The 922,746-nt window shown below is 63.5% G+C and carries 839 protein-coding genes, 1 tRNA gene, 10 pseudogenes and 1 riboswitch (1 of these 851 running past the window's edge); of the genes and pseudogenes, 368 read left to right on the forward strand and 482 right to left on the reverse strand.

Going from position 1 to position 922,746, the window contains the following annotated elements; genetic code table 11:
* The 3 genes in view from XH89_RS21615 to XH89_RS21625 are tightly spaced (each overlapping or abutting the next) and all read left to right on the forward strand, a layout consistent with a single transcriptional unit that may run on beyond the window.
* Window positions 1-1,126 carry the final stretch of a xanthine dehydrogenase family protein molybdopterin-binding subunit gene (locus XH89_RS21615; protein WP_194462449.1) on the forward strand. Its footprint begins 1,646 nt before the window's first position, so only the last 1,126 of its 2,772 coding nucleotides appear in the window; its start codon lies beyond the left edge, outside the window; its stop codon occupies window positions 1,124-1,126.
* Window positions 1,123-1,647, forward strand: a complete 525-nt coding sequence (locus XH89_RS21620) for a (2Fe-2S)-binding protein (protein ID WP_194462450.1) — start codon at window positions 1,123-1,125, stop codon at window positions 1,645-1,647. Before XH89_RS21615 ends, XH89_RS21620 begins: the two co-directional genes overlap by 4 nt.
* On the forward strand, window positions 1,644-2,273 hold the full coding sequence (locus tag XH89_RS21625) for an Isoquinoline 1-oxidoreductase subunit (protein ID WP_194462451.1): 630 nt from the start codon (window positions 1,644-1,646) through the stop codon (window positions 2,271-2,273). The genes XH89_RS21620 and XH89_RS21625 overlap by 4 nt, the downstream gene beginning before the upstream one ends.
* Before the next feature lie 20 nt (window positions 2,274-2,293).
* Here XH89_RS21625 and XH89_RS21630 read toward each other — a convergent pair whose 3' ends face one another.
* Entirely contained in the window at window positions 2,294-2,755 is a 462-nt protein-coding gene (locus tag XH89_RS21630) for a heme-binding protein (protein WP_194462452.1), read from the reverse strand.
* Window positions 2,756-2,914: 159 nt separating this feature from the next.
* On the opposite strand from XH89_RS21630, the gene XH89_RS21635 reads away from it, so the two are divergent.
* Complete coding sequence (locus XH89_RS21635; protein ID WP_246767900.1) at window positions 2,915-3,748, forward strand: LysR family transcriptional regulator; 834 nt, start codon at window positions 2,915-2,917, stop codon at window positions 3,746-3,748.
* A gap of 108 nt (window positions 3,749-3,856) precedes the next feature.
* Window positions 3,857-5,122, forward strand: coding sequence for a lipoprotein-releasing ABC transporter permease subunit (locus tag XH89_RS21640; RefSeq protein WP_371825166.1), 1,266 nt, complete (start codon window positions 3,857-3,859; stop codon window positions 5,120-5,122).
* Window positions 5,123-5,305: 183 nt separating this feature from the next.
* Here the strand turns inward: XH89_RS21640 and XH89_RS21645 are convergent, their stop codons facing one another.
* The gene (locus tag XH89_RS21645) at window positions 5,306-5,809 is read right to left on the reverse strand and encodes a hypothetical protein (protein ID WP_194462454.1); all 504 of its coding nucleotides are present in this window, start codon (window positions 5,807-5,809) and stop codon (window positions 5,306-5,308) included.
* Window positions 5,810-6,034: 225 nt separating this feature from the next.
* Between XH89_RS21645 and XH89_RS21650 the strand changes: the two genes are divergently transcribed.
* Window positions 6,035-6,433: a hypothetical protein gene (locus XH89_RS21650; protein WP_194462455.1), complete on the forward strand. Its 399-nt coding sequence runs from the start codon at window positions 6,035-6,037 to the stop codon at window positions 6,431-6,433.
* A 295-nt stretch (window positions 6,434-6,728) separates the two neighbouring features.
* Window positions 6,729-7,697, forward strand: coding sequence for a phosphate acetyltransferase (locus XH89_RS21655; protein ID WP_194462456.1), 969 nt, complete (start codon window positions 6,729-6,731; stop codon window positions 7,695-7,697).
* 160 nt (window positions 7,698-7,857) lie between these two features.
* Here the strand turns inward: XH89_RS21655 and XH89_RS21660 are convergent, their stop codons facing one another.
* The 7 genes from XH89_RS21660 to XH89_RS21690 form a co-directional block, all read right to left on the reverse strand.
* Complete coding sequence (locus XH89_RS21660) at window positions 7,858-8,202, reverse strand: hypothetical protein (RefSeq protein WP_246767582.1); 345 nt, start codon at window positions 8,200-8,202, stop codon at window positions 7,858-7,860.
* Window positions 8,203-8,470: 268 nt separating this feature from the next.
* Window positions 8,471-8,620 carry a hypothetical protein gene (locus tag XH89_RS21665; RefSeq protein WP_084292415.1) on the reverse strand — a complete coding sequence of 50 codons (150 nt, stop codon included), beginning with the start codon at window positions 8,618-8,620 and terminating at the stop codon, window positions 8,471-8,473.
* Between the two features lie 59 nt (window positions 8,621-8,679).
* Entirely contained in the window at window positions 8,680-9,147 is a 468-nt protein-coding gene (locus XH89_RS21670; protein ID WP_194462457.1) for a hypothetical protein, read from the reverse strand.
* A gap of 132 nt (window positions 9,148-9,279) precedes the next feature.
* Window positions 9,280-10,101 carry a tetratricopeptide repeat protein gene (locus XH89_RS21675; RefSeq protein WP_194462458.1) on the reverse strand — a complete coding sequence of 274 codons (822 nt, stop codon included), beginning with the start codon at window positions 10,099-10,101 and terminating at the stop codon, window positions 9,280-9,282.
* Between the two features lie 32 nt (window positions 10,102-10,133).
* On the reverse strand, window positions 10,134-10,817 hold the full coding sequence (locus tag XH89_RS21680) for a substrate-binding domain-containing protein (RefSeq protein WP_194462459.1): 684 nt from the start codon (window positions 10,815-10,817) through the stop codon (window positions 10,134-10,136).
* Between the two features lie 21 nt (window positions 10,818-10,838).
* On the reverse strand, window positions 10,839-11,540 hold the full coding sequence (locus XH89_RS21685) for a GrlR family regulatory protein (RefSeq protein ID WP_194468572.1): 702 nt from the start codon (window positions 11,538-11,540) through the stop codon (window positions 10,839-10,841).
* Between the two features lie 189 nt (window positions 11,541-11,729).
* Window positions 11,730-12,764: a glutamine synthetase beta-grasp domain-containing protein gene (locus XH89_RS21690; RefSeq protein ID WP_128925366.1), complete on the reverse strand. Its 1,035-nt coding sequence runs from the start codon at window positions 12,762-12,764 to the stop codon at window positions 11,730-11,732.
* A 535-nt stretch (window positions 12,765-13,299) separates the two neighbouring features.
* Between XH89_RS21690 and XH89_RS21695 the strand changes: the two genes are divergently transcribed.
* Window positions 13,300-13,503, forward strand: a complete 204-nt coding sequence (locus XH89_RS21695; protein ID WP_194462460.1) for a DUF2735 domain-containing protein — start codon at window positions 13,300-13,302, stop codon at window positions 13,501-13,503.
* 111 nt (window positions 13,504-13,614) lie between these two features.
* On the opposite strand, the gene XH89_RS21700 is transcribed toward XH89_RS21695, so the two are convergent.
* Entirely contained in the window at window positions 13,615-13,926 is a 312-nt protein-coding gene (locus XH89_RS21700) for an MliC family protein (RefSeq protein ID WP_194468573.1), read from the reverse strand.
* A 66-nt stretch (window positions 13,927-13,992) separates the two neighbouring features.
* Here XH89_RS21700 and XH89_RS21705 point away from each other — a divergent pair, with 66 nt between their 5' ends.
* Both XH89_RS21705 and XH89_RS21710 read left to right on the forward strand, forming a co-directional pair.
* Window positions 13,993-14,736, forward strand: coding sequence for a tyrosine-protein phosphatase (locus XH89_RS21705; RefSeq protein WP_194462461.1), 744 nt, complete (start codon window positions 13,993-13,995; stop codon window positions 14,734-14,736).
* Between the two features lie 26 nt (window positions 14,737-14,762).
* The gene (locus XH89_RS21710; protein ID WP_194462462.1) at window positions 14,763-15,443 is read left to right on the forward strand and encodes an SDR family oxidoreductase; all 681 of its coding nucleotides are present in this window, start codon (window positions 14,763-14,765) and stop codon (window positions 15,441-15,443) included.
* On the opposite strand, the gene XH89_RS21715 is transcribed toward XH89_RS21710, so the two are convergent.
* Window positions 15,444-15,791, reverse strand: coding sequence for a GrlR family regulatory protein (locus XH89_RS21715; protein WP_057757757.1), 348 nt, complete (start codon window positions 15,789-15,791; stop codon window positions 15,444-15,446).
* Window positions 15,792-15,919: 128 nt separating this feature from the next.
* Between XH89_RS21715 and XH89_RS21720 the strand changes: the two genes are divergently transcribed.
* Together XH89_RS21720 and XH89_RS21725 are read left to right on the forward strand one after the other, a co-directional pair.
* On the forward strand, window positions 15,920-16,606 hold the full coding sequence (locus XH89_RS21720) for a DUF2161 domain-containing phosphodiesterase (protein WP_194462463.1): 687 nt from the start codon (window positions 15,920-15,922) through the stop codon (window positions 16,604-16,606).
* Between the two features lie 95 nt (window positions 16,607-16,701).
* Window positions 16,702-17,007, forward strand: coding sequence for a hypothetical protein (locus XH89_RS21725; RefSeq protein WP_015686575.1), 306 nt, complete (start codon window positions 16,702-16,704; stop codon window positions 17,005-17,007).
* A 73-nt stretch (window positions 17,008-17,080) separates the two neighbouring features.
* Here XH89_RS21725 and XH89_RS21730 read toward each other — a convergent pair whose 3' ends face one another.
* From XH89_RS21730 to XH89_RS21760, 7 genes are all read right to left on the reverse strand, one after another.
* Window positions 17,081-17,686, reverse strand: a complete 606-nt coding sequence (locus XH89_RS21730) for a GNAT family N-acetyltransferase (RefSeq protein WP_194462464.1) — start codon at window positions 17,684-17,686, stop codon at window positions 17,081-17,083.
* Window positions 17,687-17,838: 152 nt separating this feature from the next.
* Window positions 17,839-18,237, reverse strand: coding sequence for a PaaI family thioesterase (locus tag XH89_RS21735; protein ID WP_194462465.1), 399 nt, complete (start codon window positions 18,235-18,237; stop codon window positions 17,839-17,841).
* Window positions 18,238-18,357: 120 nt separating this feature from the next.
* Window positions 18,358-19,560 (reverse strand): kynureninase, encoded by a 1,203-nt coding sequence (gene kynU, locus XH89_RS21740; RefSeq protein WP_194462466.1) that lies wholly within the window; start codon window positions 19,558-19,560, stop codon window positions 18,358-18,360.
* Between the two features lie 8 nt (window positions 19,561-19,568).
* Window positions 19,569-20,408: a tryptophan 2,3-dioxygenase gene (gene kynA / locus XH89_RS21745; protein ID WP_194462467.1), complete on the reverse strand. Its 840-nt coding sequence runs from the start codon at window positions 20,406-20,408 to the stop codon at window positions 19,569-19,571.
* Window positions 20,409-20,443: 35 nt separating this feature from the next.
* The gene (locus tag XH89_RS21750) at window positions 20,444-21,253 is read right to left on the reverse strand and encodes an alpha/beta hydrolase (protein WP_194462468.1); all 810 of its coding nucleotides are present in this window, start codon (window positions 21,251-21,253) and stop codon (window positions 20,444-20,446) included.
* Window positions 21,254-21,497: 244 nt separating this feature from the next.
* Window positions 21,498-22,775: an ArgE/DapE family deacylase gene (locus XH89_RS21755; RefSeq protein ID WP_194462469.1), complete on the reverse strand. Its 1,278-nt coding sequence runs from the start codon at window positions 22,773-22,775 to the stop codon at window positions 21,498-21,500.
* A 54-nt stretch (window positions 22,776-22,829) separates the two neighbouring features.
* On the reverse strand, window positions 22,830-23,555 hold the full coding sequence (locus XH89_RS21760) for a pyridoxamine 5'-phosphate oxidase family protein (RefSeq protein WP_194462470.1): 726 nt from the start codon (window positions 23,553-23,555) through the stop codon (window positions 22,830-22,832).
* Window positions 23,556-23,631: 76 nt separating this feature from the next.
* Between XH89_RS21760 and XH89_RS21765 the strand changes: the two genes are divergently transcribed.
* Both XH89_RS21765 and XH89_RS21770 read left to right on the forward strand, forming a co-directional pair.
* Window positions 23,632-25,101 carry a PLP-dependent aminotransferase family protein gene (locus XH89_RS21765; protein WP_194462471.1) on the forward strand — a complete coding sequence of 490 codons (1,470 nt, stop codon included), beginning with the start codon at window positions 23,632-23,634 and terminating at the stop codon, window positions 25,099-25,101.
* 80 nt (window positions 25,102-25,181) lie between these two features.
* Complete coding sequence (locus tag XH89_RS21770) at window positions 25,182-25,427, forward strand: DUF6719 family protein (RefSeq protein WP_194468574.1); 246 nt, start codon at window positions 25,182-25,184, stop codon at window positions 25,425-25,427.
* Window positions 25,428-25,445: 18 nt separating this feature from the next.
* Here the strand turns inward: XH89_RS21770 and XH89_RS21775 are convergent, their stop codons facing one another.
* Window positions 25,446-25,817: a hypothetical protein gene (locus XH89_RS21775; protein WP_194462472.1), complete on the reverse strand. Its 372-nt coding sequence runs from the start codon at window positions 25,815-25,817 to the stop codon at window positions 25,446-25,448.
* Between the two features lie 33 nt (window positions 25,818-25,850).
* Complete coding sequence (locus XH89_RS21780) at window positions 25,851-26,015, reverse strand: hypothetical protein (protein ID WP_194462473.1); 165 nt, start codon at window positions 26,013-26,015, stop codon at window positions 25,851-25,853.
* Between XH89_RS21780 and XH89_RS21785 the strand changes: the two genes are divergently transcribed.
* Together XH89_RS21785 and XH89_RS21790 are read left to right on the forward strand one after the other, a co-directional pair.
* A complete protein-coding gene (locus XH89_RS21785; protein WP_194462474.1) occupies window positions 26,014-26,406 on the forward strand; it encodes a hypothetical protein in 393 nt (130 codons plus the stop codon). The two genes, XH89_RS21780 and XH89_RS21785, sit on opposite strands and share 2 nt — an antisense overlap.
* Before the next feature lie 9 nt (window positions 26,407-26,415).
* A complete protein-coding gene (locus XH89_RS21790; RefSeq protein ID WP_371825167.1) occupies window positions 26,416-26,631 on the forward strand; it encodes a hypothetical protein in 216 nt (71 codons plus the stop codon).
* Here the strand turns inward: XH89_RS21790 and XH89_RS21795 are convergent.
* Entirely contained in the window at window positions 26,621-27,169 is a 549-nt protein-coding gene (locus tag XH89_RS21795; protein ID WP_194462475.1) for a CreA family protein, read from the reverse strand. The two genes, XH89_RS21790 and XH89_RS21795, sit on opposite strands and share 11 nt — an antisense overlap.
* A 208-nt stretch (window positions 27,170-27,377) precedes the next feature.
* Here XH89_RS21795 and XH89_RS21800 point away from each other — a divergent pair, with 208 nt between their 5' ends.
* The 4 genes from XH89_RS21800 (at window position 27,378) to XH89_RS21815 (ending at window position 31,523) form a co-directional block, all read left to right on the forward strand.
* Complete coding sequence (locus XH89_RS21800; RefSeq protein WP_194462476.1) at window positions 27,378-29,105, forward strand: L,D-transpeptidase; 1,728 nt, start codon at window positions 27,378-27,380, stop codon at window positions 29,103-29,105.
* Between the two features lie 92 nt (window positions 29,106-29,197).
* The gene (locus XH89_RS21805; protein ID WP_194462477.1) at window positions 29,198-29,767 is read left to right on the forward strand and encodes a glutathione peroxidase; all 570 of its coding nucleotides are present in this window, start codon (window positions 29,198-29,200) and stop codon (window positions 29,765-29,767) included.
* A gap of 177 nt (window positions 29,768-29,944) precedes the next feature.
* A complete protein-coding gene (locus XH89_RS21810) occupies window positions 29,945-30,964 on the forward strand; it encodes a polysaccharide deacetylase family protein (RefSeq protein ID WP_194462478.1) in 1,020 nt (339 codons plus the stop codon).
* Window positions 30,965-30,971: 7 nt separating this feature from the next.
* On the forward strand, window positions 30,972-31,523 hold the full coding sequence (locus XH89_RS21815) for a dihydrofolate reductase (RefSeq protein ID WP_194462479.1): 552 nt from the start codon (window positions 30,972-30,974) through the stop codon (window positions 31,521-31,523).
* A 3-nt stretch (window positions 31,524-31,526) separates the two neighbouring features.
* Here the strand turns inward: XH89_RS21815 and XH89_RS21820 are convergent, their stop codons facing one another.
* Together XH89_RS21820 and XH89_RS21825 are read right to left on the reverse strand one after the other, a co-directional pair.
* A complete protein-coding gene (locus XH89_RS21820; RefSeq protein WP_194462480.1) occupies window positions 31,527-31,979 on the reverse strand; it encodes a DoxX family membrane protein in 453 nt (150 codons plus the stop codon).
* A gap of 270 nt (window positions 31,980-32,249) precedes the next feature.
* Window positions 32,250-34,562 (reverse strand): NADP-dependent malic enzyme, encoded by a 2,313-nt coding sequence (locus XH89_RS21825; RefSeq protein WP_194462481.1) that lies wholly within the window; start codon window positions 34,560-34,562, stop codon window positions 32,250-32,252.
* A 246-nt stretch (window positions 34,563-34,808) separates the two neighbouring features.
* Between XH89_RS21825 and XH89_RS21830 the strand changes: the two genes are divergently transcribed.
* The gene (locus tag XH89_RS21830; protein WP_194462482.1) at window positions 34,809-36,782 is read left to right on the forward strand and encodes a hypothetical protein; all 1,974 of its coding nucleotides are present in this window, start codon (window positions 34,809-34,811) and stop codon (window positions 36,780-36,782) included.
* Window positions 36,783-36,950: 168 nt separating this feature from the next.
* Here XH89_RS21830 and aspS read toward each other — a convergent pair whose 3' ends face one another.
* Entirely contained in the window at window positions 36,951-38,723 is a 1,773-nt protein-coding gene (gene aspS, locus XH89_RS21835) for an aspartate--tRNA ligase (RefSeq protein WP_194462483.1), read from the reverse strand.
* 196 nt (window positions 38,724-38,919) lie between these two features.
* Between aspS and XH89_RS21840 the strand changes: the two genes are divergently transcribed.
* Window positions 38,920-40,392, forward strand: coding sequence for a YdiU family protein (locus XH89_RS21840; protein WP_194462484.1), 1,473 nt, complete (start codon window positions 38,920-38,922; stop codon window positions 40,390-40,392).
* Window positions 40,393-40,430: 38 nt separating this feature from the next.
* Here the strand turns inward: XH89_RS21840 and XH89_RS21845 are convergent, their stop codons facing one another.
* The 8 genes from XH89_RS21845 to XH89_RS21880 all read right to left on the reverse strand — a co-directional run bounded on the left by XH89_RS21845 (window position 40,431) and on the right by XH89_RS21880 (window position 47,437).
* The gene (locus XH89_RS21845) at window positions 40,431-40,748 is read right to left on the reverse strand and encodes a DUF805 domain-containing protein (RefSeq protein ID WP_194462485.1); all 318 of its coding nucleotides are present in this window, start codon (window positions 40,746-40,748) and stop codon (window positions 40,431-40,433) included.
* 16 nt (window positions 40,749-40,764) lie between these two features.
* On the reverse strand, window positions 40,765-41,775 hold the full coding sequence (locus XH89_RS21850) for a M23 family metallopeptidase (protein ID WP_194462486.1): 1,011 nt from the start codon (window positions 41,773-41,775) through the stop codon (window positions 40,765-40,767).
* Between the two features lie 93 nt (window positions 41,776-41,868).
* Window positions 41,869-42,762 carry an SMP-30/gluconolactonase/LRE family protein gene (locus XH89_RS21855; RefSeq protein ID WP_194462487.1) on the reverse strand — a complete coding sequence of 298 codons (894 nt, stop codon included), beginning with the start codon at window positions 42,760-42,762 and terminating at the stop codon, window positions 41,869-41,871.
* A complete protein-coding gene (locus XH89_RS21860; RefSeq protein ID WP_194462488.1) occupies window positions 42,759-43,589 on the reverse strand; it encodes a citryl-CoA lyase in 831 nt (276 codons plus the stop codon). Before XH89_RS21860 ends, XH89_RS21855 begins: the two co-directional genes overlap by 4 nt.
* Complete coding sequence (locus XH89_RS21865; RefSeq protein WP_194462489.1) at window positions 43,586-44,824, reverse strand: CaiB/BaiF CoA-transferase family protein; 1,239 nt, start codon at window positions 44,822-44,824, stop codon at window positions 43,586-43,588. The genes XH89_RS21860 and XH89_RS21865 overlap by 4 nt, the downstream gene beginning before the upstream one ends.
* 11 nt (window positions 44,825-44,835) lie before the next feature.
* A complete protein-coding gene (locus tag XH89_RS21870; protein ID WP_194462490.1) occupies window positions 44,836-45,858 on the reverse strand; it encodes an ABC transporter substrate-binding protein in 1,023 nt (340 codons plus the stop codon).
* 30 nt (window positions 45,859-45,888) lie between these two features.
* On the reverse strand, window positions 45,889-46,662 hold the full coding sequence (locus XH89_RS21875; RefSeq protein ID WP_194462491.1) for an ABC transporter permease: 774 nt from the start codon (window positions 46,660-46,662) through the stop codon (window positions 45,889-45,891).
* A complete protein-coding gene (locus XH89_RS21880) occupies window positions 46,646-47,437 on the reverse strand; it encodes an ABC transporter ATP-binding protein (RefSeq protein ID WP_194462492.1) in 792 nt (263 codons plus the stop codon). The genes XH89_RS21875 and XH89_RS21880 overlap by 17 nt, the downstream gene beginning before the upstream one ends.
* A 160-nt stretch (window positions 47,438-47,597) precedes the next feature.
* On the opposite strand from XH89_RS21880, the gene XH89_RS21885 reads away from it, so the two are divergent.
* From XH89_RS21885 to rnd, 7 genes are all read left to right on the forward strand, one after another.
* Entirely contained in the window at window positions 47,598-48,287 is a 690-nt protein-coding gene (locus XH89_RS21885; protein ID WP_194462493.1) for an IclR family transcriptional regulator, read from the forward strand.
* A gap of 368 nt (window positions 48,288-48,655) precedes the next feature.
* Window positions 48,656-49,507, forward strand: a complete 852-nt coding sequence (locus tag XH89_RS21890; RefSeq protein WP_194462494.1) for a phosphodiesterase — start codon at window positions 48,656-48,658, stop codon at window positions 49,505-49,507.
* Between the two features lies 1 nt (window position 49,508).
* On the forward strand, window positions 49,509-50,459 hold the full coding sequence (locus tag XH89_RS21895; protein WP_194462495.1) for a carbohydrate ABC transporter permease: 951 nt from the start codon (window positions 49,509-49,511) through the stop codon (window positions 50,457-50,459).
* Complete coding sequence (locus XH89_RS21900) at window positions 50,456-51,325, forward strand: carbohydrate ABC transporter permease (protein ID WP_194462496.1); 870 nt, start codon at window positions 50,456-50,458, stop codon at window positions 51,323-51,325. The genes XH89_RS21895 and XH89_RS21900 overlap by 4 nt, the downstream gene beginning before the upstream one ends.
* An 11-nt stretch (window positions 51,326-51,336) precedes the next feature.
* Complete coding sequence (locus XH89_RS21905) at window positions 51,337-52,671, forward strand: ABC transporter substrate-binding protein (protein WP_194462497.1); 1,335 nt, start codon at window positions 51,337-51,339, stop codon at window positions 52,669-52,671.
* A gap of 164 nt (window positions 52,672-52,835) precedes the next feature.
* A complete protein-coding gene (locus XH89_RS41895; RefSeq protein ID WP_256439977.1) occupies window positions 52,836-52,967 on the forward strand; it encodes a hypothetical protein in 132 nt (43 codons plus the stop codon).
* Window positions 52,968-53,084: 117 nt separating this feature from the next.
* Window positions 53,085-54,233 carry a ribonuclease D gene (gene rnd, locus XH89_RS21910; RefSeq protein WP_194462498.1) on the forward strand — a complete coding sequence of 383 codons (1,149 nt, stop codon included), beginning with the start codon at window positions 53,085-53,087 and terminating at the stop codon, window positions 54,231-54,233.
* A gap of 185 nt (window positions 54,234-54,418) precedes the next feature.
* Here rnd and XH89_RS21915 read toward each other — a convergent pair whose 3' ends face one another.
* Both XH89_RS21915 and XH89_RS21920 read right to left on the reverse strand, forming a co-directional pair.
* Complete coding sequence (locus tag XH89_RS21915) at window positions 54,419-55,801, reverse strand: aspartate aminotransferase family protein (RefSeq protein ID WP_194462499.1); 1,383 nt, start codon at window positions 55,799-55,801, stop codon at window positions 54,419-54,421.
* A gap of 195 nt (window positions 55,802-55,996) precedes the next feature.
* On the reverse strand, window positions 55,997-57,328 hold the full coding sequence (locus tag XH89_RS21920; protein ID WP_194462500.1) for an MFS transporter: 1,332 nt from the start codon (window positions 57,326-57,328) through the stop codon (window positions 55,997-55,999).
* Window positions 57,329-57,516: 188 nt separating this feature from the next.
* On the opposite strand from XH89_RS21920, the gene XH89_RS21925 reads away from it, so the two are divergent.
* Window positions 57,517-58,236, forward strand: a complete 720-nt coding sequence (locus XH89_RS21925) for an IclR family transcriptional regulator (RefSeq protein ID WP_246767583.1) — start codon at window positions 57,517-57,519, stop codon at window positions 58,234-58,236.
* A 100-nt stretch (window positions 58,237-58,336) separates the two neighbouring features.
* Window positions 58,337-59,929, forward strand: a complete 1,593-nt coding sequence (locus XH89_RS21930; protein WP_301267411.1) for an FAD-dependent monooxygenase — start codon at window positions 58,337-58,339, stop codon at window positions 59,927-59,929.
* Between the two features lie 39 nt (window positions 59,930-59,968).
* On the opposite strand, the gene XH89_RS21935 is transcribed toward XH89_RS21930, so the two are convergent.
* The 4 genes from XH89_RS21935 to XH89_RS21950 are packed head-to-tail and all read right to left on the reverse strand — an operon-like array spanning window position 59,969 to window position 61,981.
* Window positions 59,969-60,136, reverse strand: coding sequence for a hypothetical protein (locus XH89_RS21935; protein ID WP_194462503.1), 168 nt, complete (start codon window positions 60,134-60,136; stop codon window positions 59,969-59,971).
* Between the two features lie 34 nt (window positions 60,137-60,170).
* Complete coding sequence (locus tag XH89_RS21940; RefSeq protein WP_194462504.1) at window positions 60,171-60,731, reverse strand: isochorismatase family protein; 561 nt, start codon at window positions 60,729-60,731, stop codon at window positions 60,171-60,173.
* A 25-nt stretch (window positions 60,732-60,756) separates the two neighbouring features.
* Entirely contained in the window at window positions 60,757-61,377 is a 621-nt protein-coding gene (locus XH89_RS21945) for a GNAT family N-acetyltransferase (RefSeq protein WP_194462505.1), read from the reverse strand.
* Entirely contained in the window at window positions 61,364-61,981 is a 618-nt protein-coding gene (locus XH89_RS21950; protein ID WP_194462506.1) for a hypothetical protein, read from the reverse strand. The genes XH89_RS21945 and XH89_RS21950 overlap by 14 nt, the downstream gene beginning before the upstream one ends.
* Window positions 61,982-62,052: 71 nt before the next feature.
* On the opposite strand from XH89_RS21950, the gene XH89_RS21955 reads away from it, so the two are divergent.
* A complete protein-coding gene (locus XH89_RS21955) occupies window positions 62,053-63,093 on the forward strand; it encodes a LysR family transcriptional regulator (protein ID WP_194462507.1) in 1,041 nt (346 codons plus the stop codon).
* A 95-nt stretch (window positions 63,094-63,188) separates the two neighbouring features.
* On the opposite strand, the gene XH89_RS21960 is transcribed toward XH89_RS21955, so the two are convergent.
* Together XH89_RS21960 and XH89_RS21965 are read right to left on the reverse strand one after the other, a co-directional pair.
* A complete protein-coding gene (locus XH89_RS21960) occupies window positions 63,189-64,025 on the reverse strand; it encodes a PilZ domain-containing protein (RefSeq protein ID WP_194462508.1) in 837 nt (278 codons plus the stop codon).
* Window positions 64,026-64,227: 202 nt separating this feature from the next.
* The gene (locus XH89_RS21965; protein WP_194462509.1) at window positions 64,228-65,376 is read right to left on the reverse strand and encodes an autotransporter outer membrane beta-barrel domain-containing protein; all 1,149 of its coding nucleotides are present in this window, start codon (window positions 65,374-65,376) and stop codon (window positions 64,228-64,230) included.
* Window positions 65,377-65,752: 376 nt separating this feature from the next.
* On the opposite strand from XH89_RS21965, the gene XH89_RS21970 reads away from it, so the two are divergent.
* A complete protein-coding gene (locus XH89_RS21970; protein WP_057757870.1) occupies window positions 65,753-65,959 on the forward strand; it encodes a cold-shock protein in 207 nt (68 codons plus the stop codon).
* Between the two features lie 84 nt (window positions 65,960-66,043).
* Here XH89_RS21970 and purN read toward each other — a convergent pair whose 3' ends face one another.
* Together purN and purM are read right to left on the reverse strand one after the other, a co-directional pair.
* The gene (gene purN, locus XH89_RS21975; protein WP_194462510.1) at window positions 66,044-66,697 is read right to left on the reverse strand and encodes a phosphoribosylglycinamide formyltransferase; all 654 of its coding nucleotides are present in this window, start codon (window positions 66,695-66,697) and stop codon (window positions 66,044-66,046) included.
* Window positions 66,697-67,770, reverse strand: coding sequence for a phosphoribosylformylglycinamidine cyclo-ligase (gene purM / locus XH89_RS21980; protein ID WP_194462511.1), 1,074 nt, complete (start codon window positions 67,768-67,770; stop codon window positions 66,697-66,699). Before purM ends, purN begins: the two co-directional genes overlap by 1 nt.
* A gap of 154 nt (window positions 67,771-67,924) precedes the next feature.
* Between purM and XH89_RS21985 the strand changes: the two genes are divergently transcribed.
* The 7 genes from XH89_RS21985 (at window position 67,925) to XH89_RS22015 (ending at window position 77,692) form a co-directional block, all read left to right on the forward strand.
* On the forward strand, window positions 67,925-68,467 hold the full coding sequence (locus XH89_RS21985) for a CDP-alcohol phosphatidyltransferase family protein (protein WP_194462512.1): 543 nt from the start codon (window positions 67,925-67,927) through the stop codon (window positions 68,465-68,467).
* Window positions 68,468-68,558: 91 nt separating this feature from the next.
* Window positions 68,559-69,236: a DnaA ATPase domain-containing protein gene (locus XH89_RS21990; protein WP_194462513.1), complete on the forward strand. Its 678-nt coding sequence runs from the start codon at window positions 68,559-68,561 to the stop codon at window positions 69,234-69,236.
* Window positions 69,237-69,378: 142 nt separating this feature from the next.
* Window positions 69,379-71,568, forward strand: coding sequence for an RNA degradosome polyphosphate kinase (locus XH89_RS21995; RefSeq protein ID WP_194468576.1), 2,190 nt, complete (start codon window positions 69,379-69,381; stop codon window positions 71,566-71,568).
* A 15-nt stretch (window positions 71,569-71,583) separates the two neighbouring features.
* A complete protein-coding gene (gene ppx, locus XH89_RS22000) occupies window positions 71,584-73,086 on the forward strand; it encodes an exopolyphosphatase (RefSeq protein ID WP_194462514.1) in 1,503 nt (500 codons plus the stop codon).
* Window positions 73,087-73,175: 89 nt separating this feature from the next.
* Window positions 73,176-74,309: an efflux RND transporter periplasmic adaptor subunit gene (locus XH89_RS22005; protein ID WP_194462515.1), complete on the forward strand. Its 1,134-nt coding sequence runs from the start codon at window positions 73,176-73,178 to the stop codon at window positions 74,307-74,309.
* Window positions 74,310-77,384: an efflux RND transporter permease subunit gene (locus tag XH89_RS22010; RefSeq protein ID WP_194462516.1), complete on the forward strand. Its 3,075-nt coding sequence runs from the start codon at window positions 74,310-74,312 to the stop codon at window positions 77,382-77,384. It begins immediately after the preceding gene.
* Window positions 77,381-77,692, forward strand: coding sequence for a DUF3240 family protein (locus XH89_RS22015; RefSeq protein ID WP_194462517.1), 312 nt, complete (start codon window positions 77,381-77,383; stop codon window positions 77,690-77,692). Before XH89_RS22010 ends, XH89_RS22015 begins: the two co-directional genes overlap by 4 nt.
* 5 nt (window positions 77,693-77,697) lie before the next feature.
* On the opposite strand, the gene XH89_RS22020 is transcribed toward XH89_RS22015, so the two are convergent.
* Window positions 77,698-78,558, reverse strand: coding sequence for a TerC family protein (locus tag XH89_RS22020; protein WP_194462518.1), 861 nt, complete (start codon window positions 78,556-78,558; stop codon window positions 77,698-77,700).
* 40 nt (window positions 78,559-78,598) lie between these two features.
* Window positions 78,599-79,021 carry a nucleoside-diphosphate kinase gene (ndk, locus tag XH89_RS22025; protein ID WP_011086893.1) on the reverse strand — a complete coding sequence of 141 codons (423 nt, stop codon included), beginning with the start codon at window positions 79,019-79,021 and terminating at the stop codon, window positions 78,599-78,601.
* Between the two features lie 311 nt (window positions 79,022-79,332).
* Here ndk and XH89_RS22030 point away from each other — a divergent pair, with 311 nt between their 5' ends.
* The 3 genes from XH89_RS22030 (at window position 79,333) to XH89_RS22040 (ending at window position 81,880) form a co-directional block, all read left to right on the forward strand.
* Window positions 79,333-79,584 carry a sulfur globule protein precursor gene (locus XH89_RS22030; RefSeq protein ID WP_194462519.1) on the forward strand — a complete coding sequence of 84 codons (252 nt, stop codon included), beginning with the start codon at window positions 79,333-79,335 and terminating at the stop codon, window positions 79,582-79,584.
* A 213-nt stretch (window positions 79,585-79,797) separates the two neighbouring features.
* Window positions 79,798-79,971: a hypothetical protein gene (locus XH89_RS22035; protein ID WP_194462520.1), complete on the forward strand. Its 174-nt coding sequence runs from the start codon at window positions 79,798-79,800 to the stop codon at window positions 79,969-79,971.
* 46 nt (window positions 79,972-80,017) lie between these two features.
* Window positions 80,018-81,880: an ABC-F family ATP-binding cassette domain-containing protein gene (locus tag XH89_RS22040; protein WP_194462521.1), complete on the forward strand. Its 1,863-nt coding sequence runs from the start codon at window positions 80,018-80,020 to the stop codon at window positions 81,878-81,880.
* Between the two features lie 101 nt (window positions 81,881-81,981).
* Here XH89_RS22040 and XH89_RS22045 read toward each other — a convergent pair whose 3' ends face one another.
* From XH89_RS22045 to XH89_RS22060, 4 genes are all read right to left on the reverse strand, one after another.
* Entirely contained in the window at window positions 81,982-82,653 is a 672-nt protein-coding gene (locus XH89_RS22045) for a 3'-5' exonuclease (RefSeq protein WP_194462522.1), read from the reverse strand.
* Between the two features lies 1 nt (window position 82,654).
* Complete coding sequence (locus XH89_RS22050; protein WP_194462523.1) at window positions 82,655-84,457, reverse strand: putative nucleotidyltransferase substrate binding domain-containing protein; 1,803 nt, start codon at window positions 84,455-84,457, stop codon at window positions 82,655-82,657.
* Between the two features lie 117 nt (window positions 84,458-84,574).
* Window positions 84,575-86,266: a cation acetate symporter gene (locus XH89_RS22055; RefSeq protein ID WP_194462524.1), complete on the reverse strand. Its 1,692-nt coding sequence runs from the start codon at window positions 86,264-86,266 to the stop codon at window positions 84,575-84,577.
* Entirely contained in the window at window positions 86,263-86,565 is a 303-nt protein-coding gene (locus XH89_RS22060; protein WP_194462525.1) for a DUF485 domain-containing protein, read from the reverse strand. The genes XH89_RS22055 and XH89_RS22060 overlap by 4 nt, the downstream gene beginning before the upstream one ends.
* Window positions 86,566-86,916: 351 nt before the next feature.
* Here XH89_RS22060 and XH89_RS22065 point away from each other — a divergent pair, with 351 nt between their 5' ends.
* Window positions 86,917-87,708, forward strand: coding sequence for a class I SAM-dependent methyltransferase (locus XH89_RS22065; RefSeq protein WP_194462526.1), 792 nt, complete (start codon window positions 86,917-86,919; stop codon window positions 87,706-87,708).
* Window positions 87,709-87,736: 28 nt separating this feature from the next.
* Here the strand turns inward: XH89_RS22065 and XH89_RS22070 are convergent, their stop codons facing one another.
* The 3 genes from XH89_RS22070 to XH89_RS22080 form a co-directional block, all read right to left on the reverse strand.
* Window positions 87,737-88,240, reverse strand: a complete 504-nt coding sequence (locus XH89_RS22070) for a hypothetical protein (protein ID WP_194462527.1) — start codon at window positions 88,238-88,240, stop codon at window positions 87,737-87,739.
* Window positions 88,241-88,418: 178 nt separating this feature from the next.
* On the reverse strand, window positions 88,419-88,871 hold the full coding sequence (locus tag XH89_RS22075; protein ID WP_194462528.1) for a DNA polymerase III subunit chi: 453 nt from the start codon (window positions 88,869-88,871) through the stop codon (window positions 88,419-88,421).
* A complete protein-coding gene (locus XH89_RS22080) occupies window positions 88,868-90,367 on the reverse strand; it encodes a leucyl aminopeptidase (protein ID WP_194462529.1) in 1,500 nt (499 codons plus the stop codon). Before XH89_RS22080 ends, XH89_RS22075 begins: the two co-directional genes overlap by 4 nt.
* Window positions 90,368-90,706: 339 nt before the next feature.
* On the opposite strand from XH89_RS22080, the gene lptF reads away from it, so the two are divergent.
* From lptF to XH89_RS22145, 13 genes are all read left to right on the forward strand, one after another.
* On the forward strand, window positions 90,707-91,876 hold the full coding sequence (gene lptF / locus XH89_RS22085; protein ID WP_194462530.1) for an LPS export ABC transporter permease LptF: 1,170 nt from the start codon (window positions 90,707-90,709) through the stop codon (window positions 91,874-91,876).
* The gene (gene lptG, locus XH89_RS22090) at window positions 91,873-92,970 is read left to right on the forward strand and encodes an LPS export ABC transporter permease LptG (protein WP_194462531.1); all 1,098 of its coding nucleotides are present in this window, start codon (window positions 91,873-91,875) and stop codon (window positions 92,968-92,970) included. The genes lptF and lptG overlap by 4 nt, the downstream gene beginning before the upstream one ends.
* Window positions 92,970-95,459 carry an LPS-assembly protein LptD gene (locus tag XH89_RS22095; protein WP_246767584.1) on the forward strand — a complete coding sequence of 830 codons (2,490 nt, stop codon included), beginning with the start codon at window positions 92,970-92,972 and terminating at the stop codon, window positions 95,457-95,459. Before lptG ends, XH89_RS22095 begins: the two co-directional genes overlap by 1 nt.
* A 69-nt stretch (window positions 95,460-95,528) precedes the next feature.
* Window positions 95,529-96,461 carry a SurA N-terminal domain-containing protein gene (locus tag XH89_RS22100; protein ID WP_194462533.1) on the forward strand — a complete coding sequence of 311 codons (933 nt, stop codon included), beginning with the start codon at window positions 95,529-95,531 and terminating at the stop codon, window positions 96,459-96,461.
* Window positions 96,461-97,486 carry a 4-hydroxythreonine-4-phosphate dehydrogenase PdxA gene (gene pdxA, locus XH89_RS22105; RefSeq protein ID WP_194462534.1) on the forward strand — a complete coding sequence of 342 codons (1,026 nt, stop codon included), beginning with the start codon at window positions 96,461-96,463 and terminating at the stop codon, window positions 97,484-97,486. Before XH89_RS22100 ends, pdxA (XH89_RS22105) begins: the two co-directional genes overlap by 1 nt.
* Entirely contained in the window at window positions 97,486-98,340 is an 855-nt protein-coding gene (gene rsmA, locus XH89_RS22110; RefSeq protein ID WP_194462535.1) for a 16S rRNA (adenine(1518)-N(6)/adenine(1519)-N(6))-dimethyltransferase RsmA, read from the forward strand. Before pdxA (XH89_RS22105) ends, rsmA begins: the two co-directional genes overlap by 1 nt.
* 128 nt (window positions 98,341-98,468) lie before the next feature.
* A complete protein-coding gene (locus tag XH89_RS22115; RefSeq protein ID WP_194462536.1) occupies window positions 98,469-99,527 on the forward strand; it encodes an alcohol dehydrogenase in 1,059 nt (352 codons plus the stop codon).
* 147 nt (window positions 99,528-99,674) lie between these two features.
* Window positions 99,675-99,899 carry a hypothetical protein gene (locus XH89_RS22120; RefSeq protein WP_194462537.1) on the forward strand — a complete coding sequence of 75 codons (225 nt, stop codon included), beginning with the start codon at window positions 99,675-99,677 and terminating at the stop codon, window positions 99,897-99,899.
* A 289-nt stretch (window positions 99,900-100,188) separates the two neighbouring features.
* Window positions 100,189-100,599 carry a phosphonate metabolism protein PhnM gene (locus XH89_RS22125; RefSeq protein ID WP_246767585.1) on the forward strand — a complete coding sequence of 137 codons (411 nt, stop codon included), beginning with the start codon at window positions 100,189-100,191 and terminating at the stop codon, window positions 100,597-100,599.
* A 122-nt stretch (window positions 100,600-100,721) separates the two neighbouring features.
* A complete protein-coding gene (locus XH89_RS22130) occupies window positions 100,722-100,913 on the forward strand; it encodes a hypothetical protein (protein ID WP_194462539.1) in 192 nt (63 codons plus the stop codon).
* A 38-nt stretch (window positions 100,914-100,951) separates the two neighbouring features.
* Complete coding sequence (locus XH89_RS22135; protein WP_194462540.1) at window positions 100,952-101,128, forward strand: hypothetical protein; 177 nt, start codon at window positions 100,952-100,954, stop codon at window positions 101,126-101,128.
* A 61-nt stretch (window positions 101,129-101,189) separates the two neighbouring features.
* Window positions 101,190-101,411: a hypothetical protein gene (locus XH89_RS22140; RefSeq protein ID WP_194462541.1), complete on the forward strand. Its 222-nt coding sequence runs from the start codon at window positions 101,190-101,192 to the stop codon at window positions 101,409-101,411.
* Between the two features lie 204 nt (window positions 101,412-101,615).
* Window positions 101,616-102,893, forward strand: a complete 1,278-nt coding sequence (locus XH89_RS22145; protein WP_194462542.1) for a hypothetical protein — start codon at window positions 101,616-101,618, stop codon at window positions 102,891-102,893.
* On the opposite strand, the gene gmk is transcribed toward XH89_RS22145, so the two are convergent.
* The 9 genes from gmk to XH89_RS22190 form a co-directional block, all read right to left on the reverse strand.
* Entirely contained in the window at window positions 102,826-103,485 is a 660-nt protein-coding gene (gmk, locus tag XH89_RS22150; RefSeq protein WP_194462543.1) for a guanylate kinase, read from the reverse strand. The genes XH89_RS22145 and gmk overlap by 68 nt on opposite strands.
* Before the next feature lie 3 nt (window positions 103,486-103,488).
* Window positions 103,489-104,376, reverse strand: coding sequence for a YicC/YloC family endoribonuclease (locus XH89_RS22155; RefSeq protein WP_194462544.1), 888 nt, complete (start codon window positions 104,374-104,376; stop codon window positions 103,489-103,491).
* 131 nt (window positions 104,377-104,507) lie between these two features.
* A complete protein-coding gene (gene mltG / locus XH89_RS22160) occupies window positions 104,508-105,761 on the reverse strand; it encodes an endolytic transglycosylase MltG (RefSeq protein WP_194462545.1) in 1,254 nt (417 codons plus the stop codon).
* A 125-nt stretch (window positions 105,762-105,886) separates the two neighbouring features.
* The gene (gene fabF / locus XH89_RS22165) at window positions 105,887-107,152 is read right to left on the reverse strand and encodes a beta-ketoacyl-ACP synthase II (protein ID WP_194462546.1); all 1,266 of its coding nucleotides are present in this window, start codon (window positions 107,150-107,152) and stop codon (window positions 105,887-105,889) included.
* Window positions 107,153-107,260: 108 nt separating this feature from the next.
* Window positions 107,261-107,500, reverse strand: a complete 240-nt coding sequence (locus XH89_RS22170; RefSeq protein WP_008130699.1) for an acyl carrier protein — start codon at window positions 107,498-107,500, stop codon at window positions 107,261-107,263.
* A gap of 313 nt (window positions 107,501-107,813) precedes the next feature.
* A complete protein-coding gene (gene fabG, locus XH89_RS22175) occupies window positions 107,814-108,551 on the reverse strand; it encodes a 3-oxoacyl-[acyl-carrier-protein] reductase (protein WP_194462547.1) in 738 nt (245 codons plus the stop codon).
* Window positions 108,552-108,617: 66 nt separating this feature from the next.
* Entirely contained in the window at window positions 108,618-109,577 is a 960-nt protein-coding gene (gene fabD / locus XH89_RS22180; RefSeq protein ID WP_194462548.1) for an ACP S-malonyltransferase, read from the reverse strand.
* Window positions 109,578-109,750: 173 nt separating this feature from the next.
* On the reverse strand, window positions 109,751-110,776 hold the full coding sequence (locus XH89_RS22185) for a fatty acid desaturase family protein (protein ID WP_194462549.1): 1,026 nt from the start codon (window positions 110,774-110,776) through the stop codon (window positions 109,751-109,753).
* Between the two features lie 3 nt (window positions 110,777-110,779).
* Window positions 110,780-111,484, reverse strand: coding sequence for a TetR/AcrR family transcriptional regulator C-terminal domain-containing protein (locus tag XH89_RS22190; protein ID WP_194462550.1), 705 nt, complete (start codon window positions 111,482-111,484; stop codon window positions 110,780-110,782).
* A gap of 344 nt (window positions 111,485-111,828) precedes the next feature.
* On the opposite strand from XH89_RS22190, the gene rpsF reads away from it, so the two are divergent.
* From rpsF to rplI, 4 genes are all read left to right on the forward strand, one after another.
* Window positions 111,829-112,323: a 30S ribosomal protein S6 gene (gene rpsF, locus XH89_RS22195; protein WP_194462551.1), complete on the forward strand. Its 495-nt coding sequence runs from the start codon at window positions 111,829-111,831 to the stop codon at window positions 112,321-112,323.
* A gap of 5 nt (window positions 112,324-112,328) precedes the next feature.
* On the forward strand, window positions 112,329-112,568 hold the full coding sequence (rpsR, locus tag XH89_RS22200; protein ID WP_007592020.1) for a 30S ribosomal protein S18: 240 nt from the start codon (window positions 112,329-112,331) through the stop codon (window positions 112,566-112,568).
* Window positions 112,569-112,696: 128 nt separating this feature from the next.
* Entirely contained in the window at window positions 112,697-113,665 is a 969-nt protein-coding gene (locus tag XH89_RS22205; protein WP_194462552.1) for a DUF2232 domain-containing protein, read from the forward strand.
* Between the two features lie 47 nt (window positions 113,666-113,712).
* Window positions 113,713-114,312 (forward strand): 50S ribosomal protein L9, encoded by a 600-nt coding sequence (gene rplI / locus XH89_RS22210; protein ID WP_194462553.1) that lies wholly within the window; start codon window positions 113,713-113,715, stop codon window positions 114,310-114,312.
* Between the two features lie 37 nt (window positions 114,313-114,349).
* On the opposite strand, the gene XH89_RS22215 is transcribed toward rplI, so the two are convergent.
* The 3 genes from XH89_RS22215 to XH89_RS22225 form a co-directional block, all read right to left on the reverse strand.
* On the reverse strand, window positions 114,350-114,817 hold the full coding sequence (locus XH89_RS22215) for a PaaI family thioesterase (protein WP_194462554.1): 468 nt from the start codon (window positions 114,815-114,817) through the stop codon (window positions 114,350-114,352).
* Entirely contained in the window at window positions 114,814-115,425 is a 612-nt protein-coding gene (locus tag XH89_RS22220; protein WP_194462555.1) for a TetR/AcrR family transcriptional regulator, read from the reverse strand. The genes XH89_RS22215 and XH89_RS22220 overlap by 4 nt, the downstream gene beginning before the upstream one ends.
* 105 nt (window positions 115,426-115,530) lie before the next feature.
* A complete protein-coding gene (locus XH89_RS22225) occupies window positions 115,531-116,562 on the reverse strand; it encodes a hypothetical protein (protein ID WP_194462556.1) in 1,032 nt (343 codons plus the stop codon).
* Between the two features lie 275 nt (window positions 116,563-116,837).
* On the opposite strand from XH89_RS22225, the gene XH89_RS22230 reads away from it, so the two are divergent.
* The 3 genes from XH89_RS22230 to alr all read left to right on the forward strand — a co-directional run bounded on the left by XH89_RS22230 (window position 116,838) and on the right by alr (window position 121,681).
* Window positions 116,838-118,088: a cyclopropane-fatty-acyl-phospholipid synthase family protein gene (locus XH89_RS22230; RefSeq protein WP_194462557.1), complete on the forward strand. Its 1,251-nt coding sequence runs from the start codon at window positions 116,838-116,840 to the stop codon at window positions 118,086-118,088.
* 756 nt (window positions 118,089-118,844) lie between these two features.
* Entirely contained in the window at window positions 118,845-120,356 is a 1,512-nt protein-coding gene (locus XH89_RS22235) for a replicative DNA helicase (RefSeq protein ID WP_194462558.1), read from the forward strand.
* A gap of 47 nt (window positions 120,357-120,403) precedes the next feature.
* Window positions 120,404-121,681 (forward strand): alanine racemase, encoded by a 1,278-nt coding sequence (gene alr / locus XH89_RS22240; protein ID WP_194468577.1) that lies wholly within the window; start codon window positions 120,404-120,406, stop codon window positions 121,679-121,681.
* 134 nt (window positions 121,682-121,815) lie between these two features.
* Here alr and XH89_RS22245 read toward each other — a convergent pair whose 3' ends face one another.
* A complete protein-coding gene (locus XH89_RS22245) occupies window positions 121,816-122,034 on the reverse strand; it encodes a cysteine rich repeat-containing protein (RefSeq protein ID WP_194462559.1) in 219 nt (72 codons plus the stop codon).
* Between the two features lie 39 nt (window positions 122,035-122,073).
* On the opposite strand from XH89_RS22245, the gene XH89_RS22250 reads away from it, so the two are divergent.
* A complete protein-coding gene (locus tag XH89_RS22250) occupies window positions 122,074-122,844 on the forward strand; it encodes an exodeoxyribonuclease III (protein ID WP_194462560.1) in 771 nt (256 codons plus the stop codon).
* A 15-nt stretch (window positions 122,845-122,859) separates the two neighbouring features.
* On the opposite strand, the gene XH89_RS22255 is transcribed toward XH89_RS22250, so the two are convergent.
* On the reverse strand, window positions 122,860-123,228 hold the full coding sequence (locus tag XH89_RS22255) for a GFA family protein (protein WP_194462561.1): 369 nt from the start codon (window positions 123,226-123,228) through the stop codon (window positions 122,860-122,862).
* 257 nt (window positions 123,229-123,485) lie between these two features.
* Here XH89_RS22255 and XH89_RS22260 point away from each other — a divergent pair, with 257 nt between their 5' ends.
* Window positions 123,486-124,211: a sulfite exporter TauE/SafE family protein gene (locus XH89_RS22260; RefSeq protein ID WP_194462562.1), complete on the forward strand. Its 726-nt coding sequence runs from the start codon at window positions 123,486-123,488 to the stop codon at window positions 124,209-124,211.
* A 62-nt stretch (window positions 124,212-124,273) separates the two neighbouring features.
* Here XH89_RS22260 and XH89_RS22265 read toward each other — a convergent pair whose 3' ends face one another.
* Window positions 124,274-126,331, reverse strand: coding sequence for a putative bifunctional diguanylate cyclase/phosphodiesterase (locus XH89_RS22265; RefSeq protein WP_371825168.1), 2,058 nt, complete (start codon window positions 126,329-126,331; stop codon window positions 124,274-124,276).
* On the reverse strand, window positions 126,328-127,485 hold the full coding sequence (locus XH89_RS22270) for an ABC transporter substrate-binding protein (RefSeq protein ID WP_194462563.1): 1,158 nt from the start codon (window positions 127,483-127,485) through the stop codon (window positions 126,328-126,330). Before XH89_RS22270 ends, XH89_RS22265 begins: the two co-directional genes overlap by 4 nt.
* A gap of 202 nt (window positions 127,486-127,687) precedes the next feature.
* Here XH89_RS22270 and radA point away from each other — a divergent pair, with 202 nt between their 5' ends.
* The 6 genes from radA to XH89_RS22300 all read left to right on the forward strand — a co-directional run bounded on the left by radA (window position 127,688) and on the right by XH89_RS22300 (window position 133,904).
* On the forward strand, window positions 127,688-129,136 hold the full coding sequence (gene radA, locus XH89_RS22275; protein WP_194462564.1) for a DNA repair protein RadA: 1,449 nt from the start codon (window positions 127,688-127,690) through the stop codon (window positions 129,134-129,136).
* A gap of 168 nt (window positions 129,137-129,304) precedes the next feature.
* Complete coding sequence (locus XH89_RS22280) at window positions 129,305-129,934, forward strand: CvpA family protein (RefSeq protein ID WP_194462565.1); 630 nt, start codon at window positions 129,305-129,307, stop codon at window positions 129,932-129,934.
* Window positions 129,935-129,961: 27 nt separating this feature from the next.
* A complete protein-coding gene (gene purF, locus XH89_RS22285; RefSeq protein ID WP_194462566.1) occupies window positions 129,962-131,473 on the forward strand; it encodes an amidophosphoribosyltransferase in 1,512 nt (503 codons plus the stop codon).
* Window positions 131,474-131,489: 16 nt separating this feature from the next.
* Window positions 131,490-131,633, forward strand: a complete 144-nt coding sequence (locus XH89_RS22290; RefSeq protein WP_194462567.1) for a hypothetical protein — start codon at window positions 131,490-131,492, stop codon at window positions 131,631-131,633.
* An 87-nt stretch (window positions 131,634-131,720) separates the two neighbouring features.
* Window positions 131,721-132,461 (forward strand): SDR family NAD(P)-dependent oxidoreductase, encoded by a 741-nt coding sequence (locus tag XH89_RS22295; protein ID WP_194462568.1) that lies wholly within the window; start codon window positions 131,721-131,723, stop codon window positions 132,459-132,461.
* Between the two features lie 216 nt (window positions 132,462-132,677).
* Window positions 132,678-133,904: an ABC transporter substrate-binding protein gene (locus XH89_RS22300; RefSeq protein ID WP_194462569.1), complete on the forward strand. Its 1,227-nt coding sequence runs from the start codon at window positions 132,678-132,680 to the stop codon at window positions 133,902-133,904.
* Between the two features lie 148 nt (window positions 133,905-134,052).
* Here the strand turns inward: XH89_RS22300 and der are convergent, their stop codons facing one another.
* The 7 genes from der to XH89_RS22335 form a co-directional block, all read right to left on the reverse strand.
* Complete coding sequence (gene der / locus XH89_RS22305; RefSeq protein ID WP_194462570.1) at window positions 134,053-135,435, reverse strand: ribosome biogenesis GTPase Der; 1,383 nt, start codon at window positions 135,433-135,435, stop codon at window positions 134,053-134,055.
* Between the two features lie 51 nt (window positions 135,436-135,486).
* Window positions 135,487-136,050 carry a hypothetical protein gene (locus XH89_RS22310; RefSeq protein WP_194462571.1) on the reverse strand — a complete coding sequence of 188 codons (564 nt, stop codon included), beginning with the start codon at window positions 136,048-136,050 and terminating at the stop codon, window positions 135,487-135,489.
* Between the two features lie 43 nt (window positions 136,051-136,093).
* Window positions 136,094-136,747: a tetratricopeptide repeat protein gene (locus tag XH89_RS22315; protein WP_194462572.1), complete on the reverse strand. Its 654-nt coding sequence runs from the start codon at window positions 136,745-136,747 to the stop codon at window positions 136,094-136,096.
* A gap of 169 nt (window positions 136,748-136,916) precedes the next feature.
* Window positions 136,917-138,503 carry a class I adenylate-forming enzyme family protein gene (locus tag XH89_RS22320; protein ID WP_194462573.1) on the reverse strand — a complete coding sequence of 529 codons (1,587 nt, stop codon included), beginning with the start codon at window positions 138,501-138,503 and terminating at the stop codon, window positions 136,917-136,919.
* Between the two features lie 73 nt (window positions 138,504-138,576).
* Window positions 138,577-139,161 (reverse strand): NnrU family protein, encoded by a 585-nt coding sequence (locus XH89_RS22325; protein ID WP_194462574.1) that lies wholly within the window; start codon window positions 139,159-139,161, stop codon window positions 138,577-138,579.
* Window positions 139,162-139,256: 95 nt separating this feature from the next.
* Window positions 139,257-139,832 carry a hypothetical protein gene (locus XH89_RS22330; RefSeq protein ID WP_194462575.1) on the reverse strand — a complete coding sequence of 192 codons (576 nt, stop codon included), beginning with the start codon at window positions 139,830-139,832 and terminating at the stop codon, window positions 139,257-139,259.
* 126 nt (window positions 139,833-139,958) lie between these two features.
* Complete coding sequence (locus XH89_RS22335; protein ID WP_194462576.1) at window positions 139,959-141,581, reverse strand: peptide chain release factor 3; 1,623 nt, start codon at window positions 141,579-141,581, stop codon at window positions 139,959-139,961.
* Window positions 141,582-141,754: 173 nt separating this feature from the next.
* Between XH89_RS22335 and sugE the strand changes: the two genes are divergently transcribed.
* The gene (sugE, locus tag XH89_RS22340) at window positions 141,755-142,069 is read left to right on the forward strand and encodes a quaternary ammonium compound efflux SMR transporter SugE (RefSeq protein WP_194462577.1); all 315 of its coding nucleotides are present in this window, start codon (window positions 141,755-141,757) and stop codon (window positions 142,067-142,069) included.
* On the opposite strand, the gene XH89_RS22345 is transcribed toward sugE, so the two are convergent.
* The 7 genes from XH89_RS22345 to XH89_RS22375 form a co-directional block, all read right to left on the reverse strand.
* Window positions 142,062-143,066, reverse strand: a complete 1,005-nt coding sequence (locus XH89_RS22345) for an inorganic phosphate transporter (RefSeq protein ID WP_194462578.1) — start codon at window positions 143,064-143,066, stop codon at window positions 142,062-142,064. The genes sugE and XH89_RS22345 overlap by 8 nt on opposite strands.
* Window positions 143,067-143,165: 99 nt before the next feature.
* A complete protein-coding gene (locus XH89_RS22350) occupies window positions 143,166-143,810 on the reverse strand; it encodes a DUF47 domain-containing protein (protein WP_194462579.1) in 645 nt (214 codons plus the stop codon).
* A 156-nt stretch (window positions 143,811-143,966) separates the two neighbouring features.
* Window positions 143,967-144,935, reverse strand: coding sequence for a branched-chain amino acid ABC transporter permease (locus tag XH89_RS22355; RefSeq protein WP_194462580.1), 969 nt, complete (start codon window positions 144,933-144,935; stop codon window positions 143,967-143,969).
* A gap of 1 nt (window position 144,936) precedes the next feature.
* Window positions 144,937-145,800 (reverse strand): branched-chain amino acid ABC transporter permease, encoded by an 864-nt coding sequence (locus XH89_RS22360; protein WP_027557529.1) that lies wholly within the window; start codon window positions 145,798-145,800, stop codon window positions 144,937-144,939.
* Between the two features lie 72 nt (window positions 145,801-145,872).
* Window positions 145,873-147,093 carry an ABC transporter substrate-binding protein gene (locus tag XH89_RS22365; protein WP_194462581.1) on the reverse strand — a complete coding sequence of 407 codons (1,221 nt, stop codon included), beginning with the start codon at window positions 147,091-147,093 and terminating at the stop codon, window positions 145,873-145,875.
* A 60-nt stretch (window positions 147,094-147,153) separates the two neighbouring features.
* Window positions 147,154-147,900, reverse strand: coding sequence for an ABC transporter ATP-binding protein (locus XH89_RS22370; RefSeq protein ID WP_194462582.1), 747 nt, complete (start codon window positions 147,898-147,900; stop codon window positions 147,154-147,156).
* Window positions 147,893-148,648, reverse strand: a complete 756-nt coding sequence (locus XH89_RS22375; protein ID WP_063983735.1) for an ABC transporter ATP-binding protein — start codon at window positions 148,646-148,648, stop codon at window positions 147,893-147,895. Before XH89_RS22375 ends, XH89_RS22370 begins: the two co-directional genes overlap by 8 nt.
* Window positions 148,649-148,989: 341 nt before the next feature.
* Between XH89_RS22375 and XH89_RS22380 the strand changes: the two genes are divergently transcribed.
* The gene (locus XH89_RS22380) at window positions 148,990-149,640 is read left to right on the forward strand and encodes a hypothetical protein (RefSeq protein WP_194462583.1); all 651 of its coding nucleotides are present in this window, start codon (window positions 148,990-148,992) and stop codon (window positions 149,638-149,640) included.
* On the opposite strand, the gene XH89_RS22385 is transcribed toward XH89_RS22380, so the two are convergent.
* Window positions 149,637-150,002 carry an ArsC family reductase gene (locus XH89_RS22385; RefSeq protein ID WP_194462584.1) on the reverse strand — a complete coding sequence of 122 codons (366 nt, stop codon included), beginning with the start codon at window positions 150,000-150,002 and terminating at the stop codon, window positions 149,637-149,639. The genes XH89_RS22380 and XH89_RS22385 overlap by 4 nt on opposite strands.
* 128 nt (window positions 150,003-150,130) lie before the next feature.
* Here XH89_RS22385 and XH89_RS22390 point away from each other — a divergent pair, with 128 nt between their 5' ends.
* The 3 genes from XH89_RS22390 (at window position 150,131) to XH89_RS22400 (ending at window position 152,112) form a co-directional block, all read left to right on the forward strand.
* Window positions 150,131-150,502: a tRNA-binding protein gene (locus tag XH89_RS22390; RefSeq protein WP_194462585.1), complete on the forward strand. Its 372-nt coding sequence runs from the start codon at window positions 150,131-150,133 to the stop codon at window positions 150,500-150,502.
* Between the two features lie 191 nt (window positions 150,503-150,693).
* Window positions 150,694-151,326: a TetR/AcrR family transcriptional regulator gene (locus tag XH89_RS22395; RefSeq protein WP_194462586.1), complete on the forward strand. Its 633-nt coding sequence runs from the start codon at window positions 150,694-150,696 to the stop codon at window positions 151,324-151,326.
* A gap of 3 nt (window positions 151,327-151,329) precedes the next feature.
* Entirely contained in the window at window positions 151,330-152,112 is a 783-nt protein-coding gene (locus tag XH89_RS22400; protein ID WP_194462587.1) for a sulfite exporter TauE/SafE family protein, read from the forward strand.
* Window positions 152,113-152,119: 7 nt separating this feature from the next.
* On the opposite strand, the gene XH89_RS22405 is transcribed toward XH89_RS22400, so the two are convergent.
* The 11 genes from XH89_RS22405 to XH89_RS22455 form a co-directional block, all read right to left on the reverse strand.
* Window positions 152,120-152,824: a glutathione S-transferase family protein gene (locus XH89_RS22405; protein ID WP_194462588.1), complete on the reverse strand. Its 705-nt coding sequence runs from the start codon at window positions 152,822-152,824 to the stop codon at window positions 152,120-152,122.
* A 100-nt stretch (window positions 152,825-152,924) separates the two neighbouring features.
* Complete coding sequence (locus XH89_RS22410; RefSeq protein WP_194462589.1) at window positions 152,925-153,068, reverse strand: hypothetical protein; 144 nt, start codon at window positions 153,066-153,068, stop codon at window positions 152,925-152,927.
* Window positions 153,069-153,183: 115 nt separating this feature from the next.
* On the reverse strand, window positions 153,184-153,849 hold the full coding sequence (locus XH89_RS22415) for a DUF429 domain-containing protein (protein WP_194462590.1): 666 nt from the start codon (window positions 153,847-153,849) through the stop codon (window positions 153,184-153,186).
* Window positions 153,850-153,880: 31 nt separating this feature from the next.
* Window positions 153,881-154,222, reverse strand: coding sequence for a carboxymuconolactone decarboxylase family protein (locus XH89_RS22420; RefSeq protein ID WP_194462591.1), 342 nt, complete (start codon window positions 154,220-154,222; stop codon window positions 153,881-153,883).
* 3 nt (window positions 154,223-154,225) lie between these two features.
* The gene (locus XH89_RS22425) at window positions 154,226-154,747 is read right to left on the reverse strand and encodes an RNA polymerase sigma factor (protein WP_194462592.1); all 522 of its coding nucleotides are present in this window, start codon (window positions 154,745-154,747) and stop codon (window positions 154,226-154,228) included.
* Entirely contained in the window at window positions 154,744-154,953 is a 210-nt protein-coding gene (locus XH89_RS22430) for a DUF2892 domain-containing protein (protein ID WP_194462593.1), read from the reverse strand. The genes XH89_RS22425 and XH89_RS22430 overlap by 4 nt, the downstream gene beginning before the upstream one ends.
* Window positions 154,954-155,048: 95 nt before the next feature.
* Complete coding sequence (locus XH89_RS22435; RefSeq protein ID WP_194462594.1) at window positions 155,049-156,233, reverse strand: serine hydrolase; 1,185 nt, start codon at window positions 156,231-156,233, stop codon at window positions 155,049-155,051.
* Window positions 156,234-156,306: 73 nt separating this feature from the next.
* Window positions 156,307-156,999, reverse strand: coding sequence for a GNAT family N-acetyltransferase (locus XH89_RS22440; RefSeq protein WP_194462595.1), 693 nt, complete (start codon window positions 156,997-156,999; stop codon window positions 156,307-156,309).
* Window positions 157,000-157,003: 4 nt separating this feature from the next.
* On the reverse strand, window positions 157,004-157,351 hold the full coding sequence (locus XH89_RS22445) for a Lin0512 family protein (protein ID WP_194462596.1): 348 nt from the start codon (window positions 157,349-157,351) through the stop codon (window positions 157,004-157,006).
* Window positions 157,352-157,375: 24 nt separating this feature from the next.
* Window positions 157,376-159,202: a chloride channel protein gene (locus tag XH89_RS22450; protein ID WP_194462597.1), complete on the reverse strand. Its 1,827-nt coding sequence runs from the start codon at window positions 159,200-159,202 to the stop codon at window positions 157,376-157,378.
* Between the two features lie 107 nt (window positions 159,203-159,309).
* Complete coding sequence (locus tag XH89_RS22455; protein WP_194462598.1) at window positions 159,310-160,965, reverse strand: acetolactate synthase large subunit; 1,656 nt, start codon at window positions 160,963-160,965, stop codon at window positions 159,310-159,312.
* A gap of 616 nt (window positions 160,966-161,581) precedes the next feature.
* On the opposite strand from XH89_RS22455, the gene XH89_RS22460 reads away from it, so the two are divergent.
* From XH89_RS22460 to XH89_RS22475, 4 genes are all read left to right on the forward strand, one after another.
* Window positions 161,582-161,884: a hypothetical protein gene (locus XH89_RS22460; RefSeq protein ID WP_194462599.1), complete on the forward strand. Its 303-nt coding sequence runs from the start codon at window positions 161,582-161,584 to the stop codon at window positions 161,882-161,884.
* A 116-nt stretch (window positions 161,885-162,000) separates the two neighbouring features.
* Window positions 162,001-163,743 carry a type I secretion system permease/ATPase gene (locus XH89_RS22465; protein ID WP_194462600.1) on the forward strand — a complete coding sequence of 581 codons (1,743 nt, stop codon included), beginning with the start codon at window positions 162,001-162,003 and terminating at the stop codon, window positions 163,741-163,743.
* Window positions 163,740-165,059, forward strand: coding sequence for an HlyD family type I secretion periplasmic adaptor subunit (locus tag XH89_RS22470; RefSeq protein ID WP_194462601.1), 1,320 nt, complete (start codon window positions 163,740-163,742; stop codon window positions 165,057-165,059). The genes XH89_RS22465 and XH89_RS22470 overlap by 4 nt, the downstream gene beginning before the upstream one ends.
* Window positions 165,060-165,074: 15 nt before the next feature.
* On the forward strand, window positions 165,075-166,010 hold the full coding sequence (locus XH89_RS22475) for a hypothetical protein (RefSeq protein ID WP_194462602.1): 936 nt from the start codon (window positions 165,075-165,077) through the stop codon (window positions 166,008-166,010).
* Between the two features lie 7 nt (window positions 166,011-166,017).
* Here XH89_RS22475 and XH89_RS22480 read toward each other — a convergent pair whose 3' ends face one another.
* The 3 genes from XH89_RS22480 to XH89_RS22490 all read right to left on the reverse strand — a co-directional run bounded on the left by XH89_RS22480 (window position 166,018) and on the right by XH89_RS22490 (window position 167,964).
* The gene (locus XH89_RS22480) at window positions 166,018-166,662 is read right to left on the reverse strand and encodes an O-methyltransferase (RefSeq protein ID WP_194462603.1); all 645 of its coding nucleotides are present in this window, start codon (window positions 166,660-166,662) and stop codon (window positions 166,018-166,020) included.
* 18 nt (window positions 166,663-166,680) lie between these two features.
* Window positions 166,681-167,316, reverse strand: a complete 636-nt coding sequence (locus tag XH89_RS22485; RefSeq protein ID WP_194462604.1) for a PadR family transcriptional regulator — start codon at window positions 167,314-167,316, stop codon at window positions 166,681-166,683.
* A 96-nt stretch (window positions 167,317-167,412) separates the two neighbouring features.
* A complete protein-coding gene (locus XH89_RS22490) occupies window positions 167,413-167,964 on the reverse strand; it encodes a carboxymuconolactone decarboxylase family protein (protein ID WP_194462605.1) in 552 nt (183 codons plus the stop codon).
* A gap of 69 nt (window positions 167,965-168,033) precedes the next feature.
* Between XH89_RS22490 and XH89_RS22495 the strand changes: the two genes are divergently transcribed.
* The 6 genes from XH89_RS22495 to XH89_RS22520 all read left to right on the forward strand — a co-directional run bounded on the left by XH89_RS22495 (window position 168,034) and on the right by XH89_RS22520 (window position 175,787).
* Window positions 168,034-168,408 (forward strand): MmcQ/YjbR family DNA-binding protein, encoded by a 375-nt coding sequence (locus XH89_RS22495; protein ID WP_194462606.1) that lies wholly within the window; start codon window positions 168,034-168,036, stop codon window positions 168,406-168,408.
* Between the two features lie 98 nt (window positions 168,409-168,506).
* Window positions 168,507-169,889, forward strand: a complete 1,383-nt coding sequence (locus tag XH89_RS22500; RefSeq protein WP_194462607.1) for an SWIM zinc finger family protein — start codon at window positions 168,507-168,509, stop codon at window positions 169,887-169,889.
* A complete protein-coding gene (locus XH89_RS22505) occupies window positions 169,882-171,306 on the forward strand; it encodes a DUF5691 domain-containing protein (RefSeq protein ID WP_194462608.1) in 1,425 nt (474 codons plus the stop codon). Before XH89_RS22500 ends, XH89_RS22505 begins: the two co-directional genes overlap by 8 nt.
* Window positions 171,303-172,379, forward strand: coding sequence for an AAA family ATPase (locus tag XH89_RS22510; RefSeq protein WP_194462609.1), 1,077 nt, complete (start codon window positions 171,303-171,305; stop codon window positions 172,377-172,379). The genes XH89_RS22505 and XH89_RS22510 overlap by 4 nt, the downstream gene beginning before the upstream one ends.
* A gap of 4 nt (window positions 172,380-172,383) precedes the next feature.
* Entirely contained in the window at window positions 172,384-174,609 is a 2,226-nt protein-coding gene (locus tag XH89_RS22515; RefSeq protein WP_194462610.1) for a DUF5682 family protein, read from the forward strand.
* A complete protein-coding gene (locus XH89_RS22520) occupies window positions 174,606-175,787 on the forward strand; it encodes a VWA domain-containing protein (RefSeq protein ID WP_194462611.1) in 1,182 nt (393 codons plus the stop codon). Before XH89_RS22515 ends, XH89_RS22520 begins: the two co-directional genes overlap by 4 nt.
* A 6-nt stretch (window positions 175,788-175,793) precedes the next feature.
* Here the strand turns inward: XH89_RS22520 and XH89_RS22525 are convergent.
* Window positions 175,794-176,003 (reverse strand): annotated as a pseudogene (locus XH89_RS22525) (LysR substrate-binding domain-containing protein); the annotation flags it as partial.
* 78 nt (window positions 176,004-176,081) lie between these two features.
* Here XH89_RS22525 and XH89_RS22530 point away from each other — a divergent pair.
* Window positions 176,082-176,954, forward strand: a complete 873-nt coding sequence (locus tag XH89_RS22530) for a bifunctional helix-turn-helix transcriptional regulator/GNAT family N-acetyltransferase (protein ID WP_194462612.1) — start codon at window positions 176,082-176,084, stop codon at window positions 176,952-176,954.
* A gap of 55 nt (window positions 176,955-177,009) precedes the next feature.
* The gene (locus XH89_RS22535) at window positions 177,010-177,396 is read left to right on the forward strand and encodes an ester cyclase (protein ID WP_194462613.1); all 387 of its coding nucleotides are present in this window, start codon (window positions 177,010-177,012) and stop codon (window positions 177,394-177,396) included.
* Between the two features lie 19 nt (window positions 177,397-177,415).
* Here the strand turns inward: XH89_RS22535 and XH89_RS22540 are convergent, their stop codons facing one another.
* Both XH89_RS22540 and XH89_RS22545 read right to left on the reverse strand, forming a co-directional pair.
* Window positions 177,416-178,642 carry an MFS transporter gene (locus XH89_RS22540; RefSeq protein WP_194462614.1) on the reverse strand — a complete coding sequence of 409 codons (1,227 nt, stop codon included), beginning with the start codon at window positions 178,640-178,642 and terminating at the stop codon, window positions 177,416-177,418.
* A 291-nt stretch (window positions 178,643-178,933) separates the two neighbouring features.
* Complete coding sequence (locus XH89_RS22545; RefSeq protein WP_194462615.1) at window positions 178,934-179,656, reverse strand: TetR/AcrR family transcriptional regulator; 723 nt, start codon at window positions 179,654-179,656, stop codon at window positions 178,934-178,936.
* A 108-nt stretch (window positions 179,657-179,764) separates the two neighbouring features.
* Between XH89_RS22545 and XH89_RS22550 the strand changes: the two genes are divergently transcribed.
* The 3 genes from XH89_RS22550 (at window position 179,765) to XH89_RS22560 (ending at window position 181,417) form a co-directional block, all read left to right on the forward strand.
* Complete coding sequence (locus tag XH89_RS22550; protein ID WP_194462616.1) at window positions 179,765-180,205, forward strand: DUF2141 domain-containing protein; 441 nt, start codon at window positions 179,765-179,767, stop codon at window positions 180,203-180,205.
* 324 nt (window positions 180,206-180,529) lie between these two features.
* Window positions 180,530-180,823: a hypothetical protein gene (locus XH89_RS22555; protein ID WP_194462617.1), complete on the forward strand. Its 294-nt coding sequence runs from the start codon at window positions 180,530-180,532 to the stop codon at window positions 180,821-180,823.
* 96 nt (window positions 180,824-180,919) lie between these two features.
* Window positions 180,920-181,417, forward strand: coding sequence for a peptide deformylase (locus tag XH89_RS22560; protein ID WP_194462618.1), 498 nt, complete (start codon window positions 180,920-180,922; stop codon window positions 181,415-181,417).
* A gap of 109 nt (window positions 181,418-181,526) precedes the next feature.
* On the opposite strand, the gene XH89_RS22565 is transcribed toward XH89_RS22560, so the two are convergent.
* Together XH89_RS22565 and XH89_RS22570 are read right to left on the reverse strand one after the other, a co-directional pair.
* On the reverse strand, window positions 181,527-182,408 hold the full coding sequence (locus XH89_RS22565) for a GyrI-like domain-containing protein (RefSeq protein ID WP_194462619.1): 882 nt from the start codon (window positions 182,406-182,408) through the stop codon (window positions 181,527-181,529).
* Window positions 182,409-182,607: 199 nt separating this feature from the next.
* On the reverse strand, window positions 182,608-183,855 hold the full coding sequence (locus tag XH89_RS22570; protein ID WP_194462620.1) for a serine hydrolase: 1,248 nt from the start codon (window positions 183,853-183,855) through the stop codon (window positions 182,608-182,610).
* Between the two features lie 234 nt (window positions 183,856-184,089).
* Here XH89_RS22570 and XH89_RS22575 point away from each other — a divergent pair, with 234 nt between their 5' ends.
* Window positions 184,090-184,482, forward strand: a complete 393-nt coding sequence (locus XH89_RS22575) for a VOC family protein (protein ID WP_194462621.1) — start codon at window positions 184,090-184,092, stop codon at window positions 184,480-184,482.
* Window positions 184,483-184,556: 74 nt separating this feature from the next.
* Here the strand turns inward: XH89_RS22575 and XH89_RS22580 are convergent, their stop codons facing one another.
* From XH89_RS22580 to guaA, 3 genes are read right to left on the reverse strand one after another with little or no spacing between them, the layout of a single operon-like run.
* Window positions 184,557-185,198: a hypothetical protein gene (locus XH89_RS22580; RefSeq protein WP_246767586.1), complete on the reverse strand. Its 642-nt coding sequence runs from the start codon at window positions 185,196-185,198 to the stop codon at window positions 184,557-184,559.
* Between the two features lie 4 nt (window positions 185,199-185,202).
* Window positions 185,203-186,873, reverse strand: coding sequence for an SWIM zinc finger domain-containing protein (locus XH89_RS22585; protein WP_194462622.1), 1,671 nt, complete (start codon window positions 186,871-186,873; stop codon window positions 185,203-185,205).
* 48 nt (window positions 186,874-186,921) lie between these two features.
* Window positions 186,922-188,520, reverse strand: a complete 1,599-nt coding sequence (gene guaA, locus XH89_RS22590; protein ID WP_194462623.1) for a glutamine-hydrolyzing GMP synthase — start codon at window positions 188,518-188,520, stop codon at window positions 186,922-186,924.
* Window positions 188,521-188,670: 150 nt separating this feature from the next.
* Here guaA and XH89_RS22595 point away from each other — a divergent pair, with 150 nt between their 5' ends.
* The 3 genes from XH89_RS22595 to XH89_RS22605 all read left to right on the forward strand — a co-directional run bounded on the left by XH89_RS22595 (window position 188,671) and on the right by XH89_RS22605 (window position 190,073).
* Window positions 188,671-189,042 carry a nuclear transport factor 2 family protein gene (locus tag XH89_RS22595; RefSeq protein ID WP_194462624.1) on the forward strand — a complete coding sequence of 124 codons (372 nt, stop codon included), beginning with the start codon at window positions 188,671-188,673 and terminating at the stop codon, window positions 189,040-189,042.
* 218 nt (window positions 189,043-189,260) lie between these two features.
* Complete coding sequence (locus XH89_RS22600; protein WP_194462625.1) at window positions 189,261-189,593, forward strand: DHCW motif cupin fold protein; 333 nt, start codon at window positions 189,261-189,263, stop codon at window positions 189,591-189,593.
* A 270-nt stretch (window positions 189,594-189,863) separates the two neighbouring features.
* On the forward strand, window positions 189,864-190,073 hold the full coding sequence (locus XH89_RS22605) for a cold-shock protein (RefSeq protein WP_194468579.1): 210 nt from the start codon (window positions 189,864-189,866) through the stop codon (window positions 190,071-190,073).
* Between the two features lie 216 nt (window positions 190,074-190,289).
* Here XH89_RS22605 and XH89_RS22610 read toward each other — a convergent pair whose 3' ends face one another.
* From XH89_RS22610 to XH89_RS22620, 3 genes are read right to left on the reverse strand one after another with little or no spacing between them, the layout of a single operon-like run.
* Window positions 190,290-191,591 carry an RsmB/NOP family class I SAM-dependent RNA methyltransferase gene (locus tag XH89_RS22610; RefSeq protein ID WP_194462626.1) on the reverse strand — a complete coding sequence of 434 codons (1,302 nt, stop codon included), beginning with the start codon at window positions 191,589-191,591 and terminating at the stop codon, window positions 190,290-190,292.
* 34 nt (window positions 191,592-191,625) lie between these two features.
* Complete coding sequence (locus XH89_RS22615) at window positions 191,626-192,048, reverse strand: MAPEG family protein (protein WP_194462627.1); 423 nt, start codon at window positions 192,046-192,048, stop codon at window positions 191,626-191,628.
* 47 nt (window positions 192,049-192,095) lie between these two features.
* Window positions 192,096-192,761: an NUDIX hydrolase gene (locus XH89_RS22620; RefSeq protein ID WP_194462628.1), complete on the reverse strand. Its 666-nt coding sequence runs from the start codon at window positions 192,759-192,761 to the stop codon at window positions 192,096-192,098.
* Window positions 192,762-192,891: 130 nt separating this feature from the next.
* Between XH89_RS22620 and XH89_RS22625 the strand changes: the two genes are divergently transcribed.
* The 6 genes from XH89_RS22625 (at window position 192,892) to XH89_RS22650 (ending at window position 198,327) form a co-directional block, all read left to right on the forward strand.
* Window positions 192,892-193,887 (forward strand): radical SAM protein, encoded by a 996-nt coding sequence (locus tag XH89_RS22625; protein WP_194462629.1) that lies wholly within the window; start codon window positions 192,892-192,894, stop codon window positions 193,885-193,887.
* A gap of 203 nt (window positions 193,888-194,090) precedes the next feature.
* Window positions 194,091-194,705, forward strand: coding sequence for an acriflavin resistance protein (locus tag XH89_RS22630; RefSeq protein ID WP_194462630.1), 615 nt, complete (start codon window positions 194,091-194,093; stop codon window positions 194,703-194,705).
* Window positions 194,706-194,773: 68 nt separating this feature from the next.
* On the forward strand, window positions 194,774-195,616 hold the full coding sequence (locus XH89_RS22635) for a metallophosphoesterase (RefSeq protein ID WP_194462631.1): 843 nt from the start codon (window positions 194,774-194,776) through the stop codon (window positions 195,614-195,616).
* Between the two features lie 169 nt (window positions 195,617-195,785).
* Complete coding sequence (locus XH89_RS22640) at window positions 195,786-196,130, forward strand: RidA family protein (RefSeq protein ID WP_194462632.1); 345 nt, start codon at window positions 195,786-195,788, stop codon at window positions 196,128-196,130.
* A 62-nt stretch (window positions 196,131-196,192) separates the two neighbouring features.
* The gene (locus XH89_RS22645) at window positions 196,193-197,221 is read left to right on the forward strand and encodes a succinylglutamate desuccinylase/aspartoacylase family protein (protein ID WP_194462633.1); all 1,029 of its coding nucleotides are present in this window, start codon (window positions 196,193-196,195) and stop codon (window positions 197,219-197,221) included.
* A 41-nt stretch (window positions 197,222-197,262) separates the two neighbouring features.
* On the forward strand, window positions 197,263-198,327 hold the full coding sequence (locus tag XH89_RS22650) for a LacI family DNA-binding transcriptional regulator (RefSeq protein ID WP_194462634.1): 1,065 nt from the start codon (window positions 197,263-197,265) through the stop codon (window positions 198,325-198,327).
* Between the two features lie 9 nt (window positions 198,328-198,336).
* Here XH89_RS22650 and XH89_RS22655 read toward each other — a convergent pair whose 3' ends face one another.
* From XH89_RS22655 to guaB, 3 genes are all read right to left on the reverse strand, one after another.
* Window positions 198,337-198,633 carry a hypothetical protein gene (locus XH89_RS22655; protein ID WP_194462635.1) on the reverse strand — a complete coding sequence of 99 codons (297 nt, stop codon included), beginning with the start codon at window positions 198,631-198,633 and terminating at the stop codon, window positions 198,337-198,339.
* A gap of 194 nt (window positions 198,634-198,827) precedes the next feature.
* Window positions 198,828-199,850 (reverse strand): NADP-dependent oxidoreductase, encoded by a 1,023-nt coding sequence (locus tag XH89_RS22660; RefSeq protein ID WP_194462636.1) that lies wholly within the window; start codon window positions 199,848-199,850, stop codon window positions 198,828-198,830.
* A gap of 231 nt (window positions 199,851-200,081) precedes the next feature.
* Window positions 200,082-201,575 (reverse strand): IMP dehydrogenase, encoded by a 1,494-nt coding sequence (gene guaB / locus XH89_RS22665; protein ID WP_194462637.1) that lies wholly within the window; start codon window positions 201,573-201,575, stop codon window positions 200,082-200,084.
* A 377-nt stretch (window positions 201,576-201,952) separates the two neighbouring features.
* Here guaB and XH89_RS22670 point away from each other — a divergent pair, with 377 nt between their 5' ends.
* Window positions 201,953-203,443: an MFS transporter gene (locus XH89_RS22670; RefSeq protein ID WP_194462638.1), complete on the forward strand. Its 1,491-nt coding sequence runs from the start codon at window positions 201,953-201,955 to the stop codon at window positions 203,441-203,443.
* A gap of 5 nt (window positions 203,444-203,448) precedes the next feature.
* On the opposite strand, the gene XH89_RS22675 is transcribed toward XH89_RS22670, so the two are convergent.
* The gene (locus tag XH89_RS22675) at window positions 203,449-204,135 is read right to left on the reverse strand and encodes an RlmE family RNA methyltransferase (protein ID WP_194462639.1); all 687 of its coding nucleotides are present in this window, start codon (window positions 204,133-204,135) and stop codon (window positions 203,449-203,451) included.
* A gap of 1 nt (window position 204,136) precedes the next feature.
* Complete coding sequence (locus XH89_RS22680; protein ID WP_194462640.1) at window positions 204,137-205,222, reverse strand: Ppx/GppA phosphatase family protein; 1,086 nt, start codon at window positions 205,220-205,222, stop codon at window positions 204,137-204,139.
* Between the two features lie 211 nt (window positions 205,223-205,433).
* Between XH89_RS22680 and XH89_RS22685 the strand changes: the two genes are divergently transcribed.
* Window positions 205,434-207,803 carry a xanthine dehydrogenase family protein molybdopterin-binding subunit gene (locus XH89_RS22685; RefSeq protein ID WP_194462641.1) on the forward strand — a complete coding sequence of 790 codons (2,370 nt, stop codon included), beginning with the start codon at window positions 205,434-205,436 and terminating at the stop codon, window positions 207,801-207,803.
* 177 nt (window positions 207,804-207,980) lie between these two features.
* On the opposite strand, the gene XH89_RS22690 is transcribed toward XH89_RS22685, so the two are convergent.
* Entirely contained in the window at window positions 207,981-208,781 is an 801-nt protein-coding gene (locus tag XH89_RS22690; RefSeq protein WP_194462642.1) for a hypothetical protein, read from the reverse strand.
* Between the two features lie 106 nt (window positions 208,782-208,887).
* On the opposite strand from XH89_RS22690, the gene XH89_RS22695 reads away from it, so the two are divergent.
* Genes XH89_RS22695 through XH89_RS22705 form a run of 3 tightly spaced genes read left to right on the forward strand, consistent with a single transcriptional unit; the run spans window position 208,888 to window position 212,276 of the window.
* On the forward strand, window positions 208,888-209,379 hold the full coding sequence (locus XH89_RS22695; RefSeq protein WP_194462643.1) for a YaiI/YqxD family protein: 492 nt from the start codon (window positions 208,888-208,890) through the stop codon (window positions 209,377-209,379).
* Window positions 209,380-209,381: 2 nt separating this feature from the next.
* The gene (locus XH89_RS22700; RefSeq protein ID WP_194462644.1) at window positions 209,382-211,193 is read left to right on the forward strand and encodes an ABC-F family ATP-binding cassette domain-containing protein; all 1,812 of its coding nucleotides are present in this window, start codon (window positions 209,382-209,384) and stop codon (window positions 211,191-211,193) included.
* Between the two features lie 3 nt (window positions 211,194-211,196).
* A complete protein-coding gene (locus tag XH89_RS22705) occupies window positions 211,197-212,276 on the forward strand; it encodes a D-TA family PLP-dependent enzyme (protein ID WP_194462645.1) in 1,080 nt (359 codons plus the stop codon).
* Between the two features lie 138 nt (window positions 212,277-212,414).
* Here XH89_RS22705 and XH89_RS22710 read toward each other — a convergent pair.
* The 9 genes from XH89_RS22710 to XH89_RS22750 all read right to left on the reverse strand — a co-directional run bounded on the left by XH89_RS22710 (window position 212,415) and on the right by XH89_RS22750 (window position 222,963).
* Window positions 212,415-213,589, reverse strand: a protein-coding gene (locus XH89_RS22710) for an IS3 family transposase (protein WP_194462646.1) whose coding sequence is annotated in 2 segments (ribosomal slippage) — window positions 212,415-213,280 and window positions 213,280-213,589 — 1,176 coding nt in all. Because the reading frame shifts where the segments join, the coding sequence is not laid out codon by codon here.
* A 58-nt stretch (window positions 213,590-213,647) separates the two neighbouring features.
* Entirely contained in the window at window positions 213,648-214,823 is a 1,176-nt protein-coding gene (locus XH89_RS22715) for a TIGR03862 family flavoprotein (RefSeq protein WP_246767587.1), read from the reverse strand.
* Between the two features lie 38 nt (window positions 214,824-214,861).
* The gene (locus XH89_RS22720; RefSeq protein WP_194462647.1) at window positions 214,862-215,779 is read right to left on the reverse strand and encodes an SDR family NAD(P)-dependent oxidoreductase; all 918 of its coding nucleotides are present in this window, start codon (window positions 215,777-215,779) and stop codon (window positions 214,862-214,864) included.
* Between the two features lie 234 nt (window positions 215,780-216,013).
* Window positions 216,014-216,493, reverse strand: a complete 480-nt coding sequence (locus XH89_RS22725; RefSeq protein ID WP_194462648.1) for a MaoC family dehydratase — start codon at window positions 216,491-216,493, stop codon at window positions 216,014-216,016.
* 6 nt (window positions 216,494-216,499) lie between these two features.
* On the reverse strand, window positions 216,500-218,218 hold the full coding sequence (locus XH89_RS22730; RefSeq protein WP_194462649.1) for an AMP-binding protein: 1,719 nt from the start codon (window positions 218,216-218,218) through the stop codon (window positions 216,500-216,502).
* Window positions 218,218-219,108, reverse strand: a complete 891-nt coding sequence (gene mmsB, locus XH89_RS22735; protein WP_194462650.1) for a 3-hydroxyisobutyrate dehydrogenase — start codon at window positions 219,106-219,108, stop codon at window positions 218,218-218,220. Before mmsB (XH89_RS22735) ends, XH89_RS22730 begins: the two co-directional genes overlap by 1 nt.
* A 27-nt stretch (window positions 219,109-219,135) precedes the next feature.
* Window positions 219,136-220,203, reverse strand: a complete 1,068-nt coding sequence (locus tag XH89_RS22740; RefSeq protein ID WP_194462651.1) for an enoyl-CoA hydratase/isomerase family protein — start codon at window positions 220,201-220,203, stop codon at window positions 219,136-219,138.
* Entirely contained in the window at window positions 220,200-221,345 is a 1,146-nt protein-coding gene (locus XH89_RS22745) for an isobutyryl-CoA dehydrogenase (protein WP_194462652.1), read from the reverse strand. The genes XH89_RS22740 and XH89_RS22745 overlap by 4 nt, the downstream gene beginning before the upstream one ends.
* Window positions 221,346-221,466: 121 nt before the next feature.
* Window positions 221,467-222,963: a CoA-acylating methylmalonate-semialdehyde dehydrogenase gene (locus XH89_RS22750; RefSeq protein WP_194462653.1), complete on the reverse strand. Its 1,497-nt coding sequence runs from the start codon at window positions 222,961-222,963 to the stop codon at window positions 221,467-221,469.
* 102 nt (window positions 222,964-223,065) lie between these two features.
* Here XH89_RS22750 and XH89_RS22755 point away from each other — a divergent pair, with 102 nt between their 5' ends.
* Complete coding sequence (locus tag XH89_RS22755) at window positions 223,066-223,974, forward strand: LysR family transcriptional regulator (RefSeq protein WP_194462654.1); 909 nt, start codon at window positions 223,066-223,068, stop codon at window positions 223,972-223,974.
* A 107-nt stretch (window positions 223,975-224,081) separates the two neighbouring features.
* Here the strand turns inward: XH89_RS22755 and XH89_RS22760 are convergent, their stop codons facing one another.
* Complete coding sequence (locus XH89_RS22760; RefSeq protein WP_194462655.1) at window positions 224,082-224,702, reverse strand: TetR/AcrR family transcriptional regulator; 621 nt, start codon at window positions 224,700-224,702, stop codon at window positions 224,082-224,084.
* 59 nt (window positions 224,703-224,761) lie between these two features.
* Window positions 224,762-225,301 carry a PaaI family thioesterase gene (locus XH89_RS22765; RefSeq protein ID WP_194462656.1) on the reverse strand — a complete coding sequence of 180 codons (540 nt, stop codon included), beginning with the start codon at window positions 225,299-225,301 and terminating at the stop codon, window positions 224,762-224,764.
* A gap of 152 nt (window positions 225,302-225,453) precedes the next feature.
* Here XH89_RS22765 and XH89_RS22770 point away from each other — a divergent pair, with 152 nt between their 5' ends.
* The 4 genes from XH89_RS22770 to XH89_RS22785 all read left to right on the forward strand — a co-directional run bounded on the left by XH89_RS22770 (window position 225,454) and on the right by XH89_RS22785 (window position 230,658).
* A complete protein-coding gene (locus XH89_RS22770; protein WP_194462657.1) occupies window positions 225,454-226,224 on the forward strand; it encodes an enoyl-CoA hydratase in 771 nt (256 codons plus the stop codon).
* A gap of 126 nt (window positions 226,225-226,350) precedes the next feature.
* A complete protein-coding gene (locus tag XH89_RS22775) occupies window positions 226,351-227,547 on the forward strand; it encodes an acetyl-CoA C-acyltransferase (RefSeq protein ID WP_194462658.1) in 1,197 nt (398 codons plus the stop codon).
* A gap of 114 nt (window positions 227,548-227,661) precedes the next feature.
* Window positions 227,662-228,957 carry an MFS transporter gene (locus tag XH89_RS22780; protein WP_194462659.1) on the forward strand — a complete coding sequence of 432 codons (1,296 nt, stop codon included), beginning with the start codon at window positions 227,662-227,664 and terminating at the stop codon, window positions 228,955-228,957.
* A gap of 225 nt (window positions 228,958-229,182) precedes the next feature.
* Window positions 229,183-230,658 carry an FAD-binding oxidoreductase gene (locus XH89_RS22785; protein ID WP_194462660.1) on the forward strand — a complete coding sequence of 492 codons (1,476 nt, stop codon included), beginning with the start codon at window positions 229,183-229,185 and terminating at the stop codon, window positions 230,656-230,658.
* A 26-nt stretch (window positions 230,659-230,684) separates the two neighbouring features.
* On the opposite strand, the gene XH89_RS22790 is transcribed toward XH89_RS22785, so the two are convergent.
* From XH89_RS22790 to XH89_RS22800, 3 genes are all read right to left on the reverse strand, one after another.
* Window positions 230,685-231,221 (reverse strand): hypothetical protein, encoded by a 537-nt coding sequence (locus XH89_RS22790; protein WP_194468581.1) that lies wholly within the window; start codon window positions 231,219-231,221, stop codon window positions 230,685-230,687.
* A gap of 126 nt (window positions 231,222-231,347) precedes the next feature.
* A complete protein-coding gene (locus XH89_RS22795; RefSeq protein ID WP_194462661.1) occupies window positions 231,348-232,907 on the reverse strand; it encodes an acyl-CoA carboxylase subunit beta in 1,560 nt (519 codons plus the stop codon).
* The gene (locus tag XH89_RS22800; RefSeq protein ID WP_194462662.1) at window positions 232,837-233,811 is read right to left on the reverse strand and encodes an IclR family transcriptional regulator; all 975 of its coding nucleotides are present in this window, start codon (window positions 233,809-233,811) and stop codon (window positions 232,837-232,839) included. Before XH89_RS22800 ends, XH89_RS22795 begins: the two co-directional genes overlap by 71 nt.
* Window positions 233,812-233,906: 95 nt before the next feature.
* On the opposite strand from XH89_RS22800, the gene XH89_RS22805 reads away from it, so the two are divergent.
* On the forward strand, window positions 233,907-234,128 hold the full coding sequence (locus XH89_RS22805) for a biotin/lipoyl-containing protein (protein WP_194462663.1): 222 nt from the start codon (window positions 233,907-233,909) through the stop codon (window positions 234,126-234,128).
* Window positions 234,129-234,279: 151 nt separating this feature from the next.
* Entirely contained in the window at window positions 234,280-236,127 is a 1,848-nt protein-coding gene (gene glsA / locus XH89_RS22810; RefSeq protein ID WP_194462664.1) for a glutaminase A, read from the forward strand.
* Window positions 236,128-236,134: 7 nt separating this feature from the next.
* Here the strand turns inward: glsA and XH89_RS22815 are convergent, their stop codons facing one another.
* The 14 genes from XH89_RS22815 to XH89_RS22880 form a co-directional block, all read right to left on the reverse strand.
* Window positions 236,135-236,437, reverse strand: coding sequence for a nucleoside triphosphate pyrophosphohydrolase family protein (locus XH89_RS22815; protein WP_194462665.1), 303 nt, complete (start codon window positions 236,435-236,437; stop codon window positions 236,135-236,137).
* A gap of 26 nt (window positions 236,438-236,463) precedes the next feature.
* Window positions 236,464-236,991 carry a carboxymuconolactone decarboxylase family protein gene (locus XH89_RS22820; RefSeq protein WP_194462666.1) on the reverse strand — a complete coding sequence of 176 codons (528 nt, stop codon included), beginning with the start codon at window positions 236,989-236,991 and terminating at the stop codon, window positions 236,464-236,466.
* 592 nt (window positions 236,992-237,583) lie between these two features.
* On the reverse strand, window positions 237,584-237,943 hold the full coding sequence (locus XH89_RS22825) for a Zn-ribbon domain-containing OB-fold protein (protein WP_194462667.1): 360 nt from the start codon (window positions 237,941-237,943) through the stop codon (window positions 237,584-237,586).
* Window positions 237,940-239,076 carry a thiolase family protein gene (locus tag XH89_RS22830; RefSeq protein ID WP_194462668.1) on the reverse strand — a complete coding sequence of 379 codons (1,137 nt, stop codon included), beginning with the start codon at window positions 239,074-239,076 and terminating at the stop codon, window positions 237,940-237,942. The genes XH89_RS22825 and XH89_RS22830 overlap by 4 nt, the downstream gene beginning before the upstream one ends.
* Window positions 239,077-239,084: 8 nt before the next feature.
* Window positions 239,085-240,284, reverse strand: coding sequence for a CaiB/BaiF CoA-transferase family protein (locus XH89_RS22835; RefSeq protein ID WP_194462669.1), 1,200 nt, complete (start codon window positions 240,282-240,284; stop codon window positions 239,085-239,087).
* Between the two features lie 120 nt (window positions 240,285-240,404).
* Window positions 240,405-240,611, reverse strand: coding sequence for a hypothetical protein (locus tag XH89_RS22840; protein WP_188101440.1), 207 nt, complete (start codon window positions 240,609-240,611; stop codon window positions 240,405-240,407).
* 116 nt (window positions 240,612-240,727) lie between these two features.
* Window positions 240,728-241,897: an acetyl-CoA acetyltransferase gene (locus XH89_RS22845; protein WP_194462670.1), complete on the reverse strand. Its 1,170-nt coding sequence runs from the start codon at window positions 241,895-241,897 to the stop codon at window positions 240,728-240,730.
* 59 nt (window positions 241,898-241,956) lie between these two features.
* Complete coding sequence (gene eda, locus XH89_RS22850; RefSeq protein ID WP_194462671.1) at window positions 241,957-242,607, reverse strand: bifunctional 4-hydroxy-2-oxoglutarate aldolase/2-dehydro-3-deoxy-phosphogluconate aldolase; 651 nt, start codon at window positions 242,605-242,607, stop codon at window positions 241,957-241,959.
* A gap of 26 nt (window positions 242,608-242,633) precedes the next feature.
* On the reverse strand, window positions 242,634-243,602 hold the full coding sequence (locus XH89_RS22855) for a sugar kinase (RefSeq protein ID WP_194468582.1): 969 nt from the start codon (window positions 243,600-243,602) through the stop codon (window positions 242,634-242,636).
* 29 nt (window positions 243,603-243,631) lie between these two features.
* Entirely contained in the window at window positions 243,632-244,618 is a 987-nt protein-coding gene (denD, locus tag XH89_RS22860) for a D-erythronate dehydrogenase (RefSeq protein ID WP_194462672.1), read from the reverse strand.
* Window positions 244,619-244,692: 74 nt separating this feature from the next.
* Window positions 244,693-245,568 (reverse strand): carbohydrate ABC transporter permease, encoded by an 876-nt coding sequence (locus XH89_RS22865; protein ID WP_194462673.1) that lies wholly within the window; start codon window positions 245,566-245,568, stop codon window positions 244,693-244,695.
* 2 nt (window positions 245,569-245,570) lie between these two features.
* Window positions 245,571-246,518, reverse strand: coding sequence for a carbohydrate ABC transporter permease (locus tag XH89_RS22870; protein WP_194462674.1), 948 nt, complete (start codon window positions 246,516-246,518; stop codon window positions 245,571-245,573).
* A 66-nt stretch (window positions 246,519-246,584) separates the two neighbouring features.
* On the reverse strand, window positions 246,585-247,898 hold the full coding sequence (locus XH89_RS22875; protein ID WP_194462675.1) for an ABC transporter substrate-binding protein: 1,314 nt from the start codon (window positions 247,896-247,898) through the stop codon (window positions 246,585-246,587).
* Between the two features lie 46 nt (window positions 247,899-247,944).
* The gene (locus tag XH89_RS22880; RefSeq protein ID WP_194462676.1) at window positions 247,945-249,006 is read right to left on the reverse strand and encodes an ABC transporter ATP-binding protein; all 1,062 of its coding nucleotides are present in this window, start codon (window positions 249,004-249,006) and stop codon (window positions 247,945-247,947) included.
* A 204-nt stretch (window positions 249,007-249,210) separates the two neighbouring features.
* On the opposite strand from XH89_RS22880, the gene XH89_RS22885 reads away from it, so the two are divergent.
* The 5 genes from XH89_RS22885 to XH89_RS22905 all read left to right on the forward strand — a co-directional run bounded on the left by XH89_RS22885 (window position 249,211) and on the right by XH89_RS22905 (window position 254,328).
* Window positions 249,211-250,308 (forward strand): LacI family DNA-binding transcriptional regulator, encoded by a 1,098-nt coding sequence (locus tag XH89_RS22885; RefSeq protein WP_194462677.1) that lies wholly within the window; start codon window positions 249,211-249,213, stop codon window positions 250,306-250,308.
* Between the two features lie 127 nt (window positions 250,309-250,435).
* Complete coding sequence (locus XH89_RS22890; RefSeq protein ID WP_194462678.1) at window positions 250,436-252,265, forward strand: IlvD/Edd family dehydratase; 1,830 nt, start codon at window positions 250,436-250,438, stop codon at window positions 252,263-252,265.
* A gap of 167 nt (window positions 252,266-252,432) precedes the next feature.
* Window positions 252,433-253,164: an SDR family oxidoreductase gene (locus XH89_RS22895; protein ID WP_194462679.1), complete on the forward strand. Its 732-nt coding sequence runs from the start codon at window positions 252,433-252,435 to the stop codon at window positions 253,162-253,164.
* Between the two features lie 17 nt (window positions 253,165-253,181).
* A complete protein-coding gene (locus tag XH89_RS22900) occupies window positions 253,182-253,928 on the forward strand; it encodes an SDR family NAD(P)-dependent oxidoreductase (RefSeq protein WP_194462680.1) in 747 nt (248 codons plus the stop codon).
* A gap of 7 nt (window positions 253,929-253,935) precedes the next feature.
* Window positions 253,936-254,328 carry a GFA family protein gene (locus XH89_RS22905; protein WP_194462681.1) on the forward strand — a complete coding sequence of 131 codons (393 nt, stop codon included), beginning with the start codon at window positions 253,936-253,938 and terminating at the stop codon, window positions 254,326-254,328.
* A 2-nt stretch (window positions 254,329-254,330) separates the two neighbouring features.
* On the opposite strand, the gene XH89_RS22910 is transcribed toward XH89_RS22905, so the two are convergent.
* A complete protein-coding gene (locus XH89_RS22910) occupies window positions 254,331-255,242 on the reverse strand; it encodes a DMT family transporter (RefSeq protein ID WP_194462682.1) in 912 nt (303 codons plus the stop codon).
* 90 nt (window positions 255,243-255,332) lie between these two features.
* Between XH89_RS22910 and XH89_RS22915 the strand changes: the two genes are divergently transcribed.
* The 3 genes from XH89_RS22915 (at window position 255,333) to XH89_RS22925 (ending at window position 257,446) form a co-directional block, all read left to right on the forward strand.
* A complete protein-coding gene (locus tag XH89_RS22915; protein ID WP_194462683.1) occupies window positions 255,333-256,199 on the forward strand; it encodes a LysR family transcriptional regulator in 867 nt (288 codons plus the stop codon).
* Window positions 256,200-256,271: 72 nt separating this feature from the next.
* Window positions 256,272-256,952: a site-2 protease family protein gene (locus XH89_RS22920; protein ID WP_194462684.1), complete on the forward strand. Its 681-nt coding sequence runs from the start codon at window positions 256,272-256,274 to the stop codon at window positions 256,950-256,952.
* A 71-nt stretch (window positions 256,953-257,023) separates the two neighbouring features.
* Entirely contained in the window at window positions 257,024-257,446 is a 423-nt protein-coding gene (locus tag XH89_RS22925; protein ID WP_194468583.1) for a hypothetical protein, read from the forward strand.
* Here the strand turns inward: XH89_RS22925 and XH89_RS22930 are convergent.
* The 6 genes from XH89_RS22930 to XH89_RS22955 form a co-directional block, all read right to left on the reverse strand.
* The gene (locus XH89_RS22930; protein ID WP_194462685.1) at window positions 257,434-258,255 is read right to left on the reverse strand and encodes an energy transducer TonB; all 822 of its coding nucleotides are present in this window, start codon (window positions 258,253-258,255) and stop codon (window positions 257,434-257,436) included. The genes XH89_RS22925 and XH89_RS22930 overlap by 13 nt on opposite strands.
* An 8-nt stretch (window positions 258,256-258,263) precedes the next feature.
* On the reverse strand, window positions 258,264-258,728 hold the full coding sequence (exbD, locus tag XH89_RS22935; protein ID WP_194462686.1) for a TonB system transport protein ExbD: 465 nt from the start codon (window positions 258,726-258,728) through the stop codon (window positions 258,264-258,266).
* Window positions 258,729-258,731: 3 nt separating this feature from the next.
* Complete coding sequence (gene exbB / locus XH89_RS22940) at window positions 258,732-259,709, reverse strand: tonB-system energizer ExbB (RefSeq protein ID WP_194462687.1); 978 nt, start codon at window positions 259,707-259,709, stop codon at window positions 258,732-258,734.
* The gene (locus XH89_RS22945; RefSeq protein ID WP_194462688.1) at window positions 259,706-260,395 is read right to left on the reverse strand and encodes a Fe2+-dependent dioxygenase; all 690 of its coding nucleotides are present in this window, start codon (window positions 260,393-260,395) and stop codon (window positions 259,706-259,708) included. Before XH89_RS22945 ends, exbB begins: the two co-directional genes overlap by 4 nt.
* A 20-nt stretch (window positions 260,396-260,415) precedes the next feature.
* Window positions 260,416-262,962, reverse strand: a complete 2,547-nt coding sequence (locus tag XH89_RS22950; protein ID WP_194468584.1) for a TonB-dependent siderophore receptor — start codon at window positions 262,960-262,962, stop codon at window positions 260,416-260,418.
* 226 nt (window positions 262,963-263,188) lie between these two features.
* A complete protein-coding gene (locus XH89_RS22955) occupies window positions 263,189-263,428 on the reverse strand; it encodes a hypothetical protein (protein ID WP_188101395.1) in 240 nt (79 codons plus the stop codon).
* 391 nt (window positions 263,429-263,819) lie between these two features.
* Here XH89_RS22955 and XH89_RS22960 point away from each other — a divergent pair, with 391 nt between their 5' ends.
* The 4 genes from XH89_RS22960 to XH89_RS22975 all read left to right on the forward strand — a co-directional run bounded on the left by XH89_RS22960 (window position 263,820) and on the right by XH89_RS22975 (window position 269,179).
* Window positions 263,820-264,995, forward strand: a complete 1,176-nt coding sequence (locus XH89_RS22960; protein ID WP_194462689.1) for an efflux RND transporter periplasmic adaptor subunit — start codon at window positions 263,820-263,822, stop codon at window positions 264,993-264,995.
* On the forward strand, window positions 264,992-268,132 hold the full coding sequence (locus XH89_RS22965) for a multidrug efflux RND transporter permease subunit (protein ID WP_194462690.1): 3,141 nt from the start codon (window positions 264,992-264,994) through the stop codon (window positions 268,130-268,132). Before XH89_RS22960 ends, XH89_RS22965 begins: the two co-directional genes overlap by 4 nt.
* A gap of 64 nt (window positions 268,133-268,196) precedes the next feature.
* Window positions 268,197-268,766, forward strand: a complete 570-nt coding sequence (locus tag XH89_RS22970) for an invasion associated locus B family protein (protein WP_194462691.1) — start codon at window positions 268,197-268,199, stop codon at window positions 268,764-268,766.
* A gap of 95 nt (window positions 268,767-268,861) precedes the next feature.
* Entirely contained in the window at window positions 268,862-269,179 is a 318-nt protein-coding gene (locus XH89_RS22975; RefSeq protein WP_194462692.1) for a hypothetical protein, read from the forward strand.
* Window positions 269,180-269,220: 41 nt separating this feature from the next.
* On the opposite strand, the gene XH89_RS22980 is transcribed toward XH89_RS22975, so the two are convergent.
* From XH89_RS22980 to XH89_RS23010, 7 genes are all read right to left on the reverse strand, one after another.
* On the reverse strand, window positions 269,221-269,580 hold the full coding sequence (locus XH89_RS22980; protein ID WP_194462693.1) for a DUF1428 domain-containing protein: 360 nt from the start codon (window positions 269,578-269,580) through the stop codon (window positions 269,221-269,223).
* A gap of 155 nt (window positions 269,581-269,735) precedes the next feature.
* A tRNA-Gln gene (locus tag XH89_RS22985) sits at window positions 269,736-269,809 on the reverse strand.
* Window positions 269,810-269,952: 143 nt separating this feature from the next.
* Window positions 269,953-270,924, reverse strand: coding sequence for a tripartite tricarboxylate transporter substrate binding protein (locus tag XH89_RS22990; protein ID WP_194462694.1), 972 nt, complete (start codon window positions 270,922-270,924; stop codon window positions 269,953-269,955).
* A gap of 61 nt (window positions 270,925-270,985) precedes the next feature.
* Window positions 270,986-272,116: an iron-containing alcohol dehydrogenase gene (locus tag XH89_RS22995; protein ID WP_194462695.1), complete on the reverse strand. Its 1,131-nt coding sequence runs from the start codon at window positions 272,114-272,116 to the stop codon at window positions 270,986-270,988.
* A 16-nt stretch (window positions 272,117-272,132) separates the two neighbouring features.
* Window positions 272,133-273,161 carry a 4-hydroxythreonine-4-phosphate dehydrogenase PdxA gene (pdxA, locus tag XH89_RS23000; RefSeq protein WP_194462696.1) on the reverse strand — a complete coding sequence of 343 codons (1,029 nt, stop codon included), beginning with the start codon at window positions 273,159-273,161 and terminating at the stop codon, window positions 272,133-272,135.
* Complete coding sequence (locus XH89_RS23005; RefSeq protein ID WP_194462697.1) at window positions 273,158-274,264, reverse strand: four-carbon acid sugar kinase family protein; 1,107 nt, start codon at window positions 274,262-274,264, stop codon at window positions 273,158-273,160. Before XH89_RS23005 ends, pdxA (XH89_RS23000) begins: the two co-directional genes overlap by 4 nt.
* A gap of 25 nt (window positions 274,265-274,289) precedes the next feature.
* The gene (locus XH89_RS23010) at window positions 274,290-275,210 is read right to left on the reverse strand and encodes a dihydrodipicolinate synthase family protein (RefSeq protein ID WP_194462698.1); all 921 of its coding nucleotides are present in this window, start codon (window positions 275,208-275,210) and stop codon (window positions 274,290-274,292) included.
* 125 nt (window positions 275,211-275,335) lie between these two features.
* Between XH89_RS23010 and XH89_RS23015 the strand changes: the two genes are divergently transcribed.
* Entirely contained in the window at window positions 275,336-276,184 is an 849-nt protein-coding gene (locus XH89_RS23015; RefSeq protein WP_194468585.1) for an IclR family transcriptional regulator, read from the forward strand.
* A gap of 42 nt (window positions 276,185-276,226) precedes the next feature.
* On the opposite strand, the gene XH89_RS23020 is transcribed toward XH89_RS23015, so the two are convergent.
* The 3 genes from XH89_RS23020 to XH89_RS23030 all read right to left on the reverse strand — a co-directional run bounded on the left by XH89_RS23020 (window position 276,227) and on the right by XH89_RS23030 (window position 278,284).
* Window positions 276,227-276,430: a hypothetical protein gene (locus tag XH89_RS23020; RefSeq protein ID WP_194462699.1), complete on the reverse strand. Its 204-nt coding sequence runs from the start codon at window positions 276,428-276,430 to the stop codon at window positions 276,227-276,229.
* A gap of 119 nt (window positions 276,431-276,549) precedes the next feature.
* Window positions 276,550-277,455: a ribonuclease Z gene (rnz, locus tag XH89_RS23025; protein WP_194462700.1), complete on the reverse strand. Its 906-nt coding sequence runs from the start codon at window positions 277,453-277,455 to the stop codon at window positions 276,550-276,552.
* Between the two features lie 55 nt (window positions 277,456-277,510).
* A complete protein-coding gene (locus tag XH89_RS23030) occupies window positions 277,511-278,284 on the reverse strand; it encodes an alpha/beta fold hydrolase (RefSeq protein WP_194462701.1) in 774 nt (257 codons plus the stop codon).
* A gap of 156 nt (window positions 278,285-278,440) precedes the next feature.
* Here XH89_RS23030 and XH89_RS23035 point away from each other — a divergent pair, with 156 nt between their 5' ends.
* From XH89_RS23035 to XH89_RS23050, 4 genes are all read left to right on the forward strand, one after another.
* Window positions 278,441-279,091 (forward strand): GntR family transcriptional regulator, encoded by a 651-nt coding sequence (locus tag XH89_RS23035; RefSeq protein WP_194462702.1) that lies wholly within the window; start codon window positions 278,441-278,443, stop codon window positions 279,089-279,091.
* Window positions 279,088-280,617, forward strand: a complete 1,530-nt coding sequence (locus XH89_RS23040; protein WP_194462703.1) for an aldehyde dehydrogenase — start codon at window positions 279,088-279,090, stop codon at window positions 280,615-280,617. Before XH89_RS23035 ends, XH89_RS23040 begins: the two co-directional genes overlap by 4 nt.
* Window positions 280,618-280,692: 75 nt before the next feature.
* Complete coding sequence (locus XH89_RS23045; protein ID WP_194462704.1) at window positions 280,693-282,060, forward strand: MFS transporter; 1,368 nt, start codon at window positions 280,693-280,695, stop codon at window positions 282,058-282,060.
* A 163-nt stretch (window positions 282,061-282,223) separates the two neighbouring features.
* The gene (locus tag XH89_RS23050) at window positions 282,224-283,705 is read left to right on the forward strand and encodes an amidase (protein WP_371825169.1); all 1,482 of its coding nucleotides are present in this window, start codon (window positions 282,224-282,226) and stop codon (window positions 283,703-283,705) included.
* A 1-nt stretch (window position 283,706) separates the two neighbouring features.
* On the opposite strand, the gene XH89_RS23055 is transcribed toward XH89_RS23050, so the two are convergent.
* Window positions 283,707-284,312: a TetR/AcrR family transcriptional regulator gene (locus XH89_RS23055; protein WP_194462706.1), complete on the reverse strand. Its 606-nt coding sequence runs from the start codon at window positions 284,310-284,312 to the stop codon at window positions 283,707-283,709.
* A 198-nt stretch (window positions 284,313-284,510) separates the two neighbouring features.
* Here XH89_RS23055 and XH89_RS23060 point away from each other — a divergent pair, with 198 nt between their 5' ends.
* Window positions 284,511-285,752: an efflux RND transporter periplasmic adaptor subunit gene (locus tag XH89_RS23060; protein WP_194462707.1), complete on the forward strand. Its 1,242-nt coding sequence runs from the start codon at window positions 284,511-284,513 to the stop codon at window positions 285,750-285,752.
* A 142-nt stretch (window positions 285,753-285,894) separates the two neighbouring features.
* Window positions 285,895-289,083 carry an efflux RND transporter permease subunit gene (locus XH89_RS23065; protein WP_194462708.1) on the forward strand — a complete coding sequence of 1,063 codons (3,189 nt, stop codon included), beginning with the start codon at window positions 285,895-285,897 and terminating at the stop codon, window positions 289,081-289,083.
* Here the strand turns inward: XH89_RS23065 and XH89_RS23070 are convergent.
* The 17 genes from XH89_RS23070 to XH89_RS23150 form a co-directional block, all read right to left on the reverse strand.
* The gene (locus tag XH89_RS23070) at window positions 289,080-289,808 is read right to left on the reverse strand and encodes a sulfite exporter TauE/SafE family protein (protein WP_194462709.1); all 729 of its coding nucleotides are present in this window, start codon (window positions 289,806-289,808) and stop codon (window positions 289,080-289,082) included. The genes XH89_RS23065 and XH89_RS23070 overlap by 4 nt on opposite strands.
* A gap of 14 nt (window positions 289,809-289,822) precedes the next feature.
* Window positions 289,823-290,056 carry a hypothetical protein gene (locus XH89_RS23075; RefSeq protein ID WP_194462710.1) on the reverse strand — a complete coding sequence of 78 codons (234 nt, stop codon included), beginning with the start codon at window positions 290,054-290,056 and terminating at the stop codon, window positions 289,823-289,825.
* Complete coding sequence (locus tag XH89_RS23080; RefSeq protein ID WP_194462711.1) at window positions 289,995-290,252, reverse strand: hypothetical protein; 258 nt, start codon at window positions 290,250-290,252, stop codon at window positions 289,995-289,997. The genes XH89_RS23075 and XH89_RS23080 overlap by 62 nt, the downstream gene beginning before the upstream one ends.
* Before the next feature lie 219 nt (window positions 290,253-290,471).
* Window positions 290,472-291,593, reverse strand: a complete 1,122-nt coding sequence (locus XH89_RS23085) for a helix-turn-helix transcriptional regulator (protein ID WP_194462712.1) — start codon at window positions 291,591-291,593, stop codon at window positions 290,472-290,474.
* 112 nt (window positions 291,594-291,705) lie between these two features.
* Window positions 291,706-292,824, reverse strand: coding sequence for a helix-turn-helix transcriptional regulator (locus XH89_RS23090; RefSeq protein WP_194462713.1), 1,119 nt, complete (start codon window positions 292,822-292,824; stop codon window positions 291,706-291,708).
* Window positions 292,825-293,015: 191 nt separating this feature from the next.
* On the reverse strand, window positions 293,016-293,264 hold the full coding sequence (locus XH89_RS23095; protein ID WP_194462714.1) for a hypothetical protein: 249 nt from the start codon (window positions 293,262-293,264) through the stop codon (window positions 293,016-293,018).
* Window positions 293,265-293,309: 45 nt separating this feature from the next.
* A complete protein-coding gene (locus XH89_RS23100) occupies window positions 293,310-293,843 on the reverse strand; it encodes a DUF3455 domain-containing protein (RefSeq protein ID WP_246767588.1) in 534 nt (177 codons plus the stop codon).
* Between the two features lie 67 nt (window positions 293,844-293,910).
* Entirely contained in the window at window positions 293,911-294,885 is a 975-nt protein-coding gene (locus tag XH89_RS23105; protein WP_194462716.1) for an AraC family transcriptional regulator, read from the reverse strand.
* Between the two features lie 230 nt (window positions 294,886-295,115).
* On the reverse strand, window positions 295,116-296,270 hold the full coding sequence (locus XH89_RS23110) for a helix-turn-helix transcriptional regulator (protein ID WP_194462717.1): 1,155 nt from the start codon (window positions 296,268-296,270) through the stop codon (window positions 295,116-295,118).
* A 267-nt stretch (window positions 296,271-296,537) separates the two neighbouring features.
* Entirely contained in the window at window positions 296,538-297,038 is a 501-nt protein-coding gene (locus tag XH89_RS23115) for a hypothetical protein (protein ID WP_194462718.1), read from the reverse strand.
* Between the two features lie 93 nt (window positions 297,039-297,131).
* The gene (locus XH89_RS23120; protein ID WP_194462719.1) at window positions 297,132-297,578 is read right to left on the reverse strand and encodes a MaoC family dehydratase; all 447 of its coding nucleotides are present in this window, start codon (window positions 297,576-297,578) and stop codon (window positions 297,132-297,134) included.
* A gap of 392 nt (window positions 297,579-297,970) precedes the next feature.
* Window positions 297,971-298,393, reverse strand: a complete 423-nt coding sequence (locus tag XH89_RS23125) for a hypothetical protein (RefSeq protein ID WP_194462720.1) — start codon at window positions 298,391-298,393, stop codon at window positions 297,971-297,973.
* Window positions 298,394-298,405: 12 nt separating this feature from the next.
* Window positions 298,406-298,627 (reverse strand): hypothetical protein, encoded by a 222-nt coding sequence (locus XH89_RS23130; RefSeq protein ID WP_128967022.1) that lies wholly within the window; start codon window positions 298,625-298,627, stop codon window positions 298,406-298,408.
* Window positions 298,628-298,738: 111 nt separating this feature from the next.
* Complete coding sequence (locus XH89_RS23135; RefSeq protein ID WP_194462721.1) at window positions 298,739-299,557, reverse strand: lytic transglycosylase domain-containing protein; 819 nt, start codon at window positions 299,555-299,557, stop codon at window positions 298,739-298,741.
* Between the two features lie 128 nt (window positions 299,558-299,685).
* Complete coding sequence (locus XH89_RS23140; protein WP_194468586.1) at window positions 299,686-300,492, reverse strand: shikimate dehydrogenase; 807 nt, start codon at window positions 300,490-300,492, stop codon at window positions 299,686-299,688.
* Window positions 300,493-300,497: 5 nt separating this feature from the next.
* A complete protein-coding gene (locus tag XH89_RS23145; protein WP_194462722.1) occupies window positions 300,498-302,357 on the reverse strand; it encodes an NAD(P)/FAD-dependent oxidoreductase in 1,860 nt (619 codons plus the stop codon).
* 28 nt (window positions 302,358-302,385) lie between these two features.
* Window positions 302,386-302,571, reverse strand: a complete 186-nt coding sequence (locus tag XH89_RS23150) for a hypothetical protein (RefSeq protein ID WP_194462723.1) — start codon at window positions 302,569-302,571, stop codon at window positions 302,386-302,388.
* Between XH89_RS23150 and XH89_RS23155 the strand changes: the two genes are divergently transcribed.
* On the forward strand, window positions 302,549-304,174 hold the full coding sequence (locus XH89_RS23155; protein WP_194462724.1) for a long-chain fatty acid--CoA ligase: 1,626 nt from the start codon (window positions 302,549-302,551) through the stop codon (window positions 304,172-304,174). The genes XH89_RS23150 and XH89_RS23155 overlap by 23 nt on opposite strands.
* Before the next feature lie 63 nt (window positions 304,175-304,237).
* Complete coding sequence (locus XH89_RS23160; RefSeq protein WP_194462725.1) at window positions 304,238-305,449, forward strand: acyl-CoA dehydrogenase family protein; 1,212 nt, start codon at window positions 304,238-304,240, stop codon at window positions 305,447-305,449.
* 6 nt (window positions 305,450-305,455) lie between these two features.
* Here XH89_RS23160 and XH89_RS23165 read toward each other — a convergent pair whose 3' ends face one another.
* From XH89_RS23165 to XH89_RS23185, 5 genes are all read right to left on the reverse strand, one after another.
* Window positions 305,456-306,322, reverse strand: a complete 867-nt coding sequence (locus XH89_RS23165) for an HlyD family secretion protein (protein ID WP_194462726.1) — start codon at window positions 306,320-306,322, stop codon at window positions 305,456-305,458.
* Window positions 306,319-306,525, reverse strand: coding sequence for a DUF1656 domain-containing protein (locus tag XH89_RS23170; protein ID WP_194462727.1), 207 nt, complete (start codon window positions 306,523-306,525; stop codon window positions 306,319-306,321). Before XH89_RS23170 ends, XH89_RS23165 begins: the two co-directional genes overlap by 4 nt.
* On the reverse strand, window positions 306,522-308,573 hold the full coding sequence (locus XH89_RS23175; protein WP_194462728.1) for an FUSC family protein: 2,052 nt from the start codon (window positions 308,571-308,573) through the stop codon (window positions 306,522-306,524). The genes XH89_RS23170 and XH89_RS23175 overlap by 4 nt, the downstream gene beginning before the upstream one ends.
* 3 nt (window positions 308,574-308,576) lie before the next feature.
* Window positions 308,577-309,050, reverse strand: a complete 474-nt coding sequence (locus XH89_RS23180; RefSeq protein ID WP_194462729.1) for a MarR family winged helix-turn-helix transcriptional regulator — start codon at window positions 309,048-309,050, stop codon at window positions 308,577-308,579.
* Between the two features lie 147 nt (window positions 309,051-309,197).
* On the reverse strand, window positions 309,198-310,106 hold the full coding sequence (locus XH89_RS23185) for an amino acid ABC transporter substrate-binding protein (RefSeq protein ID WP_194462730.1): 909 nt from the start codon (window positions 310,104-310,106) through the stop codon (window positions 309,198-309,200).
* Between the two features lie 227 nt (window positions 310,107-310,333).
* Here XH89_RS23185 and XH89_RS23190 point away from each other — a divergent pair, with 227 nt between their 5' ends.
* The 3 genes from XH89_RS23190 (at window position 310,334) to XH89_RS23200 (ending at window position 313,291) form a co-directional block, all read left to right on the forward strand.
* Window positions 310,334-311,575, forward strand: coding sequence for an amidohydrolase family protein (locus XH89_RS23190; protein ID WP_194462731.1), 1,242 nt, complete (start codon window positions 310,334-310,336; stop codon window positions 311,573-311,575).
* A gap of 39 nt (window positions 311,576-311,614) precedes the next feature.
* A complete protein-coding gene (locus tag XH89_RS23195) occupies window positions 311,615-312,820 on the forward strand; it encodes an amidohydrolase family protein (protein WP_194462732.1) in 1,206 nt (401 codons plus the stop codon).
* Window positions 312,821-312,967: 147 nt separating this feature from the next.
* Entirely contained in the window at window positions 312,968-313,291 is a 324-nt protein-coding gene (locus tag XH89_RS23200) for a hypothetical protein (protein ID WP_194462733.1), read from the forward strand.
* 15 nt (window positions 313,292-313,306) lie between these two features.
* Here XH89_RS23200 and XH89_RS23205 read toward each other — a convergent pair whose 3' ends face one another.
* The 8 genes from XH89_RS23205 to XH89_RS23240 form a co-directional block, all read right to left on the reverse strand.
* The gene (locus XH89_RS23205; protein ID WP_371825170.1) at window positions 313,307-314,221 is read right to left on the reverse strand and encodes a DUF1932 domain-containing protein; all 915 of its coding nucleotides are present in this window, start codon (window positions 314,219-314,221) and stop codon (window positions 313,307-313,309) included.
* The gene (locus tag XH89_RS23210; protein ID WP_194462734.1) at window positions 314,221-315,090 is read right to left on the reverse strand and encodes a hypothetical protein; all 870 of its coding nucleotides are present in this window, start codon (window positions 315,088-315,090) and stop codon (window positions 314,221-314,223) included. Before XH89_RS23210 ends, XH89_RS23205 begins: the two co-directional genes overlap by 1 nt.
* Window positions 315,091-315,113: 23 nt before the next feature.
* Window positions 315,114-315,797: a 4-carboxy-4-hydroxy-2-oxoadipate aldolase/oxaloacetate decarboxylase gene (locus tag XH89_RS23215; RefSeq protein ID WP_194462735.1), complete on the reverse strand. Its 684-nt coding sequence runs from the start codon at window positions 315,795-315,797 to the stop codon at window positions 315,114-315,116.
* Entirely contained in the window at window positions 315,794-316,507 is a 714-nt protein-coding gene (locus XH89_RS23220; protein ID WP_194462736.1) for a PIG-L deacetylase family protein, read from the reverse strand. The genes XH89_RS23215 and XH89_RS23220 overlap by 4 nt, the downstream gene beginning before the upstream one ends.
* A 65-nt stretch (window positions 316,508-316,572) precedes the next feature.
* A complete protein-coding gene (gene dctA / locus XH89_RS23225; RefSeq protein ID WP_194462737.1) occupies window positions 316,573-317,868 on the reverse strand; it encodes a C4-dicarboxylate transporter DctA in 1,296 nt (431 codons plus the stop codon).
* Window positions 317,865-318,749: an amidohydrolase gene (locus tag XH89_RS23230; RefSeq protein WP_194462738.1), complete on the reverse strand. Its 885-nt coding sequence runs from the start codon at window positions 318,747-318,749 to the stop codon at window positions 317,865-317,867. Before XH89_RS23230 ends, dctA begins: the two co-directional genes overlap by 4 nt.
* Window positions 318,749-319,699, reverse strand: coding sequence for an amidohydrolase (locus XH89_RS23235; RefSeq protein ID WP_194462739.1), 951 nt, complete (start codon window positions 319,697-319,699; stop codon window positions 318,749-318,751). The genes XH89_RS23230 and XH89_RS23235 overlap by 1 nt, the downstream gene beginning before the upstream one ends.
* A gap of 73 nt (window positions 319,700-319,772) precedes the next feature.
* A complete protein-coding gene (locus XH89_RS23240; RefSeq protein ID WP_194462740.1) occupies window positions 319,773-320,483 on the reverse strand; it encodes a TetR/AcrR family transcriptional regulator in 711 nt (236 codons plus the stop codon).
* A 116-nt stretch (window positions 320,484-320,599) separates the two neighbouring features.
* Between XH89_RS23240 and XH89_RS23245 the strand changes: the two are divergent.
* From XH89_RS23245 to XH89_RS23255, 3 genes and pseudogenes are all read left to right on the forward strand, one after another.
* Window positions 320,600-321,528 (forward strand): annotated as a pseudogene (locus tag XH89_RS23245) (Bug family tripartite tricarboxylate transporter substrate binding protein).
* A gap of 10 nt (window positions 321,529-321,538) precedes the next feature.
* The gene (locus XH89_RS23250; protein ID WP_194462741.1) at window positions 321,539-322,330 is read left to right on the forward strand and encodes an ABC transporter substrate-binding protein; all 792 of its coding nucleotides are present in this window, start codon (window positions 321,539-321,541) and stop codon (window positions 322,328-322,330) included.
* A gap of 310 nt (window positions 322,331-322,640) precedes the next feature.
* Complete coding sequence (locus XH89_RS23255; RefSeq protein ID WP_194462742.1) at window positions 322,641-323,564, forward strand: PepSY-associated TM helix domain-containing protein; 924 nt, start codon at window positions 322,641-322,643, stop codon at window positions 323,562-323,564.
* A gap of 12 nt (window positions 323,565-323,576) precedes the next feature.
* Here XH89_RS23255 and XH89_RS23260 read toward each other — a convergent pair whose 3' ends face one another.
* A complete protein-coding gene (locus tag XH89_RS23260) occupies window positions 323,577-324,722 on the reverse strand; it encodes a mechanosensitive ion channel family protein (protein WP_194462743.1) in 1,146 nt (381 codons plus the stop codon).
* 123 nt (window positions 324,723-324,845) lie between these two features.
* Between XH89_RS23260 and XH89_RS23265 the strand changes: the two genes are divergently transcribed.
* Complete coding sequence (locus XH89_RS23265) at window positions 324,846-326,099, forward strand: DUF763 domain-containing protein (protein WP_194462744.1); 1,254 nt, start codon at window positions 324,846-324,848, stop codon at window positions 326,097-326,099.
* Between the two features lie 6 nt (window positions 326,100-326,105).
* Here the strand turns inward: XH89_RS23265 and XH89_RS23270 are convergent, their stop codons facing one another.
* From XH89_RS23270 to XH89_RS23285, 4 genes are all read right to left on the reverse strand, one after another.
* Window positions 326,106-326,339 carry a hypothetical protein gene (locus XH89_RS23270; RefSeq protein ID WP_194462745.1) on the reverse strand — a complete coding sequence of 78 codons (234 nt, stop codon included), beginning with the start codon at window positions 326,337-326,339 and terminating at the stop codon, window positions 326,106-326,108.
* 88 nt (window positions 326,340-326,427) lie between these two features.
* Window positions 326,428-327,687, reverse strand: a complete 1,260-nt coding sequence (locus XH89_RS23275; RefSeq protein ID WP_194462746.1) for a cytochrome P450 — start codon at window positions 327,685-327,687, stop codon at window positions 326,428-326,430.
* A 105-nt stretch (window positions 327,688-327,792) separates the two neighbouring features.
* Complete coding sequence (locus XH89_RS23280; protein WP_194462747.1) at window positions 327,793-328,119, reverse strand: hypothetical protein; 327 nt, start codon at window positions 328,117-328,119, stop codon at window positions 327,793-327,795.
* 106 nt (window positions 328,120-328,225) lie between these two features.
* A complete protein-coding gene (locus XH89_RS23285; protein WP_194462748.1) occupies window positions 328,226-328,999 on the reverse strand; it encodes a ferredoxin--NADP reductase in 774 nt (257 codons plus the stop codon).
* A 157-nt stretch (window positions 329,000-329,156) separates the two neighbouring features.
* Here XH89_RS23285 and XH89_RS23290 point away from each other — a divergent pair, with 157 nt between their 5' ends.
* A complete protein-coding gene (locus tag XH89_RS23290; RefSeq protein WP_194462749.1) occupies window positions 329,157-330,353 on the forward strand; it encodes an amidohydrolase family protein in 1,197 nt (398 codons plus the stop codon).
* A 153-nt stretch (window positions 330,354-330,506) separates the two neighbouring features.
* Here XH89_RS23290 and XH89_RS23295 read toward each other — a convergent pair whose 3' ends face one another.
* From XH89_RS23295 to XH89_RS23330, 8 genes are all read right to left on the reverse strand, one after another.
* Entirely contained in the window at window positions 330,507-330,962 is a 456-nt protein-coding gene (locus XH89_RS23295; RefSeq protein WP_194462750.1) for a MarR family winged helix-turn-helix transcriptional regulator, read from the reverse strand.
* Between the two features lie 13 nt (window positions 330,963-330,975).
* Window positions 330,976-331,680, reverse strand: a complete 705-nt coding sequence (locus XH89_RS23300; RefSeq protein WP_194462751.1) for an ABC transporter ATP-binding protein — start codon at window positions 331,678-331,680, stop codon at window positions 330,976-330,978.
* Window positions 331,677-332,468 carry an ABC transporter ATP-binding protein gene (locus XH89_RS23305; protein ID WP_194462752.1) on the reverse strand — a complete coding sequence of 264 codons (792 nt, stop codon included), beginning with the start codon at window positions 332,466-332,468 and terminating at the stop codon, window positions 331,677-331,679. Before XH89_RS23305 ends, XH89_RS23300 begins: the two co-directional genes overlap by 4 nt.
* A complete protein-coding gene (locus XH89_RS23310) occupies window positions 332,465-334,354 on the reverse strand; it encodes an ABC transporter permease (RefSeq protein ID WP_194462753.1) in 1,890 nt (629 codons plus the stop codon). The genes XH89_RS23305 and XH89_RS23310 overlap by 4 nt, the downstream gene beginning before the upstream one ends.
* A gap of 151 nt (window positions 334,355-334,505) precedes the next feature.
* Entirely contained in the window at window positions 334,506-335,708 is a 1,203-nt protein-coding gene (locus XH89_RS23315; protein WP_194462754.1) for an ABC transporter substrate-binding protein, read from the reverse strand.
* 77 nt (window positions 335,709-335,785) lie between these two features.
* The gene (locus XH89_RS23320; RefSeq protein WP_194462755.1) at window positions 335,786-336,370 is read right to left on the reverse strand and encodes an amino acid synthesis family protein; all 585 of its coding nucleotides are present in this window, start codon (window positions 336,368-336,370) and stop codon (window positions 335,786-335,788) included.
* Window positions 336,371-336,385: 15 nt separating this feature from the next.
* Window positions 336,386-337,282, reverse strand: coding sequence for a UPF0280 family protein (locus XH89_RS23325; protein ID WP_194462756.1), 897 nt, complete (start codon window positions 337,280-337,282; stop codon window positions 336,386-336,388).
* A complete protein-coding gene (locus tag XH89_RS23330) occupies window positions 337,279-338,736 on the reverse strand; it encodes a 6-hydroxynicotinate reductase (protein ID WP_194468588.1) in 1,458 nt (485 codons plus the stop codon). The genes XH89_RS23325 and XH89_RS23330 overlap by 4 nt, the downstream gene beginning before the upstream one ends.
* 266 nt (window positions 338,737-339,002) lie before the next feature.
* Between XH89_RS23330 and XH89_RS23335 the strand changes: the two genes are divergently transcribed.
* Together XH89_RS23335 and XH89_RS23340 are read left to right on the forward strand one after the other, a co-directional pair.
* Window positions 339,003-339,485 carry a (2Fe-2S)-binding protein gene (locus XH89_RS23335; protein WP_194462757.1) on the forward strand — a complete coding sequence of 161 codons (483 nt, stop codon included), beginning with the start codon at window positions 339,003-339,005 and terminating at the stop codon, window positions 339,483-339,485.
* On the forward strand, window positions 339,485-342,997 hold the full coding sequence (locus XH89_RS23340; RefSeq protein ID WP_194468589.1) for a molybdopterin cofactor-binding domain-containing protein: 3,513 nt from the start codon (window positions 339,485-339,487) through the stop codon (window positions 342,995-342,997). The genes XH89_RS23335 and XH89_RS23340 overlap by 1 nt, the downstream gene beginning before the upstream one ends.
* On the opposite strand, the gene XH89_RS23345 is transcribed toward XH89_RS23340, so the two are convergent.
* Window positions 342,994-343,959: a catechol 2,3-dioxygenase gene (locus tag XH89_RS23345; protein WP_194462758.1), complete on the reverse strand. Its 966-nt coding sequence runs from the start codon at window positions 343,957-343,959 to the stop codon at window positions 342,994-342,996. The genes XH89_RS23340 and XH89_RS23345 overlap by 4 nt on opposite strands.
* 416 nt (window positions 343,960-344,375) lie before the next feature.
* Here XH89_RS23345 and XH89_RS23350 point away from each other — a divergent pair, with 416 nt between their 5' ends.
* From XH89_RS23350 to XH89_RS23365, 4 genes are all read left to right on the forward strand, one after another.
* A complete protein-coding gene (locus tag XH89_RS23350) occupies window positions 344,376-346,118 on the forward strand; it encodes an ATP-binding protein (RefSeq protein WP_194462759.1) in 1,743 nt (580 codons plus the stop codon).
* Window positions 346,119-346,354: 236 nt separating this feature from the next.
* Window positions 346,355-346,957: a peroxidase-related enzyme gene (locus tag XH89_RS23355; protein ID WP_194462760.1), complete on the forward strand. Its 603-nt coding sequence runs from the start codon at window positions 346,355-346,357 to the stop codon at window positions 346,955-346,957.
* The gene (locus XH89_RS23360; protein WP_194462761.1) at window positions 346,954-347,451 is read left to right on the forward strand and encodes an MgtC/SapB family protein; all 498 of its coding nucleotides are present in this window, start codon (window positions 346,954-346,956) and stop codon (window positions 347,449-347,451) included. The genes XH89_RS23355 and XH89_RS23360 overlap by 4 nt, the downstream gene beginning before the upstream one ends.
* A gap of 91 nt (window positions 347,452-347,542) precedes the next feature.
* Window positions 347,543-348,205 (forward strand): flavin reductase family protein, encoded by a 663-nt coding sequence (locus XH89_RS23365; protein ID WP_194462762.1) that lies wholly within the window; start codon window positions 347,543-347,545, stop codon window positions 348,203-348,205.
* 30 nt (window positions 348,206-348,235) lie between these two features.
* Here the strand turns inward: XH89_RS23365 and XH89_RS23370 are convergent, their stop codons facing one another.
* The 3 genes from XH89_RS23370 to XH89_RS23380 all read right to left on the reverse strand — a co-directional run bounded on the left by XH89_RS23370 (window position 348,236) and on the right by XH89_RS23380 (window position 349,201).
* Window positions 348,236-348,433 carry a hypothetical protein gene (locus XH89_RS23370; RefSeq protein ID WP_194462763.1) on the reverse strand — a complete coding sequence of 66 codons (198 nt, stop codon included), beginning with the start codon at window positions 348,431-348,433 and terminating at the stop codon, window positions 348,236-348,238.
* Window positions 348,434-348,704: 271 nt separating this feature from the next.
* Window positions 348,705-348,905 (reverse strand): hypothetical protein, encoded by a 201-nt coding sequence (locus XH89_RS23375; RefSeq protein ID WP_194462764.1) that lies wholly within the window; start codon window positions 348,903-348,905, stop codon window positions 348,705-348,707.
* Window positions 348,906-349,006: 101 nt separating this feature from the next.
* Window positions 349,007-349,201 (reverse strand): hypothetical protein, encoded by a 195-nt coding sequence (locus XH89_RS23380; RefSeq protein WP_246767589.1) that lies wholly within the window; start codon window positions 349,199-349,201, stop codon window positions 349,007-349,009.
* Between the two features lie 149 nt (window positions 349,202-349,350).
* Here XH89_RS23380 and XH89_RS23385 point away from each other — a divergent pair, with 149 nt between their 5' ends.
* Complete coding sequence (locus tag XH89_RS23385) at window positions 349,351-350,646, forward strand: sensor histidine kinase (protein ID WP_194462766.1); 1,296 nt, start codon at window positions 349,351-349,353, stop codon at window positions 350,644-350,646.
* Window positions 350,643-351,026, forward strand: a complete 384-nt coding sequence (locus XH89_RS23390) for a response regulator (protein ID WP_194462767.1) — start codon at window positions 350,643-350,645, stop codon at window positions 351,024-351,026. The genes XH89_RS23385 and XH89_RS23390 overlap by 4 nt, the downstream gene beginning before the upstream one ends.
* A gap of 5 nt (window positions 351,027-351,031) precedes the next feature.
* Here the strand turns inward: XH89_RS23390 and XH89_RS23395 are convergent, their stop codons facing one another.
* The 6 genes from XH89_RS23395 to XH89_RS23420 form a co-directional block, all read right to left on the reverse strand.
* Complete coding sequence (locus tag XH89_RS23395; RefSeq protein WP_246767590.1) at window positions 351,032-351,769, reverse strand: Crp/Fnr family transcriptional regulator; 738 nt, start codon at window positions 351,767-351,769, stop codon at window positions 351,032-351,034.
* Between the two features lie 118 nt (window positions 351,770-351,887).
* Complete coding sequence (locus tag XH89_RS23400; protein ID WP_194462768.1) at window positions 351,888-352,118, reverse strand: hypothetical protein; 231 nt, start codon at window positions 352,116-352,118, stop codon at window positions 351,888-351,890.
* A 292-nt stretch (window positions 352,119-352,410) separates the two neighbouring features.
* Window positions 352,411-352,644 (reverse strand): hypothetical protein, encoded by a 234-nt coding sequence (locus XH89_RS23405; RefSeq protein WP_194462769.1) that lies wholly within the window; start codon window positions 352,642-352,644, stop codon window positions 352,411-352,413.
* A complete protein-coding gene (locus XH89_RS23410; RefSeq protein WP_194462770.1) occupies window positions 352,608-352,811 on the reverse strand; it encodes a hypothetical protein in 204 nt (67 codons plus the stop codon). The genes XH89_RS23405 and XH89_RS23410 overlap by 37 nt, the downstream gene beginning before the upstream one ends.
* Before the next feature lie 140 nt (window positions 352,812-352,951).
* Window positions 352,952-353,194 (reverse strand): hypothetical protein, encoded by a 243-nt coding sequence (locus tag XH89_RS23415; protein WP_194462771.1) that lies wholly within the window; start codon window positions 353,192-353,194, stop codon window positions 352,952-352,954.
* Window positions 353,195-353,200: 6 nt separating this feature from the next.
* Entirely contained in the window at window positions 353,201-353,932 is a 732-nt protein-coding gene (locus XH89_RS23420) for a Crp/Fnr family transcriptional regulator (RefSeq protein WP_194462772.1), read from the reverse strand.
* A 164-nt stretch (window positions 353,933-354,096) separates the two neighbouring features.
* On the opposite strand from XH89_RS23420, the gene XH89_RS23425 reads away from it, so the two are divergent.
* Window positions 354,097-354,297 carry a hypothetical protein gene (locus tag XH89_RS23425; protein WP_194462773.1) on the forward strand — a complete coding sequence of 67 codons (201 nt, stop codon included), beginning with the start codon at window positions 354,097-354,099 and terminating at the stop codon, window positions 354,295-354,297.
* Between the two features lie 34 nt (window positions 354,298-354,331).
* Here the strand turns inward: XH89_RS23425 and XH89_RS23430 are convergent, their stop codons facing one another.
* Window positions 354,332-354,475 (reverse strand): hypothetical protein, encoded by a 144-nt coding sequence (locus XH89_RS23430; protein ID WP_194462774.1) that lies wholly within the window; start codon window positions 354,473-354,475, stop codon window positions 354,332-354,334.
* A gap of 299 nt (window positions 354,476-354,774) precedes the next feature.
* Here XH89_RS23430 and XH89_RS23435 point away from each other — a divergent pair, with 299 nt between their 5' ends.
* Window positions 354,775-354,930, forward strand: coding sequence for a hypothetical protein (locus tag XH89_RS23435; protein WP_194462775.1), 156 nt, complete (start codon window positions 354,775-354,777; stop codon window positions 354,928-354,930).
* A 30-nt stretch (window positions 354,931-354,960) separates the two neighbouring features.
* Here the strand turns inward: XH89_RS23435 and XH89_RS41900 are convergent, their stop codons facing one another.
* Window positions 354,961-355,089, reverse strand: a complete 129-nt coding sequence (locus XH89_RS41900) for a hypothetical protein (protein WP_256439978.1) — start codon at window positions 355,087-355,089, stop codon at window positions 354,961-354,963.
* Window positions 355,090-355,269: 180 nt separating this feature from the next.
* Window positions 355,270-355,896 (reverse strand): ParB-like protein, encoded by a 627-nt coding sequence (locus XH89_RS23440; protein WP_194462776.1) that lies wholly within the window; start codon window positions 355,894-355,896, stop codon window positions 355,270-355,272.
* Between the two features lie 269 nt (window positions 355,897-356,165).
* On the opposite strand from XH89_RS23440, the gene XH89_RS23445 reads away from it, so the two are divergent.
* The 6 genes from XH89_RS23445 (at window position 356,166) to XH89_RS23470 (ending at window position 361,057) form a co-directional block, all read left to right on the forward strand.
* Window positions 356,166-356,510 (forward strand): hypothetical protein, encoded by a 345-nt coding sequence (locus tag XH89_RS23445; RefSeq protein ID WP_194462777.1) that lies wholly within the window; start codon window positions 356,166-356,168, stop codon window positions 356,508-356,510.
* Window positions 356,511-356,763: 253 nt separating this feature from the next.
* Window positions 356,764-357,051, forward strand: coding sequence for an acyl carrier protein (locus XH89_RS23450; protein WP_092025034.1), 288 nt, complete (start codon window positions 356,764-356,766; stop codon window positions 357,049-357,051).
* 10 nt (window positions 357,052-357,061) lie between these two features.
* Window positions 357,062-357,532: a 3-hydroxyacyl-ACP dehydratase FabZ family protein gene (locus XH89_RS23455; protein ID WP_194462778.1), complete on the forward strand. Its 471-nt coding sequence runs from the start codon at window positions 357,062-357,064 to the stop codon at window positions 357,530-357,532.
* The gene (locus XH89_RS23460; RefSeq protein WP_194462779.1) at window positions 357,529-358,734 is read left to right on the forward strand and encodes a beta-ketoacyl-ACP synthase; all 1,206 of its coding nucleotides are present in this window, start codon (window positions 357,529-357,531) and stop codon (window positions 358,732-358,734) included. Before XH89_RS23455 ends, XH89_RS23460 begins: the two co-directional genes overlap by 4 nt.
* Window positions 358,735-358,835: 101 nt before the next feature.
* On the forward strand, window positions 358,836-360,113 hold the full coding sequence (locus XH89_RS23465) for a beta-ketoacyl-ACP synthase (RefSeq protein WP_194462780.1): 1,278 nt from the start codon (window positions 358,836-358,838) through the stop codon (window positions 360,111-360,113).
* An 11-nt stretch (window positions 360,114-360,124) separates the two neighbouring features.
* A complete protein-coding gene (locus tag XH89_RS23470; protein ID WP_194462781.1) occupies window positions 360,125-361,057 on the forward strand; it encodes a lipid A biosynthesis lauroyl acyltransferase in 933 nt (310 codons plus the stop codon).
* Window positions 361,058-361,185: 128 nt separating this feature from the next.
* Here the strand turns inward: XH89_RS23470 and XH89_RS23475 are convergent, their stop codons facing one another.
* Window positions 361,186-362,916, reverse strand: coding sequence for a winged helix-turn-helix domain-containing protein (locus XH89_RS23475; RefSeq protein WP_194462782.1), 1,731 nt, complete (start codon window positions 362,914-362,916; stop codon window positions 361,186-361,188).
* A gap of 187 nt (window positions 362,917-363,103) precedes the next feature.
* Between XH89_RS23475 and XH89_RS41990 the strand changes: the two genes are divergently transcribed.
* Window positions 363,104-367,825, forward strand: a complete 4,722-nt coding sequence (locus tag XH89_RS41990) for an autotransporter domain-containing protein (RefSeq protein ID WP_194462783.1) — start codon at window positions 363,104-363,106, stop codon at window positions 367,823-367,825.
* A 211-nt stretch (window positions 367,826-368,036) separates the two neighbouring features.
* Window positions 368,037-370,211 carry an autotransporter domain-containing protein gene (locus XH89_RS23485; RefSeq protein WP_194462784.1) on the forward strand — a complete coding sequence of 725 codons (2,175 nt, stop codon included), beginning with the start codon at window positions 368,037-368,039 and terminating at the stop codon, window positions 370,209-370,211.
* A 247-nt stretch (window positions 370,212-370,458) separates the two neighbouring features.
* Here XH89_RS23485 and XH89_RS23490 read toward each other — a convergent pair whose 3' ends face one another.
* The 3 genes from XH89_RS23490 to XH89_RS23500 are packed head-to-tail and all read right to left on the reverse strand — an operon-like array spanning window position 370,459 to window position 373,093.
* A complete protein-coding gene (locus tag XH89_RS23490; RefSeq protein WP_194462785.1) occupies window positions 370,459-371,571 on the reverse strand; it encodes a polyamine ABC transporter substrate-binding protein in 1,113 nt (370 codons plus the stop codon).
* 6 nt (window positions 371,572-371,577) lie between these two features.
* Entirely contained in the window at window positions 371,578-372,759 is a 1,182-nt protein-coding gene (locus tag XH89_RS23495; RefSeq protein WP_194462786.1) for an aminotransferase, read from the reverse strand.
* Between the two features lie 7 nt (window positions 372,760-372,766).
* Window positions 372,767-373,093, reverse strand: a complete 327-nt coding sequence (locus XH89_RS23500; protein ID WP_194462787.1) for a rhodanese-like domain-containing protein — start codon at window positions 373,091-373,093, stop codon at window positions 372,767-372,769.
* A gap of 323 nt (window positions 373,094-373,416) precedes the next feature.
* Between XH89_RS23500 and XH89_RS23505 the strand changes: the two genes are divergently transcribed.
* Together XH89_RS23505 and XH89_RS23510 are read left to right on the forward strand one after the other, a co-directional pair.
* Window positions 373,417-374,433, forward strand: coding sequence for an AraC family transcriptional regulator (locus XH89_RS23505; protein WP_194462788.1), 1,017 nt, complete (start codon window positions 373,417-373,419; stop codon window positions 374,431-374,433).
* A gap of 79 nt (window positions 374,434-374,512) precedes the next feature.
* Window positions 374,513-375,175 carry a peroxiredoxin gene (locus XH89_RS23510; protein WP_194462789.1) on the forward strand — a complete coding sequence of 221 codons (663 nt, stop codon included), beginning with the start codon at window positions 374,513-374,515 and terminating at the stop codon, window positions 375,173-375,175.
* A 176-nt stretch (window positions 375,176-375,351) separates the two neighbouring features.
* On the opposite strand, the gene XH89_RS23515 is transcribed toward XH89_RS23510, so the two are convergent.
* The 9 genes from XH89_RS23515 to XH89_RS23555 all read right to left on the reverse strand — a co-directional run bounded on the left by XH89_RS23515 (window position 375,352) and on the right by XH89_RS23555 (window position 386,712).
* The gene (locus tag XH89_RS23515; protein WP_194462790.1) at window positions 375,352-377,280 is read right to left on the reverse strand and encodes a potassium transporter Kup; all 1,929 of its coding nucleotides are present in this window, start codon (window positions 377,278-377,280) and stop codon (window positions 375,352-375,354) included.
* A 142-nt stretch (window positions 377,281-377,422) separates the two neighbouring features.
* A complete protein-coding gene (locus tag XH89_RS23520) occupies window positions 377,423-379,321 on the reverse strand; it encodes a potassium transporter Kup (RefSeq protein WP_194462791.1) in 1,899 nt (632 codons plus the stop codon).
* A gap of 172 nt (window positions 379,322-379,493) precedes the next feature.
* Window positions 379,494-380,324: a flagellar motor protein MotB gene (locus XH89_RS23525; protein WP_194462792.1), complete on the reverse strand. Its 831-nt coding sequence runs from the start codon at window positions 380,322-380,324 to the stop codon at window positions 379,494-379,496.
* Between the two features lie 22 nt (window positions 380,325-380,346).
* Complete coding sequence (locus XH89_RS23530) at window positions 380,347-381,120, reverse strand: motility protein A (protein ID WP_194462793.1); 774 nt, start codon at window positions 381,118-381,120, stop codon at window positions 380,347-380,349.
* A 213-nt stretch (window positions 381,121-381,333) separates the two neighbouring features.
* Window positions 381,334-382,158 (reverse strand): SDR family NAD(P)-dependent oxidoreductase, encoded by an 825-nt coding sequence (locus XH89_RS23535; RefSeq protein ID WP_194462794.1) that lies wholly within the window; start codon window positions 382,156-382,158, stop codon window positions 381,334-381,336.
* Between the two features lie 15 nt (window positions 382,159-382,173).
* Entirely contained in the window at window positions 382,174-382,893 is a 720-nt protein-coding gene (locus XH89_RS23540; protein ID WP_128934471.1) for an RraA family protein, read from the reverse strand.
* Window positions 382,894-383,015: 122 nt separating this feature from the next.
* Window positions 383,016-383,888: a phosphatidylcholine/phosphatidylserine synthase gene (locus XH89_RS23545; RefSeq protein ID WP_194462795.1), complete on the reverse strand. Its 873-nt coding sequence runs from the start codon at window positions 383,886-383,888 to the stop codon at window positions 383,016-383,018.
* Between the two features lie 87 nt (window positions 383,889-383,975).
* Window positions 383,976-384,674, reverse strand: coding sequence for a phosphatidylserine decarboxylase (locus XH89_RS23550; RefSeq protein ID WP_194462796.1), 699 nt, complete (start codon window positions 384,672-384,674; stop codon window positions 383,976-383,978).
* Between the two features lie 85 nt (window positions 384,675-384,759).
* Window positions 384,760-386,712 (reverse strand): ABC transporter ATP-binding protein/permease, encoded by a 1,953-nt coding sequence (locus XH89_RS23555; protein WP_194462797.1) that lies wholly within the window; start codon window positions 386,710-386,712, stop codon window positions 384,760-384,762.
* Window positions 386,713-386,913: 201 nt separating this feature from the next.
* Here XH89_RS23555 and XH89_RS23560 point away from each other — a divergent pair, with 201 nt between their 5' ends.
* The gene (locus XH89_RS23560) at window positions 386,914-387,519 is read left to right on the forward strand and encodes a TIGR00730 family Rossman fold protein (protein ID WP_194462798.1); all 606 of its coding nucleotides are present in this window, start codon (window positions 386,914-386,916) and stop codon (window positions 387,517-387,519) included.
* Window positions 387,520-387,578: 59 nt separating this feature from the next.
* On the opposite strand, the gene XH89_RS23565 is transcribed toward XH89_RS23560, so the two are convergent.
* The 4 genes from XH89_RS23565 to cysS form a co-directional block, all read right to left on the reverse strand.
* Entirely contained in the window at window positions 387,579-387,956 is a 378-nt protein-coding gene (locus tag XH89_RS23565; RefSeq protein WP_194462799.1) for a VOC family protein, read from the reverse strand.
* 124 nt (window positions 387,957-388,080) lie between these two features.
* Complete coding sequence (cimA, locus tag XH89_RS23570) at window positions 388,081-389,679, reverse strand: citramalate synthase (RefSeq protein ID WP_194462800.1); 1,599 nt, start codon at window positions 389,677-389,679, stop codon at window positions 388,081-388,083.
* Window positions 389,676-390,167, reverse strand: coding sequence for a GNAT family N-acetyltransferase (locus XH89_RS23575; RefSeq protein ID WP_194468591.1), 492 nt, complete (start codon window positions 390,165-390,167; stop codon window positions 389,676-389,678). The genes cimA and XH89_RS23575 overlap by 4 nt, the downstream gene beginning before the upstream one ends.
* Window positions 390,168-390,282: 115 nt before the next feature.
* The gene (cysS, locus tag XH89_RS23580) at window positions 390,283-391,665 is read right to left on the reverse strand and encodes a cysteine--tRNA ligase (protein WP_194462801.1); all 1,383 of its coding nucleotides are present in this window, start codon (window positions 391,663-391,665) and stop codon (window positions 390,283-390,285) included.
* Between the two features lie 285 nt (window positions 391,666-391,950).
* Here cysS and XH89_RS23585 point away from each other — a divergent pair, with 285 nt between their 5' ends.
* Both XH89_RS23585 and XH89_RS23590 read left to right on the forward strand, forming a co-directional pair.
* Window positions 391,951-392,256 carry a hypothetical protein gene (locus XH89_RS23585; RefSeq protein WP_194462802.1) on the forward strand — a complete coding sequence of 102 codons (306 nt, stop codon included), beginning with the start codon at window positions 391,951-391,953 and terminating at the stop codon, window positions 392,254-392,256.
* A gap of 151 nt (window positions 392,257-392,407) precedes the next feature.
* Window positions 392,408-393,598, forward strand: a complete 1,191-nt coding sequence (locus XH89_RS23590; protein ID WP_194462803.1) for a DUF2865 domain-containing protein — start codon at window positions 392,408-392,410, stop codon at window positions 393,596-393,598.
* Between the two features lie 57 nt (window positions 393,599-393,655).
* Here the strand turns inward: XH89_RS23590 and XH89_RS23595 are convergent, their stop codons facing one another.
* A complete protein-coding gene (locus XH89_RS23595; RefSeq protein ID WP_194462804.1) occupies window positions 393,656-394,564 on the reverse strand; it encodes a DUF2189 domain-containing protein in 909 nt (302 codons plus the stop codon).
* Window positions 394,565-395,109: 545 nt separating this feature from the next.
* On the opposite strand from XH89_RS23595, the gene XH89_RS23600 reads away from it, so the two are divergent.
* The 5 genes from XH89_RS23600 (at window position 395,110) to XH89_RS23620 (ending at window position 399,634) form a co-directional block, all read left to right on the forward strand.
* Window positions 395,110-395,943: a cytochrome c oxidase subunit II gene (locus XH89_RS23600; RefSeq protein WP_194462805.1), complete on the forward strand. Its 834-nt coding sequence runs from the start codon at window positions 395,110-395,112 to the stop codon at window positions 395,941-395,943.
* A 78-nt stretch (window positions 395,944-396,021) separates the two neighbouring features.
* A complete protein-coding gene (locus XH89_RS23605; protein ID WP_194462806.1) occupies window positions 396,022-397,800 on the forward strand; it encodes a cbb3-type cytochrome c oxidase subunit I in 1,779 nt (592 codons plus the stop codon).
* Entirely contained in the window at window positions 397,797-398,501 is a 705-nt protein-coding gene (locus XH89_RS23610; RefSeq protein ID WP_194462807.1) for a cytochrome c oxidase subunit 3, read from the forward strand. The genes XH89_RS23605 and XH89_RS23610 overlap by 4 nt, the downstream gene beginning before the upstream one ends.
* A gap of 14 nt (window positions 398,502-398,515) precedes the next feature.
* Window positions 398,516-399,238: a heme-copper oxidase subunit III family protein gene (locus XH89_RS23615; RefSeq protein ID WP_194462808.1), complete on the forward strand. Its 723-nt coding sequence runs from the start codon at window positions 398,516-398,518 to the stop codon at window positions 399,236-399,238.
* A gap of 9 nt (window positions 399,239-399,247) precedes the next feature.
* Window positions 399,248-399,634: a cytochrome C oxidase subunit IV family protein gene (locus tag XH89_RS23620; RefSeq protein WP_194462809.1), complete on the forward strand. Its 387-nt coding sequence runs from the start codon at window positions 399,248-399,250 to the stop codon at window positions 399,632-399,634.
* Window positions 399,635-399,658: 24 nt separating this feature from the next.
* Here the strand turns inward: XH89_RS23620 and XH89_RS23625 are convergent, their stop codons facing one another.
* From XH89_RS23625 to XH89_RS23635, 3 genes are read right to left on the reverse strand one after another with little or no spacing between them, the layout of a single operon-like run.
* On the reverse strand, window positions 399,659-401,416 hold the full coding sequence (locus XH89_RS23625) for an NAD+ synthase (protein WP_194462810.1): 1,758 nt from the start codon (window positions 401,414-401,416) through the stop codon (window positions 399,659-399,661).
* Window positions 401,417-401,432: 16 nt separating this feature from the next.
* Window positions 401,433-401,786 (reverse strand): diacylglycerol kinase, encoded by a 354-nt coding sequence (locus tag XH89_RS23630; RefSeq protein ID WP_194462811.1) that lies wholly within the window; start codon window positions 401,784-401,786, stop codon window positions 401,433-401,435.
* A gap of 4 nt (window positions 401,787-401,790) precedes the next feature.
* Window positions 401,791-403,179, reverse strand: a complete 1,389-nt coding sequence (locus XH89_RS23635; protein ID WP_194462812.1) for a class II 3-deoxy-7-phosphoheptulonate synthase — start codon at window positions 403,177-403,179, stop codon at window positions 401,791-401,793.
* A gap of 181 nt (window positions 403,180-403,360) precedes the next feature.
* Here XH89_RS23635 and XH89_RS23640 point away from each other — a divergent pair, with 181 nt between their 5' ends.
* Window positions 403,361-404,257 carry an alpha/beta fold hydrolase gene (locus tag XH89_RS23640; RefSeq protein WP_194462813.1) on the forward strand — a complete coding sequence of 299 codons (897 nt, stop codon included), beginning with the start codon at window positions 403,361-403,363 and terminating at the stop codon, window positions 404,255-404,257.
* Between the two features lie 145 nt (window positions 404,258-404,402).
* Window positions 404,403-405,191 (forward strand): hypothetical protein, encoded by a 789-nt coding sequence (locus tag XH89_RS23645; protein WP_194462814.1) that lies wholly within the window; start codon window positions 404,403-404,405, stop codon window positions 405,189-405,191.
* On the opposite strand, the gene XH89_RS23650 is transcribed toward XH89_RS23645, so the two are convergent.
* Window positions 405,188-405,451 carry a hypothetical protein gene (locus XH89_RS23650; protein WP_194462815.1) on the reverse strand — a complete coding sequence of 88 codons (264 nt, stop codon included), beginning with the start codon at window positions 405,449-405,451 and terminating at the stop codon, window positions 405,188-405,190. The two genes, XH89_RS23645 and XH89_RS23650, sit on opposite strands and share 4 nt — an antisense overlap.
* Before the next feature lie 301 nt (window positions 405,452-405,752).
* On the opposite strand from XH89_RS23650, the gene XH89_RS23655 reads away from it, so the two are divergent.
* Together XH89_RS23655 and XH89_RS23660 are read left to right on the forward strand one after the other, a co-directional pair.
* Window positions 405,753-406,127 carry a winged helix-turn-helix domain-containing protein gene (locus tag XH89_RS23655; protein WP_194468592.1) on the forward strand — a complete coding sequence of 125 codons (375 nt, stop codon included), beginning with the start codon at window positions 405,753-405,755 and terminating at the stop codon, window positions 406,125-406,127.
* 21 nt (window positions 406,128-406,148) lie between these two features.
* On the forward strand, window positions 406,149-406,601 hold the full coding sequence (locus XH89_RS23660; protein ID WP_194462816.1) for a glutathione S-transferase family protein: 453 nt from the start codon (window positions 406,149-406,151) through the stop codon (window positions 406,599-406,601).
* Here the strand turns inward: XH89_RS23660 and XH89_RS23665 are convergent, their stop codons facing one another.
* A complete protein-coding gene (locus XH89_RS23665; protein WP_194462817.1) occupies window positions 406,602-407,174 on the reverse strand; it encodes a hypothetical protein in 573 nt (190 codons plus the stop codon). It lies immediately after the preceding gene.
* Between the two features lie 157 nt (window positions 407,175-407,331).
* On the opposite strand from XH89_RS23665, the gene XH89_RS23670 reads away from it, so the two are divergent.
* Complete coding sequence (locus XH89_RS23670; protein ID WP_194462818.1) at window positions 407,332-408,270, forward strand: LysR family transcriptional regulator; 939 nt, start codon at window positions 407,332-407,334, stop codon at window positions 408,268-408,270.
* A gap of 101 nt (window positions 408,271-408,371) precedes the next feature.
* Window positions 408,372-409,352, forward strand: a complete 981-nt coding sequence (locus XH89_RS23675; protein WP_194462819.1) for a helix-turn-helix domain-containing protein — start codon at window positions 408,372-408,374, stop codon at window positions 409,350-409,352.
* Here XH89_RS23675 and XH89_RS23680 read toward each other — a convergent pair.
* From XH89_RS23680 to XH89_RS23695, 4 genes are read right to left on the reverse strand one after another with little or no spacing between them, the layout of a single operon-like run.
* A complete protein-coding gene (locus tag XH89_RS23680) occupies window positions 409,343-409,915 on the reverse strand; it encodes a TIGR00645 family protein (RefSeq protein ID WP_194462820.1) in 573 nt (190 codons plus the stop codon). The genes XH89_RS23675 and XH89_RS23680 overlap by 10 nt on opposite strands.
* Before the next feature lie 29 nt (window positions 409,916-409,944).
* Window positions 409,945-410,583 (reverse strand): TerC family protein, encoded by a 639-nt coding sequence (locus XH89_RS23685; RefSeq protein ID WP_194462821.1) that lies wholly within the window; start codon window positions 410,581-410,583, stop codon window positions 409,945-409,947.
* Window positions 410,580-410,942 (reverse strand): hypothetical protein, encoded by a 363-nt coding sequence (locus XH89_RS23690; protein ID WP_194462822.1) that lies wholly within the window; start codon window positions 410,940-410,942, stop codon window positions 410,580-410,582. Before XH89_RS23690 ends, XH89_RS23685 begins: the two co-directional genes overlap by 4 nt.
* A 2-nt stretch (window positions 410,943-410,944) precedes the next feature.
* Window positions 410,945-411,406 (reverse strand): TerB family tellurite resistance protein, encoded by a 462-nt coding sequence (locus tag XH89_RS23695; protein WP_194462823.1) that lies wholly within the window; start codon window positions 411,404-411,406, stop codon window positions 410,945-410,947.
* Window positions 411,407-411,786: 380 nt separating this feature from the next.
* Between XH89_RS23695 and XH89_RS23700 the strand changes: the two genes are divergently transcribed.
* Together XH89_RS23700 and XH89_RS23705 are read left to right on the forward strand one after the other, a co-directional pair.
* Window positions 411,787-413,229, forward strand: coding sequence for a PLP-dependent aminotransferase family protein (locus XH89_RS23700; protein ID WP_246767591.1), 1,443 nt, complete (start codon window positions 411,787-411,789; stop codon window positions 413,227-413,229).
* Between the two features lie 74 nt (window positions 413,230-413,303).
* Complete coding sequence (locus tag XH89_RS23705; RefSeq protein ID WP_194462825.1) at window positions 413,304-413,933, forward strand: FMN-binding negative transcriptional regulator; 630 nt, start codon at window positions 413,304-413,306, stop codon at window positions 413,931-413,933.
* Between the two features lie 19 nt (window positions 413,934-413,952).
* Here the strand turns inward: XH89_RS23705 and nhaA are convergent, their stop codons facing one another.
* A complete protein-coding gene (nhaA, locus tag XH89_RS23710; protein ID WP_194462826.1) occupies window positions 413,953-415,185 on the reverse strand; it encodes a Na+/H+ antiporter NhaA in 1,233 nt (410 codons plus the stop codon).
* 200 nt (window positions 415,186-415,385) lie between these two features.
* On the opposite strand from nhaA, the gene XH89_RS23715 reads away from it, so the two are divergent.
* From XH89_RS23715 to XH89_RS23725, 3 genes are all read left to right on the forward strand, one after another.
* Window positions 415,386-416,213, forward strand: a complete 828-nt coding sequence (locus XH89_RS23715; protein WP_194462827.1) for a class II glutamine amidotransferase — start codon at window positions 415,386-415,388, stop codon at window positions 416,211-416,213.
* Window positions 416,214-416,231: 18 nt separating this feature from the next.
* Window positions 416,232-417,461 (forward strand): carboxylate-amine ligase, encoded by a 1,230-nt coding sequence (locus XH89_RS23720; protein ID WP_194462828.1) that lies wholly within the window; start codon window positions 416,232-416,234, stop codon window positions 417,459-417,461.
* 63 nt (window positions 417,462-417,524) lie between these two features.
* On the forward strand, window positions 417,525-417,710 hold the full coding sequence (locus XH89_RS23725; protein ID WP_194462829.1) for a hypothetical protein: 186 nt from the start codon (window positions 417,525-417,527) through the stop codon (window positions 417,708-417,710).
* A gap of 9 nt (window positions 417,711-417,719) precedes the next feature.
* On the opposite strand, the gene XH89_RS23730 is transcribed toward XH89_RS23725, so the two are convergent.
* Entirely contained in the window at window positions 417,720-418,028 is a 309-nt protein-coding gene (locus XH89_RS23730; RefSeq protein WP_246767592.1) for a hypothetical protein, read from the reverse strand.
* Between the two features lie 37 nt (window positions 418,029-418,065).
* Between XH89_RS23730 and XH89_RS23735 the strand changes: the two genes are divergently transcribed.
* From XH89_RS23735 to XH89_RS23750, 4 genes are all read left to right on the forward strand, one after another.
* Window positions 418,066-418,212 (forward strand): hypothetical protein, encoded by a 147-nt coding sequence (locus tag XH89_RS23735; RefSeq protein ID WP_194462830.1) that lies wholly within the window; start codon window positions 418,066-418,068, stop codon window positions 418,210-418,212.
* A 163-nt stretch (window positions 418,213-418,375) separates the two neighbouring features.
* A complete protein-coding gene (locus XH89_RS23740; protein ID WP_194462831.1) occupies window positions 418,376-419,515 on the forward strand; it encodes a hypothetical protein in 1,140 nt (379 codons plus the stop codon).
* Window positions 419,516-419,630: 115 nt separating this feature from the next.
* Window positions 419,631-420,098, forward strand: coding sequence for a hypothetical protein (locus XH89_RS23745; RefSeq protein ID WP_194462832.1), 468 nt, complete (start codon window positions 419,631-419,633; stop codon window positions 420,096-420,098).
* A gap of 293 nt (window positions 420,099-420,391) precedes the next feature.
* Window positions 420,392-421,975, forward strand: a complete 1,584-nt coding sequence (locus XH89_RS23750; protein WP_194462833.1) for a porin — start codon at window positions 420,392-420,394, stop codon at window positions 421,973-421,975.
* A 50-nt stretch (window positions 421,976-422,025) separates the two neighbouring features.
* On the opposite strand, the gene gor is transcribed toward XH89_RS23750, so the two are convergent.
* From gor to rpiA, 3 genes are read right to left on the reverse strand one after another with little or no spacing between them, the layout of a single operon-like run.
* Window positions 422,026-423,414 carry a glutathione-disulfide reductase gene (gene gor, locus XH89_RS23755; RefSeq protein ID WP_194462834.1) on the reverse strand — a complete coding sequence of 463 codons (1,389 nt, stop codon included), beginning with the start codon at window positions 423,412-423,414 and terminating at the stop codon, window positions 422,026-422,028.
* Window positions 423,415-423,461: 47 nt separating this feature from the next.
* Window positions 423,462-423,989, reverse strand: coding sequence for a DUF2059 domain-containing protein (locus XH89_RS23760; RefSeq protein WP_194462835.1), 528 nt, complete (start codon window positions 423,987-423,989; stop codon window positions 423,462-423,464).
* Between the two features lie 2 nt (window positions 423,990-423,991).
* On the reverse strand, window positions 423,992-424,705 hold the full coding sequence (rpiA, locus tag XH89_RS23765) for a ribose-5-phosphate isomerase RpiA (protein WP_194462836.1): 714 nt from the start codon (window positions 424,703-424,705) through the stop codon (window positions 423,992-423,994).
* Between the two features lie 163 nt (window positions 424,706-424,868).
* Between rpiA and XH89_RS23770 the strand changes: the two genes are divergently transcribed.
* Window positions 424,869-425,543 carry an HAD-IA family hydrolase gene (locus XH89_RS23770; protein ID WP_194462837.1) on the forward strand — a complete coding sequence of 225 codons (675 nt, stop codon included), beginning with the start codon at window positions 424,869-424,871 and terminating at the stop codon, window positions 425,541-425,543.
* 7 nt (window positions 425,544-425,550) lie between these two features.
* Here the strand turns inward: XH89_RS23770 and XH89_RS23775 are convergent, their stop codons facing one another.
* Complete coding sequence (locus XH89_RS23775) at window positions 425,551-425,859, reverse strand: hypothetical protein (protein ID WP_194462838.1); 309 nt, start codon at window positions 425,857-425,859, stop codon at window positions 425,551-425,553.
* 86 nt (window positions 425,860-425,945) lie between these two features.
* On the opposite strand from XH89_RS23775, the gene XH89_RS23780 reads away from it, so the two are divergent.
* From XH89_RS23780 to XH89_RS23805, 6 genes are all read left to right on the forward strand, one after another.
* The gene (locus XH89_RS23780; protein ID WP_246767593.1) at window positions 425,946-426,833 is read left to right on the forward strand and encodes a LysR family transcriptional regulator; all 888 of its coding nucleotides are present in this window, start codon (window positions 425,946-425,948) and stop codon (window positions 426,831-426,833) included.
* Window positions 426,834-426,985: 152 nt separating this feature from the next.
* Window positions 426,986-427,468, forward strand: coding sequence for a hypothetical protein (locus tag XH89_RS23785; RefSeq protein WP_194468594.1), 483 nt, complete (start codon window positions 426,986-426,988; stop codon window positions 427,466-427,468).
* Window positions 427,469-427,600: 132 nt separating this feature from the next.
* A complete protein-coding gene (moaA, locus tag XH89_RS23790) occupies window positions 427,601-428,647 on the forward strand; it encodes a GTP 3',8-cyclase MoaA (RefSeq protein ID WP_194462839.1) in 1,047 nt (348 codons plus the stop codon).
* 171 nt (window positions 428,648-428,818) lie between these two features.
* Window positions 428,819-429,400 (forward strand): TRAP transporter small permease subunit, encoded by a 582-nt coding sequence (locus tag XH89_RS23795; protein ID WP_194462840.1) that lies wholly within the window; start codon window positions 428,819-428,821, stop codon window positions 429,398-429,400.
* A gap of 26 nt (window positions 429,401-429,426) precedes the next feature.
* Complete coding sequence (locus tag XH89_RS23800; RefSeq protein ID WP_194462841.1) at window positions 429,427-431,082, forward strand: TRAP transporter large permease subunit; 1,656 nt, start codon at window positions 429,427-429,429, stop codon at window positions 431,080-431,082.
* Between the two features lie 111 nt (window positions 431,083-431,193).
* Entirely contained in the window at window positions 431,194-432,501 is a 1,308-nt protein-coding gene (locus XH89_RS23805) for a M20/M25/M40 family metallo-hydrolase (protein WP_194462842.1), read from the forward strand.
* 27 nt (window positions 432,502-432,528) lie between these two features.
* On the opposite strand, the gene XH89_RS23810 is transcribed toward XH89_RS23805, so the two are convergent.
* From XH89_RS23810 to XH89_RS23825, 4 genes are all read right to left on the reverse strand, one after another.
* On the reverse strand, window positions 432,529-433,563 hold the full coding sequence (locus XH89_RS23810; protein ID WP_194462843.1) for an ABC transporter permease: 1,035 nt from the start codon (window positions 433,561-433,563) through the stop codon (window positions 432,529-432,531).
* Complete coding sequence (locus tag XH89_RS23815; RefSeq protein WP_246767594.1) at window positions 433,547-435,088, reverse strand: sugar ABC transporter ATP-binding protein; 1,542 nt, start codon at window positions 435,086-435,088, stop codon at window positions 433,547-433,549. Before XH89_RS23815 ends, XH89_RS23810 begins: the two co-directional genes overlap by 17 nt.
* Window positions 435,089-435,252: 164 nt before the next feature.
* The gene (locus XH89_RS23820; protein ID WP_194462845.1) at window positions 435,253-436,221 is read right to left on the reverse strand and encodes a sugar ABC transporter substrate-binding protein; all 969 of its coding nucleotides are present in this window, start codon (window positions 436,219-436,221) and stop codon (window positions 435,253-435,255) included.
* A 75-nt stretch (window positions 436,222-436,296) separates the two neighbouring features.
* Window positions 436,297-436,548 carry a hypothetical protein gene (locus XH89_RS23825; protein WP_194462846.1) on the reverse strand — a complete coding sequence of 84 codons (252 nt, stop codon included), beginning with the start codon at window positions 436,546-436,548 and terminating at the stop codon, window positions 436,297-436,299.
* A gap of 29 nt (window positions 436,549-436,577) precedes the next feature.
* Here XH89_RS23825 and XH89_RS23830 point away from each other — a divergent pair, with 29 nt between their 5' ends.
* Window positions 436,578-437,612: a LacI family DNA-binding transcriptional regulator gene (locus XH89_RS23830; protein ID WP_194462847.1), complete on the forward strand. Its 1,035-nt coding sequence runs from the start codon at window positions 436,578-436,580 to the stop codon at window positions 437,610-437,612.
* Window positions 437,613-437,650: 38 nt separating this feature from the next.
* Here XH89_RS23830 and XH89_RS23835 read toward each other — a convergent pair whose 3' ends face one another.
* The 7 genes from XH89_RS23835 to XH89_RS23865 all read right to left on the reverse strand — a co-directional run bounded on the left by XH89_RS23835 (window position 437,651) and on the right by XH89_RS23865 (window position 444,791).
* Complete coding sequence (locus tag XH89_RS23835; protein ID WP_194462848.1) at window positions 437,651-439,015, reverse strand: HAMP domain-containing sensor histidine kinase; 1,365 nt, start codon at window positions 439,013-439,015, stop codon at window positions 437,651-437,653.
* Between the two features lies 1 nt (window position 439,016).
* On the reverse strand, window positions 439,017-439,691 hold the full coding sequence (locus XH89_RS23840) for a response regulator transcription factor (RefSeq protein ID WP_194468595.1): 675 nt from the start codon (window positions 439,689-439,691) through the stop codon (window positions 439,017-439,019).
* 244 nt (window positions 439,692-439,935) lie between these two features.
* Window positions 439,936-440,283, reverse strand: coding sequence for a hypothetical protein (locus XH89_RS23845; protein WP_194462849.1), 348 nt, complete (start codon window positions 440,281-440,283; stop codon window positions 439,936-439,938).
* An 80-nt stretch (window positions 440,284-440,363) separates the two neighbouring features.
* The gene (locus XH89_RS23850; protein ID WP_194462850.1) at window positions 440,364-441,452 is read right to left on the reverse strand and encodes a TRAP transporter substrate-binding protein; all 1,089 of its coding nucleotides are present in this window, start codon (window positions 441,450-441,452) and stop codon (window positions 440,364-440,366) included.
* Between the two features lie 362 nt (window positions 441,453-441,814).
* Window positions 441,815-442,906 carry a TRAP transporter substrate-binding protein gene (locus XH89_RS23855; RefSeq protein WP_194462851.1) on the reverse strand — a complete coding sequence of 364 codons (1,092 nt, stop codon included), beginning with the start codon at window positions 442,904-442,906 and terminating at the stop codon, window positions 441,815-441,817.
* A gap of 196 nt (window positions 442,907-443,102) precedes the next feature.
* Window positions 443,103-444,245 (reverse strand): Mrp/NBP35 family ATP-binding protein, encoded by a 1,143-nt coding sequence (locus XH89_RS23860; RefSeq protein ID WP_194462852.1) that lies wholly within the window; start codon window positions 444,243-444,245, stop codon window positions 443,103-443,105.
* 108 nt (window positions 444,246-444,353) lie between these two features.
* On the reverse strand, window positions 444,354-444,791 hold the full coding sequence (locus tag XH89_RS23865; RefSeq protein WP_194462853.1) for a VOC family protein: 438 nt from the start codon (window positions 444,789-444,791) through the stop codon (window positions 444,354-444,356).
* 197 nt (window positions 444,792-444,988) lie between these two features.
* Here XH89_RS23865 and XH89_RS23870 point away from each other — a divergent pair, with 197 nt between their 5' ends.
* A complete protein-coding gene (locus XH89_RS23870) occupies window positions 444,989-445,861 on the forward strand; it encodes an NAD(P)-dependent oxidoreductase (protein ID WP_194462854.1) in 873 nt (290 codons plus the stop codon).
* Window positions 445,862-445,967: 106 nt separating this feature from the next.
* On the opposite strand, the gene XH89_RS23875 is transcribed toward XH89_RS23870, so the two are convergent.
* A complete protein-coding gene (locus tag XH89_RS23875) occupies window positions 445,968-447,197 on the reverse strand; it encodes a sodium:proton antiporter (protein WP_210345223.1) in 1,230 nt (409 codons plus the stop codon).
* 423 nt (window positions 447,198-447,620) lie between these two features.
* Between XH89_RS23875 and XH89_RS23880 the strand changes: the two genes are divergently transcribed.
* From XH89_RS23880 to XH89_RS23890, 3 genes are read left to right on the forward strand one after another with little or no spacing between them, the layout of a single operon-like run.
* On the forward strand, window positions 447,621-449,216 hold the full coding sequence (locus XH89_RS23880) for a HAMP domain-containing sensor histidine kinase (protein WP_194462856.1): 1,596 nt from the start codon (window positions 447,621-447,623) through the stop codon (window positions 449,214-449,216).
* A 44-nt stretch (window positions 449,217-449,260) separates the two neighbouring features.
* Window positions 449,261-449,464, forward strand: coding sequence for a DUF1289 domain-containing protein (locus XH89_RS23885; RefSeq protein WP_194462857.1), 204 nt, complete (start codon window positions 449,261-449,263; stop codon window positions 449,462-449,464).
* Between the two features lie 28 nt (window positions 449,465-449,492).
* On the forward strand, window positions 449,493-450,053 hold the full coding sequence (locus tag XH89_RS23890) for a TIGR02281 family clan AA aspartic protease (RefSeq protein WP_194462858.1): 561 nt from the start codon (window positions 449,493-449,495) through the stop codon (window positions 450,051-450,053).
* 117 nt (window positions 450,054-450,170) lie between these two features.
* Here the strand turns inward: XH89_RS23890 and dusA are convergent, their stop codons facing one another.
* The 9 genes and pseudogenes from dusA to XH89_RS23930 all read right to left on the reverse strand — a co-directional run bounded on the left by dusA (window position 450,171) and on the right by XH89_RS23930 (window position 459,087).
* The gene (gene dusA / locus XH89_RS23895) at window positions 450,171-451,130 is read right to left on the reverse strand and encodes a tRNA dihydrouridine(20/20a) synthase DusA (RefSeq protein ID WP_246767595.1); all 960 of its coding nucleotides are present in this window, start codon (window positions 451,128-451,130) and stop codon (window positions 450,171-450,173) included.
* Between the two features lie 391 nt (window positions 451,131-451,521).
* Complete coding sequence (locus tag XH89_RS23900; RefSeq protein ID WP_371825235.1) at window positions 451,522-452,202, reverse strand: dihydrodipicolinate synthase family protein; 681 nt, start codon at window positions 452,200-452,202, stop codon at window positions 451,522-451,524.
* On the reverse strand, window positions 452,097-452,468 hold the full coding sequence (locus XH89_RS41905) for a dihydrodipicolinate synthase family protein (protein ID WP_256439980.1): 372 nt from the start codon (window positions 452,466-452,468) through the stop codon (window positions 452,097-452,099). Before XH89_RS41905 ends, XH89_RS23900 begins: the two co-directional genes overlap by 106 nt.
* A 27-nt stretch (window positions 452,469-452,495) precedes the next feature.
* Window positions 452,496-452,786: pseudogene (locus tag XH89_RS23905) on the reverse strand (AAA family ATPase); the annotation flags it as partial.
* A 685-nt stretch (window positions 452,787-453,471) separates the two neighbouring features.
* Entirely contained in the window at window positions 453,472-454,350 is an 879-nt protein-coding gene (locus XH89_RS23910; RefSeq protein ID WP_194462860.1) for an acyl-CoA acyltransferase, read from the reverse strand.
* Window positions 454,351-454,370: 20 nt separating this feature from the next.
* Window positions 454,371-455,495, reverse strand: a complete 1,125-nt coding sequence (locus XH89_RS23915; protein WP_194462861.1) for a homoserine O-succinyltransferase — start codon at window positions 455,493-455,495, stop codon at window positions 454,371-454,373.
* Window positions 455,496-455,522: 27 nt separating this feature from the next.
* Complete coding sequence (locus XH89_RS23920) at window positions 455,523-456,797, reverse strand: O-acetylhomoserine aminocarboxypropyltransferase/cysteine synthase family protein (protein ID WP_194462862.1); 1,275 nt, start codon at window positions 456,795-456,797, stop codon at window positions 455,523-455,525.
* A gap of 32 nt (window positions 456,798-456,829) precedes the next feature.
* The gene (locus XH89_RS23925) at window positions 456,830-457,834 is read right to left on the reverse strand and encodes an amino acid--[acyl-carrier-protein] ligase (protein ID WP_194462863.1); all 1,005 of its coding nucleotides are present in this window, start codon (window positions 457,832-457,834) and stop codon (window positions 456,830-456,832) included.
* A 26-nt stretch (window positions 457,835-457,860) separates the two neighbouring features.
* The gene (locus XH89_RS23930; RefSeq protein ID WP_194462864.1) at window positions 457,861-459,087 is read right to left on the reverse strand and encodes an acyl-CoA dehydrogenase family protein; all 1,227 of its coding nucleotides are present in this window, start codon (window positions 459,085-459,087) and stop codon (window positions 457,861-457,863) included.
* Window positions 459,088-459,319: 232 nt separating this feature from the next.
* Here XH89_RS23930 and XH89_RS23935 point away from each other — a divergent pair, with 232 nt between their 5' ends.
* Genes XH89_RS23935 through XH89_RS23955 form a run of 5 tightly spaced genes read left to right on the forward strand, consistent with a single transcriptional unit; the run spans window position 459,320 to window position 463,829 of the window.
* Window positions 459,320-459,598, forward strand: coding sequence for a phosphopantetheine-binding protein (locus tag XH89_RS23935; RefSeq protein WP_194462865.1), 279 nt, complete (start codon window positions 459,320-459,322; stop codon window positions 459,596-459,598).
* Window positions 459,599-459,641: 43 nt separating this feature from the next.
* Window positions 459,642-461,456 carry a long-chain-acyl-CoA synthetase gene (locus XH89_RS23940; protein ID WP_246767904.1) on the forward strand — a complete coding sequence of 605 codons (1,815 nt, stop codon included), beginning with the start codon at window positions 459,642-459,644 and terminating at the stop codon, window positions 461,454-461,456.
* A gap of 34 nt (window positions 461,457-461,490) precedes the next feature.
* On the forward strand, window positions 461,491-461,736 hold the full coding sequence (locus XH89_RS23945; RefSeq protein ID WP_194462867.1) for an acyl carrier protein: 246 nt from the start codon (window positions 461,491-461,493) through the stop codon (window positions 461,734-461,736).
* Window positions 461,723-463,111, forward strand: a complete 1,389-nt coding sequence (locus tag XH89_RS23950) for a fatty acid--CoA ligase family protein (protein WP_194462868.1) — start codon at window positions 461,723-461,725, stop codon at window positions 463,109-463,111. Before XH89_RS23945 ends, XH89_RS23950 begins: the two co-directional genes overlap by 14 nt.
* Window positions 463,104-463,829 carry an SDR family NAD(P)-dependent oxidoreductase gene (locus XH89_RS23955; protein WP_194462869.1) on the forward strand — a complete coding sequence of 242 codons (726 nt, stop codon included), beginning with the start codon at window positions 463,104-463,106 and terminating at the stop codon, window positions 463,827-463,829. The genes XH89_RS23950 and XH89_RS23955 overlap by 8 nt, the downstream gene beginning before the upstream one ends.
* 372 nt (window positions 463,830-464,201) lie before the next feature.
* On the opposite strand, the gene XH89_RS23960 is transcribed toward XH89_RS23955, so the two are convergent.
* Entirely contained in the window at window positions 464,202-464,891 is a 690-nt protein-coding gene (locus XH89_RS23960; protein WP_194462870.1) for a response regulator transcription factor, read from the reverse strand.
* Window positions 464,892-465,425: 534 nt separating this feature from the next.
* Between XH89_RS23960 and XH89_RS23965 the strand changes: the two genes are divergently transcribed.
* From XH89_RS23965 to asnB (XH89_RS23975), 3 genes are all read left to right on the forward strand, one after another.
* Entirely contained in the window at window positions 465,426-466,307 is an 882-nt protein-coding gene (locus XH89_RS23965) for a response regulator transcription factor (RefSeq protein WP_194462871.1), read from the forward strand.
* A 792-nt stretch (window positions 466,308-467,099) separates the two neighbouring features.
* Window positions 467,100-468,128, forward strand: a complete 1,029-nt coding sequence (locus tag XH89_RS23970) for a Wzz/FepE/Etk N-terminal domain-containing protein (RefSeq protein ID WP_194462872.1) — start codon at window positions 467,100-467,102, stop codon at window positions 468,126-468,128.
* 361 nt (window positions 468,129-468,489) lie between these two features.
* Window positions 468,490-470,469, forward strand: coding sequence for an asparagine synthase (glutamine-hydrolyzing) (gene asnB, locus XH89_RS23975; RefSeq protein WP_194462873.1), 1,980 nt, complete (start codon window positions 468,490-468,492; stop codon window positions 470,467-470,469).
* 734 nt (window positions 470,470-471,203) lie between these two features.
* On the opposite strand, the gene XH89_RS23980 is transcribed toward asnB (XH89_RS23975), so the two are convergent.
* From XH89_RS23980 to XH89_RS24005, 6 genes are all read right to left on the reverse strand, one after another.
* Window positions 471,204-472,628, reverse strand: coding sequence for an HlyD family type I secretion periplasmic adaptor subunit (locus XH89_RS23980; RefSeq protein ID WP_194462874.1), 1,425 nt, complete (start codon window positions 472,626-472,628; stop codon window positions 471,204-471,206).
* Complete coding sequence (locus XH89_RS23985) at window positions 472,615-475,263, reverse strand: type I secretion system permease/ATPase (RefSeq protein ID WP_194462875.1); 2,649 nt, start codon at window positions 475,261-475,263, stop codon at window positions 472,615-472,617. The genes XH89_RS23980 and XH89_RS23985 overlap by 14 nt, the downstream gene beginning before the upstream one ends.
* Before the next feature lie 110 nt (window positions 475,264-475,373).
* On the reverse strand, window positions 475,374-477,434 hold the full coding sequence (locus XH89_RS23990; RefSeq protein ID WP_194462876.1) for a hypothetical protein: 2,061 nt from the start codon (window positions 477,432-477,434) through the stop codon (window positions 475,374-475,376).
* 1,035 nt (window positions 477,435-478,469) lie between these two features.
* A complete protein-coding gene (locus tag XH89_RS23995; protein WP_194462877.1) occupies window positions 478,470-479,738 on the reverse strand; it encodes a glycosyltransferase family 4 protein in 1,269 nt (422 codons plus the stop codon).
* Between the two features lie 309 nt (window positions 479,739-480,047).
* A complete protein-coding gene (locus XH89_RS24000) occupies window positions 480,048-480,230 on the reverse strand; it encodes a hypothetical protein (RefSeq protein ID WP_194462878.1) in 183 nt (60 codons plus the stop codon).
* 205 nt (window positions 480,231-480,435) lie between these two features.
* A complete protein-coding gene (locus tag XH89_RS24005) occupies window positions 480,436-481,041 on the reverse strand; it encodes a hypothetical protein (protein ID WP_194462879.1) in 606 nt (201 codons plus the stop codon).
* Window positions 481,042-481,551: 510 nt separating this feature from the next.
* Between XH89_RS24005 and XH89_RS24010 the strand changes: the two genes are divergently transcribed.
* A complete protein-coding gene (locus XH89_RS24010) occupies window positions 481,552-483,222 on the forward strand; it encodes a hypothetical protein (RefSeq protein ID WP_194462880.1) in 1,671 nt (556 codons plus the stop codon).
* 321 nt (window positions 483,223-483,543) lie between these two features.
* On the opposite strand, the gene XH89_RS24015 is transcribed toward XH89_RS24010, so the two are convergent.
* Complete coding sequence (locus XH89_RS24015; RefSeq protein ID WP_194462881.1) at window positions 483,544-486,480, reverse strand: acetoacetate--CoA ligase; 2,937 nt, start codon at window positions 486,478-486,480, stop codon at window positions 483,544-483,546.
* 178 nt (window positions 486,481-486,658) lie between these two features.
* On the opposite strand from XH89_RS24015, the gene XH89_RS41135 reads away from it, so the two are divergent.
* Window positions 486,659-486,943, forward strand: a complete 285-nt coding sequence (locus tag XH89_RS41135) for a hypothetical protein (RefSeq protein WP_210345224.1) — start codon at window positions 486,659-486,661, stop codon at window positions 486,941-486,943.
* 187 nt (window positions 486,944-487,130) lie between these two features.
* Here XH89_RS41135 and XH89_RS24025 read toward each other — a convergent pair whose 3' ends face one another.
* Window positions 487,131-487,910 (reverse strand): bifunctional 2-polyprenyl-6-hydroxyphenol methylase/3-demethylubiquinol 3-O-methyltransferase UbiG, encoded by a 780-nt coding sequence (locus XH89_RS24025; protein WP_194462882.1) that lies wholly within the window; start codon window positions 487,908-487,910, stop codon window positions 487,131-487,133.
* A gap of 360 nt (window positions 487,911-488,270) precedes the next feature.
* Here XH89_RS24025 and XH89_RS24030 point away from each other — a divergent pair, with 360 nt between their 5' ends.
* The 7 genes and pseudogenes from XH89_RS24030 to XH89_RS24060 all read left to right on the forward strand — a co-directional run bounded on the left by XH89_RS24030 (window position 488,271) and on the right by XH89_RS24060 (window position 494,886).
* Window positions 488,271-488,444, forward strand: coding sequence for a hypothetical protein (locus XH89_RS24030; protein ID WP_194462883.1), 174 nt, complete (start codon window positions 488,271-488,273; stop codon window positions 488,442-488,444).
* Window positions 488,419-490,386 carry an asparagine synthase (glutamine-hydrolyzing) gene (gene asnB, locus XH89_RS24035; RefSeq protein ID WP_246767596.1) on the forward strand — a complete coding sequence of 656 codons (1,968 nt, stop codon included), beginning with the start codon at window positions 488,419-488,421 and terminating at the stop codon, window positions 490,384-490,386. The genes XH89_RS24030 and asnB (XH89_RS24035) overlap by 26 nt, the downstream gene beginning before the upstream one ends.
* 91 nt (window positions 490,387-490,477) lie before the next feature.
* Window positions 490,478-492,037 carry a chondroitinase-B domain-containing protein gene (locus tag XH89_RS24040; RefSeq protein WP_194462884.1) on the forward strand — a complete coding sequence of 520 codons (1,560 nt, stop codon included), beginning with the start codon at window positions 490,478-490,480 and terminating at the stop codon, window positions 492,035-492,037.
* Between the two features lie 98 nt (window positions 492,038-492,135).
* Entirely contained in the window at window positions 492,136-492,357 is a 222-nt protein-coding gene (locus XH89_RS24045; protein WP_194462885.1) for a transposase, read from the forward strand.
* A gap of 88 nt (window positions 492,358-492,445) precedes the next feature.
* Complete coding sequence (locus XH89_RS24050; RefSeq protein ID WP_194462886.1) at window positions 492,446-492,844, forward strand: transposase; 399 nt, start codon at window positions 492,446-492,448, stop codon at window positions 492,842-492,844.
* A 50-nt stretch (window positions 492,845-492,894) separates the two neighbouring features.
* Window positions 492,895-493,104: pseudogene (gene tnpB, locus XH89_RS42125) on the forward strand (IS66 family insertion sequence element accessory protein TnpB).
* A gap of 153 nt (window positions 493,105-493,257) precedes the next feature.
* Window positions 493,258-494,886, forward strand: coding sequence for an IS66 family transposase (locus tag XH89_RS24060; RefSeq protein WP_194462887.1), 1,629 nt, complete (start codon window positions 493,258-493,260; stop codon window positions 494,884-494,886).
* A gap of 29 nt (window positions 494,887-494,915) precedes the next feature.
* Here XH89_RS24060 and XH89_RS24065 read toward each other — a convergent pair whose 3' ends face one another.
* The 7 genes from XH89_RS24065 to XH89_RS24095 all read right to left on the reverse strand — a co-directional run bounded on the left by XH89_RS24065 (window position 494,916) and on the right by XH89_RS24095 (window position 501,524).
* Window positions 494,916-495,914: a glycosyltransferase gene (locus XH89_RS24065; RefSeq protein WP_194462888.1), complete on the reverse strand. Its 999-nt coding sequence runs from the start codon at window positions 495,912-495,914 to the stop codon at window positions 494,916-494,918.
* Between the two features lie 144 nt (window positions 495,915-496,058).
* A complete protein-coding gene (locus tag XH89_RS42130) occupies window positions 496,059-496,346 on the reverse strand; it encodes a hypothetical protein (RefSeq protein WP_194468596.1) in 288 nt (95 codons plus the stop codon).
* Window positions 496,347-496,495: 149 nt separating this feature from the next.
* On the reverse strand, window positions 496,496-497,527 hold the full coding sequence (locus tag XH89_RS24075) for a glycosyltransferase (protein WP_194462889.1): 1,032 nt from the start codon (window positions 497,525-497,527) through the stop codon (window positions 496,496-496,498).
* 191 nt (window positions 497,528-497,718) lie between these two features.
* Window positions 497,719-498,510, reverse strand: a complete 792-nt coding sequence (locus tag XH89_RS41995) for a transferase (protein ID WP_194462890.1) — start codon at window positions 498,508-498,510, stop codon at window positions 497,719-497,721.
* Window positions 498,507-499,688, reverse strand: coding sequence for a DegT/DnrJ/EryC1/StrS aminotransferase family protein (locus XH89_RS24085; protein WP_194462891.1), 1,182 nt, complete (start codon window positions 499,686-499,688; stop codon window positions 498,507-498,509). The genes XH89_RS41995 and XH89_RS24085 overlap by 4 nt, the downstream gene beginning before the upstream one ends.
* 41 nt (window positions 499,689-499,729) lie before the next feature.
* Complete coding sequence (locus XH89_RS24090; protein WP_194462892.1) at window positions 499,730-500,389, reverse strand: sugar transferase; 660 nt, start codon at window positions 500,387-500,389, stop codon at window positions 499,730-499,732.
* Entirely contained in the window at window positions 500,376-501,524 is a 1,149-nt protein-coding gene (locus XH89_RS24095; protein ID WP_194462893.1) for a Gfo/Idh/MocA family protein, read from the reverse strand. Before XH89_RS24095 ends, XH89_RS24090 begins: the two co-directional genes overlap by 14 nt.
* Window positions 501,525-502,139: 615 nt before the next feature.
* Here XH89_RS24095 and XH89_RS24100 point away from each other — a divergent pair.
* The 9 genes and pseudogenes from XH89_RS24100 to XH89_RS24135 all read left to right on the forward strand — a co-directional run.
* Entirely contained in the window at window positions 502,140-502,307 is a 168-nt protein-coding gene (locus tag XH89_RS24100) for a hypothetical protein (RefSeq protein WP_194462894.1), read from the forward strand.
* Window positions 502,308-502,654: 347 nt separating this feature from the next.
* Window positions 502,655-504,085, forward strand: a complete 1,431-nt coding sequence (locus XH89_RS24105) for an O-antigen ligase (protein ID WP_194462895.1) — start codon at window positions 502,655-502,657, stop codon at window positions 504,083-504,085.
* Window positions 504,082-505,212: a glycosyltransferase family 4 protein gene (locus XH89_RS24110; protein WP_194462896.1), complete on the forward strand. Its 1,131-nt coding sequence runs from the start codon at window positions 504,082-504,084 to the stop codon at window positions 505,210-505,212. The genes XH89_RS24105 and XH89_RS24110 overlap by 4 nt, the downstream gene beginning before the upstream one ends.
* Window positions 505,209-506,753 (forward strand): lipopolysaccharide biosynthesis protein, encoded by a 1,545-nt coding sequence (locus tag XH89_RS24115; RefSeq protein WP_194462897.1) that lies wholly within the window; start codon window positions 505,209-505,211, stop codon window positions 506,751-506,753. The genes XH89_RS24110 and XH89_RS24115 overlap by 4 nt, the downstream gene beginning before the upstream one ends.
* A gap of 408 nt (window positions 506,754-507,161) precedes the next feature.
* Window positions 507,162-507,257 (forward strand): annotated as a pseudogene (locus XH89_RS42135) (hypothetical protein); the annotation flags it as partial.
* Window positions 507,258-507,404: 147 nt separating this feature from the next.
* Window positions 507,405-508,166, forward strand: a complete 762-nt coding sequence (locus XH89_RS24120; RefSeq protein WP_194462898.1) for a class I SAM-dependent methyltransferase — start codon at window positions 507,405-507,407, stop codon at window positions 508,164-508,166.
* A 248-nt stretch (window positions 508,167-508,414) separates the two neighbouring features.
* Window positions 508,415-510,202, forward strand: coding sequence for an asparagine synthase (glutamine-hydrolyzing) (gene asnB / locus XH89_RS24125; RefSeq protein WP_246767906.1), 1,788 nt, complete (start codon window positions 508,415-508,417; stop codon window positions 510,200-510,202).
* Between the two features lie 566 nt (window positions 510,203-510,768).
* A complete protein-coding gene (locus tag XH89_RS24130; RefSeq protein WP_194462900.1) occupies window positions 510,769-512,151 on the forward strand; it encodes a polysaccharide biosynthesis/export family protein in 1,383 nt (460 codons plus the stop codon).
* A 23-nt stretch (window positions 512,152-512,174) separates the two neighbouring features.
* Window positions 512,175-512,505: pseudogene (locus XH89_RS24135) on the forward strand (NAD-dependent epimerase/dehydratase family protein); the annotation flags it as partial.
* A gap of 2 nt (window positions 512,506-512,507) precedes the next feature.
* On the opposite strand, the gene istB reads toward XH89_RS24135, so the two are convergent.
* From istB to XH89_RS24150, 3 genes and pseudogenes are all read right to left on the reverse strand, one after another.
* Window positions 512,508-513,371, reverse strand: coding sequence for an IS21-like element helper ATPase IstB (gene istB, locus XH89_RS24140; protein ID WP_194462901.1), 864 nt, complete (start codon window positions 513,369-513,371; stop codon window positions 512,508-512,510).
* Between the two features lie 8 nt (window positions 513,372-513,379).
* Window positions 513,380-514,870, reverse strand: a pseudogene (istA, locus tag XH89_RS24145) (IS21 family transposase); the annotation flags it as partial.
* A gap of 971 nt (window positions 514,871-515,841) precedes the next feature.
* On the reverse strand, window positions 515,842-516,204 hold the full coding sequence (locus XH89_RS24150) for a VanZ family protein (protein ID WP_371825171.1): 363 nt from the start codon (window positions 516,202-516,204) through the stop codon (window positions 515,842-515,844).
* Window positions 516,205-516,930: 726 nt separating this feature from the next.
* Between XH89_RS24150 and XH89_RS41910 the strand changes: the two genes are divergently transcribed.
* The 5 genes from XH89_RS41910 to XH89_RS24175 all read left to right on the forward strand — a co-directional run bounded on the left by XH89_RS41910 (window position 516,931) and on the right by XH89_RS24175 (window position 522,398).
* Window positions 516,931-517,053 carry a hypothetical protein gene (locus XH89_RS41910; RefSeq protein ID WP_256439981.1) on the forward strand — a complete coding sequence of 41 codons (123 nt, stop codon included), beginning with the start codon at window positions 516,931-516,933 and terminating at the stop codon, window positions 517,051-517,053.
* A 195-nt stretch (window positions 517,054-517,248) separates the two neighbouring features.
* Window positions 517,249-519,663: a hypothetical protein gene (locus XH89_RS24160; protein ID WP_246767597.1), complete on the forward strand. Its 2,415-nt coding sequence runs from the start codon at window positions 517,249-517,251 to the stop codon at window positions 519,661-519,663.
* A gap of 87 nt (window positions 519,664-519,750) precedes the next feature.
* Entirely contained in the window at window positions 519,751-520,794 is a 1,044-nt protein-coding gene (locus tag XH89_RS24165; protein ID WP_194462903.1) for a TAXI family TRAP transporter solute-binding subunit, read from the forward strand.
* Between the two features lie 650 nt (window positions 520,795-521,444).
* Window positions 521,445-522,044 carry a DsrE family protein gene (locus XH89_RS24170; protein ID WP_194462904.1) on the forward strand — a complete coding sequence of 200 codons (600 nt, stop codon included), beginning with the start codon at window positions 521,445-521,447 and terminating at the stop codon, window positions 522,042-522,044.
* Window positions 522,045-522,086: 42 nt separating this feature from the next.
* Window positions 522,087-522,398: a hypothetical protein gene (locus tag XH89_RS24175; RefSeq protein WP_246767598.1), complete on the forward strand. Its 312-nt coding sequence runs from the start codon at window positions 522,087-522,089 to the stop codon at window positions 522,396-522,398.
* Window positions 522,399-522,606: 208 nt separating this feature from the next.
* Here the strand turns inward: XH89_RS24175 and XH89_RS24180 are convergent.
* From XH89_RS24180 to XH89_RS24245, 14 genes and pseudogenes are all read right to left on the reverse strand, one after another.
* Window positions 522,607-523,006: pseudogene (locus XH89_RS24180) on the reverse strand (aldo/keto reductase); the annotation flags it as partial.
* A 158-nt stretch (window positions 523,007-523,164) separates the two neighbouring features.
* Entirely contained in the window at window positions 523,165-524,148 is a 984-nt protein-coding gene (gene dhaK, locus XH89_RS24185) for a dihydroxyacetone kinase subunit DhaK (protein WP_194462905.1), read from the reverse strand.
* Window positions 524,149-524,221: 73 nt separating this feature from the next.
* A complete protein-coding gene (locus XH89_RS24190; protein ID WP_194468599.1) occupies window positions 524,222-524,647 on the reverse strand; it encodes a hypothetical protein in 426 nt (141 codons plus the stop codon).
* 1 nt (window position 524,648) lies between these two features.
* Window positions 524,649-526,268, reverse strand: a complete 1,620-nt coding sequence (gene ptsP / locus XH89_RS24195; protein WP_194462906.1) for a phosphoenolpyruvate--protein phosphotransferase — start codon at window positions 526,266-526,268, stop codon at window positions 524,649-524,651.
* A 1-nt stretch (window position 526,269) separates the two neighbouring features.
* A complete protein-coding gene (locus tag XH89_RS24200; protein WP_194462907.1) occupies window positions 526,270-526,572 on the reverse strand; it encodes an HPr family phosphocarrier protein in 303 nt (100 codons plus the stop codon).
* A 31-nt stretch (window positions 526,573-526,603) separates the two neighbouring features.
* Complete coding sequence (gene dhaM, locus XH89_RS24205) at window positions 526,604-526,996, reverse strand: dihydroxyacetone kinase phosphoryl donor subunit DhaM (RefSeq protein WP_011086355.1); 393 nt, start codon at window positions 526,994-526,996, stop codon at window positions 526,604-526,606.
* Window positions 526,993-527,616: a dihydroxyacetone kinase subunit DhaL gene (gene dhaL / locus XH89_RS24210; RefSeq protein ID WP_194462908.1), complete on the reverse strand. Its 624-nt coding sequence runs from the start codon at window positions 527,614-527,616 to the stop codon at window positions 526,993-526,995. Before dhaL ends, dhaM begins: the two co-directional genes overlap by 4 nt.
* A gap of 13 nt (window positions 527,617-527,629) precedes the next feature.
* On the reverse strand, window positions 527,630-528,655 hold the full coding sequence (locus XH89_RS24215; RefSeq protein WP_194462909.1) for an ABC transporter ATP-binding protein: 1,026 nt from the start codon (window positions 528,653-528,655) through the stop codon (window positions 527,630-527,632).
* Window positions 528,648-529,745: an ABC transporter ATP-binding protein gene (locus tag XH89_RS24220; RefSeq protein ID WP_194462910.1), complete on the reverse strand. Its 1,098-nt coding sequence runs from the start codon at window positions 529,743-529,745 to the stop codon at window positions 528,648-528,650. The genes XH89_RS24215 and XH89_RS24220 overlap by 8 nt, the downstream gene beginning before the upstream one ends.
* A gap of 10 nt (window positions 529,746-529,755) precedes the next feature.
* Entirely contained in the window at window positions 529,756-529,956 is a 201-nt protein-coding gene (locus XH89_RS24225) for a hypothetical protein (protein ID WP_194462911.1), read from the reverse strand.
* On the reverse strand, window positions 529,953-530,915 hold the full coding sequence (locus tag XH89_RS24230) for a carbohydrate ABC transporter permease (RefSeq protein WP_194462912.1): 963 nt from the start codon (window positions 530,913-530,915) through the stop codon (window positions 529,953-529,955). The genes XH89_RS24225 and XH89_RS24230 overlap by 4 nt, the downstream gene beginning before the upstream one ends.
* Window positions 530,912-531,886, reverse strand: coding sequence for a carbohydrate ABC transporter permease (locus XH89_RS24235; protein ID WP_210345225.1), 975 nt, complete (start codon window positions 531,884-531,886; stop codon window positions 530,912-530,914). The genes XH89_RS24230 and XH89_RS24235 overlap by 4 nt, the downstream gene beginning before the upstream one ends.
* A gap of 70 nt (window positions 531,887-531,956) precedes the next feature.
* The gene (locus tag XH89_RS24240; protein WP_194462913.1) at window positions 531,957-533,315 is read right to left on the reverse strand and encodes an ABC transporter substrate-binding protein; all 1,359 of its coding nucleotides are present in this window, start codon (window positions 533,313-533,315) and stop codon (window positions 531,957-531,959) included.
* A gap of 846 nt (window positions 533,316-534,161) precedes the next feature.
* A pseudogene (locus XH89_RS24245) lies at window positions 534,162-534,688 on the reverse strand (HpcH/HpaI aldolase/citrate lyase family protein); the annotation flags it as partial.
* Window positions 534,689-534,737: 49 nt separating this feature from the next.
* Between XH89_RS24245 and XH89_RS24250 the strand changes: the two are divergent.
* Window positions 534,738-535,886 carry an FAD-binding oxidoreductase gene (locus tag XH89_RS24250; RefSeq protein WP_246767599.1) on the forward strand — a complete coding sequence of 383 codons (1,149 nt, stop codon included), beginning with the start codon at window positions 534,738-534,740 and terminating at the stop codon, window positions 535,884-535,886.
* 163 nt (window positions 535,887-536,049) lie between these two features.
* Here XH89_RS24250 and dinB read toward each other — a convergent pair whose 3' ends face one another.
* Window positions 536,050-537,297, reverse strand: a complete 1,248-nt coding sequence (gene dinB / locus XH89_RS24255) for a DNA polymerase IV (protein ID WP_194468601.1) — start codon at window positions 537,295-537,297, stop codon at window positions 536,050-536,052.
* 433 nt (window positions 537,298-537,730) lie between these two features.
* Here dinB and XH89_RS24260 point away from each other — a divergent pair, with 433 nt between their 5' ends.
* Entirely contained in the window at window positions 537,731-538,489 is a 759-nt protein-coding gene (locus XH89_RS24260; RefSeq protein ID WP_194462915.1) for a type VI secretion system-associated protein TagO, read from the forward strand.
* Window positions 538,483-539,217: a type VI secretion system-associated protein TagO gene (locus tag XH89_RS24265; protein ID WP_194462916.1), complete on the forward strand. Its 735-nt coding sequence runs from the start codon at window positions 538,483-538,485 to the stop codon at window positions 539,215-539,217. The genes XH89_RS24260 and XH89_RS24265 overlap by 7 nt, the downstream gene beginning before the upstream one ends.
* A gap of 147 nt (window positions 539,218-539,364) precedes the next feature.
* Here XH89_RS24265 and XH89_RS24270 read toward each other — a convergent pair whose 3' ends face one another.
* Entirely contained in the window at window positions 539,365-540,267 is a 903-nt protein-coding gene (locus XH89_RS24270) for a LysR family transcriptional regulator (RefSeq protein ID WP_194462917.1), read from the reverse strand.
* A 181-nt stretch (window positions 540,268-540,448) separates the two neighbouring features.
* Between XH89_RS24270 and XH89_RS24275 the strand changes: the two genes are divergently transcribed.
* Genes XH89_RS24275 through XH89_RS24295 form a run of 5 tightly spaced genes read left to right on the forward strand, consistent with a single transcriptional unit; the run spans window position 540,449 to window position 544,576 of the window.
* A complete protein-coding gene (locus XH89_RS24275) occupies window positions 540,449-540,886 on the forward strand; it encodes a cupin domain-containing protein (protein ID WP_194462918.1) in 438 nt (145 codons plus the stop codon).
* A gap of 32 nt (window positions 540,887-540,918) precedes the next feature.
* Window positions 540,919-541,686: a cysteine hydrolase family protein gene (locus XH89_RS24280; protein WP_194462919.1), complete on the forward strand. Its 768-nt coding sequence runs from the start codon at window positions 540,919-540,921 to the stop codon at window positions 541,684-541,686.
* Window positions 541,687-541,706: 20 nt separating this feature from the next.
* Entirely contained in the window at window positions 541,707-543,092 is a 1,386-nt protein-coding gene (locus tag XH89_RS24285) for an FAD-binding oxidoreductase (RefSeq protein WP_194462920.1), read from the forward strand.
* Window positions 543,093-543,099: 7 nt separating this feature from the next.
* Window positions 543,100-543,678 carry an NAD(P)H-dependent oxidoreductase gene (locus tag XH89_RS24290; protein ID WP_246767600.1) on the forward strand — a complete coding sequence of 193 codons (579 nt, stop codon included), beginning with the start codon at window positions 543,100-543,102 and terminating at the stop codon, window positions 543,676-543,678.
* A gap of 52 nt (window positions 543,679-543,730) precedes the next feature.
* Window positions 543,731-544,576 carry an alpha/beta hydrolase gene (locus tag XH89_RS24295; protein WP_194462921.1) on the forward strand — a complete coding sequence of 282 codons (846 nt, stop codon included), beginning with the start codon at window positions 543,731-543,733 and terminating at the stop codon, window positions 544,574-544,576.
* Here the strand turns inward: XH89_RS24295 and XH89_RS24300 are convergent, their stop codons facing one another.
* Window positions 544,577-545,371, reverse strand: a complete 795-nt coding sequence (locus XH89_RS24300) for a creatininase family protein (protein ID WP_194462922.1) — start codon at window positions 545,369-545,371, stop codon at window positions 544,577-544,579.
* Window positions 545,372-545,632: 261 nt separating this feature from the next.
* Between XH89_RS24300 and XH89_RS24305 the strand changes: the two genes are divergently transcribed.
* The 6 genes from XH89_RS24305 (at window position 545,633) to XH89_RS24330 (ending at window position 551,477) form a co-directional block, all read left to right on the forward strand.
* Window positions 545,633-546,619: an ABC transporter substrate-binding protein gene (locus XH89_RS24305; RefSeq protein ID WP_194462923.1), complete on the forward strand. Its 987-nt coding sequence runs from the start codon at window positions 545,633-545,635 to the stop codon at window positions 546,617-546,619.
* Window positions 546,620-546,669: 50 nt separating this feature from the next.
* Complete coding sequence (locus tag XH89_RS24310) at window positions 546,670-547,518, forward strand: ABC transporter ATP-binding protein (RefSeq protein ID WP_194462924.1); 849 nt, start codon at window positions 546,670-546,672, stop codon at window positions 547,516-547,518.
* On the forward strand, window positions 547,515-548,315 hold the full coding sequence (locus tag XH89_RS24315) for an ABC transporter permease (protein WP_194462925.1): 801 nt from the start codon (window positions 547,515-547,517) through the stop codon (window positions 548,313-548,315). The genes XH89_RS24310 and XH89_RS24315 overlap by 4 nt, the downstream gene beginning before the upstream one ends.
* Window positions 548,312-549,670: an amidohydrolase family protein gene (locus tag XH89_RS24320; RefSeq protein ID WP_194462926.1), complete on the forward strand. Its 1,359-nt coding sequence runs from the start codon at window positions 548,312-548,314 to the stop codon at window positions 549,668-549,670. Before XH89_RS24315 ends, XH89_RS24320 begins: the two co-directional genes overlap by 4 nt.
* Before the next feature lie 16 nt (window positions 549,671-549,686).
* Entirely contained in the window at window positions 549,687-550,763 is a 1,077-nt protein-coding gene (locus tag XH89_RS24325; RefSeq protein ID WP_194462927.1) for an aromatic ring-hydroxylating dioxygenase subunit alpha, read from the forward strand.
* A gap of 279 nt (window positions 550,764-551,042) precedes the next feature.
* Window positions 551,043-551,477 (forward strand): ArsR/SmtB family transcription factor, encoded by a 435-nt coding sequence (locus tag XH89_RS24330; protein ID WP_371825172.1) that lies wholly within the window; start codon window positions 551,043-551,045, stop codon window positions 551,475-551,477.
* Between the two features lie 24 nt (window positions 551,478-551,501).
* Here the strand turns inward: XH89_RS24330 and XH89_RS24335 are convergent, their stop codons facing one another.
* The 14 genes from XH89_RS24335 to XH89_RS24400 all read right to left on the reverse strand — a co-directional run bounded on the left by XH89_RS24335 (window position 551,502) and on the right by XH89_RS24400 (window position 562,255).
* The gene (locus XH89_RS24335; protein WP_194462928.1) at window positions 551,502-552,053 is read right to left on the reverse strand and encodes a YeeE/YedE thiosulfate transporter family protein; all 552 of its coding nucleotides are present in this window, start codon (window positions 552,051-552,053) and stop codon (window positions 551,502-551,504) included.
* Between the two features lie 13 nt (window positions 552,054-552,066).
* Window positions 552,067-552,618, reverse strand: a complete 552-nt coding sequence (locus XH89_RS24340; RefSeq protein WP_194462929.1) for a YeeE/YedE thiosulfate transporter family protein — start codon at window positions 552,616-552,618, stop codon at window positions 552,067-552,069.
* An 83-nt stretch (window positions 552,619-552,701) separates the two neighbouring features.
* Complete coding sequence (locus tag XH89_RS24345) at window positions 552,702-553,787, reverse strand: YeeE/YedE family protein (protein ID WP_194462930.1); 1,086 nt, start codon at window positions 553,785-553,787, stop codon at window positions 552,702-552,704.
* 87 nt (window positions 553,788-553,874) lie between these two features.
* Window positions 553,875-554,318 (reverse strand): DsrE family protein, encoded by a 444-nt coding sequence (locus tag XH89_RS24350; protein WP_194462931.1) that lies wholly within the window; start codon window positions 554,316-554,318, stop codon window positions 553,875-553,877.
* An 8-nt stretch (window positions 554,319-554,326) separates the two neighbouring features.
* Window positions 554,327-555,232 carry an alpha/beta hydrolase gene (locus XH89_RS24355; RefSeq protein WP_194462932.1) on the reverse strand — a complete coding sequence of 302 codons (906 nt, stop codon included), beginning with the start codon at window positions 555,230-555,232 and terminating at the stop codon, window positions 554,327-554,329.
* Between the two features lie 12 nt (window positions 555,233-555,244).
* A complete protein-coding gene (locus XH89_RS24360) occupies window positions 555,245-555,709 on the reverse strand; it encodes a hypothetical protein (protein WP_194462933.1) in 465 nt (154 codons plus the stop codon).
* Entirely contained in the window at window positions 555,706-556,413 is a 708-nt protein-coding gene (locus tag XH89_RS24365; RefSeq protein ID WP_194462934.1) for a c-type cytochrome, read from the reverse strand. Before XH89_RS24365 ends, XH89_RS24360 begins: the two co-directional genes overlap by 4 nt.
* Complete coding sequence (gene soxC, locus XH89_RS24370; protein ID WP_194462935.1) at window positions 556,382-557,653, reverse strand: sulfite dehydrogenase; 1,272 nt, start codon at window positions 557,651-557,653, stop codon at window positions 556,382-556,384. The genes XH89_RS24365 and soxC overlap by 32 nt, the downstream gene beginning before the upstream one ends.
* 6 nt (window positions 557,654-557,659) lie before the next feature.
* On the reverse strand, window positions 557,660-559,351 hold the full coding sequence (gene soxB, locus XH89_RS24375; RefSeq protein WP_194462936.1) for a thiosulfohydrolase SoxB: 1,692 nt from the start codon (window positions 559,349-559,351) through the stop codon (window positions 557,660-557,662).
* Window positions 559,352-559,378: 27 nt separating this feature from the next.
* Entirely contained in the window at window positions 559,379-560,200 is an 822-nt protein-coding gene (gene soxA / locus XH89_RS24380; protein ID WP_194462937.1) for a sulfur oxidation c-type cytochrome SoxA, read from the reverse strand.
* A gap of 28 nt (window positions 560,201-560,228) precedes the next feature.
* On the reverse strand, window positions 560,229-560,555 hold the full coding sequence (gene soxZ, locus XH89_RS24385; RefSeq protein ID WP_194462938.1) for a thiosulfate oxidation carrier complex protein SoxZ: 327 nt from the start codon (window positions 560,553-560,555) through the stop codon (window positions 560,229-560,231).
* 18 nt (window positions 560,556-560,573) lie between these two features.
* Complete coding sequence (gene soxY / locus XH89_RS24390) at window positions 560,574-561,026, reverse strand: thiosulfate oxidation carrier protein SoxY (protein ID WP_194462939.1); 453 nt, start codon at window positions 561,024-561,026, stop codon at window positions 560,574-560,576.
* 18 nt (window positions 561,027-561,044) lie between these two features.
* A complete protein-coding gene (gene soxX / locus XH89_RS24395) occupies window positions 561,045-561,500 on the reverse strand; it encodes a sulfur oxidation c-type cytochrome SoxX (protein WP_194462940.1) in 456 nt (151 codons plus the stop codon).
* 128 nt (window positions 561,501-561,628) lie between these two features.
* The gene (locus XH89_RS24400; protein ID WP_194462941.1) at window positions 561,629-562,255 is read right to left on the reverse strand and encodes a thioredoxin family protein; all 627 of its coding nucleotides are present in this window, start codon (window positions 562,253-562,255) and stop codon (window positions 561,629-561,631) included.
* 41 nt (window positions 562,256-562,296) lie between these two features.
* Between XH89_RS24400 and XH89_RS24405 the strand changes: the two genes are divergently transcribed.
* Window positions 562,297-563,016, forward strand: coding sequence for a hypothetical protein (locus tag XH89_RS24405; protein WP_194462942.1), 720 nt, complete (start codon window positions 562,297-562,299; stop codon window positions 563,014-563,016).
* Here the strand turns inward: XH89_RS24405 and XH89_RS24410 are convergent.
* Window positions 563,013-563,744, reverse strand: a complete 732-nt coding sequence (locus XH89_RS24410) for a cytochrome c biogenesis CcdA family protein (RefSeq protein WP_194462943.1) — start codon at window positions 563,742-563,744, stop codon at window positions 563,013-563,015. The two genes, XH89_RS24405 and XH89_RS24410, sit on opposite strands and share 4 nt — an antisense overlap.
* Before the next feature lie 75 nt (window positions 563,745-563,819).
* Here XH89_RS24410 and XH89_RS24415 point away from each other — a divergent pair, with 75 nt between their 5' ends.
* The 10 genes from XH89_RS24415 (at window position 563,820) to XH89_RS24460 (ending at window position 570,117) form a co-directional block, all read left to right on the forward strand.
* Entirely contained in the window at window positions 563,820-564,191 is a 372-nt protein-coding gene (locus tag XH89_RS24415) for a thioredoxin (RefSeq protein WP_194462944.1), read from the forward strand.
* 37 nt (window positions 564,192-564,228) lie between these two features.
* A complete protein-coding gene (locus tag XH89_RS24420) occupies window positions 564,229-564,579 on the forward strand; it encodes a metalloregulator ArsR/SmtB family transcription factor (RefSeq protein WP_092183595.1) in 351 nt (116 codons plus the stop codon).
* A 74-nt stretch (window positions 564,580-564,653) separates the two neighbouring features.
* The gene (locus XH89_RS24425; RefSeq protein ID WP_194462945.1) at window positions 564,654-565,733 is read left to right on the forward strand and encodes a YeeE/YedE family protein; all 1,080 of its coding nucleotides are present in this window, start codon (window positions 564,654-564,656) and stop codon (window positions 565,731-565,733) included.
* Between the two features lie 127 nt (window positions 565,734-565,860).
* The gene (gene groL, locus XH89_RS24430) at window positions 565,861-567,483 is read left to right on the forward strand and encodes a chaperonin GroEL (protein WP_194462946.1); all 1,623 of its coding nucleotides are present in this window, start codon (window positions 565,861-565,863) and stop codon (window positions 567,481-567,483) included.
* 148 nt (window positions 567,484-567,631) lie between these two features.
* Complete coding sequence (locus XH89_RS24435) at window positions 567,632-567,787, forward strand: ChaB family protein (RefSeq protein WP_371825236.1); 156 nt, start codon at window positions 567,632-567,634, stop codon at window positions 567,785-567,787.
* A 181-nt stretch (window positions 567,788-567,968) separates the two neighbouring features.
* Window positions 567,969-568,490 carry an Hsp20/alpha crystallin family protein gene (locus XH89_RS24440; protein ID WP_194468604.1) on the forward strand — a complete coding sequence of 174 codons (522 nt, stop codon included), beginning with the start codon at window positions 567,969-567,971 and terminating at the stop codon, window positions 568,488-568,490.
* Between the two features lie 80 nt (window positions 568,491-568,570).
* Window positions 568,571-569,293, forward strand: a complete 723-nt coding sequence (locus tag XH89_RS24445; RefSeq protein ID WP_194462948.1) for a CBS domain-containing protein — start codon at window positions 568,571-568,573, stop codon at window positions 569,291-569,293.
* A gap of 23 nt (window positions 569,294-569,316) precedes the next feature.
* Window positions 569,317-569,493, forward strand: a complete 177-nt coding sequence (locus XH89_RS24450; RefSeq protein ID WP_194462949.1) for a hypothetical protein — start codon at window positions 569,317-569,319, stop codon at window positions 569,491-569,493.
* 230 nt (window positions 569,494-569,723) lie between these two features.
* Window positions 569,724-569,924, forward strand: coding sequence for a hypothetical protein (locus XH89_RS24455; protein ID WP_194462950.1), 201 nt, complete (start codon window positions 569,724-569,726; stop codon window positions 569,922-569,924).
* Between the two features lie 28 nt (window positions 569,925-569,952).
* Window positions 569,953-570,117 carry a hypothetical protein gene (locus XH89_RS24460; RefSeq protein ID WP_194462951.1) on the forward strand — a complete coding sequence of 55 codons (165 nt, stop codon included), beginning with the start codon at window positions 569,953-569,955 and terminating at the stop codon, window positions 570,115-570,117.
* A 37-nt stretch (window positions 570,118-570,154) separates the two neighbouring features.
* Here XH89_RS24460 and XH89_RS24465 read toward each other — a convergent pair whose 3' ends face one another.
* Entirely contained in the window at window positions 570,155-570,913 is a 759-nt protein-coding gene (locus tag XH89_RS24465; protein WP_194462952.1) for a CBS domain-containing protein, read from the reverse strand.
* A 115-nt stretch (window positions 570,914-571,028) separates the two neighbouring features.
* Between XH89_RS24465 and XH89_RS24470 the strand changes: the two genes are divergently transcribed.
* Window positions 571,029-571,751 carry a c-type cytochrome gene (locus XH89_RS24470; RefSeq protein ID WP_194462953.1) on the forward strand — a complete coding sequence of 241 codons (723 nt, stop codon included), beginning with the start codon at window positions 571,029-571,031 and terminating at the stop codon, window positions 571,749-571,751.
* A 71-nt stretch (window positions 571,752-571,822) separates the two neighbouring features.
* On the opposite strand, the gene XH89_RS24475 is transcribed toward XH89_RS24470, so the two are convergent.
* Window positions 571,823-572,011, reverse strand: coding sequence for a hypothetical protein (locus XH89_RS24475; RefSeq protein WP_194462954.1), 189 nt, complete (start codon window positions 572,009-572,011; stop codon window positions 571,823-571,825).
* Window positions 572,012-572,036: 25 nt separating this feature from the next.
* Window positions 572,037-573,083, reverse strand: a complete 1,047-nt coding sequence (locus XH89_RS24480; RefSeq protein ID WP_246767602.1) for a universal stress protein — start codon at window positions 573,081-573,083, stop codon at window positions 572,037-572,039.
* Between the two features lie 148 nt (window positions 573,084-573,231).
* Between XH89_RS24480 and XH89_RS24485 the strand changes: the two genes are divergently transcribed.
* Together XH89_RS24485 and ppsA are read left to right on the forward strand one after the other, a co-directional pair.
* Complete coding sequence (locus tag XH89_RS24485) at window positions 573,232-573,918, forward strand: CBS domain-containing protein (protein WP_194468606.1); 687 nt, start codon at window positions 573,232-573,234, stop codon at window positions 573,916-573,918.
* Between the two features lie 87 nt (window positions 573,919-574,005).
* Complete coding sequence (gene ppsA / locus XH89_RS24490; RefSeq protein ID WP_194462955.1) at window positions 574,006-576,417, forward strand: phosphoenolpyruvate synthase; 2,412 nt, start codon at window positions 574,006-574,008, stop codon at window positions 576,415-576,417.
* Window positions 576,418-576,432: 15 nt separating this feature from the next.
* Here ppsA and XH89_RS24495 read toward each other — a convergent pair whose 3' ends face one another.
* On the reverse strand, window positions 576,433-577,788 hold the full coding sequence (locus XH89_RS24495; RefSeq protein WP_246767603.1) for an agarase: 1,356 nt from the start codon (window positions 577,786-577,788) through the stop codon (window positions 576,433-576,435).
* Between the two features lie 169 nt (window positions 577,789-577,957).
* Between XH89_RS24495 and XH89_RS24500 the strand changes: the two genes are divergently transcribed.
* Window positions 577,958-579,292, forward strand: coding sequence for a GH1 family beta-glucosidase (locus tag XH89_RS24500; RefSeq protein ID WP_194462956.1), 1,335 nt, complete (start codon window positions 577,958-577,960; stop codon window positions 579,290-579,292).
* A 140-nt stretch (window positions 579,293-579,432) separates the two neighbouring features.
* Complete coding sequence (locus XH89_RS24505; RefSeq protein ID WP_194462957.1) at window positions 579,433-580,398, forward strand: 1-phosphofructokinase family hexose kinase; 966 nt, start codon at window positions 579,433-579,435, stop codon at window positions 580,396-580,398.
* A gap of 178 nt (window positions 580,399-580,576) precedes the next feature.
* Here XH89_RS24505 and XH89_RS24510 read toward each other — a convergent pair whose 3' ends face one another.
* Genes XH89_RS24510 through XH89_RS24535 form a run of 6 tightly spaced genes read right to left on the reverse strand, consistent with a single transcriptional unit; the run spans window position 580,577 to window position 586,442 of the window.
* Complete coding sequence (locus XH89_RS24510) at window positions 580,577-581,626, reverse strand: LacI family DNA-binding transcriptional regulator (protein ID WP_194462958.1); 1,050 nt, start codon at window positions 581,624-581,626, stop codon at window positions 580,577-580,579.
* The gene (locus XH89_RS24515) at window positions 581,623-582,267 is read right to left on the reverse strand and encodes a ThuA domain-containing protein (protein ID WP_194462959.1); all 645 of its coding nucleotides are present in this window, start codon (window positions 582,265-582,267) and stop codon (window positions 581,623-581,625) included. The genes XH89_RS24510 and XH89_RS24515 overlap by 4 nt, the downstream gene beginning before the upstream one ends.
* A gap of 10 nt (window positions 582,268-582,277) precedes the next feature.
* Complete coding sequence (locus tag XH89_RS24520; RefSeq protein WP_194462960.1) at window positions 582,278-583,375, reverse strand: Gfo/Idh/MocA family protein; 1,098 nt, start codon at window positions 583,373-583,375, stop codon at window positions 582,278-582,280.
* Window positions 583,376-583,397: 22 nt separating this feature from the next.
* The gene (locus XH89_RS24525; protein ID WP_194462961.1) at window positions 583,398-584,246 is read right to left on the reverse strand and encodes a carbohydrate ABC transporter permease; all 849 of its coding nucleotides are present in this window, start codon (window positions 584,244-584,246) and stop codon (window positions 583,398-583,400) included.
* Window positions 584,239-585,168: a carbohydrate ABC transporter permease gene (locus XH89_RS24530; RefSeq protein WP_371825173.1), complete on the reverse strand. Its 930-nt coding sequence runs from the start codon at window positions 585,166-585,168 to the stop codon at window positions 584,239-584,241. The genes XH89_RS24525 and XH89_RS24530 overlap by 8 nt, the downstream gene beginning before the upstream one ends.
* 14 nt (window positions 585,169-585,182) lie before the next feature.
* The gene (locus XH89_RS24535; protein ID WP_194462963.1) at window positions 585,183-586,442 is read right to left on the reverse strand and encodes an extracellular solute-binding protein; all 1,260 of its coding nucleotides are present in this window, start codon (window positions 586,440-586,442) and stop codon (window positions 585,183-585,185) included.
* Between the two features lie 169 nt (window positions 586,443-586,611).
* On the opposite strand from XH89_RS24535, the gene XH89_RS24540 reads away from it, so the two are divergent.
* From XH89_RS24540 to XH89_RS24655, 24 genes are all read left to right on the forward strand, one after another.
* On the forward strand, window positions 586,612-587,370 hold the full coding sequence (locus XH89_RS24540; RefSeq protein WP_194462964.1) for an SDR family NAD(P)-dependent oxidoreductase: 759 nt from the start codon (window positions 586,612-586,614) through the stop codon (window positions 587,368-587,370).
* Between the two features lie 263 nt (window positions 587,371-587,633).
* A complete protein-coding gene (locus tag XH89_RS24545; RefSeq protein ID WP_194462965.1) occupies window positions 587,634-588,884 on the forward strand; it encodes an ABC transporter substrate-binding protein in 1,251 nt (416 codons plus the stop codon).
* Between the two features lie 124 nt (window positions 588,885-589,008).
* Window positions 589,009-589,836: an AraC family transcriptional regulator gene (locus XH89_RS24550; protein WP_194462966.1), complete on the forward strand. Its 828-nt coding sequence runs from the start codon at window positions 589,009-589,011 to the stop codon at window positions 589,834-589,836.
* A gap of 191 nt (window positions 589,837-590,027) precedes the next feature.
* Window positions 590,028-591,038 (forward strand): branched-chain amino acid ABC transporter permease, encoded by a 1,011-nt coding sequence (locus XH89_RS24555; protein ID WP_194462967.1) that lies wholly within the window; start codon window positions 590,028-590,030, stop codon window positions 591,036-591,038.
* Window position 591,039: 1 nt separating this feature from the next.
* Window positions 591,040-592,122 (forward strand): branched-chain amino acid ABC transporter permease, encoded by a 1,083-nt coding sequence (locus XH89_RS24560; RefSeq protein ID WP_194462968.1) that lies wholly within the window; start codon window positions 591,040-591,042, stop codon window positions 592,120-592,122.
* A complete protein-coding gene (locus tag XH89_RS24565; RefSeq protein ID WP_194462969.1) occupies window positions 592,115-592,897 on the forward strand; it encodes an ABC transporter ATP-binding protein in 783 nt (260 codons plus the stop codon). The genes XH89_RS24560 and XH89_RS24565 overlap by 8 nt, the downstream gene beginning before the upstream one ends.
* Window positions 592,890-595,100, forward strand: coding sequence for an ABC transporter permease (locus tag XH89_RS24570; protein ID WP_194462970.1), 2,211 nt, complete (start codon window positions 592,890-592,892; stop codon window positions 595,098-595,100). The genes XH89_RS24565 and XH89_RS24570 overlap by 8 nt, the downstream gene beginning before the upstream one ends.
* Window positions 595,101-595,103: 3 nt before the next feature.
* Window positions 595,104-595,937, forward strand: coding sequence for a phosphoenolpyruvate hydrolase family protein (locus tag XH89_RS24575; protein ID WP_194462971.1), 834 nt, complete (start codon window positions 595,104-595,106; stop codon window positions 595,935-595,937).
* A 25-nt stretch (window positions 595,938-595,962) separates the two neighbouring features.
* Window positions 595,963-598,860, forward strand: a complete 2,898-nt coding sequence (locus XH89_RS24580) for a flotillin family protein (RefSeq protein ID WP_194462972.1) — start codon at window positions 595,963-595,965, stop codon at window positions 598,858-598,860.
* Window positions 598,861-598,869: 9 nt separating this feature from the next.
* Entirely contained in the window at window positions 598,870-599,307 is a 438-nt protein-coding gene (locus XH89_RS24585; protein WP_194462973.1) for an SRPBCC family protein, read from the forward strand.
* 4 nt (window positions 599,308-599,311) lie between these two features.
* Window positions 599,312-599,755 carry an SRPBCC family protein gene (locus XH89_RS24590; RefSeq protein ID WP_194462974.1) on the forward strand — a complete coding sequence of 148 codons (444 nt, stop codon included), beginning with the start codon at window positions 599,312-599,314 and terminating at the stop codon, window positions 599,753-599,755.
* A gap of 3 nt (window positions 599,756-599,758) precedes the next feature.
* Complete coding sequence (locus XH89_RS24595; protein ID WP_194462975.1) at window positions 599,759-600,577, forward strand: xanthine dehydrogenase family protein subunit M; 819 nt, start codon at window positions 599,759-599,761, stop codon at window positions 600,575-600,577.
* Window positions 600,578-600,582: 5 nt separating this feature from the next.
* A complete protein-coding gene (locus XH89_RS24600; RefSeq protein WP_194462976.1) occupies window positions 600,583-601,059 on the forward strand; it encodes a (2Fe-2S)-binding protein in 477 nt (158 codons plus the stop codon).
* A gap of 12 nt (window positions 601,060-601,071) precedes the next feature.
* Window positions 601,072-602,652 (forward strand): xanthine dehydrogenase family protein molybdopterin-binding subunit, encoded by a 1,581-nt coding sequence (locus XH89_RS24605; RefSeq protein WP_194462977.1) that lies wholly within the window; start codon window positions 601,072-601,074, stop codon window positions 602,650-602,652.
* 1 nt (window position 602,653) lies between these two features.
* Window positions 602,654-603,676 (forward strand): xanthine dehydrogenase family protein molybdopterin-binding subunit, encoded by a 1,023-nt coding sequence (locus XH89_RS24610; RefSeq protein WP_194462978.1) that lies wholly within the window; start codon window positions 602,654-602,656, stop codon window positions 603,674-603,676.
* Between the two features lie 10 nt (window positions 603,677-603,686).
* Entirely contained in the window at window positions 603,687-604,568 is an 882-nt protein-coding gene (locus XH89_RS24615; protein WP_194462979.1) for a MoxR family ATPase, read from the forward strand.
* Window positions 604,565-605,686, forward strand: a complete 1,122-nt coding sequence (locus XH89_RS24620; protein WP_194462980.1) for a VWA domain-containing protein — start codon at window positions 604,565-604,567, stop codon at window positions 605,684-605,686. The genes XH89_RS24615 and XH89_RS24620 overlap by 4 nt, the downstream gene beginning before the upstream one ends.
* On the forward strand, window positions 605,683-606,567 hold the full coding sequence (locus XH89_RS24625; protein ID WP_194462981.1) for an amidohydrolase: 885 nt from the start codon (window positions 605,683-605,685) through the stop codon (window positions 606,565-606,567). The genes XH89_RS24620 and XH89_RS24625 overlap by 4 nt, the downstream gene beginning before the upstream one ends.
* A 30-nt stretch (window positions 606,568-606,597) precedes the next feature.
* Window positions 606,598-607,446, forward strand: a complete 849-nt coding sequence (locus XH89_RS24630) for an N-acyl homoserine lactonase family protein (RefSeq protein WP_194462982.1) — start codon at window positions 606,598-606,600, stop codon at window positions 607,444-607,446.
* A gap of 23 nt (window positions 607,447-607,469) precedes the next feature.
* Entirely contained in the window at window positions 607,470-609,047 is a 1,578-nt protein-coding gene (locus tag XH89_RS24635; RefSeq protein ID WP_194462983.1) for an isochorismatase family protein, read from the forward strand.
* Window positions 609,048-609,050: 3 nt separating this feature from the next.
* Window positions 609,051-609,677 carry an FMN-dependent NADH-azoreductase gene (locus XH89_RS24640; RefSeq protein WP_194462984.1) on the forward strand — a complete coding sequence of 209 codons (627 nt, stop codon included), beginning with the start codon at window positions 609,051-609,053 and terminating at the stop codon, window positions 609,675-609,677.
* A gap of 1,089 nt (window positions 609,678-610,766) precedes the next feature.
* The gene (locus XH89_RS24645; protein ID WP_194462985.1) at window positions 610,767-611,063 is read left to right on the forward strand and encodes a hypothetical protein; all 297 of its coding nucleotides are present in this window, start codon (window positions 610,767-610,769) and stop codon (window positions 611,061-611,063) included.
* 92 nt (window positions 611,064-611,155) lie between these two features.
* Window positions 611,156-611,590 (forward strand): VOC family protein, encoded by a 435-nt coding sequence (locus XH89_RS24650; RefSeq protein ID WP_194462986.1) that lies wholly within the window; start codon window positions 611,156-611,158, stop codon window positions 611,588-611,590.
* Window positions 611,591-611,650: 60 nt separating this feature from the next.
* Window positions 611,651-611,962: a PilZ domain-containing protein gene (locus XH89_RS24655; protein WP_194462987.1), complete on the forward strand. Its 312-nt coding sequence runs from the start codon at window positions 611,651-611,653 to the stop codon at window positions 611,960-611,962.
* Window positions 611,963-611,977: 15 nt separating this feature from the next.
* On the opposite strand, the gene XH89_RS24660 is transcribed toward XH89_RS24655, so the two are convergent.
* Window positions 611,978-612,145: a DUF2934 domain-containing protein gene (locus XH89_RS24660; protein WP_194462988.1), complete on the reverse strand. Its 168-nt coding sequence runs from the start codon at window positions 612,143-612,145 to the stop codon at window positions 611,978-611,980.
* A gap of 148 nt (window positions 612,146-612,293) precedes the next feature.
* On the opposite strand from XH89_RS24660, the gene XH89_RS24665 reads away from it, so the two are divergent.
* A complete protein-coding gene (locus XH89_RS24665) occupies window positions 612,294-613,016 on the forward strand; it encodes a DUF72 domain-containing protein (RefSeq protein WP_194468608.1) in 723 nt (240 codons plus the stop codon).
* Between the two features lie 131 nt (window positions 613,017-613,147).
* Here the strand turns inward: XH89_RS24665 and XH89_RS24670 are convergent, their stop codons facing one another.
* The 6 genes from XH89_RS24670 to XH89_RS24695 all read right to left on the reverse strand — a co-directional run bounded on the left by XH89_RS24670 (window position 613,148) and on the right by XH89_RS24695 (window position 618,200).
* Window positions 613,148-613,321 (reverse strand): hypothetical protein, encoded by a 174-nt coding sequence (locus XH89_RS24670; protein ID WP_194462989.1) that lies wholly within the window; start codon window positions 613,319-613,321, stop codon window positions 613,148-613,150.
* A 42-nt stretch (window positions 613,322-613,363) separates the two neighbouring features.
* Complete coding sequence (locus tag XH89_RS24675; protein ID WP_194462990.1) at window positions 613,364-613,693, reverse strand: four-helix bundle copper-binding protein; 330 nt, start codon at window positions 613,691-613,693, stop codon at window positions 613,364-613,366.
* Window positions 613,694-613,779: 86 nt separating this feature from the next.
* Complete coding sequence (locus tag XH89_RS24680) at window positions 613,780-614,856, reverse strand: flavodoxin family protein (RefSeq protein WP_194462991.1); 1,077 nt, start codon at window positions 614,854-614,856, stop codon at window positions 613,780-613,782.
* A gap of 160 nt (window positions 614,857-615,016) precedes the next feature.
* Window positions 615,017-615,625: a cysteine hydrolase family protein gene (locus XH89_RS24685; protein WP_194462992.1), complete on the reverse strand. Its 609-nt coding sequence runs from the start codon at window positions 615,623-615,625 to the stop codon at window positions 615,017-615,019.
* Window positions 615,622-615,858 (reverse strand): hypothetical protein, encoded by a 237-nt coding sequence (locus tag XH89_RS24690; protein ID WP_194462993.1) that lies wholly within the window; start codon window positions 615,856-615,858, stop codon window positions 615,622-615,624. The genes XH89_RS24685 and XH89_RS24690 overlap by 4 nt, the downstream gene beginning before the upstream one ends.
* Before the next feature lie 20 nt (window positions 615,859-615,878).
* The gene (locus XH89_RS24695) at window positions 615,879-618,200 is read right to left on the reverse strand and encodes an FdhF/YdeP family oxidoreductase (protein ID WP_194468609.1); all 2,322 of its coding nucleotides are present in this window, start codon (window positions 618,198-618,200) and stop codon (window positions 615,879-615,881) included.
* Between the two features lie 264 nt (window positions 618,201-618,464).
* On the opposite strand from XH89_RS24695, the gene fdhD (XH89_RS24700) reads away from it, so the two are divergent.
* Window positions 618,465-619,148, forward strand: coding sequence for a formate dehydrogenase accessory sulfurtransferase FdhD (gene fdhD, locus XH89_RS24700; protein WP_246767604.1), 684 nt, complete (start codon window positions 618,465-618,467; stop codon window positions 619,146-619,148).
* A gap of 484 nt (window positions 619,149-619,632) precedes the next feature.
* On the opposite strand, the gene XH89_RS24705 is transcribed toward fdhD (XH89_RS24700), so the two are convergent.
* The 12 genes from XH89_RS24705 to deoC form a co-directional block, all read right to left on the reverse strand.
* Window positions 619,633-622,806 carry an efflux RND transporter permease subunit gene (locus XH89_RS24705; protein ID WP_194462994.1) on the reverse strand — a complete coding sequence of 1,058 codons (3,174 nt, stop codon included), beginning with the start codon at window positions 622,804-622,806 and terminating at the stop codon, window positions 619,633-619,635.
* Window positions 622,803-624,230 carry an efflux RND transporter periplasmic adaptor subunit gene (locus XH89_RS24710; RefSeq protein WP_194462995.1) on the reverse strand — a complete coding sequence of 476 codons (1,428 nt, stop codon included), beginning with the start codon at window positions 624,228-624,230 and terminating at the stop codon, window positions 622,803-622,805. Before XH89_RS24710 ends, XH89_RS24705 begins: the two co-directional genes overlap by 4 nt.
* A gap of 85 nt (window positions 624,231-624,315) precedes the next feature.
* Window positions 624,316-624,708: a FixH family protein gene (locus tag XH89_RS24715; protein WP_194462996.1), complete on the reverse strand. Its 393-nt coding sequence runs from the start codon at window positions 624,706-624,708 to the stop codon at window positions 624,316-624,318.
* A 99-nt stretch (window positions 624,709-624,807) separates the two neighbouring features.
* Window positions 624,808-625,176 (reverse strand): hypothetical protein, encoded by a 369-nt coding sequence (locus tag XH89_RS24720; RefSeq protein ID WP_194462997.1) that lies wholly within the window; start codon window positions 625,174-625,176, stop codon window positions 624,808-624,810.
* A 176-nt stretch (window positions 625,177-625,352) separates the two neighbouring features.
* Complete coding sequence (locus XH89_RS24725) at window positions 625,353-626,444, reverse strand: ABC transporter ATP-binding protein (RefSeq protein WP_194462998.1); 1,092 nt, start codon at window positions 626,442-626,444, stop codon at window positions 625,353-625,355.
* A 94-nt stretch (window positions 626,445-626,538) separates the two neighbouring features.
* Window positions 626,539-627,978 carry an extracellular solute-binding protein gene (locus XH89_RS24730; RefSeq protein ID WP_246767605.1) on the reverse strand — a complete coding sequence of 480 codons (1,440 nt, stop codon included), beginning with the start codon at window positions 627,976-627,978 and terminating at the stop codon, window positions 626,539-626,541.
* A 48-nt stretch (window positions 627,979-628,026) separates the two neighbouring features.
* A complete protein-coding gene (locus tag XH89_RS24735) occupies window positions 628,027-629,064 on the reverse strand; it encodes a carbohydrate ABC transporter permease (RefSeq protein WP_194463000.1) in 1,038 nt (345 codons plus the stop codon).
* Window positions 629,061-629,936, reverse strand: a complete 876-nt coding sequence (locus tag XH89_RS24740) for a carbohydrate ABC transporter permease (RefSeq protein ID WP_194463001.1) — start codon at window positions 629,934-629,936, stop codon at window positions 629,061-629,063. The genes XH89_RS24735 and XH89_RS24740 overlap by 4 nt, the downstream gene beginning before the upstream one ends.
* 7 nt (window positions 629,937-629,943) lie before the next feature.
* On the reverse strand, window positions 629,944-630,867 hold the full coding sequence (gene rbsK / locus XH89_RS24745; protein WP_194463002.1) for a ribokinase: 924 nt from the start codon (window positions 630,865-630,867) through the stop codon (window positions 629,944-629,946).
* Window positions 630,868-630,872: 5 nt separating this feature from the next.
* Window positions 630,873-631,328, reverse strand: a complete 456-nt coding sequence (locus XH89_RS24750; RefSeq protein WP_194463003.1) for an RbsD/FucU family protein — start codon at window positions 631,326-631,328, stop codon at window positions 630,873-630,875.
* Window positions 631,329-631,407: 79 nt separating this feature from the next.
* Window positions 631,408-633,795 (reverse strand): aldehyde dehydrogenase family protein, encoded by a 2,388-nt coding sequence (locus XH89_RS24755; protein WP_194463004.1) that lies wholly within the window; start codon window positions 633,793-633,795, stop codon window positions 631,408-631,410.
* A gap of 2 nt (window positions 633,796-633,797) precedes the next feature.
* Window positions 633,798-634,826: a deoxyribose-phosphate aldolase gene (deoC, locus tag XH89_RS24760; RefSeq protein ID WP_371825174.1), complete on the reverse strand. Its 1,029-nt coding sequence runs from the start codon at window positions 634,824-634,826 to the stop codon at window positions 633,798-633,800.
* A gap of 228 nt (window positions 634,827-635,054) precedes the next feature.
* Here deoC and XH89_RS24765 point away from each other — a divergent pair, with 228 nt between their 5' ends.
* Window positions 635,055-635,849, forward strand: coding sequence for a DeoR/GlpR family DNA-binding transcription regulator (locus tag XH89_RS24765; protein WP_194463005.1), 795 nt, complete (start codon window positions 635,055-635,057; stop codon window positions 635,847-635,849).
* A gap of 80 nt (window positions 635,850-635,929) precedes the next feature.
* Here XH89_RS24765 and XH89_RS24770 read toward each other — a convergent pair whose 3' ends face one another.
* The 10 genes from XH89_RS24770 to XH89_RS24815 all read right to left on the reverse strand — a co-directional run bounded on the left by XH89_RS24770 (window position 635,930) and on the right by XH89_RS24815 (window position 648,207).
* Window positions 635,930-637,081, reverse strand: a complete 1,152-nt coding sequence (locus tag XH89_RS24770) for a substrate-binding domain-containing protein (RefSeq protein WP_194463006.1) — start codon at window positions 637,079-637,081, stop codon at window positions 635,930-635,932.
* A gap of 103 nt (window positions 637,082-637,184) precedes the next feature.
* Window positions 637,185-638,177 (reverse strand): ABC transporter permease, encoded by a 993-nt coding sequence (locus tag XH89_RS24775; RefSeq protein WP_194463007.1) that lies wholly within the window; start codon window positions 638,175-638,177, stop codon window positions 637,185-637,187.
* The gene (locus XH89_RS24780) at window positions 638,174-639,754 is read right to left on the reverse strand and encodes a sugar ABC transporter ATP-binding protein (protein WP_210345227.1); all 1,581 of its coding nucleotides are present in this window, start codon (window positions 639,752-639,754) and stop codon (window positions 638,174-638,176) included. Before XH89_RS24780 ends, XH89_RS24775 begins: the two co-directional genes overlap by 4 nt.
* Before the next feature lie 299 nt (window positions 639,755-640,053).
* A complete protein-coding gene (locus XH89_RS24785) occupies window positions 640,054-641,037 on the reverse strand; it encodes an ABC transporter ATP-binding protein (protein ID WP_194463008.1) in 984 nt (327 codons plus the stop codon).
* A complete protein-coding gene (locus XH89_RS24790) occupies window positions 641,034-642,023 on the reverse strand; it encodes an ABC transporter ATP-binding protein (protein ID WP_194463009.1) in 990 nt (329 codons plus the stop codon). The genes XH89_RS24785 and XH89_RS24790 overlap by 4 nt, the downstream gene beginning before the upstream one ends.
* Before the next feature lie 19 nt (window positions 642,024-642,042).
* The gene (locus XH89_RS24795; RefSeq protein WP_194463010.1) at window positions 642,043-642,966 is read right to left on the reverse strand and encodes an ABC transporter permease; all 924 of its coding nucleotides are present in this window, start codon (window positions 642,964-642,966) and stop codon (window positions 642,043-642,045) included.
* Window positions 642,963-643,904, reverse strand: a complete 942-nt coding sequence (locus XH89_RS24800; protein WP_194463011.1) for an ABC transporter permease — start codon at window positions 643,902-643,904, stop codon at window positions 642,963-642,965. The genes XH89_RS24795 and XH89_RS24800 overlap by 4 nt, the downstream gene beginning before the upstream one ends.
* Before the next feature lie 17 nt (window positions 643,905-643,921).
* Window positions 643,922-645,526 (reverse strand): ABC transporter substrate-binding protein, encoded by a 1,605-nt coding sequence (locus XH89_RS24805; RefSeq protein ID WP_194463012.1) that lies wholly within the window; start codon window positions 645,524-645,526, stop codon window positions 643,922-643,924.
* 233 nt (window positions 645,527-645,759) lie between these two features.
* A complete protein-coding gene (hydA, locus tag XH89_RS24810) occupies window positions 645,760-647,229 on the reverse strand; it encodes a dihydropyrimidinase (RefSeq protein WP_194463013.1) in 1,470 nt (489 codons plus the stop codon).
* Window positions 647,230-647,274: 45 nt separating this feature from the next.
* On the reverse strand, window positions 647,275-648,207 hold the full coding sequence (locus XH89_RS24815; RefSeq protein WP_194463014.1) for an N-carbamoyl-D-amino-acid hydrolase: 933 nt from the start codon (window positions 648,205-648,207) through the stop codon (window positions 647,275-647,277).
* A gap of 1,310 nt (window positions 648,208-649,517) precedes the next feature.
* Here XH89_RS24815 and XH89_RS24820 point away from each other — a divergent pair.
* On the forward strand, window positions 649,518-650,651 hold the full coding sequence (locus XH89_RS24820; RefSeq protein WP_194463015.1) for an MFS transporter: 1,134 nt from the start codon (window positions 649,518-649,520) through the stop codon (window positions 650,649-650,651).
* Window positions 650,652-650,702: 51 nt separating this feature from the next.
* On the opposite strand, the gene XH89_RS24825 is transcribed toward XH89_RS24820, so the two are convergent.
* The gene (locus tag XH89_RS24825) at window positions 650,703-652,136 is read right to left on the reverse strand and encodes an NAD-dependent succinate-semialdehyde dehydrogenase (protein WP_194463016.1); all 1,434 of its coding nucleotides are present in this window, start codon (window positions 652,134-652,136) and stop codon (window positions 650,703-650,705) included.
* 263 nt (window positions 652,137-652,399) lie between these two features.
* On the opposite strand from XH89_RS24825, the gene XH89_RS24830 reads away from it, so the two are divergent.
* A complete protein-coding gene (locus tag XH89_RS24830; RefSeq protein WP_194463017.1) occupies window positions 652,400-652,972 on the forward strand; it encodes a histidine phosphatase family protein in 573 nt (190 codons plus the stop codon).
* Here XH89_RS24830 and cobT read toward each other — a convergent pair.
* Genes cobT through cbiT form a run of 7 tightly spaced genes read right to left on the reverse strand, consistent with a single transcriptional unit; the run spans window position 652,965 to window position 659,137 of the window.
* Window positions 652,965-654,017 (reverse strand): nicotinate-nucleotide--dimethylbenzimidazole phosphoribosyltransferase, encoded by a 1,053-nt coding sequence (gene cobT / locus XH89_RS24835; RefSeq protein ID WP_194463018.1) that lies wholly within the window; start codon window positions 654,015-654,017, stop codon window positions 652,965-652,967. The two genes, XH89_RS24830 and cobT, sit on opposite strands and share 8 nt — an antisense overlap.
* A 10-nt stretch (window positions 654,018-654,027) precedes the next feature.
* Window positions 654,028-654,777 carry a precorrin-6A synthase (deacetylating) gene (cobF, locus tag XH89_RS24840; protein ID WP_194463019.1) on the reverse strand — a complete coding sequence of 250 codons (750 nt, stop codon included), beginning with the start codon at window positions 654,775-654,777 and terminating at the stop codon, window positions 654,028-654,030.
* Entirely contained in the window at window positions 654,774-655,505 is a 732-nt protein-coding gene (gene cobA, locus XH89_RS24845; protein ID WP_194463020.1) for a uroporphyrinogen-III C-methyltransferase, read from the reverse strand. The genes cobF and cobA overlap by 4 nt, the downstream gene beginning before the upstream one ends.
* The gene (locus XH89_RS24850; protein ID WP_194463021.1) at window positions 655,502-656,812 is read right to left on the reverse strand and encodes a cobyrinate a,c-diamide synthase; all 1,311 of its coding nucleotides are present in this window, start codon (window positions 656,810-656,812) and stop codon (window positions 655,502-655,504) included. Before XH89_RS24850 ends, cobA begins: the two co-directional genes overlap by 4 nt.
* A complete protein-coding gene (cobM, locus tag XH89_RS24855; protein ID WP_194463022.1) occupies window positions 656,812-657,594 on the reverse strand; it encodes a precorrin-4 C(11)-methyltransferase in 783 nt (260 codons plus the stop codon). The genes XH89_RS24850 and cobM overlap by 1 nt, the downstream gene beginning before the upstream one ends.
* Window positions 657,591-657,959: a cobalamin biosynthesis protein gene (locus tag XH89_RS24860; protein ID WP_194463023.1), complete on the reverse strand. Its 369-nt coding sequence runs from the start codon at window positions 657,957-657,959 to the stop codon at window positions 657,591-657,593. The genes cobM and XH89_RS24860 overlap by 4 nt, the downstream gene beginning before the upstream one ends.
* The gene (cbiT, locus tag XH89_RS24865; protein ID WP_194468613.1) at window positions 657,956-659,137 is read right to left on the reverse strand and encodes a precorrin-6Y C5,15-methyltransferase (decarboxylating) subunit CbiT; all 1,182 of its coding nucleotides are present in this window, start codon (window positions 659,135-659,137) and stop codon (window positions 657,956-657,958) included. Before cbiT ends, XH89_RS24860 begins: the two co-directional genes overlap by 4 nt.
* A 10-nt stretch (window positions 659,138-659,147) precedes the next feature.
* On the opposite strand from cbiT, the gene XH89_RS24870 reads away from it, so the two are divergent.
* Window positions 659,148-659,894 (forward strand): cobalt-precorrin-6A reductase, encoded by a 747-nt coding sequence (locus XH89_RS24870; protein WP_194463024.1) that lies wholly within the window; start codon window positions 659,148-659,150, stop codon window positions 659,892-659,894.
* Here XH89_RS24870 and cobJ read toward each other — a convergent pair.
* From cobJ to XH89_RS24905, 7 genes are read right to left on the reverse strand one after another with little or no spacing between them, the layout of a single operon-like run.
* A complete protein-coding gene (cobJ, locus tag XH89_RS24875) occupies window positions 659,870-660,604 on the reverse strand; it encodes a precorrin-3B C(17)-methyltransferase (protein WP_194463025.1) in 735 nt (244 codons plus the stop codon). The genes XH89_RS24870 and cobJ overlap by 25 nt on opposite strands.
* Window positions 660,601-661,332 (reverse strand): precorrin-2 C(20)-methyltransferase, encoded by a 732-nt coding sequence (locus XH89_RS24880; RefSeq protein WP_194463026.1) that lies wholly within the window; start codon window positions 661,330-661,332, stop codon window positions 660,601-660,603. Before XH89_RS24880 ends, cobJ begins: the two co-directional genes overlap by 4 nt.
* 2 nt (window positions 661,333-661,334) lie before the next feature.
* Window positions 661,335-661,964: a precorrin-8X methylmutase gene (locus XH89_RS24885; RefSeq protein WP_194463027.1), complete on the reverse strand. Its 630-nt coding sequence runs from the start codon at window positions 661,962-661,964 to the stop codon at window positions 661,335-661,337.
* Window positions 661,964-663,124, reverse strand: a complete 1,161-nt coding sequence (gene cobG, locus XH89_RS24890) for a precorrin-3B synthase (protein WP_194463028.1) — start codon at window positions 663,122-663,124, stop codon at window positions 661,964-661,966. The genes XH89_RS24885 and cobG overlap by 1 nt, the downstream gene beginning before the upstream one ends.
* Window positions 663,121-666,369 carry a cobaltochelatase subunit CobN gene (gene cobN / locus XH89_RS24895; RefSeq protein ID WP_194463029.1) on the reverse strand — a complete coding sequence of 1,083 codons (3,249 nt, stop codon included), beginning with the start codon at window positions 666,367-666,369 and terminating at the stop codon, window positions 663,121-663,123. Before cobN ends, cobG begins: the two co-directional genes overlap by 4 nt.
* Window positions 666,369-667,403 carry a cobalamin biosynthesis protein CobW gene (gene cobW, locus XH89_RS24900; RefSeq protein ID WP_194463030.1) on the reverse strand — a complete coding sequence of 345 codons (1,035 nt, stop codon included), beginning with the start codon at window positions 667,401-667,403 and terminating at the stop codon, window positions 666,369-666,371. Before cobW ends, cobN begins: the two co-directional genes overlap by 1 nt.
* Entirely contained in the window at window positions 667,400-667,774 is a 375-nt protein-coding gene (locus XH89_RS24905) for a DUF1636 domain-containing protein (RefSeq protein WP_194463031.1), read from the reverse strand. Before XH89_RS24905 ends, cobW begins: the two co-directional genes overlap by 4 nt.
* A 95-nt stretch (window positions 667,775-667,869) precedes the next feature.
* Window positions 667,870-668,092, reverse strand: a riboswitch (cobalamin riboswitch).
* A 40-nt stretch (window positions 668,093-668,132) separates the two neighbouring features.
* On the opposite strand from XH89_RS24905, the gene cobO reads away from it, so the two are divergent.
* Together cobO and XH89_RS24915 are read left to right on the forward strand one after the other, a co-directional pair.
* Entirely contained in the window at window positions 668,133-668,792 is a 660-nt protein-coding gene (gene cobO / locus XH89_RS24910; RefSeq protein ID WP_194463032.1) for a cob(I)yrinic acid a,c-diamide adenosyltransferase, read from the forward strand.
* 5 nt (window positions 668,793-668,797) lie between these two features.
* A complete protein-coding gene (locus tag XH89_RS24915; protein WP_194463033.1) occupies window positions 668,798-670,246 on the forward strand; it encodes a cobyric acid synthase in 1,449 nt (482 codons plus the stop codon).
* Here the strand turns inward: XH89_RS24915 and cobD are convergent.
* On the reverse strand, window positions 670,235-671,200 hold the full coding sequence (gene cobD / locus XH89_RS24920) for a threonine-phosphate decarboxylase CobD (protein ID WP_194463034.1): 966 nt from the start codon (window positions 671,198-671,200) through the stop codon (window positions 670,235-670,237). The genes XH89_RS24915 and cobD overlap by 12 nt on opposite strands.
* An 11-nt stretch (window positions 671,201-671,211) precedes the next feature.
* The gene (cbiB, locus tag XH89_RS24925) at window positions 671,212-672,153 is read right to left on the reverse strand and encodes an adenosylcobinamide-phosphate synthase CbiB (RefSeq protein ID WP_246767606.1); all 942 of its coding nucleotides are present in this window, start codon (window positions 672,151-672,153) and stop codon (window positions 671,212-671,214) included.
* 121 nt (window positions 672,154-672,274) lie between these two features.
* Between cbiB and cobU the strand changes: the two genes are divergently transcribed.
* The 6 genes from cobU (at window position 672,275) to XH89_RS24955 (ending at window position 676,964) form a co-directional block, all read left to right on the forward strand.
* Window positions 672,275-672,778 (forward strand): bifunctional adenosylcobinamide kinase/adenosylcobinamide-phosphate guanylyltransferase, encoded by a 504-nt coding sequence (gene cobU, locus XH89_RS24930; RefSeq protein WP_194463035.1) that lies wholly within the window; start codon window positions 672,275-672,277, stop codon window positions 672,776-672,778.
* Window positions 672,775-673,560 carry an adenosylcobinamide-GDP ribazoletransferase gene (gene cobS, locus XH89_RS24935; protein WP_194463036.1) on the forward strand — a complete coding sequence of 262 codons (786 nt, stop codon included), beginning with the start codon at window positions 672,775-672,777 and terminating at the stop codon, window positions 673,558-673,560. Before cobU ends, cobS begins: the two co-directional genes overlap by 4 nt.
* Before the next feature lie 4 nt (window positions 673,561-673,564).
* Window positions 673,565-674,197 (forward strand): 5,6-dimethylbenzimidazole synthase, encoded by a 633-nt coding sequence (bluB, locus tag XH89_RS24940; protein WP_194463037.1) that lies wholly within the window; start codon window positions 673,565-673,567, stop codon window positions 674,195-674,197.
* A gap of 196 nt (window positions 674,198-674,393) precedes the next feature.
* Window positions 674,394-675,272 carry an alpha/beta fold hydrolase gene (locus XH89_RS24945; protein ID WP_194468615.1) on the forward strand — a complete coding sequence of 293 codons (879 nt, stop codon included), beginning with the start codon at window positions 674,394-674,396 and terminating at the stop codon, window positions 675,270-675,272.
* Between the two features lie 94 nt (window positions 675,273-675,366).
* Window positions 675,367-676,338: a 2,3,4,5-tetrahydropyridine-2,6-dicarboxylate N-succinyltransferase gene (gene dapD, locus XH89_RS24950; RefSeq protein WP_194463038.1), complete on the forward strand. Its 972-nt coding sequence runs from the start codon at window positions 675,367-675,369 to the stop codon at window positions 676,336-676,338.
* 332 nt (window positions 676,339-676,670) lie between these two features.
* On the forward strand, window positions 676,671-676,964 hold the full coding sequence (locus tag XH89_RS24955; protein ID WP_194463039.1) for a hypothetical protein: 294 nt from the start codon (window positions 676,671-676,673) through the stop codon (window positions 676,962-676,964).
* Window positions 676,965-677,021: 57 nt separating this feature from the next.
* Here XH89_RS24955 and XH89_RS24960 read toward each other — a convergent pair whose 3' ends face one another.
* Window positions 677,022-677,906, reverse strand: coding sequence for a LysR family transcriptional regulator (locus XH89_RS24960; RefSeq protein WP_194463040.1), 885 nt, complete (start codon window positions 677,904-677,906; stop codon window positions 677,022-677,024).
* A gap of 129 nt (window positions 677,907-678,035) precedes the next feature.
* On the opposite strand from XH89_RS24960, the gene XH89_RS24965 reads away from it, so the two are divergent.
* The 10 genes from XH89_RS24965 (at window position 678,036) to XH89_RS25010 (ending at window position 687,798) form a co-directional block, all read left to right on the forward strand.
* Window positions 678,036-678,974, forward strand: a complete 939-nt coding sequence (locus tag XH89_RS24965) for a ring-cleaving dioxygenase (protein ID WP_194463041.1) — start codon at window positions 678,036-678,038, stop codon at window positions 678,972-678,974.
* On the forward strand, window positions 678,971-679,591 hold the full coding sequence (locus XH89_RS24970; RefSeq protein ID WP_194463042.1) for an alpha/beta hydrolase: 621 nt from the start codon (window positions 678,971-678,973) through the stop codon (window positions 679,589-679,591). Before XH89_RS24965 ends, XH89_RS24970 begins: the two co-directional genes overlap by 4 nt.
* Before the next feature lie 179 nt (window positions 679,592-679,770).
* Window positions 679,771-680,553 (forward strand): IclR family transcriptional regulator, encoded by a 783-nt coding sequence (locus XH89_RS24975; protein WP_194463043.1) that lies wholly within the window; start codon window positions 679,771-679,773, stop codon window positions 680,551-680,553.
* Entirely contained in the window at window positions 680,550-681,425 is an 876-nt protein-coding gene (locus XH89_RS24980) for an ABC transporter permease (RefSeq protein WP_194463044.1), read from the forward strand. Before XH89_RS24975 ends, XH89_RS24980 begins: the two co-directional genes overlap by 4 nt.
* A gap of 8 nt (window positions 681,426-681,433) precedes the next feature.
* Window positions 681,434-682,297 (forward strand): ABC transporter permease, encoded by an 864-nt coding sequence (locus tag XH89_RS24985; protein WP_194463045.1) that lies wholly within the window; start codon window positions 681,434-681,436, stop codon window positions 682,295-682,297.
* A gap of 30 nt (window positions 682,298-682,327) precedes the next feature.
* A complete protein-coding gene (locus tag XH89_RS24990) occupies window positions 682,328-683,386 on the forward strand; it encodes an extracellular solute-binding protein (protein WP_194463046.1) in 1,059 nt (352 codons plus the stop codon).
* On the forward strand, window positions 683,383-684,444 hold the full coding sequence (locus XH89_RS24995; RefSeq protein ID WP_194463047.1) for an ABC transporter ATP-binding protein: 1,062 nt from the start codon (window positions 683,383-683,385) through the stop codon (window positions 684,442-684,444). Before XH89_RS24990 ends, XH89_RS24995 begins: the two co-directional genes overlap by 4 nt.
* Before the next feature lie 5 nt (window positions 684,445-684,449).
* A complete protein-coding gene (locus XH89_RS25000; protein ID WP_194463048.1) occupies window positions 684,450-685,136 on the forward strand; it encodes an AroM family protein in 687 nt (228 codons plus the stop codon).
* On the forward strand, window positions 685,133-686,248 hold the full coding sequence (locus XH89_RS25005) for a DUF917 domain-containing protein (protein WP_194463049.1): 1,116 nt from the start codon (window positions 685,133-685,135) through the stop codon (window positions 686,246-686,248). The genes XH89_RS25000 and XH89_RS25005 overlap by 4 nt, the downstream gene beginning before the upstream one ends.
* On the forward strand, window positions 686,245-687,798 hold the full coding sequence (locus tag XH89_RS25010; RefSeq protein WP_194463050.1) for a hydantoinase/oxoprolinase N-terminal domain-containing protein: 1,554 nt from the start codon (window positions 686,245-686,247) through the stop codon (window positions 687,796-687,798). The genes XH89_RS25005 and XH89_RS25010 overlap by 4 nt, the downstream gene beginning before the upstream one ends.
* A 177-nt stretch (window positions 687,799-687,975) precedes the next feature.
* Here the strand turns inward: XH89_RS25010 and XH89_RS25015 are convergent, their stop codons facing one another.
* The 7 genes from XH89_RS25015 to XH89_RS25045 all read right to left on the reverse strand — a co-directional run bounded on the left by XH89_RS25015 (window position 687,976) and on the right by XH89_RS25045 (window position 695,906).
* Entirely contained in the window at window positions 687,976-688,422 is a 447-nt protein-coding gene (locus tag XH89_RS25015) for a c-type cytochrome (protein WP_194463051.1), read from the reverse strand.
* 373 nt (window positions 688,423-688,795) lie between these two features.
* The gene (locus tag XH89_RS25020; protein ID WP_194463052.1) at window positions 688,796-690,289 is read right to left on the reverse strand and encodes an ABC transporter substrate-binding protein; all 1,494 of its coding nucleotides are present in this window, start codon (window positions 690,287-690,289) and stop codon (window positions 688,796-688,798) included.
* 57 nt (window positions 690,290-690,346) lie between these two features.
* Complete coding sequence (locus tag XH89_RS25025; RefSeq protein ID WP_194463053.1) at window positions 690,347-691,351, reverse strand: ABC transporter ATP-binding protein; 1,005 nt, start codon at window positions 691,349-691,351, stop codon at window positions 690,347-690,349.
* A complete protein-coding gene (locus XH89_RS25030) occupies window positions 691,348-692,361 on the reverse strand; it encodes an ABC transporter ATP-binding protein (RefSeq protein ID WP_194463054.1) in 1,014 nt (337 codons plus the stop codon). Before XH89_RS25030 ends, XH89_RS25025 begins: the two co-directional genes overlap by 4 nt.
* Window positions 692,362-692,363: 2 nt before the next feature.
* Entirely contained in the window at window positions 692,364-693,257 is an 894-nt protein-coding gene (locus XH89_RS25035; RefSeq protein ID WP_194463055.1) for an ABC transporter permease, read from the reverse strand.
* Window positions 693,254-694,204 carry an ABC transporter permease gene (locus tag XH89_RS25040; RefSeq protein WP_194463056.1) on the reverse strand — a complete coding sequence of 317 codons (951 nt, stop codon included), beginning with the start codon at window positions 694,202-694,204 and terminating at the stop codon, window positions 693,254-693,256. Before XH89_RS25040 ends, XH89_RS25035 begins: the two co-directional genes overlap by 4 nt.
* Window positions 694,205-694,484: 280 nt before the next feature.
* Window positions 694,485-695,906 carry an amidase gene (locus XH89_RS25045; RefSeq protein WP_194463057.1) on the reverse strand — a complete coding sequence of 474 codons (1,422 nt, stop codon included), beginning with the start codon at window positions 695,904-695,906 and terminating at the stop codon, window positions 694,485-694,487.
* 124 nt (window positions 695,907-696,030) lie between these two features.
* Between XH89_RS25045 and XH89_RS25050 the strand changes: the two genes are divergently transcribed.
* Window positions 696,031-696,918, forward strand: coding sequence for a LysR substrate-binding domain-containing protein (locus tag XH89_RS25050; protein WP_194468616.1), 888 nt, complete (start codon window positions 696,031-696,033; stop codon window positions 696,916-696,918).
* A 6-nt stretch (window positions 696,919-696,924) separates the two neighbouring features.
* Here XH89_RS25050 and XH89_RS25055 read toward each other — a convergent pair whose 3' ends face one another.
* The 15 genes from XH89_RS25055 to XH89_RS25125 form a co-directional block, all read right to left on the reverse strand.
* Window positions 696,925-697,869: a carbohydrate kinase gene (locus XH89_RS25055; protein WP_194463058.1), complete on the reverse strand. Its 945-nt coding sequence runs from the start codon at window positions 697,867-697,869 to the stop codon at window positions 696,925-696,927.
* Between the two features lie 17 nt (window positions 697,870-697,886).
* A complete protein-coding gene (locus XH89_RS25060) occupies window positions 697,887-699,533 on the reverse strand; it encodes an FGGY-family carbohydrate kinase (protein ID WP_194463059.1) in 1,647 nt (548 codons plus the stop codon).
* 39 nt (window positions 699,534-699,572) lie between these two features.
* On the reverse strand, window positions 699,573-700,346 hold the full coding sequence (locus XH89_RS25065; RefSeq protein ID WP_194463060.1) for an SDR family NAD(P)-dependent oxidoreductase: 774 nt from the start codon (window positions 700,344-700,346) through the stop codon (window positions 699,573-699,575).
* 30 nt (window positions 700,347-700,376) lie between these two features.
* Complete coding sequence (locus tag XH89_RS25070) at window positions 700,377-701,384, reverse strand: ABC transporter ATP-binding protein (protein ID WP_194463061.1); 1,008 nt, start codon at window positions 701,382-701,384, stop codon at window positions 700,377-700,379.
* Window positions 701,385-701,399: 15 nt separating this feature from the next.
* Window positions 701,400-702,230 carry a carbohydrate ABC transporter permease gene (locus tag XH89_RS25075; protein ID WP_194463062.1) on the reverse strand — a complete coding sequence of 277 codons (831 nt, stop codon included), beginning with the start codon at window positions 702,228-702,230 and terminating at the stop codon, window positions 701,400-701,402.
* Window positions 702,231-702,234: 4 nt separating this feature from the next.
* On the reverse strand, window positions 702,235-703,107 hold the full coding sequence (locus XH89_RS25080; protein ID WP_194463063.1) for a carbohydrate ABC transporter permease: 873 nt from the start codon (window positions 703,105-703,107) through the stop codon (window positions 702,235-702,237).
* 87 nt (window positions 703,108-703,194) lie between these two features.
* Window positions 703,195-704,448 (reverse strand): sugar ABC transporter substrate-binding protein, encoded by a 1,254-nt coding sequence (locus XH89_RS25085; RefSeq protein WP_246767909.1) that lies wholly within the window; start codon window positions 704,446-704,448, stop codon window positions 703,195-703,197.
* Window positions 704,449-704,757: 309 nt separating this feature from the next.
* Window positions 704,758-705,708, reverse strand: a complete 951-nt coding sequence (locus XH89_RS25090) for a sugar-binding transcriptional regulator (RefSeq protein WP_194463065.1) — start codon at window positions 705,706-705,708, stop codon at window positions 704,758-704,760.
* Between the two features lie 6 nt (window positions 705,709-705,714).
* The gene (locus tag XH89_RS25095) at window positions 705,715-706,377 is read right to left on the reverse strand and encodes an HAD family hydrolase (RefSeq protein WP_194463066.1); all 663 of its coding nucleotides are present in this window, start codon (window positions 706,375-706,377) and stop codon (window positions 705,715-705,717) included.
* 80 nt (window positions 706,378-706,457) lie between these two features.
* Entirely contained in the window at window positions 706,458-708,377 is a 1,920-nt protein-coding gene (locus tag XH89_RS25100; RefSeq protein ID WP_194463067.1) for a nitric oxide reductase activation protein NorD, read from the reverse strand.
* 3 nt (window positions 708,378-708,380) lie between these two features.
* A complete protein-coding gene (locus tag XH89_RS25105) occupies window positions 708,381-709,190 on the reverse strand; it encodes a CbbQ/NirQ/NorQ/GpvN family protein (RefSeq protein ID WP_194463068.1) in 810 nt (269 codons plus the stop codon).
* A gap of 63 nt (window positions 709,191-709,253) precedes the next feature.
* Window positions 709,254-710,600 carry a cbb3-type cytochrome c oxidase subunit I gene (locus XH89_RS25110; protein ID WP_194463069.1) on the reverse strand — a complete coding sequence of 449 codons (1,347 nt, stop codon included), beginning with the start codon at window positions 710,598-710,600 and terminating at the stop codon, window positions 709,254-709,256.
* 39 nt (window positions 710,601-710,639) lie between these two features.
* Window positions 710,640-711,092: a cytochrome c gene (locus XH89_RS25115; protein WP_194463070.1), complete on the reverse strand. Its 453-nt coding sequence runs from the start codon at window positions 711,090-711,092 to the stop codon at window positions 710,640-710,642.
* Window positions 711,093-711,207: 115 nt separating this feature from the next.
* Entirely contained in the window at window positions 711,208-711,468 is a 261-nt protein-coding gene (locus XH89_RS25120; protein WP_194463071.1) for a cytochrome C oxidase subunit IV family protein, read from the reverse strand.
* Window positions 711,468-712,046, reverse strand: a complete 579-nt coding sequence (locus XH89_RS25125) for a cytochrome c oxidase subunit 3 family protein (RefSeq protein ID WP_194463072.1) — start codon at window positions 712,044-712,046, stop codon at window positions 711,468-711,470. The genes XH89_RS25120 and XH89_RS25125 overlap by 1 nt, the downstream gene beginning before the upstream one ends.
* Before the next feature lie 173 nt (window positions 712,047-712,219).
* Between XH89_RS25125 and XH89_RS25130 the strand changes: the two genes are divergently transcribed.
* Window positions 712,220-712,375 (forward strand): hypothetical protein, encoded by a 156-nt coding sequence (locus tag XH89_RS25130; RefSeq protein ID WP_164938775.1) that lies wholly within the window; start codon window positions 712,220-712,222, stop codon window positions 712,373-712,375.
* Between the two features lie 56 nt (window positions 712,376-712,431).
* On the opposite strand, the gene mmsB (XH89_RS25135) is transcribed toward XH89_RS25130, so the two are convergent.
* From mmsB (XH89_RS25135) to XH89_RS25210, 16 genes are all read right to left on the reverse strand, one after another.
* Window positions 712,432-713,622, reverse strand: coding sequence for a multiple monosaccharide ABC transporter permease (mmsB, locus tag XH89_RS25135; protein ID WP_194463073.1), 1,191 nt, complete (start codon window positions 713,620-713,622; stop codon window positions 712,432-712,434).
* Window positions 713,619-715,196, reverse strand: coding sequence for a multiple monosaccharide ABC transporter ATP-binding protein (mmsA, locus tag XH89_RS25140; protein WP_194463074.1), 1,578 nt, complete (start codon window positions 715,194-715,196; stop codon window positions 713,619-713,621). The genes mmsB (XH89_RS25135) and mmsA overlap by 4 nt, the downstream gene beginning before the upstream one ends.
* Window positions 715,197-715,309: 113 nt before the next feature.
* Entirely contained in the window at window positions 715,310-716,383 is a 1,074-nt protein-coding gene (gene chvE, locus XH89_RS25145) for a multiple monosaccharide ABC transporter substrate-binding protein (protein ID WP_194463075.1), read from the reverse strand.
* Between the two features lie 74 nt (window positions 716,384-716,457).
* Entirely contained in the window at window positions 716,458-717,336 is an 879-nt protein-coding gene (locus tag XH89_RS25150) for an SMP-30/gluconolactonase/LRE family protein (RefSeq protein WP_194468617.1), read from the reverse strand.
* Complete coding sequence (locus tag XH89_RS25155; RefSeq protein ID WP_194463076.1) at window positions 717,336-718,412, reverse strand: aldose epimerase family protein; 1,077 nt, start codon at window positions 718,410-718,412, stop codon at window positions 717,336-717,338. The genes XH89_RS25150 and XH89_RS25155 overlap by 1 nt, the downstream gene beginning before the upstream one ends.
* A 2-nt stretch (window positions 718,413-718,414) precedes the next feature.
* Window positions 718,415-719,341 (reverse strand): Gfo/Idh/MocA family protein, encoded by a 927-nt coding sequence (locus XH89_RS25160; protein WP_194463077.1) that lies wholly within the window; start codon window positions 719,339-719,341, stop codon window positions 718,415-718,417.
* A gap of 3 nt (window positions 719,342-719,344) precedes the next feature.
* Window positions 719,345-720,115 carry a FadR/GntR family transcriptional regulator gene (locus XH89_RS25165; protein ID WP_194463078.1) on the reverse strand — a complete coding sequence of 257 codons (771 nt, stop codon included), beginning with the start codon at window positions 720,113-720,115 and terminating at the stop codon, window positions 719,345-719,347.
* Window positions 720,112-721,092 carry a galactofuranose ABC transporter, permease protein YjfF gene (gene yjfF, locus XH89_RS25170; RefSeq protein WP_194463079.1) on the reverse strand — a complete coding sequence of 327 codons (981 nt, stop codon included), beginning with the start codon at window positions 721,090-721,092 and terminating at the stop codon, window positions 720,112-720,114. Before yjfF ends, XH89_RS25165 begins: the two co-directional genes overlap by 4 nt.
* Window positions 721,089-722,081: an ABC transporter permease gene (locus XH89_RS25175; protein WP_194463080.1), complete on the reverse strand. Its 993-nt coding sequence runs from the start codon at window positions 722,079-722,081 to the stop codon at window positions 721,089-721,091. Before XH89_RS25175 ends, yjfF begins: the two co-directional genes overlap by 4 nt.
* Entirely contained in the window at window positions 722,078-723,622 is a 1,545-nt protein-coding gene (locus tag XH89_RS25180) for a sugar ABC transporter ATP-binding protein (protein ID WP_194463081.1), read from the reverse strand. Before XH89_RS25180 ends, XH89_RS25175 begins: the two co-directional genes overlap by 4 nt.
* Window positions 723,623-723,738: 116 nt before the next feature.
* Window positions 723,739-724,704, reverse strand: coding sequence for a galactofuranose ABC transporter, galactofuranose-binding protein YtfQ (gene ytfQ, locus XH89_RS25185; protein ID WP_194463082.1), 966 nt, complete (start codon window positions 724,702-724,704; stop codon window positions 723,739-723,741).
* 369 nt (window positions 724,705-725,073) lie between these two features.
* Window positions 725,074-726,246 (reverse strand): fumarylacetoacetate hydrolase family protein, encoded by a 1,173-nt coding sequence (locus XH89_RS25190; protein ID WP_194463083.1) that lies wholly within the window; start codon window positions 726,244-726,246, stop codon window positions 725,074-725,076.
* Between the two features lie 123 nt (window positions 726,247-726,369).
* A complete protein-coding gene (locus XH89_RS25195) occupies window positions 726,370-727,347 on the reverse strand; it encodes a HEAT repeat domain-containing protein (RefSeq protein ID WP_194463084.1) in 978 nt (325 codons plus the stop codon).
* A 2-nt stretch (window positions 727,348-727,349) separates the two neighbouring features.
* A complete protein-coding gene (locus XH89_RS25200) occupies window positions 727,350-727,583 on the reverse strand; it encodes a ferredoxin family protein (protein WP_008141081.1) in 234 nt (77 codons plus the stop codon).
* A gap of 31 nt (window positions 727,584-727,614) precedes the next feature.
* Window positions 727,615-729,357 (reverse strand): fumarate reductase/succinate dehydrogenase flavoprotein subunit, encoded by a 1,743-nt coding sequence (locus tag XH89_RS25205; protein WP_194463085.1) that lies wholly within the window; start codon window positions 729,355-729,357, stop codon window positions 727,615-727,617.
* Between the two features lie 102 nt (window positions 729,358-729,459).
* Window positions 729,460-730,233: a ferredoxin--NADP reductase gene (locus tag XH89_RS25210; RefSeq protein ID WP_194463086.1), complete on the reverse strand. Its 774-nt coding sequence runs from the start codon at window positions 730,231-730,233 to the stop codon at window positions 729,460-729,462.
* Between the two features lie 206 nt (window positions 730,234-730,439).
* On the opposite strand from XH89_RS25210, the gene XH89_RS25215 reads away from it, so the two are divergent.
* From XH89_RS25215 to XH89_RS25235, 5 genes are all read left to right on the forward strand, one after another.
* Complete coding sequence (locus XH89_RS25215) at window positions 730,440-730,751, forward strand: gamma-butyrobetaine hydroxylase-like domain-containing protein (RefSeq protein ID WP_194468618.1); 312 nt, start codon at window positions 730,440-730,442, stop codon at window positions 730,749-730,751.
* Between the two features lie 179 nt (window positions 730,752-730,930).
* The gene (locus XH89_RS25220; protein WP_194463087.1) at window positions 730,931-731,704 is read left to right on the forward strand and encodes a Crp/Fnr family transcriptional regulator; all 774 of its coding nucleotides are present in this window, start codon (window positions 730,931-730,933) and stop codon (window positions 731,702-731,704) included.
* 181 nt (window positions 731,705-731,885) lie between these two features.
* Window positions 731,886-733,307, forward strand: coding sequence for an ABC transporter substrate-binding protein (locus XH89_RS25225; protein ID WP_194463088.1), 1,422 nt, complete (start codon window positions 731,886-731,888; stop codon window positions 733,305-733,307).
* Window positions 733,304-734,218 (forward strand): ABC transporter permease, encoded by a 915-nt coding sequence (locus XH89_RS25230; protein ID WP_194463089.1) that lies wholly within the window; start codon window positions 733,304-733,306, stop codon window positions 734,216-734,218. The genes XH89_RS25225 and XH89_RS25230 overlap by 4 nt, the downstream gene beginning before the upstream one ends.
* Entirely contained in the window at window positions 734,215-735,087 is an 873-nt protein-coding gene (locus XH89_RS25235) for an ABC transporter ATP-binding protein (RefSeq protein ID WP_194463090.1), read from the forward strand. Before XH89_RS25230 ends, XH89_RS25235 begins: the two co-directional genes overlap by 4 nt.
* 121 nt (window positions 735,088-735,208) lie before the next feature.
* On the opposite strand, the gene XH89_RS25240 is transcribed toward XH89_RS25235, so the two are convergent.
* A complete protein-coding gene (locus XH89_RS25240; RefSeq protein WP_194463091.1) occupies window positions 735,209-736,267 on the reverse strand; it encodes a YeiH family protein in 1,059 nt (352 codons plus the stop codon).
* A 131-nt stretch (window positions 736,268-736,398) separates the two neighbouring features.
* The gene (locus XH89_RS25245; RefSeq protein WP_194463092.1) at window positions 736,399-736,617 is read right to left on the reverse strand and encodes a hypothetical protein; all 219 of its coding nucleotides are present in this window, start codon (window positions 736,615-736,617) and stop codon (window positions 736,399-736,401) included.
* Between the two features lie 283 nt (window positions 736,618-736,900).
* Between XH89_RS25245 and XH89_RS25250 the strand changes: the two genes are divergently transcribed.
* Window positions 736,901-738,811: an NAD(P)/FAD-dependent oxidoreductase gene (locus XH89_RS25250; RefSeq protein ID WP_194463093.1), complete on the forward strand. Its 1,911-nt coding sequence runs from the start codon at window positions 736,901-736,903 to the stop codon at window positions 738,809-738,811.
* A 97-nt stretch (window positions 738,812-738,908) separates the two neighbouring features.
* Here the strand turns inward: XH89_RS25250 and ald are convergent, their stop codons facing one another.
* The gene (gene ald, locus XH89_RS25255) at window positions 738,909-740,024 is read right to left on the reverse strand and encodes an alanine dehydrogenase (RefSeq protein ID WP_194463094.1); all 1,116 of its coding nucleotides are present in this window, start codon (window positions 740,022-740,024) and stop codon (window positions 738,909-738,911) included.
* 135 nt (window positions 740,025-740,159) lie between these two features.
* On the opposite strand from ald, the gene XH89_RS25260 reads away from it, so the two are divergent.
* The 4 genes from XH89_RS25260 to XH89_RS25275 all read left to right on the forward strand — a co-directional run bounded on the left by XH89_RS25260 (window position 740,160) and on the right by XH89_RS25275 (window position 745,041).
* Window positions 740,160-740,639, forward strand: a complete 480-nt coding sequence (locus tag XH89_RS25260) for an Lrp/AsnC family transcriptional regulator (RefSeq protein WP_057759127.1) — start codon at window positions 740,160-740,162, stop codon at window positions 740,637-740,639.
* 196 nt (window positions 740,640-740,835) lie between these two features.
* Complete coding sequence (locus XH89_RS25265; RefSeq protein WP_194463095.1) at window positions 740,836-742,023, forward strand: cupin domain-containing protein; 1,188 nt, start codon at window positions 740,836-740,838, stop codon at window positions 742,021-742,023.
* A 75-nt stretch (window positions 742,024-742,098) separates the two neighbouring features.
* Window positions 742,099-744,456 carry an Orn/Lys/Arg decarboxylase N-terminal domain-containing protein gene (locus XH89_RS25270; RefSeq protein WP_194463096.1) on the forward strand — a complete coding sequence of 786 codons (2,358 nt, stop codon included), beginning with the start codon at window positions 742,099-742,101 and terminating at the stop codon, window positions 744,454-744,456.
* Between the two features lie 6 nt (window positions 744,457-744,462).
* Window positions 744,463-745,041, forward strand: a complete 579-nt coding sequence (locus tag XH89_RS25275; protein WP_194463097.1) for a GNAT family N-acetyltransferase — start codon at window positions 744,463-744,465, stop codon at window positions 745,039-745,041.
* A 3-nt stretch (window positions 745,042-745,044) separates the two neighbouring features.
* Here the strand turns inward: XH89_RS25275 and XH89_RS25280 are convergent, their stop codons facing one another.
* The 3 genes from XH89_RS25280 to XH89_RS25290 all read right to left on the reverse strand — a co-directional run bounded on the left by XH89_RS25280 (window position 745,045) and on the right by XH89_RS25290 (window position 746,998).
* Complete coding sequence (locus tag XH89_RS25280) at window positions 745,045-745,257, reverse strand: hypothetical protein (protein WP_092296687.1); 213 nt, start codon at window positions 745,255-745,257, stop codon at window positions 745,045-745,047.
* Window positions 745,258-745,387: 130 nt separating this feature from the next.
* A complete protein-coding gene (locus XH89_RS25285) occupies window positions 745,388-745,831 on the reverse strand; it encodes a flagellar basal body rod protein FlgC (protein WP_194463098.1) in 444 nt (147 codons plus the stop codon).
* A 117-nt stretch (window positions 745,832-745,948) separates the two neighbouring features.
* Entirely contained in the window at window positions 745,949-746,998 is a 1,050-nt protein-coding gene (locus tag XH89_RS25290; RefSeq protein ID WP_194463099.1) for a hydroxyacid dehydrogenase, read from the reverse strand.
* A 240-nt stretch (window positions 746,999-747,238) separates the two neighbouring features.
* On the opposite strand from XH89_RS25290, the gene XH89_RS25295 reads away from it, so the two are divergent.
* Both XH89_RS25295 and XH89_RS25300 read left to right on the forward strand, forming a co-directional pair.
* Complete coding sequence (locus tag XH89_RS25295; protein ID WP_194463100.1) at window positions 747,239-747,796, forward strand: thiamine pyrophosphate-binding protein; 558 nt, start codon at window positions 747,239-747,241, stop codon at window positions 747,794-747,796.
* Between the two features lie 8 nt (window positions 747,797-747,804).
* On the forward strand, window positions 747,805-748,401 hold the full coding sequence (locus XH89_RS25300) for a thiamine pyrophosphate-dependent enzyme (protein WP_194463101.1): 597 nt from the start codon (window positions 747,805-747,807) through the stop codon (window positions 748,399-748,401).
* An 81-nt stretch (window positions 748,402-748,482) separates the two neighbouring features.
* On the opposite strand, the gene XH89_RS25305 is transcribed toward XH89_RS25300, so the two are convergent.
* From XH89_RS25305 to XH89_RS25325, 5 genes are all read right to left on the reverse strand, one after another.
* Window positions 748,483-748,869, reverse strand: a complete 387-nt coding sequence (locus tag XH89_RS25305; protein ID WP_194463102.1) for a DUF1236 domain-containing protein — start codon at window positions 748,867-748,869, stop codon at window positions 748,483-748,485.
* Between the two features lie 115 nt (window positions 748,870-748,984).
* A complete protein-coding gene (locus tag XH89_RS25310; RefSeq protein ID WP_194463103.1) occupies window positions 748,985-749,872 on the reverse strand; it encodes a 2-hydroxy-3-oxopropionate reductase in 888 nt (295 codons plus the stop codon).
* A 12-nt stretch (window positions 749,873-749,884) separates the two neighbouring features.
* Window positions 749,885-750,670 carry a hydroxypyruvate isomerase gene (gene hyi / locus XH89_RS25315; protein ID WP_194463104.1) on the reverse strand — a complete coding sequence of 262 codons (786 nt, stop codon included), beginning with the start codon at window positions 750,668-750,670 and terminating at the stop codon, window positions 749,885-749,887.
* 11 nt (window positions 750,671-750,681) lie between these two features.
* Window positions 750,682-752,472, reverse strand: coding sequence for a glyoxylate carboligase (gcl, locus tag XH89_RS25320; RefSeq protein WP_194463105.1), 1,791 nt, complete (start codon window positions 752,470-752,472; stop codon window positions 750,682-750,684).
* 151 nt (window positions 752,473-752,623) lie between these two features.
* A complete protein-coding gene (locus XH89_RS25325) occupies window positions 752,624-754,426 on the reverse strand; it encodes an adenine deaminase C-terminal domain-containing protein (RefSeq protein ID WP_194463106.1) in 1,803 nt (600 codons plus the stop codon).
* A gap of 149 nt (window positions 754,427-754,575) precedes the next feature.
* On the opposite strand from XH89_RS25325, the gene XH89_RS25330 reads away from it, so the two are divergent.
* Entirely contained in the window at window positions 754,576-754,857 is a 282-nt protein-coding gene (locus tag XH89_RS25330) for a hypothetical protein (protein ID WP_194463107.1), read from the forward strand.
* A 222-nt stretch (window positions 754,858-755,079) separates the two neighbouring features.
* On the opposite strand, the gene XH89_RS25335 is transcribed toward XH89_RS25330, so the two are convergent.
* Window positions 755,080-755,928 (reverse strand): IclR family transcriptional regulator, encoded by an 849-nt coding sequence (locus tag XH89_RS25335; RefSeq protein ID WP_194463108.1) that lies wholly within the window; start codon window positions 755,926-755,928, stop codon window positions 755,080-755,082.
* A 113-nt stretch (window positions 755,929-756,041) separates the two neighbouring features.
* Window positions 756,042-758,171 (reverse strand): acetate--CoA ligase family protein, encoded by a 2,130-nt coding sequence (locus tag XH89_RS25340; RefSeq protein ID WP_194463109.1) that lies wholly within the window; start codon window positions 758,169-758,171, stop codon window positions 756,042-756,044.
* Between the two features lie 346 nt (window positions 758,172-758,517).
* On the opposite strand from XH89_RS25340, the gene XH89_RS25345 reads away from it, so the two are divergent.
* The 8 genes from XH89_RS25345 (at window position 758,518) to XH89_RS25380 (ending at window position 768,856) form a co-directional block, all read left to right on the forward strand.
* Complete coding sequence (locus XH89_RS25345; RefSeq protein ID WP_194468619.1) at window positions 758,518-759,213, forward strand: GntR family transcriptional regulator; 696 nt, start codon at window positions 758,518-758,520, stop codon at window positions 759,211-759,213.
* A gap of 63 nt (window positions 759,214-759,276) precedes the next feature.
* Window positions 759,277-761,010, forward strand: coding sequence for an oxalyl-CoA decarboxylase (gene oxc / locus XH89_RS25350; RefSeq protein ID WP_194463110.1), 1,734 nt, complete (start codon window positions 759,277-759,279; stop codon window positions 761,008-761,010).
* A gap of 63 nt (window positions 761,011-761,073) precedes the next feature.
* Window positions 761,074-762,351 carry a formyl-CoA transferase gene (gene frc, locus XH89_RS25355; RefSeq protein ID WP_194463111.1) on the forward strand — a complete coding sequence of 426 codons (1,278 nt, stop codon included), beginning with the start codon at window positions 761,074-761,076 and terminating at the stop codon, window positions 762,349-762,351.
* A gap of 210 nt (window positions 762,352-762,561) precedes the next feature.
* Window positions 762,562-763,008 (forward strand): hypothetical protein, encoded by a 447-nt coding sequence (locus XH89_RS25360; protein ID WP_194463112.1) that lies wholly within the window; start codon window positions 762,562-762,564, stop codon window positions 763,006-763,008.
* Window positions 763,009-763,067: 59 nt separating this feature from the next.
* Window positions 763,068-764,339, forward strand: a complete 1,272-nt coding sequence (ihpA, locus tag XH89_RS25365; RefSeq protein WP_194463113.1) for a divalent metal ion exporter subunit IhpA — start codon at window positions 763,068-763,070, stop codon at window positions 764,337-764,339.
* A complete protein-coding gene (gene ihpB / locus XH89_RS25370; protein ID WP_194463114.1) occupies window positions 764,336-765,286 on the forward strand; it encodes a divalent metal ion exporter adaptor subunit IhpB in 951 nt (316 codons plus the stop codon). The genes ihpA and ihpB overlap by 4 nt, the downstream gene beginning before the upstream one ends.
* A complete protein-coding gene (locus XH89_RS25375) occupies window positions 765,279-768,488 on the forward strand; it encodes an efflux RND transporter permease subunit (protein WP_194463115.1) in 3,210 nt (1,069 codons plus the stop codon). The genes ihpB and XH89_RS25375 overlap by 8 nt, the downstream gene beginning before the upstream one ends.
* A complete protein-coding gene (locus tag XH89_RS25380) occupies window positions 768,485-768,856 on the forward strand; it encodes a hypothetical protein (protein ID WP_194463116.1) in 372 nt (123 codons plus the stop codon). The genes XH89_RS25375 and XH89_RS25380 overlap by 4 nt, the downstream gene beginning before the upstream one ends.
* Window positions 768,857-769,397: 541 nt before the next feature.
* On the opposite strand, the gene XH89_RS25385 is transcribed toward XH89_RS25380, so the two are convergent.
* Window positions 769,398-770,366 (reverse strand): alpha/beta fold hydrolase, encoded by a 969-nt coding sequence (locus XH89_RS25385; protein WP_194463117.1) that lies wholly within the window; start codon window positions 770,364-770,366, stop codon window positions 769,398-769,400.
* A gap of 269 nt (window positions 770,367-770,635) precedes the next feature.
* Here XH89_RS25385 and XH89_RS25390 point away from each other — a divergent pair, with 269 nt between their 5' ends.
* Window positions 770,636-771,079, forward strand: coding sequence for an SRPBCC family protein (locus XH89_RS25390; protein WP_194463118.1), 444 nt, complete (start codon window positions 770,636-770,638; stop codon window positions 771,077-771,079).
* A 172-nt stretch (window positions 771,080-771,251) separates the two neighbouring features.
* Here the strand turns inward: XH89_RS25390 and XH89_RS25395 are convergent, their stop codons facing one another.
* A complete protein-coding gene (locus XH89_RS25395) occupies window positions 771,252-772,580 on the reverse strand; it encodes an Hsp70 family protein (protein WP_194463119.1) in 1,329 nt (442 codons plus the stop codon).
* Between the two features lie 298 nt (window positions 772,581-772,878).
* Between XH89_RS25395 and XH89_RS25400 the strand changes: the two genes are divergently transcribed.
* The 14 genes from XH89_RS25400 to XH89_RS25465 all read left to right on the forward strand — a co-directional run bounded on the left by XH89_RS25400 (window position 772,879) and on the right by XH89_RS25465 (window position 788,772).
* Entirely contained in the window at window positions 772,879-773,016 is a 138-nt protein-coding gene (locus XH89_RS25400; RefSeq protein WP_194463120.1) for a hypothetical protein, read from the forward strand.
* Between the two features lie 245 nt (window positions 773,017-773,261).
* Window positions 773,262-774,551 (forward strand): oxalate/formate MFS antiporter, encoded by a 1,290-nt coding sequence (oxlT, locus tag XH89_RS25405; RefSeq protein WP_194463121.1) that lies wholly within the window; start codon window positions 773,262-773,264, stop codon window positions 774,549-774,551.
* A 259-nt stretch (window positions 774,552-774,810) separates the two neighbouring features.
* Window positions 774,811-776,145, forward strand: a complete 1,335-nt coding sequence (gene oxlT / locus XH89_RS25410) for an oxalate/formate MFS antiporter (protein ID WP_194463122.1) — start codon at window positions 774,811-774,813, stop codon at window positions 776,143-776,145.
* A gap of 208 nt (window positions 776,146-776,353) precedes the next feature.
* Window positions 776,354-776,782, forward strand: coding sequence for a CBS domain-containing protein (locus XH89_RS25415; RefSeq protein ID WP_194463123.1), 429 nt, complete (start codon window positions 776,354-776,356; stop codon window positions 776,780-776,782).
* A gap of 106 nt (window positions 776,783-776,888) precedes the next feature.
* Window positions 776,889-777,908: a 2-dehydropantoate 2-reductase gene (locus XH89_RS25420; protein WP_194463124.1), complete on the forward strand. Its 1,020-nt coding sequence runs from the start codon at window positions 776,889-776,891 to the stop codon at window positions 777,906-777,908.
* Complete coding sequence (locus tag XH89_RS25425) at window positions 777,905-778,693, forward strand: fumarylacetoacetate hydrolase family protein (protein WP_194463125.1); 789 nt, start codon at window positions 777,905-777,907, stop codon at window positions 778,691-778,693. Before XH89_RS25420 ends, XH89_RS25425 begins: the two co-directional genes overlap by 4 nt.
* A 239-nt stretch (window positions 778,694-778,932) precedes the next feature.
* A complete protein-coding gene (locus tag XH89_RS25430; RefSeq protein WP_194463126.1) occupies window positions 778,933-780,339 on the forward strand; it encodes a hypothetical protein in 1,407 nt (468 codons plus the stop codon).
* 38 nt (window positions 780,340-780,377) lie between these two features.
* The gene (locus tag XH89_RS25435) at window positions 780,378-781,094 is read left to right on the forward strand and encodes a hypothetical protein (RefSeq protein WP_194463127.1); all 717 of its coding nucleotides are present in this window, start codon (window positions 780,378-780,380) and stop codon (window positions 781,092-781,094) included.
* 171 nt (window positions 781,095-781,265) lie between these two features.
* Window positions 781,266-781,469, forward strand: a complete 204-nt coding sequence (locus tag XH89_RS25440; RefSeq protein WP_018647766.1) for a hypothetical protein — start codon at window positions 781,266-781,268, stop codon at window positions 781,467-781,469.
* A 59-nt stretch (window positions 781,470-781,528) separates the two neighbouring features.
* Entirely contained in the window at window positions 781,529-782,179 is a 651-nt protein-coding gene (locus tag XH89_RS25445; RefSeq protein WP_194463128.1) for a hypothetical protein, read from the forward strand.
* A gap of 422 nt (window positions 782,180-782,601) precedes the next feature.
* A complete protein-coding gene (locus XH89_RS25450; RefSeq protein ID WP_194463129.1) occupies window positions 782,602-783,597 on the forward strand; it encodes a nitronate monooxygenase family protein in 996 nt (331 codons plus the stop codon).
* Window positions 783,598-783,622: 25 nt separating this feature from the next.
* Window positions 783,623-784,591 (forward strand): zinc-binding dehydrogenase, encoded by a 969-nt coding sequence (locus XH89_RS25455; RefSeq protein WP_194463130.1) that lies wholly within the window; start codon window positions 783,623-783,625, stop codon window positions 784,589-784,591.
* A gap of 250 nt (window positions 784,592-784,841) precedes the next feature.
* The gene (locus XH89_RS25460; RefSeq protein WP_194463131.1) at window positions 784,842-786,215 is read left to right on the forward strand and encodes a cation-efflux pump; all 1,374 of its coding nucleotides are present in this window, start codon (window positions 784,842-784,844) and stop codon (window positions 786,213-786,215) included.
* Window positions 786,216-786,441: 226 nt separating this feature from the next.
* Entirely contained in the window at window positions 786,442-788,772 is a 2,331-nt protein-coding gene (locus XH89_RS25465) for a PAS domain-containing sensor histidine kinase (protein WP_194463132.1), read from the forward strand.
* A 228-nt stretch (window positions 788,773-789,000) separates the two neighbouring features.
* Here XH89_RS25465 and XH89_RS25470 read toward each other — a convergent pair whose 3' ends face one another.
* Window positions 789,001-789,897, reverse strand: coding sequence for a LysR family transcriptional regulator (locus tag XH89_RS25470; RefSeq protein WP_194463133.1), 897 nt, complete (start codon window positions 789,895-789,897; stop codon window positions 789,001-789,003).
* A 224-nt stretch (window positions 789,898-790,121) separates the two neighbouring features.
* On the opposite strand from XH89_RS25470, the gene XH89_RS25475 reads away from it, so the two are divergent.
* The 5 genes from XH89_RS25475 to XH89_RS25495 are packed head-to-tail and all read left to right on the forward strand — an operon-like array spanning window position 790,122 to window position 796,093.
* Entirely contained in the window at window positions 790,122-790,598 is a 477-nt protein-coding gene (locus XH89_RS25475; protein WP_194463134.1) for a formate dehydrogenase subunit gamma, read from the forward strand.
* Window positions 790,595-792,151 carry an NADH-quinone oxidoreductase subunit NuoF gene (locus XH89_RS25480; RefSeq protein WP_194463135.1) on the forward strand — a complete coding sequence of 519 codons (1,557 nt, stop codon included), beginning with the start codon at window positions 790,595-790,597 and terminating at the stop codon, window positions 792,149-792,151. Before XH89_RS25475 ends, XH89_RS25480 begins: the two co-directional genes overlap by 4 nt.
* A 10-nt stretch (window positions 792,152-792,161) precedes the next feature.
* A complete protein-coding gene (gene fdhF / locus XH89_RS25485) occupies window positions 792,162-795,035 on the forward strand; it encodes a formate dehydrogenase subunit alpha (RefSeq protein WP_194463136.1) in 2,874 nt (957 codons plus the stop codon).
* 4 nt (window positions 795,036-795,039) lie between these two features.
* Window positions 795,040-795,870: a formate dehydrogenase accessory sulfurtransferase FdhD gene (fdhD, locus tag XH89_RS25490; RefSeq protein ID WP_194463137.1), complete on the forward strand. Its 831-nt coding sequence runs from the start codon at window positions 795,040-795,042 to the stop codon at window positions 795,868-795,870.
* Window positions 795,857-796,093, forward strand: a complete 237-nt coding sequence (locus XH89_RS25495) for a formate dehydrogenase subunit delta (protein ID WP_194463138.1) — start codon at window positions 795,857-795,859, stop codon at window positions 796,091-796,093. Before fdhD (XH89_RS25490) ends, XH89_RS25495 begins: the two co-directional genes overlap by 14 nt.
* Here the strand turns inward: XH89_RS25495 and XH89_RS25500 are convergent.
* The 3 genes from XH89_RS25500 to XH89_RS25510 all read right to left on the reverse strand — a co-directional run bounded on the left by XH89_RS25500 (window position 796,059) and on the right by XH89_RS25510 (window position 801,439).
* On the reverse strand, window positions 796,059-799,037 hold the full coding sequence (locus tag XH89_RS25500) for a bifunctional [glutamine synthetase] adenylyltransferase/[glutamine synthetase]-adenylyl-L-tyrosine phosphorylase (RefSeq protein ID WP_194463139.1): 2,979 nt from the start codon (window positions 799,035-799,037) through the stop codon (window positions 796,059-796,061). The genes XH89_RS25495 and XH89_RS25500 overlap by 35 nt on opposite strands.
* Window positions 799,034-800,494 (reverse strand): HAMP domain-containing sensor histidine kinase, encoded by a 1,461-nt coding sequence (locus XH89_RS25505; protein WP_194463140.1) that lies wholly within the window; start codon window positions 800,492-800,494, stop codon window positions 799,034-799,036. The genes XH89_RS25500 and XH89_RS25505 overlap by 4 nt, the downstream gene beginning before the upstream one ends.
* Window positions 800,495-801,043: 549 nt before the next feature.
* Window positions 801,044-801,439, reverse strand: a complete 396-nt coding sequence (locus XH89_RS25510) for a hypothetical protein (RefSeq protein ID WP_194463141.1) — start codon at window positions 801,437-801,439, stop codon at window positions 801,044-801,046.
* Between the two features lie 122 nt (window positions 801,440-801,561).
* Here XH89_RS25510 and XH89_RS41370 point away from each other — a divergent pair, with 122 nt between their 5' ends.
* From XH89_RS41370 to XH89_RS25535, 5 genes are all read left to right on the forward strand, one after another.
* Window positions 801,562-802,152 carry a hypothetical protein gene (locus XH89_RS41370; RefSeq protein ID WP_246767607.1) on the forward strand — a complete coding sequence of 197 codons (591 nt, stop codon included), beginning with the start codon at window positions 801,562-801,564 and terminating at the stop codon, window positions 802,150-802,152.
* A 638-nt stretch (window positions 802,153-802,790) separates the two neighbouring features.
* Window positions 802,791-804,488, forward strand: a complete 1,698-nt coding sequence (locus XH89_RS25520) for a TolC family outer membrane protein (protein WP_194463142.1) — start codon at window positions 802,791-802,793, stop codon at window positions 804,486-804,488.
* Window positions 804,489-804,707: 219 nt separating this feature from the next.
* On the forward strand, window positions 804,708-806,987 hold the full coding sequence (locus tag XH89_RS25525; protein ID WP_194468621.1) for a type I secretion system permease/ATPase: 2,280 nt from the start codon (window positions 804,708-804,710) through the stop codon (window positions 806,985-806,987).
* A complete protein-coding gene (locus tag XH89_RS25530) occupies window positions 806,977-808,224 on the forward strand; it encodes an HlyD family type I secretion periplasmic adaptor subunit (protein WP_194463143.1) in 1,248 nt (415 codons plus the stop codon). Before XH89_RS25525 ends, XH89_RS25530 begins: the two co-directional genes overlap by 11 nt.
* Window positions 808,225-808,451: 227 nt before the next feature.
* Window positions 808,452-809,474 (forward strand): transglutaminase-like cysteine peptidase, encoded by a 1,023-nt coding sequence (locus XH89_RS25535; RefSeq protein ID WP_246767608.1) that lies wholly within the window; start codon window positions 808,452-808,454, stop codon window positions 809,472-809,474.
* Between the two features lie 207 nt (window positions 809,475-809,681).
* Here the strand turns inward: XH89_RS25535 and XH89_RS25540 are convergent.
* Window positions 809,682-810,630 (reverse strand): IS630 family transposase gene (locus tag XH89_RS25540; RefSeq protein WP_194468623.1). Its coding sequence is split into 2 segments (ribosomal slippage): window positions 809,682-810,293 and window positions 810,295-810,630, totalling 948 coding nucleotides; the frame shifts between segments, so codons are not numbered across the junction.
* Window positions 810,631-810,839: 209 nt separating this feature from the next.
* A complete protein-coding gene (locus XH89_RS25545) occupies window positions 810,840-822,206 on the reverse strand; it encodes a DUF5801 repeats-in-toxin domain-containing protein (RefSeq protein ID WP_194463144.1) in 11,367 nt (3,788 codons plus the stop codon).
* On the opposite strand from XH89_RS25545, the gene XH89_RS41375 reads away from it, so the two are divergent.
* Window positions 822,162-822,872, forward strand: a complete 711-nt coding sequence (locus XH89_RS41375; protein WP_246767609.1) for a hypothetical protein — start codon at window positions 822,162-822,164, stop codon at window positions 822,870-822,872. The two genes, XH89_RS25545 and XH89_RS41375, sit on opposite strands and share 45 nt — an antisense overlap.
* 56 nt (window positions 822,873-822,928) lie before the next feature.
* Here XH89_RS41375 and XH89_RS25555 read toward each other — a convergent pair whose 3' ends face one another.
* From XH89_RS25555 to XH89_RS25565, 3 genes are all read right to left on the reverse strand, one after another.
* Window positions 822,929-823,303 carry a hypothetical protein gene (locus XH89_RS25555; RefSeq protein ID WP_194463145.1) on the reverse strand — a complete coding sequence of 125 codons (375 nt, stop codon included), beginning with the start codon at window positions 823,301-823,303 and terminating at the stop codon, window positions 822,929-822,931.
* Window positions 823,304-823,412: 109 nt separating this feature from the next.
* A complete protein-coding gene (locus tag XH89_RS25560) occupies window positions 823,413-823,829 on the reverse strand; it encodes a hypothetical protein (RefSeq protein ID WP_246767610.1) in 417 nt (138 codons plus the stop codon).
* A gap of 472 nt (window positions 823,830-824,301) precedes the next feature.
* Window positions 824,302-834,867, reverse strand: a complete 10,566-nt coding sequence (locus XH89_RS25565) for a FecR domain-containing protein (RefSeq protein ID WP_194463146.1) — start codon at window positions 834,865-834,867, stop codon at window positions 824,302-824,304.
* 498 nt (window positions 834,868-835,365) lie between these two features.
* Here XH89_RS25565 and XH89_RS25570 point away from each other — a divergent pair, with 498 nt between their 5' ends.
* Window positions 835,366-835,794, forward strand: a complete 429-nt coding sequence (locus tag XH89_RS25570; RefSeq protein ID WP_246767611.1) for a hypothetical protein — start codon at window positions 835,366-835,368, stop codon at window positions 835,792-835,794.
* A 26-nt stretch (window positions 835,795-835,820) separates the two neighbouring features.
* On the opposite strand, the gene XH89_RS25575 is transcribed toward XH89_RS25570, so the two are convergent.
* Window positions 835,821-836,075, reverse strand: coding sequence for a hypothetical protein (locus XH89_RS25575; protein ID WP_246767612.1), 255 nt, complete (start codon window positions 836,073-836,075; stop codon window positions 835,821-835,823).
* 116 nt (window positions 836,076-836,191) lie between these two features.
* On the opposite strand from XH89_RS25575, the gene XH89_RS41380 reads away from it, so the two are divergent.
* Window positions 836,192-837,367, forward strand: a complete 1,176-nt coding sequence (locus tag XH89_RS41380; RefSeq protein WP_246767613.1) for a hypothetical protein — start codon at window positions 836,192-836,194, stop codon at window positions 837,365-837,367.
* Window positions 837,368-837,939: 572 nt separating this feature from the next.
* Here XH89_RS41380 and XH89_RS25585 read toward each other — a convergent pair.
* The 4 genes from XH89_RS25585 to XH89_RS25600 form a co-directional block, all read right to left on the reverse strand.
* The gene (locus tag XH89_RS25585) at window positions 837,940-838,263 is read right to left on the reverse strand and encodes a hypothetical protein (protein WP_194463148.1); all 324 of its coding nucleotides are present in this window, start codon (window positions 838,261-838,263) and stop codon (window positions 837,940-837,942) included.
* A gap of 203 nt (window positions 838,264-838,466) precedes the next feature.
* On the reverse strand, window positions 838,467-838,709 hold the full coding sequence (locus XH89_RS25590; RefSeq protein ID WP_194463149.1) for a PilZ domain-containing protein: 243 nt from the start codon (window positions 838,707-838,709) through the stop codon (window positions 838,467-838,469).
* A 671-nt stretch (window positions 838,710-839,380) separates the two neighbouring features.
* Window positions 839,381-840,364 carry a hypothetical protein gene (locus tag XH89_RS25595; protein ID WP_194463150.1) on the reverse strand — a complete coding sequence of 328 codons (984 nt, stop codon included), beginning with the start codon at window positions 840,362-840,364 and terminating at the stop codon, window positions 839,381-839,383.
* A 280-nt stretch (window positions 840,365-840,644) separates the two neighbouring features.
* Window positions 840,645-840,920 (reverse strand): hypothetical protein, encoded by a 276-nt coding sequence (locus XH89_RS25600; protein ID WP_194463151.1) that lies wholly within the window; start codon window positions 840,918-840,920, stop codon window positions 840,645-840,647.
* A 715-nt stretch (window positions 840,921-841,635) separates the two neighbouring features.
* Between XH89_RS25600 and XH89_RS25605 the strand changes: the two genes are divergently transcribed.
* Window positions 841,636-842,718, forward strand: a complete 1,083-nt coding sequence (locus XH89_RS25605) for an acyltransferase (protein ID WP_194463152.1) — start codon at window positions 841,636-841,638, stop codon at window positions 842,716-842,718.
* 274 nt (window positions 842,719-842,992) lie between these two features.
* On the opposite strand, the gene XH89_RS25610 is transcribed toward XH89_RS25605, so the two are convergent.
* The 16 genes from XH89_RS25610 to XH89_RS25685 all read right to left on the reverse strand — a co-directional run bounded on the left by XH89_RS25610 (window position 842,993) and on the right by XH89_RS25685 (window position 858,626).
* On the reverse strand, window positions 842,993-843,529 hold the full coding sequence (locus tag XH89_RS25610) for a hypothetical protein (protein WP_194463153.1): 537 nt from the start codon (window positions 843,527-843,529) through the stop codon (window positions 842,993-842,995).
* Between the two features lie 130 nt (window positions 843,530-843,659).
* Complete coding sequence (locus XH89_RS25615; RefSeq protein ID WP_194468628.1) at window positions 843,660-844,196, reverse strand: tetratricopeptide repeat protein; 537 nt, start codon at window positions 844,194-844,196, stop codon at window positions 843,660-843,662.
* Window positions 844,197-844,378: 182 nt separating this feature from the next.
* A complete protein-coding gene (locus XH89_RS25620; protein ID WP_194463154.1) occupies window positions 844,379-844,771 on the reverse strand; it encodes a hypothetical protein in 393 nt (130 codons plus the stop codon).
* 12 nt (window positions 844,772-844,783) lie between these two features.
* A complete protein-coding gene (locus tag XH89_RS25625; protein WP_194463155.1) occupies window positions 844,784-846,439 on the reverse strand; it encodes a type II and III secretion system protein family protein in 1,656 nt (551 codons plus the stop codon).
* Between the two features lie 440 nt (window positions 846,440-846,879).
* On the reverse strand, window positions 846,880-847,302 hold the full coding sequence (locus XH89_RS25630; protein WP_246767615.1) for a TadE/TadG family type IV pilus assembly protein: 423 nt from the start codon (window positions 847,300-847,302) through the stop codon (window positions 846,880-846,882).
* Window positions 847,302-848,645 carry a pilus assembly protein TadG-related protein gene (locus XH89_RS25635; RefSeq protein WP_194463157.1) on the reverse strand — a complete coding sequence of 448 codons (1,344 nt, stop codon included), beginning with the start codon at window positions 848,643-848,645 and terminating at the stop codon, window positions 847,302-847,304. The genes XH89_RS25630 and XH89_RS25635 overlap by 1 nt, the downstream gene beginning before the upstream one ends.
* 7 nt (window positions 848,646-848,652) lie before the next feature.
* Window positions 848,653-849,105 carry a hypothetical protein gene (locus XH89_RS25640; protein WP_194463158.1) on the reverse strand — a complete coding sequence of 151 codons (453 nt, stop codon included), beginning with the start codon at window positions 849,103-849,105 and terminating at the stop codon, window positions 848,653-848,655.
* 74 nt (window positions 849,106-849,179) lie between these two features.
* Window positions 849,180-850,067, reverse strand: a complete 888-nt coding sequence (locus XH89_RS25645; RefSeq protein ID WP_194463159.1) for a type II secretion system F family protein — start codon at window positions 850,065-850,067, stop codon at window positions 849,180-849,182.
* Window positions 850,064-850,996, reverse strand: a complete 933-nt coding sequence (locus XH89_RS25650; RefSeq protein ID WP_194463160.1) for a type II secretion system F family protein — start codon at window positions 850,994-850,996, stop codon at window positions 850,064-850,066. The genes XH89_RS25645 and XH89_RS25650 overlap by 4 nt, the downstream gene beginning before the upstream one ends.
* Window positions 850,993-852,387 carry a CpaF family protein gene (locus tag XH89_RS25655; protein ID WP_194463161.1) on the reverse strand — a complete coding sequence of 465 codons (1,395 nt, stop codon included), beginning with the start codon at window positions 852,385-852,387 and terminating at the stop codon, window positions 850,993-850,995. Before XH89_RS25655 ends, XH89_RS25650 begins: the two co-directional genes overlap by 4 nt.
* Entirely contained in the window at window positions 852,384-853,580 is a 1,197-nt protein-coding gene (locus XH89_RS25660) for an AAA family ATPase (protein WP_246767617.1), read from the reverse strand. Before XH89_RS25660 ends, XH89_RS25655 begins: the two co-directional genes overlap by 4 nt.
* A complete protein-coding gene (cpaB, locus tag XH89_RS25665; protein WP_194463162.1) occupies window positions 853,577-854,554 on the reverse strand; it encodes a Flp pilus assembly protein CpaB in 978 nt (325 codons plus the stop codon). The genes XH89_RS25660 and cpaB overlap by 4 nt, the downstream gene beginning before the upstream one ends.
* A 1-nt stretch (window position 854,555) precedes the next feature.
* Window positions 854,556-855,062 (reverse strand): prepilin peptidase, encoded by a 507-nt coding sequence (locus XH89_RS25670; RefSeq protein WP_246767618.1) that lies wholly within the window; start codon window positions 855,060-855,062, stop codon window positions 854,556-854,558.
* A 396-nt stretch (window positions 855,063-855,458) separates the two neighbouring features.
* Entirely contained in the window at window positions 855,459-855,659 is a 201-nt protein-coding gene (locus tag XH89_RS25675; RefSeq protein WP_194463164.1) for a hypothetical protein, read from the reverse strand.
* Between the two features lie 1,004 nt (window positions 855,660-856,663).
* Window positions 856,664-856,864, reverse strand: a complete 201-nt coding sequence (locus XH89_RS25680) for a hypothetical protein (protein WP_194463165.1) — start codon at window positions 856,862-856,864, stop codon at window positions 856,664-856,666.
* 259 nt (window positions 856,865-857,123) lie between these two features.
* Window positions 857,124-858,626, reverse strand: coding sequence for a hypothetical protein (locus XH89_RS25685; RefSeq protein WP_246767619.1), 1,503 nt, complete (start codon window positions 858,624-858,626; stop codon window positions 857,124-857,126).
* 687 nt (window positions 858,627-859,313) lie between these two features.
* On the opposite strand from XH89_RS25685, the gene XH89_RS25690 reads away from it, so the two are divergent.
* From XH89_RS25690 to XH89_RS25700, 3 genes and pseudogenes are all read left to right on the forward strand, one after another.
* Window positions 859,314-860,444 (forward strand): acyltransferase, encoded by a 1,131-nt coding sequence (locus tag XH89_RS25690; RefSeq protein WP_246767620.1) that lies wholly within the window; start codon window positions 859,314-859,316, stop codon window positions 860,442-860,444.
* A 370-nt stretch (window positions 860,445-860,814) separates the two neighbouring features.
* Window positions 860,815-861,108 carry a transposase DNA-binding-containing protein gene (locus tag XH89_RS25695; RefSeq protein WP_194463166.1) on the forward strand — a complete coding sequence of 98 codons (294 nt, stop codon included), beginning with the start codon at window positions 860,815-860,817 and terminating at the stop codon, window positions 861,106-861,108.
* Window positions 861,072-861,224, forward strand: a pseudogene (locus tag XH89_RS25700) (IS5/IS1182 family transposase); the annotation flags it as partial. The gene XH89_RS25695 and the pseudogene XH89_RS25700, both read left to right, overlap by 37 nt.
* Before the next feature lie 363 nt (window positions 861,225-861,587).
* On the opposite strand, the gene XH89_RS25705 reads toward XH89_RS25700, so the two are convergent.
* The 10 genes from XH89_RS25705 to XH89_RS25750 form a co-directional block, all read right to left on the reverse strand.
* A complete protein-coding gene (locus tag XH89_RS25705; protein ID WP_194463167.1) occupies window positions 861,588-861,869 on the reverse strand; it encodes a hypothetical protein in 282 nt (93 codons plus the stop codon).
* A 107-nt stretch (window positions 861,870-861,976) separates the two neighbouring features.
* Window positions 861,977-862,321: a hypothetical protein gene (locus tag XH89_RS25710; protein ID WP_194463168.1), complete on the reverse strand. Its 345-nt coding sequence runs from the start codon at window positions 862,319-862,321 to the stop codon at window positions 861,977-861,979.
* Window positions 862,322-862,909: 588 nt separating this feature from the next.
* Entirely contained in the window at window positions 862,910-863,173 is a 264-nt protein-coding gene (locus XH89_RS25715; protein WP_194463169.1) for a cold-shock protein, read from the reverse strand.
* A gap of 88 nt (window positions 863,174-863,261) precedes the next feature.
* The gene (locus XH89_RS25720) at window positions 863,262-864,143 is read right to left on the reverse strand and encodes an efflux RND transporter periplasmic adaptor subunit (protein WP_194463170.1); all 882 of its coding nucleotides are present in this window, start codon (window positions 864,141-864,143) and stop codon (window positions 863,262-863,264) included.
* Between the two features lie 74 nt (window positions 864,144-864,217).
* Window positions 864,218-866,218, reverse strand: a complete 2,001-nt coding sequence (locus tag XH89_RS25725; protein ID WP_194463171.1) for a preprotein translocase subunit SecA — start codon at window positions 866,216-866,218, stop codon at window positions 864,218-864,220.
* Between the two features lie 7 nt (window positions 866,219-866,225).
* Window positions 866,226-868,373, reverse strand: a complete 2,148-nt coding sequence (locus XH89_RS25730; protein WP_194463172.1) for a PqqD family peptide modification chaperone — start codon at window positions 868,371-868,373, stop codon at window positions 866,226-866,228.
* A 10-nt stretch (window positions 868,374-868,383) separates the two neighbouring features.
* Entirely contained in the window at window positions 868,384-870,246 is a 1,863-nt protein-coding gene (locus XH89_RS25735) for an efflux RND transporter periplasmic adaptor subunit (protein ID WP_194463173.1), read from the reverse strand.
* A gap of 140 nt (window positions 870,247-870,386) precedes the next feature.
* Complete coding sequence (locus tag XH89_RS25740; RefSeq protein ID WP_194463174.1) at window positions 870,387-871,262, reverse strand: SapC family protein; 876 nt, start codon at window positions 871,260-871,262, stop codon at window positions 870,387-870,389.
* A gap of 27 nt (window positions 871,263-871,289) precedes the next feature.
* Entirely contained in the window at window positions 871,290-900,368 is a 29,079-nt protein-coding gene (locus XH89_RS25745) for an LEPR-XLL domain-containing protein (RefSeq protein WP_194463175.1), read from the reverse strand.
* Between the two features lie 846 nt (window positions 900,369-901,214).
* Window positions 901,215-901,589, reverse strand: a complete 375-nt coding sequence (locus XH89_RS25750) for a helix-turn-helix domain-containing protein (RefSeq protein WP_194463176.1) — start codon at window positions 901,587-901,589, stop codon at window positions 901,215-901,217.
* A 620-nt stretch (window positions 901,590-902,209) separates the two neighbouring features.
* Here XH89_RS25750 and XH89_RS25755 point away from each other — a divergent pair.
* Complete coding sequence (locus XH89_RS25755) at window positions 902,210-902,674, forward strand: hypothetical protein (RefSeq protein WP_246767911.1); 465 nt, start codon at window positions 902,210-902,212, stop codon at window positions 902,672-902,674.
* Window positions 902,675-902,750: 76 nt separating this feature from the next.
* Here XH89_RS25755 and XH89_RS25760 read toward each other — a convergent pair whose 3' ends face one another.
* The 3 genes from XH89_RS25760 to XH89_RS25770 form a co-directional block, all read right to left on the reverse strand.
* Window positions 902,751-903,224 (reverse strand): hypothetical protein, encoded by a 474-nt coding sequence (locus tag XH89_RS25760; RefSeq protein ID WP_194463178.1) that lies wholly within the window; start codon window positions 903,222-903,224, stop codon window positions 902,751-902,753.
* A 76-nt stretch (window positions 903,225-903,300) separates the two neighbouring features.
* Window positions 903,301-904,659: an HlyD family type I secretion periplasmic adaptor subunit gene (locus XH89_RS25765; RefSeq protein WP_194463179.1), complete on the reverse strand. Its 1,359-nt coding sequence runs from the start codon at window positions 904,657-904,659 to the stop codon at window positions 903,301-903,303.
* 9 nt (window positions 904,660-904,668) lie between these two features.
* Complete coding sequence (locus tag XH89_RS25770; protein ID WP_246767621.1) at window positions 904,669-906,348, reverse strand: type I secretion system permease/ATPase; 1,680 nt, start codon at window positions 906,346-906,348, stop codon at window positions 904,669-904,671.
* Between the two features lie 672 nt (window positions 906,349-907,020).
* Between XH89_RS25770 and XH89_RS25775 the strand changes: the two genes are divergently transcribed.
* Window positions 907,021-909,432, forward strand: coding sequence for a S8 family serine peptidase (locus tag XH89_RS25775; RefSeq protein WP_194463181.1), 2,412 nt, complete (start codon window positions 907,021-907,023; stop codon window positions 909,430-909,432).
* Window positions 909,433-909,498: 66 nt separating this feature from the next.
* Here the strand turns inward: XH89_RS25775 and XH89_RS25780 are convergent, their stop codons facing one another.
* From XH89_RS25780 to XH89_RS25790, 3 genes are all read right to left on the reverse strand, one after another.
* Window positions 909,499-914,028, reverse strand: a complete 4,530-nt coding sequence (locus tag XH89_RS25780; protein ID WP_194463182.1) for a hypothetical protein — start codon at window positions 914,026-914,028, stop codon at window positions 909,499-909,501.
* A 336-nt stretch (window positions 914,029-914,364) separates the two neighbouring features.
* Window positions 914,365-914,715 (reverse strand): hypothetical protein, encoded by a 351-nt coding sequence (locus XH89_RS25785; RefSeq protein WP_194463183.1) that lies wholly within the window; start codon window positions 914,713-914,715, stop codon window positions 914,365-914,367.
* Between the two features lie 54 nt (window positions 914,716-914,769).
* On the reverse strand, window positions 914,770-915,225 hold the full coding sequence (locus XH89_RS25790) for a hypothetical protein (RefSeq protein WP_194463184.1): 456 nt from the start codon (window positions 915,223-915,225) through the stop codon (window positions 914,770-914,772).
* A gap of 240 nt (window positions 915,226-915,465) precedes the next feature.
* On the opposite strand from XH89_RS25790, the gene XH89_RS25795 reads away from it, so the two are divergent.
* Window positions 915,466-915,912 carry a hypothetical protein gene (locus tag XH89_RS25795; protein ID WP_194463185.1) on the forward strand — a complete coding sequence of 149 codons (447 nt, stop codon included), beginning with the start codon at window positions 915,466-915,468 and terminating at the stop codon, window positions 915,910-915,912.
* Window positions 915,913-915,945: 33 nt separating this feature from the next.
* On the opposite strand, the gene XH89_RS25800 is transcribed toward XH89_RS25795, so the two are convergent.
* The 3 genes from XH89_RS25800 to XH89_RS25810 all read right to left on the reverse strand — a co-directional run bounded on the left by XH89_RS25800 (window position 915,946) and on the right by XH89_RS25810 (window position 917,029).
* Window positions 915,946-916,164: a hypothetical protein gene (locus XH89_RS25800; RefSeq protein WP_194463186.1), complete on the reverse strand. Its 219-nt coding sequence runs from the start codon at window positions 916,162-916,164 to the stop codon at window positions 915,946-915,948.
* Window positions 916,165-916,177: 13 nt separating this feature from the next.
* Complete coding sequence (locus XH89_RS25805; protein WP_194463187.1) at window positions 916,178-916,414, reverse strand: hypothetical protein; 237 nt, start codon at window positions 916,412-916,414, stop codon at window positions 916,178-916,180.
* A 438-nt stretch (window positions 916,415-916,852) separates the two neighbouring features.
* Window positions 916,853-917,029 (reverse strand): hypothetical protein, encoded by a 177-nt coding sequence (locus tag XH89_RS25810; protein ID WP_194463188.1) that lies wholly within the window; start codon window positions 917,027-917,029, stop codon window positions 916,853-916,855.
* A gap of 103 nt (window positions 917,030-917,132) precedes the next feature.
* On the opposite strand from XH89_RS25810, the gene XH89_RS41385 reads away from it, so the two are divergent.
* The 3 genes from XH89_RS41385 to XH89_RS41390 all read left to right on the forward strand — a co-directional run bounded on the left by XH89_RS41385 (window position 917,133) and on the right by XH89_RS41390 (window position 918,251).
* The gene (locus XH89_RS41385; RefSeq protein WP_371825175.1) at window positions 917,133-917,354 is read left to right on the forward strand and encodes a DnaJ domain-containing protein; all 222 of its coding nucleotides are present in this window, start codon (window positions 917,133-917,135) and stop codon (window positions 917,352-917,354) included.
* Window positions 917,263-917,529: a hypothetical protein gene (locus XH89_RS42140; protein ID WP_371825246.1), complete on the forward strand. Its 267-nt coding sequence runs from the start codon at window positions 917,263-917,265 to the stop codon at window positions 917,527-917,529. The genes XH89_RS41385 and XH89_RS42140 overlap by 92 nt, the downstream gene beginning before the upstream one ends.
* A gap of 101 nt (window positions 917,530-917,630) precedes the next feature.
* Window positions 917,631-918,251 carry a hypothetical protein gene (locus tag XH89_RS41390; protein WP_246767622.1) on the forward strand — a complete coding sequence of 207 codons (621 nt, stop codon included), beginning with the start codon at window positions 917,631-917,633 and terminating at the stop codon, window positions 918,249-918,251.
* A 262-nt stretch (window positions 918,252-918,513) separates the two neighbouring features.
* Here XH89_RS41390 and XH89_RS25825 read toward each other — a convergent pair whose 3' ends face one another.
* The 3 genes from XH89_RS25825 to XH89_RS25835 all read right to left on the reverse strand — a co-directional run bounded on the left by XH89_RS25825 (window position 918,514) and on the right by XH89_RS25835 (window position 922,610).
* Complete coding sequence (locus tag XH89_RS25825; protein WP_194463189.1) at window positions 918,514-919,194, reverse strand: response regulator transcription factor; 681 nt, start codon at window positions 919,192-919,194, stop codon at window positions 918,514-918,516.
* Window positions 919,195-919,466: 272 nt separating this feature from the next.
* Window positions 919,467-921,044: a Do family serine endopeptidase gene (locus XH89_RS25830; RefSeq protein ID WP_194463190.1), complete on the reverse strand. Its 1,578-nt coding sequence runs from the start codon at window positions 921,042-921,044 to the stop codon at window positions 919,467-919,469.
* A gap of 222 nt (window positions 921,045-921,266) precedes the next feature.
* Window positions 921,267-922,610, reverse strand: coding sequence for a methyl-accepting chemotaxis protein (locus XH89_RS25835; protein ID WP_194463191.1), 1,344 nt, complete (start codon window positions 922,608-922,610; stop codon window positions 921,267-921,269).
* Window positions 922,611-922,746 lie beyond the last annotated feature (136 nt).

The following is a 922,746-nucleotide window of genomic DNA, read 5'->3' on the forward strand; positions in this document are numbered from 1 at the left end:
GCTCGGCCGCGTCGAGCTCGGGCCAGACGGCAAGATCTCGATCTTCTGCGACCATGTCGAGATGGGCAACGGCATCGGCACGGCGCTGGCGAACCGCGTCGCCGGGCACCTTGGTGCCATTGCCGATGAGGTCTCGGTCGCGCGCGTCGACAGCTACGACATGCTTGGTCTCGTCACCTCGGGCGATCCCTACACGATGGACCAGAAGACCCAGGATGCAGCCTCGCGCAATCCGCACTGGGTGCCGTCGATCTCCTCGGCGACATCGGCCTCGATCGGGGCCCATGTCGGCACGCACTCCGCGGCCGAAGCTGCCGGCGTGATCTACCGCTTCGGCCTGTGGCCTGCCGCACTGGAGCTGTGGCGCATCCCGAAGACCGATCCGCGCGCCAGGCAATCGGCGAATGCGAGCTGGCAGAATGGTCAGCTCACCCTGCCCGGCCTCGAGCCGTTGCCATTGGCGAGGCTTGCCGCAACCGCCCATGCGCGCGGTTTCGTCACCGGCGCGGTCGCGCATAGTTTCTCGCGCTGGGCCTGGTCGCGGGCGCGCTTTGCCCTGTTCGGCGAGCAGTACCTCGCCGAGATCGACGCGCTCGCGATCCGCCGCGGCAACGGCAAGTTCGAGCGGATCAACCGCTCGAGCGTCACCTTTCCGCCGACCGACAACAACCGCATCGGCACCGCCTACACCTCGATGTGCGGCACCGCCGTCCGCGTCGAGATCGAGCGCGCCACCGGGAGCTTGCGCATCGCCAAGGCCTACAGCGTGTTCGAATGCGGCACCGCGCTGGTCCCTGAAGTGGTGATGGGCCAGTGCCATGGCGGCTTCGCCATGGGCGTCGGCTATGCGCTCTTGGAAACGCTGCCGCCGTTCGAGGGCGGCCCGGGCAACGGCGAATGGAATCTCGGTCGTTACCTCGTCGCGCGCGGCTCGGATCTTCCCTTGCGCGATCTCGAGATCGAGATGCTGAAGCCGCAGGTATCGGACGAAGCGCCCAAGGGCATGGCGGAGGTCGTGATGATCCCGATCGTGCCGGCGCTGATCAACGCCATCCACGACGCCACCGGTCATCGCTTCCGCGCGCTGCCGGTGACCGCGAGCCTCTTGAAGGGAGTTTTGGCGTGACGACCCTCAGCCTCACCATCAACGGCCAAAAGCATGGCCCGATGGACGTCCGCGACGATCTCTCGATGAACGATTTTCTGCGCGAGATGCTCGGCATGACCGGGACCAAGTTCGGCTGCGGTGCCGCGCAATGCCTGAGCTGCGCCATCATCGTCGACGAGCCTGATGGCTCGAGCTACACCAGCCCGACCTGCATCGCGCCGGCCGTGAATTTCGACGGCAAGTCGATCCGCACCGTCGAGGGCCACGCCAAGGAAGGCCAGCTCTCGGCCCTGCAGCAGGCCTTCATCAATCACTTCGCCTTCCAGTGCGGCTATTGCACATCAGGTTTTCTCAACGAGGGCCAGGTGCTGCTCGAGCGTCTGGCGCACACGCCGGTCGCCCGCGAGGCGCTGGAGCAAACCATTGCAGACGCGCTCGACGGGCATCTGTGCCGCTGCACCGGCTACATCAAATATCACGAGGCGGTGCGCGACGTGATCCTGGCCGATGCCAGCCGCTATCTCGTCGCTAGCAAATGAGCGCGCCAGCGATGATCCCCGCGCGCATCAAGATCATGGTTGCGATGGCAGCGCTGACGAGCAGCCTGTGCGCGGGCTATGCCGCGTCGGACACGACGAGCCACGGCCTCGCCTCGCCCGAAAGTTTTGCCGGCATCGCCGACACCGAAAAACGCTCGGCCGCGATCTTCACCGAGCTCGGCAAGGTGCTGACACATCCGCGCTGCACCAACTGCCACCCGGCCGGCGACCGCCCGCGCCAGGGCGACAATCCGCGCCTGCATCAGCCGCCGGTGACACGCGGCGCCGACGGCCATGGCCTTGAGGCGATGCGCTGCAACACCTGCCACCAGAAAGCCAATTTCGAGCCCGGCCGCATCCCCGGTCATCCCGAATGGCATCTCGCCCCGCGCGAGATGGCCTGGGAAGGCAAGACGATCGGCGAGATCTGCGAACAGATCCGCGACCCCGCCCGCAACGGCGGCCGCAAGGTCGAGGAGCTGATCGATCATATCGGCAAGGACACCCTGGTCGGCTGGGCCTGGAGGCCCGGCTTCGGCCGCTCGCCGGTGCCTGGCACGCAGGCGCAAGCCGGCGCGCTGGTCGAGGCCTGGGTGAAGACGGGAGCTGCCTGCCCCGCGCCGTGATCCGACGCCGTTCGGGCCGCTCAAGCCCCGAATGCCGCAAGCCCCGCCGCGGCCACTTGCGCGTCCTGGGTTGATTGCATGCCCGATACGCCGATCGCTCCGATCACCCTGCCCTCGCGCAGGATCGGAAGACCACCTTCCAGAGGCGTCAGGTTGGTCATGCCGAGCAGCCGCAGATGCAGACCGCCATCGGCCAGCGCGGATTCGAACGCGACTGTCGCCCGTCTGAAATCGACGCTGGTCGTCGCCTTCTGCTGCGCGACCAGCACGCTGCCGTGCTGCGCCTGATCGAGACGGTACAGCAGAACGAGATGGCCGGTGCTGTCGGCGATGGCGATCACCATCGGCCAGCCGTGACGCAGCGCTTCTGCGCGCGCTGCATCGGCCACGAGCCTCGCCTCATCGAGCGTGATCGGGGCACCATAGAGCGGTGTCAGCGGCGCAAGAGCAGCCTTCGCGGTGGCAGCGTCTGGTTTCGGCATCGGGAAGCTCTCCAATTCATCGGGAGCCCTACTCTCACCACGTCTCGATAGCTGTGATAATATCCAACAAAACGGATATATTATCTCACTTTACGGGAGAATGCCCTGACCGCTCTTGCAGATTACGCCACGTTTCTGACCATCATCGACGAGGGCAGCCTGACCTCAGCAGCAACGCGCCTCGGCAAATCGCTCCAGTCCGTGAGCCGTTCGCTCGCGCGGCTCGAGGGCGACCTCGGCGTGGAGTTGGTCTTGCGGACGACGCGGCGCCTGCGTCCGACGGCGGTTGGCCTCGAATTTGCCGGCCGCATCCGCCTGGCACTCACCACCATTGACGCAGCCCGTGACGATCTGCTCGCCAGCGACCAGCGGCTTGCCGGCACCATCCGCGTGGGCACATCGAGCCTGTTCGGCCCCGAATATGTGGCGCCCGTCGTGAGCCAATTCCTGACGCGAAATCCTGAGGTCGAGATCGAACTCGTCCTGTCGGACGAGCGTGTCGACCTCGTCGCAGAGAAGCTGGATTTCGCCATTCGCATCGGCAAGCTGCCGGATTCGACCTTGCGGGTTCGCCGCCTCGGTGGCTTGAGCTGGGCTGTATTCGCCTCGCCCGCCTACCTCGCCGCTCACGGCCGTCCTGCGCATCCGCGCGATCTGATTCATCATGAATGCGTATTGCGGACCAGCGAAGACGACAGATGGGCCTTTGGCGGCAACAAGAGACGCATCGAGGTTCAGGGCCGCTTTCGGTCGGAAAGCGCCGCGGCACGCAACGCGGCCGTTGCCTCCGGGCTCGGCATCGGCCTCGCGCCACTCTGGCAGGTGCGCAAGCTCATCGAGCAGGGCATCGTCGAGCAGATCCTGATCGGCCACGAGCCACCGCCGATTCCGCTCCAGATCGTTTGGATCAAGCCCGGCGCCGGCGCCTTGCCGCGCCGTATCCGCGCCGCGATGGACTTCCTCGCAGCGCATCTCTCTGCCCTGCGAATATGAGTCGCGCCGCTTGATCCAGCGCCGGCCATGGATGACCCGTACCGCCACTATGGCCAATCCTGAAATATCGGGAGAGAATGACCATCGGATGCGATGAACGGGACAGTGATGGATTCGCTACACACAGGACCCTTTGCGCCCTTCGAATGGATGCTCTCGGCGCGCTATCTGCGGGCTCGCCGCAAGGAAGGATTCGTCTCGGTCATCGCGGGGTTTTCCTTTCTCGGCATCATGCTCGGGGTCGCCACGCTGATCATCGTCATGGCGGTGATGAACGGCTTTCGCGCGGAGCTTCTCGGCAAGATTCTCGGATTCAACGGGCATCTCGTGGTGCAGCCGCTGGAAACGCCGTTGACCGACTGGAAGGACGTCACCGCGCGCATCGCTCAGGCGCAGGGTATCCGGTTGGCGGTACCGGTGGTTGACGGTCCGGCACTGGCCTCGTCGTCGAACGCCTCCGGCGTCCTGGTGCGCGGCATCAGGGCCGAAGATCTCAGTCAGCTTCCCTCGATCACTGGCGGCATCAGAGATGGCTCGATCGAACACTTTGACGAAGGTCAGGGCGTCGCCATTGGCAAGGCCCTGGCCGATCAACTCTCGGTCAAGGTCGGGGACAACGTCACGCTCGTTGCGCGACAAGGCGCAGTCACTCCGATGGGCGTGACGCCACGCGTCAAGAAATATCAGGTCGCGGCCGTGTTCGAGAGCGGGATGTCCGAATATGATTCGGGCGTCATCTTCATGCCGATCGCCGAGGCGCAGGCTTTCTTCAACCGCAATCAGGACGTCACCGCGATCGAGGTGTTCACGGCCAATCCCGATCGCATCGATCTGTTTCGCAAGACGGTCGCGGAAGCGGCCGGTCGGCCGGTCTTCCTGGTCGACTGGCGTCAGCGCAACGCGACTTTCTTCGGCGCGCTCGCGGTCGAGCGCAACGTGATGTTCCTGATCCTGAGCCTGATCGTCCTCGTGGCCGCGCTGAACATCGTATCCGGCCTGATCATGCTGGTGAAGGACAAGGGCAGCGACATCGCGATCCTCAGAACCATGGGCGCCTCGCAGGGAGCGATCATGCGGACCTTCATGATAACAGGCGCCTCGATCGGTGTGGCGGGGACATTGGTCGGCTTCATCGTCGGACTTCTCGTCTGCGTCAACATTGACTCGATCCGACAATTCATGTCGTTGATCACGCGCACCGACCTGTTTCCGGAAAAGCTCTATTTTCTGTCCAAGCTCCCGGCGGAGCCCGATCTCGTGGAGACCGCAGCAGTGGTGATCATGGCGCTCGCGCTGTCGTTCCTCGCCACGCTCTACCCGTCCTGGCGCGCGGCGCGGCTCGATCCTGTCGAGGCGCTGCGACAGGGAGGCTAGAGCATGATCCGGAAAAGTGCGAAGCAGTTTTCCGAAAGGATCATGCTCAAACAATAACCTAAAGCGCGATGACGATTCATCCTAATCGCATCGCGCTTTAGTTGCGGCCGCGACGCCGTCCGCAACGAACAATTCCGCGCGTTTCGACATGAGGCCGCTTGCGTGGAAATGAACGCAGCACCGCTACAGGAATATGTTCCACACCGCGATGCCAGCGTCGCTCAGATGTTCTTCGGCATCGAACTCCAGATCGACGATCCAGTGCTGATATCCCATGAGGTTTGGGCTCGTCCTCTGACAATCCACCCATTGCTTTCTGGTGCTGTTGTCATGCGGGATATCGGTCAAGCTGCGGGCTTCGACGAAGCGTCGACGCAACCGAGTGTCGGTGATTGGCTCGGCGATGGTGTGACAGCCCAATCCTTCGTTGCGGAGCAGGCTCTCGGCCGTCTCTCTGTTTGTTCCCAGCGGCACTATCCGCAGGAGCGCGTCGCGGGCCGGCCCGGAATTGTTCGTGCTCCCATGCTGCGCGGTACGCATTTCACGCAGCAGGCGATGCTCTTGATAGAAGCTCTCGACCTGGGCGGTCTTATACCAGACCCAAAGCCAAAGGCATCCGAACAGGACGGCAGGAACAGCCGCAATCGACAGGCAAACGATGAGCGCAACCTTGACGAATTTCCGCACTCGGCCTCTCAGCCTCTCAAATCGAACGATCGCTCAACAACGCCCCAAGCAGTCGCCACGCAACCACATTAGACGGCCGTTCCCTAACCGAAACTAAACCAACACGCACGGCATCGTTTGTCGCCATGCGCGCCTTCAAATACAATCAACTTCCGCGTGTCTGGTCCAATCTCGGGTAAGGGCCCCCGTTGGCACGACCGGGACGCCCCGAAGGGATGACCGACCGTGGCCTTTTGGAAGACGCTGATACCCGACGAGCCGCTGATTTCGGATGGCGGATTGGAGAGCCGATATCTGAATGGAATGCCACCAGCGGTAAGAAGCTGGTGTCTCGTGTCGCTGGCAGCCAATGGCTTTGTCGTCGCAATTGCCACAGTGTTTTTCAGAAACGCCGGACCGCTCTTGCTCGGCGCCATATTCGCGCTGTTTCCATGCTACATGCTGCTGTTCTGGAAAGACCTGGCTTCAACCGTGAACGATGTAGAGCGGAAGGCTGTCGAGCAGGCGCCGCTTCCTCTTCAGATCAATCTCAATCCGCAGTGGGCAGCGATATCGATATGCGTTGCGGCTCCCATGATGGTCTGTTGCGGCTGCCTCCTGCTCTGGTTTACCTACATGATATAGCGGGCAAGTCTCTCCCCAATGCGCTTTTGGCAGAGAGTCTGCTGCCACCGTTTGAAAGCGACTGACAGGAGCGCTGCTTGGCGCGGCGGTTAAGCCAGCCGCCATCAGCTTCAGAGAGGCCCCCAGCCGCAGGCTGCGCTTGCCCGCAAGCACGATTGGGCGCGTTACGTTAGATCGGATTCCCGATCGATATTTTTGCGCGACATCAAAGCGAACCCTTTGTTCGATAGTATCAATATGAATTCTGCACTGATCGCGGTCACGCCATCGCGTCACGAGAGAGAGAGGATGAACAATGAGCGCGGTCCAAGTCGAAGCCAACACTGCGCCTCATGTGAAATATGAGCGCCTGATAGCGGTCGCCCGACACGTTCCTCCCGCAACGACCGTCGTCGTCCATCCTTGCGACGAAACATCATTAACGAGCGTCTGCGAAGCCGCCGAAATGGGCATCATCAAACCGATCCTCGTAGGACCGAGTAACAAGATCAAGTCCACAGCGGCCAGATACGATCTGGACGTCGAAAAGTTCGAGATTGTGGACGCGCCGCACAGCGATGCGGCTGCTGCCAGAGGCGTTGAACTCGTGCATGAAGGCAAAGGCGAAGTGCTGATGAAGGGGAGCCTGCACACCGACGAGTTGATGCGGTCCGTGACGGCGACCACCAGCGGTCTGCGCACGAACCGGCGGATCAGTCACGTCTTTGTAATGGATGTGCCGAATTATGCCGAAACGCTCTTCATCACGGACGCGGCGATCAATATTTTTCCCGACCTCGATGCGAAGCGTGACATTGTGCAAAATGCTATTGATTTGTTTGTCCAGATCGGGCTGGGATCTCACCCGCGCGTCGCACTGCTGTCGGCCGTGGAGACGGTAACAAGCAAGATTCCCTCGACGATCGATGCAGCCGCGCTCTGCAAAATGGCGGATCGCGGCCAGATCAGCGGCGGCATCCTGGACGGCCCGCTCGCCTTCGATAATGCGGTCGATCCGAAAGCGGCAGAGATCAAGGGCATCAAATCTCCGGTCGCAGGCAAGGCTCAGATTCTTGTCGTGCCTGATCTCGAGGCCGGCAATATGCTGGCAAAGAACCTTACCTTCCTTGCCAAGGCCGATGCCGCAGGCATCGCGCTGGGCGCTCGCGTGCCGATTGTGTTGACCTCGCGCGCCGACAGCGTGCGAGCACGTCTGGCCTCTTGTGCTATGGCCGTACTCTCTGCCGACGCGCGACGACGGCTCCACCCCGTTCCCGCCGCCTGATGAGCGATGACGCGATTCGCCTGTTGCCAACGCGGTCGCAGGTCAGGCCGTCGAGGGAGGGCGCGAGTTCACAGACTCGTTCGGATCAGCGTTCGTCTACGAAATCAGCCAGACCGAGGGCGATGAATCCGGTTGGCGTGCTCATACCTCCGGAATTGGCTCAGGCCGACATCCAAACGCAGGGCCTGCATGTCGCCTTCCAGCAGCAAAGCAGACGGGAGAGCCCGCTACGCCCGCCGCCCTCCAGCAGGATCGTCGAGCCCTCGGTCCGGCCGCGCACCTTGATCGCGGTGACGTCAGCGCCCATCAGCGGCTTGAAATGGGGATCATCATTGTGACGTTCGGTGATGACCTCGGCTGCGATCACGCCGTCCTTGACATCGTAGCTGCCGAGATGCGCGAAGGCCGAATTGCCTCCCAACATCTTGCCGTCGTGCAGGCACATGATGCTGCGCCCGAAGGCGCCGTTGATGCCGTATTCAACCTTGTATAGTCCGTCGAGCAATGTCCTGAATCCGCAAAATCAAAAAGAATCGCGGGCGACATAGCATCGTCGTCCCATCAAGACCATCCGGCTTATCCGCGCAGGGGAGCGCCCGCGGAGCCGATCCTGCCACGATGCCAGTATGCACCTGTTTTGCCCGACGGATCAAGCAAATTTCGAAAAATCCGCAAAACGCCATTTCGAGGCCTCGCGGCTTTGGATTTCAACCACTTGCCTACGGTGCATGGGGTTGTTTTCGATTTCCTGGCGGCCCGGCAGGTCCGGGGCGTCAGTGACGCTTGAAATATTGCACGTCGCGCTCGTGCTTCTCGGCCGCCGCGCGGCTCTTGAACGTGCCGAGGTTGCGGCGCTTGCCGGTCTTCGGATTCACCTTGCGCGAATAGAGTCGGTATTCGCCGGATGCGAGCTTGCGGATCATGGCCGGGCCTCCGAGTGAACGCGTTTCACGTCAACCCGCATCGCACGCGGTCCGTTCCGTCACGGCTTTGCCCGTGGCGGAAACAGTTGATTGGCAAACGGCTGTGGATCGGAGGGAACCTTCATGACGACGAAGCTGCGTCCCATCGAACGGTGGCAGGCGTTGCAGCCCTCGGTCAGATCGCCCACGGCCTTTGCGAATTTGCGGCCGTCCTTTGCCGCGATCGCGTCGGACGTCGATTGCAGCGGCGGCTCCAGGGTCGTGACGTTGCTGACGGGGATGCCGGAATAGAGCAGCGCGGCCTCGATCAGGCTGGCCTTGAGCTGACGCAGCTCATAGCCGGCGAGCTCCCAGTTCTGCGCCTTGCCGGCCAGCCAGAGCTTCTGATGGCGCGCCTGCGCGGCGCTCATGATGTCGCCGAGCCGCGGCACATACTGGTCCGCCGATGGTGATTTGAGATCCTGCGCCACCACTGATGTGGTCGCTCCCATCAAGGCCAGCGCCAGCATCCACGCCCGAAGCTTCATCGCAATTCTCCATTCCCATCAAGGGGAGATGTTAGCCGGCGCGGCGCGCGGCAGTCTTGCGCTCGATCAAGGTCGGGCGCCCATCGGCGCAAGCAACAATCCGACACGGCACGGAATGCGCCGGGGCGCCTGCTAGAAGCACAGCGTGGTGACGAGCTTGCCCTGCTTGTCCTTGATCGCGTAGGGGCAGCGCAGCCGCTCCAGCGCTTTCTTGGCGTCCTCGTCGCCGAGCGCGGCGGCCCGCTCGTAATAGGCTTTCGCGGCATCCTTGTCCTTCGGACCGCCGCGACCTTCCTGGGCGAAGGCGCCCATCCGCTCCAGCGCACCGGGATGGTTTTGCGCCGCCGCCTTCTCGAACAGCGCGCGCGCGGCGACGTCGTCCTTCTCGCCGCCACTGCCATTGGAAAGCATCAAGCCGAGCTGATACTGCGCCTCGGCATTGGTCTCGGCCGCCTTGCCGAGCAGCGTGCGCGCCTGTGCCGGATCGGCCGGCGCTCCGCCGCCCGCGCTGCCGAGCGCGGCGAGGTTGGAGACGCCGCGGGGATTGCCTGATTGCGCCGCCTTCTCGAACAGCTTTCGCGCCTGCGCTTCGTCCTTGGCGACGCCGGAGCCGGTGCCATAGGCAACGCCGAGCTCGACCATGGCAGCGCTGGAGCCCTTGTCGGCGGCCTTGCGCCAGGCAGCGAGCGCCTCCACCGTCTGGTGGTTGGCGGCATAGGCGCGGCCAAGCGCGAACATCGCGCGGCGCGACGATGTGGCCGCCTGCCTGCAGAACTTGATGGCGGTCGCGATGTCGGCGGCTGCGATGTCAGGCACGCCCTTCACGTCGGCCGGCTTGTCGGGATCGCTGGGGTCGGCGGCGACACGGTCGCACAGCACCAGATCAGCCGATTGCGCATGCGCGGCAACGGGCGCGGCAAGCGCGAGGAGGATGGCACAGAGACAGGTTCGCATGGCCCTCACGTTGCGTCCGCGTCCCGGCGATTTCAAGGCTCGAGTCCCGACTGGCGCAGGACCGGCACGACCTCGGGAGAAGCCAGATAGCGCAGCAGCCGCTCGGCGGCTTCGACCTGCCTTGCGTCCGCCATGCGACCCGCGGAGAACACGGCCGGAATCTGCAGATCGTGCGGGACCGGACCGATCACCTCGATGCCGCCCACCTGCTTCAGCTCGCTGATCTGCTGCACGGCGAGATCAGCCTCGCCGCTGACCAGGCGCTCGGCGGTGAAGCCCTGCTCGACGATGGTGGCCTTGGCGTTGATCGCGTCCGCGATACCCATGCGCGAGATCAGCTGGGCGAAGTACACCCCGCTCGCCCCCAGCCGCGAATAGGCAACCGAGCGCGCCGCGAGCAGCGTCCTGCGCAGTGCGGCCTCGGCGCCGATGTCGGGATGCGGTTGCCCGGCGCGCACGGCAAGACCGACATAGGAACGCGCAAGATCGGCCGCGCTGCCTGCGATTACCCGGCCCTCGCCGATCATCTCGTCGAGCCCCTCGCGCGTGAGGATGACGAGATCTGCGGCCTCGCCGGCGCGCAAGCGCTTGAGCAGCGCCAGGGTCGGCGCAAAGTCGGCATCGACGTGGATGCCTGTTGCGGTCTCGAACCCGGATGACAGGCTGCGCATCGCCCCCATCAGACCGAGCGTCGAGAGCATGCGGATTTTTTCCATGAGCGGTTTCCCGGAGCGCGATCAGGCACGATGCATCAGCTTGAGCGTGGCGCTCAGGCGCAGGCTGCGCTTGCCGGCGAGCGCTGTCGCTTCCAGCACCGCCTGCTCGCTGTCATAGCTGCCGGAGAATCCGATGCCGACCTCGTGGCCGCCAAAGATCGGATCGTCCTTGGCCGGCGTATGCTCCTGATTGAGGATCTGCCCTTTCCAGCGGCCGTTCGCGGCGGTGTAGCTGCCGAGATAATAGAACGAGGCGTCGCCACCGAGGATGCGGCCTCCCTTGAGCAGCATCACGCCGGTGAGCCCGCCATCGACGCCGTCGAGCATGCGCAGGTGAATCGAATAGAGGCCGTCGGTGATGCCGGCCTCGCCGACCCCGCCGGCGATTGGCACCTCGTCCTCCGTAATCGGTGTCATCAGCGACTGAAAGGGAACGCCGGGCAGCTCCTTCAGCTCGCCCTTGAAGCGATAGAGATCGCCATCCGCGACGCCTTTCGCGATCAGCGTCGCATCATCGGTGCCGGCCATGGCGCGGTAGTTCGGATCGGGGTTGTGGCGGACGGTCTTGATGACGATGTCGACGCCATCTGCGGTCTTCTCGTAGGTGCCGATATGGGCGAACGCCGAATTGCCGCCGAGCATCTTGCCATTGCCGGCATGCATCACGCTCCGGCCGACGCTGTCGCCGAGCTGAAATCGCACCTTGTAGAAGCCTTCAAACACCAGCCGTGTCCCCGGCCCCGCGCGCATCCGACCATCACTCTATCCCGCTTTCGGCTGCGACGGACAAGTTTCGCAGCGTCACAGCCCACAGGAACGGCCGCCCCGAGAACGCAAAAATCCGCCGGAGCGTTCGCTCCGGCGGATTGAAAACCAACCCGGGCCAGCCCCCTAACCCGGGCCGGGAGGATCTTAGGCCGCGGCCTTCTTGTCGGTCGGCACGGACGAGATCGTCTTCAGGATCTGCGAAGCGATCTGGTAGGGGTCGCCTTGCGAGTTCGGACGGCGGTCTTCCAGATAGCCCTTATAGCCGTTGTTGACGAAGGAGTGCGGAACGCGGATCGACGCACCACGGTCAGCAACGCCGTAGCTGAACTTGTTCCACGGCGCGGTCTCGTGCTTGCCGGTCAGACGCTTGTCGTTGTCCGGGCCGTAGACGGCGATGTGGTCCATCAGGTTCTTGTCGAAGGCGGCCATCAGCGCCTCGAAGTACTCCTTGCCGCCGACCGTGCGCATGTACTCGGTGGAGAAGTTGGCGTGCATGCCCGAGCCGTTCCAGTCGGTGTCGCCGAGCGGCTTGCAGTGGAATTCGATGTCGATGCCGTACTTCTCGGTCAGGCGCAGCATCAGGTAGCGGGCCATCCACATTTCGTCGGCGGCCTTCTTGGAGCCCTTGCCGAAGATCTGGAATTCCCACTGGCCCTTCGCGACTTCCGCGTTGATGCCTTCATGGTTGATGCCGGCAGCCAGGCACAGGTCGAGATGCTCTTCGACGATCTTGCGGGCGACGTCGCCGACGAACTTGTAGCCGACGCCCGTGTAGTACGGGCCCTGCGGCGCCGGATAGCCGTATTCCGGGAAGCCGAGCGGACGGCCGTCCTTGTAGAAGAAGTACTCCTGCTCGAAGCCGAACCAGGCGCCGGCGTCGTCGAGGATGGTGGCGCGCTTGTTGGATGGATGCGGGGTCTTACCATCGGGCATCATGACTTCGCACATCACGAGCACGCCGTTGGTGCGGGCGCCGTCCGGGAACACCGCGACCGGCTTCAGCACGCAATCCGAGCTATGGCCTTCGGCCTGCTGGGTGGAGGAGCCGTCGAAGCCCCAGAGCGGAAGCTGCTCGAGCGTCGGGAATGACGCGAATTCCTTGATCTGAGTTTTGCCGCGCAAGTTCGGAGTCGGCGTATATCCGTCGAGCCAAATGTACTCGAGCTTATACTTGGTCATTGAGCCTCTCTGTAGATGATGCGAAAGGTGGGGTTGAGAGCCCCGCACGTTTGTACCCGGCCATCATCGGCCGGCCCCTTACAAGCATTTTGCGTGCCAAAAGGCCGCAGCGCGGGAGGTTTTCCACCACGGCGGCGGGCGGGTCCCGGGATCAAAAACCTCCACGCCAGCGTGCGTCATAGGCGCGCACCTTACCGTGAAGCTGCACCGCAATAATTCCGCGGAAAACGCCTCATTCTGGAGCAGCCAGACCCCTGCCGGAGGTTGCCGATGAAACGCGCATCAACGTCCGGCAATTTTCGCAAATCGCTACCGACCTGCCTAGCAACCTTTGGAATGGCCCAGCCGTTAATCAGCTAGGCATTGCCTTAGAGGGTGCAAACAGCTGCCTGCCTAAGAATTAGGCTGAAACTGATCTCCTTTTCAGCACTTTGCAGTTGGGGCCGCCGGGCCGATATGGGGATTCCAGTAACCACAATCGAACGAGTCGGGCGCACGATGGAGGCCAAGGCGCTTCGACCAAGGAGCAATCGCAATGATGAACAATGGTCTGAGTCACGGATCTGCGAAGATCTACCAATTCCCAGTCGGGGGCCGCGCGGCTCTTGCGGGACGCCGCTACGACGAGGCCCGCCTTCCTGCCGATCACGCTTCGCTTCCCGCGAACACCTCGATCTGCAGCGAGAGCTGGTATCATCAGGACGCGGTCGACGAAGCAAAGCCCAAATGGGAACGCTGATGCCGGTGTCTGGTGTGGTACCGGCGCGCGCTCGGGCGCTCGGCGGGGATTTGAAAGAGGGTCGAAACGCAGACGTTTCGACCCTCTTTGATTCCGGATCCGACGGCGTCGTCAGATCACCGCGCAGGCTGTGACCGGCCGCTTCAGGTGCTTGACCGTGGTCGCCCCGGTCTTGTCGATCCTGAGCGTGATGCCCGCTCCCGCGTAGCGCGTGCCTGAGACCGTCAGCCTTTTGGCGAGCGTCACCGGCTCGCCATCGATCTGGAGAAACGCGCGCTTGTCATAGTCATAAAACCCCACGATGAACTGCGTCCCATCGGCACAGCGATAATTCCGGAACGTCTGCGCATCGGCCTGCCGCGCGCCGGAAATTCCAGCCGCCAGCATGGTGATCCCCAAAAGAATGGCCTTGTCTCGCCCCATAATCGCCCCCTGTAATGGCCCGGCAGGTAACATAACAAAAACTCCCAAAAAGCTTAGGCTGATCTCATGTCAGACTCCCCTGCCCGTCACCTTGCTTTGCAAGGCGCCAGCAATTTTCGCGACCTCGGCGGCTACGCCACGAAGGACGGCCGCACCACACGGTGGCGCCAGATCTTCCGCTCCAACCATCTCGGCCAGCTCACCGCTGCCGACGTCGCGATCGTGCGCGCGCTCGGCGTCAAAAGCGCGTTCGACTTCCGTGGCGTCGAAGAGCGTGCCGCCGGCGCTTGTGTTGTGAACGAGATCACCGTGCACTCGCTGCCGATCGAGCCAACGGTGGTCGCCGCGCTGCGCGCTGAACTGGCGAGAGGCGCGCTGACGGGTCCGGTCGCGCTTGAACTCATGCGCGAGTCCTACCGCAACTATGTCCGCCACAACACCCACAGCTTTCGTGCTCTGTTCGGCCATCTGCTGGAAGACCGTGCGCCGCTCGTGATTCACTGCACGGCCGGCAAGGACCGGACCGGCTTTGCCAGCGCCCTGATCCTGCATGCGCTGGGCGTACCCGATGACGTCATTGCCGAGGATTATCTGCTGACCAACCGCCACTACAAGCGCGACGCCTCGAGCGTATCTGACCTGCCCGCCGACGTCCTCGACGCGATCGGATCGGTCGAGGCTTCCTATCTTGATGCGGCTTTCGATGCCGTCAGCCGCGACTATGGCGATGTCGAAACCTACTTGCGCGATGGCCTCAAGCTTGGCACGGCCGAGCGAACCGCACTGAAGGAACGTTATCTGCAGTCGTAAGCGCGACAGCGCCGGGGAGATCGATAATGCAAGGCAAAGCTCTGATCGTAACAGGCGCGCTCGGCGCGCTTGGCAAGGTAGTCACCGACATCGCGCTGTCGCGCGGCGTGCGGGTCGCCGGCATCGATCACGCACCCGCTCACATGCCTGCGACGACTGAGCGCATCGAGATCGGTGGCGTAGACCTGTCCGATGCGGCGCAGGCGACCACAGCAGTCGAGGCCGCCGTCAAGCATTTCGGCAAGCTGGACGCACTGGTCAACGTCGCCGGCGGCTTCGCCTTCGAAACCGTCGGCGACGGCGATGTCAAAACATGGCACCGCATGCATGCACTGAACGTGCTGACGGCCCTCAACACCTCGCGTGCGGCGTTGCCGCATCTTGCCTCCTCGAAGGCAGGCCGCATCGTCAATATCGGCGCCATGAGCGCGCTCCAGGCCGGCGCCGGCATGGGGCCCTATGCGGCATCGAAGGCAGGCGTACATCGCCTGACCGAAGCGCTGGCCAGCGAATGGAAGGGCAAGATCACCGTGAACGCGGTGCTGCCATCGATCATCGACACCAAGGCCAACCGCGCCGACATGCCGAAAGCGGACTTTTCCAAATGGGTCACGCCGCAGGAGCTTGCCGAGGTGATCCTGTTCCTCGTCAGCGACGCCGCGAGCGGCGTCACCGGTGCGCTGATCCCGGTCGGCGGGCGGGTGTAATCAATCCGGCACTAGGAGCCGCAGATTGCCCTTGAAACGGATGCTCTGTTTGCCGGCGAGTGCGATGCCTTCGCCATAAGCCGTTTCGTCCGTATAGGTGCCGCTGAAGCCGATGGTCACGACCTTGCGGCCCCACACCGGGCGCTCGTCGAACGAGGGCGAATGCTCCTCGTTGGTCAGCTCGCCCTTCCACTTGCCGTCGGCCGACGTATAGCTGCCATAGGCGAAGAAAAACGAGTCGCCGCCGCGCATGGTGCCGTCGCGCAGCACCATGACGCCCTGATTGCCGCCCTGGACGCTATCCAGGAACTCGATCCGGATGTGATACAGCCCATTCCTGATCGTCATATCGCAAGCGCCCTGTTCCCCGCACGGGGATATAGCTGGCTTGACCGCATCCGGGCAAATGCCGGCCGGCCCCCAGTCCGATCCGGGCTAGACTGCGGGCAACTGATTCTCCGACTGGAAACTCGCCTTTGGAAACCGCGCTCTATCTCCCCGTCAAACGATTCCTCGAAAGCCTCGGCTTCGACGTCAAGGGCGAGATCCGGGGCTGCGATCTCGTGGGCCTGAGCGCAGGCAATCCTCCTGTGGTCGTGATCGGCGAGCTCAAGCTCGCCTTCAATCTCGAGCTGATCCTGCAGGCCGTCGACCGCGCACCGGCGGGCGACGAAATCTGGATCGCGGCCAAAATATCGGCGCGCGGCAAGGGTCGCGAGAGCGACGCACGCTATCGCAATCTGTGTCGCCGCCTCGGCTTCGGCATGCTCGGGGTCACCGATAATGGTCAGGTCGAGGTCCTGGTGAAGCCGCCGACCGCAGCCCCTCGCCGCGAGCCGAAGACACGCTCGCGGCTCGTGGCCGAACATCAGCGCCGCCGGGGTGACCCTGTGCTCGGCGGCAGCACCCGCGCGCCGATCATGACGGCTTATCGGCAGCAAGCGCTGGCCTGCGCATCGGAGCTCGCTGCAGGCCCGCGGCGGGTGCGTGAACTGCGCGAACGCTGTCCCGATGCCGGCAAGATCTTGCTTAACAACGTGTATGGCTGGTTCGAGCGTACCGACCGGGGGATCTACGGGTTGACCGCGGCAGGACATGCCGCGCTGAAACGCTGGCCGCAACAGCGGATCGAGGTCGATGCCGGCGTTGCGTCACCGCTGTGACACCCGAGCGGTGCATAGCTGAGATGCCACATAGATTTCATATTGCATTGCAACATTTATGGCACTAGGTATCCCGGCATCAAAACGAGGCCGTTATGAGCGCAGACTGGAATACCAAATATGGCACGCGGCGGGTCCGCCACGATCCGCCCACCCTGGACGAGGCGATCTTTGCCGCCGTCGGCATCACCGACGACCAGGAGCAGCAGGCCGAGATCGCTGCCGCGCTGATGGGGATGCCGCTCGATGTCGTCCAGGCCGAGGTCAAAAAGCAGGCTCGCACCAACAGTCGCATCACTGCCACGCGCGTGATCGCCGGCGAACAGGGCGCGCAGCGCTCCGTCGTGGTCGAACGCCGCGTTGTCCGCCGCTTCGGCAACGACAAGCGCACCGGCACCTGACGTTTATCGTCTCAGCTCAAATAAAAAGCGGATCGGCAGGGCCGGTCCGCTTTTTTGATTCAGGCCTTTGATTTCAGGCTGCGCGATTGCCGTACATGCTGGAGATCAGCTTCCAGCAGGTCGAGTTGAAGCTGAGCAGCGCGCGGCCGGCCTTGAACGGCGCCGCGGCGAGATCGGCAAGCTCGTCCTCGGGAGTCTTGGCAAGATCGATCGTGCCGGTGGATTCCCCATGGCGAAAAGCAAGGTGCGCGCCGAATTTCCTGGCGAGCGCGCGCATTGCGTGATTCTCCGCACCCGTTGTGATGCGTAGGCTCTTGTAGCCCTTCCAGCGCGCTTCCGCGATCAGGCGGCTGAACAGCACGGTGCCGACATTTTGGCGTCGCGCGAAGGTTTCCACGCTGAAGGCAACTTCGGGCAGCGAATCGCCCTCCGGCGGATGCAGTTCGGCTGCACCGCGGACCACGCCATCGACGATGTAGGCGACGATCACGGTGCCGTCGTCAGCGCAGCGGGCTGCGTAGCGCTCGATGAAGCTATCGTCGAGAAAACCGTTGAAACGGTCATGCCGGCTTTCGGCATCGAGTCTCAGCAGATGATCGCGCAACAGCGGCAATTCTTCCTGCTGGATCAGGGTCCGCACGTAGCCCGGGGCGGTGCGGACGGTCTCTTCAAGTACCACGTCAAAACTCCTCTTGGTGTCCCTCGAGGAGGCGTTCGAATCCCTAGGCCCCCAATATTGTGCGTCGCAGCAAATTTTTCAAGACGGGAACCCGCTCAAGTTTGAGGCAGCGCAAACGACCAATTCGTTAACAAAATCAAGCCTCCGTAGTCCTACAGGACCAGCTGCGTCTGGGTCACCACAGCGACCAGTTTGCCGTCTTCGGTCTCAAGCCGGGTGGTCCAGATCTGGGTCCGCCGGCCCCGATGGACCGGGGTAGCGGTGGCAATGACGGTGGTCCCTTCCTTGGCCCCGCCAATAAAGTTGGTCTTGCTCTCCAGCGTGGTCGTGCCCTTGGCATCCTCTGGCAGATTGATCGCGGTCGCCGCCGCCCCGACGGAATCGGCCAGTGCCATCACAGCCCCGCCGTGGATGGTGTGGTGCAGCGTGCAGAGATCCGGCCGAACCATCATCCGCGCCACCACGCGATCCTTGTCCGCCTCGACAAATTCGACGCCCTTGAGCTCGGCGAACGGCATCTTCATCGCTTTAAGTCTTTCGAGCGGCGTCATCGGATTTCCTCCCAATTCCTTGTTCTCTCAACGTGAATGGCTTCCAGCGGCAAAGCAATGACGTCGAAGGTAATGGCCGTCGTGACGCCGGCGCTCCGCCGTGGGGAACGCGCGCCGTTCTCACGTCACTGCGTTGACGACCTGATATTCTGGTCGCCGCCACATCTCACCCGCAATCACCTCCTCGATGATCTCGGCTGCCCGCATGATCTCGCTGTCGCCGATGTAGAGCGGCGTGATCCCGAACCGCATGATGTCAGGCGCGCGGAAATCGCCAATGACGCCACGAGCGATCAGGGCCTGCATGGCGGCATAGCCGCCCTCGAAGGCGAACGAGACCTGCGAGCCACGGCGCTCATGCGCGCGCGGGGTCACGAGCCGCAGAGACGGACAGCGGCGTTCGACTTCCGCAATCAGGAGATCGCCGAGTGCCAGCGAACGCGCGCGGACCTCGCGGATGTCGACGCGATCCCATATGTCGAGCGAGGCCTCCAGCGCTGCCATCGCCAAGACCGGTGGCGTCCCGACGCGCATGCGTTCAACGCCGCCCGCGGCCGCATAGGCGAGCTCGAACGCGAACGGCTTGGCGTGACCCATCCAGCCGGACAACGCGGCGCGCGCCGTGTCGGCGTGGCGCGGCGCGACATAGAGGAAAGCCGGCGCGCCGGGGCCGGCATTGATGTATTTATAGGTGCATCCGGCGGCGAAATCGGCACGGCAGCCGGCGAGCTCGACCGGCAGTGCACCGGCGGAATGCGCGAGATCCCAGACCGTGATGATGCCGAGCGCATGCGCTTTCGCAGTCAGTCTCGCCATGTCGTGGCGGCGGCCGGTGCGGTAATCGACCTCGGTGATGTAGAGCACCGCGATCTCCTCCGACAACGAGGCCTCGATCTCCTCCGGTGCAACCAGGCGCAGTTGATGTCCGCGCCCGAGCGTGGCGATCAGGCCCTCGGCCATGTAGAGGTCGGTCGGGAAATTGCCGGTGTCGGACAAGACGACCTTGCGCTCGTTGTTCAGGTCGAGCGCAGCCGCCAGCGCCTGATAGACTTTCAGCGACAACGTGTCGCCAACCATCACCGACCCCGCTTCCGCCCCGATCAACCGCGCGATGCGATCGCCGACATGGCGCGGCTGGGCATACCAACCCGCCGTGTTCCAGGCGCGGATCAGCTCATTGCCCCACTCCGCCGTGATGACGCGGTTGACTCGCTCGGCAACGCCCAGCGGCAATGCACCGAGCGAATTGCCGTCGAGATAGATCAAACCGTCGGGCAGATGGAACAGCGCCTTGGTGTCGTCGTAGACGCGAAGCCTGGTCATGGTCATCTCTACAGAATCGTGCGCACGCGCCAGAGTTCGGGGAACAGCTCAACCTCCAGCATGCGCTTGAGATAGCTGACGCCGCCGGTGCCACCGGTACCGCGCTTGAAACCGATGACGCGCTCGACCGTCGTGACATGGTTGAAGCGCCAGCGGCGGAAATAGTCCTCGAAATCGACCAGCTTCTCCGCGAGCTCATACAGCATCCAGTGCGTCTCCGGTGCCTGGTAGACCTCGCGCCAGGCGTGAAGCACACCTTCGCTGAAACTGTGGGTCTCGCGCACGTCACGCGCGAGCACCGCAGGTGGCATCTTGAGACCCTTGCGATCGGCGAGCCGCAGCACCTCGTCATAAAGGCTCGGCGTCGCGAGCTCCGCCTCGAGCATTCTTGTCGTTTCCAAATCGTGCGCGTGCGGCTTCAGCATGGCGTGATTGCGATTGCCGAGCAGATATTCAATCAGCCGGTACTGGCGCGACTGGAAACCCGAGGACTGGCCGAGCTGGGACCGGAAGCGCGTATACTCGCTCGGTGTCATGGTGCGCAGCACGTCCCAGGCGCCGTTGAGCTGCTCGAAGATGCGCGACATCCGCGCCAGCATCTTCATTGCGGACTGTACTTCGTCCCTGGCGATGGCGCGGCGCGCGGCGCTGAGCTCGTGAATGGCGAGGCGCATCCACAGCTCCGTGGTCTGATGCTGGATGATGAACAGCATCTCGTCATGCGCTTCGGAGAGCGGATGCTGCGCGCCGAGGATCGCATCCAGCGCCAGGTAGTCGCCATAGGACATGCGCCGGCCGAAATCGGTCTCGGCGCCTTCGTTTGTGGGATCGTAATCGCTGGACGTCATGGCAGGCCTTTCGATCGATCATCCCGCGGGCGACATCAGTCGAGGCCAATCAGCCGTGCGGTGATCTGCGACGACGGGTCCTTCAGCCCGTCGATCACGGTGAAATGGTTGAGCGCGGGCTCCACGACGAGGTGCGTCGGCACGTCGAATCCGGTCCAGACATTGGCCATCATATCGGACTGGCGGATAAATTCGGGCCGCTCGCCGCCGCCGACCCAGGCGGTCACAGGCGAATGCCCGCGCGGCAGGTGCAGCGCCGCGCTCTCGAGCGTCGCCTCCTCCATCGTCATCCGCAACGTGTCGTTCATCCTGGTCTTGAGCAGCGGACGCAGATCGTGCAGGCCACTGATCGAGAGCGTGCCGGCGATGCGGTTATAGACGGCAGGCTCCAGCCGGCTGTCGTCGCATAGCATGCGCGTGACGAGATGGCCGCCGGCGGAATGGCCGGCGAGCCGGATCGGTCCTGCGACCAGCGAAGCTGCTTCCGCAATCGCATCTGATATCTCCGTGGTGATGTCGGAGATGCGCGCGGCCGGTGCCAGCGTGTAGCTCGGCAGGCAAACCGTCCAGCCGTGGTGCCGCGCGCCTTCGGCAAGATCCGTCCAGGTCGATTTGTCGAAGCGCATCCAGTAGCCGCCGTGCACGAACACCACGAGACCCTTGCTGTCACCATCGGGCGGAATCAGGTCAAGACGCTGGCGCTCGCCAGGGCCGTAGGCGATATCAGGGCGAAAATCCTTCAGAGCGGCGCGGTAGGCCGCCGCCCGCTCCGCCCATTGCGCCGGCATCTTGTCCGAGCCCGGGATATGGGCCGAATTGGCGTAAGCATCATCCCAATCGCGCATTGTGACTCCCGGGGACTCGTCCAACGAACGGGCGCCAGTCTGCCACCGGTCAGGTCGGCATCCTAGTCTTTATTTTAAGCTTAAAGGATTTGGGGACGCCATTGTTTCGGGCAACTCCCAACAGGACGAGGGGCCGGCGGCATACTCCGTCATTGCGAGCGCAGCGAAGCAATCCAGTCTGCCTCCGTGGCAGCAGTCTGGATTGCTTCGTCGCAAGGGCTCCTCGCAATGACGACGGAGAGGTCTACGCCCTCTCCACCCCGCACCACTCCGCGATGAACAGCGCCATCGCCTTGGTGGTCTTCTTCAGCGACTCCAGATCCACGAACTCGTTGAAGCCGTGCATCTCGCCGCCGCTGGCGCCGAAGCACAGGCTGGGGATGCCATGGTTGAGGCCGTAGAAGCGGGTGTCGGTCAGCGCGGTGAAGACAAGGTCCTCGACCTCCCCGCCATAGACCTTGTTGAAGGCCTTGCCGAAGGCCGCTTCCGGCGCCGCGGAATCGGTCAGCTCATAGCCTTCCGACAGAAAGCCGGACCATTCGACCTCCGGCGGATTGTTGGCGAGGAAGCGGTGGTTGCGCGAGGCCGCAGCGATGCACGCCAGAATCTCCTTCTGGTGGTCCGCGATCGACCAGCCTGGCAGGACAGCGATGCGGCAATCGACGTCGCACCAGGCCGGGACGCTGGAAGCCCAGTCGCCGCCCTTGATGATGCCGGGGTTGAAGTTGATCGGATGATTCAGCGTCTTGAAGTGACGGTCGGCCTTGGCACGCTCGTTCCATTCGATCTCGAGCTTCTGCACCGCCTGGATCAGGTGATACGCCGCCATGATCGCGTTGGCACCCGAGCCGGCATGCGCCACGTGGACGGGATGACCTTTCACGCGCAGGCGAAACCAGATCACGCCGACCTGCGAGCGCACCATCCTGCCGCCGGTCGGCTCGGGGATGAAGCAGGCGTCGGCCCGATAGCCGCGCTGAAGCGTCGAAAGCGCGCCGACGCCGGTGCTTTCCTCCTCGATGACAGACTGGAAATGGATCCGAGCCGTCGGCTTGAGGCCGGCTGCCTTGATCGCATCCAGCGCATAGAGCGCGCCGATGGTGCCCGACTTCATGTCGCAGGCGCCGCGGCCGAACAACTTGCCGTCCTTGACGACGGGCGAGAACGGCGGCGTGTCCCATAATTCCAGCGGTCCCGCAGGCACGACATCGCAGTGGCCCTGGAGGATCAGCGATTTGCCGGCCTCGGTGGAGGGACGATAGGTGCCGACCACTGTACGGGCCTTCGAGAAGTCATGCTCGATCGGGCCGAAGCCGCGGAGGTCTTTCAAGTCGTCGACATTGATGTGCCAATCGTCGACCTCGTAGCCGCGTGCGCGCAGGAGGTCGCCGATCATGTCCTGGCACGGCCCCTCCGCCCCACGAGTCGAAGGGATCGCGACGAAATCGCACGTGGTCGCAAGCTGGGCTTCGAAGCCGGTGTCGACGGCGTCAAGAATCCTCTGCTGCGTTTCGGCATTCATCGGGCAAGCTCCGGGCATCCAGTTTGGTCAAAGGTGCGCGCAAGCTAGCCGATTTCAGTCGTTCGGGTACTCCACAAAATATGCATCCCGCAATGCATCTTCGAGCAGGCGGCCCTCGGAATAGCCATTCAGTGACGCGGGCCGGCTCACACCGTCAAGCAGTCGCGGGCATGGCTCGGGCGCACCAAGAACGGTTCGTACCGGGATGCGCTCGGCATAAATGGGCAATTCGTAGTCCTCATCGTCGTCGGCGACACCCTTGGCGCGGACCTTTGCGGAGGCCTCTTCGATCTCCATCGCGATAAACGAGGTCGCCTTGATCTCCTGGGTATTGCTCGCCCGCAGGCTTGCGGTGCGATCCGGGAAGAAGCGGTCGACCATCGCGACCACCGCGCGCTCCTTCTCCGCGGGGTCGGTGACGAGATAGGCGGTGCCGAACGCCATCACGGCGCGGTAGTCGGCGGAGTGATTGAAGCCACAACGCGCCAGCACCAGGCTGTCGAGATGCGCGACCGTCAGACACACCCGCTCCCCCCTGGTCTGGTTGCGCAGCATGCGGCTCGCGCTCGAGCCGTGCCAATAGAGCTTCGTCCCCTCGCGCCAGAAGAAGGTCGGCGTGCAATAGGGCTGGCCGTCGATGACGTAGGAGACGTGGCAGAGCATCGAGGAATCCAGGATGCGGTGAACGGTGGCGTGATCGTAGAAGCCGCGGTCGTGACGGCGCTTGACCTGGTTGCGTGCTGAGGTCGGATAGGAATTTTGGCTTTCGGTCTGGCTCACGGCCGCTCCTGTCGGGATTTGGAACAATTCCAGGCCAGTTGTAGCGGCGCATTTGGTCTGCGATAGTGCCAATTCCATGCAAAAAATTCCGACCAATTCTGTCGCGGCGGGCAAAGCCGAATTGCCGCTCGATCTCGCCGGCCCCCACATCACCGCCGGCGCCTCCTCTGCGCACCGGCTGTACCAGGCGCTGTGCGAGATGATTGTCTCCGGCCTGGTAAAACCTGGCGAGGCGCTGCCGTCGTCGCGCACGCTGGCCAAGCAAACCGGCTTCCGGCGCAACGCCGTCGTCACCGCCTATGAGCGCCTGATCGCCGACGGCTTTGCACAGGCCACCGTGGGGTCTGGCACGTTCGTCGCCGCGCGCATCCCGGGCCGCACCGCCGCGTCGAAGAAGCCGAAGGCGATCGTTGAGGCGCCGCAGCAAGGCATACTCGCGCTCGGCTGCACCCATATCGACGAGCGCGCGCTGCAACGCTTCCGCGCCTTCGTCGGCCGGCGCATGCGCGCCTTCGGCAGCGAGCATCTGCACTATGGCGATCCGCGCGGTAGCCGCGAGCTGCGGGTTGCGATCGCCGATCATCTGCTGTCGGCGCGAGGCCTGCGCTGCGACCCCGACCAGATTATGCTGACATCGGGCACACTGCACACGCTGCGCATTGCTCTCAGCGCGATCCTGAAGGCCGATGATCAGGTCTGGTGCGAGGATCCCGGCTATCCCATTGCCCGCAGAACCATCACGCAGTGCGGCTATCGCACCGTGCCGATTCCCGTCGACGCGCACGGCCTGCAAGTCGCCAGGGGCCGCTCGCTCGCACCGGCCGCGCGCGCGGCCTATGTCACGCCGTCGCACCAGTTTCCGTTGGGCGTGCAGATGTCGATGCCGCGCCGGCTCGAGCTGCTCGACTGGGCCAGGCAGGCGGGCGCCTTCGTGTTCGAGGACGATTACGACAGCGAGTTCCGCTATGACGGCGCGCCGCTGATGTCGCTGGCCGGCATCGATCATCTCCAGCGCGTGATCTACATGGGCACCTTTGCCAAGACGCTGTTTCCGGGCCTGCGCATTGGGTATTGCGCCCTGCCCGAACGTCTGGTCGGCGATGTCACGGCCGCGCGCACCACGCTTGACCGCTTTCCCGGCACGTTGATGGAAGGTGCGGTCGCCGACATGCTGAATTCCGGCGCGTTTGCGGCCAACCTGAAGCGTGTCAGAAAGCTGTATCGTGAGGCACGCGATGCACTGGCTGAGACGCTTGAAGCAGCCTCGGATGGTGCGCTGACAGTCCCGGTGCCGTCGCAGGGCCTGCACCTCGTGGCACGATTCGATCCATCGGTTGCCCCCGCGGTGGCAGCCGAGGCGAAGCAGGCGACAGGTGCCGAGGGCTGGCTGCTCGCCGACACCTATGCGCGGGCGCGCCCCCTACCCGGCTTCGTGCTTGGATTTTCGGGGCACGCGGTTCCGCGTCTGGTCGCCGCCGCAGAGCGGCTGGCGGGAGAAGCGCGCGCCGCCTTGCGCCGCAATGGCAAATCCGCCCGGCGGGCGTGACGAAGGTTCACTGTCAGAATCGCCGCCCGCTTCGTACCATCGCGGCATCGATTCCAGGATCCCTCATCATGTCACTTGCCATGTCGCTTGGCCGCCCAACCTGTCTCTCGCTGCTGATCTCCGTCGCGCTTGCCTCAACGGCACACGCGACGACAGTCGGGCGCGAGCAGGATATCGTCGACCTCAAGCTCGGTCAGCGCGTGCAGGTGGATGACGGAACCTGCCCGGCCGGCCAGATCAAGGAAGTGCGTGGTTCGAAGATGACTGATCGGGGCGTCGTGCGAACCGCCTCCTGCGTGCCCCGGTTCGGTCCCAAGACCAAGTAACCAGTCGCAATAGCGACGCTAGGAACGATCCTTCGCCGGATCGAACATGCACTGCAAGGTCGGCTTGGCAATCTTGGTGAAGGTCGCGCCGATCTCACTTTGCTTTGCTGCAGGCACCCAATCGGTTTCGATCGTCGGCACACCGGTCTCGCTGATGCCACGCAGCAGCGCCTCGCGCAGGTCGCGATCCTCGACGACGGCCGCGGCATGATCGTGCAGACAGCCGCACACCTCTTCCGGATGCTCCCAGCGCCCGAGCATGCGGGGGGCGCATTGCCGCACGAATTCGGTACGCGGGTCCGGCAACCGGCTCGGCGCGCGTACTTGCGCCTCAACGGAACTCATCGTCAGAAGGGAGAGGAACGCCGCGGCGCAGGGACGAAGGGACATGATGGCTTTTGTCGGCTGATTTTCTTGTTGTGATCAGAAACGTGCCGCCAGGACAATCGACTGCGGCGCCGTAGTGGTGACCGGCGAGCCGGAATACCGGAAGGTTCCGATACCGGGCAGATTGCCGTCCGGCGCACCGGCGAGCGAGGAACCGGCGAGCACGAAGCTGAAGGCAAGGAGGAAGCTGAGCGCGCGCATGGATTTCTCTCCGAAATGCGTCGCCGGCGGAGCCGCCGTCGTCGTTGTGACGCTGATAACCATCAGCGGTTTCTCCCGTGATGCGCCCAAAGCCCAAAATGGTTTCGTTCCCGATGAGAATTGTTTCGTCGCCGGCCCCGCGACGAAACAATTCCCGGAAAACATCAATCATTTCATGCCGGACGCGTGGCGGTTTGAACCCGCTTGGAAACAAGCGTCCGATCTGGTTGAAGCAGCGCGGTCACATCCGCGACGTCAGCGCTTCACATGCATTTTACGGTTTTCTGCTGAAGGTCAGCCAACGAAGACCGGTCCCGCACGTGAACCCCGAATCGCCCGGGCACGACCGAAGCCTTCGAAAACCGAAGGGCCCGTCATCAACCGGGCATAGAGTTGAGGGATGGCCATCATGATGGCGCAAGATCGCGCAACGATGCGCGACGCGGCGCAGCCCACGGACCGCGCCGATCGACCGATCGGCCACCGCACCGGCGCGCCCGGCGCGATGGCACAACAATCAGGCCGCGGCCACGAGGCCGCGCCGCAGGCGTTCGTGCGGCTGAGCGGTTCGCATCTTGCGCGACCGCGCAGCGGCCGTGATTCCATCACTGAGTGAAGAAGTCCCCGCACTTCTGGACGTTCGCATCGGCCGGCCCCCACGGCATGATTGGCACCGTCGAAGTCGAGTTCTTCGGCGATCCCTCGATCAGCTTGTCCGAATAGACCATATAGACCAGCACATTGCGCTTGGCGTCACAGCCTCGCACGATCTGCATCTTCTTGAAGAAGAGCGAGCGGCGCCTGCGGAACATGTCGTCGCCCTGCTCCATCTTGTCCTTGAACTTGATCGGACCGATCTGCCGGCAGGCCAGCGAGATATCCGAGACCTCTTCGGCAAGACCGAGCCAACCTTTGAAGCCTCCCTTCTCCGGCACCGTGAAATGACAGGCCACGCCCTCGACCTCGGGATCGTCGAGGCCGTAGGTCGCGAGCTTGTCATTGGGACTCATCCACTTGAAGACAGTGGAACGGCGGAAGATCAGATCCGGCTCGTCGGCGGCGGAGGCGGACGCGACGGGCGCAACCAACAGCAACAGAAATAAAGCGAAGTCTTTCAAGCGGATGCGCGAAAGACCGGGGAAACGAGATGACATGAAGCTCTCCGGTAACAAGTCCTGACAATGTAGGCATGGGCCGGCCAATCAGGAAGGCGACGGGAGCCGGCCGCGGCCGCCGTTTACCGCTCCGTGAGGCTTTTTTGCTACGTCTTGGACAAAAGTAGCTGATGGCAGAACCACCATGCTGGTGAACGCGTATCCCCTCTGCGACACTAACTTCTGATTTGGATTGTGGATTCGAGGAATGAATAGCGTGAACGGGTCCCCTTTTTCGGCCGCGCCTGTAAGGCTGTGGCAGGTCGCGATTTTGGCGGCAGCGGGGGCGATCGGAACGGCAAGCCAGGCGGAGGCAGCGTTCTACTATTATTCGGATTACTCGGACGGATCCTACGGACGGCAGCAGCCGTACGTCGAGGAGCCGCGACTGAAGCCGCAGAAACGCGGCTCGGCAGCCGCAAAGAACAAGAAAGAGACCGTCGTCGAGAAAGAGACCGGCGCGAAACCGCAAGGTCCGCTCGTCATCGTCGTCTCGATCGACCGTCAGAAGGTCACTATTTACGACTCCAACGGCGTGTTCGCGGAGTCGCCGGTGTCGACCGGCATGAAGGGTCACTCGACGCCGATGGGCGTGTTCAGCGTCATCCAGAAGCACAAATTCCACCACTCCAACATCTATAGCGGCGCGCCGATGCCGTACATGCAGCGGATCACCTGGTCCGGCGTCGCCATGCATGCCGGCGTATTGCCGGGCTATCCGGCCTCGCACGGCTGCATCCGCATGCCGATGGCGTTCGCGGTGAAGATGTGGAACTGGACCAAGATGGGCGCGCGCGTGATCGTCACGCCCGGCCAGATGACCCCGCAAAGCTTCTCGCATCCGATGCTCGCTTCGCTGCGTGTCCCGCCGCAGCCCGCAGCAAGCCTCGAGCCGACGACGAGCGTCGGCGATAAGGCGGACAAGGGCGCGTCCGAAGCCAAGGTTACGGACACCAAGCCTGCCGAGACCAAGTCTCCAGAGACGAAGACCGCCAGCGCCGACGGCGTGCTCGAGTTGCGTTCCACGGTCGGCCACACCGTGATGTCGGATGTGACGACGGGCAATGCGGCGACTCGTGAGGAAGCCGCAACGACCGAGGATAAGACCGGCACCAAATCCGCCAACGCGTCCGAGCCGATCAAGCAGCCCGCGGCGGCTGCGAAGACGGACGAAGCGGCCAAGCCCACCGACACAGTAAGCACTGAAGCGAAGCCCGCCGAGGCTGCGGAAACGCCCAAGGCGACGCCGGACGACAAGGCCGAGGCCGCAAAGTCCAAGCCTTCAGATGCTCCGAAGGCCGACGCGCCGAAGGCAGAAGCAGCTGCGGAGCCTGCCAAATCCGAGCCGGTCAAATCCGAGCCTGCCAAGGATTCGGCGGCGACGGCAATTGCACCCGCACAAGCCGCTTCGCCGGACGCAAAGAATGATCAGACCCGCATCGCCGATCCTGCGCCGTCCGTGAAGCCGGACCTGCCGAAGCGAGCTGGCCAGATTGCCGTGTTCATCAGCCGCAAGGATTCCAAGCTCTATGTGCGGCAGAACTTTGCACCGCTGTTCGATGTGCCCGTGACGATTGCGGCAAGCGACCGACCACTCGGCACCCACGTTTTCACCGCCGAGATCGATAAGACCGATACCAACGCGCTGCATTGGTCGGTGGTGTCGCTGCCCGTCTCAGTCCGTGCCGCCGCGCGTGACGACGACGGCCGCCTGGTGCACCGTCAGCGTGGCGTCGCGGTGATCCCTGTCGCCGCAAAGCCGGTGATCACGCCTGATAGCCCGGCCGAAGCGCTGGATCGCATCACGATCCCCGCGGATGCCATGGCGAAGATCAACGAGATGCTCACCTCCGGCGGCTCGGTCATCGTCTCCGACCAGGGCATCAACCAGGGTGAAACCGGCGAAGGCACCGACTTCATCGTCCGGCTCTACTGAGACCAACGCCGGGTCCAATAACGTGGTGTTGAGCGGGCTTATCGAATCGGTGGGGTAAACTTCACCCCGGATCACATCCGGGGGACACCGCCATGCTGAACCGCAGGACCATGCTCGTCACGGCGCTTCTCGCGGCAACCAATTCGGCAACGCGCGCACGGGCCGATGCCGGGATGAGCCGGATTTCCGCCTACGCATTTTCGTTCCCCGCTCTGTCCGGCGACGACATCAGGCTCGCCGCCTTTACCGGCAAGCCATTGCTGGTCGTGAACACCGCCTCGCTGTGCGGATACACGCCGCAATATGCCGGCCTGCAGGAGCTCTGGAGCGAGTTTAGTGCGCGCGGCCTCACCGTGATTGGCGTGCCCTCCAACGACTTCGGCGGCCAGGAACCCGGCGGCACCAGCGAGATCTCGGAGACAGCACACCACCAATACGGCGTTACCTTCCCGATAGCCGCCAAGGCCGTTGTGGTCGGGGCGAAGGCACATCCGTTTTACAGATGGGCCGCCGAGGACCGGCCCAAGGAGGTTCCGCGCTGGAACTTCCACAAATATCTGATCGGCCGTGATGGCTATATCGCCGACGTGTTTCCCTCCGCCGTGGAGCCTGTCGACACCCGGATCAAGACTGCAATTGCCAGAGCCTTGGCCGATAGTTGAGGTGGCTTGCTCGAACGGGCCTGGGCACAATTGCGGCGAAGCGCCAAACAGCCGTTGCAATGGCGATAGAGCACCATCTAGGCTAGGATGAAAGTTAAGATAATCTTGGGCAGGAAGGTTTTGGCCGGAGGCGAAAAGCCGCGGCGGAACAACGGGATCAATCTCGAGGACAACACCATGCGTGTGGCGGCAGGACTGATTTTGGCAAGCGCGATGTCTGTTGCGCTGACAGGCGCGGCATGGTCGCAGACCCCGGCTGCAAAACCCGCAGCCGCCACCCAGGCCGCGCCCGCAGCAGCACCGGCTGCAGCCGCAGCTCCAGCAGCCGCAGCCCCGGCAGCAGCTGCAGTCCAACCGAGCGCCGCCTTCCCGCCTCCGCCGCAACAGGCGCCGCAGCCGGCGCGCGCCGCCTGCAACAATCCGAACGCACTCGGCGTCGCCCGCACCGTGGAGATCGACACCACCGGCGGTCCCGGCTTCGGCTTCGAGCATTTCAAGGAGCTCGACTTCCTGCGTGACAAGGAGGTCGTCCTGACCTTCGACGACGGTCCCTGGCCGCGCAACACGCCTGCCGTGCTGAAGGCGCTCGCCGACCAGTGCACCACCGGCATCTTCTTCTCGATCGGCAAGCACGCCACCTACGAGCCGGAGATCCTGAAGCAGGTCTACGCGGCCGGTCACACCATCGGCACCCACACCTGGTCGCACGCCAACCTCAACGACAAGAAGCTGAACGAGGCGCAGCGCAAGGACGAGATCGAGAAGGGCATCAGCGCGGTGAAATGGGCGCTCGGCGGTATCTCGCCCGCGGCATTCTTCCGCTTCCCGGCGCTGCAACATCCGCCGGAGATGGTCACCTATCTCGGCAACCGCAACGTCGCGATCTTTTCCTGCGATATCGACTCCTTCGACTTCAAGGCGTCGAAGCCCGAGAAGGTGATCGAGAACGTGATGAAGAAGCTCGATAACAAGGGCAAAGGCATCATCCTGATGCACGACTTCCAGAAGCACACAGCGGAGGCGCTGCCCGAGCTTCTGAATCGCCTCAAGGCCGGCGGCTACAAGATCGTGGCGATGCGCGCCAAGGCGCCGGTCGCCTCGCTCCCCGAATACGACCAGGAGCTGATGAAGGACGTCAAGCTGCCGACCGTGAGCACGCGCCCGGTCAATTCCGTGGTGACGACCGTTTCCGAATAGTCGTCACTTGTCGTTTCATTTCGAAGGCTACGTCATCGTCTCGGCGGACGGCATGCTGGCCGACGCCGGCCACGTCATGCCCGACAGTCTGAAGTTCGAAGGCGACAAGCTGTTCTTCGAGCAGGCGCTCGATGGCACCGCGCTGATCGTGCACGGCCGCAACTCGCATGAGCAGCAGCCGAACTCGCCCAAGCGCAAGCGGCTGATCCTGACCCGCAGGATCAAGGCCCTCACCGTCGATCCGGATATGCCGAACGCGACGCTGTGGAATCCGGAGCATGCGAGCTTCGAGGAGGCCAGCGCCTTTGCCGACGTCGCCTCGGGGCGGGTCGCCATCATCGGCGGCCCCGCCGTGTTCGAGATGTTCATGGACCGCTACGACACGTTCTGGCTCTCGGAAGCCCCGCATGTGCGGTTGCCCGGCGGCGAAGGCTGCTTCGTCGATGTGCCCAAGCGGACGCCACACGACGTGCTGAGATCACATGGGATGAATCCGGGCACGCCGTACATGCTCGACGCCGCGAATGATGTGACTGTTACGCCGTGGCGGCGGGACTAGCGCTTACATGTCGCCGTAGGCGGCCTCAGCCGGACGGGTCACGCGGCCATAGCCCATGATCATGAACAGCGCGCCGATAATCGAGAGGTTCTTCAGCGCGTCGACCACCATCGCCGCATTTTCAGGCGCCGCCTGATTCCAGAAGTCGGAGAACAGGACGGTCGAGACCGCGATGTAGATGATCATCAGCATCGCGAAGAAGCGCGCGCCGAAATTCAGCGCGATCATCAATCCAGCCAGAATCTGCAGCCCAGCGAGCGCAATCGCGAGCAGCTGCGGCGTGGTCATCGCAGTCGCGGTCTCCAACTGCTTGGCATAGGGCGCGACCACATCGGGCACCACGAGCTTGCCGGCGATGGAGTCGGCCGTCGCCTGGAGGGGGAAGAACTTGGTCGCGCCCGTGTAGATGAACAGCACGGCGAACAGGATTCGCCCGAAAGTCACGAACGCTGGCATGATCGGCCTCTTTGCAAAGCGCTAAGCACGGGACGCCTGCCGATTATGGAGAGTCCGATTGCGGTTTTCAAACGGGGAAATGGAAAACTGAAAGTTATTCAAAAGCGGTGGCGTGTTTCCTAGCAAGAGCCACGACCACAACTGTCTCAGCGTCATGGCCGGGGTTGACCCGGCCATCCACGACTTGCTCAGCGGCACGAAGGTCGTGGATGCCCGGGTCAAGCCCGGGCATGACGAATTCGCGGAACGAGCGGCCCCTTAAACGGAGAGCTACGTAAACAACGTCGGCTGCTGTCGGGCCGCACGCTCCTGCGCTTCGACCACGGCGACCGCCGTCATGTTGAGGATGCCGCGTGCGGTCACCGAGGGGGTGAGGATATGCGCGGTCCGCGCCGGGCCGATCAGGATCGGGCCGACCGGCAACGCATCCGCCAGCGACTTGATCATCTGATAGGCGACGTTGGCGGTGTCCAGCGTCGGCATGATCATGATGTTGGCCTCGCCCTCCAGCTTGGAGTGCGGCAGCACCATGCGGCGCGCCGCGGCGGAGAGCGCGGTGTCGCCCTGCATCTCGCCGTCGGCCTCGATCTCCGGATGCTTCTCCTTCAAGAGCTGGGTCGCCCGCCGCATCTTGCGCGACGACTCCGTGTCGTAGCTGCCGAAATCGGAATGCGAGACGAAGGCGATCTTCGGCTTGATGTTGAAGCGCTGGACGTGGACCGCAGCGAGCGAGGCGATCTCGGCAAGCTCTTCCGCGCTCGGATTGGGCCTCACTTGCGTGTCGGCGATGAAGAACGCGCCCTTGCTGGTGATCAGCAGAGCCAGCGCCGCGTAGTCGCTGACGCCGGGCGAGAAGCCGACGATCTCGCGCACATGACGCAGATGGCTCATATAGCGGCCCTCGACGCCGCAGAGCATCGCATCGGCCTCCCCGCGTGTCACCGCGAGCGCAGCGATGACAGTGTTATTGGTGCGCACCACCGTGCGCGCCGCATCCGGCGTCACGCCGTGGCGGCCGGCGACCTCGACATAGGACTGCACGTAGGAGCGGTAGCGCGGATCATCCTCGGGATTGACGAGGTCGAAATCCTTGCCCGCCTTGATCGACAGGCCGAAACGCTTGATGCGCGCCTCGACCACCGAGGGACGGCCGACCAGGATCGGCGTCGCCAGCTTCTCCTCCAGCACCACTTGCGTGGCGCGGAGCACGCGCTCGTCCTCGCCTTCGGCGTAGATCACGCGTACCGGCTGGGTCTTGGCCTTGGCGAACATCGGCTTCATGACGAGGCCGGAACGGAAGGCAAAGCGCTCCAGCAGCGCGCGATATTCGTCGAAATTGGTGATGGGGCGCGTCGCGACGCCTGATTCCATCGCCGCCTTCGCGACCGCCGGTGCAATACGCAGGATTAGCCGTGGGTCAAAGGGGCTGGGGATCAGCGAGCCCGGCCCGAAGCCGCCGGCCTCGCCGGTATCGAGGCTACCCTGGGAGACGGCGTCCGACGGCGCCTCACGCGCGAGCTGCGCGATGGCCTCGACAGCGGCGTGCTTCATCTCCTCGTTGATGGCGCTGGCGCCGACATCGAGCGCGCCGCGGAAGATGAAGGGGAAGCAGAGGACGTTGTTGACCTGGTTCGGATAGTCCGAGCGCCCGGTGCAGATCATGGCGTCGGGACGCACGGTGCGCGCTTCCTCCGGCATGATCTCAGGCGTCGGGTTGGCAAGCGCCATGATGAGGGGCTTCTCGCCCATGGCCTTGGCCATCTCCGGCTTGAGCACGCCCGGTGCGGAAAGGCCGATGAAGATGTCGGCGCCGCCGATGACGTCGCCAAGCGTGCGCTTGTCGGTCTTCTGCGCATAGACCGCCTTCCAGCGGTCCATCGAGGTGTTGCGGCCCTCGTGCACGAGGCCGTCGATGTCGCAGACCCAGATGTTCTTGCGCTGCGCGCCCATCGACACCAGGAGGTTCAGCGTCGCAATCGCGGCGGCCCCTGCCCCCGACGCCACGATCTTGACCTCCGACAGCTTCTTGCCGTTCAGGCGGAGACCGTTGGTGATGGCGGCGGCGACGATGATGGCGGTGCCGTGCTGGTCGTCATGGAAGACCGGGATCTTCATGCGCTCCTTCAGCCGCGCCTCGATCTCGAAGCACTCCGGTCCGCGGATGTCTTCCAGATTGATGCCGCCGAAGGTCGGCTCGAGCGCCGCCACCGTCTCGACCACGCGGTCGATGGTGTCGGCGGCGATCTCGATGTCGAACACGTCGATGCCGGCGAATTTCTTGAACAGGACGGCCTTGCCCTCCATCACCGGCTTGGAGGCCAGCGGGCCGATATTGCCGAGGCCGAGCACCGCGGTACCGTTGGAGACGACGGCGACCAGATTGGCGCGGGTGGTCAGGGTCGCGGCTTCCGCCGGGTTCTTGGCGATCTCGGTGCAGGCGGCGGCAACGCCCGGAGAATAGGCCAGCGCGAGGTCGCGCTGGTTGGCGAGCGGCTTGCTCGCCTGGATCTCGAGCTTTCCGGGGCGCGGCAGACGGTGATAGGCCAGCGCCGCCTGGTGGAGATCATCAGAATAGGACGACATGCGGTCTCTTGCCTCGCTTTACCGGCCTCAAAATGCCTCATCCGGAGCGACCATCCAAGCGGATGGTATTTCCGGGTCATGGAAACCGGATGAAGCACGGCCGAAGGCCCGGTGGCAACATCCGATTGCGCCCCCATCAACAGGGCCAGCCGCCAAATATCTGATAGCGCTAGCTTTCCCTGGACCTTGCGACCTTTCCCGAATATGGCAGGTTGCGCGGCGCACAACGAGCAACTGGAGCTGGGAATGAAGCGGATCCTGATCGGCCTGATCGTTGCAGCCGTGCTCGCCGTGGGCGGATGGTTCGGCTTCAACCTCTATGTTCAGCACCGGGCCACCAGCGAGGTCGAGGCGACGTTCGAGCAGATCCGCGCAGGTGGAGGCAAGGCGAGCCACGGGAAAATCGGGTTCGACCTGATGAGCCGGACGCTGACCATCGACGACATCGCGATCACGCCCGGCAGCCAGCCGCAAGCGCAGATCAAGATCGCCGGCATCAAGGGCACCGGTGTTCGCCAGATAGACGACACCAGGTTTTCGGCCGACAGCATCGATCTGTCGGATACGGAAATCAAATACAGCAGCGTCATGGGCGAGACGAAGCTGAATGCCGTCTACAAGGTTCCACAGCTTACGGTGCGCGACTATTCCGGCGCGGTTCGCATTCAGGGTTCGCTGGCATCAGACTCGTTGATCGATCTGTACCGATTTGTTCTCGAGCAATTCGTCAGCGTCACCGCGTCATCGGTTGTGGCACCGACCATCAGCGCCTCCGTCACCCCCGAAACGGGCAAATCGGGCAGCGGTGGTACCGAGATCACCTATTCCGGCGTGACGATACTGAACATCAACCGCGGCAAAGTCGATGCCGCCAAGGTTGACCGCACCGTTCACATCGTAAGCCTGCAACAGCCGGGCAAATCCGAAAAGCTTACGCTCGAGCTCTCGAACACGACCACCGACGATTTCGATGCAACGGCATTGGCCACCGCCCTGGACCCCAAGAGGGTCAATGATGACAGCTATCACCGGATCTACAGGCAAATCTCGGCAGGGCCCTATGTGATGACCTCAGCGCAAGGGATACGCGCACAGATCGACAGGTTCAGCATCAACGACATCGCCCTGCAGCCGTCCAAGCTCCAGTTGACCGACATCCGGGCCTTGATGAAGGACGGTTCCAGGCCGCCGACGCCGACGGAGACACGGCAGGCGCTGGAGCAGTTCGCCGCGCTCTTCGAGGGCGTGCGTGTCGGCGAGGTCGGCGTCGGCAAAGTTTCGGTCAGCACGCCGCAAGGGACCGCCAACCTCAACGCCATCAGATACGCAAACGGCGAGTTCGCGCTGGAAGGCCTCGATGCACCCGCGCCGCAAGGTCAGTTCAAAATGGAGCGCTTCGCGCTGAAGTCCTTCAGCCTGCCGAACCTGATGCGCTGGGCAGCCAGCTTCACCAATCCTGGACAGCCGCCTTCGCCGGACCAGATGCTTGCCCTCTTCCGCGTGCTCGAAGGTGTCGAGATAAAGGGTGTGGTTACGCCCTACAAGAACTCCAGGCTGGGCACGATCGACACGCTCAGCCTGAACTGGGGCCAGTTGGTCGGCTCAATCCCCAGCAAAGCCAGCCTCATCGCAAAGATGGTCGCCCCGATTGATCCGACCAATCCTACTCACATGCCGCTCGCCACCGCCGGCATCGACAAATTGGCTGTTGACCTCGATCTCGGTGCGGCCTGGACGGAGTCCTCGGGCGTTTTCGCGCTCGCGCCGGCCACGATCGATCTCGGCAATCTCGCCAGGGTGCAGGCCCGCTTCGCGCTAGCGAACGTGCCGCGCGGCCTGTTCACCACCGACCCGGTGCAGGCCATGAGCCAGGCCGAGCAGGTCGAAACCGGTGCGATCGAGCTGTCCTTGCGCGACAGCGGCGTCGTCGATCTGATCGTGGCGCAGTTCTCGCGGATGCAGAACCTCAGTCGTGATGCCGCGCGCAGCGCCATCGTCGAGATGATCCGCGCGCAGGGCGAGAAGATCGCGGCCTCCAATCTCGACGCCAAGGTCGCAGTCGATGCGCTCGCCGGCTTCGTCGAAACGTCGGGACAGACGCTCACCATCAAGCTGACCCCGCTCGGCAACGTGCCGGTGGTTCAGCTGATGGACGCCCTGAACCACGAACCGATCGTTGCGCTCGCGCAGTTCAGGATCGAGGCCTCGACGGGGTTGTAGGTCTCGTGTCCTGGACGCGCTGCAGCGTGCAACGCTGCTGCGCAGAGCCGGGACCCAGAACGATTGCTGTTTGCCGAGACATGGGCCCCGGCTCTGCAGCGCACCGCTGCTCCGGACGATGCTTCGCATCGCCGGGATAGCGCTGCGCTGCGTCCGGGGCCGAGCCCCTCACTTCTGCGGCAGGTTGACCCGCACATGCAGCTCGCGGAGCTGTTTTGTGGTGGCTTCCGACGGGGCGCCCATCAGGAGGTCCATGGCCTGCTGGTTCATCGGGAACAGCGAGATCTCGCGCAGGTTCGTGGTGCCACAGAGCAGCATCACGATGCGGTCGACACCCGCGGCCATGCCGCCATGCGGCGGCGCGCCGTACTGGAAGGCGCGGTACATGCCGCCGAAGCGGTCGACCACTTCCTGCTCACCGTAACCGGCGATCTCGAACGCCTTCACCATGGCTTCCGGCACGTGGTTGCGGATGCCGCCCGAGGCGATCTCGTAGCCGTTGCAGGTGATGTCGTACTGGAACGCCTTGATGGTCAGCGGATCCTGACCCTTCAGCGCTTCCAGGCCACCCTGCGGCATCGAGAACGGGTTGTGCGAGAAGTCGACCTTCTTGTCCTCCTCGTTGTATTCGTACATCGGGAAGTCGACGATCCAGGCGAGCTCGTACCGCTCCTTGTCGGTGAGGTTCAACTCCTCGCCGACCTTGTTGCGGGCAAGACCTGAGAACTTCCAGAACTTGTCGGGGTCACCGGCGACGAAGAAGGCGGCATCGCCTTCCTTGGTGCCGATCTGCGCGCGGATCGCAGCGGTGCGCTCCGGCCCGATATTGTTCGCGAGCGGACCTGCGCCCTCGCCGCCCTCGCGCCACATGATGTAGCCGAGGCCCGGCTGGCCCTCGCCCTGCGCCCACGAATTCATGCGGTCGCAGAAGGCGCGGCTGCCGCCGCCCGTCGCGGGAATTGCCCAGACCTGGTTCTTGGGATCCTCGAGCATGCGCGCGAACACCTTGAAGCCGGAGCCGCGGAAGTGCTCGGAGACGTCCTGCATCTCGATCGGGTTGCGCAGGTCAGGCTTGTCGCTACCGTATTTGCGCAGCGCTTCGGCGAACGGAATGCGGCGCCAGTTCTTCGTCACCGGCTTGCCCTTGGCGAACTCCTCGAACACGCCGGTGATCACAGGCTCCATCGCCGCGAAGACGTCTTCCTGCGTCACAAAACTCATCTCGACGTCGAGCTGATAGAACTCGCCCGGAAGACGGTCGGCGCGCGGGTCCTCGTCGCGGAAGCACGGCGCGATCTGGAAGTAGCGGTCGAAGCCGGACATCATCAGCAGCTGCTTGTACTGCTGCGGCGCCTGCGGCAGCGCGTAGAACTTGCCGGGATGGATGCGCGACGGCACCAGGAAGTCGCGCGCACCTTCCGGCGAGGACGCGGTCAGGATCGGCGTGTTGAACTCGAAGAAGCCCTGCCCCTCCATGCGCCGGCGCATCGACTTGATGATCTCGACGCGCGTCATGATGTTCCGGTGCAGCTTCTCGCGACGCAGGTCGAGGAAGCGGTACTTCAGGCGGATGTCTTCGGGGTATTCCTGGTCGCCGAACACAGGCAGCGGCAGATCGCCGGCCGGGCCCAGCACCTCGATCTCGCTGACATAGACTTCGACCTTGCCGGTCGGCAGATCGTCATTGTCGGTGCCCTCGGGGCGGCGGCGGACCTTGCCGTCCATCTTGACCACGAATTCCGAGCGCAGCTTTTCGGCCAGCGAGAACGCCGGCGAGTCCGGGTCGACCACACACTGGGTCAGGCCGTAATGGTCGCGCAAATCGATGAACAGCACGCCGCCATGGTCGCGAACGCGATGGACCCAGCCCGAGAGGCGGATGGTCTCGCCGATGTTGCTCTCGCGGAGCGCGCCGCATGTATGTGACCGGTAGCGATGCATGGTCGTCCCAAAATCAATGTCGGAGGAAGCGAATCGGACGGCCCATAACGACCGGTCCGAAGTTGCGGCAGGGTTTACCCGACGAGGCCGGGGGCGGCAACCAAGGGAACGCCCTGTTTTGGGTCCGGAAGGCCCATTTTTGGGCCATTTGGGCCCGAGCCTTTGCCATCAGCCGTTCCAGCCCTATCTTGAGGCCATGACCGTCCATTTCCCCTTCCAGAACTCGTATTCGGCGCTGCCGGACAGTTTCTTTGCCCGCGTCGCGCCGACCCCCGTGGCCGCGCCCCGGCTGATCAAGCTGAACCGGCCACTGGCGATCCTGCTCGGGCTCGATCCGGACCTCTTGGAGACGCCGGAAGGGGCCGAGATCCTGGCCGGCAAGACGGTTCCCGCCGGCGCCGATCCCATCGCCATGGCCTATGCCGGTCACCAGTTCGGGCATTTCGTGCCCCAGCTCGGCGACGGCCGCGCCATCCTGCTTGGCGAGGTCATCGATCGCGACGGCGTCCGCCGCGACATCCAGCTCAAGGGCTCCGGCCCCACCCCGTTCTCCCGCCGCGGCGATGGCCGTGCCGCGCTCGGGCCGGTGCTGCGCGAATACATCGTCAGCGAAGCCATGTACGCACTCGGCATCCCCACCACGCGTTCGCTGGCCGCCGTCGTCACCGGCGAGCATGTAATCCGCGAGACCGCGCTGCCGGGCGCGGTGCTCACGCGCGTCGCCTCCAGCCATATCCGGGTCGGCACCTTCCAGTTCTTCGCCGTCCGCCGCGACACCGACGCGATCCGACGGCTCGCCGATCACGTCATCACCAGGCACTATCCCGACCTGCTTCACGCCGAGCGGCCCTATCACGCCCTGCTCGCCGCTGTTGTCGCGCGCCAGGCCGAACTGATCGCGCGCTGGCTGCTGGTCGGTTTCATCCATGGCGTGATGAACACCGACAACTCGTCCATCTCAGGCGAGACCATCGATTACGGCCCCTGCGCCTTCATGGATGCCTACAATCCTTCGCAGGTGTTTTCGTCGATCGACGAGATGGGCCGCTACGCCTATGCCAACCAACCGCGCATCGGCTTGTGGAATCTGACGCGCCTCGCCGAATGCCTGCTGCCGCTGCTCGGAGACGAGCAGGAAAAGGCGGTCGCGGAAGCGCAGGACATCCTCGGCGCATTCTCCGAGATCTTCAGCAACGCCTATCAGGCCGGCCTGCGCAAGAAGGTCGGCCTGTTCACCGAGCGCGACGGCGACGAGGCGCTGATCCAGGACCTGCTGGATGCCATGGCCAACAACCAGGCCGACTTCACCCTCACCTTCCGCAAGCTCGGCGACGCCGCAGCCGATGACGGCGCCGATGTGCGCGCGCAGTTCATGGAGCCCGCAGCCTTCGACGAGTGGTCCGGACGCTGGCGCGCGCGCACCGCGCTGGAGCCGCAGACCGCGGCGGAACGGCAGGCCGCGATGCACGCCGTCAATCCGATGTTCATCCCGCGCAACCACCGCGTCGAAGCCGTGATCCAGGCTGCGGTCAACGACGACAATTACGCGCCGTTCGAGGGATTGGTGAAGGTGCTGGCCAAGCCTTACGAGGACCAGCCGGCCTACGCGGCTTACGCCGATCCGCCGCTACCCGATCAGCGGGTGCTACAGACGTTCTGCGGGACGTGAGACATCCGTGAGACGGGTAGAGCGAAGCGCAACCCATCCTACACGGCCGTTTGTCCCTTCACGCCCGGCAGGAAAACCAGCTCAATCATCAGCCGCAGCGGTCCCACGATTGGAATGAGCACGATCAGCTGAAACCAGCCTGATCGTCCCCTGTCGTGACAACGTTTGGCGCCGACAGCCCAGCTCGGCCAGAGTGAGAGCAGCACGAGGGCGCCAAATACGACGCCAAACTGAAGCGGCGGGACAAGAGCAATTGCCGCGGTATGAACGACAGCCAGCGGGATCAGGAAGCGAAGCACATAGTCGAACCGGCCGACACGTCCCCGGAATGAGAACAAGAAACGCAAGATATCCACGAAGGCCGCCCTCGCCCTACTTCGTCGCCTTCCTCACCCCTCCGAACGAGGCTGCATCGAACTTCTGCGGGTCGACCGGATTGTAGCGCGACCATTCCATGTCCGGCATGTCGACGTAGCGCTCGGTCCACGCCTTGTCCTTTCTGACGTTGCCGGGGCCGACGGGGCGGAGCTCGAAATGCAGCACCTTGCTGGGGCCGACCTCGCCGATCGCGTCCCCGGCCTTGACGGTCGTCCCCACCGCGAGCGCCTGGCCCTTCGGCCCGACGATGCGACCGAGCTGGACATAGCGCGTATAGATGATGCCGCCATTGGGATAGGTGTGCTTGAGCACGACATAGCGGCCACAGCCGCCGATGATCGGCAGATCGCTTGGTGCCTGCTCGCTGGTCTCGATCTTGACGACGACGCCGTCCGCCATCGCGGCCACCGGACCGCCCGGCTTGTCCGAGGTGAAATCGACGCCAGGATGCTCGTCCTGGGTCCAGCATCCGCAGGACGTCATTGCCTTGTTCGGCGGCGGCTTATCAGCACGCGGTTGGCTTTTCGGGGTCAGGAATTCGTTGACCAGAAGGCCCGGCCCCTCGGGTGACGTGTAGATGTGGATCGCATAGAGCGACAGCTTATCTCCGACGGCCACCTCGTCGGGAAGAAAGCCATAGACAACATCCTGGATGAACACCTTGAGCTCGCGTCCCTGGGCCGAGCGCACCGTGATGCAGTTGGTGACCTGCAATCCGTCCGAGTCCTGCTTGGGCATGCCGCTCGTGATCATGGCCCGCTTGAAATCCGCGCTGGCGCACGGCCCGCCATGAGAGGCCAGCGTGACGTCGAGCTTCAGCGGCGTCATAGGATAGACGTCCCGCCCGGTGGCCGGCCGCCGGCGCGCCAGGAATTCGTCGAGATCTGTTTCCTTGTAGCGGGCAAAGTTGAAGTCAGCGCGCACCGCGTGCGGAATTGTTGCGAAAACGGCAAGCAGCAGAGCGGCGACAAGCCATCCCGGCTTGCGAATATGCAGTGGCAACATGCGAAGATCTCGTGATCCGATGTCGGTGAGCGGTTCGAGCAAACCATGACCGCGCCTTCACGGCAAGATCGGCCACGCCCCCCATCTCGATCATCAAAGATCTAGCGCGGCTGCCAGGACCGAGCCACTCGATGATTCCGTGATCATCAGGGTCTCGCCCGTCCGATCCAACGCGACGTTGGTGCAGGTCGGACCGGCGCACGATTTGATCCGCGCGATGCACCCCCCGTTCGGCGCCAGCACAAAGACGTGGCCGAGCGACGCATGGGCGACGAACAGGCGCCCCGAACGATCCATCGTGAGCCCATCCGGCCCGCTGGTGCCGAAGAACGAGGCGAAGCGGCCGACCTTCGCAACGCCCCCGTCACGCATCAGCGGCACCCGCCAGACGCTGTTGTCGCGCGTCATCGCGACAAACAGCACCGCTTCATCCGGGCTCAGCACGAGGCCGTTCGGGCTCGGTCCGTTGGCGATCAGGCAATCGAGACGACTGTCCGTGCGCAGCCGAAAGACACGACCGCTCGGATCGTGCAGCCCGGTCTGGCCCTGATCGGTGAAATAGACGTCGCCATTCGAGGCGATGTGCAGGTCGTTGCAGCCTTTGAAGGACTCCGAGTTGCGATGCGCCAGCAGCGGCCTGATGGTGCCGCGTTCGGGATCGAGCTCCATGATGCCGTTCACGTAGTCGGCGACGAGAATGCGGCCATCCGGCGCGATCTTCAGGCCGTTCGGCCAGCCCTGATATTCGGCGATCAGCGACCATGTCCCGTCGGGCGCGATCCGAAAGATGCGGCCGAACGGAATGTCGACGACGTAGAGATTGCCGGCGGCGTCGAACGCCGGCCCTTCGATGAAACTGTCGACGGGATGACCGCCGCGGTTGGCATCGGCCCAGTCCGAGCGAACGCCGGGGCGGCGAAATTCCGCCGGCATTGCCGAGAAAAGGCGGGTCTCGAGCCGCCGCGGTGGCGTGTCGAGATACATCATGGCCGTTCGTCCAGCGTGCGGCGCGGCCGCCCCTCGTATTTATAGGCGAACTGCTTCGGCATCGGGCCCTTGTTGCGGTCCTTGCGTCCGGTCTGCTCCCAGGCATGGGCGAGGATGCCGACCGCGCGCGACAGGCAGAACACGCCCCGCGCCAGCGGCGGCGCGAAGCCAAGCTCACCATAGATGACCGCGGTCGCACCGTCGATGTTCATCGGGATCAGCTTGCCCTTGCGCGCCTGCATCACGCGCTCGATGGCGCGGGCTGCTGCGGCATATCGGCCGCCGACGCTGCCCTCGGCCGCGGCCGCATCCACCAGCGCCAGCAGCGGCGCGGCGCGCGGGTCGACCGGATGAAACCGGTGGCCGAAGCCTGGCAGATACTTGCTGCGGGTCGCGGTGAAATGATCGATCGCCGCGCCCGCCGCCGCGTCGATGTCCTGGGTTTCGCTTCGCCGCAAGACGTCGTCATAGAGCTCGACCGCCTGCTCGCCGGCGCCGCCATGGACGTCGTCGAGCGTGTTGATGGCGGAGGCCATCGCGCCGTTGAGCGGCAGGCCGCAGCTCACCGCCATCTGGGCAATCGCGATCGACGGCGCATGCGGGCCGTGATCGACGGAAGCAACCAGCGCGGCCTGCAGCAACCGCTCCTGCGCCGCCGACGGCAGCTCCCCGCGCAGCATCAGCCAGATCATCGCCGGAAACGAAATCCGGCCGATCAGGTCCTGGATCGGATAGCCCCGATAGGCGATCCGTCCCGGCGCGATATCGCAGATCGAGGTCCGCCACCATTGCGCGGCCGCGTCCCGTAAAGCGGTTTCATCGCTCATCGTGTCTCCTCAGTGCTTCGCCCGACCGTCTTGCCTGCGACCGCTCCGTTCGCCACGAGTTGCGCGATGGCTTCCGCGGAATAGCCGAGTTGCGTCAGCCAGCGTTCGGTGTCGGCACCAAGCTCCGGCGGCAATGGCGGAGCTGGAAAATCCTCATCGAGCAGGAAACCCGGCCTTGTGATCCGCAGCGGCTGACCGTCGCCGGACGACGGCGGCAATGCTTCCACGAAGCGACGCTCGAGCAGTTGTGGCTGGCTCAGGATCTGCGGCACCGTCAGCACGCAGCCCGCGGGCACGCCGGCGGCGTTCAGCTCGCGCTCCCAATCCTCCGCTGCCTTCGCACCGAGTGCCTCGTTCAGTGCCTCGTTCAGCGCCGCCCGATTGGCCTTGCGCGTGTCGCGTCTGGCGAAGCGTGGATCGGTCGCGAGCCCGGGCCGGCCGACCAGATCGCACAGCGTCTGGAACTGCTTCTGCTCGTTGGCCGCGATGTTGAGCGGCCCGGTCGCGGTCCTGAATGTGCCGGAAGGTGCTGCCGTGAAATTCTCGTTGCCCATCGGCGCCGGCTCGACGCCCGCGTTGAGGTGGTTTGAAACCACCCAGCCCATCGCGGCGACGGTCGCCTCCAGCAGCGAGACGTCGATGAAGCGGCCGCGGCCGGTCTGGCGCTGATCGACCAGCGCGGAACTGATGGCAAATGCCGCAGTCAATCCGGCGATGGTGTCTGAGATCGGAAATCCCGTGCGCAAGGGCGCGGACTGCGCATCGCCCGTCACGCTCATGGCGCCCGACAGGCCCTGCACGATCTGGTCGTAAGCCGGCCGCTTCGCCCATGGCCCGCTCTGGCCGAAGCCCGAGATCGCGCAATAGACCAGACGCGGATTCTGCCGGCTCAGCACCTCGTAACCGAGGCCGAGCCGCTCCATCACCTTCGGCCGGAAATTCTCCAGAAGGACATCCGCTTCGGCGACGAAGCGCAGAAACACCTCCCTGCCCGCCTCCGACTTCAGATCGAGCGCGACCGACTGCTTGCCGGCGTTGACGGCGACGAAGGACAGGCCCTGAAGCCGCTCCGCTCGCTTCGGATCGGCGCCCAAGCGTCGCGCCAGATCGCCGCCAGCAGGATTCTCGATCTTGATCACCTCGGCGCCGAGGCGCGAGAGGTGGTAGCCGCAGAACGGACCCGCCAGCACATTCGACAGGTCGAGGACGCGGATGCCGGTGAGCGGCAAGGACATTCCGGTGCCCCTTACTTCAGTAGCTCGGCAGCGCGCGTAGCGAAGCGGTTGGTGAAGGTCTTGGTGAGGTCGATCTTGGCGGCTGCGATCTTGGGATCGTAGTCGCTCAGGACCGCGAGCGGCACCTTGGCGGCCTCGACGTCCATCTGGCCGGTCTGCGAGAACAGCGCCTTCGACGCCTTCAGGATCTCGATGTTCACGTCGCGATTGTCGGTCTTGTAACCGGCGGGGATTGCATCGACGAGTTGCTCGGTCGGCACAGAGTTGATCCAGCGATGAGTCCTAAGGAGCGCAGTGACGAGGCGCTGCACCGTCTCCGGATTCTTGTCGATGAAGGATTGCTGCAGATAAAGGCACGCCGTCGGATAGATGCCGCCGAAGGCTTGCTTTGAGCCCTCGATCTTGCGCGCGTCGAACAGCGGTATCGCGGAGTTCTTGCGCGCCAGCAGCGTCGCGACCGGATCGAAATAGACCAGCGCGTCGATGTTCTTGGCCTCGAGCGCGACCATGCCCGGCGCGCCGCTGCCGACCGCGATGATGTTGACGTCGCGCGGCCCGAGCCCGGCCTTCTTGATGTAGTAGCGCGCCATGGTGTCGGTCGACGAACCGGGCGCCGTGATACCGAGCTTGAGTCCCTTGAGGTCGGCTCCGGTCTTGACCTTGTCGGCAAGGTCGCTGCGCACGCCGAGCAGCACGCCCGGAATGTCGTTGAGCAGGAACACGCAGGAGATCTCCTTGCCCTGCGCCTGCATCTGGATCGTGTGGTCGTAGAAGCCGACGGTGCCGTCGACCGAACCGCCGATCAGCGCCTGGAGCGCCTTCGAGCCGCCGGCCTGGAAGTTTTCGACGGTGACATCGAGCCCCTCCTCCTTGAACATGCCGAGTTTTACGCCGAGCTCGAGCGGCATGTAGTTGAGGATCTGGGAGCCGACGGCGATCTTGAGCTTTGCCTTTTCGGGCTCGCCGGCTTGTGCCGACAGGACGGAAAGACAGATCGCCGATATGGCAGGGATCAGCCGGGTGAAGACGCGCATGCGAACCTCCATGATTGCGTTATCGTTCGATCAGATTTCGTGGGCGGGCGCGGGACGCCACACCAGGAGCCGTTTTTCGGCGCGATCGACCAGCGCATCGAGGGCAACGACGAAGGCGGAGAGCACGATGATGCCCGCGAACACGCCGGCGGCATCGAGCACGCCCTCGGCCTGGGCGATCAAATGGCCGAGCCCGGCGGATGAGCCGAGATATTCGGCAACCACCGCGCCCATCACGGCCATGCCGACGGAGACCCGCAGGCTCGACAGGATCCATGTGGTGGCCGAGGGCAGATAGACGTGGCGCAGCAACGACCATTTGGACGCGCGCAGCAGGCGGGCATTCGCCAGAACCACCGGGTTGACCTCGCGCACGCCCTGGAAGGTGTTGAAGAAGGCGACGAACAGCACCAGCGTGACGCCGAGCGCGACCTTCGAAGTCAATCCGAGGCCGAACCAGATCACGAAGATCGGCCCGAGCAGGATGCGCGGGATCGCGTTGAACATCTTGATGAAGGGCTGCACGACCTCGGCCGCGAAAGGGCTGAGACCGAGCCAGATTCCGAGTACGGTTCCGATCGCGATCCCCGCGGCGAAAGACAGGATCGTTTCCAGCAGCGTGATGCCGACATCGGTCCAGAAATCCGCCGTCGACATCCACTCCCCGATTCGCGCCACCAGCGTCGACGGCGCCGGAAAGAAGAACGGATCAACCAGCCCCGACCGTACCCCGGCCTCCCAGACCAGCAGCAGACCAAGCACGATCGCGGCCTGAACGAGAACGACCTTACCCTTGCGCGGCATAGCTCTTCTCCACTTCGGCGCCGAGGAGCGACCAGATTTGACGATAGAGCGCGACGAATTCGTCGGTGGTCTGTAGTGCCGAAACATCGCGCGGGCGCGGCAAGGTGATCCTGACGTCGCCGACCATGCGGCTGCCGGGCCCCGCCGACATCACGACGACGCGGTCGGCAAGCGTGATCGCCTCGTCGAGATCGTGCGTAATGAAGATCAGCGAGCGCCGTTCCGCCTGCCAGAGATCGAGCAGGATGCGATGCATCAGCCGGCGCGTATGGACGTCGAGCGCCGAGAACGGCTCGTCCATCAACACGATCTTCGGCTCCATGATCAGGGTCTGGGCCATCGCCACGCGCTTGCGCTGGCCGCCCGACAGCTGATGCGGATAGCGCTCCTCGAAACCCTTCAGCCCGACCTTGGCGAGCCAGGGCCGCGCCTGCGCCCGCGCCTCTTCGATCGACTTACCCTGAAACACGAGGCCAAGACCGACATTGTCCTGCGCCGTCTTCCACGGCAGCAGGCCCTCCTGCTGGAGCATGTAGCCGGACTGGTCGTTCAGGCCTGCGAGTGGCTTGCCGAAGATGCGGACATCGCCGGCGGCAGGCTTCAGCAACCCGGTGACGGTGTTGAGAATGGTCGACTTGCCGCAACCGGTCGGCCCAACCACCGCAACGAACTCGGCGTCACCGACCTGGAGGTTCATGCTTTTGACGGCGGTGAATTCGCCGAAGCGAATCATGACGTCGCGCAAGTCGACGGCCAGCGGCGCCTGCCCTTCCATTGTTTCGCTCCGTAGAACTGGTTCTGTTATTCAAAACCCGTAGCCGGACGCTTCATTCGAGTCAACTTAATTCCAACAGCCAGAACCGTCGAAGCGCATATTTCATCGACTTGTGAACATATCGATGATATTTGTTCTACTGAATAGAACAGGAGCGAAAATGGCCAAGACGGGCGTTGATGCGGTGGCGCGAGCGCTGGCGATCCTCAAGACCTTTCGGCCGGAGCGCAGTGCCTTGACGCTGACCGAGATTGCCGACGCGACCGACCTCTACAAAAGCACGGTGCTGCGCCTCGCAGCGACGCTGGAGGCCGACGGCTTTCTCGTGCGCGGCCCCGACCGGCTGTTCCGTCCGGGGCCGGAGCTCTGGCGGCTCGGCGCGCTCTATCAGCGCGGCCTCGATCTCGGCGACCTGATCCGGCCAACGCTGCATCGTCTGGTCGAGGCCACGGGCGAGACGGCGTCGTTCTACATCGCCGATGGCGACGAGCGCATCTGCCTCTATCGGGTCAACTCGCCGCGTTCCGTCCGGCATCATCTCGACGAAGGCCAGCGGCTCCCGATCGATCGCGGCGCCGCCGGTCGCGTGCTCACGGCCTATCGCAATCCCGCGTCAGCCGAGAGCAAGAAGATCCGGGAGCACGGCTTCTACGTGTCGCTGGGCGAACGAGATCCCGAGGTCGCCGCCGCCGCTGTCCCCGTCATCGATGTCCAGGGCAAGTTGCGGGGCGCCTTGTCAGTCTCCGCCATTCGAACCCGCTTCGACGCCAACGCACGCAAGGCTGCCATTGATGTCCTGAAGTCCGAGGCCAAAGCCTTGACCGGCCTGTTGCCCGCCGGCGAGAGCTGACACCGGAACAGTCGGTCTGCGCCCCCGGCGCCCGCCTCGAAGACGCCGCCGCTGCCGGACCCGATCTGCGGATTTTCCGATATTGGCAATATGCCCCTGTTTTGCCCGACGTGTCAATTTGGGTTGAACGACCCGCAAGCCATCGTCGCGACAACGATCGGCTACTGTGCATGGGGTTGTTTTCGAGATTTTTGTAGGGTCGGACGATTACCGCACCGCGAGATGAGCGGATTGACCGGCGCTGCCGTTCTGCCCAACAATTTGGGCATAGGCACCACTGTCATCAAACTGAAACACTCTCACTCTAACCGGCTGGCGGGCCGTCTTGCCGGAGGCGCCCGTCCTCCAAGAGACCTGACAAGCGCGCCATGCCCTTCAAATTCATCCACATCACCGACACGCATCTCGCGGGCCCGGGACAGAAGCTCTATGGCCTCGATCCTCGCGCCCGGCTGGATGCCGCAATCGCGGACATCAACAAACACCAGCCAGATGCCGCCTTCGCGGTCGTGACCGGCGACCTCACCCATTGGGGCGAGCCTGAATCCTACGCCAACTTCGCCGAGGCGATGGCGGCGCTGAAAATGCCGTACATCGCCATGGTCGGCAATCACGACAAGCGCGTGGCCTGCCTCGACGGCCTGAAGGCCGCGCCACGCGATCCCAACGGCTTCGTGCAGGGCACCCGCACTACCGAGCACGGCCTGTTTGTGTTCTTGGACACGCTGGACGAGACCAGCCACGCTGGCGAGATGTGCGCCAAACGCTTCGACTGGCTGGCGAAGACGCTTCAAAGCGCGCCCGCCGACCAGCAATTCGTCGTGTTCATGCATCACCCGCCCTTTCCGGTCGGCGTGCACGCGATGGACGAGATCGCGCTCAAGCAGAGCGCCGAATTCGCCGAGGTGATCGCGCCCTACCGTTCGCGCATCCGCCACCTCTTCTTCGGCCATGTACACCGGCCGATCTTCGGCAGCTACGGCAAGATCCCGTTCTCGACGCTGCGCGGCACCAACCACCAGGTCTGGTTCGAGCTCAACCCTGCCGCCCCCGATCATCTGGCGAGCCATGAGCCGCCGGCCTATGGCGTGGCGCTGATCGACGATCAGAACCTCGTCGTACACAGCCACGACTTCCTCGACACCAGTCTGCGCTTCCCCTTCGACCCGCCCGAAGGAATGGACGGCCGCGACTATGCGCTCAACTTCGCGGCGCAATGAGATGAGCCTCGCAGAACCCGCGGCTCTTCCTGTCGCGGCATCGGCGCCGCCGCGCCTGCACATCGCGAAGCGATTCACGACCCGCTTCAAAGCCTCGCTGCCGGCCTACCTCCTGCTATTGCCCTCGCTGATCTTCCTCGCGCTGTTCACCTATGGCGCGATGGGGCGCGTCATCATCGATGCGCTGTATCAGCGCGCCACGCCGAAGGCGCCGCTTCGCTTCGTCGGTCTCGACAACATAGCTGCGGTTCTTGCTGATCCCGCTTTCACCGGCGCTGTGATCAACAACGTGATCTACGCCGTCGGCACCGCGGTCCCGAGCATCGGCCTCGCACTGCTGTTCGCGCTGGCGTTGGCACGCACCAATGCCGTCACCAGCGCGCTGAGGGCTGCGCTGTTCCTGCCGGTGCTGATCCCGATGGTGGCAGCGTCCGCGCTGTTCCTGTTCATCTTCCTGCCCAATGTCGGCCTGCTCGACTATTACATCGGCCGGCTGCTGCCGGTGCTGCCGAACTGGCTTGGCGACCCCGATATCGCGCTCTACGCGATCATGATCATCACGATCTGGAAGAACGCCGGCTACTACATGCTGTTCTTCCTCGCCGGCCTCCAGTCCGTGCCCGAAGATGTCATGGAGGCCGCGCATCTCGACGGCGCCGGTCCCTTCATGCGGCTGCGCTACATCATCCTGCCGGAACTCAAGCCCACCTTCCTGTTCGTCATCGTCATCGCCACGCTCAATGCGGTGACGCAGGTCGACCACGTCTTCGTCTTGACCCAGGGTGGTCCGTCCAACGCCACCAATCTCGTGCTGTTCTACATCTATCAACAGGCGGTCGAGCATTTCGACGTCGGCAAGGCCTCGGCCGCGACGATGCTGACGCTCGCCGCCTTGATGGCTCTCACCGCGCTGTCCTTCCGCACCATGGCGAACCGCGAGGGCGGGCCATGAAGCTGATCGAACGTCTCTACAAGGACGCCCCGCTCGCCACCCGCAACGAGATCACGCCGAAGCTCGGCTTCCTGCTGACCGTCCTGCTCGCGCTCGTCTGGCTGATCCCGTTCCTGTGGATGGGGGTCGCGACCCTGCGCCCGTCCTCCGACGGCATCAATCTGATGGCCGAGCTGATCCCGAGCCTGAAGCCGACGCTCGACAATATCCGGGATGCCTGGGAGATCGGTGATTTCCCGCGCTACTTCCTCAACACCACGATCATCTGCACCGGCATCCTGCTGGTGCAGTTCGTCACGATCACGCTCGCGGGCTTTGCCTTTGCGCGGCTCGACTTCGCCGGCAAGACGCCGATCTTCTATCTGTTCCTGATGCAGCTGATGCTGGTGCCGGTGCTGCTGATCGTGCCGAACCTGAGCCTGGTGGTCCAGCTCGGCCTCTATGACACGCTCGCCGGCGTCATGATGCCGTTCTTCGCCTCGGCCTTCGGCACCTTCCTGATGCGCCAGGCGTTCGAGGCGATTCCGACCGAGCTCGAGGACGCCGCGCTGATCGACGGCGCCAGCCTGATCCAGCGCATCCGACATATCTACGTGCCGCTGTCGCTGCCGAGCTTCTCCGCGTTCGCGATCATCTCGGTGACCAGCCACTGGAACGACTTCCTGTGGCCGCTGATGGTGATCAACTCGCCGGACAAGCGGCCGCTCACGGTCGGGCTCTCCGTCTTCACCAAGACCGCCGAAGGTACCCAGGACTGGGGCACCATCGCCGCCGGCACGCTGATGGTGATCGCACCGCTGCTCATCACCTTCCTGATTTTCCAGAAGCGCTTCATCAGTTCTTTCGTCACCTCAGGCATCAAATAGGAGATTTTTCGATGCTGTTCTCCCGCAGGCTCATGCTCGGCCTTGCCATGGCAGGCTCTATGGCAGGCGCCCTCGCCGTCCCGGCCCTCGCCGGTGAAGGTCCAACCGAGATCGACCTGTTCTTCCCCGTTCCGGTCGACGGCAAGCTCGCCCGCGACATGGGCACCTTGATCAAGGAGTTCAACGATGGTCACCCTGATATCAAGGCGACCGCGGTCTACACCGGCTCCTATGACGACACCCTGATCAAGACGCGCGCCTCGATCAAGGCCGGCAAGCCGCCGGCGGCCGTGATCATGTCGGCCAACTTCCTGCTCGACATGCAGATCGAGAACGAGCTGACCAATCTCGACAGCCTGATCGCCGCCGACGGCAGCACCAAGGACCAGTTCCTCGGCCAGTTCTTCCCGGCGCTCAGCGGCAATGCGGTGATCAATCGCTCGGTCTATGGCGTCCCCTTCCAAAATTCGACGCCGCTGCTCTACATCAACGCCGACAAGGCCAAGGAAGCCGGCCTCGACGCGAGCAAGCCGCCGCAAACCTGGGCCGAGCTCACCGACTGGGCCAAGAAGCTCACCAAGCGCGAGGGCGACAAGGTCACGCAATGGGGTATCGCAATCCCCTGCGCCTATGACTATTGCGGCTGGATGATGGAAACGCTCACCATGAGCAATGGCGGGCGCTACTACAACGAGGAGTTCGGCGGCGAGGTCTATTACGACACGCCCTCGATGCTCGGTGCGCTCTCCTGGTGGAACGATCTCATCGCCAAGCACAAGGTGCATCCGCCCGGCGCCACGCCTGGCCCTGCCGTCAGCACCTCCTTCATCTCCGGCAACGCCGCGATGATGATGCTGTCGACGGGCTCGCTGACTTACGTGCGCGAGAACGCCAAGTTCGCCTACAAGGTCGCCTTCATCCCGCGCAATGTCCGCAACGCCGTGCCGATCGGCGGCGCCTCGCTGATCATTCCGGCCGGCGTCGAAGCCGACAAGCAGAAGGCCGCCTGGACGCTGATCAAGTGGATGACCTCGCCCGAGAAGAGCGCCTGGTGGAGCCGCGCCACCGGCTATTTCGCGCCCAACATGGCCGCCTACAAGACGCCCGACATGGTCGACTTCCTGAGCAAGAACCCCGACGCCAAGACCGCCGTCGAGCAGCTCGACGTCGCAAAGCCGTGGTTCGCGACCTACAAGACCGTGCCGGTGCGCAAGAACCTGGAAGACGAGGTGATGCTGGTCCTCAACGGCAAGAAGCAGCCGAAGGACGCCCTCGTCGCCGCCCAGAAGGCCGCCGACGAGACGCTGAAGCCTTACAATGCGGAGACCTCGCTTAAGCTGCCGTAAGGACCAGAGCAGCGGCCAACGAACGTCGGCGCTCCGCCATGCGGGGCGCCGAAGTCGTTTTGGACGGTTACCGGCGTTAACTCCCCGTCCACCATCCGGCTCGCCCCGCCGCCGGTAACCACGAGAATTAACAGACCCTCAACGCAGCCCCGACAAATCTACCAATGTTTCTGGAGATTTCCGCCGTGGATTTGCTGGTTTTCGAGTTCCTGGGTCTGGCGCTGGTTGGAATGTGTCTGGTCGTGGTGGCGCTGCCCTGCGCCCGCAAATCCTCGCACCGGATCCGTTACGAATAGGAATTTTCGCCGCTTCCGGCGATTCCACCCCCAATGCAAGGCTCGAATTCGTCAAGAGCCCCTTGACATCACAGCACTTTCGGCAGAACGGCTGATACCAAGTGTCATGGGCCGTTCATGGATTTGATTACCACCACCGCTGACCTCGCGGCTGCCTGCAGCCGGCTGGCCAAGCACCCCGTCATTACTGTCGATACCGAGTTCCTGCGCGAGACCACCTACTACCCGCTGCTGTGCGTGGTGCAGATGGCCAGCCCCGAGGAAGCGGTCGTCATCGACACCTTGGCCGCGGGCATCGACCTCAGGCCGTTCTTCGAGCTGATGGCCAACGAGAGCGTGCTGAAGGTGTTTCACGCCGCGCGCCAGGACATCGAGATCATCTGGCACCAGGCCAACATCATCCCGCACCCGGTGTTCGACACCCAGGTCGCAGCGATGGTGCTCGGCTACGGCGACAGCATCGCCTATGACGCCCTGGTCGAGAAGGTCACCGGCCATCGCCCGGACAAAACCCACCGCTTCACCGACTGGTCGCGGCGGCCGCTGACCAAGGAGCAGATGCACTACGCGGTCTCCGACGTCACGCATTTGCGCGATGTGTTCGCCGCGCTCGATGCCGACCTGAAGAAGCGCCGCCGCAGCGAATGGGTCTCGATCGAGATGGAGATCCTGACCTCGCCCAAGACCTACGACTTCCACCCCGAGCGCGCCTGGGAACGGCTGAAGACGCGGGTGCGCAAGCCGAAGGACCTTGCGGTGCTGATGGAGGTCGCCGCCTGGCGCGAGCAGGAGGCCCAAAGCCGCGACGTGCCGCGCGGCCGTGTGCTGCGGGACGAGGCCATCACCGATATCGCCACCCACGCGCCGAACTCGCTGGAGAAGCTCGCCCATCTGCGCTCGGTGCCGAAGGGGTTTGAGAAATCCAAATGGGGCGCCGATATCGTCGCCGCCGTCGAGCGCGGTCTGGCGCGGGATTTCTCGACGCTGCCGAAGCTGGAGAAACCGCGCAACAATTCCAACGGTGCGGCGACTGTCGAGCTGTTGAAGGTACTGCTGCGCATGACCGCCGAGCGCCATGCAGTGGCGAGCAAGGTGATCGCCACCGTCGATGACCTCGAGGAGATCGCCGCTGACGATCAGGCCGACGTTCCGGCCTTGCGCGGCTGGCGCCGCGAGCTGTTCGGCGAAGCGGCATTGAAGCTGAAGCGCGGCGAGCTGGCGCTGGCCATCGAGAAAGGCCGCGTGGTCGGGGTTCAGCGGGCGTAGCCAGCCAAAGCTAGATCGTCATCCTGAGGCGCGAGTGGCACGATGCAAAGCATCGCGCCGCGAGCCTCGAAGGATGAACACCCCGCTGCAGCCAGTCGGGCCGTCGCCCTTCGAGGCTCGCCGAAGAGGCGAGCACCTCAGGGTGACGGTACGAGACCGAACCTTCTGACGAAGCGACAGAGACCCTACGCCTGCGGCAGCTTTGCGACTTCGGGCTTCATATCGTCCAACACCCCCGTAATCGCCGCGACCAGCTCATCAATTTGGGCCTTGGTGGTGATCAGCGGCGGGCAAATGGCGAGGGCATCCAGCATGTTGCGCAAGATCACGCCGCGCTCCTGCAGCATGCGGCTGGCCATGCCGCCCACCGCACCCGGAGTCGCGGCTGCAGTCTTGCGGCCCTTGTCGAGCACAAGTTCGAGCGCTGCGATCATGCCGACGCCGCGGACCTCGCCGACCAGCGGATGGCTGGTGAGCTCGCGCAATTTGCCCTGCATGTAACCGCCAAGCTCGGCGGCATGCGCGACCAGGCCGCGCTCCTCGATGATCTTGAGGTTTTCCAGCGCAACCGCCGAGCCGACCGGATGGCCGCCGGCGGTGAAGCCGTGGCCGAGCACGCCGATCTTGTTGCTCTCGTCCGCGATCGGCTCGAACATGCGGTCGTTCATGATGATCGCCGACAGCGGGAAATAGCTCGAGGTGATCTGCTTGGAGACCACCATCGCGTCGGGCTTGATGCCATAGGTTTCGCAGCCGAACATCTTGCCGGTGCGGCCAAAGCCGCAGATCACCTCGTCGGCGATCAGCAGGATGTCGTACTTCTTCAACACTGCCTGGATCTTGTCCCAATAGGTCGCCGGCGGCACGACGACGCCGCCCGCCCCCATCACCGGCTCGCCGAAGAAAGCAGCGATCGTGTCGGGCCCTTCCTTCTGGATCAGCGCGTCGAGCTCTTCGGCGCGGCGCGTCGCAAACGCCTCCTCGCTCTCGCCGGGCGCGCCGTCCTTGTAGAAATGCGGCGAGCCCGTGTGCAGGATGTTCGGCAGCGGCAGGTCGAACGAGCGATGGTTGTTGGGCAGGCCCGTAAGGCTTGCGGATGCGATGGTGACGCCGTGATAGGCGCGCATGCGGCTGATGATCTTCTTTTTCTGCGGCTGGCCGAGCGAATTCGAACGATAGGCGATCAGCTTCAGGACGGTGTCGTTCGCCTCCGAGCCGGAATTGGTGAAGAACACCTTGCTCATCGGCACCGGCGCGAGCGCCACCAGCTTCTCGGCGAGGTCGATCGATGGCCCATGCGATTTGGCGGAGAAGGTGTGGTAGAACGGCAGCGCCTGCATCTGCTTATACGCCGCCTCGACCAGCCGCTTCTCGTTGAAGCCGAGCCCGACGCTCCACAGGCCCGCCATCGCCTCGAAATAGCGCTTGCCCGACGCATCGAACACGTAAGGCCCCTCGCCGCGCTCGATCACCAGGGGACCTGCCTGCTGATGCGTGCGCGCGTTGGTGTAGGCGTGGAGCTGGTAAGCCACATCCCGGGCTTCTTGCGAATTAGGCAGCATCGTCATCACGGGATTCCCTAGCTGGTGCGTCATCGGACGTTGTGGCGCAGCCTCTATCCAGGGACGAGGCTTGTCCAAACAAAACGTCGATACCTTGGCTATTGCGGCGCGCCGCAACTTGCAACGCCATTTCGTTGGCGACGCCTGCACATGAGCGTTGCAGGAAAGCAGCGCTGCCGTTTGGGCGTTTCACCGCCTGAGCTAGTCCCGCCGAGCCAGCATGAAGGCGGCCATTGCGGCTACCAGCGCCGGAACCGCCGCCGCGGCAAACAGCGGCTGCGCCCCCATGTCGCGGGCCAGCATCGCCCCGCCGACCAGCGGCCCCACGATCGAGCCGATGCGGCCGATGCCGAGCGCCCATCCGACTCCGGTCGACCTGATCGCCGTGGGATAGAAGGTGGCCGTCAACGCGTTCGAGGCGATCTGTCCGCCGACGATGCAGAAGCCCGAGGCGAAGATCGCGATCGTCACCAGCACGATCGAATGGCTCACCAAGCCGATGGCCGCAACGGCAGCCGCGGCGACGAGATAGGTCAGCGACAGCGCGCGAAACGAGAAGCGGTCGATGAACTGGCCGAGCGCAAAGGTGCCGACAACGCCTCCGACCTGCAGCATGGCGCCGATCGCAGCCGCAGCCGACACCGAGACGCCGAGATCGTTCAGCACGGTCGGGAGCCAGTTCGACAGCAGATAGAGGTCGAGCAGGCTCATGAAGAACACGATCCAGAGCAGCAGCGTCACCGATCCGCGTCCCTCCGCAAACAGATGTGCGACCGGCAGGCCCGGCAATTTCGGCTCCAGAACGACGAATTTGGCGTTGCCGGCGAAAGACGCGCCCGGCGAGATCTTTTTCAGAAGCTCCGCCACCTCATGGTCGCGGCGGCCAACCATGGCCAGGAACCGGATCGATTCCGGCAGGGCCTTGAGCAGGAACGACAGCAGCAGCAATGGCACGAGGCCGCCGACCAGAAACACCGAACGCCAGCCGAAGGCGGGGATGAGCGCGGCCGCAAGCAGCCCGCCGAGGGCGGCTCCGACCGAAAAGCCGGCAAACATCATCATGACAAGGGTGGCGCGACGGCGATGCGGACTGAATTCGGACGTGAGCGCGACGGCATTGGGCATGGCGCCGCCGAGACCGAGGCCGGTCAGCATGCGCAACGCGATCAGCCAGGTCGTATCAGGCGCGAACATCGTGAGCAGCGTTCCGATGCCGAACACCAGCGTGCTCGCGAGGATGATGCGGCGACGGCCAATCCTGTCCGCCATCGGACCGAAGATCAGCGCGCCGATCATGAGGCCAAAAAGCCCGGCGCTGAACACCGGCCCGAGGCTGCCGCGCGCGAGTTTCCACTCCTGCGCCACGGCGGGCGCGACATAGCCGATAGCCTGGGTGTCGAAGCCGTCGATGAACAGCACGGCGGCGCAGACCAGCAGCACACGGATCTGGAAGGCACCGACCGGCTGACGGTCGACATAGGCGGGGACGTCGATCGTGTCAGATACGACCTCGCCCGTTGCTGTGACGGCCATGCGCGCCTCCTCCCCCGGTAGCCCTGCACTATTTTTCTTTCTTTAATCTCTTATAGTGAGATTATTGTCGGTGCAAGCCGCCCGTATCCGTCGTCTTGCGGCCTCCGCAAATCCGGGTCACACGACCGAACACGAAGCTGGATCGAGCCGATATGGTCAAGGCAAACAGTCGGGATCGAGTCCTTGCCGTGCTCGATCTCTTCACCGAGGCGCATCCGCAATGGTCGCCCGAGGAGCTCATGAACGAGCTCGGCTATACCAGGCCGACGCTGTATCGCTACCTGAAGAGCCTGAAGGACAGCGGCTTCCTGATGCCGACGCGCGGCGGCCGGTTCGCACTCGGCCCACGCGTGGTCGAGATGGATTATCTCAGCCGCCGCTCCGATCCGTTGATCGCAACCGCTACGCCGCACCTGGAACGCCTCACGGCCGCGCACCCCTGCACGGCGCTGATCGTGCGCTGGTATGGCGATAAAATATTGTGCGTCGCCTCGATCGCATCCGCCGTGAATCCGGTCAGTAGCTATCCGCGCGGCAGACCGATGCCGATGGGGCGCGGCGCGATCGCGCGCTCGATCATGGCCTTTCTGCCCAAGCAGCGCGTCATGCCGCTGGTGACGCGATACGCTGTCGATCTGCGCAGCATCGGCGTCGGCGACGCGCCCGACGACATCCTTGCTGCGTTGAAGCGCGTGCGGCGCGCCGGCGTTGCCGTCGCCTTCGGCGAAGTGACGCCGGGCGCGGTCGGGATCGCCGCCCCGATCCTCGATGCAGGCTATCCGACCGCAAGCCTTTGCATCACGATCGCCGGCCAACATGCCAATGGCGAGCTGATCGATCGCATCAGCTCGGAGGTTCGCGAAGCGGCCCGGCAGATCTCCGATGCCGTCGAAAGTGAGACAACATAGTCTCACATATTGAGATTTTACTTGACGAGATACCGGCAACACCCCATGACGGCGGATGATCGCGCCTGGAATTGGCGCGGAACACGCACGGGGAAACGATGTGAGGCAGGCTGAGGCGAACATCCACGCGCCGGTCGTCGTCGTTGGCGGCGGACCGGTCGGAATGGGCCTGGCGATCGGCCTTGGCCTGCGCGGCATCAAGACCATCGTGGTCGAACGCTACGAGCAGCCGCAGCCGATCCCGAAGGGACAGAATCTCACCCAGCGGACGATGGAGCATTTCCATTTCTGGGGCGCGGAGGCGGCGCTGCGGGCGGCCCGCACCATTCCACCCGACTACGGCATCGGTGGAATGACCAGCCACGGCACGCTGCTCAGCGGCGACAATTACAACTGGCTGCAGCGCGAACTGGTTCGGCCATTTTACTTCACCGACAATGAGCGCCTGCCGCAATACGCGACCGAAGCGGTGTTGCGGCAACGGGCAGCGCAACTCCCCGCCATCGATCTGCGCTACGGATGGACATGCCAGGACGTGCGGCCTGAAGCCGACGGCGTCATCCTCGATATCGTCAATCGTGAGGGACTGCAGCAAAGCCTGCGTGCCGATTACGTCGTCGGCTGCGACGGCAGCCGGTCGGTCGTGCGCGAGCGCGCCGGCATAACGCAGACCCGTTCCGACCATGATCGACTGATGGTCTTGCTGGTGTTTCGCTCCGCCGAATTGCACCGCTTGCTCGGCAGGTTTCCGGGCAAGTCCTTCTACAGCGTGCTGCATCCGGATCTCGACGGCTACTGGAAGTTCTTCGGCCGGGTCGATCTGGGCACCACCTGGTTCTTCCACGCCCCGGTCCCCGCCGACACCACGGCCGACAATTTCGATTTCAGGCGCCTGCTGCACGAGGCGGCGGGTGCGGAGTTCGATGTCGACATCGAGCACATCGGTTTCTGGGATCTGCGTTTCACGCTGGCCGACAGCTATCGCGCAGGCCACGTCTTCATCGCCGGTGACGCCGCACACAGCCATCCGCCCTATGGCGGCTATGGCATCAACAGCGGTTTCGAGGACGCCGTCAATCTAACGTGGAAGCTCGCCGGGGCCCTGCAGGGCTGGGCGCCTGCGAGCCTGCTCGACAGCTACGACGCAGAACGTCGCCCCGTCTTCGCATCGACCGCACGCGACTTCATCGAAACATCGATCTTCCGCGACCGGGATTTTCTCCGGCAGCATGATCCGGCGCGAGATCGGGCGGATTTCGAGGCTGCCTGGCTCGCCAGGCAGTCTGGCGCACGCGCGGAAGTCAACGCCTTCGAGCCAAATTACGAGGGATCGCCAATCGTTTTCGGGCCCACAGGCGGCGTCAGCAGCGCAATCGGTTCGCACGCCTATGCAGCGCGCGCCGGCCATCATTTGGCGCCGCAACCTCTGTCATCAGGCAAGAACGTCTTCGAGGAGCTCGGCGACGGCTTCACGCTGATTGATCTGGCGGATGGCGCCGCGGCAGCCGCTTTCAGGCAAGCCGCCGCGTGGCTTGGCACTCCGCTGAAGGTGATTGAGGACACGGCGTCAGGCGGCCGCGAGAAATACGAGGCGGGGCAGATCCTGGTGCGGCCCGATCAGTTTGTTGCCTATGCAGGCAATAATGCTGACGACGCATCCAAGATCCTGATGCGTGCCGTCGGCCGCTTCTGACCGGATCGCAGACCGCTTCGCACTTTTCCGGATCATGCTTTAGGCCGCGCCGTCGTCACTCCCGTCGCCGTCCGCCGCGGCTTCCCTCACCTCGGCCAGCGCCATCGACAGCAGATAGACGGTCGTAGGCAGACCGATCCGGCGCGCCGCCTCGACGGCCAGCGACAGATCGCTCGCCAGCTGCTTGAGTTCGTCCTCCCGAGACAATGTCCCACCCCATCAATCCGCCGATCGCGGCAGCCTAGACCGCGACGGCGCCGCTGGCTCTGATCAGTTCGGCGCTGGACTGGATTGTAGCAAAGTTGGCAATGACATTCACCACCGACCGTCTATAGGCGGCCGCCTCGTCGGTGCCCGGCTGGCGGCAGGCAACGGCATCGGTGATCACCTGATAGCGGTGGCTGCGATGAAACCCCTCGACGATTGTCGCCAGGATGGTCTCGTCGAGGGAAAAACCGGTCATCACGCAACGCAGATTGCGGACGCTGGACATGTAATCGGCGAAACGCGACGAGCTGTAGGCCGAGGGCAGCGGATGTTCAAACGTCATCTCGCCCGGACGCGGCCTGGCCTCCGCCATCCAATCCGTCAGCCTGGATGACGGATTGAACCACGCCGCCTGCGCGATCCGCTTCAAATGCATCACCGGCCAGAGATTGCTCCGCCACAGCGCCAGCAGCCCCAGACAGCGCATGGTGGCAGCGTCATCGTCGAGCACGACGTGGCGACGCCCTGGGATCAGATATTCCACCTGAAGGTCCGCGCAGATCAGGACCAGCGGATCGTCGTGGGAGACCGGCATCGTCTTGCGCAGAGCTGCACCCTTTTCAACGATCGGCGAGTGCAAGGTCCCGCAGGGGCGAGGTTACGGCCCGCCCTGCCGAGGCATCGAGCACGCCCGGGCGGTCCCAGTCGCCCTCGGGACGGATGATCACGTAGGGATCGCTGTCAAGCGTGATCGCATCCGGCCCCGGCTCGATCTCAAGCAGCATCTCCGTGTAGGAGAAATCCGAGAAGGTGATCTTCCTGTTGTGGCCGAGCGGCTTGGCGCCGAAATGAGCCCAGAAATCGACCAATCGATCCTGCGCCTGGCCGTAGATCTTGCGAAAACCCTTGCGCTTCACGAAGTCGATGCTTGCCTGCACCAGCTTGAACGAAAGACGCGAGCGCCGATATTGGTGCCGTACCGCAAGCCGTTCGACCTTGGCGAAATCGCCGAAGAAGCGCACGCGCAAACAGCCCGCAGGTTCATTGCCGATGTAGCCGATGAAATGCGCAGCGACCATGTCGTTGCCGTCGAACTCCTCTTCGAACGGGCAATCCTGCTCGGCGAGATAGACCGCGGAGCGAATGGCTGTCACCAGCATGAGGTCGCTCGGATCGCGCGCCAAGCGAACGGTGATGGCGCGGGAGTCGGGCCTGGCGAGGGGAATCCTAGTGCCGTGCATCTGTGAAACTCCTTGCTTGGATGATCGCGCCCGGCATGCGTATCGGCTGCCGATGCCAGGGACGCTCGTAACACCAGAGATCGGGCTGGAAGCTTGAAACGGGCTCGAATCCGGTCGCCTTCATGATCTCGCGTCCGGCCACGGTTGACGGCTGCGCATAGCAGTCCGCGCCGCGAAATCTTATCTGCCGCAGATGAGCCGCAGCCTTGCCAAGACCAGCGATGCCTCGGCCGGTCGTCGCGATCGCCCAGATGTAGATGGCTGCGACGTCCTCATTTGCCGAAGCGAGATAACGCGTTTCGGGCGCGGTCAGACAGATATCGTCGAGCAGCAATGCATCATGCCCGCGGTCGTTGAGAAACAGGAAGGCCATGCCGCCGAGCAGATTGCCCTTCCGGGAGAAGGTCAGGATGCTCTGCGGATCGAACGCGAAATATTTCGCCAGCTCCATCGCCCCAATCTGAACGCCCGGCACCAGGCGGTGCGCCATCTCCGCGAGCACAGAGATTTCGGAAAATTGCGCGCAGCGCACATCCACCTCGGGGCTCAGCGGCAGGGCGTCGAAATCATGCCTTGGGGCAAACAGGCCCCTTTCCATACTCATGTCGTCCCTCTATCGTTCAGGAGTTTTGCACGTCCCTATCGGCGGAAGCTTAGCGGCCGGAGATCAGGAGTATGCAGCAAGTATTGCACCGGGGTGCTGCAATGATGCAGCACCATGAAGAAGCGCTAAATGCGTCCTGGGACGATTTGAAATTGTTTTTAGCCTGCGCAAAATTTAAAAGTTTCCGCAATGCCGCCGAAGAGCTCGGCGTCACCTCCACGACATTGATGCGCAGGATCGACCGGCTCGAAGAGAGCATCGATTGCAAGCTTTTCCTGCGTGACCAGAGCGGGCTCACGCTGAGCGACGAAGGCGCTGCGATGATCGCCGACGTCGCGCATATGGAGCAGCACGCCTTCAACGTCTTCCGCCGGGCTTCACGATCCTCCAACGACACGTCGGGCACCGTGCGCGTCGCGGTGACGGAAGGCCCCGGCAATTTCTGGATCCTGCCGCGGCTGATCGACTTCCAGAAGACCTATCGCAAGATCACCGTCGACCTGCGCTGTGCCATGGAGCAGGCCGACGTCGCCCGACTGGAGTCGGACATCGCCATCCAGCTCGAGCCGCCAACCAATCCCGATCTCATCGTCGCCAAACTCGGCCGGCTGCATATCTATCCCTTCGTCTCGAGGGACTATGCAGATCTCTACGGTGTACCGGCGACGCTCGCCGAATTGCCGAACCACCGCATCATCAAGCAGAGCGCACCGCAGGTCGACGACAGCGCCTATGCCCGCGTGCTCGGGTTGAAATCCCTCGACGGCATCGTCGGAATCAAGACCAACTCCTCGGTCGGGGTGCTCTATGCGGTCGAGCGCGGCGCCGGCGTCGGTTTCCTGCCGACGGTGTCGATCGCGCTCGGCGCGCCGCTCGTCGCCATCGACCTCGGCGTCAGCCACCACGCCGATCTCTGGCTGACCTATCACAAGGAGTTCCGCGCCTCCGAGCGGCACAAGATCGTGGTCGATTGGCTGAAGCAGATCTTCGATCCCAGGACCTATCCCTGTTTCCGCGACGAATTCGTCCATCCGAATGCGCTGGTGCCGATGATGACGGCCGCACGCGAGGCCTTCGGATTGACGGACTATGTCGCGACGACGCCGGCTTAAGTCGCCAAGCGGATTCGTCAAACTTCTGTCGGCGCAAACTCAACCATCCGGCGGCTGTGAGGTTCTCGGCCGATGAGTTGACTGCGGGCAATTCATCAACCGAAGCGCACGCCAATCCGCTTCGGCTTGCGCCAGACCACCGTGCAGCGCCGTTCCGCCGATTCCATTTCCATCACCAGGCGGAAATTGTCCGGAACCAGCGCAAGATTTGCGTCCTCGATTAAAGCACCGCTGGCGGAAATATCGCGCACCATGCAGGTCAGCCTTTTGCCGGCAAAGCTGATCCTGGCAGCGCGTTTCACGGCACGCCGCGGTAACTTGCGATTATCGCGCCCGGCCGCCGCTGTCTTGTCCGGCTCGCTGTTCGATACAGCGAGGTCCGGCTGCTTCACGGTCGCGCTCGGCCTGATCAGACCCGAGAATACGATATCGGCTTGCATCTTGAAATCGCCGAGGACCCGACGCCGTGTGTTGGCGATAGTCAGCTGCAGCGACGCGAGGATTTGTTCGACGGCCCCGTCACGGCCAAACGGCAATAGCAGACGGTGACATTCCACACGCCGGCCGTTGGGGCCAATGGTCGAAATGATCATGTAGACGGCAGCACCTGTGTCCGCACACTGCTTTGCGGCATCCAGCGTCACTCGCCGCAACGACATCGGCACGACCTCTTCCATGGTCTTGCCGGCCCAGTCCGAGTTGAAAGCCTGCGATACGTTCTCACCCTGGTACAACGCGCGGAACTTCTGGCGGGGCCCTTTGCCCTCGATACTCCAGACCACGAGCTGCTTTGGATCGTGCGATAAGGCCGTTGCGTCAAGTTCCGTGAAGGCGGGGAAGCGCCGGCCGGCCGACAATTGATCCCAATAATCGGTGAGCGCGCGCTGCGAAGGCGATTTGATCGCCACAGACGATATGAGTTTGAGCCTCATCCGATTTATCCGACCGCGTGAGGCATAAAGCTTGGCGGAAGTGATTTAAGGATGGCTGAATATTCCCCCCGCGCTGCTCCTCGTGCCCTTGACGGTGCCGATTTCGGACTTGGCAGCCACCCCGCCTACCAAGGTACCGCGTCCGGTCGTCGCCCTCGCCCTGTCTGTTTGGAGAAGGACGGCGTCTCAGGATGTGCTCCGATTACCAGCGGTATTCGAAGCCGACCGTGCCCTGGTGCGAGGTCAGCTCGTTGCGGAACTTGCCGTCGTAATTGACGTAGAGCCGCGCGGTATTGGTCAGGCTGAGCGAGGCCGCGGCACCGGCGTCCATGCCGTAGCGGCTCTCGCCGATGCCGGGGACGATAATGTTCTGGGTCCCCAGGCTGACCTGCACCGAGCCGAGGTCCTGATAGAAATTGTCGACGAACTTGCCGTAGGCTGACAGGTCCAGAATTTTCCGGTCGAAGATGAAGTACCGCCCGATCTCGGCGCCGATCATGACGCGCGCGCGTGCGATCGCGCTCGAACCGACGTTGAGGGGATCGAGGCCGCCAGCCTCCTGGAATGCCGCGCCGGTGGCGCGCACATATTCGAGCGCACCCTTGGGCACGACGCGCATCTGGTCCTTGGTCCAGTAATAGCCGATCTCGGTCAGCGCGCCGTCGACCGCGGCACGATAGCCCGCGGTTGCGAGGCCAAAGCCGGTATCCCTGATAGAATGGACCTTGCCGAAGCCGTGCACCACCGCAAAGGCCCAGGTCCACGGCCCCTTGTCGATGGAGCCGTTGAAGCCGACCTGGGTCAGGTCGAGCGTGGCCGACTGGAGCGCGAGCGGCACGTCGATGTCGGTATGGCTCTGGTCGACGGAGAAGCCGAGATTGACGCCCGGCGCGATCCGCGCGCCGAAGCCGGCGACACCGCCGAATGTCTTGCGCTTGTCGCCGACGAAGTCACCCTGCGCATCGGTCCGGATCGAGATCCCGTAGCCCTCGTACCAGGTGCGATAGCGCGGACCCTCGGTGCTCTCGGACGCGCCGCCCCCACCCGGATTGGTGCGTGAGGCCCGGTTGATGCCGCTGGAAGCCTGGTTGCCGAGGCGCTCCAGGAAGTTCGAGCCGAGATCGAGCGTGCTGCTGCCGGCGGACTGGTTGACATTGGTCGCTGTCGGGCTCGGTGTCGGCGACGGGACCGGCGTCGGAGACGCCGCCGGCGTCGGGGTCTGCGCGAAGCCTGATGCAACCGGCATCATCACGGTAACTAACAGGGCCACGGCAATTGCCGTCATGATCCGGCGGACACGGTCCAGCCCGATCGTCTGCCGTATCCCTTGGGGCTGCTCAGTGCAGCACATGACGACTAATCCCGAAGCAAAAGGCGGCCCGCGAAAATACAACACGGATGGCGAGCAGATGCGGCGATTTGTGCTGAACTGCCACGAGGGGTCAACCGTTTGGCACACTACCGCCAAGGCGATTGCCCCTGATTGTGGTTCCGCTGCCACAGGTCGCAAATTGCAGCGGGGCATCTTCGATGCAGTCTTGAAATTCGCGCGCGCCTTGCTAGCGCGTGGTTTTCGTGGTGGAATATCGTACACAATCGGAATTGGCCGCTCGACTGTGCGTTTCGCGACAGACTCAAGACTCGAACAGACTTCCGGAAGCCCGTTTGTGACGTGGCGCGCGAAAAAGCGGCCGCGTCTTTTTAGTATCTAGCGGAGGAGACTAACGATGCCACAAAAGGGCACCGTCAAATGGTTCAACCCGACCAAGGGCTACGGGTTCATCAAGCCGAACGGCGGCGACAAGGACGTGTTCGTCCATATCTCTGCCGTTGAGCGTGCTGGCCTCTCGACCCTGAACGAGAACCAGGTGGTTGAATACGACCTCGTGGAGAACCGCGGCAAGACATCCGCGGAGAACCTCAAGGTCTCCTGATTTCTCACGACACGCGAGAGATCATGACGATGCCCCCGGCTCTGCCGGGGGATTTCATTTGGGAAGGCGAAACGCGACCGCGCTTCAGGTCACCACCGGCGCAACCAGAAAATTCTCCGACGCCGCGCTTCCCGCAGTCTTGCACACGTCACCCTCAATGCGGACCTTCCCGCTCGCAAGCAGGCTCAGTGCCGCAGGATAGATGCGGTGCTCGACTTCGAGTATGCGCTCGGACAGCGTGTCGGCCGTGTCGTGATCGCTGACGGGTACAGCCCCCTGCATCACGATCGGGCCTGCATCGGTCTCGGGGATCACGAAGTGCACCGTCGACCCGGACAGTTTCACGCCGGCGCGCAAGGCCTGGCCGTGCGGGTCGAGCCCGGGGAATGAAGGCAACAGCGACGGATGGATGTTGAGCATCCGCCCGTACCAGGCCTTGGTGAATTCAGCGGTGAACAGGCGCATGAAGCCGCCGAGGCAAATCAGCTCGATGCCGTGCTCGTCGAGCGCGGCCTGCAGCACCTTTTCGAAGCCTGCGCGGTCCTTGCCGAACGGCTTGCTCTCGATCACCAGCGTCTTCACGCCGGCTGCCCTGGCCCGTTCGAGACCGAGCGCATCGGCCTTGTTCGAAATGACCAGCGAAATCTCCGCCGGAAAGTCGGCCGCGCTTGCTGCCTTGATCAGCGCGGCCATGTTGGAACCGCGCCCCGAGATCAGAATGGCGACGCGCCGCTTCATCACAGCGCCAGATCGAGCTGGCCGTTGTAGACGACGCGGTGCTCGCCTTCGGCCGGGATCACCGTGCCGAGCTGCGCCACGGTCTCGCCTGCATCGGTGAAGACCCGCACGACTTCGTCAACCTTGTCAGGCTCGACGATCGCGATCATGCCGATACCGCAATTGAAGGTGCGCAGCATTTCGAGCTCGGCGATGCCGGCTTGCGCCGCCAGCCATTTGAACACCGGCAGCACCGGCAGGCGGGCGAGGTCGATGCCGACGCCGAGATGGTTCGGCAACACCCGCGGAATGTTATCGGTGAAACCGCCGCCGGTGATATGGGCGAGGCCCTTCACCGCACCGGTTTCGCGGATCGCACGCAAGCAGGATTTGACGTAGAGCCGCGTCGGCGTCAGCAGCGCACCGCCAAGCGTCATGACCGGCGCGAACGGCGCCTGCGCCCCGAAGCCGAGGCCGGACTGTTCCACGATCTTGCGCACCAGGGAGAAGCCGTTGGAATGCACGCCCGACGAGGCAAGGCCGATCACGGCGTCGCCCGCGGCGATATCCTTGCGCGGCAACAACGTGCCGCGCTCGGCGGCGCCGACGGCAAAGCCGCCCAGATCGTAGTCGCCGTCCTTGTAGAGGCCAGGCATCTCGGCGGTCTCGCCGCCGATCAGGGCGCAGCCGGATTCGCGGCAGCCCTCGGCGACGCCGGCGACGATGGCTGCAGTGGCCTCAGGGTCGAGTTTGCCGCAGGCGAAATAGTCGAGGAAGAACAGCGGCTCGGCGCCCTGCACCACGAGGTCGTTGACGCTCATGGCGACGAGGTCGATGCCGATCCCGCCATGCAGGCCGGTCTCGATCGCGATCTTGACCTTGGTGCCGACGCCATCGGTGGCCGCGACCAGGACGGGGTCCTTGAAGCCGGCCGCCTTGAGGTCAAACAGGCCGCCGAAACCGCCAATCTCGGCATCGGCTCCCGGCCGCACGGTGGCGCGCACCATTGGCTTGATCAGGTCGACCAGGCGGTTGCCCGCGTCGATATCGACGCCTGAATCGGCGTAAGTGAGGCCGTTTTTGCGGTCGGTCATGCCCGATTTCCAGTGGGTTTGCGGCTGGTTACGTCGAATTCCGGGGACGCGCAATGGCTCGCATGGCGCCCCGCCCTATACTATGTAGATATCAACCGGTTCAGCCTTCAAACGGGCCGGATTCGAGGTCAGGCCGGGTGCCGGGAAGCGCCGTGTGAGTATTCCGAACATCATTACCCTGGGCCGCATCATGCTGGTCCCGATCATCGTCTGGGCCATCGTGTCGAGCCAAATGGAGGTGGCGTTCGCCGTCTTCCTGATCGCGGGCGTCAGCGACGCCGTGGACGGTTTCCTGGCCAAGCGCTTCAACATGACCAGCGAACTCGGCGCCCTGCTCGATCCGCTGGCCGACAAGGCCTTGCTGGTCTCGATCTACCTGTCGCTGGGGATCTGGGGCGACATTCCGCGCTGGATCGTGATCCTGGTGGTGTCGCGCGACATCATGATTGTCGCCGCGGTGATCGTGTCCTGGCTGTTCGACAAGCCGGTCGAGATGAAGCCCTCGAAGGTGTCGAAGCTCAACACCGTCGCCCAGGTAGCCTATGCGGCGCTGGTGCTGGCTGCCCTCGCATTCGGCTTCAACCCGGCCCCCTATGATATAATGCTGATGGGCTTGGTCACGGTGTTCACACTGTCCTCCGTGTCGCTCTATCTCCTCGAGTGGCTGCGGCACATGAGCACGATCGAGGCCAAATGAGGCGGGACAAGGCCCCGTAAAGGGCCAACTCTCGATCAAATAAGTCGAATCTTCAGACAGCGCCGGCGCGCCGGCACGGAGCAAAGCAAGCGTGGCAGGCCGCGTTCATCCTCGACAACTGGCATTCTCGCTTCCGCACGCGGAGAGCCTCAGCCGGGACAATTTCCTCGAGGGCCCAGCCAATGCGGCCGGACTTGCTCTGATCGACAGCTGGCCGGAATGGCCAAACCGGATCATGTGGCTGGCCGGCCCCGAAGGCTCGGGCAAGAGCCATCTCGCCGCGATCTGGGCCGAGTTATCAGGCGCCCGCTCGACCACGGCCAATGCGCTGACCGCAGCCAGCGTCCCCGGCGCACTGGCGACCGGCGCGCTGGTGGTGGAGGATCTCAAGGCCGGGGATTTCGACGAACGCGCCCTCTTCCATTTGATGAACCTTGCCCGCGAGGACGGTGCGTATGTGCTGTTCACCGGACGGGAGGCGCCGGCGGCGATCGAGGTCGAACTTCGGGACCTGCGCTCCCGGCTTCGGACGATTCCCGTGATTTCGCTCCTGCCGCCGGACGACCGGCTGTTCCGCGGCCTGATCATCAAGTTCTGCGCCGATCGCCAGCTCGCCGTGGACGAGAGCGTGGTGAGCTACCTTGCGACCCGGCTGGAGCGGTCGTCGGCCGCCGCCCGGCGCGCCGTGGAATTGCTCGACGGCGAGGCGCTGCGGCTCGGCCGCCCCGTCACAAGGGCGCTTGCCGCCGAGCTGCTTCGGGACGTCTGACCGGGATGGCCCCTTCACGCCCGCTTGACGCGGTGCCGAGGCGGAACATCAATGTCATCGAAACGTCATCGCACTAACACATGCTCCGGCCGGTTTTGCGCGTAAGTCGCAAATTGGGGCAATTTTGATGGACCGACTTCTCATGGACTCCGCGCAAACTGTTGAAACAAAAGAGAAAGATACGGAATCCGAGGGTCTGCCGGCGATCGCTTCGAGCCCCGAGCGGTTCATCAATCGCGAGCTGTCCTGGCTGCACTTCAATCGGCGCGTCCTGGAGGAATCGGTCAACCCGAGCCATCCCGCGTTGGAGCGGGTGCGATTCCTGTCGATTTCGGCAAATAACCTCGACGAGTTCTTCATGGTCCGCGTTGCCGGCATCAAGGCGCAAGTCCGCGAGGGCATTGCCGAACGCGCGCCCGACGGTCTGACCCCGTCCGAGCAGCTCGCACTGATCAACCGCACCGTCTCCCGGCTTGCCTCGGACCAGCAGGCGATCTGGCGCGACCTGCGCGGCACGCTCGCCGAGGTCGGCATCGTGCTGGTCGACGGCAAGGACGTCACCAAGGCGGAGCGGAGCTGGCTCGAGGACTATTTCCTCAACAACGTGTTCCCGCTGCTGACGCCGCTGGCCATCGACCCGGCCCACCCCTTCCCGTTCATCCCGAGCCTCGGCTTCACCATCGCGCTCCAGCTCACGCGCGAGGCCGACGGCAAGCCGATGAACGCGCTGATCCGCATGCCCGGTAAGATCGACCGCTTCATCCGCCTGCCGGCCGAGGGCAAGGTCCGCCTGATCTCGCTGGAGCAGGCCACCAGCCTGTTCATCAACCGCCTGTTCCCCGGCTACAGCCTTCACGGCCAGGGCGCCTTCCGCATCATCCGCGACTCCGAGCTCGAAATCGAGGAAGAGGCCGAAGACCTCGTCCGCCTGTTCGAGACCGCGCTGAAGCGCCGCCGCCGCGGATCGGTGATTCGGCTCGAGATCGACGCCAAGATGCCGGAGGAGCTGCGCAGCTTCGTGCAACACGCGCTGTCGGCATCCGACGACGAGGTGTTCCTGGTCGACGGCGTGCTCGCCATGAACGAGCTGTCGCAGCTCACCCGCCTCGACCGGCCCGACCTCGAATTCACCCCTTACGTGCCGCGCCATCCCGAGCGCGTGCGCGAGCATGGCGGCGACATCTTTGCTGCGATCAGGCAGAAAGACCTGATCGTCCATCACCCTTACGAATCCTTCGACGTGGTGGTGCAGTTCCTGCAACAGGCCGCGCGCGACCCCGACGTCGTCGCGATCAAGCAGACGCTCTATCGCACCTCCAACAACTCGCCGATCGTGCGCGCTCTCGCCGAAGCTGCAGAAGCCGGCAAATCCGTCACCGCACTGATCGAGCTGAAGGCGCGCTTCGACGAAGAGGCCAACATCCGCTGGGCGCGCGACCTCGAACGCGCCGGCGTGCAGGTCGTCTACGGCTTCCTCGAGCTGAAGACCCACGCAAAGCTCTCGATGGTGGTGCGCCGCGAGGGCGGCAGCCTCACCACTTACGTCCATACCGGCACCGGCAACTATCACCCCGTGACCGCGCGCATCTATACGGACCTCTCCTACTTCACCTCGGAACCGACGATTGGCCGCGACGCCGCACGCGTGTTCAACTTCATCACGGGCTACGCCGCGCCGAGCGATCTGGAAAAGATGGCGGTGTCGCCGCTGACCTTGCGCAAGCGCATCATCGAGCACATCCAGGGCGAGACCGAGCACGCCCGTCACGGCAAGCCCGGCGCGGTCTGGATGAAGATGAATGCGCTTGTCGACCCCGACATCATCGACGCGCTGTACGAGGCCTCGCAAGCCGGCGTCCAGGTCGAGCTCGTGGTGCGCGGTATCTGCTGTCTCCGCCCCGGCATTCCCGGCCTGTCGGAGAACATCCGCGTCAAGTCGATCATCGGACGCTTCCTGGAACACGGCCGAATCTATTGCTTCGGCATGGGCCAGGGCCTGCCGAGCGCCAAAGCGGCTGTGTATATCTCGTCCGCCGATATGATGCCGCGCAACCTCGACCGCCGCGTCGAGGTACTGTGCCCGCTGCAAAATCCGACGGTGCATCAGCAGGTTCTCGAACAGATCATGGTCGCGAATCTGAAGGACAATGAGCAGAGCTGGCAATTGTTGCCGGACGGGTCTTCAACGCGTATGAAGGCCGCGAAGGGCGAGGAGCCCTTCAACGTCCACAACTACTTCATGACAAATCCGAGTCTGTCTGGCCGTGGAAAGTCGCTCAAGGAATCCTCGCCGCGGCGTCTCACGCGCCGAAACGAACGCCATCAGTCCTGACCGGAGATCTTTGCCGTGAAACGGCCGCGCAGGCGTGGCGCTAGCGTCGCGGTCATCGACATCGGCTCCAACTCGGTTCGTCTCGTGGTCTACGAGGCGCTGGCACGGAGCCTGATTCCGATCTTCAACGAGAAGACGCTGTGCGGCCTCGGGCGGGAGGTGCAGAGCACGGGTCTGCTCGCGCCTGACGCCGTCGACAAGGCGCTGACGTCGCTGAAGCGTTTTCGCGCGCTGTGCCGCGTGATGCAGGTCGGCCGCGTGTTCGCGATCGCGACCGCAGCCTGCCGCGATGCTTCCAACGGCCCCGACTTCATCGCGAAGGCCGAGCGCATCTGCGCCGTGAAGATCGAGATCCTGTCCGGACCGCGCGAAGCAAAACTCTCGGCGCTCGGCGTGATCTCCGGCATTCACCGTCCCGACGGCATCGTCGGTGATCTCGGCGGCGGCTCGCTCGAACTGATCGACGTACGCGGCAACAGCGTGCGCAGCGGCGTGACGCTGCCGCTCGGCGGCCTTGCGCTGCAGGACCTCGCCCACAAATCGCTCAAGCGCGCCGACCGCATCGTGCGCGATGCGATCGACGAGGTCGACCTGCTCGCCGCCGGTCGCGGCCGCACCTTCTACGCCGTCGGCGGAACCTGGCGCGCGCTCGCGCGCATCCACATCATCCAGAGCGGCTACCCGCTCCAGGTGATGCACGGCTATTCCATACAAGCGGCCGAGGCGCTCGATTTTGCCCGCCGCCTGCGGCGGCTCGCCGCCGCCGACATGCTCGCCGACATCGAGGTCGTGGCCGATGCACGGCGCCCTCTCCTCACCTATGCTGCGCTCGTCCTGGAGCACATCATCCGGGTCGCAAAGCCGAAGACCATCGTGTTCTCGACCTTCGGCGTGCGCGAGGGCCTGCTGCACGAGAAGCTGCCGGAGTCCGAGCGCAACAAGGATGGACTGATCTGCGCCGCGGAAGAGCTGAACGAGCTGCTGTCGCGCTCGGCCAAGCACGCCCGCGAGCTGATCGCCTGGACCGACCGGCTGGCGCGCGTCGTGAAGCTGCGCGAGACCGAGGAGGATCGCCGCCTGCGCCACACCGCCTGCCTGCTGTCCGACATCGGCTGGCGCGTCCATCCTGACCATCGCGGCGAGCAGACGCTGAGCCTCGTGGTCAACGCCAATTTCGGCGCGATCGACCATCGCGAGCGCGCCTTCGTCGGACTGTCGGTGTTCTATCGCTATGCGGGCCTGAGCGAAGAGAACCAGCCACCGCTGACCATGCAGGAGCTGCTGACACCGACGCAGCTCGAGCGCGCCCGCCTCCTCGGCGCGGCATTTCGCGTCGCGCATTTGATCTCGGCGGCGCGTCCTGGCGTGCTGCCCGCCACGCATTTCCGTAGCCGGGGCCGCAACCTGATGCTGGTGTTCGAGCACAGGCTCGGCGATCTCGTCGCCGACCGCGTCGGCAGCCGCTTCAAGCAGCTCGCCCGCCTGATCGGGCGGTCCGGTTCAATCGTGAGGCGCTGAGCCGCGCAGCTGTCGCCGGTTGATGCAAATCAACCCGATCGTGTCATGCGGGATTAACGTATCACTACGTTATCTCGGACCAGCCTGCGATGCAGCTTCAACATGGGTTTCGCCTTCCGATCGGCGTTCGGAAACTGGCTGCCGGCGTCCTGTTCGCGTTCGTCTTTGGCTCTTCGCCCCCGGTGCTCGGAGCACAGGACGAAGTCAAGCTGAGCGAGCCGCAGGCGCGGAACCTCGGCGTGCGCGTCGTTCATCCGATCGCAAGCAAGACCGATCTGACGCTGCCCTACCCCGTCCAGATCGTGATTCCCACGCCGCAATTGTGGGTCGTCAGCGCCCCCGTAGCCGGTATGGTCGCCAGCCTCTCGGTCGGCCGGGGCGATCGCATTTCGGTCGGCCAGCCGCTGGTCACCCTGGAAAGTCCAAGCTTCGTCTCCCAGCAGCGCGACTACCTGCACGCGATGGCCCAGGAGCTGCTCGCAACCCAGCAGCTCAAGCGCAACATGGATCTGTTCGAGGGCAAGGCCGTGCCACAACGCGTGCTGGAGGCGAGCCAGGCCGAGGCGCGCCAGGCGACGCTCGTCGCCGCCGAACGCCGGCAGATGCTGCGTCTGAGCGGAATGTCCGACGAGGCAATTTCGCGCCTCGGCCAGGAAGCGGCAATCAGCGCCACACTCACTGTGAACGCGCCGCAGAGCGCATCCGTGGTCGACGTCGTGATATCGCCGGGGCAGCGGCTCGAACAATCCGCGCCGCTCGTCAAGCTGGCGCGGCTGTCGCCGCTATGGGCCGAAATCGCAGTTCCCGCCGCAAACATTCGCGCGATCCGCGTCGGTGCGAAGGTCGAAATCGAGGGCTATTCCACGCCCGGCAAGGTCGTACTGGTTTCCGAGACAACAGATCCCGCGACCCAGACCATCCTGGTCCGCGCGGAAGTTGCCAACGACGGCGAACTGCATCCCGGCCAGACGGCCGCGGCGCGCATCGGCTTCCTCTCCGCCGGCGAAAGCGCCTGGGAGATTCCCTATGCGGGGCTGACCAGGCGGGGCGAGCAGACGTCGGTATTCGTCGCCTTCGACGGCGGTTTTCGGCTCGTTCCGGTCACGCTCCTGGCCGAAGACCAGGACCATGTGGTCATAACCGGGCCGATTACCGATCGTGACGAGATCGCGGTCGGCGGCATCTCGGCGCTTCGCGGCATTCTCTCGGGACTTGGCCAATAAATGCTCCGGCACCTGGTCGCATTCGCGCTTTCACAGCGGCTGTTCGTCGTACTGAGCGTCTTGCTGTTGATCGGCGCCGGTGCTGTCCTCCTGCCTAGCCTGCCGATCGACGCGTTTCCCGACGTCTCGCCGGTTCAGGTGAAGATCATCATGAAGGCACCGGGCCTCACTCCCGAAGAGGTCGAGCAGCGGATCACGGTGCCGGTCGAGCTTGAGCTGCTCGGGCTGCCGAACAAGAAGATCCTGCGTTCAACCACGAAATATGCGCTCGCCGACATCACCGTCGATTTCGAAGACGGTACCGACATCTACTGGGCGCGAAATCAGGTTTCCGAACGACTGTCGAACATCTCACGTGATTTTCCCGACGGGGTAAGCGGCGGTCTTGCGCCGATCACGAGCCCCTTGGGCGAAATGTTCATGTTCACGATCGACAGTGCCGAGCTTTCGCTCGCCGAGCGTCGAACCCTGCTCGATTGGGTAATCCGTCCGGCCCTGCGTACGGTGCCGGGCGTTGCAGACGTCAACGCGCTCGGCGGCTACGTGCGTGCCTTCGAGATTGTTCCGCGCAACGACGCGCTCACCGCTCGCGGCATTTCCTACGAGCTGTTTCGCCGTGCGATCGAAGCAAACAGCCGCAACGATGGCGCCGGACGGGTGAATCAGGGCGAGGACAGCGCCCTGGTACGGATCGAAGGCAGCATCCGTTCGATCGAGGACATCAAAGCCATCGTGGTGGACGTGCGCGAGGGGGTACCGATCTTCGTCAACGACGTCGCGAGCGTCAAAGTCGGGACGCTGACACGCTATGGTGCGGTCACGTCGAACGGGCGCGGCGAAACCGTCGAGGGGCTCGTGCTCGGCCTGCGCGGCGCCAACGCGGGACAACTCGTCCGCGATGTGCGTGCCCGCCTCGCGGAACTGCAGCCCTCGCTGCCGAAAAGCGTTTCGATCAACGTATTCTATGACCGCAGCCGCCTGGTCGATCGCGCCGTGGGGACCGTCGTGCGAGCACTCGGCGAGGCCACCGCCCTCGTCATCGTTCTTCTGTTGCTCTTCCTCGGCAACTGGCGAGCCTCGCTGGTGATCGCCCTCAGCCTGCCGCTGGCCATCGTCATTGCGTTGATCATCATGCGGGTGGTGGGAATGTCGGCCAACCTGATGAGCCTCGGCGGACTTGCGATCGCGATCGGCATGCTGATCGATGCGCTGGTCGTCGTGGTCGAGAACATCGTCGGCAACCTCGGTCACCACGATCCCGGCAAAGCTATTCCCCTGATCCATCTGGTGTACCGCTCGGTCTGCGAGGTCCTGGAGCCAGTGGCCTCGGGCGTCCTCATCATCATCATCGTGTTTGTGCCGCTGCTGACGCTGCAGGGCCTTGAGGGGAAGCTGTTCATCCCTGTCGCGCTCGCGATCATCTTCGCCCTCGCAGGCTCACTGCTGCTTGCGCTCACCGTGATCCCGGTCGCGACGTCCTTCCTGCTCAAATCTGCCTCACATCGGGATCCTCTGGTGGTTCGCGCGGCCCAGCGCGTTTACGCACCGGCATTGAACTGGGCCTTGAGCAACGAACGCAAGGTGATGGCCGCGGCGCTGATCGGCCTCGTCGCCGCGGGCTTTGCCTATACGAAGCTCGGCAAGACGTTCATGCCGACAATGGACGAAGGCGACGTTATCGTCAGCGTGGAGACGCTTCCCTCCGTCAACCTCGACGAATCGCTAGCCATGAACGGGAGGCTGCAGACTGCGCTCCTTGCCGTGCCCGACATTGCCGGCATCGTCGCGCGGACCGGCTCCGACGAGCTCGGCCTCGACCCCATGGGCCCCAACCAGACCGACACGTTCCTCGTGCTGAAATCGGCGGCCCAGCGGCAGACCGAGGATCGCGAAGCCCTGCTGCAGAAGCTGCGTGAGGTTCTCTCCGGCTTTCCCGGTATCTCGCTCAGCTTCACCCAACCCATCGACATGCGTGTGCAGGAGATGATCAGCGGTGTGCGCGGCGACGTGGCGGTGAAGATCTTCGGCCCCGATATCTCCAAGCTGAACGAAATCGCGGCAAAGCTGTCGGCCATTCTATCCGGCATTGACGGTGCCGAGGACGTCTACACCACGCTGAACGAAGGCGCTCAATATTACACGGTTTCCGTCAATCGAATGGAGGCCGGGCGTCTCGGCCTGACCGTGGACGCCATCGCCAATTCGCTCCGCACCCAGATCGAAGGCCGAACGATCGGGACCGCGCTGGAGGAAGGACGCCGCACTCCCATTCTGGTCCGCGGCAGCAACACGACCCGGGAGGCGCCGACGCTGCTGGCAAGCCTTCCGCTGACGCTCGCGTCAGGGCAGCACGTGGCGCTGTCGCAAGTCGCGCGCATTCAACGCGTCGACGGCCCGGTCAAGATCGACCGCGAAGACGGCGCCCGCATGAGTGTCGTTCGAGCCAACGTCCGGGGCCGCGACATGGTCGGCTTCGTCGAAGCGGCCCGCCAGAAAGTCGGCACGGAACTCCAGCTCCCCGAAGGCTATCGGCTCACATGGGGCGGGCAGTTCGAGAACCAGCAACGTGCCTCCGCACGCCTGTCGGTCGTCGTCCCCGTGGCGATCGGTCTGATTTTCGTGCTGCTCTTCACGGCGTTTGGTGCCATCCGGCAGGCCCTGCTCGTGCTCGTGAACATTCCTTTCGCCCTGATCGGCGGCGTCTTCGCACTGGTCTTGACGGGTGAGTACCTGTCGGTGCCGGCTTCGGTCGGATTCATCGCGCTGCTCGGTATTGCCGTTCTCAACGGCGTCGTTCTGGTTTCCTACTTCAATCAGCTGCGCGCGCACGGCCTGAGCGAGCATCGCATCGTCGTCGAAGGCGCCATGCGCAGGCTTCGGCCCGTGCTGATGACCGCGAGCATTACGGCACTAGGTCTGATTCCGCTGCTGTTCGCCTCGGGTCCCGGATCCGAAGTCCAGCGACCGCTTGCCGTCGTCGTGATCGGGGGGCTGCTGTCCTCTACCCTGCTGACCCTGATCCTCCTGCCGATCCTGTATCGCCGCTACGGCGGATCACCGAAGGTGGCCAAATGACCGAGCAACCGGTCTGCCTCACGCTTATTGTGCCGCGCCAGCTCCGCGACGAGGTGTTCGACCATCTCACCGAACAGGCCGATCTGATTTCGGGATTCTCGGCATCTGACGGCACCGGTCACGGCGCCGAAGTCCGGCTGCAAACGCCCGCCGAACGCGTGAAGGGTCACGCCGACCAGGCCATCGTCCAGATTGTCCTGGCAAAAAGCGACGCCAGCCGCCTGCTCGATGGCCTGCGGGCTTCATTCGCCGGAACCAGACTCGTGTTTTGGGTGATGCCCGTAACGGAATTCGGCAGGATCGATTGACCAGCCTATTCAGCCGACGCCTTTGCGTGCTGCTCGGAGGCATCTAGCGCTGCGGCCTGCAGGCTGCGCCGGCGCCAGATCGCGCCGACCAGCAACACGACGACGACACCGAGCGCGGCGCAGAGATATTCGCCGCCCGCACCTCCGTGGCCGAATTGAACCGGGATGCGCAAGCCCGCAAGCATCTTGTCGAGCGAGGTGCCCAGCGTGCCCTCGGACAACGAATGCAGCGTCGGCGCCACGCCAGGATCGGTCGCGATTACCTCACCCGCAATCCAGCCGAGCAACGCTGCACCAGCCCAGACCAGGATCGGCAGCTTCGAGAGCAGCGCCATGATCAGCGCCGCGCCGGCGACGATCAAGGGCACGCTGATCGCAAGGCCAAGGACCAGCAGCGGTACGCTGCCATTGGCGGCAGCGGCAACCGCGATGACGTTGTCCAGACTCATGATGATGTCGGCGACGACGACGATCTGCACCGCCTGCCAGAGATGCGAGGCCGACGCGACGTCGCCCTCGTCCTCGTTTTCCGGCACGAGCAACTTGGCCGCGATCACGATCAGTGCGAGACCGCCGACCAGCTTCAGATATGGCAGCGCCATCAGACTTGCGACGACGCCGGTGAAGATGATGCGCAGCAGCACGGCTGCGCCGGCGCCGAGCACCATGCCCCATAGCCTGTGCCGCGGCGAGAGGCCGCGGCAGGCGAGCGCAATCACCAGCGCGTTGTCGCCGGACAAAAGGATGTTGATCCAGATGATCTTGCCGACCGCAATCCAGAAGGTCGGTTCGGCCATCTCATTGCGGAACTGGGTGAAGAATGCCCCGATCGTGGAGGGATCGAAGATCTGCCAGAGCCAGTTCACAATAAGTCCTTTCGCCCCGTCGACTGAGCGTGTCGGCTTTTTAGCCGACGATCTCGTTGCCCGAGAAGAACTGCGCGATCTCGATCGCGGCGGTCTCCGGAGCGTCCGAGCCGTGGGCCGAGTTCTCGCCGATCGACTTGGCGTAGAGCTTGCGGATGGTGCCCTCGGCCGCCTTCGACGGATCGGTGGCGCCCATCGCGTCGCGATACTTGGCGACGGCGTTCTCGCCTTCCAGCACCTGGACGACGACCGGGCCGGAGGTCATGAACTCGACGAGCTCGCCGAAGAACGGGCGGGCCTTGTGGACGGCGTAGAAGGTCTCGGCCTGTTCCTTGGTCATGCGGATACGCTTCTGCGCGACGATGCGCAGGCCCGCCTTCTCGATCACGGCGTTCACGGCGCCGGTCAGGTTACGCGCGGTCGCGTCGGGCTTGATGATCGAGAAAGTGCGTTCGATGGCCATGATCTTGTCCTTGAAGAGAAAATGGTGGTTCGGAGTTGCGGGGGCTTATATCGGCGCCTTTACGATCCGGCAAGCGACCGCCGGAGCGGCCCACGGATGCGTCGCCGCGGGGGCCACCTGGTGATTTAAAACATGGATTACAACGATTTCACCCAGATGAACCCAATCTGAAGGCTCCGTCAGGGTTTGGTTCAGCCTGGCTGGCGTAACGTCAGGGCCATCGAAACCAAAGCCTCCTCCCGAGGCGGACCGTTTCGGCGGCCTTTCCATCGACGCGATAGCCCCGCGCCGGCAGTTTTGAGGAGATCATCATGTTGAGGAAGCTTTCGCTCGCTGCAGTCGCCGCGGTCGCCTTGGGTGCCGCGCTGGCTCCCACCTCCGCCTCCGCTCACTGGCATGGCGGCTGGGGCTGGGGTGGCGGCTGGCACCATGGCTGGGGCTGGGGCGGACCGCGCTTCTACGCTCCCGTCGCCTACGGCTATGGCTACGGCGGCTGCTACGTGCGCCGGCTGGTCCCGACCCCCTGGGGACCTCGCTGGCGGCTGGTCAACCGCTGCTACTGAGCCTGAAACACCTTCCCTGAGGTGCCGTTCCCCCTGCGGTACCTTCCAAGAGAGGCCCCGGCGTTCCCCCCGCCGGGGCCTTGTATTTGGGCAGATACGGCGAATTCATACAATTTTTACTAGAATGCCGGGCATTCCCAACGCTCGGCGAAACCATTTTGGGGGCCTGTGACTTGGTACCGTGTCGTTAATTTGCACACACGGAACCCTGAGATGGCTGGCCTTTCCGCCAATGACAGCGAACAGATCGACCGGCGCACCAGCCGCTCGATCTGCGACGCCGTGGGCGAGCGGCTTCAGCAGAGCCTTCGTCCGGAGCCCCGGCTTCCCACGCATCTTGAGCAGTTGCTCAACGAGCTGGAGCGGCGCGATCGCGAGTCGCATTGACAAAGAATCGGGTTGCGTTTGATCCCGCCTGCGGTGACAAGGCCGCATGCTCACCATCACCGACCTCTCCGTCCGTCTCGCTGGACGCCTTTTGATCGACAGCAGCTCCGTGCAGATCACGCCCGGTTCGCGCGTGGGCATGGTCGGACGCAACGGCACCGGCAAATCGACGCTGTTCAAGGTGATCCGCGGTGAGCTCGCGGCCGAACACGGCTCGGTAACCCTGCCGCCACGCTGGCGCGTCGGGAGCCTCGCCCAGGAAGCCCCGAACGGACCCGAAAGCCTGATCTCGGTCGTGCTCAAGGCCGACCTCGAACGTGACGCGCTGCTTCACGAGGCCGAGAGCGCCACCGATCCGCACCGGATCGCGGAGATCCAGACCCGCCTCGTCGACATCGACGCGCATTCGGCGCCGGCACGCGCGGCGGCGATCCTCTCCGGCCTCGGCTTCTCGGCTGCCGATCAGCTGCGCCCTTGCGCCGAGTTTTCCGGCGGATGGCGCATGCGCGTCGCGCTGGCCGCGACGCTGTTCGCAGCGCCCGACCTCTTGCTGCTCGACGAGCCCACCAACTATCTCGACCTCGAAGGCACGCTGTGGCTCGAGGATCACCTCGCCCATTATCCGCGCACCGTGATCGTGATCAGCCACGACCGCGACCTCTTGGAAAGCTCGGTCGACCAGATCCTGCATCTGGAGCGCGGCAAGCTCACGCTCTACAAGGGCACTTACTCCTCCTTCGAGGAGCAGCGCGCCGCGCGCGAATTGCTCGATGCCAAGGCGATCAAGCGCCAGGAGGCCGAGCGCGCCCGCCTGCAGGCCTTCGTCGACCGCTTCAAGGCCAAGGCTTCGAAAGCCCGGCAAGCACAGTCTCGCGTGAAAATGCTGGAGCGGCTGAAGCCGATCACGGCGCTGGTGACGGAGGACGTGCGCGAGATCACCTTCCCCGCACCGGAGAAGCTGTTGTCGCCGCCGATCATCGCCGTCGACAACGCCTCGGTTGGCTATGATCCGGCCGCGCCGGTGCTCACCCGTGTCACCTTGCGTATCGACAATGACGATCGCATCGCGCTGCTGGGCGCCAATGGCAACGGCAAGTCGACCCTGGTCAAGCTGCTCGCCGCGCGTCTCGCCCCCTTCTCCGGCAAGGTGACGCGCGCCGACAAGCTGTCGATCGCCTATTTCGCGCAGCACCAGCTCGACGAGCTGAACGAGGACGCCTCCGCCTATGACCACGTCCGCAAGCTGATGGGCGATGCGCCCGAGGCAAAAGTGCGGGCGCGCGCCGGTGCGATCGGCTTTTCCGGCAAGGCCGCCGACACCAAGGCGGGCAAGCTCTCCGGCGGCGAGAAGGCTCGGCTGCTGCTGGGGCTCGCCACCTTCTTCGGCCCCAACATGATCATCCTGGACGAGCCGACCAACCATCTCGACATCGACAGCCGCGCGGCGCTCGCCGAAGCGATCAACGAGTTTCCCGGCGCGATCATCATGGTCTCGCACGACCGCTACCTGATCGAGGCCTGCGCCGACCGGCTCTGGATCGTCGCCGATCGCACCGTCACCAATTTCGACGGCGACCTCGACGACTATCGTCGCATGGTGCTGTCCACGCGCAATGCCGAACCGGCGGCACGCGAGCGCAGCGCTCAAATCGAAAAGCCGCAGCGCGCGAAATCGGACAATCGCGGCTCGCTGAAGAAGCGTATCGCGGAAGCCGAGGCCGAGATCGCACGCGTCACCGAGATCATCACCAAGATCGACACCGCGCTCGCCCTGCCCGACATCTTCACCCGGGATCCCAAGCAGGCCGCGCAACTGTCGAAGGCGCGCGCCAATGCCGCCGACGCGCTGGCGCGCGCGGAGGAACAGTGGCTCGAGGCGAGCGCGCAGTTCGACGAGGCGGCGGGCTAGACCAAAACTGAAAACAACCCCATGCACAGTACGGGTGTCATGACACCTCAATGATCCCGTCTGTAATTGTTGGCCAATCTGTCCCCCGCACCGAGCCTCGATCATGCCCCGGTCGGATTGAAGACCGGGCTGGTACGTTGGCGGGGGATGCGTACGCCGCGCTCGGTCAGGTCGCGCAACTGCACGAACATCATCGCCGTCATCAGTGCATCGTTGAAGGCATCATGCTGTCCGAGCGGCGGAATGCTGAGGTCGCGCAGCATCGCGGCGAATGACAGATCGACCGAGGTGTTGGGCGGCGCGTCGCCGTACTTGCGGTCGTAATAGAGCCGCGACACTTCGATGCGTTCGTTGGGCAGCTCAATGCCCACCAGCGGCAGGATGTACTTGTTCAGCATGGCGATGTCGAAATCGACATAGTAGCCGATCAACGGACGCGGTCCGATGAAGTGCAGAAAGCTCGGTAGCACCTTCCAGACGATCGGCGCAGCCTCGACGTCGGACTTGCGCAAGTGGTGAATCCTGATCGCCTCCGCCCCGAGCTCCCTATCAGGATGGACGATGGCCTCGAAACGCGCGCTGGTCAAAATCCGATTGCCGCGGATCTTGATCGCGGCAATCGCGACAACGTCGTCCGTTCGTACGTTGAGACCCGTGGTCTCGCAATCGATGACGACGAACTCGTCGTCAGGCGCTCGGCCGAACATGAAGCGGTAGGATTGGTCGCTCAGCGTGGCCTGGTGCAACAGTCGCTTGATCGCGCGAGGCAGCATTCTAGAACATGCCGAGCTTGAAGTGATGACCGACGATCTCACGAAATTTCTTCACCACCTGGAGTGCGTCACGCAGGAGGTGGCGTTCCATGCTGGACAGATGCGCCGGCCGCACCAGTGTCCCCGACGCCCCGGCGGAAGCGGCCAGCTGGCCGTCGAGCCGGAGCATCAGCAGGAACCGGAAGGCCTGTTTCAGGTCGCGTCCGAAGTCCGCTTGCAGCACGCCGAGATCACAGAGCCGGGAGATGCGCTTGTCGGTGGAAGTCTCGCGCAGCCCCTGTCCGAGCGCCAGGCTGCGAACGCCGTGCACGATCGGAAAGATGCCACCTTTCTTGAGGTCGAGCGCGTCTCCCGTGCCTTCGGACGTGATCAAATTGTTGAACAGGCCGATCGGGGTCTCGAACGCGTCGACCGCACGCGCAAAGTGGGCCATGAACGCCTGCTCGCCCCGGGTCATATCGATCAGCGCCGTCTTGGCGTCGTCCAGGAGTTGCTCATCGCCCGCGACCGCCTGCGCATCGTAGATGATGGCCACATTCATGTGCCCGGCCTGGTCGGGAAGCACGATCCAGCGGCGCAGATCTGCGAGATAGTCGGAGAGCGGCCTGGACCAGGCCGGATTGCGCACCATGATGTCGCCAGGACACGGTGGAAAGCCGAAACTCTGAAGAGCATCGAAGACGTCGCGACGGAACGCGTCCAGGATTTCACCCTGCACCGGGCCGGCCAGGATGAGGCCGTTGTCCTGATCGGTCCGTACGGTCTGCTCCCCCCGCCCCTCGCTTCCCATCACGATCAGGCAACTGCCGGTGCGCAGCTTCGCCGGCGCGATCATGTCAAACAACCGCGACAGTAGGCGGCGGTTGAGATCGGAGACGATCTCCGCAATGACCTCCACCTTGACCCCTTGCCGCCGCAGTACGCGCGTTTGCGTCTCGATCTCGCGCGCTGCGGTGGCAAGATCCTGCCGGCTTGAGGCACGATCGATGCGGCCGGCCGTGACCTGGGCGCTTCCTGCCAGAAATCCCAACAGGTCGATGTCCTCCAGAATCCCGACGAACTCCTCATCCTCGCGCACGGCAAGCCGCCGCTTGTTGTGCTTGGTCATCAGCAAGAGAGCCGAGGATACGAAATCGTCGCGTCGCAGAGACACGATGTCGTAATTCGCGAGCGTGCCCACCGCGGTCTGAATGGACTGGCGCCCCAGCACCACCGCCTTGGACAGATTCATGCCGGTGACGATGCCGACCCGCTCGCCGTCCCGGACGAACAGCGCATTGCTGTTGATCTCGCGCATCAGGTGTCCGGCCGTCTCGATCGTGTCGCTGGCCGCCAGAAACACCGGCGGATGCAGGAACAATTCGCCGACCTTGGCGTGCATCAGCGAGCCGTAGCGCCGCGCCTCCTCGTCGTTGGCGAGCTCGTCCAGCTTCTGGGAGATCTCGCGGTAGAAGAACGCGGCAAAGCGCGGATTGGCCTTGATCAGTTCGAGGGCGACCTTCCTGGGGATGACATAGCAGAGCGTCTCGTCGCGGGCGACAAACTGGTTGCTGCTATGATCGTGAACGAGCGCGCGACTGTCGAACGTGTCCTTGGGGCCGAGCAATGCGAGCAGGTCGACCTCGCTCCGCTCCTCGACGATGCCCTTGATCACGACATAGAGCGCCTCGACCGCAGCGTCCCGCCTGATGATCGCTTCTCCCGGGCTGAAATAGGCGATGTCGAGCGCGGACCGCAGCCTCTCGGCCTCGCTCGGCGTCAGACGATCGAACGGCGGGTTGCTGATATCGAACGCCTTGGGCATTTCGGCCTTTCGAGGACGCGGACGACCTATAGGACCCGGCGGGGGACCATCAAACTGGTCGCACCGGCGGGGCCAACTGACCCGGCCGGTGCCGAAGCGATATCACCGGACCCTCGTTCAGTGAGCCGTCGCCGAAGCCGCTCCGATGCCGGTCTGGGACCGGACATATTGCGCTTCAAAGCCATCGCGATCGACCGCGGCACGCTTGCTGCGATCCAGGATCGAGAACAGCCAGATCCCCGCAAAGGCGATGGCCATCGAGAACAGCGCCGGATTGTCCAGCTTGATCGGAGCCGAGCCCTTGGCGAAGCCAAGCGTCGCCTCCCAGACGGCTGGCGAGAGCACCACACCGACGACCGCGCTGACCAGACCCAGGAAGCCGCCGATCACGGCTCCCCGCGTCGTCAGGCCCTTCCAGAAGATCGACATCACCAGCACCGGGAAATTGCAGGAGGCCGCGATGGCGAAGGCAAGGCCGACCATGAAGGCGACGTTCTGGTTCTCGAACACGATGCCGAGGAAGATCGCGAGCACGCCGAGCACCAGTGTCGCAATCTTCGACACGCGGATCTCGTCCTGCTCATTTGCGTTCCCGCCCTTGATCACCATGCCATAGAGATCGTGGCTGATGGATGATGCCCCCGCCAGAGCCAGCCCCGAGACGACGGCCAGGATCGTGGCGAAGGCGACAGCCGAAATGAAGCCAAGGAACAGATTGCCGCCCACCGCATTGGCGAGGTGAATCGCCGCCATGTTGGAGCCGCCCTTGATCGCCGCGATTCCGCTCTTGGTCTTCTCGAGGATGCTGCCGTCCAGGAACATCGCGTCGGTCGAGACCAGCGTGATCGCGCCAAAGCCGATGATGAAGGTCAGGATATAGAAGTAGCCGATGAAACCGGTGGCGTAGAACACCGACTTGCGGGCAGCCTGGGCGTCCTTCACGGTGAAGAAGCGCATCAGGATGTGCGGCAGGCCCGCCGTTCCGAACATCAGCGCCAGGCCGAGCGAGATAGCCGAGAGCGGGTTGGAGATCAGAGTGCCGGGCTCCATGATCGCGAGCTTCTTGGGATGCACTTCGGTTGCCTTGGTGAACAGGGCTTCCGGGCTGAATCCGAACTTGTAGAGCACGGCTCCGGCCATGAACGTCGCACCCGAGAGCAACAGCACCGCCTTGATGATCTGCACCCACGTCGTCGCTTTCATTCCACCGAACGTCACGTAGATCATCATCAGGCCGCCGACCAGGACGACTGCGATCCAGTAATCGAGACCGAACAGCAGCTGGATCAGCTTGCCGGCCCCGACCATCTGCGCGATGAGGTAGAATGCAACAGTCACCAGCGAGCCGCATGCCGCCAGGATCCGGATCTCGGTCTGCCCGAGTCGAAACGACGTCACGTCGGCAAAGGTGAACTTTCCGAGATTGCGCAACTGCTCGGCGATCAGAAAGGTGACGATCGGCCATCCCACGAGCCAGCCGACCGAGTAGATCAGGCCGTCGTAGCCCGAGGTGTAGACGAGACCCGATATGCCGAGGAACGATGCCGCCGACATGTAGTCGCCCGCGATCGCAAGTCCGTTCTGGAATCCGGTGATGCCGCCGCCGGCCGAGTAAAAATCTGCAGCCGACGCGGTCCGCTTGGCGGCCCAATAGGTGATGACGAGTGTAAGACCGACAAACCCGACGAACATGCCGATCGCCGACCAGTTGATCGCCTGCTTCGAGCCGCCCTCGACGGCGCCGGCCGCGAGCGCGATGGTGGGTACGCTTGCGAGCAGAATTACCGATAGCCAGGCGAGTCTCTTCACGAGCGGTTCTCCTCGACAATTTTGCGGATGAGTACGTCGTAGCTGGAATTGGCCTGACGGACGTAGATGCCCGTCAGCACGAAGGCGAGCACGATGACAGACAGTCCGATCGGAATCCCGATCGTCGTCACGCCGCCACTCAGCGGTATTCCCAGAAACTTGGGAGCGTAGGCCACCAGCAGGATGAAGCCGAAATAGATGGCAAGCATGATCGCCGACAGCAGCCAGCCCAGCGACGAACGTCGGCGCACCAGCTCCTGGTAATTCGGATCGCGTTCAATCTTTGCGAGGTTGCTCACGTCGATGATCCCCCTGGATGGTCCTCTGAAATTTCTTGCCATGATGGCAACCCCTTCTCTCGGGGAGCCGTCCCACCCTGCTCTGGCGGCAGCACGAGCTCCATGATCCAGATCAAGCGCGGTCGATCCCGTGCGAATGTGTCTGCAGGCGGAGCTCAATCGGGAACATCTGCGTCTGCCCAAGAAATGGCCCGTGTCGCTTGTGCGCATTTGGGGTTAGGCTGGACGCAATTTACGTCAGTGCATTGCGGATGATCCGGCTCTACGGTCGGGAAAGATCGGCCATTTCAGCCCAAGCGATTTCCAACCCAGGCGATATGCAAACAAGGGAATGATGAAGGGATGGCGCAGATGTCTTCGCCCGAACCGATCAAGTTCACCGACGGCGCGGCTTACGAGCGCTTCATGGCGCCCTGGAGCCGATCGGCCGGCAATTTGTTTCTCGACTGGCTGGCGCCACGCCCGGGACTGACCTGGGCGGATGTCGGCGCCGGCAACGGCGCGTTCACCGAGCTCCTGCTTGCGAAATCCGCTCCTTCGTCGGTTTGCGCGATCGATCCTTCCGACGCGCAGATTGCGACGGCACGCCAGAAGTTCGCGGCAAAGCAGGTCGAGCTGTCGATTGGCGATGCGATGGCCCTCCCTTACGACGCTGACCGCTTCGACATTGCCGTGATGGCCCTGGTGTTGTTCTTCGTCCCCGATCCGCGCAAAGGCGCCTCGGAGATGGTGCGCGTCACCAAGCCCGGCGGCATGGTCGCATCCTACACCTGGGACATTTTGCGCGGCGGTACGCCCACGCAACCGCTGTGGGAAGAGCTCGACGCCCTCGGCTTCCCCACTGCGCGCCCGCCGAGCGCGGACATCTCGCGCTTCGAGGCGCTGAAGGCGCTCTGGGCGGAGCTCGGTCTGCGCGAGATCGAGACTCGCGAACTGGTGGTCGAGCGGACATTTGCCGATTTCGACGACTACTGGCTCTCGATGGTCGTCAGCAGCCCGAGCGGCGTGCTCGGAAAGTTGTCAGAAGCCCAGGGCGCGGAGCTCAAAGGCCGGCTCCAGGCGCGATTGCCGGCGAGCGCGTCCGGCGAGATCACGGTTCACGCTTCGGCCACTGCGATCAAGGGACGCAAGGCCCCGTCATGATCGCGATGGGCGGAAGGCCGACGACGCCTTACGTCGCCGCCTTCTTCTTCTTCGCCTTCGGCTTCACCGGTTTTGGCGCGGCCGGCGGTTCGGGATTGCCCTCAATCGCGGACAGGCGCCCCGACGTGAAGGTGTAGATGCCGGCGCGGGGACCTGTGGTCCAGGTCACCACCGCAACGCGGCGGCCGGCGGCATCGCTGGAGAGATTGACGTTCGAGGGCGCGCCGATGCCACGCACGACGTCACATTCGGTGTGTCCGAGCGCGACCGTACCGCCGACAGGCGCCGGCTCCGTCGTCGATGCGTTGGCGTCGGCAGGTCCCGGCGGCGGCGCCATTCCGGGACAGGCACCGTCGGCGCTGACGAGATCCTCGGCGCCAACCGGCTTGTCCGGGGTCAGCGGCGGCGACTCGATCGAGATGTTCTTGATGAACAGGCGGCTCGGCTTGTTGAACCACTCGGCGTCTTTGGCGGACGCCAGCATATCGGTTGCGCCCGAGCAGCCCGCAAGCAGCGGCGCGACAGCGGCCAACGCAACTATGAGCGACCTTGGAAGCTTTTGATGTCGCACGATAAACTAAATTCCCCACGTCAAGGATCAGCGCTAAGCGATTGTCCCAACATCACTTTGCGGCACGAAGGTGGCCAAAACCAGTGTAGCTGCGAAAGTCCAAATTATCATTAATTGCGCAAGGGGGCCAATGAGGGCGCTAATTCCGCCGCTGCCACCGGCCCCGTTCGTCGGCCTGCCAATAGGTGACCTCAAATCCGCGCGTCTTGCAATCCGTCCAGGTGCTGCGGGCCGTCGCAAGCGCGTCCGGGTCATCGCCGTTGAACAGCAGCACCATCCGTTCATAGCCTTCCGCGTCCTCGGGCAGCGCGGCGTTGTCGACCAGGAAGCGGACATTGGCGCCGTTGGGATTGTCCGCCTCGATCGCCAGCACGATCGGCTGCTCGGCCACGTCGTTCACCCGCCATGTCGCATGCGGCAGGAAGGAATCGTCGCGATAGGTCCACAAGTGCGCGTCGAGCGCATCGGCGCGCTCCGGCGAGGTCGACTGCACCACGACCCGCCAGCCGCGCTCGAGCGATTTCTCGAGAAGCGGCGGCAAGACGTTCTCAACCGTCATGTTTTGCAGATGGTAGAAGAGAACTTCCGTCATTTGCGCTCGTAATGATCGGCAACCAGGCGGTCGAGCAACCGGACGCCATAGCCGCTTCCCCAGCTCTGGTTGATGTCGGTCTTGGGCGCGCCCATCGCGGTGCCGGCGATGTCGAGATGCGCCCAGGGCGTGCCGTCGACGAAGCGCTGCAGGAACTGCGCCGCGGTGATCGAGCCGCCGTGGCGGCCACCGGTGTTCTTCATGTCGGCGAACTGGGAATCGATCAGCTTGTCGTATTCGGGGCCGAGCGGCAGGCGCCAGACCTTCTCGCCGCTCTCGATGCCGGCCGCGAGCAGGCGCTCGGCGAGCTCATCGTTGTTGGAGAACATGCCGGCATGATCGGTGCCGAGCGCGACCACGATCGCGCCGGTCAGGGTCGCGAGGTCCACCATGAATTTCGGCTTGGTCTTCTTGGCCACGTACCAGAGCACGTCGGCCAGCACGAGGCGGCCTTCGGCGTCGGTGTTGATGATCTCGATGGTCTGGCCCGACATCGAGGTGACGATGTCGCCCGGCCGCTGCGCGTTGCCGTCGGGCATGTTCTCGACGAGGCCGATGGCGCCGACCACATTGGCCTTGGCCTTGCGCGCGGCGAGCGCATGCATCAAGCCGACGACGCAGGCTGCTCCCCCCATGTCACCCTTCATGTCCTCCATGCTGCCGGCCGGCTTGATCGAGATGCCGCCGGTGTCGAAGCAGACGCCCTTGCCGACGAAGGCGACCGGCGCCTCGCCTTTTTTGCCGCCGTCCCAGCGCATGATCACGGTGCGGCTCGGCCGCACCGAGCCCTGGCCGACGCCGAGCAGCGCGCCCATGCCGAGCTTCTGCATCGCCTTGACGTCGAGCACCTCGATCTTGACGCCGAGCTTGCGCAGTTGGCCGGCGCGGCGCGCGAACTCCTCGGGATACAGCACGTTCGGCGGCTCGTTGACGAGATCGCGCGCGATGATGACGCCATCGACCACCGCACCGGCCGCGGCAAAGGCCTTCTTTGCAGCGCTGACATCGCCGACCGCGAGCGAGACATCGGCGCGCAGCGCGCCCTCCTCGCCGTCCTTCTTCTTGGTCTTGTAGCGGTCGAACTTGTAGGCGCGTAAGCGCAGGCCCGAGGCGATCGCGACCGCCTGCTCGGTGTTCATGGCGCCATCAGGCAATTCCGCCATGATGGTCATGGCCGCGGTACCCGCCTTGAGTTTGCCGGCCGCCAGGCCGCCGAATTTGAGGAAGTCGTTGCCCTTCAGGCTCGAGGCCTTGCCGGTCCCGATCACGATCAGCCGCTCGGCCTTCACGCCTTCCGGAGCAAGGATGTCCAGGGCCGCGCCGCTTTTGCCTTTGAATGAGGCGGCGGCCGCCGCCCGCTTCACGAGCTCGACTGCCCCGCCGAGCGCCTTGGCCGTCGCGGCACCGACCTTCAGAGCATCGTCACAGAACACGACCAGAATGCCACGGGCGGCAGGCGCCATTGGGACAAAGCCGACCTTGATGGCATCGGACATGGGTAACTCCTCGAAAACATGGATCTTTTTGCCGGCCAACCGACACGGCCGCAGGCCGGAGCTGAACGGCGATTCACTCGTCGCTCCCCACTATGGGCGAGATCAGCTGTCGCTGCCAAGCACCGCCCGTGGCCGGGAGGTCACATTGAGGGAAATATTAACCATAGGGTGAGGGTGCCTTGGGTCAGCCATTTTGTTGACGGATCAAAGGGATGGTAGTGAGAAAGTAAGCCTCCGGAAGAGGTGATTGGCCGGCCTTGGGGATCCCTGTCAGGGATTGGTCGGAGAGCCCGGCTTCCGGTGCGCGTTGGGGACTTGGTGGGATTCGTGCGGTAGCGCATGGGGTCGATCGACAGGTATATTTTCCGCACGACGCTGGCGTCGTTTGCGCTGGTCCTGGTCAGCCTCACCGGCGTGATCTGGATTACGCAGGCGTTGCGCGGTATCGACCTGATGACGAGCCAGGGTCAGACCATCATGACCTTCCTCGGCATCACCAGCCTCGTGATCCCCGCGCTGGTGCTGATCATCTCGCCGATCGCGCTGATGATCGCGATCTCGCACACGCTGAACAAGCTCGCGACCGATTCCGAGATCATCGTGATGAATGCCGCCGGCTTCTCGCCGTTCCGGCTGTTCTACCCGTTCTTCTACGCCACCTGCGTGGTGGGGCTGCTGGTCGCCTTCATCGCGGCGTATCTGGCGCCCGACGGCATGCGGCGGATCAAGCAGTGGGACGCCGAAATCACCGCCGATGTGCTCACCAACATCCTGCAGCCGGGCCGCTTCGCCCAGCTCGACAAGAATCTCACGATCCGGATTCGCGAGCGGCTGCCCGGCGGCATCCTCGCCGGCATCTTCATCGACGACCGCCGCGATCCGAACGAGCGCGTCTCGATCGTCGCCGAGCATGGCGAGGTGGTGAAGAACGAGAACGGCTCGTTCCTGGTGCTCAAGGACGGCAATCTGCAGCGCTTCGAGGCCGGCAAGCGTGACCCTGCGCTGGTGGCGTTCGGCCGCTACGGCTTCGACATGTCGAAGTTCGGCAACCAGGGCCACGACGTCACGCTCGGCATTCGCGAACGCTATCTGTGGGAGCTGTTCTCGCCGTCCGAGGACGACCCTGTCTACAAGCAGATTCCCGGGCAATTCCGCTCGGCCCTGCATGACAGCCTGCTCGCGCCGATCTATCCCTTCGCCTTCGCGGTGCTGACCTTCGCTTTCCTCGGCGCGCCGCGCACCACCCGCCAGAGCCGCAACTTCTCGATCGGCGGCTCGGTGCTCGCCGTGTTCGGCCTGCGCATGGCGGGATTTGCCTGCTCGGTGATGGCCGTGAAATCGCCCGGTCCGGTGCTGTTTCAATACGTGATGGTTCTGGGCGCGATCGGCGTCGGGCTGTGGATGATCATCGGCGGCATCGTGGTCGAGCCGCCTGCCGGCCTGATGGAAGCGATCAACAGATCGAACGCGCGGATCGCGCGGCTGCTCGGACGGCCGGCCGCCGCATGAGCATGCTCACCAACACGCTCGGGCGCTATTTCGCCGGCCGCTTCGTGGTCGCCGCACTCGGCGTGTTCGCGGGCATCTTCCTGCTGCTCGTGCTGGTCGATTACATCGAGATGGTGCGCAAGACCTCAGGGCTTGCGTCCGCCTCCGCGATCATGGTGGCCGAGACCTCGCTGTTCCGGGTGCCGCAGCTCTTGGAGAAGCTGACGCCGTTCTGCATGCTGATCGGCGCCATGACCTGCTATCTCGCCCTCTCCCGCCGGCTCGAGCTCGTGGTGGCGCGCGCCGCCGGCATCTCGGCCTGGCAGTTCATCTCCCCGGCGCTCGGCAGCGCGCTCCTGATCGGCGTGATCGCCACCGCCGTCTACAATCCGATGTCGGCTAACTTGCGCGAGCTCTCCAAGCGCATGGAGGCCGAGCTGTTCGGCTCGGCGCCCGGCGGCGGCATCCAGGACGCATCCGGCTTCTGGCTCAACCAGGTGACCAGCGACGGCCAGACCATCATCAACGCGGCGCGCAGCGAGCAGCAAGGTGTCCGGCTGACCGGGCTCACGCTGTTCCGGTTTGATACAGAGCAGCATTTCAGGGAGCGGATCGAGGCGCGCGAGGCGACGCTCGAAGCCGGTCGTTGGCTGTTCAAGGGTGTACGCCGCTTCTCGCTGGACTCCCCGCCGGTCGACCAGGCGAGCCTGGAGATTCCGACGACGCTGACCGAAGCGCAGGTTCGCAACAGCTTTTCCACACCCGAGACTGTGTCCTTTTGGCAACTACCGAGCTACATCCGCTCCTCCGAGAGCTCGGGGTTCGCGACAGCGGGATATCGACTCCAGTATCACAAGCTGCTGGCACAGCCGTTTTTGCTCGCCGCCATGGTGATGCTCGCGGCTTCCGTGTCGCTGCGCTTCTTCCGGATGGGTGGCGTACAGAAGATGGTTTTGAGTGGCGTGGGCGCAGGCTTTCTGCTCTACGTTCTGTCGAAAGTGACTGAAGACTTGAGCAAGGCTGAGTTGATGCATCCGATCGCTGCGGCGTGGTTGCCCGTGGTGGTGGGCGGCCTCACCGGCTTTTTGGCCTTGCTGTATCAGGAGGACGGATAGTGACGGCCGTCCGCCGAGGACATCTGGCTGGCTGGGCGCCGCGCACCCTGGTGCGCGCGAACGCAGGTGGCTTGTCCATTCGCAAGCTCGTGCTGGCCGTCGTCGCTGTCGCCTCGTTCGCCGGCATGATCGATCTTGCCGCGGTGGCGCCTGCCGCCGCCCAGAGCTTCACCTACAATCCGCGGCCGCCACGTCCGACGCCGCCGAAGGCCGCCAATGACGGGCAGATGCTCGTGCAGGCGACCGAGGTCGATTACGACTACAACAATTCGCGCGTCTCCGCGGTCGGCAACGTCCAGCTGTTCTACAACGGGACCAGCGTCGAGGCCGACCGGGTCATTTACGACCAGAAGACCAAGCGGCTCCATGCCGAAGGCAACATCCGCATGACGGATGCCGACGGCAAGATCACCTATGCCGAGATCCTCGATCTCTCCGACGACTACCGCGACGGTTTCGTCGATTCGCTGCGCGTCGACACCGCCGACCAGACCCGCATGGCTGCGACCCGCGCCGACCGCTCCAGCGGCAATTACACGGTGTTCGAGAATGGCGTCTACACCGCCTGCGCGCCGTGTAAGGACGATCCGAAGAAGCCGCCGCTCTGGCAGGTCAAGGGTGCCCGCATCATCCACGACCAGCAGGAGAAGATGCTGTATTTCGAGACGGCGCAGCTCGAATTCTTCGGCGTGCCGCTCGCCTACATGCCCTATTTCTCGACGCCGGACCCGACCGTGAAGCGCAAGACCGGCTTCCTGATGCCGGGCTTCACCTCCTACACGGCGTTCGGCTACGGCGTCGAAGTTCCGTTCTACTGGGCGATCGCGCCCGACATGGACGCGACCTTCAGCCCGCGCATCACCTCCAAGCAGGGCGTGCTGTTCCAGGCCGAATTCCGCCAGCGCCTGATGGACGGCGCCTACCAGGTCCGCGTCTATGGCATCGACCAGCTCAATCCCGGCAACTTCGCCGGCCTGCCGGGCGATCGCCAGTTCCGCGGCGGCGTCGAGACCAAGGGCCAGTTTGCGCTCAACGACAAATGGGTTTGGGGCTGGGACGGCGTCCTGCTCTCCGACTATTACTTCATGTCGGACTATCGCCTGTCGGCCTATCGCGACCCGCTCGGCTCGTTCCTGAACCTGCCGACGGATGCGCTGTCGCAGCTCTATCTGACCGGCGTCGGCAACCGCAGCTTCTTCGACGCGCGGACGATGTACTGGCTGAGCTTCTCGGGTAACCAGCAGCAGGTCCCGGTCGTCTATCCCGTGATCGACTACTCGAACGTGCTCAACTATCCGATCTTCGGCGGCGAGGTCTCCTACAAGACCAACTTCATCAACCTAACGCGTAATGATGCGGCGTTCGATCCGATCACAACGACCTCCAACACCTCCGGCCTCTGCACAATCCTGTCGGCCGACCCCGGTGCACGCAGCATGCCGAATGGATGTCTGTTGCGCGGCGTCCCCGGCACCTACACCCGCCTGACGGCGGAGGCGCAGTGGCGCAAGTCTTACACCGACCCGTTCGGCGAGATCTGGACGCCGTTCGCGATCCTGCGTGCCGACGCGATCAACGCCGACATCTCCAACCAGCCGGGCGTGTCGAACTACCTGCCCGTCGGCGACACCCAGGCGTTCCGCCTGATGCCGACCGTCGGCCTCGAATACCGCTATCCCTTCATCAACGTTCAGCCCTGGGGCTCGACCACGATCGAGCCGATCGCGCAGCTCATCATCCGCCCGAACGAGACCTATGCCGGCAAGCTTCCGAACGAAGACGCCCAGAGCATGGTATTCGACACCACGAACCTGTTCAGCGTCGACAAGTTCTCCGGCTACGACCGCGTCGAAGGCGGCGGGCGCGCCAATGTCGGCGTGCAGGCGACCACGCAGTTCGACAAGGGCGGCGCCGTCAAGGTGCTGTTCGGCCAGTCCTACCAGCTGTTCGGCCTGAACTCCTACGCGGTGCAGGATACCATCAACACCGGCCTGGATTCCGGCCTCGACAAGCCGCGCTCCGACTACGTCGCCAGCGCCGCCTATTCGCCGAACAGCACCTATACGTTCAGCGTCCGCTCCCGCATGGACGAGCAGACCTGGAACATCCAGCGCTTCGAGGCGGAAGGCCGCGCCAACTTCAATCGCTGGTCGGTCAGCATGATGTACGGCAATTACGCGGCGCAGCCGGAGCTCGGCTATCTGACCCGCCGCGAGGGCATCCTGACCTCGGGCTCGATCAAGGTCGCCACCAATTGGGTGGTGACGGGCTCGGCGCGCTGGGACCTCGAAGCCAACAAGATCAACCAATATGTGCTCGGCGCCGGCTATGTCGACGATTGCTTCGTGCTGGCGGCGAACTATGTAACTTCGTATAGCTATTCTGCGGGCACCACGCCGCCCGTGCTGAGCCACGCGTTCATGTTCCAGATCGGCCTGCGCACGCTGGCGACCTCGACTGGGTCCAGCAGTTCCGCCGGCATCCAGTGAACCCGTCCAAAATGCCGGCCGCGCGCTCCCGATCGCAGGATCACCTCGGCTGAGATGCGAGCGACAACCATGACGACCCCATTGCCTGTCTTCCGCCTGCCCCTTCTCGTCCTCGGTGCCGTCCTGGTTCTGGCCGGCGCACCGGCCCGTGCGCAGAACATCGTCGTCATGGTCAACGGCGATCCGATCACCGATTTCGACATCGAGCAGCGCTCCAAGCTCGACCAGCTGACGACGCAGAAGACGCCGGGCCGTCAGGAGGTCATCAACGAGCTGATCGACGACAAGATCAAGATGAAGGAAGGCAAGAAATACGGCGTCGACCCCGGCGTCTCCGACATCAACCAGTCCTACGAGGGCATGGCGCAGCGCATGCGCATCTCGCCCGAGCAGCTCACCAAGTCGCTCGAGACCAAAGGCGTGCGTCCCGAAACGCTGAAGGGACGCATGAAGTCCGAGATGGTCTGGACCAGCCTCGTGCGCGGCCGTTACAAGGAGAAGCTGATCGTCGGCGAGAAGGACGTCGCCGACAAGGTGCGGGCCGAAGGCAACGAGAAGCTCCAGATCGAGGGCACCGAATACAAAATGCAGCCGATCGTGTTGATCGTGCCGCGCGGCTCGTCCTCGGCCTTCCAGGAGACGCGCATGAAGGAAGCCGAGAGCTATCGTCAGCGCGTCACGAGCTGCGACGAAGCCAATTCGCTGTTCCGCTCGACGCCGAACGCCACCATCCGCGAGAGTGTCACCAAGACCACCGCTGACCTGCCGGAAGCTTTGCGCAAGGTGCTCGACGACACTCCGATCGGCCATTTGACCGCCCCGGAAGTGACCAAGGCCGGCATCGAGATGGTGGTGCTGTGCGGGCGCAAGCCGACCCTGATCGATACGCCGAAGAAGCGCGAGATCCGCGAGAAGATGTATCAGGAGAAGTACGAGAAGACCCAGAAGGCCTATCTCGACGAGCTTCGCAAAGCGGCGATGATCGAATATCGCAACCGCTGATGGCGACCTTTCCCGCAAAGCCCCTCGCGCTCACGCTCGGAGAGCCCGCCGGCATCGGCCCCGACATCACCATCGCAGCCTGGCTGAGGCGCCGCGAACTTGACCTGCCCGCCTTCTACCTGCTCGGCGACGAAGCCCTGATCGCGCAGCGCGCCAAGGTGCTCGGACAGGCGCTCGGCGCTGACGTCAGGACCGCCTCGGTCAACCCTGGCGAGGCTGAGGCGGCCTTCGCAGACGCCCTGCCCGTGGTCGCGACCGGCGAGCGGGCGACCGCCAGCCCCGGCAAGCCTGATGCATCGAGCGCACCCGCGGCGCTCGCCTCGATCCGCCAGGCCGTCAGCGACGTGCGCGCAGGGCTCGCCAGCGCCGTCGTCACCAACCCGATCGCCAAGAGCGTGCTCTACCGCGCTGGCTTCCGCCATCCCGGCCACACCGAATTTCTCGCCGAGCTCGCCGCCATTGACGGCCGCGTGCCGCAGCCGGTCATGATGCTGTGGTCGCCGCGGCTCGCCGTCGTGCCGGTGACCATCCACGTGTCCCTGCGGGATGCCCTCACCCAGCTCACCAGCGACCTCATCGTCTCCACCGTGCGCATCGTCGCGACCGAGCTCTCGTCGCACTTCGGCATTGCGCGGCCGCGCATCGCGATATCAGGGCTCAATCCACATGCCGGCGAGGACGGCTCGCTCGGCCATGAGGAGCAGACCGTGATCGCGCCGGCGCTCAAAGTCCTGCGCAACGACGGCATCGACGCCAGGGGACCGCTGCCCGCCGACACCATGTTCCACGAAGCTGCGCGCAGCACCTATGACTGCGCGGTCTGCATGTATCACGACCAGGCGCTGATCCCGATCAAGACGGTGGCATTCGACGATGCCGTCAACGTCACGCTCGGCCTGCCCTTCATCCGCACCTCGCCCGATCACGGCACCGCCTTCGACATTGCCGGCACCGGCAAGGCCAATCCGGCGAGCCTGATCGCTGCCCTGAAGCTCGCCAGCCGCATGGCGGCTGCAAACAGCTGATGAGCGCGATCGACGACCTCCCGCCGCTTCGCGAGGTCATTCGCCAGCATGCGCTGTCGGCGCGCAAATCGCTGGGCCAGAACTTTCTGCTCGATCTCAATCTCACCGCGCGTATCGCCCGCGCGGCCGCGCCACTCGACCAGAGCACCATCGTCGAGATCGGCCCCGGTCCCGGCGGACTGACCCGCGCGCTGCTCGCGCTCGGCGCCAGACGCGTGATAGCGATCGAGCACGACGAGCGCGCGATCCCGGCGCTGAATGATATTTCCGCGCGCTATCCTGACAGGCTCGAGATTGTGCATGGCGACGCCATGACCTTCGATCCGCGACCGCTGCTCGCAGGCGAACGCGCCAAGATCGTCGCCAACCTGCCCTACAACATTGCGACCCAGCTCCTGATCAACTGGCTGACCGTCGAGCCCTGGCCGCCCTGGTTCGACATGATGGTCCTGATGTTTCAGCGCGAGGTCGGCGAACGCATCGTCGCACGCGAGGACGAGGAGGCCTATGGTCGTCTCGGCGTGCTCGCCAACTGGCGCTGCGAGACCAAGATCCTGTTCGACATCTCGCCCTCCGCCTTCGTGCCGCCGCCGAAGGTCACCTCCTCCGTCGTGCGCCTGGTGCCGCGCGCCGAGCCGCTGCCCTGCGATCGCAGGCTGCTCGAACAGGTCGCGGCCGCCGCCTTCGGCCAGCGCCGAAAGATGCTGCGCCAGAGCCTGAAATCGCTCGGTGTCGATCCGGCGCGACTGGCACAAGCCGCCGGCGTCGATGCGACGCGGCGCGCCGAGACCATTCCGATCTCAGGCTTTGTTGCCATGGCCCGTGAATTGGCAGATATACGCAGCGAAGCGTGACAAAGCATGATCCGCACCCGAAGGGCCGCGTTAGCGCGAAGTGCGAAGCGGTTTTCCGACGAGATCATGCTTAATTGACAAAACCAAAGCGCGATCACCGCGCTTTGGTGAATTCCGGAGGAAAGAAAATGGCGTTGATGCGTCGGCAGTCCCTGGTCAAGTTTGATGCGCCACTGTGCGAGACCATCGTCGACACGCCAAAACCCCAAGGCGCCGAAGTGCTGGTGCGCATCGAGCGCTGCGGACTCTGCCATTCCGACCTGCACATCCAGGACGGCTATGCCGATCTCGGCGGCGGCAAGAAGCTCGACACCACGCGCGGCATGACGCTGCCCTTCACGCTCGGCCACGAGATCGCAGGCGTCGTCGACGAAGTCGGCCCCGAAGTGCCCGCTGGTCTGATTGGCGCGAAGAAGGCGGTGTTTCCCTGGATCGGCTGCGGCCAGTGCCGCGACTGCAAGGCCGGCGACGAAAATCTTTGCGCGAAACAGCGTTTCCTCGGCGTCTCCATCGACGGCGGCTTCGCCACCCACGTGCTGGTGCCCGACGTGAAATATCTGCTCGACTACGATCCCCTGCCCGTCAACCAGGCCGCGACCTTGATGTGCTCCGGCGTCACCGCCTACGGCGCGCTCAAGCGCCTGGTCGATCGTCCGCGTCAGCGCAATCTGTTGCTGATCGGTCTCGGCGGCGTCGGCATGATGGGCCTGTCGTTCGCGCAAGCCATGTTCAAGCAGCCGATCACGGTCGCCGATCTGTCGCCGGCCGCACGCGAGACGGCGCTGAAGAACGGAGCAGCTGGCGCCTACGATCCGTCCGAGCCCGACGTGATCAAGCGCATCCTGAAGGAGACCGACGGCGGCTTCGACGAGGTCGTCGATTTCGCCGGCAACGAGAAGTCGATGGCATTTGCGGTCGCTGTCGCCGCACGCGGCGGCAAGGTCGTTGTGTCCGGCCTGATGGGCGGTCAGTTCACGCTGCCGATGGTGCAATGGGTCTACAAGCGCCTCACCGTCGAGGGGTTCATGGTCGGCACGCTCGCGGAAGCCCACGAGCTGATGGCGCTCGCCCGCGCTGGCAAGATCAAGCCGACGCCGATGCGCGAAGAGCCGATGGGCGATGTCCAGAAGTGGATCGACGAGCTGCGCGCCGGCAAGGTGGTCGGCCGCATCGTGCTAAAGAACTGACACAGATGATGTCGGCTCGCTAGGGTTCCTCTCTCCCCGGCGAGGGCGAGAGAGGTGCGGCACCTCTCAGCGTGTGCTGACGCGCGACAAGATGGCCGGCTCGCCGCCGCGCGCGGAACGGCCGTCCGGGCACGGCGTTGGCAGCGCATGTCCATTCGCTGCACGGTCGAGAGCGCATTCTTCATCGCCTGGAGCTTCCTCGAGAAGAGCGGCGAGCTCGGCCCGCCTGACACCTCGGCGAACTTCATTCTCGATGCGATCGAGGCGCAGCTCAGAACCGGCGAGCGCCGGCCGCTGATGCTCGCCAACAAAGCGATCGACGCATATCGGAACCTGAGCCGCTTGTCGGCCGCGCGCGAAGCCCGCGGGTAGAGCGGCCGGCGGCGCCCACGCGGCGGACATGGACAGTTCAATGCGCGCATGCCTCTGTTCACTCCTGAACAGAGCGCCCCGCTCCGTTTCGAAATTCCGTAGTTCTCCGGAGAAGAACAAAGTTCGAGGCGTGGCAAGTGTGCAACGTGAAGAGGCGCGGCATGCCGGTGCCCGCCAATGTCCCGGTCCCGGAAGCTGAATTCCAGTCCCGCGTCGCGAGGTTTCACACCAAACCTGCCGAATTCCGATAGCCGCCACCCCGGAAAGTTACGTTAATCCAAAGCACAACTTGCATTGGCGCGCGAACGGCGTTCAATGGCTGCTTAAATCGCCAGCACATTTCCTGACCTTTGGTTTTTCAATGCAGACCGTACTTATCATCCTGAGCATCTGGCTCCTCATCAACGTCCTCTTCGTCGTGATCATGATTCCGCCGCGCAAGCCGCGGAAGCCAGACCAGACGCGCGCTTCGAGCGGGCTTGCGCCTGTCCCGATCGGCCGGCACGCCTATGCTGTGGACGAGGACGAGAAGGTCTCGTTGCGCCACACCATCATCGCCATTGCGATGGGAACGCTGCTGTCCCTGACTCCGCCTCTGCTGCAAGCCTTCGATGACATCAAGCGGATGATCGGCAAACACCGCGATCCGCAACGACAAGCCAACGCAGCGGGCGACGAGAAAGACGTCTCGAAACACTAGCGCTCCGCCCTACCCCCGATCACGTCAGGCTGGCCCCGATCACATCAGACCCGAGGGCTTGGAACACTGCGCGCGTGCGCCGCGTTGCCCTCTCGTCAAGGCAACGACGGAGTCTGAATTGCATGACGAAGCCGCTGACAAAAACGGTGCAGCCAGTTCCCGACGAGAATCAGAGCCACAAAGGCGCCGGCAGTACGCCGACAGTTCCCGTCGACACCACCAAAGGCCATCGCGACGACGAGAAGCAGAACATTCGTGAGCAGGCTGCGCATGGCAATCTCACCCAGAACACCAGCAACCGGCGCATGGGATAGCCGAACACCAGGGGGATTCGAACGCAGGAGACACGAACTTGGTCAGTCCAGGAAAATGGTACGATCCGATCTCCGAACGCTGGATCGCGCCGCGCGAACTTCACGCCGCAGTCCAATCCCCCCATGTGACCGAGAACCACGTCCTCGAGCTTCAGAGGAATGTCGAGATCGCGCGCATCTGGCGCGCGCTGGTCGATTGCTGCGCGGGCAAGTGACGCTCTTGCCGCTTACGCGATGGCAGAGAAGCGCGTCGTCCGCCGCATGGCTGCCCCCCGCATGACCGAACCTGCATCCTCAGCAAGGCCCATCGCAACGGCAATCCGCTATCTCGCGATCGTCGTCGGCTGTGCAGGCCTCCTCCTCACCGCGATCTGCTTTGTCATCGCCTGTCAGGTCTTCATCCAGACCGGCGTGTTCGCGCAATCCTACGTGATGGTGGGATTGATCAGCGGCGTGCTGGGCCTGCTGGCGCTGAAGCTGGCGAACGTGTGGAGATAGAAGGGGTGCGCCCGCCATTTCATCGGCAGCACGGAACCGCGCGCTGTTCTGATGCCCTCGAAATGACCCAATTCGCGACGGAACGAACGCCGCGCAGGCCCGATTCAGGCCACATCCTCTCCGGATTTGCGGCTCATTGCCACCTAACTCTTTGTTGAGAAAGGGAAGGTAACGAGTTGCGTCATGCGTAACCGGGAGACCAGGATGGGCAACCGCACCGCAAAATTTATGTCCGCGCTGATTGGCACCGTCATTGCCGGCGCACCCTTGGCTGCCGTTTCGCAGAACGCGCCGACTCCGCCCAGCGCTGCAAGCACGACCAATGCCGCCAGCGATTGCCTCGCTTCGCCCAAGGGCGCCACGCCGCAGGGCCAGCACTGGTTCTACCGGCTGGACCGCGCGACCAAGCGGCAATGCTGGTATCTGCGCGCCGAAGGCAGCAAGGCCACCCAGAGCGCGCAGACGACATCAGATACGCCCGATGCAGTTCCCGCTGCGCCACCATCGGTGCAGAACGCACGTGCAGAATATGTCGCGCCGCAGACCAGCCCCGCAGCGAGCGCCCCGGCACCGGCCACAGCCTCACCGCAGCCGGCGCCTGGTATCGCCGCGGATGGCAATGCCCCGCAGCCCGCAGCCGTCACACGTGATCCCGATGCCGCCGCGGCCACCACTTCACCCGCGCCGCAATCTGCGCCCGCCTCCGCGCCTGAAACGGCCGCCGAGCAGCCGAGCGCGCAACCGACCACGCCCCCTGCTCCGGCGACACCCGCCGCGACAGATAGCGCAGCCGAAAAACCGACCGGCTCGCTCCAGATGTTGCTGCTCGTCATCGGTGGCGCGCTCGCGCTGGCCGGCCTCCTCGCCAGCGTGATCTACCGCTTCGCCGGCGGACGCGTGCGCGTGCAGACGGCCGATCGCCGCGTAAACTGGGACAACAGGCAGGATCGCGACGACAGCCGCGCGCCTTGGCTCAATGCAGTACCGGCACCTGCGCCACGTGTGGAACGGCCGCTTCCGATCGACTTCGACGCCATTCGTCCGCAAGCCCGCCAGATCGCCGCATTCAGCGATGCGATCGGTCGGATCGCTGCGCAGGGTCGTCCCACAGAGATTGCGACCGCAGAGGTCGACGAGACCGAGGACGAGGCCGAGATCGACTATTTCGAGGGCGAATTCGAGATCGAGGCGCCAGCGCTTCAGCTCGCGGCCGACAGCCATGATGAGGAAACGGTCGATCGCGATGCGGATGCCCATCAAGAGCACGCAGGCGACGCGGAGGTGCACGAAGAACACGCGCACCACGAAGAAGATCACGCGCGCGACGAAAAGTCCGTCGACATCGACATCATCACGGCGCTGCTCGAACGGCTGGCAGCGGAAGGGCCGCGGCTGTCGCAGCCCAGCTTCGAACCTAGCCTTGAAGCTGACCTTGCAGCCCTCGCACGAAGCTCACGAGGCCAGTCCGCCGCTCGCGCTTGAGGCGTTCAGCCTTCAGGATCGACTGCACCTCTGCGAAGGCATCATCAACATTGTGGTTGATGACGATGTAATCATACTCGGCCCAGTGGCTCATCTCGTGGCTGGCGCGGCTCATGCGCTTGCGGATGACCTCGTCCGAATCCTGCGCGCGCGAATGCAGCCGCTTCTCGAGATCGGCCGCTGAAGGCGGCAGGATGAACACGCGAACCACGTCGACGCTCGCCTTCTGATGCAGTTGCTGCGTGCCCTGCCAATCGATGTCAAACAGCACGTCTTGCCCGGCCGACAGTGCCGCCTCCACAGGAGCACGCGGCGTCCCGTATAGATTGTCAAAGACGGTGGCCCATTCGAGCAGTTCGCCCTGTTCCACCATAGTTTCGAACTTGGGCTTACTTACAAAGAAATAATCGCGCCCTTCGACCTCTCCCGGCCGCATCTGACGCGTGGTCGCCGACACCGACATCTTCAGGCCAGGCTCTCGCTCCAGCAGCATCCGAGACAGCGTCGTCTTGCCTGCGCCCGATGGCGAGGACAGCACGAACATCAATCCGCGCCGTTCGACACCGTCAGTTCCGTGACCGCCAGTCGTCATCGATCACTCCAGATTCTGGACCTGCTCGCGGAATTGCTCGACCACGTTCTTCATGGCGAGCCCGATATTGGTCAGCTCGATGTCGTTCGACTTCGAGCAGCAGGTGTTGACCTCGCGGTGAAACTCCTGCGCCAGGAAGTCGAGCTTGCGGCCGATCGGGCCGCCCTTGCCGATCAGCTCGCGAGCCTGCGCGACATGCGAGGCGATGCGGTCGAGCTCCTCGCGGATGTCGGCCTTGGTCGCGATCAGGATCGCTTCCTGCATCAGGCGGTCGGAATCGAAACGATCGGAGGTATCGAGCAGAGCTGTGATCTGCTCGGCGAGCTTCGCCTTGATCGCCTCGGGCTTGCGCCCCGGCGCGGCCTCGGCCTTTTTCGAAAGTTGCTCGATCTCGTCGACCCGCAGGGTCAGGATCTGGCCGAGCGAGGTGCCCTCGCGCTTGCGCATCGCCACGAGTTCGTCGAGCGCCTTGTCGAAGGCCTCGGCGGCAGCGGCGCGCGCGGCCTTGTCCTCCTCCTCGTCGCCCTCGGGCTCGGCGACCTCGACGACACCCTTGATGGCGAGCAGACCGTCGATGCTCGGCGCGACCGCGTCGACCTTTCCGGAGATCACGGCGGCGGCCTTCAGCACGGCGTTGAGCACGTCCTCGTTGACGCGGACGGTGGCGGCCGCATTGGTCCGCTTGACGTTGAGATTGGCGTAGACGGTGCCGCGCGACAGCAGTTCACCCGCGCGCTTCTTGGCGTGGGCCTCGAGCTCGTCGAACCCCTGCGGCAGCCGCACCCGGAGGTCAAAGCCCTTGGCATTGACCGACTTCAACTCCCATTCGAACGTATACGGCCCGCTTGCGCCGTGGCATCTCGCAAAGCCGGTCATGGACGACAGCGCCATCAGGTCAAATTCTCCGGAAACATGGGATTCGCGAGGCCATCAGGCCACGCGAATCTTAAGACTATTTTGCAGGAAAGTGGAATCCGCAAAGTCCGCAGCCAGGTCTGCAGGGACCCCCGATGGGAGCAGGCCTAGCGCTGGATCACCGGCGACGACGGCTGCACCGCGCCCTGCCGGGCGGGCCGCGCTGGCGGTTTCTTCTGCTGGGTCGGCTTGGGCGGCGTGGTCGCGGTCGGGGCCGTGTCTGCGGCCGCAGGCGCGGCCGGCGCCGGCGCGTCATCGGCTGGCTCAACCGTGTCGTTCTGGATCTGCTTCTCCATCGCGCGGAGCTTGGCGACGTTCTTCTGGTGCGCGTCGTAGGTCTCGGTGAAGGCATGCCCGCCGGAGCCGTCGGCGACGAAATAGAGGTCGCGGGTGCGGGCCGGGTTGGCGGCGGCCTCCAGCGAGGCACGGCCGGGATTGGAGATCGGGCCCGGCGGCAAGCCTTCGATCACATAGGTGTTGTAGGGCGAGGGCTGCGTGATCTCGCTGCGCTTGATCGGACGTCCGAGCGTGCCCTTGCCGCCGACGAGACCGTAGATGATGGTCGGGTCGGACTGCAGCTTGATCCTCTGCTTCAGGCGATTGACGAACACGGCCGCGACGCGGCTGCGCTCGTCGGGCTTGCCGGTCTCCTTCTCGACGATCGAGGCGAGCGTCACCAGCTGCTCGGGGGTCTTGATCGGCAGGTCCTGGCTGCGGCGTTCCCAGATCTCCGCGAGCACGCGCTTGTGCGCCTGCTGCATGCGCTGGATCACCTGTTCGCGCGGGGTCCCGCGCGGGAACTTGTAGGTCTCGGGCAAGAGCGTGCCCTCACGCGGCACTTCGCGCACGCTGCCGGTGAAGATGTCGCTGTCGGAGAGGCGCGCCACGATCTGCTCGGAGGTCAGGCCTTCCGGGATCGTCACGGCGTGCTGCACCACCTTGCCCTCGACGATGGTGGCGATGACGTCACGCAAGCTCGCGTTCTTCTGGAACGCATATTCGCCCGGCTTCAGGTCTGAGCTCGCCTTCAGCGCAGCCACGGCACCGATGAAGATCCACGGATTGACGTCGGTCACGCCTTCCCTGTTCAGCGTGTCGGCGATGTCGCGCTTACCGGCGCGCTGGGGAATGTTGACGACCTTGTCTTCCTTCAGCGGTCCCGGCGACTCCAGCACCTGCCGACCGTAATAATACGCCGCGCCCGCGCCGATCATGCCGATCAGGAGCAAGGTGATGATGGCGTTGCCGACCACGACAAAGGGATTGCGCGCCCGCTCCGAGCGCTTCGGCGGCGGCGGCACCTGCTCGGGCTCGAGCGCTGCCCGCGGACTCCGGGGCGAAATGGGCGGCCTTTCACTCATCGAAGCAACCTGAATCCTGCCGGTTCAATCGCAGCCTGACAATCACTTGCCGAGCCAAATGCACACGCCCACAGACATGACTATCGCCGAATACGGCAAAACGGTGGATTCGTCGCAAACACAAACTATTGGGCCAGACGCCGGACGATCACCGACGCGTTGGTACCGCCGAAACCGAAAGAATTCGACAACGCGACGTTCACCTCGCGCTGCTTCGCCTTGCGCGGCACGAGATCGATTGCGGTCTCCACCGACGGGTTGTCCAAATTGATGGTCGGCGGAACGACATTATCGCGAATCGCAAGGATCGCGAAGATCGCCTCGATCGCGCCGGCCGCACCGAGCAGATGGCCGGTCGAGGACTTGGTCGAGGACATCGCGACCTTGGAGGCGGCATTGCCCAATAGCCGCTCCACCGCGCCGAGCTCGATCTCGTCGCCGAGCGGCGTCGAGGTACCGTGCGCATTGATGTAGTCGAGATCGGACGCGGTCAGGCCTGCGCGCTTGAGCGCCGCCGACATGCTGCGGAAACCGCCATCGCCATCGGGCGACGGCGACGTAATGTGATAGGCGTCACCCGACAGACCGTAGCCGATCACCTCGGCATAGATTTTCGCGCCGCGGCGCCGGGCGTGGTCGAGCTCCTCAAGGACCAGGACGCCGGCGCCCTCGCCCATCACGAAACCGTCGCGGTCCTTGTCGTAGGGACGCGACGCCTTCTCGGGCGTCTCGTTGAAGCCGGTCGACAGCGCGCGCGCGGCATTGAAGCCGGCAATGCCGATGCGGCTGATCGGCGACTCGGCGCCACCGGCGACCATGACGTCGGCATCGCCGAGCGCGATCAGGCGGGCGGCATCGCCGACCGCATGGGCGCCGGTCGAGCAGGCCGTCACCACCGAATGGTTCGGGCCCTTCAGGCCGTGGGCGATCGAGACGTAGCCGGAGGCGAGATTGATCAGGCGGCCGGGAATGAAAAACGGCGACACCCGGCGCGGACCTCGCTCCTTCAAGAGAATAGCAGTGTCGGCGATGCCGTTGAGTCCGCCGATGCCCGAGCCGATCATGGTGCCGGTCGCGCATTTGTCCTCTTCGGTCTCGGGATGCCAGTTGGCATCGTCGAGCGCCTGGCCGGCCGCGGCCATGCCGAAGATGATGAAGTCGTCGACCTTGCGCTGGTCCTTCGGCTCCATCCACTTGTCGGGATTGAAGCTGTCGTTGCTGCCGTCGCCGCGCACGACCGTGCAGGCGATCTTGGTCTGCAGATCGGAGACATCGAAGCTCTCGATCCTGCGCGCACCGCTCTCGCCGTTGAGGATGCGTTTCCAGGTCGGCTCGACGCCGCAGCCGAGCGGCGACACCATGCCGAGACCAGTGACGACAACCCGCCTCATATCCGAAAACTCCGCATCGAAAGATTCACGGCCAATAACAAGAAACCGGCTGACCGCTGCGAAGCGGCCCGTCCGGTTTCAATGTTGTCCCCGCGAAAATGAAGAGCCTTAGCTCTTCGCGTTCTTCTCGAGAAACTTCGTGGCGTCGCCGACGGTGAGAATCGTCTCAGCGGCGTCGTCCGGAATCTCGCACCCGAATTCTTCTTCGAACGCCATCACCAGCTCGACGGTGTCCAGACTGTCGGCGCCGAGGTCATCGATGAAGCTCGCTGCGTCGACAACCTTCTCGGGTTCAACACCAAGGTGTTCGACCACGATCTTCTTAACCCGCTCGCCAATGTCACTCATTGCATAACCTCGTGTTGTTCCCTGTAGACCCGACCCCCCGGGACGATACGAGCCGTCGTGGTCGTGTTACTTGCCTTTGCTTACGAACTTGATTTGGCCCCATCCAAACCGATACCAGGGCCCGGCGAACGACGGCCAAGGCTCCGCATCGCCAATATACAGGGTTTCAAAAACCTGCAATGGCGTTCTTTGCCCATCCGTTGAAGGTCCGGTTATCATACTTCAACTGCCTTGACTACAAGCCTCATTTCGCTCCGAAAACGGCTGTTTGCCGCATCCACCCCCGCCCATGTGGGCAGTGCCGAAGGAAGCGTCAGATCATGGCCATGCCGCCGTTGACGTGGATGGTCTGGCCGGTGACATAGGCTGCTTCGTTCGAACTCAGGTAGACCGCGGCAGCCGCGATGTCCTCGGGCGTGCCCAGACGGGCGGCCGGAACCTTGGCCAGAATGGTCTCGCGCTGCTTGTCGTTGAGCGCATCGGTCATCGGCGTCTTGATGAAGCCTGGCGCGATGCAGTTCGCGGTGACGCCGCGCTTGGCGTATTCGGCGCCGAGCGTCTTGATCATGCCGATCAGGCCGGCTTTCGAGGCGGTGTAGTTGCCCTGCCCCGGATTGCCGGTGACGCCGACGATCGACGTGATCGCAATGATGCGGCCGAAGCGCTTGCGCATCATCAATTTGGTGGCGGCGCGCGCCAGGCGAAAGGTCGCGGTCAGATTGACGTTGATGACCTCGTCCCAATCCTCGTCACGCAGCTGAACGAACAGATTGTCACGCGTGATGCCGGCATTGGCGATGAGAATGTCGACCTGGCCCATCGCGGCTTCCGCTGATGGCACCAGCGCCTCGACCTCGTCGGCCTTGGAGAGATTGCAGGGCAGCACATGGGTGCGCTCGCCGAGCTTGCCGGCAAGCTCATCCAGCACTTCCTTGCGCGTCCCTGAAATCGCGACGGTGGCGCCTTGTGCGTGCAGCGCCTGCGCGATCGCACCGCCGATACCGCCGGTCGCGCCGGTGACGAGCGCCTTTTTGCCAGTGAGGTCGAACATTGAGAAACTCCTCCAAAGCACGATCCGGAAGTGTGCAGCGGTTTTCCGGTCAGATCGTGCGCAAACTCAAGCCTGCTTCGCAGCGGCCAATGCATCCTTGGCGGCGGCAATGTCATTGGGACCGCCGACCGACACACCAACGGCCCCGTCGGCAATGCGCTTGACCAGACCCGTCAGCACCTTGCCTGCGCCGATCTCGAAGAAGCGTGTGACGCCCTGCCCTGCCATATAGGCGACCGACTCGCGCCAGCGCACCGTGCCAGTGACCTGCTCGACCAGGCGGCGGCGGATCTCGTCGGGATCGGTGATGGCTGACGCCAGCACGTTCGACACCAGCGGCGCAGCCGGCGCCTTGATCGTGACCTTCGACAGCGCCTCGGCCATGGCATCGGCCGCAGGCTGCATCAGCTGGCAATGGAACGGTGCGGACACCGGCAGCAGCATCGCGCGCTTGGCGCCCTTGGTCTTGGCGATCTCGACAGCGCGATCGACCGCGGCCTTGTCGCCGGAGACGACCACCTGGCCGCCGCCATTGTCGTTGGCGGCCTGGCAGACCTGGCCCTGCGCCGCCTCCTTGGCGACCTCCATGGCCGCGTCGTAGTCGAGGCCGAGCAGCGCGGCCATGGCGCCGGCGCCGACCGGCACGGCCTTCTGCATTGCGAGACCGCGGGTGCGAAGCAGGCGCGCGGCGTCGGAGATCGTCAGGCTGCCAGCCGCAGCCAGCGCCGAATATTCGCCGAGCGAGTGACCGGCCACGAAGGCCGCATCCCGCCCCACGGAAAATCCAGCCTCAGCCTCGAGCACTCGCAGAGTGGCCACAGACACTGCCATCAGGGCCGGCTGGGCGTTCTCGGTGAGCTGTAGGGTCTCGGCCGGACCATCCCAGATCGTGGCCGTCAGCTTCTCCCCAAGCGCCGCGTCGACCTCGTCGAACACGGCACGCGCCACCGGAAAGGCGTCGGCCAAGGCCTTGCCCATACCGACCGCCTGGGATCCCTGCCCAGGAAATGTGAATGCTGCCGTCATCGGCGCTCCCTGCTTGTCGGGCGTGATCCCAATCGAGAACCGGCAGCCGATTACGCACGGCCTCAGGCCATGGTTCCGGATCATGCTCCAAAGGGGGCCGTAGACACTGTCCGGGGCCGGAATGTCAAGCCAAGATGGGAACTTCGACCGGCAAACACCTGGGGATGCGGCCGCTAGAATCCCCCATTGGTCTGGTTGGCATCGACCGTAGCGCCCGCCCGCGCGCGGCGTGCGCTGTTGACCAGCTGACCCGGACGGTCGTCCCGGTCGGGCTTCGCCGTCGCAAGCCGCAGCACCGCCGCATAGCCCGGCTGCACCTCCATCCGGCCGGCGTGCCGGCTTTCACTGAGCAGGCGATGCACCTTCGGCAGATTGTAACAGGGCACGTAGAACAGAAGATGATGCTCGAGGTGGTAGTTCACGTAATACGGCGCGATGAACAGGCGCTCGAGGAAGTTGGCGTGCGTGGTGCGGGTATTGCGCAGGGGATCGCTGCTATCAGGGACGACCGCGTGCTCGGCGATGTTGCGGATGCGGGTGATGACCATCATCCAGGTCAGCAGCGGCACCAGCCATAGCAGCGGGTAGGCCCACCACACGCCGGCCGCCGCGAGCACAGCGAACATCATTGCGTTGACGAGACATTGCGGACCGAGCTTGTCCCAGAAATGCGCGGCGCGCTGGCGCCACGGCCAGTCCTTCGGCCCGAGCGCATTGAGCAATTGCGCCTTGCGCTGCTGGTAGCCGGTCTGTCCGGTGATGTCGCGAATGAACTTGCGGCGATAGCTCAGTTTGGTGATCGGAAACGGCGCCGACAGCACCAGGTCGGGATCATCCTCCTGCTGCGTGCGCGCATGGTGCTGGAGGTGATAACGCCGATAGCTGCGCGTCTCGGCAAAGAGCGGATAGGCGCAGAGCCACTGGCTCAACGCCAGATTGGTTTTCTCGTCCGCGGACAGGCAACCATGCGCACCATCATGCATGAGGATCGCAAGGCCCAGCTGTCGCGAGCCGATGATGGCAACGGCGAGAACATAGGTGATCGGATTGGGCCACCACGCGACCAGTGCAATCGCGCCTGATATCAGCGCCCAGGCGTGAGCAATCATCGCGACGCCTTTCCACGTCACGCGCTGACGTACGTCAGCGAGCTGATCATCGGTCAGGAAATCGCGGGCACGCATGCGAAGCGCCGTCATCGCCTACCTCTCCTCGTTCGAATTGCTCGGTGCGTCGTGCTCGTCGACGAGACGCAAGCGCGCGGTGTCGCCGGTGGATTTCGCCTGCTCGCCAAGCACGCGCAGCATTTCGGCGCACAGCGCCTCCGGCGAGCGGCCCATGGCATAGCCTTCGAGGATGACGCCGATGGCGACGGCCCAGAAGCGCCGCGAGCTTTCGTCGGGCGCGCGCAGCGAGCGCCAGCCATGACGCGCCACCTGGCCCGCATAAGCGCGCGCGCCTTCCGCGTGCAGGCGCTCGATGGTGCGCTCGACCAGCGGCGCCAGATCCTGGCGCCGGCGCGTCAGCGTCAGCGCCTCGGCGAAAAAGGCGATCGAATCGCTCGCTGTCACGGTCTCGGCGAGCGCGTGGGTGTACTCCCGCGGCGTGCGCGCCTTCAGCGCGGCCTGCTCGGTCGCCCGCGCCAGGTACAGCAGATCGCGGCAGGCGCATTCGACGAACAGCGCCTCCTTGGTGCGGAAGTAATAGGTGATCTGGCTTGGAAACGCGTCGGCGGCGGCCGCGATATCGGTGATCGCGGTGCCCGACAGCCCCCGTTCGCGAAACAGCGGGCTCGCCGCATCCAGCAGCAGGGAGCGCATCTTGCGCCCGGCCGAGCGCGTCGCCCGCGCCGCATGCTTGGGGTCACCAGCCGCCTCGAACGGCTCCTGGGCCGGCTTTTCCGCCATTGGATACTTCTCCCTTGATTTATTTGTATGTCATACAAACAAATAGATCAAGCCGAATGTCCACTGGAACTGGACCCCACCAGCTCCCACTGAGGGCAATCCGGCTGAAATCACGGCCGCCAACCTTGCAAAGCCGACGAAAATCCGTATAAGGCGCCCATCCGCAGACCCCGGCCGGGAGCTGAACGGACGGTCTCAGCAAATCCTCAGTGATTTTGGTGTGGCAGGGCCAGTCGGCCCGTCGTCCCGTGTTTCCGCCTTCTGAGCTTCATCCCAGAGTCCTTTCCGAAGGTCTCTTAAGGGCTTGACGCCGGGCAATGCGCCAACATGAGGAAAGGACTTCCATGCCTCTTTATGAGCATGTCTTTCTCGCGCGTCAGGACGCGAGCACGCAGCAGGTCGAAGAGCTGACCACGCAGATGACCGGCATCGTCGAGGGTCTCGGCGGCAAGGTCACCAAGACCGAGAATTGGGGCGTTCGCTCCCTCACCTACCGCATGAACAAGAACCGCAAGGCGCACTTCGTGCTGCTCAACATCGACGCGCCGTCTGCGGCGATCGCCGAGATCGAGCGCCAGGAGCGCATCAGCGAAGACGTGATCCGCTATCTCAGCGTGCGCGTCGAAGAGCTCGAGGAAGGCCCGTCCGCGATGATGCGCAAGGCCGACCGCGATCGCGAACGTGACGACCGTGGCGGTGGCTTCCGCGGCGAGCGTGAAGGTGGTTTCCGTGGCGACCGCGAAGGCGGCTTCCGCGGTGGTGATCGTGACGGCGGCTTCCGCGGCGATCGCGGTCCGCGCCGTTCGCGCGACGAAGCTGACACGACGGATGGGGAGTAAGAACAATGGCTGAAGCTGGTGCACGCCGCCCGTTTTTCCGTCGCCGCAAGAGCTGCCCGTTCACGGGCGCCAATGCGCCGAAGATCGACTACAAGGACTCCAAGCTTTTGATGCGTTATGTCTCCGAGCGCGGCAAGATCGTGCCGAGCCGCATCACCGCAGTGTCCGCGAAGAAGCAGCGTGAGCTCGCCCGCGCCATCAAGCGCGCGCGGTTCCTGGGCCTGTTGCCCTACGTCATTCGCTAAGACGAATTCGGCCGGCGGCGCTCGAGCCGCCGGCCGCACTCTCTAGATTTCATAAGGCTTCCGGGTCGTCCGGTCGCCGATGGTTGGGGCAAGGCGCCTCTAACCGCTCGAAGGGAGCGGGACAGCTGATGATGGCATTTGGACTGATAGCCCTGATCGCCGGCGCTGCGTCGGCCCTGATGTTCGCCTCGATCGTGTCGGGCGCGCTGATCTCGCTCGTCCTGATTTGCCTCTCCCCCCTGCCCTTGATGCTTGTCGCGATCGCCTGGGGACCGCTCTGCGGCGCGCTTGGTGGTCTCGTCGCGACGCTCCTGATCGGCGGCGCGCTCAGCCTGCCGCTCGGCCTCGGTTATGGTCTCGCGATCGCACTGCCGGCCTGGTGGCTTGGCCATCTTGCGATGCTGGGAAGGCCGCTGGCCGATGGCGCCGCGGACAACGATGCGGCCGGGCTGCAGGTCGAATGGTACCCGCTCGGGCGCATCCTGCTCTGGATTGCGGCGCTGGCGACGCTTCTGACCGCGGGATCGCTGTTTTCGCTGGGAAGCGACGCCTCGACCATTAGTGACGCGATGCGGCGCGGCTTTGCCAGGGTTCTGTCGCTGATGGGCGAGACGAACGTCACGGAGAATGATCCTCGCGTCGGCCTGATGGTCGCGATCATGCCGGTGCTGCTCGCAGCATCGCATATGATGACGCTGACCTTGAATCTCTGGCTCGCCGCCAAGGTCGCCGCTGTTTCAGGACGGCTGCATCGGCCCTGGCCGGACCTCAGCAGCACGAGCCTGCCGCCGATGACCCTCGTGGCGCTCTGCATCGCGCTTGCCTTCAGCTTCTTCGGCGGAATGACCGGCATTCTCGCCGTCGTCGTCACGACCGTTTTGATGGTGGCCTATGCTTTGGTCGGCCTTGCCGTTCTGCACATCGTCACGCGCGACCTCGCCAATCGCGCGTTCTGGCTCGCCGCCGCCTACGTCATCATCTTCATGTTCAGCGTGAGCCTTGTCCTGCTGACCGTGCTTGGGCTCGCGGATGCCGTGTTCGGCTTCCGCGAGCGCTTCCTGCGCAACCGGCAACCGCCGCCATTGCCGACATCTTAAGTCCAACCCGAAACCTGAAAACCAGAGCACTTCAAAGGAGAACGAATATGGAAGTCATTTTGCTGGAACGCGTGAGCAAGCTCGGCCAGATGGGCGAAGTCGTGAAGGTTCGCGACGGCTACGCCCGCAATTTCCTGCTCAAGCGCGGCAAGGCGCTGCGCGCCACCGCCGACAACCGCGCCAAGTACGACGGCATGAAGGCCGAGCTCGAGGCTCGCAATCTTGCCTCGAAGGGCGAGGCGGCCAAGGTCGCCGAGAAGATCGAGGGCAAGAACATCATCGTGATCCGTCAGGCCTCGGAAGCCGGCCAGCTATTCGGCTCGGTTACCGTGCGTGACGTCGTCATGGCGTTCGAAGCCGACGGCGTTTCGCTCGCCCGTCCGCAGGTGCAGCTCGACGCGCCGATCAAGACCATCGGCAAGCACTCGATCACCGTCGCTGTGCACCCCGAGGTCGAGGTCGAGGTCACCGTCACGGTTGCCCGCAGCCAGGACGAGGCCGAGCGCATCAACCGCGGCGAGGACATCTCGACCCGCAACGAGGACCGCGACGCGGCCGCCGAGGCGATCGCCGCCGCCGGCGAGTTCTTCGATCCGGAAGCCCAGCACGACGACGTCGAGCCGGCTCCGGCTGCGGAAGAGAAGTAAGCCTCGCATTGACGCAAGGCTGCGAAGCCCGGCTGCCTCAGGCAGCCGGGCTTTTCGTTTTTGCGCCGACTTCCTCGCTCAGCATCGCGATCGAGGCGAGTGCCGTTGCCGTATGCTTCTCGACACCGTCGCTGACGCAGAACACGTCGGCCGCGACCACGGAGACCTGACGGCCCGGCTTGATCACCCTCGCCCGACAGATCAATTTTTCGCCGACCGCGGGCGAGAGCAGATTGAGCTTGTATTCCGCCGTCAGCGCCGGCTGGCCGCGCGAGGTCGCCGCTGCGATCGTCGTGGCGTTGTCGACCAGAAAGGCGGTGACGCCGCCGTGAAAGAAGCCGTGCTGTTGCAACAGCTCCGGCCGCCGCGCGACGGCAATCGTACAGGTGCCGCGTGATATCTCGGCGAGCTCGGCGCCGACCAGGTTCATGAAGCCCTGGCGGCCGACATTGGTGTGGATGCGCTCGGCTACGGACGCAAAGTCGGGATCGGCCTCGTTACTCATGACGCTGCTCCTTGATTGTTGCTGACGCGCCCGGACGGCACCAGCGCGCGGATGGCGCAGGCGATCAGCGTATCCGCCTCGCCGCGCGGATCGGCGCGGTCGCGCCCGGAGAGAAAGGCGCGGCAGAAGATCTGCGCCGGCCCGACGAGCTGGCTCACGAACGTCACGGCCGGCATCGGCCAGAGCTCGCCGCGCGCAATGAGCGGCGCACGCCAGCGCTCGATGCCTTCGGCGAGCCGCGCATTCTGCGCGCGCTGGGCGTCGCGAACCTCCTCGCTCCAATCGTTGCGGGAGATCTCGAAGAGAAAGCGCGCCTCGCGGCGGCTCGACACGACCCAGTCGAGATGAGCGCGGATCAGGCGATCGATGCCCTGCTGCGCGCCAGGGACGGGATCGAGCGCGGCGAGCATCGCGGCGTGATAGTGCCGCAGCACCTCCAGGAGCAGTGCGCCGGCAAGCTGCTTCTTGGAGCCGAAGGCATGAAAAAAGCTGCCGTTGGAGGCACGGGCCTTGGCGCGGATCGCCGCCACGGTCGCGCCCTCAAAGCCGGAGCGGTCAAACACCGCGAGTCCTGCCGCCAACAAATCGTCGCGCATACCGGATGACATCGCCATCTCCTAGAGCATTACTCTAGAGTACGACTCTAGTGGAGGTCAATACGACGCGAAGGCCGCGCTCGGCGCGGCCTTCGCAGATTCGACCTGATGTCTTGCTTATCGCGAGATTGGCGGAGCCGGCGGACCGGACGACTCGGCCGGCGCTGGCGACGGAGCCGCGGCGGGCGCAGATGGCGCCGGCTCTGCCGGCTTGGCTGCTGGCTCGGCGCTGGGCGCGGGCTCAGCCGGCTTGGAAACGGCCGCTTCCGCGGGCTTGGAAACCGCCGCTTCCGCGGGCTTGGGCGCGGCGGGTTCGGCCGGCTTGGCTGCAGCCGCCGGCGGTGCCGGCGTCACCTGCGGGACCGGATCGGGGCGCAATGCCGGCGCTTCGCTGCCACTCGGCTCGACCTTGGCAGTCTCCGGCTTGGTCTCGGCCGGCTTCTCGGCTGGCTTGGCGTTGTCGGGCTTGGCGCTCTCGGGCTTGGCTTCGTCGCGACCGGGCTCGACCTTGGCGCTCTCGTTCTTCGGCTCGGTCCTGGAATCGCCCTTCGGTTCAACCTTCGGCGCGGCCGCGTCTTCCGTTGCCGGCTTGCCGCGCTTGCTCAGCCGCTTGCCCTTGCGGCCCTCAGGCGGTTGCTCGGTGGTGGCCTCAGGCTTTGCGCCGTCCTTGACGCCTTCCTCGCTTGGCCGGGCCGCGCGCTTGTGACGGCCTTCAGGTGCAGGGGGAGCGCCCTCGCCCTCCGGCCTGGCAGCCTCCTGCGGGCGCTGACGGCGCCCCTGATGCTCAGGTGACTGCCCCGGGGTCGTGTTGGCGTCCTTCTCCTTGGCGCCGTCCTTCTTGTCCTTGCCACCGTCCTTGGACTGATAGCGGGCGTCGGTGGCACCGTTGGAGACGAGGTAAGAGGCCAGCACGCCGGCCATGTCGGAGCTGGTGGTGTAGTGCTGACGCAGGAAACCCGGCAGCGAACCCGGCGAGACCGTCTTCAACAGACCCCGCGGGCTCTTGTGGCAGGCATTGCAAGTCTGCGCGAAGATCTGGGATGGGGCCTTGCCGGCCTCGAGGTTCGTCGCCTGCGCCAGAACGGCATCGGAGGCGCCGAAGCCGATCAGAAACAGCACCGTGGCGAGGCTGAGCGCTCGGCTCGACATTCCCATCATCTCCATTGAAATCCGACAGATACGGCCGGCATGCCGGCGCGGCGGCGGTCACCTTTTAGCCGATTGCGCTGCGAATGGAAGCGCACTCATCAAGCATGTGAACACGCGATTTGCGAATATCGGCTTTGAACACAACGCAATAGCGGGGCGGGAATAGGCTGCCTAGATTTACATGCGAACGCATGGGAACCATTACACACCCCCAAGCGTCGGTGTGATGGCCGGGTAGTCGCATCTTTTCGGGTTCGCTCGAGAGGTTGGTGTCTATGGACCGCTTGTTGCGTAGGTTCTTGTCTCAATTCATCCGCCGCGGGTCGATGACCGTGACCACGGCAGGAGGAACGAAGTTCACCGTCGGTGACGGCTCTGGTGAGCCGATCGAAGTCCGCTTTGTCACGGCCGACGCACAAAGGAAGGTCCTTATCAACCCCGAGCTCGGGCTTGGCGAGGCCTATATGAACGGGGAGTTCGTCGTCGAGCGCGGCAGCATAGCCGATGCCCTCGCGATCCTGCTCGATCAAGCCGATCTGTTGCCGCACTGGGCAAAGCCCTGGTGGCACCTGCGCTATCTCGTCCGGCACCTGAGGCAGTTCAATCCGCGGGCACGCTCGCGCAGCAACGTCGCGCATCACTACGATCTCGATGCACGGCTCTACTCGCTCTTCCTCGACGCCGACAAGCAATATAGCTGCGCTTATTTCGAGACGCCGGAAACCACGCTCGACGACGCGCAGCTCGCCAAGAAGCGGCATATCAGCGCAAAGCTGCTGGTCGGCCGCGGCCAGCGTGTGCTCGACATCGGCTCGGGCTGGGGCGGCCTTGGCCTCTATCTGGCGGAGGTCGCAGGCGCCGACCTCACCGGCGTGACGTTGTCGACGGAGCAATTGCAGATCGCCAATGCACGTGCCGCCGAAAAGGGCCTGACGCAACGCGCCCGTTTCCTGCTCCAGGATTATCGCGACATCGAAGGCCCGTTCGACCGGATCGTCTCGGTCGGCATGTTCGAGCATGTCGGCGCAAGGTTCTACGACGCCTATTTCCAGCGCTGCGCCGAGCTGCTGAGCGAAGACGGCGTCATGCTGCTGCATTCGATCGGCCGCTCGCAGGTCCCTGACTCCACCAATCCGTGGATCGCGAAGTACATCTTCCCCGGCGGCTACATCCCCTCGCTATCGGAGGTGCTGCCCGCGATCGAGCGGGCCGGGCTGCTGGTCTGCGACATCGAGATCCTGCGCCTTCATTATGCGGAGACGCTGAAAGCCTGGCGGGAACGCTTCATGGCAAGGCGCGAGGAAGCGGTGCAGCTCTACGACGAACGTTTCGCACTGATGTGGGAGTTCTATCTCGCCGCCTGCGAGATGACGTTCCGCAAGCAGGCCATGATGAACTTCCAGATCCAGCTCACCAAGCGCCAGGGCGTGGTCCCCATGACCCGCGACTATATCGCGCGCGAAGAAGCCCGGCTGCGCGCCCTCGAGGGTGGCGCTCGGCCGAAACTGAAGCTTGCCGGTGAATAGGTCCTAGTGACGCAGGGTCGACGGCGGAGAGGAGCGATAGGACGCCGTCAACGCCAGCTGCGCCCTCAACTCCACGATGACCTCGGGTGCGACCGGCTGGCGCCGGATTTCGGGCCGTTCGGCGTGTTGCATGGCGGCGATCAGCCCGGACAGCCAAAGCCGGCTGCCCGCCTCGCTTCGCCAAACCTGGTGCCGCCGTTCTGGCCGCATCGCGTGCCTCGTTCCCTGTTGGGGGTCGCGGGAGACAATTCCCGGCCCGCCCGCCTGTTCCCAGTCCTACCCCGAAAGAATCCGGGGAGATGTGATCTGGTTCACATTCCTCTCGACGGCCCTGCCTTAGACCGTCGCCATGAGCAAAGAGACCCAAACCTCGTTCGACGTGCAGGACGACCTTCGCACCGATTACGCCCTGATCGCCACCGGCGTCGGCGCGGCTCTGCTTGCGCTGGTCTACCTCCTGCTGGTCTGAACCCGTCCCGGCGGCGCCAGCGCATGGTTTCGCGCGCCTTCAAATACGTCTGCTCTCAATCCATTAGGTTCACCAGTTCAGGATTTTTCCGTGGCGCGATCGCGGCCACTTCCGGTCCGGAAGGTAAGTTCCGCAAAATCCGTCAAGCGCGGCGCATGCTGCGGCTGCTAATCATCCACCGCTTTTAAGATCGGTTGATAGCGACGAGCTTTTGCTTCCGCTTTGGCTTGCGGCGGCGCTTTATCCCGGCCCCGCATCCGCCGCAGAAAATTGCTATCGCTCGAGCCATGGCCCTGACTGATTCGAACGTCCTCAAACTCGCGCCCGAGCCGGGAACTCCCGCCTACCGGAGTGCGCCACATAACATCGAGGCGGAACAGAGCCTTCTGGGCGCGATCCTGGTCAACAATGATGCGTTCTACCGTGTCTCCGACTTCCTGGAGGCGAAGCATTTCTTCGAACCGCTGCACCAGACCATTTTCGAGACCGCCGGCAGCCTGATCCGGATGGGCAAGATCGCCACCCCCGTGACGCTGAAGACGTTCCTGCCCGCAGATACCGACGTCGGCGGCATGACCATTGGCCAATACCTGGCACGCCTCGCGGCCGAAGCGACCACCATCATCAACGCCCAGGACTATGGCCGCACGGTCTACGACCTATCCTTGCGCCGTGACCTGATCGGCATCGGCGAGGACATGGTCAATGTCGCCTATGACGCGCCGGTCGACTTCCAGCCGCGGGCGCAGATCGAGGACGCCGAGCGAAAGCTCTACGAGCTTGCTGAGTCCGGCCGATACGACGGCGGCTTCCAGAAATTCTCGCAGGCGTTGGCGGTCGCGGTCGACCTCGCGGCAAAAGCGTTCCAGCGCGATGGAAAGCTCTCCGGCATTTCGACGGGGATGCGCGACCTCGACACCAAGATGGGCGGTCTGCAGCACTCCGACCTGATCATCGTCGCGGGCCGTCCCGGCATGGGCAAGACCTCGCTTGCGACCAACATCGCCTACAATGTCGCACGCGCCTATGTTCCGGAACTCCAGGCCGACGGCACCACCAAGGCCGCTAATGGCGGCGTGATCGGATTCTTCTCCTGCGAAATGTCGGCCGACCAGCTCGCCACGCGTATCGTGGCCGAGCGTACCGGCGTTCCCTCCTCCCACATCCGCCGTGGCGGCATCTCGGAAGCCGATTTCGAGAAGATCCGGGAGGTCTCGATCGAGCTGCAATCGCTGCCTTTCTATGTCGACGCGACTGGTGGCCTGTCGATCGCGCAATTGATGGCGCGCGCGCGCCGGCTGAAGCGCCAGAAGGGCCTCGACCTGCTCGTGATCGACTACATCCAGCTGCTCTCCGGCTCAAGCAAGCGTGCCAGCGACAGCCGCGTGCAGGAAATCACGGAGATTACGACCAGCCTGAAGGCCCTCGCCAAGGAACTCAATGTCCCTGTCATCGCGCTGTCCCAGCTCTCACGCCAGGTCGAATCCCGCGACGACAAACGGCCGCAGCTCTCCGACTTGCGTGAATCCGGATCAATCGAACAGGACGCCGACGTCGTCCTGTTCGTGTACCGCGAGGAATATTACCTCGCGATGAAGGAGCCCCGTCCAGGCACGCCCGAACACGAGAAGTGGCAGCTCGACATGAGCCTTGCGCACGGAAAAGCCGAGGTCATCATCGGCAAGCAGCGTCACGGCCCGACCGGCACCGTCGATTTGGCGTTCGAAGCCTCGGTCACAAGGTTCGGCGACCTCGCGCCAGACGCGCAGCTGCCGGCGCGCGGCGGCGACGACTACTGAGTTCCTTGAACCGGCCCTGCCTCTTCGCGTAAAACGACGCCATGACAATGGCGCCCGACCCGAACATGATCCCGCAATCCGGCCTTCTCTCGGTGGAGGCCAATCAGGCTGCCGCACTCGCTCCCTTCGGCGGCGTGCTCACCGTCGATCTCGACGCGATCATCGCCAATTGGCGCAAGCTCGAGAAGACCGCCGTGCCGGCCGAGTGCTCCGCGGTGATCAAGGCCGACGCCTATGGCTGCGGCACCGCGCAGGTCGCGCAGGCGCTGAACAAGGCCGGCTGCAAGACCTTCTTCGTCGCCACCATTGAGGAAGCGCGCACCGCGCGCGCAGCGGTGCCCGACGCCACCATCTACGTGCTCGGCGGCTACTTCCAGAACACCGGCGAGCACTACGCCAAGATCAACTGCCGCCCCGTCATCGGCGACCTCAACGAGCTGGCCGAATGGGACGTGTTCTGCCGCCGATTCGGCTGGTCCGGCGGCGCCGCTATCCATATCGACACCGGCATGAACCGGCTCGGGCTGACGCTGTCGGAGGCGCAGGCCATCATCCCCCGCATCAACGCCGGCGATCACGGCATCACGCTGGTGATGAGCCATCTGGTCTCGGCCGAGCAGCTCAACAGCCAGACCAACGCAAAACAGCTCGCCGCCTTCCGTGGCATCGCGAGCGAATTCTCCGGCGTGCCTGCATCGCTCGCGAATTCCTCGGGCATCTTCCTCGGCGCCCCCTTCCAGTTCGACATGGTGCGGCCGGGCGCGGCGCTCTACGGCGTCAATCCGACGCCCGAGGCTGACAATCCGATGCAACAGGTGGTCGACCTCAAGGCGCGCATCGTGCAGACCCGCAATGTCGAGCGCGGCGAGACCGTCGGCTATGGCGGCACCTGGACCGCGCGGCGGCCGACCAAGCTCGCGATCATCGCGGTCGGCTATGCCGATGGCTATTTCCGTGCCGCCAGCTCCAATGACGGCACCCGCGGCGCCGAGGTCATCGTCGCCGGCAAGCGTTGCCCGGTCGCGGGCCGCGTCTCCATGGATTTGATCGCGATCGACATCACCGATCTGCCGCCGAACGCGGCGCGGCGCGGCCACATGGCGACGCTGCTCGGCGAAGGCATCACCGTCGACGAGCTCGCGCATCATTTCGGCACCATCGGCTACGAGGTGCTGACCAGCCTCGGGCATCGCTACGCCCGCGTCTACAAGGGCGGCAACGTCGTCGAGCCGTTGGTGAAGCCGGAGCCCGCGCAGGCATCCGAACAGCCGCTCTCCCCGCCGCCGCTCGAGCAGCCGGCGGCGGCGCCGCCGCTGCCGAGCTAGTCGACGCTCACGTGCCCGGACACAGCGCAGCGCTCCTTCAGCGTTGCGCTGCAGAGCCGGGGCCCATCCATCCGCGTTGTGCCGTGTCGCCGACTGGATCCCGGCTCGCGCCGCGCGCGTCCGGGACACGAGACCTACTTCTTCCGGCTGTCCAGCGCCGCCTTGCAGGTCGCGCTGAGCTGGTCGCGCTTGGCGTTCAGGCAGGCGATGATCTTGCCGCCACCGGGCATGATGCCGGCGCAGAATTTGTCGTAATCCGCCTTGCATGCGCCGCGCGTATCGGCCGATTGTGCCGAAGCCACCCCGGAGAACGCGACGACGAATGCGATAGCGGCAAAGCTCAATTTGGACATTGGATCTCCGGGTACGGAAGGCAGAAGCGTCAGCTCTACATGAAGATTGCGACATTCAACATCAACAACATCAATCGTCGCCTGCCCAATCTGCTCGCATGGATGCGCGCGGCCAGACCCGATGTCGTTGCGCTTCAGGAATTGAAGGCAAGTGATGGCGAATTTCCGGCAGCGGCGATCGAAAAAGCCGGCTACGGCGCGGTCTGGCGTGGACAGAAGACCTGGAACGGCGTCGCCATCCTTGCCCGCAACGCCGAGCCGGTGCTGACCCGCGACCGGCTGCCGGGACGTCCCGACGACCACGAGGCGCGCTACATCGAGGCCGCCGTGCGCGGCATCATCGTCACCAGCATCTACCTGCCGAACGGCAATCCGCAGCCGGGACCGAAATTCGACTACAAGCTCGACTGGTTCGCGCGGCTGAAGCGCCACGCCAAGACCTTCCTCAAGCAGGATCTGCCTGTGGTGCTCGCCGGCGACTACAACGTCGCGCCAACGGAGATCGACATCTATCCGACCCGGTCATGGGACAAGGATGCCCTGATCCAGCCGAAGAGCCGCGCGGCGTTTGGCTCACTCATCGAGCAAGGCTGGTGCGACGCGATCCGCGAGCTGCACGCGGACAAGCGCATCTACACGTTCTGGGACTACAAGCGAAACCGCTGGCCGCGCGATGCGGGCCTCAGGCTCGACCATTTGCTGCTGAGCCCTGCCCTCGTCTCACGACTGGCGAAAGCCGGCGTGGACAAGAAGGTCCGGGGCGAGGACGGCGCGAGTGATCACGCGCCGGCCTGGGTGGTGCTGAAATGAGCGCGGCGATCGCGCTCACCACAAATTCTTGCCGTCGATCACGTTCACCGGCACCGCATCGAGATCGAAATCGTCGAACAGGCGCGCGTTGACGCCGACCTTGGGATTCTCGAAGTCGGGCTTTCCAGTCGACCAGTCCGGTGATTCCGAGAACGTGCCGCAGCCGCAGTTCGCGCAGAAATGATGTTTGACGGTGCGGCTGCCCCACAGATACGTCGCGACATTTTCGGCGGGCGACAGCAGGCGAAATTGCGCCGGCGTGTAATAGGCCCATAGCGCGCCGCGTTTGGCACAGAGCGAGCAGGTGCAGCGCGTCACGCTCGACGGCGCCTCCGTCACCTCGAACACCGTCTCACCGCAATGACAGCTTGCCTCGATTGGCATGACCCCGCTCTCCGTTTTGTCAGGAGATGGTCGTAGCCCTCCCCTGCTGCCAACATGCTGTCAGCAGCGGGCTCACTTGCGCAGCAAATGAGAGTGCGCGCCCTGCTCGTGCGGCCTGCAAAATATCGAAAACAACCCCATGCACAGTAGAGACCTCTGTCAGATCAATACGTTACACGGGTCCCATCAGGGGCAATTTGACTCGTCGGGCAAGACAGCGGCACCATGCCCCTTCCGAGCATTTGCGCGCCGTTCCCGTGGCCTTCCTTTTCGTCCTCAGCGTCGGCCTCCTCGCAGGCACCATTTCCGGCATCGTCGGCACCGGCTCGTCGATCATGCTGATGCCCGTGCTGGTCTATGCCTATGGTCCGAAGGAGGCCGTGCCGATCATGGCGGTCGCCTCGGTGATGGCGAATTTTTCGCGGATCCTGGCGTGGTGGCGCGAGGTCGACTGGCGCGCCTGCGCGGCCTATTCGATCACGGGCATTCCGGCCGCGGCGCTCGGCGCGCGGACGCTGCTCGCCCTGCCCCCGCACGCGGTCGATCTTGCCATCGGCGTGTTCCTGATCGCGATGGTGCCGGCGCGGCACTGGCTGGCGCGGCACGACCTCAAGGCCAATCTCTGGCATCTTGCGATCGGCGGCGCCATCATCGGCTATCTCACCGGCATCGTGGTCTCGACCGGCCCGCTCAGCGTGCCGCTGTTCCTGTTCTACGGCCTGTCCAAGGGCGCCTTCCTCGCCACTGAGGCAGCTTCCTCGCTCGGGCTCTATTTCGCCAAATCAGTCACGTTCGAGCGCTTCGGCGCGCTGACGCAGGAGGTCTTCATCAAAGGCCTGATCGCGGGCGCCTCATTGATGTCAGGCGCTTTCGTCGCAAAGCGCTTCGTGCTGCACCTGAAGCCGGATGCGTTCCGTCTCCTGATGGACGCGATCATGATCGCAGCCGGGCTCTCGATGCTCTGGAACGCAACGCAGCCGTAGAGCATGATCCGGAAAAGTGTGCAGCGGTTTTCCGAAAGATCATGCTCAAACAATAAAGTCACTCACGCGGCGAATTCGGGCGCGATCGACGGGCTATCGGCGAGCACATGCTCTTCACCAGCGCCGGCTTCGGCAAGCCCGCCCAGCACCGCATCGAGCGGCTGCGGCTTGTGATACAGAAAGCCCTGGCCGAGCCTCACGCCCATCTCGCGCATCGCCTGCGCCTGCTCGGCGCGCTCGATGCCTTCGGCGACCAAGGTGAGCCCCAGCGTTCCGGCGAGCGAGGCGATGACGCCGACGATCGCCTTGTCCTCGGCGCTTTCAGGGATTTCGCGGATGAAGGCCTTGTCGATCTTGACCTTGTCGAGCGGAAATCGCCGGAGATGCGCGAGCGAGCTGTAGCCCGTGCCGAAATCGTCGAGCGCAATGGTCGCCCCCAGGCGCCGCAGCCGCCGCAGCGTGTCGGATGCGCTGGCGATGTTGTTGATCAGCGATCCCTCGGTGATCTCGAGCTCGAGCGATGAAGCCGCAACACCGAACCGCTCGCAGGTCTGGCGCAGCTCGGATGCGAGCGAATGGTCGGCGAGCTCTGAGGGCGGCAAATTGATCGCGATCCTGATATGCGGCCTGCCGGCGGCGGCCAGCTGCCGCAACGCGCGGCAGGCGTCGATCAGCACGTAGCGCGTCAGCCGCGCATTGTTGCCGCTGCGCTCGATCAGCGGCAGGAATTCACCGGGTCCGATCACGCCATGCTCCGGATGGCGCCAGCGAATGAGCGCCTCCAGGCCGACGACGTCCTGGGTCTCGAGGTCGACCTGGCTCTGATACCAGACCTCGAACTGCCCCTCGGAGAAGCCCGTGGGAATGGTCAGCTCCAGGTCCCGTCGGCGGCGATAGTGGCGCTGGAGCGCTTCGTCCAGCACCGCAACGGTGCCCGGCGCCTTGCTCTTGGCGTGGTAGAGCGCGATGTCGGCAAGCGCCGGCAGGTGGGACAGCTCGGGATCGTCGGCGCGGCGCACGGCAAGGCCGATGCTGGCACGCGGCACGACCTGCTTGTCATGCAGGACGATCGGCGCGGAGATCGCCTCGAGCAATTGCCGCGCAAACGCCTGTGCGGCCGCTTCATTGCCGACCTCGGGCCTGATGACCACGAACTCGTCGCCGCCGAGCCGCGCCACCCAATCCTCCGGCCCGACCGTATGACGAAGCCGCTCGGAGATGTGAACCAGGAACTTGTCGCCGGCATCGTGACCGAAGGTGTCGTTGATGCCCTTGAAATCGTCGAGGTCGATGAAGTTGAACGCGATCAGCGCGTCGGGCGAGCCGGCATCCCTGCTCAAGGTCACCAGCCGCTCGGACAGCGAGCGGCGGTTGGGCAGTCCCGTCAGCGGATCGTGCGAGGCCATGTGACCGAGGCGATCGAGCGCGCCTGAGGTCGTGTGCTGCATCGCGTTGAAGGCCTGCGCGAGCTGGCCGAATTCGTTCGACGATTTGACGTCGGCCGGATAGGCACGGCCGTCCTGCTTGCTGCGCTGGATCGCCGACATCATCGCGGCCAGCGGCTTGCCGATGAAGATGTTGGCGGAGATCCGCATCGCGATCACGGTCGCAAGCGTCCCGAGCAGGCCGACGACGAGAAGCAACCCCAGCCTGCTGCCGGCGTTGACGTAGAGCGTCGCATAGGAATAGGCGATCACGAGGCGGCCGGCCTGCACGGCGATGTTGCCGTTGCTGTAGGCAATCGGGCGCGAGATCTCGGTGACAGCCTGCACCGTGGGCTGCGCCACCACCCGGGCGATCACGACGCCCGTATCGTCATAGACGGCGGCGGCCGCGATGGTCTCGTCGTGCATGATCTCGTTGAGCACGCCGGTGACCTGATCGTAGCGCATCTTCCAGAGCGGCTCGGCGATCAGCTCGGTGCGGCTCTCGGCGAGGCGGGCAATGCGGGCATCGAGCTGCCTGATCTGCGACCAGAAGCTCGAGACCTCGACGCCGGCCGAGGCCAGCAACTGCACCAGCAACAGCACCGGCACGGTGGCCCAGATCATCGCGCGGACGACCGAGCGCGATGTCGCGGGCTTGGTCGGACCGACCATCTCGTCAGCGTCGCGCATCATTCACCAGCGCTGCTTGGTGACGACAGCGACGAGATCAGTGCGCTCACGGAGAAATCGTATTGGCCGCAACGGTCCGGCTTTGCCCTGAACCGCGCAAAGTCGATGCGGTCGAAGGCCCGGGCCTTGATCAGCCCGGCCACCGAGTCGAGATTGTCGCGCGTGATCGCCGACGTCTTGACCTCGACATGGGGCGAAGCGGACGCGAAGTCGCAACCATCGGCATAGTCGCGCAGCAGCACGACCGACCAGCCGCCCAGCAGGAAATGACCGCCATCGGTCAGCAGCAGGCGCCCGGCCTTGATTTCGCGCAGCGCGTCCTCCGACCAGTTGAGGCCGACCACCTGGATGTTCTCGCCCGGTGTGATGCCGGCAGCCTCAACGGCCCGCAGCGCGCCGAGCGCCATCGGGTCGTTCCCGGCCCAGATTCCGGCCGGACGGATGCCCTTGCGCTGGGCCCAGCCGAGATAGTTGGCGGCAACCTGCTCCGCTTCCGACTGCGTCCAGTTGGCAAACAGCATCCGGTCCACCACCACGTCGGGCGCGGCAGCGACGGCGAGCTGGAGCCCGGCGTTGCGGGCAATCGAGGCCGGCGTGATCTCGTCGCCGCCGATCCCGAGCAGATGGATCTTGCCGTCGGGGCTTTGCCATTTTTCGTTGCGTGCTGCGCCGATCAGCGCATTCGCCATCCGCGCGCCCGCGGTCGTCAAATCGGTCGTGATGTCGCCGAGCCAGTTCTTCAGCGTTTGGCGCGGCGGCCCAAAGCGCACCGCATCCGCGCCGATCAGCGTGTTCGATAGCAGCAGCGTCTTGATGCCGGCAGCCTCGGCGGCCTCCAGGATCGGGACGGCGGCGGATTCCTCGTTCGATAGAATGAGAAAGTCGGGCTTGTCAGGACGCGCGACCACGCCAAGACCGAGCTCCTGCATGGTGCGATAGTTGCGCTCGCTGGTCAGCACCTCGACATTGGCATTGAGCTTGCGGCCCGCGGCCTGCATGGTCTGCGCGACCATGTCCCAGTAGACCTCACCGGTCTTGCCGGGGCTCACGAAGACAATGTTGAGCGGTTTTGCATCGGCCGCAACAGCCCGGCCACCTGGCGCGAAAACGCCGAAGGCCATGCTCGCCGCGAGCAATATCCGCAGAAATACCGTCATTCTTTTCACCGCCCCGTCCTGGTTCCGAAACTGGGCCTGCGTCCGCTAACATTTGGCAAAGTCCGCCGCGGTGGAACGACGTAGCGCTAACAAAGGGTGTATCGGCCGCACGAAATTCGGCTAATGGAAGCGCCCATGGACGCCCGCGCCGCCGACCGTTCCGTGCTATCAGCGCAATTGAAACCTCCGACTCACCATACCCATGGCCAAGAACACGCTTTCCTTCGTCTGCCAGAACTGCGGCGCGGCCTATAACCGCTGGCAGGGCAAGTGCGAGTCCTGCGGCGAGTGGAATACACTGGCCGAGGAAGACACCAGCGGCAGCGTGCCGGTCTCGATCCGCTCCAAGCGCAAGGGGCGAACGTTCGCGCTGGAGAGCCTCGCCGGGAAGAGCCCGGATGCGCCGCGCATGTCCTCGGGAATGACCGAGCTCGACCGTGTCACCGGCGGCGGCTTCGTCCGCGGCTCGGTGCTGCTGGTCGGCGGCGATCCCGGCATCGGCAAATCGACGTTGCTGACGCAGGCAACCAGCATGATGGCGCGCGCCGGCCACCGCATCGTCTACATCTCCGGCGAAGAGGCCATCGCCCAGGTGCGGCTGCGCGCCGAGCGGCTTGGATTGTCGGATGCGCCGGTACAGCTCGCCGCCGAGACCTCGGTCGAGGACATCGTCTCGACGCTGTCCGAAGGCACGGTGCCGCGGCTGATCGTCATCGACTCGATCCAGACGATGTGGACCGACACGGTGGAATCGGCGCCCGGCACGGTCACGCAGGTGCGCGCCTCGGCGCAGGCGCTCATCCGTTTCGCCAAGAAGACAGGTGCTGCCATCATCCTGGTCGGCCACGTCACCAAGGACGGCCAGATCGCAGGCCCTCGCGTCGTCGAGCACATGGTCGATGCCGTGATGTCGTTCGAGGGCGAAGGCTCGCAGCAATTCCGGATTCTGCGCGCGGTCAAGAACCGCTTCGGCCCGACCGACGAGATCGGCGTGTTCGAGATGACAGGCCTTGGCCTGCGCGAAGTCACCAACCCCTCCGAGCTGTTCCTGTCCGAGCGCGACCTCGGCACGCCCGGCACCGCAGTCTTTGCGGGCATCGAGGGCACGCGGCCCGTCCTGGTCGAGTTGCAGGCGCTGGTGGCGCCGACCTCGCTCGGCACCCCGCGACGGGCCGTGGTCGGCTGGGACCAGAGCCGGCTCTCGATGGTGCTGGCGGTGCTGGAGGCGCATTGCGGGGTCAAGCTGTCCGGCCACGATGTCTATCTGAACGTCGCCGGCGGCCTGCGCATCCACGAGCCGGCCGCCGATATGGCCGCGGCCGCCGCGCTGGTGTCGTCGCTGGTTAATGCGCAGTTACCCACCGATGCGGTCTATTTCGGCGAAATTTCGCTCTCCGGCGTCATCCGCCCGGTGGCGCAGACCCCAGCCCGGCTCAAGGAAGCAGCAAAACTCGGCTTCAAGCGCGCGGTGCTGCCCGAATCGGCCCGGGGCGGCGATGCTGGCGGTGATGCCGGATTGACCCTGAATGCGGTCAACAGCCTCACGACGCTGGTCGCTGAAATCGCCGCCAAAGGCTCCCGCCGCGGCGATCAGAGCCCGCCAGCAGAGAAAAATGCCACACCGGCAAGATTCCGCCGCGGAGAGGGGTAGCTGGAGGTGACGCCACGCGCCCCCGCCGCTATACAGCCGTCACAAAAGCTGCATGGGATTGCGTGGTTACGGCCTTGCCGGAAGCGTCGTCTGCCCCTCTTTTAGGGCAGCGGCCAAACACCGATTCGCTGAGCACCCTTTGAGAGTACGAGCGGACCAGACCAGCCGATGCCAGTAACACTCCTCGACCTGATCCTGCTCGGTGTGATGCTGATCTCGGGCCTGCTGGCCATGGTGCGCGGCTTCATGCGCGAAATCCTCTCGATCGCGGCCTGGGGCACCGCGGCGATCGTGACGCTGTATTCCTTCTCCAAGCTGCTGCCGACCGCCAAGACCTATTTCAACAACGACACGGTCGCCAGCGTAGTCGTGGTCGCAGGTGTGTTCGTCGGCACCCTGATCGTGGTCTCCGTGATCACGGTCCGGATCTCCGACATGATCCTGGATTCGCGCATTGGCGCGCTGGACCGCACCCTCGGGTTCCTGTTTGGGCTGGCTCGCGGGCTCTTGATCGTCGTCGTCGCCTTCCTGTTCTTCACCTGGCTGGTGCCGGACAAGCAGCGCCCGGACTGGGTCACGGGGGCCAAATCCCGCGTGGTGCTCCAGGGAACCGGGGATTGGCTGATGTCCCTCTTGCCTGACGACCCCGAGAACACCATCTTGAAGAGATTCAAGAAAAACAAACCAGATGATGATCAAGCTGACACCGACCAGCAGCCTTCGGGCAGTGGTGACGGCTACAGCAAACCTGCTCGTGACAGCCTGAAGAAGCTGATCGAGAAACCTGCGGCGCGTTGATTGAGCCAACAGAGAGGCGTGGACGAGATGCGACACCCTGACCAGGACGCCCAACTTGATCTCGATACCGGCCCGGCCGCGCTAGAGCTTCAGGACGACCTGGAGGGGGATACGCTCCGCGAGGAGTGCGGCGTCTTCGGCATCTACGGCCACCCTGACGCCGCCGCCATCACCGCGCTCGGCCTCCACGCCCTCCAGCACCGCGGCCAGGAAGCCGCCGGCATCGTCTCGTACGACGGCAGCCGCTTTCACTCCGAACGCCGGCTCGGCCTTGTCGGCGACACTTTCTCCCGCCGCGAGGTGATCGATCGCCTGCCCGGCAGCATGGCAGTCGGCCATGTCCGCTATGCCACGACCGGCGCCACCATCCTGCGCAACGTGCAGCCGCTGTTCGCCGAGCTCAATGCCGGCGGACTCGCGGTCGCGCACAACGGCAACCTCTCCAACGGCCTGACGCTGCGCCGCGAGCTCGTCAAGAACGGCGCGATGATGCAGTCGACCTCCGACACCGAGGTGATCCTGCACCTGGTGGCGCGCTCCAGGCGCAGCCGCTTCATCGAGCGCTATATCGACGCGCTGCGTGAGATCGAAGGCGCCTATGCGCTGGTCTCGCTCACCAACAAGAAGCTGGTCGGCGCGCGCGATCCGCGCGGCATTCGCCCGCTGGTACTGGGTGAGCTCGACGGCTGCCCGATCCTGACCTCGGAGACTTGCGCGCTCGACATCATCGGCGCGCGCTTCGTGCGCGACATCGAGCCCGGCGAAGTCATCGTGTTCGACGAGAACGGCCAGGACATCCACAAGCCCTTCCCGCCGATGGCGCCGCGCCCCTGCATCTTCGAATACATCTACTTCTCGCGTCCTGACTCCATCGTCCACGGCCGCTCGGTCTACGAGGTGCGCAAGGCCTTCGGTGCGCAGCTCGCGCGCGAGAGCCATGTGCCCGTCGACGTCGTGGTGCCGGTGCCGGATTCCGGCGTTCCCGCCGCGGTCGGCTACAGCCAGCATTCGGGCGTGCCGTTCGAGCTCGGCATCATCCGCAACCACTATGTCGGCCGCACCTTCATCCAACCGACGCAGGCGATCCGCGAATCCGGCGTGCGCATGAAGCACTCGGCCAACCGCGCCGCGATCGAGGGCAAGCGCATCATCCTGATCGACGACTCTCTGGTGCGCGGCACCACCTCGAAGAAGATCGTGCGCATGATGCGCGATGCCGGTGCCAAGGAGGTGCACTTCCGCCTCGCCTCGCCGCCGATCCTCTATCCTGATTATTACGGCATCGACCTGCCGGATCGCGGCGGCCTTTTGGCCGCGACGCATTCGCTGGAGGAGATGCGCGAGCTCATCGGCGCGGACTCGCTCGCCTTCCTGTCGATCGACGGCATGTACCGCGCGATGGGCGAGCCCGGCCGCGACCCCGCCAATCCGAAGTTTGCGGATCACTGCTTCACCGGCGTCTATCCGACCCACCTCACCGACCAGACCCAGACCGAGCCGCAACCGCGGCAGTTGTCGCTGCTGGCCGAGGCGAGCTGACGGCGTAGCGGCGCCGATGCAGACGATCATCGCCATTCTTTGCGGGGGGCTTTTGGTCGGCTTCATCGTCTTCGCGTTCGTCCAGGGCATGAAGGTCACGCCCAAGAGCTCGGAAAACGGCTCGAACGACGATAATAAGCAATTGACCCGCGACCGCTAAAGCGCGCAGGCAATAATTACGTCATACCAGGCTTGTCCCGGTGACCCATGTCTGTAAAACCCGTCGCAAAGACGTGGATATACGGACATGACAAAACCTCTCGCTGACCGCATCGCTCTCGTCACCGGCGCCTCGCGCGGCATCGGCTTTGCCACGGCCCTCGCGCTGGCGAAGGCCGGCGCGCATATCGTTGCCACCGCGCGCACGCAAGGCGGGCTCGAGGAGCTCGACGACGAGATCCGCAAACTCGGCGGCAGCGCGACGCTGGTACCACTCAACCTCACCGATTCCGACGGTATCGCGCGTCTCGGCGCCGGCCTGCACGAGCGCTACGGCAAGCTCGACATCCTCGTCGGCAATGCCGGCGTGCTCGGCCCCTCCTCGCCGATCGGCCATATCGAGCTGAAGACGTTCAACGACGTCATGGCCGTCAACGTCTCCGCGAACTTCCAGCTGATCCGCTGCATGGAGCCGCTGCTGAGGCAGTCCGACGCGGGGCGCGCCGTGTTCGTCACCTCGGGTGCCGCCAACAAGGCAACCGCCTATGTCAGCCCCTACGCCGCCTCCAAGGCCGCGCTGGAGACGCTGGCACGCGCCTGGGCGCAGGAGACCGCGAACACGGCCATCCGCGTCAATTTGTTCAACCCCGGCCCGGTCCGCACCCGCATGCGCGCAACGCTAATGCCGGGCGAGGATCCTGCGACGCTCGACACGCCCGAGCAGGTCGCCGAATTCATCATTCCGATGTGCGCCCCTGATTGGACCGAGACCGGCAAGTTCTATGACTACAAGACGCGCAGCCTGATGAGCTTTCGCGCGCCGGCCTGATAATTCACGCGCCTCGCCGCGATCCAGACTGCCTCCTCGCGCTGAAATAGCGCCTCAACGCATCTTGCCCAAAAGTTAACCGACGGATGACGCTACGACGCAGCATCATCCGGCTTTAGGCGGATTGCCGCCGTCCCTGGGACAGGCTACGGAATTCGCCGGACCAAGGTTCCGCAAGAGAGCCGTCCGCATATTTGACAATGGAGGAAACCTTTTATGACGATGTTCGCGCGCCGCTCAGCGGCTCTTCTGGCCTGCGCCGCCGCCTTCGGTTTTGCATCAGCCGCTTCCGCCCAGGACAAGACCGTCACGATCGGCGTGCTCAACGACATGTCGAGCCTTTACGCCGATATCGGAGGCCCCGGCTCGGTGCTCGCCGTCAACATGGCGGTCGAGGACTCCGGTCTCCGCGCCAAGGGCTGGAAGATCGAGGTCGTCAGCGGCGACCACCAGAACAAGCCCGATATCGGCGTCAACATCGCGCGGCAGTGGATCGACACCCAGAAGGTCGACATGATCACCGATACGCCGAACTCCGGCGTGGCGCTGGCGGTCAGCAACGTCGCCAAGGAAAAGAACATCGTCCTGCTCAACAATGGCGGCGCCAGCGCCGACATCACCGGCAAGGCCTGCAACGCCAACACCATCTCCTATACTTACGACACCTACATGCTCGCCACCGGCACCGGCAAGGCGCTGACCAAGGCCGGCGGCGACAGCTGGTTCTTCCTGACCGCCGACTACGCCTTCGGTGCGGCGCTCGAGCGCGACACCAGTGCGGTCGTGACCGCGAATGGCGGCAAGGTGCTCGGCGGCGTCAAGCATCCGCTCAACACGTCCGACTTCTCGTCCTTCCTGCTCCAGGCCCAGAACTCCAAGGCGAAGATCGTCGGGCTTGCCAATGCCGGCGGCGACACCACCAACGCGATCAAGCAGGCGGCCGAGTTCGGCATCGTCGAGGGCGGCCAGAAGCTCGCCGCGCTCCTGCTCTTCATCAACGACGTCCACTCGCTCGGTCTCAAGACCGCGCACGGCCTGACTTTCACCGAATCCTTCTACTGGGACCTGAACGACAACACCCGTGCCTGGTCGAAGCGTTTCCAGGAAAAGGCGGCCAACAAGGCGATGCCCTCGATGACGCAGGCTGGCAACTATGCCGGCGTGATCCATTACCTCAAGGCACTCGAGGCGCTCGGCGGCAATCCGCATGACGGCGCAAAGGTCGTCGCCAAGATGAAGGAAATCCCGACTGACGATCCGCTGTTCGGCAAGGGCCCGCTGCGCGAGGACGGCCGCCGCATCATCCCGGCCTATCTGTTCGAGGTGAAGAAGCCGGAGGAGTCGAAGGGGCCCTGGGACTATTACAAGCTGGTTGCGAACATCCCGGCGGAAGAAGCCGCCAGGCCGCTCAAGGACAGCGAGTGCCCGCTGGTGAAGAAGTAACCCAGTCAGCGCTGCCGTAGGGTGGGCAATGGCGCGAAAGCGCCGTGCCCACCGCTCTCTGCAACAAACAGACGGTGGGCACGCTTCCGCCTTCGCTCTTCGAGCTTCGGCGGACAAGTCGCTTTGCCCACCCTACGAAGCTATCTACTCACGACGGCCGCTTGCGCTTGTGGGCGAAGGGGTTGGCCTTCTCTCGCAGGGTAATGCGCACCGGTGTGCCCGGCAGCTCGAAGGTCTCGCGCATCGAATTGGTCAGGTAACGCAGGTACGACTGCGGCACCGCATCGGCGCGCGAGCAGAACAGCACGAAGCTCGGCGGCCGCGCCTTGGTCTGGGTGATGTAGTTCAGCTTCAGCCTGCGGCCGGACACCGCGGGTGGCGGATTGGCTTGGATCGCCTGCTCAAACCAGCGATTGAGCGCGGAGGTCGGCACGCGCCTGTTCCAGATTGCGTAGGCGTCCTGGATCGCCTGCATCAGGCGATCGATGCCCTCGCCCATCAGGCCGGAGACGGCGACGATGGGCACGCCCTTGAGCTGCGGCAGCCAATGGTCGGCGTCGCGGCGCAGACCCGAGATCGCGCCGCCGCCCTTGGTCTCCATCAGGTCCCATTTGTTGACGGCAAGTACGACCGCCCGGCCCTCGCGCTCGATCAGGTCGGCGATGCGCAGATCCTGCTCCTCGAAGCGGTTCTGCGTATCCATCATCAGCACGACGACTTCGGCAAAGCGCACCGCGCGCAGCGCATCCGCCACCGAGAGCTTCTCCAGCTTCTCCTCGATGCGCGAGCGCCGGCGCAGGCCTGCGGTGTCGAACACGCGGAAATCGCGGCCCTTCCAGTTGATTTCGACCGCGATGGAATCGCGCGTGGTGCCGGCCTCGGGGCTCGTCAGCAGGCGTTCCTCGCCGAGCAGATGGTTGATCAAGGTCGACTTGCCGGCATTGGGACGGCCGACGATCGCAACCCGGATCGGTCGCGTTGCGGCCTCCTCCTCGGACAGCGGCGCGTCGTCCTCGGCCTCATCCTCCTCGACCGGCTCCGGCATCAGCCTGGCGAGCGCATCGTAAAGCTCGCCCATGCCCTCGCCATGCTCGGCGGAGATCTGGATGGGATCGCCGAGGCCGAGCGCAAAGGATTCCATCGCGCCGGCGTCGCCATGCTTGCCCTCGCTCTTGTTGGCAACCAGCAGCACCGGCTTGTTGGCGCGGCGGGCGAAATCGGCAAAGGCGCGATCGGTCGGCGTGAGACCGACACGGGCATCGATCACGAAGAACAGCGCATCGGCCTGCGCGATCGCGGCCTCGGTCTGCTCCTGCATGCGCGCGGTCAGCGAGCCCTTGGCGCCTTCGTCGAGGCCGGCGGTATCGATGATGGTGAATTGGAGATCGCCGAGCCTGGCCTCGCCCTCGCGGCGGTCGCGGGTGACGCCCGGCAGATCATCGACGAGCGCAAGCTTCTGTCCGACCAGGCGGTTGAACAGCGTCGACTTGCCGACATTGGGCCGGCCGATGATGGCGATCGTAAAGGACATCGGTCATTCGTGCGCCGCGGAGGCTGCGCCTGTCAATTCAGTGAAAAAATGTCAGCGTGAGAAACCGCCGCTCGGCAGCGGCGCCGGGAAAGCGCCCTGCGTCTGCTGTTGCGGGGTGGCTTGCGCCGGTGGTGCCGGCTGCTGGGCGGGTTGCTGGTCTGGCGGCGGTGCTGTGGTGCGCTTGCGGACGATCTTGTGCTTGGGCGGCGGAGCAGCCGGCGCTGGCGCCGCCTCAGGCTGGACCTCGCCATCGACCTCGCCGGCCGGCGCTTCGGCCGGAGCGGCCGCGGTGGGCGCCGGTTGCCTGGACTTCTTGCCCTTGGCGGACTTCGATGGCTTTGCCGGTTCGGCGGGCGGCGGCTCAGCCGGGAGTGCCGCAACGGCAGGCGCGTTCGGATCCGGTTGCTGCTGCGCGCCCTTATACATCTCCTTGGGCACGCCCTGCTCCAGACCCGGTACGCCCTCGGGGAACACCGGCTTGCGCTCGCCCGGCAGCTTCTTCTTGGTGTCGAGCCAGTCGAGCATATCGCTCGGATCGAAGCTGGAGCAACCGCCCAGGACGCCCGTGAAGGCGATCAGGACGGCAGCTGCGATCAAACGTGGCGTGCGGCGCATATCAGTATCTCGTCTAAGCTTTCGGGACCGTCAGCTCGCAAGCTCAGCTTTTGGCGACGGGCGGCAGCAGGGCCTGGAGCGCCTCGGCGCGCGAGCGCAGGCCGGGCGGCGTTTCGCCGTCCTCGGCGATTGCGTCGAGCCATTTGCGCGCCGAAGTCATGTCGTTGTTGCGCCAGGCCGACAGCGCCAGCAACTCGCGAGCGCTGTGGCGGAAGGTCGATTTGGGTTCGGCGGACGTCTCCAGACGCTGCTGGATGTCGGCGTAGCTCGCGCTGTCCACCAGCAGGCTGGCCGCGCGAATCTTCGCCAGATCCTGCCACTCGCTGCCGATGCTGCGGTCGGCGGCGATGTCGTCGTACATCTTGGCCGCAGCCTTGGGATCGCGGGCCGACGCCTCCGCCGCGGCGCGGAGCCGCGACAGGGTACGATAGCCAGAGGGAGCCTTGGCAGCGAGATCGGCGAAGGCCGTCTCGGCCTCGGCATGCTTGCCCTGCTCCGACAGCTCGGCGGCCTTCTCGAAGGTCGCGCCGGCCTCGGCGGCCTTCTTGGCCTCCAGGTACTGATAGCCGCGCCAGCCGCCCACGGCGGCCACGATCAGCACCATCAGGGCGATAAAGTAGAGCGAATATTTGTCCCACAGCTTCTTGAGCTGCTCGCGACGTACTTCCTCGTCGACTTCGTCAAATAATTCAGACACTTAAGCTAATCCCATGCCCGGCCGGGAGCGCGCGCCAGATCGCGCGCGTCTAAGGCCCGTCCCCACGTCGCGGCGGCGATACCCTATCGATATGGCGGTGGCAAGGCAAAGCAAGCCCGATCAAGGCGTTAACGCGCGATCCGGGATAGTCCGGGGCTGCGGGAGGTCCCTACCAGAGCTCCCGCAACTGTCGCTTCAGCACCTTACCATTGGCGTTGCGCGGCAGGGGATCGGCGGTGATCACCATTGTCTCCGGCACCTTGTAGTCGGACAGCCGTTCGGCACACCAGGCCCGTAAGTCGTCGCTGCCGACCTGTGTCCGCGTGACCACGACCGCGTGGACGCGCTCGCCCAGCACCGGGCACGGCTTTGCGATGATCGCGCTCTCGACCACGGCGGGATGGCCGGCCAGCACCGATTCGACCTCGGCCGAATAGATCTTGAGGCCGCCGCGATTGATCATGTCCTTCTGCCGGTCGAACACGCGGACGAACCCGTCGGCATCGACCGAGCCCAGATCGCCCGAATGCCAGAAGCCGGCGGTAAAGCTCTCGGCCGTGGCCTTCGGGTTGTTCCAGTAGCCCTTGATGACGGAGGCGCTTCTAATCCAGAGCTCGCCGATCCCGCCGGGCGGCAGTTCGCGGCCATCCGCCCCCATCGCGATGATCCGCGCACCCGGACACGGCAGGCCGACACTATCGATATGGCTCGCCGTCAGTTCGCCCGGCATGATGGTGGACGGCGACGTCGTTTCGGTCGCGCCGTAGCAGTTCGCAAGCTTCAGGCCCGGAATCGTCGCCTTCAGCTTCTCGATGGTTGCGACCGGCATCGGCGCGCCACCGAAGCCGCCGATGCGCCAGCTCGAGAGATCGTAGCTGTCGAAATCGGGCTGCAGCAGACAGAGATTGTACATCGCCGGCACCATCACCGTGTAGGTGACGCGCTCGCGCGCGGCGAGCTTGAGGTAATCGGCAGCCCTGAACTCCGGCATGATGATCAGCGCGCCGCCGCAGCGGATCATCGTCGTGATGTTGGCCACGACGCCGGTGACGTGGCCGAGCGGGACGGCTGCGATCGAGCGGTCGGCTTGCGTCAATTGCAGGCAGGCCACGAACACCATCGAGGAATGCACGATGTTGCAATGGGCCAGCATCGCGCCCTTCGGCTTGCCCGTGGTGCCCGACGTATAGAGGATCATCGCGGTGTCCTCCTCACCGACGTCGATCGGCGTTGGGGCCGGCGCGTTGTCCGCCAGCACGGAGAAGCGCGAAAGCTTCATGTCATCATCGACGGCAATACGGTGCATCACGTCGGGAACATCGCGCGCATCCGGCAGCCGTCCAGCGAGCGCCGCCTCGTGGATCAGGATCTTGGCGCCGCAATCGGCGAGCACATAGGCGATCTCCGGCTTCTGCTGACGCGTGCTGAGCAACACCGTAACCAGCCCCTCATGCGCGGCGGCGAACAGCAGCAGTGGAAATTCGATGCGGTTGCCGAGCAGGATCGCGACACGGTCGCCGCGTTGCAGGCCGAGCTTGCGAAAACCCGATGCAATCCGCGCCGCCAGCTCCACCGTTTGCCACCAGCTCAGCCGGACATTGCCGCAGACGAGCGCTTCGCCGTCGACATTGCGCGCGGCGGCCTCCGCGATCATTGCCCACAAGCTCGAAGGCCGATCGACGAAGGCCGGCACCACCCGGTCACCAAAGCGCGCCTCGAACCGCATCGGCGGGATCTGAGATTGCGACCAATCCATCGGAGGATCCTCGTCTTGTTGCTTTTGTCACCTTCCCCGCATGGGCAGGGAAGTGAAGTCTTGCGCCGATCGGCTAGCCACCCATGACGGGAACGCCGATCACGACAGGATGGAACGCAAACGCCAGCGCCAGATAGGCGACGATACCGACCGCGACCGCGATCAGATCGTTGGTGATGCCGCCCACCGGAATCGGCGGGCCACCGGCATCGGTGCGATGCTTCAGCGAAATGCGGTCGTAGACGCCCCAGCCCAGGAACGAGCCGAACAGGATGATGGAGCCGAGATCGCCGTTGGCGAGCAGATGTGCAGCCGCCCACAGTTTGACGCCGGCGAGCATCGGATGCTTCAGCGTCGCATAGATGCGCCCGCGCACATAGGACGCGACCACCAGGATCACCGCAGGCAACATCAGCGCAACCGTGATGTGCTTCATCGCCTTCGGCGGATACCAGACATCGATCCAGCCGGAGCTGCGATAATGGCCAAAGCCCCAGACGATCAGCGCCAGTCCCGCAAGCGAGACGACAGAATAGAGGATCTTGTAGGTCCCCTCGCCCAGCCGCGCGATCGCCTGCGCGCGTGCGTCACGTTTCGTGGTGAAAACATGGGCGGCGAAAAACAGCACCAGCCCCAGGATCATAACCAATAGACCCACGACATTCTCCCCTTAACCCAGCGCCCCACCTCTGAGGTATCATCGATTGGCCGCAGCTCGCAACTCTCGTTCCTCATGGTGAGGAGTCTGCGGAGCTAGTTCTTGAGTTCGCGATTGTCGACGTAGCGGATCGCGATTGGGCGTCCGGCCAAAGCGCCGCCGAGCCCGTTGGTGAACTTCAGCGGCAAGCAAGCGTTCAGCGATGAATTGATGGCGTTGAGATAGGTCGTCCTTGTGTCGGCCGGGACACCCGCGGTCGCAAAGGTCAGCCGCGGCGGACCGATCAGGCCGCCGGTTCTATTGAAGCTGAAGCGGACGGCCATCTGCATGCCTGCGCGCGCGTTGTCCGAGGGCGGTGACCAGCAGGTACGCAGCTCAGCGAAGAGATCGCCGATCGTATCGAGATCGTGATCCGGCTTTTGATACTTGGCCCGATCAGCCTCCGCCGGCACGCTCTCGATCGTGAGCTGGAGATTCTGGCCATAGGGATAGTCCATCTCGGGAATGCAGGGGCCGGGCTCGAGCGGACTGCAATAGGACGGCGTGCAGGGCGGGCCGTCGAGAACGCTGCACGGCTCATGCGCAAACGGGATCGGATTGATCTGGCGACGTTGCGCGTCGGCGACGGTCGATATCGCCAACAGCGTGAAAACGAGGATGCCGCGCCACATGCTTTGAGCTCGCGATGTTACGTCGGTGAAACGTGGCATCCTCGATGAACGCGTCAACCCCGCGGCCGTTCACATGCTCGCGTTCAGGCACGGTGGGGCTGCAGAGCCGAGGACGCGGCCGCCGCCTTAACCCTTCTTCTTGACGTCCTTGACGTTGGTGAACTCGATGCCCTCAGCGCGCTCTTTGGTGTAGCCGAGATAGAACTCGTTCCGGGCGAGATAGACGGGGTCGCCGTCGACGTCATCGGCAATGCTCGAGGTATTTGCGGCGATGAAGGTGTCGAGCTTCTTGCGGTCCTCCGAGGAGACCCAGCGCGCGAGCTGAAACTCACTCACCTCGAACTCCACGGGCAGCGAATATTCCGCCTCCAGCCGCGCCTTGAGCACGTCGAGCTGCAGTGCACCGACCACGCCGACCAGCGCGGGCGCACCGTCGCGCGGACGAAACACCTGCACCACGCCCTCTTCCGACATCTGCTGAAGCGCTTCCTTCAGCTTCTTCGCTTTCATCGCATCGGTAAGACGGACGCGGCGGACGATTTCCGGGGCGAAGCTCGGCACGCCGACGAAATTGAAGTCCTCGCCTTCGGTCAGCGTGTCGCCGATGCGCAGCGTGCCGTGATTGGGGATGCCGACGACGTCGCCGGCGAAGGCCTCATCCGCCACCGAACGGTCCTGGGCAAAGAAGAATTGCGGGCTCGACAGCGGCATGCTCTTGCCGGTGCGCACGAGCTTGGCCTTCATGCCACGGCTGAGCTTGCCAGAGCAGAGGCGCGCAAAGGCAATGCGGTCGCGATGGTTCGGATCCATGTTCGCCTGGATCTTGAACACGAAGGCGCTCATGCGCGGATCGGTCGCTTCGACCTTACGCTGGTCGCTGTCCTGCGCCCGCGGCTCGGGGGCGAATTTGCCAAGACCTTCGAGCAGGTCGCCGACGCCGAAATTGCGCAGCGCGCTGCCGAAATAAACCGGCGTCAAATGGCCCTCGCGGAACGCCTCGAGCTCGAACGGCTTTGAGGCCTCGGTCACGAGCTCGAGCTCGTCCTTCACCGCGGCGGCGTCGAGATTGGCGTTGAGCTTGGCGAGTTCGGCGATCTCAATCTGCTGCGCCGCGCCGGTCTTGGCGCCGCCGCCTTCGAGCAGGCGCACACCGCCATTGATGACGTCATAGGTGCCGAGGAAGTCGCGGCCGCGGCCGACCGGCCAGGTCATCGGCGTGGTGTCGAGCGCCAGCGTCTTCTCGATCTCGTCGAGCAGCTCGAACACGTCGCGGCTCTCGCGGTCCATCTTGTTGATGAAGGTGATGATCGGGATATCCCGAAGACGACACACCTCGAACAATTTTCGAGTCCGTGCCTCGATGCCCTTGGCGGCGTCGATCACCATGACAGCGGAATCGACCGCCGTCAGCGTGCGATAGGTATCTTCCGAAAAGTCTTCGTGGCCCGGCGTGTCCAGGAGGTTGAAGACGAGGCCCTCGAACTCGAAGGTCATCACCGAGGTCACGACCGAGATGCCGCGCTCGCGCTCGATCTTCATCCAGTCCGAACGGGTGTTGCGCCGCTCGCCCTTGGCCTTGACCTGGCCGGCGAGGTTGATGGCGCCGCCGAACAGCAGCAGCTTCTCGGTCAGCGTGGTCTTGCCGGCGTCAGGATGGGAGATGATCGCAAAGGTGCGCCGCCGCGCCACTTCTGCAGCAAGCGGGGAACGGGCCGGCGATTCGGCTGTGGTGGCGGCAATGTCGGACATGGCGGGAGCGTTTGGCAGGGAAAATGAGAGGGATCAAGCCTCATTTGGTGATTGCGCAGCCCTTCGGCCAGCCCCATATCGGCCCTGGCCAACCGGCCTTGGGGGGAGGACGACCTCCCTGCTCATCAGCATCTGCCTCGCGGGGACGGCCCTGCCTTGAATGGAGGGTCGTCATGGCCTGGAGCATCCTGTTCGTCGCCGGTCTGCTCGAGATCACCTGGGCGATCGGCCTGAAATACACCGAGGGCTTTACCCGGCTGGTTCCGTCCGTGATCACGCTCGCGGCCATGGCCGGCAGCGTGATCCTGCTCGGCATCGCCCTCAAGTCCCTGCCCGTCGGAACCGCCTATGCGGTCTGGACCGGCATCGGCGCGGTCGGCACGGCGACGCTCGGCATCGCCCTGTTCGGCGAGCCAGCCACCGCGCTTCGCCTCGCCAGCATCGGGCTGATCGTGGCCGGCATCGCCGGGCTGAAGCTCGTTACTTGAAGAACTGGACCGCCCACCAGGAGAGCGCCGCGACGATGGCCGAGGCCGGGATCGTGATCACCCAGGCATAGACGATCGAGCTCGCCACGTTCCAGCGCACCGCCGAAACGCGCCGAGCCGCACCGACGCCGACGATGGCGCCGGTGATGGTGTGGGTGGTCGAGACGGGAACGCCGAGGAAGGTGGCGATGAACAGGGTCGCCGCGCCGCCTGTCTCGGCACAGAAGCCCTGCATCGGCGTCAGCTTGGTGATGCGCAGGCCCATGGTGCGGACGATGCGCCAGCCACCCATCAGCGTGCCCAGCGCCATCGCCGCCTGGCAAGAGAGCACCACCCAGAATGGCACCGAGAATTCGTTGCCGAGATGGCCCTGCGAATACAGCAGCACGGCGATGATGCCCATCGTCTTCTGCGCGTCATTGCCGCCATGGCCGAGCGAATAGAGCGAGGCGGAGGCGAATTGCAGGATGCGGAAAGCACGGTCGACCGCGAACGGCGTCGAGCGCACCGACAGCCAGGACACGATCGCAACCAGCATCATCGCAAGCAGGAAGCCGACCAGCGGCGACAGCACGATCGCCAGCACCGCCTTGGTGAGGCCGCTCCAGACCGCCGCCGATATTCCGGCCTTGGCCATGCCGCCACCGACGAGGCCGCCGATCAGCGCATGCGAGGACGAGGACGGAATGCCGAGCCCCCAGGTCACGAGATTCCAGACGATGGCGCCGACAAGGGCTGCGAAGATCACCTGGGCATCGACGATCGCGGGATCGATGATGCCGGTGCCGATGGTCTGGGCCACGTGCAGGCCGAACACCATGAAGGCGACGAAATTGAAAAACGCGGCCCAGAACACTGCGAATTGCGGCCGCAGCACCCGGGTCGAGACGATGGTCGCGATCGAATTGGCGGCATCGTGCAGGCCGTTCAGGAAGTCGAACAGCAGCGCGACGGCGATCAGTCCGACCAGGACGGGAAGACCCAACGCAGCATCCACAGCGGCGCCCCCACTCTAAGCTTTGCGGATGATCTCCGCGCAAACGCGTTCCGCGTTTGTCGCGGGGGAAAACCGCTGCACACTTTTCCGGATCATGCGCTACACTTGCTCGATGACGATGCTGTTGATCTCGTTCGCGACGTCGTCGAAGCGATCGGCCACCTTCTCGAGGTGGTCGTAGATCTCGACGCCGACGATGAAATCCATCGCGTTGCCGTTGCGGTGCTTGAGGAACAGCTCCTTCAGGCCGATGTCATGGAGATCGTCGACGCGGCCCTCGAGCTTGGTCAGTTCCTCCGTGATCGCGGTCAGCATGGCGACGTTCTTGCCGATCTCCTGCATCAGCGGCAGCGCGCGTCCCACCAGATTGGCGCATTCGATCAGGAGCGCGCCGATTTCGCGCATCGGCGGCTCGAAGGTGCGGACCTCGAACAGCATCACGGCCTTGGCCGTCTGCTGCATCTGGTCGATGGCGTCGTCCAGCGAGGTGATGAGGTTCTTGATGTCGCCCCGGTCGAACGGCGTGATGAAGGTTCGCCGCACCGCCGTCAGCACCTCGCGCGTGACGTTGTCGGCGTCATTCTCGAACTGGCTGACGCGCTGGCAGTAGACCGGCGTCTCCTCGCCTCCGTTCAGCACACCCTGAAGCGCAATCGCGCCCTGGATCACGGTCTTGGCATGGCGGTCGAACAGGTCGAAGAACCGTTCTTCCTTGGGCAGGAAAGCGCGAAACCAACGCATCATGGGGATAGTCTACCTGATGGAAATGACCCGGCCCGAAGGGGCCGTCACAAAACCGTCATAGACCATTTTCGCTCCGCGCGCGTGCAATCTCGCACCCACGGGATCGGATCATCCACCGGATTCGCGCATCGACGAAATTTACGCGATATCAATGACTTAGAGCGAGCGCCGGAGGTAATGCGCGATTTCCCCGATGACGCCACGGCGGAAGGTGAGCACGCAGACCACGAAGATCGAGCCCTGGATCACCGTCACCCATTGGCCGAAGCCGGCGAGATATTGCTGCATGGCGATGATGACGAAGGCGCCGACCACGGGCCCGAAGATGGTGCCGAGACCGCCGACCAGCGTCATCAGCACGACTTCGCCGGACATCGACCAGTGCACGTCGGTGAGCGAGGCGTTCTGCGCCACGAACACTTTCAGCGCGCCGGCAAAGCCTGCCAGCGTCCCCGACAGGACAAACGCCAGGAACTTGTACTGGTCGGTCCGGTAGCCCAGCGAGATCGCGCGCGGCTCGTTCTCGCGGATCGATTTGAGAACCTCGCCAAACGGCGAGTTGATGATGCGGTAGATCAGCAGGAAGCCGGCGAGGAAGCCGGCCAGCACGACATAATAGAGCACGGTCGGCTTCGACAGATCGAGCACGCCAAACATGTGCCCCTGCGGAATGCCCTGGATACCGTCCTCGCCATGGGTGAACGGCGCCTGCAGGTAGATGAAGTACAGCAGCTGCGACAGCGCCAGTGTGATCATCGAGAAATAGATGCCCTGGCGGCGGATCGAGATGTAGCCGGTGATGAGTGACAGCCCGAACGCAGCCGCGATTCCGACGAGGACGCCAAGCTCGGGCGGCAGCGCCCAGACCTTCAGCGCATGCGCGCTGCAATAGCCGGCGGTGCCCATGAACATCGCATGACCGAACGACAACAGGCCGCCATAGCCGATCAGGAGATTGAAGGCGCAGGCCAGCAGGGCAAAGCACAGCGCCTGCATCACGAAGAACGGATAGACTCCCGTAAAGGGTACCACGGCCAGCAACAGCGCCATCACTGCGAAGACGATCATCTCATCACGCATCGCGCGCGGAGTTACCGGCAGCGTATCGTCCGTCAAGGCTGTCATATCAGGCTGCCCTTCCCGTCAATCCCGTTGGCTTCACCAAGAGCACCAGTACCATCAGCACGAACACGACGGTGTTGGAGGCCTCGGGGTAGAAATATTTGGTCAGGCCCTCGATCACACCGAGCGCGAAGCCGGTGATGATGGAGCCCATGATCGATCCCATGCCGCCGATCACGACAACCGCGAACACGACGATGATGAGGTCGGCGCCCATCAGCGGCCGCACCTGGTTGATCGGCGCCGAGAGCACGCCGGCAAGCGCGGCGAGGCCGACGCCGAGGCCGTAGGTCAACGTGATCATGCGCGGCACGTTGATGCCGAAGGCACGCACCAGCGTCGGATTTTCAGTGGCGGCGCGGAGGTAAGCGCCGAGCCGCGTCTTCTCGATCAGGAACCAGGTGGCCAGACACACCACCAGCGAGAAGATGACGACCCAGCCACGGTAGACGGGCAAGAACATGAAGCCGAGATTCATGCCGCCCTTGAGCTGGTCCGGAATGGCGTAAGGCAGGCCGGAGGAGCCGAAGTAGTTCTGGAACACGCCCTGCACGATCAGCGCGATGCCGAAGGTCAAGAGCAGGCCGTAGAGATGGTCGAGGCCGGTCAGCCATTGCAGCATGGTCCGTTCCAGGATCATGCCGAAGATGCCGACAATGATCGGCGCCAGCAGCAGCGCCCACCAGTAATTGATGCCGCCGAGGTTCAGCAGGAAATAGGCGACGAAGGCGCCCATCATGTAGAGCGCGCCATGGGCGAAATTGATGATGTTGAGCATGCCGAAGATGACGGCGAGCCCGAGACTGAGCAGCGCGTAGAACGAGCCGTTGATCAGTCCTACCAGTAGCTGTGCGTAGAGAGCCTGCATCGATCCAGCACCCAGTCCCTTCGGCGTTCCCAGAGTAGCGCCCGCCGGCTCAACACCGGCGGGCTGTCGGTCTTATTTCTTGAGCAGCGCGCACTTGCTCTCGGAGAGCGGCGTGAAGGCCTGGTCGCCCGGCACCGTGCCGACGAGCTTGTAGAAGTCCCACGGTCCCTTGGACTCGGAGGGCTTCTTCACCTCGAATAGATAGGCGTTGTGGATGGTGCGGCCGTTCGGCTGGATCTCGCCCTTGCCGAACAGATCGTCTTCGGTCGGCATCGACTTCATCTTCTCGACCACCTTGACGCCGTCATGCGGATTGCCGCCGAGCGCTTCGAGAGCCTTGAGATAGTGGCGCACGCCCGCATAGACACCCGCCTGCACCATGGTCGGCATCGCGCCGTTCTTCATCTTCTCCGAGAACCGCTTGGAGAACGCCCGGGTCTGGTCGTTCATGTCCCAGTAAAACGTCTCGGTGAAGTTGAGGCCCTGCGCCGTCTCGAGGCCGATCGCCTTGACGTCGGTGAGGAACAGCAGCAGCGCCGCGAGCTTCTGGCCGCCCTTGCCGATGCCGAACTCGGCCGCCTGCTTGATCGTGTTGGTGGTATCACCGCCGGCATTGGCAAGGCCGATGATCTTGGCCTTCGAGGCCTGCGCCTGGAGCAGGAAGGAGGAGAAGTCCGGCGTGTTGAGCGGATGTTTGACGCCGCCGACCACCTTGCCGCCATTGGCAGTGACGACCGCGGTGGTATCGCGCTCCAGTGCCGCTCCGAAGGCGTAGTCCGCCGTCAGGAAGAACCAGGTGTCGCCACCGGCCTTCACCAGCGCCTGGCCCGTGGTGTGGGCCAGCATGTAGGTGTCGTAGGTCCAGTGCACGGTGTTGGGCGAGCACTGCGCATTGGTGAGGTCCGAGGTCGCCGCGCCCGAATTGATGTAGACGCCGTTCTTTTCCTTGACGACGTTGTTGACGGCGAGCGCCACGCCGGAGTTCGGCACGTCGACGATGATGTCGACCTTGTCGACGTCGAACCACTGCCGCGCGATCGCGGTGCCGATGTCAGGCTTGTTCTGATGATCGCCGGAGATGATGTCGATCTTCCAGCCCTTGCCCGTCAGGCCGGAATCTTCAACCGCCATCTGGGCGGCGAGCGTGGAGCCGGGCCCGCCGAGATCGGCATAGAGGCCGGACTGATCGGACAACGCACCGATCTTGACGGTCTTGTCCTGTGCGAAGGCGGCGCCAGTGGCAGTCACGGCCAACGCCGTGCCGAGCAACAACGATGCAATCGACTTTTTCATGTGACTTCCCTCGTGAATTCTCTCTTCGCCGCTTCCGTTGGCCGTCTGCTTTGGGCCGGACTAGACGCCGAGATAGGTGTGGAGCTTGTCCATGTTGGCGGCAAGCTCCGCATTGGAAAATCCGTCAATGATCTTGCCGTGCTCCACCACGTAATAACGATCGGCGACGGTGGATGCGAAGCGGAAGTTCTGCTCGACAAGGAGGATCGTGAAGCCCTCCTTCTTGAGCCGCGCAATGGTGTGGCCGATCTGCTGGATGATGACGGGCGCCAGACCTTCGGTCGGCTCGTCCAGCATCAGGAAGCTCGCGCCGGTGCGCAGGATGCGCGCGATCGCCAGCATCTGCTGCTCACCGCCGGAGAGCTTGGTGCCCTGGCTGTTGAGACGTTCTTTCAGGTTCGGGAACAGATCGAAGATCTGCTCGAGCGGCAGCCCGCCTGCGCGCACCACCGGCGGCAGCAAGAGGTTCTCCCGCACGTCGAGGCTGGAAAAGATTCCCCGCTCCTCCGGGCAGAACGCGATGCCCATGCGCGCAATCTTGTCGGAGGTCGCGCGGATGATCTCCTGATCGTTGAATTTGATCGAACCGGCACGCTTGCCGATGATGCCCATGATCGATTTCAGCGTGGTGGTCTTGCCGGCGCCGTTACGCCCGAGCAGCGTGACGACCTCGCCCGCCTTCACGTCGAAATTGATCCCGTGCAGGATGTGGGACTCGCCGTACCAGGCTTCCAGGTTGCGAACCTGGAGGATGTTGCCGCCGGTTGCGGCCCGCGCCGGTGCCTCGGCCATTGCAGTCTCAGGCATGACCGGCTCCCAGATAGGCTTCCTTGACGCGCTCGTCCTTGGTGAGCTCGGAATAATGGCCCTGCGCGAGCACCTGCCCGCGCGTCAGCACGGTGATGATGTCGGAGAGATTGGCGACGACGCTCAAGTTATGCTCGACCATCAGGATGGTGTATTTCGCCGAGATGCGCTTGATCAGCGCGGCGATCTTGTCGATGTCCTCGTGACCCATGCCGGCCATCGGCTCATCCAGCAGCATCATTTCCGGATCAAGCGCGAGCGTGGTTGCGATCTCGAGCGCGCGCTTGCGCCCATAGGCCATCTCGACTGCCGGCGTATTGGCAAACTCGCTGAGGCCGACATCGTTCAACAGCTCGCGCGCCCGGTCGTTGAAGCGGTTGAGCACGGACTTGGAGCGCCAGAAATCAAAGGAGCTGCCGTGCTGGCGCTGGAGCGCGACACGAACATTCTCCAGCGCGGTCAGATGCGGAAACACCGCCGAGATCTGGAATGAGCGCACCAGTCCCAAGCGCGCCACATCGGCCGGCGCCATCGCGGTGATGTCCTGCCCCTTGTACAGGATTTTTCCGGCAGACGGTTTGAGGAACTTGGTCAGAAGGTTGAAGCAAGTCGTCTTGCCGGCGCCGTTCGGCCCGATCAGCGCGTGGATACTCCCACGGCGAACCTTGAGCGCAACGTCGCGGACGGCGAAGAAGCCCGCGAACTCCTTGGTCAAGCCTTCCGTTTCGAGAATGAACTCATCGGCCAAACAGATTTCCCCCTGCCCGCGCCAATAGCGCGTTGCTCTCATTGTTACTTCGGCTTTCCGGAGGTCTTGGAGCTCGCCCCGGAACGCCGCCTCCGGGCGCGGAATATGCCGGAGGTGACGGGGGTTAGGCAAGGCGGAAAGCTGAGCAGGTCAGGCCTTTGACCGGGAGTCTTATGCTCCCTTAGTTGGAGGCTTTGTGATGCCGCCTGCCGGCCTCCCGGTTCGCAAGACACCGGTCATCAAGTCGTCGTTAACGGTCTTTGGTCCCGCGCGCCAGCCTTCATGAAAAATTTTCCCGCAAGCAAGATCATGCGCCCGTTTCATTCGCCGGGAATATTGTCTTGGATTTCGCCAGCGCCGCGCCCTCCGCCGTCAAGTCGATCAGGCAGCGTGACCTGCTCAACACGTGGCTGCGACTCTATGCGCGCCAGCAGACCGCGCCGGCGATCTGGGAGTATCAGCCCGCGCGACTCGAGGAAGAGCTGTCCGATCTCATCTACTACACGGTGGACCATTCGACGCCGACGCCGCGCCTGACGATCCAGAGCGAGGGCACGCGGATCTCGCGCGCTTATGGCCATACCGGCAAGGGCGTTCTGCTGGACGATTATGTCGGGCCGCGAATGGCGCCTTTCGTGATGCCGATCTACCACGAATGCGTGGCGCGCGGGCTTCCGATCTATACCGTCGCCGATGTCGATGACATCTACGGCCGCGTCGTCGCCTATGAACGGCTGCTGTTGCCGTTCCTGACCGACGACAAGGTCAGTCACGTCATCGCATCGGTCAAGACTTTCTGCGAGGACGGCGGCTTCGAGATCAAGAACCTGCTGCGCGGAAATGACGCGCCGCCGCGGCCGAAACTGCGCACGGTGATCGACCGCGACCTGTTTCACCGCGCCCCCGGCCGCATCGCGGCCGCCGAAATCGTCGAATTCGCCGATCAGTCCGGAGACCCTGATGTCACCGCCGAGACAATCGAGCTGAACTAGCCCTTGCGCGCCTTTGCGCCGATTTCCTTGTCGTAGATGTCAGGCTTGAAGCCGACCAGCAACTTGCCGCCGATTTCGAGCACCGGCCGCTTGATCATCGATGGTTGCGCTAGCATCAGCGCCATTGCCTTCTTTTCGGTCAGGCCTTCCTTGTCGGCATCGGGCAGCTTCTTGAAAGTCGTGCCGGCGCGATTGAGCAGCGTCTCCCAGCCGAGCTTGTCGCTCCATTGCTTGAGCTTGTCCTTCTCCACACCGGCGGCCTTGTAATCGTGGAACTCGTAGGCGATGCCATGGGTGTCGAGCCAGGTGCGCGCCTTCTTCATGGTGTCGCAGTTCTTGATGCCATAGATGATGTTGGGCAAGACGGTCCTCGCGCATGCGTCGTGACTGATCTCTAGGGCGTTTCACGTCCCGTGGCGTTGTACGCAACTCCCGATCACGCGACAATATTGCGAACGACGCTTTCGACCTCTTCCGAACGGACACCCCAATGCACGTCACCCACGATCCCGCCGCATCCGCCTCGCCGACCATCGACTTCAACACCTTTCTCGCGGTCGACATCCGGGTCGGCACCATCGTCGATGCCAAACCTTTTCCGGAGGCGCGCAAGCCGGCCTGGCGACTGTGGATCGACTTCGGTCCGGTCATCGGCGTGCGCAAGAGCTCGGCGCAGATCACCGAGAACCATCCGCTCGAGACGCTGGTGGGACAGCAGGTCGCCGCCGTCGTCAATTTCCCACCGCGTCAGATCGGACCTGTTGTCTCCGAGGTCCTCACGCTCGGCTTCCCCGATGCCGATGGCAAGGTCGTGCTGATGCAGCCGAGCAAGCCGGTGCCGAACGGCGGGCGATTGTTCTAGACGGCAACGCCTCCGTAGGCCGCCCATCGCTTCATCCTCCCTTCCAAGGCCAGCCCGCCAGGCTTGACCAAGACCCCTTCCACAAATATTAATGACTGATCGATCGGTTTTTATATGGATCAGCTGTTATCTAGCGGGTTCGGGTATTTCTCTAAAACGATCGATCTGTCAGTTATTTATGGACCGGACGGATGCCCAAGATCAGCGAGAAGAAGCGTGAGGACCGGCGTCAGCAGATCCTCGAAGCCGCGCTGGCCTGCTTCTCCGAAGACGGATTTCACCAGACCGGCATGGCCGACATCGTCAAGCGGTCCGGCCTGAGCCACGGCGCGGTCTATCTCTACTTCCAGAGCAAGGACGATCTGATCGAGGCGCTCGCCGACGACCGGCACCGCCGCGAGGCCGTTCTCAACTCGGTCGCGCAAGGCTCCGGGGATCCCATCGAGGGGCTGCGGGCGCTGGTCCGCGCCTATGCACAATGGCTGACCGATCCCACGGGCGAAGCGCGGCGCCGTGTCGGCATCCATGGCTGGGCCGAGGCGCTGCGCAACCGCCGCGTCCGCACCAGCGTCGTCGAGGGCATCGACATCCCGCGCGCGCTGGTCGTGGCGCTGGTCGAGCGCGGGCAGCACGACGGCCTGATCAAGCGTGACATCGGCGCCGATGCGATCGCGCGCGTGCTGATCGCGATCTTCCAGGGCTTTGTGCTGCAAAAATGCTGGGGCGAAGAATTTGACGTCGCGGCCTGCATGGCGACGGTCACCACCGTGATCGATGGCTTTCGCACGACCGCGCCCGATATGAAGCGGCGAACCAGGACGTAAGCGATGTCCTGGATTCACGAGCTTCTCGCCGGCGGCGGTGTCGGCCTCGTCGCGGGGCTGGCTTCGGGCTTCAGCGGCACGAGTCCGGGCGGCGGGCTCGTCGTCTTCAGTGTGCTGCTGCTCGGCGCCGAACAGCACGTCGCCCAAGGCACCTCGCTGATCACGCAGATACCGCCAACGGGCCTCGCCGGCGTGCGCCGTTACTGGCACAGCGGCCATCGCAGCCCGCTGCCATGGATCACCTGGATCGGCATCGGCTTTCTGATCGGCGGTATGGGCGGCGGCTATGCCGCGGCCGCGGTCTCCGACGCGGTGCTGCAATGGACCTATGTCGCCTATCTCGTCGCGCTGATCGCGCTGCTGATCCTGCGTCGCGACCGCAAGGACGATGGTGGCGACACTGGTGATCGGAACCGGCTGCCCTGGCCTCCCCTGCTCCTCATCGGCATGCTTGCCGGCTTCTCGTCCGGCTTCATGGGTATCGGCGGCGGACTCGCGATCACGGTCGGCCTCGCCGCGGGCCTGCGCGTTCCGCAACATCAAGCACAGCTTGTCAGCCTGATCTTCTCGGTCATTCCGACCAACATTCCGGCGGCCTGGATCTACTGGAGCAAGGGACTGATGGTCGGCTGGCCGGCCATTATCGGCATTGTTGCAGGCCTCTGGATCGGCACCGATCTCGGTGCCCGCGCGGCCAACGGCGTCAGCAAGGCGGTGCTGCGCCGAAGCATGATCGCCCTCGTCGCGCTGATGGCGCTGTACATGAGCTACAAGGCGCTGAGCTAGGCTATGCTCAAGGCCGCTTCGGAATATTCAACCCGCGCTGCACCGCCGGCCGCGCCAGCCCGCGTTCGAGCCAGGCACCGACCGACTTGAACCGGGTGAATTCGACGAGGTCGCCGGCGCCATAGAAGCCGATCAGGTTGCGCACCCAGCCGAGCATGGAGATGTCGGCGATGGTGTAGTCGTCATCCATGAACCATTGCCGGCTCGCAAGATGCGTTTCCATGACACCGAGCAGGCGTTTGGCTTCCTCGACGTAGCGGTCGCGCGGCCGCTTGTCCTCGAAATCCTTGCCGGCGAATTTGTGGAAGAAGCCGACCTGCCCGAACATCGGCCCGATGCCGCCCATCTGGAAATGCAGCCACTGGATGGTCTGGTAGCGCCGAGCGGCATCCTGCGGCAGCAGCTTGCCGGTCTTCTCGGCGAGGTATTGCAGGATCGCCCCGGACTCGAACAGCGGCAGCGGCTTGCCGCCGGGGCCGTTGGGATCGAGGATCGCCGGGATCTTGCCGTTCGGGTTGAGTGAGAGGAATTCAGCCGTCTTCTGATCGTCCTTGCCGAAGTCGACGAGATGAACTTCGTAAGGCAGCCCGATCTCCTCGAGCATGATGGAGACCTTGACGCCGTTCGGCGTCGGCAGCGAATAGAGCTGAAGCAGCTCGGGATGCTTGGCAGGCCAACGCTTGGTAATCGGAAAGGCGGAGAGATCGGACATCGGGACCCCGGCTGCTTGCGTGAGAGTCTGCCTAATCTAGGCGAGCCGGGACATGGCGCAAGGCCGGGCCCTCGTCACACATGTCCGCCGCAAATGCCGCTCACAACGGCCGTAGCAGATGACTGGTGGCGTAGGCCACATCGCGCTGGGCGCGCTGCTCGATGAAGAGCTGCCCGGTGACGAGCAACGCTCCGATAAAAACGAGCGCGAGCATGGCGGTGGCGAATTGACTGGCATCATTCATCGTAGGAGCTTCTTCAATTCGGGTTCGCACGGGGAACGCGGGCCGGCCGTCGTCAGTTCCTGCACAGTTCAAATAAACTGCCTGTTTTTCCCGATGGTCGACTGCCAGCTGATCCTCAGTAGTTGATCTCCATCCGCAACTCCCGCGGATCGACCTCCTCTCCGCCAACGCGCTGCGTGCTGTCGCGCGCGGCGACCGCGCAGGCGCAAGCGTCGATGAGATCGTCGCGGCCGATTCCGGTGCCGTGGCGCTGTGTCAGCCATGTCGGCAGCTTCGTGAAACCGCGTTGCGTCAGCAGCGCGATGCGCTGCTGACGGCCTTCCGCCGTCGTCTTCTTCGCCAGCCGGACGCGCCCTGCGAGATTCCAGAAGATCAATTCCGGATGCGCTTCGCCGATCGTTGCCTGCCGGTCCGGCGTCATGATCTCGTCGACCTCCCTGATCTTGTCCCTGATATTCCAGAGTTGGGCCGAGATCCCCCTGCCTTTGCCTTCGTGCTCCCAATAATGACGGTTGGCCGCCGCCATGTCGGGAAATGTCCAGAGGTCACGGCGGGCCCCGAGAAATACGGCAGGGCCCACCATTTCACGCGCACGCAAGTCGCAGCTCCGATAGCCGTTCGGCTTCAGACCGATCGGCATGTCGATCATCGCACGCGCGTGCGGCATCGCCAGCAGACGCGTCAGGCCCGGCGAATAGTCGAATCCATGCTGGCCGCCCTCATCGATCCAGGCGGCGACCCAGCCGAAGCGAAATCCGTCGAGACCGAGATAGGTTTTCACACGTCCTGTCCCGCCTCGAGCCAACGCTCGTTCATCCCCCACCCTGATGTCGTTCGAACAGCCGCTGTGCCAGTAGCGCGTGCCCGAGCGTGCCGCCGGCGCGCACCGCCGCCGCGATCAGCGCGGCTTCCGCCACCTCCTCGCGCGTGGCACCTGCTTTCGCCGCCTGTGCCGTATGCACGTCGAGGCAATAGGCGCACTGCGTGGTGAGCGCGACCGCGAGCGAGATCAGCTCGCGATATTTCGGCGGAATCAGCCCGTCCTTGCGCTCGACCGCGTGGTTGAATGCCAGAAATGCATTGGCCTCGACCGGCGCCAGCGCGACGAAGGTTGGGATCGATTTGAGATCGTCAGGAGTTTGATAACAGGTCATGGCTCATCTCGTCAGATATTCGCGCATCAAGGCACGGGCGCGATGCAGGCGCGCCTTCACGGTCTGTCGCGTCACGCCGAGCGCATCGGCGATTTCGTCGATGGTCATTTCCTTGACATCACGCATCAACGCGACATCGCGGTAATGCGACGGCAGCGCCTCGAATGCTGCGGCGACATCGAGCCGCAGATCGGCCTCGGGCCGCGCGAGCAATGCAGCCTCGGTTTGGCTTTCGTCCGGCAACGGCGCGAAGCCGGCCTTGCGCGCGAGCCGCAGACATTCGCGGCGAACCACGCTGAACAGCCAGGCCGAAAATGCCAACAACGAGCGGATCGTGCCGACGTGCCGGAACAGGATCCACAGCGTCTCCTGTGCCGCGTCTTCGGCATCTGCGGAGCTGCGGCAGGTGGCGCGGGCGTAGCGGCGAATGTCCGGCTGCGCCGTCTCGAGCAGGCGGCCGATCGCCTCGGGGTCGCCCAGCCGCGCTGCCTCGAACAGGCTTGGCGGAATTGCGACCGCGCTCACGACACACCTCCCCGCCCGATCCCGGCCATCGCGCACATCGGGCAATAGCCGACGAGGCCGGTGAGCGCGAAGCCGGCGCCGCCGAGCGCGATCAGCCATGCTGGCGCACCCGTGAGATAGACCAATGCCGCGACCGCTATCGCGATCCCCGCGGCAACCCGCACCGCCTGATGCAGGCCGCCGATATTCTTCCTGTAAAATGCCATCACATCCTCCGAGATCATCCGAGGCTGACTGCCTCGATCACAAGGAGGGCGCGTTGGCCGGAAAGGATTCGCGGGGATGTGCGATTTTTTTGCGGTCAGCCTCCGACGGCCTGATAGGCCAGGCGCTTGAACTCGAAGAAGAATGGATTCCAGAAACCGAAATGGCGCTGCGCCATCAGCACGCCCGCGGTATTCGCCTCAGGGCAGATCCACCAATGGGTGCCGGCGAGCCCGCCCCACTGGAATTCACCGGTGGAGTTTGGGGGATCGAACGGCGTCGGCGCGAACGTCACGGCGCCACCGAGGCCAAAGCCCTTGCCCGGCATCGGCCCGAGATTGGCGAAGCGAATGGTATGGCCATCAGGCAGCTGGTTGGTCATCATCTGCCGCAGCGTGCCCGGCTTCAGCAGCGCATCCGGCCCGGGCAGCAGCGCCTTCACCAGGGCCAGCATATCAGGCAGGGTCGAGACCAGCCCGCCACCACCGTCCAGCCGCGGGAACGGCCGCCGATAGGCCTGCGGATAAGGCAGATCGTCGGCGCGGGTGAGGCCCGGCTTCATCGGATCGAGCAGGTCGGCACCGGTGTAATGCGCGACCAGCCTGCCCTGCTGCGCTTCCGGCACAAAGAAGCCGGTATCGGTCATGCCTAGCGGATCGAAGATGCGTTCCTTCAAGGTAGCATCGAGCGGCTTGCCCGAGACGACCTCGACCACGCGACCGAGCACGTCGGTCGCCACCGAATATTCCCAGGACGTGCCGGGATGATAGGACAGCGGCAGATCTGCGAGCTTGTCGATCATGTCGGTCAGCGGCGTCAGCGGATTGAGCACGCGCGCGTCGTTGTAACCTTTGAACAACACCGCACCGGGATCGAAGAAGCCGTAGCTGAGACCGGATGTGTGGGTCAGAAGCTGGCGGATCGTGATCGGGTTTCTCGCCGGTTCGACATCGGCAAGGCTCGACGCGCCCTGCTTCAGCACCTTGCGATTGCCGAGCTGCGGCAGGTATTTCTCGACCGGGTCATCGAGCCCGATACGGCCCTCCTCGACCAGCAACATGATCGCAGAGGTGACGAAGATCTTGGTGTTGGAGAACGCACGGAAAATATGGTCAGGCCGCAGCGCGGTCTTCGCCTCGCGATCAGCGAAGCCGACGCATTGCTGGTCGACCACCTCGCGCCCGCGCAGCACCGCCCAGGACACGCCCGGGATGATCTCCTGATCGACGTAGCGCTGCATCGCCGTCCGTACGGCGGAAAAATCTGGCGTCCTGGCGTCCATGCGTCCCCCCATTATGGTGGGGATGGATATAGCGCGCTTTCGCCGGAAATGAAGGGCTATCGTCGAAGGACGCCTACTCCTGCTTCATGAACGCCGTCACATGCAGGCGGCGGCGAATGCGCATGCCCTGGCGCTGATAGAGCGCGATGGCGGATGTGTTGTTCGAGAACACGTGCAGGAACGGAATTTCGCCGCGCGCCTCGATTCGGCGCGCCACCGCCGCGAGCAGTGCCTGCGCATAGCCGCGCCCGCGATAATCAGGATGGACGCAGACCGCCGTCATCTCGACGAACTTGCCCGGCTTCATGCGCTCGCCGGTCATTGCGACCAGCTCGCCGCCTGCGCGGATGCCGAGGAATGTACCGAGCTCGTGCGTCCGCGCGGCGAACGGCCCCGGCTTGGTCAGCGTCGTCAGTGCCATCATCGCAGGAACGTCGGCCGTGCCGAGCGTAACGATCTCGGCGTCGCGCAATGGGCTGTCGGCGGGCGAGCCGATCATCTGCTCACCGCTCTCGGCCAGCACCACCTTGAAGCCGCCGGGGACATCGACCGGCTCCGGCGTGAACAGCGCGACAACTTGCGAAGGCGCCATGAGATCACCGAGCGCGGCGAAGCTCTGCTCCGACATGTCGACCATGTCGGCAAACGGCGTCATGTCCACGGGATAGCGCCGCGCAAGCGGGCCGCCCTCGGCCAGATGCTTGTGGCTCGTTGTCAGCGCGCTCCAGATCGGACGGTCCAAAAGCGCTTCATCGCTGCCAGGCATTGGCTCAGTCCTTGTCGAAGCTGACGATGACGGCCGCGTTGGCGATGAGGATGGGGTCGTTGGCCACCTCCGTCGCCGAGGGAATCTCCAGCCCGCCCTTGACCGCAGTGACGGTCACGGTGCCGTAGGGAAGCTCCTTGGCAACGGCCTCCTTGTCGACGGCCTCCGGATACGGCACGCCGATCGTGACATCGACGAACATGTCGTTCGCGGTCTTGCCGATCATCCGGAAGAAGCCGAGGCTCGAATGCCTGATAGCATCCGACACCGCGCGCTTCGCCGCCTTGGTGGCGTCCCGGCCGTGAACGTCGACGCCCATGCCCATTTCGGTGACACAACGAACGCGGGTCATGCTCATTCCTGTCGATGCTGGAGTTCAGAGGGGCTGACCTTCCGCGATCCGCGTCTCCGGCACAAGCGTCTTTTCACGCAGGAAATATGCGTTGCGGTCTTCCTCCTGCGCGTTCACGACCGCGCGAATTCGCAGCAAATCCTTGCGAGCGACGAGGCCAACCACGCGATGGCTGGCGCGATCGACCACCGGCAGCCGCCCGAGATCGGAGCCGACCATGAGATCGGCGACCCGGCCAAGCACATCGTCAGGATGCGCCACCACGCTGGAGGTGTCCGACACGACATCATCGAGCGTCGCCGCCTGATGATCGCCCTCAGTGCGCCAGCGCAGCACATCGGCGCGGGTCACCATGCCGCTCAGCCGCCCGTCGGCCGCGACCACGGGATAGGATTTGTGACGGCGCTGATCCGACGTGAAGAAAGCGACCGCGGCATCCACGGGCATGTCGACCGGAAGCGTGTCGACATCAGTGACCATGACGTCGGTGACGCGCATCAGCTCGAACGGATCGATCGCGTATTCGCGGGTGACGTGCTGGCCGCGGCGCGCAATCTTCTCGGTGAGGATCGAGCGCTTGAGCAGCAGCACGGTGACGGCGTGCGCCGCACCGGTTGCCGCCAGCAGCGGCAGCAGCATGTCGATATTGCCGGTTAGCTCGATGGCAAACATCACGCCTGTCAGCGGCGAGCGCATCGTGCCGCCCATCATCGCGGCCATGCCGACCAGCGCCCAGAACGACGCACCACCGGGCAGCACCAGTCCCTCCATCCAGCCGGCAGTGCCGCCGAGAATGAGCAGCGGCGCCAGCACGCCGCCCGACGTGCCCGAGCTCAGCGCGACCACCCAGATCACCGACTTCACCAGCAGCAGCCGGATCGCTTCGTCGCGCACCATGTGGCCGGACAACAGATCGGCGATGACGTCGTAGCCGACGCCGAGCGCTCGCGGATCGATCAGCCCGCCAAGGCCGACGACAAGACCGCCGAGCATCGGCCACCACATCCAGTGCACAGGCAGATGATCAAACAGATCCTCGATCGCGTAGAGCAGCCGCGTCATTAGCCCGGATTGCAGGCCGGCGACGACGCCGACGCCGATCGCAGCCGCGAGGCCCCACCAGGGCAGGTCCGGCCGCTCCGCGAACGGAAACAACGGGCCCGTCCCGAACAGCAGCGGGCGCCAGGCCGCCGATATCACCGCTCCCGTCACCACGGGCAGGAAGCTGCGCGGCTTCCATTCGAACAGCAGCAGCTCGACCGCGAGCAGCACCGCCGCGATCGGCGTACCGAAGATCGCGGTCATGCCGGCGGCCGCGCCCGCGACCAGCAGTGTCTTGCGCTCGGCGGCGGTGAGGTGGAAGCACTGGGCGAAGATCGATCCGATCGCGCCGCCCGTCATGATGATCGGTCCTTCCGCGCCGAACGGGCCACCGCTTCCGATCGACACCGCCGAGGATACCGGCTTCAGGACCGCGACCTTCGGCTGCATCCGGCTGCCGCCGATCAGAATCGCCTCGATCGCCTCGGGAATGCCGTGGCCCCGGATCTTCTCCGAGCCGAACCGCGCCATCAGCCCGATCACGAGCCCGCCCAGCGCCGGCGCCAGCACCATCCAGACCCCGGGATGGGCATTGGCCAGCGAGACATTCGCGGTGCTGACATGGCCGAACCAGACCAGATTGGTCACCAGCGCGATCAGCTTCAACAGCACCCAGGCCGCCCCGGCACTGATGCTGCCGACCAGCAGTGCCATTCCGATCAGGACCAGCACGCGGCGATCGGCGGTAAAATCTCCGGGCTTGCCGCGAGGACGCGGGAGGCCGCCGGTGATGTCGGGGGTCTGGCGCATGGATGTCTCTTGTCGGGAGGATTCTTCGCGCCCGCCAATATATCGTACTGCGATATATATCAAGGAATGCCAGGTATGACCCGCCTGACAAGATGGTAAACCGGGGGCTACTTTTGCCGCGTCCGCAGCTCGTCCACCAGCACCCGCACGTTCTCCGAATAATCGACCGGGATCGAGACCAGATGCACGCCACCCTCCCTAAAGGCCGCCTCCAGCGTCGGGCCGAAACTGTCGATGCTTTCGATGCGGTGGCCCTTGGCGCCATAGGCCTTGGCATAGAGCGCAAAGTCGGGATTGCCGAACGTCATGCCGTAATCGGCGAAATGATCGACGGCCTGCTTCCAGCGGATCATGCCGTAGGCCTTGTCCTCCAGCACAAGCACGACGAGATTGAGCTTGAGGCGGACGGCGGTCTCCATCTCCTGGCTGTTCATCATGAAACCGCCGTCGCCGGCGACCGCGAGCACGCGGCGATCGGGATAGAGCATCGCAGCCATCATCGCCGACGGCAGGCCGGCGCCCATCGTCGCCAGCGCATTGTCGAGCAGCAGCGTGTTGGCGACGCGGGTGCGGTAGTTGCGCGCGAACCAGATCTTGTACATGCCGTTGTCGAGCGCGACGATGCCGTTCTCGGGGATGACCTGGCGGATATCATGCACGATGCGCTGCGGCGTCGGCGGCCAGCGCGTCTCGGTGGCGCGGTCGGCGATGTGGTTGAGGATCTCTTCGCGGAGCGGCAACAGCGCCGCGGCCTGCGGCAGCTTGCCTTCGAGCCGGTCGGCCAGAAGCTCCAGGCTCGGACCGACATCACCGACGACCTCGGCATCGGGGAAATAGACCAGCTCGACGCTCGCCGAGGTGTAGCTGACGTGGATGACCTTCGGCCCCGACGGCCCCATGATGAAGGGTGGCTTCTCGATCGGATCGTGGCCGATTGCCACGATCAGGTCGGCGGCGTCGATGGCGTCATGGACGTAGTCGCGCTCGGACAGCGCCGCAGTGCCCATATAGAGATTGGTACCTCCGGGCACGGTGCCCTTGCCCATTTGCGTCGTGAAGAACGGAATGCCGGTCCGCCGCACGAAGCTCGCAATGCCATGGGTCGAGCGCGGCCGGCTGGTCGCCGCGCCCATCATCACCAACGGATGCTTTGCCGCCAGGATCATCTCGGCGGCGCGGTCGAGCGCGGCGCGATGCGCGACGGGGATCTCGATCGGATGGACCGGGATCACGGGCACAGCCTCGACCTCGTCGCCTGCGATGTCCTCGGGCAATTCGAGATGCACCGGTCCCGGCCGCTCCTCCATCGCCACGCGGAAGGCGTCGCGCACCACCGTCGGGATCGACGAGGCGCTGACGATCTGCCGCGACAGTTTCGTCAGCGGCTTCATGGTCGCGACCACGTCCACGATCTGGAAGCGCGCCTGCCGGCTGCTCATGATCGGTTTCTGGCCGGTGATGAGGATCATCGGCATCGCGCCGAGATACGCGTAGGCGGCGCCCGTCGAGAGATTTAGCGCGCCCGGGCCGAGGGTGGAGAGACAGACGCCGGGCTTCCCCGTCAATCGTCCATGGGTCGCTGCCATGAAGGCGGCGGCCTGCTCGTGCCGGGTCAGGACCAGCTCGATCTTGGAGGTGCGCAGGGATTCGACGAGGTCCAGGTTCTCTTCGCCAGGCACGCCAAAGATGCGATCGACGCCTTCATTCTCCAGCGCCGCGACGAATAGATCCGATCCCTTGACTTTCCGCTCCTGCCCGCCCATGCCGCCTCCCGCTGCTGCTGGCTCCCTATGCTTCGGGAGCGGGTGCATGGTAGCCAACTGAGCCGCATGCACAACTCACAAAGAGTGGCGTAGCTGCATCAGCAGCGTCATTGCGAGCGCAGCGAAGCAATCCAGAGTCCTACCGCAGAGGCAGTCTGGATTGCTTCGCTGCGCTCGCAATGACGGAGGATTGGGAAGCGGCATCCTCAACTCTCGTGTCCCGGACGCGCTGCGATGCGCGAGCGTTGCTGCGCAGAGCCGGGACCCAGGAAGCTACACCGCGCGCTGATGCATGGGCCCCGGCTCTGCAGCGCATCGCTTCGTGCTACGCAGCGTCCGGGCACGAGACCTACGCTCAACGACGGACATACGTAATTGTCCTCGCGGCTCATCTCGCCCGAGCTTTGCTTTGTCGCTCACCCTCATCTGACAGGGCGCAGGGAAGACCGGGTGCCCGGCTGGCACCCGCGGTTTACCGTGCGAAGATTGCAAGTTCCCCGCCCAACAAATCAGCACCAAATGGTCGCATATGAGTCCGCAACCTTTCACGTTGCGGCGACTTCTTGGGCAGCGACTCTTCTGTCGCGATCTCAACTGCCAACTCAAAGGAGTTCACATGGCTCTTCTCGGAAACCTGCTCGGCACGGTCGATGGTCTGCTTGGAACAGCAACCGGCGCACTGTCCGGCAGCGCTGCTGCAGGTGGAAGTGCAACGGCCGGTGCCAGCGGCACGGTCGATCTGTCGCATACGCTCGACGTGGGCGCACTGATCGAAACCAATCCCAGCATTGACGTCTCCGCGTCAGGCCTTGCGGGAACCGGAGGCATCGATGCCTCGATCTCCGCACCGACGGCAGTCGGCCTCAGCGCGGATGTCGGTCATCTCGACGTCGGTGGTCTCCTCCACGGGCTGGTCTGAGCCGAAGTTCCTCGACGACAGATATGTGGCGTGGGGCTTTGGCCCCGCGTCACACCATTGCGTAAGCCCGCCAAGATCCACGGCGCAGATTCTTTTGACACCTTGAGGACTTTTAGATGGCGGCAGCCCTTTCGACGGTCGCGGACGAGGCGGCGGAGCCGTCATATCACCGCGGCGACGACGTTCGCGATGCGCTGCTGAAACTCTGGCCGCACTTTCTCTGGGCCGGGCTGTTTTCCAGCGCGATCAATCTGCTTTATCTCTCCTCGCCGCTCTATCTGATGCAGGTGTACAACCGCGTGCTGCTCAACGAAAACATCTCCACGCTCGTCCTGCTCACGCTCATCCTCGCCATCGCGCTGCTGACCATGGCGGGGCTCGACGCCGTACGCGCCTGGATCCTGATCCGCTGCGGTATCCGGCTCGACATGGAGCTGTCGACGCGTGTGTTCGAGGCGCTGGTGGTGCGATCGGCCGAACGCGGCGCCTCGCGCGGCGCGCAGCACTTGCGCGATCTCGATCAGTTCCGCACCTTCGTGACCGGATCCGGAATCTATTTCGCGTTCGATCTGCCCTGGATTCCGGTCTATCTACTGCTGCTGTTCTTCATCCATCCCCTGCTCGGCCTTGTCGCCACCATCGGCGCGCTGCTGCTGCTCGCTCTTGCCGGCGTCAACGAGCTTTTGACTCGCTCGCCGATGAAGCAGGCCGAGGCCTCCGGCAACCAGTCCTACGTCTTCACGGAGAACGTGCTGCGCCATGCCGACGTGATCCGCGCCATGGGCATGCAGCCCGCGGTCGAGCGCAACTGGCAGAGCCAGCGCTCGGCCATGCTGGTGCAACAGGCGATCGCCAGCGACAAGAACGCGGTGATGACGTCCTCGATCCGTTTCTTTCGCCTGCTGCTGCAATCCCTCATGCTCGGCACCGGCGCCTGGCTTGCGATCGACCACGCCATTACGCCCGCGACGATCTTCGCCGCCAGCATCGTGATGGGCCGGGCGCTGGTGCCGGTCGAACAGGCGGTCGGCACCTGGAAGCAGTTCATCGGCGCGCGCGATTCCTACACCGAGGTGCGCGACCTGCTTGCGACCATCGACCTGACCGCGCCGCAGACCATCGTGCCGAAGCAGCGCAACACCGTCGAGGTGCGCGAACTCGTTTGCGAACTGCCGTCGCGGCCCGAGCCTGTGCTGAAGGGACTGTCCTTCGAACTCGCCGGCGGCCAGGCGCTCGGCATCGTCGGTCCGAGCGGCTCGGGCAAGAGCACGCTGGCGCGGCTGCTGGTCGGGGCGATGGCGCCTGCCGCCGGGCGGTTGCGCTTCGGCGGGCTCGACTACAATCACTGGGACCCGGTCGAATTCGGCCGTCATGTCGGCTATCTGCCGCAGGATGTCGGCCTGTTTGCCGGCACCGTCCGCGAGAACATCGCGCGCTTCGGCGATGCCTCCACCGACGAGATCATCGACGCCGCGATCCGCGCCGGCATCCACGACATGGTGCTCGACCTTCCCAAGCAATACGACACGCGGCTTGGCGTCGGCGGCGTCGGCCTTTCAGGCGGCCAGCGCCAGCGGCTCGGGCTTGCGCGCGCCCTGCTCGGCCGCCCGCCGCTGCTGGTGCTCGACGAACCCAACGCCAATCTCGATGCTCCCGGCGAAGAAGCGCTCAAGGCCGCGCTGCTGAAGGCCAAGGCGGACGGCGCCGCCGTCATCGTCATCACCCACCGCACCACCATCCTCGACATCGTCGACGTCATGATGGTGATCCGTGGCGGCATGCTCGACATGCTCGGCCCGCCCGGCGAGGTCTATCAGGCGCTGCAGCAGCAGGCCGCCGCGCGGGCGGCCGCATCATGAGCACCGCAGCCTACATCGCCGACCGCGAGCGCGCCTATTATGCGCGGCCGGGGCGGCCCGCTCTGGTCGGCGCCATCGTCGTCGGCGCGTTTGCATCCGCCATGACGTTGTGGGGAACGCTGGCCCCGATCTCGGGCGCGGCGATCGCCAGCGGCAATCTGCAGGTCGAAGGCCGGCGCCAGAGCGTGCAGCATCCCTACGGCGGCGTCATCCGCCAGCTTCTCGTGCGCGACGGCGTTCATGTCGAGAAGGGACAGCTCTTGCTCGTGCTCGACGACAGCGATCCGCGCGCCAAGCTCGACGTGCTGGTCGCCGACCGCGATGCTGCCCTTGCCGCGGAAGCGCGGCTGATGGCCGAGCGCGATGGCCAGGCCGCACCGGAGTTCGGCGCCGCCCCGAAGGACGCAAAGCCCGCACTGCGCCAGGCGATGGCGAACGAGGTCGCGATGATGGCGGCGCGAAAGCATCAGTTCGAGGCGGAGACTTCAGTGCTCAAGGGCAAGATCGCCGAACTGAATGCGCAGATCGGCGGCACGCAGGCCCAGCTCACCGGCACCGAAAAGCAGCGCGAGCTGCTCGGCGACGAGATGAACGGCGCGCAGCATCTGTACGAACAGGGCTACACGCCGAAGACACGGATCCTGGCTCTCCAGCGCGAGGATGCCAAGCTCCAGGCCGATACCGGCGCCCAGCGCGCCAATATCGCCGGCATGCAGCAGCAGATCGCCCAGAACGAGGCCGAGATCGCCAAGGCCGAACGCGCAAGGATGAGCGAGATCACCGATCAGCTCCGCTCGACCGAGAACAAGCTCGCCGAGCTCGCCCCGAAAGTCGATGCGGCGACGGACGTGGTCACGCGCACGCAGATCAGGGCGCCTGCGACCGGATCGGTAGTCGGTCTCGACGTCTTCACTGAAGGCGGCGTGATCCAGCCGGGCGCAAAGCTCATGGACATCGTGCCGTCGGACAATCCGCTGATCGTGGACGCGCAGCTCAAGCTGTCCGATATCAACGACGTGACGGTCGGCCGCCGCGCCGAGATCCGGCTGACCGGCGTCAATTATGCCGAACGTCCCCGCCTCTACGGCACCGTGCGAACGGTCTCGGCCGACCGCGTCACCAACGACAAGGCCGGCGGCCCCGGCTATTACGCGGTCGAGGTGTCGCTGGAGCCGGAGGACGTCAGGAAGTCGCGCATCGAATTGCAGTCGGGCATGCCGGCCGAGGTGATCGTGCCGACGCGTCCCCGCACGCTGTTCGAATATCTGCTCGGACCGCTGCGCGACGAGCTCACCCGCGCCTTCCGCGAACACTGACGAGGAGCAACGCCCATGGCTGCATCCGAGCAGAACAACCGCCGCGCCGAAAAGGCGGAGATTGCCCGCCACATCACGACGGAAGAGACGGTCGCGTTCATGACCGCCCTGGTCGCTTTCCTCAAGGAGGCCGAGGCCGCCGGACATCACGGTGCCGGTGATCCACAACCGCGGCCGTCCGACCTGCCGCCGACGCCCGCCCACGCTGCCGATCCGGCGCCCGTCGAAACAACGCCGGGCAATCGTCAAGACGCGCCCGGCGATCAGCATGCCGATGCGAGCGCGCCGCCGGCGGGCGAGACCGCGACGGCGCTTCACATGGATACGGCGACCGACAATATCTCCCATGCCGACGGCAATCCCGTCGTCGCCGCGACGGACAGCCCGGTCAGCACGCAGCAGCCCCCAGTTGACAGTCATGCCGCCGCTGCGGTCGCGTCCGACCATGCCGCGGAAACCAGCAGCGGCTCCGCGCACACCGATGTCGCAACGTCTGCATCCATCGATCCGCTGTCATCGCTGCACGATCTCGGCAGCACGATCACGAACCTGGTCGACACCTCGTTGTCTGCCGTCTCGCACACGCTCGACAGCCTGAGCACGACGGTATCGCAGCTGACGTCCACCGTCACAGGAACGATCGGACAGCTCACGGACAGCGTCACCGGCCTTGTCGGCGGCTTGCTCCATTCCGGCGGAGGCGACGCGCATGACGCCTCCTCCCCCGATTTATTCAGCGCACTGGTCACCGACATCGTCAGCACGCCGCTGGCCTCGTCCCATGACAGCGCGACGCCTCACGTCGATATCGGCGGGCTCGATACCGCCGGCGCGGTGCCAATGGCGGTGCTGCCGCCAATGGCCCTGCATCTCGGCTTTCTCGGTCAGCCGACCGATGGCCACGATCTGCACGACGGCGCGTTCTCAGCACTCGGCGTGCATCACTTCTGAGCGGCCTCTAGGCGACCTTCAGCGACAGCTCCGTGCCGCCCTTGAGCGGCAGCGTCATCGACACGAAGCCATTGCTGGGATCGCGGATGAAATCGAGGTAGTCAGGCTCGGCATTGTCATTCATGACATAACCGCCGACGAGCAGCTGCGGCGCCACGATCTCGATCACCTCGCGGGCGAGCGAGGGACCTGACGCACCCGGCCAGCCATCGATCAAGACGAAGTCGACGGGACCGCCGAGATCGCGCAGCGTCTGGCGCGCGTCACCTTCGCGGATCTCCGCATATTCGGCCAATCCCGCCTCCGCAAGATTGCGTTTGGCGGCTTCGACCTTGGCCGGCACGATCTCCGAGCCGATCACGGTGCCGCCGCCATTGTCGCGGAGCGCCGCCGCGAAATAGAGCGTGGACATCCCGACCGAGGTCGCGAACTCGGCGACGCGGGTGGCGCGCAGGCCGCGGCACAACAGATAGATCAACTCGCCCTGCTCGGGATGAATCGAAAAACCCTGCTCGGCATAGGCGTGAGGATCGCGGCTGTCGAACGAGCTGCGCCGGCCGCCGCCTGAGGGCCGCTGCCGCGCGCCTTGCAGGCGCGCGATCACCGCGTTAACGCGCGGATCTTGTATCGGGCTGTGCGGCCGATCAGTCATGTCCTGCATCCCTTATCGTCACTTGCCGAGGATTTCCGCGACTGCACGATCCAAAATCGCGGCGATGCGACGCGCCTCGGCGGAGTCGCTGCCGTGTCGGGAGCGCAGCGCGCGCTTGAGGTTGTGGCGGGCGCGATGCAATTCGTCGGAGGCATCCGCATCGAGATCGCTGACGCCGGCAAAGGCCTCGCGCACCTCGTCCATCCGGCGCCCGATCCGCGACAGCGCTTGCAGGATTGCATCAGCGGTGCCGCGCTGCTCGGCGAGGTAAGCTTCGCCCTGCGACGTTATGCTGTAGAGCTTGCGGCCGCCATCCTGCGCGACGCTGGCGTGGCCGACCTCTTCGAGATAGGTCAGCGCCGGATAGATCACGCCGGGGCTCGGCGTATAAAATCCTTCCGAGCGCTCCTCGATGATCTTGATCAGCTCGTAGCCGTGCGCCGGCTTGTCGGCGAGCAGAGCCAGGATCACGAGCTGGAGGTCCTGCGAGGACAGTCGCCGTGCGCCCGGAAACTCGTCGCCGCCGCGCCCGAAGAAGCCGTGGCCGCCGCGGCCGAAGCGATGCCGCCCACCATGCCGGCCCATGGCGAAATGGGCGAAATGAGCAAAGTGCCCGGAGTGGAAGTCTCTGTGGTCTCGGTGTTTGCCGAACATATCGTACGTCTCCTTCTCAAAATATATCTTACGATATAGTTTGCGATAATCAGGGCGCAAATCACGGGTCCGTGATTGACCCGTCGAGCCGTATCGCTACTCAGCCGCCTCGCCGCGGGACCCGCCGTGCTCGACCTCGAGCTGGAGGATGTCGTTGAAGCGATTGAAGGCGCCGCATAGCGCGATGCGCCAGGTCAGCTCGACGATCTGGGCTTCGGAGAAATGGGTGCGCAGGCGGGCAAAGATCTCGTCACGCGTCCGGTTCCAGTTGTTGGTGACGGCGATCGAATACTCAACGACGAGCTTGTCGAGCTCATCGAGCTCCGGATGATCCTTGTAGTCGAGAAGCTGCGCGGCGCCCTCCTCCGACACGCCCTGCACCGCGAGCTTTGGCGCGTGGTGCGAGACGCAGTAATCGCATTTGTTCAGCAGCGACACCGTCACCAATGCAAGCTCGAGATGGCGTTTCGAGATCATGCCTTCGCTGGCGAGATCGACCAGCAGCGACCACATGTGCTTGAAGATCGGCGCGCGATGCGCCATCACACCGGCCTGGTTCTCGAACGCACCATAGGTCGTCATCTTGTCCCATAGGGGTCGCAGTGCTTCCGGCAGATCATCCTTTGTCTTGATCGACACGCGCGACATGGCATTCCATCCTCGGTTGGAACATGCATGCTGCCACAACGGTGCGCCGTTGTCCGCTAGTGCACGCGCATGACTCCCAAGACCTTCGAAGCCCACTGCCTGCGTCTGCCTGCCGCCACCAAGGTGGTGCAATGGGAAGGCACCTCCGTGTTCAAGGTCGGCGGCAAGATGTTCGCGCTCAGCGGCGGGTATACAGCTGAGTCCGGCGGCTACATGTTCAAGGTCTCGAACATGGCCTATGCCATGCTGATCGAGCACGGCTTGGCGCGGCCTGCGCCCTATCTCGCGCGGGCCAAATGGGTGCAGCTTGTCAGCAACAACGCGCTGCCGGATGCGGAGCTGACGGCCTATCTGGCGCAGGCCCATGCGCTGATCGTGGCGAAGCTGACAATCAAAAAGCGCAAGGAGCTTGGGCTTCCGTCGCCACACACCGGACTCTCGTGACGATCTCCGCGTGCAGCGGGTCACCTGCGCGCGGCGACATTGAGCTTTCATCCTGCCCCGATATACTACCGGTCCTGGATTCGAATTGGGAAGCCGGCGTGGCGATTGATCTGAAAGCGGTCGAGCAACTCGCTACCGATCAATCCTCGCTCAAGGCGGCTGCCGGTCTCGCCAAGCCGGCAAAATGGTCCGGCGTCGGCGGCAGCCCGGATGGCGCGCTGATCTGGGGCGAATGCGCGGGCTCCGGCGCCAATCCCTACCGGGTGATGGCTGATCTCCGCGATCTCGGCAACAAATGCACCTGCCCCTCGCGCAAATTCCCCTGCAAGCACGTGCTCGGCCTGTTGTGGCTCAACGCAGAATCCATCGTGCAATTCGCGCCCGCCGATACGCCGGCCTGGGTCAGCGACTGGCTCGGGCGCCGGCGCGGCACGTCAGCCGCAAAGCCGGCGACGGCCCCGGCCGGCGACAAGGATCTGCGCGCCGCACGCGCCGTCGAGCCCGAGGTCACCGAGGATCCAAAGGACGTCGCTCGCCGCGTGGCGCAGGCGGCCAAACGAAATGAAGAGACTGAGCGCGCGATCCTCGATGCGCTGGATGCGCTCGAGCAATGGATCGGCGACCAGCTCCGCCTGGGATTGTCGAGCTTCATCGACGATGCCACGGCGCGATGCCGGCGCATCGCCGCGCGCCTCGTCGATGGCAAAGCCGCGGCGCTTGCCGGTCGTATCGATGAACTACCATCCCGTTTGCTCGCCCTTGCCGCGGGCGACCGGCCACGCGGTGCGATCGTCGAGCTCGGCAAGCTGGTGCTGCTCGCGCGCGCCTTCCGCGCCACGCCGCGCGATGCCGAGATCCGGCGCGCCGTCGCGACATCGGAGACCCGCGAGACGGTGCTGGCCGATCCGCAAGCGCCACGCGCGAACGGGCATTGGGAGGTTCTCGCCGAGCAGGTGCAGACGCGCCGCGACGGCCTGGTCTCGCAGACCACATGGCTGCTCAATCTCGCTGGCAGTGGCCCGCGCTTTGCCATGCTGCTCGACTTCTTCCCGGCAAGCGCCGGCCGGCGCGGCTCGGTGTTCACCTCAGGCGAGCGTTTTCGGGGCGAGCTGGTGTTCTATCCGTCGCAGCAACCGCTCCGCGCCCTGCTCGTGCGGCGCGACGCCGCCGATGAGACGCTCGCGCACGAATGGCCCGCGCCGGACGAGGCGCTCTCCGAGGCGTTGACACGGCCGCTGTTGGCCGAGCCGTGGATGCTCGACGTGCCGTTGCTGCTGCCGCAGGGGCGTATCGCACGCGATGATGCCGGGCATGCTTGGTGGCGATCCGGCGACGGCACCGCGACATTGCCGGTCGCGAGCAACGCCGAGGGCTTATTGTGCGGCACCGATCTCACCTGCTCCGCCGCGATCTGGTCAGGCAGCCGCCTCACGATCCTGGCGGCGCAGACCGCATGGGGACGGATCGGCAGCCATGACTGACAAGGCCGACGAAATCTACGACGCAATGGGCGCAGTGCTCACGCGCTGGACCATGGGATCGGCGGCGGCCTCAGCTGCTCCCTTTTGGCGCGCCGAACTTGGCGAGGAGCCCGCCGAAGCAGAGCTGCGGCTGCTCGCTTTGTCGGGCCAGTTCCTTGGCATCACCGTGACGGCAGAGCCGGCATCGACGCTTCGCGTTCTGCCGGACATTCCCACCCTCGCCTTGCCGACCTTGCCCGAGACGTTGCGTCCGCTGGCGCGCCGAATCCTGGCGGCGAAGAAGCAGGCGCAAGGCAAGACCGAGCTCGTCGACTTTCTGGCGGCGCGCGGCTGGACCATGCATCCCGCCGACTGGATGCCCACGGCCGGCGATGACGACGCACCAGACGTCTATGCGCCTTGGCGCGATTGGATGGAATTTGCAGCGTCGAACAACGCCGCACGGCGGCAGACGAACGACCACATCACTGCCGGCAATTGGGACGATTTCTGGCCTGCCGCGCGCAAAGCGGCGCTGGCCGAGCTTCGGCGGCACGATCCGTCCGCGGCACGCGCGGTGCTGGAGGCGAAGCTCGGCAACGAAAGTGCCGACACGCGATTGCGCCTGCTGTCGCTGCTCTCGGAGCGGCTGTCCAACGAGGATATAGCCTTCCTCGAAGCCATCGTGGCGGATGACCGCGCACCCAAGGTCAAGGCACTTGCGACCTCCTTCCTCGCGCGTCTCGGCCACGGTCCCGCCGCGGGCGAGGAGATCGCGGAGCTTGCCGGCTTCTTCGCGGTGAAGACCAAGGGGCTGCTGCGGCGCTCCCGCGTGATCGACTTTCAAACTCCCAAGACGCCGGCACAGTGGCAACGACGGAAAGCCCTCCTCGACGGCACCGACCTGACATCGTTTGCAGGCGCGCTCGGCCTCGCGCCGCTGGATTTGATCGCCGCCTGGGAGTGGAAGGTGGACACGGCGGCCGACGCCGGGCTGATCAAGCTGATCGCCGAGACCGGCACCGATGCGCAGCTCGCGCAGGCAGCGCAGATCGTCAGCGAGCATAACGCGGCTGGCTTCATCGTGGCGCTCGCACCGCGTCTCGCGCCGACCGATCGCACTCGGTTCGCGGCGGTAGGCTTGCATACGCACGGCATCGGCTTTGAGATGGCGCAGGTGATCGCCGGCGCTGCGGCACGCCTGGACGATCCGCTCTCGGCGCCTTCAGGTGTAAAACTGCTGGCCGAGATCAGGCGCGATGACGCGAAGCCATCCGACCATGCTGCGGAATTTCACGCGCTGGGCCTGCTCACCTCGCAGACGGCGGCGCAGCAGACCTTGCAGCGCCTGACGGCCGCGGGCCTGCTGCAAGGCGATCCGCGCCTCGACATGCTGCGGCTCAACGCCGCGTTGGACGATCAGGGAGAGAAGCCATGAGCGAGAAACTGCGGTTGCCCGCCGAGGAGAGCTTTGCGGCCGAGCTGAAGGCCCTTGCCGCCGGCGAAGGACATCGCCCGCCGGGTTGGGCGCTCTCGCCGCGCCAGATCGTGACCTATCTGATGGGCGGCAAGGCGGCTGACGGCACGGCGATCACGCCCAAATATGTCGGCGACAAGCGATTGATCGAGACCGCCGTTGCAACGCTTGCGACCGATCGCGCGCTACTTTTGCTTGGCGTGCCCGGCACCGCCAAGTCGTGGGTCTCCGAGCATCTTGCCGCCGGCATCACCGGCGATTCCACGCTCGTGATCCAGTGCACCGCAGGGACCGACGAGAACCAGATCCGCTACGGCTGGAACTATGCCCAGCTGCTCGCCCATGGGCCGAGCCGCGAAGCACTGGTGCCGACCCCGCTGATGCGCGCGATGGAAGGCGGCAAGCTCTGCCGCTTCGAAGAGCTGACGCGCATGGGCAGCGACGTGCAGGACACGCTGATCACCGTGCTGTCCGAGAAGATGATGCCGATCCCGGAGCTCAACACCGCCGTCTATGCGCAGCGCGGCTTCAACATCATCGCAACCGCCAACAATCGCGACAAGGGCGTCAACGAGCTGTCCTCCGCGCTCAAGCGCCGCTTCAACGTCGTCGTGTTGCCGCTCCCTGACAGCGCCGAGGAAGAAGTGTCGATCGTCGTCAAGCGCGTCGGCGAGATGGCGCAGAACCTCGATCTGCCGGCGCCGAAGAACGTCGCCGACGAAGTGGCGCGGGTGGTCGCGATCTTCCGCGAATTGCGCTCGGGCTCGACCGAGGACGGCAAGGTCGCGCTGAAGTCGCCGTCGGGCGGGCTCTCGACCGCAGAGGCCATCGCCGTGATGGTCGGCGGCATCAGCCAGGCAACCTTCTTCAACGACGGCAAGCTGACGCCTGAGACGCTCGCCAGCAACATGCTCGGCGCGGTGATCAAGGATCCCGTGCAGGACACCGCCGTGCTCGGCGAATATCTGGAGACCGTGCTGAAGAAGAAGCGCGGCTTCGAAGGCTACTATGCCTCGCTGACCGATCTGATCTGACACAATGGCCGGCGACATCCATCTGTTCGGCATCCGGCATCATGGGCCGGGCTCGGCGCGGCGGCTGGTCGAGGCGCTCGACGCGCTGAGACCCGTCGCAATGCTGATCGAGGGCCCTGCGGATGCCTCCGACCTGCTGCCGATGCTCGCCGACCCCGACATGGTGACGCCGGTGGCGCTGCTCACTTACGCCGAGGACAATCCGGCCAACGCCAGCTTCTTTCCCTTTGCCGACTACTCGCCGGAATATCAAGCGGCCTGCTGGGCCGCGCGGCATGGTGCGTCCCTGCGTTTCATCGACCTGCCCGCTTCGGACCGGCTAGGCGCCTCCGCCAGCGATGTCGCAGAGGAAATTGCCGCGAGATCGGAGGAGGATCCGGTCAGCCGCGATCCGATCGGCGCGCTTGCGGCCGCCGCCGGCTATGACGACGGCGAGTCTTGGTGGTCCGATGTCATCGAGGAAAATCCTGCGACCGGTCCCGTGTTCGCAGCCGTCGCAGATGCGATGACCGCGCTGCGCGCGGACGAAAAACCGCTCTCGGCCCGCGAGGCCGCGCGCGAGGCGCATATGCGGATCGAGATCGCCAAGGCGGCGAAGGAATACGACGGCGCCGTCGCGGTCGTCTGCGGCGCCTGGCACGTGCCGGCACTGACCGAGCGCCGGAGCCTGGCGGCCGACCGCGAATTGCTCAAGGGTCGGCCGAAGACGAAGATCAAGGCGACCTGGGCACCGTGGACCGCGCCGCGTCTGGCACGCGCCAGCGGCTATGGCGCAGGCGTGGTCGCGCCCGGCTGGTGCGCGCATCTCTGGGAGACGCGTGACGGCGATCGCACTGCCATCTGGCTTGCGAAGGTGAGCCGCGTGCTGCGCGATCGCGGTCATTTCGTCTCGACCGCCTCCGTGATCGAGGCGCAGCGTCTCGGCGTGGCGCTGGCGGCATTGCGCGAACGCCCCTCGCCCGGCTTCGAGGAGCTCCGCCAGGCGGCGATCGCCTGCCTGTGCAACGGCGAGCGCGCCATGTGGAACGACATTGCCGCCGAGCTCCTGGTCGGCGCAGGTGTCGGATCGATTCCGTCATCGACGCCGCTGGCGCCGCTGCTGGAGGATCTCCAGCGCCAGCAGAAAGCGACGCGGCTGAAACCGGAAGCGCTGGAGCGGCCGCTGACGCTCGACCTGCGCAGTGAAAGCGGGCTGATGCGTTCGACGCTGCTGCACCGGCTCAATGCACTCGACGTGCCCTGGGGGCAGTTGACGGACGCCGGCCGCAGCCGCGGAACGTTCCGGGAGAACTGGCAGCTGCGCTGGGAGCCGGAATTCGCGGTGCGGCTGGTAGAGAACCTGCTCTATGGCTCAACCATCATGGACGCCGCCGCCGGCCGCCTGATCGAAGCGATGGGCAAGGAGACGGAGCTCGGCGCGCTGGCGGGCCTCGTACGCAACGCCATGATCGCGGATCTGCCGCGCGCCACAGAATCCGGGATCGCAGCGCTCGAAACCAAGGCAGCCCTCACCAGCGACGGCCAGTCACTGCTCGACGCACTGCCGCCGATGGCCGACATCCTGCGCTATGGCGAGGCGCGTGCCGGCACCGCCGAGCATCTCGCGGCCCTGATGCCGCGGATCGTGGTGCAGGCGGCGCTTGCCCTGCCCTACGCCGCCCGCAATCTGGATGTGCCCGCCGCAGCCAAGCTGCGCGGCGCGATCCTCGCAGGCGATGCCGCGATCCAGCTGGCCCAGCTCGATCCAGACGTCGTCAGCAGATGGCGCGAGGCGCTGACGGCCCTGCTACACGATGACCAGACGACCCGGCTGATCGCCGGCACGGCGGCACGGTTGCTCTATGAGGCGAAGCTGCTGGCTGCCGAACACACCGCGGACCTGCTTGCGCGGATGCTGTCACCGGGCACACCAATTGCCGAGGCGGCAGGTTTCTTCGAAGGCTTCTTCGAGGGTGCGGGCCAGCGGCTGATCCACGATGCGGCCTTGCGCGGCGCGGTCGACGGCTGGCTGCTGTCGCTCGATGACGAGGCCTTCACGGCCAGCCTGCCGCTATTCCGCCGCGTCTTCTCGGCGCTGGACCGTAACGAGCGCAGGCGGCTGATGGATGCGCTGTTTGCGCGGAACACGGGCGGCGCGAAAGGATATCGGCTGATCGCAGATGCCGCCGCGATCTGGCCGCAGCACGAGGCGCGTGTGCTTGCACTGCTCAACGCCGGAGCCCCCCGATGAGCGAGATCGACGAGCGCAATCGCCGCTGGACGCTGGCCCTCGGTGTTGACGCTGAGGATCCCGGCAACGCTGGCGCGCTGTCCGACAGCGACCGCCGCATGTCGGAGGCCCTAACGGCGCTTTACGGCAACGGCGACGAGGCGCCGAAGAAGGGCCGCGGCGGACTTGGCGGCTCGGCTCCGCGCGTCGCGAAATGGCTCGGTGATATCAGGGAGTTCTTCCCCGCTCCGGTCGTGCAGGTGATCCAGAAGGATGCGTTCGAGCGCAAGGGGCTGCGCCAGATGCTACTCGAGCCCGAATTCCTCGCAACCGTCGAAGCCGACGTGAACCTTATCGCCGATCTGGTCGCGCTCCGCGGCGTGATGCCGGAGAAGACCAGGGACACCGCGCGGATCGTGATCGCAAAGGTGGTGGCCGAGCTGATGGAGCGGCTCGAGCGACGCACGGCAGACGCAGTCCGCGGCGCGCTGAACCGTTCGCTGCGAACCAATCGCCCGCGCTTTGCCGACATCGACTGGCCGCGCACCATCAAGGCCAATCTGCGCCACTACCAGCCAGAGCATCGCACCGTGGTGCCGGAGCGGCTGATCGGTTTCCTGCGCCAGCAGCGCCGCATCGTCGATCTCGATGAGGTCATTCTATGCGTCGACCAATCAGGGTCGATGGCGACCTCCGTCGTCTACGCCTCGATCTTCGCGGCCGTGATGGCCTCGCTGCCGGTCGTGGCCACCAAGCTTGTCTGTTTCGATACCGCGATCGTCGACCTGACCGGGGAGCTCGCCGATCCCGTCGAGGTTCTGTTCGGCGTTCAGCTCGGCGGCGGCACCGATATCAACAGCGCGGTCGCCTATTGCGAGGAGCGCATCGAGCGGCCCTCCAAGGCGCATCTGATCCTGATCACCGACCTTTATGAGGGCGGCAATGCGGATACGCTGGTCGACCGGCTGGCCCGGCTCGCAACGCGCGGGATCAACGTGATCGTGCTGCTGGCGCTGACCGACACTGGCCGCCCGTCCTACGACCCGGTGCTGTCGGCGCGCGTTGCCAGTCTCGGCATCCCGGTCTTTGCCTGCACGCCGGACCAGTTTCCCGATCTGATGGCGACCGCATTGAAGCGCGAGGACGTCGCCGACTGGGCCGCCGATCAGGATATCAAAATGATCCGGCCCGAAGGATGAATTCAGCTAAAGCTCCGCCTCGCCGAAGATCCTGCTGATCCAGTCCAGAAAGACGCGCAGCCGCAGCGTGAGCTGGCGGTTTTGTGGATAGAGCGCCGACAGCGGCGTCGGCGACGGCGGATGGTCCGCCAGCACCTCGACCAGCGCGCCGCTGGCCAGATCCTCTGCGAAACGATAGCGCGGCGCCTGCACGAGGCCAAAGCCAAGCCGATGAAGTGTTCGTGATCCCTCCGGCATACCGGGCAAAGAGTTGAGGCAATTGACGGTGGATTAATATCTGACTAGAGTCAGATAATGCTCGATCCGGTCTCCCGCGTCCGCCGCTTCAACCGTGCCGTGACCACCGCTGTTGGTGCGCTCGACACGTCCTTCCTCGGGCGCGGGCGCCCGCTGGGAGCGGCGCGCGTGCTCAATGCGATCGGACACGGGCGGTCGGATGTCGGCGAGATCCGCGACTATCTCGGCCTCGATTCCGGACTGATGAGCCGGCTGTTACGCAGCCTGGAGGATGAAGGCCTGATCGAGACGCATGCGCATGAGAACGATGCGCGGCGTCGCGTCGCCAGCCTGACGCGCGCGGGCAAGCGCGAGTTCGCTGCCTACGAAGCGCTGTCGAACACGCAGGCCGAAGGTTTCCTCGCCCGCAACTCGCAACGCGAGGCGATGCTCGCGGCGATGGATCTGATTGCGTCGGCGCTGACACGTGATCGAACTGCACTCGTCGAGGTGGATCCGCGCAGCGACGAGGCGCGCTATTGCTTGGCTGAGTACTACGCCGAGCTCGGCCGTCGCTTCAGGCAGGGTTTCGACGTGTCACTGTCGCGCGATCCCGATGCCAAGGACATGCGCCGGCCGCGCGGCTGCTTCATCGTCGCGATGTCGGACACGCTGCCGATCGGTTGCGTCGGGCTGAAGGGGACCGATTACGGCTATGCCGAGATCAAGCGGTTGTGGGTCGCGCCGGCCGCGCGCGGCCTGGGTCTTGGCCGGCTCTTGATGGACGCAACCGAGGCTGCCGCGCGTGAGCTCGGCATCCCCCTGTTGCGGCTCGACACCAACAGCTCACTGCCGGAGGCTGGCCAGCTCTACCGCACCACCGGCTGGCGCGAGATCCCGCGCTTCAACGACGACCCCTACCCGGATCTGTTCTTCGAAAAATCGCTGTGAGCGATGCGCCGATTGCTCTGCTCCCGCGTTAGCCCGGAGCCGCCGGAGCATCGCCGTGACGCCAGCCGAACTCGCCAATCTCTATCGCAACTACATCGCCTGCCTGAACCGGCAGGATTGGGCAGCGCTGGGGCAGTTCGTCGACGAAGAGGTCGTCCACAATTCGCGGCCGCTCGGGCTCTCCGGCTATCGCGCGATGCTGGAGCAGGATTTTCGCGAGATTCCGGATTTGCAATTCAACATCGAGCTGCTGATCTCCGAGCCGCCGCAAATTGCCGCGCGGCTCAAATTTGATTGCACGCCGATCGGGACGTTTCTCGGGCTTGCCGTCGACGGCAAACGCGTGTCCTTCTGCGAAAACGTGTTCTACGCATTCCGCGACGGCAAGATCCGGGAAGTCCGGTCCGTCATCGACAAGGCGGCGATCGAGGCGCAGCTCTGAGGGCTGCGCCTCGATCCATTCACGCTGCCACCGGCGCCGGTGCGGGCTCGCCTTGCGGCTTCGGGAACGGACGGAACGTCATCGCCATCAGGAACGCGCCAAGGCCCATCGCCCAGGAGCCGATATAGAGCCAGGCGTAGCTGGAGAACGCGTCGTAGATCATGCCGCCGGCGAGCGGGCCGGTCGCCATGCCGAGACTGCCGGCCATCGCGGTGCCGCCGATCACGGTGCCCATCATGCGCAGCGGAAAGTTTTCGCGGATGATCACGGCGTAGAGCGGCATGGTGCCGGCATAGATGAAGCCGAACACCATCGCGACCGCATAGAACGTCGTGAGCTGGTGGGCAAAGACATAAGCGAGCGCGCCGAAGGCTTGCGCGAACAGGCCCGAGACCAGCACGCGCTTGGCCCCTAAACGATCGCCCATCAGGCCGAAGGCGATGCGGCCGCCGAGGCCGGCGAGGCCCTCGACGCTGTAGATCGTCACCGCCGAGATCAGCGGGATGCCGCAGCTCACGGCATAGCTGACGGTGTGGATGATCGGGCCCGAATGGGTGGCGCAGCAGAAGAAATTGGTGGCGAGCAGGATCAGGAATTGCGGCGAGCGCAGGGCCTCGCTGCGCGACATCTCGGCTTGCGCGCCGCCCTCGCCTGCAGCCGCCGTTGGCGGATGCGCAAGCGCCGGCGGACGGCGCACCAGCAGCGAGACCGGGATCATGATGGCGCCGACCACCAGCGCCACGATCTGCATCGATGTGCGCCAGTCATGATGAGACACGAGCCAGGCCGCGAACGGCGACATCGTCATCGGCGCGACGCCCATGCCGGCCGAGACCAGCGACACCGCGAGGCCGCGATGGGTGTCGAACCAGCCGGTGACGGTCGCCATCATCGGCGCGAAGATCGCAGCACAGGAGGCGCCGACCAGAAGGCCGAACACGAACTGGAACACGATCAGCGAGGTGGCATGGCTCGCGGCGAACAGGCTGAGCGCCAGCACGGTCGATCCCGTCAGCACCACCGGCAGCGGACCGAACTTGTCCGTCAGCGTGCCCCAGATCATGCTGCTGAAGGCCATCGCCAGGAAGCCGATCGTCATGGCGCTGGAGATGCCGGTTACCGACCAACCGGTGTCCTTGGTGATCGGCTGCAGGAACACCGGCAGCGAAAACATGCCGCCGATGGCGACGCAGCCGAGCAGGCCGCCGGCGGCGACGATCACCCAGCGATATCTGGAAGCAGTCATTTGTGTCTCCCGTCAGGTCTGTCTGGGTAAAAGACGAATGGGAACACGGCCAGCCGACAAATCTCAGATCATTTTGCCACAAGCTTTCCGCCTGCCAACAGGACAATCCGAAAACAACCCCATGCACAGTAGCCGAGCGCTGCCCGATCAATGACTTACGAGGCGAATGCCGTGCGACGTCAGAAAGCGGTTTGACTCGTCGGGCAAAACACCGGCACAATGCCATCATCCCCGCCCATCCAGTTCCCGTCTCCGGCCCTGACAGGCAAGCGTCCATCGCTCGCGCTGAGGTCACGCGTTGTCTTGCCGTCGACGCCGCGCGGCCGGTCGCGTTTGGGACAGGCCGCCCGCGGCCGAGGAGACAAGGGGATTTCGCGCGGGGGTCCCCGAGAGGGCGTTCATCGTGACCTCGATCAGGAACGCTTCAATCTCGTCCGCTGGAATTGACGATCTTGCATCGACCCACCAGGCGAGAACCTGGACCAGGGCCCCGGTCACATAGTGACTGGCGGCATCGCCTCGCCAATCGGTGTAACGGAACCGCGCCAGGTCCTCCGCGACGAGTTCGTGGACCATCGTCCGGAAGCGCGCTTGCACGACGACACCGCTCCGCCGGCCGACGATGGCCCGGAACAGCCGTCGCTGCTCGCCAATGTGATCGATCAGACCGCGCGCGAACGGAAGCATCTTGACGTCGTGCATCCTGGCTGCGGCCTGTCGGCGCAGCTCGTCGCTGAGATCGCCGAGGCCGCCATCCAGCAGATCCTCCTTGCTCTGGAAATACGTGTAGAACGTCGAGCGTCCGACATTGGCGCGCTCGCAGACTTCCAGCACGCTCAATTCGTCGAACCCCCTCTCCACCAGCAGGCTGAGGAATGCCTCGTTCAGCGCCCGCCGGGTGCGAAGGGTACGGCGATCATGCTGATTCCTGGTCCCATGCTTCTTCATCGTCTTCCGAACCCGGACAGTAACCTCACAAGTGTCCAATAGCGGACAGGACGCGCTCTCGTGCACTTCCTCCAGAACTGGACACGTGTCTAATACTGAACGCGCGGCCAATAGGCCAGCGGGGTGCTGCGCTGCATGCGCGGTTTCGGGCGTTCAAATCCGGGGATTTTTTTGATGGCAAGAGCCGCTTCAGCCCTGTTGGCAGCTATGTTGCTGGCTCCAACCGCGCTCCAGCCTTCGCTTGCTGGCGATACCGAGAGCCTGTCGGTTCGAGCCACAGGCTTTTCCAATTCGCGCGGCCATGCCGTCGCGAAGCTGTTTGGTCCCGGCGACACCGTGACAGGGCGGGGACGATGGCAGGTCAGCGCAACCATCGCGCGCGGCGTCGCGACGTTCGAGTTCGGCCGAATGCCCTCTGGCGACTATGCCGCCGTCGTATTCCATGACGAGAACGACAACGCCGTCATCGACCACAATGTACTGGGCGTGCCGAGCGAGGCACTTGGATTCTCGAACGGCTTCAGGCTCGGACTGACCTCGGGAATGCCGACCTTCGAGAAGCTGCGCTTCAGGCATGGGGCTCGGCCTGAGGTCATCGACATTACCGTGCAATAATCGGAAAGTTGTGTTCCATGCTCTCGATGCTGAAGCCGCACGCAGGCAGCGCAAATGCTGGGATTGCGGCCACCGCGCTGGCGGTCTCTGCCCTGGCGACGATCATCCTCACGCACACGGCAGAGGCGCTGTCGCCGTTGCGCATCCTCACCTTGGCGCTCACGACATTTGCCTTGTGGGCATTCGGTGACGAAATGGGACTGCGCAAACCGCTCAATCGGGCCGGCTTTGTGTGCTTCTCGTTCTCGGTTGGCGCCAAGTTCAGTGGCTCCAGGGATGGATGGTCGATACCTCCTGGCCTACTCCGCATTGCTGATGGCTTCGATGCTGTTCTGGTCGGTCGCGTTCCTGCACCGTCCCGCGATCCCGAAGACGCTTGGAGCGATCGGCGTCGGCGCCAGCCTGGCGACGATCCTGGTTGTGGTGGTCGGACATGTCGTGATCGGCGTCGCCGCGCTTTTCGGACTGCAATCCTTGCTGGGCGCGTCGGCCGGCGCGGGGCTGGCCGACCTGACCTTCGTGAACTTCGTCGAACGGCTGTTTGCAGCCTGGTCAGGCGCCGCCTCCTGGTTACTCTGGCGTGGATACATCAGGGACGTCGCGACCCCAGTCATCTGAGGATGAGCATTGAGCAAGCGCGCGTGCAGTTCTGAGTGAAGCTGCCGCTGCGAAGAATAGGATGCGTCACGCCCCGGCGAATGGTAGGAGCCTCAAATGACCATCCGCCCCATCGTCCGCTATCCCGACCGCCGGCTTGCGATGCCGGCCCGGCCCGTCACCGCCTTCGACGACGGCCTGCGCGAGCTGGCGGCCGATTTGCTGGAGACCATGCGCGCCGCACCCGGGATCGGCATCACGGCGCCGCATATCGGCGTGCCGTTGCGGCTGGTCGTGCTCGAGCTCGATCCCAAGGTGGGGCCCCAGACCTACGTCAACCCCGAGATCGAATGGGCTTCACCCGAGATGATCCTGCACAAGGAAGGCAGCGTCTCGATGCCCGGCGTCACCGACGAGGTGCAACGCCACGCCCGCGTGCGGATCAGCTATCAGGATCTCGACGGCACCACGCAAAGCGAGGAGTCCGAGGCCTTGCGCGCCGTCTGCCATCAGCACGAGATCGACCAGCTCGACGGGATGTTCTGGATCCAGCGGCTGTCACGGCTCAAGCGCGAGCGGCTGGTGAAGAAGTTCGAGAAGCTTTCGCGGGCGTGACCGATTTTCCGGGTTGAACGATCTATCCGCGGGCTCGCTCACCTCTCCCGCTTGCGGGAGAGGGAGCGCACCGCCGACGACGCGGTACACCAACCTGATCGGCTCAACGCTACTTCAGCGGCAGGAACAGCTCCGCGACCGTCTCATGCTCCGGCACCTCGGGGAAGAAGCTCAGCCGCTGGCAATAGATCGGGAAGTCGCGCGCTTCCTCGCCGCTGGCCGGAAGCCAGTCACGGTAAAGAAACAGCGCGGCGGGCTCGAGATTGTCGGTATAGCCTGTCACGCGCAGCACGGCGCAGCGTCCGCCGGGGATCTCGCCGGCCTTGACCTCTTCGCCGCTCGCCGCGATCGGCTGGTCAGTGCCGACACAGAGATCCACGCTGTAATCGGCTGGCGACGCAGGCCGTCGCTCCGAGCGCCAGACCGTGAAGGTCGGATGGTTGCTGGGGTGCAGGCCGGCCGCCTTGCGCCAGGCGACGAAGCGCTGGATGGTTGCAGGAAGCGTCGTCGGGCTGCCGCGATGCTCCATGATCGCGACCTTGGTGGTCGGCACATTGCGGATCGTCACGTCGTCATTGGTCAAACTTGTCTGCATGAGCTTGCTCCTCGCATCTTCGAGAGGCCCGAAGGCCGCAAGCCACGGCTCCCAATCGGGAGATTTCCGGAACGACGACGGCGATTGCCCGAACCGTTGCCGAAAGGCACGGGCGAAGGCATCGGGCGCCTCGTAGCCGGCATCCATCGCGATCTCCGTGACAGGTTCATCGTCTCTGTACGCCAGCCTGTACGAAGCGCGCTTCATGCGGGCGAGCTGGACATAACGATGCACCGACAAGCCGAAAGTCGCGGTGAACTGCCGGTGGAAATGGAATTTCGAGAAGGCCGCAACAGAGCTCAAGCTGTCCAGGTCCAGATCCGCGTCGAGATGCCGGTCGATATGATCCAGCACCCGCCGCATCCGGGCCTGATAGTTTTGCAGTGCCGCCGTCATCGTCGCTCCTCCGTGGCGGCTTGAGTTAGGCCGGGATGGCCGCGAAGCGCTCGACCGATCTTGCGGTTTGGGGCACTGTCGTCGCCCGGCTTGACCGGGCGACCCAGTACGCCGCGGCCCCTCGATTCAATCACAACCGCCTCTGGAATACTGGATCGCCCGATTAAATCGGGCGATGACAGCGCGTGTATGGCGCAGCCTACCCGCCCGCCATCAGTTCCTTTGCCAGCGCCATATAGGCCGGCAGCGTCACGGGATCGTTGGCGGCATTGCCGGCGACAGGATGCGAGGCGTAGCGCGCGATCACCAGCTCGGCTCTGGGATCGATATAGATGCCCTGGCCGTGCACGCCGCGCGCCATGTAGGCGCCGTGTTCGTTGTGCGTGACCCACCATTGGTTGCGGTAGGACGCGCCAGGGAGCGTGGCGTAGCCGGCCGGCTTGAATTTTTGGGGATCGCCGCCGCGGGCGATGTCTTCGACCACCTGTGACGGCACGATCTGGCGGCCGTTGAAGCGGCCGTGATTGCGGATGGTCTCGCCGAAGCGGGCGAGATCGCGCAAAGTTGTCGAGAGCCCGCCACCGCCGCTCTCGGTGCCGATACGGTCGACGTGATAATGCGCGTCTTCCTCCGCTCCCATCGGCTGCCAGATCCGCTCGGACATCAGATCGGACAGCGTCATGCCGCTGGCGCGCCTGACGATCCAGGCCAGCACGTCGGAATTGACGGTCTTGTAGGAAAACGCCTTGCCGTGCTCGCCCTGCTTCTTCTGCGCGATCAGGAAATCGAAGATGGTGGTGGCGCCCTCATAGCCGGGCGGGATCGGCGCCATGCCGTTGGCGCGACGCAAGTCCCATACGGCGGAGTTCCTGTCGGTATAAACTTCGGTGTATTCGAGACCCGTGGTCATATCCATGGCCTCGTGCACGCGCGCATCGCCGAACGCGCTCGTCTTCAGTTCGGGCACATAGTCCGTCACCGGCGCCTGCGGATCAATCTTGCCCTCCGCAATCAAGATGCCGGCGAGCGTGCCGGTGAACGACTTCGTCACCGACATCGCGATATGCGGCTTGTGCGGCTTCAACGCACCGAAATAACGCTCATAGATCAGCCTGCCCCGATGCAGCACCGCGATGCCGTCGGCATACGCCTCCTCCAGCATCTGAGCGAACGTCATGCGCCGCCCGTCCATCGTGGTCGAAGTGACCGCACCGATGTCCTGTTCCGCGCGCGGCAGCGGCGACGCCGGCCCCGCCCCGCGCCAGACGTTCACCGTCGGCACCAGCCGGCGGATGTTGCTCCAGGCCCAGCGCAGCTCGGGGAAATTGCGGAACGAGCCGTCCTGGAAGGTGATGGTGCGGTCGGGGGATGGTGGAAAGCCGCGCATCCAGCCGAGGGTTTCGGGGTCGGTTTCGGTCGCTATGGCAGGTGCTTGGCTTGCGGACATGCGGACGGGCTCCGGAGGCGGCGATGCGGAAGTCGTATCATGACCGGGCGTGACACACATCCGACGCAAGCGCGGGCCAGCCGCGCAACAATCGGGTCCGGGGCAATTCATTGAAGGGATCGAGCACGCGCGCGCCGAGTGGCGCACCAGTCAAAACGGCAATCCGCTTCCATATCTTCAAATACGTTATTATCTTTTGTCAAAACACCGCCTGGTCAACCGAGGCCCCTCGAAATGAACAGCTTGAACAATCTGGAGTGCGTGACCCTCTTCGTTGATGACCTCGCACGCACGAGATCATTCTACGAGACGGTGTTCGAGGCGAGGCCGATCTATTCCGATGCCGTATGCAGCGTGATCGGGCTCGGTGGCGTCATGGTCAATTTGCTGCAGGCGACGGAGGCGCCGCAACTTGTGCAACCGGTGGTGCCGGCCGCTTCAAACGCCGGCCCACGCATGCTCATGACCATCCGCGTCGCCGATGTCGATGAAGCCTGCGCGAGGATCCGGCAAAACGGTGTGGCGCTGGTGAACGGCCCCATCGATCGTCCCTGGGGCCGTCGCACCGCCGCCTTTGCCGACCCATCCGGTCATATGTGGGAGATCGCGCAGGAGATACGCTCCTAGAATCCGTCATCCTGCCGGGCCGGTTGGGCCAAGCGATTCTAGCGGCAAACGTCGCTGGCGACCTGCCAGCGGCGTCAGTCGCGCGATCGACGCGGCACCGAGCGCGCTTTCTCGCTGCCGATCATAGCTCCGATCCCTTCGACCGTGGGCAGATCCAGCGCCGACAGCACACGTCCCTTTCCGCGTTTGTACAGTGTTGCATAGCGGGCCGGCTCTAGAAGGTCCGGCCGCGGCTGGAATCCCAATACCACCTTGTTGAAGCGAATTGCGCCGCAACCCGGAGCTTCGCAATCCTGCTTATCCTTCGGGCACGCGTTGAATGAGCAGAGCCGGCCGAGATAGCGGTCGCTGCCCGGTTCGATCAGAAAAATGTCGAGCTGTTGAGGGACCACGCTCGTGCCGGCTCCACGTTCAAATGCCGCGCGAAGCGCCAGAGCGGCGGCACGACGAAGGGCGTCGAGCCGGTCCAGTGAATCAATCCAGACCGCGATATCCAGATCACCGCACTCATGCCAGACCTCGATGCCTGCGCGTCGAAACTCCGAAAACCGGGGAACTTCTTTCCAGAGTGGCTTGGCAACCGAGCCGATCACCGCCACCGCTTCCACCTCCCGATGCGATGCCCATGCATCGGCAACGACGTCGGCAGCAATCCTGAACTCGCGCTGTCGCTGCAACAGGAAGCGGTTCTGCTCGTCGATCTTTGCGCGCCTCACTGTCTTACCCCAACAACTTCATGAAATTGCGTTTGCGACCGTGCCGCACCCTGAGATCAGCGACGTACGCTAGCTGCTCGGCCTCGCTACGTAGCCTCGCCATGCGACGAATTATTTTGACCGCTTCTTCGTAGCCGGCGCCAGTCAGCAGTCGCTCGATTTGCGCCTCGTAGAATTGAAGCGCCTCGCGCGGAAACTTCATGTCGCTAGCCTCGACCAGCGCCTGCCTCGCGTAAGGCGAAGCACCAAACCTGCTCACGGACGACCATGCATCATCGAACCGCTTTTCGGATATGTAAATCTCGACCAGGAGATCGGGGCGATCGTGCCACAAGGTGCCCGACTTCTTGCCAAGACGGGCCTCCAACACGGCGACCGCTCGCTCAACCGCGGCAGTGCCGGCGAGCTTGCGAAGCTGCTTGAATATTTCCAGGCTGGGCTGCTTCTCGAATGCCCGCCACAGATGGGCCTCCGCATCCGGCTTGCGGCGGGCCTTCGTCAACAGGTTTACGGCAAAAAACAACAACCGCTCGTCCGACTGCCGATCCTCGAATAGCCAAAGACCTTCCTCGGCACGCCGCAAGGCTTCGTTCTCACGCCCTTCCGACGCGCAAATCTGCGCGAGTTCGAGATAGTCCCAAGGCGATTCGAGATTCTTCGCATACACGGCGATCCTCGCATCGACGTCGCCTTCGCGTTTAGCAAAGAAGTCGAGAATTCCCCGCAGAATGTAGATGGAACCGCTTGCACTCTCCGTCCCTCGGGTCATACCCGAGCGCGCGGGCAATTTGTCCCATGCCGCGACCGCAAGACGCCTGTACTCGGCAAGACCCGACTCACCGAGCACGTCGGCGTACCGCTCAGCCGCGCCCCGGAAGGTTTCGAAGTCGCTCTTCGTCTCTCGCGCGAACAGGCTTCGTGCAAGCTCGATGGGCTCTGGCCGCGCGGCTTCCGCCGCTGCGTGATGGATATCTAACGCTTGAGAAAGCAGCTCGCCGAGCAGGCCGTCGGAATCATCGATCGCTTCGAACTTTGCTTCAATGGCCTCGATTGCATGGTCGATCAAACCGAGCGCGAGGCCGGCGCGCGATCCCGACGCGAGTTGGGCTACCATCTCCAGCACCTCCTCAACCCCGGCCTGCCAGCGCGGAGCTTCGCGATAGTCGACATATCCCCGCGTGCGGGTCGCTGCGTCAATCGCCTTGCGCAAGCGCTTCTCGAGCGTCCCGTCGTCCGCCTGTAGGGCGGCCGATTGAATCTCAAGCCTGCCAAGCAACTCGGGATATTGCTCTGCCACGCCGAAGATCAGGTCGACCAGCTCATCCGCGGTCTTGCTTTTCAAGTATTGGCGTATCCGCGACCGTGCTTCGGTCGTTGCGACTTCGATATCGCGTCCTCCAGCATTTGCCGCGAGCGCCGTCGCGACCATGTGCTTGCAGAACACTTGTTCTGCAAAGGCGGGACAGGAGCAGTTTCCGCCAATCTCGCTTCCCCACCCCGTTAGAATCGTGCGGTAGTCCTCGGACCCGGCGACCTCGGCTACAACGCGCTGCGGCGTGAGAGACTGGATCTCGACGCTTCCTTCCTCGAAATATTCCTCGCCTCGCTCAAAGGTCTTTCCGCCCGCAAGCTTTTTGACCTTCGCAATGTCAAAGCGGGCGGAGTTTTGCGACATCGAACGACCGTCATTTTATCAGAGACAGGCGGCCAAACACGCCGTCCCCTACTCCCACTCAATCGTCCCCGGCGGCTTGCTGGTCACGTCGTACACCACCCGGTTCACGCCCTTCACCTCGTTGATGATGCGCGTGGCGGTCTCGCCCAAAAACTTCATGTCGAACTGGTAGAAGTCCGCGGTCATGCCGTCGGTCGAGGTGACGGCGCGGAGGCCCACCACATAATCGTAAGTGCGGCCGTCGCCCATGACGCCGACCGTCTTCACCGGGAGCAGCACGGCAAACGCCTGCCAGATCTCGTCGTAGAGGCCATGCCTCCTGATCTGGTCGATGTAGACGGCATCGGCCTTGCGCAGGATGTCGAGCTTGTCTTTGGTGATATCGCCGGGGCAGCGGATGGCGAGGCCCGGGCCTGGGAACGGGTGGCGGCCGACGAAGATTTCGGGCAGACCCAGCTCGCGCCCGAGCTTGCGCACCTCGTCCTTGAACAATTCGCGCAAGGGCTCGACGAGCTTCATGTTCATGCGCTCGGGCAGACCGCCGACATTGTGGTGCGACTTGATGGTGACTGAAGGGCCGCCGGTGAAGGAGACGCTCTCGATCACGTCGGGGTAGAGTGTGCCTTGGGCGAGGAAGTCGGCGCCGCCGATCTTCTTGGCCTCAGCTTCGAACACCTCGATGAAGAGGCGGCCGATGGTCTTGCGCTTGGTCTCGGGGTCGGTGACGCCCTCGAGCTCGCCGAGGAATTGCTTGGAGGCATCCACGTGCACGAGCGGGATGTTGTAGTGATGGCGGAACAGGTCGACCACCTGCTCGGCCTCGTTCAGGCGCATCAGGCCGTGATCGACGAAGACGCAGGTGAGCTGGTCACCGATGGCCTCGTGGATCAGCACGGCCGCGACGGCGGAATCGACGCCGCCGGACAGGCCGCAGATCACCCTGCCCTTGCCGACCTGAGCACGGATCTTGGCGATCTCCTCCTCGCGGAAGGCGCGCATGGTCCAGTCGCCGGTGAGGCCGGCGATCTTGCGGACGAAGTTGCGGATCAGCTTGGCGCCGTCGGGCGTGTGCACCACCTCGGGGTGGAACATCAGGCCGTAATATTTTCGCGTCTCGTCCTGGATGATCGCGAAGGGCGCGTTCGGCGAGGTGCCGGCGACCGAGAAGCCCGGCGGCATCCTGGTGATGCGATCGCCATGGCTCATCCAGACCTGGTTCTTGCTGCCTGACGACCAGACGTCCGCGAACAGCTTGCTGTCGGCCTTGACCTCGACATCGGCGCGGCCGAACTCACGGTGATGGCCGCCTTCGACCTCGCCGCCGAGCTGGGCCGCCATGGTCATCTGGCCGTAGCAGATGCCCATCACGGGCACGCCGGAATCGAAGATCAGTTGCGGTGCACGGGGCGAGCCGGCCTCATGCACCGATTCAGGGCCGCCGGAGAGAATCACCGCTTTCGGCTTCATCTCCTTGAAGGCCTGTTCGGCCTTGTTGAACGGGACGATTTCGCAATAGACGCCGTCCTCGCGCACGCGACGCGCGATCAGCTGCGTCACCTGGCTGCCGAAATCGACGATGAGAATCTTGTCGTGCGCCGAGGCCACCGAGGGCGTCGACGCGGAGCGGTCGTTCTGTGCTGCTGTCATGGCAAGCCAATACGCGATGAGCCCCCGGCCCGCAACCGCGCGTCTGCGCGCGCCCACATGCTTCTTTGGGCATGGACAAATGGATATAGGTAAGTATTATTTACCTAATTTGCCCCATCCAGAAACCGGGGGCCGATCAGGGAGAACGCCATGTCTGGATTTCATCAGCCTTCACAGCTTGCCGCGCTCGGCCGGACCTGGCTCGAGGCCTGGAATGCCCGCGATCTCGAGCGCGTGCTGGCGCTCTATGACGAGGCCACCGTGATGACCTCGGATCGCATCCCCGCGATGGGGTTCGATGCCAGCGGCACCGTGCGCGGCAAGGACGCGCTCCGCGCCTATTGGAGCAAGGCGCTCGCCCTATTGCCGGAGCTGCACTTTTCGCTGATCGACCTGTTCGTCAGCCCGGACAGCGTCGTGGTGTTCTACCAGAACGAGCGGGGCAAGAAGATCTGCGAATATCTGCGGGTGAATGATGCGGGGCTGATCGTGCAGGGCTCGGCGAACCATCTGCCGCATTGAGTGCGCTTGAACGCGACGACCTCGCTCCTTCCCCGTCATCCTGAGGTGCGAGTTCTGCGGCGCGCAGCGACGCAGGGCGAGCCTCGAAGGATGTACGGCCCCGATGCAGCCAGGCCGTCGCCCTTCGAGGGCCGCTGAAGAAGCGGCCATCTCAGGGTGACGGTGATAGAGGCGTGCGCTAACAACAGCACCGCCGGCACTGAAACAGGACCCTCCCCATGAAACTCCCCACCTCGCCCTTCACCGTCACCGACTGGAGCAAGGTCGAAGCCACAAGGCATCCCGGTGAGACCGGACAGGCGCTTTGGCGGACGCTCAACATCGGCGACCTTCGCGTGCGGATGGTCGAGTATTCGCCGGGCTATCTCGCCGATCACTGGTGCGATCGCGGCCACGTCATCTTCGTGGTCAAGGGCGAGCTCGACAGCGAATTGCGCGACGGGCGCAAGTTCAAGCTGACGCCGGGCATGAGCTACCAGGTCTCGGATTTCGGCGATGCCGCGCATCGCTCCTCGACGGCAGTGGGCGCGACGCTCTTCATCGTGGACTGACGGAACTATCCTTCCGGAAAACGGTGTGCAGCGCAAAATAGCAAACCATGGACAGTTCGCTGCCAACGCGTGTTGCCTTGAACTGGCCCCAATATTTAGCTAGATTAACAGGCATCGATCCTTGGCCGAACGACTGGGCCGCGGCGCCTCATTTCCCAATGGGCGAGCACGTTTCAGGTATTTCTCCAAAATCGACCAACCGGGACGAAGGGCGCGAGCTGTCGCGCTTTGGTCCCCCTGAGTGCATCGTCACTTGAGAAGGAAATGACTATGACTATGGGCACCGTGAAGTGGTTCAACAACCAAAAGGGTTTTGGTTTCATCCAGCCCGACAACGGCGACAAGGACGTCTTCGTCCACATCAGCGCCGTCGAGCGCGCGGGTCTGTCGACCCTCAATGAGGGCCAGAAGGTGTCGTTCGACATCGTCGCGGACCGCCGCAGCGGCAAGTCCGCCGCCGACAACCTCCGCGCCGGCTAGAGGCCTGCGCCATTGGCGATCTGACCGCGGACGTACCGGCAGACCGTTGAGCTAAAGAAACCCCGCGACCGGGATTCCGGTTCGCGGGGTTTTTGTTGTAGGTGTCATTCCGGGGCTCGCGAAGCGAGAGCCCGGAATCCATTGACCCGCAGAGTCTGTCGCACGATGGATTCCGGGCTCGCCCTTCGGGCGCCCCGGAATGACGGCGGAGCGAGATCAAGCCATTTTCTTCAGCACCGAGACGAAGAACCCGTCCGTCCCGGTCCGCCGTGGCGTCATCAGCCAGCCTTCGGGTGATTGCAGCGCGGCGTCTGCGAACGCCTCGGCCTTGTCCCAGAGCACGCTCGCGGTCTGTTCCGGCGGTACGACCGAGAACTCCGGATGGCTGGCGACGAACGCCCGCACCTGCTCGTTGTTCTCCTCCGACAGCACCGAGCAGGTGATGTAGGCGATGCGGCCGCCCGCCTTCACCAGCGGAACGGCGCGCGCCAGCACCTCGGCCTGGTCCTTGAGACGAATCTCCAGCGCGCCCGGCCGCATGCGCCATTTGGCGTCGGGGTTGCGGCGCCAGGTGCCGGTTCCCGTGCAGGGCGCATCGATCACGACGAGGTCGGCGGTGCCGCGGATATCGGCCAGCGGATCGGCATCGCCCTTGGGCGTGCGGACCTCGGCATTGTGGACGCCGGCGCGCGACAGGCGCTCGTGGATCGGCGCAAGCTGGCGCTTGTCGCTGTCGGTCGCGATCAGTCGGCCCTTGCCCTGCACCTGTGCTGCGAGCGCGAGCGTCTTGCCGCCGGCGCCGGCGCAGAGATCGATCACCTGCTCGCCCGGTTTTGCCGCCGTGAACAGCGCCGCAAGCTGCGATCCTTCATCCTGCACTTCAATGCCGCCCTTGATGAAATCCTCTTCCGCCTGGATTCCCGGATTGCGCGCATCGGCCGAAAGCTCGATGCGTAAGCCCGTTGGCGACCATGGCGTCGGTTTCGCATGAAGATGAGCAAGCGCCTTCAGCACCTTGTCGCGATTGGATTTTAGCGTGTTGACCCGCAGGTCGAGCGGGGCCCGGCTCGCCATCGCAGCCGCCTCGGCGATGCGGTCCTCGCCGAACACTTTTGTCAGGTGCGGGTCGAGCCACTCAGGGTAGTCGCCGGCGACAGCGGCGGGCGCATCCTTCAGGGAGCGATGGCCGAGCGCCGCCTGCTCGGCGTCCGTCAACGGCGCGGGTGCAAACCGGCTGCCGTCGAACAGGGCGCCCATGGTCGCGGTGTCCATGTTGCGCTCGAGGCGGAGCATGCCGATCAGGCGCGCGCGGGCGGTGTCGGAGTCCATCAGATGCGCGCTGGAGGAAAAGCGGCGCAGCACGTCCCAGACGAGGCCGGCAATGGCGGCGCGGTCGCCGGAGCCGGCAAAGCGGTGCGCGGTGCCCCACTCCTTCAGCGCTTTCGCCGCGGGCACGCGGTCGCGTTCGATAGTGTCGATCAGTTCGATGGCTGCTGACAGCCGGGCAGCGGGAGTCATTTGAATCTTTCAGGTGAAATCAGACCAGCAAGAGCTAGATCAGCAACAGGATTCTCAGTGCGAAGTAGATCCACATCGCCAACAGCACCAGCACGCCGGCGAGCCAGACCGACGAGCGGTAGCCCAGATCGTTCGAGCTGACGAACACGCCGGCATGGGCAAAGCGCGTCACCACGAACACCCAGGACATCAGCACGATGAAGAGATCGGCATGGCGGAGCGGCAGCGCCAGCGCGATCAGGGCGTAGAACAGCACCGGCAGCTCGAACTGGTTGCGGTAGCAATTGGCGATTTGCGTGGGGCCCTTCGGCCAGTTCGGCTCGCCCAGCGCAATGTCGCGGATCTTGGTCTCGCCCGAGACCAGCGCCTTCCGGCGCCCGAAAACCATGCCGATCAGGAGCGCGAAGGTGAGCCCGATCTGCACGAAGACAGGCAGCAAGACCATTTGAACCGACATCGGAACTTTCCCGAAAATGGCGCGAACCGCGCGCGAGGCAATCACCGCTACACGGTGCGGTCGAATTCGACAACGCCGGACTTGGCCAAACGAAACAATTGCGCCGGCCGGGCCGTTGCCTTGCTGACGGAACCGGTCACGGGCTCGATCATCCGGAGCTCGTCGACCTTGCGGCGGAAGGCGCTGTCGTTGAGCGAGCGGCCGAGCGCTGCTTCATAAGCGCGCCGCAGCTCCGGCAGCGTGAATTCGGGCCGCAGCAGGAAGGCCGGCAGCGAGGAATAGGCCGCGCGGCGCCGGCAGCGCTCGAGCGCGCCGGCGAGGATCGCGTCATGGTCGAACGGAAGCCCCTTCGCCTCGGCGAGCGGCAGCATCTTCAGCGACGCATCGCCCTTGGCTGCGAGATCTTCGTACGGCAGCAGCGCGTAATAGGCGATCGACGCCGACCAGCCGCGCGGATCGCGCGCTGCGCCCGAGAACGTCATCAACTGCTCGAGCACGCGCACCGAAAGTCCGGCCTTGTCGCGCAACACCCGCACCGCTGCAGCGTGGGTCGATGCGTCCTCTTCGGGATGGACATAGCCGCCGACCAGCGCGAGCCGCCCGGCATGCGGGGCCTTTTCGCGCGCCTGGAACACGGCATGAATGCGGTCGTCGTGCAGGGTCAGCAGCACGACGTCGATGGTGAGAATGGGGCGGATCAGCTCGGCAGCCATGCCGTTGATCCTACTTCATTCAAATAGCAAATTGCAAATAACAAGTTGCAATAGAAACACATCAGGCCCAGGCTTCGTCAAGGCGATGGCAATCATCGTCTGAGACATTGAGGCAAAGGGAGAGGCCGACATGATCGTGGTCTGGCGTGTCGTGGACAGCTGCAACCTCGCCTGCGGATTCTGCGCGTATGACAAGCGGCTCGGCTTTCCGCGCAGCCAGGCGGCGCCCGCTGATATCCTCCGTTTCGCCGCGGTGCTGGCCGAGCACCAGTCGCAGACCGGCGACCGGGTTCTCCTGAGCTGGCTCGGCGGCGAGCCGCTGCGCTGGCAGCCGTTGCAGGCCCTGACCCATGCCGTGCGCAGTCTCGGCCTCGAAGTCAGCGCGACCACCAACGGCACGACGCTCGGCAGCCCGGCCCTGCGCCAGCATCTGTGCGAGAGCTACAAGGAGCTGACCATCAGCGTCGACGGTTTTGCCGCCTTCCATGATCCCTCGCGCGGCTGGGCTGGCGGGTTCGAGAAGCTGCGCCGCTGGGTGCCCCAGCTGGCGCGCGAGGCGCGCGCACTCGGCTCAAGATTGAAGCTGCGCGCCAATGTCGTGCTGATGCACCAGAACCTCGGTGAGTTCGCCGCGCTGTGCGAGGAGCTCGCCGATTGGGGCATCGCCGAGATCACCTACAACCAGCTCGGTGGCCGCGACCGGCCGGAGTTCTACCCGCAGCACCGTCTCACGGGCGCTGACGTCGATGCGCTGGAACGGGCCCTTCCGGCGATCCGCCAACGCCTCGCGGCGCGCGACGTCGTGCTGGTCGGCGGCGAGCAATATCTCGCGCGGATCCGGGCAAGCACGCTGGGGCAGCGGATGCCGGTCTGGGATTGCGATCCCGGGCAGAGCTTTCTGTTCATCGACGAGAAGGGCCAGGTCTCGCCTTGCAGCTTCACGACGCAGGATTACGGCATCGACATCGGCTCCCTGCAAAGCGTCGCGGATCTTGCCGCCCTGCCCGCCCGCTTCCGCCTGTTGCAGCAGGCCGCTCGGTCTCGGCAGTGCGACGACTGCCTCAGCACGCAGGTCTGCGGCAAGTTCTCACGCCGCGCGGCGCCGATCCTGATGGCCGCAGAATAGTGCTTCAGGGGTCGACGCAGGATCTCGGCCAATCCATTTGAACAGTCATCGCAATTGCCGTCGGCGCCACAGCGCCGGCGGCATTGTTTGCGGCGACGGCCGCGATCAGCCGCGAACGACTTGAACCAGCGTTCCCGATTCCGCGACCAACTGGCGATAGTTAAAGCCATTTCAGCCCCCGGGGCCCAAGGCGAGCCAGCGCCATGACCACCCTGTCCAGCCTTTGGACCGAATTCGCCGACGGCCAGCTCGGCATCTGGATGTCGGCACTGTCGGGCCTCGCAGCGGCGCTCGCGGTCGCCCTCGCAATGACCGTGTACTTCCGGCTGAGCTACCGGACCTGGCGCGACGTCGTCAGGCATGGTCTGGCGGCACTCGCCGCGGTCGCCCTGCTGACCTTCGTCGCCTACGACATGCACCACGCCGCGCTCGCCTATCTCGGCCTCAACCCGTCCAGGCCCGCGGTCGAGTTCGAGATCCGGATGCCGCGCGAGACGCTGACGGCGGTGCCGGACACCCAGATCGAGCTGCACACCGACCGCAACCAGACGCTCGCTTTGGTCGACGGCGTGACCGACCTCGCCGACGGGCGCGCGCTGCTGCGCGGCGCGGTCGCCCTCAACCATCGCACCGCCGACCGGGTGCTGGTCGTGAACCTGCCGGGCAAGGGCACGTTCGAGTTCCGCCTGCGCCTGCCCGCCGAGCCGCATCGCAGCGAGCAGTTCGGGCCCTGGCACCTTGCCGATCGCATCACCTCGCCGCTTGCCGGCACCGTGGCTCCGCAGGACGCCTACACGATCCGCTATCGCGTGCTTTAAACTTTGTTTCATCGCGGATCCTGCGCGTACGTCATCGTTCCGACGTTTGACGACGCGATACTTCGCCCATGTCCGAATTTCGCCTCACGCAGATTTCCGACACGCATCTGGGCCGGCGCTTTCCCGGCCTGATCGCGAACTTCGATCGTGTCAGCGAGCACATCGATGCAAGCAGGCCCGATCTCGTCGTCAACACCGGCGACGTCTCCTTCGACGGCCCGAGCAGCCGCGAAGATATGGAGTTCGCGAAGAGCCTGCACGATGCGCTGCCCGTCGCCTGCCGCTACATCCCCGGCAATCACGACATCGGCGACAATCCGACCGCGCTCGGGCCGGCGCCGAAGCCACCGGTCACCGAAGCGCACCGCCGACAATTCCGCGCCATCATCGGCGAAGACCATTGGTCGTTCGAGGCTGCCGGCTGGCGCATCATCGGCCTCAACTCGCTTGTCATGAATTCAGGGCTCGCGTTCGAGGCCGAGCAATTCGACTGGCTCGCCTCGGAGATCGCGCACGTCAACGGCAAGCCGGTCGCGCTCTTCATCCACAAGCCGCTGTTTCTCAACCTGCCCGACGATGCTGAAACGCCTGAGACCTCGATCCGCTACGTGCCGCAGCCGGCACGCGCGCGGCTGATCGAGATGTTCGCGCGCGTCGATCTCCGCCTCATCGCCAGCGGTCATGTACACCAGCGCCGCGACTTCACGTTCCGCCATATCAGGCACGTCTGGGCGCCATCCGCCGGCTTCAAGATCAACGATTCACGCCAGGACCTGATCGCGATCAAGGAGACCGGCCTCGTCGAGTACCGCTTCGCGCCCGACAGCCTTGAAGTCCGACACATCCGTGCTGCCGGTCAGGTCGATGTCGATATCGAAGAGATCCTCGTTCAGATGGGCGGCGAGCCCTAGCTCAGCGGGCAGGCAGTTTCCTCTACTATATTACCTCATCGCATCAAATTTCACCTTGGAATGCCGATTTTGGCTAATGACAACGTTGTCATTCGCTCATATCGTTCCCTTCAGCGGTTAGGAACCGCAGGCTCTGCGGGAGCCGCCTTTCACGAGGAGAGATTCGAAAATGATCAAACGTTACGTCGTCGGCTCGCGCATGAGCCAGGCTGTCGCCGCCGGCGGCATGGTGCACATCGCCGGCCAGGTCGCTGATGACCGCAAGGCGGGCATCGTGTCACAGACGCAGCAGGTGCTCGCCAAGATCGACGCGCTGCTTAAGGAGGCCGGCTCCGACCGCTCCAGGCTGATCGCGGTCAACGTCTTCCTGCCTCATATCACCGACTTCGACACCATGAACTCGGTCTATGATGCCTGGATCGATCCGACCAATCCGCCGGCGCGCGCCTGCGTCGAAGCCCGTCTCGCCGATCCCGATCTGCGCGTCGAGATGACCGCGGTCGCGTTGCTGTAACGGCCGTCCTTTCGTTCAACCTTCGGCCGGCGTCGGTGACGACGCAGCCATGAGGCCAGCCCATGCATACCGGACTCTTCCACGACATCGACTTCGAGAAGGACCAGAAATGGTCGGGCCATCTCGGCATTCCCTTCTCGATCGATCGCTCACCCTACTTCCAGCTCAAGATCCCGATCTTCCGGATCAAGAACGGCGCCGGCCCGAAGCTGCTGCTGATGGCCGGCAATCACGGCGATGAATATGAAGGCGAGATCACGCTGACGCGGCTCTATCGCCGGCTCGACGCCAAGGCGATCAAGGGCGAGATCACCATCCTGCCCTTCGCCAACCTGCCCGCGGTGATGGCGGCGCGCCGCCGCTCGCCGCTCGACGAGGGCAATCTCAACCGCGCCTTCCCCGGCGATGCCGGGGGCACGCCGACGTTCCGGCTGGCGCATTTCCTCGAGCACGAGCTGTTTCCGCGTCATGACGTCGTGTTCGACATCCATTCCGGTGGCACGTCGATGGCGCATGTGCCTTGCGCGCTGATCGAGCGGCAGGGATCGCCCGAGATGTTCGGCCAAGCCTTGCGCCTGATGGAAGGGCTTGGCATGCCCTTCGCCTTCGTCGCCGAGAACGGCGCGGCCGCGCCGACATCGATGGCCGCCGCTGCCCGCGCCGGCGCGATCGGGCTATCAGGCGAATTCGGCGGCGGCGGCACCGTCACGCCGCAGACGATGGCACTGACCGCACGCGCGGTCGATCGGCTGATGCTCGCACTCGGTCTGGTTCAGGCGCCGGTGCTCGGACCTCACGCACCGGTCGAGCGCGACACCGAATTGCTGGCGCTGCAAAGTCACGCCCAGGCGGTGTTCGCGACACGCCGAGGCTGGTTCGAGCCTGCGGTCATGGTCGGCGCGCGCGTTGCGGCCGGCGACATTGCCGGTTGGTACCATGATTTCGAGCGACCGGAGCTGGCGGAAGAGGTGCTGCGCTTCCCTGCCGACGGCATCGTCATCTCCCAGCGTCTCCACACCGACAGCCAGAGTGGCGACTGCCTGGTCCAGGTCGGCCGCGCGCTGTCGCGTGATGAGGTGTTCACAAGCTGAGCTTTGGACAGACCACCGACTCCGGCTAACTTCAGGACTCGATGACCGATCCGGCCAAGCCGAGCTATGACGACGTGGTGCGCATTCCGGCGCCGCCCGGCCGCACCGGCGCGACCGGACGGCCGCCGCGCATCGAAGAGGTCGCGGAGCGTGCCGGTGTGTCGCCAATCACGGTATCGCGGGTGTTGCGCCATCCCGAAAAGGTCAACCGCGAGACCCGCGAGCGCATTCTCGAGGTGATAGAGGCGACAGGCTATGCCTCCAATCCGCATGCGCGCGCGCTGCGCTCGGGGCGGTCGAATGTCGTCGTGGCCTTTGTCTCGAACATTCTCAGCCAGCAATTCGGACTCGCCGTACGCAGCCTCGCCGCAACGCTCGAGCCTGAGGGTTTCGAGGTGCTGGTCGGCCAGACCTCCTACTCCTATGCCAAGGAGGTCGCGATGATCCAGTCGCTGCGCGGCATCCGGCCCGCCGCGGTAATGTTCACCGGCGTGATCGAGCTCGAGGAGAACCGTACAGCGCTCGCCGAGCTCGGCATTCCCGTGATCGAGACCTGGGCATTTCCGCGCGACCCCGTCGATATGCTGGTCGGCCTGCCCAATGCGGATGCCGGCGCAATGGCGGCGCGCAGGCTGGCTTCGGCGGGACATCGCCGCGTCGCCTTCATCGGCCGCAGCAGCGGCCGTGGCGCGCTCCGCCGCGATGGCTTTCGTGCGGCAGCCGCGCAGCTTGGCCTCGAGATCGTCCACGAGATCGGCGTCGGCGAGATCAAGGGGCTGGTCGATGGCCGCGCCGCATTCACCACCCTGCTCGACCGCGGCGATAAGATCGATGCCGTGTTCTGCGCCAACGACCTGCTTGCGACCGGCGCACTGATCGAAGCCCGCGCGCGTGGACTATCGGTGCCGCGCGATCTTGCCGTGCTCGGCTTCGGCGACAACGACGTCGCCGATCAAATCACGCCCGGCCTCACCACCATCTCGTTCGATGCCGCGGCCGTCGGCCGGATTGCGGGCGAACTGCTGCTGGCGCGCTTGTCAGGTACGCCGCGCGCCGAGCAGCGATTGGTCGTCGATCTCTTCCTGGTCGAGCGCGGCAGCGTCTGAGCGCGCCGCTCAGGCGACGCTCTTGAGATCCTGCTGGATCGCAGCGAGCAACGACTGCAGCGCCTCGCTGGTCACTGGCGTAGCCGCTTCATCGGCAGGCGCAATCCTGGCGGGCTCGGCCGCCTTGACCGGACGCTTGGGAAAGCGCGGTGGAGGCGTCGGCATCGGAGGCTGCACGAATGCGCCTTCGTCCTCGTTGTGGACGAACTTGCCGTGGATGACGTCGTCGTGGCGGCCCATGACATACATGGCCACCCAGTAGCCGGCAGCCAGAAGAATTACGCAGAAAATACCGATCTCTAACATCGCAGCACCTAAAATATGCGCGATGATTCAATGCCTTCAGCCCGGCGTCAATGAACCGTCTGTCACACGCTGCACCTTTTACGGGCAGCTGTGGCCAATCGGTAACGATTCGTTAACCAGTAGCCTTCCGGCGTGCGGCGCCGATGCAACTCCAGGACGCTCGAAGCCTCCTGGAGGCGCTCCAGTCCCTGGCTTTACGCGTTGTCCGGCCCGACCCGGACCAGCTGCTTGCCGAAATTGGCCCCCTTCAGCAGCCCGATGAAGGCGCCCGGGGCGCTCTCCAGGCCCTCGGTGACGAACTCCTTGTACTTCACCTTGCCGCCCTGGACCCATCCCGACATGTCGCGCAGGAAGTCGCCATGGCGCGAGGCGAAGTCGGAGACGATGAAGCCGCGGAAGGTCAGCCGCTTGGTGAGGATGTTGCGCATCATCGCGCCGGCCCATTTCGGCGGCTTGGCCTCGGTGTCGTTGTAATGGGCGATCAGGCCGCAGACCGGCACGCGCGCGAAGGGATTGAGCAGCGGAAACACCGCCTCGAACACGGCGCCGCCGACATTCTCGAAATAGACGTCGATGCCATCAGGGCAGGCATCCTTCAGCTTCGCAGCCAAATCAGGATCGCGGTGATCGATGCAGGCATCGAAGCCGAGCTCCTTCACCACGTAGTCGCACTTGTCCTTGCCGCCAGCGATGCCGACCGCACGCGCGCCCTTGATCTTCGCGATCTGGCCGACCGCCGAGCCGACCGCACCGGAGGCGCCGGCAACGACGACAGTCTCGCCTTCTTGCGGCTTGCCGATGTCGAGCAGGCCCGTATACGCGGTCATACCGGGCATGCCGAGCACGCCGATCGAAGTCGAGATCGGACCGAGCTTGGGATCGACCTTGATCAGCCCCTTGCCGTTCGAGGTCGCATGCGTCTGCCAGCCGGTTCGTGCGCGGACGATGTCGCCCTTGGCAAAGTCCGGATTGTTGGAGGCTACGACCTCGCTCACCGCCTCGCCTTCCATCACGCCGCCGACCGGCACCGGCGCGGCATAGGACGGCCCCTCACTCATGCGCCCGCGCATATAGGGATCGAGCGACAGCCAGACAGTGCGCAGCAGGACTTCGCCTGCGCCGGGCGTCGGCACAGCGAATTCCTCCAGACGAAAATCGGTCGGCTTGGGTTCGCCGACGGGACGCGCGGCGAGAACGATGCGTTTTGCTTGGGTCATGGCTTCCTCCTGACTGCTTGTTGCAGTCATTTAGGAGGTGCGCGGGAATGAAGCAAATCCACACGCTCGGTGTCATCGCCCGCGAAGGCGGGCGATCCAGTATTCCAGAGACAGCAGTGATTGAACCGAAGGGCTGCGGCGTACTGGATGCCCCGCCTTCGCGGGGCATGACACCGTCATTTTGGCGGGCGCGTCGCAATCCGACGCGCAGCCGAAAACAGAGCGGAGTGACTAGCCCCCGCCCGGATAGTTCGGGCTTTCGCGCGTGATGGTCACGTCGTGGACGTGGCTTTCGCGCAAGCCCGCGCCGGTGATGCGGACGAACTGCGCCTTCTCGTGCAGCTCCTTCATGTCCTTGGCGCCGACATAGCCCATCGCGGCGCGGAGGCCACCGGCGAGCTGGTGCATGACGTTGCCGACCGGGCCCTTGTACGGCACCTGGCCCTCGATGCCCTCAGGGACGAGCTTGAGGGAATCCTTGATGTCCTGCTGGAAGTAGCGGTCGGCAGAGCCGCGCGCCATTGCGCCGACCGAGCCCATGCCGCGATAGGCCTTGTAGGAGCGGCCCTGCCACAGGAACACTTCGCCGGGCGTCTCGTCGGTGCCGGCGAGCAGCGAACCGACCATCGCGATGTCGGCACCGGCGGCAAGCGCCTTGGCAAGATCGCCGGAGAACTTGATGCCGCCGTCGGCGATGACGGGAATGTCTGACTTCTTGGCTGCCTCGACCGCATCCATGATCGCGGTGAGCTGGGGCACGCCGACGCCAGCGACGATGCGCGTGGTGCAAATCGAGCCGGGACCAATGCCGACCTTGATGCAGTCGGCACCCGCATCGATCAGCGCCTGTGCGCCGTCCGAGGTCGCGACGTTGCCAGCGACGACCTGCACGGAGTTGGACAGGCGCTTGATGCGATTGACGGCGTGCAGCACGTGGCGGGAATGACCGTGCGCAGTGTCGACGACGACGAGGTCGACGCCGGCATCGATCAGCCGTTCGGTGCGCTCGAAGCCGGTGTCGCCGACCGTGGTGGCGGCGGCAACGCGCAGGCGTCCCTGCGCATCCTTGCAGGCCAGCGGATGGGCGACTGCCTTCTCCATGTCCTTCACGGTGATCAGGCCGACGCAGCGATATTGGTCGTCGACGACCAGCAGCTTCTCGATGCGGTGCTTGTGTAGCATCCGCCGCGCTTCGTCCTGGCTGACATTCTCGCGCACGGTGACGAGGTTCTCGTGCGTCATCAGCTCGGAGACTCTTTGCCGGCGGTCGGTGGCAAACCGCACGTCGCGGTTGGTGAGGATGCCGACCAGCTTGCCGGGCGTGTTCTTGCCGGCGCCGGTGACGACGGGAATGCCGGAGATGCCGTGATCGCTCATCAGCTTGAGCGCGTCGTCGAGCGTGGCCTCGGGGCTGATGGTGAGCGGGTTCACCACCATGCCCGACTCGTAGCGTTTGACCTGACGGACCTGGGCGGCCTGCCCTTCGGGGTCGAAATTGCGGTGGATGACGCCGAGGCCGCCGGCCTGCGCCATGGCGATCGCCATGCGGGCCTCGGTGACGGTGTCCATGGCGGAGGCCATGATCGGGATGTTGAGCGGGATGGCGCGGGTGACGCGGGAACGGATGTCGACCTCGCCCGGCATGACGTCGGACAGGCCCGGCTTCAGCAGCACGTCGTCGAACGTAAAGGCTTCGCGGATGCCTTGAAGTTGCACCGTGGCCATATGCCAACTCCTTCCTGCGGCCGTGCCGCAAATGATTATGGATGAGCGCCGCCCTCAGCGTACCTTGCGGCATCGCCTTGAGAATCGGAGCCCATCGGTGGGGTTGACGCGGGTCGATAGCACGGCCGCGCGACGAATCAAAGCAAATCGGACCGCCGGCCAGCCATGCACAGGCTTTTTACGTAAATTTCGGCGGGGAAAGCCCGGCGGAAGCCCACCCAGCCGTCATTCCGGGGCTCGCGCCGGGCGGCGGCCGGGGAATGACGAAGGAGCGAGCGCAGGATTTAGGTGCTATGCGTCGATCCGCAATGGTCCGGCGCCGACGGCGATGATAAGCCGCAGCTCTCGCTCCTCCCCGTGTCCATTACCAATCCGTCATGGTCGACAAGCAACGCATCATTCCGCTGATCGTGGCCACCGCTCTCTTCATGGAGAACATGGACTCCACGGTCATCGCCACCTCGCTGCCGGCGATCGCGGCCGACATCGGCACCAGCCCGCTGACGCTGAAGCTCGCCATCACCTCCTACCTGCTGTCGCTTGCGGTGTTCATCCCGGCGAGCGGCTGGACCGCCGACAGGTTCGGCGCGCGCATGGTGTTCGCAATCGCCGTCGGCGTGTTCATGATCGGCTCGGTCGGCTGCGCGCTGTCGGGCTCGGTCACCGACTTCGTGTTCGCACGCATCCTCCAGGGCATGGGCGGGGCGATGATGACGCCGGTCGGACGTCTCGTGCTGCTGCGCTCGGTCGACAAGAGCGCGCTGGTCAATGCGATGGCCTGGGTGACCGTCCCTGCCCTGATAGGCCCCGTGATCGGGCCGCCGCTCGGCGGCTTCATCACCACTTACGCCTCGTGGCACTGGATCTTCCTGATCAACATTCCGATCGGGCTGCTCGGCATCTTCATGGCCTTGAAGTTCATCGATCCCATCAAGAGCGAGACGCAGGAAAAGTTCGATCTCTACGGCATGGTGCTCGCAGGCCTGGGCCTTGCCGGCATCGCATTTGGCCTTTCGGTCGCCGGCCTCAATCTGCTGCCCTGGAGCACGGTGGCAGCATTGGTTGCGGGCGGAGCAATCTCGATGACGCTCTATGTCATTCATGCCCGGCGGACCGGATCGCCGGTGCTGGATTTCTCGCTGCTCAGGCTGCCGACGTTGCGCGCGGCCATTCTCGGCGGCTTCCTGTTCCGGCTCGGCATCGGCGCGCTGCCCTTCCTGCTGCCGCTCTTGATGCAGATCGGATTCGGCCTGTCGCCGTTCCATTCCGGCCTCGTCACCTTTGCCTCCTCGCTCGGCGCGATGGGCATGAAGACGCTGGCCGCGCGCCTGATCCGCGCCTTCGGCTTCCGCAATCTGATGACGGTGAACGCGGTCGTCAGCGCATTCTTCCTCGGCGTCTGCGCGCTGTTCACGGTGACGACGCCGCTGCTGATCATCATGGTGATCCTAGTGGTCGGCGGTTTCTTCCGTTCGCTCGAGTTCACCGCGATCAACACGGTGGCCTATGCCGACGTCGAGAGCCCGCAGATGAGCCGCGCCACCACACTCGTCAGCGTCAACCAGCAGCTCGCCGTCTCCGCCGGCGTCGCGGTCGGCGCGGCATCGGTGGAGACCACGATGTGGCTCAGCCATGTCAGCGAGCTCAACGCCACCGTGTTCGCGCCGGCCTTCGTCGTGGTGGCGCTGACCTCGGCGGCGTCGAGCTGGTTCTTCTGGCAGATGCCGAGCGATGCCGGCCACGAGATCTCGGGCCGCAAGGCGATCGAGGTCGCAAGCCGCAAGGGTGCTGCCAAGAGCGCCGCGACAGCCGCCGTCAAGACGGCGACGGAAGACACGCAGGACATGCGGGATCAGCGGCTGGGGTAGCGAGGCTACGCCTTCGCCTCGCCGCGAAATCCCGTCGCCAGCACATAGCGCTCGGACGAATCCTGCCGGCTCGCGGCCGGCTTGACGTGGCGCACGGTGGCAAAATCGCGCTTGAGCTGGGCCAGCAGATCGGCATCGGCGCCGCTCTGGAAGGTCTTGGCCAGGAACGTACCGCCGGGCTTGAGCACGTCGCAGGCAAAGGCCGCCGCCGTTTCGACCAGGCCGACGATGCGGAGCTGGTCGGTCTTGCGATGGCCGGTGGTGTTGGCGGCCATGTCGGACATCACGACATCGGCCTTGCCGCCCAGCATCGCCGTGAGCTTGTCCGGCGCGTCATTGTCCATGAAGTCGAGCTGCGCGAAATCGACGCCGGGAATCTCCGGCATCTCCAGCAGGTCGATCGCGACGACCTTGCCCTTGCCTTCCGTCGAGCCGACGCGCTTGGCCGCGATCTGGCTCCAGCCGCCGGGTGCCGCGCCGAGATCGACCACGGCCATGCCGGGCTTCAGCAGCCGAAACTTGTCGTCGATCTCGAGCAGCTTGAACGCGGCGCGCGAGCGATAGCCCGCGGCCTTTGCCTTGGCGACATAGGGATCGTTGAGCTGCCGCTCCAGCCACAGCTTCGACGACAATTTGCGCTTGCCGCCGGTCTTGACCTGGACGTGCAAGCGGCCGGTGGTGTCTCTCGCCATCTCACCAGCTCCTGAGCGCGCCGTCCTCGCGCATCATCTCGACCAGCATGCCTTCGCGCAAGCCCCGGTCGGCGACGCGCAGGCGCGGCAGCGGAAAGGCGCGGCGGATCGCATCGAGGATGGCGCAGCCGGCCAGCACGAGATCGGCGCGCTCGACGCTGATGCAGCTGTTGCCCGCGCGCTCCTCGTAGCTCATGCCAAGCAGCTTGTTGATGGTCGCGGTGATGTCGGAATCGTTCATCCAGATGCTGTCGATGCGGCGGCGATCATAGCGCACGAGATTGAGATGGATGCCGGCAAGCGTCGTGACGGTGCCCGACGTGCCGAGCAGATGCATGTCGGTGAGATCGCGGCCGTGCTCCGCGGCGAACGGAGCAACGTAATTGGCGACCTCCTGCTCCATCGCGGCATAGACCTCCGGCGTGACGTCGCGGCCGCCGAATTGCTCGGCCAGCGTCACGACACCAAGCGGGATCGACATCCACGCCTTGATCCGCGGTTCCGGATTGGCGGGATCGCGTTCGATCCGCACCAGCTCGGTCGAGCCGCCACCGATGTCGAACAGGATGGCGCCGCGTCCTTTGGGGTCGACCAGCGGCGAGCAGCCGAGCATGGCAAGCGAAGCCTCGGTCTCGCGGTCGATCACCTCGAGCTCGATGCCGGTCTCGGCGGCGACGCGGCTACGGAATCCTTCCGCGTTCGAGGCTGCCCGGCAGGCCTCGGTCGCAATCAGCCGCAGCCGCTTGGCCTTGCGCAGGTTGATCTTGTCCCGGCAAATGCTGAGCGCGGCGATGGCGCGATCGATCGCGGCCTCGCTGATGCAGCCGGTGGCCGAGACACCTTCGCCGAGCCGGATGATGCGCGAGAAGGAATCGACCACGCGGAAGCCGTCGTGGGTGGGACAGGCGATCAGGAGCCTGCAATTGTTGGTGCCGAGGTCGAGCGCCGCATAGACGCCGGTTCCCGGCGCCTGCACGGGGACGGCAGGCTCCGTGGCCAACGCCACCGCCGCCATCGACCCCTCCAGCTCACCGTGCGGCCCATGTTGGCTTACATGGCCGTCGCGGAGCCGCGTGTGGTCATTCATACAAACTGTCTTTCCGCGGCCGGTCGGGCCGGTCAGGAATTGCTTTTTCGCCTGAAACATTAGCAGCGCGGCGGGCCTGCGCAACATCGCATCACATAGGACCATGCCCATTCGTGCGTTGTCGTGAACGGGACCGTGGGCTATTTTTGAAGCGTCCGGTCCTCCAGGCGCCCCCCAAAACGCGCGATTGCCGGCTTTTCAGGTCAATTCCATGCAAGAACACACCAAATCGTCCACGCTCGAAAACGCTATTGCACTGCAAAAATATGGTGTCGGGCAGCCGGTCCGCCGCAAGGAGGACGACACGCTGGTGCGCGGCAAGGGCCGCTACACCGACGATTTCAACCTGCCCGGCCAGGCCTACGCCGTGATCGTCCGCTCCACCCACGCCCATGGCGTGATCCGCGGCATCGGCATCGAGGCCGCCAAGGCGATGCCGGGCGTGCTGGGGGTGTGGACGGGCAAGGATCTCGATGCCGCCGGCTATGGTCCCTTCACCTGCGGGCTGCCACTGAAGAGCCGCGACGGCTCACCCCTGCTGCAGACCAACCGCCAGCCGCTGGCAACCGACAAAGTCCGCTTCGTCGGCGACCCCGTCGCCTTCGTCGTCGCGGAGACGCTGGCGCAGGCCCGCGATGCGGCCGAGGCGGTCGAGCTCGATATCGAGCCGCTGCCGGCGGTGACCGATCCCGAGGAAGCCACCAAGCCCGGCGCAGCGCAGCTCTATGATCACATCCCGAACAACGTCGCGCTCGACTATCACTATGGCGACACGGAGAAGGTGAACGCGGCTTTCGCCAGCGCCGCCCATGTCACCAAGGTCGACATCGAGAACACCCGTGTCGCCGTGGTGTCGATGGAACCGCGCGTCGGACTTGCCTCCTACGACAAGAAGACCGAGCGCTACACCATCCAGATGCCGACGCAGGGCGTCGCGGGCAACCGCGCCAACCTCGCCAAGAACCTGAAGGTGCCGAACGAGAAGGTACGCATCCTCACCGCCAATGTCGGCGGCTCGTTCGGCATGAAGAACGTCAACTATCCCGAGTACATGTGCATTCTGTACGCGGCGAAGGCGCTGGGACGCCCGGTGAAGTGGCTCGACGAGCGCTCCACCAGCTTCCTGTCCGACAGCCATGGCCGCGCGCAGAAGATTCATGCCGAGCTCGCGCTCGACGCCGAGGGGCATTTCCTCGCAGCAAGACTGTCCGGCTACGGCAATCTCGGCGCCTATATCACCGGCGTTGCGCCGAGCCCGCTCTCGCTCAACACCGGCAAGAACTTTTCCAGCGTCTATCGCACGCCGCTGATGGCGATCGACATCAAGACGGTGCTGACCAACACCACGCTGATGGGCGCCTATCGCGGCGCCGGCCGGCCCGAGGCGAACTACTACATGGAGCGGCTGATTGACCGCGCCGCCGACGAGATGGGCATCAACCGGCTGACCTTGCGCAAGCGCAACTTCATCAAGCCGAACCAGATGCCCTTCCCGGCCTCGTCAGGCGTCACCTATGACAGCGGCGACTTCCAGGCGGTGTTCAGCAAGGCGCTCGAAATCTCCGACCATGAGAACTTTGCCAAGCGCAAGAAGGAGAGCAAGAAGGCGGGCAAGCTGCGCGGCATCGCCGTCGGCTCCTATCTCGAGGTCACTGCACCGCCAGGCCCAGAGCTCGGCAAGATCGTGTTCGATCCTGACGGCACCGTGCAGCTGATCACCGGCACGCTCGACTACGGCCAAGGCCACGCCACGCCGTTCGCGCAGGTCCTGTGCGCGCAGCTTGGCGTTCCCTTCGAGAGCGTGAAACTGGTGCAGGGCGACAGCGACATCGTCCACGCCGGCAACGGCACCGGCGGCTCGCGCTCGATCACGGCCAGCGGCATGGCGATCGTCGAGGCCTCGAAGCTGATCATCGAAAAGGGCAAGCGCGCCGCTGCGCACATGCTGGAAGCCTCCGAGGCCGACATCGAGTTCGAAGGCGGCAGCTTCACCATCGCCGGCACCGACCGCAGCATCGACATCATGGAGCTCGCCAGGAAGCTGCATGACGGCAAGGTGCCTGATGGCGTGCCTGACTCGCTCGATGTTGATCACACCACCGAGCCGGTGCCCTCGGCCTTTCCCAACGGCTGCCATGTCGCCGAAGTCGAGATCGATCCTGACACGGGCGTCGTGGAAATCGTGCGCTACAGCGCGGTGAACGATTTCGGCACGGTGATCAACCCGATGCTGGTCGCAGGCCAGCTCCATGGCGGCGTCGTCCAGGGCATCGGGCAGGCGCTGATGGAGCACATCCGCTACGACGAGAGTGGCCAGCCGATCACGGGCTCGCTGATGGACTACGCCCTGCCGCGCGCCGGCGACGTGCCCAACATGACGGTCGGCGACCACCCGGTGCCGGCCACGACCAATCCGCTCGGCAGCAAGGGCTGCGGCGAAGCCGGCTGCGCCGGCAGCCTTTCGACGGTGGTGAATGCGGTGCTGGATGCGTTGTCAGACTACGGCATCAAGCACATCGACATGCCCTTGACGCCCGAGCGGGTGTGGCGCGCGATCCAGGACGCGAAGAGCGCGGCGTAAGGCTGCCCTTCCGCATCCACAACAACGCTGTCATCGCCCGGCTTGACCGGGCGATCCAGTATTCCAGAGACGGCGCGCAAAAGCCGATGGGCTGCGGCGTACGGATGCCCCGGTCAAGCCGGGGCATGACACCGCATTTGTGGCGAAAACCTCGAGTCCAGCAAACGCTAAAGCTCCCTACGCCGCCGCCTGCTCCCGCGGCTGGTAGATCGCGGTGTGCTGGCACTGCGCGATCGGGGTTGTGCCGTTGGCGATGACCAGCGCGTCGAGCTCGACGAAGCGGTGGCCTTTCTTCTCGTAGGTTGCGGTGACCTTCGCCCGCGCGACGATCTCGTCGCCGGCGCGCGTGGCGGAGAGCAGTTGCATGCGGCTGCCGACATGGATCCACGGGCCCAGGATGGTGTTGTCCACCAGCACGCGGTTCATCACACGCTGGATCAGGCCAGGATGGCCGAGCCCCTCGCGCGCAAAAATCGGATCGGTCTCCCTGACATCGGCGAGATAGTCGCTCGCCGCCTGGCCGGCCCAGCGGCGCGGCGTCGTGCCAAGCCATTTGCCCGTCGCGAAGATGTCAGGACTGACCGGCTTGCGCTCGGCGACTGCGGGCACTTCGACATAGTCGCCCAATGACACCACAGGCGCGGCCACCGGCAGTGAGGCCGTGCCCGTCGCGCACAGCTCGGTGCGGCTGAACACCTCGATCGTGAGCAGGCCATTGTGTTCAGTGGCGTCGACATCGGCGGTCTCGCCGTCATAAACCGGCTTGATGAAGCGTGCTTCGACCAGCCCGCGCGACAGGAAATCGCGCCCCCAGCGCGCAATCGGGACGTGCAACATATAGGCGAATACATCGACGCCGGGGACCAGGCCGCCCGAAAAGCCGAAGCGACGCGCCACCGTATCGTCATGCATCTTGTTTTCGGACTGTTTGGCGGTGTTGTACGCCTCGACGCGCCAGGTTTCGAGCCGGTTCGGCATGGTTTGGCTTCCCCATATTCTTGTTATTTCCTGGCTGATCGTAGGGCCCCGGGAACAGCGGTCAATCCCCTCGCCTTTGCGGCCCGAATGGGGTACCACGCGGCGAATGACTGACACCCCCACCCGCATCTATGTCGACGCCGACGCCTGCCCGGTGAAGGACGAGATCTATCGTGTCGCGCTCCGGCATAACGTGCCGGTCAGCGTGGTTGCCGGTAACTTCATTCGCGTGCCCCAGGACCCACTGATCGAGCGCATCGCCGCCGGCTCCGGCATGGACGCGGCCGACGACTGGATCGCCGAGCGGGCGAGGCCCGGCGACGTCGTCATCACGTCAGACATTCCGCTCGCCAGCCGCTGCGTGAAGGCAGGCGCTGACGTGATCGCACCGAACGGCAAGCCGTTTACCGAAGAGTCGATCGGGATGACGCTGGCGGTACGCAACCTGATGACGGATCTGCGTTCGGCCGGCGAGGTCACCGGCGGTCCGCGCTCGTTCGCGCCGCGCGACCGCTCCGCCTTCCTGTCGGCGCTCGACCAGACACTGCGCAGGATCCAGCGTCGCCGCGCCGATCAGGCCGCAACGAACCAAGGCTGACGATGGCGCCCCCGCTGATCCAACTCAAAGACATCAAGCTGAACTTCGGCGGCACGCCTTTGCTGTCAGGTGTCGAGCTCAACGTCGCGCCATCCGAGCGCGTCTGCCTGATCGGCCGCAACGGCTCCGGCAAATCGACGCTGCTGAAGATCGCGGCCGGCCTTGTCGAGGCCGACAGTGGCACGCGCTTCGTGCAGCCGGGCGCCACCGTTCGCTATCTTCCGCAGGAGCCGGATTTTGGCGAGCACAAGACCACGCTTGCCTATGTCGAGTCCGGGCTCGCGCCCGGCGACGACCAGCATCAGGCACGTTATCTGCTGGAGCAGCTCGGTCTCACCGGTGAGGAGAACCCGCACAACCTCTCCGGCGGCGAAGCCCGTCGCGCGGCACTGGCCTATGTGCTGGCGCCCTCGCCCGACATCCTGCTGCTGGACGAGCCGACCAACCATCTCGATCTCGCCACCATCGAATGGCTGGAGCAGGAGCTCGACTCCAGGCGCAGTGCGCTCGTCATCATCAGTCATGACCGCCGCTTCCTCACCAATCTGTCACGTTCGACGGCCTGGCTGGACCGTGGCAAGATCAAGCAGATCGATCGCGGCTTCGCCTCGTTCGAGAGCTGGCGCGACGAAGTGCTGGCCGAGGAAGAGCGCGACCAGCACAAGCTCGACCGCAAGATCGTCGACGAGGAGCACTGGCTGCGCCACGGCGTGTCCGGCCGGCGCAAGCGCAACGTTAAGCGACTCGCCAACCTGCACGCGCTACGCGACCAGCGCCGCAACTATCGTGGCACCGCCGGCAGCGCCACGCTTGCCGCCGCGGAAGCCGAGCAATCCGGCAGGCTGGTGATCGAGGCGAAGGGCATCACCAAGGCCTATGGCGAGCGCAAGATCGTCGAGAACTTCTCGACCCGCATCCAGCGCGGCGACCGGCTTGGCATCATCGGCCCGAACGGCGCCGGCAAGACCACGCTGGTCAATCTGCTCACGGGCGGCATCCAACCGGATTCCGGCACGCTTCGGCTCGGCGCCAATCTGGAAATGGCGACGCTCGACCAGCATCGCGAAAGTCTCGATCCGAAATCGACGCTGGCGGAGGCCCTCACCGGCGGCCGCGGCGACCACGTCATGGTCGGTGGCAAGCCGAAGCATGTCGTCGGCTACATGAAGGACTTCCTGTTCGCGCAGGAGCAGCGCGGCACGCCGCTGGAGGTGCTCTCCGGCGGCGAGCGCGGCCGCCTGATGCTGGCACGCGCGCTGGCAAAACCGTCGAACCTTCTGGTGCTGGACGAGCCGACCAACGACCTCGATCTCGAAACCCTCGACGTGCTCGAGGAGATGCTCGGCGATTACGAGGGTACGGTCATCCTGATCAGCCACGACCGCGACTTCCTCGACCGTGTCGTCACCTCGGTGATCGCGCCCGAGGGCAACGGCAAGTGGATCGAATATGCCGGTGGCTACAGCGACATGCTGGCGCAGCGCGGTGCGGATTTGAAGCGAGAGACGGCGAAGACGCAGGCGCCAGCGGAGAAGAAAGAGGAACGCGCAGCGGCTCCCACGTCGGCACCGAAACGGAAGCTGAGCTTCAACGAGAAGCATGCGCTGGAAACACTGCCGAAGAAGATGGAAACGTTGCACGCCGATATCGCCAAGCTCCAACGGGTGCTCGATGATCCCAATCTCTACACCAAGGATCGCAAGACATTCGACGACACGTCAGCCGCCATCGCCAAGGCGCATGAAGAACTCTCCGCCGCCGAAGAGCGCTGGCTCGAACTTGAAATGCTTCGCGAAGAGATAGAACAGGCATAACCAATGACCACTCCCCTCGCCGCCAAGATCGCCCGCGAATACGGCACGCCCTGTGCCGTCATCGACATGGACAGGGTCGAGCGCAACATCGCGCGAATCCAGAAAGCCTGCGATGATGCCGGCGTTGCCAATCGCCCGCACATCAAGACGCACAAGAACCCGACCATTGCCAGGATGCAGGTCGCGGCCGGCGCCAAGGGCATCACCTGCCAGAAGATCGGCGAGGCCGAGATCATGGCCAATGCCGGCATCGACGATATCCTGATCAGCTACAATCTCTTGGGCGAAGAGAAGATGGCGCGGCTCGGCGCGCTCAATGCCAAGACCAGGATGACAGTTGCCGCCGATAATTCGACCGTCGTTGCGGGCTTGCCGAAGGCCGCCGAGGCCTCGGGCCGTCCGCTCTCGGTCGTCGTCGAATGCGACACGGGACGCAAGCGCGCCGGCGTCGAGACGCCGGCGGAAGCGATCGCGCTGGCACGCGAGATCGCCGCATCCAAGGGGCTCGAGTTCGCCGGATTCATGCTGTATCCGACCGAAACCGGCTGGGCGGATGCGCAAAAATTCTACGACGAAGCGCTGGCCGGCGTGCGCGCGCACGGGCTCGACGCCAAGATCGTCTCGACCGGCGGCACGCCGAACCTCGTCAACATCGGCAAGCTCAAGGGCGGTACCGAGCACCGCTTCGGCACCTATATCTACAACGACCGCATGCAGGTCGCGGCCGGCGTCGCCGGCTGGGACGACTGCGCGCTCCACATCTACTCGACGGTGGTGAGCCGCGCCGCTCCCGAGCGCGGCATTCTCGATGCCGGCTCCAAGACGCTGACGACGGATACCGGCGGACTCGACGGCCATGGCCTGATCCTCGAGCATCCCGAAGCCAAGATCGCAAAGTTCGCCGAGGAACACGGCTTCCTCGACCTATCCCGCAGCAACACGCGGCCGAACGTCGGCGACGTCGTCCGCATCGTGCCGAACCATGTCTGCGTCGTCGTCAACATGATGGACGAGGTCGTGATGGTCCGCGGCGAGGAGATCATCGGCACGCTGCCAGTGGCGGCGCGGGGGAAGCTGCGGTAGGGCACGCAGCCCTCTCAACCGTCATTGCGAGGAGCGAAGCGACGAAGCAATCCAGACTACCTCCGCAGAGGCATGCTGGATTGCGTCGCTGCGCTCGCGATGACGGTGGTGATCTTCCCCCAAAAAAGTGGACAGGGATCAAGCCGATTTTAGCTCCATCTCGGCTGGGCTGATATAGCCGATGGCCGAGTGTCTGCGGTGATTGTTGTAGAAGCCCTCGATGTAAGTGAAGATGTCGCGCTCTGCGTCATTGCGGGTTGCATATTGGCAGTGATGGATCAGCTCGGTCTTCAGCGTGTGGAAGAAGCTTTCCATCGGGGCATTGTCGTAGCAATCGGCTCTGCGACTCATCGACGGCCGGAAGCCGGCGGCTTGCAGCGCCTGGCGGTACTCGGTTGAAGCATATTGAGTGCCGCGATCGGAGTGATGGATCAAACCGGCGCTGGGCTTTTGTCCCTTGATCGCCATCCGCAATGCGGCAAGCGGTAGTTCGGCGCGCAGATGTTCGTCCATCGCCCACCCCACGATACGGCGGCTGTGCAAATCCATGATGGCGGCCAGGTACAACCATCCCTGGCCGGTCCAGACATAAGTGATGTCGGCGAGCCAAATCTGATTGCGCATGGCGGCCGAGAAGTTCCGGCCGAGCAGGTTCGGCGCGATCGGGAAGCCATGCCCACTGTCGGTGGTGCGGCATCGTCGCGGCCCGGCCGAGACGGCCCGAACAGCGTGGTGGCGCATCTGCCGCTCGATCCGGCCACGGCTTGCACGATGGCCCTGGGCTTTGAGTTCGGCATGGATGCGCGGGCTGCCATAGCGGCCATGGCTGTCGCGATGAACCCGCTTGATGTCCTCCAACAACTCTCGATTGGCAGCGGCCCGGGGGCTTTCCGGCCGCGACCGCCAGGCATAGTAGCCCGCGGGCGAGACGCCGAGCACACGGCACATGATCTGGACCGGATAGTCCGCACGGCGATCTTCGATGAAGCGGAACCTCATGTCCGGGGTCCAGCAAAGATCGCGATCGACTTTTTTAAAATGTCGCGCTCCATGCGCAACTGTTCGTTTTCCCGCTGCAACCGTGCGATCACGTCAGCCTGGTCCGCCGACGGCACCGCCGCTTGCGACGTGGGCGCCGCAGCGCTGCCGCCGGCTACCACCGTGCTCCGCTCCTTCACCCATCGGCTGAGCACGGAGCCGTCAAGCCCGAGCTCCTTCGATACCGACTTCGCCGAGCGGCCGCTCGACAAAACCAGATCAACTGCCTGCCGCTTGTACTCGTCCGAATAGGACCGACGCCGCCGTTTCGCCATCTGACACCTCTCGCTGCCTAAGCTATAGGTGTCCACCGATTTAGGGGAGGCTCAGTGGTTAGCGTTTGAGCCAAGCGAGCGCACCCCTGCCCGCAGCCGCCCCCGTCGCGAACGAGGCCTGAAGCAGATAGCCGCCGGTGGGCGCCTCCCAATCCAGCATCTCCCCGGCGGCGAACACGCCAGGCAGTTTGCGCAACATGAAGTGATCGTCGAGTTCGTCGAAGGAAATCCCGCCTGCGGTCGAGATGGCGCGATCGAGCGGGGCAACGCCGGTGAGTTGCACCGGAATCGCATTCACGAGATCCGCGAGCTCGGCCGGCGAGAACGCAGCCAGCGGCCGCCCGGATGCGATGGCTGCCTCCTGCATCAGGCCGATGCCGACCGGTGACAATTGCGCGGCCTTGCGCAGGAAGTTGGCCAGCGATTGCTTGCCACGGTTACCTGACAGGCGCTTGGTCAGCGCATCAGCACCGAGGTCGGGCCGCAATGCGATCATCAGCGTCGCCTTCCCGATCCCCAGCACAGCCTCGCGCAACTCCGCCGAGAGCGCGTAGATCGCGCCGCCTTCGATGCCGCTGCGGGTAATCATCGCTTCGCCGCGCACCGTGTGCGCGCCGATGGTCAGCGCCACGCCCTTGAGCGGCTGACCTTCAAAACGATCGCGAAACACGTCGGACCACGCGACCGTAAAGCCGGAATTGGCTGATCGAAGCTTCGAGATGGCAACGCCTTTGGCCGCCAGGATATCGACCCACGCACCATCGGATCCCAATCGCGGCCAGCTCGCACCACCGAGCGCGAGTACCGCTGCCCTGGCGGCGACAGCTCGCAGGCCATCGGGCGTTTGCAATTCCAGCTGCCTCTTCTCGTCCCAGCCGGTCCAGCGATGCCGAAACGCGAACTGCACACCAGCGGCATCAAGGCGGCGCAGCCAGGCACGCAGCAAGGGCGAGGCCTTGAACGTTTTCGGAAACACCCGCCCGCTGCTGCCGATGAAAGTCAGCTGCCCGAGGCCTGCGCTCCAGTCGCGTAACGCATCAGGCGGAAACGCCTCGACCGCAGCGCGCAAATGCGGCATCGCCTCCCGGTAGCGAGGGAGGAATTCCGTCAACGGCTCACTGTGGGTGAGGTTGAGCCCGCCCCGGCCGGCCATCAAAAATTTGCGGCCCGCCGACGGCATGGCGTCGTAGACGGTGACGCTGGCGCCGCCTTGCGCCAGCACTTCCGCCGCCATCAGCCCGGCGGGACCGGCACCGATGACGGCGACGTCAGTCAGAGCTTGATCCCCGCCCGTGCCGCAGCCTGGGCCACGTATTTCTGCGTCTGCTCGAAGGCGCCGGTCAGCGCCTTCGCCTTCGACATGTCGCTGATCTCGGCGAAATGCGCGGCGATCGCGTCCGGCGTCCAGTCGGATTCCGGCAGGTTGATGCCTTCGCTCTCGATGATCTTGATCACCGCGAAGGAGCCGGCGCCGGCACCCATGATGGTGCGGGTCGGCGCGTCTTCGCTGAGCATATACTCCACCGCAGGCGTGATCGCATTCGGCTTCATCAGCTGCAGCGCCTGCGGCGGCAGCAGCTCCTCGGTCATGCGGGTCGCGGCGGTCGGCGAGATGATGTTGACGCGGATGTTGTTCTTGCGGCCCTCTTCCGCAAGCACGTTCATCAGGCCGACCATGCCTGATTTCGCCGCGCCGTAATTGGCCTGGCCGAAATTGCCGTAGAGGCCGGAAGACGAGGTCGTCAGCACGATGCGGCCGTAGTTGCGGTCGCGCATCCCGGCCCAGACTGCCTTGCAGCAGTAGAACGTGCCGACGAGATGCACGTCGAGCACCTTCTGGAAATCGGCAGCTTCCATCTTGCCGAACGATTTGTCGCGCAGGATGCCGGCGTTGGCGCACATGATGTCGACGCTGCCCCACTCCTTGGTGGCGCGCTCGACCATGGCGGTGACCTGCTCGAAGTTCGAGACGTCGGCGCCGTCGGCCATCGCCGTGCCGCCCGCCTTGCGAATCTCCTCGACCACGGCTTCCGCCGGCGACAGCGAGCCGCCGCTGCCATCACGCGCACCGCCGAAATCGTTGACCACGACTTTCGCGCCGCGGCTCGCAAGGCCCAGCGCATGCGCCTTGCCGAGACCATTGCCCGCGCCGGTGACGATGGCGACGCGTCCGTCGAACCTGATTGCCATGAGTGCGTTTCCTTTCTTCCTTCTCCCTTGTGGGAGAAGGTGGCGCGCGTAAGCGCGTCGGATGAGGGGTATCTCTCGGCAGCGGAGCTCGTGGAGAGATACCCTCACCCGGCTTCGCTTTCGCGAAGCCACCCTCTCCCACAGGGGGAGAGGGTCAGAGCGCTCCGCGAGAGATTTGGTCAGCTTTTGAGCAGCGATGGGTTGCCGGGTCAAGCCCGGCCATGGCGGGCTGGTTTACGCGAGATAGATCAGACCCAGCCAATCCGCGACCAGCGCGGGCTTGTCCTCGCCTTCGATCTCCACCGTCACATTGGTACGGGACTGCAATTCGCCTGGTTTGCGCAGCTTGGCTTCCGCAAGCACGAAACGGCCGCGGATGCGCCTGCCCGAACGGACCGGCGAGATGAAGCGCAGCTTGTCGAAGCCGTAGTTCACGCCCATCGTGGTGCCCGCAATCGCCGGCATCACTTCGTAGGACATCACCGACAACATCGACATCGTCAGGAAACCGTGCGCGATGGTGGCGCCGAACGCGGTCTCCTGCTTCGCCCTCTCGGGGTCGACATGAATGAATTGATGATCCTCGGTGACGCCCGCGAAGGTGTCGATGCGGGGCTGGTCGATCAGGTGCCAGGACGACACGCCGATCTCCTTGCCGACCATGGCCTGATAGGCCTCGAGCGTGATCGGCGGCTTCTTCCAGATTTGGTTCATTTCGCTTCAGGTCTCACTTCTTGTTTTCGGCAGCTCCGGAAAATCCTCCTCACGGAATTCCCGGCCGCGTAGCGGATCGTTGCGATCATCGTCGCGTTCGAGCCGTCGTAGCTGCACGCGGCGGATTTTGCCAGAGATCGTCTTCGGCAGCTCGGTGACGATTTCGAGACGACGGATGCGCTTGAACGGCGCGAGCCGCGTGTGCAGGTGCCTGAAGATGGACAGCGCCGTCTCCGGCGTCCGCTCCGCCCCTGCGGTCAGCAGCACGAAGGCCTTGGGAATCGCGAGCCTGATAGGATCGGGGCTCGGCACTACGGCCGCTTCCGCCACCAGCTCATGCTCCAAAAGCACGCTTTCCAGCTCGAACGGGCTGATGCGGTAGTCGGATGATTTGAACACGTCGTCGGAGCGGCCGACGAAGGTGAGATAGCCGTCCTCATCTTCGAAGACGACGTCGCCACTGCGATAGAGCTCGCCTTCGGCGCCCGACAGCTTGCCGTCGTCGCCCTGGTAGCCCTGCATCAGGCCGGCGGGCCGGTCAGCGCCGAGCAGCAGCGCCACCTCGCCTTCCCTTGCCGGATGGCCGTCAGCATCGCTGACCTGCACGCGATAGCCTGGCAGCGGTCGGCCCATCGAGCCGACCTTGATCTTTTGCCCCGGCGAATTGCCGGCGAGCGCGGTCGTCTCGGTCTGACCATAGCCGTCGCGGATGGTGAGGCCCCAGGCGGACTGCACCTGGTCGATCACTTCGGGATTGAGCGGCTCGCCGGCACCGCAGACTTCGCGAAGGGCCACCTTGAACGAGGCCAGGTCCTCCTGGATGAACAGCCGCCACACGGTCGGCGGCGCGCACAGCGTGGTGACGCCGCAGCGGCCGATGGTGGCGAGCAGGCCTTTCGCATCGAAACGCGGCTGGTTGACCACGAACACCGTCGCGCCGGCATTCCACGGCGCGAAGAAGCAGCTCCAGGCGTGCTTGGCCCAGCCGGGCGAGGAGATGTTGAGATGGACGTCGCCGGGCTTCAGCCCGATCCAGTACATGGTCGAGAGATGGCCGACCGGGTAGCTGCGCTGGCTGTGCCGCACCAGCTTTGGTTTTGCCGTAGTGCCCGAGGTGAAATAGAGCAGCATCGGGTCGTCGGCGTTGGTCGGGCCGTCGGGCGCAAAACTCTCAGGAGCGTTCGCCGCCTCGTCATAGGCGAGCCAGCCATCGGAGGCGGCGCCGACGACGATGCGCACAATGTTCTCGGCGCCAAGGCTCGCGAACTTCGCAACCTGGTCCTGCGCGGCAACGACCGCCCTTGCCTTGCCGCGGTCGAGCCGATCGCGCAGCTCGTCGGCAGTGAGCAGCGTGGTCGCGGGAATGACGACGACGCCGAGCTTCATTGCCGCGAGCATCGTCTCCCACAGCGGCACGACATTGCTGAGCAGCAGCAGGAGGTGATCGCCGCGCCTCAGGCCCTGCGCGCGAAGAAAGTTGGCAACCTGGTTGGAGCGCTTCGAGAGCGCCGCGAAGGACAGCTTCGTCTGCTTGTCCTGTGCGGCATCGACAATCCAGAGCGCGGGCCGATCCCTGCTGTCCGCATTCGTCGCCAGCTCGGCGTCGAACCAGTCCAGCGCCCAGTTGAAGGGTTCGGGATCGGGCCAGCGGAAATCCTTGACCGCTGTCTCATAATTCGTGCGGTGAGCAAGAAGAAACGCACGCGCGTCCTGAAATGTCGTCATTAAGCTTTCCCGGCTAGCCCCCTAACGTGCTTGATAATTCCGGAAAAATCCACCCCGCCCTGGCCGGCTGCGTCGAAAGACTGATAGATCTCCTGCGCATGCTTGCCGAGCGGCGTCGCCGCGCCCGCGGCCTTGGCGGCGTCCTGCGCCAGGGTCAGATCCTTCACCATCAGCGCCGAGGCGAAACCCGGCTTGTAATCGTTATTCGCGGGCGAGGTCGGCACCGGGCCCGGAACCGGGCAATAGGTCGTCAGCGACCAGCACTGCCCCGACGAGGTCGAGGCGACGTCGAACAGCGCCTGGTGCGAGAGGCCGAGCTTCTCGCCGAGCGCGAAGGCTTCGCTGACCGCGATCATGGAAATGCCGAGGATCATGTTGTTGCAGATCTTGGCGGCCTGGCCCGCGCCGGCACCACCGCAATGCACGATCTTCTTGCCCATCTTCTCCAGCACGGGCTTTGCCGCCGCAAATGCGCCCTCCTCGCCGCCGCACATGAAGGTCAGCGTCGCCCCCTTCGCGCCGCCGGTGCCGCCCGAGACCGGCGCGTCCACCGAGAGCACGCCGTGCTTGGCCGCGAGCGCGTGGGCTGCCCTCGCGCTCTCGACATCGATGGTGGAGCTGTCGATGATCAGCGCGCCTTTGGTCATGGCGGGAAGCACTTCATTCCAAACGCCAAGCACGTGTTTGCCGGCCGGCAACATGGTGACGACGACATCGGCGCCCTTCGCCGCGCCCGCGGCGCTGTCCGCGATCCCGGCGCCGTCGGCCTTGGCCTGGTTGCGCGAGGCCTCGACGAGATCGAAGGCGATGACCTTGTGGCCGGCCTTGACCAGATTGGCGGCCATCGGGCCGCCCATGTTGCCGAGACCGATGAATGCGATCGTGGCCATTGTCGTTTCCTCCGCTCGTTTCGTTGATTAGTTGAACTTGAGCTCGTCGGCGCCGATCCCGGCGAAATATGGTGCAAGCGTCTGCGGCGTCACATCCTCGATGCGCGGCGGCGACCAGGTCGGGTTGCGGTCCTTGTCGATGACGGCGGCGCGGACGCCTTCGCGAAAATCATCGCTGCGAAACACTTCCAGCGCAGCGCGATATTCGCGCACAAGACACTCTTCCAGGCTCGAGGCGGTGCGCGCGAGCCGCAGCAGCTTCAGCGTCACAACCATGCCGCGCGGCGATTTTTCATTGAGCGTCTTCAGGGTTGCCAGCGCGAACTCGGAGCCGTTGCGCTTGAGTGCGGCGACGACATCCTCCATCCGGTCGAAGCCGAACAACGCATCGATCACCGGTTCTTTCGCGGCGACCGGCCCCGCCCTCTCGCCGGTCGAAAAGCCGTCGATGAGCTTGCCGACCTCGGCCGCGGTCACGCCCGAGCGAACCCCGGTCAGCGCCTGGCGCAACTCCGGCCATTTCGCCACCGGCACAACCCAATCGGCGAATTTCGCGTGGATCGCATCCGGCCCATTCATGGTCTGGCCGGTCAGACCGAAATAGGTGCCGATCTCGCCGGGCGAGTGCGACAACAAATAGGTGCCGCCGACATCGGGGAAGAAGCCGAGCCCGACCTCCGGCATCGCGAGCTTGGTCCGGTCGGTCACGATGCGGTGGCTGGCATGGGCGGAGAGACCGACGCCGCCGCCCATCACGATGCCGTCCATGAAGGCGACATAGGGCTTAGGGAATTTCTTGATCCGGGCGTTGAGGATGTATTCCTCGCGCCACAGGATCTTGCCGAGATCACCGTTGACTTTCGAGCTCTCCCAGAGCGCGCGGATGTCGCCGCCGGCGCACAGGCCACGCTCGCCGGCGCCTTCCAGCAGGATCACGGCAACAACGGGATCGGCTTCGAAGCGGTCGAGCGCCTTCTCGATGTCGCGAAACATCTCCAGCGTCACGGCATTGATGGCCTTGGGGCGGTTGAGCCGGATGATACCAGCCGCGCCCTCGACACGGGCGACCAGATCGCCCTCTTCCGTCGCGTTCATCGCGCGCCCTCGATCAACTTGCGCGCCACGATGAGCCGCATGATTTCATTGGTGCCTTCGAGGATCTGGTGCACGCGCAGATCGCGCACGATCTTCTCGATGCCGTATTCGCTGAGATAACCGTAGCCACCGTGCAGCTGCAGCGCATGGTTGGCGACCTCGAAGCCGACATCGGTACCGAAACGCTTGGCCATCGCGCAGAGCATGGTGGCATCAGGGTCCTTGCGGTCCAGTGCCGCCGCGGCACGCCACAGGAAGGTGCGTGCGGCCTCGAGCTCGATCGCCATATCGGCGAGCTTGAACTGCAACGCCTGGAATTCGTCGAGGCGCTTTCCGAAGGCCTTGCGCTCCTTCATGTAGGCGCGCGCCTTGTCGAGCGCGGTCTGCGCGCCACCGAGCGAACACGCGGTGATGTTGAGACGGCCACCATCGAGGCCAGCCATCGCGATCTTGAAGCCGACGCCCTCCTCGCTCAACCGGTTGGCGACCGGCACGCGGGCGTTCTCGAACATCACGGCGCGGGTCGGCTGTGCATTCCAGCCCATCTTGCGCTCATTGGCGCCAAAGGAAACGCCAAGCGTCTTGCCGTCGATGACGAGCGTCGAGATGCCGCCGGGGCCATCGCCGCCGGTGCGCACCATCGCGACGAGAAGATCAGTGCCGCCAGCGCCAGAGATGAACTGCTTCTGGCCGTTGAGCACGTAATGATCGCCGTCGCGCACGGCGCGGGTGCGCAGCGCTGCCGCATCCGAGCCGGCGCCCGGCTCGGTCAGGCAGTAGCTCGCGATCAGCTCCATCGAGCAGAGTTTTGGCAACCATTGATGGCGCTGGGTGTCGCTGCCGAAGGCATCGATCATCCAGCTTGCCATGTTGTGGATGGAGATGAAGGCCGAGGTGGTCGGACAGCCCGTCGCCAGCGCCTCGAAAATCAGCGCCGCGTCGAACCGCGACATCGCCGAACCCCCGACATCGTCGCGGATGTAGATGCCACCCATACCGAGGGCGGCGGCCTCGCGCATGACATCGACGGGGAAATGCTTCTCCTCGTCCCAGCGTAGCGCGTGCGGCGCGATCTTTTCTGCCGCAAACGCCAACGCCATGTCGCGAACCGCGACCTGATCCTCGTTCAGAGCGAACTGCATGCTGGGCTCCTCACCTTCCTCGTCATTGCGAGGAGCGAAGCGACGAAGCAATCCAGGCTGTCTATGCGGAAAGATTCTGGATTGCTTCGCTACGCTCGCAATGACGGGCTGGGCAACAGCCCTACTTCATCAGCGGGATCGAGAACTCCGCGCCTTCCTTGACGCCGGATGGCCAACGCGAGGTCACCGTCTTGGTCTTGGTGTAGAAGCGGACCGAATCGGGACCGTGCTGATTGAGATCGCCGAAGCCAGACTTCTTCCAGCCGCCGAAGGTGTAATAGGCGATCGGCACCGGGATCGGCACGTTGATGCCGACCATGCCCACATTGACCTTGGCTGCGAAGTCGCGCGCGGCGTCGCCGTCGCGGGTGAAGATGGCAACACCGTTGCCGTAGTCATGCTCGGACGGCAGCGCCAATGCTTCCTTGTAGTCGTGTGCGCGCACGACCGAGAGCACCGGCCCGAAGATCTCTTCCTTGTAGATCCGCATGTCCTTGGTGACGTTGTCGAACAGCGAACCGCCGAGATAGAAGCCGTTCTCGTAGCCCTGCATCTTGAAGCCGCGGCCGTCGACGGCGAGCGTCGCGCCTTCCTTGATACCGATGTCGATGTAGCTCTTGACCTTCTCGACCGCCTCGCGCGTCACCAGCGGACCGTAATCGGCCGACGGATCGATCGAGGTGCCGATCTTGAGGCTCTCGACGCGCGGGATCAGCTTGTCCATCAGACGATCGGCGGTGGTTTTGCCGACCGGGACCGCGACGGAGACGGCCATGCAGCGCTCGCCGGCCGAGCCGTAGCCCGCGCCGATCAGCGCGTCGACGGCCTGGTCCATATCGGCGTCCGGCATGATGATAGCGTGGTTCTTGGCGCCGCCGAAACACTGGCAGCGCTTGCCGGTCTGCGCGGCGCGCTCATAGATGTACTGCGCGATCGGCGTGGAGCCGACGAAACCGATGGCCTTGATGTCAGGATCGTCGAGGATGGCGTCGACGGCTTCCTTGTCGCCGTTGACGACGTTGAGGATGCCGGCCGGCAGGCCCGCTTCCATCATCAATTGGGCGAGCAGCATCGGCACGCCGGGATCGCGCTCCGACGGCTTGAGGATGAAGGCGTTGCCGCAGGCGATCGCGGGGGCGAACTTCCACATCGGGATCATCGCCGGGAAGTTGAACGGCGTGATGCCGGCGACGACGCCGAGAGGCTGGCGCATCGAATAGATGTCGATGCCGGGGCCGGCGCCCTCGGTGTATTCGCCCTTCATCAGGTGCGGGATGCCGCAGGCAAACTCGGCGACTTCGAGGCCGCGCTGGATGTCACCCTTCGCGTCGGGAACGGTCTTGCCGTGCTCGCGCGCGAGCAGCTCGGCGAGCTTGTCGTAGTCGCGCTGCACCAGCTCGAGGAATTTCATCATGACACGGGCGCGGCGCTGCGGATTGGTCGCGGCCCATTCCGGCTGCGCGGCGCGGGCGTTCTCCACGGCGGCGCGCACTTCGGCCTTGGACGCCAGCGCGACCTTGGCCTGGACGTCTCCGGTCATCGGCTCGAAGACGTCGGCGGTGCGGCCCGAGGTGCCCTTGACCTCCTTGCCGCCGATGAAATGTCCGATTGAACGCATGGAATGATCTCCTTCAGGCCGAGCTTGAACGCTTTGACAAATCCTATTGACCTGCATTTTATAGGATTCAAGTCTGAGATAATGCACCATAGATGTGCGAAAATGCTGGATCAAGGCGCTATCGATTGGGACGACTTTCGCTTCGTGCTGGCCATCGTCAGGGGCGGCTCGGTGTCGGCTGCAGCAAAACAGCTCGGCGTCGACCATGCCACGGTGATCCGTCGCGTCGACCGGCTGGAGAAGCACCTCTCTGCAAAGCTGTTTGACCGGCGCAAGACCGGCTACCTCCTCACCGAGGCCGGCCAGCGCGTCGCCGACAGCGCGGAGGCGATGGAATCGACGATCGTCGCCAACCAGGAGCAGGTCGGTGGCTCCGTGGCGCGGCTCACCGGCACGGTGCGGATCGGCGCCCCCGATGGCTTCGGCACCGCCTTCCTGGCGCCGCGACTGGCGCCGTTCGCCGACCGCTATCCCGATCTCGATTTGCAACTTGTGGCAACCGCGCGGCTGTTCAGCCTCTCAAAACGCGAGGCCGATATTGCGATCAGCCTGACCATGCCGAAGGAAGGTCGCATCGTTGGCCGGAAGCTGCTCGACTACCGTCTTGGGCTTTATGCGTCGCCGGCCTATCTCGACCGTTTCCCGAAAATCGCCTCGCGGCAGGACCTGCCCCAGCACCGGTTCGTCGGTTACATCGAGGAACTCCTGTTCACGCCGGAGCTCGACTATCTGCCGCAGGTGTCGCCGCGCATCTCCGCCCGCTTCCGCAGCGCCAATCTGATCGCCCAGCTCAACGCCACGCTCTCGGGCTTCGGCATCGCGGTGCTGCCGCATTTCATGGCGAGCGACTGTCCACAGCTCAAGGCGGTGCTGCCGGATGAGGTCTCGATTACAAGGACGTTCTGGATGCTGATGCACGCCGACAGCAAGGACCTCGCCCGGATCCGGGCCGTGGCGGACTATATCGGCGAGATCGTGGAGCGAGAGCGGGCGCTGTTTGCGGGGCGGTGAGAAATCGTAGGGTGGGCAAAAGCGAAGCGTGCCCACGCACTTTTTGTGAACGAGAGAGATCGTGGGCACGGCGCTTGCGCGCCTTTGTCCACCCTACGACGTCTTGCCTAATTCTGCTTCGCCTTCTTCGCAGGGGCGACCTTCGGCTCACGCTTCGCGCCCTCGAGCGCGCTGTCCTTGCCCGCCTTCAGCACTTCATCCGACAGCTCGCTGGAGCCCGCGATGCGCGCCAGCAGCATGGTGCCGGCCATCGTCGCCAGCGTCGCGATCGCCTGCTTGCGCGCAGCCTTGCGCGGCAGATTCGGAATAAAACCCGTCATCATCTCGACCATCTCGTCGAGCTTGCCGGCAAAGGCCTTGCGCGTCTTCGGGCTCTCCCGGGCGATTTCTGCACCGAGCGCAGGAATCGAGCAGCCATGGCCGGGATTGTCCCGGTGCAGCGTGGAAAGATAGGTCTCGACGATCTGGGTCAGCTGCTTCTCAGGGGGAAGCTGATCCGATTGCTTGCGCCAATGCTCCATCGAGCGATCCATGGCGTAGGCAAAGGCCTCGATCACCAGCGCCTCGCGGGAATCGAAATGCGCGTAAAAGCCGCCATGGGTCAGACCCGCCTCCTTCATGAGATCGGCAACACCGATGCCATGGGCGCCCTTTTCGCGCAGGCGCACGGAGGCCTTCTTCACGATGCGGTCGTGGGTTTCCTGCTTGTGTTCCCGGGAATAGCGCATGCAGCTCTCATTGGATGTCAGAGGTCATCTCATAACACGTATATCGGTCGGCCGACGCATTAATTCGCGGTAAAATTGTTGCCGATCATGGAAAAGGTTGCAGTTGCATGGACTGCAAGTGCCCCCTTACCGTCGCGGACGAACCCTTCGGTGTAGCTGGTCTGACGCCCCAGCTTGATGATCTTGCCCTCGGCCGAAATCAGCCCTGACCGGACCGAAAGCGGACGCAGGAAAGTCATCTTCAGGTCGAGTGTCACCGACGACTGCCCGGCCTCCAGCCGGGTCGAAATGGCGCACCCCATGGCGGTGTCGAGGAGCGCGGCGGCGGTCGCCCCGTGCAGGAGGCCGATGGTATTTTCGAGGTCTTCGCGCGGCTCCAGTTCCATCACGATCCGGCCCGGCTCGACCACGGCCATGACGAAGCCGATCAGTTTTGCGAAGGGCGGCGGCGGCAGCTGACCATCGCGGATGCCCAGCATGGCGTCCATGCCTGATAGCACCATGGCCACCTTCGCGACCGGCGCAGGGACCTGCCAATCGACCACGCGCTCGCGCCGCTGTGCGGACGACAACAAATCGAGTTGAGCGGATTCGGCCATGAGGTCTCCTTTCATATGATATACGTCATACTATTCTGCGGACTTCGTGCTGGCAATACCGCCTCATCCGCTTGACAAGGGAGCCATTTCGGCCCGGAAGTGGTGTCGACTGGCGCGCCCTGCGCCTGTCCACGAAACCTTCGAGACATCCGATGGAAATGCTCAACAACCACTGCGGCGTGACGCGCGATGCGCGCGGCGTCGTTCATGTCGCCATCTGCAATGCCGGCTCGCTGAACATTCTGGGCTCGGCCGTGACCGACGCGGTGCGCGAAGGCCTGCAGAAGCTCGCCAAAGACCGCAGCATCCGTGTCCTGGTGCTACGCGGCCAAAGCGAGAAGAGCATGATTGGTGGCGCCGACATCAAGGAGATGGCGAGGCTCGACCAGGCATCGGCCGAGGCCTTCATCAGCCGCCTGCGCGATCTCTGCGAAGCCGTGCGCCAATTCCCCGCCCCCGTAATCGCGCGCATGCCGGGCTGGTGCCTCGGCGGCGGGTTAGAGGTGGCGGCTGCCTGTGATTTCCGCATCGCCGCGCAGGACGCGCATTTCGGCATGCCCGAGGTGCGCGTCGGCATTCCCTCGGTGATCCACGCCGCCCTTCTGCCGCGCCTGATCGGCTGGGCCCGCGCGCGCTGGCTGGTGATGACCGCAGAGAATATCGACGCACCGACGGCGCTGGCCTGGGGCCTCATCGACAAGGTCGCGCCGGCAGGCGGGCTGGATGACGAAATCGAGCATCTCGTGAAGGCGCTGCTCGAATGCGGCCCCGAAGCGCTGCGCGCGCAGAAGGCGCTGCTGCGGCAATGGGAGGAGTTACCGCTGACGGAGTCGGTGAACCTCAGCGTCAAGGTGTTTGGCGAGTCGTTCCTGACGGACGAGCCGACGCGGCTGATGCAGGCGTTCGTGAACAGGAAGCGGTAGACCGCCTCCAATCGAACGACCCATTCTCACCCGACCACGACATTTTCTCATGCCGGGCGCGGTTGCATTTTTTGCGGCGCATCATATGATGAACATAATATTATTCATCATCACAGGGAGTTTGTCATGGCCGAAACCGCCGATCCCGTCGTCATCGTCTCCGCCGCCCGCACCCCGCTCGGCCGCTTCATGGGCGAGTTGTCGCCGCTTGCCGCGCACAAGCTCGGATCGCATGTGATCGGTGCCGCGCTGGAACGCGCCAAGCTCGCCCCCGAGAAAGTGGACGAGGTCTTCATGGGCTGCGTTCTGCCGGCCGGCCAGGGCCAAGCGCCGGCACGCCAGGCCGCGCGCGCGGCCGGCCTGCCCGATGCGACCGGTGCAACTACAGTCAACAAGGTCTGCGGTTCCGGCATGAAAGCAACGATGCTGGCCCACGACATCATTCGCGCCGGCTCGGCCGAGATCGTCGTGTCCGGCGGCATGGAGAGCATGAGCAACGCGCCCTATCTGCTGGCGAAGGCGCGCGGCGGCTACCGCGCCGGCCATGACCGCATCATCGATCACATGATGATGGACGGATTGGAGGACGCCTACGAGACCGGCCGTTCCATGGGCGATTTCGGCGAAGCGACGGCCGAAGCTTACCAGTTCACCCGCAAGGACCAGGACGCCTATGCAATGGAGACGCTGAGCCGCGCCCGCAAGGCGGTCGAGGGCGGTGCATTCAAGGCCGAGATCGCGCCGATCACGTTGACCGAAAAAGCAGGCCCGCGCGTCATCGCCAATGACGAGCATCCGCTGAAGGTTGATCCCGCCAAGATCCCCGGACTGAAACCGGCGTTCCGCGCCAATGGCACCATTACGCCGGCCGCCTCCTCCGCCAACGCCGACGGCGCCGCTGCACTGGTGCTGACCAAGCGCTCGCTCGCCGATCGCAACGGCCTTCCTGCTCTCGCCGAGATCAAGGGGCACGCCACCCACAGCCAGGAGCCGCAATGGTTCACCACGGCGCCGATCCCAGCGATCCGCAAGCTGCTGGACAAGGTCGGCTGGAGCGCAGGCGATGTCGATCTGTTCGAGATCAACGAGGCCTTTGCCGTGGTGGCGATGGCCGCACAGCGCGATCTCGGGATCCCGCGCGACAAGCTCAACATCAATGGCGGCGCCTGCGCGCTCGGTCATCCCATCGGCGCCACCGGTGCACGGCTGATCGTGACGCTGCTGCATGCGCTCGAGGCCAATAACCTCAAGCGCGGCGTGGCGGCGCTCTGCATCGGCGGCGGCGAGGCCACGGCGATCGCGGTCGAGCGCCTCGCACACTAACCACAGCAACGTCCGAAATTGAGGGAAGTCTGTCATTTCAGACTTCCCGCTTCCGTGCCAGACTGCAACAATGACGCGGGTGTTTCGGAGCCCGCCAACCCGGATTGATGAGCAATGATTTCGAACTGGCTTTCGGCCGCGCTCGGCCGTCGCAACATCCATTACGGTTGGGTGATGGTGGGCGTGACCTTCTTCGCCGCCCTGATCAGCGCCGGCACGGTGGGCGCGCCCGGCGTGTTCATCGTTCCGCTTCAGAAGGAGTTCGGCTGGAGCACGGCCGAAATCTCCTCCGCGCTCTCGATCCGCTTCATCCTGTTCGGGTTGATGGCACCGTTCGCGGCCGCCCTGCTCAACCGCTATGGCCTGCGCAATGTCACGTTGACGGCGCAGCTGATCGTCGTCTCCGCGCTGGTGCTGTCGCTCGGCATGACGCAGGTCTGGCAATTGGTAGCGCTCTGGGGCGTGGTGATCGGCATCGGCACCGGCATGACGGCGCTGGTGCTGGGCGCCACCATCGCGACGCGCTGGTTCGCCGCGCGCCGCGGCCTCGTCATCGGCATCATGACCGCGAGCGTTGCGACCGGCCAACTCGTGTTCCTGCCTTTGCTGGCAAGCCTGACCGAACGATTTGGCTGGCGGCTGGCGCTCGGCTTCGTCTGCATCATGCTCGGCGTTTCCGCGACGGCGGTCCTGCTCGTCATGCGCGACCGGCCAAGCGATGTGGGCCTGCGCCCGTTCGGCGACGAAGGCACCGAGCCCCTGCCCGCGCCGCCCGCGAGCCACGGTTCGATCACATCAGTCGCCCTCGGCACGCTGCGCGACGCCTCGAAGTCGAGCGCGTTCTGGATCCTGTTTGCGACCTTCTTCGTCTGCGGCGCTTCGACCAACGGCCTCGTGCAGGTGCACCTGATCCCGATGTGCCTCGATTTCGGCATTCCGCAGGTGCAGGCAGCGAGCCTTTTGGCGGCGATGGGCATCTTCGACTTCTTCGGCACCATCATGTCGGGCTGGCTGTCGGACCGCTATGACAACCGCTACCTCCTGTTCTGGTACTACGCCCTGCGCGGGCTCTCGCTGATCTTCCTGCCCTTCAGCGATTTCTCGTTCTATGGCCTGTCGATCTTCGCGATGTTCTACGGCCTCGACTGGATCGCGACCGTGCCGCCCACAGTGCGGCTGACCGCGCAGAAATTCGGCCCCGAACGCGCCAATCTGGTGTTCGGCTGGATCTTTGCCGGCCATCAGCTCGGTGCCGGCACCGCCGCTTTTGGCGCGGGCCTGTCGCGCACGTTGCTGCAGAGCTATCTGCCCGCCTTCTTCGTCGCCGGCGCGCTCTGCGTGTTCGCCTCGTTGATCGTGCTGGCGCTGTCGCGGCAGCCGAAGCCGCAGACAAAGCCCGCGATGGCCTAGTACCTGGTCGTGGTGGTGACGCCGAACGCTGCGGCGTCACCGATCCGCGCGCGCCTCCTGGGTCCGGGCAGCCGCAAGACGTTGGCGAAAATGTTGAGAGACGTTGGCGGAATTTGTGCTGGCGTTACCGATATTGCCGTTAGACTTCGCGGTCCAAACGTGGACAATGCGACCTCAAGCGCTTCGCGCGCGCAGTGCACACCAAGATGCGCCAGGGGAAACAAAATGCCGACTGCCTTCCCGTCGCCCATACCCGCCATTCCGACCGTCCCCTTGACCGTCCAGCTACGCGATGCGTTGCGCGCGATCGTGGGCGAAAAGGGCATGATCGAGGACGATCACGGCATGCAGCCGTTCGTGACCGACTGGCGAGGATTGCTGTTTGGCGGCGCCGGTGCTGTCGTTCGCCCTGGCAGCACCGCGGAAGTCTCGCAAGTGGTCCGGCTCTGCCATGAGCATGGTGTCGCGATCGTGCCGCAGGGCGGCAACACTGGCCTGATGGGCGGCGCCACGCCCTGGCCTGCACACACCGGCATTGTGCTGTCGCTCGGCCGGATGAACCGCGTGCTCGACGTCGATCCCGTCGGCTATGCGATGACGGTCGAGGCCGGCTGCGTTTTGCAGACGCTTCAGGAGACCGCGGCCGCACACGACAGGTTTCTGCCGCTCAGCCTTGGCGCCCAGGGCTCCTGCATGATCGGCGGAAATCTGTCGACCAATGCCGGCGGCGTGCAGGTGCTGCGCTACGGCAATGCGCGCAATCTCGTGCTCGGGCTCGAAGTCGTGCTGCCCAACGGCGATGTCTGGAATGGACTGCGTGCGCTCAAGAAGGACAACACCGGCTACGACCTCAAGCACCTCTTCATGGGCGCCGAGGGGACGCTGGGCATCATCACCAAGGCGGTTCTCAAGCTGTGGCCGGCGCCGAAGGACGTCTGCACGGCCTGGCTCGCCGTCCGCGATCCCCGCGCGGCGCTGGAGATCCTCTCCGAGGCGCATGCCGCGTCCGAGGACAATGTCGGCTCCTGCGAGCTCTTGAGCCGCGCAGCCGTCGATCTCGTGATGCGCCACATTCCCGGTGTCCAGGATCCGCTCAGAGCGGATACGCCGTGGTACCTGCTGCTTGAATGGTCGTCCTCGCGCCCCCGGCAGGACGGGGCCTATGGCATGTCGGAGAAGCTGGAGCAATTTCTCGCCGATCAACTCGAGGCTGGGCGCGTGCTGGATGCGGCGATCGCGCAGACCGTCAGCCAGTCGCGCAACATGTGGCGCATCCGGGAAGCCATGGCCGAGGCCTCGCGCGCCGAGGGACCGGGGATCAGCTATGACGTGTCGGTGGCGATCTCCAAAATTCCTGACTTCATCGACAAGGGGCTCAAGGCCGCACTCGAGATCCTCCCGAGCATTCGCCCCTATCCGCTCGGACATATCGGCGACGGCAATCTGCATTTCTCGTTCATGGGGCCCATCGGCATGGATCAGCAGGCGCTGAACCAGTACACCGCCGCGATTACGCGGGCCGTGAACGATCTCATCACCGCCATGGGCGGCTCGATCTCGGCGGAACACGGCATCGGCATCGAAAAGCTCGACGAGCTCAGCCACTACCGCTCCAAGACCGAGCTCGACATCATGCGCACTATCAAGCGCGCGCTCGATCCGCAGAACATCATGAACCCGGGCAAGGTGCTGCGGGTGTGACGATGCCGGACACCCGCAGCGCCTTTTCAGCCGCGCGGGTTGACGACGGTGTAGCCCCGCAGCGAACGCGCATGCATGCGCGTGGCGTGACCGCCCGAATTGGCGTCATACGCCATCCACATGTCGCCACCGAGGGGCTGCTCCAGCACGAAGACATGTCCATGCCGCGCCGCGACCATTCCTGGTGCCGGTGCCGCGCGCGGAAAACGCAGCCAGTTGGATGCGAGATTCAATTCCGGCACGACATGGCCGAACACGCGGATCGCCGCGCCGCAGCCGCAGAAGGACGATGGGCAACCGGCCGGCCGGCCGCCGACGACGCGATCTCCGGTGACGCTGATCATGGTGGCGGCGTAACCCGCGTCGGTCGCCGTCATCTGTGTCGTCCGATAGGCCTGTAATGACGGCCTCGGAGCCCGCTCGCGGCGCGTCTGCGCGTACGAGAAATCGCACGGCATGGTGACATTACACTCAGGCGCCTGAAGACTCCGATAGGGCCGCGCTTCCGCGGCAATAGAGCTGGCGGCAATAGCGAGACACGCAGAAACAACTTGCTTGATCATTGCAGGACTCTGGGTTGGAGGGTCCTGCCCCGACCAGCAACAACCAATATTGATTTGGCTGAAATGCGCCTGAAGAACGGCAGAAAAAGGTGCGCGATTAACCTGAGTTAACTTCACAGCTCCGCCTCACGGCCGGATCGTCATGTTCTCCGGCGGCCCCGCTTTCCGCAGCGGCTCGGCGAGACGCGCGAACTCGCAGAGCAGCGAGCGCGTCTTGCGGGGATCGATGATCTCCTCGACCCAGAATTTTTCGGCCGAGCGGAACGGCGAACGCAGCTTGTTGAGACGCTCCTCGATCTCTTTCAGCTTCGCCGCCTTGTCTTCGGCCGCATCGATGTCAGCGCGGTAGGCGGCCTCGATGCCGCCCTCGAGCGGCAGCGAGCCCCAATAGGCCGACGGCCAGGCGTAGCGGATCGAGAAGCGGTCGGCGGGCTGGTGCACGACGCCGGCCACACCAAAAGCGTTGCGCAGGATCACGGTGCACCAGGGCACGGTGGTCTGGTTGACCGCGGCCATGGCGCGGACGCCGTGGCGGATGGTGGCCGCCTTCTCGGCATCGAGGCCGATCATGAAGCCCGGGCAATCCATGAGATAGACGATCGGCAGATGGAAGGTCTCGGCGAAGTCGACCCAGCGCACCACCTTCTGGCAGGCATCCGCCGTCCAGGAGCCGCCATAGTGGAAGCTGTCGCTGGCGAGCAGCATCACCGCCCTGCCCTCGAGCCGCGCGAGGCCGACGATGATGGGCTTGCCAAAATTGCTGGCGACCTCGAAGAACGAGCCCTTGTCGACGACAGACTCGATGATCGGCCTGACCTTGTAGACCTGCTTGCGGTTGCGCGGCACCGCTTTCATCAGCGCTTCTTCCGTGCGCTCCGGATTGTCGATGCAAGGCAGGGTCGGCGGCAGCTCGTAGACCGACGGCGGCAGGTACGAAAGAAAGCGCCGCGCATAGGCGAACGCCTCTTCCTCCGTGTCGACGGCATGGTCCACCGCGCCGGCGCGGGTCTGAATATCAGCGCCGCCGAGTTCTTCCTTCGAGAGATTCTGGCCCAGCGCCTTCACCACAGGTGGCCCCGCAACGAACATCGCGGATTTCCGCGTCATGATCGAATAGTGGCTGGCGGCAAGACGCGCGGCCCCTAAGCCCGCAACCGAGCCGAGGCCAAGCGCGATCACCGGCACGCGCGAGAGGTTCTCCGTCGTGAAGCGATACCAGCGCGTGCCGCCGATGCCGCCAGGCAGGTTCGCCGCTCCCTTGGTCTCGATGGTCTTGACCGAGCCGCCCCCGCCGGAGCCTTCGATGATGCGGATGATGGGCAGACGGAAGTCGTGCGCCATCTCCTCCGCCATCAAAGGCTTTGCCGAGATCGACGCATCCGCCGAGCCGCCGCGCACGGTGAAATCGTCGCCGACGACGACCACGGTGCGGCCGTCGACCCGTGCGCGGCCGAACACGCAGTTCGCCGGCGTCACAGTCTTCAGCTCGCCTTTGGGATCGTACTCACCGATGCCGGAGACGGCACCGATCTCGTGGAAGCTACCCTTGTCGATCAGTCTGTCGATGCGTTCCCGAACAGTCAGCCGGCCCTGGTCATGCTGTCGCTTGACCTTGTCAACGCCGCCCATCTCCCGCGCGAAGGCTTCGCGCCGGGCGAGCTCGTCGAGTTCCGGCTTCCAGTTCATTCACTCCCTCCGAATGGATCGGCTTGTTATTGTTGTGCACGGCCATTGCGACCGGTTTGCGCGAGATGCGATTGTTGAACGCGTCGCCTTCCGCGCCCTCCATCAGGCTGCCGAGCGAACGGCCGAGATCGAGCATCAGCGGGGCGACCTCCGCATGCAGACGCTGCTCGTCATACATCGCCGAGAGCAAACCGATCGTGACGACCACGAAGGTCTGATACTGCGGCGACCAGATCGGCACCGCCAGGCCATTGATGTGCGGGCTCCACAGGCCGCAAGCCGTGACATAGCCGCGCTCGCGCAGCGACTGCCTGTTGGCCTCGATGCGCGGCCGCAGGATCTTTGCAGCCTCTGGCGCTTCACGCTCCATGTCGTTGATGAAGGCATCGCCGACCGCGGGCGCCAGCGCCGCGGTGTAGGCCGCGCCCGCCGCGGTCGAGGCCATCGAGATGCGACTTCCGGTGCCCTCGTGCAGACCGAGCGCCGAAGGCGAGCGCGCGAACTGAAGATAGACCAGATGGAAACGGTCGGGCACAACGAAGCCGACAGTGCCCGGGAGCTGCTCGGCGACTTCCTGAAGCCGCTGGCGGATCATGCTGCGCAGCTGCGCGCCCTTCATCATCGATGCGCTCATCGCCACCGCGCTCGGGCCGATGCGATATTTCTGATCGCGCGGCAGATAGACCAGCTGGCCCATGCGCGTCAGCGTGTGCGTGAGCCGCGACACTGTCGAACGCGGCAGGCCGCAGCGATTTGAAATCTCGAGATTGCCGAGCCTCGCCTCGTGGCCCTCGAAGCATCGCAACACGTCGAACGCGCGCGACACCACCTGGATGACATCTCCCTCACCGGCATCGCCAGCGAGCGCACCTTGCCTGCTTAACCGCTCCGAACGTCGTCCCATGATCCCTACCGTTTGTTCCGCTCTGCGGAATTAAATTCCACTTTGTGAACGACGCTACCTCAGGCATTTTGCGACGACAACAAAAAGGCGATGGCATGCCAGAAATTAAGATCGTGACGGAGGTCGCGGGCCGCATCTGCGCAACACCCGTGCAAGTTGGAGGAACCGTCACCGATGGCGACGACGTTGTGGTCGTCGAAGCCATGAAGATGGAGATACCGGTAGCCTCGCCTGCATCAGGCACGCTGAAATCACTGCTCGTGAAGATCGATGACCTCGTCACCGAAGGCCAGGCGATCGCCGTTGTCGCGAGCTGAGCACGCGGCATCAGAGGTTTCTCATCCGCGACATCGTGAACCATCAACATGCGTTGGCGCGTCGCGTCTTGCGTTCGGACGCCGCGCCAGGCGCGTCCTCGCGCGCACCTGACGGGTTGCGCATATGCTGATTGCGTTGCACAAGAGAGCGATGATAGCGCAACCGTCGCATGCCTCCGCCTGGACCCGCTCGAAGCCGCCGCTGCTGCGGTTTCTCGACACATGCCTCAATGAATTCTCCGCGGAGACCTCCGGCCATGTTGCGGACTATATTCCCGAACTGAGCAAAGCCGACCCTGCCTATTTTGGCATCAGCCTCGCGACGCTCGACGGCCACGTCTATGAGGTCGGCGACTCAAGGGTGCCTTTCACCATCCAGTCGATGTCAAAGCCGTTCGTGTTCGCGCTGGCGCTGGATCTGCTCGGCGCTGGCAAGGTCGAGGGTGCGATCGGTGTCGAACCCTCTGGCGATCCCTTCAACTCGATCCGGCTCAATGCGGAGAACCATCCGTTCAATCCGATGGTGAATGCAGGCGCGATCGCCTGCACAGGGTTGATCTTCGACAGCAAGGGACCTGAGGCTTTCGAGCAGATCCGGCTTGCGCTCAGCCGTTTTGCCGGACGCGACCTCGCCGTCGACGAAGCCGTCTACACCTCCGAAAGCCAGACCGGCGACCGCAACCGCGCCATCGGCTATCTGCTCAAGACCAATGCGGTGATCTCGGACAATGTCGCAGGCGTCCTCGACGTTTATTTCCGGCAATGCGCGGTGCTGGTCACCGCGCGCGACATCGCGGTGATGGCGGCCACGCTTGCAAACCGCGGCGTCAATCCGGTGACCGGCGAACAGGTGCTGACGCCGTACGCAATCTCGCGCACGCTATCGGTGATGACGTCGTCGGGCATGTACGATTATGCCGGCGAATGGATCTATCGTATCGGTATCCCCGCCAAAAGCGGGGTCGGCGGCGGCATTTTGGCCGCCCTTCCCGCCCGTCTCGGGCTTGGCAGCTATTCGCCGAAACTCGATAAGCACGGCAACAGCGTGCGCGGGATCAGGGTCTGCGAGGCGCTGTCCTCGCACTACGATTTGCACATGCTCAACCGCAGCGACGACGCGCGTAACGCGGTCATCGCCGACTACGACATCGGCAAGAGCCCGTCACGCCGCGTCCGCCGCCAGCAGGAGCGCGACATCCTCGCCGCGCACGACGAGGCGGTAAGGATCATCGAGCTGGTGGGCGTGCTGTCGCTGTCGGCCGTCGACTATGTGACGCGCAGGCTCGCGGGGCAAACGCGGCCGCAAATCGTCGTGTTCGACCTGCACCGCGTCACCTCCACCACGCGCGCCGGCGCACGGCTGATCGCCGAAGCCTTCGAGGAGCTCGCTGCGCTCAACGTCACCGTGGTTCTGTCAGGCGTCAGGCGCGCCTCGAAGGAATGGGACAGCTTGCGCGAATGGACGGCCGAACTGAAGAACGTCCGCGACTTCTATCTGCTCGACACCGCGATCGAATGGGCGGAAGACCAGATCGTCTACCGCTATGGCGGCTCGATCGACTTTCACGAGACCACCGAGCTGTCCGAGCAGCCGCTGCTCGACGGACTCAGCGCCGACGAGCTGACGGATCTGGCCTCGCTCTGCATTGTCAGGACGTATCAGTCCGGCGCAAAGATCGTCACCACAGGCGATCCGGCGGACGCTTTGTTCTTCCTGCGCAGCGGCGCGGTGCATGTGACCCTGCCCGATGGCGTCAGGCTGGCCACGCTGACCGCCGGCATGGCCTTTGGCGAGATGGCGCTGATCGAGACCACCCGCACCGCCGACGTGTTCGCGGACATGGCGGCGACGGCGTTCGAGGTGCCGCTGAAGGATTTCGAACGCTTCCGCCGGCAACACCCGCGGGCGAGCGAGCGCATCATGCGCAATCTGGCTCAGCTGTTGGCCGATCGCCTGATCGTCGCCAACACCAAGGTCGATATCCTGACGTCGACCTGAGCTGCGCTTACCGGCTTGCCGCCTCGCTGATCCGACGCTTGATCTTGGCGGCGCTGGCCTTGAGCAATTCGGATGGCTGTTGACCGGTGGCCGCGCACAGGCAGGCCCAATAGTAGATGACGTCGCCGAGCTCTTCGACCAGACCCGCCTTGTCGAGCCAGTCGTCGCGGAGCAGCTTCTTGATGTGCTCGGCAACCTCGCCCGCTTCGCCGGCAAGGCCGAGCCCGAGATAGGACAGCCGCTCGTTGGAGGGATGTTCGTCGACTTTCGCAACGCTGGCGGCCCAGGCCGCATATTCATCGATCGTCATGACCATCCCTCGCTGACCGAGCCTGATCAGCCCACCACTTCGGTGACGGGCTGGAGGTCGATCTCGAATGTCTCCAAGAACTTTGACGTCATGATGTAGAAGCCGACCGAGAGCTGCAGCTCGACGAGTGCGGCAGGCGCCAGCTTCGCGGCGATGGCCTTGAAGGTTGCATCCGTCGGCTTCTTCAGCTTCACGATCTCGTCGGTGAAGGCCAGCGCGGCCCGCTGGGTCTCGTCGAAACAGGTCGCCGCCTGCCAGTTCTCCAGCGCCTCGTTCTGCGCGTCGGTGACGCCGACATTCTTGCCGATGCGCTTGTGCGCGATGATCTCATATGGCGCCTCGCACAGAATGCCGGTGCGCGTGATCGCGAGCTCGCGCACGACCGGATCGAGCTCGCCCTTGTGCCTGATAGCGCCACCGAGCCGGCAGTACTGCTCAAAATAGCTCGGCGAGTGCGCCATCATGCGGAAGATGTTGGCGTTTCGGTTCTTGTCGAGGATTTCGCGGGTGCGGTCGGACGCCTTGGACGGATCGCTGTAGTCGATACGGGCCATGATTTGCCTTGAGTTTTTCCTGAAGCTTTTGATGCTTATTGTCGTTGTCGCGCTAAGTTCCCTCAAACTCTAATTGCGGGCGGACGCAGGAGCAACATCATCGAGTCAAATTGCCGCCGCATTGCTGATCGACCTTGGCGCAGTCGATATTCGCCGCGTGGGGACACATGGCGGTGAATACTCGAAGTGGGGTGTTCCGAGTAAAAACAATTGGCCGTCTGCGCGCTTACCACGCAACGATGAGTCACGCCCAAGTCTAGGGAGAAAACGGCATGAAGGAAGCCACCAAGGGGGCGGCCTCGGGAGCGCTCGCGCATATGCTGGCGGTGACGGCGATGCTCGTCATCGCCAGCATCTTGTTCTACGGGCGTTGAGTTAGGGCTTCACAGTTTTCGTCGTTCCGGGGTGGCCCTCGCACAGGCCAGGCCCAGAATACCCGTTCCAGGCTCGGTCCTTTGACCGCCCCCGAATGACGAAATCCCTCTCTATGGCTGCCGTAGCCCGGATGAAGCGCAGCGCAATCCGGGAAAATCCATCCGCAAGGTAAGAATCCCCGGATTTCGCTGCGCTCCATCCGGGCTACAAGCAACCGCTATTTTCCTTTGGCAAAGAACGGCACGAGCTTCCCGGCAAACGGCCTGAAGCTCGCCGTGACGGCATCCCCGATGGCCAGATCATTCTCGCCGTGCGCCATCATGCGAAAGCCCTCGGCGCAATCCACCAGCAGGATGTTGTAGGGCACGTGGGCGCGCGTCTCGGGCGTGGCGGCGCGGCAGACCAGCGAGGTCGCATAAACCCTGCCCTTGCCGCTGGCATACGCCTCGCGCGGATCGGCGGCCCCGCAAGCCGCACAGAACGCGCGGTGGAAATACTGCACGTGGCCGCATGAAGCGCAGGTCTGGTACATGATCGCTTGCTCGCCTTTGGTCCAGTCCGCTAGACGCCCGCTCATCGCACCCGCTCCAGAAACATGCTGACATGGGACGACAGTACGCCACCGTCGCCATGCAGGAGCGCGATGGATGCATCGCGCACCTGGCGGCCAGCCGCCCGCCCCGTCATCTGCAAATGCGCCTCGACCAGATGCGCCATGGCGCCGCCGACGCCGCAATGGCCGTAGCTGAGTAGGCCACCGTGGGTGTTCAGCGGCATCGCGCCATCGCGTCCGAAATGGCCACCGCGCACGCGCGCGGCCGCCTCGCCGCGGCCGGCAAGGCCGAGGTCTTCCAGCAGCATGGCCAGAGTGATGGTAAAACTGTCGTAGATCGCGGCGTAGCGCACGTCTGAGATCGCAAGCCCCGTGGCCTCCTTGGCACGCGCGATGGAGATCTCGGCACCCAGCTCGCTGAGGCCAGGCGCTGCCGTGACGTGTTGATGCGTATGCGCCTGGGCGCAGCCGCGAATGCGCACGCCGGCCTCGCCGGTCCGCTCGCGGCTGATAACGAAGGCCGCCCCGCCATCGGACACCGGGCAGCAATCCAGCAGCTTGAGCGGCATCGCCACCGGCTTCGAAGCCATGACATCGGTAACCGTGATCGGATCGTGGAATTGCGCGCCGGGATGCGTACAGGCATGCGCGCGCATCAGCACGGCGAATTCGGCGAGGTCTTCTTCGGTCACACCGTATTCGTGCATATAGCGGGAGGCAACGAGGCCGTAATAGGCAGGAATGGTGGGGCCCAGCGGCACCTCGTAATCGGGGTGTCCGACCTGCGCCAGCGCCTGGATCGAGGCATCACGGCTCTGCCCGGTCAGACGATTCTCGCCGGCAACGACGATCACGTTGCGGCAGACGCCGGCGTCAACGAGTTGGTGCGCAAGCATCGTCATCGCGAGGCCCGTCGCGCCACCGACCTGGACGGCGTGCGCGTAAGACGGACGGATACCAAAATGCTCTGCGAACACTGTCGCCAACATGATGTGCGGCGAGACTGTCGAGTAACCGCAGAGGATGCCGTCGATCTCGGCGCGCTTGAGGCCCGCATCGTCGAGCGCGAGTTGGGCTGCCTTGCTCATCAGGTCGAGCGAGGATGAGCCTTCGTGCTTGCCGAAAGGCGTGAGGCCGACACCGGTGATGAAGCTCATGATGCCCCCTACTCCGGCGCCGCGCGCGTGACGCCGTCACGGACCATGGCGGCGATCTCGTCGGCGGAATAGCCGACCTCGCGCAAGATCTCCGCGCCGTGCTCGTTGAGCCGCGGCGCGAGGCGCACCGGTTCGGCCTCGGTCTCCGACCACGTCGCCGTCACCTTCATGCTTCGGATCGGACCTTCGGTCGGGTGGTTCACGACCGGGAAGAAGCCGGTCGCCTCGAGATGCTCGTCGTGCAGGATCGAGGCGAGGTCGTGCATCGGCATCACGGGGACGTCGGCTTTCGTGAGCAAATCGATCCACTCGGCAGTGGTACGCGTCTCGAAGATGCGCGCAAGCTCGGCATAGACGACATCGATATTGGCAGCACGGCCGGCGAAGGTTGCAAACTTCGGATCGGCCCGCAAATCGTCGCGGCTAATTGCCTTGAAGAAATTCTCCCACTGCTTGTCGTTGTAGACGATGACGCTGAGATAGCCGTCCGAGGTCTTGTACGGCCTGCGGTCACGCGAGAGGTGGCGGGCATAGCCGCCCTTGTCGAGCGGCGGCTCATAGGTGAGCCCACCCATGTGGTCGCCCATGACGAAGCCGGCCATGGTCTCGAACATCGGGATGTCGACACGCTGGCCGCGGCCTGTGCGGTCACGGTGCACCAGGCTGGCGCAGATCGCGCCGACGGCGGTGAGGCCGACAATGCGGTCGACCAGCGCGTTTGGGACATAGCGTGGCACGCCATCGCCGGTCTGCGCCATCAAGGCGGGCAGCGCGGTCGCGCCCTGGATCAGATCGTCATAAGCAGGCTTTGCCGCATAAGGCCCGTCCTGACCGAAGCCGAACACGCCGGCATAGACGAGACGCGGGTTGATCTCGGAGACGACATCGTAGCCGAGCTGAAGCCGCGCCATTGCCTGCGGGCGGACGTTGTAGACGAGAACGTCGGCGTCCTTCAGCAGCCGCAGCACGGCCTCGCGCCCCGCCGCCTTTTTCAGGTCGAGGCAGATCGAGCGCTTGCTGCGGTTGGTGTTGAGGAACACCGGGCCCATGCCGGCGTGCCGCATCGGGCCGATCAGGCGGGTGACGTCGCCGTCGAGCGACTCCACCTTGATCACATCGGCCCCGTAGTCGCCGAGCATCTGGGTCGCATAGGGCCCCATCAGCACGGTGGTCATATCGATGACCTTGATGCCCTTCAGCGGCCCCATTCGTTCGCTCCCGATTGCACGGGCTCAATTGAGCCTCGCGATTTCGGTCCAGCTAAGGGCAGCGGCGCCGCGCGCGCAAGGGCGGCCGGCGTATGGCCGCATGCGCAGGCGATGCGGCCGCTATTTCTTCTGGCGGGATTCGCGGATCTTCATTAGCCGCTCGAGCTCGTCGTTCTGCTGGTTGATGCGGTCGGCAATCCGCGACTCGTTCTGCTCGCCGGATGCGGCAGCGGCCTGCTCGATCAGTTGGCGGATATTATCCTCCAGGATCGCGATCCGATCGTTGAGGGCCTCGAGAGAAAGTGAATCTTCGTAGTCAGTGCTCATGATGCATTCCCTGCCAATCAATCAGGAGCATTAAGGCGGGTCGGAACCGACCCACCATGATCTAGCGCAAGTAAAAGGTGGGCACGACGCTTGCGCCTGTGCCCACCCCACAAGACCTATTTCAATGGCTCGAGAACCGAAACGTAGTTGGCGACCGCGGCGCCGCCCATGTTGAAGATGCCGCCCAGCTTGGCGTTCTTCAACTGCATGCCCTCGGGCGCTTGCCCGGCGAGCTGCATCGCGGTCATCACATGCATGGAGACGCCGGTGGCGCCGATCGGGTGGCCCTTGGCCTTCAGGCCGCCGGACGGATTGACCGGCAGCTTGCCGTCCTTGAGCGTCCAGCCTTCCTTGATGGCGCGGGCACCCTGCCCCCTCGGCGTCAGGCCCATCGCTTCGTACTCGATCAGCTCGGCGACGGTGAAGCAGTCATGGGTCTCGACGAAGGACAGATCGGACAGCGTCACGCCCGCCTTTTCCAGTGCGCGCTGCCAGGCGACCGTGCAGCCCTCGAACTGGAGGATGTCGCGCTTGCTCATCGGCAGGAAGTCCTGGGCATGCGCGGTGGCGCGGAAGCCGATCGACTTGGCCATGCCCTTGGCGGTCTCGGCATCGGCCAGCACCAGCGCGGCCGCGCCGTCGGAGACCAGCGAGCAATCCGTGCGCTTCAGGGGACCCGCGACATACGGGTTTTTCTCGCTCTCGGCCCGGCAGAAGTCGAAGCCAAAGTCCTTGCGCATCTGGGCAAAGGGGTTGGCGACGCCGTTCTTGTGGTTCTTGGCCGCGATCAGCGCCAGCGCATCGGACTGGTCGCCGTATTTCTGGAAGTAGGAGCTGGCGATCTTGCCGAACACGCCGGCGAAGCCGCCGACGGTGTCGCCGTCCTCAGGCAGATAGGACGCCTTGAGCAGGTTCTTGCCGATCTCCGGCCCCGGGGTCCGGGTCATCTGCTCGACGCCGACGACCAGCACGATCTTGGCCGCACCTGCGGCGATCGCGCGCAGGCCCTGGCGCACAGCGGCAGAGCCGGTGGCGCAGGCGTTCTCGACGCGGGTCGCCGGCTTGAAGCGCAGCTTCGGATCGGCCTGGAGCACCAGCGAGGCGGTAAAATCCTGCGCCGAGAAGCCGGCATTGAAATGGCCGAGCACGATCTCGTCGACGTCGGAGGCCGAAACGCCGGCATCGGCCATCGCCTCATTGGCGACGCGCGTGACGAGGCTTTCGACGGTTTCGGTGTCGAACTTGCCGAATGGTGTATGCGCCCATCCGACGATGCTGGCGGTCATGGTCTTTTCTCCCTGGGGTCTTTTGCTGACCTAAGTCTTAGCGCAGGGATGGCAAGACTTCACGCAGGTTTAAGGGCCTGGAGGGTGCGCTGGCAGATGGCAGTTATGCCGGCCCAGTTCCCGGCCCTGATCTCCGCTGTCGGGCACAGCCAGGAACCGCCGACCGCCACAACATTGGGCTCGGCAAGCCAGGTTGCCGCATTGGCTTCGCCCACCCCGCCGGTCGGGCAGAACCGCACGTTCGGGAACGGGCCCCCGAGCGAGCGCAGCCCCTTGATGCCGCCGGCCTGCTCGGCCGGGAAGAACTTTGCGACGTCGAAGCCGTAGGACAGGGCCGTCATCAGTTCGGACGCCGTGGCAATGCCCGGTGCAAACGGCAGGGAGCTGTCAGCGGCGACCTTGAGCAGATCGGGGGTCAGGCCCGGGCTGATGCCGAAGGCGACGCCGAGCTTCTCGACACGGGTGAAGTCGGCCGGATTGAGAATGGTACCGATGCCAACGACCGCGCCGGGGACTTCCGCCATCATCGCCCGCGCCGCTTCGATCGCGACAGGGGTGCGCAGGGTCACTTCCAGCGTGCGGACGCCGCCAGCCACCAGGGCTTTTGCCAGCGGCACGGCATCCTGGATCCGCTCGATGGTGAGGACGGGAATGACGGTCGCGGCCTTGAACAGCGCGACGAGGTGGTTCTGTTGGGCAGCAGTGGTCATCTTGGCTTTCGTTTCATTTGGTCGCTCTACTTCGTGGCCTGGCGCGTGGTCGCCGGCCGGTGCCGCTTCTTCGGCGGCATGGCATAGCCCGGAATGATGGCGCCAGGATAGCAGATCACGAGGCTGGCCAATCGATGGCCGGCCTTGGCCGCCTCGACCGGATCGGAACCGCCGAGCCGGGCGGCGATATAGGCCGCGGCAAAGCTGTCGCCGGCCGCGGTGGTGTCAACGACCGGCTTGGTCATGGGTTCAGCGCGGACCTCGCTGGTCCCGCCCGGAAAACGCAGCAGGCTGACGGGCTCGGCAAGCCGGAACACCAGCTCGGGCGTGGGGATGCGCGCCATCAATTGCTCAGGGCTTTCGCCGGGATAGAGCGCGAGCAGATCCTCGGTCGAGGTCAGCACGATGTCGGCCGCCGCAAACGCCGTAGCGAACACTTCGCGCGCGACGTCGCGATCGGGCCAGCCGCGTGCGCGGAAATTGGTGTCGAACACGAAGCGGGTGCCGAGCAGGCGCGCGCGCTTGATCGCCGCGAACAGGCGATCGCGCCCGGCCGCATCGTAGATCGAGAGCGTGATCGCGGAGAGATAGACGATATCGTAGCTCATCAGCGAATTGAGCAGCTCGTCCGTCTCCGGCAGGCTCATCAGCTGCCGCGCCGCCGCGCTGTCGCGCCAGTGGAAGAACTGGCGCTCGCCCTTGGCATCGAGCTGGATCATGTAAAGGCCGGGCAGCCTGCCCGGCAGCCGCACGACACGCCTCGTGCCGATGTTCTCGGCGTTCCAGGCCGCGATCATCTCATCGCTCAAGGCGTCGTCGCCGAGTGCGGTGAGATAGTCGACCTTGACCTCGAGCCGCGACAGATAAACCGCCGTGTTGAGGGTGTCGCCGCCGAAGCCGCGCGAATACAGGCCACCGCCCTGCCCGGCAGACTGGCCGCCCTGAGCCTGCCGAAGCTCGACCATGCATTCACCGATGCAAGCCACGCTCGCCATCGTCATATCCACGCTGTTCATCTGATAGCTCAGGCGACGAAGTTGCCGCCCAGCTCGTCTTCGATGTGAATGCGGATGATATCGTCGAAATTCTTCTCGGCGGTAGTGAAGCCGAGCTCCAGCGATCGCTTGGCGTTGAAGTTGCGCGGCCAGCCACCGACGATGCCGACGATGAAAGGATCGGGCTCGCGCTTGATGCGGGCTGCGACCTTCTCGCCTGCGACGCGTTTCAGGGCTGCAATCTGCTCACCGACGGTTGCCGACAGACCCGGCATGGTCAGATTGCGGCGCGGGCCGACCGCGGCCAGATCCATGGTGCCGGCATGGAGCAGGAAGCCGACGGCCGAGCGCGGCGTAGCGTGCCAGTGGCGGACATCCTCCGACACCGGGAGGATCGCCTCCTTGCCAGCCAGCGGCTCGCGCAGGATGTTGGAGAAGAAGCCCGATGCCGCCTTGTTGGGCAGTCCAGGACGGATACAGATGGTCGGCAGGCGGATGCCGATGCCGTCAAGGAAGCCGCGGCGGGAATAGTCCGCGAGCAGCAATTCGCCGATCGCCTTCTGGGTGCCGTAGCTGAGCAGCGGGGTGTGGAAGAACTCGTCGCCGATCGCATCCGGAAACGGGGCGCCGAACACCGCGATCGAGGACGTAAACACCACGCGCGGCTTGTAGCCGCCGCCGGCCAGACGGATGGCGTCGAGCAGCATCCGCGTGCCGTCGAGATTGATGCGGTAGCCCTTGTCGAAATCGAGCTCGGCCTCGCCAGAGACGATGGCGGCGAGGTGGAAGACCACATCGGGACGGCCGGCGATCAGCTTCTCGGCCGCGCCCGGCACGGCGAAATCGCCTGAAACCGTCTCGACGGGAAAACCGGCCTTCTCCGGCTTCTTGGGCTCGACCACATCGTGCATGGTCAATTTGGTGATGTCGCTCTTGCCGAGGCGGCCGTCGCGCAAGAGACGTTCACACAATTTGCGGCCGACCATGCCGGCAGCGCCCAAAACCAGAATGTGCAAGAGCTCAACTCCTTCTTATTGGCCGGAACGCACCGCTCTTGGTCTGCTGGCGCGTTCTCAGGCAGGCCCCGCGATCATTCCTTCACGGCGCCGGTCATCGCCGACACATAGTACTCTACGAAGAAGGAATAAAGGATAACTACGGGGACCGAGCCGGTCAGGGCCGCCGCCATCAGGGCGCCCCAATGATAGACGTCGCCGTTGACGAGCTCGGTGATGGCGCCGACCGGAATGGTCTTGTTCTCCGAGGAGGAGATGAAGGTCAGCGCGTAGATGAACTCGTTCCAGGACAAGGTGAAGGCGAAGATGCCCGCCGAGATCACCCCCGGCAGCGACAGCGGCAGCGTGATCTTGACCAGGATCTGAAGCCGCGTGGCACCGTCGATCAGCGCGCATTCCTCCAGCTCATAGGGAATGGTGCGGAAATAGCCCATCAAGAGCCAGGTGCAGAACGGGATTAGGAAGGTCGGATAGGTCAGGATCAACGCCAGATTGCCGTCGAACAGACCGAGCTGGAACACGATCGCCGCCAGCGGAATGAACAGGATCGAGGGCGGTACGAGATAGCCGAGGAAGATGGCGAGGCCGACATAGCGCGAGCCCTTGTAGCGCAGCCGCTCGATCGCATAGGCCGCGCAGACGCTGGCGAACAGCGAGATGAAGGTCGAGGACACCGAGACGATCACGGTGTTCCACATCCACAGCGGATAGTCGGTGTCGAAGAACAGCTTCTTGATGTGCTCCAGCGTCGGATGCGCGATCAGGAACGGATTGTACTTCTCGTAGTCGTACATTTCCGCGTCGGGTTTGAACGTCGTCACCGCCATCCAGTAGAACGGAAACAGCAGGAAGAAGATGATCAGGCCAAGCGGAAGGTAAACCCGGAGAAACTTCTTCGGGAAGCTTTCCAAATAGTCCATTCCGACGCTTTGATCGTCCACGGTCGTCATGGTCAGTCCCTCCCGCCCTGCTGCCAGCGCGAGCGCTGAAGTCCGAAGAAGCTGAGCAGGATCGCGGCGACCAGGAACGGGATCATCGCGTTCGAGATCGCCGCACCCTCGCCCAGATTGCCGCCGGTGATGGCGCGCTGGAACGACAGCGTCGCCATCAAATGCGTGGCGTTGATCGGCCCGCCGCGGGTGATGGTGTAGATGAGCTGGAAGTCGGTGAACGTCATCAGCACCGAGAACGTCATCACGACCGCGATAATCGGCGACAGCATCGGCAGCGTGATGTGGCGGAAGCGCTGCATGTTGGTGGCGCCGTCGAGGTTGGCGGCTTCATAGAGCGAGGGCGAGATGGTCTGCAGGCCCGCCAGCAGCGTGATGGCCACGAAGGGCACGCCGCGCCAGATGTTGGCGAGCACGACCGACCAGCGCGCATTCCAGGGATCGCCGAGGAAATCGATGTAGTGGGTCAACAGGCCCGCCTTGATCAGCACCCAGGAGATGATCGAGAACTGGCTGTCATAGATCCACCAGAATGCGATCGCCGACAGCACGGTCGGCACCACGAAGGGCAGCAGCACGATGGCGCGGATCATCGACTTGAACGGCAGCCGCTCGTTGAGCAGCAGGGCCAGATAGAGACCGATCGCGAATTTCACGATGCTTGCGAACACCGTGTAGAAGATGGTGTTGAACACCGACAGCCAGAACACGGAATCCTTGGACAGCGAGACGAAGTTCTGGAAGCCGATGAAACGGCCGACGCCGCCGATCTTGGTGTCGGTCATGCCGAGCCAGAAGCCGAGCGCCAGCGGGTAAGCCAGGAAAAGGACCAGGATGGCGATCGCCGGCACCATGAACATGGCGCCGAGAAAATTCCGGCTTTCGAACGCCCTCGTCCACAGACTGCTGCGCTTGACCTGCGCGGTGACGGGCTCGGCAATGACTGCCATGTCGGACTCCCCTTCGAGAACGACGACGGCGGCGCCCGGCAAACCGGACGCCGCCGCGCGTGCGGATCAGACCTGGTAGTAGCGCTTGGCGCGCTCGGCAGCGCGCTTGGCTGCTTCCTGCGGCGTGGCCGAGCCGGAGGCAGCTTCGGCGAACATGTCGACCACGACGAAGTCGCCCATGACGGCGGCCGAGGCATAGCCGAGATCGCCGGCATATCCGTTGTCCAGACAGCGCTTGAGGCAGTCGCGGTACGGCGTGATCTTGGGATCGGAGGTCCACACCGGATTGTCATTGTAGGCCGGCAGCGGCGGCGAGACGTAGCCGTTGGAGGCAACCTCCCAGGCGTCGTAGTTCTCCTTGTCCATCATGAACTTGATGTATTCCTTGACCGCCTTCGGATACTTCGAGTGCTTGTAGCCGTAGTAGACCAGGATGTTCTGCTGCTCGGTCGGCTTGCCCACGGGACCGATCGGCATCGGCGCATGGTCCATGTCCTTGGCGATCTCCTGCTGCTTGGGATCAGGAGAGGTCTTGCCGACTGTCCAGATCGAGATGCCGTTCAGCGTGAGACTGAGCTCGCCATTGAGGAAGGCCTTGTTGTTGTTCGAGTCGTTCCACGACAGCACGCCCGGAATGAACGTCGCATAGAGCTGCTTGACGTATTCGAGGGCCGCGACCGTCTCGGGAGAATCGAGCACCACTTGGTTCTTCTCATCGACGACCTTGCCGCCGAACGCCCACAGCGCCCACTGGCACCAGCCGTTGGCATCGCCGGTGGCATGACCGAGCGCGAAGCCGGCCGGCGTGTTGTTCTTCTTCAGCGCCTGGCACAGCTTGAGGAAGCCGTCGGTGTCCTTCGGGAATTGCTCGAAGCCCGCAGCCTTCACGTGGCTGATGCGGTAGTTCAGACAGCCGCCGGTCGCGCCTTGCGGAATCGCGATCCAGTTGTTGCCCTTCTTGCCGTACTTCTCCGCGACCGGATACCAACCGCCATACTGGGCCCCGAGATATTGAGCCACGTCGGTGACGTCGATCAGCTTCTCCGGGAATTTGTGGGGATCGTCGAGCGTGCCGATGATCAGGTCGGGACCGGCGCCGACATTGGCGGCGACCGCGGCCTTGGGACGAATGTCCTCCCAGCTCTCGGCCTCGAGCTTCACCTTGATGCCGGTCTTCTCGGAGAACTTCTTGGTCTGCTCGGCGAACTTGTCGAACTCGGCCTGGATGAACTGCTTCCAGCGCAGCACGCGGATGGAGGCGTTCGGCTCCGGCGTGTTGGTCCACTCCGCCGCGCGGACGGGGACGATGCCGGGGCCGGCCAGCAACGCTGCGCCGCCCAAGCCGGCTTTAAGCACACTTCGCCTGTCGAAATCGCTCATCATTCTCTCCCTGATTTTTTAATTGTATTTGGTCGCTCTAAAGTCGCTACAGGCGTTTGCCTGTCGCCTCGTCAAACAAGTGAATCACGTCCGGATCGGGCTTCAGTTTGACCTTATCGCCCGGGTTGAACTGGTGACGTTCGCGGAAGACCGCGACCACCTGCTCACCACCGACCTTCGCAAACACCTGCGTCTCCGAGCCGGTCGGCTCGACCACGACGATCTCGGCGTCGGCGCCGTCGTCGGCAATGGTGAAATGCTCGGGACGGACGCCGTAAACCACGGGCTTGCCGTCGGAGGCGGCCGGCGCGGTCTTGAGCGGCAGCTTGACGCCGTTCGGCCCCTCGAAGGTCGCAACGCCGTTCACGCGCACATGGCCCTTCAGGAAGTTCATGGCGGGCGAGCCGATGAAGCCGGCGACGAACTGGTTGTCCGGCTTGTCATAGAGCTCGAGCGGCGTGCCCATCTGCTCGACGATGCCGTCATGCATCACGACGATCTTGTCGGCCATGGTCATGGCCTCGATCTGGTCGTGGGTGACGTAGACGGTCGTGGTCTTGAGCCGCTGGTGCAGCTCCTTGATCTCGGTGCGCATGGCGACGCGCAGCTTGGCGTCGAGGTTCGAGAGCGGCTCGTCGAACAGGAACACCTGGGGATCGCGCACGATGGCCCGGCCCATGGCGACGCGCTGGCGCTGGCCGCCGGAGAGCTGGCGCGGATAGCGGTCGAGCAGCGGCGACAGTGCGAGGATCTCGGCGGCGCGCTTGACGCGCTTGTTGATCTCGTCGGAGCCGGCATTCCGCAGCTTCAGCGAGAAGCCCATGTTCTCGGCGACCGTCATATGCGGGTAGAGCGCGTAATTCTGGAACACCATCGCAATGTCCCGCTCCTTGGGCTGGACATTGTTGACGACGCGGTCGCCGATCGAGATCGTGCCTGATGTGATGTTCTCGAGACCTGCGAGCATGCGCAGAAGCGTCGACTTGCCGCAGCCGGAGGGGCCAACCAGGACGACGAACTGGCCGTCCTCGATCGGGATCGTCACGCCGTGCAGGACTTCAAAATTGCCGAACGATTTCCGCACGTCGCGGATTTGCACAGACGACATCTAGCTCCCTCCTCCGACTTAGACGACGCAACCGTCGCGCCGCCACCGTCTTGCTTTTCTGGACTTCGCCGACCCGAAGCCTCTCTTAACAGGCAACATTGTCGGCAGTTTGTGCGGGTTTGGCAATTTGTCTTTGGTTAGTCGTTGCTGGTAGCGCTGTCAACGTTCCTTTGTTTGCGGGAGCGACTGTGTTAAGAGCAACAAATGGGTCGAAAGCGCACCAAGTCTGGCAAGATTCGGCTGGCGGAAGTCGCCGAGCTGGCTGGCGTCAGCCCGATTACGGCGTCCCGCTTCTTCCGCAATCCCGAAGCGCTGTCGATCGCCAAGCGGACGCGGGTCGAAAGCGCGGCACGCGAGCTCGGCTATGTGCCGAACCTTGCGGCACGCGCGCTGGCCTCGCAGCGCACCGAGGTGATCGGTGTCTTGATTCCGTCACTGACCAACAACGTGTTCTCCGACGTCCTGCGCGGCATCTATGACGCCTCCGAAGGCAGCCGCTACTCGATCCAGTTGTCCAACACGCGCTACTCCATTCTCCAGGAAGAGAAGCTGCTGCGGCTGTTTCTGGCCCAGAAGCCGGCGGGACTGATCGTCACGGGCATCGACCAGACCGCGGAATCGCGCGCGATGCTGGAGGCCGCCGACTGCCCGATCGTCCAGATCATGGAGATCGGGCCCAATCCGGTCGACATGATGATCGGATTTTCCCATTATGATGCGGCGCGCGCAGCGATTACGCATCTGTTCGATCAAGGTCGCCGCAGGATCGGTTTCGTCGGCGCGCGCATGGATCCGCGGGTGCAGCGCCGGCTCGACGGCTATGTCGCGGCCATGAAGGACGCCGGCCTGTTCGACCAAAGACTGATCGTGACGACGGCAACGCCGACCTCGGTGACCCTCGGTGGCGCGCTGTTCGCCGATCTGATTGCGCGCGAACCCGACATCGACGCGGTGTTCTGCGCCAATGACGACCTCGCGCTCGGCGTTCTCTTCGAGTGCCGGCGCCGCGAGATCGCCGTCCCCGATCAGATCGCGATCGTCGGCTTCAACGACCTCGAATTCATGGCCTCCTCGGTGCCGACGCTGACCAGCGTGCGGACCAACCGCTATGAGATGGGCAGCACGGCTGCCGCGATGCTGATCGAGGCGATCGAAGGCAAGCGTCCCGAACAGCCCGTGCTCGATCTCGGCTTCACGGTGATCGAGCGGCAGAGCTCGCAGACGCAGCGGCCGGCGACCGGCCCGCGCGCGCCGGAATGGTCACCGGCCGTACAAAATGATAGCGTTACCAACGAGCCATGAGTAGTATCGCGATTGTGAGGAAACGTTCGCCAGCAGGCGGGCGGTTGTACCATGCTCGCGCTGCCGGGCAGCGCACCGGCCGATATCCCCGACATCGGACCGTGCGTTTGCATTGAAGGAGAAACCCGTGACAAAAAAACCAACCAATGGGCATGCGCCCGCCGGCAACGGCACGCGCCGCCACCTTCGCTCGCAGGACTGGTTCAACAACCCGCACAATCCGGGCATGACCGCGCTCTATATGGAGCGCTATCTGAATTTCGGCCTGACCCGCGCCGAGCTCCAATCCGGCAAGCCGATCATCGGCATCGCCCAGACCGGCAACGACCTCTCCCCCTGCAACCGCCACCATATCGAACTGGCCCATCGCGTCCGCGAAGGCATCCGCGAGGCCGGCGGCATTGCGATGGAGTTCCCGACCCATCCGATCCAGGAGACTGGCAAGCGTCCGACCGCGGCGCTGGACCGCAACCTCGCCTATCTCGGCCTCGTCGAGGTCCTCTACGGCTACCCGCTCGACGGCGTGGTGCTGACCACCGGCTGCGACAAGACCACGCCGGCCTGCATGATGGCGGCGGCGACCGTCAACCTGCCCGCGATCGTGCTGTCGGGCGGCCCGATGCTCAACGGCTGGCACAATGGCGAGCGCACCGGCTCCGGCACCATCGTCTGGAAGTCGCGCGAGCGCCTCGCCGCCGGCGAGATCGACTATGAGGAGTTCATGGAGATCGTTGCGTCCTCGGCGCCCTCGGTCGGCCATTGCAACACCATGGGCACGGCCTCGACCATGAACGGCCTTGCCGAAGCACTCGGCTTCTCGCTGCCGGGCTGCGCGGCCATCCCCGCCCCCTATCGCGAGCGCGGCCAGATCGCCTACGAGACAGGAAAACGCATCGTCGAGATGGTCTGGGAAGACCTCAAGCCCTCGGACATCCTGACCCGCAAGGCGTTCGAGAACTGCATCGTCATCAATTCGGCGATCGGCGGCTCAACCAACGCGCCGATCCACATCAACGCCCTCGCCCGCCATATTGGTGTCGAGCTGTCGATCGACGACTGGCAGAAATTCGGCCACGACGTGCCGCTCTTGGTCAACATGCAGCCGGCCGGCTTCTATCTCGGCGAGGAATTCCACCGCGCCGGCGGCGTGCCCGCCGTGGTGCGCGAATTGATGAAGCACAAGCGCATCCATGAGGACGCGGTCACGGTCAATGGCCGCGGCATCGGCGAGAACTGCAAGAACGCGGCTCAGCCCGACAACGACGTCATCCGTGCCTACGACAAACCGCTGGTGAAGGACGCCGGCTTCCTGGTGCTGAAGGGCAATCTGTTCGATTCCGCGATCATGAAGACCTCAGTGATCTCCAAGGAGTTTCGCGACCGCTACCTCAGCAATCCGAAAGATCTGAACGCCTTCGAAGGCCGCGCCATCGTGTTCGAGGGGCCGGAGGATTATCACGAGCGGATCGACGATGCTTCGCTCGACATCGACGAGCACTGCGTGCTGTTCATCCGTGGCACCGGCCCGATCGGTTATCCTGGAGGCGCCGAGGTCGTGAACATGCAGCCGCCGGCGGCGCTGATCAAACGTGGCATCCTGTCCCTGCCCTGCATCGGCGACGGCCGCCAGTCCGGCACCTCGGGCTCGCCGTCGATCCTCAACGCCTCGCCGGAAGCTGCCGCCAACGGCGGGCTCGCCGTCCTCAAGACCGGCGACAAGGTTCGCATCGACCTCAATAAGGGCAGCGCCAACATCCTGATCTCGGACGAGGAGCTGAAGAAGCGCCACGCAGACCTCAAGGCCGCCGGCGGCTTCAAGCATCCGCCGAACCAGACGCCATGGCAGGAGATCTATCGCAATACCGTCGGCCAGCAATCGACCGGCGGGTGCATAGAGCTCGCCACGCGCTACCAGAACGTTGCCACCGCGTTTGGCGTGCCGCGGGATAATCACTGACGCCCACACCGTCATTGCGAGCGAAGCGAAGCAATCCAGAGATATCTCCGCGGAGACAGTCTGGATTGCTTCGTCGCATCGGTGCAAAATTGCTCCGCAATTTTGTTACGAGCTTCTCGCAATGACGTGGGGTTAGCATCGGAACGAACATTAGGGAGAACAACACCATGGCCAACCGCCTCAAGGGCAAGCGCGCCGTCATCACGGCTGCAGCGGCAGGCATCGGGCGCGCATGCGCCGTCGCATTCGCGCGTGAGGGCGCAACCGTCATCGCCACCGATATCAACGAGGCCGGCATTGCTGATCTGACCAAGGAAGGCATCGCCGAGGTCGCCAAGCTCGACGTCCGCAACACCGCCGAAGTCAACGCTTTTGCAAAACGCGTCGGCAAGATCGACATCCTGCTCAACGCCGCCGGCTTCGTGCATCACGGCACCATCCTGGAATGCTCGGAAGAGGATTTCGACTTCTCGTTCGACCTCAACGTCAAGTCGATGCACCGGACCATCAAGGCCTTCCTGCCCGACATGATCGCGGGCGGCGGCGGCAGCATCGTCAATATCTCGTCCTGCGCGGCCTTGAGGCCGCCGGCGAACCGCTACGTCTACAGCTCCTCGAAGGCGGCGGTGTCGCTGCTGTCGCGCGCGGTCGCGCTCGACTTCATCACCAAGGGCATCCGCTGCAACTCGATCTGCCCCGGCACCGTCGAGACGCCTTCGATGCTCGACCGCGCCGCCGCGCAGGGACCGCAGGGCAAGGAAATGTTCATTTCCCGCCAGAAGATGGGACGGCTCGGCACCGCCGACGAAATCGCCAATATGGCGGTCTATCTCGGCAGCGACGAGAGCGCCTTCACCACCGGCGTCGATCTCGTCGTCGACGGCGGCTACATGCTCTGACACCCCGGGCACGCCCCATGAACAAGATTGATCTCAACGGCCGCGTCGCTGTCGTCACCGGCGGCGCGCAGGGCTTTGGCCGCGCCATCACCGAGCGCTTCGTCGCCTCCGGCGCCAAAGTCGCGATCTGGGATTTCGATGCCGCACTGGCCGAGAAGACCGCCAAGGAGATTGGCGACCACACCAAAGTCTTCACGGTTGACGTCACTGACACCACCGGCGTCGATCAGGCGCGTGATGCGACGCTCAAAGCCTTCGGCAAGATCGATATCCTCGTCAACAATGCCGGCATTGCCGGCATCAACAAGCCGGTCTGGGAGACCGATCTCGAGGAATGGCGGAAAGTCCTGCGCATCAACCTCGATGGCCCCTTCATCGTCTGCAAGGCGATCGTACCTGTGATGCTCAGGCAGAAATACGGGCGCATCGTGAACATCGCCTCGATCGCCGGCAAGGAAGGCAACCCGAACGCTTCGCACTATTCGGCGTCCAAGGCCGGCCTGATCGCGCTGACGAAGTCGCTCGGCAAGGAGCTCGCCGCCCACGACATTCTCGTCAACGCGGTGACACCAGCCGCGGCCAAGACCGCGATCTTCGACCAGATGACCCAACAGCACATCGATTTCATGCTGTCGAAAATCCCCAAGGCGCGCTTCGTGCAGGTCGAGGAGCTGGCCGCGATGGTGGCCTGGCTTGCGTCCGAGGATTGCGCCTTCTCCACCGGCGCGGTGTTCGATATCTCGGGCGGACGCGCAACCTATTGAGGCGATCATGATCCGGGAAGGCGGATGCCTGTGCGGCGCGGTACGGTTCAAGGCGGAAGGCGAGCCGCTGAACGTGCGCATCTGCCATTGCCGCATCTGCCAGAAGGCGATGGGCTCGCCCTATTTCGCGCGCGCCCAGTTCGACCAGAAAGCACTCACCGTCGAGGGTGACACCGGCCGCTATGCGTCGTCCGAAAACATCGACCGCGTGTTCTGCAAGACCTGCGGCACGCGGCTGTTCGCCTGGCGCCGCAACGGTACGCTGGCCGGCGTGGCGCTCGCGACCTTCGACGACCGGAATGCGTTTGCGCCGACCGAGCACATCTGGGTCTCGGAAAAGCTCGCCTGGGTGAAGCTTGACGACGGCCTGAAGCAATACGAGACGACGATTCCGGCGTGAAGTCAGGGCCCGCTCGACGCGGAGATGCCGGCGGCCTGCATGCGCTGTCCTGTCGTCGTGGCCGTCCAGATCCCGGCGAACACCGCGACGATTCCCGCCGCGAGATTCCAGCGCAGCGGCTCGTTCAGCAGCCACGCACCGACCAGCGATGCCGTGATCGGATTGACCGTCACCGAGATCGCCACCCGCGTCGGCGTGGTCCGCTCCAGCGCGAAGGCCCAGAGATAGAATGTCAGTGCTGCACCGAACGCGCCGAGATACAGCGCTGCCAGCCATTGCGGCGTGCCAAAGCCCGCGACGGGCGCAAAGCTGCCGCGGAAACACGAGAGCAGGATGAGGCTGGCGGCGCCCGCTGCCATGCTCATGGTCGTGAAGGCGATCGGACTGGAGCGCCGGATCAGCGGCTTCGACCAGATGCCGTACAGCGCCATACACAGCGCCGCTGCCATCATCAGGAGATCACCGCGCCAGGCGCCTGATGGCGCCGAGCCGAGATCGGTAAGGAGCGCGACGGCAACGCCTGATGTCGCCACCACGACGCCGATCGATTTCCGCCAGGTTAGAGCTTCGGCGCCGAGTGCGGCGCCGATCACGAGCGACAACAACGGCAGCGTCGACAACGCGAGCGCACCGCGTGCGGCTGTCGTGAAGATCAGCGATGCGTTGAACAGGATCGGAAACAGCGCGAAGAACAGGATGCCGAGCCCGAATGAGGCAACCCAATCGGCCCGCTCTGGCCAGCGATCGCCACGCAGCAGGGTCAGCGGCAACAACAGCAGAAAGCCAATGCCGAACCGGAACGAGCCGATCGCCAGCGGATCGATACTGCCAACGAGATAGCGCGTGGCACCGATCGAGGTGCCGCCCAGCGCGCTCGAGAGCACCGCGGCCAGAACGCCAAGAATCTCGCCCACGATCCCTCCCCTGGAATGCTTGACGGACAGCATACGAGGCGTGCCGAAACTGGGAATGGAATTTCCGTCATGCTGCGATAACGTTCGGTCATGACCGCACCCGATCTCGATCCCGATCTCCTGAAGGCCTTTCTCGCCGTCGCCGAGCAACGCTCGTTCACGCGCGCAGCTAATCAGTTGAACCGGACCCAATCGGCGGTGAGCGTACAGGTCAGGCGTCTGGAGCAACGGATCGGCACAAGGCTGTTTCAGCGCAATCGGACTGGCGTCGTGCCGACCGCGGCGGGCGACGAACTGCGCGCCTATGCGCAGCGCATCCTTGCTCTCCATGCAGAAGCAGTCAGCGCGCTGCGTGCACGCGAGCCGGAGGCCGTCATCCGCCTCGGCGTGATGGACGATTACGGCACGATCGTCATTCCACCGCTGCTGGCAAGCTTTGCCAAAGACCACCCGACGGTCCGGGTCGAGATCGAGACCGGCCTGACCGCGACCATGCCCGCCCGGCTCGGCGAAGCCTATGACGTTGTCATCGCCATGCATCCGCAAGGACGCGGCGACGGCGAGCTGTTGCGGCAGGAGCAAGCCGTCTGGGCGGCGGCTGCCACCCCTCGCGCCAGGGCAGAAGGCACCCTGCCGGTCGCGCTTTATCCGCCTGGTTGCCTGTTTCGCCAGTGGGCCGCGGAAGCGCTCGATCGGGCTGGCCGGCCGTGGCGGCTGGCCTTTGTCAGCCGGACGCTGGCGGCGGTGGAATCCATCGCCGCGCAGGGCCTCGCGGTCACCGTGGTCAAGGCCGGCACCCTGCCGCCTCGCCTTCGCCCGCTCGGGCCGGGCGACGGCTTGCCGCCGCTGCCTGTGGCAGACATCCGCCTCCACCGCGCGCGCAATCTGTCGCGGCCGGCGGCGATGCTCGCCGATCATTTGCAGCGTGGCATTTCGGAACCGGCCCGCCTATGTTGACCTGAAGCGTTGCTGCACCGGGATTGGCCAGGTCGTCTGCAAGGCGATTGGCAAAACCGGAACGGATGCGACGTGAACATTTCCCTCTATGATCTCTCAGTCTGGGTGCTGCCGCTGGTGCTCGCCATCACCTTCCATGAGGCCGCGCATGGCTTCGTCGCGCACCGTCTCGGCGACAACACCGCCTGGCAGCTCGGCCGCGTCAGCTTCAACCCGCTCCGTCATATCGATCCGTTCGGCACGCTGATCCTGCCGGCGATGCTGCTGTTTGCGCATTCGCCGTTCCTGTTCGGCTACGCCAAGCCCGTGCCGGTCAATTTTCGCAAGCTCAACAATCCAAAGCTGGACATGGTCTGGGTCGCCCTCGCCGGCCCCATCACCAACATCCTGCTAGCGTTGCTCGCGGGCCTCGCGCTCCACGCTTTGCCCATGGCGCCGGCGGGTTCAGCGCAATGGATCTTTGACAATCTCAAGAATGCACTGCTGATCAATGCCGTGCTGGCGGTCTTCAACATGATGCCGATCCCGCCGCTCGACGGCGGACGGGTCGCAGTCGGGCTATTGCCTCGGCCGCTCGCTTTGCCGCTGTCCCGGCTCGAGCCATTCGGCATGCTGATCCTGATCGCGCTCCTGATCCTATTGCCGCTGGCGGGTTCCCAGTTCGGTCTAAATCTTGATGTTATTTCAGCAATACTGCGAACGTTGACCGGTTATGTGATTCAAGCTGTTCTCTTGGCTACCGGCAATGCGTAGTTGAAGCCGTATTCGATATCCTTGAAGACAAAGCCGAAGGGCTAGAGGCCAACTTGGTCAAAGCTGCCGATATGCTGATCGCGCGACGCGCCGACACCCGTGCCCGCGCCGATTTCGCCACCTGGAAGATGATGGCCAAGCTGAATGGGTTGTCGGCGCTGCCTCCGGACGCACAGGGCTTCCTCGACGGCTACAAGAAGCTGTTGGAGCGGATGAGCGAGGGCGAGGCGACCGAGGCCGCCATCGCCGAGGTCTACAAATCCTATTATCTGGAGATGGGCGGCGGCGGGAACCCGCCCGACGTCCGCAGCCGGCCGGCCGAACCGGCGACGGACAATGTTACCGCCTTCCGCCGCCCGGCGCCCAAACCGAAGAAGACCAGCTTCTTCGGGGCGGCAGCAGTCGGAGGAACCCAGAAACGTCCGCTCCCGGTGGCGTTGATCTTCGCCTGTCTGGTCGTGGTCTATGTGGGGATCAAGTTCTACTGGCGCTGAGCCGTCTTCTTTTTCTTCTTTGCGTCAGGCGGCGTAAATTTGATTTCGATGGTCCGCTCGAAACGATCTTCGGTCAGCTTGGCAGGCGGCGGCTCGAAAGGATCAGACTTCCGTATCATCGAGATGGCGGCTGCATCGTAAGCGGGATCCCCGGACGACTGCACCACATCGGCCGAAAGCACGTTCCCTCTCCGGTTGAGGGTAAAAGTCACTTTCACCGCTTGATTGTTGTTTTCCTTGCCCTCCGGATTGACCTGGTGCAGCTTGATGTGCGCGCTGATCTTCCGGTTCCAGTCTTCGGTCAGCTTGAGGATATCTTTGCCAATGCCGACCACGGGCGCGAGCGCCTTATCGGCTTCGCGGGTCGCGTCCTCAAACGTCTGCCGCACCATGTCGATCTGCTTTTGTTGCGCCTCCATGGCCGGAGTTTCAACAGCAGCTAGTTTCGGATCGTCGTCTTGCTCTTTCTTCGCCTGATGCTCGGCGACGATGCGGTCTGGATCCTCGACCTGTTGCGGCCGATCCTGTGGAAGCTGAGTCTCCTGGGTCTCGGCCTTCTGCTGCGGTAGCTCGGGGCGCTCCTCTTGCGCTTCAGAGTCGCTGGGCCCAGTCGGCTTATCGGTAGGTTGAGCCTCCGAGGATGCCAGCTCGACCGCGAACTCAGCTCCCGCTGCGCCCAATCCCTCATCACCATCGCCGGCTCGCAAATTTGCGAGTGCAAGTGCCGCGCCACCCAGATGGAGCGCGAGCGCCGCTATCGCGGCCAATATCCACAGCCCCCGGGATGATCTGAGCTCGGACTCGGACATGGCGCCCCTTAAGGCTGTACTGGGCCTGCGGCAGCCGGCCCCGCCGGAGCACTGACACCCTCCAGCGTGACCAGCTTGACCCGCGTATAGCCGCCCGAACGCAATAACTCCATCACGCCCATCAGCTCGCCGTATGGTACCGAGCGGTCGGCACGGAGGAAGATGTATTTATCCTTGCTCATGTCGGACAATCCGTCGAGCGTCCTGATCAAGTCAGCCCGGTTGACCGAGTCTTCTCCGATCGCAAGTCCCAGATCGCGCTTGATGCTGAGATAGGTCGGCTTGTCCGGCTTCTTCTGCGGCGTCGCGCTCGAGGTCGGCAAATCGATCGGCAAGTCGACCGTCGACAGCGGGGCTGCGACCATGAAGATGATCAGCAGCACCAGAATGACGTCGATGAACGGCGTGACGTTGATGTCATGCGTCTCGGAGAAATCGTCGTCGTCATCGTTGTCGGTGAGCGAGACGGCCATGGCTTACTCCGCCGCGCGCGAATGCGCGCCGCCGTGGCTGCGGTCGAGATCGCGCGACAACAGCCGCGCCGCCGCCCCCGAAGCGCGGCTGACCAGCTCGAGATAGCCCTTCGTCACACGGGAGAAGTGATTGTAGATGATGACGGCGGGAATTGCCGCGACGAGACCGATGGCAGTGGCGAGCAGCGCCTCGGCGATGCCAGGGGCAACCACAGCAAGATTGGTGGTCTGCGACTTCGAGATGCCAATAAAACTGTTCATAATGCCCCAGACGGTGCCGAACAGACCGACAAAGGGCGATGTCGAGCCGATGGTGGCGAGGAAGCCCATGCCGATGCGGATGCGGCGCGCTTCCGCGCGCACGATCTCGGCGAAACTCGACGCCGCGCGCTCCTTGATGCTGGCATCGCTGGAGAGGCCCGCCGACATCCGCGCCTCATGCAGCGCCGCCGAAAGGAAGGACGGCAGGATGCCCTCTTTGGTGCCGAGCGCCATCTGTGCGTCCGCGAGCGAGCGTGCCTCCGCAATTTTCCTCAGCGCCGAACGCAGCCTGGCGGAGGCGACCGACAGCTCGATCGATTTCGCGATGAAGACCGTCCAGGTTACGAGCGAAGCGAAGGCAAGGCCGATCATCACCGCCTTCACGATGACGTCAGCGGATATGAACATCACCCAAGGCGACAATTCCTTCATCGCCGGTGCGATGCCGGCCTTTGGTGCAACGCCGCCCGCCGCGGATGCCGGGGCCACGACAGCGTCGGTCGCGGGTGCGCTGCGCGTCGCAGCCACGGGCGCCGCCGATGGCGCGGGCGCCGCAACCGGCTGTGCCGCGACTGCGGGAGCAGCCGGAGCCGGCTGAGTTGCCACGGGTGCCGGTGCCGCCGGCTGGGTATGTGTCTGGGCAGAAACAGGGACTGCGAGCCAGGTGGCCGCCAGCAGCGCAACTGCAGCAAGGCTTGCTTGGAAAGATGTGATCTTCATACTTCGGCCCAGGCGCGAATGAGGTTGTGATAGATACCCGTCAATTTGACCGTTTCGGGATCGTCACGCCCGAGCCGTTGCACCAGCGCCTGAATGGCACTGTCGAGGTCAAAGATCGTGCTGCGAGCTTGATCGTCACGTATCATGCTCTGAAGCCAGAAGAAAGATGCAACCCGTGCCCCCCTCGTCACCGGCGTGACGAGATGCAGGCTGGTCGCGGGATAGAGCACGCAGTCCCCGGCCGGCAGCTTGACTTCGTGCGAGCCGTAGCTGTCCTCGATCACAAGTTCGCCACCGTCGTAATCCTCGGGCTCGCTGAGGAACAGCGTGACCGAAAGATCGGTGCGGATACGAAGGCCGGTCAGGCGGTCGCCGCGGATCGCGTTGTCGACATGCAGGCCGAAATGGTGGCCGCCGCTCGCCGCATAGCGATTGAACAGCGGCGGGTAAATCTGCAGCGGGATCGCCGCCGCCAGGAACTGCGGGTTCGACGTCAGTGCCGAGATGATGCGATTGCCGAGCTTGCGCGCGACCTCGCTGTCAGGCGGCAACTGCTCGTTGCGCTTGACCATGGCTGACTGCGCGCCCGCGGTGGACCGACCGTCTTCCCATTCGCTGGCATCGATGATGCGGCGAAACTCGGCCACATCATCTTTGCTCAGAACGCCTTCTATGCATGTCAGCATGGCACCTCGTCACGTCTCCATCAGTAGCGCGCGGACAGAACCAGATAGGCGGCGCGTCCCGGGGCTTCGAGCACGAAGGGCGCGGCACTCTGGTACAGCGCGTCGTAGTAGCGCTTGTCGAAGATGTTGTTGACGAACAGCTTCAACTGCCAGTTCTTGTTGATCTTCGCTTCGGCGAACGCATCGAACCGCCAATAGCTCGGAATCGACGTACCCTGGTTGGCCGCAAGCAAAGTGCCGCCGTAAATTTTCGAGCGGTACACCGCCTGCCCGCCCAGCTCCCAGGTGTCGTTGAGCTGGTACTTGGTCAGCATGCTGAAGGACTGGTGTGCGACGTTGGCGAGCGGCAAGCCAATGTTCGAAGCATAAAGCGTCGCGTTAGCCGGCGGAGCCAGCGACTTCGTCACCTCCGACTGCATCAGCACCAGGCCACCGAACACGCTCCATTTGTCGGTGATCTTGCCGCCGATGCCGAGATCGATACCGCGGATGCGATAGGCCGCACCGGCGGTAATGCAGGAGACCGCGCCGGTGGTCGGTGGCACCGTGACGGGATAGGGGCAAGTCGCAGTGGTCGTCGCCGCCGTGATGTTCCGCGACTCGCGCGCATTCTCCTTTTCGGTCTGGAACAACGCCGCTGTCAGCAAGAGATGACGGTCGAACAATTCCCATTTCGTGCCGAACTCGATCGCCCTGTTCTTCTCCGGCCCGAAAATCTGGTTCGAATTGCCGTTGAGGACAGGCGAGAGACCGCCATAAGCGGTGCTCGTGCCGTCGAACTCGGCGCCCACGGGGTTTGCCGACGTCGCATATGCCACGTAGACGCTGCCATTCGGCAGCGGCTTGAGCGTCAGACCGAGGTTGAAGTTCGGGATCAGGAATTCAGCCGACTGCTGGCCGAACTGGGTTACGCCACCGATCGTTCCGTAGCCCGACGTGTTGACGTTGTAATTGTCGTAGCGGAAGCCGCCGTTGAGGATCAGAAAATCATGATAGTTTGCGCTATCCATGACGTAACCACTGACGGTATCGATGCCTATCTTGGTCGGCAGGCCGGCCAGTACGAGCGCCCTGCCCGGCAGATACGTATCTTGCGGATAGAAGACGCTGACACCCGTTGGTGAACCGGAAGGACTAACGGGGATTCCGTTTCCCTCCGAGGTGAGGCCCAGATATTTGTCGATCGACGATCTCTCGCGATCGACTTCGATCCCCGCCAGCGCGGTATGCTTGAAGCCGGCCCCATCCTGGAATTTGTAAGTCGCCTCGGTCTGGTTGGCGAGCACGTCGGTAATCTGCAGGCGACTCTGCGGATTCATCGTGAGCGTCGAGGCTGAAAGCGGCGTGGCAATGACAGGACTCTCCGGCAGCGTTCCGATGTAGTTCTGGGTCGAGCGGGACGCGCGGAACTTGTTGCTGACGATCAGATCGGGCGTGATCTGCACTTCCGCATTGAGCGTGCCGATGTCCTGACCTGTCCGGTAGAAGTCGCGGTTGATCTGGCCGTACCAGTTGTTGCGGTTGGCACCGAAGTCGGGAAACGGACCGCCAGCGGTCGACGCAGTGCTCGGGCGATAATAGGGCACGCCGAAATCCGGCACGCCGGTCAATTCGGTATGAATGTAATCGGTTGTGATCTTGATCGCGTCGGTTGGCTTCCAGGTCGTCGCGACGAAAGCACCGTCGCGATTGTCCTTCACGAAGTCGCGGCCGGCAACATTGGCATCCTGAAACAGGCCGCCGGCGCGAACTGCGAAAGTCGGGTTGATCACCTGGTTGACGTCGAGCGTGACACGCTTGGTCTGGTCGGTGCCAAACGTCGTGTCCATGTTGTAGAAGCTCTTCTCCGTGTTTGCCTGCTTGGTGACGATGTTGATCGCACCGCCGGCAACACCACGGCCTGCGAAAGTCGAACCGGGACCGCGTAGAATCTCGACCTGCTCGGTAAAGAAGTTTTCACGGACGCTGACCCCGGAATCGCGCACGCCGTCGATGAAAATGTCATTGCGCGCATCGAAGCCGCGAATAAAGAAGCGATCGCCGAAAGCGTTGCCGCCCTCGCCCGAGCCCAGCGTCACACCCGCTGTGCTGAGAATGGCCTGCTTCAACGTCGTGGCGTTCTTGTCCGCAAGCACTTCCTTGCTGAGGACAGTGATCGATTTCGGCGTGTCGACCAGCTTCTCCGGAAACTTGCCGCCGGCCTGAACGTGGTCGACCTTGTACGGCGCGGCGGGATCGGCATAGGGGCTGGCGTCGGCGGGACCGGAGGACGTCGCCGGAGCCGTCTGCGCGGCCTGCTGGCGCTGCGCAGCGCGCCGAAGAGCGTTGCGGGCGCGAACTTGATCCGGGGTTGGCTTTGAAGCCGTCGGACGCAAACGCTGAATCGGCGCATCGACCGTTACCGGCGGCAGATCCGACTGCTGCGCTTCTGCGCCGCTTGACACCGACGCGACCGCGATCAGGCTCGCGACGGCCGAGACTTTCTTGGAAACACCCGACGGCTTCTCATCCGCCAGATCGAACACTGCGACCGAACGCAACGACTTCGGCGCGACCATCTGCCCCATTACAACAGGCCCCACATTCATGTGCGCTCATTCACTTCGACGAGCGCATGGGCTGTTGGTATCGGCGGCAAAATAGCGGGTCAATGCGAGCGAGCCGCGAGAACGCTTGAATACGTCCAGATCAAAACGATTCTAGATTTCAGCTTGAACGGATCTAAACAAAAATTGGACTCGTTCTAAGACACGCATGAAGAATGCGCGGGATCAGGCTGAATTAGACCACAGCTCAGTCGCTGCTCGGCGGCTTCATCAGCGAAAACAATTCGTCGACGGTGCGCTGCGCCGTCGCACGCACGCGATCGGTGTTGTCCATGCCGGCAATGTTGACACCATTGACGACAGCCTTGATCTCGTCGCGGAAGTCGGTGAGGAAACGCAAGGGATCGCGCTGCTCATTGGCGACGCGCGCGATCAACCCCGTGATCAGAATCTGACACGCGATCAGCTTGCCGTTCAATTCGTCCATTCCGCACTCCTGATGTGGCGGCGCCGATATGGACGACGGCGATTTTGCTGACAACCCAAACGCCGCCCGGACGATTTAGAACCGTTCTTGCAAAGATAGACTTTGTTCGCCTCGCGCCTGCGCCATGGCGAGCGTGTCGGACAGCCTCGTCCACACCACTCGCGAGCATTCCCAATTCTTTGCACGTTGATCGCTCACGGCGGGAAAATGCAGGACTGCACACCGCTGCATCACACCGTTGCCTACGGGGTGCAAAGCTTTCCAATTGTTTAGGATTCTCAACGGATAGTGCTGTTTACTCCGGAACTTGGCGTGTATTATACAAGCCTCGCTGGAACCCTTTGATAGCCCCGCAATTCGTTGTTTTGGGCATACAAGCCGACGCTCACATATGAAAAAGTCACGGCCGATCCTGTGGATTGTCATCATCGCAGCCGTGGCCGGTGGCGGCTACTACGGCTGGAAGCGATATCAGGCCGCGGAGGCCGCGAAAGCCCAGACCGCACAGAAGGGCGCGCCGCGCGCCGCCGCCGTGCCCGTCAGCATCACGCCGGTCCAGAAGGCCGACTTCCCGGTCTACTTGACCGGCCTCGGCACCGTTCAGGGCTTCAACACCGTACAAGTCCGGACCCGGGTGGATGGCCAGATCGACAAGATCGCCTTCACCGAAGGCCAGATGGTCAAGCAAGGCGATCTCCTGGTCGAGATCGATCCGCGCCCGTTCCAGGCCGCCCTTGATCAAGCCAAGGCCAAGAAGTCGCAGGACGAGGCCAACCTCGCCAACGCCAATCTCGACCTTCAGCGCTACACCAAGCTCGGCGAATTCGCGACGCGGCAGCAGACCGATACGCAGCGCTCCACCGTTGCGCAGCTCACCGCCCAGATCGCCGCCGACGAAGCCGCGATCGCCAACGCGCAGACCCAGCTGGACTACACTCAGGTCAAGTCGCCGATCACCGGCGTCGCCGGCCTGCGCCAGGTCGACATCGGCAACATCGTCAACGCCTCGAGCCAGACCGGAATCGTCACCATCGCACAGGTCGAGCCGATCACCGTGATCTTTACGGCGCCGGAGGACCAGCTGCCCTATATCAGCGAGGGCCAGAAATCCGGCGAGCTCAAGGTGGTCGCGTTCACCACCGACGGCAAGAAGACGCTGGCCGAAGGCAAGCTCGCGGTGATCAACAACCAGGTCGATACGACCAGCGGGACGATCAGGCTCAAGGCGGTGTTCAATAACAGAGAACACACGCTGTGGCCGGGACAATCGGTGTCGACACGTCTGTTGGTGCGGACCCTGAAGGATGCGACCATCGTTCCCGATGATGCGGTCCAGCATTCGACCGACGGCCTCTACGCCTATACCGTCAGCCAGGACAACAAGGCTGAGGTTCGCAAGATCAAGGTCAGCTATTCCATCGACGGCCGTTCAGTCGTCGATGAGGGATTGAATCCCGGTCAGCAAGTCATCACCGGCGGTCAATACAAGGTACAGCCCGGCAGTCTCGTCTCGACGACGATCGCGAGCTCGGATCAGGTCCAGAGAAACAAGGTTCAGCAGGAATGACCGAAGGCGGGATTTCGGCACCTTTCATCCGTTATCCCATCGGCACCTCGCTGCTGATGGCCGGCATCCTCTTTGTCGGCCTCGTCGCCTATCCCCTGCTGCCGGTCGCGCCGCTGCCGCAAGTGGACTTCCCGACGATCCAGGTCACGGCCAATCTGCCGGGCGGCAGCCCGGAAACGATGGCCTCGTCGGTCGCACAGCCGCTGGAGCGCCAGTTCGCGCAGATCCCGGGCATCGCGCAGATGACCTCGACGAGTTATCTGGGCACCGCCTCGGTCACCATCCAGTTCGACCTCAACCGCAGCATCGACGGGGCGGCGAACGACGTGCAGGGCGCGATCAACGCCGCCGCCGGTCAACTGCCGAAGAACCTGCCCTCGCCGCCGACCTATCGCAAGGTCAATCCGGCGGACTCTCCGATCCTGCTTTTGTCCGCCACCTCCGAGACGTTGCCTCTGACCACCGTCAGCGACGCGGTCGACGCGCAGCTTGCCCAGCAGATCAGTCAGATCTCCGGTGTGGCGCAGGTCATTATCGGCGGTCAGCAGAAGCCGTCCGTCCGGGTCCAGATCGATCCCGCCAAGCTCGTCGCCAAGGGCTTGTCGCTGGAGGACGTGCGGACCCAGATAGCGATCACGACAGTCGATAGTCCCAAGGGCAACATCGACGGCGAGAAGCGCGCCTATACGATCTACGCCAACGATCAGCTGACGCAGTCGAAGGACTGGAACGACATCATCATCGCCTATCGCAACGGCGGTCCGCTGCGCATCCGCGATGTCGGCCAGGCGGTCACCGGCCCCGAGGACGCCAAACAGGCGGCCTGGGCGAATGGCAAACGCGGCGTCTTCCTGGTGGTGTTCAAGCAGCCCGGCGCGAACGTCATCGAAACCGTCGACAAGATCAAGGCGACCCTGCCCCGCCTCGTTGCGGCGATCCCGCCGGCGATCAAGATCGAGCTGATGAGCGACCGAACCCAGACCATTCGGGCCGCGGTCGAGGACGTGCAGTTCACGCTGCTTCTGACCATCTTCCTGGTGGTCATGGTCATCTTCATCTTCCTGCGCAGCTTCTGGGCGACCGTCATTCCGACGATCACGGTGCCTCTGGCGCTGCTCGGCGCCTGCTCACTCATGTGGGTGTTCGGCTACACCCTGGATAACCTGTCCCTGATGGCGCTGACGATCGCGGTCGGCTTCGTGGTCGACGACGCCATCGTCATGCTCGAGAACATCTCCCGCTACGTCGAGGAAGGTGAAGCGCCAATGGCCGCCGCCTTCCGAGGCGCGAAGGAAATCGGCTTCACCATCGTTTCGATCAGCATCTCGCTGGTCGCGGTGCTGATCCCGCTGCTGCTGATGGGCGGCATCATCGGCCGTCTGTTCCGCGAGTTCGCCGTCGTGCTGGCGATGACCATCTTCGTCTCGATGATCGTCTCGCTGACGCTCACCCCGATGATGGCGTCGCGCTTCCTGCGCGCCCATGGCGAGATCCAGCACGGCCGCTTCTATCAGTGGAGCGAACGCGCTTTTGACGCGATGCTGCGCGGCTACGAGCATATCCTCGACATCGCCTTGAGCTGGAAGCGCACGACGCTCCTCATTTTCTTCGCAACCCTTGCGCTGTCGATCTACCTCTTCGTCTTGATTCCCAAAGGCTTCTTCCCGCAGCAGGACAACGGCCTGATCACCGCCACCTCGGAAGCGTCGCAGGACATCTCCTTTTCGGCCATGAAGGACCGGCAAGAAGCGCTCGCCAAGATCATACAGGCAGATCCTGCCGTCGCCAGCGTCGCCATGGCCATCGGCGGCAGCGGAAGAGCCGGCAACAACGGCAATCTGTTCATCACCTTGAAACCCCGCAACCAGCGCGACGCCTCGGCGCAGCAGGTCATTGGACGCCTCCGTCCGCAGCTTGAGAAGGTGCCCGGCGCGCGGCTTTACATGCAGGCGGCCCAGGACGTCCGGCTCGGCGGCCGGCCGACACGCACGCAGTTCGAGTTCACGCTGCAGGATGCCGACCTTTCCGAGCTCAACGAATGGGCGCCGAAAATTCTCGCCAAGATGCAGACGCTGCGGGAGCTGCGTGACGTCGCAACCGACCAGCAGACCCAGGGCACCACGGTCCAGCTCAAGATCAACCGTGACACCGCCTCGCGTTACGGCATCCAGCCGCAGCTGATCGACGACACGCTCTACGATGCCTTCGGCCAGCGGCAGGTCACGCAGTATTTCACGCAGCTCAACACCTATAAGGTGATCCTGGAAATCCTGCCGGAGATGCAGGGCAACCTGGATTCGCTGAACAAGCTCTATCTGAAGTCGCCGCTGACCGGCGATCAGGTGCCGCTGTCGACCTTTGCGACCTGGACCACCGATCCGGTGCGCCCGCTCTCGATCAGCCACCAGGGCCAATTCCCGGCGATCACGATCAGCTTCAACCTCGCTCAAAATGTCGCGCTCGGCCAGGCGACCGAAGCCGTGCAGAAGGCGATGGCCGATCTCGGTGCGCCGGCGACTCTCAATTCGAGCTTCCAGGGCACCGCGCAGGCCTTCCAGCAATCGCTCGGCACCGTGCCACTCCTGATCCTCGCGGCACTGGTCGTGGTCTATCTGATCCTCGGCATCCTCTACGAGAGCTACATCCATCCGATCACGATTCTGTCCACCCTGCCCTCGGCCGGCGTCGGTGCGCTCGCAATTCTGATGGCGGCCGGCTTCGACTTCAGCCTCATTGCCTTGATCGGAATCATTCTCCTGATCGGCATCGTGAAGAAGAACGGCATCATGATGGTCGACTTCGCCATCGCCGCCGAGCGCGACGAGCACAAGACACCGGAAGAGTCGATCCGCCAGGCCGCGTTGCTCCGCTTCCGCCCGATCATGATGACGACGATGGCGGCATTGCTCGGCGGCGTGCCGCTGATGCTCGGCCACGGCACTGGCGCCGAGATCCGCCAGCCGCTCGGCTATGCCATGGTCGGCGGCCTGATCGTCAGCCAGGCGCTGACCCTGTTCACGACCCCGGTGGTCTATCTCTATCTCGACAAGTTTGCGAACCTGTTCAAGAACCCGTCGGCCGAGGACGAGGGGCACGAGACGTCCAGACGCGGCACCGTCAAGGAAGCCGCCGAGTAAGCTTGCGCCGCGGCTCCCGCGACGCTACAGCGAGCCCCTCGGTTCACGCCAACGCGGTCTCGCCATGCTCATGCAATCCAGACTTGTCGCCCTCGCCGCCGCTGCCCTGATGTCGACGGGCGTCGCGCATGCCCAGCAAGGCGCCAAGAAGAACGCAGCTCCGCCTGCCCCGGCCGCGCAACCTTCGCCCGCGCCCACTCAACCGCAAGCCGACGGCACCCCGCCGCAGCCCGGCTGGATCGCGCGCTGCACCAGCGCGAGCCGCGATGCTCCGCTCGAATGCGCGATGGAGCAGAACGCGGTTCTGACCAAGACCGGCCAAACCATCGTCCTGATCAACATCCGCATCGCTCCCGACACACGCACGCCGGTGGCGCTGCTCCAGCTGCCGCTCGGCCTCAATTTGCCGATCGGCGCCAAACTCCAGGTCGACGAAGGCAAGACCGTCGACCTCCAGATCCAAACTTGCGAGAATCGCGGCTGCTACGCCTCGACGCCGATCGCGCCGGACCTGCTGGCTGCCTTGCGCTCGGGCAAGCAGCTGAAGGTCTCCTTCCAGAACATGGCCAAGGAAACGATCGCGATCCCGATGCCGCTGAACGATTTCGCCGCGGCCTACGACAAGATCAAGTAGTTCGGCGCGCCGCTCGCGTGCACCGGGCGGCTTCCAGAGCCGCCCCGGCTGGTCTAGTCTGCCGCGCGGCGGGGGCCCGACATCAGCGGTGAAATATGACGCGCGAAAAGTCAGGTCTCGATCGGCTTGGTTTCCTGATCATCCTCATTGGCACGATTGGCGCGGCCACGGTCGCGCTGGCGCAGGCTCAGTTGGAGCCGCCAACTGCGCCAGCGGCCGGAGCCACGGTCCATGATGTAAAGGTACGGCCGCGCGACGAGCAGACCGACGGCAAATTTGCGCCGACGGCGTATGCCGGCAAGTCCTCGTCCACCTCCGAGCCGAAGCGCATTCGCACGACGCGCGAACGCATCACCGACGGCTCCGCGCCTCCCGCAGTCGCGCCGCTGCAACCGCCCCCGGCCAAGCCGTAGCGACGGCCTGCACGTCACACCTACTGCTGCGCCATCGTCGGTCAGTCCGCTCCGCCTGCCTTCAGCAGCGTGGTAAAGCCACCATAGATCATCCGCTTGCCGTCGAACGGCATGTCCGAACCCTTGAGCCTGGGATCGGCCATCACCTTGGCATTGACGGCATCGCGGCTCTCCCTGTTACGGTAGACGATCCAGGAAAACACCACGACCTCATCCTCACTCGCCATCACCGCGCGCGGAAACGAGGTGAGCGTGCCATAGGGAACGTCGTCGCCGATGCATTCAACATAATCGAGCGCGCCATGCTCCATCCACACCGCGGAGGCCGTTCGCGCTAGCGCCTTGTAGGCCTCGATCTTGTCCTTCGCCACGGCGAGCACGAAACCATCGACATAGGGCATCATGAATCTCCTTGAGTTGTGCGCCCCAAGGACGATCCGCGAGGTGCTCATCCGACCTGTGATGACGAGGCCCGGGTGAGGCAAACCGCCGCGAGCGGCCTCGCGGTAAGCGGCCGGATAAGAGGCGATTTAGACCTTCAGGAAGCGCCTGGAATTGGCTGGGGAACCTGGATTCGAACCAAGACAAACAGAGTCAGAGTCTGTTGTGCTACCGTTACACCATTCCCCAACGGAATAGCCGAACAAATTCAATATCTTACTGACTTGTCCGACTGCGGCCGGAAGCGCTGATAGCGCAAATCACGGCTCAGGCGTGCAGCCTTCTACCTGCTCGTCCCCAAGCTGGCAAGCGCTGCGGTGGATGGATCGCCCCTACTCCATCTTGATGTTCGCGGCTTCAATCACCTTCTTCCAGCGCTCCGTCTCGGAGCCGATGTAGGCCGCGAACGGCTCGGAATCGACCGCGACGGCTGTGGCGCCGAGCTCGGCCATTTTCTGCACCGTCTCCGGCTGCTGCATGAAGGCGCGGATCTCGGCCGAGAGCTTTTCGATGATCGGCTTCGGCGTCGCAGCAGGCACGAAGACGCCGTGCCAGGCGACGGCTTCGAAGCCCGGCAGGAATTCGGCAACCGCAGGCATCTCAGGATCGAACGCGGCGCGCTTCGGCGTTGCGGTCGCGAGCATCGCGAGCTGGCCAGTCTTCACCTGCGGCAACAGCAGCGGCACGTTGTCGAAGGCGAGATCGATCTGGCCGCTGAGCAAGTCGGTCAGCATCTGGCTCGAGCCCTTGTAGGGCACGTGCACCATCTTGGTGCCGGTCATCTGCTGAAACAGCTCGCCAGCGAGATGCTGCGAGGTGCCGACGCCGGCCGAGCCGAACGAGACCTTGTCCGGATTTGCCTTCAGATAGGCGATCAGCTCCGGCACGGTGCGCGCCTTGATCTTGTTGGGATTGACGACGAGCACGTTGGGCACGACGCTGATCTGGGCAACCGGCGCCAGATCCCTGTCGGGCTGGTAGCTGAGCTTCGGACCATACAGCGACGGATTGATCGCGAGCGCCGAGGTGCTGGCAAGCCCGATCGTGATGCCGTCAGGCGTCGACTTTGCGAGCCGCGTAACGCCGAGAATCGAGCCGGCGCCGCCGACATTCTCGACCACGAACGGCTTGCCCAGCTTCATCTGCAAATGGTTGGAGATCATGCGCGCGAAAATGTCCGCGGTGCCGCCGGCGGCGAAGGGCACGATCACGGTCACCTGCTTGGACGGATAGCCGTCCTGCGCCAGCGCCGGCGAGACCGCCAGCAGGATTGCCGACGCAAGACCAAGCCACATCGATCTCATCGAAGTTTCCTCTATTTTCGCTGTTGTTGTTTTGGTGGCCGCGGGTGTGCGGCGGAGACGGCTAAAGCGCGACCTCGTACATGTTGAGGATCGCATCCCGGCTCAGATCGCGCGGGTTGTTGTCGAGCAGGCGCCTGATCGCGTGCGCCTCATCGGCCATGACGCCGAGATCGCTTTTGGGCACGCCGAGCGCCGACAGCCGCATCTCCACGCCGAGGTTCTTGCAGAACGCGTAGGTCGCATCGAACGCAGACTTCGGATCGCGCTGCTCGGGCAGACCGAGAGCTCCGAGCACCGCCATCGTCTTCATCTCGACCGCGGGCATGTTGAACGCCAGCGTGTGCGGGAAGATCATCGCGCAGGCCAAACCGTGGGCGATGTGATGGCGCGTGCCGAGGGGATAGGCCACGGCGTGACCGGCGGTGGTGTTCACGGGCCCCAGGCAATAGCCGCCATAGAGCGAGGCCAACGAAAGACCGGCGCGGGCTTCCCGGTCGCTGCCGTCGGCCACCGCACGCTTGAGATACTTCCCGACCAGCCGCGCCCCTTCGAGCGCATAGAGATCGATCGTCGGATGCGCCTTGCGGCTAGTATAGGCCTCGACGCAATGCGCCAGCGCATCGACGCCGGTGGCTGCCGTGATTTCCTTCGGCACGGTCATCGTCAGATCAGGATCGACGATGGCGATGTCGGCCAGCATGAAGCGGCTCTGCACCGCCTGCTTGTTCTGGCTGACGGGATCGGTGACGAGCGCGCGGGTGCCGGCCTCGCTACCGGTGCCCGAGGTGGTCGGAATCTGCATCAGCGCGACGCTGCGGCCAGCCACCTTTTCCGGCCCGACGATGTCGGCAAAGGCGACATCGCCCGTGCACATCACCGCAACCAGCTTGGCGAGATCCATCGCGCTGCCACCGCCGAAGCCGACCACGAGATCCGGCTTGGTCTCTTTCGCCATCGCGACCGCCCTCTCGAGATTGGGCAGATCGGGCTCCGGCTTGACCTCGCCGAACACCTTCACCGCGCCCGGCAGCGCCAGCGTATCTACGCGGCGGGCATTGAAGGGATCGGAAATCACCAGCGGCCGCTTGGCACCGATCCGATCGGCGAAGCGCGCCGCAGCCGTGATCGTGCCGTTGCCGAACTCCAGGATGGTGGGACGGAGGATTTCGATGGGCGTGAAGGCGTTGGTCATCTCTGGCTCGATCCCGTTACTTGGAAGCGCCGGCGGCGAGCCGCTCGGCGTAGTCGATCGCCTCGATCAGGCTGTGCTCGTTGGCGATGCCCTTGCCGGCAATGTCGAAGGCGGTGCCGTGATCGACGGAGGTGCGAATGATCGGCAGGCCGAGCGTGATGTTGACGCCGGAGAGCTCCTGCCAGCGACCGGTGGTGGGATCGACCTGAAAGCCAAGCAGTTTTACGGGGATGTGCCCCTGGTCATGATACATCGCGACCGCTGCATCGAACTGGCCGGCGCGCAGCTTGACGAAGATGGTGTCGCCCGGCACCGGGCCGACCACATCGAGACCGTCGGCGACGGCTTTGGCGATCGTCGGCGCGGAGACGTCGATGTCCTGCCGACCGAACAGGCCGCCCTCGCCCGCATGCGGGTTGAGCGCGGCGATCGCGATCTTGGGCTTGGCGATGCCGAGCCGGCGCAGAGCGTCATGGGTGAGATCGATCACCATGCGCAGCCGCTCCGGCGTCAGACGCTTCGGCACGTCCTCCAGCGCGACGTGGGTCGAGACGTGGCTGACGCGCATGTTGCCATGGGCCAGCAGCATCACCGAGCCGCGTACGCCGGTGAGATGCGCCAGCATCTCGGTATGACCGGGGAAGTGATAGCCGGCCTTGTTGAGCGCCTCCTTGTTGAGCGGCGCGGTGACGATCGCCGCCGTGCGGCCAGCCTGCGTCAGGCGCACGCCCTGCTCGATCGCCTTGTAGGCAAAGCGGCCGCCATCGGCGCTGAGGATGCCGGGCTTGATCGGGTCGCCCTCGGCGTCGGCTTGCAGGTAGCAGAGGTTCGGCCAGTCGCGATCGTCGGTCGTGACTTGCGGGATCGCAACGTCAGCCCCGAGCGCGGCCTTCGCGCCGTCCAGCGCCGCGCCGCTGCCGATGATCAGGAGGCGCAGATCGCCTTTCGCGATGCGCTCCTTCAACCCGACGCAAGCCTTGACGATGATCTCCGGTCCAATCCCGGCGGGATCACCCATGGTAATGGCAAGATGGCGAGAGGTCATGTCGGACCCTCCATATTGAGCAGATGATTGTCCCGGATCAGATCGCGCCAGAGATCGCGCGCGCCGAACGCTCCGGATTTCGAGATAACGTCGACGCCGGCCCAGCGGCCGCCTTGCAAGGTGGAGCGCGGCAAACCCGGCACGATGCGTCCCGTGACCTGGAGCGCATGCGCGCCGAGGGCAAGGCATACGGCCTTCAGCGTCTCGCCGCCAGCAACGATCAGGGTTCCCGGCGGATCAAGCACTGAGATCAGCCTCGTCAGCTCGCGCGCGATCCGTTGCGCTGCTTCGGCGCGCCACAGGCCATCGGGCAGCGCGAATTTCACCAAAGCCACACCGTCGTCTGCAAGCTTCCGCTGAACGCCGGCACTGGCCTCGCTCTCGGTCAACGCCAGGGTCGCCTCACCACACGCCGCCAGTTGGGACGCCGTTGTTGCTTGATCCGAACCGAACAAGCCCAGCACCGGTCGCTTCAGGACCGACGGCGCGGCTGCGCCATGATTGCGGGCAAGTGCGCCGGCCAGACCGCCGCTGCCACACCAGAGCACGGGCCCTGGCATCCGTCGCGCCATTTCGACGACACGGTCGAGATCGAGGTCACTCTCGGCATCGAACACCTGAACGCCGCCTTGCGCCAGCGTGTCGGGGCTGCCGCGCAGCGCCGCGATGCCATCCCGCTTCAGCTGATCCAGCAGATTGTCGCCGACGCGGTTCCAGTCGCCTTGCACGGTACGCGCATATTGCTGAGCTTCGACGGTGCGGCGCCCCTGATAGTCGAACGCAGGTGCGATCACACAAGACGCCCAATGACGCGTGCTCAGGCAGGCCCCGAGCTCAGCCGCCCAGGCGCCGCGGAGCAGGCTGTCGACTTTCTTGTAGGCGATATCTCCGCCCTGAAGCAGCGGCGCCAGCCGAGCGACGATCTTGGCGCTTTCGGCCTTCGAACGCTCACGGGTGCCGCTGTCGATCGCCAGGCTCAGGGAATCTGACGCCGCGGGCGCACCTCCCCAGACGACGTCAAACGGTCCGCACAGGCCGACGAACTCCGCCGCGGTGTCAAGTGCACCAGTGAGATCGTCGGCAAGCATGCGAACGGTGGTCATCGTTGCGCCGCTCTCGAGCCAAACCCTAAGCGGCCGCAGCGAATGCCGCGGCATTCGCGAGTAGCTCTTTCAGTTGAGCCGCCGGCAAGGTCTCCAGCGGCGGCCGCAGACGCTGCCAGCCGGCGTGACCGGTGCGCTCGGCCATCAGTGCCTTCAGGGAGGGCATCTGCGCGAAGCGCGAGACCAGCTCACGAGCCTTGATGATGCGCGCCTGCGCAGCGGCAAGGGTTGCGTCGTCGTCACTGTCGCGGAAATGCCTGAAGACATAAGCGAGATCGCGCGCGACGAGGTTGGAGGTCGCGGTGATGCAGCCCGCGCCGCCCTTGCGCAGCAGCGGCAGCAGCAGCGGATCGGCGCCGGTCAGCACCGAGAAGCCCGGGAAACGCTCAACCATTGTGGTCATATTGGCGAAGTCGCCTGAGGAATCCTTGATACCGACGATCGTTGACGGGTAGGCCTTGCGCAGCCGCTCGATCAGCGCATGCGAGATCGGCTGCATCGACATCTGCGGGATGTGATAGAGCACGATCTTGAGCCTGCTATCGCCGATGCGCTGGATGATCTCATTGTAGGCAGCGTAGACGCCATCATCGCTGACATTCTTGTAGTAGAACGGCGGCAGCATCACCACGGTCTCGACGCCGACCGACAGGGCATGGCGCGTCAACGCGACGGTCTCGGTGAACGCAACGACGCCGGTGCCGGGCAGCAACTGGTTCGGCTTGATGCCGCCGGCGATCACGGCCTCCAGCAGCGCCGTGCGCTCGGCGACCGAGAAGGAGTTCGCCTCGCCCGTCGTGCCGAGCATCGCGATGGCATCGCAGCCTTCGTCCAGCAGGTAGCGGCAATGCGCGACGAAACGCGCGTGATCGGGCGCGAGCTCGGCATCGAGCGGCGTCAGCGCGGCGCAGAACACGCCATGAGGGTGCAGCGATGATGTCGACAAAGCTTCCTCCGATCGGTCAGATCGATCTTGTTCGGAATGCGAACATTTGTTATAGTCAGACCTGTTGGTAAGATCAGGCTGCCGCCGCGTCAAGGGCTGCGGCTGTCATGGCAGGGCATTCAGGCATGGCCAAGGTCGAAAAGAAGGCGGCAAAGCGCGTATCGGAGGCGCCTCCGAAAAACCCGGGGGACAAGAACCCCAAGAATTACGTCGCCTCCGTCGGCAAGGCCTTTGCCGTGCTCAAGAGCTTCACCAGCGAGGCCTTTGAACTGACATTGAGCGAAGTTGCCGCGCGCGCCGATCTCGACCGGGGCACGGCATTCCGGCTGATCCAGACCCTGGTCGAGCTCGGCTATCTCCAGGCGGTGCCGCAAAGCCGCCGGTTCCGTCTCGGCGTCGCCTGCCTCGACCTCGGCTACACCGTGTTGTCGCACGGATCATTGCGGAACATCGTCGAGCCTTTGTTGCGCGATCTCGTGCCTGAGGTCGGCGATGCGGCCTCACTCGGCATGCTCGATGGCGGTGACGTGATCTATCTCGCACGCGTCAGTGCAGGTCTCGACCGCTACAAGATGGATCGCCGGCCGGGCGCGCGCATCCCGGCCTACAGTGCTGCGCTCGGCCATGCCATGCTGGCGCATCTTCCCCGCGACGAGCAGATCCAGCGGCTGGAGTCACGGCCCCGCGTCAAATTATCGGAGCGGACGCTGACCGATCTCGATGCCTTGCTCGCCCGGCTCGAGCAGGTGAAGAAGAAAGGCCACGCCGTCTCGGACGGCGAGAACGCCTATGGCCTGCGCACGTTGGCGACGCCGATCCTCGACGCCCAGGGCTCAGTGATCGCGGGACTGAGTGTCACCGTGGACGCGATGCGCATGGACCTGCCAACTTTTCGCGAGCAGGCCCTGCCAAAGCTGATGAAACTGACGGGCATGGTGCGGGAGCTCGCGATCAAGTCGGGCCTGTCGAGCTGAGCATGAGCGCGCCTTCCGCCGAAGCGCGATTTTTCAAGCCTGCTATTCCGGAACCAGCGTCGCAAGCCCGGCTTCGATGATGGTGATCTCCTCGTTCACCTGCGCGATGGCCTGTTTCGGGTCGACACCGTTCACGGCCACCAGCTGCCGCAGCAGATCCTGGCGGTGGGCCAAAATATCCTTCAGCGCATCGCGATCGTTCAGCTTCACATAGCCCTCAACGATCAATTCAACGGAACGAGACATGGTACTCACAATACAAGGCTGATTTCTGATCTTTGGAAAATATCGCGCTGGCGCGCGGCTGCGGGAATGATGTCGCGTAAACCTTGACAGGTAAGCTTAATAAGCCTGCAGCAGGCTGCCTAAACAGCGATACGGTCGAAGTCGGCGGCAATCCGGACATTCGGGAAGATCTTGGCTGCCTCCGCTAGAATCTCATCGTCCTCATAGCGGCCTGACAGATGCGTGAGTACGAGCTGCCGGACGCGGTTCGCGGCCGCAAACCGCGCCGCCTCCGCCGCGGTGAGATGACCGTAGTCCCGCGCAGTCGGCGCGTCGCGATCCAGGAACGTCGCTTCGATCACCAGCACATCGGCGTCCGCGACGTATTTGGCGAGCCCCTCGGTGGTCTCGGTGTCGCCTATCACGACCAGCTTCTTGCCGCCGCTTGGCGGCCCCAGGACATCCTCCGGATCAATCGTCCGGCCGTCTTCAATCGTGATGGACCGCCCTGCGGCCAGCTCGCCGCGCACAGGCCCATCAGGCACACCAAGCGCGGACAGGCGGTCGGACAAGAGGTGGCGACGCGCGGGACTCTGGAAAGAGAATCCAAAGCTGTCGGTATCGCGGTGGCGGACCGGAAAACAGTCGACGGTGAAGTCGCCGGCATCGACGACCCGCCCCTCGGACAGCGGCGCGAACTGCACGGCGATCGGCGCCCGTCCCGCGCCCCACAGGCCGGCAAGCATTTGGATGACGATATCGAGCGTGCCCGAGCCGCCATGAATGGTCATCGCATCGGAGGTTTGCCGCAATCCCAATGTCGAGAACAGACCAGGGATACCGAGCACGTGGTCGAGATGAGCATGGGTCAGCAGGATGCGATCAAGTCGCCGAAAGCCGGCGCCGCTCCGCAACAGCTGGCGTTGCGTCCCCTCGCCGCAATCAATCAGCATGCGCTCGCCCGCCGCCTCCAGGAGAAGCGCCGGATGATTGCGCTCCGCGGAGGGAACGCTGGCCGAGGTGCCGAGAAACGTCAGGGCAAACATTGCTGACTCGTGTGCGAGGCCGCAGAGCTGATCCGCCCTTATACGGCCTGCGCACTCAGAGCAGAAATCCCTTCATCGCATCAAGAAACTGTCGCGGCGATTGCAACTGCGGCACGTGGGCGCAACCCGCGAGGATCTTGAGTTCGGCGTGCGGCAACCCCGCGGCCAATTCATGCGACATCGGCGGTGGCGTTGCCTCGTCGCGTTCGCCGACTAGGACCAAAACCGGGACTTTTACCTTCGTAAGCTCGGAGCGGAGATCAAGGCCTGCCAGAGCATCGCATGCAGCACGAAACACCTCCGGATTGGTCTCCAAAAAGGCCGCACGACGATCCCGCATCAGCTCAGGATGCCGCTCCTGAAACTCCGGCGCGAACAGGCGGCGCATCGCGACCTCGGTGATAGCCTCCAGCCCTTTCTCCCGCGACACTCTCGCCATGTTGCGAAACGCTTCGCGGCCGGGCTCCGAGAAAGCAGCACCGCAATCGGCGAGAACCAGCTTGCTGGCGATCTCCGGATGCCGGATCGCCATCTGCAGGGCGACGAACCCACCGTAGCCATTACCGAGCACGATCGCCGGCGCCCCGCCTGCGGCATCCCGCACGGCCTCAGCCATCCGGTCCGCGACCGCATCGAGACCACCTTCCACGGGCCGTGAACGGCCGAACCCCGGCAATTCCGGCACGATGGTCCGGAACGACTTTTCGAACTCGGGCACGACCGCCTGAAAGCTCGCACGATCCGACAGCAGCGAGTGGAACAGAAACAGCGGCGGCCCCTCCCCCGATTGCGCGGCGTTGACGGTCCCGTTGGCAAGAAGCCTGTCCATATCCGGTCTTTTCTCCACTGCGTCGCGCGGAACACGCGCGATCGCATGTGCCTCATCGATCCGATTGATAAATCAAATCGCCGGAAATTCAAGCATTCGGGCCTTGACGTGAAATATCAGGACTGAGAGATTGAGGACAGGGAGACCCACGAATCCATGCTTCTACGCGAAAATATCTATGACCTCCTCCGCGCTGATATTTTAGCCTGCCGCCTAGCGCCTGGTGATGAAATGCGCGAGCAGGATCTCGCCGAGCGCTATGAGGTCAGCCGCCAGCCAGTGCGGGATGCCCTTTTGAGGTTGCAGCGCGAGCATCTCGTCACGGTGCAGCCACGCCAGGGCTACCGGGTCACGCCGATCTCGCTCTCGGATGCCCGCGACCTCCTCCGCTTCCGTCTCGCGCTCGAGCCGGCCTGCGTTGCCGAGGCGATCGAGAGTGCACCCGACAGCGTTCTGAAATCGCTCGACGAATTCCGCCGCTTCTCGGGCAACCACGAGGACTTCATCGCCTACAACAGGGGTTTCCACACGGCGCTCGCGCATGCCTCCGGCAATCGCCGCATGGCCACGGCGCTGTGCGACCTGATCGGTCAGGCCGATCGCCTCGTCCGCGTCAGCATTTCCAACCTGAAAGGCCATGACCCGGCAAAGCTCGTCGCCGAGCATGTTGCCCTGATCGATGCCATGCAGAGCCGCGAAACGCGAACCGCGGCGCGGATCATCAAGGCCCATATCGGGGCCACCGAAAAGCGCGTTCTGCCGGCGCTCAAGCGCAACGCCGTCATCGTCGAAGAGAGGTCGCCATGAACGTTCCGTCGAAACCCGCCTCGATCGACGTCGAACTCCACGGCAACTTCATCGATGGCCGGGAAGTCGAAGCCGGCAATGGCGCGATGCTCGACGTGCGCAACCCCGCGACTGGCGACGTCATCGCCCGCATTCCCAATTCGACCGCAGAGGATATCGACCGCGCCATGCGAAGCGGGCGCGCCGCGTTTGAAGGCAAAGCCTGGGGCGGCATGGACACACGCGCACGGGCAAGATTGGTCAACAAGCTCGCCGATGCCTTCGAGGCCAATCTCGACAGCCTGTACCGGCTGGAGACCCTCAACAACGGCCGCCCGATCAATGAGACCCGCGCGCAGCTCTCCCGCCTGCCCGATTTCTTCCGCTACTTTGCCGGTCTTGCGCTGTCGCGCCGCGATTCCGTCATTCCCGTCGAAGGCGCCTATCTGAACTACACGCTACGTACGCCCATCGGTATCGTTGCCAACTGCACGCCGTTCAATCATCCGCTGATGATCCTGTGCAAATCGCTCGCCGTGGTGCTGGCGACCGGCTGCGTCACCGTGGTCAAGCCGTCCGAATACACGCCGCTGACGACCTTGAAGCTCGCGCAGATCTTCACCGAGGCCGGCCTTCCGCCCGGCGTCTTCAATATCGTTCTCGGTCTCGGCCAGAGCGCCGGCAAGATGCTGGCCGAGCATGGCGACATCAACAAGCTGGTCCTGACCGGCGGCACCGAGGCCGGCCGCATTGCCGGCAGCGCGGCAGCAAAAGTGTTCGCGCATCAGACCATGGAACTCGGCGGCAAGACGCCGGTGATGGTGTTCGACGACTTCGACGTCGACCGCGCCGTCAACTACGCCGCGTTCGGCGCCTTCATCGGCGCGGGCCAGACCTGCGTCTGCGCTTCGCGTCATATCGTTCAGGCCTCGATCTATGACGAGTTTGTCGAGAAGCTGAAGGCCAAGACCCGCACGATCCGCATCGGCGATCCCTTCGACGCGAGCACGCAACTGGGCCCCGTGATCTCCGCCCGGCAGCGCGACCGTGTTCTCACCTATGCCGGCTATGGTCACGACGATGGCGCGCGCCTCGTCACCGGCGGCGTTGCCGCGAAGGTGCCGGGCCATGACAACGGCTATTTCGTCGAACCGACGGTCTTTGCCGACGTCACATCCGACATGCGCATCTTCCAGGAGGAGGTGTTCGGTCCCTTTACTTCGGTGACGCCGTTCAAGGACGAAGCCGATGCGCTGCGGCTTGCTAATGATTCGCCGTTCGGCCTCGCCGCAGCGATCCGCACCCGCGATGTCGCGCGCGCGCACCGCGTCGCGGCTTCCGTTAAGGCCGGCATCGTCTGGGTCAATGATCACCACCGGCTCGATCCGGCTTCGCCCTGGGGGGGCGTCGACGATTCCGGTATCGGCCGCGAATGCGGCACCGAAAGCTTTGACGACCACTTCAACACCAAGAGCGTGATGGTCGCCACGCACGAGCAGCCGTTCGACTGGTACCGCGACACGGCCAGCCAGAAGCGGCTGAACTAGCAAAATTGCAAAGCGGCCGACCGTCCGGAGAAGGCGGGCCGCATCATCAGGGATTTCAGTCAAGGGAGAGCGTCAATGTCGACATCGGTGAACGCAGGTAGCCGTCTTGATCGGCTGCCGATCGGTCCATTCCACCGCCGCATCATGCTGCTGATCGGCATCGGCATGTTCTTCGACGGTTTCGACATATACATCGCCGGGACCGTGCTCAGCGTGACGCTGAAGACGGGCTTCTCGACCCTCGCCCAGAATGCCGCCTTCATCTCCGCGACCTTCGTCGGCATGATGCTGGGATCATTCGGCACCGGCTTTCTCGGCGACCGCTACGGACGCCGCTTCACCTACCAGTTCAATCTGCTGCTTTTCGGCCTTGCTTCCCTGGCCGCCGCGTTCGCGCCAAACATGGCCTTCCTGATCGCCTGCCGTTTCGTGATGGGCGTTGGATTGGGAGCGGAGAATGTCGTGGGCTATTCGGCGATGACGGAATTCGTGCCTGCGCGCACGCGCGGCAAATGGCTCGGCTTCACCACCGTGTGCGTCGTGACGGGCCTCCCCGTTGCGTTGCTCGTCGCATCCGTGCTGGTGCCGCAATTCGGCTGGCGCTCCATGTTCGTGCTCGGCGGCATCGGCGCGCTGGTGGTGTGGTACATGCGCAAGTCGCTGCCGGAATCGCCGCGCTGGCTGGAAGCGGTGGGACGTACCGCGGAGGCCGAAGCGCTGATGCAGGCCATCGAGAAGGAGGCCGCGCAGGGGCAGCCCTTGCCCGCGCCGGTGGCCACGACATCGGTCCCGGTCGCTGCCGATCTCGGCACGCTGTTCGCCGCACCCTTGCTGTCACGGATGATCGTCGGCGCCGTCTGCCTGATCACCATCAACACGCTGCTCTACGGCTTCGTCACCTGGCTGCCCGTGTTCTTCGTCAAGCAGGGTCTGTCGATCGCAACCTCGTTCGGCTATTCGCTGCTGATGGCGCTGGGCGCGCCGATCGGCTCGGCCATCGGCGCATTGACCGCCGACCGCTGGGGCCGCAAGCCGACCATCATCGGCGCGTCGATGATCACGGTGGCCTTGGGCATCCTCTACCCGATGATCTCGGATCCGATCCTGCTGCCGGCCGTGGGCTTCGCGCTGACCGTGCCGATCTATGTGCTGGTCGCCCTGCTGTTCGGCATCTACATTCCCGAGCTGTTTCCGACCGAGGTTCGCCTGCGCGCCTCCGGCATCGTCAATACGCTGGGGCGCGGCGCCACCATCGTCACGCCATTTCTTGTCGTGTCGCTCTTCGAATCGCGCAGCGTGGCGGGCGTCATGGCAATGATGATCGGGCTGCTGGTGATTCAGATCATCACGGTCTGGGCCCTCGGCATCGAGCCCAGGCATCGCAGCCTCGAGGAGCTGAAGACGGAGGAATCCGCTGCACCAGTGCTGAAGGAAGCGTCCTGAGAGGCGGCCGCAAGCGGGCGCCCCGAAGGAAGAGCCACTGTCCCGTAGCCCGGATGGAGCGATAGCGTCATCCGGGTCCTGCATCCCAGTCTCGACATATCCCGGATTGCGCTGCGCTCCATCCGGGCTACAGGGTCTCGGCCGGGATACAATGGAGCGCGTGATGACCGCAGACGCCGCCGACCTGAACTACGGCTCGATCGGCGCACTTTTGAGCGCCCTGCACGCGCGCAGGATCTCTGCGTCGGAATTGCTGGCACACACGATCGCCAGGATCGAGGCGCTGGACGGGCCGATCAATGCCATCATCGTTCGCGATTTCGATCGTGCGAGGGAGGCCGCGCGTGCAGCCGATGCCGCGCTTGGGCGCGGCGAGCAGTTGCCGTTGCTCGGCATTCCCGTGACGTTGAAAGAGCCGTTCAACGTGGCCGGCCTGCCGACGACGTGGGGCTTTCCACACTTCAAGGACTTCCAACCGGCGGAAGATGCCCTCGTCGTGTCGAGGCTGAAGGCGGCGGGCGCCGTCATCATCGGCAAGACCAACATCCCTATCGGCCTCAGGGACTTCCAGAGCTACAACGAGATCCACGGGACGACCAACAACCCGTGGGACCTCGGCCGGTCGCCCGGCGGCTCCTCGGGCGGATGCGGAGCGGCGCTCGCCGCAGGGTTCGGTCCGCTCTCTATCGGCTCTGACATCGGCGGCTCGATCCGGGTGCCCTCGCATTTCTGCGGTGTGTTCGGCCACAAGCCGAGCCTCGGCCTGGTCCCGCTGCGCGGATACGGCCTGCCGCCGGCACGCCCCGTTCCCGGCCAGGGCGATCTTGCCGTCGTCGGACCGATGGCGCGCACGGCCGCGGACCTCGCCCTGTCTCTCGACGTGATCGCCGGTCCCGACGAGACGCGCGACGGTGTCGGCTACCGCCTTGCGCTGCCCGCCCCACGCCATGAGCAGCTCAGGGATTTCAGGATCCTTGTAATCGATACGCATCCAATGATGCCGACAGGAGATGCCGTGCGGTCCGCGATCGGACGGCTGGCGGATAGGCTCGGCAAATCGGGCGCGCAGGTCGCACGCGCGAGCACGTCATTGCCAGATCTCGCCGAATCCGCGCGGCTCTACATGAAGCTGTTGAATGCAGCGAGAAGCCCGCGTCTCACTCCGGCTGATATCGCGGAGGCGCAAGGACTTGCTGCAGAACTCTCGCCCGACGACCGCAGCCTGCAGGCAGAGCGCGCCCGCGGCTGGGGCATGATCCATCGTGAATGGCTGGCGGCCGATGCCGCGCGCCTGCAACTGCAACAGCAATGGCATGAGCTGTTCCGCGCGTTCGACGCGGTGATCTACCCGGCCGCCGCCGTGCCGGCCTTTCCACACGACCATTCCGAGCCGTTCGACGCGCGCCAGCTCGACATCGACGGCAAGCTCTACAATTACTCCGATGCAAGTTTCATTTGGGCCGACCCCGCCTCGACCTGCGGTCTGCCCGCGACCGCCGTTCCGATCGAGCGCTCAGCCTCAGGCCTGCCAATCGGCGTCCAGATCATCGGACCGTATCTGGAAGACCGCACAACGATTGCGCTCGCTCGATTGATCGAGCGCGAGTTCGGCGGCTTCGTGTCGCCACCGTCCCTGCCGAGCTAAATCAGGTTCTATCGGCCGACTGCGCCTCGACCGCCTGCACCGCCACGTTCGCCACCTGCCGCAGCGCTTCGCGATCGGAGCCTGAGGACGCCATCACGCCCATGCCGACAGAGACGGCCGAAACATAGCGCGCGAGCGCGGCAGGATCGGCAGTCGGCTTGAGATCGCCCTCCGCCCTCGCGCGAACAAAGCGGTCGCGCAGCTGGTCCTCGTTCTGGGCTCTACGGGCAGCAAGCTCGAAGGGGACGTTTTCGGAGCCGGTGCCGCAGGCGATGCCGCCCTGCACGAGCAGGCAGCCGGGTGGATTGGCGGGATCGGTCTGCTTCTCGGCGATGCCCATCAGCATCCGCTCGGCGACCTCGCGGGCGGTCGGTGCGGCCACCACCTCGTCCATCCAGGCGCCGCGCAGTTTGGTGTAGCGGTCCAGCGCGGCCTTCAGCAGGCCTTCCTTGTTGCCGAAACAGGCATAGAGGCTCGGCGGGTTGATGCTCATGGCCTCGGTGAGCTGGGCAATCGTGGCGCCCTCATAGCCATGGCGCCAAAACACTTCCATCGCCTGATCCAACGCGACGTCGGCGTCGAACTCGCGGGGACGTCCCATGCCCATGTGCCTGTCTCCTCAGGAATCGGCGTCACTCCGTCTAACGCCAGATCCTATCTATTTGTTCTGTCTTTCTTTTCTCTTCCGCCTTCCCATTCTTGCGGTAAGCGGCTACAATTTTCTTAGCGAATGATACATAAGTATCTTGCGCTGCGGTATCCAGCTCCACATCTGTAGTGAACACTACATATCTGGAGCGCGCAAATGCCCCCCTCCCAAGAAACGTCTCCCGCCGGCCGTGTCCGCCGTCTTCTCGGTGGTGTCGCCATCGTCGGCGCCCTCGCCGTCGCCGGCTCGATCGCGACCGGCCACTACTTCCACGCCGCTCAGGCGACGGCAACGGCCGCTGCCGCTGAGCAGGCCGTTCCCGTCACCGTCGCAATGATCGAACCCAAGCAGACCGTGCTGTGGGACGATTTCTCCGGCCGGCTCGAGGCCATCCAGCGCGTCGAGCTTCGCCCGCGCGTCGCCGGCGCGATCCTGTCGACCAACTTCGCCGAAGGCGCGCTGGTGAAGGCCGGCGATGTGCTGTTCAAGATCGATCCGGCACCTTACGCTGCAGAGGTCGACAAGGCCGCCGCCCAGCTCGAAGCTGCGAAAGCGCGCGTCGTGTTCACCCAGAGCGAGCTCGAACGCGGCGCCCAGCTGGTCGGAAACGCCGTGGTCACGCGGCGCGATTACGACCAGCGCGACAACGCCAATCGCGAAGCCATCGCCAATGTGAAGGCGGCCGAAGCGACACTGCAGACCGCAAAGCTCAATCTCGACTACACCGAGGTGCGCGCGCCCGTCGACGGCCGTGTCGGCAAGATCGAAGTCACCGTCGGCAACCTCGTCGCCGCCGGCACCGCTTCCCCGGTGCTGACCTCGCTGGTCTCGGTCAATCCGATCTACGCCTCGTTCGATGCGGACGAAGAGGTCGTGCTGCGCGCGCTGAACTCGATCGCCGATAGCACCGGCAAGCGCGGCAAGCTCGACCAGATCCCTGTGGAGATGGCGACGTCAGGCGGCCTCTCGGCCAAGGGCCACATCCAGCTGATCGACAATCAGGTCAACGGCCAGAGCGGCACCATCCGCGTCCGCGCCGTCTTCCCCAACGAGGACGGGCGCTTTATCCCCGGCCAGTTCGCGCGCGTGCGCATGGGTCAGCCGAAGCAGCAGACGCTGGTGATGATCGACGAGCGCGCGATCGGCACCGACCAGGACAAGAAGTTCGTGATGGCGGTCGGTGACGACAGCCGCGCGGTCTACAGGCCGATCACGCTCGGCGGCGCGGTCGATGGTCTTCGCATCGTGACCGCGGGCCTGAAGCCGGGCGACCGCATCGTCGTCAATGGCCTGCAGCGCGTACGTCCTGGCGCTCTCCTCAAGACCGAGATCGCGGCTATGGGCGCGCGCGGGCAGCAGGCCTCCAACCACAGCAACCAGGACGTGGTGCAACGCTAGTTACCTCATCCTGGCTCGCGCGACGCGAGCCTGGATGACCACGTTATAGAACGACCAAGACATCGCATCCCGACTCCGGAATCACGGGTATCGCCCGCGTTCCGGACAACGGGAGAGCTGTCTCTCTTGCAGGGGCAAAGCCATGAATCTCTCAAAGTTCTTCATCGATCGTCCGATTTTCGCCGGTGTGCTGTCAGTCCTGATTTTTCTCGCCGGCCTGATCTCGCTGTTCGCGATGCCGATCTCGGAATATCCCGATGTCGTGCCGCCCTCGGTGCTCGTGCGCGCGACCTATCCCGGCGCCAATCCCAAGGTGATCGCGGAGACGGTGGCGACGCCCATCGAAGAGCAGATCAACGGCGTCGAAGGCATGCTCTATATGTCGAGCCAGGCGACCACGGACGGCGCGATGACGCTGACGGTGACGTTCCGCCTCGGCACCGACCCCGACAAGGCAACCCAGCTGGTGCAGAACCGCGTGCAACAGGCCGAGCCGCGCCTGCCGGCCGTGGTGCGCCAGCTCGGCATCATCACCAAGAAGTCCTCGCCCGACCTCACCATGGTGGTGCATCTGCTGTCGCCGAACGGTCGCTACGACATGACGTATTTGCGCAACTATGCGGTGCTCAATGTCAAGGACCGGCTGGCGCGGATCGACGGCGTCGGCGACGTCCAGCTCTACGGCGCGGGCGACTATTCGATGCGGGTCTGGGTCGATCCACAGAAGGCGGCCGAGCATGGCCTCACCGCAAGCGACATTGTCAAGGCAATCCAGGCGCAGAACGTCGAGGCTGCGGCCGGCGTGGTCGGCTCCTCCCCGAACGTCAAGGGCATCGACCTGCAACTGTCGGTCAATGCCGAGGGACGCCTCGCCAACGAGGAACAGTTCGGCGATATCGTGGTCAAGACCGGCACGCGCGGCGAAGTCGTGCGCTTGCGCGACGTCGCTCGCATCGAGCTTGGGGCCTCCGAATACGGCCTGCGCTCGCTGCTCGACAACAAGCAGGCGGTGGCGATCCCGATCTTCCAGGCGCCCGGCTCCAACGCGCTCCAGATTTCCGATCACGTCCGTGCCACCATGGCGGAGATCAAGAAGAACATGCCGGAAGGCGTGTCCTACCAGATCGTCTACGATCCTACCCAGTTCGTGCGCTCCTCGATCGAGGCCGTCATCCACACCCTGCTGGAAGCGATCGCGCTGGTGGTGCTGGTGGTGATCCTGTTCCTGCAGACCTGGCGCGCCTCGATCATTCCGCTGCTGGCTGTGCCGGTGTCGATCGTCGGAACGTTCGCGGTGATGCACTTATTCGGCTTCTCCATCAACGCGCTCAGCCTGTTTGGCCTGGTGCTCGCCATCGGCATCGTCGTCGACGACGCTATCGTCGTGGTCGAGAACGTCGAGCGCAACATCGAGGGCGGGCTGTCGCCGCGCGATGCCACCTATCAGGCGATGCGCGAGGTCTCCGGTCCGATCATCGCGATCGCGATGGTGCTGATCGCGGTGTTCGTTCCCCTCGCCTTCATCTCCGGCCTCACCGGGCAGTTCTACAAGCAGTTCGCGCTGACGATTGCGATCTCGACCGTGATCTCGGCCATCAACTCGCTGACGCTGTCACCGGCCCTGTCGGCGCTGCTGCTCAAGGGGCACAACGAGCCGAAGGACCGGCTGACGATCGTCATGGAGAAGAGCCTTGGCTGGTTCTTCCGCCGCTTCAACCGAGCGTTCACCTACTCCTCGGAAAGCTACAGCGGCACCGTCACCAAGGTGATCTCCGGCAAGGCCGCGGTGATGGGCCTCTACGTCGTCCTCGTCGGCATCACCGCCTTCCTGTTCCAGCAGGTGCCGAGCGGCTTTGTGCCAGGCCAGGATAAGCAATATCTTGTCGGCTTCGCCCGCCTGCCCGATGGCGCAACGCTCGACCGCACCGAAGAGGTGATCCGCAAGATGAGCGACATCGCGCTGACCCAGCCCGGTGTCGAGAGCTCGGTCGCTTTCCCGGGCCTGTCGATCTCCGGCTTCACCAACTCGTCCAACGCCGGCATCGTGTTCTCGACGCTGAAACCGTTCGACGAGCGCAAGGATCCGTCGCTCAGCGGTCCCGCACTGGCGGCCGAGCTGAACAAGAAATATGCCGGCATCCAGGAAGCCTTCATCGCCATGTTCCCGCCGCCGCCGGTCAACGGCCTCGGCACCATCGGCGGCTTCAAGCTCCAGATCGAGGACCGCGCCGGCCTCGGTTATGAGGCGCTGAATGACGCCACCAAGGCGTTCATGGCGGCGATGCAGAAGGCGCCGGAGATCGCCGGCGTGTTCTCGAGCTTCCAGGTCAACGTGCCTCAGCTGTTCGCCGACATCGACCGCACCAAGGCGCTGCAGCTAGGCGTGCCCGTGACAGAGGTGTTCAACACGCTGCAGATTTACCTCGGCTCCTACTACGTCAACGACTTCAACAAGTTTGGCCGTACCTATTCCGTCTATGTGCAGGCCGACGCGCCGTTCCGCGCCCGTGCCGACGACATCAGGCAGCTCAAGGTACGCTCCTCCTCCGGCGACATGGTGCCATTGTCGGCGCTGCTCACGATCCGTCAGAGCGCGGGGCCTGAGCGCGCGATCCGCTACAACGGCTTCCTATCGTCTGACATCAACGCGGCGGCCGCGCCCGGCTATTCCTCCGGCCAGGCCCAGGAGGCGGCGACGCGGATTGCGGCGGAAGTGCTGCCGCCCGGCTTTGCGTTCGAGTGGACCGACCTGACCTATCAGGAGTTCATCGCCGGCAATTCCGGGCTCTGGGTGTTCCCGCTGGCCATCCTGCTGGTGTTCCTGGTGCTGGCCGCGCTTTATGAGAGCCTGACCCTGCCGCTCTCGATCATCATGATCGTGCCGATGGGATTGCTTGCCGCCATGTTCGGCGTATGGCTTTCCAAGGGTGACAATAACGTCTTCACCCAGATCGGCCTCATCGTGCTGGTCGGCCTCTCTGCCAAGAACGCGATCCTGATCGTCGAATTCGCGCGCGAGCTCGAATTCGCCGGCCGCACCCCGTTCCGGGCTGCGATCGAGGCGAGCCGCTTAAGGCTTCGCCCGATCCTGATGACGTCGATGGCGTTCATCATGGGCGTGCTGCCGCTCGTACTCTCGACCGGCGCAGGTTCCGAAATGCGGCGCGCCATGGGCGTCGCCGTGTTCTCCGGCATGATCGGCGTCACCGTATTCGGCCTGTTCCTGACGCCGGTGTTCTATGTGCTGCTGCGGACCATCACCGGCCTGAAGCCGCTGGTGCATCACAGCAGCGACATCAGTGCGGCACCGGTTCAGGGCGTCGGGCACTAAAGCAGCGATATCCCGGAGACAAGCAACAGAACGAGCACGGTCTTGCGAAAGACCGTCTCGTTCACCCTGTGAAAGGCGATCACCCCGAGCGCGGAGCCTGCGAACAGCGCAGGCAGGCTGACGGCGAGATCGACGAAGACCTTTGACGACAGATCCTGGTGTCCGACCAGCAGCACGATCGCAAAGACCTGCATCGCCGCAATGAACGGCTGCACCAAGCCGCGCTGCTCGCTTTTGGGCATGCCGCGCATGTCGCACCAGATCGTCGGGATCGCGCCTGGCATGGCGGTGAGCCCACCGACCAGCCCTCCCCCGAACCCGATCAGCGCAACCCAGTGCCGGCCGACGGCCTCGCCGGCACTCACCAGCGTCGGCCGCAGCAACATGTATCCCGCGTACAGCGCCACGACGACGCCAAAGCCGCGCCGAAGCAGATGCGTATCGGTACTCTGCAACAGCGACACTGCAATCGGAACACCGATCAGCCCACCGACGATCAAGAGCAGGCTTCCCTCCCAGCGGATGTTGTGCCGGAGTGCCCACAGATTGGTCGCCTGCACGCCGATGCTGCACGCCATCATCAGCGGCACGGCTTCGAGCGGCTGAAACACGCGAAGCAGGACCGCCCCCGCTACGGCCGAAAATGCGAAGCCCGAGAGTCCGGAGACGAAGGCTCCTGCGAACACGGCGACGCTGAGCAGCAGCAGGGTCGTGATGTCAGGCATGATCCGCCCTCCGCTCAGTCATAGGGAATTGGCGCGACCGGCATGGGCGCACTTTCAGCGCAGGTTGCAGCCTCGCGCGGAAACGACACATCCATCGCATGCGCGTGCGATCGTTCCAGCATGACGAGGCCAACCAGTTGAAGGGTGACGAGCGCAGCGGCGAGCGCGATCGCGACAATACTGCCGTTACGCGCGCTGGAAACCGGGGCGAGCGGTCGAACGCCCGCGCGCATCAGATTGGTAGGCATTTTCTGAAACTTCCTTTTCATTGCAGACAGAAATGAATTCGTTCAAAGATGACGTTTCGGGTTGCGCGCCCAGCAAGTGGCGGTAGCTCAGCAAGACGCGCCGCGCCTCGATTGCACGCTGCTGACGCAGCGCTGCGACCATGCGATCGACAACGACGTGGAACTTGCCGGCCAGACTCCATGACGCTGTTCGCATGACGATCTCCTCTCACCCGCAAGCGACATTGATGGAATTCACTTCCACCCGCTGTGAGTTGCTTCACACAAGAATCGAACGCGACGAACAAGAAGCCGTGTGCGCTTTCGTAGGAGAGAACGCAGCAAATCGCGTCACCCGAACGAATGACGCGCGATAACATTGTGATGATGAAAATGCGGGCGTCGTACTGCCGCTTTTCGCGGCGACACCAGCGCGTCAGTGAACGAGCGGGTTGGAAAATCCGGCCGCGAGCTTGACGAGGTCGGCCTGGCGGCTCGTGCCGGTCTTGTCGAATACACGATGCAGATGCGTCTTGACCGTCGTCTCGGCGATCCCGAGCGCGTCGGCCGTCTCCGGCACACCGCCGACTTCGACGATGGATTGCAGAACCCTGAGCTCCGCAGGCGTCAATTCGAACGTGCGGTCGATCAGCCCGGCGCAAGAACGGGCATCGAGTGTCGCTTTCCAGACGAACAGGGCTCCGATCGCGCCACAAGCGCGCCCCGCGCCGCCCTCCCGCAACAGCGAAGGCAGCGCGATCACATGGGCAACGTAATATGACCCGTCGCTCGAGGTCAGTTGAATATTGCAACCGACTGACGCAGCGGCGGCTACCTCGGCTTCGCCACGGAAGACATCGCGCAGGACTGCATTCGTGTCAGCCGACCTTGCCAGCAGCCGGCCGTTGACGGACCTCAGGACATCGTCGGCATCCAGGATTGCATCGGCAGCCGGATTGCTGTGAACGATTTGACAGGCGGCGTCGAGCAGGATCACGCCGGCCTTAAGGCGATCTACGACGTCGGCCAGCGCCATCGATTTCTGCCGCTTCTGCTCGATCGTCCGGTTGATCATCAAAGCGCGGCTTGCATGCGGAGCCACGAGCTGCATGCGAGCCCGCATCTTCGCGTCCAACATCTCGCGCCCGGGGATCACCGTCATCAGCATCGGACATGACGAGTTCGCCTGCTCCAGCACCACATTTGCGACGTCGGCACATCCTTGGGGGCGCAGCCATTCCTGGTAGAAACGGCCGCGGCGATATTCGTCGAAATTCACGAGATCGGGGATGTTGCGCACCTCGCCGTAGCGAGGCAGCCTGGCGAGCGGGTCATGCTGGGCGTATTCGTCGGCATAGAGCTGGATGTAGTGCGGATCGACCCCGCAATAATAGTGCATCGCACCGCACTTGCTGACTTTATCCTTTGAAATCAGGCCGCAGGCCCGGCTGCCGAAGAAGCCGTTGAGCCTGACGACGACGTCGGCCCACAAATCGGGATTGAGGCCGGCGTCATAGATATGCTCGATCAGCTCGGAGTGCCTGGCAGTCAACTGCATTGGAAGAGCCAATCGTCACACGCGCGGATTTCAAATGGGGATGCCCTGCGGCTTTTCTATGGAGTCGATCGAGCGGCCAATAGGTTCAACGATTCCGATGCCGATCGATCAATCAATTGACGAGCGGATTGGAGAATCCGGCCGCAAGCTTGACGAGGTCCGCCTGCCGGCTCGTGCCCGTCTTGGCGAACACGCGATGCAGATGCGTCTTCACCGTCGTCTCGGCGATTCCCAGTGCGGTTGCCGTCTCGGGAACGCCACCAACCTCGACAATCGACAGGAACACCCGCAGCTCGGCCGGCGTCAGGTCGAAAGTCCGCGCGACCAGCTCGCCGTAGGACTGCCCGCCAAGCGTGACCTTGCGCAGCAGCAGCGCGCCGACGGCGTCGGACGACCGGTCGCTGCCGTTGCGCAACACTGACGACAGCGGCAGGACGTGCGCGACGTAACGTTCGCCCTTGGGCGAAAGCAACGGGATCGCCTGTGCTCCTACGGCAGGCGAAGGAGCTTCGCCGCGGGCCGCGAAGGTATCGCGCAGCGCCTGATTGGCCTCGGCGCCGCTGGCCACGAGCTGGCCGGCAACGACACGAACCACATCGTCAGCCGCGAGCAGCACGTAGCCGCTCGCATTGGCGTGCACCACATGGCAGCTGGAATCGAGCAGGAAGATGCCCGATGACAGATTGTCCAGCACGTCGGCGAGCGCCGTCGCCAGCGTCAGCTTTGCGCTGATCGCCCGGTTGACAAGCAGCGCCCGGCTCGCGTGGGGCACGATCAACGACATCCGGTGCTTCATCCCGGCGTCGACCATGCGCCGGCCCGACAGCACCGTCATCATCACCGGGCAGCTCGCATTCGACTTCTCGAGCACGACATTGGCCGCATCACTAGCGCTCTGCGGCTGCATCCATTCCTGATAGAAGCGCCCCCGGCGGTATTCGTCGAAATTGACGAGGTCGGGGATACTTACAATCTGGCCGTGTGGCGGCAGGATCGTCAACGGATCGAACTTGGAATGGGTCTCCGAATAGAGCTGGATGTAGTGCGGATCGGCCCCGCAATAATAGTGCGTGACGCCGAACTTGCTGATCGAGTCCTTGGAAAACAGCCCGCATGCCTGGCCGCCAACGAAATCGCGGATGCCCAGGACGACGTCGTCCCACAACGTGGGATCAAGACCGGCATCGTAGATCCGTTCGACCAGATCGGACAGCTTCCGCGCTCTCGGCATGGCGTTCAATGGTTTTGGATGAACAATGCTTGGTACGATAACACAAGCGAAGCACGCCATCATCCTCCGATCGGAGGATGGGTGCCGGCCAGGCGGATGGCGCCCGGCCGGCAGGCTTCCGTTCAGGCCGCCAGGGCTGATGCCGGCTCAGAACGCGGTGCCGAAATTGGTTGGGGCGCCGCCGGAACCGGTCACGTCTGGTCCCAACTCGCTCTCTCGGCACTCTCCGCCCAGACCGCGGCGCGATAGATCTCGCGCCCGCTATTGTCCCTCACGCGGATCCACGCATCACAATCGCGCAGATCATCGCGCCAGACGAAGAGATGCCTTGCCATCTCGTCGGCGACCACGAACGTCGCCTTGGTATGCTCGAACACCATGCCACCCGGGTCGATCTTCACAACGTTGCCGACCAGGAGGTCGAAGAAGAAACGGCGCATTCAATACTCCAACGGACGGCGCCACCCACAATGCCGCGCCATTCCTTACTCCACGCGCCAGAACACGTAGTCGGCCGAATACGGCACACTGCGATAAGTCCCCGCCTGCTCACATGTCCCCCCGGCCACGCCGCCCCTCGTATTGATCCGCTGCACATGGCTGACACCATAGAACTGGCCGTCGCCGCTCTGCGTGATCACGCCCAATTTGAGCCATGGCAGATCGTCCGCGCTCCGGCTCGCCGCCTGGGCGACGATCTTCGCCATCACGGAGCTACCGTCCTTGTGTTCCCACACGAGCGTGGTCGCATCGACGGTGTCCCAATGCAGCGCGGCCGAGTGGCGCCCAACGGAATTGCCGCGATCAATCAGTGTCGCCGTGGGCTCCCGCATCTGCCAGACCAGCTGATGTGCCGCGTCGCGCCTGCACTCGTAGATCTGCGCGCCTTCGGCGTGGAGCACGGTGCCGGGAATCTCTCCGGGAACCCTGATCTCGTCTGGCGTGCCCGCCAGCGCCGACGCCCCAAGGAGCGCGCTCGCAACAACGACACCTCTGCCCAGCATCAGCGCAACAGTCATGACTCCACGATCAAAGAGCACGTGAAAAATTCCCCGCGCTGGATCAAAATCAGGCGGACGGGATCAATCACTCCGCCGCGCCGTTCCTGACGTCGCTCGGCGTCGCGCCGTAGGCCCGCCGGAAAGAGCGGTTGAAATAGGAGAGATCGCCGAAACCGACGTCGTAGGCGATCGATGAGACCGGGCGCTCGGCGAATTCCGGTTCCCGCAACATGCGGTGGGCACGTTTCAGGCGTTGCTCGATCAGGAAGGAGGAGAACGTCTTGCCGTCGGCTTCGAACAGACGCTGGAGATAGCGTGGTGTCACGCCGAGCTCCTGCGCAACGCCGGCAACCGACAGGTCCTGGCGTCCGCAATTGTTGGCGATGAGGAATTTTGCTTTTCGTAGCCGGGCTGCCCTGACGCCTCGCCGTCCCACGATCACCGGAGAATCATCGGTCGGGTCGAGAACGAGCGTCAACAGGTCATGCAGATGTCCTACGGCAAGCCGACGGAGTGCGGGTATCGCCAGGGCCTCTTCTCTGATCAGCGCAACCGCGTAGTCGACGAGTAATCCGACTCCGGCGGCGCGCTGCGGCGTAAGCTGCATCACCGCATCCTCGACGTCCACGATCATCGGCGCCAGGACCCGCCTCGGTACGCGCAAGGAGAGACAATCTCCAGGCGACAATCGTTCGAGGGTCATGACATCTTCAGCACTCGTCAATGCCGCGTCGCCCGACTGAAGCAGCAATTCACGTCCTCGCGCAGACATCCGGATCGCTCCCGATCGATTCACGACCAGGGCAAGGCTGTCGTCGCCGTCAGCAGTCAGCTGCTTCGTGCGAATGAGTTTGGCGCCAAACAACGCGCCGATCATCAGTTGCGCTTCCGGCAGGGCATGCGAGGTGAAGTGTGCCTCGAACAGCATCCCCTCCTTTGCGTCGATCTCCGCCTTCACCACTCCGCGGCGATAGAAGTCGCGCAGCATCGTGACACGTTCGCCCTCGGGAATGCCGGTTGTTGAAACATTGAGAATGGAAAAATCGTCGTTGCCGTTCACTGCAATCTCTCCCACCGACGAGCAGGTCCGGCCACCGCGCCGTTGTGTCCTCGCAGTCGCGTCCGATGCTCTCGCGCGTTGCCTTGATGGCGCATTGTCTTTCTCATTTCGGAAAGCGCCGTATACGAAAGTATCTGATGATGCGCGTCATACGTTCGAAGGACGCACCTGCCTCGTTCATCACGATGGATCAAGATTGCGCAACTACGCGGTTCGCGATGTGAATTGGATCACACGGCGTTGTCGGGGCCGGTAGGCTGGGTGAACGGGGTAGCGAAGCCGGCTGCGATCTTCACGAGGTCCGCCTGCCTGCCGGCGCCTGTCTTCTCGAACAGGCGGCCAAGATGCGTCTTCACCGTTGTCTCGGCAATTCCAAGCTTTGCCGCGATATCGGGAACTCCGCCGAGCTCCACGATGGCCATCAGTACGCGGAGTTCGGACGGTGTCAGCCTGAACGCTGCGCCGATTGCCGCTGTTGCGAGCTGGGGCGCCATCGAGGCCTTTTGCAGGAACAGCACGGTCGCGACTCCATCGCCTTGCAGGCTGCGTTCGTGGGTCAGCGAAAAGGCGTGGGCCAGATAGTGCTGGCCGTCGGTCGACGTCATGAGCTCGATCTTGCGGCGGCTGGTCGAACCGGCTCCGTCGTCGGCGACCGCGTCGAGGAGACTGCGGAATATCTTGTCGGCTTGGGTGTTACGGGCCACGATGCGGTCGCCCACGATCGCAACCAGATTGCCGTTTGCGAGCACTTGCCGGCAGGCCGCGTTGGCGTGAACGAGCCGTCCCTCTGCGTCGAACAGGCCGATTGCCGTGCTCAGCCGGTCGAGAACCTCCGCGAGGTCAGCCACGGTGTGTGAACGGGCCCTGATCTGCCGGCCCATGACGCGGGAGCGTTGGATGTGCGGCGCAATCAACCGCATGCGCTCGCGCATTGCGTCATCGACGGTTCCGCGCGACCGGCCGCGCATCACCTGAAGAATCGTCGTGCGCGCGCTCGATCGCTCCAGCGTAACGGTCGCAAGATCGACCGCGCCCTGCGGTTCCACCCACTCCCGATAGAAGCTCGTGGCCACGAAGTCAGAATAGGGCATCACGTCGGCCACGCCGATGGCCTGCTCGACGCCAACATCGAGATGGCGATCAAGCAGAGGATCGAGCTCGACATACCGATCCCGATACAGCTCGCGGAAGCGAGAGTCCGTGCCATAATGCTGGTGGATTTCGATCGAGAGCCGGGCTGCGTCCCGCGAAAGAATGGTCACGGCCGAGCCGCCGACAAAACCAGCGACCTGCCCCAGGGCAGCACTTCGCCGCGTTGGATCGACCGCCGCATCGTAGATCTCGCCGACGAGCGAGGAAAACCTGTTCGCCTCGGGGATCGTCATCGGCGGCGTAATGCGATCTGGAGGCTGACGACGGGCACAGACCGGCCGCCTGTCGTCGCCGACGAGAAAACGCCTGAAAAAAATGCTGGAATCTCGAACATCGTCCTTGCGTAACGTCAACCGCAGGATGCGGCTTGGACGTATTCGCCAAAGACTTGGATTAATGCGAACTGCGACCGGGCTGTGTGCGACGAGTCACGCGCCATCTCGCTGTTGCCATCGCCTTGTGCTCAGGTCCTGCCTGCCAATATCGGCACCAGCGGCGAATTATTTCCGGTTCTCCTCGCAAAATTTCAGCGCGGCAAGCGCCTCGCCGGCGCGCGGGATCTGCATCTCGATGCTGTCGTCGTCGTCATCCTCGAAATCGAGCGTGAGACGCTTGGCTTTCGACAGGCGATCCATGATCGACTGATCGTACTCGAAGATGCCGCGGACTGTGGTCTTGTCCATGACCTCCCACTTCGCCTTCGCCATGATGTCGGCATCGTCGGTGCCGACGTCGGCGCGCAGGATCTCGCCGACCTTGTCCCACTCCCAGCCGTCATAGATCATCACGATCACGATGGCCTTGTCGGAATAGGTGATGACGATGACGTAGTCGCGGTTCTCGTCCGCCTTGTCCTTGTAACCGCGGCTGGCGTTGCAATGGGTGTCCTGGGTGCGCTTCTCGATGGTCCAGTCACCGACCTTGGTTTGCTGCGCGACCGCGGGCCCGGCATTTATGGCGATCCCCACCATCAGCGCAGAGACAAGAAGGAGTCCTTTCATGTCAGCCTCCAGCGTTTTCCCCGGACCAAGCTGACCACCACTCCCGGCAAGCCGCAAGGGCTGGCGCGGCCGGGGTGAAGGTGAAGGGCCTCCCTACCCGCGCCGTGGCACGATCGCGATCGGAGTGAACGTGTAGACCTCCTCGCCGTTCTGGTTGAACATCGTCCACTTCACCAGCGCGATCCCCTGCGGCTTCGACTTCGACGGCGTCAGGCTCATGATCTCGCCGACCAGATGCAGGCGGTCATTCGGACGCACCGGGACCATCCATCGCAGCCCGTCGACGCCCGCGCCGATCAGCGGGTGCGGACCGAACGGACGGGTTTGGATCGCGAGGTTCATGGCGATCGCCGCAGTGTGCCAACCCGAAGCAGCCAGGCCATTGAACAAGGTTGCTTTGGCGGCCTCGTGGTCAAGATGCATCGGCTGCGGGTCGAACTCAGCGGCAAACCGCTTGATATCGGCCTCGGTGACCTCGACCTCGGGAGATTTGAAACGCATGCCGACGGTGAGATCGTCGAACCAGGCGACCTGTGCCATGATTTTGCCCCGAAATGTGACGCGCCGCCCGCGTTGCGCACGGCCAAAGGGATGGAGTGATCGTAGGGTGTAGCGGCTTGACCACTCGCAGGCTAGGCCCCGGTTCCCCGCGAAACCCCTTTCCTATCTCGACGAAACACGCCTGAAACAGATGCCCGGTTAAGTGGTTGTCAAAATCATACAGGGACGTGCGTCATGCAATTCTTCCTCGACCTCATCAGTGAATATGCCTGCTGCCAGCATCTCCTCGCCCAGCCGCTTGGGGAGGACGAGCTATGATCGAGCTGATCTCAGCCTTGCTCGTGCTTTGCAGCATCGGCGTTTTCGCAGCGCATGCGCTGGACGCCTATCGCACCACGCACCTCTGACCTGCGGTCCCCGGCGCCCCGTCGCTAGAACGGCCGCCGGTAGAAGTGCTCCGAGTGCGTTGCCGGCGGAAACCGGTTGGCGAGCGCGAGCGCGCCCTTCTCGTCCGTCTCGAGCGCGATCTTCTGCGCCAGCATCACGTCACCCGGCACCAGAAAGCCCGTCGGGACGAAGCACCACCCCATCGTCGCAATCCCGGCCTCGTCGATCTCGTGGACATTGGCGGCAGTGCCGTAGTGGATGCGATAGCGCTTGCCGCTGTCGCAACCGATCACGTCGAAATGCCGGTTCTGCTCGAATTGCGCGCGCTGCTCCTCGGACAGCCATTCGGACAATAGCCGCCGGCCGCGCGCCTCGGGTGTGTTCTCGCCGAAGAAGCGCCGATAGAGCTCGCGGAGCGCGTGCAGACGCGCTCGCGCGGGCGCGCGAAGCCTGAAGACCGCGATCATCGGCCGTTCAGATCAACCGCCGACCAGGCGGGGATAGAACAGCGTTTCCTGCGCGGTCGGGTCGAACGATTTGATACGCGTGACTTCGCCGGGGCCGGTCCGGTATGCCGCGGTAAAGCCCGCACCGGTCAACTCCCGAAAGCGCTGTTCGGCCTGCGCCAACGCTTCGGCATTTTCCGGATCAAACTCGTGGCGTGTATCGCCGGTCTGATCCATCACGATCTGGGTAGCCATGTTGAGTCTCCTCATGCCCAGCCCTGAACTTGATCAAAGCAAACCTCGTGCCGTCAGTTCCCGAATGCAACAACTTTCTCGGATAGGTCCAGTCACGCCTTGCGGAGCAACTCAACGCAGTGCCGCCGCCCCGCCACCCCCGTCGATCTGCCGGCCCATCAGCGCAATGGCTTTCTGGTAGACGCCGGCCGCATTCCACGCCTGTATGGCGGCAAAATTCGGCTCGCCTGGCTGGTAACCGGCTCCCGCACGCCAGCCATTGGCCTTCAGGAAGTTCGCGGTCGAGCTCAGCGCATTGGCGGCGACGTCGAGATTGCCGGTGCCGTAGGCCAGGATGTTCTTGGGCATGAACTGGGTCTGGCCGACCTCGCCATGCATGGAGCCGCGGGTTGCCCCCGACAGCACGCCGCGATCGACCAGCTTCAACGCCGCATAGAGCTGCTCGGTAAAGAATTCGGGACGACGGCCGTCATAGGCTAGCGTTGCGATCGACGAGAGCATGTTCTGGTTGCCGCGCTGGCTGCCGAAACCGGTTTCCATGCCCCAAATCGCGATCAACGGCCCCGGCGGCACGCCGTAACGCTGCTCGATCGAGGCGAACATCGCGGCCTGCGACTGCTTCAGCGACCGGCCCCGCGCCACGATGGTGGTGGCGCCGCGCTTGGCCAGGAATTGCTCAAGGGAGAGTGAAAAACTGTGCTGGCTGCGATCGGCATTGATGGTGGCGCTGGCATAATTGGTCTGCATCAGCGCCGAGATCGCGGTCTGGCCGATGCCCTTGCCCTGCGCCTCCGCGCTGAACTCGCGCTTCCAGGTCTCAAAGCCGCCGGGCCCGTTGCCGCATTGCGCAGCATGGGCGGCAGGCGCCAGGCATAACAGTAGCGCGGCAACGCCGATCATCGCCGTCGCAACGGCCCTGCCCTTGGTCATTCCCTGGTCCCTTCTCTCGGTTTTGCGCGACCGGCTGGCGCGCGGGCATGATCCTACGTCAGCCGCGTGCGCTCAAGCCCCGACCGGTGCAATCAATGCAAGCAATACGCTTGACATGAATGAAACGCTTACTGTTCGCCGTCGGTCCCGAGCAGGAAATCCACCATGATGCCCTGGTGCTGCCGGTACATGTCGGTGCCGGTCGCGGTGACGCAGCCGAGCTTGCCGGCTTCCGCGATCCACGGCGAGATTTCCGGCTTGGTGATGACGCAGCCGCAATAGGCCGATGGCGCCAGCCTGATAACGTCGACGGGCAGCGGATCGCCCTCCTTCATTCCGGCGGGCGTGGCATTGGCGACGAAATCGAAGCCTGCGGGGTCGGTGGTGCCTGCCAGCACGGATACTTTGCCGAGCTTGTTCAGGCGATGGATCAGCGCATCCCGCCGCTCCGCCGAGCTATCGTGAATGGCGAGTTCCCTGACGCCGGCCTCGACCAGGGCCAGCGCAATGGCCGAGCCGGCCCCGCCCGCACCGACGAGAAGTGCGCGCATCCCTTTGGGATCGATCCCCTTGGTCCGCGCGGCGCCGACGAAGCCGAGACCGTCCACCATATCGCCGTGCCACGAACCATCGGCGCGCCGGCGCATCAGGTTCGCAGTGCGAAGGAAGTGCGCACGTTCGGTCGCGCTGGCACAGGCCTCGTAGCAGGCGAACTTGTGCGGAATGGTCACCACGATGCCGTCGAGGTTCTTCAACCGGCTCGCCACCGCGAGAAAATCAGGAAGATCGTCAGTCGCAACCTGAACAGGGACGAGAATGGCATCATGACCGCGCGCAGCAAACTCCGCGGAAACACCAGCGGGCGAGCGCACCTGCGCGATGGGATCGCCGATGATGACGTAGAGCCGGGTCGCACCCGTAGGGGCCGGGATCATCCCGTTCATGCCGAGACCGGAGCCCCCTGGCTCTTCGCGTCGACTCCATAGGTCAATTCCAGCCCGTCCAGAGCGCCCTCCTTCCGCCATTTGGCAAGCAGGCGCAGAAACGCCATCGGTCCGCGCCAATACTGGCTATTGCGCGCCGCGACCGGATCGAACACGCCCTCATTGTTATAGTACCCGGGCGTGCATTCGGCGAGATAGGTTTGGCGGCCGACCGCGGCCTTGACGACCTCGTCCACCCATGCGTTCTCGGCCGCGAGCGTCGGCTCCAATGTCCTTGCGCCGCGCCTGCGCGCCTCTGCGATCACATAGGCGATGTGCTGCGACTGCTCGTCGATGATATGCGGGAAGTTGGCGCTCTGGCCGGCCTGCACCGTCACGATCAGGAAGCAGTTCGGGAAGCCGCGGCTGTAGAAGCCGTGCATCGTCTTGACGCCATCGCGCCAGCGCTCGGACAGGCTCGCACCGTCGCGGCCATGGACTTCAAACCCCATGCGGCGCGCATAGTCGGTGCCGACCTCGAAGCCGCTGGCATAGATCAGACAATCGAGCTCGTAGGCCTTGCCATCGACGACCACCGCATTCTCCGTGATGCGCTCGACGCCCTTGCCCCTGGTGTCGACGAGATGGACGTTGGGACGATTGAAGGTGTCGAGATATTCGTCGTGAAAGCAAGGCCGCTTGCAGAACGCCTTGTACCAAGGCTTGAGCGCCGCCGCGGTCGCCCCATCCTTGACTACGGCGTCGACGCGGGCCCGGATCTCGTCCATCTTGCGATAGTCGGCCTGCTCGATCACCTTCAGCGCCTCTTCCATCGAGGTCACTGGTTGGGGCTGCCGGCGCGGTGCCAGTAGGATCTCGCCGAGCAGACCGGTCCAGCCGTCCTGCACCAGATCCTGCTCGAACGGCTCACCCGAAATCACCGCGGTGAAATTGTCCATGCGCTCGCGCTGCCAGCCGGGCTTCAGCCCTTCGGCCCAGGATTGGTCCGTCGGCCGGTCGTCACGTACACCGATCGCCGACGGCGTGCGCTGGAACACATAGAGCTCTTTCGCGGCCCGACCGAGATGCGGTACGCATTGCACGGCGGTCGCGCCCGTGCCGATGATGCCGACGCGCTTGTCGGCAAGACCGGTAAGACCACCCTCCGCGTTGCCGCCGGTGTAGGCGTAGTCCCACCTGCTGGTGTGGAAGCTATGGCCCTTGAAGCTCTCGATTCCGGGAATGCCTGGCAGCTTGGGCCGACTGAGCGGACCTCCAGCCAGGATCACGAAGCGCGCGCGGATACGATCGCCGCGATCGGTCTCGACCAGCCAGCGTCCGTCCTGCTCCTGCCACGCCATGCGCGAGATGACTGTCTGAAACAGTGCGCGTTCATAGAGGCCGAAGTGACGACCGACGCGGCACGAGTGTTCGTAGATTTCCGGCGCGCGCGCATATTTGCGCACCGGCATGTAGCCGGTCTCCTCCAGCAGAGGCAAATAGATGTAGCTCTCTGTATCGCAGGCTGCGCCCGGATAGCGATTCCAGTACCAGGTACCGCCGAAGTCGGCAGCCTTTTCAACGATGCGGAAATCCGTGATGCCGGCCGCGCGCAGGCGCGCGCCGCACAGCAGGCCACCGAAACCGCCGCCGACGATGACAACCTCGGTCTCTTCGCGGACGGGCTCGCGCGTGACTCCGGCATCGGCCCAGGGATCGTCGAGATAGCGGGCAAAGCTGCCTGATACCTCGACATACTGCGCCTTGCCCTCGGAGCGCAGACGCATGTCGCGCTCGTCGCGATAGCGCGCACGCAGGGCCTCGATGTCGATGCTAGGCGCGCCGGCTGCTCCGGTCTTGTGTCTTTCCGCTGACATCGATCTTCTCCACGGCGGGCCCGCTGCTTCAGCGGCAGCCCACGCCAGTTAGCCCCGAAAAAGTGACGCACGCAATCGCATCAACCGCTTTTTGCGTGGACGCCGCGCGACGTTCCGCTACCTTGAATGCAAGCGCGAACGCGTCATACGACGACATGATTTTATGGCGCGTGGCCATTTCGGAGGGGACAATGCAGGGATTGATGATGGACATGCCGCTCCTGATCAGCGGCCTGATCCAATATGCCGCCGATTATCATGGCGAAGCGGAGATCGTCGCGCGCGAGATCGAAGGCGATATCCATCGTTGCACCTATGCCGAGGCGCATCCGCGCATCAAGCGCATGGCGCTGGCGCTGAAGCGGCTCGGCATGAAGCCTGGGGACCGCGTCGGCACGCTCGCCTGGAATACGCATCGCCATTTCGAGATGTTCTACGCGGCGCCGGGCATGGGCTATGTGCTTCACACCGTCAATCCACGATTATTCCCCGAGCAACTCGTCTACATCATCAACCATGCCGAAGACCGCATTCTCTTCGTCGACCGCGCCACATTGCCGATCGTCGAGGCGATCGCGCCGCAACTGGCGACGGTCGAGGCCTATGTGATGATGTCATCACGCGAACGAATGCCCGCGACCAAGCTTGCAAACGTGCACTGCTACGAGGAGCTGCTGGAGAAGGAGGACGACGCCGGCTTCGCCTGGCCGGAGTTCGACGAGAAATCCGCCTCCACCATCTGCTACACCTCGGGCACGACAGGCAACCCCAAGGGCGTGATCTATTCGCATCGCGCCGCAATTCTTCAGACTATGATCTCTTGCAACTTCGACTTCATTCCCGGGCATCGCGAAGGGGTGCGCGAGGTGATGATGCCGATGGCGCCGCTGTTCCACGGCAATGGCTGGAACATGCCGTTCACCGCGCCCTATACCGGCTCCAAGCTGGTGCTGCCCGGCCGCAATTACGAGCCCGACAAGCTCTATGAGCTGCTCGAGGGCGAGAAGGTGACGGTGTCGGCAGGCGTGCCGAGCTTCTGGCTGATCCTGCTCGACTGGCTCGGCCGCACCGGCAACAAATTCTCCACGCTGCGCGCAACGCTGTCCTCGGGCTCGGCGCCGCCGCGTGCAATGATCGAAAAGCTCAAGCGCGACTACAACGTCGACTATGTTCAGGCCTGGGGCATGACGGAGGCGCTGGGCTGCTCGATGCCTGGCTTGCGGCCGGGCTCGGAGCATCTCAGCGAAGCCGAGATCTTCGACCGCCGCCAGGTCTCAGGCCGTGCCTGCTTCGGCACAACCTTGCGCATCGTCGACGATGCCGGCGTCGAGCTGCCGCGCGACGGCAAAACCGTCGGTCACTTGCGCGCTCGCGGCCCCTGGGTCGCCTCCGGCTATATGAAGCTCAACGAAGGCCTCGACCGCAACGGCTGGCTGATCACCGGCGACATGGCCGTGATTGACGCCCAGGGCCACGTGACCCTCACCGATCGTTCCAAGGATGTGATCAAATCGGGCGGCGAATGGATCTCCTCGATCCAGCTCGAGGACATCGCGCTGTCCCACCCCGACGTGCTGCAAGCCGCCGTGGTCGCCATTGCGCATGAGAAGTGGCAGGAGCGCCCTCTCCTTCTCGTCGTCCGGAAGAAGGGCGCGACCGTGGATGGCAAGACCCTGCTCGAGCATATGCGTCCGAAGATCGCGAGCTGGTGGATGCCGGACGCGGTTGAATTCCTCGACGAATTCCCGATGACTGGCACCGGCAAGGTGCTCAAATCGGCGCTGCGTGAGAAATTTAGGGACTATCACGTCGGCTGAGCCCACCCGCAAACTTAGATCACGCCAGGCACGTCGCGCCGTTCACCGATCAAGGATACGAGAATGCTCTACCCAATCTCGCCCAAAGTCATCGAGCTCAAGCGCAAGCTCGAAAGCTTCATGGACCGCAATATCTATCCGAACGAAGAACGGTTCTATCGCGAGGCGGAAGAGCTCGGGCCTTGGAAGGTCTATCCGGTCGTCGAGGAATTGAAGCCGCTGGCGCGCGCCGAGGGCCTCTGGAATCTATTCTTGCCGGACTCGGGCCATGGCGCGGGCCTCACCAATCTCGAATATGCCCCGCTTTGCGAGGTGATGGGCCGCTCGCATCTCGCGCCCGAGGTGTTCAACTGCTCGGCGCCCGACACCGGCAACATGGAGGTGCTGGAACGCTACGGCACGGAGAAGGACAAGGAACGGTGGCTGAAGCCGCTACTCGCGGGCGAAATCCGCTCCTGCTTCGCCATGACCGAACCGGCGGTTGCCTCATCCGATGCGACCAATATCGAAAGCTCGATCGTGCGTGATGGCGATCACTACGTCATCAACGGCCGCAAGTGGTACACGACCAACGCGACCGATCCGCGCTGCAAGATCTGCATCTTCATGGGCAAGACCGATCCCGATAATCCCGATCGCCACAAGCAGCAATCCATGATCCTGGTGCCGATGGATACGCCCGGCATCGAGGTGAAGCGTCCCCTGCCCGTGTTCGGTTTCTACGGCGTTCCGGACCGCGCCTCCGAAGTCGTCTTCACCAATGTGCGGGTGCCGAAGGAGAACATGTTGCTGGGCGAAGGCCGGGGCTTCGAGATTGCACAAGGACGCCTCGGCCCGGGCCGAATCCACCACTGCATGCGGCTGATTGGCCTTGCCGAACGCACGCTGGAAAAGATGTGCCGCCGCGTACGCAGCCGCGTCGCCTTCGGCAAGCCGGTGTCCGAGCAGACGGTGACGCAGGAGCGCATCGCCGAAGCGCGCATCATGATCGAGCAGGCCCGGCTGTTGACGCTGAATGCCGCATACGCGATGGACACCGTCGGCAACAAGGTCGCGAAGGCCGAGATCGCGATGATCAAGGTCGCCGTGCCCAACATGGCCTGCCAGATCATCGACTGGGCCATCCAGGCCCATGGCGGCGGCGGCACCTCCAACGATTTCGGCCTGACGCAGGCCTACGCTACCGCGCGCCTGCTCCGCCTCGCCGACGGGCCGGACGAGGTCCACCGGAACCAGATCGCGCGGTTTGAGCTGAAAAAATATTCAAACGCGTAGAGAGGGTTAGTCCAACACCTCCACCGTCGCGGAACGCCCTGCGACCAACGACATTCCGTCCGGCACCTTATCCAGCGCGATGCGCACAGGCACGCGCTGGGCAAGCCTTACCCAGCTAAAGGTCGGGTTGACGTTCGCGAGCAGGCTCGCACCTTCGGCACGATCGCGGTCCTCGATGCCGGCGGCGATGCTCTCGACATGGCCGGATAGCATGCCCTTCTCGCCCATCAGGCGGACCAACGCCTTGTCGCCGGTGCGGATGCGCGCGAGCTTCGTCTCTTCGAAATAGCCCTCGACATGCAACGTGTCGCTGTCGACCAGCGCCATCACGCCCTTGCCCGCAGAGACGTAAGCGCCGGGCCGCAGATCCATGTTGGTGATCACGCCGTTCACGGAGGCCCGGACCTCGCTGCGATCAAGATTGAGCTGGGCGACCGCGCGGTCGGCGACAGCTGCATCGAAGGCTGCCTTAGCCTGAAGCTGGGTGGCCAGCACCTGCTCCTGCCTCTGCTGCGACACGGCATCGGTGGTCAACGTGCTATACCGCTTCAGATCCGCATTGGCCTGATCGAGCGTTGCCTGATGTCCAGCCACCGACGCATCGGCCTGCCGCAGCGCCAGCGCAAAGCGTTCGCGATCGATCCTGAACAGCACGTCGCCGCGATGGACCTTCTGGTTGTCCTTGACCAGCACGTCGGTGACGAAGCCCGAGACATCCGGCGCAACCTGCACCACGTCGGCACGCACACGGCCGTCACGCGTCCAGGGCGATTCCATGTAATAGACCCAGAGCTCGCGGCCAACGCCGATCGCAGCGATAACAGCGATGAGGGTCACTGCAAGCCGGCCGAACCAGGCGAAATTTCCTTTCATGAGAGATACTCCGAGAGATAGACGACGACGCCGAGCACGCAGACGAATACAGCAAAATCGAACAGCGCGCGGTGCCAGACCAGGCGGTAGAGGTCAAAGCGCTGCATCATCAGGCGCAGCAGCGCGCTCAGCACATAGGCGACGATGATCCAGAGCAGCAGCGCCGGCACCAGCACACCATAGATGTCGATCACATATCTCATGCCGCCACACTCTCATCTGCGTCCGGCCGATAGGCCGGCGCGTCCGGGAACAGGCCGCGACGGATGCCGACGAGCCCGATCAGCGCGTCTTCGCGCGCGCTATCATTGGGATCCTTCACCGCCCGGGCCAGCGCCCTATCGACGCTGGTCAGAAGCTCGCGCGGCATCCCGCCGCCTCCATAGTTGCGGCAAGCGATGGCGAGCTGGTCGAGCATGTCGTCGATGACGGAGATGGTCGGTGCGGCAAGTCCGTAGCGCGCACGACGCAGATCGATGATGTTGATCCCGATGCGGAGCTGCACGAGGCTGTCGGCATCGCGGCGATCGCTTTCGGAGAGGAAGGCAATCCGCTGCACCAGCAGGCCGAGCCGATGCAGCATCAGGCCGGCAAACTCGGCGCGATCGCGCTTGCCCCGCCGTTCGGCGGCAACGGCGATCGTGATCCAACCCGACAGCACCAGCCGATTGGCGATCCATTCCGCCCCGACCCCGCGCGCAATCCGCGTCACCAGCTCGGCGATGAGGACGCCGACGAAGAAGGCGACGGCGGAATTGGCGTAGGACGCGAAATCCGCAATGTAGGTCGATTGCAGCGCAAGCAGCGTCGCCGTGTTGGCCGCGAGCGCCATGCCGGTGCCCGCTGTGGCGGGCCGGCCGATGAGCAAACCGTAGAGCAGGAAGGTCGGCGCCAGCGCGACGATCAAAACCTCGATATGCGAGATCGCAGGGACGATCGCAAACAGATAGATCGCGACAACCACGATGGCGATCAGCGACCACAGGCCGAAGCTGCGGATGAAACGCGCCGGCTCGTCCTGCGCTGCGAAGAACGAGCAGACGACGGCCGCCATCATCGGCGCCGAGGCACCATCCGGCCAGCCCGTGCCGATCCAGAACGCGCAACAGATCAGGATGGCGGTAGCGGCGCCTGCCGCCGACCATAGCGCCAGGCCGCGATCGCTGTGGCGCGACGGCGCGGCGCCGGCTTCGGAATGGAAGGCAAGATCGACAGTGGAAATGCTGCGGCCCTCGCCGATCGCCTCGGTCAGCGCACGGCAGTCGCGCGAGAGGTCCACCAGATCGCGCAACCGCGACAGCAGGCTGGTGGTGATGATCCGCTCCCAGGAGGCACTGTCGTCCAGCCCCGCCTGCTGCTCTGCTATCACACCGCGGATACGGTCAGCCGGCTGCCGCGCGCTGACGTCACTCATGATCCATTGCGCGAGATCTGCCAGCAATCGCTTCAGCTCGGGCCGGCGCCGCAGGGCCTCCTCGCCCAGTGCAGCCAGGCGGTCCTCGATCGAGGCAATCACCGGCAGCAATGTCAGCATCCTTAGTCGGATTTCGCCGAGGCCGGTCACGGCATTGCGGTCGGTCAGGCGATCATAGGCAAGATGGGTGGAGAGCGTGTCGATCTCGACGATGTCGGTCGCGAGCTTGAGCCGCTTGCCGCGGCGTGTGTCGCCGGTCGCCTCCCGCAACAGCACCACCTGGCTCAGGCGGCGCGCATCCATAAGCCAAGAGTCGACGCGATGGGCCACGGCCGGCGCGACGCTGCGCGGAAACACAATGGTCGAGATCAGGCTGGCACAGATGATGCCGAGCGAGATCTCCTCCAATCGCGCAACCGCGGTATCGAAGATCGCTCCGGGCTCGGACACGGCGGGAAAGCCGATCAACGCAACGGTGTATCCGGCCAGCATGAAGACGTAGCTGCGCGGCGTGCCGTCGAGAAGTGACAGATACAGGCACAGCCCGACCCAGAGCGCGATCGCGAGGCACAAAAGCTCCGGCGCGTTGATCAGGTTCGGCACCAGCGCCACCGTCATGGTCGCGCCCACCAGCGTGCCCATGACACGGAAGAACGCCTTCGAGCTGGTCGCACCGGCGAGCGGTTGCGAGGTGATGTAGACGGTCGCCATCGCCCAATAAGGCCGCGGCAGATCCATGGCGAGCGCGATGACAAGCGCTAGCATCGAGGCGATAAACGTCTTCAAAGCAAAAATCAGGTCCGCATGGCGGACCAGAAACGGTTCGTCTGCGCGCATTGACTACTTCGCCTCTGGACCGCCCTTGGCGTCCTGCAACTGGCTGGCCCGCTGTTCGATGCGCTGAAGAGTTTCGAAGGTTATCGCAAGTTGCTCGGGTGCGATATCCTTGAGCAGGCTCGCCCGCACACGCCGCAACACGCGGTTGGTCTCCTCGACCTTGGCCTCGCCCGCTTTCGTCAGGTGGAGCGTTTTGGCACGCCGGTCGGTCGGGTCCTCGCGGCGCTCCACCAGGCCTTCGACCTCGAGCAGGTCGATCAGCCGGACCAGGGACGGCCCTTCGATGCCGAGCTCGTCCGCAAGCACACCCTGCCGCACGCTTTCGCCGTGTCGCGACAGCACCAGCAGCGGAATTGCAGTGGCATAGGACAGGCCGTGATCGGACAGGGCCTGATCGGACTCGCGCCGCCAGATGCGGGCGAGACGCGCGATCAGCCGGCCGATTTCGCCGTGGATGAGACCTTGCGAGGGTGCCATCCAAACTAGATAGGAGCCTAACTAATAGCTCGCAATCATAAGCACGATCACGAAATGGCGATTGGAACCTGGCAATGAGGAGAGTTCCGGCCCGCCGGCATGCCACTGGAAGCGAAACGACATGCGGCGGACACTAACGCCCTCGCCTCACTTCACGAGATACACGTCAGGATCGGCGCTCGAACTCGGGTTCTTGAAGGCGTTGCGCAGGGCGACCGACATCGGAACGTTGTAGTTGACGCCATTCGGCGGCGTCGGAGACTCCAACCACTTCCTGTAGAGCACCTCGATCTCCGGGCTCGCATAGAGCTCCGCGGTGGCGCGATCGGCCAGCGCCTTGAAGGGCGCGTCGTCCCGGCGCAGCATGATTCCATAGGGCTCTGGCTTCGAGAACGTCTCGTCGCTGATCATGAACAGCGCCGGCTCCTTCGAGCGCGCGATGGCGACCGCGAGCTGAATGTCGTCGAGCGCGTAGGCCTGCGCGCGGTCTGTCTCGAGCAGCAGGAACGCTTCGGCCTGATCCACGGCCGGCATGATCTTGATGCCGAGATTGCGCTCCGTATTGACCTTGGCGAGCTGGTTCAGATTGACCGAGCCTGCCACCGCCGTGACAGCCTTGCCCTTGAGATCGTCGATGGTGTTGATCTTGGCAGCCTTCTTCGCGGCAAAGCGCGTCGCGCTGAGGAAATGCGTGTTGGTGAAGGCGACCTGCTTCTGGCGGTCGGCATTGTTGGTGGTCGCCGAGCAGTGCAGATCGAGCGTGCCGTTGACCATCAGCGGGATGCGGTTCGACGAGGTCACAGCGACATAGTCGACAGCAATGTCCGGCATCGCGAGCTGCTTCTTCACGGCGTCGACGATTCTGAGGCAGATATCCATGGCAAAGCCGACCGGCTTCTGGTTGCCGTCCAGATAGCTGAACGGCACGGACGCCTCCTGATAGCCGAGCGTAATCTTCCTGGTCTCCTTGACCTTCTGGAGCGTGCCCGTGAGATCTTCGGCTGAAGCCGCACCTGCAAGACATGTGACGGCCAGAAGAACGGCGGGTAGACGCATCGGGAGCTCCTGAAAAGGCTGCGCCTCAATGCCGGGCGCAATCGAAGGGGTGATAGCCCAGGCGCCGGCCTGCCACCAGACCAGCCTGCGTCTATCAGCTATCACGGCTTTCGATATGTGCCGGGAGGTCCGGACGAACGCATATATTTTGATCATATCTCCCGCTACATTGCTGCAGGCTTGCCACCTCGCTGCTTGCTATAAGTTCTCCATCAAGATTCCCCGCCATGACCGCCCAAACCGCCTTCGACCTGATCTTCCGCAACGCCCTGATACGATCGTCCCCAACGCCCGTTGATATCGGCGTGAAGGGCGGACGCATCGCGGCGATCGAACCCGGGCTGGCGTGCGAGGCCGTCGAAGTCGAGATTGGCGGACGGCTGACCCTGCCCGGCTTCGTCGACACCCACATCCATCTCGACAAGGCCTGCCTGCTCGAACGCTGCGGACACATCCATGGCACGCTCGGCGATGCCATCCGGGCCGTCTCGGCCATGAAGCGGGATTTCAGCACCGACGACGTCTACGCACGCGGCACAAAGGTGCTCGAACGCGCCATCGTGCACGGCACGACGCGGATGCGCACCCATGTCGAGATTGACCCGCGCATCGGGCTGCGCAGCTTCGAGGCGGTCAAGGCACTCAAGCGCGACTACGCCTGGGCGATCGATCTGTCGCTGTGCGTCTTCCCGCAGGAAGGGCTGACCAACGATCCCGGCGCTGACGAACTGCTCGTGCAGGCGTTGCGCGACGGCGCCGGTGCGATCGGCGGCTGCCCCTATACCGATGCCGACCCGAACGCGCATCTCGCGCGCATCTTTGACCTCGCCCAACAGTTCGATCTCGACGTCGATCTCCATCTCGACTTCGATCTCGACCCCTCCTGGTCGCATCTGGGCGAAGTCATCAGGCAGACCGAGCAGCGCAACTACGGGGGCCGCGTCGCGATCGGCCATGTGACCAAGCTCTCGGCCCTGCCGCCGGATCGGCTGGAGGCGGCCACCGCGCAACTGGCGAAGGCCGGCGTCGCCGTCACCGTATTGCCCGCAACCGATCTTTATCTGATGGGACGCGAGGCCACCCACAACGCTCCGCGCGGGCTGACGCTCGCACACAAGCTCGCAGGCAACGGCATCGTGTGCTCGGTCGCGACCAACAACGTGCTCAATCCCTTCACGCCGTTTGGTGATGCCTCGCTGCTGCGGATGGCGAACTTCTACGCCAATGTCGCCCACGCAGCCGTCGGCGACTTCGACACCTGCCTTGATCTCGTCACCGAGCTGCCGGCGCGGTTGATGAATCTCAGCGATTACGGCATTGCGGTCGGCAAGCCGGCCGATCTCGTCGTGCTCGACATCAAGGACAGCCGCTTCGCTATCGCGGAGCTGCCGGACATTCTGATGGGCTTCAAGAGCGGTCAGCAGACTTTTGAGCGGTCGCCGGCCAAGCTGCTTCACCCGCGAAACTAACCGGCGCGCAAACGACATCGATCCAACGGGAGCAACCGGATGGCCTTCGACAAGATCTTCCTGAACGCCCGCTTCGACGGCGGGGCGCGGCATCATATCGCGGTCAAGGACGGCCACATCGCCGCACTCCTTCCGGCCGACGCGCCGGCGGGAGGCGCCGAGACGATCGATCTCGACAATGCCCTGGTCGTTCCCGGGTTCGTCGAAGGCCACATCCATCTGGACACCAGCTTCTATGGCGACGTCTGGCGCCCGCACAAACCATGCACTGACGGATTCAACGTGCAGGAACGCGTGGCCTTCCAGGCCCAGAACATGGCCGAGGCGGCGCCGATGGATGTGCGCGCGCGCAACCAGCTCGATCTCTGTGTCGGGCATGGCACCACGCAGATGCGCAGCCACGTCATGGTCGACGGCTCGGTCGGCCTGAAGTCGCTGGAGACGATCCTGCGCGTGCGCGAGGAATACAAAGGCTTGATCGACATCCAGCTCGTCGCCTTCCCCCAGAGCGGCATTTTGGCGAGCCCGGGCACGCCGCAATTGCTGGATGAAGCCATCGGGCTCGGCGCAAACCTCGTCGGCGGGCTCGATCCGGCGAGTTTTGATCGCGATGTCGAGAAACATCTTGATGTCGTCTTCGGCGTCGCCGAGAAGCACGGCGTCGACGTCGACATCCACCTGCACGACATGGGCACGCTGGGGGCCTTCGAGATCGAGCAGATCGCGGCGCGCACGCGCGCGCTCGGCATGGACGGCCATGTCGCCATCAGCCATGCTTACGGGCTCGGCGATATCACGATGGATCAGCTCAAGAGCGTCGCGGATATCCTCGCCCGCTCCGGCGTTGCGATTATGACCAATGCGCCGGGCGCCCGGGCCTTCCCGCCGATCCTGCCCTTGCGCGGCGCCGGTGTCACCGTGTTCAGCGGCAACGACAATATCAGGGATTCCTGGTGGCCCTATGGCGACGGCGACATGCTGCGCCGGGCGACGACGCTCGGCTATCGTTCGGGCTTCAACATCGACGAGGAATTGCGGGTCGCGTTCGACCTCGTCACCGTTTCAGGCGCCAAGGCGCTGCGGCTCGAAGGCTACGGCCTGCACGTCGGGGCCAAAGCCGATTTCGTGACGCTGAATGCGGAGCACGTTCCCGAGGCGGTGGTCGCGGCGCCGCAGGGCCGCACGGTTTACAAAGCAGGTATGCTCGTTGCGACTAACGGTAAGATTGTCCGGAAAAACCGCTGATCGGCGGGGCTTTCAGGCCCGATTTGCCGCCAAATCTGCCAAAAAACGTGTCCGGTAGAATCCCGGACCGTATCCCAACGCATTGCGAGAAAGGCTGCGCTAACCTTAATGGACCTGCGCACTGACCATCTGCGTTCTGGGGAAGTTATGGATACGTTCAGCGCATTCAGCAGCATTGATTACCAATCCATCCGGGCTAGCACGCCCGCCGAAACGGCCGTCAAGCGATTGAACGGAATCGGCGAAGTGCTCTCTAGCCTCGATATCTCGGCGATCCATTCGCAGCACGACATGGCTCGCGCGCTATGGACGCTCGATACTGCGGACAAGTGCATTCGCATGATCCTGACCGAGTTCAGAACCGAGCGCACCAAGGACGTCGTCCGCGAGGCCAACAGCCTGATCGACTTGATCGAGGCCGCCCGCGACGAAGTCACCGGCCATCGCGACGATGGCATGGTTCTGAGCTGAGCGTGATGCTCAGCTTCAGCGTTTGATTTTCGCCAGAATCCGGTCCGCCTCAGTGCGCCAATCGGCGCTGCGGGCAAACTCCTTCGTCCCCTTGGCGCCGAACAAGCCCTCGTCAGCGAGATCGGCCACCCAGGCCTGACGCTCGGCGGTACCTTGCGCCGACCACGGCGTCAGCCCTACCTCGCGCACGGTCTCGGCGACCTCGCGCACTTCCTCGGCGCGGCGGCGGCCGTGCTCGATCACACGCTGAAAGAAGTAAGCGCCCTGCTTTTCCCAATTGATCGCAGGAAAGGTTTCCGCCAGCGACGCCAGCACCGCGTCCTCGACGCCATAGGCGCGTGCAGTGGTGAAGCTCTCGATCACCATGGCCTCCAGGCCCTTGATCATGATGCTGCGACACATCTTCACTGCGGATGAAATCCCGAGCTTGTCGCTCGCAACCTTCGCGGCAAAGCCGATTGCGTTCAGCAGCGGCTCGAGCTCTCTTGCACCGGGACCGCCAAGCAACAGCGGCACCTTGATGCGATAAGGCGGCACCGAGGTCATCACCGCGCCCTCGACATAGCGCCCGGCAGCGCCATCGATCAGCGCCGCCGCGCGTTGCTTGGCGCCCGGAGAGGCTGAATTGAAATCGAGGAACCAGGTTCCCTGGTTGATCGCAGCGGCGCAGGCCTTCGCCACCGGAACAGCCTGGCTAGCCGTGACGGCCGAGACGACGAAGTCGGATTTCGCGGTCAGTTCGGCATGAGAAGCTGCGAGCATCACGCCGAACTTCGCAGCGTGCTCCTTCAACGCAGCGCCCTGCTCGCCTCCGAGCTTGATGTCGTAGGCCGCGACCTTGATATCCTGCCGGCGTAAATCCTCAGCCAGGATGCGGCCGACCTCACCATAGCCAACCAGTCCGATCTGCCACCGCTTAGGATCCACCATCAGTTCAGCCCTCGTGTCGTCGCATCGAACAGCTCCTCGACCGCATAGCGGCGCGGGATCAGCGCCTGCTGGAACGCATAGGCGACGATCCGCTCCAACGGTTTTCTGTTCGCTTCAATCCCGAACGGCAAGAGGTCGGGTGTTGCCGCGGGTCCCGTCTGTTCCTTGTTCCGCTTCAGGAGATCATAGACGCCCGCGACCACATCGGGGCGCGATTTCGCGAGGCTCTCGGTTACGACCACGAGATGATTGACCGGCACGACGCCGCGACGTGCGTACCATTTGACCGCTTCCGCCGCGGGATCGGGGAAGAGCGGTTTCAGCCTGGGATTGTCGGAGGTTTCGCCAAGGACGGCATCGACCTCGCCATCGAGCAGCATCTGCAAGACCTTCTTGTCTTTCGGCGCGCGCTCGGTGGTGTCGACATATTCGGCGACGTGCGGGTCCTCGAAGGTGACCCAGTGGATCTTGTCGAGATTGACGCCGTAATCGTTGGCGAGAATGCCTCTGATCCAGGCCCCGGTCGTCGTCGTGAACGAGCGGATGCCGACGCGCCTGCCTTCGAGATCGCTAGGCGCGAGCGTTCCTTTCGCGGGGTTGTACAGCGCGTAGGAATGCTGGAAGCGGCCGAGCATGGTCGCCGGCAGCAGCACCAGCGGCTTGCCATGCGCTTTCGCCATCAGATAGGTGACGATGGCCATCTCGCAGACGTCGAACGCCTGCTCACGCACCATCGGCTTGAACGCCGTGTTGGTCGGCGTGTACTCGATGAAGTCGAGTTCGAACAGGTCGGAGCGGAGCTCGCCGCTCTTCACCGCCTTCACGTGAGGATGACTGCCGAGCACAGCCTTCAGCTTGAGACGATCCATCCGCCCGCTCCCGCTTCTTCCTTTCAGACGTCCTCGGGATTGTCGACATAGACGAGGCCAGCTTTAGCCAGCGCCTCGCGCATGCCGTACATGTCGAGGCCCAATTCGCCCGAGACGAGACGCGTCCGCTTGCCACCCTCGTCGGCGTTGCGCTTCTTTGCCTTCTCGGCAACTTCGGCGGCATTGCGTTTCGGCACCACGACGACACCGTCGTCATCCGCGACGATGATGTCGCCGGGGTCGACGTTGACGCCGGCGCAGACCACGGGGACGTTGACCGAGCCAAGCGTCGCCTTGACCGTACCCTTGGCCGAGACCGCGCGCGACCACACCGGAAAGTTCATCTCGTGCAGCGCTTTGACGTCGCGGCAGCCGGCATCGATGATCAGCCCCTGCACGCCGCGTGCCTGCAGCGAGGTCGCGAGCAGCTCGCCGAACATGCCGTCGGTATTGTCGGTGGTGCAGCCGACCACGAGGATGTCGCCCTTCTTGCACTGCTCGACCGCGACATGGATCATCCAGTTGTCGCCGGGCTGCGCCAGCACGGTGACCGCGGGGCCGGCGATCGACGCGCCGGCCCAGACCGGCCGCAAATACGGCTTCATCAGGCCGAGGCGGCCATAGGCCTCGTGCACGGTCGAGACGCCGTACTCCGCCATCCCTGCGGGATCGGCACGCCTGATATTGCGAACGACGACAGGCTTCATGCCAGCTCCTCCGCAACCGTCGGGAACAGACGCTGATAGGCTTCACCGTAGGTCATGGGCACGCCGGTATTGCGGCTGCCCTGGATGCCGCGATTGAGCGCGACGCGCTCGTAATAGCCCCAGAGGTGCTTTTGCGCGGCGAGGATCTGGAACGCTTCGTATTTCTGCTGCCAGACCTCGTCGATCTTGAGCAGCAGGTCCGGCTTGTAATTGCACTGCTCGGGCTGATGCGGCTCGAACAGAAACACGGAAGGTGCGGAATATTTGTACTGCGCGCCGGGCTTGTGCCCCATCGCCTGCGCGACCACGCGCGTCTCCTGCGCGAAATGCGCCGCGTTCGGGTGGTCGAAATTGTAGGGGTCTTCCAGCGCATGTGTCAGCACGAAGCTCGGATTGAGCTCGCGATAGATGTCGACCATGCGGTCGAAATGCGCCTCGGTCAGCTTGAGCGGATAGTCGCCGCAATCGAAGAACTCGATCTCGGCTCCCAGCAGCTTTGCGGCTCGCTCCGCCTCGTCCTTGCGGCCGGCCTTGACCGATTCCAGCGTGGCACCCTTTTCCTTCCAGGCGAACTGGCTCTCGCCGCGCTCGCCGAAGGACATGCAGACGATCTTCATCCGATAGCCCTTCTTCGCATGCAGGGCGATGGCGCCACCGGCGCGCCAGACGAAATCGCCGGGATGGGCGGTGATCACGAGACCTGTTTTCATGGGAGAACTCCCCTCTTTCGTTCGCAACATCATAGGCTGCCCGCGTCATGCAGGAAGCGAGTTCATCAAGCGGCAGCGGGGTCCTGGCCGTTCAGCACGCGTTCCAGTCGCTCGCCGTCCAGCGCGCCTTCCCATTGGGCAATTGCAATGGTTGCAACCGCGTTCCCGATCAGATTGGTCGGCGTCAGCCCCTGCGACATCAGGCGATGGATGCCGAGCACCAGAGCGACGCTCGTCACTGGGATTGTGCCGGTTGCCGACAGCGTCGCCGCCAGCACGACAAAGGCCGCGCCGGCAATGCCCGCCGCGCCCTTGGAGGTCACCAGCAGGATCAGCAAGAGCTCAATCTGCTCTGCGAGCCCGAACGGCGTGTTGGTCGCCTGCGCCAGGAAGACCGAGGCAGCAGCGAGATAGAGGCACGTGCCGTCGAGATTGAACGAATAGCCGGTCGGGATCACGAGCCCGACCACGCTCTTCTCGCAACCAGCCTTCTCCAGCTTGGTCAGCATGCGCGGCAGCACCGTCTCGGACGAGGTCGTGGCGATGCAGATCAGCAGCTCTTCCCAGATGTAGCGGATCAGCTTGAGCAGCGAAAAGCCGCAGAGCCGCGCGATCGGGCCGAGTGCGACGATGATAAAGATGACGCAGGTGAGATAGAATCCGCCGAGCAGCTTGCCGAGCGAGGCCAGTGAGCCGACGCCGAACTTGCCGACGGTAAAGGCAATGGCGCCGAACGCGCCGATCGGGGCGGCCCACATCACGTAGCCGACCACAGCGAACACCATCTTGGCGGCGATGTCGATCAGATGGACCAGTGGCGCGGCGCGCTCACCGAGCTGCACCAGCGCAAAGCCGCACAGCACGGAGATGAACAGCACCTGGAGGATATTGCCTTCGGCGAAGGCGCCGACGAAGGTCGCCGGCACGATGTTGAGGAGAAACGGCACGAAGCCGATCACGGCGGTTTGCTTGACATAAGGCTCGACCGCGCTGGCATTGATGCTGGCGGGATCGATGTTCATGCCGGCGCCCGGCTTGAGCACGTTGACCACGACTAGACCAATTATCAGCGCGATCGTGGTCATGATCTCGAAATAGATGATCGCCTTGACCGCGACACGCCCCACCCGCGCCATGTCGGCCATGTGGGCGATGCCGTGGACGACCGTACAGAAGATGATCGGCGCGATCAGCATCCGGATCGCCTTGATGAAGGCGTCGCCAAGTGGCTGCATCTTGGCCCCTAACTCGGGGCTGACGATCCCAAGCGCGATGCCGGCCGCCATGGCGATGAGCACCTGAATCCAGAGCTCCTTCCACCAGGCGCGCCGGCGCGGCTTGTCGATCGCCATCGCGGTCATCGGTCGAACTCGAACAGACGCGCGGGATTGTCGACGAGGATCTTCTGCTGGAATTCCACCTCCGGCGCGAACAGCGGAATCAGGTCGACGAGGTCGCCGTCATTCGGCATCACCTTGACGTTGGGATGCGGCCAGTCGGTGCCCCAGATGACGCGGTCAGGCGCGGTCTCGACGATCTTCCGAGCGAAAGGCACCGCGTCGGTGAAGGGCGGTCCGGCCGAGGACACCCGCTCCGAGCCGCAGATCTTGACCCAGCATTTTTCATCGCGCTGCATCAGTTCGATCAGGATCTTGAACGGGAGCTGGTCGAGCCCCTCGGAGGCCTTCACCCGCCCCATATGGTCGATGGTGTAGCTCAGTGGTAGCCTCGTCAGCATGTCCGCATATTCGGGCAGGTCGATCGCATCGAAATGCAGGTCGATGTGCCAGCCGAACGGCGCGACCATGGCGACGGTGCGGTCGAACACCCCCTTGTCGGGAACGCCGCCGAGATGGCGGACGAAATTGAAGCGGCAGCCGCGGAAGCCGCCCTCATGCAGCACGCGAAGCTCACGCTCGGTGATGGTGTCGTCGATATTGGCAACCGCGCGATAAGCGCCGTTGCTCTGCGCGATCGCATCGAGGGCGACGGTGTTGTCGGTGCCATGCACGCTGGCATTGACGATGACGGCGCGCTCCACACCGAGCTTGGCGTGCAAGGCCTTGAAGTCCTCGAGCGGCGCATCCGGCGGCGTGTAGGACCGGTCAGGCGCGTAAGGATATTTCGAGCCGGGCCCGAAGATGTGGCAATGCGCATCGCAGGACCGCTTCGGCAGCTTGAACTTCGGCGTGCGCGTATTCGGATCGGGCGGCGGTATGGTGGGCGTATACAGCATTGGCATTAGCTGAACTTGAAAAGACGCGCGGGATTGTCGACCAGCAGCTTCTGCTGGATCGCCTTGTCGGGCGCGTAGAGAGGGATCAGATCGACGATCTCGCCATCATTGGGCATCACCTTGACGTTGGGATGCGGCCAGTCGGTGCCCCAGATGACGCGGTCCGGCGCATTGTCGATCAGCGCCTTCGCAAACGGCACCGCGTCGTGGAACGGTTTTCCGCCCGCGGAGGCGCGTTCCAGGCCGGTGATCTTGACCCAGCACTTCTCATCCTTCTTATGGAGATCGAGCAATGCGGTGAAGCCGGGATCGTCGAGGCCTTTGGCAGCCTGAACCGTCCCCATGTGATCGATCACGTAAGGCGTCGGCAGCGCGGTGAGAACTGGGGCGAATTCGGGAATCGTGCCTGGCTCGAAATAGACGTCGATATGCCAGCCAAGCTCGGCGACCCGATGCACGATGCGCTGGAACTTGGTCATGTCGCCGACACCGCCGAGGCGCTTGAGAAAGGCGAAGCGGCAACCGCAGATGCCGGCCTTGTCGAGCGCAGCAAGCTCCTTTTCGGTCATCTCGTCGCTGACATTGGCGATGCCCTTGTAGGCGCCCTCGCTCTGCGCGATGGCGTCGGTGACAACGCGGTTGTCGGTGCCGTGCACGGTCGCGTTCACGATCACGCAGCGCTCGACGCCGATCTTCTCGTGCACGCTGCGAAACATCTCCAGCGGAGCATCAGCCGTATTGTACGGCCGCTTTTCCGAGAAAGGATAACGTGACGCCGGCCCGAAGATGTGGGTATGGCTGTCGCATGATTTCGGCGGCAGCTTGAATGACGGCGTCTCGGGATGGGGATCAGGCGGCGTGATTGTCGGAATCACCTTCTCTTCCGCACGCGCTCCGCTCGCGAGCGTCGCTCCAGCCAATCCGGTCAAGAGATGCAAGCACTCCCGCCTGTTCATTTCCCAAAACACCCCATGACATGTCCGCTTGCGAGCGGAAGCGCTATAATGCGCCTCCCCTCGGCGGTTTCTTTCAAGTTTTGCTGCTTGCGACAGTCCGCCGCCGTGCCGGCGCGGCCTGGTCCAGCGCCGGCGCCTGGAACGCGGCCACGGTCGCCTGCACCAGCTGCTCGATGGCGTTGGCGGGATCGCTGCCGTCGGCTTCGCCGCGCGACAGGCGCGAGACACGATCCGGCGTTACCAGCGAATAGTAGAGCGCGCCGAGCAGGAAGTGGCTGCGCCAGACGATGTCGGTGCGCGGAATGTGTGGCAGGCTCTCGTGGATCGCATCGATGAAGGCATGACTGGTATCATCGAAGGTCTGCGCGATGATTTTTCGCGCGACTTCGTTGCCCTCGGCCGACATCACCGCACGCAGCCGCGTGAAGCGCGCCCCGCCCCCGGCGAGATCGCTGCCGGAGGTGAAGGCCGGCACCACATAGGCCCGCACGATCGCTTCCAGCCGGTCCTGGAGATCACGCACGCGCTTGGCGGCGGCGAGCAGCTCCGAGCGGCGGAGGTTCATCGGCCCGCAATGGCGCCGATAGATCTCCAGCAGCAGACCGTCCTTGGTCTTGAAATGATAGGTGACGCTGCCGGGATTGGCCCCAGCCGCCTGCGCGATGTCGCGCACGGATACGGCGTTGAAGCCGTTGGTGGCGAACAGCTCCTCGGCCGCGGCGAGAATCGCCTCGCGCATGTTCGGCTTGCGGGCCGTTTCCTTGCTGGTGGACTTGCGTGCCATGTGATTTGTACTATCGTACAAAAGATCAGGTCTCGTCAACAAAAACCACGGGCAACGTCCGGAAGCGGCTCGAAAGCCGCCGCGCGGAGGCGAATGCCCTCAGGGAGTGCTGAAATATGCTGGGTTTGAGCAAGAAGATCGGCGCATTGGTGCTCGGCGCCAGTCTGCTGCTGGCCGGCAGCGTCGCGCAGGCCGCCAACACCTATCCGAACAAGCCGGTCCACATCCTCGTCCCCTATGCGGCCGGCGGCGCGGTCGACGTGCTCGCCCGGACGCTCGGCCAGGCGCTGGCGAAGAATTGGGGGCAGCAACCGGTGATCGACAACCGCCCCGGTGCCGGCGGCATCGTCGCCTCGCAGGCCCTGACGCAGGCCGCGCCCGACGGCTACACGCTAATCCTGGTCGCGAGCGGCCATCCGCTGAACCAGTTCATCTATCCGAGCGTGCCCTACGATACGTTCAAGGATTTCACCGCCATCAGCGAAGTGGCCTCCTCGCCACTTGCAATCGTGGTCGCCAAGGACAGCCCCTACAAGACGCTCGGCGATCTCCTCGCTGCGGCCAGGAAAGAGCCCGACAAACTCTCCTACGGCATGTCGGGCAACGGCACTTCGCGATCCCCTACAAGGGCGGCGCGCCGGCGCTGACCGCCGTGATCGCAGGCGAAATCCCGCTCAGCATCAATCCGCGCGCCGAAGCCATCGGCCAGCTCGACGGCGGCCCGGTGCGCGCACTCGCGGTGACGTCGGCCGAGCGCTCCAAGGCGCTGCCCAATGTGCCGACCGTCGCGGAATCAGGCGTTCCCGGCTATGACGTCTCCGTCTGGTGGGGCGTGCTGGGACCTGCAAAAATGCCACCGGAAATCGTCGCCAAACTCGAGACCGACCTGAAGGCCGCGCTCCAGGATCCGGGCGTACTCTCCACGCTCGGCAAGATCGGCGCAGCCCCAGTCGGCTCCTCGGCCAAGGACTTTGACGCCTATATGCACGCCGAGGCGACCAAATGGGAGCCAATTCTGAAAGCTGCCGACATCAGGGCGCAGTGAGGTCTTTCAGATGAGAATCTCATTTGGCCGTGCTGCATACACCGCCCTGCTCTTCGTCTGCCTGCCCGGCGCGTCCGCGCACGCCGACGGCGAAGCAAAGCTGTTGGCGCCGAGCGGTACCTTGCGTGTCGGCATCTATCCCGGCAGCCCGACCTCGATGGTGACGGATGCCGCTGGCAAGCCACATGGCCTCGCCTACGATCTCGGCGGCGCGCTGGCAAAACGCCTCGGCGTTCCCATCGACTATGTCAGGTTTCAGCGCGTTGCCGACATCGTCACCGCGATCCATGACGGTCAGGTCGATTTAACGGTGACGAACGCCACGCCGGCCCGCGCCAACGAAGTCAGCTTTAGCGAGCCCGTGCTGGCGATCGAGCTCGGCTATCTCGTGCCGGCGAACTCGCCGATCGGCAAGGCCGAGGATATCGACAAGCCCGGCGTCAAGATCGGCGTCACCAAAGGCTCAACCTCCGAACGTACCCTGCCGACAAAGTTCAAGACCGCGACCATCGTTCCTGCCGAGAGCGTCAAGGTCGCCATCGCCATGTTCGGCCGCGGCGAGATCGATCTCTACGCCACCAACAAGCCAACGCTGTTTGAAATGTCGGACCAGATGCCCGGCGCGAAAATCCTCGACGGCAATTGGGGCGCCGAGCACATGGCCATCGCGGTCCCGAAGGGACGCGAGGCCGCCCTTCCCCTGCTCAACCGCTTCGTGGCGGAGGAGCAGTCGTCAGGCGCGCTGGACACCATTCAGCAGCAGGCGGGCCTTCGCGGGGCGACCAAGGCGGGCCGCGAGTAGCAAGCTATCCGCCGCCACCGATGCCGTATGGCTTTTGGACGATGTCGCCAAACACCCAGATTCATCGAACGATGAGCTGGCGTCAGGCCAGACGATGATACCCGGCGGCCTCTCGGAAAGCGAGGTCGAGCGTCGCACGCGGTCTCTGCACAAGCTGCTGGCAACGCTCAAACCTGCAAACGATTGGCACTCGCCGCGATCGGCGCCCGACTGAATTTGCTGCAGATCAACGCCGGCATCATGGACAAAGCGTCATTTGTCTTCGACGCCGCGCCGGGCGATCAACGCTGCGCACCGCCGGAGACCGAGCATGAGCAAGCCATTATTGTTGACACTCCATCGTTGGATCACGCTGGTCTTTGCGCTTCCACTGTTTGCGATCATCGCAACCGGCCTGATCCTGTCGTTCGAGCCGATGGTCCAGGTCAGCGGGCTCAATGGGTCCGCGATTGAAGCCGCGCGCATCGCCGAGCTGGTGAAGCGATACGATCCCGACGGCAAGGCACGCGGTCTGTCGATCAATGCCGCCGCGCAGCGCATGACGTTGCAAGGCACGGGTGGTCCGGCGATCGACCTCGCCACCGGCGAGCTGGCACCGACCGGCTCCAGCCTCCCCGACCTTTTCCTCTGGGCGCGCATGACGCATGAGCGGCTGCTCGGCCAGGCGTGGCTTGTAACGAGCTCGACCATCGCCATGATCGTCCTCATGCTGCTTGGCATCCTCATGGGACTGCCGCGGCTGCGCAATTCGCTGTCCGGCTGGCACAAGGGGACCGCCTGGTTCACGTTGCCGCTGATCCTTCTGAGCCCGCTCACCGGCCTGTGCATGGCCTTCGGCCTGACCTTCCAGAGCGGATCTGCCCCGACCAGCGAAGGCCGCCCGCTCCCGCTGCCCGACGCGGTTCGCATGGTCGCGGCCTCCCACGACCTTTCGCACGTAATCTCGATCGGCACGCGCGGCGGCCGTGCCATGGCGCGAATCTACGAGGACGGTGAGCTGCGCGCCTATGCCGTCAATGCATCTGGCGTTACGCCATTGCCGCGCAACTGGCCGCGGCTGCTCCATGAAGGAAACTGGTCGGCGATGATCGCATCGTCGCTGAATCTCGTGACCTCGCTCGCGCTCGTAACGCTGCTGTCGACCGGTCTGCTGATCTGGGCGCGGCGAAAACTGCGCAAGCCGCGCTCGCGCACTCACCGGCAGACCGACGCTTCTGTCGTACGAGCGGCCTGATCGCGTCTGCCGTCAATTGCGTGCGCTCGCCCGCATCCTTTCCGGAGCGGACTCGCGTTGGAACAATTCGATGTCATCACCCCCGCCCTGCGGGATCAGGATCGCGCGTTCGCGCGGCAGGGCTTCCGGCATCTCGTCGCGGATGAACGCGATCAGCTTCTCCCTGACCTCGCAACGCAGATCCCAGGATTGCGGCGCGTTCCGTGCGCTGACCAGCGCACGCAGCTCGATGGTACGTGAATCCGCATCGATCACCTGCAGATTGACCACTGCGCCGTCCCATAGCTTGGAGTCCTTCACAGCGCCCTCCAGCCACCGCCGGATGCGTGGCACGTCGGCGCGATAGTCGACATGGAACGCGATGACGCCGATCAGGGAGGCGGTATCGCGGGTCCAGTTCTGGAACGGCTTCTCGATGAAATAGGACAGCGGCACCACCATGCGCCGCCAATCCCACAGCCGGATCACGACATAGGTCGCGGCGATGTCCTCGACCCAGCCCCACTCGTTCTCGATGATAACGGCATCCTCGATGCGGATCGGCTGGGTGATCGCGATCTGCAGGCCGGCGATCAGATTGCTCAGCAATGGCCGCGCGGCAAGGCCGACGATGATACCGGCGGCGCCGGCAGAGGCGAACAGGCTGACGCCGTATTGCCTGACCGAGTCGAACGTCATCAGTGCGGTCGACACCGTGATGATGACGATAATGATGTCGGTCACCCGCTTGAAGACGCGGACCTGGGTGACATGCTTGCGCGCCACGAAATTCTCGGTGACGTCGCGAAAATTCTGCAAATAGCGCGCCGCACTCATGTCGACGATCCTGATCGAGATCCAGCCGATCAGCGCGATGAAGGCGACGACGAACAGGCTTGTCAGCGGGGTGCGGAACGCATCATTCAGCGGCGCGAGCGGCAAGACCAGTGCGACGGCAGCGAGACAGAGTGCCAGCTGGGCCGGCCCTGAGGTGCGTTCGATGAACACGCTCAATAGCGGAAGCCGGGCTCCGAAAGCGCGATTGAGCAGCCAGATCGCGAGGCGGTAGAACGACAACGCAAGCAGGATCGCCCCGGCCACGAGACCAAGACCGATAATCCATGACGGTATCCATCCGAACATCTTCTCGATGTCGGTCATGAGGGCCTGCCTTGTCATTTACGTCCCCGGTATTGCATTCCGTCTCGCCAACGCGTTCCGCCCGGCTTCGCTCCCCCACCTCGTGCAACGCAGCATTCCCCTGGTGCAACCGTCCCCGGATTGCTCTAGTTTGAGGCAATCATGACTCGCCGAACCGGCAGCGCCGATCTTCCTCTCCACACCGGGCGGGTTCCGCCATGGCTGGCCAGCCGCATGGCCTCGCTGGGGGCGATCGTCACGCAGGCGATCGTGCTGCATTATGGTCGCGATGCGTTCATGCAGCGCCTGTCGCATCCGTTCTGGTTCCAGTCGTTCGGCGCCGTGATGGGGATGGACTGGCACTCCTCCGGCATCACGACCTCAGTGATCGGTGCACTGAAGCGCGGGCTCGGTCCGCTCCAGGATGAGCTCGGCATCTATGTCTGCGGCGGTCGCGGCCAGCATTCGCGCAAGACGCCGGACGAGCTGTTGCAGCTCGGCAACCGCGTCGGCTTCGACGGCGCGAAGCTCACCCGCTCCAGCCGGCTGGTTGCGAAGGTTGACAGCGCTGCGGTCCAGGACGGTTTTGATCTCTATCTCCACGGTTTCTTCGTCACGGCCGACGGCAAGTGGACCGTGGTGCAGCAGGGCATGAACGGCGACAAGCGGCAAGCCCGCCGCTATCACTGGCACTCCGAGGCGCTGAAGAGCTTTGTCGACGCACCTCACAGCGCGATCGACGGCCCGCAGCAGGGCGAGATCGTCAATCTCACCGACCATCGTGCCGACGTCTCGCGCAGCGCACAGCTCGAACTTCTCTCGGATCTCGGGCCTGACCGCATCCTCGCCGAATTCGAGCGGCTCAGCGGCAGTGCGCCCGAGCCGGCGCAGGCCATGCTGCCGCATCTGATCATGCCCGCGCATCACGACATCAGGCCGAAAGATGTATTCGCACGCCGTCTGCACGGCACGCTGGCGGCCGCAGCCGAGCGCGGCCCGGTCGATTTCCCCGAGCTGCTACTGACGCCCGGCGTCGGTGCGCGCACCGTGCGATCGCTGGCGATGGTCGCCGAGGTCGTGCACGGCGCCCCCTATCGTTTCAAAGACCCTGCGCGTTTCTCGCTCGCCCATGGCGGCAAGGATCGGCATCCCTACCCCGTTCCGATCAAGGTCTATGACGAGACCATCCGCGTCCTGAAGGGCGCGATCCAGAACGCAAAGCTGGGACGCGAGGAGGAGATGCAGGCGATCAAGCGCCTCGACGACCAGGCGCGACGGCTGGAACGAACCGCAAGCGGCCCGTCGGTCGAGTCGTTCATTGCAGGTGAACGTGCCGCATCGACTGATCTCGACGGCCGCTCCGTGTTCGGCTGGGAACGCGACCTCGTCGCCGCGAAGAAGTCGACGGGCTCCTGAGCGCGCCTAGTCTTCGGCCGCCTCGTCGTCGATGAGCCGATTGGCGGAATGGTCCTGATATTGTTCGGTCTGGATGAACTTGCTGTCCATGCCTCTGATGTCGGAATGCTGCGCCTTGTCGCGGTTCGACAGGATCATGTTGTCACCGATCTTGTCCTTGGGAATGTCCGTCATCGCTCCATTGCCTGCGCCCTTGCCATGCGCGCCTGAACCGATATGCGTCCTGCCTCCGTGGGGCATGGATTGCTCCATCATCATTGTCAGTCATGGGCCAACGCCAGCACCGCCGGGTTTGTTTCGCGGTTGCATGTGGGAACGCCACGGTTCCTCAGCTTGCGAGCAGCTGCTCGCTCTTTTCCGCCTTTGGCTGACGCCGCTCACCGGCATCGGCCACAACAGGCAGCCTTGCGATTGCGCGCAGGCCCGGCCGCTTGCGCCAGTGAATCTGCGACGCCTCGACCGCGAGCCCAAGCCGCGGCCAACGCGTGAACAGCGCCTGGAGCCCGCAAATCGCCTCGATCCGCGCAAGCTGATGTCCGAGGCAGAAATGAATTCCCGTACCGAAGGAGATGTGGCGGTTGGGCTTGCGCTCGAGGTCGAGCCGCTCGGGTTGATCGTGCACCGCCGGATCCATGTTCGCTGCGGCGAGCATGACCATGACGCGGTCGCCCTTCTTCAGCCTGACACCATCGAGCTCGACATCCCGCCGCACATAGCGCGGTTTTGAGAACTGCACCGGCGAGACGAAACGCAAGAACTCCTCGACGGCGAGCGCGGCACGACTCCAGTCTTCTTCCAGCCAGTCCCGCAGCCCCGGATTCCTGAGCAGTTCAAAGACCGAGCCGCTGATGAGATGCGTCGTGGTCTCCGAGCCCGCCGCGAGCAGCAGGAATACCATCGAGACCATTTCGTCCGGCGAGATCTCGCCGCCCTCGCGTTCGACCTGGACCAATTCGGCAATCAGACCTTCGCCGCCCTGCTCGCGCGCGATTTGCAGTTGGCCTTCGAGATAGCTCCGCATCTTGCGGAACGCGGTCAGCAGGCGAAAGAAGCTGACGACATTCGTCAGCGAGGACATCGCGTTGGCCCACGCGATGAAGCGCGGGCGATCCGCCACGGGCAGGCCTAGCAGCTCCGAGATCACCGACAGCGGCAGGATGCGCGCATAGCGCTCGACGAGATCAGCGGGGCTGCCGTTCGCGAACAGCTCATCGGCCAGACTGTCCGCAATGGCGCGGATACGCGGCTCCATCGCCACGATCGCGCGGCGGCGAAAGGCCTCGTCCACGATGCTGCGCAGCCTGGTGTGGTCAGGCTCATCCATGGTCAGCATATTGTTGGCGATGGTGCTGACGAGCTTCGGCATCCACCAGCGCAGGCCGGCGACCTTGCCATCCTCTTTGCGCAAGGTGAACGTGGCGCTGTCCTTCAACACCGCAGCCGTCGCGTCGTGCGTGGTGGTAATCCAGACGTCGCCGATCAGGGGAAAACGCGTGGCGACCACGGGGCCGGACGCCCGCAGCGCCGCGACTCGCTTCGGCGGGTCACGAAAGAAAGCCTCGCTGGTGAAGTCGATACGCGGCGTCATGAGATCACCGACGTGGTTGATACGCTCCAACCAGATGGTGCGCGCCGGCGGCTCTGCAAGGGCCGGAACCGGGCTGATCGCCGTGAAGGGATCGCGCGAAAAAACCTATCCGCGGCCCGGCGTGCGTGGACCGGCCTTGCGCTGCTGCTGATTGGTGTAGGCGTCCCAATGGCTCCAGCTGCCATTGCTGAGGCTTTGCAGGTCGGTGCCGAGCGGACGGCGCGTCCGCTTGTCGTGTTCCGCAATCGCGCGTTCGGACAGCGTGATCTTGCGCTTGAGATCAGCGATCGACTTCTGGGTCTGGCCGTTGCGCTTGGAGGACGCGATTTCGCCCATCGTGAAGCGCGCGGTCTCCAGCGCCTTCAACTCGGCGCGGTTCTTCTTCAACTGAACCCGGTGCCAGGCGATGTTGCTGTCGCTGTCCGCAACCATGTGGGAACTCCGCTGATTCGGTCCCACAGTGTATCAAGCGCCGAATCGGCGCCGCAACGCCCGCCGGGCGGCGAAAATACGGAGATATTGTGCAGGTCTTGCCGGCTCAGCGCTCGGCAAAGGCCTTTTCGACCACGAACTGGGCCGGCTCGCCATGATTGCCTTCGACGAAACCGCGCTCGCCGAGGAGCACACGGGTGTCGGCGACCAGTGCCGGGCTGCCGCAGATCATGACGCGGTCGTGGGCGGCCTCCAGCGTCGGCAGACCGATATCGGTGAACAGCTTGCCTGACGTGATGAGGTCGGTGATGCGGCCGCGGTTGCGGAACGGATCGCGCGTCACGGTCGGATAGTAGATCAGCTGGTTCTGGATGTACTCGCCGAGCATCTCGTCCTTCGGCAAATGCTCGGTGATCATCTCGCCATAGGCGAGTTCCTTGACGTGACGGCAGCCGTGCAGCAGCACGACCTTCTCGAACCGCTCATAGGTCTCGGGATCCTTGATCACGCTCAGGAACGGCGCAAGGCCCGTGCCGGTGCCGATGAGGTAGAGGTTGCGGCCCGCTTCCAGATTGTCGATGACGAGCGTTCCGGTGGCCTTGCGGCTGACGATGATCTCGTCGCCTTGCTTCAGATGCTGAAGCCGCGACGTCAGCGGACCATCCGGCACCTTGATCGAGAAGAACTCGAGGGTGTCCTCGTAATTGGCGCTGGCGACACTATAGGCCCGCAGCAGTGGCTTCTCGCCCACCTTGAGCCCGATCATGGTGAACTCACCATTGCGGAAACGGAAGGTCGGGCTGCGGGTGGTCTTGAACGAGAACAGCGTGTCGGTCCAGTGGTGGACGCTCAAAACGCTTTCCTGATTGAAATTGCTCATCTCACCTTCCCTGTCGCTTCCAATGCGGTTCCGAGGCGGGCAGCTATGCGTCGTTTGTACACGATCATTCGTGTACTAATGAATAATCCCGCTTGATCCCAGGGTCAAGGCTGCCCAAGATCGATAGCGTTGCAGTTAGGAATTAGGAGCCCTTTCCATGGCGCATGACGCACCCCAGGCCACCGGACCCTCGAAGCTGGTGATCCGCAATATCGGCCTGATCCTGTCCGGCGCCCTGGAAAAGCCGATCCTGGACGGCGACACCATCGTCGCCGAGAACGGCAAGATCATCGCCATCGGCCGCTTCAAGGACCTCGACACGGACGGCGCCACCACCATCGTTGATGCCAACGGCACGACGGTGACCCCCGGCCTGATCGACAGCCACGTCCATCCCGTCGCCGGCGACTGGACGCCCCGCCAGAACCAGATCAACTGGATCGACAGCTCGCTCCATGGCGGCATCACCACCATGATCTCGGCGGGCGAAGTGCACATGCCCGGCCGGCCCCGCGACGTCGTCGGGCTGAAGGCGATGGCGATCTTCGCCCAGCGCGCGTTCTGGACGCTTCGTCCGGGCGGCGTGAAGGTTCATGCCGGCGCGCCGGTGATCGAATGCGAGATGGTCGAGGAGGACTTCAAGGAGATGGCCGCCGCCGGCGTCAAGCTGCTCGGCGAAGTCGGCCTCGGCGGCGTCAAAGACGGTCCGACCGCGCGCAAGATGGTGGGCTGGGCGCGCAAATACGGCATCCAGAGCACCATCCACACCGGCGGCCCCTCGATCCCCGGCTCCGGCCTGATCGACAAGGACGTCGTGCTGGAGGCCGACACCGACGTGGTCGGCCATATCAACGGCGGCCACACGGCACTTCCCGACGACCAGATCCGCTGCATCTGCGAGGGCTGCAAGCGCGGGCTCGAGATCGTTCACAACGGCAATGAGCGCTCGGCGCTCTACACGCTGCGCATCGCCCGCGAGATGGGCGACCTGCACCGCGTCATCCTCGGCACCGACGGGCCGGCCGGCTCGGGCGTGCAGCCGCTCGGCATTTTGCGCATGGTCTCGATGCTGTCTTCGATCGGCGAGCTGCCGGCCGAGCTCGCGTTCTGCCTCGCCACCGGCAACACCGCGCGAATGCGCGCGCTCGATTGCGGCCTGATCGAAGTGGGGCGCGCCGCCGATTTCGTCATCATGGACAAGGCCCAGCACTCGCCCGGCAAGACCATCCTGGAGAGCGTCCAGCTCGGCGACCTCCCCGGCATCGGCATGACCATCATCGACGGCATCGTGCGGACTCAGCGCAGCCGCAACACGCCGCCGGCGGGGAGAGTGCCGGAAGTGGTGGCGAAGTAACCAGGAAAAGTCTCGACCCGTCATCCTGAGGTGCTCGTCTTGCGCAGCAAGGCGAGCCTCGAAGGATGAATCGGCCAAGATGCGGCCGGGCCGTCGCCCTTCGAGGGCCGCTGAAGAAGCGGCCACCTCAGGGTGACGGTTAGAGAGCTGATATCACCGCAGCTTGTTCAACAGCGCCATCAACAGCTCGCGCTCCTTCGCATCGAGCGGGGCCAGCGTTTCGCGGGTGATCGCCATCGCATTCGGCGCGAGTTTTTCCGCAAGCTGCTGACCGGCACGCGTCAGGCTGACCAGCAAGCGCCGTCCGTCTTCGGGATCCTGGCTGGTCTCGGTCAGGCCGCGCGCCGTGAGGCGATCGATCACGCCCTTGATGGTGGCGACATCCATCGCCGTCAGTCGGCCGAGCTGGTTCTGCGAGCACGGGCCGGTCTCGGCGAGCTTCGACAGCGCCGCCCACTGGGTCGGCGTGAGGTTCGTGCCTATGTCACGCGTGAAGATCGAGCTGTGGCGCTGCCAGACCTGGCGCAGGATGAAGCCGACCTGCTCGTCGAGCACGTAAGGTGGCTTGCCCTGTTTGAGGCTCTTCTTCGCCGTGACGCTTCTCGCCATTCCTGCCCGCCCCCTACAACGACAAATGCGCGTCGCGGATATCCGGACGCGCGTCGAGCTCGGCCATTGTGCCGCCAAAGCAGATGCGGCCGCGCTCGATGATGTAAGCGCGATCGGAGATCAACCGCGCAAAGTGCAAATTCTGTTCGGAGACGACGATACTGACGCCCTCCTTCTTCATGGTCAGGATGGCATCGACCATCTGCTCCACGATCTTCGGCGACAGGCCTTCCGAGGGCTCGTCCAGCAGCACCAGCGATGGATTGCCCATCAGCGTACGCGCGATCGTCAGCATCTGCTGCTCGCCGCCGCTCATGCGCCCGCCCGGGCGGTTCTTCATCTCTCCGAGATTGGGAAACAGCGCGAACAGTTTTTCGCGGGTCCAGTGCGGAGCATTCGGCCGCTTCGGCTGCCGGCCGACTTCGAGATTCTCCTCCACGGTCAAATCGGTGAAGATGCGCCGCTCCTCCGGCACATAGCCAAGCCCCTCACGCACGATCTCATGCGTCGGCTTCACCGAGACGTCCTTGCCCTCGAACATGATGCGGCCGGTGCGCTGCGCGACGAGGCCGACGATCGAGCGGAACGTGGTCGACTTGCCGGCGCCGTTGCGCCCGAGCAGCGCCACCACCTCGCCCTCGCCGACCTCGAATCCGATATCGAACAGGATATGCGCCGGACCGTAATGGCTGTTGAGGTCTTGCACGGTGAGCTTCATGCCGAGGCCCCCTCGCGATGCCCGGCTTCGTACAGCAGGCCCTCGCCGAGATAGATCGCCTGCACCTGCGGGTTGGCGCGCACTTCGGCCGGCGAACCTTCGGCGATCAGCGTGCCACGGTTGAGCACGATGATGCGGTCGGCATGTTCGAACACCACGTCCATGTCGTGCTCGGTGAAGAGCACGCCAATCGATTTTTCCTTCGCGATCTGCGCCGTGAGCCGCATCAGCTCGACGCGCTCGCGCGGCGCCATGCCGGCGGTCGGCTCGTCCATCAGCAAGAGCTTTGGATCGTTAGCGAGCGCGACCGCAAGCTCGAGTCGCTTGAGGTCGCCATAGGCCAGCTCGCCGCAGGGCCGGTCCGCGTAGCCGCCCATGCCGACCAGCTCGAGCAGCCGTCCGGCCTCGTTGCGATCAACATTCGGCGCCGAGCCCCAGAGATTGAACAGCTGTCTACCGTGCGAGATCAGCGCGACCTGCACGTTCTCGCGCACCGTCATGGTGGCGAAGGTCGCGGTGATCTGGAAGGTGCGTCCTACCCCCATGCGCCAGATGTCGCGCGGCTTCTTGCCCGTGGTCTCCTCGCCGAGCAGGCGAACATGGCCACTATCAGGCTTGTTCTGGCCGTTGAGCATGTCGAAGCACGTGCTCTTGCCCGCGCCGTTCGGGCCGATCAGCGCCAGGATCTCGCCTGATCGCAGCGAGAACGAGACGCCGCGCACGGCGTGGACGCCACCATAGGATTTGGTCAGGCCTTCGACCGCGAGAAGTGGGGGTGCGACGCTCATTCGGCAGACTCGACCGGCTTGGCAAGCAAGGATGATCCCGGCGGTGATGACTTCCTGCGGCGCTGCGCCAGAATCTCCAGCATGCCGACGATGCCCTTGGGAAAGACGACGACGATCAGCACGATGAAGCCGCCCAGCACGAGTTTTGACAGATCGGTCTGGCTGACCAGCCAGATGTTCAGAGCCTTGTAGACAATCGCGCCGATCACCCCGCCGGACACCGTCTCGACGCCGCCAAGCAGCACCATCACCAGCGCATCGACCGAAAGTGATATGCCGAGATTGTCAGGAAAGACGCTGCCTTTCAGATAAGCGAACAGCGCGCCGCCGATGCCGGCAGTCGTGCCGGCGATGACGAACGCCGTCCACTGGATGCGCTTGGCGTCGATGCCAACCGCCTCGCTGCGCAGCACCGAGTCGCGCGTGGCGCGGAGCGCGTAGCCGAATGGCGAAAATACCGCGATCCTGAGCGCAATCGTCACCAGCGCGGCAACGCCAAGTGCCAGCCAATAGAAATGCGACGGGCTCGCCGCCCAGCTCGCAGGCCAGACGCCGAGAATGCCGTTGTCGCCGCCTGTGACGCTCACCCACTGGAATGCGATCGACCAGACGATCTGCGCGAAGGCAAGCGTCAGCATCGCAAAGTAGACGCCGGAAAGCTGCACGGCGAAGAAGCCGAACACCGCGGCCCCCATGCAGCCGAGCAGCGGCCCGAGCAGGAGACAGACGATCATCGGCAGACCCGCCATCTTGGCGAGGAAGGCAACGCCGTAGGCCCCGAGGCCGAAATAGGCGGCGTGGCCGAACGACGCGAGCCCGCCGACCGACATCAGGAAGTGCAAGGAGACGGCGAAGATCACGAAGATCGCGATTTCGGCGCCGACGGTGAGTGCGTAATTGCCGGCGAACAGCGGCAGCGTCGCCGCAATGCCAAGGGCGACGAGAGACGCCAGCCGCTCGTTCGACGTCAGCGGCCGCCAGGGATTGACTGACAGCCCCGGGGTCTTGCGCGCGGGTGCCTCGGCCTTGCCGAACAGACCCCAGGGACGAACGATCAGCACCACCGCCATCACCAGGAAGACGAGAATGATGGAAATCTTCGGGAAGATCAGGATGCCGAAGGCATTGAGCTCGGAGACCAGCACCGCCGCGACGAAGGCGCCCACGATGCTGCCGAGGCCGCCGATGACCACGACGACGAAGACTTCGACGATGATGCGCAAATCCATGGCGTGGTGCACGGCATCGCGCGGGATCTGGAGCGCTCCGCCGAGGGCGGCAAGGAAGACGCCGACGGCGAACACGGATGTGAACAGCCATTTCTGATTGACGCCGAGCGCCGCAACCATGTCGCGGTCCTGCGTTGCTGCGCGCACCAGGACGCCCCAGCGCGTGCGCTGGAACAGCAGCCAGAGAATGCCGAGGACGACGGGTCCGAGCACGATCAGAAACAGATCATAGCTCGGGATGTTCTGGCCGAAGAAATCGACTGCGCCCTTGAAGCCCGGTGCGCGGCGGCCGACGAGGTCGTCAGGCCCCCAGATCAGCACCACGAGATCTTCGACCATCAGGGTCAGGCCGAACGTGCCCAGCAGCTGGAACAGTTCGGGGGCGTGATAGATGCGTCGCAGCAACACCATCTCGACGAGCACGCCGATCAGCGCGACGGCCAGCGCCGCCGCGACCACCCCGCCCCAGAAGCCGAACGTCCCCGAGAAGCGCTCGGTCAGCGTGAAGGCGATATAGGCGCCGATCATGTAGAAGGCGCCATGGGCGAAATTCACGATCCGCGTCACGCCAAAAATGATCGACAGGCCCGAGGCCACCAGGAACAGCGACGCTGCGCTGGCAAGACCGGTCAGAAACTGTACGACGTAAAAGGCCATCGGCGGTCCGGGTTCACTAAGTCTTTGTGTTTGGCTTCATCCTTCGAGGCGGCGCTTACGCGCCTCCTCAGGATGAGGTCCGGGACCCTCATGGTGAGGAGCGCGGCAGCGCCGCGCGTCTCGAACCACGAGGCCCCGGTCTCTCTTCGCGTCAATTCTTCGGCCGCAGCTTCTCGACTTCGGCATCACCAGGCAGATAGTCCGCACCCTTCTTGTAGGACGCATCCACCATCACGCCCTTGCCGTCCTTCTGCGCGGTCTTGCCGACGAAGGCGCCGAGGGTCGACTGGTGATCGATCTTGCGGAAGGTGATCTCGCCGAACGGCGACGGCATCGAGATGCCTTCGGCCGCCGCGATCAGCTTGTCGGTGTCGGTCGAACCAGCCTTGGCCAGGATCGCCGCCGCTGCCTTGATGGTCTGGTAGCCGACGATCGAGCCGAGGCGCGGATAGTCGTTGTACTTGGCCTGGTAAGCTTTCAGGAATGCGTCGTGCTCGGGCGTCTTGATCGAGTACCAGGGATAGCCGGTGACGATCCAGCCCTCGGGCGTCTCGTCCTTGAGCGGATCGAGATATTCGGGCTCGCCGGTCAGGAACGACACGACCTCGCGGCCCTTGAACAGGCCACGGGTGTTGCCTTCGCGCACGAGCTTGACGAGGTCAGGACCGAAGGTGACGTTGAGGATCGCTTCCGGATTGGCCTGCGCCACCGCCTGCACCACCGGACCGGCGTCGATCTTGCCCTGCGGCGGCCACTGCTCGTCGACCCACTGGATGTCGGGGCGCTTCTCCGACATCAGCTTCTTGAACACCGCGACGGCCGACTGGCCGTATTCGTAATTCGGCGCGATCGTCGCCCAGCGTTTTGCGGGGAGCTTGCTGGCCGCTTCCACCAGCATCGCGGCCTGCATGTAGTTGGAGGGGCGCAGGCGGAACGTGTACTTGTTGCCCTTCGCCCAGGTCACGGCGTCCGTCAGCGGCTCGGCGGCGAGGAAGAACACCTTCTTCTGGTTGGCGAAGTCGGAGACCGCAAGGCCGATGTTCGACAGGAACGTGCCCGTCAGCATCGCAACGCCTTCGCTGGAGACGAGCTCATTGGCCGCGGTCTGCGCATCGGCCGGTTTGCCGCCGTCGTCCTTGGAGACGACCACGAGCTTCTTGCCGTTGATGCCGCCTGCGGCGTTGATCTCTTCGACCGCGAGCTGCCAGCCCTTGCGGTAGGGTTCAGTGAATGACGGCAGTAGCGAGTAGCTGTTGATCTCGCCGATCTTGATGTCCTCCGCCAGGGCCGAATGGCCCATGCCGGCAGCCAGAAGCGCAAAGGCCGCGCCGACGAAAGTATTTCTTGCTCGCATCCCAACCTCCAGTTTTGAACTTTATCTCTCGATCACGATCCTGCCGGAGAAGCTGTGCCCGCCTCGCCGAGCTGTCCTTATTTCAAACCGTCTTCGCCCTTGATCTCGGCGACCGTCAGCCCGCCGACGCGCGGCAGCGGACGGCCGCTGTCGGTGACGGCGACCGCCACCATGATCTCGTTGGCGCGCGGCGCATCGTTGATCTGCACCTCCATGCCGTCGAAATGACTGCGGACGAAGGCAGCGTCCTTATGCCCAAGCGGAATGTCGAGCGTGGTGCCGGGGCCGCTGCGCTTCTTCGACGACGGGATCAACGCCGCGCCCTTGCTCAGAACCTTGCGCACCGGCGCGCCCATCTTGGGGTGAAGGATTGCAGCGGCATGCTCGAGCTCGCCGTTCTCGCCGACGGCCGCGGCCTTGCCATAACTCTGCGCCTTGGCGCCATCGATGCCGAGCGCCGCCACCGCGCGCTTCGCCAGCAAATCACCAAGCTCTTCGCCGATCGCGATCAGCGGCGACAGATCCTCGACGTATCTTCCGGCAAAGGGATTTTCGATCACGGCAATCGCGGCCGCGCGCCGGGTCGGCGGCGAGACCTGACGGCCCATCTCCATCTGCGTCTCTTCGACGACGGTGACGATCTTGCGGATGATCGCGCTCATGCTTCGCTTCCCTGTTCAGGCACCGACCGCGTTCTCCAGCACGAGCGGGCGCGGCCGTTGCTCTTCTATATCCTTGGTTCCGATGACAAGCATATCACCACAAAGCCTGAGCACGGCACCCTCGATCAATCCGCGATCGAACAATTGACGTGCACATTCCGCGCCAGTTTCGAGCGCGGTGGCGATCTCTTCTCGCGACAATTCACCGACATTACGGGTAACGAGACGCGCGCCGAGATCGCTGTCGGGCTGCAGCTCGTTGGCGGGTTGCCTGACAATGGCGGGATGCCCGGGCAGATCGACCGCATTGGCGATCACGGTCGCCGCCGCATCGGCCTGCGAGGCCGTCGCCGCCAGCACCGTGACCGCATCGGCGATGCCGAGCGAAAAGCTGCGACCGTGGCGCCCACTGGTCGCGATGCCGCGAACCGGATCGTCGGCCTCGATCCTGATGGCGCGCATCACGCCGTCGCTATCAGGCCGATCCATCAGGCCCACCGAAAAATGCTCGCCCCGCCCGAGATGCAGCGCGATGTCACCGCCATTGTTGACGTAGACCCGGTCGAGCGCCGCCGCGCCGAGCATCGCGCCGAGAATTTCCTCGGCCACGCTGCCGGCCACCGCGGCCATTGGTGTGATGAAGCCATCAGAGGCATAGGGCGCGACGGCTGCGTGCATCCGGCGCGCCACCACGCCCTTCAGCGAAGTCTGCCTTTCCGCGCCCATCCGCAGTGCCGGCAGTTCTGCACAGAGTTCATCGAGCAGACCGGTGAAGCGGCGGGCCGCAGCTTCGTACGCGGCGCGTACCTCGTGCCCTGTCCCCCTCGCCTCAATAATCAGATCAATCGGTCCATCCTGCAAATGCAGCCGCCGGCCATCAGACAGCAATGCGATTTGCGGGAGCCTCGTCATGCCCGCCGTCCCGGAATCGGGTTCTGCCAGGGCAGCTGACGAACATCATCGCCGCCCCTCACCTCCGACAGCGGTTTTACGTAATCCATGTGTCCGCCAAGCGCGGCATAGTCGGACAGCTTCATCGTGAATTCGATCGGCGCGACCAGCGCCGGCGTCGGCACATAGCCGAATGCACCCGCCGGCATCTGCGTCACATCAACCATGTAGGTGATGCCGCCGCCCGGCCAGACATAGACCGCGGCGCCACCGCTGGTGACACGCGTCAGCGCATCCTTCACCGAGCGCGTCAGCCGCACCGGATTATCGGTGACGCCAGCCCGCAGCGAGCCGCCGGCACCGGCCATGAACAGCACCGTGCACAGCGCGGGCTCGCAATTCTCCTGGATACGCTCGACCGAGAATTTCAGGTCGGCGGGCATCTCGGTCTCGATAGGCTTCAAGGCCTCGTCGAGCACGTAGTAGGAGGAATGCTCGCCTGTCGTGGACACCATCAGCATCGAGAGGCCGGGCTTGGCCTCCCTGGGGTCGAACGGACCGAGGATCGCCAGCGGATCGGAGATATTGGTGCCGCCCCAGCCCGTGCCGGGATCGGCGACCTGGAAATAGCGGCCTGGCGTCGAACGGCGGCCCTTCATCTTGATGCCGGTGTCGGCGATATCGAGCAGCTTGCCGGCCTGATGCTCGCTGAGCACACCGGTGATGTGGTCATCGACCACAACGACCTCGTCCACCTTGCCGTGCCATTGCTTGGCGAACATGCCGATCGTCGCCGAGCCGCAGCCGACGCGCATACGCTCTTCCTTGACGCCGTTGACGATCGGCGGCTGGCCGGCCTGCACCACCACGCTGGCGCCGCCGTCGATGGTCAGTTCCACCGCCTTGCAATTGGCAAGGTCCATCAGCGTGTCGCAGGTGACACGGCCCTCTTTCTTCGAACCGCCGGTCAGATGATGCACACCGCCGAGCGATAGCATCTGCGAGCCATATTCGCTTGTCGTGACGTGGCCGACCGCCTCGCCCTGCGCGCGCACGGTCGCGGTCTCGGGCCCGAGATAGCGGTCGGTGTCGATCTTCACCTTGACGCCGCAATAGGAGAAGATGCCCTCGGTGACGACAGTCACCATGTCGACGCCGTCGACCTCGGAGGAGACGATGAAAGGCGCCGGCTTGTAATCGGGATAGGTCGTCCCTGCGCCGATCGCGGTCACGAAGGTCGAGGGCTCGTGGACGAGCTTGCCGTCCCAGTCTTCGGTGCGGCTGAACGGCACCAGCTTGCCGCCCTGCGACACCGTGCGCTCGAGAATGACGTGCGGATCGACACGGACGAGCTTGCCGTCGTGGTTGGCGTAGCGATCGCAGGCGCCGGCCGCGCCCGGCTTGATGTAGCACATCACCGGACAGGCATCGCAGCGGATCTTGTCGGTGGCCGCGCTCGTTGTTTCCATCACCATGTCAAAGCCAGCAGGCACTGCGGTTATCATTCGTATACGAACGATGTTGCGCGCGGTCCCGATAGCTGTCAAGCGGCGCCGCGCGCGAAAAGGCGCGCCTGCCGAATAAAACCTCATTTGCCTCCCGGCCTTGTCCACAAAGCGGGCAACCACGCTGCACTGCGGCATGGCCGCTTGCACGTTTGTGTACAAACGGTATCGTCGCGACGTAGATTTTGAGCGATCTGGAATTTGACGAGCGCTTGGCAGCGGGCTTGGAAACGAGAATGACGCAGACACCGATCCGCCTCACCGTGAACGGCAGGATCCACGACGTCACGGCGGAGCGCCAGACGCCGCTGCTCTATGTGCTGCGCAATGATCTCGGGCTCAACGGCCCGAAGTATGGGTGCGGCCTCGGTGAATGCGGCACCTGCACTGTCCTGATCGACGGCGCAGCCGCGCGCTCCTGCGTGATTCCGGTCGGCGGCTGCGCCGGCCGCGACATCGTGACGCTCGAAGGCCTCGGCACAAGCGACAAGCCTGACGTGGTGCAGCAGGCCTTCATCGACGAGCAGGCGGCGCAATGCGGCTACTGCCTCAACGGCATGATCATGACGACCAAAGCGCTGCTCGCGATCAACCCGCAGCCATCAGAGCAGGAAGCGCTCGCCGCGCTGCGCTACAATCTCTGCCGCTGCGGCACCCATGTGGAAATCCTGCGCGCCGTGATGCGCGCCTCCAGCCAGCTCGCCGAGGCCGGTGATTGATGGTCTCCCCTCTCTCGAACGGAACAGAGCGGGGCTCGCTCGTTGTCGTCCGCACGGTGGACGAGGTCACATCCGAGACCTTCGTGCGGATCACCGCTGACGGCTCGGTCACCGCCTATAATGGCCACGTCGATCTCGGCACCGGCATTCGCACCGCGCTCGGCCAGATCGTTGCCGAGGAGCTCGATGTCTCCTTTGCCCGCGTCGTCGTGGTGCTCGGCGACACCGCTGTCGTGCCGAACCAGGGCGCGACGATTGCGAGCGAGACCATCCAGATCACCGCCGTTCCCCTGCGCAAGGCCGCAGCCCAGGCGCGGCAGTTCTTGCTCGCGCGCGCGGCCGAACGGCTGGAGCTGCCGGAGACCGATCTCACAATCGAGGACGGCCTCGTTCGCAGCCATAATCGCAGCGTCAGCTATGGCGAACTGATCGGCGGCGAGACCATTCGTCTCGAACTTGCCGACGACGTCGCTGTGAAGCCTGTCGGCGATTACGCCATCGTCGGCCAATCGATGCCGCGCGTCGACCTCCCTGCCAAGGCCACCGGCGAATTGACCTTCGTGCACGACATCCGCCTGCCGGGCATGCTGCACGGCCGCGTGGTGCGTCCGCCCTATTCCGGCGTCGATGCCGGCCCGTTCGTCGGCACCAGCCTGATTGCGGTGGACGAATCCTCGGTGCGCGACATCCCCGGCCTCGTCGCAATCGTCCGCATCGGCGATTTCGTCGGTGTCGTCGCCGAGCGCGAGGAGAATGCGATTCGCGCCGCCGAGCAGCTCAAGGTCAGCTGGAAGCCGACGCCAAAGCTGACTGATCTCGCCGATGTCGAGACCGCGCTGCGCGCCCATCCCTCGACGCCGCGCACGCTGATCGACAAGGGTGACGTCGATGCGGCGATATCAGGCGCCGCCAAGCCGATGCAGCGCACTTACGTCTGGCCGTACCAGATGCACGCCTCGATCGGCCCGTCCTGCGCGGTCGCCGACTTCCAGGACGGCAATATCCGGGTCTGGTCAGGCACACAGAACCCGCACGTGCTGCGCGCCGACCTTGCGTTGCTGGTCGAGCGTCCCGAAAGCGAGGTCGAGGTTATCCGCCTCGAAGCCGCCGGTTGCTACGGTCGAAACTGCGCCGACGACGTCACGGCGGACGCGCTCCTGCTGTCGCGCGCGGTCGGCCGGCCCGTGCGCGTGCAGCTGACGCGCGAGCAGGAGCACGCCTGGGAACCCAAGGGCACCGCGCAGCTCATCGACGTCAATGGCGGGCTTGACGCCAGCGGCGGCATCGCCGGTTACGATCTCGCCACGCGCTATCCGTCGAACGCCGCGCCGACGCTCGCGCTGCTGCTCACCGGTCGCATTCCGTCCGAGCCCACCGTGCTCCAGATGGGCGACCGCACCGCGATTCCGCCTTACGACTACGACCACATGCGCGTCGTCGCCCACGACATGGCGCCGATCGTGCGCGCGTCCTGGTTCCGCGGCGTCTCGGCGCTACCGAACACCTTTGCGCATGAATCCTACATCGACGAGGCAGCATTCGAGGCCGGCGTCGATCCCATCGAATATCGCCTGCGCTATTTGAAAGACCAGCGCGCCGTCGACCTCGTCAACGCGGTAGCCGAACGCGCGGGCTGGACGCCGCGCTCGGTCCGTGAGGAGAAAGACGGCGAGATCGTGCACGGCCGCGGTTTCGCCTACGCGCTCTATGTCCACAGCAAGTTTCCCGGTTATGGCGCGGCGTGGTCGGCCTGGGTCGCCGACGTCGCGGTGAACAAGTCCACCGGGGACGTCAGCGTCACGCGCGTCGTCGCGGGGCAGGATTCCGGATTGATGATCAACCCGGATGGTGTCCGCCACCAGATCCAGGGCAACGTCATCCAGTCCACCAGCCGCGCGCTGATGGAGGAGGTTTCGTTCGAGCGCGGCGCGGTGGCGGCGCGGGAATGGGGCGCCTACCCCATTATCCCCTTCCCCGACGTTCCCAAGATCGACGTGTTGATGCTGCCGCGGCAGGACCAGCCGCCGCTCGGCGTCGGCGAGTCCGCCTCGGTGCCATCAGCGGCAGCAATTGCGAATGCGATCTTCGATGCCACCGGCGTGCGCTTTCGCGAGCCGCCGTTCACGCCGGAACGCATCCTGAAGGGATTGCACGGCGAAGCGTCGCCGGTGCCACAAGCCCTGCCCGCGCGGGCAGCGCCGCAGCCGTCTCACACCTGGGAAAATCCGTTCGCCAGGCGCGCCGGCGTCTTCGCGACCATCGCGGCCGTCTGCACCGCCGCGATCGGCATCGGCGCGGCGCTGCTGCCTGGACGCGCGATAGCGCCGATCGCGCGGCCCGATGCATCGGTTTATTCCACTGCAACGATCGCGCGCGGCGAGCAGCTTGCGGCGCTTGGCAATTGTGCAGAGTGCCACACCAACATCAGTGGCGTGCTCAACGCCGGCGGCCGCGCGCTGGAGACGCCGTTCGGCACGATCCATTCGACCAACATCACGCCCGACGTCGAGACCGGTATCGGCGCGTGGTCCTATTCCGCCTTCGAGCGCGCGATGCGCGAGGGGCTGCATCGCGACGGCCGGCACCTCTATCCCGCCTTCCCCTACACGCACTTTGCCAGGACCAGCGACGCCGACATGCAGGCGCTCTACGCCTATCTGATGGCGCAGCCCGCGGTGCGCGCGACAGCGCCTGCGAACACGCTCGCCTTCCCCTTCAATCTCCGCCCGCTGCTTGCGGGCTGGAATGCCTTGTTCCACGACACCAGAGAGTTCAAACCCGATCCGGCCAAATCCGAGACGTGGAATCGCGGCGCCTATCTGGTCGAGAGTCTCGGCCATTGCAGCGCCTGCCATTCGCCGCGCAATGCGCTCGGCGCCGAGCAGCGCCAGGCCTATCTCGCCGGCGGCTTTGCCGAAGGTTGGGAAGCGCCGCCGCTGACCTCGCTCTCGCATGCGCCGATCCCGTGGAACGAGGACGAGCTGTTCACTTACTTGCGCACCGGTCATTCGCGCTATCACGGCGTCGCGGCCGGACCGATGGCGCCCATCGTGAGGGACCTCAAGTCTCTGCCCGATCAGGACATCCGAGCGATGGCGGTCTATCTTGGCTCGTTCAACGAGTCCGCGACGGATGCGCCGGCACTCGCAGCAAAGCTCGAAAGCACAACCCAGGTCACCGTCGCCTCGTCCACCGGCGCGCGGCTCTATCAAGGCGCCTGCGCCGTCTGCCACGAGGTCGGCGGCCTGCCGCTGTTCGGCAGCCGGCCCTCGCTCGCGCTCAACAGCAATCTGCATAGCGCGACGTCGGACAATCTCGTGCAGGTGATCCTGCACGGCATCACCGAACCAGTCTCCAGCGATCTCGGCTACATGCCCGCATTCAAGAACAGTATGAGCGACGCGCAGGTCGAGGAGCTCGTCACCTTCCTGCGCGGACAGTTCGCGCCGGACAAGCCGGCCTGGACCGGCGTCCGCGAGACGATCGCGCGCATAAGGGCGTCAACCCATTAAGCGTGCTTCATCTCCACCGGCGGCGTGCCGTGGGTGTGGAAGGACTCGATCGTCTTCAATCCCCAGGCCTGGCCCTTCTTGCGCTCTTCCTCGGTCCACACGATCGGCTTCCAGTCCGGCGCTAGGATGAGGCGCGCGCCGGCATTGGCGACTTCGACGCGATTGCCGCCGGGCTCGTAGACGTAAAGGAAGAAGGTCTGCTGGATCGCGTGCTTGTGCGGGCCGGTCTCGATGTGCACGCCGTTCTCCAGGAAGATATCGGCGGCGCGCAGAATCTCCTCGCGGCTGTCGAGCGCGTAGGTGACATGGTGGAAGCGGCCGGGCGTGCCGGAATGGTCGAGCGAATAGGCGAAATCGTAGCTCTTGTTCGACATGGTCAGCCACATCGCCGCTTCCCTTCCGTCATTGAGCACGATCTGCTCGGTGAGGCGGCAGCCGAGATAGTTTTCGAAAAACTCGCGGTTGGCCTTGATGTCGACGGCGAGGCAGTTGAGGTGGTCGAGGCGGCGGACATTGACGCCGCGCGCCGGAAAGCGCTGCGCCTGATTCTTCAGCGCGGGCTTGAGCTCCGGCGGCGCCTGATACCATTCGGTCTCGTAATAGAGCTCGACGATGTGGCCGTCGGGGTCGCGGCAGCGGAACGTCGGCCCCTGCCCCATGTCGCCGTCGATCCAGCCGATGTCGAAGCCCGAACCCTTGAGCGCGGCGACGCGACGCTCCAGCGCCTGCTGGCTGCGCGCGCGCAGCGCCATGTGCTCCATGCCCGACGTCTTCGACGCCGTCAGCTTGAGCGAATAGCGCTCGTAATCATCCCAGCCGCGCAAATAGACCGACTCGCCCTTCTGCCCGCTCACCGTCATGCCCATGACGTCGACGAAAAATTTCAGGCTCTCCTCGGGCTTCGGCGTCAGCAGCTCCATGTGGCCGAGATGAGCAAGATCGAGGATGGGTTCAGGCTGCATGGTTTCCTCCAGAGGCGCGGCAATCCGGGCCGCGGGATCGCGCGACCGGGCGCGCCCGGCGCGGACACTCGGGTCCGTTGAGCTCATTTGTACTAATGTACAAATGATTAGGTCTCGTCAACAAATCAACGCATGCCGGTCCGCCGCAAAGGCCGCGGCCCGGCGGAGCCCGCGCGCCCCCGAACGATTGACGGACTGCCCGAATGGTAAAATTTTCCTTAACGCGGATCCAGCCCTAGACGCTTGGAAAAGCAGCACTTTTTGGTCGTTTCCGTACCCAATATGAATTCGGAACAAAGCTAATCGCCGAATTGTCGTGGATTTAACGAAGCGGCCGCGCCCCCGGTTTAACCGTTTGTCCAGCGACGGCCACGCATAGTCGGACAAACATCTTCGTCTTCTCAGGTTCATCCATCGTGACATCCTTTGGACGCGTGATTTCGGTACGCGGATCGCTCGCCCGGGTCGGGCTTCTGGCGGCAAGCCAGATGCCGATCTCGGAGGTTCGGGCCACCGTTGGCCGCTTCGTCAGCATCCGCTGCGCCAGCTCGGTCATCGTCGCCATGATCACCGAGGTCTCCTGCGAGAATTTGTCGAGCAGCGACAATTACATCGCCATCGCCTCGGTCGACCTGCTCGGCGAGATCCTCAACGCCGCCGACAAGGCCAAATTCCAGCGCGGCGTCACCAATTACCCGACCATCGGCGATGCCGTGGACCTGATTACCAGCCAGGAGCTGCGCACGATCTACGCGCCAACCGGGTCGGACCAGATCAATGTCGGCTTCCTGCAGCAGGACCGGTCGGTGATCGCCTATGTCGACGTCGAGGAAATGCTGTCCAAGCATTTTGCCGTACTAGGATCGACCGGTGTCGGTAAATCGACCGGCGTGTCGCTGCTGCTCAACGAGATCCTGAAGGCGCGGCCGAACCTGCGCATCTTCCTGCTCGACGTGCACAACGAATATGGCCGCTGCTTCGGCGACCGCGCGCTGGTGCTCAACCCGCGAAACCTGAAGCTGCCGTTCTGGCTGTTCAACTTCGAGGAAATCGTCGACGTGCTGTTCGGCGGCCGCGCCGGCGTCCCCGAGGAGCTCGACATCCTCGCCGAGGTGATCCCGCTCGCCAAAGGGCTCTACACCCAATACCAGAACGCCGACCGCATTGGTCTGAAGCGTATCGATCCCAAGCAGGTCGGCTACACCGTCGACACGCCGGTGCCGTACCGCCTGGTCGATTTGATGTCGCTGATCGACGAGCGCATGGGCAAGCTGGAAAACCGCTCCTCGCGCATCGTCTATCACAAGCTGATTTCGCGCATCGAGGCCGTGCGCAACGACCCGCGCTACGCCTTCATGTTCGACAACGCCAATGTCGGCGGCGATACCATGGCCGAGGTGATCAGCCATCTGTTCCGCCTGCCCGCCAACGGCAAGCCGATGACGGTGATGCAGCTCGCCGGCTTCCCGGCCGAGGTCATCGATTCCGTCGTATCCGTGCTCTGCCGCATGGCCTTCGACTTCGGCCTGTGGAGCGACGGCGTCTCGCCGCTGCTGTTCGTCTGCGAGGAGGCGCACCGCTACGCCTCCGCCGACCGCAATGTCGGCTTCGGCCCGACCCGCAAGGCGGTCTCGCGCATCGCCAAGGAAGGCCGTAAATACGGCGTCTATCTCGGCCTGATCACGCAGCGGCCGGCCGAGCTCGACGCCACCATCATCTCCCAGTGCAACACGCTGTTCACGATGCGTCTTGCCAACGACCGCGACCAGGCGTTGCTGCGCGCCGCGGTGTCGGATGCGGCCGCGAACCTCCTGTCCTTCGTGCCGTCACTGGGCACCCGCGAGGTGCTGGCATTCGGCGAAGGCGTCGCGCTGCCGACGCGGCTGCGCTTCAAGGAGGTGCCGCCGCACCAGCTTCCGCGCGGCGAAGCCACCATCGCGAGCGTGCCCTCGATCAACGCCGGGCACGACATGCATTTCGTCAGTGCCGTGCTGGAACGTTGGCGCGGCGCGACATCGAATCGCGACTCGGCGCCGAACGACCCGATATTCTCGGCGCCGCCGGCCAAGACGCTGGCGCCGGCCGAGACGCCGATGCTGCAGCCCTCGATGGGCCTAGATCCCGACCGCTTCTCGCTGCTGAAGAAGCCGCTGCGGTAACTCTCGTGTCCCGGACGCGCTGCAACGCTCTTTCGTTGCTGCGCAGAGCCGGGACCCACGCCACAATCACCGCACTCTCGGAAACATGGGCCCCGGCTCTGCAGCGCACCGTTCGCTGGACGATGCTCCGCATCGCCAGGAAAGCGCTGCGCTGCGTCCGGGGCACGAGTGCGACAGATTGAGCCCACCCCCCGCATCGACTATGGTTTCCCGCCCCCAAGCCGGAATCCATGCCCATGACAAAGCCTGCGCAACGCTTCCAAGCCCCCGCCATCGACAGCCTGCCAGACGACATCCGCACGCGCCTGCTCGCCGTTCAGGAAAAGAGCGGCTTCGTGCCCAACGTGTTCCTGACGCTGGCCTACCGGCCTGACGAGTTCCGGGCCTTCTTCGCCTATCACGACGCGCTGATGGAGAAGGACAGCGGGCTGACCAAGGCCGAGCGCGAGATGATCGTGGTGACGACCTCGGCCGCCAACCAGTGCCAGTATTGCGTGATCGCCCATGGCGCGATCCTGCGCATCCGCGCCAAGAATCCGCTGATCGCCGACCAGGTCGCGGTGAACTATCGCAAGGCCGACATCACGCCGCGGCAGAAGGCGATGCTCGATTTCGCCATGAAGATTTCGGCGGACGCGCAGCGAATCTCCGAGGAGGATTTCGCAAGCCTCGCCCCGCACGGCTTCAGCGACGACGACATCTGGGACATCGCCGCGATCTCCGCCTTCTTTGCGCTGTCGAACCGATTGGCGAATTTCACCGGCATGCGGCCCAATGACGAATTCTATCTGATGGGACGCCTGCCCAAGACTGAAAAGACCAAGACTGACAAGAAATGACGGAACTCGACTGGCCCGAAATCCTGCTGCGCCTCGGTGTTGCGACGCTCGCCGGCAGCGCGATCGGACTGAACCGCGACCTGCAGGGCAAGCCGATCGGGCTGAAGACGCTCGGCATTGTCGGCCTCTCCACCGCGACCGTGGTGCTGCTGGGGCTGCAACTCGCCGATCCCGGCAAGGTCGTCGATGCCACGAGCCGGGTGATCCAGGGCATCCTCACCGGCATCGGCTTCCTCGGCGCCGGCGTCATCGTCCACGAAAGCCGGGGCTTTCGCGTGCGCGGCCTCACCAGCGCCGCCTGCACCTTCCTTGCCGCCTGCCTCGGCATCGTCTGCGGCGCTGGTCAATGGAAGATCGTTGCGGTCTCGCTGGGCTTGGCGTTCGTGCTCCTCACGGTCGGCCGACGCATCGAGCACCACGTGCACCGCATGCTCGGCGGCAAGGATGAGTCGCACGAGGCGCAGACGCCGCCTGGCGAGCGTCGGCAAACCTGACGCATGATCCGGAAACGTATGAAGCGCAGATAATTGCTGCGAAAAATCCGCAACCGGCGGTCCCGCGACCGTTCGCACCTCAAGAGGAATGATGGATAGCAGAGCACACGAGCCCGGCGAGGTGACGTTCGACTTCCGCGAGCTGTCGGCGCGCGACAAATACAAGCTGTTGATCGGCACGGTCGTGCCGCGGCCGATCGCGCTGGTGACGACGGTCGATCCGCAAGGGCGGATCAACGCGGCGCCGTTCAGCTTCTTCAATTGCCTCTCGGCTGATCCGCCGATCCTCGCGCTCGGCGTCGAGAACCATCCGGACATGCGGTTCAAGGACACCGGTCTCAACATTCGCCTGACCGAGGTCTTCACCGTCAACATCGTCTCGCATGCGATTGCCGAGGCGATGCATGTCTGTGCGGTGCCGTTCGCGCCGGAGCACGATGAGTTGAAGGCCGCGGGCCTGACCGCGATGCCGGGCAAGACCGTGGCCTCGCCCTGGATCAAGGAAGCGCCGGCCGCGTTCGAGTGCCGCCGCCATGTCACCCTCGAACTCGGCAAGTCGCGCCAGATCATCCTGGGCGAGATCTTGTTCGCGCATTATCACGCCGACGTCGTCGATGCCGATCGCCTGCATATCGATCCGGCCCGCCTCGACGCCATCGCCAGGCTTGGTGGCAGCACCTGTTCCACCATTCGCGATCGTTTCGACATGGAGACGCCAACGCTCGACGACTATTGGAGCCAGCGGCAGCCGTAAGCACTTGTGCGCCAAGGGCGCGTCGAAACCTCAGGACGTATGTCCGTCGAAATCGCCCGCGGCCGGCGTCTTCTTGGCGCGCTGCGAGGTCATCCTGGCCGGATCCGGCTGGCCGGGAACACCGCGCGGTCCCAATTGCGCGCGCTGCAGATCGTCCTCGGAGAATGGCGGCTCGACGCCATTGGGTTCGGTTCGGCGTACGGCATGGATATCGTCGTGCCTGTTCATGCTGTGCTCCTGTTGCATATCGCGGCGCGTTCGGCCTGTTGAAGCCAGTGCTGCTTCCGCACAGGTTCCTGCACGGCCTGTTCGAGGCATGCCCGGGCTCGTCTCAGGCGCTCTTCGCGCTGCTTGTCGGAATTCCGCATGGCCTCGCTCCGTCCTGGCACTGCGAGAGCCGATCAATATTCAATCAAGACCCCATGCCGACGTTCCCTGGCCGGCGCCGGAAGCAGACGAGGTGGAACCTGTCGCCAATCGTCATGACCGGCCGGCGTTCCTAAGTCGGAGGCCGCAGGCCCGGCGACGTCATCCAGTCGTCGAGATGCGCCGTGGTGTCGGCGTTGCGCGCTGTCTTCAAGAGTTGATCTCGCTCCACGCCCGGTGGCAGCGCTTGAGCGCGCTCACGCAGCTCGGCGGCGAACCTCGCCAGTCGTTCCTGGAGTGTCTCGGTCTGTTTGAAGCGACGCCTGTGTTTCATGTCGCACCCCATCCGATCCGGATCCGGGCTCGACGCTAACGCCAATCGGCGAGGCGTTCTGCAACATAGGTTATGACCGCAGGCGATTTAGTCGCGACCGGTCAGCCCTGGCTTGCCCGAATCGAAATCTGGAAGACGCGCGCGCCGTCTTCCGTCTGGACCTCCAGCCGCCAATCATCGTCCGGCTGCAAATCACCATCGAGGTCGCGCAGGCTGTCGCCGGCATACCGCGTCGCAATTTCCCACGCCGCACGCCGGTCCGGAAGTTCCTGGCCAAGATCGTCGCGGTCGTTCAACCGATTGCCGCTACAAACGTTGAAGTAGAATCTGGGCATTACCAATCCCCGTCGCGGGAACCCTGACGGGTAAAGTAACCCATGTTAATTTCGTTCCTATCGGCCCTGCTAGTTTTGCGCTCCGGTAGGCGGCCGCGGAGTACCATCGGATGACGACAGGCGGTAGCGTTCCCGCAAACGATCCGCTCCGACAGGAGATCGCGGACCAGCGCGCGGAGACCGCGACGCTTCGGGAGAACGCGCGAACCTCGGAGCGGAACGAGGGCTGGCTGACCGCGCAAAAGGATACGTTTCAGGCGGCCATGAATGGCGCGCCGCTGGAGACCTCGCTCGCCATCATGATCCGCACCGTCATCGCCCAGGCGGACGGCGAGCCGCGCTGCGCCTTCTACATCAACACCGGCAACGGCGGGCTTCACCACCTGGTCGGAGTGCCCGAAACCGACGCGGACCGTGTTCGCGACTTCGAGAAATCGCTGGAGTCGCTGACTTACGGACCGGCCGCCGCGAACGAAGCGCCGGTGATCACGCCTGACGTGCTCGACGAGCCCCGCTGGCAGCCCTGGACGTGGCTCGCCAAGGAGCAGGGCTATCGCGCCTGCTGGTCGTTTCCCGTCGAAACGACGTCGGGTCGTCTCGTCGGCTTTTTTGCGATGTATTTCAGCGAGCCCCGACAGCCTTCGCAGCCGGACCTCGATCGGGCGGAGGCGCTGACGCAGACCGCCGCCATCATCATTTCCCGGCATCAGGAGGCCGAGGAGCGGACGCGGGCTGAAGAGGCCCTCAGGGCGAGCGAGGCGAGGCAGAACCTGCTGATCTCCGAGCTTCAACATCGTGTCCGCAACATCCTGGCGACCGTGCGCGCGATCGCCAGCCGCACCGGGCGGAATTACCGCTCCGTTGCCGATTTCCAGGCCCATTTCGACGGGCGCCTCTCCGCGCTCGGCCGCACCCAGAGCGTTTTGACCCGCACACCCGGCACCGGCGCCGACCTGGAAAATCTCGTTCGCCAAGAGCTCGTCGCGCAAGCTGCGCCCGAGCAGCAGATCGCGCTCGCCGGCTCTCCCATTCGCCTGCCGCCGAAGGCCGCCGAGGTGGTCACGCTGGCGGTGCACGAGCTTGCGACCAATTCGGTGAAGTACGGCGCCCTCGCCCAGCAGCGCGCCCTGATCAACATCGCCTGGACCGTCGCCGAGCGCGACGGTGAAACCTGGCTTTCGATCGGATGGAGCGAGAGCGCCGTGCGCATGCCGAAAACGAAGCCGACACGGCAGGGCTTCGGCACCGAACTGATCACCCGCCGTATCCCGCACGAGCTGCACGGAGAAGGATCGATCGTGTTCGCCAAGGACGGCCTCCGCGCGAACATCTCGTTCCCGCTCCGGGAGGCACACAGCGCGCTCGAGACGGGCTTTGCCCTGCCGCCGGAGGGACCGACCTCGTGAGCAAGACACCGCAGGACCTGCTGGCAGGACTGACCGTTCTCCTGGTCGAAGACGAATTCTACCAGGCCGCGGAAGCCCAGGATGCGTTCGTGCGCGCCGGTGCCACCGTCCAGGGCCCGTTCAGCACCGCCGCGGCGGCCATGCACGAACTCGAGCAGGCGCGGCCGGATTGCGCGGTCATCGACATCAATCTCGGCACTGGGCCCGAATTCGATCTTGCGCGCGAGCTGAAGACGCGGGGCATCCCGACCGTCTTCGTCAGCGGCTATCACGCCGCGATAATTCCCGAGGATCTGCGCGACCTTCCTTATCTCGGCAAGCCCGCGGAAACTCCGGCGCTGATCAACGCCGTCCGCGCGCTCGTGCCAACAGGCAGGTGAGCGCGTCACTCAATGGCGTCGAGCTGCCTGCCCTCGCGTTCCATGTGAAGATAGTTCGGGTTGAACAGGCCGGTGTCCATCAGCCGCTCCAGGCTCGGCACCGTCAGCATCTTGCCCTTCAAGACGATGAGCCCCTCCGTGCGCAGCTCCTGCAGGGTGCGGTTGACGTGAACCTTGGACAGTCCCGTCGCGTCGGCAAGGTCGGCTTGCGTCAGCGGAAATTCGCAGCTGGTGCCGTCGGTCAGGCCGCCAAGGCGAAGTCGGAAGAAGATCTCGCAGAGCAGATGCGCCATCCGCTCGGAGGCGGTGCGCTGACCGAGATTCATCGTCCACTCGCGCTGGATCGCCGCGTTGACCAGCGTCTCCCACCACAGGGCGGTGGCGATGCGGGGATAGCCGGCGCTGATCTCGTCGAAGAATTCGCGCGCAAGATCGGCGATCGTGACCGGCGTGATGGTGCCGATCGAATGGTCCATCTCCTTCAGGATAAACACGTTGAGATCGCACAGGTCGCCGGGCAGGAAGAACGACATGATCTGGCGTCGCCCGTCGGCCAGCTGCTTGTAGCGGCAGGCCCAGCCCGACAGGATCAGGTGCACGTCCCGGGGGCGATCGCCCTCGGCGGTAATGTCGACGCGGGCATTGAACTTGCGCACCCGCTCCGACGCGGCGCGGATGAGCATCGCCCGGTCGCTGGCCGACAGACGCACGAATTGTTCGAGCTTTCGGATCAACGGGCTCACGGGCTTGACCTTCCGTGCGATAAGCCGGGTCCGAGCCGGGCCCACCAATAACCTATGTTACTTTTCCGATGGGGGGCCGGCAATCAGGAGGATATTTCGTGCCGGGAGGGATGGCCAGCTACCGGCCATTCTCCTTTTTCGGATCAATCTCGACGCGAAAGACCTCGGCTCCGTTCGCGGCCCTCACCGATATCCCGTAGCCCCGGCCCACCAGCTGGGGCCGCGTTTCCCGGACTTCCTGCGCCAGGTCGCGCGCCACGTTCCTCGCCTGATCGTCGTCGGCGAGCAGCGCACCGCCGGCGTCGGTGACGCTGTTGGTGTCGACCAGGTCGAAATGATATCGGCGCATTGCTCATGACCCCCTCGGAAAAATGGACGGCCCCGGTCGCTACGCAGGTACTGTGCCGGGACCGCCGCTGAAGGTGCGACCGGCAGGCCGGGTGGAAAGCCAGCCGCACATGACCGACGCCAGCGTGAGGTTGACGTTCCTATTTTTCGCCGGGGTTAGCTTACGTTAACGACCGGCACCGCAGGCGTCGTCATTCTCGTCTTTCCGGATGGGGGATGCGCAATGTCCTGGTTTCAGCAGCTCTGCTTCGTCGCCGCCGCAACTGGAATGATCATCCTCGTGGCCGCCAGCGTCACGCTGCTGATGTCTTGATCGGTATGCTGGGGCGCATTTCGACGGTCACGACGACTTGGCTTGCCGGCGCATGCGCGAGCTCCAGCCATTTGATCGTTTCATCGACCCAATAGTCGTGATTGAGAGGATCAGAAGCGGCCTGTTCGCGGCAGGCGGCCGCTTGCATCAGGCAGGCCGCCCTGCGATCCACGGCGGTCACTTCGGCATGGGCTGGCCGGGCGAGGCCAGCCATCCATTGATGCTCCGCGCGATGTCCGCCTGGCGGGCCTTCTGCAGCATGCAGTTGCGCGCCTCGCCTTGCGGCAGCCGCCTCGCGGTCCGGCGCGCCGTCACCGCCGCCTGACGCAGTCGATCATCGAACGAGACGGTCTGCTTACGGCGGTTGCGCTTCTGTGTCATGGAAACCTCCAGTGCCCGGTCTCCAAATTGCGCCTCGACAGCGCTCGCGTCGCTAACCTGCGTTACAGCGAGCCGGCATATAAGTTTGCTTATCGCAGGAACAATCGTGCCGTCTGCGCGTCTTGCGCGACGACGCCGGACTAGCCGTCTGCCAGCTCTTCGACCTCGAGCGTGATCGAGATCTTCAGGCACGGCGCATGCTCGTCCTCGCGCACGTCGACGACGACATGATCGGCACTGCCGGCCACGAATGCCTCGCGGGCGATGGACGCACCGGTCAGCATCGCTTCCTTGCGGGCAACATCCACGCTCGCGAAATTCTGCCCATCCTCGTCCGGGATGAGACGGCTGTCCTCACGGATATCGAAATGAAATCGCGGCATCGGACCTCAAAGGGTTGGCGATTGATGGAGGTAACGGTCATCGAAATCCGCCAGTTCCTGAAATTTCCGCTCGTCGAGCACATTGACGCGGCCGCGATTGAGCTCGACGATCCCGTCCTGGCGCAGCTGCCGGATCACCCGGTTGGCGTGCACTGCGGTGATCCCCAGGGCTTCGCCGATCTGCTCCTGGGTCAGCGGCATCTCGAAATTGCCGCCGTCGACGCGGCCGATGACCTTGAGGCGTTCGCGCAGCTCGATCATGACATGGGCGAGTCGCGCGGGCGCGGGCCGCTGGCCGACATTGACGATCCACTCGCGGAACATGGCGGAATCGATCAGCGTGTCCCGCCAGAACATCTCGGCGATGCCGGGGCTGCGGCGATGCAGCTTTTGCAGCGTCTCATGGCTGATGAAGCCGAGCGTCGACGGCGTCAGCGTCGACAGATCGTGGTCCATCACGTGCAGGAACAGGCTCATGAGATCGGGTATCTCGCCGGGAATGTGGATCGAAAGGATTTGCCGCTTGCCGTTCGCAATCGTCTTGGAGCGCACGCAGAAGCCGTCCGCGATCAGGCAGCAATCGGTCGCCCGCTCGCCGTCGCGCACCACCGCCGTCTCGGCGGGGTAACTCCGCACCGAGATCGGAAGCGCTTCGATCTCCCTGACGTCCTCCTCCGTGATCGCGGAAGAAATGCGAAGGCGCTTGATGAGCGCCGCGCGAATGGCATCGCTGTGCACGGGAGCTGGCTCCTGGTCGCGAGGTTGAAACTTGCGGCTGGTGCGAGCGGTGGAACTCGCGGCGCCGCCACCATGAAAAGCCCGCGACCGGCCGCCGGTTCCAACAAAAGTTAAGGACGCAGCTTCGCCGCACATGGTCTGCTCGGCGCCGGAAAGGGCAAACCATGACGAAGAAGCGCAATCGCACGCGACCGGCCCTGTCTCTTCAGGAGCGCCTCAACAAGTTCGCACAGCAGGCGCGCGTCGCCGCGCAGAAGCTGCCCGCCGGCGCCGAACGCCACGCGCTGCTGCAAAAGGCCCGCGACGGCGAAGCCGCCGCCGAGATGGAGCGCATGCTGTCGCCCGAGCTGCACGATCCGAAATGATCGGCGCGACCTGCAGCCGCGAAGCGCGGTTGAGCTAGTGGTTCACCATCAGCGGCAGCGCGGGTGCAAAGCGCTCGGCGAATGTCAGCGTGCGAGCCTGATGGACCGCGGCAAACGAGGCCGAGATTCCCACTGAAGCGACCGCAACCAAAGCAATTGCGAAAACCAGACGGCGCATGTGAGCCTCCTGTGTGAGCCCAACTCCGAACAAGCCTGCGTGAGCTCGACGACCACCATTAAGCGGATCGCCGTGTTTCAGGACGGTTTCGTCGGCGCGGAAAATGATTTCACTCAAGCGCCTGTGATCAGATCCGCCTCGCCCGGCTGCCTGCCATCCCCAACTCATGGATATCGCAATCGTCTTGCGGCGAGCGCGAGCCGTATCGGGAATTTCCCGTCCGCCAGCACGATCGGACCAACAGGAGGATCGCGACAAGCAGCATGGCTTGCGTGCCGCGTCGTCGAGGAGCCACTCAGATGAAAGTCGTCATTCAAAAGCTCAATGGCCTATGGCATCTCATCGTCGGGTCGAGCCGGATCCGAACGCCCTTCCTGGAAACCCAGGACCGCGCGCTGGTCGTCACTTACGCCCGGCGCGTCTACCCCGGCGCCAAGATCTTCCAGCGCGATTGATTTGAGCGGTTGCGCCTGACCGGCCCCGCACTACAAGCACGGGGTATATCCAGTCGCCTGCAGCGCGGTGACCTTGCCATCCGACTTGATCGACCATTTCACCGAGATGTGCGTGGAGCCGCAAACGAAATTGCCCGGCCAGTGATATTCGTAGGTCATCTCCCGCGTGCCTGCAGGGCACACGCGAAAATATCTCATCGTCCCCGGCTGCGATTCCAGTCCAGCGCAGCGCCCTTCCATCGCCGCGGAAGCCGGCGATGACCGGCGGAATGGCCGCCATCATCGTGAAGATGAAAACACCCTGCTGGGGCCACATCGCTGCGCGGAATTCCCGGTGTGCTAATCGTCCGATGCCGGTCCGCACCAGCCGGGCAGATAGATCGCATCCTTGCTCTTGGCCGCGGCCAGCGCCTTCTCGAGTGCCTTGTCGAAATTGGCGTCCACCGCCTTGCGCGAGAGTTTTCGGCGCAGGAAGTCGGCCCACAGGAATTCGGAGAACGGCGTGGTGTCCTTGGCGAAGCCGCCCATGCGGCGGAGCTCGCCGGCGAGGCTACGGAAGGGATCGTCCTTGAGATCGGAGACCGATTTCGGCAAGTCGCGGAATGCGCGACGCTCGCCCTTGGCGTCGTAGGGATAGACCCAGCGCTTGTTGTCCATCACACCCCAGAACGCCTCGCGCTCAACCATGCGAAGGTCGCCGACGACAGTGACAAGCACCTCCTTGATGCCCTCGTCGTGCAGCGCGCGGCCGAGATGGTGATGGTCGATCACGTAATAGCGGTCATCGGGCCCATACACGACGGGGATCATGTGGGTGCCGAGCAGGTCGGATTGCTTCTTCTTGCCGTGCTCGCGCCAGCGCTTGCGCTTCTCCTTGACCTCGCGCATGCCGACCGTCATCTGCGTCGGCCGCAGCGACAGGATCGGTACCGGGTGCACTCTCGGCTCGCGCGCGCTGGTGGTCATATTCGAACGGCCTCTCGTCTGGTGGCAGATTGTGGTTCGGGTTCCGATTATGCCATGGGCCTTGTGGCGGCAACATGGGTTGCGAGGCTGGCCGCGCCATTTTGCAGCGCACCTCCCGCAGGTTGCATCGGGATGACGGACCGTTCCGGGAATCCTGTGCGGCGTCCAACGGCGACATGCGAACGCGCAAGGCCTGCGAGAAGATTTTCTGCAACCCCTGCGCCGCCTGTGCTATCTAAAAATCGCTGCTTCGGAGTAATTCCCGCACCATGACATCCCAGCGGCCCATAACCTCGGACGACGAGCACCGGGTGCTCCAGTTCAGGCCGCGAAAGACGCCCTCCCCTGTGATCCACCGGGGCGGCGGTGTCGTGCAGAAGCTGCATGCAGCAGCGCCCGAACCGCTCGATCTGTCGCGCTACGAACAGCCTCGCGATGTTCAGGACGATTTCCGCCAGCGCATGCTGGCCAATATCGCGGCCCTTGCCTTCACCATCGCGCTGACTGCGATCGGGATCTGGCTCGCCGTCAGCATCGCCGATCTGCGCCGGACCCAGGATTGCGTGCTGATGGGCCGACGGGACTGCGTCAAGATCACGACACCGCATCTCTAGGCCTGTTCAGCCAAGCTTGGCGCCCGACGCCTGCCGGCCGCGGGGCACGCCTGGCTAAGGCCTCCCCAACCGGCATCCCCAGGGCCCGTCCATGGCCCTGTCCGGCTCCATTGAACTCGGGGCGGCGCTCCGATATACGGGCTCTCGACCCATCCAGAGGGGGGTTAGAGGGCGTCATCAGGGGCGCGATGCCCACCCACCGTGCCACTCTGGGATACCTGAAAAATATCCGCAATATATCAAAGGCTTAGTGATGTCCACTACATTCGATCAGGTCGCTACGATCATCGCTGAAACCTGCGACATCCCGCGCGACACGATCACGCCGGATAGCCATGCCATCGATGACCTCGGCATCGACAGCCTCGATTTTCTGGACATCGCGTTTGCGATCGACAAGCAGTTCGGCATCAAGCTGCCGCTGGAAAAGTGGACCCAGGAAGTCAACGACGGCAAGGCGACCACCGAGCAATATTTCGTGCTGAAGAACCTGTGCGCGCGCATCGATGAGCTGGTTGCCGCCAAGGGCGCGAGCGCCTGATCGGGCGGTCATGCAACTCGAATACTTCCACATGATCGATCGCATCGTCGACCTCAAGGTCGACGAGAAGACGATCGTCGTCGAGGCCCAGGTTCCCCAGGAGAGCACCGTCTTCGAGGGGCACTTCCCGGGCTATCCGCTGATGCCCGGCGTGCTGCTGATCGAATCGATGGCGCAGGCCTCGGGTTTTCTCCTGCTGGGCGTCCTGAAATTCGAGCGCATGCCGATTCTCGCTGCCGTAAAGGAAGCCAAGGTGCGCGGCTCGGTGTTTCCCGGCGATCTCATGAGCATCGAGGCGAGCCTCACCCATGAGGGCTCGGGCTATGCCATGACCGAGGCCAAGATCCGGGTCGGCGGCAAGCTGCGCGCCAATTCGGCGCTGACCTTCACGCTGATCCCCTTCCCCAATGCGGATATGCGCGGCTACATGGACGCGGTCGCACAACGTGTCGGCTTTCCGCAACAGGCCGTATCGCCATGACTGACACCGCTTCGAAGCCGGGCCAGACGGAAGTCTGGATCACCGGCATTGGTCTTGCCACCTCGCTCGGCGAGGGTCTCGACGCCAACTGGACCGCGCTTTCAGAAAAGCGCATCAATGTCGACGAGAAGGGTTTTGCGCCCTTCATCGTGCACCCGCTGCTGCCCGTCTCGTTCGATAGCCAGATCCCGAAGAAGGGCGACCAGCGCCAGATGGAAGCCTGGCAGCGCATCGGCACCTATGCCGCGGGACTCGCGCTCGACTCGGCCGGCATCAAGGGCAACAAGGACATCCTGTCGAAGATCGACATGGTGGTCGCTGCCGGCGGCGGCGAGCGCGATCTCAACGTCGACACCGGCGTGCTCACCGCCGAAGCCAAGGGCGCCAACGCGCCCGGCTTCCTCAACGAGCGGCTGATGAGCGATCTGCGCCCCACGCTGTTCCTGGCCCAGCTCTCCAACCTTCTCGCCGGCAACATCGCCATCGTCCACGGCCTCGGCGGCACCTCGCGCACCTTCATGGGCGAAGAGGTCGCGGGTGCGGACGCAGCCCGCATTGCGCTCGCGCGCATCGCTTCGGGCGAGAGCGACATTGCGCTGGTCGGCGGCTCGCATAACGGCGAGCGCAAGGACCTCATGGTTCTCTACGAATTCGGCGACTTCAACCTCAAGGACAAGTTCGCGCCCGTGTGGGCACGCAAGGACCACGCCGGCTTCGCGCTCGGCTCGGCCGGCGCCTTCCTGGTGCTGGAATCGCGCGCGCATGCCGAGGCACGCGGCGCAAAGCCGTTCGCCAAGCTCACGAGCGTCGTCGCCGATCTCGCCCGCCGCAAGCAGCCTGGCGACATGGAAGCGACGCTGGAGAAGCTCTGGGCCAAGCTGCCCAGGCGCGATGGCAAGGGCGCGATCATCTCGGGCGCGACCGGCGCTGAGCCGGCGACGTCGGAGGAGCGCGGCTTCCTGAAGAAGCACGCCGACTTCCCCGTGCGCGCGACCGGTACGATGTTCGGGCACACCATGGAAACGCAATTCCCGCTCGGGATTGCGCTCGCCGCATTGGCGATCTCGCGCGGCGCGCTGTTCCCGCCGAATGATTCCACGGGGACCGAGGTTGAAATGCAGGGGTCGCCCACCCAGATCGTCGTGGTGGGCGCTGGACACTGGCGCGGCGAAGGCATGGCGCTGGTCGAAGCGGTGAGCTGAAGCGCCTCGGCGCTTTGGCCGTTTTTGTTTTGAGCATGATCTTGTCGGAAAACCGCGTCACACTTTTCCGGATCATGCTCTAACTCTATCGGGGGATCGACATGACTGCACCACGCGACAAGTTCGGGCGCCCCGTCGTCGTCGTCACCGGCATGGGTATCATGACCTCGCTCGGCGCCGGCAAAGCCGACAATTGGTCCAAGCTCGTCGCGGGCGAATCCGGCATCCGCACCATCACGCGCTTTCCGGTCGACGGACTGAAGACCACGATGGCCGGCACGGTCGATTTCGTCAGCGTCGATCCGTTCTCCTCCACTGGTCTGTCCGAACGCATGGCCGAGCTGGTCACGCAGGAAGCGCTCGAGCAGGCCGGCATCGGCGCCAAGGGCGATTTCCCCGGTCCCCTCTTCCTGGCCGTTGCGCCGGTCGAGGTCGAATGGCCGCAGCGTCGCGAGCTCGGCCGCGCCGTCGGCAAGCCCGACTTCACCTATGACGATCTGCTGCGCATCTCCGGCGGCGGCAAGTACAGCGCCTATCACCACCGCTTCATGTTCGGCTCGGTGGCCGCCCACCTCGCCGAGACCTTCGGCACCAAGGGCTCGCCGATCTCGCTGTCGACGGCCTGCGCGTCCGGCGCGACCTCGATCCAGCTCGGCGTCGAGGCGATCCGCCGCGGCGAGACCGATGCGGCGCTGTGCGTTGCGACCGACGGCACCGTGAACCCCGAAGCGATGGTGCGCTTCTCGCTGCTGTCGGCGCTGTCGACCCAGAACGATCCGCCGCAGTCCGCCTCCCGCCCCTTCTCCAAGAACCGTGACGGCTTCGTCATGGCCGAGGGCGCCGGCGCGCTCGTGCTGGAGAGCTATGAAGCGGCGACCGCGCGCGGCGCCAAGATTCTCGGCGTGATCGCCGGCTGCGGCGAGCTCACCGACTCCTTCCATCGCACCCGCTCCTCGCCCGACGGCAAGCCGATCATCGGCTGCATGAACAAGACGCTCGCCGATGCCGGCATGACGCCGGACCAGATCGACCACATCAACGCGCACGGCACCGCGACGCCCGAGAACGACAAGATGGAGTTCAACACGACCTCGGCCGTGTTCGGCGACCTCGCGCAGAAGATTCCGGTAACGTCGAACAAGTCGATGGTCGGCCACACCATCTCGGCCGCCGGCGCGGTGGAAGCGATCTTCTCGCTGCTGACGCTCGAGCATCAGCGCATCCCGCCGACCATCAATTACGAGACGCCGGATCCCACGATCCTGTTCAACGTGGTCGGCAACAAGGCGCGCGATGCCCGCGTCACCGCCGTGATGTCGAACTCGTTCGGCTTCGGCGGCCAGAATGCCTCGCTGATCCTGACCCGCGAACCGGCCTGACCTGACGCAGCATGGCGCTGATTTCCATCAGCACGAAGATTCGCGCGCGGAATGCGGCCAAGTCGATCAGCGGGGGCCTGATTGGCGCTGCCACCGTCGGCATGCTGCGCACCACGCGCTATTTCGATCCGGTCAAGACCTCGGACTTTTTCGCGCGCGTCACCAAGGCGATCGGCCCGCACCTGCGCGAGCATCGCATCGGCCGCGCCAACCTCACCGCGGCCTTTCCCGAGAAATCGCCGGAAGAGATCGAAGAGATTCTGATGGGCGTGTGGGACAATCTCGGCCGCGTCGGCGCCGAGTTCGCCCATATGGACCACGTCTGGGATTACGATCGCGCGCATCCGGAAAACAGCCGGATCGAGCTTCCCCAGAGCAGCATCGAACGGTTCGACCGCATCCGTGACGACGGCAAGCCGGCGCTGATCTTCGCCTCGCATCTGGCCAATTGGGAATTGCCGGCGCTCGCCGCGGTCGCGCATGAGCTCGACACCGCGATCCTCTATCGCCGGCCGAACATCGCTTCCGCCGACCGCATCATCCAGGAGATGCGCCAGGTCAACATGGGTACGCTGATCCCCGCGGGCCGCGATGCGCCCTTGCGGCTCGCGCAGGCATTGAAGGACGGCAAGCACGTCGCCATGCTGATCGACCAGTACCTGACCGGCGGCGTCGAGGTCACCTTCTTCGGCCGCAAGACCCGCGCCAATCCGATGCTGGCGCGCCTGCTCCGCCAGGTCGAATGCCCGATCCACGGCGTGCGCATCATCCGCCTGCCCGGCTTCCGCTTCCGCGCCGAGCTGACCGAAGAGATCCCGCCGGTCCGCGATGCCGATGGCAAGATCGACATCCAGGGCACGACGCAGGCGATCACGAGCGTGGTGGAGAGCTGGGTGCGCGAGCATCCCGAGCAGTGGCTGTGGCTGCATCGCAGGTGGCGGTAGGCGGCATCGCTCTCTCCGTCATGGCCGAGCTTGTCCCGGCCATCCACGCGCTTCCAAACGCGAGAACAAAGACGTGGATGCTCGGGACAAGCCCGGGCATGACGACTGAGCACGCGGCGCGCCCTCGCCTACCTCTCCGGCAATCCCGCACCCACTTCGGCCTGAACGACGCGCTCCCAGGCTGCGATGCAAATCGGGCTTGCGTTCTTCATTGGCGGCGAGACGCTTTGCCTGGTCGTGCCCGGCCGCAAGCGCAGCCCCTCCGCGATCGCGGCCCTCGCCTCCTCGAGGCGGCCCGATCGCTGATAGGCGGCTGCGAGCAGCAGGTGCGAGCGGCCGGTCCCCGGCGTGATCGCGATCGAGCGCTGCAGCCACGGCAGCGCTTCCTCGTCACGCCCCATCAATACGTTCGCAAGGCCCGCGCCGAGCAGCCAGGTCCAGCGCGAGGCCGCCGGCGTGTCGTAACGATCAGCTTGCTGGAAGGTCGCGAGCGCATCATCGAAGCGGCCGAGAAAGATCTGGCCGAGGCCGATCAGATAGAGCGCAGACCCGTCCCACGGGTCGAAGCTCAACGCCCTGGCGCAGGTGACGAGACTTTCCACGAAATGATTGGTGGCGCTGAGGAAGCGGCAATGGGCCTCGATCACCGGAATCGAATTGGGCTTGAGCCGCAACGCCTGCTCGAGGGTCGCATTGGCGCTCGCCTCGACCATCGCGGCCTCCTCCGGGCTGAACCAGACCATCTGGATGCCGCGCAGCTGCAGCGAAGACAGCGCGACCGCGAGATCGACATTGGCAGGGTCGTCGGCAAGCGCCTTCTGCAGCATGGCCTGTGCCGCGCCAAAACGCTCGCGCGTGGTCTGATTGATCGATGCGAGCGCCTGCTCGACGGCCACCTTGTCGCCGCCGGCCGACGCCCCGGCAGCCAGCGGGCGCGGCGCACGCGACTCCAGAATCTCGTTGAGACGGCGCGCAAGCCCATGACCGACGCCCGCGACCAGACGCGACTGCGCGAGCTGCGCGTCCGCCTCGTCCGCGGCGACGGACGCTGTGACGACCGACTGAACCTCGCCGGTCGCGGCCTTGATGATGCGCGCGCGCAGCGTCCACGACTGATCGCGACGCTCCAGCTCGCCGCGCAGCTCGTAATCGGATGATGCGGCGGACGCAGCAGTGCTGTCGCCGCCCTTGGCCGCCAGTCGTGGCGCAACCACGCTGATGTTCTGGATCTTGGCAAAACCATCGGTGAGACGAGCGGTGACCTCGGCGGCCATCGCCGCGCCGCGCGGGTCGTTGCTGTCGTCAACGATCGGCATCACCGCGAGCCGCGGCGGCGTTCGCCTGAACAGGAGGTCCGGCTTCAGCACGGGTGCGGCGACCGCAAGCCCCATGACGATCACACAGAGCCCGGCCACGGCGGCAACCGTGGCCTGCCGGCTCAAGCCGAACCAGGCGCGCTGTGGCCTTGCGGCGGCGATCTCGGCGGGCGGCGGGGACGCGACCTCGCCGGGCGGGCCCGGTCGGATCTCCTCGGCCTGCGCCGGGTCGGCGGCGGGCACAGCCTCAACCTCCGTCGCCAACAGATAGCCGCCGCCGGAGGCGAGCTTGATCAGCTGCCGCCGCTCGTCGCCGAGCGCGGTGCGGAGCTCGCGGATGCATTGGAACAGGCTGTCCTCGCCGACATGGACGTTCGGCCAGACCGCTTCCATCAGCTCCTGCTTGCTCAGCACCCGGCCGCCGCTGGTGGCAAAGAGCCGCAACATCTCGAAGGTCTTGGGCCGGAGCTTGATCGGCGTGCCATCGGCTCCGCGAAGCTCCGCGCGCTGCTGATCCAGCTCGAAGCCGGCGAAACGAAGCAAGCTAACCCCCAACACGTCTCTCAAGGCGGCTCATATAGCGGAAGTCTGGCGAAAATGCCCGAAAATCGGGTCTGAAACGCAAATATCAGAAACTTTCAGAAAGTAGCCAAGTCCTTATCAGGACACCAATCCCCACCCGATGCGAAGAATCCCATCGAGGACTCGGGACCGCGTGTTGGGGGAAGTGGTGAAGACCGGGAAAGATTGTTTCAAAGCGACCCGCCGCCTGCGGGCGGCGCTGCTGACGTCGTCGGCGCTGACGTTGGCTTGGGCATTGCCGGCCGCGCCGGCTCAGGCGCAGGATGCCACCTGGCTGGCCTCGCCGGCGACCAACGTCTACAGCAGCGGCGCCAACTGGGACACCGGCACGGCGCCGACGGGAACCGCCTATTTCGGTGCGACGAACAGCAGCCACCTGGCGGTCGGCGGCGGCGGCGGCCTCATGGCAGTTGGCGGCTGGACGTTCACCGCTGGCGCGCCAGCCTATACGTTCGACAACTATAACTTGCATTTCGTGTTCGACGGGGCTGGCATTGTCGCTAATGGCACCAGCGTTACCATCAACAACGCCAACACTGGGTCCCAACTGTTTTTCCACAACTCCAGCACGGCCGGCAGCGCCGTCATCGCCAACTTGAACAACAACTACACGATTTTCTACGACACCAGCTCAGCCGGCACCGCGTCCATCACCAACACTTTCTCCTTCCTGATTTTCCGGGACTCCAGCACGGCTGGCAGCGCATCCATCACCCACAATTCCGGCACCGTCGATTTCGCCGGCTCCAGCTCGGCGGGAACCGCGACGATCACCAGCAACGCCGGCTTGATATTTCTTGGCTCGAGCACGGCCGGCAGCGCTTCCATCACGAGCTCCGGCATCTTCGGCGCCACGGTCTTCATCGAGAACAGCACCGCCGGCAGCGCCTCCATCACCGTCAACAACGCCCTCACGTTCGCCGACAACAGCACCGCCGGCAGCGCCACCCTTCTCAACAATGCCAGCGGCGTGGTCGATTTCTCGTACACGACGGGGCCCAACGGCGACCACAGGATCAGCGCCGGCTCGATCGCGGGCGCCGGCTCCTACAATCTCGGGGCCAACGAGCTGACCGTCGGCTCCAACAATCTCTCGACCGAAGTCAGCGGCGTCATTGCCGACGGCGGCTACAACGGTGGCACCGGCGGCTCGCTGGTCAAGATCGGCACCGGCACGCTGAAGCTGTCGGGGAACAACACGTTCACGGGCGGCGTCACCCTCAGCGCGGGTGCGCTGGGGCTCGCCAGCAACAACGCGCTCGGGACCGGTGTGCTCACGACCTATGGCGGGACCGTCGCCTATGCCGACGGCGTCACCATCGGCAATACGATCGACCTTCGCGGCAGTACGACGCTCGATGTCGCCGCCGGCAGCGCGACCCAGGCCGGCGCCATCGGGCAAACCGGCGGCGCGTTCGGCATCGTGAAAACCGGCACCGGCGCGCTGACCCTCTCCGGCAACAACACGTTCACGGGCGGCGTTACACTCAACGCCGGCACGCTGGGGCTTGCCCACAACAATGCGCTCGGCACCGGCGTGCTGACGACATATGGCGGGACGATCGCCTATGCAGATGGCGTCGCCATCGGCAATACGATCGACCTTCGCGGCAGCACGACGCTTGATGTCGCCACCGGCGGCGCGACCCAGGCCGGCGCCATTGGCGAAACCGGCGGCGCGTCCGGCATCGTCAAGACCGGCGCCGGCAGGCTGACCCTGTCGGGCGCCAATACCTATACCGGTGGCACCACCATCAACGCCGGCACGTTGCAGCTCGGTGGCTCCGGCGGCGGTGTCGGATCGATTGCGGGGACCGTCACCGTTGGCGCCAGCGGCACATTCGACGTCGTCAACGCCGACGCGCGCGGCATCACCAGCATCTCGAACAGCGGGATCACGAACTTCCGCAACAGCAACAGCGCCGGCGGCGCCAACATCACCAATGACATTGGCTCGACCATCCTCTTCTACGACACCAGCTCCGCCGGTGGGGCCACGATCAACAATACAACCACCACGGCAACGCTGAACTTCCTGAACAGCAGCACCGCCGGCAGTGCCACCATCACAAACAGCGGCGGATTCAGCTTCTCGAACTCGAGCACGGCCGGCAGTGCGACCATCAACAACATCAGCGACTACATGCATGGCCAGTTTACCGTTCTGAATTTCCACGACTCCAGCACGGCCGGCCGCGCCAACATCAACAACGACATTTTCTCCACCATCAACTTCCAGGACTCCAGCACGGCCGGCGGCGCCACGATCACGAATGCGAACGCCGCAAGGCTGAACTTCCTGAACAACGCCACGGCCGGCAGCGCGGCCATCAGCAACACCGGCAACATAAGCTTCCAGGACTCGAGCTCGGCCGGTAGCGCGACCATCGACAGTGTGGGCTTTATCAACTTCTCCAACGCCGCGAGCGCCGGAAGCGCCCACATCACCGGTGGCGGAATCGGGTTCACCAATACGAGTACGGCCGGCAACGCGACCATCATCAACAACAACGGTGGGCTCGGGTTCGGAGACAGAAGCTCAGCCGGAAATGCGACGATCGTCAGCAGCATCAATCTGCAGCTCGCATTTGAGGACAACGCGACCGCGGGCAGCGCCACCATCACCAACAACGGCTCGATGATGTTTCGGAACCAGGCCACGGGCGGCGATGCGGCCATCACCATCACCGGCACGGGCTCTCTCTATTTCGGGGAGACCAGCACCGCGGGCCATGCGACGATCCTCAACCACGGCCAGACCGTGTTCGACGCCACGTCGACGGCGGGAAGCGCCGATATCACCAACGACAGCGCGCTGAGCTTCAGCACCCATGCCACGGCCGGTAGTGCCGCCATCACGAACAACAGCAATGTGCTGTTCTTGATGTCCTCCAACGCCGGCAACGCGGAGCTGATCAACAGCACCTCGGGCGCCGCCTTCGATTTCTCCAGGACATCGGGCGCAAACGGCGACCGCAAGCTCACCGCCGGCTCGCTTTCCGGTCGTGGAGTGTTCGCGCTCGGCGGCAACGAGCTGACGGTCGGCAGCAACAATCTATCCACCACTGTGACCGGCGTGATCGTCGACGGCGGATCCGGCGGCGGCACCGGCGCCTCGCTGGTCAAGGTCGGCACCGGACGGCTGACGCTCTCGGGCGTCAACAGCTATACCGGCGCGACGACGGTCGACGGCGGCACGCTCGCGGTGAACGGCGATATCACGGCGTCGAGCGGCGTCAGCGTGAACAGCGGCGGGGTTCTCGGCGGCACCGGCATCGTCGGCAACACGACGATTGCGAGCGGCGGCGCGCTGGCTCCGGGCAATTCCGTGGGCACGCTGACCGTCAGCGGCAATCTGACTTTCAGCGCCGGCAGCTCCTACACGGTCGAGGTTTCCGCCGCCGCCGCCGACCGGACCAACGTCTCGGGCACCGCGACGCTCACCGGTGCCACGGTGCAGGCGGTGGCGGCGACCCCCGCCAGCTTCCGAAGCCAGACCTTCACCATCCTCACGGCGACTGGCGGTTTCAGCGGGACCGAGTTCGCCGGGCTGAGTGTCAGCGGCACGTTCAACAGCGCACGCAACCCGCACCTCACCTATAACCTCAACAACGTCTATCTCGTGCTCGATCCTGGCACGCTCATTCTGCCTTCAGGCAGCAGTGGCAACCAGACCGGTGTCGCCGGCAGCATCAACAAGGCGGTCGAAGGCGGGGCCGCGCCGCCCGTGGGCTTCGATGCGCTGCTCAACATGAGCGACGCGCAGCTCGCCCGGGCGCTCAATCAGGTTTCCGGCCAGCCGGGTGCGGCCAGCACGCAGGCGGCGTTCAACGCCATGCAGCAGTTTCTGGGCATGCTCGATCCGCTCGGGAACGGAATGGACACCGAGCGCGGCATGACTGGAGGCGCTACGGACGGTGGCACGTTGAGCTATGCCGCCACCGCACAGGGCGACGCCAGGGTGCGCGAGGCGTTTGCGGCCGTGACGCCGCGCGAGGCCGGCGACGAGGCCATCGACCGTCGCTGGGGCGTGTGGGCCTCTGCTTACGGCGGCGCCAGCAATTTGAGCGGCAATGCGGCGGCGGGTTCGAGCTCCACCACCAGCCGCATCTACGGCACCGTGGTCGGCGCCGACTATCGCCTCTCGCCGGACACGCTGGTCGGTTTTGCACTCGGCGGCGCCGGCTTCAATTTCTCCGTCGCGGATGCCCTCGGCGGCGGGCGCGCCGATGTCTTCCAGGCTGGCCTCTATGCCCGACATAATTTCGGGCCCGCCTATCTCTCCGCGGCGCTAGCCTATGGCTGGCAGGACGTCACCACCGATCGCACCGTGACGGTGTCGGGCACCGACCGGTTGACCGCCAACTTCAAGGCCAGCACCTTCGCGGGCCGCCTCGAAACCGGCTGGCGCTTCGCACCCATCCCCGCCTCCAGCTTCGGCGTGACGCCTTACGCGGCCGCACAAGTGACCACCTTCCATCTGCCCGGCTACGGCGAGACCGCCCTCGTCGGCAGCAACCAGTTCGCGCTCTCTTACGGCTCGCAGGACACGACAAATGTCCGTACCGAGCTCGGCACACGCACCGACCAGAGCTTCCTCGTCGACAATGGCTTGCTCACCTTGCGCGGCCGCCTCGCCTGGGCCCACGACACCAACACCAACCGCCTCGTCAGCGCCGCTTTCCAGTCGCTGCCGGGCGCAGCCTTCACGGTCAACGGCGCGCAACCTGCCGCCGACTCCGCGCTCGTCGGCGGCCGCGCCGAGATGAAGTGGCGGAACGGCCTGTCGCTTGCGGGCACCATCGAAGGCGAATTCTCGCGCAGCACGCAGACCTACGCCGGCAAGGGGACGGTCCGTTACGAGTGGTAGTCGGCACATCGGCGCTCGGCCATCAGGACTTCGAGACATCACCGGCAGCAATTCAGGCTGCATGATTTCCACGTCGGGCGTCACCGACATCAACATTGCCGCTGCTCACGGATTGAGCGAAACAGAGTTGGATTGAGCGATGCAAATTTTTCCCAGGAACTCATTTTGTTGTCGTCACCCGCTTCTGCTCATCGCTGCGCTGCTGCCCGCTTTGTCGTGGCACGCGAACGAGGCACGCGCGCAGGCCTGCGTCGGCTCGCCGGTGCAGACCAATCAAACCTGCAGCAACAGCACCACTTTGATCAACACGAGCACGTTTCTTGGCAACCCTATCGGCCTGCAGGATTCGGCAACGCTGACTCTGACAAATACAGCGACCGGTACGATCTCCGGCGTCGTCGCGGGAAGCGCGACCGGCGTTGGAGCTTTTGCCGCTCAGGACGCCAACGTGACCAACGCCGGCACGATCTCCGGCAGCGCGCCGTCCGCGGGTGGCTATGGCATCGACGCCTACCGGGATAGCAACGTGACGAACTCCGGCACGATCACCGGCACGGGAGCGTACGCCGGCATCGGCATCGCCGGCACGAATGCCAACGTGACGAACACCGGCACCATCTCCGGCACGGCAGGGACAAGGGGCTACGGCCTCGGCGTCACCGCCAATCGGGACGCCAATGTGACGAACTCCGGCACGATCTCCGGCACGGGAGGACCGGGCGGCTACGGCGTCGGCATCTACGCCGTGTCCCACAATGCCAATGTAACGAACTCCGGCAGCGTCACCGGCACAGCAGCGAACGGCCTCGGCCTCGGCATCTGGGCCAATACGGCCAATGTGACCAACTCCGGCACCATCTCGGGGAGCGTAGTCGGCATCTACGCCACCACCGCCAACGTGGCCAACTCCGGCACCATCTCGGGAGGCTCGGTCGGCATCACCACCTCCACCGCCAATGCGACAAATGCCGGTACCATCTCCGGGGGCCAGGTCGGCATCTACGCCTACAACGCCTCGGTAACGAACTCCGGCATCATTTCTGGACCCATTGCGTTGCAGCTGACTGGCAATGCCGACACGCTGACGCTTCTGCCGGGCTCGCGCATCATCGGCGCGATCTATTTGGGCGCGGGCGGCGCCGCCGCCGGGCTCGGCGAGCGCAGCCACAGCATCGCGCTCGGCAGCGGCAACACCGTCAATTTCGGCGGCGGCAACCAGAACCTGACCTTCAATACGCTCGCCGGCGCGACCGTGACCGGCACCGCGCCGTTCGCTGCCTCGGGCAACCAGGCTGCCGCCATCGACCCCACCTCCTTTGCGGCGAACTGGCGCTCGCTCGCCGATTTCACCCGCGGCGTGTCCGATGCCGTCCCGGTGTTTTCCGGTGGCACGTCCGGCGGCACTCCGCCGCTCGCCTTCGCAGGACCTGATGCGCCCACGCGTTTCGACGATGTCTTTGCCGCAATTCCCGGACTTGCCTCCGCCTATGCGAGCGAGGCTGCCGTGTTCAAGGCGCCGACGGCAGCCTATGCCGACGGCACGACCGTGTGGGCCCGCGGCTTTGTCGGCCAGCGCATCCAGCAGCAGGACGGCGTCCTGCTGCGCACCGCCAATCTGTTCTATGGCGGCATGATCGGCGCCGACTTTGCGGCGCGTCCCGACCTGCGCACCGGACTCTTCCTCGGCGGCGGCAAGACCCGCACCGGCATCGATCTCAACCAGGGCAGCACCGATTCCGACCTGCTGTTCGGCGGCGCCTATGCCCGCTACGACATCGGCGCATCCTTCCTGCACGGCGCGATCCAGGGCGGCAGCTCGCGCAACAGCGCGACGCGCACCATCAACAACAACCTCGTCGCGGGCGGGATCGAGACGGCGAGCGCGTCCTTCAACGGCTGGTATGTCAGCCCCGAGCTGACCTTCGGTCATCGCTTCGCGCTGGGCCAGCTCGCGGATGCCACCTACACGCTGACGCCGAGCGCGCGCCTGCGCTATCTCTACGGCGCCTTCGAGGGCTATACCGAAACCGGCACCACCGCGCCGCTGACCGTGGGCGAGCAGACCGCGAGCACCGTCGAGGAGCGCGGCGAGGTCAAGCTGACGCGCAGCGTGGCGTTCGGTCCGACGAGCCAGCTCTCCACCAGCCTGTCGGGCGGCGTGCTCGGCACGCAGCGCGTCGGCAGCTCCACCGTCAACGCCGCCCTGCTCGGCCAGGCCATTCCGTTCGCGACGCCCGGTCAAGCCAACGTCTGGGGCGGTTTTGGCGGGCTCGGCCTGGAGTGGCGCAGCCGCAATGTCAGCCTGTTCGCGGCCGCCGAATATCTGGCGCTGTCGGATAGCTCCAACGTCGTCAGCGGCCGCGCCGGCGTGCGTGTCGGGTTCTGAGCACCTGATGGGCAGGATGCAATTCTGCCAGTGTTTTGCCCGACGGGTCAAACACAATTTCGTAAAATCGAAAGTCGCGTTTGCGCTCGACGGCTACTGTGCATGGGGTTGATTTGAAGAATTTGCATGCGGACAAGACGTCGTCATGCCCGGGCTTGTCCCGGGCATCCACGTTCTTTCGTGCCGCGGGGCAAGGCGTCGATGGCCGGGACAAGCCCGGCCATGACGCTGTGGATGCTTCAGCGCCTCAGCGCCCGGTCTTCACCTTGGTCCAGAGCCGGTTGATGATGCGCTGGGTGGCGGGATCGCGGGCGGTGATGACGAACAGCTTTGCGAGCGTCGCCTCGTCTGGATAGATGTTCTTGTCGTTCAGGATCTTTGGATCGACCAGCTTCTGGCTGGCTAGGTTGCCGTTGGCGTAGGACAAAAAGTCCGAGTTCTTGGCGGCAACGTCCGGACGATAGAGATAGTTGATCAGCTCGTAGGCTTCCTTGACGTTCTTGGCATCCGCGGGGATCGCGAGATTGTCGAAGAACATCTGCGCGCCCTCCTTCGGGATGGTGTAGCCGATCTCGATGCCACTCTTGGCTTCGGCCGCTCGGGCGCGAGCCTGCATGATGTCGCCGGACCAGCCGACCACGAAGCAGATCTCGCCGGTGGCGAGCGCGCTCAAATATTCGGACGAGTGGAACTTGCGCACGGAGGAGCGGACCTTGGCGACGACGTCGGCGGCCTTCTCGAGGTCAGCCTGCTTGGTCGAGTTCGGATCGAGCCCGAGATAGTTCAGCGCCGCCGGGAAGATGTCGTCGGCGGAGTCGAGCATGTGCACGCCGCAATCCCTGAACTTGGCGAGGTTCTCCGGCTTGAAGACGATGTCCCAGCTGTCGATCTTCGCGTCAGGCCCGAGAATCTGCTTCACCTTGGCCACGTTGTAGCCGATGCCCGTCGTGCCCCACATGTAGTTCGCGGCGTAGACATTGCCGGGATCGTAGATGCCGAGGCGCTGCGTCACCACGGGCCAGGCGTTGGCGAGGTTCGGCAGCTTCGACTTGTCGAGCTTCTGGAAGATGTTCGCCTTGATCTGGCGCTGCAGGAAATAGGCGGTGGGCACCACGACGTCGTAGCCGGACTTGCCGGCCATCAGACGCGTCTCCAGCGTCTCGTTGGCATCGAAGGTGTCGTAGACCACCTTGATGCCGGTTTCCCTGGTGAAGGCCTCAAGAACGTCGGGCGCCATGTAGTTCGACCAGTTGTAGAAGTTGACGACCCGCTCTTCCGCCCTCGCGGGGACGGAAAGCAACGTCAGCGCTGCGGCGATCGCTAGACCAAAGCCGAAACGAGAGCGGCTGACGTTCGTCATCTCTGTCTACCTCTTGCGTCCACGCACCGCGTCCGACAGCCGCTCCAGCGCGGTGTCGAGCGTCTGGTCCTTCTTGGCAAAGCAGAAGCGCACCACCGAGGTCACCGGGTCCTGCTCGTAGAAGGCCGAGACCGGGATCGCCGCGACCTTGTAGTCCTTCACGATGCGCCAGCAGAACTCGGTGTCGCTCTCGTTGAGCCCGAGCGGCGACAGGTCGACGGTGAGGAAGTAGGTGCCTTGCGACTTCAGCACGGGGAAGCCCAGGCTCTCGAGCCCCTTGGTCAGGCGGTCCCGGCTCCGCGTCAGATCTTTCCGCATCGACAGGAAGTAGTCGTCGGATTTGCCGAGGCCGTAGGCGACGGCGGCTTGCAGGTTCGGCGCTGAGGTGAAGGTCAGGAATTGGTGCACCTTGGCGGCGACGCGCAAGAGCGGCGGCGCGGCGCAGACGAAGCCGATCTTCCAGCCCGTCAGCGAGAAGATCTTGCCGGCCGAGCCGACCTTGATGGTGCGCTCGCGCATGCCGGGGATGGTGATCAGCGGGATGTGCTTGTGCTCGTCGAAGGTGACGTGCTCCCAGACCTCGTCGCAGATGGCGATGACGTCGAACTCCTGGCAATAGCGCGCGAGCAGCTCCAGATCCTCGCGCGGATAGACCACCGCCGACGGATTCAGAGGATTGTTGAACAGCACCGCCTTGGTCTTTGAATTGAATACGCTTTTCAGCATGTCCTCATTCAGCCGCCAGTGCGGCGGCTCGAGGCGGACGAGGCGCGGAATGCCGCCGGCCTGGCGGATGATCGGCAGGTAGGAATCATAGACCGGCTGGAAGCAGACCACCTCGTCGCCGGGCTGCACCACCGCCAGGATCGCCGAGGTGAGCGCCTCGGTGCCGCCTGATGTCACCATCACCTCGCTCATGGGATCGAGCTTGAGGCCGTGCCAGTGGCCGTAATGGGTTGCGATCGCCTGGCGCAGCTCCGGGATGCCCATCATCGACGGATACTGGTTGTAGCCGTTCAGCGAAGCCTCGGCCGCAGCGCGGCGGATGTCCTCCGGGCCGGGATCATCAGGAAAGCCCTGGCCGAGATTGATGGCATTGTTGTCGCGCGCGGCCTGCGACATCGCCTCGAAGATGGTGACGGGAAGGTCGGCGAAGACCTTGTTCAGCGAGGAGCTCTTGGTCGTCATCGCCGGGCTAGCCACCGACCTTGCTGGGAAGCCCCGCCGCCTTCCAGCCCAGCATGCCGCCGGCCAGATGCTTGTCGTAAGGCAGGCCCGCGGCCTGGGCGGCGAGCGAGGCCGTCACCGAGCGCTTGCCCGAGCGACAGGCGAACACGACCTCCCTGCCTTGCGGATCGGGGATCGCCTTGGGATCGAAGGTCGAGAGCGGCACGACGACGCCGTAAGGGTAGGCCTCGGCCTCGACCTCGTTTGGCTCGCGCACGTCGACCAGCAGATAGCGCCCTTCCGCGACACCCTTTGAGACCTCGTCCGGGGTCAGATCCTGTACTTGATTTGCCACATCATCCTCCAACGTCGCGGGGCGCTTGCCGGGGCGATCCCGGCCGGCGGCAACCTCGCCTCTCGGCATGCAAAAATCAAGCGCTACAAAGGCTTGGGCAAGGCGCCGGAACTTAAAGCTAAACCGCTGAGAGGTGAAGCGCGGCTGGAGGCCGGACGCCAGCCTGAAAAGGCTATGCGGATACCGGGCGCTTCGATGCACTCGCCCCACCGGCCTCCCCGTCATCAAACGCGTTGCCGGACTGACATGGTTACCCTACGGTCGTGACGATGGGGATCCCAGGCGCCAGCGCCAGCACGTCGCACGACCGACAGGGCACCGCGGTGTCACACGGCGTTGATATCGCTGCCTTCACCGATCCGGAAGCCTACGCTTTCGAGGCCATCAAACTCGCGGCTGGCGCCAACGTTCTCGGCTTTGGCAGCGCTGTCGGCAAAACATTCCACGCGAGCCTCACCCGCGTAAGCCTCGACCGGCTGAGCATTGGGCTGCGCACGGCCTCGGCCTCCGTGACTCTCAACTCGGGTGTTCCCAACGCGCACGTCTTCATGTTCGCGACCGACCCCACTGCCGCCCGTCGCATCTCCGGCTGGACCGTCAGCCACAAGCATATTTTTCACCCGAGGCCCAATGACCTCTGCTGCGCCATCCCGCCCCGCCAACCGGGGTCCGCTGCCGTCGTCACCGTGCCATTTGACTTGCTGGCAGCATACGGTGCCGATGTCGCCGGCCTTGAACCCAGCGTCCCGGCGCACGACGACCGGTTGTTTTTGGCTCCCGAGCCGCAGCGGACGCGGCTCGTTTCCCTGATGAACGATGTGGAGCGCCTCGCCAGAGAAGAGCCTTGGGTCGTCCAGATGCCGGCACCGGCCAAAGCGCTGGCGGCTACCATCACGGAGGCCTTGCTTGCCTGTCTCACCGCCGGCCAGCAGAGCCGGGACCGAGCTGCTCCCGGCCGCCATCGCCAGATCGTTGCGAGCCTGGAGCGCGCGCTACGGGAGCGTCCGGAAGACATGCTTTCGCTTTCAGACCTCTGCACCGAGGTGGGTGTTGCGCAGAGAACGTTGAATCTCGCCTGCGAGGAGTTTCTGGGTCAGAGCGCGATGCGATACGCGCGCGGGCGCCGCCTCGATCACATTCGCCAGTGCCTGCTGATGTCCGATCCTGCCGCAACTACGGTCACCGAAATTGCCATGCGGTACGGCTTTTGGGAGCTCGGTCGATTCGCGCAGGCCTATCGTGTTCGTTTCGGCGAAGCTCCGTCGAAAACCCTGCGGCGGAATGCGACACTGGCCGAGCTTCGCCAGACGACTGATCCTGTTCATGCCAGAATTGCATAGCGCGCGCCGTGCGCAACGTGCAGGACGGCGTCAACCGCCGGGCGCTCCGACCGCCCGGGGCGCAACAGGAGAACTGGACATGACGCTTCGTATCAACGCCGAGGCCCCGAATTTCACGGCCAATACCACGCACGGCCCGATCGACTTCCACACCTGGATTGGCGATAGCTGGACCATCCTGTTCTCACATCCCAAGGACTTCACCCCGGTCTGCACCACCGAGCTCGGCTACATGGCCGGCCTGAAACCGGAGTTCGACAAGAGAAACACGAAGATCATCGGCCTCAGCGTGGATCCCGTTGAGAATCACGCGAGATGGTCACAGGACATCGAGGCCACGCAGGGCCACGCGGTCAACTACCCGATGATCGGCGATACCGAGCTCAAAGTGGCGACCGCGTACGACATGCTGCCCGAGGGCGCGGGCACGATGTCCGAGGGTCGGACGGCCGCCGACAACGCCACGGTCCGCTCAGTGTTCGTCATCGGCCCTGACAAGAAGATCAAGGCGATGCTGACCTATCCGATGACCACCGGCCGCAACTTCGATGAGGTCTTGCGCCTGCTGGACTCTTGCCAACTCACCGCGAAACACGCGGTGGCAACGCCGGTGAACTGGAAGGTAGGCGATGATGTCATCATTCCGCCCGCTGTGTCCAACGAGCAGGCGGCCGCGAAGTATCCGAACGGCTGGAAGACGTTGACGCCATATCTTCGCGTCGTCGCGCAGCCGGGCAAATAAGGGTTCGATCTGTCGATCGTTTCGGCCGGACGGACGCGCCTGTCCGGCCGAAGGTCCCGGGGGCCTTTGGCCTGACCGCGGCGCTTGTATTCTTCGACGGCATGCCAACCTCGCGCCTCCAAACATCAGGCGCGACAAAGGCTTGAGAGAGGCGGCGCAACCTGAACCGCAACGCCTTAGATCGTCACTTGCGTCCCGACCTCGACCACGCGCCCCGAAGGGATCTGGAAATAGTCAGTGGCGTCGTTGGCGGAGCGGCTGAGCGAGATGAACAGCCTGTCCTGCCAGCGCGGCATGCCGGAATGGGCGGCGGGCTTGAGCGCCCTGCGCGACAGGAAGAACGAGGTCGACATGATGTCGAACTGCCAGCCGAGCTTGCGGGCGATGGCGAGCGCCTTCGGCACGTTGGGCGATTCCATGAAGCCGAATTTCAGCGTCACCTTGGAGAAGGTCGGGCTGATCGCTTCCAGCTTCACGCGCTCGGCCGGATCGATCCGCGGGGTCTGCGCGGTCTCGATGGTGAGAATGACATTCTTCTCGTGCAGCACTTTATAGTGCTTGAGACTATGCATCAGCGCGGTCGGCGCGCTGAGCGGGTCCGAGGTCAGGAACACGGCAGTTCCAGGCACCCGCTGCGGGGGCCGCTTCTCCAGCATCGCCACGAGGTCGGCCAGCGGGAATTCGAGCTTGCGCGACTTCTCGAACAGGAGCCGGCTGCCGCGCCGCCACGTGTACATCATGATGATCATGAGCGCGCCGAGCGCCAGCGGCACCCAGCCGCCCTCGAACACCTTGAGCAAATTGGCGGCGAGGAACGTCAGGTCCAGGAACAGGAACGGCGCGATCAGGGCGCCCGCGGCGAACGGCGACCACCGCCACACCTTCCAGATCACGACGAAGCCCATCATCGCCGTGACCACCATGGTGCCGGTGACCGAGATGCCGTAGGCCGAGGCCAGCGCGCTGGAGGAGCGGAACAGCAGCACCAGCAGCACCACCGCGACCAGCAGAAGCTGGTTGATGCGCGGGATGAAGATCTGGCCGGAATGGGCTTCCGACGTATGGCGAATTTCGAAGCGCGGCAGCAGCCCGAGCTGGATCGCCTGGCGCGTCAGCGAATAAGCGCCGGTGATGACGGCCTGGCTGGCGATCACGGTCGCGGCGGTCGCAAGCACGACCATGCCGCCGCGGGCCCAGCCTTGCGGAAACAGCTGGAAGAACGGGCTCTCGATCGCGCCGGGCTCGCCGAGCACGAGCGCACCCTGCCCCAGATAGTTCAGCGCCAGCGAGGGCAGCACGATGAACAGCCACGCGGTCTGGATCGGCCGCTTGCCGAAATGGCCGAGGTCGGCGTAGAGCGCCTCGGCGCCGGTGACCGCCAGGAACACCGCACCCAGCGTCACGAAGCCGATGATGCCGTGATGAAGCATGAACGACACGGCATAGAGCGGATTCAGCGCGAGCAGCACCTGCGGCTGCCGGATGATCGGATGGATTGCCACCACCGCCAGCACGGCGAACCAGACGCACATGATCGGGCCGAAGAAGGCAGCAACCCGGGCGGTGCCGCGGGACTGGACGGCGAACAGGACGACCAGAATCACGATCGTCAGCGGCACGATGTAAGGTTCGAACGTCAGCGTGACGTCTTTCATACCTTCGATTGCCGACAACACCGAGAGCGCCGGGGTGATCACGGCGTCGCCATAAAACAGGGCGCCGGAGATGATGCCGAGCAGGACGATGGTCGCCCCGCCGGTGCCGACCGCGCGCTGGGCCAGCGCCATCAGGGCCAGCGTGCCGCCCTCGCCGTTATTGTCTGCGCGCAGCAGGATCACGACGTATTTGAGCGTCACCACCACGATGAGCGCCCACAGGATCAGGGAGACCACGCCGAGGATGGCCGCCGTCGTCGGAGCGCCTTCGGCCCCCGAGGCCGCCATCACCGCCTCGCGGAACGCATAGAGCGGGCTGGTGCCGATATCGCCATAGACCACGCCAATGCTGCCGAGCGTCAGCGCACCGAAACCGGCCGTGGTGTGGGCGTCGCCATGCCCATTTGCCGCCGCCGTTTCCGGGGCGGGAACTGCTACGTCGCTTGTCATGGGAGAGCCCGGTGGCCTCTAAAAAAATGCTTCACTGCACAAAGGCGGAAGAGCGCGGGCTTATAGTCCTGCGCTGCTGGCATAGCCTAGCCCGATTCTGGGCCCACACCATGCAAATTTCGCATAGGTCCGCCAATTGCGTTCAAATGGTGACTTGTGTGCCGACTTCAACCACCCGGCCGGTCGGAATCTGGAAATAGTCGGTGGCATCGTTGGCCGAGCGGCTCAGCGCGATGAACAGGTGATCCTGCCAAAGCGGCATCCCCGACTGCGCCGAAGCCTTCAGCGCGCGCCGGGACACGAAGAACGACGTCGACATGATGTCGAACTGCCAGCCCTGCTTGCGCGCGATCGCAAGCGCTCTGGGCACGTTCGGCTGCTCCATGAAGCCGAAGCGCAGCCGGACCTTGGAGAATTTGTCGCTGATCTTCTCCATACGGAAACGCTCGGACAGATCGACCCGCGGTGTATGCGCAGTCTCGATCGTCAGGATCACATTGTGCTCATGCAGCACCTTGTTGTGCTTGAGATTGTGCAATAGCGCGGTTGGCACAAAGGCAGGATCGCTGGTCAGGAACACCGCCGTACCCTTGACGATATGAGGCGGACGCTTCTCCAGACTGCGGATCAGATCGTCCAGCGGCACCTCGATCCGGCGCGTTTTCTGGATCAGGATTCCCGAGCCGCGCCGCCACGTCCAGATCGTCGCCGCCATGGCCGCGCCAAACAGCAATGGCACCCAGGCGCCTTCGAGCAGCTTCAGCAAATTGGCGCTGAAGAACGTCATGTCGACCATGACGAAGGGCAGGATCACGACCGCCGCGGTCGCGGCCTTCCAATTCCACAGTTTCCAGATCACCACAAAACCCATGATGCCGTCGGCAACCATGGTGGTGGAGACTGCGATGCCATAGGCCGAGGCCAGGTTACTGGGCGTGTGGAACAGCAGCACCAGCAGCATCACGCCGATCAGGAGCAACCGGTTGACGCGCGGAAGATAGATCTGGCCGGCGTGGGTCTCGGAGGTGTAGCGCACCTCGAAGCGCGGCAAGAGACCGAGCTGCACCGCCTGATAGACCAGCGAATAGGCACCCGTGATCACCGCCTGGCTGGCGATCACGGTGGCGGCAGTGGCAAGCCCGACCAGCGGCAGCACCAGATGCTCGGGCACCATGCGATAGAAGGAGTGCTCGATCGCGCCTGGATCGGACAGCACCAGCGCGCCCTGCCCGAAATAATTGATTAGCAGCGATGGCAGCACGAAGAACATCCAGGCCGACTGGATCGGCTTGCGGCCGAAATGGCCGAGATCGGCATAGAGCGCCTCGCCGCCGGTGACGGCGAGGAAGACGGCGCCGAGCGTCACCAGGCCGATCGTGCCGTGCGACAGCAGGAATTGCAGCGCGTAATAGGGATTGATCGCGGCCAGCACGGACGGGTCATCGGCGATGTGAATGACGCCCAGCACCGCCAGACAACCGAACCAGATCACCATCACCGGACCGAAGGCCGAGGCCACCAGCGCGGTGCCCTTGCTCTGGACCGCGAACAACAGCACCAGGATCAGCACCGTCAACGGCACGACATAATGCTCGAACGCCGGCGTCGCGAGCTTGAGGCCGTCGACGGCCGACAACACCGAGATCGCCGGCGTGATCATGGAATCGCCGATGAACATCGACGCGCCGACCACGCCGAGCGCGAGCAGGAACCAGCTTCGTCGGCCCAATGCGCGCTGGCCGAGCGCCATCAGCGAGAGCGTGCCGCCCTCCCCGTTGTTGTCGGCGCGCAACAGCAACAGGACGTATTTGGCGGTGACGACGATCAGCAGCGCCCACAGGATCAGCGACAGCACGCCGAGCACCATGATCCGCGTGACCGGCTCTCCATGGGCCGCGCCCCTGACGGCCTCGTGGAATGCGTAGAGCGGCGAGGTCCCGATGTCGCCAAACACGACACCGATGCTCCCAAGCGTGAGAGACCAAAAGCCCGAGGTGACCGGCCCCTCCTGGGTCTCAGCCGATGTGATGCTCGCCGTCATGAAGGTGGAGAACGCTTCGTCCCTGGAATTGATCCGGCGCCTTTTGACGCTTCCGCTCCGACTGTCAATCGGGTCGCCACCATAGCAGGCGCAGCGGAGCATGCTGTGACGGGCCGGCCACGTTCATCGCCTTCGCGATCAAAGCCTCAGGTAAAATGGTAGCGCAAGGGCCCTAGGGCTTCAAGTTCGGCGGCAGCGGCGGATCTTCGCGCATCAGCGTGATGGTCACGCGGCGGTTCGCGGCGAGCGACGGATCGTCCGGGAACAGCGGCTGGGTATCCGCCTTGCCGGAAACGGAAAAGACATGTGACGGCGGCAGGCCCTCGCGCTCGAGGATCTGGCGTACCGCGTTGGCGCGGTCAGCCGAGAGATCGAAGGCGCCGTAATCGCTCCGGGTCGGCACGAAGCCGGCCGCAGTGTGGCCGGTGATGGAGACCCGCAAGGGGGTTGCCTTGAGCGGGACCGCGAGCTTCTCGATCAGGCGGCGGGTGCGGTCGTAGGGCACCTTGGAGCCGTCCGCGAACATCGAGCGGCCGTCCTGGTCGACGATCTCGAGATTGAGCCCCTGCTTGGTCTCCTCGAACATGATGTGCTTGGACATCTCGGTCAGTTCTGGCATGTCCTGCAACGCTTGGCGCAGCGAAGCCGCAGCGAGGGCAAAGTTGCGATCGATCTTCAGCTTCGCGCCCGAGGTGCGGTCGCGATCCTCCTGGTCCGGCGTCGGCGTGTTGGAGGCATCCTCGGGCTCGATATGGTCGACGTTCTTCAGCCGCGGCCGGGTCGGCAGGCCGTCGGACTCGACGATGCCGGCGTATCGCGCTTCGCTCTGGACGCCGAAAGCGTCGCGCATGGAGCCGGCGACGACCTTCAGCTTGTTGGCGTCCTGGGTCGAGAACGCGACGAGCATCACGAAGAAGCTCATCATCAGCCCCATCAAATCGGCGAAGGTCACGAACCAGCCGTGACCACCTCCATGTGCATCGCCGCGCTTCTTCTTGGCCATGAGCTAGATCCCGGCGGCGGCCTCAAGCCGGCACCGGCTCGCCTTCGGCGTTACGATGCTTCTCCGGCAGGTAAGCCAGCAACATCTCACGCACCAGCGTCGGGCTCTTGGAGTCGCGGATCATGAGGATGCCGTCGATGATCAGCGTGCGGTTGGTCTCTTCATCGAGCAGCTTGCCGTGCAGCTTGTCGGCGATCGGCAGACAGAACAGGTTGGCCACCAGCGCGCCGTAGAGCGTGGCGAGCAGCGCGGTCGCCATGAACGGACCGAGCTTGGAGGGGTCGGTCATGTTGGCGAACATCTGCACCATGCCGATCAGGGTGCCGATCATGCCGAAGGCCGGGGCGCAGTCGCCGATGGCGCGGTAGATCTTGCTGCCCTCGTCGAGGTGCATCAGGAAGTTGTCGCGGTCGCGCTCGAGATTGTCGCGGATGAAGTCGAGGTCGTAGCCGTCGGCGACGTAGCGGATTCCCTTGGCAAGGAATGGTTCGTCGGTCTCGACCTTTTCCAGGCCCACCGGGCCCTGCTTGCGGGCGATCTCGGCGATGCGGGCGAGCTCGTCGACGAGGTCGTGGGCCGACAGGCGGCTCATGGTGAAAGCGAATTTGGCGCCGAGCGGCAGGCCATGCAGCAGCGCGCTGAGGGGAAAGCGGATCATGGTGGCCGAGATCGAGCCGCCGAAGATGATGATCACAGCATGTTCGGAGACGAACATGTGCAGGTCGCCGCCCATGAGGACCATCGTCACGATGACGATGGTGCCCGCCGTGAGACCGACACCCGTCATGATATCCATGGGAGACTCCAACGCGAACACGACAACGGCCGTCCTGGCCGCTGGCGCGGCCCAACCCCGGACCGCATCGGAAACCCTAGAGTGCCCCCCTTAAAGCCGCGTAAAGGTTAAGTTCCGCCGGTGCGATAGAGCGGCGCGGGTGCGCCGAAAGCACGCCGGCTTTGCCGTTCAGCGACCTGAATCTCAACGCTTTGCTAACCATAAAGGCGGCCGTCAGGACGATAGTCCCGTCAGCTCCAGGCTGAGCATGCGCAGGCGCCGGCGCGCATCGGCATCGTAGGCCTGCGGATTGGCGCGCGCCTTGTTCAGGCCGTTGAAGAACAGGCCGCTCTTGCCGGCAACGTCGTCGCCTTCGACAAGATGCAGGATCGCCGCGCCGCCCTGCTCCACCGTCGACATCGGGGTGATGCCGCCGGCGTGGACCATCGTGGTGTTCATATAGGTCGCAGGATGCAGCGCGTTCACGGTGATGCCGGCGCCCTTCAACTCCTCGGCAAGATCGATCGTGAACATGATCTGCGACAGCTTGCTCTGTGCATAGGCACGCGAGCCGCTGTAGCCCTTCGTGATCATGACATCGTCGAAATCGATCGGATGCTGGCCGAGCGAAGCGACATTGACGATACGCGAGGGCGCGGCCGCCTTGAGCAACGGCAGCAGCAGATGGGCGAGCAGGAAGCCAGAGAGATAATTCACGGCAAAGCGCAGCTCATGACCGTCACGGCTCTCCTGCCGTTGCGGCCCGTCGTTCTGCGAACCGATGCCGGCATTGCTGACGAAGACGTCGAGACGTCGATGATCCCGCATCACGGCCGCGGCGAGCTCATGCGTCCCCGCCATCGATGACAGGTCAGCCTGGTAGAAGGTCGGCGCAGCATGGCCGGCCTCCACGATCTCGTGGATCAGCGCTTTCGCCCGCGCCACATCGCGGCCGTGGATCAGAACGTGCGCGCCTTCGGCGGCAAGACGGCTCGCAACATAGCGCCCGACACCATCGGTCGAGCCCGTGATCAGCACCGTCTTGCCGGCCATGTCCATGGATTGCCCCCGCGTTCAGTGAATCTCCGCCGAGCGCTTCAGCGCGGCCTTGAGCTTCTCCAGCGAGAAGTCGGGGCTGCGGGCGATCTCGAGGATCGGCGTCTCGCGGCGGCCACAGAGCTCGGCGGCCTCAGGCAGCTTTGCGGCGACGTCGAGCGGAATCACGATGGCGCCATGCTGGTCGGCGTGGATGAGGTCGTCGGACTTCACGGTCATGCCGGCGACACGCACCTCGCCGCCGAAGCTCTCGGCATGCACCCACGCATGCGACGGGCCGATCGAGCCGGCGAGCGCCTGGAAGCCCGGAGCCCATTGCGGGATGTCGCGGATCGAACCATCGGTGATGACGCCGAGGCAGCCGAGCGCCTTGTGCACGTTGCTCTGCACCTCGCCCCAGAACGCGCCGTAGCCGACGTCGGGGCCGTCGATATCCTGGATCACCGAGATGCGCGGGCCGTGGCCGGTGCCGACATATTCGTAATATTCGATACGGCGCTTCGACTGCTCTTCGGCCGGCAGCGAGGACTTCAGCACCGAGCGGATCGCGACGGTGCGGGCGTAGCCGACGATTGGCGGCAGATCCGGGAACGGGCAAACCAGTTGCTTGGTGGTGTAGCCGATCAGGCGGCGCTCCGGCGCCACGATCTCCATGGCGTTGCAGATCGTCGGCGTATCATAGCGGCCCAGCGCTTCGAGGACGGAAGCGGGCAGCGGCCCGGTGGCGGAATTGGTCACGGCGTTCTCTCCCAGATTGGCGGCCGCTGTTGGCGCGGGGCCGCCGATACCGGGCGATATAGCCGAGATCGGGCCTCAACCCAACTCAGGCGCTCTCATGGCAGATATCCGCGTGCGATCGCTCAGTGCAGCCGCCGGTCGTCATGCGGCGGCTCCGACAGGCTCGCCATCGTCGGTGCAGATGGCGGCGACGGCACCTCCCCGCCCGCCGGCGCCACGGCGTTCGTCGCCCGCGCCTGGTCGCGGTAGGATTTGTAGCCGAGCGGCAAGGCGAGAAGATACAGCACCGTGCCGATCGACAGTACGTACCAGGGATAGCTGATCAGCAGCGCGATGAAGAAGATCACCGCGACGAACGCCGGCAACACCAGCTCGGGCGGCACCCGCATCCGCATGCTCTTGCCGGAGAACACCGGCAGGCGCGACACCATCAGGAAGGCAATCAGCAGCGTGTAGCCGGCCGTCAGCGCCGCAGGCCAGCGGCCGAAATCCAGGAACGCCGCATAGATCGGCAACATCACGGTGATCGCGCCGGCCGGTGCCGGCACGCCGGTGAAGAAATTGGCGGCGAAGGCCGGCTTGTTCGGATCGTCCAGCGTGGCGTTGAAGCGCGCGAGCCGCAGGCACATCGAGATCGCAAACACCATGGCCGCGATCCAGCCGGCATTGCCGAGTTCGTGCAACTGCCAGAAGTACAGCATCAAGCCGGGGGCGACGCCGAAATTGACGAAGTCGGCGAGGCTGTCGAGCTCCGCGCCAAACTTCGACTGGCCCTTGATCAGGCGCGCAATGCGGCCGTCGATGCCGTCGAGCGCGGCCGCGAACACGATGGCGTAGACGGCGAGCGCCATCCGGCCCTCGATCGACAGCCGGATCGCGGTCAGGCCGGCGCAGATCGCCAGCAGCGTGATCACGTTCGGCACCAGCATCCGCACCGGGATCGGGCGGAACCGGCGACGGCGGATGTCGGGATCTCTATCGTCGTAGGGCGTCATGGGCTCGTCCTCACCTCTCAGCGAGATATAGCAAGCCGCATTCCCCTCCGCCATTGCGGCGGAAGGCCCCTCGACACGGCCTTTTGGTTAATTGGCGCGATAGGCGCGGCCGGGGTCGTCTCCGGTGAGATCGGCCAGAATGGTCTCGCCGGCGATCGCGGTCTGCCCTTCCGAGACCAGCGCCTTGGTCCCGACAGGCAGATAGACGTCGAGCCGCGAGCCGAAGCGGATCAGGCCGAACCGCTCACCGGCGCCTATCGCCTGGCCTTCCTTGACGAAGCAGACGATACGCTTGGCGATGAGGCCCGCGATCTGGATCACGCCGATGCGGCCCTGCGGCGTCGAGATGACGAGCGAGTTGCGCTCATTGTCCTCGCTCGCCTTGTCGAGCTCGGCATTGATGAACAGGCCGGGACGATAGGCGATGCGGTCCACCCTGCCCGCCACGGGCGCGCGGTTCACATGGCAGTTGAACACGCTCATGAACACGGAGATGCGCGGCAGCGGCCGGTCGCCGAGGCCGAGCTCGGCCGGCGGCAGCGCGGTGGTGATCATCGAGACGCGGCCGTCGGCAGGCGACACCACCAGCCCCTCGCGCACCGGCGTCACGCGCACGGGATCGCGGAAGAACAGCGCGCACCACACGGTCAAGATCGTGCCGATCCATCCCAGCGGCGACCACAGCCAGAACAGGACCAGGCTTGCCAGCGCAAAGCCGCCAATGAAGGGATAACCCTCCTTGTGGATCGGCGGGATCTGACGCTGGATCGAATCGAGAATGGACATCGCTATCTGCCGCTGATGGGGTTGATGGCGCGGGTCGTCTCGCGCACCGGGGTTGTTTAGGCCAGAGTTGGGACCGGAGACAAGCTCACTCCGCTGCCGCCTGCGCCGTCAGGGCGTCCTCGACCGGCGGCGGCTCCCGATTGGGCGCATCGCTCGAATCGGTCATCCGGGCCAGCTTCTCGCGCGCGGCCTCGGCCTCACGCTGCCTGTCCCACATGCTGGCGTAGAGACCGCCCTGCGCGAGCAGGCTGGCATGGGTCCCGCGCTCGGCGATGCGGCCCTGGTCGAGCACGATGATCTCGTCGGCACCGACGATGGTCGAGAGCCGGTGGGCGATGACGAGCGAGGTGCGGTTCTTCGCGACGCGGTCGAGCGCGCCCTGGATCTCGTGCTCGGTGTGGGTGTCGAGCGCCGAGGTCGCCTCGTCAAGGACGAGGATCGGCGGCGCCTTCAACACCGTGCGCGCGATCGCGACACGCTGCTTCTCACCGCCCGACAGTTTCAAGCCGCGCTCGCCGACCTGGGTCTCGTAGCCCATCGGCGCCATGCGAATGAAAGGATCAATCTGCGCCAGTCGCGCCGCTTCCTCGACTTCGTCGTCGCTGGCGTCCCAACGGCCGTAGCGAATATTGTAGCGGATGGTGTCGTTGAACAGCACCGTGTCCTGCGGCACCATGCCGATCGAGCCGCGCAAGGAGCCTTGTGTGACCTGGCGGATGTCCTGGCCATCGATCAGGATCTTGCCGCCGGAGATGTCGTAGAGGCGGAACAGCAGCCGCGAGATCGTCGACTTGCCCGCACCTGACGGGCCGACGATCGCGACCGTCTTTCCGGCCGGCACCTCGAAGCTGATGCCCTTGAGGATCGGCCGCGTCGGTTCATAGGCAAAACGCACGTCCTCGAAGCGCACGGTGCCGGCGGAAACGACGAGCGGCCGCGCATCGGGCGCGTCCTTGATCTCGGCCTCGCGGTGGATCACATTGAACATCTTCTCGATGTCGATGATCGCCTGCTTGATCTCGCGATAGACCATGCCCATGAAATTCAGGGGCTGGTAGAGCTGGATCATCATGGCGTTGACCAGCACGAAATCGCCGACCGTGTTGGTGCCGTTGCGTATGCCGATCGCGCACATCAGCATGGTGGCGGTCAGCCCGAGCGTGAAGATCACGGCCTGCCCCGTGTTGAGCACGGCGAGCGAGGTATACGCCTGGACGCTCGACTCCTCGTAGCGCGCGACCGAGCGGTCGTAGCGTTGCGCCTCGCGCGCCTCGGCGCTGAAATACTTGACGGTCTCGTAGTTGAGCAGCGAGTCGATCGCCTTGGTGTTCGCCTCAGTGTCGGAATCGTTCATCTTGCGACGGATGCCGATCCGCCACTCGGTCGCGACATAGGTGTAGTACATGTAGACCGCGACCGTGATCAGCGTCGCGACCACATAGCGCCAGTCGAACTGCCAGAGCAGCACCGCCATCAATAGCGAGACCTCGACAATGGTCGGGATCAGCTGAAGGATCACCATGCGCACGATGACTTCGATGCCCGCGCGGCCGCGCTCGAGTACGCGCGTCAGGCCGCCGGTCTTGCGCTCGAGGTGAAAACGCAGCGAGAGCTCGTGCATATGGATGAAAGTGATGTTCGCGAGCTTGCGCACCGCATGCATGGCGACGCGCGCAAAGATGCCGTCGCGCCATTGCGTCAGCACCGCCATCACGATGCGCATGAGGCCATAGCTCGCCGTCAGCAGCAGCGGCGATGCCACCACCCAGAGGTGCCAGTTGCCGGCCTGCACCGGCGCGGTGTTGGCACCCGTGAGCGCATCCGTTGCCCATTTGAAGCTAAACGGGACCGCCAGCGTGACCAGCTTGGCCGCGAGCAGCAGCACCATCGACCAGACCACCCGCATCTTCAGGTCGAAGCGATCGCCCGGCCAGATATAGGGCCACAGATGGGCCAGCGTGCCCATCAGCGTGGCCCGCTCCAGCGGTCCACCTTTGGGCTCAGGCGTGTCTGGCGAATGAGAGTGAGGTGGGCTCATGAAGAAACCTGGAGGGCCCGCCGGATGCGGGCGCGTTGCGATTAACTGTTTTCGCTCGTCATATAGAAGCTTCCGGGGCCAAGCGCACCCCGCCAGATGGCGAATCTTCGATTGTTTGTCGCCATTTACCGGTAGATTTCCGGGTAGTCCGAATCACCCGAAGGGCTTGACGGCCCTCCGCTGCAATGCATCATGACACCAATGAGCACCATTAAAACCGTCTGTGTCTATTGCGGCTCCGGCCCCGGAACCAATCCCCGTTTCACCGAAGGCGCCAAGGCGTTCGGCAAGGCGCTCGCCGAGAACAACATTCGCCTCGTCTATGGCGGCGGCTCGCTGGGCCTGATGGGCTCGGTCGCAACCTCCGTGCTGGATCACGGCGGCACCGTCACCGGCATCATCCCCGAATTCCTGCGCAAGCGTGAGAACGCGCTGACGCGCGTGCAGGAAATGATCGTCACCCCCGACATGCACGAGCGCAAGCGCCTGATGTTCGAGCGCTCCGACGCCTTCGTGGCGCTGCCGGGCGGCGTCGGCACGCTGGAGGAGCTGGTCGAGCAATTGACCTGGAAGCAGCTCGGCCGGCACGCCAAGCCTGTTCTGCTCGCCAACATCGACGATTTCTGGGAGCCGCTGTTCTCGCTGCTGTCGCATATGCGCCAGACCGAGTTCATCCGCGCCGGCCTCTCGGTCGACATCCTCAAGGCCGATCGCGTCGACGATATTTTGCCGAAGCTGAGGTCAGCGGCAGCTCAGATCGCCGAGGCGGAAAAGCAGATGGCCCCGGACGTCGCGCGCAAGCTCTAAGCTTTTTGTTTGCGCATGATCTTTTCGGAAAACCGCTGCACACTTTTCCGGATCATGCGCTAGTCCTGCGGAAACGTCACCGCCTCGATCCGGTTACCATCGGGATCGACGATGAAGGCTGCATAATAGCGCACGCGGTCGTGCGGGCGCAGACCCGGCGCGCCGTCGGAGGCGCCGCCGCTTGCAAGCGCGGCGGCATGAAACGCGTCGACCTCCCCTGGCGTTTTCGCCCGCAGGCAGATGTGCACGCCGCTCTCCGGTGGGACACGCGGCATGGCCTCGCGCAAATTGATCCAGAATTCGGGATAGGCCTTGCCGAAGCCGATCGTGCGCGGCCGGGTGACGAGGCGCGTGAGGCCGAGCGCGGCGAGCGTTGCTTCATAAAACTTTGCGGAGCGCTCGAGCTCGCTGACGCCGACGGAGATGTGGTCGATCATTGTTAATGCCCCCCTCTCTCCCCGTCATTGCGAGCGCAGCTAAGTAATCCAGAATGCATCCCCGGAGACAGTCTGGATTGCTTCGTCGCTTCGCTCCTCGCAATGACGGTATCCGTGGCAACACCTACGCCGGCGCGCCTGACTTCACGAGCTTGTAGATCACCGAATCCATCAGCGCCTGGAACGAGGCGTCGATGATGTTCGGGGACACGCCGACCGTGGTCCATCGATCGCCATTCTCGTCCTCGCTCTCGATCAAGACGCGCGTCACCGCGCCGGTGCCGCCATTGAGGATACGGACGCGATAGTCGATCAGCGTCAGGCCCTCGATATATTTCTGGTACTTGCCGAGGTCCTTGCGCAAGGCAACGTCGAGCGCATTGACCGGACCGTTGCCTTCGGCGGCCGAGATCAGATGCTCGCCGGCGACGTCGACCTTGACCACGGCCAGCGCCACGGTGACGCGCTCGCCGAGCGCGTTGTAGCGCTGCTCGACATTGACGTCGAACTGCTCGACCTCGAAATAATGCGGCACCTTGCCGAGCGTGCGGCGCGCCAGCAGATCGAAAGAGGCGTTGGCGGATTCATAGGCGTAGCCCTGGGCCTCGCGCTCCTTCAACTCCTCGACGAGCCGCGTCAGCTTGGGATCGCTCTTCTCATAGGCGATGCCGGCACGGTCGAGCTCGGCGATGACGTTGGAGCGGCCGGCCTGGTCCGACACCAGCACTTTGCGGTGATTGCCGACCAGCTCAGGCAGGATGTGCTCGTAGGTCTGCGGATCCTTCATCACGGCGGAAGCGTGAATGCCTGTCTTGGTCACGAAGGCGCTCTCGCCGACGTAAGCCGCATGCCGGTTCGGCACGCGGTTGAGCATGTCATCCAGCGTGCGCGAGACCTTGACCAGCGTCGCGAGCTTCTCCTGCGTGACACTGATCTCGAACGCGTCCGCGAACTCTTTTTTCAATTTCAACGTCGGGATCAGCGAGCAGAGATTGGCGTTGCCGCAACGCTCGCCGAGCCCGTTCAGCGTGCCCTGGATCTGCCGCGCGCCGGCGCGCACCGCGGCAAGCGAGTTGGCCACCGCCTGCTCGGTGTCGTTATGGGCGTGGATGCCGACGTGATCGCCGGGGATGTGCTTCGTCACCTCGGTGACGATGGCCTCGACCTCATCAGGCATGGTGCCGCCATTGGTGTCGCACAGCACCACCCAGCGCGCGCCGGCCTCATAGGCCGCCGTGGCGCAGGCGAGCGCAAAGCTCGCATCTTCCTTGTAACCGTCGAAGAAATGCTCGCAATCGAGCATGACCTCGCGGCCCGCGGCCTTTGCGGCTGCGACGCTGTCGCGGATCGAGGCGAGGTTTTCTTCCTTGGTCGTCTCCAGCGCGACGCGCACCTGGTAGGCCGAGGACTTCGCCACAAAGCAGATCGCATCGGCCTTGGCTTCGAGCAGCCCGGCGACGCCGGGATCGTTGGAGACAGAGCGTCCTGCGCGGCGCGTCATGCCGAAGGCGGTGAAACGCGCATGGCTGAGCTTCGGTTTAGAGCCGAAGAACTCGGTGTCGAGCGGATTGGCACCGGGATAGCCGCCCTCGACATAGTCGATGCCGAGATCATCGAGCATGCTTGCGATGATCCGCTTGTCGGCCAGCGTGAAGTCGACGCCGTTGGTCTGCGCGCCGTCACGCAGCGTGGTATCGAACAGATAGAGGCGCTCCTTGCTCATTGCGCAGCTCCGAGCGTCTTCTTCATGGTGGTGTTGGCGAGCCATTCGTCGTTCATGGTGACGCTGTTGCGCTGCTGGGCCGTGTAGCCGCGCTGGGCAAAGAAGTTCTGGGCGGTATCACTGGCATCGACCGTGAGCGCCGCAGCGCCGCGGCCGCCAGCGAGCTTCTCCAGCGCATCGACCAGCATGGTCGCGATGCCCTGCCGGCTCGCGGCCGGATGCACATAGAGCATGTGGATGTGGTCGGCGCCGCGCAACGAGGCGAAGCCGACGGGCGAGCCGTCGAGTGTCGCGATCAGCGTCAGGTCGGACGCGAGCCGCTTGCCGAACTCCTCGGTCTCGGCCGCCGCCATCCAGGCCTCCTGCTGCGCCTCGCTGTAATCGTCGCCGGTCAGCTCCTGGATGCTGGCGGCAAAAATCGCGGCGAGCATCGGAACGTCGGCCGGCAGGAACGGCCGAAGTGCGGGCTTGGGGTGCGCTTGTGCCATCATTTTCACCACATCCCGTAGAGTTTCAGCACGATCGCCACGGCGGCGCCGAGCAGCAGGATTTTCAGCACGATGTAATAGAGCCAGTGCCGCGGAAAAGGCGTGTCGGGGCGCGTCATCGCACAACCTCCCAGCTCGTTCCGGCCTTGGAATCCTTGATCGCGACGCCCATTGCGGCGAGCTGATCGCGGATGCGGTCGGACTCGGCGAAATCCTTGCGCGCCCGCGCGGCGGTCCGCTCCGCGATCAGGCGTTCGACTTCCCTGGCGTCGACGCCGCTCGCCCGCTGCTTGCGATCTTCCCATTGGGCGGCGCTTTCGGAGAGGAAGCCCAACAGCCGCAGCGAGCCCGCAAGGCCGGCTACGTCGCTGCCGCGCAGGCCGTGCAGCGCCGCAATCGCCTGCGGCGTGTTGAGGTCGTCGAGCAGCGGCTCGACCACGGACGCAGCCGGCTTGCCGGGCTCGACGTCGGCGGCGGCCCGATACCAGTCGTCGAGCGTCTTGGCGCTCTCCTCCAGCGACTTCATGGTCCAGTCGATCGGAGAGGTGTAATGCGTCTTCAGCATGTTGAGACGCAGCGCCTCACCCGGCCAGTCCGCGAGCAGTTCGTGTATGGTGATGAAGTTGCCGAGGCTCTTCGACATCTTCTCGCCCTCGACCTGCAGGAAGCCGTTGTGCATCCAGGTGTTCGCCATGCGCTGCTGGTGGAAGGCGCAGCAGGTCTGCGCCACCTCGTTCTCGTGATGCGGAAACACGAGGTCGATGCCGCCGCCATGGATGTCGAACTGCTCGCCGAGATGCTTCCAGGCCATGGCCGAGCACTCGATGTGCCAGCCCGGACGGCCCTCGGCCTCGATCCCGGCCGGCGACGGCCAGGACGGCTCGCCGGGCTTGGACGGCTTCCACAGCACGAAGTCGGTATTGCCCTTCTTGTAGGGCGCGACATCGACGCGGGCGCCGGCGATCATCTCGTCCAGCGAACGGTTGGACAGCGCGCCATAGCGCGGCAGCACGGAATTGGCCGCGTTCATCGCCTGCGGCGAGAACAGCACGTGGTCCTCGGCGACATAGGCGAAGCCACCCTTGACGAGTCTCTCGATGATCTCGCGCATCTCGCCGATATGCTCGGTCGCGCGCGGCTCGACGGTCGGCCGCAGTGCGCGAAGCGCATCGACGTCGGCGTGAAACTGTCTACCGGTCTCTTCGGTAACCTTGCGGATCGCCTCGTTCAGCGGCAGGCCGGGAAAATCCCGCGCGGCGCGGTCGTTGATCTTGTCGTCGACGTCGGTGATGTTGCGGACATATTTGACGTGCGCCTCGCCATAGACATGGCGCAGCAGCCGAAACAGCACGTCGAACACGATCACGGGCCGGGCATTGCCGATATGGGCGAAGTCATAGACGGTCGGTCCGCAGACATACACGCGGACGTTCTTCGCATCGAGCGGGACGAAGGTGCGCTTTTCCCGGCTCAGCGTATCGTAAAGGCGCAATTCCATAGGGACACCCGTCGGCTGGTGGCCGGGCGTCCAGTGCTCTCAATGTGTTTGAGAAAAGACGGCTCCAGCCAGCGAATCGCTAGCTCGTAATCTCGCGGCAAATAATGCAGATGGCGAGGAGACCGTTCATGCGGCGACATATGGGCTAGGAAGCGGCCCCGCGTCAAGGGAGCCGCGAAAATGCCGCCTTATCTCCGCAAAGCGCGTCGCCGCCCCAGCGGGTTCCGTTCTCCTTAACCTTTTGAGTTTATTAATGTGCCGGCGGTCCCCAGCCCCCGGTGCCCCATGCGATCCCTGTTCGCGCTCGTCTCCTGTGCCTCTCTCCTCGCGGCATCCAGCACTTTCGCCGAGACCCGCGTCTTCATCATCGCCAATCAGGTCGACGGCTATGGTGTCGACCAGTGCCTGGCCAAGGGCAAGACATGCGGCGCGCAGGTCGCCCGCACCTATTGCCGGTCACGAGACTTTGCGCAGGCATCGAGCTACCGCCGGGTCGATCCCGATGAAATTACCGGCTCTGTCCCCAAATCCGGCGCAAACTGCTCCCATGGCCATTGCGACGAATATGTCGCAATCACCTGCCAACGCTGAATTCGCTCGGAACTGGTAGACCTTAGGACCATCTTCGGCCCCTGAAACGACGTGACGATGCCGCCGGAAGCGGCTATTGGAGGGCGCGCTTCGGCCCGCAATCACGCATGAAAGTCACTTGAAAGTCACTTGGGGCCGTGACCTCGCTAGAATGGCGGATATGCCTGAATTTTTGTCTCTGTCCCGTCCCCGCTTCCTCCTTGCCTGCGCCGTGCTTCTCGGCGTCGTGCTCGCCACCGATGCCTTTGCACAGGCCGGCCCGCCCGGACCGCCGCCGCCCGCCCAAGGCGGGCTCGGCCCGAACCCGATGTGCGTGCGGCTGGAAGGACAGCTGGCCGCGCTCGACCGTGGCGGGAGCAGCGACCCCGCACGCGACGACCAGATCCGCCGCTACCAGGAGTCCCAGAGCCGTCAGCAGGCCGAGCTCGAGCGCGTCACCATGCAGGCCAAGCGCATGGGCTGCGATTCCTCCGGCTTCTTCTCGCTGTTCAACGGCCAGTCGGCGCAATGCGGCCCGGTCAATACCCAGATCCAGCAGATGCGCGCCAATCTGGATCAGATCACCAGCAATCTCGAGCGCCTGCGCGGTGGCGGTCCCGGCGGCGGCAGCCCCGAACGCGACAGCCAGCGCCGCTCGGTGCTGATGGCCCTGGCGCAGAACAATTGCGGCCCGCAATACGCCAACGCCGTGCAGTCGCAAGGCCCCGGCAATTTCCTGAGCAACCTGTTCGGCGGCGGCAACAACCCGAACAATCCGCCCGGTGCGCCGCCTGCCGATTTCGGCGGCCCGCAATCCGGCACCTATCGCACCGTATGCGTGCGCACCTGCGACGGCGCCTATTTCCCGATCTCGTTTGCGACCGTGCCGGCGCGCTTCCCCGACGATGAAAAGACCTGCAAGGCGCTGTGTCCGGCGGCCGAAGCCACGCTCTATGCCCACCGCAATCCCGGCGAGGACATGAACTCCGCGGTCTCCATCAGCGGCCAGCCCTACACGTCGCTGCCGAACGCCTTCAAATTCCGCAGCGAGTTCAACCCGTCCTGCTCTTGCAAGGCGGCGGGCCAGAGCTGGGCCGACGCGTTGAAGTCAGCCGACGACAAGGCAGCAGTGGAGCAACAGGGTGACATCATCGTCACCGAGGAGAGCGCCAGGAAGATGCAGCAGCGGCAGCTCACCAAGGGCGCGCCTCCTGCGAATGGCAAGAAGGGCGCAGCTCCGGCGCCAACGACCGCTACCGCACCGGCAGCGACACCGCCGGCGGACGCAAGCACGACCACCACCTCGGAGAACAAGCCGATCCGTTCGGTCGGGCCGACCTTCTTGCCGCAGCAGCAGAAGTAGACCGTTGCGCTCTGTCACGCCCTGCGAAGGCGGCCGCCTGACGCGGCTGTTTCGCTGTTACTCCCCGCCCTCGCGGCTCCACGGAAAGAGATTGGCCGGAAAGTCCGCCGCGTAGCGCTTTCCCTTTGGGGGCGACGGCAGCTCGTCCGGTGGATTCGGGTTCGGCTCGACCACCCGCCGGTAGAGGTGCCAGGTGGCATGACCAAGTACCGGCAGAACGACAGCGAGACCGACGAAGAACGGTAGCGAGCCGACCACGAGCAGCGCCGCCACGATGACGCCCCACCCGGCCATCGCAACCGGATTCGCCGCCACAGCTCGAAGCGACGTGCGGATCGCATCGATCGCAGTCGCATGCCGGTCGAGCATCAACGGAAACGACACGATGCTGATGCACAGCGCCACAACCGCGAACAGGAAGCCGACACCACAACCGACGACGATGAGCGACCAACCTTCCGGCGTCGTCAGCACGCGCGTTGCGAAGTCAGGAATGCTTGCGGCCGCCGCGTGGCCGAAGATTGAGACGTAGATCGCGTTCGCGACGCCGATCCAGGCACCGAACAGGACCAGCAGGAGCAGGCCGAGCTCAAGCATGGCGCCGAACGATGGTGCGCGCAACACCTTGATCGCATCCCACGCTTCGACCTCCTCGCCGCGCTCGCGGCGACGGCTGAGCTCGTAGAGACCGATCGCAGCAAACGGACCGACGAGGGCGAAGCCCGCAGCGAGAGGAAACAGCAGCGGCAGGACCGAATAGCCGAGGACCATCCTGAACAGGACGAGACCGAGGACAGGGTAAATCACGCAGACGACGATCGCGTGACTCGGCATCGCCTGGAAGTCCTCCCAGCCCAGGCGCAGCACCTCAGTCAAATCGGACAAGCCGATCTTGCGAACGGGATAAGAGACCGCCTCCCCGAAGACGTGCCGCTTTACGATGTTGTGTGAATACAGTGTCGCCATGGACACCTCCTCCTGAAAGTCGCGGCGGCCAACGACGCGCTTTCCGGCCGCGCGTATCCGCCTTGCGTACGGGAAACGCGATCGAGCCAAGTACGGCAAATTCAGGCTCAAAGAGGAGGAACTTAGCCGGACGAAACCCGTCGCGACCTGCCTCTTTGAGCTTAGCGGCACCGGCACTAAGCGACACTCACGGTTAGGTGAATTGCTTTAATGGTCAGAGGATTTGTGCGATGCATTACCTCACGCGGGGGGCGACTTCTTGGCCGGTAGCAGGGGGTCGCCCGCGCCAGCCAAGCGCGTTGACATGCTATTGACGCCGCGTTCGCAGGGGATCATCTTAAATGCCTAGACGCCCACAGCTCCAGTGAGAGTCGCGATGGTTCTCTTGAATATCGCGACCGTTTGAACGGGCGAGGCAAGAGGCGCGGCGATGGCGGATGTGCCAGCATAGCCAAGTGCCAGCATAGCAAAGTCCGCAATTGCGACAGACGTGAGCTCCGCCCTGGATTCGTATCCGTAGCCTTCGATGGCAAGGATGGATCAGGATGGCTGTCGCACTGATACTGCTTCTCGTCGCAATCGGCTCGGTGCTGTTTCACATCTACAGCCCGTGGTGGTGGACGCCTATCGCGACGAACTGGGCCTATATCGACCACACCATCAACATCACGTTCTGGATCACGGGCTTTGTCTTCGTCGCGGTCATCGCCTTCATGGCGTATTGCGTCTTCCGCTTTCACCACAAAGAGGGAAGACGGGCCGACTACAATCCGGAAAACAAAAGACTCGAATGGTGGCTGAGTGTCGGGACCGGCGTCGGCGTCGCGGCCATGCTGGCGCCCGGCTTGGTTGTCTGGCACCAGTTCGTGACGGTGCCCGCAGATGCCACCGACGTCGAAATCATGGGCCAGCAATGGCAATGGAGCTTTCGCCTTCCGGGCAAGGATGGGCGGCTCGGCACATCCGATGTCCGCAACATCGGACCCGACAATCCGATGGGACTCAATCGCGACGATCCTCATGGGCAGGACGATGTCGTGATCGAAAACGGTGATCTGCACCTCCAACTGGGAAAGCCGGTCAAGATCCTCCTCCGCTCGGTTGATGTCCTGCACGATTTCTACGTGCCCGAATTCCGCGCCAAGATGGACATGGTGCCGGGCGTGGTGACCTACTTTTGGATACAGCCAATCCGAACCGGAACATTCGATGTTCTCTGCGCGGAGCTTTGTGGTGCCGCGCACTACCAGATGCGCGCCAGGGTGATCGTCGACGAAGAACGTGAATATCACGCTTGGCTGGAGCAACAGAAAACATTTGCTGAATTGTCGCCTGGAAACGCCATCGTGAAGACGAGGTATCAATCCGGCGCCAAGTAGCAAGCGCTGAGGCGAAGATGGATCGGGTGCGTGAGGCCAACTCGTCGCCCCGATGGAAACGACCGAGGAGGTATTTCTATGGTCGATATTCCATATGATGGGATCGCAGGAACTCCGCCTGCCGAAGTGCCTGACGTCGAGCTCTATCATCCAAAGAGCTGGTGGACGCGATACGTCTTCTCACAAGATGCCAAGGTGATCGCTGTTCAGTATGCGCTGACAGCCTCTGCCATCGGACTGGTCGCGCTGGTGCTGTCGTGGCTGATGCGCCTTCAGTTGGGGTTTCCCGGCACCTTCTCTTTCATTGATCCCAACCAGTACCTCCAGTTCATCACCATGCACGGCATGATCATGGTGATCTACCTGCTCACGGCATTGTTTCTGGGAGGTTTCGGCAACTACCTGATCCCCTTGATGGTTGGCGCCCGGGACATGGTCTTCCCCTATGTGAACATGCTGAGCTACTGGGTCTATCTGCTCGCGGTCCTGGTATTGGCTTCGGCCTTCTTTGTCCCCGGCGGCCCAACAGGCGCCGGCTGGACGTTGTACCCGCCGCAGGCAATCCTCTCAGGAACGCCCGGGCAGGATTGGGGCATCATTCTCATGATGTCGTCCCTGATCCTGTTCATCATCGGCTTCACCATGGGCGGGCTGAATTATGTGGTCACGGTGCTCCAGGCGCGCACCCGCGGCATGACATTGATGCGCCTGCCTCTGACGGTGTGGGGCATTTTCACGGCGACGGTCATGGCGCTGCTGGCATTCCCCGCGCTGTTCGTTGCCTCGGTCATGCTGCTGCTCGACCGTCTGCTGGGAACCAGCTTCTTCATGCCTTCCCTTGTCGAGATGGGGCAGCTGTCGAAATACAACGGCGGCAGCCCGCTGCTCTTCCAGCACCTGTTCTGGTTCTTCGGCCACCCCGAGGTCTACATCGTCGCCCTGCCCGCTTTTGGCATCGTCTCCGATCTGATCAGCACGCATGCGCGCAAGAACATCTTTGGCTACCGCATGATGGTTTGGGCGATCGTGGCCATCGGCGCGCTCAGCTTCGTCGTATGGGCGCACCACATGTATGTCAGCGGCATGTTCCCGCAATTCGGGTACTTCTTCGCCACCACGACGCTCATCATCGCGATCCCCACCGCGATCAAGGTCTACAACTGGGTGCTGACCCTGTGGCGCGGCGACATTCATCTCAGAGTGCCGATGCTGTTCGCCCTCGGCTTCATCATCACCTTCGTGAACGGCGGGCTCACCGGTCTCTTCCTCGGCAACGTCGTGGTGGACGTCCCGCTCTCGGATACCATGTTCGTGGTCGCGCATTTCCACATGGTGATGGGCGTGGCGCCGATCATGGTCGTGCTCGGGGCGATTTATCATTGGTACCCCAAGGTCACGGGCCGAATGCTGAACGACGTGCTCGGCAAGTTTCACTTCTGGGTCACCTTCCTCGGCGCCTACCTGATCTTCTTCCCGATGCACTATCTCGGATTGCTCGGGGTTCCGCGCCGGTATTTCGAGCTCGGCGACGCAGCATTCATCCCGCCCTCGGCGCATTCGCTGAACGCCTTCATCTCCGTTGTGGCCCTGACCGTCGGCTTCAGCCAGATGGTCTTCCTGTTCAATCTGGCCTGGAGTCTGTTCAAGGGCGAGCCCTCCGGCGGCAATCCCTGGCGGGCGACGACGCTGGAGTGGCAGACGCCGGAGACGCCTCCCGGGCACGGCAACTGGGGCAAGGAGCTCCCGATCGTCTATCGCTGGGCCTATGACTACAGCGTACCCGGTGCCGACCAGGACTTCATTCCGCAGAACCAGCCGCCGCGGGCGACGCGGATCTCTCAGGGAGCAGCTTCGTGAGCGCCATCCTCCTGTTCCTGGCTGTGATCGCGGTCATCGCCGGATGGTGGCTCTCACAGCAACGGCTGACGGCCAAGCCATGGCTGGAGGAAGGTCCGGCCGGTGACTTCCCCGGCGGCGATGCAATGGCATGGCCAGCAGCGAAGATCGGACTTGGCGTGTTTCTTGCGGTCGCAAGCTCATTGTTCATCCTTTTCATCAGCGCCTACTCCATGCGCATGAACGCGGCGGATTGGCGGATACTGCCCGTCCCGAGGCTGCTGTGGTTCAACACGGGCGTTCTGGTCTTGAGCAGCATCGCGCTGCAATGGTCCTATGTTGCGGTACGCCGCAACGACACCGAAGGCATGATGCTCGGCCTGCTCGCGGGCGGAGCAGCCGCCGTGATCTTCCTGGCCGGACAGCTCCTGGCCTGGCAGCAGCTCAACGCGGCCGGATATTTCGTGGCATCCAATCCGGCCAATTCCTTCTTCTACCTGTTGACCGCGGTGCATGGGCTGCATCTGACGGGCGGCCTCGTAACGCTGGGCAGAACCTCGGCCAAGGTGTGGCGCAGCTCCGAGATCGCCGACATGCGCTTAAGCGTCGAATTATGCGCCATCTACTGGCACTTCCTGCTGTTGGTCTGGCTTGTCCTGCTCGGGCTTCTCACGGGCTGGACCGACGATTTCGTCGACATCTGTCGCCAATTGCTGAGCTAGGGAGGCGAGACCGGATGGCTGAGACGGCACTGACACATACAGCAGAAGCTCCTGGACGGCTTCCAGGCTGGCGCGGCATCGCTGCGGACTGGGCTTCGGATCAGCGCGCGTTCAAGAACGTGTCCTGGGGCAAGGCCATGATGTGGATCTTCCTCCTCAGCGATACCTTCATCTTCAGTTGCTTCCTGCTCTCCTACATGACGGCACGCATGTCGACGACCGTGCCGTGGCCCAACCCCAGCGAAGTCTTCGCCCTCAACTTCGCCGGCAAGCACATCCCGCTGATCCTGATCGCCATCATGACCTTCATCCTGATCAGCAGCAGCGGGACGATGGCGATGGCAGTCAATTTCGGCTACCGCCGCGATCGCGTCCGGACCGCAGTCTTGATGCTCGTCACCGCAGCGTTCGGCGCGACCTTCGTCGGAATGCAGGCGTTCGAATGGACCAAGCTGATCAGGGAGGGCGTGCGCCCCTGGGGCAACCCGTGGGGCGCGGAGCAGTTTGGCTCGAGCTTCTTCATGATTACCGGCTTCCACGGCACGCATGTGACGATCGGCGTGATCTTCCTGATCGCGATTGCGCGAAAGGTCTGGCGCGGCGACTTCGATATCAGGAGGCGCGGCTTCTTCACGAGCCGGAAAGGCTATTACGAAATCGTCGAGATCATGGGCCTGTACTGGCACTTCGTCGATCTCGTGTGGGTGTTCATCTTTGCCCTGTTCTATCTTTGGTGAGGTCGGCCAATGACAAATGCGACGGTAGACATGGAAGGACGGCTATACGCTCATGCGCATGACGCAGTCGCATCAGAAGCGGCGCATGGCCAGCAGCACCCGATCAAACTGTACCTCGTGGTCTGGGGCTGGTTGTTCGTCCTCAGCACGTGCTCCTACCTCGTCGACTACTTTGGCATACATGGCTATCTCAGGTGGTCGCTGATCCTGTTGTTCATGGTGGTGAAGGCTGGGCTGATCGTCGCTGTCTTCATGCACATGGCCTGGGAGCGGCTGGCGCTCACCTATGCCATCCTGGCGCCGCCGATCGCAGTATTGGTCTTTGTGACGATCATGGTGCTGGAGTCCGAATACACGCACCTGCTTCGGGTGCTGTTCTTTGCAATCCCGTCGTAGCACCGGCAGGCCCGGCCTCTAACGTCACCCCTCGTACGCGTCCGTCGAGGCGGCGTTACCGCGCGAGACGAGCGCCTCGTCCGGCGCCGGCAGCGGCGACCCATTGTCGCGAAAACGGTTGGTGATGGGATAGCGGCGGTCGCGGCCGAAATTCCTGCGCGTCACCTTCACGCCGGGCGCGGCCTGGCGGCGCTTGTATTCAGCGACGTTGAGAAGATGGTCGATACGCGTCACCGTCTCGCGGTCGAAGCCGGCGGCGATGATCTGCTCGAGCGGCTCCTCGCGCTCGACCAGCCGCTCGAGGATCGCATCGAGCACATCATAGGGCGGCAATGAATCCTGATCGGTCTGGTTCTCGCGCAGCTCCGCCGTCGGCGGACGCGTGATGATATCGGGCGGAATCACCTCGCCCGCGGGCCCGAGCGCGCCGTCGGGCTTCCATGCATTGCGCAAGCTTGCCAGCCTGAACACCTGCGTCTTGTAGATATCCTTGATCGGGTTGAAGCCGCCGTTCATGTCGCCATAGAGCGTGGCATAGCCGACTGACATCTCCGACTTGTTGCCTGTCGTCACCACCATCAGCCCGGTCTTGTTCGAAATCGCCATCAGAAGCGTGCCGCGGGTGCGGGCCTGCAGGTTTTCCTCGGTGATATCGGGCGGCAGGTTCTTGAAGATACCGGACAGGATGGCCTCGAAGCCGTTCACGGCTTCGGCGATCGGCAACACCTCGTAGCGGATGCCAAGATGGCCGGCGAGTTCGCCGGCGTCGGCAATCGAGCTTGCCGCCGTATAGCGATAAGGCAGCATCACGCCATGCACCTGATCGGCGCCGAGCGCATCAATCGCGATCGCTGCGCACAGCGCGGAATCGATACCGCCGGAAATGCCGAGCAGCACGCCGGGAAAGCCGTTCTTGGTGACATAGTCGCGGAGGCCCAGCACACACGCGGCATAATCGGCGCGGTCCCCTTCGGGTTGCTCGGCGACAGGACCGGCGCAGTGCCAATCATCGCCGTTCCTGGTGAAGCGCAACGTGGTGACGCTCTCTGCGAAAGCCGGCAATTGCGCAGCCAGCGAGAGATCGCCATTGAGCGCGAATGAGGCCCCGTCGAACACGAGCTCGTCCTGGCCACCGACCTGATTGAGGTAGACGAGCGGCAAGCCGCTTTCAGTGACCCGTGCGACCGCTACCGACAGACGTACATCGTTCTTGTCGCGGCCATAGGGCGAGCCGTTCGGCACCAGAATGATCTCGGCGCCGGTCTCGGCCAGCGTCTCGACCACGTTCTCGTAGTCCTCGGATTCTTCCAGCCAGATGTCCTCGCAGATCGGCACGCCGATCCGCACGCCGCGCACGGTGACGGGGCCCGCCGCAGGTCCGCGCGAAAACAACCGCTTCTCGTCGAACACGCCGTAATTCGGCAGATTGCATTTGAAACGCAAGCCAGCGATGCGCCCGCCGTCGAGCAGTGCGCAGGCATTGTAGAGCTTGCCGTCCTCGACCCAGGGCGTGCCGATCAGCAATGCCGGACCGCCGTCGGCAGTCTCGCGCGCGAGCGTTTCGATTGCGCCGCGGCAGGCCGCCTGGAAGGCCGGTTTCTGCACCAGATCCTCGGGCGGATAGCCGGCGATGAACAATTCCGGAAACAGCACGAGATCAGCGCCGTCGGCGATCGCCTGCGCGCGCGTAGCGCGTACCTTGGCGGCATTGCCCTCGATATCGCCCATGGTCGGATTGAGCTGGGCGAGCGTGACCGCGAATACGTTGAGACGTTCGGTCATGGCCGCCGCCCTCGCTTTAGAGAAACCCCAATCGCTCGATGATGGCGATGATCCAGAACGCCCCGGCCATCAACAACGCAACACCGACGGCGGCCGAGCCCATGTCCTTGACCCGGCCGATCTGCTTGTCGTGATCCATCGTCAAGCGGTCGGCAAGCTTCTCGATCGCAGTGTTCAGCAGCTCGACCACCAGCACGAAGGCGACCGCGCAGACCAGTTCGACCGCGCGCGTCGCGGTCGCTGCGACGAACCACGCCACGGGCAGCGACAGCAGGAGCGCAAAGATCTCCTCGCGGACGGCCTGTTCCGAGCGGAACGCAAAGGCCAGACCGTTGCGGGAATTGATCGTGGCCTTCCAAATCCGCAGCAAGGTTCTAGAGCCCCGCTGCGGCCGGCATCGGCCTGACCTTGCCGGCGCGTTCCTGCTTCAACAGTTCGGCGATCAGGAAAGCCATGTCGATCGATTGCTCGGCGTTGAGGCGGGGATCGCAGACCGTGTGATAGCGGTCGTTGAGATCCTCGTCGGTGATGGCGCGAGCGCCGCCGATACATTCGGTGACATCCTGGCCGGTCATCTCCAGATGCACGCCGCCGGCATAGGTGCCTTCCGCGGCGTGGATCGTGAAGAACGACTTCACCTCGGACAGCACACGGTCGAACGGCCGCGTCTTGTAGCCCGTCGTGGAGGTGATGGTGTTGCCGTGCATGGGATCGCACGACCAAACCACCACCCTGCCCTCGCGCTTCACTGCGCGGATCAGGCCCGGCAGGTGATCGGCGATCTTGTCGGAGCCGAAACGGTTGATCAGGGTCAGCCGGCCCGGCTCGTTGTCAGGGTTGAGCACGTCGATCAGCTTCAACAGCTCGTCGGGCTTGAGCGACGGACCGCATTTCAGGCCGATCGGATTCTTGATGCCGCGGAAATATTCGACATGGCCGTGATCGAGCTGGCGGGTGCGGTCGCCGATCCAGATCATGTGGCCCGAGGTCGCGTACCAGTCGCCGGTAGTGGAATCGACCCGGGTCATGGCCTGCTCATAGCCGAGCAGCAGCGCTTCATGGCTGGTGTAGAAATCGGTGGCGCGCAGCTCGGGGTGGCTCTCGAGATCGAGGCCGCAGGCGCGCATGAAGTTGAGCGCGTCCGAGATGCGGTCGGCCAACTCCTTGTAGCGGCGGGATTGCGGCGAATCCTTCAGGAAGCCGAGCATCCACTGATGCACGCTGCCGAGATTGGCAAAGCCGCCGGTGGCGAACGCGCGGAGCAGGTTCAGCGTCGCGGCCGACTGGCGATAGGCCATCAGCTGGCGCTGCGGATCCGGCACGCGCGCTTCCTTGGTGAAGGCGATGTCGTTGACGATGTCGCCGCGATAGCTCGGCAGCTCGACGCCGCCCACCTTCTCGGTCGGCGACGAACGCGGTTTGGCGAACTGGCCGGCGATGCGGCCGACCTTCACCACCGGCACCGCGCCGGCATAGGTCAGCACCACCGCCATCTGCAGCAGCACACGGAAGAAGTCGCGGATGTTGTTGGCGCCGTGCTCGGCAAAGCTTTCGGCGCAATCGCCGCCCTGGAGCAGGAAGGCCTCGCCTGCGGCAACGCGGGCCAGCGCCTTCTTCAGATTGCGCGCCTCGCCGGCGAACACCAGCGGCGGAAAGGTTGCAAGCTGCGCCTCGACGTCGGCCAAGGCCTTGGCGTCGGGATATTCGGGCACCTGTAGCACCGGCTTGCTGCGCCAGGACTCGGGCGACCACCGCTCGGACATCGCAATCTCTCCGTGAAGCAAAAAAGTACAACCCGATCTGTGGGTTGCGAGGGCCGCCTTATACACAGGCTGGCGCGACACTGCCAGTTGTAAATCCATTTCGCAATGCAAACCCTTGCAGGCAAAGCCGAATTCGCATTTGCTTGGGGCGGCAGAGGAAACGGCAAGACAACTTCTCCCCATGGATGCGCCACTGGACGACGTCTTCATCGACGAGATCAGCTTCCCGGCGACCGACGGGTATGCCCTGACCGGCACCCTGTTCCTGCCGCGCGGCGCCAAGCGCCACGCCGTCCTGATCAATTCGGCGACTGCTGTCCCACGAAAGATCTATAGCGGCTTTGCCTCCTATCTCGCCCATCGCGGCTGCGCCGTCCTCACCTATGACTACCGTGGCATCGGCGACTCCCGGCTGCCGGCAATGGTCGGTTACAACCGGCCGAAATCGCTGGTCGGCTTCAAAGCGTCGATGTCGGACTGGGCCGCGCAGGACGTCACCGCGGCGGTGCGCTGGATGCGCGAGCGCTATCAAGCGCTGCCGCTTGCCTATGTCGGCCATTCCTTCGGCGGCCAGGCGCTCGGGCTGATCGAAAACAACAGCGAGATTTCGCGTGCCGCGTTTGTGGCCTCGCAAGCCGCGACCTGGCGGCTGATGACGTCGCCGGAGAAATACCGCGTCTTCGCTTTCATGAATTTCGTCGGCGTGCCGCTCACCCACGCGCTCGGCTACGCGCCTGGCTGGGCCGGCGTCGGCGAGGATCTGCCCAAGGGCGTCTTCCTGCAATGGGCGGATTGGGTTTCGAGCCCGCGCTATCTGTTCGATTCAAAGCTGCCGGCGCTGGAGAATTTTGCCAAGTTCAAGGGCGAGCTGCGCGCGCTCTGCTTCTCCGACGATCCCTGGGCGACGCTATCAGCGGTCGAGCTGCTCACATCAGGCTTCACGGCGATCAAGCCGGAGGTGCTCAACGTGAAGCCGTCCGACGTCGGCGCCAAGGCGATCGGCCATTTCGGCTTCTTCCGCCCCGAGCATCGCGACACGCTGTGGCGCAGTGTGGCGGAATGGATCCAGGGGGAGTGAGCGTCACGCCTTGTTGAAGGCGGCCGCCTCCTTCTCGTCATCGATGATCACGAAACTGATTTCCGCCGCTGCCGTTTGCCAACTGGCACACCGTCGGCAACGCGATCGATCGCGTTCCCCGTACGCCGGACGCGCCAAGGAGATCATGAGATATTCCAACAGGAACGCCCTTGTCAGGGAAAGCAAGGTTCCCGAAGTCACGCTCGGCTTCTGGATCATCAAGATTGCCGCCACGACCCTCGGTGAGACCGGCGGCGACACGGTCACGATGACGCTGAACTGGGGTTACCTCGCCGGCACGTGCCTGTTCCTGGCCGCGATGGTCGTGCTCGTCGCGGCACAGATCCGCGCGCAAACATTTCACCCAGCACTGTATTGGGCGACCATCGTGGCCTCGACGACCTTCGGCACCACGATGGCTGACTTCGCCGACCGCTCGCTCGGCATCGGCTATACTGGCGGCTCGACGCTGCTGCTGACCTGTCTCGTGCTGGTGTTGGTGCTCTGGTATCGCGCGGAGGGAACGATCTCGGTCAACAGCATCAGCACCCCGCGGGCGGAAGCCTTCTACTGGGGCGCGATCACCTTCTCGCAAACGCTCGGCACTGCGCTCGGTGACTGGATCGCCGATTCCGGCGACATGGGCTATCGCGGCGGCGCGCTGATTTTCGCGGCCGGATTGGCCGTCATCGCAGCGCTCTATCTCTGGACCAGCGTCTCACGCGTCACGCTGTTCTGGGCCGCGTTCATCCTGACGCGACCGCTGGGCGCAACGGTCGGCGATTTCCTCGACAAGCCACTCGATCACGGCGGGCTGGCGCTAAGCCGGCCGCTGGCCTCGGCCGTCATCGCGGCCTTCATGATCGTCTGCCTGCTGCTGATCCCGCAACGCGCGGGTCAACATCCCGGCGATCACGCCACCGAGCGCGCCTAGCGGATGATCGTCGTCAGGGACGAATAGCGCTTGTTCGGCTTGGCCTCGGCGGCCGAGAATTGCGCAAAGGCGTCGCTGACGCGGGTCGCCGGCGGCGTATCGCTGGCGAAGCGGAATTCCTGCGGCTTCGGCGCGTAGAAGCTGGCGCTGTAATAGGAATCGTCGAAGCGCGCCTCGCCGACCCCGAACAATGCGTCGCAGACAAACAGGAGCGCGTAGACCCCCGCGACCGCGACGACGACCTCCTTGAGAATTGTCATGATGATGCCCTGCCCTTTTGCGGCAGAATGCAGGCCGGTTCCAAAACTCTGGTTTAAGGCGCCCCGTTTCTTGTCCGCACGGTTTGCCGCTCCTGAGCGGATTGCAGACAATTTTATCGATCTCGAAAACAGAGCCCGCTTGACCGGACCTCATCAGCGTCACCAAGTTCAGTCGCGATTTCCTCGCGGTCATCACCACCCTGCCCTGCCACACCGCTTCCGACAGCGGCTGCTGCGTTCGCCTTGTTCGCGGCCGGCAAGAATGGCAAGCTCGGTTTGGAGCCATCCAAGAGACTTCATGATGTCGCGCGCGAGCGCCAAATCGCTGCCCCAGCTCAGCCTGCGCATCGACCTCGACGGCGAGGACCGGATCGGGCCCGGCAAGATCGAGCTTCTGGAGCAGATCCGCGCGCAAGGCTCGATCTCCGCGGCCGGCCGCGCCATGGACATGTCGTACAAGCGCGCCTGGGACCTCGTCGACGAGATCAACCGCATCTGCGGACATGCGGCGGTTGAGCCGCAGGCCGGCGGCAAGAACGGCGGCGGTGCCATGCTGACCCCGTTCGGCGAAAAGCTTGTCGCGCGCTACCGCAAGATCGAGCGCGATGCCGCCCGCGCGGTGCAGAAGGATCTCGAAGCACTCAAGAGCGACATCGCGCGTTCGCGCAAATCGTGAACGAATGGACGAGATCGCGCCATGCTGCTGATCGGGGTCAATCGCTCACCATACACGCGACGCGTTGCGATGACGCTCAATATTTATCGCATACCGTTCGAACAGCGTCAGCTGTCCGGCTTCGGCAATCGCGCTGAGGTCAGGGCCAGCAATCCGCTTGGCCGCATTCCCGCGCTGGTGCTCGACAGCGGCGAGACGTTGATCGACAGCGACGCGATCGTCGATCATCTCGATGAAACCTACGGCGGCGACCGGCCGCTCACGCCGCGCAGTGGCGCCGATCGCCGCGCCGTGCTGAAGGTTGCGGCCATGATGATGGGTGCGTGCGAAAAATGTCTTCACGCCGCCTATGAGGGCAATCACCGCCCGCCGGAGAAGGTGCACCAGCCCTGGATCGACGATTGTATGGCTCAGGCCGCCGCACTGACAAGCAGGCTCGCAGAGCAGCCGTTCTTCGAGGTGGCAGAGCCCTAGTCAAAAGACTGGCTCGTCCTTCAGCGCCGCGATCACCTGCTCGCCCGGCACGGTGAGGCGATAGGTCACCAGCGGACGGCTCGACGGCGGCTTGCGGTCGATCTCAACGATGTAGCCGCGCACCATCAGGGCTTCGAAGCTGCCATAGTAGCCGTACATGCTGATCTGGCTCTGCTTGAGCAGCTTGAACTCGCGCAGCAGGCGGATCTCGTTGCCCGAGAGCAGCGAGCGGCGGACGCGCTGCACGAAGCTCGCGCGCTGCTCGAACCAGGCCGCATCGGGCAGCTCGCGCGAAGACGGCACGGCGTTGCGATCGCAGGGGCGCGCCTCGATCTCGATCCTCACTGCCGGCGACGATGGCATGCTGCCGCCGATCGCGTCCCTGGCGTCGTCGAGCAACGCGATCGGCCAGCGCCGCTTGTTGTCGACAATGACCGGCGCAGGCACGACATTGTCGCGCACGAGCTGCTCGAAGCGGCCGGCGGTCACGCCGACATAGGCGGCCGCGCGGCGGCGGTCGACGAGGCGCCCGTCCCGCCCATGCTCCAGTTCGCAAGCGTCAGTCTCGATCACCCCAAATCCCCCGCCGCCTCGTTGCAAGCGCGTTGCCGCACGGGCCCGAGGGCCCGTCAGCACATGACACTAGGGTGAAACCAGCGCTCTCAAAAGGCAGAGAATTTCGTACATATTGCTGCCGTTTCGGCATCAGCTATAGTGCCGCCGGGGTCCCATGCGCTTTCATTCACCGGCCATCCACTACTTCCACGCCGTCCGCCGTACCGGCTCGATCCGGGCCGCGGCGCGGACCCTGAACGTCGCCTCGTCCGCCGTCAGCCGTCAAATTCTCAAGCTTGAACAAGAGGTTGGGTCTCCGCTCTTTGAGCGAACGGCGCGCGGACTGACGCTGACAACGGTTGGCGAGATGCTGGCTCGCCACGTCATGAACGTGCTCCAGGACCTCGATCGCTTTCGCTCCGACGTGGCATCCCTGTCCGGCGCCTGGCACGGCAATGTCAGCATCGCCTGCATCGAGTCACTCACGGAATCGGTGCTGCCGGATCTGATCGCCGCGCACCGCAGCCGGGCACGGCGCGTCAGCTTCACCACCGAGGTGATGGGATCGTCGGACGTGCTCGAAGCCTTGAGGCGGGGTGAAGCCGATATCGGCATCGCCATCGCGCTCAGGCATCCACCCGATCTGCGGCAGGTCGCGCTGAAACGCTTTCGTCTCGGCGCGCTCGTTGCGCGCGAGCATCCGCTGGCGCGCCGCAAGACCGTCACGCTGGAGCAATGCCTCGCCTTCCCGGTCATTCATGCGCTGCCGGAGCTGTCGATCTACCATCTGCTGCAGCCATTGATCGCGCAGCTCTCCGAGACTCCGGAGCCGGCGATCCAGGCCAACTCGATCGACTTGATGCGCGAGCTCGCCGCGCGCGGCGTCGGCATCGCCTTCCAGACCCAGCTTGGCATCAACAGGCTGTCACGCGACGCGCAGCTGGTATTCCTGCCGCTCGACAATGCCGGCAGCCCGGTATGGTCCGATCTCGGCATCTATGTCCGCGCCGAGCGCACCCTGCCCGCCTTCACCGACTCCTTCCTCCAGGAGCTCGTCCGCGAGCTCGGCGAGCGGGAGCGGCGAGAGAGTGCGGCGTATCCGCGCACCGCATGATCTGCTGAACTGGCAGTAGTTTACCGGAATATGGCCGATCGTCCGGCGTTGATATCCGTTGGGGATTGAGCAGCTGCTATTTGCCCCCTGGGATTTCCGACATGCCGGTTCATCGGCTGACGCCATCGCGCGTCCTGCACATCGAACGTTTCTCGGATTTCAGCGAGTTTCGCGCCAACGAGGTGCTGGGCCTCGGCACCTCTACGCCGCTTCGGCCGCGCGAATTCTCGCTGTCGCGCGCCATCCTGCCGCTGCAGAACGGGCTGTTCGTTCTGCAGCGTGCCTTTGCGCGGCGCTTCGAAGCAGAGATGGGGACGGAGAGCGGCATCGGTCTCGTTGTCCCGCTTGACTTCCACTCCATTGCCAATGGCCGCGAGGTCGACAGCTCAACGATCGGCATCGTCCGTGGCAAGGCCCCCGTCGAGTCGATCGAGCATCGTCCCAACACCTATCTCATGGTGCGCTTCAACTCGGACATGCGGCATCGCGGATGGGCCGACTTCGACACCGGCCTTGGCTATGTCCGTCCCCAGGACGATCCGATGGCGCGCCTGTGCGCGGTCTTTTCGGAGATGTTCGCGCTGGCTTCGGCGTGCGATGATCCCCGGCAGTTTGAGGCACTCGACCGTCCGATCCAGGAAACGCTGCTCGCCGCCTTCGACGCGGTTTTGCTGCCGGCCGGCGCACACACCGCGCGTCCCGGTACATTCGACAAGCACCGCAAGCTGATCGCGCGGCTCGACGAAGTCGTCGAGCTGTTCGGCAACCAGCCGCTCTACAGCGAAGACCTTGCCGCCGCGCTCGGCGTGTCCGCGCGGACGCTCCAGACTGCGACGCAAGCCGTGCACGGCGTCAGCCTGCATCACTATCTGCGTCTCAAGCGGATGTGGGCCGTTCGCATCCAGCTCATGACGGGCGCCAGCGGATTGACCGTGAAGGCTGCCGCGCTCGGCAACGGCTTCTGGCACCTTGGCGACTTCGCGATCGGCTACAAGCGCGCCTTCGGCGAGACGCCGTCCGAGACGCTGATGCGCGGGCGGCGTCCGTCTCGTCTTGCGGTCGGCGCGCGCGCTCAGGCGTGATCGTTCTGCCTGCGCGGCGCGTTGTCCGCGAGGCGATCGACCCAGGCGATGCCGATCGCCGAGATGATGAAGGTCAGGTGGATCAGCACCTGCCACATCACGCCGGTCTCGGTGAAATTGCTGCGCGTGGTGCCGAGATTGCCGGCCTCGATGAAGGTCCTCAGCAGCGAGATCGAGGAGATGCCGACGATTGCCATCGCGAGCTTGATCTTGAGCACGCTGGCGTTGACGTGGCTGAGCCATTCCGGCTCGTCGGGATGGCCGCGCAGGTTGAGGCGCGAGACGAAGGTCTCGTAACCGCCGACGATCACCATCACGAGCAGGTTCGAGATCATGACGACGTCGATCAATCCGAGCACGACCAGCATGATCTGCTGCTCGCTGGCGTCGAACGAATGCGCGACCAGGTGCCAGAGCTCCTTCAAGAACAGCAGCACATAGACCGCCTGTGCGACGATGAGGCCGACGTAAAGCGGCAATTGCAGCCAGCGCGAGCCGAAGATCAGCCGCGGAAACAGGCCGACCGGCGGGTTCGCCAAAGCTGCTTTGGGTTCAGACGACATCGATCACTCCGGGAAGACGAAGGCGGGACTTAGAGGCTTGCAATGACGGGCGCGAGCTCGAGCGAGCCGCGATAGATCATCTCAAACGCGACATAGACGATGATGGCGAGGCCGACATAGGCGATCCATCGCTGCTTCTGGAGCACGCGGCCGAGCAGGTCGGCGGCGACACCCATCAGCGCGACCGACAGCAACAGACCGAACGCCAGGATGTAAGGATGCTCGCGCGCGGCGCCCGCGACCGCGAGCACGTTGTCGAGCGACATCGAGACGTCGGCTGCGACGATCTGCATCGCGGCCTGGCCGAACGTCTTGCGCGGCGCCGGCGCAGCACGTCCGCCGCCACCATGGCTGAACGCGAGCTCGCCGGCATGGGAGGCCTGCTCCCGCAGCTCGCGCCACATCTTCCAGCACACCCACAGCAGCAGCACGCCGCCGGCGAGCAGCAGGCCGATCACCTGCAGGAGCTGGGTCGCGACGCCGGCAAACGCGATGCGCAAGCCTGTGGCCGCAATGATGCCGACGACGATGGCGCGGCGGCGTTGCCCGGCCGGCAGGCCCGCCGCGGCGAGGCCGATGACGACGGCGTTGTCGCCGGCAAGCACGAGGTCGATCAGAACAACCTGTAGCAGCGCGGTCAGCGCCTCGGCCGTGACGAGTTCAGTCATGTCTCATCATTTTTCGAAGCGGACGGATCCAGCCAGTGCGGCTTGCGGCGCTCGATCCAGTCGAAGACTTTTGAACGCGACGCACGTAGCGCCGGCATGTCCTCGGCGAGCAGCGCGAGGCCGAGCGGCAGCATCCAGATGCCGAGCACCGGCAGGAAGGACAGCACGCCGCCGACGACGAGCAACGCGCCCGAAGGAATCCGGACCCAGCGGCTCGACGGTTGCAGCAGATAGTCGACGGTGCCGGCAAGTCGCGGCGGCAGCCGCTGGACGAGCGCGTCGAGGCGCGGGTCGCCGCCAGCCGGCTGGCCGGCGGTATCGCTGGATCTCGTCGTCTGCTCGTCCGAGGTTGCACTCATGATCATTCCCTTGAAGCCACGCTGACCGCGACCGCCTCGACCGGCTTTGCCCGCGGCAGCACCAGCGTCAGCAGGCGCAACAGCTTGATCGCCTGCACTTCGTGCGGATGCACGTCCTCGTCCGCCGCCGCGACGCGCTCCGACAGCTCGATGAGATGGGACGACAGCGGCAGGTCGGAGACGGGCCGCAGCGTATCGATCACAACATTGGCGAAATCAGGCTCCTCGAGCCGCTCGGCTAGCTCGTCGAACATCGCAAACAGGCGGTCGTCGCCGATGTGCGGCGCCAGTCCGCGCTCCCTGATGAAGCGGATCACCTCGTCGCGCTCGACCGGCGAGACGCGCCGATCGGCCACGGCGACGAGCGCGCCTGATATCACCAGCGCAGCGGCAGCCTGCTCGTTGAAGCTGCGCGGCTCGGTGATCTCGATCTCGGTGGGGGTGGAAGTATTGGCGTCAGTCATCGTCGCTCCTCGATCTTGCGAATTGGCCGCACGGAGCTGCGATGGGGACGATTGGGTCGGAGGGAACTTGAGAAGGCCCGACAATCGGCCGATCCATCGCATTCGCGCGGGACAGGTGATCCGACATCACGAGGTTTAGCCGACATGGTCGGCGTCCTCGCCAGAGGGGCCCGGATTCTTGTTCTCCCCAGAGATAAAGCCGGGCGGGACGGAATCAAGGCGACAAAGCTGCGACCAGCGGCCGCATCGGGGTTCCGCGAGGACAATTTGGTCAAGCATTTTGCGCGTGTCCCGCATCGCTCGCAATGCCGATGGACGGAGGATACAACGCGTATCGAGAGCATCGGAGATGACTGCTTCCAGCCGCGATGGATGATCAGATGAACGCCAATTCCGGCCCGATGGGCGCACGCCAGATTTACGAGGCGCTGCGCGACCAGATCCTGTCGCTGGTCTACGGCACCGACGGCGTGTTGCCGTCGTCGCGGGCGCTGGCCGGCGAGATGGGCGTGGCGCGCTCGACCGTCACGGTTGCCTATGAGCAGCTCGCCGCCGAGGGCTTTATCGAGACGCGACATGGCGCCCGGCCGCGCGTGGCGCGTGCGGTGGTTGAGCGCGGACGCGCGCGCGCGACATCACGTCCATCAACGCGCAAGGCGCAGCTGTCGGCTTTCGGCGCGCGGCTGCGTCAGGATGGGCCGCAATGGACCGTGCCGCCGCGCGGGCTCGTCGCGAACTTCCGTTATGGCGAGCTGTCGCCCTCGGACTTCCCGGTGCTGGCCTGGAAGAAGGCCGTGACGTCAGCGATGACGCGCAAGCCCGAGCGGCTTGCGTATGACGATCCCTGCGGATCGATGCGGCTGCGGACCGCGCTGCAGGCCTATCTGTGGCGATCGCGCAGCATACGCTGCGACGTCGACCAGATCGTCGTCGTCAACGGCTCGCAGCAGGGTCTCGATATCTGCGCGCGCCTCCTGCTCGATGCCGGCGACCGCTTCGTGATGGAGGACCCGGGCTACCAGATGGCACGGCACACTTTTGCGGCGACGGGCGCCGCCGCGGTGCCTGTCGCGGTCGATGCGGAAGGCCTTCAGACCGAGCGGCTCGACGGCATCGCCGCCCGCCTCGCCTATGTGACGCCGTCGCATCAATATCCGCTCGGCGGCGTCATGCCGATCGGACGCCGGCATCAATTGCTGGCGTGGGCAAGAAAGCACGATGCCTATGTGATCGAGGACGACTACGACAGCGAATATCGCTACGACACCAAGCCGATCCCGCCGCTGCATGCGCTGGAGGGCCGCGACCATGTGATCTATCTCGGCACCGTCTCCAAGACGCTCTCCCCGACCTTGCGGATCGGCTATCTCGTGGTGCCGCAGGGATTGCGATCGCTGTTCAGTGCCGCCAAGCAGATCATGGACCGGCACACGCCGCTGATCGAGCAGGAGGCGCTTGCCGCAATGCTGGAGAGCGGCGCTTATGACCGCCATGTCAGACGGGCGCGCCGGCGCAACGCCGAACGCCGCCAGGCGCTGATCGACGCCCTTCGCCGTCGTTTCGGCGACCGTATCAGGATCGAAGGCGCCGCCGCCGGCCTGCACATCGTGACGTGGTTCGACGATCTGCCGCTCAAGCACGAGGATGCGTTGATAAGGGCGGCCCGCGAAAAGGGCGTCGGTATCTACCCGGTGTCCGCCCTGTTCGCCGGCCCCCGGCGGCGGAAGGCGGTCGGCCTCGTCATGGGCTATTCGGTGCTGGAGGTTACTCAGATCGAGCGGGGCTGCAAGCTGCTGGCGCAGGCCGTCGCTGAACTGGACTGAAGAAATCGTTACAAACTGGCAGTTTTGTACAGGCCAGATTCCGGCTATCTCCTCAACCAGAACGGAGACACGCCATGTATATTCCGCCGGCCTTCCGGGACGACGACATCGAGAGCATTCGGGCGACCATTCGCGCCGCCCGGCTTGCCAGCCTCGTCACGGCCACCGCCGCAGGCCCGGTCGCCACGCCCTTGCCCCTCTTCCTCGACGAGAGCGAAGGCGAGCATGGCGTATTGTATGGACACGTCGCAAAAGCCAATCCGCAATGGCAGCTGCCGCCGATCGGCGATGCGCTGGCAATCTTCAGCGGGCCCGATGCCTATGTGACGCCATCCTGGTACGCAACCAAGCAGGAAACCGGAAAGGTCGTGCCGACCTGGAACTACGTCGCGGTGCATGCCTATGGCCCCGTCGAATTCTTCCAGGAGCCGGAGCGCCTGCTCGACGTCGTGACGCGGCTCACCAACAGGCACGAGGGCACGCGTGCAAAGCCCTGGGCCGTCAGTGATGCCCCCGCTGACTTCATCGCCACGCAACTGCGCGGGATCGTCGGCGTGCGCATCCCCGTGGTGCGGTTCGAAGGCAAGCGCAAGATGAGCCAGAACCGGCCCGAGGCCGACCGCATCGGCGTTGCGCAAGGCCTTGCGGCAAGCGACAGCGCCGGCGATCGCGAGGTCGCGCCGCTGATCCCGCTGCCGGCCTGAGGGCGCCGGCGCGGCCACATCAATTGGCGCCCTGCTCGCGCTGCCGGTGGGCATATTCCGCGCCCCATCCGAGCCCCAGCGTCATCGAGATCAGCGAGCCGAGCAGGACGCCGAACTTCGCTGCATCCAGCAATCCGCCATCGGCGAACGCGAGCATGGCGATGAAGATCGACATGGTGAAGCCGATGCCGGCCAATAGCCCGATCAGGCAAACGCCGGACCATGTCACGCCCGGCGCCAGCCGGCATCCCGCTCGCACCGCAAGCCAGGTCGCACCGATCACACCGACCGGCTTCCCAGCACACAGCGCAAGCGCGACGCCGAGCGTCACGAGCTGGGTGCCACCTGACAGCTCGATGCCTTTGAAGCTGACGCCTGCATTCGCCAGCGCGAAGACCGGCATGATCGCGTAAGCGACCCAGGGATGCAGCGCCGTCGCCACACGGACGACAGGCGGGGCGATCTCCGAACTGGACGACCGCACCGGCGTCATCAGGCCAAGCACGACTCCCGCGAGTGTCGGGTGAACGCCGGCCATGAGGAAGCCCGCCCAGACGATGAACGCCGGCACGACATAGGCATAGCCGGAGCCAAGACCGATCAGCTGGAAGCCGAGCGCTATGACCACGCCGAGCGCTGCGACCGCAAAGCCGGCCGGATCGAGCCCGCTGCTGTAGAACAGCGCGATGATGAGGACCGCGATGATGTCGTCGATGATCGCCAGCGCGAGCAGAAACACCCTGATGTTGGCGGGGACGGATCGTCCCAGCAGCGCGAGCACGCCGACCGCAAAAGCAATGTCCGTCGCGGTCGGGATCGCCCAGCCCTGGCTGCGCTCCGTGACGCCGTTGAAGCTCAAATAGATCAATGCGGGGACCACGACGCCCCCGACGGCGGCCAGCACCGGCAGAATGGCCTGGTCGAATTCGCTCAGCGCTCCCTCGTGGATTTCGCGGCGGATCTCCATGCCGACGACGAGAAAGAACACCGTCATCAGCGCGTCGTTGATCCAGAAATGCAGCGATCGATCAAAGGCGAACGCACCGAGCCGGAGCGGAACCTGCAGATGCCAGATGTCATGATACGCATGAGCAAATGGCGAGTTGGCCCACAGCAATGCAGCCGCCGCGGCCGTGAGCAGCACGATGCCGCTGATGGCCTCGACATGCAGGAACTGTTGGAGCGTCGCGAGCGCTCGTTCGACGAGAAGTTGGGGCTTGGAAAGGTCTCTGCCGGGCAGCTGATCGTTCATGGGCGCACACGCATCCTGCGTGGCGGCCCGACCATCGCTTGCCCTGTCGCTGCCACGTGCAGCGAGCACCCGGGGTCGTTCTACACGGCGAGGCGCGCAACGCAAGCCGCTGCCCCCGCACCGTTTGACGCAGAGGGAACCTGGAGCGATGCGACTCGTTGGTGCACCTCGACCTGTCCACCGCCTGATGAGGAACCCGCATGTGCCGCTGGATTGCATATCGGGGCGAGACGACCTCGTTCGAACCCTACGTCACCGAGCCGGAGCATTCGCTGATTGCACAGAGCATCCGCTCGCTGCAATCGACGGCGGGATCGAATGGCGACGGCTTTGGTCTTGGCTGGTACGGCGAGCATCCGGAGCCCGGCCTCTATCGCGAGACGCGGCCGGCCTGGTCGGATGAGAATCTGCGCTATCTCTGCCGCCATCTGCGCTCGCACCTGTTCTTTGCCCATGTGCGCGCGGCGACCGGCACCGCGGTGACACGGCAGAACTGCCATCCTTTTGCCTGTGGCCAGTGGATGTTCATGCACAACGGTTTTGTCGGCAGCTGGAACCGGCTGCGCCGCAAGGTCGAGGCGCTGATCCCGGATGCCTATTATCCGTCGCGCCTGGGCACGACCGACTCGGAAGCCGTGTTCCTCGCCATGATGGGCGCCGGTCTCGATCGCGATCCGCTCGGCGCAACGCGAAGCGTGCTGCAATCGCTCGTCGGCCTCGTCAACGAAGGCGAGCTGCGCGAGCGGCTGCGCTTCACCAGTGCGATTGCGAACGGGCGGGATCTCTACGCATTTCGCATCGCCGTCAACGACGCCGCCAACACGCTCTATTTCCGCGAGGACGGCGACCAGGTCATCGTCGTGTCCGAGCCGTTCGACAAGGAAACGGACTGGACGGAAGTGCCCCCGAACCACGCCCTGATCGCACGCGCATCCGAAAGTGCGAAAATTGTTCCGTTCGATCTTGCCATTTCCACAGGGTCCGACGCGGAACCGGCCCCTGTCCGACGGATTATTGCCCGCAGGTAATGGCCGCCGGGTGGCTCGATGACATTTGCTACGGACGTTTTGAAACTGCTGCGTTTGGACACTTCCGACGACAGGCAGCACCTCGTCATCCGCTCTGCCGGCGGACGCGGCAAGGCGGCCGAATATTCCTTCGGCATCGAGGAGGAATATTTCCTCGCCGATCGCCGCACCCTGGAGGTTGCGATCCAGACTCCCGACGCGCTGTTCGAGTCGGCGAACTGGTCGACCGGTGGCCAGGCCATGCGCGAGATGCTGCAGTCCCAGCTCGAGGTCGCCACCAACATCCACGTCGACGTCAATGACGCGCGGGAAGAGCTGAGGTTCCTGCGCCGCGAGGTCGCCAACGTTGCCGCACAATACGGTTTTGTGATCATGGCCTGCGGAACGCACCCGACTGCGGTCTGGCGCATGTCGCAGCCGAGCCCGAAGCCGCGCTACGAGGAGATGATCGAGGACTTCCGCAGCATCGGCCACCGCAACATGATGTGCGGCATGCATGTGCATGTGCAACTGCCCGATCCCGAGAAGCGGATGGCGGTGATGCGGGCGATGCTGCCGCGCCTGCCGCTGTTCATCGCGCTGGCGGCGTCCTCACCGTTCTGGAATTCGCACAAGACCGGGCTCAAGGGCTACCGTCTGGCGGCCTATTCCGAGCTGCCACGCACCGGGCTGCCCGAACTGTTCGAAAACAGGCAGGACTACGACGAATATGTCGGCGCCCTCCAGCGCTCCGGCGTGATCCCCGACGAAAGCCACATCTGGTGGGCGATGCGCCCGTCCATGAAGCATCCGACGCTGGAGCTTCGCGCGCCCGATACCTGTACCCTGCTCGAGGACGCCGTCGCGATCGCCTCGCTCTACCGCTGCCTGACGCGCCACCTCTGTCTGCGGCCTCATCTGTCGAAGGAGGTCACTGTGGTTGAACGCGCCATTGCGGTCGAGAACAAGTGGCGCGCCCAGCGCTACGGGACCGATTGCATCTTCGCCTCCAGGGACGGACCGCTCACGATCTCGGAGATGCTGTCCCGAATCATCGACGATACCATTGAGGACGCGGACGCATTGGGCTGCGCTGCCGAGATCGAACATTGCCGCACCATCGTGGATCGCGGCAGCTCGGCCGAGTTCCAGCTTCGCGCCTATCGCGAAAGCGGCAACGACATCACAGCCGTGTCACGCTGGATCGCTACATCGACGGTCGCCGGAGCGAGCGCGCCTACGGGGCAAACTGCTCCCGCGCCGTCATAGCGCCCGCGCAAGCTTCGCCAACGAGAACGTCATTTCCAAACTTGATACGCCGTCGAGGAATGCATGACCGACATCACCTGGTGCGCCGGTTGCGGCCACAGCCTGGTCCCGATCCTGTCCGAGAAGGGCCGCGCGCGGCCGAGGTGCTTCTGGTGCGAGGGCGTCGACGCGCGAACCATGGAGATGGCGAAGTGGGCGGACAGCCCCGCCGGCAAACCCGGCCGGCCCGCGCCTCACGCTTTTGATTGAGCCGAGGTCCTAAACCCGCGCCACAAGGCGCGGGCGGAACACGGAATCGACAGTTGGGGACAGGGCCGCGGCCGGCTTTCGCGTCGGCCGGCGCCGCGGGATGAAGAAGCTGCTCACGACGATCGGCTCGAAATCGCCGAGCGCGGCTCGCTCCTTCACGAGCAGGCTCATGACCGCGCGCATCTTGATGACTTCCTGCGCCACGAAGCTGCAGTCCTCGTCGCGGTTAATCTGCTCATGCATGATCGCCTCGGCCTCGCGCATGCTGATGCGGAGCGCCCTGATGGTCCTGCGGATGTCGTTGATGCGGTTGTCCATGGCTGCCTCCCTCTCGACTGCAGCATAAGAACAAAACATGAACAACAAGTCAATCAACAATAAAGTCAATCAAGAGGTCGATCGCCGCCCGGACCAATCTGCACGCCGACTGGCAATGCTTGATGACAAATTAGACACCACAGCGCCGTCCGCAATCACGCTCCCCTTCCGCAGCGTCGGCTGAGCGAAACCAACGGGTGATCTAACCTCCCGTGCAGCCACCGGATTTTTCCCGAACGAGCTCGCCGCCTCGCAGCCGCCGGAGCGTTGGCTGCGCTCACAAACCAACTGGCCCAAAATTCGCAGTGACGTTGCGAGCGAAGCAACGGCGCTGAGCGGAGAACGTCATGAACGTGCATGCTGCGGGCGATCTCAAGACCACCGGACTCACCCGTCCGAGCGGCGCGCCGCTCCGCCTCAACACGAAGGACTTCGTCGCGATCGATCGCGACAAGAATGCAAAGTTCGAAGCGACGTATCGTCCGCAAGCGCTTTACAACCGCGCCAACGAAGGCTTTCACGCCAACAACGAAACCTTCCTGCTCCACGAAGTCGCGACGAACCTGCCGATCTACCGGCCCGACACCGGCCCCACCGATTTCCATCTGCATCTGCCGCCGGGCGGCTTTCAGCTCGTGCTGGTTACCTCCGGCGCTTTCACCTTCGACTATGACGGGCGCTTCTACAATGTCGGCCCGGGCGCGGTGATGCTGCAAAGCGCGATCGTGCATCGCCAGCTGTTCTACACCTGGTCGGGCCTGCCAACCGAAGAGAATTTGAAGACGCCGCAGACGGTGGTGCCGGATCCGATCTCGATGGGGTATTCCGGCAAATTCCTCGAAGCCTTTATCACCGATCCCACCACCTTTCCGAATCCGACGATCGTCGGCCCGGACCAGATCAACGAGGCCGAAACGCCGCGCGTGGCCTGGAGCCATCCCCTCCACGATCGCCCGGCCAATGCCGGCTTCTGGCTTCAGGATGCCCTGGCGCTGGACGCGCTGTTCAAGCCGCTCAGCGACGGCGCGATCGAATCGGCGCTGCCTGTTTACGTGCGCGATATCGGCATCGAAGCGCCGAGCGGTCATCTCGTCACCGGCCACATCATCGCAACCGACCCGCGCGGCCACTCGCTTCTGCCGAAGAGCATGTCGGCCGCAGCGGACGCGAGCTGCTTTGCCAAGGGCGAGGTCGTGATCTACCGCATCATTCGCGGCACGGCGGAATTCAGGAAGAAGGCCGGCGAGACCTTCGAGCTTTCCGCCGGTGACGTGGTGACCGCAGGCAAGGACTCGATCGGCCTGATCGGCGTCGGCGAGAACACGCAGGTATTGCGGCTCGGCCTGCTCAAGGGCATCGACAATCTGCGCAGCTGGACACCGACCCAGCGCGACGAGATCGACGGTCTCGCCGGTCAGATCATCACGCAGCAGGACATTCGCCCGCTGCGGACCGAAGGCAGGCCGGTCGGATATCTCTACGCATAGTCGCGACGTCGGCATCAACGCGGCCGGCTCTCTTTCGCTGCAGACCTTGCCTCTCCGTAAATGGTGCTGCTAGGTCATGGGCGATCGAGATGCGCCTGGAGCACCCGCCTCGCCCGTGAGCCGCGACGTCACCAGAACCTGCGGAAGCTGCACCGCCTGCTGTGACGGCTGGCTGCAGATCGAGGTGCGCGGGCACAAGGTGCGCAAGGGGCAGCCATGTCCGTTCAGCGTCGCACACCAATGCACGATCTATCCGGAGCGCCCGCAGCATCCCTGCCGCGAATTCATCTGCGGCTGGCTGGTCGCATCTAGCCCGCTGCCGGATTGGATGCGGCCGGATCAATCCAGCATGATCATGCTGGCTGCCAATTTCTTCTGGCGCGGCCTGCCGGTCGACGTCGTGGTGCCGGTCGGTGAGCAGCCGAAGAAGAAGGCGCTGGATTGGCTGACGCGATTTTGCGCGGAGAACAGGCGGCTGCTGGTCTATCAGATCGCCGACGAGTGGTTCGCGTTCGGACCGCCGGTGTTTCAGACCGACATCGCCGACCGCCTTGGGCGCGGCGAAGCGCCCTGGGGCGTGTAAGCAAGTCACGGAAGTTGCTTTCGTTTCCGGCTGAAACGGCTCGTCCCGTCGCAATGCGGCAGATCGCCGCGCGACACGCTTTGTCAGGAATAGTTGCAGGCTAGACACAGTGAGGCTCGAAAGTGAGCCGCAGCACATGCGCCGGATTGTATATGGTATCTGGCATACATTAATTTCCGCTTTATCCCGGACCCATCAGGAGTCCGCGGCGATAAAGGGGAAACGAGATGAGGAAGGCCTTTCTGCTCGGCACAGGGGTTGCGGCCCTTTGTGCAACCACAATGAGTCATCCCTTGCGCGCAGCAACCCTCGACGATGTTGTTGCCCGCCTCGATGCGCTCGAGCGCAGCAACGCCAAGCTTGCGAAGGAGAACGCGCAGCTTCGCGAACGCGTCAATCACATGGGCGAAACGAGAGCTGCGGTGACGCCCGTCGCGCCGGGTTCGCCCAAGGGCAATCCGGTTCTGCACGCGGCGGTCGCGCCGTCGCCGGCGCCCGCCCCTGCGCCCGAGCACACTGTCGTCAGCATCGGTGGCGCGCCGCTCTACAGCAAGGCGCCTGGCAGCAATCCGTTCATCGACAACACCACGGTGACGCTCTACGGCCATGTCGATCTCTCCGGCGATATCTTCAATCCCGGGGTTTACGATCAGGGCACCAAGTTCGGCGTCTCCAGCAACCTCACCTATTTCGGCGTACGTGCGCGACACAATCTGGATCCCTACGGCTATCCCGGATGGGCGGCCATCGCGCAGTTCGAGTCGCTCGTCGAGGTCGCAGCAGTACCGACCGAACGCGCAGCGTTTGGCACGCGCGACAGCTTCCTCGGCATGGAAAGCCCCTGGGGTACGATCAAGGCCGGCAAGGCCGACACGCCCTACAAGAAGGCAACGGCGAAGTTCGATCCGTTCTCGGCCACGCTCGGCGACTACAACTCGATCATGGGCAACACCGGTGGCGACCTTCGCGCCGAGTTCGATTGGCGCGCCGCGCACGCGATTTGGTATGAATCGCCGATCTGGAACGGCTTCCAGGCCAGCCTCATGGTCTCGCCGGGACAGAACACGGCGAAGGACAACAGCGACTTTGCCCTCGGCGATTTCAACTGCCCGGCCACCTCGTCACGCGGCAGCGGCTCGGGCTTCCCGCTCACATCGGCGCCTGAGGGCTGCACCGACGGCTCATACGGCAATCTCTACAGCGCGTCGCTGACCTACAACCAGGGTGGGTTCACCGGCGTCGCCGCTTACGAATTCCACGAAGGGACGAACCGGACCGGTGACGAGGCCGTGACGCCTCTGAGCAACGGCGGCACACTCACCGTCCCGGCAGGCGCGGTCGGCATCGCCAACGAATGGGCCGCGAAGGTCGGTGCGGGCTACAAGTTCAACGACATGATCGGCAGCCTCCAGCTCTACGGCATCTACGAGGTCATGCGCCGCGAGCACACGGTTGCCGCCTTCAACGAGCGTTCGCGCGACGGCTACTTCCTGAGCGCGACCCAGAGCGTCGACAAGTGGGACGTCAGCGCATCCTGGGCTCACGCCAACGCCTCTCCGGGCTCGCCGGGCACGGGCGTCATCAACGCCTATCCCACACCCGGCGTTGCGGTCTCGGCTCCGGCCGGCGCCGCCGACTTCGCGCTGAACACCGTCGACTCCAGCGCCGACCAGTATGCGATCGGCGTGAAGTACCACTTCAGCCCGTTCGTGAGCTGGTACATGGTGGGCAGCTATCTGCGCAACGGACCGGGCGCGCATTACTGCCTCGGTGTCAGCGGACACGGCTACGGCGTCTGCGGGCGTGACGCCAACAACAACGTCGTCGCCGGCAACAAGGCCGAAGCCGTCACGACCGGCATGACGTTCGACTTCTAAACGACGTTGAGAAAACAACGGGGAGCCTCAAGGCTCCCCGTTTGACTGCCCTACTCCGCCGCCTGGCGCACGTGGCGCGCGGTCGGGGTACGCATCGTCACGAGTTCCTCGGCCGCGGTCGGATGCAGCGCGATGGTCGCGTCGAAATCGGCTTTCGTCGCCTTCATCTTCACGGCGATGGCGACGACTTGCGTCACCTCGGCGGCGCAATCGCCGACGATGTGGCAGCCGAGCACGCGATCGGTCGAACCGTCGACCACGAGCTTCATCAGCACGCGGGTGTCGCGGCCGGACATGGTCGCCTTGATGGGACGGAACGTCGTCTTGTAGATGTCGACGTGGCTGAACTGCGCACGCGCTTCGGTTTCGGTCAGGCCGACCGTGCCGACCTCCGGCTGCGAGAACACTGCGGTCGGGATGCTGGCATGATCGACCTGCACCGTACGATTGCCGAACACGGTGTCGGCAAAGGCATGGCCCTCGCGGATCGCGACCGGCGTGAGATTATGCCGATGGGTGACGTCGCCAATCGCGTAGATGCTGTCGACCGAGCTCTTGGAGAAGTGGTCGACCGCGATGCCGCCGTTCTTCGGGTTGATGGCGACGCCGGCCTTTTCGAGCCCGAGATTGGCAACGGCCGGATGGCGTCCGATCGCGAACATCACCTGATCGGAGGCGATGCTCGACCCGTTCGACAGATGGGTGGTGAATTCCTCGCCGTGGCGATCGACCTTGGTCACCGTGCAGCCGGTGAGGATGGTGATGCCGTGCTTCTCCATCTCGGCTCGGACATGGGCGCGGACATCCTCGTCGAAGCCGCGCAGGATGTTGTCGCCGCGATAGATCACGGTGACGTCGGAGCCGAAGCCGGCGAAGATGCCGGCGAATTCGAGCGCGATGTAGCCGCCGCCCTGGATCACGATCCGCTTCGGCAGCTTCTTCAGGTGAAACGCCTCATTGGAGGAGATCACATGCTCGATGCCGGGGATCGCCGTGCCATGATTGGGGGCGCCGCCGGTGGCGATGAGGATGTATTTCGCGGTGACCTTCCGGTCGTTCTCGAGCAGGCGAATGGTGTGCCTGTCCTCGATCACCGCGCGGCTCTTGACGATCTGCGCGCCCGACTTCTCGACATTGGTCGTGTAGGCCGCCTCCAGCCGCGCGATCTCCTTGTCCTTATTGGCGATCAAGGTCGGCCAGTCGAAGGTCGCGGGCGGAACGGTCCAGCCGAAGCCGGCGGCGTCTTCCAGCTCCTGGCGAAAATGCGAGCCGATCACGAACAGCTTCTTGGGCACGCAGCCGCGGATCACGCAGGTGCCGCCCATGCGGTACTCTTCCGCGATCATCACGCGGGCGCCGTGGCCGGCCGCGATGCGGGCGGCACGCACGCCGCCCGAACCACCACCGATGACAAAGAGGTCGACGTCGAATTCAGCCATGATTCACTCCGACCTCCGTCAAGGACTATCTGGACAGATAGGTGCTGTCAGATTTCCTTGCCACGCTTGCGCATCTCGGCGCGGAAAGCACTCATCACGGTCTCGGCGAAGTTCTGAGCCCAGGAGTTCATGAAGGCCATACTCAACCCGATGGCACGCGGCTCCGAGGTGATCAGCTTTTGTCCGAGCGGCGACTTGTAGAAGGTGACGAGATCCTTGAGCTCCTGCTCGGTGAACTCGCTGGCGTAGATCTGCGCCATGCCTTCGCCGATCTCGTTCTGCCGGCCCTCGAGCTGCTTGGCGACGATCGGCGCGACCTCGTTGAGGTCTTTCTGGTAGTTGAGGTTCTGCTGGATCAGCGCGACCTTGGTCTTCTCGACGAGGCCCGGTACCGCGCCGGTATACATCGCGCTGGCGTTCTTGATCTGGAGGATCTCCTTGGCGGCCGCAATCGCCGCGGGCGAGGACTTCGGCGGGGCCCCCTGCGGCTGCTGCTGCGCCGCAGCCGGGCCGGCGGAAAAGGCCAGTCCCACAGCGAGGGTCGCGGCCGGCAAGAATTTCAAAACGCTCTTCATTCCTAGTCTCCTTTCGGCTTTCGCCGTTCAATCACGCGGATTCCCTCGCCGCCCGCCAAAACAGCCGAGCTGGCCAAGCCGATGAACAGTCCGTGCTCGACCACGCCGGGGATCGCGCTCAAGGCCTTGGCGAGGCTGGCGGGATCCACGATACGTCCGAGCTGGGCATCGACGATCCAGTGGCCGCCATCGGTGACAAAAACGTGGCCATCTTTGGCCTTCCGGACCGCCATTTGCCCGGAAACGCCGCATTCCGCAAATGCCTTCTCGATCGCCCGCCGTGTCGCGCCAAGCCCGAACGGGATGACCTCGACCGGCAGCGGAAAGCGGCCGAGCGTCGGCACCCATTTGGTGTCGTCGGCGATCACGATCATGCGATCCGAGGCGGCTGCCACGATCTTCTCGCGCAGCAGCGCACCGCCGCCCCCCTTGATCAGGTTCAGCTCGGGATCGATCTCGTCGGCCCCGTCGACGGTGATGTCGAGATGGTCGATCTCGTCGAGCGTGGTCAGCGGCACACCGCAACGCATCGCGTCGGCACGGGTCGCCTCGGAGGTCGGCACGCCGATCACCTTGAGGCCGGCCGCGACGCGCTCGCCCAGCAGCTCGACGAAATGCTTGGCGGTCGAGCCGGTGCCGAGGCCGAGCTGCATGCCGTCACGCACCTCTTCCAGGGCGCGTGCCGCCGCCTGCCGCTTCAACTGATCCATATCCAAATTTGCGCCCGCCTCTGTCTTGAGAGTGCCGCCGATGGTGCCACTTGCGGCGGCCTATGTAGCCTCGTTTTTCCCGCAGGAACAGGCCTTTGGGCTCATCTTATAAGGTGAACTTATGGCTTCGGCCCTTGCGCCGATCCGGCCGGCCCGATAGCGCTTTTGTATGACCCCTCCTTACACCCTCGTCTTCGATCTCGACGGCACGCTTGTGGATACGGCGCCCGACCTGATCACCGCGCTGAATTACGTGCTGGACCGCGAAGGCCTGCCGCCGGTGCCGATGCAATCGGCCCGCAACATGATCGGTGCTGGCGCCCGCAAGCTGATCGAACGGGGCCTGGAGGCCGAGGGCCGCGTGGTCAGTGTGGCCGACATGGACCGGATGACGGCGGATTTCATCGCCTATTACGCCGACCACATTGCCATCGAATCGCGCCCCTTCGAGGGCCTGCTGGAGGCGCTCGACCTGTTTGCGGCGCAGGGCCATCGGCTGGCGGTCTGCACCAACAAGCTGGAATGGCTGTCGAAGCGGCTTCTGGACCAGCTCGACCTGAGCGGGCGGTTCGCGGCGATCTGCGGCGCCGATACGTTCGGGGTGCAGAAACCGGATCCGACCATTTTCCGCCAGACCGTGGCGCGGGCCGGCGGCGAGGTCAAAGCCAGTATCATGGTCGGCGATGCCGGAACCGACGTCGGTGTGGCCCGGCGCGCCGGGGTGCCCGTGATCGGGGTCAGTTTCGGTTATACGGATGTGCCGATCGCCGAGTTGAAGCCGGACCGGCTGATCCATCACATGCGCGACCTGCCGGCTGCCGCCCACAGCCTGATGACCGCCTAGATTGGCGTCACAGCGACCATAATGTCTCGTGGTTGGTGATCGGTCGTTCGAAGCGCGCGCCAGCCGCCACGAAGGGCGGCGCCAAGTCCAGCATGGCCTGCAACGTGTCCAGCTGCTTGGCGTCCGCCAGCGTCTCCCAGATGCTGACGTTCTGCATGGCGCAGTTCTCGCGATCGATTCCGGCATAGAAAGCCAGGTTTCCTTTCAGCGCCCTGATGGCGGGAACGAGGGTCGCTTGCGCCTCGTCCAGCAATTGCCGGATCGCGTCGTATTGGCTGGCGTCGAACCGGGCGAGCGAGATACGGACAACTGACATTTCCTGATCCTTTCGGTGGCCGCGGGATCATCTAGTCGATATCCAAGTATTTCTGAAATCGCATGTCTTTGGAGTATGCTATCCATATGATGGATGGCACGCGGCTTGACCTGAACCTGCTCCTGGCGCTGGAAGCGCTCCTGGCCGAACGGAATGTGACCCGGGCGGCGGCAAGGCTGAACCTCAGCCAGCCAGCCTTGTCTGCGCAGCTTCGGCGGTTGCGGGACATTTTCGGTGATCCGCTGCTCGTGCCCGCACGTCGCGGCGTCATTCCCACCCAGCGAGCCCTGGAGCTGCAGGCGCCGTTGCGCGAGTCATTGCGGGCACTCCGTTCGGTCGTCGCCGAGCGGGTGCACTTTGATCCGTCCGCGGCGGAACTTACCGTTGCGGTCGCGGCATCCGATTACGCGCAATGCGCGATGCTGGACCGCATCGTTGAAATTCAGCGAAAAGCTCCAAAGCTCCGCCTGTCCTGGCGACAGCTCTATGCACCGGAACTGGTGGGGCAGATGGAGCGAGGCGAGGTGGACTTGGCGATCATGACGCCGAACACCGCTCCGAAGCAGCTCCTGACGCTCCCACTCTTTGACGAACGCTATGTGGTGATCGCCCGCCACGGCCATCCGGTCATTGAAGGTTCGATTGACGTCGAACAATTATGCGCATTGACCCATGTCGCCGTCTCGCCACGCGGCGGCGGCTTTGCTGGTCCGACGGACGTCGCGCTGGCCGCGATCGGGAGGCAACGACGTGTCGGCCTGTCGACCGCCAGCTTTCTGATCGTTCCCGAACTTGTCGCCCGGTCAGACCATATTGCCCTGGTCCCCGAGCGTCTCGTCCTCCGCAAGTCCCGCGATCTTCAAATTCTCGAGCCGCCGATCACCGTGACGGGATTCACCCTTGGCATGGCGTGGCATGAACGCTCCGATGCCGAGCCGGCCCTGGCCTGGCTTCGCAACGAGCTGGATTCCTGAAGCAACATACTGGAATAACTAATGAATTTTGGACCACCCCCGCGTTAACCATCTATTAACTATGCGCGACCCGCCGGTTGCTTGCTCCTGGCGACGCCCCTAAGGTCCGCGCGGGGTTATGTGGCGGTTCGTCGCAGTAGAAATGGATGGTCATGCGTCGTGTCATCGCGATTGCGTTAGCGGGAGCGAGCCTTGGCGGCTGCTCCTCGATGTCTTGGAACATGTTCAAATCGGCCCCGCCGACCGTTCAGGTCCGGCTCGAATCCAGCCCGCCCGGGGCTGACGCGACGACCTCGCTCGGGCCCGGCTGCAAGACCCCCTGCTCCGTCTCGGTTCCCGCCCCCGACGCCCCGTTCACGGTCGCTTTCGCGCTGCCCAAATATCAGCCGGCAAGCGTACCGGTGAATGTGATCAAGAATCCCGGCGATTTCACCACGCCCGCCTCGGTGACATCAGATCCGAACCCGGTGTTCGCGGAGCTTCAGCCGGCGGTGCCGCCCAAGCCCGTGAAGAAGAAGCCGCACCGGCCAAGGAAGCCGAAACCGGCCGCAGCCGCCCCGGCTGCCGCGCCGGAGGACGCCGCACCCGCCGCTGCCGGTTCGCAGTTCCCCGACCCGAACGCGGACAAGCGCTGATCCAGCCGCTGATCCAAGCAGATATCTACGTATACCACCCGATTGTCTGAGCGGCGTCCGATGCTTAGATTGGCCTGACGGCACCGCTGAAGCAGCGGCGCGGTCGTCGCCGTAAGTGACAAGGCATTTGGTATGAACGGATCTTCCGCGAGCTCGCTCGCCTCAGCGAATCCCGCCCTGTCGAGCGCGATGACCGATCCGTTCGGGCGGACCATCTCGTATTTGCGCGTCTCCGTCACCGATCGCTGCGATCTGCGCTGTTTCTATTGCATGTCGGAAGACATGACGTTCCTGCCCAAGGCCGACCTGCTGACGCTCGAGGAACTCGACCGGCTGTGCTCGGCCTTCATCGCCAAGGGCGTGAGGAAGCTGCGGCTGACCGGCGGCGAGCCGCTGGTCCGGCGCAATGTGATGATGCTGGTGCGCTCGCTGTCGCGCCATTTGACCAGCGGCGCACTGGACGAGCTGACGCTGACCACCAACGGCACGCAGCTCGCAAAGCATGCAAGCGAGCTCGCCGATTGCGGCGTTCGCCGTATCAACGTCTCGCTCGACACGCTGGACCCGAAGAAATTTCGCGAGATCACCCGCTGGGGCGAGATCGACAAGGTGCTGGAAGGCATCGAGGCCGCACGCGCCGCAGGCCTTGCCGTGAAGATCAACGCGGTGGCGCTGAAGAACCTCAACGAGGACGAGCTCCCCGACCTGATGCGCTGGGCCCATGGCAAGGGCATGGGACTGACCTTGATCGAGGTGATGCCGATGGGCGAGATCGGCGCGGGCCGGATCGACCAGTATCTGCCGCTGTCGCTGGTGCGCGCACGCCTCGCCCAGCAATTCACGCTGACGGATCTGGCCGAGAGCACCGGCGGGCCGGCGCGCTATGTCAGCGTCGCCGAGACCTCCGGCAAACTCGGCTTCATCACGCCGATGACCCATAATTTCTGCGAAGCCTGCAACCGGGTGCGCATCACCTGCACGGGCACGCTGCACACCTGCCTCGGCCACGAGGATGCCTCGGACCTGCGCAAACCTCTGCGTGCATCCAGCGACGACACATTGCTTGCCGCGAGCATCGACCGCGCCATCGGGCTCAAGCCCAAGGGCCACGATTTCATCATCGACCGCCGCCACGACCGCCCCAGCGTCTCGAGGCATATGAGCGTCACCGGCGGCTGAGGAAACAGCCGGCTGCGGCCCTATTCCCCTTAGATATCAACAAACTTCCGATTGACTGCCGGCACGCTCGCTGGTTTGGTGCGCGAGCCTCATGCCTGCGCGGCGAGACAAGCCACGCGCCTCTTCGGCGTAGTCAAGACGGCTGGGGCACCATCGGGGGAGGACCAATCTTTGCAAGCGCTCCTTAAGCTGAGCCGTGGGATCGACGCGTTCACGCGCTGGACGGGCAAGCGTCTGGCCTGGATGATCGTTTTGGCCGTCATCGTCTCGACGCTCAACGCAGTCGTTCGGAAGGTCTTCGACACGTCCTCCAATTCGTGGCTCGAGCTGCAATGGGTGCTTTTCAGCATCGTATTCCTGCTCTGCTCGCCCTGGACGCTGCTCGATAACGAGCACATCCGCATCGACATCGTGAACAACACGTTGCCGAAGAAGGTCCGCAGCATGATCGACGTGATCGGTCATCTGTTCTTCCTCATTCCGCTGTGCATCGTCATGATCCTCACCGGCGTACCGTTTTTCCTGCGGTCGTTCCAGATCAACGAGCAGTCGGGTAACGCCGGCGGCCTGCCGCAATGGCCCACCAAATCCCTGATCATGATCGGGTTCGCGTTCCTGCTCGTTCAGGGCGTCTCCGAGCTGATCAAGCGGATCGCGATCATGCGCGGGTTGATTCCCGATCCGCACGAGTCCCAGGTCTCGGCGATCGAGGCGGAAGTCGAGCATCTCGTCGAAGCGATCGAGAAGAAATAACCGTTGGCGACGGTTCAGGGGGAATCATGACCGCATTCATCATCGCCAATTTGGCGCCCATCATGTTCGCGACGCTCGTCGTCGTGCTGTTGCTCGGCTATCCCGCGGCATTTTCGCTGGGCGCTGTCGGGCTTTTCTACGCCGTGGTCGGAATCGAACTCGGCGAATTCCGCCCCGACTTCCTCAATGCGCTTCCCGAGCGCGTCTACGGCGTGATGAACAACGACACGCTGCTCGCCATTCCCTTCTTCACCTTCATGGGACTGGTGCTGGAGCGGTCGGGCATGGCCGAGGACCTGCTCGACACGATCGGACAGCTGTTCGGAACCATCCGCGGCGGCCTTGCCTACGCGGTCGTGTTCGTCGGCGCCCTTCTTGCGGCAACGACGGGCGTGGTCGCAGCTTCCGTGATCTCGATGGGGCTGATCTCGCTGCCGATCATGCTGCGTTACGGTTACGACCGGCGCATGGCGACCGGCATCATCGCTGCGTCAGGCACGCTCGCGCAGATCATTCCGCCCTCGCTCGTGCTGATCGTGATGGCCGACCAGCTCGGCAAATCCGTCGGCGACATGTATGAGGGCGCCTTCATTCCGGGTCTGGTGCTCGCCGGGCTCTACGCGGCCTATGCTTTCCTCGTCAGCATCATCTTCCCGAAGGCCGCGCCGGGCCTGCCGAAGGAAGCCATCGGCTTCCGCGAAGACAATGGCAGCCGTGGGCTCGGCTCCCTCGGCGTACTCTTCATCGCGAGCTGCGTGTTCGGCTGGTTCATGATGCGCAATTCGGAGACGCACGGTGCCGACTTCGTCGTGCTCAGCATGTTCAACGGCATCATCTTCGCGTTCGTCGTCGCGGTGCTGAACTGGGCCATCCATAAGTTCACCGGCTTCCGTTTCCTCTCGAAGATGGCCCAGCAGACCACCTTCGTCATGGTGCCGCCGCTGTTCCTGATCTTCCTGGTGCTCGGCACCATCTTCATCGGCCTTGCGACACCGACGGAAGGTGGCGCGATGGGCGCGGCCGGCGCCCTGATCCTCGGCGCGGCGAAACGGCGGCTGAGCTGGGACCTGGTCCGGCAAGCGACGGAATCGACCGCCAAGCTGTCGGCGTTCGTGGTGTTCATCCTGGTCGGCGCCCGCGTGTTCTCGCTCACCTTCTACGGCGTCAACGGGCACGTCTGGGTCGAGCATCTGCTCACCTCCCTGCCCGGCGGCCAGGTCGGCTTCCTGATCTTCGTCAACGCGTTCGTGTTCGTGCTGGCCTTCTTCCTCGACTTCTTCGAGCTGGCCTTCATCGTGATCCCGCTGCTGGGGCCTGCTGCCGAGCACCTGGGCATCGACCTGATCTGGTTCGGCGTCATCCTCGGCGTCAATATGCAGACCTCGTTCATGCATCCGCCGTTCGGCTTCGCGCTGTTCTATCTCCGATCGGTCGCGCCCAAGGAGCGATACACCGATCGCGTCACCGGCAAGAGGATGGACCCGGTCACCACGGGGCAGATATATTGGGGCGCCGTGCCGTTCGTCGTCATCCAGATCATCATGGTCGGTCTGGTGATCACGTTCCCGTCGATGGTCATGCACTACAAGGGCACCCAGTCGAACATCGACCCGAACTCCGTCAAGATCGAGGTGCCGCAGATCGAGCTGCCACCGCTCGATTTCGGTCCGCCGCAGAAGTAGCCATCATGGCTCTCGCCGTCATGTTCCGCTTCGGCGGAGCATGACGCGCGTGACAGGCGCGGCGAACACGGGCATACCGGACGTTCCCTGTAAATTCACGGAACGCTACGCATGCCCCGCTCCCACCTTGCTCCCTCGCTCGCCGGTTCGTTGATCGCCTCGCTGTGGCTCGCCTGTACCGCGACCGCGACCATCGCGTATGCCGATCCCAATGCGAATGTCGTGGCCGACATCCAGGCGCTGGCGCAGAAGGAGCAGCAGCCGCTGCTCGACACGTTGCGCGATCTCGTCAACATCGAAACCGGCAGCAGGGATGTCGAGGGCCTGAACGTGATCGCCGGACGCGTGGCCGACCAGCTCAAGCAGCTCGGCGGCACGGTGGAGATCCTGCAGCCCAGCGACGTCTATCGCCTCGACGACACGCCCGAGAAGATCGGGCCTGCCGTGCACGCCACCTTCAAGGGCACCGGCACCAAGAAGATCATGCTGATCGCCCATATGGACACGGTGTATCTGAAGGGCATGCTGAAGGACCAGCCGTTCCGCATCGACGGCGACAAGGCCTATGGCCTCGGCATTGCCGACGACAAGCAGGGTGTCGCGCTCATTCTCCACACCGTCGCGATGCTGCAGAAGCTGAACTTTAGGGATTACGGCACGCTCACCGTGCTCACCAACAGCGACGAGGAAATCTCCTCCCCCGGCTGGCGCAGCACCATCACCAAATTCGCTTCAGATCAGGACGTGGTGTTCTCGTTCGAAGGCGGCGGCACCGACGGCACGCTGCGGCTCGCCACCAGCGGTATCGGCTCAGCCTATCTGACGGTAATCGGCAAGTCATCGCATGCCGGCGCCAGGCCCGAGGGCGGCATCAACGCGCTCTACGAGCTCTCGCACCAGCTGCTTCAGATGAAGGACATGTCAAAACCCGACCAGGGTCTGAAATTGAACTGGACCGTCTCCAAGGCCGGCACCAACCGCAACGTGATCCCTGCCGAAGCGACCGCCCAGGCCGATGCGCGCGCGCTCAAGGTGTCGGATTTCGACGAGCTCGAAAAGGAGCTGCAGGAGAAGATCAAGAACCAGCTGCTGCCCGATTCCAAGGTCGCGCTGAAATTCGAGGTACGCCGTCCGCCGCTCGAAGCCAGTGACGCCTCGCGCCGCGTGGCAGCCTACGGCAAGACGATCTATCAGGAGCTCGGAATGTCCATGAACGTTGCCGAGAAGGCGACCGGCGGCGGCACCGACGCCGCCTTTGCCGCCCTCAAGACCAAGGGCGCCGTGGTCGAGGGCATGGGCCTGTCGGGCTTCGGCGCCCATTCCAACGATGCCGAATATGTGCAGATCAACAGCATCGTGCCGCGTCTCTACCTGACCACGCGCATGATCATGGATCTGTCGACCGGCAAGGTGAAATAGCGCGGCTAAACGCAGCTGAAGCTGCCCCTACCCGTCCGACCTGCGGCTCTCCATCGCGCGCAGGAATTTGTTGCGATAGGTATCGAGGATCACGGCGAGCACGATGACGGCGCCGATCACGATGGGCTTGACGTTGTCCTCGGCGCCGAGAAGCTGAAGACCTGTCGAGAGCACCTGGAGAATGCAGGCTCCGACCAGCGTGCCGATGATCGAGCCCTTGCCGCCCGAGAGGCTCGTGCCGCCGATGATGACGGCCGCGATCGCGTTCAGCTCATAACCAATGCCGGCAATCGGGCTACCGACGTTGAGCCGGAGCAGATAGACCATCGCAGCCGTGCCGGCGGTGAGGCCCGAGATCGTGAAGGCGGCGATCTTGATCGCGCTCGGATTGTGGCCGGAGAGGCGCACCGCCTCCTCGTTGGTCCCGATGGCGAAGATGAAACGGCCGAACACCGTGAAGCGCAGGATGAACCAGCCGATCAGCACGACGCCGAGCGCGATCACGAAGATCGACGGGAACACGCCGAAGAAGATCATGTTGCCGAATTCGACAAAGGGCTGTGGCAATCCCGTGATGGTGGAATTGTTCGAGACGACGCGAGCAAGTCCGCTGGCAATGTTGAGCATGCCGAGCGTGACGATGAAGGACGGCAGCTTCCATCGTTCGCACACCCAGCCATTGATGGCGCCGCAGATGGCGCCCGTTCCGAGACATGCGACGAAGGCGAGCGGGATCGAGATGCTGGGCGCAAGGCGCTCGTCCGTCATGATCGTGGCGCCAACGACCGTACACAGCGCCAGCACCGAGCCGACCGACAAGTCGATGCCGCCGGTCAGGATGACGAAGGTCATGCCGGCGGCGAGCACGGTATTGATCGCGATCTGAACGAAGATCTTGAGGAAGTTTCCGCTCGTCGCGAAGTAAGGCGCGGTTACGCAGAAGAACAGAACGATCAGCACGAGCGCGACCGTGACGCCCGCCTCGCGCATCGAGATGCGCAGCAGATTGTCCCATTTGACGCGCGCCTTCCGCTCGGTGGCGCGTTCAACTTGCTCGGACACGGCTGTACTCCTGATAGGCGAGAGAAAGAATGCGGTGCTCGTCGAACTCGGCGCGCGGCACCTCGCCGGTGATCTGCCCCTTCGAGAACACCAGGATCCGGTGGCAGATCGCCATCAGCTCGGGCAGATCGGACGAGACCACCAGGATGCTCTTGCCCTCGAGCGCGAGCTTTCCGAGCAGCTCATAGATCTCGGCCTTGGCGCCGACATCGATGCCCCGCGTCGGCTCGTCGAAGATCAGCGTCTTGGGCCCGCGGAACAGCCATTTCGCGATCACGACCTTCTGCTGGTTGCCACCCGAGAAGGTCCGGACCGCCTGATGAATCGACGGCGTCTTGACCCGCAACTCCCTCACCAGCCGCTGCGCGTTGTCATTCTCCTGCTTGCGCTGGAGCAGCCCACGCCACGACACCCGCACGAGGTCGGTGATGGTCATGTTCTCGGCGCAGCTCATCTCGAGCAGCAGCCCCTGCCCCTTGCGGTCCTCGGTCGCAAGACACAGCCCGTGCGCCACCGCATCTTTGGGCGAGCCGATGTCGACCACTTCGCCGTCGATCCGGATCGTGCCGCCGGCCTTCGGATCGGCGCCGAACAGCGCGCGAACCATTTCCGTACGACCGGATCCCACGAGGCCGGCGATGCCGACGATCTCGCCTTTGCGAAGCGAAAACGAGATCGCGGGGCTGTCGTCGGTCAGCTTCAGGTCGGTCACGCCAAGCGCTTCATCGCCGACAGGCGCATCCATGTCGATAGGAGCCTGACCGGTGATGGTTCGTCCGACCATGAGCTTCACGATGTCGGGGATATCGAGGCCCCCAAGCGGGCGCGTCGTGACGTGCGAGCCGTCGCGCAGCACCGTCACCTGGTCTCCGACCTCGTAGATCTCCTCGAGCCGATGCGAAATGTAGAGCGTGGTCACGCCCTTGGCTTTCAGACGATGCAGGATCTCGAACAGACGATCGACCTCGCGGACAGTGAGCGTCGCCGTGGGCTCGTCGAGAACGAGCAGCTTGCTCTCGTGGCAAAGCGCCTTCGCGATCTCGACCAATTGCATCTGCGCGACGCCGAGACGGCCGACCTCCATCGTCGGCGAAACGTCGAGGCCGACTTCCGCGAGCAGTTCGGCCGCGCGCCTGTTCATGTCGCGGAAATTGACGAGGCCCCGCCGGCTCGGCAGCTGCTCGAACAGCAGATTCTCCGCCACCGAAAGGTTGAACAGGAGATGCAGCTCCTGATGCACGACGCGAATTCCGGCCTTGATGGCCTCCAGCGGCGAAGCCGGGCGATACGGCGCGCCGTCGAACCAGATCGATCCGTCATCCGGTTGCAGCACACCTCCGAGCAGATTGATGAGGGTCGACTTGCCGGCGCCATTCTCGCCGAGCAGCACATGTCCCGAGCCGCGCGCGATCTCGAAGGAGACATCGCGCAGCGCGACGACGCCAGGAAAGCGCTTGCCGACCGATTGCAGCTTGAGGATCGGGCTTTCGCCGTCCGCAGTCGTCTCGGCGCGAAGACGGCTCAACTCATCGCCATGCATGAGAGGGCGCGCTCCCCGTCGCGAACAAAGATGGATATGCGAAGATGATCTTCGCCAAAATCGGGACGCCGGCAAGATGCAGGCGTCCCGACGGATGATGATCGCAGATGCGAACGAGATCTATGCGAGGTCCTTCCTATGAAAGACCCCTATGAAAGATCCTTGGCCTCGACCAGCTTGACGTCGGTTTTGATCCAGCCGCTGAACTTCTCGCCGGCGAGCTGGCGCAGGCCGTATTTGATGCCATTGACGGCCATCTGGGCGCCGAACTGCTCGACCGTCGCAAGCATCTTGCCGCTCTTGATCAGCGGCTGCACCGGCGGAATGTTGTCGAAGCCGACGACCTTGATCTTGCCGCTCTTGCCGGTCGCATCCAGCGCCTTGACGACGCCGAGAGCCATGGAGTCGTTGGCGGCCATCACGCCCTGGATGTCCTGATATTTGGTCAGGAAGTTCGTCATCAGGGTGTTGGCTTCCTCGGTCTCCCAATGCGCCGTCTTGCTGTCGAGCAGCTGGAGCTTGCCCTCGGCGATCGAGTCCATGAAGCCCTGCTTGCGCTGCTTGCCATTGTCGGCCTCGGGATTGCCCTCGAGGATGACGACCTTGCCGCCCGCGCCGAGCGCCTTGGCAAGCGCATCACCGGCGAGCTTGGCGCCGGCCTGGTTATCAGGGCCGAAGAAGGCGAGATCGATGCCCGCGGCTTTCTTGGCACCGGCATCGAGCGGCACGTCGATATTGACGACGGTGATGCCGGCCTTGACGGCCTTGGCGAGCGGCGTTGCCATGGCCTTGGAGTCGGCGGGAGCAACGACGATGATGTCGTACTTCTGGGTGACGAAGTTCTCGACCGCGTCGACCTGGGCGGCGAAGTCGCGCTCGTCCTTCATGCCGACGGCCTTGAAGTCGAACTTGTCCTTGTTCTCGGCGGCGAATTTGTCCGCGCCGGCCTGCATCTGCTTGAAGAATTCGTTGGACAGCGACTTCATGACCAAGCCGACCTTCGGCTTGCCGCCGGCAAATGTCGGGCGGGCGCCGGACATGATGGTGATCGTACCTGCTGCGCCGGCCAGAACGATCTGACGGCGGCTGATTCCGGATTTGCGCGTCGAGTTCGCCATTTCCACCTCCCTGTTGAACGTCTTCTTGTGCCGGCCATTGTGGCGGCACGATGAAACGTTTCCAAATTTTGGGTATCAGAACTGGAAACGGGTTTCAAGCCGCCAGCGCTTGCGCACACACATCCCGACCATCTTGCACTGCAAATAGCAGAGGATTCTGCCAACCGGATTGAGGTCGACGTGTCCTTTCACCCCTTTGCCCCAAATCAGTTCATCGATATAGTGATGAACCGTTTCCAAATAGACAGTAAGACTGACCAACCGATGGCCGGACGCCTTGAATGCTTCGAGAGCTGCGTGTCCGTCAAAGCGCCGGTTGCTGGTCATCTGTCCGGCGCGCTAATCACTGAGGCCTGATGGCAAAACGTGGGATCAAGGACGTTGCCGAGCGCGCCGGGGTCGCCGTGGGCACCGTCTCGCGCGTGCTCAACGAACACCCGTCGGTGACCCCCGAGGTGCGCGCGCGCGTCAAGGCCGTGATCCACGAGCTCGGCTATCGGCCCGACCCGTTCGCCCGCAGCATGCGCAGCAAGGTCAGCCGGCTGATCGGCATCGTCATTCCGGGCCTGACCAATCCGTTCTTCGCCGAGCTCGTGCAATGCGCCGAGCGCGCCGCGGCCGATCGCGGCCACAATGTCATCTTCATGACCTCGTTTGACGACGCCGCCAGGGAGGCCGACCGGCTGGCGCAGCTTGCCGGGCGCAAGGTCGACGGCATCATCATCGTTCCCTGCAACAGTCCTCATGCCATCAAGGCGCCCAAAGGGCTGCCGCTGATCACGGTGGACCGCCTGGTCCCCGATCATCCCGGCGTCGCAGCGGATCACCGTGGCGGCGCGCGTCTCGCAGTGGACTACCTCGCCAGGCTCGGGCATCGCCGCATTGCCTGCATCGCCGGCCCGTCCGGCTCGCGCCCCGCCGACGATCGCCTCAAGGGATATCTCGACGTCATGCGCACGCTTCGCGCGCCCAGGGGCGCGAAGATCGAACCGCTTTTCGTCAACGCAGCCTTCGACTATGAGAGCGGCCGTACCGCCGGCACCTTCCTGCTGGCAAGGCCGAGAGCGGAGCGACCGACCGCAATCTTTGCCAGCTCCGACCAGCAGGCCATCGGCTGCCTGCGCGCAGCCAACGATCTCGGCATTCCCGTCCCGGCAGGCCTGTCTGTTGTGGGCTTTGACGGCATCCCGCTGTCCAACCTCATCATCCCACGCCTCACGACCGTCGTCCAGCCGATGGCGCAGATTGCGAACGCGGCGGTCTCCGCGCTGCTTGGCCTCGGCGAGATGCCGGAGGCCGGCAAGCCCCGTCTTTTTCAGTGCGAACTCGTCGTGCGCGATTCCTCCGCCGAGCCGGTGTTGGAGCCGGCCGCGACGAGCGCGTCACGATAAGCTCGTTCGCAGCTCAGTGCGACCTGGCCCCTCCGCTTCTAGGCGGGCGCTGAGGCGGCCTTGTCCGCCAATCTGAATCGCAACGTGAACTCGGCGCCGCCGCCGGGAAGATTGTCCACCGCGACCGTGGCGTCATGATCGTCGGCCACGCCGCGCACGATCGAAAGGCCGAGGCCCGCGCCGTCGCTGCGCTGGCGGTCGCGGCGCCAGAAGCGCTGGAAGATCAGCTCGCGTTCGGCCTCCGTGACGCCAGGACCGCAATCGCGCACGCGCACCGAACCATCACCGCCAACTTCGACATCAACAGAGGTGTCCTTCGCGGTGAACTTGATGGCATTTTCGGCGAGGTTGAAGACCGCGCGCTGGAGCATCGCGGAATTGCCGTGAATCATCACCGGCGCGTCGGCGCCCTTCAGCGCGATGTCCTTGTGCTGCGCGATCGCGAGCGGCGCGATGGCGCCGACCACCTCGGCGCAAACGGCGCGTAAATCCGCGGTCTCGCCGGGATCGAGCACCAGCGTGTCGAGCTCGGCGATCTCCAGGAGCTGGGCGACGATCCGGCTCATGCCCTCGATGTCGTCATGCAAGGCCTGCCTCGCCGCATTGTTGCCGAGCGTTTCGACCCGCGTGCGCAGGATTGCAAGGGGCGTGCGCAGCTGATGCGCGGCGTCGGCGGTGAACTGGCGTTGCACGCGAAAGCCGTCCTCGAGGCGATCCAGCGCGTGGTTGACGGCGGTGACGAGCGGCACGATCTCGCGCGGAATCTGCTCCGTCGGCAGGCGAATGTCGGTGCGAGCAGGGCCGATATTGCTCGCCTTCTCCGAGGCCTCCCACAGCGGCGCGATCGCGCGGCGAAAGATGATGATATCGGTGGCGAGCAACACCAGAAGGATGGGAATCGTGATCCACCCGACCCGGCGGAAGAAGTTGGAGACGATGTCGTCGGTAATGACGTCGCGATGGGACAGGTCCTCGGCGACCTTGATGCGAAACGTGGTGTCGCCGATCGTCTGGATCACGTCGGCACCGGAAATCGACTCCGAGTCGAGACCGCCGGTCTTCTTGTGCGAGGAGAACAGCAGGCGTCCGTCGGTGTCGCGGATGTCGTACTGGTAGCGGCCATAGGCTTCCGAATAGAGACCGCGAAGGCTGTCGGGCAGATTGAACGTCACCCTGCCGTCGGGCTGGACGGTGATCCGTTCGGCCAGCGTCTCGGCCTGCGCGCGCATTGCAGCCCGATGCAGCTGGTCGATCTCGGAGTTCAACAGCCAGAACAAGACCAGCGGCAGGAAGATCGCAACCACCGCCACCGCGATGATGTGCAGGAACACGATGCGCGAGATCAGCGATTTGAACGAGGGCGACCGGACTTTGGATCCGGTTTGGGATCCGGCCTCGGCCACGCTATTTCTCCTCGGCCATCATGTAGCCGACGCCCCGGATGGTGTGGATCACCACTTTGGCGCCGTGTTCGGCGAGCTGCTTGCGCAGCCGGGAGACGTAGACCTCGACCGCGTTGGAGGCGACCTCGCCCTCGAGCCCGAAGATGTGATCCTCGACGTTCTTCTTCGGCACCACCCGCCCCTGCCGCCGCAGCAGGATCTCCAGCACCGAGGTCTCGCGTGCGGAGATGATCCGCGGCTTGTCGTCCACGAAGATCTGGCGGCTCTCGGTGTCGTAGACGAGATTGGCAAGCCGCAGCGAACGGCCGAGCAACTGGCCCGGGCGGCGCAGGATCGCCTCCAGCCGAGCCACCAGCTCCTCCATCGCGAACGGTTTTGCGAGGTAATCGTCGGCGCCGCTGCGCAGGCCGTTGACGCGGTCCTGCACCCCGCCGCGCGCGGTCAGCACCAGCACCGGCAACGGTTCCATCTGCCGCCGCAGCTCGCGCAGCACCGACAGGCCGTCGCCGTCGGGCAGGCCGAGGTCGAGGATCATCGCGGCATAGCTGACATTGTGCACCGCCTCGCGGGCTTCGCCTGCGGTGCTGACAATGTCGCTCTCATAGCCCGCTCCCTCCAGCCCGTTGGCCACGAGCCGCGACAGCTCGGCATTGTCTTCGACGATCAGAAGGCGCATCGCATTCCCGGCCGGATGTTCCGGTGTCATCATGCGGCTCACGCCGCACTCTGGCTCTTTCTACCATTCATTCCGGGCGGCTCGGCCAGCGAAAAGGCGGGTCCCACCGACCTTTTCGTCCGATGTCAGGTTCGTGTAAGCTCGCGGGCCGAACTCATCACCGCCGCAACCCAGAGCGCGCTCGGTCATCTCGTGAGAGATGATGGATTCCTCTATGCTCTGATGATCCTGCGGTCCCTCGCCTTTACTTGCCACTGCACGCCCGAAACGTTGCCCTGAGCGCAGCCAGCTGACCGTTCGTTGCGCCCTCTTCCGCGTCCGCCCGACTCGCCGGCAAGTCCATGTAAACGATCGGCTGATCGAACTGGCTCGCTGTGAAGTCATGCCGCCGGCCTCCGATCCGGTTGTAAAAATGATCGCCGGCCGGCAGAGGCGTTTTCAGTAGATCGCCACCGAAGAGTTCGTGAACGAGCAACGCAGTGGCGTTGCATTGTCCGGCCGCGGGATTGACCGCCGTCCATTGGCTGGCCGTCGACAACGACCATGCCTTGCGCAGCGCGCCTTGAACCTCATCGGGATCGAAGTTCGTCATCACCTCCTGCATCGTGAGGCGCCCTCAAGCAAAGGCCCCGGAGCTTTCGCTCCGGAGCCGGCATTCGCCAAATGCCGCCCTCAGCTCTGCGCGTGACGCGCCATGAAACTGTCGTAGGCGAGCTCGGCCACCTGGAACCACGAGTAATCGTTGTTCGAGAAGTTCGTCAGCGACTCGTAGACTTTCTTGAAGTTCTCGTTGGTGCTCGCAATCTCGCTATGCAGCGCCTTCGCCGCCTTGAAGGAAGCCTCCATGACCTCGGGCGGGAATGCGTGCAGCTTGGTACCGCCCGCGAGCAGGCGGCGTAGCGCCTGCGGATTGGCCTGATCGTATTTCGCCATCATCCAGTTGTTGGAATAGTGGCCGGCCTGCTCGAGAACGGATTGGTAGTATTTCGGCAGCGCGTTCCACTTGTCGAGATTGACGAAGCTGAGCAGTATCGGCCCGCCCTCCCACCATCCCGGATAGTAGTAATGCGGCGCGACCTTGTAGAAGCCGAGCTTCTCGTCGTCGTAGGGTCCGACCCACTCCGCGCCGTCGATCGTGCCTTTTTCCAGCGCAGGATAGATGTCGCCGCCCGCGATCTGCTGCGGCACGGCGCCGAGCTTGGCCAGCACCTTCCCGGCGAAGCCACCGATGCGGAATTTCAGTCCGTTGAGATCTGCGACGGTCTTGATCTCCTTGCGGAACCAGCCGCCCATCTGGCAGCCGGTATTGCCAGCCAGCAGCGAGATCACGTTGTAGCTCTTGTAGAACTCGTTCAGGATTTCCTTGCCGCCACCCAGCATGTACCAGGCTTGGTTGATGCGCATGTTGGGGCCAAAAGGCACCGACGAACCGAAGGTAAAGGTCGGGTCCTTGCCGAAATAGTAGTACGAGGCGGTGTGGCCGATCTCGCAGGTGCCGTTCTGCACGGCATCGAGCACCTGCAGGCCCGGCACGATTTCGCCACCGGCGAAGGTCTGGATCTGGAATTTGTTGTCGGTCGCCTCGGCCACGGCCTTGGCCATCACCTCGGCGCCGCCGTAGAGCGTGTCGAGCGATTTCGGCCAGCTCGTCGGCATGCGCCATTTGATTTCCGGCATCGACTGCGCGATCGCCGGCGCCGCGAGCGTGGCGGCACCTGCCGCACCAAGTCCCGTGACCTTGATGAAGTCTCTTCTCTTCATGATGTCCTGCCCTGATGTATCAGTGATTGTGAGCCTTCTTGCCGAGGCTTGAAGGGCAGCATGACGCAAGGCTCCGGCGATTTCCACTGTGATCGCACTGCGGCAAAGAAAAAGGCCGGCCTCGCAAGCGAGATCTAGCCCTTCGACTACGACTTAAGCCGTAGATGGCACGCGCCGACGCTCAAATTTCGGATTAAACGATTATAGATTCATGCCACTGTTTTGCCCGACGTGTCAAATCACCCGTTCTACTGTGCATGGGGTTGTTTTGCAGATTTTGAATGCACCTGCCGCATCGTCCATGAAAAAGCCCGGCCTCGCGAACGAGGCCGGGCTCTGCCGTCTTGCGACGTGCTCGAAGATCAGCCGCGGGTGCGCGAGCGGATCATGAAGCTGTCGTAGGTATATTCGGCGACCTGCCACCACAGATACTCGTCGGAACGGTAGGCCTGCATGGCGTCGATCGACTTCTTGAAGTCGGGGTTCTTGGCCGAGATCTCGCCCCACAGTTCGTTGGTCGCCTTGAGGCAGGCTTCCAGAACTTCGTTGGTGAAAGGACGAAGCTGGGTACCGCCGGCGACCAGGCGCTTCAGCGCCGACGGGTTCTGCATGTCGTAGCGCGCGGCCATCCAGCTGTTGGCGTTCGCCGTCGCGTTGGCGAGGATTGCCTGGTAGTTCTTCGGCAGCGAATTCCACTTTTCCAGATTGGCGAAGGCATGGACCATCGGACCGCCTTCCCAGAAGCCCGGATAGTAATAGTACTTCGCAACCTTGGCGAAGCCGAGCTTCTCGTCATCGTAGGGGCCGACCCACTCGGCCGCGTCGATGGTGCCCTTCTCCAGCGCCGGATAGATGTCGCCGCCGCCGAGCTGCTGCGGCACCACGCCGAGCTTCTGAAGCACCTGACCGGCGATGCCGCCGATGCGGAATTTCAAACCGGACAGATCAGCAACGGTCTTGATCTCCTTGCGGAACCAGCCGCCCATCTGGGTGCCGGTATTGCCGCAAGCGAAGCCGATCACGTTCGCCTTCTTGAAGAACTCGTTGCCGAGCTCCTGGCCGCCGCCCTGGTACCACCAGGAGTTCTGCTGGCGCGCGTTGAGGCCGAACGGCACCGAAGCGTAGATCGCGAAGGTCGGGTCCTTGCCGACATAATAATACGAGACGGTGTGGCACATCTCGACCGTGCCGTTCGAGGTCGCATCGAGCGCCTGCAGTGGCGGAACGATTTCGCCGCCGGCGAACACCTGGATCTGGAATTTGTTGTCGGTCATCTCGGCGACGTATTTCGCCACCTGCTCGCCACCGCCATAGATGGTGTCGAGCGACTTCGGGAAGCTCGACGTCATGCGCCACTTGATCTCGGGCGAGGACTGCGCGATCGCCGGCGAGGCCACCGCGGCGGTCGCCGCCGCGCCTGCTGCCGACACTTTCAGGAAATCACGACGCTTCATCTTTAGGTTTCTCCTTGCTGGGGCGTTCCCCCGAACTTCTTCTTTGCCGCCGCTCATTCCGCCGACGTCGCTTTGCGCCGCGTCGAACCGGGGGGCTTGACTGCCGAGGGCGTTTAACACGGAAGCCACTCGCGCGGAACGCGACAATGGCATGACGGGGGGCGACGAAAGTCGCATGTCCCCAGGCAATCAGGCTTCAGGCGGCTGCGATGGCGTCCTTGAGCTGGTCCCGGACCAGTCCCGCAATGGCGCGATAGATCGCCGCATGGGGGCCATCAGGCTCGCTATCCACGACCGGATTGCCGGCGTCCGAGGTGGCACGAATCGCCATGTGCAGCGGAATTTCGCCCAGGAACGGGACGCCGAGCTTCTCGGCCTCGTGGCGCGCCCCGCCATGGCCGAAGATGTCGGATTTCGTGCCACAATGCGGGCACTGGAAGTAGCTCATGTTCTCGACGATGCCGAGCACGGGCACGTTGACCTTCTTGAACATGGCAAGGCCGCGCCGCGCGTCGATCAGGGACAGGTCCTGCGGGGTCGAGACGATCACGGCCCCCTTCAACGGCACGTTCTGCGCCAGCGTGAGCTGGGCATCGCCCGTGCCCGGCGGCATGTCGACGACGAGCACGTCGAGCGTGCCCCATGCGACGTCCCGCAGCATCTGCGTCACCGCCGACATCACCATCGGGCCGCGCCAGATCATCGCGGTCTCTTCCTCGACCAGGAAGCCGATCGACATGATGGCAAGGCCAAAGCGCCGGAGCGGAATCATCTTGCGCGCGCTGTCGAGCTCCGGCTTCTCGTGCAGGCCCGTCAGCCGCGGCACAGAGGGGCCGTAGATGTCGGCATCGAGCAGTCCGACCTTGAGGCCGAGGTCGCGCAGACCCAGCGCCAGATTGAGCGCGGTGGTCGACTTGCCGACGCCGCCCTTGCCCGAGGCCACCGCGATTACGGCGGCGACACCGGGGATTTCGGACTGCCGGGCCATCGGCGATTGGGCGCCGCCCTGCGGCGGCGGCTTGTGGGCGTGGACCGGCTGCACGCCCGGCGTGCCGCGGCTCGGCTGCGGAAGCGGCGGTGGCGTGGACCCCGGCTTGCGTTCGGCCGTCAGCGCCACCATCACGGTGGTCACGCCGCGAATGCCGCGCACGGCGGCCTCGGCCTCCGCCCGGATGGGCTCCCAGGCGCGCGCCTCGGCGGCGTCGACATTGATCGAAAAGAACACCTTGCCATCGGACGCGCTGATCGCGCTCAGCACATTGGCATTGGTGAGCGCGACCCCGCGGGGCGACTTGATCTTGGCGAGGCTGTCGAGGACCTGTTGCTGCGTCACGCTCAAAGCGCATCTCCCAGAGAGAGCATGATCCGGAAAAGTGTGAAGCGGTTTTCCGACCAGATCATGCTCAGGACTTCAAGATGCCCCATTAGAGCGGAAACGGCCAAAAGGCTACTGCCTGCCGATATCGTCCGCCATCTCGGCGGGCGCTGCCCCCTGCTCCTTCGCGGCCTCGTAGTTGAGCTCGATCATGACCCCGTTGGGATCGTGGACGAAAATCTGCCAGAGGTCGCCGCCGGGCACCTGGCGGGAATCAAATGTCATGCCCTTGGATGCCAGCCGCTGCTTCATACCGTCGAATCCGCGGCTGACGAAAGCGACGTGGTGGACAACGCCGGAATCCGGCTTTTGTGGCTCCTCGGTCGGCGAAATATCGACAAGGTGCACCACCGGCCTGCCCTCGCTGTACATCCAGGCTCCCGGGAAGGCGAAATTCGGACGGGGGCCTTTTTCCAGACCCAGCACGTCCTCGTAGAAGCGGACCGTCTCGGCCAGCCTGCGGGTCCTGATGTTGAAATGATCGAGCACGCCAACGCTCACGCCGCCCATGCTTTTGCTCCCTTTTTTCTTTTTTCGAAGTCCTGAAGTCCCCCCATCCTAGCACAGGGGGCCGCCAAACGAAGCCGTTGCCCTCCCGGCCTAACGGTTTATGGTGCGCCCGGTCCGCTGCACGGCGGAACCTCGAGATCCCCGGCTGGCGCCCCTCGCCCGGCCGCAACCGTAAAACTCAAGCTACGGACACACACATGGCTAAAGTCGCTTTCCTCGGTCTCGGCGTGATGGGCTTCCCCATGGCCGGACACCTCGTGAAAAAAGGGGGCCATGAGGTCACCGTCTACAACCGCACCGCCGCCAAGGCGAAGGAATGGGCGGACAAGTTCGGCGGCAAGACCGCAGCGACCCCGAAGGCCGCAGCCGAAGGCCAGGATTTCGTGATGTGCTGCGTCGGCAACGATAACGACCTGCGCGCAGTCACGATCGGCGCCGACGGCGCCTTTGCCGGCATGAAGAAGGGCGCGACCTTCGTCGACCACACCACGGCGTCTGCCGAGGTCGCCCGCGAGCTCGACGCCGCCGCGACCAAGGCCGGCTTCAAGTTCATCGACGCCCCGGTCTCGGGCGGCCAGGCCGGCGCCGAGAACGGCGTGCTGACTGTGATGTGCGGCGGCGCGCAGGATGTCTATGCCGGCGCCGAGCCGATCATCACAGGCGCCTATGCGCGGATGTGCAAGCTGCTCGGGCCCGCCGGAAGCGGCCAGCTCACAAAGATGGTCAATCAGATCTGCATCGCCGGCCTCGTGCAGGGTCTCTCCGAGGGTATCCACTTCGCCAAGAAGAGCGGCCTCGACGTCGCCTCGGTGATCGAGACCATCTCCAAGGGCGCCGCGCAATCGTGGCAAATGGAGAACCGCTACAAGACCATGAACGAGGGCAAGTACGATTTCGGCTTCGCAGTCGAATGGATGCGCAAGGACCTCTCGATCGCGCTGGCCGAAGCCCGCCGCAACGGCGCCAATCTTCCTGTCACCGCGCTGGTCGACCAGTTCTACGCCGAAGTCGAGAAGATGGGCGGCAAGCGCTGGGATACGTCGAGCCTGCTGGCGCGGCTGCAGCGCTGAGCGGATCGATCACGAACCAAGGGTCGCGTTCGCTAGGATTGCGATGACGCTTAAGGGCGAGAGGCTGGCAGCTTCTCGCCCTTCTGCTGCCCGATTGTCGCGGCGACTAGCCGTCCGCCAGGAGGCCGAGTTTGCCGGCCAGCCATTTCGTGGTGGGAGCCTGTATCAGGATGGTCATGAGGACGGCGATGAAGGTGATCGACGCAATCATGTGCGCGCCGGGCGCCTTCATTCCGATCAACAGGCCGGCGAGCGCGGCCGGAATGACGCCGGTCTCGCGCGTCCAGGACATGAACAGCATCTCGTTGAGGCTCCATTTCGCGCGGCGATCGGGCGCTGCGCACAGGAAGACCGTGATGGGCCGTGCGACGAGCATGAACACGACCACGATGGCGATGCCGCTCCACAAATACTGGCCCATCAGCGGGAAATCGACCTGCGAGCCCAGCAGGATGAAAATGAACATCCGCATGATGAAAGCGGTGGTCGCGACGTATTCATCGAGCTTTTGCGCCTCCCCCGCTTCCATCCTGAAGCCGAACGAATCCTTGTTTCCCAGCACGATGCCGAAGACGAAGACCGCCATGAACCCGCTGGCCTGCAAGTCGTCGGCCGCGAAATAAGCGCCGATCACGGCAACCAGAGTGACCACCGGCGCATATTCCGCGAGGAATGCCCACTTTTCATGGGCGATCAGCAAGGCGGCCAGGTATCCCATCACGCAACCGGCAATGACGCCGACGAGCGATTGTTTGAGCAGCCCGAGCAGAGAAGCGGTCAGCGAGAACTCGCCGGTTCCCATTGCGACCGCCAGGACGCCAAAGGTCACGATCGCTCCCATGGCATCGTTGAGCGCCGACTCGCTCATCACGGTCTGCGCCACGCGATCGCGAATCTTGACCTGCCGGAAAATCGGAACCAGCGTCGCGGGATCCGTCGAGGCGAGCGATGCACCCAGCAGCAGCGCGACGATAAAGGGAACACCGAGAATGAAATAGGCCGCGACGCCGGTGATCGCGGCCGTAATCACGACGCCGACCGTGGCAATCACCACAATCGTGATCCACGTCTGCTTCAGGACCTCGAGCCTCAAGGAAGCCCCGCCGTCGAATAGAATGTAGCTTGCGCCAAAAAGAAGAATGATCTGGCTTAACGCTGAATCCGCTTTGATGTTGATCAGTCCCAGCACGTCCGGCCCGACCAACATGCCAACGATCAGAAACAACGCCACATCCGGCACTCTGACCTTCTGAGCCAGGAAGCCCGTCAGCGTTCCGATGGCCAGGATAAGTCCGCCGGAGAGCAACGTCTCCTTCGCAACCTGAATTGAGCTCACCCCTTCCAATTCCTTCTGCGCAGCGCGAGAGGATGAGGAGATCGGCTCGCCTTGTCATCCCCCGATACCATGGCGGCCGCGCTGGCGATGCTGCCTGACGGGTCGTGAAATGACAAGGGCTCGGTTCCCGGCGCGCTCCCGATCGGGCTGTGCCTGTGCCTCCCGTCCCTGCGGGACATGCGATGTCGACCATTCGGCAGCATCGCCGTGTCGGTCGGCGTGGCGAGTTGCCTTCGCCAAGCCCTTGCTCGATGCACGCTCAAGCCGGGTCCAAGCCGGAACGCCGAGGCTGCGCCCGGGCGAAACTTAATCGCTCGTTAACGTAATTCTTTAGCTCCTTAAGTCACCTCTTAAGGATTTCTTGCCAGAGATAGACAATGCAGAAGTCCCACGTCCGACGTGGGCAGGAATCGTTGTTGCTTGATGAGTAACCCCGCTGAAAAGCCTGAGGTAGTGCAGCTTCCGGCCGAGCCGGTCAGCGCTCCATCAGCGAGCAGTCGAAGGGCTGCGGCGCAGCGGGTGCGCGAGGCGCGCGATAAGTTAACGTCGACCAGCGGAACCCGGCCGGCCTTCGACGCCGAGCTGTTGCGCCAATATGCACAGACGCGGCTTTCGGCGTCCTATGTCGTGATGCTGCTGGTGGTCGCCACCGGCGTGTTGTTCGGGTTGTGGATGCAGCCGATCCCGGCCGCGCTCTGGACCACCGGCATGCTCTGCATCCACGCCGCCATGATCCGCAGTTGCCGCCGCTTCCTCGCCGAGCCTGCTTCGCCCATCGCGACGCGCGCCTGGCGGACACGCTTCGTCGTGCTCGACCTGCTCTATGGCCTGTGCTGGATGGCGATCCTGATCCATCCCGTGCTCGACATGGTCACGGAAACGCTGATGATGTTCCTGATGCTGCTGGTGATCGCAGTGTCGAGCATGCTCGCCGCAAATCTGCCGATCGCAGCGCTCGCCGCCACCGCGCCGGTCGCCGTCGCCATGGCGCTGAGCTTTGCGATCACGGGCTCACTGGACAATTACATCCTGGGCGCGCTCGCACTCGCCGCCGAAGGCTATTTCGTGTTGCTGGCGCACCGCCTGCACTCCTCGACCTTCGCCGCGCTGGAGGCGCGCGCCGAGAAGGACGCGCTGATCGGCGAGCTCGAGCAGGCCAAGGCGATCTCGGATGAAGCCCGTCACCGCGCCGAATCCGCCAACGTCGCCAAATCGCGCTTCCTGGCGCAGATGAGCCATGAGCTGCGCACGCCGCTCAACGCCATTCTCGGCTTCTCCGAGGTGATGAAGAGCGAGATCTTTGGCGCGCATGCGGTGCCGGTCTACAAGGAATACTCGGCTGACATCCATAATTCCGGCGTACACCTGCTCAACCTGATCAATGAGATCCTCGACCTCTCGCGCATCGAGGCCGGCCGCTATGAGCTGAACGAGGAAGCGGTGTCGCTGGTCGGCATTGTCGCTGACTGCCATCATCTGATGAAGCTACGCGCCTCGAGCCGGGGCATCACCATCCACGAGGTGTTCGAGCAGGCCATGCCACGGCTCTGGGCCGACGAGCGCGCGATCCGCCAGGTCGTGCTCAACCTGCTTTCCAACTCGATCAAGTTCACCCCGCAAGGCGGCGAGATCTGGCTCAAGGTCGGCTGGACCGCTTCAGGCGGGCAGTACCTTTCAGTGAAGGATACCGGCTCCGGCATCCCCGAGGACGAGATCCCGGTCGTGCTCGCATCGTTCGGCCAGGGTTCCAACTCGATCAAATCAGCCGAACAGGGCGCGGGGCTGGGCCTGCCGATCGCGAAGAACCTGATCGATCTGCATGGCGGCACGTTCACGCTGAAATCGAAGCTGCGCATCGGCACCGAGGTGATCGTCACCTTCCCGCCGGAGCGCGTGATGAGCGCGCTGGCGCCGCTGTCGGAGGATGCGCCGCCGCTGCAACCGGAGGGCTTCATGGTGCCTGACGAGAAGCGCCGGCCACGCCACAAGCCGATCATGAGCGCGGGCACGGGCTCTTAACGAGATGCTTGCAGACATGCCCGACGATCCCCCACTATGTCCGTATGAGCAAAGAAACGCCGTGCGTCGCCGTCTGTATGATCGATCCCAAGACCAAGCTGTGCTTCGGCTGCGGCCGCACCTTGCCGGAGATCGCGCGCTGGCACGCGATGGAGAGCGCGGAACGTCTCTCGGTCATGGCGCTCCTGCCGGCGCGCAAGGCCGACGCCGGTTTGCAGCCGATCGCAGGATCGCCGAAGCGCACCTGACGGGCCTGCACGTCTTCGGAGGCGCACGATGATCCGCTTCCTGCTCGTTCTCGTCATGCTTGCAGGCACGGCAGGCGCCGTTGTCGCCTATGGCGATCCCGGCCAGATCGCGCGCGCAAGCCACAAGGTCTCGCACATGCTGCGCGGCCCCTCCGCGTCGCTCGCACCAGCACCCGCGGTGCAGATTCAGCGTGGCCAGGGCGGCGAATTCGCGCTGCGCGCAAAAATCAATGGCGTCGCCGCGCCGATGGTGATCGATACCGGCGCGACCTCCGTTGTGCTCACCTGGGAAACCGCAAAGGCGATCGGGCTGCCGCTCGAAATGCTCGAATATGACGTCGACCTCGAAACCGCCGGCGGCCACACCAAGGCGGCGCGGCTGACGCTCGACCGTCTCGCCGTCGGCCATCTCGTCGAGAAATCGGTGCCGGCGCTCGTGGTGCAACGTGGGCAGATGAAGACCAATTTGCTCGGCATGAGCTTCCTCGATCGCCTGGAGAGCTGGGGCGTACGCTCCGACACGCTGATGCTCACAGGCTATCCGGAGCTGCAAAGCAGCCACCGCCGCTCACGCACGGCGCTCGACTAAGACCGTCACTGCGCCGTCCTCTGCCGCGCATGGTCGCGTAGACCACCTAGCGAAGCCGCAAACGAACGTGGCTATGGGCCTTCGGCTATCCAATAAACCGCCCAGTCATGACTGCAGTCAGGCAGCTGCCTCTGCCGGCGCGTGGACACCAATGCACGCGATCGCCTCGCGCAGGACCTCGACACCAGCCCCCGGCTTCACACCCTGCTCGGCGAGATGGCGGCGGAATGCACGCGCGCCAGGCACAGCATGGAAGGCGCCGACGAAATGCCGCGTGATGGCATGCAGTCGTGTGCCGCGCGCGAGCTGCGCCTCGATATAGGGCATCATCGCTTCGAACGCGTCCTGCATGGTCGCATGCGGCGCGGCCTCGCCGAAGATCTCGGAATCGACCGAGAGCAGACGCCACGGCTCTTGATAGGCGGCACGGCCAAGCATCACGCCGTCGACATGCGCAAGATTCGCTTTCGCTTCCTCGATGCTCGAAACACCACCATTGATGATGACGGGCACATCAGGCATCGCACGCTTGAGCCGATAGACGCGGTCGTAGTCGAGCGGCGGAATGTCGCGGTTCTCTTTCGGCGACAGGCCGTTCAGCCAGGCCTTGCGGGCATGCACGATCAGCGCGTCGCAGCCCGCAGTCACGACGGCGCGCGCGAGCGTGTCGAGCGATACCTCCGGGTCCTGGTCATCGATGCCGATGCGGCATTTGACCGTGACGGGCACGGCAACCGCGTACTTCATTGCCTCGACACATCTTGCGACCAGATCCGGCTCCGCCATCAGGCAGGCGCCGAAGCGACCATCCTTCACGCGATCTGATGGACAGCCGACATTGAGATTGATCTCGTCATAGCCGAACTCTTCGCCGATCCGTGCCGCCTTCGTGAGCTCGCCTGGATCCGACCCGCCAAGCTGGAGCGCCACTGGATGTTCGACCGCATCGAAACCAAGCAGCCGTTCCCGATCACCATGAAGGATGGCGCCCGTCGTCAGCATCTCCGTATAGAGCAGCGCGCGCGCCGTCAGGTGACGGTGGAACACCCGGCAATGCCGGTCGGTCCAATCCATCATGGGGGCCACGGAAAAGAGATAATCTCGCGATTCCAATTGGTTATAACATCCTCTATGCACTCGTCCCCGTTATACTATTTCCGCGAAAATAGTATAGCCGCCGGACAGGCACATAATCGCGTCCCGTTCATAACCACTTGCTGCGCATTGACGCCATCATGGTGGACCACGGATCTAAAGGGCAGTGTCGAATTGCAACGAACCGGATTTCGACACCTCGTCGGCTGATGCGAACACGGCGAAAACCGCTTACGCGCTCCGGCAAATTGGGCATGTCTGCCTACGATCTCGACGAGGCGGTCCCCGATATCGCGCCATCGGACAGCTATTACAGTCTTGCCAGCGTCATGATCGCCAAGAGATGCCGCGAGAACATGGCGCTGCGCAACCTCTATCCGTTCTTCGTTTCCTGGAGCGCGCCGGCGATCCGCAGCGCCTGTTCGAGTGCTCGCAACTCGTTTGGTATGACCGGTGGCTGCGGCGGCCGTACTGCGTCGCACGAAAGACGTCCGAGCAATTTCAGGCAAGCCTTGAGCCGCACCGTCGCGCGCCCTCTCGGCGCATCGCGGTAGATTGCGACAGCCAGCGGATAGAGCCTCTCGTGGGCGGCGCGCGCCGACGTCCAATCGCCGGCTTCCGCGGCATTCCAGAGGCTGACAACAACCTCCGGCACCACGGAGGCGAGGCTGACCTGGCTGCCGGCCGAGCCGACGAGATAGCTCGTCAGCAGATGTTCGTCGCCGGAGCCAAGCACGACGAAGTCCGGACGCAGCTTGCGGATCAGTCGCAAGTTCCGCTCGTACGTCGCAACTTCCCAGCAGCCCTCCTTGATCGCAACGAAGCGAGGATCAGCAACGAGCCGTTCCAGCAGCGACGGCGTATAGGCCATCGCACCGGCGCCGACGGGCGCGGCATAGAGCATCAGCGGTGAGGCCGTCGCGCCGCGAATGCGGCGGTGATGCTCGATCACGCAGTCATCGGCATGGCTGAGCGCCCAGCTGTTGGGAGGAAATACCAGCAGCCCGTCCGCGCCGGCCTGCTCCAGCGCAGCCGCCTCGCGCGCGGCCTCCAGGCTCGATCCATGGTGACCCCTGAGACGATCAGGCAGTCCTTCGGCGCGTGCCGGCGCGCCAGCTCAACCACCCGCCGCTTCTCGGCCAGCGACAGCACAAAATTCTCGCCGGCGTGACCGTTGACGAGGAGCCCGTTGATGCCGGGTGTGGACGCGACCGAGGCGAGATGAGCTGCGAGCTGCGCCTCATCGACCTCGAAATCGGCCGTCATCGGCACGATTGTGGCGGCGTGGACGCCGCGCAGGCGGTCGCTGAATGTCTGCATCGCCGCCGACGCCGGCTAGTGAATGATCTAGTCGAGGAACGTCCGCGCCCGCTCGGACTTCGGATGCTTGAAGAATTCCTCCGGCGCGGCCTGCTCGACCACCTTGCCATCGTTCATGAATACGATGCGATCGGCGACTTCGCGGGCAAAGCCCATCTCGTGAGTCACGCACAGCATGGTCATGCCCTCTTCCGCGAGCTTCTTCATGGTCTCCAGCACCTCCTTGGCCATTTCCGGGTCGAGCGCCGACGTCGGCTCGTCGAACAGCATGATCTTGGGACGCATGCACAGCGCCCGCGCGATGGCTACGCGCCGCTCGGCGTATTTTGGGGCGCCGCGGAGCTTATCCCGGGTCACGCCGGTGACGTATCCGCCGAGGTCTCCCCGGTCGACAGCTGCCCCCGAAAACCGGAGCAGTCCCTGAGATCAGGATGATTCCGTGCCGCTTGTCGCCTGCCTACGCCCCGCCGTCACCAGCAGGTGTCGAATTTGCTCAGCTCGCTCCTTTGTCAAATTCACAGCCAAGTCCATCCCAACGATTGCGGGCCCCCTTCGCTCTCGATCGTAGACCATCCAACCTTTGCCACCCATCCGAATGAAGTATTTACTCTGCAATGATTTTTCGTCGGTCAACTGATGCACGCTCCTCGAATTGGCGATCGGCGCATAGCCAAGCGCATCGGTCCATGACGCTACATTCGCTTATGTGAGTCAAACCGGGAAAAATTAGCAAGGTTCCACTTGGGAACTGCATATGCGGAGAAAACAGATGCGCTATGGGCGGAGTAAGTTGCCATTCCTCGGCCCCCTCCACCTCCCAGCGCCCGCCCTCCATACGTCCCGGAGCTCCCAGGCCGCTGCCGCGTTTCGCAAACTCTGGGGCGAGAATCGTCTTGTCTAGAATGAAGTTCGACGGGGCTAGTTCGGGAACCGGCGCGAGCCCGGTAAGATCGTTCGCCCGCCCAAAGGTATTCGCGACACCGGATGGATCGTGAACGACGAGTCAGGGGCCGTAAATCACCAGTTCAGAATCCGACAAATCGGCGAGCCGGGGACAATGCGGACCCTTGAAGTATTTGCGACCGATCGGCTCCCTATAGATACCGATGAGGCCGGGCACGGGTCCGTTGGCGTCGAGAGCGACCGAGATCCAACCACGCCGTACCAAAAAAAGACCTATGGTTCCGGCGCACGTAATATAATCGACCACATCAGCGCAATAGATCATTTGCATCGAAGGCAGACTGATGCGGCCCAGCCGCATCGGCTGCAGGACGAACGGAAAGGCGCGCCCATTACTGGCGCGGCATACCAGGACGAAACACCCGTATGACGCATGACGTGCAAGCAACGCCGCGTCAGACTTTGACAATCCGTCAATCGCCCGCGTGTCTCGGCGCACGATCTCCACGCGCATATCCTTGACCGGGCGCGATAAGGCCGGGAAGGAAAAAAACAAGCCGCCGCAATAACGACGGAACCCCTGCGCTTCGATGGCTTTCCAGGTCCATTGCGCCGGGCTGATGTTGACGTAAGTAACCTCCTTATGACGTTGCGCGACCTTGGTCAGCATCGGTGCGTAGCTGCGAAAGGCAGGCTCTACATACCAGCTCGAGAGATTGCACCGGATCGAGATGCTTTCACCATCGCATCTGGCGGTGTAGATCAAAAGCAGAGCACCAACCGGCGTCCGATCATGCTCGAGCATATAGCCGAAGAGCGGGAAGCTGTCGGGTGTCTCGCGCACAGCCAAGCGCCGGAGTCCATCGATCCAGTATTCGCGCGGACGAAGCGGAAAGCCGTTTGCCAGAAGATCTGCGATGGCGTCGAGATCGACCACTTCTATCTCACGACATCGGATCATGTTCGAACTCTCAGTCATGCAACCGGATGGCCTCCTGCTTACCGGGCTTGCGCGCGCGCCAGATGAGCCGATCGAGCGGCAACCAGCCTGCGCTGATGGCGCCGTGTTGCAAGTCCGACTGCAGACAGAGACTCTTCCCGCGCTCCCGATGCGTTTGAGCGGCGGGCTTGCTGCGACACCAAGTACAGCAACCAGTTGCGGTATATGCGCTGGGCTGGCAGACGCCATACGTTGCTCAAGTTATTCGCCAGCCGATCGAGAGGAAAATCGGCAAAAAGCTCCGACCTTCTGTGGGAGAGGGCCTCCTGTCGGAAAGCGATCAGTAATTCTTCCGCGCCCTCGTTCAGATAGCTCCTCGGTATCGTCGGGCAGACTTCGTTCTCTCCACGAAGAAAGCGGCCCATATCTCGTCGATACTCACCCAGCAGGCTCAGGGTTTCGTATTCCGGATGCCCTTGGAAATACACGAATAGGCTCTTCTTCTGCGGCTTGATGAAGCAGTCGACCCCGCTCTCCCTCGACCAGGAGAGAACCGAGTATCCGCAGTTCGAGAGATCCTCCTCCTGCACCTCGTTCCACCGGGCGTGGGGTATTCGGAAGGTCCGCGGCACATCCTGCATCAACGGATGGCGTCTCGTCTTGGTTTGAGCGAAAACGCCGAAGCATTTGGTGCCCAGCTTGTGACGAGGAACGCCGTCCATATGCAGGACCGCTCCGTGGACGGCCAGGCAGGAAAACACGGACGAGGCGGTATTTTCCGTCGCCCAGTCCGCAATCTCGACGAAGCTGGGCCAATATGGCTCTTCGGCCAGGCGGGAGGCTTTGGGTTCGGCGCCTGTCACGATCACACCGTCCATCCTCCTGCTCAGGAGATCACCAACGCCACGATAGTATCGATGCACGTAATCGCGTCCCCATTCCGAACGAGGCGTCGACTCAATTGCGTAGAAGTGCAGCCTGACGCAAAGCCGTCCGGCAGCGGCATTGAGCAGGTCGAACACTTGGCGCTCGGTTGAGATCAACGCTGCGTCAGACATGTTGTTGATGAGGCCGATGTCGAGACACTCCTCCCGCCTTTCCCCGGCTACCTTCGTGTAGGCCGCGCTCGGCGCTCTCGAAAAGAGGTGGTGCTCCTGTGACTCTATGTCGATCAAGACAGTCATTCGAATGCCTCTATGATTGATGAAGCATCAGTTCACAGCGCCGAGGGCCTGATCGAGATCTGCGAGGATGTCGTCGATGTGCTCGATTCCGACGCTCAGCCTGATCATCTCCGGTCGCACGCCGGCTTTGTCCTGTTCTTCGAACGACATTTGCCGGTGCGTTGTCGATGCGGGATGGCAGACAAGCGTCTTCGCGTCGCCTATATTGACCAGCCGCTTGCAGAGCTTCAGCCTGTCGTAGAACCGCTTGCCCGCCTCGAAGCCTCCGGCGACGCCAAAAGTCAGCAGCGAACATGCTCGACCGGCCAGGTATTTCTGCGTCAACGCGAAATAAGGGCTGTCATGAAAGCCCGCATAGTTCACCCACTCGACGCGACGATCATGGCGCAAGAACCTCGCGACTTTCTCCCCGTTCTCCACATGCCGCTCGATCCGTAGCGCGACGGTCTCGATCCCTTGGAGCAGCAGGAAAGCGTTCATCGGCGCCAGCACGGCGCCTGTGGTTCTCTGGGAAACCGCGCGGCAACGCGCAATGTAGGCGGCGGCGCCGTAGCGTTCCGTGAAGATCAACCCATGGTACGATTTCTCCGGCTCATTCATCATCGAAAAGCGCCGTCGATGCTCCGCCCAGGGAAACCTACCGCTGTCGGTGATAACTCCTCCGAGCGTCGTGCCATGCCCGCCCATAAACTTTGTCAGAGACTCTACGACGATGTCTGCGCCGTACTCGATCGGTCGGAGCAGGATCGGAGTCGGTACAGTGTTGTCCACTATCAGCGGAACGCCATGCTTGTGCGCGACATCGGCCATCGCCTCAATGTCGCAGACATTTCCGGCCGGATTCCCGACGCTCTCGCAGAACACGGCTCGCGTATCGTCGTCGATGAGCCCTGCGACACTTTCCGGCCGGTCGTCTTCCGAGAAGCGGACCGTAATGCCCTGCCTCGGCAGGATATGGGCGAACAGTGTGTGCGTAGTACCGTAGAGCTGCGGCACCGAGACGACGTTGGAGCCCATCTCGGCGACGTTGACGACCGCATAATTCACGGCAGCCTGACCGCAGGCAACGCTCAGCGCCTCGATGCCTCCCTCAAGGGCGGCGACACGCTTCTCCAACACAGCGTTGGTCGGATTGCCGATGCGGGTATAACGGAAGCCGTCCGCTTCGAGGTTAAAGAGCGCCGCTCCATGGTCGGCGCTGTCGAATGCATAGGAGGCCGTCTGGTAGATCGGCACAGCAACGGCCTTCGTTGCCGGATCATCTTCAAAACCGCCGTGCACCGCGAGCGTCTCTCTTCGCATGGTCGCTGACCCCGCTGCTCTGCGGTCGCGGGCTAGCTCCCGACTTCCTTGGCGCATCGGAATTCCTCGATTGCTGAAATCGGCCGACGATCGGTTTTTGGGAACTCGAGAAGATCGCGCACCGCGACCGGCCATAGATCGACGTCTTTGCCGTGGGTATGGAACATGGCGACGGCGAGACGGTCCATTCCGAAGGCCACACAGGCCGTGTGAGCCGGCTCGGATGCCGTATCGACGATCCCCCAGGTCGCGCCGAAATGATTCCGGTGGTAGTTGAAGCTCATACAGGCGGTCGGCCGCTCCTCGGAGCGCAGAGGCACCAGCAATTCAAACTTGAGCGACTGCTGCTTCTGGGTCACCGCCATCATCTGCCCGACCCGGCCGAAGAACGGATCGTTCGCATGGTCGATTTTGAAAGTCAGCCCGAGATCCCGGGCGATCTTCTGGGCGCGTATGATCCAACGGTCCCGGAATCCCGAGACGAGATCAGCACTACCGATGCAGACGAATTCACGCATCCGGAAGGACTGCAACCGATCGAGATGGCGCGAGGGTTCACGACGGAAACAATCAGCGGCCACGTCAAAGCGCCAGCCACCGGGCGGCACGGGCCCTCGGCTCGCCGCGATGGGATAGACCGGATAGCAGGCGGCCGGCGACAGAACGAGATCCGCCGCTGACAGCGACGCGGTCCAGTCACCGCCGGCATCGAAGCGACTGACCGCGGCGTCGATCTCGCTATCCAGGCCATGCAAGCCACAGACGCAGCCCAGGAGATTGGGAAAGCTTTTCAGGTAACCAGACTTCTCGAGTTGTGAGCGGTTCATGACCGGCGGGAAACGCATTACCTCGGTGTCCGGCTCGCGATTCCGCGAGATCACCGCCGCAATTCGTTGAACTACGTCTTCGTAGAGTGCGGTGCGGCCGTAGACCCCGGGAGAGCCCATCTCATAGAACAGCACATCGGCAAGATAGCCCAACGGATCGGCTGGAGGCGGATTGGAGTCCGCCGGCGTTTCAACGATGGCGACGTTCATCGGGCCCTTTCCTTCTCGGACAAATATCAATCACATAGAGACTCCGGAACCGCGCTCATCAGCGTGGCGGTACCCATGCTGGCGAGGATGCGATCGTTGTTGATCATGATCGGAGCGGAAAGCACGTCTCGCAGGTGGCGGCCGATGCTCACGTCGGTGTCGTTGCGGTATCCAGAAAGGCCGCAAGTGCGCATCGCGTGCATGACGGTCACAACCGCGAGCTCGGAGGCTTCCACCTTGAGAAGGTTGATCGAGGATTGGAAGTCGACGGACGAGAGTGCGCGCACATCTCGTCCGCGAGCTTCATAGGACTGGAGGCCCGCGGCGATGACGGCGCGCAACTTGGTCAAGGTCATCCTGGCAGCGGTGTAGTGCGTCGCACCGGGAGGCATGTTGCCGCCCGCCCCGCGGGCAGCCTTGCGGATGAACAGCTGCGCCCGGTCCACCGCCGCTGCCGCGATTCCCGCCCACACCGAGGACCAGCACAGATGGGCGACAGGTGTCATCGTCTGCGCATGGATCTTTTCATATGCCACTGGGAATATCTGTTCGGCAGATCCCCTGAAATTCAGCCTGAAGCCGGCACTGCAAGTCCCACGCATGCCGAGCGTCTCCCACGCGAGGGTGCGCTCCAGCGTGTATTCATCACGGGTGATGGCCAGCAGCACTTGATCGGAGCCGGCGGCAGAGTCGGAGCGGCGGGCGGTGGTGATGATGCCGTCCGCCTCGGCGCCATACGAAATCACCGTCGCGTCACGCACCAACGAAATCTCGGCGCCGGCGTGCTCCACGGCAGCCGAACTGAAGCGTATGTTTCCACCATTCTGGCCTTCCGTGGTCGACGATGCCAACAGCAACTGCTCGGCAGCCACGCGGCGCATAAGGTTCTCGTGCCAGCCACTGCCCGCGCCGTGACGAACTAGGCACGCAATCTTGGTCTGATGCATCGCGAAGATCATCCCCACCGAGGCGCAGGCGCGGCCGAGCGCGTAACACATGTCGGCGACCTCGGAAATTGACGCCCCGCCTCCGCCGTACTCGATCGGAATCTGAGCCCCCAAGAGTCTCTCCTTGCGCGCCGCATTGATCGCCTTCAGAGGGAATAACGCCGCGCGATCGACCGTCTCGGCCTCCGCGGCGGCGACCTCCGCGACCTTTGCCGTTCGCTGCTGTAACAAGGAGCTGTCGGGAGAGAATGCTATTCGCCCATTTTGCTTGGCGACGTCGCGGAACTGGACTTCCTGCACAGTCATAGGCCAGAGCCTCCCCTCTCATACTTGTCATCATCGGCCGATGCGAAGATCTCCGCTCGAAACCGACAACTAGCTCACTTCTCCCTACCGCGTCGTTGGAGCAGAAGTGGGTATCGGGAAACTTCCAGTCCCGGGCGAGGTACCTCCGAAGCAGAGCTATTGATCCAAGGACCAGGTGAGTATCCTCCCACCCAAAGTGATGACGCTTGGACCCGGCAGGAGACCGGCCGAAATGTACGACTTTTCCGTCAACGTTCAGAACCGCGTTATATCGGTCGTCAGGAGTGTCCTCCAGCAGAACGAGATCGCGGCCGATGTCCACCCAGAGTCGCGGCTCGTGGACATTGGATTGAGTTCGATGGGCATGGTCGAGTTGATGCTTAAGGTCGAAGCCGAGTTCGACCTTATCCTCCCTCAATTTGAGATCACGCCCGAAAACTTTCAATCGGTGAAGGCGATGGAGCAGATGATTCTCAATCAGCTCGGATCCGGCCGGAATGAAGTCAATTGAACAGAGATTCGACTTCGACAACAAGGCGAGCCGCATCGGATGGATGCGTGCGCAGGCCGAGCCAACAACCAGAGACGACGCTCCGCCGCGCAGACGCTCTGCCGCCAAGAGCTGGCTGCAAGCTATCGCGCTAACGGCACAGCTGGAAAACCATCCGCACCGCTTGTTCGCCGACATCGTCGAGGACTGGGCACGGCGTCAGCCTGGTCGACCTGCCCTTCTCTCGCGTGGTCAGTCCCTCACTTATCGGGAACTCTCCGACCGGATCAACCGGTATGCGCGTTGGGCACGGGACCTGGGCCCGCGCGCCGGCCTCACCGTCTGCCTGCTGATGCCGAACCGGCCGGACTACCTGGCCTGTTGGCTTGGTATCAGCAGCATTGGCGGGACGGTGGCGCTGATCAACACCAGGCTCGTCGGTCCGTCGCTCGCACACTGTATCGACGTCGCTCATGCCGATCACCTCATCCTCGCGGCGGAGTGCGAGGACGCGTTCGAAAGTGCGCGTCCCCATCTCCATGGCGCGCCGAAATGTTGGACTGTTGGCATCGACGATTCAGACCATGATCTGGATGCGGCGCTGGCTGCCTTCGAACCGCGACCAGTGTCCTCGACCGAACGGGGCGAAGTCACGATCGATCAGCGTGCGCTTCTCATCTACACCTCGGGCACCACAGGCCTTCCGAAGGCGGCTAACGTCAGCCATCGCCGCGTTCTCGCCTGGGCTGGCTGGTTTGCGGGACTGACCGACGCGTCCACCGACGATCGCCTCTATGATTGCCTACCGCTCCATCACTCCGTGGGCGGTGTCGCTGCCCCCTGCAGCACGCTCTGCGCCGGCGGCTCGGTCGCGATCGCCGAGAGGTTCTCCACTGCCAGGTTCTGGGACGACATCGAGCATTTCGATTGCACTATGTTCCAGTATATTGGCGAGCTCTGCCGCTATTTGCTGAAGGCCTCAACGGTCGAACATGAGGCGCGACACCGGCTTCGATTGGCTGTTGGCAACGGATTACGCGGCGATATCTGGGAGACGTTCGCCAGTCGGTTCGCGATTCCGCAGATCATTGAATTCTATGCCGCAACCGAGGCCAATTTTTCACTGTTTAACGTCGACGGCAAACCGGGCGCGGTCGGCCGGATCCCGCCCGTTCTGGCACATCGCTTTCCAGCCTCCATCATCAAGGTCGATGCCGAAAGCGGCAGCCCGGTTCGGAACATCGACGGGCTCTGCATCGCCTGCACCCCCGGTGAGACCGGCGAGGCCGTAGGGCGTATCGGCAGTGCCGGTCGTGGCGGCTGGTCTTTCGAGGGCTACACGGACCCATCCGAGACCGTCAGAAAGATCTTGCGCGATGTCTTCGCGGTTGGTGATGCCTGGTTCCGCACGGGCGATCTGATGATGCGCGACGAGCAAGGTTATTTGCACTTCATCGACCGTATGGGCGATACTTTCCGCTGGAAGGGCGAGAATGTCGCGACCAGCGAAGTGGACGACGCAATCACGGCCTGCCCCGGCGTTCTCGACGCCGCGACCTATGGCGTTGCGGTGTCTGGGACCGATGGCCGCGCCGGCATGGCAGCCTTGGTGGTGAGCTCGGATTTTGATTTCCGTGTATTCCGGAACCACCTTTCGCGCAGGCTGCCGCCTTATGCAATTCCGGCCTTCGTCAGGCTATGCCCGTCGCTCGAGACGACTGAGACCTTCAGGAAGAAGAAGCAGCGACTGATCCGCGAGGCATTCAATCCCTCGGTGGTGAGCGATCCGCTGTTCCTGCGTGATCCGGCGAGCGGCGACTATCATTCGATCGGCCCGTCCGTTTACGCGCTCGTTAGTGAGGGCGCAATCAAGCTCTGACGTCGGCTCGGAAGCCGAAAATGAGGTGTGTACCATGCTGGTCAAAACGAAGATTTTCTCCATGATGAAGCAAATCGCCGAGGAGCAGAATTTAATGCTCCCGCCGCTTGAGGATGACCTGTCCCTGAACGAAACCGGGTTCGATTCACTGGCCTTCGCCATCCTGGTTGCCCGGCTGGAGGACGAGCTCAATGTCGACCCCTTTACTGCCGCGGAAGACGCAACCTTCCCCTCGACCCTCGGTGAGTTTGTCAGGGCCTACGAGAATGTCCCCGCCTGACGCCATCGCGCTACACCAGTACCTCGGCGAAGGGCTGACGGATCGCACGATTTCCGATGCCCGGCAAAGCGTATGTCTGACAGACATGATCGAGCGTAGCTGCCTGATCGGCGGGTCGTCCTGCGAGCTGTCGGGCCGCTCGGTGCTGCTTGCAACGTCCAGGCAGCTGCTATCCGCGCTTGCCATGATCGAGCTCGACGGCGCCGCCCGCCGCATGCTCCTTTGCCCGCCGGACGTCGATTGGGAGCGCCTTCAGATCCTCATTGCGCAGGCTGCCATCGATGTCATCGTCACCGACCGGGCGCTATCCGGCGACCGCACGGGAAAATGCACAGTTGTCGGCATCGACCTGCCCAAACGAAAGGCCCCGCGGCGGAAAGCAGACCATGTTACCGAATGGTTGATGCTGACATCGGGGACCTCGGGCCTGCCGAAGATCGTCCGACATACGCTCGATGGCCTCGCCGGCGCGATCGTCGCCGACGGGCCTGCGCGCTACCACGGCGCTACGTGGGCGACGTTCTACGACATCCGTCGCTACGGCGGCCTGCAAATCTTCTTGCGAGCCGTGATCGGCGGCGGATCTATGGTGCTCTTAGAGCCCGGGGAAGCCGTCGCGGCGCATGTGGCGCGGCTGCGCGCGAGCGGCGTCACCCATATCTCCGGAACCCCCTCGCACTGGCGCAAGATCCTGATGAGCGGCGCGGCCGCCAACTTCTCTCCGCGCTATGTCCGCCTGTCCGGGGAAATCGCCGACCAAGCCGTACTCGATGCCTTAACACAGGCATTTCCGCACGCGTCGATCGGTCATGCCTATGCCTCGACCGAAGCAGGAGTTGGTTTCAGCGTCGACGATGGACGCGAAGGGTTTCCCGCCCACCTGATGGGACCGAGTCAAGGCGGCGTGGAGATGAAAGTGGTCGAGGGCTCCCTGCGGATCCGTTCGCGACGTACCGCACGCGGCTATGTAGGGGCAGATGCGCCCGCTCTTGTTGACGCAGAAGGATTCGTCGATACCGGCGATATGGTCGAGTTGCGCGGCGAACGATACCACTTCGTCGGAAGACGAGGCGGCATTATCAACATCGGGGGGTTGAAGGTGCATCCGGAGGAGATTGAGGCGGTGATCAACCGGCATGCCTCCGTTCGGATGTCGCGTGCGCGATCACGGAAAAGCCCAATCACGGGAGCCATTGTGGTCGCCGATGTTATCCTCGCGGACGGCACCGATGGAAACCGTCACGAGGCGATCCGCGCCGAGATCCTTAGCCAGTGCAGGGATCGTCTGCTCACTTGGAAAGTGCCAGCCATGATCCGCTTCGTCGAGCGGCTCGACGTCACAGCGGCAGGGAAACTGGCGCGGACCGATGCGTAACGTCCTTGTCACAGGTGGCAGCCGGGGAATCGGCCTTGCCATTGCGCGCAGGCTCGTCGCGTCCGGCGAGTACAACGTGATCGCGCTTGCGCGCCACGAGAGCGGAGAACTTGCGGCTGCGGTCCGAGAGGCGCAACAGCGACTGCACTTCCGCGCCTGCGATCTTGCGGTGATCGATGAGATTCCCGCTCTGGCAAAGTCACTGCGCAACGAATTCGGCGCAGTTTATGGTCTCGTCAACAACGCCGGTATCGGCGCCGAGGGGCTGCTGGCAACCATGCACAACTCCGAAGTCGAGGCCGTGCTTCGCCTCAACATCTTGTCGCCAATCATCCTGACCAAATACGTGGTGCGCCACATGATGGTCGATGGCGCGGGACGGATCGTCAACATTTCCTCCATCGTCGCTTCGACCGGCTACAGCGGCCTTTCCGTGTATGCCGCGTCCAAGGCCGCGATTGCCGGCTTCACCCGTTCGCTCGCCCGAGAGGTTGGCCGGGTCGGCATCACCGTAAACGCGGTCGCGCCCGGCTTCATCGACACCGAATTGACCCGGTCTTTGGATGAGGAGAGCCGTGGGCGCATCACCCGCCGCAGCGCATTGCGCCGTCTGCCCGAAGCTGACAACGTCGCGTCCGTAGTCGAATACCTCCTTGGTGAGGGCGGCCGAAACATCACCGGCACCACGATGACCGTCGATGCCGGCAACACAGCCTGAGGCGGTCCGAGCGGGATCTTATACACGACGGCAAAGCAATATTCGTCGCCGATCGCGCTTCGAGTATCCCGTTATCGGGATATCTTCGCGCACTTCCGTCTCAAGCCGGGAGCTGCGATCCTGCTGGTGACCGAGAAAAGAGAACGGCCCTGATCGCTGGGGGGCAGGGCAGGAAGGATCAGGGCCGCTGCTCTGGATATGCCGATGCGGCGGTGGCACACCCCTGCGATGAAACCGGAGCCGTTCGCAATGGCCGCGACTAACTACCTGACAGCGGGCAACGCGATCGACCCAGACCCGCAGGTGTCGAATAGAACACGGTCCACCCGATAAGAGAGCTGCGATTCCGGATCAGCGGCCTGGTCCAACGGGCTACCCACAATTCTTCTCGGGCATCTTGTCGTTATCCATGGTGGCACGTCCATATTGCGCGATCGCGATGGCCGCGAGCACCGTCCGATTGCTGACTGCAAGCTTCTGAAAAATCTTGTGAAGATGCTGCTTGATCGTGCCGTCGGCAATGTTCAACCGCCGCCCGATCTCCTTATTCGACAGTCCTTTTGAGACCAGACGCATGATTTGGCGCTCGCGGTCCGTGAGCGTTGCGAGCATGTGTTCAGCATCCCCCCTCTCCTCCTGCGACCCGATAGGATCGGATGACGTCGTCGGCGACAAGCTGTCGCCCTCAGCTATCCGCCGCAAGAATTGGAGCAGGACCTCGGGCTCCGTGTCTTTCAGGACGATGCTGCAGGTTGCGGGTGCGGCTTCCAGTACGCGCGCGCAATCCTCACTCGAGCCGAAAAAGACCACATGTGTCGAATGACTTTCTGACAAACGATTTTGTGATATGTGGGTCGAACTCAGCAATAGCTCCGCGCACCCAGGCATCGCAGGATCCACGATCGCGATGTCGGGAGCAAAGTTCTTTATCGCTTCGATGCAGCTTGCAGTGTTCTCACAAGATGCAACGATTCTAAAATCGGGCAAGGCGCCGAGCACGATGCTCAGGCCCTCTAAGACAATTGGATGCCGGTGTGCAATGACTACATTGATACGTCGCATCGGGCGATCCTCCGTCGAGGTCCCCAACTAACGCGCTGAGCATACTCTATTTCCAAGATTTCCAAGCCATCGGCGTATCAGTCGAACTTCTTCCTGACATGATATCCTTGCTGCATTGCAGCATTTGGACGCGACCAGCTATCTGCCCGTAATTTGCGCTGAACTGCTCGGGAGAGTTCGTCACCAATCTGCAACGGTCCAGCTCGCAACGACGAACGGACACACGACGTCAGATAGCGGCGCGCCAACAGCTGATCGTCTGCGTGTATTGGACTTCCTCCGCTCGTATAACGAACGACATATAGGCGATCGAAAATTCAAGATTAACACTCTAAATAGTTTCAACAATATAGGAGCAGTGGATTTACAGATGACGTTTCGGGAAGACTCCCAGTCGGAGTAACCAACCTGGACGTCGGCAGTCCGAGTGAACACGACGGCCGCCAATGGCTGGTTGTCTCTCGCGAGACTCAATTTGGTTGCGTTATTTTGTTGCGTTTCTGTGGTGTGTCATTGCGTCGGCTGGAGGACCCAATGAGGAGGTATCAATCTTACGAAGTGGCTCTTATCGGAAAGAGCGTTTTAATTCGAGAAGGCATTGCCAGAATACTGCATGAAGCGAATTTTCGCATGCCGATATCGGTCTCGTCCCCTGAGGAATTGCCAAGCTCGCTTCAAGCTCAGCAACTGATGTTTCTCATCGTCCACACCGGCGATGATTTCGATGTTGCGGTATCGGAAATCGGATATGTGAAAGATCGATATCCCAACGCGCCCGTTGCGATCGTGTCGAACAATTATCGGCCGGTCGAGCTCGCCTCCGCATTTCGTGCGGGCGCCAGCGGTTACTTCGTCAACGTCAATTCGTGCGACGCCTTCGTCAAATCGGTTGAACTGGTGACGATGGGCGAGACGGTCTTCCCACCTGCATTCCTGTCGTTCGCTCTCGACGGCAATCGCGAGCGCGAAACGACGGAGCGCAGCCAACATGAACATGCGCCCATTACGGCTCAAGAGAATGCGGTCTCACCCCAACTTTCTCCGCGCGAGAACGCAATCCTAGCCTGCCTCATCGAAGGTGATTCCAACAAGAGCATTGCCCGAAAGATCGATATCGCCGAGGCGACCGTGAAAGTCCACGTCAAGGCGATTCTGCGAAAGATACGGGTTCAAAACCGAACGCAGGCAGCGATCTGGGGGATGAACCATGGGTCGCAGCTACGAGCTGCAAACGACCACGCGCCGGCGGCCGGTGAAGCCGGCGCTGCCGTCGTGACCCCCGGGGCGATTCCCGAACCGAAGCATCTCGACGAGACCGCTCACTTGGTCCGCCAGTCTAGTCACGTGGCGGTACCCCCGGTCGACGGTCTACTCCGCAAGGGAGTGGATCGCGCGGCGGCACGGCTCTACAAGTAGGCGCAGGACCCGGGAACAACTGCCGTCGCGCCAACGAGCCGATCGCGGAGCGGTGCTGCGACAGTTTCGCCGACCTCCCTGACGTCCGGGCGGCTGGCAGGAGGTTACCCCGCTGCTCTTGTGTACACAGCACGCAAGACAGCGCGGCAGTCTCCTCGGTTATCTGAGACGCGGAGTGCGCGGGCATGCGGGAGCTGGCCCTTTGTCGCCCCCGCAGCGATTCCTGCTTGTACCTCGCCGGCGAGAGAAGATAGCTGATGATCCTGCGCGTGCCGGTCTTGATCTCGACCGTCACTGCCATGCCAACGCCGAGCTTGACGAGCTTGTTCTCCATCTGCAGTGCTCGCGCTCCTGTTCAGGGATTCTTGCAGCTAATTCAGACCGCGCCGCTTTCGCTCGTAGATTCCGCTGGGAAGCTTTCTGGCTTGCTTTCGCCGCCAGCGCGGCCGATTTGCAGGTCGAACCTTCGGCAGTGCCGTCGCTCCATCGTAGTTACCTAATTATCGTCATTTCCTATCCACTGAGCGGTAAGGTACTGATACCCGGAGATGAGCGACTAGGTAGTAGAGTGCCATGGATCATGCGTTCTTCACCAAATTGCCGGCCTCTACACGTGCGACTTTGTCTGCTGCATCTTCCGCCAACCGACGATCGCATTAGCGACAGATTTAGCTTGGTCATCGTCGCGAAGCCTCAACTATCAGCACTGGTGCGAAAATCGTGCAGACCAATAGAACGGATAATTGGGTAAATCGGGACAATATGCCGCCTGACTTTCGTCCGGCACCCACCATGTCCCTGGTAGAAGTGCTAGCCTTCATACGACGACATCTCTCGATCATATCGCTGGCAACCTCGGCAACGCTTGGCATTGCCATAATTTACCTCATTACCGCGGCACCCACGTATACGGCGAAGGCGCAACTCGTGGTGGAATCGAGAGCGGTCGACCCCACCTCGGTGTCAACGATCGTGGAAAGTCAGATCAAGATCATAACGTCTGAGAGCATCGCTAAAGCTGTGATCGAAAAGCTCGATCTTGCTCAAGATCCGGAATTTGAGGCCAGCCAAGCCAGCCTCCTGCACAGCATGACCAGCTCGATATCCCGTCTGGTCGGCTGGAGTGGACCGGAAACAAACGCAAATGCGGCTCGGTATATTGTGGAATCCTTCCAACGCAAGCTTTCAGCCAAGCGTCTGGGTCCCACCTATCTTGTCGAGATTACCTTCGACTCCAGAGATCCTGATCGAGCGGCGCAGATCTTAAACACCGTCGCAGAAAAATATATTACCCGTCAAATGGACTCTGCCGGCTTACGAGATGATTCGTGGATCACGGATCGATTGAACGAATTGAGCAATCAAGCATTGACTGCCCAAAAAGCATTGGAGGATTTCAGTAGAAACGGGAAAGATACTCCGGATTCCGCTGCTACTATCGATAGACTGGCGGCCGCGGCTGAATCATCCAAAAGCGCCTACGATAACTTTCGCCACGTGCTGCGTAGGATGGAAGCCACACGACAACAATCCTTACCGGTGTTTGAGGCGAGTATCATCACTGGGGCGTCGCCTCCTTTGAGGGCCAGTTGGCCAAAAGCCAGGGTCGTGCTTGGAGCAGCGATTTTTGCGGGAGCTCTTCTTGGCATCGCTTTCGGAATACTGCGCGAACTTTCCGAAATTCTCGCCATCGGGCGGGAACCTCGCCTAAGCGCACAAGACGACTGGATCGAGGGACCTATTCCGGACGTGCTTCGATCAGATCATCAATCTGAAATATCGGCAAAGACAAGGCCGGCGCGCGTTACGGGCTCGGGGTGAGCGCGATCTCGCGGCCCATGGAGGCGCTCGACCCCGGTGACATGTTCAACCTGTTCGATCGCCTGGATCGCCTGCATTCCAAGGGGCTCTCGGCTTGGCCGCTCACTCGCGTTCCTGGCGACCACGCGACTCGCACCAGCTGCGGAGCCGCTCGGCGGTGAACCACCTCCCTCGCTCGCGATCCTAAGCTGACTTCGCTGCTTAACGCTCACGGCGTTCCGTGACGTGCTGGGCTTCTGATGATCGAGAATGGGTAGTCCGAAAGGGCCGAGCCGCGGGCCGGTTCAAAATACTATGTTCGTGAGGTGTGGGTTTGGATGCCACGCGTTGAAGTCCTCTTATCAGGTGAGCCTTTTCAAGCATGTGCGGAATTTCTGGTATTTGGGAGCGTAATGGCTGCAGACTTCAAGATCTGAAAAGGCTTGCATCTGCAATGACGCAAACCCTGAGCCACCGCGGGCCCGACGACAGCGGAGTTTGGTTAAGCGAACAAGTTAGCATTGCCTTCGGGCAACGTCGCCTTGCAATTATCGACTTGTCCCCAATGGGCCATCAACCGATGGTCTCGGCCAACGCGCAATATACAATTACCTTCAACGGTGAAATCTATAATTTCCGAGAACTGAGGGCCGAATTGGAGCGCCGCGGAGTTCAGTTTCGCGGACATTCAGATACAGAAGTTATCGTCGAAGGCTTCGCCCAATGGGGAGTCAAATCGACTATCGCCCGCCTGAACGGGATGTTCGCAATTGCCGCGTGGGACGACCGAGAGCGCCAACTGTTCCTAGCCCGTGATCGAATGGGCGAAAAGCCGCTCTATTGGGCGATTTTCGACGGACTAGTTTTGTTCGGATCAGAATTGAAGGCGCTGCGCGCTCATCCCGGTTGGAAGCCAACTCTCAATCGTGGAGCGATCGCCGCCTTTCTTCGGCATAGTTATGTGCCGGGTCCATTCACAATCTATGAAGATGTCTACAAACTGCCGCCCGCCGGGTTCGTCAAGATTGCGCACCGCGGCGGCCCCGAAGTGGAAGTGTACTGGGATCTGGCCAGTGTTGTCTCGCGGGCGCAACGCAGTACGCTTCGAGCCAACGAAGAGGAACTGGTCGATGAGCTTGAGGCTCTGCTGGATGATGCAGTATCGCGCCGCATGATAGCGGATGTTCCGCTTGGCGCCTTTCTGTCGGGCGGCTATGACTCATCTACTGTCGTCGCACTGATGCAGAAGGCTTCTGTGAGACCAGTCAGGACGTTTACCATCGGCTTCGAGAACCCGGTATTCGACGAAGCGAAGCACGCTGAGGCCGTCGCGCGACATCTTGGGACCGACCATACAACGTTTCCCGTCAGCGGCACCGATGCCCTCGATGTAGTGCCGAAGTTGGCCGAGATGTATGACGAGCCATTCGCCGATCCCTCCCAGATCCCGACCCATATTGTTTCCGCCTTGACGCGAAAACGCGTCACGGTGGCTCTGTCGGGAGATGGTGGAGACGAATTGTTTTCCGGATACGACCGATATCAACGGACGGAGAACATTTGGCGACCAAGTGCGAAGATGCCGCTTGCGCTCCGCCGCCTCGTGTCTTCAAGCATTCGCGCTGTGCCTCCTAGCACTTTCGACAGCATAGCGCGCTATGTACCGTACGCTCGGCGCCTGCCACGTGTTGGCCAAAAGGCTCATCGGTTGGCGCAAATGCTCTCAATGTCATCGATCGATTCCGTGTACTATCAAGTCATCTCACAGACCCAAGACGACGATCTTGTAAAAGGATCGCAAGAGGTGCGGACGGCTTGCTGGGACCAAAACCTCGAGGTCTTCTTGCCAGATCCGGTGGATCGTATGCGCTACCTGGATATGTGCGCGTATTTGCCCGACGACATCCTGACTAAGGTTGATCGGGCCTCTATGGCTGTGGCTCTTGAGGTGCGTGTGCCGCTCCTCGACCATCGACTGGTTGAATGGGTCTGGAAGCTGCCGTCAATTCAAAACGCGCGTGCCCGGCGCCCCAAACATTTGCTCCGGCGTGTTCTTGCTCGTCATGTGCCCGATCGTTTGGTCGAGCGCCCGAAAATGGGATTCGGGGTTCCGCTCGGGGATTGGTTGCGCGGTCCATTGCGGAACTGGGCTGAAGACCTGATGAGCGAAGCTTGCCTGAGCGCCGATGATATCTTTTACGTCGATGCCATTCGCTCGCTCTGGGCCGAATTTTTGAGCGGGGATGATCGGCGGTGTTTCCTGATTTGGAATGTCTTGATGTTTCAGGCGTGGCATCATCGATGGGGCGAGGCAGCGGTGGCGGATACCGCAGCAAGACGCTTGGAATCCCTTCTAAATTGAAGATATGGCGACGCCTTTATCGTTTTTGCCGCAGTCCAGCAGCGCGTGCGACTGTCCCCCGAGGGCTCGGGGAGTCAGGTGCGAATTCTCTCGATAGGTTCTACATTCCCGATCTATTTAAGGATGATACTATCCGATTGGCGGCTGGATCATTCAACTTTCAATATGCCTTCGCGCATGCGAGTGATGACGCCCGGCTAAGATTTCCGAGGATGACATACCGGCGCCTAGCCCGGAGCATCTACGAGGCCGATCTCATTCGGCCGCCTGGTTGCCGCCTCCAAAGTTCGAGCTCGACGACGTCGCGATATCTTCATCGCTGCGCACGGCAAGTTCGATCGCAGAGCCAACAAGAGTGCTTCCTACCGTTCGCGCAGGACGTCATGCTCGTATCGGGCGAAGGGCGAGAGTAGATAGCCACGGCGGGATCCGGTCTTGACGACCGCTGGAAGTTCACGAGCGGATCCCCCGTCCGAGAGCGTCGCCTGCAACCTCGCGACGTCGAGCCGAGCGGCGATGCCGCTGCTCGGCCCGTCATAGTCGGATCGAGCTCGATCAGGCTTGCTCCGGCCCGGACCAGTTGGCCTTCGTAGAATGGCCCGAACGACGCTGGTCCCCAGCGGTTGGATCAGATTGGTCCTCCCGCTGGGGATCTTCTTGTCGGTGGCCGTGGCGACGATGTCGACCGTGCCGCAGGTAGCCCATACAATTGGGATGCAGAAGACCCGCTTCGTCTACCGCTCCCGCAGCGATTCCTGCTTGTACCTAGCCAGTGGCGACAGGAGGTAGCTGATGATCCGGCGCGTGCCGGTCTTGATCTCGACCGTCACCGCCATGCCGGGGCCGAGCTTGACGAACTTGTCCTCCACCTGCATGTGCGAGCGGTCGAGTGAGACACGCGCTGCATACTCCAGCTCCTGGCCTTTTGGCTCGCTACTGCCTTGCGCCGCGCCCGCCGCGCGTTCGTTCGATCCGCCCTGCCTATCGCGCGTGATGGCATCCGTCGACACGCTGAGCACATCTCCGGAGAGAAGCCCGTAACGCGTGAAGTTGAACGTATCGATCTTGATCTCCGCTTTTTGTCCGGGATGAACGAATCCAATATCGCGGTTGGAGAGCATGGCCTCGATCTCGAGCTGACTCTCGGTCGGAACCACGATGGCCAGGGCCTGCGCCGGTGTCACCACGCCTCCCACCGTGTGAACGGCGAGCTGTTGCACTGTGCCGTCGACCGGCGCGGTCAGATGCTGAAGCTTCGTGCGGCGCTCCGCCTTGACCACCTCCTGCGCAGCGCTTGCTGCCTTCTGCTCGGCTTTCGCAAGTGCATCATAGGTGGTCCGGCGATACTCCGCCGCGGTCCTTTCTTTCGTTTCCTTCAGCAAGGCGATCGCGGCGTCGGCTTCGCGGAGCCGACTCTGCTGGAGGATCAGATCCTGCTGAAGGCCGACCAATTCCTGATACTCGGAGAGATAAACAACCTTCGAGGCCAGAGCCTTATCGACCAGATTCTTGCGAATATCGACCCTCTCCTGGAGCACCGGTATGGTCGCCTGGAGCTTTGCCACGCTCGCCGAGGTGGTCGCCCGTTCGGCTTCCTTCTGACCCTGCTGGCGCTCGATCTCCGCGAGCTTGGCGCTCTGTTCGGCGCGCTGGCTGATGAGAAACTGGCGGTGCATTTCGATCTCTGCAGAGCTTGCGCCCTCCGGCGATCGGAAGGCGGCAATCGGATCGTCGGTAAGTGCCGCGCGCAGCCGCGCGACGTCGAGTTCGGCGGCAACGAGATCGCTTCTCTGGCGCTCCAGATCGGCTTCCGTCATCGTCGGATCGAGCTCGATCAGAACATCGCCGGCCTTGACGCTCTGTCCGTCACGCACATGGATTGCGCGAACAACGCCCGTCTCGAACGGCTGGATCACCTTGGTACGCCCGCCGGGCACGATCTTGCCTGTCGCGGTGGCGACGATATCGACGGTGCCAAGGGATGCCCACAACAGCGCGATGCAAAAAACCGCGATGATGCTCGCCCCGATCGCGCGACCAATCGGAGACGGCGGCGCTTCTGCGATCTCGAGCGCCGCAGGCAGAAACGCAATCTCATGCTCGCGCCGTCGAACTTCGGCTCTCGGGAACGGAACGATATTTCGGCTAGCGGACGTCATGGATACCGGCCTGCAAGTAATGGAGATTTGCGTAGCGTCCGTTCGAGCGGACCAGCTCATCATGGCTGCCGTCCTCGACAATTCGGCCGTGCTCGAGTGTGATGATCCGGTTCGCATTACGCACGGTCGAGAGCCGATGAGCGATGACGAACACTGTCCGGCCGGCGGCAATCCGTTTCATGTTCTGCTGGATGGCCCGCTCGCTTTCGTAGTCAAGTGCACTGGTCGCCTCGTCGAGGATAAGAATACGCGGGTTGGTAATGAGTGCGCGAGCGATCGCAACACGCTGACGCTGCCCGCCGGATAAGCTGCTGCCGCGTTCGCCGACGACGGTGTCGTAGCCCTCCGGCAGTTCCAGGATGAAGTCGTGAGCGCCGGCGAGCGAAGCCGCCTCGATGACGCGGTCCATGGGCATGGACGGGTCGGCGAGCGCGATGTTCTCGCGAATGGAGCGATTAAACAGCACGTTCTCCTGCAAGACCACGCCGATCTGGCGCCGAAGCCAGGTCAGGTCGACGGTCGCGAGATCAACGCCATCGACCAGGACGCGTCCGCTCTCCGGCACGTAGAAGCGCTGGATCAGCTTGCCGATGGTGCTCTTGCCCGAGCCCGAAGATCCGACGATACCGATGACCTGCCCCGGCTCGACGCTGAACGACACATCGTGCAGCACCTCGGGGCCGTCGGCGCGATAGCGGAAGGTCGCGTGGTCGAACACGACCTTGCCGCGGATCGGCGGCAGCCCGGCGCGGGCCGAGCTGAAGCTCGGCTCCGGTATGGTGTTGAGAATGTCGCCGAGACGATCGACCGACAGTCGCGCCTGGTGGAAATCCTGCCATATCTGCGCAAGCCGAAGCACCGGCGTGCCCACCCGCGCCGCCAGCATGTTGAACGCGACCAATTCGCCGACGCTCAGGTCGCCGCCGATCACGAACCGGGCGCCGAAGTAGAGCGTTGCGGCCGTGACCAGCTTGTTGATCATCTGGACCGCTTGGCTCGCCGTGTTGTTCAGGCTGAGTACGCGGAAACTGGCGCTTACATAGCCGGCAAGTTGTTCCTCCCAGCGGCGCTGCATCTGCGGCTCGACCGCCATCGCCTTCAGTGTCTCAACGCCCGTGACGCTTTCGACCAGGAAGGCCTGATTTTCCGAGCCGCGGTTGAACTTCTCATCGAGGCGCCGGCGAAACAGCGGCGCGGCGCCGGCGGAGATCCCCATGTAGAACGGGAACGAGGCCAGAACGATCAGCGTCAACGGCGTCGAGTAGTAGAACATTACCGCAAGGAAGACGACGGTGAACAGGAGATCGACGACAAGCGTGAGCGCCGAGCTCGTCAGGAACTGGCGGATGTTCTCGAGCTCACGAACGCGAGCAACCGAGTCGCCGACGCGGCGTGTCTGAAAATACGCGATCGGCAGCGCCATCAGGTGACGAAACAGCCGTGCGCCGAGCTCGACATCGATACGGTTCGTCGTGTGCGCGAACAGATAGACACGCAACGTGCCGAGGACGGTCTCGAACAAGGTCAGCGCGACGAGGCCTGCGACCAGCACATCGAGCGTGCTGATGCTTCGATGCACCAGAACCTTGTCGATGACGACCTGGAAGAACAGCGGGGCTACGAGCGCAAAGACCTGAAGGAAGAACGAGGCGATCAGCACTTCGCCGAGAAGGCCGCGATACTTGTGAACCGCGCCGAGGAACCAGCCGATATCGAACCGTCTGGAGAGATCCGTCAGGGACGCACGTCGGGTCATCAGGATGATGTCGCCGTCCCAGATCGCCTCGAGCTCGGCCTGGGTCATCGATTCAGGTCGGGAAGACAATGGACGCTGAACGAGAAGCGTGTCGTCGACGACCTTGCCCAGGATCAGGAAGCTGCCATCGCGCAGCGCTGCGATCGCCGGCAACGGCGTGACGGCGAGCCTATTCCAGTTCGACCGTTGCGCGCGGGCCTTGAGGCCAAACTCCCTTGTGCAGCGCAGGATTTCGGTCACACCGACGCGCGAGGTGCCCATGCGATGGCGAATTTGCTCCGGGTCGGCCGCAACGCCATGACAACGCAGCAATATCGCCATTGCGATGAGTCCCGACTCGTCGCCGTCCACAGGCTCAGGACCGTGCTTCTGGAAGCGCGTATCGCGACGAACGAAAGGATTTGCCCGCATCAGGGCTTCTCCTGCACGGACAGCCACATCGCGTCCGTGCGCGATCAAACCGGCAAACGCCCGATGCGCCCGGTCGGCCACGCTTTGAGATCCGTTCAGGATCAGCCGGCCGTCCCAGATCTCTTCAAATTCCGCACGCGGCATCAACTTCGGCTGTGTCGCGGTCGGATGCAGCACAAGCACAGCGTCCTCCTCGGCTTTCCCGAGCAGCAGGAATCCACCATCACGCAGCCCCGCGATTCCGGGGAGACCAATGCTTGCGAGCTCTTTCCAATGCGTCGTGCGCGAAGCGACCTTCAGTCCGAAGTCGCGGGCGCAGCGAAGCATCGCACGGATGCCGATTGCGCTGTCTCCGCAACGGTCGCGGAGCTGGTCGAGCTCGGCGTTTACGCCATGAAGGCGCAGGAACAGAGACAGGGCTCGTAGCCCGAGGTCTCCGGTATGGGCATTTCCATTCTGGATCGCCATTTTAATACTCAACCCTTCGCGGCTACCGGCCGCGTATGATGTCCCTTCTCATGCATTCCAAGACATTGCGGGTGCCGCACCCAGGCACTGGGCCCGGGTGCGGCAAGGCCTTAGTGTTGCGGTCTAGCCAGCAACGTGTCGTGCCCCCAAGCGGTCGCCTGCGACACAGCCGCCACGATCTGACCGGGATCCACCTGGCCGGTGTGAGCGGCCAGATACTGGTTCAGCAGCGCAAAGCTCTGGCTTGCGAGCGAGGCCATTGCGGCACCCGTCGCAGACGGACGATCCGCCGCAATGATCGGATCGGCAGAGGCCGTTGCCAGGCTGCTGGCCGCCGGGTCGAAATGCTGCTGGAGCATCGCAAAGCCCCGGCTGGCCAACCCCGCGATTGCAGCGGCCGTCGGCTGATGATCCGTCGGCTCGATCGTCTGCGACGCGGCCGTCGTGGTGGCAACAGCCTGATGATCCGTCGCAGTGTGGTGGTCGTGCGACGACGTTGTCGTAGTCGTCTCAGGTCGGGGATCGGTCACGGTGATGGTCTGTGGCGAGGCCGTCGCGACCGCACCAGTTGAGGGATCCTTCGCGCTTGCCGTCATCGTCAGCGTCGCAACCGGATAACCACCGCCCCTGTAGGTCGACGTCAGCGTCAGTCCGCTGTCGACCTGCGCGGCCGTCAACGTGATGTTTTTGCCGCTGAACGTCTGACCGTCGAGTTTGTCGGTGATCGTTTCATATTTCGGCAACCCCGTGATGTTCACGGTCACGGCATCGTTCGAATCGGTCGTCGTCACCTTCGTCCCGAGATCGACGGTACCACCTCTCCCGGCCACCCAGAGCGAGGCGTCCGCGACGGTGAGGACAGGCGTCGCCACGGCGGGCGGCGGCGGCGTGGTCGGCGTCGTCGGCGTTGTCGTTGACGTCGGGTCGATCTGCAGACCGGAGAACGTCTTTACGGCGCCGGCAAGATTGGCAGCGACACCGGAGGCGTCCTTGATCGCCGCTCCGCTCGGGAGATTGACCCCGGTGATGGCGAGCGCCGAGGTGCCGGTGTCGGTCGAGGCGACCGTGGTCTTGAAGGTGAGCGTGTTCGTGCCGGAACCGCCGGCATAAGTGGCCGTTCCGCCGTCATTGAGCGACAACGTGGGCGTGCCCGTCACCGTCACGGCTTCGTTGAAGCCGAGCGTCAACGCGATCGTGTCCCCGACGTGCTCGGTGCCCGTTCCCGGAGAAGCCGAGGTCTGCGTCACCGCCGGCGTGACCGTTGGGGTGGTGGGCGAGGAGGTGCTGCCCGATGTTGTCGGCGTGCCCCCGCTCACCGCCTTGAGCAATGGAAGGAATTTGTTCACGTCCGCATCGAGGGCGCTGATCGTCGTCGCATCATAGGCGTTCTGCTGGATGCGAAGGGCGGTCTGGTCGCCTCCCCGCTCGGTGATGTAGGCGCCGTATTGCTGGAGGGCACGGAACACCTCCTGGCCCAGCGGCGAAAGGCCGGACGGCATCGGCGTTCCGGGCGCAATGGCCAGAAGCTGGCCTTCCTGCAAGGGAGCACCGGCAGTGTAGCCGTCGCTGCCAATGGCGGGGGCTACGTAGCCTGGTGCCAAGAGCGAGTTGTCGACGGCGAGCTGCAGGGCATGATTGATCGTGCCCGTGTCCGTCTGCGCCTTGACCAGGAGCCCGCCGAGCTCGCTCGAGCCGTCGGCAGATACGCCTGCACCCAGCACGGATGACCAATTATTTTGCGCAGTGGGTGTCTGGAGGGCGCCCCAACCGGTGCCCGTGACCACGTTCGCCTCGCCATACGCCTGGGCGGTCGCGGTCGTGTTGCTCGTCCAGCTGAATCGCCAGAAATTATAGGCGATGTCGCCGTCGACGACGATGATCGGGTTGTCAGGATTCGGGTCTGACCCATATCCCGCGCCGCCGCCGCCGGTCGCCCCTACCGGAATATGGACGCTGACGGTCCCGGCGGGCCATCCATAGGTCTCGGGAACAGACACCTGCACGACCGGGTCCGACGACGAGGCGACGTAGACCGGAAATAGGTCCGTCGCGGCGTAGTTCCACCCGGTCGACGTGGGCCAGTTGATCGACGTATATGTCGCTCCGGTGTTGACCTGCTGGTTCCAAAGCGACCCCGACGAAAACGGAGTGGATGACAAGTTGAACGACATGCGTACCCTTTCGTTCTGTTTGCTGAGGCTTTGACATTGACAATGGAATTCCACTGCCGCGCATCGCGAAGGCGCGCGACATACCACGTGCTCGCAACCTCAGGCCGCAAGCAGATTCCAACGCATCGCAGCCTCGGACTGCGAGCGGACTCCAAAGCAGTGGGATTTTTGAAGGTGCCCCCCGACTGCTGGGTTGGCTGCCTAATGACCAAAAATGGCGAAAAAACTTTCAAAGTGTGATTTATACTCAAGTAGGTAGCGCCCAGCACTTGCCTCATAAGCGCCTGTATTGCGCCCCGTATCGAACCGGTTGGTTCAAGACACGCACTCGATTTTTCGAGTCAGCTTGTGTCGCGATTGGGAAAGGTACAGCTGTCCGGTGCCACGGCGGGAACGTCGCGTAGGAAAGTACCTCCGTCTTGGACACTGGCGCCTGCCGCATGTTTCTTGGGCGAATGGTGGCGATAGAAGCGGAGACGACGCGCCGTCAGCCTTTGCCCGCAAGCGCCAGCGCGTTGCGCATGAAGTGCACGTGGCAACGCTGCGCCGATAAACATGCGATGTGGGCGTTACTTCTCGATCTGTTTGGAGCAAGTGGCGTTGCCGAGTCCTCTGAGCGGCATGGCGGAGTCATCTTGACGCCAAACAGATTGCGCTCCAGCTGACGCGCAAGGCTTATTGCGATAAGGCTGAACTCAAGTACGACCTGGACGTTGAACGCGTTGCCGATGCCTGCGCCCAGCATTCGGAAGGGAGGCGAACCGGGTAGCCTACCAAGGCGCGCGGTACACGGCGGCAGACCCTTCCATCAGCATCGGGTCCACTTGTTCGCGCTCCTCACCAATAAGATCAGGCGCAGCGTCTATCGCAGCGTAGCCGCCCTCAGGCCGACGATTTACGATCGCATTCAAACACGCGGACAAGAATTGAAAAGGCGTAGACCAAAAGAGGTACCGCCCCAGATGCATTGACGTCGGCGACCTCGCGATCGAGCAGTTCACCCGATCCAGCGCCTGGAGGTAATTGCCTCCGCTCTCAGGGAGCATTCGTATTGGCTGGTGTCCCTGCATATGCAGGTGCGCGCCTCGGCACCAACCGCGCATAGGCGGCCAAAAGGGAACGCTTTCCGACCTCCCATTGAAATTCGCCGTAGGCACGTTTCCTGCCGGAGTTCCGCATTCGCTCGCGCCCGGCCTCATCCTCAAGCAGCGACACGATTCCTTCGCCGAGCGCCCGCGGCGTCGACTCCGCCACCACCACGCCAGCCTCGCCTGCATCACCCCTCGCCTGTGCCAAGTCGAACAGGACGAACGGCAGCCCGAGGGCCATGTATTCAAAGACCTTGATCATCGACATTATTACGTTGCAGGCATTAGGAGGATCCGGAACGACACCGATATCGCAAGCCGCCAGCATGGCGGGAAGCGCATCGCCGGTAATGTAACCGGCAAATTCGACATTGTCGGCAATCCCCAGTTCACCTGTGAGCGCCCTGACCCGACCTGCTTCCGGCCCATCGCCGATGATCAGGCAGGCGATATCCGTTCGATGCATGCGCTTGACGATGTGTTCCATCGCTTTGACCAGGAGATCTACTCCGTCCTGCCCGGCAATCATTCCCACATAGCCGACGAGATATCGAAAGGTCCGCCTGACCGACAGTTCGGGCATGACCTGGCTGAAGCGCCCAACATCGGGGACGCTTCTGACGATCCAGACCCTGTCTGGCGGCATCCCGCCTCGCTCCACGGCCTGCTGCTTCAGGGTAGGATTTGTCGCGAGGACCCCGTCGGCCAAGCGAAACGTCCAGCGTTCGAACAGGAGCAGGAGACGATAAAGGAAATCCTGGCGGCCGAACTTGACCTCATAAAGTTCGGGCGCGGGATCATGCTGATCAAACAAAAATTTCTTGCCCAAGAAGAACTTGTAAAAAATCGCGATCAAAAAGATCAAGTCCGGCGGATTGCATGCATGAATAATATCGAACCCATGCCTCTGCGCCACCTTCAACGAGAGAACGAATTGCCAAAAAAGGGCGACGGCATATTCGAGAAGATAAGTCACTGCGCCCGAGCCTTCGACACCGCGTGGATGGCGGAAGATGTGCACACCGTCTAGCTGCTCGTACGCCTTGTCGTATCCTCTCCCTTTCGGACAAATGACCGAAACGGTGTAACCAGCCTGGTGCAGCGCTGTGGCCTCCGACCAGACCCGGCGATCAGGCGGCACCGGCAGGTTCTCGACGATGATGAGGACTGCGCCGGGCGGATCACCTGCCGCAGATGTGTTCGCTGAGAGCCCCATTGCGCCTACCTCCATCAGTGGGAACACGGCGAGCTTTCGTACGAGCCTAACAGGAGCACAATCTCGAGGTCGCGGTTCAAACCGGAGTAAGCCAAAAGGGGCAAGGTCAATTCGATCCACATGATGCTATTGTAACGAGGCGATGCGAGTTCATCTCGCTTCTCCAACACCTGATTGGCCAGCCTGTACCGGCAAACCCGCGCCGCCGCGCTCGAGCATGAGCGTCGCCAAGACGGAGCTCGAGGCGCGGGGTCGCCGCCGGTGATGATCGACAGCACCGCGGTTTCGCCCCGCCGTGACCCCGCTCTATCAGCACCTTTTGCTGACCGCCGAAAGGAAGTCCTGGCGCTGTGTCGAGAGCGGCGCGATCGCCAACATCTCCGCTTCATCATCGAACAGCCATGCCTGATGTGCGGCAGGCAGCCCTGCGATCCGCATCATTTGCGCTTTGCCAAGCCCGCGGGCTCGGACAAAGTTCAGTGACAAGTTCATCGCCCCGCTCTGCCGCGCCCATCACCGCGAGCTGCATCGCGCCGGAACCGAAGAGGAGTGGTGGTCGCGATCGGGAATCGAACCGCTGCAGACGGCACGGACATTGTGACTAGCGACCCACCCAAGTAGCGTAGCTTAGGACGCGCTTACGCTGGACGCGCGAACGCTGGCCGCGTCCTCCTTGAGGATCGAGCGCCGAGACGAGCTATTGATGTGACCCGTTCGTTGAGCTCGCAGAAAATGCACATCGTGTTTCTCGCAGACGCAAGCCCCATGCAGCGAGCCTCACCAAAGGAGCCGCGATAGCCATTGCGGTGAAGGGGAGATATTCAACGATATGTCGGATCCCACCATGCAAGGGATCTTGCATGAAATCCTTGAGAAATGCGTAGAGTATGACATTGATGCCGATCGTCCGTAACAGCCGCCACGGCTTCGGACCAAGCATCGTATGTAGGTTTCCAAAGGATAAGAGCGCGAGAATGAAGGTCAGGGCAGCAACAGGTCCGAAAAAGATGAACACGCCGATAGGCGGCGCGGAGCCGATCCAGCAAAGCCAGCCAACTAGGGCGAGATGAACTAGGAGCGCGGCCGCGAATGCGAGGCCAAGTTCCCGACCGAGTTGCTTTAGCGGTAGAAACACTGCACCAAACAGGGTCTGTAACGCTCCTCCGGCATATGCGGCCCAGAACCAAAGAAAAGCCACGCGCGCGGTGGCTGCGAGCGCCACTGAAGTGCCATGAACGCCGGAGCCGCTGGTCGCAAGTATGATGGCCGCCAAAAACAGATTGGCGCCAAGCGCCGTGCCCATCGACCATTCTGCAGACCTAGATCGCATCTTCCGCGCCTCGGCCCTAGGAGTTTGAGGCGGCCATTCTCGCAGGCGGTTACGTCTGGGGCAAATCAATTAGATAGAATGAGTTCGGCGCCCCACATTGCCGCAGCGACGAGTTTTCCCGAATGCAGCTGTACTGCAGTCGCTAACCTGCAACAGTCGGCTTAATTCGTCCTGACCTGCCGCAGGCGCGCTGGTAGCGGCGCTGGCCAAGGCGCAATCTGAGAATCCGCTCAAATCGCTGACGGCGACGACCGAAACGCCTACCTGCGCGAAGGCCAGAGCCAGACTCTTCCGGGCCTCGCTCGGAAGGCCTCGATGTTGGGAGTAATCCCTCCGGGCTGTTGCGCTCGACCTATTGGAGATAGCTCGGGCTCGATATTCAGTTCAAGCTCTCATACCGGCTTCTCTTTCCTGACAACCCGTCGGCTTGGGCTCGCCAACAAGATGGTAAGCGCGTGTCACCCTTCAGGAGTTTGCTCGAAAATGAGCGAGGACGAGACGGTCACCGCCGAAAAGGTAGTAGTCGACGCCTACGTGCATCCATCGATCAGCTGGCTTGACCCGGGGATAAAGGATCTCCTGGAGAGTCTTATCCCTGTACGGTTCAAGGACTGCCGGAATCTCCTCGAGCGCCGGCCTGGGGAAGTTGTGCTCAGCCTTTCCGGGGACGAGAGAGTCGCGGTGGAATTATGGAAACGTCAGGTCCGTCACTTTCACGCGATGCCCCATCGGGTTGAGCGAGGCGCCAGCGGCAATGGCAGCAACGTCGTGTTCACTGCGTCCAGGCAGCTCAAGCCCCTCCTACGGAACCGGACATTGCGACACGCCGCATTGTCCAACGCTCCTGTGCTGCAAGATCCTGGTGGCGAAGTCCTTGCATATTTTGATCGCCGCCCAGTGTGGGTTGAAACAAGAAAACACGGATGCGTTGGCCAGATGGTTTCTATTCCTCTGCCAGATTTACGACCAGGGGAACAGCCATTGGATTATCTGAATGGTAGCAACTTTATGCAGCTCTTACCCTTGTTGCAGTTCTTAGTTAAGGAGACTGAAGAAATTGGTTGGAGACACGCGCCACTGCGTGCGTGCTTTACTCTCGATGATCCGAATTTGCGCTTGCCCACATACGGGTTTTTGAATTATCGCGAACTTATCGAGCAAGCGCAAAAGCACCACTTTCATGTAGCGCTGGCGACGATACCATTTGACGTTTCGGGTACGCACTCAAACACTGTGAATTTGATAAGGCACAACCCACAGTGTGTCTCGCTTCTTATTCATGGCAACAATCATACGCGAGCCGAACTGGGCTGGTCTCGCCCACGCGAGCGCTCTTTGGCAATTTTGAGCCAAAGTCTGTCGAGAATCGAATGGCTGGAAAAAACCACCGCGCTGCGGGTGGACCGGGTGATGGTGCCACCTCACGACGCCTTATCCGACAAAATAGCCCCGTTTTTGCTGGGGTTGGGATTCGAAGGCGCCGCACTCGCAATGACAGCTCTACGTGATTGGAACCCCGAAATGGTCAATCGGCCGACTTTCGGGTTACGAATGGCCGAAATGATGAGCGACGGATTCCCTGTATTGGGGCGAATTGAGCTGTCTGCGGCCTGCGAAGGTGATGCTGTCATCTCCGCGACGCTCGGCGCACCGATCATATTCGGTGGGCATCACGAATGTGCGGCTGGAGGTCTTGATCTGTTGTCCGATTGTGCCGCGACGGTGAACTCCTTAGGGGACGTGCAGTGGTGCAGCATCGAAACAATACTGCGGTCGAACTACCTTTCTCGGCAGGAGAATTGCAGGCTGTGGATACAACCATACTCCTGCCGCCTTGAGTTGCGCGTGCCAGAGGGTGTGTCATCAATGATGATAATTGGCCCGCATCGGGTGGATCTCGAAAAAGCTGACGCGTTCCGATTAATTCGAAAGAGCGATGTTGTCGCCGGAAGGCGAACCGTGCTTGTCCACGCGAACACGCCATTTGACGTGGTGCCCGGGGAGGCTGTTGAGTTGATTTCATCGAATTTAGGTGCGATTGACTATCGTCACATCAAGACAGCGCGACCGTCTCCGTGGGTGCTGGTCAGGCGACTCCTGTGTGAAGCTCGCGACAGGGGGCGAGCATTCCTACCTGTGGCGCGCAAGGCATGAGAGATGCCGATCGCCGGAGAGAAGACCTGAACATGCGCAAATCTGGTCCGCTGAGCCCGAGGATTTGTCAGGCGGCCCTCCTCGCCCAGCTCGGCATGGTGACCGAGCACCTCAACCGACACTAGATGCGGTAATGGGCCCGGCTCCGGAGCAAGGGGTCATGATGGTGGCTGTCCCCCGATAAATGATGAAACGGGGGCACGACTTGAGTCGGCCCTAAGCATCTGGAGACGGAGGACAGCCGTGGAGAATTATGCCGGAATCGACGTGTCATTGGAACTGTCGAGCGTGTGTGTTGTGGACGCCCAGGGTAAGATCCATTCATTCTGCGCCAGCAATCGCTGGAGACTTCTCGCGGGAGCTTTCCTGGATTGGGCCCCGGGTTCCCCATGGGCCCGTTATAATATTCTTCAGAACGATTTTGGCTGGATTGCCCATTACGATGGATCCCGCTGGCACATTCTGCAAAACGACGCTGTTTGGTGACACAATGCAATTATCTCCGATTTGAACTCCTGGCATTATTACTGAACCCGCTCCGATCAAGCAGTTGTCGCCAATAAAAACGTCCCTAAATCTTCCGTTTACGAAATCATGAGCAAGTATTGCAGATCGGAAAGCAACCGCGGTATTTTGACCGATATGCATACCAGAAGGATTCACCTTATCAAGTTTTGCGCTAAGCGAGATGCGGGTGCCCTTTTTTATATCCATTTTCCAAACAACAACAAAATACAACCGCCTCAATTCATAGTTGAGCAAAGCTAGCTTAGATCTAAAAAGCGAGATCATCGGTATTGGCATATTATCACTCCGAACAATACTTAGTGTCGCAATTGTCGCGCGCTCGACTCGCGGAAAGGGCTCATCGAGGAAGCGGCAGACCGGCTCCTCGTCCTGCCCCCAACCAGCCTGCTGCGCCGCCATTGCCTCCGCGCCGATGGAAAGTACCGTTGCCAAGGCTTCGACCGACTGCGCCGACAGAAAGGTCGAAAGGGGCATGGGACGGCCAGCATAGCCCTCGATCTCGAGCAGCAGGTTCAGCAGTGCCAGCGAGTCCGCGCCTAGGCCAAGAAGATTCTCGGACCAGCCGATGGGCGAGACGCCCAGCACGTGCTCGCAGATCGCCTGCAGCTCCCGCCGCAGCCGGTCACCATTCGGGATCACCCCACCGGCTGGCGCCGGCCCGTGCGACGCCCTGATGGCCGGAGGCGCCCGGAGAACTGGATGGTTGGCAATCGTTTTGAGGCATTCCGGGTTCTGCAAGGCATCACGGTTCCGCACAGGGCGGCCATTCACCGCATCCCGCGCCGCCGCCTCGGACCGCTTGCCGCTAAATGTGAGGGGAAGCGCCGCGACCTGTGCGATGCGCGCCGGCGCGAAGGCGGGAGAGCCGCAGCGCACAAGCTCCGAGCGGATGTGCTTCGCCAGCATGTCGTCGAGCACCAGGCCTTCGCGCAGCACGACCAGCAGAATCATGCGCGAGCCGCCCGCCTCCTCCTCGGCCTGCTGCTCGACCGCCATTGCCTCGCGGATCTCCTCGATGCTGTCCAGGATTCGGTAAATCTCCGCGGTACCGATGCGGATGCCGCGCACGTTAAGAACGCCGTCGGAACGACCATGCAGCCGCCAGCCGCCTTGGGGAGTAGCCTCGATAAGATCGCCATGCGTCCAGAAGCCGGGGTTCTGGGCGAAGTAGGCGGCATGGAAACGCGTGCCGTCGGCGTCACCGTGAAAGCCGAGCGGGCGGGAGGGAAAAGGATTGGCGCAGACCAGCTCGCCGATGCCCGCCTCCGGATCGTCGGGCGGCGGCAGCGAGCGGACATCAAGGCCAAGGCTGCGGCATTGTATCTCTCCGCGATGGATGGGCAGGTTCGGATTGCCCAGCACAAAGCAGCCGATAATGTCGGTGCCGCCGGAGATCGACTGCAGTGACACCGCTCCATTCACTTCATCCCGAACCCAGTCGTACTGACGTGGATATAAGATCGAGCCCGTAGAGAGCACAGCCCGCAGAGCGGAAAGGTCGAACGCCCGCCTCGGAGAAAAGCGCCTCTGCTCGCAAAAGTGCAGATAGCCAGGATTGGTGCCGAACACGGTCGCACCTTCCTCGGCGACGATCCGCCAGAAGGTGTCCGGCCCTTCGAGCGGCCCATCGTAGAGAACGAGCTCCACGCCGGAGGCGAGCGCGGAGAGCTGCCAATTCCACATCATCCAGCCGCAGGAGGTCTGGAAGAACAGCTTGTCACCCGGGGCGAGATCGCAGTGCAACCGGTGCTCCTTCACATGCTCCAGCAGGGTGCCACCAGCGCCATGCTGGATGCATTTCGGCGGCCCCGTAGTACCAGAGGAGAACATCGTGAACAGGGGCTGATTAAATGGATAACGCAGCCAGCCCGGTCCCTCCTCGTCGCCAACGGCATCGCAGAGCAGATCGGCGAGCCTGTGCAGGGGCACCGTCCTCTCGCCGACGGGAAGAGAGCCGTTGTCCAGCGCAACGATCGCGGCGAGGCTCGGTAGACCGGCCGCCGCACCGGCGACACGCTCGGCGACGGGGGCCCCCGAATCCCACGGCTTCGCCCCGAGACACCCGAATAGCACCACGGGATCTAAGGAGGCGAAGCGCGCGAGGATGGCTGGCACGCCCATGTCCGGCGCGCAGCTGGCGAAGGTCGCGCCAACGGCAGCGGTGGCGAGCGCGGCAATGACCACTTCCGCATTGTTGCGTGCGATAGCCGCGACATGGTCGCCACGACGCACACCCAACCGCTGTAACGATGATGCCAGCCCGGCTACCGCGACGCGCAGTGCGCCGCGCGTGAACCTCTTCTGGCTGCCGCCCCCATGGCAGGCCGTCAGGACGGGTTGGTCTGGACTACCGGCGAGGAGACACTCGGTGTAGTTAAGACGGAGATTCGGGAAAAAGCGGGCGGTCTTGCAGGCATCGCCGACACAGACCGGCTCGACCGCACCCTCCCGAGGTAGCTCGCACCACTCCAGGAAGAGGCGCCAAAAGCTGCGGAACTCCTTCACCGAGAAACGGTCCATCGCAGCATGATCGGGCAGGTTCTGCCCCGTCCGAGCCTCGCACCATTGTCTGAAGGCGGTCAGCTGCGAATGCGCGACAGCCCGGTCATCGGGACGGTACACCACTTCCTCTCCCCTTCCGCCAGAGGAACGACCGTTGCGCAAAATCTCGGTCAGCGGATCGGCAAAAGTTTCTGGCTGGGTGAGTTGGAAAACGTTAGCGTCGGTCATGACGTAGCACTCCTTCGGTGGAGAAGTGTGAGGCTTCGAACACCCCCAAATACGCCACCTTACCCCTTCATGCCGTCACCAACTTTCGCCCATAGCTTGCCGACCTCTAGCTCACACTCGCTGCGGGTCGAACGCAACAGCCCCGAAGGATTACTCTCTTCGGTTTCGTCGCTTCAGTATGGCCAATCATCAAGCCCAGACGGTGTGGGTGGTCTTCAACGGGGACATTTACAACTATCAGCAGCTTCGGCAGGAGTTGCAGGAGCATGGCCACGTGTTTCGTTCCGGACACCGAGGTGATCGTGCACGGCTACAAGCAGTGGGAGGACGCCGTGCCAGCGCCTTGATTCAATTCGCCGCAGGCTCTCAAACCAATGGCCGGCGTGCAGATCGCCGAGTTGACGGCGGTCGTCAAGATGCTCGAGCGTACGCTGCACGGCACGCGCTCGAAACGCTTGCGTAGCGACACTGAGCGATGAGCAGATTGCCTTCGTGTTTAACGAGATCGCGACCGGTGCAGCAGGACGGGTTGAAGCGCCTCGTCGTGAGGCTGGCGATATTCCGCCTGATTGTGACGTGCCGTCCGAAAGGCGGAAATAGCCCAAGAGACCGACACTTGATAGACACGACGCGTCGCTAGAGGCCGCAGATCAGGCGGAAGGGCCGGCGCTGACCTGCGGCTCCGCCCTCGCGGGGAGAGCCGGTTTGCGGATCATCAAGATGATGTCGTCGTAATCGGAGCTCAGGCGGCCGAGAGACAGGACGTGAAGCGTCTTCTTGTAGGCTACCACCAAGTTTTGTCTAAGGCTCTTGTTAGTCAGCGTGCCAGAATACCCATATTCGGCGGCCAGGACCAGTCCGTTCTGTCCGCAGAAGGCCCGAATGCCTTCGCGCGACACCACCTTATCGTAGGTGACGCGGTAGGGGGCGTAGCCTGGCTTGCCGGCGTTCTTCGATCCGCGGATCAGACGATAAAAGAGCACGTGAAACCAGTGCGGCGTCATCCTGGAGGTGAAGCCGAATGCAGAGTAAGGATCGGGGATCACGATGATGATCAGCCCGCCCGGTTTCACCCATCTGTTGAATTTCTCCAGAACCTGCTGCGCCCCCGACACGTGCTCCAGGACAAAGCAGTTGAAGATCACGTCGAAGGTCCGCTCACCGAAATCAGCTGTGCGCAGATCCCCGAGGATCGCTTCGTGGAGGTCCTTCGTTTCGTCGCGCCGGATGCGAAGGGCTTCGGGGTCGAGGTCGATGCCGGTCAGCACATAGCCGTCATCGCCGATGTCGAGATCCCACTTCTGGCCGCAACCAGCTTCGAGGATCTCAAGAACCTTGCCTGGATCCTTGATCGAGCGAATCTCACAGGACATGACCTGCACCGCGTGATCCCAACCGATCGTCAGCGGAATTCGGCTTGGTGCTTTCATCGACTTAGCTCCATTGGAGCAGGCCACTTCCCGTCCGGCCGGCCTCTCGGATGTGGCGCACTCAGCAGACACTTCGCCGCTCGACTTTCTTATTACAAGCAGCCCAGCGGAGAGCGCACTATTGAGGACTACCCCTAACCATGAGCAGCGCGAAATCACCGCGTTGCAACCGTTAAGTTCTTGGCGCTGATCGATAAGCCCAATAAACGGGAAACCAATCCCGCCCAACACACATGATACTTAATTGCATGTGCAGCTGGCCTCACCTTCGGGTAGGAACTGGAGTCGCGGCAGACCGCGTCCTCGAGTCGACAGAGCGGACGGGCGCGAGCCGGGATTGTTGAGAAAACGGAGCTTTCGGTGGAGCTGCTGCTTGCTGCCAAGGTTCTAATTGCCGCGCTGCGGCGTCTCTTGTCAGAAGCTCTGGGCTTGGTCGGGGATCGTTTTGGTATCGGCTGCAGCCTCAACTGGTCACCAAGTCACCAGGTCGCGCTGAAAGGACTCCATCATGTGCGGCATTTGCGGGCAGTTTAACTTCGGAAGCGGTGTGCCCGTCAGCGCTTCCACCATCGAAGCGATGATGGGCACGATCATCCACCGCGGCCCCGACGATGCCGGCCAGCGTTTGGACGGGAATCTCGGCCTGGGTTTCCGCCGCCTGGCGATCATCGATCTGTCAGCCGCCGGCCACCAACCTATGTCCGACCAAGCCCAGACGGTGTGGGTGGTCTTCAACGGGGAGATCTACAACTATCAGCAGCTCCGGCAGGAGTTGCAGGGGTACGGCCACGTGTTTCGTTCCAACTGCGACACCGAGGTGATCGTGCACGGCTACAAGCAGTGGGGTGACGCCGTGCTGAACCGCTTCAACGGCATGTTCGGCCTCGCCATCTGGGACGTGAAAAAGCGCCGGCTGCTGCTGGCGCGCGATCCGATGGGCATCAAGCCCATCTACTACGCAATCCACAACGGATCGCTCGCCTTTGGTTCGGAGATCCGGCCGGTCCGCGTTGCTCTCGGCGAGCCGCCGGGCATTGACCCCGAAGCCGTCGCTCTTTTTCTGCGCTATCGCTACACGCCCGCCCCGCGCACGATGTTCAAGAGCATCCACAAGCTCGCCGCGGGTGAAAGACTCGTTGTCGAAAACGGCCAGGTGCACGTCTCGCGCTACTATCAGTTCGCTCCGGTGCCATTCGCCGCGCAGCCCCGCCCGGAGGAGGCGGCGGAGAAATTGATCGATCTCTACAAGGCGGCCATGAAGCGGCATCTCATCAGCGACGTTCCGCTCGGACTGCTGCTCAGCGGCGGCCTCGATTCGGGCCTGCTGCTCGCGCTGATGAGCCTCTATGGCCGCGACTGGCACACGTTCAGCGTCGGGTATGGATCCTCGTTCGCCGATGATGAGCTCGAGGAGGCCGCTAAAACGGCACGGACCTACGGGGCCAGACACAACGCGGTTCGCCTCACCCGGGAAACGTTTGAAGACGTCCTGCCCCGCGTCGTGAACGTCCTCGAAGAACCGGTTGCCTCGTCGTCGATCGTGCCGATGTACTTCGTCTGCCAGCGCGCCCGTGAAAACGTGAAGGTGGCGCTCATCGGCCAGGGGCCGGATGAGCTGTTCGGCGGATACACCCGACACCTTGGCGTGCGCTATGGCGGCACCTGGCGCGCGCTGCCCGGCTGGTTGCAGACACCCAGTGCCGCACTCGCGCGCGCCCTCCCGCGGACCGATACGGTTAAGCGTGGGCTTTACTCGCTGCACGAGCCCGACCGACTTCGTCGTTTTCAGCAGGTATTCTCCCTGGTCTCGGACGACGCGATGCAGGGGCTTTTTCGCCCCGAGCTGATCGCCGAGGGCGAAGCCACCGTGGCCGCCCGCTGCTGGGAGGAATACCGGCCGGCCTTCGAAAACCTGGACGACCTGAACGCCTTTCAGTTACTCGAGTTGCGCTCGTCGCTGCCGGATGAACTGCTCATGTATGGCGACAAGCTGTCCATGGCGCACGCCCTCGAGGTTCGCGTACCCTACCTCGATCGCGAAGTGGTCGAACACGTCCAGCAATTGGACGCGTCCTTCAAGGTGCGTCATGGCGTTCGCAAGTGGCTTCATCGCGAAGTGAGCAAGCGGCTGTTGTCGTCGGAAATCATCCATCGCAAGAAGCGCGGATTTGCGGTGAATGTGGTCGACGGGTGGCTCCGCCAATCCCTCGACGGACGGATCCGGCAATACCTGGCCGATCCGCAGTCACAGGTCTACCGGTTCTTGAAACCGGCTGCGGTGCAATCCATGCTGCGTGACCACGCGGCGGGCCGGGCCGACCACCACAAGATGCTATTCAGTATCGTCCTGCTGGAGCAATGGTTCCGCATCGCCCACGAACGCGACGCAAACATCCTCTGCATTAACAAGCGGGACGCTCTAAACGAGTCTCCAAGCGGGGTGGCAGCGAGTAGCTCCCCAGCGAGCGCCTCGTAGACCCATGCGTACGTCCAATTATCGGAACTTAATCACTCGCTTTTGCTCATTCCCGTCGGCCAACGTCGCCGCTGTCACGGGCTATTCGGACGTGGACTTTGTGCTCGATAGGGGAACGTGGCCTCCAGCGAAGGTGAAATGGACCCGCGGAGCGGGACCGCTTGGACCGATTGTTGGTTGGAAATCCCCTTCTATTACTCTGCTGCACCTGCTGTGGGCATGTGGTCAACGTGTCCTCTTGTTCCTGGCCATTTTGTTCTTACCCTCAATGACTGCTTCGACCGCAGCGTTCGGTGTCACGTATTTTGCAAATCCCGGAGACAACATCTCGGCAAAACTGAGCGTACTGAAGCCCGGAGACACGCTCATTTTCAACGACGGCACCTATTACCAATTGTATATTAACCCAGCGAACGGTACGGCTCTCAAAGGAACCGCGACCGCTCCTATTGCTCTCAAAGCTGCTAACGACGGCAAAGCTGTTTTTGACTCTGGAAGCACTGCAGAGCCGATTTTTATTACCGGAAGTTCCTATTTGACTCTTGAAGGCTTTGTCGCGCGTAATTCCTCAGCCAGCGTGGTTCATGTTTATGGAGGAGGTCGCGGCGGGCAAAACAACGAACATATTACTCTGCGACGGATCACTGCATACAATGCGGGCGCCGATAACCACCACGTCTTCAACATTGAATACCCGCAAACCAACATTCTGGTCGAGGATTGCGCTGCTTGGGGAAGAGGCAGATACAAGTTTGTTGCTTATCATTCCAGTTACGTCACGTTCAGACGAGATTGGGCTTTTTGGGAGGGAATCACTACTTTTAGCCCCGCTCCGCGCGCGCCCTTTGCCGTGTATGGCGCAAGCAATGTGAGCCTGGAGAATGTCATCGGCACCAACGCAATCCCCACTCAGGCTGACGACAATTACTACACATCGCTTTGGCACACCACCGACGATGCCGTTAATTATCCGGCCAACAATATGACCATGCTTGGGTCTATTTTTTACAATAACTGTGAAGGTCATTGGGAGAACGAGTCGGCTGGTGCTGGTACGTACATGAAGGACAATTACTTCTCCATTCCCGTCAACCCAGCATGCCCACAGTTTACGACGCGCCCCTACGGCGACGGTTTGACGTGGAATTACAATACCAACGCAGGAATCATCACCAACGCAGTATTTGTAAACAACAATGTTGGGCTCAACCAATTTGGCGCAGTCGGATCGCTCTTACTCAGCAACTCCGTCATGCTCAGCAACACAACCGCGGTCGTTTCAAGCGCCACCCATAGCTCCGTCTATTTTTGGGGCAACCGTGATAATGGCATCGTCTTAAAGTCCGGAGATCAAACCATCAATCCGCGCTACGACAGCAACACCTTCGGAACCGGCGCCTACTTTTTCGTGCCCGCGCGCTCACCCCTCAAGGGCGCAGGATCTGGAGGCTCGGACATCGGTGCCAATATCATTCATCAATACGTCAATGGCACATTGACCCAAACGCCACTTTGGCCGTGGCCGATGGAGGGAAGAATCCTCGCTGAAAAGGGCATCAGCGTGACTTACGCGAGCAATGGCGGTTTTTGGAAAACCCTTGATGGCGTATACTCCACGCCCGCGCATGAGTCGAAATCCTCGTCCCGCTAAGCATTGACTTCTTCTCCCATGAGAGTCCTAGAACCTTCGAAATTCTCACGGCAAGCCCCTGTGCGGCTGTCCGGCGCGGCAGTTACCGGTAATGTCTGATGAGGAGAAGGCGAGGATTGGGAGAGACCCTGGTTGCCGGAGCGAATGCATCGGCGATTGCGCGGTCAAATGGGCTCGATCCATCGCAACTTTTCGCGTGGCGCCGCAAGGCGAAGGCCTCTGGGGTGGTCGTGCTATTGGCAGCAGCCCGAGCAAGCCGGTCAAATTTGCGCACTTTGAAGCGATGCGGAGCGACATGTAGAAATTATTATCGGCGATAACGATCATCTTCCACGCCCCCCGCGCCAACGTCTTCCTCCGGTAGGGGCCGCCTTGTCAGGTTAAGACGAGTGCTGTGTAACAGCGCTTATGGACAGCAATAAGTTCAGTGCTCAAATTGAACGGTTTGAGGTTGTCGAGACTGGCCGTCGCCGTCGCTGGACCGATGATGAGAAACTCAAGATCGTTCTGGAGAGTTTGCAAACACCGCGCGCGGTCTCGTCGACAGCACGACGATACGGCATCTCGCGCTCGCTGCTGCTGACTTGGCGACGATCGTTTGGGACGCGGACGAACGAACGACCTCAGCCAGCCTTTGTGCCGGCGATGGTGATGCCAGACCAGCTGCCGGAGCCGGCACTAGCTTCAGCCGGGCCAGCGAGCGGACGCATGGAGATTGTCGTCGGCAAGGCCTGTCGCGTGATCGTGGACGCCGGCGTTGATATGACCGCGCTGTCTCGCGTATTGGATCTGCTGGAGCGGCGATGATCCCGATCGCGGCAGGGGCGAGGATCTGGATCGCAACCGGTCACACCGACATGCGCAAAGGCATGCAGGGTCTGGCATTGCTGGTGCAGGAGGGGCTGGGGTGAGATCCTTTTGCCGGCGACGTCTTTGTGTTCCGTGGTCGTGCTGGCACCCTGATCAAAGCCCTTTGGCACGACGGGGTGGGGCTGTCGCTTTACGCCAAGCGATTGGACCGTGGCCGCTTCATCTGGCCAGCGACGTGGATGGTGTGGTGTCGCTGACGGCAGCTCAGATGGGCTACTTGCTGGAGGCGATCGACTGGCGCAACCCGCAACACAGCTGGCGGCCGCAGAGCGCAGGATAGGTTGCGCAATAGTCCCGTGAGATTGCAAAAGGCGCACGCCAAATCGCGGCTTTTGTGATTCCATCGGTGCATGGGTGACGGTCCCGAGAAGCTGCCGGAAGACATTGAGGCGCTGCAGGCGGCGTTGCTGGCGACCCGCGCCGAACTCGCCAGCGTTCGCGCCCAGCAGTCTGACGACCATGCGCTGATCGCTCACCTGAAGCTGCAGATCGAAAAGCTGAATCGGGATAGTTATGGCCCTCGCTCGGAGCGTACCGCAAGGCTGCTGGGTCAGCTCGAACTGGCGCTGGAGGAGCTTGAGGCCTCAGCGACTGAGGACGAACTCGCTGCCGAAATGGCCGCGGCCAGGACGACGAAGGTGGCCTCGTTCACGCGCAAGAGGCCGTCGCGCGAACCGTTCCCGGACCATCTGCCTCGCGAGCGGGTGCTCGTGCCGGGACCTGTGGCGTGCGCCTGCTGCGGCGGCTCGCGATTGTCCAAGCTCGGCGAGGACATCACCAAGACGCTGGAGGTGATCCCGAAATCCGGGAATGTGATCCAGCACGTCCGGGAGAAGTTCAGCTGCCGTGATTGCGAGAAGATCAGCCAGGCCCCGGCGCCCTTCCACGTCATCGCCCGTGGTTGGGCCGGCCCCAGCTTGCTGGCGATGGTGCTGTTCGAGAAGTTCGGCCAGCACCAGCCGCTGAACCGGCAGGCCGAACGCTATGCCAAGGAAGGCGTGCCGATCAGCCTGTCGACCCTCGCCGACCAGGTTGGTGGCTGCACAGTTGCGCTGACGCCCTTGTTCCGGCGCCTCGAGGCCCATGTGCTGAGTGCCGAGCGATTGCACGGGAACGACACGACGGTGCCGGTCCTGGCCAAAGGCAAGACCGACACCGGCCGCATCTGGGTCTATGTACGCGACGACAAGCCTTTTGGCGGGCAGGCCCCGCCGGCAGCAGTGTTTTATTACTCGCGCGATCGCGCCGGCGAGCATCCCCAGGCCCATTTGGCCGGCTATAGCGGCATCTTCCAGGCCGATGCCTATGGCGGCTATGGCAAGCTTTACGAGGTGGGCCGCAACGCAGGTCCGATCCTGGAAGCGGCGTGTTGGGTCCATGCCCGCCGGCCGTTCTTCGTGATGGCTGATCTGGCGGAGAATGCGCGCCGCAAGGTACAAGGCAAAAAGCCAGCGGTGATCTCGCCGCTGGCGCTGGAAGCAGTCCGCCGGATCGATGCCTTGTTCGAGATCGAGCGCGGCATCAACGGCGAGACGCCCGAGCAGCGCCGGGCCGTCCGCCAGGAGCGCAGCGTCCCGCTGGTCGCTGATCTGAAGGTCTGGATGCTTGAACAACGCGCCAAGCTCTCCCGGCGCAACGATGTTGCCAAGGCGATGGACTACATGCTCAAGCGCAGGGATGCGTTTACCCGCTTCCTCGATGATGGCCGCATCTGCCTATCGAACAACGCCGCCGAACGAGCCCTGCGCGGCATCGCCCTGGGGCGGAAGTCTTGGCTATTCTGTGGCTCCGACCGCGGCGGCGACCGTGCCGCGATGATGTACAGCCTAATCGTCACAGCCAAAATGAACGACGTGGATCCACAAGCCTGGCTCGCCGACGTCCTGGCACGCATCGCTGCACATCCGGTCCAACGGCTCGACGAACTTCTGCCCTGGAATTGGCGCGACCGAAATAAGCAGGTCAACCAAGCAGCCTGAGTGACCGCTACGCGGCCCTCACCGGATGCTTACGCGCCAACCTCACCCCTCCGGCAGCTTCGGGAGAGAACGTGCTCGTACAAAGATTGTATTCGCCTGCCGATCTTCGCGAGCGACATTTCATCGACCGCGGCATAAGCGCCGGAAAGACGCTTTCCACGGACCAGTACCTTCGCTAACGCTTCCGCGATAAAGGCCGGTTCGTCAGGCACAATGTAACATCCTTCGAACTCTCTAATTCGCTCGGCCACGTCGCCAACATCGACGGAAACAATCGGTAGATTGCAGGCGAGAGCTTCTTTGACAATGTTCGGAGACCCCTCATGAGCGGATGTAAGCAGCAAACAATCGACGGCGTTCAGGAATCGCGCGACTTCTTGTTGAGGTCTCTTATCAAGAGTGACCAATTTGGCAGATGGATTTGATTGTCGAACTAACTCAAAAGCGGCTTCGGCGAGCGGGTACCTCTTATAACCCCCTGCTGAGGGCCTGCCTGCAAATAGAACGTGCTGCTCGTCTTCCTTCAGACCCACTTCGCGCTTAGCGACTGCTCTGGGATAGAAGATATCAAGATCCACTCCATTGGAAATAATCGACGTTGTTTTGGCGCGAAGATGTTTTGCAAGACCGGCACTCTTCGCAATATTGTGAGCCGTCGCGTACGACAATAGACGGGAGAATAGTCCGTGCAACACTCGATTAGAGGCTCGATATTCTCCCCACTCGCTGCAATCTCCATATACGTCGTTGCCCATAAAAGACACAACGAGTGGCAGGGCAGTAGCTAATCTGGCAGTCCAGCCTGAGTACATATAGTGCGCATGAACGATATCGTACTCCCTCGAACGCACAGCCTTCCGTACTTCAGCAATGCCCTTGATATATTTGCCAATGCCGGTGCCGTTAAGCAGGCAAACATCAACATCAATCCCAAGCTTCGCCAGCGACTCCACTTGAGTGCGGATGAAAACTCCCTCAGACGGATTCTGTTTAGTAGGGTACGCGCCCGTCACATGCAGAACCATCATCGCGGCTTGCTCCTTGTGGTCTCCGAGAATGGCGACCGCCTGATAATTCGCTATCAACAAACCTCGATGAAATTTTGTGGCCCGGTCTCTGCCGACTCGGATACATGTTGGTGATATAGAGGATCCTCACGATCCTGTATTCCCTCAGCGCCCGGCAGTAATTGCCATCGCATTACTGGCCCGCGCCGGCCGCCGGTGCATGTGCTCGGCCCACTGCCTTCGCCACGCGTCGAAGGAAAGAGGGCGAATTTCATCCGCATTATATATCTCGCCATTGTAACTCACGACCCACCGCCCATCTGCTGACATCATGGGCTGCGCTCCGGCCTCACCTCCGTCAGTCATGGCAAGTCGGCGGTGTGAATCCCGACGCCAATCACTGCAACGACCCCCCCTCACCGTCTGGTCCCGATGCGCAATCGCATTCGCCATGTCGCGCGCGAACACTCCGACGCCTCCTACTGCGCAGCGAGACCAGGATCAATCGAACCTGCAATCCCGCACATAGCGACCAATACCCTTTCAGCAGCCTCCAAATATGGTCGTTCGATCAACTTGAGGCTCCATCTCGCAATCAAACTTCAGAGCGCTCTATTTCTACCTGCCAATCGCCGAAACAGCTCTACGTGCTTCTGCACCATTTGCTCAATCCCGAACTTCTGCTCCACGAGCGCCCGTCCTGCGCGACCGAACGCGCTTCCAACGTCAGGACGGTTGACAATTTCCCTTATCCGCAACGCCAATGCATTTTCATCTCCGAATGGAATTAGGAATCCATTCTCCCCGTCCTTGACAATTTCGCGATTGCCAGCTGCGTCTGTGGCTATGACCGGCTTTTCCAGCGCCATGTACTCCAGAATTGCATTAGCTATTCCCTCTCCGTGGCATCTTGAGTCCGACACCAAGACTCCGACGGAGAACGTTTTTACGATTTCTTCGACCCGTTTGCTGACTCCTAGAATGCGTATATTCGCATGATCGTCGCTCTTCAGACGCCCCCTGAAGCTTTCCAGATCCGGTCCTTCACCGACAGCCAGGAAAGTAATGTCCTTCCGCTCGCTGCACAGCAATTCTGCCGCTTTAAAAAACGTGCTATAATCTTTCTCTCGATCGAACCTTGCGATCATACCGACTACATGCTTGGTTCTTATCTCCAACGAACGCTTGAGGGCGTTGACGTCAGGAAGATTGTCTATTCGGTCAAAATTGAAACCGTTGTGTATGCAAAGTCCTTTCTTGCCATCAACTCTAAAAGCTCTAAGTCCCGCCAATGAGTTTGCCAAGATTACCGTTGAAAATGGAGCTGTCAGAAGGAAACGTCGGTACGCCTGATCTTTCAAACTCAAAACGAGCGGTGCATATCGTATCATCCCATTGATCAAAGCCGATCTAAACAACAACGCAATTGGTGCCGCATACACCGAGCACATCGACTCCCACGAGTATATTATATTCGGCCGGTATCGTCTCGCCAGGCCATATAGCTTTTCGAAAATACGGAAATCCCTTTTTCGGCTTCTTCTGAAGATGTGTACTTTTATTCCCAGTGACCCAACCTCGTCATAGTGGATGGTATCTGAAAGCACGACTAGCTCGTTAACGAACCCGTCCATTTTGTTGAACCCACGCAATAATTCAATCAGTTGTCGCTCCTTCCCCCCGGAGCCCAGCGTGTCGGTTATATGCAGTACCCTGATCGCAGGCCTTGACGAACTCAGCATTCCATCACCCGACCGTTATCACCGCAGTCCCAGCGTTCAACCAAAACTAGGATTTTGATACACGTTCGTGACGCCGAGGATCCTCACGATTGTGTTCGCTCCACGGTTGGCAGGAACCATCGAGTCTCTAGGCTGCGCCGGTAGTCGCTTTGAACCGTCGTCGGCCCCCCCGCCGGGACACCCATCACGAGCGCACCGTCGGGCACCTCCTTCGTCACCACCGCGCCGGCGCCGACCACGGCGCCAACCCCGATTCTGACGCCTGGCAGTAAGTTGGCTCCCACTCCGATTGCCGCGCCGCGCGCGATATTGGGCCCCAGCATGGTCGAACCGTCGTAGCCGTCCCGGCCCATCGCATTGTCGTTCGAAGTGCCGACACAGCCCGAGATGAATACGTCGTCTTCGATCGTCATGTTGCCTGCCAGCCAAGTGTGATCCTGCACCCGGACGCGATCGCCTATTCGCGTGTTGTAGTTGACCGTGACGTAACGTCCGATGACGGTCTTCGAGCCGATCCAAGATTGTTCACGGATCGAGGCACCATCCCCGATCAGGGTCCCTGCGCCGAGCGAGACGTCATAAAAAATCACTGCGTGCGGCCCGATAGAACAGTCGGCGCCGATATCGACCCACGCCTCGAAACGCGGCGCGCGCGACAACGCCCCGGCTCCCTTGGGCGCCTTGCCGAAATAGGCTCCCGGAAAGATTTCGACGTTGTCCCCGACTCTCGCGCCGCTCTCGATCACGACATGCGGGTGAATGACCACCCGGTTACCAATTGTAACATCAGGCCGCACGACGGCGAACTCGGCGATCGCCACGTCCACACCGATCGCCTCGGTCTCGACCACCGCCCATGCCCTAATTCGATTCATCGCCACGCCCTCCCCCCATCCGCGCGAAGTGCGGCGGGCGAAAACATTGACTGCGGCTGCAATTTCTCGTGACCGTCCCGCTCAGCCGCTGCGCGTGCAATCGCGGCGATGCAGCGCACCTGGTCGCGCGTGAGCTCGGGGAACATGGGCAGAGACAATGATCGCGCGGCCGACGCTTCGCAATATGGTAAGTCGCCCTGCCTGTAACCGAGATGGACGAGAGCAGGCTGCAGGTGGAGCGGCAATGGATAGTGGATCCCGGTCGCCACGCCGGCCTCTTCGAGCTCATTCCGCATTGCGTCACGGTCGTTCGTGTCGATCACATACAAGTGGTAGACGTGCGTCGACCCCTTTCGAACGAACGGCGTCTTGATCCCCGACTCCGCCAGCTCCGCGGCGTACCACTCCGCGGCGCGCCGCCGATTGGTGTTCCATTCGTCCAGGCGCCGGAGCTTGATTTGCAGAATCGCCGCCTGGAGAGCGTCGAGCCGGCTGTTGAACCCGACCTCGGCGTGGCTGTAATGGGTGGTTCGACCGTGGTCACGCAGTCGTTCGATCCGCTCGGCGATCGCGGCACTGTTGGTGGTGACTGCTCCGCCGTCGCCATAAGCCCCGAGGTTCTTCGCTGGATAAAACGAGAAACATGCGATATCGCCGAGCGCGCCGGTGCGGATCCCCTGATATTCCGCCCCGTGCGCCTGGGCCGCGTCTTCTAGGACATAGAGTCCGCGCCGTCGTGCGATGTCATTGATTGGACCCATGTCAGCCGGCTGCCCGAAGAGGTGGACTGCGATGATCGCTCTTGTGCGATCCGTTAAGGCGCGCTCGATCATTCTGGGATCGATCGTGTAAGTGTCCGGATCGATATCGACCAACACGGGCCGCGCTCCCGTCGCCACGATCGCGGCCGCGGTGGCAATGAAGGTGTGGGCGGTCGTAATCACGTCGTCGCCATGACCAATACCCAACGCCCGCAGCGCCAGACGAATCGCGTCCGTGCCGTTCGCCACACCGCGCGCATGGCGCACCTGGCAATACGCGGCGAAATCTCTTTCGAACGCGGCAAGCGCCTCGCCGCCTATGAACTGCGCGGAGTTGAGAACGCTCTGAATTGCTTCGGCCACCTCGTCTTTCAACGTCTCATATTGCGCTTTGAGATCGACAAACGGAATGTGCATTTTTCGAGCCTCACTCGACTCCGTCTTTGCTTTTTGAGAGCTCATCGAGCACCGTGCCCCCGCAGCACCACTGGAAACGTCAGGACAATCAATTTCAGGTCGGTCCATAAGGTCCAGTTCAGTGCATATTCGACGTCCATCTCGAGCATCACCTCCAGGCTGACACGACCCCGACCGCGCACCTGGCAAAGTCCGGTTATTCCGGGCTTCACAATGTGACGCGTATGGTGCCAGTCACGGAAGTATTCGAGTTCATATGGAATCGCCGGCCGTGGACCGACGATGCTCATTTCGCCCCGCAACACGTTGAGGAATTGAGGCAGCTCGTCGAGGCTGGTCCTCCGCAGCCACCGTCCCACGCGCGTCACGCGAGGATCGTCTGTGAGCTTGTATGGGGCGGCGGGGTCGTTCGAGAGGGGTTCATTCGCCCAAGCCCGCCGGATCGCCTCGCGATGGACGTTTTCGTCGGCATTGTGGCGGAGCGTCCGGAATTTGAAGCAGGTGAACGGCTTCTCGTCTCGTCCGATCCGACGCTGGCGAAAGAGCGCTGGTCCGGGACTATCGAGATGGATTGCTATCCACACCCCCGTGGAGATGAGGGCCAGCATCGGGAGCGCGAGAACGCAGATCACGACGTCGAGCGCCCGTTTGCCGAATTCGCGCGGGGTCGCCTTCCGTCGCGTGGCTTCATGCGACAGCAACTTCGGGACCTCCCGCCGGCATGTTCCGCCGCCGAAATATCCGTTGATCCTTACCGTTGCTACGGTGTTTGTGCTTGAGCCGTAGACACGCCGATGCCGCCTCGAGCGCTTCGACAACACGCAGTCCGTGCATTGCGTCCGCGCGCGGCCGTTTCCCGGTCATGATCGCATTGACGAAGTCGAGTATCTCGAGCTTCAGCGGTTCGCTGCTGGATATCGCGGGGATATGCACGTCGCCGTGATGATAGGCCAACTGGAAGTCGGCGTAGGAGTCGCCGTCGATCCGTGGCCTGAATCGCTTCTGGTAAACGCGCACTTTCTCGGACGGCTGCACGTCATCGAACACCAGCATCGCATCGCTTCCGACGACAGTGATCTGGCGCACCTTAACCGGGTCCAACCAGGAAACATGCACATGGGCGGTCGGACCGCTCTTGAAGCCCATCTTGGCGTAAACAACATCCTCAACGTTCGGCAGAACGTGCGCGCAACCCCACGCGCCGATGGTTTGAGGCACCTCCTCCAGCAAGCAGAAGATGATCGAGAGGTCGTGCGGGGCCAAGTCCCAAAGGACATTGGCGTCCTGCCGGTAGAGACCAAGATTCAGGCGCCGCGAATCAATGTAGTAGAGCTCGCCAAGAGAGCCGCTTTGGATCATCTGCCGCATCACGCCGACCGCCGGGTGGTACTCGAACGTGTGCCCGACCAATAGCACACGCTTGCGCTCTTCGGCGATCGCATTCAACTCGCGGCATTGCGCGCTCGTCATGGCCATTGGCTTCTCGACGAGCGCGTGCTTTCCGGCTTGGAGCACCGCCCGCGTCAATTCAAAGTGCGTGTCCACAGGGGTGGCGACAATGACCCCGTCTATAGAAGGATTATTCAGTACCGCGCCGACATCACGCGAAAAGGCGACAGAAGGATAATGTGAACGGATATATTCTAATCTGTCAGGGCGGGGATCGACGGCCATCGCCATCCTTGCGTCGCGTATATCGCAGCCGACGCGGATGTGTTTCGAACCCCAGTAACCGCAACCGATGACGGCCAGCGACGGGCCGCCGTTCGCGGTCTGATTTTCCGCGTCCTTGTTCGCCATGTTGGCTCCTTGTTTGAAGGCCGTCATCGTGTTCATTCAAGATAATCAATCTGGCCCGCGGGCTGTCGAAGAACATGGGTAACGATCTACGCTCTTTGGGAGTACTACCGGGCCGAGCGCGAGGACAATGATCGTTGAGGAAGGCGAAAAAATCTGGCGGACTGGCCAATTGCGCAATTCGCAAGCCCTGTACGCGTGTTGATTTGCTCTTCGGTGTGATCCGCTCCACCTAACTCTCGGTAGCGCTCACCGCCAAAGTCACATCGCGGCTCAGCGCATTATATTCCGTCCGTCTCGACGAGAGAGCGGCAATCTCGTTTTTACACTCCGGAGCTCTGTGCGAAGCTATGCCTCTATTGCGTATTGCGATCAGCTTGAAACGAGCAGCCATTGTGTCCTGATAGCCACGGATGAGACGGAGCGCTGGGAGCCTCGGCGAGAGATCGCCCCCGCCTGCCTCATGGCGCCACTTCATCCCTTCAGCATTGGTTGCTCCCAAGCTGCTCACAATCCCGCAGACGTATTGCGATTGCGTGACCGGCGTCAGGCTCAGTAGCTGTTCGGTCAATGCTGCTTCCGGACCTTATAGCTACGCCCTGGAGCCCTGCATTGCTCGGCAAGGACGTTCGCATGCGTGAGCGCTGATCATAGATGGAACAGATCGAGACTGCAGCCGAAAGCTCCAAACCCGGAGGCGGCCTTCTGAACCTCTTCCCTCTGCTGTTTCCTCTGCACCTCGAGGAATTGAAAGGCGCCCCGCACGTTAAGAAGCTCCGCCTGCTTCAATCGATCGGTGCAACTCTCTACGCGCGCCGCTGAAAACGGGGACTATGACCTACCTCCTCTGAGGTACACAGGCGGGAGTACACGCGCATACGCGGGGTACTCACCAGCATCGCTCATGATTCTTGTTGGAATATTTGGCGCAGTCGAGCGCAGATTGACCGCGATGGTCGGAACGTTATGCTTGGCCTCGTTCTTAAGCCGGGGGCCGCTCGACTTTCCGGACTGACGCTGTCGCTATTGGCTCACGTCGTCGTCAATTCGAGCGATGAGAGTTTAACCGTGAGCACATACCTGCAACAGCGAACAGACGCTCCTGCAAGACAGTTTTGCCAATTCGAAAGCCAGTCGGCATAGAACCTAGGATGTCGGTAAACCAACCAATGTCAACGAATCTGACGCTCGACCATGCCTCTCAATTGAGGGTTAGCATTCTAACTCTAGTACTCCTTGGGATTTCCGCGGCGCTGATCGGCGGCGTGACAGCATTTCTCGGCGCGTTTGCCTACGGTCTTCTCTATTGCAGCTTCTTGTTCGCACTGATCATTTTTGCTGACTATCGGAAAGGCGTTTGGCTGCTCGCGTTGCTGTTGCCATTCGCCTCGAGCCAGCTCGTTCCACGAGAACTTTTCGAGATAACCGGATTGAACCCATTCAATATCTTGTTTGGGCTAACACTCTTATCGGTGTTCGCGGCTTCCGCATTCAGGCGAGAGGATATTCAATTCGTCAGCTTCCCAACTACATTCTGGATTTATGTGGGCGTCATGACACTTGGCGCTTGCCTCGGTGTCGGTTCGGTGGAAAGGGCGATCGTACTTCCCAACCTTGAGCCCTTAACAAAAACCGCATATCTGCTGGACTTTGCAAAGTCGTTGATAATGTTGGCCGTGGCGTGGTTGGCGGCGGTTCTTTCCCGAAGCAGCAATGGACGCCCTGTAATCTGGGCTCTAGCAGCTACTTACACTACCTTTTTCGTCGTGATTGCCGGTTACCTCATTATCGATGGCATCAGCCTGCAGGGCTTGGCGGCTGGCGACAGAGATTTTCTAAGTTGGATCGGATTACATGCCAATGAAATCGGCCTGCTGGCCAACATTGGCTTCGCGATCCTCCTCCACACCGCACTAGCCACCTCTGCGCTCTGGTCGCGTGCAATACTGCTGGCATGCGCCGGCGCTGCCGCAATGATGGCTGCCTTGACCTTCTCACGGGCCGCTTTCGTTGGGATTGCCATCATACTGGGCTCCTACATGTGGAAACAGCGACGCATGGGTCAGTTCTTGCTGGCGCTCTTTGCAATCGTGACGGTTGTATTTCTATTGCCCGACGCGTTCATTGAACGGGCATCGACCGGCCTGGCAACCGGGGACGAACAGGCGATAACCGCCGGTCGGCTCGACCTCTGGCTTGCATTGATAGGTACTTTTTGGGAGGCTCCTATTATTGGTGGAGGCCTCTATTCGACGCTGTGGGCGACCCCGAACCTCCGTGGCCTCATGCTTCCGGTCGCTCATCCGCATAATGCCTATCTGGCAGTCGCCCTTGACCTCGGAATAGTGGGTATTGTGGTTGTGGCGGTTTTCTTCTGGTCGGTATGGCGGACCTTTAGTCATCTATCCAGGCACCACGTCGATCCGCAATGGCGCGGTGTTTTTGAAGGCTGCATGGTTGGCCTGTTGTGCCTTGCAGTCGACGGATTCACGGATGGACGATTTACTCCGACTCCCCCGCAGGCGGCCCTATGGCTATGTTACGGGCTCGCCCTCGGTCAGGCCCAATCGATGGGTTCCATCAAGAGACCGCCACCATGAAGGTGTGTTTCGTCGGTTTCGACGACCTCCCGGTCCTTGCCCGCGAATACAACCATCATGGTAATGGCGGGGCGCAGTTACAACAGACGTTGCTCGCGAAAGCACTCGTTGCTCGTGGATACCAGGTTTCCATGGTCGTCTGGGATTACGGTCAGTCCGACGCAGCAGCTTGGCATGGCGTCACAACCTACAAGGCGTATCGCCCGGATGCGGGTCTTCCGGTACTTCGTTTTGTTTATCCCCGCTTGACCGCAACGTGGGCGGCGTTGATGCGGGCCGATGCCGACGTTTACTACACGAGTACCGAGGGTGGGCTTGTCGGCTTGGTCGCGATGTTCTGCCGCCGGCATGGACGTGGCTTCATACACCGGTTAGCACACGACAACGATGCCGATCCTAAACCTAAACGACTGAGCATTCTCTATACGCGAGACAAACAACTGTACAAATATGGATTGAGACACGCTCATACTATCCTTTGCCAGCACGCGGGCCAGCAACGCGCACTCATGGAAAATTACGGGGTGATCAGCGTGGTCGCCGACCCGCTGGTGGATTCCCCTGGCCGGCAGCTGGATCGTGACGAGCACGACTTGGAAATTCTTTGGGTCAGCAACCTGCTTCCCTTCAAGCGACCGGAACTCGCCATCGAGTTGGCGCGTCACATGCCTTCCCGGCATATTCACATGGTCGGTGGTCCACAACCGGGTTTTTCCGATCTGTACAGCAAAATCGAGTCTGCCGCGAAGAGACAGCCGAACCTGACGTTTTGCGGTCGAGTGCCTTATCACGACGTAGGTGACCTCTATGACCGCGCCAAGGTCTTCGTCAATACCTCCGACACGGAGGGTTTTCCGAATTCCTTTCTTCAGTCCTGGAGCCGCGGCGTTCCTGTAGTATCTTTTTTTGATCCTGGTGGACTTATCAGTCGCGAAGGCCTGGGTGTCTCTATCCGGTCCATCGATGAGATGGCTTGCGCTGCTGAGCACTTGATTGCCGATGAAACAGAATGGCGAAAGGTGTCCGTGCGATGCAGGAACTATATGGACCGGGTGCATGGCGATCACGTGGTGCTGAGGCCCTACGTCGCAGCCATCGAGGAAGCGGTTCGCCGAAGGAAAAAATGACGCGCGCCCAGCAAACCGCTCCACTTTGCAGGAAGGACGAAAGCCTCCTTGAGCGGGCCGCATACAGGAGGCGCGCGCGCGGCATGGGATCGGGTATTCGCCGGAAGGCAGGATTTCTCGCGGCTGCAGGGTTGCTCGAATATGCCATGCAGTTGGTGGTACCTGTCATCCTGGTCCGCCACCTGACCAAGCAGGAGTTCGGGGACTACCGCCTGATGTGGCTGCTCGCCCAAACGGGGTTGATCTTTTTTCCCCTGTTCCTGCCGCAGTCCCTGTTCTATTTTCTGCCGCGCGCCGCTCCAGGAACCCGACGAAAGCTCTTGGGCAATACGTTCGCAAGTCTCTTCGCTCTGGGGGGGCTCTCGATTCTGCTGCTTTTAGGGCTGATGCCCGTCTTGCCGAGTTCGATTGGAGGCCTACAGCCTTACTCGCCCCTCGTTCAGATCTTCGTTGGCATCTGGATATTGGCGTCGGTTCTTGATGTCTTGCCGACGGCGGACGGAAAAGCGCAATGGGGGGCGTGCGTAACGATCGGGTTCGCGATGATCAGAACAGCGGCATTGGCAGGTGCAGCAGTCTCATCTGGCGATCTCGGATGGATTTTGATGGTGATGTGCGGCCTGGCCATGCTGAAGGTCGGCCTTGCCGTGTTCTATGCCCTCTTTGCCGCGCAGGAACGGGGTCTCGGATTCGACGGCGAGTTGGCCCGCGCGCAATTGAAGTACTCGCTGCCCTTTGCGATGGCCGATGGCTTTTTCGCCTTGCGTGGGCAGGCCGGTCAATGGGTCGTGGCAGCGAACTTTTCGAGCTCGGCCTTTGCACTCGTCTCGATTGCATCGACGGCCATGCTCCTCGGAACCTTGACCCGCCAGCCTCTAGGTAACGCCCTTCTGCCTAACTTCAGTTCCTTGGTGGGCGAAGGCAACGTTGATGGCGCCCGCAAGCTGTTGTCGAAAGCGTATCTGCTGCTGGCATGCACGCTGCCGCCACTCTTCGGGTTGCTGATCGCGACCGCGGACGACCTTGTGGAACTGATCTATACACGCGAGTATCTCGGGGCAGCGCCGCTCATGCAGATCTATTCCTTGGGACAGATCGCAACTGTTTTCGGGGCCGGCCAGCTTCTTTGGGCGTTAGGATTGGGCCGGCAGGCCGCCACGATAAGCGCGATATCGCTTTTGCTGTCAGTTGCCTTGAGCATCCTAGGGCTCCAGTTTTTCGGTCTCGCCGGCGCGGTTGCGGGAAACATCACCGGTCTAGTTCTTTGGGAGTGGTGGGCATTGATCAGCGTCGCCACGGCGCTCAGAACCAGTGTCGCAAAATTGATACCGATGGATCAGATCTGGAAAGTCGCCTTCGTGGTTGCCGTCGCTGTATTGGTCGCTCACATCGTCTCCTCCAAGCTGGACACATCCGTTTTTTTGGGACTCGTGGCGAAGTCTTCGGCGTTTATAACGACCGTGCTGCTTGGGTTCGTGCTCACGAAGGTCCATCACTCGGTGCTACCCCTCGTTTTCGGCGTGAGCGAAGAGCGCGTTTAGTAATTGTGAAATTCGTGGGCAGTCGGGGGACCGGTGGTTGCTCCTCACCGCGAAGCCATCGCCTCTGATGGGACCCTCTACGTGACCCATGACGACGGCGCCGCGAAATTTTCCAGGAGCGCCTGGACCAACACCTCACCGCCTCACCGCTATGACGGCCGAAAAATTGCGCCTCTCCTGGTGTACCGTCTGATGCGGTCCCAAGCTCGCAACTGCAGTGACTGGTTTCGTCGACCCACTCAATCCTTGTTCCGCATCCGCGGCTTTCAATCGTGGCATTGGACGAATGCTTCTCCTTGGGGGTACGACGCATGCACGTTTGACTGCTCTTCCTCTCACGTATCGACTACGATACCCTGGATTGCCCAATATCGCGGGACTCGTGGTTTAACATGAGGTCAGACAGCGATGCGCAAGGAACACATTGTACACCTTTGCTGTCCGTCCTGTCGATCTGGGCTCAGAATCGCCGATGGCAATTCCGAGGGTGTGATCAACGAAGGTGCCCTGGATTGCCAAGGATGCGGGTCCATTTATCCAATCGTCCGTTCGGTTCCGCGCTTCGTACCAGAGGAGAATTACACTGCTAGCTTCGGACTTGAATGGACGGAGCATGCACGTACGCAATACGACACGACAAGCGGACGTGCTTTGTCCAAGCAGAGGTTCTTCGAAGAGACGCGCTGGCCCTACAATCTACAGGGTCAGATTCTGATCGAGCCGGGCAGCGGATCGGGGAGGTTCACGGAGATAGCCGCCTCAACCGGAGCGATGGTCCTTTCACTCGATATGAGTGTGGCCGTGGATGCAAACTTCGCAACCAACGGCCACAGCGAAAACGTGCTGATCGTCCAGGGCAACATCGCGGAGATGCCGTTCCCGTACGGGTACGGCGACCGTCTCTTCTGCTTCGGCGTCCTGCAACATACGCCCGATCCGAGGCAAGCTTTCTTGTCGCTCCCTCGCCATCTGAGGCCAGGTGGCCGTCTCGTCGCGGATGTATATCACAAGAAATTTACGAACTACGTGCTTGGGACGAAGTATTGGGTAAGGCCGCTGACGCGAAGGGTACCGCCAGAGCGGCTGTACCGGCTCGTGCGTCGCTACGTCGATCTCATGTGGCCCACCGCCCGCGTTGTTCGCACGATTCCCTGCATCGGCCCGACCCTCAATTGGCGGCTACTCGTCGCGGACTACAGTCGCGAGCTCGGTGAAGAAGGCGCAATCGATGACGCTGTGCTAAAGGATTGGGCATACCTCGACACGTTCGATATGCTGTCACCTCAGTTCGACCAACCTCAAACACTCGGCGCGGTGCGACGCTGGTGTAATGAGGCAGGCCTCAACGACGTTGAAGTGATCGTCGGTTACAACGGCATCGAAATTCACGCGACACACCCCGAGCTAGGATGAAGCTAGTGTCTAATTGCGTCCACTCGCAAGCAAATAAACCAGGACCGCGCCGAACACCGGCTGGAATGAGGTGGCGACGAGTGTGGGTCAGTCGTCATCACCGAACCCCATGAGAAGCGCCTCTCCTCTGATCCTGCAATAATTTGAATATCCTTCTCTTCGCATAGAAAAATGATCGGGCAAGCATGTGCGGAATTGCCGGTATAGTCGAGGCCGAGAAGCCGGTTAGCTTTCAATTGGTGCAAAGCATGTGCGGTGCACTCGCACACCGAGGCCCGGACGACGCTGGTACCTGGTTCAGTCCTGATCGGCGGGTAGGCTTAGGTCATCGGCGCTTAGCCATAATCGATCTCAGCCCTCTCGGTCATCAACCAATGAGTTCGGATGATGGCCAGATAACAATTGTCTTTAACGGTGAGATTTACAACTTTCAGGAAGTTCGAGCCGAACTTCAGGCGCGCGGCAATAGTTTTCGCAGCGCAAGCGATACCGAGGTCGTGATCGCCGCGTATCGAACGTGGGGCCCCGCGTGCCTCGATCGCTTGGTCGGAATGTTCGCGCTCGCGATCTGGGACGACTCCAAACGACGCCTGTTCGTTACTCGCGATCGGGCCGGCGAAAAGCCTTTATTCTATTTGCACAAGAATGGCCGGTTCGCTTTCGCATCCGAACTGAAAGCTATTCTCGTTGATCCGAACATCCCACGGAGCATCAATCGCGAGGCGCTCGACGATTACTTGGCGTATGGTTACGTTTCCGGGTCACTTTGCATCTTCGACGGATTCGCAAAGCTACCACCGGGGCATTGGCTAACTTACGAACCCGATCTGGATCGACTGCAGATCAGCAGATATTGGGACCTACCGATACGTGCTGCCGACACCGCGCGGAGCGATCTGCAAGAGCTCACAAGCGATCTCGAGTTCCTGATGACGCAGAGCGTGCGCTGCCAGCTCATCGCTGATGTGCCGATTGGCATCATGCTGAGCGGTGGTCTTGATTCGAGCCTCGTGGCTGCCGCGGCCGTCAGGAGTTCGGGGCGGGCTGTTCGCACCTTCAACGTCGCCTTTCCAGGCTATCCGAGCTTCGACGAGTCACGCCACGCGCGTCGGGTCGCTGATTATCTCGGTTCAAACCATACTGAACTCGTCGCTGAGCCGGGCTCGGGCGAGTTCCTGCCTTCACTCATCCGTCAATATGACGAGCCTATCGCTGACAACTCGGTGCTTCCCACCTATCTGGTGAGTCGCGCAATTCGAAAGGAATGCGCTGTCGCCCTAGGAGGCGACGGCGGCGATGAACTCTTCGGTGGCTACATTCATCATCCTTGGCTTCTGAAGATCGCGCAACTACGGAAGTTTGGTCTGCATCGGCTCGGATTGGAGGCACTCGCCGCAAAATCGATACCGTTGGGAATCCAAGGACGCAACGCGATCATGGGGCTACTCAGCCGCAATGAGCCACACACAGCGCTGACGCGGCTACTTGATCCGATTGCGCGGTCGCGACTGACCGGCCGGCCGATGTCGGCTGCCCCGGAACTTCGCCGCGCTGGATTGGAAACAGTCTGCGGTGGCATAGATGCGATTTGTGCCGCCGAGTTTCGCAGCTACTTACCGGATGACATTCTCGTCAAAGTCGATCGGGCTAGCATGCTCACATCCCTGGAGGTGCGCGCGCCGCTCCTGGATCATCGAATCGTCGAGTTTGCTTTTGGGCGATTGCCCGGAAGATTCAAAGTCCAAGATGCTCGAAGAAAGATAATTTTGCGTGCTCTTGCACAGCGCTGGCTGCCTCCCGACTTTGATAGTCACCGAAAGCAGGGTTTCTCGATCCCTCTGCATGAATGGTTCCAGGGGCCTTGGAGGCCACTCGTGGACGATCTCATCGCGACCGGTTCGCCACTTTTTGAAAGACGATTTTTGGCGCGCCTCCTGTCAAGACTTCGGTCGACAGAGCGCGGAAGTCGCCGCTTATTTCAGCTCATGATGATCGAGATGTGGCGCCGTGAGTATCGTGCTTCCGTACCAGAATAGCTTGCAGCTCGGTTCGAGCGTGTTCACCAGCGGTGCCTGCGCTCGGTGGATCCTGGCGCCGGCGTAATCATCGACGGTGAAGCGTTCGTCCGCGATGGCGTACTGTTCTTGAACGATCATCATCTGCGCGCCCATAGTCCGCACCGACTACGAGCAGGAACTCGGCACCTGCCGCAATAGTAATAGAGCGACCAATCTGCCTTTCCAACGGCCTGCGATCGCGGCGCCGCCATCGACCGGATGTGCCGGAAGCTTGGCAGAGGCCGGCAAGACGGGCAATAAGTGGGTAACTACGATGGTCGATTGAGCCGCGACCGCGCGGGACTAGATTCGGGCAGCAATGGAAGCGCCCGTCCCAATGGGTTCGATCAGTATGATAGAGAACCGATCAATCGGACTGAGCGGAAGAAGGCACTGAGTGGTTCGGCGTCAATGAGAGAACGGAACGTAGTTTTGCGGATCGCCTGTCGGGACGGCTACTCGGCCAATTGTTCACGAGCTGCCTTCCGCGAACAAATTTGAAAGACTTTCACCTCGGTGACCACGTTCGTACAGGGAACGACGCCATGCCGAACTCCAGACTGCGCAATGGCCTCCATGTCGACGTCTCTGGCAGCGACTTGGGACGCTGCATCAAATGGGCCCTGGTGGCTATTGGCCTGACAATTTCCGCCACTCAAGCAAAGGCGGAATATCTGGTAAACGTCGGAGATGTGCTGGAGGTTGGGGTGGCGGGCGTGCCGGAGCTGCGGCATCGTGCTCCCGTGCAAATGGACGGGAATGTTTCGTTGCCACTGGTCGGAACGCTTCCAGTGGCCGGCCAGCCCTTGCCCCAGATCCGAGCCAAAATCGCGGCTGCACTTGCGCGCAAGGTATTTCGACAGAGGACGTCCGATGGACGCGAGACGGTGGTCGTGATCGACGCAGACGAGGTCACGACGATCATCGCCGAATACAAGCCCATATACGTAAATGGGGACGTATCGAAGCCCGGTGAGTACCCTTATCGTCCGTCTATCAGCGCACGCCAGGTCGTCGCGGTGGCGGGCGGCTACGACATCATGCATATGCGAATGAACAACCCCTATCTAGAGTCAGCAGACCTGAGAAGCGAGTATGGCTCGCTTTGGACAGAGCTGGCCAAAGAACAAGCGCGTATGTGGCGCATCAAGACCGAACTTGGAGAGGGAGCCCAGATCACTCCAGGCGCTCTGATGGATGCGCCTTTAGCTCGATCGGCGATTTCGGAAATCGTTAACGCAGAAACGGAGTATCTGAAGACCAAGCAGAGTGATTATCAGCAGGAAAAGACGTACCTTCAGCGCGGCATTCGACAGGGAGACGACGAGGTCCGCGTGCTGTCAGAGCAGCAGAAGAAGGATGAAGAGGGACTTCAGGGAGATCTTGAAGAACTGCAGAAGGTGACCGAGCTCTTCGGCAAGGGTTCCTTGATCAGCCCTCGCGTTACGGATGCGCGTCGCGCAGTGCTGCTGTCATCAACCCGGAAGCTGCAAACCTCTGCGCAACTGCTGCAAGTCAAGAAGCAGCAGGACGATTTCGTCAGGAAGCTGGCAAAGCTAGATGACCAGCGGAGGCTCGATCTACTGCGCGAGTTGCAAGATACCAGCGTGAAGCTCAATCAAATTCGCGAAAAGCTGCAGAGCGTCGGCGAGAAGCTTCAATACACTGCGATGGTTCGATCACAACTCGTGCGAGGCGCCGGAAACCACGCGGAGATTGCCATCGTCCGGAAGGGCGACAAGGGGCAGGAACGGATCATCGCAAGCGAAGATACCGAGCTACAACCGGGGGACACCGTGGAGGTCAGCCTCCAATACCAGGATAGTCCTGCCGTCCCTCCCCGAAAGGTAGGCAGTTCAGATATTCCATCAGGGACAAGCCGGACCGATGCGACCGCGGGCGATTCGGTACGCGTCGGGCAGAGGTGATAAGACGATTGGCGGATCGCAATCTGCGCTACTGCAATCCGGTCGCGGGCGCACGAAAGCGGGCTCGTCGGAGAACACCCGGTGGGCGTCCCCAACAACTAGCTACCGTTTGTGGCGCAGGTGGCGATTGGACGGCGGCAGATACTGCAGATTTGGGGAACCGACAACTATGAAACGCCCGATGGCACCGGAATCCGAGACTTCATTCATGTAGTCGATCTCGCATCGGGGCATTTGAGTGCCTTGCGCCACCTCGGACGGCCCGGCGTGCTCACGATCAATCTTGGCACGGACAACGGCAGCAGCGTTCTGGACGTCGTTCGCACATTCCAGACAGCGAGCGGGCGCTCAGTCCCCTAATCGGCCTGCAAATTTGACCCCTCATCGGCGTCCAATTTTGACCCCTTCGTGCGGCGGGTTTTGCTGGTAGCGCTCGTCTCGTCGGAGCTGGCCGGGATTGCGGAGGCGAGACGAGCGCGGGTGGCGTGATCGTCGTCTCGGCTCTTGAACCGCCAGCTATCGTTGCCGGTCTCGACAATGTCGCAGTGATGGGTCAGCCGATCGAGCAGCGCGGTGGTCATCTTCGCATCGCCGAACACGCTCGGCCATTCGCCGAAGGCGAGATTGGTGGTTACGATGACGGACGCGCGCTCATAGAGCCGGCTGACGAGGTGGAAGAGAAGCTGGCCACCGGACTGGGCGAAGGGCAAATAGCCGAGTTCATCCAGCACGATGAAGTCCATCCGGGTCAGATGCTCGGCGAGCCGACCTTGCCGTCCGTTGCGGGTCTCAGTCTCGAGGCGATTGACGAGGTCGACGACGTTGAAGAAGCGGCCGCGGGCGCCGGATCGGATGCAGCTTCTGGCGATGGCAATGGCCAGGTGGGTTTTGCCTGTGCCGGTGCCGCCAACCAGCACGACGTTACGTTGTTGGGCGATGAAGCCGCCGCCAGCGAGATCATTGACGAGAGTCTGATTGATCGGCGTGCCATCGAACTGGAAGTCGGCGATGTCCTTTGCAAGCGGCAGCTTGGCAATGGTGAGCTGGTATTTGATCGAGCGGGCCTGCTTCTCGTTGATCTCGGCGTTGAGCAGATCGCCGACAATGCGCTGAGGTTCGTGCTGTCGCTTGACGGCAGTTGCCATGATCTCGTCGAAGGCAGCCTTCATGCCGTAGAGCTTGAGTTCGCCCATGAGGTCGAAGATTTGAGTTCGTTCCATCAGATGGTCCTCCGGAGGTTGTCATAGCGGGCACAATCGGCGATCGGCGCATGACGGAGCGTCAGTGCGGCCGGCGTCATGATGTTGGCCGGTGGGGCGGGTTCGCGTTGCCGGGCCAGGATGTTGAGAACGACATCGGCGGAATGGACGCTGTGACTGAGCGCTTCGGCACAGGCCGCTTCCACCGCGGGCAGACCGTCAGTCAGCACCGCGTTGAGGATGTCGACCATCTGCCGATTGCCGTCGTCGGTGCTGGCAAGCTTGCGCCGGATCCGCTCGATCGCGGCCGGCAGCACCCAGTCTTTGAAGGGAGCGCCGTTGCGCAAGGCGCCGGGTTTGCGGGCGAGCACCGGCACATAATGCCAGGGGTCGTAGACGGTATCGCCGCGGCCAAAGGATCGCGGGTGCTCGGCAACGATGCGTCCATCCTGACGGATCACAATGCGATCGGCATAGGCTTGAACCTCGACCGGTCGTCCGACTGCGCTGGCTGCGACCGAGTACTTGTTGTTGTCGAAGCGCACCAGGCAGGTCTTCGAGACCGATGCCGTCACCGCATGGAAGCCGTCGAAGCGGCCGGCATAGGGAACGAGTTTGGGGCGTTCGGCTTCGAACACTTCCCAGATCGTCTGATCGACCAGCTCCGGATGGCGATGAGCCTTGGCGTAGGCGATGCATTTGTCGAGCGGCCAGGCGTTTAACTCGTCGAGGTTTTTGAACCGCAGCCGCGGCGTGAAGAATCGTTCCCTGACCAGTCCGACCTGATTCTCGACCTGCCCCTTCTCCCAGCCGGAGGCGGGCGTACAGGCCACCGGATCGACCAGGTAGTGGCTGCACATCTGCAGGAAGCGGCGATTGTAGAGACGCCCTTTACCGACGAAGATCGTCTCTACGGCGGTCTTCATGTTGTCGTAGATGCCGCGGGTGCAGGTGCCTTTGAACAGGGCGAACGCCCGGTCGTGGGCGTCGAACACCATCTCCTGCGTCTCCCGCGGATAGGCCCGCACGAACAGCATGCGGCTGTGACAGAGCCGGACATGGGCGGCCTTCACCATCACCGTGGTGCCGCTCAGCAAGACCACCTCGTGGCTCCAGTCGAACTGGTAGGCTTCGCCGGGGGCAAAGCTCAGCGGGACATAAGCGGCCGCGGTCGATTGCCCGCGTTCTTTGCTCCACCGCCTGGCGTAACGCCGCACCGCATCGTAACCGCCGTCATAGCCGCGGCCGCGCAGCTCTTCGAAGATCCGGATCAACGTCAGCTGTTCACGAGCCGATTTAGCCGCGTTCGCCGCCAGCAATCCGTCAAGCTCTACTGCCCATCGTCCCAGCTTTGGTCGCGGCTGCACCTGCCGCTCGTACTCGAAGGAGGTCTCTCCCGACCTCAGCACCTTCCGAACCGTGTTCCGCGACACCTTCAGGTCACGGGCGATCTCCTTGATCGTCTTGCCCTTGATGAAGTGCTCGCGCCGGATCCGGGCAATCGTCTCCACGATCAGCATCCCCCACCACCTGCTTCGTTCCAAAGCAGGCAGCGCAACAGACCAATCTGTAGGGGGTCAGTTTTGGACGCCGATCCCCCGGCTTAGGGGGTCAATATTGCAGGCCGAATGACACCTATGAAATCAGGGAGCGCCCGGCCGGTGACGTCGCCGTCTGCTTTGCAGACCCGACGTTTGCGCTCCAGGCATTGGGTTGGAAGTCGACCCGGTCGTTGCAGCAAATGTGTACGGACCATTGGCGTTGGCAGCTGAAAAACCCCGACGGCTACAATGGTAGCGAGCTTCCGAAAGTTCAGGAGCCGTCCGGGCATTTCCGCCGTCACGGCTGAGTGTGCGCCCTAAAGGTGTTCGAACGGGCGCCGAAGGCTCCGACCGAATGAGCGTGTTTGGAGCTACGGCGGCAAGCATACCGCTCATCAGAGGTAGCTCGTATTGACCCAAAATCTCCAAGCCGCAGAGCGAGGCTACAGGTAAGATGCTCTCGCGTGGGGATTTTCGATGCCACACTATCGTGCATTCGTTCTGGACGAACACGGCCAATTGGGGGGCGTGGTCAACCTTCACTGCCCAGATGACGCGTCCGCGACCGAGCGGGCTGGGCTGTTGGCGGACGGCCACGAGGTTCAACTCTGGCGGCTGGTTGCCGAGCTCAAACTTGGCGATCCACGGCACCGACCCAAGCGGCGCCGGGGCTCCCGCGCACCAATGCACTGAGCTCGATCAGCGTTGCGCGTTTGCCTCGCGGTCAGCTCCGCTGACAATCTGCATACGGTTCGACTGTGCCCCCTCGCCGGCTAGCGCATCAGCGACGCCGTGCCAACGGTAGACGCCGGTAAAGCCGCCTGACCGTGGCCGCGGCTGACGTGCGCCGCTGGCCGCGTTTGAGAGAAGCTGCCGATTTCCCCCGGCATGTGGCACGCAAGACGCCTTGCGCGAGGCCGATCAGCCTGTCCATTAAAAACGTTCGCGCGTCAATGGGTCGGGACTCCGCCAAATTGCGCCATCATCCGGTCGGCAGCTGCGGACAACGCGAAGCCGACGCAGGCCGACAGCGCGTCGACCATAAAATCTCCAAACCTCGCGTGTCGTCCCGGCACCCATAGTTGCATGATCTCGAGCAGGCCGATCAACGCAACGGCGACCACTGAAGCAGTCCAGCGGCGCTGCGGATAGGCAAGCCCGAAGACGATCCCGACCAGAAGGAAGGCGAGCGCGTGATCGGCGTGCTGTCCGAAAACAGGGTGAGGCCGAACGTCCTGAGGTCCGAGCGTTACGAAAGTGACAGCGGCCGCGAGCAGCCACGCGACGAACCGAAGAAGAGCGCTAATAATCACCAGAGCGCCTCGATTGGTAGCCCCAGCCGGGGTTTCTGAGACTCGACTTCAAGAACATGCTCCCTCCGACGGCAAGTCAATAATCGCGCCCGTCAGCAAGTATTCTTCGTAGACCGCGCCGAGGCCGCGAACCTTCAACGATCCAGTCGCCTGCAGGCTTCCGGCTCCGGCCAGATCAACCTGCCAGTTTCCACGCTGAGCTTGCGGGACTGCAGCAGGGTGTGTTCGTACGCAGTTGCATCATGTAGCGACGCTAGCTTCCGAGTGGTGGAACACCCGGTCAATCGTTACAACCTGCTCCTGACACGTGAGTGCAGAATTCCGGATGTGCGTGGACAAAAGGAGAGTACTCCAAAGGATCGGACACCAAGCCGAAATCCGGATGTGGCCTTCAACGGCTCGACGGTTCGGGCTTACGCGCTTGCTCAGGATCAGCATACGGCCGATTAAATGCGAAACATCCTTGGATGCTCGACATACAATTTCAAATAGCGGTTGGTACAGGCTGATTCGCACAGGGAGTACCCGTCCATGGCAGTCGTTCTAAAGCGCCGTTTCTCGGCAAAGGTTGAGGGCAATGCAATGGCGATCCCGGAAGGCGCTACTCGGAGCCCAGCTTGTCGATTAGTCGCGCGCAGACCATTGAATGGGACGGCCAAGCCCTGAGCGGCTAGTTAGACTTCGACGGAACGCCGACGAAAGTCTCAGCAGACCGGGAAACAATCCATGCCCATGCGCCCGGGCTTTAGTGACGCACTCAACTGGGAAATCGACCGGCATCTGGATGAGATTTTTTATAAGCTGCTGCCGTTTTTTAAAGCAGAAAAGGCGAAATTTCTAGCGCGGTGATTGTGTTGCACGGGAGAATTGTCGATCCGTTTGTTTCGGCCAAATGGACCACCAACCTGGAGTCGCGAAATACACGGAAAGAAACTTTGAGCAGTTAACGACGTCGATGATCAGACACATCCGTGGCCTAACCCAAAAGTGGTGGGGAGGGTCCTCCATGCGAGCTATATGACTCGCGTAAAGATGGAGGGCATAATGAAGCATCCGAAAGACGCCGTATCGCCACGCGACGTGATCGCAGATGAGTCGCACGGTCATGCTCAACGAGGAAGTGAAGTGATGAAGATGTCCCTCATGCGGGGACAATGTGCCCCCCTGTACATGACAGGGGTGATGCTCGCTATGGCATGGGCGTTGGAAACGGAGGCGTCTCCGGCTCAGCCACGGCACCCAGCAGATCCGCAACAGGCGACGACTACCCGCCATCCCATCTCTGACGAGTTCAAGACCTTGCCGCCGCGCCCAGGCGGCAACGACAAGTCGATGCAGATTGCTCAAGCTACGACTGGCGACACAGGAGCTCTGCAACAACTTCCGGAACGGCACGGCGACTGGGCAGAGTCACTGTCCTGCGAACTTGTTCTTGCAAGGCGCGACATCGAGTTGCTGCAACATCTCGAGCAGGAGCACGATCGGGCCGAGTGGCTGGTGCAGGGTCTTGACGCGGCGCGGCGCGAGGTGGAGAGCCAAAAGGCGCTGGCGATGAAGGCCGTCGAGGAAGCTTCCCGACTGAAGGAAGCTTTCCGGCTGAATCAAGCGGGCGAGAGCGGCGCGGCTGAGCTGCAGATATCGTTGCAGCAGGAACGCGATCGGTCAGCACGGCTGGAGCGGGATCTCGCAGCCGCGCGGCGCGACGTCGAAACCCAGATCGCGCTGGCGACGACAGCAGGCGAGGAAACGTCCCGGCTGAAACAGGCGGCCGAGAGCGGCGCGGCTGAGCTGCAGAAGACGCTGCAGCAGGAACGCGATCGGTCAGCACGGTTGGAGCAAAATCTCGCAGCAGCGCGGCACGATGTCGAAACCCAGACTTCGCTGGCGAGGACGGCAGGTGAGGAAACGTCCCGGCTGAAACAGGCTGGCGAGAGCGGCGCCGCGGAGTTGCAGAAGACGCTGCAGCAGGAACGCGATCGGTCAGCACGGCTGGAGCAGGATCTTGCAGCAGCGCGGCGCGATGTCGAAACCCAGACTGCGCTGGCGACGACGGCAGGTGAGGAAGCGTCCCGGCTGAAACAGGCGGGCGAGAGTGGCGCCGCAGAGTTACAGAAGACGCTGCAGCAGGAGCGCGATCGGTCAGCACGGCTGGAGCAGACTCTCGCAAACGCGCGGCATGACCTCGAGTTCCAGGCTGCGCTTCTCGCAAAGGCAAACGAGGAAGTTTCGCAGCGAAGCCGGGGGGCGGAGGCCAACGCCGCGGACTTGAGGCAATCGATGCAGAAGGAGCGTGAAAGGGCCGACACGCTTGCACAGGATCTCTCCCTCACGCGAAGCGCTATTTATGCATACGAGGCGCAAACGGCCCTGTTGGCGAAAGCCAGCGAGGGCGCGTCCCCGCTGAATGCGGCAGAAGAGAGCGGCGCGACGAAGTTGCAGAAATCGCTGCAACAGGAGCGGGATCGGACTGGCCAGCTGGAGCAGGCGCTTGCGACCGCACGACGAGATATCGATACGCAGACCGCGCTGGCGGCGAAAGCGAGCGGGGAGGTCACCAAGCTCACGCAGGCGGTAAAAGCCGCCGCTGCGGAGCAGAGCCGATCAATCCAGAAAGAGCATGACAGAGCCGAAGCGCTGGCGCAGGATCTCTCGAGTGCGCGGACCAAGATCTACGCATACGAAGCTCAAGCCAAAGCCAGCGAAGAAGCGGCACAGCTCAAACGGGAGCAGGACAGCAACATGGCCTCCTCGTGCCAATCACAGCAACAGGAGCGCGATCGGGCCGAGCAGTTGGCCCGGGATCTGGCAAAGGCAAACAACGATCTTCAGGCGCAGACCGAACGAGCATCCAAAGCGAGCGAGGGGGCCCTGGCGATCAAGCAGGCCAAGGAGCGAGACTCGGCCGAACTGCGCAGCATGTTGCAGCGTGAGCGCGAGCGGGTCCAGAAGCTGGAAACGGAGATCGCATCGGCGCATCCGGACAATGGCGCATTCGTGGCGAGATTTCCTTCTATCGCGCCTCAGTTCGCGGCGGCCGGAACGATTTTGCGTGAGCAGCCGATCGGAGCACTGACGCAACAGCTCAAAAGCGCGCCTGTTCTGGAAAGCCGCGGGCCAGATGAGCAGGTCCACGATCAGACTACAGGACTCCGAGACGCAAAAGAGGTCCGGGTCAATTCCGACGAAGCAGCGCAGGTCGCGAGGCTGGTCGCGCGCGCGAGCTTGCTGCTTGAACAGGGAGACATCGGATCGGCACGGACCATACTCGAGCACGTCATCCGAATGGGGAGCGCGCAGGCCATCTTTGTGCTCGCGGAAACCTACGATCCGCTCACCCTTCCTAGCTTTGGAACGTACGGAACTCATGGCGACGCGAGCCGCGCTCGAGATCTCTATGCGCAGGCCGAAGTCAGAGGAATCAAGGAGGCCAAGCCGCGACTCGACGCTTTAGGTCGATAGCGCGATGCCCAACGGCCATTTTACAGAACACCACGCGTTTTCCGACAGCGCCGACCCGCTCGGCGCACATATAGAGGACGATGATTGATGAAAGAGGTCATCGGATTGAACCGGCTGCTCTTCCTCGCGGCGTTTGCAGCATTCCTCCTGATCCCGCATTCCTGGACGGATGCCCGGCCACAGAATGTTCACCCTCTCAAGGTTCGACTGACGCGGCCCGAGGTACTGCCGCCAAGACCTGAGACGGTCTTGATGAACTCCTGGACAATCGGGCTGGCTGGAGGTCTGCTCGAGGGTGCGCCGATCCGCCTGGCAGCGGAGATCGCGCGAGTGGTCGACGACGGAGATAACTTGCACGTTCTCCCGGTTGTCACTCGCGGGGCCACGGAAAACTTGAACTCGCTGCTCTATCTGCGCGGTATCGACGCGGCCATCATCAATTCCGACGCTCTTGAAGAGTACAAAGCCCAAGTGCCGGACATCCAGAGACGAATTGCGTACGTCCTCAATCTGTTTCCGTCCGAGCTGCATATTTTCGTTCGACCGGAGATCCAGAGCTTGAGCGATCTTACCGGCAAGAAGGTGAACTTCAATACGCAAGGCACCGCTGCGGCCTATTCAGGGCCGATGATCTTCAGTCGACTCAATCTCGATGTGGAGAAGATGTTTATTCCGCATCAGGTCGCGCTCGAACAGATGCGCAAGGGCGATATGGCAGCCGTCGTCTTCATCACATCGAAGCCTGTGGGGGCCTTCGTGCGAGGAAAGTGGGAATCTGGATTCAAGTTCCTACCCCTTCCCTATGACGCCAGATTAGAGGACTATTATCTTCCGGCCGCCCTCAGCGAAGCCGACTATCCCAGTCTGATCAAGCCGGGCGAGCAGATCTCAACGATCGCCGTGCCGACCGCTCTGGTTGCCTTCAATTGGCCAGCCAAATCGAATCGCGCCGAGCGCCTTTCACGCTTTATCGACCACCTGTTCTCCCGGATCGACAAACTGCAGGGACCGGGTTTCGACCCGAAGTGGAAATCCATCAACCTCGCTGCGACAGTTCCGGGCCTCACGCGCGTTCCTGCAGCGCAGGCTTGGCTGGATCGTCAGCAACGCCCAACACAAGCATCACAATGAACCGCACCGTAGTCCTGCTTCTCATTTCTTTCGGAGCCACGACCGGCATGGCGTCAGCTCTGGATTCGACGACGGAGTTGGACTCCTGCCTTCAGAGGCCACACACGGAGCGCCTCGGGTGTCTCGACAAATTAACGCGAACCATTGCACCCCACCCTCGCCAGTCGCCCGAAGACGAGTGGATCGTCAGCCTGACGACCTCGCCGATAGACTACTCTCCAATCGCAACTGCTACGACATCGTCGCGCAGCGGGATCGCCGACGCCGCAATGCAATTGTCCATCCGATGTCGCGGCGGTCAGACCGAATTGATGCTGACGGGACCCGGCATCGCCCACGAAGGGCGCGGCGATGCAATTTCCTATCGCGTCAACGATAGCCCGGCCGTGCAAGTAGCGGCGGGCACCCCGACGTCCGGACCCGGCATTGCGTTCACGGGTGACGTTGTTCGCTTACTGCAGTCGCTTCCGAACAGCGGGGACCTAATTGTCCAGCTCTCACCACGGGGCGGAACAACCTATGTCGGAACATTTTCCCTTGCCGGGCTCGAGGCGGTGCGCACAAAGATGGCGGCTGCTTGCAAATGGTCGCGAGCGATCGCGGCGCCCGGTCATTGATGCGTGCTTGTGAATCGTTTGACGGAGGCGGATATGATCAAGTTTCAACATACTGCCGAAGCGTTTGCGACGGCAGCCATTGCTGTTTTGGTGTCCGCATCGTTTGCGAGCGCTGAGCAGGGTGGAAGATACTGGACCCCGGGAGACGCGCAGCCCGTCCAGCAAAGGGTGACGCATCTAGGACGGCATGGAGCGCGGCCGGCGACGCTGATGCGAAAAGTATCACCGGCTGCCCATGTGGAGCAGTCGGGGATACTGAAGGCGAGAGAGCATCATCTAATCCTGCAGGTAAACTCAAATGACGCCCCGGCGATGAACCTCGCGCTCAACAACGCAGCAAATGTGACCCAATACTACAAAGACATCGGTGAGAAGGTGAAAATCGAGGTTGTCACATTTGGGCCGGGCCTTCACATGCTGCGGGAAGACACATCTCCCGTAAAGGCGCGCATCGAAGAAATGGCCCTAAGCATGCCTGAGGTTTCATTCAAGGCCTGCGGTAACACCCAAGAGAAAATGAAGCAGGCCGAGAACAAAGACATACCGATCGTTCGTCAGGCGGAGATTGTGAAATCCGGCGTCGTGCGCGTGATGGAATTGCAGGAGATGGGGTGGACCTACGTCAAACCGTGAGCCGGCGCCATCGGCGCGGGCACCCGCCCGAAGCATCAACTCATGACCTTCGGCGAGAGAAAACGTGTCGAAGTGCATTTCGCCCGGCAGTCGCGGTGCCGAGACTTCATTCACGGCGAGAGAGGCATGCCGGGACCAACCCCAACCAACCTCCAGTTTCCGGCTGGTTCGCGCATCCGAGTCACGCCTGCAGCAGGCCGCCGTCTGGCTGGAAGAACCGGTACGGTGATCGGCGCTGGATACTACCCGAAAAGCATCCGTCTAGTCCTGGACGGGTCAAAACTTCCAATCACTTTGCACGCCGATTATTTGGCGCCGATAGAGAGCGACATCGGTTCCAACACATCGGATTGACGGTGAGCACTGCATTCCTTGATCACGGGAACACTGGTCACCTCGCCAAAACGCAACGAACGCAAGCGGACATAGGTGAAACCGCAATTAAGTCAACGAAGCTGATCAATCTTCCGCCGCTGATAGCGGTCTGGTTGCAGGTTCGAGTCCTGCCGGGCCCACCATGCTTCGCCCTCCTTCGGGCTTCGCTTGGCGCAGCCCGCGCAGGAACCGGCGGCGGATTCAGCCGCACGAAACCATCCTGGATGAGATAAGGATAGGACGGGCGGCATGACTGCACTCTCGGCGTGGAGGCGATCGAGCTGCTCCGCGATTAGGGACCAGCCGACCGCGCCGAGATTGTCACGCAACTGCGCCTCGTTGCGGGCGCCGATGATCACCAAGGAGATTGTGGGGCGCGACAGCAGCCAGGCGATGGCGTCCTGCGGCGCGGTGCGATTGGTCTCGGCGGCGATCGCGTCGAGCACGTCGACGATGGCGTAGTGCCACTTCTCGTCCACGGGCGGACCGAACTGCGCCGTTCCGTGCAGGCGGCTGTTTTGCGGCAAGGGCTGATCGCGCCGGATCTTGCCCGTGAACCGACCCCAGCCGAGGGGACTCCAGTGCAACAACGGCGCGCGCCAGAGGTCCTCTCAGCCCCAAAAAAGATGCCGTGCCCGAAGGACACGGCGAGTTTCAGGGAGGGTGAAGCGGAAGAGGTCCGTGTGAGCCCGGCGACCGTTGGCCAGAGCGCAACCTAAAAATCAGCGGCGGCCGACCTGCGCCGTCACCATTTCAACGCGGCGGTACGCACGGGATGGTCCCACAGCGCCCGGGTCTCGGTGTCGAGCAGGCTCACGGTGAGCGAGCACCCGGCCATGTCCAGCGAGGTGACATAGCTGCCGACCAGCGAGCGAGCGATGTGCAGGCCGCGCTCTTCAAGCATCCGGCGTGCCGCGTTGTACATCAGATAGAGCTCGATGGCAGGCGTGGCGCCAAATCCGTTGACGAGCAGCAGGGCCTCGTTGCCTTCGCCCGCGTCGAGATCCTCGGCGATGGCCGTGGTCATCTCGAAAGCGATGGCATCGGCGCGCTCCAGCTTGACGCGGCGGCGGCCCGGTTCGCCATGGATGCCGACGCCGACCTCCATTTCGTCTTCAGCGAGCGCGAAGGTCGGCGTGCCCGCGGCAGGCACCGTACAGCTTGTCAGCGCCACGCCCATCGAGCGCGTCCGCGCGTTGACGCGCTCGCCGAGCGCAACGCATGCCTGCAGGTCGGCGCCCTTCTCGGCGGCCGCACCGACGATCTTCTCGACGATCAGAGTGCCGGCCACGCCGCGACGACCGATGCTGTGAGTCGAATTCTCGACCGCGACGTCGTCGTCCGTAACGATGGTGGCCGTGCGCCCCTCGGCAATCTCGGCCGCCATTTCGAAATTCATGCGATCGCCCGCGTAGTTCTTCACGATGAAGAGCACGCCGGCATCGCCGGCGACCGCTTGCGCCGCCTCGACGATCTGATCCGGCGTCGGCGAGGTGAAGACCTGGCCCGGACAGGCCGCATCGAGCATGCCATAACCGACGAAGCCTGCATGCAGCGGCTCGTGCCCGCTGCCGCCGCCTGATATGAGCGCGACCTTCCGCGAATTGAGCTCGCGGCGCCGCACGAATTTCCGCTCGGGCCCGAGCGTCACGAGATCCGCGTGCGCGGCTGCCAGCCCGTCGAGGCTCTCGGCAAGCACGCCGTCGACCGAATTGATGAATTTTTTCATGTTCTCCTCCCCGCTCCCGCTGTTTGCGCATGATCTTTTCGGAAAACCGCGTCGCACTTTTCCGGATCATGCTTCAGGCTTGGCGCTCATTTTTCCCCATGATCGCACTCAGGCGCCGCGCGAATTCCTGCAGCAGCGCATCGAGCTCCGCATTGCGCTTCGCGCTGCCGAGATCCGGCAGGTGCAGCGTCAAGGTCCGCTCATGCGCCCCTTCTGTTAGACGGCCAATCCGGCGCGGATGCGCCCGTGCATAGGCACGAAGGAACGCGGCCTTGGCTTGTGGCGGGAAATGACAGACATCGAAGATCGTGTTGAGGTGCTGCACGGGGATCGGCACCGGATAGGCCGGATTGCTGATCTGGCTGACGAAGCTGCGGTTCTTCCCCATGGCATGGGCTAGGCGCAGCCGCATGCCTGACGGGCGACTCTCGAGCACCTCCTTGAAGATGCGCTTGTAGACCGCAACCGCGCCTGCCTCGGCCGGCTCATCGATCGCCATATCAGCCAAGCCCGCCTCCGCTGCTCAAGCGGTCGATGGTATGCTTGATCTGCGCGAGCGACGAGGCATTCACCGACAATTGGCGCAGGCCGCAGTTCAGGAGTGCGGGCAAGCAGCGCTCCTCGCCCGCCATGTCGCCGCACAGGCTGACGCTGGTGCCAGTGCGACGTCCGTGCTCCGCGGTTCGCGCGATCAGTTCGAGGACGGCCGGATGCAAGGAATCCATCAAGGGGGCGAGAGCTCCATTGGAACGGTCGCAGGCAAGGACATATTGCGCGAGATCGTTCGAGCCGATCGAGAAGAAGGCGGCCTTGAAGGTCGCGATCGCCAGGGCCGCCGCCGGGACCTCGACCATGATTCCCAGCTCCGGGAGCATCGCGGCAATGCGCTCGGCCTGCAAGCTCTGCACGATGTCGGCGAACAGCTTCCGTCCCGCCTCGAGCTCGTCCGGAGCCGTGACCATCGGAAACATGACCCTTAGATTTCCGCGCACGGCCGCACGAGCCAGTGCGCGGAGCTGCACGGTGAAGATCTCGGGGCGGGCGAGGCAAAGCCGCAGGCCACGCACGCCGAGGAAGGGATTGGCTTCGCCGTCGATTGTAAATCCGGGTACCGGCTTGTCGCCGCCGGCATCAAAGGTACGAATGGTGACCGGACGCCGGTCGGCCCAGCGCAGAACGGCATCGTAGGCGCGATACTGCGTCTCCTCGTCGGGCAGGCCGCCGCGCTCAGCGAGCAGAAACTCGGTTCGCATCAACCCGATGCCGTCAGCATATTGTGCGTCGGCATGATCGAGATCCTCGACACGCTGAATGTTGATGAGCAGCTTGATCCGCTCCCCGCGCCACGATGCGGTCGGCCGCCGCAGGATCGCCCGCGCGGAGGCCCGGCTCTTGCGATGGATTTCGCGCCGCTGCTCGAACAACCGAAGCTGCTCGGCACTGGGATCGAGCTCGAGGGTCGCGCCTTCGCCGTCGAGCAGCGCCGTCGCGCCGACTTGCGGAATGGCACCGAGCTGCACGACCATGGGGATGCCCCGCGCGCGCGCCAGCATCGCGACATGGCTCGTCGGGCTGCCGCGCAGCAGCGCAAGTCCACCGCCGGCCGACCAGTCGATCTCAAGAAAGCGCGAGGGCGGCAGATCGTCGGCGCAAACGACAGAGCCGCCCGGAATCTCCGGGCCCCGTCCCTCGCCGCCCCGCAAATTCGCGATCACGCGGTCGCGCAGGTCGGCAAGGTCAGAAGAACGCGCCTTCAGATATTCGTCCTCCGCCGAATTGTAATCGCCAATCTGCGCGTCGAGCGCCGAGCACCACGCGACGTCCGCGCCATTTCCCTCGCCGATCGAGGAGAAGATCGCCTCGATCAAATCCTGGTCCTCCAGGAGCGCGACCTGGAATTCGAGAATCTGCGCAGCCTCTCCGCCCGCGATCGCTGCCAGTTCCGCGATCTGGCCGCTGGCGAGATCGATCGCTTTGCGCAGGGCCAGCGCCTCCTCGACCAGCGTGCCTGCAACCCGCTCGCACGTGGTGCTCGCGTCGACACGAACGAGCGGACCACGGGCGAAGCCGATCGAGGCGGTCCTGCCGCGGTAGGCTAGTCCTGTCGCGCTGCCCTGCATGCTAGGAGGCCTCGTCCGGAAAGTCGGTTGCGATCAGGTTAACCAGCGCCGCGACCGCGGCCTCTGCGTCATGGCCGGACGCCTTGATCTCGATCGTGCTGCCGTGAGCCGCGCGCATGGCCATGATCTTGGCCACGCTCTTGGCATTGATCCACTCGGCGGCGCCCGCGACCCGGACCGAAATCTGGGCCTGGAACTTCTTGGCCAGCTTGGTCAGCTTGACCGCCGGGCGCGCATGCATGCCCACCGCGTGCACCAGCCGCACATTCCCGGTGATAATCTGGCCGTCCGCTTTATCCAGCATCGTCTTATTCCATCATCGTTTCGCCGACTGATCAGTCAGCAGAGAGTTCCTCGGCCACGGCCTTCACCTGAGCCAGCGAACTGCCGCCCGCCGCCTCGGTCGCCGCCATCACGGCGCCCTCGACGATCGGTGCGTTGCATACGACAACGAGATCGCGCCGTGCCGGCTCCAGCATTTCGACCGCCATCTCGCTGTTCGTTTCAGCGCCGCCGAGATCGACAAGGATCGCCACGCCCTTCGCCGACCAGGCGTCGTTGATGGCGTCGATGATCAGCGACACGCTGGTGCCGAGCCCGCCATCGGGATTGCCGCCGCAGAAGGCCACCTTGACCTCGCTGCCGACCATCTGCCGCACCATGTCGGCAGTGCCTTTGGCAATGTCCTTCGAATGCGAGACGATCACGATTCCAACGGTATCAGTCATTGCTTCCCCTCCAGGCTCGCGCATACCGCCTGCACGAGCACACAGCTCGAGCGCGCGCCGGGGTCGACATGTCCGACGCTCCGCGGCCCGAGAAACGAGGCCCGCCCCTTGGTGGCCTGCATGGGCGCAGTCCGCTCGACCGCCTCCGCGGCCGTGTTGCGGACTCGCGCGATCAGGTCCGGCTGGCCGGCCGCAGTCTTTAGCGTCTCCAGCACTGGAACGAGCACGTCGAGCATGGTCTTTTCACCGGCGTGCGAGCGGCCGCGGGCGCTGACGGCGTTGACGCCGCTGCCAAAGACATCGGCGATGTCCTCAGGCAGATGCCTGTCGTGCGACAGCGCCTCGCCTGCGGCTAGGAAGAAGCTGCCGTACAGCGGGCCGGAAGCACCGCCGACCGTCATCACCAGCGTCTTGCCGATCGTCTTCAGCGCCTCATCGAACGGCTGTTCGGAGATCGCATCGAGCTTGCCGAGCACGGCTTCGAATCCGCGCTTCATGTTGAATCCGTGGTCGCCGTCGCCGATCGCCTGATCCAGGCTCGTGAGCTCCGGCGCGCTGGCAATGACCTGCTCGGCGGCCACCTTGACCAGCGATTTGAACGTCTCGGGTTGCAGCGACATCGCGTTTGATCCTCTAAAGAACCATTGCCGGGAGGCGCTGACCGTCGCGGTCGAAGCAGAGCGGATGCACCAGATCCAGCTCGACCTCCTGACCGGCATGCAGCGGTTGATGCGGATCCGCAAGCGTGACCAGCATCTCTCCCTTATAGTCCAGGTGAACGTGATTCTGCTCGCCGAGGTGCTCGACCCGGCGCACCCGGCCGACCATCGGCCCGCCATTGCGCGCCGCGAGGCGAAGGTGCTCGGTGCGGATGCCGACCGTCTCCGTTCCCGGCGGCACCGGCACTTCCGACAACAGCCGCGCGGAGAGGAAATTGATCTGGGGTGTACCGAGGCGCGAAGCGACATAGCTCGAGGACGGACTCTCGTAGATCTCCCGGGGTGTACCGAGCTGGAGCAGCTCGCCGTCCTTGATCACGCCGATCCGGGACGCCATCGTCATGGCCTCGACCTGATCGTGGGTCACATAGAGGATGGTCGCACCCAGCTCGAGCTGAATCCGCTTGAGCTCCAGGCGAAGCTCGGCGCGGAGCTTGGCGTCCAGCGACGACAGCGGCTCGTCCATCAGATAGATCGAGGGATCGCGGACCAGCGCGCGGCCGATCGCCACCCGCTGCATCTCGCCGCCCGAAAGCCGGGTAGCACGATTGTTCAGCTTGCTCGCGATATGCAAGAGCTCCGCGGTCTGCTCCACGCGCTTCTTGATGACCGGCTCCGGTACCCGTCGCGCGGGCGAGCGCAGCGGGAACGCCAGATTGTCGTAGACGGTGAGATGCGGATAGAGCGAATATTGCTGGAAAACGAAGGCAATATCGCGCGCTCCCGGCGGATCCTGCGTGACGTCGCGTCCGTCGATCATGACCGAGCCGGAATCGGGAGTCTCGAGCCCGGTGATCAGCCGCAAGGTCGTGGTCTTGCCGGCGCCGCTCGGCCCGAGCAGCACCATGAACTCTCCGTCATTCACCGAGAGCGAGAGCTCGCGCACCGCCTCCACCGCGCCGAAGCGCTTTCTGATGTTGCGCAGGGCGACGTCAGCCATGATTTGCGCTCCCCTCGTTGGCGGTTCGTATCGCAAGGCCGCTGGCGACGTCGAACAGCACCAGTCGCTCGGAACTGAATTCAAGGCCGACCCGCTCGCCGATCCGCACCGGCGCGCTGGAGGGCAAGCGCGCCGCAATGCGCCCATGCGCGGTGTCGACGGTGATGATCTGCGTGGTCCCAAGATACTCGGCGCCAAAAACCTCGCCGCGGACGGGTGCCGCGTCGGCGAAGCGGATATGCTCCGGACGAACGCCGAGTGCCATACCGGCGCTGGCGCGATCCTCCCGGATCTCCGGGACCGCGATGCTGGCGTCATGGAAGTCGATCATCCGATCACCGGATCGCAGGCCTGCCTCGAAGCGCAGGAAATTCATCGGTGGCGAGCCGATGAAATCGGCCACGAACATGCTCGCGGGCCGATCATAAATCTCTTGCGGCGGGCCGATCTGCTCGACGCGTCCCTTGTTCATGACCGCGATCTGATCCGCCATCGACATTGCCTCGAGCTGGTCATGCGTCACGTAGACGGTGGTCGCACCGATGCGATCATGCAGGTCGCGGAGCTCGCTGCACATCAGATGACGAAACTCGGCATCGAGCGCGCCCAGCGGCTCGTCCATCAGAAACGCCTTTGGCCGGCGTACCATGGCGCGCCCCAACGCAACGCGCTGCCGGTCGCCGCCCGACAACTTCGACGTCTTGCTCGACAGCAGATGCTCTATTCGCAGCAATTTGGCCGTCTCCTGCACCCGCTCGCGAATATCTCGTCGGGCCATGCCCTGGCACTTCAAGGGAAAGCCGATATTGTCGAAGACATTCATGTGCGGATACAGAGCGAAAAGCTGGAATACGAAGGCGATATCGCGCGCGGATGCGCGCTGGAAGGTCACGTCCTCACTGTCGAGCAGGACCTTTCCCTCGGTCGGCAGCTCCAGGCCAGCAATCATGCGCAAGGTCGTGGTCTTGCCGCAGCCAGAGGGCCCGAGCAGCGCAAAGAAGGTGCCGTCGTCGATGGTGAAGTTCGAGCCTTCGACGGCCGTAAACTGATCGAAGGATTTGCGCAGGTTTTCGACGCGGATTTGTGCCATGGCTAGCGCCCTATTCCGGAAAATGGCTAACGATGACGTAGCCGACCGTGCCGACGAGGATCGTCACAAAGGAATAGCTGTACAGATCGATCGACCATGGCTGCACCAGCATGATGATGCCGCCCCCGATCAGGGTCATCGCGCCGGCCTCCCACGGCCCGCGACGGAACCAGCGAGACATTCCACTTCTGGCAGCCGCTGAACCGCTCATTTGCGCACAGCTCCGAAGGTGATGCCGCGCAACAGGTGCTGGCGCAACAACACCGTGAACAGCACGATCGGCACGACGAACAGGGTGGTCGCGGCGGCCACCGCCGGCCAATCCTGCCCGCCCTCGCCGATGATGAAGGGAATGAAGGGCGGCATGGTCTGCGCCTCGCCGCTCGTCAGGAGAACCGCGAAGGCGTATTCGTTCCACGAGAAGATCAGGCAAAAGATTGCGGTGGCCGCAATTCCCGTGACGGCCTGCGGCAACACGACCTTGCGCAGGGCCTGCAGCCGCGTGTAGCCGTCGACAAGAGCAGCCTCCTCATATTCGCGCGGGATTTCGTCGATGAACCCCTTGAGCAGCCAGACCGCGAGCGAGACATTCACAGCGGTATAGAGCAGAATCATTCCGAGCCTGGTGTCGGTCAGGTTGAGCTGCCGGTACATCAGATAGATCGGGATCGCCACGGCAACCGGCGGCATCATTCGCGTCGACAGGATAAAGAACAGGAGGTCGTCCGCCAGAGGAATGCGGAAGCGCGAGAAAGCGTAGGCCGCGAGCGTGCCGAGAAAGACGGCCAGGAAGGTCGAGCCGAACCCGATAATCAGCGAGTTGACGAAGCGCGGCACGACCTTCGACGGTCCGGCAATCACCATGTCGTGCTGGCGCACGAGCTTGTCGTACCAGGTCTCCGGCGGTGGCAGCTTGGCGATGAAGTCCGGCGTCTGGCGGGTGCGCACGGTAAACAGGTTGACGTAGCCTTCCAGCGTCGGCTCGAAGATCACCTTCGGCGGATAGGCGATCGCATCGCTCTGCGACTTGAATGCAGTGGCGACGATCCAGAGCAGCGGCAGGATCGTGATCACGGCGTAGAGGATGACGAGGCTGCCGGCCACGGCCTTTGCGCGCGGCGAGGCCTCGACGATGGAATGAGCGGTAGACTTGGTGAGGACAGCGGTCATCGTTGCTTCACCTTGTTGAGCGCTTTGACGTAGATGTTGGCGGCACCGAACACGGTTACGAACAGGATGATGGCGAGCGCGCTGGAATAGCCGGTACGCCATTTCTCGAACGCGGCGCGCTTCAGCGTGATCGAGACGAGCTCGGTGGTCGATCCCGGTCCTCCCGAGGTCAGGAGATTGACCATGTCGAACATCTTGAAATTCTCGATGGCGCGGAACAGCACTGCCAGCATCAGGAACGGCACGGTCATCGGCAGCGTGATCGACCAGAACTGGCGCCAGGCCGAGGCGCGGTCGACCTCCGCCGCCTCGTAGATGTAGTCGGGGATGGAGCGCAGGCCGGCGAGGCAGATCAGCATGACGTAGGGCGTCCACATCCAGGTATCGACGAGAACGATGGTCCAGGGTGCGAGCGAGACCTGCCCGGTCATGCTGAACGAGCTCGGCGGCACTCCCGTGAACAGGCTGATCAGGTAGTTGAACGGACCGATCTGCGGCTGCAACAGCAGCGTCCAGAAATTACCGACCACCGCCGGCGACAGCATCATCGGCAGCAGAATGATCGTGGTCCAGAAGCTGTGGCCGCGGAACTGGCGGTTGATCAGAAGCGCCAGGCCATAGCCAATAACCACCTGCAATGCCACCGACCAGATTACGAATTGCGCAGTGGTTTGGAGCCGGATCCAGACGTCCTCGTCGGTGAGGATATCTCTGAAATTGTCCAGTCCGACGACCCGTAGCGGCAGATAGGACATGCTGAGGTTGAGGCTGGTGAAGGACAGCCGGATCATCCACACCAGCGGAAAGATGTTGATGGCTAGCAATAGCGCGATCGTCGGCGCAACGAACAGCCAGGCGATGGTCCGATCCGACAGGCCGCGGACGCGCCGCGTCGCGCGAGATTTGGCGGGCTCGCTCACGCCGGCGATTGTAGCATGATCCGGTTGAAAGGTCGTCGTCATCTTGTCCATCGGTTGGCTGGTTCGGCTTCCCCGAGGCACTTCCTCGGGGAAGCCAATTGGGTTCACGCGAATACCGTGCTTATTGCGACGCGACCTTCTTGCCCTGCTCCTTGAAGACCTTGGTCCAGTCCTTGACCAGGAGATCGAGCGCCTGCTGCGCGGTGCCCTTGTCGGCAACGACGTAGTCATGCACCCGCTTCTGCATGTCGAGCAGCAGTTGTGCGTAGGACGGCTCCGCCCAGAAGTCCTTCACGATTCCCATCGACTCCAGGAATTGCGGCGCGAACGCCGCGCTCTTCGGGAAGTCGGGCGCATCGACCACAGCCTTGAGGGCTGAGTAGCCGCCGATCTGCCACCACTTCTGCTGCACGGCGGGCTGCGCGAACCATTTGATGTAGGCGAGCGCATCGTCCTTGTGGTCCGAGGTCGCGACCACCGAGATACCCTGTCCGCCGAGCTGGGTGAAATGCCCGTTCGGACCGGCCGGATTGACGAAGAAGCCGATTTTGTCGCCGCCGACATTCGGATCCTTGTAGAGGCCCGGGAAGAAGGCGAACCAGTTCATCTGCATCGCCACCTGGCCGGACTTGAACGCATCCAGTCCTTCCTGCATGTAGGCGTTGGTCATGCCAGGCGCCGTGCAGCACTTGTAGAGTTCCTTGTAGAACTCGAGGCCCTTGGCCGCCTCGGATGAATTGACGACGCCCTGCATCTGGTACGGCTTCTTCGGGTTGTCGTAGCTGAAGCCGTAATTGTAGAGCACGTTGGTCACGCCCATGGTGATGCCTTCGGAGCCGCGCTCGGTGAAGATGTAGGCGCCGTAGACCTTCTTGCCGTCGATCTCGCGGCCCTGGAAGAACTCCGCGATCTGCTTCAACTCGTCATAGGTCTTCGGCGGCGCGAGGTCGCGACCGTATTTGGCCTTGAACGCAGATTGAATGTCAGGCCGCGAGAACCAATCTTTGCGATAGGTCCAGCCCACCGCATCGGCCATGGCCGGCAGCGCCCAATAGTTCGGCGAGTTCTTCGGCCACTGCGAATAGCCGACGACCGTCGCCGGGACGAAGTCGTCCATCGATATCTTCTCCTTGTCGAAGAAATCGTTGAGCTTGACGTACCACTTGTTCTCAGCGGCGCCGCCAATCCACTGGCTGTCACCGATGATCAGGTCGCAGAGCTTGCCATGGGAGTTGAGCTCGTTGAGGAAGCGATCGGCATAGCTTGTCCAGGGGACGAACTCGTATTTCATCTCGATGCCGGATTGCTTGGTGAAGTCCTTGCCCAATTCGACTAGTGCGTTGGCCGGATCCCATGCCGCCCAGCACAGCGTGAGCTGCTTGTTCTGGGCTGCGGCCTCGCCGCCGCCGAACACCCCAAGCGCAGCGGCCGCAAGGACCGCGGACGCCGTCGTACCTCGTAGCCAATTCAATCTTCGCATATCCGTTTCCTCTCTATCGTTGAAGCACCTAACCCGCTCAGCGCGCGCCTTGCCGGAACGACGCCAAGACCCTGAAACCGAGTTGATGAGCGATGATGGAGAACGAGACAAAGCGTTTCCGGAAACGAGTCCGGATGGCTGGGCTCCTCCCACACATCGGCCCGATGCGCGATGTTTATCTTTTCTATAGTACTAAACTTATTGCCAAATTCCGGACGTCGTCAAGCCGGTTTGTCGCTAGCCTCGCGAAAAGATCTGCGACGTTCGCGCGCACAGGCGGGATGTTCGCAACGCAGCAAAATTCCTTGGATTTTGTCGGGAGATTCGATTGCCTATCTGGCGCCGCGGAGCAATCCAGCCCGCGCCTGGATAACCAACAAGCCAGAAGTTGGCCATCGCCAAGCATGTTTAGCAAATGGCTTTACTGAACGTTCAACAAAGCGATTAAGAGCGTGAGCAGTCTCATCGGCCGAAATCTGCTAGACTATCGCCGCGGACCGCACCTGTTTCGCCCCAGAAACGACCTCGCCAAAGCGCAGCTAACGCGATCGAACTCAAGCAATGGGCGCAGCAAGTTCGACCAGGGGGCTGCACGGAGCGGGATGCGAGGGTGGCCCCTCATGTTTCCAGCAACTGATGCCGATCGTCAGCACTCACGTATCTTCCTGCCCTCGGAAACAATGGCGTGCTCTTCCGCTGATCCGAGCCAGCCCGATCTCATCTCACGAGCTCTGTGACGAGACTTTTTCTTGATCTCCCGGTGCACACGTCGCGCACACGCCGCCTTCTAAGCAATTGAAGAAATCATGGGCAAGTTTGAGCTAGCTTCAACCATCGAAGTCCAACTTAATCCCATAACCGACCGAGCATCCTCATGACGCCCATCAGTCCGATGCGAAGAAACGGATCTGAGTGAATATAGAAATATCGCACCCCGTGTTCGAGCCAGGACGGCAATTCGTCTGAGGTCACGAGCGTTCCGGCGACCTTGCCGGAAGCGCGGATCTTCTTCACTGCAAACGCGACGCGATCCATAACGGCCTGCGGCCGCGGCTGGCCGAACGGCGGTGCCGGGGGATAGCCCATGTTCTGTGAGAGGTCCCCGGGCCCGATGAAGAAGACATCAATTCCTTCCACTGCGGTCAGTTCCTCGATGTTGTCGATCGCCTGCGGCGTCTCGATCATGGCGATGACGAGCCGTTTCTCGTAGTCGGCGGGACAGGCATATCGCACCGCTTCGACGATGGCCCGCGCCTGATCGGCGGTATCGACCCGTCGGCACCGGCATTGAGATAGCGGATCAGGAGCGGCCGCTCATGCGAGTGCGGCCGGACGATCGCCGCGCCGCCTGCGCCGCGAATGGCCTGGACGGTCGGCGGGTCCGTGACGAGGCACGGCGAAGTCCTGGTCTCGCTGTCCCGAATGAACCGTATCCGCGAAGTTGACTCCGTCAACTTCACGATCACGGTGGAAGCCGGTGCGATCCTCGCCGACATCCAGGCTGTGGCCAATGGTGCGGGCTGTCTGTTTCCACTCAGCCTCGGTGCCGAAGGCAGTTGCACCATCGGCGGCAATATCGCCAGCAACGCCGGCGGCGTGGGTGTGCTGCGCTACGGCAACACGCGCGATCTGACGCTCGGTCGGGAAGTGGTGCTGCCCGACGGGCAGGTATGGAACGGAATGCGGCCGCTGCTCAAGGACAACAGCAGCTATTCGCTGAAAAACCTCTTCATCGGCAGCGAAGGCTCGCTCGCCATCGTCACCGCAGCAGTGATGAAACTCCATCCCCGGCCCAGCCAGGTTGAAACTGCCTATTGCGCGTTGCCGAGCGTCGACGCGGCGCTGGCGTTGCTGGCGCTTGCCCGCCGTCGCAGCGGCGACGTCGTTAGCGCGTTTGAACTGATGTCGGACTTTGCCTTGTCGATCGTCACCCGCCATGCCGGCGGGCATGCGCCCTTCTCTGGACCCTCTCCCTGGTACGCTCTCGTCGAACTGTCTACCTCGCGCGAGGGCGATGATCTGCGCGGCCTGTTCGAGGCCATTCTGGAAGAGGCTTTTTCGGAAGGGCTGGTCAGCGATGCAGTCGTTGCCGCCTCAACCGAGCAAGCCAAGCAGCTCTGGCGGCTGCGCGAGAGTATTCCAGAAGCACAAAAGCGAGCCGGCGGGTCGATCAAGCACGACATCTCCGTCCCCGTCTCGAAGATACCCGCGTTCATCGCCGAGGCCGGCGCGGCGGTCGAAGCCTATATGCCCGACATCCGGCTGTGCGCGTTCGGCCACGTTGGCGATGGCAACGTCCATTTCAACTTCACTCAACCTGAAGGTATGGACAAGCAGCGGTTTCTTTCGTGCTGGCACGCTGTCAATGACATTGTCCACCCGATAGCGACCCAGATGAGCGGCTCGATCTCGGCCGAACACGGCATCGGGCTGCTGAAGGCCAAAGAAATCGTCCGCTACCGCTCACCGGTGGAGAACCGGCTGATGCGTGCGATCAAGGCGGCTGTCGACCCAGCAAACCGGATGAATCCCGGCAAGACTGTAGGCTTGGAGTCGGAGCTATTGGTTTGAAGCAACTACCAATGAGCGCACAAGCCCGGCATCGTTCGGCGCCGATCTCGATACCAGGCTCTCTTGAGCCATTTCGTACTCAGCTCGGCAAAATGCGGCGTGCCCGGCTGAACGACGGGTGCCCGTCCCTGGTTGCACCACGCATTCGGACGCACAACGCGGGTCACAGGTCCTTTTGGGCGAGCTCACGAAACTCATCGGGAACGGTACGAGAATTTCCCAATGCCACCGAGCCGTATCCAATCGCATTCCATCCGAAGCGATGTCGGATCTTGTCAACGGCGCGGTCGGCCGCCCAGCGTGCCATGCCGATTTTGGTGCCCGGGCGGCAGCGTTCATCCTGAAGTCCAAGCGGAAGTTCAAGCTCCAGATCCCAATGCTCTTCGAGATGCGACACGGAGATCGCAAGCAGCGAGATGATCTTCTCATTGGGATGTTCTGCCAGGACTGCGCGCACAAGATTCTCGGCAGTCTCGGCAAGGATCACGGTCGCAGAAATCGGCGCATCGAGCGTTACCGACCGAGTGACCGAATTCAGATTGCCGAAGCGAACGCGAACCGTCACGGTTCGGCCAGGCCTGGATTTGGCTCGGAGCCGGGAGCCGATCCGGTCAGCGAGGTAAAGCAGGGCTGGCCGAAAAACGTCCTCTTCGGCAGGCTTCCGACCAATCGCCGATTGCGCTCCTGCCGATCGGGCTCTGCGCTGAGTCCTGATTTCCCGCGGATCGCGATTCCACGCCAGCGCTGCAAGTTTCGCTCCAGCCGCCGGACCGAGCAACCGCTCAACCGACCATCCCGGCGCCTTTGCCAGCTGCCCAATTGTCAACACGCCAATGTCGGCGAGCCGCGTCTTCGTGACAGGCCCCACTCCCCACATCAGTTCAACAGGCAAGCGGTGAAGGAATTCCAGCTCTGAGTCAGGATCAACGACGACCAGCCCGTCGGGCTTGGCCACTTGCGAGGCAATCTTTGCCAAATGCTTGGTGCGCGCAACCCCGACCGAGATCGGAAGACCCAGCTCTGCCCTCACACGCCGGCGGATTGCCTCCGCGATTTCAGCCGGTGAACCGAAAAGATGCGTGCAGCCCGCAACGTTGGCAAAGGCCTCGTCAATCGAAATGCGCTCCACCAGTGGCGTGAAGTCGCCGATCACCTTGATGGCGGCATCGCCCAACCGCTGGTATTCGCTAAAGTGGCCGCCCACAAAAGTGATCTGCGGACAGAGCTGGCGCGCTTGTCGTCCCGACATACCTCCGCGCACTCCGAAGCCCTTTGCCTCGTAAGAAGCGGCAAGCACGACCCCGCCGCCGACAGCGATTGGCCTGCCGCGCAACGAAGGATCAAGCAGCTGCTCTACCGAGGCATAGAAGGCGTCCAAGTCCGCATGCAGGATAGTGGCAGTCGTTGCCATCCGATCGTTTGCCCGCGACGTTTCGGGGACGTACAGCAAGAAGAACATAATGTGAACATTTGCAGCCACTGTCAAGCGCGAGCGCAGTCGACGCTCCACGTCGAGTCGAAGTCGCCAATCTGTTCTGCAGGAAAATTGGAGAGCTACGTCTTGGCTGCGCCAGCATTGCCGCATTCTGACTCGGAGCAGACCATCTCCAACAGTGGAGTTCCACGATTTAATGGTGAGGTTTTGGATCCGGCGCGCGACCGTCTTTGACCGACCATCACTGTTCAAACCTCTCTGGGAGATCTGTCTGTACACATGCCTGGGTTGCAATGTGCTCGCGGCCCTCCGTTGCTTCTGAGGTCGTCAAAGTTGCTCCACATTTTCACCTAGGGTTACGCAACCCGAAGCCGGTTCGTATCAGACAAAAACAAGAAGTGGATGCAGCATGAGGCGTTCTGATGCTTTTCTGACAAATATGGCTGCCGCCGTTGTTGCTCTATCCATTGGCGGAATGACACGGGCGCAGGTGATGCAGCAGGACGCCGCCAAGACGATCGCAATGTGCGCGGGAATTTCGTCCGACCTCCAACGCCTATCCTGCTATGACGACCTAAGCCGTCAGGTCCGCAGCAGCGACACGGCGCAGAATAAAGCATCTTCGCCGCCGGAAAGTTCCGCACCCTCGCCCACCGCGATGGCTCCTGCAGCGACAGCAGCGGGATCGCGCACCAACTCGGAGGATAGCGGTGGTCTGGGCCGTTGGGTTCGCAATGATGAAATCGACGGTCTCGACAACTCCAAAATCATCGTGCTTTCGCTTCCCGCAGAAAGCGGCAATGTCGGCTTGATTGGAAAGTCCGGCGTGAAGCGAGGTCCGCTGCTCGTTCTGCGTTGCAAGGAACGGCAAGCGCAGATCTTCGTGTCCTTTGATCTTCCGGTTACCGGATCCGAGGACGCGGTTCCGGTGCAGTACAGAATTGGCAGCAATGCACCGACCAAAGGCGTGTGGTCGCGCTCTGAAGATGAAGCGAGCTTCGGATCTTGGAACACGACGACGACTGCGTCGCTTGTGAATCAGCTCGAGCCAGCGACCGATTTCTTCGTACGAGCAAGCGGTAGCAATGGTCGAACCTCGGAAGCGTTGTTCAAGCTCGATGGGATCAAGGCGGCCGCAAAATCCATTCAGGAGGGATGCCCTTGGTAAAAGCATTGCCGATCATCGCAGGCTTGCTCACGGCCGCACCCTCTCTCAGCATCGCGAGTCAGTCTGCGTCGGCCGTGGAGGACAATGCCGCGAGCCAGTTGCAGGCCTGCGCGAGCATCCCCAACAACATCGACCGTCTTGGCTGTTACGACAAGGCCTTCGGGGGGCAGCACGTCGCAACACCTGCGACATCGCCCTCTCCGATGTCGGCGCCCCAATCCCCGGCGGTCACCGCCAAGAGGCCAGCAAACGACGGCCTGATGGTATCAGACGATCAGGTAGGTTGGTCCAACAAGGAGACAACCTCAGGTCTGGATAACAGCAAGACCGAGACCGCGATCCTGCCGGCTGCGACCGCCAAGATCAGTCGTTTTGCCACCAGCCGCCTTCCGCAACACGCTGCACTCGTCATTCGATGCCGAGAAGGCAAGACCGACCTCTTCGTTGCCTATACCGATATCGTGGATGGCATGGAGCATTCCATCAGCGTGCAGTATCGAATTGGCGACTCTCCGGTCAAAACAGCACGATGGGGCATTTCTCAGGACTACCAGAGCTACGGAACGTGGCAGACCGCCGAGACGCTTCCGTTGATCAGGTCGCTGCTGAATGCCAACGAACTGTACATCCGGGGCGATGCGGGATCGATGGGTACGTCCGAAGCGTTATTCAAATTGGCGGGCATCGAGGGGGCCATCGCACCGGTCCGGGCTGCCTGCCACTGGTAACGTGGCAGCCTCCAAGACCGTCACCCGCCCGTGTCGGTGTTGGTGGTTCGACGTCCGGCGCTTCGATTGGAAGAATTAGAGCCGTGCGGCAGGCACTCACCCGCTGTCATCTGGTACCGCAGGCCTCGGCAATGACTGCGGGGCCGCTCACGTCGCGGCTTCACGCATCATCGCCTTCAGCATCTCCGCGAGCACGCTGGCGATCGCGCTCGTCCCGCGCTCGTGGCCGATCAGCATGAGCGTCTGCGTCTCGTGCGCCAATTCGCGCACCGGCACATAGACCAGGCGGCCGACGCGTCGCTCGAACTCGATGTCGAACGGTGTAAGAAAGGTAATGCCATTATCGAGGATGGCGGCATGGCGCATGATCTCGATGGCGTTGGTTTCGATGATCGGCAGCGGTTCCAGCGAAGCTTTCGCAAATGCCGAGTCGAGGTAAGGCCGGATCACGGTCGACCCGTCGGCGATCACCAGCGGATAGTCGACACAGTCGCTGAGCCGGATCTGGTTACGCTTGGCAAGTGGATGGCTCGGCGCCATCACCGCGCCGAGCTTGCCGGCGGCGCGGGCCAGCACCTTCAGATGGCTGCCGCGGGTGAAATCGAAGCCGATACCGAGATCGGCCTCACCGCTGGCGACCGCGGATTGAATGTCCTCGCCTGTGGTCAGCAGCGTGAGGCAGAGCCGCACCCGGGGATTGGAGACCCGAAACTGCTTGACGGTACCGGGCACGAGGTTGGAGGCGAGACCGCTCATCATTGCCACCGTGATCTCGCCCCGGCGCAAACCTTTCAATTCCTCGATCTTGCCTTGCGCGCGGGTCAATTCCTTCAGGGTCTGGCGAATGTGGCCGACCAGCACTTCACCCGCCGCAGTCAGGATCAGCTTGCGCGGCAGCCGTTGGAAAATTGGCGTCCCGAGCTCGGTCTCGAGCGCAAGAATCTGACGACTGATAGCGGAGGCCGCGACGTTGAGATGGCTCGCAGCCTTGCGGATCGATCCGGTGCGCGCCACCTCGTCCACATAAGTCAACAGGCGGCTATGCAGCATCCCTTTGCTCCTGCTTGGAAAAAAGCCTCGCCGCGGAGAATGCTGTTGCGTTGCCTGAAAGGCAACGGTGTTTGCGAAATAAAGCGCTTTTATGCAAGCCTTGGGGCGTGCTGAATCCAGGGTGGCTCGTCACGCGCACGCCCCGCACGGTCGAGCCGACCGCAATTTGGAGTCCCTCTTCATGGCGTTCAGCGTCGAAAACCTCGCTCAGCCCAAGGCCTTCCGCATCTCGCCGACCGACACCAACTATTTCGTGATGCTGTTCGATCATGAGAGCGACCGGATCGACAACATCTTCGTCATCGAAATCTTCCGACCGGGCGGGGCGACGCCGCCCAATGAACATGCGGCCGCGCACGAATTCTTCCACGTGCTGCACGGCGAAGGCGTCGCACGCTGCGACGGCAGGACGCTGCCGATCAGAAAGGGCGACTCCCTGCTGCTGCATCCCGGCTCCGAGCACGTGATCGAGAACACCGGGGCCGGCAAGCTATATTGCCTAACGGTGATGACACCAAACGAAGGCTTTGCCGAATTGATCCGCGGCGGCGAACCGGTCGAGATCGAGGCTGACGACATCGCTGTGCTGCAAGGTCGCGATCTGGCGGTTCAACGATGACCGACACCCGCCTCCAACCGGTCGACGATCTCATGCCGCTCGGCGCCAGCGCGCGCAACCGATGGTCGGTTTCCGCAACCCAGGCCAACCTTGTCCGGCCGCCTGTCGTGCCGCGGCCAGTGACGATCGATGCCGGCGCCAAGCTCGTGACCTTCGATCTCGCGCGCACCGCCATCATCGTCATCGACATGCAGAACGACTTCTGCCATCCGGATGGTTGGCTCGGCCACATTGGTGTCGACGTCACACCGGCACGCGCGCCGATCGCGCCGCTGCAACAGCTGTTGCCCGTGCTGCGCGGTCTCGATGTACCGGTCATCTGGCTCAACTGGGGCAACCGGCCCGATCGGCTCAACCTCAGCCCGGCCCTGCTGCATGTCTACAAGCCGTCCGGCACGGGCGTTGGCCTCGGCGACCGGTTGCCGGGCTCCGGCGCGCGGGTGCTGGAACGCGGCAGCTGGTCCGCTTCGATTGTCGAGGAATTGACCGTCGAGTCCGCCGACATTCATGTCGCCAAGTATCGCATGTCGGGGTTCCAGGACACCGAACTCGACAGCATCCTGCGCAACCTCAATGTCACGACACTCCTATTCGCTGGAGTCAATGCCGACCAATGCGTGCTCTGCACGCTGCAGGACGCCAACTTTCGGGGCTACGACTGCATGTTGCTGCGCGACTGTGCAGCGACCACCTCGCCGGACTACTGCATGGCCGCGACCGTCTACAACGTGAACCAATGCTTCGGCTTCGTGCTGCAGTCGTCCGTCCTCGCCGCCGCCCTCGCCGGCTGCGCGCCGTGATCGCCGAGGTAAAGCGCGCCATGAACGATCCCACCCCCTTTGACGCCGCCGCCAACCGGCATCCCTCGACGGATGGACTGACATCGCTGCTCGCCGCTCTCGGAGATATCCCGGTCGTGACTGATCCCACGATCGTGCGCCGGCGCTCGCGCGATTTCTTCTGGTACAGTCCGATCCTCAGCGATCAGCTCAACGGCAAGTCGGCCGATCTGATCGTCGCGCCACGCAACGAGGCCGATGTTGTACGCGTTGCCGCGGCCTGCGCACGTCATCGCGTGCCACTGACTGTGCGGGCCGGTGGCACCGGCAATTATGGCCAAGCCGTACCGCTCGCCGGCGGCGTTCTGCTCGACATCACCGCGCTCGACACGATCGAATGGATCAGACCCGGGCAGATCCGCGTCGGCGCCGGCGCCAAAATGAATGCGATCGACACCGCAACACAGCCTTCGGGCTACGAGCTGCGCATGCATCCCTCCACCAAGCGCACCGCGACCATTGGCGGCTTCGTCGCCGGCGGGTCCGGTGGCATCGGCTCCATCACCCATGGCGGCTTGCGCGAACCCGGCAACATCCTCGCCGCGCGCATCGTCACCATGGAGCCTGAGCCCCGCATCATCGAATTGCGCGGCGACGCCGCGCAGAAGATCAACCGTGCCTACGGCACCACCGGCATCATCACTTCGCTCGAAATGCCGCTTGCGACGGCATGGCCGTGGATCGACGTGGTGGTCGCCTTCGACCATTTCACGGACGCGGTCGAATTCGGCCACGCGACTGCGCTTGCCGACGGTATCGTCAAGAAGCTGCTCTCGCCCATTACATGGCCGCTGCCGTCCTATTTTGGCGCGCTGAAATCCTGCTGTCCCGAGGGCAAAAGCATCCTGATCGCGATGATTGCCGAGCGCTCGCTGGAAGACTTCAGGGCTCTGCTCGGCGGCCGCGGCACTATCACCCTGGAGACGCCGACCGACGACGGTCCCGGCAAGGTGCCGCTGTACGAATACACCTGGAATCATACCACCCTGCAGGTGCTCAAGAGCGATCGCACCGTGACCTATCTGCAATGCCTGTATCCCCACGACCGGTTGCTCCAGAAGGTCGAGGAGATGCGCACGATGTTTCCGAACGAGGTGTTGCAGCATCTCGAATTCATCCGTTTCAACGGCCAGCTGACCTGTAGTGGGCTTCCGGTGGTGCGGTACAGCAACGCGGAGCGCCTGAACGAGATCATCCGCCTGCACGAGGCGCACGACGTCCATATCGCCAATCCGCACGTGTACACGATCGAGGACGGCAGCCGCTACAAGCGCGTCGAAGTCGATCAGCTCAGCTTCAAGCGCGAGGTCGATCCCTCCGGCCTGCTCAATCCAGGCAAGATGCGCACCTTCGTGGCGGAGCGGTGACGAGCGCGTGCTGTACGTCTATTGCCATCCGCTGGACGACAGCTTCCACGCTGCGATCCGCCACGAGGCGGTGGCCGGACTCACGCAAGCCGGGCATTCGGTCGACCCGCTCGACCTCTATGCGGAGGGATTCGATCCCGTGCTCACGGCCGAGCGTCGGCGCGACTATCACGATCCCGCGCGCAACCGTGCCAACAATCGGGCGCATGTCGACCGGCTGATGGCTGCCGAAGCGCTGGTGGTGCAGTTTCCGACCTGGTCATTCGGTCCACCGGCCATGCTGAAGGGCTGGTTCGATCTAATGTTCGGGCCCGGCATCGCGATGGACCTGGCCGACCCGGCGCACGCGAAACCGCTGCTACAACACATCAGGCGCATCAGCGGCATTTCGACCTACGGCCGCCCACGCTTGAAAGCCATCGCCATGGCCGACCCGCCGCGCAAGATCGTGACGCGCTACCTGCCCTGGTTCACTGGCTTCAAGGCCAAGGTACGCTATCATGCGCTCTACCACATGAACATTGCGACCGCAGTCAGGCGGCGCCGCTTTCTCGCCGAGGTCCGCCGAGCGATAGAGCGGCTATGAGCTGCTCGCCGATAAAGGTGGATTTGCGACCAACGGCATTCAAGGACATCTCATGGCGACGATATTCGGCAAGACGAACTGGCGATCGATGAGCCAGGAGCAGCGCGACCTCGGGCTGAACAACAGCGCCGCCGTCCCAGGCAGCGCCGAAATTGTCGCGAACTGGGAGCAGCGCTCTGCTGCCATGCGTGACAAGCACCCCGCGCATCTCGACTTGAGATATGGCCCACGCGACCGCAATCGAATTGATTTCCTGAAGGCGGCCGATGGCGGGCCGACGCTGGTGCTGATTCACGGCGGCTACTGGCAGATGCGCTCCAAGGAAACCGTCACCTGGTTCGCCGAAGGACCGATGGCTCACGGCATCAACGTCGCGCTGATCGGCTACACTCTCGCGCCGGAAGCGACCTTGGACGAGATTGTTGCCGAGATCCATCGGGCGCTCGACGCGCTGGTTGAACAACTTCCTGCGCTCGGTGGCGACCCTAGCCGTATCGTCGTGTCTGGCTGGTCGGCAGGCGGACATCTGGCGACGATGGCACTGTCGCATCCGCGCGTGAGGGCGGGCATTGCGATCAGCGGCATCTTCGATCTCGAACCGATCCGCCATAGCTATCTCAACATCAAGCTCAAACTCGACGAAGCCATGTCGCGGCGCCATTCACCGCTGCTCCACGCGGCAGGCCCCGCGGTGCCGCTGGCGCTGGTCGTCGGCCGTGCCGAGTTGCCGATGCTACGGCAGCAGACCGCCGATATGGCCGCCCACCGCGCCATCAATGGATTGCCGGTGAGCTATGAGGAAATTCCCGGTGCCGACCATTTCTCGGTCATGCTCGCGCTGAGCTCGACCACCGGCCGGATCACGACCCTGATCCGGCAGCTGTTCGAGCGCGGTTGATCAGCGCGGTAGCTTCGCCGCCTTCACGTCGTACAGGAGCTTGATGAATTCTCGCGCGCCGTGCTCGGCGGTGAGACGGCCCTTGTCGGTGGTGGCCTTGTGAGCTTCGCCGACCGCGCCGGCAGGATTGAGATCGCCGGCGATCCAGGCATAGGCAATGAACCCGGTCGGTCTTAGATGGGCGAAGGCCGCTTCGTCGTCCTCGGCAACGGACCGGAAGTCCTGCGCGCGCGCCATGTCGACCAGCTCCGGGCGGAAATGCAGCATCAACGAAGTCTCGAAGTCACCGCCGTGAATGCCGAATTTCAGCTCGCGCTCGCTGTAGAGGCCGGCCGGCTTGCCGAGCCGCGACCAGGCTGACTTGACCACCAGCATGTCGGCGCGCACCCGCAGTTCGCGCGCGACGATGCCCATCACCTCGTCGTTGCCGCCATGCGAGTTGACGATCACGAGCTTCCGCACGCCGGCGCGCGCGACCGACAATCCGAGCTCGGTCCACGCCTCGATCAGCGTCACCGCCGGCAAGGTCAGGGTGCCGGGCATCCGCAGATGTTCGTTGGATTTTCCGACCTGCTGGATCGGCAGGATCCGGATATCCAGATCATCGGGCAATCGCTCGATCAGTGTCTCGAGCATGCCACGATTGATCGCGGCGTCGACGCCAACCGGCAGATGCGGCCCGTGCTGCTCGATGGCTGCGATCGGCAGGACGGCGATGGTGCTCTCCGGATCGAGGCCTTCGAATTCGCGCGAGGCGTACTCGTCCCACCAGACCCTGCGGCGCGGCTTGTCCATGTTCGGTTTCCTTTCACGCCGTGCCGCCGTTGCGGCGCGCACGACCATGATGTCGACTATGGCATCGCAGAGCCGTTGACAATGGTGCGTGAAGACGGCTGAGCCGAACCCTTATGCGTTGCCTAAAAGGCAACGTATGCCTCGAATTAAAATGCTTCCGGATGACAGACAGCGCGTGCATCTTTTGCATTGCCGGGACCGCTGCACCGGGATTCCGCCGCCATCGGAATTCCATCCGACCGAAATCACACCGAGGTTGCCATGAACGCCTTCATGACCATCGTGTCCCGAGCCCTGCTCGTTGCCGCGGCTTGCGCTGCCTTCGTTACCCCGTCGACCGCCGCCGACAAGGTGACATTTCTGACCAACTGGTTCGCGCAGGCCGAGCATGGCGGTTTTTACCAGGCCAAGGCGACCGGGCTCTACGAGAAAGCCGGGCTCGACGTCACCATCAAGATGGGTGGACCGCAGGTGAACGGTTCGCAGCTCCTGCTGGCCGGCGAGACCGACTTCATGATGGGCTACGACATCCAGGTGCTGAAGGGCCGCGAACGGGGCCTGCCGCTGGTGACGGTGGCGTCCTCGTTCCAGTTCGATCCGCAAGGGATCATGGCCCATGACGATGTGGCGGACCTCGCCGCCCTGAAAGGCAAGCCGATCCTGATCTCTGGTTCGTCGCGCACCACCTTCTGGCCGTGGCTGAAGGCCAAGTATGGCTACACCGACGACCAGATCCGTGCTTACACCTTCAACCTGCAACCGTTCTTTGCCGACCCCACAGTGTCGCAGCAAGCCTATCTCTCATCCGAACCGTTCCAAGCAGAGCAGCAAGGCGTCAAGGCGAAATTCTTCCTGTTCGCCGACGGCGGCTATCCGCCCTATGGCGCGGCGATCGTGACCACCGAGAAGATGCTCGCCGAGAAACCTGATGTGGTGGCGCGCTTCGTCAAAGCCTCGCTCGAGGGCTGGCGCGACTATCTCAGGAACCCCGAACCGGGCAACGCCCTGATCAAGGTCGACAACCCGAAAATGACCGACGCCCAGATCGCATTCGCGATCGACAAGCTGAAGCAGACCAAGGCGCTCGACGGCGGAGATGCCGCCACCGGCGGAATCGGCATCATGACGGCCGCGCGATGGAAGCAGACCTATGACTTCCTGGTCGCCGCCAACCTGCTCGATCCAGAGACTGAATGGCAAAAGGCGTTCACCGACCGCTTCGTCAAGGATCTGAAGATCGGCTTCTAGCACCAAACTTGCAGCGGGCTTATGACGATGACCCAACAAAGACGCCTCTCATGAATGCTCCCTTGCCCAGCGATCCCCTGGACGCCCACACCGCACGTAGCGCCGGCGACCGCCCGCCGGCGGTCGAAGTGCTCTCCGCGGAGAAGGTCTTCGCCAACGGCACCCGTGCCCTGGCGCCGGTCGACCTCACGATCGCCGAGGGTGAATTCCTCACTTTGATCGGCCCGTCCGGTTGCGGCAAAAGCACACTGCTCAAACTGATCGCCAATTTGATTCAGCCGTCGGACGGGCGGATCTTGTGGTGGCGCGGCGATTTCGGACAGGTCGGACAGGACGGTCGCGGCTTCGCCTTCGTATTCCAGGAGCCGACCCTGATGCCCTGGGCGCGGGTCGACACCAATGTACGACTGCCGCTCGATCTCGCTGACGTACCACGCAGCAAGGCTGATCCACGGGTCAGCGACGCCATCGCCCGGGTCGGACTCTCGGCCTTCGCACGGCATTTTCCGCGCCAGCTTTCCGGCGGCATGAGGATGCGGGTGTCGATCGCGCGCGCACTCGCGACCGATCCGAACCTGCTGCTGATGGACGAGCCGTTCGGCGCGCTCGATGAGTTCACCCGCAACAAGCTCGATGACGATCTGGTCAAATTGTGGTGGGAACGCAAGCTGACCACGGTGTTCGTCACCCACTCGATCTATGAAGCCGTGTTCCTGTCGACCCGGATCGTGGTGCTCGCCGCGAACCCCGGCCGCATCTTCCGCACCATGACCATCGATGAACCGCAACCGCGCAGCCAGGATTTCCGCGACAGCGCCCAGTTCGCGGCCTATTGCCGCGAACTGTCGACCTGGCTCGCCGAAGCGTCTCTGCCATCGGCATCGGGAACTACGCCATGAAACCGCTGTTGCAATCGGAGACTTTCGTGAGAATCGCGGCACCGCTCGCGGTCGGCGCGGCGCTGCTCGCGGTTTGGGAAGTAGGCTGCCGCCTCGGCTCGATCCCGGTCTATCTGTTTCCGAAGCCGAGCGACATCCTCTCCAGCCTGATCAAGAACGGTCCATCGCTGCTGCGCGCACTGCTGATCACCCTGCGTATCACTCTACAGGCGTTCGCCGCTGCGGTCGTGCTGGGAACGCTGATCGCCTTCATGTTCGTGCAAAGCCGCGCCATCGAGATCAGCCTGTTTCCCTATGCGGTGCTGCTGCAGGTGACACCGATCGTGGCGATCGCGCCGTTGATCATCATCCTGGTGAAGAACACGCAACTCTCGCTGACGATATGCGCGACGCTGGTGGCGCTGTTTCCGATCATCTCCAACACCACTCTGGGCCTGCGCAGCGTCGATCCGGGGCTCGCCAACTATTTCCGCATGAATCGAGCCAGCCGCTTGAAAACCCTGGTGCGGCTGCGGATCCCCGGCGCTTTGCCGTACTTCTTTGGCGGCCTGCGCATTTCCTCCGGGCTCGCTCTGATCGGCGCAGTGGTCGCCGAGTTCGTCGCCGGCACCGGGGGCCGCTCGTCGGGACTCGCCTACGAAATTCTCGATGCCGGATTCCAGCTGGACATTCCCAGGATGTTCGCCGCACTCTTCCTGATCACCGTAACCGGGGTGTTGCTGTTCGGCGCGATGGTGGGACTGTCCAGGCTCGCGCTATCGAATTGGCACGAGAGCGAGATCGGAGCCGAAGCATGAGCGCATTGCTGATCGAGAACGCCGAGGGGATTTTCACCGGCCTCGCAGGCGATGCGATGCGCGGCCGGGGATCGATCCGAATCCGCGACGGCGTCATCACCGCGATCGGGGCGCTCACGCCGGAGACCGGCGAACGGAGGCTGGATGCCTCCGGTTGCGTGATCTATCCCGGATTGATCTCGACCCACCACCATCTATTCCAGAGCGTGTTGAAGGGGGTGCAGGCCGGCATCAATCAGCCACTCGCCGGCTGGCTGCGGTCCGTGCCCTATGCTTATTGGTCAAAGATCGACGAGGAGGCGTTGGCGGTCGCGGCTCGGATCGGCCTTACGGAGCTGCTGCTGTCCGGCACCACGACCGTGGCCGATCACCACTACCTGTTCAGCGATACCTATCGCTTCGATCCTGCTGCGGTGATCTTCGAAGTCGCTCGCGACCTCGGGCTACGGCTGGTGCTTTGCCGCGGCGGCGGCACCAGAACGAGCCACGTCAGCGGCGGCGACGGAGCACCGACGCCGGTTGAACCGCTCGAGCGCATGCTGGCCTCGGTCGAAGCCTGCGCCCAGCGTTTCCATGATCCCTCGCCCTCAGGCCTCACCAAGGTTGCGATGGCACCGACAACGCCGACCTGGTCGCTGGACGCGGGCGAGCTTCGCGAAGTGATTGCCGCCTCGCGGCGCATGAAGCTGCGGCTGCACAGCCACCTGTCGGAGACGTCGGACTATGTCGACTACTGCATGTCGGTGCACGGCAAACGCCCGGTGCACTGGCTCGCCGACCACGACTGGCTCGGCCCCGATATCTGGTACGCGCATATGGTGCATCTCGACGATGACGAGGTGAAGATTCTCGCCGACACCGGCACCGGCATGGCGCACTGCCCGCAGTCGAACTGTCGGCTCGGGTCCGGTGTCGCGCCGGCCGACGCGCTCGCCGCTCTAGGCGGCGCGGTGTCGCTGGGCGTCGATGGTGCCGCCTCGAACGAGGCCGCCGACATGATCTGCGAGATGCACAGCGCCTGGCACACCCATCGCGCGGTGAAGGGGGCGAATGCCGTCACCGCCGAAAAGGTCGTGCACTGGGCCACGGCCGGCGGCGCGCGGGTGTTGGGCCTGCCGCATATCGGGACGCTTGCGCCCGGCCAGCAGGCGGACGTCGCCGTGTTTGATCTCAACCAACCGCGTCACTTCGGCATGCATGATCTCCTGGTCGCGCCGGTGACTTGCGGCGGCGCCAGGGTGCGTCATCTGCTGATTGGCGGGCGGACCGTCGTTGACGACGGTGCTATCCGCGGCGTCGACCTTGCTCGACTTCGATCGGACGCTGCGCGCGTCGTGACACGCATTGCCGCCTGAATTTTCGGGAGCCCACATGCTGGCCACCAAACAACCGGTGCTTCGCCGCTTCTGGTACGCGATTATGCGGATCGAACAACTCGATAGCGGACCACAGCCTTTCACGCTGCTCGGTGAGCCGATCGTGCTGTTTCTCGATGCCAAGGGTGAACCCGCGGCGCTGGAGGATCGCTGTTGCCATCGCACCGCAAAACTCTCCAAGGGTTGGTGCCGCAATGGCAACATCGTGTGCGGCTACCACGGCTGGGAGTACGATCGCGACGGCAAGCTGGTCATGATCCCGCAGTTTCCATTTGAGCAACCGATCCCCGACGCCAAGGCGCGCTCGTTCCGCGCGGAGACGCGCTACGGTTACGTCTGGGTTGCGCTGGACGAACCGCTCCGCGACATTCCCGACATTCCAGAGGACAGCGATCCTGCCTATCGCCGCATCTTCCAATTCTACGATACATGGAACACAGCAGCATTGCGGCTGATGGAGAATTCGTTCGACAACGCGCACTTCGCGTTCGTGCACAAGAACACGTTCGGCGACATGGACCAGCCGCGACCGGAAAAATACGAGATCGTCGAAACAGATTACGGCTTCGAGGCGGAAACTATCGTCACCGTCAAGAACCCGCCGATCGCGGCGAAAATCTCTGGCACAACGGAGCCCTATACCAAGCGGCACATGCGCAACAAATGGTTCATGCCGTTCTGCCGCCGGCTCGACATGGAATATCCCTCCGGCATCCGGCATATCATCTTCAATTGCGCGACGCCGATCGCCGACGGCAGGATTCAGGTGGTGCAGATCCTGTTCCGCAACGACACCGAAGCGGATTGCTCGACGCAGGAACTGATCGATTGGGATGCCGCCATTATCGCAGAAGATCGCGACATCCTGGAATCGACCGATCCGGATGCGATCGTCGACATGGGCCGCAAGATCGAGAAGCACATGCCATCCGATCGCCCCGGCATGTTGATGCGTAAGCGCCTGCTTGACCTGCTGCACGAGCATGACGAGGAAGAGGTCCCGAAATCGATGGTCGTGGACGCCGATGGCCTGGAGCGGAGTTATCGGGAGGTGTCGTCAGATGCTCGTTAGTACCCCGCTCGGCCCTGAGCGATCGTACTGCCGACCCCACGTCACACGGACGTGAGGCCGGCGTCAGAACCTCACGCATGCCACGCCGCGGATTTAGCCCCCTGAAGGACTGTATCCCGTATTGTTCGCCGAACGGGGTCGCCCATTGCCTGCACAAGTCGCGATCTTGAGCCGCGAGCAACCGCCGCCTTAAGAGATCGTATCTAAACATCATTGCCAGCCGCGTGGCATCAGAGAATGCTGCAATCCAAGAGGTATCTTTGCGCCTGACGAGGCCCTTTGCTGGCGCTGGTCGCCGGCAGGCGCACACGCATCACCTCGCAGAACGGGACGCGTATCGCTTCCGGCCAGCGCAGGGATGTTGACACGGCAACGCGAGTGCTATTGAACGCCGTCATGGGTAAACCAAACACCCGCGCGCTGGAACGACAAGCCAGGGATGTGGCCGCATTGATGCGCATGTTCGCCAACGAACATCGCCTGCTCATCGTTTGCAAGCTGGTCGAATATGGCGAAGCCAATGCCGGGACGCTCGCCGAGGAGGTGGGCCTATCCGCCTCGGCACTGTCCCAACACTTGGCCAAGCTGAAAGCGGAGGGCGTCGTCGCCGTCCGCCGCGACAGTCAAACGATGTGGTACCGCATCGCCGACAGGCGGGTCGAAGAGCTGGTTTCGACCCTGCACCGCCTGTTCTGCGGCTCTCGCAAACAATGAGCTTCGGGCTTGCAGAAGCGCCACCTAGCGGCGCTTCTGCTTGGCTTCCGCGGATTCGACCCACCAGAAGAACAGCACGGCACCGACAGCAAGTGCAGCGAACCAGGCGAGATCCGGGACGTTCGTCACATCCGGAAGGCGGACCTTGCCCAGTGCCCAGATATTGAGGACGTGCGCCTTCAGCCAGTCGAAGCTCAGCGCGTAGAGGATGGCGCCGGCGACCATGCCGAGCGCGCCGACCAATGCGTGGACGCTGCCGGTCGCGATGGCGCCGAGCGCCGTTCCGGGGCAGTAACCGTAGACCACCATGCCGACGCCGAACAGAGCCGCGCCGAGGGCAACGGCCAGCATGTTGGCATCCTTCACGTAGTACTTGGTGTTGCCGGTGTCGACGAGCAGCAGCACGCCGAGCCCTCCGACCACGATCGCAGTGCCCATCACCTTCAGCACCGTGAAATCGCGCAAGCGAAATTGGTTCTCGATCACGTTGCAGTTCGTCACCTTGCCACGTTGCAGCAGGAAACCGAAGGCTGCGCCCATCAGCACCGGACCGAGGATCGTCATCATTGCGGTCATCTCAATTCTCCCTTTAGCGCTTGCGGAACATCAGCGCGGAAATGCCGAGCCCGGTGCCGAACATCACGGCCAGAAACACCCAGCTCGATACCGCGAGCTGCAATCCGCCGGAGATGCCGTGTCCGCTGGTGCAGCCGCCGGCGAGCCGTGCGCCGTACATGATGACGATGCCGCCGAAGAACGCCCCAACGAAGCGCTTGGCGATCGACGGCCCGAACCGCTCCTTCCAGACGTCAGGCACAAGCTCGAGCCGCCAAGTGCCGGACATCACCGCCGCGATGAACGCGCCCGCGGGAATACCGACCAGAAACCAGACGCCGTAGTCCCATTTGAGCGGCATGCTCTTCCAGTAGGAGTTCTGCGCCACCGCCTCCGGGCCGATCATCGGGACGGCGAACAGCGAGGCGACGCGCGAATAGGCGGTGGTGACGCCGAGCGGGTCACCGAACACCGCAAAGGCGATCCAACTCAACAGCCCGATCCCGGCACCGACGAGATAAGGCGACCAGTCGATCCGCGCGGTACGCGGAGCTTCGCGAACGTAGCTTTCCGTGATTGTGGTCATGTGTGTTTCCCCGACAGCGGCGCGACCGGCCCGCACTGAAGAAAATCATATTCAAGAACCATAATTTAGCAATGTCTAAAATATCAGTTGCCCGGCGAACCCACCACTTGCTGCGGTTGCGGCATGCCGGCCCGGTCGACGAGCAGATCGGTGAGCCCCGCCCCCAACCACATGCCGCCGAGCACCAGCCAGGCCGTGAGTGCGAACACGGAGGCTCCTGTCACACCGGCGCCGACCGCGCAGCCGCCGGCGAGCATCGCGCCGAACCCCATCAACACCGCACCAAGCAGATAGCGGCGCATGCCGAGCCCGTCCGAAAACCCCTCGAGCTTCAGCTCGCCTGCGGCCGCCGCCGCGATGAACGAGCCGAGGAACACGCCGGGAATGATGCCGAGATCGAAGCCGAGCCGGAGCTGCGAGCTGTTCAGGACCAGCATCAGCACCTCGGCCGACGGTCCGCTGAAGGTGAGGCTCTTCAGCGGCACCGGCGCGAAGGAGGCTTGCGACAGCTGGTAGGTGAAGAGCCAGCCCGCGACGACGGCTGCACCCGTCGCCAGCGCTGACAAGATCAGCCGACGCGGCAAATGGCTGCGAAAGGCGAAGGCGAGCCCGGCGATCAGCCACAGCCCGCCAAAGGCGAGCTTCTCGGGCACGCCTGCGCCGAACACCGCCATGATGTCGCGCGACGGCCCGCCGTCGACCAGCCACAGATTGGTGACCCATTCGCGTGCAGGCGATAGCAAGCCGCGATAGGAGGCCTGCGCTGTGACAGCAAATACCAGCCCCGACAGCAGCGCCCTGAGATTGCCGTTGGCCGAGAGCACGAGCAGCCGGCTGGCGCAGCCGCGCGCCAATATCATGCCACAGCCGAACATCACGCCGCCGACCAGCGCACCGGAGATGCTGCCCTGCTGCGCGAGCTGGCGCGCCTCGGAGACGTCGAGCCAGCGGAGAGCGACAAAGGCCTGCGTGCCTACCAGTGCGGCGGCGAAGGTCAGCAGCCACACCGCTAGGCGCGGTCCGCCGTCGCCGCGGGAGAATTCGACGGCCGCGGCACGCAGGCAGAAGCGGCTGCGCTGGGCAAAAAATCCAAAGAGGCCACCGACCAGAAGGCCACCGAGCCATGACAGCCGGTCTTCCCCCAGAAGATCGATGAGTGTCGTCAGCACGGCCGCCTCAGTATTCCCTCAAAATCCACCAATCTATCGCCCGCCACGGCCGCGGCGTATGAGCCAAATCAAGCTTCGCGATATCGGTTACGGCCGCAGATAGGCATATCCCTGCTGTTGCAACTCGGCGAGCCGCACCACGCCGCCCTTCTCGGCCACCACGAAACCCGGCGTGAGGTCGTCGAGCTTGACGCCCTGCGCCTTCATGGTGTTGGCGCAGGCGTCAAAGCCGACGCCGGCGTCGGTGAGTTTCTTCATCATGTCCACGGTGTGATCTTCGGCGGCGAGCGCATGGAAGGCACGCAACGCCGGCCCATGCACGACCAGCCTGATATCGGCCTTGCCAGGCCCGCCGACGCCATCGACGTGGTTCTGGAGGTTGCCAAGCACGAAGACGACGCGGTCGGCATCGGCGAGGTGATAGACGACGCGCTGCCGCGCAGGCGCTTCCGTCGCCGCCGCCGCTTCGCGCACGGCAAGGGCGCCAAAGAGTCCGGCAAGGCTCGCGCGAAGCATGGATCGACGCTGCATGGTCCCTCCTATCGTGTCTGCTTGATGAATTCGGCGATACGGTCGGCGACGTCCTCCGCGAACAGATCGCGAAAGAAATGATCGGCGTCCTCAATCTTTTCGAGTTGCACCCTGCCGTCGCTCGAACCGGCCAGCGGCTTGAAGGACGCTACCACATCAGGCACAACCGTGTCCTTGGTTGCGGCGAACACCAGCACCGGCAGCTTCATACGCGCCACGAGCGCCGCGGTGTCCTGGGCGGCATCGGCAGCATAGAAGGAGGAAAAGGCCCGCGAGGTGACCACGGCGTTGCGGCAATAAATAAAGCCGGGCACGTCCATCCATTCGCCGCCGCGCCCTGCAGCGATGGCTTTGGCCGCCTTCTCCAGGAGCGGCTCAAGCGGCTTGCCATAGGTCTGGGCATAGGAAGCGCGCAGACCGGCTTCGGCTCCCGCGGTCGTCGGTGCCAGCAGCACCACACCCGCGACCGGTGCTGTTTCGTTTGCGACCAGATAGCGCACCAACTGGTTGCCGCCGCGCGAATGACCGAAGGAGAAGACGAACCGGGACATACTCTTCGCCCTGGCGATCCAGGCGCCGATCTCATCAACCGCTTGGTCGGCCGTATAGTCGTGCCGTGTGGCGCAATCATACATGCCCTTGCGACGATCGAGCCCCAGCGACAGCGTATGGGCGAGCGAGGCGATGCCGCGCTGCTCGAGCGCCTTCGCGACGCCCTGGATGACCTCCATGTCCTTGTGCGCGAGCGTGCCGTGAGTCATCACGACGAGCGGCGTATCGGGCGTCATCAAGGCAGGAGTGCGCAAGGTCGCGAGTGCCGTGCGGCCGTCGACCGAGAGTTCCAGCTCCTGCTCGGCCGCGCCGGCCGGTCGCGCCAGGGCGAGCAAGACAGCCAATCCGATCAACCATCGCATCTGCGGCTCTCCCTACGGCCGGACAATCGTCCAGTTCTTTTCCGCCAGATCCATCAGCGCGGCAACACCGACCTGGGTGACGCTGATGCCATCGATCAGTGGCGGCCGTCGGCCCTCCTTCACGGCCAGCGTCTCCAGCGTGTTGCCACAGGCAATGAAGCTCACATTGGGCATCGATTTCAGGAAGTTCAACAGGCGCTCCTTCACCGGCGAACGATCCTCAAGCAGCATGTCGAGCCCGCCATTAAAGGCGACCACCACGATCTCGACATCCTCGCCCTGCCCGGAATAATGCCGCGAGACGTTGGCCGCAACATCGAGGACGGCGCGCATCTTGATCGGGTCATCGTCGCTGATCTGGAGCGCGAGCCGATGTGGCTCGGCCGCCCGGACCGGGGCGGCGAGACCTGACAGGACAAGGGCGGCAGCGACCAGCCCGCGAAGCAATCCGCGTCGGCTCGCCTGCCTGCGGCTCATTCCACGCCCCGCGACTTCTTGTCCTTGCTGTCCTCGGGCGTCACATCGATCGCAGCCGCGCGGGCGGTGATCTTCACCGGTGCAATGCAATCCTTCATGCAGGGATCCTTCTGCCAGAACGATTTCTCGGTGGCAGCGCGATCGTCCATCACAAAGCCCTGCTCGTTCGGCATCTTGATGGTCGTGAAGTTCTTGTTGCTCAGCTCGAAGTTCTGGTCGGTGATGACGTCGTTCAAATAGAGGACGTAGGCGACCAGCGCATAATATTCGTCGACCGAGAATGACTCCGCGTTGCCGTAAGGCATGGCGTGACGGACATAGTCGAACACGGTCGAAGCATAAGGCCAGTACGATCCCACCGTCTTGACCGGATTGTCCGACGTCAGCGAGCCCTTGCCGCCGGCGAGCACCGGCCAGCGGCCGTTACCCTCGCCGAACTCGCCGTGACAAGTCGAGCAATTGTCCATGAATAGCTTCTCGCCCTGCGCGACCGAGCCCTTGCCCTCGGGCAGGCCCTGACCGTCCGGCCGCACGTCGATATCCCAGCCGCGGATTTCATCCGCGGTCGGCGCGCGTCCGATGTGATAACGTGGACCGGCTTTAACGTCGGTCTTCTGTTGCGCCAGCGATGGCGCGGCCAGCGCGCAGGCGACCAGCGCGCCAGCAATGAACTTAAGCGACTTCGACATTCTCGACCTCACCATTGGCCTGCACATGCCAGGTCTGGATGCCATTGTTGTGATAGATGGAGTTGACGCCGCGGATCTTGCGTAGCTCGGCCTTGCTCGGCTGCACATAGCCGGTCTCGTCCTGCACGCGCGATTGCAGGAGCAGCGGCTCGCCGTTCCAGTCGAACTCGTAATAGAAACGCGTCAGCGCCTTGTCGAGAACGGGGCCGTCGATCCGCGCCGGCCACCAGTTGCGGCCACCGTCGAGCGACACGTCCACGCGCTTGACCTTGCCGTTACCGCTCCAGGCGAGCCCGGAGACGATGGTGAAACCCTTGCCGTGCTTGATCGGCGCCTGCGGACTGGGACTCGTGATCACCGACTTGGCGTCCATCGACCAGGTGAAGCGCCGCGCTTTGCCGTTCGGCAGAAGATCCGTGTACTTCGACGTCTCCTCGCGCGTGTGCCAGGGCTGGTCGCCGACCTTGATGCGGCGCAGCCACTTGACCCAGAGGTTGCCCTGCCAGCCCGGAACGACGAGCCGCATCGGGTAGCCCTGCTCGGGATAGAGCGCCTCGCCGTTCATCTTGTAGGCGATGATGCAATCGTCGAGCGCCTTCTCGATCGGCAGGCTGCGGTCCATCGCCGCCGCATCGGCGCCCTCGACCAGCAGCCACTTGCCGTTGGTCTTGACGCCGGCTTCTTCCAGCAGCGTGCGCAGCGACACGCCGGTGTACTGCACGCAGTGGATCATGCCGTGGGTGAACTGGCAGCCATTGAGCTGCGCACCGCGCCATTCCATGCCGGAATTCGCCGCGCATTCCATGAAGTGGATGCGATTGACACGCGGATAACGCTTCAATTCCTCCAGCGTGAGGATCAGCGGACGCTCCACCAAGCCATGGATCATCAGGCGGTGATCGGCCGGGTCGATCTCGGCGATGCCGCCATGATGCCGCTCGAAGCAGAGGCCGTTCGGCGTAATGATGCCTTCGAGCTCGTGCAGCGGGGTGAAGCTGACCGAGGACTCGCGCGAGGCGGTCAGCCATTCGACGTCGCGCCGGACAACGTCCTTCTCGAACTTCGACGGCTTGCCATAGGGGCGCACGGCCACGCCCTCGCCGAGTGCCTTGCTCCATTCAGGAACATTGGGCGGCTGGTTGGCCGGATTGCCGCCGCCCGCAAGAGCGGGCTTGGCGAGCACCGATGCGGCAACACCGGCGCCGGCGGCCAGGAAGTTGCGTCGGGATTGCCGGGGACTGTCCATCTTCGACATCGCTACTTACGCTCCGGTGACTTTGACGGCTCGGTTGGGTTCGAGGCGAACCGTCTTCTGTCGGGTCAGATAATTGCCGATGACCTCCCAGATGGGCGGTCCCTCGGTTCCTTCGTTCACGCTTGCCCAGCCGGCGACCTGATATTCCCTGTTAGGATCGATCGGTGCGCCGGTCTTGGCCAGTTGCATGTCCGAGATGCGGCTGCCCTGCGGCTTTGCGACGTCGATCGCGTAGGACAGCCCGCCGATGCGCACCATGTCGCCGCCCTGCTGATAATAGGGATCGACGTTGAAGAGATTGTCGGCGACGTCCTCGATGATTTCCTTCAGCCGCGCGCCCGTCATGCCCATGCGGTAGACCGCAGGATAGGTAATCGCAGTCGCGTTCGTGACATCCTCGAAGGTGATGTCCTGCCCCGGCAGCACGCTGGTGCCCCAGCGGAAGCCGGGCGACAGCGCGATCTCGGCATCGCGCTCCTGCATCAGTGCCTGGCAGATCAGGTCATCGAACGTGCCGTTGAAATTGCCGCGCCGGTAGAGCAGCGAATCCGTCTTGCCGAGCACCTTCGACAGCTCGGACGCAAAGGGCTTGCGTACCTCGGCGATCTTCGCGGCCATCTCGGCGTCCGTCGCGATGACGTCGGAAAACAGCGGGATGAGCTTGTAACGAAACGCCTTGACCTCGCCGTCGCGGACATCGAGATCGAGCCGCGAGACGAACTTGCCGGACGAGCCCGACGCGATCAGCAAGGTCTTGCCGACCTTCACCGCCTCAGGCAGCGCGTCATGGGTGTGCCCGGTCAGGATGACGTCGATGCCTTTGACCCGGCTCGCGAGCTTGCGGTCGACATCGAAGCCGTTGTGCGAGAGCAGCACGACGAGCTGCGCGCCGTCCTTGCGGGCCTTGTCGACTTGCGCCTGTACGTCTTCCTCGCGCACGCCGAACGACCAGTTCGGGATCATCCAGCGTGGATTGGCGACCGGCGTATACGGGAAGGCCTGGCCCAGCACCGCGATTTTGATCCCGCCGCGCTCGATCATGGTCGAGGCATCGAACGCCGCTTCGTTCCATTCGGTATCGCGGATGTTTAGGCCGAGGAACGGGAAGCCGAGGCTGTCGATCGCCTGCTTGACGCGCTCAGTGCCGTAGGTGAATTCCCAATGGCCGGTCATCGCGTCGGGCTTGAGCAGCGCCATGCAGTCGATCATGTCCTGGCCGCGCGTCTTCAGCGACGACCACGATCCCTGCCAGGTGTCGCCGCCGTCGAGCAACGCGACCTTGTCACCGCGCTCAGCGCGAATGGCCTTGATCACGGTGGCCGCGCGGTCGAGACCACCGATCCGACCGTAGCTCTTCGCCAAGGCCTCGAAATCCTCCGAAGTCAGGGCATAGGCCGCGGACGAGCCGGGCGCGATGCCGAAACGGGCGAGGAACTCCTTGCCAGTGACGTGCGGCGGAAGACCCTTGGCCTCACCCACCCCGAGATTGGTCGAGGGCTCGCGGAAATAGAGCGGCATGAGCTGACCATGAATGTCGGTCACATGCACCAGCGTGACGTTGCCGAGCGGTTCGAACGCCAGCAACTCCTTCTGGGTCAGGCGCTGCTGGGCGACCGCCCGGGTCAGGCCGGAGCCTACACCGGTTGAAAGTGCCGCCGTTGCAGCAGCGACCTGAATAAATTCGCGGCGAGAGATCATGCGCAATGCTCCTGCATGCTCATCGTTTCAGTTGCGCACCGACGGCGTCTCGACCGGCAGTCCTATGCCGCGCCAGGCGACATAGAGCTCGAGCGCCAGGAACTCGTCCGACAGCGGCTTGAACGGCTCGGCGCGCACGTCGAACATGCAGCCTTCGAAGCGTTCATGCAGCGGCACCAGGCGCTGGTCGCGGAGCCGATAGGTCGGAAAGCCGTTGGTCTGGCCCTGACTCAGGAAGTCGGCCCGCATGAACTTGCCGTTGTTGCGCTCGTGGCAGGACTCGCAGGCGAGATCGAGCTGGCCATAGCGCGTGTAGTAGATCTGCTTGCCGCGCTCAAACCAGGGCGACATCGGGCCGTCGGTCTTTACCGTGACCGGCATGCCATGCGACTGGTACCGCACGAATGTGGTCATGTCGGTCAGTTCCTGGGACTTGAACTTCCAGGGCTCCGCCTTCATGTGCTCGCTGCGGCAGATGTTGATACGCTGCTCGAGATTGACCGGCTTCTTCAGCTTGTCATCCCATTTCGGCATGGCGGCGCCGACGCCCTTCATGCTGGTCTCGGCCTCTCCGTGGCAACTCATGCAGGACTTGCCCTCGCTGCCCTCGACCTTCTTCCAGGCATCCGCTGCGCGCTCCACCGCGAGGAAGCCAGGATTTTCGAGGTCGTCATCCTGCAGCGCCCGAGTCTCCTTGCTGCGAAACTCGTAGCCGGAGATGATGGTCTTGAAGACGTGGCCAGGCGGCGCCGCGATGCCTTTGCGCTCGGCATCCTGTGCGAAGGCGGTCGTCGCAATCGAGGCGGCGGCCACGATCGCAGCGGCTATCCCAGCATATCGTGGCGCCATCCGAGCCTCCCTCAATACGGTACGCGCATCACGCCTTGAGCGCGATCTTCTCTTCGGCGGTGATCACCGTGCCGTCGTCATCCGTCCAGGAGAATTTGAACGTACCGGCCTCGTCGATCCTGGCGTCAAACTGGATGTAGGGATTGGCCGAGATTGCGGGCTCCAGCGCGCAAGCGAATACCGGCTTGCCGTTGAACTCGCAGGCGAACTTGTTGATGATCTTGCGCGGAATGGTCTTGCCCTGCGCGTCCTTGCGCTGGCCCGATTCCATGACGTGCGAGACCAGCGTCTTGATCTGGATGACCTCGCCCTTGGCCGCTTCCTTGGGAAGCTTGATGCGCGGTTTGTCTGCCATCTGTCCTCTCCTGAACCCTTAGCCGCCGCAGCCGCCGATGGTGACCTTGACGGTCTTCTGCTCCGTGAACAGCGACCCGTCGCTCATCTTCGCGATCGCAACCACGTTCTGGGTGGTCGCGAGCCGAATGCGGATCGAAGCTTCCGCCTTGCCCGACAGCGGCGTGAAGGACAACGTCGCAACGCCCGCATTCGGGTTGCCGTCCGCGATGATCATGACGTCCTTGACGTAGGAGTCCGCCGTCATCGGGCTCTCGATGCTGATCGAGAGCGGCACCGTGTTGCCGTTCTCCGCGATCTCCGGCAGGTCTAGCGAGATCTTGCCCTTGGCAGGCGTCTTGCCGCCGGTGAACTTCTCGATCCACTTGGCCGCGTCGTTCGTCACTTCGGCGTCGGCTGCCATGGGCATCAGGGTCAGCATGACGAAGCCGCCCCCGAGCGCAAAAGCCTGCCGTCGATTGATGGCCTTCATTCCTGGTCCTCCTCGCCGTCAGTTCAGCGTCTTGAGAAAAGCAACGACGTCCTCGATCTGTGAGGCTGTCAGAATGGATTTGCCGACGAATTCGGGGCGCACCCGGCTCAAGCCATCGTTCTTGAAGAACGCCGGCATGACCGTGTTGGTGAAAACGCGCTTGGGGTCGGCGACGATGAGGCGCAATTGCGCCTCGGTATAGCGGCCGGCCACCCCATCGAGCGACGGGCCAAACTCGCCATGGAATTCCTCGGATTTCAGGCTGGTGACCTGATGGCACGCCAGGCAGTTGCCGAGCGTGCGCGTCAAAAACACCTTCTTGCCGGCCTCGGCATTGCCGGGCGTGCCGGTCAGGGACTTCGGCAGAGAGTCACTGATGACATCGAGCTTGATCGGCTCGGCGGCCGGCTGCTGGGCAAGACCGCCTCCGGCCGACAGACACAGTGCAAACGCAGCCACGAGCGAGCGCCGCATGTTTCCTACCCTTATAGCGGGGTGACGCCCGCTCTTGATCGCGATGGACTCACAGACCATCAAATTCAGTTATCATGATATGTTGATATAAACGGTGACGTCAAGCGAAATTCGCTGACGGCTCTCAGCTAGCCATTTGCGGCGAGGAAATCCCTGAACGAGCCGCGCTCATAGGCCCGCTCCCGCACGAAACGAAACATCGACAGGAAATGCGACGGCTTGAGATAGCCAGGCGCCCGCGCCACTTCCCGCGCCATCGCCTCCTTCGCCTCGATTCCATCGGACGAGGGCGGAAAGAACTGAAACGTCGGGGTGAACCTGATCCCGTATTTCTGGGCGAGCTCCTTCTCGGTCAATTCCTGACGGTCGAAGTCCGTAACCTTACGGGAGCCGAGCAGGTTGAGCTGCAGCACCTCGAAATTGTCGCGGATGTACCTGGTGATGTCGGCATCGGCAAAGTTCACCAGATGCGTCTCGCGGCAATAGGGACAGCCGCGCAGCTCCCACATGATGGCGAGGCGCTTGCCGCCGGCAGCCGCGCCGTCGAGGTCCTCGCGCAGATCAAGGAAGCTCTGCAGGAACCAGGGCTCGTGATAGATCCCGTCTTCTCCAAGCGCCGGCTCAGTGGCCGCCGCGCCGCGGCTGGCGGCAACAGCCGCCCCCGATGCCAGGGCAAGAAAGCCGCGCCGCGTCGGCACGCGATGCGGCATCAGGGATTTGTGCTTTGGAAGATCTTGCGCGTCGGTCATTTTCATTATGATATTCAAATACACGAATGTGACAAGGATTTCTGATTTTGCGCTGCATCATCGCTCTCTTGGCATGGCTGGCTTCGACCGTGCTCGTACTCGGCGCTGAGGCCGGTAAATCTGCCGATTTCGCATCGGCGATGCCGACGATCATGGCCAATCTGCGCAGCGCGGCCAGCTATGTGCGCACCGGAAACATTGCACTGGCCCAGATGGAGACCGACGAAGCGGTGGCCGCGTGGAAGCGGCTGGAGCCAACCGGGTCCGGTGCCCTGCCCGCTTTCGCACCGGCCGCGATGTCGGATTATCTCGACCGCGGGCGCGGCCGGCTCGCGACGATAACGCGGGCGCTGGACAGCGGAGACAATATCGCCGCCGGCCGCGAGTTGCTTGCGCTTCGCCAGTCCTTTCATGACCTGAGGCGTCATGCGGGCCTCTACGAACTCGGTGACTGCATCTTCGAGATCGCGCCAGCCATGGAGAAGCTGCGTGTCGCCGCCACGCGATACGGCGAGCAACCCGCGGTGGCAAACGCCGAGGATACCGTCGCCACCGCAAGCGCATTCCGCGATCGTTTGCAGCGCTGCAACGAATGGGCAAGGCCCGAAATCGCCGAGAAAAGCGAGTTCCGCCGCCTGATCGACGGCGCGATCGCGAGCAGCGGCGAGGTCGCGCACGCGGCGATGGCCGGCGACGGGCCGCTCGTGCATCGCTATCTGATCGAACTGCAGTCCTATGCCCAGCTGCTCGATTTCCGCTACGGCTAGCCGATACTGGTCAGCCCGGGGAATCGCTCCAGCAGCCATTCAGAGACCGCCGGCATCAGCCCGGTCAGGAACATCAGGCCCGTCGCGACCAGAAACACGCCCATGGTCTTCTCGACCAGGCCGAGATGCCGGCGCGCGCGGCCAAGCAGAGCCATGAAACGACCGGTGAAGGCGGCCGCGATCAGGAACGGAATGCCGGTCCCGATCGAATAGGCGAACAGCAGGAGTGCGCCTCGTCCGGTCGTGTCCTCCGAGCCTGCCATCAGCAGGACCGCGGCGAGGATAGGGCCCGCGCAGGGCGTCCAGCCGAACGCGAAGGCCAGGCCCATGACAAAGGCCCCGGCCACGCCGGCCGGCCGGTTATCGACCTGCACGGTCGCGCTGCGATAGAGCAGCGGAATCCGGACTACGCCCAGAAAATGTAGGCCCATGGCGATGATCAGGCCGCCGGCAACCATGCCAAGGGTCGACAGATGCGCGGAGACGAAGCGTCCCGCGATCGACGCGGTCGAGCCGAGCGCGACGAAAACCAGCGAGAAGCCGGCGACAAAGGCCAACGCGGAAATCAGGATGCGCGGGCGCAGATCCTGCCTGCTACCGGACAGGTCCGTGACCGACACGCCGGCCATATAGCAAAGGAAGGGCGGCACCAGGGGCAGGATGCAGGGCGACAAAAACGACAACAGGCCCGCAACAAAGGCCGCGCCAAGCGTGACGTCCAAGGTCATTGCGCCTCATCCCTAGCACATATACGAATTTAATGATATAAAGCGCCCAGGATGTCCAGAGGCCCGTTACCCGGAATGAACCGAATCATCGCCCTGCTTGCCATCATCGTCGCGCTCGCGCTGCCCGCGATGGGCGCGCGCGCGGCCGAGCTCGTCATGTTCGAGCGCCCCGGCTGCGTGTGGTGCGCGCGCTTCAACGCCGAGATCGCTCCGATCTACGCCAACACCGAGGAAAGCCAGGCCGCGCCGCTACGCCGGGTCGACCTGAACAGCCCCCTGCCCGCCGACCTCGCCGAAATCGACCCGGGCGCCTTCACGCCGACCTTCGTCGTGGTAAAAGAAGGCCGTGAGATCGGACGCATTCGCGGCTATCCGGGGGACGCCTTCTTCTTCGGCCTCCTGGATCGGATCCTGTCCAGCACAGGATCGGAATCGGCTGGGTCGTGACCGCTCTCGAAGATTTTGCTCAGGGGAATTTGACGCGATGCCGTTGCCAAAGCTGAAGGAGATCGAAGGCTCCGCCGAGCTCGAGCAGATGATCGAGAAGGCCCGCGAGGCGAGCGACATGCTCAAGGCGCTGTCGCACGAATCGCGGTTGCTGCTGCTCTGCATCCTCGCCGAGGGCGAGAAATCGGTGACCGAGCTCGAGCAATTCCTGGGCGAGCGGCAGTCGACCGTCTCGCAGCAGCTCGCGCGGCTGCGGCTCGATCGGCTGGTGACGACCCGCCGCGACGGCAAGGCGATCTACTACAGTCTCGCCAACGAGGACGTCCGCAAGATTCTCACCGCCGTCTACGACGTGTTCTGCGAGCCGGTGCGCCGGCGCCGCCGGTAATTTTCCGCTCTGGATTTTCGTCTCCCTCAGGCGCAGACTGCCCCAAGAGGCAGAACGAACATCTCGCGGGAGGAATGCTCAGTCCATCGACCATAGCCTTTGCATGCGGGCTTTTCGCCGGCGCCGTGCTCGGCGTTGCCGGCCGCGCAGGCCGCTTTTGTACGCTCGCGATGCTCGAGGATGCGTTCTTCGGATCGGACTTTCGCCGGCTGAAATCGTTTGTGCTCGCTGCGGCGGTCGCCCTGCTTGCCACGCAAGCGCTTGCTGAATTCGGCGTCGTGGATCTGTCACGATCGATCTACCTGACATCGTCGATTGGATTGGGCGGCGCAATCATCGGGGGGCTGATGTTCGGCGTCGGCATGGCGCTGGTGGGCACCTGCGGCTTCGGCACGCTGGTACGCGTCGGCGGCGGTGATCTGCGCGCCATCGTGGTCTTTCTCGTGCTCGGCCTGTCGGCGCTCGCCACCATGCGCGGCATCACCGGCATGCTCCGCGTGGCGCTGATCGAGCCATTGTCGCTGCGGCTTCCCGAGGGAAGTACCCAGACGCTGACATCGCTGCTCGGCGCTGGCGGCACCTCACGCGCGATCCTCGTCGTGACAATCGCCGCCGCGCTTGCCGTCTGGGCGCTCGCGGATGGCAAGCTGATCCGGTCGCCGCGGCTGCTCGCCTCCGGCCTTGCCGTCGGCGCCACGATCGCATTCGGCTGGTTCGCAACCGGATGGCTTGCCGACGACGAGTTCGATCCGGTACGGGTCTCCTCGCTCAGCTTCGTGGCCCCGCTCGGCGACACCATCCTCTACATCGCAACCTTCTCCGGCGCGCGACTAAACTTCGGCATCGGGTCGGTCGCAGGCGTCATCGCGGGCTCGTTTGCCGCCGCACTGCTGGCGCGCGGCTTCCGCTGGGAGGCCTGCGACGATGCTCGCGAATTGAAGCGTCACATGACCGGCGCACTTCTGATGGGTATCGGAGGGGTCATGTCAATGGGATGCACCATTGGCCAAGGGTTGACCGCGTTTTCGACGCTCGCGGTCTCAGCGCCGATCACCATGCTGGCGATCGCCTGCGGAGCACGGCTCGGGATTGAGTTCACGATGACCGGCGAATGGTTGCCGGCCGTGCGCAAGTTATTCGGCGTCTCGACCTAGTGGAGAAAACTGCCACTTCCGCGGAGGCGGAGGGGCTGCGCGTTGACCAAGATCAATTCCCGCCTGGCGCAGTCGTACAGACTGACCAGCAGAATATCGGCAATCGCGCCCCACCCGAGACATTCCAATGGCACACAAACAAGTTCTGTTCCATTCAGCCGCCCGCGAGAAGGTCCTGCGCGGCGCCTCCCTCCTCGCGGACGCGGTGCGCGTTACGCTCGGCCCGAAATCGAAATCCGTTCTGATCCAGAAAGCATGGGGGACGCCGATCGTCTGCAACGATGGCGTCACCATCGCGAAGGAATTCGATCTCAAGGACCCTGAGGAGAATCTTGGCGCCCAGGTGCTTCGCCAGGCTGCCGAGAAGACGGGCGACGTCGTCGGAGACGGCACCAGCACCTCGACCATCCTGGCGCACGCCATCCTGTCGGACGGCGTCCGCAACGTCGTTGCGGGCGCGAGTGCGATCGACCTGAAGCGTGGTCTGGATCGAGGGACGCAGGCCGCGATCGCGGCGCTGCGCGCGATGGCAAAGCCGGTCAAGACGAGAGCCGAGAAAGCTCAGGTCGCAACGATTTCGGCCCATAACGATACGTCCATCGGTGAACTCGTCGCCGACGCGATTGAGAAAGTCGGCGGTGACGGTGTGATTTCGGTCGAGGAATCCAAGACGACGGAGACGTTCCTGGATGTCGTCGAGGGAATGAAGTTCGATCGCGGGTTCCTATCCCCCTATTTCGTCACGGATGCCGACCGGATGGAAGCCGTGCTGCAGGATCCGTATGTCCTGCTCTGCGATCACAAGATCGGTGCATTGCGCGATCTCGTGCCCCTCCTCGAGCAGGTCGCCAAGAGCGGCCGCTCGCTCCTGATCATCGCAGAAGACATCGAAGGCGAAGCTCTGGCGACGCTCATCGTCAATCAGCTACGCGGCGTGCTCAAGGCTTGCGCGGTCAAGGCACCCGGCTTCGGCGACCGGCGCAAAGCCATGCTGGAAGACATCGCGATTTTGACCGGTGCGCAGGTCATCTCGGAAGAGATCGGCCTGAAGCTGGAAAGTGCCACCCTGCAGCAGCTCGGCCGCGCCGCACGCGTGGTCGCCGACAAGGAGAACACCACCCTGATCGGCAGCGGCGGAGACCGTTCGCGCATTGACGCCCGGCTGGCGCAGATCCGGGTGGAAATCGAGAAGAGCACCAGCGACTACGACCGGGAGAAACTCGAGGAGCGCCTCGCCAAGCTGTCCGGCGGCGTCGCCGTGATCCGGGTCGGGGCACCGACCGAGGCCGAGATGAAGGCCAAGAAGGAAGCCCTCGATGATGCCATCAGCTCGACCAAAGCGGCCGTTGCAGAAGGCATCGTCGCCGGCGGCGGACTTGCGCTGCTTCGAACGGTGGCAGCCGTGACCAAGGAGGAAGCGGCTTGCGAGGGTGATGAACGAACAGGCGTGCAGATCCTGAGGCGTGCACTCGAAGCGCCGGCCCGTCAGATCGCCGAGAATTCCGCGACCGACGGCGGCGTCGTGGTTGCGCGGATGCTCGGCAGCGAAGGAAATTTCGGCTTCGATGCCGCCCGCAAGGTCTATGTCGATCTCGTGGAGGCCGGCATTGTCGATCCCGTGAAGGTCGTGCGAACCGCACTTGAAAACGCCGTCTCGGTGGCGAGCGTCCTGCTTCTCACCGAGGCGACGATGACGGAAATTCCGGAGCCGAAGCGCGAGCGGCTGCCCGAGCACGACATGGCGATGTAGCTGCGCCACGTCTCGCCGCGCCTCCGCCGTCAACCCGTCGGCGAGCGATCCGGGGCGGCGATGATGTGGCCCCAGGATGCGAACGATGCCCTATCGCTCGAACAATGACCTTCCCGCTGGCGTGCGGCAACACTTGCCGCCTCATGCCATGGACATTTACCGAGAAGCGTTCAACCACTGCTTTGCCTCGCACGTCGGCGACCTCCGGCAGGAAGAGATCGCCCATCGCACGGCCTGGTCCGCGGTAAAGCGCTGCTACGTCAAGCTTGGGGACCGATGGGTCCCGAGAAGACCGGCTTCATAGGTTGCGCAATTGGGAAAGGTCCACCGACCTGTCCCATTTACTCGTTTCCAGAAGTACAAAAAGCGATCTTACCCGCATATCAGGCACAGCCCCCGAATTTGAGAGAAATCAATCAGCGCACGATGCGCCATGGCTATTCTTTCCAGCGACCGAAATGGTCAACTCGAAGGAGACGATGATCATGGCCACCGAAACCAAACTACCCGTCACCAAGACATCCACCGCGCCTGCGGCCGCCGGTGAAGCATGGCAGCCGTTTCAGGCGCTGAGAAACGAAATCGATCAGATATTCGACGATTTTGGCAACGGCTTCTGGAAGCGGCCATTCCGGTCGCTGGCACGGCTAGAGCGCGACCTGTCCAAGAACTTCAATGCGCCAGCTGTCGATGTCGCCGAGAGCGACAAGGCTTACGAGATCACGGCGGAGTTGCCTGGCCTCGACGAGAAGAACATTGACGTCAAGCTCGTCAACGGCGGTCTCACCATCCGAGGCGAGAAGAAGGAGGAGACCGAAGAGAAGAAGAAGGACTACTACGTGTCCGAGCGCCGCTATGGCTCCTTCGAGCGCTACTTCGCGCTGCCGGACGGGGTCAATGCCGACAAGATCGAAGCGACGTTCAAGAACGGCGTGCTCAAGGTCGTCCTGCCGAAGACAGAAGAAGCACAGAAGCCAGCCAAAACGATCGACGTCAAGGCTACCTGAGATGCTCCGCGAGCCGAGGCTGCGAACAGCGCAGCCTCGCCTCATTCACGATACTCACCCAGCGAAATTGAGGGCACCACATGCGCGCGCATCATATCATGACGAAAAACCTCGTGGCCGTAACGCCGCATACTACGATCGAGGAGGCGGCCAGAATCATGCTCCAGATGCACATCAGCGGCCTGCCCGTCATCGACGATGCGGGCAATCTCGTTGGTGTGGTCTCGGAAAGCGATTTCCTCCGCCGCAGTGAGATCGGCACTGGCCGCAGGCACGCCGCCTGGCTGAAATTCTTCATGGGGCCCGGGCGCGCGGCTGCCGAGTTCGTTCACGAGCGCGGTCGCAAGGTAGCCGACGTCATGACCAAGCAGGTCGTGGCGGTGCAGGAAGACGACGATCTGGCCAAGCTGGTCGACCTGATGGAGAAACACGACATCAAGCGTGTCCCTGTCATGCGGGGCAAGGCACCGGTCGGGATCGTCACCAGGACCAACGTGCTGCAAGCCGTGGCGAGCCTGGTACACGAAATCCCCGATCCGACGGCCGACGATGAGCACATTCGCGAGCGCATCACGCGCGCGGTGAACGCCACCGACTGGCGGCCGATCGGTTTTGAAGTGAGTGTCCGCAAAGGTGTCGTGCATCTGCACGGGCTTATTACGACCGACGAGGCCCGTCAGGCCGCGATCGTCGCCGCCGAGAACACCGCCGGCGTCAAGGAAGTTCACGACCATCTCTGCTTCGTCGATACCTACTCCGGATTCTATATCGAACCGCCCGAAGACGTGAAGGCCGCTGGCTGAAGTCCCCTCGGAGCGAGGCGACCGTGCTTCGATGGCTCGTTCGGATTCTCTTTGCCCTGGCAGCGCCGATCACGGCGCTGTTCGTGGCGCGTGACGCGCTGAACTTCGGTCTGATCCAGACCGTCGTGACCATGTTGCTCGTGACCGCCTTGGTCTGGCTGATCGCGCTGTACACTGGGCGGAACCGAGGGGCACAATGATCTGGGGCATTTCGCAACAGCTTGGTTGCTGGGATTGCGCCTGGAATCGAAGAGGTCTCAGGGCTCTTTTCTCTGCTTCCACCTGTTCACGAACCGATACTCCGTAATGAAAACGTTGCCGCCGCTTGCGCGCGGCTACGGAGTTTCCCTTAGGTGATGCCCCCAAATTTCGATCAAGGAATTCATGCCGTAGAAGGCATTTGGTAGCACGCGCCGACGAGGGGCCTGCCATGAATCACTCGATCTACACCGCGGACAAGGCAACACATCTCAAGGTGGTCGTTACCGGGTTGGCTACCGGCATCGCGATCATGACGACCGCGCTGACCGTCCACCTGACCCATTCTGAATTCAATGCGCAGACACCAAGGACTATCGCCATCGACCGTCCGCATCCGGGCCACGGCCTGACCAAGGTGGCACAACGCTAATCGAGACCCAGTGTTGGAGGATATTCAGATGACCAACGAAGCGATCAAGGCACTGATGGTTTTCGCAATGTTCGGCATCCTCGAACTGGCGCTCTACTTTTCGCCGGCGGACAGGCCCGCCAGGCAGCCGATCCGCTCGGGAGCCGATCGTACCAGCAATCCCGATCTCGCCGGTGAAAGACTGGAAGATTAGGTTTGTCTCCTGCGAAGACCTCCCTGCAAAGCAGGAGCTACAACGGTTCGTCATCCAACGTAGAGGGCTCGGCCTGCAGCGACACGAAATCACCGCCGCCGTATTCGTCCTCCGGATCGGGCCATGTCGACTGAAGGCATAGGCGGTCGTCAACGAGTCGGACACCTGAAGCGTTCTCGCAAGCCACGATCGCCGCTTGGCGCGCGTTCTCGCCCTTCACGACGCCTCGGAGCGTTACCACGCCGTTCCTGACGCTCACGTTCAAGCCGACGGGCTGCCACGGCATGCCGGTCATTTGCGCAAGAACCGCTCGGCGGATCTGGTTGTCGTCTTCCGAATAGCCGGGTGCGCCTGTCAGCGGACCGGAAATTGCGGACAGGAAGTCGGACCGGGTAATGATGCCGACAATGCGATCATCGCGCATGACCGGGACGTGATTCAGGCTCCGGCGCTCCATCAGATCGGCAATCTCCGCGAGGGGCGTATCCTCCCTCACCGTCGTCGGATCACGCGTCATCACCTGCTCGACCTTACGGCCGTGCTCCTTCACGAACTCACGCGCAGCGCGATCCGCGCCAAGCATGACGGTCAGCAGCCGGTTGCGCGTGTGCTCCGTTTCCAGCTCCGCCCGCCTGAGGAAATCACTTTCGCACAGGATGCCAACCAGCTTTCCCGCCGCATTCGTCACCGGCAGGCCGCTGATGTGGTGGCTCAGCATGACCTTGATGGCATCGGCGATCGAGGCATCTGGGCGGATAGCTATCACCCGCCTGGACATTATCTGATGCGCGCGCATGTCTTCCACTCCAGAGAGACTTCACAGATAGTCGGCGCTCGGCGCAGGGGTTTGATCAAGATCAACCCCCCGGGAGGATCGGATGCGATGCTGGAACAAGATCCGAGACATTGGCATGCGCTTTCCGACATTCCTCATCCTGATTGTCTTTGCGATGGCGGCGGCATCGAGCGCCGAAACCCCGGCTGAGCCAGCGGCAGGTGCCGTCCCCGGCGCGCTCTCCGAGCTCATGACCCGGCTCCAGCTCCAGCATGCCAAGCTATGGTTTGCAGGCAAGCTCAGCAATTGGAGTCTTGCGAGCTACGAAGTCCAACAGATCGACCGAAATCTCGAAGCGGCAGGCGACCTCCTATCCGACCGATCACGGATCGCTGTTACCAAGGATCGACTGCAGGCGGTACACGAGGCGATACAGCAAAAAGATGTGCCAGCGTTCACCAAAGCCTATTCGGCTTTGACAAACGATTGCAATGGCTGCCATCGGACCAGTGGCTTTGCCTCTATCACGATCGAGGTACCGGTCCGTCCGCCGGTCGCCAACCAATTATTCGTCGATCAATTCACCGAAGGCCGGGTCCTGGCTCATGCGATCTGCGGAACGTGCCATGTTGTGGAGGATGCCGCCAAGGAATCCCCAACATCCCGTCCCCGGGCGCCCAGCTTCCTGGAGATTGCCGATCGCTCCTCGTTCTCCGCCGACGACATTCGGCAATTCCTGGCGTCGAGCCATCGCAGACTAGGTCCTGACCAGGCCATGCCCAACCCGCGACTGGCGGACTATCAGATCGAGGCCATCGTGGCGTATCTCGAAACTTTGAAGGCCAAATCGCGACGGTAGGACACCATCGGCTCCGCTGCTTCCGGCCCAAGTTTCTCACCTAACTCGGGGAAAGGCGCCAGGCAGTAGGCTCAGAGCGAGGGGCGCCTGCCCTGGCCGTGCAGATTCAGCGCCTCACGCACCTCGTCGTCCTCCAAGGCATTCTTGAGTGCGCGGTCGAGCCGCCCGGCCTCGACCGCCGGCTTGCCCCGATCAGGAGCAAGCCTCTCCTCTTTTTGCTTCGTTGCCCTCTCTTGAGCCGCTTGACCATCCTTGTCCATCGCGCACTCTCCTAACGCCAAGATTCTAATGCGACATCAGCAGGCAGACCGGAGCCTGTTGCAGCAACGTTTCGGTCATGCCGCCGAAAATCCATTCTCCCAACCGGCTATGTCCATAGCCACCGGCGACGATGAGGTCGGCGTCGAGCTCGGATGCCAACCGAATAAGATAGCCTCCATCCGGCTCCGCCGTATGGACACGGATCTCATTCTGGCATTGCACCCCATGCCGCTGAAGATAGCCGGCCACGTCGCGAACCCGCTTGCGGGCTGCATCCTGCTCGTCCGACGTGCAGATTTCGGCGATTGTGACCTGGGAAGCCCTGGTCAGGAACGGCATCGCGTCGCGCACGGCGAGGCGAGCTTCCCTTGTGTCCTTCCAACCGACCACGATGCGGTCACCGGACAACTTCGTCACGCGCTCCGGCACCGATAGCGTGGGGCGTCCCATCCGCAACATGGCTCCGGCCGGATCGAAGAAGCGGGAGTGGCTCGCCGTGTGCGTCCTGCGCTTGACAATCACAAGGTCGGCCGCCCGGGCTTGCTCGACCAGAAAGTCGGTCGGATATTGAAGTGCCCAGCGCCATTCGACCGTCTCGCTTGGCAGCCCGGTGACCCTCTTGAACCAAGCCTCTTTCGCCGAAAGCATTGCCTTGATGCGCTTGAGATCTTCCTCGGTGGTCTGCTCGATGATAACGCCTTCGGCCACAAAGGGAGGCTCCACGGCCACCGCTGAAATACCCAGGACAGCCGCCCCGAACGTCTTTGCGATCCCCCCAGCGACAGCAACCTGCCCTGCTTCCTGCTGCTCGGAATCGACGTAGACCATGACGCTTGCGACAGACATGATGATACCCCGGAAAAATGTTCGATCAGTCTTTATCGCTTTGCGATCGGCGAGACGTTTGACCGAAATCAAACGATCCGGCATTTCCCGGTTAATGCGGTAGGCGAAGGGAGCCGCGGCGGCCTCCAGGCGATCTTCCCTTAGATCGCATCCCGCAAATGCCGAGGCATCGCCCACAGGGGCCGGAGAGGTGTTTGTCGAGTTACTCGCGGTGCTGCGCCGCACGTCTCCATGAAAAGCCGAGCTAAGCCCCCAACGCGCGCGGCGACGCAACGACCAAGAGGGAGCTCGCGGGTGCTTGATTCCGATCAAAATGGGCCACTCACGATCAGGCAGGATTGCCTTCCACCGAGACGCGGTATGGAGGCCGGTCATGCAAGCACGAGACATAATGGTATCGCCAGTGGTCACGATTGGACCAACCGCGACCGTCCGGCAGTTGGCGCAGATCCTGCTCGAACGTCGGATCAGCGCTGTGCCGGTCGTCGATGCCGACAACAAGATCCTTGGAATCGCGAGCGAAGGCGATCTGATGCACCGGACCGAGAGTGGAACCGAACGATCCCCCTCCTGGTGGCTGCAATTGCTGACCGGCGACGCTCAGCTTGCGACTGACTACGTCAAGTCGCACTCGATCAGAGTGCAGGACATCATGACGCGGGAGGTCGCGACCGCCGCGCCCGAGACACCCTTGCACGAGATCGCGGTGCTTCTCGAAGAACGCCAGATCAAACGCGTTCCCATCGTCAACAAGGAAGGCCAGCTCGTCGGGATCGTCAGCCGGGCCAACCTGCTCCAGGCTATCGCCAGCGCCAGGCCAAAGTTCGAGGTTTCGCTTCCCGATTCGGCCATCAGGAAGCGGTTTTTAGAGGAACTCAGAAAACAGCCCTGGGCTCATACATACAATTTGAATGCGACCGTGCAGAACGGCGTGGTCGACATCTGGGGCTTTGCCCCGTCGCTCGCCGAACGCACGGCTATTCGCGTTGCCGCCGAGGCGATTCCCGGCGTGGTGGCGGTGAATGATCACCTCCTCGAAACTCCAACCTTCGTCTATTGAGCCACTTAAGGGACACCGTCATCACGAATTGAGGGAAATGTTGACTTGGCTCAACCGGGTAACGTCATGACATGATCTGCTGCCGCCATGGGCGGATATATCAGATCGTTTCATGAAATTGGCTTGGCCGACGTCGGTCTGGTCGGTGGCAAGACCGCTTCCCTGGGCGAGCTGTATTCTGCCCTCTCCTCGCAAGGAATCGCCGTTCCCAACGGCTTCGCGATCACGGCAGATGCCTATCGCGAAGCGCTGTCGCGCGACAACGTAGCTGGCGAGTTGCACCAGCTTCTCGACAGGATCGACAAGAGCAACATCAAGCAGCTCGCCAGCAGAGCGACGAAGGCTCGCGCGATCATATACGACGCGATGGACACGGCCGCCCTGCGCAATCAAGTCATGGAGGCGTATCGGCAGCTCGAACGCGAGGCCGGGGCTGGGGTTGCGGTCGCTGTGCGTAGCTCGGCGACCGCGGAGGACCTGCCGACAGCGAGCTTTGCGGGTCAACACGAAAGCTTTCTCAATGTGCGCGGACCGAAGGATCTGTTCGACGCCTGCAGGCGCTGCTTTGCCTCGATATTTACTGATCGCGCGATCTCTTACCGCATCGATAGCGGGTTCGATCACTTCAAGGTCGCGTTGTCTGTCGCCGTGATGAAAATGGTCCGATCCGATCTGGCGGCAAGCGGGGTCGTTTTCACACTCGATACCGAATCCGGCTTTCGTGACGTCGTCTTCGTCACAGCCTGCTACGGCCTCGGCGAGACCATCGTGCAAGGTCAGGTCGACCCGGACGAATTCTACGTCCACAAGCCGACGCTGGGCCAAGGGTATCGCCACGTGCTGCGGCGCCGGCTCGGAGCGAAGCAGATACGCATGATCTACGGCAAACGCGGCGGCGATCATGCAACGCTGACCCGCAAGGTGCCCGAAGCCGAACGCCGGAAGTTCTGCATCTCAGACCAGGAGGTGCTGAAGCTTGCCGAGATCGCGGTCCAGATCGAGGCACACTATTCCGAACACGCGGGCGCTGCGATGCCCATGGATATCGAATGGGCCAAGGACGGCTCCGATGGAACGCTCTATATCATTCAGGCTCGACCCGAGACGGTCGCCTCACGGCGTTCGGCCGACGTCTACGAGACTCACAATCTGAAGGAACACGGCCCGGTCATCGTCAATGGTCGCGCGGTGGGCGAGAAGATCGCTTCGGGGCGGGCGCGCCGCGTCGTGTCTTCGCACGACCTTGCGGCCTTCAAACCTGGCGAGATCCTGGTGGCGCCAGCAACCAGTCCGGACTGGGAACCGGTTATGAAGATCGCGGCGGGCATCATCACCGACAAGGGCGGCCGCACCTGCCACGCCGCGATCATCGCGCGAGAGTTGGGCATCCCCGCCGTCGTGGGGACCGGGCTCGCGACCCAAAAGATCAAGACCGGGACCGAAGTCACGATCTGCTGCGCCGAGGGCGACGTCGGCAGCGTCTATCAGGGAAAGGCTGGCTTCGACGTAACCAGAACGCCGGTGAGCCAACTGCGGCAGCCGCGCACGGCCATTATGGTGAATGTCGGCACTCCCGAGATGGCGTTCCGTACGGCGATGCAGCCGCAGGCCGGGGTTGGCCTCGCCCGGATGGAGTTCATCATCAGCGAGCATATCCGCATTCACCCGATGGCCTTGCTCAAGCCCGACAAGGTCAAGTCAGCCAAGGCGCGGGCCGAGATCGCTCACCTCGTCAGAGGCTTCGAGAGCCCGGCTGATTTCTTCGTCCAACGATTGGCGGAGGGTGTGGGCACTATCGCCGCGGCATTCTATCCGAAGCCTGTGATCGTACGGCTTTCCGACTTCAAGACCAACGAATATGCCAGCCTGATTGGCGGAGAAGGCTTTGAGCCCAGCGAGGAGAATCCGATGCTGGGATTTCGGGGCGCCTCCCGCTACAGCCATCCTGCTTACACCGAAGGATTTGCGCTGGAGTGCGCGGCGCTCCGCCTGGTGCGACAGGAGATGGGCCTCTCCAACTTGCGCGTAATGGTGCCGTTCTGCCGAACCATCGCGGAGGGCCGGCGCGTGATCGCGACGATGGCGGCCAATGGTTTGAAGCGGGGCGAAGACGGGCTCGAAATCTACGTGATGTGCGAGATTCCCAACAACGTCATCCAGATCGATGCGTTCGCAGAATTGTTCGACGGCTTTTCGATCGGCTCAAATGATCTCACTCAGCTCACACTGGGGGTCGACCGGGATTCCGATATCGTCGCCTTCGACTTCGATGAACGCGATCCGGGAATGCTGGAGATGTTCCGGCAGGCGATCGCCGGCGCAAAGCGCAACGGTCGCCATATCGGCATCTGCGGCGAAGCCCCCGCGAACGATCCGGAGATCGCGCGGTATTTGACGGGGCTGGGTATCGATTCGATCAGCGTCAATCCTTCGAGCGTCTTTCGCACCATGGCCGTGGTGGCCGACGCCGAGACTAATCCGCCGCGACCCAAGGCGTAACCTTCGCGGTCCAGCTCAGACCAGCACAGGGACGGCAGCGGCATGAATGCATTCTGCTGCGGCGTTGACCTTGGTCATCGTCTTTGTCAGCGCGTCATAGACCCGGTCGTCAATGGTCACGGTGCCGAAATTCGAATCTTCACCGTCAAATCGCCCCTGCGCCGGCTGATCGGCATGCTCGAACCAGTGATATCCGACCACATTCGGCTTGCTGAGGGCTGCCGCAACGTAGCCCTCGAAAGCCCGGGCCCGGTCGAGCTGAGTAGCCAGCCGTGGCCCCGCCCCTTTGCTGTTCGGCAATCCTGCGTCATCCCCTCGAAACGAGAATTCGGTGATCAGGCATGGCCTACCGGTGGCGGCATAAGCGTCAATGACCGGACCCGGATCGAAGTCGTAGCAATTGAAGGAGATCACATCGAGATGGCGACCAGCTGCTGCGATGACGCCTGCCGGCGGCTGATAGCCGAACCGCGATCCAAGGACGAGATGATTGGGGTCTGCCGCCTTGATTGCCGAGACGCACAGCTCGAAATACTTGTCGGCTACGACGGCCACGAAAGCATCGCAATCTGCAGAGAACGCTTCGCGGACGGGATCTGCCAAATTGGCCTTGGTCTCGAGCGCATCGTTCAAGACGCCGGGCCGACGTCTCACGAACGGTGCCACGACATGTTCGATCCTGCCGAGCTCCTCCCAGGAGCGCGCCTTGGTGCGCCATACCGCATTGAATTGAGCAAAATCCGGATAATGCGCCTGCAGAGCCGAGATTGCGGCGACCCTGCCTGGTCGACGAGACGGCAGGTTCAAAAACAGCGTCAGAATCTCATCGGTACCGCGCCAGTCAGGCGACCAGTACAGTTCGTTGTCGATGAATGTGCCGAGCAAGCCGGGATCATTGCGCCGATGCCTGCAGCGCAGATCGGCGCTTGCGCGGATATGGGCTGAAAACTCGGAATCGAACACGTCTGGAAAGATCTGATCGCGCCGATGCAGGCGGAAGGATGCGCCGAGCTCGGCCGTTGGCGTCGTGGCCAGCAATTGCGATCCCGCACTGGCAACAAGTTCGTCTGACCAGCAGGCGATCGTGTTGAATTTCCAGCTTGCCAGCCGGTCAGAGACGGCGGCGCGCCAAGTCTGAAGGCCACCATATTTGGCCTGGCAGGCCTCCGCGTAGGGCACACGTTCGGTCCCGCCGATGCGATCCTGGTCGAAACGAACCGTATTGACTCCCTTTGAGAGAAATCTGCCACCATCGGGATCGACCAGCCAGAATACGCCATTGCGCTCGGCTACGCGGAAGAAGCCGCTTCCGCTGAGGTCGTCGTCGACGATCCCTCCCCATTTCGTTCTTTGCAAGCGCAGCCCCGCCAACGTTCTATGGACGTCAATCCATCGCACGGCCGGCTCGGCGCCTCTTGACCTATCTCAATACCAACCGGAACCGGCATGACTACCAATGCGCATAATGTGCCTGCGATCACCGGCTGACCGCGCGACAGCATAGCCGGTCGCTGATTGTCCAGGACAAAGCAGGTCGTCCATGCCGACAACGCAACTGCCGAACACCGCCAGCCTGCGCCCCGACTTCATCTGGGGTGTTTCCACCTCCAGCTTCCAGATCGAAGGGGCCACGCAGGAGGATGGGCGCGGACCAAGCATCTGGGACATCTATTGTCGGCGCGGTGACATCAAGAATCACGATACCGGCGATGTCGCGTGCGACCATTATCATCGCTACCGCGAAGATGTCGGCCTGATGAAGGCGTTGGGCGTGCAGGCGTACCGGTTCTCGGTCGCCTGGCCGCGTGTCCTGCCGCAGGGGTGCGGATCCGCCAACGAGCCTGGCCTTTCATTTTATGACCGGCTGATCGACGAGCTACAGGCCAGCGGTATCGAACCGTGGCTGTGCCTGTATCATTGGGACCTTCCGCAGGCCCTGGAAGAGCGCGGAGGCTGGCTCAATCGGGAATCGATCGCGTGGTTCGCCGACTATGCGAGTTTGATCGCCGCGCGCTTCGGCGACCGGGTCAAGCGCTTTGCGACATTCAACGAGCCGTCGATGTTCAGCCTGTTCAGCCGCTCGCTCGGCAAGCGGGACGGCGGCAGCGAGGACAAGCTCCACCGCATGATCCACAATGTCAACCTTGCCCATGGGACAGCGGTCGATGTGCTCCGCGCTCACGTGATCAACGCCTCGATCGGCTGTATCCATAATCGACAACCATGCCGGCCCTCCAGTGCGAGCGAGGCCGATGCAGCGGCCGCGGCGCGCCTGGATGTGTACTGGAATACGGCCTTTCCGGATCCGCAATATCGCGGCGAATATCCGCCGTCGATGCGAGCGGCGATCGAGCCCTACATGCAACCCGGCGATCTTGCGCGCATTTGCCGTCCGCTCGACTGGTTCGGACTGAACCACTATAGCCCCGTCTACGTGAAGGCGCGGGCGGACTCGATGCTGGGCTACGACTTCGGCGACAAGCCGCCTGGCGTTCCCTTGACCCCGATCGGATGGCCGATCGAGCCCGATGCCTTCAGCGAGACGTTGCAGGCGGTCCACATGAATTATGGCCTGCCCATCTACGTGCTCGAGAACGGGTACGGAAGTTTCGATCGGCCCGATCAGACCGGCGCAGTAATCGACCCGGGCCGGATAGAGTTCCTAAAGGCCTACGTCAACGCGATGAACGGAGCCGCTTCCAGCGGCGTCGATGTCCGTGGCTACTTCGTTTGGTCACTGCTCGACAACTTCGAATGGGACTCTGGGTACAGCAACAGGTTCGGCCTGACCTATGTTGACTATGCTTCGCTGCGGCGAACCCCGAAATCGTCTTTCGATTGGTATGCCGGATTGATCAGGGGAATGCAGCGATGAAGGCCATTCCCTCAGGACGAACAGCCCTGCTTGGAGATATCGGAAGGGGCGGCTCGAGAATTTCCTGGAACCGGCCTCTCTCATTCTGGACGACGACGCTGCATTCGTCGATCTCCGTAACCTGATGGAGGTCGATGGCCTTGGCTAAGTTGCCGCAGCTCGACATCGTCACCCTGACCATCAACCCTGCTGTCGATATTTCGACCTCGGTCAGGAAAATGATGCCCTACACGAAAATGCGCTGCGCCGAGCCCCAGCGCGATCCCGGTGGCGGCGGGATCAACGTGGCCCGCGTGCTGAAACGGCTCGGCCTTGAAGCAACCGCAATCTATCCGGCCGGAGGTGCAACCGGACAGACTCTGACGACGCTGGTCGAACGCGAGGTCGTGCGCAGCATCGTCATCCCGACATCGAACGCCACCCGCGAAGACATCACCATCTTCGACGAAACCAGCCGCGAGCAATTTCGGCTGGTTTTTCCAGGCGCCCAGCTCAGCCAGTTCGAATGGCAGCAGTGCCTCGACGCAATTTCGCGCCTCAGTCCGCAGGCTGCCTATGTCATTGCGAGCGGTAGCCTGCCCGCGGGGGTACCGGCTGATTTCTACGGCAGGGTGGTCCAGGCATCGAAAGGTGCGGCCAGGGTCATCGTCGACACGTCCGGCGCTTCGCTCAAAGCCGCGCTGGAAGCGGGCGTCTATCTCATCAAACCCAATCTTCGGGAGTTTCAGGAGCTGGCCGGGATCGGTGACGCTGACGAACCCTCGCTGCTGGAAGCGGGCCGCCGCCTGATGGGACGTTATCGCATCGAGGTCATTGCCCTCTCGATGGGCTCGGACGGGGCTCTGCTCCTGACACGCGACTTTGCCTTGCGTGCCAATGGCCTTGCTATGGAGCCTGTCAGCGTTTCCGGCGCAGGCGACAGCTTCCTGGGGGCCATGGTGTCACGGCTTGCAAATGGCGACCAGCTCGATAGCGCCCTGCGTTATGGCGTTGCCGGCGGCTCGGCGGCGCTGCTCAGCCCCGGAACCGGACTTTGCCTCAGTGCGGACGTTCATCGCCTCGCATCCCATGTGAATGTTTCGACCATTGCTGACTATCGTCCTTAGCAACGAGACATACCACGCCTCCCGGCGAACCGCAGCCGTTGCCGCGTTTTTATGAAGGAGCGCCACTGGCTTCTGGAAAGGTAAGTCGGCGGACTGGGGTTGGCTCCTCGCAGTCCTGCTCGTTGCGACGGTGCTTCTGCAATTGCAGACAAGCGGCGCATCTCCGACGAGTTCGACCTTACGGCAGATTGTCTCGCAGAAAGATGTCGATGCGGATGCGCTCCTGGTCCGGACTGATGGGCTCGCCAGAGCAATGCGCGAGCAGGACGCGCGCCGCAGAGCGCGCCTCGTGGCCCGGATCCTGGTTGATGATCGCATCGAGCGTGCCGCGGACCAGGAAGCGCCGCGTGTGCTGGGTCAGCTCATGGGTGATCCAGACCACCTCGCGCGCGCGGCCCGCGGCCTCGAGCGCATCGGCAATGCCGCGATTTCCGGCCCCACAGCAATAGATGCCGCGGATATCCGCATGGCGCGCGAGCAGCGCAGCCGTCAACTTTCGCGTGCGACCGCTGTCGTCGCGGCCCTCGAGAACCGGCAGCGCGCGCAGGTTCGGATACTCGCTGGACAGGATCTGATGAAAGCCGAACTGCCGCTCGGCGTGGTCGCGCAGCGACAACGATCCCGCGATCACCGCAACCGTCCCCTCGCCGCCGGCGAGGAAACGTCCCATCAGCGTTGCCGCAGTCCGGCCCGCGGCCGGATTGTCTATTCCAACGTAGTGGAGGCGTCGCGCGCTCGGCGCGTCCGACACAAGGGTCACCACAGCGACTCCGCGCGAGACGAGCTCGTCGATCGCGGCCCGCACCCTGGGATGGTCCAGCGCGATGACGGCCACTCCCTGATAGGCTGGCGATAGAGTCTCTAGCGCGCCTGCGAGCACATCCGGATCGAACACGTCGACATGGAGGATGTCGATGAAACCGCGCTGGCTGGCAAGCCACTCCGCGGTGCGCTGGACCTGCTCGGTCAGGTTGGTCATGAAGCTGTTGCTGCCACTCGGCAGCACGAAGGCGAAGCGAAAACTCTGTCCGCGGGCGAGCCGCGCCGCCGCGACGTCGGCGCGATACCCCAGTTTCGCCACCGCAGCCTCGACGCGGGCGACCGTCTTGGCGCGCACGCCCTCGCGCCGGTTGACGACACGGTCCACGGTGGCGAGCGAAACGCCCGCTGCTCGCGCGACATCCTCGAGCGTAGCGCGAAAGACCGGCTGGACCGCGCCGGCTGTCATTCGCGCGCCGCCCACAACATGCCGCGGGTCATCAGCGTCCTGATCTCCGGCACGTCAAGCTCGTAGGCGCGATGACCGAGCGAGGAATAGAACACCCTGCCCGCGCCATAGCGCTTCTTCCACACCACCGGCATAACCACGCCTTCGATCCAGGGTGCGTGCTCGCCGGTAAAGGTTGTGGTCGCCAACACCTCGTTGGCGGGATCGACATGCATGTAGTACTGCTCGGAACGGTGTTCGAAACTCGTCAGCCCCTTCATGATGGGGTCATCCGGCCTCGTCAAGTCGACCTTGTAATCGATGATGTTTCCGGGATGGGCGACCCACTGTCCGCCACACAGGAACTGGTAATCGACGGAATCGCGGAACGCATCGCACATGCCGCCGTGATGGCCGGCGAGCCCAACGCCGCCACGCACAGCTGCACAGAGATTGAGCGCTTCCGCCTTCTCGATCTTCGACATGGTGTAGATCGGGATGATCAGCGAGAGATCATGGATTTTGGGATCGCCGAATGCCTCGGTCGTCGTTTCGATCCGGACCTCGAAGCCTTCCGCCTTCAGCCAGCCGCGGATCATCGAGGCACAGAGATCGGGATCGTGTCCCGGCCAGCCGCCCCATACAATCAATGCCTTGCGCATATCTCTGTCCTCAGTCGATCTGTCCGGTTTCACGCCCGGCCGGCAGCATCGCCGGCCGCTCGACGCGGCTCTCGATCTTGACGCGCCGCCCCTCGTCGGCGGAGGTCTGGAACGCCTCCATCACCTCGAGCACGTGGAAGGCCAGCGCGCCGCTGGCGCGGTGCGGCCGGTCGTTCAGGATCGCGGATGCCATGTCGGCGACCCCGATCGAGCGGAACTCGCCTTCGACATGACCGTGCGTCAACGGCATCGTCTCAAATTCGCCGCCGGTCTTGGCCACCTGCACTTCGCCGCCGAAGCGGTTCGGGTCGGGGACCAGCATGCTGCCCTTGTCACCATAAATCTCGATCGGCGCGTGGCGGTGCTTCGGCACATCGAAGCTCATCGTGATCGAGACGACGGCCCCGCTCTCGAATTCGAGCGTGCCCGCGACGTGGGTCGCCACCTCGACCGGAATCAGGGTCCCATTCATTGGCTGGCTGGTGACCAGACGCTCGGATCTCGGGCGCGCGGTCGAGCCCATCACGCTGGCGACAGGCCCGAGCAGCTGCACGAGATCGGTGATGTAATACGACCCCATGTCCAGCATCGGCCCGCCGCCCCGCAAATAGTAGAAGCCCGGCGAAGGATGCCAGCGCTCGTGGCCGGGGCAGCCGAAGAAGGCGCTGCCTGCCACGGGCGTGCCGATCGCGCCGTCGTCGATCAGCTTGCGGGCGGTCTGGTGCCCGCCGCCGAGGAACGTGTCGGGCGCGCAGCCGACGCGGAGATTCTTCTGTGCGGCGAGATCCATCACCTTGCGGGCTTCTGCGACGTTGATGCCGAGCGGCTTCTCGGAATGGACGTGCTTGCCGGCATTGAGCACCGCGAGGCTGACATCGGTGTGGGCCAGCGGCACGGTGAGATTGATAATGATCTCGACGTCATCGCGCTTGAGCAACTGATCGACCCGCATCGCCGGCAAGCTGAACGCCGCGCCCTGCCGCTCGGCGACATCGCTGCGCATATCCGCAAGCGCCTTGACCTCCATAACCGGGAATCGATGAGCCGCCTTGAGATAGGCGGTGCTGATCACTCCGCAGCCGATGATTCCGATGCCGACTTTTCTCATTGTAATCTCCGTGAAGTCTTGTTCATCCCTTGACTGCACCTGCCGTGAGGCCGGCGACGATATGCTTCTGTGCCAGCAGGAACAGAATGATCGTCGGAAGGATGGTGAGCGTGATGAAGGCGAGGATCAGGTGCCACTCGGACGAATATTCGCCCTGGTAAACCATAATGCCGAGCGGCCAGGGATAGAGCGCATCGGTGTTGAGCATCACCAGCGGCAACAGATAGGCATTCCAGCTGTTGACGAAAGTGATGGTGCCGACGGTCGCCAGGATCGGCCGCGACAACGGCAGCGTCACGTAACGAAAGAACTTGATGTAGCTGCAGCCATCGACCAGCGCGGCCTCCAGCAGTTCATAGGGAATGTCCTTGAAGAAGCGGCGCAGCAGCAGCACGCTCATGGCGAGGCTGAAAGCCACTTGCGGCAGCGCGACGCCGAAATAGGTATCGAGCAGGCCGAGGTCGCGCACCTTGATGAACAGCGGCAGCACGGCGGTCGCTGCCGGAAACAACAGGCCGAGCGTCAAATAGCTCAGCAGCATCGACGAGCCGAAGAACCTGACGTGGGCGAAGGTGAACGCCGCCATCGAGGCGACGATCAGCGTCAATGTCACCGTGAGGGTCGAGATGATCAGCGAGTTGCGCAGGAGCTGCCAGTAGCGGGTGGAGAACAGGATGTCCGCATAGTTCTGCCACTCCCAATGACTGGGCAGGCCGAATGGATTGACGCGCAATTCGCCGAGCGATTTGAAGCCGCCGAGCAAGGTTGCCAGCAGCGGCACCAGCACGAAGATGGCAACGATGCCGAGAAAGGCCGCCTTGAACAGCACGGCGGGGTCGAACGGGGCGCGGGCAGTCTCGGCACTATTCATCGCGCATGAACCATCGCTTGTAGGTGAAGGCAAAGGTCACGCAGATCGCGAACAAGATGACGCCGATGGCGCTGCCATAGCCGACCCGCATGCGCGAGATGCCATTGTTGTAGAGGAAACTCACCATGGTGTTCGAGGAATCCGCCGGTCCCCCGCGCGTCAGCGGCATGACGAGATCGAACAGCTGCAGCGAGCCGACGATGGCGAAGAACACCGAGAGCCGGATGGTCGGGTAGAGCAAGGGGATCACGACATGGCGCAAGGTTTGCGAACGCGTCGCGCCATCGATCCGCGCCGCCTCGACCAGGGTCTTGTCGAGGCTCTGCAGCGCAGCAATGAACAGCATCATGTGGAAGCCGAAATATTTCCAGACGATCACGATCAGCACCGCCAGCATGGCTGTGTCGGTCGAGGCCAACAGATGCGGCGGCTCGGCGCTGAAAAGGCGCCAGATCGATGCGACAAGGCCGTAGTCGCCGTCATAGACGAAGGAGAAGATCAACCCGGTCGCGATCTCCGCCAGGATATAGGGCATGAAGAACAGCATACGCAGCGCCACCGCGCCGCGAAACTTCTCGGCCAGCATCAAGGCCAGGGTCAGTGCGAGCGGCAGCTGGATCGCGAGCGAGACAGCGATGATCAGCCCGTTGTTGCGCAGCGCAAGCCAGAACGCGCGCGTTTCCAAGACGAAACGATAATTATCGACGCCGATCCAGTGAGTCGGCCTGCCGAACCCATTCCAGTTGAAGCCCGAATACCATGCCGCCTCGCCGATCGGTAGCACCACGAACAGCGTGAACAGCAGCAATGCCGGCGGCAGGAACAGGATCAGGACGGTGAAGCGACCGTCCCAGCCTGGGCCGCGAACCGTGGCCTGAGGAGCCGCCTCGCCGGCAACGCCGATCGGCGAGGTCATCGCCATCCGCCGCGCCACCGTCAGTTGCCCTGCTTGAACGCCGCTTCGATCGCTTTCGCCGCATCCTGCGGGCTCATGCTGCCGCCGGCAATCTCCGCCGAGACGTCGTTGACGACGCGGCCGACCGAGGGACCGAGGCTCTGGTCATAGAAGTTCTGGTGGTACTGCGACTTTGCGAGATTGGAAGCGATCAGCTTCATGAAGGAATTGTTGAGACCGGCGTCCGCGCCCTGCACCACGGGGATGATGTAGCTGCCCGCGGCAAGCCGCGTCTGCACGTCGTTGGAGATGAAGTACTTGAGGAAATCGACCGCTTCCTTCGGCGAGTCCTTGGTGACCAGCCAGCCAGTGATGCCGCCGAGCGTATCCGTCGGCGCGCCCTTGCCACCGGGTACCACAGGGAAATCGAACCAGCAGATCTTGTCTTCGCTCAACCCGACCTTGTCGGCGGCCAGCGCGCGCTGCAAATTATAAACCGAACTGATCGCGAGCGACATCGCAGCCTTGCCGTCGCCGAAATAGCCGACGGCCTGAGGGTTCTTGAAGCCGAGGAAACCGTTCTGGAACGGCTGGAGATCAACGAGCTGCTTGAACAGCTCGCCGGATTTCTGGAACGTTTCGCCGGCGAAGCCGCCATTCTCGTCGCGCAATGCAGCATCGAACGCCGCCTTGCCGCCGATGCGCACGGCAAGATGGGTCCAGTAGAAGTGCAGCGGCCATTTGTCGGCACCGCCGACCACGATCGGCGTCACGCCTGCTACCTTGAGCGTCTTCACTGCGGTGAGCAAATCATCCCACGTCTTGATTGCAGCAGGATCGACCTTCGCTTTGGCCATCAGATCCTTGTTGCAGATGAAGCCGACCTGCGACAGCGAAATGGGCAGGCCATAGACGCGGCCGTTGCTCGTGAACGCAGCGAGCGCCGCGGGCGTGATGCTGTCGCTATAGCCCTTCACCTGGTCGGTGATGTCTTCGAGCACGCCGGCATCGATCTGCGTCTTCAACACGCCGCCGGCCCAGCTGTAGATGATATTCGGCCGATCCTTTGATTGCAGGATGGTCGGCAGCTTGGCCTTGTAGGCCTCGTTCTCGAGGAACTGCATCTCGACCTTCACACCGGGATGCGAGGCCTCATAGCTGCGGGCGACCTCCTCCCAGATCTTCACCTGGGCCGGATTGACCTCGATGTGGAGCCATTTCACGGTTGTGTCGGCTGCGGCCAGATTGGCCCCGAGCAGGCATGCGGCAGCGGCGAGTCCCAGCTTCCCGAGCAGCCTCATCGCATTCCTCCCGACCGGTTGTCTTATTCTTTGGCTGCAATCCTGCCCTCGATTTTTGAGGTACGCAACTAAAATTCTGATCTATGAACCTCAGGCAGAAAATGACTAAGGTTTGCAAGGGGAAATGGACGGCGCTGTGTGTCGTCCGCAAGCAAGTCGAGAGGTGTTCATGGCCGCCATTTATTCTGACCTTGCCGGAAAGGTCGTTCTCGTCACCGGTGGCGCATCGGGAATTGGCGCCGCGATCGTGCGGCGCTTCGCGCAGCAGAAGAGCAAAGTTGTGTTCTTCGACATCAAGGCCGATGAAGGCCAGCACCTTGCACGCGAATTGTCCGATCAAGGTCTGGATGCGCATTTCCAGCGCGTCGACCTGACCGATATCGCTGCGCTACGCGCCGGCGTTGCGGAGGCGCGCAACACGCAAGGCGCGATCAACATCCTCGTCAACAACGCCGCGCATGACGAGCGGCACAACACCGAAGAGATGACACCGGAATATTGGGATGACCGCATCGCGGTGAATCTGAAGCACCAGTTCTTTGCCGCGCAAGCCGTGTTGCCGGACATGAAGGCGGCGAAGGGCGGCGCAATCATCAATTTCGGTTCGGTGTCCTGGATCGCCGGACAAGGCGGCATGGCCGCCTACACCGCCAGCAAATCAGGCGTGATCGGGCTGACTCGTTCGCTGGCGCGCGATTACGGCCCGTTCAACATCCGCGTCAACGCGATAGCCCCGGGCTGGATCATGACCGAACGCCAGCTCGAGAAATGGATGACGCCGGCCGGCGAGATCGAATTGCAGCAGCGCCAGTGCCTGAAGCGCCGGCTCGTGCCGGACGAGGTTGCAAAATTCACCCTCTTCCTCGCTTCCGACGAGGCCTCCGCCTGCACGGCGCAGCACTACATCGTCGATGGCGGCTGGGTGTGACATGCTGTGAGATGATCGCGACAACTGGCCGCGCCACGCCGCTGAATTCATCCCGCTGCATTGATCTTTCGCCTGCTGCACCGCGAAACCATCTGCGCCGCAACATTCAAAAATGAGACTGCCCGTCAAGCCGAACGAGGCGTCCACGCGTGCATCGCATTCGACTTCGGCTAGCTTCCCGGGAAAGCCGCGGGCCACTTGAGAGCCACGGGCGTCGCGCCGGTTCGGCGCGGCAACAGATCGACGACACAGGGAGGAGCACAATGTCGAAATGCAGTATTGGACTGCTCGCGCTGAGCAGCCTGTTTCTTTCAGGCGCCGCGATCGCCCAGGAAAAGATCAAGGTAGGCGTGACGGCGACGCTCGAGGGCACCTACACGGTGCTCGGCGAGGACGGCATGCGTGGCCACCAGACGGCACTCAACGTGCTGGGCAAGAAGATCGGCGACAAGGAACTCGAATTTATCGTCGCCTCGACCGACGCGACGCCGGACTCCGCGGTACGCGCGGTCCGGAAGCTGATCGAGCAGGACAAGGTGCAGATCCTGCTTTCGCCACTCTCCGGCGACGAAGGCATCGCGGTCAAGAACTTTGCCAAAACCCATCCTGAGCTGACCTTCATCAACGCGGCATCGGGCGCGCAGGAAACGACCTATGTTGACCCTGCCCCGAACTTCTTCCGCTACAACATGGACGGTGCACAGTGGCAGGTCGGCCTCGGAAAATATGCCTATGAGGAGAAGAAGTATCGCAAGATCGCAACCGTCGGCGAGGACTATTCCTTCATCTACACCCAGGTATTCGGGCTCGTGCTCGAGTTCTGCGGTGCCGGCGGACAGGTCACCAACCGGCAGTGGGTGCCGCTCGGCACGAAGGACTTCGCCTCCGTCATTGCCGCCCTGCCCGACGATGTCGATGCCATTTATCTCGGGCTCGGCGGCGCGGATGCCGTCAATTTCCTCAATCAGTATCAGCAGGCCGGCGGCAAGGCGCATCTGATGGGCGGTTCCATCATGATCGACCAGACCATCCTATCGTCGAAGGGGAATGCCAAGAATGCCCTCATCGGCACCATCGCGGCGAGCGGCCAGGCCGACACCTGGGAGGACCCGGGCTGGCAAAAGTTCGTGAAGGCCTATCAGGACGCTTTCCCGCCCAACAAGCGCTTCCCGAGTCCCTCGCTGCTGGCCACCAACTACTACGGCTCGACGATGGCGTTGATCCTCGCACTGCGTGAGGTCAACGGCGATCTCAGCGACAATCAGTCGAAGTTCAAGGCCGCGCTGGCCAAGATCGAGCTCGACGCGCCGAACGGCAAGATCAAACTCGACTCCAATCGCCAGGCGATCGGCACCAACTTCGTCACTGAAGTTGTCGATGATGGCAAGGGCGCGCTGTTCAGCAAGGTCGTGAAGGTCATTCCGAACGTGAACCAGACGCTCGGTTATGATCCGGCTGTGTTCTCCAAGATCGGACTGCCGAGCCGAACCGTTCCGGAATGTAAGAAGTATTGACGCATCAGAACGACGACGCAACCGGGGAGCGACTCGCTGGCGCGGTCGCTCTCCGCTCTTGCAATCTCGCCGGCGATGTTGAACGCTGGCTAACAAGGACAAAGAACATTCGGGAGGGGAAGGCATGAGCCGTGCGCTCGCCGTCTTCCATGGCCGGTTCGGCCGGGCGACGGTTTATCAATTGAACCGCCCTTTCAATATTCACGCGCATCGCGAAGGTCATTTGATCTTCCATGTCGGCGGCATGCCCGCATGCATCGATGTGTCCGACGGACACTACGATCTCATCGAGTCCTCTGTCGTCGCGGTCAATCCATGGGAACCGCACAACTTCCTGCCGACCGATCTCGATGGCGGCGCCATCTTCTTCGTGCTCTACGTCAATGCCGAATGGTTTGCGCCCGATACCTCGGGCGCCGACCGCCTGCGTTTCGGCCGCACCCAGTTCAAACGCACGCCTGCTCTCGACAAGCACATCAGGCGCACCGCAGCGCTCGTGTGCGGCGCACCGTCGCTGTCGAGCCTCGATTCCGAGCTCCGGACGCTGATCGACATCTGTTATGACGAGAGCTGGCAGCAGGCCAAGATCGCGCGCGATCCACGCGCAAACGGTTCCGTCACCGATTTTCGCGTGCGCAAATGCATCAAAATGATGTCGGAAAGCCCCGGCGCTGAGATCGAGCTCGACACCATCGCCCGCGAATCCGGCCTGTCGCGGCCGCACTTCTACCGGCTGTTCCGCGTGCAGACCGGAGTCACCCCGAACCTCTATCTCAACACGCTGATCATGGAACAAGCACTCGAAGCATTGGTGGCGAGCGAGACGCCAATCGCCGACATCGGCTTCGATCTCGGCTTCTCCTCGCAGAGCGGCTTCACCCGGTTCTTCGCTGCCAATGTGGGGATGGCTCCGACCGATTATCGTCGCGCGGCCAAGGTTTTGCGCGCCTGACTGCGGCACGAAAAGATACTCACGATCAAACGTCGTCCTCGCCGCCCGGCTAAGGTGGAGGCAACGCGATCCCAAGATGATCGCGACCGACGGGAGTGCGCGTTCATGGCGAGGCGAGCAGCCGGTGTAAGGCTGTCTGACCTGCATTCGATGGACCATTGGCATGCGGCTTGGCCGAGAAGGCGGCGTGCATGAGCCGCTTTGTCGAACGTCATCCCGCCTGGGCGCTGATCGCCATCATTGCCATTGCCGCCGTGCTCTGGCTGATCTTCGCGATATGGCCGCCGGGCCTCGAGGAGGCGATCGGGCGCAAGCGCGTCTTCCTCAACGCCGTCTTCAACGGCATCACGCTCGGTGGCCTCTACTTCCTCGTCGCCAGCGGCTTCACGTTGATCTTCGGCCTGATGCGCAACGTCAATCTCGCGCACGGCTCCCTGTATCTGTTCGGCGGCTATGTCGGGTATGCTATCAGCACGTCGACCGGCTCCTGGGTCCTCAGCTTCATCGTCGCGTTCATCCTGTCGGCTCTGGTCGGCGTCCTGCTCCAGGTCATCGTGTTCCGGCGCATGGAGGGACAAGATCTCAGGCAGACCATGGTCACGATCGGACTTTCGATCGTGTTCGCGGATCTCATGCTGTGGGCCTGCGGCGGCGACTTCTACCAGATCCAGACGCCAAACTGGTTGATCGGTCCGGTGGAGCTGCCGTTGATCACAGCAATCAAATCCTCGGGCGAGCCGGTCTATCTTGGATATCCGCTGGTGCGCCTCGTGATCTTTGCCGCCTCCGTGGTGATCGGCATCGCGATGTGGCTCGCGCTGAACCGCACTCGGATCGGCATGATCATCCGCGCCGGTGTGGACGACCGCGACATCCTTGCCGCGACCGGCGTGCGCATCCAGCTCGTCTTCGTGCTGGTGTTCGCCTTCGGCGCCGGGCTTGCGGGCATCGCCGGCGTCGTCGGCGGCACCTTCCAGTCATTGTCGCCGGGCGAGGATATCCGCTTCCTGCTGGCTTCGCTCGTCGTCGTGATCGTCGGCGGCATGGGCTCGATCCCCGGTGCGGCGCTCGGCGCGCTGATCATTGGCCTCGCCGAGCAGCTCGGCTCGGTCTACATCCCGACCTATGCCATCGTCGTGACCTTCCTGATCATGGTGCTTGTGCTGGCCATCCGGCCGCAAGGCCTGTTGGCGAGGCGCTGAGATGTCGCTCGCCCCTGACGTCCGCCTTGCCGCTCGTCCCGCTGCATCGGCGCAGCGGCCCGTACGGACATGGCCGGAGATCAACAATCCCGCCGCCTGGGTCGTCGCGGTCATTCTCCTGATCATGCCGCTGATCGCCAACGGCTTCTTCCTGATCGAGATCTTCGCGACGACGCTGATCCTCGGCATCATGGCGCTGAGCCTGATGTTCCTCGCCGGCTATGGCGGCATGGTCAGCCTGATGCAGCTCACCATCGCGGGCTTTGCCGCCTATATGGTCGCGGTGTTTGGCGTCAGCGGCAACGCCAATATCAGCCTCGGCTGGCCGTGGTGGCTCGCGGTGCCGATGGCGCTGGCGCTGGCAACGGCATTCGGCACGCTCGGCGGCGCGCTCGCGGTGCGCACCGAAGGTATTTACACCATCATGATCACGCTCGCGATTGGAGCTGCCTTCTACTATTTCACCAACCAGAACTGGGCGATCTTCAACGGCCACACCGGTATCAACACCGTGGCCACCCCTCACTTCTGGGGCGTGAACTGGCGCGCCGACATTCCCTTTTATTATGTCGTGCTCGCAGTCGCCGCGCTCTGCTATTTCGCCGTCGAATATCTCTCACGCGCGCCATTCGGGCTTGCGCTACAGGGCGTACGCGACAATCCGCGGCGCATGGCAGCGCTCGGCTTCAACGTCAATGCGCACCGCGTCGCCGCCTACGCATTCGCCTCCTTCGTAGCCGCGCTCGCCGGCGTCCTCCAGGTCTGGAACTATCGCCAGATCTCGCCGGGCTCGGTGAGCGTCGGGGCCTGCATCGACGTGCTGATCATCGCCGTTGTCGGCGGCATCACGCGCCCGATCGGCCCCTTCATCGGCGCTTTGATCTTCGTGCTGCTGCGGACCTTTGCGCTCGATGTTCTGATCCGGCTGGGTCTCGACGGCAACCGCTTCCGGCTGCTGATCGGGCTCGGTTTCCTCGCCATCGTGTTCTGGTCCTCGGATGGTGTCATCGGCCTGTGGCAGCATTGGCGTCGAAGCCAGCGTCCCCGCGACGATCGATCAGGTGGAGGGCACCGTCGTGGATAGTGTTGCCCAACGACTTTCCGCCGTCGGCGCCGGCGCCGCGCTGGAACTACGCGGCGTGACACGGCTGTTCGGCGCGCTCGCCGCACTGACCGACGTCACCATCACCGTCCGCCCGGGCGAGCGGCGCGCCGTGCTCGGCTCCAACGGCGCCGGCAAGACCACCCTGTTCAACTGCATCACCGGCGACTTTCCGCCCTCCTCCGGGACCATCCGCTTCTTTGGCGAGGACGTCACTCACTTCCCGCCCTATGAGCGCATCCGCCGCGGACTGCGCCGGACCTACCAGATCTCGGCGCTGTTCCCCGGCCTCACCGTGCAGGACAACGTCTACCTCGCCTGCCGCGGGGTCTCGCGCGGGCGCTTCTCGTTCCTTCGCCCGGGACAGAACGATGCCCTGATGCACGCGGCCGACAACCTCGTGCAGGCCGTGCATCTGTCCGCCGTCAAGGACCAGCGCGTGGCCGAACTCGCGCACGGCCAACAACGTCAGCTCGAGATCGCCCTCGCGCTCGCCGGCGCACCGCGTTTCATCCTGTTCGACGAGCCGGCCGCGGGCCTGTCACCGACCGAACGGGCCGAGCTGATCGAGATTCTGACCTCGCTGCCGGCGCATATCGGCTACATCATCATCGAGCACGATATGGACGTCGCCTTGCGCGTCGTCGAAAGCGTCACGATGATGCACAACGGCCGCGTCTTCAAGGAAGGCCTGCCGCAAGAGATCCAGTCCGATCCCGAGGTGCAGGAACTCTATCTCGGAGGCGGCCATGAATGAGGTTCGCCGCTCCACTGCCACGCTCGAGGTCCGCGGCCTCGACGTCTATTACGGTCACTCGCACGCGCTGCAAGGCGTCGACCTCACGTTGGAGAGCGGCGTGTTCTCGGTCGTCGGCCGCAACGGCATGGGCAAGACCACGCTGTGCAAGGCGATCATGGGTCTCGTTGGTGTGAGCGGCGGCTCGATTCGCGTGCGCGGCGAGGACATCACGCGGCGTCCGCCGGCCCAGATCGCGCGGCTCGGCGTCGGCTATGTGCCGCAAGGCCGCCGTCTCTGGCGCTCGCTCAGCGTCGATGAGCATCTGCAGCTTGCCGGCGGGATGCGCTCCGGCGCCTGGACCGTCGAACGCATCTACGACACCTTCCCCCGCCTCGCCGAACGCAAGGGCCACGGTGGCGGCCAGCTGTCCGGCGGTGAGCAGCAGATGCTGGCCATCTCGCGCGCGCTGCTCACCAATCCGCATCTGTTGATCATGGATGAGCCGACCGAAGGGCTCGCGCCCGTCATCGTCGCACAGGTCGAGGAGATGCTGCTGCAGCTCGGCGAGGACGGCGACATGTCCGTGCTCGTGATCGAGCAGAACATCGGCGTCGCCACCGCCATCTCGCGCAATGTCGCGATCATGGTCAACGGCCGCATCAACCGCATCATCGACTCCGGCCGCCTCGCCGCCGACCGCGACCTGCAGCAGCGCCTGCTCGGCGTCGGGCTTCACGCCGAGCTCGAGCCGGACATCGACCTCGCCGAGTCCGGCCCAGAGGTGAAGCCCGCGCCTGCGCCGCAGCGTGACGGGCCGATCCGCATCTACATCTCCAACCCCACGCTCCCGACACGATGGTCGCAACCGGTGCCGATCGCCCGCATCGAGGCGTCGGCCCGCACCGTCTCCACGCAGGTCACGCGGCCGGAGGAGACGACACAGCGCAGGCGCGAGCCCGCTGCGACGCAGACTGCAGGCCCGCCCGTAGTGCTGGTCGTCGGCACGCTTGACACCAAAGCCACCGAGCTGCGCTTCATCCGCGACATCATCGCGGCAGCCGGCCTTCGCACACGGCTGGTCGACGTGTCGACCGGCGGCCGGCATTGCAGCTGCGATGTCTCCGCGCAGGAGATCGCGCTGAACCACGCCCGCGGCGGATCCGCCGTGTTCGGCGCCGATCGCGGAGCCGCCGTGACCGCGATGGCTGACGCGTTCGCCAATTGGCTGCGACGCCAGGACAACATTGCCGGCGTGATCTCGGCCGGCGGTTCGGGCGCGGCGTCGCTGGTTGCGCCGGCCATGCGCGCCCTTCCCGTCGGCGTGCCCAAGCTGATTATCTCCTCTGTCGCCTCCGGCGACGTCGGGCCCTATGTCGGCCCTGCCGACATCACGATGATGTACTCGGTGACCGACGTGCAGGGGTTGAACTCGATCTCGCGTGTCGTGCTGGCCAACGGCGCCAATGCGATCGCCGGCATGGTCAAGGCAAGGCTCGATCAACGCGTCGCGACGGCGCGCCAAGCTGGCAGCCTGCCCTCGGTCGGCATCACCATGTTCGGCGTCACCACGCCGGCGGTGCAGAAGATCGCAGCCGAGCTGCGCGATGATTTCGAGTGCCTGGTCTTCCATGCTACCGGCGTCGGCGGCCGCTCCATGGAAAAACTCGTCGAGTCCGGTCAGCTCTCGGGCGTTATCGACCTCACCACGACCGAGATCTGTGATCTCCTCATGGGAGGCGTGTTTCCCGCGACGGAGGATCGCCTAGGCGCGATCATTCGCAGCCGCTTGCCTTATGTCGGCTCGGTCGGTGCTCTCGACATGGTCAATTTCGGCGCTCCCGACACCATTCCCGACCGCTACCGTGGCCGCAAATTCCACGTCCACAATCCGCAGGTGACGTTGATGCGGACGACGGCCGAAGAGAACGAACGCATGGGCCGCTGGATCGCCGACCGCATCAACCAGATGGACGGCCCCGTCCGTTTCTTCCTGCCCGAGGGCGGCGTCTCCGCGCTCGATGCGCGAGGCCAGCCATTCTGGGACCCGGAAGCCGACGCCGCGCTGTTCCGCGCGCTGGAGCGCAACGTCCGACAGACCGCCAATCGCCAGCTCATTCGCATGCCCAAGAACATCAACGATCCCGACTTCGCCGCCGCCGTCGTCAGTGCGTTCCGAACGCTGTTCGGCCGCACCGGCGCGCGGCGGAGACTAGCGAGGTAACCGATGGCCAGGTTTGAACGCGCTGCCCTCCTGAAGAAGTTCCGCGACATGGCAAGGCGCGGTGAGCCGATCGTCGGCGGCGGCGCCGGTACCGGCCTGTCAGCCAAGTGCGAGGAGTCCGGCGGCGTCGATCTCATCGTGATCTACAATTCCGGCCGCTATCGCATGGCCGGCCGTGGCTCGCTCGCCGGCCTGATGGCTTACGGCGATGCCAATGCCATCGTGCTCGAAATGGCCGGCGAGGTGCTGCCCGTGGTCACCCGGACGCCGGTGCTTGCCGGTGTCAATGGCACCGATCCATTCCGCGACATGGATGTGTTTCTCGACCAGCTGAAGACGCTCGGATTTGCGGGTGTCCAGAACTTTCCGACCGTCGGCCTTATCGACGGCACTTTCCGCGCCAATCTCGAAGAGACCGGCATGTCCTATGCGCTCGAGATCGACATGATCGCCAAGGCCCACGACAAGGACATGCTGACGACGCCCTATGTGTTCAGCGAGAAGGAAGCCGCAGCGATGGCGATCGCCGGCGCGGATATCATCGTCTGCCACATGGGGTTGACGACCGGCGGCACGATCGGCGCGCAGACCGCGCCAAAGCTCAACGACTGTCCAGAGCATATCGATACCTGGGCCACAGCGGCGCTCAGCGTCAATCCAGAGATCCTGGTGCTGGCCCATGGCGGCCCGATCGCCGATCCCGCCGACGCCGATTTCATCATGAAGAACACCCGTTATTGCCACGGCTTCTACGGCGCGTCCTCGATGGAGCGACTGCCCGTGGAACGGGCGCTGACGGAGCAGGTGCGTCAATTCAAGGCGATCGGCGCGCGATAACGCCGAAAGTTCGAGGGAGGGAAAGATGTCAGGGATTCTGGTCGGTGAATTGATCCTCTGGCTGATCGTCGCGATCGTCGTGATCGTGGTCGGCGTCTACATCGTCAACTGGCTCTACCACCGCTCCTCCAAGGAGACCTCGTTCGTCCGGACCGGCTTCCTCGGCGAGCGCGTGGTGATCAATGGCGGCGCCTTCGTGCTGCCGTTCATCCACGATTACACGCCGGTCAACATGAACGTCTTGCCGATGGGCATCGTGCGCTCGAGGCAGGACGCCGTGATCACCCGCGACCGCATGCGCGTCGACATCGAGGCCGACTTCTATGTTCGCGTGCAGCCGACCCGCGAAGCTGTCTCCATCGCGGCTGCAACCCTCGGCCGCCGCACCATGGAACCGGAACAGTTGCATGCGCTGCTGGCCGGCAAGTTCATCTCCGCGATCCGCTCGGTCGCCTCCGAAATGACGATGGAGGAGATGCACGAGCGGCGCGGCGACTATGTCGCACGCGTCAAGACCAATGCCGCCGAGGCCCTCGCCCAGAACGGCCTCGAGCTGGAATCGGTCGCGATCACCGATCTCGATCAGACCGACCTCGAATTCTTCAACCCGTCGAACCGCTTTGACGCCGAAGGCCTGACGCGCCTGATGGAGGACATCGAGGCCAAGCGGAAGCTGCGCAACGACATCGAGCAGGACTCGATGATCAAGATCCGCTCGCGCAACCTGGAGGCCGAGCGGCAGGCGCTCGAAATCGAGCGCGAGAGCGAGACCGCACGCCTTGAGCAGGAACGCGACATCGAGATGCGCCGCGCCCTCCAACGCACCGAAGTCGCCCGCGAGCGCGCGCTACGCGAGACCGAGGCCGAACAGGCACAGATCTCCGCGCGCGAGGCCATTGAGCGTGCCCGCATTGCCAACGACCAGGCGATCGCGGAGGCCCGCATCGCCTCGGAGCGCGAGACCCGCCAGAAGGAGATCGAGCGGACGCGCACCATCGAGGAGAAGGAGCTGCTGGCGCGCGAGGAAATCGAGAAGACCCGTATCGCCAACCAGCGCTCGATCGACACGACCCGTATCGCGTCCGAGCGCGAAGTCCGCCAGCGCGAGATCGAGCGGATGCGCACGGTCGAGGAAGCCGAAATTTCCGCCCGCGAAGCCATCGAGAAGGCCCGGATCCAGCAGGATCGCGTCGTCACCGATGCGCGTATCGCCAACGAGGAGGAGACCCGTCGTCGCGAGATCGAGCGCAGCCGCGCCGTGGACGAAGCCGAGATCGCCGCGCGCGAGGCCACTGAAAAGGCGCGCATCGCCCAGACGCTGATTGTCAATGTCGAACGCATCTCCTCCGATGAGCGCACCCGCGCGCTGGAGATCCAGCAGGTACGGACCATCCAGGAGGCCGAGATCGAGGCGCAGCGCGCGGTCGAAGCCGCCCGCATCGCGCGCGAACGGACGCTGGCCGCCGAGCGGATCGCCGCCGAGCAGAACACCCGTCAGCTCGAGATCGAGCGCAACCGGGCGCTCGACGTCGCCGGCATCGCCGCGCGCGAAACCACCGAGGCGACGCGCATCGCTCAGGAGGAGCGCGTACGCTCGCTGGAGATCGCCCGCAATCGTGCCGTCGAGGAGGCCGATATTGCCTCGCGCGAGGCGATTGAGGCCGCCCGTATCGCCCAGGAGAAGGCAGTTGCCGCCGAGCGCATCCAGGCCGAGCGCGACACCCGTTCCCTCGAGATCGAGCGGACGGGCGCTCTGGAGGCGGCCGAGTTGAAGCGGCGCGACGCCATCGAGCGTCAGCGCATCACGGTCGATCTGGCGCTCGAGGCCGAGCGCATCAATTCCTCCAAGAAGCGCGAGGTGCTCAATATCGAGCAGAAGAAGGCGGTCGAGATCGCAGACGAGGATCGTGTCATCGCCCTCTCCACCAAGCGCTCCGAACGCATCGACGCTGACCGCCAGGTCAAGCAGGCCGAGATCGTCGCGCGCAAGGAGATCGAGACCACCGACGTCTCGCGGGAGCAAGCGCTCGAGGCGGCTCGCCTCGAGCGACGGCGCGCCATCGAGCAGCTCGAGGTCGCTCGCGTCCAGTCGCTCCAGGAGGCCGAAATCGCCTCCCGCGAAGAGGTCGAACGCGCCCGCATCGCGTCCGATCGTGGGCTCGACGAAGCCCGCATCGGCCGCGAACGCGAGCTGCGCAAGCTCGAGGTTAACAGAGAGAAGGACGTCGAGACGGTCCTGATGGAGAAAGCCATCGCCATCCATCAGAAATCACTTGAGGAGTCAGCGGCCCGTGCCGCCGCCGAAGAGGCCCGCATGCGCGCCACCGAGGCGGCCGAGCGCGTCGTCACCGCCCGCGAGAGCGAGATCGCAAAGCGTCGCAAGACGGTCGAGGTGCTGCTCGCCGAAAAGCAGGCTGAGGAAATCCGCATCGCCGCAGAGGCCGAGCGCGTGCGAGCCGCCGTCGAGGCCGAGGCGCAGCGCATGCTGAACGAGGCCGAAAACGTCCTTACCGACCAGGCGCGTTACTCGCTGTTCCGCAGAAAGCTGCTCGACCGCATCGAGGGCATCGTGCGCGAGAGCGTCAAGCCGATGGAGAAGATCGAAGGCATCCGCATCCTCCAGGTCGATGGCCTCAACGGCAACGGACATGGCGGCAATGGCGGCCGCAGCGCCACCGACGAGGTGATCGACTCCGCCCTGCGCTACCGCGTCCAGGCGCCACTGATCGATTCCATTCTGTCCGACATCGGCGTCGAGGGCGGCAGCCTCGCCAAGATGCCCGGCCTGATCCGCGAGGCCCGCGACATGCAAGGGATCAAGGATTCCGCACGCAAGGGTGGCGGCGACAAGCCTGCGGCCTCCCCACCCGCGGCTGAGGGTGGCGAAGCACCGGCCGAGCGCGGGCCGCGGAAGAAGAGCTGAGGTTGCGCCATGGCCCGCGTCTATGTCTCCACCGTCGTCAATGCCCGTAATGACCGTGTCTGGGCGCGGGTGCGCGACTTCAACGGCCTGCCGAACTGGCACCCGGCCATCGCCGAAAGCCGCATCGAGGGTGGCGAGCCCGCCGACAAGATCGGTTGCGTGCGAGATTTTCGCCTGCGCAATGGCGATCGCATCCGTGAGAAGCTCTTGGGTCTGTCCGACTACGACATGTTCTGCACCTACTCGATCCTGGAATCCCCGATGGGAGTTGAGAACTATGTTGCGACCCTGCGGTTGACGCCCGTCACTGACGGCGACCAGACTTTTGTGGAATGGACCGCCGAGTTCGATTGCGCGCCGGAGCGCGAGACCGAGCTCGTCAACAACATCGGTGGGGGCGTGTTCCAGGGCGGCTTTGATGCGCTCAAGCGCGTGTTTGGAGGCTGAGATCGTGCCGCATATCGTCAAGAGCACGATCCTGAATGCGCCGACCGACACGGTGTGGAACGTGCTGCGCGATTTCAACGGGCATGATCGCTGGCATCCGGCGGTTGCGACCTCCACCATCGAGCGCGCGCAATCTTCGGACAAGATCGGCTGTGTCAGGCGGTTCAGGCTCCGCGATGGCGCGGAGTTGCGCGAGCAGCTCCTGGCGCTGTCCGACCTGGAACAGTCCTTCAGCTATTGCCTGCTCGATACGCCGGTGCCGATGTTCAACTACGTCGCCCATGTCCGGCTTCTGCCGGTCACCGACGGTGACCGGACTTTCTGGCACTGGGAATCCCGCTTCACCACGAAGCCGGAAGATCGCGACCACATCACCCACATGGTCGCCGAAGACATCTATCAGGCTGGGTTCGAAGCAATCCGCCGACACCTGAAGGAGGCCGCTTAAGCCATGGCCGTGACAGTCAAGACCTTTGCGAATGTCAGCGAGGCGGCCGGGGCGCTGTCCTCGGACCGCAGCGCGCGCTATCTCGGCGGCGGAACGCTGGTGATGCGGGCGCTGAACGAGGGAGACGTTTCGATCTCGACCATTGTCCGCGCCCAGGACCTCGCTTTGACCCGGATCGACGCAGCGGGCCCGCGCGTGACGCTCGGGGCCGGCGTGACCTTCGCACGCGTGCTCGCCGAGCGCGACCTCGCCTTCCTGCACGCCCCGGCGCGCTCGATCGGCGGCCCCGCCGTGCGCAATATGGGGACCGTCGGCGGCAATCTGTTTGCGCCGAACCCCTACGGCGATTTCACCGTGGCGCTGCTGGCGCTCGACGCCACCGTGGCCGTGCAAGGCAGCTTTGGTTCGCGCGACATCGGAATCGAGGAATTCTTGCAGGCACGCGACAGGCAGGCCGGCACATTGGTCCTGTCAATCTCCTGCACCCGGCCGGCAAGCACCGAGGCGTTCCGCTATCGCAAGATCGCGCGCATCAAGCCGAAGGGCGGCTCAGTCATCACGTTGGCCGCGCATATACCGATCAGCGGCGGCCGGATCGCAGGCGCTCGGATTGCGCTCGGCTCGATGGCGCCGACGCAGATCCGCGCCCGCGCCGCCGAGCGTGCGCTCGAGGGCCGCCTGCTGGATGCCGCGACCATCGCCGCCGCCGCATCCGCAGCCACCGAAGGAACATCGCCATCCGACAACGCGCTCGGAAGCGCCTGGTATCGCCGCGAGATCGTCGGCGTCCATCTGCGCCGCCTGCTGTCGGGACAGGAATAGAGCCCATGTCCAAGATTCCCCTCCAATTTCGTCACAACGGCCGCGACGTCGCGATCTTCGTCGACGGCGGCACCAATCTGCTGGTGGCCCTGCGCGAGTTGATCGGTGACATGACGCCAAAGTTCGGCTGCGGCCAGGGTGGCTGCGGCACCTGCAGTGTGCTGGTCGATGGCGAGCTCCACCTGTCCTGCTTGACCCTCGCTGAAACGGTCGCGGGCCGTTCGGTCGAGACGCTCGACGGCATGAAGCAGGGCCCGAACCTGCACCCACTCCAGCGCGCCTTTGCCGACAACTTTGCGGCCCAGTGCGGCTATTGCACGCCGGGCATGCTGATGGCCGCAAAAGCCCTGCTCGACCGCAATCCCTCGCCAAACCGGGACGAGGTCATCGAGGCCATCTCGGGCAACATCTGCCGCTGCACCGGCTACGAGCCGATCATCAATGCCATCCTGGCGGTCGCGGGCGGCCGGGTCAGCGCGTGAGGGGATGCGACCATGCTGGAATTGCGCAAGGACATTTTCGCCGACGAGCGCGACGATAACTTAAAGGAAATCGGCAAGGGCACGCAGCGGCAAGACATGCTCGGACATGTCACGGGCACCTCGAGCTATTTCAACGACCACAAGCTTCAGGGCATGCTGCATCTGAAGGTCGTGCGCTCGACGCAGGCGCACGCAAGGCTACGCCGTATCGACACCACGGAAGCGGAGCGCTCGTCGGGCGTACGGCGCATCATTCGCGGCGCCGACGTGCCGCACAATCTCAACACGTTGCTCAGCCTGATCAACTTCGGCAAGGACGACGAGCCTTCGCTTGCGGTTGACAAGGTGCGCTATAAGGGCGAGCCGATCGCCGCTGTTGTCGCCGACAGCGAGCGCGAGGCGTTCGAGGCTGTCGCAAAGGTCAAGGTCGACTATGAGCCTCTTCCGGCGGTGTTCGACGTCGAGGACGCGCTGAAGCCGGGCGCGCCCGTGGTCAACGAGACCTATCCCAAAAACGCCTTCACCTATCACGACGTCTACGATCATCAAAAGCTGCGCTTCGGCGACGCCGATGCCGCGCTCGCGACCGCCGACCATGTGCTCGAGCAGCGCTACCAGATGTCGCCGATCGAGCACGCGCCGACCGAGACCAATGGTGCCATCGCCGCGCCCGACGCCAATGGCCGCTATGTCGTCTACACCTCGACGCAGGCGCTGTTCTTCTCGGTCGATACTTGCGCCAAGATTCTGGACGTGCCTTCCAACACCTTCCACTTCATCGGCGGCACGGTCGGCGGCGGCTTCGGCGGCAAGGTGGATACGCTGACCGAACCGCTCGCCATCTTGGGGGCGATGCTAACCGGGCGTCCGGTCCGCTACGTGTTTGGGCGCGAGGAGGAAATGCAGTACGGCCCGCCGCGCGGCGCCGAACGCATCTTCATCAAGGACGGCGTGATGCGCGATGGCCGTATCGTCGCGCGCAAGATCCGCGCCTATTTCGACAGCGGCGCCTATACGCGGCTGTCGAGCTACGCCGCGGTCAAATGCGCAGCTCACCTGCCGGGCCCATATACCATCCCGAACGTCTACGGCGACGTCTATTGCGTCTTCACCAATCGAACGCCGGCCACCGCCATGCGCGGCTTCGGCGTCACCGCGATGGATTTCGCCATCGAATGCCAGATGGACAAGCTCGCAAACCTCATCGGCATGGACCCAATGGAGTTTCGTATCCTCAACGCTTACCGCGACGGCGACATGAAGGCGCACCGGCGCGAGGCCAAAAACACGGCGCTGATCGAATGCGTTCAGGTCGCCGCTGAAAAAGCCAAATGGCCGATCCGCGACGAATTCAGGCGCGCCTCCTCCCGCAAGGACGGTGGCGGCATCCGTGCCGCAATTCCGCCGACGCCAACGGAACCGCGGGCGCAGTCCGCTGCACCCGCGCAGCAGCGCACGACCTATGACCGCGCGCCCGTGACCGCGACGCGTGAACCGCCGCACGAGCCGCCCCCGCCTCCTCCGCCGCGCCCGACAGCGCCATCCCATGGCGCCACCCGCTTCTCCTCTGTCTTTGGCACCAGGAGACGTTGAGATGACCAGGCATCGCGGACGCGGCATGGCGTCGATCAATTATCCCATCGGCATGAACCTGGGCGGCGACCCGAGCCAGGCACTGGTCCACTCCAATCCCAGTGGCAAGTTCACGGTGGCGTTGTCGTCGATTGATCTCGGCCAGGGCATGAAATCGGTGACGCGGCAGATCTGCGCCGAAACGCTCGGCGTGCCCGTCGAAGACGTCTATGTCGATACTGCAGACTCCGACACGGGCCCGCACTGCATGGGCTCGTTCGCCTCGCGCGGCACCCACCGCGTCGGCAACGCCGTGATGGCCGCCGCCAGCGAAGCGCGCGGGGTAATGATGGAGGCGGCAGCCGAGGAGCTCGAGGTCAATGCCAACGATCTCGAAACCGATGGCCGCGGCAACATTCACGTCAAGGGCGCCCCGCATCGCTCGATCTCGACCAAGGATGTCGCGATCGCGGCGCAATTCAAGCAGGGCAAGACCATCTCCGGGCGCGGCATCTTTCTCGTGCCGCTCTCCGACGTCGACCCCGAAACCGGCGAAATGTCACCGGCAACCTGTTACGCCCACGCCTGCCTCGTCGCCGAAGTCGAGGTTGACGACGAGACCGGCGAGGTCGCGATGGTGCGGATGGACTCGGCCTACGAGCTCGGGCGCGCGCTCAATCCGCGGCTCGTCGAGCAACAGCTGGTCGGCGGCGCCTGGATGGGCGTCAGTCATGCGCTCTACGAGACGCCCGAGCCGTACTATCCCGATCCCGTTCATGGCCCGCGCGACTTCGTCGAATATCTGATGCCCGGCCCCGGCGACATCTGTCCGCACGACATCGCGGTGCTGGAGCGTCCTGCCCCTGATGGTCCGTTCGGCGCCAAGGGTCCCGGCGAGATGTGCGCCAACCCGGTGCTGCCGGCCGTTGCGAATGCGATCTTCAACGCGGTCGGCGTTCGGATCGACGAGCTGCCGATCACGCCCGAGAAGGTGCTGCGCGCGATCAAGGCCCAGGGCGGTGCGCGGCCCCAGGCGCGACGCTAGGGGATCAGTCGTGGCGGTTCGCAGCAACATCGTGGGGATCGACAGCCCGGAGGCGCTGGAGAAGGCGCTTCGCGCGGCCTATTACCTCGCCGATGAAGGCCTCGCGACTGCGGCCTATCTGGGTCTCGCGCTCGGCAAGCCACTGCTGCTAGAGGGCGCGCCGGGCGTCGGCAAGACGGAAGCAGCAAAGGCGATCGCCGCCGTGCTCGGCCGCCGCCTCATCCGCTTGCAATGCTACGAGGGCATCGACGCATCTGCTGCGCTCTATGAGTGGAACTATCCGCGCCAGATGCTGGCGATCCGCCAGGCCGGCGACGAGAGCATCGACATCTACGGCGAAACCTTCCTGATCGAGCGGCCGATGTTGGCCGCCCTCCGCGCGCCTGATTCCACAGTGCTGTTGATCGACGAAATCGACCGCGCCGACCAGGAATTCGAGGCGTTCCTGCTCGAATTTCTCTCCGACTTCCAGATCTCCATTCCCGAGCGCGGCACGGTCCGCGCAGCTGAGCGTCCCGTGGTGGTGCTGACCTCGAACCGGACGCGCGACCTGCACGAAGCCTTGCGCCGCCGCTGCGTCTATCATTGGATCGACTATCCCACTGCCGAGCGGGAGGCGCGGATCATCATGATGCGCGCATCCAGCGTCGCCGAAGCCACGGCCCGCGCTGTCGTCGCAGCCGTGGAGAAGCTGCGGCGCGAACCGCTCAGCAAGGCGCCGGGCATCGCCGAGGCTGTCGACTGGGCCGAGGCCGCGACGCTCCTCAACAGAGGCGGCGCGCGCTGGCCGGACGCATTCAAGCGCTCGATCGGCGTCGCGCTGAAGGACGAGGAGGATCTGCACTTCATCTCGCCGCGGCTCGACGCGATACTCGCGGAGGCGACCGCATGAGCACCGAACCGCAGATCCCGCGCGCCGCCCGCACCTTCATTTCCTTTGTCGCGCTGCTGCGCGCCAACGGTTTCGCCGTTGCGCCGGAGCAGACCACCGCCTTTCTCGCCGCGATCGCGCTGCTGGGCCCGCGCGACCTCGACGACATCAGACAATGTGCTCTTGCCACCCTCGCCCCGCCGCCCGAGCGCCGCGCCACCTTCGACCGGCTGTTCGATCTGCATTTCCGCGGCAGCGAGGCCATTGTGCGCGACGACGAGAGCGAGGACGAGGAGACCGTCCGTCTCCAGGAGGAAGGCCGCGGCGACGAGGAACCCCTGCTCTCCGATGACGCCAATGAATCCGGCCTCGCCGCGACGCGCACCGAGGCGCTGGTCGAGCGCCGCTTCGCGCAGCTCTCCACGATCGACGCGCTCCGGCGGCTGGCACGCGAGGCCCAACGGCGCCTGCCACGGCGGCGCGGACACCGTCGCATGCGGGCGCGCCGCGGCCCCTTCGCCGATCTTCGCCGCACCCTGCGCGACAGTGTGCGCAGCGACGGCGAGATCTTGCGGCTCGGCCACATGAAGCGGCGCCAGCGCCCGCGCAAGATGCTGCTGCTGATCGACGTCTCCGGCTCGATGAAGAGCCGCACCGAGGACAACATGAAGCTGGCGCATGCGCTGGTGCAGGCCACGGGCAACGTCGAGGTCTTCACCTTCGGCACACGGCTGACCCGCATCACGCGCGCGCTACGGCTGAAGCGGCGCGAGCAGGCGCTCAGTGCAGCGGCCCACCTCGTCAGCGACTGGGACGGTGGCACCCGCATCGGCGACGCGCTGCAAGCCTTTCTCGCAGTGCCACGATTCGGCGGATACGCCCGCGGCGCCGCCGTCATCGTCGTCTCCGACGGACTTGAGCGCGGCGAACCCGACGCTCTTCGCGATGCCGTCGCGACATTGTCGCGGCGTGCTTGGCGCCTGAGCTGGCTGACGCCGCTCGCCACCAGCCCGGGCTTCCGCCCGCAGACCGAGGCGCTCGTCGCGATCGAGCGCTTTGTTGACGATCTCGTCGACGGCGGATCGAGCGCCTCGATCGTCGCGCACATGCTGGCACTCGGACGAAGGAGAGCGGCGTGACCGAGATTGTCGATGGCCATCACCACATCTGGCGGCAGGCCGATCTGCCCTGGCTGAGCGGCCCCATGCAGCCGCGCATCTTCGGACCCTATGAGCCGATCCGCCGCGATTATCCGATCCAGGAGTATCTCGACGATCTCAAGGGCACCGGCGTCTCCTGCTCGGTCTATGTGCAGACCAATTGGGCCAACGACCGTTTCGAGGACGAGGCAGCCTGGGTGCAGCGGACGGCCGATGAACACGGCTGGCCGCACGCCATCGTCGCCTATGCCAATTTCGCCGTCGATGACGTCCGCCCGCAGCTCGACCGCCTGAAGCGCTATTCCCTCGTGCGCGGGGTGCGCATGCAGCTGCATTGGCACGAGAATCCGTTGTACCGCTTCGCGGCCCGTCAGGATCTCTGCACCGATCCCTTGATCCGCCGCAACATTGCGCGTCTGGCCGATTACGGCTGGAGCTTCGACCTGCAGGTCTTCACGCCGCAGATGCCCGATGCCGCGCGGCTGGCGGAATCCTCCCCCAATGTGACGTTCATCCTGCAGCATGCCGGCATGCTGGAGGACCTCTCGCCTGCGGGACGCGCGGCCTGGCGCGCCGGGATGGCCCGGCTCGCGGCCCGCCCGAACGTGGTGTCGAAGCTGTCCGGGCTGGGAACCTTCATCCATCGCAACGATCCCGCGCATATCACCGCCGTGCTTACCGACACCGTCGCGATCTTCGGCGCCGAGCGATGCCTGTTCGGCTCCAACTTCCCGATCGAGAAATTGTGGACCAGCTATCGCGAACTCGTCAGTGCCTTTCGCGCAGCTGCCGCCCCATTCAATGCGGCGCAGCAGGACGCGATCTTCAGGACGACGGCGATGCGCGTCTATCGGCTTTGACAGACAAGACACGAGACAGGAGGGCAACGAATGGCGCTGGAGATCAAGATCCTGGACTATGGCGATATCGAGCTGGAATCGAGCTTTCTGGTGCTCGGCCGCGACTGCGGCCGCACCCGCCGCGTCCTCACGCTCGGCTTCCTGATCCTCGGCGGCAAATATCCTGTCGTGGTCGATACCGGCTACCGCTCCAACCAGATCATGGAGACGCTTGGCATGCGGGGGCTTCAATACCATGAGCACATGATCGAGAACCAACTCGCCCGTCACGGCGTCCGCATGGGTGACGTGCGCTTCGTCTGCCACACCCATCTGCATATCGACCACGCCGGCAAGGATGACCTGTTCCCGATGAATACGACCGTCGTCGTCAATCGCCGCGAGCTCGAATATTCGGTCTCCGGCCTGATGCATCCGCAATATCCGGCGCCCGACATCAAGCACCTGATCGACCGCCTGCACACCAAGAGCGCGCTGCGCTTTCTTGACCTCGAAATCACCGGCCCGATCGAGCTGATGCCCGGTGTTTATTGTGATGCCGCCAATGCCCATACCGAAGGCTCGATGAACGTCATTGTCGAGACTGCCGACGGCATCGCCACCATCTGCGGCGACGTGATCTACGACTTCAACGACCAGATCGTCACGCCATTCAACGAAATCCACGACTGGGAGCCGCGCACGACGGGCAACCACGGCACCAGCAAGCGGGCGGAGAAGGCCTCGATCAAGAAGCTGCTCAGCAATTCCCGCTATCTGCTGCCGGTGCACGATCGCCCGGCCAAGATCGAAGGCGGCAACGTCGTCGGCCGGCTGCACGATCAGGTCCCCGGACCGATCGTGCAGTCCCTGCCCGCACGCAACTGGTTCCCGGCTTGAAGTATCCTTGAGGATATCGACCGATGACGCACGTCACCTTGCGCTCCGAATTCGAGACCCTGATCGACCCCTATGCGCCGGTCGCACAGATCGGAACGGGTTTTGATTTCACGGAAGGGCCGATCTGGCATCCGGTCGATCATTACCTCCTGTTCTCCGACATGCCGGGCGACGTGCGCCGGCGCTGGGATGCGCGGCGCGGCGTCGCCGAGGTCAAACGTCCGTCGAACAAATGCAATGGCATGACCTATGATGCCGAGCTCAACCTGATCGTCTGCGAGCACGCGACCTCATCGCTCATCCGAGAGCGACCGGATGGACGACGCGAGGTCCTGGCCTCGCACTTCGGCGGACAGGAGCTCAACAGCCCCAACGACGTCTGCGTGCACTCGTCGGGCGCGATCTATTTCTCCGATCCCTGGTATGGCCGCATGCCGGTCTATGGCGTCGAGCGGCCGCGGCAGCTCGGCTTCCAGGGCGTCTACAGGGTGACACCCGGCAGTGAACCGAAGCTGGTGGTGGACCGCAATCTGTTCGACCAGCCGAATGGGCTCTGCTTCTCGCCCGACGAAAAGCTGCTCTATGTCAACGACACCGTGCAGGCGCTGATCCGCGTGTTCGACGTCAACGCCGACGGCACGCTGTCGAACGCACGGGTGTTCGCAAGTGGAATCCGCTCCGAGCTCGAGCCGGGCGTGCCCGATGGCATGAAGTGCGATCAGCACGGCAATATCTGGGTCACCGCGCCTGGCGGCGTCTGGGTTTATTCGCCGCGCGGCGAGCTGCTCGGAAAAGTCCGCGTACCCGAACTGGTTGCCAACCTCGCCTGGGGCGGACCGGATTTCCGCACGCTGTATCTGACCTCGACGCACTCGGTCTATGCCATCCCGACCAAGACCGGACCGCGCCACGAGCCTTATATGAGCGGCAGGCGAGGCAGCAGCGGCGCTGCAAGCGCCCCCCCGATGGCCGCAGCCCCCATCCTGACCGACGGCGACATGCGGCTCGATCCCAGCCGCTGCGCGATGATCATCCAGGATCTCCAGAACGACGTCATCATGGATGGCGGCGCGTTCGCCGAGTCCGGTGCCCCTGGCCATGCGAAGCAGCAACAGGTTGTGGAGAATGTCCGCCGTCTCGCCGAGATCGCACGAGCCCGCGGCGTCGTCATCATCCACGTCTGGTTCGTCGTCGAACCCGGCGCCCCTGGCGTTACGCTCAACGCCCCGCTGTTCGAGGGGCTGGTCGACAGCAAGGCGATGGTGCGGGGAAGCTGGGGCGCCGCCCCCGTCTCCGGCCTCGAGCCGCGGCCCGGCGATTTCGTCGTCGAGAAGATGCGGATGAGCGCATGGGAAGGCACGCGGTTGGAGACGATCCTCAAGGCCACGGGCCGCGACATGATCATCAATACCGGCGCATGGACCAACATGTCGGTCGAACACACGGCGCGGACCGGCGCCGACAAGGGCTATTTCATGATCGTCCCCGAGGATTGCTGCTCGACGATGAATGCCGACTGGCACAGCGCCTCGATCAATTTTGGCATGCAGAACGTCGCCGTCGTGACCAAGGCCGATGCTGTCATCAGAGCGCTGGGATGAGCCGTGGCGAAGCTCCTGCATCTGTCCTGCTCGCCCCGCGCAGAGTCCGAGTCCAGTGCCGGAGCTGGCGTCTTTCTTGACAGCTTCCGTCAGACCCGGCCGGATTGGGACGTCGATGTCGTGGACATCTGGCGCGAATCGATGCCGGAATTCGCAGGCCCCATTGTCGAGGCCAAGTATGCGCGCATGAAGGAGCAGTCTTTCAACGAAGCGCAACGTCACGGCTTCGCCGAAGCCGAACGAATGGCGCTGCGCTTTTCGCTCGCCGATCGGGTTCTGATCTCGACCCCGATGTGGAACTTCGGCATCCCCTACAAGCTCAAGCAGTGGTTCGACATCATCGTCCAGCCGGGCCTCACCTTTCGCTTCGATCCGTTGCAGGGTTATTTGCCGCTGCTGAATGACCGGCCGACGCTGGTCATCCTTGCCAGCGGCAGCGACTTCGCCACCGGCATGAACCGTGGCCGCATCGACATGGCAACGCCTTATCTGCGGGAAATCCTGCGCTTTATCGGAATCAGCAATGTCCGCTTCGTGCTGATCGGTCCAACCATTGGACCGCAGCAGCCGATCCATGCTGCCCGCGAAAGGGCTTATCGACGCCTCGCTGCAATGGCCGCGACTTTCTAAAGCGCGATGCGATTAGGATGAATCGTCATCGCACTTTAGGTTGTTATTTGAGCATGATCTTTTCGGAAAACCGCTGCGCACTTTTCCGGATCATGCTCTAGAGCCGGATGGATGCGATCAGCTTGAGGCGCTTTAGACTCCTAAGCATGTGCTCCGATCGCCATGCGGGCCGGATTGAAGGTCAGCATGGGTGCTCAGCCTTCTTCCTTTGGGTCGGTCTGCAATGGGCCAGCGGGGATGTGCCGTTGCACGCGGACGCGCCTTTTCGCTCTCGCGGCTGATTCCACCCGAGCTTTGCTTCGTTGTTCCGCCCTCTAGACCCAAGAGGGCGCAGGGAAGACCGGGTGCCGACCTCGCACCCGCGGTCCGCTGCGCGAAGATGTAGCGCAGGAAGAACCGCACAGCAGCATACAGGTGTGGCCAAACACTCGGCCTTCCCTGCGCGATGGGTTGACGGCTTATGCCGCGCTCTCCCGGGAGCCGAATTCCTTCTGGCCTCCCTCGCCCCGCGAATTGGCGATGCGGTTGACCCGGTTGGGCGCTCCACACCTCCGCGAAAGCTTGACCGTAGCGACGACGGCCAGGACCACACGGTTTTGCCGTACGCTAGGGTTCGCTGGTTCGCCGCATGGATCGTCCGGCGCTGTCGACGTTGCCGGAAGCATGCTGGCGAGACGAACCTGACAGCGCCGCTCGTCGATGCGCGGTTTCGGGCTCACAGGGACTACCCGCCCTGCCCGCTCCTCTCGCATCCAACGCTGCCCGCGTCCACCGCAAGCCCGGCTCGCAATCAAGACGACACGAGATCGCCCCTCAAGGATGAGCCGGGATGTCGCGACACATACGCTATTTCCGAATTTCGGTAAAGTGGAATATTTTTGCCGGAAGGGGTTGACGGGGCGGAAAGTGTTTTGCCCGACGGGCGATCGTCATGCCGCCGCACGAGTGCAGCCAGGGCGGAAAGAGCGCTGGATCGGCGCTTCGCCAGCTTCGCCTCCGGTTTGCGGTTTCGCCGCGAACCAGCCGAGCTCGATCGTCAAAACGGAACCAACACGGTGATTTGTGCCTTGAAGATCAAGGAGGATCAACATGGCACGTACAGCATGGAAACGTCCCGGCTCGCCGATCGGCAAGAAGGGAGCGCGCAAGGCAAACCCCTCGTATAAGCGTCGTTCACGTCAGCCGTGGTCGAACGCTGACGTCAGGATGTTACGGCAGCTTGCGAAGGGAAATACGCCCACGGGCGTCATGAGCATCAAGCTGCAGCGCCCGATCGCGGCGATCCGCAGCAAGGCCCATCGCGAAGGCATCTCCCTGAAGCCGATCAATCGTTCGCCCTATAACCGGCGCGCGACCAAGACGCGTACGGCGAAGCGGCGACGCTGACCAGGCGAGCCCGGCCTCCACACGAGGCCGGGCCGTCCCCGCCAGCGACGACCGTTTTGGCATGACTTCCGTGTCATGACGGAGAACGGCAGATGATCCACCATGTTTCAGTCGGCACAAACGACGTGGCCCGCGCCCAAGCCTTTTATGCCCCGCTGATGCAGCTGATCGGCTTCCGCCTCATCAAGGCGTCCCCTTCAGCGGTTCATTATGGCGCCTCCGACATCGTCTTCAGCCTCGAGACGCCCGTCGACGGCCGCCCGGCGTCTCCCGGCAACGGCGTACACATCGCCTTCCAGGCGCCCGACCGGGACGCTGTCAGGCGCTTCCATCAGCTCGCTCTCGAGAAGGGTGGAACCGACGAAGGCGCGCCAGGAGTACGGGCGAACTACAATGCGAATTATTTCGGGGCATTCGTCCGTGACCTCGATGGCAACAAGATCGAGGCAGTCACCTATACCGCGCGAGAGAGCTTCGATCTGTTGGCGGTCTCCAGGGACGAGCCGAAAAAGAATGCCGATCTCTAACAAATGATAAGACTCCATTGCTCGTACTGCGTTCCACTGGTTTGCGTTCAGGGAGAGCCAATGCCACAGTCGAAAGACGCGCAATCGGTGACATTCGAGAGTCCGCTTCCGGCCCAGATGATGGCCATCGACGGAACGTGGAGGCGACCTTGTGCCGTCAAGACGATCTCGGAGAGCGGCGGAACGCTCTGGCTGGAGGCTTCGATCGAAGGGCTGTCGCTGACGGAATTCTTCCTGGTCCTGTCCTCGACCGGTCTTGCCTACCGCAGATGCGCGCTTGATAGCGTGAATGGCGCGGAAATCACCGTCAAATTCCTGCGCGCCAAGGACAAGCACAGGCAACCGCCGAAGTCGCGGGACGCGCTCGTCTGACGCAGCAATCGAGCACTATTCCGTAAAGGTTTTCGCGGACTCTTCGGAATTCGCGGCCGGATCAGCCGACAGCTCCCGTTCGGCTTCGCGCCAGAATTCGTCCTGACGGCCTTCCGGCCTGCCGGCGAGCTCCCACAATTGATGCGCTCGCACGCGGATACGCTCTTCAGTCGCCGTTGCCATGCAATCCTCCCGTCGATTCGGGAGAGCAACGTCATCCGCGACGGCCGGTTCCGCGCGCTACAATCTGAACCTCCGAAAGGTTTGCACCTCTTCGCGCCAATGGCAGACCAATTTAGGAACCCTCTTGCGGCGCGGTGTTTCATCCAATATGGCGCGCGTCCTGATCGGCACTTCCGGCTGGCATTACGACTCCTGGCGCGGCCCGTTCTTCCCTGAAGGCCTGCCGCTGAAGGAGCAGCTTCGCTACTACGCTAGTCAATTCGAGACCACCGAGCTGAACAGCGTATTCTACCGGACGCCGACACCGGAGGCAGTCGAGGGATGGCGAGAGCAAACCGGCGGCGAATTCGTCTTCGCCTGGAAGGCGTCCAAATTCATCACGCATTGGAAGCGCCTCACGGACCGATCCCAAAACAGCCTCGAGCTGCTGGAAGATCGCATGTCGTTGCTGCGGGGCAAGGCGGGACCGATGCTTTTCCAGCTGCCGCCGCAATTCGAGGCGAATGCCGACAGGCTCGGCTCCTTCTTCAAGCTGCTGTCCAGGAAACGCCGGTACAGTTTCGAATTCCGGCATCCGAGCTGGTATCAGCCCCGCATTCTGCGCATGCTGGCCGAGGAGAACATCTCCCTCTGCCTGTCAGACCACCACGATGCCCCGGCGCCCTGGAAGCGCACGGCGGACTTCGTCTATGTGCGTGGACACGGTCCGGGCGGACGATACCACGGTCACTACACCCGGCCGACCCTGGCGCAATGGGTGCGGCGTATCAAATCCTGGAAGCGGCAAGGCTGCGACGTCTATGTCTATTTCGACAACGACCACAAGAGCGCCGCTCCGGCGGACGCGCTCAAATTGAAGGCAATGCTCTAAAGCGCGATGAGATTAGGATGAATCATCATCGCGCTTTAGGTTATTGTTTGAGCATGATCTCCGCGCAACCGCGTTCCGCATTTGTCGCGAGGGAAAACCTCTTCGCACTTTTCCAGATCATGTTCTAGCGGCTACGGTCCGCCGGCAACCGAGCCCGCGATCACCATGACGAGATCGGCAAGGTCGATCTTTCCATTGACGACCAGCTCCTCCGAGGAGCCTTCAACCTTCAGCGATTGCGGCCGGTTGGCCGCCTGACGCTTGAGCTCACCGATGATGGCCTCCTTGAGCTTCTCTTCCAGCATCAGCGTACCCCCATGCAGCCATATCTTTAGCGACTCATGTTTTCAGTGACTCATGGCGCGACAGGATTCGGCGCATGATCGGCACATGGCGACGCATTCATCCATGCCGCCGATGCGCGCGCAGTCCTGCGCACATTCGGTGCAAATCTCGGCACATTCGCCGCAGGTGTGCTTATGGTGCGGCGTGTTGATCAGCATGAAATGCGCGGCGGTTCGGCACATTTCAGCACAGGCCATCATCAGTCGAAAATGTACGGGCTCGACATGTTTTCCGCCCATTTCGAGGCAGTGGTTCATCGCGGTACCCAGGCAGGTCCGGTAGCAGCTCATACAGAGCTCGATGCAGCGGGTCATGTTTTCGCTTTGCGCCATTCGGTTCTCCCAGTGACGGCCATCTGTCACACCCTCAAAGCCAGGCGACCCGCTTCGTTCCTGGCCTTCTGCCCGACCGAACATCCTCACTTGGGGTTCGGGTCTTCGAGACCGGCGCCCGGCTGCTGAAACTGTCCGTTCCGCGCAAGCCGGACCGCATTGCCGAGCGCACGCGCGGCGTTGAGCACCTCCTGCTGAAACTCTCCGTCTTTGTCGAGTTCGCGATGAGAGGTCGCATATTGCTCCATGTAGCCGACATAACCATCGAGTTCGCCGAAGCGCCCCGCCGAGATCAAATGCATGTCGGTCAGCCAATCGGACAGCGTTCGGCGCACACCCTCGGCGCCGACGCTGTCGCCGTGAACGATCAGCCCGAAATGCCGGCCGGCGAGATGACGCGGATACGGCCAGCCCTTCAGCTCGATCGCCTTCGCCTCGGCAGCCTTCTTGCCATGGGTCGATGTCGGATCAGGGTTGCCGCCATCGGCGCAGACCAGCCGATCCATCATCGCCTTGAGGCCGCCCGGCACGTGATACCAGTTCACTGGCGTCACGATCAGGATGCCGTGGGCTGCCACCCAGAGCGGATAGATCTCATTCATCCAGTCGCTGGTCTGACCCAGTGAATAGTTCGGATAGCAGCTGCACGGCCAGTGGCAGAGCGGCATCGCGGTCGCGACGCAGGATTTGCAGGGGTGAATAGTCTTGCCGAACTCCGAGGTGAGCCGCGAGAGGTCGAGAATGTCGACGGCAAATCCCATTTCGGCGAAGACGGGCTCCGCCAGCTTGACCATGCGCCACGTCTTGGACATCTCACCGGGACAGGTATGCTCGCTGCGGGCCGAGCCATTGACGATGAGAATGCGCGGTGTCGCGCTGGCATCGTCATGCCGGCGTTGTGCGTCCAGGATGGCAGCGCGCGCCGCCAGCCAATCGACGGACAGGTCGTAGTCGGGATCGGCAAATCCCGCGCCCGCCTTCCGCGTGGCCGGCGCTTTGCGCGAATGGCGGTAGGCGTCCCAGGCCGCGCCGACGATCGCATCGAGCTCTCGCTGGAGCGGCGCAAAGGCAGGGTCGATGAACTGGCTCTTGTAGCGGCTCTCGAATTCCTCTCGCGACAGCTTGACGGGCGGCATCCCCTTGCGAACGTCCGGTTCCGGCATGCTGGCTCCTCGTTGGATGGGTCCAATCCGACCAACCCGAGCTGCCGGAAGCAGTTCCTAACCAGGACGGAACCAGGCCGAACAGGAACCGAACCATCCCTGAGGCGTCGACCGCGCGGTGATCGAGAAGCTGCGCAAAGACAAGCGGCCGGTCGTGTAGTCATTCGCGCCAACACTCGGCAAGCTCTGCTGACGTCACCAGATCCACCTGGCCGTGGAAGCGGGTGCGATACATCGTCATCAGCGCATCATGACCGACATCGGACGAACTGCATAGCGCATCCTCGACGATGACGACCCTGAAGCCGAGGTCAACCGCGCTCAGCACCGTCGAGAGGACGCAAACGTCCGTCTCCGCGCCCGATATCACCACGGTTCCGATCCGAAGCTCTACCAGCAGACTTGCCAAGGCGGGATTGCTGAACGCGGAATAGGCCGGCTTGTCGACGATACGGAGCGGCGGCACATAACGTGCCAGCGTCGGCACGAGCTCGAGCGCGGAGGCCGGAAGGTGATCGCGCGTCGCCCGATGCCAGCGCCGAAAATAGCTCTGCCACTGGCCCGGACGGTCTTCCGGGGCCTTTGGCGTAATGAATCGCGTGAAGATCGTTCGTGGCTGATGCTGCGAAACAATCCCGACGATCGTCGGCAATACGCGTTCCATCCAGGGCGTCTCCCAAAGACCGCCTGGAGCGAAGATATTCTGCATGTCGATGCAGAGATGCACTGCGTCCCGGATCTCGGCGACATCGGATTGGCTGTCCCTCATCGTCCTCCACCGTCGGCGGCCCGCGACATTCCGGACGATGTCGTCGCGTCCGTTGGGCGCGATACGTCATCCACTTCCTGAACGTGATAGCCGGCGGGCAGGAGATGGCCCCCTTCCTCGTCCGCGACAGGAACATCAGTCACCAGGCCTTCGATCAAAGCGGCCTCCCAGACTTCCTTTTCCGTTGCGAAGGGATTTCCGATCTGCCGCTGTCCTTCGAACAATGCGTACATTTTGGCTCCAATCACCGGATTCAGCCGGTCGAGATCGGAATCTCGCCGCCTTCGATAATTTCGGGGATGACATCCTTGAACAGCCGGACCGGGACCGATTTCGCCGCCGGCACCTTGCTGCCTTCCGCGTAGTGCCACAGCGGGATCAATCCGTTGCACTCGGGGTAATAGCCTGCGATCGTCCTGCGCGGAATGTCGTAGGGCACGACCTGGAGCTCGCTCAGGCTGCGTTCGACACCATCGCCGGCTTCCGTCACCAGCGTGACGGTATCGCCCGACTTCAGACCATCCATCTCCATGTCGGTGGGATTCATCAGGACGACATAGCGGCTGCCCTGGATGCCGCGGAAGCGATCGTCCTCGGTGTAGATCGTCGTGTTGAACTGCCCGTCGGCGCGCATGGTCATCAATTCATAAACGCCGTCGGTCTCCTGCGGCGGCGCGAAGGCCGATTTGGGCACGGTGAAGTTCGCCTTGCCATTCGGGGTCTTCCACTTGCGCTCGCGCGCGGCGAGCGGTCGCGGAAAGCCGCCGGGCTCGAACATGCGCTGGTTGAAATCCTTGAACTGATCCGGATAGGTCCGTTCGATCGCCTCGCGCACGCGCGAATAGTCCGCGACCCAGGCGTCCCAATCTACCTTGGGATTTGGCGTGAGCGTCGCCTTGGCGAGGCCAGCGATGATCGCGGGCTCCGACAGGGCCTCCTTGGCCACCGGCTTGCGCTGCCCACGCGAGCCATGAATGCACGCGGTGGAGTCCTCCATCGACACCGCTTGCGCGCCGCTTTGCTGCTCGTCGATCTCGATCCGGCCAAGGCATGGCAGCAGATAGGTCACCTCTGCAGGCACGATGTGGCTGCGGTTCAGCTTCGTCGCGATCTGCACCGACAGGCGCAGTCCGGACCAGGCCGGCTCCATCAACGATCGCTCGGGAATGGCGCGCACGAAATTGCCGCCGAGGCTGACGAAGCCACGTACGTCGCCCTTCAAGATGCCTTCGCAGGCATCCACCGTCGAAAGCCCGTCCCACCGCGGCGGCTCGAAAGCGTAGAGCTCGGCGAGCTTGTCGAGCGGCACGAGCTTTGTTTTCTCCGAGATGCCCACGGTCCGCTGGCCCTGCACATTGGAGTGACCGCGGATCGGCGAAATGCCGGCCCCGGGCTTGCCGATATTGCCGCGCAGCAGCAGCAGATTGACGATCATCTTGGCGGTCTCGACACCGTGCTTGTGCTGGGTGACGCCCATACCGTAATTGGCGATCACCGCATTGGCGGCCATGTAGGTGTTCGCCGCCTCGCGCATCGCCGATCTCGCAAGCCCTGACGCCCGCTCGATCTCGCCCCAGTCCTGGTCGCGGCAGAAGGCCGCGAACGCGTCGAAGCCAGAGGTATGCTGCGCGACAAAGTCGACATCGACCACGCGCGGCTCGCCATGCTCGACGACCCGATCGTCCGCCTCGATCACCCATTTGCAGATCCCGAGGATGGCTGCGGCATCACCGCCGACCCGGACCTGATGGTATTGCGAGCTGATGCGCGTGCCGCCTACAATCATCTGAACGGGATTCTGGGGATTGACGAAGCGCTCCAGCCCGCGTTCCCGGAGCGGGTTGAAGGTCACGATCGGCACGCCGCGCTGGGCGGCCTCTTGCAGCGGATGCAGCATGCGCGGCGCGTTGGTGGTGGTGTTGTGACCGAAGAAGAAGATGCAGTCGGTATGATCGAAATCCCCGAGCAACACCGTGCCGACCGGGGAGCCGATCACCTGCGGCAGCGCGACTGACGTCGTCTCGTGGCACATGTTGGAGCTGTCGGGGAAATTGCTGGTGCCGTACATCCGGCCGAACAGCTGGTACATGTAGCTCGCCTCCAGCGAGGCGCGGCCGGACGTGTACATGACGACCGCGCGTGGATCGAGCTTGTTCAGCTCGCTGCCGATCTCGCGAAAGGCCACGCTCCAATCGACCGACACATATTTGTCGCTGGCCGGGTCGTAGCGCATCGGATGGGTCAGGCGTCCCTGCTCTTCCAGTTGATGATCGGACCAGTTTCGCAACTCGGACAGCGTGTGCTGAGCGAAGAACTCCGGCGTGACCGTCTTGCCCGTTATCTCCCAAGCGGTCGCCTTGGCGCCATTCTCGCAGAATTCGAAGGGACGCGGCTTTGCGGGCTTGGCCCAGGAGCAGCTCACGCACATGTAACCGCCGGGCTTGTTCTGCTTCAGCAGGATCTCGCTGCCGAGAATGGCAACCTCCTCCTGTGTGAGGATGTGCATGACGGCATTGAGCGAGCCCCAGCCACCGGCCGGCGCATCGTAGGTTTCGACTTTTGCTTTTTGCCGCATGGCGGGCCCTTCGATTGCAAGCCCCGTACGGAAAACCGGAGGCGGCATCACTGGTTCCTCCGCATCAGGAACATTGGGCGCGCTGCCGCGTCGATACTTCGTCGCAGGATTGACACCATGCACGGCTCCAATTTTCCCCGACGCAAACGCGCTTCAGCGCTGACAGCCTCGGTCAGGATGCCCCGGCTCACCTCGCGCGGGACGCTGGACGAGCGCGTCATAGCGGAGGAATGTCCCGTTGCGCTGGTCTTTGACGGAACGACCATGGCCGTTCTCATGGCGACGCCATCGGATCTCACGGACCTCGCGCTCGGCTTCAGCCTGACCGAGGGACTCATCGAGGACGCAGGCGAGATAGAGGACCTCTCGGTCGTCCCCGCCACCGACGGCATTGAGGTGCGAACCTGGCTGCGGCCGCGGGCCGGACGCGAACTGAAGGATCGGCGGCGGCGACTGGTCGGCCCGACCGGCTGCGGCCTCTGCGGCATCGAGAGCCTCGCCGAAGCCAATCGGATGCATCGCATCATTGCGCGACAGATCAGTCTCACGCCGGAACAGATTCGCCGCTCAATCGAGCGTCTCGGCGAAGCGCAATGCCTCAACCACGCAACGCGGGCCACGCATGCGGCAGGCTTCTTTCGGCCAGGCGATGAAGATCACGTGATTCTGCGCGAGGACGTCGGACGCCACAATGCGCTCGACAAGCTCGCCGGCGCGCTGGCCTCGCAAGGCATTTCAGGCCCTGCCGGCGCTGTCATTCTCACGAGCCGGATATCGGTCGAAATGGTGCAGAAAGCGGCCGCGATCGGCGTCGGCATCATCGTCGCAATCTCCGCGCCAACGGCGCTGGCGATACGAACGGCCGAGGCTGGCGGGCTGACTTTGGTTGGCGTTGCACGCGGCAGCGATTTCGAGATTTTCAGCCATCCCGCGGGCGTGCTTCGCTGAGCAACGACATCGACGGCCTCAGCGCGAAGTCTGTTCGCGCCAAGCCCGTCGCCACAGAATGAGGTCCGCTATCGGCCCTTGGACTTCGGATCGTTCATCGTCGCACCGGGATTGGCCGAACTCGGGCTGCTCGATGCACCCTGACCGGTGGCCGCGGCCGGACTGTTTCCGCCGCTTCCGCTCCCGCCGGCACCTGCGCTTCCACTCCCCGAACCGCCGGATCCTGCACCCGCTCCGGCTCCTCCAGCCCCTGATCCTCCCGATCCGCCTGCGCCTCCCGCTCCTCCACTTTGTGCCGACGCAGCAGCGATGGATCCGAAGACCAGCGCGGCCGCCAGTGCAATTCTTCCGATTTTCATTACGGTGTTCTCCCGTTGCGATCTGCCGGCAACCGGAGGTCCGAATGATCGTTCCTAACTAAAGAGATTGATCTGTTCGCGCTCACAGGAACCGCGGCGCGCCACCAGGCTGGTTCAAATCCTGTTCAAGCTGCTTTAGGCACCTCTTGCGAGGTCCCCTTGGACAACGCGGCCGCAGCCTCGCTGTCGCGGGGAAGCCGCCTCCCCTTCACCAGACCGAAGATGGCCGGAATGACGATGAGGGTGAGCAGCGTCGACGAGGTCATGCCGCCGATCATCGGTACCGCGATGCGCTGCATGATCTCCGACCCGGTGCCGGTGCTCCACATGATGGGCAGCAGGCCCGCCATGATGGCGACCACGGTCATCATCTTCGGGCGGACGCGTTCGACCGCACCCTCCATGATGGCGTCGTGGAGATCCCGCCGGGTCAAGGCGCGGCCCTCGGCGCTGCATCTCGCTCTTGTCTCGGCGAGGGCATGATCGAGGTAGATCAGCATCACGACACCGGTCTCGGCGGCAACGCCCGCGAGCGCGATGAAGCCGACGGCGACGGCGACGGACAGGTTGAAACCGAGCCACCACATCATCCAGATTCCGCCGACCAGCGCGAATGGCAACGACAGCATCACGATCAGGGTCTCGGTCATGGCCCTGAAATTCAGGTACAGCAGCAGGAAGATGATCGTCAGCGTCACCGGCACCACGATCTTCAAGCGCGCGGCAGCCCGCTGCAGATATTCGTACTGTCCGCTCCAGACGACGTAGTAGCCGGCGGGAAACTGGATGCTCTCGGCGACGGCGCGCTGCGCATCCGCGACATAGCTGCCGATGTCGCGGTCGCGGATGTCGACGTAGATGTAGGTCGCGAGCTGTCCGTTCTCCGTCCGGATCGAGGTTGGCCCGCGCGCCGGCTCGACCTTGGCGACTTCGCCGAGCGGCACGGCGCCGCCAGCCGGCATCGGCACCAGGATGTCGCTGGCGATGGCTTTCGGATTTTCGCGGAGATCGCGCGGGTAGCGCATGTTCACGGTGAACCGCTGCCGGCCCTCTACAGTCGTGGTGACCGTCTGGCCGCCCAGAGCCGCCGCGATGGTGTCCTGAACATCCTGGATCAGGATTCCGTAGCGCGCGAGCGCTTCGCGGTCCGGGACGATCTCGAGATAATATCCGCCGATGCCGCGTTCGGCGTAGGCCGATGAGGTGCCGGGAACGGTCTTGATGACTCGTTCGATCTGCTTGGCGAGCCGGTCGATTTCGACCAGGTCGGTGCCCATCACCTTGACGCCGATGGGCGTGCGGATGCCGGTCGACAGCATGTCGATACGGGCCTTGATCGGCATGGTCCACGCGTTGGCGACACCCGGGAACTGTAGTGCCTTGTCCATCTCCGAGATCAGGCTGTCGACGGTCACGCCGGGGCGCCACTGCTCCTTCGGCTTGAGGTTGACGACGGTCTCGAACATCTCGGTCGGCGCCGGATCGGTCGCGGTCGCAGCCCGTCCGGCCTTGCCGTAGACCGAGGCGACTTCCGGGAACGATTTGATGATGCGGTCCTGCGTCTGCATCAGTTCGGCCGCCTTGGTGACCGAAATGCCGGGCAGCGTCGTCGGCATGTACAGCAGAGTGCCCTCGTTCAGGGCGGGCATGAACTCGGTGCCGAGCTGGCGGGCCGGCCAGGCCGTGACGGCGAGCACGATGAGCGAGACCAGGACGACCAGCGTTTGGGCGCGGAGCACGCCTTTGATCACCGGACGGTAGGGCCAGATCAGGAAGCGATTGATGAAATTCCTGCTCTCCGGAATGATCCGGCCGCGGACGAAGATCACCATCAGTGTGGGCACCAGTGTCACGGACAGCAGCGCCGCTGCGGCCATCGAGAACGTCTTGGTGAACGCCAGCGGGCTGAACAGCCGTCCTTCCTGGGATTCCAGCGTGAAGATCGGCATGAACGACACGGTGATGATCAGCAGGCTGAAGAACAGCGCCGGCCCGACTTCGGACGCCGCATCGATCAGGATCTGGACGCGGGACTGATCGGGCCTCGCCCGTTCGAGGTGCTTGTGGGCGTTCTCGATCATGACAATGGCCGCGTCGACCATGGCGCCGATCGCGATGGCAATGCCGCCGAGGCTCATGATGTTCGAGCCCAGCCCCAAAAGCTTCATGGCACCGAACGCCATCAGCACACCGACCGGCAGCATCAGGATCGCGACCAGGGCACTGCGGACATGCAGCAGGAACACGATGCAAACCAGCGCGACGACGATGCTCTCCTCGAACAGCGTATGCTTGAGGGTGTCAATGGCAGCGTAGATCAGGTTGGACCGGTCGTAGACCGGCACGATCTCGACCGACTTCGGCAAGCTGCTCGCGATCTCCTTGAACCGCTTCTTGACGTTCTCGATGACGTCGAGGGCGTTCACGCCGAAGCGCTGCAGCACGATGCCGCTTGCAACCTCGCCTTCGCCGTTCAGCTCCGCGATGCCTCGCCGCTCGTCCGGCCCGAGCTCGACATTGGCGACGTCGCGAAGCAGCACCGGCGTGCCGCCAGAGGTCTTCAGCACGATGTTGCCGAGATCGTTGATGCTCTTGATGTAGCCCTTGCCGCGGATGACGTATTCGAACTCGGACAGTTCGACAGTGCGTCCGCCAACATCGGCGTTGCTGGCGCGGACGGCTTCACGGATCTTCTGCATGCTGATGCCGCGGTCGCGCATCCGCTGCGGGTCGAGGACGATGTTGTACTGCTTGACGAAGCCGCCGACGCTGGCGACCTCCGCGACGCCTTCGGCCTTCGCCAGCGCAAACTTCAGATTCCAGTCCTGGATCGTGCGCGTGTCCGCAAGGTTCAGCTCCTTGGACATCACGGCATACTGGTAAACCCAACCGACACCGGTCGCGTCGGGCCCGATGGTCGGCGTTACGCCCGCGGGAAGCCGCGAGGCCGCGCCGTTGAGAAACTCCATCACGCGCGAGCGCGCCCAATAGATGTCGGTCCCGTCCTCGAAAATCACGTAGACGAAGGATACCCCGAAGAACGAGAAACCGCGCACCACCTTCGATTTCGGCACCGTCAGCATCGCTGTGGTCAACGGATATGTGACCTGGTCCTCGATCACCTGCGGCGCCTGGCCCGGATACTCGGTGTAGACGATGACCTGCGTGTCCGAAAGGTCTGGGATAGCGTCCAGCGGAAGGTGGACGAGCGCGTACAGGCCGGCCGCGGCCGCGAAGCCGGTACCGAACAGCACCAGCAGCAGGTTGCGGGCGGACCAGGCGATGATGCGGGCGATCATTTGTGCTCTCCCATCGCGTGGTCGCCGGTGGCGTCGGAGGCTGGCACCGCCTCCGCGAAGCCTTTCAGCGCTGCCTTCAGATTGCTTTCGGCGTCGATCAGGAAGTTGGCCGAGGTGACCACCATCTCGCCGTCGGCCAGACCGTTTCGCACCTCGATGTAGCCGCCGCCACGCCGGCCGAGCTTCACGTCACGCGGCTCGAAGCGCCCTTTTCCCTTGTCGACCAGGACGGCCTGCCGGCTGCCTGTGTCGAGCACCGCGCTGTCCGGCACGGCCAGAACCGGCGTGGAATCCGCGGTATCGATGGCGGCATCGACATACATGTCGGGCAGCAGCGCGAAGTCCGGATTGGCGAGCTCGATTCTGATGCGGGCGGTCCGGGTGTCCCGGTTCACCTGGGGATAGACGACAGCGATCTTTCCAGAGAAGGTCCGATTCGGAAAGCTGCGAGCCCGGATCGTTACCGGCTGGCCGACCGAGATGTTGCCGAGGTCGCGCTCGGCCACGTCGACGAGGGCCCATACCTCAGAGATGTCGGCAATCCGGAACAGCACGTCGCCGGGGTTGGCGCGCATGCCTTCGATGGCATTGCGCTCGAGCACGATACCGTCGCGCGGCGCCGACCACTGGATCGTCACAGGCGCGACGTGAGACTTCTCCATCTCGGCGATGACCTGTTCGGGGACGTCGAGGTTGAGCAGCCGTTGCCGGGCGCCGCGGCCGTAGGCCTCGATGCCGGCCGTGGTCCTGGACGTGATCGTCGAGAGATACTCGGCCGCGGCGGATGCGACAGCCGAACTATAGATCTGCATCAAAGGCTGGCCGGCTTTCACGCGCGTGCCGGTGGTCACGTCGGCCACCTTCTGCACGAAGCTCTCGGACCTCATCGCGATCACCGACGTCAGGCGCTCGTCAAGCTGGATCGCGCCGGGCGCCCTCACCGAGACGCGGATCGGGCGGCGCTCGGCCGCCTCTGACTTCACACCCGTACGCTGGATCTTGCCAGGCGAAAGCTTGACGCTGCCGTCGTCGGTGTCGTCGCCTTCATAGACGGGGACGTAGTCCATCCCCATTGGATCCTTCTTCGGGACGGGCGAGGTGTCCGGAAGTCCCATGGGATTGCGGTAGTACAGGATCTTGCGCAACGAATGGGCCTGCTGCTTCGGCTTCGCCGGCTCGGAGAGGGCCTTGTCGTCGTCGTAGACGGGCAAGTAGTCCCGCCCGCGGTCGTCCTGCTTCGGCGCCGCCGACCAGAGCGGCGCTCCGCTGGGATCGTGGTAGTAAAGCGGAGTTCTGTGTTCGGCGGACGTGGCCGTGGTCGCCTCGGCACGGGCGGACCAGCGCTCGCCATTCGCGTACCAATAGGCGCCGAAGGTCATGCTACCCGCCAGTGCGAGTGCCGTCAGAAGACGCTGCATGTTCATGATGTGCTACCCGCGCGCCCGGGGGCGCGCCATGTGAAGGGGAAAGGGGAGTTCGGACGCAGCCGCAAAGGCAGCGTCCGAAGGCTCATTTCGTCGCCTCGACAATCACCTTGCCGGTGACGGTCTCGGGCTCGCCTTGCACCTTGGCGGAGAGCGTGACCTGGTAGCGTCCGACCATCGGCAGATCGGTCTTGAAGGCGTAGACGCCCGGCTCCTTCGACGGCAAGGGCGCGACGTCCGACGCCATCTCGGCCATTCCGTCGGGCGCCATGTCGACGCGCGCCTTGAAGATCACCGCGTCCGCCACCGGCTTGCCGGTCCGCTTATCGGTCAGACGAACGGCGAGCGTGACGTCCTCGCCCTTCTTCATCGCCGGGCTGACCGCCTCGAATGCGTAGTCGCCGGCGCCCGCCGTGGCGGCCGAAGCGGCAAGCGAGAGGGTGGCGGCGAGAGCCGCAGTCGTGAATTTGGAAAGCATTGTCTTGTCCTCATGAATTGATCTCGACCGTCGCGCCATAGGCGCGCACGTCAGTCGTCATCGCGCGCAAGCGTGCGCGCGTGCCGGGCTTTTGCGAGATCAGCTTCGAGGAGGTCGGAAGGGCGGACTGCCGCCGCGGGACAAGACGACCTGGTCCGCGGGAATGGCGATCTTGCTCGCGGCCATGACGAAAGGTCTGAAAACCAGTGGACGGACATGACCGAGCACGAGAGTTCCGCCTACACAGCAGAAACCCATCCCGCACTTGTAGCCGTCCTTGTGGAGAGGCGTTCCCTTCATGTCATCAGGGCAGCAGTCGTCCATCGAGATGTCGCCGTGATCCGCCATCTGCATGGCGGCCTGCATGTCATCCGGCGACATCGCGCGAGCCGCCGCGGATGCGCCAAGCGGCAGCACCGCCAGCGAAACGGCGATCGCGAATGCCAGGATGGTCCGGACGAACCGCATGCTTAAATCGACTTACCTCTCCGGTCGCAGGGCAGCTTGCCTAACATATTCCGGCGCCGGGCGCAGTCCTTGATCCCGGTCAAGCATCCGTGATCAGGCCACGCCCGGCATGTCGTCCAACCAATTGAAAAGCCTGAAATCTCGTTCCGATCCAGGCTCGGGGGCGGCGAACAGCCTCAGGCGATCGCCATCCCCGAAACCTTGTCGAACAGATGCGTCCGCTCCAGATCGAGCGCGACGTCGATGAAATGATCCGGCGCGGCGGCCACACCCACCGGCATCTGCGCCGTGAACGGAAAAGCGCCGACGGTGCCGATCACGAGCGTATGGGGCCCGAGCGGCTCCACGTCCTTCACCATGATGCGAACGGAAGATCCCACCGGCGCGTCTTGCCGCAACACGTGGTCGGGCCGAACGCCGAGTACAACAGGCTTGCCGACGCGGCCTGCATAGGCCGCCTCTCTGGATTTGGGCAGTTTCAGCGCTGTCCCCGACGGTTCGGTGAAGACCAGCGCGCCGTCGCGCGCGACGATCTCGCCATGGATGAAATTCATGCTGGGCGCGCCCATGAAGCCGGCGACAAAGAGATTGCTGGGCTTCTCGTAGATCGTGATCGGATCAGCCGCCTGCTCGATCTTGCCGCGATTCATCACCACAACGCGGTCGGCCATGGTCATGGCTTCGACCTGATCGTGGGTAACATAGACGATGGTCTTCGCAAGACGGCGATGCAAGGCCTTGATCTCGGTCCGCATCTCGATGCGGAGCTTGGCGTCGAGGTTCGACAGCGGCTCGTCAAACAGAAACACGTCCGGGCTGCGCACGATGGCCCGGCCGATCGCGACGCGCTGGCGCTGTCCGCCGGAGAGCTGCTTGGGCCGGCGGTCGAGATATGGCTCGAGATCGAGCACCCGCGCCACGTCCTGGACAGCCTTCGCAATGCTGGCGCGCTGCTCGCCCCTCACCTTCATGCCGTAGCCGATGTTCTCGCTAACAGTCATATGCGGATAGAGCGCGTAGTTCTGGAACACCATCGCACAATTGCGCAGGCCCGGGCGGAGCTGTGTCACGTCGCGGTCGCCGATGCGGATGGTTCCGTCGGTGACCGTCTCCAGTCCCGCGATCATGCGCAAGGTCGTGGTCTTGCCGCAGCCCGACGGGCCGACAAGCACGACGAATTCCTCGTCGGCCACGCTCAGATCGAGCCCCTCGATGATCTTGTAGGGCCCGTATGCCTTGCTGACGTTCTCGATCTCGACGCGCGCCATGGAATCCTTTTTCCGTCCCTGATGTCGACGGCTAACAAGACCCGGATGATGCTGACGCATCATCCGGGGAAGTCTCAGCGGAGGTTAGTCCCTGTTAGTTCTTAGGCGGAAGGCCCATCGCCGCGCGATAGGCGGCGAGTTGCTTCGCACGACCGAACTCGTCGGTCAGGCGATTCCATTCCTTCGCGACCGTGTCCAGCGCGGCCTGCGGCGTGGTCTGGCCAGCCAGCGCCTTGCCCAGCTCGATCTCCACGACCTCGGTGTAGGAGAAATAGCCGGGCAGACGCATGTCGAGCGCAACGTTCTTGCCGTTGATCGAGTCAGCCTGCGCGCCCAGATATTCCTTGGCTTCCTGCGCCGAGAAGATCTTGCTCCACAACTCCAGATTCGCTGTGTGGGACTTGCGGTATGGATTGACACCCGTGCCGCCGGTAATGGCAGCCTGACCGGAGACTTCGGGGCTCGTCAGTGTCTTGATGAAGTCCCATGCTGCCTCCTGGTGCTTGCCCACCTTCGGCACGGCAATCTGCCATCCTCCGAACGCCATGAAGGGTGCTGGCAGCACAGCCGGGAACTTGTCCCACTTCTTGGTCTTGGCGTTCCAGATCTCATCAGAGCCGGGCAGCACGGCGGAGCCGACCTTGCCCGAGATCTTCGACTGCTTGGGATCGGCCGCGATCACGCCGGTGTCGCCCCAGCCGATCGACTCCGCGACTTGGCCGCCGGCGACCGCAGCGTTGACCTCGCCGAACGAGAAGTTCAACGCATTGGGCGGTCCAAGCTTGGAGGCGCGGATATATTCCTCCAGCCCCTTCACCCAGCCGGGATTGTTGATCTGGGCATCCATCGTCTCGGGGTCGAAGAACATCGCGCCAGGATAGTTCGGGTTGTTGGTATAGGCAGCCGCGTGGCTGAAGAAGAACCAGAACTGCTGGCCGCCGCGGCGGAAGGCTTCCGCGGTGCCCCAAAGTCCCTTGTCAGGGCGCTGGAAGAACTCGGCGATGTCGAGGTACTGCTTCCAGGTCTTCGGCGGCGCCAGATCGTAGCCGTACTTGGCCTTGAACGCGTCCTTCTCCTTGGGATCGCTGAACAGGTCGGTGCGATAGGTGTAGGTGTGGACGTCACCGTCCATCGACTGCGAATAGATCTTGCCTTCCCACACCATCAGCCGTTCACGATAGGCCGGCTCGATATCGTCCCAGTCCTTGCCTGATTGCATCGCCTTCGGCATCTCGCTGAGATAGGGCACGAAATCCGGCAGCCAGGCCGGCGCAAAGCTGACGAGGTCGAAGGTCGCATCCGATGCGGTCAGCGACGTCACGATCTTCGGGTAGAGCTCCGACCAGGGAAACTCGACGACGTTGACCTTGCCGCAGGTCTTCTTGGTCCATTCATCCGCGCCGAGCTTGAGCGCGGAAGCGATATAGGGTCCGGTCTGCGACGCCACCGTCAAGGTGACGCCGGAGTAATCCGGGCTACAGGCCGCGTTCGCCTGGCTCGCGGCACAAGCCACCGCAAGCGAAGTGGTCAACATCAGAAATGTCCGTCGCAACATCGTCCAGTCCTCCCTAGATAAGTTTCTCTATTTGATTGCCCCGAGCAGCAGGCCCGACCGCATCATGCGGCTGAGCAGGCCCGCCATAATCATCATCGGAATGATGGCGACGAGCGCCGCGGCCGAGATCGCCCACCATTCGTCGCCGCGCTGGCTGTTCTGCCCCGCCACCAGGATCGGCAGCGTCTGCCATTTCGAGTTGGTCAGGAACAGCGCGAACAGGAACTCGTTCCAGACAAAGGCCAGCGTGATCATGAAGGTCGCCAGCAGCCCGTTCATCGACATCGGCACCACGATGCCGAGGAAGATGCGCCAGCTCGGCACGTTGTCGACCATCGCGGCTTCCTCGACCTCGATCGGAATCGCCTCGAAGAAATCGCGCATCAGCCAGACCACGATCGGCAGCGAGAACGCGACGTAGCACAGCGTCAGGCCGACATAGCTGTCGATGAGCTGGAAGCCGAGCCGGCCGATCTCGCTGTAGAGCAGATAGAGCGCAAAGGCCGTGACAATCGGCGGGAACATGCGCTGGCTAACGAACCAGAACAGGATGTCCTCATTGCCGAGGATCGGGCCCGGCATCGGCAGGCGGTTGGCGACGATGGCAACGACCAGCGCGATCGGGAACGCGAGCAACAGCGCCTGCGCCCGCGTGAATCCGAGATTGTTGTTGAACAACAGATATCCGCCGAGGGCGAGCAGGAAGAAGATCAGGCCGGCGCCGAACCGCACCTTGAACTCGAACCTGACAAGCGCATAGGCCGCCATCGCACCGATCGCGGTCGCGATTGCGGCTGCCGACAGGCCGACGATGGTCGAGTTCAGGAAGGTGTGGAAGAATTCACCGCGGATGCCCTGGTAGAGATCGATGAAGGGCTGAAGCGTCGGCGTGAAATCGACGAAGGGAATGTAGGTCGGACCGCCGACCACACCGGGCGGCGTCTTGAAAGCTGTGACAACCACCCAATAGAGCGGAAACGCCGTGATCAGGCACCAGGCGAGAACGCCAAGTGCGATCAGGCGGCGGCTCCAGGTCGACAGTCCGGTGAGGCCCTGCCCGCTCATCGGCGCTTCTCAAGATGCGGACGCAGCAGCGCCAGATAAGTCACGCCGATGATGGTGATGGCGATCAGGAACAGGAAGCTGAGCGCGGAGGTGTAGCCGAGATTGAACTTCTTGAAGCCCTCCTGATAGGCGAACAGGGTCAGGGTCTCGGTGTCGACGCCTGGTCCACCGCCCGTCATCACGAACACGGTGTCCATGATCTTGTAGCTCTCGATCAGGCGGATGAAGACCACCGCGGCGGAGATCGGCAGCATCATCGGAAAGGTGATGCCCCAGAATTGCTGCCAGGCGCTGGCGTTCTCGAGCTCAGCGGCTTCATAGACATCTTCTGGGAGCGTTTGCAGGCCGGCCAGCATCATCAGGATGACGAAGGGCGTCCACTGCCAGATCTCGACCGCGATGATGCAGGCGAGCGCCCAATGTCCGTTGGTGAGGAATGGCAGGTTTGCGAGGCCAAACGTGGATAGGAACTGGTTGAGCGGCCCCATGGTCGGATTGAAGATCATGCGCGCCACCAGCGCGACGGCAACCGGCGCCAGCAGCATCGGCAGCAGCAAGGCGACGCGAAACAGCCGCTCGCCCGGCACACGCGCGTTCAGCGCGAGGGCGACGCCAAAGCCGATGACGTATTGCAGCCCGACGGCGATGAAGGCGATCAGCGTCGTCGTCAGGATGGCGTTCCAGAAGCGCGGCTCCTGCAACAGCGTCGCGTAGTTGCCGAACCACACCACGCGCGGCGGGATCGGCGGAATCAGGCGATAGCTGAGGAAGCTCGTGGTGAACGAGTAGATCAGCGGAAAGATCGAGATCGCCAGCACGACGAGCACCGCCGGCCAGATGAAGACATGCTTGATCGGATCGTTCCGCATCATCGACAGATCACCCCTTCAACAGGGCTTCGATTTCGGCCCGCCGCGGCATGGCAGGCGCGGTGCCGGCGCGCGTCACGGAGATCCCTGCGGTCGCCGAACCGAAGCGCGCCGCGTCCAGTGGATCGGCTCCATCAGCGAGCGCTGCCGCAAAGCCGCCGACGAAAGCATCGCCTGCGCCGGCGGTTTCGACCACCTTGCCGGCGGCGAAGGGCGGCACGTGCAGCGAGCGATCTCGGCCGTGAAACAGCGCCCCGCGCTCGCCGAGCGTGATCAGTGCGGTGCCGGCCCCCTTGGCCAGCAGCGCATCTCCGGCGCGTCGGGCGCCGGCAAGATCGCCCACCGCAATGCCGGTCAGCGCCTCCGCCTCGGTTTCGTTGGGAACGACGTAGTCGCACAAGGCGAACAGGCCATCGTCGAAGACGCCCGCAGGCGCCGGGTTGAACACGGTGATGCTGCCGGCAGCGCGCGCGATCTCGAGCCCGCGCTGCGCAGCGGCGACCGGCTGCTCCAGCTGGGTCACGAAGACGCGGCTGGAGCGGATCGCCTCCCCGGCCGCATCGACGTCGGCAGGGCTGAGACCGTCGGCCGCGCCACTCACCACGATGATGGCGTTGTCGCCGCGCGTCTCGTGGACATAGATGAAGGCAGCGCCGGTCGGCGCGTCAGCGGTCCTGGCTACGCGCGGCTTGATGCCCTCGGTTTCCCAGGTCTTGATGGCAAGATCACCGAAGGCATCGCGGCCGATCCGGGAGATGAAGGTGACGTCCGCACCTGCGCGCGCTGCGGCGACGGCCTGGTTCGATCCCTTGCCGCCCGGCCCCATGGCAAATCCAGAGCCTGCGAGGGTTTCGCCAATCGCGGGCATATTGCCGGCCCTGAAGGCCAAATCGACGACGAAGATGCCGAGGACTGCGACGCCACTCTTGCTCATGGTCATCACTCTCCGTCCGGCGCGATAACGCCCTTGGTGAACAGGAAACAACCGTAGAAGCGCCGCTCGCCGGTCGCGATCACGCAATAGGCCGTCTTGGCTTTCTCATAGAAGGCATGGCGCTCGATCCCGACCAGCGGCCAGGAGCGCCCCTCGGCGCGGTCGATCACGGCCTGCACCTCGCGCTGCACCGGCGGCACGTCCTTGGGCTGGCCGACGATCTCCATGCGCATCGCCGCATCGTCGACGAACGTATCGAGCGGCATCACTGAGAGAATGGCCTCGATTGCCTTGGCCGTGCTGACATTGTCGATGCGAAGCAGCTCACCGAACGCGGTCTGACGTGCGATCGAGTCAGCCGGGAAATTGGTGTCGCATACGACAAGACGATCCCCATGCCCCATTGCGCGCAAGGCGTAGAGCACGTCGGCATTGAGCAGTGGGTTGATGCCCTTGAGCATGTTGTGTCCCTCCCTTCTTCAAAATCCCCCGGACTCTGATGATCCGGATGCCATCTCATATCACCGCAAGGTGACGTCTCTAGTCGCCATAGGGAATCCAGATGTTCTTCACCTGCACCGCGTGACGGAGCAGGATCGGCCCCTCGCTCGCGGCCCTGTCGTACCAATCGAGCGCCAGCCCGTGGTCGACCAGCGTGCGCTTGAGGTTGCCGACCGACAGCCGCTCCGCCGTCGTCGAGGCTTCCTGCGAGCCGAACACCCAGAGCGCGTCGACGTCGTCATGCTCGGCAAGCACATTGGCAAGTGCATCGCGCTCGCCGGTGACGATATTGACGACGCCTGCCGGCACGTCCGACGTCTCCAGCACCTGGTAGAAATCCGTCGCAGCCAGCGGATGCCGCTCGCTCGGAACAGTGACGACACGGTTGCCCATCGCAATCAACGGCGCCACCAGGCTGATGAAGCCCAGCAGCGGCGCCTCGTCCGGACAGGCCACCCCGACCACGCCGATCGGCTCGTGCATGGCAAGCGCGACGCCGCGCAACGGCGGCGCATGGATCGTCCCCTCATATTTGTCGGCCCAGGCCCCATAGCTGAACAGCCGCTCGATACTCGCCTCGACCTCCGCGCGCGCCTTGGTGGGCGATACGCCGGTCATGTCACCGATGCGCCGGGCGAACTCGTCGCCGCGCGCAGACAGATTCTCGGCAAGGTAATAAAGGATTTGGGCGCGATTATGCGCCGTCGCCCGCGCCCACCCCTCCGCCGAACGCGCGGCGGCCACGGCGTTACGGATATCCTTGCGATTGCCCTCGCCGACCTCGCCGAGGTGCTTTCCCTTTGGCGACAGCACGCTGCGCGAATAATTTCCATCGGGGCGGACCTGCTTCCCGCCAACGAAGAGTTTTGCCGTGCGATCGATCGACGGCGTGCCAAATCCGGCGCCCTCAGTCGAGGCTTCAGGGAGCGGAGGCAGCTTTGCTCGCGCTTTGCGGCCGCTCCACGCCTTCGGCTTGAGATATTCGTAAAGTCCCTCCCGGCCGCCCTCGCGGCCGAAGCCGGACTCGCGGTAGCCGCCGAAGCCGACGCTGGCATCGAACAGGTTCGTCGCATTGACCCAGACCACGCCGGCCTGAAGCTTTGGCGCGATATCGAGCGCCAGGCCAATGGTCTCGCTCCACACGCTGGCGGCAAGGCCGTAGCGCGTATTGTTGGCGAGCATCACCGCTTCATCAGGCGTCCGGAACGTCATCGCGACCAGCACGGGCCCAAAAATCTCCTCGATCGCGACCGTCGAGGACGGATGCACATTCCAGAGCAAGGTCGGGGGATAGAAGCAGCCCTCTGCGGGGATCGCTCCTGAAGCCTGATACTTCTCGGCGCCCTCCTTCACGCCGGTCTCGACCAGTGCCTTGATCCGCTCGAGCTGGAAAGGCGCGACCACCGCGCCCATATCGATCGCCTTGTCGAGCGGCGGCCCCACGCGCAGCGTCTCCATGCGGCGGATCAGGCGCTTGCGGAAGGTCTCGGCGATGCCCTCCTGCAACAGCAGACGCGATCCGGCGCAGCAGACCTGGCCCTGGTTGAACCAGATCGCATCGACCACGCCCTCCACGGCGCCATCGAGATCGGCATCGTCGAACACGATGAACGGCGATTTGCCGCCGAGCTCCAGGGTCAGCGACTTGCCGCTGCCCGCGGTCGACTGGCGGATCAAACGGCCCACCTCGGTCGATCCGGTGAAGGCAATTTTGTCGACGCCGGGATTCTCAACGAGCAACGCGCCGGTGGCGCCATCGCCGGTCACCACGTTCAACACGCCTGGCGGCAACCCGGCTTCCGCGGCAAGCGCGGCAAACAGCAGCGCAGTGAGCGAGGTGAATTCCGCCGGCTTCAGCACGACGGTATTGCCGGCCGCCAGCGCAGGCGCAATCTTCCAGGCCAGCATCAGCAGCGGGAAATTCCAGGGAATGATCTGGCCGATCACACCGACCGGCACGTGGTCGGCGAATTCGCGCTCCTGCAATTGCGCCCAGCCGGCGTGATACAGGAAGTGGCGCGCGGCGAGCGGCACGTCGAGATCGCGGGTTTCCCTGATCGGCTTGCCGTTGTCGATCGCCTCCAGCACTGCGAACAGGCGCGCATGGCGCTGCAGCATGCGCGCCAACGCATAAAGATGACGGGCACGACCGTGACCACCGAGCTTCGCCCACGGTGCTTGCGCCGATCGCGCCGCACCGACGGCGGCCTCGACATCGGCCGCAACACCTTGCGCGATCTTGGCCAGCGGCTTACCGGTGGCCGGCTCGATCGTCGTCAGATGCTTGCCTGAAGCGGAGCTTGCGAATTTGCCGGCAATGAAATGGCCGAATGTCGCCTCGTGCCGTTTCAGCCAGGCCCGTGCCTCGCCGTCCGCCTCGGGAGCGGGACCGTACTCCATGGTCTCGTAATAATGTGCGACGCTCATGCTCAGCCCACGGGGTGACGGTTGAAGGCCGAGTAGCGGCCGGTGACGTGATGCTCGAGCTGGCGCTCGATGTCGGCGAGCAGGCTCGAGGCGCCGATGCGAAACAGCTCCGGCTCGAGCCAGTCGCGCCCCAGCTCCTCTTTCATCAGGAACTGGTAGTTGAGCACGTCCTTCGCGGTCGAGATTCCACCGGCGGGCTTGAATCCGACCTTGAAGCCGGTGCGTTCCTCATAGAGCCTGATCATGCGCAGCATCGCCAGCGTCACCGGCAGCGTGGCGTTGACGCCTTCCTTGCCGGTCGAGGTCTTGATGAAGTCGGCGCCGGCCATCATGCAGACCATCGAGGCCTTGGCGACGTTGCGCAGCGTCTTGAGGTCGCCGGTGGCCAGGATCGTCTTGAGATGCGCCTCCCCACAGGCGGCGCGGAAATCACGGACCTCGTCGTAGAGCGCGCGCCAATCCCCCGTCAGCACATGCTCGCGCGTGATGACGATGTCGATCTCCTGCGCGCCGTCCCTGACGGACGCCTCGATCTCCCTAAGCTTGAGATCGTGGGGGATGAGGCCCGCCGGAAATCCGGTCGAGACCGCAGCGACCGGGATGTCAGATCCGTCGAGCGCTTCGACTGCGGTCGCAACGAAGCGGTGATAAACGCAGATAGCGCCCGTGTGCAGCCCGCGCCCGGCAAAGCCGAGCGCCTCGACGAGATCGCTGCGCAGCGGCGACCGCGCCTTCGCGCAGAGCCGCTTCACACGCTCGGTCGTGTCGTCGCCGTTGAGCGTCGTCAGGTCGATGCAGGTGATCGCCTTGAGCAGCCACGCCGCCTGCGCGTCCTTCTTGACGGTGCGCCGGCCGGGCAGGCTCGCGACGCGGCGCTCGGCGGCGGACAGATTGATCCTAATCTCGTCGATCCAGTCCATCTCGAGCGCGCGGCCGGTGTTGCGCGCGATGACATGGGTGTGATTGTGGTCCCGTGCATGTGGCTGCACCGGCACCGTGGATGGATTTGGTATCAGGACGCCCTGCGCCATCGGTATCCCGTGCGGTGCTAGCGAATCGGCTGAAGCGCCAGATAGATTGAGTGTGCCGATTGCAACATGCGATCCTCCCATCCCTTCCCCGCTGGAGCATCCGCTGCCCGCCATCGCTGACAGCAAGGGCCCTCCGGATCAGATGTTATTATTGTAACAAATTGACGTTGCTAAACTCACATCATTGTAAGATCATTGTCAACCGGATAAGCAAGCTCGGTGACGAAAATGGCTGAAACACCGACCGCACGCTCCAGCGAGTCCCGCGTCCAGCGGCTGCAACGGCTGCGTCGCGCCGTCGAAACGAGCGGCGCACTGCATCTCAAGGACGCCGCAGACCTGCTGAAGGTGTCGGAGATGACGGTGAGGCGCGACCTTGCCGGTCCGGATGGTGCGCTCGCTTTGCTCGGCGGCTACGTCGTCAATGCGGCCTCGCCGACCGGGATCAAGTACACGTTCGAGCAGGAAATCGACCAGCACACGCAGGACAAGCGCCTCGCCTGCCGGGCCGCAGCCGCCTCGATCAGGGAAGGCGACACCATCTTCATCGACTGCGGCACCACGATGCAGTCGCTGGCGGATTGCCTGCCTGCGGACATGCCGCTCTCGGTGATCTGCTATTCGCTGAACGTCGCCACGATCGTCACTCACCGCCCGGCAACGCAGGTGATGCTGATGGGCGGGCTCTACCATCCGTCGTCGCAGTCGTTCTCGTCGGATGACGGCCTGTCCTATCTGCGGCGGCTCGGGGTCAACAAGGCTTTCATCTCGGCCGGCGGCCTGCACTGGACTCGCGGCGCGAGCTGCTCGAATTTTCACGAAGTCGCCATCAAGCAGGCAGCCATTGCCGCCGCCATGGAGAGCATCCTGGTCGTCGATGCCAGCAAGCTCGGCAGCCTGAAGCCGGCCTTCTTCTCCGACGTCGCCTCGTTCTCGCGGATCATCGTCGGCGGCGCGGTGCCATCAGATACACGCAAGCACTTCCGCAACCTTCCCGTCGAATACGTCGCCAACGCAGCCTGATCCGGAGGGGGCTCGCTCGCCCGGATCAGGTCTGCTGAACGATGCGCGACCCGATTGAGCCGCGCATCGCGATCACAGGCTCAGTTGCAAGCCGGCTTCGCCTTGTTGCAGGCATCCGTCAGCTCGGCCGGCGGGTCTTTCTTGAAGACGGTCTTGTAGGATTCCAGCACGTTCGCCTGCGTCACCGGCAGCGACTGCACACCGACCCAGCCGGGCGTTTCCTTGCCCAGCAGCGCATTCATCATCGCCATCGCCTCGGCAACGCCCTGGTCATAGGGACGCTGCGAGCCGGTCGCCTTCAGCGGACCGCCCTTGGCGATCTCGATCGCCGATTGCAGGCCGAGGTCGACCGTCGTCATGGGAATATCGATGCCCTGGGCCCGCATCGAGCTCAGCGTGTCGAGCGCCGGCTGATCCCACACCGCGTAGAGTCCCTTGACGTCAGGATTGCCGGTCAGGAAGTCGCCCGCGATCTGCGAGACCTTCGGCGGATCGGTGAAATCGACCTGCTTCATCTTGATGTCGGGCCGGTTCGCCTTCATCCACTCCCGCACGCCCTTGGTGCGCTCGTTGGTGCTGAAATAGTCGACGCCGAAATTGACGAGACCGATGGTGCCGCCCTGCGGCATGCAAGACGCCAGGATCTGCGCCGCGATCTGGCCGTTACCCTGGCTATCGGCCGAGACCATCGTGGCATATTCCTCGGGATGCTTCAGGCCGGTCGGGATGCTGTCCATCAGCACGAGCTTGATGCCGGCTTTCGCGATCTTCTTGTACGTCGGCGCGGTCGCGGTGAAATCGACCGGGATCGAGATGATGCCGTCCGGATGCTGCTGGATGGTATTCTCGATATCGGCGATCTGCTTGTCCACCTGATATTCGGCGGACGCGACGCCCGTCACCGTTACGCCGTACTTCTTCAGCGTGTCGGTGATGCCCTGGATCTGGAGCTGCGACCAGTCGAGGTTCACCGTCTGCATGGAGATGCCGACCTTGAAGTTCTTTTCCTTGATCTTCGCAACGTCGGCCTCCGACAGCGCGAGCACTTCGGGCGAAGCGGCCTTCTCGCCGTGAGGGCCCTGGCCGACGATCGATTTCGGCCCAAGCGTTGCGAGATTGACGCCCTTGACGCAAGTCGCGGGCACTTCAGCACGGGCCGAGGGGACAGTTGCGACGGCCGCAGCGGCCATCAACACAGTCAAAGGCAAGGCTTGTCGCAAGATTGGTTTCATTTGTTTCCTCCATTTTGGTCGCCGATTACCGGAGGGCCAGCGACCTTGCCCCTACCCACGCGGCGCTATGAACCAGTGGCTCATGCGCCGCGCCTGACCTTGGCTAGCGTTTCGTGAAGGCAACCGCGGCAACGATGATCGCGCCCTTGATCACGAGCTGCATCGGCGAGCTCACGCCGAGCAGAACGAGTCCGTTGTTAAGCGTGCCGATGATCAAGCTGCCGAACAGCGTTCCCAGGATGTAGCCGCGCCCGCCGAACAGGCTGCAGCCGCCGAGGATCACCGCGGCGATGACGTCGAGCTCCATGCCCTGCACGACATCGGGCCGCGCGGCATGCGAGCGCGCCGACAGCACCAGCGCGGCGAGACCAGCAAGCGTCCCGGTGAGGACGAACGCCGCCGTCGTGATCCGCTTGGTGTTGATGCCGGAATAGAGCGCCGCAGTCGGGTTGCCGCCGACCGCATAGATGCGGCGGCCGAACACGTTGTAATGCAGCAGCAGAATGCCGACGACCATTGCCGCCAATGTCCAGGCGATCGGAACCGGCATGCCGAGGAACGTGCCCTCGCCGAAGATCGCAAAATAGGTCTCGTTGGTGATGATCACAGGCTTGGTGTTGGTCACCATCATCGCCAGTCCCCGCGCCATGCTCAGCGAGCCCAGCGTCACCAGGAAGGACGGGATCGACAGCTGCGTGGTCAGGATGCCGTTGATCAGCCCGACCAGCGCGCCGGTGCCGAGCCCGGCCACGGCGCCCACGATCCAGCTGTTGTTGATCTGGCTCATCGCAAGAGCGGCCGCCATGCCCGACAGCGCCAGCGTCGATGCAACGGACAGGTCGATCTGGCGCGCGATGATGATGAAGGTCATGCCGACGGCGATGATCGACACCAGCGTGGTCTGCCGTCCGATGTTCAGGAAGTTGTCGACCGAGAGGAACCAGGGCGAGGACAGGCTGAACACGACCAGCAGGATCACGAAGGCGATGTACAGCATGTAGGGCCGCTCGCCCCGCAGCAGATTCTGGAGAATCTTGCGGCGGCGGTCGGACCGGGTCGACGAAGCGACGACGTTGGGAGCAGTCAATTCGGTCATGCGGACAACTCTTGCGATAGGCTCAGCCCGGAGGCCTGGTAGATCTGGAGGAGATGGTGAAGCTCTTCGGCATCATCGATCTCGCCGCGCACCAGAGTTCGAGCGACGTGCCCGTCGACGATCACGGAGATGCGGTCGCAGAGCTCGATTAGTTCCACGAGGTCGGACGAGACGACCACAACCCCGCTACCGTCGCGGGCGGCATTCCGGATCACGGCGTAGATCTCCTCGCGTGCGCCCACGTCGACGCCGACGGTCGGCTCGTCCAGCAGCAGCACGCGCGGCCGTGGATCATTCCATTTTCCGAACACGACCTTCTGCTGGTTGCCGCCGGAGAGCGTTCTGACCAGGCTGGAGGCGCCCTGCGCTTTGACCGCGAGCCTTGCGACCGCCCTTTCCGCGCGCCTGGCGGCGGCGCGTTGCTGCATCCAGCCCCAGCGCGAGAAGTGCGGAATCCGCGGCAAGGTGATGTTTCGCTCGATCGAATGATCCAGCACCAGGCCTTGCGCGTGCCGGTCCTCCGGCACCAGTGCGATGCCCTGCTTGATCGCATCCGCCGGTCCGCCCGGCAGCCATTGATGGCCCTCGATTTCGATCGCGCCGCCCTCGAGCGGCCGCAGGCCGAACACCGTCTCCAGAATCTCCGTGCGTCCGCTGCCGATCAAACCGGCGAGGCCGTGGATCTCGCCCTTCAGCACGGACAAATCGACGGCGCGAAGCCGGTCGTTGCAGACGTTCGACAGCGACAAGACTGGCGACGGATCCAATTCGCGCTTCACGGCAGGCTCGACGCGCGAGCTTGTCAACGCCGATCGATCGGTCCCGACGATGGCGTTGACCAACCGCTTCATGTCGGTCTCGGCGGTGACGAACGTGCCGGCATTGGCGCCGTCGCGCAGCACGGTGACGCGCTGCGAAATCTCGAAGACTTCGTTCAGCCGATGGGTCACATAGATCACGCCGACGCCGCGGCGAGTCGCCTTCCCGATCGCATCGAACAGGATTCGGACTTCATCCGATGTCAGCGAGGAGGTCGGCTCATCGAGGATCAGAAGCCGAACTTCGCCCATCAGCGCCTTTGCGATCTCCGTCATCTGGCGGTAGGCGAACGGCAGCGACCCGACGCTCGCACGCGTATCCAGGGGAATGCCGAGCTCTTTCAGGAACGCCTCGGCCTTGGCCATCAGCGCGCGCCGCCGGACGAAGCCGAAGGCTGCGCGCGGCTCGCGACCGAGCAGCAAATTGTCGGCGACGCTTAGGGATTCAACGAGGCTGAGGTCCTGATAGACGACGGCGATCCCGGCGTCGCGCGACTTCGCCGGGCTGTCGAATTCCACCGGCTTGCCGGCGATCTCGATCGTGCCCGCGTCGGCGGCGTGAACCCCGCTGAGGATCTTGATCAGCGTGGATTTTCCGGCGCCGTTCTCGCCGAGCAGCGCGTGCACCTCGCCGGCCCGGACCTCGAGGTTGACGTCGCGGAGCGCCCGCACGCCGCCGAAGCGCTTGTTGATGGCGCTGACCATCACAAGCGAGGTCGACGGCAGGGGTTCTGCTGCAACCGAACCGGACAATTCCAAACTTTCCTCCCGTCGCCCCCGCGAGCTGCTGGTACGATGGTGACATATTGTTATTTTTGCAACTTTATCATGTTATAATTCTATCATCTCGGGCGCCTGTCAATGGCAGATCACGTCCGCCGGCGCGAATGAACGCCGGTCCGATCGCTCCCGTTCGGGCGCGAAGGTGGTGCGGAGGCCGCGAGACGCGCCCCGAAGCGAGGAATTCTTGGGATGGGGACGAACTGCCGGAGGCCTAGAGCGACCGGAGTCCGATCGACTTGATCACGAGAGCAAGGCTTGCCGAGGTGGCATCTGGTTTAACCGGTCGGCAGCGCATCGAGGTGGCAGGCCACCCATCGCTCGCCCTCGGCCGAGCGAAGCTGCGGCTCTTCCGTCCAGCAACGGTCGAAGACGAACGGGCAGCGAGTGTGGAAGCGGCATCCCTTCGGCGGATTGATCGGGCTCGGCACGTCGCCGCCGAGGATCATGGGATTGCGCTGGGCGCCGGGCTCCGGCAGCGGGACCGCCGAGAGCAGCGCCTTGGTATATGGATGGCGCGGCGCGGCAAAGATCTCCCGGCGCGGCGCCACCTCGACGATCTTGCCGAGATACATCACCGCGACGCGGTGGGTCATGTGCTCGACGATTGCGAGGTCATGGCTGATGAACAGCAGCGCCAGGCCGAACTCGCGCTGCAGATCCTGCAGCAAATTGACGATCTGCGCCTTGACCGAGACGTCGAGCGCCGAGACCGCCTCGTCACAGACGATCAGCTCGGGCTCGGCCGCGAGCGCCCGGGCGATGCCGATGCGCTGACGCTGGCCGCCGGAGAATTCGTGCGGCCGGCGGTTCAGCGCCTCGCGCGGCAGGCGTACAGTATCCATCAGCGCGGTCACGCGCGTTTCGAGATCCGTTGCCGACTTGGCGAGGCCGAAATTGCGGATCGGCTCGGCCAGGATATCTCGCACGCGCATGCGCGGATTGAGGCTCGAGAACGGATCCTGGAACACCACCTGCACACGCCGCCGCACCTGGCGCATCGTGGCCGGCGCCGCATCGTCGATGCGCTGGCCGTCGAGGATCACCTGGCCGGACGTCACATCGAACAGCCGCAGGATGGCGCGGCCGACCGTCGACTTGCCGCAGCCGGACTCGCCCACCAGCGACAGCGTCTCGCCGCGCGCGATCTCGAACGACACGCCGTCGACGGCGTAGACCCATTCCGAGTTGCGGCCAAACAGGCCAGTCTTGACCGGAAAGTGCTTCTTGAGGTCGTTGACCTGGAGCAGCGGGACACTCATGCCGCAACGGCTCCCTTGGCGGCGTAGTGGCAGGCGGCGATGTGGCGCGGCCCCTTCTCTTCGAGGCCCGGCGCATGTTGACGGCAGAGATCGGTTGCGAGCGCACAGCGACCGGCAAAGACGCATCCGGTGATCGGCTTGCGCAGATCCGGCACCTGTCCCGGAATTTCAGCGAGCCGCGTCGTGGTGCCGGCGAGCGACGAGCCCAGCCGCGGCACCGCGCCGAGCAGGCCTTGCGTATAGGGATGGCGCGGCGAGCGGAACAACTCCGCCACCGGCGCCTCCTCGACCTTGCGGCCGGCATACATCACCATGACGCGTTCGGCGATCTCGGCGACCACGCCGAGATCATGCGTGATCAGGATGATGGCGGCGCCAACCCGATGCTTGAGGTCCAGCATCAATTTCAGGATCTGCGCCTGGATGGTGACATCGAGCGCGGTGGTCGGCTCGTCCGCAATCAGGAGCTTTGGGCTGCAGGCAAGCGCAATCGCGATCATCACGCGCTGTCGCATGCCGCCCGAGAGCTGATGCGGAAATTCGCGTACGCGCCGCTTCGGCTCGGGAATACCGACCAGCGCCAGCATCTCGACGGCGCGCGCCTCGGCCGCCTGCTTGTCCAGACCCTGATGCAACATCAGCGTCTCGCGGATCTGGCGGCCGACGGTCAGAACCGGATTGAGGCTCGTCATCGGCTCCTGAAAGATCATCGAGATGTCGTTGCCTCTGATGGCGCGCATCTCGCGATCGGACAGTTGCAGCAGGTCCTTGCCCGCAAAACGGATGGCACCGGCGATCCTGCCCGGCGGCTCCGGGATCAGCCGCATCAGGGACATCGAGGTCACCGACTTGCCGCAGCCGGATTCGCCGACGATGGCGAGCGTCTCGCCCTCGTTGACATGGAAGGACACACCATCCACCGCGCGGTTGATGCCGCTGGGGGTGCGGAAGTGGGTCTGGAGGTTTTCGACTTCGAGCAGCGCCATCGCGATCAGCCTCGGCTCGTCAAAGACGCTTGGCCATGCGCGGATCGAGCGCATCGCGAAGGCCGTCGCCGAGCAGGTTCACGGCGAGCACGGTGACGGAGAGGAATGCTGCCGGGAAGAACACGATATAGGGCTTGACCTGCCACAGCGCGCGGCCCTCGGCCATGATGTTGCCCCAGGACGGAATGGTGGGCGGCGTGCCGGCACCGATGAAGGAGAGGATCGCCTCGGTGATCATGGCGCTGGCGCAGATATAGGTCGCCTGCACCAGCATCGGCGCAACCGTGTTGGGAAGGATGTGGCGCAGAATGATCATCGGCGTGCGCGTGCCGCATGCGACCGCGGCATCCACATAAGGCTGCTCGCGCAGCGACAGCACCACGCTGCGGACCAGGCGCGAGACGCGCGGGATCTCGGCGACGGTGATCGCCAGAATGACGTTGCCGACGCTGCCGCGCGTCAGCGCCATCAGCGCGATCGCAAGCAGGATCGGCGGGATCGACATCAAGCCGTCCATAAAACGCATCAAGATGCCGTCGGCCCAGCGGACAAAGCCCGAGACCATGCCGATGGCAAGACCGGCCGCGGAGGCGAAGATCGCGACCGACAGCCCGACCGTCAGCGAGACCCGCGCGCCGAACAGCACGCGTGAATAGATATCGCGGCCGAGCACGTCGGTGCCGAACCAGTAGAGCGCCGACGGCGCCCTTGTGCGCTTGGCAGGCGCGAGAGCCGTCGGGTCGACCGTCCAGAGATACGGCGCAAAGATCGCGATCAGGACCAGCGCCAGCAGCAGCACCCCGCCGATCGCAACCGTTGGATGGCCGCGCAGGAACCCGATGAACCCACGCCGGATCGTGACCGGCCGGAGAATGTCAGGCAGTTGCGGTGCGAGCACGAGGCCGGCCGGCAGCACCTGCGGATTGACGGTCGCGTCGGTCAATAGCGGATCCTCGGGTCAACGAGTGTATAGGTGACGTCGATCATCAGATTGACGAGGACGTAGACGAAGCTGAACAGCAACACGATGCCCTGAATGACGGGATAGTCGCGGCGCAGGATCGCATCGATGGTGAGACGGCCGAGACCTGGGATCGCAAACACACTTTCCGTCACGACCGCGCCGCCGATCAAGAGCGCGATGCCGATCCCGATCACCGTCACGATCGGCACCGCCGCGTTCTTCAGCGCGTGAATGAACAGGATGCCGCCCTGCCCCAGGCCCTTGGCCCGCGCGGTGCGGATATAGTCCTGCTGCAACACTTCCAGCATGGCCGCGCGGGTGATGCGCGCGACCAGCGCGATGTAGACGCAGCCGAGCGCGATCGCCGGCAGGATCAGGTTTTCCAGCCAGGGCCAGAAGCCCTGGTTCAGCGGCGTGTAGCCCTGCACCGGCAGCCATTCGAGCTGGAGCGCGAAGATGTAGGCCAGCATGTAGCCGACGACGAAGACGGGCAGCGAGAAGCCGAACACCGCAAAGCCCATGATGGCCCGATCGATGAAGCTGCCGGCCTTCCACGCCGCGACGACACCGAGCGGCACCGCGACGACGATCGTGAGCAGCAGCGTGATCACCATCAGCGACAGGGTCGGCCCGAGACGCTGTCCAATCAGCGTCGACACCGGCAGGTTGGTGAAGATCGAGGTGCCGAGATCACCATGCAGGATGCGCCAGACCCAGCTTCCGAACTGGATCAGGAACGGCCGGTCGAGGCCGAGGCTCTGGCGGATGCGCTCCACATCCTCCGGGCTCGCCTGGTCGCCCGCGATCACCACGGCGGGATCGCCCGGCGCGATGTAGAGCAGGCTGAACACGAACAGCGCGACGATCGCCATCACTGGCAGGGTCGCGACCAAGCGACGAAGGATGTAGGAGAGCATCTGGCTTCAGCGCGCGATCATGCGGACTTCGACACGCCCCAGAACAAGGGCACGGGTCCCTTGGCAACGCCGGAGACGTTCTTGCGCCACGCCGTGTAGCTCAGGAAGAAGCCGGTCGGTGCGTAGACGACGTCGTCCATCGCCGCCTTGTTGAGGCGGCCGATGGCGGCCTTCTCCTCGTCGAGATTCTTGGCCTCGAACCAGGACGTGACCTCCTTTTCAGTGGCCTCGCTGGTGGGCCAGCCGAACCAGGCCTTGTCGCCGTTGGCGCGAATGGCGGTGTAGGGAGCCGGATTGACGCAATCCGCGCCCGCATGCCAGGTGTGGAACATGTTCCAGCCGCCCTGTCCCGGCGGGGTCTTCAGTGCGCGTCGCGCGCCGACGGTGCCCCAGTCGGTCGCCACGAAGTCGACGTTCATGCCGAGCTTCTTCAAGAGGTCCGCGGTCACATCACCCATGGCCTTGGTGATCGGCTGATCCTGCGCGACGAGGCACGTCACCGGCTCGCCTGAATAGCCGCTCTCGGCGAGTAGCTTCTTGGCGGCATTCAGATCGCGCTTGCCCTTCAGGATATCGCCGCCCAATTCCGTGTAGAGCGGCGTGTCCGGCGTGAAGAAGCTGGGCAGCGCCTTCCACAGCGAATTGTCGTCGCCGACGATCGAGCGCATATAGTCTTCCTGGCTGAGCGCCATCAGCACCGCACGCCGCGCCTTGACGTTGTTGAAGGGCGGATAGAGGAAGTTCATGCGGAACGAGCCGATATTTCCGAGGGGATCGCCGATATCGACACTGATGTTCTTGTTGTTCTTCAGAACCGGAACGAGATCCGCAATCGGATTTTCCCACCAATCGACCTCACCGTTCTGCAGAGCGGCTGCCGCCGTGGCCGGGTCCGGCATGATCACCCACTCGACGCGATCGATCATCACCTGCTTGCCGCCGGCGAGCCAGGACGGCTTCTCCTGCCGCGGCACGTAGTCGGTAAATTTCTCGAACACGGCCTTCGCGCCGGGGACCCACTCGCCCTTGACGAATTTCAGCGGACCGGAGCCGACATAATCCGAGATCTGCTTGAACGGATCCGTCTGCGCAATGCGCTCCGGCATGATGAAGGCGCAAGGCGAGTTGTTCTTGCCCAGCGCGAACAGCATTTTCGGGTAAGGCTGTTTCAGCACCCATTTGAAGGTACGGTCGTCGACCGCAGTCAACTCCTGCTGGATCGCCTTGAGCATCAGGCCCATCGGATCGCGCGCCGCCCAGCGGTCGAGGCTCGCGACAACGTCCTTGCTCCGCACCGGCTCGCCATCATGGAATTTGAGGCCCGGGCGCAGCTTGAATGTCCAGGTCGTACCGTCATCGGTCACTTCCTCGGACTCGACCATCTGCCGCTGCGGCTGGAATGAGGAATCGATCCCGTAGAGCGTGTCCCAGACCATCGCGGCCGCATTACGCACGACATATTGCGTGCCCCAGATCGGGTCGAAATTGGCGAGATTGGCCTGCGGCACAAAGCGCAAGGTTCGGGCGGCGGCGCCTTGCGCGATCGCGGGGGCCGAGAGGCCGCCGGTCAATGCCAGACCGCTCGCTCCGGCCAGTCCCTTCAATACGCTCCTGCGATCCATAATGTCCTCCCAGTCATGCCGTGATGCCGGCCGTTCATTGGCCAAAGGCCGGTGAAACAGAGCCCATTAGCGTGCAAATGGTATGCCACTGGTCGCACCTTCGCCAGCAGGTTCTCCTAGACTTTAGGACCCGTCGTCGCGCAGCAGCATGAACGCGTCCGTGCCGAGCCGCTGGGAGCCGTTCTGTTCGAGGAGCCTCCCGGACGATGGTCTTCACCGCACGCGATGCAGGATCACAGCAGCCTCGCTCCAAAATTCCGCTCCGGATCCATGTCGGCCACGAGCCGGCCGGTGGGCTTCGCCGCTTCGCCGCCGCTGCGCGCCAGGAATTGGCCACTGCCAGGACTGCCGAGACATTTGTTGCCGTCGATGATCACGCGGCCGCGCGAGAGCACCGACACCGGCCAGCCCTTCAGCTTGCGGCCCGCGAACGGCGTGTAGCCGGCGAGGTCATGCATCATCTCGTCGGCGATCACGGTCTCACGGTTCGGATCCCAGATCGCGATATCGGCATCGGCGCCGACCGCGATCGAGCCCTTGCGCGGATGCAGATTGTAGATCTTTGCCGGCGCCGTCGCCGTCAACTCGACGAACTTTTCCAGACCCAGCCGTCCCCTCGAGACCATCGCGTCGAACAGCAGCGGCAACCGCAGCTCGAGTCCCGGAAGGCCGTTCGCGACCTGCTTGAAGTTCGGGCTTGGCCCCGCGCGCAGCTTGCCGGTCTCATCGAAGCGATACGGCGCGTGATCCGACGAGATGGTCTGGAGATCGCCGAGCGACAAGGCCTGCCAAAGCGCTTCCTGGTCGGCATGCGTGCGCGGCGGCGGGCTGCACATCCACTTGGCGCCTTCCGCGCCGGGCTTGTCGAGATCGCCAGCGGTGAGGAACAGATATTGCGGGCAGGTTTCGGCGAAGACCTTGAGGCCCCGCCCGCGCGAGTCACGGATCACCTTCGCGCCCTCGGCAGTCGAGACATGGAAGATCATGATCGGCTGGTCGATCAACGCCGCCATGCCGATCAGCCGCGTGAAGGCTTCTGCCTCCGACACGCGCGCATGGCTGACGGCGTGGTATTTCGGCATGGTGTAGCCACGCGCCAGCAGCCGCTTCACCATCCAGGCGATGATGCCGTGGTTCTCCGCGTGGGCGCACAGCATCGCGCCGGACTGGCGCGCGGCCAGGAGGATGTCGAGCAGCGGCTCGTCATCGACCTTGAGCCGGTCATAGGTCATGAAGATCTTGATCGATGCATGCCCCTGCTTCACCAGCGCGGGAATGTGCTCCTCGACCGTCTCCTTCGTCGCGTCCGCGATGATCATGTGAAAGGCGTAGTCGATCACGGCGCCCTTCCTGGCGAGCGCGTGATAGTCCTCCACCACTTGCGGCAGCTTCATGCCGACATGCTGGGCCGCGAACGGGATCACCGTGGTGGTGCCGCCGAAGGCCGCGGACACGGTCGCGCTCTCAAACGTGTCGGCATTCATGATGCCGGCCGCGGAGAGCTGCTCGATATGCGCGTGACTGTCGACGCCACCCGGCAGCACCAGCTTGCCGCGCGCATCGATCTCGCGCTTGGCCGGAGGCAAGGCGCGGCCGATGGCGGCGATGGTCTCGCCGGAGATGGCAACGTCGGCCTCGAACACGTCCGTCGTGGTGGCGACGCGCCCGCCGCGGATGATGAGGTCGTACAGGGGTTCTGTCATGAGGCGCTCCCTAGTGATCGCCAGCTTGCGAGAAGACCGTCGGCGTCACTTCGCCGGCGGCGGCACCGCGCCGGTGCGGCTGGTGATCAGGCCGTAATGCTCGATGCGGCGATGCCTGGCGAAATCGAAGATGGTCGTCTTGCCGAAGGTGGTGGCATCGAGATCGCAAGCGTGGACCAGAACCTCGTCGTCGTCGGTCTTCGCTTCCGCAACGATCTCGCCATTGGGATCGACGATCAGGCTGCCGCCGAACAGCGCATGTCCGTCCTCGACGCCGGCCTTGGCGACCGCGACCACCCAGGTCGCGTTCTGGTAGGCGCCGGCCTGCACGGAGAGGCGATTGTGGAACAGACGCTTCTCGACGCCCTCTTCGCCCTTCTCCGCATTCACCGACGGCGTGTTGTAGCCGATCAGGACCATCTCGACGCCCTGCAAGCCCATGACGCGATAGGTCTCGGGCCAACGGCGATCGTTGCAGATCGCCATGCCGATGATGCCACCGAGCTCGCGCCAGACGTTGAAGCCGAGATCGCCCGGCTCGAAATAGCGCTTCTCCAGATGCTGATGCGACCGATGGGATTCGTATTCGATATGACCGGGCAAATGGACCTTGCGATATTTACCGACGATCTTGCCGGATCTGTCGGTCAGAACAGCCGTGTTGAAGTGGTGGCCATCGGGCGTTAGCTCGGCATAGCCGAAATTCATCGCGATTCTGTGCTGCGCCGCGCGCTCGAACAGCGGCCTGGTCGCCGCATTCGGCATCTCGCGCTCGAACCAGATGTCGAACTCGGGGCGGTCCTCGACGTACCAGCGCGGGAAGAACGTCGTCAGCGCCAGCTCCGGATAGACGATGAGGTCGGCGCCTTTTGCTTTCGCCTCGTCCATCAGCGCGATCATGCGCTTGACTACGACCTCGCGGCTGTCGGCCTTTTGAATCGGGCCCATCTGGGCGGCGGCAACTGTGACGATACGCATCAGCGATGTCCTGATTTCTTGACGACTTTTTTTGGTGAGGCTGGCGATCGCAGCTTCAATGGCGGGTCGGCGCACAGCATAACGTGGCCGAGCGGCGCTTTTCCAGCCAAGCAGCTTTCGTGCCGTTCGCTCTCCCGGTTCCGCATCTTACAGCTACGCCATGACAAACCCTCGGGCGCAGAGATGATGCTGCACGCCCGGACGGTGCGGCTCTTCCCCATCTCGATGGGTCATACTGCCCGCGAAGTGAGCACGCGGGTAGTAGATCTTTCACGGGAGCAACGTGCAGCGCACCACGGATTTATCAGTGCAAATCGTGACCTTCGCCGCACTGCAACCGGAGCATGTCAATTGGCTGACTAATTTGCAGGCGACCGAAGCGCAGCAAGGGATCGTCGGATGCCTATGAGCTATGCACAGCGATCAGCTCAGCTTCCCTTTACGCGCGCGCCCACTTCGGTCTCGCAGACGTGGCTTCGCCTTCTCGCGGCGCGTTTCGCCCGAGTTTTGCTGTTAGCTTCGCGCCCTCTTCGAATAAAGGGCGCAGGGAAGGCCGGGTGCTGACCTCGCACCCACGGTCCGCTGTGCGCATGTAGCGCAAAAGGAATTGCACAGCGGCATACAGGTGAAGCCGAACACACGGCCTTCCCTGCGCGATGGTCGGACGGCTTATGCCGTGCTCTCCCGGGAGCCGAATTCCCTCTGGCCTCCCTCGCCTTGCGGAAGTCACCGGCACCGCGCCGGTTGGCGCGCATGCCGCATCCGCAAGACTTGGCCGTAGCGACGACGGCCGGGACCACACGGTTTTGCCGTACGCAGACATCCGGCTTCGCCAAGAGGCTTCGCCGGACAGGTCCCGCTTCGCCCAAGGCGTCACGGGCATTGAGCGCCGTTCGTACAACGCGGCTTGCGAGACGCTCACGGGGCTCGGCTCAATCCACTGCCCCGCCCTGCGACCCGCATCCGCGACGGCGCTGCCCGCGTCCACCGCAGCCCGATCCACGGTTCGTGACGACGTACGACCGCCCCTTTTCGCCGGATCGGGATGGGCGACGCATACGACAAATCCGAATTTCGGTCAATCGGAATATTTTGAGCGATGCCGGTTGACCCAGGGCTTGCGTGTTTTGCCCGCCAGGCAGCGCAAAGCATTGAGGCTATCGTAGCCCGCATGGACCGCAGCGACAGCACGAAGGACGACATCATATGATACAATTCGTCAGCGCCGGACCTCTGGCGTTCGCTCTCGGCTGATGATCTAAGCACACGCCTCCCCCGCGATTGCGTGCGTCCCTCCCGGAGTTTCACTGATGACTTCAGCCGACAGGCCGGCGACGCGGCTCGCCACGCGCCTCTCGTTCCTGGTCGCAGGCTTCGGCATCGCGTGCTGGGCGCCGCTGGTGCCGTTCGCGAAGCAGCGGCTCGCGGTCGACGACGCCATCCTCGGCCTGTTGTTGCTGAGCCTCGGCATCGGCTCGGTCGTCGCCATGCTGGCGACCGGAATCTTGAGCGCACGCCATGGCAGCAAGCCAATCATCATTGCGGGCGGGCTCGGCCTTGCCCTGGTCCTGCCACTGCTGGTCGTCGCCGGCTCGCCGCTGACATTGGCATTGGCGTTGCTCGCATTCGGCGCAGCGCTCGGCTCCATCGACGTCGCCATGAACATCCATGCGGTCGAGGTCGAGCGCGCGGCGGGACAGCCGCTGATGTCGGGCTTTCATGCGCTCTTCAGCATTGGCGGGTTCGCCGGGTCCGCGGTGATGACGGCGCTGTTGTCGTTGCATCTTGGACCGCTCGGAAGCGCTCTGATCTGTTCCGTGCTGATGCTGATCGCGATGGCGATTGCCTGGCCGCGCCTGCTGCGCAGGGCACAGGCGCAGGAGGGACCGCTATTCGTGCTGCCACACGGCATCGTGCTGTTGCTGGCCCTGCTGGCGGCCATCACCTTCCTGATCGAAGGCGCGATGCTCGACTGGGGCGCGCTGCTCGTCATCGGCTCCGGCCTTGTCAGCGAGGCGCAAGGCGGGATCGGCTATATCGTTTTCTCGATCGCGATGACAGCAGGGCGGCTCGGCGGTGACGCCATCGTGGCGCGTGTCGGTGATCGCGCAACGCTGGTCGGGGGAAGCTTGCTTGCGGTCGCAGGCCTTGCGGTGCTGCTGCTTGCACCCCGCGCGGCTCTTGCCATCGCCGGCTTCCTGCTCATCGGCCTCGGCGCGTCGAACCTCGTGCCCGTGCTGTTCCGCCGCGCAGCCAGGCAGACCGCGATGCCGACGGGACTTGCGGTGGCGGCGATCACCACCGCCGGCTATGCCGGTGTTCTGGTCGGCCCCGCCGGCATCGGGTTCGTCGCCCACGCCGTTGGGCTGGCAAAGGCATTCTGGATGCTCGCCGCGCTGATGTGCCTCGTCACGCTGTCCGCGCGCACCGTGACCACGAAATAGCAAAGCGCGCCACGGCCTGCCGTGACGCGCCTCGCAATGAACGTCGCGGGTTTACGCGCTCGCCTGGGTCACGAACTTCGTATTGAGATAACCCTCGATCGCCTCGAGGCCGCCTTCGGAGCCGTAGCCGGAATCCTTGATGCCGCCAAACGGCACTTCCGGCAGCGCAAGGCCGTGATGGTTGATCGAGACCATGCCGCTCTCGACGTCGGCGCCGATCGCCTGCATCGTCTTGGTCGAGGTGGTGTAGGCATAGGCCGCAAGCCCGTAAGGCAGACGGTTCGCCTCAGCCACCACTTCGTCATAGCTGCGGAAGGACGTAATCGGAGCGAGAGGCCCGAACGGCTCCTCGTTCATGATGCGGGCATCGCGCGGCACGTCGGTGATGACGGTCGGCTCGAAGAAGAAGCCTTCATTGCCGATGCGCTTGCCGCCGGCCTGGATCCTGGCACCGCGCTGGACGGCGTCCGACACAAGACCCTCCATGGCATCGACACGGCGCGGGTTCGCCAGCGGGCCCATGCGGGTGTCCTTGTCGAGGCCGTTGCCGACCTTGAGGCTCTTGGCCGCAGCGACGAACTTGTCGACGAAGGGCTGGTAGACGCTTTCATGCACCAGGAAGCGCGTCGGCGAGACGCAGACCTGGCCGGCATTGCGGAACTTGTTGGCCGAGAGAATCTTGGCGGCGTTGTCGAGATCGGCATCCGCGAACACGATCGCCGGCGCATGACCGCCGAGCTCCATGGTGACGCGCTTCATGTGCAAGCCGGCGAGCGCCGCCAGATGCTTGCCGACCGCGGTCGAGCCGGTGAAGCTGATCTTGCGGATGATCGGGTGGGGAATGAGATATTCCGATACTTCCGACGGCACGCCGAACACCAGCTGGACCACACCGGGCGGAATGCCGGCATCGGCATAGGCGCGCACCAGCTCCATGCAGCTCGCGGGCGTCTCTTCCGGGCCCTTGACGATGATCGAGCAGCCGGCGGCAAGCGCGGCCGAAATCTTGCGGACGGCCTGGTTGATCGGGAAATTCCAGGGCGTGAAGGCCGCGACCGGGCCGACCGGCTCCTTGGTCACGAGCTGGGAGACGTTGCCCATCCGCGGCGGCACGATGCGGCCATAGGCGCGGCGCGCCTCTTCCGAGAACCAGTCGATGAGGTCGCCGGCCAGCATGGTCTCGCCCTGCGCTTCCACCACCGGCTTGCCCTGCTCCATGGTCATGACGGGCGCAATCTCGGCGGCGCGCGAGCGGATGATGTCGGCGGCCTTGCGCATCAGCTTGTAGCGGTCGAACGGCGAGGTCTTGCGCCAGACCTCGAACCCGGCCTTGGCGGCCTCCAGCGCACGGTCAAGATCCGCCTTCGAGGCGTGCGGGGTCTTGCCGATGGGCTGACCAGTCGCAGGGTTGAGGATGTCCTCGGATTTTCCGGAGGTGCCGTCGGTCCACTCTCCGGCGATGAACATCTGAACTTTCGGGTACATCCTTGGCTCTCCTGCATGATTTCGGCGGCCCGCTTGGCGGCCGCCGCTTAAGGTGCGCGCAGAGCTACACCGAAAGGCGGCCCACGAAAAGGGACCAGTGATGCCGCAGAACTGCATCGCTGATCTTCCCGGTGGCCACGCGCGTCGGGGTGCAGATTTCGCCCGCGAGCGCTCCCGGCCGACTAGGATTATGGCGACGACCGAGTCAATGTGCCCGATGCGGCGATCACGCCATAGCGGCCAACGTCCTCAAGGAGATCTGCATGGAAGGCGAGACCTTCCTCTGGCTGATACGACATGCCCCCGTCGACGGCGTCGCTGGGACCATCCATGCGGCTGATGCGCCCGCCGATCTCGGCGATCGCGCGCGGCTGGAGATGCTACGCCAGCGTCTGCCGCAAGATGCGGCGAGCTATGCCAGCCCGGCGCGACGCACGGTCGACACGGCGCACGCGATGGGGCTCGAGCCCGAACTGGTGCCCGAATTCGGCGAGCAGGATTTTGGCGAATGGACCGGCCGCAAGCACGATGAACTCGCCGCGACTGGCGGCGCGGCCTATGCGCTGTTCTGGCGCGATCCCGCGCGCGGACGGCCGCCGGGGGGCGAAAGCTTCGAGGAGCAGGTTGCGCGCGTCCGTCTGGGCCTGTCGAGGATCGACGCGGGTATGGCCACGCTCGTCGTGCATTCCGGCACGATTCGCGCCGCGCTCAGCATCGCGCTCGACCTAACGCCGCAGGCGGCGTTGCGCTTCGTGATCGATCCGCTATCGCTGACCCGGATCGACCGGCTCGCGACCGGCTGGCGCGTTGTGTCGGTCAATCAGCGGATCAGCTAGGCCTGTCAGGCACACTGGCCTGTGCGAACGTCGCCATCTCGTTGTGAAGCGCGCAAGCCGATCGCACCAGCGGCAGCGCGATCGCAGCACCCGATCCTTCGCCGAGCCTGAGATCGAGGCTGATCAGCGGCTGCACGTTCAGCGCCCGCAGCACCAGCCGATGCCCCTGCTCCGCCGATTGATGCGAGGGCAGCAGGAATTTTTGGCAGGACGGATTGAGCCGCACCGCCGCGAGCGCCGCCACCGAGACGATGAAACCGTCAATCAGCACGGGAATGCGCGCCTGCGCCGCCGCGATGATCGCGCCTGAAATCGCCGCGATCTCGAGGCCACCGACGGCGCACAGGATTTGTTCGGGCGAGCCGCCCGCCACGCCATGGCGCGCGATCGCGGCCTCGATCACGCGTACCTTGTGCGCGCGGCCCGCCGCATCGACGCCGGTGCCGCTGCCCGCGATCTCCTCGGCGCTGATGCCGAGCAGGCTTGCAGCTATCGCCGCCGACGTCGTGGTGTTGCCGATGCCCATCTCGCCGAAGATCAGCAGATCAGGCTGAGTGGCCTTCGTCCGCGCAACAGCGCGCTGACCGGCCCCAAGAGCGAATACCAGCTCCGCCGGCGTGAGCGCAGGCTCAATGCTGAAATCGCGCGTGCCGCGGCGCGGCTTGTCGGTGACGATGCCTGGCATCTCTTCCTGCGCGAGCGTGCCGGCGTCAACGACCTCGAGGCTCGAACCAAGCTCGCGCGCCAATACCGAGATCGCAGCGCCTCCGGACGCGAAATTCGCCATCATCGCAATGGTGACGGCTTGCGGATAGGCCGACAGGCCCTGAGCGACGATGCCGTGATCGCCGGCGAAGATGACGATCGGCACACGCGCGGCGCACGGCTGCTCGGTTGCCTGCAGACCGGCCAGCTCGATCGCGAGCTGCTCGAGCCGGCCGAGCGCACCGGTCGGCTTTGTCAGTTGCGCTTGCCGCGCGATTGCCGCCTCGCGATGAGCGATGGAAACCTCGGGGCACTTCTGGGTGATCCATTCGGGGAGCATGCTGCCTCGCTTATGGCCTGCGCTTGAGAATGTAACTGTCCATGATCCAGCCGTGACGCTCGCGCGCCTGTTGCCGCGCGGCGACGATGCGCGGGCCGACCTCAGTCAGCGCGCCGGACAGGATGATCTGGTCGGCCATGCCGAGATAGGCGCCCCACCAGATGTGAATTCTATCGGGATCGAGCGACTGGAACGCCGTGCCGCCGTCGAGCATCACGACGACGGTGTCGACGCCTTGAGGCCAGCCACCTTCGCGCAAGCGGCGTCCCGTCGTCACCATGAACGGCTCGCCGATATCGTTGAGCGGCAGCGCATGCGCGGCACACAGCGCCTGGATCGAGGTGATGCCGGGCACGACCTCGATCCTGGGCAACGGATTGAGCCGCCGGGCGATGCGCAGCGAGGAATCGTAGAGCGAGGGGTCCCCCCAGATCAGCAAAGCGACTCTGCCCTCACCACCGAGATGGCTTTCGATTGTCTTCGACCAGGTCGCGGCGACCGCGTCGTGCCAGTCATCCACCCCCTTGCGATAATCGGCTTCACCGCTGTCGCGCACGGGAAGATCGAATTCGGCGATGCGCGTCGCGTCGTTGGCGAGCACATCGGCGCAGATCGCCCGCCTGAGCTCGGCCAGATCGGACTTTGCAGTCCCCTTGCGCGGGATCAGGACGAGATCGGCGGCGTTGATCGCAGCGATCGCGGCACGCGTCAGCTGGCCGGGATCGCCGCAACCGATGCCGATCAGAGCGAGCGTCATCATGACGGATAGTCCCCTGCCAGTGCGCCGAACATGATCACGGCCGCCGTGGAAGCCGCACCACCGCGCGCAAGCTGCTCAGCAAGCTCGACAATCGTGGTGCGGACCAGACGCTCGTCGGCGCGGCCGAGGGATTCGGCGAATAGCGCCGGAGTGCCAGGTGAGAGGCCGTGCTCGATCAACTTCGCGACCAATGCCGGAAAGGTGCGACGGCCCATATAGACCACGGTCGTTGCATCCGGATCGGCCAGCGCAGCCCAGTTCAAGTTCTCCGGCAGCCCACCGGTGACGTCGGCGCCGGTGACGAACTGCACCCGGCGCGAGGTGTGACGACGGGTCAGCGGAATCCCGGCCTGCGCGGCGGCAACGCAAGCCGAGGTGACGCCGGGAATGATCTCGTAGCCGATGCCGGCCTCGCGCAGCGTCTCGATCTCCTCCTCGAGCCGGCCAAAGATGCCGGCATCGCCCGATTTCAGCCGCACGACGCGCGCGCCCGTCGCGGCATAGTCGACCAACAGGCGATTGACATGATGCTGTTTTGTCGACGGTCGCCCTGCCCGCTTTCCGACAGCGACGAGATTGGCACCGGGCCGCGCCAGATCGAGAATCGCGCCGGAGGCGAGATCGTCATAGAGCACGACGTCGGCATCGCGCAGCCGCGCGGCGCCCTTGAGCGTGAGAAGCTCGGGATCGCCGGGGCCGGCGGAAACAAAGGAGACAAAACCGCTCACCGGTCCTCCGCGATCAGATGGAAGAACGTGCCGGTGGCCTGCCCGCGCCGTGACCCGGTCTCGGCGATGACCGCACCTGTCGCATCATGCACGACCGCCAGCGGCGTATCGGGCTGGGCAAGAATGGTCGAATAATGGAATTCGTGGCCACGCAGCCGCGCGCCGGGCTGATGCCCCGGCATCGGCGCTGCGAGCGCGGCAAGACGATAGCCCAGATGCATGCGGCGCGTGGCAAAGCTCGTCTCCAGCCCGAGCAGGCCCGTCATCTCGTGGCGGACACCATCGGCATCGGTCAAAGCTGTTCCGAGCACCATATAACCCCCGCATTCACCGTGTACGGGCCGCGTCTCGGCAAAGGCGCGCAGGCCGCCGCGAAAGCGCACATTACCCGCGATCCTGCCAGCATGCAGCTCGGGATAGCCGCCGGGCAGCCAGCACACGTCCGCACTGGCGTCGGGCGCTTCGTCGGCGAGCGGCGAGAATGTCGAGATCTCCGCGCCGGCCGAACGCCAGGCTTCCAGCATGTGCGGATAGACAAAGGAGAATGCCGCATCGCGGGCCAGCGCAATGCGTTGCCCCGGTGGCGTGACGTTGAGACCGCGTGCGGCGGCCTGCGGCGACCAGGCGGTCGCCGATCGCAGCACCGCGTCGAGATCGACATGCTCGGCGACAAAGCGCGCGGCCTCGTCGATCAGCTTGCCGATTTCGGCCTGCTCCTCGGCCTGGACCAGGCCGAGATGCCGCTTCGGCAGGCTGATCTCGGCATGACGCGGCAGCGCGCCGAACACGGCGATGCCGGCATCATCAAGCGCGCGCCGCACCAGGTCTTCGTGGCGCGGGCTAGCGATACGGTTGAGCACGACGCCCGCAAGCCGAACACCGGCGCGATAGTCGCGCAAGCCCGCGGCGATCGCCGCCGCCGTCTGAGCCTGCCCTGACGGATCAATCACCAGAACCACCGGCCAGCCCAGCATCTCCGCGATGTCGGCGGTGGCACCGGTGCCCGAAACACCGCGCGTGGCAACGCCATCGAATAGCCCCATCGAGCCCTCGGCGAGCACGACGTCGGCATCGCTGCCCCGGCTCACCAACTGTTCGATCGCCGCACGATCCATCGCCCAGCTATCGACATTGACCGAAGCGCGGCCTGTGGCGACGGCATGAAAGGCGGGATCGATATAGTCGGGCCCGCTCTTGAAGCATTGCACGTTCAATCCGCGATTGCGCCAGGCGCGCGCGAGCGCCAGCGTCAGCGTGGTCTTGCCGACGCCTGAGGCGGGCGCCGAGATGACGAGCCCTGCCGCCATCACGATACCTCCGGAAAGCGCGGCTCGGCACCGATGGGCCGATAGCGACGATCATAGTCGACGGCATAGAGGCGGCTTTCGTCGAAATCCGCCTCGCCAAGCGTCTTGCCGACCAGGATCAGCGCCGTGCGCTCCATCTCGACGCCGACGCTAGCATCGAGCGTTGCAAGCGTGGCGCGGACGATGCGCTGGTCGGGCCAGCTCGCGCGCCAGACAATCGCGACCGGACACTCCGCGCCGTAATGCGGCGTGAGGTCGGCGACGACCTTGTCGAGCAGATGGATCGAGAGATGGATCGCAAGCACCGCGCCGGTTGCGGCGAAAGCTGCGAGCGTCTCGCCCTCCGGCATTGCGCTGGCGCGGCCCGGCGTGCGCGTCAGCACCACCGACTGGGCAAGGCCCGGCAGCGTCAGTTCGGCCTCGAGGGCGGCGGCGGCGGCAGAGAATGAGGGAACACCTGGCGTCACGGTATAGGGGATGTTGAGTGCGCGCAGGCGGCGGAGTTGCTCACCCATCGCCGACCAGATCGAGAGATCGCCGGAATGCAGCCGCGCAACGTCCTTGCCTTCCGCATCCGCGGCGGCCATCTCGGCGATGATCTCGTCGAGCGACAGCGGCGCTGTGTTGACGATCCGCGCGCCGGGCGGGCAATGCGCCAGGACGCCCTCGGGCACCAGCGAGCCGGCATAGAGGCAAACCGGACAGGCCGCGATCAGATCGCGTCCGCGCAAAGTGAGAAGGTCGGGGGCACCCGGCCCGGCGCCGATGAAGTGCACCGTCATGGGCCATCTCCCTCCGCAATCGCGGCGGTCGCGGTGCAATCCTGCGAGATCACCCGCGTCGCGATGAGCCGCGCGCGCGGACCGGCCGCCGCGAGCGCTGCCGCCTCGGCAACAGAGCCCGTTCCGAACTTTTCCACGACAAGTTTCGACTGCGTCGGCGTCGAGACACCGGCAAGCGCGTCGGCCGGCACGGCCTTGATCGGAACGCCGCACTCCCGAGCAAGTTGCTTCAGCACCTCCGCGTCAGCCTTATCGCTGACGGTCGCCACGGCCGAAAGGCCTTCGGGGCCGCCCGCCGCCGCAAGCGCCTCGCGCAACGAGGCCAGTGTGACATCCTTCTTGAATCCGAGCCCGGCGACCTTCATCGGACGGCACTCCATTGCACCACCGGCCGCGCGGCCTCCCACGAGCGATAACGGCCAAGTGGAGCGGCATGCGCGATCTCGACCCGCATCAGCTCGCCGCCGTAGCGCTGATGCAGCGCGCCGAGCAGCGCTTCCGTCTCCAGCGTTACCGCATGCGCAACGAGCCGGGTGCCCGGCGCCAGTTGCGACCAGATGGCGTCGAACATTGCGTTATCGAGACCTCCGCCGATGAAGACGGCATCCGGCGCCTCCAGCGCGGCAAGGGCTTCAGGCGCTTTTCCGGTAATAACGGTGATCCGATGTGCCAGCCCGAACACGGCCGCATTGCTGCGGATGTTCGCGGCGCGATCCTCGAGCGCCTCGATGGCAATCGCGTCTCCCCCGCACAACGTCCACTCCACCGAGATCGAGCCTGAGCCGGCGCCGATATCCCACAGCCGCTCGCCGGGACGCGGCACCAGCGCCGACAGCGCGAGTGCGCGCACCGGACGTTTGGTGATCTGACCGTCATGGGCGAAGAGATCGTCAGGAAGACCGGAGCTGCGGGGCATACCCTGCGCACCTCTCGCCTCAACGGCGACCGCAACGAGGCTTCCGGCGAGGTCGCCTGCAAAGTTGTCTACACGGTGCTCTGCAACGGCTTCGCGTGGCCCGCCGAGCGCCGCGAGCGTCCAGAACGCTGACGCTCCCCATCCGCGCTCGCTCAGCCATTCCGCGAGATCACCGGCGGCCTTGCCATCGCGCACGAGACAAATGATCCGCGCGCCCGGCGCGAGATGCGGCACGAGACGCTCGAATGGCGCGGCATGCAGTCCAAGGCAGGCGACGGATTCGAGCCGCCAGCCAAGTCGCGCAGCCGCAAGCGAGAAGGTCGAGGGCGCCGAATGTGCGATCCACTCACCCGCATCGAGCTTCTCGGCAAGGCCTGCGCCCGCGCCGTGCCAGAACGGATCGCCGGAGGCGAGCACGGCCGTCGGCCGGCCGCGGCAGCTCAGCACGACATCCACGTCGAACGGCACCGGCCACAGGCGGCCGCGACTGGTGATGCCCGCAAGCGCGAGATGACGCTCGCCGCCAAAGACAGTTTCCGCGCTCGCAAGCGCCTTTCGGCTTGCTTCCGAGAGCCCAGCAAGGCCATCTTCGCCGATACCGATGATGGTCAGCCAGGGATCAGCCAAGGAATCACCCATGATGCGCGCCCTTATTCTGGGCGGAATTGCCGATGCGAGCCTGCTCGCGACGGAAATCGCGCGCGCGGGTATCGACGCGGTCTATTCCTATGGCGGCCGCACCCGCGCCCCGGCCGATCAGCCACTGCCGACCCGCATTGGCGGCTTTGGCGGCGTCAGCGGGCTCGCCGATACCATCCGCCGCGAAGGCATCACCCATGTGATCGACGCCACGCATCCCTTTGCCGCCGAGATGAGCCGCAACGCGATCGCGGCATGCGCGGAAACCGGCACGCCGCTGATCGCACTCGAGCGTGCGCCCTGGGCAAAAACGACCGGCGACACCTGGATCGAAGTGGCTGATGTCAGCGCCGCGGCTGCCGCCCTGCCGGAAGCGCCCACCAACGTGTTTCTCGCCATCGGCCGCCAGCATATCGCACCGTTCGCGAGCAAGGCACAGCACGCCTACACGCTCCGCTTCGTCGATCCGCCCGAAGCGCCCCTGCCCTTCGCCGCGGATGTCATCGTATCGCGCGGCCCGTTCACACTCGATGGCGAGCTGGAGATGATGCGCGTGCGCGGCATCGCCTGGATCGTTGCCCGCAATTCCGGCGGCGACGGCGCACGCGCCAAGATCGACGCGGCCCGCATGCTCGGCCTGCCCGTGATCATGATCGCGCGGCCGAAGCTGCCCGAACGACCGCGGGTCGAAAGCGTCGCTGAAGTGATGCAGTGGCTCGGTCATCGGACCTGCCTCGGCGCGTAGACCCAGCGGCCGACACGGCGGGTCTGCGAATTGCCGACGATGACAAGCGTACGCATGTCGGCCATTTCGGGCGTCGCCTCGTTCAGCGTCACGGTCACGATTCTCTCGTCAGGCGTGCTGATCGCGCGCGCGAAAATCACGAGGCGCTCGCCGCAGCCGGCTTCCTTCAGCACCGCGAGCGCGCGGCCAAATCCCTCCGGCCGGCTCGCTGAGCGCGGATTGTACATCGCAATCGAAAAATCCGCGTCCGCCGCAAGCCGCAGGCGTTGCTCGATCACAGTCCACGGCTTGAGATTGTCGGAGAGGTTGATCGCGCAAAAATCATGGCCGAGCGGCGCGCCGGCGCGCGCCGCGGCGGCCAGCATCGCTGTGATACCCGGCAGCACGCGGATCGGCAGATCCTGATAGTGCGGTGCCTGTTCGAGCGCCTCGAACACGGCCGATGCCATCGCAAAAACGCCGGGATCGCCGGAGGAGACGACCACCACCTGCCCGCCTTCGGCGGCGAGCCGCAGGGCTTCTGCTGCCCGCCGCAGCTCCTCCCGGTTATCCGACGGATGTAGCTTCAGGCCGGCTCGCGGCGGAACGCGCGCGACATAAGGTGCATATCCCAGGATGTCCGTTGCTGCCGCAAGCGCGGCGGAGACCTCCGGCGTCACCAGCACATCACTGCCCGGCCCGAGGCCTGCGATGGTCAGCGTGCCCGTCATTCGGCGGCGTCCGGATAGCGACCCTTGCCGTGCACCAGAACGATCGCAAAGTAAGGACACTCAGTTGCGTCGATCTCGGCGAGCCGCGCGACACGCTCGCCCGGCATGGTGCCGCGCTCGACCAGCCAGGCATCGTCAAGCCGCCCGGCCGACGCGAGAGCGCGGCGCACCTTTGCAAGATTGCGGCCGGTCTTCATGATCACAAGCGCGTCGGAATCGCGCATGCGGCGTTCGAGCTCGGCTTCCGGAAGCGTGCCCATCAGCACCGTGGTCACGTCGTCGCCGAGCGCGATCGGTTGGCCGGCACCATTCCAGCAGCCGACCATGCCGGGAATGCCGGCGATCACCTCGATTTCGACGTGACCCTGCAGGCGCGCGTGCAGATGCATGAAGGAGCCGTAGAAATAGGGATCGCCCTCGCAGAGCACGACGACATCGACCGCGCGCGACAGGCGGGCCAGACGCTCGGCCCATTCATCGTAGAAGCCAGCCAGCAGCTGGACATAATCCGGGCTGTCGAAGGCAATCTCGGTGGTCACAGGATATTCCATCGGATATTCGGTGACGTCGGCAGCGAGCATGCCCTCCACGATGCGCCGCGCCTGTCCGGGCCGACCCGTCTTGCGGAAATAGGCGACATGCTTCGCGGTCCGTACCGTGCGATCGGCGCGCACGCTCATCAGATCAGGATCACCAGGGCCGAGACCGCAGCAGATGATGCGTCCCATGGCTACTCGCTCCGGCTCGCCAGGGCATTCACGGCCGCGACCGTGATCGCGGAGCCGCCGAGGCGGCCTTCAACTGTGAGCGCCGGCACCGGCGGATCGGCCATCAGCGCCGCCTTGGATTCGGCTGCGCCGACGAAGCCGACCGGGCAGCCGATGATGGCCGCGGGCCGCGGGCAGCCGGGATCCTCCAGCATATTGAGGAGGTGAAACAGCGCCGTCGGCGCATTGCCGATCGCGACGATCGCCCCATTGAGGTGCGGCCGCCACAGCTCCAGCGCCGCGGCCGAGCGCGTGTTGTTCATGGACTTGGCCAGCACAGGAACGGTCTCGTCGCCAAGCGTGCAGATCACGGCGTTGGCTGCGGGCAATCTCGCGCGCGTAATGCCCTCGGAGACCATGCGCGCATCGCACAGGATCGGCGCCCCCTTCTGTAAGGCGGCGCGCGCGACTGTCGCCATGCCTGACGTGAAGCGGATATGCGCTTCAAGGCCCACCATGCCGGCGGCATGGATCATCCGCACCACGACCTGCTCTTCGTCAGGCGTGAAGCGCGCCAGATCGGCCTCGGCCCGGATGGTCGCAAAGGACTGCCGATAGATCGCCGCGCCGTCGGTCTCGTAAACGTGCGGCATCAGTGCCCTCCCATCAGGATGGAGGGATCGCCGATTATGTCGTCGCGGTCGAGCCCGCGCAGGATTGGCTCGTCGCGGGTCGAGCCGCCGCGCACGAGATCGAATCCCTTGGCCGTTGCGACCAGCGTGATCGCGGCCGCACCGGAATGGGCGCAGCCCTTGGCACAGCCGGAGACGTGAAGCTGCGCCGCCCCGCCGATGTTTTGCGCAAGTGCCACCGCCAGGGAGCGGGTGTCGGCATGGGCCTCGCGGCAGCGTGGTGCGCCGCTGCAGGCGATGACACGCAGCGCCGGATCGTAGGCCTCGGTGATCAGGCCTGATGCTGACGGCATCGTCCGCTTGCCCTCGCTCAGAACCATCCGCCACGGCGTCATCCGCAGCGCATGCCCGCAAACAGAGAGCTGATTGAGCGTCGTGTGCGGCATCTGCCCGAAGGCGATGCCGACCATGGCGCCTTGCGGATAAAGGCCAGGTCGCGCGGCGGCCATGATCGGCGCAGGCTCCGCCTCGCCCCGCAGCGCCTCGGGCAATGTTGCCCCGGCCGTAAGATGCGTTGCCATGCGCCCTCGTCCATCCCTGACGCCTGACGCGGCGAACCAGCGCGCGACCGCAAGTGCGGTAGCCACGGCCTCGCCGCGCGCGGTGCCGCGGCCGAGCGCGGCGCCGTCCGCGCGCACCATGAGACCGCCAGCAGCGTCACGCTCGATCCGCACATCGGCAGAATTGCCAGCGAGCACGCGTGAGGTGCCATCGTCGATGGCGAACCCGAATTTGGTCGGCAGTTCCAGCCTCGAGTCCGCCAGCGCCTCTTCCAGCTCGGCGGCGAGCGCCTGGGTCTCGTCACCCTCGCGCCAGAACGGCGTGACCAGGATGTTGCGGCGGGATTCGGTGTCTGCGTCAGGATCGAGCAGCGTCAGTTGTGCGAGCCCATCGACGAGCGACCGATGGCTGGACTCGCTGACACCCCTGATCTGAAGATTGGCCCGGCTGGTCACGTCGATCAGACCATTGCCGTGGCGCTCGGCGAGATGCGCGAGCCCGGAAATCTGTGCGGCATCGAGCCGGCCGCCGAACGGGCGCACGCGGACCACGAGCCCGTCGCCCGATTGCATCGGCCGCAGCGCGCCCGGACACCAGCCCTTGATCGTGGCCGCGCTCATGAGGCCTCCTTCAGCGAGGCCGCAATCGAATTGCGGCGCGTCCGCCAGAGCGAGGCCTCGTGCAGGCGCGTGAAGCAGGTCTCCATTGCGGCCAGCGCCGCCGGATTTTCGCGCGCCATGAAGGCACGGACGTCTGCGTCGCCGAGCGTCGCATCATAATAGAGGTCGAACAGATGCGGCGGCACGGCGCCGGCGAGATGGGCGAACGCGGCCATGTGCTCCAGCGTCGCCGATATCTCGGCGGCGCCGCGAAATCCGTGGCGCATCATGCCGACGATCCAGGCCGGATTGGCGGCGCGCGCCCGGACGACGCGGGAGATTTCCTCGGTCAGCGTGCGCGCATGCGGCTGGTCGGGGCGTGTCGTGTCGAGGTGATAGAGCGACAGCCCTGATGTGCCGAGATGTGCGGCCGCCGCGGCGATGCCGGCTTCATGCGCGGCATAATCTGCGGCGAGCAAAAGATCGGTCTCAGGCAGATCCTGGGCGTGGACGAACGCATCGGCAGATGCGAGCCGCTGCTCGATGCCGGCGCGATCAGGCCTGATCTCGCCATCGGCGGAGAAGGCCCAGGACGATGCCGACAGCCAGGCTTCGCCCGCCGCATCACGCGTCTCCGATGTGAAGGCGTCAGGGATCGCGGAGAGGCCGACACCGTATTGTCCGGGGCGCGGCGCGAACACGCGCGAGATGCGGTGACGATAGGGATTTTCGTCGCCCTCCTCCTCGCGCGTTGCCAGCGCTTCAGAGGCGGCTTCGAACATCTGCGCAAGGCCCGCGAAGACATCGCGGAACAGGCCCGATACGCGCAGCGTCACGTCGATGCGGGGACGGCCGAGCTCGGCCGGCGTGATGATGTCGTAGCCGGTGACGCGGCCGGAGGCGTGGTCCCAGCGCGGCGCGAGGCCGGCCAGATGCAGCGCCATCGCGAACTCCTCGCCCGCAGTGCGCATCGTCGCGGAACCCCAGAGATCAACAATGAGGCCCTTCGGCCAGTCGCCGTGGTCCTGCAAATGACGGCGGAGCAGCTCTTCGGCGAGTTTTATTCCCTGCGCATGCGCCGACGGTGTCGGCACCGCGCGTGGATCGACGGCAAAGAGATTGCGTCCCGTCGGCAGCACGTCCTGCCGCCCGCGATAGGGAGAGCCCGACGGCCCCGGCGCAACGCGTTGTCCTGCGAGCGCGGCACGCAACGCGTCCCGCTCGGCATCACCACAGGCGCCGCGGCCGAACACGTGCAGGCCGTCGCCGAACTGGCTTTCCTTGAGGTCGCAGACGAAGCGATCGATCCGTAGGATCGCTTCGGCCGGCGCGGCGGAGGCATCGAGCCCGAGATCCTCTTCGAGGCCTGCAGCGCGCGCTTCGTCGCGGATCGCGGCGATCAGACGCTGGCGGCGAGCGGGGTCGAGTCCATCGGCGGTGGAATATTCGTCGAGCAGGCGTTCGAGCCGGCGCAAGCCTTCGGGTATCGCCGATTGCTCGAGCGGCGGCGGCAGATGGCCGACGGTGACGGCGCCGATCCGCCGCTTGGCCTGCGCGGCTTCGCCGGGGTCATTGACGATGAAGGGATAGATCACAGGGAGATCGCCGATCAGCGCTTCTGGCCAGCAAGCGGCCGACAGCGCCACGGATTTTCCGGGCAGCCATTCCAGCGTGCCATGCGCCCCCATATGCACGAGGGCATCAGTGCCCTGTTCACGGAGCCAGAGATAGAACGCGACATAGCCATGGCGGGGCGTGCGCGCGAGATCGTGATAGTCGGAATCACGCGTCGTCGCATCGCCGCGCTCCGGCTGGACCGCGATGATCGACCGGCCGCATGGGATCGCAGCGAAGTAGAACACGCCATCGCGGCAGCTCGGATCGCTCTCCGGCGGGCCCCAGGCTTGCGCGAGATCGTCCTGCAAACCTTGCGGAAGCTGCGAGAGCGCCGCACGGTAGTCTGCGACGCTCCACGTCAACGTCCGCTTCAGCAACGTCTCGCCGAGTGCATGCACCGGCGCAACATCAAAGCGGGCCTCCCCGAGATCCGCCACCAGCGCTTCGACCGACGCCAGCGCATCGAGACCGACCGCATGCGCAATCTGGTGCGGACGGCCGGGATAGTTCGACACGACGATGGCCAACCGTTTCTCGGCAGCCGGCTTCCCGGCAAGCTTCCGCCACGCAGCGACGCGGGCGACGACCGCCTTCACGCGCTCTTCATCCGGCCGATGGGCCAGATGCGAGAATTGCAGATCGGGGTCGCGCAGCGAAGCCGATTTGAAGCTCACCACGCCTGCGAACAGTCGGCCGTCCACCTCGGGCAGCACCACATGCATCGCAAGATCGCCCGGCGACAGGCCGCGCAGCGACTCCGACCAATCCTCGCGCCGCGCCGACGAGAGCGCGACCTGGAAAACTGGACATGGCGCGGCATCGAACGGCGTCGTGCCATCATCGCCCATTGCCGAGAACGCGGTCGCGTTGATGATCGCGGCCGGAGGATTTTGGGCGAAATGCGCCCGCAGCCAATCCGCGACGCCCGCAGCCTTCAGCGACGTCACGAACACGCCGTACGCCTCAAATCCCTTCTCGCGCAGCGCGGCGATCAACGCATCGACGGGTCCTGTATCCGCGGCGGTGAGATAGGAACGATAGAACGCCACCAGCGCGCGCGGCTTTCCCTGGCTCGCCACTGGTGCTACGATCACACCGCGTGCGGGATCGTAAAAGCCCATCTCGGGCACGCTCATCTCGCCGGTGACCGGGCCGGCATAGAGGCCCGAGGCCAGCGCGAGCTGCGCGATCGCGGCCTGCGCCGCGATCGGGCCGCCGGTGTCGCAGAGCACCTTGAGCCGACGCAGCGTCGAGACCGGCAAGGTCGAGTACGCGTCCAGCCTGATGTCGTCGCGGCCATCGGCGGGCAGCACCGCCAGCACGATGCCACGGTCTTTTGCCAGTTGCTGGAGCGCCGCCAGCCCGTACGGCCAATAGGACTCACCGCCGATCAGTCGCACCAGAATGCCACGCGCCTGCGGCAGCGTGCGCTCGATATAGGTGTCGACCGACAGCGGATGACGCAGCTCCGCGAGATTGGCGAGCCGCAGCGACGGCAGGCTGTCGCGGCCACGCCGCCAGCCCGCTGCAAACGCCGCAAGATCGGAATCCGAGAACGAGAGCACCACGAGATCGGCCGGGTCTTGGCCGATGTCCCTTGGCGTCGCGGTCTCTTCAAGACCGCGGCTCTCGCGGAAGACGACGTGCATCAAATGCCTAGTCCTGACCTGATTGCGGCCTCGTCGATATCGCCATGCTCGCCGATCACGACGAGCTTCGATTGCCTGTTGCCCGTGCCCCATGGCTTGTCGAACTGGTGGCGCACGCGCTCGCCAACCGCTTGCAACAATAGCCGCATCGGCTTGCCCGCGACTGCGATATAGCCTTTTACGCGCAGCACGTTTTGCTCACGCGCCAGCTTCTGCACCGATGCGACCAGCGCGTCGACGTCAGTCACTTCAGGAAGATCGATCACGACAGAATTGAAATCATCGTGCTCGTGATCCTCCTCGCCGTCATGATGCGAGGGACGTGCGGCGAGATCGTTCTCGGCGGCGGCGCCGAGGCCGAGGATGACGCGCGCGTCGATCGCACCATCGGTGATGGGCAGCATCGGCACGCGGCGCGGCATCTCCGCGGTGATCGCGGCCTTGGCGGCCTCGATGCCCGCAGCGCCCGCGAGATCGGCCTTGGTCAGCAGCACGATATCGGCGCAGGCGATCTGGTCCTCGAACACTTCCGACAGCGGCGTCTCGTGATCGAGACTTTCGTCCGCCGCGCGTTGCGCTTCGACAGCATCCGGGTCCGGCGCGAAGCGGCCTGCGGCGACGGCCTCGGCATCGACGAGCGCGATCACGCCGTCGACCGTGATGCGCGAGCGGATCTCCGGCCAGTCGAACGCCTTCAGCAGTGGCTTCGGCAGCGCGAGGCCCGAGGTCTCGATCAGGATGTGATCCGGCCGCACCGGCCGCGCCAAGAGCTGCTCCATGGTCGGAATGAAATCGTCGGCGACGGTGCAGCAGATGCAGCCATTGGCGAGCTCGACGATGTTCTCTTCCGGACAATTCGCGTCGGCGCAGGACTTCAGGATCTCGCCGTCGACACCCTCGCTGCCGAACTCGTTGACGAGCACTGCGAGCTTCTTGCCGCCCGCATTGGTCAGCAGATGCTGGATCAGCGTGGTCTTGCCGGAGCCGAGAAAGCCGGTGACCACGGTCACAGGGACTTTTGCGAGCGAGTTCATTCGGCGGCCTCCGGCAACACGGCGATGGGGGGAATGCGGGCAAGCGACTGCTTGCGGAAGATTTCAGGCCGGCTACGCCAGGGCACGAGACCATCGGGCGCGGCAGCATAGGCGGCGGCGCCCGCGACAACGTCCTGCGCGTTGGCATCCGACAGCCGGCCATAGACATAGGACCAGCGGCCGGGCGCGCTGAGCGCGACCGAGCAGCCCTGGCTGCATGCAGACAGGCATTCGACGGGAACCACGCTGACGCCGTCAGGCACGCCGGCCTCAAGGATCGCACCATGCAGGCGCTTGCCGGGCGTGGTCTCGCCCTCGCCGAGCGTCTGGCCGGCGCGGCAGGTGATGCAGACGTGCAGTGTAACGGTCATCGCCTCTTCCAGAAGTATCAGCGGGAGGCGAAGAGGCCCACGAACCGTTCTTGCGAAGGCCCGTTTCCCCGTCGCGGAACACCCCGTCCGCCGGTCCAAAAATCGTCCACGTTGGCAGGTCTCCCGGCTTGCGGAGCAGGGCTTTGCCCTTCGATCCCCGCCTTCCCGATTCCCCTGGGGGGATCAGTGGCTTTGGGCATCTCTCCGGTCACGGTCGCGGGGGCGGCTGCATTTTGGACCCAAATCTTGCCGATTCGGACCCTATCGCATTCCCTCTTCGCCTGTCATAGGACAGGAACCAACGCCGGGCCACCATTTGCCCCCGGCTGCCTCTTGTCAAGCCGAAGGACCGGATACGATGACGCCTGAACCGGAGCCCCAAACGGCCGACGAAACCGACGCCAAGACTGCTGTCACGACCGATGCCAAGCACGCCGCGAAAATGGCCAAGATCAAGGTCGCCCGCGACAAGATCATGGCGACCAAGAGCGGCGAAAAGGGCCTCATCATCGTCCATACTGGCGCCGGCAAGGGCAAGTCGTCCTCGGCCTTCGGCATGATCGTGCGCTGCGTCGCGCATGGCTTCCCCTGCGCGGTCGTGCAGTTCATCAAGGGCGCCTGGGATACCGGCGAGCGGCGCCTGCTCACCGGCCATTTCGGCGAGCTCTGCCAATTCCACGCGATGGGCGAAGGTTTTACCTGGGAGACGCAGGATCGCGCCCGCGACATTGCGGCCGCGCGCGCCGGTTGGGAGAAGGCCAAGGAATTGATCGCGGATGAACGGCTGCGCATGGTCGTGCTCGACGAGATCAATATCGCGCTGCGCTACGACTATCTCGACATCGCGGAGGTCGTCGATTTCCTGAAGACGTCGAAGCCGCCAATGACGCATGTCGTGCTCACCGGACGCAATGCCAAGGACGAGCTGATCGAGATCGCCGATCTCGTCACTGAGATGACGCTGGTGAAACATCCATTCCGTTCCGGCATCAAGGCGCAAGCCGGCGTCGAGTTCTGAATTCGATGACACGCGCGCTGATGATCCAGGGGGCCGGCTCGGACGTGGGCAAGTCGCTCATCGTCACCGGCCTCGCACGCGCCTTCACGCGACGCGGCTTGCGCGTGCTGCCCTTCAAGCCGCAGAACATGTCGAACAACGCGGCCGTCACCGTCGATGGCGGCGAGATCGGCCGCGCGCAGGCGTTGCAGGCGCTCGCTGCCGGCGTCGAGCCACACACCGACATGAATCCGGTGCTGCTCAAGCCCGAGACCGACGTCGGCGCGCAGGTGATCGTGCATGGAAAGCGCATCGCGACCGCGCGCGCGCGTGAATATGCGGCGATGAAGCCTTCGTTGATGGGCGCGGTGCTGGAGAGTTTTGAGCGGCTGAAGGCGCGCGCTGATCTGGTGCTGGTCGAGGGCGCCGGCAGCCCGGCCGAGGTCAATCTGCGCAAGGCCGACATTGCCAATATGGGCTTTGCGCGCAAGGCCGACGTGCCGGTCGTGCTGGTCGGCGACATCGACCGCGGCGGCGTGATCGCCCAGCTCGTCGGCATCAAGACCGTGATCGACCCTGACGATGCCGCGATGATCCAGGGTTTCGTCATCAACAAGTTTCGCGGCGACCCCACGCTGTTCGACGATGGCTATCGACTGATCGAACAGAAAACGTCATGGCGCGGTCTTGGCGTGCTGCCCTGGTTCGCACGCGCCGGCGAATTGCCAGCCGAGGATGCACTGGGTCTGCGCGATGCGCGCAAGCCTGGCCAGACCAAGGTAGCTTGCCTCGCGCTGTCGCGGATCGCCAATTTCGACGATCTCGATCCGCTGAAGCTCGAGCCTTCAGTTGATCTCGTGATGGTGCGTCCGGGTGAAGCGATCCCTGGCGACGTCCGCCTCGTCATCATCCCCGGCTCAAAGTCCACCCGCGGCGATCTCGCCTTCCTGCGCGCGCAGGGCTGGGACATCGACCTGCTCGCGCATCACCGCAGGGGCGGCCGTGTGCTCGGCCTCTGCGGCGGCTATCAGATGCTCGGGCGCAGCGTCGCCGACCCCGAAGGAATCGAAGGCCCCGCGGGCGACACGCAGGGCCTCGGGCTTCTGGATGTCGAGACGGTCATGAGCCCGCAGAAGACACTGACACGCGTTGCGGCTGTGCACGCGGCGACGGATCAGCCGATCCAGGCTTACGAAATCCACATCGGCCGCACCGATGGACCGGATCGCGCGCGGCCGTTTGCGACACTGAACGGGGAGCCAGAAGGGGCGATCTCCCGGGATGGCCGTGTGCAGGGCAGCTATCTGCACGGCCTGTTCACGTCGGATGAGTTCCGCAAGGCGTATCTGGCCAAGCTCGACATTTCCGGGGGCGATGAGCCCTACCATGCAAGGGTCGAGAGCGCGCTCGATGCGCTGGCCGATCACATCGAAAAGCATCTCGACGTCGAAGGCCTGCTCGCGCTAGCGCGCTAGCACCTCGGCAAGGCGTGTCCACTCGGTTTCGCTGCCCGGAAGCCCGAGGCGCAGCCACGAGGGATTTTGCTTGAAGATGCGGGACCAGATTTGGCCACGCGCAAGCTTGTCCAACGCGGCGCGTGCATCCGGCATTTCGTAGAGACGAAACAGTGGCGCACCGCCAACCAGCCGCCAGCCTTGCGATTGCGCCATCTCGTCGAGACGAAGGCAGTCGCGCGCAAGCCGCGCTGACGTCGCCTTGGCCCAGGCATCGTCACGCAAGGCACGGCAGCCGATCGCGATCGCCGCACCCGACACCGGCCATGGACCTGACGCCGCCGCGAGCTTGGCGATATCATCGGCATGGCCGCTCGCGAAGCCGAGCCGCAGGCCGGCAAGACCATAAAACTTTCCGAACGAGCGCAGGATCAGCAATCCCGGCCGCCCCGCTTCCGAAGCGAGCGAGAGAGCGGGAACGGCATCGACAAAGCTCTCGTCGATGACGAGGTAACCGACGCGCGGCAACAGCGCGAGCAGATCCTTCCGCTCGTGCCGGCGGCCGTCGGGATTGTTGGGATTGACGACGATGGCGAGGTTCGCCCCCACCAGCGCATCGAGCTCCCTCACCTCCTCGACCTGCCATCCCGCGACGGTCAGAACCGGCGCATATTCGTTGTAGGTCGGCGCAAGGATGCGGGCCAGCCCACGCGGCGCGAGCTGCGGCAGCAATTGAATGGCGGCCTGCGCGCCGCCCATCGCTACGATCGGCGCGCTTGTACCATAAGCGTGCCGCGCCGCCTGATGCAGAGCCTCGATGTCGGAGCGCGACGGCAGCGCCTGCCAGTGATACGCGTCGATCTCGCCCACGGGATAAGGCAGCCGGTTGACGCCGGTCGACAGATCGATCCAGTCTTCCGCGCGTCCGCCAAAACGCTGCTGGGCCAGATCGAGATTTCCACCATGCTCGCGCATGCCCCGTTCTTTCACGCGAAGGCCAGGATCGCAAGCAGGCCTGCGAGCAACAGCATGGCGCGGCGGTAGATCGCCAGTCCCCCCACGATGTCGGCTGCAAGCGGATTGCGCGCACCCTCATTGAGCCAGGGCTCGTTCGTAACGTTGCCATGATAGATGCGGGGACCGCTGAGCCGCACGCCCAGCGCGCCGGCCATCGCGGCTTCCGGCCAGCCCGCATTGGGCGAGCGATGGCGGCGCGCATCGCGCGTCATGCACGACAGCGCCTGGGAGCGCTGCGGCGCAAGCAGCACGAACAAAAATCCGGTCACGCGCGCCGGAATGAAATTGGCGACATCGTCGATGCGCGCCGCCGCCCAGCCAAACGCTTCGTGGCGCTCGCTGCGATGGCCGATCATGGAATCCAGCGTGTTGATCGCCTTGTAGCCGAAAATGCCGGGCAGGCCGAACAGCGCGCCCCAGAACGCTGGTGCGACAATGCCGTCAGACGCATTTTCCGCAAGGCTCTCGATCGCCGCGCGTGCGATTCCGGCTTCATCGAGAGCTGTGGGATCGCGGCCGACGATGCGCGAGACCGCCTCGCGAGCGCCGGCGATGTCGCCGCCCAACAGAGGCTTGGCGACCGCGGCGACGTGATCGTGCAGGGAGCGCAGCGCGACCAGCGGCCAAGCCACAATCCCGACCAGCACGATCCGGACCCAACCCGCGGGAAGAAGCGACTGAAGCAGCCAACCGAGCGCTGCCACGAGCGCGATCACCAGAAGCGCGCCGGCAATGCCCGCGGCGCGGCGGAGCGCCGGCGTGTCCGGCTCGCGATTCCAGCCACTGTCGATGGCTGCGATCAGCCGGCCGAGCCAGGTCACGGGATGGCCGATCCGCGCGAACAGCCACGACGGCCAGCCCGTGAAAGCATCCACCGCCATCGCCACCACCATCGCGCCTGCAAAACCCAAAACCGCCTCCTGTCCCGCCCCTGTGGCGCAAAGCGGGGGGCGAGCGCAAGCCCCTGCCGGGCTGATTTCGGCTTTGTCTTTGGCCGCGATTGGTGATTAGTCAGGCCCACAGGAGACTTTGATGGCCGTCATCTTGATCACAGGCGGAGCGCGCTCGGGCAAGAGCAAGCGTGCGGAAACGCGCGCGCGCGCCTTTCCCGGGCAGCCCGTCTATGTCGCGACGGCCGAGGCGCTCGATGCCGAAATGAAAGCACGCATCGCTGGACATCGCGCGCGCCGCGGAACCGACTGGATCGAGCGCGAGGTGCCGCTGGATCTCGTGCCCACGCTGGTCGCGAGCGATGGCGGCGGCGCGCGGCTGGTGGACTGCCTGACGCTATGGCTCTCCAATCTGATGCATGCCGGGCGCGATTGGGAGCGCGAGGTGAGCGAGCTCGCGGCCACTCTGCCCCGCCTGAAGAGTCCGCTCGTCTTCGTCACCAATGAGGTCAGCCTCGGCATCGTCCCCGATAACGCGCTGGCCCGCAGCTTTCGCGACGCCGCCGGGATGATGAACCAGATCATTGCCGCTGTCGCCGACGAGGTCGAATTCGTGGTCGCGGGTCTACCGATGAAGCTGAAATGATACCGCGCGCCGACCTTTTGCGAGACGTCGTTGCCGATCTCCGGATGGCGGCGTCGTTCGTCACGATTCTCCCCGTGGCATCGCCGAAGCCCGCCGCCGAGGGTGCCGTCGCGCGCGCGACCTGGGCACTTCCCGTCGCCGGACTGCTGGTCGGCTTCGCCGGCGCTTTCGTCTACAAGGTTGCCATTCGCGTCGGGCTGACACCGGCTCTTGCCGCTTTGCTCGCTCTCGCGACGACCGCACTCATCACCGGCGCGCTGCACGAGGACGGGCTTGCCGACACTGCTGACGGGCTCGGCGGCGGCCGCACGCGCGAGCGCAAGCTCGAGATCATGCGTGACAGCCGAATCGGGGCCTATGGCGTCTGCGCGCTGATCCTCTCGTTCGGCCTGCGCTGGAGCGCGCTCGCGGCGATCGCCAATCCGTGGGCGGTGATGCTCGCGCTCTGCGCTGCGCATGCCGCGGCGCGTGCGGGCGTGCCAGCCTTCATGTCCCTGGTCGTCCCGGCGCGGCCTGATGGGCTGTCGGCGAGCGCCGGATCGCCGCCCGGCCGCAGCGTCGCCATCGCCTTCGCCGTGGGAACGCTCGCGCTCGCGCTTGCGCTCGGGCCGGGCAAGGCACTCGCCGGCCTGATCTTGCTATCGCTCGCCGGCTTGCTGCTGGCGCGGCTTGCCATCCGCCAGATCGGCGGACAGACTGGCGACATCCTTGGTGCATTCGAGCAAACCGGCGAGATCCTGATCCTGCTGGTTGCCGCAGCCTTCCTTCACACGGGAGGATAATGGCATGGTCGAATTCGACGACGCCTTCCGCCGGCAATTGCACGAGCTGTTCGTATGGCGCCGCGACGTGCGCCATTTTCGCACCGATGCGCTGCCCGACGGTGCCATTGAGCGGCTGATCGAGACGGCTTGCCTGTCGCCCTCGGTCGGCCTGAGCCAGCCCTGGCGTTTCGTCATCGTCGATGATGCCGCGCGGCGTCGTGCCGTGATCGACGACTTCAAAGCTTGCAACGCCGAGGCGCTGAATTGCTATTCCGGCGATCGCGCGGGCCGTTATGCCGCGCTCAAGCTCTCAGGCCTCGAACGGGCCCCTGGCCACCTCGCCGTCTTCGCCGACAAGGCCAGCGATATCGGCCACGGCCTCGGCCGGGCGACCATGCCGGAGACGACGGAGTATTCCGTGGTCGCCGCAATCACCGCAATGTGGCTCGCCGCGCGCGCCGAGGGGATCGGGCTTGGCTGGGTCTCGATCCTCAGTCCGGAGCGCATCCACGGCGTGCTCGACGTGCCCGCCTCCTGGAAATTCATCGCTTATCTCTGCGTCGGCTATCCCGAGGCGGCGTGCGACCAGCCCGAACTCGAGCGGGCGAAGTGGGAGCACCGGCGCAGCCCCGACGAATTCACGTTGCGGCGGTAGATGCCCTATCCTCCGTCATTGCGAGCGCAGCGAAGCAATCCAGCATCGTGCCGCGCGCGAACGTGCCGAGCTTGAAAAGGCATCGACGAACACACTGGACAATATGCTCGCACCAGCCCAGGAACATAGGGTCACGCACTGAAATCAAGAATCACAGGGGGCGCCCGTGCGCGCAAGATACCTCGCCATTCTCCTCATGCTGCTCGCACCCGCAGCCCGCGCCGAGGAACAGTTTCCGTCCACGTTCCAGAGCAAGTCGATCCCGGCCAACGGCACGCAAATTCATGTGCGCGTCGGCGGCAAGGGACCGGCCGTGATCCTGATCCACGGCTTTGGCGATACCGGCGACATGTGGGCCAGGCTCGGCGCTGATCTTTCACGCGACCACACCGTCGTCGTGCCAGATTTGCGCGGCATGGGCCTCTCGGCCAAGCCCGAAACCGGCTACGACAAATGGACCGAGGCCGCCGACATGCGGGCCGTTCTCCAGTCGCTCGGCATCGAGAAGGCCGTCGTCGTCGGACACGACATCGGCACCATGGTGGCCTATGCCTACGCCGCGCGGTATCGCGACCTGACCGAAAAGCTGGTCGTCATGGATGCTCCCGTCCCCGGCGTGCCGCCCTGGGACGAGGTCGTGCGCAGCCCGCAGCTCTGGCATTTCGATTTCGGCGGACCCGACATGGAGCGGCTGGTCAAGGGCCGCGAGCGCATTTATCTCGACCGCTTCTGGAACGAATTCGCCGGCACGCCCTCCAAGGTCGACGAGGCGACACGCCGCCACTACGCAAAACTCTATGCTCAGCCGGGGGCGATGCATTCCGCCTTCGCCCAGTTCAGGGCGATCCGCACCGACGCCGAAGACAACAAGAAGGCGATCGCAACCAAGCTGGCCATGCCGGTGCTGGCTGTCGGCGGCGAAAAGTCCTTCGGCAAGATGGAAGCGGTCGTGATGCGGAACGCGGCGAGCGATGTCACCGAGGTCGTGATTCCCGGCGCCGGCCACTGGCTGATGGAGGAGGATCCGGCCGCGACCATCACGGCGGTGCGCCAGTTCCTCGACGGCAAGAAATAGGACAGCGAACCGGGCTGACACGTCTCAGCCCGGCTTTCCCCCTGGCGAGAACTCGCGTATCCACTGCGTAATGGATCGCAGTGGGAGAATTCAAATGGCGATGGAGCCGAGGGGCGCGCGGGGCGAGGGATTTGCGACTGTTACCGCGGATGGCCGCGTGCTGGATTCCTGGTTTCTCCAGCCAGCTCTCGTCGCGGAGGCCGGCAAGACGGCGACGATCCGGCTGACGAACGACGAGATCGCCAAATCGCTGGGTGAGTCAGCCGACGGCTATGCGCGGCACGACGACATCCGCAATGTCGATATCGTTGCCATCCGGACAGATATTGGCTCTCTTGCATCCGCGCCGACGGATGTGCACGACGCCTATCTGCGCCTGCATCTCTTGAGCCATCGGCTTGTCCAGCCGAATTGCCTGAACCTCGACGGCATTTTCGGCCTGTTGCCCAACATCGTCTGGACGACCCTCGGCCCCTGCGAACCTGCGCGCGTGCCGGACGCGCGGCTCCTGGCGCGAAAGCGTGGCCTCGCGTTCGAGGTGGCTGGCATCGACAAGTTTCCGCGCATGACCGACTACGTGACGCCTGCGGACGTGAGAATTGCAGATGCGGATCGCGTCCGGCTCGGCGCCCATCTGGCTCCCGGCACCACCGTGATGCATGAAGGCTTCTGCAACTTCAACGCAGGCACGCTCGGTCCCTGCATGGTCGAGGGCCGCATCAGCGCCGGCGTGGTCGTGGCAAGCGGCAGCGACATCGGTGGCGGCGCCTCGATCATGGGGACGCTGTCGGGCGGCGGCAAAGAGAAGATCACGGTCGGCGAGCGCAGCCTGATCGGAGCAAATGCCGGCATCGGCATTTCATTGGGCGACGATTGCATCGTCGAAGCCGGCTGCTACATCACGGCCGGCGCACGCATCCTGTTGGAAGACGGCCGGGTCGTGAAAGCCAAGGAGCTCTCCGGCCAGAAGGGCCTTCTCTTTCGCCGCAACTCCCAGAGCGGCGCGCTCGAGGCAACAAGACGCAAAGGCAATTGGGACGGCCTCAACGCGCAGCTTCACGGCTAGACCAGCCAGATCGCGACGAGATGGGTTTCGCAAGGGCGAAATCTATCCGACGAGCTGCAAGCTGACGCTCCCGTAGGGTGGGCAAAGCGGAGCGTGCCCACGACCTCCATCAATTGAGAAAGATCGTGGGCACGGCGCGTTGCGCCTTTGCCCACCCTACGCACCTGAGCGGCTTCAACGATCGTTCGCTTTTGCCATCGATCATTGTAACGCAACGTCCGGCTACGCGCTTACGTTGCTGAACACAAGTCGGACATCAAGAGGTCTCCAGCCGGCTGTCTATTTTAGTTGTAGCCTATGGCGAACGTTGACCAACTCGCCATATGGATGGGATGAGCATTATCAAACCAACAGGGCTTCGTCCCGGCTGGCGAAAGATTATGATCGTAGTCACCGTCGTGGTGGCAGCTATGCTGGGTTACGGAGCATGGATGTATCCAGATGCGCCGTTCCGCAAATGTAGCGTCGGGATTGAGACTTACTGCGGCAAAGGAGGCAAACAGCGTACTCCGTCTGAGTATGAGGATTTTCGCAAATGGGAGAATACGCTCATCTTTGTTGTTTGGCCGATCGCAGTGAGTCTTCAAATCCTCGCAGCTCTTTTTAGTAGGCAGAAAAAGAGATGAACCACGCGTCCGATAATGGTGATTTGCCAGCCTCCACGCGCTTGTGCGCCGTCATTTTCACGCGCCAAACCGCTCCACCAGAAAATCGATAAACAGCCGCACCTTCACCGACAGATGCCGCGTCGGCGGATACACCGCATAGAGCGCGAGCGGCGGCGCGGAATAGTCGTCCAGCACTGTCCGCAGTTTGCCCTTCTTCAGAGCCTCCGCCGCGATGAACTCCGGCAGCAGCGCGAGTCCCCTGCCCTTGATCGCGGCGTCACGCAGCACCTCGGCATTGTTGACGCAGAGCGACCAGGCCGGCTGGATCCAGTGATCGCCGTCGCGGCCTGAGAGCTTCCACTGATTGCCGGTCAGCAAGAAGCCGTAGGTCAGCGAGGCATGCGCGCGCAGATCCTGCGGATGTTTTGGCGTGCCGTGGCGCGCGAGATAATCGGGCGAGGCGCAGATCATGCGCGGCACCGGCATGATCTTTCGCGCGATCAAACTCGACGATTCCAGATCCGCAATACGCAGCGTCACGTCAAAACCGTCCTGGACTGGATCGAGCAGATCGTCGCTGAGCACGATCTGGAGCTGAAGCTCCGGGAATGCTTCCATGAAATCTGCGAGCACGGGCCCAAGCCGCATCGTGCCGAACGACATCGGCGCGTTGACGCGTAACAGGCCCCGCGGCGCCGACTGGGCCTGCGTCACCGCCTGATCCGCCGCCTCGATCTCCGAAAGGATCACCACCGCCCGCTCGAAATAGCGCTGGCCGTTTTCGGTCGGGCTGGCGTGGCGCGTGGTCCGGTTCAGGAGTTGCACGCCAAGGCTCTCCTCGAGGTCGGCGATGTATTTGCTGATCGCCGAGCGCGACAGGCGCAGCTGCCGGCCCGCCTCGGCAAAGCTGCCGCTTTCGACCACCTTCACGAAGGCCCGGAGGCTGGCGACCTTATCCAAGGCCGGGGCCCTGGGATTGTTTCCAAATCGTAGACATAGCCGTCATATTTGCATGGATTGTCTCCAATCCAAAGCGGAACAATATTTCCGGCCAGAGCAAGACCGCTCCCCGATTTCAGGAGGACGACAATGTCTGGACTGCACCACGTCACCGCGATTGCCGGCGATCCCATCCGCAATTTCGGCTTTTACACCCGGGATCTCGGCCTGCGCTTCGTCAAGAAGACGGTCAATTTCGACGATCCCGGCACCTATCATTTCTACTATGGCGACGAGACCGGCCGCCCCGGCACTATCCTGACCTTCTTCCCCTGGGCCGGCGTGTCGCAGGGACGCCGCGGCGTCGGCGAGACCCATCAGACCGCCTTCCGCGTGCCGCAGCGGTCGCTCGGCTACTGGACGCAGCGCTTCATCGAAAAGGGCATCGCTTACGAGGCGCTCGAGAAGCGTTTCGGCGAGTCCGTGCTGCCCTTCACCGACCCTGACGGCATGGCGCTGGCCCTCGTCGGCGTCCCCGGCGCCGAGAACGAGCCCGGCTGGAGCAATGGCGACGTGCCGGCCGAGCATGCGATCCGCGGCTTCCACGGCGTGACCTTGCTGCTCGACAACGCAGCGAAGACGGCTGCCGTCCTCACCGACGTGTTCGGCTTCAAGGAAACAGGGCGCGAAGGCTCGGTGATCCGCTTCAAGGCATCGGGCGATGTCGAGGGCAGCGTCGTCGACATCTACGAGGCCAAGGGCTTTTTGCGCGGCCATCAGGGCGGCGGCTCGGTGCACCACATTGCGTTCCGCGCGGCTGACGACGCCGAGCAGGGCAAGATGGCGCAAAAGCTCGTGAGCAATCACGGCCTGCACCCGACCGAGCAGCGCGATCGCAACTACTTCCGCTCGATCTATTTCCGCGAGCCCGGCGGCGTGCTGTTCGAGATCGCAACCGACATCCCCGGCTTCGCCGTGGACGAACCCGTGGCGACGCTCGGACGTGACCTGAAGCTGCCCAGCTTCCTCGAACAGCATCGCAAGCAGATCGAGGGCGTGCTGCCGAGCCTGGAAGAAACCGCATCATGACCGACTTCATCCATCGCTTCGAGCCCGCGACCAGCGCGGGCTCCCCACCCCTATTGCTGCTCCACGGCACCGGCGGCGACGAGAACGACCTGCTCGGGCTCGGCAAGATGATCTCGCCAGGCTCGGCCCTGCTCTCGCCACGCGGCCGCGTACTCGAACACGGCATGCCGCGCTTCTTCCGCCGCCTCGCGGAAGGTGTGTTCGACGAAGAGGACGTCCGCCGGCGTGCGCTCGAGCTTGGCGATTTCGTTGCGGAAGCACGGCGGCGCCACGACATCGCCGCGCCTGTCGCGGTCGGCTTCTCCAACGGCGCCAACATCGCAGCCGCTTTGCTGTTGCTGAAGCCGGGCGTGTTGGCCGGCGCAGTGCTGCTCCGCGCCATGGTGCCGCTGTCGGATCCGCCGAAGGCTGAACTCGACGGCAAGCCGGTGCTGCTGCTCTCGGGACACGCCGATCCGATCGTGCCTGCAAGCAATTCGGCCCGGCTCGCCGCGCTGCTGACGCAGGCGGGCGCCCGCGTGAGTCACAAGGTCCTGCCGGCGGGGCACCAATTGTCCCAGGCCGACGTGGCGCTGGCGCGCGATTGGATCGGTGGCGTCGCGGCCGAAGCCGCCTGAAAACCCGAGCGGCGCATCCCTTGATCCGCGGTACGCCGCTCGCCCCCGCAAGCGACGTGCCGCGGCCCTTTGCGCAATCGGGCACCACCCTGCCGGAAATTTCCGCTTGCCCGTTTCCACGCCAGGCTTAGAATTTGGGACACGGTTCCGAAATTTGGAACTAGCTCGGATCAGCCTGCATGAGCGCCCTGACCAACGCGATCGAGATTCTCCGCTGCTTTTCCAGCGCGCGGCCGGATCTGTCGTTCGCGGATGTGATGGCATTGACAGGCAAACCGAAGAGCTCGACCTCGCGGCTTCTGCGGTCCTTGCGCGACTGCGGCCTGCTCGAGCAGGATCCGCACACCCGCCGCTACCGGCCCGGCCTCCTCACCTTCGAGCTCGGCCGGCTGCATCGCGCTCATGACGATCTCATCGGCATGGCCGAGCGCGAGTTGCGCGAAGTCTGCGCGCGCACCGGACATACCGGATATATCGCCGTGCTCGACGGCTACGAGCAAGTGGTGCTCCGCATCGTGCCGGGCTCAAATCCCTTGCGCGTCGTCAATCCCCCGGGGCAGCGCACGCCGGCGCTCGCGACCTCGAACGGCCGCGCGATGCTCGCCCGTCTCTCCGACGAGGATATCCGCGCGCGCATACCGGCGAGCTATCCAAAGCTGCCGCGCAACTCGCCGCAAAACTTCAAGCAGCTGATGGCGCGGCTCGACGAGATCCGCAGCACTGGCGTCTCGGAAGCATCAGATGAATCGATCGAGGGCGTCGGCTCGCAAGGCTTTGCGCTCAAGAGCGGCGAGACCGGCGAGATGGTCGGAATCGCAGTGTCCTATTCGGTGCAGGCAACCACCGCCGCCGAGCGCGCCAATGTCCGTCGCGAACTCGCGACCATGGCCGCCAAGCTTCGACGACTGACCGGCGATCCGCTCGATCAGGATGCAGCGCGTAGTCAGACGGGGACGCGATGAACAGCGCCGCCAGCCAACGCCCCAACGGCCTTGCGCTCTTTATCCTTCCGAGCGCCTTGCTGTTCACCTTGTTCTTCTTTCTGCCGATCGGGCTGATGGCCGTGATGAGCGTGCTCACCGGCAATCCGGTGGTGATGCCGAAGGTTGCCTTCACCACGCGCCACTATGCCCGCATGATCGGCGATCCCTATTATCTCGAAGTGGTCTGGACCACGATCCGGATCGGCCTCGTGACCACGCTGGTCGCGCTCCTGATCGGCTATCCCCTGGCGCATTGGATGGCGCGGATCAAGAGCCGCACCGGTCACGCGCTGCTGCTGATGGCGGTGCTGGCGCCGATGCTGACGGGCATCGTGGTGCGCACCTTCGCCTGGATGACGCTGCTCTCCGACAAGGGCGTGGTCAACCAGACCCTGATGTCGCTCGGCCTCATCGCCGAGCCGCTGAAGCTGATGTACACCGAGACCGGCATCGTGGTCGGCCTCGTTCACATCTATGTCCCCTTCATGGTGCTGACGCTGACAGGCGTGATCGGCCGCATCGACGAGCGGCTGGAGCAGGCAGCGGAAAATCTCGGTGCGAGCCCCTTGCGCGCCTTCCTCGAGGTGACGCTGCCGCTCAGCCTGCCCGGCATCCTCGCCGGCTCGCTGCTGGTCTTCGCGCTCGCGATCAGTGCCTATGTCACGCCGATCCTGCTCGGCGGCTTCCAGATCATGACGCTGCCGATCCTGATCTACCAGCAGATCTCGGCGAATTTCAACGTCGGCTTCGCCGCCGCGCTCGGCATCGTGCTGCTGATCATCTCGCTCGTCCTCGTCATCGCCTATAACCGCGCGCTCGGCCTCGTCTCCGGCCAGCGTGAATTGCAGTGAGGCCGGTGATGAGCACCTCCACCTCGCACAGTCCATCGCTCGCCCCCGATCACGCTGCGCCTGTGCGTATCGCCGCCGCTCCCCGGCACTCCGGCCGCCACCTCTATCTCGCCATCAACATCGCCATCCTGGTCTTCCTGCTGGCGCCGATCGCGATCGTCGTCGTGTTCGCCCTGAACCCGACACCCTTCATCCAGTTTCCGCCGGTCGGCGTGTCCTTGCGCTGGTTCGAAAAGTTCTTCGCCTCACGCGATTTCATGCAAGCGCTCGGCTTCAGCCTCGAAGTTGCAGTGCTCACCACGGCGTCGGCGACCGCGCTTGGCGCCTCCGCGGCGCTTGCCCTCGCGCGCGGCAATTTGCCGGGCACGCGGCTGATCGTGGCGACCATGCTCTCGCCCCTGATGCTGCCGGCGATCCTCACGGGCCTCGCGCTGTTCCAGACCTATGTGCTGCTCGATGTGGGACGCCCGACCTGGGGCCTCGTGGCCGGCCACACGCTGGTGACACTGCCATACGTGGTGCGCACGACTCTCGCGGTGCTGCACAATTTCGACACGCGCCTGGAGGAAGCCGCGCAAAATCTCGGTGCAAGCCCCGTGCGCACCTTCTTCGAGGTGACGCTGCCGCTGATCAAGCCGGGCGTACTCGCCGGCGCCATCTTCGCCTTCATCGTCTCCTTCGACCAGTTCCCGGTGTCGCTGTTCCTGGTTTCACCGGGCAACGAGACGCTGCCGGTCACGCTGTTCAACTACCTCAAGTTCGACCTCGACGGCACCATCGGCGCCGCCTCCGTCGTCTCGATCGTGCTGGCCTTCGTCGTCGTCATCGGGCTCGACCGCACCGTCGGCCTGCGCTCCTACGTCAAATTGTAACCACTCATTGTAACCTCAGGGATTCGAGACATGATGAAAGCTTTGGGACCGCTCAGCCGCCGCCGCTTTCTGACCGCGAGCGCCTCGCTCGGCATCGGCACCATCGCCGCTCCTTACGTCGCGCGCGCCGACGACCCGACGCTGCGCATCACCGGATGGGGCGGCAAGTGGGGCGACATCATGAAGGCGGAAATCGGTCCCGCCTTCGAGACCGAGTTCAAGTGCAAGCTGCAGATCGATTCCGCCTTCCCATACTTGCCGAAGCTTCAGGCAAGCTCCCGTTCGGCGCCGATCTACGACGTGCTGCACACCAATTCCAACGAGCAATGGGCCGCAGCCGAGATGGGGCTGGTCGAGCCGAAGATCGACGCCAAGCTCGTGCCCAACCTCGCTGACGTCTATCCCTACGCCGTCAGCGAAAAGATCGTCGGCGTCTCGATCTTCACCAGTGCCATTGGCCTGGGCATGCGCACCGACAAGGGCTATGGCAACATCACCTCCTGGAAGGAGCTGTGGGACGCCAAATATAACGGCGTCCGCGGCGGCTATGTGATTCCCGTCAACAGCCTCGGCCAGGCCTTCCTGATGATGTGCGGCACGCTGTTCGGCAAGGGCCAGACCGATCTCGACGCGGCCTACACGGCGCTGGAGAAGCTCAAGCCGATCAAGATCGTCGATTTCACCGGCGCAATGGAGAAGATGCTGCTGTCGGGCGAGGTCGGCCTCTGCGTCATCCACGATTCCGGCATCTATCGTTATGACGGCCAGAACCAGCCGACCGACTTCGTCTCGCCGAGCGAAGGCGTGCTGTCGCTGGAGCAGGTCCTGACCATCACGCCCGGCAGCAAGATGAAGGAGCTCGCCAACGCCTATGTGAACTACATGCTGCGTCCTGAGGTCCAGAAGCGCCTCGCGGAGACCGTGTGGTACTCGCCGGCCAACAAGAAAGTGAAGCTCGACGCCAAATATGACGCCAAGCTGCTCACGACCCCGGAGAAAGTCTCGAAGCTGATCCAGGTCGACTGGAAGTGGTACAACGAGCGCAAGGACGAGATCGACCAGCGCGTCAACCGGATCTTCCGCGCATGAGCGCATCGATCGACATCGCCGGCGTCAGCAAGGTCTATGACGGCGGCGTCCGCGCGGTGGACGCGGTCGCAATGGACATCAGGCAGGGCGAGTTCTTCTCCCTGCTCGGCCCGTCCGGCTGCGGCAAGACCACGACGCTGCGCATGATCGCCGGCTTCGAGACGCCCAGCGCAGGCGCGATCCGCGTCGACGGTGCCGACATCACCCATGTGCCCGCGCACAAGCGCGACATGGGCATGGTGTTCCAGAACTATGCGCTGTTCCCGCATCGCACCGTCGCCGAGAACGTCGCCTTTGGCCTGCGCATGCGCGGGCTCGACAAGGCGAGCATCGCAGGCAAAGTGAAGGCGGCGCTCGCCATGGTCGAACTCTCCGGCCTCGAAGACCGCCGCCCTGCCCAGCTCTCCGGCGGCCAGCAGCAGCGCGTGGCGCTTGCCCGCGCCATCGTGATCGCCCCGCGCGTTCTGCTCTGCGACGAGCCGTTAGGGGCGCTCGACAAGAAGCTGCGCCAGCAGATGCAGTTCGAGCTCAAGCAGCTCCAGAAGAAGCTCGGCCTGACGCTGGTCTTCGTCACCCACGACCAGGAAGAGGCACTGGCGATGTCCGACCGCATCGCGGTGATGAATGGCGGCCGCGTCGAGCAGGTCGGCTCGCCGACCGAAATCTACAACAATCCCACCACGCGTTTCGTCGCCGACTTCATCGGTGACACCAACATCTTTCGCGGCGAGCGTGTCGGGCCGAACCTCGATGTCGGCAATGGCTTGGTCCTCACCCTGCCGCCTTCAATGACGCAGGGCGCGGACGCTCTCTCGGTGGCGCTGCGTCCCGAGAAGATCCGCCTCTCGCCACGTGTCGATGCTGCCGGCGCTTCTGCACACGGGGTCGTCGAAAACACCAACTTCCTCGGCGGCGCAGTGCTCTATCGCATCACGCTCGAGGGTGGCCATCGCGTTCTCGTGCAGCAACCCAATGCAGGCACGAGCCGCCTGTTCGTTCCCGGTGACAACGTCACGCTCGACTGGACGCCGGCCGATCTCGTCGTCTTGAAGGACTAGCCCCCATGAACATGCCATTGAAGCACCAGCGCATCGGAGTGGTCGTGATCGGCCAGAGCCCGCGCCCCAGCGTCGCCGCCGAGATCGCCGCCGTGCTGTCGCCCGGTATCCAGATCGAGCTGCGCGGCGCGCTCGACGGCATGAGCCGCGCCGAGATCGACGCCATCCCGCCGATGGACGGCTACGACACGCTGTTCACGCTGCTGCCGAACGGCGACGGCGTCACCATCAGCAAGAAGGAAGTGGAGCGTCGCGCCAGCCAGCAGATTACCCGCTTCAAGCACGAGGGTGTCGGCGTGACGCTGATGGCCTGCACCGGCAAGTTTCCAAATCTCGCGGCCGACGGCCTCGTCATCCTGCCCTCGGCCATTCTGCACAATCTCGTCGAGGCCGTGCTGCCGAAGGGCCGGCTCGGCGTGTTCTCGCCGCTGCCCGAGCAGACCGCGCTGATCGACAAGAAATGGCAGCGCGGCGGCGTCGAGGTGGTCGGCATCACGCTGCGTCCAGGCTCCAGCGACGCCACGGTCGATGAGGCCGCTCGCACCATGGCGGACCTCGAGCCTGATCTCGTGGTGATGGACTGCATCAGCTACACCAGCGCCAACAAGGCGCGCGTGCGCGCCGCCTATCCCGGCCCCGTGATCCTCGGCATTGCCGCGGCGGCCCGCATCGTCGAGGAGCTGGTGTCGTGAGCACAGTGGAATTGAAGACGATCAGCCTCGAGGACATCGAAGCGCTGGCGGTCGGCGCCTGGATCCTCGGCACCGGCGGCGGCGGCAGCCCCTATCTCGGCCTGCTCAATCTGCGCCGGCTCTATGCCGACGGGCACCGCGTGCAATTGATGTCGCCGCTCGACCTCGACGACGAGGACTGGGTCGCAGTGGTCTCCAACATGGGCGCGCCGCTGGTTGGCCAGGAGCGCCTCGCCGACAGCCGCAACATCGCACGCGCCGTGCGGATGCAGGAGGAGATCAACAACATCAAGTTCCGCGCCGTGATGTCGGTTGAGATCGGCGGCGGCAACGGCGTACAGGCGCTGATGGCGGCCGCCCATCTCGGCATCCCCGTGGTCGACGCCGACTGCATGGGCCGCGCCTTTCCCGAGGCACAGATGACCTCGGTCGCGATCGGTGACCTCCGTCCCTATCCCTGCACCCTCTACGATCCCCGCGGCATCGAGGCCGTGGTGACGAAGGTGCCGAGCTGGAAATGGATGGAGCGGGCCAGCCGCAAGATCTGCGTCGAGATGGGCTCGATCGCCTCCACCAGCAAGGCGCCGCGCACCGGACGCGAGGTGAAGGACTGGGGCATCCACTTCACAACCACCAAGGCGATCCGCATCGGCCGCGCCGTGCAGGAGGCCAACCGCCGTCACGAGGATCCGATCGCCGCGCTGCTCGAAACCGAGGGCGGCAAGAAGCTGTTCACCGGCAAGATCGTCGACGTCGCCCGCCGCACCACCGAAGGATTTTTGCGCGGCACCGCCATGGTCGACGGCAGCGATTCCGACCGCGGCACCAGGCTCAAACTCTCGTTCCAGAACGAATGGATCGTGGCCTGGCGCGACGAGGAAGCGATTGCGACCTCGCCCGATCTGATCTGCGTGCTCGACAGCGTCAACGGCCACGGCATCGGCACCGAGACCATCCGCTATGGCCAGCGCGTCACCGTCGTCGCCCTGCCCGCCCCGCCGGTGTTGACGAGCCCCCGCGGTCTCGACTTCGTCGGCCCGCGCGCCTTCGGCTATGACCTCGATTTCCGTTCCCTCTTCTCGCCGCAGCGGCCGGAGCTTAAGATCCCATGAAGCGTATTGGCATCGATGTCGGCGGCACCAACACGGACGCCGTGCTGATCGTCGACGAGAAGGTCGTCCATTCCGTCAAGCGCCCGACCACATCAGACGTCACCTCGGGCATTCTGGACGCGCTCAAGGCGCTGCGCGCCGAGCCGGCCGCCGCCGTGAAAGTCGACGCGGTCGTCATCGGCACCACGCATTTCATCAATGCCGTGGTGCAGCGCCGCCACGTGCAGAAGATCGGCGCGATCCGCATCGGCATGCCCGCGAGCGCCTCGCTGCCGCCGTTCTGCGACTGGCCGACGGATCTCGCCTCGCTCGTCAACGGCGAGATCTTCATGCTGGAAGGCGGCCACGATTATGACGGCCGACCGTTCATGCCGCTCGACGTCGCCGGCCTCAAGAATGCCGCGCGAAAAATCAAGGACGCCGGCCTGCGTTCGGTGGCGGTGTGCTCGAGCTTCTCCCCGCTCGATCCCTCCTGCGAGACGACCGCGCGCGAGATCCTCGCCGACATCTGCCCCGATGTCGCGGTGACGCTGTCGCATGATCTCGGCCGCATCGGCCTGCTCGAGCGCGAGAATGCCGCGCTGCTCAATGCCTCGCTGCACGACCTCGCCGTCACTACCGTCGCCGCCTTCCGCAAGGCGATCGCCGACAGCGGCATCGATGCGCCGCTGTTCCTGACCCAGAACGACGGCACCGTGATGCAGGCCGAGATCGCCACCGCCTTCCCGGTGATGAGCTTCGCTTCCGGCGCCACCAATTCGATGCGCGGCGCCGCGCACCTCTCCGGCCTCGACGATGCCATGGTCGTGGACGTCGGCGGCACCACCAGCGACATCGGCCAGCTTCGTCACGGCTTCCCGCGCGAGGCCAATGCCGTGGTCGAGGTCGGCGGCGTGCGCACGCTGTTCCGGATGCCTGATCTCTTGTCGATCGGGCTTGGTGGCGGCAGCCATGTCGACGAGGACCCGGTGCGCGTCGGCCCGCTCAGCGTCGGCTATCGGTTGACGTCGGATGCGCTGGTGTTCGGCGGCTCGCGCCTCACCGCCACCGACGTGGCAGTCGCAGCCGGCCTGATCGACATCGGCGACCGCTCGCGCGTTGCGAACTTGCCGAAACGCCTGATCGATGCCGCGCTGCGCGATGCCTGGCGCAAGCTGGAGGAAGACATCGACCGCATGAAGACCGAGGCCGGCGACGTGCCGCTGCTCGCGGTCGGCGGCGGCGCCTTCCTGGTGCCGGACCGCCTGCCCGGCATTTCCGAGATTGTGCGCGTGGCGCATGGCGACTGCGCCAATGCCGTGGGGGCTGCGATCGCGCAGGTCTCCGGCGAAGCCGATCAGGTGTTCCGCGATCTCAGCCGCGAGGATGCGATCGCCGCCGCGCGCGACATCGCGGCGGACCGCGCGGTCCAGGCGGGTGCTGCGCGCGACAGCCTCAAGACCGTCGATGTCGAGGACATGCCGATCGCCTATCTCCCCGGCAACGCACTGCGCGTCCGCGTGCGTGTTGCGGGCGCGATCGCCGATCCGGATCTGCCTGCGGCGGCCTAGGCGTCGGCCAAAATCTGAAAAACAACCCCATGCACAGTAGCCGGTGACCGATAGATCAATGGCTCAGGCCAGCAGCCCGGCGATTTGACACGTCGGGCAAAACAGGAGCATATTGCCAACATCGGAAAATCCGCAGAACGAACCGCGGTCACGCCTGTGGCTGATGCTCGTCGGTTGCTACTTTTGCTGAATACGGTTCAGATAATCGATAACCGCGAGAATCCGCGTTCGCACGACAACTTCCGGGCTCTGCTCGGGTCCGGCCTTTTGCCAGTAGTACGGATCGACATGATGCGGCAAGTTCACGATGGGATTGAACCGTTCTCCCCATATCGGCATTTCACGCGTGCCGTGAGCGGCAATCGTCTTCGATCCATAGATGGTTTCGTAGACAGCGTTCGTTGGAAAGACGCCGTTGTTGTTCTTGGCCAACATCGTCAGATCTGCAGGCTGTACCTTGAGCTGTTCGCTGACGGGTCCTTTGCCTCGTCCGTCCGCACCATGACAGCTCGCGCACGACGACTGAAATTCTGACTTGCCAATGTCGATGTCTTCGGCCTGGGCCGCACCAGCCAGCCCGGCAAGTCCGGCGATCATCAACGATTTCAGGCACCAGTTCATCATGGCCGCGCCCCAGTTTTCGGGTGAACCTTCCTAGCAGCCCCCATTTGGTTGGGTTTGACGCAGGTCAACGATCTCCAGGACGCAGATGTGTCCTGGCATCTTACTGATGCCCGCAACATCATCCTTAGGCTCCCCGCACGGTGCTTTGCACCGCACGGCTCGCACCTCAGGGTGACGGCAGCATGACTGTTGCCAAGACGAAACAACTCTCATCCCGTCATCCTGAGGCGCGAGTTCGGCAGCGCGATCGCGCTGCCGGGCGAGCCTCGAAGGATGGACGGCCGAGACGCAGCCGGGCCGTCGCCCTTCGAGGCTCCCGGCGCGATGCTTCGCATCGCGCCACTCGCACCTCAGGGTGACGGTTCTGCGCTCCCTATTCCCAGGACCAGGTCGAGAAATCGTTCTCGAATTGCGGGACTTCCTTCCAGACGCCCTTCAGCTTCTTGCTGATGACCGTCGGCCATTGCGGCTGGAACAGGTAGGCGGAGACGGCATCGGTCGCCAGCATGCGCTGGGCGTCGCCGAGCAGCTTGGCGCGGGCGGCTTCGTCCGGGGTCGAGACGATCTGCTTGTAGAGCGCGTTGAACTTCTCGTTGTTGTAGCCGAGATAGTAGTCGGGCTCGGTGATCTTGACGAGGTCGAACGGCTCGACATGGCTGACGATGGTGAGGTCGAAATTGTGCGGACCGTTGCCGGCGAATACCTGCGACAGCCATTGCGCCCATTCGACGTTCTCGATCTTGGCGGTGATACCGACCTTGGCGAGCTGGGCCGCGACGATCTCGCCGCCCTGCCGCGCATAGGGCGGCGGCGGCAGCTTCAGGCTGAGCTCGAGCGGCGTGGTGACGCCGGCTTCGGCGAGCAGCTTCTTGGCCTTCTCGGGGTCGTAGGGGTTGACGTCGGTGGTGTCGACATAGCCGAGCGATCCCGGCGTGTAGAAGCTGCCGATCGGCGTGCCGTAACCCTCGACGGCGCCGTCGATCAACGCCTTGCGGTCGATCGCAGCGAGGATGGCGCGGCGGACGCGGACGTCGTCGAGCGGCTTCTTGCGCTCGTTGATGGCGACGATGGTCTTGGCCTTGGAGCCGCCGATCAGCACCGTAAAGCGCGGGTCGGCCTTGAACTGCGCAACGACGCGGGTCGCGATGCGCGGAAAGGCGTCGACGTCACCCGAGAGCAGCGCCGCGGCCTGGGCGGCGGGATCGGAGATGAAGCGGATCGTCACCTTCGAGAGCTTGATCGCGGAGGCGTTGCGATAGTCGGCCCACTTGGTCAGCGTAATCGACGAGCCCTTGGCCCAAGCGCCGAGCTGGTAGGGGCCGGTACCGACCGGCTGCGTGACGTTGGTCGCCGCGCTCTTCGGTTCGACGATCGAAGCGCTAGCCTGCCCGAGCAGGAACGGCAGGTTCGGCTCGGAATATTTCACCGCGATCACGACCGTGTCGGCATCGGGCGCGTCGACCTTCTCGAAGGCCTGGAACAGGCTCTTGTCCTTGTTGGTGCTGGTGGCGACCGCGTTGCGCTCGAACGAGAATTTCACGGCGGCGGAATTAAAGGCCTCACCGTTCTGGAATTTGACGCCCTTGCGCAGCTTGAAGGTATAGGTCTTCAGGTCGGGAGACGCGGTCCAGCTCTCGGCCAGCAGCGGCGAGACCGAGCCGTCCTCGTTGATCTTGGTCAGGGTCTCATAGATGTTGTAGAGCGTCACCTCGGCGATCGCGGCCGCGGCAGCATTGGTCGGATCGAGTCCCGGCGGCTCCAGCGTCATGCCCATGACAACGCTGTCCTTCTTGCTCTGCGCCAGCACCGGCAGCGGCGCCGCGGCCAATGCTGCGGCAAAAGCGACGATCGATAGCTTCTTCAACATGCCCAACTCCCCGGCCTTCTTCTGCCTTTTAATACTAAGCCAATCCTGTAGCCGACACTAACCTTCCATGGCCGCCTGCGGCAATGCCATCACGGCCTCCGCCTTGTGGCAGGCGGCAAGGTGTCCCTCGCCCACCCTGCCTAGCAAGGGTGGAACCTCCCGGCAATGCTGGTCGGCGAGCGCACAGCGCGCGACATAGGGGCATCCGCTGGCCGCGGCCGATTGCGAGGCGATCGCCTGGGCCCCGCGCCGGCGCCGGCCACCACCGGCCCGGGCGCGCGGCACGGCGTCCAGCAACGCCCGGGTGTAGGGATGGGCGCAGCGCTCGAACAGATCCTCCGGCCGCCCCTGCTCGACGATCCGGCCGAGATACATCACCGCGACCTCGTCGCAGAGATAATCGACGACGGCGAGGTCGTGGCTGATCAGGATGTAGCTGAGGCCGAACTGCTCCTGGAGGTCCTGCATCAGGTTCAGCACCTGCGCCTGCACGGAGACGTCGAGCGCGGAGACCGGCTCGTCGGCCACAATCAGCTTTGGTTGCGTGATCAGCGCCCGCGCAATCGCGATGCGCTGGCGCTGCCCGCCGGAAAATTCGTGCGGATATTTATCCATGTCCGCTTCGCGCAAGCCGACCTGCTTCAGCACCGCGGCGACGCGGGCGCGGAACGTGGTGCGGTCGGCATCGTCAAGCACGGTAAGCGGCTCGGCGACGATGCGCGCAATGGTCTGGCGCGGGTCGAGCGAGCCGTAAGGGTCCTGGAACACCATCTGGAAATCGCGCCGGGCACGGCGCAATTCATCCGGAGCGAGGCGGTTGAGATCGCGGCCGAGCAGCGTGACCTCGCCCGCGGTCGGCCGCTCAAGCGCCATCACCACGCGGGCAAAGGTCGACTTGCCCGACCCGGATTCGCCGACGATGCCGAGGCTCTTGCCGGCCTGGACCTGCACGCTGACGCCATTGAGCGCGCGCACCTCGCCGGGCGGACGAAACAGGCTTTCGCGCGGCAGCGTGTAGCGCTGCTCGAGATCTTTGACGTCGAGAAGAGGTGCTGCGGTCATGCGGACAGCGCTCCGACATTCGCAGCCATGGAGACATCGGTCCTGATGCAGCGCACGCCATGCCCGGGCCCGACGTCGACCATCGGCGGCAGCGCCGCCCGGCACGCATCGATCACCAGCGGACAGCGATCGGCAAAGGTACAACCGGCCGGCAGATCGGCGAGCTCCGGCACGGTGCCGGAGATCGTCTTCAGGCGCGTCCCCTTGCGCGCGCCGAGTTTCGGCCGGGCGCGGAACAAGCCTTGCGTGTACGGATGGCCCATGCGGCGGAAGACCTCGTCGGTCGGCCCGCTCTCGACCACGGTCCCGCCATACATCACCATCATGCGCTGCACGTTCTCGGCGATGACGCCGAGATCGTGCGAGATCAGGATCATCGACATGCCGCGCTCCTCGACGAGGTCGGCGATGAGATCGAGGATCTGGCCCTGAATGGTGACGTCGAGCGCGGTGGTCGGCTCGTCCGCGATCAAAAGATCCGGCTCGCAGGCCAGCGCCATGGCGATCGTGACGCGCTGGCGCTGGCCGCCGGAGAACTGGTGCGGATAGGCATCGATGCGTTTCGCCGGATCGGGCAGCCCGACACGGTCGAGCAAGGCGATCGCTTCTTTTCGCGCCTGCGCGGCGGAATATTTCTTGTGACGCCGCAAGGGTTCTGCGACCTGATGGCCGATCGTGTGCATCGGGTTGAGCGCGGTCATCGGCTCCTGGAAGATCATACTGATGCGGTTGCCACGCAGCTTGCAGTAATCCGCATCCGGCAGCCGCGCGAGCTCCTTGCCATCGAGCTTGATGCTGCCGGTGACGACCGCGCTGTCCGGTAGCAGCCCCATCAGCGACAGCGCGGTCACCGATTTGCCGCAGCCGGACTCGCCGACGAGCCCAAGCGTCTCGCCGCGCTTCAGCGCAAAGCTGACGCCGCGCACGGCCTGTGCCGAGCCGCGGCTGGTGTTGAGGCGGACGCCGAGATTGTCGACCTCGATCAGCGGCATGGTCGCGGGATCAGCCATCCTCACCGCTCCCGCGCCAGTCGGGGATCCAGCAGATCGCGCAGGCCGTCGCCGAGCAGATTGAGGCCGAGCACGGCGATCGCGATCGCCGCGCCCGGATAGACCGCGAGCATCGGCGACTGGAACAGCATGGTCTGCGCATCGTTCAGCATGCGGCCCCAGGACGGCTGCGGCGGCTGGGTGCCGAGGCCGAGGTAGGACAGCGCGGCTTCAGCGAGGATTGCGAGCGCGAACTGGATGGTCGCCTGCACGATCAGGATCGAGAGAACATTTGGCAAGACGTGCTCGATGGTGATGCGAAAAGCACCCTTCCCTGAGGCGCGCGCGGCCAGCACGAATTCGCGCGCCCAGATCGCATTGGCCGAACCACGTGTCAGCCGCGTCAGCGTCGGGATCTGGAAGATCCCGATCGCGATGATCGAGGTCACCATGCCCGGCCCCGCCACCGCGGCGAGCATGATCGCCGAGAGCACGGCCGGAAACGCGAAGGTGAAATCGGAGAAGCGCATGATGATCTCTTCGGTCCAGCCGCGCTTGGCCGAGGCGATCAGGCCGAGGCAGACGCCGAAGGAAAGTCCAATGCTGACCGCGATGATGCCGACCAGGATGGTGGAGCGTGCTCCGGCAAGCAGCAGCGAGACGATATCGCGGCCGAAGGAATCGGTGCCGAGCCAGTGCGCTGCCGACGGTGGCCGAAGTTTCGAAGCGATGTCGATCTCGTTGGGCGGCCACGGCGTCCACACCAGCGAGAGCAAAGCCGACACAACCACCAGCAGGGTCAACGCGCCGCCGAGCACGAAGCTGCGATGGCGCAGCGCGCGGCCCCAGAAGCCCCTCGCCGTCAAGGGGCGCGTTGCGACCGGCGCGTCAATAGAAGTGGTCAGAGGCGCGCTCACAGGTCGTGCACCTTGATGCGGGGATCGATGAAGGCATAGAGCACGTCGACGACGAAATTGACGACGACCACCATGGCCGCGAGCAGCATCACGCAATTACGCACCACGATCAGGTCGCGGTTGGCGATCGACTGGAAGATCAGCCGGCCGAGGCCGGGCAGGTAGAACACGTTCTCGATCACGATGGTACCGGCCAGCAGATTGGCGAATTGCAGGCCCATCACCGTCATGACCGGGATCATGGCATTGCGCAGCACATGGCCCCACAGCACCTCGCGCTTGCCGAGCCCTTTTGCACGCGCAGTGCGAACGAAGTCTTCGCGCAGCACTTCGAGGACCGCCGAGCGGGTGACGCGGGCAAGGATCGCGGCCTGCACGACCGCGAGCGAGATCGACGGCAGCAGCAGCGATTTGACCCCTGGCCAGATCCCGCCATCCCAGCCGGCGAAGCCGCCCGCCGACAGCCATTGCAGCCGCACGGCGAACAGCAGCACCAGGAGAATAGCGAACCAGAAGTTGGGCAATGCGATGCCCACTTGCGTCAGCGACATCACGCCGACATCGCCGAGCTTGTTGTGGTTGGCGGCGGTGTAGATGCCGGCCGAGAGCGCCAGCACCACCGTGATCAGCATCGACATGATCGCGAGCGGAATGGTCAGCACCAGCCGCTCCGCGATCAGGCTCGCGACCGGCGTGCCGTAGACATAGGAATTGCCGAGATCGCCGAGGGCAAGCCCCTTGATCCATTGCAGATAGCGGACCGCCAGCGGCTGATCGAGCCCGAGCTTGACGGTGAGCGCGCGTACCGCATCGGCCGAGGCGTCGGCGCCCATCAGCATCTGCGCGGCATTGCCCGGCAGCGCGTCCAGCACCAGGAAAATGATGACGGACGCGCCAACCAGCGTCGCCAGCAAGGTCAGAACACGTCGGAGGACAAATACGCTCATGCTTTCACGAACTCCGACGTCGTCCTGGCGAAAGCCAGGACCCATAGCCCGAGGGAGCGGTTTGGCGAAGACTGTTCGTTCGGTACTGACACCGCCTGTCCCCGACAGATTCCGCGATATGGGTCCTGGCTTTCGCCAGGACGACACCGAGAGGGTTGCGGGCGCCATGCCACATTGGGACAAATACGCTCATGCGCGGTCGGTTTCGGAGCTCATCATTCGCGGCACGAACACCATGTCCGGGCCCCGGACGCAAGCCTTTTGCGGGATACGCATACCGTCATTCCGGCCGGCGGGACAGTAGGTCGCTTGAGGCCTCGAACAGTGCGCTCACCCGCAGCAATTCCGCATCATGCCGGAAGCGGCCGACGAGCTGGAGCCCGATCGGCAGGCCGTCGCGGCCGAAGCCGCAGGGCAAACTGATCGCGGGGTGGCCGGTCATGTTGAACGGCATGGTCCACGGGAACCAGTGCGGTCGGACGCTGTCGAACTGCACCCCGTCGATCTCGATCTTGCCGAACAGATCCTGGTCGATCGGCAGCGCGGTGCGGGTGATGGTCGGCATCGCCAGCAGGTGCCCGCGCGCAAGCAGGGATTGCACGCGGCGGAACAGCGCGGTGCGCGCGAACATCGCCTCCTGATAGTCGACGCCGCTGACATTGGTTGCGAGCGCGATCTGCTTGAGGAAGGCTTCGCTCAAGGCCTCGCGATGCTCGGCCACCAGCTTGGAGAAGCGCGAGCGCCAGACCGTGTGATTGATGGCGCGCCAGATCGGCTCGACGTCGTAGCCCTCGCCGGAGAATTCCTCGAGCTCGGCGCCGAGGCTAGCGAGCCGGTCGAGGCTCGCCTTGAAGGCCGCAGCGACATCCGACGACACCGGGCGTCCCGGCGGCGAGGCGCAGAACAGGATCTTTTGCCCGCGCAGATCGCCGCGCGGCGCGGCGGTGCCGATGAAGTCAGGCACGGGCACGCCGATCGACCAGGGATCGCAGGCGTCCTCGCCTGCCATCGCCTGCATCATCAAGGCGGTGTCGGCAACGGTGCGCGTGGTCGGCGTGACATAGGTCTGGTTGCCGAACGCATCGAGCGCCTGGCTGTGCGCGATCACGCCGTTGCTTTGCTTCAGGCCCACCACGCCGTTGCAGGCGGCCGGAATCCGCGTCGAACCGCCGCCGTCGGTCGCGATCGCCAGCGGCGCGATGCCGCTCGCCACCGCCACCGCCGCGCCGCCGCTCGAGCCGCCGGAGGAGCGCTCCGCACTCCAGGCATTGCGGGTGCGGCCGAACAGCGGCGAGTCGGTCAGGCACTTGCTGCCGAATTCCGGCGTCGTGGTCTTGCCGATCAGGATCGCGCCTTGCTCACGCAGTCTTGCGACCGCGACGGCGTCCTCAGTGGGCACGTTGTCCTTGTAGGGAACGGCCCCGAACGTGGTCTTGACGCCCCTGGTGTTGACGATGTCCTTGACCGTGACGGGCAGCCCGTGCAGCAGGCCAAGCGGCTCGCCGGCCATGACCTTGCGCTCGGCCTCGCCGGCCGCTGCCATCGCCTCGTCGCCGCAGATCGTGATGAAGCAGTTCAGCTCGGGCTGGAGCGCCTCGGCGCGTGCGAGCACGGCGCGGGTGACTTCAACGGGGGAGATCTGCTTGTCCGCAATCAGGTGACGCAATTCGGTTGCGGACAGCAGGCAGGGATCGCCGTTCATCGTCAGATCATGCTCCGAAGCGGGGCCGCCGTTGGCCCAATGCATTGACATCGAGAATGACAGTTTTGTTAACTCGGCGTCCAATACGATTTTGGTGGCCAACCCATACGATTTCGGTATGCCTATGGATCTTCGCCGTCTTCGCTATTTCGTCGCCGTGGCCGAGGCCCGCAGCGTCGGCAAGGCCGCCGAGAGGTTGCGGATGGCGCAGCCGCCGCTCACGGTCCAGATCCGCAAGCTGGAAGCCGAGATCGGCGCGCCGCTGTTTCGCCGCGGCACGCGCGGCATGGATCTGACGGACGCGGGCCAGGCGCTGATGACGCGCGCCAGCGAAGCGCTGGCGCTCGCCGCCGACGGGGCTGAAGCCGCGCGGGCCGTCGCTTCCGGACGGCGCGGCCGGCTCGCGGTCGGCTACATGTTCGTGCTGGCGAATGCCGTGCTGCCACGGCTGATCCCGGAGCTGCGGCGATCCATCCCCGGCGTCGATCTCGATTTCGTCGACCTCAGCGCATCGACGCGCGAGGCACGGCTGCTCGACCGCAGCGTCACGGTCGCGCTGTGCATGCCGGCGATCCACCATCCCGAGATCCAGGTGGCACGGATCGGCGCGCAGCCGTTCATGCTGGCGATGCCGAACCGCTCGCCATTGGCACGGCTCGGCGCCGTGCCGATGGCGCGGCTGCAGGGCCGCCCGCTGATTGCGCTGCCGCCGCCGGAGCGGGACCCCGCCTCCTCCGCGGTCGCGGCCCTGCTGCGACGGCACCAGATCGTGATGCCGATCGCGAGCCGGGTGGAGACGGTGAATTCGGCGATGAGCCTGGTCCTCGCCGGCGAAGGTCTTGCGGTCCTGCCGGCCTGCGCCAGGCTCGGCGCGCCGCGCGGCGTCGTGTTCCGGCCGCTGCGCGATGCCGCAGATTCCATCGACATCGCCGTGTGCTGGCGGCGCGACTCGCAGAGCCCGCTGATCCCGGGATTTGTGAAATGCGCCGAGAAGATCGTCGCGCGGCTGTGAGGCGGACTACCAGCTCCAGCTGATCTCGTGGCTCCAGGGCGGATCGGCGCCCGGGCGGGTGCAGGTGAGGCCAGCGCAATTGGCGGCAAAGGACAGCGCACGGCGCAGCTCATCCGCGCTGATGTCCTTCAATTGCTGGCGGGGCAGCCGCCCCTGCTTGTGCAAGGCGAACAGCAGCGCGGCCTGAAAACTGTCGCCGGCGCCGATGGTATCGGCGACCGCGACCTTGGGCGCCTCGACCTCGATCTCTCCGGCCTTCGCATGCCAGGCGATGGCGCCGTTGTTGCCGCGGGTGATGACGACGAGGCTTGGTCCCTTTGGCCCCTGCCCCAGCAGCGCTTGCGCGCGTTGCTGGTACGGCTCTTCGCCGAACAGATAGGCAAAGTCGACGTCCGACATCTTGATGAGATCGGCCTGGGTCGCGAACTCATTCATGCGGGCGAGATAGGCCGGCTTGTCCCTGACCAGATTGGGGCGGCAATTCGGATCGAAGGAGATCGTCGACGACGCCTTCGCTTCCGCGATCAGGGCCTTGGTCTCGGCAGCGCCCCGGTCGTTGACCAGCGTGGTCGAGCCGATGTGAACGGCCTCGACCGTGGCGAACGGAATGGTGCCGCGCCGAAACGTCCAATTCCGCGTCGCGGTCTCGGCATCGTAGAAGGCGTAATGCGATTCGCCGGCGACGATGCGGACGAAGGCGAGCGTGGTCTGGTGGTCACTGCGCGTGGCGAAACCCAGCTCGACATGCGAGGCAGCCGCATGATCGGCGATCATACGTCCGAACATGTCGTTCGAGATGCCGCCGACGAAGCCGGTGGGCGCGCCCAGCCTGGCGACGCCGATCGCGACATTGAGGCAGGAGCCGCCGACCGCCGGCATCACGGCTTCGCGGCCGTCAGCATTCTTGGTCGGCACGAAATCGATCAGCGCGTCGCCGCAGGAAATCAGCATGTCTTCAGCGGGTCCTTCTAGCTTCTGGCGATGTCGCCCATCGCCGCCCGGCTGCCCCGATCGACCTCACGCAGCAGCTTGTAGACCTCGCGCTTGCGTTTGTGAAATGCGGACATGTCGGGCGCGGTCGGCTCGCTCTTGCGTCCGAGCGCCGACATCTTGGCCATGGTTTCGCCGATCGAGGCATAGGCCCCGCTGGCGACCGCCCCTAACATCGCCGCGCCTAGCAGCACCGGCTCCCGGGTCTGTGGCAGCGCCACGGTGAGGCCGGTGGTATCGGCCATGATCTGGCGGACCAAAGGGCTGCGGCTGGCGCCGCCGCCCATGATCATGATGCCGGCATGAACGCCATGCGCGGCAAACGCTTCGATCACCTCGGCGAGCCCATAAGCGAGCCCGCACAGGCCGGCGACGAAGAGCCGTTCCATCGAGCCGATATCGGTGTCGAGATCGAGGCCCGCGATCACGGCGCGGGTGTCGGGATCGGCGTAAGGCGAGCGGTTGCCGATGAATTCGGGAAGCACGTGGACGTCGCGCGCGAGCAGCGCGGCGCGGCTGGCATCGCCGGCGCGCGCGATGATGCGGCGCTCGAGGAATTCTATGAGGTCGACGCCCTCGCCGCGCGCCGCCGCGCTCGCCTCGGCATGTCCCGGATGCGATTTGAGCAGATGGTCGATCGCCGCGCCCGCGGCCGACTGGCCGCCCTCGTTGAGCCAGAAGTCCGGCACCATGCCGGAATAATAGGGACCCCAGACGCCCGGCACGAAGCACGGCTCCTTCGTCGTCGCCATGATGCAGGCCGACGTTCCCATGATGTAGGCGAGGCGATCGGTGACGTCGGTCGTCCCGCCCGATCCGTCGCGCCCGCCGATCGCGCCGATGCCGCCGGCATGGGCATCGATCAGGGACGCGCCGACCGGCGTGCCGGCGGACAGGCCGAGATCGGCCGCGGCGGCGCGGGTGAGACCGGCGCCGAGCCGCGTGCCGGGGGCGACGATCTCGGTGCCGATGCGGGCGTATTTCTCGCTGACGAAGTCGGACATGCCGATGCGCTTGAAGAACGGCGCGCTCCAGCCGCCGCCGTCATGGGCGAGATAGTTCCATTTGCAGGTGACGGTGCAGGTCGAGCGCTGCAGCGATCCGGTAGCACGCCAGGTCAGATAGTCCGCCAGATCGAAGAAATGCCCGGCGGCATCGAAGCTCGCGCGCAGGTGACGCTTGAGCCACAACAGCTTCGGCATCTCCATCTCCGGCGAGATCGAGCCGCCGACATAGCGCAGCACGGCATCCTCGGTCTCGTTGATCAGCCGCGCTTCGGCGACGGCGCGATGATCCATCCAGACGATGACGTTGCGCTCCGCCTCGCCGGAGGCGCTGACGGTGAGCGGTTCGCCCTTGCTGTCGAGCACCACCAGGGAACAGGTCGCATCGAAACCGATGCCGGCAACATGATCGGGCGCAATAGCCGCTTCCGCCATCGCTGCCCGCACCGAGTTGACGCAGGCCTGCCAGATATCCTCGGACGATTGCTCGACGATATCGCCGGCCTCGTGCCAGATCCGGATCGGATGTTTGGCGGTCGCAAGCAGCGTTCCCGCCGCGTCAAACACCCCTGCCCGCGTGCTCGTGGTCCCCACGTCGACGCCGATATACGCTCGCGGCATTGTCGCTCCCGGAAGCTCCCGCCCGTCTTGACGGTGAGCCTACCAGCAAGTGTAGCCGCCATCCACCAGCACGATGCTGCCCGTCATCAGGCTCGCGGCCTCCGAGGCCAGGAACAGCACGACCGAGGCGATCTCCTCGACCTGCCCCATCCGCCCCATCGGGGTTCCACCGATCCAGGCATCGTACATTTTCGGGGTGCTTTTCACGAAGGCGTTGAGCGGCGTGTCGATATAGGTCGGCGCCACCGCATTGACGCGGATGCCGCGGGCGCCCCATTCGGCGGCGAGCGACTTGGTCAGATGATGCACGCCGGCCTTGGAGGCATTGTAGAAGCACTGCTCCTGCGGCTTGTTGACGATGAAACCGGACATCGAGCCGACATTGACGATGGCGCCGCTTCCCGCCTTCAGCATGTGCTTGCCGAACTCGCGGCAGCACCAGAAGGTGCCGTTGAGGTTGACGTCGATGACGTTGAGCCAGTGCTCGTCGGTGACGGTCTCGGCCGGGGTCTCGCTGCGGGCGATGCCGGCATTGTTGACGAGGATGTCGACCTTGCCGTGGCGGGCGACGAGATCGTTCGCGACCTCGGCGACGCGCTTGGTGTCGGTGACATCCATGATGGCGGTCTCGATGTCGAACCCCTTGGCCTTCAGGCTGGCCTTGGCGCTATCAGCGATCTTGCTGTCGCGGTCGCCGATGATGACCTTGGCGCCGGCCTCGGCCAGCGCTTCGGCGCAGGCCAGCCCAATGCCCTGCCCGCCGCCGGTGATGAACGCGGTCTTGCCGCTCAGCTTGAATTTTTCCAGGTACATGTCGATCTTTCCGTTTCTTGACGTTTCTTGTCAGCCTCGAAGCGCGTTGCCGCCCTCGTCGAAGCGGTGAATGCGCGCGGGATCCGGCACCAGCGCCACGCGGTCGCCGGCATGCAGACTCAATTCACCGATGTAACGCGCCGTCAGCATGCCGAGCGGGCCGGCATCGACGTAAAGGAACGTGTCGCTGCCGAGATGTTCGGCAACCGCGATCGTGCCCTGCCAGCCGCCGGCGCCGTCGCGCTCGATCTTGAGATGCTCCGGCCGCACGCCGATAGTGGCTGCGCCCTGCTGCTTTGCCGGCTCGCCGGTGACGAGGTTCATCTTGGGCGAGCCGATGAAGCCGGCGACGAAGAGATTTGCGGGCCGCTCGTACAGCTCCAGCGGCGAGCCATATTGCTCGATCTTGCCGGCGTTGAGCACGACGATCTTGTCGGCCATGGTCATGGCCTCGACCTGGTCGTGGGTGACGTAGATCGCGGTGGTGCCGAGCTGCTTCTGCAGCCGCGTCACCTCGATGCGCATCTGCACGCGCAGCGCGGCATCGAGGTTCGACAGCGGCTCGTCGAACAGGAACGCCTTGGGCTCGCGGACGATGGCCCGCCCGATCGCAACGCGCTGGCGCTGGCCGCCGGAGAGCTCACGCGGCTTGCGCTCGAGATAGGGCGTGAGGTTCAGCGTCGCGGCGGCGGCCTCGACCTTGCGGTTGATCTCGTCTTTGGCAAGGCCCGCCATCTTGAGGCCGAAGCCGATATTGCCGCGCACGCTCATATGCGGATAGAGCGCATAGGACTGGAACACCATCGACAGCCCGCGCTTGGCCGGCGGCGTGTCCACCACGTTCTTGCCGTCGATCAGGATGGCGCCGCCGGTGACGTCCTCGAGCCCGGCGATCAGCCGCAACAGCGTGGTCTTGCCGCAGCCGGAGGGACCGACGAACACGACGAAGGAGCCGTCCGCGATGTCGAGGTCGGCGCCCTTGATGATGTGCACGGGGCCGAAGGATTTCTGCACGCCCTGAAGTGTGATCTGACCCATGATCCGGCAGCCCCTTTACTTCACCGCGCCGAAGGTGAGCCCGCGCACGAGCTGCTTCTGGCTGAACCAACCGAGGACGAGAATGGGCGCAATCGCCAGCGTCGAGGCGGCCGACAATTTTGCCCAGAACAGCCCTTCCGGGCTCGAATAGGAGGCGATGAACGTGGTCAGCGGCGCGGCGTTCGAGGTCGACAGGTTCAACGTCCAGAACGCCTCGTTCCAGGCCAGGATCAGATTGAGCAGCAAGGTCGACGCCAGTCCCGGGATCGCCATCGGCGTCAGCACATAGACCAGCTCGCGGCCGATGGTGGCGCCATCCATGCGCGCGGCCTCCAGGATGTCACGCGGGATCTCCTTGAAATAGGTGAACAGCATCCAGATCACGATCGGCAAATTGCCGAGACAGAGGATGAAGACGAGGCCGATGCGGGAATCGAGCAGGCCGAAGCTCTTGTAGATCAGGTAGATCGGCACCAGCACGCCGACCGGCGGCATCATCTTGGTCGAGAGCATCCAGAGCAGGACGTCCTTGGTGCGCTTGGTCGGCGAGAACGCCATCGACCAGGCCGCCGGGATCGCAATCAGCAGCGCGATCAATGTCGAGCCGCCGGCGATGATGATCGAGTTCAACGCATGCAGGAAATAGTCGCTGCGCTCCTGTACCGTCGCATAGTTCTCGGTGGTCCAGTGGAAGAACAGGAAGGACGGCGGAATCGCGAAGGCCTCGAGCTCGGTCTTGAAGCTCGCCAGCACCATCCACAGGATCGGGAAGAAGATCAGGAAGCCGAAGAACCACGCTCCGATCGTCGAAACCACCACCCGTTGTGTCGTTGACTTGCGTGCCATGATCTCAGGCTTCCAGGTTGCGGCCGACGATGCGGACGAGGAAGAAGGCAACGATGTTGGCGATTACCACGGCAACGAGGCCGCCGGCGGAGGCGCTGCCGACGTCGAACTGGATCAGCGCCTGCGAATAGATCAGGAAGGCGATGTTGGTGGTTTGCAGGCCCGGGCCGCCGCCGGTCGTGACGAAGATCTCGGCGAACACGGTGAGCAGGAAGATGGTCTCGATCAGGATCACCACGGTGATCGGACGCGCCAGATGCGGCAGCGTGATGTAGATGAAGGTCGAGACCGCGCTCGCGCCATCCATTTCGGCCGCCTCCTTCTGCTCCTCGTCGAGCGATTGCAGCGCGGTGAGCAGGATCAGCGTCGCGAACGGCAGCCATTGCCAGGCCACGATCAGGATCACCGAAAACAGCGGCACATCGTTGAACCAGTCGATCGGCGTCAACCCGACCAGCCCGGCGAGCCAGGCGAACAGGCCGGAGACCGGGTGCATCAAGAGGTTCTTCCAGACCAGCGCGCTCACCGTGGGCATCACGAAGAACGGCGCGATCACCATCAATCGCACGAAGTTGCGCCCCACCACGGGCTGGTCGAGCAGCAGCGCGAGGGGAATGCCGAGCGAGATCGTCAGCGCCAGCACCGAGCCGACCAGCACCAGCGTATTCTGGAGCGAGGCGAGAAAGGCGGGATCGGTGAGGAAGTAGCGGAAGTTTTCCAGCCCGATGAATTCTTCGGAGCCGGGATCAAGCAGGCTGTAATGCAGCGTCGAGAAATAGAGCGTCAGCGCCAGCGGGACGATCATCCAGATGAACAGGAGCCCGACGGCCGGGGTCAGCAGCGACCGCGCAAGGAATTGCGTCTGCCGGGTTGCCATTGCTCACGTCTCCGCTGGAGAAGAAGGCGGCCATCCATCCGGGGATGGAAGGATGGCCGCAAGTTTGAGCTCAGGGAGAGCTCGGGTTCACTTGATGTAGCCGGCGCGCTTCATCTCGCGCTCGGTCGCGGACTGTGCGGCAGCGAGCGCCGCATCGACCGTCATCGATCCCGCAAGCGCTGCGGAGAATTGCTGCCCCACTTGGGTGCCGATGCCCTGGAATTCAGGGATCGCCGCGTATTGTACGCCGACATAAGGCACCGGCTTCACGGTTGGCTTGTTCGGATCTGCCGCGTCGATCGAGGCCAGCGTCATCTTGGCGAACGGCGCGGCTTTCACGTATTCGGGATTCTGGTAGAGCGAGGTGCGCGTGCCCGGCGGCACGTTGGCCCAGCCCTCCTTCGACGCTACCAGCTTGGTGTAGTCCTTGCTGGTGGCCCAGGCGATGAACTTCTCGGCCGCGTCCGACTTCTTCGACCCGGCCGGGATCGCCAGACTCCAGGCCCACAGCCAGTTGGCGTTCTTGCCGAGCCCGGTGTTGGGCGCGAGCGCAAAGCCGACCTTGTCGGCGACCTTGGAGTCCTTCGGGTTGGTGACGAAGGATGCCGCCACCGTGGCGTCGATCCACATCGCGCACTTGCCGGCGTTGAACAGCGCGAGGTTCTCGTTGAAACCGTTCGAGCTCGCGCCGGGAGGGCCGGCTTCCTTCATCAGATTGACGTAGGTCGTCAGCGTCGTCTTCCATTCCGGCGTGTTGAACTGCGGCTGCCACTTCTCGTCGAACCAGCGCGCACCGTAGGAATTGGACATGGCGGTGAGGAACGCCATGTTCTCGCCCCAGCCGGCCTTGCCGCGCAGGCAGATGCCATAGACGCCGCCCGCCTTGTCGGTCAGCTTCTTGGCGGCATCGACGACGAAATCCCAGGTCGGCTTTTCCGGCATCTTCAGGCCGGCCTTGTCGAACAGGTCGGTGCGGTACATCACCATCGAGCTCTCGCCATAGAACGGCGCGGCATACAGCTTGCCGTCGACGGAGACCGCGTCCTTGATCTTGGGCAGCAGGTCGGCGACGTCGTAATCGGCACCGAGATTGGCGAGCGGCACCAGCCATCCCTTCTTGGCCCAGATCGGCACTTCGTAGGTGCCGATGGTCAGCACGTCGAACTGGCCGCCCTTGGTGGCAATGTCGGTGGTGACGCGCTGGCGCAGCACGTTCTCCTCGAGCGTCACCCATTTCACGGAGATATCGGGGTTCGCCTTGGTGAATTCGCCGGTGAGCCCCTGCATGCGGATCATGTCGCCGTTGTTGACGGTCGCAATCGTCAGGGTCGTTTCGGCCATCGCGGGGACGGCAAGCAGTACGGACGCGCCGCAGACGGCGCCCAGAAATTGTTTCACGGTGAACCTCCCTAGCCCGCGCTCTTGAGCATATGCTCACGCGTTGAGCGTATGTTCGGACGAGGTCTGCCAGATGTCAAGCAGGCGAACGGGCGTTCCGGCAACTTATGAGTGCTGCAGTGCGGGAGGGACGACGGTCGTCATGCCCGGACTTGTCCCGGGCATCCACGTTCTTGATGCTGCAAGAAAGCCGTGGATGGCCGGGTCAAGCCCGGCCATGACGGCGTGGAGATTTTGGGAGAGTCGAACGCCCTACCGCTCCAGGATCGCCCTCGCGGTGGCTTCGTCCGTGATCAGGCCATTGATCAACCCTCCGCTCAACGCGGCAGCGATCGCCGGTACCTTGGCCGCGCCGATCGCGGCGCCGATCGTCATGGTCTTTGCCGGCACTTCCGGCGGAATGCTGGTGAGGCGTTTGTTGGTGCCGGCCTTGAGCAGCCGCCCCTTGGAATCATAGGCCCAGCCGGTGATCTCGCCGATGGCGCCCTGCCGCATCATCTCGAACAATTCATCACGCGTGAGAAAACCGTCGACATGGACTTGCGCTTTCTGGTCCATCTGGCCGATACCGACCAGGCGCAAATCGGCCTTGGCCGCGACCGCTTTCACCTTCGCGATCGGCTCGATCCGCACCATCTTGTTGCGCTCGTCCTCGGACGACATCAGGAACGGCAGCGGCATCGGATAGTGCCGCGCGCCGGTGCGGTCAGCGAGCCGGCCGACGGTGTCGTAGAAGCTCGCCGAGCCGTCCGCGGAGATGTTGCCGACCAGCGAGACGATCTGGTGGTTGGGCCGGTCGATCGGGGTGACACGTTCGACCGCGGCCCGCACCGCCCGCCCCGTCCCGAGCGCGACGATCACGGGCGTCTCCGAGCGCAGCGTCGAATCAAGCAGATTGGCGCAGCGCTCGGCAATGCCGGCGGTGGACTGCGGCGCCGCAGGATCGGCCGGCACCACTTCGCAATGGCTGAGGTCAAACCTCTCCTTCAGGCGCGCCGCCAATTCCATGCAGGCTGCGATTGGATGTTCGAGCCGGAACGTGATGAGCCGCTCGGCGAGACACAGCGACACCAGCCGCTGCGCCGAAGCGCGCGACACCTGGAGCATCTTTGCGATCTCGTCCTGGGTGTGGCCGGCAATGAAATAGAGCCAGCCGGCGCGCGCGGCGTCGTCGAGCCTCGATTTTTCGTTCTCGGCGGCCATGCGGCCTCACGCCTCCCAGAATTCGCTCATGTGCGCGAAGACCCGATCGGCTCCGGCGTCGGACAATATAGCGCGACCGTCGCGGTCGCGATAATGGCTCCCGCCGACAAATCCCCAGACCATCATGCCGGCCGCCTTGGCGGCCAGCACGCCGCTGACGCTGTCCTCGATCACCAGCGCGCGCGAAGGTTGAGCGCCCATCTTCTCGGCCGCGTGGAGAAAGAGATCCGGCGCCGGCTTGCCGTGCTGGACCATCTGCGCGGTGTAGAGGCGCTCGCCGAAATGCGGCGCAAGGCCGGTGACATCAAGCGACAACGAGACGCGGTCGAGGTCGCTCGAGGAAGCGACACAGCACGGCGTCCCCAATTCGGACAGCACGGTAGCGACGCCGGGGATCGGCTGCAACGCTCCGGCAAATGTCTCGAGCACGAGCGCCTTCAATTGGGGAAGGAAATCGTCAGGCAAGCCCCGCCCGAGATCGCGGTAGTGCTGCTCGATCGCCTTCGCGCTGCGCCCGAGGAAGAGCTCGAGCGCCTGCTCCACGCTGAGCTCAAAGCCGAACTTCGCCAGCATCTCGGACAGGCAGCGACAGCTGAGCAGCTCGCTGTCGACGAGCACGCCGTCGCAATCGAAGATGATCAGATCGGGTTCTGGCCGGCCCTGGTCCATCCAGACATTCGATCATATACCCAATTAATGAGCAATAGTTCACAGCAGGAACACCATGGTACGGTGGTTTCCCTGCTCCTTCAGAACGCCACCTGCCGGTAGATCGCCGGCAGCGCGCCAGGTAGTCGCCTGATGTTACCGACGATGGCGTAGCCGCCACGGCCGAACAGCGTCGGGAAATAGGATTGCGCGGTGGCATCGACCGTCACGCCGAAGGCGGCGATGCCGAGCCGGCGCGCTTCCTGCACCGATTTGCGGGTGTCCTCGAGCGCAAAGCGCCCCTCATAGTGATCGACGTCGTTGGGCTTGCCGTCGGTGAGGACAAGCAGCAGCTTCTTGCGCTGTGGCTGGCGGGCGAGCTCGGCCGAGGCATGGCGCACCGCAGCGCCGATCCGGGTGTAATAGCCGGGCTTCAATGCGCCGATCCGGCGCTCCACTGTCCCGCTCATCGGCTCGCCGAACGCCTTGACCGTCTCGAGCCGCACCCAGTTGCGACGGCGCGAGGTGAAGGTGAGAATACTGTGATGATCGCCGCAGGCCGACAGTCCATGGGCCAGCACCAGGAGCGCCTCCTTCTCAACGTCGAGCACGCGATAACCGTCGACCCAGGCATCTGTCGAGAGCGAGACGTCGACGAGCAGCGTGACGGCGAGATCATGGCCTTGCGGCCGCATCGCCATGTGGATGCGATCCATCCCACCATTGCTGCTGCCGGCGCGCAGGTCGCACCGTGCACGCACGAGCGCATCGAGGTCGAGGTCGTGCCCGTCGGCCTGGGCGCGCAACAATTCATGACGCGGCCGCAGCACCTCGAAGCGGCGACGGACCTGGCGGATGTGCCGGCGCATGGCATCATCAGGCGCCCAGCTTTCGCCCCGCTCGGAGGCCGCCCCCGCGAGCACGCGGCAATGATCCGGCAGATAGGAGCTGCTGCGGTAGTCCCATTCGGGATAGGTGAGATCCGCGCTTAGCCGCGAGGCGTCGAGCGCTTCCGGCGGCAGGTCGAGATCGAACTTGAAGCGGCTCGCAGGCTTGCCGCTGCGACGGCTGAGCGTGATTTCCTCGAGATCGTCGGCGGCCTTCTGCGCATCCTCGTCGTCGCTGTCGTCGTCGGGGCGGTCGACATTGACCATCTCGGCCATCGCCAGGATCTTTTCGAAGCGGTTGAGCACGAAGGGGTCGCGGCGGGTGGTATTGTCCTCGCGCTGGCGCACGGCAAAACGTTTGCGGTTGTCCTGGCTTGCAGCCTCCGCCTCGGTCGCGCACTCGTCGTCTCCGGAATGCACGGGCGAGAGCTCGCGCGTCCAGCAATCGCCCCAGAGCGGACACGGCAGGATCGAGCGATAACCCGGTGGCGCCTTGTCCGGCAGCGGACCTGTCCCCATCATCGCGGGCCATAGCTTGCCTGCGGGTGCCTTTCCGGCCCCGAGCAGGGCCAGCACGATCTGCTCGACCTCCTGCTCGACCCGCGGCAAGGGGCGTTTCGGCCGGGCCGCCGCGGTTGCCGCGGCGAGCTTCGCATAGTCGGCAATGAGCCCGGGAAATTGCGCGAGCACCCAGACCGCGGTCTCGCTCGCCCGGCGCAGCACCAGAAGGTCCCGCCGCAGCGGATCGGCTTCCGCGATCGCCTCGACCGGTGCGGCGGCGAACCATGCTGCGAGCCAGCGATAGAGCGCAGCGTTCAGCACGCGGTCGGGGCATATCGCGATGCGATCGGGCAGGAAGATGGTTGCAGCGTCGCGGCCCGGCTGCTCCAGACGCTCGTCGCCAAGGCCTATGCGTTGCCGCCAGCCGAGCCGGTGGCCTGACCTGCGTGCACCTGCGCTGGCGATCTGCACGCCCGTCTCGCCGCCGAGTGCGCGAAACATGACCGCGATCCGGCCCCTCACCTCGCCGAGCGAGACCGCGTGATCAGCGTGAACCGGATAGCTCGCGGTGCCGCCGACCATCCGGTGCCAAGCACGGCCGACCGTTTCCTCCAGTTCGAGGAAGTCGAGCATGGCTCACCCGATCACGGCGCGCGCGACGTCCAGCAAGGCCGCCTTGACGTCGGCGTCATCGGTCAAAGGCTCGATCATGCCGGCAAGGACCGCGTCGGCGACCGGCGTGCCCGCGGCAATCAAGGTCGCGCAATAGACGACGAGCCGGGTCGAGACGCCCTCTTCCAGATCGTGCCCCTTGAGCGCACGCAGCCGCCCGGCCAGCATGACCAATGGCCGCACGCGATCCAGCGGCAACCCGCTCTCGGCGGACACCACCGCAATCTCCTGCTCGGCCGGCAGGAAGCCGAACTCGATGGCGACGAAGCGCTGCCGCGTCGACGGCTTCAGCGCCTTGAGCAAGGTCTGATAGCCGGGATTGTAGGAGACCACGAGCATGAAGCTCTTAGGCGCCGCAAGCTCCTCGCCGGTGCGCTCCAGCGGCAGGATGCGGCGATCGTCGGTCAGCGGATGCAGTACCACGGTGACATCCTTGCGCGCCTCCACGACCTCGTCGAGATAGCAGATGCCGCCCTCGCGCACCGTGCGCGTCAGCGGACCGTCGGTCCACACGGTGTCGCCGCCCTTCAGCAGATAGCGCCCGGTGAGATCGGCTGCGGTGAGATCGTCATGACAGGCGACCGTGTGCAGCGGCAAGCCGAGCCGCGCGGCCATGTGCGCGACGAAACGCGTCTTGCCGCAACCGGTCGGCCCCTTCAGCAGCACCGGAAGCTGATTTCGCCAGGCATGCTCGAACAAAGCGCATTCGTTGCCGCTGGCGACATAGGCCGGGAGCACGGGCAGCGAGGTTACGGTGTGAAGGGCAGGTTTCATGACGTCTCTCCGGACATTCCAGGAAGCAGGCGGCCGCGGCGAACCGCGGCCGCCAATTCTCGTTTACTCGGCCGGCTGCAGCGCAGCCGGAATGACCGCCTGCTTCTCGCGGCCGGGCACCAGCACCGCCCAGACGAACATCAGCGCGGAGATGGCGACGAACACACCGGAGCCGAGCCGGACCCAATAGAACATCGCGAGCTGGTCCTGCACGTCCATGTAGCTCTGGCCGAGCACGCGCTGCAGATGGACCTGGACCACGCCGGCGAAGGTCAGCGCGAAGGTCATCACCATCATGGCCGTGCACATGATCCAGAAGCTCGTCATCGACAGCCACTGGTTATAGGGTGCACGTCCCTTGATCTGCGGGATCGCGTAGGCCATCACCGACAGGTTCAGCATCACATAGGCGCCGAAGAAGGCGAGATGGCCGTGCGCGGCGGTCACCTGGGTGCCGTGGGTGTAGTAGTTCACCGACGACAGCGTGTGCAGGAAGCCCCAGACGCCGGCGCCCAGGAACGCCATCACCGAGCAGCCGACCGACCACAACAGCGCAGCGCGATTCGGATGCTTGCGGCCGGCCTTCCAGGTCATCTGCACCGTGAAGATCACCATGGTGAAGAACGGCGCGACCTCGAGCGTGGAGAACAGCGAGCCGATCCACTGCCAGTAGCCGGGGGCGCCGATCCAGTAGAAGTGATGGCCGGTGCCGAGGATGCCGGAGAACAGCGCAAGGCCGATGATGACATAGAGCCACTTCTCCACCACCTCGCGGTCGATGCCGTTCAGCTTGATCATGAGATAGGCGAGCACGGAGGCCATGATCAGCTCCCAGACGCCCTCGACCCAGAGATGGACGACGTACCACCAGTACATCTTGTCGACCGCGAGATTCGCCGGGTTGTAGAAGGCGAACAGGAAGAAGATCGCGACGCCCCACAGGCCGAACAGCAGGATGTTGGTCACCGTGGTCTTGCGGCCCTTGAGCGCCGTCATGGTCACGTTGAACAGGAACATCAGGCAGACGACGACGATGCCGACCTTGATGATGAAGGGCTGTTCGAGGAATTCGCGGCCCTCGTGATAGTGGAAGAGATAGCCGACCACGGCCACGCCCGCGGCGCCGAAGAACATCCAGAACTGGATCTTCGCCAGCAGCGGGCTGTACAGCTCGGTCTCGGTCTCCTCAGGCAGCAGATAGTAAGTCGCGCCCATGAAGCCGATCAACGACCACACGATCAGCGCGTTGGTGTGGATCATCCTGACGATGTTGAACGGCAGCAGCACCGACAACGTGTTGGGCAGGACGTAAATGGTCCCGGCGAGCAGGCCGAACAGGACCTGGGCCATGAACAGGGTCAGCGCGCCGTAGAAATACAGCATCGCGACTTTCTGGGTCTGATATTTCATCTCGGGTTCTCTCTGTCTTGAAAGAAGAAAGCAGCGCGCTCAGCCGGCCTGGTTCGGCGGCCAGCTCTGACGCTTGATCGTCGAGGTCCATTGCAGGAAGTCGGCGAGATCGTTGAGCTCCTGGTCGGTGAGATTGAACTGCGGCATCTGCCGCCGGCCCGGCGCGCCCGAGGGCTGCGACTGCATCCACGCCTTCAGCGTCTCGCGGGCAGCGGCCGGATCCTCCTTGCCGCCCCAACGATCCCAGACGTTGCCGACTTCAGGGGCGAAATAGGCGCCCTCGCCCAGCAGCGTGTGACAGTTGATGCAGGAATTGCGCTCCCAGACGTGCTTGCCGCGCGCGACCGACGCTGTCAGCGTCGAAGCATCCGTGGAGGTCGTCGCCATGTAGTAATGGCTGTGCGCCGTCAGTGCGATGAAGATGGCGAAGAAGAAGGCCGAGCCGCCGTAGAAGACGTTTCGAGCGGCCGACTTGGTCAGGCGTTCAGCCATTGCCAATCCTTTCCATTTTGAGTCCTAAGGAAATCCGATGGTGCGATTTATTGCCGATCGTCGCGGATCGCTCTTTGTCGAAGCGCAAGCAGCGCGTCGATGCGCGGCGCCGCCGTCAAACTAGGGCGACGATCGCGGATGCGAGCCAGGCGAACAGCACCACGACGACGACCCAGGCGCTGACGAGACCGCGCCAGAGCGCCGGTGCAGCGCGGAGATCGAGGAAGTCGAGCACGATACAGCGGCCCTTGAGCGCAGCGAAGGTGAGCAGAAGGGCATTGCCGAGCAGCGGACGCGCGACGAGAGGTGGGACCAGAAGGGTCGCGAGCGCGAGGCCGATCAGCAGGATCCAGGCGATGTCGATGCGATCCAGCATCACTTCTGCACCAGATAGATGATCGGGAACATGACGATCCACAACAGGTCGACCATGTGCCAGAAGGCGGCTCCCGTCTCGACGCCGGTCACGCTGGCGCTGCGGGAAACCACGGCCAGAATCACGATGCCGAGGCCGACATGCAGGAGATGGAATCCGGTCAGGAGAAAATACAACGTGAAGAACGGGCTGGTCTCCAGGCCCTTTCCCAGCGCGATCTCGCCGGCATATTCGAACAGCTTGATCGCGATGAAGAGAGCGCCGAGCGCCATGGCCCCGAACAGCCAGCCGCGTGCGCCTCTTCTGTTGCTGGCCTTTGCGGCGGCCGTGGCGCGCGCCGCGGTCCAGCCGCTGGTTACCAGAACCAGGGTGTTGAGCCCGGCGAGATGGGAATCAAGGGTGGCCTGCCCCGCCGCAAACACCGCGGGATGGATCGCCCGGGCGACCATGAAGGCGCCGAGAAACAGGCCGAAAGCGGCGAGCTCGCTGAAGATCAGCACCCAGATCATGGGATCCCCGGGAAGATCTCCCAGGATGCCCCAGCCGGTCTCTCCCTGCTCGCAATCCGTCGCCGACATCTGATTTCCGCATCAAGACGCCGAATCGATATTTCACCGGCGCGGTTCCGACTTTGTCGCCGCACAAATAGTGCGAGCAGCCGGAGCGGCGTTTGCGCTAACGCAACGTTTTGCGGGTCCCTCCGCCATATCGTGAGCCGATATGATGGTTCCAGGCAACGGCTGACGATGACATGAGTGAAGCACAACTCGGGCTGATGACCGCGACGCCGATCATCATCGTCTTCGCCATCGCGCTACGGCGGATGGGGGTGCTGTCGACGGTCGCGACGGTCTCGGCGGTGAGCCTCTCCGTCGCCATCGCAGTGGTGCTGTTCACGACGCAGTAAGATGCGTGGGCACGGCGCATTGCGCCTTTGCCCACCCTCCGGCACGGCCGATGCGGCTACCTGCGCTGGTTATACACGTCGATGCACACGGCCCCCAGCAGCACCAGGCCCTTGATGACCTGCTGGTAGTCGATGCCGATGCCGAGAATGGACATGCCGTTGTTCATCACGCCCATGATCATGGCGCCGACCACGGCGCCGCCGACGCGCCCGACACCACCATAGGCCGAGGCGCCGCCGATGAAGCAGGCGGCGATGACGTCGAGCTCGAAGCCGAGACCCGCCTTGGGCGTCGCGGTGTTGAGGCGCGCGGCGAAGACAAGGCCAGCCAGCGCGGCGAGCACGCCCATGTTAACGAAGGTGAAGAAGGTCAGCCGCTCGGTCTTGATACCCGACAGGCCGGCCGCCTTGGCGTTGCCGCCGACGGCATAGATCTGCCGGCCGATCACGGTGCGGCGGGTGACGAAGCCATAGAGCGCGATCAAGGCGCTCATGATCACCAGCACGTTGGGCAGGCCGCGATAGGTCGCGATCAGGTAGGTGAAGTAGAGCACGGCGCAGGCCAGCACGACGCTCTTGCCGAGGAAGAACGCGTAAGGCTCGACCTCGATGCCGTGCGACACCTCGCGCGCACGGCCCTTGGCGCTGGCATAGACCAGCGCCAGCGCCAGCACCGCACCGATCAGCATGGAGGTCGGATGCAGCGTGCCGGATTCGGGCAACAGCTCCGGAATGAAGCCCGACGACAGCTTCTGGAACGTCGACGGGAACGGACCGAGTGACTGGCCCTGCAGCACGGCAAGTGCCAGGCCCTTGAACACCAGCATGCCGGCCAGTGTCACGATGAAGGACGGGATCTTGAAATAGGCGACCCAATAGCCCTGCGCGGCGCCGATCGCCGCGCCGACCACGAGGCAGGCGATGAAGGCGAGCGTGTAGTCGACCTTGTAGGTCACCATCAGGAGCGCCGCGACGGCGCCGACAAAGCCCGCGACCGATCCGACGGAGAGGTCGATATGGCCGGTGACGATCACCAGCAGCATGCCCAGCGCCATGATGACGATGTAGCTGTTCTGCAGCACCAGATTGGTCAGGTTGAGCGGCTGCAGCAACGTGCCGCCGGTCATGACCTGGAAGAACAGCATGATCGCAATCAGCGACATCAGCATGCCGTAGTTGCGCAAATTGTTCTTGATGAAGCTGCCGTGCCGGCGCTCCTCGGGCAGCGACACCGTCTTGTCGGTCATGGCTGCGATCCTCCCATTTCCGCGGCCTTGACCGCGCCGTTTCCATTGCTTCGTTCGTTGCGCATGATGGCGCGCATGATCTTTTCCTGTGTCGCCTCTGCGCCCGGGAACTCGCCCACGAAGGCGCCGTCATTCATGACGCAGATGCGGTCGCAGATGCCGAGCAGCTCGGGCATCTCCGAGGAGATCACCACGACGCCGCGGCCAGCTTCCGCCAGCTCGTTAATGATACAGTAAATCTCGTATTTGGCACCGACATCGATGCCTCTGGTCGGCTCGTCCAGGATCAGGACCTTGGGGTCGGTCATCAGCCATTTCGAGAGCACCACCTTCTGCTGGTTCCCGCCGGAGAGCTGGCCGGTCTCCTGGTAGACGTCGGAGCAGCGGATGCGCATGCGGTTTCGGTAGTCGCTGGCAATCTTCAGCTCGGCAATGTCGTCGATCACCCTGCCCGGCGCCACCTGGTCGAGGCTTGCCAGCGTGATGTTCTTGCGGACGTCGTCGGCCAGGATCAGGCCGAGCTGCTTGCGGTCCTCGGTGACATAGGCAAGGCCGGCGTCGATCGCCGCGGCCACGCTCGGCAGCACGATCTGGTGGCCCTCGAGGGCAATGCGGCCGCTGATATTGGTGCCCCAGGAGCGGCCGAACAGGCTCATGGCGAACTCGGTGCGCCCGGCTCCCATCAGGCCGGCAATGCCGACGACCTCGCCGCGCCTGACGCTGAAATTGACGTTCTTGATCACCTGCCGTTCGGGATGGATCGGGTGATAGACCGACCAGTTCTCCACGGTCATGACAGGCTCGCCGATCTTCGCGCTCCGTTCCGGGAAACGGTGAGCCATATCGCGATTGACCATGCTGCGGATGATGCGATCTTCCTGGATCGGCTCGGCGCGGCAATCGATGCCGTCGACGGTGCGGCCGTCGCGCAGCACGGTGATGTGGTCGGCGACCTTGGCAACCTCGTTGAGCTTGTGCGAGATCAGGATCGAGCCGATGCCCTGCTCGCGGAAGGCCATCAGGCGCTCCAGCAAGGCGGCGCTGTCGGCCTCGTTCAGGCTCGCGGTCGGCTCGTCCAGGATCAGCATCCGCACCCGCTTGGACAGCGCCTTGGCGATCTCGACCAGCTGCTGCTTGCCGACGCCGAGATCGGTGATCAGGGTATCAGGCGATTCCTTCAGGCCGACCTGCGCCAGCAGCTCACGGGTGCGCCGGTAAACCTCGTCGCGATCGATCACGCCGAATTTTGACGGCGGATGCGACAGGAAAATGTTCTCGGCGATCGACATCAGCGGGATCAGCGCCAGCTCCTGATGGATGATGATGATGCCCAGCGCCTCGGAATCGTTGATGTCGCGGAAGCGGCGCTCCTCGCCTTCGAAGACGATGGTACCTTCATAGCTGCCCGCGGGGTAGACGCCGCTCAGCACCTTCATCAGGGTCGACTTGCCGGCGCCGTTCTCGCCGACGAGGGCGTGAATCTGGCCGGCCTCGACCGAGAAATTGACGTCGCGCAGCGCCTGCACACCGGCAAAGCTCTTGCTGACGTTGCGCATCTCCAGCATGGCGGTCATTGACTTGATGTCCCTAAATCACGTCGTTCCGGGGCGCCCGTAGGGCGAACCCGGAACCTCGAGATTCCGGGGTCGATGCTTCGCATCGCCCCGGAATGACGGAGCACTCAATCTTACTGGAATTGCGCCTTCTTGTAGTAGCCGCTGTCAACCAGGACCTTCTCCCAATTGTCCTTGTACACCACGACCGGCTTGAGGAGATAGGACGGCACGGTCTTGGCGCCGTTCTCGTAGGTCTTGGTGTCGTTGACCGTCACCTGCTTGCCGGCAAGCGAGGCGTCGACCATGTCGGCGGTCACCTTGGCGAGATCGCGGGTGTCCTTGAAGATGGTCGAGTACTGGTCGCCGCGCAGCATCGCCTTGATCGAGGGCACTTCGGCGTCCTGGCCGGAGATGATCGGCATCGGCTGGTCGGCGCTGCCGTAGCCGACGCCCTTCAGCGAGGAGATGATGCCGATCGAAAGGCCGTCATAGGGCGACAGCACCGCGTTGACCTTCTTGTTGCCGTAGTAGGCGCTGAGCAGATTGTCCATGCGGGCCTGGGCGGTGGCACCGTCCCAGCGCAGGGTCGCGACCTTGTCCATGCCCATCTGGCCGGAGACGACGACGAGCTTGCCGCTGTCGATATACGGCTTCAGCACGCTCATCGCGCCGTTGTAGAAGAAGTAGGCGTTGTTGTCGTCGGGCGAGCCGCCGAACAGCTCGATGTTGAACGGACCCTTGCCCTCCTTCAAGCCGAGCCCCTTCTCGATCGACTGCGCCTGGAGCACGCCGACCTGGAAATTGTCGAAGGTCGCGTAATAGTCGACATTCGGCGTGCCGCGGATCAGGCGGTCATAGGCGATCACGGTGACGCCCTTGGCCTTGGCCTGCTTGAGCACGTCGGACAGCGTGGTGCCGTCGATCGCGGCGATCACCAGCACCTTGGCGCCCTTGGTCACCATGTTCTCGACCTGCGAGAGCTGGTTCGGAATGTCGTCCTCGGCATATTGCAGGTCGGTGTTGTAGCCGCGCTCCTTCAGCACCTTCACCATGTTGTTGCCGTCGTCGATCCAGCGCGCGGAGGATTTGGTCGGCATGGCGATGCCGACCGTTGCCTTGTCCTGCGCGGAGGCGGTGAGGCCCGTGGCCAGCGTTGCAGCGCCGGCCAGCGCCATCGCCAGAAATGTCGTCTTCAATTTCAACATGCTTCACTCCCTTTGGGTGTCAGACTGTTTCTTCGTGTCGTCGAGTACAGAGGTAGAGGTCGGCTTCGGATCTCCTATGCGAGCTTGACATCAGGCTCCGCACGCCCGCGTGCGGATGCTTCCAACAGAAACGTGCAACCGCCTTGCGGATCGGCGGCGCGCGCTTCGGCGTCCATATCCTGCCAGGCGGAGGTGACGAGCAGGCGCGACAGATCCGGGCCGACAAAGGCCGGACAACTCGCCTGCTTGGCCGGCACGTGCAACGAGCGCAGCCGCTCGCCTTGCGGCGAATAGACATCGACCCGGCTCGCGCCCCAGCAGGCATTCCAGATCCGCCCGTCGGCATCGCACACCGAACCGTCGAGGCCGCCGACGCCGGTGTGGCGCAGTAGAACTTCCGGCTCGCCGCGCGGCAGGCCGGTGCCCGGATTGAGCGGCACCGCATAGAGCACGGCGCGCGCGGTATCGGCGAAGTAGCCGGTGGCACCGTCAGGCGAGAAGCAGATCGAGTTGGGAATGCTGATGCCGGGAAACAGCATCGAGATCTTGCCGAGGTGGAGAGCGTAGATTGCACCCGCACCGGCTTCCGCCTTTCGCCCCATGGTGCCGATCCAGAACGTGCCGGATTGGTGCACGCGGCAATCATTGGAGCGCGTCGCGGGATTATCCGCTTCGAGCGGGCAGAACAACGTCATCGCGCCGTCGGCGACGTTGCGGATGTAACAACCATCTTCCGCGACGACCAGCTGGCGCGCGGTATCGATCCGCCCGAGCGCGCTCGCCATCCGGCCGAGCGCGTGAACGCGGATGCTGCGGCTACCGAGATGCGCCTCGAACAGGCGCCCTTCGCGAATATCGAACCACCAGGCGGTGTCTGTCGAGACGTCATAGGTCGGGCCTTCGCCGAGGTGACATTGTTCGGCGCAGAGTACGGTGGTCGGCACCTCTTCCATCATGGCGCCCTCGCTGCGAAGCGATAGATGGTGTGATGGCGATAGACGCCGCCCGGATCGAGGCGCGGGCTCGGAAAGTCCGGCCGGTTCGGTGCGTTCGGCCAGATATGCGGCTCGAGGCAGATGGCGTCCGACTGCCGGATCAGCTTGCCGCCCTTGCCGGAGATCGTGCCGTCGAGATAGTTGCCGGAATAGACCTGAAGGCCGGGCTGATCGGTGAACAACTCCATGATCCGCCCCGAGCGCGGCGCCTCCAGCCGGGCCGCAAGCGCGAGCTTGCCGTCGCGCGCAAGGCAGTACGTATGGTCGTAGCCCCTGCCATTGCGCAATTGCTGATCGCTTTCGCGGATGCGCGCACCGACAGCGTGGGCCTCGCGGAAGTCGAACGGCGTGCCGGCCACGCCGCGCGGCGGCTCCGGCAGCGGAATGGCGGTGGGATCGATGGCTAGGAAATGCTCGGCCTTGACCGTGAGCTTGTGGTCGAGCGTGGATGCGCCCGACGTCGCGCCTTCCAGATTGAAGAAGCTATGGTTGGTGAGATTGACGATGGTCGGCCGGTCGGTTCGCGCCTCCATCGTTAGCGACAGCTCGGCAGGACCGGTGACGCGATAGGTCAGACGGACATCGAGCTTGCCTGGATAATTCTCCTCGCCATGCGGGCTGGTATAGGTCAGCGTGACGGCAGGGCTGGCGCCATCGTCGATCTCGGCAATGCCCCAGAGCTTGCGGTCGAAGCCATCGAGGCCGCCGTGCAGCGCATTCGGGCCGTTGTTGACGGCAAGCTGGAAGGTCTCACCGTCGAGCGAGAACTGTCCATTGGCGATTCGGTTGGCATAGCGACCGACGGTCGCGCCAAAGAACTTCCGTTCGGCGAGGTAGCCGGCGAAAGTGTCATGGCCGAGCACGACGTCGTCGCAACTGCCCTTGGCATCCGGCGCGATCAGCGCCTGGATCACCGCGCCGTGGGTGATGATGCGGGCCTCGAACCCGCCCTCCCCGCGCAACACGATGCGCTCGACATCGCGCCCATCAGGCAGCGTTCCGAAATCGTCTTTTGTTGCTTTGGAGCCGGCCATGCCTAGTCCACAAACGGTTCGACGATGTTACGCTTACCGAGCAGAAAAGCGTCGGCAACAAGGCGAAGCGGTGCGAGGTCGACATCGCTCGCGCCTGAACCCGCGAGCTCGACGAAGTGCCGGTAGAGCTCCCGATATTCTTCATCGGGCGCCTCCGCAACGACCTTGCCGTCGATCTCCATGATCCTGCCGCCGCGGGACAAAGTCATCCGACCCTGGTCGGTTTCTGCCACGATATCCCAGCTCTGCGGTCCGGTCTGGCGAAAGTCGAATTCGGCGGATACCGGCAGGCCGTCGATCGTGGTCAACGTCAGATTGGCGGCAATCGGCGACTGGCAATTGGCTGGAAAGGCCAGCTCGGCCGCCGTGACGAACACCGGATTTGGCAGGATGCGCGTCAGGATCGAGAGCGCATTGATGCCGGGATCGAACACGCCGAGCCCGCCCGGTTCCCAGATCCAGGCCTGGCCGGGATGCCAGACGCGGACGTCTTCCTTCCAGTTGATATGCACCGATTTGATCCGGCGTGCGGCCAGCCACTCGCGTGCCGGCTCGACCGCTGGCGCATGCCGCGAGTGCCAGGTTGCAAACAGGGTCCGCTTTGCTTTCGTCGCCATCGCCACAAGCGGATCGAGTTCGGCGACGCCGATGCCGGGCGGCTTCTCCAGCATGACATGCTTGCCGGCAGCCAGCGCCGCGGCGGCCTGGGCACGGCGCACCTGCGGCGGCGTGCAGAGCGACACCGCATCGATCGGCGGGCCCTTCTCCAGCAGTTCCTCAATGGTTGCGAAATGCGGCAGGTCCGGCAGCGACGCGTTACGGCTGGCAATTGCGGCGAGCCTCGCGCCCGGCACGGCGGCGATCGCGCCGACATGCTGGTCGCGCGCGATCTTGCCGAAGCCGACGATGGCGATACGAAGTTCAGTCACGCTCTATTCTCCACTCTCCGCGGACGGCAGCGGCTCGGCGGGCGCCGTCTCGATCACGGTGCCCTCATGGCGGCGCATGCCGTTGTGAATGACATAGACCATTGCCTCCGACGCCGTCCCGGCATCGCCGGCCGCGATCGCATCGACAATCTTTTGATGCCACAGCAGCACGGTGTCGCGGTCCTCCGGCTCGACCGGGGCACTGAGCAGGAACGAGGCGCGCAAGGCAGCCTCGATCACATGCCCGATCGAGCGCATGAACAGATTACCCGATGCCCGCGCAACCGCAACGTGCAACGCGAGATCGGCATCGGCAAAGCCGACGGAATCGGAGGCCTCGAGCCGCATGCGTTCCATGGTGCGGCGAAGCTCGGCGACATCCTCCTCCGATCGGTGTACCGCCGCCAGCGCCGCAGCTCGCGGCTCGACGGCGAGACGGATCTCGGCGAGGTCATCGAGGAAACGCTTGTCGATGCCGGCATCGAGATGCCAGGCCAGGACATCGGCGTCGAACATGTTCCAGGCGCCGCGCTCGCGCACGACGGTTCCGACCCGCGCCTTGGTGGTGAGTAGGCCCTTGGCGACGAGCGTCTTCACGCTCTCGCGCAGCACCGGCCGCGACACGCTGAACATCGCGGTCAGCTCGGCATCGCCCGGAAGCCGCGCTCCTTCGGCATAGCGGCCTGCGATGATATCGACGCCGATCGAGCGCGCCACTTCCGCATGGTTGGAATGGGCCCGCCGTGTCGGGATGACGACAATGCGCGAGGTCATGTGGTTGCTCCTGCACGCTTCGCCGCCGGCCGTCGCGCCAGCGCGACCAGTCCCTGCTGCAGGGCGATAAAGGCGAACAGCAGCACGCCGGTCGCGATCTTGGTCCACCAGCTCGACAAGGTCCCGTCGAAATTGATGTAGGTCTGGATCATGCCCTGGATCAGCACGCCGAGGAAGGTGCCGATCACCGAGCCCTGGCCGCCCGTGAGCAGCGTGCCGCCGATGACAACGGCTGCGATGCTGTCGAGCTCGACGCCGACGGCGGAGAGCGAGTAGCCGGCACTGGTGTAGAAGGAGAACACGATGCCGGCGATGCCCGCAAGCAGGCTCGACAGCATGTAGATCTTCACCGTCATCTTGCCGACCGCAACGCCCATCAGGCTTGCGGTCGCCCGGCTGCCTCCGAGCGCATAGACGTTCGCGCCGAACCGGGTGAGATGCAGCAGCAAGGCGCCGCCGATCACGATGGCGAGCATGATGATCGCGATCGCCGTCAGCCGTCCGCCGCCGGGCATGCGCAGCGCGAAGTCGGACACCGTCGAATAGACGGGCGCGGTGATCGGCACCGATTCCGTCGAGAGCAGGAAGCTTGCACCGCGCGCCAGGAACATGCCGGCCAAGGTCACGATGAAAGGTGGCAGATCGAAGACGTGGATGATCGCGCCCATCGCGGCGCCAAAGGCCGCCGAGAGCACAAGGATGGCGACGAAAGCGACCAGCGGCGGCACGCCCCAGCGCTCGATGGCAAGCGCGACGAACACGGTGGTGAATCCGATCACCGAGCCGACCGACAGATCGATGCCGCCGGAGATGATGACGAAAGTCATGCCGGTTGCAACGATGCCGAGGAACGCATTGTCGGTGAGGAGATTGCCGACCACGCGTGTCGAGGCGATGTTGGGAAATTGCACCGCGCAAGCGGCGAAGCCGACGACGAGCACGATGGCCGTGATCAGGACGGGCGGCAGGCCTTTCATGGTTTCGTCCTCCGCAGCCGCGCCATGATGCCGGCAAAGCCGGATAGTTTCGGCGATTGCAGCAGCAAGACCGCGAGCACCACCACCGCCTTGACCAGCAGGTTGAACTCCGGCGGATAGCCCGAGAGCAGGATGCCGGTGTTCATGGTCTGGATGATCAGCGCGCCGAGCACGGCCAGCACGAGGCTGAAGCGGCCGCCGAACAGCGAGGTGCCGCCGATCACCACCGCAAGGATGGCGTCGAGCTCGAGCCAGAGGCCGGCATTGTTGGCATCCGCGCCCATGATGTCGGCCGCGGCGATCACGCCGGCAAGCGCAGCACAGACGCCGCACCAGACATAGACCGAAAGGATCATCGCGCGAGTGCCGACGCCGGCAAGCTCGCTCGCCCGCGCATTGCCGCCGGTCGCCTCGATCAGGAGCCCGAGTGCCGACCCGCGCACCACTGCGCCGGTGAGGATCAGCATGCCCAAGGCAATCGCGACCGGCACCGGCACGCCGAGAATGGCCCCGTTCCCGAGCCAGACCAGGTCCGGCGAGCTGAAGGTGACGATGCGCCCCTCGGTAATGAGCTGGGCGATGCCGCGCCCCGCCACCATCAGGATCAGCGTGGCGACGATCGGCTGCATGCCGAGCACGGCGACGAGGAAGCCGTTCCACAACCCGCAGACGAGGCCCGCACCGAGCGCGGCGGCCAGCACCACCGGCAGGCCGTGGCTGTCGGCCAGACTCGCGGCGATCGCACCGCAGATCGCCATCACCGCGCCGACGGAGAGATCGATGCCGCGCGTCGCGATCACCAGCACCATGCCGAGCGAGAGCAGCGCCACCGGCGTGCCGCGGTTGAGCACATCGATCAGGCTGCCGAACAGCCGGCCGTCCTGGAGGCGCAGGTCGAAGAATTGCGGCGACACCACGCGGTCGACCGCCAGGATGACGATCAGCGCGAGGATCTGGGCAAAGCCGCGGCGCGGCAACAGCGCTGTCATGTGTGGGCCTCAAGCGCGACGGCGGCGCCATCGGCGGCAATGGCGGCGAGAATGTTGCCGACGTCGACGGCCTCGCCCGCGAGCTCCTCGACATGGGCGCGATCGCGCAGCACCACGACGCGGTCCGAATAGGTCACGATCTCGTCGAGCTCGGAAGAAATCACCAGCAGCGAAAGCCCGTCGTCGCAGAGCTCGCGGATCAGGCGGATGATCTCGGCATGCGCGCCGACGTCGATGCCGCGCGTGGGTTCGTCCAGCACCAGGAGCCGCGGCGCGGTGGCGAGCCAGCGCGCCAGCAACACCTTCTGCTGATTGCCGCCGGAGAGCAGGCCGACGGGCCGTTCGGCATCGGGCGGACGGATGTCGAGCATCTTGATGTAGCGGCGCGCAAGCTCGTCCTGCTCGCGGCGCGACAGCGGCCGATGCAGGCCGCGCTTGGCCTGGAGCGCGAGCGCGATGTTCTCGCGCACGCTGAGCTCGGCGACGATGCCGTCGGTCTTGCGCTCCTCCGGGCAATAGCCAAAGCCGTGCCGCACGCCGTCGCGCGGCGATTGGAGCCGTACGGATGCGCCCTCCACCCTCGCCTGCCCGCCATCGGCGCGCTCGGCGCCGAACACCAGCCGCGCGGTCTCGGTGCGGCCAGAGCCGAGCAGGCCGGCGAGGCCGACGACCTCACCGTGGCGCAGCTCGAGATTGAACGGGGCGACATAGCCGGCCTTGCCGTAATTCTCGAAACAGGCGCAGACCTCGCGCGCTTTGGGCTCGCTTGCCACGGCCCGCGCGCTGGTGGTCTCGGCCAGCTCGCGGCCGAGCATCATCCGGATCAGCTCGAGCCGCGGCAGCGATGCCGTCTCGCGCTCGCCGACCAAGCGGCCGTTGCGCAGGACGGTGATGCGGTCGGAGATCTCGTAGACCTGATCGAGGAAGTGGCTGACGAAGACGATGCCGATGCCGCGCTTGGCAAGCTGGCGCATGATGCGAAACAGGATCTCGACCTCGTGACGGTCGAGGCTCGCAGTCGGCTCGTCCAGGATCAGCACGCGCGCGGAGAGATCCACCGCGCGGGCAATTGCGGTCACGTGCTGGATGGCTACCGAATAATTGCCGAGCGGCGCGGCAACGTCGATGTCGAGGCCGAAATCGGCAAGCAATGCCTTGGCGCGGCGGCGCATCTCGCCTTCGCGCACGATGCCGAAACGCATCGGCTGGCGGTCGAGGAACAGGTTCTGCGCCACCGACAGGTTCGGCAGCAGATTGACCTCCTGGTAGACGGTGGCGATACCGGCCTGCAGCGCCGCCTTGGCCGAACGCGGCGCGACCTCTTCGCCTTCCAGACGGACGACACCGGCATCACGCGGGAACACACCGGTGACGACCTTGATCAGCGTGGATTTGCCGGCGCCGTTCTCGCCGAGCAGAGCATGGATCTCGCCGGCGCGAAGCGTGAAGTCGACTTCCTGCAACGCGCGCACCGTACCGAAGCTCTTGCTGATCCCGCGCACCTCCAGCAGGGAAGGAGCAGGATCAAAGCTGTTCTCCATGACAAATCTACTCCCGCCGGTGCCCGCTCGTGGCGCGGACACCCAGCCTATTCGTTCGCGCAACGAATTCGAAGGGGGATCGCCGGACCACTGGAAGCGGTCCGGCGAGGTCTGCCTCAGTAACCGAGGCCCTTCTTGCTGTCGTAGATCTTCTGCGGATCGTCGGCGGCGGTGTAGAGCTTGGATTCGGTCTGGATCCACTTCGGCGGAACCGTACCCTTCTCCTTGAAGGCCGCGATCGCATCGAGCGCCGGGCCCGCCATGTTCGGCGTCAGCTCCACCGTGGCATTGGCTTCGCCTGCGGCCATCGCCTTGAAGATATCGGGGACCGCGTCGATCGAGACCGTGAGGATATCCTTGCCCGGTTTGAGGCCGGCTTCCTTCATCGCCTGGATCGCACCGACCATCATGTCATCATTGTGGGCGTAGACGGCGCAAATCGTCTTGCCGCCGCCCTCGGCCTTGATGAAGCTTTCCATCACTTCCTTGCCCTTGGCGCGGGTGAAGTCGCCGGTCTGGCTGCGCACCACCTTCAAGTTCGCATGCTTGGCGATGGCGGTGTCAAAGCCCTTCTTGCGGTTGGCGGCGACGCTGGCGCCGACCGTGCCCTGCAATTCGACGATGTTGCAGGCCTTGTCGCCGACGGTCTTGGCCAGCCAGTCACCAGCGACCTCGCCTTCGTGCACGCTGTCCGAAGTGACGGCGGTGAGATAGAGGTCCTTGCCCGACGGATCGATGTCGCGGTCGAGCAGCACGACCGGGATCTTGGCCTCCTTGGCTTCCTTCAGCACCGAATCCCAGCCCGTCGAGACGACCGGCGCGAGGAAGATTGCATCGACGTTCTGCGCGATGAAGGAGCGGATCGCCTTGATCTGGTTCTCCTGCTTCTGCTGCGCGTCGGCGATCTTGAGATTCACCTTGCGCTTACTGGCTTCCTGCTTGGAGACCGAGGTCTCGGCTGCACGCCAGCCGGATTCCGATCCGATCTGCGAGAAGCCAATGGTGAGTTCGGCGGCTTTGGCCGGCAGCGCAAGCAGCAAGGCGGTCGTGGCGCTGGCCGCAAAAAGGGCTTTGAGGGTCATCAGACGTGTCTCCCAAGGTGTTTTCAGGGGTACCGATCGGTAGCATGGCACCCTCAGGCCCGCCTTTAAGGCGGCGGGAGGCACTATTTCACGGAAGTTTGGTTCCGTATAGTCATATTATTTGACTATTTGGAGGAATGATGTGGATGTCCCGGCCAAGCGCGTGGAAGACACGCCAGACGCGATTTTGTTCTAGGAATGCAACGCTGGGATGAACGATAATGGGGTGGGCGCGGGCGCGCCAAGCAACGCGTCATGCCCGGGCTTGTCCCGGACATCCACGATCTTTGTACAGCGCGAGAAGACGTGGATGGCTGGGACAAGCCCGGCCATGACCAAAGAACCGCACGCCAGGAAGGCGAGCAAAAACTAGATCAGCTTCCGCTGCGCCAGGTTCTTCATCAGCGCGCCGATGCCGAACGTCCAGGGCTCGCACTCGTCGCTGGTCCGCATGCGGTTGACGAGCTTGCCGAGCTGAGGCGCGGCGATCGTGACGATGTCGTCGCGCTTGTGGGTGAACCCCTGCCCCGGTGCATCGCGATCCTTGACCGGCGCGAACATGGTGCCGAGGAACAGCACGAAACCATCGGGATATTGATGCACCTTGCCGATGGTCTGCGCGACGAGATCGGTCGGATCGCGGCTGATCTTGCTGATCGAGGAATGGCCGTCGAGCACGAAACCGTCCGTCCCCGTCACGTTCAGGCTGATGTCGAGCTTGCGCGCGTCGTCCAGCATGAAGCTATCGTCGAACAATCGCAGCAGCGGGCCGATCGCGCAGGAGGCATTGTTGTCCTTGGCCTTCGACAGCAGCAGCGCCGAGCGGCCCTCGAAATCGCGCAGGTTCACGTCGTTGCCGAGTGCGCCGCCGACGATCTTGCCGCGGCTGGAGACGAACAGCACGAGCTCGGGCTCGGGATTGTTCCAGGTCGATTTCGGATGCAGGCCGGCATCCATGCCGGTGCCGACCGAGGACATGGTTGGCGCCTTGGTGAAGACCTCGGCGTCGGGGCCGATGCCGACCTCGAGGTACTGGCTCCAGGCGTTCTGGTCGATCAGCACCTGCTTCAAGTGCATCGCCTGATCCGAGCCCGGCTTGAGTTTTGAAAGGTCGTCACCGATCAGCCGGGTGACTTCCTTGCGGATCGCTTCGGCCGAAGCCGGGTTGCCCTTGGCGCGCTCCTCGATCACACGCTCCAGCATCGAGATCGCGAAGGTGACGCCGGCGGCCTTCAGGGTCTGGAGATCGACCGGTGCGAGCAGCCAGGGCTTGTTCGGATCGCGGCCATCGGGTGCCGTATTGGCGACGATGGCCTCGAGATCGCCGATGCGCTCGCCCTTGACGGCGGCCAGCGCCTTGGCGGGATTGTCCTCTTCGCAGAGCGCGCTGACGGTCGGGAATTTCGCGGTGACGTCGTACACACCGTCGGCGCGCACCGCGACCACGGCCGGACCGTTCGCCTGCGGCAGCCAAACGCGGCCGACCAGCGTTCCCTTCGTTCCATCCGCCGGGAGAAGGTCTTTCACGGTCAGTGTCGTCATGGCGGCGTCCTCGCTGTTTCTAAGGATCGGCCGCTCCGGAAGCCGCCGATCCCGTTGGCGAAGACCAATAAACGTCTGGCAGGGGAAGTCCAGAGCGACGCCGCCAGGCTCCCTGCCGGCCTCTTATGCGCCTGCGCGCGCCTTACGGGCCGCGATCTGCTGGAGTGCCCAACGTGCGTTCTTGCGAACGTCGGGATCGGGATCGTCGGCGATCACGGCCAGGAACGCCTCACCGTCGGCATGGGCAATCTCGCCGAGTGCGGCCGCAGCTTCCTTGCGCAGGTTCGCCTGGTCGTGATTGACGCAATTGCCGATCGGCCGCACCGCGCGCTCAATCTTCATCTTGCCGAGGCTGCGGATCGCCTTCAGCCGCACCTGCCAGAACTCGTCACCGAGCGCGGCAATGAGCTGGTCGGCGGCGATCGCACCGTTGGCGTTGAGTCCGAGTGTTTCGGCGGCCATCTCGCGGACCATCCAGTCGCCATCCTTCAGCGCTCGCGTGATCGTCTCGGCCGCCGGCTTCATCTGCGAGAACGCCAGCGCGCTGACCGCGGCACGGCGCACATGCGCATCGGGATCGTTGATCAAGGCCGTCAACGCGGGGATGGATTCCTCCAGCTTGAGGAAGCCGATCACGCCGATCGCCTGGACGCGCACCGCGGCATCGGAATCCTGCAGCGCTTCCAGCGCCGGCTTCAGCGTGTCCTTGCAGCGCAGCTCCTTCAGCGCGCGCAGCGCGCCCATGCGGACGAAGGCGTGGGCGTGCTTGACCAGCGGCAGGATGATCTCGGCACAGGCGGGATCCTTGAACTCGGCCATGCTGTCGGCCGCGGCTGCCGCGACGATCCGCTCGGGATCGACCAGCAGCTTCACCAGCGCACTCGCCGCCTCCGGCCCGTCGAACTCACCGAGCGCCATCGCGACCTGCTGCCGCACGCCGGCGTCGGGATCGGCGACCATGTTGGCCAGATGCGCAACGGCGGCGGGATCGCCGGAATGGCCGAGCGCGATGATGGCGACGCGGCGCTCGGCAGGATCGGCGGCCTGGAGCCGTTCGTCGGCGTCCTCGAGATCGTCGTAGGATTCGAACGGGCTCGACATGATCACCTCAACAGATAGGGAATGTTGACGGTAACGGCGCCGGTCGGGCAGTCGGCCTCGCAGGGCATGCAATACCAGCACTCATCATAGGCCATATAGGCCTTGCCGGTCATGTCGCTGATGCGCAGCACGTCGAGCGGGCAGACGTCGACACAGACGGTGCAGCCCTTGTCGGCGATGCATTTGGCGTCGTCGACGACCACCGGAACCGATGTCTGATAGGACGCGAGAGGCATGTGATGTCTCCTGTTGTTCTGTTGCGGTGGATCAGGCGGTGGCGCGAATGCGCTGCTTGTCGTAGAGATCCTTCTCGTCGTCGGCGATCGGCACGACATAAGGCTCGACGGCGCGCTTCTCGCTGGTCATCTTGCCGTTCTGCTTGGACAGCAGCGTGTGGCAGAACCAGTTCTCGTTGTCCTTCTCCGGGAAATCGGTGCGCCAGTGATAGAGGCCCCAGCGGCTCTCCTCGCGATAGAGCGAGGCATGCACGGCCATGTCGGCGCAGTCCATGATCGACTGCACTTCGAGCGCGCGCAGCAATTCGTGCGCGTTGCGCGCGATCATGCGCTCCTGCATGTCCTGCCGCGTCTCGGCGAGCCGGCGCATGCCGAGCTCGTATTTGCGCGTGACCTTCGGCGGCTGGAGATAATCGTTGACCAGGCGGCGGGTCTTGTACTCGACCTGGTTCGGCGGAATGCCGTCCTCGCGCTTGGTCGGGGCCATCACGCGATCGCGTTCCTTCGCGACATCCTGCGCATCGAACTCAGCAAAGTCATGGCTGTCGGCGAACTCCATCGCGTCGATGCCGGCGACCGAGCCGTTGGTGAAGGCGCCGAGCATGTAATTGTGCGGCACGCTCGCCATGTCGCCGGCAGCGTAGAGGCCGGGCACGGTGGTGCGGGCATTGTCGTCGACGAAGACGCCGGAGGCGCTGTGACCGGAGCAGAAGCCGATCTCGGAGATGTGCATCTCGATCGACTCGCTGCGGTAGTCGACGCCCCGCCCCTGCTGGAACAGGCCGCGCGTCGGGCGTTCGACCTTGTGCAGCGTGGACTCGATCTCGGAGATGGTGTCGGGGTGGAGATGCTTGAGCTGGAGAAACACCGGACCCTTGCCGGACAGCAGCTCGTTGTAGAACTCCAGCATCATCTGACCAGACCAATAGTCGCATTCGATGAAGCGCGAGCCCTCGTTGTTCGCCGTGTAGGCGCCGAAGGGGCCGGCGACATAGGCGCAGGCCGGGCCGTTATAGTCTTTGATCAGCGGGTTGATCTGGTAGCATTCGAGGTTCGCGAGCGCAGCACCAGCGTGATAGGCCATCGAATAACCATCGCCGGAATTGGCGGCGTTCTCATAAGTGCCGAACATGTAGCCTGACGTCGGCAGGCCCAGGCGACCGGCGGCGCCCATGCAGAGAATCACGGCCTTGGCCTTGATCACCAGGATCTCGGCGGTGCGGGTGTTGACGCTGATCGCGCCGGCAATACGGCCGTCGGACGATTTCAGCAGGCGCGTAGCCATGTAGCGGTTGGAGATCAGGATGCGGGCACGGCGAAGCTGGCGATAGAGGGCTTTCTTCACGGTCTCGCCGTTCGGCATCGGCAGCACATAGGTGCCGATGTGGTGCACCTTCTTGACGGCGTAGTCGCCGTTCTCGTTCTTCAGGAAGCGGATGCCGAAGCTGTCGAGCTCTTCGATGATCTTGTAGCAGTTTTGAGCGTATTTATAGACCGCCTTCTGGTCGACGATGCCGTCATTGGCGATGGTGATTTCCTTGGTGTACTGCTCCGGCGTCGCGTAGCCGGGAATGACGGCGTTGTTCAGCCCGTCCATGCCCATCGAGATCGCGCCGGAGCGCTTGACGTTGGCCTTTTCGAGCAGGACGACATTGGCCTTCGGATTCTTCAGCTTCGCCTTCAGCGCCGCCATCGGGCCGGCCGTGCCGCCGCCGATGACCAGCACATCGCAGGAAACCTCCGAAAGTCCGTCGACGATCTGATCTAGTGCCATCACTTGCTCCTGGTTCGCCGATGCCCGGCGCCTTTGCATCAGATTTGTTCAGGTGATTGTCCGGCGATAGCAATTAGTTGTCGCCGGGACGCGATTTGCGCCTCAGCGCTCGACGAAGGCCTTCTCGATGACGAAATGGCCGGGCTGGCTGTGATTGCCTTCGACGAAACCGCGATCGGAGAACATCGCGTGCAGCTCCTCGAGCATTGCAGGACTCCCGCACAGCATGATGCGGTCGGTTTCGATATCGAGGCCCGTCAGCCCGATGTCGTCGAACAGCTGGTTGGAGGCGATCAGGTCGGTGATACGGCCGCGATTGCGGAACGGCTCGCGGGTCACGGTCGGGTAATAAACCAGCTTGTCGCGGATCAGCGGGCCGAAGAACTCGTGATTGCGCAGGCCGTCGACGACATGCTCGCCATAAGCGAGCTCGGAGACCTGGCGACAGCCATGGGCGAGCACGATGGTCTCGTAATTCTCGTAAACGTCAGGGTCCTTGATCAGGCTGGCGAACGGCGCAAGGCCGGTGCCGGTCGAGAGCAGCAGCAGGCGCTTGCCGGGAATGAGGTTGCCGGTGATCAGCGTGCCCGTCGCCTTGCGGCCGACCAGGACGATATCGCCTTCCCTGATCTTCTGCAGGCGCGAGGTCAGCGGACCGTCCTGCACCTTGATCGAGAAGAACTCGAGCGCTTCCTCGTGATTGGCGCTGGCCATGCTGTAGGCCCGCATCAACGGCTTGCCCTCGACCTCCAGCCCGATCATCGCGAATTGGCCGTTCTGGAAGCGGAAGCCGGGATCGCGCGTCGCGGTGAAGCTGAACAGGGAGTCGGTCCAGTGGCGAACCGACAAAACCGTTTCCTTCTGAAATGCACTCATGGTCTCTCCTCAGTCCCTCGTTGCGCACAAGGTTTCGGAGAGAGCGGAATCGGGCAACGCGGAAGTGAAACTCCCGGTCGATTAGTTTCACATTTCGCGGGCGGTGATCGAAGAGCAGGCAGTGCCACTGCAGCTGCGCTGGCAATTAGTTGCTATCCTCGCACGTCCACACCGACATATATGAAAGTCGGAGGTTCGTCATGACCATGACCCTGGTGGCCCCGACCGTGGCCGACTATGAAGCAAGCGCCGATCTCGCGACGCTTCTCGTCCGCACCACCGAGGGCGATGCGCTCAGTGTGCCTGCCGAGACACTCCGTCTCTCCTGCAAATGCGCCCATTGCACCCGCGCCCGTTTCGACGGTCGCTTCCCGGAGGCGTTTCCGGGCATCGCGATCACCGAGATCGGCGATCTCGGCTACGGGTTGAACATCTCGTTTTCGGATGGGCACAACAGGGGGATTTACCCAAAGACGTATCTGCTGAGTTTGGCTGCCGCGGACAACCCTGCATCCTGAGCGTTCAGTTTCGCAACCAGCGTCATGGCCGGGCTTGTCCCGGCCATCCACGATCTTCCTGCCGCACCAAAAACGTGGATGCCCGGGAAAAGCCCGGGCATGACGGTGGACTGACCTCCCCCCATCTGGCACGGACATTGCTCCTCTTTAGAGCGATTTGAACGTTCCGGAGGCAGGCGATGTTGCAGGCGGCGAGTGCGGTTCGCGGGGCGGTTCCCCCGGCAGTCCGGCCTGCGGGCAGTTCCTCGTTGCTGCTGACCGAGAATCAGCAATGGATCGGCGGGCCGCCGCCGTTGATGGAGAAGCTCTCGCCACACGAGCGGGAGCTGGTGCTGAAGCAGGGCCGGCGAAAGGTGCTCAACCGCGGCCAGACGCTGTTCAGCCAGGGCGGCAAGCATGACGGCATCTGGTTGATCGAGAGCGGTCGCATCCGCGTGTTCTACACTTCACCGCTCGGACGCGAGATTACGCTGGCCTATTGGCATGTCGGCAATTTCGTCGGCGGACCCGAAGTGTTCGAGGGCACCGTGCATCAATGGTCCGGCGTCGCATCCAGCAATTGCAGCGTGGTGCACCTGCCGGGAAAGGAACTGCGGGCGCTTGCTGCGGAGATCCCCAACCTCGCCATCGGCCTGATCGAAGGCCTCACCTTCAAAGGCAAATGCTATTCGGCACTGGCGCAGATGCTGGGAACGCGCTCGATCACTCAGCGCCTGGCGCATCTGCTGTTGCACCTGGTCGAGCTCTACGGCGTCGAGGATGCCGACGGCCGTGTGATCGCCGCGGCCTTCACCCATGCCGATATCGCCCACATGGTCGGCGCCACCAGGCAATGGGTCACGATCAGCCTGAAGCGGATGCAGGAGAAGGGAATCGTGTTGACCAAGCGGTCACAGATCGTGGTCTGCCGGACCGACGTGCTGGAGGAGATGCGTGGTCACGCATCCGACTAGAGGAATTTGCGGCCAAGGCCGGTGCACAGGCAAGCGGCTTTATAGTGCAGGACTGCTCAAGGAGTATGCAATCAGCTTTTCCCGGCAACTAATCGACTGCGGTCATCATTCCGGATTTGCCCTGTCCGGGCCCTCCTCCAATCATGGCAACCACAGCACATCCAACCAGATGAGGATGAGAATGGCCCGCCATCTTCCCACGCTCTCGATCGCGATGTCGGTGACGTCGCTGGCGCTAATCCTCGCGCAGCCGGCCTCGGCGGAAACCGTCACGCTCGGGATCGGAACGCAGGACACCACGACGAACACGGTGACCGCCGGAACAGTGGTGCGGCAGCTCCATCTTCTCGAAAAGTACCTGCCGACGTCAGGCAAATACGCCAACATCAAATTCGAGCTGGAATGGCAGAATTTTACGTCCGGTCCGCCCGTCACCAACGCGATGATGGCGAACAAGCTGCAAATCGGCATGATGGGCGACTATCCGCTGATTGTGAACGGCTTCACCTTCGAGAGCAACCCGGAGAGCAAGAGCCGCCTGATCGGCATCGCCGCCTACAGCCTCTCGGGCTCGGGAAACGGCATCGTGGTCCACAAGGATTCGCCCTACTACGACCTGGCCGATCTCAAAGGCAAGCTGGTCAGCGTCCCCTTCGGCTCCGCCGCGCACGGCATGGTGCTGAAGGCGATGCAGGATCGCGGCTATGCCTCGGATTTCTTCCAGCTTGTCAGCCAAAGCCCGGAGGTCGGCTCGACCAACCTCCAGGAGAAGAAGATCGACGCGCATGCCGATTTCGTCCCCTTTGCCGAGCTGCTGCCGTTCCGCGGCTTTGCGCGAAAGATCTTCGACGGCGTCGAGACGAACTTGCCGACCTTCCACGGCATCGTCGTCCGCACCGACTTTGCGGAAAAATATCCTGAAGTCGTCGTCGCCTATTTCAAGGCGCTGATCGCGGCCAACCAGTGGCTGCGTGACGATCCAAAACTCGCTGCGGAAAAAATCCAGGAATGGACCGGCATCAACAAGGAGGTCGTCTACATCTTCCTGGGCCCGAGCGGCAATATGACCACCGATCCCACGGTCAAGCCCGCGCTGATCGATGCCGCGGCGGCTGACGTCAAGGTGCTGCAGAACCTCGGCCGCATGAAGGAATTCGATCCAACGAAGTGGGTCGACGACAGCTACATCCGCAAGGCCTATGCCGAGATGAAGCTCGACTATGATGCGCAGCTTGCGAGCACGAAAAACTACGAGATCTCCGGCGAAGACGCGTTCTGCAAGAAGCCGATCACCGATCCGCGCAAGGCCGGCGAGGTCTGGGTGGACGACACAGGCATCATGCCGTTCTCATCCGCTGCCTGTACGCTAGGGGCTTACGCCGACTTCAAGGCCAAGGGCAAGAAGATCAACGTCGCCTATGTCTTCGACACCATTCGCGGCATCAAGCTGTTCGCCGACCAGGCCTTCTTCGCGGTCGGCAATGGCGATGTCGCACCGTTCCTGCTCAAGAAGGACGCGGAGGCCTATGCCGCCAAGATCAGCGGCAAGGTGCTCGGCTTCGACGACGCGGTGAAGGCGGCCGTCAGCGGAGGCAAGACGTGAGCAGTCCCGCCCTCGTCAGACATCCCGAGGAGAGCATGCCGGCAACAGCAGCACTTGCAGAGATGGGCCCCGCGCCTGCCGTCACGCCGCCCGCGACGCCGCCCTCCTTCGGCACGCTCGCGCTGCGCTGGTATCGCCTGAACCAGGGCCGGCTGCGCGCCGCCGCGATCGGCGTGATCTCGCTGATCGCCTTCCTGCTGGTCTGGCACCTGCTCACGACCTATCGCGTCGTGTTCTTCGTGCGCTTCACCAACGTGCCAGCGCCTCTTGCCGTCTATGCGAGCTTCGCCAAGGCAATCCACGATCCCAAATTCCTGATGCACATCGTGCTGAGCTGCCGGCGCATCTTCATCGGCTTCTCGCTTGCCGCTGTTGTCGGCGTGCCACTCGGCCTGGTCATGGGCCGCTTCAAACTGGTGCATGAGATCATCTTCCCGGTCGCGGAAGTGCTGAGGCCGATCCCGGCGATCGCCTGGGTGCCGATGGCGATCATGCTGTGGCCGACCAACGAGCAGAGCATCGTCTTCATCACCTTCCTCGGCTCGTTCTTCCCGATCCTGGTCAACACGCTGCATGGCATGTCGCTGGTCGATCCCGTGCTGGTGCGTGCCGCGCAATGTCTCGGCGCGCGCGAGCGCTCGATCTTCCGCGAGGTGTATTTTCCGGCCTCGCTGCCGCACATCTTCACCGGCCTCACCGTCGGCATGGGCGTCGCCTGGGTGTCGCTGATCGCCGCCGAGATGATCTCCGGCCAGTACGGCATCGGCTACTTCACCTGGGAAGCCTATTCGCTGGTGCAGTATGCCGACATCGCGCTCGGCATGATCGCGATCGGCGTGCTTGGCCTCGGCTCGAGCCTACTGATCCGGGGCGCGGGACATCTGGTAATGCCGTGGAGGTCGACGAGATGAGCGAAGTGCTTGCGAACGAACCGAAAGGCCATATCGAGGTCAAAAATTTCTCCCTCAGCTATGACAGCATCGAGGGACCGGTTCAGGCCGTCACCGATACCCAGATCCACGTGAAGCCCGGCGAGTTCGTCTCGATCGTCGGCCCGTCCGGCTGCGGAAAATCGACGCTGCTCAATGCGGTCGCGGGCTTCCTCAAACCGACCACGGGTATCGTCACCGTCGACGGCGAGCGCGTGAACGGCCCCAGCGCCGAGCGCGGCATGGTGTTTCAGCAATATTCGCTGTTTCCCTGGAAGACGGTGCGGGAGAATGTCGAGTTCGGCCTGAAGATGCGCGGCATGCCGCGCTCCCAGCGCGAGCGCGCCGCGCGCACGCTGCTCGGCCTCGCCGGCTTGGAGGCGTTCGAGAAGCACTATCCGGAAAAGCTCTCCGGCGGCATGAAGCAGCGGGTCGGCATCGTCCGCGCACTCGCCACGGGCCCGAAGGTCTTGCTGCTCGACGAGCCGTTCGGCGCCCTCGACGCCCAGACGCGCGTCATCATGCAGCAGATCCTCACCAACATGTGGCAGCGGCTGAAGATCTCGGTGCTGTTCGTCACTCACGACATCGACGAGGCGATCTTCCTCTCCGACCGCGTCTACTGCATGACCGCACGTCCCGGCTCGATCAAGGCGGAGATCTCGATTCCGCTGGAGCGGCCGCGCCAGCAATCCATGATGATGTCGTCGGAATTTCTGGCGCTACGTCGCGGGCTGATGTCGCTGATCCGCGAGGAGAGCCTGAAAGCGATGGGCGGCGAGATCAACGACATGGGCATGCAGGGGCTGAACATCGAGCTGCACGGACATTCGCTGGCGGATGTGATTTAGCGGCGATGATGGTCTCGTAGGGTGGGCAAAGCGAAGCGTGCCCACCACTCTCCATCTCACATAGAACTGGTGGGCACGGCGCTTGCGCGCCTTTGCCCACCCTACGGCAGTTTCACGGCCCTTACTTGAACCAGTGCACCAGCGCGATGCTGATCCCCAGCAGCAGCATCAAGGACAGCGTCACGGCGGCCGTCACCCTGCCGCCGACATTGGCGAGCACACGCACATCGACGCCGAGGCCGAGGGCCGCCATCGAGACCACGGTGAGGAACGTGGTGATCTTCGTCACCGGCGCGACCACCGTGCCCGGCACGATCTCGAGCGAGCGCAAGGTCGCCAGCGCGAGGAAGCCGAGGATGAACCAGGGCACCAGACGGAAGAAGCCGACATTGGTCTTCTTGGCGTCGGCCTGCCAGCGCGAGGCGACCAGCGAGAGACCGACAACCACGGGGCCGAGCATCAAGACGCGCATCAGCTTGACCAGCGTGCCGATCTGCGTGGAGATCAGCCCCGCCGGCACCGTTGCCGCGAGCACTTGGGGCACAGCATAGACGGTGAGCCCTGCGAGGATGCCGTATTGCGTGGCGGTGAGCTGTAACAACGGGATCAGCAGCGGCAGGCCCAGCACCATCATCACGCCGAGGATGGCCGTAAAGGAGATCGAGGATGCGATCTCGTCGCTGCTCGCGCCAATGATCGGCGCAACCGCGGCGATCGCGGAATTGCCGCAGATCGAGTTACCGCAGGCGATCAGGATCGACAAGCGCGTCGACAGGCCCAGCAGGCGGCTGAGGCCGAAAGAAACGCAGATCGCGATCACGACGACGGCCGCAATCGAGGCCAGCAGCGCGATGCCCGAGGCCGCGATGGCGGCAAAGCTGATGGAGGCGCCGAGCAGCATAACGGCGACTTCGAGCAGCTGTTTGGCGCTGAAGGCGATGCCGGCCTGCCAGCGCGGAGCCGGCTTCCAGAAGCTCCGGAGCGCCATGCCGAGAAGAATCGCCATCACCAGCGCCTCGACATAGGGGTGCTCGAATACGCCCAGTTCGGCCCGCTCCAGCAGGGCCGAGACGCCCGCAACAGCAATACAGAGAAGGATGCCGGGAATCAGCGCCAGGATGCGGCTAAAGGCTGTGGTCGGCTTGGCGTCGGCCGGGCTGGATGCTTGATTCTGCGACACAAATCTCTCCCAGAGGAGAAGGATTTATACGCACGACGCTTCCGTTGGGGAATAAGTTTTCGGCATATCAGGGCCGAGGGAAGTTCTGTCCTCGACCCGGAATAATCGGCATTCAGGAGATCTGGCCGGCTTCAGAAGATCAGGCTTTTGGCGAGTGAGGCCACGTGGCTGAAGCTGTCATAGACGCCCGGCTCGAAGAACGCCGCGCGGGCAAGCACGATGGCGGCGACCAGCGACCAGAACAGGCCCGTGCCGGCCCGCAGCAGGAGCTTGGACGCACGCGACCGGGGCTGGGTGTCCGTCGCGGACATCATCTGCTCGCCAAAGGGCTCAAATCCAGTGCGTTCCATGGCCGTCAAATCCATCAATTTCTGACGGAAATGTCGTCGTTTCGGGCCCAAACAGCAATGGAAGCGATTGGCGTTTTTGCCCGCTGGAGGGGAAACTCCTTCCGTCTGATGGTCCCCGGACAATAGTTTTCTTCTTCCGCCCTATTGGGACACCGAAAGGCAAGCCGGATACGGGCCGCGTAGACGATCCGGGGCTCGTCGACTACCGTGCCGTGCCGCCAGTCCTTCGTTCGCCCCTTGCGAGGTCAAACACAATGGGATCGCCGGAGATCAGAAGAAGACGATGAACATCGCATCTCCGCACCAACCGCTCGACCTCGGCTCGGCCATCGCCGAAGGCGACATTCGTTGCCTGCTGATGGTGCTCGTGCACATGACCGGCGACGAGAAATGGCTTGAGCCTCCGTACTTGCCCAGGCGCGACATCCGCCTCATTCCCGATCCCGAGGCCGGCGTACCCAGGGAGATCCAGGACGAAATCCGGGCTGCCGTCGTCAAGCTCTTCGCCGGCGGCACGCCGAAACCTGTCATCGCCGATCCCGGCGAGGAGATGCTGCTGAAGATGATGCGCGCCTGCCTCGGCGAGAACGTCGCTCCCGAATATGCGCCGCTGATGCGCGAGGAGATGGGCTTTGTACCGCGCGAGGCCCGCTGGACGACGCGCCCTTCGGACGAGAAGCTCGCTGCGCAACATGTCCTGATCGTCGGCGCCGGCGTCTGCGCCATCGCGCTCGGCGTGGCGCTCGGCCATCTCGGCATCCCCTACACCGTCGTCGAGAAGAATGCCGAGCTCGGCGGCACCTGGTGGATCAACCGCTATCCCGGCTGCGGCGTCGACACGCCGAACCACTCCTATTCCTACTCGTTCGGCTCGGGCAATGCATGGACGCGCTATTTCTGCCAGCGCGAGGAGCTGCTGGGTTACCTCAAGAAAGTCGCGGACGAATACGGCATCCGGAAACATCTGCGCGTCAACACCGAGCTGACCTCATCGCGCTGGGACGAGGACAAGCGGCGCTGGATCTCCACCCTGAAGACGCCAGCCGGGGAAGAGACTTTCGAATCCACCGCACTGGTCTCGGCCATCGGCCAGCTCAACGATCCCTCACGCGCGCACTTCAAGGGCGAGGAAAGCTTCAAGGGAACGATCCTGCACTCGGCCTTGTGGTCTGATGACATCAAGCCCGATGGCAAGCATGTCGCCGTGATCGGCACCGGCGCGACGTCGATGCAGCTGGTGCCGTCGATCGCCGGCCGCGTCGCTTCGGTCACGGTCTACCAGCGCAGCGCGCAATGGGCGCGACCGGTGAAAGGCTATGCCGATCCGATCAGCGAGGGCGCGCGCTGGCTGCTCGCGCATCTGCCGTTCTATGTGCAGTGGTACCGCTTCAACATGTTCTGGCGCTACGGCGACGGCCTCCTGCCGTTCCTGCGCAAAGACCCGGCCTGGCCCCACCCCGAGCGCGCCGTCAACAAGGGCAACGACCGGCATCGCCAGGAGCTGACCGACTTCATCCTGTCGGAGCTGAAGGACCGGCCCGACCTGATCGAGAAATGCGTGCCGACCTATCCGCCCTATGGCAAGCGCATCCTGCTCGACAACAACTGGTTCAAGACCTTGACGCGGAGCAATGTCGAGCTCGTCACCGACGCGATCGACCATTTCGATGAAAGCGGCATCGTCACCACCGACGGCAGGCACCGGCCAGCCGACATCATCGTGGTCGCCACCGGCTTCAAGGTCACGGAGATGGCCGCGCGCCTCAACATCAGCGGCCGCGACGGCAAGGATTTGCGCGAGGCCTGGGCCAACGACAATCCGACCGCGTTCCTCGGCCTCACCGTGCCTGGTTTCCCGAACTTCTTCTGCATGCTCGGCCCGAATTCCGGTCCGGCCCATGGTGGCAGCGTCATCTTCCAGTCGGAATGCCAGAGCCGCTACATTTCGGCCTGCCTCGCCGGCATGATCGAGCAGGACATCGCCGCGATGGACGTTCGCCCTGACGTGCTCGACGACTACGTTCGCAAGGTCGATGCCGAGCACGAAGCGATGATCTGGACCCATCCGGGGATGAGCACCTACTATCGCAATTCAAGCGGACGCGTGTTCTCGGCGATGCCGTGGCGGTTCGTGGATTACTGGCGCATGACGCATGATCCGGACATGCGGCAGTACAGGCTGACGAAGGCGTAAATCTCTCCACAACGTCATTGCGAGCGTAGCGAAGCAATCCAGCGTCTTTCCTCGGAGGGATTCTGGATTGCTTCGCTACGCTCGCAATGACGGCCTATCAGGCCGCGAGCCCGCTCTCCACCGGCGCAAACTCCATCCCGAGGCTCTCCGCCACCGCCTTGTTGGTGATGCGGCCGCGATGGACGTTCAATCCATTGCGCAGGTGCGGATTTTCCAGCACCGCGGCAAAGCCCTTGTCCGCAAGCATCAGGCCGAACGGCAGCGTCGCGTTGTTGAGCGCCTGGCTCGACGTCACCGGCACGGCACCCGGCATGTTGGCGACGCAATAATGCACGACGCCGTCGACCTCGTAGGTCGGATCGGTATGCGTGGTCGCATGCGAGGTCTCGAAACAGCCGCCCTGGTCGATCGCGACGTCGACCAGCACCGCACCCGGCCGCATCGCTTTGAGCATCGCGCGCGTCACGAGCTTCGGAGCGCTCGCGCCGGGCACCAGCACGGCGCCGATCACGACGTCGGCGGCGAACACCTCGTCCTCGACCGACTCGATCGTCGAAAAGCGCGTGCGCACGCGTCCGGCGAAGAGATCATCCAGTTGGCGCAGGCGCGGAATCGAGCGGTCGATCACCGTGACTTCAGCGCCGAGGCCCGCGGCCATGCGCGCGGCCTGCGTTCCCACGACGCCACCGCCAAGAATGACAACGCGCGCCGGCTGCACGCCGGGCACGCCGCCGAGCAGCAAGCCGCGACCGCCAGCCGACCGCTTGAGGGCGGCGCCGGCGGCCTCGATGGCGAGGCGGCCGGCGACTTCGCTCATCGGCGCAAGCAGGGGGAGGTGGCCGGCCGCGTCGGTGACGGTTTCATAGGCGATCGCAGTGCAGCCGGACGCCAGCAGGCCCCTGGCCTGATCGGGATCCGGCGCGAGATGGAGATAGGTAAACAGGATTTGGCTTTCGCGGAGCTGGGCCCATTCGCTCGCCTGCGGCTCCTTCACCTTCACGATCATGTCGGACTTGGCGAAGATGTCGCGCGCGTTCGCGGCAATGGAGGCCCCTGCCCGCTGGTACACCTCGTCGGAGGCGCCGATACCGCTGCCCGCGCCAGTCTCGACCGTCACCTGATGCCCGGCTGCGATATATTCGCGAACGGCCCCCGGGGTGAGCCCGACGCGATATTCCTGCACCTTGATCTCCTTGGGCACACCGACACGCATTCTGGGCTCCTTTTTGATTCTCGTGCGTGATCGTAGCGACGCAGGCAGTTTGGTTTCGTGCAAATATCCGCTAGTTTCGCGCCTCTTGCGCCGGTTTCCGGCGCGCAAACGCCCTTTCACGCTGGAAACGAAACCTTGGCCCTCGACCGCAAAGATCTCGCGATTCTCGCGGAACTCACGACCAACGCCCGCGCTAGCCACACCGAGCTTGCCAACAAGGTCGGCCTTTCCAGCACGGCGCTGGCGCGGCGGCAGAAAGCGCTGGAGGACGACGGCTACATCCAGGCCTACCAGGCCGCACTCGACCTCGCGCAGTTCGGCCTCACCACGACGGTGCTGGTCCGCATCGCGCTGGAGAGCCAGAGCGACGAGGCGCTGAAGGCGTTCGAGGCGGAAGTCGTGAAGTGCCCTTCCGTCGTGCGTTGCTTCCTGATGTCGGGCACCGATGACTACATCCTGATCGTGCTCGCCCGCGACATCCAGGATTTCGAGCGCATCCACCGCACCGAGCTGTCGCGCCTGCCGCGCGTGGCACGGGTGCAGTCGAGCTTCGCGCTGCGCGAGGTCGTCAACCGCGCGGTGCCGACCGTGGTGTTCGGCGAGACGAAGCGATAGCTGAGTCGGTTGCGGCTCGAGCCAAGCTGTCAAGCGCCTCGCGTTACCGGCGGCAGCATCCCATCATCAAAGAAAGTTGAATTGTGACTTCAGCCATACGGTTGAGGCGCAACCGACCCGATCATTGGACCAAATTGATAGGGCGCAACGCATCCGCGCCCCGCGTCACGCAACCATTTATTCCTGGGGTCTTTCGATGTTCACATCCAGCCGCCGTCTTTTCATTCAATCCGTTGCATTCGGTGCCGGTGTGCTCGGCGCCGCCAAATCCGCGCTCGCAGCGCCGGACGGACATGCCGCCGGCTACGACGTAGCTCCCGCGTCCGAGTTCCTGAAGACGATCCCACGCAAGTCAGGTGACCCGGTGGTGTTCACGACCTCGCTCGACAAGGGACCGATCAAGGCCACGTCCGGAGGCTGGGCGCGCGAGGTCACCACCCGCACCCTTCCGCTCGCGACCGGAATTGCCGGCGCGCATCTCTTCGTCAATGCCGGCGGCGCCCGGGAAATGCATTGGCATAATTCGGCCGAATGGGCCTATGTCGTCGATGGCCATTGCCAGGTGACGGTGGTCGATCCCGAGGGCCAGCTCGAAGTGGTCAATCTCGGACCTGGCGATCTCTGGTTCTTCCCCAGGGGTCACAGCCACGCCATCCAGACGCTGGGGCCCTCCCCCTGCCACGCCATCCTCGCCTTCGATGACGGTCTCTACTCCGAGCACGGCACGTTCGGGATCAGCGACTGGATGAGCCGCTATGACGCCCCGACGCTCTCGCAGGCGCTGGGCGTGTCCACCGAGGCCTTCAGCCCCAATCCGAAGGCCGAGACCTACATCATGCAGGGCGAAGTTCTGGCGCTCGACGGTCCGCAGGCAAAGACCGCCCGCGCGCTGGACCGCGACCGCACCCACCGTTTCGCGCTGATGGCGCAGAAGCCGCGCGTGAGCACAGCGGGCGGACAGCTCTACGTCGCCTCCGCCAAGGAGTTTCCCGTTTCGAGCACCATGACCGGGACCGTGCTCAAGCTCAAAGCCGGCGCGATGCACGAGCCGCATTGGCACACCGACGCCAATGAATGGCACTACGTGCTGCAGGGGCGTACGCGCGTGACCCTGTTCGCATTCGACAAGCGGGTTGCCGTCGCCGAGCTGTCGGCGGGCGAATGCGCCTACATTCCCGCCAATTGCGGACACTCGATCCAGAATATCGGCCAGGAGGACACTGAGGTGGTCGGCGTGCTCGACAGTGGCACCTACCACGAGAGCAGCCTCGGCGACTGGCTGGCGAAGGCACCGCGACACCTGCTGGCCAATAATTTCGGTATCTCGGAGGCGGCGGTGGCGAATTTCGCCCCGAAACGCGTGGTTATCGCCAGCGCGATTTGAGCCTCCAAAGCGCCGTCATAGAACTGTCATCGAATGTGCAGAGACCTGTCCGTCTCTGTACATTCGGGACATGCCATGGACTATTTCAAGCGCTTCAACTTCCTGTTCGCCGCACCTGTGTTCGACGCTGACGACCTGGAGGGGCTCCGCTTCAACCAGATCATCGAGGAGATCCAGCGCTCCGGCTTCGAAGTGGTCCGGGCCCGCAAGCTGGAGGACGCCGAGATCGCGGTGCAGACCGACGCCGCGATCGGCTGCATGGTTGTGGACTGGGGCAAGAAGGGCCTCGAGGGCAAAACCTCGGCGCTGATCAATTTGATGCGGCGCCGCGGCCTCGATTTCCCGATCATCCTTCTGATCCGGCGCAAGCGCTTCGAGGATTTGCCGGTCGAGGTGCTCGACTTCATCGACGGCTACGTCTTCCTCTCCGAGGAGACGCCGACCTTCATCGCCAAGAACCTGATCAGCCGGCTCAAGCAATATGCCGAGACGCTGAAGACGCCGTTCTTCGGCGCCCTGGTCGACTATGCCGAGGAAGGCAACCAGCTCTGGACTTGTCCGGGCCACAATGGCGGCGTGTTCTACAACCGCAGCCCGATCGGCCGGGTCTTCGTCGAGCATCTCGGCGAATCCGTGTTCCGCGACGACCTCGACAATTCCGTGCTCGACCTCGGCGACCTCCTCACCCATGAAGGCCCCGCGCTGAAGGCGCAGAAGGAAGCCGCGGCGATCTTCGGCGCGGAGAAGACCTATTTCGTGCTCAACGGCACCTCGACCTCGAACAAGGTCGCGCTCGGCGCGCTCGTCACCGACGGCGATCTCGTGCTGTTCGACCGCAACAATCACAAGGCCGCCCATCACGGCGCGCTGATGATCGGCGGCGGCATCCCCGTCTATGTGCCCACCATCCGCAACGCCTGGGGCCTGATCGGCCCGATGCGTTGGGACATGCTCGACGAGAAGGCCTTGCGCGAGGCGATCCGCAATCATCCCTTGGTCACGGACAAGGACGCCTGGCGCAAGGAGCGGCCATTCCGCGTGGCCGTGGTCGAGCAGTGCACTTATGACGGCACGATCCACAATGCCGAAATGATCCTGAAGCGGATCGGTCATCTCTGCGAATACATCCTGTTCGACGAGGCCTGGGCCGGCTTCATGAAATTCCACCCGCTCTATGCCGGCCGTTTTGCCATGGGTCTTGCCAACCTTCCGCCCAAAGCGCCCGGCATCATCGCGACGCAGTCGACCCACAAGCAGCTCGCCAGCTTCTCGCAGGCCTCGCAGATCCACATCAGGGACCGCCACATCCGCGGCCAGAAGCGGCGCGTCGAACATCGCCGCTTCAACGAAAGCTTCATGCAGCACGCATCCACGTCACCATTTTATCCGCTGTTCGCCTCCCTCGACGTCGGCGCGCAGATGATGAAGGGGCGATCGGGCGAGGTGCTGTGGGACGACACGATCCGGCTCGGCATCGAGCTGCGCAAGAAGATCCGCGCGATGCGCCGGGAGTTCGAGGAGAAGGAGCAGAACGCGGATCGCCGCTGGTTCTTCGAGCCCTTCGTTCCGGACCGTGTCGCCATCCCCGATGTCAGCCGCGCCGGTGCGGCGCATAACGTCGCCTGGGAGTCGCTATCGACCGACGAGCTTGCCACCAACCCCACGCTCTGGCAGCTCGGCCCCGACAGCACCTGGCACGGCTTCCCCGGCATGGCCGAGGGTTTTGCCATGACCGATCCGAACAAGCTGACACTGATCACCCCCGGCTTCGACCGCGCCACCGGGGCCTATGCCGAGCACGGCATCCCCGCCCCTGTCGTCGCGCAATATTTGCGCGAAAACCGGATCGTGCCTGAAAAGAACGACCTCAACTCCCTGCTCTTCCTGCTCACGCCCGGCGTCGAGGCGAGCAAGGCCGGCACGCTGATCTCCGGCCTCGTCGCCTTCAAGAAGCTGCATGACGACAATGCGCTGCTGGCCGACGCGATTCCCGAATTCTATCAGCGGCGACAAAATCGTTATGCCGGCGTGCGGCTGCGCGACCTCTGCGGCGAGATGCACCGCTTCTTCCGCGCAGCCGATGTCAGCGCGCTCCAGGCGCGACAGTTCTTGCCCGAGCACATGCCTGAGATTGCGATGTCGCCGCGCGATGCCGCGCGCTATCTGTTCAAGAACGACGTCGATTATCTGCCGATCGAGGCGATCGCGGGCCGGATCGCCACCACGCCCTTCGTGGTCTATCCGCCGGGGATCGCCACTATCGTGCCGGGCGAGCGGCTGACGGAACGGGCCAAGCCCATGGTGGATTATCTCAAGATGTTCGAGACCTGCTTCAACACGTTTCCGGGCTTCGACGTGGAAATCCAGGGCGTCTACAAGGAGGTCGATGCGCGCGGCCGCATCGGACTCTATACCTATGTCGTCGCCGAGTAGATGCCGATGAGCGAAACAGCAATTGCACGCACCGACGACGAGCCGGTGCTGGTCCGTCCCTCACGCGAGAGCGATATCGAGGCGATGCTGACGATCTACCGCCATCATGTCCGTAATGGCGTTCCGCGGGACGTCGAGGGAACCGGGGCGCCGGAGCCGGACGATTTGCGCGACCGGCGCAAGAATTTGAAGCAGACCCGCCTGCCGCATCTGGTCGCGACTTATCGGGGCGAGGTCGTCGGCTATGCCTATGCGGTGCTGTTCCGCAAGCGTCCAGCCTATCGCTACACGGCCAAGCACTCGATCTACGTCCACCACGAGCATCTCGGCCGCGGCGTCGGACGGCTGCTGTTGCAGGATCTGATCGATGCTTGCGCGGCGGCCGGCTTCCGCCAGATGATCGGCTACATCGATGCCGACAACGCGCCCTCGCTGGCGCTGCACGAGAAGTTTGGATTTTCGCGCGTCGGCCTGCTCTGCGGCGTGGCCTATCGGCACGGCCGCTGGTCGGATACCGCCATGGTCCAGCGTTCGCTCGGCGCCGGCATCACCGCGCCGCCATCACTCACGGCACCCGGACGTTAGGCCTTAGGAAGGAAAGTCAGCCGGTCTGACGTGGATGCGATCGGCATGCAGGGACCAGTGATGCAACGCCTGGTCCTCGCAGAACTTTGCTTTCGCCCGTTCCGTAGCCTCGTCCTCGTCGGCCGCGTCGATCTCAAGCGTGCCCTGGCAGACCTCGCACTGACGGCCGTACTCGCCAAGCACGTCCTTCATGAACCTGACGACATAAGTTGACATGGGACCTCCCTGCTGGACCGGCAGTACTCTAGTCCCATTTAGGCCGGATCGGGTGAGGAGATTTTGACGCGGATCAAGGGCGGCGGCGGTTCATGCCGCCTTTTCAGGCGCCGGTTCGATGCGTCAGTCATCAAGTTTTGATGTCGAGCAGCGACTTCTCGGTCTCGGAATAGGCCTGGATGACCTTCGCGTTGGCGATGAAGCTGTACTTCGCGGCCGCCAGTTGAACGAATTGGTCGGCGAGATCGACATTCGGCGCTGCGACCAGGCCATCCTGGTTCGCGAAGGGCGCGCTCGGGTCCGACTGCGCAACATAGCTCGGCGACACCGTCGACACGATCGCGCTCGTGCCGGCTGGCGTCGACCCGCTCGATTGGGCGACCTGATCGACTCGCAGGGGCACATAAGCGGCTGGATAACTCGAACTCGCGCTCGAACTGCCGGTACCCGCGCTCGATCCGCCCGATGCCGGAAGCGGGCCAGTGGTGCGGGTATTGGCGACGTTGCTCGCGGCCACGTTCACACGCAGGCTCGCCGCAGAAAGTCCTGAGGTCGCGATCGAATAGATGCTCATGGACTCTCATCTACAGGACAGGTGATGCGCGTTCATTCACGCGGTCCGTAAAGTTCTCCACTTTCTGTTCTCATCCTCGTAACCAACGATCGGAGCGCGGCCGGCTCTCGCGCAGCGCTATCCTGGCGTCACGCCGAAGGCCTGCTTGAAGCGCTCGGCATAAACAGGCCAGACCTCGGGATTGATGATCCGCGGCGGCCGCTTGCCGTCGAGCATCTCCAGCACCTGTTCGGCGGCGATCCGGCCCATGTTCTGGCGCGCCTCGATCGTCACGCCGGCGGTGTGCGGGCTCGCCAGCACGTTGTCGAACTGCAGCAGCGGGTGCTCCGGCGGCGGCGGCTCCTTGGACCAGACGTCGAGGCCGGCTCCGGCGATGCGCTTATCGCGCAGCGCCTGGAGCAGTGCATCCTCGTCGTGGATGAAGCCGCGCGCGGTGGTGATGAAATAGGCGTGCGGCTGCATCAGGCCGAATTCGCGCGTGCTGATCATGTTGCGGCTGCCCTTGTTGAGCGGGCAGGAGATCGAGACGAAATCGGCCCGGCGCAAGAGCTCGTCGAGCTCGACCTTCTCCCCGCCCCGCTCGGCCATCACCTCTTTCGAGAGAAAGGGATCGTAAGCCAGCACCTTCATGCCGAGCAGGCCCTTGCACAGCGCGGCGATGCGGCGACCGACATTGCCGAGGCCGACGATGCCGACGGTCTTGTGCTCGACCTCGTTGCCGACGAGCTCGTTGCGATTGACGTTGGCTTCGCGACGTAGGCGCCGGTCGGACTGGATGATACGCTTGGACAGGGTCAGCATCATCGCCAGCGCGTGCTCGGCCACCGAATGGGCGTTGCCGCCGGACTGGTTCACGACCAGCACGCCCGCGTCGGTACAGGCCTCGACGTCCACAGGGTCGAAACCGGCGCCGTTGCTGGAGACCAGCAGCAGGTTTGGCGTGCGCTTCAGGAAGGCGGCATCGACATGGAAATGCGGCGCCAGTTCGTCGCGAGCGGCACCGATCTGGTAGACATGCGCCGCGCTCAGGATCGGGGCGTAAAAATCCGCGGGGCTCTCGTTCTCGATGCGGTCGAGCCGGACGTCGGACCGCGCCTTCAGGATGTCGATGTAAATGGAGTTGGCCAGGTATTTGACGTAAAAGACGCGCTTGCTGTTGACCGACATCAGGACCCTTCCGGCTCTCTCTCGGAGGCTCGCAAGGTCAGCGCCATGCGCATCCCTCTCCTCGCGTTCCTCCCGTTTCTCATTATCCCGCTTATGGCATGGCGGTGCTCACCATGGCAGCCTGTCTGGCGCAGATCACGGTGCCGGCCCGGACATGTTGACAATCCCGTCCGCTCCGTCAAGTTCGGCAGACGCCACGGCGGCCAAGGAAGAAGCAAGCGCGGCGCAAGGGAGAACGCAATGGCTGACGCGGAGCAGCATGGTTCGACGCAGGCATCTGGCGACGTGAGTTGGCATGGCATCGTCCTGCAAACCCTGAAACGGAACGAGGTCAGCCTGATCCCTTACGTGCCCGATCGGGTGCTGACGCCGCTGATCAGGAATTTGCACGCCGATCCTTTCTTCACGACCTTTGCCACCGCCCGAGAGGAAGAGGCGGTCGGCATCGTCTCGGGCGCCTGGATGGGCGGGCGGCGCGGCGCGGTGCTGATGCAGACCTCGGGTTTCGCGACGCTGGCCAACACGCTCGCCTCGCTCGCGGTGCCCTACCAGATTCCGCTGATCATGTTCGTCTCCGAGCGCGGCACGCTCGGGGAATTCAACTACGGCCAGTCGCTGGTCTGCCGCACCATGCGCCCGGTACTGGATTCGCTGGCGCTGGAGCACCACACCATCACCCGGCTCGACGAGCTCGAATTCATCGCCGACCGCTCGATCAAGCAGGCCGTGACCACCCAGGCTCCGGTGGCGCTGATCCTCAATCCGCTGCTGACCGGCGGCAAGGTGTTCGACAAGTGAGGCCGGCCATGAACACACGCAACACAAAGATCATGAACCGCTTCGATGTGACCTCGCGCCTGATCGCAAAGCTCAAGCACGAGGAAGCGGTGATCGGCGGCATCGGCAACACCAATTTCGACCTCTGGGCCGCCGGCCACCGCCCGCAGAACTTCTACATGCTGGGCAGCATGGGCCTCGCCTTCCCGATCGCGCTCGGGGTGGCGCTGGCGCAGCCCGACCGCCGCGTCTTTGCGCTCGAGGGCGATGGCTCGCTGCTGATGCAGCTCGGCGCACTCTCGACCATTGCGGCGCTGAAGCCGAAGAACCTGATCATGATCGTGATGGACAACGGCATCTACCAGATCACCGGTGCGCAGCCGACGCCGGCGGCCGGTGTCGCCGACCTCGTCGCGATCGCCCTGGGCTCGGGACTCACCAACAGCGCCTGGGCCGCGGACGAGGATGATTTCGAGCGGCTGGTCGACGCGGCCATGGCGGCTGACGAGCCCAGCCTGATCGCGCTGCGCATCGACGACAAGCCCGGAGTTGGCACCACGCGCCGGGATCCGGTACAGATCCGCGAACGCTTCATGCATGGCCTCGGCGTACGCGAACCACTCTGACGTCCAATCATTGACGTCAAAGGGCCCCGCGCAACATCGCTCCGCAGGGCCCTCTATTCCAATCATCTGCTCATGCGTCGATCAGTCGATGATCTTGATCACCCGGCGCGTACGCGGCTCGACGATGACGCGGCGGTCATTTACCACCGCATAGCGATACTGGGTGTAGTTCGGCACCGGGCGCAGCACCACGGTCGGGGGCAGCGGCTCGCCGACCACCACGCGTTCATGGATCACGACCGAATCATCGCGCGGGATTCCGCCCAGCACCGCGTTTGGAATTTCGAGGCCAGCGCCGACGGCTGCACCAACGGTGCCGCCGACCATGGCGCCGATCGGACCGCCGATGTCGCCACCCGCACGCGCGCCGTTCCTGGCGCCCTCTTCGGTCGTCGATTGGGCAAAGGCTGCGCCCGACATCATCAGCAACGACGCCGCAGCCAACGAAATCGCAAGACGGGTTTTCATGTTTACACCCTCCAGTATTTGTTTGTGCGCTTTCAACCACGGGGACCGGCCATTGTTCCGGTTCCGCCGCGATGAAAGATGCCTCACAACCTGGAGACTGTTACCGCGTAACAGTTCAGCTAGCTCCGATCTCGTGACCCGCCATCAGTTCCAGCGCTCGCACCATCGCCGAATGATCCCAGGCCTTGCCGCCATGCGCGGTGCAGGCAGAGAACAATTGCTGCGCGACTGCCGTGCTCGGTAGTGAAAGGCCGAGAGCGCGGGCGCCTTCGAGCGCAAGGTTGAGATCCTTCTGGTGTAGTTCGATTCGGAAGCCCGGATCGAAATTGCGCTTCACCATGCGCTCGCCATGCACTTCGAGAATCCGCGACGAGGCAAACCCGCCCATCAGCGCCTTGCGCACCAAGGCGGGATCGGCGCCGGCCTTCGACGCGAACAGCAGCGCTTCACTCACGGCCTCGATCGTCAGCGCGACGATGATCTGATTGGCGACCTTCGTCGTCTGGCCGTCGCCATTGGCGCCGACATGCGTGACGTTCTTGCCCATCTTGTCGAAGATCGGCTTCATGGTGCCAAAGGCCCGCTCGGGACCACCGACCATGATAGTGAGGCTCGCAGCTTTCGCGCCGACCTCGCCACCCGACACCGGCGCGTCGAGATAGTCTGCGCCGAGCGCCTCGATCTTCTTCGCGAACTCCTTGGTCGCGAGCGGCGAGATCGAGCTCATGTCGACGACGATCTGGCCTTTGGAGAGGCCGCTCGCGACGCCGTCCTTGCCGAACAGCACGGCTTCGACGTGCGGCGTATCCGGCACCATGATGATGACGGCATCGGTCTCCTCCGCGACCTCCCTGGCCGATTTGCAGGCGATGCCGCCGGCCGCGATCAGCTCGGCGGGCACGGGGCCAACGTCATGCAGCAGAACACGATGGCCCGCCGCCAGAAGATGGCCGGCCATCGGCCGCCCCATGGTGCCAAGTCCGATGAAGCCGATGTCGATCATGTCCGAGTCTCCTCACGTCTCAAACGTCTGCGCGGCGTGCCAGGACAGGCCTTCCAGCGTCGTGGTGCGCGGCTTGTATTCGCATCCGATCCAGCCGCGGTAACCGATCGCGTCGATATGGCGGAACAGGAACGGATAGTTGATCTCGCCGGTGCCGGGCTCGTGCCGGCCGGGATTGTCGGCAAGCTGAATGTGGGCGATCTGCGGCAGGTACTCCTGCATGGTGCGGGCGAGATCGCCCTCCATGATCTGCATGTGATAGATGTCGTACTGGACGAACAGATTGTTCGACCGGACCTCCGAGATCAGCTGGATCGCCTGCTCGGTGCCGTTGAGGAAGAAGCCGGGAATGTCGAGCGTGTTGATTGGCTCCACCAGCAGCTTGATGTTCTCCCGCGCCAGCGTCGAGGCCGCGAAACGCAGGTTACCGACCAGCGTCTCCTGAAGCTCGCGCGGATCAGCATCGGCAGGCGCAATGCCGACGAGGCAGTTGAGCTGCTCGCAATCCAGCGCCTTGGCGTAGTCGATGGCGCGGAACACGCCATCGCGGAACTCGGCGGTGCGATCGGGCATGATCGCGATCCCGCGCTCGCCGCCGGCCCAGTTGCCGGCGGGCAGATTGTGCAGCACCTGGGTCAGCCCATGGGCGTCGAGCTGCTCGCGAAGCTGCGCCTTGTCGAAATCATAGGGGAAGAGATACTCGACCCCGGCAAAGCCCGCCGCCTTCGCCGCAGCGAAGCGGTCGATGAACGGCATCTCGTTGAAGAGCATGGTGAGGTTGGCGGCGAATTTCGGCATGATGCTGTCCCCTATTCTGCCGGCTGCAACACGCCGGCCCGCGTGGACGCGACCTCATCGAGCGGCAAGTCCAGCACCTCCTCGAACTCGACGATGTTGTCGATCTCGGTGCCCATCGCGATGTTGGTGACACGTTCGAGGATGAACTCGACCACCACGGGCACGCGATGCTTCTTCATCAATTCGCGCGCGGTCGCGAACGCAGCTTGCGTGTCTTTGGGATCAGTGACGCGGATCGCCTTGCAGCCGAGACCTTCAGCGACCGCGACGTGGTCGACGCCGTAAACGCCGATCTCCGGCGCGTTGATGTTCTCGAACGAGAGCTGGACGTGATAGTCCATCTCGAAGCCGCGTTGGGCCTGACGGATCAGGCCGAGATAGGAATTGTTAACGACGACGTGGATGTAAGGCAGATTGAACTGCGCGCCGACCGCGAGCTCCTCGATCAGGAACTGGAAGTCGTAGTCACCCGACAGCGCGACGATGTCGCGGTCCGGGCACGCCGCACGCACGCCGAGCGCCGCCGGCAGCGTCCAGCCGAGCGGCCCGGCCTGCCCGGCATTGATCCAGTTGCGCGGCTTGTAGACACCGAGGAATTGCGCTCCGGCGATCTGCGATAGACCGATCACGGTGACATAGGTGGTGTCGCGGCCGAATGCCTTGTTCATCTCCTCATAGACGCGCTGCGGCTTGATCGGAACGTTGTCGAAATGGCTCTTGCGCAGCATCGTCTTCTTGCGATCGCGGCAGGCGGCGGGCCACGCCTGGCGCTCGCGCAGCCTGCCTGACCGTCGCCACTCCCTGGCGACGGTGACGAAGAGCTCGAGCGCCGCCTTGGCGTCCGAGACGATGCCGAGTTCCGGATTGAACACGCGCCCGATCTGGGTCGGCTCGATATCGACGTGAACGAATTTGCGGCCCTTGGTGTAGGTCTCGACTGAGCCGGTATGCCTGTTAGCCCAGCGATTGCCGATGCCGAGCACGAAATCGGATTCCAGCAGCGTAGCGTTGCCGTAGCGGTGGCTGGTCTGCAGGCCGACCATGCCGGCCATCAGCACGTGATCGTCGGGGATCGCGCCCCAGCCCATCAGCGTCGGGACCACAGGCACGTTGGCGATCTCGGCAAATTCGACCAAGAGGTCCGAGGCATCGGCGTTGATGATGCCGCCGCCCGCGACGATCAGCGGCCGTTCTGCGGCGTTGAGCATCTCCAGCGCCTTCTCGACCTGCTTGCGCGTCGCGGTCGGCTTGTAGACCGGCAGCGGCTCATAGGTCTCGTCGTCGAATTCGATCTCGGCGAGCTGCACGTCGAGCGGCATGTCGATCAGCACCGGCCCGGGCCTCCCTGAGCGCATCACGTGAAAGGCCTGGCTGAACACGCGCGGGACCAGCGCCGGCTCGCGCACCGTCACCGCCCATTTGGTCACGGGCTTGGCGATCGACTCGATGTCGACAGCCTGGAAATCCTCCTTGTAGAGCCGGGCCCGCGGTGCCTGGCCGGTGATGCAGAGGATCGGGATGGAATCGGCGATCGCCGAATAGAGCCCGGTGATCATGTCGGTCCCGGCAGGACCCGAGGTGCCGATGCAGATGCCGATATTGCCGGCCTTGGCCCGCGTATAGCCTTCGGCCATGTGCGAGGCGCCCTCGACATGCCGCGCCAGGATGTGGCGGATCGAGCCGCGCTTCTTCAGCGCCGAGTAAAGCGGATTGATCGCAGCCCCGGGAACGCCGAAGGCAGTCGAGATACCTTCCTTCTCCAGAATTCGCACGGCCGCATCGACAGCTCGCATCTTCGCCATATCGGACCTCGCTCAAGTTGCGTCAGCGAGCGAGATCATCGGGCGCGTGGAGGCCGATCTCAACGAGATCGATTTTATTTTCCACGATGCGGCAGCCGCTAGAAAAACGCGGCGGTCTCAATCGGTTAGATCGAGATGCGGGTGAAAGCGATCACTCGAACAATGGCGCCAATTCCATCTGCGGCACAAGCACGAGACCCTTGTCGGTGATGCGAATTTCCGGAATGACCGATAGGGGAATCAAATTGAAGCCCATATAGGGAATGGTACAGCCGGCTTCAGCCCATTCCTTCTTCAGCGCCTTGACTTCTTCGGCCACCTCCCTGACGCGCTTGTCGGACAGCAGGCCCGCGATCGGCAGCGGCACCCGCGCTCTCACCTTGCCCTCGGCGACGACGCAGACACCACCCTGCTGCGCCTTGATGGCCGAGATCGCCACTTGCATGTCAGGTTCGTTGGTGCCGGCGACGATGATGTTGTGGCTGTCATGGCCGACACTGGATGCGACTGCGCCGCGCTTCAGGCCGAAATCCTTGAGGAGACCGTGGGCGACATTGCCGGCCGATTTGCCGTGGCGCTCCACCACGGTGACGAAACACAAGCCGTAACGGGCGAACAGCGACGGCCAGTCCTGGGCCGGCTCGATCGCGACCTTCTCATGGACAAGCTTGATGCCGGGCAGCGCCGTCTTGATCGCGTTGACGGTGCAGGCCTTCGCCGGCAGCTCCGGCGTCAGCTTGATCTTCTCCGGCAGCTTCACCGTCGCGTAAGCCGCCTTCGGATATTGATAGCGCTGCGACAGCGCCTGATCGAGACGTGGCGTGATCTTGCGGCTTTCGACCACCAGCTCGCCGCCATACCAGGTCGATTGCGGCTTCAGATTGTCGTCCATCAGCACGAGATCGGCGCGGCGGCCGCCGCCGAGCCCGCCGATGTCGCCCTCCATGCCGAAGCGGGTGGCGCCATGCAGCGACCCCATCGACCAGGCCTGCTCCGGCGACATCCCGGCCTTCACGGCTTCGCGCACCACCCAGTCGAGGCCGAACAGCAGCAAATCATCGGCATCGCGATCGTCGGTGCAGACGGCCGTCCGCTTGTGCGAGGCGCCGAGCTCGGTGATCGTCCGGATCGCCTGCGGCAGCGAATGCCAGGGCGTGGTCGGCGGTCCTCCGCGCAGGAACACCCAGACGCCGGCATCGAGCAGATCGTCGGCGATGTCGCGGTCGATCGCCTCATGCGTATCGGTGACGCCTGATGCCGCGTAGGCGGCGACGAATTCGCGGCCGTAGACATGGCCGGACACCGGCCGCCCGCGCTTCAACGCCGCAGCCAGGATCGCGTGGCTGCGTTCGTCGCCCATCGTGACAGGCACGAAATCCATCTTCTCGCCAAGTGCGACAGCCTCGGGCCAGCGGTCGAACAGGCCGGCGATCTTGTCGGGCGTGAGATCGCCGCCTGCGGTTTCCAGCTCCGCCGATGTTGCAGGCACCGTGCTCGGCACCGTCAGGAAGATCGAAAGCGGCGCCTCGCGGGCATCCTCCAGCATCGCCTCGACGCCGGCAACGTCCATGACATTGCCGATCTCGTGACTATCGCAGAAGATCGTGGTGGTGCCGTTGAGCAGCGCCGCCTCGGCATAGGCGCAGGCCGTCACCATCGAGGATTCGATGTGGATGTGCGGATCGACCAGGCCCGGCGCGATGATGCCGCCGGCCGCGTCGTAAACCACGACATCGCCCCACGCCTTCTTCGCCGTGCCCGATGGCTTCACCGCAGCGATGCGGCCACCGCTGATCCAGACCTCCCGTCCCGGATGGATCCGCTCCGAATAGGTCGAGAGCACCCGCGCGCCTGAGATGACGAGGTCGGGCGCCACGCGCGCGGAGGCGACATCGGCGAGACGGCGCGTCATCGCATGCAGCGGCGCGACGGCAAATCGGGTGAGTTTGGACATTTGGGCTCTCGCGTAACGGGAACAGCCCAGCGATGGTTGCGCCCACGGGCGATCGGGGGCAACTCAAATAAAACGGCACCTCTGCTTACGCATTGGGCATGACACTGATAACTTTGGGATCCCAAAACTGGGTAGCTGAGCTGCTTATAATGGAACGTAATATCTTCCTGGAGCGCCTAGCATCCGCGAGCAGTTGTTGCCGGGATTTCACTGCCGGCTATGTCAGCGACCTTCTTGCGGACGGCTGGCTCTATTGGACACAGCTCAACTGCTCGTATGACAAACATCCATTGCGGGCCGAGGAGATCGTATTTCCAGACGATGTACAGAAATATGGCAGCCGCGTGGGACCACTGGACGCTGAAGGAGTCGCCGACTTGCTTCGGCGCGATGGGGCCGTGCCTGAATGGATCGACATCTCGGTAAGGTGATCCGACGAGCATGCCACCCACTTCGGCTTGATTTGCTGCGGGCGATTCACCGGCGATGCTCAGCTTCGCTATTACAATTGGACCGACGTCGCGCCGTTTGGAGTGAAAGGGCCAGCGTATCCACGACGACTGGTTGGAATCGTCCTCAAGGGTGAAGCCGTCGAGAAATTCAGCTTGGCGGAGGTAAACCCGCCTCAAACTGACACAAAATAGCGGAGGCGCTCAGCCATTTGCACCGTTCGGCACGACGCCGCCGAGGGCCGCCGTGAGCTCTGCCGCCACCTCGCGCACCATGCGTCCGACCTCCGGCAATCGCTCATCGGTGATCCGGCTGGTCATGCCGGATACGGAGATCGCGGCCAGCGGCTCGGCGAGCGCGTCGTAGACCACCGCCGCGACACAGCGCAGGCCCATCTGCGCCTCCTCGTCGTCGATCGCAAAGCCCTGCTTGCGGACCGTCGCGAGCTCCCTGAAAAGGTCGCTCGGCCGCACGATGGACTTTTCCGTCAGCCTCGGCATGCCGTGATGACGGATCACGGCGCCGACGTCCTCGTCCGAATAGGTCGCGAGCACCGCCTTGCCGACGCCTGACGTCACCATCGCGACCCGGCCGCCGACCTGGGTCAGCGAGCGCATGATCTCGCGGCTCTCCATGCGAGTCAGCACGATGATGAACTCGTCGTCCACGACGGCGAGGTTGGCGGTCTCGCGGGTGAGATCGCGCAGCTTGCGGAGATAGGGAATGGCCTGCGTGGTGAAATTGCGCCGTCGCGCAAATGTCGCGCCCACCGTGAAGGCGCGCGAGCCGACGTGCCATTTCGAATCCGTGCGGTCGAACTGGACGAAGCGGCGGCTCTCCAGCGTCGCGAGCAGACGATGCACCGTCGAGGTCGACAATCCCGTACGGATGGCGAGGTCGCTCAGGCGATAGCCCTCGTCGTCCTCGGCCAGCGTTTCCAGGATCGAAAATGCGCGGTCGACGGATTGCACACCACCGTCGCGGGTCTCCGGCTCATGGTCGGCCGCGGATTTCGGCTCGACGGTCCGGCGGCGGATCACGTTTTTCCTCATCGCGACCTGCATATCAGCCAGTCAGATGATTGGCGCTCGTGCCCTGAAACTTTCCCGCATCGTGGGAAATGTCGTCCCGGCGCCTCGCCGGAGCGACATTTCTTGTTGACAGCTCAGAGCAGCCCTGCCCCGCGCGCCCACTTGTACTTGGCGCCGAGAACCTCGACCGGAAGCTCGGTCGAATAGGCATAGGCCGGGATGCCGTGCTGGTAAAGATATTCGGCGGCTTCCTCGACCTCGACGTCGCCGGCGAGCGATGCGACCATCGGCTTCACGAAGCCCTTGGCCTCCATCTCCTTCTTCACCTCGACCATGTTGCGGGCGAACACCATCGGCGGCGTGACGATCGTGTGCCAGTAGCCGAGGATCAGCGAATGGATGCGCTCATCCGACAGGCCGAGCTTCACGGTGTTGACATAGGTGATCGGCGGCTCGCCGCCAGTGATATCCACAGGATTTCCGGCCGCGCCGAACGGCGGGATGAACTTGCGGAAGGCCGCATCGAGGTCCGGCGGCATCGACATCAGCGACAGGCCGTTGTCGACGCAGGAGTCCGACAGCAGCACGCCCGAGCCGCCGGCGCCGGTGATGATCAGCACGTTCTCGCCCTTCGGCGTTGGCAGCACCGGCACGCCACGGGCGAATTCGAGCAGCTGGCGCAAGCTGCGGGCGCGGATCACGCCCGACTGCTTGAACACGTCCTCGTAGATGCGATCGTTACCGGCGAGCGCGCCGGTGTGCGACGAGGCCGCCTTCGCACCTGCAGACGTGCGGCCGGCCTTGAGCACGACGACCGGCTTCTTCTTGGAAACGCGCTTGGCGGCTTCCGCAAAGGCGCGGCCGTCCTTGAGGTCTTCGCAGTGCTGCGCGATCAGGTTGGTGTTCGGGTCCTGCTCGAAGAAGGCGAGCAGATCGTCCTCGTCGATGTCGGACTTGTTGCCGAGGCCGACGATCGCCGAGACGCCCATCTTGGCCGAGCGCGAGAAACCGATGATGGCCATGCCGATGCCGCCCGACTGCGACGACAGCGCCGCGTGGCCCTTGACGTCGTAGGCGGTGCAGAAGGTCGCGCAGAGATTGGCGGGCGTATAGTAGAAGCCGTAGATGTTCGGCCCCATCAGGCGGATGTCGTACTTCTTGCCGACCTCGACGATCTCGGCCTGCAGCTCCGGCGCGCCGGCTTCAGCAAAGCCCGACGGGATCAGCACCGCACCCGGGATCTTCTTCTCGCCGCACTCGGTGAGCGCGCCGGCGACGAACTTGGCGGGAATCGCGAACACCGCGACGTCGATCACACCAGGCACGTCCTTGACGCTCTTGTAGGCTTTGTAGCCGAGAATCTCGGCGGCCTTGGGATGGATCGGAATGATCTCGCCCTTATAGCCGCCATTGATGAGGTTCTTCATCACGGAATTGCCGATCTTGCCGTCTTCGGCCGAGGCGCCGATCACGGCGACCGCCTTGGGCTGCATGATGCGATTCATGGCAGCGACGATCTCTTCGGTCGGGCGCGGCTTCGGCTTGGGCTTGTAGGCGAAGTCGACAACGATGCGCACGTCGGCCGCAATCGCATCCTTGGCGGTCGCGAACACGGGGTTGAGGTCGAGCTCGACGATCTCAGGGAAATCGGTGACGAGCTGCGAGACCTTGACGATGACGTCGGCGAGCGCCGTGCGGTTCACCGGCTCGCTGCCGCGGACGCCCTTGAGAATCTCGTGCGCCTGGATGCCGTCGAGCATCGAGAGCGCATCTTCCTTGGTCGCGGGCGCGAGGCGGAAGGTGATGTCCTTCAAGACCTCGACCAGCACGCCGCCGAGGCCGAAGGCGACCAGCTTGCCGAACGAGCCGTCGGTGATCGAGCCGACGATGACTTCGGTGCCGCCGGCCAGCATCTGCTGCACCTGGATGCCCTCGATCTTGGCGTCGGCCTTGTACTTCTTGGCGTTGCCGAGAATGGTCTCGTAGGCCTTCTCGGCATCCGCAGCCGTTTTGACGCCGACGATGACGCCGCCGGCCTCAGTCTTGTGGAGAATGTCCGGCGAGACGATCTTCATTACCACGGGGAAGCCCATCGCGGAGGCCATCTTGCCGGCCTCGCCCGCCGACTTCGCCACGCCCTCCTGCGGCACCGGGATGCCGTAGGCATCACAGACCACCTTGCCCTCAGGCGCGGTCAGGCTGGTGCGGTTGTCGGCCTTGACCTGGTCAAGGACCTTGCGGACGACGTCTTTGGAATTGGACATGAGCTTCTCCCTTGACCTTCAGTTCTTGCTTTGCAAAGCGCGCATGATGCGGCTGCCCGTGATACTTGCCATCGCCGTGCTCTGTTCCATCCGGCGGAACGAAGCGGCGCAACGGCCTTGATTACTCCGCCAGCTTGGATCAAAAGTGGCTAGCGATGGCATTTGGTATGCCAGAAGCCAACTTGTCAAGCCAAAGCACCCCCCGGAAGGCCGCAAAAAATAGCCGCCTTGACATTCTGGCATGTGGTATGCCAAAAACTTTCCAGTAAATATTCCTGTAAAAGACGACTCCCACTGGAGGAGAATCGTCGTGTCACTGCGGAAACCAACCAAGGCGTTGCCGAACATGGCCGAGGCAGACATCGCAATCGTTCGTATTGCCCCGGAGAGCAGCTTCAAGAACAAGGCGTATGACGCCTTGAAGGAAGCCATCCTCAAGATGGACATCTATTCGACGCCCGAGCCAGTGATGCTGGACGAGCGCGCACTGTCCGAGCGCCTGGGCGTCAGCCGCACGCCGATCCGCGAAGCCATCGCGATGCTGGAGCAGGACGGTTTCGTGAAGACCGTGCCGCGCCGCGGCATCATGGTGGTGCGTCGGACCAAGAGCGAGATCGTCGACATGATCCGCGCCTGGGCGGCGCTGGAGAGCATGGCGGCGCGCCTCATCACCACCACCGCGCGCAAGAAGGACATCACGGCGCTGCGCGACTATTTCAAGGACTTTGGCAAGGACCGCCTGCCCGAGGACCACGTCGAGGAATATTCGAAGGCCAACATCGCCTTCCACCAGGCGCTGATCTCGCTGTCGGAATCCCCTGTGCTGGTCGATCTCACCAACGACCTCTTGCTCCACGTGCGCGGCTATCGCCAGCTGACGATCGGCCGCAAGGACCGCACCGCGACCTCCCTGCCCGAACATCTCGCCATGATCGAGGCGCTCGAGGCGCGCGACACCGAGCTCGCCGAGAAGCGCGCTCGCGACCACACCCTGGGCCTTGCCGCTTACGTCGAAGCGCACGGCCAGGAACTCTTCACTTAGCAACGTTCACCAGAAGGGCGAGAAATTCGCCCCACCTATCTTGAGACCAGGGAGACAAGGCCCATGCTGAATACCGCGACCAAGTCCGAAGCACCGGGCACCGAGCAGGAACTGACGGATGGCTTCCATCTCGTCATCGACGCGCTCAAGCTGAACGGCATCAACACGATCTATAATGTGCCGGGCATCCCGATCACGGATTTGGGCCGCATGGCGCAAGCCGCCGGCATTCGCGTGATCTCCTTCCGCCACGAGCAGAACGCCGGCTACGCCGCAGGCATCGCCGGCTATCTCACCAAGAAGCCCGGCGTCTGCCTCACGGTCTCGGCGCCCGGCTTCCTCAACGGTCTCACCGCGCTCGCGCACGCCACCACCAACTGCTACCCGATGATCCTGGTCTCGGGCTCGTCCGAGCGCGAGATCGTCGACCTCCAGCAGGGCGACTACGAAGAGATGGACCAGCTCGCGATCGCAAAGCCGCTGTGCAAGGCGGCCTATCGCGTGCTGCACGCCCAGGACATCGGTATCGGCTTCGCCCGCGCCATCCGCGCCGCGGTCTCGGGCCGTCCGGGCGGCGTCTATCTCGACCTGCCGGCAAAACTGTTCGGCCAGGTGATGAACGCCGAGGCCGGCCAGAAGTCGCTGGTCAAGGTGATCGACGCTGCGCCCGCGCAGATCCCCTCGCCCGCGTCAGTGAAGCGCGCGCTCGATGTGCTCAAGGCTGCGAAGCGTCCGCTCATCATCCTCGGCAAGGGCGCGGCCTACGCGCAGGCCGATGAAGAGATCAAGAGCTTCGTCGAGAAGAGCGGCGTGCCGTTCCTGCCCATGAGCATGGCCAAGGGCCTGCTGCCCGACACGCACCCGCAATGCGCAGGTGCTGCCCGCTCGACGGTGCTGAAGGACTCCGACGTCGTGATGCTGATCGGCGCGCGGCTGAACTGGCTGCTCTCGCATGGCAAGGGCAAGAGCTGGGGCGAAACGCCGAAGAAGTTCATCCAGGTCGACATCGAGCCGAAGGAAATGGACTCCAACGTCGAGATCGTCGCGCCCGTGGTCGGCGACATCGGCTCGGTCGTCTCCGCCTTCAACCAGGCGATGGGAACGGGCTGGACCGCCCCGCCCGCCGAATGGACCAAGGCCATCGTGACCAAGCGCGATGAGAACGTCGCCAAGATGGCGCCGAAGCTGATGAACAACAAATCGCCGATGGATTATCACGGCGCGCTCGGCGTCTTGAAGAACGTGATCAAGGAACACCCCGAGGCGATCCTCGTCAACGAAGGCGCCAACACGCTCGACCTCGCCCGCGGCGTCATCGACATGTACAAGCCCCGCAAGCGTCTCGACGTCGGCACCTGGGGCGTGATGGGCATCGGCATGGGCCAGGCGATTGCCGCTGCGCTCGAGACCGGCCACCCCGTGCTCGCGGTTGAAGGCGACTCGGCTTTCGGCTTCTCCGGCATGGAGGTCGAGACCATCTGCCGCTACAACCTTCCGATCTGCGTCGTCATCTTCAACAATGACGGCATCTATCGCGGCACCGACGTCAACGGCGCGAATTCCGATCCGGCGACGACGGTGTTCGTCAAGGGCGCGCGCTACGACAAGATGATGGAAGCCTTCGGCGGCATCGGCGTGAACGCCACCTCACCGGACGAACTCAAGCGCGCTGTCAACGAAGCCATGAAGTCCGGCAAGCCGACGCTCATCAACGCGGTGATCGATCCGGCCGCGGGCTCGGAGAGCGGCCGCATCGGCAACCTCAATCCGCAGAGCGTTCTGCAGAAGAAGAAGTAAGTCCACCCCTTCAACCTTTATTCCCTGCGGGTGCAGGGGCAGACAGAGTACGGAGCATATACGATGACCAAAGCGCTCGAGGGCGTTCGCATTCTCGACTTCACCCACGTCCAGTCAGGACCGACCTGCACGCAGCTGCTGGCCTGGTTCGGCGCCGACGTGATCAAGGTGGAACGCCCGGGCGTGGGTGACATCACCCGCGGCCAGCTGCAGGACATCCCGAACGTGGACAGCCTGTATTTCACCATGCTCAATCACAACAAGCGCTCGATCACGCTCGACACCAAGAACCCGAAGGGCAAGGAAGTCCTCACCGAACTCATCAAGAAGTGCGACGTGCTGGTCGAGAATTTCGGCCCCGGCGTGCTCGACCGCATGGGCTTTCCCTGGGAGAAGATCCAGGCGATCAATCCGAAGATGATCGTCGCCTCGATCAAGGGCTTTGGCCCGGGACCGTACGAAGACTGCAAGGTCTATGAGAACGTCGCGCAGTGCACCGGCGGCGCCGCCTCCACCACCGGCTTCCGCGACGGCCTGCCGCTCGTCACCGGCGCGCAGATCGGCGATAGCGGCACCGGCCTGCACCTCGCGCTCGGCATCGTCACCGCGCTCTACCAGCGCACGCATTCGGGCAAGGGCCAGCGCGTCACCGCCGCGATGCAGGACGGCGTGCTCAACCTCGCCCGCGTCAAGCTGCGCGACCAGCAGCGCCTCGCCCACGGCCCCTTGAAGGAATACAGCCAGTTCGGCGAAGGCATTCCGTTCGGCGATGCCGTGCCGCGCGCCGGCAACGACTCGGGCGGCGGCCAGCCCGGCCGCATCCTGAAGTGCAAGGGTTTTGAGACCGATCCCAACGCCTACATCTACTTCATCACCCAGGCCCCGGTCTGGGAGAAGATCTGCGACGTGATCGGCGAGCCGACCTGGAAGACCGATCCGAACTACGCCAAGCCGGCGGCCCGCCTGCCGCGCCTCAACGAGATCTTCGCCCGCATCGAGCAGTGGACGATGACGAAGACCAAGTTCGAGGCGATGGAGATCCTCAACAAGGACGACATCCCCTGCGGCCCGATCCTGTCGATGAAGGAGATCGCCGAGGATCAGTCGCTGCGCGCGACCGGCACCGTGGTCGAGGTCGATCATCCGACCCGCGGCAAGTACATCTCGGTCGGCAACCCGATCAAGCTGTCGGACTCCCCAAGCGACGTCACCCGCTCGCCGCTGCTCGGCGAGCACACCGACGAGATCCTGCGCTCGGTGCTCGGCTTCAGCGACCACCAGGTCGCCGACATCCACAAATCAGGCGCGCTCGATCCGCCGCAGAAGCAGGCCGCCGAGTAAGCGACGCCACCTCGAGTGAAATGAAAGGGCCGCCCCTCGGGCGGCCCTTTTCGCATGAGATGGGCCAAGCGGAAGCAGGCTCAAACCAAAACCCGAAAACAACCCCATGCACAGTAGCCAAGTCCCCGGCTCCGAAAGTCAACTTCGTATTTTTCGAATTCTCGTTGACGCGTCGGGCAAAACAGCGCTAGGATGTCACGATCCGAAAATTTGAAGCGCGCTTTCCTAGCCCGAATTCGTGATGGTATTCGGCCGCTGTCCTTGCTACCCATAGCCCTGATGAAGCGGCAAATTGGCCATCGGCGACGGCTTGTTGCACCCGCGCTCCGCGGGCTGCTGACCGTTTGCCTCGCAATTGCATATGTCCTCGTTGGGGTAGCAGGGGAGATAGCCTGCGCCGAGGAGACACCCGCCGCGGTCGAACTGGCCGCCCAACTCGAACTGGGTGATTTATCCGGCAAAGCCGGCCAGGATTCGAAGAAGCCGGCCGTCACCGTGGTCGATCATTGCTACACGTGTGTTCCCCTGCTCCTTCCGCCGCCGCTGCTGGTCATCGAGCCGACGGGAAAGTCGGTCCCGCCGACGTATTCCACCCCGACGTTCCTCCTGGAAGAGCATCCGGGTCTGGATACGCCGCCGCCCAAATACCGGACCTGAGAAGCGTATTCTCGGGGCGCGCGAGCGCTCGATCGATCTGCTTGGTCAGGTAACTGCTCATGTTTCCGAAAAAGGCCGCGCCTGTTGCGTGTGCGGTGGCATTTCTGGTCAGCCCATGGCTGACGGGCATTGCATATTCGCAGACTCTCACGATGAGAGCCGCGCTTGCGCGCGCACTCGCCGCCAGCCCGCGTCTCACCGCGGCCGAGCGGGACGTCGGGATCGCGACGGGACAGCGCATCCAGGCGGGGGCTTTGCTCAATCCGGAGGTGTCGTACGAGCAGGACGATTCCTTCGGCACGGGCAAGTATCGGGGGACGAAGTCCGCAGAGACCACGCTGCAGATCAGCCAGGCCTTCGAATGGTTCGGCAAGCGTGAGGCGCGTGTTGCCGCCGGTGCGGCGGGTGTCGAGACGGCGGCGATACAGCGTCAGGCCGTCCAGTTGGAAGTCCTCTCGGAGACGGCCATCACGTTCCTGAACGTGCTCGGAGCGCAGCGTCGAATCCAGATTCTCGACGAGCAGGTCGCCGCGATCGATCGGTTGACCCCGCTCCTGCAGCGCCGGGTCGAGGCCGGCGCGTCCTCCCCGGCGGAGACCGGGCGGGCCGAAGTGGCTTCCGCGTTGGTCAAGGCGGATCGAGAACGGCTCCGATCGACGCTCGCTAGCGCCCGGCGCGAACTGGCGATTCTCATAGGCGATGCGGCGCCGAGATTCGCCGCCGTCTCCGGACGGCTCGATGCCACCGGCCGGCCGCCGTCCTTTCAGGCGGTCGTGGCGGCGATCGATGCGAATCCGCAACTGGTCCGCTGGACTGCGGTCTATGCGCAGCGGAACGCGGAACTCTTGTTGGCGCGGCTCAAGCCATATCCGGATGTGCGCATTTCCGCTGGATGGCGTCACTTCAACGAGACCAACGACGACGCCGTGCGGCTGACGCTGTCGGTGCCGATCCCGCTGTTCGACCAGAACCAGGGCAACGTTCTCTCCGCACAGGAGAGCCTGGCGAAGACGAGAGCGGAGCGGGAAGCGAACCGGAACACGCTGATCGTGGTCGCAGGCCGCGCCTACGACTCGCTGCAGGGCTCGTTGCGAGAGCTCGCCATCCTGCGCGAAGCCGCGATCCCGAAAGCGGAGCAGGCAGCACGGGCCATTTCCGATGGTTATGGCCAAGGCCGCTTTACGCTCCTTGAGGTATTGGACGCTGAAGCCAGCCTGACCCAAGCGCGACTGCGCGAGCAGGAGGCCCTACAGAATTTTCACGTTGCCGTCGCCACGATTGAAGGGCTGGTCGGCAATCCATTTTCGCTCGCGCGCGAGAGCTCAAGATGATTCGAGCACTGTTCCGATATTTGGTCTTCTTCCTGGTCGCCGGGATACTCGTTTATACCGGCTATCGGATGCTGACGCCGGCGACGACCAAGACGGCCGCAACCGAAAAGTCCGAAAAGGAAGAGCATTCGGACAGCGTCGCGATGAGCGACGCCAAGGTCGCCGCCGCCGAGATAGAGCTTGCAAAGGCCGCGCCAGGCGTGCTGCACGACAGCCTGCTGTTGAACGGAATGGTGCAGGCCAACCAGGAATCGCTGGTTCAGATCACGCCCCGTTTTCCGGGCGTGGTTCGCGAGGTACGCAAGCGAATTGGCGACCACGTCGAAAAGGGCGACGTCCTCGCTGTCGTAGAAAGCAATCAAAGCCTCACATCCTATGAGTTGAAGGCTGCCCTCGCGGGCACGATCATCGACCGCCAAACCACGCTGGGCGAATATGTTTCCGAGCAGAAGCCGGCGTTCGTCATCGCCGACCTCTCGACCGTATGGGTGGATTTCTCCGTCTATCGACGCGACCTCAGCCGCGTGAGAGTCGGGGATCAAATCCTCATCGATCCGGCGGACGGGGGTCCCAAAGTCGAGGCGAAGATTTCGTATGTGTCACCTGTCGGCAGCAGTGAGACCCAGAGCGCGCTCGCCAGAGCCGTGGTACCCAATGCCGAACAGCGACTGCGACCCGGCCTGTTCGCGACCGGCCGATTGAACCTGTCGGCGAAGAAGGTTGCCATCGCGGTGAAATCCTCGGCATTGCAGACCGTCGAAAACCGCACCGTCGTTTTCGTCCGGGACGGTGAGAAGTTCGAAGCCCGCGACGTCGAGATCGGCGAGCGCGATCCGGATTTCGTGGAGGTCACCTTCGGCGTGCTGGAAGGCGACCTCTACGCCGCGAAGAACAGCTTCATCGTAAAGGCGGAACTGGCGAAGGGAGGGGCGGAAGACAATGATTGACGGCATCCTCTCATTCGCCATTCGCCAGCGCTGGCTGGTGATGTTCGGCGTTCTCGCCCTGGCCGGCTTCGGTGCCTGGAATTTCACGCGTCTGCCCATCGACGCGGTTCCCGACATCACCAATGTTCAAGTCCAGATCAACAGCCGGGCACCGGGTTATTCGCCGCTTGAGGTCGAGCAGCGCATCACGTTTCCGATCGAAACCGCCATGGGCGGGCTGCCGCATCTCGAGAGCACGCGGTCCTTATCCCGCTACGGCCTCGGCCAGGTCACGGTGATCTTCAAGGACGGCACCGACATCTACTTTGCGAGGCAGCTGGTCAACGAGCGAATTCAGCAGGCCAAGGATCAGTTGCCGGCCGCCATCGAGACGGCGATGGGGCCGATCTCCACCGGGCTCGGCGAGATCTACATGTACACGGTCGAAGCAAAGCCGGAGGCGCGCAAGGCGAGCGGTGAGAAATACAGTCCGACCGACTTGCGCACCATCCAGGACTGGATCGTCAGGCCGCAGTTGCGGACGGTCACCGGTGTCAGCGAAGTCAACTCGGTCGGCGGATTCGAACAGCAATTCCAGGTGCTCCCGGATCCCGCGCAACTGATGGCTTACAAGCTGAGTTTCCGCGACATCATGGCGGCGCTCGCCTCGAACAATGCGAACGTCGGCGCCGGCTACATCGAGCGCAACGGCGAGCAGTACCTCGTCCGTACGCCGGGACAAGTCGCAAATATCGATGAGATCAAGGAAATCGTTATCGGTTCGCGGAATGGGGTTCCGGTACGGGTGTCAGACGTGGCTGAGGTCAAGGAGGGTACGGACCTGAGGACGGGCGCGGCAACTTTGAACGGCAAGGAAGTTGTGCTGGGGACCGCCATGCTGCTGATCGGCGAGAACAGCCGATCGGTTGCACAGAGGGTCGCTGCGAGACTCAGGGAGATCGGACGATCGTTACCGGAGGGGGTCATTACCCATACCGTCTACGATCGCACGCGCCTGGTCGAAGCGACGATCGCGACGGTGCAGAAGAACCTCTTCGAAGGCGCGCTGCTGGTGATCGTCGTTCTATTCCTGACACTCGGGAACTTGAGGGCCGCGGTCGCGACCGCATGCGTCATCCCGCTGTCCATGCTGTTCGCGATCACAGGCATGGTGGAGAACAAGGTCAGCGCCAATCTCATGAGCCTCGGCGCCATCGACTTCGGAATCATCATCGATGGTGCCGTGATCATCGTCGAGAACTGCCTGCGCCTTCTGGCGCTGGAGCAGCGGCGGCTGGGCCGAATTCTCACCCGCGAGGAACGCTTTGAAACCATTCTCGCCGGCTCGCGCGAAGTGATCCGCCCCAGCCTGTTCGGGACGTTCATCATTGCCGTCGTCTATCTGCCGATCCTGACGCTCACCGGCGTCGAGGGAAAGATGTTCACGCCGATGGCTTTGACCGTGCTGATGGCGTTGACGGGTGCCAGCATTCTGTCGATGACATTCGTGCCAGCGGCCGTCGCGCTCCTGGTCACTGGCAGCGTCTCCGAGCATGAGAACTTCTTCATGCGAACCGCGCGCCGCATCTATGCGCCACTGCTCGCGGCCTCGATCCGCAACCGGCTTGGCGTTGCAGTGATTGCGGCCCTGCTGATCGTTGTCTGCGGCATCGCCGCTTCGCGCATGGGCGGCGAGTTCATTCCAAGCCTCGACGAATTGGATGCCTCGGCGGAGGTCCTCCGCATCCCGAGTGTCAGCCTGACTCAGTCCGTGGCAATGGAGGCGATGCTGGAGAAGCGTTTGCTGAGGCTTCCCGAGGTCAAGGAGGTGTTTGCGCGCACGGGGACGGCGGAGGTTGCGACGGATCCCATGCCGCAATCCAGCTCGGACAACTACATCATGCTGAAGCCGCGGAAGGAATGGCCCGATCCCGCGAAGTCGAAGGCGGCAGTCGTGGCGGAAATCCAGGAGGCGGCGGAAGACGTTCCCGGCAACGCCTACGGGTTCTCGCAGCCGATCCAACAGCGCATGAACGAACTCATCTCCGGCGTGCGGAGCGATGTGGCTGTCAAGATCTTCGGTGATAATTTGGACGAGCTGATCCAGGCTGCGAGCCGTGTCCAGGCGGTCCTGCAGAAGGTGGAAGGGGCAGCCGACGTCAAAGCTGAGCAGGCGGCGGGATTGCCCGTACTCACGGTCCAACTGAACCGCCAGACTCTGTCGCGCTATGGAATCAACGTCGCCGACGTACAGAATCTTGTCGAGATGGCCGTCGGCGGCAAGAACGCTGGCCGCCTGTTCGAGGGCGATCGTCGTTTCGACATCGTCGTTCGACTGCCGGAGACGCTACGCTCGGATATCGACGCCATCAGGTCGTTGCCGGTGCCGCTTCCTCCCACCGAAGGTCAGACCAAGGCAACCGCGGCCCTCTGGGGCAATTCGCCGCTCGCACAAATCCGCTACGTGCCGCTGTCCGACCTTGCCCAGGTCGATCTCAAGCCAGGCCCCAATCTGATCAGTCGCGAGGACGGCAAGCGGCGGATTGCCGTGACGGCCAACGTGAGGGGTCGCGATCTCAGCTCCTTCATCGCTGATGCTCAGGATCAGGTGGCAGAGAAGGTGAAGCTGCCGCCGGGCTATTGGATCGGATGGGGCGGCCAGTTCGAACAGCTCATCTCTGCGACGCAACGCCTGATGATCGTCGTGCCGCTCGCGCTGTTTCTGATCTTCCTGCTGCTCTTCATCAGCCTCGGATCGGCCGCCGACGCGCTTCTGGTGTTTACCGGGGTGCCACTGGCCCTGACCGGAGGCGTGGTCGCGCTTCTGCTCAGAGGGGTCCCGCTCTCGATCAGCGCCGGAATTGGCTTCATCGCGCTCTCCGGCGTTGCGGTGCTCAATGGTCTTGTCATCATCACGTTCATCGAAAGGCTGCGACGAGAAGGACGAGCGCTGGTGGACGCGGTCCAGGAAGGCGCCCTCACGCGGCTGCGGCCGGTCCTGATGACCGCGCTCGTTGCCTCCCTCGGCTTCGTCCCGATGGCGGTCGCGACCGGTGCCGGTGCCGAGGTGCAGCGGCCGTTGGCCACCGTCGTCATCGGAGGGATCGTCTCCTCGACCATCCTGACCCTTTTGGTAATGCCGGCCCTGTACGTTTTGTTCAGGCGCGAGAATGCCAGCCAACCGCTTTCGACTGCCACCAAGCCGACGGGAGAACGTCTATGAAAATCATCAGCTGGTTCGTCGCCGCACTGCTGCTTGCCACACCGGCGGCGGCCGAAGACTACGAGAAAGGCCCCAACGGCGGCCTGATGCTCGACGTCGCCGGCATCGATGCCGAACTCCTGACGTCAGGCAACACCGTAACCATCAACGTGTTCGAGGCCTTCAAAGCGAAGCCCGTCTCGACCAAGGGCTATGTCGGGGCCGTGCTCATCGCGGGCGGACCGACCCGCGAAACGGTCACCCTTGCGCCCCAAGGCGAGAACTCGCTCAAGGGCGAGGCGAAGAATCCGATCCCCGCCGGCGCGACGATCACCCTCACGATCAAGACCGCCGAGGGGAAGTCGGGCCAGGCCAAATTCAAGAAGTAGGCTCACGTACGTGAAATGGATGCGCCGAGCGGAGAGCAAACCCGGGTCTTGGAGGGGAACGCGCCTCGCCGGCCTCCGCATCCGGATTGCGCTGTCCCCCGACGCCGAGACGATATTGGCATTTCTATTTTGGGCCAGGCCTCTGCCAGATCGACCAATGGGGTGTCCTCCGTGACCGTCGCCACGGTGAAGGCCGCGGGCACACAGACCATCTGCTCGGGGGTCGCCAGCGACATTGCACTTGCTGCCATCGGCCAGATACAGGCCCAGGCAACGAGGATCTTAAACTGCTTCATATGAATCCCTGCTCACCGCGAAAATTCCGGCGCCGCGATCATGGATTTTGACCGGGACGCAACGTCTCGGCACCAATGAACCTGTCAGTGCCATCGTTACAATCCAGCGAAGATGACGTCATCATCACGCCTGTTGCTCCAGGTGCCGACATTGCCGGCCCTGAGCAGCGGCGAGGCCCGGCCGACCAGAGCTCATCGGCGATGCGCGAGAGCCTCGGCCCGATCTTGCGACCTGGCGATCGCGCTCAACGCTCTCCAACTTGCTCGCCGAAAAACTTCACCACCGCGGCGTTGAACTCGCGGTGAAAACTCGCCCTGTCGAAGTCAGCCGGCACGTCGGTGCAGATGCGCGGCACGGCGGCGGCCTGCGCGGGCGTGCAGGGTGCGAGGTAGGCGAAGTGGCCGGCCGGAACGACGTGAATCTCGGGCTTGCCCGGCAGCCATCCCGCGACGCGCGCCACGGGAGAGCCGTCGCCCACACCGGGACCGCCGAATTGCGACCGCCAGAACTGGAACGGGATCTTGATTGCGGCGAGATTTTTGCGGGTCAGAGCCGCCGGTGCGGGATCGACGATCACCGCGGTGCGGATCCTCTCCTCCTGCGGCGGATCAGGCAGCGTCTCGCCATTGTGGAGCTGGGCGCATGTTCCTGATGTCTCCCTGCAATGTTCGGCAAGCCAGGTGAAGTCAGGCTTGATCCCCATCAGCGCCAGCCCGGTATAGCCACCAAGCGAGAAGCCGAAGAAGCCGATCCTGGCCGGATCGATCGCCGCCCTGTCCTTCCAGTCCTTCAGCATGAAATCGAGCAGACGCACCATGTCCGCCGGACGCGATCCCCACACCGGCAGCGTATCGCGCCGCGACGAGTCGTTGGTGGTGTCACCGGGGTGATTGATGGCAGCGACGATGAAGCCGGCATCGGCCAACGCCTCCTCGGTATCATGGTTCGCGCCGAACCAGCCGCCCCTTCCATGCGAGAAGATCACCAGCGGCAGCCTTGCGCCTGTGACGGGACAATCCTTCACACCATCAAGGTCGAACTCGGCGCCCACCGAAAGATTGCCAAGCGCCACATGCGTCGGCTTCCCCGCGCACGGATACCAGATCGCGCCTGACAGCGCCGGATCGGATTGGAGAAGCTGGATACCTGCGGCTTTGGCCTGATAGCCAAGGCAAAGAAGGGCGACGGCGAAAACCCAAATCGTCCTGCGCAAAGGAGGTCCTCCGAGTTCGCGCGGAAGTTGAGCGGGCAACAAGAGCGGAATTGTGGCTTTGGAACTGCTTCGGCGCGGCTTGAAGGTCGTCCCGATCGTCGGCCCTGAAGAGTGCTATCGCTGCGGCAATCGGCGGCTGGCGCTCTGAACAAGATTCCGTAAAAGATCGAAACGCCGTGTCGGATCGCCTCCGCCCCGTTCGTCCTCGTGACGTGAAGGGACGACAGACGTCGAATTCGCGCCCAAACAACGCAAGAGGAAGAACAATCATGCCCGGCACCGTCCGCCTGCACCGCGTTCTCACGACCAGCCCGGAGAAAGTCTATCGCGCCTTCGTTGAGGCCGATGCGCTGGCGAAATGGCTTCCGCCTAACGGTTTCACCTGCACCGTGCATCATCTCGAGGCCAAGGTCGGCGGCACGTTCAAGATGTCGTTCCGGAACTTCACGACGGGCAACGGCCATTCGTTCGGCGGCGAATATCTCGAGCTCGTTCCGGGCCAGCGCCTGCGCTACACCGACAGGTTCGACGATCCCAACTTGCCGGGCCTGATCGAGGTGACCGTGATCTTGAAGAAAGTCCTTGTCGGCACCGAGGTCGATATTACGCAGGCCGGGCTTCCCGACGCGATTCCCGTGGAAGCCTGCTATCTCGGCTGGCAGGAATCGCTGCGCAATCTGGCGCGACTGGTCGAGCCGGAGATCAATCAGTAGAAGCAGTCAGTATCGTAGGGTGGGCAAAGCGCAGCGTGCCCACCCCTCGTAATTGCGGAGAGAGATGGTGGGCACGGCGCTCCGCGCCTTTGCCCACCCTACGGCACCGTGCTTGCATGCGCAGATCGACCCGCACCGTCATTGCGCGCTCGCAATGACGGCTGTTACTGGCCTACAACCCCGCCTTCTTCAGCCCGCCATCCGCGGTCCAGCGATCCGGCTCGGCACTGTGTCCGATCAGCGCGAGGCCATAGGCGATCGACTCGAACTGGTCGCCCGACATCAGCCGCTCGTTGCCGAACCTGTCGGCGAACAGCTTTCGCACCGCCGGCACGAAGGAGGTGCCGCCGGTCAGGAACACTTTTTCCACCTCGCGCGCGGTGATGCGGGCTTCGCCCAGCACCTTGTCGACGGTGGCACCCAGCCGCGCGATGTCGTCGGCGATCCAGGCGTCGAAATTCTTCCGCGTGATGGTCGAGCCGATCTCGACGCCGCCGCCCTTGAAGCGGAAGTCGACCTCGTCCTTGGCCGAGAGCGCGACCTTGGCGTCCGACACCGCGCGGTACAGGGCAAAGCCGAGATCGAGATCGACGATGGTGATGAAATCCTCGAGCTGATCCGGCTTCAGCGCGGTGCGCGCCAGCTCACGCAACTCGCGCAGATCGCCGTTGCTCTTCATCAGCGCGAGCTGATGCCAGCGCGCGAGGTTGGTGTAGTGGCTGTTCGGGACCGGCAGCACCTTGTCGAACGAGCGGAAGCTCGAGCCCTTGCCGAGCCGCGGCGAGACGACGTGATCGACGATGCGATAGTCGAATGTGTCGCCGGCAATGCCGACGCCGGCGTGCCCGAGCGGCTCGGCGCGCAAATGGCCGCCGGCGCGGGAGAAGCGCATCACCGAGAAATCGCTGGTGCCGCCGCCGAAATCCGCAACCAGCACGGTGGCATCGCGCTCGAGCCTTCGGGCAAAGGAGAACGCCGCACCTACCGGCTCATAGACATAGCGGGCGTGGCCGGCGCCGAGACGTTCGAAGGCGGCGCGGTAGCGCTGCATGGCGAGCTTGTCGTCGGGATTGCCGCCGGCAAAGCGCACAGGACGGCCGACGGTGATGTTCGCCGCCTCGAAGCCGAACCTGTCGCCACCATGGCGCGCCAGGGTGCGCAGGAACGCTGCCAGAATATCCTCGAACTTGAAGCGCTGCCGGAACACCTGCGTTGTTTGGAAGCTGGAGCTCGCCGCAAAAGTCTTGAACGACTGCAGGAAGCGGTAGACGTGGCGCCCTTCGAGAAACTGCTCGATCGCCCACGGGCCGCCGTCAGCCTGGGCCCCCGCGCCCGGCCGATCCTCCCAGAAGCACAGGGCCGAGACGTAGGTGCTGTGGCGTTGTCCGCCGTGCTCGAAGCGGATGGCCTCGACCCGGCGGTCGTCCGCCGCCAGCGCGACGACGGTGTTGCTGGTCCCAAAATCGATGCCGATCGAGACGGCGGGCGAGGCGCTCGACATGAACCACTCTGCGAGATGCTTGGAAAAGGGGGCGAAGCACTAACCGTTTTGCAGTGCGGTGCCAAGAGCCGGTTGAGGAGCCCATCCGTAATGGTCCGGACCAGCCCTCCCGCTGATTTGAGCCCCCGAAACAGGTCGTTTGAGCTCCAAATCCGCGATTTTAACCCCGCATTATGCTGCAATGCGGTAGCTCATATGCCGCTATGCAATAGCATGCATGGACATTGGCATCTGGTATACATAGAACAACCTTCGAAATGAGACAGTGATACTGACTGTCTCGGGAAAGGGAACTCCAATGTCCAAAACCGCTTCCGCCGCGCTCGCGCCCTCCACCTCGCTGTTCGCCCGTTTCATGGCCGCCGTCGACCGCTTCCTGATGGCGAGCGCTGAGATCTCCAACCAGAACGGCGACCTGCCCCGCTTCGGCCTGTAAGCGCCACCTGAGGTCGCCGCGCGTCGAATTGTCGCGCCGGTTGTAATTTCTGCGAATTCCTACTTTTGAAGAATGGCTCCGCGATGCGGGGCCATTTCTATTTGGGATCAGGCACATTCGTGCGACCTCGCGAACGAGGTTGCGTCATAAGCGCACAATGGGCCGCGCGCGCTTGATGCTTGGCATAATGAATACAAGAATGCCGCCAACGCTCGCTCAAAAAACAGAGCGCTATTGGAGGATTCATGACGGACATGGTGCAGACAACAACGGCTTCTACGGCCGCACGCGTCAGCGACACATATCGCTGGGCGCAATTGGCGATCGGCGTGGCGGCCATGGTGATGATCGCCAATTATCAATATGGCTGGACGTTCTTCGTCCCCGACATCCAGAAGACATTCGGTTGGGATCGCGCCTCGATCCAGTGGGCATTTACTCTGTTTGTTTTGTTCGAGACCTGGCTGGTGCCGGTCGAAGGATGGTTTGTCGATAAATACGGCCCGCGCATCGTCGTGCTCGTCGGCGGCGTGCTCTGCGCGATCGGCTGGGCGATCAACGCGCACGCCACCACGCTCAACGGCTACTATCTCGGCATGATCATCGCGGGCATCGGTGCCGGCGGCGTCTATGGCACCTGCGTCGGCAATGCGCTGAAATGGTTCCCCGACAAGCGCGGCCTTGCCGCGGGTATCACGGCCGCAGGTTTCGGTGCAGGCTCGGCCCTCACCGTCGCGCCGATCCAGGCGATGATCAAGGACTCCGGCTTCCAGACCACCTTCCTCTATTTCGGCCTGGGCCAAGGCATCATCATCTGCGTTCTCGCCTTCTTCTTGCTGGCGCCGAAGCCGGGCCAGGTGCCGAACATCGTGGCGAATGCCGCGCTGCTGCAGAGCCGCCGCAACTACCAGCCGACCGAAGTTCTGCGTCAGCCGATCTTCTGGCTGATGTACTTCATGTTCGTGATCGTCGGCGCCGGCGGGTTGATGGTGACGGCGAACCTGAAGCCGATCGCGGTCGACTGGAAGGTCGACGCCGTTCCGGTCACGCTTGTTGGCATGACCATGACGGCGGTGACGTTCGCAGCGACCATCGACCGCGTGCTCAATGGCCTGACGCGTCCGTTCTTCGGCTGGATCTCCGACATGATCGGCCGTGAGAACACGATGTTCATCGCCTTCGGCATGGAAGGCGTCGGCATCTGGATGCTCTATCTCTGGGGCCACGATCCGATCTGGTTCGTGATCCTGTCGGGCTTCGTGTTCTTCGCCTGGGGCGAGATCTATTCGCTGTTCCCCTCGACCTGCACCGACACGTTCGGCGCCAAGTTTGCGACCACCAATGCCGGCCTGCTCTACACCGCCAAGGGCACCGCCGCGCTGCTGGTGCCGCTCGCGAATTACGTGCAGCAGACCTCGGGCCATTGGGACAACGTCTTCATCTTAGCTGCCGGCGCCAACATCCTGGCCTCGCTGCTGGCGCTCATGGTGCTCAAGCCCTGGCGCAAGACGGTGGTCGCGCAATCGACCATCTGACACGCCCGCGCAGATCCTTGTCGCGCACGACGCCCGGCCTCACCCGCCGGGCGTTTTCGCTTTTGCCGAATACGGCTCGATACCGCCAGCCGATGGAACCTGCACTTTTCTTGGGCGTGCGCCTAAGATAGGGCTTGCATTCTGGAATATGGTATACCAAGCTGCCTGCCGCGCTTGCGACCATAAGCCACAATATTTGCGACACTCCGTCATATTGGCCGAGCCTGCCGCGACCTGACAAGCGCTTGGGAGGTTGTTGATGATTTCCAGCACGGATGGCGCCGTCACGGCCGCGCCTCTTCGCACAGGTTTCCGTTGGCTCCAGCTCGTGATGGGCATCGTCTGCATGGCGATGATTGCCAACCTGCAATATGGCTGGACGCTGTTCGTCGATCCGATCGATCACGCCCATCATTGGGGCCGCGCCGCGATCCAGCTCGCCTTCACCATCTTCGTCGTCACCGAGACTTGGCTGGTGCCGATCGAGGCGTGGTTCGTCGACAAATACGGCCCGCGCATCGTCATCATGTTCGGTGCCGTGATGATCACGCTGTCCTGGGTGCTCAATTCCTACGCTGACTCGCTTCCGCTGCTCTACACGGCGGCCGTCTTCGGCGGCGTGGGCGCGGGCGCCGTGTACGGCACCTGCGTCGGCAATGCGCTGAAATGGTTTCCCGATCGCCGCGGCCTTGCCGCCGGCGCGACGGCCGCTGGCTTCGGCGCGGGCGCAGCCATCACCGTGGTGCCGATTGCGAAAATGATCGCGACGAGCGGCTATCAGAGCGCGTTCTTTACTTTCGGCATCGGCCAGGGCCTGATCGTGCTCCTGCTCGCCTTCTTCATCCAGCCGCCCAGGATTTCCATCCCGCCGAAGAAGAAGCGGCTCAACCTGCCGCAGACCCACATCGACTTCACCCCGCCGCAAGTGCTGCGCGCCCCGGTTTTCTGGGTGATGTACGTGGTCTTCGTCATGGTCGCCTCGGGCGGTCTGATGACCGCGGCGCAGATCGCCCCGATCGCGCACGACTTCAAGATCGCCGACACGCCGGTCTCTCTCGCCGGTTTCCAGATGGCGGCGCTGACGTTTGCGATTTCGCTCGACCGCATCTTCGACGGCTTCGGGCGTCCGTTCTTCGGCTTCGTGTCCGACACGATCGGCCGTGAGAACACCATGTTCATCGCATTCGGCACCGCGGCCCTCATGCTGTTGACGCTGTCGACCTATGGCCACGTCCCGCTCGTGTTCGTGCTGGCGACCGCGGTCTATTTCGGCGTGTTCGGCGAGATCTACTCGCTGTTTCCCGCGACCTGCGGCGACACCTTCGGCTCGAAGTTCGCGACCACCAACAACGGCATGCTCTACACCGCGAAGGGCACCGCCTCCCTGCTGGTCCCGCTCGCGAGCGTGATCTCGGCGGCCTATGGCTGGAAGGCGGTATTCGTGGTGGCCGTGGCCCTGAATGCGACGGCCGCGCTGATGGCCATCTTCGTGATCAAGCCGATGCGCCGCTCCTTCATCCTGGGCAAGGAAGCCGAGAGCGCCAACGCGACAGCCGGCAGCGCCGAGACCCGCGCCAAGACCGGGACGGCGTAAGCCGCCACAAGCCTTTCAAGTCGATCAGAAGGGGCGCAGCGATGCGCCCCTTTTTCGTTGGCCTCCTTCGTTGTCCTCTTTCGTTGCTTCGCCGACGACAAACGTCAGCATCGCTGCCGCAAGATTTTTCGGATCAGCCAAATCCAGCGCTTGACGATTGGCATTATGTATACCACACTTCCTGCATCATTCACCCAGGGAGGTCGCAATGCTGGTCGGAGACATTCTGCGCAAGAAGACGCCGCGCGTTGTCACGGTGCGGATGAACGAAACGGTGGGTATCGCCGCCAAGCTGATGCGGGCCAACAACATCAGCGCGCTGGTGGTGAAGGACGTGGTCCGCTCCGAGGGCAACACCGCCGTCGGCATGTTCACCGAGCGCGACGTGGTGCGCGCCGTGGCCGAGCACGGCGCCAATGCCATCAACGTCAAGGTCTCGCAGCTCGTGTCGGTGCAGCAGCTCGTTTCCTGCACCTCCTCCGACACGATCGAGCACGTCAGGCACCTGATGAACCGAAATCACATCCGGCACCTGCCCGTGATCGACGACTACAGCCTCGTCTCCGTCATCAGCATGCGCGACATCGCCGCTGCCGTTGACGAGGCTCTCAACGGCGCGCCGCAAGCAGCAGCCTAACAAGCCGCAACACCTCTTCCCCTGCGACGACCGGCCCCGGCTCGGAGACATCCGAGCCGGACCGGATCTCTCGTCCCAAAAATCCGGTACCCCCCGCGAGGATTTCATGAAGATCTGCATCTACGGCGCCGGCGCGATCGGCGGATATCTCGGCGTACAACTGGCGCGCGCTGGTGCGGACGTCAGCCTGGTCGCACGCGGCGCGCACCTTGCCGCCATGCGCGAACGCGGCCTGACGCTGCTCGCCGGCGAGGAGACGCACACCGTTCATCCCCGCTGCACCGACAACGCGGCCGAGCTCGGCGTGCAGGACTACGTCATCGTCACGCTGAAGGCACATTCGATCACCGGCGTGATCGAGAAGATGCAGCCGCTGCTCGGGCCGCACACCCGCATCGTCACCGCGGTCAACGGCATTCCCTATTGGTACTTCTACAAGCACGGTGGAGCCTACGAGAACTCGACGCTGGAGAGCATCGATCCCGGCGGACGGCAATGGCGCGAGCTGGGTGCCGAACGCGCCATCGGCTGCATCGTCTATCCCGCCACCGAGATCGAGGCCCCCGGCGTGATCCGCCATGTCTACGGCAACAATTTCCCGCTCGGCGAACCCTCCGGCGAAATGACCTCGGACGTGCAGCGCCTCGCCGACCTCTTTGTCGCGGCCGGGCTGAAGGCGCCGGTGCTCGACCGCATCCGCGACGAGATCTGGCTCAAGCTGTGGGGCAATGTCTGCTTCAACCCGATCAGCGCGCTGACCCATGCAACGCTCGACGTGATCTGCACCGATCCGTCCACGCGGGCGCTGTCGCGCGCCATCATGGTGGAGACGCAGGCGATCGCCGAAACCTTCGGCGTCAAGTTCCGCGTCGACGTCGAGCGCCGCATCGAAGGCGCCCGCAAGGTCGGCGCGCACAAGACCTCGATGCTGCAAGATCTCGAGCGCGGTCGCCCGATGGAGATCGACCCGCTCGTCACCGTGGTGCAGGAGATGGGCCGCCTGACCGGAACGCCCACCCCCGCGCTCGACTCGGTGCTGGCGATGGTGACCCAGCGCGCCCGCGTCGCCGGCCTCTATGACGGCGTCTCCGCGCCGTCAGATCCTCGCGCCCTGGCGGTGGCATGATGGCGGCCGAGATGAAACAGTGGCTTCGCTTCCGCCATGCCGGCACCACCGGCTTCGGCACGCTGACCGTATCAGGCATCAGCGTGCATGAAGGCGAGATGTTCGGCCGCAATGCGCCAACTGGCAGGACGCTGGCGCTGTCCGAGGTCGAGCTGCTGGCGCCGTGCGCGCCCAGCAAGATCGTCGCGCTCTGGAATAATTTTCACGCGCTCGCAGCCAAGCTGAACCAGCCCGAGCCACCGGAGCCGCTCTATCTGCTCAAGGCCACCACCACCATCACAACGCCGGGCGCCGTGATCCGCCGTCCCTCCTACTACGACGGCAAGACCACCTATGAGGGCGAGCTCGGCATCGTCATCGGCAAGAGGTGCGCGCGCGTCTCGCCTGATGAAGCCGACGGCTTCATCTTTGGCTACACCTGCGTCAACGACATCACCGCCAACGACATCCTGACCAGCGACCCTACTTTTCCCCAGTGGGCCCGCGCCAAGGGCATGGACGATTACGGCCCGTTCGGGCCTGTGATCGCGACCGGCCTCGATCCGGCCAAGCTCACCGTCCGCACCATCCTCAACGGCGCGGAGCGGCAGAACTATCCGATCTCCGACATGATCTTTTCCGCGCAACAGCTCGTCAGCAAGATTTCCCACGACATGACCCTGCTCCCCGGCGATCTCATCGCCGTCGGCACCTCGGTTGGCGTCGGCGTGATGAAGGAGCCGGTGAATATTGTGACGGTGGCGATCGACGGGATCGGCGAGCTGACCAACGAGTTTCGGCTCTGACTTGCTCCGTCATGGCCGGGCTTGTCCCGGCCATCCACGTCTTTGCCGACCTCCAAGAACGTGGATGCCCGGGACAAGCCCGGGCATGACGAGCCTGTTGCGCACCCGACCACCCGCCGACGCGCCCGCTTGTGGATGGCGCCTTCTGATGCGTCCGGTAGCCGGCGCGCCCCTTGATCTGGGTTCCGCCCTCCAATAGCAATTATGGCGAAAATGTGCACCGGCGTGAGGACGTCACGATGTGGCTGTTTTTCCTGGTTGCCTGGGTGGTCCTGCTCGCCGCCATCGCGTTTCTCGCCCCGCAGACGCTTGGCTATGACATCACCCATTTGCCCGCTGCCTTTGCCGCCCTGCCGATGCCGCAGCGACTCGCGGCCGGCGCGATCCTGGTGGTTGGGCTGGCCCTGATCGGCGCCTCAGTCTTTCGGCTCTCACGCCAGGACCGCCGCCTCGACAGCTTGCGCGACCGCCTCAAAAAGACCCGGGAGGACGTCGTCGTCGCCCATGCCCTGCAAAACCACCTCGACACCACCGTCCAGCACCTGATCGAGAGCGATCCGCGCGAGGCGGTCTCCGCGCTGCACGACAAGCTCGGCGAGACCGAGCAGCGCGCGCTGCACCAGCAGGGCCGCAACCAGTCCACCGACATGCACGACCAGCTTGCCGAGATCCGCCGCCGCCAGCAGGCCTTGCGCGAGACGGTCGGCAAGGTCGCCGATCAGCGGCGTGCGGTCGAGCCCGTCTTCACCGAGATCCGCGACCGCCAGAACCAGCTCGAACGCGCGCTGCTCGACCTCGAGACCGACGACCGCAAGAACAACCTCGCCGACCGCCTGAAGGACATCGGCCGCGACGTAGCCATTCTGCTCGGCCGCGTGGACGCGGTGCAGGGCACATACGCGACGCTCAGCCAGTACAAGGACGATCTGGCGAAATCCCATGCCGAGCTGGTGCCGCTGCGCTCAGAAGACGCCGGCATCAACGCCCTGATCGGCGAGCTCAGCCTCAGCCATGACCGCCTCGCCAAAACCATCGACGAGCTCGAGACCGGCGGCGAAGTCCCGCTCAGCGCACGCGTCGAGGCGCTGTCGAAGAACAGAAACGAGATCGAGCAGCGCCTCGCCCGGATCGACGACAGCGCCAACATTCTCAGGGGCATCCGGCTCGACTTCGAGGAGCTCGCCCAGCGCCGGGCCCAGCTCGAACGCTCGCTCACCGAGGTCGAGACCGATCCGGATGGCAAGACCCTGGTCGACCGCCAGAACGCGCTGAACGATTTCGTCCTGCGGTCGCGTCAGCGGCTCGGCGCCTTGCAGGAGACTCTGGCGACGCTGAACGCGTTCAAGACCGAGCTGTCGAAATCGCAGGCCGATCTCGTGCCGCTGAAGGCGCCGGTGTTCGGTATCGAGGCCATGATCACTGAGGTCAGCTCGACCCGCGATCTTCTCGCCCAGACGGTCGGCGCGATCGAGGCCAATGGCGACGTCACCCTCACCGCGCGCGTCGATGCGCTGACCAGAAGCAAGCGCGAGGTCGAAGACCGCCTCGCCCGCATCTTCGACAATTTCAACGCGCTCGACGCCTTGCGCAAGGACATCGGCGGCATCTTCTCGACCATCCGCAACAGCCTGAACCGGATCGGATAGGTTCGAACCGTCAGTCACCTGCGCGCGACCAACAGCCCATGCGCTTCATCCTCGGCTTCCTGTCTGCCCTGCTCGGCGCGCTCGCGGGCTGGGCGGGGCTTGCCGCACTGGTGGTCCTGCTGGCGGGACCGGACCGCGATGGCGGCATCGCCATGGGCGCGTTCTTCGACATCGGCCCGATCGGCGGCGTGGCCGGCTTCGTCGCGGGGATTTGGCTGTTCGTGCGCTTCGGTCTGGTCCGTAACGCAGCGCCAGAGCCGGCTGCGGAAACCTCCGATGCCGCGCCTCGGCGCACCACGCGGCTCTCGTTTCCCTTTGCCGCCACCGTCGTGCTCATCGTCGCCGTGCTTGGCTATTGGGGATGGTACGTGTTCATCCGCTCGCCCAATCTCAGCCACGGCTTCATGACGCTCCAGATCGAATTCCGGCTTCCCGCCGGCATGAGTTTGCCGGACAACGAGCAGGACGTGCATATCGAGGTCGAGGAAGCCACGGGCTACGCCAACGCGATGTTGCCTCCCAACTGGCGCGCGCATGACGGTGACCGCAAGGCGATCATTTCCACGGTTTCGCTGATGTACAAGACGCGCCACCGCGCCGTCAGCCTGACGCTGCCTGATGTGCCAACGCAGCGCTGGTCAATCGACCTTCCCTCCGATCCCGATCCCACGCCCGGCTTCTCGCCTTGGCGTGTTGCGAGCGACGCATCGCCTGCGAAGATCGAGATGCATTTTCGGCTGAGCGCCGATCGCTGAGGAGCGCGCGGCACTCCGAAACAATCCGACACAACATCACATCTGCGCGCGCCCGATCAATGCCGCCAACATGTCGCGCGCTCGCCGCACTGTGGTCGTATTCGGCCGCCCTTCTGTCGGGCGTGTCTGGGGGCACGGCTCAGCCGTGTTTGGACCAAACCTTCTAGGGGTATGACTGTGAAGAAGATTGTATTTGTTCTGGGTGCGACGCTTGCTCTGGTGACCGCTGCGAACGCTGCGGATCTGCCGCGCCGCCAGCCCGTGCCGGTCTATCCGGCCGAGCAGGCCCCCATCGGCAAGATGCCGATTGGCAAGAGCCCGGTTGGCAAGGCCCCGATCGGCAAGGCGCCCGGCCCGGTCGCTGCCCGCTACTGAGGCGTCAGCGGACACCGCGCACGAATCTGCGTTAGCGGCCGACAGTCGAGGGGCACAATTTGACGAACAGACCTGATCGATCGGGATCCTGCATCCTTGCAGGGCTCGCGCTTGCGACCATGCTCGCATGCTTGATGTCCTCTGCCTCGGCACACGACACGAACAAGCGCATCGCCGACGCCAGTGCGCTTGTTTCGACCGACACCGCATCGCGCGCCGCGCCGCAATCAACGCGGCGCGCGGTCGCGCGGGCGGAGAAAGGTCCCTACTACGTCGACTTCCGCGCGCGGACGGCGGCAAGCTGGGGCCATGCCTTTGTCTGGTACGGCAAGACCAGCGAGCGCGCCGTCGAGGTCGCAGGCCTGACGCCGGCCGGCGATACCTGGACCTATGTGCTCGGCTATTTCACCTGGGTGCCGTCAGAGACCGGCGCGAGCTATGGCGATCTCGACCCGGACTATCTGACGGCGAGCTATCGTGTCTATCTGAACGAGGCCGACGCCAAGCGCGTGTTCGCCTATATCGAGAAGCTGAAAACGAGCTCGCCGGTCTGGAATGCCGAGACCACCAATTGCACCGGCTTCATCGGCGACATCGCCGAATATATGGGCCTCAAGGTTCCCAACCGCTGGCAACGCCCGGAAAACTTCGTCAACAGCCTGAAAGAGATGAACGGCGGCCGCCCGATGGTCAGGCTGTCGGCGGAGTAGCCGCAAGGCCGTCATTGCGAGCGCAGCGAAGCAATCCAGAATCTTTCCGCGGAGGGAGTCTGGATAGCTTCGCTGCGCTCGCAATGACGAGTCCGTTGACGCAGCGGGGCCAACTTTAAGACCGTCACCCTGAGGTGCTCGTCCTGCGGCCTTCCGCAGGGCGAGCCTCGAAGGGCGACAGCCCGGCTCTCGCAGCGCGACCGCTCATCCTTCGAGGCTCCCTGCACGGTGCTGCGCACCGCGCAGCTCGCACCTCAGGATGACGGATCTGAAAATTATCCGCCCCGCGGAATCTCCCCCGCCATCCGCATGACGCCCCGCCCTCACCGCACGCCCGGCTGATAGACTTTTGCCACCCCCGGCGGCATCCTCCGCCCCATCAACCGACAACAGAGCCTGCGGGCCACTCAGGGGGAAGCATCATGCTGCAGACACGGTTCACCAAGCTCGTCGGCGTCGAGCACCCGATCGTCCAGGGCGGCATGCAATGGGTCGGGCGCGCCGAACTGGTCGCGGCGGTTGCCAATGCCGGCGCACTCGGCTTCATCACCGCGCTGACCCAGCCGACGCCGGAGGATCTGACCAGGGAGATCGCGCGCTGCCGCGACCTCACCGACAAGCCGTTCGGCGTCAACCTCACCATCCTGCCCGCGATCAAGCCGCCGCCTTATGTCGAATATCGCGCCGCCATCATCGAAGCCGGCATCAAGGTGGTCGAGACCGCCGGCAACAAGCCGCAGGAGCATGTCGACGAATTCAAAAAGCACGGCGTCAAGGTCGTGCACAAATGTACCAGCGTCCGCCACGCCCTCTCGGCCGAGCGGATGGGGGTCGACGCCATCTCGATCGACGGGTTCGAATGCGCCGGCCATCCCGGCGAGGACGACACGCCCGGCCTGATCCTGATCCCGGCCGCCGCCAACAAGGTCAAGATTCCGATGATCGCCTCCGGTGGCTTTGCCGACGCCCGCGGCCTCGTGGCGGCGCTGGCGCTCGGTGCGGAGGGCATCAACATGGGCACCCGCTTCATGGCGACCAAGGAGAGCCCGATCCACCAGCTCATCAAGGAAAAGATCGTCGCCAACGACGAGCGCGAGACCGAGCTGATCTTCCGCACCATGCGCAACACCTCGCGCGTCGCCAAGAACGAGATCTCGACCAAGGTCGTCGCCATGGAAAAGGAAGGCGCCAAGTTCGAGGACATCCGCGAGCTGGTTGCGGGCGCCCGCGGCAAGATGGTCTATGCGACCGGCAATTCGGACGAAGGCATCTGGTCGGCCGGCCAGGTGCAGGGGCTGATCCAGGACATCCCCAGTTGCGGCGAGCTGATCTCCCGCATCGTGCGCGAAGCCGAGGCGATCATCCGCAACCGGCTCGAAGGGATGATCGTTCAGCCGCAGCGCGAAGCGGCGGAATAATCACTGCAAGAAGTGAGAGCAATTCATGAAGGCTTATGTCTACGGCCCTGATGGCGCTCGGATTTCCGACGTCGCTCAACCAAAACCTAAGGGCACGCAGGTCCTCGTCAAGGTCCGCGCCTGCGGCCTCAATCGCGCCGACACCGGCATGCGCAAGGGCCATGCCCATGGCGCGGCCGGTGGCGTCGGCACCGTGCTCGGCATGGAATGGGCCGGCGAAGTTGCCGAGCTCGGGCCGGATGCGAAGGGCGTCAAGGTCGGCGACCGCATCATGGGCTCGGGCGGTGCGGCGTTCGCCGAGTATACGCTCGCCGACCACGGCCGGTTGTTCCGCGCCCCCTCGAACATGAATTTCGAGGAGGCCGCCACCCTGCCCGTCGCGCTCGCGACCATGCACAATGCCGTCGTCACCGTAGGCGGCGTGCAGCCCGGCCAAGCCGTGCTGATCCAGGGCGCGAGCTCCGGCGTCGGCCTGATGGCGATGCAGATTGCAAAGCTCAAGGGCGCAAGGCTCGTGATCGGCTCGTCCACCGATGCCTATCGCCGCGGCCGGCTGAAGGACTACGGCGCCGACCTCGCGGTCGATTCCTCCGATCCCAAATGGGTCGACGAGGTGCTGAAGGCGACCGGCGGCGAAGGCGTCGACCTCATCGTCGATCAGGTCTCGGGCAAGGTCGCCAACCAGAACCTCGCCGCGACCAAAGTCTTGGGCCGCATCGTCAATGTCGGCCGGCTGGGCGGCACCCATGCCGATTTCAACTTCGATCTCCATGCCGCCCGCCGCATCTCCTATATCGGCGTCACCTTCCGTACCCGCACCATCGAGGAGGTCCGCGCGATCTTCGAGGAGGTCCGGAAGGACATCTGGGGCGCGGTCGAGTCGCGCAAGCTGCAATTGCCGATCGATAAGGTCTATGCGTTCGATCAGGTCGACCAAGCGTTCGAGCACATGGAGGCGAACAAGCATCTGGGGAAGATCGTGGTGACGCTCTAACGACGGCCGGACGTGAGCCGCACTCTCTCCACGCGTCATGGCCGGGCTTGTCCCGGCCATCCACGTCTTTGCCATCAGGAACGAAGAACGTGGATGCCCGGGACAAGCCCGGGCAATGACGGAGCAAGTGGCATCAGCCCGCCTTCAATTCGGAAGCATTCGCAACAGCTTCGCTCCTGCAAATCACTCGCGACGACGCGTCTGTGGATCGTCGCTTGATGTTCACCGCCGCCCTGCTAAATCCCCGGCCATGAGCGGACAACACGACAAGACCTCGGTCGCGGCGATCTCGATTCTCGCCAGCGGTGGCATGGCGGCGGCCAAATTCGTGGTCGGCATCGCGATCGGATCGCTGGCGCTGATCTCCGAAGCCCTGCACTCCTCGATCGATCTGGTCGCAACCATCGTCACCTGGGCGGTGGTGCGGGTCTCCGACAAGCCGGCGGATGACGAGCACCATTACGGCCACGGCAAGCTGGAGAGCATCTCCGCGCTCGGCGTTACCGCGCTGCTCTACGTGCTGGCCGGCGGCATCCTGGTCGAATCCTACAGCCGGCTGCGCGAGGGAACCCCGCCGCCGACCATCTCGGCTATTCCCTTCGTGGTGCTGGTGTTCGACATTGCCGTCAATCTCTGGCGCGCCCGCGCCCTGCACCGGGCCGCGCGCGAGACGCGTAGCCAGGCACTCGCGGCCGACGCGCTGCATTTTGCCTCCGACGTCATGGGCTCATTCGCTGTCATCATCGGCCTGATCCTCGCGGCCCTCGGCTTCTGGTGGGGCGATGCTGCAGCGGCCGGCGCGGTCGCCGTGATGATCGCGGCTCTTGGCCTGCGCATGGCGGGCTCGACGGTGCAAACGCTGGTCGACCGCGCGCCGGAAGGGGCGCAGGAAAAGGCCACCGCCGCGATCCGCAGCGTCCCCGGCGTGATCGACGTCGAGCGCCTGCGCGTGCGCATGGTCGGGGCGACGACCTTCATCGACAGCATCGTCAAGGTGCCCAGGACCTATCCGATCGACCGCGTCGAGAGCATCAAGCGCAACGCCGAGGCCGCCGTCGACAAGGCCTTCGGCGATGCCGACCTCTCCTTCACGGCCGTCCCCGTCGCCCGCGACAACGAGACCGTGCGCGACCGCATCATGGTGATCGCGCGCAATTCGGGCCTCGCCATTCACCATGTCACCGTGCACGACCTCGGCGCCAAGCTGATCGTCAGCATCGACCTCGAGGTCGACGCCGACATGCAGCTCGAGGCCGCCCATGACATCGCCAACACGCTGGAGCGCAGCATCCAGGAAGAGTTCGGCGAGGACGTCGAGGTCGACGTCCATATCGAGCCGCTGGAACCGGAACTGCCGTTCGGCGTCGATGCGCCGCTCGAGCAGGTGCAGGCCATTGCGGCGGCGCTGACGGAATATGCCGCCGGCGGCGAGATCCACGACATCCATAACGTGCGTGTCCGCAACACCGATGCCGGCGAGATCGTCAACTTCCACTGCCGTGCCACGCCGTCGATGAGCGTGATCAAGGTGCACGAGCATGTCGACGCCATCGAGCGCCGGCTCCGTCGCGCGTTCCCGAGCATAAAGCGCGTCATCAGTCACGCCGAGCCGCCGCGCACGTGACGCAGAATGCAGCGAGGAGTCGCGCGTTCTCGTTTCGGACTCATCACGCACGTGAGTTTGCGGGCTCGTGGCGTTGCAATCTCTCCGTTGGATAAGATTTTTTCGCGTTAACGTTTCGTTGACTCTCGACAGCCTGCGCAAACTGGATTCAAATCGCTGTGATTCGAAAGCGTTGTGGGGCTGCTTTCGAACTTAGTTGCAGACAGGTTTTCAGGGGGCCGAAGGCATGGCGCGTGCAGACGCCGCGAACGCGTGCGTCCAATCCGATTCGATCAAGGGATTGGCGCAATCGATCGCGAAACCTGCCTATCATCGGCTCCTGATCGCAGAGCCGGCGCTGCGACGCGCCGTGCCGACGCTCATCATCGCCTTCCTCATCACCATCTGCCTCGGCGCCTTCGTCCAGGTCGTCGACCAGACGCGCCAGAAGCGCCTGGTGATCCAGAACGAGATCTCGATGCTCGCCGAACTGCTGGCCGAGCGCATCGACCGCGTCACTTCCGTGCGTGCCGAGCGGCTGAAGAACATCGAGAACCTGCCGACGCTGCTGTCCGACATGATCCCGCCCAAGGCCAGAGTCTCGGGCCGCTATGTCGTCGTCACCTCGGCCGGCATCGACCGCCGCATCCTCGCCCGCATTCCGATCGACAGCGATCCTGTTGGCAACGATCGCCTGCTCGATGCGATCACCACGGCGCAGCTGCTGGCCTCGCCGCCGCGCGACAATGATGTCGCCAACACGACCTTGCCGAACGGCAATTCCGCGCTGGCGACCTCGCGGCCGATCAAGTCGCTGCCCGGCCTCGTCACGGTGATCCAGGAGCGCAACGAGCCGATCTGGGGTTCGGACGCGGCGCTCTCGGTGACGCTCTCGGCGACCACCGGCTTCGTCGTCCTGATCCTCGGCTTCGCCTTCCACTGGCAATCGACCCGTGCCCGCGAAGGCGACCTCATCAACGATGCCGTGCGCGGCCGCATCGACACCGCGCTCAACCGCGGCCGCTGCGGCCTGTGGGACTGGGACCTGTCGCGCGGCCGGATCTTCTGGTCGCAATCGATGTTCTCGATGCTAGGTCTCGACGGCCGCAACGAGCTTCTCACCTTCGGCGAGGTCAACGCCCTGGTGAAGTCCGACGACATCGACCTCTTCGCGATCGCCGACCAGCTGATCTCCGAGAAGATCGACCATATCGACCAGACCTTCCGCATGCAGCATGTCGACGGGCACTGGATCTGGCTGCGCGTCCGCTGCGAGCGCACCCGCGGCGCCAGCGATTCCGGCATCCACCTGATCGGCATCGCCGTCGACATCACCGAGCAGAAGAGCCTCGCCGAGCGCTCCGTGGAGGCCGACCTTCGCCTGCGCGACGCGATCGAGACGATTCCGGAAGCCTTCGTGCTGTGGGACGCCAGCGACCGCCTGGTGCTCTGCAATTCGCACTTCCAGCGCCTGCACAAGCTGCCCGACACGGCCGTCATCCCCGGCACCTCCTACGAAACCGTGCTGGAAGTCGGCCGCATGCCTGAAGTGCGGACCCGCCACAACGAGACCGTCAGCCAGGGCCCGGGCGCGCGGACCTTCGAGGCCCAGCTCGACGACGGCAGCTGGCTGCACATCAGCGAGCGCCGCACCAAGGACGGCGGCTACGTCTCGGTCGGCACCGACATCACCCGCATCAAGGAGCACGAGCAGAAGCTGGTCGACAACGATCTGCGCCTGCGCGCCACGGTCATCGACCTCAAGCGCTCGCAGGCGGCGCTGGAACGCCAGACCATCGAGCTCGCCGACCTCGCCGAGAAGTACCAGCGCGAGAAGACCCGGGCCGAGGAAGCCAACCAGACCAAGTCGAAATTCCTCGCCAATATGAGCCACGAGTTGCGCACGCCGCTCAACGCCATCATCGGCTTCTCCGAGATCATGGGCTCGGGCATGTTCGGCGATCTCGGCTCGGAAAAGTACCAGGAATACTGCCACGACATCCTGACCAGCGGTCACTATCTGCTCGAGGTCATCAACGACATCCTCGACATGTCCAAGATCGAGGCCGGCCGCATGAAGCTCGACATGGAGGAGCTCGACCTGTCGCGGGCCCTGGCCGAGTCGCTACGCGTCGTCTCCGGCCGGGCGCAGGACAAGCATCTGACGCTGGATGCCGACATCGAGAAATCGATCTCCGTCGTTGCCGATCGCCGCGCCACCAAGCAGATCATCGTCAACCTGCTGTCCAACGCGGTCAAGTTCACGCCGGACGGCGGGCGCATCGTGGTGCGCAGCCGGCAGCTCGAGGATCGAATCGTGCTGATGATCGCCGACACCGGCATCGGCATCGCCCCGCACTCGCTGGCGCGGCTCGGACGCCCCTTCGAACAGGTCGAGAGCCAGCTCACCAAGACCTATCACGGCTCGGGCCTTGGCCTTGCGATCGCCCGGTCGCTGGCACAGCTCCATGGCGGCTCGATGCGGCTGCGCTCCCGGCTGGAAGTCGGCACCGTCGTCCGCGTGACGCTGCCGCGCGACGCCGTCAAGGCGGCGTCGGGAATTTCCGCCGCGGCGTGAACTTCACGAAAACAGTCTGCGGGCTTGCTCTGCCTCTCCCGCTTGCGGGAGAGGCCGACACGCCCCCGGGCGATGCGAAGCATCGTCCCGCGCGTGGCGGGTGAGGGTTCTTTCCTCTTGGGGATTATCCCGTTGCGGAGACACCCTCTCCCCAACCCTCTCCCGCAAGCGGGAGAGGGAGCGCAGTGCCGATGCCCGTTACATCGTGCAAGCCATATGCGATCCGCTTCAGGATTGCAGCGTCGGCGCCACTTCGCGCGCGACATTGACCAGCGCTGCGATCAGCGGCGTCATCGGGTCGCGCTGCGGGATCACGAGGCCAATGCTGTAGTTGACTTCGGGATCCACGATCGGGATCGAACGGACCTTGTCGGACGACAGCCCGAGCGTCTCGGCGAGCTTGGCCGGCATCACGCTCGCCCACCGCCCGGTCTTGACGTGGGTAAACAGCACCAGCAGCGAGTTCGATGTGAGTGTCGGTGTCGCCTCCGCACCGACCGAGCGCAGCGCACGGTCGATGATGCGGCGGTTCTGCATGTCGGGCGTCAGCAGGCACAGCGGCACCTGCCCGACCTCGGTCCAGGTCACCGTCTCGCGATCCCCGAACATCCCATCGGGCGCGGTGAGCAGGCGATAGCTCTCATTGTAGAGCGGGATGGTGCGCACCTTGCCGATCGGCTCGTTCTCGATATAGGTCAGCCCCGCATCGACCTCGAGATTTTCGAGCAGCCCCAGCACCTCCGACGAGGTCGTCGAGCGGATGCTGAAACGCACCTCCGGGTGCCGCGCACGGAACGGCGTCGTCAGCGACGCCACCATGCCGAGCGCGGTCGGAATCGCCGCGATGCGGATCTCGCCGGAAAGCTGATGCTTCAGTCCGTTGATCTCGTCGCGCATCGCGCGGGCATCGCCGACGATGCGCCGCGCCCAGTCCAGCGCCCGCTCGCCCTCGGGGGTAAATCCCTGGAAGCGGGAACCGCGCTGGACCAGCATCACGCCGAGGATCTCTTCCAGCTGCTTCAGCCCGGTCGACATGGTCGGCTGGGTGACGCCGCAGGCCTCTGCCGCCCGTCCAAAATGCCGCTCCTTGGCCAGCGCCAGCAGCAGTTCAAGCTTATCGATCAACCGGTCGTTCCTTCAGATTTCATCGTGGCATGCAAGCTATCACGCCACGCCCGCACCAACACGCAAAAACCGGCAGTCGATACAAGTTTCATTACCCGATCATATCGACCGATTGCGCTTCCCAATCGATCTGAATTCGCAATCGCAGCATGAGACAGCTTTATTGATCTTCGAATGATTCCAAATAGTTTGCGCGAAAGGGACGCTCAATCTGAGAACGAAGAATGACAGCGGTATATGAGCCTTGGAACGAGACGCGCGGCGCTGAAATCATCGCCGAACATGCCAGCCAGGAAGGCGCGACACTCGTCATCCTCCACGCGCTGCAGGAGGCGTTTGGCTATGTGCCGGAGGCCGCAATTCCCATGGTGGCGCAGGCGCTGAATCTGTCACGCGCCGAGGTCCATGGCGTCTTCACCTTCTATCATGACTTCCGCCACAAGCCGGCCGGCCGCCATGTGCTGAAGCTGTGCCGCGCCGAGGCCTGCCAGGCCGCGGGCGGCGATGCGCTGGCGGCGCGCGCTGAATCGAAGCTCGGCGTTTCGCTTGGCAATACCACAGCGGATGATCGAGTCACGCTGGAGCCGATCTATTGCCTCGGGCTGTGCTCGACCGCGCCGTCGGCCATGCTCGACGGCCGCATCGTCGGCCGGCTCGACGAGAAGCGCCTCGATGCGCTGGTTGCGGAGGCGCAGCGATGAGCATGAAGATCTTCGTCCCGCGCGATGCGACGGCCGTTGCGGTCGGTGCCGATGAGGTCGTCGCTGCCTTCGAGCAGGTCGCGGCCAAGCGCGGCCTGTCGATCGAGATCGTCAGGACCGGCTCGCGCGGATTGCATTGGCTGGAGCCGATGGTCGAGGTTGCAACGCCGAAGGGCCGCGTCGCTTACGGGCCGGTGAGCTCCGAGGACGTCGCCTCCGTGGTCGAGTCCATGGCGAGCGACGGACCGCACGCGCTGCGGCTCGGCATCGCGGACGAAATTCCCTGGCTGAAGCGCCAGACTCGCCTCACCTTCGCCCGCTGCGGCGTGATCGATCCGCGCTCGCTCGACGACTACCGCGCCCATGGCGGCTACAAGGGTTTTGAGCGCGCACTGTCGCTCGGGCCTGATGCGATCCTGACCGAAGTCACCGCGTCGGGCCTGCGCGGCCGTGGCGGCGCGGGCTTCCCGACCGGCATCAAGTGGAAGACCGTCGCCCAGGCGAAGGCTGACCGCAAATTCATCGTCTGCAACGCCGACGAAGGCGACAGCGGCACCTTTGCCGATCGCATGATCATGGAAGGTGATCCCTTCCTCGTCATCGAGGGCATGACCACGGCCGGAATCACCGTCGGCGCCACGAAGGGCTACATCTACATCCGCAGCGAATATCCGCACGCGGTCGAGGCGATGAATGCTGCTATCGTCGCGGCGCGACGCGGCGGCTATCTCGGCGACAAGATCGGCGGCTCGACTTTCAGCTTCGATATTGAAGTGCGCGTCGGCGCCGGCGCTTACGTCTGCGGCGAAGAGACCTCGCTCTTGGAGAGCCTCGAGGGCCGCCGCGGCATCGTCCGCGCCAAGCCGCCGCTGCCGGCGCATCACGGCCTGTTCGGCAAGCCGACCGTCATCAACAACGTGCTGTCGTTCGCCGCCATTCCCTTCATCCTCGCCGAAGGTGCCAAGGCCTATGCGGATTTCGGCATGGGCCGCTCGCGCGGCACCATGCCGATCCAGCTCGCCGGCAATATCCGCCAGGGCGGGCTGTTCGAAACGGCATTCGGTGTGACCCTCGGCGAGCTCGTCGACGACATCGGTGGCGGCACATTCACAGGCCGTCCGGTCCGCGCCGTGCAGGTCGGCGGCCCGCTCGGCGCCTACTTCCCGCGTGCCCTGTTCGATACGCCGTTCGACTACGAGGCGTTCGCGGCGCGCGACGGCCTGATCGGCCATGGCGGCATCGTCGTGTTCGACGACAGCGTCGACATGCGCAAGCAGGCGCGCTTCGCCATGGAATTCTGCGCCGTCGAATCCTGCGGCAAGTGCACGCCCTGCCGGATCGGCTCGACCCGCGGCGCCGAGACCATCGAGAAGATCATCAACGGCGAACGCGTGAGCGAGAATCTCGCGCTCGTCGAAGACCTCTGCAACACCATGAAATTCGGCTCGCTCTGCGCACTCGGCGGCTTCACGCCCTACCCCGTGCTCAGCGCATTGAGGCACTTCCGGGAGGATTTTGTCCCGGCGCCGACCACGCTTCAGGCCGCGGAATAGGAAAGCAACGATGTCTCTGATCGAAGAAATCGACTACGGCACGCCGGCTTCCAAATCGGAAACGATGGTGACGCTGACCATCGACGGCAAGGAGATCTCGGTGCCCGAGGGCACCTCGATCATGCGCGCGGCGATGGACGCCGGCCACCAGATTCCGAAACTGTGCGCGACCGACATGGTCGACGCGTTCGGCTCCTGCCGCCTCTGCCTCGTCGAGATCGAGGGCCGCGCCGGAACGCCAGCCTCCTGCACCACGCCTGTGATGAACGGCCTCGTCGTGCACACCCAGACCGAGCGGCTGAAGCAGCTGCGCAAGGGCGTGATGGAGCTCTACATCTCCGACCATCCGCTCGACTGCCTCACCTGTGGCGCCAACGGCGATTGCGAATTGCAGGACATGGCCGGCGCGGTGGGCCTGCGCGACGTGCGCTACGGTTATGAAGGCGAGAATCACGTCTTCGCCAAGAGCCATGGCTGCGACAACAACCATTGGATGCCGAAGGACGAGTCCAACCCGTACTTCACCTATGATCCCTCCAAGTGCATCGTCTGCTCGCGCTGCGTCCGCGCCTGCGAGGAGGTGCAAGGCACCTTCGCGCTGACCATCTCCGGCCGCGGCTTCGACAGCCGCGTCTCGCCGGGCATGAGCGAGAGTTTCCTGGGCTCCGAATGCGTCTCCTGCGGCGCCTGCGTGCAGGCCTGCCCGACCGCGACGCTGACGGAAAAGTCGGTGATCGAGATCGGTCAGCCCGAGCACTCCGTCGTCACCACCTGCGCCTATTGCGGCGTCGGCTGCGCCTTCAAGGCCGAGATGCGCGGCGAGGAAGTCGTGCGCATGGTGCCGTACAAGGACGGCAAGGCCAATCGTGGCCATTCCTGCGTCAAGGGCCGGTTTGCCTGGGGCTATACCAATCACAAGGAACGCATTCTCAAGCCGATGATCCGCGAGCGGATCGAGGATCCCTGGCAGGAAGTGTCCTGGGATGAGGCGTTCTCCTTTGCCGCGGCGAAGATGCGCGGCATCCAGAACAAGTATGGGCGCGATGCCATCGGCGGCATCACCTCCTCCCGCTGCACCAATGAAGAGACCTATCTGGTGCAGAAGCTGATCCGCGCCGGTTTCGGCAACAACAATGTCGACACCTGCGCCCGGGTCTGCCACTCCCCGACCGGCTACGGCCTCGCCACGACCTTCGGCACCTCGGCCGGCACGCAGGATTTCGACTCGGTCGAGGACACCGACGTCGTGGTCGTGATCGGCGCCAACCCGGCGTCTGCTCACCCGGTGTTCGCCTCGCGCCTGAAGAAGCGGCTGCGCCAGGGCGCCAAGCTGATCGTGATCGATCCGCGCCGCACCGAGATGGTGGAATCGCCGCACGTGAAGGCGCTGCATCTGCCCCTGATGCCCGGCACCAACGTCGCTGTCATGACCGCGCTGGCGCATGTCATCGTCACCGAAGGTCTCGTCAACGAAGCTTTCGTCCGCGAACGCTGCGACTGGAGCGAGTTCGAGGAATGGGCGGCGTTCGTCGCGCAGCCGAACAACAGTCCGGAAGCAACCGCGATTCTCACCGGCGTCGACCCGAAGGCGCTGCGCGAAGCGGCCCGTATCTATGCCACCGGCGGCAACGGCGCGATCTACTACGGTCTCGGTGTCACAGAGCACAGCCAGGGCTCGACCACCGTGATCGCGATCGCCAACCTCGCGATGGTAACAGGCAATATCGGCCGTCCCGGCGTCGGCGTGAACCCGCTGCGCGGCCAGAACAACGTGCAGGGCTCCTGCGACATGGGCTCGTTCCCGCACGAGCTGCCCGGCTATCGCCACATCTCGGGCGATGCCGTGCGCGAGCAGTTCGAGGCGCTCTGGAACGTCAAGCTCAACCCCGAGCCCGGCCTGCGCATCCCGAACATGTTCGATGCCGCGGTCGAGGGCACGTTCATGGGCCTCTACGTCCAGGGGGAGGACATCCTCCAGTCCGATCCCAACACCAAGCACGTCGTCGCGGCGCTGTCGGCGATGGAATGCGTCATCGTCCACGACCTCTTCCTGAACGAGACCGCGAACTACGCCCACGTCTTCCTGCCGGGCTCAAGCTTCCTGGAAAAGGATGGCACCTTCACCAACGCAGAGCGACGCATCCAGCGCGTGCGCAAGGTGGTGACGCCGAAGAACGGCATGGCCGACTGGGAGGTCACCATCGGCCTTGCCAAGGCGATGGGCTTCGAGATGAACTACAGCCATCCCTCGGAGATCATGGACGAGATCGCGGCGCTGACGCCGACCTTCGCCGGCGTCTCCTATGCCAAGCTCGACGAGCTCGGCTCGGTGCAATGGCCCTGCAACGACAAGGCCCCCGAGGGCACGCCGGTGATGCATATCGACGGTTTCGTCCGCGGCAAGGGCAAGTTCGTCGTCACCGAATATGTCGCGACCGACGAGCGCACCGGCCCGCGCTATCCCCTGCTGCTCACCACGGGCCGCATCCTCAGCCAGTATAATGTCGGTGCGCAGACAAGGCGCACCGAGAACGTGGTCTGGCATGCCGAGGATCGCCTCGAGATCCATCCGCACGATGCCGAGCAGCGCGGCGTGCGCGACGGCGACTGGGTGCGCCTGAAGAGCCGTGCCGGCGAAACCACGCTGCGCGCGGAAATCACCGATCGCGTTGCGCCCGGCGTCGTCTACACCACCTTCCACCACCCGGACACGCAGGCCAACGTCATCACGACCGACTATTCGGACTGGGCAACCAACTGTCCCGAATACAAGGTCACGGCGGTGCAGGTCTCGCCCTCGAACGGCCCGTCCGACTGGCAGAAGGCTTATGACGCGCAGGCGCGGCAGTCTCGCCGCATCGCGCCAGCCGAAGCCGCGGAGTAGCCGCATGCACGTGGCGGTCCAGGCCATCGATCGCGAGATCTGGCGCGACGGCGCTATCAGAGAAGGCGCGCGGCTGATCCCCGAGGAGACGCCGCTGGCGCTGACCTATAATGGCGGCACCTATGCCGTCATGATGGGAACGCCGCAGAATTTGGAAGATTTTGCCGTCGGTTTCAGCCTGGACGAGGGCATCATCAAGTCGGTCGACGACGTCAAGTCGCTCGAAATCGTCCGCCTCGACGAGGGTATCGAGCTGCGTATGTGGCTGGCGCCGGAGGACGCTGCCCGCATCAGCGAGCGGCGCCGCCACATTGCAGGCCCGACCGGCTGCGGAATCTGCGGCATCGAGTCCATTGCCGAGGCCATACGGCCCGCGGCGGTGGTGCCGCAGGGGCAGTCGTTCACGCCGCAGCAGATCATGGCGGCGATGCAGGCGATCGCTCCGCTGCAATCGATCAACATGCAGACCCGGGCGGCCCACGCAGCGGCCTTCTGGTCACCGGCGAGCGGCATTGCCGCCTTGCGCGAGGACGTCGGCCGACACAACGCGCTCGATAAGTTGGCAGGTGCGCTGGCGCGCAGCCGCGCGGACGCAAGCATGGGCATGGTGCTGCTGACGAGCCGCGTCTCGGTCGAGATGGTGCAGAAAACCGCTGCCATCGGCGCGCCCGTACTGGTCGCGGTCTCCGCCCCCACCGCGCTTGCGGTGCGCACGGCAGCCGCGGCCGGCATCACGCTGATTGCCATTGCCCGCAGCGACGGGTTTGAAGTGTTCACGCACCAGGGCCGTGTCGCGGCTCACCGTGCTCAGGAGATCATCGATGTCGTCGCCTGACCGCCTCGTCTACATGGCCAACCAGATCGGCACGTTCTTCCGCAGCCAGGGCCACGGCAAGGCCGTGCCTGGCATCGCCGAGCACATCAGGAAGTTCTGGGATCCGCGAATGAAGCGCGCGATCTTCACCCATCTCGACGCCGGCGGCGCGGGCCTCGAGCCGAACGTGCTCGATGCACTCACCTCGCTCAAGCAAGCGACTTCCCTTCCAGAAGCGCACTGAAGACGCGCCGCACCTCGCTCTGCGTCTCCTTCACCCGCGCCTCCAGCGACGAGAAGTCGGGCGCATCGCCGGCGCGCGCCATCACGCGCTGCAGGTCGGTGCCCGCCGTTTCCGGCTTGAAGCGGTCGCTGACGCAGAGCCGCAGGATCTGGGTCAGATCGTGATAGAGCCGCGCCGCGGCGCGCAGGATCTCCGCCTCCGATTGCGGAAGCAGGCCGAGCCTTGCGGCGTTCTCCAGCACCTGCACCGTGCCGACGTCGAGAATATCGGGCTTGTCGTGGGCATGAACGAGCTGGAGATATTGCGCAATGAAATCGATATCGACCATGCCGCCTGAGGCATATTTCAGATCCCAGTAGTCGGTCTCGCCCTTCTCCTGCGCGATCGCGCGGCGCATGTCGACGACATCGCTGGCGATGATCGCCCGGTCGCGGCGGCGGGTCAGGACCTCACGGATGATGCGTTTGATCCGCGTGGTGAACTCCGGCGATGCCGACACCACGCGCGCACGCGTCAATGCCATGTGCTCCCAGGTCCAGGCCTCATTGGCCTGATAGTCCGCGAAGGAGACCAGGCTCGACGCCACGGGACCTGCGCGACCCGAGGGCCGCAGCCGCATGTCGATCTCATAGAGCACGCCGTAATTGGTGCGGGTGGTGAAGGCACTGATCAGGCGCTGGGTGAAGCGCGCGAAGTAATGCGTACCCTGGAGCGACTTCGGACCGTCGGAGTCCGGATCGTCACTGTCGAAATCATAAAGCAGGATCAGATCGAGGTCGGAGGACGCCGTCATCTCGCGGCTGCCGAGCCGGCCCATCGCAACGATGGCGGTCTGTTGCCCCTTGATCCGGCCATGCTGGGCCGCGAAGCGGTCAGCGACGAGGCCGTGCACGGTGTGGACGATGCCCTCGGCGACGTCTGCAAAGGCCGTGCTCGCCTGCTGCGCCGAGACGGTGCCGGAGAGGATGCGCGTACCGATCAGGAACAGGCTCTCCTGCCCGAACAGGCGCAGGCGATCCAAAAACTCCTCGTAGGAACCGGCGTCCTGCACCGTGGCCGCGAGCCGCGCCGACAATTCCCGACGATCCGGCATCGCACCGAAGAAGCGCGGATCGATCAGGCCGTCCATCAGCTGCGGTTGCCGCGCCAGCATCTCGCCCAACCGGGGCGCCGCGCCCAGCACGAGCGCCACGAGCGCGACGAGATCGCGGTTCTGGCCGAGCAGCGTGATCAGCCGGCCGCCGCGCTGGAGTGCCTTCAGGAAATGGTCGAACGCGACGACGGCGCGATCAGGCTCCTCGGCACGGGCCAGTCCGTCGATCAGGGCGGGCACGAACTCGACGAAGGCGCTGCGCGTGGCCTCGACGCGGAACACACGGTAGTCACCGGTGATCCAGTCGCGTAACGTCTGCGCGACGGCGACGGGTTTCTTGAAGCCGAGCGCCGAAAGGTGCAGGAGCAGGCGCGGATCGTCGGGACCCGCACTGTAGTCGAGCGCCGGCAGGCTTGCCGTGCCGGTCGGATCGTCGCCCTCGAACAGTTTTTCATAGTGGCCCTGGACGATCTCGAGCTGCCGCAACAGGTCGCGGGCAAAGGCCTCGCGATCCGGATAGCCGAAGAACCAGGCGAAGCGCGCCACCGCCTCCTTGTCCTCGGGCAGGGTGTGGGTCTGCTCGTCGGCGATCATCTGCAGACGGTGCTCGACGCGGCGGAGGAATTCGTAGGCCGTGGTCAGTTCGTCGCGCGCAGCAGGGGTGATCCAGTTGCTGGAAGCGAGGACGTTCAGCGCGGCGAGCGTCGGCCGCACCCGCAAGTCCGGATGACGTCCGCCTGCGATGAGCTGCTGGGTCTGGGCGAAGAATTCGATCTCGCGGATGCCGCCGCGGCCGACCTTGACGTTGTGGCCCTCGACCGCGATCTCGCTCTGGCCGCGATAGGTCTGCATCTGCCGCTTCATGTCGTGGACGTCGGCGAGCGCGGCGAAGTCGAGATGCTTGCGCCAGACGAAGGGCGCGATCTCCGCAAGCAACGCCTCGCCCGCTCTGGAATCGCCGGCGCACGCACGCGCCTTGATCATCGCGGCACGCTCCCAGGTGCGCCCTTCCCGCTCGTAATAGTTCAAGGCGGCGTCGCGGGAGATCGCGACCTGCGTCGACGATGGATCCGGACGCAGCCGCAGATCGACGCGGAAGACATAGCCGTCATAGGTACGTTGCTGGAGGATGCGCGCCACACCCTGCGTCACCCGGACGAAGAACGGCTGTGGCTCGATATCGGGCGCGAGCGTGGTGGCATCCGGATCGAAGAACACGATGAGATCGATGTCGCTGGAATAGTTCAGCTCGCCCGCGCCCATCTTGCCCATGGCGAGCACGATCAGGCCGCAGCCCTCTTCGGGCGCCTCGGGATTGGGCGGCGCGAGCTTGCCGCGTGCGGCTTCCCGTCGCAGCAGATACTGGAGCGCGGCCTGCACCGAGGACACCGCGACATCAGTCAGCGCCGCCGTCACCCGCATCACCGGCCAGACGCCGCCGATGTCGCACAACGCGGTCAGGAGGGCGGTCTCCGCCTTCATGCGGCGAAGCAGGCGCATCACCTCGGCTTCGTCGGCTGCCGCGAACACCGCGGCCCTCGCCTCGGCGATCAACGCCGTCAGGTGCGTATCCGGATCGCATTCGAGCAGGCGGATCAGGCGCAGCGGATCGGCCCGCACCAGATCGAATAAATAAGGAGAGAATTCCGCGATGCCGGCGAGAACATTCCGGGCAAAAGGATGGACCAGCAGGGCTTCCAAACGGGCCGATAGTGCCGGCTCGAGCTCGGCCAGCCAGCTCTCGAGACGTCGTTCGTCGATTGCGGAAGCGACAATATGGGGAGCCTCCGCGAAGCGCGCGGCCAGGCTCTCACCATGCTTGTCCGCGTTTCCCGGCGCGGAGTGGTTCATGCCACCTTCTGTGGCACATCCGGCATTGGCGGAGCAACCCTGTCGCCGGCACCTGCCCGCGCCGGCAGCATCAGCGTGGCGACAAGACCGGGCTGGGCATCGCCCAGCCGCAATTCGCCACCATGCAATGTCGCAACAGCCGAGGCGAGACTGAGGCCGAGGCCGGAGCCCGGCAGCGTGCGACTCGCTTCCAGCCGCACGAATCGCTCGACGGCATGCTTGCGATCGCCTTCCGGGATTCCGGGACCCCGATCGGTGACGCTGAGCAGCACCTGATCGCCTTCGCACTTGGCCTCGATCGTGATCTGCCGCGAGTCCATGCTGACCACGGTTCCCGCCGGTTGCGCGGCCGGCTTGCCGTATTTGATCGCATTCTCGACGAGATTGGCCAGCGCCTGGCTGATCAATTCGCGATTGCCGTGAATCGGCGCCGCTTCCGTCTTCACCTTCAAGGTCATGCCGTCATCTTCAGCGAGCGGCTCGTAGAGCTCGTGAATGCCGCCAGCGACGTCGGCGGCATCGAAATCATCCATGTTGCCGCGCGCCTGGCCGGATTCCGCGCGCGCGATCATCAGCAGCGCGTTGAAAGTGCGGATCAACCCGTCGGATTCCTCGATGGTCCGCTCCAGCGCGGCACGATAGTCGGCCTCGCAACCGGATTTCGCCAGCGCCTCCTCGGCACGATTGCGCAGGCGCGTCAGCGGCGTCTTGAGATCGTGCGCGATATTGTCGGAGACCTCCTTCAGCCCCGCCATCAGCGCCTCGATCCGCTCCAGCATGGCATTGAGGTTCTCGGCGAGACGATCGAGCTCGTCGCCGCTGCGGCCAACCGGCAGGCGCTCGCTGAGATCGCCGGTCATGATGCGATGTGCGGTGCCGGACATTGCGTCGATCCGCGTCAACACCCTGCGCGCGACGAAGACGCCGCCGCCGAGGCCAAGCACGACGACGATCAGGATCGACCATTGCGCGGCCTTGGCGACGATGCCGAACAGGCGCCGCCGCTCGGCGAGATCGCGGCCGATCAAAAGGCGGAAGCCATTTTCCAATTCGGTGACGCGAACGAGCGCGCGATGGTCGCGGTCATCGGCATCCTCGATCCGCCGGTAGGCCGTCTCGGACCATCCGCGCGTCGCCATCACGCCGGGCGCGAGCGAGCCGACATTGCCGGCGACCGCCTGCCCGGTCGGCGTGGTCACGAGATAGAGGTTGGCGCCCGGCCGCAGCGCGCGGTACTCGATCGTTCGCACGAGGCCGACCAAGCCGCGGCGATCATAGATCACGTTGATCTCCGAGGTCTCGGCATTCACCGTCTGTGTGATCTCTTCGGTGATCAGCCGCCGCGTATTCCAGGCGAAATAGCCGAGCAGCGAGGCTGCGAACATCGCAAACAGGAACAGGTAGACCAGCGTCAGCCGGAACGCCGTGGTGCGGACGAGTTTACCGAATGCCGTCACGGTTCATGTACTCAATTTCGATACGGCGTCTGCTATAACAAAGCATCGTCACCTTCTGTATTTCGCTTTCTACAGTACCCTTGGCATTAGAGACTGTCGTCTGTCTGCGCCCGAAATCGCGGAACGCAGCCGGCTTGGCAAAAGCAGCAAGGCGACGTCCGTCTCTTTGACAGCATCCGCTACGGTAAGTGGTAAGCGAAAAGGGAACTTAAAGTGGCACTCAATTCGAGCCAAGTTAAATCCCTGCAACCTGCGTTCATGCGAGCAGGGCGGAACGAGATCCTCGCCGGCAATCTCGGCCAGCGACCGGTCTATCTGAGTGGTACGCGGGAGCGGTGATCGGGGGTGGCCTTCCGTCTCACCAATGCCGACAGCTCAGGAGGCGGCGTTTTTGAACCTAAGCAGCGCGCGCGAAAAGGCCGCCATTAGCATTGAAGCGCGAGGGCATCGGTCCGCGTATCAAAAGGCGGCCGCAGCTATCTCACCGGAAAGGTAACATGCGCATGCGGCTTCTCCGCCGTCATAACTGCGCGCCGTTCGAACACCGGGCTATGGGCGAGGCCGTCGCATGGGGATGACCTGCCCCATACCCATTGGTGCTGGCGGCTGCGGTGGTGTCGAGTCCTGCCGGCTGGGCTTTAGCTTCGTCCAGCGCAGCGTCGGTGAGTAGCCGTAGAGTACGTCGAGCCAGGATTCAGACATCGTCGCGCTCGTGAGGGGCAACTCAGGTATTTCCCAATTTCCATTGGTCTCAATACCTGGGCTCATAGGCACAGCATGGGCCGACCCTGCCCACACGATGCCACCGTCGGGCAATTTGAGGTATTCGCAGCGATCGCTGTCCGTCCATTCTTGCACAGAATTGGCGAGGCGATCGGGATGATCAACGAAGAAAAACCCGACGATCCGGCGGCTGTCGATTAATCGAACAAGATAAGCGGGCATGGCAATCCCAAAATTGGAATATTGCCGAATTTTCCCGGTCCTGCCAAGCCCCCCTCCGGCGACGAGAGCTCAGTCCTATCCTCCCGCCCGAGCGGTCCTATCGGTCATTCACGAGCCGCTCCTTGAGCATGAAACAAGCCGTTATCCAGAGCCCAGGAACAATCTTTCCTGTTTTTCCCATGATCTCGACCGAACGGTTGATGTTTTCCGCATTGCAGAATGGGCGCGTTGACGCGATTCACCACAAGCGTGATTTTGATTTGACCGTCGTCAGCGAAACCGCAGACTGGACGAACCGGGAATTTGCATCACCCTCCCGGGGCTGGAGCAGCGCCGTCTGCCAACTAATTTCAAGGCGGGCGGCGCTGGAATTAAGACACGTCAAGTGCTGGCCGGCAGCCGCAGCGTGGATACGAGCGATTTTTTACGACCGACATAACCACCCCGATATTTCAGACCCGATCCATAGGTGTTTGCTTTTGTACTCCTCCATAGAATTGATCGTCGCCTCTCATGTGGAGTTGAAGAACCGTCGGGCGCTCGAAGAACTGCGAGGGCACCGGCATCATCTGCTTGAGCAGCTGCGCATGGTGTCTGGCATCGATCCGGCCCGTGCCATCGAGCAGGTCGAGGAGGACATCCGCGTGATTGACGAAGGACTGGAGCAACTGAGACCGCCGCCGGGAACGCTGCCGGACAATGAGTGGCGCTGATCAGATCCGCGCCTGAGATACCACGCTACCGTTCCGCGGCGGCACATGGTCCGGACCGCGCATATTGGGACTGCTTCCCCCAACTCCCCGATGGAACCGCAACCAAATATTGACATTGGCATTCACCGCAGAGCCGGGCCAGCTTCATATTAGCAGCAAGGAATACCGCTCCGCCCCCACCGGACCTCAAGCCCCGCAGCGCCGGTTCGATTCGTTTGAACGAATGAACGTCGCCTAACCCCTTGGTCGCATTCTAAACAAACGACCTGGGGGCGAACCTGCGAAAAAAAACTGCGGCTATCTGTCCTCGCGCGCGCCCGGTTCAATCAGTCCGCGCCAAGCGCCCGTATAGACCTGTCGCGCCCTGAGGTTGCACCGCAGCAATTTACATCATTCACAAATAACTTCAATAAGTTATGCGACATTTTGGCAACCACCCGATGCGCTGCATCGGCTCGTTTCCTGATCAAGGGAAGACGGCAAAGTGAGGCTGCCCCGTGGGGGCCATCCTGCTCGCGCAAGTCGACACCAAGTCGATTGCTGCAAGCTGTGACTGAAATGTCATAGGTGGGACCGTAGCGTTTTGCTAATTCTTCCTAGGCAATAATATTTGTTAAAAGTCTTTTATGGTGGGGACCATGAAGCCGGCACATTTGGCCTTCGTAACAATCATCCTGGCTGCCGCCCCCGCGCAAGCCGAGCAATTCTCGATCAACGACGCCTTGCGTCAGGCAATGCAGACGAACCCGGGGGTGGGCGAGGCATCTGCGAACCGTCGTGCAACCGAGAGCGAGCTCCGCCAGACCCAGAGCACCCTCTTACCGCAAGTGCGCATCGATGCCAGCTACGGACCGGAAAAGTTCGACCAGTCGCCGGGCTTCGTAGCTCCAAGCATCGCGGTTCCAACGACCGGATCCGGACCATGGCGGAACGGGAGCCAGGAATCGGTCGTCGTCCGACAGCTCCTTTTTGACGGTTTCACCTCCATCCACGAAGTGTGGCGCCAGAACGCGCGGGTGAATGCGGCCGCAGCACGTGTCAAAGAGCGAACCGAACTGATCGCTCTCGATGCCGCCGAAGCTTACGTGGATGTCGTGCGCTATATGCGCCTGGTCAGCCTCGCTGAGCAGAATGTCGCCAATCATGACAAGATCTTCTCCAACGTGAACTCCCGCTTTTCGGGCGGGCGCGCCGGTGAAGGCGACCTCGAGCAGTCGAGGGAGCGCGTCGAGAACGCCCGGGCAGCCTTGGCGGAGTTTCGCCGCAGCCTTGAGGACGCGCGGGCGAAGTATCGCAAAGTGGTGGGCGTAGAGCCGTACAATCTGCGGTTCCCTGGCCCGTTGCACGGGCTTCCGGCCACCCGGGATGAAGCGCTCGCGATCACGCTGCGGTTCAACTCCACGATTAATGCGGCGCAATCCGATGTCGATGCCGCCAAACACGCCTTCAAGTCCACGGACGGCCTGTTTGCCCCGAAATTCTATCTTGAGGGTCGGGCGACGCATTACGACAACTCCTTCCCCTATGTTGCGGCCGCTGGCTCGCCCGCGGTCACCCATGAGGACTACAGCGGCAAAGTGGTGATGTCCTGGGACATCTTCCGCGGCGGACAGGACGCCTGGAATCGCTCGGAAAAGGCCGAACGGTTTACCGAGGCGACTGCACGGCATGCCCGTTTGCAGCGGGATGCCTATGAGTCGATCGACAAGGCTTGGAACGCCCGCACGGTGACGCAGACGCGGATTTCGGCATTGACCGGCCAGTTGGAGGCCGATCGGAAGACCATCGCCGCCTTCCAGAAGGAGTATGAGCTGGGCCAGCGCTCCCTCATCGATCTTCTGAACGCCCAGAACCAGTTCTTCAACGCGCAGGTATCGCTGACATCGGCCCGTGCAGTCGTCGTGTTTGCCGACTACCAGCTGCTCGCCGCGACGGGGACCCTGATCGAATACCTGAAGGCTCCTCCTCCTGTCGACGCGGCCCCGACCGACCTGAACCTGTTCGGCCTTCCCGACTACAAGGCGCCCACGTTCCGCTGGACGCTGCCCCAGAGCGGTTCGGAGCCGCTGCGGGTTGCGGTCCCGGCGCCGACCGCAGCGCCCGTTCGCTTGTCCTATGCTCCGAATGCTGCCGCCACATCAGCTTTCGGCGAGCGCTTCTCGGGCGAGCCTGCGGACGCGTCAGCCAAGGTCCCCGGCGTGTCAGCCTGGTTTGCTCAGCGCGAAAGCTCCACCGGACCGATCGTCCTGGAGAGTTCGACCAGTCAGCGTAGCTCATACGCCCAAGCCGAGAAGCCCCATTGGCTACTGACGGCATTTTCGCCGACTTCGAAATAATCCAGTCGAACGACTGACTTACAAAGCCCGCACAACCGTGCGGGCTTTGTTATTTTGGCCGACCCCGATAACGCACGGATAGCCTTTCGAACCCGCGACCATTAATCCTTAATCGCGACGGCCCAAATAAGTAAATGAATTAACTAAAGATTTATCGTATCCTTCAACGACTTTACGAAGCTCGCTTTCATCGTTTTTCAGTCAAGGCATATCAGCTTGTTGTTTCATCGAGCAAAAAAGTCTTTCGCCCAGGATGCACGGCCGACCAAGAGCGGCGAAGAGCATACGCCATCGGGAGGGGACGAGAAGGTCGAAGCGAAAGAACGCGATCCGTTGGTGGACTCGCTCATCTTTCTGGCTGGACATCACGGCAGAGCTGTAACCCGCGAAGGATTGCTCGGCGGCTTGCCTATCGTGGACGGACGCCTAACCGTGTCTCTTTATGACCGGGCGGCGCGGCGCGCGGGCCTCGAGACAGAGGCTACAAAACGCAGATTGACGGACATCCCGGCCCTCGTTCTTCCCGCCGTCCTGATCATGAAGAACGGAACGACGCTGATCCTGCTGGGCGTCGACGAGGACAAGCACCTCGCCAGAGTGATCGATCCAAGCGAACGACCGCATGTTCCGCGGATGTCGGCTTTGAATGCCATTGCTGCTGAGTATACGGGCTACGCGTTTCTCGCCCGCGCAGCCGCCGAGTCGGATGCGCGAGCTGTTGCGGCTGGTAGCCTGCCCCGGCAGCACTGGTTCTGGTCCGTCGTAAAGGCGCATTGGCGCAACTACGGACACATCGCGCTGGCAGCGCTGCTCATCAACATTCTGGCCCTGGCGATGCCGCTCTTCACGATGAGCGTCTATGACCGGGTCATCCCGAACGGGGCCATCCCCTCGTTGATTGCCCTTTCCATCGGCATGGGCCTGGCCATCGTGTTTGATCTGATCCTGCGGATGGTCAGGAGCAAGATGATCGACGTGACCGGCAAGACCATCGACGTCGTCCTCGCAGCCAACATTTTCGAGCATGTTATGGCCGTGAAGATGTCGCAGCGGCCGACCTCGGTCGGCATCATTGCCAACCAGCTCCGCGACTTCGATTCCGTTCGCGAGTTCTTCACCTCCGGGAGCGTGGTCTCGGCAACCGATTTGCTGTTCGCCGTCCTGTTTGTTGCCGTTCTTTTCGTTGTCGCCGGACCTCTGGCTTGGGTCCCGCTGCTGATGCTGCCGGTGATGATCGCAATCGGCATCGTGCTGCAACGCCCCCTCAATCGGGCGATGAAGCGCTTGCAGGCGGAATCGGCGGCCCGTCACGGGGTGCTCGTCGAATCGCTCGCCGGGCTCGAAACCGTGCGCGCGTCTGGCGGCGAGGCACGGATGCAGACGGCTTGGGAGCGTTCGGTTGCCGCGACGGCGCGATCCGGTGAGGCCGTGTACTTCTGGTCATCCCTGGCATTGACCGCTGCCAACTCGGCCCAGATGTTGACCAGCCTGCTCTTGATCGTCATCGGCGTCTTCCTGATCCAGAACGGCACGCTGACGGTCGGTGCGCTGGTCGCCGCCAACATGCTGGCCGGCCGGGTCCTGTCGCCGATTGCGGGCATTGCATCCGTGATTACCCGTGGCACGCAGACTTTCTCGGCGCTCAAATCCATCGATCGGATCATGACCCTGGAACGGGAGCGTTCACCCGAACGGACCTATGTCGCCAGAAAGATCGAACAAGGCACCATCAACTTCGACAACGTCTCGTTCACCTACCCCAATGCTCCCGGAAAGGCGCTGGACAAGGTCACGTTCAGGATTCAGAGCGGCGAGCGCGTTGGAATCATCGGTCGGGTGGGTTCAGGGAAGACCACCGTCGGGCGCCTGTTGCTTTCTTTTTACGAGGCGCAGGACGGCCGCATCCTGGTCGACGGCGTCGACTCGCGCCAATACGATCCCGCTGACCTGCGCGCCGGCATCGGCTTTGCGATGCAGGATACAGATCTGTTCTTTGGCAAGCTGCGCGACAACATCACCTTGGGCTATCCGGCCGCGACGGACGAAGAAGTGCTTTCGGCAGCGCGTCTGGCCGGCGTCGAAAGCTTCATCGCGGGTCATCCCATGGGCTACGACATGCCCATCGCCGAGGGCGGACGCAGCCTCTCGGGAGGGCAAAAGCAGGCCATCGGCCTGGCGCGCGTCTTGATCCGCAAACCCAGGATTCTTTTTCTGGACGAGCCGACCGCCCATTTCGACGTCCGCAGCGAGAGCGAATTCCTCGAGCGGCTCAAGAAGCTCGACGATGCTCAGATGACGATCATCATCTCCACTCACCGGCTCTCGCTCCTGAGCATGGTTGACCGGCTGCTGCTGTTCGACAACGGCCGGCTGGTCGCCGATGGACCGCGCGACCAGGTCTTGAGCCTGCTGCAAGGCAAGAGCCCGTCCGCCGAGACCGTCGCCCCTCCCAGGGTTGTTCAACCCGTTCCGGCCGCGCAGAAATCCAATGTCAGCTGATTTCACTTACGCCAACGATATCCGCGCAGCCGTCAAACTGAAGACGCCGCGAACCTCGCGAATGTTGCTGTGGGCGTTCTGCGCGCTGTTCGCCACATTCCTGGTCTGGGCTCATTTTGCCGTGCTCGAAGAAGTCAAGCGCGGCAACGGCAAAGTCGTCCCCTCGCGGCAGATGCAGGTCGTCCAATCCCTGGAAGGCGGGATCGTCGGTGACATCCTCGTCCAGGAGGGAGCAGTGGTGCAGCAGGGGCAGTCCCTGATGCGCATCGACGATACCAAGTTTGCCTCGGAGTTTGGCGAGATACGCGAGAGGCGCGCCTCGATGGCGGCCCGTTTGGCGCGCCTCGAGGCCGAAGTGAACGGCCGTAGCGAGATTGTTTTTCCCGATCAGATCGAGGGCGTTGTCCCCGCTGCCGTGACGACGGAAAGGAGCGTGTTCAAGACCCGCGCTCTGAAAGTGGCGCAGGACGTCGACGTGCTGAATCAACAGATCGCGAGGCTGACCCAAACATCAGCCCTGCTCGATCGCGAGCTCACCCTGACGCGCAAGCTCTATGAGCAGAAAGTCGTTCCCGAGATCGAAATGCTTCGGCTGGAGCGTCAATCGGCAGAAGCGAAAGGCCAGATTGCAGAGGCCAAGGCAAAGATCGCGACCACGATCTCGACCTTCCGGGCGCAGGCTGACGAAGATCTCGCCAAGGCGCGGGCCGACCTTGCCGTCCTGGACGAGAACATCAAGTCCGCCCAGGACAGGGTGCGCCGGACTGATCTGCGTTCGCCGGTTCGTGGCATCGTCAACAAGCTGAACGTCACCACGATCGGCGCCGTCGTTCAGCCTGGTGCAAACCTCATGGACATCGTCCCGCTCGATGACACCCTGCTGGTCGAAGGCAAGATAAGGCCGCAGGATATTGCCTTCATCCGCCCGGGCCAGGATGCCGTCGTCAAGATCTCCGCCTACGATTCCTCTGTCTACGGCCATCTCGCTGGCAAGGTCGAGCGGATCAGCGCCGACACGATCCTCGACGACAAGGGCGAATCGGCGCAGCGACCGGAGACCTACTATCGCGTGATGGTTCGAACCGACAAGAACCACCTCGGCACCGAGGAAAGCCCGCTTCCGATCATTCCAGGCATGATCACGACGGTCGAGATCCTGACCGGCAAGAAGAGCGTCCTAGATTACATCATGAAGCCGGCGCGCACGCTGCGGGATGAGGCTCTGCGCGAGCACTAGACCGAAGCCGCACTCCGCCTTGCTTAATGCGTCCTTAACGCGCGATGCCAAGCTTTAGCATTGCTGGAGCGGCGCGGTTCACCGCGTCGGCTCATTCCCGGACCAGCCTGTCCGGTTTTAACCCGACTTAAGCGCGCCCACGCGCACGCTCGCTCCCGATAAACAGGTCGGGATGGCGATCAGGCGCGCAAAGACGCCGGTGACGTCCCGAAATATGGGGACCGTCAATGAAGTCGCGTTTGGAACTGCGGCGGCAAGGCGTTGTGGCGCTCGCGGCGGCCATGCTGGTTTCGCTCACCGCTGCTACGACCTCGGTCGCGTTTGCGGCCGATACCGGGCCGGTTGAGCCGACTGAAATCGCGCCATCCGGCGCGGATACGATCCAGGCTCCTGCGACGTTCTTCACGATCAACGCGGTGCTGGCCAAGCTGGACCGTGCGCGTGGCCGCGGGCCGAATGCGCTGCGCCTAGCGGCACTGACGCCCCCCTCCTCCACGGCCACGGATGCCCTACCTGAGGCCCCTGTGGCGGGCGCGACGCTCGGCAATGAACCTTTCGGCCTGTTCACGTTCCGGGCACCCGACAGCGTCATCTGGCGCAAATGGCGCACGGTTGAAGACGAGATCGTCAGGGACCAAGCCGTGCTCGAACGCTGCCGGTCTGACGCTGGAAGCTGCCCATCTTACGCGGCACAGTTCCTCAGACTCATCGGTGCGGTCAAAGCCAAGTCCGGACGTGCCCGGCTCGAGGAGGTCAATCTCGGCGTCAACACCGCGATCCGCTACGTCAGCGATCTCGTCCAGCATCGGGAGCTCGACCGCTGGAGCTCGCCGCTGGCGAGCTTTGCGACCGGCAAGGGCGATTGCGAGGATTACGCGATCGCCAAATACGCCGCCTTGCGCGAAGCGGGTGTCCCGGACGCCGACATGCGCCTGCTCCTCGTTCGCGACCGCACGGTCCGGCAAGACCACGCGGTGCTTGCGGCCCGGCTCGACGGCCGCTGGCTGATCCTGGACAACCGCTGGGCGGGCCTGCGCGACGACAACGGCGAATTGAACTTCACACCCCTGTTCGCGATCAATCATGAGGGGGTGCATCTGTTCGCGAAGCCCTATGCGAAGGCGGAGCCGGTTGAGGGTGATGCGGAAGCAGCGCCGGCGGCGGCAGGCGACATCGGCTCGGAATGGGATGGAACGGATCGGGCGAACGGAAGCGGATCTGCGCTGAACGCGCTTCCGCTGCTCCTGTAGGGCGGACGGGCTAGCTTCAGCCCGGGCCTGCGGCGGACGGGTGCGCTTGACTGAGCGCGCTCGCCCCCCTCGCCAACGGCCCCTCGGCAAGAATCTGAAAAACAACCCCATGCAAAGTGACAGTATCATCATACCGTCACGCTGTTTGGCTCCTGAAATGCCAAGTCCCTGCTATTTTGTAAGTGACTTTCACGCCGCTAGAGCGTTTCACATTTTGACTGAACCATAGCCGGCGCTGGCGAAGTAGTTGGCGCATTCGCGAGGTTGGATGTCTTGGACGAGGTGGCCGATGTGTCGCCAAGTGTCCTCGATGGAGCGCTTCTGAGCTTGCCGCATCCAGTGTTTGATCTTGGAGAAGGCTTGTTCGATCGGATTGAGGTCGGGTGAGTATGGCGGCAGGTACCAGAGTCTGGCGCCAGCAGCCTTGATCATCTGCCTGATGGCTTTCGACTTGTGGCTTCCGAGATTGTCGAGAATGACGATATCGCCTTCGCGCAGGGTTGGCAGGAGAAGGTGCTTCACATAAGCGCGGAAGCATTCGCCGTTGATCGGACCGTCGAAGACGCAGGGTGCCGTGAGTTGGTCATGGCGGAGTGCGCCGAGGAATGTGAGGGTACGCCAGTGGCCGTGCGGGGCGAAGCCGCGCAGGCGTGCGCCTTTGGGGCCCCAGCCCCGCAAAGGGGTCATGTTGGTCTTGATCCAGGTCTCATCGATGAAGACGAGCCGGCTCGGATCGAGCCCGGCCTGCCAGGATCGCCAACGCAAGCGCCTACGGGAGGCGTCGGCGCGAGCTTGTTCGAGGGCGAACAGTGTTTTTTTTGAACCGCAGCCCTTCCCGGCGCAGGAATAGCCAGACCGCATTGTGTGAGACCTTGACCCCGCGGGCTGCCAGTTCCGCCTTCAGACCATGCAGCGTCAGGTGCGGCCTCTCGGTGATCCGTTCGACGATGAAGGCGCGGTGCGGATCAAGCACAGGCTTGCGGTGACCACCCATCTTGCCAGGCGCTACCGAGCCGGTCGTTCTATAGCGCTGTGACCACTTCACAACTGACGAGACCGCAACACCAAACCGTTCCGCCACAGATCGGCAGCTCTCACCTTTGGCAACAGCGGATACCGCGCGCTTACGCAAATCGTTGGAAATTGGTCGGACCATCAGATGCTGGCCTCCAGCCCAGCCAGCATCTTGAATCATATTCGCCCCAGATCCGGAATCCCTTCCGATTCAATAAATCCGTGAACCGCTCTAGCCACGGGCGAGCCCGCTTCCACCACCGGCGTCCAAACCGGGACGCGTCGACAGTCTCTGTCGCGCGAAAAAGCCGGCCGCCACGGCAACCGGCTTTTCCAGTTCGATACGTTCGTCTAGTGGACGACGTGAATATTCGTCGGGTTAATCGCAGCCACAAGATTCAAGATCGCCAAGGCGTGCTCGTTAGCCGTAGTGCCGTCGGACGAGTAGTAGAGCGTGTGGTTCGTCGTATCGAACAAGAATCGCTCAGAACTGTCGGTGAAAGTATTGCTCAAGCTATTCTGGACTTGAGTCGTATTGAACACCTCCCCGAACGTGACGCCCGTGAAGCTGCTCGCAGAAACCGCAATGGAGTCAGTTGTGGCGCTAAATCCGTTCACGGTGTCTCCCGTACCGACGCCAGTCCCACCACCATCGGTGACGTGATTAAATTCAATCGTGTTGTTCGTCCCGCTGAGATTGATCGTATCCGCGCCCGGGCCGCTCAGGACGACCTCGTTTCCGGACGCCGACAACGTGTAGGTGCCTGAAGTGTTGGTCGTCCCCTGCAGCGACACGCTCAAGTTGGACGAGGCTATTGCGGTGTCACCATCGCCATCCGTGATGGTGGGGGCGAAGGTCAGCGTGGTGTCGTTAATGACCGTTGTCTCTTTGAAGGTCACCGTCGTCAGGTTGAGCTTGGTGTCGTTACCGATCGACCCGTCGTGGCCTGCGTAGTTCACGACCTCCACCTGATCGAACGCGCCAAACGTCCCCGACGAACCAATGACGGTTTGGAAGTCGCCGCTGCCCGGAGTTCCGAAGGCTTGCGCCCAATGCGCGGCATCAATCTGGATCGTTTGGCCATCGTTGAGAACGACGTCCTCTATCGCAAAGGGTGTCGAACTACCGGCCTTGAAGAGCATGATCTCAAAGTGCTCGTTGGACGCGTTGTTGCCTTTGCCAATCCCGATATCCAGGAGGTTCTGGCTTTGGGCGAACTCAAAGTTGATTAGCTGGTCGGTTTGGAAGTTGCCGTTATCGAGGCCGAATCCCAAATTATCCGCGTGTACCGTGTGGTTCTGCGGATCCGGAGCCGTTGCATCGGTGGTACTCCAGCCATCAATGATTGCGTCCTGGCCGGCCGGCACTGTTGTCGGAACGCTGCTGGCATTCTTTATCCAGGTCACATTCCCATCCAAAAGCTCCACATACGTACCTTCGCCGGAATTGCCCTTTGACGTGAAATTAGTCGTGACGATCGACGACAGTGCAGTCGTCGAGGTCAGATGGAAATCGTAAGTCCCATCTGCGGACATAGACAACGTGAAGAATTCGTTGTTGCCTAGCCCAGCTTGAGCATCGGCCTGCGTTCCATACGCAACCATTTCTGCAGTGTGAGTGCTGGAATTGTAATCCACGTACTCGTAGAACGTATAGGAACTCGTCGCCATCGCCACTTTGACGGAGAAGATTTCCTCGCCGGCTGCGTTGTGAGTGCCGGTATCGGTCACGGTGTAGGTCTCGCCGGTGGGCGCTGTGCCCATTGCGATATTGACCGCTGCAGTAAGGTTCGGGCCATCGGCGCCGAACGCGGGCTGCCAAGTGCCTTGGACATCGGTATTATCGATGCTGGGCAAGAGAGCGTTCTGGATTCCATTGATTAGCGGAACGTCGTCGACCACCGAGATCGTCAGCCCGCCGGTCGCGCCGACCGTGTCGCCGTCCGAATCCGTCGCCTGGATCACCGATCCGAAGGCGATCGCCAGATTGTCCGCCGCCGTCTCACCGAGGCCCGGTGCGTTGTCGACATGGCTCAGCAGCGTGAAGGTGTAGGCACCCGTGGTCTCGTTCAGCGTCAGCGTGAACACCGGCGTCGCACCCGCCGTCGCCGTCAGCGTCTCCACGCCGGCCGACGTCGTAACCGCGTAGCTCAGCGCCACGCCGCCCGAGGTCAGGTTCTCGGCCGTCAGGCTGGCAAGGCTCGCCGTAAACGAATACGTCAGCGGCGCATCCGCTCCCGACAGGAACAGCGTCGAGACATTGCCGCTCGCAATCGTCATCGACACGTTGCCGCCGTCGCCCGCCGCGATACCCAAGGGCAGGCCGTCCTCGTCGACCGTCCCGGTCAGCTGCACATTGGTTGCAACCGGAACGTCGTCGACCACCGAGATCGTCAGCCCGCCGGTCGCGCCGACCGTGTCGCCGTCCGAATCCGTCGCCTGGATCACCGATCCGAAGGCGATCGCCAGATTGTCCGCCGCCGTCTCACCGAGGCCCGGTGCGTTGTCGACATGGCTCAGCAGCGTGAAGGTGTAGGCACCCGTGGTCTCGTTCAGCGTCAGCGTGAACACCGGCGTCGCACCCGCCGTCGCCGTCAGCGTCTCCACGCCGGCCGACGTCGTAACCGCGTAGCTCAGCGCCACGCCGCCCGAGGTCAGGTTCTCGGCCGTCAGGCTGGCAAGGCTCGCCGTAAACGAATACGTCAGCGGCGCATCCGCTCCCGACAGGAACAGCGTCGAGACATTGCCGCTCGCAATCGTCATCGACACGTTGCCGCCGTCGCCCGCCGCGATACCCAAGGGCAGGCCGTCCTCGTCGACCGTCCCGGTCAGCTGCACATTGGTTGCAACCGGAACGTCGTCGACCACCGAGATCGTCAGCCCGCCGGTCGCGCCGACCGTGTCGCCGTCCGAATCCGTCGCCTGGATCACCGATCCGAAGGCGATCGCCAGATTGTCCGCCGCCGTCTCACCGAGGCCCGGTGCGTTGTCGACATGGCTCAGCAGCGTGAAGGTGTAGGCACCCGTGGTCTCGTTCAGCGTCAGCGTGAACACCGGCGTCGCACCCGCCGTCGCCGTCAGCGTCTCCACGCCGGCCGACGTCGTAACCGCGTAGCTCAGCGCCACGCCGCCCGAGGTCAGGTTCTCGGCCGTCAGGCTGGCAAGGCTCGCCGTAAACGAATACGTCAGCGGCGCATCCGCTCCCGACAGGAACAGCGTCGAGACATTGCCGCTCGCAATCGTCATCGACACGTTGCCGCCGTCGCCCGCCGCGATACCCAAGGGCAGGCCGTCCTCGTCGACCGTCCCGGTCAGCTGCACGTTGGTTGCAACCGGAACGTCGTCGACCACCGAGATCGTCAGCCCGCCGGTCGCGCCGACCGTGTCGCCGTCCGAATCCGTCGCCTGGATCACCGATCCGAAGGCGATCGCCAGATTGTCCGCCGCCGTCTCACCGAGGCCCGGTGCGTTGTCGACATGGCTCAGCAGCGTGAAGGTGTAGGCACCCGTGGTCTCGTTCAGCGTCAGCGTGAACACCGGCGTCGCACCCGCCGTCGCCGTCAGCGTCTCCACGCCGGCCGACGTCGTAACCGCGTAGCTCAGCGCCACGCCGCCCGAGGTCAGGTTCTCGGCCGTCAGGCTGGCAAGGCTCGCCGTAAACGAATACGTCAGCGGCGCATCCGCTCCCGACAGGAACAGCGTCGAGACATTGCCGCTCGCAATCGTCATCGACACGTTGCCGCCGTCGCCCGCCGCGATACCCAAGGGCAGGCCGTCCTCGTCGACCGTCCCGGTCAGCTGCACGTTGGTTGCAACCGGAACGTCGTCGACCACCGAGATCGTCAGCCCGCCGGTCGCGCCGACCGTGTCGCCGTCCGAATCCGTCGCCTGGATCACCGATCCGAAGGCGATCGCCAGATTGTCCGCCGCCGTCTCACCGAGGCCCGGTGCGTTGTCGACATGGCTCAGCAGCGTGAAGGTGTAGGCACCCGTGGTCTCGTTCAGCGTCAGCGTGAACACCGGCGTCGCACCCGCCGTCGCCGTCAGCGTCTCCACGCCGGCCGACGTCGTAACCGCGTAGCTCAGCGCCACGCCGCCCGAGGTCAGGTTCTCGGCCGTCAGGCTGGCAAGGCTCGCCGTAAACGAATACGTCAGCGGCGCATCCGCTCCCGACAGGAACAGCGTCGAGACATTGCCGCTCGCAATCGTCATCGACACGTTGCCGCCGTCGCCCGCCGCGATACCCAAGGGCAGGCCGTCCTCGTCGACCGTCCCGGTCAGCTGCACATTGGTTGCAACCGGAACGTCGTCGACCACCGAGATCGTCAGCCCGCCGGTCGCGCCGACCGTGTCGCCGTCCGAATCCGTCGCCTGGATCACCGATCCGAAGGCGATCGCCAGATTGTCCGCCGCCGTCTCACCGAGGCCCGGTGCGTTGTCGACATGGCTCAGCAGCGTGAAGGTGTAGGCACCCGTGGTCTCGTTCAGCGTCAGCGTGAACACCGGCGTCGCACCCGCCGTCGCCGTCAGCGTCTCCACGCCGGCCGACGTCGTAACCGCGTAGCTCAGCGCCACGCCGCCCGAGGTCAGGTTCTCGGCCGTCAGGCTGGCAAGGCTCGCCGTAAACGAATACGTCAGCGGCGCATCCGCTCCCGACAGGAACAGCGTCGAGACATTGCCGCTCGCAATCGTCATCGACACGTTGCCGCCGTCGCCCGCCGCGATACCCAAGGGCAGGCCGTCCTCGTCGACCGTCCCGGTCAGCTGCACGTTGGTTGCAACCGGAACGTCGTCGACCACCGAGATCGTCAGCCCGCCGGTCGCGCCGACCGTGTCGCCGTCCGAATCCGTCGCCTGGATCACCGATCCGAAGGCGATCGCCAGATTGTCCGCCGCCGTCTCACCGAGGCCCGGTGCGTTGTCGACATGGCTCAGCAGCGTGAAGGTGTAGGCACCCGTGGTCTCGTTCAGCGTCAGCGTGAACACCGGCGTCGCACCCGCCGTCGCCGTCAGCGTCTCCACGCCGGCCGACGTCGTAACCGCGTAGCTCAGCGCCACGCCGCCCGAGGTCAGGTTCTCGGCCGTCAGGCTGGCAAGGCTCGCCGTAAACGAATACGTCAGCGGCGCATCCGCTCCCGACAGGAACAGCGTCGAGACATTGCCGCTCGCAATCGTCATCGACACGTTGCCGCCGTCGCCCGCCGCGATACCCAAGGGCAGGCCGTCCTCGTCGACCGTCCCGGTCAGCTGCACGTTGGTTGCAACCGGAACGTCGTCGACCACCGAGATCGTCAGCCCGCCGGTCGCGCCGACCGTGTCGCCGTCCGAATCCGTCGCCTGGATCACCGATCCGAAGGCGATCGCCAGATTGTCCGCCGCCGTCTCACCGAGGCCCGGTGCGTTGTCGACATGGCTCAGCAGCGTGAAGGTGTAGGCACCCGTGGTCTCGTTCAGCGTCAGCGTGAACACCGGCGTCGCACCCGCCGTCGCCGTCAGCGTCTCCACGCCGGCCGACGTCGTAACCGCGTAGCTCAGCGCCACGCCGCCCGAGGTCAGGTTCTCGGCCGTCAGGCTGGCAAGGCTCGCCGTAAACGAATACGTCAGCGGCGCATCCGCTCCCGACAGGAACAGCGTCGAGACATTGCCGCTCGCAATCGTCATCGACACGTTGCCGCCGTCGCCCGCCGCGATACCCAAGGGCAGGCCGTCCTCGTCGACCGTCCCGGTCAGCTGCACATTGGTTGCAACCGGAACGTCGTCGACCACCGAGATCGTCAGCCCGCCGGTCGCGCCGACCGTGTCGCCGTCCGAATCCGTCGCCTGGATCACCGATCCGAAGGCGATCGCCAGATTGTCCGCCGCCGTCTCACCGAGGCCCGGTGCGTTGTCGACATGGCTCAGCAGCGTGAAGGTGTAGGCACCCGTGGTCTCGTTCAGCGTCAGCGTGAACACCGGCGTCGCACCCGCCGTCGCCGTCAGCGTCTCCACGCCGGCCGACGTCGTAACCGCGTAGCTCAGCGCCACGCCGCCCGAGGTCAGGTTCTCGGCCGTCAGGCTGGCAAGGCTCGCCGTAAACGAATACGTCAGCGGCGCATCCGCTCCCGACAGGAACAGCGTCGAGACATTGCCGCTCGCAATCGTCATCGACACGTTGCCGCCGTCGCCCGCCGCGATACCCAAGGGCAGGCCGTCCTCGTCGACCGTCCCGGTCAGCTGCACATTGGTTGCAACCGGAACGTCGTCGACCACCGAGATCGTCAGCCCGCCGGTCGCGCCGACCGTGTCGCCGTCCGAATCCGTCGCCTGGATCACCGATCCGAAGGCGATCGCCAGATTGTCCGCCGCCGTCTCACCGAGGCCCGGTGCGTTGTCGACATGGCTCAGCAGCGTGAAGGTGTAGGCACCCGTGGTCTCGTTCAGCGTCAGCGTGAACACCGGCGTCGCACCCGCCGTCGCCGTCAGCGTCTCCACGCCGGCCGACGTCGTAACCGCGTAGCTCAGCGCCACGCCGCCCGAGGTCAGGTTCTCGGCCGTCAGGCTGGCAAGGCTCGCCGTAAACGAATACGTCAGCGGCGCATCCGCTCCCGACAGGAACAGCGTCGAGACATTGCCGCTCGCAATCGTCATCGACACGTTGCCGCCGTCGCCCGCCGCGATACCCAAGGGCAGGCCGTCCTCGTCGACCGTCCCGGTCAGCTGCACATTGGTTGCAACCGGAACGTCGTCGACCACCGAGATCGTCAGCCCGCCGGTCGCGCCGACCGTGTCGCCGTCCGAATCCGTCGCCTGGATCACCGATCCGAAGGCGATCGCCAGATTGTCCGCCGCCGTCTCACCGAGGCCCGGTGCGTTGTCGACATGGCTCAGCAGCGTGAAGGTGTAGGCACCCGTGGTCTCGTTCAGCGTCAGCGTGAACACCGGCGTCGCACCCGCCGTCGCCGTCAGCGTCTCCACGCCGGCCGACGTCGTAACCGCGTAGCTCAGCGCCACGCCGCCCGAGGTCAGGTTCTCGGCCGTCAGGCTGGCAAGGCTCGCCGTAAACGAATACGTCAGCGGCGCATCCGCTCCCGACAGGAACAGCGTCGAGACATTGCCGCTCGCAATCGTCATCGACACGTTGCCGCCGTCGCCCGCCGCGATACCCAAGGGCAGGCCGTCCTCGTCGACCGTCCCGGTCAGCTGCACGTTGGTTGCAACCGGAACGTCGTCGACCACCGAGATCGTCAGCCCGCCGGTCGCGCCGACCGTGTCGCCGTCCGAATCCGTCGCCTGGATCACCGATCCGAAGGCGATCGCCAGATTGTCCGCCGCCGTCTCACCGAGGCCCGGTGCGTTGTCGACATGGCTCAGCAGCGTGAAGGTGTAGGCACCCGTGGTCTCGTTCAGCGTCAGCGTGAACACCGGCGTCGCACCCGCCGTCGCCGTCAGCGTCTCCACGCCGGCCGACGTCGTAACCGCGTAGCTCAGCGCCACGCCGCCCGAGGTCAGGTTCTCGGCCGTCAGGCTGGCAAGGCTCGCCGTAAACGAATACGTCAGCGGCGCATCCGCTCCCGACAGGAACAGCGTCGAGACATTGCCGCTCGCAATCGTCATCGACACGTTGCCGCCGTCGCCCGCCGCGATACCCAAGGGCAGGCCGTCCTCGTCGACCGTCCCGGTCAGCTGCACGTTGGTTGCAACCGGAACGTCGTCGACCACCGAGATCGTCAGCCCGCCGGTCGCGCCGACCGTGTCGCCGTCCGAATCCGTCGCCTGGATCACCGATCCGAAGGCGATCGCCAGATTGTCCGCCGCCGTCTCACCGAGGCCCGGTGCGTTGTCGACATGGCTCAGCAGCGTGAAGGTGTAGGCACCCGTGGTCTCGTTCAGCGTCAGCGTGAACACCGGCGTCGCACCCGCCGTCGCCGTCAGCGTCTCCACGCCGGCCGACGTCGTAACCGCGTAGCTCAGCGCCACGCCGCCCGAGGTCAGGTTCTCGGCCGTCAGGCTGGCAAGGCTCGCCGTAAACGAATACGTCAGCGGCGCATCCGCTCCCGACAGGAACAGCGTCGAGACATTGCCGCTCGCAATCGTCATCGACACGTTGCCGCCGTCGCCCGCCGCGATACCCAAGGGCAGGCCGTCCTCGTCGACCGTCCCGGTCAGCTGCACATTGGTTGCAACCGGAACGTCGTCGACCACCGAGATCGTCAGCCCGCCGGTCGCGCCGACCGTGTCGCCGTCCGAATCCGTCGCCTGGATCACCGATCCGAAGGCGATCGCCAGATTGTCCGCCGCCGTCTCACCGAGGCCCGGTGCGTTGTCGACATGGCTCAGCAGCGTGAAGGTGTAGGCACCCGTGGTCTCGTTCAGCGTCAGCGTGAACACCGGCGTCGCACCCGCCGTCGCCGTCAGCGTCTCCACGCCGGCCGACGTCGTAACCGCGTAGCTCAGCGCCACGCCGCCCGAGGTCAGGTTCTCGGCCGTCAGGCTGGCAAGGCTCGCCGTAAACGAATACGTCAGCGGCGCATCCGCTCCCGACAGGAACAGCGTCGAGACATTGCCGCTCGCAATCGTCATCGACACGTTGCCGCCGTCGCCCGCCGCGATACCCAAGGGCAGGCCGTCCTCGTCGACCGTCCCGGTCAGCTGCACATTGGTTGCAACCGGAACGTCGTCGACCACCGAGATCGTCAGCCCGCCGGTCGCGCCGACCGTGTCGCCGTCCGAATCCGTCGCCTGGATCACCGATCCGAAGGCGATCGCCAGATTGTCCGCCGCCGTCTCACCGAGGCCCGGTGCGTTGTCGACATGGCTCAGCAGCGTGAAGGTGTAGGCACCCGTGGTCTCGTTCAGCGTCAGCGTGAACACCGGCGTCGCACCCGCCGTCGCCGTCAGCGTCTCCACGCCGGCCGACGTCGTAACCGCGTAGCTCAGCGCCACGCCGCCCGAGGTCAGGTTCTCGGCCGTCAGGCTGGCAAGGCTCGCCGTAAACGAATACGTCAGCGGCGCATCCGCTCCCGACAGGAACAGCGTCGAGACATTGCCGCTCGCAATCGTCATCGACACGTTGCCGCCGTCGCCCGCCGCGATACCCAAGGGCAGGCCGTCCTCGTCGACCGTCCCGGTCAGCTGCACATTGGTTGCAACCGGAACGTCGTCGACCACCGAGATCGTCAGCCCGCCGGTCGCGCCGACCGTGTCGCCGTCCGAATCCGTCGCCTGGATCACCGATCCGAAGGCGATCGCCAGATTGTCCGCCGCCGTCTCACCGAGGCCCGGTGCGTTGTCGACATGGCTCAGCAGCGTGAAGGTGTAGGCACCCGTGGTCTCGTTCAGCGTCAGCGTGAACACCGGCGTCGCACCCGCCGTCGCCGTCAGCGTCTCCACGCCGGCCGACGTCGTAACCGCGTAGCTCAGCGCCACGCCGCCCGAGGTCAGGTTCTCGGCCGTCAGGCTGGCAAGGCTCGCCGTAAACGAATACGTCAGCGGCGCATCCGCTCCCGACAGGAACAGCGTCGAGACATTGCCGCTCGCAATCGTCATCGACACGTTGCCGCCGTCGCCCGCCGCGATACCCAAGGGCAGGCCGTCCTCGTCGACCGTCCCGGTCAGCTGCACGTTGGTTGCAACCGGAACGTCGTCGACCACCGAGATCGTCAGCCCGCCGGTCGCGCCGACCGTGTCGCCGTCCGAATCCGTCGCCTGGATCACCGATCCGAAGGCGATCGCCAGATTGTCCGCCGCCGTCTCACCGAGGCCCGGTGCGTTGTCGACATGGCTCAGCAGCGTGAAGGTGTAGGCACCCGTGGTCTCGTTCAGCGTCAGCGTGAACACCGGCGTCGCACCCGCCGTCGCCGTCAGCGTCTCCACGCCGGCCGACGTCGTAACCGCGTAGCTCAGCGCCACGCCGCCCGAGGTCAGGTTCTCGGCCGTCAGGCTGGCAAGGCTCGCCGTAAACGAATACGTCAGCGGCGCATCCGCTCCCGACAGGAACAGCGTCGAGACATTGCCGCTCGCAATCGTCATCGACACGTTGCCGCCGTCGCCCGCCGCGATACCCAAGGGCAGGCCGTCCTCGTCGACCGTCCCGGTCAGCTGCACGTTGGTTGCAACCGGACCATCATCCAGGAACGTCACCTGCTTGCCGAGGTCAATGCCCGTGCTCGCCGTGTCACCATCATTGTCGGTGATCGTCGCCGTCAGAGTCACCGCACCGCTGGCGATGCTGATGCCTTCATTACCGTCCGGATTGGTCCCGTCGGGCTCCTTCACGGCACGGTCGTCCGTGAAGGTCACGAAGCCATTGCTGTCGACCGACAGCGTGAACACCAGAAGGCCGGTCGACGCGGTGTGGCCTTCAACCGTCGTGCCGTTCATCACCAGCACGACATTTTCGCCGGTCTGCGAGTCCACGAGGCCTGTCGACTTGGTCGTGTCGATCGACAACGCGTAGCTGACCGGATGCTGCGGATCCGCCACGCCGTCCGCGCCGGTCACCGCCTGGAAAATACCGCCGAACCACGCGGTCGCGGAGTTGTCGCCGTTGTGGATCGAACCGTCGATGCCGTTGGTTACGGCTGTCAGATTGCTCTCGTCGACGACCAGATTCGGAATTGTCCGCTCTTCACCATCCAGGACGACCTGGATCGACGGACCATCGTCCTGCAACGTCAGATGCGGGCCGACGTCAACGCTGGCGCTCGCGCTCTGGTTGCTGTTGTCAGTCACGGTGGCGGTCAAGGAGATGAGTCCGGCGGGCACATGCGTGCCCTCGCTCACGTCGCCGGGCTCGCCCGTCCCTTCGTGCACCGAGCGCAGATCCGTCAGCGTCAGCTTGCCACTGCCATCCACAGACACCGTGAAATCCTGCGGGCCATTGGCCGCCGCAGCCGCATCCTTGCCCTCGCGGCCGACCACTACCCCGTTCTCCACGAACAGGAAGACGTGGTTGCCGGTCTGCGAATCGATCAAGGCGCTGTCGACACCGGGAGCACTAATGGACAGCGCAAAGGTCAGCGACTGCTCGCCGCCCGGCACGTTGAGCGTGACGGGCAAAACCCCTGAAGTCACCGTTGTCCCCGCGGGCCCAGTCCCAGAGCTGTCGATGCCGTTCGTCGCAGCGGTCAGGAAGCTCTCGTCCACGATCAATTCGGGCAGCGCGCCCAGAGAGATCGTCGGGGCCGGCGGGGTTGTCGGCTGCGTGACGAAGCCGGTGGGGAAGTCAACCTGGAACGTCGGCAGCTCTTCCTGCGGGGCCAACGTGTTGGTCGGCACCGGCGGCAGAGGATCGATCGTAAACGGACTGAAGTTCGCGCCGCTCGCCTGCGCGTTGTTTTGCCCGAGCTCATCGCCGGCGGCCGGCAGAACGGCAGAAGCCGCGGAGGGATCATTGATGATCGGGAAGGCGCTGGCAAACTCGGCGACGCTGAGATCGCGCCCCGGCGCGACCTCGATGGTGAGATTGCCGAGCTGATCGTGCCGGGAGTCGAAGAACGGCTCGACCGTCACGGTGGAGTGATTGTCGAACAGAATGATCAGCTTCTCGCCGACATGGACGAGGGTGATCTTCTCATTCGAAATAGCCGAAAAATCGACCTGGACTTTCTGGTCGTATCCCAAGTTCAAAACCACCGCCTGATCGGCGAATGGCTTGGTCAGCTTGAAGATGCGCGGCGGAGATGCGTTGTTCGAATGTCCGGCACCAGTAAACTGGGCAACCCGAAACTGCTCGTTCATGAAATCTCTCCGCCGAAAGGACGTGAAGTGAAAATTGCAGATAAATTTACGTCGAAGTCTATCTTTAAGCTATTGTTAACCCCATCGAGGGTCAAGAAAACTATTTGGTTAATCAATACTTTCGATCAGGATGTGGTAAAGAGATCGCGCGGCCGTGACATGTCGCAAACTGGGGCAGATTGCCCGTCGTTTGGACGCATGTCGCTCCAGGCCTTGCGGCGACAGCTGGAGCAAAAGATGAGGATTTTACCAGTAAGCGCCGTGCTGGCGGGACTTCTCGGATTACAGTGCGCCGCTGCTCAAAACCCGCAGGCGCCGGACGCACAGACCGTCGAACGCACGATCAAGGCGCTGCCGAACAAGGACACGCAAATCGGCCTTTACATTAATGTTAGGCCCGATTGCACGTCCGGCCCCCTGCCCACCATCCGATTGGCGACCTCGCCGACGTCGGGAAAGGTCATCGTGAAATCCGGTAAGGTGAAGGCAACCAACTACAAGGCCTGCCTGGCGCTGGAAGTGCCGGCTTACGTTGCCTTCTACAAGTCCCCCCCGGATTTTACGGGCGACGATCAGCTGACCATCGAGGTCAAGTATGCCGGTGGACGGACCGAGATCCAAAAGATCACGATCAGTGTCGTGGGGCCTGGCGGTCAGAAAATCTAGCGACAGGCCAAAGCCCAGGACCGACGGCAATATTGCCACGTCGGCAGGCCTTGAATTTACTCCACCCGCGTGACCTCGCATTCGCTGCGAGAATTAGGTCCAACCACGCCGATATTGACGTTCTTGAACTCGTAGCTTGCATGCGCAGGAACAGGCTGGTTGGCCCAGACCAAAACCGTCGTGGCGCGCTCCCGATCTCCATCCATCCAGCAAGTCAGCTCGACGCTGTCGATCTTTTTCTCGGTGCCATTGGAGAGCACAAAACTCGCAATTCCGTAATTGTCGGCCCGCCGCGTCGCTTGGAATGAATCGATCTTGACGAGTTCGCTCAAATCCGTGCGCGCCGCGGGCGGTTGCGCGCCCTGGGCCGCCGCAGCGCCAACCATGGAATAGAGCCCTGCAAGGCAGAGAATCTCGGCCAATAACCTCATCACGATCCTCGTCCCATCCGAGACGATATTTCCGCGCTTTCGGGATCGGCGCAAGTACCAAGGGTCATTGCGGCGCGATAGCTCGCGCCTGCCTTCCGGCAGAGCGACGTCAGTGAGAGAGCGTCTTCGCAGCCGAAGGCTGCGCCGGGTCTGCCCCGCAATCGCCGATCCGATGTGCCACAACCAGCTCGACCCTTGGCAGCTGGCCTTCGCTGAGCTCGTTTTGCTCGGTGTAGGACTCGTCACTATGAACTGTGATCACCGTGCTGACGGGACCCATGAAATCGCAACGGTTCGCGAAAGTGTATTGATTGTTCTTCTTTTCGGGCCTCGCAGAGACGCAATTGCCGACCGAAGGGGACGAGAATGTCGCTTTCATCGAGACGGTCGGGTCGACGCATGCAGTCACCTCCCGCTCGAGCAAACGCTGCTTCGACTTGCGGTGGGCGACCATATCGAGCGTACGAACGAAGTGCCAAAGGCCTTTGCGGAAGGTCGGCCCCGCGAACTCATCGGCCTTGGCCACACTCGTGATCGAGGACATCAGAAGCGCCGCAGCGGCGCAGCGAACGAAAGGGGATGCAACAATTGAACGGCGGCCTGTGCTCATTGTCTCCATACCTGCGCTTGCTCCCCGGCAGAATAGCCGCACAGTCGAAATCATTGCCGCAGGTTCACGCGCCTCCGTAAAGCAAACATTAACAATACGGCAGACCCGTTAAACTACGGCATTCCCGCATGCCTGGTCGGCAGCGCATCGAATCGCGTGTGACTAACCCCGCTCCCCGCGCGACTTCTTGTCACGGGGGCGGACGGCTGGTCAACCACGCGCCATTACGGAGAGGCCATCAGGGGGGTAAAAGGCAGTTATGGGTTCATTAATTCTGGCCACCGCGGCATTTGAGTAACAGTGGTAGGGTCTGCCTTTGCGCAGGATCACCCCGTGAATTTACGGAGCTCAAAATACACCAGCACTCTCTCGAGACGGCACCGCATCCTCACGCGACTAGATCGTGGGCGAGATAGGTGATCGAAGTCCCCTTGAGCTGGTCTGAAGCGAAATGGAAGTTTTCGGCGGAGTAATTTCCGACAAGCGCCAGCTCCGCGGTCTGCTGCCCGTCCGAAACCGTTAACACCCCGCCGGTCCGAGCAGCATTTTCCTGGTAGCTGATCGAGGCGGAGCCGAATTGAACATTTTCTAGATCAATCAAATCGTTGCCGTCAAAGCCGACAATCGTGCCATCGAAGTGGAAGGCGTCGCCCAGTTTGAGCGTGCCGCCGCCTGAGCCAAACATCACATTGACATTGGCGGCGCCCTCAAGGTCGATCGTCGCAATGCCATTGATGCTAGCAGTGCCGTTTCCGCTCACCGCGCCTTGGACCGTGAGCGATGCCCCATTCGCAAAAAGGACACCTGAGTTTTCGACCGAACCTGCGACCGTCAGGCCACCGCTCCCCGAAGCTTCCAGAACACCCGTATTGAAGACCCAATTTGCACCGGTATTGATCGTTAGCGCGTGAGTACCGGTAGCGTTGATTATACCGGCATTTGTCAGGGAAAGATCGCCATTGCCAAGATGTCCGGCTCCCGAAATCGTGTTGTCCTCGTTGTCGAGTGCGGCGTTAGCGCTCGTTTCCGAGATAACATTGGCATCATTATCAGACAGCACGATCTGACCACCGCCATGCAGCGTCAGGCCATTTCCGGTAAGCTGCAGAAGCGTCTGATCGCCGGTCGAATTCAAGGCGATGGTCCCGACATTGTCGATGGACCCGCTCAGCGGCATGGTGGCGCCATCACCGATCGTCAGGGTTCCCGTGTTGCCGAAGGTCGGGTTTTGATCAAAGACGAAGTCGGCCTGGGTCAAATCCGCCGCATGAACGCCCTGCAGTTCGATCGTCTGCCCGTCTGGGAGTGCAATTAGCGCGTTCCCAGTGGCGTCGTCGGTCAGATGCGCCTGAATGTCGGTAAAGCTTGCAAAATTGCCGTACCCGATCAGATCAATCTGATCCTGAGCGACATCGAAGTCATAAATTGTATCGTGACCGATCGACTGCGCGAGTACGAAGACGTCACTTCCCGGCGTGCCGGTCAGCGTATCATCGCTGGAAAGAGCAAAGATCGGAGAACCCGGCGCATAGGCCTCAACGTTGTCAGCAACGACCGCAAACTCAGTGCTACCGTCGGCCGTTTTCCAGGTCTCAGTGACGGTCAACAGAGTGGCGCCCGTGTAGCCGATTGAAGTGGTAATAGTCAGCGCGGTGAGGTTGTCTGTCTCGACAGTCCACGTGCCATCACCGTGGTTAATCCCATCGCTGATGCTCCAATCGGACGGAACCCCTGCGAGGGTCAGGTAGATCGGTCCGCTCGCTTGACCATCGGAGGGATCCGTCAGCGCCAAATGGATCGGGTCTCCCGCGATCCCGGCGGGCGCAACCGCAAACGAGGAATTATTCGACAGCGTGGCGGACTTGGACGCTGACAGATTCGCAGCATCGTAGGCCGTGATCGTGACAGTGTCCTTGTTGTTGATCGGGGGAGTCGAACTCGTCGTGATCGTGTAGATTCCGCCACTGTAAGTCACAGAAGCAAGCAAACCGGAGAATGACCACGTGCTGCCGTCGAACGTCGCAGAGCCGAGCAGCGTTCCGTTTTCAGCAAGCTCGAACTTTGTAATGCCTCCCTGACCTATGACATTGGCGTCGGCATCAGTCACCGCGGCCTGGAACGTCCAAATGGTCCCAGGACCGGTCTTGTCTCCTGTGAACGCGAACTGGCCGCCGATAATGTCGGAAAACACAGGAGGAGGAGTCAGCTGCACCAGACTTCCGTAGTATCCATCATGGCTGTAGCCGTCGCTCGTTATCAGCCATCCTTGGTGCGTATAGTCACCCGAAAGGCGGATTTGAACCGAGGTGCCCAATGTGTTGTCGATGAACGTGACAGTGCTGACGTTCAGGCTCGCACTGTATGAAACCGTCGTTGACATATGGGTAGGTGAGAACGGCAGGTCCCTCAGGTCGATGAGATCGTCGAGGCTCAAAATCGTTCCAATAGAAGAGCCGGCGAGCAGGCCCAAGAACTGGTCGGCGTCATCGAGGATCAGCGTGCCGCTGCCACCTCCGAACAACACCGTGTTCGTGAACGAAACCGAGCCGCCAATCTCGAGATTGGCCAGCGCGGCAAGGTTCACCGCACCCGTGCCAACGATATTCCCGGCGATATCAACTGTATTGATGGCATAGATCGTGCCGTAGTCCGCAATCGTGCCGCCAAAGATGGATGATAAGTCGAGCGTAAGGCTCCCGCCTAGGTCGACCTTTACCGTGCCATCAGTGTTGGTCACGGTCGAGGCATTGTCGATCAGCAGCGAACCGCCCGCCAGGACCTCCAGCAGCGCGTTCGACGTCACGGTCTCATGACGAAGCTCGTTGCTGCCATTGCTGACCTTGATCACGCCGTCGTTCTGCAGAATGCCGTCGTTCAGCAGCGTCTGACCCGTCAGGTCGAGCTCGCCCGCGGCCTGCCCATTGCCGACAGCCGTCGTCGTTACCGTCCCGCCTGTCACCGTCGCCTGGTTCAGCGTCAGCAGTCCGCCCGCATCCACCGTGGTCTGCGTGTTGGCTACCGACGTCACGCTGTCGATCAGCAGCGAACCGCCCGCCAGGACCTCCAGCAGCGCGTTCGACGTCACGGTCTCATGACGAAGCTCGTTGCTGCCATTGCTGACCTTGATCACGCCGTCGTTCTGCAGGACGCCGTCCTTCACCAGCGTCTGGCCAGTCAGGTCGAGCTCGCCCGCGGCCTGCCCATTGCCGGCAGCCACCGTCGCTACCGTCCCGCCCGTCACCGTCGCCTGGTTCAGCGTCAGCAGGCCGCCCGCATCCACCGTGGTCTGCGTGTTGGCCACCGACGTCACGCTGTCGATCAGCAACGAACCACCCGACAGAACCTCCAGCAGCGCGTTCGACGTCACGTTCTCATGACGAAGCTCATTGCTGCCATTGCTGACCTTGATCACGCCGCCGTTCTGCAGGACGCCGTCCTTCACCAGCGTCTGGCCAGTCAGGTCGAGCTCGCCCGCGACCTGCCCATTGCCGACAGCCGTCGTCGTTACCGTCCCGCCTGTCACCGTCGCCTGGTTCAGCGTCAGCAGTCCGCCCGCATCCACCGTGGTCTGCGTGTTGGCTACCGACGTCACGCTGTCGATCAGCAGCGACCCGCCCGCCAGGACCTCCAGCAGCGCGTTCGACGTCACGTTCTCATGACGAAGCTCGTTGCTGCCATTGCTGACCTTGATCACGCCGCCGTTCTGCAGGACGCCGTCCTTCACCAGCGTCTGGCCAGTCAGGTCGAGCTCGCCCGCGGCCTGCTCATTGCCGGCAGCCACCGTCGCTACCGTCCCGCCGGTGACCGTGGTCCCGCCCAGCGTCAGCGTCTGGCTGGCCTCCACCGTCAGCTGCGTGTTGCTCAGAACGTCGCCGAGGATCGTGCTGCTGCCGATGATGTCGAGCAGCCCGCCATTGAGCAGCGAACCGCCCGACAGCGTCACACCGCTGAACTTCAGCGTGCTGTCGCCGTCCACCTTCACCGTGCCGTTGTCGGCGATGAAGGCCCCGGTCACGGTCGTGCCATCCATGGTCAGGATTTGACCGGGGTCCACCGTCACCTGGCCGCCATTGACCGCCGCGCCGTTGATCGCGCCGGAGCCGGTCACGTGGATCAGGTTGGCGTTCGTCACCGTCCCGCCGGTGACCGTGGTCCCGCCCAGCGTCAGCGTCTGGCTGGCCTCCACCGTCAGCTGCGTGTTGCTCAGAACGTCGCCGAGGATCGTGCTGCTGCCGATGATGTCGAGCAGCCCGCCATTGAGCAGCGAACCGCCCGACAGCGTCACACCGCTGAACTTCAGCGTGCTGTCGCCGTCCACCTTCACCGTGCCGTTGTCGGCGATGAAGGCCCCGGTCACGGTCGTGCCATCCAGGGTCAGGATCTGACCGGGGTCCACCGTCACCTGGCCGCCATTGACCGCCGCGCCGTTGATCGCGCCGGAGCCGGTCACGTGGATCAGGTTGGCGTTCGTCACCGTCCCGCCAGTGACCGTGGTCCCACCCAGCGTCAGCGTCTGGCTGGCCTCCACCGTCAGCTGCGTGTTGCTCAGAACGTCGCCGAGGATCGTGCTGCTGCCGATGATGTCGAGCAGCCCGCCATTGAGCAGCGAACCGCCCGACAGCGTCACACCGCTGAACTTCAGCGTGCTGTCGCCGTCCACCTTCACCGTGCCGTTGTCGGCGATGAAGGCCCCGGTCACGGTCGTGCCATCCATGGTCAGGATCTGACCGGGGTCCACCGTCACCTGGCCGCCATTGACCGCCGCGCCGTTGATCGCGCCGGAGCCGGTCACGTGGATCAGGTTGGCGTTCGTCACCGTCCCGCCAGTGACCGTGGTCCCGCCCAGCGTCAGCGTCTGGCTGGCCTCCACCGTCAGCTGCGTGTTGCTCAGAACGTCGCCGAGGATCGTGCTGCTGCCGATGATGTCGAGCAGCCCGCCATTGAGCAGCGAACCGCCCGACAGCGTCACACCGCTGAACTTCAGCGTGCTGTCGCCGTCCACCTTCACCGTGCCGTTGTCGGCGATGAAGGCCCCGGTCACGGTCGTGCCATCCAGGGTCAGGATCTGACCGGGGTCCACCGTCACCTGGCCGCCATTGACCGCCGCGCCGTTGATCGCGCCGGAGCCGGTCACGTGGATCAGGTTGGCGTTCGTCACCGTCCCGCCGGTGACCGTGGTCCCACCCAGCGTCAGCGTCTGGCTGGCCTCCACCGTCAGCTGCGTGTTGCTCAGAACGTCGCCGAGGATCGTGCTGCTGCCGATGATGTCGAGCAGCCCGCCATTGAGCAGCGAACCGCCCGACAGCGTCACACCGCTGAACTTCAGCGTGCTGTCGCCGTCCACCTTCACCGTGCCGTTGTCGGCGATGAAGGCCCCGGTCACGGTCGTGCCATCCAGGGTCAGGATCTGACCGGGGTCCACCGTCACCTGGCCGCCATTGACCGCCGCGCCGTTGATCGCGCCGGAGCCGGTCACGTGGATCAGGTTGGCGTTCGTCACCGTCCCGCCGGTGACCGTGGTCCCGCCCAGCGTCAGCGTCTGGCTGGCCTCCACCGTCAGCTGCGTGTTGCTCAGAACGTCGCCGAGGATCGTGCTGCTGCCGATGATGTCGAGCAGCCCGCCATTGAGCAGCGAACCGCCCGACAGCGTCACACCGCTGAACTTCAGCGTGCTGTCGCCGTCCACCTTCACCGTGCCGTTGTCGGCGATGAAGGCCCCGGTCACGGTCGTGCCATCCAGGGTCAGGATCTGACCGGGGTCCACCGTCACCTGGCCGCCATTGACCGTCGCGCCGTTGATCGCGCCGGAGCCGGTCACGTGGATCAGGTTGGCGTTCGTCACCGTCCCGCCGGTGACCGTGGTCCCGCCCAGCGTCAGCGTCTGGCTGGCCTCCACCGTCAGCTGCGTGTTGCTCAGAACGTCGCCGAGGATCGTGCTGCTGCCGATGATGTCGAGCAGCCCGCCATTGAGCAGCGAACCGCCCGACAGCGTCACACCGCTGAACTTCAGCGTGCTGTCGCCGTCCACCTTCACCGTGCCGTTGTCGGCGATGAAGGCCCCGGTCACGGTCGTGCCATCCAGGGTCAGGATCTGACCGGGGTCCACCGTCACCTGGCCGCCATTGACCGCCGCGCCGTTGATCGCGCCGGAGCCGGTCACGTGGATCAGGTTGGCGTTCGTCACCGTCCCGCCGGTGACCGTGGTCCCGCCCAGCGTCAGCGTCTGGCTGGCCTCCACCGTCAGCTGCGTGTTGCTCAGAACGTCGCCGAGGATCGTGCTGCTGCCGATGATGTCGAGCAGCCCGCCATTGAGCAGCGAACCGCCCGACAGCGTCACACCGCTGAACTTCAGCGTGCTGTCGCCGTCCACCTTCACCGTGCCGTTGTCGGCGATGAAGGCCCCGGTCACGGTCGTGCCATCCAGGGTCAGGATCTGACCGGGGTCCACCGTCACCTGGCCGCCATTGACCGTCGCGCCGTTGATCGCGCCGGAGCCGGTCACGTGGATCAGGTTGGCGTTCGTCACCGTCCCGCCGGTGACCGTGGTCCCGCCCAGCGTCAGCGTCTGGCTGGCCTCCACCGTCAGCTGCGTGTTGCTCAGAACGTCGCCGAGGATCGTGCTGCTGCCGATGATGTCGAGCAGCCCGCCATTGAGCAGCGAACCGCCCGACAGCGTCACACCGCTGAACTTCAGCGTGCTGTCGCCGTCCACCTTCACCGTGCCGTTGTCGGCGATGAAGGCCCCGGTCACGGTCGTGCCATCCAGGGTCAGGATCTGACCGGGGTCCACCGTCACCTGGCCGCCATTGACCGCCGCGCCGTTGATCGCGCCGGAGCCGGTCACGTGGATCAGGTTGGCGTTCGTCACCGTCCCGCCGGTGACCGTGGTCCCACCCAGCGTCAGCGTCTGGCTGGCCTCCACCGTCAGCTGCGTGTTGCTCAGAACGTCGCCGAGGATCGTGCTGCTGCCGATGATGTCGAGCAGCCCGCCATTGAGCAGCGAACCGCCCGACAGCGTCACACCGCTGAACTTCAGCGTGCTGTCGCCGTCCACCTTCACCGTGCCGTTGTCGGCGATGAAGGCCCCGGTCACGGTCGTGCCATCCAGGGTCAGGATCTGACCGGGGTCCACCGTCACCTGGCCGCCATTGACCGCCGCGCCGTTGATCGCGCCGGAGCCGGTCACGTGGATCAGGTTGGCGTTCGTCACCGTCCCGCCGGTGACCGTGGTCCCGCCCAGCGTCAGCGTCTGGCTGGCCTCCACCGTCAGCTGCGTGTTGCTCAGAACGTCGCCGAGGATCGTGCTGCTGCCGATGATGTCGAGCAGCCCGCCATTGAGCAGCGAACCGCCCGACAGCGTCACACCGCTGAACTTCAGCGTGCTGTCGCCGTCCACCTTCACCGTGCCGTTGTCGGCGATGAAGGCCCCGGTCACGGTCGTGCCATCCAGGGTCAGGATCTGACCGGGGTCCACCGTCACCTGGCCGCCATTGACCGTCGCGCCGTTGATCGCGCCGGAGCCGGTCACGTGGATCAGGTTGGCGTTCGTCACCGTCCCGCCGGTGACCGTGGTCCCGCCCAGCGTCAGCGTCTGGCTGGCCTCCACCGTCAGCTGCGTGTTGCTCAGAACGTCGCCGAGGATCGTGCTGCTGCCGATGATGTCGAGCAGCCCGCCATTGAGCAGCGAACCGCCCGACAGCGTCACACCGCTGAACTTCAGCGTGCTGTCGCCGTCCACCTTCACCGTGCCGTTGTCGGCGATGAAGGCCCCGGTCACGGTCGTGCCATCCAGGGTCAGGATCTGACCGGGGTCCACCGTCACCTGGCCGCCATTGACCGCCGCGCCGTTGATCGCGCCGGAGCCGGTCACGTGGATCAGGTTGGCGTTCGTCACCGTCCCGCCGGTGACCGTGGTCCCGCCCAGCGTCAGCGTCTGGCTGGCCTCCACCGTCAGCTGCGTGTTGCTCAGAACGTCGCCGAGGATCGTGCTGCTGCCGATGATGTCGAGCAGCCCGCCATTGAGCAGCGAACCGCCCGACAGCGTCACACCGCTGAACTTCAGCGTGCTGTCGCCGTCCACCTTCACCGTGCCGTTGTCGGCGATGAAGGCCCCGGTCACGGTCGTGCCATCCAGGGTCAGGATCTGACCGGGGTCCACCGTCACCTGGCCGCCATTGACCGTCGCGCCGTTGATCGCGCCGGAGCCGGTCACGTGGATCAGGTTGGCGTTCGTCACCGTCCCGCCGGTGACCGTGGTCCCGCCCAGCGTCAGCGTCTGGCTGGCCTCCACCGTCAGCTGCGTGTTGCTCAGAACGTCGCCGAGGATCGTGCTGCTGCCGATGATGTCGAGCAGCCCGCCATTGAGCAGCGAACCGCCCGACAGCGTCACACCGCTGAACTTCAGCGTGCTGTCGCCGTCCACCTTCACCGTGCCGTTGTCGGCGATGAAGGCCCCGGTCACGGTCGTGCCATCCAGGGTCAGGATCTGACCGGGGTCCACCGTCACCTGGCCGCCATTGACCGCCGCGCCGTTGATCGCGCCGGAGCCGGTCACGTGGATCAGGTTGGCGTTCGTCACCGTCCCGCCGGTGACCGTGGTCCCACCCAGCGTCAGCGTCTGGCTGGCCTCCACCGTCAGCTGCGTGTTGCTCAGAACGTCGCCGAGGATCGTGCTGCTGCCGATGATGTCGAGCAGCCCGCCATTGAGCAGCGAACCGCCCGACAGCGTCACACGATCGAGCGCGAGTTGTCCCGCAACGACAACGGTTCCGGTATTTGTGACGTTTTCCTTCGACAAGAGGTTGCCTGGCCCGGCAACATTCAGGACGCCCTGAACGAGCAAAGAACCATCTTCGAGCGCGGCTGACCCCTGCAGATTGAGAGCTCCGGCATCGACGACGAGCCCGCCAGAGATCATTGCGTCTTGCAGCAGCAAGCTTGCACTCGGTTCGACCGATAAGGTACCGCCCGTGTTCGCAACAGCGACCGCTACGTTGAGAGTGCCGCCAAGGACGTCGATTTTCGCGGTATTGAAGACTCGCGCCGCATCGAGAAAGTCCCCGCCGTCGCCGACCGTCACGACGCCCGCATTGTTCAGGACGCTCTGATTGAACAGTTCAAGTTGACCACCAACGATTACAGTGCCGGCGTTGGTCAGTACCGCGTCCGCCAGGAGCGTGACATCGAAACCGACACTAAGGTTGCTATTATTTAGAAGCTGCCAGCCGGTCGTCCCACTGTCGTTCACCGTCACGGCTCGCGCGATTGCGTCAGACGTAATCGTGACGGTGCCTGGGGAAACGTCCTTTGCCGCAATTGACGCTTCATCCGTAGCCGTCGGAACGAGACCCGACTCCCAATTCGCGCCGACGCTCCACAGTCCGCCACCTGGATGGATCCATGGTACTCCCGACGGCGAGGTGACCGTAATCACCAGCGGTTCGAGAGCGACGACATTGCCGAGCGGCCAGTTGGTATCGACCTCCACCATGTAGGTGAGCTCAAGGGTCTGGCCGGCTCTCAAGAAGTCGAAAGACTTGTCAAGAGCACTGTAGGTCCAGCTCGCTGTACCGCTGTTTGTGTTTCCCGGATTTGGCTCGAGCGCCAGCGGCACTTCAACCGCAGCAATGGCTGCCAGCTGCTTAGCCGTCAGAGTAGCTGTGATGTCGTTTCCATTGCGGTCGAGAACCTTGAAAGAATCGAACGACACCTTGACGGTCGGTCGATCGACGACATTGAAGTCCGCGAAGCTTATGGTGCCCGAGATCTTATCGATCTTGCTCCCCGACCGCACCTCGAAGCCTGCATCACCGGCGAGCGCGACGGCGGGCGGATTTCCGAAGTGGTAGAACAGACCCGAAAGCCCGTCGCTTCCCGCCGCGAGCGTGATCGCGTTGGAGAGATTCACTGGTCCAGAGGCAGCCCCCTGCAGGGTGAACTGGGCCGGTGTAAACTGAGGCGGGACGAGCGCATCCGTGAAATGATCAAAGGTTTTGGTGTTTGCGTCGGTGAATTTCAGGGTGAAAACGTCGTTGATCAGGCGCTGCAACTCATCCGAAAGTGGACCTGCGTTTCCAACGTTGACCGCCCCGCCGCTGATCGTCACCTGCTGCCCGGCTTCATTGACGACCGCGAGCGGAAGGAGCGTCGTTTTGTCGTACAGAATGTAGGATCCTGTCGTGCCGTCGGGCTCGACTAGAACTTGGAAGCTCGCCTCGGGCACCGGTTCCGGATTCGGGGTCTGGGATGCACTCGGAACAACATAGCTGACCTTGGTCAGCACCGCCGTCCCCCGAATGCCAAGGGTTGCGACGGGTGTGTCGATCCTCATGTCACCATGCTTGGCGGTCTGGCCGGCGACGAAACTGACCGTTCCCGCCACGATGCTGAAGAGGGTGGTGTTGTTCGACCCGTTCGGGTCGTAGACCATTTCGTTGAGGACCATCCTCGCGTTCGAGGACAGGCCGAATACCGTGCCATCGATGAACGTGATGCCGATACTTGAATCGGCGCCCGTCATGACGACGTCGCCTTTTTCAATATTGTCGCCGGCATTCAGGATGATCGAAACGCCATTTCGCGTCGCGGTCGCGTTGCCAGAAAGCTTTGTGACATGTCCGATCAGCGTGCCGCCAGGCGCTGACGTCCCGGCCTGGCTGTACTGCGGCGATGCTGCGAGCGCTCTGACGATATCGGCCGTCAGGTGAGCTCCATCTGGAGAAGCCAGCGGTGCCCGCTGCTCGCTCTTGAAGTAATCGTGTGCAACAAAAACGCGATCATCTTTCGAGATCGAGAGGTCGAGTCCCGAACGCTTGAATGTGCCATTAAACAGCAGGTCCGGATCGGCGACGATGATTGCGCCGTGCGGGACGTGATGAGGATGCGCAGACATCGTCTGCGCATTGAGGCCAGCCGAAGCACCGGCGTTGAATTCAAATCTGCCCGCGTAGGTCAAATTGGCTTCCCTGCCGGGGTTCGTTAAAATTTAATTTCGAGATTAATAGTTCCCTTTATACGTTCTTAAACCGCTGGCTACAAACGCGGTTTTTTTTAGCTCAAAGGTTAACTCCGCTTAGCGCAGAAGCCAGCGCGTGACAGCTTTGTGACAGCTCTGAAGCGAATGGAATCATTGCGGTTTTTGACGAGGCTTTGCAGCAAGGACTGAGTTTGCGGCCGCGCTTGGCGATGCTGTGGTCCCGAGAATTGCGAATCAATTCGCGTGTAAGGAGCAATATTATTTCGCGCAACCGCGTTCCGCGTCAGAATATCGCAGTGCGTAAACGACAGAGCGAGACATCGTTTAGAGCTGGGACGCTCGGGCGCTCTTGCTGGGAAGGAGAAAGAGATCGAGAATCAGCGCCCAACAGGCAGGCCTGGCGCTAGCTCTGTCGAGCCACTCGCGGCGACACGGATGTTCGCAAATCCTCATGCGCCGCGCAGGCGGCGCAGCTAATTGACGTTCGATGCCATTTTTGCTCTTTTAGGCAAATATTTCTCGCCTTTGGGGGCTGCAATGCAGAACAGGTTCAATATTCTTCTATCGGCAGCTTTTGTTGTGGGACTGGCGGGCGCCAGCAGCCCAGCCAGCGCGGCCGATTTGGGCCTCGTGACGTCGGCTCCCGTCGGAAACTGCAGCAAACTGGTATTTGTCTGCGAAAATGGCAGGCAATACCCGCTTTGCCCGATCGCAGTTTCGGTTGCCGGTGAGGTCGTGACAGCATCTCTGCACACCGGCCGACATGGCGGCGCGCACGTTCGGCTGGTTCCGATGGGCGTCGGCTATCGCTATGCAGGCCGCGGCGTCTGGCTCGACGGCTTCCGCGAAAATGCCCTGCTAAACTTCGGCAAGCACAGCCAGATCGCCTGTACCCTCGCCCACTGAGGCGAGGGGCCGAGCGAACCGCTCGATCACCCCTTGGTGCGTAGCACCACGCCCTGCGACCGCGGGTACATATACGCCTTGGGCTGCACATAGACCGGGCAGTAATTATTCCATTGATACTGCTGCCAATTCCACTTCCAGCAGCCCGCTTCAATCTGCGGTTCGGGACCGAAATCCAGACGGTACGGCTCGTCCCCGAAGGGATAAGGGCCGCAGTGCGCGGCGCTGGAAGCGAACACGATCGTCAGGGAAATGGCGGTGGTGGCCAGCAATTTTGGCATGTTGCCCTCGATATTCACGAGCGAATGCGCGACAGTGCCAAAGTAGGGGTTTCCAATCAAGGGCGCAGAGGGCGAATAGTTGAGCGCCGTCGGGTCGCCTGCTTGTTCCGCCTGGTTTGACGTCCCGCCTGATCTTCGTGGTCGCCGTGCAAGCCAATCTCGCTATTCTTGTTGCACTTGCCAGTCGTCCGAACGGACGGATAACGTTTGCCGAGCTCGACCGGCAACTCCAAACGAACGAGAACGGAAAAACCGAAGAGCAGATCGAGCGGGAGATCTCAGCGGGAATCGAGCTGATCGAGGCCGGCCTCGCCGTCGTCGACGGCGACAGCCTGGAGATCACCAAGGCCGGCCGCTCCGTCATTGAGGCCCTCCCCGATCGCTCGTTGGTCGAGCCAAATCCGCTGGAGATCATCGATCCCCTCACCGACGCCGAGGTGCGTTCGAGAATCTTCAACCTTGGGCTTCGCCAGGACGCTGGAACCCACGCCGCCGAGGGCTCAGAACCTCCCAACGTAGATGGAGAGGGCGAGGCATCGAGGCATTCGCCGGATTCGGTCCCCGCGGACCTGGATGCGGGTGTCGTTCCTCATGAGCCGGTCACCCCGCCGGCCATAGCAGTTCCGCCATCGGCCTCACCCGGGCACCTCCCCTCACGCGACACAGACCCCCCACCAGATGATGGCCATCGGCGGGCTCGGATATTCGACACAATTGCGCAGCGGATCCATCGCCTGGGCGCTCTCTGGCGGCGGCACGTCGAGGACGATCTGCCGAGAGCGCGGACGATCAGCCCCGGAGCCAACGTCAATGGAATCACCATCGCGCTCATCAGCTTGTTGGTCATCATCATCTGCGCCGGTGCCGCAATCGCGCTGCGCCAGATCAGCGCTCTGCAGACGGAAATCTCATCTCTCCAACGCGAGCTGTCGCCACTGAAGGAGAAGCTTTCGCGCTTCGATCAGGCAGAGAAAACCAGGCAGGCCGAGGAAAAAGCGCGAGAAGACCGCAGCAAACGGACAGCAGACAATCCGCCGCCGCAAGCGCCTCTCTCGCTGTCACGTGAGGAGATCCAGCTCATTCGCGATTATATCAAACCCGCACCTGTCATCGGCCCCTCCACCGCTCCGGCGGTTGGCGACCCGATCGCCGGGGCGACGATCCCCTTCCCTTCACCCGTTTTGGAAAAGGTGCCCAAATTGCTGGGCGCGAGATTCGCCATCCGCAATGGGGCCATCCTTATCGTCAGAAGGGACAGCCGGCAGATCGACGCCGTGCTTGGGCCGAACTGACCTCTCTGGCCGGCCAAGTCAGCGCCCAGTAAAGCAAGTTCAGGCTTTCGGACCTCCAGGAGTTTGGCGCCAGGCGCGCTCCAATCCGCTACCGTTGGCTTAGAAGAGCGGCTACATTTATCTCCACCTGCACCTTTCACACTGGGCCTGGGAGGAGAATTGCGATGCAAAATACTTCACACATGCTGGCCGCTGCCGCGCTTCTTGGGATCGGCGCCCTCATGACATCCGGACCCGCTCTCGCCGACGGAAGTCGGAACGGAACGGGCGGACTTCCGACCGTCGAAACCGTGTGGGGGATCGGATACGGCCAGGGCTCACCATCTTATTGGCCGCTCAGTGCCGTGGCCGAAGACAGCGGCACTTTCCGCTACGAATATCCCGCTCCAGCTGGTCACGACGTGCGAGCGATCGCCGTCGAGCTCACAAGTTCAGGCTTTCGGCACCGGCGGGTCGCCGGCCCTGGACTTTTCTATTACCATGGCGAGCTTCCCCGGCCCTATCACATGAACCCATACTGGTGAGGTCGCGACCGGCAATCCGGGCCGTCGGGCGCTGACGAATATCGCACGTCAATCGCTGGGACCATCCAGCGGTCTTTTCGTGACGCGTCCGCGCTTCCTGATCCATCCCCTGATTTCGTCATAAGCCTCGAGCAACGGCGGCGTCAGCGAGAAAAAGACGCCAAGCGCGATTGCGATGATGACGTGCCGTAGCGAGCCGCCGTCGTCATGGCTTTCCTTCGGCCCGGCGGCCATGCCCGCGACGACCGGCGCGGCTGCGTGCGTCCCGCTGACGATACCGCGCTTGCGTGACTTGCGTGGCGGGATCATCACGACGACAAAAAGAACGTTGATGAGCAACCAAATGGCAAGAAGAGTTAAGATCGTCCTCATTTCCGAAATCCAGAATATAGCCCATTAAAAATCAGCATCCGAAGATTAAATACGCTCAGGCGTCAATCACACTTGTCCAGGCTATTTCCTGATGCAAGCCTAAATCTTGGTCGGCATGGATTAAAAATCAACTGCTCGAAACCACGGTTGGTGCGGAGGCAGAATGACCATGCGGCGAATCGGCGTCGCAACGATGGCAAATCTTAGTCTACGAATTCCACGCCGATCCGAAATTCGCTCGACCAGACAACACGACAGTTTCTGATGATGCGATCTTTCTCCATCATCAGCTTGAAATGAGGTCTGACAAAAGGTCTGTCTGGAACCTCGATGGCGGCACCCAGATCCGACAGGCTGACGACGCGGCATTGCATGCTGGAGCCGTCGCCGGCGATGTAGGCGACCTCGTCAACTGTCGCACGTTGCTGCTTACGGCGCTCCTCCATAGACGGCTCAACCCTTGCTCAAGCTCTCACCGCGCAGCAAGGGAACGCCAATCTGGTCACCGTTGATCCCCTTGCGAAATTACGCCCCCCGGCGACCGGCCGAACACGCAGCGCTGAAATTGCGTGTCGTCTCGACACTACAGGACAAAGACTCAGGAAAGACTAATGGACCGGTCAGACTTCGGCAAATCGAAACCAAATGACTGACCGGACCGCCCGCAATACTTCTTGAGTTTACTGATTTTATGGTCGTAAATCCGCCCCCGGAAATCGTAAGTCCAGCTTAAATCTGTTTTATGTTCCCGGTATTCGTGCGGATGTTCGAGCCGGGTTCCACAGTGCTAGGGTTCCATCGCGAGCGACGGAACCCTTGCCAGCCCCGGGTATAACGGCGCCGCAAACGACCTTGGCCCGCCTCCATGAAGCTTTTTTTGCCGGAGGCGGGCTTCCTTTCCAAAGCCTCCCCAAACTGAAAGGGGTCGCTCAAAGAGCGACCCCTTGCCGGTTGAAATGGTGTCCGTAATCAAATGCCAGCCCCGGCATCAACAATCCTACCGGTACCGAAGTGCCATGTGGATTCCGTTCGACTACGGTGAACGATACTGCCATAATTTTAGCAGGTCCCCGGGGCCTGCCGCCCAATGTAGCCGCCAGTTCGGAAAAACGAGGGCTCAGCGCACGGACGTGGAAGCAGGCGCCACGGCGGACGGCGCCGGCTTCGGTTTTGCGGCGGCCGGCTGAGCCGCGGCCGGCGGCGACGAGGTGGCTGGTGCGGGTTTCGGTGCGGCTGGAGTTGCCGCCCTCGGCACTGGCGGGAGTTTCTTGGGTGCCGCGTTCTGCTCGAGACGGATCAGTTGCTCCCTCACCGCTCTGATCTGCTCAGAAGCATTCGCATTGTCGCGCTCCGCCGCTTCCTGACCAGCCTTCACTTGATCGGAAAGCCTGGCCACGGCGCGGCCCAATTGGTCCTGGCTCGCCTTGAACTGCTCGCCGAAGCTTGCGCTATCGCGGATCATCTGCTCGCGACCACGCTTGAGCTGCTCAATCTCTCCTCTCAGACTTACGAGATCGCGCGACATCGACTGCAGCAATGGCGCCAAGTCGGGGGGTAGAGACGCCGATGCCGCTGCGGTCGGAGACGAGTTTTGTGAGTTCGCCTTCGCGCCATCGCGGGAAGCCCCCAGCCAGACAATTACTGCGACACCGAATCCGGCGGCCAACACGATCCCCGCAAGCACAAACATGCCCCAGCGCGGCAGCGAAGGCCGATTGTGCGTAACAGGCGAGCGAACCGGATTGACGCCCAGCGTCTGCCGACCGGACCGAAGGCTCGCAGGCTCCAGCTTCGACGGCTGTCCCGCTACCGCCGTATTGTAGTGCTCCGAAGCTCTGCCTGGGCTTTCGATCTCATGGGATACGATGCGTGCTTCAGAGGGCCGGTTTTGGGAAATGCCGGCTTCGCGAGAACTCAGCTTTCCGAAGCTCCCCTTCAGCACGTCAGTGCCAGGAGCAGCACCGTCAGAAGTCCCTGCGACCCGTTCGCTGGCCGTCTCCTCGTCATGAGGCTCAGGGTCAAAATAAGTGGCGGGCGATGGCGGCTCGTTGAGTATGCCCGCAATGGTATCGCTCAACGTCTGCAATCTGTCGGTACTCATTCGCTACCTTCGACCAAATCCGAACCACGAGCGATCCGTCTCGTTGCGACCATCGCGCGATCGTCATTTCTGCGTTCCTGGTTGTCAAGATCGGTGGGCGGACCCGAAGATCGAGCATTGGGGGTCGCGTATGACTTGTGGGCGACGAGTTAGATCCACAGTCCGCTCACCGCGGCCGTCGTCAGCGCGGCCGCTCCCTCACGCTGGGGGCGGAGGCTTTCCCACGATGAACGGGCTATTTCAAACCACGCGATGGGCCGCCGTCTTGTACTGCATCAACCTATGGCTGTTCTGACTTCTTGCCGACGATCCACCTCACGATTGGCCACCCCACCAAGAAAGCTGATGCGACGACTCCAGCCATTCTTATGAATAGGGTGCCGTAATCCTGATCTAAGAAAAATGGACGTCGGTCATAGAAGATGAACACGAGTATGACGCTGAGCGCGCAGCAAAGGGCCGTTAGTAACCGAGAAACTTGTCCTTCCAGATAGCTGAGGCGCTTGTCGAGTTTGCCGTTATCCACCGTTCGCCCCCCATGGTTTTCGGCTTTCATGCCTAGCCATTTCAGATGTCCGCCGTTTTGGTCCGTCGGCGAGATGGTAGTCGAAAAACCCTACTTTTCCCGTCCCGTAATCTTACGGATTAACTGTACCCCTACAAGCTGAAACCATCGGCCGATTCGTAAGTTCAAGATGGCTTGGCTTCTGCCGATCCAAAAAAACGATCTTTCCCCGGCCGCCAGTTTGCGGCCGGGACAGGCAAGCTTATCAAGGCAGAATGAGATGACAGCTGAGGCGAACTGATCGCAGACGGCAGCGTGGTTTTGCATCGTAAGCCGACCGCGGCGGCAGCCAATAATCATTGGATGCCGTGAAGGATGCTAGGCCGACATAGTCACCCATCTAAACGTAACCACCTCGTGGCGTTTCGGACGACTGGCATCTCCGTCGTGCCTCCAACGTCCCCGGCGTGGCTTGGAGAGCTGAGGCCCTCTGCGGAGTCGGCGCCCACTTCCCCGCTGGCCAAGGTTGCGGTACGCTAGTTCATTTGTGAGGCATTGAATGAACCGCTCAGTCTGGGCAATTGCTGTCCTGAGTTTTATCGCCGGTATGCTCACCGTTATCGTACTTGTCGAGATTGTGAGATCGAAGCACACCCGAGCCGGAGTGGCATGGATTAACGGCGAGCGACCGGTCATCACAGAGACATCTTTCTGGATTGCGTCGCCCTCTCGACGTTGGTGGCCTTAACGACGGCGGGGTAAACCAATGCAAGATTCGCGGCCGGAGTTGCGGGCGCTAACGGGACTTCGCGGCTTAGCCGCCATTGCTGTCGCTCTTGCACATTTTCAGAACTCCATTCCCGCCTACTCCGGCGCCCCGTTCATGTGGCACAACGCCGTCGATTTGTTCTTTTGCCTTAGCGGCTTCACCCTATCCTACGTCTACAATCGGGAGAAGTTTAGGTTTTCGAGTTACCTCACGGCTCGCATCGCTCGAATCTACCCACTATATCTAGTCTGCTTGATCGCAACCGGCGCTCTTTACGTCTGGCCCTTTGTCATCGATCCGATCAGCTACCCTATCCGAACCGGGGCCTCAGATTTCACATTGCAGCTGGCAATGTTGAATGCGTGGCCGGTGATCGGCTCGGGCGTCCATTGGGACACCCCGGCGTGGTCCCTATCTATCGAATGGTTCTGCTACTTGCTGTTGTTCCCTAATCTGCTCTTCCAGAAAGCGCTACCGTCAACATCGACCAGGCTGCTCTGCATTGTTGTCGCGACATCCGCTTCCTTCTTCTTGTTCACGTTCTTCTATGATGATCGCTTGGTCATTCCGCAGCTCCACGTTGCAAAAAGCCCGTGGAGTGAGTGGATTGCGCTGGCTCGTGGGACGTTGGGATTCACAGCCGGGTGGACCGCGTTTGCAAGTTTCCAGAAGCGTGACGGCCTTTATGTGGCCTCCACAAGATTTGCTATATTGATCTGGTGTGGAATCGCATTCGTTGTGGTACTGGCGTATCGTGGACTGGCCAATTCACACGCGCTGATAGTGGTCTATCCTTTCGTCGTACTTGCAGCAACCGACCCGACTTCGATCATGTCGCGGTTGCTCGGCTCGAGGCCATTGCATTTCCTGGGCGTGATTTCGTACTCGATCTACATGACCCATTTTGTCATTTTCCTCGGCGCGGTGGACTTGTTCGGCGAGCCTGCCGCCTGGTCATTCGCCGTTTATGCCATGCTGGCTGCGGCGACAGCTGCCGTGCCCGTTGGCACCTATTTTGCGATTGAGATGCCGGCCCGCAACGCCCTTCGTGGCTTTCAATTCCGTCACGTTCCAATTTGAGCAAGGTCCAGCCAATTAGCGCTGGTCGCCCCAGATACCGCCGATCGACGAAAGGCCTCGTCGCTTTCGGCAAAGATGAAACTCCAACGAATCACGGCGACGACGATATGCGGACGCGCACGCAGGTGGTTGTGCTTGCTCGGGACGTGCAGGATCTTGGTAATTTGCAGACGCAGCCAGGAGGAAGCGCCTCGATCCCAACGCGCGCACGGCCTGGACCGATGACTATGCCAAAGTCCTCGGTGCCGTTATCCACCGGAAGTTCAGACGCTGATCAGGCCTCGGTTGCCGCGACCGTCCGGCAGAGCCGCAGCCACCTGCCCAAGGCTCCAATTTCCTTTCCGACGGCCCGGAAATAAAGCAAGTGCGTGATCGCAAAGGACAGCAGGCAAGCCCCAAGAATGGTAGCCATGACGTACAGGCCGGCACCGGTTGGGACCGCGATCGGTCCAAGCGACGCTTGCGCCGTGGTCGGCACGCCCGACTGCCAGGCGAAGAGCAGAAATCCCGCATAGCCTGCGCTCAGGTGCGTTGCGACAGTGAATGCGGGCCTGGCCTTGGCTGCGAGCCCGAGGCAGGCCAGCAGAAACAGCGGCAGCGCGACGCCGAAGAACTGAAACCCGTCGATCCCCACAATCCCACTTAGCAAAGCGTGGCTGCGTTGAAAAATGCCGAAGATCCGGAGATTGACGAACCAGAGCAGTTCAGAGCTCGGCGCATATTGGAGCGCCTGCACCGCTAGTTCGGCGCCAAGGGTCGCCGCGAACAGCACGCACGGACCCAGGAATTGCAGCTTGAAGAGGCGATTCATGAAACAAGCCATACGTATGAAAACGGCTGGCTTATCTTAGTTCCAAAGCATTTAACTTGTCTTAACGCGCCCCTGCACCAGAGCCGCCAAGCATAAAATCAGCATTAAAATCAAGCTACTGCGAAGGTTCTCAAGGCTGATTATTTGGCGGCCGTTCGATGAACTTCCGGCTACCGTTGAGAAGTTCAAGGTTGTTGGCGATGACCGGGTTACCCGGATCGAGCGAATAAGCCCTTTCGAACTTTCGCCGCGCGCCATTCAGATTGCCGCGCAGCATGAGGGAATAACCCTGGTCATTCAGGATCTGCACAGTTTCGCCGCCAAGCCGGATCGCCTGCGCATAGGCCTGATCGGCAAGATCGAAGCGACGCAACTTGTCATAGCTTGCTGCGAGTCCGACCCAGGCTGTTACATCCCTCGGTGCCTTCTCGACTGCGTCCTTGAAATAGCGCTGAGAGATGCCGTAATTGCCGCGGTTGTATTGCTCAAGTCCCATCCGCACCGGCTCGTCGGAAGGATAGTATTTGACGTCGGTCGGCTCCTGCACAGGATCTCCGCCAGGAGGATCAACCGGCGCGACAATCGCGGCCTCCCGGGTCGTATAGTCGCAGGCCGCGAGACCCACCGCCAGCCAGCAGCAGGCGAGCGCCGGAATGAGACGCCGCAATCGTCGTCCCATGCTCGAGCTCCAGCGAATTCCCTGCGTCATTCGACAAACCATCGTAAAACTACCTGCGAAAAAAGACGGCGCGACCAGCAGTTCAGGACCATAACCCAACGTCAGAGCCTCACGTCCAAATTCTCTGCCCCGGCAAACGTGCGCAGCTGAGCCGCTGAACTCTCAGCTGGTTACTTGCCCACCCCAACCGCAACCGATCCTCCGGTCCCCGCTCCCAATCCGGTTGTATTAACGTTCTGAATTGTGGTGACGGGCGGCGGCTGGCCCATCGCTTTGGTCGGATCGCCCATGTCGGGAAGCTGATCCAGCGGGCGTGATTGAGTGCCATAGCGCGTAATCGCACCGCCTGTGCGCCGCGCATCGTACGCGATCCGGCGATCACCGACATATGCCGGCCATGGGTGGATCGTGTGCGTGGCGGCGTTGACCTCCTTGGCATTGCCGGCACTCATCGTGATGGTGTCGGAACGCTGGACGTAACGGTCCATCTCGTCATGACCGTAGACGCCGTAGCAGCCCCCGAGCAGGAAGGGTGCGAGCAGTGCCAGATACCTGATAGTCATCCCCCGCCTCCTCTAGTTCAGCGTTTTCACGACCGGTTGGTTTGCACCAACGGCCGGTGGCGGAACAGGCACGATTGCATTGGGCGCGATGATGTGGCCGTAAGGCCCTTTCACATCGCCGCCGGAATTGACGTAGTCGTCGTAGCGCTTGCGAACTTCCATCTGGCCGTTGAGGAAGAAGTCGACGTCGTTGGCCGGCAGGCGCGAGTCGAGCGGCGACGCCAGTTGCTGGCCGGGCGCCGCCGGTGCAACGAGGCGCGGCGTCACGATGATGACCAGATCGGTTTCTTCCTGCTGGTACGACTTGCTGCCGAACAAGGCTCCAAGGACGGGCACCGAGCCAATCCACGGCAATTGCGAAACGTCCTGCCGATTGCGGGTCTGCAACAGGCCTGCGATCGCAAAGCTCTGGCCGTCGCGCAACTCGACCGTGGTGCGCGCGTCGCGGCGGGTCAGTGACGGAACGGTGGTACCCTGGATCGAAATCGCATTGGCGAAATCGAGCTCGCTGACCGAGGGCTCGACGCGAAGGTTGATCACGCCCCGCGAGAGCACGGTTGGTACAAAGGCCAGCTCGACGCCGAACTTCTTGTACTCGATCGTGACAGTGGGAAAACCGCTCGTCGTATTGCTTGGAATCGGCACCGGAAACTCGCCGCCGGCCAGGAAACGCGCGGCATCGCCGGAGAGCGTGGTCAGGTTTGGCTCCGCCAGCCGACGCGCCAAGCCCTTCGTCTCCAGTGCGTTGATCAGCAAATCTACCGAGCCGCCATTGCTGGTCCTGACAAGGCTGGTCAGCAAGCTTCCGAACGGGGCTGGCGATACGCCCCCGGCTGAGCCAATGAGCGTCCCCAAGGTTCCAAGCACAGGAAGGCTACCCGTGGGTGGAGAGCCGACGGCCCCTCCGCCGGCACCCAAGACGCTATTGTTGGTATTGATACCGCCGATGGGCGTTCTGCCCACCGCTGTGGTGCTGCCTAGCCCCGTATTCGCTACATTCGTACCATTGGCGTTGGCCGCATAAAGATTCACCCCGAGGTCGCGGCCAGCCTGCCGATTGACCTCAAGGAAGCGCACCTCGAGCATCACCTGCTGCGGTGCTGCAACGCTCATGGCGTTGACGACGATGCCGCCCTCGGGAACGCTGCCCTTGGCGATCGTCAGCGCCCGCTCCGCGGCGACCGCATCGGAAGCCGTTCCGCTCAGCACCACCTGGCCTTGGGATGCTGAAACGCGAATGCCGCGGGTCCCTGTGCCGGACTGGATGTTCTGCTGCAAATTGCCAATGTCGACGGTCACCTCGACATCGAGAATGCCGATCTGCTTCATCGAGCTGTCGAACAGGATGACGTTGGTGGTGCCGGTCTTCTTGCCCTGGACATAGATGAGGTGGTCGGTCAGCGACTTCACGTCCACGATGTCAGGCGAGCCCGCGACGATTGACGAAAATGCCGTATCGACCCTGAAGGTGCGCGACTTGTTGACGGTCACCCTGACCCGCTGGACGTCGTTCATCTCGCTGACGAACACGCCGCCGGAGGAGCCCCGGCGGTCTGCCGCCCTCGCGCGATCAGCGAGGGAGAAAAAGGCAAGCACAGCCCCCAGAGCCACCAGGCTAAAGGCGAAAAGACCACGTTCCGCGCTACCCCACACGCGACCGCCACTCATTTCGAATCCCTCCACCGCGGATATCGCGGCTACATCCCGTAATTTACGGCTCCAGGCGTTTTGGCCAATTTCCTTCGCTCATCACCCGCAGAGCTTACAACGCGTCCAATTACAAATAGTTACTTGCAAATTCCGATTCCTGGCGCGCTGGAGCGAACCCCACCCGGCCCGGCCAGCCGCCAGCCGCAGAACGCGGCCCGGAGATAATCCCCCGCCGCACGCATCGTTTGCAAGGAAAGACCGTCATCGGGTTGTGGCAGCCCCAGAGAAAACTCCCCGATGTTGCCAGCGCGCACCACTTTGGCTGCCTGCCGACCGTCGGTGGGGGCGGATTGCCGACGTTAGCAGCCCAAGCTGGCAATCAGATCAAGTCTGAGTGGGGACTGACTCCCGTGATTCTTGCTTCACGGCGCTCCCGCAGAACCCCGGCAGAAGCACTCTCAGTTTGGTAACGGAATCAGGGTGGAGGCGCTCGGGTTATTGAATGATGAGCCCCATATCGTTGGAAACATCATGCTGAAACCTTGCAGCGATGCCGTGACTGTAACTGCAGAGGCTCCCGTCACCGTAGTCACTGTAGGTGTGAGACCGCCAGCATACAGGAATGGGACAAGAGCTCGCTTCTGCGCGTCGGTCGTGTAGTCACCACTGCAGGTGACGGTTGTTGTTCTCTTGAGTGCGGCATCTGTATAGCAGGCGTTGATCATGGCGGCTCGCGCACCAGCACCCGCCAGCGAGCGCAATGACTGCATCGCGATTGCGTAACGCCCGAGATCGAAGATGGCGTAGATCAACGTGAAAATCGCGGCGGCGACGACGCAAAACTCAATCGCCGCGACGCCACGCTGATCGAGCCTTCTCATCACTGCACCAAAAGCACGGTTTGGACGCCAGGCTCTGCTCCCGAACCAGGACTACCTGAAGAGGTAGGACAGTTAGAGTTATCCAGCACTGTATTGCCGGTGAAAGACACAGCGTAAGCTATGACCTGGTAGCAACCGGTACTGGGGGCACTTGACGTGCTGTTGCCTCCGTACGTGACGGGAGTATTCGGTATATAGACCGTGCCGTTGAAATAGCTATTGGAAGTGCCACTGATGTTGACGCCTTGCTTCGTATAGGCCTCACCATCATAGATGAGGAGCTTGGCCATAAGAGCCTTCACCGATGCCGACAATACCGGCGGTCCGGTCGGCGCGCTCATCGCCGTAAGCTGGATCGTCGGGGTACCGGTAATGGTGAGTGTTGCTCCTGCGAAAAATATCAGGGTCGCCGTGCCTGTTATGGTCGGATTGTTATTGATTTTGACGTTTCCCGAAAAATAGTACGTGCCGTTCAACGGGGAACTGAACGTCGGATTGTTGGTGCTATTATAACAGGTGCATGTCTCATATGGCAGAGGTGTTGAGTTATTGTTCTTGTTCGGAAAATCTGACGTCTTCAACGCGGACAGCGCCGTGTTCACTGCACTTAATGGATCAGGGATGGGTTGCTGATAGGTTTGCACGCCGGTGCATTGGCTTCCTCCCGTCTGGGAGCAGCCGCCGACCGTGTAGCTCGGTGCATTCACCGAAATCCCCGAATTGCCGATGAAGCCGATCGCATTTGCTGCTGTGCTGTTCGACGAAATGCCGCAGGTTGGCGACGATACGGTAGCACTACCCTGGAACGTGACGGCGTCTTTCAGAGCCAACACACATGGAGGTTTTTCTAATCCATTAGCGACACTGGCGACCGCCGTCGCAGCAACGTTGATCGTCGAAAAACCAAGCAACCTGGCGAGATATGCCGGCTGCTGCTGACTAACGGTCGCCTGGACGAATGTGCCCGCGGTCCCGTTCCACGACGCCAGCGAAGCGACCTCCACGCTCTGTGAGATTCCGCTCGGAAGGCTCGTCGAACATTTGGAACCAGGATAGGACGTGTCGCCCGAATTGCAGAACGCGTTCTGGGCTGCACCCTGCTTGCCGCGGTAGTCGAACGGCTGCGAGTTATTGCAGCTTACGCCAGCCTGACCAGAAGCCTCGCATGCAAGCCGCAAGGCGCCCGCATAGGCGGCCGCATCAGCCGCCCCCTGGACGCGTTGCTTGGTAACGTACCAGGACGCTGCCTCGCCACCAAGTGCCATAAATCCGACCGCCGGCACCAGGGCGATGGAGGTTGCGAATGCGACTGAACCTCGACGGCTACGGAACAGCTTGCGCATGGGACACCTATTGAAACCGCTCTGAGTAAGTCAGTGTGAACGTACAGCCACTGGTCGTGCCGCCCGTGCACAACAGCGACTTCAACACGATCGGCGACAATGTGACCGTTGTCGTGTACACAAAATACTTCGGCTGGGTGGGGTCAGAGTTAGCTGAACTGCAGGCGGCATTGCTCTCCCCGCAAATGAGCTGAATGCTGGGAATCGGATAACGGGTGTCGGCCTTGGCCAGCGCGGCCGACGACCAACTGGACGCATTCGTAACGTCCGGTGGCGGGGAATACAGAATGGATTGCCCGAAGTTACGCAATGCTTGCCGCGCGGATATAAACTTGAAGCCGGCGACGGCAATGTCGGCAAGCGGCAGAAGCACAATCAACATCAAAAAAAGCCAGACGGCCGGGACCTCAAGCGCGACGGCGCCGCGCTGATCCGCGAGGAAAGAGGTTTTGCGGCTCATGACAGACCTCGACGCGACCGAAAGGCTGGTGCTCCAAACGCAACCATGCTCCTGGCTTTCGTCCGCATGCGAATTCACCTCAACGCATGAATGAGGTTCAGCATTGGCCCTCCGCCCAGGATGACGAACATGGCCGGAAGCAGGAACAGCACCATCGGAAGGGTCAGCTTGGCGCCCAGCTTGTGGGCTCGTTCTTCGAGCTTGGTGATGCGTTCCCGGCGCAGGTCGGCAGCGATGGCGCGCAGGGCCTGGCTCAACGGCGTTCCGTATTGCAGGCTCTGGCTGATCATGGTGCCGAAGCGGCGAAGTCCCTCCGACCTCGCTCCCAGCTTCTCGAATGCGTCGAAGCGATTTGGCAGGACGCGGAGATCATCGAGCAGATCGGTCAGGACGCCGGCCATGGGGGGATTGGTCTGCTGGATTTCAGCCGCCACGCGTTGCAGCGCGCTCTCAAGGCCCATTCCCGCCTCGCTGCATACGACCAGCAAATCGATGGCATCCGGCATGCCGAGCCGAATGGCAGCGTCAAAACGCCGCTTCAGCACCAGCATGATCAATCGCGGCCCCATGATTCCGAGCACCACGCCAATAAGCGTGAAAACCAGCAAATTCGCGCCCGTTAGCTGCGCAAAAAGGAAGGCAGCAATCGGGATAGCGAACATGCAGAAGATTTTGACGCCGATCCAGATCGACAGGGTCCGATGATGATTGAAACCAGCCGCTTGAAGGACCGTTCGCAGTTCCTCGATGTTTTCCTCGGCATAAAACCGTCGATAGCGGGCGCCTAGCGATGAAAACCAGCCGACAATGTCCTTGGAGCGCGCCGTCTGGTCAGGGATACCAAGCACCGCGTTCGACACACGTGCGTCCAATGCACGAATGTGCATTTCGCGTATGAGCAACAGGAAGGTCGCAGTCGCAGCTGCGATGGCGAGAGCGACCAGGCCGAGACTTGCGGTCATAGCGCTGTATCCCTTCTGATCATCCAACGGATCACGAAGTGCCCGATAACCACCGAGGTGACCGCGTAGGCCAGCATCACATTTCCGGCCGGATCGCGGAACAGGATATCGATCGTTTCGGGATTGAGCGAGTAAATCACGCCACCGACAATGAACGGCGCGAGTGAAAGTGCGCGTGACGAAAAGATCACCTCTGCGGCGAGAGCCTTCGCGCGAGCAGCGAGCGCGACACGCTGCCGCACGGTATCTCCGAGGATCTGCAGGGTTTCGGCCAAACTGCCGCCTGACTTCAACTGCACCGCAAGCGTCACTGCGAAGATGCCGTACTCCGCCACTTGCGTTCGCCGATAGATGCCTTCAATGACGTCCGCTGGCGGTCTGCCCAGATTCAGTTCGCTGCATGCGATCGCAAACTGCCCGGCTGTCGGTTGTGGCATATCGCGAGCGATGGTTCGGAATGCTTCGTGCACGGGCAGCCCCGATCGAACCGTACTCGTGACGAGCTGGACCGTGTCAGGCAGTTGCCGGAACAGTCTGTCGGTAAAGCTACGCTGCTGCCACCCGAACAGGCCTCGCACCACCATGATGGCTATGAATGCAGCCACGATGGACACCTTGAGCGTGGAAAATTGCAGCGGGTTTACGGCAAACCAGAATGCCGCGGCTGCGATGAAACCGGCAAGCAGCACATAGGCCGGGCGCCAAGCGTAAGGGATCTCGAGCCGGTAATTGACTAGGCGGTGCAAAAACTGCGAGCGGGATCCGGTCTCCGCACGACGAATTGACGGCAGGCCGGCCGACTGCGAGGCGGGCAGAGCTATCGCCAGTTGACGATCAATGCGTCGCTGTCGGGCATCGAGCACCAACGTCGTGCACGACGCGCACACGAGCAGCCCGAGGACAATGACGATCACATAAATCGGTATCATATTCGCCCCATGGCGTCGGCCCAGGCTCGCTCGAGTCCATAATAGACGAGACGGCCTTTGAATTTCGGGACTGCGTTGGTGGACTTGTAGGTGCCCTGGATCCTGCCGTGAACGTCTTCCTCCTTGTACTCAAACAGGGCAATGTCGTTGGTGGTGATCACCTCGCCTTCCAGGCCGACCACCTCGCTGATCTGAACAATGCGGCGCTGTCCGTCCCGCATGCGTTCGACCTGAACGATGATGTCCAACGCCGCGACGATCTGGGTTCTGATCGCCCGCGACGGCAGATTGACCTGCCCCATCTGCACCATGTTTTCGACGCGTGTCAGGGCGTCGCGAGTGCTATTGGCATGCACCGTGGAGATCGAACCGTCATGGCCGGTGTTCATTGCCTGCAGCATGTCAAATGCCTCGGCGCCGCGCACCTCGCCCACCACGATCCGGTCCGGACGCATGCGCAGCGCATTCCACAGCAGATCGCGTTGCGTCACCTGCCCGGTGCCTTCGAGGCTGGGAGGCCGCGTCTCTAGGCTGATGACGTGCGGCTGTTGAAGCTGCAACTCCGCCGCATCCTCGATGGTGACAACGCGCTCGCCGTGGTCAATGAACTGGCTCATGGCGTTCAGCATCGTCGTCTTGCCAGAGCCGGTGCCGCCGGAGACCAAGACGTTGAGACGGCAGCGGGAAGCGACCTCGAGCAATTGCCCAATGCCTGCGCTCATCGATCCGTTCGCGATCATCCCGGCGATGTTCAGCCGGCGGCTCGGGAATTTTCGGATCGAGATGCACGGACTATGGATCGCCAGTGGCGGAAGAATTATGTTGACGCGGCTGCCATCCGGCAAGCGGCAGTCCACCATCGGACTGGACTCGTCGACGCGCCGCCCGACCTGCGCGGCGATCTTCTGCGCCACAGATGCGATGTGATCGTTGTCGCGGAATCGCACCGCAATCCGCTCAAGCTTGCCGGCTCGCTCCACATAGATGTTGCTCGGTCCGTTGACCATCACATCGCTGATAGATTCATCCTGCAGGAGCGGACGGAGCGGTCCGTAGCCGGTCATGTCGTCCGCAATCTCGTCCGCTAGCAGAAGCTGCTCGCGACCGGACAGTTCGAGACGGTCCTGGTTGGCGATGCCGTGGATGATTTCCTCGATCTGCCGCCGTAGAACGTCGCGCGAAACCGTCGCCGCTGCCGATGGCTCGATCTGCTCGATGACGCGTTCGCGTAGCGATGCCGACATCACCGGATGATGCTGAGCCGGAGGTTCGACTTGCCCCGGCGTCAAGCCTGGCGCCGATGCAGGCAAGCTTGGTGGCGATTCAGGCACTGACATCAATGAAGGCAAACGATCCGCCGGGTCGTCTGCGCGCCTCCCGAATTTCTTCATAACCCAAGCAGCCTCCGCAAGCGTCCCTTCGGCTGGGCGCCGACCCCTGTGATCTCCCGCACGATCGGAGCAAGGTAACGTCGCAATCCCCTGACGTGCTTGAGAGCCGGAATTCCGAGATTAACCGCTTGGGTCATCCCCTTTCCGAGATCGGGAATCACCATGTCCGGCTCCGCGCCCAGGGCTTTGACGATCGTTGCCCTGGGAAGGCCCCCGGGCCGATCGGCACGATTGAGCAAAGTAAAGACCCGATCCTTGCCAGCGATGTTGGTGACAGCGTTGCGGAGCGCGTGGGCGTTGCGAAGTCCGGTCACTTCGGCCTCCAGCAGCACGAGAACGTGACGCGATAGCATGAGTACCGGATGCATCGACGGTCCAAACGGGACCGGTACGTCGACCACAATGTAGTTGAACCGTTGACGGAGCAGTCCTAACACATGTCGCACGCCCGCTTCGGTGATGTCGAGCTGTGCATCCAGATCCTCATCGGCAGATATCAGGCAAACCCGCTCGTTGACATCAATTGCCGCGCGCTCGAGGAACAATGTGTCCGCCCGCATCGGGTTTTCCAGGGCAATCCGGAGCCCCGGCCCGGGCTGAACGCCCAACATGACTGCCGTTTCACCATTCTGCAGATGAAGGTCAAGCAAAGCGACCTTGGCCTTGGTGGCCTCGGCGAGTTGCAGTGCGAGATTGATGGCGATGCTGGTTGCTCCGGCGCCTCCCTGTGCCCCGCAGATCGATATCACATGCCCACCACGATCAGCTTGACTGCTCGGCACGTCGCCCAGCAGCTTCGGGCGCAGCATGTCGAGCACCATGTCACGCGTGAGCGGCTTCGGAAGGTACTCCGTCACGCCGATTTCCATCAGTTCGCGGTAGAAAATGATTTCCCTGCTCTCACCGATCAGAGACACCCGGACGTCGGGTGGACAGACGCTTGCCAACCTCTCCAGTTCGGTAAACGGATCATCGATACCACTGATGTCGACCACCAACGCAAACAGCTCAGTATCGGTTTCGAGCATGCGTATCGCATTGCGGATCGTTCCGCGCCTGATCACCAAGTTGCTGCCATCGAGGCCTTTGCGCAGAGCCGCGGCGCTCAACTCGTCATCGACGAAACAGACAACCCGGTCGCGCGCGACGACGGATACAGCTTCAGGCACGCCTACCATTGTCATGTTCATCATCTTTTCTCCTGCAACTTGCCGGAGTAGCCGGCCGCCGCCGTCGTTGTCGTCTCGCGGGAAAGCTCCGGCGACCCATCGCAGCTGACGTCCGTGAGGCCGCTGTCTGGGCCTTCTCTCCTGACGGAGAACTCCTTACGCTCACCGCCAGAATGAATGACCACCTCCGTCGTGTGGCCGGCAATTGCATTTTGGCGGGCGAGCTCGGGCGATACATCGCAGCTCGACATGGCGCCGCTGTCTGCCTTGTCCCATTCGTCGACAGCTGCGCGCACAGAAAGTGAGAGCGTTCCGAGCTGCTTTGCGACGGTGATCTTCTTGACCTGGTCAGGCCCAAGCTCCAATGACACGGTTTGCGCCTGTTTGCCTGTCACGCTGCTGATGCCGCGCCCGCCCTGCACGATCTCCTGATCAATAGCGATAACCCGAACGTTGCGCAAAACGGTTTCGCTCAGAGCACGGCGCGCCGGATTTCCCTTCTCAAACACCTGGGTCAACAAGACATCCACGTGGTCACCCGGCCTGATCAGGCCAGAGACGCCGGACTCCTCGTCGACCTTGATGCTAATAGCACGACTGTCCGGTGCCAGGACGCTGGCGAGAAACCCCCGATCCTTCGGACGCAAGATGTCCTGCAACGTCACGGGACTGCCAGCGTCGACGAACTTACGAACCAGAGCACCGGGAAGTCCAGCCTTGGAGTCGGGCGTCTCAAGGATCGCTCCCGCCGGAACACTTTCCGGCGCAGACGTGCGTATCGCGAAGTCCTCGTCACGGGCCAATGTGCCCCTCGGTAGCGAACGGGCCGCAACGAAATAGCCGACCGTTGCATGCGGCGCAGGTGCGGCCGCCGGCGCGCCCTCCACGATTGCCACGGGGGCCTGTCTCGGCTGATTCATGTTGAAAGCAATCAGTGCGAACGCGGTGGTTGCGAGCAACAGCACTACGATGATCGAAATACGCAAAGCGGATGACATCTCAAAATCCTTTGCTCAAAATCGTCCAGATGCCACCGCAGGCTATGGCAATGCCATACGGCAGCGGTGCGTGCCGCAGATGGCGCCAGCGCTCTATCGCGTAGACCCGGCGAGCGAATGACGCACCGGTGGGAGCCAATCTCGGATATGGTAGGTTGCGCATCACCAGATGCGCGAGGGCGAGAACGCCGCCAGCCAGCGCGGTGACGGTCAGCAACTGGATCACGTCGGGCAGCGGGAGGCCAACTGCCAGGGCAACCAGCAGCTTGACGTCGCCGCCGCCAATCGCTCCTCGTGTGTAGATAGCGAACAGCAGCAGAAACAGGATCGCGGCGACGATTAGCGACTCCGCAAGCTGCATTGGGCTGGCAAATTGGCTCACGATCCCGAACAGCGCCAGCGACAGACAAATCTCGTTTCGGATCAGTCTCGTCGCGACATCGATCGTCGCCACATACAACAATAGCAGAATTTGCAGAACCGAGGCTATGAGAACAATCAAACTCATCACATACACGCCTCAACACAGTAAGAAAATACACGTCCAAAATGGGTTATCGTTGGCTCCAAATGTCTGCGTCAGGCGGCGGTATCAAACTCGAGCTGCGGTGGCTATGGCATTACCTATCGCAGCGAGCGGGCCCGTTAACGCCGCCGAGATATCGTTGCCAGGACCGAACACAGCAGTCACTACAACCACAGCACAAACAACGAAGATCGCATATGCGAAGCACACAGCTTCAATGTCTTCACGCAATACCCAAACCGAAAAGATCCCTCCTTGGCTCGAGGAGCTTTTCAAAAACGAGACGTCTGTTCAATCCACCCCTGTAAAATGAAATCCTGAGTATATGGGCAGCGGATACGGGGGAAGGCGCTGCCCCCCCCCCCTCCAGTAGTAAAATCAGAGGCCAGCCATAGCTGTCGAGATCTTGGTGATCCCGCTGTGCAAAGCAGTCGAGACGCTGGTGTCGGTCTTGAACACAGCAATCACCACGGCGACGATGCAAGCCGCGACGATGATGTACTCGAACGACACCACGCCCTTCTTGTCGGCGACAAGATTCTTCAGAGCTTCCGTGGTTTTAATGTAATGCTTAAGCATAGGAATAAATCCCTTTTTACGATGAATTTACGCGATACCGTTGGCGTGCAAAATCCGGAGCCAACTGCAATTTATTTATAGTATCTCGCCAGTTGCCTGTCATCTGGTAATCGTTCGTTAACCCTACCGACGCAGCAGCTGGCGACTCGCTCGCGGGGCTGCAGCGCAGACAATGGCCGGAATAGCTTGAGATGACTGGAGAATTCACTTACTCGGCAATCGCCTTGATGCCGGTCCGTGCGAATACGGTGTAGGGCTTCCCGAAATACAAGGCGGTTATTGAGGCAAAGACGCGCGGACAGCTGCCAATCCTGTAGCGCACGCGAAATGCGCCAAGCTTCGCACAAGTTCTCGTCAGCTATGCTCAACATTCCGGCACCACCACAATTTCAGGTAGTGGCGAAACGACCCTGACAGTGGTGCTTGGCGCTCGATGCGGCTTGATCGCGGACCGGACGAGGGCGACCTCGCGCTCCACTCTCGGTCCAGCGGTTGATCAAGCAGGCCGACAGTCCAAGTTGACAAGGGCAGAAGCATCCTGTCGATCTTCAATTCGCCGACCAGACCCTGAAACGAACGAACTCGCGAACACCGGGTGAATGCTTGAAATGGTCGCGCTTGGGTCGACCACGATCACCCCGATCGCGACAACGCCGGCTGCGATGGCTGCGCCAAATGCTGTCCGTGCTGCCCGGATGACTTTGCCGCCTTGCGGACCGGTGCCACAAACAGATGCTAACCTAGCGGATCGGTAATCAATAAGGATGTAAATAGTGCAAAAAGTCGGCGCTGCGTCTATGGACAAGATCATGCCGACCAGCGAGCAGCCGCGCAATCCTGAGTGGAGGTCAGCTTGACTTCGCTGTCAGGATCTAGGCAGTGCGAGCCAGAAGACAGATCGCAACGGGATCACGCGTGCCTAAGTCCCGCGACCTCCACTCGCCGATATTTAAAAGCGGGCGCCTTGAGGTGCAGGATCCGGGCGCCCTCTCCGAGCGGTCAATTCAGAGGCCAGCCATCGCAGTGGAAATCTTGGTGATTCCCGCGGCCAGCGCAGTCGAGACGCTGTTGTCAGTCTTGAACACAGCAATCACGACGGCGACGATGCAAGCTGCGACGATGATGTACTCGAAGGACACGACGCCCTCCCTGTCCGCGCGCAGCCGTTCCAAAGCTTCCGCGGTCTTGATGTAAAACTTCGACATGGGAAATCCTTTATACCAGATGAATTTGCAAAGCCGTCGGCACACAATCCGCTGCCAACCGTTAAGTTTTATAGTATTTCGGCTAAAATTGTCAGCACTAACTTTTTCTTAACCTTACTCTGGCAGCCGCTTCCGTATTTGCACGGAGGGCACGCCCGGCGGCTCGCTGGGGCTGGGTTTCGCTCGTATCCTGATTTCTTACCGTCGCGCAGCGCCGACCCGGCAACCGGATAGCTTTTGAGGGATGCAGGACAGCGCCCTACCTTCGGGCATCCGCATTTTTGGGACGCGCGCGCCGAACGTGGACGACGGCCACCTCATCCGCATACACCCGCTCCCATTCTGGCAGTCGATCGAGCAGACCGACAGCTCGGGTTGACGGGAATAGCAGCGTTGCATCGATCTTGTATTCGTCAAGCAATCTGACGAAGTCCGCCATATCCTCAAGCGAAAGATCCCGGTAATAGCGGGTAAGAAAGGCCGCCCCATAAAATTCGGCACGAGAATCGATGAACGTCGGAAAGCCCTGAAAGATAAGATATCCGCAGAGATAGTACTCATTCAGGATGCGATTTGCATTTAACTCCTTGAGCTTTTCGACCGCAACGCGCGGAACATGTGGTGGCGTGTGATGCACGCTCGCGACGATCACGCCAGTCGCGACAACTAGAGCAGCGATAGCTGCGACAAACGCTGACCTTGCTGGTTGTACGTCTTTCCTGCCGTGTTGCGACTGGAGCCACGAAAGGTGCTGGCCTAACGGGCCCGCAATGAAGAATGGCGCAACCAGTGCGAAAACGTCGACGTAGCGTACATGTACAAGGGTCTGCCAAACGACCGCGAGAAGCGCGGCGATCCTGATCGGAGGCAGCTTGAGCCCGCTGTACAGGAGGTAGCCAACGCCAGCAATCAAGCAAACCGTTACGGAGTTTGTTTCGCTGAAGTCCAGCGGTTGCCACTCGTTTATCTTTGAAAGAATCGGTCCCAGTTGAAAAAGGCGTACAGTAACGAGGATCGATTCCGGCCCATACGGCGTGATGCAGGCGGCCCCGAGAGCAAGGCCCCCAAATCGAAGCCATTGCAACGCGATCTTTGCGCGAGCGGATTTGTCTGCGGTCCAACCCGCCTCCAGGGCGAACGGCGCGATCAACGCCAGCCCCATCGTAAAACTGCCGTGAAGGTTCGCCCAGAGCGTAATGAGCGGGACGTACCAGAGTGAAGGCGCTCGTCGTTGTTCACTCGCCTCTACCAGGGCGTTCGCCCACAGCACCATCAACGGGAAGGTCAGGACATGCGGCCGTGCCATCGTGTGTATCGCCGCCATGGCGATTGCAGCCGCCACGATGACCGCGGCCGGCACATTCGGTAATCTTTTCAGTAGCAGGCGGGTAAGCAGAAAAATCGCCACAGACGCCGACAGCGCGGCAAGAATTGCAGGTCCGGGCCACCCGGCCAATTTGAACGCAACGAAATAAATGACTTCTGCCAACCACGCGCTGGTTATCCAGGGCGCGCCGGGCATCGTGAAAGAGAACAAATCAACGTGAGGTACAGCACGATGATCCATGATCCACTGCCCGACCACAATGTGCCAATAGATGTCGGCATCCATTAATAGGCCGAACCTCTTGGTAATGAGGGTCAGGTACGTTGTGGCTGCGAATAAAAGCGGCAACCATGGCCGAAGGTGATCGTTGCGCGCAGGGGACGCGCTCATCTTCGCTTCTGAATCCATCTGAACAGACCGACTATTTGAAACCATGCTTTCCGTCCTGGACGTCAATCAAAGTCAACTTCGATAAATGTGCGCAACCCGATGGCTGCCGCAAAATTGCCCGTCTCGACAACGGCCACAGAGGCGCCCTCACCTCTCCAGCTTGGATTGCCGCCACTGCGTGACCCGTGGGCCTGCTCGGCGCTCGGACCATCCGGGGGCGAGAGCGAGGTTCGGCATTTGCAGAACAAGCGCGGTCTAGGTCAACGCCTGGCAACGCCTCGATCAAGGATCGATCCAACAAAACGGCAAACGCGCGTCGGCCGCAACAAGCAGCTGCGCGCATGGCTAACAGCCCAATCAGCGTGGCAGGCGTCCGGCGTTTCGAGTCATCGAGACAAAGAAAAAGCCTAACGAAGAACTTCCGATAATGTCGTTCGTCGCGAAATCGGAAGTGTGGGCTAAGTTATTGAAAAGATGACGCGAGACGGCACTCGAACCCGTCTCCGCCATGGCGCGAGTGAACGGAGGCGAAGTCGGTAGAGCCTGACAAGTTCTGGCATTTGGAGGGGCGAGCCAACTCCAAAAGTGGTCACACGGGGAACGGCGCCGGAATTCGGGCAGGATGGTTCCGCCCGGCGGCTAACCATCAACACGACTTCCACACCTGCTCAAATTGTTAGGCGACCGTCTTGATGCTACGAGTCCGTGCGGCGCAAAAGGGAGAGCGCAAACTTGGAGTCTCGTCACATCGCGCAAAACGGTCCTGCGCACCATCTGCGCCAAGAGCTCAAGGCGCTGACAGGGCTCCGCGGACTTGCGGCCACGGTCGTCGCCCTGGCGCACTTCCACCCCACACTGCCCTATGACCTCCAGGAATTCTTCCTCTGGCATGATGCCGCCGTCGATCTGTTTTTTTGCCTGAGCGGCTTCACGCTTTCTTACGTCTACACCGGGACGAACTTTCAGTTCTCACGCTACCTGATCGCGCGCATTGCTCGCATTTATCCCCTTTACCTTGTTACGCTAATCATTGTCGGGGCGACCTATACCTGGCCCGTTCTCGTCAACCCAACGACCTATCCTGCCAGCACGTCCCTTACCGACTTTGTGCTGCAGGTGTTGATGCTGAACGCCTGGCCGATCATCGGTACCGGAGTGCATTGGAACATGCAGTCCTGGTCGATATCAATCGAATGGTTTTGCTACATCCTGCTGTTTCCCCTGCTGCTGCGCCTGAAGGCGCCGCGTTCGGAAAACGTCAAACTGCTCTGCGTCATCGCGCTCACTGCCGTTTCCTATGGTCTTTTCGTCAGGTTTTTCGATGAACGGCTGACGAACCCCGAGCTCTATGTCGCCGAGAGCCCTTGGAGCTACTGGGTGAATCTCGTGCGAGGAATTGCCGGCTTCACCACGGGATGGATCGCGTTCTCGAGCTTCGAGCAACGGGACGAGATCCACACGCTCTGCACCAAGTTCTCAGCTCTCATCTGGCTCTGCTTCGGGGCCATTCTGGTCTTGTTATATTTTGGCCTGGCAAATTCGCACGCGCTTGTCTTTCTGTTTCCGTTCGTGGTGCTCGCCGCGACAGATCAGACCTCTGCAACATCGCTCGTACTAGGGTCGAAGGCACTGCATTTTCTCGGCGTCATTTCCTATTCAATCTATTTGATGCACTTCATCGTATTCCTCTTGTTCCGACTTGCTTTCGGTGTGTCTAGGACGTGGTCGATTTGGGTATACGCAGCACTGATCGTTGCGACCTTTGGCATCTCGGTCCTCAGCTATTTTGCCATAGAAAGGCCCGCACGCGACGCAGTCAGATCGCTCCAGCGAAAGCCGACCGATCGCCCTGCGAGGGCGTAAGCACCGATGCCAGCAGACTGCCCGGCACGGGAGTAACTCTCACGCGCCGCCTTTGCGGCGTAAGCCGCTCGGCGCGCGCGACGGCAACATGTGGTCCGATGAACACGGGGCGACGTGCATCCGCGTGCGGCGGCAGGAATTTGTGGGTGCCCTCTTCGCGCGCCATGCTCGATTCCGCTGTATCCATCCGGTGAAAATACATCGAACGGATCCGCTGATCGGCGAAATCTTGAGTCGAAAGAGTCACTTGTGATTCCTTGCTGACCACCTGATTCGCGAGGGGGTGCTCTATGGGGCTGAGGTTAAGGGATCGATCTGCAAAAGGCCATTTGCGATCCTTAAGGTGAATGTTGGATTGGTCGAGAGAGTAGTGGACGCGAGTTTAGGGACGCGCGGTTCGGCGACAGATTCCGCAAACTGCCACGCAGATTGGAAGCGCCATGGGACAAAGCATTGCTCGTCTGCCGATTGGGCGAATACCAAGGCAGCCTATCGCTTCTTCTCTAATGAGCGGGTCAGCGAAGTGGACATTCTGGCGGGCGACTTCCAATCGACACGTGATCGTCCCGCCGCCGCTGAAGGTCTCTTTCTTATGCTGCACGACACAACCGGGTTTAGCTATGAACGCGAGAGTCCTATGCTTGGGTGGGCAAGTTCGCGCTGATCAAGCATCAGCGCTATGCCCACGCCAAGCAGTTCAAGCGCGCCAACTGAGCCTTGAGGACGGTCCGAGCCTATCTCGGCCGCATCATCCGCGACATCACCCGCAAGATCGAAGGTCTCGGCAAACCGAAAAGGCTGACGAGAGACCACCGGCATCGCCCGGATTGGCCGGCTAGCAAAGCAATGGCTCTAGGGGGATCGTTAAATGGCTGTCGCCTTCCTCAATGCGTCAGCTCGAACTTCCGGATTTCGTTCATCCGGGCCAGGCAGTATTCGCGGTACAGCTCGTTCAGAAATGCCCACATGATCAATCCCCATCGCTTGAAACAGTGGAGAGGCTAGTCCTGCAAAGTTTCGCCGCGATGTCGGCAATTCGGAAATTTGGTTTCCGGACGATTTCTCGCGGAGGAATTTACGTCAGCGCTTCTGCCGCTTACCTCGCCGGAAGCGCAGCCACGTCCAGAGGCGGCCGAAGCTGGTTCATCCCCGGCCTCCGGCGTCCTTGACTGCCTCGGCCAGGAGAAAGCGGAGATGCGGCTTTGGCAGCGCGCGGCCCTCGTAGGCGGATAGCGCTTTCGCGTGCTCACGCGTCTGCCTGGCCTCGACGATCAGGAGGCAGCGCTTGAGCTCCTCGCTGCAGCGTTTTGCCTGTGCGCGCATTTCGCTTTTGTCGACGGGAGGGCTGGAGAATGTGGCGAGACTGCTCCATGCCGCCGTCAGCGACTCCTTGAGCAACTCAATCTTGCGATCCAGATCGTCCAACCGCTGCTCCGTCAATTGATTTACGGGCACACGTTTCGAACGGAACTAGGCCCGATTCGCCCACGCCGGGGAAGTCCGTACGGGCACGGGCCGCCGGGTCTCAACTATCAGCGGCCGCTCCCGGCCAACGAGCCGGTCGTCTCGGCGGCACTGAAGCCCGACAGGCAATCGCGGCAGATGACGAGCTTTTCAGCCAATTGCCTGTCCCGTTCGCCTTCGATTTCGTCGTGAACGGCCCACCAGGCGCTGGAGTACGGACGCAGCGCCGTCAGCGCCCGCTCCCTTTCGGAAATGCGATCCAATGACGCCTGAGGCGCAGTGACTGGGCGATGCATCTTTGACTTGGTTTGATTGGGATTTCGCCCGAGGCCATCCCAGGCAACCGGCCTCGTCGAGGTTGCGCGGACCGGTTCGAACGTCGCGCAGCCCGCGCCCCAGATCGACAGCGTCAACGCGATGGCATACCGGGCGCAATTCACCTTCCACGTCTTTCGAAAACCCGTGGGCATGATGCTCGACGCAGTCCTTTGCTAGCCGAATTTACATCTGCTGATCACAACGCCGGCCGATCCGAAGACGACTAGGCGCACCCTGTCATGACGAGCCAGGCCACGCGCAAATGGCGGTTCGAAGCCGCCCAGCAAGGCTGAGCGCTTATGGTTAACACCCAGTAAATGAAGTTAATGCCCGCCGTAAACGTTCCGCTGCCGGGGCCTTGCCGCCGCGGTCCGGCGGCCTTGGCTCCCAATGCGCCCGGCGGGCGATCAATCAGTCTGCGATTCCGTCGAGATCGGCCGACATCGTCAGCTTTGGCCAGACTTGCGAGGAGATCTTCTTGGCAACGTCGACATGAGGCGCACGAGGCGATTCACGCGGCGAATGCTTTCGGCGAAGCGCGCGGCGGGAGTACGTCGTCGAATATGGAAAACGAGTTTTCGAAGCCGACCCAGCATGACGTCCTTCTCAAGGTGAAACGCAACCGCCCATGCACGTCAACAAAAACGGCGACGGATATACCGGGGCGGCCGACCAACCATCGACTAGCGTGGCAACCGTGACGATCTGACGTAGCGTGTCAGAACAGGCGCGCTATGCGCAGTCGCCAGGATCCGGACGCTGACGGCCTGCCGCTTGCCGGACCTCTGATCGGGAGCCAGGTTGTAGCTCACCCGGGCGCCGGCCTCGGGCGTGAGCCCGGGAGAGCATGATTTGAGATGAAAGAAAATGTCGGTGCCGCCGGAATCCGGCCTGATGAAGCCGAACGCCCGGTCGCCGTGATAGGTCTTGATGGTACCTTCCAGCATCTTGCACCCTTTTCAGCTCGCTAGGCGCGTGGTTCGGGAAATCGCTGCGGAATGGGCTAACCGGGTTTTCTCACCGGGTCGATATTTGTCAGCCAACACCAGGAAAACGAACCCGGCACTTGAGTCCGGCGGGAATCGCATGGTTCGGATTGGGAAGTTCGAGCCGCACCCCGATCGTGCCGCTGGCCGCATCGAAGACTTGGTCCACCACGGTTACCACCGCATTGTACTTGCCACCCACAGGATCCTCCGGGTAAACCTCGGCCATTATACCGGCTCGAATCCTGCCAAACTGGCTGAGCGGCACATAAACTTCAACGTTGAGCGGATCGATTTGCGCGATCGTAATCAGGTGCCCCTGGTCGAACGCATACTCTCCCGGACCAAGGGAGCGCGCCACCACGACACCGTCGATCGGACTCCGAACAATACGTTGATTGAAGATTTCGCGAGCACGTACGGCCTCCGTTTGCGCCAGCTGAAGATTGACCTTCGCTTCGTCGAGTTCACTCTCGGAGACCCGGGCAAGAGTTTCAGCCTCATCGGCGGCCGAGAACGCTACCGTATCGTTCTTGCGTAACGCCCTCATGCGCTCTTCCTTGCGCCTTTGGTACTCGACCTTCGCCTGGCTCGATCGCACTGAAGCTTCATTGCCAGCCCGCGCCTCAGCCAGCAAGACGGCGGCGGCTTCAACACCCGACTCAAGCCTCGCGATCACATCGCCTTTCTTGACCATCGCGCCGCGATCCACCAGCATTTCGCTGATCAACCCGGGCACCTGAGTCCCCAATTTCAGCGTCATCTTCGGTTGGATCAGGCAAAGAAAACCATCCTGGTCCTGTGCGTGCGCGGGCACAACGATACCAAGTGCCACGACCAGCGTGGATAACGCGCGCGCCCGCCGGCGCATGATCCGGCACGGCTCATTGAGATTTGTGAGCCGATCGCTCCTTCCAAGTTGCTTCAACATTGCCGATCCTCAACTGTTGCCTGCTCGCTCAAGGTAGTCTTCACCGTTTCCGGCATGCGCTGCGGCGACGGCCGTTACTCTGCCCTTCCCGAAAACGCCAGCACCCGCTCCAATCGTCGATCCTGCGCGAGATTCTGTAGCCTGATGTATGCGCCACGTCGTTCAGCGCGAAACTGGGCCAGACCACGCAGCCCCTGGTAAAGCGCAGCCGATGCTCTTGCAGCGCGCATCACGACGCGCGCGACCAGCGCAGTCTCGGTTGGGGCATAAACCACATAGATTTCGTCATCGAGTGAGACGATCGCTTCACAACTACCGGGATCCCCCTGACGCGCGCAGCGGCCGAAAAATTGACGATCGATGCGCCGAGACTCGTGGTATTCAGTCAGGATGACGTGCAAGCCGCCACGTTCGGCAACGCCGGGACCCAGCCGGATGTCGGTGCCGCGACCTGCCATGTTTGTTGCCACCGTCACCCGGTTGGGCTGCCCCGCGAGTGCGACGACATCGGCCTCGAACTGGTCCTGCTTGGCATTCAGTAGTGCATGTTCGATGCCCCTCTCGGTCAGCACCGCGCTGATCTCTTCCGATGCCTTCACTGAGCGCGTCCCAATCAGCACGGGCCGGCCAGCCTTGATGGCAAGGCGTTCGACTGAATTGGCCACCGCCCGCCATTTCTCCTCCCTCGTTCGGAACACAAGCGGCTTGACGTATTTCCGCCGCGAGGGTCGATGCAAAGGGATCCGCACGACATCGAGCCCGTAGACCGACCTGATCTCACGCGCCACCTCGCTCGCCGTGCCGGTCATTCCGGCCAACCTGATGTAACGCCGAAACAGCCGCTGATAGGTGAGCCGCGCCAGGGTCTCCCGTGGCAAAGTCAGTTCGCATCGCTCCTTTGCCTCGATCATCTGATGCAGGCCGCCTTCCCATGAACGGTCGGGCATTACGCGGCCGGTCGATTCATCGACGATTTGGACCTTACCCTCGCTGACCACATAATGCTGGTCACGGCGGAACAGGTGTAGCGCGCTGAGCGCCTGCGTAACCAGCTCTTCACGGGCGCGAACCGACGTCCATACACCGCTCGATTTGTGCGCGAGCTCACCGAGCCTCTCGCGGCCGGCGGCCGTTAGCGAAACCCGGCGTTCCACCAGCTCAATCAGATAGTCGCGGCCGCTATCCAGGCCGGCGGCGATTTCCAGCGCGCGGGCGCATTGTTCTTGTGCCTCGCTGGCCCCGGCGGTTGCGGACAAAATAAGCGGGGTGCGCGCTTCATCGATAAAGATGCTGTCAGCTTCGTCCACAATCCCAAAGTAGAGGCCACGCAAGACCAGTTCGCTCTCGCGACTTGCGGAAGCACAAATCTTTTCCAGCGAAAGATGCAGCCGGCTGCCTCGATTCGCCAAGGCGACGCGATCGCGCAGATAATCGAAGGCTAGTTCCTTGTTTGTGCAATAAGTCACCGAATTCGCGTAAGCTTTCCGGCGCACTTCCCGCGTCTGGCCTTGTACGACGACACCAACACTGAGACGCAGATAGCGATAGAGCGGCCCCATCTCCTCCGCGTCACGTTCTGCCAGATAATCATTGACGGTGATGACGTGCACGGGATAACCCGCAAGGGCAACCGTACTGGCTGCGAGCGTTGCCGCGATCGTCTTACCCTCTCCGGTCTCCATTTCAATCAACGTGCCTTGCAGCAACGCCCACCCAGCCATCAGTTGAGCGTCGAAGTGCCGCTTGCCGATCGTGCGCGAAGCGACTTCGCATACAAGAGCAAAGCATTCGGCAACGATCGTCTCGGAAAAGCCTTCCTTCCGCAGCCGCCCGCGCATCCTTCCGGCCCGCGCTACGAGATCCGCGTCGGGCGTTCGCGCAAGCGTGGATTCGTACTGTCGTACCAGCGGAACGATGGATGCCAAACCGCGCGCGGAATTGAAGAGGATCTGACGAGCTGGCCGAACCGTGCAACCCAGCAAAAACTCGGCCGCCTTGTCATGGAAGCTGGGCTCGCGCTCCGATCGCTCAGCGTACGGACGCCCGTCCGCCAGTTCGCCCGCCTCGGTGATCATGATGCCCCTAGACATTTAAGCTCGATAGAAATAGCCGCCGGATGCTTCGATACCATTGCACGGATAGAGGCGTCTTTTGATGTTCAAAGCGCACGAAGACGCGCTGCCCGAACTTCTCGATATCGTTGGGTTGATCAATCGCGATGTCGAACTGGAACATGCGTTGAAGCGCCTTGGGGTTTTTGTTCTCGCGGGGATCGGTTGCTATCTCGCCACCGCCTTCGGCCGCAAGCGCCGCGCTCGGGAGCTGCTCCTCGCCACCCGGGACCTCCCGCAACATCGAGCCCGTCATCACGGCTCCGGGCTGATGAACCAGACGAAGTCGAATATGATTGGTGAGGGCTCTAACGTTATCGACGGCATCCTGGGGCACCACCACGCGCACGATCGGCGAGGTTTTCCCCATCACATAACCCAGCAACTCGCCCTTGTGATAATAGCGTCCGGGCATATCGCCCATCTGTGAGACAGTGAATATGCCATCCGTATTGGCGCGAGCTACCAGGGCATCGGTCCGCTCCTGCGCACGCGCCAGGCGCGCCCGTTCCGCATCAAGCCGATCGTTCACCATCTCGGCTTTGGTCCGGTCCTGGACGAAGTCGGCAGCGTATTCGGCTTCGAGCTCGGCGACCTTGGCGATGCTTTGGCGCAATTGCGCTTCAACGACGGGATCGACGCTTTGCGTGAGGGCTTGCCCTTTGATGACGGCGGCGCCCGGCTGGATCAGGAAATCCTGAAAATATCCGTTCGCACCGGACCGTACCACCGCCTGCTCAGGCAGCCAGACCACGCCTTCGGCATAAGAATGGTATGGCATCGGCACCATGAGAATGAAACCGACAGCAGCGATGAGAAGCGATACTGTGACGGTGATCGCCCGAGATCGATGCTTGTGCAGGCGTGGACTACCTACCAGATGCTTCACGGCCTTGAACACCGGAAACATCGCCATCGCACCCACTGCCCAAATCGCCAAGATCACGCCGACGACGAAGAATCGGCTGGCGATGAACAGTGCGATCGCGATCGTGACCAGCATCCGATAGATCGTGGACGCAAAGCCATAACAGACGAACCACGTCTTTTCGCTGATGCTCGCATCCGGGGGTTCGCTTTCAGACACCCCAAGCAGATAGCGCTCGATCAGATAACCCCAGTAACGCGTCGATCGCGCCGCCAGATTCGGAATCTCGGTCAGGTCCGCCAGGATATAATAGGCGTCGTAGCGCAATAGCGGATTGCCGTTGAACAGCAGCGTGGAAACGCCCGCAATCAACATCACATTGAACAAAACAGCCCGGACGATCCCGGGCTCGATCAGGAGCCAGAAGTAGAAAGCAATCGCCGCAACAAAGAGCTCCACGATGACGCCAGCAGCGCCGACCAGCGCCCGCCGGTACTTCGACTTGAATACACTGGCGGCGGAGGCTTCCACGTAGGGCACCGGCAGCAGGACCAGGAGCACGATCCCCATATCGTGCACTTCGCCGCCGCCTGCCTTGGTTGCTGTCGCATGCCCAAGCTCATGCAGGGCCTTGATAGCCGGGAAAACCAGATACAACGCGAACAGATTGTCGACCGCAAGGATCCGGTCGCTGAGGTTATGGCTGAGCTCCGGCCAGTGCGATGGGACCAGGAACAACGCCGGCAGTACCACAACAAGCCACAACAAACCGCCCCAGCGGCTCCAGATCAGTCTAATCAACCATTGACAACGATTCAGAACGGCGTCCGGATCCAACAGCGGTATCCGCAACGCCATCGGATTGGCGTAGGTTCGAAGAAAACGCGCCCGCTCCTCGCGTTCCCCGCGAGCAAACAACTCGGCCACGTCGGGCGTCACATCGCTTTCGAGCAGGTCGGCCGAATGCAATTGACCGAGCAACTGGATAACTTCGTCCTGGGTCGGCGCATCCTCGCCAAGGTGCTTGTTGGCGATTTCCCAAAGTTCGGCAATGCTCCGTTTGCCGTCCATCAAGGCAATGATCAGCCGCGCCGAAGGCGAAAAACGATGAACCCGAGTGGAGGCTGGATCCTGCAGCAAATACCACACTTCGCCGCGATATCGGTGCCGATAGAGACGTGCGTGAGAACGCAGCTTTGGCTTTCGTGCTGCAACCCTGTACCACCAGTTGCTCAAAAGCGGGACGTTCATGTGCTTCCCGTCAAGGCAGCCATTTCCAGATCGACAGGCGTATCCAATCGAACAGGGTATGCCCCCAGATCCAGATCAGCTTTCGCTGCCCGATAGCGACCTTACCCAATCCTTCCATGCCCGGACGTACCCGGTCCGACGCATTGACAAGCTGTGCCTCGACCCGGAAGTAGTTCCGCCCTTCCTGGGTCGTCGACACCGGCGTAATTTGCGTCAGGGTGAAATCCATCAATTGATCCGGAATCCCGGAAAGGGTCAGCTCGCCGTGTTGGCCAACCGCAACATGGGCAATGTCGCGTTCCTCCACCTGAAGAATGACCCGGTAGGCATCGAGTGGAGCGACCTGAAACAGCACCTTCCCCTGCTCGACCGGCGTCCCCAGCAGTTGATTGAGGTCACCGCTGACGATGATCCCATCAAACGGCGCCACCAGCTTGGTCCGTGCGATCTTGTCGTTTGTCAGCGTCAGCTCGGCCTCGACCTGATCGAGCTGTGCCGCGATGATCATCATCGCCGCTCTATCCTGCGTGGCAAGCGCTTGTCTGTGCTTGCGCAGCGATTGCTCGCGCTCGGCAGTCAGTCGTGATTGCTCGAGTTTCAGATCACGATCGTCCAGTTGCGCGAGCAATTGTCCGCTTCGCACGGTGTCGCCTGCCCGGACGTATGTCTGCAAGATGAACCCGTCAAATGGCGCGGCCGCCACGCGTTGCACGGCACCTTCGATCACGGTCTTGGCCGTAACCCGGTAGAGCCCGCTAGCGATACTGAAAACGAGTACCGTTCCCATGATGACAAGCGCAATCAGCTTTGCGCCGGGGTGGCGGGGCCCGAACAGCACTTGCGCACTCTCTCCGAAGGCAATGCGCCCGCGGTACCAGAGGCTACGTTCGCCGTCGCGCTTCAGCCTCAGGATCGGTCCGAGCAGCCCACCGACGGTTTTGCACAACTCGACTGTTTCAACGTCAAAGACGGCTCCTTCGCCGCGCTCGAACGTCACCACGCCGATGGCATGCCCATCATCAAGCAGCGGCACGGAGCATACCGCAATATCCCCGAACTCGCGCGCGAGTTCAGCGTGGGCGATCGCGGGAACTTCGCGTTCGTCGCGCGGCGGGTGAACAAGGGCGACGTCGAGATCGAGAACTTCGTCCATCGCATCGCCGATCAACCGGCCGAGGTCCATCTTGGCATCGAAGGTAGCGGTGTGCGAAATCGCGCGCACCTCGGCGCTACCAGCTCTTTCAAGGCCGATGCTGACACGATCACAATTCAGCCGACCTGCCAGTTCATTGGCACAGGCAAGCAGCGACGGCTCCAATTGCCGTTGTCCGATTGCGGTCGCGACGATGTCCATCGCGAGCGCAAGCCGTGCAAGCCGCGCGTCGCGCTCCTCGATCGCGCGCTTCCGAAACTGATCGACCAGCCAGGCGCTCGCCCAGTGCAGCAACCGCAACGCGCGCTGCAGCGCCGCCTCCGAACTGGCGGCAACATCAAGGACGATGACACCGTGCAGCACACCGGAGACCTCGATCGGGTACCCCACAAATGCCGGATGGTCGCGCCTCGCCACCGATCCACCATCCGAGGCGACCACGAGTCCGCGCTTTTCAGTCAGCACCCGTTCTGCCGCAGGGCTGAGATACTGCAGATCGCGACCTTCGTGCGGCCATATCGCTGCAGGGACGTAAGTGCCGTCCGCGTCGGGACCCAACAGCAGCAGCCCGCCGTTCACGCGCTCGATCTGGAGACACAGGATCGCAAGCCAGCTCTTGCAGAATTCGGATGTATCGTTGGCCGACGAAAACCTTGCCCACGCCGCCGATTCTGCCCGGGAGGCATCTTCGGTCAGCGAGTAGATCGGCGCGGTGGTCATAGAGTTGATCTTATCGCTACGAACAGAAAATGCGCAAACAACCGGCGTGCACTGGAGTCCCACCTCCTGCGGGAATACGATCGATAACAGGCCGCCCTACCCAAAGCGGGTTGCACCGCCGGGAGCTCATGTCGCTGCCACTACTCCAGAGCTGCACTCGGCGCTCGAGAACCATTGGCCGCTTTGGCGGTCGACCTTCGAACCCTGGGCTCCTCTGAACTATCCTCACCGGAGATCGATGGAGCCTCTGAATCGGGCGCGGAAGAATCGGGCGCGGAATCGACCTTTTGAGCCCTCGCCATGGCAAGCCGGTCCTTCAAAGCTCCAAAGTTACGCATCGATTGCAAATGCAGATAAATCAGTTCGAGTTCGTCGGTCTTGGCCAATTCGGCCAGTTTGTCGCCAGGCAGCTCCTTGAGCTTCTCACGGTTGATGGCCATGAACCCGCTGAGCGAGTAGCGCTCGCCCGTATTCATTTCGACCTGCGCCTGCATCGGCTCGAGCAGATCGAGTTCAAGAATCTTCTTGCAGAACCGTTCGGTGCGAAGGAATTGGAGTTGATATTCCTGAAGGAACTTCAGGATGTTTTCCACGTAGGCGGTGGGCTTGCCATCGTCGGCGAACAGCCGCTCGCCGCGCCCATCGCCATTGAAGCCCGAAAACATCTCATCGATGCACAGATTGAACCTCTCGCCGTCATCACTCTTGGCGAATACAAACGGATAGCGGCGAACAAAGGCCGGAATGTAGCGGGCATCCCACTTGCCACCGTCTGACAGGTAGAGATTTTCGCCCTCGCGCAAGCCGAGAATGACCGCGGGCATCACGCCTTCCTTGTTACCCGCAAACACGATCGGGTAGTCGGATTGCGCATCGCGAAACTCGATGGCGGTCAGCGGCACTGAGTTTATCTTGCTGCTGAAAGCATAGTTTCGGCCGAATTCAACCGAGGAGTGGCGATGATTGGCAAACATCACCGGAACAACCGTCTCATAAATCAATAGCTGGGTCGTCATTATCACGCACTCCTATTTCAGCATGATTCAAGCGCTAAAGGCTCCGGGACGAACTCGCAGACCTGCGTTCGGATTACGTTGTAGTCCATCCTTTCCCAGATGATTGAGGAAGTCGTCTTGCCAATCCCGTGTTGCGTTAGACGATGCAATCTTGTCCATGAAGCTGATGCGATTGCGATTCCAATCGATCTTCAGCTTCGCATTCCCATCCGACTCAAGATCCGAAGACCCGAGCCCCAGATCGTGCGATGCCGCCGACTTGCCGCCGACATCCGCTGTGAAGGCTGGGCTAGCCGTAGCGCTTGAGAGTATCGTGGGCCACAACGCCGTCAAGCTCGACAGATCGATCGTCTGGGTGGTCGCTGCGATGTTAACCAAGATCGGCTTCGCGGACGGTGCCTCGGTGAACCCGAGCTGCAGTCCCGACTGCTCGACCGCGGGCTGCGTGCTTGCTCCGACCGGAACCCGCCGCTCGCCGGCTTGCAGGGTCATGCCGGTGACGTCCTGACCCTGGTCCTCCGCAAAGCCCATGGCGTTGCCCATTTCGTGCAACAGTGTGGAGAGCAGGTCCATGCGTCCGAACGCCGGGCTGGTCGGGCTCGCCGCAAACACCCCGTTTCCAAGGCGTTGCGAGAACTCGCTGTTGTCGTTGGGCGTCTTGTCGACGAACCAGCCCCACCCGGCGGCGCGGGCGTCGATGACGATGGTTGTGCCGGTTGTCGCTCCCAGCATTCCGTTGGGCAGGTCGCTGACCAGAACGCTGACCCGACTGAGGACGGCCAGACGAGGATCGTCAGCGCCAAGCGCTTTGATCCACATCTGCCTGGCCGCGTCGGCTACCAGATCCAGATCGGCGGCGATTAGATCGGTCGCAACAGGCGACGCCGGGGCCGTACCCGCCGCCACCTGGGGCGTCCCTCCACCCGCATAGGCAATATCGTCGCCGCGAATGAGGATGTTATCGAACGTAGCACTGCCGTTGCGCGCGTAGAGGCCAACGCTTCCGTCGTGCACAAGGTAGTTGTAGTTGAAGCTTAGCACGCTCTTGCCGTTGAGCACGACGTTTACGGTGTTCGTCGTCCCTTCGGTCAGGGCGACCAGCACGGTGTAGTTGGTCCCGGCAGCGATGGTGGCACTGGCCGTAGCGTCGGTAATCCAGACGCCGTTGTCGCGGTGGCCAATGACCACTTGGTTGGTACCTGCAACAATGCCTGCATAGAGGAAGGCATTCGTCGAATTGTAGCCGAACGTCAGGCCGGCCGATGTGCCCGCCGCGCTGGCCTTAACGGTAGCGGAGTACTCGACGTAGGACAGCGGCGCGACAGCCAGCGGACGCACAGTCAAGGCCGCATCATTGGCCGGTGGGGTGCCGGTGTACACGCCGTTGGTACCGCTGGTCGTCGTCCACGTGCCGGTGGCCGGCGTGAAGTTCTGCGCAACGCCGTCCGACAGGTCTTCCAGCACGCTGTAGGTAAAGTTCACCGGCAGTCTTTGAACCGTATACGAAGTATACGCAGCGATTGAGTTGTTCGTGCCGACACCAACCAATCCTGTGTTCAGCGGGGCGTTGAAGACGTACGACACCTTCAACGTGCTTGCGGCCTTACCGCCGTTTGCACTGGTCACAGCGAGGGTTGCCGTGGTTCCGTTGACCGTGAGCAGCAAAGTGTTTTGCGAGTTCACACCCAGCCCAGGCTTGCCGGCCGGAAGTGTTGCAAGATCGGTCCAACCGGCATCTGACCGTTGGCCTATCTTGATCGCGTTGTTGGTGACATCGATGCCCGCATATTTGAAATTGTTGCTTCCCTGATAGTCGAAGATGATGAAACCGTTCTGCTGGGTTCCACCGCTCTGGACTTTCATGACGGACTGAATCTCGAAGAAATTCGCCGGCAACCAGGTGTTCAGGTCGAACAGGCTGATGTTGTCTCCGACTACCTTGCTCGTGCTGTTCTGGTAGGCGCTGTTGAGGACGCTCCAACTGCCGGTATCGGCGAACATGCCGGTAACGGTGTTCGGCGCATAGCTTGCGCTACGCAGAACGTCGCGTTGCGTGCCCGGGGTGTTGCCGGCCTGCGGATCGGTCGGCGCTCCGGTCTGGGCATGCCAGGCCGTATCTTGCTGCAGCACCAGACCAAGCTCACCCGCCGGCTCGCCGTTACGGCCCGGATTGGGGTCATTGTTCTTGGTCGGCACCGGCGGCGTCAAGCCGCCGTTCAGGTCGGAGAACCTCGTCGCATCCACGCCGTCGCTCAGCGATTCCGCGTAGAGGAAGTGATGCAGGAACGGCTGCATGGTGCGGCTGACCGTCGCCATGCCGAACTCGGAGAACGGCACCAGGTAGGAGTTGTACTCGCCGACCCAGTCGATCAAACGGTCGCCGCCAGTGTTGGCGATCAGTACATCCTTGCCGGCTCCGCCGTAGGCCCGATCCTCGTAGGTCGGCGCGGTCTCAGGGATGTTATTCAGACTGCCGTTGGTGGTCAGGTCATCGTCGGCGTTCAGCAAGTCATTGCCCCAGCCGCCATAGGTGTGGTCACGGCCGGTGCCGCCGACGATCCAGTCGTTACCGTTGTCGCCGAAGATGGCGTCATTGCCGTCGTCATGAACCGCCGGGTAGGTAACCGATTGATTCTGGTTACCCGGCGTCGTGCCACCCGATCTCAAGACGCCCTCGGTCTGGTCGAAGTTCAGGAAGAACTCCTTCCCGGTGCCATCCTTGTTAAGCGTCCCGTTACCGTTCAGGAGAATCTTCCGCAGCGGATCATTCTCGTCATAGAGCGCGAATTCGCCCGTCCGGCCTGCGATGTGCGGGTGGGTGAACTTACCGTCCGGATCCGTCGGGTTGAAGCGCAGCGCGTCGCCCGGATTGTAGGGATGGTAGTAGTCAGACTCGGCGATGCCGGCCAGTTCGACGCCATTCTCCGTCTGCGTGTAGGACTGCTTCAGCGACTCGGCGCCCGAAATCGCATCGTCACCCGAGCCGCCATGGATCCAGTCACTGCCCAGGCCGCCGAAGATGATGTCGTCGTTATGCGACTTCGTCTTGCCGTCGCTTGCGGCGCCGTTGTTCTTGGTGCTGGCGTACGAGAAATCGTCGGCAGTCCCGTTGAAGTTCGGGTCGGAACTGAACGGCGTCAGGTCGACGGTCTTCTTCAACGCGCCGCTCACATTGATCGTGTCGATCTGCATGTTGCCGGGCGTGAAGATGAACTCGTTGAGTGCGTTGCCGTTACTGTACTTGGGATCGGAATCGCTCGGAAGCAGCGGCGCGATGCCGTTGAGCGGTTCGCCCTGGCTAGCCGTGTAGCCGGGTGTCCCAACAATGGCGCTCAGGCTGTTGCGGCTGGTGAAGATCCGACCGTCGTCGCCGATGATCCCGTCATCGCCGGTGCCGCCGGAAATCCAGTCGTTGCCGTAGCCGCCGATCAGGTCATCGTTTTGCCCGTCACCATACATCCAGTCGTTGCCCTTGCCGACGTAGATGAAGTCGTCGCCGGACTCGCCGTGGACTTCGTCGGCCGCACCGATGTCGGTAGCCTGGAGCGCTGGCGCGTAGTCGGGGCCGCCCGGCGTGTAGTCCAAGAGGCGCACCGCGCGCACCACGATCTTGGACGTTTCGTCGTAAGCAGTCCCTTCTCCCGTGCTAGTATCGTAGTTGAAGCGCAGGAAGCCGTTGAAGCTCTGCACCAAGGTCGGCATGGCCGTCGTGGTGAGGTCGGCGTTCATCGTGAAGCCGGGGATGGAGACGGTCTTAAGCCCGACAGGCGGCGCCACTTGGTGGTTAATGCCGACGAGCCGGATGATGTCGCCATTGTCGCCGACGATCGCGTCGGAATCGTTGGCGTGGCCGTTGGCGGTCGTCGTAATGTTGCTATTCACATCGATGGTCGCATCGCCGATGGCGTTGCGCGCGATCGCAATGCCTGAGCCGCCGAAGATCAGATCCGAATTGTCCGGGCGCAGCTTCTGGGAGTCCGCAAATATCGGAGCGTTGAGGCTGAAGAGGTCGGAACTGCCGCCGATTAGATCGTCCTGGTTCTGATTCCCGAACAGGATATCGCTGCCGCCATTGCCCTCGATGTAGTCCTGGCCGTCGGTGGACGCATCGAACGACGGTCGCAGGAACAGCGCGTTGTTGGCGTCGCGGAACGGATTGCCGGCGATGTTGGCGCCGACAGAGAGCACACCTACCCGCCCGCCGATCGCAATGGAGAAGCTGACGGTGCCGTTCTGGTTATCGATCAGGGTGTGAGAGACGTATTCGATCGAGCCGTCGCCCTGAGCAACATCGTTGCCCATTTCACCGAAGATCATGTCGTCGGCGGCGCCGCCGGCGATGTAATCGTTCCCGTAGGAGCCGGCAGGCGCCAGCACCGTGTCGTTCCCGTGATCGAACAGGGTGATCAGGTAATCGCCCCAGCTACCGTGGCCGCGTGGATCGGCCTGCGGCGAGCCATCGGCATAATCCTGGCCGGCAGGCAGAGAGTCGGTGCTCAAGCCGGTGCTGTAGATCTTCGTGCCGGAAAGCGTCTCGAACCGTCCGTTGCGGAAGTCGCCGAGATGCGACGTCCGGTTGAGCGAGACGTTGTCGCCGAAGATCAGGTCGCGCCCGGCCTCGCCGTCGATCGAATCGTCGCCCATGCCGCCGATCAGGACGTCATCGCCGCCACCGCCGAAGATCGTGTCGTTGCCACCGTACTGCCGCGACTGGCTGACGATGGTCCGCGACAGCAGCGTCGTCTCGATGCGCTGCGGGGTGAGCGGCACGGGCTTGGTGGTATCGCGCCAGCCGGAGGTGGCCTGGCCGATATCGCCAAGATCACCGAAGACCACGTCATCGTAGTCGCCGAATGCATCGGTTGCAGTCGAACCCGGCGCATCGCCGTAGATCAGGTCGTTGCCGCCATCGGTGACACTATCGAGGACCGTGGTCTTGGTGTTGCCAGCCGTCTGCGCGACGGTCAGCACACGCGTGATGACGTCGACGTTGAAGCCGGAATCGCCATAGATATGGTCGACGCCGCGCTGGCCGAAGATCGTGTCGCTGCCCGATCCGCCGGCGAGGTGATCGCCGGCCTGGGTGCCGATGATCGTGTCGTCGCCCCTGCCGCCATAGGCCGTGATACCGACCGTCGGCAATTGTCCCGCCGGGACATCGGCGAAAACCTTGTGCGCATCGATGACATCGTTGCCCGCGTACCTGTACTCGTTCGCCAGCGGGAAGACGTAGAAGTCCGAGTTCTGGCCCAGCCTGTTACGTTCGACGATGGTGCGCGTCAGCGTTGGCGACGTCGTGCCGCCATTTGTCAGCGTCAGGAAGGCCGGTTTCAGGTCGAACATGAACAGCGTATCAACCTTGGTGCCTTGCCCGGCGATGATCGCCTGCTCGGGCCCCTCCGCGATGACACTGTTCGAGACCTTCAGCGTGATCACGCTGTCCGTCACATGCGCGATCTGGAACACGCGCTTGTTCCCGGGATCTCCCGGCGAACCAGACTTGTCAGGCGTGCCGTAGACCGCAATGTTCATTCCATCCTTGAAGCCGTCAACCAGCCAGCTCCCGCCCAGGTCGGATCGCGTGATAGTGTCGCCGGCCGCATTCTGCGCGAACGTCACCAGATACTGCGAGCCCGCGATTGCGACTGCGCCCACGTCAGCCCCGATGCGCGCGCTTTCGGTGATCGGCGGCGCACCGACGTCTGCCAACGTCGTCGGAATGACGCTGTTCTTGACCTCCAGCGTCAGAGTACTCGCGGTGACGTCCACGAGCGTGAAGTTGACGTTGTTGTAGGTCGTGAGCGAGACCGAAATCGTCTGGCCTTTTGCGAAACCGTCCGTCAACCAGCTCCCGCCGTCGAACCGCGTGATGGTATCGCCGGCGTCGGCGCGGGCAAATGCGACTTGGTAGGTCGCGCCGATCGTGATCAGGCCTTCGGTCACGAAGCCTGGGTCGAACAAGCCCTGGTCGGGCTGCAGCTTGATCGTGGCGCTGTTCCACTCCTTGATGGTATGGGCGCCGTTCGCCGCCGGCAGCGGGAAATCAGCCGTGAGATCGGTCAGGATCAGGGTGTTGAACACCGTCGGATGGGCTGCGTCGGTCTTTGAAATGGTCTTCACGTTGCCGACGGCCTTGCCGTCGATCGTGATCAGGCCATCAACCAGGAAGCCGGAGGCGCCCCAGTCGCCACTCGTGCGCGTGATGACGCCGAACGTGCCTTCCAGGGTCGTGAACGTCGAGAATTGGAGGTCCAGGCCCGCTATCTCTGGGTTGGTCTGGCCCAGCGACGGTGTCCCCATGGTGAACGTCACGTTGTCCATGTGCGGTTGCGGCTTGTTGCTGAACTTGCCGAGCGAGGACGGTTTGTCGGCCTTGCCGTCGTACCAGATGCCGTCCTGCGTGGTGTCGCCGTAGACGACCAGCGGCGCATCGACGTTGACGGTCATTGGCGCCGCGAACGTGGGCAGCCCGATGCTTCCTTTAACGAGTAGCGTGTCGCCGGCCTGTGCGCCAGTGGCAAAGCCCGTCACGAGGAAATTGCCACTGATCCCGATCGTCACCGGCTCGGTGCCGACCGTAGGCACGACGGTGTTGACCGCCGTCAATGTCAGGGTCGAAGCGGAGACGCTCTTGATCGTGAAGTTACCGTTGTTGGTCAGGTTGCCATTGGTGCTGGTCGTGCCCGAGAGCACGATCGTCTCGCCGGCAACGAAGCCGTCAGTGATCCAACTGCCGCTGGCGCGCGTAATCGTGTCACCGCCATCAGCGCGGGCGAAGGTGACGCCGGCATACGACCATTCACCGGTAATGGTGATCTGCTGGCCGACCGCGAAGGCGCTGTCGCCGACATTGTCGGAAGCCCAGCCGTGGCCATCCGACCGGATGATGCGGTTGGTCGTCCCCTGCGGGTCTCCAGCCACAGGTGCTGCGACCGTATTGGTGCCGTTGACGTATTCCGTCGTGCCGTTGACGGTGATCGCATCGCCACCGATGCGGACGATCGCCACTTTATTAATGAGCTTGAGGTCATTAATGAGCTTGAGGTCGCCGCCGGTGAGCTTGAGCGTGGTTTTGGTCGGATCGTCGGTCACGAACCACACACCGGACTGGCCATCGATGGCGACGGCTTGTCCCTTGGCAAAGCCATCGGCGATCCAGCTTCCACCGTCGGTGCGCGTCAGAGACTTTGGCGCGACCGTAAACGGCCCGGACACCACGTTGCGGCTCGTGACCGCCACGGTGCCCGTTACGTTCGTCGCTGGCGTCAGCGCCGGCCCGCCGAGCAACAACGCGCTGCCGTAGCCCGTGCCGGACGGAGTCGTCGCGTTGTCAAATCCCAATATGGTCCGATTGCCGACGACCGTGCCGTTAGACAGCGAGAACGATACCTGCTGACCGGCCGCGAAGCCGAGGTTGTCCCAAGAAAGCCCGTCGCGACGCACGATGCGATCCGACAGGACATCGAAGTTTCCGGTCACCTGCAAGAAATCCGTCACCGAGATGGTGCCGGTGGCGTTGGTGCGGTTGGTCAACGCCGTGCCGTCGGCGCTGAGCAGGACCAGGATGCTGCCGGGCCTAAGCGGCTGATCCTGGATGGCCGTTATCGTGTACGAGCGGGTGTCAGAGCCGCCGGGGATATCGATGCTCAGCATCACCTGCTGGCCGACCGCAAACCCGGCATCTGCCCACGACATGCCATCGGTTCGCACCAACTGACCTGTTCCCGAGGGGCCAGCAACGACGTTGAACGCATTACTGGGCGCAATGCTGGCCGTCATCTGGATCGGCGAATTGCCGCCGCCGTGCACGGTGGTGAGGCCGCCATGCTCGGACACGAAGGCCAATGTACCATCGGGGTTGTGGTCGGGACCCGGGATCAGGGTGCTGTTGATATCGAGCCGATCATTGCCCGAGCCGAGGAAGATATTCAGCGATTCGATCGTGGAGTGACTCGCGTCGGTGCTGAACTGATGCGTAACCGGGTCGACGACGATCGATCCGTAGCTGATGCCACCGGGATATACGCCCGGCTCGCCGAACGGCGCCGGCGCTCCGCCCAAGAGCTTGCTGAAGTCGAGCTTGCCGCCCATCTCGAAGCCGGTGAGGGCCGTCGACGTCAGCGTTCCCGTATCGTTGGCCACCGTGCCGTCGTTATAGATATTGAGCACGTCGATGGACTGCGTCTCTGGCGGCTGCGGCGGGATGTTGAAGAACGGGCCATTGGCCTCGCCCGGCAGCATCACGGCCTGCACCAGCGAGCGGTCGGCTGCGGTGGTACCGCCTTCGACGGCCAGCGGTCCGCGGATGCCGTCGAGCCGGTGCGCGACCTTTGGGAAGGACTTGAAGTTCTCGTGGCCGGGCTGGATGTCGAAATATGGATCGGCGATCAGCGGAACCGTGACCTGCGTGAACCAATTGCCGGTGTCCGGGTTATAGGCCGGGTCGGGCTTGGGCGGGGTCGGCGGCGTGTAAGTCACCCTGAACGCCATCTCGGTGACGGTCACCGTGGTGTTCGTGCCATTGCCTCCCAACGAGCCGCTGTAAAGGCCCGTCGCCGGATGGTCGGTCAGCACCATCATGTCGAGTCGGTCCGGCTTCGTGCCGGTGATGAGATCGATCTTTTCGATCTTGTCACCGCCGATGCCGTGGATCGTGATGATCTGGCCTTCGAAGAAACCGCTGTCGAGCCAGCTCGTGCCGTCCGTGCGGGTCAGCACGTCCAGCATCTTCCTGATGCTGACGTTCTGATACGTTGGTCCGGCGCCCGGGCTGCCGCTAAGCGTCAATTGCGAGTCGCTCACGCCGGTAACGGTCAGCGACGTGCCCAGCGGCGTTCCATCGGCCTGAAGGATTGTGATGACCTGGCCGAGGGCGAAGTTGTCGTTCTTGAAACTGCCGATGTCGTTGCGGGTGATGGTGTTGCCCGACACCGTAATATTGCCGCTAAAGAGCTGGAACGGAACGCTCGCGATGTTGTAATCGACGTTTCCGGTATAGCTCCCCCGTTCGACGACCATATCGATCGCCACGGTCTTGTTGTCGTCGGTGTTGAACGTGCCGAACGCGGTCGGCAGGTCCGGCCCAGAGACGTGCTTGAGGCGGATGGTCTTCGCGGTGACGCTGTCATTTGCCTTGTCGATGGTGTAGTAGCCGCCTGGCAAATTGACATCGACATTGTCGACACCGGCCTGGCCGGTGCCTTCGATTCGGATGCGCTGGCCGGGCAGGAAGCCGTCGCCGATGAAGCTGCCGGTTTCCGAACCGCTGGCGCGGGTGATCAGCACGGTGTCGGCATCGATACTGGTCACCGTGATGTTGCCGGTGAAGAGCTGAACGGGCTGGAATCCACCCGTCGCCTGCAGGCTGATCCGCCCGCCCGTCACGAGGTCGGTCTGGCCGTCCGTCACAACGTCCACATTGACGTCGGCCTTCGGCGGACTCTGCAACCGCATCGTATAGGTGTCGCCCGGCCCCGGGCCATCGAAGGCGGTACCTGCCGTTACCAGGGTCCGGCCGGCGCTTTCCAGCAGGAACACGCCGGGCGATTCGTCGTCGAGCACCTTGGCATAGATCGGCGTGTCGCTGGTAAACGCGGCCGCCTTGTAGGCCACGTTCGTCGTCGACACCAAGTCGTCGAGATTGACAGTCTCGAGTATCTGGCCCGTCTGCGCGAAGGTCGCGAGCGTCAGCAACAGCGGGTCCGTCGTCAGCGTGAGCGTGGTCTCAGTCGCGCTCCTGATGTAATACGTTCCGGCATTGGCGCCGCCGCTCAGGGTTATCTTGTGACCAACGGAGTAGCCGTCGGTCAGCCAGTCCGCTCCGAGGTCGGCCGGATCCAGACGGCTGACCGTGCCGCCGTCCGGAGTATTCGCGAAGGTGAGTTTCAGCGACTGATCGACATAGATCGAATGCACGATCGTGGTGTTGTGCGGATCCTCGACCTGTCCGTCGTTGACGGCGGAGGCCGTCACGATGACGGGCTTGTCCCAATTGCTCGAATCGAAGGTCAGGTAGTAGACGCCCGAACGAATTCCGTCCTGGGTGCGGCCGATGTGGAACCTGCCGTAGGGATCGGAGGATGCGTCGAGCACCATCCGGTTGTCCTGCGGCTTTAGCGCAATAGTTACCGAACCGGTCAGTGGCTGGTTCTCGAGCTCGACAGCGTACAGGTCCGTGACCTGCGTGATCGCATCGCCTTCGAGCACGATCGTGTTGTTGTCGTTCGGATGGTTGCCGTACTTCGCCGGGTAGTGCGCCGGATCGGTCGTCGTCGGATCCAGTTGGGTAATGAGAATTCCGGGCTGATCGTTGTCGTGCACGGTCACTTCGACGTTGCGCACGATGGCGTGGTTGAACGAGGGATCGTCGCTGATGACGGAGTGGCTGGTGACGACCGTGCGCACGCCTTCGGGCCGCTGGTCGTTGACGGCCATCAGATGGACCAGATGCTCGTGCGCCTTGTCCCAATTGGTTTCGTCGAACGTCAGCACGATCGATCGCGCGGGAATGAAAACGGACGTGCCGTTCAGGGTGATAGTCCGGTCATAGGCCGTCGCGACCAGCGGGTTCGACGTCGAGTCGTCCTCGGCCAGCAGCATGCTGTCGCCCGGGTACTGCGGCGGCAGGCCCATCAGCCCGCCAACGCCCAGCTCGTCGTAGATATCTCCAGAGTTCAGCAGCCCGTTCTTCAGATGCTCTTCCTGCGGCGACATCGCAGCCGACACGGTCACGTAGACATGCGTGCCGTGGACCGGCGCATGCTGCAGGTATACGCCGTAAACGTCCTGCACACCGCTTTCGCTGATATCCGTGAAGCCCGGGCTGGCATCCCCGTTCACTTCTTCGTCGATGATGACCTGCCCCTGGTTGGGGCGGGCCACGCTGAGGTCGAGGCCGTCGGCGACCAGACCGTCGTAGGCCGAATCGTTCGACGTGACGCGGTTATTCACCATGCCACTGGTGCCCTCGATGTCTCGCGACTCGACCGGACCGGTCACGTCGCCAGCAACATTGAGCGTGTCATTTCCGAGGCCGCCGATGACGCGCGTGGCGACGCCCGGCTGAGTGCTCAGGATATCGATGATGTCGTCGCCCTCCAGCGCGTCGATCTCCAGCACCTCGATGTTCTGGTAGGTGACGGTCAGGCCCGCGCCGAAGATTCCCTTGTCGGTGACGACGATATGGTCGGCGAATTCGGTCCCGAGAATCACCAGCTTGTCAAAACCGTTGCCGCCGTCGACCGACACCGGCGCGTTGATGTTGTATTCGACCTGATTGGCGCCCGCGCCAGTCCGGATCGCGGTCTCGGCCGCGGTCGAGAAGCCCCGGGTGAGCTTCGGCATCGCGATCTCTTGCACCGGATCGACCCAGACGATGTCACCGGTGACCGGATTAGTCTCGGCCAGCGCAAACGCGCGGACCGTGAACAGGTCGTTGCCGTCGTCGCCTTCGAGCCTGAGCGGCGACTGGTTGCTGTAGACCGTGAACGTGTCGTCGCCCGTACCGCCTTCGGCGAGCAGCGGCGAGGTTGCGCCGGCGCTGAGCCAGCCGCGCGTCGTCGCGACGGTGCCGTAAATACTTTGCGGCGTCAGCGAGTTCACGAGTTGCGGGAACTGATCGTATGGCGTCACCACCGAGCCGCCGAAGGTGTTGCCGAGCGGCGCCGGAGAATGCGTGCTGCCGTCGCGCTGGTAGCCGTAGATCTGGCCGATCTGGAAGCTGTCGTTGTCGGCACCGCCATCAAGCGTGGTGATCGCCGCGTTGTCGTCAACGGCAAAGTAGTCATTGCCGCCCTGGCCGAACACCATCAACTGACCGTTGATCGCGCTGTCGTAGTTGACGCGCTGCACGCTTTGCGACCGGACGTTCGGATCGTTGTTGGGATCCGAGGCTTGCGCTTGGGCGAGATTCGTGACGTGCAGGAGGGCGACGAACGCCGAGTCGTCGGCATAGAGCACCGGCCGGTTCGCCGTCTCCTGGGCGATGCCGGTCGTGCGACGCAGCAGGAAGAAGTCGTCGAAGCCCTTGCCCGTCCCGCGATAGTCGGCGTTGACATCGTTGCTCGCATTGTCGTCACGGCCGTACACGGTGAGGTTGTCCACACCGTCATTTGCCGCACCGGTATCGAGCACGTTGATGACGTAGTTACGGACGTCACCGTGCGTTCCAGTGGTGTTGATCACATAGGTGTCGGAGCCTGACTGCCCGTCGAGCGTCAGCGTGTCGCCGGTCTCGACGCCGGCCTGCGTCTCCTGGACAATCGTCATCGACTGGAGCTCGTTGACGACGAAGAAGTCCTCGCTGTCGCCGCCCTTCGCCACCTTGTTGTTCTTGACCTTGACCGTGTTCACGGGGGTCTCGGCCTTGACGAAGTTCACGGTGTTCAGCGTCAGAGCCGTCGCGGTCACCGCCATGACCGTGAAGCTGCGGTTGTTGGGATCGCCCGCAGTCCCAGTATCGACAGTGACGATATCGCCAATGGCGAAGCCAGCCCAAGTGCCGGTGGCCGCAGTAATGGTATCGCCGGCGTTCGCCACGGTGTCCTTGCTTTGCGTGAAGGTCATCGACGCGTTGACGTTGATGATCTGCGTCGGCGTGTTGCTGCCGAAGGCGCGGGCCATGCCACTCGAATAGGTCGACATCAGGCCGGCCGACTTGACGAAGGCGCCTACATCAAAGCCGCCATCGGGGATGGTCTGGCCCTGACCGTCCGGGATCGCCGACGTCAAGGTGCCGCTTTGGCCACCGAGGAATGTATGGTCGAAATAGATTTGATCGGTATCGGCGTTGCCGAAGATGCGCGTCAGGTTCCCGGTTGCGATCCCATTGTTGAATGCCGCCCCGTGCGCGATGACGCCACGGAGATGCATGACCGTGCCGTATCCGAGATCGCCGGTATCCGTCCTGGCTATGCCGCTCGACATCTCCCCGGACCGGGCGAAATCGCCGTAGATATCGATGTTGTGGGCGGCGAGGATCTGCGAGTTCGGGTCGGTGTTTACGTCGTCCGCAACGCGCAACAGGATCGAGCCGCTGGCCGCGTTGATCAAGCCGTGGGTTATCGTCTCCGGCGCGTTCTCGAGGAACAGCACCGAGCCACTGCCCAGAAGGTTCAAGTCTTCGCCATACACCGTGACGGTGATGCCATCGGTACCGAACTGGGGCACCACTGCGCTTTCGCGCACGGTGAACCGCAAATCGACGGTACCGCCGAATCCGTCCGTGACGCTGCCGCCTGATCCGTCACCGCTCGTCAAGCCGAGCGCCTGGAGCAGCACAACTTGAGCATCGGCGAAGGGATTGGTCGGCACGGGCAGTGACGCGTCGGTCGCGAACGTCTCGGTGAGATAGATGCTGCCGGTCGCGCGGGCGCCGATCCTGCCGTAAGCGTAGGCTTGGGAATCGATCTCCAGATCGTTGCCGCCGTTCGGACTGCCGATATTGCCGCCCTCGGCGAACAGATTGATCGTGTTACCGATCACGTTGGCATCGTCGCCACCCTGCCCGCCATTGCGCGCGTCGACGATCGAGCCGGGATCGGTGGCCAGCGTTACGTTGCCGGTGGTGTCGATTTCGCCGACATTGAGGTCGCTGATTGCCTCGGCGCCAAGCAGGGCCACGGCTTCGCCGCCACGAATAACTTCGGTCAGGAAGATGCCCTGACTGTTGCCGAGACCGGAGGCGGTGTCGAACGCCTTGACGACGCCCAGGTTCACGCTCGGATTCAGCGCGTGCAGCACGTTGTCATTGATTTCGAGGAAGTTGTCGGGCGTCCCGATGCCGCCGGTCCCTTCCTTGCCGCCGATATTGTTGTCGCCGGCGGTCATCGTGATGTTGACGCCGGTGACGTCGGCATCGACGAGATTGCCGTCGAAGGGTCCGCCGACATACACGCCGGCGTCGTTCAACGCGTCGATGATCCGCCGTGGCGAATACAGGGTCACGTCGTTGGCGGTTGACATGATGCGGCCCACCCGCAGATCGCCGGTCTTTTCCTCGATCGTGATGAAGCCGTTGGCCAGCATGTCGATGTGGTGCGAATCCGACGGTGCCGGTAGCGGGAACGGCCCGCCCGTCAGATCGGTGATCGCAAGGATATTGATGACCGGATCGGCCGGCTTCGGCTGGGCTGCCGTGACGATGATGTTGTTGCCGGCCTTCAGGCCGGGATTCGTCGTCGGCGTGAGCGTGTTGTCGCGCAGCCGGAAGTCGTAGGTAGTCGGAATCGTCGACGGCGTATCGCCGAACACGCCGACATCGAGCCCGCCGCCCGGGCCGCCCTGCATAACGAAATAGACAAACTCGGTGAAGAAGGTTCCGTCCTTCCCGTTCGGCGGCACCGTGACGTTGACGCCCTCAAGCGTGCCGGACACGTGTGTCTCCTTGACGCTGGGCTGCAACAGCACGTCGGCGTTGCCGCCCGCGACGATCGAGTCGATATGGATGACGAAGGGATTGGCGGGTGCTAACGGGTCGCGCAACCGGCCGGTCAGGTTCAGGTAGATATTGTTACCCGCCTGAGCATAGAACTGTTCTTCCCGCGGATGCGGTAAGGATAGGAGCGGCAGTGGCGACGGCGGCGCGCTCTGCACGATGTCGACGCTAACGCGCGCCGAAGCCGTCCCGATGCTGCCCAGCGTCGCCTGGATGCCGTGCAGGAAATCGCCCGGCAGGAACGGCCAGAACTGGTTGCCGAGCGTGTTGGTGCGGATGATCGGGCCGTAGTCCGCGGCGAAGATGTTGCCCTTGGTGTTGAGGATGCGAGTTTCGCCGATCGGGTTCTCGATCAGGCTGTGGGTGTCGGCATAGACCGGGCTCGACGTGCTGCCCTGCAGGAAGATATCGCCGGCGCCGAAATTCTTGATGTCGACGAGTGTCGGCGTGAAATCGTGCTGAATGTGGAACTTGAGACCGATGCTGGTGCCGTCCAATTCAACCTTGGGTGGCGTGAGATGACGGTTGATGACGTCGATCTCGTTGATGGTAAGTTTCTTGTCCGATGAATTGGTGATCAGAACCTGCTGGAAGTTCTCACGGAACTCAAAAGTCGGCTCGGTCGTCGTCAGATCGATGTTGCTGCTCGGCGAATTGAAGATGACCTTGCTGCCGCCCTGATCCTGGATATCGTCGACCGAGATATCGCCGCTGACGAGACCGCTGGTCTGTCCGCCGTTGACGCTGACGTTGATCGCCTTCTCGATGTCTCCGCCGGCCCCGACAATCAGCCACGGGCTGGCGCCCTGGTAGATGATGACGTCGCTCGACCACGTAATGTGGTGCTCTTCCGAATGGGCCTGGCTCCCGGTCGCGTTGGCCTCGACGCGCAGTGCGACAAGGTCGGTCTTGCTCGGCGGGCCGGCAATGATCGTCGCGCCGGCATTGCCGGTTACCGTCTCGGTGAGGTGGGTGCTGTTGGTGCTGGTACCGACATTGCCACCGATTCCGATGAAGGCCGAACCGTCGTCGGAAACGCTGACCTTGAAATCATTCTGGTCGGCCTTGATCGTGACGCCGTAGATGCCGTTGATCTGGGTGCCGCCGCCGCCGATCGTGATCGCAGCGGTCGAGGTGCCCTCGACCGTCGGATCTGGGTCCACGTCGCCGAACAGACCACCGCCAAAGGCTTCCGCCAATGCGGAGGCGCTGCTATGCGAGATCAAAGCCTCGATATCGACGCTGTTCGCCATGATGTTGGCGTTCGTCCCGACCTTTCCGGTCGTGTTGCTCTCCAGATCGACCGTTGCGGTGGAGGAGGCAGAACTGATAAAACCGCCGCCGTCGGCGTGCGATTCGTCATTCAGATGGATGTTATTGTCGGCCTTCATCACGAAGTCGCCGACTGCCACGATCTTCGTGTTGTTTCCCACCTCGGTGGCGTTGTTGTTGTGAAGCGTAATGTCGGCCTCGGCGTCGCCGATATTGATGACGCCGCCCGACGCGTTGGCCGCATAGGCCTGCATGTTGGGCAATGAGTTGGTGGTGATCCACACCTTGTCGCCGGAGTTGACGACGGCCGCCAGGATCTTTGCCGACACGTTATACGTCGAGTCGATCGTTGCTGTCGGCTTGCTGACCTCGAGCCCGCCGCCGCTGCCCCCCTTCGCCGAAGCCGACGTCAAGCCGTCACCCGACGGCGGCGAGATCAGCCGCAACGATGTGCCACCTGGGCCAAGCAGTTTCTGTCCGTTGAATTGGTCGCCGATGCCGGTGCCGGGAGCCGTCAAGTCGATCCGCAATTCCTGATCCGGTGAGGCACTGTTCACGCCACCCGCGGTGAGATCGGCGCCTGCCTTGAAGAACAGGTGTATGCCGCCGGTGCTGATCGTCGGCGTTACAGAAACAATGTTGTTTCCAGCTTGATCCGTCGACAACTGGAACGAGCCGGCCTGCTTGTTCTGGAGGTAATACGTCACCCCGTCGGTGAGCCCGCCGATGTTCTCGCGCACGAGCTCCTGATGTCCGGTCGCCACGCTTGGATCGAGACCAACAACTACTTCCGGGAAGTTGGCGGGCGGGTTACTACCTGGATCAGGAACGTTACCGACATTGTTGGGATTCGCCGCCAGCCTGATCAGCCGCGAGTCGCCGATGCTCGGATCGGTATCGTTGGTGATGACGTAATAGAAGGTATCATTGGTCAGGCCGCCGATCACATGACCGTCGGTGTGATAAAATACTCTGTCGCCGGTATGGAAGACGCCACTGCTCGTGAGGTCGCCGACTAGAATCGTGTTGGATCCCGCTGAATACGATATGGAGTTGCCGCTGATGGACGATACGTCCACGGCGCCGCCGTCGAACACGATCGGCGGTGGTGCCTTGTAGGTGATCCCATCACCATTGACCGCTCCCGTGGGCGGGGCGATGTCGATCGTCTTCGTCCCGCCACCGGTGACTTGCGTGTGCGAGTTGGTCACCTGCTGCGCCGCGGCCGTCGCGTCCGCGAGGCTGCTGTAGAGTTCGATCGTGAACGGATCGAGGACGCGGACGAAGTAATCCCCGCCATTCAGGCCGATATTTGCGTTGTTCTCGGCGTCATAGAGCACCGAGTCACCAGTCTTGAAATTGTGCGGCGTCGCGAAGCGGATCACGTCGCGGCTGGAGTCGACACCCCCGGCGTTGGTGAACGGAGCATCCGCGTCAATCAACGTCCCCTTGAACAGATTGCCCAGCACGAAGCTGTCATCGGGATTGCTGCCGGGGCTGAGCAGCGACGTTCCAATCGAATTCCTGATGACGACATTGTAGAGACGGAGCGGATTGCCGCTCTGCAAGAAGCCATTCGCCGTCGAGATCGGGGTATTGAGGACGGGGTCGTAGGTGATCTCGTCGCCGGTTCCGAGCCCGTGTTGCGGGAAGGTAATCTGGTCGGTCGTCGTATCAACGCCGGTAATGAAGTCGTTATACGTGACGCCATTCGAATCCGACCGTCCCTCGGCATCGACGGTGACCGCGCCGCCGGCCGTGATGCTCGCGCCGATGTCGATGTAGGCGCTGACCGTCGGATTGGCGGTAACGTCCGCATGCGCGAAACCGAAATCGGCAACGCCGCCACCGTAATCCTTGGCCGTTGAATCGCCCTCGGCTCGTACCGACTGGGCCTTTACCGTCACGGCGTTCGTGACATTCGCCTTCACGTTCTGGCCGATAAAGGCGCTGATCGTTGGCGTGAGCGACGCCACCGTCTTGGCGCCGCGCCCCTGGATGGCGCCACCACCTGCCACGGTACCAGTGACTGACGCCGCACTGGTGTCACTCGACTCAATGTCGAGAGAACCCGCCTTGGTGATCGTCGTATCGTTGCCGATGAAGGCCGAGGTCGTCGTCGTCAGGCTGACCGTGGAGGTCATCGTCCCGACCGCGAGAATGATGCCGCCCTCACCAACATCGGCTGATGAGGTCGGGTTGGAGGTTGATGTCGCCGTAATGTTCACTGCGCCGGAAACGTCCAGCGTTGCATTCGTGTCGACATAGGCCTTGACGTCCCCGCTGATCGTCGCCTCGGAATCGACGCCTGCGCCGCCGGCCGCCAGGGAAATACTGATGACGTCTGCGCTCGTGGTCGCCTTGCGCTCGATCGTATGGGCCTGGAGCGTCAGGCTGCCGGCGGTCACCTTGCCGCTGTCGGCGACATAGGCCTTGACCGCGCCGCTGATCGTAGACTTCGGCAGCATGGCGGCGAAGCTGAGTAAGCTGCCGCCACCGCCATTCGCCCCGGTCGATGCAATTTCGTCGGCGCTGGCATCGAGCGTGACCGCCCCGGTGCCGGCCAGTGCCTGGCCCGAGGCGTCGATGAATGCCAGCGAGTTACGGCTAACCGAGGCGCTCGGGTTGTCCACGACACCGCTTAGCACGAACGAGATGGCGATACCCTTCGCATTCACCGTCGCATTACTGACGTCACTCGCCTTCAGCGTCACGCCACTGTTGGAGGCGCTGCCATCCACGGTCGTCTTGGGCCCGATATAGGCGCGGGTGTTGCCGTCGATCTCGGCGTTCGGGACCGATACGCCAAACGCCAGCACACCAGCGGTCGCGGCTTCGGCGTCGACGGTGGCCGTCTCGTGCGACGTGGCCTCGACATCGGCCGAGCCTGTGAGCGTCAATGTTGACTGACCCGCCGGACTGGATCCGAATTCATTGCCGATGAACGCGTCGACATTACGCGTGATCGTGGAACTGGCACTCGCGCCGGCGCCGGAGAAACCGCCGATACCCAAAATCTTCGTGGTGGGCTTGCCAGTGCTGGTGTCGTCGGCCTTGACGTTGAGCTTGCCGGTGACGCTGCCACCTGCCCCCATGGAGGCCGAGGTCGCACCGTCGATATCTGCTATCGTAACCTCGAACGACACGCTGATGGTGCCGAGGCTCAGGCCCTTCGCCGTCGAGGTGGAGTTGTTGACTGAGGTCGCGTCGATATCGACCTCCGAGGTGCCCGCCTTGACCTTGCTGCCGCTGCCGACAGAGGCTCTCGTATTGCGGCTGACCGTTGCATTGACCACTGCGCCGGAGGCGGCGATACCACCTGCCGATACCATGACCAGGTTGCCGGTGGCCGCATTGTTCTCGTCAGACGCCGCGACCTTCAGGCCAGGCGTCAGCGCCGCCCCGACCGCGGTGATGTCGGCGTTTGCCCCGACCGAAGCCGAGGTCGTGCCTTCGACTTCCGATTTGCTGAGCATGCCGGACAACGCCATGCCGCCGACCGTTACGCCGATCAGTTCGGAATCGGCGCTCATCTTGGTGACATCAGCCACGACGCTGACTGCGCCGGTCGAAACGATGACGGTACCGTCGCCGATTGCAGCCGTGACATCCGGCTTCACGGTGAGGAAGGCGAACGCCGCGTCCACCGCCAGCCCGCCCACGTCGAAGACGCCGCTGTTCTCGGTGGCGTCAATACTCACATTAGCATGCACGTCGACTGCGCCCACGTCGCCGACCCCGAGGTCACCGATGTGAGCGTTCTTCCCGATATTGGCCAGGACGTTGTGATCGACGGTCAGCATGCTGAACGTTGCGCCGAACGCTCCGATCCCGGCGCCGCCTTGACCGGTCGTCAAGGTGAAATTGCGTGACGCGTCTGCCGCGACGGTCAGCGAGGCAGCATTGTCGACCTCGGCGTCTTCCTGCAGCGTCGCCTGAATTGCACTGCTGTCGCTGACGACCGCTACCGCTGCGCCAAGCGCAACGGCGCCGGCTGCACCGTCCAGTGTCGTCACGTTGACGGTTTCGTTGAAGATCGCGTTGACCGATATGGCGCCGCCAGCCGACATCGTGCCACCCAGCGAGGCTGTGACGTTATCGGCAATGCCCACAACCGAGATCGCCGCGCCAGCACCCACGAATCCCGCGGCCACCTGGCCGGCGATGATCGTGATGTGGTCGATTTCGTTCGCCTTGACGCCGATTGCGCCACCGGCGGTCAGCGACGTTCCGGACTGGACAATCGCCGAGGTTCCCGGCGGCGTGGCGATGACCTTGTTTTCGACGCCGCTGATGCCCCCCTGGGTTGGCGCTCGTTCGCCGATCCCGTGGACGTGACCACCGTTGCCATTGATGGCTTCCTGCGTGCCGGCATGAACACGGCTGCTGCTCGAATTGGCATTGAGCTGAAGGAACTGCTGAGCCCCGCTGCCCGGCGATCCACCAAACGAAATTGCATTCTGATTGTTCAGGGCATCGGCGTAGGTGTTGTAGAAGGCGAACTTGCCTCCCCCGGTATCGCCAACATAATACTGCTGTCCATTAGTCAGATTACCGATGTCGCCGCCACCGCTGCCGTGGAAATACGTCACCAGATCACCGGTCTGGAGGCCGCTCGAAGTTCCCAGATCTACGGTGCTTGTGCCGGTATTGACGGCAGAGGCCGCGTTGAATCCGACGCCGTTCGTGAAGTTGCCAATGCTGCCGCTCGCCGCGCCAGTGCCGCTCTGCGCCTGCGCCGCCGCGTTGCTGTCGGCGCCGTCTTGCGGGCTCGAAAAGTACTGGTCGTCGTTGCCGGAGTTTGTAAACTCGATTCGACCGGCGTTGCTCAGAAGATCTTTCGCATGGTCGCTGGTGTCGAAGAGCTCGATCACTCCGCCAGTCATATTGCGCACGAAGGCATGATCGCCTTCATGCAAAGTACCGAGATCAGTGCCACTGCCGCTGTGATAGACGACCTCGGCCCCGGTCGGGAACGCCTTTTTGTCGTCACCGAAATTGATGTTGCTGTTTACGCCAGTGGTCACGTCACCGGTCTTGAACGGATGAGTGACCGCCTTGGTGGAACTCGAGGTACTGACGAAATATTGATTATCATTGCCTGACGACGTGAAAAGCAACTGACCGGCGCTGGAGCTCGTATCTCTCGCGTGGGCAAAGGTATCGAACAGTTCGATCTTTCCGCTGCCAAGATTACGGACGAAAGCATGTTTGCCATCGGTCAACTGGGCACTCAGATCGGTGCCTCCGCCGTCGTGATAGATCACCTCGGTGCCGGTCGCGAACGCGTCACTGTCGTTGCCGAAATCGATCGTGCTGGCACCGGTATTGACAACGCTTGCCTTGAACTGATGGTGAGCCTGGTCGGCGTACGTAGAATCTATCGTTTGCCCGATTGACCAAACGCTGACCGCGCCGCCGACGCCGACGAATCCTCCGGCACCGCTGACGTCGAAGCCTGTGACGTCCTTAGTATTGACGGCGTTCACTTCGATATCTTGCTTGGCCTTGAGTTGGGCGCCGGTAAGGACCTCGGCCTTGGTGTTGTTATTCAATGTTCCGACGTCGACCGCGCCGGCAACTCCGACGAATCCGCCGGCAACACCGACGATGAAGGTCTGTATGCCGACCTTGTCGCCAGCGTTGACATAGACGCTCTGATCACCGTTGGCCAATCCCTGATGCAGCGTATTGATCAGCGCATTCCCATTGATCCTTGCGTCAGTCTCGACATTGACCAGGGTGACGCCGACTGCGCCCGATACACCGACATAGCCGGCGCCGGCCGCTGCCACGATGTGCAGGATACTTTCACTGGAAGTCGCCTGCACCAGAACGCCATGAGCGTTGAAAGGCGACGGGCTTCCCGAGGTCGTTTCAAAGACTCCCGAAACGATATTGCCGTCCAGCAGGTCGCCGCGTCCACCACTATTACCCAGCGCATCGACTTGCGCCGACGCGCCGATCGTCGCCTCGGTGTCCTTGCCGACAAGCATGACTCCGACCGACCCGCCGATTCCTACCGCGCCGCCAACGCCGAGTGCGCCGGACAGTTCGAAGATATGCGTGTCATCGTTGGCAAATACGTCCACGTCGCCGCCGGCGTAAACATGCGCGGAATCGCCGATTGAGGCCTTGACTTGGTTGTTGATGCTGAGCACGTCGACTGCGCCGCCGACCCCGACACCGCCGGCCGCCACGCCAAAGCCGACCATCACGATGTCTTCCTTGCCGCCGGCAACGACGACGATGTCGCCCTTGGCATTCACGATCGCGCTTGTATCGATATAGGCTTGGGTTGTATCGCCGATGACGTTGACGCCAACGGCGGGCGCCACGCCGACAGCGCCGATGCCGATGCCTCCGGCGATCGCCAGGTGATAGAAATCGTCGCCGGCGCCGACCAAAACCGACTGGTCGAAGGGGTTAGCGGTGCTGGTGTCGAGGTTAACCTTGGCACTGTCCCCGATATAGGCTTTCGTCGTCGCACCGACGACATCGACCCCGGCCGACACTGCGACACCGACTGCGCCGCCGCCGACGGCGAAGGTAAAGGTGCGAATCTCATCCTGATTGGTCGCCGCGACCGCGACTCCGTGGAAATTGCCGCGGGTGTCGAGTGAGGTGAGGCGCGTGCCGCTCAGCGACGGGTCCTTGCTGTTGACGTCGTCGTTGCCGCTCTGGCTGAGATTCATATTCTTTACTTGCGGCGTGTGCACCTCGCCCTGGGAACGAAGCGCCTGGCGCTGGCTCGGACTGGTGAGCTGGTCCTTGCTCAGGGAGTTGGTTTCGATGCCCTGGCCGTTCGGATTGCTTGCGTCGAACGGGGCGTTGGCGGGTCCGGCCGGCGGAATGTTGATCACGCCGGTGTTGACGGTCAGGCCAGAACCATTCTTGCCGTCGCCGGTGACTTTGGCACCGGAGCCAATAAAGGCCTCGGTGTCCTTGCTGAATACATCGACGCCGGCGGCAGCGCCGACGCCGACCTCACCGGCCGCCAATACCGCGACGATTTCGTTGATGTTGCTGACGTCGTTTGCCGAAACGACGACACTGCCGTCCGCATGCACGTTGCCTTCCCCGAACGAGCCCGGCCCGGCGCTCGGATCGTCGCCGATAAAAGCCCGTGTCGTCAGGTCGAAGACGTGCACATCGGCGTTGGCCGCGACACCCACCGTTCCTCCGACGCCAATGCCCGCAGAGACCGAAACCAGGTCTTCGCTGGATTCCGCCTTGACGATGATGTTGCCGGCCACCGTCGCGGTGACGGCTGAATCGATAAAGGCGTTGGTAGTCTTGGTGAAGATACCGACGTCAGCACCGACGCCCACGCCGGCCGTACCGCTGGCGCCCAAGGAACCGGCAACCGAAATGATACCTCCGCTCGGCCCTGTGTCCGATGGATCGGCGTTCGGGCCGGTGAAATCGCTCGCGGTAACGATCAAGTCTCCGCCGCCCGTCACCGTGATGTTCGAGTTGTGCCCGATATCTGCGGTCGTCGTTTCGGTCAGCACTTCCACCGCCGCGGAACCCGCCACGCCGGCGGAGCCGGTGCCGACGGCGACACCGGCGGCGATCGCAATGACGTCCTCGTTCGCCCGCGCCACGACGCTCACCGTGCCGGCGGACGTCACCGTGGTGCTTGTCCCGACATAGGCTTCCGTCGTGGCGCCGTGCACCAGGGTGACGTTCGCCGCACCGATCGCGGAGCCACCGATGCTTAGTCCGATGCCTCCGGCAATCATGGTGGTTTGGAACGCGCTCGTCGCCCTGACCGTCACCCCGCCGCCGTTCGCATGCACGGTCGCAGTATTGCCAATATGGGCGTCGGTCACGGGCTGGATGTCGGCAATCGAGGCCGACAGGGCGATGGCGATCGAGTCGCCGGAGCCGGCCGTTCCGGCGATCGACAGCATCGTTTCGGACGAATCTGCGGTCACGCTAACGGCGCCACCCGCTGTGACGATTGCGCCGTTGTCGATATAGGCCGTCGTCGACTTGTGAAGGATCTCGACATCGAGACCGATACCGAAGCCCGCCGAGCCGCTGATCGATATGCCGAATGCACCGGCAATGCTGGTGATCTCGGTCTCGTTAACCGCCTTCACCGTCACGTTGCCGCTTGGCGTATAGAGGCCACCCTGATTGATCTTGCCGCCGCCGATATGGGCGTCGACATCGAGATGGAAGTCGTTGACGATGAATGAACCGCCGATCGCAGAACCGCCCTTCGATCCGGAACCGGCAACCGCCAGCGACGTCACCACCGGTTTCACCGCATCGGGAATCTTCGGAATGTCGAGTTGGGTCGGCAGCATATGCGTTTCCGCATCGACCGTAATGGCGCCACCGGCATCGGCGTCGCCGCCGATAAACGCCGTCGTCGAGGCGTGCAGCAGAGTTACGTCGACCGTAGCGCCGAAGCCGACGCCATCCTTCGAAAGCGCGGCGGCCGCCGCCAGGGTTTGCGGATCGAGGTTCTCCGTCGCGGTGACGTTGATCGTACCGCTCGACTCCAGATGCGAGCCTGCGGCCGTTGACGCTTCCGTCGTGAAATGATTGACGACGTTGATGCCTACCGATCCGGCGAAGGAGCCGATGGCGTTGTTGCTGGTCGTCGCCGCCGCAGCCACACCCCAGGCAATGAAGTCGTCGGTCTTCCCATTGGGGGTGATCGCCTCGATAGTGACGCTGCCGCCCTTGATCACGGATGCGCCGGTAACGCGCGCCTTGTTGGTGGCGCCTGCCACATTGACCGACACGCCGGCGCCGATCTGGGCGTCAGAGTCTGTCGCAACAGCCGCGCCGACACCCTTGGCGATCGCATGATCGTCCGCCTGCGCCGAAATCTTGACAGCACTCTTTGCGTTGACGCCGGCGCCATGGCTGATCGTGGCGCTATTGTCGGACGTCAGCACGTTCACCGAGACCGCGGCCGCCAATCCAATGCCGGTCGCATCACTGGCGCCACCCTCGGACGAGTTCGAACTCTGGGCGCTGCTGGTGTTGCCGCTGGCCGATGGCAGGGTTTGACCGCTGGTGTTCGAGTTACTCCCATTGACCTGTCCGTCGGCCTGACCGTCGGCATTGCCTCCACTGTCGTTCTTGTCTGCGCCCTTGACGGTCGCAATGGCCTCCGCGTCACTGGTCACGGCGGCCGTCGACATCAAAGTGAACGCCCCGTTCGAGGTAGCGACGCTGCGCGCCAACTCGGCGCTGGCGTTCTCGGTTACGACGGCGACGGAAACGGAAGCGCCGAACGCTACATTCTTGCCCGCTGCTTCAGCGCCGGTCTCCGTCTTGAAGTTGGTGGTCTGCGACGCGGTAATCGAGACATCGCCACTGCCGTGGATGCCGGTGCCGCCGCTGGCGTCGGTGCCGACATAGGCAGCCGTGGTGTCGTGCGCGACGATGACGCCCGCTCCGATACCGACGGCAACGCCGCCGCTCGCCTGCGCGCCGTTCTCACCGTGGGTGACGGCTGAGTCCCCGGCGACCGCCGAGACCGCAAATTTGCCGACCGTCCCCGTCCACGACGTCCCGTCGCTGATTTTGGCGTTGACGTTATTGGTCAGAACGTTGACGCCGACCGACCCGCCGACACCGGCCTTGTCGCCATCCGACTCGCCATGCGGCTTTGCCGTCGCCAGATTTGCTTCGTCGCTCTCCGCCATCACCGACGAATCGCCGCCGCTGGTGATGATGTGTGCGCTGCCGGCGAAGCCCGGCGTCATGCCGACCAACGCGTCGGTATGGTTGTTCACGACATTGACGCCGACCGAAATGCCGACGCCGACCTTGCCGCCGCTTGCGCCCGAGGTGGCGTCGGCGCGAGACGAATGGGTACGGTCGTGCAGTACCTGTTGCCCAGCCGACGCGGATCCGCTTAGCGGAATGGCTTTGCCGCTATAGGCGTCGTCGCGCGACGCCGCGAGCTGGTAGTGACCGCCGGTCAGGTCGATGGCGTAATAAAGCGTGCCGTCGCTCAAGCCGCCGAGCGGAGATGCGGCATTGTACGTTATGGGGTCGCCGGTTCGCAGGGCTGCACTTTCACCCAGATCGAGCACGGTGATGTTGGCGGTGGGGTCGAAATCGACTGCACCAATGAAGGTTGGAATACCCTTGATGTACTTCCAGAGTTGATTGCCCGATGATGACAGGGCGCCGGACGTGAGATCCACCAATCCGTCACCGCCGCCGTCTTCGGCGTGTTCCTTGGTGTCGTAGAACTTGACCGTGCCGTCATCGTTGACATGCACGAAATAGCCAGAGAGTTGCAACGGGTCGAGGCCGAAGCCTCCCAACCCGACATAGTTGACCTGATCGCCGCTCTTGAGGCCGGCATCAAGGCCAACAAAGAGCGTGTCATTGTCGGCGTCGACCACCGGTACAGTTGTCGTGGGCGCATCGATCTCGCGATCGGCCATCACGGCACCGACGTTAAGGCCGCTGCCGCTCACCACGGCATTGTTGCCGATAAAGCCCTGGTTGGTGATGTTGTTAACGTTGACCGCGACGGCGACACCGACCCCGGTCCCGCCGGGGGCGACTGCCGAACCGTCAGCCACCGCATGTCCGTCTACATTCGCTGCCGACTTAACCGTCACCGCTCCGAAGGCGGTAACGTGGCGGTTGTCGGGTATCGACGCGATCGACTTTCCGTTCTCGACATTTACCGCAATCGCGCCCGCAACGCTGACTTGCCCGCTACCACTCGTGGCCGACGGCGAACTCGCACCCTCGGTCCCCTTGGCGGTGCCGCCCTGCTTGCTGACCTGATCGGTTGCCGTCTTGTCGGCGAAACCCTGCTGGGCCTGCTTTTTATCGTCGGCCTTCCCGCCGCCATTGTCTTCGTCTTCGCCGCCCTTGACGCTGGCCTTGGCCGTGCTTTCACTGATCGAAATCGCGCTCGACAGAAACGCCGCCGTGCCCGCGGTGGTCACGAGGTCGCGTCCGGTGCTGGCGAGCGAACTGTCGTTCACGATCGACAATGCCAGCGAGATGCCGACGCCCGTTTTGGTCGATTCGGTATCGCCCGTCGCGGATGTCTGGACGACGTTGCTGAGGGCCGATGTAGCGCTGAAGTTGCCGTCGATGCTCAGCGTTCCGGCCAGCCCGGCGGCGCCAAGCGTCGCATGGGTATCGTCGTCGGCGACCGAGATTGCGATCACCGGCGTGACCGCCAAGGTGCCCGTACTCGCGGAACCGTTCTCTGCCTCGGTCTCCATCTCGTGGTCGGACTTGGCATTGAGCGTCAGGTCATTAGCCCCCGTGAGCGCGACACCGTCATCGATGTAGGCAGCCGTCGTGTCTTCGCCGTAGTTGAATGCGATCGACGCGCCGATCCCGATCTTGCCGGCCTGGCCGCTGCCCGCCGCCGACGGCAATGCCTTGGCGACGTTCTTCACATCGGAAATTGCTTCGATTGTCACATCAGGACCACCCGTCAGGGTGACCTGCGCCAAATTGTCGAGATAGGCCTTGTGGTTGAGAACCGTGACGTTGACGGCAAGCGATCCCGCAAAATTGACATTGTCGGAATCGCCCACGCCCGAGGTGGCCTCGGCGCTGAAAGAGCTTTGCTTGTCATCGAGCGGCAGCACCTGGATAGCGAGCGAATTGCCCGTAACGGCGCTTGTTCCACCGACGTAAGCGAGATCGTCGCGAACGGCCACGTTGATCGCGACCGCCACACCAATGCCGTTCGTCCCGCCCTTGGTGTCCCCGGTAAACTCGGCGTCGGCCGTCGTTTCCATCACGTCGACGGAAGCCGCCTGGATGGCGGCAGCTGCGGTACCGGCGTTGATGGTACCGTCCTGAAGGAAGGCCTTGGTGTCGCCCGTATCCGTGCTGACCGCTACGGCACCGGCGAACGTAATGCTGCCGCCGGAATCGGCGCTGGAGCCGGCCTTGTTGTTGGCGAGGGTGTTTTCGCTGGCATTGCTGCCGCCGTTTGCGGAGGAGCCGCCGATCGACGAATTCGCCGTCGTCGTCAGGTCGCGGTCCGTCGTGGCAGCGACGGTGACCCCGTTGCCACCCACCGTTGCTTGCGTGACCGACGCTTCGGTGTCGCCGAACACCACGGACACCGCCACGGCGGCTCCCGCGGCTCCCGCGCTGCCGTCCGCCAGCGTCGTAGCCTTGAGCTTGCTATTTGCTTGCAGGTTCGTGGCGCCGACACCGGTCGCATTCACGATCGCCCCGTCGGACACGGCGAGCTTCGCCTGGCTGTCGAACACGGTGATTGCCACGGCGGCGTCGTTTTTTGCGTCGCTGTTTGTGGTTGGCGAGGCTGACGCGTCGATCTCGACGTCGGACTTTGCAGTCGCATCGATCTTGCCGCTCGCGGTGAGGTGGGTGTTAACGCCGTGGATCAGCACCTCGGGATCGGCGTTGCCGGCGATGAGGGTAATCTTCAGCGTATTCCCCGTCGACGCGCCGATGAGCTTCCCGTCTACGGTTGAAGCAATTTCTAAATCACCGCTGGTATTGAGCGCCGAACCGCCGCCAATATCGATCTTGGCGGTCGAGAAGCTTGTCACCAGCGAAATGGCATGAAGATTCGCGGCGCCGAGGTTGTCGTTGATCGCGTCCTTGATCTTTCCGGTGATTTTGCCTGCCAGACCCGGATCGTCCGTGTCGCCCCCAATAGAACCGTCCGCGTTCACATTGAGGGCAGAGTGCGCCGTTAACGTCATCTTGTCGGTAGCGTTGAGGGTGGCACCAGACAGCGTGATGGCCGAGTGGGCGTCCGCCAGAAGACCCTGGTTGACAATCGGATCGTTGCCGGCCGTGACCTCGGAATCCAGAGTCAGAATGCCGGTAAAGCTCGCATTCGCGCTGGATTTGATCTCGGAATCAGCCGTGACTTTCAAGCCGAAGCCAACTGCGGCATTAGAGGTCGTATCGAGACTAACGGTATCCCGTGCTAATGGATCCCTCTGGTCACCACCGGTGAAGTTGACGCTCAGCGTGTGGCCACTACCGATGGTCGCATTTGCGCTTGTGAACGAATTGAGATCAAGATGGATGGTATCGCCAACGAAATCCTCGCCAGTGTCGCGCTCGATCGATACGCTATTGTCCGCATTACTGGTTAGCGCTTTGCCCATGACGAGTGTTGCACCGTCATAGAGATTGAGCATCCCTCCCTCGGCCTTGAGCGTAAAATCCGTGCTGAGCCCGCCATAGGTGATATCCGCCGATAACAGCAGGCGCGGCTCGATCGCCTCCAAGGTGAAGCTTTGCCGCCGCGGCTTTGCCGCCGGGCGCGCGGCACCGCCGATCCGCCGCTTTCTGCTGTCCCGTCCCGGCAGGATCTCGCGAATAACCTTGTCGAGGAGGGATTCAAACGCGGAGCGCTTGTGAGCTTCCTTGTTCCAGCGCCAGGCTATACCCATCGGAATGCTCCATCGAAAAAATGGACCGAACGGCGAGCAGCAAGTCGAAGTAACGCGAACGCGCCTCAAGCAGTACGCGCTTGAGGAGAATGTCTAGCGGTGTGTGCCGGGGAGAATTTGAATGCCGGCGCCTTCAACGACACGCGGCATGGGAAGAGCTGAGTGCAAACTCTCAAAGGTGCTAAAATCTTTGATCATCGCAGCGCCTCCTTCGAATGACGATTGGGCGGCTTAAATTCGATTTATGCGTAGTTTAATACGGCTTTAACGACGACGTTATGACACGGCCACAGCCTGGCTACAAGCGCTTTGGCCTCTCGGCCGCCATCGGCAACTCAGCAAGTCGGCGCCGACTTCGAGCGCATGGCGACGGCTTGATCCGCTCAGTAAGCGCGATTGCTCAACAACTTAGGGGGATACAAAGCCTCGGCGAGAGTCGCCCGGATGCGCGACGACACTGCATAGCTGGAAGCTGCAAAACCCACCCAGTACAACGAAAAGAATGTATCCGTTCACGTCGGCGAGCCCCAATCACGTACTCGCTCGACTTTTTCCCGGCGAGACTTTTTTAATCACCGGAAAGTGCGCAGTGAATGTCACTGCACGGCTTGCCAAGGGAGCATCTGGTCGCGCCCTTCGACTGTTACGGCACGATGAAACAGGTAGCGCGGCATCGCTCGGGCCGGCGCTGTGCTCTATCCGGCTTCACCGGCACTCATCCCTGCCCACGCGCGGCTGCCCGGCGCAAAGTCGGAACACTGCATTTCCATTGTTTATTTAACGGGGAATCTGGCGCACGCCTGCTTTGGCAAGCAAGAGGAAGGCTCTGGGCCCCCATTCCTGGATTCACACGCCAGAAGCCTCGCGAGAGCCGGCCGACGAAATCTGAACGTAAAAGCCTTTTGCCTCAATGGCACGGATCAGTTGCTCGAGGCTCATCTCGTCGGGCCTCATCGAAATTTGGTCTGAAGGCCCCTGCTCCAGGGTACTCACGATGTGGACGCCGTTTTCAAGAAACTCGGAGCTGACGTTAAGCTCCTTTGCCACGGCCTGTATGGTGGCGGCCTTGGGCATCCTGCCTCGCTTCTCCCAATGCCAAATTGCTGGTGGCGTCACGCCGATCCGCCTGGCCAGCTCCGTGATGGTCATCGACCGATCTTCCCGCAACTGCTTCAAGCGCGAACCAAAGGTGGCAGCCGGTTTATTCTTGACTTTGGGCACCGAAAATTCCGTTTATATGCGTGGGAATCAGCGTTAATAACCAGAAGTTGGCGAGATTAAGGGTCTATTCGTTCCCAAGTCAATCACCGTCCGTGGTTTTGGCCCTCATGGCGGTCACAGTCGAGGCTGCCCTATGCAGCCCGGCTCCTCGATTGGCGCCGGTTAGCGGCCTGATGCGCAGAGCAGATGCACGGCCCGAGCCACGATGCACGAAGCCAACGTCGCGTAGCGTCACAGGTTCCTAACTCCATAAATCGACGCTAAATCGACGCTGGCATGACAGGTGGCTGCTGGATGGCCGGCTTCGGCCGACTGAACCGGGCGGAATGTCCCGCCTGCGTTAAATAAACAGGCAAGGCCGTTCCCGCCCCGGCTTTCCGGCGATTGATCAACGATCAAGCCAATGCCACTATGACCGGGTTAAGCGCATGACAGGACGAGGCTTTTAGGGGTTTGACTTGAATAGTTTATGGCGCGCTTTACCGAGCTCGTGGCGCCCGCTCATGTTAATCGGATCGTGTTTGACCTTGCTCGGCCCCAGCTACGGGCAGACGGCTGACACCCGACAGGCCAGCGAGCAACGTTCCGACGCCCCCAGCCACATCGACCATCGTCAGCCCATGACTGATCTTCTTGCGCTCATGTCCGGCAAGTGCACGACCCTCAAGATCGCCGGCCGGGACTATGCCTGCAAGGCTGTTGCCTATGCTCATACTGAATCCGGCCGGATCAGCTTCGCGGTGGCTCTTGAGGATCCAGCCGACGACGGCCATGTCGTGTCTTTCTCCGGCGAGAATGGTAAGCGCTTCGACGACAATTCCTACGAGCTTCCTGTTGACCGAATGCTCTTGAATTCCAAGCACCGGCCGAAGGTCCATGGGCTTCCGGTCCCTTCGGAGGAGGCGTCGACCGGCGTCTGCCGCCAGTTCGGCAACTTCGCCGCACGCAAGGTTTCTAGCGTCACCTGCACCGCGACGGACTCTCGGGGCCAGAAATACGAGCTGCTGTTCGTATCGGATGGCTCCCCGATCGGCGTTCGACGCGTGAGGCAATCAGCCGCTTCGAGCAACGACTTGTTCAAATGAATATCGCAGCGGGACGGCCGGCGGTTTCTCTCGCTCGGGCGTTTCGCGCTGTGTCGCAGCGCCGCGCCGGGGGAATTCAAAAGCAATTCGGAGAATTGCCCCCAAGCCCAGCACACGCATTCGAATTGGAGACGCGCCACTGAACGACGGCGGCCGGGCTATTCCCCTGCTCCTCCGAGCGGGAGGCTTTCAGTCTTTCCGCTTCTTCGGCAACGATAGCCATGTGCGCCTTCGCAATCTGGTCATTTCGCTCAAGAAGCGAGACCTTGCCGGCCTCGACCTGAACGGCAAGCGTTTTGCGCAATGCGTTCTCACGATCGATCAATTCCGGAAACTGGAGGCTCGGCCTGACCGAGAGCTCCGTTGCTTTCACGATGCAGTCGGCGCGCCGCACGGCCTGCATGATCTGGTCGGGAAAGGCATTACGGCAATCCGCAAGAGCGTCGGTCAGGCTGATGGACGGGTCTTCACTCTCGTTCTGAAGTGCCTGGCGGGCTCCGCCACAGCCCGCAAGCAGGCCGGAGAGAATAGCGACAGCAGCTGCGCGCATCAGAAACGAGTCGCGTCTCATGGCATCGGCGTCGGTCGATGGCTGCCTAACGCTCCTCCGCTCAACGTCGCCGCGCTTATTTCTGGCGGAAGGCGTGATTGAACGACATGATCAGCGGGCCGACCAGATATTCGAACGCCGTACGCTGGACCGTCGGGATCATGACTGTCGCGGGCATTCCCGGATAGAGCTTGATATTGGGCATGGCGGCAAGCTCGTCCCCGTCAATCCGCACGAATGCCGTGTAGTATGGGTTGTTGGTCTTCGGATCGGTCAGACGATCCGCCGACACTTGAATCACGTCACCGTGAATGATCGGCACGATCCGCTGCTTGTAAGCAGTCAGATGAATCTCCGACCGCGTGTTGGGATGCACGTCGCTGATGTCCTCGACCGCCACTTGCGCTTCGATGGTCAGCCCGTCCTGCTCCGGGACGATGTCCAGGATCTTGTCGCCACGCTGGATGACTCCGCCAACGGAAAAGACGTTGAGGCCGACCACCTGGCCACTATAGGGTGCACGAATCTCCATGCGCCCCAGAACGGCTTTGGCGTTCATTGCCTTCGGAATCACCTCCAGGATCTTCGCCTGCGTATCGCGAAGGTCCTTGGTCACGTCGGTCATCCGATCGTTGTCGAGCTGCGCAATCTGCTGCTCTTGTTCGGCGATCGCCTGGCGCGCCTTGGCGATGTTCGCATTCGTGTCCGCGATCTGCCCCTCCAGCCCATAGGCGGTGCGCTCCAGTTGCAGGATGCGGGGACGCGCGATCAATCCCCTCTCGACCAGGGGCGCAATATCCTTTGCCTCGCTGTGAACCGAGTCGATCTGGTCCGTGAACGCCTTGACCTGTGCTTCGGCACCCACGATTTGCGAGCCCAGCTGATTGATCTTTTCGCGGATGACACTGCGTTGACCTTTGAGCGCGGCCAGCCGGCTGTCGAACTGGCTCACCTGCCCGTTCCATACGCTCTTGAGATAGGGATCATCCGAATGAGCCTTCAGGTCCGGTGGCATGACGAGTTCGGATCCGTGGTCGAGCTCGGTCAGGAGACGGACTTCCGTGGCGCGAAGCACGACCCATTGTTGCGTGAGGACGTCGAACTCCGCGCGCGCCTGAGTCTCATCAAGCACGATGAGCGGATCGCCGGCGTGAACGCGGTCACCTTCCTTGACATGCAGTTCCTTGACGATGCCGCCGTCGAGGTGCTGCACGCTCTTGCGGTTGCCATCGACCTTGACGACGGCGTTGGCGACAACGGCGCCGTTAAGCGGGGCGGTCACAGCCCAAGCACCGATGCCGCCAAAGAAAATCGCAATGATGATCCAGCCGGCCAGCGCGATGCGTCTGATGGAATCGCTGGGTGGACCGCCTCCGATCGCCGGCTTGGCTCCAACGCCCGTGAGACTTTTAGGGGTCGCGTCGATGATCGCCATGGGAAGCGCCTAGTTGCTGGAGGCTTGCACCACATGCACGGGCACAGGTACGGGGCGGGTCAGGCGCGCCATGATTTCGGCGCGGGGTCCGAACATCTCGGCGACGCCTTCCCGGAGGACCAGGATCTTGTCGACGACACCGATGGTCGCCGGGCGGTGCGAGACGATGACGACGCTGGCTCCGCGCTTCTTCAGTTGCACGATGCAGTCCGCAAGCGCGACGTCGCCTTCGGCATCGAGATTCGAGCTGGGTTCGTCGAGGACCACGATGCTGGGGCTGCCATAAACCGCTCGCGCCAGCCCAATGCGCTGGCGGAAGCCGCCGGACAGGATCGCGCCGCCTTCGCCGACCTGGGTATCGTAGCCGTTCGGCAGCTTCAGGATCATCTCGTGCACGCCCGCAAGCTGGGCGGCGAGGATGACCTCCTTGTCGCTTGCCTCGTCAAAGCGTCCGATGTTTGCCGCGACCGTATCGGAGAACAACTCGATGTCCTGAGGCAGATAGCCGACATGGTCGCCGATCGCGCGCTTGACCCAGGTCGAGACATCAGCACCGTCCAGCCGCACGGCCCCCGCCGACGGCGTCAGCACGCCGACGAGGTGGCGCGAGAGCGTCGACTTGCCGGCGCCCGAGGGACCGATGACGCCGAGCACTTCGCCCGCCTCGATCGCGAATGTGATGCCCCGCAGAATAGGCTTGGCACTAGCCGCCGGAACAAAAGTGAGCGCTTCGACCGACACGCGCCCCTTGGGCTTGGGCAGCGTCAACCCAGCGTCGAGAACGGGATGAGCCTGGAGCAACTCACGAATGCGCAGGAACGCAGCCCGGGCCGACACCAGACCGCGCCAGGAGCCGACGATCTGCTCGACCGGCTGCAAGGCGCGCCCGAGCAGGATGCTCGCGGCAAACATCGAGCCCACCGTCGTGACGCGCTCGATGACCAGATAAGCGCCCAGCCCCAGGATTAGTGACTGCATGGCAAGCCGCAGGAAGCGGATCAAGCTCTGGATCGCGGCCGCGCGATCGCTCGCGGCCACCTGCCGCTCCAGCATCCGGTCGCGGTCGCGGCTCCAGCGCCGCAGCAGGCCGCCGGTCATGCCCATGGCACGAACCACTTCGGTGTTGCGCAGGCTCATCTCGGTGAAGCTGTAGCTGCGGGTGGCGGCCTCGTTCGATTCCGTCAGCGGCAGCTTGACCAGCCACTCGCTGAGCAGGGCCATCAACACCAGGATGATCGAGCAGGCGAGTGCGAATGCGCCAAGGAAGGGATGCAGCACGAAGATGACGGCGATGTAGATCGGCGCCCATGGCAGATCGAAGATCGCGTGGATGCCGGTGCCGGTGATGAACTGACGAAACGTATCGAAGTCGCGCAGGGCCTGGCTGCGGGCGCCGCCTGTGACAGCCGAGCGATCGATGATCGCGGTCATGACACGCGACGCAATCTTCTGGTCGAGACGGATGCTGGCGCGGGTCAACACCCGCGCCCGAACCGCGTCCAGCCCGGCAAGCGCCAGGAAAGCGAGCAGCAACGCAATGGTGAGCATCAACAACGTGATCTCGCTGGCGCTCGAGATCACGCGGTCATACACCTGCAGCATGTAGAGGGGGCCGGCGAGATAAAGCAGATTAATGGCGAGACTGAAGATGCCAGCCGTCAGGAAGTAGCCTTGACAGGTCTGCAGCAAGCGCCGGAGTTCGTCCGGCCTTCTAAAAGGCGCGCTCACACAATCCGGCAGGAATACCCCGCCCCTCTAATCAAAAATCACCGCCGGGCAACAGCACCCGGCTAAATTTAACGACCAACCGGCAGACGTTACAATTCTTGTTAAATCGAGGACAATATCTAGCACAGTCCATCGGCATCGGGGAAGCAATCCTCGTTAAAAGGTAAAGACGTCCGTAGAGCTACGGGCACCGGCGCGTTTACAGCATTTAATTCGGTTGAAGCGGATCGCGTGCCTTGGCCCGACGCGTTCCAATTCGCGGATACGGGTTCTCGCTTCCGCGCCGCAATATGCCCAGGCTTTGGCCTTATCCCTCAAAGAAGAGAGCAGTGAAGCCGGTTGGGGAGCGGCACAAGCCGCTCCGGTCACGAGGAAAATGCGGACGAAGAGGTGCCCTTGCCGCGCCGGACAGTTCTACCAGCCTCGCAGCAATCGACATAAACCGGAATAAACGAAATTTATTCTCCGTTAAATCGGCACGGAAAGTTGGACTCCATTCGTCAGCGCTTTGGAACCGCTGATCCCAGTTTAACAACTGAATTTACCCGCCTTTAAACCGCCAGGTCGTCCGATCTCCGCGCACCACGCGCGACATGACGCGCATTTCTTTCGTCGCACATGCAAGGAGATTCAATGGCGAAGCGGGGCGTGAATGATCAGTACGGGAATTTCTCCGACGCGAATGCAGATGCCGTGGAATGGGAATTCGTTGGACTGAGCAACAACGCTTCAGCGAACGGCAGCTGGTCTGGCGAGACGGTCGTAGAGACCGGATGGCTTGGCAATCAGACGGAGTTTTCGATTGCGGACGCCGGTGGTCCCGAAGGCTTCGCTGCAAAGAAGGGCGGTGGAGGCACAAGCGGGGGAAGCACGTCAACCAGCGGCTCCGGGACGAGCACGTCAGGCTCAGGCACCAGCACATCTGGTACGGGTACGAGCACATCTGGCAGCACCATCGGGCAAGGAAGCATCACGCTCGTCCTTCATGACGTCTCGATAGACTGGCAAACCTTGAATCCTCCTACCGGCAACTCAACCCTACCCACTGATACCTATTTCAGCCAGCAATGGGGGCTCACCAACAGCATCGCCGGCATCGATGTCGCCAAGGCGTGGCAAAACTACACGGGACTCGGGGTCAATGTCGGCGTCATTGACGATGGCTTTGACTACACTCACAGTGACCTCAGCCCTCATTACTTGATCAATCTCGACTACGATACCGTAACCGGCGGCACCGACGCCTTTGGCAGTCCGACGACGGACAAGCACGGGACGACCGTCATGGGCGTCATCGGCGCCGCAGCCAACGGAACAGGAGTCGTCGGAGTCGCGTATAATGCCGGCATTGCGGGTTTTCGCATCGGATATGGCGCATCTGGCACAACGGGTCAGGCGACGGATGCCTTCAATCACGTCCTCACAAATGGCATGGACGTGGCCAATGCAAGCTGGGGCTATACCGCGGCCTACTCTGACAACTTCCTCTCGACGGCGTTCTCTGCAACAAAGCTCGCAATTCAGAACGACGTCAGCAGCGGTCGCGACGGTCTCGGAATTGACATTGTGTTTGCGGCCGGCAATGGAGGCCCAACGGACAACGTCAACTATCACAATTTCCAGAACGACCCGTTCGTGATTACGGCTGCAGCAACCGACGTTTACGGCCACATCACGGGTTATAGTTCGCCAGGCGCTGCAATTCTCATCTCCGCGCCAGGCACTGCCAAGACCGACGATCGCGTCGGAACCGATGGGTACTCGACGAACGACTACATCAACATCTCCGGCACATCCTATGCGGCTCCTTACATTTCCGGTGTCGTCGCTCTGATGCTGCAAGCCAATCCGACTCTCGGCTTTCGGGACGTCCAGGATATTCTAGCCTACTCGGCCAAGAACACTGATCCCACCAATATCAGCTGGCATACCAACGGTGCGCATAACTGGAACGGCGGAGGGCTCCACTACAGTGAAAGCTACGGCTTCGGCATGGTGGACGCGACGGCAGCGGTGAGGCTTGCCGAAAGCTGGCAATACCAGTCGACCTTCGCGAACATGTCGAGCGAGTCTGCGTCGCATACGGACAATGCGGCGGTTCCAGACGGCACCGGCAGCGTAACCAGCCAAATCACGTTCGCTTCCTCGCTCGACGTGGAGAAGATGGTCGTCGACCTCAACATCACTCACGCGAGCCCCAGCGACCTTGTGGTAACGCTGATCTCGCCTGACGGAACGACAGCCACGCTTGCCTCGCACCCGACAAACGGCACGGGTACGGGAATTGTGTTCGAAACGACCGCGAACAACTTCTGGGGCGAGGACGCCAAAGGGAGCTGGACGCTCACTGTTACCGACAGTGTCGCTGGGAATTCCGGCACCCTAAACGGCTGGACTCTGACGGCACTTGGCAATGCCGCGACAACCCCGACCACCTATGTCTACACCGACGAGTTCGCGACGGTGACCAATCCGGTCAATCTCGTTCTCACGGATTCCAGCGGCAATGCGACGCTGAATACGGCGGCGGTCACGACCGGCTCGTATCTCGATCTTCATGGCGGTGCGCTCGACACCATTGCCGGCAAGAGCCTCCAGATCGCGGCCACCACCGTGATCAAAAATGTCTGGGCGGGCGACGGCAACGACACCATCATCGCCAATGACTTTGGCGACACCATCCAGGCGGGACGCGGCATCAACACCATCGTCGCCGGAATAGGAGCTGATACGCTCTATGGCGCGTCGAACGGCAGCGCCGATACGTTCGTGTTCAACGCCTTATCGACCTCGACCGATACCCTCTTAAACTGGGTCTCCGGCAACAACACCATCGACCTGCACCAGCTCTTCGCAAAGATCGGGTACACCGGGACCAACGCCCTCGCCGACGGCTGGTTGAGTTTCGTCTCGGATGCGAAGGGCGGGACGAACATCGTGATCGATGCGCATAACGGCGCGGCACCGCAGTCCATGGTGGACGTTGTGGGCATCGCGCCCACCCTGCTGCACGACAGTACGTCGACATGGAGCTTGATCGTCTGAACGAAGGAGCCCCGCAACAGGATCTGTCGCGGGGTTTCTTTTTGTCGGTGATAACCAGGGTATCCCTTAGACCAGGCCGTGCAGGTGCGACAGAGTCCAGACAGCATCCGGCGTGTTGGAGAACGCCACTCCGACAAGAGTCACGCCGCCATCATTTGACCAACCAATAAAGCTACCGTCCTTTGAGGTGACGATCTGCTCCTGGTTGAAGGCCTGAAGCACATTCTTGATGTCCTGACCGCTGACCATGATGTCATGCCCAGGGTTGCTTGCGTCCGCGATATGGGTGTCGAACGTTTTCGTAGTCCACGCCGTAGATGATGTAAGTGTAGACGGACCGTTCGCTACGAGCCAGGCAACGGCCTCGCCGACCAAGTCGTGCCCTCCACCGGCAGCGCCATTCAGACCAGCGCCGGGGTCCATGTCGCCGTTGTAGATGTTGAGCTGCGCCGCTACGAGCTGCGCCAACATGACACTGTAGGCGTTTCCAGTCGCCGAGGCTGTCTCGTACGAAAGCGCACTCGCGTGGCTTAACGGCAAAGTGTTTTCGTTATTATCGATGACCCCATTGCCATTCGCGTCACCCAACAGCACACCACCCGTGCCCGCACCAGCGCCACCGTGATTGGGCAGCAGACCATAGAGGATGTCATCACCGGCCGGGGTTTTGGAACCGATAGAATAGGCGCTTCCTTTCTGCGTAACCCCCATGAACGGGGCTGTCGTACTGTCGCCCCAGAGGCCGCCCGGCTTGTCGAACAGTTGTCCCCAGGTTGCGTCCCCAACGCCATCCCAGGCTTTCTCCTTGGCCGCCCAGAAACCCTGCGTGAGACCCGCAACACCAGGTTGGAAACCAATATAAGCCGCGTCATCGGAATCCGTCAGCGGGGCCGGGTGACCGGCGGTGTCGCTGTACGTGTCAGTCACCGTTGCCGTGTCGGTCTGCGTCCCGGAGGCCCAGGTTCCTGTGAAATTGATCACGGTGCTCTTCCCCGCAGCCAAGCTCGCGATGGTGACATCGGTGCCGCCGAGTGCTCCGTTGATGTCAACCGCAGTATGCGTGACATCGTTGACATCGTGCAGGTTGATGTTGGTGAGTCCGACGTCTCCGGTGTTGGTAATCACGAACTTGTACAGGGGCGAAGAGCCCGGCGATATCGCCGGCGTACCGAAAGAAAGGTTCGCGACCGAAATGCCGGTGGCCGCGGCGATGGCGGCAAGCGTGGCGGCACCATTGTCGCCCTGACTGTCGTTTGCGTCGTAGACCGTGTACCAGTGGACACCATCTCCCGACACCAGCTTTTCGACGTTGATGCTGGGCTTGACGCCGGTATAGCCAGAGTCGTCAGAGGCCGTGATCACCGCATGGTGCCCCGCCGTGTCCACCACGTCGTCTGCCGTTACAGTCCCGGTGTTGCTGTAGGCACCGTCAATCGCCTGGCCGCTCGCCGTGAAAATCCAGGTCTCATTGACGTTGAGCTTGCCGTCGTTGTTGGCGTCGCCGCTGAGATAGGTTGGCGTGACACCGTTCACGCTGTCCGTGACATTCACATTCGACAGCGCCACGTCGCCGGTGTTGGTCACCGTGTACTTCCATGAGATATTCTCGCCAGCCAGGATGGTGAGATTGTCACTGGAGCTGCTGCCGTCCACCGTCACCTTGTCGATCTTGATGCCCGGCTGGATCCCGGTGTAGCCAGAGTCGTCAGAGGCCGTGATCACCGCATGGTGCCCGGCCGTGTCAACCACGTCGTCAGCCGTTACAGTCCCGGTGTTGCTATAGGCACCGTCGACCGACTTGCCGCTCGCCGTGAAAATCCAGGTCTCATTGACGTCGAGCTTGCCGTCGTTGTTGGCGTCGCCGCTGAGATAGGTTGGCGTGACACCGTTCACGCTGTCCGTGACATTCACATTCGACAGCGCCACGTCGCCGGTGTTGGTTACCGTGTAATTCCATGAGATATTCTCGCCAGCCAGGATGGTGAGATTGTCACCGGAGCTGCTGCCGTCCACCGTCACCTTGTCGATCTTGATGCCCGGCTCGATCCCGGTGTAGCCAGAGTCGTCAGAGGCCGTGATCACCGCATGGTGCCCGGCCGTGTCCACCACGTCGTCAGCCGTTACAGTCCCGGTGTTGCTATAGGCACCGTCGACCGACTTGCCGCTTGCCGTGAAAATCCAGGTCTCATTGACGTCGAGCTTGCCGTCGTTGTTGGCGTCGCCGCTGAGATAGGTTGGCGTGACACCGTTCACGCTGTCCGTGACATTCACATTCGACAGCGCCACGTCGCCGGTGTTGGTTACCGTGTAATTCCATGAGATATTCTCGCCAGCCAGGATGGTGAGATTGTCACCGGAGCTGCTGCCGTCCACCGTCACCTTGTCGATCTTGATGCCCGGCTGGATCCCGGTGTAGCCAGAGTCGTCAGAGGCCGTGATCACCGCATGGTGCCCGGCCGTGTCCACCACGTCGTCAGCCGTTACAGTCCCGGTGTTGCTATAGGCACCGTCGACCGACTTGCCGCTTGCCGTGAAAATCCAGGTCTCATTGACGTCGAGCTTGCCGTCGTTGTTGGCGTCGCCGCTGAGATAGGTTGGCGTGACACCGTTCACGCTGTCCGTGACATTCACATTCGACAGCGCCACGTCGCCGGTGTTGGTCACCGTGTACTTCCATGAGATATTCTCGCCAGCCAGGATGGTGAGATTGTCACCGGAGCTGCTGCCGTCCACCGTCACCTTGTCGATCTTGATGCCCGGCTGGATCCCGGTGTAGTCCGACAGGTCCTGATCGGAGATCGTGTTGCCAACCGCCGGATCACCACTCACCTTGCCGACGTTTTGATACAAGCCATCAGCGGCCTTGCCTGTTACAGCATAATACCAAGTTTCACCCGGCGAGAGCACACCATCGCTGCCGACATCGCCGGTCAGATAAACGGGCACTACGCCCTGATCATCTGTGACCTTGACGTTGGACAGATCCACATCCCCTGGATTGGTGATCTTGTAGATCCAGGTTACGTCTTCGCCAGCCAGAATCGTGGCGCCATCCGTGCCGTTGTCGAAATCGACGACCACTGTCGCCGCCGAGGTATCCCCATCGAGAGTCACCTTGTCGATCGAGATGATCGCGGTCCCCTCACGGCTTACGCCGAAGTAACCCGATGGGTCGGTGTCCGAGACGTGGGTGGTCGTGGCGTCCTTGCCCTTGGTGACGTAGTCACCAGTCACGGTACCAATGTTCTGGTATTCGCCACCCGGGAGATTGGACGTGTCGATCGCGGTTCCCTTGGCCGTGTAGATCCACGTTTCGGTCACATCCAGGATGTTGTCGTGGTTGGTATCTCCGATATTGTGGCCGCCGCTGAGGATGGGTGTCACGGTGACACCCTGGTTGTCTGTCACCACGATGTTTGACAGCCCGACATTGCCGGTATTCGTGACCGTATACGTCCAGGTGACAGGGCTACCGACTGCGAGCGTTACGCCATCGCCGTCAACGAGCGCTCCGGGGGTCGCGTCGTTGGCAAGACCATCTCCCGTCACCTTGTCGATGTTGATGCTGGGATGCGGGGGTGCAAGAACGCCCCATTCCTCAAACCCGCTGTTCGCAGCATAGGTCGCAGCATCGGCACCGCTCGTTCCTCCGCCGAATTCCGAATAGAGGTAGACGTTGGGCGTGTTTCCGGAATGGTCGAAGAGGCTATCCGGAATCAGGATGACATAATCGCCCTTGCCGCTACCGGCATCCCACTGTGCATTCAGCAGCACCGTTTTGTCGCCAGTACCATCAAGGTCGAAAATCGGAGTCAGCCCCGTCAGATCGGTGAGCGTTCCCGAACTAGCCTGATAGATTTTGAGCTGGTCCAGAGAAATCAACTGAGGAGTATTGCTGCTGCCGCTCTGATTGATATCGACCCGGAATTCCCTGTAGAGCACCCCAAGCGTGCCGCCGTTCGCCGCGCTGCCCACGACCGTCGGAATGGCGTCCAGCGATATCGCATTGGTGTGTGCCTGCGACTTGTCGTCCAGGGGCAACGGCGACCCGTCAGTGTTGAAGCCCGACTCAGTCGGGGCGTTCTGCATCACAAGGAAGGAATCGAAAACACCGGTGCCAGTCGAAACTGCCGTCGTCGTATTCGTAAAGATGGCGCCATTGATCTGCGCAGTCGCGTTCTGTGCGGTGACATCCACTGGTCCGATGATGCTGTCGGTAAAGGCCGTCGTTGTCATGATGCCTGACGTTTCATCAATCGCGCTCAGCACAAAAGACTCGCCCAAAGCATCCTGCCCCACGTTCCACGCAGTGACGACTGCACCATTGGCAAGACCGTCAAGATCGCCGGCGCCGCCGTCTACGACTGTCCATGGCACATCGGTGCCGGATACGGGGTTGCCAGCCACGTCATGCACTTGGAACGTAACCGTGTCGCCGACACCAACGTTCGCGGTGAAATAGGCCGTCGACCCAGGCGCATAATCCGATTGATTGGTGCTGACGGACGCGGCCGCCAGCGTCGGATCGGCGATAAATAGCGTGTCATCGACAAGAATGTACGTGCCAGTCGCGGGATCATACTTGAACGTTGCCATGACCAACCCTCCAAAAATCCTGAAACAAAAATTCCGGAGCCGATTGGGGAGGAGGCCGCTCTGCGGTCGTTGTCTGCATCGAAAAAAATGTCATTCACGCGAAATGCGTGCCGGCCTACGCAGATCAACGACGGCAAAGATCAAATCAAAACAGCCACTGCCCCAAACGAGCCAAACAGGGAACTTTAAGCAATTATTTACGATTAATGCAATGTTTAAAGCGGCTTGACTTCCCGCTCGATCGGCCAAGCAATCGGGAAAAACCGGCAACGACCGTTTTACGCTGGCCGATCAATGCCTTCGACGGTCCGGACCGGTGGACGGATGGTGCGGCTCTCAGCTCGCTGCCAGGGACGGTGAAGACTGCGATACCGCGCCTCGCAATTGCGCCGCATGGCCCAGCTCCCACGCACGGTTCAGCCGCTCCGGTTGCGTTTCCTTGAGCAGCCTTCCCCAGGCTGCGCTGAAAGCCCTGATCGCCGTGTCCCTGTCCTGCGCAGTGCCGCTCGCCCAGGCCGGCAGGCCCATCGGGACCACGATAAACCACTCCCACGAACGATCAGACTCGCTCGCATCGAGCGCGTGGCGGATCCTGCCGATCTCGCGGTCTTGCGACCAGACCGCATAGTGATCCCTGATCTCGGGCCATTTCGGGCGAACGCTGAGCGTGATGGCGTTATTTATCATCGTAAATTCTTGCGAAAGTGGATTTAAGCAGATGCGGGCGCTGTGGCGTGAAGGTCAGGTCTTCGGTGCCGCTTGCTGCGCCAGCAATGCATCGGCGCTCTTGGTGAGCCCTCCGGCCAATTGCTTCGCCGCGTCCGGGGAGAATGCGTAGCCGGCCTGTCGTTCCAGCCGGTGATTGAGGATGAACAGCACCAGGCCGCGACCGCTGTTGTCGGCTGAAATCGTGCAATTCCTGGGGATCTCGAACTTCACCTCGTCGGGATTGTTCGCGCCGCGCGCACCCGGCGCGACCACCCCTGCCCCGTCCGGATTGGGAACGACGGCCGGAGCAGCAGTCGGCAGAGGGCCATTTGATGCAGCCGGTTGCGTGCCGCCCCGCGCGCTTGTCAGCGCAGCGATCAAATTGTCGACGCAATCGCTGGCGAACCGCAGCTCCAATGCGCCGGTATATTTGCCGGTCGTGTGAACGACGAATTCCTTGCCGTCATCCGACATGGTGGCGGAGCTCACCGCCGCAATCCTGATTGCCATTAGCCCAATGCCCCCAAAACAACAGCGGTCGGGTCTCCCCAGCCCGCGCCCGTACCTATCCTTTGACTGACTATACCGCAGGTCGCGGCTCGCGATAGCGCCTCCGCCGGCCTACCGAGATAGGATGACGCGCAGGCCTCCGATCCCATCCAGCTTGCCGCTTGTACAACAGCGATCTAGAATAAGATCAATAGTACGATCAATTCGCATTGCAACACGATGAATATCAATCCCGCTCCCAGGATCATCGCCGAGTTGCGGCCGAAGTACGAGATCAAGATCGATCTCGACGAGCGCTGTTTCCTGTTTCCGGCCGGAAAGTCGGTCAGCCAGCTCCTGCTGCTGTCGGACGGTCACTCGATCCTCATCGACGCGGTATTTCCGTTCAATCAGGCCCGTACGCCACCGCGCCTGGCAACACTTGATATCGAGGACGCCAGGGAGTTCGGACGGCGGCTCGTCGAAGCGGTCCATACCGCGCGTACCCAGCTGGTGGGCACGAACGGCATCCGAATATCCATCACCGTGGTCGCCAACGGATATCACCTCCAGTTTGGCGACATGAATGCGTCCACCGAACTCTTTCTCGGGACAGGCTGCATCTGGCGCGTCTGCCAGGGCTTGCTTCGCATCGTCGACCTGATCGCGCCGATCGAATCCAACTGAAGCAGCTGCAGGCTGGGAAGCGCTGAGCGCGCCTCAAGAGTCGGTCTCGGTCAGAGGCTCGAGGTAGCTGCGGTGGAGAGTCTGCGGGGATTTCTGCCCATCGAGAATGACCCGAAGCGCGTTCTTGGTGTGGGCAAAGCCGACCACCCGTCCGGTCCTGCCGTCCAGGCGCTTGCTGTACTTTCCAAGGGATTTCACCCGGAAGCGACTGCCGACTGCAAGGTCCACCAGCAATGCGTCGTTTTCATCCATCGCGATCAACTCGTCATCGACGTCTTGATGTCCGGATCGTCTGGTCGGCCCACAAGCCGCGCACGACGACGCGATGAAGATCATCCGACAGGATCAGGGCGACGCCATTGCGCTCAAAGTTGCCGGAGAACAACAGATGCGCATCCGGTATTTCGACGCTGGCCACGGGTCCATCATCGGCAGGCGAAACGGGGCCGAAGTGAAGGGATTGGTCCGAGCCGATCGACGGCAATATGCCGGTGTGCTTCAAGGGGACCGCCATAAATAGTTAACGATAAATTAAAACCACCTCTTTGAATAGCACCACAGCGCCCCCGGAAAAGTAGTCGCGCACGCCTCGCGCGAGTTTTTTCGCCCGTAATCAATTGGGGCGCCGCAGAACTTTTCGGAAATCCGAATCGCTGCCAAGCCGTTGATTTAGTTCGATATAGGCGATGGGCGAGGTCAAGATCACGGCACGTCCGCGTAACCGCGGTCGGCGTCTGGCAGGCACCGAGACCAGGTCGGATGAGCGCATGGCTGAGCCGGATCCAAGCCTGGGGAGAGATCCCGAGACCTAAATACCTTGCGTCAATTTCTGGAAGGACGTCTTAGCCGATGTCCGTAATTCCAGGGCTCCCTGGAGGCCACCTTCAATGCGGGTATACGCCGACTGGCGAAGCTTTGCGTGCGCCTAACCACTCGCAAATCAGGCCGCAGCGCCGAACGTCTCGATCAGCGCCCGCATATCACTTGCAAGGGCGCGATAGCGCTCCCCCAGCCTCAGATATAGCCCACGCTCCCCCTCTTGCAGCCGGCTAGCGATCTGTTCGCATTCGGCCGCCAGGTCTTCAAAACGTTCCAGCTTGGCTTGGAAAGCAGACATGAGACATTCCCCAACTCGTCACCAAAAGGGAGAAGAAACATAGTCCTCGGATCAGGGCGAAGTAAACCGGGTTTTGCGGGGGAGCTTCTCTAGCGCGTCCAATTTGGGGCTCGTATCTCAGCCGCATTTTTGCGATGCAAAAGAATCCGCATTGCTCCGCCCTTTAGTCTATTGGACATATTCATGGGCACCGAATTTATCGATTATTTACGAGACCCTCGAGATCAGCCCGAATGCCAATTCAGGAACGATCGAACGGATGTTCCACTATCTGGCGCAACGCTATCATCCCGACAATCGGAAGACCGAGCGATCGTTTTCGTGAAGTCGAGCTGGAGCGCCTCTCGGGCTGCCGCGTCGAACATCTGGATTTCCATCCATGGTACCTGAAGGAAAAGGGCTGGATAAAGCGAACCGAGAACGGCATGTTCGCCATCACGGTCGATGGGTCGATCGCGCCGCATCCGAATGTCAGCGCAAGGCCACAACCGGCCTCTTGACCGATAAGCATCGGCGGATGCACGGCAATAAAAGTCTTGCAAGTTGACGTTCGACATCTGAATTCATCGAGCTAGCGTAGAGTGATGCCCCGACGAAAGCTATGAACGACAGCCCGAACACACCCTGGACCGCATTCGTAACGGACGCGCAGACTGATTTTCCCGAGCATTTCGACTGGGGCGCGCTGGCAATGTCGCGGGCGAAGTCAGTACCGGCCGCAACGACCAGCGCGGCCAACATCTCTTCAGAGCGCAACAGTGCATCTGGCGAGGGCCAGGCCTCCTCGCAAACCGCACCGCCCGTCGCCGAGCCGGAGCCTCACCCCGGGGTCGAGCCGATTTCGCTGAGGGAGGTCCCCGCCAATATCCCGGCGGGAGCGCTCGCTCCCGTGCCCGAGCCTCGTGCAGCGCATGGCGATGACGCCGGACTCCCAGACTCTCATGCCGCCGAATCCGAGGTCCTCCGACAGGAAGCCTTGCGTCCCGCAAAAACGGGACATCCGCCACTCTCCCTGCCGAACGATGGCATTCAACGATTACGCTTTTCCGATATCGGTGAACCAAGCGAACCAGGCCAGTATCGCTCGCCCTACGGACTCGTCGAAATTACACGAAACGATCTCGCCGTCTGGAAGGCCTTTCCGGATGCGATCTTTACGATCATAGCACCGTCGCCTTACTTGAGCGCGACGATCTTCCGACTTGGGACTTTCGAGGTTTAACTGCCCCAGGCCGAACCGCCAATCTCGCTGGAATCGGCTGACCTCCGTTCGCGGGCGATCCGTCAGACTCAGGGTCAAGCAAGCACGCAAGGCACACAATCATTGCTAGAGGATTTGAGAGTGCGGCTCCACGTGCTGCCCGATGCGCGGATACGTTCAGGACGCCCCGCTTAGGCGGGCTTCAGCAGCCGCCAAAGCAAAGTGGTAAAAATCCGGCAATCAAAACGCAGCGGATCAAACAAACATCAGGAATATCAAGCGGCTATCTTATGCCGTCACGGATCATGTACCCGGCGCCGCGGATCGTGTGCAGCAGCGGCCGCTCGAAACCCTTGTCGATCTTGGACCGCAACCGCGAAATGTGCACGTCGATCACGTTGGTCTGCGGATCGAAATGATAGTCCCAGACGTTCTCGAGCAGCATGGTGCGCGTCACCACCTGGCCGGCATGCTTCATCAGATATTCGAGCAGACGGAATTCGCGCGGCTGCAGCGTCAGCTCGTCCTTGCCGCGGGCAACGCGGTGGGAGAGCCGGTCGAGTTCGAGGTCGCCGACACGATAGAGCGTATCCTCGGCAGGTCCCCCGCGGCGGCGCGACAGCACCTCGACGCGGGCGAGCAGCTCGGCGAAGGAATAGGGCTTTGGCAGATAGTCGTCGCCGCCGGCGCGCAGGCCCTTGATACGATCGTCGACCTGCCCGAGCGCGGAGAGAATCAGCACCGGCGTCGAATCGCCCTTGTCGCGGAGCGCGCCGATCAGCGACAGCCCGTCGCGCTTGGGCAACATGCGATCGACCACCAGCACGTCGTAATCACCGTTCTCGGCCATGGCGAGGCCTTCCTCGCCGTCACCGGCGTGGTCGGCAATGTGTCCGACCTCGCGAAACGCCTTCACGAGATAGTCGGCGGATTCGCGGTCGTCTTCGATGATGAGGAGGCGCATCGTGCGTTCAGCGGCGGTCAAGGAGGTCAACCTTCTCTAAACATGGCGCGAGCGGCAATCGCATGCAAGCCAGGCGAACGAGACTCAGAGCGGGTAAAGGGCGGGCGGTGAAGCTGGGGGGACCTCACCGCCCTAGACCTTCCGACGGAGGGGGGCGTATTTCCACCGGAAGGTAGACATGGGAGCGAGCGTTGCGCTGCTCCCCGAAGGGCGTCGGCGGCGGGGGCGACTGATGCCGACGACACCCTTCATCTCGTCAGACTCCTGAACGCTTAGCCCTTGGCGATGGGCACCGCGACGAAGCGCGACTGGCCGCCGCTCTTCACGCGCATCAGGACACTGTTCTTGTTGTCGGTCCGCGCCGTATTGATGGCGTCGCGGACGTCGCCAGCGGTGCTCACGATCTTGCCGCCGACTTCGAGAATCACGTCACCCTCCTTGAAGCCGCGTTCGGCCGCGGCGCTCTTCGGATCGACTTCGGTGACCACGACGCCGTCCTTGCCGGCGCCGGCGACGGAATTGGCGGGCGCCACGGTCATGCCGAGCTTGGGCACATCAGTCCCCTTGCTCGCGCCCTTGCCGCTGTTGTTGTCGATGTCGGCCTTGGCCTCGACCGTGTTCGGCAGCTGGCCGAGGGTGAGGTTCACGATCTTGTCCGAGCCCTTGTGCAGCACGTTGAGCTTCACGGACGCACCGGGCGCCATGCCGCCGATGGTGCGGGCAAGCTCGCGGGCATCCTTGACGGATTCACCATTGACCGACGTGATCACGTCGCCCGACTCGATGCCGGCCTTCGCCGCCGGACCATCCTTCTGCGGCTCCGCCACCAGCGCACCTTCGGCCTTCTTCATGCCGAGGCTGTCGGCGATGTCTGACGTCACCGGCTGGATCTGGACGCCGATCCAGCCACGGCTGACCGAGCCCTTGTCCTTGAGCTGGGCGACCACGCTCTTCACGGTGCTCGCGGGAATCGAGAACGCGATGCCGACGCTGCCGCCCGAGGGCGAGTAGATCGCGGTGTTGACGCCCATCACCTCGCCATCGGTGTTGAAGGCCGGACCGCCGGAATTGCCCTTGTTCACCGGCGCGTCGATCTGGATGAAATCGTCATAGGGACCGTTGCCGATGTCGCGGCCACTCGCCGAGACGATGCCGGCCGTCACGGTGCCGCCGAGGCCGAACGGGTTACCGACCGCAAGCACCCAGTCGCCGATCCGCGGCTTGCCGTCGGCAAGCTTGGCAAACGAAAAGTTCGAGCCGCCCTCGACCTTGATCAAGGCGAGGTCGGTGCGCTGGTCGGTGCCGATCACCTTGGCGCTGTAGGTCTTGCCGTCGTCGGTCGTCACCTCGACCTTGTCGGCGCCGTCGACCACGTGATTATTGGTCACGGCAAAGCCGTCAGCCGAGATGAAGAAGCCGGAGCCTTGGCCCTGCACGACGCGGCCACGGCCGCCCTTCAGGCCCGGAAAACCATCCGGACCGCCGAAGCGGCGGAAGAAGCGCTCCATCGGTGAGCCCGGCTGGAACGGCGAGGCGGAATCATCGCCGTCGTCATTGCTCGCCGTCTTCTCCTTGATGTTGACCTTGACCGAGATCACCGAGGGCTTCACCCGCTCGACGATGTCGGCGAAACCGATCGGACGTTCGACCTTCTTGACCTCGTTGTTCACCTGCGCGTTCGCCGGAGTAGAGAACAAGTCAGCAGGCGACGTCGACGGGCTGAAGCCGTGGACCGCGATGCCGAGACCGGCGACGACCGAAGCCATCAGCGCGATTTTACGGGCTGAGAACACCGGCCGGCGGGGCTGCCGGAAGGACGGAAGGTTCGTGAGATCGGGACGGTCGGTCATGCAGAGGTCTCCAGCGCCTTGAACTCTTTTGGTGCCCGATAGCGGCACCTTGCGGACCTGAAGATGGGGACTGCCGCCTTACCGCGCGCTGACGGCGGGGTTAAACTTTTGTAATGAAGGATGGTCTGCGATGCGGCTGTTTATCGCAGGCCAAAAGGCGCGCTCCTACAGGAACTTAATAGGGTTCCGGTGACAGGCGGCAAAGCACCGTTTCCGCCCCCGTCAGCTCGCCCTGACGCTGACGATGAATTCGTCGACTTCTCGCTTGAGGGTCTCGGCCTGCTGCGACAGGTCGACGGCGGAATCCCGGGCCTCAGCCGCCATGCGGCCGGTCTCGGCCGAGGTCGAGGTGATCTGGACGATGTGGTTGGACACGTCGAGCGTACCGCGCGCGGCGTCCTGGACGCTGCGGCTGATGTCCTGCGTGGCGTTGCGCTGCTGGGCGGTATCGACCTCGATGCCGGACATGATCGACGAGATCTCCGACAGCGTCTTCGAGATGGCGTCGATCGCCCCGCGCGTCTCCGCGGTGATGCCCTGGATGCTGGCGACGTGCGAGGTGATTTCTTCCGTCGCCTTGCTGGTCTGATGCGCCAGGCTCTTCACCTCGGAGGCAACGACCGCAAAACCCTTGCCGGCCTCCCCGGCCCGCGCCGCCTCGATCGTGGCGTTGAGCGCGAGCAAATTCGTCTGCGACGCGATCGCCTGGACGAGCTGCACGACCTCGCCGATCTTGTCAGCGGCGTCCGACAGCGTGTGGATGGTGTCGCGGCTCTTCTCGGCTTGCGTCGCCGCAACTTCGGCACGCTGGGTCGCGTCCGTGACGCGGCGGCTGATCGTGCCGATCGAGTTCGTCATCTCCTCGGCGGAACCCGCGACCGTCTGCACGCTGGCGCTGGCCTGGCTCGCGCCGCTCGCGACCGCTTTGGCCTTGGTGCTGGTGTCGTTGGCGGTCTGGGACAGCGTCTCGGCGTTGCGCTTCAGATGCACGGCCGACGAGGCCACGCTGTCGACGACGCTGGCGACGAGCTCGTTGAAACTCCTGATCCGGGCATCGAGATATTTCGACCGCTCGGCCTGGTGCTGCGCTTCGTGCAGCTGCTGCTCGGTCAGGCGGCGCCGTTCGATCCCGCTGGTCTTGAAGATTTCCAGCGCACCCGCGAGCAGGCCGATCTCGTTGGTCCCGCCGAGGCCCGGAACGGGCGTCTCGAATTTCTGGTCGGCAACCTCGCGCATGGCGTGCACGATTGCCGCCAGGGGATGGAGGATGCCGTTGCGCACGGCAAACCAGGTGGTGAGGCAGATCGCGACGGCGACGACCGCAATCACGCCGCAGGCGGCCAGGAAGTAGGAGAACGCGGCCTGGGCCTGCTGGTAAACCTGCATTGCGTGATCGCGCGCAGGACCGCTCAGCGCGGCGAAGTCGGACGACAGGCTGGTGATCTCGTTGTTGAGATACAGCACCGCAACGAAGCCGGTGCCGCCCCCGATGCCGAGCAGGAACAATAATGCAGCGACGACGGCGCCGACCAGGAAGCGGATCGTCAAATTGCTGTTCGTGAACATGGAGAGCTCGGAGGCTGGAATCAAATCTTGCGACAAGGTTCCAGACAAAGGTCAACATAGCATGAAATGCGCGGCCGCGACCGGCGGCTTACGTATCATTACGTAGACCGGGCCTGACTTGAAGGCGCCAGGAAGA

Source organism: Bradyrhizobium sp. CCBAU 53340 (genome assembly GCF_015291645.1).
GTDB lineage: Bacteria > Pseudomonadota > Alphaproteobacteria > Rhizobiales > Xanthobacteraceae > Bradyrhizobium.

Bases quoted from the DNA above. Each gene is read 5' to 3' on its own strand.
- XH89_RS21625 (WP_194462451.1), top strand. From the start codon at position 1,644: ATGAGCGCGCCAGCGATGATCCCCGCGCGCATCAAGATCATGGTTGCG.
- XH89_RS21630 (WP_194462452.1), bottom strand. From the start codon at position 2,755: ATGCCGAAACCAGACGCTGCCACCGCGAAGGCTGCTCTTGCGCCGCTG.
- XH89_RS21640 (WP_371825166.1), top strand. From the start codon at position 3,857: ATGGATTCGCTACACACAGGACCCTTTGCGCCCTTCGAATGGATGCTC.
- XH89_RS21655 (WP_194462456.1), top strand. From the start codon at position 6,729: ATGAGCGCGGTCCAAGTCGAAGCCAACACTGCGCCTCATGTGAAATAT.
- XH89_RS21665 (WP_084292415.1), bottom strand. From the start codon at position 8,620: ATGATCCGCAAGCTCGCATCCGGCGAATACCGACTCTATTCGCGCAAG.
- XH89_RS21670 (WP_194462457.1), bottom strand. From the start codon at position 9,147: ATGAAGCTTCGGGCGTGGATGCTGGCGCTGGCCTTGATGGGAGCGACC.
- XH89_RS21675 (WP_194462458.1), bottom strand. From the start codon at position 10,101: ATGCGAACCTGTCTCTGTGCCATCCTCCTCGCGCTTGCCGCGCCCGTT.
- XH89_RS21680 (WP_194462459.1), bottom strand. From the start codon at position 10,817: ATGGAAAAAATCCGCATGCTCTCGACGCTCGGTCTGATGGGGGCGATG.
- XH89_RS21690 (WP_128925366.1), bottom strand. From the start codon at position 12,764: ATGACCAAGTATAAGCTCGAGTACATTTGGCTCGACGGATATACGCCG.
- XH89_RS21695 (WP_194462460.1), top strand. From the start codon at position 13,300: ATGATGAACAATGGTCTGAGTCACGGATCTGCGAAGATCTACCAATTC.
- XH89_RS21700 (WP_194468573.1), bottom strand. From the start codon at position 13,926: ATGGGGCGAGACAAGGCCATTCTTTTGGGGATCACCATGCTGGCGGCT.
- XH89_RS21705 (WP_194462461.1), top strand. From the start codon at position 13,993: ATGTCAGACTCCCCTGCCCGTCACCTTGCTTTGCAAGGCGCCAGCAAT.
- XH89_RS21710 (WP_194462462.1), top strand. From the start codon at position 14,763: ATGCAAGGCAAAGCTCTGATCGTAACAGGCGCGCTCGGCGCGCTTGGC.
- XH89_RS21715 (WP_057757757.1), bottom strand. From the start codon at position 15,791: ATGACGATCAGGAATGGGCTGTATCACATCCGGATCGAGTTCCTGGAT.
- XH89_RS21725 (WP_015686575.1), top strand. From the start codon at position 16,702: ATGAGCGCAGACTGGAATACCAAATATGGCACGCGGCGGGTCCGCCAC.
- XH89_RS21735 (WP_194462465.1), bottom strand. From the start codon at position 18,237: ATGACGCCGCTCGAAAGACTTAAAGCGATGAAGATGCCGTTCGCCGAG.
- kynU (WP_194462466.1), bottom strand. From the start codon at position 19,560: ATGACCAGGCTTCGCGTCTACGACGACACCAAGGCGCTGTTCCATCTG.
- kynA (WP_194462467.1), bottom strand. From the start codon at position 20,408: ATGACGTCCAGCGATTACGATCCCACAAACGAAGGCGCCGAGACCGAT.
- XH89_RS21750 (WP_194462468.1), bottom strand. From the start codon at position 21,253: ATGCGCGATTGGGATGATGCTTACGCCAATTCGGCCCATATCCCGGGC.
- XH89_RS21755 (WP_194462469.1), bottom strand. From the start codon at position 22,775: ATGAATGCCGAAACGCAGCAGAGGATTCTTGACGCCGTCGACACCGGC.
- XH89_RS21765 (WP_194462471.1), top strand. From the start codon at position 23,632: ATGCAAAAAATTCCGACCAATTCTGTCGCGGCGGGCAAAGCCGAATTG.
- XH89_RS21770 (WP_194468574.1), top strand. From the start codon at position 25,182: ATGTCGCTTGGCCGCCCAACCTGTCTCTCGCTGCTGATCTCCGTCGCG.
- XH89_RS21775 (WP_194462472.1), bottom strand. From the start codon at position 25,817: ATGTCCCTTCGTCCCTGCGCCGCGGCGTTCCTCTCCCTTCTGACGATG.
- XH89_RS21785 (WP_194462474.1), top strand. From the start codon at position 26,014: ATGGATTTCTCTCCGAAATGCGTCGCCGGCGGAGCCGCCGTCGTCGTT.
- XH89_RS21780 (WP_194462473.1), bottom strand. From the start codon at position 26,015: ATGCGCGCGCTCAGCTTCCTCCTTGCCTTCAGCTTCGTGCTCGCCGGT.
- XH89_RS21790 (WP_371825167.1), top strand. From the start codon at position 26,416: ATGGCCATCATGATGGCGCAAGATCGCGCAACGATGCGCGACGCGGCG.
- XH89_RS21795 (WP_194462475.1), bottom strand. From the start codon at position 27,169: ATGTCATCTCGTTTCCCCGGTCTTTCGCGCATCCGCTTGAAAGACTTC.
- XH89_RS21800 (WP_194462476.1), top strand. From the start codon at position 27,378: ATGAATAGCGTGAACGGGTCCCCTTTTTCGGCCGCGCCTGTAAGGCTG.
- XH89_RS21805 (WP_194462477.1), top strand. From the start codon at position 29,198: ATGCTGAACCGCAGGACCATGCTCGTCACGGCGCTTCTCGCGGCAACC.
- XH89_RS21810 (WP_194462478.1), top strand. From the start codon at position 29,945: ATGCGTGTGGCGGCAGGACTGATTTTGGCAAGCGCGATGTCTGTTGCG.
- XH89_RS21820 (WP_194462480.1), bottom strand. From the start codon at position 31,979: ATGCCAGCGTTCGTGACTTTCGGGCGAATCCTGTTCGCCGTGCTGTTC.
- XH89_RS21825 (WP_194462481.1), bottom strand. From the start codon at position 34,562: ATGTCGTCCTATTCTGATGATCTCCACCAGGCGGCGCTGGCCTATCAC.
- XH89_RS21830 (WP_194462482.1), top strand. From the start codon at position 34,809: ATGAAGCGGATCCTGATCGGCCTGATCGTTGCAGCCGTGCTCGCCGTG.
- aspS (WP_194462483.1), bottom strand. From the start codon at position 38,723: ATGCATCGCTACCGGTCACATACATGCGGCGCGCTCCGCGAGAGCAAC.
- XH89_RS21840 (WP_194462484.1), top strand. From the start codon at position 38,920: ATGACCGTCCATTTCCCCTTCCAGAACTCGTATTCGGCGCTGCCGGAC.
- XH89_RS21850 (WP_194462486.1), bottom strand. From the start codon at position 41,775: ATGTTGCCACTGCATATTCGCAAGCCGGGATGGCTTGTCGCCGCTCTG.
- XH89_RS21855 (WP_194462487.1), bottom strand. From the start codon at position 42,762: ATGATGTATCTCGACACGCCACCGCGGCGGCTCGAGACCCGCCTTTTC.
- XH89_RS21860 (WP_194462488.1), bottom strand. From the start codon at position 43,589: ATGAGCGATGAAACCGCTTTACGGGACGCGGCCGCGCAATGGTGGCGG.
- XH89_RS21865 (WP_194462489.1), bottom strand. From the start codon at position 44,824: ATGTCCTTGCCGCTCACCGGCATCCGCGTCCTCGACCTGTCGAATGTG.
- XH89_RS21870 (WP_194462490.1), bottom strand. From the start codon at position 45,858: ATGCGCGTCTTCACCCGGCTGATCCCTGCCATATCGGCGATCTGTCTT.
- XH89_RS21875 (WP_194462491.1), bottom strand. From the start codon at position 46,662: ATGCCGCGCAAGGGTAAGGTCGTTCTCGTTCAGGCCGCGATCGTGCTT.
- XH89_RS21880 (WP_194462492.1), bottom strand. From the start codon at position 47,437: ATGGAAGGGCAGGCGCCGCTGGCCGTCGACTTGCGCGACGTCATGATT.
- XH89_RS21885 (WP_194462493.1), top strand. From the start codon at position 47,598: ATGGCCAAGACGGGCGTTGATGCGGTGGCGCGAGCGCTGGCGATCCTC.
- XH89_RS21890 (WP_194462494.1), top strand. From the start codon at position 48,656: ATGCCCTTCAAATTCATCCACATCACCGACACGCATCTCGCGGGCCCG.
- XH89_RS21895 (WP_194462495.1), top strand. From the start codon at position 49,509: ATGAGCCTCGCAGAACCCGCGGCTCTTCCTGTCGCGGCATCGGCGCCG.
- XH89_RS21900 (WP_194462496.1), top strand. From the start codon at position 50,456: ATGAAGCTGATCGAACGTCTCTACAAGGACGCCCCGCTCGCCACCCGC.
- XH89_RS21905 (WP_194462497.1), top strand. From the start codon at position 51,337: ATGCTGTTCTCCCGCAGGCTCATGCTCGGCCTTGCCATGGCAGGCTCT.
- XH89_RS41895 (WP_256439977.1), top strand. From the start codon at position 52,836: ATGTTTCTGGAGATTTCCGCCGTGGATTTGCTGGTTTTCGAGTTCCTG.
- rnd (WP_194462498.1), top strand. From the start codon at position 53,085: ATGGATTTGATTACCACCACCGCTGACCTCGCGGCTGCCTGCAGCCGG.
- XH89_RS21915 (WP_194462499.1), bottom strand. From the start codon at position 55,801: ATGACGATGCTGCCTAATTCGCAAGAAGCCCGGGATGTGGCTTACCAG.
- XH89_RS21920 (WP_194462500.1), bottom strand. From the start codon at position 57,328: ATGGCCGTCACAGCAACGGGCGAGGTCGTATCTGACACGATCGACGTC.
- XH89_RS21940 (WP_194462504.1), bottom strand. From the start codon at position 60,731: ATGCCGGTCTCCCACGACGATCCGCTGGTCCTGATCTGCGCGGACCTT.
- XH89_RS21945 (WP_194462505.1), bottom strand. From the start codon at position 61,377: ATGCACGGCACTAGGATTCCCCTCGCCAGGCCCGACTCCCGCGCCATC.
- XH89_RS21950 (WP_194462506.1), bottom strand. From the start codon at position 61,981: ATGAGTATGGAAAGGGGCCTGTTTGCCCCAAGGCATGATTTCGACGCC.
- XH89_RS21955 (WP_194462507.1), top strand. From the start codon at position 62,053: ATGCAGCAAGTATTGCACCGGGGTGCTGCAATGATGCAGCACCATGAA.
- XH89_RS21960 (WP_194462508.1), bottom strand. From the start codon at position 64,025: ATGAGGCTCAAACTCATATCGTCTGTGGCGATCAAATCGCCTTCGCAG.
- XH89_RS21965 (WP_194462509.1), bottom strand. From the start codon at position 65,376: ATGTGCTGCACTGAGCAGCCCCAAGGGATACGGCAGACGATCGGGCTG.
- XH89_RS21970 (WP_057757870.1), top strand. From the start codon at position 65,753: ATGCCACAAAAGGGCACCGTCAAATGGTTCAACCCGACCAAGGGCTAC.
- purN (WP_194462510.1), bottom strand. From the start codon at position 66,697: ATGAAGCGGCGCGTCGCCATTCTGATCTCGGGGCGCGGTTCCAACATG.
- purM (WP_194462511.1), bottom strand. From the start codon at position 67,770: ATGACCGACCGCAAAAACGGCCTCACTTACGCCGATTCAGGCGTCGAT.
- XH89_RS21995 (WP_194468576.1), top strand. From the start codon at position 69,379: ATGGACTCCGCGCAAACTGTTGAAACAAAAGAGAAAGATACGGAATCC.
- XH89_RS22005 (WP_194462515.1), top strand. From the start codon at position 73,176: ATGCAGCTTCAACATGGGTTTCGCCTTCCGATCGGCGTTCGGAAACTG.
- XH89_RS22010 (WP_194462516.1), top strand. From the start codon at position 74,310: ATGCTCCGGCACCTGGTCGCATTCGCGCTTTCACAGCGGCTGTTCGTC.
- XH89_RS22015 (WP_194462517.1), top strand. From the start codon at position 77,381: ATGACCGAGCAACCGGTCTGCCTCACGCTTATTGTGCCGCGCCAGCTC.
- ndk (WP_011086893.1), bottom strand. From the start codon at position 79,021: ATGGCCATCGAACGCACTTTCTCGATCATCAAGCCCGACGCGACCGCG.
- XH89_RS22030 (WP_194462519.1), top strand. From the start codon at position 79,333: ATGTTGAGGAAGCTTTCGCTCGCTGCAGTCGCCGCGGTCGCCTTGGGT.
- XH89_RS22035 (WP_194462520.1), top strand. From the start codon at position 79,798: ATGGCTGGCCTTTCCGCCAATGACAGCGAACAGATCGACCGGCGCACC.
- XH89_RS22040 (WP_194462521.1), top strand. From the start codon at position 80,018: ATGCTCACCATCACCGACCTCTCCGTCCGTCTCGCTGGACGCCTTTTG.
- XH89_RS22045 (WP_194462522.1), bottom strand. From the start codon at position 82,653: ATGCTGCCTCGCGCGATCAAGCGACTGTTGCACCAGGCCACGCTGAGC.
- XH89_RS22050 (WP_194462523.1), bottom strand. From the start codon at position 84,457: ATGCCCAAGGCGTTCGATATCAGCAACCCGCCGTTCGATCGTCTGACG.
- XH89_RS22065 (WP_194462526.1), top strand. From the start codon at position 86,917: ATGTCTTCGCCCGAACCGATCAAGTTCACCGACGGCGCGGCTTACGAG.
- XH89_RS22075 (WP_194462528.1), bottom strand. From the start codon at position 88,871: ATGACGGAAGTTCTCTTCTACCATCTGCAAAACATGACGGTTGAGAAC.
- XH89_RS22080 (WP_194462529.1), bottom strand. From the start codon at position 90,367: ATGTCCGATGCCATCAAGGTCGGCTTTGTCCCAATGGCGCCTGCCGCC.
- lptF (WP_194462530.1), top strand. From the start codon at position 90,707: ATGGGGTCGATCGACAGGTATATTTTCCGCACGACGCTGGCGTCGTTT.
- lptG (WP_194462531.1), top strand. From the start codon at position 91,873: ATGAGCATGCTCACCAACACGCTCGGGCGCTATTTCGCCGGCCGCTTC.
- XH89_RS22100 (WP_194462533.1), top strand. From the start codon at position 95,529: ATGACGACCCCATTGCCTGTCTTCCGCCTGCCCCTTCTCGTCCTCGGT.
- pdxA (WP_194462534.1), top strand. From the start codon at position 96,461: ATGGCGACCTTTCCCGCAAAGCCCCTCGCGCTCACGCTCGGAGAGCCC.
- rsmA (WP_194462535.1), top strand. From the start codon at position 97,486: ATGAGCGCGATCGACGACCTCCCGCCGCTTCGCGAGGTCATTCGCCAG.
- XH89_RS22115 (WP_194462536.1), top strand. From the start codon at position 98,469: ATGGCGTTGATGCGTCGGCAGTCCCTGGTCAAGTTTGATGCGCCACTG.
- XH89_RS22120 (WP_194462537.1), top strand. From the start codon at position 99,675: ATGTCCATTCGCTGCACGGTCGAGAGCGCATTCTTCATCGCCTGGAGC.
- XH89_RS22130 (WP_194462539.1), top strand. From the start codon at position 100,722: ATGACGAAGCCGCTGACAAAAACGGTGCAGCCAGTTCCCGACGAGAAT.
- XH89_RS22140 (WP_194462541.1), top strand. From the start codon at position 101,190: ATGACCGAACCTGCATCCTCAGCAAGGCCCATCGCAACGGCAATCCGC.
- XH89_RS22145 (WP_194462542.1), top strand. From the start codon at position 101,616: ATGGGCAACCGCACCGCAAAATTTATGTCCGCGCTGATTGGCACCGTC.
- gmk (WP_194462543.1), bottom strand. From the start codon at position 103,485: ATGACGACTGGCGGTCACGGAACTGACGGTGTCGAACGGCGCGGATTG.
- XH89_RS22155 (WP_194462544.1), bottom strand. From the start codon at position 104,376: ATGGCGCTGTCGTCCATGACCGGCTTTGCGAGATGCCACGGCGCAAGC.
- mltG (WP_194462545.1), bottom strand. From the start codon at position 105,761: ATGAGTGAAAGGCCGCCCATTTCGCCCCGGAGTCCGCGGGCAGCGCTC.
- fabF (WP_194462546.1), bottom strand. From the start codon at position 107,152: ATGAGGCGGGTTGTCGTCACTGGTCTCGGCATGGTGTCGCCGCTCGGC.
- XH89_RS22170 (WP_008130699.1), bottom strand. From the start codon at position 107,500: ATGAGTGACATTGGCGAGCGGGTTAAGAAGATCGTGGTCGAACACCTT.
- fabG (WP_194462547.1), bottom strand. From the start codon at position 108,551: ATGTTCGACCTCACTGGCAAAAAGGCGCTCGTCACCGGCGCGACCGGC.
- fabD (WP_194462548.1), bottom strand. From the start codon at position 109,577: ATGACGGCAGCATTCACATTTCCTGGGCAGGGATCCCAGGCGGTCGGT.
- XH89_RS22185 (WP_194462549.1), bottom strand. From the start codon at position 110,776: ATGACGGCGCTTCGCATGCGTGCCCGCGATTTCCTGACCGATGATCAG.
- XH89_RS22190 (WP_194462550.1), bottom strand. From the start codon at position 111,484: ATGGCGGAAAAGCCGGCCCAGGAGCCGTTCGAGGCGGCTGGTGACCCC.
- rpsF (WP_194462551.1), top strand. From the start codon at position 111,829: ATGCCTCTTTATGAGCATGTCTTTCTCGCGCGTCAGGACGCGAGCACG.
- rpsR (WP_007592020.1), top strand. From the start codon at position 112,329: ATGGCTGAAGCTGGTGCACGCCGCCCGTTTTTCCGTCGCCGCAAGAGC.
- XH89_RS22205 (WP_194462552.1), top strand. From the start codon at position 112,697: ATGATGGCATTTGGACTGATAGCCCTGATCGCCGGCGCTGCGTCGGCC.
- rplI (WP_194462553.1), top strand. From the start codon at position 113,713: ATGGAAGTCATTTTGCTGGAACGCGTGAGCAAGCTCGGCCAGATGGGC.
- XH89_RS22215 (WP_194462554.1), bottom strand. From the start codon at position 114,817: ATGAGTAACGAGGCCGATCCCGACTTTGCGTCCGTAGCCGAGCGCATC.
- XH89_RS22220 (WP_194462555.1), bottom strand. From the start codon at position 115,425: ATGTCATCCGGTATGCGCGACGATTTGTTGGCGGCAGGACTCGCGGTG.
- XH89_RS22225 (WP_194462556.1), bottom strand. From the start codon at position 116,562: ATGTCGAGCCGAGCGCTCAGCCTCGCCACGGTGCTGTTTCTGATCGGC.
- XH89_RS22230 (WP_194462557.1), top strand. From the start codon at position 116,838: ATGGACCGCTTGTTGCGTAGGTTCTTGTCTCAATTCATCCGCCGCGGG.
- XH89_RS22235 (WP_194462558.1), top strand. From the start codon at position 118,845: ATGGCCCTGACTGATTCGAACGTCCTCAAACTCGCGCCCGAGCCGGGA.
- alr (WP_194468577.1), top strand. From the start codon at position 120,404: ATGGCGCCCGACCCGAACATGATCCCGCAATCCGGCCTTCTCTCGGTG.
- XH89_RS22245 (WP_194462559.1), bottom strand. From the start codon at position 122,034: ATGTCCAAATTGAGCTTTGCCGCTATCGCATTCGTCGTCGCGTTCTCC.
- XH89_RS22250 (WP_194462560.1), top strand. From the start codon at position 122,074: ATGAAGATTGCGACATTCAACATCAACAACATCAATCGTCGCCTGCCC.
- XH89_RS22255 (WP_194462561.1), bottom strand. From the start codon at position 123,228: ATGCCAATCGAGGCAAGCTGTCATTGCGGTGAGACGGTGTTCGAGGTG.
- XH89_RS22265 (WP_371825168.1), bottom strand. From the start codon at position 126,331: ATGATGCGCGACGCTGACGAGATGGTCGGTCCGACCAAGCCCGCGACA.
- XH89_RS22270 (WP_194462563.1), bottom strand. From the start codon at position 127,485: ATGACGGTATTTCTGCGGATATTGCTCGCGGCGAGCATGGCCTTCGGC.
- radA (WP_194462564.1), top strand. From the start codon at position 127,688: ATGGCCAAGAACACGCTTTCCTTCGTCTGCCAGAACTGCGGCGCGGCC.
- XH89_RS22280 (WP_194462565.1), top strand. From the start codon at position 129,305: ATGCCAGTAACACTCCTCGACCTGATCCTGCTCGGTGTGATGCTGATC.
- purF (WP_194462566.1), top strand. From the start codon at position 129,962: ATGCGACACCCTGACCAGGACGCCCAACTTGATCTCGATACCGGCCCG.
- XH89_RS22290 (WP_194462567.1), top strand. From the start codon at position 131,490: ATGCAGACGATCATCGCCATTCTTTGCGGGGGGCTTTTGGTCGGCTTC.
- XH89_RS22295 (WP_194462568.1), top strand. From the start codon at position 131,721: ATGACAAAACCTCTCGCTGACCGCATCGCTCTCGTCACCGGCGCCTCG.
- XH89_RS22300 (WP_194462569.1), top strand. From the start codon at position 132,678: ATGACGATGTTCGCGCGCCGCTCAGCGGCTCTTCTGGCCTGCGCCGCC.
- der (WP_194462570.1), bottom strand. From the start codon at position 135,435: ATGTCCTTTACGATCGCCATCATCGGCCGGCCCAATGTCGGCAAGTCG.
- XH89_RS22310 (WP_194462571.1), bottom strand. From the start codon at position 136,050: ATGCGCCGCACGCCACGTTTGATCGCAGCTGCCGTCCTGATCGCCTTC.
- XH89_RS22320 (WP_194462573.1), bottom strand. From the start codon at position 138,503: ATGGATTGGTCGCAATCTCAGATCCCGCCGATGCGGTTCGAGGCGCGC.
- XH89_RS22330 (WP_194462575.1), bottom strand. From the start codon at position 139,832: ATGTGGCGCGGCATCCTCGTTTTCACGCTGTTGGCGATATCGACCGTC.
- XH89_RS22335 (WP_194462576.1), bottom strand. From the start codon at position 141,581: ATGTCCGACATTGCCGCCACCACAGCCGAATCGCCGGCCCGTTCCCCG.
- sugE (WP_194462577.1), top strand. From the start codon at position 141,755: ATGGCCTGGAGCATCCTGTTCGTCGCCGGTCTGCTCGAGATCACCTGG.
- XH89_RS22350 (WP_194462579.1), bottom strand. From the start codon at position 143,810: ATGATGCGTTGGTTTCGCGCTTTCCTGCCCAAGGAAGAACGGTTCTTC.
- XH89_RS22355 (WP_194462580.1), bottom strand. From the start codon at position 144,935: ATGACAGCCTTGACGGACGATACGCTGCCGGTAACTCCGCGCGCGATG.
- XH89_RS22360 (WP_027557529.1), bottom strand. From the start codon at position 145,800: ATGCAGGCTCTCTACGCACAGCTACTGGTAGGACTGATCAACGGCTCG.
- XH89_RS22365 (WP_194462581.1), bottom strand. From the start codon at position 147,093: ATGAAAAAGTCGATTGCATCGTTGTTGCTCGGCACGGCGTTGGCCGTG.
- XH89_RS22370 (WP_194462582.1), bottom strand. From the start codon at position 147,900: ATGCCTGAGACTGCAATGGCCGAGGCACCGGCGCGGGCCGCAACCGGC.
- XH89_RS22390 (WP_194462585.1), top strand. From the start codon at position 150,131: ATGCACGTCACCCACGATCCCGCCGCATCCGCCTCGCCGACCATCGAC.
- XH89_RS22395 (WP_194462586.1), top strand. From the start codon at position 150,694: ATGCCCAAGATCAGCGAGAAGAAGCGTGAGGACCGGCGTCAGCAGATC.
- XH89_RS22400 (WP_194462587.1), top strand. From the start codon at position 151,330: ATGTCCTGGATTCACGAGCTTCTCGCCGGCGGCGGTGTCGGCCTCGTC.
- XH89_RS22405 (WP_194462588.1), bottom strand. From the start codon at position 152,824: ATGTCCGATCTCTCCGCCTTTCCGATTACCAAGCGTTGGCCTGCCAAG.
- XH89_RS22410 (WP_194462589.1), bottom strand. From the start codon at position 153,068: ATGAATGATGCCAGTCAATTCGCCACCGCCATGCTCGCGCTCGTTTTT.
- XH89_RS22420 (WP_194462591.1), bottom strand. From the start codon at position 154,222: ATGACCTGTTATCAAACTCCTGACGATCTCAAATCGATCCCAACCTTC.
- XH89_RS22430 (WP_194462593.1), bottom strand. From the start codon at position 154,953: ATGGCATTTTACAGGAAGAATATCGGCGGCCTGCATCAGGCGGTGCGG.
- XH89_RS22435 (WP_194462594.1), bottom strand. From the start codon at position 156,233: ATGGACGCCAGGACGCCAGATTTTTCCGCCGTACGGACGGCGATGCAG.
- XH89_RS22440 (WP_194462595.1), bottom strand. From the start codon at position 156,999: ATGCCTGGCAGCGATGAAGCGCTTTTGGACCGTCCGATCTGGAGCGCG.
- XH89_RS22445 (WP_194462596.1), bottom strand. From the start codon at position 157,351: ATGACCCGCGTTCGTTGTGTCACCGAAATGGGCATGGGCGTCGACGTT.
- XH89_RS22450 (WP_194462597.1), bottom strand. From the start codon at position 159,202: ATGCGCCAGACCCCCGACATCACCGGCGGCCTCCCGCGTCCTCGCGGC.
- XH89_RS22455 (WP_194462598.1), bottom strand. From the start codon at position 160,965: ATGGGCGGGCAGGAGCGGAAAGTCAAGGGATCGGATCTATTCGTCGCG.
- XH89_RS22460 (WP_194462599.1), top strand. From the start codon at position 161,582: ATGGCTCTTCTCGGAAACCTGCTCGGCACGGTCGATGGTCTGCTTGGA.
- XH89_RS22465 (WP_194462600.1), top strand. From the start codon at position 162,001: ATGGCGGCAGCCCTTTCGACGGTCGCGGACGAGGCGGCGGAGCCGTCA.
- XH89_RS22470 (WP_194462601.1), top strand. From the start codon at position 163,740: ATGAGCACCGCAGCCTACATCGCCGACCGCGAGCGCGCCTATTATGCG.
- XH89_RS22475 (WP_194462602.1), top strand. From the start codon at position 165,075: ATGGCTGCATCCGAGCAGAACAACCGCCGCGCCGAAAAGGCGGAGATT.
- XH89_RS22480 (WP_194462603.1), bottom strand. From the start codon at position 166,662: ATGACTGATCGGCCGCACAGCCCGATACAAGATCCGCGCGTTAACGCG.
- XH89_RS22485 (WP_194462604.1), bottom strand. From the start codon at position 167,316: ATGTTCGGCAAACACCGAGACCACAGAGACTTCCACTCCGGGCACTTT.
- XH89_RS22490 (WP_194462605.1), bottom strand. From the start codon at position 167,964: ATGTCGCGCGTGTCGATCAAGACAAAGGATGATCTGCCGGAAGCACTG.
- XH89_RS22495 (WP_194462606.1), top strand. From the start codon at position 168,034: ATGACTCCCAAGACCTTCGAAGCCCACTGCCTGCGTCTGCCTGCCGCC.
- XH89_RS22505 (WP_194462608.1), top strand. From the start codon at position 169,882: ATGACTGACAAGGCCGACGAAATCTACGACGCAATGGGCGCAGTGCTC.
- XH89_RS22510 (WP_194462609.1), top strand. From the start codon at position 171,303: ATGAGCGAGAAACTGCGGTTGCCCGCCGAGGAGAGCTTTGCGGCCGAG.
- XH89_RS22515 (WP_194462610.1), top strand. From the start codon at position 172,384: ATGGCCGGCGACATCCATCTGTTCGGCATCCGGCATCATGGGCCGGGC.
- XH89_RS22520 (WP_194462611.1), top strand. From the start codon at position 174,606: ATGAGCGAGATCGACGAGCGCAATCGCCGCTGGACGCTGGCCCTCGGT.
- XH89_RS22530 (WP_194462612.1), top strand. From the start codon at position 176,082: ATGCTCGATCCGGTCTCCCGCGTCCGCCGCTTCAACCGTGCCGTGACC.
- XH89_RS22540 (WP_194462614.1), bottom strand. From the start codon at position 178,642: ATGACTGCTTCCAGATATCGCTGGGTGATCGTCGCCGCCGGCGGCCTG.
- XH89_RS22550 (WP_194462616.1), top strand. From the start codon at position 179,765: ATGGCAAGAGCCGCTTCAGCCCTGTTGGCAGCTATGTTGCTGGCTCCA.
- XH89_RS22555 (WP_194462617.1), top strand. From the start codon at position 180,530: ATGCTGTTCTGGTCGGTCGCGTTCCTGCACCGTCCCGCGATCCCGAAG.
- XH89_RS22560 (WP_194462618.1), top strand. From the start codon at position 180,920: ATGACCATCCGCCCCATCGTCCGCTATCCCGACCGCCGGCTTGCGATG.
- XH89_RS22565 (WP_194462619.1), bottom strand. From the start codon at position 182,408: ATGACGGCGGCACTGCAAAACTATCAGGCCCGGATGCGGCGGGTGCTG.
- XH89_RS22570 (WP_194462620.1), bottom strand. From the start codon at position 183,855: ATGTCCGCAAGCCAAGCACCTGCCATAGCGACCGAAACCGACCCCGAA.
- XH89_RS22575 (WP_194462621.1), top strand. From the start codon at position 184,090: ATGAACAGCTTGAACAATCTGGAGTGCGTGACCCTCTTCGTTGATGAC.
- XH89_RS22585 (WP_194462622.1), bottom strand. From the start codon at position 186,873: ATGTCGCAAAACTCCGCCCGCTTTGACATTGCGAAGGTCAAAAAGCTT.
- guaA (WP_194462623.1), bottom strand. From the start codon at position 188,520: ATGACAGCAGCACAGAACGACCGCTCCGCGTCGACGCCCTCGGTGGCC.
- XH89_RS22595 (WP_194462624.1), top strand. From the start codon at position 188,671: ATGTCTGGATTTCATCAGCCTTCACAGCTTGCCGCGCTCGGCCGGACC.
- XH89_RS22600 (WP_194462625.1), top strand. From the start codon at position 189,261: ATGAAACTCCCCACCTCGCCCTTCACCGTCACCGACTGGAGCAAGGTC.
- XH89_RS22605 (WP_194468579.1), top strand. From the start codon at position 189,864: ATGACTATGGGCACCGTGAAGTGGTTCAACAACCAAAAGGGTTTTGGT.
- XH89_RS22610 (WP_194462626.1), bottom strand. From the start codon at position 191,591: ATGACTCCCGCTGCCCGGCTGTCAGCAGCCATCGAACTGATCGACACT.
- XH89_RS22615 (WP_194462627.1), bottom strand. From the start codon at position 192,048: ATGTCGGTTCAAATGGTCTTGCTGCCTGTCTTCGTGCAGATCGGGCTC.
- XH89_RS22620 (WP_194462628.1), bottom strand. From the start codon at position 192,761: ATGGCTGCCGAGCTGATCCGCCCCATTCTCACCATCGACGTCGTGCTG.
- XH89_RS22625 (WP_194462629.1), top strand. From the start codon at position 192,892: ATGATCGTGGTCTGGCGTGTCGTGGACAGCTGCAACCTCGCCTGCGGA.
- XH89_RS22630 (WP_194462630.1), top strand. From the start codon at position 194,091: ATGACCACCCTGTCCAGCCTTTGGACCGAATTCGCCGACGGCCAGCTC.
- XH89_RS22635 (WP_194462631.1), top strand. From the start codon at position 194,774: ATGTCCGAATTTCGCCTCACGCAGATTTCCGACACGCATCTGGGCCGG.
- XH89_RS22640 (WP_194462632.1), top strand. From the start codon at position 195,786: ATGATCAAACGTTACGTCGTCGGCTCGCGCATGAGCCAGGCTGTCGCC.
- XH89_RS22645 (WP_194462633.1), top strand. From the start codon at position 196,193: ATGCATACCGGACTCTTCCACGACATCGACTTCGAGAAGGACCAGAAA.
- XH89_RS22650 (WP_194462634.1), top strand. From the start codon at position 197,263: ATGACCGATCCGGCCAAGCCGAGCTATGACGACGTGGTGCGCATTCCG.
- XH89_RS22655 (WP_194462635.1), bottom strand. From the start codon at position 198,633: ATGTTAGAGATCGGTATTTTCTGCGTAATTCTTCTGGCTGCCGGCTAC.
- XH89_RS22660 (WP_194462636.1), bottom strand. From the start codon at position 199,850: ATGACCCAAGCAAAACGCATCGTTCTCGCCGCGCGTCCCGTCGGCGAA.
- guaB (WP_194462637.1), bottom strand. From the start codon at position 201,575: ATGGCCACGGTGCAACTTCAAGGCATCCGCGAAGCCTTTACGTTCGAC.
- XH89_RS22670 (WP_194462638.1), top strand. From the start codon at position 201,953: ATGGTCGACAAGCAACGCATCATTCCGCTGATCGTGGCCACCGCTCTC.
- XH89_RS22675 (WP_194462639.1), bottom strand. From the start codon at position 204,135: ATGGCGAGAGACACCACCGGCCGCTTGCACGTCCAGGTCAAGACCGGC.
- XH89_RS22680 (WP_194462640.1), bottom strand. From the start codon at position 205,222: ATGAATGACCACACGCGGCTCCGCGACGGCCATGTAAGCCAACATGGG.
- XH89_RS22685 (WP_194462641.1), top strand. From the start codon at position 205,434: ATGCAAGAACACACCAAATCGTCCACGCTCGAAAACGCTATTGCACTG.
- XH89_RS22690 (WP_194462642.1), bottom strand. From the start codon at position 208,781: ATGCCGAACCGGCTCGAAACCTGGCGCGTCGAGGCGTACAACACCGCC.
- XH89_RS22695 (WP_194462643.1), top strand. From the start codon at position 208,888: ATGACTGACACCCCCACCCGCATCTATGTCGACGCCGACGCCTGCCCG.
- XH89_RS22700 (WP_194462644.1), top strand. From the start codon at position 209,382: ATGGCGCCCCCGCTGATCCAACTCAAAGACATCAAGCTGAACTTCGGC.
- XH89_RS22705 (WP_194462645.1), top strand. From the start codon at position 211,197: ATGACCACTCCCCTCGCCGCCAAGATCGCCCGCGAATACGGCACGCCC.
- XH89_RS22715 (WP_246767587.1), bottom strand. From the start codon at position 214,823: ATGGCGGCGGAAGTGCTGGCGCAAGGCGGCGCCAGCGTCACCGTCTAC.
- XH89_RS22720 (WP_194462647.1), bottom strand. From the start codon at position 215,779: ATGGCAATCAGGTTCGACGGACGCGTCGCCATCGTCACCGGCGCGGGC.
- XH89_RS22725 (WP_194462648.1), bottom strand. From the start codon at position 216,493: ATGAACCAAATCTGGAAGAAGCCGCCGATCACGCTCGAGGCCTATCAG.
- XH89_RS22730 (WP_194462649.1), bottom strand. From the start codon at position 218,218: ATGACGACATTTCAGGACGCGCGTGCGTTTCTTCTTGCTCACCGCACG.
- mmsB (WP_194462650.1), bottom strand. From the start codon at position 219,108: ATGGCCACGATCGCATTCATCGGTCTCGGCAACATGGGCGGCCCGATG.
- XH89_RS22740 (WP_194462651.1), bottom strand. From the start codon at position 220,203: ATGAACGCGACGGAAGAGGGCGATCTGGTCGCCCGTGTCGAGGGCGCG.
- XH89_RS22745 (WP_194462652.1), bottom strand. From the start codon at position 221,345: ATGCAGTTCGCTCTGAACGAGGATCAGGTCGCGGTTCGCGACATGGCG.
- XH89_RS22750 (WP_194462653.1), bottom strand. From the start codon at position 222,963: ATGCGTTCAATCGGACATTTCATCGGCGGCAAGGAGGTCAAGGGCACC.
- XH89_RS22755 (WP_194462654.1), top strand. From the start codon at position 223,066: ATGCTGGATCAAGGCGCTATCGATTGGGACGACTTTCGCTTCGTGCTG.
- XH89_RS22760 (WP_194462655.1), bottom strand. From the start codon at position 224,702: ATGCGCTATTCCCGGGAACACAAGCAGGAAACCCACGACCGCATCGTG.
- XH89_RS22765 (WP_194462656.1), bottom strand. From the start codon at position 225,301: ATGGCCGAATCCGCTCAACTCGATTTGTTGTCGTCCGCACAGCGGCGC.
- XH89_RS22770 (WP_194462657.1), top strand. From the start codon at position 225,454: ATGGAAATGCTCAACAACCACTGCGGCGTGACGCGCGATGCGCGCGGC.
- XH89_RS22775 (WP_194462658.1), top strand. From the start codon at position 226,351: ATGGCCGAAACCGCCGATCCCGTCGTCATCGTCTCCGCCGCCCGCACC.
- XH89_RS22780 (WP_194462659.1), top strand. From the start codon at position 227,662: ATGATTTCGAACTGGCTTTCGGCCGCGCTCGGCCGTCGCAACATCCAT.
- XH89_RS22785 (WP_194462660.1), top strand. From the start codon at position 229,183: ATGCCGACTGCCTTCCCGTCGCCCATACCCGCCATTCCGACCGTCCCC.
- XH89_RS22790 (WP_194468581.1), bottom strand. From the start codon at position 231,221: ATGATCAAGCAAGTTGTTTCTGCGTGTCTCGCTATTGCCGCCAGCTCT.
- XH89_RS22795 (WP_194462661.1), bottom strand. From the start codon at position 232,907: ATGAACTGGAAGCCGGAACTCGACGAGCTCGCCCGGCGCGAAGCCTTC.
- XH89_RS22800 (WP_194462662.1), bottom strand. From the start codon at position 233,811: ATGGGACGACGTTCGGAGCGGTTAAGCAGGCAAGGTGCGCTCGCTGGC.
- XH89_RS22805 (WP_194462663.1), top strand. From the start codon at position 233,907: ATGCCAGAAATTAAGATCGTGACGGAGGTCGCGGGCCGCATCTGCGCA.
- glsA (WP_194462664.1), top strand. From the start codon at position 234,280: ATGATAGCGCAACCGTCGCATGCCTCCGCCTGGACCCGCTCGAAGCCG.
- XH89_RS22815 (WP_194462665.1), bottom strand. From the start codon at position 236,437: ATGACGATCGATGAATATGCGGCCTGGGCCGCCAGCGTTGCGAAAGTC.
- XH89_RS22820 (WP_194462666.1), bottom strand. From the start codon at position 236,991: ATGGCCCGTATCGACTACAGCGATCCGTCCAAGGCGTCCGACCGCACC.
- XH89_RS22825 (WP_194462667.1), bottom strand. From the start codon at position 237,943: ATGAGCGGGCGTCTAGCGGACTGGACCAAAGGCGAGCAAGCGATCATG.
- XH89_RS22830 (WP_194462668.1), bottom strand. From the start codon at position 239,076: ATGAGCTTCATCACCGGTGTCGGCCTCACGCCTTTCGGCAAGCACGAA.
- XH89_RS22835 (WP_194462669.1), bottom strand. From the start codon at position 240,284: ATGGGGCCGCTGAAGGGCATCAAGGTCATCGATATGACCACCGTGCTG.
- XH89_RS22840 (WP_188101440.1), bottom strand. From the start codon at position 240,611: ATGAGCACTGACTACGAAGATTCACTTTCTCTCGAGGCCCTCAACGAT.
- XH89_RS22845 (WP_194462670.1), bottom strand. From the start codon at position 241,897: ATGACCGCCAGCATCGTCGGATGGGCGCATACACCATTCGGCAAGTTC.
- eda (WP_194462671.1), bottom strand. From the start codon at position 242,607: ATGACCACTGCTGCCCAACAGAACCACCTCGTCGCGCTGTTCAAGGCC.
- XH89_RS22855 (WP_194468582.1), bottom strand. From the start codon at position 243,602: ATGGCGAGCGTGGCTTGCATCGGTGAATGCATGGTCGAGCTTCGGCAG.
- XH89_RS22865 (WP_194462673.1), bottom strand. From the start codon at position 245,568: ATGACGACCGTGGACGATCAAAGCGTCGGAATGGACTATTTGGAAAGC.
- XH89_RS22870 (WP_194462674.1), bottom strand. From the start codon at position 246,518: ATGGCAGTCATTGCCGAGCCCGTCACCGCGCAGGTCAAGCGCAGCAGT.
- XH89_RS22875 (WP_194462675.1), bottom strand. From the start codon at position 247,898: ATGAGCGATTTCGACAGGCGAAGTGTGCTTAAAGCCGGCTTGGGCGGC.
- XH89_RS22880 (WP_194462676.1), bottom strand. From the start codon at position 249,006: ATGTCGTCTGTGCAAATCCGCGACGTGCGGAAATCGTTCGGCAATTTT.
- XH89_RS22885 (WP_194462677.1), top strand. From the start codon at position 249,211: ATGGGTCGAAAGCGCACCAAGTCTGGCAAGATTCGGCTGGCGGAAGTC.
- XH89_RS22895 (WP_194462679.1), top strand. From the start codon at position 252,433: ATGGCCAACCGCCTCAAGGGCAAGCGCGCCGTCATCACGGCTGCAGCG.
- XH89_RS22900 (WP_194462680.1), top strand. From the start codon at position 253,182: ATGAACAAGATTGATCTCAACGGCCGCGTCGCTGTCGTCACCGGCGGC.
- XH89_RS22905 (WP_194462681.1), top strand. From the start codon at position 253,936: ATGATCCGGGAAGGCGGATGCCTGTGCGGCGCGGTACGGTTCAAGGCG.
- XH89_RS22915 (WP_194462683.1), top strand. From the start codon at position 255,333: ATGACCGCACCCGATCTCGATCCCGATCTCCTGAAGGCCTTTCTCGCC.
- XH89_RS22925 (WP_194468583.1), top strand. From the start codon at position 257,024: ATGCTGATCGCGCGACGCGCCGACACCCGTGCCCGCGCCGATTTCGCC.
- XH89_RS22930 (WP_194462685.1), bottom strand. From the start codon at position 258,255: ATGTCCGAGTCCGAGCTCAGATCATCCCGGGGGCTGTGGATATTGGCC.
- exbD (WP_194462686.1), bottom strand. From the start codon at position 258,728: ATGGCCGTCTCGCTCACCGACAACGATGACGACGACGATTTCTCCGAG.
- exbB (WP_194462687.1), bottom strand. From the start codon at position 259,709: ATGAAGATCACATCTTTCCAAGCAAGCCTTGCTGCAGTTGCGCTGCTG.
- XH89_RS22945 (WP_194462688.1), bottom strand. From the start codon at position 260,395: ATGCTGACATGCATAGAAGGCGTTCTGAGCAAAGATGATGTGGCCGAG.
- XH89_RS22950 (WP_194468584.1), bottom strand. From the start codon at position 262,962: ATGGGGCAGATGGTCGCGCCGAAGTCGTTGCGTTCGGTCGCAGTGTTC.
- XH89_RS22955 (WP_188101395.1), bottom strand. From the start codon at position 263,428: ATGGACGAATTGAACGGCAAGCTGATCGCGTGTCAGATTCTGATCACG.
- XH89_RS22960 (WP_194462689.1), top strand. From the start codon at position 263,820: ATGAAAAAGTCACGGCCGATCCTGTGGATTGTCATCATCGCAGCCGTG.
- XH89_RS22965 (WP_194462690.1), top strand. From the start codon at position 264,992: ATGACCGAAGGCGGGATTTCGGCACCTTTCATCCGTTATCCCATCGGC.
- XH89_RS22970 (WP_194462691.1), top strand. From the start codon at position 268,197: ATGCTCATGCAATCCAGACTTGTCGCCCTCGCCGCCGCTGCCCTGATG.
- XH89_RS22975 (WP_194462692.1), top strand. From the start codon at position 268,862: ATGACGCGCGAAAAGTCAGGTCTCGATCGGCTTGGTTTCCTGATCATC.
- XH89_RS22980 (WP_194462693.1), bottom strand. From the start codon at position 269,580: ATGCCCTATGTCGATGGTTTCGTGCTCGCCGTGGCGAAGGACAAGATC.
- XH89_RS22990 (WP_194462694.1), bottom strand. From the start codon at position 270,924: ATGAGATCGATGTGGCTTGGTCTTGCGTCGGCAATCCTGCTGGCGGTC.
- XH89_RS22995 (WP_194462695.1), bottom strand. From the start codon at position 272,116: ATGACCAACGCCTTCACGCCCATCGAAATCCTCCGTCCCACCATCCTG.
- pdxA (WP_194462696.1), bottom strand. From the start codon at position 273,161: ATGACCTCTCGCCATCTTGCCATTACCATGGGTGATCCCGCCGGGATT.
- XH89_RS23005 (WP_194462697.1), bottom strand. From the start codon at position 274,264: ATGACCACCGTTCGCATGCTTGCCGACGATCTCACTGGTGCACTTGAC.
- XH89_RS23015 (WP_194468585.1), top strand. From the start codon at position 275,336: ATGGCCAAGGTCGAAAAGAAGGCGGCAAAGCGCGTATCGGAGGCGCCT.
- XH89_RS23020 (WP_194462699.1), bottom strand. From the start codon at position 276,430: ATGTCTCGTTCCGTTGAATTGATCGTTGAGGGCTATGTGAAGCTGAAC.
- rnz (WP_194462700.1), bottom strand. From the start codon at position 277,455: ATGTTTGCCCTGACGTTTCTCGGCACCTCGGCCAGCGTTCCCTCCGCG.
- XH89_RS23030 (WP_194462701.1), bottom strand. From the start codon at position 278,284: ATGGACAGGCTTCTTGCCAACGGGACCGTCAACGCCGCGCAATCGGGG.
- XH89_RS23035 (WP_194462702.1), top strand. From the start codon at position 278,441: ATGCTTCTACGCGAAAATATCTATGACCTCCTCCGCGCTGATATTTTA.
- XH89_RS23040 (WP_194462703.1), top strand. From the start codon at position 279,088: ATGAACGTTCCGTCGAAACCCGCCTCGATCGACGTCGAACTCCACGGC.
- XH89_RS23045 (WP_194462704.1), top strand. From the start codon at position 280,693: ATGTCGACATCGGTGAACGCAGGTAGCCGTCTTGATCGGCTGCCGATC.
- XH89_RS23050 (WP_371825169.1), top strand. From the start codon at position 282,224: ATGACCGCAGACGCCGCCGACCTGAACTACGGCTCGATCGGCGCACTT.
- XH89_RS23055 (WP_194462706.1), bottom strand. From the start codon at position 284,312: ATGGGCATGGGACGTCCCCGCGAGTTCGACGCCGACGTCGCGTTGGAT.
- XH89_RS23060 (WP_194462707.1), top strand. From the start codon at position 284,511: ATGCCCCCCTCCCAAGAAACGTCTCCCGCCGGCCGTGTCCGCCGTCTT.
- XH89_RS23065 (WP_194462708.1), top strand. From the start codon at position 285,895: ATGAATCTCTCAAAGTTCTTCATCGATCGTCCGATTTTCGCCGGTGTG.
- XH89_RS23070 (WP_194462709.1), bottom strand. From the start codon at position 289,808: ATGCCTGACATCACGACCCTGCTGCTGCTCAGCGTCGCCGTGTTCGCA.
- XH89_RS23075 (WP_194462710.1), bottom strand. From the start codon at position 290,056: ATGCCTACCAATCTGATGCGCGCGGGCGTTCGACCGCTCGCCCCGGTT.
- XH89_RS23080 (WP_194462711.1), bottom strand. From the start codon at position 290,252: ATGCGAACAGCGTCATGGAGTCTGGCCGGCAAGTTCCACGTCGTTGTC.
- XH89_RS23085 (WP_194462712.1), bottom strand. From the start codon at position 291,593: ATGCAGTTGACTGCCAGGCACTCCGAGCTGATCGAGCATATCTATGAC.
- XH89_RS23090 (WP_194462713.1), bottom strand. From the start codon at position 292,824: ATGCCGAGAGCGCGGAAGCTGTCCGATCTGGTCGAACGGATCTACGAT.
- XH89_RS23095 (WP_194462714.1), bottom strand. From the start codon at position 293,264: ATGCGCCGTTTCTTCTTCGACCTCCTGGTCGGCAACGTTGTGAAGATC.
- XH89_RS23100 (WP_246767588.1), bottom strand. From the start codon at position 293,843: ATGACTGTTGCGCTGATGCTGGGCAGAGGTGTCGTTGTTGCGAGCGCG.
- XH89_RS23110 (WP_194462717.1), bottom strand. From the start codon at position 296,270: ATGACGATCCCCGAGGCGAACAGGTTTTCCTCGCTCGTCGGCGAGATC.
- XH89_RS23115 (WP_194462718.1), bottom strand. From the start codon at position 297,038: ATGAAAGGACTCCTTCTTGTCTCTGCGCTGATGGTGGGGATCGCCATA.
- XH89_RS23120 (WP_194462719.1), bottom strand. From the start codon at position 297,578: ATGGCACAGGTCGCCTGGTTCGACGATCTCACCGTCGGCATGCGTTTC.
- XH89_RS23125 (WP_194462720.1), bottom strand. From the start codon at position 298,393: ATGATCGCGGTCTTCAGGCTTCGCGCGCCCGCGCGAGCGCGTCTGCAC.
- XH89_RS23130 (WP_128967022.1), bottom strand. From the start codon at position 298,627: ATGGCTACCCAGATCGTGATGGATCAGACCGGCGATACACGCCACGAG.
- XH89_RS23135 (WP_194462721.1), bottom strand. From the start codon at position 299,557: ATGACCAAGGGCAGGGCCGTTGCGACGGCGATGATCGGCGTTGCCGCG.
- XH89_RS23140 (WP_194468586.1), bottom strand. From the start codon at position 300,492: ATGATCCCGGCCCCTACGGGTGCGACCCGGCTCTACGTCATCATCGGC.
- XH89_RS23145 (WP_194462722.1), bottom strand. From the start codon at position 302,357: ATGTCAGCGGAAAGACACAAGACCGGAGCAGCCGGCGCGCCTAGCATC.
- XH89_RS23155 (WP_194462724.1), top strand. From the start codon at position 302,549: ATGCAGGGATTGATGATGGACATGCCGCTCCTGATCAGCGGCCTGATC.
- XH89_RS23150 (WP_194462723.1), bottom strand. From the start codon at position 302,571: ATGTCCATCATCAATCCCTGCATTGTCCCCTCCGAAATGGCCACGCGC.
- XH89_RS23160 (WP_194462725.1), top strand. From the start codon at position 304,238: ATGCTCTACCCAATCTCGCCCAAAGTCATCGAGCTCAAGCGCAAGCTC.
- XH89_RS23165 (WP_194462726.1), bottom strand. From the start codon at position 306,322: ATGAAAGGAAATTTCGCCTGGTTCGGCCGGCTTGCAGTGACCCTCATC.
- XH89_RS23170 (WP_194462727.1), bottom strand. From the start codon at position 306,525: ATGAGATATGTGATCGACATCTATGGTGTGCTGGTGCCGGCGCTGCTG.
- XH89_RS23175 (WP_194462728.1), bottom strand. From the start codon at position 308,573: ATGCGCGCAGACGAACCGTTTCTGGTCCGCCATGCGGACCTGATTTTT.
- XH89_RS23180 (WP_194462729.1), bottom strand. From the start codon at position 309,050: ATGGCACCCTCGCAAGGTCTCATCCACGGCGAAATCGGCCGGCTGATC.
- XH89_RS23185 (WP_194462730.1), bottom strand. From the start codon at position 310,106: ATGCGTCTACCCGCCGTTCTTCTGGCCGTCACATGTCTTGCAGGTGCG.
- XH89_RS23190 (WP_194462731.1), top strand. From the start codon at position 310,334: ATGACCGCCCAAACCGCCTTCGACCTGATCTTCCGCAACGCCCTGATA.
- XH89_RS23195 (WP_194462732.1), top strand. From the start codon at position 311,615: ATGGCCTTCGACAAGATCTTCCTGAACGCCCGCTTCGACGGCGGGGCG.
- XH89_RS23200 (WP_194462733.1), top strand. From the start codon at position 312,968: ATGGATACGTTCAGCGCATTCAGCAGCATTGATTACCAATCCATCCGG.
- XH89_RS23205 (WP_371825170.1), bottom strand. From the start codon at position 314,221: ATGGTGGATCCTAAGCGGTGGCAGATCGGACTGGTTGGCTATGGTGAG.
- XH89_RS23210 (WP_194462734.1), bottom strand. From the start codon at position 315,090: ATGGATCGTCTCAAGCTGAAGGCTGTGCTCGGCAGTCATCCTCACGTG.
- XH89_RS23215 (WP_194462735.1), bottom strand. From the start codon at position 315,797: ATGAAGCCTGTCGTCGTTCGCAATATCAGGCGTGCCGATCCCGCAGGG.
- XH89_RS23220 (WP_194462736.1), bottom strand. From the start codon at position 316,507: ATGAAAACAGGTCTCGTGATCACCGCCCATCCCGGCGATTTCGTCTGG.
- dctA (WP_194462737.1), bottom strand. From the start codon at position 317,868: ATGACCGCGATGGCGATCGACAAGCCGCGCCGGCGCGCCTGGTGGAAG.
- XH89_RS23230 (WP_194462738.1), bottom strand. From the start codon at position 318,749: ATGCCAATGCTGTATACGCCCACCATACCGCCGCCCGATCCGAATACG.
- XH89_RS23235 (WP_194462739.1), bottom strand. From the start codon at position 319,699: ATGAACAGGCGGGAGTGCTTGCATCTCTTGACCGGATTGGCTGGAGCG.
- XH89_RS23240 (WP_194462740.1), bottom strand. From the start codon at position 320,483: ATGGCACGCAAGTCCACCAGCAAGGAAACGGCCCGCAAGCCGAACATG.
- XH89_RS23250 (WP_194462741.1), top strand. From the start codon at position 321,539: ATGAGAATCTCATTTGGCCGTGCTGCATACACCGCCCTGCTCTTCGTC.
- XH89_RS23255 (WP_194462742.1), top strand. From the start codon at position 322,641: ATGAGCAAGCCATTATTGTTGACACTCCATCGTTGGATCACGCTGGTC.
- XH89_RS23260 (WP_194462743.1), bottom strand. From the start codon at position 324,722: ATGACAAGGCAGGCCCTCATGACCGACATCGAGAAGATGTTCGGATGG.
- XH89_RS23265 (WP_194462744.1), top strand. From the start codon at position 324,846: ATGACTCGCCGAACCGGCAGCGCCGATCTTCCTCTCCACACCGGGCGG.
- XH89_RS23270 (WP_194462745.1), bottom strand. From the start codon at position 326,339: ATGCCCCACGGAGGCAGGACGCATATCGGTTCAGGCGCGCATGGCAAG.
- XH89_RS23275 (WP_194462746.1), bottom strand. From the start codon at position 327,687: ATGACGCCGCGTATCGACTTCACCAGCGAGGCTTTCTTTCGTGACCCG.
- XH89_RS23280 (WP_194462747.1), bottom strand. From the start codon at position 328,119: ATGGTTGCGGACAGCGACAGCAACATCGCCTGGCACCGGGTTCAGTTG.
- XH89_RS23285 (WP_194462748.1), bottom strand. From the start codon at position 328,999: ATGAGCAATTTCAATCAGGAAAGCGTTTTGAGCGTCCACCACTGGACC.
- XH89_RS23290 (WP_194462749.1), top strand. From the start codon at position 329,157: ATGGCGCATGACGCACCCCAGGCCACCGGACCCTCGAAGCTGGTGATC.
- XH89_RS23295 (WP_194462750.1), bottom strand. From the start codon at position 330,962: ATGGCGAGAAGCGTCACGGCGAAGAAGAGCCTCAAACAGGGCAAGCCA.
- XH89_RS23300 (WP_194462751.1), bottom strand. From the start codon at position 331,680: ATGAAGCTCACCGTGCAAGACCTCAACAGCCATTACGGTCCGGCGCAT.
- XH89_RS23305 (WP_194462752.1), bottom strand. From the start codon at position 332,468: ATGAGCGTCGCACCCCCACTTCTCGCGGTCGAAGGCCTGACCAAATCC.
- XH89_RS23310 (WP_194462753.1), bottom strand. From the start codon at position 334,354: ATGGCCTTTTACGTCGTACAGTTTCTGACCGGTCTTGCCAGCGCAGCG.
- XH89_RS23315 (WP_194462754.1), bottom strand. From the start codon at position 335,708: ATGCGAGCAAGAAATACTTTCGTCGGCGCGGCCTTTGCGCTTCTGGCT.
- XH89_RS23320 (WP_194462755.1), bottom strand. From the start codon at position 336,370: ATGAGCGCGATCATCCGCAAGATCGTCACCGTCGTCGAAGAGACGCAG.
- XH89_RS23325 (WP_194462756.1), bottom strand. From the start codon at position 337,282: ATGACGAGGCTCCCGCAAATCGCATTGCTGTCTGATGGCCGGCGGCTG.
- XH89_RS23330 (WP_194468588.1), bottom strand. From the start codon at position 338,736: ATGGTGATGGAAACAACGAGCGCGGCCACCGACAAGATCCGCTGCGAT.
- XH89_RS23335 (WP_194462757.1), top strand. From the start codon at position 339,003: ATGACGCAGACACCGATCCGCCTCACCGTGAACGGCAGGATCCACGAC.
- XH89_RS23340 (WP_194468589.1), top strand. From the start codon at position 339,485: ATGGTCTCCCCTCTCTCGAACGGAACAGAGCGGGGCTCGCTCGTTGTC.
- XH89_RS23345 (WP_194462758.1), bottom strand. From the start codon at position 343,959: ATGCAGCCTGAACCCATCCTCGATCTTGCTCATCTCGGCCACATGGAG.
- XH89_RS23355 (WP_194462760.1), top strand. From the start codon at position 346,355: ATGACAAAGCCTGCGCAACGCTTCCAAGCCCCCGCCATCGACAGCCTG.
- XH89_RS23360 (WP_194462761.1), top strand. From the start codon at position 346,954: ATGACGGAACTCGACTGGCCCGAAATCCTGCTGCGCCTCGGTGTTGCG.
- XH89_RS23365 (WP_194462762.1), top strand. From the start codon at position 347,543: ATGGATAGCAGAGCACACGAGCCCGGCGAGGTGACGTTCGACTTCCGC.
- XH89_RS23370 (WP_194462763.1), bottom strand. From the start codon at position 348,433: ATGAACAGGCACGACGATATCCATGCCGTACGCCGAACCGAACCCAAT.
- XH89_RS23375 (WP_194462764.1), bottom strand. From the start codon at position 348,905: ATGAAACACAGGCGTCGCTTCAAACAGACCGAGACACTCCAGGAACGA.
- XH89_RS23385 (WP_194462766.1), top strand. From the start codon at position 349,351: ATGACGACAGGCGGTAGCGTTCCCGCAAACGATCCGCTCCGACAGGAG.
- XH89_RS23400 (WP_194462768.1), bottom strand. From the start codon at position 352,118: ATGCGCCGATATCATTTCGACCTGGTCGACACCAACAGCGTCACCGAC.
- XH89_RS23405 (WP_194462769.1), bottom strand. From the start codon at position 352,644: ATGGCTGGCCTCGCCCGGCCAGCCCATGCCGAAGTGACCGCCGTGGAT.
- XH89_RS23410 (WP_194462770.1), bottom strand. From the start codon at position 352,811: ATGACACAGAAGCGCAACCGCCGTAAGCAGACCGTCTCGTTCGATGAT.
- XH89_RS23415 (WP_194462771.1), bottom strand. From the start codon at position 353,194: ATGCCGCGATTTCATTTCGATATCCGTGAGGACAGCCGTCTCATCCCG.
- XH89_RS23425 (WP_194462773.1), top strand. From the start codon at position 354,097: ATGACGAAGAAGCGCAATCGCACGCGACCGGCCCTGTCTCTTCAGGAG.
- XH89_RS23430 (WP_194462774.1), bottom strand. From the start codon at position 354,475: ATGCGCCGTCTGGTTTTCGCAATTGCTTTGGTTGCGGTCGCTTCAGTG.
- XH89_RS23435 (WP_194462775.1), top strand. From the start codon at position 354,775: ATGAAAGTCGTCATTCAAAAGCTCAATGGCCTATGGCATCTCATCGTC.
- XH89_RS41900 (WP_256439978.1), bottom strand. From the start codon at position 355,089: ATGACCTACGAATATCACTGGCCGGGCAATTTCGTTTGCGGCTCCACG.
- XH89_RS23440 (WP_194462776.1), bottom strand. From the start codon at position 355,896: ATGACCACCAGCGCGCGCGAGCCGAGAGTGCACCCGGTACCGATCCTG.
- XH89_RS23445 (WP_194462777.1), top strand. From the start codon at position 356,166: ATGACATCCCAGCGGCCCATAACCTCGGACGACGAGCACCGGGTGCTC.
- XH89_RS23450 (WP_092025034.1), top strand. From the start codon at position 356,764: ATGTCCACTACATTCGATCAGGTCGCTACGATCATCGCTGAAACCTGC.
- XH89_RS23455 (WP_194462778.1), top strand. From the start codon at position 357,062: ATGCAACTCGAATACTTCCACATGATCGATCGCATCGTCGACCTCAAG.
- XH89_RS23460 (WP_194462779.1), top strand. From the start codon at position 357,529: ATGACTGACACCGCTTCGAAGCCGGGCCAGACGGAAGTCTGGATCACC.
- XH89_RS23465 (WP_194462780.1), top strand. From the start codon at position 358,836: ATGACTGCACCACGCGACAAGTTCGGGCGCCCCGTCGTCGTCGTCACC.
- XH89_RS23470 (WP_194462781.1), top strand. From the start codon at position 360,125: ATGGCGCTGATTTCCATCAGCACGAAGATTCGCGCGCGGAATGCGGCC.
- XH89_RS23490 (WP_194462785.1), bottom strand. From the start codon at position 371,571: ATGACGAACGTCAGCCGCTCTCGTTTCGGCTTTGGTCTAGCGATCGCC.
- XH89_RS23495 (WP_194462786.1), bottom strand. From the start codon at position 372,759: ATGACGACCAAGAGCTCCTCGCTGAACAAGGTCTTCGCCGACCTTCCC.
- XH89_RS23510 (WP_194462789.1), top strand. From the start codon at position 374,513: ATGACGCTTCGTATCAACGCCGAGGCCCCGAATTTCACGGCCAATACC.
- XH89_RS23515 (WP_194462790.1), bottom strand. From the start codon at position 377,280: ATGACAAGCGACGTAGCAGTTCCCGCCCCGGAAACGGCGGCGGCAAAT.
- XH89_RS23520 (WP_194462791.1), bottom strand. From the start codon at position 379,321: ATGACGGCGAGCATCACATCGGCTGAGACCCAGGAGGGGCCGGTCACC.
- XH89_RS23525 (WP_194462792.1), bottom strand. From the start codon at position 380,324: ATGGCCAAGAAGAAGCGCGGCGATGCACATGGAGGTGGTCACGGCTGG.
- XH89_RS23530 (WP_194462793.1), bottom strand. From the start codon at position 381,120: ATGGATATCATGACGGGTGTCGGTCTCACGGCGGGCACCATCGTCATC.
- XH89_RS23535 (WP_194462794.1), bottom strand. From the start codon at position 382,158: ATGGACATGGCCGGCAAGACGGTGCTGATCACGGGCTCGACCGATGGT.
- XH89_RS23545 (WP_194462795.1), bottom strand. From the start codon at position 383,888: ATGACGCCCTACGACGATAGAGATCCCGACATCCGCCGTCGCCGGTTC.
- XH89_RS23550 (WP_194462796.1), bottom strand. From the start codon at position 384,674: ATGTCCATTCTCGATTCGATCCAGCGTCAGATCCCGCCGATCCACAAG.
- XH89_RS23555 (WP_194462797.1), bottom strand. From the start codon at position 386,712: ATGAGCCCACCTCACTCTCATTCGCCAGACACGCCTGAGCCCAAAGGT.
- XH89_RS23560 (WP_194462798.1), top strand. From the start codon at position 386,914: ATGAGCACCATTAAAACCGTCTGTGTCTATTGCGGCTCCGGCCCCGGA.
- XH89_RS23565 (WP_194462799.1), bottom strand. From the start codon at position 387,956: ATGATCGACCACATCTCCGTCGGCGTCAGCGAGCTCGAGCGCTCCGCA.
- cimA (WP_194462800.1), bottom strand. From the start codon at position 389,679: ATGAGCAAGGAGCGCCTCTATCTGTTCGATACCACGCTGCGTGACGGC.
- XH89_RS23575 (WP_194468591.1), bottom strand. From the start codon at position 390,167: ATGGCACAAGCGCACCCCAAGCCCGCACTTCGGCCGTTCCTGCCGGCC.
- cysS (WP_194462801.1), bottom strand. From the start codon at position 391,665: ATGGAATTGCGCCTTTACGATACGCTGAGCCGGGAAAAGCGCACCTTC.
- XH89_RS23585 (WP_194462802.1), top strand. From the start codon at position 391,951: ATGCGATCCCTGTTCGCGCTCGTCTCCTGTGCCTCTCTCCTCGCGGCA.
- XH89_RS23590 (WP_194462803.1), top strand. From the start codon at position 392,408: ATGGCGGATATGCCTGAATTTTTGTCTCTGTCCCGTCCCCGCTTCCTC.
- XH89_RS23595 (WP_194462804.1), bottom strand. From the start codon at position 394,564: ATGGCGACACTGTATTCACACAACATCGTAAAGCGGCACGTCTTCGGG.
- XH89_RS23600 (WP_194462805.1), top strand. From the start codon at position 395,110: ATGGCTGTCGCACTGATACTGCTTCTCGTCGCAATCGGCTCGGTGCTG.
- XH89_RS23605 (WP_194462806.1), top strand. From the start codon at position 396,022: ATGGTCGATATTCCATATGATGGGATCGCAGGAACTCCGCCTGCCGAA.
- XH89_RS23615 (WP_194462808.1), top strand. From the start codon at position 398,516: ATGGCTGAGACGGCACTGACACATACAGCAGAAGCTCCTGGACGGCTT.
- XH89_RS23620 (WP_194462809.1), top strand. From the start codon at position 399,248: ATGACAAATGCGACGGTAGACATGGAAGGACGGCTATACGCTCATGCG.
- XH89_RS23625 (WP_194462810.1), bottom strand. From the start codon at position 401,416: ATGACCGAACGTCTCAACGTATTCGCGGTCACGCTCGCCCAGCTCAAT.
- XH89_RS23635 (WP_194462812.1), bottom strand. From the start codon at position 403,179: ATGTCCGAGCGGTGGTCGCCCGAGTCCTGGCGCAGCAAGCCGGTGCTA.
- XH89_RS23640 (WP_194462813.1), top strand. From the start codon at position 403,361: ATGGATGCGCCACTGGACGACGTCTTCATCGACGAGATCAGCTTCCCG.
- XH89_RS23645 (WP_194462814.1), top strand. From the start codon at position 404,403: ATGAGATATTCCAACAGGAACGCCCTTGTCAGGGAAAGCAAGGTTCCC.
- XH89_RS23650 (WP_194462815.1), bottom strand. From the start codon at position 405,451: ATGACAATTCTCAAGGAGGTCGTCGTCGCGGTCGCGGGGGTCTACGCG.
- XH89_RS23655 (WP_194468592.1), top strand. From the start codon at position 405,753: ATGTCGCGCGCGAGCGCCAAATCGCTGCCCCAGCTCAGCCTGCGCATC.
- XH89_RS23660 (WP_194462816.1), top strand. From the start codon at position 406,149: ATGCTGCTGATCGGGGTCAATCGCTCACCATACACGCGACGCGTTGCG.
- XH89_RS23670 (WP_194462818.1), top strand. From the start codon at position 407,332: ATGCGCTTTCATTCACCGGCCATCCACTACTTCCACGCCGTCCGCCGT.
- XH89_RS23675 (WP_194462819.1), top strand. From the start codon at position 408,372: ATGCCGGTTCATCGGCTGACGCCATCGCGCGTCCTGCACATCGAACGT.
- XH89_RS23680 (WP_194462820.1), bottom strand. From the start codon at position 409,915: ATGTCGTCTGAACCCAAAGCAGCTTTGGCGAACCCGCCGGTCGGCCTG.
- XH89_RS23685 (WP_194462821.1), bottom strand. From the start codon at position 410,583: ATGACTGAACTCGTCACGGCCGAGGCGCTGACCGCGCTGCTACAGGTT.
- XH89_RS23690 (WP_194462822.1), bottom strand. From the start codon at position 410,942: ATGAGTGCAACCTCGGACGAGCAGACGACGAGATCCAGCGATACCGCC.
- XH89_RS23695 (WP_194462823.1), bottom strand. From the start codon at position 411,406: ATGACTGACGCCAATACTTCCACCCCCACCGAGATCGAGATCACCGAG.
- XH89_RS23700 (WP_246767591.1), top strand. From the start codon at position 411,787: ATGAACGCCAATTCCGGCCCGATGGGCGCACGCCAGATTTACGAGGCG.
- XH89_RS23705 (WP_194462825.1), top strand. From the start codon at position 413,304: ATGTATATTCCGCCGGCCTTCCGGGACGACGACATCGAGAGCATTCGG.
- nhaA (WP_194462826.1), bottom strand. From the start codon at position 415,185: ATGAACGATCAGCTGCCCGGCAGAGACCTTTCCAAGCCCCAACTTCTC.
- XH89_RS23715 (WP_194462827.1), top strand. From the start codon at position 415,386: ATGTGCCGCTGGATTGCATATCGGGGCGAGACGACCTCGTTCGAACCC.
- XH89_RS23720 (WP_194462828.1), top strand. From the start codon at position 416,232: ATGACATTTGCTACGGACGTTTTGAAACTGCTGCGTTTGGACACTTCC.
- XH89_RS23725 (WP_194462829.1), top strand. From the start codon at position 417,525: ATGACCGACATCACCTGGTGCGCCGGTTGCGGCCACAGCCTGGTCCCG.
- XH89_RS23730 (WP_246767592.1), bottom strand. From the start codon at position 418,028: ATGGACAACCGCATCAACGACATCCGCAGGACCATCAGGGCGCTCCGC.
- XH89_RS23735 (WP_194462830.1), top strand. From the start codon at position 418,066: ATGAACAACAAGTCAATCAACAATAAAGTCAATCAAGAGGTCGATCGC.
- XH89_RS23740 (WP_194462831.1), top strand. From the start codon at position 418,376: ATGAACGTGCATGCTGCGGGCGATCTCAAGACCACCGGACTCACCCGT.
- gor (WP_194462834.1), bottom strand. From the start codon at position 423,414: ATGGCTGAATTCGACGTCGACCTCTTTGTCATCGGTGGTGGTTCGGGC.
- XH89_RS23760 (WP_194462835.1), bottom strand. From the start codon at position 423,989: ATGAAGAGCGTTTTGAAATTCTTGCCGGCCGCGACCCTCGCTGTGGGA.
- XH89_RS23770 (WP_194462837.1), top strand. From the start codon at position 424,869: ATGACCCCTCCTTACACCCTCGTCTTCGATCTCGACGGCACGCTTGTG.
- XH89_RS23775 (WP_194462838.1), bottom strand. From the start codon at position 425,859: ATGTCAGTTGTCCGTATCTCGCTCGCCCGGTTCGACGCCAGCCAATAC.
- XH89_RS23780 (WP_246767593.1), top strand. From the start codon at position 425,946: ATGATGGATGGCACGCGGCTTGACCTGAACCTGCTCCTGGCGCTGGAA.
- XH89_RS23785 (WP_194468594.1), top strand. From the start codon at position 426,986: ATGCGTCGTGTCATCGCGATTGCGTTAGCGGGAGCGAGCCTTGGCGGC.
- moaA (WP_194462839.1), top strand. From the start codon at position 427,601: ATGAACGGATCTTCCGCGAGCTCGCTCGCCTCAGCGAATCCCGCCCTG.
- XH89_RS23800 (WP_194462841.1), top strand. From the start codon at position 429,427: ATGACCGCATTCATCATCGCCAATTTGGCGCCCATCATGTTCGCGACG.
- XH89_RS23805 (WP_194462842.1), top strand. From the start codon at position 431,194: ATGCCCCGCTCCCACCTTGCTCCCTCGCTCGCCGGTTCGTTGATCGCC.
- XH89_RS23820 (WP_194462845.1), bottom strand. From the start codon at position 436,221: ATGGCGAACTCGACGCGCAAATCCGGAATCAGCCGCCGTCAGATCGTT.
- XH89_RS23825 (WP_194462846.1), bottom strand. From the start codon at position 436,548: ATGACCAGCAACCGGCGCTTTGACGGACACGCAGCTCTCGAAGCATTC.
- XH89_RS23830 (WP_194462847.1), top strand. From the start codon at position 436,578: ATGGCAAAACGTGGGATCAAGGACGTTGCCGAGCGCGCCGGGGTCGCC.
- XH89_RS23840 (WP_194468595.1), bottom strand. From the start codon at position 439,691: ATGCGCCTTCTGATCGTCGAAGACAATGCCGAGCTGTCGCGGCTCGTG.
- XH89_RS23845 (WP_194462849.1), bottom strand. From the start codon at position 440,283: ATGACGAACTTCGATCCCGATGAGGTTCAAGGCGCGCTGCGCAAGGCA.
- XH89_RS23850 (WP_194462850.1), bottom strand. From the start codon at position 441,452: ATGAAGAGAAGAGACTTCATCAAGGTCACGGGACTTGGTGCGGCAGGT.
- XH89_RS23855 (WP_194462851.1), bottom strand. From the start codon at position 442,906: ATGAAGCGTCGTGATTTCCTGAAAGTGTCGGCAGCAGGCGCGGCGGCG.
- XH89_RS23865 (WP_194462853.1), bottom strand. From the start codon at position 444,791: ATGGGCGGCGTGAGCGTTGGCGTGCTCGATCATTTCAACATCAGGACC.
- XH89_RS23870 (WP_194462854.1), top strand. From the start codon at position 444,989: ATGGCTAAAGTCGCTTTCCTCGGTCTCGGCGTGATGGGCTTCCCCATG.
- XH89_RS23880 (WP_194462856.1), top strand. From the start codon at position 447,621: ATGAGTAACCCCGCTGAAAAGCCTGAGGTAGTGCAGCTTCCGGCCGAG.
- XH89_RS23885 (WP_194462857.1), top strand. From the start codon at position 449,261: ATGAGCAAAGAAACGCCGTGCGTCGCCGTCTGTATGATCGATCCCAAG.
- XH89_RS23890 (WP_194462858.1), top strand. From the start codon at position 449,493: ATGATCCGCTTCCTGCTCGTTCTCGTCATGCTTGCAGGCACGGCAGGC.
- dusA (WP_246767595.1), bottom strand. From the start codon at position 451,130: ATGATGGATTGGACCGACCGGCATTGCCGGGTGTTCCACCGTCACCTG.
- XH89_RS41905 (WP_256439980.1), bottom strand. From the start codon at position 452,468: ATGCAGACATTCAGCGACCGCCTGCGCGGCGTCCACGCCGCCACAATC.
- XH89_RS23910 (WP_194462860.1), bottom strand. From the start codon at position 454,350: ATGACTGAGAGTTCGAACATGATCCGATGTCGTGAGATAGAAGTGGTC.
- XH89_RS23915 (WP_194462861.1), bottom strand. From the start codon at position 455,495: ATGACTGTCTTGATCGACATAGAGTCACAGGAGCACCACCTCTTTTCG.
- XH89_RS23920 (WP_194462862.1), bottom strand. From the start codon at position 456,797: ATGCGAAGAGAGACGCTCGCGGTGCACGGCGGTTTTGAAGATGATCCG.
- XH89_RS23925 (WP_194462863.1), bottom strand. From the start codon at position 457,834: ATGAACGTCGCCATCGTTGAAACGCCGGCGGACTCCAATCCGCCTCCA.
- XH89_RS23930 (WP_194462864.1), bottom strand. From the start codon at position 459,087: ATGACTGTGCAGGAAGTCCAGTTCCGCGACGTCGCCAAGCAAAATGGG.
- XH89_RS23935 (WP_194462865.1), top strand. From the start codon at position 459,320: ATGTACGACTTTTCCGTCAACGTTCAGAACCGCGTTATATCGGTCGTC.
- XH89_RS23940 (WP_246767904.1), top strand. From the start codon at position 459,642: ATGCGTGCGCAGGCCGAGCCAACAACCAGAGACGACGCTCCGCCGCGC.
- XH89_RS23945 (WP_194462867.1), top strand. From the start codon at position 461,491: ATGCTGGTCAAAACGAAGATTTTCTCCATGATGAAGCAAATCGCCGAG.
- XH89_RS23950 (WP_194462868.1), top strand. From the start codon at position 461,723: ATGTCCCCGCCTGACGCCATCGCGCTACACCAGTACCTCGGCGAAGGG.
- XH89_RS23955 (WP_194462869.1), top strand. From the start codon at position 463,104: ATGCGTAACGTCCTTGTCACAGGTGGCAGCCGGGGAATCGGCCTTGCC.
- XH89_RS23960 (WP_194462870.1), bottom strand. From the start codon at position 464,891: ATGCGACGTATCAATGTAGTCATTGCACACCGGCATCCAATTGTCTTA.
- XH89_RS23965 (WP_194462871.1), top strand. From the start codon at position 465,426: ATGAGGAGGTATCAATCTTACGAAGTGGCTCTTATCGGAAAGAGCGTT.
- XH89_RS23970 (WP_194462872.1), top strand. From the start codon at position 467,100: ATGTCCCTGGTAGAAGTGCTAGCCTTCATACGACGACATCTCTCGATC.
- asnB (WP_194462873.1), top strand. From the start codon at position 468,490: ATGTGCGGAATTTCTGGTATTTGGGAGCGTAATGGCTGCAGACTTCAA.
- XH89_RS23980 (WP_194462874.1), bottom strand. From the start codon at position 472,628: ATGACGTCCGCTAGCCGAAATATCGTTCCGTTCCCGAGAGCCGAAGTT.
- XH89_RS23985 (WP_194462875.1), bottom strand. From the start codon at position 475,263: ATGGCGATCCAGAATGGAAATGCCCATACCGGAGACCTCGGGCTACGA.
- XH89_RS23990 (WP_194462876.1), bottom strand. From the start codon at position 477,434: ATGTCGTTCAACTTGTCATCCACTCCGTTTTCGTCGGGGTCGCTTTGG.
- XH89_RS23995 (WP_194462877.1), bottom strand. From the start codon at position 479,738: ATGGGGCTCTCAGCGAACACATCTGCGGCAGGTGATCCGCCCGGCGCA.
- XH89_RS24000 (WP_194462878.1), bottom strand. From the start codon at position 480,230: ATGAACTTGTCACTGAACTTTGTCCGAGCCCGCGGGCTTGGCAAAGCG.
- XH89_RS24005 (WP_194462879.1), bottom strand. From the start codon at position 481,041: ATGGGCACGGCGCTTGGCGCCAATCTGTTTTTGGCGGCCATCATACTT.
- XH89_RS24010 (WP_194462880.1), top strand. From the start codon at position 481,552: ATGAGCGAGGACGAGACGGTCACCGCCGAAAAGGTAGTAGTCGACGCC.
- XH89_RS24015 (WP_194462881.1), bottom strand. From the start codon at position 486,480: ATGACCGACGCTAACGTTTTCCAACTCACCCAGCCAGAAACTTTTGCC.
- XH89_RS41135 (WP_210345224.1), top strand. From the start codon at position 486,659: ATGGCCAATCATCAAGCCCAGACGGTGTGGGTGGTCTTCAACGGGGAC.
- XH89_RS24025 (WP_194462882.1), bottom strand. From the start codon at position 487,910: ATGAAAGCACCAAGCCGAATTCCGCTGACGATCGGTTGGGATCACGCG.
- asnB (WP_246767596.1), top strand. From the start codon at position 488,419: ATGTGCGGCATTTGCGGGCAGTTTAACTTCGGAAGCGGTGTGCCCGTC.
- XH89_RS24045 (WP_194462885.1), top strand. From the start codon at position 492,136: ATGAGGAGAAGGCGAGGATTGGGAGAGACCCTGGTTGCCGGAGCGAAT.
- XH89_RS24050 (WP_194462886.1), top strand. From the start codon at position 492,446: ATGGACAGCAATAAGTTCAGTGCTCAAATTGAACGGTTTGAGGTTGTC.
- XH89_RS24060 (WP_194462887.1), top strand. From the start codon at position 493,258: ATGGGTGACGGTCCCGAGAAGCTGCCGGAAGACATTGAGGCGCTGCAG.
- XH89_RS24065 (WP_194462888.1), bottom strand. From the start codon at position 495,914: ATGATGGTTCTGCATGTGACGGGCGCGTACCCTACTAAACAGAATCCG.
- XH89_RS42130 (WP_194468596.1), bottom strand. From the start codon at position 496,346: ATGGCGAATGCGATTGCGCATCGGGACCAGACGGTGAGGGGGGGTCGT.
- XH89_RS24075 (WP_194462889.1), bottom strand. From the start codon at position 497,527: ATGGACGGGTTCGTTAACGAGCTAGTCGTGCTTTCAGATACCATCCAC.
- XH89_RS41995 (WP_194462890.1), bottom strand. From the start codon at position 498,510: ATGAATCGAATTAGGGCATGGGCGGTGGTCGAGACCGAGGCGATCGGT.
- XH89_RS24085 (WP_194462891.1), bottom strand. From the start codon at position 499,688: ATGCACATTCCGTTTGTCGATCTCAAAGCGCAATATGAGACGTTGAAA.
- XH89_RS24095 (WP_194462893.1), bottom strand. From the start codon at position 501,524: ATGAACACGATGACGGCCTTCAAACAAGGAGCCAACATGGCGAACAAG.
- XH89_RS24100 (WP_194462894.1), top strand. From the start codon at position 502,140: ATGGAACAGATCGAGACTGCAGCCGAAAGCTCCAAACCCGGAGGCGGC.
- XH89_RS24105 (WP_194462895.1), top strand. From the start codon at position 502,655: ATGTCAACGAATCTGACGCTCGACCATGCCTCTCAATTGAGGGTTAGC.
- XH89_RS24110 (WP_194462896.1), top strand. From the start codon at position 504,082: ATGAAGGTGTGTTTCGTCGGTTTCGACGACCTCCCGGTCCTTGCCCGC.
- XH89_RS24115 (WP_194462897.1), top strand. From the start codon at position 505,209: ATGACGCGCGCCCAGCAAACCGCTCCACTTTGCAGGAAGGACGAAAGC.
- asnB (WP_246767906.1), top strand. From the start codon at position 508,415: ATGTGCGGTGCACTCGCACACCGAGGCCCGGACGACGCTGGTACCTGG.
- XH89_RS24130 (WP_194462900.1), top strand. From the start codon at position 510,769: ATGCCGAACTCCAGACTGCGCAATGGCCTCCATGTCGACGTCTCTGGC.
- istB (WP_194462901.1), bottom strand. From the start codon at position 513,371: ATGGAACGAACTCAAATCTTCGACCTCATGGGCGAACTCAAGCTCTAC.
- XH89_RS41910 (WP_256439981.1), top strand. From the start codon at position 516,931: ATGCCCATGCGCCCGGGCTTTAGTGACGCACTCAACTGGGAAATCGAC.
- XH89_RS24160 (WP_246767597.1), top strand. From the start codon at position 517,249: ATGAAGCATCCGAAAGACGCCGTATCGCCACGCGACGTGATCGCAGAT.
- XH89_RS24165 (WP_194462903.1), top strand. From the start codon at position 519,751: ATGAAAGAGGTCATCGGATTGAACCGGCTGCTCTTCCTCGCGGCGTTT.
- XH89_RS24170 (WP_194462904.1), top strand. From the start codon at position 521,445: ATGATCAAGTTTCAACATACTGCCGAAGCGTTTGCGACGGCAGCCATT.
- XH89_RS24175 (WP_246767598.1), top strand. From the start codon at position 522,087: ATGACCTTCGGCGAGAGAAAACGTGTCGAAGTGCATTTCGCCCGGCAG.
- dhaK (WP_194462905.1), bottom strand. From the start codon at position 524,148: ATGAAAAAATTCATCAATTCGGTCGACGGCGTGCTTGCCGAGAGCCTC.
- XH89_RS24190 (WP_194468599.1), bottom strand. From the start codon at position 524,647: ATGGCGATCGATGAGCCGGCCGAGGCAGGCGCGGTTGCGGTCTACAAG.
- ptsP (WP_194462906.1), bottom strand. From the start codon at position 526,268: ATGCAGGGCAGCGCGACAGGACTAGCCTACCGCGGCAGGACCGCCTCG.
- XH89_RS24200 (WP_194462907.1), bottom strand. From the start codon at position 526,572: ATGCTGGATAAAGCGGACGGCCAGATTATCACCGGGAATGTGCGGCTG.
- dhaM (WP_011086355.1), bottom strand. From the start codon at position 526,996: ATGACTGATACCGTTGGAATCGTGATCGTCTCGCATTCGAAGGACATT.
- dhaL (WP_194462908.1), bottom strand. From the start codon at position 527,616: ATGTCGCTGCAACCCGAGACGTTCAAATCGCTGGTCAAGGTGGCCGCC.
- XH89_RS24215 (WP_194462909.1), bottom strand. From the start codon at position 528,655: ATGGCTGACGTCGCCCTGCGCAACATCAGAAAGCGCTTCGGCGCGGTG.
- XH89_RS24220 (WP_194462910.1), bottom strand. From the start codon at position 529,745: ATGGCACAAATCCGCGTCGAAAACCTGCGCAAATCCTTCGATCAGTTT.
- XH89_RS24225 (WP_194462911.1), bottom strand. From the start codon at position 529,956: ATGAGCGGTTCAGCGGCTGCCAGAAGTGGAATGTCTCGCTGGTTCCGT.
- XH89_RS24230 (WP_194462912.1), bottom strand. From the start codon at position 530,915: ATGACCGCTGTCCTCACCAAGTCTACCGCTCATTCCATCGTCGAGGCC.
- XH89_RS24235 (WP_210345225.1), bottom strand. From the start codon at position 531,886: ATGGACAAGATGACGACGACCTTTCAACCGGATCATGCTACAATCGCC.
- XH89_RS24240 (WP_194462913.1), bottom strand. From the start codon at position 533,315: ATGCGAAGATTGAATTGGCTACGAGGTACGACGGCGTCCGCGGTCCTT.
- XH89_RS24250 (WP_246767599.1), top strand. From the start codon at position 534,738: ATGAACCGTATCCGCGAAGTTGACTCCGTCAACTTCACGATCACGGTG.
- dinB (WP_194468601.1), bottom strand. From the start codon at position 537,297: ATGGCAACGACTGCCACTATCCTGCATGCGGACTTGGACGCCTTCTAT.
- XH89_RS24260 (WP_194462915.1), top strand. From the start codon at position 537,731: ATGAGGCGTTCTGATGCTTTTCTGACAAATATGGCTGCCGCCGTTGTT.
- XH89_RS24270 (WP_194462917.1), bottom strand. From the start codon at position 540,267: ATGCTGCATAGCCGCCTGTTGACTTATGTGGACGAGGTGGCGCGCACC.
- XH89_RS24275 (WP_194462918.1), top strand. From the start codon at position 540,449: ATGGCGTTCAGCGTCGAAAACCTCGCTCAGCCCAAGGCCTTCCGCATC.
- XH89_RS24280 (WP_194462919.1), top strand. From the start codon at position 540,919: ATGCCGCTCGGCGCCAGCGCGCGCAACCGATGGTCGGTTTCCGCAACC.
- XH89_RS24285 (WP_194462920.1), top strand. From the start codon at position 541,707: ATGAACGATCCCACCCCCTTTGACGCCGCCGCCAACCGGCATCCCTCG.
- XH89_RS24295 (WP_194462921.1), top strand. From the start codon at position 543,731: ATGGCGACGATATTCGGCAAGACGAACTGGCGATCGATGAGCCAGGAG.
- XH89_RS24300 (WP_194462922.1), bottom strand. From the start codon at position 545,371: ATGGACAAGCCGCGCCGCAGGGTCTGGTGGGACGAGTACGCCTCGCGC.
- XH89_RS24305 (WP_194462923.1), top strand. From the start codon at position 545,633: ATGAACGCCTTCATGACCATCGTGTCCCGAGCCCTGCTCGTTGCCGCG.
- XH89_RS24310 (WP_194462924.1), top strand. From the start codon at position 546,670: ATGAATGCTCCCTTGCCCAGCGATCCCCTGGACGCCCACACCGCACGT.
- XH89_RS24315 (WP_194462925.1), top strand. From the start codon at position 547,515: ATGAAACCGCTGTTGCAATCGGAGACTTTCGTGAGAATCGCGGCACCG.
- XH89_RS24320 (WP_194462926.1), top strand. From the start codon at position 548,312: ATGAGCGCATTGCTGATCGAGAACGCCGAGGGGATTTTCACCGGCCTC.
- XH89_RS24325 (WP_194462927.1), top strand. From the start codon at position 549,687: ATGCTGGCCACCAAACAACCGGTGCTTCGCCGCTTCTGGTACGCGATT.
- XH89_RS24335 (WP_194462928.1), bottom strand. From the start codon at position 552,053: ATGACCGCAATGATGACGATCCTCGGTCCGGTGCTGATGGGCGCAGCC.
- XH89_RS24340 (WP_194462929.1), bottom strand. From the start codon at position 552,618: ATGACCACAATCACGGAAAGCTACGTTCGCGAAGCTCCGCGTACCGCG.
- XH89_RS24350 (WP_194462931.1), bottom strand. From the start codon at position 554,318: ATGCAGCGTCGATCCATGCTTCGCGCGAGCCTTGCCGGACTCTTTGGC.
- XH89_RS24355 (WP_194462932.1), bottom strand. From the start codon at position 555,232: ATGCGATGGTTGATCGGATTGGCTGTCTTGCTCGCCCTGGCGCGACCG.
- XH89_RS24360 (WP_194462933.1), bottom strand. From the start codon at position 555,709: ATGAGCCGCAGGCAGGCGAGCCGACGCGGATTGCTTCGCGGGCTGGTC.
- XH89_RS24365 (WP_194462934.1), bottom strand. From the start codon at position 556,413: ATGGTGAGGTCGAGAATGTCGAAGTCGCTTAAGTTCATTGCTGGCGCG.
- soxC (WP_194462935.1), bottom strand. From the start codon at position 557,653: ATGTCGAAGATGGACAGTCCCCGGCAATCCCGACGCAACTTCCTGGCC.
- soxB (WP_194462936.1), bottom strand. From the start codon at position 559,351: ATGATCTCTCGCCGCGAATTTATTCAGGTCGCTGCTGCAACGGCGGCA.
- soxA (WP_194462937.1), bottom strand. From the start codon at position 560,200: ATGGCGCCACGATATGCTGGGATAGCCGCTGCGATCGTGGCCGCCGCC.
- soxZ (WP_194462938.1), bottom strand. From the start codon at position 560,555: ATGGCAGACAAACCGCGCATCAAGCTTCCCAAGGAAGCGGCCAAGGGC.
- soxY (WP_194462939.1), bottom strand. From the start codon at position 561,026: ATGAAGGCCATCAATCGACGGCAGGCTTTTGCGCTCGGGGGCGGCTTC.
- soxX (WP_194462940.1), bottom strand. From the start codon at position 561,500: ATGCGGCGCTCGCTCGTGGCTGCGTTTGCACTGTGTCTGTCGGCCGGA.
- XH89_RS24400 (WP_194462941.1), bottom strand. From the start codon at position 562,255: ATGAAAATGACCGACGCGCAAGATCTTCCAAAGCACAAATCCCTGATG.
- XH89_RS24410 (WP_194462943.1), bottom strand. From the start codon at position 563,744: ATGACCTTGGACGTCACGCTTGGCGCGGCCTTTGTTGCGGGCCTGTTG.
- XH89_RS24415 (WP_194462944.1), top strand. From the start codon at position 563,820: ATGAACCGAATCATCGCCCTGCTTGCCATCATCGTCGCGCTCGCGCTG.
- XH89_RS24420 (WP_092183595.1), top strand. From the start codon at position 564,229: ATGCCGTTGCCAAAGCTGAAGGAGATCGAAGGCTCCGCCGAGCTCGAG.
- XH89_RS24425 (WP_194462945.1), top strand. From the start codon at position 564,654: ATGCTCAGTCCATCGACCATAGCCTTTGCATGCGGGCTTTTCGCCGGC.
- groL (WP_194462946.1), top strand. From the start codon at position 565,861: ATGGCACACAAACAAGTTCTGTTCCATTCAGCCGCCCGCGAGAAGGTC.
- XH89_RS24435 (WP_371825236.1), top strand. From the start codon at position 567,632: ATGGACATTTACCGAGAAGCGTTCAACCACTGCTTTGCCTCGCACGTC.
- XH89_RS24440 (WP_194468604.1), top strand. From the start codon at position 567,969: ATGGCCACCGAAACCAAACTACCCGTCACCAAGACATCCACCGCGCCT.
- XH89_RS24445 (WP_194462948.1), top strand. From the start codon at position 568,571: ATGCGCGCGCATCATATCATGACGAAAAACCTCGTGGCCGTAACGCCG.
- XH89_RS24455 (WP_194462950.1), top strand. From the start codon at position 569,724: ATGAATCACTCGATCTACACCGCGGACAAGGCAACACATCTCAAGGTG.
- XH89_RS24460 (WP_194462951.1), top strand. From the start codon at position 569,953: ATGACCAACGAAGCGATCAAGGCACTGATGGTTTTCGCAATGTTCGGC.
- XH89_RS24465 (WP_194462952.1), bottom strand. From the start codon at position 570,913: ATGCGCGCGCATCAGATAATGTCCAGGCGGGTGATAGCTATCCGCCCA.
- XH89_RS24470 (WP_194462953.1), top strand. From the start codon at position 571,029: ATGCGCTTTCCGACATTCCTCATCCTGATTGTCTTTGCGATGGCGGCG.
- XH89_RS24475 (WP_194462954.1), bottom strand. From the start codon at position 572,011: ATGGACAAGGATGGTCAAGCGGCTCAAGAGAGGGCAACGAAGCAAAAA.
- XH89_RS24485 (WP_194468606.1), top strand. From the start codon at position 573,232: ATGCAAGCACGAGACATAATGGTATCGCCAGTGGTCACGATTGGACCA.
- ppsA (WP_194462955.1), top strand. From the start codon at position 574,006: ATGGGCGGATATATCAGATCGTTTCATGAAATTGGCTTGGCCGACGTC.
- XH89_RS24500 (WP_194462956.1), top strand. From the start codon at position 577,958: ATGCCGACAACGCAACTGCCGAACACCGCCAGCCTGCGCCCCGACTTC.
- XH89_RS24510 (WP_194462958.1), bottom strand. From the start codon at position 581,626: ATGACAGCCGGCGCGGTCCAGCCGGTCTTTCGCGCTACGCTCGAGGAT.
- XH89_RS24515 (WP_194462959.1), bottom strand. From the start codon at position 582,267: ATGCGCAAGGCATTGATTGTATGGGGCGGCTGGCCGGGACACGATCCC.
- XH89_RS24520 (WP_194462960.1), bottom strand. From the start codon at position 583,375: ATGAGAAAAGTCGGCATCGGAATCATCGGCTGCGGAGTGATCAGCACC.
- XH89_RS24525 (WP_194462961.1), bottom strand. From the start codon at position 584,246: ATGAATAGTGCCGAGACTGCCCGCGCCCCGTTCGACCCCGCCGTGCTG.
- XH89_RS24530 (WP_371825173.1), bottom strand. From the start codon at position 585,168: ATGGCGATGACCTCGCCGATCGGCGTTGCCGGCGAGGCGGCTCCTCAG.
- XH89_RS24535 (WP_194462963.1), bottom strand. From the start codon at position 586,442: ATGAGGCTGCTCGGGAAGCTGGGACTCGCCGCTGCCGCATGCCTGCTC.
- XH89_RS24540 (WP_194462964.1), top strand. From the start codon at position 586,612: ATGGCCGCCATTTATTCTGACCTTGCCGGAAAGGTCGTTCTCGTCACC.
- XH89_RS24545 (WP_194462965.1), top strand. From the start codon at position 587,634: ATGTCGAAATGCAGTATTGGACTGCTCGCGCTGAGCAGCCTGTTTCTT.
- XH89_RS24550 (WP_194462966.1), top strand. From the start codon at position 589,009: ATGAGCCGTGCGCTCGCCGTCTTCCATGGCCGGTTCGGCCGGGCGACG.
- XH89_RS24555 (WP_194462967.1), top strand. From the start codon at position 590,028: ATGAGCCGCTTTGTCGAACGTCATCCCGCCTGGGCGCTGATCGCCATC.
- XH89_RS24560 (WP_194462968.1), top strand. From the start codon at position 591,040: ATGTCGCTCGCCCCTGACGTCCGCCTTGCCGCTCGTCCCGCTGCATCG.
- XH89_RS24570 (WP_194462970.1), top strand. From the start codon at position 592,890: ATGAATGAGGTTCGCCGCTCCACTGCCACGCTCGAGGTCCGCGGCCTC.
- XH89_RS24575 (WP_194462971.1), top strand. From the start codon at position 595,104: ATGGCCAGGTTTGAACGCGCTGCCCTCCTGAAGAAGTTCCGCGACATG.
- XH89_RS24580 (WP_194462972.1), top strand. From the start codon at position 595,963: ATGTCAGGGATTCTGGTCGGTGAATTGATCCTCTGGCTGATCGTCGCG.
- XH89_RS24585 (WP_194462973.1), top strand. From the start codon at position 598,870: ATGGCCCGCGTCTATGTCTCCACCGTCGTCAATGCCCGTAATGACCGT.
- XH89_RS24595 (WP_194462975.1), top strand. From the start codon at position 599,759: ATGGCCGTGACAGTCAAGACCTTTGCGAATGTCAGCGAGGCGGCCGGG.
- XH89_RS24600 (WP_194462976.1), top strand. From the start codon at position 600,583: ATGTCCAAGATTCCCCTCCAATTTCGTCACAACGGCCGCGACGTCGCG.
- XH89_RS24605 (WP_194462977.1), top strand. From the start codon at position 601,072: ATGCTGGAATTGCGCAAGGACATTTTCGCCGACGAGCGCGACGATAAC.
- XH89_RS24610 (WP_194462978.1), top strand. From the start codon at position 602,654: ATGACCAGGCATCGCGGACGCGGCATGGCGTCGATCAATTATCCCATC.
- XH89_RS24620 (WP_194462980.1), top strand. From the start codon at position 604,565: ATGAGCACCGAACCGCAGATCCCGCGCGCCGCCCGCACCTTCATTTCC.
- XH89_RS24630 (WP_194462982.1), top strand. From the start codon at position 606,598: ATGGCGCTGGAGATCAAGATCCTGGACTATGGCGATATCGAGCTGGAA.
- XH89_RS24635 (WP_194462983.1), top strand. From the start codon at position 607,470: ATGACGCACGTCACCTTGCGCTCCGAATTCGAGACCCTGATCGACCCC.
- XH89_RS24645 (WP_194462985.1), top strand. From the start codon at position 610,767: ATGGCACGTACAGCATGGAAACGTCCCGGCTCGCCGATCGGCAAGAAG.
- XH89_RS24650 (WP_194462986.1), top strand. From the start codon at position 611,156: ATGATCCACCATGTTTCAGTCGGCACAAACGACGTGGCCCGCGCCCAA.
- XH89_RS24655 (WP_194462987.1), top strand. From the start codon at position 611,651: ATGCCACAGTCGAAAGACGCGCAATCGGTGACATTCGAGAGTCCGCTT.
- XH89_RS24660 (WP_194462988.1), bottom strand. From the start codon at position 612,145: ATGGCAACGGCGACTGAAGAGCGTATCCGCGTGCGAGCGCATCAATTG.
- XH89_RS24665 (WP_194468608.1), top strand. From the start codon at position 612,294: ATGGCGCGCGTCCTGATCGGCACTTCCGGCTGGCATTACGACTCCTGG.
- XH89_RS24670 (WP_194462989.1), bottom strand. From the start codon at position 613,321: ATGCTGGAAGAGAAGCTCAAGGAGGCCATCATCGGTGAGCTCAAGCGT.
- XH89_RS24675 (WP_194462990.1), bottom strand. From the start codon at position 613,693: ATGGCGCAAAGCGAAAACATGACCCGCTGCATCGAGCTCTGTATGAGC.
- XH89_RS24680 (WP_194462991.1), bottom strand. From the start codon at position 614,856: ATGCCGGAACCGGACGTTCGCAAGGGGATGCCGCCCGTCAAGCTGTCG.
- XH89_RS24685 (WP_194462992.1), bottom strand. From the start codon at position 615,625: ATGAGGGACAGCCAATCCGATGTCGCCGAGATCCGGGACGCAGTGCAT.
- XH89_RS24690 (WP_194462993.1), bottom strand. From the start codon at position 615,858: ATGTACGCATTGTTCGAAGGACAGCGGCAGATCGGAAATCCCTTCGCA.
- XH89_RS24695 (WP_194468609.1), bottom strand. From the start codon at position 618,200: ATGCGGCAAAAAGCAAAAGTCGAAACCTACGATGCGCCGGCCGGTGGC.
- fdhD (WP_246767604.1), top strand. From the start codon at position 618,465: ATGGCCGTTCTCATGGCGACGCCATCGGATCTCACGGACCTCGCGCTC.
- XH89_RS24705 (WP_194462994.1), bottom strand. From the start codon at position 622,806: ATGATCGCCCGCATCATCGCCTGGTCCGCCCGCAACCTGCTGCTGGTG.
- XH89_RS24710 (WP_194462995.1), bottom strand. From the start codon at position 624,230: ATGAACATGCAGCGTCTTCTGACGGCACTCGCACTGGCGGGTAGCATG.
- XH89_RS24715 (WP_194462996.1), bottom strand. From the start codon at position 624,708: ATGCTTTCCAAATTCACGACTGCGGCTCTCGCCGCCACCCTCTCGCTT.
- XH89_RS24720 (WP_194462997.1), bottom strand. From the start codon at position 625,176: ATGCGGTTCGTCCGGACCATCCTGGCATTCGCGATCGCCGTTTCGCTG.
- XH89_RS24725 (WP_194462998.1), bottom strand. From the start codon at position 626,444: ATGGCGCGCGTCGAGATCGAGAACGTCAGCAAGGCATACGGGCCCTAC.
- XH89_RS24730 (WP_246767605.1), bottom strand. From the start codon at position 627,978: ATGTTGACCACTTCGCTTGCGGTGGCTTGTGCCGCGAGCCAGGCGAAC.
- XH89_RS24735 (WP_194463000.1), bottom strand. From the start codon at position 629,064: ATGAGCGGGCAGGGCCTCACCGGACTGTCGACCTGGAGCCGCCGCCTG.
- XH89_RS24740 (WP_194463001.1), bottom strand. From the start codon at position 629,936: ATGATGCGGAACGATCCGATCAAGCATGTCTTCATCTGGCCGGCGGTG.
- rbsK (WP_194463002.1), bottom strand. From the start codon at position 630,867: ATGAGCAAGAGTGGCGTCGCAGTCCTCGGCATCTTCGTCGTCGATTTG.
- XH89_RS24750 (WP_194463003.1), bottom strand. From the start codon at position 631,328: ATGCTCAAGGGCATCAACCCACTGCTCAATGCCGACGTGCTCTACGCC.
- XH89_RS24755 (WP_194463004.1), bottom strand. From the start codon at position 633,795: ATGAGCGTCGCACATTATTACGAGACCATGGAGTACGGTCCCGCTCCC.
- deoC (WP_371825174.1), bottom strand. From the start codon at position 634,826: ATGGCGCAGGGCGTCCTGATACCAAATCCATCCACGGTGCCGGTGCAG.
- XH89_RS24765 (WP_194463005.1), top strand. From the start codon at position 635,055: ATGGCTGAAACACCGACCGCACGCTCCAGCGAGTCCCGCGTCCAGCGG.
- XH89_RS24770 (WP_194463006.1), bottom strand. From the start codon at position 637,081: ATGAAACCAATCTTGCGACAAGCCTTGCCTTTGACTGTGTTGATGGCC.
- XH89_RS24775 (WP_194463007.1), bottom strand. From the start codon at position 638,177: ATGACCGAATTGACTGCTCCCAACGTCGTCGCTTCGTCGACCCGGTCC.
- XH89_RS24785 (WP_194463008.1), bottom strand. From the start codon at position 641,037: ATGAGTGTCCCGCTGCTCCAGGTCAACGACCTCAAGAAGCACTTTCCG.
- XH89_RS24790 (WP_194463009.1), bottom strand. From the start codon at position 642,023: ATGGCGCTGCTCGAAGTCGAAAACCTCCAGACCCACTTCCGCACCCCC.
- XH89_RS24800 (WP_194463011.1), bottom strand. From the start codon at position 643,904: ATGCTCTCCTACATCCTTCGTCGCTTGGTCGCGACCCTGCCAGTGATG.
- XH89_RS24805 (WP_194463012.1), bottom strand. From the start codon at position 645,526: ATGGATCGCAGGAGCGTATTGAAGGGACTGGCCGGAGCGAGCGGTCTG.
- hydA (WP_194463013.1), bottom strand. From the start codon at position 647,229: ATGACAGAACCCCTGTACGACCTCATCATCCGCGGCGGGCGCGTCGCC.
- XH89_RS24815 (WP_194463014.1), bottom strand. From the start codon at position 648,207: ATGCGTATCGTCACAGTTGCCGCCGCCCAGATGGGCCCGATTCAAAAG.
- XH89_RS24820 (WP_194463015.1), top strand. From the start codon at position 649,518: ATGACTTCAGCCGACAGGCCGGCGACGCGGCTCGCCACGCGCCTCTCG.
- XH89_RS24825 (WP_194463016.1), bottom strand. From the start codon at position 652,136: ATGTACCCGAAAGTTCAGATGTTCATCGCCGGAGAGTGGACCGACGGC.
- XH89_RS24830 (WP_194463017.1), top strand. From the start codon at position 652,400: ATGGAAGGCGAGACCTTCCTCTGGCTGATACGACATGCCCCCGTCGAC.
- cobT (WP_194463018.1), bottom strand. From the start codon at position 654,017: ATGCTCCCCGAATGGATCACCCAGAAGTGCCCCGAGGTTTCCATCGCT.
- cobF (WP_194463019.1), bottom strand. From the start codon at position 654,777: ATGATGACGCTCGCTCTGATCGGCATCGGTTGCGGCGATCCCGGCCAG.
- XH89_RS24850 (WP_194463021.1), bottom strand. From the start codon at position 656,812: ATGGCGGCAGGGCTCGTCATCTCGGCGCCCGCCTCAGGCGTCGGCAAG.
- cobM (WP_194463022.1), bottom strand. From the start codon at position 657,594: ATGACGGTGCACTTCATCGGCGCCGGGCCGGGTGCCCCCGACCTTCTC.
- XH89_RS24860 (WP_194463023.1), bottom strand. From the start codon at position 657,959: ATGAAGGTCGCCGGGCTCGGATTCAAGAAGGATGTCACACTGGCCTCG.
- XH89_RS24870 (WP_194463024.1), top strand. From the start codon at position 659,148: ATGATGCGCGCCCTTATTCTGGGCGGAATTGCCGATGCGAGCCTGCTC.
- cobJ (WP_194463025.1), bottom strand. From the start codon at position 660,604: ATGACGGGCACGCTGACCATCGCAGGCCTCGGGCCGGGCAGTGATGTG.
- XH89_RS24880 (WP_194463026.1), bottom strand. From the start codon at position 661,332: ATGGGACGCATCATCTGCTGCGGTCTCGGCCCTGGTGATCCTGATCTG.
- XH89_RS24885 (WP_194463027.1), bottom strand. From the start codon at position 661,964: ATGCCGCACGTTTACGAGACCGACGGCGCGGCGATCTATCGGCAGTCC.
- cobG (WP_194463028.1), bottom strand. From the start codon at position 663,124: ATGAGCGCGGCCACGATCAAGGGCTGGTGTCCGGGCGCGCTGCGGCCG.
- cobN (WP_194463029.1), bottom strand. From the start codon at position 666,369: ATGCACGTCGTCTTCCGCGAGAGCCGCGGTCTTGAAGAGACCGCGACG.
- cobW (WP_194463030.1), bottom strand. From the start codon at position 667,403: ATGAACTCGCTCGCAAAAGTCCCTGTGACCGTGGTCACCGGCTTTCTC.
- XH89_RS24905 (WP_194463031.1), bottom strand. From the start codon at position 667,774: ATGACCGTTACACTGCACGTCTGCATCACCTGCCGCGCCGGCCAGACG.
- cobO (WP_194463032.1), top strand. From the start codon at position 668,133: ATGACGCCTGAACCGGAGCCCCAAACGGCCGACGAAACCGACGCCAAG.
- XH89_RS24915 (WP_194463033.1), top strand. From the start codon at position 668,798: ATGACACGCGCGCTGATGATCCAGGGGGCCGGCTCGGACGTGGGCAAG.
- cobD (WP_194463034.1), bottom strand. From the start codon at position 671,200: ATGCGCGAGCATGGTGGAAATCTCGATCTGGCCCAGCAGCGTTTTGGC.
- cobU (WP_194463035.1), top strand. From the start codon at position 672,275: ATGGCCGTCATCTTGATCACAGGCGGAGCGCGCTCGGGCAAGAGCAAG.
- cobS (WP_194463036.1), top strand. From the start codon at position 672,775: ATGATACCGCGCGCCGACCTTTTGCGAGACGTCGTTGCCGATCTCCGG.
- bluB (WP_194463037.1), top strand. From the start codon at position 673,565: ATGGTCGAATTCGACGACGCCTTCCGCCGGCAATTGCACGAGCTGTTC.
- XH89_RS24945 (WP_194468615.1), top strand. From the start codon at position 674,394: ATGCTGCTCGCACCCGCAGCCCGCGCCGAGGAACAGTTTCCGTCCACG.
- dapD (WP_194463038.1), top strand. From the start codon at position 675,367: ATGGCGATGGAGCCGAGGGGCGCGCGGGGCGAGGGATTTGCGACTGTT.
- XH89_RS24955 (WP_194463039.1), top strand. From the start codon at position 676,671: ATGAGCATTATCAAACCAACAGGGCTTCGTCCCGGCTGGCGAAAGATT.
- XH89_RS24965 (WP_194463041.1), top strand. From the start codon at position 678,036: ATGTCTGGACTGCACCACGTCACCGCGATTGCCGGCGATCCCATCCGC.
- XH89_RS24970 (WP_194463042.1), top strand. From the start codon at position 678,971: ATGACCGACTTCATCCATCGCTTCGAGCCCGCGACCAGCGCGGGCTCC.
- XH89_RS24975 (WP_194463043.1), top strand. From the start codon at position 679,771: ATGAGCGCCCTGACCAACGCGATCGAGATTCTCCGCTGCTTTTCCAGC.
- XH89_RS24980 (WP_194463044.1), top strand. From the start codon at position 680,550: ATGAACAGCGCCGCCAGCCAACGCCCCAACGGCCTTGCGCTCTTTATC.
- XH89_RS24985 (WP_194463045.1), top strand. From the start codon at position 681,434: ATGAGCACCTCCACCTCGCACAGTCCATCGCTCGCCCCCGATCACGCT.
- XH89_RS24990 (WP_194463046.1), top strand. From the start codon at position 682,328: ATGATGAAAGCTTTGGGACCGCTCAGCCGCCGCCGCTTTCTGACCGCG.
- XH89_RS24995 (WP_194463047.1), top strand. From the start codon at position 683,383: ATGAGCGCATCGATCGACATCGCCGGCGTCAGCAAGGTCTATGACGGC.
- XH89_RS25000 (WP_194463048.1), top strand. From the start codon at position 684,450: ATGAACATGCCATTGAAGCACCAGCGCATCGGAGTGGTCGTGATCGGC.
- XH89_RS25010 (WP_194463050.1), top strand. From the start codon at position 686,245: ATGAAGCGTATTGGCATCGATGTCGGCGGCACCAACACGGACGCCGTG.
- XH89_RS25015 (WP_194463051.1), bottom strand. From the start codon at position 688,422: ATGATGAACTGGTGCCTGAAATCGTTGATGATCGCCGGACTTGCCGGG.
- XH89_RS25020 (WP_194463052.1), bottom strand. From the start codon at position 690,289: ATGTTGAAGAAGCTATCGATCGTCGCTTTTGCCGCAGCATTGGCCGCG.
- XH89_RS25025 (WP_194463053.1), bottom strand. From the start codon at position 691,351: ATGACCGCAGCACCTCTTCTCGACGTCAAAGATCTCGAGCAGCGCTAC.
- XH89_RS25030 (WP_194463054.1), bottom strand. From the start codon at position 692,361: ATGGCTGATCCCGCGACCATGCCGCTGATCGAGGTCGACAATCTCGGC.
- XH89_RS25040 (WP_194463056.1), bottom strand. From the start codon at position 694,204: ATGAGCGTATTTGTCCTCCGACGTGTTCTGACCTTGCTGGCGACGCTG.
- XH89_RS25045 (WP_194463057.1), bottom strand. From the start codon at position 695,906: ATGAACGGCGATCCCTGCCTGCTGTCCGCAACCGAATTGCGTCACCTG.
- XH89_RS25050 (WP_194468616.1), top strand. From the start codon at position 696,031: ATGGATCTTCGCCGTCTTCGCTATTTCGTCGCCGTGGCCGAGGCCCGC.
- XH89_RS25055 (WP_194463058.1), bottom strand. From the start codon at position 697,869: ATGCTGATTTCCTGCGGCGACGCGCTGATCGATTTCGTGCCGACCAAG.
- XH89_RS25060 (WP_194463059.1), bottom strand. From the start codon at position 699,533: ATGCCGCGAGCGTATATCGGCGTCGACGTGGGGACCACGAGCACGCGG.
- XH89_RS25065 (WP_194463060.1), bottom strand. From the start codon at position 700,346: ATGTACCTGGAAAAATTCAAGCTGAGCGGCAAGACCGCGTTCATCACC.
- XH89_RS25070 (WP_194463061.1), bottom strand. From the start codon at position 701,384: ATGGGTCAGATCACACTTCAGGGCGTGCAGAAATCCTTCGGCCCCGTG.
- XH89_RS25075 (WP_194463062.1), bottom strand. From the start codon at position 702,230: ATGGCACGCAAGTCAACGACACAACGGGTGGTGGTTTCGACGATCGGA.
- XH89_RS25080 (WP_194463063.1), bottom strand. From the start codon at position 703,107: ATGGCAACCCGGCAGACGCAATTCCTTGCGCGGTCGCTGCTGACCCCG.
- XH89_RS25085 (WP_246767909.1), bottom strand. From the start codon at position 704,448: ATGGCCGAAACGACCCTGACGATTGCGACCGTCAACAACGGCGACATG.
- XH89_RS25090 (WP_194463065.1), bottom strand. From the start codon at position 705,708: ATGGCCGCCGAGAACGAAAAATCGAGGCTCGACGACGCCGCGCGCGCC.
- XH89_RS25095 (WP_194463066.1), bottom strand. From the start codon at position 706,377: ATGGACCAGGGCCGGCCAGAACCCGATCTGATCATCTTCGATTGCGAC.
- XH89_RS25100 (WP_194463067.1), bottom strand. From the start codon at position 708,377: ATGCTCGACTTCCTCGAACTGGAGGAAACGGTCGGCCGTGCTTGGCAC.
- XH89_RS25105 (WP_194463068.1), bottom strand. From the start codon at position 709,190: ATGAAACCTGCCCTTCACACCGTAACCTCGCTGCCCGTGCTCCCGGCC.
- XH89_RS25110 (WP_194463069.1), bottom strand. From the start codon at position 710,600: ATGAAATATCAGACCCAGAAAGTCGCGATGCTGTATTTCTACGGCGCG.
- XH89_RS25115 (WP_194463070.1), bottom strand. From the start codon at position 711,092: ATGGCTGAACGCCTGACCAAGTCGGCCGCTCGAAACGTCTTCTACGGC.
- XH89_RS25120 (WP_194463071.1), bottom strand. From the start codon at position 711,468: ATGCTGGATCGCATCGACATCGCCTGGATCCTGCTGATCGGCCTCGCG.
- XH89_RS25125 (WP_194463072.1), bottom strand. From the start codon at position 712,046: ATGTCGGCGACGGATTGCGAGCAGGGAGAGACCGGCTGGGGCATCCTG.
- XH89_RS25130 (WP_164938775.1), top strand. From the start codon at position 712,220: ATGAGTGAAGCACAACTCGGGCTGATGACCGCGACGCCGATCATCATC.
- mmsB (WP_194463073.1), bottom strand. From the start codon at position 713,622: ATGACCGACAAGACGGTGTCGCTGCCCGAGGAGCGCCGGCACGGCAGC.
- mmsA (WP_194463074.1), bottom strand. From the start codon at position 715,196: ATGACCGCCATGCTGGAGATGCGCAACGTCAGCAAGAGCTTTGCCGGT.
- chvE (WP_194463075.1), bottom strand. From the start codon at position 716,383: ATGTTGAAATTGAAGACGACATTTCTGGCGATGGCGCTGGCCGGCGCT.
- XH89_RS25150 (WP_194468617.1), bottom strand. From the start codon at position 717,336: ATGGAAGAGGTGCCGACCACCGTACTCTGCGCCGAACAATGTCACCTC.
- XH89_RS25155 (WP_194463076.1), bottom strand. From the start codon at position 718,412: ATGGCCGGCTCCAAAGCAACAAAAGACGATTTCGGAACGCTGCCTGAT.
- XH89_RS25165 (WP_194463078.1), bottom strand. From the start codon at position 720,115: ATGACCTCGCGCATTGTCGTCATCCCGACACGGCGGGCCCATTCCAAC.
- yjfF (WP_194463079.1), bottom strand. From the start codon at position 721,092: ATGAAAGGCCTGCCGCCCGTCCTGATCACGGCCATCGTGCTCGTCGTC.
- XH89_RS25175 (WP_194463080.1), bottom strand. From the start codon at position 722,081: ATGACAGCGCTGTTGCCGCGCCGCGGCTTTGCCCAGATCCTCGCGCTG.
- XH89_RS25180 (WP_194463081.1), bottom strand. From the start codon at position 723,622: ATGGAGAACAGCTTTGATCCTGCTCCTTCCCTGCTGGAGGTGCGCGGG.
- ytfQ (WP_194463082.1), bottom strand. From the start codon at position 724,704: ATGACCCTCAAAGCCCTTTTTGCGGCCAGCGCCACGACCGCCTTGCTG.
- XH89_RS25190 (WP_194463083.1), bottom strand. From the start codon at position 726,246: ATGACGACACTGACCGTGAAAGACCTTCTCCCGGCGGATGGAACGAAG.
- XH89_RS25195 (WP_194463084.1), bottom strand. From the start codon at position 727,347: ATGTCGAGCCCGTTCGAATCCTACGACGATCTCGAGGACGCCGACGAA.
- XH89_RS25200 (WP_008141081.1), bottom strand. From the start codon at position 727,583: ATGCCTCTCGCGTCCTATCAGACATCGGTTCCGGTGGTCGTCGACGAC.
- XH89_RS25205 (WP_194463085.1), bottom strand. From the start codon at position 729,357: ATGGCACTAGATCAGATCGTCGACGGACTTTCGGAGGTTTCCTGCGAT.
- XH89_RS25210 (WP_194463086.1), bottom strand. From the start codon at position 730,233: ATGAGTGCATTTCAGAAGGAAACGGTTTTGTCGGTTCGCCACTGGACC.
- XH89_RS25215 (WP_194468618.1), top strand. From the start codon at position 730,440: ATGACCCTGGTGGCCCCGACCGTGGCCGACTATGAAGCAAGCGCCGAT.
- XH89_RS25220 (WP_194463087.1), top strand. From the start codon at position 730,931: ATGTTGCAGGCGGCGAGTGCGGTTCGCGGGGCGGTTCCCCCGGCAGTC.
- XH89_RS25225 (WP_194463088.1), top strand. From the start codon at position 731,886: ATGGCCCGCCATCTTCCCACGCTCTCGATCGCGATGTCGGTGACGTCG.
- XH89_RS25235 (WP_194463090.1), top strand. From the start codon at position 734,215: ATGAGCGAAGTGCTTGCGAACGAACCGAAAGGCCATATCGAGGTCAAA.
- XH89_RS25245 (WP_194463092.1), bottom strand. From the start codon at position 736,617: ATGGAACGCACTGGATTTGAGCCCTTTGGCGAGCAGATGATGTCCGCG.
- XH89_RS25250 (WP_194463093.1), top strand. From the start codon at position 736,901: ATGAACATCGCATCTCCGCACCAACCGCTCGACCTCGGCTCGGCCATC.
- ald (WP_194463094.1), bottom strand. From the start codon at position 740,024: ATGCGTGTCGGTGTGCCCAAGGAGATCAAGGTGCAGGAATATCGCGTC.
- XH89_RS25265 (WP_194463095.1), top strand. From the start codon at position 740,836: ATGTTCACATCCAGCCGCCGTCTTTTCATTCAATCCGTTGCATTCGGT.
- XH89_RS25270 (WP_194463096.1), top strand. From the start codon at position 742,099: ATGGACTATTTCAAGCGCTTCAACTTCCTGTTCGCCGCACCTGTGTTC.
- XH89_RS25275 (WP_194463097.1), top strand. From the start codon at position 744,463: ATGAGCGAAACAGCAATTGCACGCACCGACGACGAGCCGGTGCTGGTC.
- XH89_RS25280 (WP_092296687.1), bottom strand. From the start codon at position 745,257: ATGTCAACTTATGTCGTCAGGTTCATGAAGGACGTGCTTGGCGAGTAC.
- XH89_RS25285 (WP_194463098.1), bottom strand. From the start codon at position 745,831: ATGAGCATCTATTCGATCGCGACCTCAGGACTTTCTGCGGCGAGCCTG.
- XH89_RS25290 (WP_194463099.1), bottom strand. From the start codon at position 746,998: ATGTCGGTCAACAGCAAGCGCGTCTTTTACGTCAAATACCTGGCCAAC.
- XH89_RS25295 (WP_194463100.1), top strand. From the start codon at position 747,239: ATGGCTGACGCGGAGCAGCATGGTTCGACGCAGGCATCTGGCGACGTG.
- XH89_RS25300 (WP_194463101.1), top strand. From the start codon at position 747,805: ATGAACACACGCAACACAAAGATCATGAACCGCTTCGATGTGACCTCG.
- XH89_RS25305 (WP_194463102.1), bottom strand. From the start codon at position 748,869: ATGAAAACCCGTCTTGCGATTTCGTTGGCTGCGGCGTCGTTGCTGATG.
- XH89_RS25310 (WP_194463103.1), bottom strand. From the start codon at position 749,872: ATGATCGACATCGGCTTCATCGGACTTGGCACCATGGGGCGGCCGATG.
- hyi (WP_194463104.1), bottom strand. From the start codon at position 750,670: ATGCCGAAATTCGCCGCCAACCTCACCATGCTCTTCAACGAGATGCCG.
- gcl (WP_194463105.1), bottom strand. From the start codon at position 752,472: ATGGCGAAGATGCGAGCTGTCGATGCGGCCGTGCGAATTCTGGAGAAG.
- XH89_RS25325 (WP_194463106.1), bottom strand. From the start codon at position 754,426: ATGTCCAAACTCACCCGATTTGCCGTCGCGCCGCTGCATGCGATGACG.
- XH89_RS25330 (WP_194463107.1), top strand. From the start codon at position 754,576: ATGGAACGTAATATCTTCCTGGAGCGCCTAGCATCCGCGAGCAGTTGT.
- XH89_RS25335 (WP_194463108.1), bottom strand. From the start codon at position 755,928: ATGAGGAAAAACGTGATCCGCCGCCGGACCGTCGAGCCGAAATCCGCG.
- XH89_RS25340 (WP_194463109.1), bottom strand. From the start codon at position 758,171: ATGTCCAATTCCAAAGACGTCGTCCGCAAGGTCCTTGACCAGGTCAAG.
- XH89_RS25345 (WP_194468619.1), top strand. From the start codon at position 758,518: ATGGCCGAGGCAGACATCGCAATCGTTCGTATTGCCCCGGAGAGCAGC.
- oxc (WP_194463110.1), top strand. From the start codon at position 759,277: ATGCTGAATACCGCGACCAAGTCCGAAGCACCGGGCACCGAGCAGGAA.
- frc (WP_194463111.1), top strand. From the start codon at position 761,074: ATGACCAAAGCGCTCGAGGGCGTTCGCATTCTCGACTTCACCCACGTC.
- ihpA (WP_194463113.1), top strand. From the start codon at position 763,068: ATGTTTCCGAAAAAGGCCGCGCCTGTTGCGTGTGCGGTGGCATTTCTG.
- ihpB (WP_194463114.1), top strand. From the start codon at position 764,336: ATGATTCGAGCACTGTTCCGATATTTGGTCTTCTTCCTGGTCGCCGGG.
- XH89_RS25375 (WP_194463115.1), top strand. From the start codon at position 765,279: ATGATTGACGGCATCCTCTCATTCGCCATTCGCCAGCGCTGGCTGGTG.
- XH89_RS25380 (WP_194463116.1), top strand. From the start codon at position 768,485: ATGAAAATCATCAGCTGGTTCGTCGCCGCACTGCTGCTTGCCACACCG.
- XH89_RS25390 (WP_194463118.1), top strand. From the start codon at position 770,636: ATGCCCGGCACCGTCCGCCTGCACCGCGTTCTCACGACCAGCCCGGAG.
- XH89_RS25395 (WP_194463119.1), bottom strand. From the start codon at position 772,580: ATGTCGAGCGCCTCGCCCGCCGTCTCGATCGGCATCGATTTTGGGACC.
- XH89_RS25400 (WP_194463120.1), top strand. From the start codon at position 772,879: ATGTCCAAAACCGCTTCCGCCGCGCTCGCGCCCTCCACCTCGCTGTTC.
- oxlT (WP_194463121.1), top strand. From the start codon at position 773,262: ATGACGGACATGGTGCAGACAACAACGGCTTCTACGGCCGCACGCGTC.
- oxlT (WP_194463122.1), top strand. From the start codon at position 774,811: ATGATTTCCAGCACGGATGGCGCCGTCACGGCCGCGCCTCTTCGCACA.
- XH89_RS25415 (WP_194463123.1), top strand. From the start codon at position 776,354: ATGCTGGTCGGAGACATTCTGCGCAAGAAGACGCCGCGCGTTGTCACG.
- XH89_RS25420 (WP_194463124.1), top strand. From the start codon at position 776,889: ATGAAGATCTGCATCTACGGCGCCGGCGCGATCGGCGGATATCTCGGC.
- XH89_RS25425 (WP_194463125.1), top strand. From the start codon at position 777,905: ATGATGGCGGCCGAGATGAAACAGTGGCTTCGCTTCCGCCATGCCGGC.
- XH89_RS25430 (WP_194463126.1), top strand. From the start codon at position 778,933: ATGTGGCTGTTTTTCCTGGTTGCCTGGGTGGTCCTGCTCGCCGCCATC.
- XH89_RS25435 (WP_194463127.1), top strand. From the start codon at position 780,378: ATGCGCTTCATCCTCGGCTTCCTGTCTGCCCTGCTCGGCGCGCTCGCG.
- XH89_RS25440 (WP_018647766.1), top strand. From the start codon at position 781,266: ATGACTGTGAAGAAGATTGTATTTGTTCTGGGTGCGACGCTTGCTCTG.
- XH89_RS25450 (WP_194463129.1), top strand. From the start codon at position 782,602: ATGCTGCAGACACGGTTCACCAAGCTCGTCGGCGTCGAGCACCCGATC.
- XH89_RS25455 (WP_194463130.1), top strand. From the start codon at position 783,623: ATGAAGGCTTATGTCTACGGCCCTGATGGCGCTCGGATTTCCGACGTC.
- XH89_RS25460 (WP_194463131.1), top strand. From the start codon at position 784,842: ATGAGCGGACAACACGACAAGACCTCGGTCGCGGCGATCTCGATTCTC.
- XH89_RS25465 (WP_194463132.1), top strand. From the start codon at position 786,442: ATGGCGCGTGCAGACGCCGCGAACGCGTGCGTCCAATCCGATTCGATC.
- XH89_RS25475 (WP_194463134.1), top strand. From the start codon at position 790,122: ATGACAGCGGTATATGAGCCTTGGAACGAGACGCGCGGCGCTGAAATC.
- XH89_RS25480 (WP_194463135.1), top strand. From the start codon at position 790,595: ATGAGCATGAAGATCTTCGTCCCGCGCGATGCGACGGCCGTTGCGGTC.
- fdhF (WP_194463136.1), top strand. From the start codon at position 792,162: ATGTCTCTGATCGAAGAAATCGACTACGGCACGCCGGCTTCCAAATCG.
- fdhD (WP_194463137.1), top strand. From the start codon at position 795,040: ATGCACGTGGCGGTCCAGGCCATCGATCGCGAGATCTGGCGCGACGGC.
- XH89_RS25495 (WP_194463138.1), top strand. From the start codon at position 795,857: ATGTCGTCGCCTGACCGCCTCGTCTACATGGCCAACCAGATCGGCACG.
- XH89_RS25500 (WP_194463139.1), bottom strand. From the start codon at position 799,037: ATGAACCACTCCGCGCCGGGAAACGCGGACAAGCATGGTGAGAGCCTG.
- XH89_RS25510 (WP_194463141.1), bottom strand. From the start codon at position 801,439: ATGCCCGCTTATCTTGTTCGATTAATCGACAGCCGCCGGATCGTCGGG.
- XH89_RS25520 (WP_194463142.1), top strand. From the start codon at position 802,791: ATGAAGCCGGCACATTTGGCCTTCGTAACAATCATCCTGGCTGCCGCC.
- XH89_RS25530 (WP_194463143.1), top strand. From the start codon at position 806,977: ATGTCAGCTGATTTCACTTACGCCAACGATATCCGCGCAGCCGTCAAA.
- XH89_RS25535 (WP_246767608.1), top strand. From the start codon at position 808,452: ATGAAGTCGCGTTTGGAACTGCGGCGGCAAGGCGTTGTGGCGCTCGCG.
- XH89_RS41375 (WP_246767609.1), top strand. From the start codon at position 822,162: ATGTCCGGCACCAGTAAACTGGGCAACCCGAAACTGCTCGTTCATGAA.
- XH89_RS25545 (WP_194463144.1), bottom strand. From the start codon at position 822,206: ATGAACGAGCAGTTTCGGGTTGCCCAGTTTACTGGTGCCGGACATTCG.
- XH89_RS25555 (WP_194463145.1), bottom strand. From the start codon at position 823,303: ATGAGGTTATTGGCCGAGATTCTCTGCCTTGCAGGGCTCTATTCCATG.
- XH89_RS25575 (WP_246767612.1), bottom strand. From the start codon at position 836,075: ATGCCAAAATTGCTGGCCACCACCGCCATTTCCCTGACGATCGTGTTC.
- XH89_RS25585 (WP_194463148.1), bottom strand. From the start codon at position 838,263: ATGAGGACGATCTTAACTCTTCTTGCCATTTGGTTGCTCATCAACGTT.
- XH89_RS25590 (WP_194463149.1), bottom strand. From the start codon at position 838,709: ATGGAGGAGCGCCGTAAGCAGCAACGTGCGACAGTTGACGAGGTCGCC.
- XH89_RS25595 (WP_194463150.1), bottom strand. From the start codon at position 840,364: ATGAGTACCGACAGATTGCAGACGTTGAGCGATACCATTGCGGGCATA.
- XH89_RS25600 (WP_194463151.1), bottom strand. From the start codon at position 840,920: ATGAAAGCCGAAAACCATGGGGGGCGAACGGTGGATAACGGCAAACTC.
- XH89_RS25605 (WP_194463152.1), top strand. From the start codon at position 841,636: ATGCAAGATTCGCGGCCGGAGTTGCGGGCGCTAACGGGACTTCGCGGC.
- XH89_RS25610 (WP_194463153.1), bottom strand. From the start codon at position 843,529: ATGAATCGCCTCTTCAAGCTGCAATTCCTGGGTCCGTGCGTGCTGTTC.
- XH89_RS25620 (WP_194463154.1), bottom strand. From the start codon at position 844,771: ATGACTATCAGGTATCTGGCACTGCTCGCACCCTTCCTGCTCGGGGGC.
- XH89_RS25625 (WP_194463155.1), bottom strand. From the start codon at position 846,439: ATGAGTGGCGGTCGCGTGTGGGGTAGCGCGGAACGTGGTCTTTTCGCC.
- XH89_RS25630 (WP_246767615.1), bottom strand. From the start codon at position 847,302: ATGAGAAGGCTCGATCAGCGTGGCGTCGCGGCGATTGAGTTTTGCGTC.
- XH89_RS25635 (WP_194463157.1), bottom strand. From the start codon at position 848,645: ATGCGCAAGCTGTTCCGTAGCCGTCGAGGTTCAGTCGCATTCGCAACC.
- XH89_RS25640 (WP_194463158.1), bottom strand. From the start codon at position 849,105: ATGAGCCGCAAAACCTCTTTCCTCGCGGATCAGCGCGGCGCCGTCGCG.
- XH89_RS25645 (WP_194463159.1), bottom strand. From the start codon at position 850,067: ATGACCGCAAGTCTCGGCCTGGTCGCTCTCGCCATCGCAGCTGCGACT.
- XH89_RS25650 (WP_194463160.1), bottom strand. From the start codon at position 850,996: ATGATACCGATTTATGTGATCGTCATTGTCCTCGGGCTGCTCGTGTGC.
- XH89_RS25655 (WP_194463161.1), bottom strand. From the start codon at position 852,387: ATGAAGAAATTCGGGAGGCGCGCAGACGACCCGGCGGATCGTTTGCCT.
- XH89_RS25660 (WP_246767617.1), bottom strand. From the start codon at position 853,580: ATGATGAACATGACAATGGTAGGCGTGCCTGAAGCTGTATCCGTCGTC.
- cpaB (WP_194463162.1), bottom strand. From the start codon at position 854,554: ATGTCATCCGCTTTGCGTATTTCGATCATCGTAGTGCTGTTGCTCGCA.
- XH89_RS25670 (WP_246767618.1), bottom strand. From the start codon at position 855,062: ATGAGTTTGATTGTTCTCATAGCCTCGGTTCTGCAAATTCTGCTATTG.
- XH89_RS25675 (WP_194463164.1), bottom strand. From the start codon at position 855,659: ATGCTTAAGCATTACATTAAAACCACGGAAGCTCTGAAGAATCTTGTC.
- XH89_RS25680 (WP_194463165.1), bottom strand. From the start codon at position 856,864: ATGTCGAAGTTTTACATCAAGACCGCGGAAGCTTTGGAACGGCTGCGC.
- XH89_RS25685 (WP_246767619.1), bottom strand. From the start codon at position 858,626: ATGGTTTCAAATAGTCGGTCTGTTCAGATGGATTCAGAAGCGAAGATG.
- XH89_RS25715 (WP_194463169.1), bottom strand. From the start codon at position 863,173: ATGCTGGAAGGTACCATCAAGACCTATCACGGCGACCGGGCGTTCGGC.
- XH89_RS25720 (WP_194463170.1), bottom strand. From the start codon at position 864,143: ATGTTGAAGCAACTTGGAAGGAGCGATCGGCTCACAAATCTCAATGAG.
- XH89_RS25725 (WP_194463171.1), bottom strand. From the start codon at position 866,218: ATGATCACCGAGGCGGGCGAACTGGCGGACGGGCGTCCGTACGCTGAG.
- XH89_RS25730 (WP_194463172.1), bottom strand. From the start codon at position 868,373: ATGAACGTCCCGCTTTTGAGCAACTGGTGGTACAGGGTTGCAGCACGA.
- XH89_RS25735 (WP_194463173.1), bottom strand. From the start codon at position 870,246: ATGACCACCGCGCCGATCTACTCGCTGACCGAAGATGCCTCCCGGGCA.
- XH89_RS25740 (WP_194463174.1), bottom strand. From the start codon at position 871,262: ATGACGACCCAGCTATTGATTTATGAGACGGTTGTTCCGGTGATGTTT.
- XH89_RS25745 (WP_194463175.1), bottom strand. From the start codon at position 900,368: ATGGGTATAGCCTGGCGCTGGAACAAGGAAGCTCACAAGCGCTCCGCG.
- XH89_RS25755 (WP_246767911.1), top strand. From the start codon at position 902,210: ATGACTGATCTTCTTGCGCTCATGTCCGGCAAGTGCACGACCCTCAAG.
- XH89_RS25760 (WP_194463178.1), bottom strand. From the start codon at position 903,224: ATGCGCGCAGCTGCTGTCGCTATTCTCTCCGGCCTGCTTGCGGGCTGT.
- XH89_RS25765 (WP_194463179.1), bottom strand. From the start codon at position 904,659: ATGGCGATCATCGACGCGACCCCTAAAAGTCTCACGGGCGTTGGAGCC.
- XH89_RS25775 (WP_194463181.1), top strand. From the start codon at position 907,021: ATGGCGAAGCGGGGCGTGAATGATCAGTACGGGAATTTCTCCGACGCG.
- XH89_RS25780 (WP_194463182.1), bottom strand. From the start codon at position 914,028: ATGGCAACGTTCAAGTATGATCCCGCGACTGGCACGTACATTCTTGTC.
- XH89_RS25785 (WP_194463183.1), bottom strand. From the start codon at position 914,715: ATGATAAATAACGCCATCACGCTCAGCGTTCGCCCGAAATGGCCCGAG.
- XH89_RS25795 (WP_194463185.1), top strand. From the start codon at position 915,466: ATGAATATCAATCCCGCTCCCAGGATCATCGCCGAGTTGCGGCCGAAG.
- XH89_RS25800 (WP_194463186.1), bottom strand. From the start codon at position 916,164: ATGGATGAAAACGACGCATTGCTGGTGGACCTTGCAGTCGGCAGTCGC.
- XH89_RS25810 (WP_194463188.1), bottom strand. From the start codon at position 917,029: ATGTCTGCTTTCCAAGCCAAGCTGGAACGTTTTGAAGACCTGGCGGCC.
- XH89_RS42140 (WP_371825246.1), top strand. From the start codon at position 917,263: ATGCCAATTCAGGAACGATCGAACGGATGTTCCACTATCTGGCGCAAC.
- XH89_RS41390 (WP_246767622.1), top strand. From the start codon at position 917,631: ATGAACGACAGCCCGAACACACCCTGGACCGCATTCGTAACGGACGCG.
- XH89_RS25825 (WP_194463189.1), bottom strand. From the start codon at position 919,194: ATGCGCCTCCTCATCATCGAAGACGACCGCGAATCCGCCGACTATCTC.
- XH89_RS25830 (WP_194463190.1), bottom strand. From the start codon at position 921,044: ATGACCGACCGTCCCGATCTCACGAACCTTCCGTCCTTCCGGCAGCCC.
- XH89_RS25835 (WP_194463191.1), bottom strand. From the start codon at position 922,610: ATGTTCACGAACAGCAATTTGACGATCCGCTTCCTGGTCGGCGCCGTC.